This is a genomic window from Micromonospora eburnea, from assembly GCF_900090225.1.
In the GTDB taxonomy this organism is placed as follows: Bacteria; Actinomycetota; Actinomycetes; order Mycobacteriales; family Micromonosporaceae; genus Micromonospora; species Micromonospora eburnea.
The window spans coordinates 3646746-4569491 of sequence record NZ_FMHY01000002.1; the positions used below are offsets into that span (position 1 = coordinate 3646746).

The 922746-nt window shown below is 72.0% G+C and carries 691 protein-coding genes, 12 pseudogenes and 1 riboswitch (2 of these 704 running past the window's edge); of the genes and pseudogenes, 312 read left to right on the plus strand and 391 right to left on the minus strand.

The window, feature by feature from the left end; all coding sequences use genetic code 11:
* Together GA0070604_RS16525 and GA0070604_RS16530 are read right to left on the minus strand one after the other, a co-directional pair.
* Positions 1 to 513, minus strand: the 5' portion of a protein-coding gene (locus tag GA0070604_RS16525; protein ID WP_244161942.1) for a carbohydrate ABC transporter permease. It extends 399 nt beyond the left edge of the window; only the first 513 of its 912 coding nucleotides appear in the window; its start codon is at positions 511 to 513; the stop codon falls past the left edge of the window.
* Positions 514 to 630: 117 nt separating this feature from the next.
* Positions 631 to 1920, minus strand: a complete 1290-nt coding sequence (locus GA0070604_RS16530; RefSeq protein WP_244161943.1) for an ABC transporter substrate-binding protein — start codon at positions 1918 to 1920, stop codon at positions 631 to 633.
* A gap of 136 nt (positions 1921 to 2056) precedes the next feature.
* Here GA0070604_RS16530 and GA0070604_RS16535 point away from each other — a divergent pair, with 136 nt between their 5' ends.
* Positions 2057 to 2815, plus strand: coding sequence for a FadR/GntR family transcriptional regulator (locus GA0070604_RS16535; RefSeq protein ID WP_244161944.1), 759 nt, complete (start codon positions 2057 to 2059; stop codon positions 2813 to 2815).
* Positions 2816 to 2863: 48 nt separating this feature from the next.
* Here the strand turns inward: GA0070604_RS16535 and GA0070604_RS16540 are convergent, their stop codons facing one another.
* The 9 genes and pseudogenes from GA0070604_RS16540 to GA0070604_RS16580 all read right to left on the minus strand — a co-directional run bounded on the left by GA0070604_RS16540 (position 2864) and on the right by GA0070604_RS16580 (position 12362).
* Positions 2864 to 3658, minus strand: coding sequence for a maleylpyruvate isomerase family mycothiol-dependent enzyme (locus GA0070604_RS16540; protein ID WP_091118751.1), 795 nt, complete (start codon positions 3656 to 3658; stop codon positions 2864 to 2866).
* Between the two features lie 131 nt (positions 3659 to 3789).
* Entirely contained in the window at positions 3790 to 4392 is a 603-nt protein-coding gene (locus tag GA0070604_RS16545; protein ID WP_091118752.1) for a GNAT family N-acetyltransferase, read from the minus strand.
* Positions 4393 to 4700: 308 nt separating this feature from the next.
* Entirely contained in the window at positions 4701 to 6563 is a 1863-nt protein-coding gene (locus tag GA0070604_RS16550; RefSeq protein ID WP_091127189.1) for a transketolase, read from the minus strand.
* Positions 6564 to 6698: 135 nt separating this feature from the next.
* A pseudogene (locus GA0070604_RS16555) lies at positions 6699 to 7745 on the minus strand (MFS transporter); the annotation flags it as partial.
* A gap of 236 nt (positions 7746 to 7981) precedes the next feature.
* Positions 7982 to 9133 (minus strand): DUF3103 family protein, encoded by a 1152-nt coding sequence (locus GA0070604_RS16560; RefSeq protein WP_091118753.1) that lies wholly within the window; start codon positions 9131 to 9133, stop codon positions 7982 to 7984.
* 203 nt (positions 9134 to 9336) lie between these two features.
* A complete protein-coding gene (locus GA0070604_RS16565) occupies positions 9337 to 10383 on the minus strand; it encodes a hypothetical protein (RefSeq protein WP_091118754.1) in 1047 nt (348 codons plus the stop codon).
* Positions 10380 to 10727, minus strand: a complete 348-nt coding sequence (locus GA0070604_RS16570) for a PadR family transcriptional regulator (protein ID WP_091118755.1) — start codon at positions 10725 to 10727, stop codon at positions 10380 to 10382. Before GA0070604_RS16570 ends, GA0070604_RS16565 begins: the two co-directional genes overlap by 4 nt.
* A gap of 42 nt (positions 10728 to 10769) precedes the next feature.
* Positions 10770 to 11654 carry an SPFH domain-containing protein gene (locus GA0070604_RS16575; protein WP_091118756.1) on the minus strand — a complete coding sequence of 295 codons (885 nt, stop codon included), beginning with the start codon at positions 11652 to 11654 and terminating at the stop codon, positions 10770 to 10772.
* Positions 11655 to 11774: 120 nt separating this feature from the next.
* A complete protein-coding gene (locus GA0070604_RS16580) occupies positions 11775 to 12362 on the minus strand; it encodes a TetR/AcrR family transcriptional regulator (protein WP_091118757.1) in 588 nt (195 codons plus the stop codon).
* A 69-nt stretch (positions 12363 to 12431) separates the two neighbouring features.
* On the opposite strand from GA0070604_RS16580, the gene GA0070604_RS16585 reads away from it, so the two are divergent.
* From GA0070604_RS16585 to GA0070604_RS16635, 11 genes are all read left to right on the plus strand, one after another.
* Positions 12432 to 12830, plus strand: coding sequence for a nuclear transport factor 2 family protein (locus GA0070604_RS16585; RefSeq protein WP_208602084.1), 399 nt, complete (start codon positions 12432 to 12434; stop codon positions 12828 to 12830).
* Positions 12827 to 13366, plus strand: a complete 540-nt coding sequence (locus GA0070604_RS16590) for an anthrone oxygenase family protein (protein WP_091118758.1) — start codon at positions 12827 to 12829, stop codon at positions 13364 to 13366. Before GA0070604_RS16585 ends, GA0070604_RS16590 begins: the two co-directional genes overlap by 4 nt.
* Positions 13363 to 13983: an NAD(P)-dependent oxidoreductase gene (locus GA0070604_RS16595; protein ID WP_091118759.1), complete on the plus strand. Its 621-nt coding sequence runs from the start codon at positions 13363 to 13365 to the stop codon at positions 13981 to 13983. The genes GA0070604_RS16590 and GA0070604_RS16595 overlap by 4 nt, the downstream gene beginning before the upstream one ends.
* Before the next feature lie 150 nt (positions 13984 to 14133).
* Positions 14134 to 15264: a peptidoglycan recognition protein family protein gene (locus GA0070604_RS16600; protein WP_091118760.1), complete on the plus strand. Its 1131-nt coding sequence runs from the start codon at positions 14134 to 14136 to the stop codon at positions 15262 to 15264.
* A 141-nt stretch (positions 15265 to 15405) separates the two neighbouring features.
* Positions 15406 to 15816 carry a VOC family protein gene (locus tag GA0070604_RS16605; protein ID WP_091118761.1) on the plus strand — a complete coding sequence of 137 codons (411 nt, stop codon included), beginning with the start codon at positions 15406 to 15408 and terminating at the stop codon, positions 15814 to 15816.
* Between the two features lie 166 nt (positions 15817 to 15982).
* Positions 15983 to 16153 carry a hypothetical protein gene (locus GA0070604_RS32475; RefSeq protein WP_167363489.1) on the plus strand — a complete coding sequence of 57 codons (171 nt, stop codon included), beginning with the start codon at positions 15983 to 15985 and terminating at the stop codon, positions 16151 to 16153.
* A gap of 255 nt (positions 16154 to 16408) precedes the next feature.
* On the plus strand, positions 16409 to 17155 hold the full coding sequence (locus GA0070604_RS16615; protein ID WP_091118763.1) for an ABC transporter permease: 747 nt from the start codon (positions 16409 to 16411) through the stop codon (positions 17153 to 17155).
* 57 nt (positions 17156 to 17212) lie between these two features.
* Positions 17213 to 19357 carry an amylo-alpha-1,6-glucosidase gene (locus GA0070604_RS16620; RefSeq protein ID WP_091118764.1) on the plus strand — a complete coding sequence of 715 codons (2145 nt, stop codon included), beginning with the start codon at positions 17213 to 17215 and terminating at the stop codon, positions 19355 to 19357.
* A 72-nt stretch (positions 19358 to 19429) separates the two neighbouring features.
* Positions 19430 to 19933 carry a DUF2231 domain-containing protein gene (locus GA0070604_RS16625; protein WP_091118765.1) on the plus strand — a complete coding sequence of 168 codons (504 nt, stop codon included), beginning with the start codon at positions 19430 to 19432 and terminating at the stop codon, positions 19931 to 19933.
* Positions 19934 to 19981: 48 nt separating this feature from the next.
* A complete protein-coding gene (gene dinB, locus GA0070604_RS16630; RefSeq protein ID WP_091118766.1) occupies positions 19982 to 21169 on the plus strand; it encodes a DNA polymerase IV in 1188 nt (395 codons plus the stop codon).
* Positions 21170 to 21337: 168 nt separating this feature from the next.
* On the plus strand, positions 21338 to 22147 hold the full coding sequence (locus GA0070604_RS16635) for a TIGR02452 family protein (RefSeq protein WP_091118767.1): 810 nt from the start codon (positions 21338 to 21340) through the stop codon (positions 22145 to 22147).
* A 94-nt stretch (positions 22148 to 22241) separates the two neighbouring features.
* Here the strand turns inward: GA0070604_RS16635 and GA0070604_RS16640 are convergent, their stop codons facing one another.
* From GA0070604_RS16640 to GA0070604_RS16650, 3 genes are read right to left on the minus strand one after another with little or no spacing between them, the layout of a single operon-like run.
* Complete coding sequence (locus tag GA0070604_RS16640; RefSeq protein ID WP_091127191.1) at positions 22242 to 23228, minus strand: transporter; 987 nt, start codon at positions 23226 to 23228, stop codon at positions 22242 to 22244.
* Positions 23225 to 24115 carry an ABC transporter ATP-binding protein gene (locus GA0070604_RS16645; RefSeq protein ID WP_091118768.1) on the minus strand — a complete coding sequence of 297 codons (891 nt, stop codon included), beginning with the start codon at positions 24113 to 24115 and terminating at the stop codon, positions 23225 to 23227. Before GA0070604_RS16645 ends, GA0070604_RS16640 begins: the two co-directional genes overlap by 4 nt.
* Before the next feature lie 19 nt (positions 24116 to 24134).
* Complete coding sequence (locus GA0070604_RS16650) at positions 24135 to 24542, minus strand: GntR family transcriptional regulator (protein WP_091118769.1); 408 nt, start codon at positions 24540 to 24542, stop codon at positions 24135 to 24137.
* Between the two features lie 164 nt (positions 24543 to 24706).
* Here GA0070604_RS16650 and GA0070604_RS16655 point away from each other — a divergent pair, with 164 nt between their 5' ends.
* From GA0070604_RS16655 to GA0070604_RS16675, 5 genes are all read left to right on the plus strand, one after another.
* On the plus strand, positions 24707 to 25807 hold the full coding sequence (locus GA0070604_RS16655; protein ID WP_091118770.1) for a winged helix DNA-binding domain-containing protein: 1101 nt from the start codon (positions 24707 to 24709) through the stop codon (positions 25805 to 25807).
* A 370-nt stretch (positions 25808 to 26177) separates the two neighbouring features.
* Positions 26178 to 26588, plus strand: a complete 411-nt coding sequence (locus tag GA0070604_RS16660; RefSeq protein ID WP_244161945.1) for an RlpA-like double-psi beta-barrel domain-containing protein — start codon at positions 26178 to 26180, stop codon at positions 26586 to 26588.
* A gap of 16 nt (positions 26589 to 26604) precedes the next feature.
* Positions 26605 to 27201, plus strand: coding sequence for a cell wall protein (locus tag GA0070604_RS16665; RefSeq protein ID WP_091118772.1), 597 nt, complete (start codon positions 26605 to 26607; stop codon positions 27199 to 27201).
* A 67-nt stretch (positions 27202 to 27268) separates the two neighbouring features.
* A complete protein-coding gene (locus GA0070604_RS16670) occupies positions 27269 to 28132 on the plus strand; it encodes a MauE/DoxX family redox-associated membrane protein (RefSeq protein WP_208602085.1) in 864 nt (287 codons plus the stop codon).
* A 157-nt stretch (positions 28133 to 28289) separates the two neighbouring features.
* Complete coding sequence (locus tag GA0070604_RS16675; protein ID WP_141721310.1) at positions 28290 to 28979, plus strand: hypothetical protein; 690 nt, start codon at positions 28290 to 28292, stop codon at positions 28977 to 28979.
* Positions 28980 to 28996: 17 nt separating this feature from the next.
* Here the strand turns inward: GA0070604_RS16675 and GA0070604_RS16680 are convergent, their stop codons facing one another.
* Positions 28997 to 29710 (minus strand): RraA family protein, encoded by a 714-nt coding sequence (locus tag GA0070604_RS16680; protein ID WP_208602086.1) that lies wholly within the window; start codon positions 29708 to 29710, stop codon positions 28997 to 28999.
* 109 nt (positions 29711 to 29819) lie between these two features.
* On the minus strand, positions 29820 to 30572 hold the full coding sequence (locus GA0070604_RS16685; protein WP_091118775.1) for a dienelactone hydrolase family protein: 753 nt from the start codon (positions 30570 to 30572) through the stop codon (positions 29820 to 29822).
* Between the two features lie 191 nt (positions 30573 to 30763).
* Between GA0070604_RS16685 and GA0070604_RS16690 the strand changes: the two genes are divergently transcribed.
* The 3 genes from GA0070604_RS16690 to GA0070604_RS16700 all read left to right on the plus strand — a co-directional run bounded on the left by GA0070604_RS16690 (position 30764) and on the right by GA0070604_RS16700 (position 32344).
* Positions 30764 to 31516, plus strand: a complete 753-nt coding sequence (locus GA0070604_RS16690) for a L,D-transpeptidase family protein (RefSeq protein WP_091118776.1) — start codon at positions 30764 to 30766, stop codon at positions 31514 to 31516.
* A 128-nt stretch (positions 31517 to 31644) separates the two neighbouring features.
* Positions 31645 to 32043: a DUF2267 domain-containing protein gene (locus GA0070604_RS16695; RefSeq protein ID WP_091118777.1), complete on the plus strand. Its 399-nt coding sequence runs from the start codon at positions 31645 to 31647 to the stop codon at positions 32041 to 32043.
* A gap of 22 nt (positions 32044 to 32065) precedes the next feature.
* Complete coding sequence (locus GA0070604_RS16700) at positions 32066 to 32344, plus strand: hypothetical protein (RefSeq protein ID WP_244161946.1); 279 nt, start codon at positions 32066 to 32068, stop codon at positions 32342 to 32344.
* Between the two features lie 123 nt (positions 32345 to 32467).
* On the opposite strand, the gene GA0070604_RS16705 is transcribed toward GA0070604_RS16700, so the two are convergent.
* Complete coding sequence (locus GA0070604_RS16705; RefSeq protein ID WP_091127193.1) at positions 32468 to 33691, minus strand: multidrug effflux MFS transporter; 1224 nt, start codon at positions 33689 to 33691, stop codon at positions 32468 to 32470.
* A 240-nt stretch (positions 33692 to 33931) separates the two neighbouring features.
* Between GA0070604_RS16705 and GA0070604_RS16710 the strand changes: the two genes are divergently transcribed.
* The 4 genes from GA0070604_RS16710 (at position 33932) to GA0070604_RS16725 (ending at position 37171) form a co-directional block, all read left to right on the plus strand.
* Positions 33932 to 34696, plus strand: a complete 765-nt coding sequence (locus GA0070604_RS16710) for a DUF427 domain-containing protein (protein WP_091127194.1) — start codon at positions 33932 to 33934, stop codon at positions 34694 to 34696.
* A gap of 139 nt (positions 34697 to 34835) precedes the next feature.
* A complete protein-coding gene (locus GA0070604_RS16715; RefSeq protein WP_091118778.1) occupies positions 34836 to 35369 on the plus strand; it encodes a SigE family RNA polymerase sigma factor in 534 nt (177 codons plus the stop codon).
* Positions 35362 to 36231: a hypothetical protein gene (locus GA0070604_RS16720; protein WP_091118779.1), complete on the plus strand. Its 870-nt coding sequence runs from the start codon at positions 35362 to 35364 to the stop codon at positions 36229 to 36231. The genes GA0070604_RS16715 and GA0070604_RS16720 overlap by 8 nt, the downstream gene beginning before the upstream one ends.
* A gap of 433 nt (positions 36232 to 36664) precedes the next feature.
* Complete coding sequence (locus tag GA0070604_RS16725; RefSeq protein ID WP_091118780.1) at positions 36665 to 37171, plus strand: winged helix-turn-helix domain-containing protein; 507 nt, start codon at positions 36665 to 36667, stop codon at positions 37169 to 37171.
* Positions 37172 to 37264: 93 nt separating this feature from the next.
* Here GA0070604_RS16725 and GA0070604_RS16730 read toward each other — a convergent pair whose 3' ends face one another.
* A complete protein-coding gene (locus GA0070604_RS16730; RefSeq protein WP_244161948.1) occupies positions 37265 to 41629 on the minus strand; it encodes a S8 family serine peptidase in 4365 nt (1454 codons plus the stop codon).
* Between the two features lie 326 nt (positions 41630 to 41955).
* On the opposite strand from GA0070604_RS16730, the gene GA0070604_RS16735 reads away from it, so the two are divergent.
* Positions 41956 to 42522 (plus strand): winged helix-turn-helix domain-containing protein, encoded by a 567-nt coding sequence (locus tag GA0070604_RS16735; protein ID WP_091118782.1) that lies wholly within the window; start codon positions 41956 to 41958, stop codon positions 42520 to 42522.
* 24 nt (positions 42523 to 42546) lie between these two features.
* Here GA0070604_RS16735 and GA0070604_RS16740 read toward each other — a convergent pair whose 3' ends face one another.
* Positions 42547 to 43059, minus strand: coding sequence for a hypothetical protein (locus GA0070604_RS16740; RefSeq protein ID WP_167363491.1), 513 nt, complete (start codon positions 43057 to 43059; stop codon positions 42547 to 42549).
* On the minus strand, positions 43049 to 44860 hold the full coding sequence (locus GA0070604_RS16745) for a RyR domain-containing protein (protein ID WP_091118783.1): 1812 nt from the start codon (positions 44858 to 44860) through the stop codon (positions 43049 to 43051). Before GA0070604_RS16745 ends, GA0070604_RS16740 begins: the two co-directional genes overlap by 11 nt.
* Positions 44861 to 45174: 314 nt before the next feature.
* On the opposite strand from GA0070604_RS16745, the gene GA0070604_RS16750 reads away from it, so the two are divergent.
* A complete protein-coding gene (locus GA0070604_RS16750; protein ID WP_091118784.1) occupies positions 45175 to 47361 on the plus strand; it encodes an AAA family ATPase in 2187 nt (728 codons plus the stop codon).
* Positions 47362 to 47403: 42 nt separating this feature from the next.
* On the opposite strand, the gene GA0070604_RS16755 is transcribed toward GA0070604_RS16750, so the two are convergent.
* The 4 genes from GA0070604_RS16755 to fxsA are packed head-to-tail and all read right to left on the minus strand — an operon-like array spanning position 47404 to position 53669.
* Complete coding sequence (locus GA0070604_RS16755) at positions 47404 to 48564, minus strand: cation:proton antiporter (RefSeq protein ID WP_091118785.1); 1161 nt, start codon at positions 48562 to 48564, stop codon at positions 47404 to 47406.
* A 2-nt stretch (positions 48565 to 48566) separates the two neighbouring features.
* Entirely contained in the window at positions 48567 to 49577 is a 1011-nt protein-coding gene (locus GA0070604_RS16760) for a hypothetical protein (protein WP_091118786.1), read from the minus strand.
* Between the two features lie 11 nt (positions 49578 to 49588).
* Positions 49589 to 53500 (minus strand): FxSxx-COOH system tetratricopeptide repeat protein, encoded by a 3912-nt coding sequence (fxsT, locus tag GA0070604_RS16765; protein ID WP_091118787.1) that lies wholly within the window; start codon positions 53498 to 53500, stop codon positions 49589 to 49591.
* Positions 53487 to 53669: an FxSxx-COOH cyclophane-containing RiPP peptide gene (gene fxsA / locus GA0070604_RS16770; RefSeq protein ID WP_091118788.1), complete on the minus strand. Its 183-nt coding sequence runs from the start codon at positions 53667 to 53669 to the stop codon at positions 53487 to 53489. Before fxsA ends, fxsT begins: the two co-directional genes overlap by 14 nt.
* 273 nt (positions 53670 to 53942) lie before the next feature.
* On the opposite strand from fxsA, the gene GA0070604_RS16775 reads away from it, so the two are divergent.
* The 7 genes from GA0070604_RS16775 to GA0070604_RS16805 all read left to right on the plus strand — a co-directional run bounded on the left by GA0070604_RS16775 (position 53943) and on the right by GA0070604_RS16805 (position 61876).
* A complete protein-coding gene (locus GA0070604_RS16775; RefSeq protein ID WP_091127196.1) occupies positions 53943 to 55142 on the plus strand; it encodes an FxsB family cyclophane-forming radical SAM/SPASM peptide maturase in 1200 nt (399 codons plus the stop codon).
* Positions 55139 to 56455, plus strand: coding sequence for an HEXXH motif domain-containing protein (locus GA0070604_RS16780; RefSeq protein ID WP_167363492.1), 1317 nt, complete (start codon positions 55139 to 55141; stop codon positions 56453 to 56455). The genes GA0070604_RS16775 and GA0070604_RS16780 overlap by 4 nt, the downstream gene beginning before the upstream one ends.
* Positions 56456 to 56490: 35 nt before the next feature.
* Complete coding sequence (locus GA0070604_RS16785; protein WP_091118790.1) at positions 56491 to 57276, plus strand: hypothetical protein; 786 nt, start codon at positions 56491 to 56493, stop codon at positions 57274 to 57276.
* A 271-nt stretch (positions 57277 to 57547) separates the two neighbouring features.
* The gene (locus GA0070604_RS16790; RefSeq protein WP_091118791.1) at positions 57548 to 58264 is read left to right on the plus strand and encodes a tryptophan 2,3-dioxygenase family protein; all 717 of its coding nucleotides are present in this window, start codon (positions 57548 to 57550) and stop codon (positions 58262 to 58264) included.
* Positions 58265 to 58335: 71 nt separating this feature from the next.
* Entirely contained in the window at positions 58336 to 59673 is a 1338-nt protein-coding gene (locus GA0070604_RS16795) for a tryptophan 2,3-dioxygenase family protein (RefSeq protein WP_091118792.1), read from the plus strand.
* Positions 59670 to 60848 (plus strand): aminotransferase class V-fold PLP-dependent enzyme, encoded by a 1179-nt coding sequence (locus GA0070604_RS16800; RefSeq protein ID WP_091118793.1) that lies wholly within the window; start codon positions 59670 to 59672, stop codon positions 60846 to 60848. The genes GA0070604_RS16795 and GA0070604_RS16800 overlap by 4 nt, the downstream gene beginning before the upstream one ends.
* A complete protein-coding gene (locus tag GA0070604_RS16805; protein ID WP_091118794.1) occupies positions 60845 to 61876 on the plus strand; it encodes a methyltransferase in 1032 nt (343 codons plus the stop codon). Before GA0070604_RS16800 ends, GA0070604_RS16805 begins: the two co-directional genes overlap by 4 nt.
* A gap of 52 nt (positions 61877 to 61928) precedes the next feature.
* On the opposite strand, the gene GA0070604_RS16810 is transcribed toward GA0070604_RS16805, so the two are convergent.
* Positions 61929 to 62183, minus strand: coding sequence for a hypothetical protein (locus GA0070604_RS16810; RefSeq protein ID WP_091118795.1), 255 nt, complete (start codon positions 62181 to 62183; stop codon positions 61929 to 61931).
* Positions 62180 to 62479, minus strand: coding sequence for a DivIVA domain-containing protein (locus tag GA0070604_RS16815; RefSeq protein ID WP_091118796.1), 300 nt, complete (start codon positions 62477 to 62479; stop codon positions 62180 to 62182). Before GA0070604_RS16815 ends, GA0070604_RS16810 begins: the two co-directional genes overlap by 4 nt.
* Before the next feature lie 264 nt (positions 62480 to 62743).
* Here GA0070604_RS16815 and GA0070604_RS16820 point away from each other — a divergent pair, with 264 nt between their 5' ends.
* Positions 62744 to 63634, plus strand: a complete 891-nt coding sequence (locus tag GA0070604_RS16820; RefSeq protein ID WP_091118797.1) for a helix-turn-helix domain-containing protein — start codon at positions 62744 to 62746, stop codon at positions 63632 to 63634.
* Positions 63627 to 63827, plus strand: a complete 201-nt coding sequence (locus GA0070604_RS16825; RefSeq protein WP_091118798.1) for a DUF397 domain-containing protein — start codon at positions 63627 to 63629, stop codon at positions 63825 to 63827. Before GA0070604_RS16820 ends, GA0070604_RS16825 begins: the two co-directional genes overlap by 8 nt.
* 260 nt (positions 63828 to 64087) lie before the next feature.
* Here GA0070604_RS16825 and GA0070604_RS16830 read toward each other — a convergent pair whose 3' ends face one another.
* From GA0070604_RS16830 to GA0070604_RS16850, 5 genes are all read right to left on the minus strand, one after another.
* On the minus strand, positions 64088 to 64549 hold the full coding sequence (locus GA0070604_RS16830) for an NUDIX hydrolase (RefSeq protein WP_091118799.1): 462 nt from the start codon (positions 64547 to 64549) through the stop codon (positions 64088 to 64090).
* A gap of 30 nt (positions 64550 to 64579) precedes the next feature.
* Entirely contained in the window at positions 64580 to 65293 is a 714-nt protein-coding gene (locus tag GA0070604_RS16835; RefSeq protein WP_167363493.1) for a hypothetical protein, read from the minus strand.
* A gap of 98 nt (positions 65294 to 65391) precedes the next feature.
* Positions 65392 to 66339 (minus strand): tetratricopeptide repeat protein, encoded by a 948-nt coding sequence (locus GA0070604_RS16840; RefSeq protein WP_141721311.1) that lies wholly within the window; start codon positions 66337 to 66339, stop codon positions 65392 to 65394.
* A gap of 67 nt (positions 66340 to 66406) precedes the next feature.
* Positions 66407 to 67144, minus strand: a complete 738-nt coding sequence (locus tag GA0070604_RS16845; protein ID WP_141721312.1) for a TauD/TfdA family dioxygenase — start codon at positions 67142 to 67144, stop codon at positions 66407 to 66409.
* 74 nt (positions 67145 to 67218) lie between these two features.
* Positions 67219 to 69738, minus strand: a complete 2520-nt coding sequence (locus tag GA0070604_RS16850; protein ID WP_091118803.1) for a GmrSD restriction endonuclease domain-containing protein — start codon at positions 69736 to 69738, stop codon at positions 67219 to 67221.
* A 266-nt stretch (positions 69739 to 70004) separates the two neighbouring features.
* On the opposite strand from GA0070604_RS16850, the gene GA0070604_RS16855 reads away from it, so the two are divergent.
* Positions 70005 to 71270 carry an endo-1,4-beta-xylanase gene (locus tag GA0070604_RS16855; protein ID WP_091118804.1) on the plus strand — a complete coding sequence of 422 codons (1266 nt, stop codon included), beginning with the start codon at positions 70005 to 70007 and terminating at the stop codon, positions 71268 to 71270.
* Positions 71271 to 71291: 21 nt separating this feature from the next.
* Here GA0070604_RS16855 and GA0070604_RS16860 read toward each other — a convergent pair whose 3' ends face one another.
* Positions 71292 to 72095, minus strand: a complete 804-nt coding sequence (locus tag GA0070604_RS16860) for an NAD(P)H-binding protein (protein ID WP_091118805.1) — start codon at positions 72093 to 72095, stop codon at positions 71292 to 71294.
* Complete coding sequence (locus tag GA0070604_RS16865) at positions 72092 to 72571, minus strand: VOC family protein (protein ID WP_091127197.1); 480 nt, start codon at positions 72569 to 72571, stop codon at positions 72092 to 72094. Before GA0070604_RS16865 ends, GA0070604_RS16860 begins: the two co-directional genes overlap by 4 nt.
* A 78-nt stretch (positions 72572 to 72649) precedes the next feature.
* On the opposite strand from GA0070604_RS16865, the gene GA0070604_RS16870 reads away from it, so the two are divergent.
* The 3 genes from GA0070604_RS16870 to GA0070604_RS16880 all read left to right on the plus strand — a co-directional run bounded on the left by GA0070604_RS16870 (position 72650) and on the right by GA0070604_RS16880 (position 76288).
* The gene (locus tag GA0070604_RS16870; protein ID WP_091118806.1) at positions 72650 to 72985 is read left to right on the plus strand and encodes a nucleotide pyrophosphohydrolase; all 336 of its coding nucleotides are present in this window, start codon (positions 72650 to 72652) and stop codon (positions 72983 to 72985) included.
* 127 nt (positions 72986 to 73112) lie between these two features.
* Positions 73113 to 75008: a DUF2075 domain-containing protein gene (locus tag GA0070604_RS16875; RefSeq protein WP_091127198.1), complete on the plus strand. Its 1896-nt coding sequence runs from the start codon at positions 73113 to 73115 to the stop codon at positions 75006 to 75008.
* A 59-nt stretch (positions 75009 to 75067) separates the two neighbouring features.
* A complete protein-coding gene (locus GA0070604_RS16880; RefSeq protein WP_091118807.1) occupies positions 75068 to 76288 on the plus strand; it encodes an ROK family protein in 1221 nt (406 codons plus the stop codon).
* Between the two features lie 142 nt (positions 76289 to 76430).
* On the opposite strand, the gene GA0070604_RS16885 is transcribed toward GA0070604_RS16880, so the two are convergent.
* The 9 genes from GA0070604_RS16885 to GA0070604_RS16925 all read right to left on the minus strand — a co-directional run bounded on the left by GA0070604_RS16885 (position 76431) and on the right by GA0070604_RS16925 (position 86134).
* Complete coding sequence (locus GA0070604_RS16885) at positions 76431 to 78071, minus strand: right-handed parallel beta-helix repeat-containing protein (RefSeq protein WP_167363494.1); 1641 nt, start codon at positions 78069 to 78071, stop codon at positions 76431 to 76433.
* 10 nt (positions 78072 to 78081) lie between these two features.
* Complete coding sequence (locus tag GA0070604_RS16890; protein WP_091118809.1) at positions 78082 to 79677, minus strand: metallophosphoesterase family protein; 1596 nt, start codon at positions 79675 to 79677, stop codon at positions 78082 to 78084.
* A complete protein-coding gene (locus tag GA0070604_RS16895) occupies positions 79674 to 80489 on the minus strand; it encodes a carbohydrate ABC transporter permease (RefSeq protein WP_091118810.1) in 816 nt (271 codons plus the stop codon). The genes GA0070604_RS16890 and GA0070604_RS16895 overlap by 4 nt, the downstream gene beginning before the upstream one ends.
* Positions 80486 to 81445, minus strand: coding sequence for a carbohydrate ABC transporter permease (locus tag GA0070604_RS16900; RefSeq protein ID WP_208602088.1), 960 nt, complete (start codon positions 81443 to 81445; stop codon positions 80486 to 80488). Before GA0070604_RS16900 ends, GA0070604_RS16895 begins: the two co-directional genes overlap by 4 nt.
* Positions 81442 to 82236, minus strand: coding sequence for an inositol monophosphatase family protein (locus GA0070604_RS16905; protein ID WP_091118811.1), 795 nt, complete (start codon positions 82234 to 82236; stop codon positions 81442 to 81444). The genes GA0070604_RS16900 and GA0070604_RS16905 overlap by 4 nt, the downstream gene beginning before the upstream one ends.
* A complete protein-coding gene (locus GA0070604_RS16910) occupies positions 82236 to 82922 on the minus strand; it encodes a glycerophosphodiester phosphodiesterase (protein WP_091118812.1) in 687 nt (228 codons plus the stop codon). The genes GA0070604_RS16905 and GA0070604_RS16910 overlap by 1 nt, the downstream gene beginning before the upstream one ends.
* Positions 82923 to 82933: 11 nt before the next feature.
* Positions 82934 to 84274: an ABC transporter substrate-binding protein gene (locus tag GA0070604_RS16915; protein WP_167363495.1), complete on the minus strand. Its 1341-nt coding sequence runs from the start codon at positions 84272 to 84274 to the stop codon at positions 82934 to 82936.
* Between the two features lie 226 nt (positions 84275 to 84500).
* Positions 84501 to 85109 (minus strand): DUF47 domain-containing protein, encoded by a 609-nt coding sequence (locus tag GA0070604_RS16920; protein WP_244162209.1) that lies wholly within the window; start codon positions 85107 to 85109, stop codon positions 84501 to 84503.
* 17 nt (positions 85110 to 85126) lie between these two features.
* A complete protein-coding gene (locus GA0070604_RS16925; RefSeq protein WP_167363497.1) occupies positions 85127 to 86134 on the minus strand; it encodes an inorganic phosphate transporter in 1008 nt (335 codons plus the stop codon).
* 210 nt (positions 86135 to 86344) lie between these two features.
* Between GA0070604_RS16925 and GA0070604_RS16930 the strand changes: the two genes are divergently transcribed.
* From GA0070604_RS16930 to GA0070604_RS16960, 7 genes are all read left to right on the plus strand, one after another.
* Complete coding sequence (locus GA0070604_RS16930; RefSeq protein ID WP_091118816.1) at positions 86345 to 87844, plus strand: FGGY-family carbohydrate kinase; 1500 nt, start codon at positions 86345 to 86347, stop codon at positions 87842 to 87844.
* The gene (locus GA0070604_RS16935; protein WP_091118817.1) at positions 87841 to 88458 is read left to right on the plus strand and encodes a histidine phosphatase family protein; all 618 of its coding nucleotides are present in this window, start codon (positions 87841 to 87843) and stop codon (positions 88456 to 88458) included. The genes GA0070604_RS16930 and GA0070604_RS16935 overlap by 4 nt, the downstream gene beginning before the upstream one ends.
* Positions 88455 to 89234, plus strand: a complete 780-nt coding sequence (locus GA0070604_RS16940) for a DeoR/GlpR family DNA-binding transcription regulator (RefSeq protein WP_244161949.1) — start codon at positions 88455 to 88457, stop codon at positions 89232 to 89234. Before GA0070604_RS16935 ends, GA0070604_RS16940 begins: the two co-directional genes overlap by 4 nt.
* Positions 89221 to 90633, plus strand: coding sequence for an FGGY-family carbohydrate kinase (locus GA0070604_RS16945; protein ID WP_091118819.1), 1413 nt, complete (start codon positions 89221 to 89223; stop codon positions 90631 to 90633). The genes GA0070604_RS16940 and GA0070604_RS16945 overlap by 14 nt, the downstream gene beginning before the upstream one ends.
* Positions 90630 to 91679, plus strand: a complete 1050-nt coding sequence (locus tag GA0070604_RS16950; RefSeq protein ID WP_208602089.1) for a 2-hydroxyacid dehydrogenase — start codon at positions 90630 to 90632, stop codon at positions 91677 to 91679. The genes GA0070604_RS16945 and GA0070604_RS16950 overlap by 4 nt, the downstream gene beginning before the upstream one ends.
* A 180-nt stretch (positions 91680 to 91859) precedes the next feature.
* Positions 91860 to 92723 carry an alpha/beta hydrolase family protein gene (locus GA0070604_RS16955; RefSeq protein ID WP_091118821.1) on the plus strand — a complete coding sequence of 288 codons (864 nt, stop codon included), beginning with the start codon at positions 91860 to 91862 and terminating at the stop codon, positions 92721 to 92723.
* Positions 92724 to 92915: 192 nt separating this feature from the next.
* Entirely contained in the window at positions 92916 to 93758 is an 843-nt protein-coding gene (locus GA0070604_RS16960; RefSeq protein ID WP_091118822.1) for a DMT family protein, read from the plus strand.
* Positions 93759 to 93917: 159 nt separating this feature from the next.
* Here GA0070604_RS16960 and GA0070604_RS16965 read toward each other — a convergent pair whose 3' ends face one another.
* Positions 93918 to 96164, minus strand: coding sequence for a penicillin acylase family protein (locus GA0070604_RS16965; protein ID WP_091118823.1), 2247 nt, complete (start codon positions 96162 to 96164; stop codon positions 93918 to 93920).
* Between the two features lie 477 nt (positions 96165 to 96641).
* Between GA0070604_RS16965 and GA0070604_RS16970 the strand changes: the two genes are divergently transcribed.
* Both GA0070604_RS16970 and fmdA read left to right on the plus strand, forming a co-directional pair.
* Entirely contained in the window at positions 96642 to 96920 is a 279-nt protein-coding gene (locus GA0070604_RS16970; RefSeq protein WP_091118824.1) for an FmdB family zinc ribbon protein, read from the plus strand.
* Between the two features lie 63 nt (positions 96921 to 96983).
* Positions 96984 to 98240: a formamidase gene (gene fmdA / locus GA0070604_RS16975; RefSeq protein WP_091118825.1), complete on the plus strand. Its 1257-nt coding sequence runs from the start codon at positions 96984 to 96986 to the stop codon at positions 98238 to 98240.
* Here fmdA and GA0070604_RS16980 read toward each other — a convergent pair.
* Positions 98237 to 98701 (minus strand): hypothetical protein, encoded by a 465-nt coding sequence (locus GA0070604_RS16980; RefSeq protein WP_208602090.1) that lies wholly within the window; start codon positions 98699 to 98701, stop codon positions 98237 to 98239. The two genes, fmdA and GA0070604_RS16980, sit on opposite strands and share 4 nt — an antisense overlap.
* 75 nt (positions 98702 to 98776) lie before the next feature.
* Between GA0070604_RS16980 and GA0070604_RS16985 the strand changes: the two genes are divergently transcribed.
* The 4 genes from GA0070604_RS16985 to GA0070604_RS17000 all read left to right on the plus strand — a co-directional run bounded on the left by GA0070604_RS16985 (position 98777) and on the right by GA0070604_RS17000 (position 101911).
* On the plus strand, positions 98777 to 99241 hold the full coding sequence (locus GA0070604_RS16985; protein ID WP_091118826.1) for an SRPBCC domain-containing protein: 465 nt from the start codon (positions 98777 to 98779) through the stop codon (positions 99239 to 99241).
* Positions 99242 to 99490: 249 nt separating this feature from the next.
* Complete coding sequence (msrB, locus tag GA0070604_RS16990) at positions 99491 to 99931, plus strand: peptide-methionine (R)-S-oxide reductase MsrB (RefSeq protein ID WP_091118827.1); 441 nt, start codon at positions 99491 to 99493, stop codon at positions 99929 to 99931.
* Positions 99932 to 100133: 202 nt separating this feature from the next.
* Entirely contained in the window at positions 100134 to 101372 is a 1239-nt protein-coding gene (locus GA0070604_RS16995) for a cytochrome P450 (protein ID WP_091118828.1), read from the plus strand.
* Positions 101373 to 101542: 170 nt separating this feature from the next.
* The gene (locus GA0070604_RS17000; RefSeq protein ID WP_091118829.1) at positions 101543 to 101911 is read left to right on the plus strand and encodes a hypothetical protein; all 369 of its coding nucleotides are present in this window, start codon (positions 101543 to 101545) and stop codon (positions 101909 to 101911) included.
* A gap of 72 nt (positions 101912 to 101983) precedes the next feature.
* Here GA0070604_RS17000 and GA0070604_RS17005 read toward each other — a convergent pair whose 3' ends face one another.
* Positions 101984 to 102415, minus strand: coding sequence for a DUF998 domain-containing protein (locus tag GA0070604_RS17005; protein ID WP_091118830.1), 432 nt, complete (start codon positions 102413 to 102415; stop codon positions 101984 to 101986).
* A 157-nt stretch (positions 102416 to 102572) separates the two neighbouring features.
* Between GA0070604_RS17005 and GA0070604_RS17010 the strand changes: the two genes are divergently transcribed.
* The 4 genes from GA0070604_RS17010 to GA0070604_RS17025 all read left to right on the plus strand — a co-directional run bounded on the left by GA0070604_RS17010 (position 102573) and on the right by GA0070604_RS17025 (position 106704).
* Positions 102573 to 103865 (plus strand): sensor histidine kinase, encoded by a 1293-nt coding sequence (locus GA0070604_RS17010; RefSeq protein ID WP_091118831.1) that lies wholly within the window; start codon positions 102573 to 102575, stop codon positions 103863 to 103865.
* Positions 103853 to 104515: a response regulator transcription factor gene (locus GA0070604_RS17015; protein WP_091118832.1), complete on the plus strand. Its 663-nt coding sequence runs from the start codon at positions 103853 to 103855 to the stop codon at positions 104513 to 104515. Before GA0070604_RS17010 ends, GA0070604_RS17015 begins: the two co-directional genes overlap by 13 nt.
* Before the next feature lie 105 nt (positions 104516 to 104620).
* The gene (locus GA0070604_RS17020) at positions 104621 to 105364 is read left to right on the plus strand and encodes an N-acetyltransferase (RefSeq protein ID WP_167363498.1); all 744 of its coding nucleotides are present in this window, start codon (positions 104621 to 104623) and stop codon (positions 105362 to 105364) included.
* 26 nt (positions 105365 to 105390) lie between these two features.
* Positions 105391 to 106704, plus strand: coding sequence for a TIGR04013 family B12-binding domain/radical SAM domain-containing protein (locus GA0070604_RS17025; protein ID WP_091118833.1), 1314 nt, complete (start codon positions 105391 to 105393; stop codon positions 106702 to 106704).
* Between the two features lie 72 nt (positions 106705 to 106776).
* On the opposite strand, the gene GA0070604_RS17030 is transcribed toward GA0070604_RS17025, so the two are convergent.
* The 4 genes from GA0070604_RS17030 to GA0070604_RS17045 form a co-directional block, all read right to left on the minus strand.
* On the minus strand, positions 106777 to 109272 hold the full coding sequence (locus GA0070604_RS17030; protein WP_208602091.1) for a glycoside hydrolase family 65 protein: 2496 nt from the start codon (positions 109270 to 109272) through the stop codon (positions 106777 to 106779).
* Between the two features lie 68 nt (positions 109273 to 109340).
* The gene (locus GA0070604_RS17035) at positions 109341 to 109910 is read right to left on the minus strand and encodes a TetR/AcrR family transcriptional regulator (protein WP_244161950.1); all 570 of its coding nucleotides are present in this window, start codon (positions 109908 to 109910) and stop codon (positions 109341 to 109343) included.
* The gene (locus GA0070604_RS17040) at positions 109900 to 110385 is read right to left on the minus strand and encodes an SRPBCC family protein (protein ID WP_091118836.1); all 486 of its coding nucleotides are present in this window, start codon (positions 110383 to 110385) and stop codon (positions 109900 to 109902) included. Before GA0070604_RS17040 ends, GA0070604_RS17035 begins: the two co-directional genes overlap by 11 nt.
* Positions 110386 to 110407: 22 nt before the next feature.
* On the minus strand, positions 110408 to 111748 hold the full coding sequence (locus tag GA0070604_RS17045) for a nicotinate phosphoribosyltransferase (RefSeq protein ID WP_091118837.1): 1341 nt from the start codon (positions 111746 to 111748) through the stop codon (positions 110408 to 110410).
* A gap of 209 nt (positions 111749 to 111957) precedes the next feature.
* On the opposite strand from GA0070604_RS17045, the gene GA0070604_RS17050 reads away from it, so the two are divergent.
* A complete protein-coding gene (locus GA0070604_RS17050) occupies positions 111958 to 112689 on the plus strand; it encodes a class I SAM-dependent methyltransferase (RefSeq protein WP_091118838.1) in 732 nt (243 codons plus the stop codon).
* A gap of 83 nt (positions 112690 to 112772) precedes the next feature.
* On the opposite strand, the gene GA0070604_RS33055 is transcribed toward GA0070604_RS17050, so the two are convergent.
* Positions 112773 to 113147, minus strand: a complete 375-nt coding sequence (locus GA0070604_RS33055; RefSeq protein ID WP_091118839.1) for a hypothetical protein — start codon at positions 113145 to 113147, stop codon at positions 112773 to 112775.
* Between the two features lie 62 nt (positions 113148 to 113209).
* Here GA0070604_RS33055 and GA0070604_RS17060 point away from each other — a divergent pair, with 62 nt between their 5' ends.
* From GA0070604_RS17060 to GA0070604_RS17070, 3 genes are all read left to right on the plus strand, one after another.
* A complete protein-coding gene (locus GA0070604_RS17060; RefSeq protein ID WP_091118840.1) occupies positions 113210 to 114175 on the plus strand; it encodes a hypothetical protein in 966 nt (321 codons plus the stop codon).
* Between the two features lie 94 nt (positions 114176 to 114269).
* On the plus strand, positions 114270 to 114944 hold the full coding sequence (locus GA0070604_RS17065) for a hypothetical protein (protein WP_091118841.1): 675 nt from the start codon (positions 114270 to 114272) through the stop codon (positions 114942 to 114944).
* Positions 114945 to 114953: 9 nt separating this feature from the next.
* Positions 114954 to 115286 carry a putative quinol monooxygenase gene (locus tag GA0070604_RS17070; protein WP_091118844.1) on the plus strand — a complete coding sequence of 111 codons (333 nt, stop codon included), beginning with the start codon at positions 114954 to 114956 and terminating at the stop codon, positions 115284 to 115286.
* A gap of 6 nt (positions 115287 to 115292) precedes the next feature.
* Here GA0070604_RS17070 and GA0070604_RS17075 read toward each other — a convergent pair whose 3' ends face one another.
* The 3 genes from GA0070604_RS17075 to GA0070604_RS17085 form a co-directional block, all read right to left on the minus strand.
* Positions 115293 to 116867: a Na+/H+ antiporter gene (locus GA0070604_RS17075; RefSeq protein WP_244161951.1), complete on the minus strand. Its 1575-nt coding sequence runs from the start codon at positions 116865 to 116867 to the stop codon at positions 115293 to 115295.
* A 79-nt stretch (positions 116868 to 116946) separates the two neighbouring features.
* Positions 116947 to 117567: an L-threonylcarbamoyladenylate synthase gene (locus tag GA0070604_RS17080; protein WP_091118846.1), complete on the minus strand. Its 621-nt coding sequence runs from the start codon at positions 117565 to 117567 to the stop codon at positions 116947 to 116949.
* A gap of 83 nt (positions 117568 to 117650) precedes the next feature.
* Positions 117651 to 118277, minus strand: a complete 627-nt coding sequence (locus GA0070604_RS17085) for an SGNH/GDSL hydrolase family protein (RefSeq protein WP_091118849.1) — start codon at positions 118275 to 118277, stop codon at positions 117651 to 117653.
* A gap of 210 nt (positions 118278 to 118487) precedes the next feature.
* Here GA0070604_RS17085 and GA0070604_RS17090 point away from each other — a divergent pair, with 210 nt between their 5' ends.
* Positions 118488 to 119522, plus strand: a complete 1035-nt coding sequence (locus tag GA0070604_RS17090; protein ID WP_244161952.1) for a nitronate monooxygenase — start codon at positions 118488 to 118490, stop codon at positions 119520 to 119522.
* Between the two features lie 32 nt (positions 119523 to 119554).
* On the opposite strand, the gene GA0070604_RS17095 is transcribed toward GA0070604_RS17090, so the two are convergent.
* The 7 genes from GA0070604_RS17095 to GA0070604_RS17125 all read right to left on the minus strand — a co-directional run bounded on the left by GA0070604_RS17095 (position 119555) and on the right by GA0070604_RS17125 (position 126616).
* Positions 119555 to 120352 carry an ABC-2 transporter permease gene (locus GA0070604_RS17095; RefSeq protein WP_091118851.1) on the minus strand — a complete coding sequence of 266 codons (798 nt, stop codon included), beginning with the start codon at positions 120350 to 120352 and terminating at the stop codon, positions 119555 to 119557.
* A complete protein-coding gene (locus tag GA0070604_RS17100; protein WP_091118853.1) occupies positions 120352 to 121290 on the minus strand; it encodes an ABC transporter ATP-binding protein in 939 nt (312 codons plus the stop codon). Before GA0070604_RS17100 ends, GA0070604_RS17095 begins: the two co-directional genes overlap by 1 nt.
* A complete protein-coding gene (locus GA0070604_RS17105; RefSeq protein WP_091118856.1) occupies positions 121287 to 121658 on the minus strand; it encodes a hypothetical protein in 372 nt (123 codons plus the stop codon). Before GA0070604_RS17105 ends, GA0070604_RS17100 begins: the two co-directional genes overlap by 4 nt.
* Positions 121659 to 121701: 43 nt before the next feature.
* Entirely contained in the window at positions 121702 to 122328 is a 627-nt protein-coding gene (locus GA0070604_RS17110) for a helix-turn-helix domain-containing protein (protein ID WP_091118858.1), read from the minus strand.
* A gap of 152 nt (positions 122329 to 122480) precedes the next feature.
* On the minus strand, positions 122481 to 122930 hold the full coding sequence (locus tag GA0070604_RS17115) for a glutaredoxin domain-containing protein (RefSeq protein ID WP_091118861.1): 450 nt from the start codon (positions 122928 to 122930) through the stop codon (positions 122481 to 122483).
* A gap of 45 nt (positions 122931 to 122975) precedes the next feature.
* Positions 122976 to 123773, minus strand: coding sequence for a DUF4253 domain-containing protein (locus GA0070604_RS17120; RefSeq protein ID WP_091118863.1), 798 nt, complete (start codon positions 123771 to 123773; stop codon positions 122976 to 122978).
* A 47-nt stretch (positions 123774 to 123820) separates the two neighbouring features.
* Entirely contained in the window at positions 123821 to 126616 is a 2796-nt protein-coding gene (locus GA0070604_RS17125) for an FAD-binding and (Fe-S)-binding domain-containing protein (protein WP_091118866.1), read from the minus strand.
* 184 nt (positions 126617 to 126800) lie between these two features.
* Here GA0070604_RS17125 and GA0070604_RS17130 point away from each other — a divergent pair, with 184 nt between their 5' ends.
* The gene (locus tag GA0070604_RS17130) at positions 126801 to 127655 is read left to right on the plus strand and encodes a S1 family peptidase (RefSeq protein ID WP_091118869.1); all 855 of its coding nucleotides are present in this window, start codon (positions 126801 to 126803) and stop codon (positions 127653 to 127655) included.
* 71 nt (positions 127656 to 127726) lie between these two features.
* Here GA0070604_RS17130 and GA0070604_RS32485 read toward each other — a convergent pair whose 3' ends face one another.
* The 4 genes from GA0070604_RS32485 to GA0070604_RS17145 all read right to left on the minus strand — a co-directional run bounded on the left by GA0070604_RS32485 (position 127727) and on the right by GA0070604_RS17145 (position 130876).
* A complete protein-coding gene (locus GA0070604_RS32485) occupies positions 127727 to 127885 on the minus strand; it encodes a hypothetical protein (RefSeq protein WP_167363500.1) in 159 nt (52 codons plus the stop codon).
* Between the two features lie 74 nt (positions 127886 to 127959).
* Positions 127960 to 128769 carry an SAM-dependent methyltransferase gene (locus GA0070604_RS17135; protein ID WP_091118872.1) on the minus strand — a complete coding sequence of 270 codons (810 nt, stop codon included), beginning with the start codon at positions 128767 to 128769 and terminating at the stop codon, positions 127960 to 127962.
* A gap of 174 nt (positions 128770 to 128943) precedes the next feature.
* Complete coding sequence (locus GA0070604_RS17140; protein WP_244161953.1) at positions 128944 to 130047, minus strand: glycoside hydrolase family 18 protein; 1104 nt, start codon at positions 130045 to 130047, stop codon at positions 128944 to 128946.
* Between the two features lie 55 nt (positions 130048 to 130102).
* The gene (locus tag GA0070604_RS17145; RefSeq protein ID WP_091118875.1) at positions 130103 to 130876 is read right to left on the minus strand and encodes a nucleotidyltransferase; all 774 of its coding nucleotides are present in this window, start codon (positions 130874 to 130876) and stop codon (positions 130103 to 130105) included.
* 255 nt (positions 130877 to 131131) lie between these two features.
* On the opposite strand from GA0070604_RS17145, the gene GA0070604_RS17150 reads away from it, so the two are divergent.
* The 4 genes from GA0070604_RS17150 to GA0070604_RS17165 all read left to right on the plus strand — a co-directional run bounded on the left by GA0070604_RS17150 (position 131132) and on the right by GA0070604_RS17165 (position 136446).
* Positions 131132 to 132373, plus strand: a complete 1242-nt coding sequence (locus GA0070604_RS17150; protein WP_141721313.1) for a hypothetical protein — start codon at positions 131132 to 131134, stop codon at positions 132371 to 132373.
* Between the two features lie 153 nt (positions 132374 to 132526).
* Positions 132527 to 133207 carry a hypothetical protein gene (locus tag GA0070604_RS17155; protein ID WP_244161954.1) on the plus strand — a complete coding sequence of 227 codons (681 nt, stop codon included), beginning with the start codon at positions 132527 to 132529 and terminating at the stop codon, positions 133205 to 133207.
* Between the two features lie 278 nt (positions 133208 to 133485).
* Entirely contained in the window at positions 133486 to 135822 is a 2337-nt protein-coding gene (locus tag GA0070604_RS17160; protein WP_091118880.1) for a transglycosylase domain-containing protein, read from the plus strand.
* 18 nt (positions 135823 to 135840) lie between these two features.
* The gene (locus tag GA0070604_RS17165; RefSeq protein WP_091118883.1) at positions 135841 to 136446 is read left to right on the plus strand and encodes a YdeI/OmpD-associated family protein; all 606 of its coding nucleotides are present in this window, start codon (positions 135841 to 135843) and stop codon (positions 136444 to 136446) included.
* A 148-nt stretch (positions 136447 to 136594) separates the two neighbouring features.
* Here GA0070604_RS17165 and GA0070604_RS17170 read toward each other — a convergent pair whose 3' ends face one another.
* The 4 genes from GA0070604_RS17170 to GA0070604_RS17185 all read right to left on the minus strand — a co-directional run bounded on the left by GA0070604_RS17170 (position 136595) and on the right by GA0070604_RS17185 (position 140824).
* On the minus strand, positions 136595 to 137188 hold the full coding sequence (locus GA0070604_RS17170) for a TlpA family protein disulfide reductase (protein ID WP_091118886.1): 594 nt from the start codon (positions 137186 to 137188) through the stop codon (positions 136595 to 136597).
* Positions 137185 to 137616 carry a hypothetical protein gene (locus GA0070604_RS17175; RefSeq protein WP_091118890.1) on the minus strand — a complete coding sequence of 144 codons (432 nt, stop codon included), beginning with the start codon at positions 137614 to 137616 and terminating at the stop codon, positions 137185 to 137187. Before GA0070604_RS17175 ends, GA0070604_RS17170 begins: the two co-directional genes overlap by 4 nt.
* An 80-nt stretch (positions 137617 to 137696) precedes the next feature.
* Complete coding sequence (locus GA0070604_RS17180; protein WP_091118893.1) at positions 137697 to 139751, minus strand: M6 family metalloprotease domain-containing protein; 2055 nt, start codon at positions 139749 to 139751, stop codon at positions 137697 to 137699.
* Positions 139752 to 139939: 188 nt separating this feature from the next.
* Positions 139940 to 140824 (minus strand): dihydrodipicolinate synthase family protein, encoded by an 885-nt coding sequence (locus GA0070604_RS17185; RefSeq protein ID WP_091127204.1) that lies wholly within the window; start codon positions 140822 to 140824, stop codon positions 139940 to 139942.
* Positions 140825 to 141113: 289 nt separating this feature from the next.
* Between GA0070604_RS17185 and GA0070604_RS17190 the strand changes: the two genes are divergently transcribed.
* Complete coding sequence (locus tag GA0070604_RS17190) at positions 141114 to 142346, plus strand: PucR family transcriptional regulator (RefSeq protein WP_141721314.1); 1233 nt, start codon at positions 141114 to 141116, stop codon at positions 142344 to 142346.
* 73 nt (positions 142347 to 142419) lie between these two features.
* On the opposite strand, the gene GA0070604_RS17195 is transcribed toward GA0070604_RS17190, so the two are convergent.
* Positions 142420 to 144336, minus strand: coding sequence for a Xaa-Pro dipeptidyl-peptidase (locus tag GA0070604_RS17195; protein WP_091118899.1), 1917 nt, complete (start codon positions 144334 to 144336; stop codon positions 142420 to 142422).
* A gap of 468 nt (positions 144337 to 144804) precedes the next feature.
* On the opposite strand from GA0070604_RS17195, the gene GA0070604_RS17200 reads away from it, so the two are divergent.
* The 4 genes from GA0070604_RS17200 (at position 144805) to GA0070604_RS17215 (ending at position 151761) form a co-directional block, all read left to right on the plus strand.
* Entirely contained in the window at positions 144805 to 147225 is a 2421-nt protein-coding gene (locus GA0070604_RS17200; protein ID WP_244161955.1) for a M14 family metallopeptidase, read from the plus strand.
* 218 nt (positions 147226 to 147443) lie between these two features.
* Positions 147444 to 148010, plus strand: a complete 567-nt coding sequence (locus GA0070604_RS17205) for an RNA polymerase sigma factor (protein ID WP_091118905.1) — start codon at positions 147444 to 147446, stop codon at positions 148008 to 148010.
* Complete coding sequence (locus tag GA0070604_RS17210; RefSeq protein WP_091118907.1) at positions 148007 to 149074, plus strand: hypothetical protein; 1068 nt, start codon at positions 148007 to 148009, stop codon at positions 149072 to 149074. The genes GA0070604_RS17205 and GA0070604_RS17210 overlap by 4 nt, the downstream gene beginning before the upstream one ends.
* Positions 149075 to 149706: 632 nt before the next feature.
* Complete coding sequence (locus GA0070604_RS17215) at positions 149707 to 151761, plus strand: M4 family metallopeptidase (protein ID WP_091118910.1); 2055 nt, start codon at positions 149707 to 149709, stop codon at positions 151759 to 151761.
* A gap of 129 nt (positions 151762 to 151890) precedes the next feature.
* Here the strand turns inward: GA0070604_RS17215 and GA0070604_RS17220 are convergent, their stop codons facing one another.
* Positions 151891 to 152346: a YbaB/EbfC family nucleoid-associated protein gene (locus tag GA0070604_RS17220; RefSeq protein WP_091118912.1), complete on the minus strand. Its 456-nt coding sequence runs from the start codon at positions 152344 to 152346 to the stop codon at positions 151891 to 151893.
* Positions 152347 to 152518: 172 nt separating this feature from the next.
* The gene (locus GA0070604_RS17225; RefSeq protein ID WP_091118914.1) at positions 152519 to 153166 is read right to left on the minus strand and encodes a transglycosylase family protein; all 648 of its coding nucleotides are present in this window, start codon (positions 153164 to 153166) and stop codon (positions 152519 to 152521) included.
* Positions 153165 to 153338, minus strand: a riboswitch (cyclic di-AMP (ydaO/yuaA leader). It overlaps the preceding gene by 2 nt.
* A 344-nt stretch (positions 153339 to 153682) precedes the next feature.
* On the opposite strand from GA0070604_RS17225, the gene GA0070604_RS17230 reads away from it, so the two are divergent.
* Positions 153683 to 155251: an LLM class flavin-dependent oxidoreductase gene (locus GA0070604_RS17230; RefSeq protein WP_091118916.1), complete on the plus strand. Its 1569-nt coding sequence runs from the start codon at positions 153683 to 153685 to the stop codon at positions 155249 to 155251.
* 122 nt (positions 155252 to 155373) lie between these two features.
* Positions 155374 to 156381, plus strand: a complete 1008-nt coding sequence (locus GA0070604_RS17235; RefSeq protein WP_091118919.1) for a glycoside hydrolase family 25 domain-containing protein — start codon at positions 155374 to 155376, stop codon at positions 156379 to 156381.
* A gap of 73 nt (positions 156382 to 156454) precedes the next feature.
* Here GA0070604_RS17235 and htpG read toward each other — a convergent pair whose 3' ends face one another.
* The gene (gene htpG, locus GA0070604_RS17240) at positions 156455 to 158347 is read right to left on the minus strand and encodes a molecular chaperone HtpG (protein WP_091118922.1); all 1893 of its coding nucleotides are present in this window, start codon (positions 158345 to 158347) and stop codon (positions 156455 to 156457) included.
* 236 nt (positions 158348 to 158583) lie between these two features.
* On the opposite strand from htpG, the gene GA0070604_RS17245 reads away from it, so the two are divergent.
* From GA0070604_RS17245 to prfH, 6 genes are all read left to right on the plus strand, one after another.
* Positions 158584 to 159459: an alpha/beta fold hydrolase gene (locus tag GA0070604_RS17245; RefSeq protein WP_091118925.1), complete on the plus strand. Its 876-nt coding sequence runs from the start codon at positions 158584 to 158586 to the stop codon at positions 159457 to 159459.
* Between the two features lie 69 nt (positions 159460 to 159528).
* Positions 159529 to 160251 (plus strand): FadR/GntR family transcriptional regulator, encoded by a 723-nt coding sequence (locus GA0070604_RS17250; protein ID WP_091118928.1) that lies wholly within the window; start codon positions 159529 to 159531, stop codon positions 160249 to 160251.
* Positions 160252 to 160253: 2 nt separating this feature from the next.
* Positions 160254 to 161081 carry a sterol desaturase family protein gene (locus tag GA0070604_RS17255; RefSeq protein WP_091118932.1) on the plus strand — a complete coding sequence of 276 codons (828 nt, stop codon included), beginning with the start codon at positions 160254 to 160256 and terminating at the stop codon, positions 161079 to 161081.
* The gene (locus GA0070604_RS17260; protein WP_091118937.1) at positions 161078 to 161728 is read left to right on the plus strand and encodes a lysoplasmalogenase family protein; all 651 of its coding nucleotides are present in this window, start codon (positions 161078 to 161080) and stop codon (positions 161726 to 161728) included. The genes GA0070604_RS17255 and GA0070604_RS17260 overlap by 4 nt, the downstream gene beginning before the upstream one ends.
* Positions 161729 to 161920: 192 nt before the next feature.
* Complete coding sequence (locus GA0070604_RS17265) at positions 161921 to 163093, plus strand: RNA ligase RtcB family protein (RefSeq protein WP_091118941.1); 1173 nt, start codon at positions 161921 to 161923, stop codon at positions 163091 to 163093.
* Positions 163090 to 163725 carry a peptide chain release factor H gene (prfH, locus tag GA0070604_RS17270; protein WP_091118945.1) on the plus strand — a complete coding sequence of 212 codons (636 nt, stop codon included), beginning with the start codon at positions 163090 to 163092 and terminating at the stop codon, positions 163723 to 163725. The genes GA0070604_RS17265 and prfH overlap by 4 nt, the downstream gene beginning before the upstream one ends.
* Positions 163726 to 163858: 133 nt before the next feature.
* On the opposite strand, the gene GA0070604_RS17280 is transcribed toward prfH, so the two are convergent.
* Together GA0070604_RS17280 and GA0070604_RS33940 are read right to left on the minus strand one after the other, a co-directional pair.
* Positions 163859 to 164083: a helix-turn-helix transcriptional regulator gene (locus tag GA0070604_RS17280; protein WP_244161956.1), complete on the minus strand. Its 225-nt coding sequence runs from the start codon at positions 164081 to 164083 to the stop codon at positions 163859 to 163861.
* Positions 164077 to 164202 (minus strand): hypothetical protein, encoded by a 126-nt coding sequence (locus tag GA0070604_RS33940; protein WP_279615689.1) that lies wholly within the window; start codon positions 164200 to 164202, stop codon positions 164077 to 164079. Before GA0070604_RS33940 ends, GA0070604_RS17280 begins: the two co-directional genes overlap by 7 nt.
* 68 nt (positions 164203 to 164270) lie before the next feature.
* On the opposite strand from GA0070604_RS33940, the gene GA0070604_RS17285 reads away from it, so the two are divergent.
* The 5 genes from GA0070604_RS17285 to GA0070604_RS17305 all read left to right on the plus strand — a co-directional run bounded on the left by GA0070604_RS17285 (position 164271) and on the right by GA0070604_RS17305 (position 170809).
* The gene (locus GA0070604_RS17285; RefSeq protein WP_244161957.1) at positions 164271 to 165518 is read left to right on the plus strand and encodes a sugar efflux transporter; all 1248 of its coding nucleotides are present in this window, start codon (positions 164271 to 164273) and stop codon (positions 165516 to 165518) included.
* Positions 165519 to 166076: 558 nt separating this feature from the next.
* Complete coding sequence (locus GA0070604_RS17290) at positions 166077 to 166871, plus strand: SCO2525 family SAM-dependent methyltransferase (RefSeq protein WP_091127207.1); 795 nt, start codon at positions 166077 to 166079, stop codon at positions 166869 to 166871.
* 190 nt (positions 166872 to 167061) lie between these two features.
* Positions 167062 to 168912 (plus strand): SCO2524 family protein, encoded by a 1851-nt coding sequence (locus GA0070604_RS17295; protein WP_091118954.1) that lies wholly within the window; start codon positions 167062 to 167064, stop codon positions 168910 to 168912.
* 245 nt (positions 168913 to 169157) lie between these two features.
* A complete protein-coding gene (locus GA0070604_RS17300; RefSeq protein ID WP_341845345.1) occupies positions 169158 to 169841 on the plus strand; it encodes an SCO2523 family variant P-loop protein in 684 nt (227 codons plus the stop codon).
* Positions 169826 to 170809: an SCO2522 family protein gene (locus GA0070604_RS17305; protein ID WP_279615690.1), complete on the plus strand. Its 984-nt coding sequence runs from the start codon at positions 169826 to 169828 to the stop codon at positions 170807 to 170809. The genes GA0070604_RS17300 and GA0070604_RS17305 overlap by 16 nt, the downstream gene beginning before the upstream one ends.
* A 6-nt stretch (positions 170810 to 170815) precedes the next feature.
* Here GA0070604_RS17305 and GA0070604_RS17310 read toward each other — a convergent pair whose 3' ends face one another.
* Positions 170816 to 171769, minus strand: coding sequence for an SCO2521 family protein (locus GA0070604_RS17310; protein WP_091118963.1), 954 nt, complete (start codon positions 171767 to 171769; stop codon positions 170816 to 170818).
* A gap of 292 nt (positions 171770 to 172061) precedes the next feature.
* Between GA0070604_RS17310 and GA0070604_RS33945 the strand changes: the two are divergent.
* From GA0070604_RS33945 to trpA, 5 genes and pseudogenes are all read left to right on the plus strand, one after another.
* Positions 172062 to 172301: pseudogene (locus GA0070604_RS33945) on the plus strand (DUF4062 domain-containing protein); the annotation flags it as partial.
* An 812-nt stretch (positions 172302 to 173113) separates the two neighbouring features.
* Positions 173114 to 176272 (plus strand): HEAT repeat domain-containing protein, encoded by a 3159-nt coding sequence (locus tag GA0070604_RS17320; protein WP_141721315.1) that lies wholly within the window; start codon positions 173114 to 173116, stop codon positions 176270 to 176272.
* Positions 176273 to 176400: 128 nt separating this feature from the next.
* Complete coding sequence (locus GA0070604_RS17325; RefSeq protein WP_091118975.1) at positions 176401 to 177174, plus strand: GntR family transcriptional regulator; 774 nt, start codon at positions 176401 to 176403, stop codon at positions 177172 to 177174.
* Positions 177175 to 177280: 106 nt separating this feature from the next.
* A complete protein-coding gene (gene trpB / locus GA0070604_RS17330; protein WP_377592116.1) occupies positions 177281 to 178468 on the plus strand; it encodes a tryptophan synthase subunit beta in 1188 nt (395 codons plus the stop codon).
* Positions 178465 to 179247: a tryptophan synthase subunit alpha gene (trpA, locus tag GA0070604_RS17335; RefSeq protein ID WP_091118984.1), complete on the plus strand. Its 783-nt coding sequence runs from the start codon at positions 178465 to 178467 to the stop codon at positions 179245 to 179247. The genes trpB and trpA overlap by 4 nt, the downstream gene beginning before the upstream one ends.
* Positions 179248 to 179356: 109 nt before the next feature.
* Here the strand turns inward: trpA and GA0070604_RS17340 are convergent, their stop codons facing one another.
* Complete coding sequence (locus GA0070604_RS17340) at positions 179357 to 180652, minus strand: MFS transporter (protein ID WP_091118988.1); 1296 nt, start codon at positions 180650 to 180652, stop codon at positions 179357 to 179359.
* 253 nt (positions 180653 to 180905) lie between these two features.
* On the opposite strand from GA0070604_RS17340, the gene GA0070604_RS17345 reads away from it, so the two are divergent.
* Positions 180906 to 182126 (plus strand): Ig-like domain-containing protein, encoded by a 1221-nt coding sequence (locus GA0070604_RS17345; protein ID WP_091118992.1) that lies wholly within the window; start codon positions 180906 to 180908, stop codon positions 182124 to 182126.
* Between the two features lie 88 nt (positions 182127 to 182214).
* Here GA0070604_RS17345 and GA0070604_RS17350 read toward each other — a convergent pair whose 3' ends face one another.
* On the minus strand, positions 182215 to 185304 hold the full coding sequence (locus GA0070604_RS17350) for a galactose-binding domain-containing protein (RefSeq protein ID WP_091118995.1): 3090 nt from the start codon (positions 185302 to 185304) through the stop codon (positions 182215 to 182217).
* A gap of 210 nt (positions 185305 to 185514) precedes the next feature.
* Between GA0070604_RS17350 and GA0070604_RS17355 the strand changes: the two genes are divergently transcribed.
* The 6 genes from GA0070604_RS17355 to mce all read left to right on the plus strand — a co-directional run bounded on the left by GA0070604_RS17355 (position 185515) and on the right by mce (position 193083).
* The gene (locus GA0070604_RS17355; protein ID WP_091118999.1) at positions 185515 to 187314 is read left to right on the plus strand and encodes a galactose-binding domain-containing protein; all 1800 of its coding nucleotides are present in this window, start codon (positions 185515 to 185517) and stop codon (positions 187312 to 187314) included.
* Positions 187315 to 187434: 120 nt separating this feature from the next.
* On the plus strand, positions 187435 to 189606 hold the full coding sequence (locus GA0070604_RS17360) for a discoidin domain-containing protein (protein WP_244161960.1): 2172 nt from the start codon (positions 187435 to 187437) through the stop codon (positions 189604 to 189606).
* A 133-nt stretch (positions 189607 to 189739) separates the two neighbouring features.
* Positions 189740 to 190045, plus strand: coding sequence for a DUF6403 family protein (locus GA0070604_RS17365; RefSeq protein WP_091119002.1), 306 nt, complete (start codon positions 189740 to 189742; stop codon positions 190043 to 190045).
* Positions 190042 to 191415, plus strand: coding sequence for a hypothetical protein (locus GA0070604_RS17370; protein ID WP_208602094.1), 1374 nt, complete (start codon positions 190042 to 190044; stop codon positions 191413 to 191415). Before GA0070604_RS17365 ends, GA0070604_RS17370 begins: the two co-directional genes overlap by 4 nt.
* On the plus strand, positions 191412 to 192359 hold the full coding sequence (locus GA0070604_RS17375; protein WP_208602095.1) for a hypothetical protein: 948 nt from the start codon (positions 191412 to 191414) through the stop codon (positions 192357 to 192359). Before GA0070604_RS17370 ends, GA0070604_RS17375 begins: the two co-directional genes overlap by 4 nt.
* Positions 192360 to 192612: 253 nt before the next feature.
* Positions 192613 to 193083 carry a methylmalonyl-CoA epimerase gene (mce, locus tag GA0070604_RS17380; protein ID WP_091119005.1) on the plus strand — a complete coding sequence of 157 codons (471 nt, stop codon included), beginning with the start codon at positions 192613 to 192615 and terminating at the stop codon, positions 193081 to 193083.
* 102 nt (positions 193084 to 193185) lie between these two features.
* Here the strand turns inward: mce and GA0070604_RS17385 are convergent, their stop codons facing one another.
* The 11 genes from GA0070604_RS17385 to GA0070604_RS17435 form a co-directional block, all read right to left on the minus strand.
* Entirely contained in the window at positions 193186 to 195504 is a 2319-nt protein-coding gene (locus GA0070604_RS17385; RefSeq protein WP_091119010.1) for an MMPL family transporter, read from the minus strand.
* A 137-nt stretch (positions 195505 to 195641) separates the two neighbouring features.
* Positions 195642 to 196625 (minus strand): TauD/TfdA family dioxygenase, encoded by a 984-nt coding sequence (locus GA0070604_RS17390; protein ID WP_091119013.1) that lies wholly within the window; start codon positions 196623 to 196625, stop codon positions 195642 to 195644.
* Positions 196626 to 196769: 144 nt separating this feature from the next.
* On the minus strand, positions 196770 to 199664 hold the full coding sequence (locus GA0070604_RS17395) for a non-ribosomal peptide synthetase (protein ID WP_091119017.1): 2895 nt from the start codon (positions 199662 to 199664) through the stop codon (positions 196770 to 196772).
* Between the two features lie 32 nt (positions 199665 to 199696).
* Positions 199697 to 200467 carry a thioesterase II family protein gene (locus GA0070604_RS17400; protein ID WP_091119021.1) on the minus strand — a complete coding sequence of 257 codons (771 nt, stop codon included), beginning with the start codon at positions 200465 to 200467 and terminating at the stop codon, positions 199697 to 199699.
* Positions 200421 to 202163, minus strand: coding sequence for an ATP-binding cassette domain-containing protein (locus GA0070604_RS17405; RefSeq protein ID WP_167363501.1), 1743 nt, complete (start codon positions 202161 to 202163; stop codon positions 200421 to 200423). The genes GA0070604_RS17400 and GA0070604_RS17405 overlap by 47 nt, the downstream gene beginning before the upstream one ends.
* Positions 202160 to 206845: a condensation domain-containing protein gene (locus GA0070604_RS17410; protein WP_091119028.1), complete on the minus strand. Its 4686-nt coding sequence runs from the start codon at positions 206843 to 206845 to the stop codon at positions 202160 to 202162. The genes GA0070604_RS17405 and GA0070604_RS17410 overlap by 4 nt, the downstream gene beginning before the upstream one ends.
* Positions 206846 to 207001: 156 nt before the next feature.
* On the minus strand, positions 207002 to 211609 hold the full coding sequence (locus GA0070604_RS17415) for a non-ribosomal peptide synthetase (protein ID WP_091119031.1): 4608 nt from the start codon (positions 211607 to 211609) through the stop codon (positions 207002 to 207004).
* Between the two features lie 76 nt (positions 211610 to 211685).
* Positions 211686 to 217370 (minus strand): type I polyketide synthase, encoded by a 5685-nt coding sequence (locus GA0070604_RS17420; protein ID WP_091119033.1) that lies wholly within the window; start codon positions 217368 to 217370, stop codon positions 211686 to 211688.
* Positions 217371 to 217386: 16 nt separating this feature from the next.
* Positions 217387 to 220752, minus strand: a complete 3366-nt coding sequence (locus GA0070604_RS17425) for a non-ribosomal peptide synthetase (protein WP_091119037.1) — start codon at positions 220750 to 220752, stop codon at positions 217387 to 217389.
* Entirely contained in the window at positions 220752 to 225578 is a 4827-nt protein-coding gene (locus GA0070604_RS17430; protein WP_091119042.1) for a type I polyketide synthase, read from the minus strand. Before GA0070604_RS17430 ends, GA0070604_RS17425 begins: the two co-directional genes overlap by 1 nt.
* The gene (locus GA0070604_RS17435) at positions 225575 to 234703 is read right to left on the minus strand and encodes a type I polyketide synthase (protein WP_091119045.1); all 9129 of its coding nucleotides are present in this window, start codon (positions 234701 to 234703) and stop codon (positions 225575 to 225577) included. The genes GA0070604_RS17430 and GA0070604_RS17435 overlap by 4 nt, the downstream gene beginning before the upstream one ends.
* Before the next feature lie 758 nt (positions 234704 to 235461).
* On the opposite strand from GA0070604_RS17435, the gene GA0070604_RS17440 reads away from it, so the two are divergent.
* Complete coding sequence (locus GA0070604_RS17440; RefSeq protein WP_208602302.1) at positions 235462 to 236289, plus strand: DUF72 domain-containing protein; 828 nt, start codon at positions 235462 to 235464, stop codon at positions 236287 to 236289.
* Positions 236290 to 236698: 409 nt separating this feature from the next.
* Here the strand turns inward: GA0070604_RS17440 and GA0070604_RS17445 are convergent, their stop codons facing one another.
* The gene (locus tag GA0070604_RS17445) at positions 236699 to 237685 is read right to left on the minus strand and encodes an acetylxylan esterase (RefSeq protein ID WP_091119053.1); all 987 of its coding nucleotides are present in this window, start codon (positions 237683 to 237685) and stop codon (positions 236699 to 236701) included.
* Positions 237686 to 238139: 454 nt separating this feature from the next.
* Between GA0070604_RS17445 and GA0070604_RS17450 the strand changes: the two genes are divergently transcribed.
* The 7 genes from GA0070604_RS17450 to GA0070604_RS17480 all read left to right on the plus strand — a co-directional run bounded on the left by GA0070604_RS17450 (position 238140) and on the right by GA0070604_RS17480 (position 248255).
* Complete coding sequence (locus tag GA0070604_RS17450; protein ID WP_091119057.1) at positions 238140 to 239126, plus strand: ABC transporter permease; 987 nt, start codon at positions 238140 to 238142, stop codon at positions 239124 to 239126.
* A complete protein-coding gene (locus tag GA0070604_RS17455) occupies positions 239123 to 240052 on the plus strand; it encodes a carbohydrate ABC transporter permease (RefSeq protein WP_208602096.1) in 930 nt (309 codons plus the stop codon). The genes GA0070604_RS17450 and GA0070604_RS17455 overlap by 4 nt, the downstream gene beginning before the upstream one ends.
* Before the next feature lie 49 nt (positions 240053 to 240101).
* Positions 240102 to 241739 carry an ABC transporter substrate-binding protein gene (locus tag GA0070604_RS17460; protein ID WP_091119060.1) on the plus strand — a complete coding sequence of 546 codons (1638 nt, stop codon included), beginning with the start codon at positions 240102 to 240104 and terminating at the stop codon, positions 241737 to 241739.
* An 85-nt stretch (positions 241740 to 241824) separates the two neighbouring features.
* Positions 241825 to 243357 (plus strand): GH39 family glycosyl hydrolase, encoded by a 1533-nt coding sequence (locus tag GA0070604_RS17465; RefSeq protein ID WP_091119064.1) that lies wholly within the window; start codon positions 241825 to 241827, stop codon positions 243355 to 243357.
* Positions 243354 to 244043 (plus strand): DUF624 domain-containing protein, encoded by a 690-nt coding sequence (locus GA0070604_RS17470; protein WP_091119068.1) that lies wholly within the window; start codon positions 243354 to 243356, stop codon positions 244041 to 244043. Before GA0070604_RS17465 ends, GA0070604_RS17470 begins: the two co-directional genes overlap by 4 nt.
* Positions 244040 to 246079 (plus strand): beta-galactosidase, encoded by a 2040-nt coding sequence (locus GA0070604_RS17475; protein WP_244161961.1) that lies wholly within the window; start codon positions 244040 to 244042, stop codon positions 246077 to 246079. The genes GA0070604_RS17470 and GA0070604_RS17475 overlap by 4 nt, the downstream gene beginning before the upstream one ends.
* Before the next feature lie 37 nt (positions 246080 to 246116).
* The gene (locus GA0070604_RS17480; protein ID WP_244161962.1) at positions 246117 to 248255 is read left to right on the plus strand and encodes an alpha-glucuronidase; all 2139 of its coding nucleotides are present in this window, start codon (positions 246117 to 246119) and stop codon (positions 248253 to 248255) included.
* A gap of 77 nt (positions 248256 to 248332) precedes the next feature.
* On the opposite strand, the gene GA0070604_RS17485 is transcribed toward GA0070604_RS17480, so the two are convergent.
* The 4 genes from GA0070604_RS17485 to GA0070604_RS17500 are packed head-to-tail and all read right to left on the minus strand — an operon-like array spanning position 248333 to position 253848.
* The gene (locus GA0070604_RS17485) at positions 248333 to 250639 is read right to left on the minus strand and encodes a beta-xylosidase/alpha-l-arabinosidase (protein ID WP_091119076.1); all 2307 of its coding nucleotides are present in this window, start codon (positions 250637 to 250639) and stop codon (positions 248333 to 248335) included.
* A 40-nt stretch (positions 250640 to 250679) separates the two neighbouring features.
* Positions 250680 to 251546 (minus strand): carbohydrate ABC transporter permease, encoded by an 867-nt coding sequence (locus GA0070604_RS17490; protein ID WP_091127213.1) that lies wholly within the window; start codon positions 251544 to 251546, stop codon positions 250680 to 250682.
* Positions 251543 to 252541 carry a carbohydrate ABC transporter permease gene (locus GA0070604_RS17495; protein ID WP_091119080.1) on the minus strand — a complete coding sequence of 333 codons (999 nt, stop codon included), beginning with the start codon at positions 252539 to 252541 and terminating at the stop codon, positions 251543 to 251545. Before GA0070604_RS17495 ends, GA0070604_RS17490 begins: the two co-directional genes overlap by 4 nt.
* On the minus strand, positions 252538 to 253848 hold the full coding sequence (locus GA0070604_RS17500) for an ABC transporter substrate-binding protein (protein WP_091119084.1): 1311 nt from the start codon (positions 253846 to 253848) through the stop codon (positions 252538 to 252540). The genes GA0070604_RS17495 and GA0070604_RS17500 overlap by 4 nt, the downstream gene beginning before the upstream one ends.
* A gap of 139 nt (positions 253849 to 253987) precedes the next feature.
* Between GA0070604_RS17500 and GA0070604_RS17505 the strand changes: the two genes are divergently transcribed.
* Positions 253988 to 254992 carry a LacI family DNA-binding transcriptional regulator gene (locus tag GA0070604_RS17505; RefSeq protein ID WP_091119088.1) on the plus strand — a complete coding sequence of 335 codons (1005 nt, stop codon included), beginning with the start codon at positions 253988 to 253990 and terminating at the stop codon, positions 254990 to 254992.
* A gap of 27 nt (positions 254993 to 255019) precedes the next feature.
* Here the strand turns inward: GA0070604_RS17505 and GA0070604_RS17510 are convergent, their stop codons facing one another.
* On the minus strand, positions 255020 to 256057 hold the full coding sequence (locus GA0070604_RS17510) for a LacI family DNA-binding transcriptional regulator (RefSeq protein ID WP_377592053.1): 1038 nt from the start codon (positions 256055 to 256057) through the stop codon (positions 255020 to 255022).
* A gap of 245 nt (positions 256058 to 256302) precedes the next feature.
* Here GA0070604_RS17510 and GA0070604_RS17515 point away from each other — a divergent pair, with 245 nt between their 5' ends.
* From GA0070604_RS17515 to GA0070604_RS17540, 6 genes are all read left to right on the plus strand, one after another.
* Positions 256303 to 257928, plus strand: coding sequence for a glycoside hydrolase family 43 protein (locus GA0070604_RS17515; RefSeq protein WP_091119094.1), 1626 nt, complete (start codon positions 256303 to 256305; stop codon positions 257926 to 257928).
* Between the two features lie 585 nt (positions 257929 to 258513).
* Positions 258514 to 259926, plus strand: coding sequence for a glycoside hydrolase family 10 protein (locus GA0070604_RS17520; RefSeq protein WP_091119097.1), 1413 nt, complete (start codon positions 258514 to 258516; stop codon positions 259924 to 259926).
* 157 nt (positions 259927 to 260083) lie between these two features.
* Entirely contained in the window at positions 260084 to 261016 is a 933-nt protein-coding gene (locus GA0070604_RS17525) for a hypothetical protein (protein WP_167363503.1), read from the plus strand.
* Positions 261013 to 261468 carry an ABA4-like family protein gene (locus GA0070604_RS17530; RefSeq protein ID WP_091119101.1) on the plus strand — a complete coding sequence of 152 codons (456 nt, stop codon included), beginning with the start codon at positions 261013 to 261015 and terminating at the stop codon, positions 261466 to 261468. Before GA0070604_RS17525 ends, GA0070604_RS17530 begins: the two co-directional genes overlap by 4 nt.
* Before the next feature lie 4 nt (positions 261469 to 261472).
* Positions 261473 to 262750: a sensor histidine kinase gene (locus GA0070604_RS17535; RefSeq protein WP_091119105.1), complete on the plus strand. Its 1278-nt coding sequence runs from the start codon at positions 261473 to 261475 to the stop codon at positions 262748 to 262750.
* Complete coding sequence (locus tag GA0070604_RS17540; protein WP_091119109.1) at positions 262747 to 263373, plus strand: response regulator transcription factor; 627 nt, start codon at positions 262747 to 262749, stop codon at positions 263371 to 263373. The genes GA0070604_RS17535 and GA0070604_RS17540 overlap by 4 nt, the downstream gene beginning before the upstream one ends.
* A gap of 27 nt (positions 263374 to 263400) precedes the next feature.
* Here the strand turns inward: GA0070604_RS17540 and GA0070604_RS17545 are convergent, their stop codons facing one another.
* The 3 genes from GA0070604_RS17545 to GA0070604_RS17555 form a co-directional block, all read right to left on the minus strand.
* Positions 263401 to 264339 carry an ion transporter gene (locus tag GA0070604_RS17545; protein WP_244161963.1) on the minus strand — a complete coding sequence of 313 codons (939 nt, stop codon included), beginning with the start codon at positions 264337 to 264339 and terminating at the stop codon, positions 263401 to 263403.
* A gap of 224 nt (positions 264340 to 264563) precedes the next feature.
* On the minus strand, positions 264564 to 265223 hold the full coding sequence (locus tag GA0070604_RS17550; protein WP_091119116.1) for a response regulator: 660 nt from the start codon (positions 265221 to 265223) through the stop codon (positions 264564 to 264566).
* Positions 265216 to 266175, minus strand: a complete 960-nt coding sequence (locus tag GA0070604_RS17555) for a sensor histidine kinase (protein ID WP_091119120.1) — start codon at positions 266173 to 266175, stop codon at positions 265216 to 265218. The genes GA0070604_RS17550 and GA0070604_RS17555 overlap by 8 nt, the downstream gene beginning before the upstream one ends.
* A 237-nt stretch (positions 266176 to 266412) precedes the next feature.
* Between GA0070604_RS17555 and GA0070604_RS17560 the strand changes: the two genes are divergently transcribed.
* Positions 266413 to 266913: a cation:proton antiporter regulatory subunit gene (locus GA0070604_RS17560; protein WP_167363504.1), complete on the plus strand. Its 501-nt coding sequence runs from the start codon at positions 266413 to 266415 to the stop codon at positions 266911 to 266913.
* Between the two features lie 58 nt (positions 266914 to 266971).
* On the opposite strand, the gene GA0070604_RS17565 is transcribed toward GA0070604_RS17560, so the two are convergent.
* A complete protein-coding gene (locus GA0070604_RS17565; protein ID WP_208602097.1) occupies positions 266972 to 267376 on the minus strand; it encodes a Fur family transcriptional regulator in 405 nt (134 codons plus the stop codon).
* A 529-nt stretch (positions 267377 to 267905) separates the two neighbouring features.
* On the opposite strand from GA0070604_RS17565, the gene GA0070604_RS17570 reads away from it, so the two are divergent.
* The 3 genes from GA0070604_RS17570 (at position 267906) to corA (ending at position 271858) form a co-directional block, all read left to right on the plus strand.
* A complete protein-coding gene (locus GA0070604_RS17570) occupies positions 267906 to 268514 on the plus strand; it encodes a DedA family protein (RefSeq protein ID WP_244161964.1) in 609 nt (202 codons plus the stop codon).
* 454 nt (positions 268515 to 268968) lie between these two features.
* On the plus strand, positions 268969 to 270258 hold the full coding sequence (locus tag GA0070604_RS17575; protein WP_091119135.1) for a D-alanyl-D-alanine carboxypeptidase family protein: 1290 nt from the start codon (positions 268969 to 268971) through the stop codon (positions 270256 to 270258).
* A 454-nt stretch (positions 270259 to 270712) separates the two neighbouring features.
* A complete protein-coding gene (corA, locus tag GA0070604_RS17580; RefSeq protein ID WP_091119138.1) occupies positions 270713 to 271858 on the plus strand; it encodes a magnesium/cobalt transporter CorA in 1146 nt (381 codons plus the stop codon).
* Positions 271859 to 271936: 78 nt separating this feature from the next.
* Here the strand turns inward: corA and katG (GA0070604_RS17585) are convergent, their stop codons facing one another.
* On the minus strand, positions 271937 to 274168 hold the full coding sequence (katG, locus tag GA0070604_RS17585; RefSeq protein WP_091119142.1) for a catalase/peroxidase HPI: 2232 nt from the start codon (positions 274166 to 274168) through the stop codon (positions 271937 to 271939).
* Between the two features lie 34 nt (positions 274169 to 274202).
* The gene (locus tag GA0070604_RS17590; protein WP_208602303.1) at positions 274203 to 274607 is read right to left on the minus strand and encodes a Fur family transcriptional regulator; all 405 of its coding nucleotides are present in this window, start codon (positions 274605 to 274607) and stop codon (positions 274203 to 274205) included.
* Positions 274608 to 274909: 302 nt separating this feature from the next.
* Between GA0070604_RS17590 and GA0070604_RS17595 the strand changes: the two genes are divergently transcribed.
* The gene (locus GA0070604_RS17595) at positions 274910 to 275935 is read left to right on the plus strand and encodes a serine hydrolase (RefSeq protein ID WP_244161965.1); all 1026 of its coding nucleotides are present in this window, start codon (positions 274910 to 274912) and stop codon (positions 275933 to 275935) included.
* A gap of 148 nt (positions 275936 to 276083) precedes the next feature.
* Here GA0070604_RS17595 and GA0070604_RS17600 read toward each other — a convergent pair whose 3' ends face one another.
* From GA0070604_RS17600 to GA0070604_RS17635, 8 genes are all read right to left on the minus strand, one after another.
* Entirely contained in the window at positions 276084 to 277169 is a 1086-nt protein-coding gene (locus tag GA0070604_RS17600) for an SdiA-regulated/phytase-like domain-containing protein (protein WP_208602098.1), read from the minus strand.
* A gap of 225 nt (positions 277170 to 277394) precedes the next feature.
* Positions 277395 to 278573, minus strand: coding sequence for a cellulose binding domain-containing protein (locus tag GA0070604_RS17605; protein WP_141721319.1), 1179 nt, complete (start codon positions 278571 to 278573; stop codon positions 277395 to 277397).
* Between the two features lie 207 nt (positions 278574 to 278780).
* Positions 278781 to 280244, minus strand: a complete 1464-nt coding sequence (locus tag GA0070604_RS17610; protein ID WP_091127216.1) for a hypothetical protein — start codon at positions 280242 to 280244, stop codon at positions 278781 to 278783.
* A gap of 17 nt (positions 280245 to 280261) precedes the next feature.
* Entirely contained in the window at positions 280262 to 280609 is a 348-nt protein-coding gene (locus tag GA0070604_RS17615) for a hypothetical protein (RefSeq protein WP_244161966.1), read from the minus strand.
* A 206-nt stretch (positions 280610 to 280815) separates the two neighbouring features.
* A complete protein-coding gene (locus GA0070604_RS17620; RefSeq protein WP_141721320.1) occupies positions 280816 to 281391 on the minus strand; it encodes a hypothetical protein in 576 nt (191 codons plus the stop codon).
* Positions 281392 to 281516: 125 nt separating this feature from the next.
* Positions 281517 to 283676, minus strand: a complete 2160-nt coding sequence (locus GA0070604_RS17625) for an ATP-binding protein (protein WP_091119158.1) — start codon at positions 283674 to 283676, stop codon at positions 281517 to 281519.
* Positions 283677 to 284056: 380 nt separating this feature from the next.
* Complete coding sequence (locus tag GA0070604_RS17630; protein WP_141721321.1) at positions 284057 to 285085, minus strand: glycoside hydrolase family protein; 1029 nt, start codon at positions 285083 to 285085, stop codon at positions 284057 to 284059.
* Between the two features lie 405 nt (positions 285086 to 285490).
* Complete coding sequence (locus GA0070604_RS17635) at positions 285491 to 286126, minus strand: TetR/AcrR family transcriptional regulator (RefSeq protein ID WP_167363505.1); 636 nt, start codon at positions 286124 to 286126, stop codon at positions 285491 to 285493.
* Between the two features lie 87 nt (positions 286127 to 286213).
* Between GA0070604_RS17635 and GA0070604_RS17640 the strand changes: the two genes are divergently transcribed.
* Positions 286214 to 287485 carry an FAD-dependent oxidoreductase gene (locus GA0070604_RS17640; RefSeq protein ID WP_167363506.1) on the plus strand — a complete coding sequence of 424 codons (1272 nt, stop codon included), beginning with the start codon at positions 286214 to 286216 and terminating at the stop codon, positions 287483 to 287485.
* 10 nt (positions 287486 to 287495) lie between these two features.
* Here GA0070604_RS17640 and GA0070604_RS17645 read toward each other — a convergent pair whose 3' ends face one another.
* Both GA0070604_RS17645 and GA0070604_RS17650 read right to left on the minus strand, forming a co-directional pair.
* Positions 287496 to 288056, minus strand: a complete 561-nt coding sequence (locus tag GA0070604_RS17645; RefSeq protein ID WP_091127218.1) for a P-loop NTPase family protein — start codon at positions 288054 to 288056, stop codon at positions 287496 to 287498.
* Positions 288057 to 288090: 34 nt separating this feature from the next.
* The gene (locus tag GA0070604_RS17650; protein ID WP_091119172.1) at positions 288091 to 289038 is read right to left on the minus strand and encodes a DMT family transporter; all 948 of its coding nucleotides are present in this window, start codon (positions 289036 to 289038) and stop codon (positions 288091 to 288093) included.
* Between GA0070604_RS17650 and GA0070604_RS17655 the strand changes: the two genes are divergently transcribed.
* Positions 289037 to 290434 carry an aminotransferase-like domain-containing protein gene (locus GA0070604_RS17655; protein ID WP_091119176.1) on the plus strand — a complete coding sequence of 466 codons (1398 nt, stop codon included), beginning with the start codon at positions 289037 to 289039 and terminating at the stop codon, positions 290432 to 290434. The genes GA0070604_RS17650 and GA0070604_RS17655 overlap by 2 nt on opposite strands.
* Here the strand turns inward: GA0070604_RS17655 and GA0070604_RS17660 are convergent.
* The 5 genes from GA0070604_RS17660 to GA0070604_RS17680 form a co-directional block, all read right to left on the minus strand.
* The gene (locus GA0070604_RS17660) at positions 290426 to 291622 is read right to left on the minus strand and encodes a metal-dependent hydrolase family protein (RefSeq protein ID WP_091119180.1); all 1197 of its coding nucleotides are present in this window, start codon (positions 291620 to 291622) and stop codon (positions 290426 to 290428) included. The two genes, GA0070604_RS17655 and GA0070604_RS17660, sit on opposite strands and share 9 nt — an antisense overlap.
* Positions 291619 to 292293 (minus strand): GntR family transcriptional regulator, encoded by a 675-nt coding sequence (locus GA0070604_RS17665; protein WP_091127219.1) that lies wholly within the window; start codon positions 292291 to 292293, stop codon positions 291619 to 291621. Before GA0070604_RS17665 ends, GA0070604_RS17660 begins: the two co-directional genes overlap by 4 nt.
* 97 nt (positions 292294 to 292390) lie before the next feature.
* A complete protein-coding gene (locus GA0070604_RS17670; protein ID WP_208602099.1) occupies positions 292391 to 293773 on the minus strand; it encodes an aldehyde dehydrogenase family protein in 1383 nt (460 codons plus the stop codon).
* A 40-nt stretch (positions 293774 to 293813) separates the two neighbouring features.
* The gene (locus tag GA0070604_RS17675) at positions 293814 to 294824 is read right to left on the minus strand and encodes a proline racemase family protein (protein ID WP_091119188.1); all 1011 of its coding nucleotides are present in this window, start codon (positions 294822 to 294824) and stop codon (positions 293814 to 293816) included.
* A gap of 18 nt (positions 294825 to 294842) precedes the next feature.
* Positions 294843 to 295739 (minus strand): dihydrodipicolinate synthase family protein, encoded by an 897-nt coding sequence (locus GA0070604_RS17680; protein WP_091127220.1) that lies wholly within the window; start codon positions 295737 to 295739, stop codon positions 294843 to 294845.
* Between the two features lie 234 nt (positions 295740 to 295973).
* Here GA0070604_RS17680 and GA0070604_RS17685 point away from each other — a divergent pair, with 234 nt between their 5' ends.
* Genes GA0070604_RS17685 through GA0070604_RS17695 form a run of 3 tightly spaced genes read left to right on the plus strand, consistent with a single transcriptional unit; the run spans position 295974 to position 298905 of the window.
* Positions 295974 to 297170 carry an NAD(P)/FAD-dependent oxidoreductase gene (locus GA0070604_RS17685; protein WP_091119191.1) on the plus strand — a complete coding sequence of 399 codons (1197 nt, stop codon included), beginning with the start codon at positions 295974 to 295976 and terminating at the stop codon, positions 297168 to 297170.
* Complete coding sequence (locus tag GA0070604_RS17690) at positions 297167 to 297436, plus strand: (2Fe-2S)-binding protein (RefSeq protein WP_208602100.1); 270 nt, start codon at positions 297167 to 297169, stop codon at positions 297434 to 297436. The genes GA0070604_RS17685 and GA0070604_RS17690 overlap by 4 nt, the downstream gene beginning before the upstream one ends.
* Positions 297433 to 298905, plus strand: coding sequence for an FAD-dependent oxidoreductase (locus GA0070604_RS17695; RefSeq protein ID WP_091119194.1), 1473 nt, complete (start codon positions 297433 to 297435; stop codon positions 298903 to 298905). Before GA0070604_RS17690 ends, GA0070604_RS17695 begins: the two co-directional genes overlap by 4 nt.
* Before the next feature lie 96 nt (positions 298906 to 299001).
* On the opposite strand, the gene GA0070604_RS17700 is transcribed toward GA0070604_RS17695, so the two are convergent.
* The 4 genes from GA0070604_RS17700 to GA0070604_RS17715 all read right to left on the minus strand — a co-directional run bounded on the left by GA0070604_RS17700 (position 299002) and on the right by GA0070604_RS17715 (position 307623).
* On the minus strand, positions 299002 to 301596 hold the full coding sequence (locus GA0070604_RS17700) for a M64 family metallopeptidase (RefSeq protein ID WP_091119198.1): 2595 nt from the start codon (positions 301594 to 301596) through the stop codon (positions 299002 to 299004).
* Positions 301597 to 301691: 95 nt separating this feature from the next.
* Positions 301692 to 303809, minus strand: a complete 2118-nt coding sequence (locus GA0070604_RS17705; protein ID WP_091119201.1) for a Xaa-Pro dipeptidyl-peptidase — start codon at positions 303807 to 303809, stop codon at positions 301692 to 301694.
* A gap of 262 nt (positions 303810 to 304071) precedes the next feature.
* The gene (locus GA0070604_RS17710) at positions 304072 to 305148 is read right to left on the minus strand and encodes a GNAT family N-acetyltransferase (protein ID WP_091119204.1); all 1077 of its coding nucleotides are present in this window, start codon (positions 305146 to 305148) and stop codon (positions 304072 to 304074) included.
* Positions 305149 to 305316: 168 nt separating this feature from the next.
* A complete protein-coding gene (locus GA0070604_RS17715; protein WP_091119206.1) occupies positions 305317 to 307623 on the minus strand; it encodes an FUSC family protein in 2307 nt (768 codons plus the stop codon).
* A 352-nt stretch (positions 307624 to 307975) separates the two neighbouring features.
* On the opposite strand from GA0070604_RS17715, the gene GA0070604_RS17720 reads away from it, so the two are divergent.
* Positions 307976 to 309655: a Na+/H+ antiporter gene (locus GA0070604_RS17720; protein ID WP_244161967.1), complete on the plus strand. Its 1680-nt coding sequence runs from the start codon at positions 307976 to 307978 to the stop codon at positions 309653 to 309655.
* Between the two features lie 365 nt (positions 309656 to 310020).
* Here GA0070604_RS17720 and GA0070604_RS17725 read toward each other — a convergent pair whose 3' ends face one another.
* Positions 310021 to 310749 carry an NBR1-Ig-like domain-containing protein gene (locus tag GA0070604_RS17725; protein WP_091119211.1) on the minus strand — a complete coding sequence of 243 codons (729 nt, stop codon included), beginning with the start codon at positions 310747 to 310749 and terminating at the stop codon, positions 310021 to 310023.
* 105 nt (positions 310750 to 310854) lie between these two features.
* Between GA0070604_RS17725 and GA0070604_RS17730 the strand changes: the two genes are divergently transcribed.
* Positions 310855 to 311559: an SH3 domain-containing protein gene (locus tag GA0070604_RS17730; RefSeq protein ID WP_091119215.1), complete on the plus strand. Its 705-nt coding sequence runs from the start codon at positions 310855 to 310857 to the stop codon at positions 311557 to 311559.
* 132 nt (positions 311560 to 311691) lie between these two features.
* Here GA0070604_RS17730 and GA0070604_RS17735 read toward each other — a convergent pair whose 3' ends face one another.
* The 4 genes from GA0070604_RS17735 to GA0070604_RS17745 all read right to left on the minus strand — a co-directional run bounded on the left by GA0070604_RS17735 (position 311692) and on the right by GA0070604_RS17745 (position 314276).
* Entirely contained in the window at positions 311692 to 312357 is a 666-nt protein-coding gene (locus tag GA0070604_RS17735; protein ID WP_091127223.1) for a class I SAM-dependent methyltransferase, read from the minus strand.
* A 146-nt stretch (positions 312358 to 312503) separates the two neighbouring features.
* Complete coding sequence (locus GA0070604_RS32490; RefSeq protein ID WP_167363370.1) at positions 312504 to 312668, minus strand: hypothetical protein; 165 nt, start codon at positions 312666 to 312668, stop codon at positions 312504 to 312506.
* Positions 312669 to 312726: 58 nt separating this feature from the next.
* Entirely contained in the window at positions 312727 to 313956 is a 1230-nt protein-coding gene (locus GA0070604_RS17740) for an RNA polymerase sigma factor (protein WP_091119219.1), read from the minus strand.
* Positions 313953 to 314276 carry a YciI family protein gene (locus GA0070604_RS17745; RefSeq protein WP_091127224.1) on the minus strand — a complete coding sequence of 108 codons (324 nt, stop codon included), beginning with the start codon at positions 314274 to 314276 and terminating at the stop codon, positions 313953 to 313955. The genes GA0070604_RS17740 and GA0070604_RS17745 overlap by 4 nt, the downstream gene beginning before the upstream one ends.
* A gap of 257 nt (positions 314277 to 314533) precedes the next feature.
* Here GA0070604_RS17745 and GA0070604_RS17750 point away from each other — a divergent pair, with 257 nt between their 5' ends.
* Entirely contained in the window at positions 314534 to 317779 is a 3246-nt protein-coding gene (locus tag GA0070604_RS17750) for a S8 family serine peptidase (RefSeq protein ID WP_091119223.1), read from the plus strand.
* A gap of 67 nt (positions 317780 to 317846) precedes the next feature.
* Here the strand turns inward: GA0070604_RS17750 and GA0070604_RS17755 are convergent, their stop codons facing one another.
* Positions 317847 to 319223 (minus strand): FAD-dependent oxidoreductase, encoded by a 1377-nt coding sequence (locus tag GA0070604_RS17755; RefSeq protein ID WP_091119226.1) that lies wholly within the window; start codon positions 319221 to 319223, stop codon positions 317847 to 317849.
* Between the two features lie 278 nt (positions 319224 to 319501).
* Here GA0070604_RS17755 and GA0070604_RS17760 point away from each other — a divergent pair, with 278 nt between their 5' ends.
* Positions 319502 to 320347, plus strand: coding sequence for a S1 family peptidase (locus GA0070604_RS17760; RefSeq protein WP_091119230.1), 846 nt, complete (start codon positions 319502 to 319504; stop codon positions 320345 to 320347).
* A 43-nt stretch (positions 320348 to 320390) separates the two neighbouring features.
* Here GA0070604_RS17760 and GA0070604_RS17765 read toward each other — a convergent pair whose 3' ends face one another.
* Together GA0070604_RS17765 and GA0070604_RS17770 are read right to left on the minus strand one after the other, a co-directional pair.
* Positions 320391 to 321686: a glycosyltransferase gene (locus tag GA0070604_RS17765; protein ID WP_091119233.1), complete on the minus strand. Its 1296-nt coding sequence runs from the start codon at positions 321684 to 321686 to the stop codon at positions 320391 to 320393.
* Between the two features lie 245 nt (positions 321687 to 321931).
* Positions 321932 to 327430, minus strand: a complete 5499-nt coding sequence (locus GA0070604_RS17770; protein WP_091119236.1) for an ATP-binding protein — start codon at positions 327428 to 327430, stop codon at positions 321932 to 321934.
* A gap of 428 nt (positions 327431 to 327858) precedes the next feature.
* Here GA0070604_RS17770 and GA0070604_RS17775 point away from each other — a divergent pair.
* The 3 genes and pseudogenes from GA0070604_RS17775 (at position 327859) to GA0070604_RS17785 (ending at position 333824) form a co-directional block, all read left to right on the plus strand.
* A pseudogene (locus GA0070604_RS17775) lies at positions 327859 to 329747 on the plus strand (ATP-binding cassette domain-containing protein).
* A gap of 88 nt (positions 329748 to 329835) precedes the next feature.
* Complete coding sequence (locus GA0070604_RS17780; RefSeq protein WP_091119239.1) at positions 329836 to 331173, plus strand: SWIM zinc finger family protein; 1338 nt, start codon at positions 329836 to 329838, stop codon at positions 331171 to 331173.
* The gene (locus GA0070604_RS17785; protein ID WP_244161968.1) at positions 331170 to 333824 is read left to right on the plus strand and encodes a DUF6493 family protein; all 2655 of its coding nucleotides are present in this window, start codon (positions 331170 to 331172) and stop codon (positions 333822 to 333824) included. The genes GA0070604_RS17780 and GA0070604_RS17785 overlap by 4 nt, the downstream gene beginning before the upstream one ends.
* 95 nt (positions 333825 to 333919) lie before the next feature.
* Here GA0070604_RS17785 and GA0070604_RS17790 read toward each other — a convergent pair whose 3' ends face one another.
* The 14 genes from GA0070604_RS17790 to GA0070604_RS17855 all read right to left on the minus strand — a co-directional run bounded on the left by GA0070604_RS17790 (position 333920) and on the right by GA0070604_RS17855 (position 349094).
* Positions 333920 to 335014, minus strand: coding sequence for a TFIIB-type zinc ribbon-containing protein (locus tag GA0070604_RS17790; RefSeq protein WP_091119243.1), 1095 nt, complete (start codon positions 335012 to 335014; stop codon positions 333920 to 333922).
* A gap of 43 nt (positions 335015 to 335057) precedes the next feature.
* On the minus strand, positions 335058 to 336242 hold the full coding sequence (locus GA0070604_RS17795; protein WP_244161969.1) for an SPFH domain-containing protein: 1185 nt from the start codon (positions 336240 to 336242) through the stop codon (positions 335058 to 335060).
* Between the two features lie 165 nt (positions 336243 to 336407).
* Positions 336408 to 336863, minus strand: coding sequence for a hypothetical protein (locus tag GA0070604_RS17800; protein ID WP_141721322.1), 456 nt, complete (start codon positions 336861 to 336863; stop codon positions 336408 to 336410).
* A gap of 171 nt (positions 336864 to 337034) precedes the next feature.
* Entirely contained in the window at positions 337035 to 337817 is a 783-nt protein-coding gene (locus tag GA0070604_RS17805) for a rod shape-determining protein (protein WP_244162213.1), read from the minus strand.
* A gap of 162 nt (positions 337818 to 337979) precedes the next feature.
* Positions 337980 to 338183, minus strand: coding sequence for a hypothetical protein (locus GA0070604_RS17810; RefSeq protein ID WP_244161970.1), 204 nt, complete (start codon positions 338181 to 338183; stop codon positions 337980 to 337982).
* A 133-nt stretch (positions 338184 to 338316) separates the two neighbouring features.
* Positions 338317 to 340488: a carbohydrate-binding module family 20 domain-containing protein gene (locus GA0070604_RS17815; RefSeq protein ID WP_091119257.1), complete on the minus strand. Its 2172-nt coding sequence runs from the start codon at positions 340486 to 340488 to the stop codon at positions 338317 to 338319.
* A 398-nt stretch (positions 340489 to 340886) separates the two neighbouring features.
* Positions 340887 to 342275 carry an FAD-dependent oxidoreductase gene (locus GA0070604_RS17820; RefSeq protein ID WP_091127226.1) on the minus strand — a complete coding sequence of 463 codons (1389 nt, stop codon included), beginning with the start codon at positions 342273 to 342275 and terminating at the stop codon, positions 340887 to 340889.
* 201 nt (positions 342276 to 342476) lie between these two features.
* On the minus strand, positions 342477 to 343040 hold the full coding sequence (locus GA0070604_RS17825) for a copper resistance CopC family protein (RefSeq protein ID WP_091119261.1): 564 nt from the start codon (positions 343038 to 343040) through the stop codon (positions 342477 to 342479).
* A 12-nt stretch (positions 343041 to 343052) separates the two neighbouring features.
* Positions 343053 to 343649 (minus strand): hypothetical protein, encoded by a 597-nt coding sequence (locus GA0070604_RS17830; RefSeq protein ID WP_091119264.1) that lies wholly within the window; start codon positions 343647 to 343649, stop codon positions 343053 to 343055.
* 98 nt (positions 343650 to 343747) lie between these two features.
* Positions 343748 to 344539 (minus strand): YaaA family protein, encoded by a 792-nt coding sequence (locus tag GA0070604_RS17835; protein ID WP_091119267.1) that lies wholly within the window; start codon positions 344537 to 344539, stop codon positions 343748 to 343750.
* Positions 344539 to 344940 (minus strand): DUF1801 domain-containing protein, encoded by a 402-nt coding sequence (locus GA0070604_RS17840; protein ID WP_091119269.1) that lies wholly within the window; start codon positions 344938 to 344940, stop codon positions 344539 to 344541. Before GA0070604_RS17840 ends, GA0070604_RS17835 begins: the two co-directional genes overlap by 1 nt.
* Positions 344941 to 345068: 128 nt before the next feature.
* A complete protein-coding gene (locus GA0070604_RS17845) occupies positions 345069 to 346085 on the minus strand; it encodes a hypothetical protein (RefSeq protein ID WP_141721324.1) in 1017 nt (338 codons plus the stop codon).
* 79 nt (positions 346086 to 346164) lie between these two features.
* The gene (locus GA0070604_RS17850; RefSeq protein WP_091119276.1) at positions 346165 to 347727 is read right to left on the minus strand and encodes an MFS transporter; all 1563 of its coding nucleotides are present in this window, start codon (positions 347725 to 347727) and stop codon (positions 346165 to 346167) included.
* A gap of 182 nt (positions 347728 to 347909) precedes the next feature.
* Positions 347910 to 349094, minus strand: a complete 1185-nt coding sequence (locus tag GA0070604_RS17855; RefSeq protein ID WP_091119280.1) for an epoxide hydrolase family protein — start codon at positions 349092 to 349094, stop codon at positions 347910 to 347912.
* A 309-nt stretch (positions 349095 to 349403) separates the two neighbouring features.
* Between GA0070604_RS17855 and GA0070604_RS17860 the strand changes: the two genes are divergently transcribed.
* From GA0070604_RS17860 to GA0070604_RS17900, 9 genes are all read left to right on the plus strand, one after another.
* Positions 349404 to 350609, plus strand: a complete 1206-nt coding sequence (locus GA0070604_RS17860) for a pyridoxal phosphate-dependent aminotransferase (RefSeq protein ID WP_091119282.1) — start codon at positions 349404 to 349406, stop codon at positions 350607 to 350609.
* Between the two features lie 4 nt (positions 350610 to 350613).
* Positions 350614 to 352209, plus strand: coding sequence for a class I adenylate-forming enzyme family protein (locus GA0070604_RS17865; protein WP_091119286.1), 1596 nt, complete (start codon positions 350614 to 350616; stop codon positions 352207 to 352209).
* Entirely contained in the window at positions 352206 to 353009 is an 804-nt protein-coding gene (locus tag GA0070604_RS17870; RefSeq protein ID WP_091119289.1) for an SDR family NAD(P)-dependent oxidoreductase, read from the plus strand. The genes GA0070604_RS17865 and GA0070604_RS17870 overlap by 4 nt, the downstream gene beginning before the upstream one ends.
* Positions 353006 to 354424, plus strand: coding sequence for an aldehyde dehydrogenase family protein (locus tag GA0070604_RS17875; RefSeq protein ID WP_091119293.1), 1419 nt, complete (start codon positions 353006 to 353008; stop codon positions 354422 to 354424). Before GA0070604_RS17870 ends, GA0070604_RS17875 begins: the two co-directional genes overlap by 4 nt.
* The gene (locus tag GA0070604_RS17880; protein ID WP_091119296.1) at positions 354421 to 355824 is read left to right on the plus strand and encodes a UbiD family decarboxylase; all 1404 of its coding nucleotides are present in this window, start codon (positions 354421 to 354423) and stop codon (positions 355822 to 355824) included. Before GA0070604_RS17875 ends, GA0070604_RS17880 begins: the two co-directional genes overlap by 4 nt.
* A 151-nt stretch (positions 355825 to 355975) precedes the next feature.
* Complete coding sequence (locus GA0070604_RS17885) at positions 355976 to 356293, plus strand: ArsR/SmtB family transcription factor (RefSeq protein WP_091119300.1); 318 nt, start codon at positions 355976 to 355978, stop codon at positions 356291 to 356293.
* Between the two features lie 265 nt (positions 356294 to 356558).
* Positions 356559 to 357890, plus strand: a complete 1332-nt coding sequence (locus tag GA0070604_RS17890; RefSeq protein ID WP_091119304.1) for an FAD-dependent oxidoreductase — start codon at positions 356559 to 356561, stop codon at positions 357888 to 357890.
* 195 nt (positions 357891 to 358085) lie between these two features.
* Positions 358086 to 359315: an acyltransferase family protein gene (locus GA0070604_RS17895; protein WP_091119307.1), complete on the plus strand. Its 1230-nt coding sequence runs from the start codon at positions 358086 to 358088 to the stop codon at positions 359313 to 359315.
* Positions 359316 to 359559: 244 nt separating this feature from the next.
* The gene (locus GA0070604_RS17900) at positions 359560 to 360423 is read left to right on the plus strand and encodes an aminoglycoside phosphotransferase family protein (protein WP_208602101.1); all 864 of its coding nucleotides are present in this window, start codon (positions 359560 to 359562) and stop codon (positions 360421 to 360423) included.
* A gap of 131 nt (positions 360424 to 360554) precedes the next feature.
* Here the strand turns inward: GA0070604_RS17900 and GA0070604_RS17905 are convergent, their stop codons facing one another.
* The 12 genes from GA0070604_RS17905 to GA0070604_RS17960 all read right to left on the minus strand — a co-directional run bounded on the left by GA0070604_RS17905 (position 360555) and on the right by GA0070604_RS17960 (position 373615).
* Positions 360555 to 361154, minus strand: coding sequence for a hypothetical protein (locus GA0070604_RS17905; RefSeq protein WP_091119310.1), 600 nt, complete (start codon positions 361152 to 361154; stop codon positions 360555 to 360557).
* A complete protein-coding gene (locus GA0070604_RS17910) occupies positions 361151 to 362215 on the minus strand; it encodes a glucose-1-phosphate thymidylyltransferase (RefSeq protein ID WP_091119314.1) in 1065 nt (354 codons plus the stop codon). The genes GA0070604_RS17905 and GA0070604_RS17910 overlap by 4 nt, the downstream gene beginning before the upstream one ends.
* A 70-nt stretch (positions 362216 to 362285) precedes the next feature.
* Positions 362286 to 363281 (minus strand): quinone oxidoreductase family protein, encoded by a 996-nt coding sequence (locus tag GA0070604_RS17915; protein WP_091119318.1) that lies wholly within the window; start codon positions 363279 to 363281, stop codon positions 362286 to 362288.
* Positions 363281 to 363547, minus strand: a complete 267-nt coding sequence (locus GA0070604_RS17920) for a MoaD/ThiS family protein (RefSeq protein ID WP_091119322.1) — start codon at positions 363545 to 363547, stop codon at positions 363281 to 363283. Before GA0070604_RS17920 ends, GA0070604_RS17915 begins: the two co-directional genes overlap by 1 nt.
* A 14-nt stretch (positions 363548 to 363561) precedes the next feature.
* Positions 363562 to 364428: a formylglycine-generating enzyme family protein gene (locus GA0070604_RS17925; protein ID WP_091119325.1), complete on the minus strand. Its 867-nt coding sequence runs from the start codon at positions 364426 to 364428 to the stop codon at positions 363562 to 363564.
* Positions 364429 to 364547: 119 nt separating this feature from the next.
* A complete protein-coding gene (locus tag GA0070604_RS17930; RefSeq protein ID WP_091119329.1) occupies positions 364548 to 365852 on the minus strand; it encodes an aminotransferase class V-fold PLP-dependent enzyme in 1305 nt (434 codons plus the stop codon).
* 428 nt (positions 365853 to 366280) lie between these two features.
* Complete coding sequence (locus GA0070604_RS17935) at positions 366281 to 366703, minus strand: SgcJ/EcaC family oxidoreductase (RefSeq protein ID WP_091119334.1); 423 nt, start codon at positions 366701 to 366703, stop codon at positions 366281 to 366283.
* 35 nt (positions 366704 to 366738) lie between these two features.
* Positions 366739 to 367920 (minus strand): acyl-CoA dehydrogenase family protein, encoded by a 1182-nt coding sequence (locus GA0070604_RS17940; protein ID WP_377592011.1) that lies wholly within the window; start codon positions 367918 to 367920, stop codon positions 366739 to 366741.
* Between the two features lie 115 nt (positions 367921 to 368035).
* A complete protein-coding gene (locus tag GA0070604_RS17945; RefSeq protein ID WP_091119338.1) occupies positions 368036 to 368830 on the minus strand; it encodes a helix-turn-helix domain-containing protein in 795 nt (264 codons plus the stop codon).
* A gap of 811 nt (positions 368831 to 369641) precedes the next feature.
* On the minus strand, positions 369642 to 370652 hold the full coding sequence (locus tag GA0070604_RS17950; protein WP_377592008.1) for an enediyne biosynthesis protein: 1011 nt from the start codon (positions 370650 to 370652) through the stop codon (positions 369642 to 369644).
* Positions 370649 to 372568 carry a CRTAC1 family protein gene (locus GA0070604_RS17955; RefSeq protein ID WP_091119341.1) on the minus strand — a complete coding sequence of 640 codons (1920 nt, stop codon included), beginning with the start codon at positions 372566 to 372568 and terminating at the stop codon, positions 370649 to 370651. The genes GA0070604_RS17950 and GA0070604_RS17955 overlap by 4 nt, the downstream gene beginning before the upstream one ends.
* A 408-nt stretch (positions 372569 to 372976) precedes the next feature.
* Entirely contained in the window at positions 372977 to 373615 is a 639-nt protein-coding gene (locus GA0070604_RS17960; RefSeq protein WP_279615728.1) for a MerR family transcriptional regulator, read from the minus strand.
* A 538-nt stretch (positions 373616 to 374153) separates the two neighbouring features.
* Here GA0070604_RS17960 and GA0070604_RS33950 point away from each other — a divergent pair.
* A pseudogene (locus GA0070604_RS33950) lies at positions 374154 to 374420 on the plus strand (helix-turn-helix domain-containing protein); the annotation flags it as partial.
* A gap of 458 nt (positions 374421 to 374878) precedes the next feature.
* On the opposite strand, the gene GA0070604_RS17970 reads toward GA0070604_RS33950, so the two are convergent.
* The 6 genes from GA0070604_RS17970 to GA0070604_RS17995 all read right to left on the minus strand — a co-directional run bounded on the left by GA0070604_RS17970 (position 374879) and on the right by GA0070604_RS17995 (position 385167).
* A complete protein-coding gene (locus tag GA0070604_RS17970) occupies positions 374879 to 376249 on the minus strand; it encodes a cytochrome P450 (protein ID WP_091119348.1) in 1371 nt (456 codons plus the stop codon).
* Positions 376246 to 376797: a flavin reductase family protein gene (locus GA0070604_RS17975; protein ID WP_091119351.1), complete on the minus strand. Its 552-nt coding sequence runs from the start codon at positions 376795 to 376797 to the stop codon at positions 376246 to 376248. Before GA0070604_RS17975 ends, GA0070604_RS17970 begins: the two co-directional genes overlap by 4 nt.
* Complete coding sequence (locus tag GA0070604_RS17980; protein ID WP_091119355.1) at positions 376794 to 377234, minus strand: acyl-CoA thioesterase; 441 nt, start codon at positions 377232 to 377234, stop codon at positions 376794 to 376796. The genes GA0070604_RS17975 and GA0070604_RS17980 overlap by 4 nt, the downstream gene beginning before the upstream one ends.
* Positions 377234 to 383035, minus strand: coding sequence for a polyketide synthase family protein (locus GA0070604_RS17985; RefSeq protein WP_091119359.1), 5802 nt, complete (start codon positions 383033 to 383035; stop codon positions 377234 to 377236). Before GA0070604_RS17985 ends, GA0070604_RS17980 begins: the two co-directional genes overlap by 1 nt.
* A 42-nt stretch (positions 383036 to 383077) precedes the next feature.
* Positions 383078 to 384064, minus strand: a complete 987-nt coding sequence (locus tag GA0070604_RS17990; RefSeq protein ID WP_377592003.1) for a DUF1702 family protein — start codon at positions 384062 to 384064, stop codon at positions 383078 to 383080.
* Between the two features lie 101 nt (positions 384065 to 384165).
* Entirely contained in the window at positions 384166 to 385167 is a 1002-nt protein-coding gene (locus tag GA0070604_RS17995; RefSeq protein WP_091119362.1) for a DUF1702 family protein, read from the minus strand.
* Between the two features lie 298 nt (positions 385168 to 385465).
* Between GA0070604_RS17995 and GA0070604_RS18000 the strand changes: the two genes are divergently transcribed.
* From GA0070604_RS18000 to GA0070604_RS33955, 5 genes are all read left to right on the plus strand, one after another.
* Entirely contained in the window at positions 385466 to 386296 is an 831-nt protein-coding gene (locus GA0070604_RS18000; protein ID WP_244162216.1) for a TIGR03084 family metal-binding protein, read from the plus strand.
* Positions 386296 to 386862 (plus strand): DUF5987 family protein, encoded by a 567-nt coding sequence (locus GA0070604_RS18005; protein ID WP_091119369.1) that lies wholly within the window; start codon positions 386296 to 386298, stop codon positions 386860 to 386862. The genes GA0070604_RS18000 and GA0070604_RS18005 overlap by 1 nt, the downstream gene beginning before the upstream one ends.
* Entirely contained in the window at positions 386859 to 388496 is a 1638-nt protein-coding gene (locus GA0070604_RS18010; RefSeq protein ID WP_091119373.1) for a GMC family oxidoreductase N-terminal domain-containing protein, read from the plus strand. The genes GA0070604_RS18005 and GA0070604_RS18010 overlap by 4 nt, the downstream gene beginning before the upstream one ends.
* Positions 388497 to 388528: 32 nt before the next feature.
* Entirely contained in the window at positions 388529 to 389632 is a 1104-nt protein-coding gene (locus tag GA0070604_RS18015; protein ID WP_091119377.1) for a carboxymuconolactone decarboxylase family protein, read from the plus strand.
* Positions 389633 to 389721: 89 nt separating this feature from the next.
* Positions 389722 to 389853, plus strand: a complete 132-nt coding sequence (locus GA0070604_RS33955) for a hypothetical protein (RefSeq protein ID WP_279615692.1) — start codon at positions 389722 to 389724, stop codon at positions 389851 to 389853.
* A gap of 143 nt (positions 389854 to 389996) precedes the next feature.
* Here the strand turns inward: GA0070604_RS33955 and GA0070604_RS18020 are convergent, their stop codons facing one another.
* A complete protein-coding gene (locus GA0070604_RS18020) occupies positions 389997 to 391241 on the minus strand; it encodes a class I SAM-dependent methyltransferase (RefSeq protein WP_244161973.1) in 1245 nt (414 codons plus the stop codon).
* Between the two features lie 583 nt (positions 391242 to 391824).
* Between GA0070604_RS18020 and GA0070604_RS18030 the strand changes: the two genes are divergently transcribed.
* From GA0070604_RS18030 to GA0070604_RS18040, 3 genes are read left to right on the plus strand one after another with little or no spacing between them, the layout of a single operon-like run.
* Complete coding sequence (locus GA0070604_RS18030) at positions 391825 to 393156, plus strand: nucleotide sugar dehydrogenase (RefSeq protein WP_279615693.1); 1332 nt, start codon at positions 391825 to 391827, stop codon at positions 393154 to 393156.
* Positions 393153 to 394148 (plus strand): NAD-dependent epimerase/dehydratase family protein, encoded by a 996-nt coding sequence (locus GA0070604_RS18035; protein WP_091119382.1) that lies wholly within the window; start codon positions 393153 to 393155, stop codon positions 394146 to 394148. The genes GA0070604_RS18030 and GA0070604_RS18035 overlap by 4 nt, the downstream gene beginning before the upstream one ends.
* Complete coding sequence (locus tag GA0070604_RS18040; RefSeq protein ID WP_208602102.1) at positions 394145 to 395683, plus strand: 4-hydroxyphenylacetate 3-hydroxylase family protein; 1539 nt, start codon at positions 394145 to 394147, stop codon at positions 395681 to 395683. The genes GA0070604_RS18035 and GA0070604_RS18040 overlap by 4 nt, the downstream gene beginning before the upstream one ends.
* Positions 395684 to 395756: 73 nt before the next feature.
* Here GA0070604_RS18040 and ligA read toward each other — a convergent pair whose 3' ends face one another.
* The 7 genes and pseudogenes from ligA to GA0070604_RS18075 form a co-directional block, all read right to left on the minus strand.
* Positions 395757 to 397922 carry an NAD-dependent DNA ligase LigA gene (gene ligA, locus GA0070604_RS18045; RefSeq protein ID WP_091119385.1) on the minus strand — a complete coding sequence of 722 codons (2166 nt, stop codon included), beginning with the start codon at positions 397920 to 397922 and terminating at the stop codon, positions 395757 to 395759.
* Between the two features lie 77 nt (positions 397923 to 397999).
* The gene (locus GA0070604_RS18050; RefSeq protein ID WP_091119389.1) at positions 398000 to 399418 is read right to left on the minus strand and encodes a nucleotide disphospho-sugar-binding domain-containing protein; all 1419 of its coding nucleotides are present in this window, start codon (positions 399416 to 399418) and stop codon (positions 398000 to 398002) included.
* A gap of 54 nt (positions 399419 to 399472) precedes the next feature.
* Complete coding sequence (locus GA0070604_RS18055) at positions 399473 to 400192, minus strand: class I SAM-dependent methyltransferase (protein WP_091119393.1); 720 nt, start codon at positions 400190 to 400192, stop codon at positions 399473 to 399475.
* A gap of 135 nt (positions 400193 to 400327) precedes the next feature.
* Positions 400328 to 401740: a condensation domain-containing protein gene (locus GA0070604_RS18060; RefSeq protein WP_091119397.1), complete on the minus strand. Its 1413-nt coding sequence runs from the start codon at positions 401738 to 401740 to the stop codon at positions 400328 to 400330.
* A 40-nt stretch (positions 401741 to 401780) separates the two neighbouring features.
* A pseudogene (locus GA0070604_RS18065) lies at positions 401781 to 403271 on the minus strand (tryptophan 7-halogenase); the annotation flags it as partial.
* Positions 403272 to 403306: 35 nt separating this feature from the next.
* Positions 403307 to 404917 (minus strand): tyrosine 2,3-aminomutase, encoded by a 1611-nt coding sequence (gene cmdF / locus GA0070604_RS18070; RefSeq protein ID WP_091127233.1) that lies wholly within the window; start codon positions 404915 to 404917, stop codon positions 403307 to 403309.
* Positions 404910 to 408113: an AMP-binding protein gene (locus GA0070604_RS18075; RefSeq protein ID WP_167363508.1), complete on the minus strand. Its 3204-nt coding sequence runs from the start codon at positions 408111 to 408113 to the stop codon at positions 404910 to 404912. The genes cmdF and GA0070604_RS18075 overlap by 8 nt, the downstream gene beginning before the upstream one ends.
* Positions 408114 to 408295: 182 nt before the next feature.
* Between GA0070604_RS18075 and GA0070604_RS18080 the strand changes: the two genes are divergently transcribed.
* From GA0070604_RS18080 to GA0070604_RS18090, 3 genes are all read left to right on the plus strand, one after another.
* Positions 408296 to 408574, plus strand: coding sequence for a phosphopantetheine-binding protein (locus tag GA0070604_RS18080; RefSeq protein WP_091119404.1), 279 nt, complete (start codon positions 408296 to 408298; stop codon positions 408572 to 408574).
* Between the two features lie 126 nt (positions 408575 to 408700).
* Positions 408701 to 408904 carry a hypothetical protein gene (locus tag GA0070604_RS18085; protein ID WP_141721325.1) on the plus strand — a complete coding sequence of 68 codons (204 nt, stop codon included), beginning with the start codon at positions 408701 to 408703 and terminating at the stop codon, positions 408902 to 408904.
* A gap of 312 nt (positions 408905 to 409216) precedes the next feature.
* Positions 409217 to 410269 carry an alpha/beta fold hydrolase gene (locus GA0070604_RS18090; protein WP_244161974.1) on the plus strand — a complete coding sequence of 351 codons (1053 nt, stop codon included), beginning with the start codon at positions 409217 to 409219 and terminating at the stop codon, positions 410267 to 410269.
* A 117-nt stretch (positions 410270 to 410386) separates the two neighbouring features.
* On the opposite strand, the gene GA0070604_RS18095 is transcribed toward GA0070604_RS18090, so the two are convergent.
* A complete protein-coding gene (locus GA0070604_RS18095) occupies positions 410387 to 412147 on the minus strand; it encodes an FAD-dependent monooxygenase (protein WP_091119411.1) in 1761 nt (586 codons plus the stop codon).
* A 294-nt stretch (positions 412148 to 412441) separates the two neighbouring features.
* Between GA0070604_RS18095 and GA0070604_RS18100 the strand changes: the two genes are divergently transcribed.
* The 6 genes from GA0070604_RS18100 to GA0070604_RS18125 all read left to right on the plus strand — a co-directional run bounded on the left by GA0070604_RS18100 (position 412442) and on the right by GA0070604_RS18125 (position 423435).
* Positions 412442 to 413488, plus strand: coding sequence for a methyltransferase (locus tag GA0070604_RS18100; RefSeq protein WP_091119415.1), 1047 nt, complete (start codon positions 412442 to 412444; stop codon positions 413486 to 413488).
* Positions 413489 to 413556: 68 nt separating this feature from the next.
* On the plus strand, positions 413557 to 418758 hold the full coding sequence (locus GA0070604_RS18105) for a type I polyketide synthase (protein ID WP_091119418.1): 5202 nt from the start codon (positions 413557 to 413559) through the stop codon (positions 418756 to 418758).
* Positions 418755 to 420398: a (2,3-dihydroxybenzoyl)adenylate synthase gene (locus GA0070604_RS18110; RefSeq protein ID WP_091119422.1), complete on the plus strand. Its 1644-nt coding sequence runs from the start codon at positions 418755 to 418757 to the stop codon at positions 420396 to 420398. The genes GA0070604_RS18105 and GA0070604_RS18110 overlap by 4 nt, the downstream gene beginning before the upstream one ends.
* Positions 420399 to 420701: 303 nt before the next feature.
* A complete protein-coding gene (locus GA0070604_RS18115) occupies positions 420702 to 421160 on the plus strand; it encodes an enediyne antibiotic chromoprotein (protein ID WP_167363509.1) in 459 nt (152 codons plus the stop codon).
* 417 nt (positions 421161 to 421577) lie between these two features.
* Positions 421578 to 422429 carry an alpha/beta fold hydrolase gene (locus GA0070604_RS18120; RefSeq protein WP_091119430.1) on the plus strand — a complete coding sequence of 284 codons (852 nt, stop codon included), beginning with the start codon at positions 421578 to 421580 and terminating at the stop codon, positions 422427 to 422429.
* Between the two features lie 244 nt (positions 422430 to 422673).
* On the plus strand, positions 422674 to 423435 hold the full coding sequence (locus GA0070604_RS18125) for a hypothetical protein (RefSeq protein ID WP_141721326.1): 762 nt from the start codon (positions 422674 to 422676) through the stop codon (positions 423433 to 423435).
* A gap of 114 nt (positions 423436 to 423549) precedes the next feature.
* On the opposite strand, the gene GA0070604_RS18130 is transcribed toward GA0070604_RS18125, so the two are convergent.
* Complete coding sequence (locus tag GA0070604_RS18130; protein ID WP_279615694.1) at positions 423550 to 423981, minus strand: DUF6069 family protein; 432 nt, start codon at positions 423979 to 423981, stop codon at positions 423550 to 423552.
* A 497-nt stretch (positions 423982 to 424478) separates the two neighbouring features.
* Between GA0070604_RS18130 and GA0070604_RS18135 the strand changes: the two genes are divergently transcribed.
* A complete protein-coding gene (locus GA0070604_RS18135) occupies positions 424479 to 425690 on the plus strand; it encodes a cytochrome P450 (RefSeq protein ID WP_091119439.1) in 1212 nt (403 codons plus the stop codon).
* 213 nt (positions 425691 to 425903) lie between these two features.
* Here the strand turns inward: GA0070604_RS18135 and GA0070604_RS18140 are convergent, their stop codons facing one another.
* Positions 425904 to 427040 carry an abortive infection protein gene (locus GA0070604_RS18140; RefSeq protein WP_091119443.1) on the minus strand — a complete coding sequence of 379 codons (1137 nt, stop codon included), beginning with the start codon at positions 427038 to 427040 and terminating at the stop codon, positions 425904 to 425906.
* Positions 427041 to 427298: 258 nt separating this feature from the next.
* Here GA0070604_RS18140 and GA0070604_RS18145 point away from each other — a divergent pair, with 258 nt between their 5' ends.
* Complete coding sequence (locus GA0070604_RS18145; protein WP_091119446.1) at positions 427299 to 428051, plus strand: SDR family NAD(P)-dependent oxidoreductase; 753 nt, start codon at positions 427299 to 427301, stop codon at positions 428049 to 428051.
* Between the two features lie 158 nt (positions 428052 to 428209).
* Here the strand turns inward: GA0070604_RS18145 and GA0070604_RS18150 are convergent, their stop codons facing one another.
* A complete protein-coding gene (locus GA0070604_RS18150; protein ID WP_091119450.1) occupies positions 428210 to 428701 on the minus strand; it encodes a DUF1579 family protein in 492 nt (163 codons plus the stop codon).
* A gap of 331 nt (positions 428702 to 429032) precedes the next feature.
* Positions 429033 to 429860, minus strand: coding sequence for an SAM-dependent methyltransferase (locus GA0070604_RS18155; protein WP_091119453.1), 828 nt, complete (start codon positions 429858 to 429860; stop codon positions 429033 to 429035).
* A gap of 188 nt (positions 429861 to 430048) precedes the next feature.
* On the opposite strand from GA0070604_RS18155, the gene GA0070604_RS18160 reads away from it, so the two are divergent.
* A complete protein-coding gene (locus tag GA0070604_RS18160) occupies positions 430049 to 431101 on the plus strand; it encodes an RNA polymerase subunit sigma-70 (protein ID WP_091119457.1) in 1053 nt (350 codons plus the stop codon).
* 50 nt (positions 431102 to 431151) lie between these two features.
* On the opposite strand, the gene GA0070604_RS18165 is transcribed toward GA0070604_RS18160, so the two are convergent.
* Positions 431152 to 431844, minus strand: coding sequence for an O-methyltransferase (locus GA0070604_RS18165; RefSeq protein ID WP_091119459.1), 693 nt, complete (start codon positions 431842 to 431844; stop codon positions 431152 to 431154).
* A gap of 227 nt (positions 431845 to 432071) precedes the next feature.
* Here GA0070604_RS18165 and ku point away from each other — a divergent pair, with 227 nt between their 5' ends.
* Entirely contained in the window at positions 432072 to 432830 is a 759-nt protein-coding gene (gene ku, locus GA0070604_RS18170) for a non-homologous end joining protein Ku (RefSeq protein WP_091119462.1), read from the plus strand.
* A gap of 69 nt (positions 432831 to 432899) precedes the next feature.
* Here ku and GA0070604_RS18175 read toward each other — a convergent pair whose 3' ends face one another.
* Complete coding sequence (locus GA0070604_RS18175; RefSeq protein ID WP_091119466.1) at positions 432900 to 433442, minus strand: carboxymuconolactone decarboxylase family protein; 543 nt, start codon at positions 433440 to 433442, stop codon at positions 432900 to 432902.
* 213 nt (positions 433443 to 433655) lie between these two features.
* Between GA0070604_RS18175 and GA0070604_RS18180 the strand changes: the two genes are divergently transcribed.
* From GA0070604_RS18180 to GA0070604_RS18190, 3 genes are all read left to right on the plus strand, one after another.
* On the plus strand, positions 433656 to 434816 hold the full coding sequence (locus GA0070604_RS18180; RefSeq protein ID WP_091119469.1) for a M20/M25/M40 family metallo-hydrolase: 1161 nt from the start codon (positions 433656 to 433658) through the stop codon (positions 434814 to 434816).
* A 90-nt stretch (positions 434817 to 434906) separates the two neighbouring features.
* Positions 434907 to 436019: a carboxylate-amine ligase gene (locus tag GA0070604_RS18185; RefSeq protein ID WP_091119473.1), complete on the plus strand. Its 1113-nt coding sequence runs from the start codon at positions 434907 to 434909 to the stop codon at positions 436017 to 436019.
* 152 nt (positions 436020 to 436171) lie between these two features.
* Complete coding sequence (locus GA0070604_RS18190) at positions 436172 to 436771, plus strand: nitroreductase family protein (protein WP_091127235.1); 600 nt, start codon at positions 436172 to 436174, stop codon at positions 436769 to 436771.
* 3 nt (positions 436772 to 436774) lie between these two features.
* Here the strand turns inward: GA0070604_RS18190 and GA0070604_RS18195 are convergent, their stop codons facing one another.
* Positions 436775 to 438364: an NAD(P)-binding domain-containing protein gene (locus GA0070604_RS18195; protein WP_244161975.1), complete on the minus strand. Its 1590-nt coding sequence runs from the start codon at positions 438362 to 438364 to the stop codon at positions 436775 to 436777.
* Positions 438365 to 438565: 201 nt separating this feature from the next.
* Between GA0070604_RS18195 and katG (GA0070604_RS18200) the strand changes: the two genes are divergently transcribed.
* A complete protein-coding gene (gene katG, locus GA0070604_RS18200; RefSeq protein ID WP_208602307.1) occupies positions 438566 to 440785 on the plus strand; it encodes a catalase/peroxidase HPI in 2220 nt (739 codons plus the stop codon).
* A gap of 15 nt (positions 440786 to 440800) precedes the next feature.
* On the opposite strand, the gene GA0070604_RS18205 is transcribed toward katG (GA0070604_RS18200), so the two are convergent.
* Positions 440801 to 440980 (minus strand): hypothetical protein, encoded by a 180-nt coding sequence (locus tag GA0070604_RS18205; RefSeq protein ID WP_091119480.1) that lies wholly within the window; start codon positions 440978 to 440980, stop codon positions 440801 to 440803.
* Positions 440981 to 441005: 25 nt separating this feature from the next.
* On the opposite strand from GA0070604_RS18205, the gene GA0070604_RS18210 reads away from it, so the two are divergent.
* Together GA0070604_RS18210 and GA0070604_RS18215 are read left to right on the plus strand one after the other, a co-directional pair.
* Positions 441006 to 441548 carry a CGNR zinc finger domain-containing protein gene (locus GA0070604_RS18210; RefSeq protein ID WP_091119484.1) on the plus strand — a complete coding sequence of 181 codons (543 nt, stop codon included), beginning with the start codon at positions 441006 to 441008 and terminating at the stop codon, positions 441546 to 441548.
* A gap of 131 nt (positions 441549 to 441679) precedes the next feature.
* Positions 441680 to 442009: a VOC family protein gene (locus GA0070604_RS18215; protein ID WP_244161976.1), complete on the plus strand. Its 330-nt coding sequence runs from the start codon at positions 441680 to 441682 to the stop codon at positions 442007 to 442009.
* Here GA0070604_RS18215 and GA0070604_RS18220 read toward each other — a convergent pair.
* The 5 genes from GA0070604_RS18220 to GA0070604_RS18240 all read right to left on the minus strand — a co-directional run bounded on the left by GA0070604_RS18220 (position 442002) and on the right by GA0070604_RS18240 (position 450541).
* Positions 442002 to 442517, minus strand: coding sequence for a hypothetical protein (locus GA0070604_RS18220; protein ID WP_091119488.1), 516 nt, complete (start codon positions 442515 to 442517; stop codon positions 442002 to 442004). The genes GA0070604_RS18215 and GA0070604_RS18220 overlap by 8 nt on opposite strands.
* 184 nt (positions 442518 to 442701) lie before the next feature.
* Positions 442702 to 443913: a S8 family peptidase gene (locus GA0070604_RS18225; RefSeq protein WP_091119491.1), complete on the minus strand. Its 1212-nt coding sequence runs from the start codon at positions 443911 to 443913 to the stop codon at positions 442702 to 442704.
* A gap of 186 nt (positions 443914 to 444099) precedes the next feature.
* Complete coding sequence (locus tag GA0070604_RS18230; RefSeq protein ID WP_141721327.1) at positions 444100 to 449079, minus strand: carbohydrate-binding protein; 4980 nt, start codon at positions 449077 to 449079, stop codon at positions 444100 to 444102.
* A gap of 14 nt (positions 449080 to 449093) precedes the next feature.
* A complete protein-coding gene (locus tag GA0070604_RS18235) occupies positions 449094 to 449888 on the minus strand; it encodes a HoxN/HupN/NixA family nickel/cobalt transporter (protein ID WP_091119498.1) in 795 nt (264 codons plus the stop codon).
* A complete protein-coding gene (locus GA0070604_RS18240; protein ID WP_141721328.1) occupies positions 449885 to 450541 on the minus strand; it encodes a hypothetical protein in 657 nt (218 codons plus the stop codon). The genes GA0070604_RS18235 and GA0070604_RS18240 overlap by 4 nt, the downstream gene beginning before the upstream one ends.
* 380 nt (positions 450542 to 450921) lie before the next feature.
* On the opposite strand from GA0070604_RS18240, the gene GA0070604_RS32495 reads away from it, so the two are divergent.
* The gene (locus GA0070604_RS32495; RefSeq protein ID WP_208602103.1) at positions 450922 to 451077 is read left to right on the plus strand and encodes a hypothetical protein; all 156 of its coding nucleotides are present in this window, start codon (positions 450922 to 450924) and stop codon (positions 451075 to 451077) included.
* A gap of 60 nt (positions 451078 to 451137) precedes the next feature.
* Here the strand turns inward: GA0070604_RS32495 and GA0070604_RS18245 are convergent, their stop codons facing one another.
* The 9 genes and pseudogenes from GA0070604_RS18245 to GA0070604_RS18285 all read right to left on the minus strand — a co-directional run bounded on the left by GA0070604_RS18245 (position 451138) and on the right by GA0070604_RS18285 (position 459730).
* Positions 451138 to 451905: a GntR family transcriptional regulator gene (locus tag GA0070604_RS18245; protein WP_091119505.1), complete on the minus strand. Its 768-nt coding sequence runs from the start codon at positions 451903 to 451905 to the stop codon at positions 451138 to 451140.
* Positions 451906 to 451988: 83 nt separating this feature from the next.
* Positions 451989 to 452696, minus strand: a complete 708-nt coding sequence (gene deoC, locus GA0070604_RS18250) for a deoxyribose-phosphate aldolase (RefSeq protein WP_091119508.1) — start codon at positions 452694 to 452696, stop codon at positions 451989 to 451991.
* A gap of 45 nt (positions 452697 to 452741) precedes the next feature.
* Entirely contained in the window at positions 452742 to 453197 is a 456-nt protein-coding gene (rbsD, locus tag GA0070604_RS18255; RefSeq protein WP_091119511.1) for a D-ribose pyranase, read from the minus strand.
* Positions 453194 to 454738, minus strand: coding sequence for a sugar ABC transporter ATP-binding protein (locus GA0070604_RS18260; RefSeq protein ID WP_091119515.1), 1545 nt, complete (start codon positions 454736 to 454738; stop codon positions 453194 to 453196). The genes rbsD and GA0070604_RS18260 overlap by 4 nt, the downstream gene beginning before the upstream one ends.
* Positions 454739 to 454742: 4 nt before the next feature.
* Positions 454743 to 455759 (minus strand): substrate-binding domain-containing protein, encoded by a 1017-nt coding sequence (locus GA0070604_RS18265; RefSeq protein WP_091119519.1) that lies wholly within the window; start codon positions 455757 to 455759, stop codon positions 454743 to 454745.
* Positions 455760 to 455859: 100 nt separating this feature from the next.
* Positions 455860 to 456813: pseudogene (locus tag GA0070604_RS18270) on the minus strand (ABC transporter permease); the annotation flags it as partial.
* 27 nt (positions 456814 to 456840) lie between these two features.
* Entirely contained in the window at positions 456841 to 457752 is a 912-nt protein-coding gene (locus GA0070604_RS18275) for a ribokinase (protein WP_091119526.1), read from the minus strand.
* Between the two features lie 464 nt (positions 457753 to 458216).
* On the minus strand, positions 458217 to 459062 hold the full coding sequence (locus GA0070604_RS18280; protein ID WP_091119529.1) for an ABC transporter ATP-binding protein: 846 nt from the start codon (positions 459060 to 459062) through the stop codon (positions 458217 to 458219).
* Positions 459059 to 459730, minus strand: coding sequence for a FadR/GntR family transcriptional regulator (locus tag GA0070604_RS18285; RefSeq protein WP_091119533.1), 672 nt, complete (start codon positions 459728 to 459730; stop codon positions 459059 to 459061). The genes GA0070604_RS18280 and GA0070604_RS18285 overlap by 4 nt, the downstream gene beginning before the upstream one ends.
* Before the next feature lie 336 nt (positions 459731 to 460066).
* Here GA0070604_RS18285 and GA0070604_RS18290 point away from each other — a divergent pair, with 336 nt between their 5' ends.
* On the plus strand, positions 460067 to 460864 hold the full coding sequence (locus GA0070604_RS18290) for an SAM-dependent methyltransferase (RefSeq protein WP_091119537.1): 798 nt from the start codon (positions 460067 to 460069) through the stop codon (positions 460862 to 460864).
* A gap of 17 nt (positions 460865 to 460881) precedes the next feature.
* Here the strand turns inward: GA0070604_RS18290 and GA0070604_RS18295 are convergent, their stop codons facing one another.
* The gene (locus GA0070604_RS18295) at positions 460882 to 461133 is read right to left on the minus strand and encodes a hypothetical protein (protein WP_091119541.1); all 252 of its coding nucleotides are present in this window, start codon (positions 461131 to 461133) and stop codon (positions 460882 to 460884) included.
* Between the two features lie 73 nt (positions 461134 to 461206).
* Here GA0070604_RS18295 and GA0070604_RS18300 point away from each other — a divergent pair, with 73 nt between their 5' ends.
* Entirely contained in the window at positions 461207 to 462754 is a 1548-nt protein-coding gene (locus GA0070604_RS18300) for a dolichyl-phosphate-mannose--protein mannosyltransferase (protein WP_091119544.1), read from the plus strand.
* A gap of 45 nt (positions 462755 to 462799) precedes the next feature.
* Here GA0070604_RS18300 and GA0070604_RS18305 read toward each other — a convergent pair whose 3' ends face one another.
* The gene (locus GA0070604_RS18305; RefSeq protein ID WP_244161978.1) at positions 462800 to 464050 is read right to left on the minus strand and encodes an NRAMP family divalent metal transporter; all 1251 of its coding nucleotides are present in this window, start codon (positions 464048 to 464050) and stop codon (positions 462800 to 462802) included.
* A 163-nt stretch (positions 464051 to 464213) separates the two neighbouring features.
* Here GA0070604_RS18305 and GA0070604_RS18310 point away from each other — a divergent pair, with 163 nt between their 5' ends.
* Entirely contained in the window at positions 464214 to 467141 is a 2928-nt protein-coding gene (locus GA0070604_RS18310) for an AfsR/SARP family transcriptional regulator (protein ID WP_244161979.1), read from the plus strand.
* An 84-nt stretch (positions 467142 to 467225) separates the two neighbouring features.
* On the opposite strand, the gene GA0070604_RS18315 is transcribed toward GA0070604_RS18310, so the two are convergent.
* The gene (locus GA0070604_RS18315) at positions 467226 to 467831 is read right to left on the minus strand and encodes a hypothetical protein (RefSeq protein WP_141721329.1); all 606 of its coding nucleotides are present in this window, start codon (positions 467829 to 467831) and stop codon (positions 467226 to 467228) included.
* A 612-nt stretch (positions 467832 to 468443) separates the two neighbouring features.
* On the opposite strand from GA0070604_RS18315, the gene GA0070604_RS18320 reads away from it, so the two are divergent.
* Positions 468444 to 470924, plus strand: coding sequence for a M14 family zinc carboxypeptidase (locus tag GA0070604_RS18320; protein ID WP_167363513.1), 2481 nt, complete (start codon positions 468444 to 468446; stop codon positions 470922 to 470924).
* Positions 470925 to 471088: 164 nt separating this feature from the next.
* Here GA0070604_RS18320 and GA0070604_RS18325 read toward each other — a convergent pair whose 3' ends face one another.
* Together GA0070604_RS18325 and GA0070604_RS18330 are read right to left on the minus strand one after the other, a co-directional pair.
* Positions 471089 to 472066, minus strand: a complete 978-nt coding sequence (locus tag GA0070604_RS18325) for a DUF3592 domain-containing protein (protein ID WP_091119554.1) — start codon at positions 472064 to 472066, stop codon at positions 471089 to 471091.
* On the minus strand, positions 472063 to 473502 hold the full coding sequence (locus GA0070604_RS18330) for a M48 family metallopeptidase (RefSeq protein ID WP_141721330.1): 1440 nt from the start codon (positions 473500 to 473502) through the stop codon (positions 472063 to 472065). The genes GA0070604_RS18325 and GA0070604_RS18330 overlap by 4 nt, the downstream gene beginning before the upstream one ends.
* 128 nt (positions 473503 to 473630) lie before the next feature.
* Between GA0070604_RS18330 and GA0070604_RS18335 the strand changes: the two genes are divergently transcribed.
* Entirely contained in the window at positions 473631 to 474041 is a 411-nt protein-coding gene (locus GA0070604_RS18335; RefSeq protein WP_091119561.1) for a VOC family protein, read from the plus strand.
* A 24-nt stretch (positions 474042 to 474065) separates the two neighbouring features.
* Here the strand turns inward: GA0070604_RS18335 and GA0070604_RS18340 are convergent, their stop codons facing one another.
* Complete coding sequence (locus GA0070604_RS18340; RefSeq protein WP_208602106.1) at positions 474066 to 474503, minus strand: helix-turn-helix transcriptional regulator; 438 nt, start codon at positions 474501 to 474503, stop codon at positions 474066 to 474068.
* A gap of 102 nt (positions 474504 to 474605) precedes the next feature.
* Here GA0070604_RS18340 and GA0070604_RS18345 point away from each other — a divergent pair, with 102 nt between their 5' ends.
* Positions 474606 to 475376 carry a phosphotransferase gene (locus GA0070604_RS18345; RefSeq protein WP_091119568.1) on the plus strand — a complete coding sequence of 257 codons (771 nt, stop codon included), beginning with the start codon at positions 474606 to 474608 and terminating at the stop codon, positions 475374 to 475376.
* A gap of 23 nt (positions 475377 to 475399) precedes the next feature.
* Here the strand turns inward: GA0070604_RS18345 and GA0070604_RS18350 are convergent, their stop codons facing one another.
* Positions 475400 to 476188 (minus strand): DUF998 domain-containing protein, encoded by a 789-nt coding sequence (locus tag GA0070604_RS18350; RefSeq protein WP_091119572.1) that lies wholly within the window; start codon positions 476186 to 476188, stop codon positions 475400 to 475402.
* A 395-nt stretch (positions 476189 to 476583) separates the two neighbouring features.
* On the opposite strand from GA0070604_RS18350, the pseudogene GA0070604_RS18355 reads away from it, so the two are divergent.
* The 3 genes and pseudogenes from GA0070604_RS18355 (at position 476584) to GA0070604_RS18365 (ending at position 480264) form a co-directional block, all read left to right on the plus strand.
* Positions 476584 to 478895 (plus strand): annotated as a pseudogene (locus GA0070604_RS18355) (lantibiotic dehydratase).
* 191 nt (positions 478896 to 479086) lie between these two features.
* On the plus strand, positions 479087 to 479401 hold the full coding sequence (locus tag GA0070604_RS18360; RefSeq protein ID WP_091119575.1) for a PadR family transcriptional regulator: 315 nt from the start codon (positions 479087 to 479089) through the stop codon (positions 479399 to 479401).
* Entirely contained in the window at positions 479401 to 480264 is an 864-nt protein-coding gene (locus tag GA0070604_RS18365) for a hypothetical protein (protein WP_091119579.1), read from the plus strand. The genes GA0070604_RS18360 and GA0070604_RS18365 overlap by 1 nt, the downstream gene beginning before the upstream one ends.
* A 135-nt stretch (positions 480265 to 480399) precedes the next feature.
* Here the strand turns inward: GA0070604_RS18365 and GA0070604_RS18370 are convergent, their stop codons facing one another.
* Positions 480400 to 481335: an AraC family transcriptional regulator gene (locus tag GA0070604_RS18370; protein WP_091119582.1), complete on the minus strand. Its 936-nt coding sequence runs from the start codon at positions 481333 to 481335 to the stop codon at positions 480400 to 480402.
* 101 nt (positions 481336 to 481436) lie between these two features.
* Here GA0070604_RS18370 and GA0070604_RS18375 point away from each other — a divergent pair, with 101 nt between their 5' ends.
* Entirely contained in the window at positions 481437 to 482402 is a 966-nt protein-coding gene (locus tag GA0070604_RS18375) for an alpha/beta hydrolase family protein (protein WP_091119586.1), read from the plus strand.
* 59 nt (positions 482403 to 482461) lie between these two features.
* Here GA0070604_RS18375 and GA0070604_RS18380 read toward each other — a convergent pair whose 3' ends face one another.
* Positions 482462 to 483667 carry a DUF418 domain-containing protein gene (locus tag GA0070604_RS18380; protein ID WP_091119590.1) on the minus strand — a complete coding sequence of 402 codons (1206 nt, stop codon included), beginning with the start codon at positions 483665 to 483667 and terminating at the stop codon, positions 482462 to 482464.
* 331 nt (positions 483668 to 483998) lie between these two features.
* Between GA0070604_RS18380 and GA0070604_RS18385 the strand changes: the two genes are divergently transcribed.
* Positions 483999 to 484832 carry a TrmH family RNA methyltransferase gene (locus tag GA0070604_RS18385; protein ID WP_091119593.1) on the plus strand — a complete coding sequence of 278 codons (834 nt, stop codon included), beginning with the start codon at positions 483999 to 484001 and terminating at the stop codon, positions 484830 to 484832.
* Between the two features lie 43 nt (positions 484833 to 484875).
* Here GA0070604_RS18385 and GA0070604_RS18390 read toward each other — a convergent pair whose 3' ends face one another.
* The 7 genes from GA0070604_RS18390 to GA0070604_RS18420 form a co-directional block, all read right to left on the minus strand.
* Complete coding sequence (locus GA0070604_RS18390) at positions 484876 to 487218, minus strand: lantibiotic dehydratase (protein ID WP_091119597.1); 2343 nt, start codon at positions 487216 to 487218, stop codon at positions 484876 to 484878.
* Positions 487219 to 487222: 4 nt separating this feature from the next.
* Positions 487223 to 487489 carry an acyl carrier protein gene (locus GA0070604_RS18395; RefSeq protein ID WP_091119601.1) on the minus strand — a complete coding sequence of 89 codons (267 nt, stop codon included), beginning with the start codon at positions 487487 to 487489 and terminating at the stop codon, positions 487223 to 487225.
* A 70-nt stretch (positions 487490 to 487559) separates the two neighbouring features.
* The gene (locus tag GA0070604_RS18400) at positions 487560 to 489035 is read right to left on the minus strand and encodes an amino acid adenylation domain-containing protein (RefSeq protein WP_208602309.1); all 1476 of its coding nucleotides are present in this window, start codon (positions 489033 to 489035) and stop codon (positions 487560 to 487562) included.
* Positions 489035 to 491335 (minus strand): lantibiotic dehydratase, encoded by a 2301-nt coding sequence (locus GA0070604_RS18405; RefSeq protein WP_091119608.1) that lies wholly within the window; start codon positions 491333 to 491335, stop codon positions 489035 to 489037. Before GA0070604_RS18405 ends, GA0070604_RS18400 begins: the two co-directional genes overlap by 1 nt.
* Positions 491328 to 492557 carry an MFS transporter gene (locus GA0070604_RS18410; RefSeq protein ID WP_091127239.1) on the minus strand — a complete coding sequence of 410 codons (1230 nt, stop codon included), beginning with the start codon at positions 492555 to 492557 and terminating at the stop codon, positions 491328 to 491330. Before GA0070604_RS18410 ends, GA0070604_RS18405 begins: the two co-directional genes overlap by 8 nt.
* Positions 492557 to 493498, minus strand: a complete 942-nt coding sequence (locus GA0070604_RS18415; RefSeq protein ID WP_091119612.1) for an ornithine carbamoyltransferase — start codon at positions 493496 to 493498, stop codon at positions 492557 to 492559. Before GA0070604_RS18415 ends, GA0070604_RS18410 begins: the two co-directional genes overlap by 1 nt.
* Before the next feature lie 254 nt (positions 493499 to 493752).
* Entirely contained in the window at positions 493753 to 494358 is a 606-nt protein-coding gene (locus tag GA0070604_RS18420) for a response regulator transcription factor (RefSeq protein ID WP_091119616.1), read from the minus strand.
* A 291-nt stretch (positions 494359 to 494649) separates the two neighbouring features.
* On the opposite strand from GA0070604_RS18420, the gene GA0070604_RS18425 reads away from it, so the two are divergent.
* The 4 genes from GA0070604_RS18425 (at position 494650) to GA0070604_RS18440 (ending at position 502181) form a co-directional block, all read left to right on the plus strand.
* Entirely contained in the window at positions 494650 to 497676 is a 3027-nt protein-coding gene (locus tag GA0070604_RS18425; RefSeq protein WP_091119618.1) for a type 2 lanthipeptide synthetase LanM family protein, read from the plus strand.
* 55 nt (positions 497677 to 497731) lie between these two features.
* Positions 497732 to 497953, plus strand: coding sequence for a hypothetical protein (locus tag GA0070604_RS18430; RefSeq protein WP_091119621.1), 222 nt, complete (start codon positions 497732 to 497734; stop codon positions 497951 to 497953).
* 147 nt (positions 497954 to 498100) lie between these two features.
* Positions 498101 to 501016, plus strand: a complete 2916-nt coding sequence (locus tag GA0070604_RS18435) for a LuxR family transcriptional regulator (RefSeq protein ID WP_091119624.1) — start codon at positions 498101 to 498103, stop codon at positions 501014 to 501016.
* Between the two features lie 295 nt (positions 501017 to 501311).
* Entirely contained in the window at positions 501312 to 502181 is an 870-nt protein-coding gene (locus tag GA0070604_RS18440; RefSeq protein ID WP_244161980.1) for a helix-turn-helix transcriptional regulator, read from the plus strand.
* Between the two features lie 89 nt (positions 502182 to 502270).
* On the opposite strand, the gene GA0070604_RS18445 is transcribed toward GA0070604_RS18440, so the two are convergent.
* From GA0070604_RS18445 to sbnA, 18 genes and pseudogenes are all read right to left on the minus strand, one after another.
* Positions 502271 to 502483, minus strand: coding sequence for an MbtH family protein (locus GA0070604_RS18445; protein WP_091119628.1), 213 nt, complete (start codon positions 502481 to 502483; stop codon positions 502271 to 502273).
* 111 nt (positions 502484 to 502594) lie between these two features.
* A complete protein-coding gene (locus GA0070604_RS18450) occupies positions 502595 to 504307 on the minus strand; it encodes an IlvD/Edd family dehydratase (RefSeq protein WP_091119631.1) in 1713 nt (570 codons plus the stop codon).
* Positions 504308 to 504345: 38 nt separating this feature from the next.
* Complete coding sequence (locus GA0070604_RS18455; protein WP_091119635.1) at positions 504346 to 504912, minus strand: 1,2-dihydroxy-3-keto-5-methylthiopentene dioxygenase; 567 nt, start codon at positions 504910 to 504912, stop codon at positions 504346 to 504348.
* Positions 504912 to 506228: an acireductone synthase gene (gene mtnC, locus GA0070604_RS18460; protein ID WP_091119639.1), complete on the minus strand. Its 1317-nt coding sequence runs from the start codon at positions 506226 to 506228 to the stop codon at positions 504912 to 504914. Before mtnC ends, GA0070604_RS18455 begins: the two co-directional genes overlap by 1 nt.
* Positions 506225 to 507214 carry a translation initiation factor eIF-2B alpha/beta/delta subunit family protein gene (locus GA0070604_RS18465; protein WP_091119643.1) on the minus strand — a complete coding sequence of 330 codons (990 nt, stop codon included), beginning with the start codon at positions 507212 to 507214 and terminating at the stop codon, positions 506225 to 506227. Before GA0070604_RS18465 ends, mtnC begins: the two co-directional genes overlap by 4 nt.
* Entirely contained in the window at positions 507214 to 508302 is a 1089-nt protein-coding gene (locus GA0070604_RS18470; protein WP_091119646.1) for an HAD-IIIC family phosphatase, read from the minus strand. Before GA0070604_RS18470 ends, GA0070604_RS18465 begins: the two co-directional genes overlap by 1 nt.
* A 4-nt stretch (positions 508303 to 508306) precedes the next feature.
* Positions 508307 to 509494: an acyl-CoA dehydrogenase family protein gene (locus tag GA0070604_RS18475; protein ID WP_091119649.1), complete on the minus strand. Its 1188-nt coding sequence runs from the start codon at positions 509492 to 509494 to the stop codon at positions 508307 to 508309.
* The gene (locus tag GA0070604_RS18480; protein ID WP_244161981.1) at positions 509484 to 509732 is read right to left on the minus strand and encodes a phosphopantetheine-binding protein; all 249 of its coding nucleotides are present in this window, start codon (positions 509730 to 509732) and stop codon (positions 509484 to 509486) included. Before GA0070604_RS18480 ends, GA0070604_RS18475 begins: the two co-directional genes overlap by 11 nt.
* A gap of 1 nt (position 509733) precedes the next feature.
* The gene (locus GA0070604_RS18485) at positions 509734 to 510612 is read right to left on the minus strand and encodes a 3-hydroxyacyl-CoA dehydrogenase family protein (protein WP_091119653.1); all 879 of its coding nucleotides are present in this window, start codon (positions 510610 to 510612) and stop codon (positions 509734 to 509736) included.
* Positions 510609 to 511952, minus strand: coding sequence for an acyltransferase domain-containing protein (locus GA0070604_RS33960; protein ID WP_091119657.1), 1344 nt, complete (start codon positions 511950 to 511952; stop codon positions 510609 to 510611). Before GA0070604_RS33960 ends, GA0070604_RS18485 begins: the two co-directional genes overlap by 4 nt.
* Positions 511945 to 512706 (minus strand): thioesterase II family protein, encoded by a 762-nt coding sequence (locus GA0070604_RS18495; RefSeq protein ID WP_091119661.1) that lies wholly within the window; start codon positions 512704 to 512706, stop codon positions 511945 to 511947. The genes GA0070604_RS33960 and GA0070604_RS18495 overlap by 8 nt, the downstream gene beginning before the upstream one ends.
* Positions 512703 to 513902: an aminotransferase class V-fold PLP-dependent enzyme gene (locus GA0070604_RS18500; protein ID WP_091119665.1), complete on the minus strand. Its 1200-nt coding sequence runs from the start codon at positions 513900 to 513902 to the stop codon at positions 512703 to 512705. Before GA0070604_RS18500 ends, GA0070604_RS18495 begins: the two co-directional genes overlap by 4 nt.
* A 28-nt stretch (positions 513903 to 513930) precedes the next feature.
* Positions 513931 to 517389, minus strand: a complete 3459-nt coding sequence (locus tag GA0070604_RS18505) for a type I polyketide synthase (RefSeq protein WP_091119668.1) — start codon at positions 517387 to 517389, stop codon at positions 513931 to 513933.
* The gene (locus tag GA0070604_RS18510) at positions 517389 to 519155 is read right to left on the minus strand and encodes a non-ribosomal peptide synthetase (protein ID WP_091119672.1); all 1767 of its coding nucleotides are present in this window, start codon (positions 519153 to 519155) and stop codon (positions 517389 to 517391) included. Before GA0070604_RS18510 ends, GA0070604_RS18505 begins: the two co-directional genes overlap by 1 nt.
* A gap of 255 nt (positions 519156 to 519410) precedes the next feature.
* Positions 519411 to 526550 (minus strand): non-ribosomal peptide synthetase, encoded by a 7140-nt coding sequence (locus GA0070604_RS18515; RefSeq protein WP_091119676.1) that lies wholly within the window; start codon positions 526548 to 526550, stop codon positions 519411 to 519413.
* Positions 526550 to 532950 (minus strand): annotated as a pseudogene (locus GA0070604_RS18520) (amino acid adenylation domain-containing protein). Before GA0070604_RS18520 ends, GA0070604_RS18515 begins: the two are co-directional and overlap by 1 nt.
* Positions 532951 to 533041: 91 nt before the next feature.
* Positions 533042 to 534052: a 2,3-diaminopropionate biosynthesis protein SbnB gene (gene sbnB / locus GA0070604_RS18525; RefSeq protein ID WP_091119680.1), complete on the minus strand. Its 1011-nt coding sequence runs from the start codon at positions 534050 to 534052 to the stop codon at positions 533042 to 533044.
* A complete protein-coding gene (sbnA, locus tag GA0070604_RS18530) occupies positions 534046 to 535056 on the minus strand; it encodes a 2,3-diaminopropionate biosynthesis protein SbnA (protein ID WP_091119687.1) in 1011 nt (336 codons plus the stop codon). The genes sbnB and sbnA overlap by 7 nt, the downstream gene beginning before the upstream one ends.
* 162 nt (positions 535057 to 535218) lie before the next feature.
* Between sbnA and GA0070604_RS18535 the strand changes: the two genes are divergently transcribed.
* The 3 genes from GA0070604_RS18535 (at position 535219) to GA0070604_RS18545 (ending at position 538159) form a co-directional block, all read left to right on the plus strand.
* A complete protein-coding gene (locus GA0070604_RS18535) occupies positions 535219 to 536199 on the plus strand; it encodes a TauD/TfdA family dioxygenase (protein WP_091119691.1) in 981 nt (326 codons plus the stop codon).
* A 110-nt stretch (positions 536200 to 536309) separates the two neighbouring features.
* The gene (locus tag GA0070604_RS18540) at positions 536310 to 536882 is read left to right on the plus strand and encodes a winged helix-turn-helix domain-containing protein (protein ID WP_091119695.1); all 573 of its coding nucleotides are present in this window, start codon (positions 536310 to 536312) and stop codon (positions 536880 to 536882) included.
* Entirely contained in the window at positions 536879 to 538159 is a 1281-nt protein-coding gene (locus tag GA0070604_RS18545) for an MFS transporter (RefSeq protein ID WP_244161984.1), read from the plus strand. The genes GA0070604_RS18540 and GA0070604_RS18545 overlap by 4 nt, the downstream gene beginning before the upstream one ends.
* Before the next feature lie 224 nt (positions 538160 to 538383).
* On the opposite strand, the gene GA0070604_RS18550 is transcribed toward GA0070604_RS18545, so the two are convergent.
* From GA0070604_RS18550 to GA0070604_RS18585, 8 genes are all read right to left on the minus strand, one after another.
* Positions 538384 to 540309, minus strand: a complete 1926-nt coding sequence (locus GA0070604_RS18550; RefSeq protein WP_208602107.1) for a hypothetical protein — start codon at positions 540307 to 540309, stop codon at positions 538384 to 538386.
* Positions 540306 to 544025 carry a vWA domain-containing protein gene (locus GA0070604_RS33620; RefSeq protein ID WP_244161985.1) on the minus strand — a complete coding sequence of 1240 codons (3720 nt, stop codon included), beginning with the start codon at positions 544023 to 544025 and terminating at the stop codon, positions 540306 to 540308. The genes GA0070604_RS18550 and GA0070604_RS33620 overlap by 4 nt, the downstream gene beginning before the upstream one ends.
* A complete protein-coding gene (locus GA0070604_RS18560) occupies positions 544022 to 545212 on the minus strand; it encodes an ATP-binding protein (protein WP_208602108.1) in 1191 nt (396 codons plus the stop codon). Before GA0070604_RS18560 ends, GA0070604_RS33620 begins: the two co-directional genes overlap by 4 nt.
* A 49-nt stretch (positions 545213 to 545261) precedes the next feature.
* The gene (locus GA0070604_RS18565) at positions 545262 to 550331 is read right to left on the minus strand and encodes a hypothetical protein (RefSeq protein WP_091119704.1); all 5070 of its coding nucleotides are present in this window, start codon (positions 550329 to 550331) and stop codon (positions 545262 to 545264) included.
* Positions 550328 to 551185 (minus strand): DUF4132 domain-containing protein, encoded by an 858-nt coding sequence (locus GA0070604_RS18570; protein ID WP_091127245.1) that lies wholly within the window; start codon positions 551183 to 551185, stop codon positions 550328 to 550330. Before GA0070604_RS18570 ends, GA0070604_RS18565 begins: the two co-directional genes overlap by 4 nt.
* Positions 551186 to 551461: 276 nt before the next feature.
* Positions 551462 to 553591, minus strand: a complete 2130-nt coding sequence (locus GA0070604_RS18575; protein WP_091119708.1) for a multicopper oxidase family protein — start codon at positions 553589 to 553591, stop codon at positions 551462 to 551464.
* Positions 553588 to 554070: a DUF6220 domain-containing protein gene (locus tag GA0070604_RS18580; protein WP_091119712.1), complete on the minus strand. Its 483-nt coding sequence runs from the start codon at positions 554068 to 554070 to the stop codon at positions 553588 to 553590. The genes GA0070604_RS18575 and GA0070604_RS18580 overlap by 4 nt, the downstream gene beginning before the upstream one ends.
* Before the next feature lie 129 nt (positions 554071 to 554199).
* Entirely contained in the window at positions 554200 to 556332 is a 2133-nt protein-coding gene (locus GA0070604_RS18585) for an MMPL family transporter (RefSeq protein ID WP_141721331.1), read from the minus strand.
* Positions 556333 to 556623: 291 nt separating this feature from the next.
* Between GA0070604_RS18585 and GA0070604_RS18590 the strand changes: the two genes are divergently transcribed.
* The 4 genes from GA0070604_RS18590 (at position 556624) to GA0070604_RS18605 (ending at position 560245) form a co-directional block, all read left to right on the plus strand.
* On the plus strand, positions 556624 to 557868 hold the full coding sequence (locus GA0070604_RS18590) for a sensor histidine kinase (RefSeq protein WP_091119718.1): 1245 nt from the start codon (positions 556624 to 556626) through the stop codon (positions 557866 to 557868).
* Positions 557865 to 558563: a response regulator gene (locus GA0070604_RS18595; protein ID WP_091119721.1), complete on the plus strand. Its 699-nt coding sequence runs from the start codon at positions 557865 to 557867 to the stop codon at positions 558561 to 558563. The genes GA0070604_RS18590 and GA0070604_RS18595 overlap by 4 nt, the downstream gene beginning before the upstream one ends.
* 313 nt (positions 558564 to 558876) lie before the next feature.
* Positions 558877 to 559593, plus strand: a complete 717-nt coding sequence (locus GA0070604_RS18600; RefSeq protein ID WP_091119726.1) for an SDR family NAD(P)-dependent oxidoreductase — start codon at positions 558877 to 558879, stop codon at positions 559591 to 559593.
* A 79-nt stretch (positions 559594 to 559672) separates the two neighbouring features.
* A complete protein-coding gene (locus tag GA0070604_RS18605; protein ID WP_091119729.1) occupies positions 559673 to 560245 on the plus strand; it encodes a histidine phosphatase family protein in 573 nt (190 codons plus the stop codon).
* On the opposite strand, the gene GA0070604_RS18610 is transcribed toward GA0070604_RS18605, so the two are convergent.
* Positions 560223 to 561251 (minus strand): hypothetical protein, encoded by a 1029-nt coding sequence (locus tag GA0070604_RS18610; RefSeq protein ID WP_244161986.1) that lies wholly within the window; start codon positions 561249 to 561251, stop codon positions 560223 to 560225. The genes GA0070604_RS18605 and GA0070604_RS18610 overlap by 23 nt on opposite strands.
* Positions 561252 to 561388: 137 nt before the next feature.
* Between GA0070604_RS18610 and GA0070604_RS18615 the strand changes: the two genes are divergently transcribed.
* From GA0070604_RS18615 to GA0070604_RS18625, 3 genes are all read left to right on the plus strand, one after another.
* The gene (locus GA0070604_RS18615) at positions 561389 to 562621 is read left to right on the plus strand and encodes an MFS transporter (RefSeq protein ID WP_091119732.1); all 1233 of its coding nucleotides are present in this window, start codon (positions 561389 to 561391) and stop codon (positions 562619 to 562621) included.
* Between the two features lie 105 nt (positions 562622 to 562726).
* Entirely contained in the window at positions 562727 to 563212 is a 486-nt protein-coding gene (locus tag GA0070604_RS18620; protein ID WP_091119736.1) for a hypothetical protein, read from the plus strand.
* Between the two features lie 408 nt (positions 563213 to 563620).
* On the plus strand, positions 563621 to 563833 hold the full coding sequence (locus GA0070604_RS18625; RefSeq protein ID WP_091119740.1) for an MbtH family protein: 213 nt from the start codon (positions 563621 to 563623) through the stop codon (positions 563831 to 563833).
* 87 nt (positions 563834 to 563920) lie between these two features.
* Here GA0070604_RS18625 and GA0070604_RS18630 read toward each other — a convergent pair whose 3' ends face one another.
* Positions 563921 to 565735 carry an ABC transporter ATP-binding protein gene (locus GA0070604_RS18630; protein ID WP_091119745.1) on the minus strand — a complete coding sequence of 605 codons (1815 nt, stop codon included), beginning with the start codon at positions 565733 to 565735 and terminating at the stop codon, positions 563921 to 563923.
* Positions 565732 to 567423: an ABC transporter ATP-binding protein gene (locus GA0070604_RS18635; protein WP_091119748.1), complete on the minus strand. Its 1692-nt coding sequence runs from the start codon at positions 567421 to 567423 to the stop codon at positions 565732 to 565734. Before GA0070604_RS18635 ends, GA0070604_RS18630 begins: the two co-directional genes overlap by 4 nt.
* A 198-nt stretch (positions 567424 to 567621) precedes the next feature.
* On the opposite strand from GA0070604_RS18635, the gene GA0070604_RS18640 reads away from it, so the two are divergent.
* Positions 567622 to 568278, plus strand: a complete 657-nt coding sequence (locus tag GA0070604_RS18640) for a DUF6766 family protein (protein ID WP_091119750.1) — start codon at positions 567622 to 567624, stop codon at positions 568276 to 568278.
* A 298-nt stretch (positions 568279 to 568576) separates the two neighbouring features.
* Here the strand turns inward: GA0070604_RS18640 and GA0070604_RS18645 are convergent, their stop codons facing one another.
* A complete protein-coding gene (locus GA0070604_RS18645; protein WP_091119754.1) occupies positions 568577 to 569998 on the minus strand; it encodes an MFS transporter in 1422 nt (473 codons plus the stop codon).
* Between the two features lie 189 nt (positions 569999 to 570187).
* Between GA0070604_RS18645 and GA0070604_RS18650 the strand changes: the two genes are divergently transcribed.
* The gene (locus tag GA0070604_RS18650) at positions 570188 to 570487 is read left to right on the plus strand and encodes a glutaredoxin family protein (protein WP_091119757.1); all 300 of its coding nucleotides are present in this window, start codon (positions 570188 to 570190) and stop codon (positions 570485 to 570487) included.
* Positions 570488 to 570639: 152 nt separating this feature from the next.
* On the opposite strand, the gene GA0070604_RS18655 is transcribed toward GA0070604_RS18650, so the two are convergent.
* From GA0070604_RS18655 to GA0070604_RS18675, 5 genes are all read right to left on the minus strand, one after another.
* A complete protein-coding gene (locus GA0070604_RS18655) occupies positions 570640 to 571938 on the minus strand; it encodes an MFS transporter (protein WP_208602109.1) in 1299 nt (432 codons plus the stop codon).
* 117 nt (positions 571939 to 572055) lie between these two features.
* On the minus strand, positions 572056 to 572955 hold the full coding sequence (locus GA0070604_RS18660; protein WP_091119761.1) for a sulfite exporter TauE/SafE family protein: 900 nt from the start codon (positions 572953 to 572955) through the stop codon (positions 572056 to 572058).
* On the minus strand, positions 572952 to 573536 hold the full coding sequence (locus tag GA0070604_RS18665) for a rhodanese-like domain-containing protein (RefSeq protein WP_091119763.1): 585 nt from the start codon (positions 573534 to 573536) through the stop codon (positions 572952 to 572954). The genes GA0070604_RS18660 and GA0070604_RS18665 overlap by 4 nt, the downstream gene beginning before the upstream one ends.
* A gap of 131 nt (positions 573537 to 573667) precedes the next feature.
* Positions 573668 to 575068: an MBL fold metallo-hydrolase gene (locus GA0070604_RS18670; RefSeq protein ID WP_091119766.1), complete on the minus strand. Its 1401-nt coding sequence runs from the start codon at positions 575066 to 575068 to the stop codon at positions 573668 to 573670.
* A gap of 134 nt (positions 575069 to 575202) precedes the next feature.
* Entirely contained in the window at positions 575203 to 575472 is a 270-nt protein-coding gene (locus GA0070604_RS18675) for a metal-sensitive transcriptional regulator (protein ID WP_091119771.1), read from the minus strand.
* 250 nt (positions 575473 to 575722) lie between these two features.
* On the opposite strand from GA0070604_RS18675, the gene GA0070604_RS18680 reads away from it, so the two are divergent.
* The 6 genes from GA0070604_RS18680 (at position 575723) to GA0070604_RS18705 (ending at position 580068) form a co-directional block, all read left to right on the plus strand.
* Positions 575723 to 576037 (plus strand): rhodanese-like domain-containing protein, encoded by a 315-nt coding sequence (locus GA0070604_RS18680; RefSeq protein WP_091119775.1) that lies wholly within the window; start codon positions 575723 to 575725, stop codon positions 576035 to 576037.
* Positions 576038 to 576094: 57 nt separating this feature from the next.
* Positions 576095 to 577297: an NAD(P)/FAD-dependent oxidoreductase gene (locus tag GA0070604_RS18685; protein WP_208602110.1), complete on the plus strand. Its 1203-nt coding sequence runs from the start codon at positions 576095 to 576097 to the stop codon at positions 577295 to 577297.
* Between the two features lie 173 nt (positions 577298 to 577470).
* Positions 577471 to 577719, plus strand: coding sequence for a rhodanese-like domain-containing protein (locus GA0070604_RS18690; protein WP_244161987.1), 249 nt, complete (start codon positions 577471 to 577473; stop codon positions 577717 to 577719).
* A 110-nt stretch (positions 577720 to 577829) separates the two neighbouring features.
* On the plus strand, positions 577830 to 578336 hold the full coding sequence (locus GA0070604_RS18695; RefSeq protein ID WP_091119781.1) for a YcxB family protein: 507 nt from the start codon (positions 577830 to 577832) through the stop codon (positions 578334 to 578336).
* A gap of 134 nt (positions 578337 to 578470) precedes the next feature.
* Entirely contained in the window at positions 578471 to 579457 is a 987-nt protein-coding gene (locus GA0070604_RS18700; RefSeq protein ID WP_091119785.1) for a LysR family transcriptional regulator, read from the plus strand.
* 68 nt (positions 579458 to 579525) lie between these two features.
* Positions 579526 to 580068, plus strand: coding sequence for a DapH/DapD/GlmU-related protein (locus tag GA0070604_RS18705; RefSeq protein WP_091119788.1), 543 nt, complete (start codon positions 579526 to 579528; stop codon positions 580066 to 580068).
* 118 nt (positions 580069 to 580186) lie between these two features.
* On the opposite strand, the gene GA0070604_RS18710 is transcribed toward GA0070604_RS18705, so the two are convergent.
* Together GA0070604_RS18710 and GA0070604_RS18715 are read right to left on the minus strand one after the other, a co-directional pair.
* Entirely contained in the window at positions 580187 to 580783 is a 597-nt protein-coding gene (locus tag GA0070604_RS18710) for a GNAT family N-acetyltransferase (protein WP_091119792.1), read from the minus strand.
* Positions 580784 to 580812: 29 nt separating this feature from the next.
* Positions 580813 to 581265, minus strand: coding sequence for a DUF4345 domain-containing protein (locus GA0070604_RS18715; protein ID WP_091119798.1), 453 nt, complete (start codon positions 581263 to 581265; stop codon positions 580813 to 580815).
* Positions 581266 to 581522: 257 nt separating this feature from the next.
* Between GA0070604_RS18715 and GA0070604_RS18720 the strand changes: the two genes are divergently transcribed.
* Positions 581523 to 582008 (plus strand): carboxymuconolactone decarboxylase family protein, encoded by a 486-nt coding sequence (locus GA0070604_RS18720; RefSeq protein WP_091119802.1) that lies wholly within the window; start codon positions 581523 to 581525, stop codon positions 582006 to 582008.
* 298 nt (positions 582009 to 582306) lie between these two features.
* On the opposite strand, the gene GA0070604_RS18725 is transcribed toward GA0070604_RS18720, so the two are convergent.
* The 3 genes from GA0070604_RS18725 to GA0070604_RS33065 form a co-directional block, all read right to left on the minus strand.
* Entirely contained in the window at positions 582307 to 582594 is a 288-nt protein-coding gene (locus GA0070604_RS18725) for an HAD family hydrolase (RefSeq protein WP_141721333.1), read from the minus strand.
* Positions 582595 to 582613: 19 nt separating this feature from the next.
* Positions 582614 to 583060: a nitroreductase/quinone reductase family protein gene (locus GA0070604_RS18730; protein WP_244161988.1), complete on the minus strand. Its 447-nt coding sequence runs from the start codon at positions 583058 to 583060 to the stop codon at positions 582614 to 582616.
* 101 nt (positions 583061 to 583161) lie between these two features.
* The gene (locus GA0070604_RS33065) at positions 583162 to 583614 is read right to left on the minus strand and encodes a hypothetical protein (RefSeq protein ID WP_208602111.1); all 453 of its coding nucleotides are present in this window, start codon (positions 583612 to 583614) and stop codon (positions 583162 to 583164) included.
* Between the two features lie 217 nt (positions 583615 to 583831).
* On the opposite strand from GA0070604_RS33065, the gene GA0070604_RS18740 reads away from it, so the two are divergent.
* On the plus strand, positions 583832 to 584452 hold the full coding sequence (locus GA0070604_RS18740) for a TetR/AcrR family transcriptional regulator (protein ID WP_091119809.1): 621 nt from the start codon (positions 583832 to 583834) through the stop codon (positions 584450 to 584452).
* Positions 584453 to 584484: 32 nt separating this feature from the next.
* Here GA0070604_RS18740 and GA0070604_RS18745 read toward each other — a convergent pair whose 3' ends face one another.
* Positions 584485 to 585753: an MFS transporter gene (locus GA0070604_RS18745; RefSeq protein ID WP_091119813.1), complete on the minus strand. Its 1269-nt coding sequence runs from the start codon at positions 585751 to 585753 to the stop codon at positions 584485 to 584487.
* Positions 585750 to 586343, minus strand: a complete 594-nt coding sequence (locus tag GA0070604_RS18750) for a helix-turn-helix domain-containing protein (protein ID WP_091119816.1) — start codon at positions 586341 to 586343, stop codon at positions 585750 to 585752. The genes GA0070604_RS18745 and GA0070604_RS18750 overlap by 4 nt, the downstream gene beginning before the upstream one ends.
* 162 nt (positions 586344 to 586505) lie before the next feature.
* Here GA0070604_RS18750 and GA0070604_RS18755 point away from each other — a divergent pair, with 162 nt between their 5' ends.
* Positions 586506 to 586955 (plus strand): DUF3592 domain-containing protein, encoded by a 450-nt coding sequence (locus tag GA0070604_RS18755; protein ID WP_091119820.1) that lies wholly within the window; start codon positions 586506 to 586508, stop codon positions 586953 to 586955.
* 46 nt (positions 586956 to 587001) lie between these two features.
* Here GA0070604_RS18755 and GA0070604_RS18760 read toward each other — a convergent pair whose 3' ends face one another.
* On the minus strand, positions 587002 to 587997 hold the full coding sequence (locus GA0070604_RS18760) for an ArsR/SmtB family transcription factor (RefSeq protein WP_244161989.1): 996 nt from the start codon (positions 587995 to 587997) through the stop codon (positions 587002 to 587004).
* A 289-nt stretch (positions 587998 to 588286) separates the two neighbouring features.
* On the opposite strand from GA0070604_RS18760, the gene GA0070604_RS18765 reads away from it, so the two are divergent.
* On the plus strand, positions 588287 to 588850 hold the full coding sequence (locus GA0070604_RS18765; RefSeq protein ID WP_167363514.1) for an RICIN domain-containing protein: 564 nt from the start codon (positions 588287 to 588289) through the stop codon (positions 588848 to 588850).
* Positions 588851 to 588877: 27 nt separating this feature from the next.
* Here GA0070604_RS18765 and GA0070604_RS18770 read toward each other — a convergent pair whose 3' ends face one another.
* Positions 588878 to 589954 carry a CapA family protein gene (locus GA0070604_RS18770; protein WP_141721334.1) on the minus strand — a complete coding sequence of 359 codons (1077 nt, stop codon included), beginning with the start codon at positions 589952 to 589954 and terminating at the stop codon, positions 588878 to 588880.
* 105 nt (positions 589955 to 590059) lie between these two features.
* On the opposite strand from GA0070604_RS18770, the gene GA0070604_RS18775 reads away from it, so the two are divergent.
* The 8 genes from GA0070604_RS18775 to GA0070604_RS18810 all read left to right on the plus strand — a co-directional run bounded on the left by GA0070604_RS18775 (position 590060) and on the right by GA0070604_RS18810 (position 597432).
* Positions 590060 to 590992 (plus strand): STM4015 family protein, encoded by a 933-nt coding sequence (locus GA0070604_RS18775; RefSeq protein WP_091119834.1) that lies wholly within the window; start codon positions 590060 to 590062, stop codon positions 590990 to 590992.
* A gap of 6 nt (positions 590993 to 590998) precedes the next feature.
* The gene (locus tag GA0070604_RS18780) at positions 590999 to 591946 is read left to right on the plus strand and encodes an STM4015 family protein (RefSeq protein WP_091119837.1); all 948 of its coding nucleotides are present in this window, start codon (positions 590999 to 591001) and stop codon (positions 591944 to 591946) included.
* A 1-nt stretch (position 591947) separates the two neighbouring features.
* Positions 591948 to 593048: an STM4014 family protein gene (locus tag GA0070604_RS18785; RefSeq protein ID WP_091119841.1), complete on the plus strand. Its 1101-nt coding sequence runs from the start codon at positions 591948 to 591950 to the stop codon at positions 593046 to 593048.
* A complete protein-coding gene (locus tag GA0070604_RS18790; RefSeq protein WP_091119845.1) occupies positions 593036 to 593839 on the plus strand; it encodes an STM4013/SEN3800 family hydrolase in 804 nt (267 codons plus the stop codon). Before GA0070604_RS18785 ends, GA0070604_RS18790 begins: the two co-directional genes overlap by 13 nt.
* Complete coding sequence (locus GA0070604_RS18795) at positions 593836 to 595152, plus strand: STM4012 family radical SAM protein (protein WP_091127250.1); 1317 nt, start codon at positions 593836 to 593838, stop codon at positions 595150 to 595152. Before GA0070604_RS18790 ends, GA0070604_RS18795 begins: the two co-directional genes overlap by 4 nt.
* Positions 595149 to 596003: an STM4011 family radical SAM protein gene (locus GA0070604_RS18800; RefSeq protein ID WP_091119848.1), complete on the plus strand. Its 855-nt coding sequence runs from the start codon at positions 595149 to 595151 to the stop codon at positions 596001 to 596003. Before GA0070604_RS18795 ends, GA0070604_RS18800 begins: the two co-directional genes overlap by 4 nt.
* Before the next feature lie 169 nt (positions 596004 to 596172).
* Complete coding sequence (locus GA0070604_RS18805) at positions 596173 to 596712, plus strand: ferritin-like domain-containing protein (RefSeq protein ID WP_091119852.1); 540 nt, start codon at positions 596173 to 596175, stop codon at positions 596710 to 596712.
* 144 nt (positions 596713 to 596856) lie between these two features.
* On the plus strand, positions 596857 to 597432 hold the full coding sequence (locus GA0070604_RS18810) for a hypothetical protein (protein WP_091119855.1): 576 nt from the start codon (positions 596857 to 596859) through the stop codon (positions 597430 to 597432).
* A 148-nt stretch (positions 597433 to 597580) separates the two neighbouring features.
* Here the strand turns inward: GA0070604_RS18810 and GA0070604_RS32500 are convergent, their stop codons facing one another.
* Complete coding sequence (locus GA0070604_RS32500) at positions 597581 to 597730, minus strand: hypothetical protein (protein WP_167363515.1); 150 nt, start codon at positions 597728 to 597730, stop codon at positions 597581 to 597583.
* A gap of 514 nt (positions 597731 to 598244) precedes the next feature.
* Between GA0070604_RS32500 and GA0070604_RS18815 the strand changes: the two genes are divergently transcribed.
* From GA0070604_RS18815 to GA0070604_RS18830, 4 genes are all read left to right on the plus strand, one after another.
* Positions 598245 to 598748: a YcnI family protein gene (locus GA0070604_RS18815; RefSeq protein ID WP_167363516.1), complete on the plus strand. Its 504-nt coding sequence runs from the start codon at positions 598245 to 598247 to the stop codon at positions 598746 to 598748.
* A gap of 169 nt (positions 598749 to 598917) precedes the next feature.
* Positions 598918 to 599997, plus strand: coding sequence for a substrate-binding periplasmic protein (locus GA0070604_RS18820; protein WP_167363517.1), 1080 nt, complete (start codon positions 598918 to 598920; stop codon positions 599995 to 599997).
* Positions 599994 to 601421 carry a hypothetical protein gene (locus tag GA0070604_RS18825; protein ID WP_091119867.1) on the plus strand — a complete coding sequence of 476 codons (1428 nt, stop codon included), beginning with the start codon at positions 599994 to 599996 and terminating at the stop codon, positions 601419 to 601421. Before GA0070604_RS18820 ends, GA0070604_RS18825 begins: the two co-directional genes overlap by 4 nt.
* The gene (locus GA0070604_RS18830; RefSeq protein ID WP_091119871.1) at positions 601418 to 602671 is read left to right on the plus strand and encodes an MFS transporter; all 1254 of its coding nucleotides are present in this window, start codon (positions 601418 to 601420) and stop codon (positions 602669 to 602671) included. The genes GA0070604_RS18825 and GA0070604_RS18830 overlap by 4 nt, the downstream gene beginning before the upstream one ends.
* On the opposite strand, the gene GA0070604_RS18835 is transcribed toward GA0070604_RS18830, so the two are convergent.
* The 5 genes from GA0070604_RS18835 to GA0070604_RS18855 are packed head-to-tail and all read right to left on the minus strand — an operon-like array spanning position 602668 to position 607859.
* Entirely contained in the window at positions 602668 to 603411 is a 744-nt protein-coding gene (locus tag GA0070604_RS18835; RefSeq protein ID WP_091127251.1) for an SDR family NAD(P)-dependent oxidoreductase, read from the minus strand. The two genes, GA0070604_RS18830 and GA0070604_RS18835, sit on opposite strands and share 4 nt — an antisense overlap.
* A gap of 47 nt (positions 603412 to 603458) precedes the next feature.
* Positions 603459 to 604670 (minus strand): amidohydrolase family protein, encoded by a 1212-nt coding sequence (locus tag GA0070604_RS18840; RefSeq protein WP_091119874.1) that lies wholly within the window; start codon positions 604668 to 604670, stop codon positions 603459 to 603461.
* Positions 604667 to 605851 carry a M24 family metallopeptidase gene (locus GA0070604_RS18845; protein ID WP_091119878.1) on the minus strand — a complete coding sequence of 395 codons (1185 nt, stop codon included), beginning with the start codon at positions 605849 to 605851 and terminating at the stop codon, positions 604667 to 604669. The genes GA0070604_RS18840 and GA0070604_RS18845 overlap by 4 nt, the downstream gene beginning before the upstream one ends.
* A 1-nt stretch (position 605852) precedes the next feature.
* On the minus strand, positions 605853 to 607070 hold the full coding sequence (locus GA0070604_RS18850; protein WP_091119881.1) for an aminotransferase class I/II-fold pyridoxal phosphate-dependent enzyme: 1218 nt from the start codon (positions 607068 to 607070) through the stop codon (positions 605853 to 605855).
* Between the two features lie 9 nt (positions 607071 to 607079).
* Positions 607080 to 607859: a glutamate racemase gene (locus tag GA0070604_RS18855; RefSeq protein ID WP_167363518.1), complete on the minus strand. Its 780-nt coding sequence runs from the start codon at positions 607857 to 607859 to the stop codon at positions 607080 to 607082.
* Between the two features lie 95 nt (positions 607860 to 607954).
* Between GA0070604_RS18855 and GA0070604_RS18860 the strand changes: the two genes are divergently transcribed.
* Together GA0070604_RS18860 and GA0070604_RS18865 are read left to right on the plus strand one after the other, a co-directional pair.
* The gene (locus GA0070604_RS18860) at positions 607955 to 608848 is read left to right on the plus strand and encodes a MurR/RpiR family transcriptional regulator (protein ID WP_091119885.1); all 894 of its coding nucleotides are present in this window, start codon (positions 607955 to 607957) and stop codon (positions 608846 to 608848) included.
* Position 608849: 1 nt separating this feature from the next.
* A complete protein-coding gene (locus GA0070604_RS18865) occupies positions 608850 to 609245 on the plus strand; it encodes a RidA family protein (protein WP_091119889.1) in 396 nt (131 codons plus the stop codon).
* A 52-nt stretch (positions 609246 to 609297) separates the two neighbouring features.
* Here GA0070604_RS18865 and GA0070604_RS18870 read toward each other — a convergent pair whose 3' ends face one another.
* From GA0070604_RS18870 to GA0070604_RS18880, 3 genes are read right to left on the minus strand one after another with little or no spacing between them, the layout of a single operon-like run.
* On the minus strand, positions 609298 to 610164 hold the full coding sequence (locus GA0070604_RS18870) for a 5-oxoprolinase subunit C family protein (protein ID WP_091119893.1): 867 nt from the start codon (positions 610162 to 610164) through the stop codon (positions 609298 to 609300).
* Complete coding sequence (locus GA0070604_RS18875) at positions 610161 to 610808, minus strand: 5-oxoprolinase subunit B family protein (RefSeq protein WP_091119897.1); 648 nt, start codon at positions 610806 to 610808, stop codon at positions 610161 to 610163. The genes GA0070604_RS18870 and GA0070604_RS18875 overlap by 4 nt, the downstream gene beginning before the upstream one ends.
* Complete coding sequence (locus GA0070604_RS18880) at positions 610801 to 611553, minus strand: LamB/YcsF family protein (RefSeq protein ID WP_208602316.1); 753 nt, start codon at positions 611551 to 611553, stop codon at positions 610801 to 610803. Before GA0070604_RS18880 ends, GA0070604_RS18875 begins: the two co-directional genes overlap by 8 nt.
* A gap of 235 nt (positions 611554 to 611788) precedes the next feature.
* On the opposite strand from GA0070604_RS18880, the gene GA0070604_RS18885 reads away from it, so the two are divergent.
* From GA0070604_RS18885 to GA0070604_RS18930, 10 genes are all read left to right on the plus strand, one after another.
* The gene (locus GA0070604_RS18885; protein WP_167363519.1) at positions 611789 to 612637 is read left to right on the plus strand and encodes a substrate-binding periplasmic protein; all 849 of its coding nucleotides are present in this window, start codon (positions 611789 to 611791) and stop codon (positions 612635 to 612637) included.
* Between the two features lies 1 nt (position 612638).
* Positions 612639 to 613658, plus strand: coding sequence for an arginase family protein (locus tag GA0070604_RS18890; RefSeq protein WP_091119907.1), 1020 nt, complete (start codon positions 612639 to 612641; stop codon positions 613656 to 613658).
* A 1-nt stretch (position 613659) separates the two neighbouring features.
* On the plus strand, positions 613660 to 614376 hold the full coding sequence (locus GA0070604_RS18895; RefSeq protein ID WP_091119912.1) for an amino acid ABC transporter permease: 717 nt from the start codon (positions 613660 to 613662) through the stop codon (positions 614374 to 614376).
* Entirely contained in the window at positions 614373 to 615176 is an 804-nt protein-coding gene (locus GA0070604_RS18900; protein ID WP_091119915.1) for an amino acid ABC transporter ATP-binding protein, read from the plus strand. The genes GA0070604_RS18895 and GA0070604_RS18900 overlap by 4 nt, the downstream gene beginning before the upstream one ends.
* Before the next feature lie 210 nt (positions 615177 to 615386).
* On the plus strand, positions 615387 to 616988 hold the full coding sequence (locus GA0070604_RS18905) for an acyl-CoA carboxylase subunit beta (RefSeq protein WP_091119918.1): 1602 nt from the start codon (positions 615387 to 615389) through the stop codon (positions 616986 to 616988).
* A complete protein-coding gene (locus GA0070604_RS18910; RefSeq protein ID WP_091119921.1) occupies positions 616985 to 617227 on the plus strand; it encodes an acyl-CoA carboxylase subunit epsilon in 243 nt (80 codons plus the stop codon). The genes GA0070604_RS18905 and GA0070604_RS18910 overlap by 4 nt, the downstream gene beginning before the upstream one ends.
* A 47-nt stretch (positions 617228 to 617274) precedes the next feature.
* Positions 617275 to 619029 carry an acetyl/propionyl/methylcrotonyl-CoA carboxylase subunit alpha gene (locus tag GA0070604_RS18915; RefSeq protein ID WP_208602318.1) on the plus strand — a complete coding sequence of 585 codons (1755 nt, stop codon included), beginning with the start codon at positions 617275 to 617277 and terminating at the stop codon, positions 619027 to 619029.
* Positions 619030 to 619178: 149 nt separating this feature from the next.
* Positions 619179 to 619826: a hypothetical protein gene (locus tag GA0070604_RS18920; RefSeq protein WP_091119929.1), complete on the plus strand. Its 648-nt coding sequence runs from the start codon at positions 619179 to 619181 to the stop codon at positions 619824 to 619826.
* A complete protein-coding gene (locus GA0070604_RS18925) occupies positions 619823 to 620140 on the plus strand; it encodes a hypothetical protein (protein ID WP_091119932.1) in 318 nt (105 codons plus the stop codon). The genes GA0070604_RS18920 and GA0070604_RS18925 overlap by 4 nt, the downstream gene beginning before the upstream one ends.
* Before the next feature lie 18 nt (positions 620141 to 620158).
* Positions 620159 to 620908 (plus strand): hypothetical protein, encoded by a 750-nt coding sequence (locus tag GA0070604_RS18930; protein ID WP_091119935.1) that lies wholly within the window; start codon positions 620159 to 620161, stop codon positions 620906 to 620908.
* A gap of 123 nt (positions 620909 to 621031) precedes the next feature.
* Here GA0070604_RS18930 and GA0070604_RS18935 read toward each other — a convergent pair whose 3' ends face one another.
* Entirely contained in the window at positions 621032 to 621664 is a 633-nt protein-coding gene (locus GA0070604_RS18935) for a hypothetical protein (protein WP_244161990.1), read from the minus strand.
* 66 nt (positions 621665 to 621730) lie between these two features.
* On the opposite strand from GA0070604_RS18935, the gene GA0070604_RS18940 reads away from it, so the two are divergent.
* Positions 621731 to 621985, plus strand: coding sequence for a transcriptional regulator (locus tag GA0070604_RS18940; RefSeq protein WP_091119943.1), 255 nt, complete (start codon positions 621731 to 621733; stop codon positions 621983 to 621985).
* Positions 621986 to 622117: 132 nt separating this feature from the next.
* Here the strand turns inward: GA0070604_RS18940 and GA0070604_RS18945 are convergent, their stop codons facing one another.
* A complete protein-coding gene (locus tag GA0070604_RS18945; RefSeq protein WP_244161991.1) occupies positions 622118 to 622552 on the minus strand; it encodes an integrase in 435 nt (144 codons plus the stop codon).
* 333 nt (positions 622553 to 622885) lie between these two features.
* On the opposite strand from GA0070604_RS18945, the gene GA0070604_RS18950 reads away from it, so the two are divergent.
* From GA0070604_RS18950 to GA0070604_RS18965, 4 genes are all read left to right on the plus strand, one after another.
* Positions 622886 to 623482 carry a copper chaperone PCu(A)C gene (locus GA0070604_RS18950; protein WP_091119947.1) on the plus strand — a complete coding sequence of 199 codons (597 nt, stop codon included), beginning with the start codon at positions 622886 to 622888 and terminating at the stop codon, positions 623480 to 623482.
* Positions 623479 to 624705: a Dyp-type peroxidase gene (locus GA0070604_RS18955; RefSeq protein WP_091119950.1), complete on the plus strand. Its 1227-nt coding sequence runs from the start codon at positions 623479 to 623481 to the stop codon at positions 624703 to 624705. The genes GA0070604_RS18950 and GA0070604_RS18955 overlap by 4 nt, the downstream gene beginning before the upstream one ends.
* A gap of 26 nt (positions 624706 to 624731) precedes the next feature.
* The gene (locus GA0070604_RS18960; RefSeq protein ID WP_377594101.1) at positions 624732 to 625304 is read left to right on the plus strand and encodes a copper resistance CopC family protein; all 573 of its coding nucleotides are present in this window, start codon (positions 624732 to 624734) and stop codon (positions 625302 to 625304) included.
* Between the two features lie 357 nt (positions 625305 to 625661).
* Positions 625662 to 626102: a hypothetical protein gene (locus GA0070604_RS18965; RefSeq protein ID WP_091127255.1), complete on the plus strand. Its 441-nt coding sequence runs from the start codon at positions 625662 to 625664 to the stop codon at positions 626100 to 626102.
* Positions 626103 to 626286: 184 nt separating this feature from the next.
* Here the strand turns inward: GA0070604_RS18965 and GA0070604_RS18970 are convergent, their stop codons facing one another.
* From GA0070604_RS18970 to GA0070604_RS31960, 8 genes and pseudogenes are all read right to left on the minus strand, one after another.
* Complete coding sequence (locus tag GA0070604_RS18970) at positions 626287 to 627093, minus strand: nucleotidyltransferase domain-containing protein (protein ID WP_167363520.1); 807 nt, start codon at positions 627091 to 627093, stop codon at positions 626287 to 626289.
* A gap of 121 nt (positions 627094 to 627214) precedes the next feature.
* Positions 627215 to 627943, minus strand: a complete 729-nt coding sequence (locus GA0070604_RS18975) for a class I SAM-dependent methyltransferase (RefSeq protein ID WP_091119955.1) — start codon at positions 627941 to 627943, stop codon at positions 627215 to 627217.
* 97 nt (positions 627944 to 628040) lie between these two features.
* Positions 628041 to 628697 (minus strand): lysophospholipid acyltransferase family protein, encoded by a 657-nt coding sequence (locus GA0070604_RS18980; RefSeq protein ID WP_091119958.1) that lies wholly within the window; start codon positions 628695 to 628697, stop codon positions 628041 to 628043.
* Positions 628694 to 629275 (minus strand): TetR/AcrR family transcriptional regulator, encoded by a 582-nt coding sequence (locus tag GA0070604_RS18985; protein ID WP_091119961.1) that lies wholly within the window; start codon positions 629273 to 629275, stop codon positions 628694 to 628696. The genes GA0070604_RS18980 and GA0070604_RS18985 overlap by 4 nt, the downstream gene beginning before the upstream one ends.
* 93 nt (positions 629276 to 629368) lie before the next feature.
* Entirely contained in the window at positions 629369 to 630409 is a 1041-nt protein-coding gene (locus tag GA0070604_RS18990; protein ID WP_244161992.1) for a sulfotransferase family protein, read from the minus strand.
* Positions 630410 to 630548: 139 nt separating this feature from the next.
* Positions 630549 to 631313: a sulfite exporter TauE/SafE family protein gene (locus GA0070604_RS18995; RefSeq protein WP_208602114.1), complete on the minus strand. Its 765-nt coding sequence runs from the start codon at positions 631311 to 631313 to the stop codon at positions 630549 to 630551.
* A 372-nt stretch (positions 631314 to 631685) separates the two neighbouring features.
* Positions 631686 to 632742: pseudogene (locus tag GA0070604_RS19000) on the minus strand (trypsin-like serine peptidase).
* Between the two features lie 464 nt (positions 632743 to 633206).
* A complete protein-coding gene (locus GA0070604_RS31960; protein ID WP_091119968.1) occupies positions 633207 to 633968 on the minus strand; it encodes a response regulator in 762 nt (253 codons plus the stop codon).
* Here GA0070604_RS31960 and GA0070604_RS19010 point away from each other — a divergent pair.
* The 9 genes from GA0070604_RS19010 to GA0070604_RS19045 all read left to right on the plus strand — a co-directional run bounded on the left by GA0070604_RS19010 (position 633913) and on the right by GA0070604_RS19045 (position 647362).
* The gene (locus GA0070604_RS19010) at positions 633913 to 634326 is read left to right on the plus strand and encodes a hypothetical protein (RefSeq protein ID WP_167363521.1); all 414 of its coding nucleotides are present in this window, start codon (positions 633913 to 633915) and stop codon (positions 634324 to 634326) included. The two genes, GA0070604_RS31960 and GA0070604_RS19010, sit on opposite strands and share 56 nt — an antisense overlap.
* Complete coding sequence (locus GA0070604_RS19015) at positions 634326 to 636305, plus strand: sensor histidine kinase (RefSeq protein ID WP_091119975.1); 1980 nt, start codon at positions 634326 to 634328, stop codon at positions 636303 to 636305. Before GA0070604_RS19010 ends, GA0070604_RS19015 begins: the two co-directional genes overlap by 1 nt.
* A gap of 359 nt (positions 636306 to 636664) precedes the next feature.
* Positions 636665 to 639550, plus strand: coding sequence for a class IV lanthionine synthetase LanL (lanL, locus tag GA0070604_RS19020; RefSeq protein WP_141721336.1), 2886 nt, complete (start codon positions 636665 to 636667; stop codon positions 639548 to 639550).
* Positions 639547 to 641415: an alpha/beta hydrolase family protein gene (locus tag GA0070604_RS19025; protein ID WP_091119982.1), complete on the plus strand. Its 1869-nt coding sequence runs from the start codon at positions 639547 to 639549 to the stop codon at positions 641413 to 641415. Before lanL ends, GA0070604_RS19025 begins: the two co-directional genes overlap by 4 nt.
* 4 nt (positions 641416 to 641419) lie before the next feature.
* Positions 641420 to 641548 (plus strand): ALQxL family class IV lanthipeptide, encoded by a 129-nt coding sequence (locus tag GA0070604_RS33070; protein ID WP_208602116.1) that lies wholly within the window; start codon positions 641420 to 641422, stop codon positions 641546 to 641548.
* 105 nt (positions 641549 to 641653) lie between these two features.
* Positions 641654 to 642697 carry a radical SAM protein gene (locus GA0070604_RS19030; protein ID WP_091119986.1) on the plus strand — a complete coding sequence of 348 codons (1044 nt, stop codon included), beginning with the start codon at positions 641654 to 641656 and terminating at the stop codon, positions 642695 to 642697.
* A gap of 15 nt (positions 642698 to 642712) precedes the next feature.
* Entirely contained in the window at positions 642713 to 644476 is a 1764-nt protein-coding gene (locus tag GA0070604_RS19035; RefSeq protein ID WP_091119990.1) for an ABC transporter ATP-binding protein, read from the plus strand.
* Positions 644473 to 646311, plus strand: a complete 1839-nt coding sequence (locus GA0070604_RS19040) for an ABC transporter ATP-binding protein (RefSeq protein ID WP_091119994.1) — start codon at positions 644473 to 644475, stop codon at positions 646309 to 646311. The genes GA0070604_RS19035 and GA0070604_RS19040 overlap by 4 nt, the downstream gene beginning before the upstream one ends.
* A 10-nt stretch (positions 646312 to 646321) precedes the next feature.
* Positions 646322 to 647362, plus strand: a complete 1041-nt coding sequence (locus GA0070604_RS19045; RefSeq protein ID WP_244161994.1) for a glycoside hydrolase family 6 protein — start codon at positions 646322 to 646324, stop codon at positions 647360 to 647362.
* 6 nt (positions 647363 to 647368) lie between these two features.
* On the opposite strand, the gene GA0070604_RS19050 is transcribed toward GA0070604_RS19045, so the two are convergent.
* Both GA0070604_RS19050 and GA0070604_RS33075 read right to left on the minus strand, forming a co-directional pair.
* Positions 647369 to 649459, minus strand: a complete 2091-nt coding sequence (locus GA0070604_RS19050) for a bifunctional polysaccharide deacetylase/glycosyltransferase family 2 protein (RefSeq protein ID WP_208602320.1) — start codon at positions 649457 to 649459, stop codon at positions 647369 to 647371.
* A 94-nt stretch (positions 649460 to 649553) separates the two neighbouring features.
* On the minus strand, positions 649554 to 650018 hold the full coding sequence (locus GA0070604_RS33075) for a hypothetical protein (RefSeq protein ID WP_208602117.1): 465 nt from the start codon (positions 650016 to 650018) through the stop codon (positions 649554 to 649556).
* A 406-nt stretch (positions 650019 to 650424) separates the two neighbouring features.
* Between GA0070604_RS33075 and GA0070604_RS19060 the strand changes: the two genes are divergently transcribed.
* A complete protein-coding gene (locus tag GA0070604_RS19060) occupies positions 650425 to 650994 on the plus strand; it encodes a hemerythrin domain-containing protein (protein WP_244161995.1) in 570 nt (189 codons plus the stop codon).
* An 84-nt stretch (positions 650995 to 651078) separates the two neighbouring features.
* On the opposite strand, the gene GA0070604_RS19065 is transcribed toward GA0070604_RS19060, so the two are convergent.
* On the minus strand, positions 651079 to 652185 hold the full coding sequence (locus GA0070604_RS19065) for a major royal jelly family protein (RefSeq protein WP_244161996.1): 1107 nt from the start codon (positions 652183 to 652185) through the stop codon (positions 651079 to 651081).
* A gap of 135 nt (positions 652186 to 652320) precedes the next feature.
* Between GA0070604_RS19065 and GA0070604_RS19070 the strand changes: the two genes are divergently transcribed.
* Complete coding sequence (locus GA0070604_RS19070; RefSeq protein WP_091120011.1) at positions 652321 to 654576, plus strand: catalase; 2256 nt, start codon at positions 652321 to 652323, stop codon at positions 654574 to 654576.
* 240 nt (positions 654577 to 654816) lie between these two features.
* Here GA0070604_RS19070 and GA0070604_RS19075 read toward each other — a convergent pair whose 3' ends face one another.
* Entirely contained in the window at positions 654817 to 655686 is an 870-nt protein-coding gene (locus GA0070604_RS19075; RefSeq protein ID WP_091120016.1) for a DUF6745 domain-containing protein, read from the minus strand.
* Between the two features lie 190 nt (positions 655687 to 655876).
* Between GA0070604_RS19075 and GA0070604_RS19080 the strand changes: the two genes are divergently transcribed.
* Positions 655877 to 656419 (plus strand): DinB family protein, encoded by a 543-nt coding sequence (locus GA0070604_RS19080; RefSeq protein ID WP_244161997.1) that lies wholly within the window; start codon positions 655877 to 655879, stop codon positions 656417 to 656419.
* Between the two features lie 21 nt (positions 656420 to 656440).
* Here GA0070604_RS19080 and GA0070604_RS19085 read toward each other — a convergent pair whose 3' ends face one another.
* The 3 genes from GA0070604_RS19085 to GA0070604_RS19095 all read right to left on the minus strand — a co-directional run bounded on the left by GA0070604_RS19085 (position 656441) and on the right by GA0070604_RS19095 (position 659041).
* On the minus strand, positions 656441 to 656977 hold the full coding sequence (locus tag GA0070604_RS19085) for an isochorismatase family protein (RefSeq protein WP_091120024.1): 537 nt from the start codon (positions 656975 to 656977) through the stop codon (positions 656441 to 656443).
* A 75-nt stretch (positions 656978 to 657052) separates the two neighbouring features.
* The gene (locus GA0070604_RS19090; protein ID WP_091120027.1) at positions 657053 to 658468 is read right to left on the minus strand and encodes an FAD-dependent oxidoreductase; all 1416 of its coding nucleotides are present in this window, start codon (positions 658466 to 658468) and stop codon (positions 657053 to 657055) included.
* Between the two features lie 75 nt (positions 658469 to 658543).
* Positions 658544 to 659041 (minus strand): GNAT family N-acetyltransferase, encoded by a 498-nt coding sequence (locus GA0070604_RS19095; RefSeq protein ID WP_091120031.1) that lies wholly within the window; start codon positions 659039 to 659041, stop codon positions 658544 to 658546.
* 213 nt (positions 659042 to 659254) lie between these two features.
* Between GA0070604_RS19095 and GA0070604_RS19100 the strand changes: the two genes are divergently transcribed.
* Complete coding sequence (locus tag GA0070604_RS19100; RefSeq protein ID WP_091120034.1) at positions 659255 to 659638, plus strand: ArsR/SmtB family transcription factor; 384 nt, start codon at positions 659255 to 659257, stop codon at positions 659636 to 659638.
* A gap of 12 nt (positions 659639 to 659650) precedes the next feature.
* Here the strand turns inward: GA0070604_RS19100 and GA0070604_RS19105 are convergent, their stop codons facing one another.
* The gene (locus GA0070604_RS19105) at positions 659651 to 660796 is read right to left on the minus strand and encodes a flavin-containing monooxygenase (protein ID WP_091120038.1); all 1146 of its coding nucleotides are present in this window, start codon (positions 660794 to 660796) and stop codon (positions 659651 to 659653) included.
* A gap of 62 nt (positions 660797 to 660858) precedes the next feature.
* On the opposite strand from GA0070604_RS19105, the gene GA0070604_RS19110 reads away from it, so the two are divergent.
* From GA0070604_RS19110 to GA0070604_RS19130, 6 genes are all read left to right on the plus strand, one after another.
* The gene (locus GA0070604_RS19110; RefSeq protein ID WP_091127258.1) at positions 660859 to 661191 is read left to right on the plus strand and encodes an ArsR/SmtB family transcription factor; all 333 of its coding nucleotides are present in this window, start codon (positions 660859 to 660861) and stop codon (positions 661189 to 661191) included.
* 96 nt (positions 661192 to 661287) lie between these two features.
* Positions 661288 to 661824, plus strand: a complete 537-nt coding sequence (locus GA0070604_RS19115; RefSeq protein WP_244161998.1) for an ArsR/SmtB family transcription factor — start codon at positions 661288 to 661290, stop codon at positions 661822 to 661824.
* Complete coding sequence (locus tag GA0070604_RS33625) at positions 661710 to 661970, plus strand: arsenate-mycothiol transferase ArsC (protein WP_244161999.1); 261 nt, start codon at positions 661710 to 661712, stop codon at positions 661968 to 661970. Before GA0070604_RS19115 ends, GA0070604_RS33625 begins: the two co-directional genes overlap by 115 nt.
* Positions 661971 to 662115: 145 nt before the next feature.
* Positions 662116 to 663204 (plus strand): ACR3 family arsenite efflux transporter, encoded by a 1089-nt coding sequence (gene arsB / locus GA0070604_RS19120; protein ID WP_091120041.1) that lies wholly within the window; start codon positions 662116 to 662118, stop codon positions 663202 to 663204.
* 72 nt (positions 663205 to 663276) lie between these two features.
* The gene (locus tag GA0070604_RS19125) at positions 663277 to 663684 is read left to right on the plus strand and encodes an arsenate reductase ArsC (protein WP_091127259.1); all 408 of its coding nucleotides are present in this window, start codon (positions 663277 to 663279) and stop codon (positions 663682 to 663684) included.
* A 173-nt stretch (positions 663685 to 663857) separates the two neighbouring features.
* Entirely contained in the window at positions 663858 to 664229 is a 372-nt protein-coding gene (locus tag GA0070604_RS19130) for an ArsR/SmtB family transcription factor (RefSeq protein WP_091120044.1), read from the plus strand.
* A gap of 22 nt (positions 664230 to 664251) precedes the next feature.
* Here the strand turns inward: GA0070604_RS19130 and GA0070604_RS33965 are convergent, their stop codons facing one another.
* Genes GA0070604_RS33965 through GA0070604_RS19150 form a run of 4 tightly spaced genes read right to left on the minus strand, consistent with a single transcriptional unit; the run spans position 664252 to position 668820 of the window.
* Positions 664252 to 665673 (minus strand): multicopper oxidase domain-containing protein, encoded by a 1422-nt coding sequence (locus GA0070604_RS33965; RefSeq protein WP_091120048.1) that lies wholly within the window; start codon positions 665671 to 665673, stop codon positions 664252 to 664254.
* Complete coding sequence (locus tag GA0070604_RS19140) at positions 665670 to 666959, minus strand: hypothetical protein (RefSeq protein ID WP_279615696.1); 1290 nt, start codon at positions 666957 to 666959, stop codon at positions 665670 to 665672. Before GA0070604_RS19140 ends, GA0070604_RS33965 begins: the two co-directional genes overlap by 4 nt.
* On the minus strand, positions 666959 to 668119 hold the full coding sequence (locus GA0070604_RS19145) for a hypothetical protein (RefSeq protein ID WP_091120052.1): 1161 nt from the start codon (positions 668117 to 668119) through the stop codon (positions 666959 to 666961). Before GA0070604_RS19145 ends, GA0070604_RS19140 begins: the two co-directional genes overlap by 1 nt.
* Entirely contained in the window at positions 668116 to 668820 is a 705-nt protein-coding gene (locus GA0070604_RS19150) for a helix-turn-helix transcriptional regulator (RefSeq protein ID WP_244162000.1), read from the minus strand. The genes GA0070604_RS19145 and GA0070604_RS19150 overlap by 4 nt, the downstream gene beginning before the upstream one ends.
* A gap of 82 nt (positions 668821 to 668902) precedes the next feature.
* Here GA0070604_RS19150 and GA0070604_RS19155 point away from each other — a divergent pair, with 82 nt between their 5' ends.
* Both GA0070604_RS19155 and GA0070604_RS19160 read left to right on the plus strand, forming a co-directional pair.
* On the plus strand, positions 668903 to 669700 hold the full coding sequence (locus tag GA0070604_RS19155; protein WP_091120059.1) for a DUF2249 domain-containing protein: 798 nt from the start codon (positions 668903 to 668905) through the stop codon (positions 669698 to 669700).
* Positions 669701 to 669834: 134 nt separating this feature from the next.
* Entirely contained in the window at positions 669835 to 670275 is a 441-nt protein-coding gene (locus tag GA0070604_RS19160; protein WP_091120063.1) for a hemerythrin domain-containing protein, read from the plus strand.
* A 241-nt stretch (positions 670276 to 670516) separates the two neighbouring features.
* On the opposite strand, the gene GA0070604_RS19165 is transcribed toward GA0070604_RS19160, so the two are convergent.
* Both GA0070604_RS19165 and GA0070604_RS19170 read right to left on the minus strand, forming a co-directional pair.
* Positions 670517 to 670981, minus strand: coding sequence for a hypothetical protein (locus GA0070604_RS19165; RefSeq protein WP_091120067.1), 465 nt, complete (start codon positions 670979 to 670981; stop codon positions 670517 to 670519).
* 177 nt (positions 670982 to 671158) lie between these two features.
* The gene (locus tag GA0070604_RS19170) at positions 671159 to 672325 is read right to left on the minus strand and encodes a TIGR04053 family radical SAM/SPASM domain-containing protein (protein ID WP_091120071.1); all 1167 of its coding nucleotides are present in this window, start codon (positions 672323 to 672325) and stop codon (positions 671159 to 671161) included.
* A gap of 339 nt (positions 672326 to 672664) precedes the next feature.
* Here GA0070604_RS19170 and GA0070604_RS19175 point away from each other — a divergent pair, with 339 nt between their 5' ends.
* The 3 genes from GA0070604_RS19175 to GA0070604_RS19185 are packed head-to-tail and all read left to right on the plus strand — an operon-like array spanning position 672665 to position 674419.
* On the plus strand, positions 672665 to 672973 hold the full coding sequence (locus GA0070604_RS19175) for a MoaD/ThiS family protein (protein WP_091127261.1): 309 nt from the start codon (positions 672665 to 672667) through the stop codon (positions 672971 to 672973).
* A 16-nt stretch (positions 672974 to 672989) separates the two neighbouring features.
* A complete protein-coding gene (locus GA0070604_RS19180; protein ID WP_091120074.1) occupies positions 672990 to 673229 on the plus strand; it encodes a DUF6457 domain-containing protein in 240 nt (79 codons plus the stop codon).
* Positions 673226 to 674419 (plus strand): molybdopterin molybdotransferase MoeA, encoded by a 1194-nt coding sequence (locus GA0070604_RS19185; protein WP_091120078.1) that lies wholly within the window; start codon positions 673226 to 673228, stop codon positions 674417 to 674419. Before GA0070604_RS19180 ends, GA0070604_RS19185 begins: the two co-directional genes overlap by 4 nt.
* A 174-nt stretch (positions 674420 to 674593) precedes the next feature.
* Here the strand turns inward: GA0070604_RS19185 and GA0070604_RS19190 are convergent, their stop codons facing one another.
* Positions 674594 to 675091 carry an SRPBCC domain-containing protein gene (locus tag GA0070604_RS19190; protein ID WP_091120081.1) on the minus strand — a complete coding sequence of 166 codons (498 nt, stop codon included), beginning with the start codon at positions 675089 to 675091 and terminating at the stop codon, positions 674594 to 674596.
* A 140-nt stretch (positions 675092 to 675231) separates the two neighbouring features.
* On the opposite strand from GA0070604_RS19190, the gene GA0070604_RS19195 reads away from it, so the two are divergent.
* On the plus strand, positions 675232 to 675654 hold the full coding sequence (locus GA0070604_RS19195) for a winged helix-turn-helix transcriptional regulator (protein ID WP_091120084.1): 423 nt from the start codon (positions 675232 to 675234) through the stop codon (positions 675652 to 675654).
* Between the two features lie 49 nt (positions 675655 to 675703).
* Here the strand turns inward: GA0070604_RS19195 and GA0070604_RS19200 are convergent, their stop codons facing one another.
* The 10 genes from GA0070604_RS19200 to GA0070604_RS19240 form a co-directional block, all read right to left on the minus strand.
* Positions 675704 to 676519, minus strand: coding sequence for a response regulator transcription factor (locus tag GA0070604_RS19200; protein WP_091120088.1), 816 nt, complete (start codon positions 676517 to 676519; stop codon positions 675704 to 675706).
* A complete protein-coding gene (locus GA0070604_RS19205; RefSeq protein ID WP_091120091.1) occupies positions 676516 to 677004 on the minus strand; it encodes a hypothetical protein in 489 nt (162 codons plus the stop codon). Before GA0070604_RS19205 ends, GA0070604_RS19200 begins: the two co-directional genes overlap by 4 nt.
* Positions 677005 to 677142: 138 nt before the next feature.
* The gene (locus tag GA0070604_RS19210) at positions 677143 to 677766 is read right to left on the minus strand and encodes a hypothetical protein (RefSeq protein WP_091120095.1); all 624 of its coding nucleotides are present in this window, start codon (positions 677764 to 677766) and stop codon (positions 677143 to 677145) included.
* Positions 677763 to 678395, minus strand: a complete 633-nt coding sequence (locus tag GA0070604_RS19215; protein ID WP_244162001.1) for a GNAT family N-acetyltransferase — start codon at positions 678393 to 678395, stop codon at positions 677763 to 677765. The genes GA0070604_RS19210 and GA0070604_RS19215 overlap by 4 nt, the downstream gene beginning before the upstream one ends.
* Positions 678396 to 678409: 14 nt before the next feature.
* Positions 678410 to 679897 carry an APC family permease gene (locus GA0070604_RS19220; protein WP_091120103.1) on the minus strand — a complete coding sequence of 496 codons (1488 nt, stop codon included), beginning with the start codon at positions 679895 to 679897 and terminating at the stop codon, positions 678410 to 678412.
* A 79-nt stretch (positions 679898 to 679976) separates the two neighbouring features.
* Positions 679977 to 680711, minus strand: a complete 735-nt coding sequence (locus GA0070604_RS19225) for a GOLPH3/VPS74 family protein (RefSeq protein WP_167363522.1) — start codon at positions 680709 to 680711, stop codon at positions 679977 to 679979.
* Between the two features lie 20 nt (positions 680712 to 680731).
* Positions 680732 to 680935, minus strand: coding sequence for a hypothetical protein (locus GA0070604_RS32505; RefSeq protein ID WP_167363523.1), 204 nt, complete (start codon positions 680933 to 680935; stop codon positions 680732 to 680734).
* Complete coding sequence (locus tag GA0070604_RS19230; RefSeq protein WP_091120110.1) at positions 680932 to 681201, minus strand: hypothetical protein; 270 nt, start codon at positions 681199 to 681201, stop codon at positions 680932 to 680934. Before GA0070604_RS19230 ends, GA0070604_RS32505 begins: the two co-directional genes overlap by 4 nt.
* Positions 681198 to 681431: a hypothetical protein gene (locus tag GA0070604_RS19235; RefSeq protein ID WP_091120114.1), complete on the minus strand. Its 234-nt coding sequence runs from the start codon at positions 681429 to 681431 to the stop codon at positions 681198 to 681200. Before GA0070604_RS19235 ends, GA0070604_RS19230 begins: the two co-directional genes overlap by 4 nt.
* 107 nt (positions 681432 to 681538) lie before the next feature.
* Positions 681539 to 681748, minus strand: coding sequence for a hypothetical protein (locus GA0070604_RS19240; protein ID WP_091120118.1), 210 nt, complete (start codon positions 681746 to 681748; stop codon positions 681539 to 681541).
* A gap of 128 nt (positions 681749 to 681876) precedes the next feature.
* On the opposite strand from GA0070604_RS19240, the gene GA0070604_RS19245 reads away from it, so the two are divergent.
* Positions 681877 to 682668 carry a GntR family transcriptional regulator gene (locus GA0070604_RS19245; protein ID WP_244162002.1) on the plus strand — a complete coding sequence of 264 codons (792 nt, stop codon included), beginning with the start codon at positions 681877 to 681879 and terminating at the stop codon, positions 682666 to 682668.
* Positions 682665 to 683219 carry a GNAT family N-acetyltransferase gene (locus tag GA0070604_RS19250; RefSeq protein ID WP_091120125.1) on the plus strand — a complete coding sequence of 185 codons (555 nt, stop codon included), beginning with the start codon at positions 682665 to 682667 and terminating at the stop codon, positions 683217 to 683219. Before GA0070604_RS19245 ends, GA0070604_RS19250 begins: the two co-directional genes overlap by 4 nt.
* A gap of 277 nt (positions 683220 to 683496) precedes the next feature.
* Here the strand turns inward: GA0070604_RS19250 and GA0070604_RS19255 are convergent, their stop codons facing one another.
* Both GA0070604_RS19255 and GA0070604_RS19260 read right to left on the minus strand, forming a co-directional pair.
* A complete protein-coding gene (locus GA0070604_RS19255) occupies positions 683497 to 684870 on the minus strand; it encodes an MFS transporter (protein ID WP_141721338.1) in 1374 nt (457 codons plus the stop codon).
* A 127-nt stretch (positions 684871 to 684997) separates the two neighbouring features.
* Complete coding sequence (locus GA0070604_RS19260; RefSeq protein ID WP_091120128.1) at positions 684998 to 686350, minus strand: MFS transporter; 1353 nt, start codon at positions 686348 to 686350, stop codon at positions 684998 to 685000.
* Positions 686351 to 686728: 378 nt separating this feature from the next.
* Between GA0070604_RS19260 and GA0070604_RS19265 the strand changes: the two genes are divergently transcribed.
* From GA0070604_RS19265 to GA0070604_RS19275, 3 genes are read left to right on the plus strand one after another with little or no spacing between them, the layout of a single operon-like run.
* Positions 686729 to 687025 (plus strand): FeoA family protein, encoded by a 297-nt coding sequence (locus tag GA0070604_RS19265; RefSeq protein ID WP_091120131.1) that lies wholly within the window; start codon positions 686729 to 686731, stop codon positions 687023 to 687025.
* Entirely contained in the window at positions 687022 to 688959 is a 1938-nt protein-coding gene (gene feoB, locus GA0070604_RS19270; RefSeq protein ID WP_091120135.1) for a ferrous iron transporter B, read from the plus strand. Before GA0070604_RS19265 ends, feoB begins: the two co-directional genes overlap by 4 nt.
* Before the next feature lie 9 nt (positions 688960 to 688968).
* Positions 688969 to 689535, plus strand: a complete 567-nt coding sequence (locus GA0070604_RS19275; protein WP_244162004.1) for a NifU family protein — start codon at positions 688969 to 688971, stop codon at positions 689533 to 689535.
* Here GA0070604_RS19275 and narI read toward each other — a convergent pair whose 3' ends face one another.
* The 9 genes from narI to GA0070604_RS19320 all read right to left on the minus strand — a co-directional run bounded on the left by narI (position 689536) and on the right by GA0070604_RS19320 (position 700662).
* Positions 689536 to 690285, minus strand: coding sequence for a respiratory nitrate reductase subunit gamma (gene narI / locus GA0070604_RS19280; RefSeq protein ID WP_091120144.1), 750 nt, complete (start codon positions 690283 to 690285; stop codon positions 689536 to 689538).
* Entirely contained in the window at positions 690282 to 690953 is a 672-nt protein-coding gene (narJ, locus tag GA0070604_RS19285) for a nitrate reductase molybdenum cofactor assembly chaperone (protein WP_091120147.1), read from the minus strand. Before narJ ends, narI begins: the two co-directional genes overlap by 4 nt.
* Positions 690950 to 692569 (minus strand): nitrate reductase subunit beta, encoded by a 1620-nt coding sequence (gene narH, locus GA0070604_RS19290; protein WP_091120150.1) that lies wholly within the window; start codon positions 692567 to 692569, stop codon positions 690950 to 690952. Before narH ends, narJ begins: the two co-directional genes overlap by 4 nt.
* Positions 692569 to 696255: a nitrate reductase subunit alpha gene (locus GA0070604_RS19295; RefSeq protein WP_091127263.1), complete on the minus strand. Its 3687-nt coding sequence runs from the start codon at positions 696253 to 696255 to the stop codon at positions 692569 to 692571. Before GA0070604_RS19295 ends, narH begins: the two co-directional genes overlap by 1 nt.
* A gap of 200 nt (positions 696256 to 696455) precedes the next feature.
* Complete coding sequence (locus GA0070604_RS19300; protein ID WP_141721339.1) at positions 696456 to 698234, minus strand: ABC transporter permease; 1779 nt, start codon at positions 698232 to 698234, stop codon at positions 696456 to 696458.
* Between the two features lies 1 nt (position 698235).
* Positions 698236 to 698970: an ABC transporter ATP-binding protein gene (locus GA0070604_RS19305; protein WP_208602118.1), complete on the minus strand. Its 735-nt coding sequence runs from the start codon at positions 698968 to 698970 to the stop codon at positions 698236 to 698238.
* Complete coding sequence (locus GA0070604_RS19310) at positions 698967 to 699506, minus strand: PadR family transcriptional regulator (RefSeq protein WP_091120157.1); 540 nt, start codon at positions 699504 to 699506, stop codon at positions 698967 to 698969. Before GA0070604_RS19310 ends, GA0070604_RS19305 begins: the two co-directional genes overlap by 4 nt.
* A 62-nt stretch (positions 699507 to 699568) precedes the next feature.
* On the minus strand, positions 699569 to 700159 hold the full coding sequence (locus tag GA0070604_RS19315; RefSeq protein WP_341845360.1) for a transposase: 591 nt from the start codon (positions 700157 to 700159) through the stop codon (positions 699569 to 699571).
* Entirely contained in the window at positions 700156 to 700662 is a 507-nt protein-coding gene (locus GA0070604_RS19320) for a winged helix-turn-helix domain-containing protein (RefSeq protein ID WP_244161722.1), read from the minus strand. Before GA0070604_RS19320 ends, GA0070604_RS19315 begins: the two co-directional genes overlap by 4 nt.
* A 230-nt stretch (positions 700663 to 700892) precedes the next feature.
* Between GA0070604_RS19320 and GA0070604_RS19325 the strand changes: the two genes are divergently transcribed.
* Positions 700893 to 701618 carry a VOC family protein gene (locus GA0070604_RS19325; protein WP_091120161.1) on the plus strand — a complete coding sequence of 242 codons (726 nt, stop codon included), beginning with the start codon at positions 700893 to 700895 and terminating at the stop codon, positions 701616 to 701618.
* A gap of 92 nt (positions 701619 to 701710) precedes the next feature.
* Here the strand turns inward: GA0070604_RS19325 and GA0070604_RS19330 are convergent, their stop codons facing one another.
* Positions 701711 to 702073: a YybH family protein gene (locus tag GA0070604_RS19330; protein WP_091120164.1), complete on the minus strand. Its 363-nt coding sequence runs from the start codon at positions 702071 to 702073 to the stop codon at positions 701711 to 701713.
* A gap of 118 nt (positions 702074 to 702191) precedes the next feature.
* Positions 702192 to 703121 (minus strand): LysR family transcriptional regulator, encoded by a 930-nt coding sequence (locus GA0070604_RS19335; RefSeq protein WP_244162005.1) that lies wholly within the window; start codon positions 703119 to 703121, stop codon positions 702192 to 702194.
* A gap of 192 nt (positions 703122 to 703313) precedes the next feature.
* Between GA0070604_RS19335 and GA0070604_RS19340 the strand changes: the two genes are divergently transcribed.
* Both GA0070604_RS19340 and GA0070604_RS19345 read left to right on the plus strand, forming a co-directional pair.
* Positions 703314 to 704789 (plus strand): MFS transporter, encoded by a 1476-nt coding sequence (locus GA0070604_RS19340; RefSeq protein ID WP_091120168.1) that lies wholly within the window; start codon positions 703314 to 703316, stop codon positions 704787 to 704789.
* Between the two features lie 13 nt (positions 704790 to 704802).
* Positions 704803 to 705297 carry a cupin domain-containing protein gene (locus tag GA0070604_RS19345; protein WP_091120171.1) on the plus strand — a complete coding sequence of 165 codons (495 nt, stop codon included), beginning with the start codon at positions 704803 to 704805 and terminating at the stop codon, positions 705295 to 705297.
* A gap of 125 nt (positions 705298 to 705422) precedes the next feature.
* Here the strand turns inward: GA0070604_RS19345 and GA0070604_RS19350 are convergent, their stop codons facing one another.
* The gene (locus GA0070604_RS19350) at positions 705423 to 706736 is read right to left on the minus strand and encodes an MFS transporter (RefSeq protein ID WP_377593854.1); all 1314 of its coding nucleotides are present in this window, start codon (positions 706734 to 706736) and stop codon (positions 705423 to 705425) included.
* 78 nt (positions 706737 to 706814) lie between these two features.
* Between GA0070604_RS19350 and GA0070604_RS19355 the strand changes: the two genes are divergently transcribed.
* From GA0070604_RS19355 to GA0070604_RS19365, 3 genes are all read left to right on the plus strand, one after another.
* A complete protein-coding gene (locus GA0070604_RS19355) occupies positions 706815 to 707687 on the plus strand; it encodes a LysR family transcriptional regulator (protein ID WP_091120175.1) in 873 nt (290 codons plus the stop codon).
* A 62-nt stretch (positions 707688 to 707749) separates the two neighbouring features.
* Positions 707750 to 708865 (plus strand): MerR family transcriptional regulator, encoded by a 1116-nt coding sequence (locus GA0070604_RS19360; RefSeq protein WP_091120178.1) that lies wholly within the window; start codon positions 707750 to 707752, stop codon positions 708863 to 708865.
* Positions 708866 to 708960: 95 nt separating this feature from the next.
* On the plus strand, positions 708961 to 709728 hold the full coding sequence (locus tag GA0070604_RS19365) for a class I SAM-dependent methyltransferase (RefSeq protein WP_091120182.1): 768 nt from the start codon (positions 708961 to 708963) through the stop codon (positions 709726 to 709728).
* A 142-nt stretch (positions 709729 to 709870) separates the two neighbouring features.
* On the opposite strand, the gene GA0070604_RS19370 is transcribed toward GA0070604_RS19365, so the two are convergent.
* Entirely contained in the window at positions 709871 to 712081 is a 2211-nt protein-coding gene (locus GA0070604_RS19370; RefSeq protein WP_244162006.1) for a heavy metal translocating P-type ATPase, read from the minus strand.
* A gap of 236 nt (positions 712082 to 712317) precedes the next feature.
* A complete protein-coding gene (locus tag GA0070604_RS19375) occupies positions 712318 to 712527 on the minus strand; it encodes a heavy-metal-associated domain-containing protein (RefSeq protein ID WP_091120187.1) in 210 nt (69 codons plus the stop codon).
* Positions 712528 to 712729: 202 nt separating this feature from the next.
* On the opposite strand from GA0070604_RS19375, the gene GA0070604_RS19380 reads away from it, so the two are divergent.
* Complete coding sequence (locus GA0070604_RS19380; protein ID WP_208602120.1) at positions 712730 to 713890, plus strand: NAD(P)/FAD-dependent oxidoreductase; 1161 nt, start codon at positions 712730 to 712732, stop codon at positions 713888 to 713890.
* Between the two features lie 69 nt (positions 713891 to 713959).
* Here the strand turns inward: GA0070604_RS19380 and GA0070604_RS19385 are convergent, their stop codons facing one another.
* The gene (locus tag GA0070604_RS19385) at positions 713960 to 714721 is read right to left on the minus strand and encodes a GNAT family N-acetyltransferase (RefSeq protein WP_091120192.1); all 762 of its coding nucleotides are present in this window, start codon (positions 714719 to 714721) and stop codon (positions 713960 to 713962) included.
* Positions 714722 to 715287: 566 nt separating this feature from the next.
* Here GA0070604_RS19385 and GA0070604_RS19390 point away from each other — a divergent pair.
* Entirely contained in the window at positions 715288 to 716076 is a 789-nt protein-coding gene (locus GA0070604_RS19390; RefSeq protein ID WP_091120196.1) for a DUF2306 domain-containing protein, read from the plus strand.
* Here the strand turns inward: GA0070604_RS19390 and GA0070604_RS19395 are convergent.
* Together GA0070604_RS19395 and GA0070604_RS33970 are read right to left on the minus strand one after the other, a co-directional pair.
* Complete coding sequence (locus GA0070604_RS19395) at positions 716060 to 716659, minus strand: PLL family lectin (RefSeq protein WP_141721340.1); 600 nt, start codon at positions 716657 to 716659, stop codon at positions 716060 to 716062. The genes GA0070604_RS19390 and GA0070604_RS19395 overlap by 17 nt on opposite strands.
* Before the next feature lie 734 nt (positions 716660 to 717393).
* Positions 717394 to 717519: a hypothetical protein gene (locus GA0070604_RS33970; RefSeq protein ID WP_279615697.1), complete on the minus strand. Its 126-nt coding sequence runs from the start codon at positions 717517 to 717519 to the stop codon at positions 717394 to 717396.
* A gap of 3 nt (positions 717520 to 717522) precedes the next feature.
* Between GA0070604_RS33970 and GA0070604_RS19400 the strand changes: the two genes are divergently transcribed.
* From GA0070604_RS19400 to tuf, 6 genes are all read left to right on the plus strand, one after another.
* Complete coding sequence (locus GA0070604_RS19400) at positions 717523 to 718383, plus strand: CPBP family intramembrane glutamic endopeptidase (RefSeq protein WP_091120202.1); 861 nt, start codon at positions 717523 to 717525, stop codon at positions 718381 to 718383.
* A gap of 65 nt (positions 718384 to 718448) precedes the next feature.
* Positions 718449 to 719342, plus strand: a complete 894-nt coding sequence (locus tag GA0070604_RS19405) for an SGNH/GDSL hydrolase family protein (RefSeq protein ID WP_091120206.1) — start codon at positions 718449 to 718451, stop codon at positions 719340 to 719342.
* A 328-nt stretch (positions 719343 to 719670) separates the two neighbouring features.
* Positions 719671 to 721308, plus strand: a complete 1638-nt coding sequence (gene abc-f, locus GA0070604_RS19410; protein WP_091120210.1) for a ribosomal protection-like ABC-F family protein — start codon at positions 719671 to 719673, stop codon at positions 721306 to 721308.
* 74 nt (positions 721309 to 721382) lie between these two features.
* Entirely contained in the window at positions 721383 to 722996 is a 1614-nt protein-coding gene (locus GA0070604_RS19415; protein ID WP_091120213.1) for an ABC-F family ATP-binding cassette domain-containing protein, read from the plus strand.
* 276 nt (positions 722997 to 723272) lie between these two features.
* Positions 723273 to 724208 carry a hypothetical protein gene (locus tag GA0070604_RS19420; protein WP_244162221.1) on the plus strand — a complete coding sequence of 312 codons (936 nt, stop codon included), beginning with the start codon at positions 723273 to 723275 and terminating at the stop codon, positions 724206 to 724208.
* A 413-nt stretch (positions 724209 to 724621) separates the two neighbouring features.
* Complete coding sequence (tuf, locus tag GA0070604_RS19425; protein WP_091127269.1) at positions 724622 to 725809, plus strand: elongation factor Tu; 1188 nt, start codon at positions 724622 to 724624, stop codon at positions 725807 to 725809.
* Between the two features lie 53 nt (positions 725810 to 725862).
* On the opposite strand, the gene GA0070604_RS19430 is transcribed toward tuf, so the two are convergent.
* Both GA0070604_RS19430 and GA0070604_RS19435 read right to left on the minus strand, forming a co-directional pair.
* Positions 725863 to 726453, minus strand: a complete 591-nt coding sequence (locus GA0070604_RS19430; RefSeq protein WP_091120220.1) for a DinB family protein — start codon at positions 726451 to 726453, stop codon at positions 725863 to 725865.
* A 112-nt stretch (positions 726454 to 726565) separates the two neighbouring features.
* Positions 726566 to 727060, minus strand: a complete 495-nt coding sequence (locus GA0070604_RS19435; RefSeq protein ID WP_091120223.1) for an SMI1/KNR4 family protein — start codon at positions 727058 to 727060, stop codon at positions 726566 to 726568.
* A 276-nt stretch (positions 727061 to 727336) separates the two neighbouring features.
* Here GA0070604_RS19435 and GA0070604_RS33635 point away from each other — a divergent pair, with 276 nt between their 5' ends.
* Positions 727337 to 727870: a DUF4240 domain-containing protein gene (locus tag GA0070604_RS33635; RefSeq protein ID WP_091120228.1), complete on the plus strand. Its 534-nt coding sequence runs from the start codon at positions 727337 to 727339 to the stop codon at positions 727868 to 727870.
* Positions 727871 to 728177: 307 nt separating this feature from the next.
* Positions 728178 to 729593 carry an alpha/beta fold hydrolase gene (locus tag GA0070604_RS19445; RefSeq protein WP_141721343.1) on the plus strand — a complete coding sequence of 472 codons (1416 nt, stop codon included), beginning with the start codon at positions 728178 to 728180 and terminating at the stop codon, positions 729591 to 729593.
* A 15-nt stretch (positions 729594 to 729608) separates the two neighbouring features.
* Here the strand turns inward: GA0070604_RS19445 and GA0070604_RS19450 are convergent, their stop codons facing one another.
* Genes GA0070604_RS19450 through GA0070604_RS19490 form a run of 9 tightly spaced genes read right to left on the minus strand, consistent with a single transcriptional unit; the run spans position 729609 to position 754998 of the window.
* Complete coding sequence (locus tag GA0070604_RS19450) at positions 729609 to 730685, minus strand: pyridoxal-phosphate dependent enzyme (RefSeq protein WP_141721344.1); 1077 nt, start codon at positions 730683 to 730685, stop codon at positions 729609 to 729611.
* Between the two features lie 47 nt (positions 730686 to 730732).
* Positions 730733 to 736567 (minus strand): non-ribosomal peptide synthetase, encoded by a 5835-nt coding sequence (locus tag GA0070604_RS19455; RefSeq protein WP_167363524.1) that lies wholly within the window; start codon positions 736565 to 736567, stop codon positions 730733 to 730735.
* 20 nt (positions 736568 to 736587) lie between these two features.
* Positions 736588 to 742047, minus strand: a complete 5460-nt coding sequence (locus tag GA0070604_RS19460) for a type I polyketide synthase (RefSeq protein ID WP_091120239.1) — start codon at positions 742045 to 742047, stop codon at positions 736588 to 736590.
* Complete coding sequence (locus tag GA0070604_RS19465) at positions 742037 to 745708, minus strand: amino acid adenylation domain-containing protein (protein ID WP_244162007.1); 3672 nt, start codon at positions 745706 to 745708, stop codon at positions 742037 to 742039. Before GA0070604_RS19465 ends, GA0070604_RS19460 begins: the two co-directional genes overlap by 11 nt.
* Positions 745705 to 748848, minus strand: coding sequence for a lantibiotic dehydratase (locus tag GA0070604_RS19470; protein WP_244162008.1), 3144 nt, complete (start codon positions 748846 to 748848; stop codon positions 745705 to 745707). Before GA0070604_RS19470 ends, GA0070604_RS19465 begins: the two co-directional genes overlap by 4 nt.
* The gene (locus GA0070604_RS19475; RefSeq protein WP_091120244.1) at positions 748845 to 750602 is read right to left on the minus strand and encodes a beta-ketoacyl synthase N-terminal-like domain-containing protein; all 1758 of its coding nucleotides are present in this window, start codon (positions 750600 to 750602) and stop codon (positions 748845 to 748847) included. The genes GA0070604_RS19470 and GA0070604_RS19475 overlap by 4 nt, the downstream gene beginning before the upstream one ends.
* Entirely contained in the window at positions 750599 to 752518 is a 1920-nt protein-coding gene (locus GA0070604_RS19480) for a non-ribosomal peptide synthetase (RefSeq protein WP_091127271.1), read from the minus strand. Before GA0070604_RS19480 ends, GA0070604_RS19475 begins: the two co-directional genes overlap by 4 nt.
* Complete coding sequence (locus GA0070604_RS19485) at positions 752515 to 753867, minus strand: DUF6002 family protein (RefSeq protein WP_208602121.1); 1353 nt, start codon at positions 753865 to 753867, stop codon at positions 752515 to 752517. The genes GA0070604_RS19480 and GA0070604_RS19485 overlap by 4 nt, the downstream gene beginning before the upstream one ends.
* A gap of 33 nt (positions 753868 to 753900) precedes the next feature.
* On the minus strand, positions 753901 to 754998 hold the full coding sequence (locus GA0070604_RS19490) for a hypothetical protein (protein ID WP_091120253.1): 1098 nt from the start codon (positions 754996 to 754998) through the stop codon (positions 753901 to 753903).
* A gap of 632 nt (positions 754999 to 755630) precedes the next feature.
* On the opposite strand from GA0070604_RS19490, the gene GA0070604_RS19495 reads away from it, so the two are divergent.
* The 3 genes from GA0070604_RS19495 (at position 755631) to GA0070604_RS19510 (ending at position 758024) form a co-directional block, all read left to right on the plus strand.
* Positions 755631 to 756158 (plus strand): hypothetical protein, encoded by a 528-nt coding sequence (locus GA0070604_RS19495; protein WP_091120258.1) that lies wholly within the window; start codon positions 755631 to 755633, stop codon positions 756156 to 756158.
* The gene (locus tag GA0070604_RS19500) at positions 756155 to 756733 is read left to right on the plus strand and encodes a thiamine pyrophosphate-dependent enzyme (RefSeq protein ID WP_167363525.1); all 579 of its coding nucleotides are present in this window, start codon (positions 756155 to 756157) and stop codon (positions 756731 to 756733) included. Before GA0070604_RS19495 ends, GA0070604_RS19500 begins: the two co-directional genes overlap by 4 nt.
* 601 nt (positions 756734 to 757334) lie before the next feature.
* Positions 757335 to 758024, plus strand: coding sequence for a YqjF family protein (locus tag GA0070604_RS19510; protein ID WP_279615729.1), 690 nt, complete (start codon positions 757335 to 757337; stop codon positions 758022 to 758024).
* A gap of 97 nt (positions 758025 to 758121) precedes the next feature.
* Here the strand turns inward: GA0070604_RS19510 and GA0070604_RS19515 are convergent, their stop codons facing one another.
* Complete coding sequence (locus GA0070604_RS19515; RefSeq protein ID WP_091120267.1) at positions 758122 to 758616, minus strand: MarR family winged helix-turn-helix transcriptional regulator; 495 nt, start codon at positions 758614 to 758616, stop codon at positions 758122 to 758124.
* A 109-nt stretch (positions 758617 to 758725) separates the two neighbouring features.
* On the opposite strand from GA0070604_RS19515, the gene GA0070604_RS19520 reads away from it, so the two are divergent.
* Positions 758726 to 759091 (plus strand): DoxX family protein, encoded by a 366-nt coding sequence (locus GA0070604_RS19520; RefSeq protein WP_091127272.1) that lies wholly within the window; start codon positions 758726 to 758728, stop codon positions 759089 to 759091.
* A 122-nt stretch (positions 759092 to 759213) separates the two neighbouring features.
* On the opposite strand, the gene GA0070604_RS19525 is transcribed toward GA0070604_RS19520, so the two are convergent.
* The 4 genes from GA0070604_RS19525 to GA0070604_RS19540 form a co-directional block, all read right to left on the minus strand.
* Positions 759214 to 760080 (minus strand): Rieske (2Fe-2S) protein, encoded by an 867-nt coding sequence (locus GA0070604_RS19525; protein ID WP_091120271.1) that lies wholly within the window; start codon positions 760078 to 760080, stop codon positions 759214 to 759216.
* Positions 760081 to 760244: 164 nt separating this feature from the next.
* Positions 760245 to 761624 (minus strand): MBL fold metallo-hydrolase, encoded by a 1380-nt coding sequence (locus GA0070604_RS19530; protein ID WP_091120275.1) that lies wholly within the window; start codon positions 761622 to 761624, stop codon positions 760245 to 760247.
* 116 nt (positions 761625 to 761740) lie between these two features.
* Positions 761741 to 762112 carry a rhodanese-like domain-containing protein gene (locus GA0070604_RS19535; RefSeq protein ID WP_091120278.1) on the minus strand — a complete coding sequence of 124 codons (372 nt, stop codon included), beginning with the start codon at positions 762110 to 762112 and terminating at the stop codon, positions 761741 to 761743.
* Positions 762109 to 762423, minus strand: coding sequence for a rhodanese-like domain-containing protein (locus tag GA0070604_RS19540; protein WP_091120281.1), 315 nt, complete (start codon positions 762421 to 762423; stop codon positions 762109 to 762111). The genes GA0070604_RS19535 and GA0070604_RS19540 overlap by 4 nt, the downstream gene beginning before the upstream one ends.
* 179 nt (positions 762424 to 762602) lie before the next feature.
* On the opposite strand from GA0070604_RS19540, the gene trxA reads away from it, so the two are divergent.
* Complete coding sequence (gene trxA / locus GA0070604_RS19545) at positions 762603 to 762971, plus strand: thioredoxin (protein ID WP_091120284.1); 369 nt, start codon at positions 762603 to 762605, stop codon at positions 762969 to 762971.
* A gap of 48 nt (positions 762972 to 763019) precedes the next feature.
* Here the strand turns inward: trxA and GA0070604_RS19550 are convergent, their stop codons facing one another.
* Positions 763020 to 763412 (minus strand): DUF302 domain-containing protein, encoded by a 393-nt coding sequence (locus GA0070604_RS19550; RefSeq protein WP_091120288.1) that lies wholly within the window; start codon positions 763410 to 763412, stop codon positions 763020 to 763022.
* 238 nt (positions 763413 to 763650) lie between these two features.
* Between GA0070604_RS19550 and GA0070604_RS19555 the strand changes: the two genes are divergently transcribed.
* The 3 genes from GA0070604_RS19555 to GA0070604_RS19565 all read left to right on the plus strand — a co-directional run bounded on the left by GA0070604_RS19555 (position 763651) and on the right by GA0070604_RS19565 (position 766969).
* Positions 763651 to 765051, plus strand: a complete 1401-nt coding sequence (locus GA0070604_RS19555; protein WP_091120292.1) for an MBL fold metallo-hydrolase — start codon at positions 763651 to 763653, stop codon at positions 765049 to 765051.
* Between the two features lie 124 nt (positions 765052 to 765175).
* On the plus strand, positions 765176 to 765394 hold the full coding sequence (locus tag GA0070604_RS19560) for a hypothetical protein (RefSeq protein ID WP_091127273.1): 219 nt from the start codon (positions 765176 to 765178) through the stop codon (positions 765392 to 765394).
* A 180-nt stretch (positions 765395 to 765574) separates the two neighbouring features.
* Positions 765575 to 766969 (plus strand): DEAD/DEAH box helicase, encoded by a 1395-nt coding sequence (locus tag GA0070604_RS19565; RefSeq protein WP_091120296.1) that lies wholly within the window; start codon positions 765575 to 765577, stop codon positions 766967 to 766969.
* Between the two features lie 371 nt (positions 766970 to 767340).
* Here GA0070604_RS19565 and GA0070604_RS19570 read toward each other — a convergent pair whose 3' ends face one another.
* On the minus strand, positions 767341 to 767805 hold the full coding sequence (locus GA0070604_RS19570) for a MarR family winged helix-turn-helix transcriptional regulator (protein ID WP_091120300.1): 465 nt from the start codon (positions 767803 to 767805) through the stop codon (positions 767341 to 767343).
* Between the two features lie 97 nt (positions 767806 to 767902).
* Here GA0070604_RS19570 and GA0070604_RS19575 point away from each other — a divergent pair, with 97 nt between their 5' ends.
* The 3 genes from GA0070604_RS19575 to GA0070604_RS19585 all read left to right on the plus strand — a co-directional run bounded on the left by GA0070604_RS19575 (position 767903) and on the right by GA0070604_RS19585 (position 769931).
* Positions 767903 to 768373, plus strand: coding sequence for a MarR family winged helix-turn-helix transcriptional regulator (locus tag GA0070604_RS19575; RefSeq protein ID WP_091127274.1), 471 nt, complete (start codon positions 767903 to 767905; stop codon positions 768371 to 768373).
* A gap of 344 nt (positions 768374 to 768717) precedes the next feature.
* Positions 768718 to 769116, plus strand: coding sequence for a helix-turn-helix domain-containing protein (locus GA0070604_RS19580; protein WP_279615698.1), 399 nt, complete (start codon positions 768718 to 768720; stop codon positions 769114 to 769116).
* Positions 769113 to 769931: a metallophosphoesterase family protein gene (locus GA0070604_RS19585; RefSeq protein ID WP_091120307.1), complete on the plus strand. Its 819-nt coding sequence runs from the start codon at positions 769113 to 769115 to the stop codon at positions 769929 to 769931. The genes GA0070604_RS19580 and GA0070604_RS19585 overlap by 4 nt, the downstream gene beginning before the upstream one ends.
* Positions 769932 to 770026: 95 nt before the next feature.
* On the opposite strand, the gene GA0070604_RS19590 is transcribed toward GA0070604_RS19585, so the two are convergent.
* The 4 genes from GA0070604_RS19590 to GA0070604_RS19605 form a co-directional block, all read right to left on the minus strand.
* Positions 770027 to 771556, minus strand: a complete 1530-nt coding sequence (locus tag GA0070604_RS19590; protein WP_091120311.1) for a hypothetical protein — start codon at positions 771554 to 771556, stop codon at positions 770027 to 770029.
* The gene (locus GA0070604_RS19595; RefSeq protein ID WP_091120315.1) at positions 771553 to 772431 is read right to left on the minus strand and encodes an ABC transporter ATP-binding protein; all 879 of its coding nucleotides are present in this window, start codon (positions 772429 to 772431) and stop codon (positions 771553 to 771555) included. Before GA0070604_RS19595 ends, GA0070604_RS19590 begins: the two co-directional genes overlap by 4 nt.
* Positions 772431 to 773156, minus strand: coding sequence for a hypothetical protein (locus GA0070604_RS19600; RefSeq protein ID WP_141721345.1), 726 nt, complete (start codon positions 773154 to 773156; stop codon positions 772431 to 772433). The genes GA0070604_RS19595 and GA0070604_RS19600 overlap by 1 nt, the downstream gene beginning before the upstream one ends.
* A 344-nt stretch (positions 773157 to 773500) precedes the next feature.
* Positions 773501 to 777763, minus strand: a complete 4263-nt coding sequence (locus GA0070604_RS19605) for an FG-GAP repeat domain-containing protein (RefSeq protein WP_091120322.1) — start codon at positions 777761 to 777763, stop codon at positions 773501 to 773503.
* 368 nt (positions 777764 to 778131) lie between these two features.
* Between GA0070604_RS19605 and GA0070604_RS19610 the strand changes: the two genes are divergently transcribed.
* The 3 genes from GA0070604_RS19610 (at position 778132) to GA0070604_RS19620 (ending at position 782242) form a co-directional block, all read left to right on the plus strand.
* Complete coding sequence (locus GA0070604_RS19610; protein WP_208602122.1) at positions 778132 to 778812, plus strand: lytic polysaccharide monooxygenase auxiliary activity family 9 protein; 681 nt, start codon at positions 778132 to 778134, stop codon at positions 778810 to 778812.
* Between the two features lie 286 nt (positions 778813 to 779098).
* Positions 779099 to 781135 carry a hypothetical protein gene (locus tag GA0070604_RS19615; protein ID WP_091120325.1) on the plus strand — a complete coding sequence of 679 codons (2037 nt, stop codon included), beginning with the start codon at positions 779099 to 779101 and terminating at the stop codon, positions 781133 to 781135.
* Positions 781136 to 781234: 99 nt separating this feature from the next.
* Complete coding sequence (locus GA0070604_RS19620; RefSeq protein ID WP_091120329.1) at positions 781235 to 782242, plus strand: XRE family transcriptional regulator; 1008 nt, start codon at positions 781235 to 781237, stop codon at positions 782240 to 782242.
* 166 nt (positions 782243 to 782408) lie between these two features.
* Here the strand turns inward: GA0070604_RS19620 and GA0070604_RS19625 are convergent, their stop codons facing one another.
* From GA0070604_RS19625 to GA0070604_RS19675, 11 genes are all read right to left on the minus strand, one after another.
* On the minus strand, positions 782409 to 783425 hold the full coding sequence (locus GA0070604_RS19625) for a peptidoglycan-binding domain-containing protein (RefSeq protein ID WP_091120334.1): 1017 nt from the start codon (positions 783423 to 783425) through the stop codon (positions 782409 to 782411).
* On the minus strand, positions 783422 to 785344 hold the full coding sequence (locus tag GA0070604_RS19630; RefSeq protein ID WP_091120337.1) for a DUF4097 family beta strand repeat-containing protein: 1923 nt from the start codon (positions 785342 to 785344) through the stop codon (positions 783422 to 783424). The genes GA0070604_RS19625 and GA0070604_RS19630 overlap by 4 nt, the downstream gene beginning before the upstream one ends.
* A gap of 124 nt (positions 785345 to 785468) precedes the next feature.
* Positions 785469 to 787298, minus strand: coding sequence for a hypothetical protein (locus GA0070604_RS19635; protein ID WP_091120340.1), 1830 nt, complete (start codon positions 787296 to 787298; stop codon positions 785469 to 785471).
* Positions 787295 to 791938, minus strand: a complete 4644-nt coding sequence (locus GA0070604_RS19640; protein WP_091120343.1) for a hypothetical protein — start codon at positions 791936 to 791938, stop codon at positions 787295 to 787297. Before GA0070604_RS19640 ends, GA0070604_RS19635 begins: the two co-directional genes overlap by 4 nt.
* Positions 791935 to 796950 carry a PQQ-binding-like beta-propeller repeat protein gene (locus GA0070604_RS19645; RefSeq protein WP_141721346.1) on the minus strand — a complete coding sequence of 1672 codons (5016 nt, stop codon included), beginning with the start codon at positions 796948 to 796950 and terminating at the stop codon, positions 791935 to 791937. Before GA0070604_RS19645 ends, GA0070604_RS19640 begins: the two co-directional genes overlap by 4 nt.
* 1 nt (position 796951) lies before the next feature.
* Entirely contained in the window at positions 796952 to 800596 is a 3645-nt protein-coding gene (locus tag GA0070604_RS19650; RefSeq protein ID WP_091120350.1) for a DUF6603 domain-containing protein, read from the minus strand.
* A gap of 160 nt (positions 800597 to 800756) precedes the next feature.
* Positions 800757 to 805253 carry a hypothetical protein gene (locus GA0070604_RS19655; protein ID WP_091120353.1) on the minus strand — a complete coding sequence of 1499 codons (4497 nt, stop codon included), beginning with the start codon at positions 805251 to 805253 and terminating at the stop codon, positions 800757 to 800759.
* A gap of 156 nt (positions 805254 to 805409) precedes the next feature.
* Positions 805410 to 807143: a bifunctional 3-(3-hydroxy-phenyl)propionate/3-hydroxycinnamic acid hydroxylase gene (locus GA0070604_RS19660; RefSeq protein ID WP_244162010.1), complete on the minus strand. Its 1734-nt coding sequence runs from the start codon at positions 807141 to 807143 to the stop codon at positions 805410 to 805412.
* A 127-nt stretch (positions 807144 to 807270) separates the two neighbouring features.
* On the minus strand, positions 807271 to 810549 hold the full coding sequence (locus GA0070604_RS19665; protein ID WP_208602123.1) for an ATP-binding protein: 3279 nt from the start codon (positions 810547 to 810549) through the stop codon (positions 807271 to 807273).
* 169 nt (positions 810550 to 810718) lie between these two features.
* Positions 810719 to 811198: a cupin domain-containing protein gene (locus GA0070604_RS19670; RefSeq protein ID WP_091120362.1), complete on the minus strand. Its 480-nt coding sequence runs from the start codon at positions 811196 to 811198 to the stop codon at positions 810719 to 810721.
* 27 nt (positions 811199 to 811225) lie between these two features.
* On the minus strand, positions 811226 to 811807 hold the full coding sequence (locus tag GA0070604_RS19675; protein WP_091120366.1) for a dihydrofolate reductase family protein: 582 nt from the start codon (positions 811805 to 811807) through the stop codon (positions 811226 to 811228).
* Positions 811808 to 811971: 164 nt separating this feature from the next.
* Between GA0070604_RS19675 and GA0070604_RS19680 the strand changes: the two genes are divergently transcribed.
* The 4 genes from GA0070604_RS19680 (at position 811972) to GA0070604_RS19695 (ending at position 816950) form a co-directional block, all read left to right on the plus strand.
* A complete protein-coding gene (locus tag GA0070604_RS19680; RefSeq protein WP_091120370.1) occupies positions 811972 to 814758 on the plus strand; it encodes an ATP-binding protein in 2787 nt (928 codons plus the stop codon).
* A gap of 520 nt (positions 814759 to 815278) precedes the next feature.
* Positions 815279 to 815953: a hypothetical protein gene (locus tag GA0070604_RS19685; protein WP_091120374.1), complete on the plus strand. Its 675-nt coding sequence runs from the start codon at positions 815279 to 815281 to the stop codon at positions 815951 to 815953.
* Positions 815950 to 816342 carry a phage holin family protein gene (locus GA0070604_RS19690; protein WP_091120377.1) on the plus strand — a complete coding sequence of 131 codons (393 nt, stop codon included), beginning with the start codon at positions 815950 to 815952 and terminating at the stop codon, positions 816340 to 816342. Before GA0070604_RS19685 ends, GA0070604_RS19690 begins: the two co-directional genes overlap by 4 nt.
* 23 nt (positions 816343 to 816365) lie before the next feature.
* Complete coding sequence (locus GA0070604_RS19695) at positions 816366 to 816950, plus strand: DUF3618 domain-containing protein (protein WP_091127276.1); 585 nt, start codon at positions 816366 to 816368, stop codon at positions 816948 to 816950.
* Between the two features lie 215 nt (positions 816951 to 817165).
* Here GA0070604_RS19695 and GA0070604_RS19700 read toward each other — a convergent pair whose 3' ends face one another.
* Positions 817166 to 818149: an NAD(P)-dependent alcohol dehydrogenase gene (locus GA0070604_RS19700; RefSeq protein ID WP_091120381.1), complete on the minus strand. Its 984-nt coding sequence runs from the start codon at positions 818147 to 818149 to the stop codon at positions 817166 to 817168.
* Between the two features lie 111 nt (positions 818150 to 818260).
* On the opposite strand from GA0070604_RS19700, the gene GA0070604_RS19705 reads away from it, so the two are divergent.
* Positions 818261 to 818968 carry a TetR/AcrR family transcriptional regulator gene (locus GA0070604_RS19705; protein ID WP_091120384.1) on the plus strand — a complete coding sequence of 236 codons (708 nt, stop codon included), beginning with the start codon at positions 818261 to 818263 and terminating at the stop codon, positions 818966 to 818968.
* A 102-nt stretch (positions 818969 to 819070) separates the two neighbouring features.
* Here the strand turns inward: GA0070604_RS19705 and GA0070604_RS19710 are convergent, their stop codons facing one another.
* Positions 819071 to 819463, minus strand: coding sequence for a hypothetical protein (locus GA0070604_RS19710; RefSeq protein WP_244162011.1), 393 nt, complete (start codon positions 819461 to 819463; stop codon positions 819071 to 819073).
* A 117-nt stretch (positions 819464 to 819580) separates the two neighbouring features.
* On the opposite strand from GA0070604_RS19710, the gene GA0070604_RS19715 reads away from it, so the two are divergent.
* Complete coding sequence (locus GA0070604_RS19715) at positions 819581 to 820189, plus strand: class I SAM-dependent methyltransferase (protein WP_208602124.1); 609 nt, start codon at positions 819581 to 819583, stop codon at positions 820187 to 820189.
* 70 nt (positions 820190 to 820259) lie between these two features.
* Here the strand turns inward: GA0070604_RS19715 and GA0070604_RS19720 are convergent, their stop codons facing one another.
* Together GA0070604_RS19720 and GA0070604_RS19725 are read right to left on the minus strand one after the other, a co-directional pair.
* On the minus strand, positions 820260 to 821246 hold the full coding sequence (locus GA0070604_RS19720; protein ID WP_091120388.1) for a helix-turn-helix domain-containing protein: 987 nt from the start codon (positions 821244 to 821246) through the stop codon (positions 820260 to 820262).
* Positions 821247 to 821383: 137 nt separating this feature from the next.
* Entirely contained in the window at positions 821384 to 825091 is a 3708-nt protein-coding gene (locus tag GA0070604_RS19725) for a S8 family peptidase (RefSeq protein ID WP_091120392.1), read from the minus strand.
* 172 nt (positions 825092 to 825263) lie between these two features.
* On the opposite strand from GA0070604_RS19725, the gene GA0070604_RS19730 reads away from it, so the two are divergent.
* Both GA0070604_RS19730 and GA0070604_RS19735 read left to right on the plus strand, forming a co-directional pair.
* On the plus strand, positions 825264 to 825818 hold the full coding sequence (locus tag GA0070604_RS19730; protein WP_141721347.1) for a hypothetical protein: 555 nt from the start codon (positions 825264 to 825266) through the stop codon (positions 825816 to 825818).
* A gap of 73 nt (positions 825819 to 825891) precedes the next feature.
* Positions 825892 to 826197: a hypothetical protein gene (locus tag GA0070604_RS19735; protein ID WP_091120400.1), complete on the plus strand. Its 306-nt coding sequence runs from the start codon at positions 825892 to 825894 to the stop codon at positions 826195 to 826197.
* A 48-nt stretch (positions 826198 to 826245) separates the two neighbouring features.
* Here GA0070604_RS19735 and GA0070604_RS19740 read toward each other — a convergent pair whose 3' ends face one another.
* The gene (locus GA0070604_RS19740; RefSeq protein ID WP_091120405.1) at positions 826246 to 826512 is read right to left on the minus strand and encodes a helix-turn-helix domain-containing protein; all 267 of its coding nucleotides are present in this window, start codon (positions 826510 to 826512) and stop codon (positions 826246 to 826248) included.
* 76 nt (positions 826513 to 826588) lie between these two features.
* Here GA0070604_RS19740 and map point away from each other — a divergent pair, with 76 nt between their 5' ends.
* The 3 genes from map to GA0070604_RS19755 all read left to right on the plus strand — a co-directional run bounded on the left by map (position 826589) and on the right by GA0070604_RS19755 (position 829079).
* Positions 826589 to 827407 (plus strand): type I methionyl aminopeptidase, encoded by an 819-nt coding sequence (map, locus tag GA0070604_RS19745; protein ID WP_091120409.1) that lies wholly within the window; start codon positions 826589 to 826591, stop codon positions 827405 to 827407.
* 176 nt (positions 827408 to 827583) lie between these two features.
* Positions 827584 to 828366: a glycosyltransferase family 2 protein gene (locus GA0070604_RS19750; protein WP_091120413.1), complete on the plus strand. Its 783-nt coding sequence runs from the start codon at positions 827584 to 827586 to the stop codon at positions 828364 to 828366.
* Positions 828363 to 829079 (plus strand): polysaccharide deacetylase family protein, encoded by a 717-nt coding sequence (locus GA0070604_RS19755; protein WP_091120417.1) that lies wholly within the window; start codon positions 828363 to 828365, stop codon positions 829077 to 829079. The genes GA0070604_RS19750 and GA0070604_RS19755 overlap by 4 nt, the downstream gene beginning before the upstream one ends.
* 299 nt (positions 829080 to 829378) lie before the next feature.
* Here the strand turns inward: GA0070604_RS19755 and GA0070604_RS19760 are convergent, their stop codons facing one another.
* The 3 genes from GA0070604_RS19760 to rph all read right to left on the minus strand — a co-directional run bounded on the left by GA0070604_RS19760 (position 829379) and on the right by rph (position 833849).
* Entirely contained in the window at positions 829379 to 830323 is a 945-nt protein-coding gene (locus tag GA0070604_RS19760) for an acyltransferase domain-containing protein (RefSeq protein ID WP_091120419.1), read from the minus strand.
* Positions 830324 to 830617: 294 nt separating this feature from the next.
* A complete protein-coding gene (locus tag GA0070604_RS19765; protein WP_091127279.1) occupies positions 830618 to 831052 on the minus strand; it encodes a VOC family protein in 435 nt (144 codons plus the stop codon).
* Positions 831053 to 831248: 196 nt separating this feature from the next.
* Positions 831249 to 833849 carry a rifamycin-inactivating phosphotransferase gene (gene rph / locus GA0070604_RS19770; protein WP_091120423.1) on the minus strand — a complete coding sequence of 867 codons (2601 nt, stop codon included), beginning with the start codon at positions 833847 to 833849 and terminating at the stop codon, positions 831249 to 831251.
* Between the two features lie 562 nt (positions 833850 to 834411).
* Here rph and GA0070604_RS33975 point away from each other — a divergent pair.
* The 3 genes from GA0070604_RS33975 to GA0070604_RS19790 all read left to right on the plus strand — a co-directional run bounded on the left by GA0070604_RS33975 (position 834412) and on the right by GA0070604_RS19790 (position 835885).
* Positions 834412 to 834540: a hypothetical protein gene (locus GA0070604_RS33975; protein ID WP_279615699.1), complete on the plus strand. Its 129-nt coding sequence runs from the start codon at positions 834412 to 834414 to the stop codon at positions 834538 to 834540.
* Positions 834541 to 834580: 40 nt separating this feature from the next.
* The gene (locus tag GA0070604_RS19785) at positions 834581 to 834805 is read left to right on the plus strand and encodes a PLDc N-terminal domain-containing protein (protein WP_091120433.1); all 225 of its coding nucleotides are present in this window, start codon (positions 834581 to 834583) and stop codon (positions 834803 to 834805) included.
* A 306-nt stretch (positions 834806 to 835111) separates the two neighbouring features.
* On the plus strand, positions 835112 to 835885 hold the full coding sequence (locus GA0070604_RS19790; protein WP_091120437.1) for a maleylpyruvate isomerase N-terminal domain-containing protein: 774 nt from the start codon (positions 835112 to 835114) through the stop codon (positions 835883 to 835885).
* Positions 835886 to 836149: 264 nt separating this feature from the next.
* Here GA0070604_RS19790 and GA0070604_RS19795 read toward each other — a convergent pair whose 3' ends face one another.
* Positions 836150 to 836584: a nuclear transport factor 2 family protein gene (locus GA0070604_RS19795; RefSeq protein ID WP_091120439.1), complete on the minus strand. Its 435-nt coding sequence runs from the start codon at positions 836582 to 836584 to the stop codon at positions 836150 to 836152.
* A 38-nt stretch (positions 836585 to 836622) separates the two neighbouring features.
* Positions 836623 to 837702, minus strand: a complete 1080-nt coding sequence (locus tag GA0070604_RS19800) for an epoxide hydrolase family protein (RefSeq protein WP_091120443.1) — start codon at positions 837700 to 837702, stop codon at positions 836623 to 836625.
* Positions 837703 to 837815: 113 nt separating this feature from the next.
* On the opposite strand from GA0070604_RS19800, the gene GA0070604_RS19805 reads away from it, so the two are divergent.
* Positions 837816 to 838295, plus strand: a complete 480-nt coding sequence (locus GA0070604_RS19805) for a MarR family winged helix-turn-helix transcriptional regulator (protein WP_091120446.1) — start codon at positions 837816 to 837818, stop codon at positions 838293 to 838295.
* 129 nt (positions 838296 to 838424) lie between these two features.
* On the opposite strand, the gene GA0070604_RS19810 is transcribed toward GA0070604_RS19805, so the two are convergent.
* From GA0070604_RS19810 to GA0070604_RS31970, 8 genes and pseudogenes are all read right to left on the minus strand, one after another.
* Positions 838425 to 839108, minus strand: coding sequence for a GntR family transcriptional regulator (locus GA0070604_RS19810; RefSeq protein WP_091120449.1), 684 nt, complete (start codon positions 839106 to 839108; stop codon positions 838425 to 838427).
* A 206-nt stretch (positions 839109 to 839314) separates the two neighbouring features.
* Entirely contained in the window at positions 839315 to 840169 is an 855-nt protein-coding gene (locus GA0070604_RS19815; protein WP_091120452.1) for a cytochrome c biogenesis CcdA family protein, read from the minus strand.
* Between the two features lie 3 nt (positions 840170 to 840172).
* Positions 840173 to 840916, minus strand: a complete 744-nt coding sequence (locus GA0070604_RS19820) for a DsbA family protein (RefSeq protein WP_208602125.1) — start codon at positions 840914 to 840916, stop codon at positions 840173 to 840175.
* A 112-nt stretch (positions 840917 to 841028) separates the two neighbouring features.
* A complete protein-coding gene (locus GA0070604_RS19825; protein ID WP_091120459.1) occupies positions 841029 to 842015 on the minus strand; it encodes a YeiH family protein in 987 nt (328 codons plus the stop codon).
* Positions 842016 to 842216: 201 nt separating this feature from the next.
* A complete protein-coding gene (locus GA0070604_RS19830; protein ID WP_091120463.1) occupies positions 842217 to 842873 on the minus strand; it encodes a LuxR C-terminal-related transcriptional regulator in 657 nt (218 codons plus the stop codon).
* Positions 842861 to 844090: a sensor histidine kinase gene (locus tag GA0070604_RS19835; RefSeq protein ID WP_208602126.1), complete on the minus strand. Its 1230-nt coding sequence runs from the start codon at positions 844088 to 844090 to the stop codon at positions 842861 to 842863. The genes GA0070604_RS19830 and GA0070604_RS19835 overlap by 13 nt, the downstream gene beginning before the upstream one ends.
* A gap of 148 nt (positions 844091 to 844238) precedes the next feature.
* Positions 844239 to 846374: an MMPL family transporter gene (locus GA0070604_RS19840; RefSeq protein WP_091120466.1), complete on the minus strand. Its 2136-nt coding sequence runs from the start codon at positions 846372 to 846374 to the stop codon at positions 844239 to 844241.
* A gap of 146 nt (positions 846375 to 846520) precedes the next feature.
* A pseudogene (locus tag GA0070604_RS31970) lies at positions 846521 to 846607 on the minus strand (enoyl-CoA hydratase/isomerase family protein); the annotation flags it as partial.
* A gap of 205 nt (positions 846608 to 846812) precedes the next feature.
* Here GA0070604_RS31970 and GA0070604_RS19845 point away from each other — a divergent pair.
* Positions 846813 to 847769, plus strand: a complete 957-nt coding sequence (locus GA0070604_RS19845) for a sulfotransferase family protein (RefSeq protein WP_091120470.1) — start codon at positions 846813 to 846815, stop codon at positions 847767 to 847769.
* Positions 847770 to 848060: 291 nt separating this feature from the next.
* On the opposite strand, the gene GA0070604_RS19850 is transcribed toward GA0070604_RS19845, so the two are convergent.
* The 8 genes from GA0070604_RS19850 to GA0070604_RS19880 form a co-directional block, all read right to left on the minus strand.
* The gene (locus tag GA0070604_RS19850; protein ID WP_091120474.1) at positions 848061 to 848576 is read right to left on the minus strand and encodes a putative immunity protein; all 516 of its coding nucleotides are present in this window, start codon (positions 848574 to 848576) and stop codon (positions 848061 to 848063) included.
* Positions 848573 to 849193 carry a putative immunity protein gene (locus GA0070604_RS19855; protein ID WP_244162012.1) on the minus strand — a complete coding sequence of 207 codons (621 nt, stop codon included), beginning with the start codon at positions 849191 to 849193 and terminating at the stop codon, positions 848573 to 848575. The genes GA0070604_RS19850 and GA0070604_RS19855 overlap by 4 nt, the downstream gene beginning before the upstream one ends.
* A gap of 588 nt (positions 849194 to 849781) precedes the next feature.
* Positions 849782 to 850237 carry a pantetheine-phosphate adenylyltransferase gene (coaD, locus tag GA0070604_RS19860; protein WP_091120477.1) on the minus strand — a complete coding sequence of 152 codons (456 nt, stop codon included), beginning with the start codon at positions 850235 to 850237 and terminating at the stop codon, positions 849782 to 849784.
* Positions 850238 to 850444: 207 nt separating this feature from the next.
* Positions 850445 to 851119 (minus strand): cytidylate kinase family protein, encoded by a 675-nt coding sequence (locus tag GA0070604_RS19865; protein ID WP_091120480.1) that lies wholly within the window; start codon positions 851117 to 851119, stop codon positions 850445 to 850447.
* 143 nt (positions 851120 to 851262) lie between these two features.
* A complete protein-coding gene (locus tag GA0070604_RS19870) occupies positions 851263 to 852459 on the minus strand; it encodes a winged helix-turn-helix domain-containing protein (protein WP_141721349.1) in 1197 nt (398 codons plus the stop codon).
* A gap of 205 nt (positions 852460 to 852664) precedes the next feature.
* Positions 852665 to 852919, minus strand: a complete 255-nt coding sequence (locus tag GA0070604_RS31975) for a hypothetical protein (protein WP_141721350.1) — start codon at positions 852917 to 852919, stop codon at positions 852665 to 852667.
* A gap of 253 nt (positions 852920 to 853172) precedes the next feature.
* A complete protein-coding gene (locus tag GA0070604_RS19875; RefSeq protein ID WP_091120487.1) occupies positions 853173 to 855128 on the minus strand; it encodes an ABC transporter ATP-binding protein in 1956 nt (651 codons plus the stop codon).
* 122 nt (positions 855129 to 855250) lie between these two features.
* On the minus strand, positions 855251 to 856456 hold the full coding sequence (locus GA0070604_RS19880) for a lanthionine synthetase C family protein (protein ID WP_091120489.1): 1206 nt from the start codon (positions 856454 to 856456) through the stop codon (positions 855251 to 855253).
* A 709-nt stretch (positions 856457 to 857165) separates the two neighbouring features.
* On the opposite strand from GA0070604_RS19880, the gene GA0070604_RS19885 reads away from it, so the two are divergent.
* Positions 857166 to 860297, plus strand: coding sequence for a lantibiotic dehydratase (locus GA0070604_RS19885; RefSeq protein WP_091120493.1), 3132 nt, complete (start codon positions 857166 to 857168; stop codon positions 860295 to 860297).
* The gene (locus tag GA0070604_RS19890) at positions 860281 to 861594 is read left to right on the plus strand and encodes a lanthionine synthetase C family protein (RefSeq protein ID WP_091120496.1); all 1314 of its coding nucleotides are present in this window, start codon (positions 860281 to 860283) and stop codon (positions 861592 to 861594) included. The genes GA0070604_RS19885 and GA0070604_RS19890 overlap by 17 nt, the downstream gene beginning before the upstream one ends.
* A gap of 20 nt (positions 861595 to 861614) precedes the next feature.
* Here the strand turns inward: GA0070604_RS19890 and GA0070604_RS19895 are convergent, their stop codons facing one another.
* From GA0070604_RS19895 to GA0070604_RS33120, 10 genes and pseudogenes are all read right to left on the minus strand, one after another.
* Positions 861615 to 862487 carry an AfsR/SARP family transcriptional regulator gene (locus tag GA0070604_RS19895; RefSeq protein ID WP_208602127.1) on the minus strand — a complete coding sequence of 291 codons (873 nt, stop codon included), beginning with the start codon at positions 862485 to 862487 and terminating at the stop codon, positions 861615 to 861617.
* 643 nt (positions 862488 to 863130) lie between these two features.
* Positions 863131 to 863304 (minus strand): hypothetical protein, encoded by a 174-nt coding sequence (locus tag GA0070604_RS33080; protein WP_208602128.1) that lies wholly within the window; start codon positions 863302 to 863304, stop codon positions 863131 to 863133.
* A 199-nt stretch (positions 863305 to 863503) separates the two neighbouring features.
* A pseudogene (locus tag GA0070604_RS33085) lies at positions 863504 to 863740 on the minus strand (hypothetical protein); the annotation flags it as partial.
* Between the two features lie 157 nt (positions 863741 to 863897).
* Positions 863898 to 865076, minus strand: coding sequence for an enoyl-CoA hydratase/isomerase family protein (locus GA0070604_RS19905; protein WP_091120503.1), 1179 nt, complete (start codon positions 865074 to 865076; stop codon positions 863898 to 863900).
* Positions 865076 to 865303: a DUF5988 family protein gene (locus GA0070604_RS19910; RefSeq protein WP_091120508.1), complete on the minus strand. Its 228-nt coding sequence runs from the start codon at positions 865301 to 865303 to the stop codon at positions 865076 to 865078. Before GA0070604_RS19910 ends, GA0070604_RS19905 begins: the two co-directional genes overlap by 1 nt.
* A gap of 107 nt (positions 865304 to 865410) precedes the next feature.
* Complete coding sequence (locus tag GA0070604_RS19915) at positions 865411 to 866796, minus strand: glycosyltransferase (RefSeq protein WP_091120513.1); 1386 nt, start codon at positions 866794 to 866796, stop codon at positions 865411 to 865413.
* A 49-nt stretch (positions 866797 to 866845) separates the two neighbouring features.
* Positions 866846 to 877459, minus strand: a pseudogene (locus GA0070604_RS33640) (SDR family NAD(P)-dependent oxidoreductase); the annotation flags it as partial.
* Between the two features lie 24 nt (positions 877460 to 877483).
* A complete protein-coding gene (locus tag GA0070604_RS33980) occupies positions 877484 to 882088 on the minus strand; it encodes a type I polyketide synthase (RefSeq protein WP_091120520.1) in 4605 nt (1534 codons plus the stop codon).
* Between the two features lie 27 nt (positions 882089 to 882115).
* A complete protein-coding gene (locus GA0070604_RS33115) occupies positions 882116 to 891889 on the minus strand; it encodes a type I polyketide synthase (RefSeq protein ID WP_425256108.1) in 9774 nt (3257 codons plus the stop codon).
* A 27-nt stretch (positions 891890 to 891916) separates the two neighbouring features.
* Entirely contained in the window at positions 891917 to 908224 is a 16308-nt protein-coding gene (locus GA0070604_RS33120) for a type I polyketide synthase (RefSeq protein ID WP_141721351.1), read from the minus strand.
* A 138-nt stretch (positions 908225 to 908362) separates the two neighbouring features.
* On the opposite strand from GA0070604_RS33120, the gene GA0070604_RS19940 reads away from it, so the two are divergent.
* Positions 908363 to 909454, plus strand: coding sequence for a cytochrome P450 (locus GA0070604_RS19940; protein WP_244162013.1), 1092 nt, complete (start codon positions 908363 to 908365; stop codon positions 909452 to 909454).
* Positions 909455 to 909528: 74 nt separating this feature from the next.
* Here the strand turns inward: GA0070604_RS19940 and GA0070604_RS19945 are convergent, their stop codons facing one another.
* The 6 genes from GA0070604_RS19945 to GA0070604_RS32015 form a co-directional block, all read right to left on the minus strand.
* A complete protein-coding gene (locus GA0070604_RS19945; RefSeq protein WP_091120534.1) occupies positions 909529 to 910668 on the minus strand; it encodes an acyltransferase family protein in 1140 nt (379 codons plus the stop codon).
* On the minus strand, positions 910665 to 911948 hold the full coding sequence (locus tag GA0070604_RS19950; protein WP_208602129.1) for a cation:proton antiporter: 1284 nt from the start codon (positions 911946 to 911948) through the stop codon (positions 910665 to 910667). The genes GA0070604_RS19945 and GA0070604_RS19950 overlap by 4 nt, the downstream gene beginning before the upstream one ends.
* A gap of 84 nt (positions 911949 to 912032) precedes the next feature.
* On the minus strand, positions 912033 to 913505 hold the full coding sequence (locus GA0070604_RS19955; RefSeq protein WP_244162224.1) for an NAD(P)/FAD-dependent oxidoreductase: 1473 nt from the start codon (positions 913503 to 913505) through the stop codon (positions 912033 to 912035).
* A 133-nt stretch (positions 913506 to 913638) separates the two neighbouring features.
* Positions 913639 to 916386, minus strand: coding sequence for a helix-turn-helix transcriptional regulator (locus GA0070604_RS19960; RefSeq protein WP_091120540.1), 2748 nt, complete (start codon positions 916384 to 916386; stop codon positions 913639 to 913641).
* 54 nt (positions 916387 to 916440) lie between these two features.
* Positions 916441 to 917778, minus strand: a complete 1338-nt coding sequence (locus GA0070604_RS19965; protein ID WP_141721353.1) for a class I SAM-dependent methyltransferase — start codon at positions 917776 to 917778, stop codon at positions 916441 to 916443.
* Positions 917779 to 917942: 164 nt separating this feature from the next.
* Complete coding sequence (locus GA0070604_RS32015; RefSeq protein WP_141721354.1) at positions 917943 to 918200, minus strand: hypothetical protein; 258 nt, start codon at positions 918198 to 918200, stop codon at positions 917943 to 917945.
* Between the two features lie 187 nt (positions 918201 to 918387).
* Here GA0070604_RS32015 and GA0070604_RS19970 point away from each other — a divergent pair, with 187 nt between their 5' ends.
* Positions 918388 to 919566 (plus strand): cytochrome P450, encoded by a 1179-nt coding sequence (locus GA0070604_RS19970; RefSeq protein WP_091120548.1) that lies wholly within the window; start codon positions 918388 to 918390, stop codon positions 919564 to 919566.
* Positions 919567 to 919670: 104 nt separating this feature from the next.
* Here the strand turns inward: GA0070604_RS19970 and GA0070604_RS19975 are convergent, their stop codons facing one another.
* The 3 genes in view from GA0070604_RS19975 to GA0070604_RS19985 are tightly spaced (at most 7 nt apart) and all read right to left on the minus strand, a layout consistent with a single transcriptional unit that may run on beyond the window.
* Positions 919671 to 921101 carry an acyl-CoA carboxylase subunit beta gene (locus GA0070604_RS19975; RefSeq protein WP_244162014.1) on the minus strand — a complete coding sequence of 477 codons (1431 nt, stop codon included), beginning with the start codon at positions 921099 to 921101 and terminating at the stop codon, positions 919671 to 919673.
* Between the two features lie 7 nt (positions 921102 to 921108).
* On the minus strand, positions 921109 to 922461 hold the full coding sequence (ccrA, locus tag GA0070604_RS19980) for a crotonyl-CoA carboxylase/reductase (protein WP_091120551.1): 1353 nt from the start codon (positions 922459 to 922461) through the stop codon (positions 921109 to 921111).
* Positions 922458 to 922746, minus strand: partial view of a 3-hydroxyacyl-CoA dehydrogenase family protein gene (locus tag GA0070604_RS19985; protein ID WP_167363527.1) — the 3' portion only. It continues 29 nt past the right edge of the window; the window shows 289 of its 318 coding nt (coding positions 30-318); its start codon lies off the right edge, out of view; it ends in the stop codon at positions 922458 to 922460. Before GA0070604_RS19985 ends, ccrA begins: the two co-directional genes overlap by 4 nt.

A 922746-nucleotide genomic window follows, 5' to 3' on the forward strand; every position in this document is an offset into this window, starting at 1 on the left:
CATCGTCGTCGGCAGAGCCGAGTTCTGGCCGGCGAGCCAGGGCTGCGCGCCGATACCGACCCAGCTGAGCATCTGGTTGGCCATGCCGATGTTGGGGTCGAAGATCAGCCGCCACATCATGCCGACCGCGACCGGGGTGGCCACCAGCGGCAGCAGGATGGCGACCCGGACCCACCGCTCACCGCGGAACGGCCGCCACAGCAACAGGGCGATCGCCATGCCGAGCACGACCTCGACGAGGAGCACGATGCCGGTGAAGAAGACGGTGCGCCACACCGCCGGCCAGAACCGGTCGGTGTCGCTGAGCACGTCGAGGTAGTTCTGGAAGCCGATGAAGCTGCTCTCGGCGCGTACCGAACCCTCGGCGTCGGTCAGGCTGAGGTATCCGGTCCACGCCACCGGGAAGATGATCAGCACGGCGACGAACGCCATGGCGGGTGCCGCGAAGAGCCACTTGCGGTGCGCGTTGGCCCAGCGCGACCAGGCCGACTCCGCCGCGGATGTCGGGCGCACGTCGGGCGATCTGGTGACGGGTGCGGTAGGGGCTGACATGAGGTCTCCGGTGCTCAGGGCCAGGGGTCCGAACGGCGGGGTGGCGGAGCCGGTCGGCCCCGCCACCCCGCGCGCGGGTTACTTCGACTCGTCGTCGAGGAACTTCTGGAACGCCGTGTTCGCCGCGTCCGCCGAGGCGGCCGCGTCCTTGCCGGTGATCGCGTCAACGATCGGCTGGCCGACGATCTCGCGCGCCTGGGCGACCTTCACCACCAGCGGACGGTCGTGGCCGACGCCGTTGGCGGTGCTGGCCGTGGTGGCCTCGGCGAGGTCCTTCGGGTAGGTCGCGATGCCCTCCGGGTTGGCCCAGACCGAGGCGCGGGCGCCGGGGACGCCGGCCTTCTGCTGCTCCAGGGCCTGCTCCTTGCCGGCCGCCCACTGGATGAACTTCCAGGCGTTGTCCTTGTTCTTCGACCCGTCGTTGACGCCGAGCGCCCAGGACGGGATGTTGTACGACTTCGAGCCGGCCGGGCCGGCCGGGAAGGCCGCGAAGCCGACGGTGTCGGAGACCTTCGACTTGGTCGGGTCGGTGGCGTTCTTGTAGAGCGAGTTGGCCTCGGTGTAGAAGGCGGCCTTGCCCTGGGTGAAGATCGCCATCGCCTCGGACCAGCTCATGTCCGTGCTGATGTTCTTCGGGCCCTGCTCACGCAGCAGCCCGCCGTAGTAGGCGTACGCCTGCTTGGCCTGCTCGGTGTTGACCGAGGCCTTCCCGCTCTCGTCGACGAAGTCGCCGCCGAAGCTGTAGAGGAAGCTGGAGAACTGGGTGACGGCGGCCGCCTTGCCGGTACGGGCCACGAAGCCGGCGACGCCGGGGTTGTCGGCCGCGATCTTCGCCGCCTGCGTCTTGAGCTCGTCGAGGGTCTTCGGCGGAGCGGTGAACCCGGACTTCTCCAGCAGGTCCTTGCGGTAGTAGAGGACCTCCGACTCGGTGATGATCGGCACGCCGACGATCTTGTCGTTGTACGTGGTGGCCTGCACCGGGCCGGCCTGGAAGTCACTGAAGTCGAAGGCGCTGTCGGACTTGGCCCGCTCGGTCAGGTCGGTGAGGTACTTGTTCTTGGCGAACAGCTTCCCCTCCTGCAGCGGCCGGTACATCATCACGTCGAGGTCGCTGGACCCGGCGTTCAGCTTGACGTTGTACTGGTCGGAGAGCTGGTCCTCGCCGAGCTGGGTGACCTCGACCTTGAGGCCCGTCTGCTTCTCGAACTCCGGCAGGGCCTTCTTGATGTTCTCGGTCCAGACGTGGTTCACCAGCGTCACGCGCAGGGTCTTCGAACCGCTGCCGCTGTCGCTCCCGCCACCGCAGGCGGACAGGCCCATGGCGGCAACCACGGCCAGAGACGTACCGATTATCGATCGACGTCGCACGTCATCTCTCCTTTACACGTGGTCGCCGCCCAGGGGGAAGAGCGCCACAACGTTGTAACGTCTGCTTTACGACGGGATGCTAGGCCGAAAAAGCTGACTTATTCAAGGGGTTGATCGAACTGATATGATCCTTGGCGTGGAACCGTACTCCTCCGGGGACGTCGTCGCCCAGCACGCCCCCGTCGAAGCCGGGCTGCACGCCCGCGTGCTCGAACACCTCGGCACCGCCATCTGCGGCGGCGAGTTCGCCCCCGGGGCGGTCCTCAACATCGACGAACTGGTCGACCGGTACGAGGTCTCCCGCTCGGTGGTCCGCGAGGTGCTGCGGGTCCTGGCGTCGATCGGGTTCATCGAGACCCGCCGCCGGGTCGGGGTGACGATCCGGCCGGCGCACGACTGGAACGTCTTCGACCCGCAGGTGATCCGCTGGCGTCTCGCCTCGGCCAGCCGGATCGCCCAGCTCCGGTCGATCACCGAGCTGCGCACCGCCATCGAGCCGCACGCCGCGCTGCTGGCCGCCAGCCGGGCCGGTCACGACGAGGCGAGCGATCTCGTCGGGCTCGCGGCGAAGATGTGGGCCGCCGGCCAGGCCGGCGACGAGGAGCGGTTCCTGCGCCTCGACATCGAGTTCCACCGGCGGGTGCTGCTCGCCTCCGGCAACGAGATGTTCGTCCGGTTGCAGGACCTGGTCGCGGAGGTGCTCACCGGCCGGCACAAGCACCACCTCATGCCGCACCACCCGCACGAGCAGGCGCTGCACCTGCACGCCGAGGTGGCCCAGGCGATCCAGCGGCAGGACGGCGAGCGCGCCCGGGAGGCGATGGTGCAGCTCATGGAACAGGCGTTCGACGAGATGAAGTCGATCTGGGAGCAGGCCACCGAGCCCGTCCGCTGAGCGGCCGGCGGCGGCAAGGCCGCCGCCGTGACGGCGCCGGGGCGACCGTCAGCCGAACTGCACCCGGTCCAGCCAGAGATCGAGCAGCGCGGCGTCGCCGATGATCTCGACGGCCGCCGCACCGACCGGCCGCCGACGATAGGCCAGCAGCAGCAACTCGGTCACCGGCCCGCGTACGGCCACGGCGGCCTTCTCGTGCGCGCGCCGCCAGGCCAGCGTGTCGCCGGTGAGGTCGATCACCCACTCCGCGCCCGCCTCAGCCGGCAGATCGGTGGCGTGCAGGTGCACGGTACGGCCGGGGCCGAGCAGCGTACGCCGCTCCGGATAGATGTCGAACATCATCGGCAGCGAGCCCAGTTCCATCCACTCGTCCAGCGCGTCGACGGCCACCGCCGGATCGACGGCGAAGTCCACGCCCAGCGCGAGAGCGGCGTCGGCGCGGTGCATCAGCGTCTCGTGGGCGAACCGGCGGGCCCAGAACGCCGTCGCGGACGGGACCGGCAGCGGAGTCCACGTCGTGACCTCGGGGCCGGCCGCGGTGAGCGCGCCGGCCAGCTCGGCGGCGGACTCGACCAGCCAGGGGCCGACCACCGCCGGCTCCTCCCGCGCGAACGCGGACAGGTCACGGACGTGGGTGTCGTCGGGCGGGACGGTCGCCCGGGTCCGCACCACCTCCGCGGCCCAGCGCTGGCCGCCACCGAGGTGCCGCGCCAACTGGCCGAGGTTCCAGCCGGGACACGACGGTACGGCGACGGTGAGGTCGGCCGGGTCGAGATGGGATCGGAGCAGGTCGCTCTGGGCGACGATCTCGGCGCAGTGTCGGTCGAAGCTCAACCCGGTCATCAATCCACCCTAGACGCCCGTTCGTCCCTGGATGGGACGCTAGAACCGGTGTCACGTCCCACCCGGAGCGAGGGCCGTGGTGTGGCCACCCGCGGCCGACGCCTGAAACCGTCGCGACCCGACGGACCTGTTCACTCGCTTCGTGTCCTGGGGCCCCTTCCGCCGGTCACTGTCGTGACCGCACGGGACCTCCACTCGTCGGCCAGGATGGCGAAGACGAACTGGTCGGCCCACTCGCCCCGGTAGCGGTAGCTCTGGAGATGGTGCGCCTCCTGGCGCATGCCGAGCCGGGCCATCAGCCGGGCGGACGCCGTGTTCCGGCCGTGGCATCGCGCGTAGATCCGGTGCAGCCCGAACTCGTTGAACCCCCAGTCGACGAGCGCGGCGGCGGCCTCCGTGGCCAGCCCGCGTCCACCGTGGTCGGGGTGGAAAATGTACCCGAGCTCGGCCGTGCGATCAGCCACGCTGCGCCAGACCAACTCCACCGTCCCGATCACCCCGGCGTCGGTGACCACGGCCAACGTCAGGCAGTCGCCCTCCGCGCGCAGCGCGTCCTCGCCCGTCATGGCCACCACCGACGCCCGCGACTCCTCCCGGGTACGCGGCCCGGCCTCGCGCAGCCAGCGGACCACGTCGGCGCGGCCCTGGTACGCGTACACGTCGTCGAGGTCGTCCAGGGTGATCGGGCGCAGGGTCAGGCGGGCGGTGCGAATCGGGTACGCCGGCTGGGACACCCGACGATCCTAAGGTGTGTCTCCTGGCTCTCGTCGAGGCAGGACGAGGCCCAGGCGGCGAGCCACCGTCACCGCCGTCGGGAGCACGTTGTGTTTGTCGGGCCCTATGAACCTGATGGCGTAAACGAATCAGGCCGGCTCCGGCCGTGGGCGTGATTCGTTTACGCCATCAGGTTCGCAGGGAGCGAGAACCTTGCTGTCCGGGGCGCTCGGCGACCCAGGTGCCCGATCCTGTGTGCGCCGAGTCCGGCCGGTCGATCCACCTCGGCGTCGAGGTCGCTCTCACTGACGTTCATGCCGGGCGGCGGTCAGCACAGGGCGCGGGCCGCGGTGACGATGGCGTGTACGCCGATCCCCGCCTGATCCATCAGCTGGGTCGAGGTGCCGGAGGTGGGCAGCCCCCGTACCGCCAGGTGGTTGACCCGCACCGGCTCGGCGAGGTCGGCCAGGGATTCGAGTACGGCCGATCCCAGTCCGCCCTCCGGGTAGTGGTCCTCGACCACCACCAACCGGCCGCCCGTGTCCCGTACGGCGTCGAGCAACCGCTGCCGGTCCAGCGGTTTGACGGAGTAGAGGTCGATGACCCGGGCGGTGATCCCCTCGCGGGCCAGCTCGTCGGCGGCGGCGAGACAGTTGTGCACCGTCACCCCGGCGCCGATCAGCGCGACGTCGTCGTCCTTGCCGGCGCGGAGCAGCTTGCTGCCGCCGATCGGGAAGTCGTCGCCGTTGTCGTAGAGCACCGGGTACTTGCCGCGGGTGGTGCGCAGGTAGGCGATGCCCTTCCGGTCGACCATCTGGGCGACCAGGGCGGCGCAGGACACGGCGTCGCTGGGATAGAGAACCGTCGAGCCCTGCACGGCCCGCAGGGCGGCCAGGTCCTCCAGCCCCATCTGCGAGGGACCATCCGCCCCGATCTCCACCCCGGCGTGCGAGCCGGACAGGGCGATGTCGGCCCGGGAGATGGCGGCCATCCGGATGAAGTCGTAGGCGCGGGAGAGGAACGCCGCGAAGGTCGCGGCGAAGGGCCGGTAGCCGCGCACCTGGAGCCCGACCGCGGCGGCGACCAGTTGCTGTTCGGAGATGAACATCTCGAAGAACCGATCGGGGTACGCCTCACCGAACTTGTCGGCCCGGGTGGAGTCGCTGACCTCGCCGTCCAGGGCGACCACGTCCGGTCGCGAGCCCAGCGCCCGCAGCGCGTCCCCGTACGCGTTCCGCGTCGCGACCAGCGCGCCCTTCTCGTATTCCGGCAACTCGGGCGGCTGCGGGGCGGAGGGCTTCCCGGCGGCCGGAACCGGCTCGGGGCGGGGCCCGGTGACGCGGATCTGCCGGACGCCGCCGAGGGCCCGCACGGCCTGCTCGGCCACGTCGGGTTTCAGCGGCTTGCCGTGCCATCCCGGCTTGTTCTCGACCTCGGGCACCCCCTTTCCCTTGACCGTGCGGGCGAGCACCACGGTCGGCCCGGTCGCCTCCCGGGCCTGGCCGAACGCCTCGTCGATCGCCACCAGGTCGTGGCCGTCGACGACGATCGGGCGGCAGCCGAACGCCTCGACCCGCCGCCGGTAGGTGTCCAGGTCCCACTCCAGCTCGGTCGGTCCGCGCTGTCCCAACCGGTTCACGTCGACGATCGCGGTGAGGTTGCGTAGCCCGTAGTGGCCGGCCTTGTCCAGGGCCTCCCAGATGGAACCCTCGGCCATCTCGCTGTCGCCGCACAACGCCCACACATGGAACGGCAGGTGGTCGAGATACCGTCCGGCCAGCGCGATCCCGACACCGACGGGCAGTCCCTGACCGAGCGAGCCGGTGGCGACGTCGACCCAGGGCAGGGCGGGCGTGGGGTGCCCCTGCAGGCGCGACCCGAGCTGGCGGTAGGTCTCCATCAGCTCCTGCTCGCTGATCGCACCGACCGCCCGCAGGATCGCGTACAGCAGCGGCGAGGCGTGCCCCTTGGAGAAGATCAGATGGTCGTTGGCCCGGGTCGGCGGGTTCACCCAGTCGTACCGCAGGTGCCGGGCGATCAGCACCGCCATCAGGTCGGCGGCGGACAGGCTCGAGGTCGGATGCCCGGACCCGGCCATGGTGCTGCAACGGATCGCGTCCACCCGCAGCTGGGCGGCGAGCTCACCCAGCCGGGTGACCTCCTCGTCGCCGAGGGTGCGCTCTGCTTCCATCGTCACCGGTATCGCCTCCCGCGATCGGCCTGTCCCGGCCGGGCCACCGCGCCACGGCCGGTCCGGCCGCTTCGCCAGGCCCTCGCCCACACCGTAGCCAGGAGAGCCCCGAAGTGTCCGATAACCACCGAGTTGTCAGCACAGCAGGTGAGGCTCGGCGCCACCCCGGCATCGTCCGCGCCCGCCGGCCCGGGAGGTGACCAGCCAGGCCGCCACCGCCAGGTAGGGCAGCGCGGCCAGCGCGAAGGCGACGCGATTGCCGGTCACGCCGGCGACGACGCCGTAGCCGGCGTAGCACACGACGATGGTCAGGTCGGTGGCCATCCCGGCCACCGACGTCACGGTCGCCCGGGCCGGTCCGGCGATCCGGGCCTGCAACCGCACGTCGGCGAGCACGGTGGCGAGTTGGAACGCGGCGAACGCCACCGCGAGCAGCACGAAACCCGCCGGACGGCCGGCCAGCGCGCCCGCCGCCAGCGCCGACGCGGCGAGCACCAGCAGTCCCGCGTACCCGCGGTCGGTCAGCCGCTCCCCCGCCGGGGCGAGCAGCCCGCCCACGGTCATCCCGGCCCAGAGCAGCAGGAGCAGCAGCGGCACCGTCGCCTCGGCGACACCGGTGTCCCGGGCCAGCAGGCCGCTGTACTCGTCGAGGCCGCCCCAGACCGCGGTCACCGCCGGGACGAGCAGCAGGGCCGCCCGTACCGTGCGGTCGGCGCGGGCCTCGGCCAGGCCGGCGCGCAGGCTGGCCAGCCACCCGGCGTCGTCGCTCCGGCCCGCGTCGGTTGGCTCGCCCTCGGCCGGCGCGGTGGCCACCACGGGCGCGGCCGTCCGATGTTCGGGGAACCGGGTCGCGACGGCGGCGGCGAGCAGCGCCGCGAGGACGCTGGCCGCGCCGACCGCCCGATAGCCGCCGGCGGCGAAGACCGGCCCGGCCAGCGCACCGGACCCCGCCGCGGCGAACACCTCCGCCGTGCGCGCCCGACCCAGCAGACGGGCGTACCGGTCGGCGGCTCCGACCCGGTCGAGCTCGCTGAAGACCAGCGCCTCCAGGGTGCCGGAACGCAGCGCCCCGCCCGCGCCCCAGAGCACGAACCCGACGGCGAACACCGGGTACGACGGGACGAGCGTCCAGAGGGCGAAGGCCACGGCCGGCAGCAGCGGGGCCAGGGTGAGCAGCAGCCGTAGAGCGTGGCGGCCAGCCGGCCGGTCGCGGGCACGCGCCCAGGGGTGACGATCATGAAGCCTTCCCACGGGGACGCAACGGACACCGGACGTGCGGTATCCGCGGCGGCGGCCCCTAGGAAAGGATCAACATCGCCAGGTCATGGGTCGATGTTATCGGCCACCCGCCCCTCACGGCGCCCCCGGCGAAGGGCGCCGCCTCCCCCGTGGCCGAGCACGAGGGAGGCGGCAGATGCTCAGAACTGCTGCACCCAGTACGGGGCGACGTCCATCCAGCCGTTGGCGGCGGCACCGTTGAGGCGACCCGAGCTGTTGGTGCTCAGGGTGTACCAGGAGTCGACGTAGTCCGGGTCGTCGGTCCACCAGCTGGCCGGCATCGCGTCGATGATCGCGTTGACCAGCGGCGTGTAGGTGCCGTAGTCGACGACGGTCAGCAGGACGGTGAGCAGCGCCTTGGCCAGGTCGCGGTAGTTGGTGTCGCCGTCGTCCTCCCACATCACCACGTCGGCCAGGTTGTACTTGTAGTTGTTGAAGTGGACCAGCAGCTGGTTGGGGTAGTAGATCGTGCCGTCGTTGTCGAGGTACGGCATCTCCACGATGTTGACCGTGGGCTTGCCGTCGAGCCCGAAGCCGCCGACGACGTTGAAGATCTCGGCCGCGCCCTTGATCCACGGCTCCTTGTCGTCGTTCAACCGGACAGCGTTGACCTTGGTGGCCCAGTAGCCGGCCTGCGCCGTCACCGTGGACCTGCCGCCCGCCGAGGCCGCGGCGTCGTGCCTGACCGGCGTCAGGCCCCGGGCGGCCAACTCCTGCCGGACCTGCGCCAGGCCCCGCTCCATCGACTTCCGCACGTCAACCTCGACCACCAGCACCGGGCGGGTGGGCACCCGGACCGGGTCGAGGAGGACGCGTCCGCCGGCGGGGTCGTGGGCGACCACATCGGTCATCGTGTCGTCGCTCGACGCCGCCGCCACGAGCGGACGCTCGGACCGGGCCAGCGCGGCTGCCATGCCCTCGTGCCCGAGCCGCAGTCGCAGCACCGAGCCGGTGCTCTCCGGCAACCCCTTCGCCGCCAGCACCGCCTGGTTCACCGACCGCGCGGCGCGGTCGACCCGCGCGTTGAGTCCGGCCGTCAGGAGGTCCACCGGCCCGGCGGTGACGGCCGACACGACACGGTCGCGGGTGGCGGGGTCGGCGAGCGCGCCGGCCACCTCGCGGGCGATCCGGTCGGTGGCCGAGAAGACGGGGCCGACGCCGGACGGGGTGGCGTCGGCGCCGCTCGGCGCGTGGGCCGGACCGGCCTGGGCGGGTGTCGCCGCCGAGGCGATCAGGGTGGTTGCCGCCACGCCGAGGGCGAGCACGGCAAGACGGAGGGAACGTGGACGCATGCGGGCTCCTCTGGGGTCGCGGCGCTGGCTGGCGAGGCGCAGCCGGCTAGCCCGATGATCGCATCCACACATAGGGATTAGTCAATCAGCATCGGTCACAGTGGACCTGTGGACCCGCGGGCGCCGCGCCGGTGACAGGAGCGTGGCGTCCCCTCCGCGGACGCCGGTGGCCCCGGCCACGGCACGGGACCACCGGCGACGGCTCACGCGGCGGGCCGACCCCGGGCCGCCATGCGCCGCGCCTCCTCGCGACGGCGGAGCAGCACCACCCCGGCGAGGAAGGTCACCGCCGGCACCAACACCAGCGCCGCCAACCTGACGGCCACCAGTGGGCGGGCGTACAGGTGCAACGTGTCCACCGCCTCGCCGGCCAGCGAGATGTCGATGAGCAGGACCAACGCGGCGACCGGCGCCAGCAGGACCACGAGCCGCCAACGGATCACCGGGGCGAGGGCCGCCAGCCCGAACAGGACGGCCACCGCCGCCACGCCGAGGACGGCCAGGAAGCCCAGGATCATCACCGGGCTGGGGGCGTTCAGGCCGTGGAAGGAGTACCACGGGCCGTCCGGGTCGAGCTTCGGATAGCTCACCCGGTTGGCCGCCAGCACCCCGACCGCCAGCACCACGGCCAGCCCGAACGCCCCCAGCCTTCGCCCGCCGAGCATCCGTAGGGCCCGCCGGGGCGGCGCTGGCAGGGTGAGCGAGCCGGCTGCCACCACGGCGAGCGCGAACTGCGGCAGGGTGTCGATCACGTACGCCGGTTGGTCGGCGACGGTCGCCCCGGCCAGGACCACCCAGGCCGCCACACCGGCCCAGGCGAGCCCGGCGGCCACCCGCCGCAGCCCCGCCAGCGCAGCCCCGAACACAGCCGCCCAGCCGCCCAACCGCAGCCAGTCGATTTGGTCCGGAGTGGCGGGTGGCAGCGGCGGCTTCCCCAGCGGATCCGGCGCCACCTGGTCGACCAGGCTCCACCCGGCGGTGGCGAACAGGAGCAGCGCCACCAGCACGCCGGTCACCGCGGCGGCATCGATCCAGGCCGGCTCGGTGAACCCCCGGGCGCCCACCCGCAGCCGGGACCGCAGTCCGGCGCCGATCAGGTTGACCGCGTCCCCGGCGCTCGGCCGGGTCTGCCCCGGTCGCGCGCCGGCGAGGAGCACCGCGAGCATCTCCTCCTCGTACGCCCGGCGGTGTTCCGGCGGGTAGACGGCGAGCAGCCGGCGGTAGCGGCGCGCCAGCAGGTCGGCACTCATGCCACTCCCCCCTCGGCGAGCAGGCCGGCGCGGCGCAGCCGCCGGTTGGCAGCGTCGGCGTTGCGGCGCAGGCGGGTGACCTCGTCGGCGAGGCGGGCCGCGCCCAGCGCGGTGAGCCGGTAGTAGCGGCGCAGCCGGGACTGCACCACCTCCTCTCGGTCGACCTCGATGAGTCCGTCGGCACGCAGCCGGTCGAGGACGGCGTAGAGGGTGCCGGCGCGCAGCCGGACCCGGCCATCGGAGATGCGTAGCACGTCCTCGATGACGGCGTACCCGTGCTGGGGCGTCTCGGCCAACGCGGTGAGGACCAGGAAGGTGGGTTCCCGCAACGGAGTGTCGGTCATGCCGATGAGGATATACATCCTATCGGCATATACGCGGCCCCGTCACTGCCGCGGTCGGTGCCCGTCCCCCTCGGCGGCAGCGGCCACGTGCTCGGTGGTCGGGCCGAGCGCCGGGGCCGGCTCGGCCGCCCCCGGCCCACCGGGTGCCGCCTGTTCCCGGGTCCGCCGCCCGTACTCCTGGAAGAACTGCAGCAGCTCCACCGGAAACGGCATGACCAGGGTGCTGTTCTTCTCCGCCGCCACGTCCACCACCGTCTGCAGCAGCCGCAACTGGTACGCCCCCGGCGTGTTCGCCATCGCCCGGGAGGCGTCGGCGAGCCGCCGGGACGCCTGGAACTCACCGTCGGCGGCGATCACCCGCGCCCGCCGTTCCCGCTCCGCCTCGGCCTGGCGGGACATCGACCGCTTCATCTCCTCGGGCAGCGACACGTCCTTGACCTCGACCCGCTCGATGAGCAGCCCCCACGGCTTCTCGGTGGGCGCGTCGATGACCGCCTTCAACTCGGCGTTGATCCGGTCCCGGTCGCGGAGCAGGGTGTCCAGGTCGGCCTTGCCGATCACCGACCGCAGCGCGGTCTGCGCCACCTGGAGCACCGCGGCCGGATAGTCCCGCACGTTGACCAGGGCCTTCACCGGGTCAACCACCCGGTAGTAGACGACCGCGTCGACGGTGAGCGTGACGTTGTCGCGGGTGATGACGCCCTGCGCGGGTACCCCGATCACCGTGGTCTGCATGCTGACCCGCACCATCCGGTCGGCGACCGGGATGATCAGGTGGAGGCCGGGCTGCCGGATCTGCTCCAGCACCCGGCCGAAGCGGAACACCACGCCACGCTGGTACTGCTGCACCAACCGGACGCTCAACGACAGCCCGAGCAGCACGATCGCGACGACGATGACCAGCGCGACTACGGCGGCGACTGCCATGGGCCCCCTCGATCCCGGAGGCATCCGCCTCCCGGCGCCGCGCCTACCCGTTTCGCCGCCGTCCATTCCCGCACGGGCAGTGCCACCGGCCGGCACGGGCTTCGGCTTCGGCTTCGGTCGTCAGTCGGCGGGCTCCGCTCCGTACACCCGCAGGACGCTGGCCTGCACGGCGGCGACCGCCTGGTCGGCGGGCATCCGACCGGCGACGACCTCCGCCCAGGCGGCGTGGCCGAGCGCGATGGTCGCGGCGACCAGCCAGCCGGGGGCGGCGTCCCGATCGAACTCACCGGCCCGCTGTCCGCGCAGGATGAGGCGGGTGAGCCGGTCGTGGACCGGCTGGTGCAGTTCGACGTCCGCGGCTCCGGTGGGTGCCGGCAGCGGCGGGTACCGGTCGAAGGTCCGCCAGCTCACCTCCAGCAGGCGCCGCAGGGCCGCGGGCGCCGGCCCCTCGTCCAGCCGCGCCGCGTCCAGGCCGGCGAGGACCTCGTCGGTCATCCGCCGGAAGACGGCGGTGACGAGCGCGTCCCGGGATGGGAAGTGCGCGTAGACGGTCTGCCGGGAGAGGCCGGCGGCGGCCGCGATGTCGTCCATCGTGGCCTGGGGTCGCTGCCCGAGCACCTGGATCGCGGCGTCGAGGATCGCCGCGACGTTCCGCCGGGCCTCCGCCCGGACGCGTCGCCGGCGCTCCGGAGGGCTGCTCTCAGACACGGTTGTCAAGGCTACCCGAGACACTTAACCTTGACACCAAAGTCAGAGCTAAATGACGAAAGGAGCGCCGTGAGCGCCCAGACAGGACCCACCCCGGGCCGCGACCTGGCCGGCTATCTGCGGTCGTACGTGCAGGAGATGGCCTTCGGCGACGAGGCGCCGGACGTGATCCTCGACCGCTACCACACCCCCGACATCGCCTGGTACTCCGACGGGCTGCACCTCGACCGCGAGCGGCTGGTGGCGCACGCCCGGCCGGTCCGCCGCACGGTGACCAGCTGCTCGCTCGACATTCACGACACGCTGACCTGCGACAACCGGGTGGCGGCCCGCTTCACGTTGACCGCGGTGACCCGCGGTCGCACGGTCGCCACGGAGATCCACATGTTCGGCCAGCTGGCGCCGGACGGCCGGCTCCGCCGGATCGACCAGATCACCCGCACGCCCGGCCCGGAGCAGGACCGGTGACCCGCCCGGCCGACACCGCCGACACCACCGGAGCCGGGCCCGACCACGGCCGGCACGAGCCGGACGGCCGGCGACGGCGGATCGTCGAGGCGATCGCCCTGCTCAGCACCGGGCTGCTGGCCGGCGCGTTCGGTTACGGGGCGGTCAACCTCGTGCAGGGGTTCAAGGCGGTGCCGCTCGACGTCCGGCTCACCTTCCACACCGCCCTCATGAAGATGAACGGCCTGGTGATGCAGACCACGATGGGCCTGGCGCTGGTGAGCATCGCCGTCCTCGCGGTGCTCTGTCGCGGGGTGGCCCGCCGTCTGGCCGCGACCGCCGGCGTCCTGGTCGCCACCTCGTTCCTGGTGACCCGGTTCGGCAACGTACCGATCAACGCGAAGATCAAGGTGTGGGCGGTCACCACCGCGCCGCCGGACCACGCGGCGATCCTGCGCCGCTGGGAGATCTTCAACGACGTACGCACCGGCACCGCTCTGGTCGCGTTCGTCCTCCTGCTGGTCCTCGTCACCGCTCGCCTCGGGGACCGGTCGTGAGGCTCGCGGTGTTCGGCGCCAGCGGCGGCACCGGCCGGCTGCTCACCGCACAGGCCGCCGCGGCGGGTCACCAGGTGGTCGCCGTGGTCCGGGATCCCGCGCGGGTGACCGCCGCCGATGTCACCGTGGCCCGGGCGGACATCATGGACCCCGCCACGTTCACCGCCGCGATCCGCGGCTGCGACGCGGTGGTGTCGCTGCTCGGCCCCGGGCCGGTACGCGGTGAGACCACCCTCCGCAGCCGTGGCACCCGGAGCATCGTGACGGCGATGCGGGACGCGGGCGTACGCCGACTGGTCGTGGTGACCGCCGCCGGCCACACCACCGACGGGGACGGGCCGCTGACCCGCTTCGTGCTCAAGCCGGTGCTGGGCGCCCTGTTGCGGGAGTCGTTCGCCGACATGCGACGCGCCGAGGAGGTGGTCCGCCACAGCGGGCTCGACGCGACAGTGGTCCGCCCACCGCGACTGACCGACGGGCCGCGCACCGGCACGTACCGCACGGCGGTGGGCCACAACGTCCGCGGTGGACTCCGCCTGTCCCGGGCCGACCTGGCCGACTTCCTGCTGCGGTGCGCCGACGCGCCGGTGGGTGAGGTGGTCGCGGTGGCTTACTGATCCGATTCCACCTCTAGCGCTCCGGTCGATCCTGGCAATATCCTCCACAGCACGCGGGGCTCTTGGAGTTCCTTTTCATACCCCGGACGGGCCGCCGCCCGTTGCCGCGTGCTGTCCCGGGCCGCCCCGGCAGGCCACAGAGGAGATGACATGTTCGACCACCCTGAGCTGGACCGCCGTACCCTGCTACGGGCCGGCCTCGGCGCCGCCGCGGTCGCGGTCGTCGGGAGCGAACTCGCGTTCCCCGCCGCGGCGCGGGCCGCCTCCGGCGCGGACCTCGACTGGATCATCAGCTGCGACGAGTGGGGCGCCCGGCCGCCGGCGGACCCGCTGTCGATCAGCGCGATCGCCACCAACAAGATCATCGTGCACCACATGGCGTTTCCGAACAGCACCGACTACTCGGAGGAGCACGCCAAGCAGCTCGCCCGCGACTGCCAGGACCTGCACATGGACGGCAACGGCTGGTCGGACACCGGTCAGCACTTCACGGTCAGCCGGGGTGGCCACGTCCTGGAAGGCCGGCGCGGCAGCCTGGAGCGGCTCCAGGCCGGCGACCGGCAGATGATCTCGGCGCACTGCCCCGGCGAGAACGGCCGGGCCATCGGCATCGAGAACGAGGGCACCTACGTCACCGACACCCCGCCACAGGAGCTGCTCGACTCCCTGGTCAAGCTCTGCACCACCATCTGCCAGCGGTACGGGCTCCAGGCGCACGACATCTTCGGCCACTGGGACTTCCGGGCCACGCTCTGCCCCGGAGCGATGTTCTACCGGGAGTTCCCCGCCCTGCGCCGCCGGGTCTTCGCCGAGCTCGGCACCCACCTGTCCGACGTGCCGGCCCGCCGCTGGCCCGACATCTGGCGGTTCGTCGGCGGCCCCGTCGTCCGGGTCGCGCAGTACCTGCTCGCGTTCCGCGGCTACCCCGTCCCGGTCAACGGCGTCTTCGACGCCGCCACCGTCGCCGCCGTACAGGACTGGCAGGCCCGCAACGGCATCCCGGTCGACATCGACGCCACCCTCACCGCGCCGACCTGGGAGACGCTTGCGCCCGAACTGGAGAAGGACGCGGTCGGCATCCCGGTCAGCGCGGTGCAGTTCATGCTCAACTCCAAGGGTTACGCCGACGTCACGGTCACCGGCACGTACGACCACCCCACGAAGAAGGCCCTCAAGGACCTGCAGCACCTGCACGGTCTGGAGCCGACCGGCAAGGTCAGCACCACCACCTGGTGCGCCCTGGTGGGGGGCGTGGTGCGTCAGTCGTTCCAGAAGAACTGACCGACGCACCGGGGGAGGGCGGTGGAGGTGTCAACGGCGCCACCTCCACCGCACCCGTCCGTCGGTTATCCCCTCGCCGCGCCTCTTTGGTACCGGCCCGTCACTCTGCGACGATGCCCAAATCACCATCGAGGAGGCGAAATGATCAGACTCAACCCGTACCTCAGCTTCCAGGACACCGCCCGCGCGGCGATGGAGCACTACCAGCAGGTGTTCGGCGGCACCCTGACGTTGAGCACCTTCGGCGAGTTCGGCAACCCGGACCCGGCGCTCGCCGACCTGGTCATGCACTCGCAGCTCGAGACGGATCGCGGCTTCACCCTGATGGCCTCCGACACACCGCCGGAGATGGCGCCGCCCACAGCCGGCAACAACATCGCGGTGAGCCTGAGCGGCGACGACGCGGACGTGCTGCGGGGCTACTGGGACAAGCTCTCCGACGGCGGCACCGTGTCCGTCCCGCTGGAGAAGCAGATGTGGGGCGACGAGTTCGGCATGTGCGTGGACCGGTTCGGCATCGGCTGGCTGGTGAACATCAGCCAGCCGTCCTGACCGGGGCGAACGCCCACCCGCGCCGAAGCACGGCCGCCTGAGCGCGACGGGAGGGCACCAGGAGATTCAGACGAGGGATCGCCTGGTAGGCGCCGGCCCTCACGGCACGCGTCACAGATCGGTCTCGGGTCGGGCGTGGTCGACGACGCGGAGGCAGGTGGCCTTCGTGCCCTTCACCGTCCGGCTCCACTTCACGGCGGCGGACCTGGCACGAACCCGGGTGGCGACGGTCAGTCCATTCGCGGACACGATGCACGGGCTGCGGATGCTCCAGCAGCCAGCAGGTGATCCGTACGCCCGACGCCGCGTCAGCCCCCAGATCCGGTCGCTCGCCTAAAAGGTTGGGTCTGTCATGGAGGCTGCTCGGCACGTCGTACCGACGTGGCCGCGGCGATCAGGAGACCGTGGCCGGCGAGATAGGCGGGCGCGGTCACTCGGTCGAGGAACGCCACGGTCTCCGGCAGGGGACGCGACGGACCGTCCGTCGGGAGATCCGGCCGCCCGCATACGATCGTCCGATGGCCGGCGAGCAGCTCCGGATGTATGCCGTCGGCCCGGCCGACGGCACCGTCCGTGAGCGTCGGGCGGGCCGATGAGCGCCGGAACGGTGCCGATCGGGCCGACCCTGGTCGTCGCCCTGGTCGGGCTGACCGTGGCGGCCGCCGCCGTGCTGCGGCTGAGCGGGATCGGCCGGGGCCGGGCCGTGCTGACCGCGGCCGTCCGGGCCACCGTCCAGCTCGGCGTGGTGTCGCTGGTCATCGTCGCCGTGCTGCGTGCCTGGTGGAGCACGGGCGTCTTCATCCTGCTCATGTACGTGGTCGCCGGCGTCACCGCACGCCGCCGGATCGGGCCGTCCTGCCCGCGCCGGGTCGCTCCCCTCGCGATCGCGGCCGGGGTGCTGCCGAGCCTGGTGGTGCTGCTGGCCAGCCGGGCGCTGCCGGCCACGCCGCTGGTGGTGCTGCCGACGGCGGGCATCCTGATCGGCGGGGCGATGACCGCGACCAGCCTCGCCGGCCGGCGGACCCTGGACGAGCTGCGCACCCGACACGGCGAGTACGAGGCCGGGTTGGCCCTGGGGCTGCTCCCCCGCGACGCGGCGCTGGAGATCTGCCGGCCGGCCGCCGGGCAGGCCCTCATTCCCGCACTGGACCAGACCCGCACGGTCGGCCTGGTCACCCTGCCGGGCGCGTTCGTCGGTGTGCTGTTGGGCGGGGCCGGGCCGCTGGAGGCCGGGGCGACCCAGCTGCTCATCCTGCTCACCCTGCTGGCGGTCGAGGCGGTGGCCATCGCGCTGGCCCTGGAACTGCTCGTCCGCGACCGGGCCCGCACCGCGCCCTGAGCCCGCACCGCCGCCTGGGTGCGCGTACCGGGACGGTAAAGGGGTATCTGCTGCCCGATGACCAGGGTCCACAGCCTGCGCGTCCGACCCGACCTGCTCTACGTGGCGAGCGGGTGGAGCACCCTGGTCACCGACGTACGCGGCCGGATCACCGGCACCGATCCCCAGGGCTTCTTCGCCCGCAACACCCGGGTGCTCAGCCGGGAACGGATCGCCGTCGACGGCCGGGAGCCGGTCCCGTTCGCCACCGGGAACGTGCGGGGGCACGCCCAGCTCTCGTACGCGGAGCTGGGCAACGGGGAGGAGCTGCCGTCGCGAGCGGCGTACCTGACGACCGAGCGGTTCGTCGGAGCGGGACTGCGGACCCGGTTCACCGTGGTCAGCTACGCCGCCCGGCCACTGGAGTTCGCGCTGCAGATCCGGGTCGCGGCGGACTTCGCCGACACCAGCGAGGCGGAGACGGGCCGACGGTTGCAGTTCGGCGAGGTCGCCACCCGGTGGGATCCGGCGGCGGGGGAACTGCGCCTGACCTACCTGTGCGACGGCCTCGACCGGGCGGTCGCGGTCGGAGTCCGGGCCGACACCCCGGTGGTGTACGACGACGGCGCGTTCCGCGTCGACGTGGCGGTGCCGGCGCGCGGCAGCACCCGGGTCGAGCTGCTGGTCGAGCCGGTCTTCGACGGGGAGCGGCTGGCCGCTCCCCCGGCGACGTTCACCGAGCCGGACGACTCCGCCGCCCGGGCCCGGGCCCGGCTGATCGGCGAGCTGGCCGATCTGAGCAGCAGCAACTTCGACGTGACGGCGGCGTGGCGGTGTGCGACGCACGACCTGGCGGTGCTGCCGCTCGGCGAACCGGCCGGACCGGCGGCACCGATGGCGGGGTTGCCCATCTATCAGGAGATCTTCGGCCGGGACACGATGACGGCGTCGTGGCAGGCGCTGCTGGCGGGTCCGACCATGCTGGCCGACAGCCTGCGGCTCATCGCCGGTCACCTGGGCCGACGGCTGGACGACTGGCACGACGAGGAACCGGGCAAGCCGCTGCACGAGGCCCGCCAGGGCCCGGTCTCCGCGCTCGGACTGGACCCGTTCACCAGCTACTACGGCGACTGGTCGACCGCGCCGGACTTCCTGGTCTTCCTCGGGCAGTTCTTCGCCTGGACCGGTGACCTGGACACCGTACGGGAGCTGTTGCCGACGGCCCGGCGGGCGCTGGGCTGGATCGAGCGGTACGGCGACCCCGACGGTGACGGCTTCCTGGACTACCACCGCCGCTCCGCGGCGGGGTTGAAGAACCAGGGCTGGAAGGACTCGGACACCGCGATCGTCGACGAGTACGGGCAGGTGGTGGCCAACCCGATCGCGACCAGCGAGTTGCAGGCCTACTGGTACGCGGCCCTGCGGCACGCCGCGGCGGTCTTCACGGTGACCGGTCATCCGGCCCGGGGCGCCACGCTGCTGGCCCGGGCCCGGGCGCTGCGCCGCCGCTTCCATCAGGCGTACTGGCTGCCCGAGCGGGGCTGCTACGCGATGGCGCTCGGGCCGGACAAGCGGCCGGTGCGCTCCACCAACTCCAACGACGGGCACCTGCTGGCCACCGGCATCGTGCCGGCCCAGGTCGCCGCGCAGGTGGCCGACCGGCTGTTCGCCCCCGACATGTTCAGCGGCTGGGGGGTGCGGACGCTGTCGGCCGACCACCCCGCCTACAACCCGTTCAGCTACCACCGGGGCAGTGTCTGGCCGGTGGAGGCGGGCACGATCGGTCTCGGCCTGGCCCGGTACGGCTGCTGGCCGCACCTGCACCGGCTGGCCGAGGGGATGTTCGCCGCGGCGGCGCTGTTCGAGGAGCATCGACTGCCCGAGGTGCTCAGCGGACTCCCCCGCGACCCGGCCCACCCGCACCCCGGCGTCTACCCGAACTCCTGTTCCCCGCAGGCCTGGTCGGCCAGCGCGATCGTCGCCCTGGTCCAGGCGATGCTGGCGCTGCGGCCGGCCGCGTCGGTGCGAACGATCTTCGTGGATCCGCATCTACCGGAGTGGCTGCCGGACCTGCGGTTGGAGGGCGTACGGGTCGGGCGCGCCACGGTCGACCTGACCGTGCGGCGCAGGCGGGGCGGGCGGACGTCGATCACCGCGCGCGGCGACCGGCTGGCGGTGGTCCGCCGCGCCCCCCGTCAGGCGATCTCCACTCGCCGCCGGTGACGGGCGACGGGTGTAGCCGGACTCCGGTGGGGAATGCGGCCCGGAACTGGGGCCGAGACGAAAGGGACCGGCATGGAGAGTCGCGCCAAGGCGATGGGCCACGGGATCCATCCCATTCTGATCGTGTTCCCGCTGGGGCTGCTCGCCACCGCGGTGATCTTCGACATCCTCTACCTGGCCACGGACCGGACGAGTTTCCAGATCTCCGCCGCGCAGACGATGGGCATCGGAATCCTCGGCGGTCTCCTCGCCGGGCTGTTCGGTTTCATCGACTGGCGGGGCATCCCCGCCGGTACCCGCGCGAAACGGATCGGCGCCGCGCACGGCCTCGGCAACGTGGTGGTGCTGGCGTTGTTCGCGGCGAGCTGGTTCCAGCGGCTGGCCGCCACCAACTGGGACCCGAGCGCCGGGGCCCTGATCTGCAGCTTCGTCGGTATCGCGCTCGCCGGGGTGACCGGCTGGCTCGGCGGTGAGCTGGTCGAGCGGCTCGGCGTCGGCGTGAGCGACGGGGCGGGCGTGAACGCTCCGAGTTCGTTGCGCCGGTCCGCCGGTCGGGCCCGGGCCCGCGGCGCCTGAACCGGCCACCCATCACACCTCTTCGAACAGGCGTGCGAACATGGGTGCGTGTCGAGCGAGGCCACCATCCTGCACGCCGACCTGGACGCGTTCTACGCGTCGGTCGAGCAGCGCGACGATCCCCGGTTGCGGGGCCGCCCCGTGATCGTCGGCGGCGGGGTGGTCCTGGCGGCCAGTTACGAGGCGAAGGCGCGCGGGGTGCGCAGCGCGATGGGCGGGCGGCAGGCCCGGCGACTCTGCCCGGAGGCGATCGTGGTGCCGCCGCGGATGGCCGCGTACACGGCGGCGAGCCGGGCGGTGTTCGAGATCTTCCGGCGGACCACGCCGCTGGTCGAGGGGCTCTCCATCGACGAGGCGTTCCTGGACGTGGGTGGGCTGCGCCGGCTGGTCGGCCCGCCCGCCGAGATCGGGGCGCGGCTGCGCCGGGAGGTACGCGAGCAGGTCGGCCTGCCGATCACGGTGGGGGTGGCCCGGACGAAGTTCCTGGCCAAGGTGGCCAGCGGGGTGGCCAAGCCGGACGGGCTGTTGGTCGTCGCGCCCGATCGGGAGCTGGCGTTCCTGCACCCGCTGCCGGTGGAGCGGTTGTGGGGCGTCGGGCCGGTGACCGCGGAGCGGCTGCGCGACCGGGGCATCCGTACGGTGGGGCAGGTGGCCCGGCTCGACGAGCCGACGCTGGTGTCGCTGCTCGGCGCGGGCGCCGGCCGCCACCTGCACGCCCTCGCCCACAACCGCGACCCGCGCGTGGTGCAGGTCGGGCGGCGGCGGTCCTCGATGGGGGCCCAGCACGCGCTGAGCCGCGCGCCGCACTCCCCCGCCGAGCTGGACGCCGTCCTGGCCGGGCTGGTCGACCGGGTGACCGGGCGGATGCGTTCGGCGCGACGCGCCGGGCGCACGGTGACCCTGCGGCTGCGTTTCGCCGACTACACCCGGGCGACCCGCTCACGCACCCTCGACAAGGCGACCGCTCAGACCTTGCCGCTGTGCGAGGCGGCGCGGGCGCTGCTGCGCGCGGCGCTGCCGGAGATCGAGACCCGGGGCGTGACGCTGCTCGGGGTGTCCGTCGGCAACCTCGACGACGGGCACGTGCAGTTGACGCTGCCGTTCAGCCGCGACCCGGGCGTAGAGCTGGACGCGGCGGTGGACGCGGTCCGGGACCGGTTCGGATCAACCGCGCTGACCCGGGCGGTGCTGCTCGGGCGCGATCCGGGCCTGGAGATGCCCCGGCTGCCGGACTGACCGCCGAGGTCGGGTGCTCCGCAGCTGATCTGAACGCCTGGACGGCAATCCGATCCGGATCGTGGCCGGCCGGGGGTCGAGCCGTCGCGGCCCGGGTCGGCGTCCGGCACCGGCCGGCCCGATAACCGGTCGTCGCGGCACCGGACGCTGCCACACAATCGTCCAATCATGAGTACCCGCCTGCGGGCCATCGCCCGCGAGACCCTGGACATCCTCGACGCCGGCCGGTACGTCAACGGCCGGGGTGAGACGGTGGCGCTCGCCGGTCCGGTGCGCGCCGCCGTCGCCGGCACCCGCCTGCACCTGCCCGACGAGCCGCTGCCCACCCCGCCGGTCGGCGGCGACGGCCCGGCCATCGAGGTGACCGGGGAGAGCACCCTGTTGGCCGCCCGGCGTCTGGCCGCCGGCGGGGACGTCGCCGCGCTGGTCTTCGCCTCGGCGAAGAACCCGGGCGGCGGATTCCGCACCGGCGCGCAGGCGCAGGAGGAGAGCGTCGCCCGAGCCTCCGCGCTCTTCCCCTGCCTGAGTTCCGTCCCCGGGTTCTACGACTTCCACCGCGACCAGCGGGACCTGCTCTACAGCGACCGGGTGATCCACTCGCCCCGGGTGCCGGTGTTCCGCGACGACAAGGGGCGGCTGCTCGACGACCTCCACGAGGTGTCGCTGCTGACCACCGCCGCACCCAACCGTGGCGCGGTGCTGCGTAACCAGCCCGCCGACGCCGACCAGGTCGGGCCGGTGCTGCGTACCCGGGCACGGCGGGTGCTCGCCGTCGCCGCCGCGTACGGCCACCGGCGGCTGGTGCTCGGCGCGTGGGGGTGCGGGGTGTTCCGCAACGACCCGGCGACGGTGGCGGAGGCGTTCGCGCTCGCCCTCGCCGACTCCGCCGGTTGGTTCGACCAGGTCACCTTCGCGGTGCTGGACCGGGCGGACGGGCCGGTGCGCGGGGCGTTCGCCGCCCGCTTCGATCCGGCCTGACCGTGGGCGGTCAGCGGGGCAGCGCCGACAGCCCGACGCCCGGTACGCGTGATCGCCGGACCCGGAAGGGACCGGCGATCATCGCCTGGCGCGGCTACGCGATGCGGCGGATCCGGCGGATGGCGAAATAGACCAGGAGCAGAGCGAGCACGACGAAGATGCCGGTCTCGATGCCCTGGAAGAGCCAGAACCGGCTCCCCGGTTGGTAGAGCTGCCAGTTGTAGGCACCGGGCCCGAGGCCCAGCTCGGCACCGCAGGCATGGCCGTCCGGCCCCTGGCCACCCGGCGGGCAGGCGATCTGGGTGTCGGCCGCCACCATTGTCCCGTCGGCGTTGCGAACCCCACTGGAGAGGACCCAGTCGCCACGGGACATCGGTCGGTCCGCCCCCACTATCGGGAAGGTGAGGGTACGGGCGGGTTGGTAGTGCGGCCTGGCCAGGATCGCCACCGCTGCCCGTACGCCGACGAAGCCGACGAGGGTGACGGCCATGGCGGGCAGCATCCGACGCCAGACGGTGCCGGCGAAGATGCCGAGCGCCACAGCGAAGAGGGTGTAGCCGATCGGGGCGACGCCCTGCAGGTCGAAAATCATGAAGCCCATCCGGCCCTCGTGTGCGGCCTCGGTCAGCGGGCTGACGAACCAGGACATGCCCAGCCCGTAGCAGACCGCGAGGGCGACCACGGCCGCGCCGACGAGCCCGAACTTCACCAGCGCCCAGCGGGTACGGCCGACGCCCTGGGTCCAGACGAAGCGGTGCGTGCCATGTTCCACCTCCCGGGCCACCAGCGGGGCGCCCCAGAACAGGCCGACCAGAATCGGCAGGACGAGCAGCAGAACGGCCAGCAGGTTCAGGCTGCCGTACCGGTTCGTGAACTGGCGGAACGCCCCTTCACAGCTGGACACGGACTCCGGCGTGGGGTCGGTGCCGGCCAGCTGGCGCACGCAGTCGGGCAGGCCGAGGTCGGCGAACGTGTGCCGCATGGACAGGCCGATCGGGATCATCAGCGCGGCGAGCGCCGCGAACGCGACGACGGTGAACAGTGCCTGTTTGCGGTGTTGCCGCCAGGTCAGCCAGATCATGCCGGCACCCCCCACTCGGTGTGACTCGCCGCCGTGTCGCCGTCGGCCAGGTAGGCCAGGATGACGTCCTCCAGGCCGACCTCACGCTCGGTCCAGGCGGGATCGTTGATCGTGCCGTTGACGCGGACCAGCAGTGTGGACTGCCGGTCGGTGTGGCTGGCCCGGACCACGGCCGCGACCCCGCCGAGCGGGCCGCCGTCGTGCCGGGGGCCCACCAGCTGCCGGTGCTCGGCCACGATGTCGTCGACCGGGCCGGCGAGTCGCACCCGGGCGGACTGCAAAACGATCAGGTGGTCGCAGACCCGCTCCAGGTCCGCCAGCAGGTGCGACGAGAGCAGGACGGTGGTGCCGGCCTCGGCCACGCTGCCCATCAGTGACTGGAGGAACTCCCGCCGGGCCAGCGGGTCAAGACTGGCGACCGGCTCGTCGAGCAGCAGCAGCCGGGGCCGTTTGGCCAGCGCCAGCGCCAGCGCAACCTGGGCCCGCTGCCCGCCGGACAGTTTGCCGACCGGCCGGTTCGGCGGGATACCGAGCTGGGCCAGCCGGTTGCGGGCCAGGGCCGAGTCCCACCGCCGGTTCAGCTTCGCGCCGACGGCGACCAGTTCGGCGGCGCTGAAGTCCCGGTACAACGGGGTGTCCTGGGCGACGAAGCCGATGTCGGCCAGGGCGCCGGTGTTGTCGTAGGGCGACTGGCCGAACACCCGCACGGCCCCGGCGTCCGGCCGGAGCAGGCCCACGGCCAGGTGCAGCAGGGTGCTCTTGCCCGCGCCGTTCGGCCCGACCAGGGCGGCGACCCGCCCGGCCGGCAGGTGCAGCGAGCAGTCCCGCAGCGCCCAGGTGTTGCCGTAACGCTTGCCTAACTGGTCGGCCTCCAGGACCACGTCCATCCTCTGTCCTCTCCTCCGCTCACGCGGGCTCCTTCTGCGGTGACTGGTCGGCGAGCGCGGCCCGCATGGTGGTCTCCACCAGGGCGACGACGTCCTCGGGGGTGAGCCCCGCGGCGCGTGCCCGGTGCAGCCAGGCCAGCAGGTCTTCGCGCAGCTCGGCCTGGTTGGGCAGGGACGCGCCCGCCAGGGTCCGCTCGACGAACGTGCCGACCCCGGGCCGGCCGCCGACCAGACCCTCGATCTCCAATTCGCGGTACGCCTTGAGCACCGTGTTCGGGTTGATCGCCAACGACTGCGCGACGTCACGAACCTTCGGCAGCTGGTCGCCCGGCGCCAACAGTCCGACCCGGAGCGCCTGTTTCACCTGCTGCACGAGCTGCATGTAGGTGTTCACCTTCGACCGGCTGTCCAGCACAAACTCGATCACCCAGGACGTTCCTCTCTATTGTCCTACGGCAGTAGGACTATAGAGCAGCGTTGTCGTGATCGGTGACGCTGTCAAGGCCCACCCCGGCGCGTCGCCCGATGTGCTGACGTCCGATCCGGACGGGGGGTCCGGGCCTGTCGGTGGCTGGCCGTACCCTGGGGCCCGTGGCGGGTTCGGTCGATCGCGTGCAGGTGCTCGGCTTCCGGATGCGGGTCCAGCAGTTGGACCGCACGGACGGCACGTTGGGCGACACGGCCGTGCTCGACATCGGCGTGCAGGACACCGGGCCGGACGGCGGGCGGTGGGCGCTGCGCAACCGAGGGCTCGCCGGCCCGGTGCTCGCCGAGGCCGACCTGGCCACGATGTGGACCGTGCGCGGCGCTCCCCACCTCTATCGCCGTGAGGATCTGCCGCAGGTCGCCGCCGCCGTGACGCCGTTCTCCGACGCGGACGCCGGCAAGCGCATCTACGACGCGGCCAAGCCGTTGAAGGCGGCCGGCATCGGCAACCTGGCCGCGCTGGACGCGGTCGCCACCGCCATGCGGTCGGTGGTGACGGAGCCACTGGTCAAGGGCGAGGTGTCCGCCCGGGTGGCCGCCCTGATGCCCGAGCCCTACCTGCGATTCTGCCGGCCGTGCGACGGCATCCACCTCTACGAGATGCCGTTCCGGCTCGCGGCGGTGCGCGCCGGGCTGGAGCTGCGGGCCGGCACGTCGCCGCCGGTGCTGCAACCGATCGCCGGTTTCCGGCCGGCGGATCACGTGCCGGAGCGGTTCGACCTGATCCGCGCCTACCTGCGGCTGCTCGGCCCGGCCACGCCCAAGCACGTCGCCGACTACCTCGACGCGCCGGTCAAGGACGTCAAGGCCCGCTGGCCGGCCGACGTAGCCGAGGTGTCGGTCGCCGGCGAAACCCGGTGGGTGCTCTCCGCCGACGCCGACCGGTTCGACGCGCCGCGCCCGCAGGCGGTCCGGCTGCTCGGCCCGTTCGACCTGTTCCTGCAGGCCAAGGACCGCCCGCTGCTGGTCGACGACCCGGCCCGGGCCAAGGCCCTCTGGCCGGTGCTCGGCCGGCCCGGCGCGGTGGTCGCCGCCGGTGAGCTCGCCGGCACCTGGCGGCCACGTCAGTCCGGCGGGAAGCTGACGGTGCAGGTGGCGCTGTGGTCGGCGGCGTCCACCCGCCTCCGGGCCGCCATCACCGAGCAGGCCGAGCAGCTGGCCGCGCACCGGCAGGTCCGACTGGTCGAGGCGGACTTCACCGACTGACGCCCGGGGGCACGGCGGTGGCCGTGGACGGTCGCCACGGGCGGGCGTTCGACGACCCATGACCGGTTGGGCAGGTAGCCCGGCCGGCTGCTGCCGTCTCCGCCGCCGCCCGGTCGGCACGCCTGCCGCCCCGGGGCAGCGCCGAGACGAGTACGCCTGCCGCGGCTGCCGCCCGCGCTCCGGGCGCCGCCCGCTGTCGGCGCGGTGTCGCCCGCGCGGGGTGACCGGCGGGGAGACGAAGACGGCGCGCCAATTCCCGTCGGTAGGAAATCTTCCCCCACAGCGTTGACTTTGGTGATTTCCAACACAACAATCACCGTCTATATCGATGCTCATCGCTATAGATGAGTGACTATGGGAGGAGGTTCCCGTGGCAGCTCTGCAAGGCGAGATGTCCTGGTTCTGCTGCGGCAGCGCCTGGGGTCCCTGCGGCACCGCGGGCGGAGGCGCCTGCGGCACCTGCAAGTCGGGCAACTACCAGCACGCCTGGCCCAACGCCTCGGACGCATGCTTCGCCATCACCCGTCCGGACAGCTGCGGCATCAGCATGAGCCGCCGCACCTGCGGCTTCACGCACTACACCACCAACCCGTGCAGCGGCAAGCGGATCGGCACCACGATCGCCGACTGCGGCCCGCAGACCGATCTGTGGTGCGGCGAGCGCACGTGCTGCGGCGCGTCCTGCGGCACCAACCGCATCATCGACCTCACGCCCGCGGCGTACAGCGCCATCGCCAGTCTCTCCACCGGGCTGCGGCCCTGCTCGGTCGACGTCGTCTGAACGGGAGGACGCCAGGATGAAACAGACCCTGAACCGCCGACGGCTGCTCGCCACCGCCGCGCTCGGTGGCGTGGTCGGCGCCACCGGGCTCGGCTCGCTCGCCCCCGAGGCGGCCTTCGCCGCCGAGCCCGTCACCGTCGAACCCGGTGCCCCGGACCCGAACTTCGCCGAGGGCCGGATCAGCAAGATCTCCGGCCACATGCTGCTGGTCACCGGCTCGGACATGGTCCTGCACTCGATCCGGGTCACCGACGGCACCAGCATCTGGAAGCTGAATCCGACCACCTTCGACCAGGTGGCGATCGGGGACGGACTCTACGCCCGCGGCCTCCGCCTGCCCGACGGGACACTCGCCGCGGACTCCATCTGGGTCAACATCGTCAACCTGCACGCGCACATCGCGTCGGTCGGCCGCAACATGCTGCACCTCGACCACCAGGGCCGCCGGATCGTCGCGCACGTCGTGCCGGGACGATCCGCCGCGGTCTACAACGGCACCCCGGCGGTCAGCGACATGTCGCTGCTGCGGGTCGGCCGGCACGTCCAGGTGCTCGGCGCCTGGCATCCGGACACCAACGAGATCAGCATCGCCACCGTCTACGCCGCCGCCTGATCGGCGACGCCCGGGCGGCCGCCTACCGCCCGGGCACCGCCGGCCGGACCTTCCGATGGGAGAACCCATGATCGAGCTGATCGCGGCACTGCAACCGCTGGTCGTCGGCGCGGTGCTGATCTGGTCCTCGCGCGTCAAGCTGTTCAGCCGGCACGCCGCCGCGACCGCCAACCGGTCGGCACTCGTCCGGCTGCTCGGCCAGCGGCGGGCGCTGCCCGCGTACCGAGTGCTCGGCGGCGTCGAGCTGGCCCTCGGCGCGCTGCTCCTGTTGCCACCCGTACTGCGGCTGGAGGCGGTCGCCGCGACCGTGCTGGCCGTCGGCTTCCTGGGCTATCTGGCGTATGCCCGCCGGGCCGCGCCCACCTCCTCGTGCGGCTGCCTGAGCGCCCGTTCGGCCCCGGTCTCCGGCCGCAGCCTGGGCCGGGCCGCGCTGCTGGTGGCGGCGGGCGGACTCGCCGCCATGTCCCCCGCCGGATGGCCGGGCGCGCTGTCCGCGCGACCGCTGGCCGGGGCCGTGGTGCTGGTCGCCGAACTGGCCGCGGTGGTGGCGCTCTCGCCCGAGCTGGACGCCGCCTGGCTGTTGCCGCTGCGCCGGCTGCGCGCCCGGCTGACCCACCCGCTGCGCGGCGGGTCCGGCGTACCGCTGCTCGCCACCGTGCAGCAGCTCCAGCTCAGCGATGCCTACCGGCGGGTCGCGCCGCTGCTCCGCTCCGACGTACGGGAGCACTGGGACGATGGCGACTGGCGCTTCGTCGGGCATGCCGCGCGCTACCAGGGCCGCCCGGTGACCGCGGTGTTCGCCGTACCACTGGCCGACCGGGAGCCCGACGCGGTACGGGTCGCCGTGGTCGACGACGCCAGCGGAGAGACCCTGCTCAGCCTGGCCGGCGCGCCGCCCGCCGGGCCCCGACTCGCCATCGCCCCCGCCTGAGCCGGGCGGGGGCGGCCCGACGCCGCGGGATCGGCATCCGGGCCGGGCGGGACCCGGATGCCGACCCGTCCGATCGGCGCACCGGCTCCGCACCGCGGTGCCGCGCGCCGATGCCGAGATCCGTGCCCACGGCCACCGGTGGCGGTACGGTCCCGAGGTGACCACGGAAACCCCGATGCGGCGGGCGGAGAGCGCCGCCCTCGACTACTACCTGCTGCGCGTCGGGGCGGACGACGGCCGGGCGGCCGGGCTCGTGGTCGAGGAGTTCGTCCTGGCCGACGACCTCTCCGCGACCCTGCTCCGCAGCGCCGGCTGGACCCCGGCCGACGGCGGCTGGTGGAGCTCCGCCGCGTTCGCCCGGTCGGTCCGCGCGGACCGGGGACTCCGCGCCCGGCTGGCGGCTGTCGACCGCGCCACCGCCGCGGCGACCTACCGCCGGCTCGGCGGCGGCACGCTGCCCGGCGAAGAGGCGCTACGCGACCGCTTCCACGACGACCTGCCGCTGTCGTGCGGGGCGCCGCTGCGGCTGGGTGCCGGCCCGGACGTCCACCGGGTGCTGTTCGCCGGCGAGCTGGACGATCGCCGGATGGCCCGCCTGATCACGGCGCTGCGGCTCGACGACGCCACGAGCGCCACCGGGGCGCGACCCGGCGTGGTCGGCACCGGGCGGCTGCGGGTCGACGGCACGCACCTCCACTGGGACCTGCGACGCGTCGGCGGCGCATGGTGCCTCGACGTGATGTCGGAGCCGGTGCCCGGCGACGTGCTGCGCCGGCTGCTGCGCCGGCTCACCAGCCTGGCGCGCGGCCAGGGGCTGGTCCCCGCCACCATCGACCGCCTCTCCTGACCGGACGACTGCCGGCGTCACTCCTCGATCGCGCCACCCACCCGGCGCAGGTGCTCCCGGAACGTCAACGCTGGTTGGCTCCGCCGAGCGGTCAGGTACGCCCCGAACCCGACCTGCGCCCGCAAGGGCTCGCCAGCCCGGATCCGGTCGGCCTGCCGCCGCTCGACGTCCCGGATGGACTCGGCCAGGTCGAACAGCTCACCCGCCCCGGCGGCCGGTACGAAGAGCACGCCGTCCTCGTCAGCCAGCGTCAGGTCGTCGGGGCCGACCCGCCACTGCCCCACCTGGGCGGAGGCCAGCGCCTCGGCCGGCCGGGGGTCGAGCCGTCGCGGCCCGGTCGGCGTGGCGCCGAGGCTGAACACCGGCAGCCCGACCGAACGGATGTCCACCGTGTCGCGGTGCAGGCCCCAGACCACCACACCGGCCAGCCCCGCCGACTGCGCCTCCAGCACCACCAGGTCGCCGACGCACGCCTCGTCGGTACGCCCGCCGTTGTCCACCACCAGCACGTCGCCGGGTACGGCCCGGTCGATCGCCTCGAGGAAGATGTCGACGCTGCCGACGTGCCGGGCCGGCAGCACCCGCCCGGCCGCCCGGCCGCCGGCCAGCACCGGCCCCAGCCCGGGCGGGGCGCAGCGCACCGGGACGTCAGCCCGCAGGCAGGCGTCGGCGACGTGGGCGGTGGTCAGCGCGGCGAACCGCCGGCGCAGGTCGTCCGGGTCCATGTTCATGGCCCGACGGTAGCCAGCCGGGGCGGAGCGGGGCAGGGGCCAGTTTCCGGTCGGTGGCCTGCCGTCGGGCCTGCCCCCCGAGCCGAGCCGGGTGGCCGGCGAACCGGGGTCAGCGGCGGAACGTCCGGTCGAGCAGGTCGAACAGGGCGGCCCAGTGCCGCTCGGTGGCCCGCTCGTCGTACATCGGCGTGTCCGACTGGGTGTAGCCGTGCTGGGCGCCGGGGTACACCTCGGAGCGGTAGCTGACGTCGGCCGCGTCCAGCGTCTTCTCCAGCGTGGCGATCTGCGCGGCGGTCATCGACGGGTCCTGGTCGGCGTGGCCGAAGTACAGCTCGCCGGTAACCGAGCCGAGCGCCAGGTGCGGGCTGTCCGAGGCGTCGGTGACCACCCGACCCGCGTGGAAGGCGGCCGCCGCGGCGATCCGGTCCGGGTACGCCGCGGCGGCCCGCAGCGCGTTCGTCCCGCCCATGCAGTAACCGGTGATCGCCGCCGGGCCGGGCGCGACGCCCGGCTGCCCGGCGAGGAAGTCCAGGTACGCGGCGGCGTCCCGGGCCACCACCTCCGGGGTCAGCGCCTGCATCATCGGGCGGAGCTGTTCGAACAGCTCCCCGCGCCGGCTCGCGTCACCGAGCACGGACAGGTCGATCAGCGGCGCGCGGCCGGACCGGTAGAGGAGATTCGGCACCAGCACGACGTAGCCGCGGGCGGCGATCCGCTCGGCCATCCGCGCCACGGCCGGGCGCAACCCGAACGCGTCGGTGAAGAACAGGACGGTTGGAAAGGGCCCGTCCCCGTCTGGCCGGACAAGGTACGCGTCGGCCGCACCGTCGGCGGTCGGCACGTCCACGGTCGTCGTCTGCACTGCGGGGACCTCCTCGCGCTGGACCTTCCCCGTGCACGCTACCCGCGCCGCCGTACCCCGGCCCGTCGAGCCTCTCCGTCGTCCGCTACCCCTGTCGCCCGATCGGGCTATACATCCACAATTGACTCTGGACGGGACGCTGCTCTCGTCTCCACGCACTACCGTCAACCGCAGGAGTACGAAAGGGAGGAATGATGTTTCCCTTCACACCACCCAGCACGACCCGTCACCACGCCTCGCGGGCCGCCCTCGGGGCGACCCTCCTGGTGGCCGCCGGCCTGGCCGTCCCCGTCGGCCCGGCGTCGGCGGCCGGGCCGGTCACCGGCGCACCCGCTGCCACCGGCGCCGCCGTAGTGACGGTTGCCGCCACCAGCAGTCGGCCGCTCCTGCGGCAGGGCGCCAAGGGCGCGGCGGTGACCACGCTGCAACGCCGCCTCGCCGCGTTGCACTACGACGTCGGAGCCGTCGACGGCGCCTTCGGACCGTCGACGTTCCATGCGGTCGTCGCCTTCCAGAAGGTGAACGGCCTGGCCCGCGACGGCGTCGTGGGGCCGCGCACCTGGGCGGCGCTCGACCGCCCGGTCGTCCCCAAGCCGAAGTACACCCACTCCGGCTACTCGCTGGAGGCCAACCTGACCAAGCAGGTGGTATACCTGGCCCGCGGCGGTTCGGTGGTGCGCATCCTGGACGCCTCCAGCGGCAAGGCCAGCACGCCGACCCCGACCGGCAACTACACGATGCAGCGACGCATCGACGGCTGGCGGCAGAGCAACCTCGGCCTGCTGTGGCGGCCGTACTACTTCTACAACGGCTACGCGGTGCACGGCGCCACGTCGGTCCCGGCGTATCCGGCCAGCCACGGATGCGTGCGGGTGCCGGTCCCGGCGATGAACCGGCTCTGGTCGACCATCAAGATCGGCATTCCGGTGCACATCTACCGCTGACGATCGTCCGGCCGGCGGCCCCCGGGGTGGCCCGGGGGCCGCCGGCGTCCGTCGCGCGCACAGTCCTGCCGTTTGAGGGGGTGCTGGCGGGGAAAGCGGGGCATCCAGCCGAGAGAAGGGCCTTGCAGGTGGACGACAACCAGTTCATCGGCCTGGTGGCGAAGCGTACGGGGACGTCGTCGGAGCAGGCGACCGCCCTCGTCCGCGCCACGCTGACCACCCTGGCGGAACGTATCGACGGCGGCGAGGCACGCGACCTGGCCGGCCAACTTCCGCGGGGTCTGCGGCCGTACGCCTTCGCCTCCGGCGAGACCGCCGAGCGGTTCGGGATCGATGTCTTCGTCGAACGGGTCAGCGGGCGGGCCGACGTCGACGTCACGCAGGCGAAGGACGCGGTGACAGCGGTGTTCGACGTCCTCCGCGAGGCACTGCCGCCCGACGCGTACGAAGAAGTCGTCTCGCAGCTCCCGGCCGAGTACGGCGACGTCGCCGACCTGACCGCCCCCTTCGTCGAACGTACGCGCTGAGCGCGGTCATCGGGAGATCACGGTGAGCATCGACTGGGACGGGCAGGCCGATCCGCTGCGACAGCCGCCGCAGGCCGACGCGCAGGAGCAGCGGCAGGACGAGACGGTGGTCGGCCCGCCGGACCGGGTCTCGGAGGCCGTGCCGGAGGCGTCCGAGGCGGACCTGGCGGAGCAGGGCGTCCTGGTGCCGCCGAGCGACCAGGCCGACCTGGCCGGCTCGGTACGCGACGACCTGACCGCCGCCGACGCGCTGGAGCAGAACCAGGAGACGCCGGTGCCGGACGAGGATCGCCGGGGCTGAGCGGGCGCGGACGGCCGACGGACGCCATACGGCGAAGTGCCTTCGCGTTCAGGGCGATCCGGTCGGGAGCCTCGCCGCCGGCCCGCCGCCCGCGATGAGGGGCGGCGGGCCGGCGGGGCCGGGTCAGTGTGCGGCCACGGCGACCGCGGCCGGCTCGATCTCGGCCAGTCGCGCGGGCCGGACCACGGCCAGCAGGACGGCCATCGCCGTGACCATGCCACCGGCGACCACCGCGGCCATCGCCACGCTTCCGGTGCCGAGCGCCCCGACGAGCGGCGCGGCCAGGGCTCCGGTGCCGAACTGCACCGCGCCGAGCAGCGCCGCCGCGGTGCCCGCCGCCTCGCCGTGCCGGGACAGCGCCAGGGCGGGTGCGTTCGGCATGGCGAGCCCGGCCGCGGCGAGCACCACCCACAGCGAGGCCAGGATGGCGGCGAGGCCGCCGAAGCCGGTCGCGGCGACGGCAAGCAGCACCAGGCCGGCCACGGTGCCCGCGCCGAGCGCGGCGACGAGGATCCGCTGCGGCGGGTAGCGGCGCAGCAGCCGCACGTTGAGCTGGGTGGCGGTGATCAGGCCGACGGCGCCGGCCCCGAAGGCGAGCCCGAACTGCTGCTCGTCGAGCCCGTACTGCTGCTGGAAGACGAACGACGACCCGGCCACGTACGCGAAGAGCGCCGCCATGGCGAGCCCGGCGACCAGCACGAGGCCGACGAACGTCCGGTCACGCAGCAGGGTGGCGTAGTCCCGTACGGTGGCGGTCACGCCGCCGTGGCGACGCCGCTCGGGCGGCAGGGTTTCCTGGAGCCCGACGGCTGCGACGACGACCAGCAGTACGCCGAAGACGGCGAGGGCCACGAACACGCCCCGCCAGTCCGACCAGCGCAGCAGCCCACTGCCCAGGGTGGGGGCCAGGATCGGGGCCACGCCCATCACCAGCATCAGGCGGGAGAAGAGCTTCGCGAAGGCGGCGCCGCTGAACAGGTCACGGACGACCGCCGTCGCCACCACGGAACTGGCCGCGACACCGAGCCCCTGGAGCACGCGAAGGACCCCGACCACGCCGATGTCCGGCGCGATCGCGCACAGCGCGGACGCCACGATGTGCAGGCCGATACCGGCGAGCAGCGGCTTGCGTCGGCCCACCGCGTCGGACAGCGGGCCGATCAGCAACTGCCCGAGGGCGAGGCCGGCGAGGGTGCCGGTCAGGGTGAGTTGGACGGCCGCCGACGTGGTGTGCAGGTCGGTGGTGATGGCCGGGAGGGCGGGCAGGTACATGTCGATGGTCAGCGGCCCGATGGCGATCAGCGAGCCGAGGACGAGGACGAGGCGCAGCCGTTGCCGGGTGCTCATCAGGTCGCCGGCCAGCGCGGGCGGCGTGGGTGTCTCGATCGTTTCGACGGTCGCGGTCATGAGGTCGTGCCCGTCCGGAGCCGGACGGAGAACTGTGCGGCAGTCACATCAGCCACCAAATCACCGGGCGGCTGATCTCATTCCCGGCCGGGAGGATGGTGCCTCAGGTCACACGTCCGCGAACGCTCGTCGCGCCGATCGTTGCACCGGTAGCGACCCGAGCCAGCAGTGGAGGATCTGGTGCCGGACTATCCGAAGGCGATCACCCCCGTCGACCACATCGAGCCGGTGCCCCGCCGGGTCCGCGCGTTCCTCGCCGGCGAGCCGGTGCTGGACAGCACCCGGGCCCGGTACGTGTGGGAGTGGCCGTTCTACCCGCAGTACTACCTCCCGAGCGCGGACGTGCGCCATGACCTGCTGGTTGACGAAGAGCGTACGGAGCCGTCGCGGCGCGGCACCGCCCGGCTGCACGGGCTGCGGGTCGGCGACACCATCCGGGCCGGCTGCGCGCGGTGGTACGGCGACGACGCGCTGCCCGGGCTGGCGGACACGATCCGGTTCGACTGGGCCGCGCTCGACGGCTGGTTCGAGGAGGACGAGGAGGTTTTCGTCCATCCCCGGAATCCGTACGCCCGGGTGGACGCGCTGCGTTCCTCGCGCGGCGTCCGGGTGGAGCTGGACGGGACGGTGCTGGCCGAGTCGACGTCGCCGGTGCTGGTCTTCGAGACCGGCCTGCCGACCCGCTACTACCTCGACCGCACCGACGTGGACTTCCGGCACCTGGTGCCGTCGGACACCACGACCGCCTGCCCCTACAAGGGCCGGACCACCAACTACTGGTCGGTACGCGGCGACGGCACGCAGCACCCGGACCTGGCCTGGTCGTACAGCTTCCCCACCGCCGCGCTGCTGCCGATCGCCGGGCTGGTCGCCTTCTACAACGAGAAGGTCGACCTGGTCGTGGACGGGGAGCGGCTGGCGCGGCCGCGTACCCACTTCTCCTGACCCGGTACGACCGAGAGGCCACGCCGGCCTCGCGGCGGCACGGGAGGCCCGTCGGGGCGACCAACCGGACATCTTCTAGCATGTCAGGCCGGACGCGGCCGCCAGTTCGGCTCGACGAGATGCCACGGGGGTTGCCACGATGCCGTACGCCGACGTCGGCTCGTCGCCAGCCGACAGCGACGAGGCGACGTCCTTCGACGCCTTCTACCGGGCCACCCGGCAGCGGCTCTTCGACTTCCTGCACGCCCTGACCGGTGACGCCGCCGAGGCGCAGGACGTGCTGCACGAGGCCTACGCCCGGGCGTGGCAGCGGTGGTCGACGGTGACCACGTACGAGGCGCCCGAGGCGTGGGTACGCACCGTGGCCCGGCGGATCGCGGTGAGCCGGTGGCGGCGGGCCCGCAACCGGCTGATCGCCCACCGCCGGTCCGGTCCACCAGGAGAGATACCAGGTCCCGACCCGAACCGGGTCGCGCTCCTCGCCGCGCTCGCCCGCCTGCCGGTCGAGCAACGGACCGCCATCGTGCTGCATCACCTCTGCGACCTGCCGGTGGCCGAGGTCGCCCGGGAGACGGGCACGCCCGAGGGCACGGTCAAGGCCCGGCTGGCACGCGGTCGGCGTGCCCTCGCCGGCCTGCTCGGCGTCGACCTGGAGGAGACGAGCCATGTCTGACGAGCTTGACGCGCTGTTCACCACGCTGCGTGGGACGCCGCCGCCGGCCGTCTTCGCGCCCGCCGAACAGGTACGCCGGCGCGGCCGGCGCCGGAGCCACCGCCAGGTTCTCGCGGCGGGAGCCGGCGTGCTCACCGTCGCGGCGGTCGCCGGAGTGCTCGGCGCGGGCCTGCCCGGGTCACGTCCCGGTGTTCTCTCCGCCCCGGCCGCGTCGACCGCGTCGGCCGTGCCGCCCGCGTCGGCCGTCCCGACCCGGTCGGCGGCGTCCACCGACAGCTCCTCGGCGCCGGCCGGCCCGTCCGCACCCGTGCCCGCCACCCCGCTGCTCCAGGCACAGGACCTCGGCCCCGGTGACTGGCGGCGCTTCGAGGCGGAACAGCTGGAGAACCGGGATCGCTGGTACTGGGGATTCTGGGACGGCATGTGTCCGGGCTACCGGTCCGGTCCGCTCCCCTCGCTGCCACATCAGAAGGCCCTGGAGACGGTCGCCTACCGGATGGACGGGGCATCCGGTGGCGTCACCAGCGTGTCGCAGATCGTCGAGCGGTACACCGCCGGCTGGGGGCACGACAACCTGGCCGACGTCCGCGCCGTCATCGACCGGTGCGGGCAGCCGGAGCCCACGACGGCGACGCCGACCGTGGAGCGGTTCGCCATCGTGGAGACCGGCTTCGCCGGCGACGAGTCCCTGCTCGTCCGGCAGGACCTGGTGCGGCTACGGACGAGTTCGGCCGGCGCCGAGCATCTCGGCTACATCGCCGTCGTCCGGGTCGGGGATGTGGTGACCACGGTCCGGGCGTACCCGCCGGAGCCAGACCGGGTGCGCGGCCTGGCCGGACTGGCGGCGGCCCGGCTGGGATGAGCCGTGCCGGGGCCGGCGACGGTCGGGGCGGCGCGCGTGGCGGTGGGATCGGGTGGTGCGGGTACGCCGGGTGAGGTCAGGCCCATTCACGACTCACGGGCGCAACATGGCCGACCCGGGACTGTAACGACCGAATCTTGATATACCAGTTACATCGATGTACAATAGTATACCAATTCAAGAAGCGGTCCGGTGGCCGCCGGAAGAGATGCCTCACAACGACTTGAACCGGCGACTCCACCAAAGGCCGCACACCCGAACAATCCGAGTAGACGGGAAATTCGGTTTTCGCACTGGTTCGCATCGGACCAGTCACGTGCTGACCATTCGCAGGCGCCCGCACCAGCTTCGACCTGGCCAGGACCAGTTGGCCAAGTGCTCGACGCCGCGGAGAAATGCCCCTGGAACAGGCGTAACCGGAAGAGGGCGGAGAATGAGCGGAATTCCGACCGCATCCCTGGTCATCGGCATTGCGTCCTCGCCGGACGAACGCAGGCGGCTCGCACAACTGCTCGCCGGGGCGGCGGCCATCCTGATCGTGTCGAGCGTCGACCAGGCCCGACAGTTTCTCGGCGCGCCCGGGGCGTCCCGGGCCACCCCCGCACCACCCGTCGAGGCCGCGGCCCCCGAGGCCCCAGCGGGCGTCGGCACGCCGCCCGAACTGAGCGTCGACTCCGACCGACGGGTGCTGCGCTGGCTGGACCGGGAGATCGAACTGACCCCGCTGGAGCACGACTTCCTGCGCTGCCTGGTCGGCACACCCGGACAGGTGTGGACCTACGAGCGGCTGCACCTGACCGTCTGGGGCAACCGACACCTGGGCCGCGGCTCCGACATGCACTCGGTGGTGCGCCGGGTACGGCGCAAGCTCGCCCGGCTGGACGCCTCGGCGACGATCCACGCGGTCCGTGGGGTCGGCTTCCGCCTGGCCACCGCCTGACCGTCGCCGCCCGGTCGACCCACCGCGCCACGCGATCCGGCCCGCCTGGTCGATGACCAGGCGGGCCGGATCCTTCATCTGTCGGTCAGATCGTCAGCACTTGATCGGGGAGAGCGCGAAGTCCTCCACCGTGGGCGTGCCGCTGACCAGCTTCGCCTGACGGGTCTGGGGCTTCCAGCCGTCCTTGGCGACGATGATCGTCAGCGGGTTGTTGCGACGGTCCATCCAGTAGGCGTACTTGCCGTCGGCGTCGGTGGCGAACGTGTACGAACTCGTCCACGAGTCGACCTGGACGACCGCGCCAACCAGCGGCGCCTTGGCACCCTGGCAGCTCGTCCCGGTGACCGTGCCCATCAGCTTGCTCCAGGTGTTCGGCGGGTTCGCGGTCATCGTCACCGGCACCGGCTGCACCGTGTACGGCGTGTTCTGCTTGATCGCGATCGAGGCGCTGTACGCACCCGGCTGGTCGACGTTCGCCGTCATCGTGACGTTGACCGTGACCTTCTGACCCGGCGCCAGCGTGGCCGACGTCTTGTCGATCGTCATCCAGCTGACGTCCGCCGAGGCCTCGGCGCACTGCTCGAACCCGGGCAGCGCCTCGCTCTCCGCCTGGGCGTCGAAGCTGCCCGACGAGCCACCGACCTTGTAGAAGCCGCAGGCCGCGCCGCCACGGTAGCGGGCGGTGTTGGCGTTCGGCAGGTTCGACCACGAGTTGCTGGCCGGGTCGTACGCGAAGCCGGCGTTGGTGATGGCCCCGCCCTGCACGCCACCGACGACCAGGAGCTTGCCGCTCGCGACGGCGAACGAGCTGGCCCAGTTGTCGGCCGGCGCGTCGGCGATGGCCTTCCAGGTGTTGGCCCCCGGGTCGAAGGCGTAGCCCGCCTTCTGCGCCACGGAACCGTCGTTACCGCCGGTGCAGTAGACGACACCGTCGATCCCGCCGCAGGACAGGAACGCCACCGACTTCGGGTAGTTGGGCAGCGTCTCCCAGGCGTCGCTGCCCGGGTCGTACCGGACGACGGAGTTCGACATCGGCGTGCAGGACGACGTCGTGCACCCGCCGACGGCGTACAGCTTGCCGTCGACGACCGCCTGGCCGGCCGCGGAGCGCGGCGCGGGGTTGTTGGCCTTCTTCGTCCAGCTGTTGGCCGCCGGGTCGTACGACCAGGTGGTGCCGTCGGGCCCGGACGCGCCCCAGCCACCGGTCACGATGATCTTCCCGTCCGCGACGCCCACCGTCACGGCGTTACGCGCGCCCGGAAGATCGGCGATCGGCGCCCAGTTCTGCGCGATCGGGTCGTAGACGTAGTTCTTCGCGGTGGAGGCCGTCCCGTCGCCACCAGCGATCGAGTAGACCTTGCCGTCGAGGTTCACCACCCGGTTGTCCATCACCTTGGCCGGGTAGTTGGCGATGTCCGTCCAGGGCGCGGCGTGCGGGCCGGTCGCGGCGGAGGCCGCCGTGGCCGACTTGCCGGACGTCTGCGCGGCGAACGACGTCGGGACGTTGAGCCGCTGCTCCGGTGCGCCGCTGGCGGCGAGCAGCTGCTGCTTGCTCAGCTGGGAGCCGTCGGCCCGCTGGAGCACGAAGCCGCCGTCCCGCTCACTGAACTCCACGTCGACCGGAGCCCCGCCGGTGTTGGTCACCGTGAAGCTCTTGCTGACCTTGCCGTCGGGCATCTTCGCGGAGCCGACCACCTCGGCCGGCTTGATCGACAGCTGGCCGGCCGCGAGCTGGAAGCTCGTGCTGGTCACCCAGTCGGTCGCGACGTTGACCTGCTTGCTCTGGCCGACGTACTTGCCGGCGTTGGCGGTGAACTTGTGCGAACCGGTCAGCGACGAGAACATCCAGAAGAAGCCGTCGGGCAGCTTGGTGTCGTCCGGCGTCGCCACCGAGGTGGTCTTCTCCGCCGGCCGGTCGTCGCTGGTGACGGTCGCGCCGTTGACGTAGCTGTTGTCGTTCTTGTCCTGCACGTGGCCGATCACCAGACCACCGTCGACCGGCTGGCAGGTGACCTGGCTGCCGATCAGCACGTTGTCGACCTGCCACCACCACGCCCAGGCGGCGTCGTAGTAGCGGAACCGCACCCGGGTCTGCGCGTTGCCGGCCGCCTGCGGGATCTTGATCTCGGTGACCAGCGGCCCGCGGGCGTTGGCCGACTGCAGGAGGACGTTGGTCCAGGTGGTGCCGCCGTCGAGGCTGAGGTCGACCGCCCCGCGGTTGGCGCTCAGCTGCCGGAAGTCCTGGTTGAACCGGATCACCGGCGCCGCGACGTTGGTCAGGTCGACGACCGGGCTGACGAGCGAGGTGTCCTGCCGCTGGCCGCTGCCGTACTTGTCGCTGTCGACGATCGCGAAGTTACCGGTGCCGCCGGTCAGGTTGCCCCGGTTGCCCGGGTCGTTGAACTGCCAGACCTGGCCGTTGCCGAGCCCGTCCACCACGGACCAGCCGGCCGGCACCGTGGCGCCGTCGAAGGTCTCGTACACCCCGTCGGAGCCCCACCGGTAGCCGGGCGCCGCGGTGCACGAGTTGGCGACCACCGGAACGGCCACGTTGTGGGTGACGTTGCCCGAGCCGACCACGACGTCCTTGGTCACCGTCTGGTAGCCCGGGTACTGCGGCTCGACCTTCACGCTGTACGTCGCCCCGGCCGGGAGCTTGAAGCTGTAACGGCCGTCGGCGGGCGTGGTGTAGTCGGACACACCCGACGGGCCCTCGACGCTCACCTTCGCGTACAGCGGCCAGCCGTGTCCGGAGCCGTCGGTGACCGAACCACTGACGGTGACGCTGGGCACCGCCGACAGCGCGACGTTGGTCGTCGTCGTCGCGTCCTTGGTGATCTTCGCCGACACCGTCTTGCTCTGGTAGGCGAAGGCCGAGACGGCGACCTGGTAGTCACCAGCCGGCAGGAGGGACGAGTACTTGCCGTCGCTCCCGGTGGTCAGCTGGCGGTCGGCCCCACCGGTCAGGGCCACCGTGGCACCCGCGATCGGGGCACCGGTGGCCGCGTCCGTGACGGTGCCGGCCAGGGTGCCGGTGTCGCCGATCGGGGCCGCGTTGAGCAGCGCGAGGACGTCCAGCCGGCCCTCGCCGTAGACGTTGTTGTTCGCCGCGGTGCCGCCGCACTGGGTGTCGGCCTTGTCGACCGCACTGGTGTTGAGCAGCGCGCGGGTGGCGGTGATGTCACCGACCAGCGACGGCGCCGCCGACCACAGCAGCGCGACCGCGCCCGCGAGGTGCGGGGAGGCCATCGAGGTGCCGTTGTAGCTGGCGTAGCTGCTGCCCGGAACGCTCGACCGGACGTTCACGCCGGGTGCGGCGATGTTCGGCTTGATCGTTCCGCCCTGTCCAGCTCCACGGGAGGAGAAGCTGGCGATGTTGTTGTTGATGTCGTACGCGCCGGCGGAGTAGTTGCTGGTCAGGCTGCCCGGCGAGCCGCTGGTCTGGCAGCCCGGACCGTTGTTGCCGTTGGACCAGGCGCCGAAGATGCCCGAGGCGGTCCAGGCGTTGGTCACGTCCTCCATGAACGGTTCGTTGGAGGGCAGCGTGGTACCCCACGAGTTGTTGATGATGTTCGGCCGCTTGCTCGCGTCCGGGTTCTGACCGTTGAGGTCCCGGGGCTGCAGCATCCACTGGCCGGAGGAGATCAGCGCGGCGTCGCTGGGGCAGCAGCCGTTCGCCGCGATCCACTTGACCTCGGGCGCGACGCCGATCTGGTTGGCCCCGTCGGAGCCGGCCATCGTGCCCATGGTGTGGGTGCCGTGGCCGTTGCTGTCGCAGGGGGCGGCGGCGCAGGTCCCGGCGGCGTTGTACCAGTTGTAGTTGTGGTCGAACGTGCCGTCGCCGTTGTTGCCGCGGTAGGAGCTCACCAGGGCCGGGTGGTCGAACTGGACCCCGGTGTCGATGTTCGCCACCGTGATGCCGGCGCCCTTGACCCCGTACTGGGACCAGACCTGGTCGGCCTTGATGTTCGCGATGCCCCACTCGAGGGCGTTCACCGTCTTCTCGTTGGTGCCCTCGGTGACCTCGGGCACCTTGTACTCGATCGGGGCGTACAGGCCGTCGACCTCGGCGTGCGCGGCGAAGTTCTGCACCATCGTCGAGGAGCCGCCGCTGACCTTGATGGCGTTGGTCGCCCAGAAGGTCTGGTACTTCACGCCGGAGCTGTCGAGCTCGGCCTTGATCTTGGCCTGGCTCGCCGCGGCGGTCTTCTGCAACGCCTCGGCGACCGCGGTGCCTCGCTTGGTCCAGTCCTTGATCGCACTGGCCTTGCTCAGGTCCGCCTTGTCCTTGAAGTGGATCCAGAAGTCGCCCTCGTTCTTGGCCTGCAACTGCTTCGCCAGGTCCGGGCGAATCTTGTCCGAGGGGGATGCCGCGCCTGTTCCCGTGCCGGCCTGGGCGCCGGTGCTGGCGGCGACCAGGGCTGTCGCGGCGAGGGCCAGAGCCGCGCCTGCGCTCACCAGAGATCTGGCTACGCGCCTCGAATGTGGACGTCTCAGCATCGCTGCTGCCTCCTCCAGAACGACCCGCAGTTGATCGAGCCATGGCGAAGGGTGCAGGAGATCCTTCCCGTGTGGATCACGCCGGAACGAACGAACCCCCCGTGCCCCGGGGCCGCCGTGCGGGTCACGCCGGCTGCCCGGTTGGACACTATGATCTAGCGGAAAGGACGATCAAGGACAGGACGTGAGCAACTTGTCACTAACGGTTGCCTAGTTCGCGGCAAGATTGACAATTACTGTCACGGCCAGGACGAGGTTGGGCGGAAATTGCCCATCGTTTCGGGGTGGGGGCTGTGGTCGAGTACGACGAGAGCGCTGTGCCGGACGAGTCGGCTCCGGTCGAGAACCTCTTTCCACTGTTGATAGCGGTGACGCCGTCACCGGCCGAGCGGATCCGGCTCGCGGAACTCCTCGACGGCGTCGCGCCGCTGCTGCTGGTGGCCGACCTCGATGAGCTGCGCAAACTGATCGCGGCTCCGAAGCAACCCGCAGCGACGCCGTCCACACCGGCGCCCGCACCCGCCCCGCCGCCGGCACCTGACGAGGTCCTGCTGATCGACTCTGTCCGGTCCACCGCCCGCTGCGGGGACCGGGAGGTCGGTCTCACCCGACTTGAGCACGACCTGCTGACCTGCCTGACCACCGAGCCGGTCCGGGCCTGGAGCTACGCCGAGCTGCACCGGTCGGTCTGGCGTGACGAGGGACGGCAACGCAAGGCGGACGTGCAGTCCCTGGTGAAGCGACTACGGCGCAAGCTCACCAAGCTCGGCACCGGCGTCACCATCGACGCCGTACGCGGTGTCGGATTCCGGCTGACCGACCATCAGCGTCCGCGGATCGGCGGCGCGTGAGGCTCGGCCGCCTCGGCGGGGCACTCATTCCTGCGTGGGCGCTCGCCGCGCACCGGTGGGCCACAGGATCGTGGTCGGAATGCCGCGCCGCCGCGCCTCGTCGACGGTGCGGTCCGTCGCCGCGGCGTGGTGCCCGGGTTCGCCGTCCCAGACCGCCACGAGTCGCTGAACCCGGCGGAGCAGCTCCCGGTTGGCGGCCACGTAGGCGGCGGTGCCGGAGCGCCGGTGCCCGGTGTGGACGACCCGGGTGGCACGCTGGAGCAGTTCGTCGAAGGCAGCCCGACTGTCCGCTCCGACCGCCACGGACCGGTAGTCCGGGGCCGGCAGGATCACCTCGTACGTGCCACCGGTGGCCAGGACCGCGCGCGCGAAGAGCTGGTCGGCGCCGGCCGCCAGACAGGTCACGCCGTGCACCGGTCGGTCGCTGATCCGCCGCAGCTCGACGCGGAGGGCATCGGCGACGAGCCGCTCGGTCGCCGGGGTCAGGTGGATGTGCCCGGTGATGCCGACGCGCAGCGGCGCGGGGTCAGGCCCCATCGGCCGGTCCTCTCCGCTGCGCCGGCACGGCGGGTGCCAGCCGGATCAGCTCGAACCCACTGTCGGACAGCACGTCGGGCAGCGCCCGGATCTCCTCGCGGTTCTGTTCCTGGACGTCGGGGGCCAGCTCGGGCCAGGGTCGCAGCGCGGGATGCCGCCGCCGGACGTCGTCGCGCGGCTCGCCGTACGTCCAGCCCTCCCCCTGCCGTTCTCGGCACCACCGCTCGTGTTCCAGTCGGGCGAGTTCGTCGATCCGGTCGTCGATGGCCTGCCCGGCGGCCGAGGCGTCGCCGGTGCCGCCGTGCCGGGGTGCCACGACGCAGCCGAGATCCAACAGCTTGGCGGCGATGTCCTGGACGTGGGCGCGGTTGGCCTGCCGCAGTGACTCGGGCAGACCCGACCAGTCCACCATCGCGGGCGCCTCACCGAGGCGTACCCCGGCCCGCCGCTGGGCGTGCAGATACCGGTCGTGGATCTGCTGGGCCAGCCGTTCCGTGAGGTCCTCGGCGATCAGTCGGGCGTCGCAGGCATGGGTGAGCACCGGATAGAGGCGCAGCTTGCCGTGCACCTCGTCGAGCAGGTCGTGGCGGGAGTCGCCGTGGAAGGCCGCGGCGAGCGCCGCCTGCCGGTAGACCGGCACGAAGACGGCGGTCTCCGCTCCCCGCCAGAGCGCGGGTGTGTCCAGCACGAACTGCAGCCCCTTGCGCTCGTCCGGGGCGCAGAGATAGATCCGGTCGTAGCCGCCGGCGGCCAGTTGCGGCAGACCGGTGAGCCCGTCGAGGTCGACGTCGTACGCGGCGAGTCGGCAGACGGTGGCCAGGAAGGGGTAACGGGCGGCGGCCAGGGCGAGTTCGGTGCCGGCGTCGGGCGCCACGAGGTCCACGTGCAGGGGTGGGACCGGCTCGCCGGTATGCGGGTCGGCCCGGCTCTCGCGCCAGTGCCGAGCGGTCTCCACCAGCAGGGCGCGGCGGAAGGCGCCGGTGCCGGCGATAAGGACCCGCGCCGGCCGGCCGGCGGCGGGGCCGCGCAGCGGGTGGTGCCGGTGCAGCGCGCGGGCGGCGATGTCGTCGACGTGGAAGTAGTCGAGCCGCAGCCGGCTGGATCCGGCGGCGCCGAGCCGCCGCGCCTGCAGCGACAGGCACATCTCGGGGTCGTGGACCTGGACGTAGACCCGGGGCGTCTGCCGCCGGTCCTGGATCAGTCGGCTGGCGGCGTTGGCGATGGCGTGGTTGCGGTCGTCGTTTCCGGTGCAGGCGTAGATGGTGCGGGCCATGGGCAGGCCGGCGCCGCGCAGCACCTCGGCGCTGGTCGGGTCGCCGACGACGCCGAGGTAGCGGCGTTGGCGGTACTCCAGTGGGCCGAACGGTTCGGAGCGCACCACGACGACCCGTTCACCGTCGGCGAAGAGCCGGTCGGCGAGCATCTGGGCGAACTGGGAGTCACCACAGACCAGGGCGTGGCCGCGGGCCCGTCGGGCGCGCAGGCGGCGGATCTCGGCCGCCAGCAGCAGCCGGCTGGCCTCGGCGACGGCGAGCAGGGTGAACAGCGGGGCGGTGAAGCGGGCGACCTGCAACTGCCACGGGTAGGGGCCGGCCTCCTGGAACGGTTCGGCGCCGAGGACGAAGAGTTGGAGGTCGTAGTAGAGCACGTCGTACCGGTCGTGGAGGCTCTCCGGTCGGACCCGCATCAGGTGTTCGAACCCGAGGTAGCCGAGCACCAGAGAGAGCAGGCCGATGACTCCGAACACGATCCGCAGCCAGCGCGTGGTCGGGCGGACGAAGCCGGCGAGGGGTTGCGTCATCGAGCGGCTCTCGTGCCGGCGGGGCCGTCGGGACACGCGCCGACCACGCCGGGGCACCGGGATCGACGCCGCGGCCACCAGGTTGCGACCATGAGCCTTATGGTATTGGACGTAGTCGATCGCGATGGTGCTCGGCGCACCTGACCGATCGGCTCTTTTCGCAGGTGAGCCCGAGCCGATGGCCGGCGAGGGTCCGCCTCGTTCGCTACGTACGGCTACGATTTGAAGACGGCCCGAAGCCGGCGTACGAACGGAGCGGACCGCGGTACGGGAATGCCTGGTGCCCAGACCGGAGCTACCGGAGGATCAGGAAGATGGACGTACTCGGACCACCGGCGGTCGGTCCGGTCAATCCGTTCTCCGCCACGGCCGTCGCCCGCGTGAGCGAGGACGGCGCGGACGCCATCACGGTGGTCACGGTCGCCATCCGCGACGCGCTCGCTCACCTCGACAACTATCTGCGCACCGGGGACGGCGGGACGGTCGCTGTGGTCGGCGACTACGGCACCGGCAAGACCCATCTCGCGGTCGAGTTGCTGGCTCATGCCCGACGGGCCGACCATCCGGCCGGGAGGGCCGTCTACCTCGACGCGCCGGCCGACACGTTCCTGTCGTTGAGCCGCCGGTTCCTGGGCCGGCTGTCCCGCGACGCGGTTCGTGCCCTCGTCGCGGAGCGGCGGGCGGAGTCGCCCGCCCCGCCCACGGCGCGCGACGGCGACCGGGAGCCGGCCGACCGGCTGCTCGCCGGGCGGTTACGCGAGGAGCTGGCCGAGGTCACCGCCGACCCGTCCTTCGGCACGGTCCTGGCGATGCTGCTCGATCCCGCCACCGAGGCGATGGCCTGGGACTGGTTGATGGGCTATCCACCCGGGCCGGCGCTGGTGGCCGCCGGGGTCACCGCGCGGGCGGACGTGGAGTCCGGCGCGGTGGAGACGATGGGCGTGCTCGCCCTGCTGCACGGGCGCCGGCACGAACGCTTCGTCCTGGTGCTCGACGAGCTGGACAAGATCCTCTCGGCGGCCGGGCGGCCCGGTGACGAGATCATGGCCCGCTTCGCGCGGATGATCGGGGTCTTCGGGTCGGCCGGGGCGTTCCTGGTCATCGCCGGGCTGCCCGACATGCTCCATCTACTCAGTCCGGACGTGCGGCAGCGGATCGGGCCGATCGTGCGGATGTCGGCGTTGAGCGCGGCGGACGTCCAGGAGTTCATCCGGCGAAGCCAGCTGCGGGCGTTCGGCCAGGCCCGGCTCGCGCCGTTCACGGAGGAGACCACCGAATACCTCACCAATCTGGCCGACGGGGTGCCGCGCCGGACGATCCGGCTCTGCTACCACCTCTACCAGCGGGCGGCACTGGCGCGTACGCCGGTGACCCACCAGATGGTCCGCGAGGCGATCCGGGTGCAGTTCGACCTGGCCAGCCGGCAGGATGTCGGCGCGGACGTGCGGCGGGTGCTCACCCAGGACGGTTGGTCGTACCAGCGGGACCATCTGGTGGGGTCGATGCGGGACCTGCCGGTCGACTTCTGGGTGCCGCTGGACGAGCAGGACGCCGGCTGCTGCGTGCTGCTGTCCGAGTCGGTGCTCAAGGCCGAGGAGGTCGACGAGCTGAATCGCCGGGTGGTGGCGATCCGGGCGGCGGTGCCGGACAGTGAGGTCATCCTGGTCGTCGTCGGGCACCTGCCGGCGGACCACGCCGCGGAACTCGCGGCCACGTTCAGCCTGGAGCCGATCGTCTACGACCCGCAGACGTTCGCCGAGGACCTGTCGGGCAGCGTCAAGGCGTTGATGCGCCGGCTGGAGCAGGTGGTCGGCGCGGACGCGCTGACCTCGGTACGGCAGCGGGTCGAGCGCATCCAGCGTCAACAGAGCAACACCCAGCGGTCCATCGAACGGTTGTCATACCAGCTCGACGAGATGCGCGGTGAGCTGCACGAGGACCTCAGAGGTTCGCGGCTCGACGCCGGCTCCACGGTCCGGCGCGGGCCGGCGACCGGCGTCGTGTCGCCGTTGCCGGGCCGGGTGACCCGCGTCTTCGTCGAGGCGATCCAGGCGCTCGATCAGCTCACCGGCTTCGAGCGTCACCTGCAGGACGCGTTCACCCCGCCACGGTCCGGGACGGGGCGGTCGACCGAGGAGGGTGGGGCACCGCTGCGGTCGCGGCTACGCTCCCGGGACGTGCAGCGGGCCCTGGGTACGTCGATGGTGCTGCGGCGGCTGATCGAGGCGTTCCGGTACGGCGTCGAACAGTGGTACGAGCGGCACTCCCGCGACCCGCAACCGGCCGACCTGGAGCAGTTGGACCGGCTCTGCGAGACCTACGACGGGATCGCCGAATACCTGCCGTTGTTCCAGCTCGACGCGTTGGGTGACCTGGCCACCCCCGCCATGGACGGCGACGACGCGACAGAGCCGCCGGACCGGTCACGCGGCTGGTCCGGGGCGAGGTCGGTGTTCCACGGGCTGAGCGGCCACGTACGGCAGTTGATGGTGCCCGTCTGACCCACCGGGCGCTGCCCTGGCGGCGCGACGCGGCGTCCGTGGTCACCGATCCGGTTCGAGCGTCCTGGTCGGCGGGACCTCACGTGCCCGGGGCAGCCCGGCGTCGACGTCCGGCGGCGTTGCGGCGGAGCGCCGGTCGAGCAGCACGGTGGCCAGCGCGTGGATGGAGTTGATCACGATGATCGCGACGGCGACGACCCCGACGGTGCCGGGAAAGTTGCGCTCCAGCACGAGGGCGAGGATCACGGCGGTCAGCCCGTTCTGCTGCCCCCAGGCGAGGTAGCGCCGATCGGCCGCCGGCAGGCCGCGCGAGATGGGCAGGGACACCAGCAGGTGGGCGGCCACCGCGGCCAGGCCGAGCAGCAGTCCTTCGCGCACGTGGACCCCCCGCACGAGCAGCAGGCCGAGCAGGAAGGTGGCGACGAGGTAGGCGGCCTGGGTGGATCGGCCGACGACGGGACCGAGCCGTGGCCGGAAGAAAAGCCCGGCGATCGCCAGGCCGAGCATGAGGAACTGCCAGGCCGCGAAGAGCACGAGCACGACCAGCAGGGCGACGGCCGTCCAGCGCAGGGTCGCCCGGGTACGCGGCCCGGCGGGGCTGCCTTCCCGGAGCCCGGCGGCCCGCAGGGCCCACCACAGCAGCCCGGCGACCGCGGCGAGGGCGAGGTTGGCGCCGAGGCCGAGCAGCAGGTCGACGGGGCGGTCGCCGAGCAGGCCGGGCGCGCTGCCGCTGCCGCCGCCGCGCAGGTCCAGCGCGACCGCGGAGAAGTAGACGGTCACCAGCACGGTCACCGGGTCGTCGAACGACGCCCAGATCGACAGGATCGAACGGGCCCGGGGCGACGTCCGGTCCGGTCGGCTCATCGCGGCGACCGCCAGCGGGTCGATCTGCGCGACGGCCACACCGAGGACCAGCGCCGCCGGGTCGTGGAAGGCCAGGAACATGACCCCGGCGATGAGCGCGGCCTTGGCGATCACCCCGACCGTGACGGCGAGCAGCACCGTGGACAGGTGGGCGCGGACCTCGGCGAGGCTGACGTCCCGGGTGCTGCCGACCAGCCCCACCGCCAGCAGCGTCGAGGCGAGCAGGAGGTATGCCGGGGAGCTGTCCAGCCGGTCAAGGTCGCCGGCCCAGGCCACCAGCAGGCCGGCCAGCCCGGCGCCGACCACGGCCGCCGTCCGCGCCAGAGGGTGCCCCGCCATCCTCAGGCCGCAGGCTCCGTGAGCTGCCGCGCCACCGTCCACATGGCGTCGTCGGCCTGGCTGACCGCGTCCTGGTCGAGGGTGACCCCGACCAGGTAGTCGTCCGGGGCGAGACGGTAGTAGTAGACGGCCCCCATCTCCACGTCGAGCACCAGCCGCGCGACGTCGCCGACGACGGCCCGGCGCAGGTCCCGGCTGACCTGCAAGGCCAGCAGCGACAGGTCGGCGGCGAGGCGCTGGTAGCGGCTGCGGCGGTCGGTCACCGTGATGCCACGGTTGAAGAACGGCGCCAGCTCCGGGTGCTCCAGGATGTCGACCGCCGCCACCTGCTCCCCCGCCCGGTGGTGGCTGAGGTAGTGCAGCCCGGCGGGGCGCAGCGCCGCGGCGAGGATCCCGCCGGGCTCGATCGAGCCGCCGACGTGGGGCGGGACGGCGTCGCCGGACGGCGCTGACGGGTCCGACGACGGCTGCCCGTTGCCGGCGGTGAGCCAGCCGCCAGGGTTCTGCGACCGTTGCCGTACCAGCCGGCGCAGGTCGGTGGCGAGCCCGGCGGCGGCCCGGTCGATCTCGTTGGCCGTGGTCGGGTCGGCCACCGCGCCGGGGGCGGCGGGCGGGGTCGCGCCGAAGCCCACCACGTGCTCGTTGGCGACCACCGAGTTGCAGAAGACGAGACCGGCGCGGGTCTGGGCGACCGTACGGATCAACGCCCCGCTCTGCAGTTCTCCCAGCCGCCGGTTGAGTTCGTTCGCCCGGTAGACCAGCTGGGCGCCCACCCGGCGGTGGACGTTACGGCGCTGCGCCGGGTCGGCGTCGTCGACCGCGACCGGGGCGGACTCGTGCGCCAGCAGGTCCAGTGCGAAGTCGAGCACCCCGGCGGTGTAGTGCGCGATGTGGTAGACGCCGCAGCCGCGCACCAGCAGCGCCCGGCACAGGTTCCGCTTCTTGAGGAAGCCTGGGACGTCCTGCTCGGCCGACTCCTCCACCACGGCGTCGAGCAGCTGCGGATCCGTCACCTCGTCACTCCTCAGCTCTGCGGCACGTCGATGTCGGTGTCGGTCAAGGCGGAGGGGCCGTCGGCGGAGGGGCCGTCGCGCAGGGCGCGGATCGCGGCGAGATTGGCGGCGGCGTCGATGCTGCACGGATGGCGCCGGCCCAGGTAGTGCACGCAGGTCTGGTGCGTCTCCTCCTGGAGCCGGGCGGCGTCGTCGAATTCGCCGCGGGTGGCCAGGTGGCCGGCCTGCGCGGTGGCCGCCGTCAGGGCCCACGGGTGGGCGTCGCCGAGCCGGGTACGCAGTGCCCGCAGACCCCGTTCACCGTCGCGGACCGCCTGGTCGTACTCACCGGCGCCGCGTTGGAACACGCCGAGGTTGACCGAGCAGGCCGCACTGAACGGATGGCCGGGTTCGAGCTGCCGCTCGTAGCCGCGCAGGCAGCGGATGGCGTGCTGAACGGCGATGGCGGCGTCGCCGGTGCGGTAGTAGTCCACGGCCAGGCTGAGCAGGCTGGACCGGGTGAGCGGGTGGTCCTCGCCGAGGTGGTCGCGGTAACCGCGGAAGGTCTCGGTGCTGCGCTTCTTGGCGGCGATGGTGAGGCCGAGGCGGCGCTCGGTGACCGCGAGGCTGCGGTTGACGCGCAGCTCGTCGAGGTGGCCGGCGGCCTGCAGTTCGTGGACGCGTTCCAGCGCCTCGCGCAGGGTGGCGAGCGACTGGTCGTACTCGCCGACCTCCCGCTCGAAGCTGCCCACCTGGCACGACGCCCGCCAGGTCCGCGGATCCTCCGGGCCGAACAGCGCCATCCGCCGGTCGCGTTCCTGGCGGGCGAGCCGCAGCGCCTCCCGGGCGTCCCCGGTGAGCAGGAAGGAGATCGCGAGGTTGTTGACCGCCATCCGGGTGTTGGGATGGTCGTCGCCGACCACCTCCTGGAAGCCGGCGAAGGTGGCCTGGTCCTCGACCAGGGCATCCTCGAAGCGGCCGAGCCCGCGCAGGTCACCGCCCCGTCCGCGACCGGCGATCAGGGTACGGAAGTGCCGCAGTCCGTGGCGGCGGCGCTGCTCGCTGAGCACCTCCTCGTCGAGGCGCAGGGCGTCCTGGTAGTGGCCCAGCGCCCGGTGCAGGTTGGCGGTCTGGACGAACAGCCGCATCGTCAACTGGTCGGGGTCGCCGGCGGCCCGCCACCGCTCACACGCCGGCTCGGCCAGTTGCAACGCGGACTGCCACGCGTCGCTGTCGTTGAGGAGATAGAGGTAGCGCAGCTGCTTGACGACCCAGTGCCGGACCTGCCGGTCGTCCGTCTCCAGCGCGCCGGAGGGCACGAGGTGTCGCTGTAGCTCGTCGAAGATGTCGGCGTAACGGGGGTCGTCGGCCTCCGGATCGGTCGGCGCGTACCCGGCCAGGCCGTGCAGGACCTGGCGGTGCCGCTCGCGCCGCTGCGGCTCGCTGATCCCCTCGCGCAGCAGGACCTGGATGGCCCGGTGCATCCGCAGCGCCGCACCGTGCCCCCAGTCGACGTCGTACAACCCGAAGCGCGCCCCGACGGTCAGCACGAGATCGATCTCGCCGGCGGCGAGCAGCAGCTCCTGCGGGTCGACGCCGGCCGCGGCGGCGAGCTGGGTCAGCATCGACGCCGATCGCAGCAGCGGCAGCCCGATGCCCTCGGGTGAGAGGAACGCGCTGAGTTCGGCGAGGTGGATCGCCAGGGGGCCGAACTCGGTGTGCTGGAGGGTGGACAGCGTGATGTCCAGGACGCGGGCGACGGTGGAGGTGCGCGATCCGGGGATCCGCTCGGCCTGGTCCACGTCGGGGCGTAGGCGCAGCCGGGCCAGCAGCTCGGCGACGCACCGGCTCACCGCATCGAGGCTGGGTACGCCGTCACGCTCCAGCGCCCGGGCGCTCTGGCGGATCCACGCGGTGGCCAGCCGCAGGGCCAGCGGCAGGTGCTCCAGGGCGGCAGCGATGGACCGGGCGTCGTGGGTGCTGATCCCGAGCACCCGCCGCAGCATGGCGACGCTCTCGTCCCCGGTGAACGCCGCGACCTCCAGCGGCGCGGGCAGGTTGGACGAACCGTCGTCCCGGGAGGTGATCAGCACGTGCCCGGCACCGGAGCGGGGCATCAGGTCGGCGGACAGCACGGTCCCGTCGTCGGCGTTGTCATAGACCAGCAACCACCGGGTGACAGCGCCGCGGGGCGTCGACAGCGCGACCAACGCCGACTCGGCGGCCCCGGCGCCGTCCACCGCGTTGATCTCGTCGGCCAGCTCGCCGAGGCTCGCCTGCACGGTCTCCCGGTCCTGCGCCGGGATCCACCAGACCAGGTCGTAGTCGTAGGCGAACCGGTGGGCGAACTCGCGGGCGAGTTCGCTCTTGCCGACGCCGGCGCCGCCGGTGAGGGTCACCGGGCCGCTGCTGTCGGTCAGCCGATCGCGCAGCCGTTCCAGGTATTCGCCCCGGCCGACGAAGGATTCGTTGCGCGGCGGCAGGTTGGTCCGCAACCGGCGGTCCGTCTCGCCGGGATAGCGGGAGGCCACCCGCGGGTCCCCGCCGGGCTGGGCCGGGGCGATCAGACCGAGCCGGCTCAGCAGCAGCGACTGCGCCCGGGGCCCGTCGGCGGTCCGCAGGTCGACGACCCGGCTCGGGTCGACCCGCTGCGCCGGATCCCGGCCGGTGGTCAGCACACCGAGCACCTCGACGTCGTCGGCGTCGGCACCCGTCGGCGGGGCGGCGAGTCGGGTGCCGACCGCGCGGAGCACGCTCGGGGACAGCACCGCCAGGACGGTGGTGTCCGCCTCGACCACCACCGGAGCACCGGGCCGCACGGCGCGGCGCTGCACCCGGACGTCGGCCCGCCGTAGCTGCCCGCCGATCCAGTCGGCCCACGGCCGGTCGACGGGGTCGTACAGCACGACAATGTCGTCGATGCTCTCCGCCCGTTCCAGCAGCACGCCTCGCCGGTAGCGGCGGCGGATCCGCTCCGGCACCACCGCCGCGGCGACCACCGTGCCCCCGCTGATCCAGGATGCCATCCGCTCGTACGCCGCCAGCAGGCTGGTCTCGTCGCCCGGCGGGTCGGCCAACGCGGCCAGCACGTCGTCGTACGTGTCGTAGGACTGCTGGGGCACCTCGACGATCTCCACGGCGGACCCGTCGCGGACGGACCCGTCGAGCAGCCGGGCGAACGCCCGTCGGGCCGAGTCGCGGTCCTCGCCGTACCAGGGCTGGCTGACGTCCCGCAGCGTCGGCGCGGCGAGCACCCGGATGCCGCCGGTGGCCTGCCGCTGGAGCTGGCCGGTCAGCTCGGCCGCCTGCTGCATCGCCTGCCGGCGGGGCGGCATGCAGACCACCGCGACGTCGCTGAGCACCGCGGTGTGGGTGATGCCCGACAGGGTGAGATCCACCGGGGTGTCGATCAGGACGTAGTCGTACGCCGCGTGCTGCAGCAGCTGCCGGATCCGCGCCGGGTCGCCCTCGGGCCGCGCCTCGGCGTCGACGCCGACCCCGACCATGTCGAACCCGAAGCTCGACCCCGGCACCGCGTACCGGTAGAGGGTGCCCTGCTCGGGTGCGGGCGGGGCGATCACCGCGGCGGACCGGTGCGACGGACCGTCCGGATGCGGGCAGATCAGGGTGGCCAGCTCGCCGCCGAGCACCCCGGCCGCGGGAACGGCGTCCACCTGGAACGAGCGGAGGTAGTCGTAGACCCGCGGCGTACGGGCGCACCAGTCGACGGCGAGGACCCGCTTGCCGTTCCCGGCGAGGATCCAGGCGACGTTGGCGACGGCACTGCTGCGCCCGGTGCCGTTGGTCGGTGAGACGAAGGAGACGATGGTGCAGGTGCCCGATGTCTCGTCGCTGCCGGGCCGGGCGGCCCGGCCGGGCGCGGGACGGTGGTGCGGCACACCGGCCAGCGTGGACGGGCCGCCCGCCGGGTCAGTCGTCGCCATCGAGGGCGCTCTCGAAGCCCGCGTACTGGTCACCGGGGGCGGCACTGCGGCGTTCCAACCGGCGCAGCGCCGCCACCAGAACCGCGCTCGGCAACGCGTCGAGCGCGGCGGGATCCAGATCGGTGAGGTCGATCAGATCGGAGCGCAACACGTCCTCCCCGGTGTCCATCCCCCGATCACCGCCTGTCTGCGTCCCACACCACGGTCGCCCCTGCCACGAAGCCGGACATCGACCGGTGGCCAGATCCGCTGCGTGTGCCCATGATAACGGTGGGCCGCCTCCCCGGCGGCCTGCGACGATGGCGCGCCGGCCGGTCGGGACAGGACGGCGGGCGGCCGCGCATACCCGTGGCGGACGCCCAGCCGAGCGGCGCACGTCAATGTATGCTGGACGTTTCCAACGGCGGCCGGACCGGCCACCGACATGACGGCGGAGCGGCTGATGCCCGGATCCGATGACGGCCACCGGCCGGCCGGTGGCAGCGCGGCCCGCCTCGCGCCCGCCGTCGCGTTCCGACAGTTCGTGGTCAAGCTGCACGGCCGGTGCGACCTGGCCTGCGACCACTGTTACGTCTACACCATGGCCGACCAGCGCTGGCGGTCCCGGCCCCGGTCCATGCCGGTGCGGGTGCTCGACCAGACGGCGCACCGGATCGGCGAGCACGCCCGGACGCACCGGCTCGACCGGGTGGACGTCATCCTGCACGGCGGGGAACCGCTGCTGGCCGGGACCGCCCGGATCGAACAGGCCGTGACGGAAATCCGACAGGCCGCCGCACCGGTGCCGGTGCGGATGACGGTGCAGACCAACGGCACCCGGCTGGACGGGCCGTTCCTGCGCCTGTTCGACCGGCTCGGGATCGGGGTGAGCGTCAGCCTGGACGGTGACCGGGACGCCCACGACCGGCACCGGCTCGGGCCCGACGGACGGGGCAGCCACGACCGGGTCACGGCCGGGCTGGGCCGGCTGACCACCGGCTATCCGCACCTGTTCAACGGTCTGTTGTGCACCGTCGACCTGCGCAACGATCCGCTCACCACCTACCGCAGCCTGCTGGCGCACCGGCCGCCCACCGTCGACTTCCTGCTGCCGCACGGCACCTGGAGCACTCCCCCGCCCGGCCGGCCACCCGACCCGGGGCGCACGCCGTACGCAGCGTGGCTGGTCGCGGTCTTCGACGAGTGGTACCACGCCCCGGGTCCGCCCGTCCGGATTCGCCTCTTCGACGAGATCATCCAGGTGTTGCTCGGCGGCACGTCCCGGCTGGCCGGGGTGGGCACCAGCCCGGTCGCGGTGGCGGTGGTGCAGACCGACGGCGCCATCGAGTTGGACGACACGCTCGGCGCGGCACACGCCGACGCGGCGCGTACCGGGCTGCACGTGGCCCGGGACCCGTTCGACGCCGCGCTCGACCTGCCGGCGGTGCGGGCGCAGCAGGCCGGCCGGGACGGGCTCTGCGTGACCTGCCGCGCCTGTGACCTGGGCCGGGTGTGCGGCGGCGGGCTGCGCACCCACCGGTACCGCGCCGGCAACGGCTTCGACAATCCGTCGGTCTACTGCGCCGACCTGTACGCCCTCATCGACCACGTCCGGCACACCGTACGCAGGGACGTGGCGGGACTACGGGCGGCGTCGCGGTGAACCCACCCGTACACCGGCTGCCGAGGTCGGTCCTCGACGAACTCGCCGCCGGCCGCGGCGGGCCGGACGCCGTCGCCCGGCTGGCCTCGGCGCAACGCAGCAAGACCCTGCTGCTGGTACGGGCGCTGGTGCTGCTGGTGCAGGAGGCGGGGCATCCGGACCGGGCAGCGGTCGAGGCGGCGTACCACGTGCTGGCGAGCCTGCGCCCCGACGACCGGGCGGCGGCGCTCGGGCATCCGCCGGTCGCCGCGTGGGCGTTCGGCACCGCGTCGCTGCTGGCCCGGGGCGACCGGTCGGCGGCGTACCCCGGACTGCTGGCGGCCGTGGCGGTGGCCGCGGCCGTCCGGTCCGGCATCGACGCCGACCTCGACGTCCCGCTCGCCCCCGACCCGTGCGGCCGGCTGGACCTGCCCGGCCTGGGCACGGTGGCGGTTCCGGCGCACGCCACCCGAGCCCGGATCCGGTGCGCCGCCGGACGGGCGGAGGTGCACTGCGCCGGCGAGCGGATCGGGATCGTCGCCGGCCCCTCGGCCGACCGCCGGTGGTTGCCCGTGCCCCGGTTGTGGCTCACGCACGACGGACTGCCGCTGTCCCTGCTGTTGGACACCGGCACGTGGCGGCACGTCCCCGCCGGGGCGGGCCACCGGGCCGGCGGCGTCACCGACCCGCGGGGCTGGCGGCACCGCCTCGACGGGGCGTGGCGGATCCTGGTCGACGGGCACCGGCCGGTCGCCGAGGAGATCTCGCCGGCGCTGCGCGCGTTGCTGCCGGTCGCCCCTCCCCCGACCGGCACCCGCAGTGGCACCTTCCACCACGCCTTCGGGTCGGTGGCCATGTCGCTGCCGCCGGACCCCCGATCCGCGGCCGTCACGCTCGCCCACGAGATCCAGCACCTCAAGCTGGCCGCGTTGACGGACATGTTCGCGCTGGTGGAGCCCGGGCCACCCGAGTTCTTCTACGCGCCCTGGCGCCCGGATCCCCGCCCACTCGACGGCCTGCTGCACGGCGCGTACGCCCACCTGGGCGTGGCGGGATTCTGGCGCCGGCAACGCGGGGCGGCCGGTGACCGCGCGCAGCGGCACCGCGCCGAGGTCGAGTCCGCCCGGTGGACCAGGGCGGCCGATGACACCGTACGGGTGCTGCGTGCGCAGCGGCGGCTGACCCCGGTGGGCCGGCGGCTGGTCGACGGCATGGCCGACGTCCTCGACGACTGGGCCCGCGAGCCGGTCCCGCCGGAGGCGGCGGCCGAGGCCCGCCGGCTGCTGGACGCGCACCGGACCCGCTGGGCGCGGGCACCGGCACGCACCGGGTGACCACACGCTTGCCTGATCTCCCTTACCCTGGGTCCATGGGGGAGGGTAACGACCAGGCCACCCGTCGTGAGTGTTTCGTCATCGCACCGATCGGCCCCGAGGGCTCGGAGATCCGCAAACGCAGCGACCAGATCCTCAAGCACGTCATCCGGCCGGTGGTGGAGGAGCGGGGTTTCGTCGCCGTGCGTGGCGACGAGATCGAACGCGCGGGCCTGATCACCTCGCAGGTGCTGGACCGCATCATCCAGAACGACCTGGTCATCGCCGACCTGACCGACCAGAACGCCAACGTGTTCTACGAGTTGGCGGTCCGGCACGCGCTACGCAAGCCCTTCGTGCAGTTGATGGCGAAGGACCAGCAGCTCCCCTTCGACGTGCAGGGAATGCGGACGATCCTGGTCGACCACACCGACCTCGACAGCGTGCACGCCGCCAAGGAGCAGCTCGGCCGGGCGATCGACGCGATCGGCCGGGACGCCGACATCGTCACCCCGATGTCGGTCGCCCTCACCCTGCAGGAGCTACGTGGATCGTCCAGTCCGCACGAAGCCGGCCTGTCGCAGATCATCGAGACGCTGCCGCAGATGATGGACATCCTCCAGGACGTGCAGCGCCACCTGGGGACCACCGTGCCCGCCGCCGGCTCGGACGACGACGACCACCGGAAGCTGCGGACGCTGGTGGAGTCGCTGGCCGCCCGGGGCGGCGTGACGGAGGACGAGCTGACCGGCTTGCTCGGCGGGTCCAGCAGCAAGTTCCAACGCTGGGTGGAGCACCTCATCCAACGGGTGGGGCGGTCCGACAAGCACCGGGCCGCCTGACGGTTCGTCCGGATCCGCCCGGTCGCGCCCGGCGGAGTCCGTCGGCCCTCGATGGATCCGCCCCTGGGGCCACCCTGCCTGATTTGGCCCATATGTTGGCAGGGCGAGCAGTTCACCGTGGAAAGTCAGGAAAGCTCCCCGCACTCAGCATCGACTGAATCTCAAGCAGGGGGTGACACATTGCCGTTCTTCGTTGGATAATTCCGCAGTCATGCGCCGCGCGGCACCGCACTTTCGTGCTGCCCCGACGCTTATCGAAGGAGTCGATTCCGTGAAGCGGGACCACTCACCCGTGCTGCCGGGAAACGGCACCACCGACTACGCGCGCTACATGCGCACAGAAATGCTGCTCGACCTGCAACGACGCCCGGAAGAGATGACCCACCGCGACGAACTGCTCTTTCAGGTGGTGCACCAGTCCGCCGAACTGTGGCTGAAGCTGGCGCAGGCCGAGCTGGGCGAGGCGGTGGCCCGGGTCGACGCCGGGGACCCGGCGACGGCCGAGGCACTGCTGACCCGGGCGACCCTCGCGGTGCGGCTGATCACCGACCAACTCGAGATGTTCCGGCATCTGTCGCCGGTCGCCTTCCAGGAGATGCAGCCGGCGCTGGGCAACGGATCCGGTGCCGAATCGCCTGGCTGGCGGCAGGTCCAGGCCGCGAGCCGGCAGCTCGGGCGGGCCTTCGGCGACCACCTCGCCACCCGGGGGACGACCCTGGCGGGGTTGCGGCGGAGCACCCCGAGCGACCCGGTCCACCGGCTGGCCGAGGCGATGCTCGACTGGGACGAGCAGGTGTCGCTGTGGCGGGCCCGGCACTACCAGGTCGCCCTGCGGATCGGGGGCCACGCCCCCGCCGGCACCCCCGGCAGCCCGGCGAACATGCTCGCCAAGCTCACCACGCATCGGTTCTTCCCCGAACTGTGGCGGGCCCGGGTGAACCCCACCGAAGAGTCGGACAGTGACAATTGTCACCCCTCCCGACCCTGACCCTCGGTCACACCCGGAATTGGCCCAGACCTCCATCGCAATTCACCGGAAGGAAATGTCGAGGTGCGTTCGTGCGCGAGCTGACGAGTTGGCTGTCCGGCACGGCAGACCCCGATCGTTTCCCGTACACTGCCGTGCTGAAAAGGTTCCACCGGGTCGGTAAACACTTTGTCGAAAAGGAACTGCTCGCCCTGCTCGACGAGATCCGGGCGCGGCTGACCCCACCCGGGGCCGGCCCTCCGGCGACCGGCGCCCGGCTCCTGGCCGACTTCCTCGACGTCGCGCTCGACAAGTGGGACGGCCGCTACGACTACCGGACCTACCTGGCGCTCCACCTGCTCGGGCTGCCGGCCGGGCAGGACGACATCCCGCCCGGCCAGCACTCCCCGCCCGCTGCCCAGGACTCCCGCCTGCCCGGGGAGGGCGACCCGGCCGGGTGGGCCGTTGACCCGGCCGGCGCGCGATCGGGACGCGACCGCCTCCTCGTCGGCCTGGTCGCCGACGCGCTCGCGTTCGAGCTGGCCGCCGACGCCACCGACCTGCTGCCCGAGCAGCGCCCGACGCCGGACCTGGTGGTCAAACGGTGCCGGCTCGGGGTTCGGGCGGTCTCCCCCGCGCTGGCCCGCCTCGGGCTGGCCGAGCCGCCCGCCGACCGGGAGCCGTTGGCCGCAGCCGCCGCGCTGCACGCCCGCGCCACCGCCGACCGCGACCGCACGCCGGAACTCACCCTGCGCCTGAGCATGCTGCCGGTCTACGTGTCGCACGACGAATACCTGTTCATCCGGGTGCTCCAGGCGTACGAATGTCTCTTCGCGGGCCTGGTCGGCGAGTTGCGCGCCACGATCGCCGCCCTGTCGGCGGGCCAGGCGCTGTCGGCGGCCGACCGGCTGGCGTACGCCCGGGACCTGCTCACCGCTGCGAGCCCGCTCTTCTCGCTGCTGGCCACCATGCAGCCGGAGGCGTTCCGGGCCTTCCGGCAGTACACCGAGGGGGCCAGCGCCATCCAGTCCCGTTCCTACAAACTCATGGAGTCGCTGTGCCGTACGCCGGAGGTGGTCCGGCTGGACTCGGCCGCGTACCGGTCGGTGCCGGAGGTCCGCGACCGGGTACGGGCCGGGCAGCCCTCCGTGGACGACGCCTACCGGGCGGCGGTGCGCGACGGCCGGCTCGACGCTCCGGAGCGTGACCTGGTGCAGCGGCGGATGCGGGCGTTCGCCGACGCCGTGCTCCAGTGGCGGCGTACGCACCACCGGCTGGCGACCCGGATGCTCGGCCCCCGCCCCGGCACCGGCTACACCGAGGGCACCCCCTACCTGGCCGCGACCAGGTCCATCCCGGTCTTCACCGCCGTACCCGATGGTCCCCGCCCGTCCCCGACGACCGACCAGACTGGAGGCTCCCCCGAGTGAGCGGACCCGACCCGGCCCCCGACCGCCACCGGCCGCAGTGCCTGGACGCCGCCGCACACGCGGCGCTGCGCGCCGAGTTCCCGCTGCTGGCCGACTGCGTCTACCTGAACAACAACTCCACCGGCGCGGCGCCGAGGGCCGTGGAACACGTGCTCGGCGGCTACTGGGAGACGCTGCGCACCTGGCGCGACGACGTCTGGCAGGGCTGGCACGTCGGCCTCGACCGGTACGCCGACTCGGTGGCCGCCCTCCTCGGCGCGCCCCCGGGCAGCGTGGTCACCGACGCGAACCTCAGCACGCTGCTCGCCCGGATCGCGTCCTGCTTCGACTACCGCCCGCCGCGCGACCGGATCGTCACCACCGACCTCGAATACCCGACCATGCCGTTCATCTGGAACGCGTTCCGCCGCTACGGGGCCCGCCTCGACGTGGTCGGCAGCGGCGGCCCCCGGTTCGACGAGGACGCCCTGGCGGCCCGCATCGACGAGCGGACGCTGCTGGTCTGCGTGTCGCACGCCAGCTTCACCTCCGGCGCCACCATCGACCTGCCGCGGCTGGTCGCCCACGCCCACGAGGTCGGCGCCCTGGTGGTGGTGGACGCCTTCCAGACCGTCGGGGTGGTCCCGCTGGACGTGACCGCGCTCGGCGTCGACGTCGTCCTCGGCGGCGCGCACAAGTGGCTGTGCGGCGTCGGCACCGCCTTCCTCTACGTACGGCCGGACCTGGTGGCGGAGCTGGAGCCGGCGGCGACCGGCTGGCAGGCCGGCGACCGGGCGCTGACCTTCCAGCCGTCCACCGGCTGGGCCCCCGGCGCCCGGCGGTTCGCCGGCGGGACGCCGTACCCGCTCACCTCGCTGGTCTCCCAGGTCGGCCTGGACCTGCTGGCGGGGGTGGGCGTCGACGCCATCCGGCGGCACTCGCTGGCCCTGACGCAACGCGTCCTGGACCGGGCCGAGGCGGCCGGCATCGACGTGGTCAGCCCCACCGAACCGCACCGGCGCGGCGGCGTGGTCTGCCTGGACGTCGCCGACGGCGAGGCGGTCAAGCGGCGGCTGGCCGAACGGAACATGATCTGCAGCTGGCGGGGCTACCTGCGAATCGGCCCGCACGTCTACAACACCCTCGACGAGGTCGACGCGTTCATGGACGCGCTGGAGAAGGAGCTGAGCCGATGAGCGTCACCCTGTCGCCGCGGGCGCTGATGAGCCTGCTCGCCAACGGTCCGAAGGCCATGGACGTGCTGGAGACCGCGCTCGGCATGGGGCTGCTCGACGCGCTGGAGCCCGGGCCGGCCCGCCTGGACGCGCTGGCCGCCCGGTTCGGGGTACGGCCGCTGCGGCTGTACAAGTTCCTCGACTGCCTGGAGAGCCTCGGCTTCCTCACCCGCAGCGAGACCGGCGACGACATCGCCACCGCCAGCTACCGGGCCGTGCCCGGACTGCGTGACGCGGTCGTGGCGGTGGTCGGCCCGCACGCGCAGGAACGGGACCGGGACCGCTACCCGTGGCGGCGGCTGCACGGCCGGCTCGCCGAGAGCCTGCGCGGCGAGGTCAGCATGAGCGACGACGACTTCGCGTGGCCTCCGCAGACCGACGAGCAGACCGCCGACTTCGAACGCAGCATGGCCGTCGGGCTCGGCCCGGTGATCGAGACGACCCGGCGGCACGCCGACCGGCTGTGGTCGGACCGGCGGCGACTGCTGGACGTGGGCGGCGGCGACGGCACCCTCGCCGCACACCTGCTCGACAGCGCCCCGGGGCTGCGGGCCGACGTCTACAACCTGCCGGCGGTCGAACCGCTGGTGCGGGCCACCCGGGTCGACCGGGGCCACCCGGACCGGTTGGGCTTCGTCGGCGGCGACTTCCTCGCCGAGCCGCTGCCGGCCGGGTACGACGCGATGTCGTTCGTCCGGGTGCTGCACGACTGGCCCAACGAGGTGGCCCGCCGTCTGGTCGAGAAGGCGTACGCGGCACTGGAGCCGGGTGGGTTGCTGCTGATCTGCGAGGAGTTCCGCACCCCGGACCGGCTCGCCATGCAGTTCTTCTGGAGCTACTTCCTGATCGGGGTGGACAGCTGCGTGAGCCGGCTGCGGGAGGTCGAGTTCTACACCGGGCTGCTCAAGGAGGTCGGCTTCGATCGGGTGGCGGTGCTGTCCGGCACCTGGGAACTGGTCACCGCGTACAAGCCGGAGGCGTCGCGCTGACCTGCCCACCGGCGGCGGCCCCTGACCGGTGGTGGTCGGGGGCCGCGTTCGGTCAACGGCGCAGCCGGCGGGTGCAGGGACCGTCGTGGTCGGAGCGGAGCAGGCACCGCCGGCCACCGGGCATCAGCAGGTCACAGAAGACCCGATGGCGTACGTTCTGGTCGTCCTCGGCGGAGACGGTGGTCTCCCCCGGGTCGGCGGGCGGCAGCAGCACCAGCAGCCAGCGGCCGACCACCCGGGCCAGGCGCTGCGCGGCGGGCAGGTCGGCGGCGACGACCGGCAGGTGGATGACGTACCGCTGGCTCACCGCTCGCGCCCCCGGGCGTCGCGGGCGCGGGCCTGGTCAGTCTGCCAGCGGCGCAGCGCGTCCTTGATGACGGCGGTCTCCCGGCGGCTGGCGGCCAGGGCGGCGTGGACGGCGGCCAGGTCGCCGGCGACCCGGTCGAGGAACCGGTAGACCTCGCCGGGGTCGAGGCCACGGCGTCCCAGCCCGACCGGCTTGAACCGGCGCTCACTCACCTGCCACGGCAGCAGACCGGTGTACGCGGAGCGGTAGGTCCTGCCACCGCTCGCTGAGGTCGATCGCTGATCGTGGACACTCATTCGCCCGCCTCTCGTCGTGGGTTGGATGGGGTGGGTCCGCCCGCCCTCCCCGCACGGCCGGACCCACCCCCGCCCTGCCACCGCAGCTCCATTCAGCGGTACGGCGACACGGCTGTCAGTGGTCAGCTTGTGACACTGCGAAGCAGCAACGCAACGTTCCACACCGGATTTCTCGCCAGATGCATTGACTTTCTTTACTGAAACCTGTATGAGTTGCAGAGCACGGTCACGCAGTGTTGCGAATTGGAATCAGGGAGTGTCCGGATGGCCGAGGACATCGGATCGACCGTGCCACGCCGGCAGCTCGGCCGGCTGCTGCGGCAATACCGCACCGAAGCCGGCGTGACGCTCGACGCCGCCGCCGAGGCGCTCGAATACAGCCGACAGAAGATCTGGCGGATCGAGTGCGGCCTGGGCGCGGTCCGGGTGCTCGACGTCAAGGCGATGTGCGAGCTGTACGGCGTCTCGGCAGAGCTGACCGAGGCGATGAAGGGGCTCGCCGCCGAGACGAAGTCGAAGGGCTGGTGGCACGCGTACGGCGACGCCGTGCCGAGCTGGTTCGAACTCTACGTCGGCCTCGAATCCGCCGCCGCCCGTCTCCGGCGCTACGACGAGTCCCTGATCCCAGGGCTGCTTCAGACGCGACAGTATGCGCAGGCCATCTTCCGCCTCGACCGCCCACAGGCGAGCGAGCAGGACCGGGAACGGGCTGTCGAGGTCCGGCTACAACGACAATCACTGCTCATGCGGCGACTTCCGGCCGCACCAAGGGTGGTACAGGTGCTGTCCGAGGCGGTCATCCGCCGCGTTGTCGGGGGCCCGGGAGCGATGCAGATCCAGCTCGACCACCTCATCAGACTTTCCGACCTACCGAACGTCTCCATCCGCGTGCTCCCGATGGCAGCCGGCCCGCAGCCCGGCGCTGTCGCCGGATCCTTCGTGATTCTCGACTTTCCGCCGACCAAGGGCGGCCGAGCAGCGCCCGAGCCCTCCGTGGTCTACAGCGAGTCGCTTACCGGCGCGCTCTACCTCGACAAGCCCGATGAACTGGCCGCCTACGAACGCGTGTGGAAGGGACTGGATGCGCTCGCCCTCGGCGAGGCAGAATCGAAGGACATGATCAAGCGGATCATCGGGGAGATGCGGCATGACTGACCTGACCGGCGCTGCCTGGCGCAAGAGCACCCGCAGCGGCGGGAACGGTGGCGACTGCGTCGAGGTCGCCACCAACCTCCCCAACCTCATCGTCGTACGCGACTCCAAGGACCCATCCGGACCACACCTACGCTTCACCCGGCCCGAATGGACCGCCTTCCTCGCCACTATCAGCGCGCAGTCTCAGCACTGACACGAGCATCGAGGCAGCGGGTCAGGGGACTGCCGGGTCCAGGTGCTCGGCTCGGGCTCGCTCCGCCGTCTCCTGCGCGATGAGGTCGTTGTCCGCCAGCAAAGTCATCGCCCGGCCGCAGCCGGCGGCGGCCGGCCGCAACCGCTGAGCCGATCCGCGTGGCCGGCCATGTCCCAGTACCAGACCCCGGTGCCGGATTGATCAGCCACCGGTGGTCGTACGCGCTCTGGAATCGGCCGGCCGGAGCATGCCGCTGCTGCTCACTCCGCTGTCGCGTGGGCCGAGGCACGGTCGCGCGCCTGCCAGCGGGCGATGGTCCTCTTGTACGGCTCCGGCATGTGCAGCCCCGGCACCTCGTCGTACGCGAACACCCCGAGCTCCTTGTGCTCAGCGGAGTACGCAAGCTCCTCGTCCCCCAGGTACACGGCGCCGTAGCTGACGATGAAGACGTGCCGGACGGGGGTGATCTCATAGACCCAGCTGTCGATGATGTCGACCCCGGTGACGCTCAGTCCGAGTTCCTCCGCGACTTCCCGGCACACGCCCTCCTCGGGTGTCTCGCCGACCTCGAGCTTGCCGCCCGGCAGCTCCCACTCGTCGCGTTCGTTCCTGAGCAGCGGAACCCGGCCGTGATAGTCGACGACGAGCTTCACTGAGATCGGCAGTTGATACTCGAAATACCCTGGATTGCGCTCAACCAGGTACGGGGGCCGGTCGGTCATCAGATTCCTTCCATCACGGCAGGGAGTCGGTTACGAGGTGAGCAACACGGCGGCGACATCGTCGGCTCGTTTGAACCGCCGGCCGCCACCCACCGCGCCGCCCTCAGTTTTCCGGATCAGTGCCTCCAGGTACGGCAGCCCGCGCCCGATGGCATCGGTGATCACGTCTGCCCACTCTTGGTACAGCCCGTAGTCGGTGACCAACCGGGCGAAGCCGTCGGTGCAGAGCAGGATCGTGTCGGTCGTCGCCCACGCGCCGACGAAACTGTGTGGCCGCAACTGACGACGCGGATGGCCGGAAAAAACTGATTCGGTGTCGCCGGAAGTCATGGTGTGAAGCCGGCGCTCGTGCATCGCCGCGATCACCCGCTGGGGGTCAGGCTCGCCCGCCTCGACTGCCGCCGCCTCTCGACGATCGAAGTACGCGGTGGCCAGGACGGCGGGTTCACGACCTGCGACGACGGCTGTGGCGTCGCCGACCCGACTGATGTCGTACCGAACGCCCTGGTCAACGCAGAGAGCAATCGAACAGGCCGGCGGGACCCGATGGGTTGGGAACCCCAAGGCTCTCTGTCGCCTGGCGATATCGTCGGCGATGACCTCAAGCAGAGCCGCTGCAGCACCGTCGTATCCGTCCTCGCCGGCGGAAGTCAACTGCTGGTCGATCGTGTCCACAAGCCACTGCACATCGCTGTCCGCGGGAAGCGCACCATCCTGGTAGAGGTCGGTGGCACCGTCGATCACCCAGGCCAGGGTGCCCCGGTGGCCGGCACGGTCTTCGTTCGCCCTCGCGCCACCCGCTGTCGTAACCAGTCCTTGCACCCTCACCGCTGGCTCGTCTTTCAGGACATCCACCCGGCCGGCACCAGAATCCCCGCCCCGATCAGCGCGCAGCCGATTACGACCGCGGCAAACACCCGGCGGATGCCGCTGTTGTTGACCAGGGAGAAGGTGCCGAACACGACGCCGACCGCGCCGGACGCCACAAGCATCAACCGGACACCGTCAATCCCTTTGCTCTGACTCGCGATGTTACCCGCGGTGGCGATAAATGCAACGACTGCCGCCAGCAGGCCGAGCAGTTGGAGCTGCTGTGCCTTGAACTCAGCCAGCTCCGTCCGAAACCGATCATGGGCTTGGGCCCACCGGGCCCGCTCCTGCATCAGGTCGATCCGGATCCGGGTGGTCTGGTACTGGGTCAGTCGGCGCGGGTAGTCGCGGGAGGTGCGCGGCTCCAACTCGATCGCCTGCGCGACGGCTGATCTGGCCGCCTCGAACTCTCCGCGCAGCGCGAGCAGACGGCCCTTCGTCTCGAAATAGTGAGCAATCCTGCCCTGCGACAGGGTGATAGCCCGCTCGATGTGTCGCTCCACCTCATCGAGGTCGCGCGCGCTTCCCGGCTGCTCCAGGCGTTCCAGGAACTCCACCCAGAAGGCAGCCAGTTGGTGCACCACCGCTGCGACGTCCGGCATCGAGGCAACTGCCTGCCGGGAGTGCTCCACGGCGCTGCGGAGCGAGGCGAGGTCGCCCCGGCTACGGGCCACGATCGCGCGAAACGTGTCGAAGTACGGCTCCGCTCCAAATTCACCCTCGTACTGGCGGACAACCGCGCTGTATTCAGCATGGCGTTCCTCCCGCCGCAGGCGGAGCAGAAGCGCGTACAGCGCCGCGAACCGCAGCCGCGCCCGTTCGGTCCGGTCGTCGACAATTTGACGCAGCGCCGGCTCCGGGTCGGGGTGCGCCTCGAGGACTTCCCGGATCACCAGCGGGAAGGCGTCGTCGGCGGGCACCGGCACCCTGGCCAAGGCCGCCGCCAGCCGGACGCGTTCCGTGCTGAGGGCCGACGTGGGCCTGGGTCTAGGAATCCGCAAGTCGGAACCCCCGGTTCAGCCAGGCGTACGGGTGGCCACCGTCAACCTCGGCGAGCAGCCGTACCAGGCGACGGCTACCACTGAACGCTGTCCGTCCGTGCAGGACCCGGTGGTTATGGACGAGATAGCCATCTCCGGCGGCGAGACGAAAGCTGCGCCTCGTCGCGGCGATCAGGCGACGGAGCGCCGCCACGACGTCCTCCCGCCCGCTGACGCTGGATGGGTTGCCGATTTGGTCGTCGCGATAGCGAAAGCGGGCGAGGCCACCGCGCAGTTCGATGAGAGGTTGTCCGTCGCCACCGCCTCGTGGCCTCAGTCTCAGCCCGGCGATCACCCCATCATCGAACTCATTGCGGAGAAGGGCCAGCACGCGAGCCCCATCGACCAGTACGGACTCTCCGCCGGTGAGTGCTGGCACAACCATCACCGTGGCCAGCACGCTGGGTGGCCGTGCGACCAAGCTCCGGTCTGTGTGCGCAGACAAGGCAGCAGCGGAAAACCCGGCCTCGTTCTCCCCATCGACGGCCCGCTGTCGCGGCACGATAACCGTCAACCCGTCGGTCGACTGATGGGGGTGGCTGACCGGCTCGGTCCATTGATCGAGTAATTCCCTGACCCCATCGACACTGCCCTGCCGGATAAACACCAGCCCGTCGCGGGCAAGAGCGGAGGGCACACGGCCGGCATCGATCTCGGCTACGCACCCTGCCGCCAACAGTCGCATGCTCCGCCTGACAATAGTCGAAGTGACGCGTTCCACTATCCATCGAACCTAGCCGTTCGGGCGACCGTCACGCATCAGGCCCCGGAATGCACCGCCTGCCGGAAGAACCAGGCGAGGTGCTCGATCAATGCCTCGCGGGCCTTGACGTCAACAAGGACGTCCAAGGGGAATCCGGGGCGGAGGCCGAGCTTGGCTGCTGCGATGTTCACGCTCGGCAGCTCGTTCAACCGCTGGCGGAACTCCTCGCGGAGCGCGATGTCATCGAACGGGGTCCTGATACTCATGTGCTGGAATACGATCTCGAACTTCCCACTCGGGTAGATCGTCGCGGGCCAGATGTTGCCGAGCTCGTGGTCCTTGCCCCGCGCCATGAGGAAACACGACGTCTCGCCGCCCGAGCCGTAGAGCGGCCTGCCGCCCATCCTGGCCCAGGCTTCGATGACGGCGAGCGTGCCGGCCACGACCTGCGCATCCTGCAGGTCCGTCAGCTGCTCGACGAACCGGTCGTCGAGCAGATCATTACGACGGGATCGTGGACGGAGGAGCTGCCCGGACACATCCTGCTGCGGCATGCCGGCGAGCTGGGCCAGTTCGTCGACGCCGAAACGCTGCGCCTGGCTGGCCCGCCCGTACTTGTCGAACTCGACGCCTTCGGCGCGCAGCATGTCGCGCGGGTCCTCGTTCCGGGCCGGGTCGAGCCACCGGAAGTTCGGCGACAGGGTGCCCTCGGCCTGGAGCACCCGGTGCGCGTTCGGCGCCGGGTGGCTGGCCAGCCGAACCCCGACCGGCATGGGGTGACTGCCGATCAGCGCGGCCACATCGCCGTACGCGGTCCAGGAGCCGGCGGGCAGTGCGGCGAGCGCCTTGTTCATGACGTCCCAGGGCACCTCGGACCGGTTGCCCGCTTCCTCGGTGGGTCCGGGCCACTGGGCGATGATCCGCTCGGCGAGGGCATCGGCCCGCGCGTAGATCTCGGGACGTCCCCATCGCTTCTGCGCGGCGATCTCCTGATTGAGCGAGATCCCGCTCTTGGCCAGTTGGGCGCGCTTGACCAGGAAGGAGCTGTTGCTCAGCTCGGCGTTGTAGCCGGTGAGGGTCAGGTTGCCCAGGGTGTGGACCAGGGCCTCGTGCACCTCGGCAAAGCTCTCCTCGCCGTGCAGATCCTCGCCCAGCATCTGCCGCCACTCCGTGGTCGGGCTCTGCGGCATGACATGTTCGATGGTCAGCGAGTCGGATGCCACCGGCTCCTTGCTGCCGTATGACTCCTCCAGCCACTGGAGCACCAGCTTGCGCTGGGTCGCGCGCCCGTTCAGATAGAACGGGATGGACCGCACCGCCTCCCTGACGCTGGTGTCGGTCGCGTAGTACTTCCGGCCGACCGACAGGTATGCCCGCACCGCCTCGTCGACCGGCAGGTCCGCGCGCATGTCGGTCACGACGCGCAGCAGGATCCGGTTGATGTTCGCGGTGGCTCGGCCGGCCAGCAAGCGCCGTACGAAGAAGCTCTCCACGTACAGCATCGCCGCCGCGACCTGCTCGGAGGTGGCCGTCCCCTGCTGCCGGCGATCCAGCAGGTGCAGCAGCAGCGGGTAGACGGTGGTGGTGTCCCAGGCGTTGAGCCGGGTCAGCCGCCGCCGCACCTCCGGATCGCCTTCCTCCTCGGGGTGCAAGATGATTCGCAGGAGGGTCCCGAGCCGGCAGAACCGGCGCACCTCGGCCTCGATCTCCGCCTCGGTGTGCAGGCCGTTCAGCCGCGCCTGCTGGCCGGTGTAGGTGTCGGTCTGCTTGACCTCGGGATTGCTGTGCACCAGGTCGAGCCAGAACAACTGCTCAAGCTCCCTAGAGGTCAACTGCTCCTGTAGCGGGAACCACAGCGAGCCGTATACGGCCTCACCGCGGTTCGGCAGTCGCATGAAGAGATAGTTGCGCAGCAGGTCGGCCTGGGTGAGCTTGAGGCCGGTGTTGTTCAGCGACTCGAAGATCCGGTAGACGTTGTCGCCGGCCTGCGCGACGACCGACACCAGGGCCATCCCGGAGATGACCGCATTCTCAATGCGCTCGATGTCCAGCGGGTCGTCCGGGTCGTCAACGGCGGCGAGCTGTGACTTGAAAAACCGGTATGCCGCACCGACCCGGTCGGTCCCGCCCGCCTGCGGGGTCGCGTCCAGGCAGGCCTCGTACGCGGGCCGGTCGGCCTGGGTGGGCACGATCTTCAACCGGTGAGCGGGCTTGTACTTGTTGATCAGGTATTCCTGGTTGATGCGGTCCCGATGGTCCGGATCCTCGTGCTCGGCCCGGTGGTCGCGGATGGCGCAGAGCAGAATGGACAGGGTGGTGAGTCGCTGCTGGCCGTCCACCACCAGGAACTCGGATACCGACGGCCCGTGCGTGGGGCTGGGCGCGAGCACCAGTGAGCCGATGAAGTGCGTGAGGCTCGGATCGTCGATCCGCTCCTCGGCAAGCTTGCGGATGTCCTCCCACAGGCGGTCGAGCTGGGGCTCCGTCCACGAGTACGTCCGCTGATACAGCGGCACCCGATACTGCTTCGCGCCCTCCAGCAACTCCCGCAGCGTCGTCTCGTGTGCCGCGACCATGTAACCGGCTCCTCGTTCACTGTGGTCCGCCCTAAACCGGCAACACAACCAGAGCAGTGGTCGGCGGAGCAACCCACAGTCACGGCGACAGCTGTCTAAAACTCGACAGTGGTTCCGACCTCTTGGATCCGGTATCGCGGTATCGCCACCGAGGCGGGGCGGCCAGCCCGGGCACCGTAAAGTCGATCCTCTTGGCTGTTGCCCGGTCAACGCGCGATCATGCGGGATGCATGATCACGATGGCGACCGGGTGAAGGAGAGGCGTCATGTCTGACAGCAGCCTGCGGCACCGTATGGGCAGGGCCACCCTCGTCGTCCGCGGACCTGACCGCCGGCCGCTCGCCGACCAGGTGGTGACGGTTGCCCAGCAACGGCACTCCTTCGCCTTCGGCAACATCGGCTTCGACTTCGTCGGCCTGGTCGGCGGCCCCGAGCCGGAGGCGGCGGCGGACGTCGAGGGCTTCGGCGGCACGAACGACGGGGATCTGGAGCGGCTGGGCGACCTGTGGCTCAACCTCTTCAACACCGCGACCCTGCCGTTCTACTGGGGCCGCTACGAGCCGCGGCGCGGCGTCACCGACGCCGAGCGCCTCACGAAGACGGCACGGTGGTTCGCCGAACGCGGCGTCACGGTCAAGGGGCATCCGCTCGTCTGGCACACCGTGCAGCCGCCGTGGCTGCTTGACCTCGACCTCGACGAGGTCGAGCGACTGCTGCGGGCCCGGATCCGTGACCTTGTCGGCGGTTTCGCGGGGCTCATCGACGTCTGGGACGCGATCAACGAGGCGGTCATCATGCCCGTCTTCGAGAACGGGGACAATGCGATCACCCGGCTCGCCCGGGCCCGGGGCCGCATCTACCTGGTGCGGATGGCATTCGAGGAGGCCCGCGCGGCCAACCCGGCAGCCACGCTGGTGCTCAACGACTTCGACCTCAGCTCGGCGTACGAATGTCTCATCGAGGGATTGCTCGAAGCCGGCGTCGGCATCGACGCGATCGGGCTGCAGACCCACATGCACCAGGGGTACCGGGGCGAGGAGTACATGCAGCGCATGCTCGACCGGTTCGCCCGGTATGGTCTGCCGCTGCACCTGACCGAGACCACGCTGGTCTCCGGCCATCTCATGCCGCCCCACATCGAGGATCTCAACGACTACCAGATCCCGGACTGGCCGACGACCGCCGAGGGCGAGGCCCGCCAGGCCGCGGAGTTGGTCCGGCACTACCGGTCGCTGGTCGCGCATCCGGCGGTCCAGTCGATCAACTACTGGGGGCTCACCGACCACGGCGCCTGGCTCGGCGCCCCCGCCGGCCTGGTCCGCGCCGACGGCAGCCGCAAGCCGTCCTACGACGCGCTCGAAGCGCTCATCAACGGCGAGTGGTGGTTGCCGCCCACCGACATGCGCACCGACGCCGACGGCACGGTCGCCGTGGAGGGATTCCTCGGGGACTACACCGTGTCCGTCGGCGACCGCACCGAGCGGTTCACCCTCGGCCCCACCCAGACCACCGCAACCGTGGACCTCGACTGAGCCGCCGACCACAGACGGCGATCAGCTCGTGCCGGTGAGCACGTCCTGGAGGGAAGCCGGTGCGCGGCCGGTCAGTGCGACGACCGCGTCGGAGGTCGCCGCCCAGCGGCCCTGACGGATGGACTCGAACATGCTCGTGTACGCGTAGGTCCACCATGGCTCCTCGCCATGGCGCAGCAACGCGCTGGCGAAGTCGGCCGGCGCGGTGTCGGCGTACCGGTAGCCCAGGGCCGAGGCGATCGCCTCTACGGGGCGGCTCTCCGGCCCCGTCACGTCGTGGTGCCGGTTGGTGGGTTCCCGCAGAGCCAGGGCGGCCAGGCAGCGCGCCACGTCGTTTCGTGCGACGAGAGAGACACGACCGTCGGCGGCCGGAAGCGCGACCGTCCCATCGGTGCCGCCCGCGCTCGTGCCGACCTGCCGGATCAGGCCGAGGAAGAACTCGGCGAACAGGCCGGCACGGACGATGGAGTACGGGAGGCCGGAGGCACGGAGCAGCCGCTCGGTATGACCGTTGGTGTACGCGTAGCAGAACGGCGAGTCCAGGTCCACGTCCAAGCCGCTGAGCAGCACAACGTGCCGGACCCCGCGCCGGATCGCAGCGTCCAGGACGTTGTGGTGGTGAACGGTCACCCGCGCGGCCTCGCCATCGCTGGACACGAACACCAGCGTGTCGATCCCGTCCAGCGCGGCACGCAGCGCCGCGGGGTCGTCGTACGGCGCGGTGCGGCTCGACAGCGGGACGACGTCGTGCCGTCCCTCGTCGGCCAGCAGTCGCGCCACGTGGCCGCCGATCCGGCCGGTGCCCCCGGTGACCGCGATCCTCATGCCTCCCACGCGAACCCGTCCGGGTCGGTGAAGGGCCCGGCATCGCTGCCGATGACGATCCGGTGCGAGCCCGTGCCGTCCGGATAGGCGCCGGCGTCCTTCGCGGCGGCACGCCGCCCGTAGAGCGCCAACGTGACTGACGACTCCGGGGTGGCGGACTCGACGTACCTGCTGCCGAAGCTCTTCGCCACGGCCAGGCCACGGTCGACGTAGAACTGCTTGCTCGCCTTCACGTCCGCGACCCCGCGCAGCGGCACGATGTCGTCGATCTGCCGGGTCGCCGGGTCGGTGTCCTTCTTTGCCGACGTCGCCACCTTCGGTCGGGACGCCACGAGCGACAGCACGAAGCTACGAAACCCGGCGGCCGGTGCGTCCGAGGCGCGTACCCGAACATGAGGACCTACGCCGACGACGCCGTAGAAGGCCTCGGCGGTGAAGTCCGGCCCGTCGAGGATGACGGATCTGATCAAGGCCATGCCCATCACGCTACAGGCGGCCGCGTGACCCGAGCTTCTTGATTCCTGACCGGTCATCAGCCGTGCAAGACTGCCTTGGTGAACGATCTGACGGCTCGGGTGCGAGCCTTCGCCGAGGAGCGTGATTGGCAGCAGTTCCACACGCCGAAGAACCTCGCGATGGCGCTCGCCGGCGAGGCCGGTGAACTCCTCGCAGAGTTCCAGTGGCTCACCCCCGAGCAGGCCGACGCGGTGATGGACGACCCCGAGGCCGGCGCACGCGTCCGGGCGGAGATCGGCGACGTGATGATCTACCTGACCCGGCTGGCGGACGTCCTCGGCATCAACCTCGCGGAGGCCGCCCTCAGCAAGTTGGACGAGGTCGCCATCCGCTATCCCGTCGAACAGGCCAGGGGCTCCGCCGCCAAGCGGTAACGGGGCGTGCGCGGAGATGATCTCTTCGCTACAGTCCAGCAATACAAGCGCGTAACGACGGGCTTCCGGCCATGGCCGGACAAGTCCCCCATGCGCACGATCACTTCGTGCTGCCCGGGGGCAAGTGTTGTCAGCGTTCCGCACCTCCGCCGACGGTCTCCTCCGTTATGCCGTCAGCGGCACGCTCGCCGATCGGATCGCCGAGCAGGTCGGCCACAACGTGAGCACCGCCGAGCGCCGGTCCTGGGAACGCAGCCTCACCGTCCTCGGTCAGGACCTGGCCGACGCGGGCCTGGGCCAGGTGGAGGTGCTGGTCGAGTACCAGTTGCCGCTCACCAGCAAGCGGATCGACGTGATGCTGGCCGGCACGCATCCGAAGACCGCCGAGGACTCCTACGTGGTCGTCGAGCTGAAGCAGTGGTCGCAGGCCGAATCCTACGAGGAGTCCGACCGCCTCGTCCTGGTCGAGCACGCCCGCGGCCCGCGCCTGCACCCCGGCGTGCAGGTCGGCGACTACTGTGAGTACCTGACCGATTTTCTCGGCGTACTCGCCCACCGCCGCAGTCCCATTGTCGGTGCCGCGTACCTGCACAACGCCGTCGACCGGGACGTGAACGATCTCTTCCTGCGGCGGCCGACCGAGCAGAGCCGGATCTTCACCAAGCAGCGCCGGGGTCAGTTTCTCGACTACCTCCGTACCCACCTGGCTCCAGGCTCCGGCGCGGCCGCCGCCGACCGCCTGCTCACCAGCTCCGTCCGCCCGAGCAAACACCTCCTGTCGTACGCGGCGGCCGAGCTGAAGGAACGGTCGCACTTCACGCTGCTCGATGAGCAACGCCTGGCGTACGAGCTGGTGCTGCACGCCGTGGAGCGGGCACGCGCCGCGGACCGCAAGTCCGTCGTGGTGGTCTCCGGCGGACCGGGCAGCGGCAAGAGCGTCATCGCGCTCTCGGTGCTCGGCGAGCTGGCCCGGCAGCAGCGCTCGGTCATGCACGCCACCGGCTCGCGCTCGTTCACCCAGACCCTGCGCCGGTACGCCGGCAAGGGCTCGACCCGCCTGAAGAACCTGTTCGGGTACTTCAACAGTTTCATGTCCGCTGAGCGGAACGGCCTTGACGTGCTGATCTGCGACGAGGCGCACCGGATTCGGGAAACCTCGGTCAACCGGTTCACGCCGAAGGCGAAGCGGGACAAGTCCCGCCCGCAGATCGACGAACTGATCGCCGCTGCCCGGGTTCCGGTGTTCCTGCTCGACGAACACCAGGTGGTCAAGCCGGGCGAGCTGGGCAGCGTTGACGTCATCTCCGCGTACGCGAAGCAGCTCGACCTGGACGTCGAGGTCGTGTCGCTGCACGACCAGTTCCGCTGCGGCGGCAGCGAGGAATACGAGCAGTGGGTCCTCGGCCTGCTCGGGCTCGACGGCGGCAAGCCGTCGATCTGGACCGGCGACGGGCGGTTCGACCTGCGGTTGGCGGAGTCGCCGGAGGAGATGGAGGCGTTCCTGAGGGCGAAGCAGGCCGCCGGGGAAACGGCGCGCATGTCGGCGGGCTACTGCTGGCCGTGGAGCGACCCCCGCCCGGACGACTCGCTGGTGCCGGACGTGCAGATCGGCGGCTGGTCGCGGCCGTGGAACGTCAAGAGCGACCGCAGCGTCGGCGACGCGCCGGGCAGCGCGTACTGGGCCACCGACCCGAACGGCTTCGGGCAGGTGGGCTGCGTCTATACCGCGCAGGGCTTCGAGTACGAGTGGTCGGGCGTCATCGTCGGCCCGGACCTGGTCGCCCGCGAAGGCCGGCTGGTCACCCAGCGGACGGAATCGAAGGACCCGGCGTTCCGCAGTCGCAAGCAGCTCAGCGACTTCGAGGCGGACCGGCTCATTCGCAACACGTACAAGGTGCTGATGACCCGGGGAATGCGGGGCACCCTCCTTTACTCTACCGATCCGGAGACGCGCGAGTACCTGGCCTCGCTGGTCCAGGCGCACCGTGGCTTGGAGACGGTCTACGAAGCCACGGCCCCCTGAGGCGGTTGAGCCGTGCGGATAATTGACATCCGCGATGCCGCAGACCGCCGGAGGTCGGGTTGGTGCAGGAAGAGATCCGCCGACGCAATCTCAGCAGGCTGCTGCGACACGTCCATCTGGCCGGTCCGGTTTCCCGCGCGGTGCTGGGCGAACGGATGGGTTTGAACCGCAGCACCATCGGGGCGCTGACCGCCGAGTTGGCCGCCGCCGGTCTGGTTGGCGAGGAGGCGCCGACCGACACCGGACGCGCCGGCAGGCCATCGCTGCTGGTCCGTCCCGGGTCCACCCGGGTGTACGTGCTGGCGTTCGACGTCGCCGTGGACTGGCTGGTCGCCGCGCGGGTCGGGCTGGGCGGGACCATTCTGGAGCGCCGATGGGCGCCCCGGCCACGCGCCGGGGCCGACCTCGAACGGGTGGTCGACGTCCTCGCCGGGTTCGGTCGCCGGCTGCACGAGACGGCGCCGGCGGGCTCGGTGTGCGTTGGCGTCGGGGCGTCGTACTGCGGGATGATCCGGCCGGGCGACGGCATGGTCCGGTTCGGGCCCGACATGGGCTGGGTGGACCAGGCGTTCGGCGCCGAACTGAGCCGCCTGCTGGGGCTCGGCCTGCCGGTGCGGGTGGGCAACGAAGCCCACCTCGGGGCGCTGGCCGAGCAGCAACGCGGTGCCGGCGTCGGCTTCCAGAACCTGATCTACCTGCATGGGGACGTCGGCGTGGGTGGCGGGATCATCGTCGGCGACAAGCTGCTGGACGGCGACGGCGGGTACGGCTGCGAGCTCGGGCACATGGTGGTCAACCCGTACGACGGGCGGCCCTGCGGATGCGGCTCCCAGGGCTGCCTGGAGGCGGAGGTCGGCGAGCGGGCCCTGCTCGACGCGGCCCGGCGTCCCGCCGGATTGGCCGGCCGGGACGCCCTGCGCGCGGTGGTGGACGACGCCGACCGGGGCGACCCGGTGGCCCGCGCGGCGCTGCACCACATCGGCGACTGGCTCGGCATCGGCGTGGCGAACCTGATCAACCTGTTCAACCCCGGCATCGTGGTCTTCGGCGGCATGCTGCGCGACGTGTATCCCGGCACGGCACAGCAGGTGCGCGCCCGCATCGCACGCCATGTGCTGCCCGTCGCGAAGGAGCGGGTGCGGCTGCGCATCGCCGCGCTCGGGGACGATTCCACCCTGGTCGGTGCCGCCGAGCTCGGCTTCTCGGCGCTGCTGGCCGACCCGTTGGGTGCGCTCAAGCGGGCGGCGGCCCGAGCTACGGCCGGGTTCCCGCCGGGATGAGCAGCCACGTCCATCACTTCAACGCGCGCGAGAACGGCTCGTTACTCGTCTCGCTCACCATCGTGATGCGGCGCGGGCTGGTGCCGCCGATCCAGCCCACGCCGCGTCACGCAGAGCCGACACCCGGTCCGCCCGGGTCAGGTCAGGTCAGGCCGCCCGGCGTGGTCAGCGAGCCGATGCCCTGGTCGGACACGGCCGCGCTCGGTCCGGCGTTGCGCAGGTCGTTGCCGGTGTACCAGGTTCCGCTGCAGGTGCCGGTGATGGAGATGCCGTAGCTCGCCTCGCTGCCGCTGCCTCGACGGCGGACGGTGTTGCCCAGCAGCGCCGTACGGTTGGCGTAGTTGCTGACCCGGAGCGCGGCGGCGGTCCCGGCGGTGGTGCCGGCGCCGAACACCGTGTTGTCCCGGACCACCACGTCGTCGACGTTGTCGGTGATGCTGATGCCGTAGGTGGCCGACAGTTCGATGAGGTTGTCGCTGATGCGGCTGCCGTGGCTGCCGACGTGCGCGACGATCCCCTCGCGTCCCGGGGTGGTGATGTTGTTGCCGCTGATCACCGCCCGGGGCGAGCTGTTCACCCGGACCCCTACCCCGCCGCAGCGGGCGATGACGTTGTGGGCCACCACGGCGCGGTCGGTGCGGTAGACGGAGATGCCCTCGAACACCACATCCTGGATGATGTTGCCCTCGATGACCAGGTTCCGGGTGCGGGCGTCGTTGAGCCGTCCGACGCAGATCGCCGCGTCCGGCGGACGGCCGCTCGCCTCCTTGATCCCGCTCAGGTCGCGCAGCGTGTTGCCGCGGACGATGATGTTGCCGCCGGGTTGGACGCCAGCCGGGCCGATCTGGATGCCGCCGCCACCGCCGACGATCTGGTTGCTCTCCACGACCGCGTCGGTCCAGTCGTAGAGCCGGATGGCCCATTCGGTGCAGCCGACGGCGTAGTTGTTGAGCACCCGCAGGCCGGTGTGCTGGTGCCCGTCGGGGCCGCCGTGCGAGCCGGCCAGCCGGGGAAACGAGGGGAACCGGGCGGACGGGCCGGCGTAGCAGCCACTGATCTCGATGTCCTGGCAACCGTAGAAGTCGGCGGCGCCGAAGAGGCCGAAGTGGCTGGGTCCACCGGCGTAGTCCATCTGCACCGCCTCCGAGTAGCCGCGGTTGCCCTCAGGGTCGGAGAACCCTTCGAAGCGGCAGTTGACCACCCGGACGGTCTTCATGGCGTTCAGCTCGATGCCGTGGTGGCGTTGCACGTCCCGTACGGTCAGGTCGGTGAACCGGACGTTGTGCCCGTGGCTGAAGCCGAATGCGGAGCCACTTGCGGTGACGGCGCCGGCGTTGACGTCCCAGACGCCGCCCTGGATAGTGATGTCGGATTCGCCGTCCCATTTGGTGGCCGTGAAGTCGCCGAGCACGCCGTTTCCCATGATCGCGGGGCCGGCGGTCCGCCGGATCACGGTGGTGGCGGTGGCCACGACGGTGGTGCCGGAGAAGACGCTGAGCATGGTTGACACCGGGTAGGTGCCGGGCGGGAGATAGACGATCTGGCCCTTGCCGGCGTTCAGCGCGGCCTGCAGGGCGGCGGTGTCGTCGGTGGTGCCGTCGCCGCGTGCGCCATGGTCGCGTACGTCGATGACCAGCGCGCCGTTGGCGACGAAGGGGGCCCGGTCGGGAGCAGCGGCGGCCGCCGGGCGGGCGACGGCGACGCCGGCCGCCACGGCGGCCCCGGCGGTGGCCAGGCGCAGGAAGTTGCGACGAGTCGGATCGTTGGTGCCGATCGGTTCCACTGTTCGCTCCCTACATGGTGGTCGGGGATTGTGGAGTGGTGGGAATGGGGGGCAGGAGCATCCGGACGTTGCGGTCGACCACGCTGCCCGCCGCACCGCGCCGCCCGGCCCGTACGCCGTCGTTGAAGGCGAGTTCGCGGTGCAGGGCGGACAGCCATCGCGGGGATCCGGGTTCTTCGTCCGCTGGCAGCTCCGCGCTGTCGTGGTCGACCATGGTGCTGGTGAGGCTGATCTCTCCCGATGGTTCGATCGCGATTTCGATCAGTCGCGCCTGGCAGGGCCAGTCGGTGATGGCCGCGGTGGTCACCTCGTAGAGGCCGCCGCCGGACGGCGAGTAGTGCGCCACGACGCGGTTGGCGTGGTGGTGGCCGTTGAGCCAGAGAACCACGTTGGGGCAGCCGAGCGCGACCCGCAGCAGCGCGGCGGCGTACGCGCGTTCGCTGGCCCGGTCCGCGCAGACGCCGTAGCCGTTGGCCATCGACGCGGTCGCGTGGTGCGACGCGAGCACCACGAGCGGGGCGTCTGGTCCCCGGAGGCCGTCGAGTTGCTCGGCCAGCCACCGCAGTTGCCCGTGGTCGACGCTGCCGTCCCAGTGCCCGTACGGATGGTTGGTGTCCAGGACGATGACGCGCAGGCCGGGTGCCGGGTCGTAGGTGTAGTAGGCGGTTCCGTCGCGCCGGTTGGCCGGGGTGAAGCCGTGCCCGAAGGGTTCGCCGCCAGCCACGAAGTGGGCCGCGATCATCTCGTCGGCGGTGACGAAGGCGCGTTCGGGCACCGGGGGCACCGGCTGCCACGGGCCGGAGAAGAACACCTCCGGTGTGGTGAGCAGCGTGTGCAGCGCATCGTCGGACGGCAGTTCGGCGGGCAGCCGTACGGGCTTGCGGCCCCCGGTGACGAGGGACGCCAACCCGGCCCGGGCGGCGCTGGCGCCACCGACGAGCAGGTCGTGGTTGCCGAGGCAGGCGAGCCACGGACGGCCCAGGCCGCCGCCCTCGAAGGGTCGGCTGGCCGCCTCGATGAGCCCGCGATGGCGGGGAAAACCCCAACGGCGCTGGTAACGGTCGGTGGGGGCATCCGGCAGCCAGTACCACTCGTCGCCCCAGTCGGCGCGCTGGGGCCCGTGGTAGCTGCCGCCGACGACCGGCCGCACCACTCCCCCGTCGAGCAGCGAGAGGTAGTTGCCCAGCTCGTTGGCCTGCGCGTTGTCGATGTTGTCGCCGGTGACCACGCAGAAGTCGACCGGCAGCGCGGCCAGGGTGCGGGTCATGGCGGCGGCGGCGTGGGTGGTCAGCAGCTCCTGGGGACGGAATACCCAGTCCACGGCTCCGCCCCAACCGGGTTTGCCCGCGCCGTCGCGCATGGCGAAGTCGAGACGGGCGGGCGAGCCGGGATCCACCACGTGCAGGTCGGTGAGGTGGGCCAGGGTGGCGACAACCCGCCGGCCGGGGGCCGGGGCCGCAGGCGGCCGAAAGTCGGTACGGGCCCGGTGGGGTTCGCCGGGGGCGGCGGACAGCCGCCGGTACGGCCCGTCGCTGCCGGTGTCGGCGACCTCGCCGCCGACGATGCAGCGCTGTGCCGTGCCGACCGGTGTGGTGGGGTGGTTCACCGGACGGCTCCCGCGGTAAGCCCCCGGACGATGTGCCGCTGGAACATGTAGATCATCACCAGCATGGGGATGATGGCGAGCACCACTCCGGCGAAGATGACGTCCGGTGCCCGTTCCTCGACCGAGTTGAGCTGGGCCAGGCCGATCTGGAGGGTCTGCATCTTCGGTGTGCTGGTGACCAGCAACGGCCAGAAGTAGTGGTTGTAGCTGCTGATGAAGGAGTGAATGGCCAGGGTGCCGATCGCCGGTCGGGACAGCGGGACGAGGATCTGCCAGAGGAAACGCAGATGCCCGCAGCCCTCGACCTTTGCCGCCTCGTGCACCTCTTTCGGGAAGCTCAGGAAGAACTGCCGCATGAGGAACGTGCCGAAGCCGGCCGCGAGGAACGGCAGGAACAGCGCCGGGAACGTGTTGATCAGGCCCCAGTCGGCCATGGTGAGATAGTTCGGGATGATCATCGACTCGGCCGGCACCATCATGGTGGCGAGGAACATGCCGAACGCGAGGCGCTTGAACGGGAAGTGCAGGAACGCGAACACGTAGCCGGAGAGCACCGAGGTGACCAGCACGCCGAGGACGACGACGAGGGACACCAGGATGCTGTTGCCGTACTGGCGGGCCAGTGGTACCGCGTTCAGCACGTCGCCGAAGCTGCTCGTGTGGAGGCTGGTCGGGAACAGCGCGGGCGGGAAACGGGTCAGGTCGTCGCGGCTCATCAGCGATCCGGCGACCGCGTAGTACAGCGGGAAGACCACCATCGCGGCCAGCACCGCCAGTCCCGCGACCGTGCCCGTGCTGCGCAACCGGTTCACGAGTAGAACACCTTTCGTTGCAGGACCCGGAACTGGATCGCGGTGATGGCGCTGACGAGGACCAGCAGGACGACGCCCTGCACCGAGGCGAGGCCGTAGTCGGACGCGCCGAACGCGAACGCCGACTTGTACAGGCCGTAGACCAGGGTGGTGGTGGCGCCGTCGGGGCCGCCGCCGGTGAGGATGTTGATCTCGCCGAAGGTCTGCAGCGAACCGATCGTCGACACCACGAGCATGAAGAAGATCGTCGGGGTGAGCAGCGGCAGGACGATCCCGGTCAGCACCCGCCAGCGACCGGCGCCGTCGAGGCGGGCGGCCTCCAGATACTCCTCGGGGATCGCCTGTAGGCCGGCCGAGAAGACCAGCACCGCGTAGCCGAGGTCGCGCCACACGCTGACCACTGCCAGGCTGGGCAGCGCGGTGGCCGGATCGGTGAGCCACTCGACTCCGGACATGCCGAGTTTGCTGAGGATGCCATTGAAGACGCCGATGCTCGGGCTGTAGAACACGTCGAACACGACCGCCGCCGACGCGGCGGAAAAGGCGAACGGCGTGGCCATCAGCGTCCGGAAGAAGCCGATGGCCCGGACCTTCGCCTGTAGCGCGAGGGCCAGCCCGAGCCCCAGCAGGAGGGTGGGCAGCACCGTGCAGAGTGCGAACAGGAGCGTGACGAGCAGGACGGTGCGCAGCTGCGGGTCGCCGAAGAAGTCCGCGTAGCGGTCCAGCCCGACGAAGTCCGTAGCGTTGCCGAAGATGTCGCTGCCGTGCATGCTCAGCCAGACCGTGCGGACGAGCGGGTAGAACACGAACAGGACGAAGACGACGGTGGACGGGACGAGAAACGCCAGGGCCACCGCGATCTCGGCCGGCCGGTAGCGGGGCCGGCGCCGGCGCTGGGGCGCGGGTGCCGGCATCACCGCCGCAGGCAGGGCGTTGGTGCTCGTCGCGGTCGTCATTCCGCCGCCCGCCATAGTCGCCAGACCTCTTTGGCGACGCCGCGGGTGGCGGCGAGGATACCGTCCTCGGGCACCCCGCCGCTCGCGCCGTCCCGCGCGTACACGAGCGCGCCGCCTTCCCTGGCGATCAGCGCTCCGGCGGCGACGTCCCACAGGTTGTACCGTCCGGGCAGCAGCGCGGCGGCGGCCCGTCCGGCCCCGACGCTGGCCAGGGCCAGCGCGCAGGAGCCCATGATGCGGGTGGCGGCGAACCGGTCGGACACCTCGGTCAGTACGGCGAACATGCCGGGCCAGGGCCGGTTCTTCGACCACTCGGTCAGCAGCACCTCGCCGGCGAGCGAGCCGGCCGACCGGCAGCCGACGGGCCGGCCGTCGATGAAGGCGCCGCCACCACGGACCGCGCTGAACACCTCGCCGCGTGCCGGGTCGGCGACCACCCCGACAGCCACACCGTCGGAGTCGAAGCCAGCCAGACTGTACGACGACCAGGGCAGCCCGTGCACAAAGTTGGTGGTGCCGTCAATCGGGTCGACGTACCAGGTGAACCCGTCGCCGTCGGTGCCGCCGTACTCCTCCCCCACGACCCGGTGGCTGGGGAACCTGCGGGCGATCTCGTCGCGGGTGTGCCGCTCGACCTCGCGGTCGAACGGCGTCACCCAGTCGGCGGCGTCGGCCTTGGTGCCGGCGGTGGCCGGCTCGGGCCGGCTCGCGGTGATCGTGCGCATCGCGGCGCCGGCGAGTTCGACGGCGAACGTGTGCAGTGCGTGCAGTTCATCGGTCGGTGCGGCCATCAGGTGCCCACCGGGGTGAGGACCGGGGCCACGGCGGGCAGGTCGTTGGAGATCATCCCGTCGATGCCCCAGGCGAGCGCCCGGGCCGCCGCGTCCGCGTCGTCGATGCAGTAGGTCCACATCCGCAGCCCGAGGTCGGCCGCCCGTTCGACGGACTCCTCGGTCAGGCTGTCCCACCGCAGGTTGAGCGCCTGCGGCCGGACCGTGTCGAGCAGTGCCGCCGGCGGCAGTTCCGGCCCGACCCAGGAGAGCACGATCTCGGCCTCCGGTTGGTGTGCCCGCACGACGGTGAGCACCCCGGGCTCGCCGATGAAACAGGACCGCTCCAGCGCGCCCGCGGCGCGCAGTTCGGCGGCCACGGCTGGTACCAGCTTCGGGTCCTTGTTGTCCACGACGAGCCGCAGCGGAACCGCGGCGGCGACCTCGCCGACGGTCGGGATCTGCTCGCCGGCCACGTCGGTCCGCAGGGCGCGCAGCTCGGCGAGGCCGGTCTCTCCGGGCGTCCGCGGGTCGCCCCAGAAGCGCTGGAGCGTGCGGTCGTGCAGCAGGATCGGGTGGCCGTCGGCGCTGGCGCGGACGTCGAACTCGACCGCGTCGGCTCCCAGGTCCGCCGCGAGTAGGAGCGACGGGAGCGTGTTCTCCGTGCGGCGCAGCGGCGCGCCGCGGTGTCCGACGAGGATGGGCATTTCCTCGCTCCTCACTGTCCGACGGACTTGTTGTAGGTGGCGATGGCGCTCGCCATGGCCGCCTGCGCGGCGGTGATCGCCTGGTCGGCGCTGGATTTGCCGAGGATGACCGACTCGACGATGTCGTTCATCTTGTCGCGGGCCTGCGGCATGACGCCCATGAGGCAGCCGCTGCTGGCCGGGGTGGCTGCGGCCTCGCGCAGTTCGGCGCCGGGCTTGGCGAAGTCCGGGTAGGTGGCGACGGTGTCCTGGAACGCCTTGCTGTCCGCTGCGGCTGTGACGACCGGGATGTAGCCGGTCTGCGAGGCCCAGTAGCCCTGCGTGTCGGCGGAGGCGAGGTACTTGAGGAACTCCGCCGCGGCCGCCTGCTGCGCCTTCGGGTGCCCGGCCATGGTCCAGATCGCCGCGCCGCCGTTGAACACCCCGCTGGCGGTGGTGTTGTCCGGCCGGATGTAGTTGGCGACCCCGACCTCGAACTTCGAGCCCTTCATGATGTCGCGCAGGTTGGCCGAGGTGAACGGCAGGATCGCCGCACGTCCGGCCTGGAACGCGGCCGACGCGTCGGTGTTGTTGCGCCCGACGTTGAGCAGCGTGCCGTCCTTCACCAGCCCGGCCCAGGTGTTCACGATCCCGCGCAGCTCGGGGGTGTCCCAGTTGACCGCGGTGCTACGGCCGGACCGGCCGTTGTCCTGGTTGCAGTACTGCACGCCGCCTGCGGCGAGCATCTGCTCGACGAGCCAACCGTCGATCGAGGCCACCGCGCCGTAGCGGGTGGTCTTGCCGCCGTCGCTGACCTTCAGCTTGCGGGCTGCCTCGGCCAGCTCGCCCATCGTGGTCGGCGGCTTCTCCGGGTCGAGGCCGGCCTCCTTGAACGCGGTCTTGTTGTAGAACAGCATCGGTGCCGACGCGTTGAAGGGCAGCGCGTGCAGCTTGCCGTCGACCGTGTAGTACTTGGCGACGCCCGGCTCGATGGTGGCGGTGTCGATGCCGGCCAGTCCGGCCAGGTCGGCGAAGGCGACCGTCGCTTTGGTGTCGACCATGAGCTGGGTACCGATCTCGAAGACCTGGACCAGGTTCGGCGTCTGCCTCGACTGCACCGATGCCTTGAGCTTGGTCAGCGAGTCGTTGTACTTGCCCTGGAACGTCGCCTCGACCTTGATCTTGCCGGCGTGTGCCTTGTTGAACTCCTCGACGAGGTGGTTGACCGCCTCGCCGTTGGCGCCGGCCATCGAGTGCCAGAACGTCACCGTCTGCTCGCCATCGCCGTCGTCACCGGCGCCGTCACCGCAGCCGGCGGCCCCGACGAGCACGGTGGCGGCCGCGGCGGCCGCAAGGAAGCGTCTCCGTAACATGTCTCCTCCTGATATGGCAGCGCAGCGGGTGAACATCGCAGACAGGGATGTAGCGGCGTTGGCAGCGATTTAACATCAGGGGTGTGGTTTTCACAAGACCGTCATCACGTCCGCTGCCGGGTCGGCCCTCGAACACGCAGCCCCCAGCCCTTGTGATCAAGACTCGAACAGGACGCCAGGCCGCCCTGCCCTGGTCGTTATCCGCGCGGTAACTTCACGCGACCGGCTACTGGAACCGCTTCATCACCCCGTCGGCGAGGGCGTCCGCGGCGGCGGCCAGCCGCTCACCCGCGACGTCCAGCCGACCGAGCAGGAGCACCAGCACCAGGGAACGTGGGCCGGCCTCCGGCATCAGCGCCGCGACCGACCGCTGATAGGCCGGGCGGACACCGGGCTTCTTCGCCTCCGCCGCGGCCTCGGCCGCCCGCCGAGGGGCGTCGGGCAACAGTCGCACCGCGGCATCCAGGCGGGCCAGCCCGCCGGCGAGGCGGTCGAGCACCGGCCCGTACAGCGGGTCGGGCGCCGCGCCGAACAGGTCGAACTCCCGCACGAAGTCCCGCGTCGCGTCGAGCACGTCGTCGACGCCGCGGGACAGCCGGAACAGATCCTCCCGGTCGATCGGGGAGGTCACGCTGCGCCGCAGCCGGCCGATCAGGGCGGCCCGGTGCGCGTCGCCGTCGTGCTCCACCACGCCGATGAGCTGCCGGGCCCGGGCCGGGTCCACAGTGCCCGCTGTGACCTGGCGGGCCACCTCGATGCCGCCTTCGGCACAGCGCACCTGCGCGGCGATCACGGCGACCAGCGACCGATCGTTTGCGCCGGCCAGGTCCCGCACCAACCGGGGCAGCCCGATCAGGACACCAGTGACACCGCCACCGCCGAGCAGACGCCGCCGACGACGAACGCCGCCGGCAGGGTCAACAACCAGGCCTGACTCAGTCTCAGGACCTTCCGCCATCGCACTCTCCTCGCTCCTCGAGAGAGCCCGGCGCCGACCAGTGCGCCGGACATCGACTGGGTCATGCTCACCGGCGCGCCCACGGCGGCGGTGCCGAGCACCACGCCGGCGCTGGACAGCTCGGTCACCACCAGCCCGTCCTGCCGGGCCGCGACCAGCCCGCCGCCCGCGCCGCCGAGGCGGCGCACCCCGAGCAGGCCACCCACCATGAAACAGGCCGCGATCAGCGCCAGCGCGGACGGCGACCGGGCGTAGCGGTCGGGCCCGCCGCCGAGCAGTACCGCGTAGACCGCGAGCATCTTCTGGCCGTCGTTGGCGCCGTACGCGACGCAGGCCGCGGCGAAGCCGCCCCGGTGCAGCCGGCACAGGCGGCGCGCGGCTCCACCGGAGCGTTCGGCCGGCGACGGTGGCAGCGTGGCGACGACCCGCGCCGCGAGCAGGGCCACCAACGCACCGACCAGCGGCGCCGCGGCCGCCGCGGCGAGCACGCCGCCCACCACGGCCCAGTCGACGGCGTTGCCACCGCCACCGACCAGGCCGCCGCCGGTGCCGGCGCCCGCGATACCGCCGATGAGGGCCAGCGTCAGGCTGGTGGGCAGGCGACGGGCCGCCAGCAGCACGGTGACCGCGACGGCCGCACCGATGCCGGCCAGGATCTGCACCCGGGACACCGGTCCCGGCGCTCCGGCCGGCACCAGCCGCCCGTCGAGGGTCGTGGCCACAGCGGTGCCGACCAGCACGGGCGCGGCGAGCACAGCGGTGGTGAGCAGGGCGAGCGCACCGGCGGGACGCAGCCCCGGCGCCCCGACGCCGATCCCGACCAGGACCCCGGCGTCGTTGAAGCCCGTGAACATCGCGAACAACGCGGCGACGCCGAGGGCGGCAGCGGTAGCCGTCGACACCCGCACCATCCGTTCCGGCGCCTCGGAGCGCGCCCGTCTTGGCCCATCTGATGGGAGATCCCGGGCCACCGAGAGGAGGCACGGCCGGAGCCGGCTGCGCTACGAGCTCGACCAGTCCCGCCCGCCCCGGCTCTGGCCCGAGCGATAAGTGGGTGTTATTTTAACATCAATTGAACGCTCACCTAGCCTGACGGGAAGCTGCGACCGCGCATGGGAACAGAGCACACTTCCACCTCGGACCTCTGGGCCGGCGTCGACGTCGGCACCCAGAGCCTGCGAGTCCTGCTGGCAGACGACCACGGAGTCGTGGTGGGACGCGGCGCCGGCCGACTGGACAGCCACCGATCCGGCCCGGTCCACGAGCAGGATCCCGAGCAGTGGTGGCAGGTCCTCGGCCAAGCGAGCAGAGAAGCTCTCGCCAATGCCGAGTGGACCCACCCCCAACCCGCCCGGCTCGTCCGAGGACTGGCGATCTGCGGCACGTCCGGAACCTTCCTCCTCGCCAGCGATACGGCGGCGCCGGCGAAGCCACTCACACCGGCGCTCATGTACGACGACGGGCGCGCCGCCGACGACTGGACCGGCCCCGGGCAACCCTCCTGGCCACGGGCGAAGCTCGCGTGGCTGGCCGAGCACGGCAGCGCACCGGTGCGCGCCGGACTGACCGCCGGACGGGTTCGGCTGGAGCACTGCCCCGACTTCCTCGCCGCACGACTGGTCGGGCACCCTGTCGCGACGGACTGGAGCCACGCGCTGAAAACCGGCTACGACCCGGCCGGGCAGGCCTGGCCGGCGATGTCCCCGGTGCCCTCGGGTGTCCTTCCGGATGTGGTGCGGCCCGGGACGCTACTCGGCCGCATCGACGCGTACGGCGCCGCGCACACCGGGTTCGCCGCCGGCACGCCCGTGCGCGCCGGGATGACCGACGGCTGCGCGGCGCAGATCGCGGCCGGCGCGCTGACCCTCGGCTCGTGGAACGCGGTACTCGGCACCACCCTCGTACTCAAGGGAGTTACGGAGCATCGGCTCAATGATCCGGCCGGCGCCGTATACTCGCACCGCCACCCCGATCACGGCTGGCTGCCGGGCGGCGCGTCAAGCGTCGGCGCCGGCACCCTCGCCCTGCGCTTCCCCGGCGCCAATCGCGCCCGCCGGGACGCGGCAGCAGCACGGTTCGAGCCGGCCGGCGGCATCGTCTACCCGCTCACCGGCCGGGGAGAACGCTTCCCGTTCGTGCGACCCGACGCGGAAGCGTTCGAAGCCGGCGCCTTCGTCGACGACGACGAGCGGTACGCGGCCACCCTGCAGGCGGTCGCATACGTCGAGAAGCTCGCGTACGCACACATGCGCCGCATCGGCGCGCGAATCGACGGACCGCACTACATCACCGGCGGCGGCACCCGTAGCCGCTACTGGTGTCAGCTCCGCGCCGACGTCCTCGGCCACGAACTCGTCCTGCCGGCCAACGCCGAGCCGGCCTTCGGCATGGCCGTCCTCGCCGCGGCCGGCGACGACCCGCTCGTCACCGCGGCCGGCCGCATGATCCGTCCCGGAACCGTCGTCGCACCCCGGCCCGGCGCGACCGCACGCTTCACCCACGCCTACGCGAACTTCCTCGACGCGCTGGTCGAGCGCGACTGGATCGACGCCGCGCTCGCCGACTACGCCAAGAACATCCCGCTCGTCGTCACCAACGGGGGTGTGGCATGAGGACCGTGGCGCTGGCTCGGCACGGCCGCACGGCCTGGCACTCACCCAACCGATACACCGGACGCAGCGACATCCCGCTCGACGCCGTCGGCGTACGGCAGGCGGACGCGTTCGCCCGCTGGGCCGCCGACCGCGGCTTCGTCGCCCTCGCCAGCTCCGACCTACGACGGGCGGTCGACACGGCGGCCGCCGCAGCAGCGACGACCAACCTCGTCCCGACCGCCGACCCGCGGCTACGTGAGCTCGACTTCGGCATCGCGGAGGGGCACACCCTGGCCGACCTCGATCCCACGGTCGCCGAACGGTTCGTCCGCGACCCTGTCACGCATCACTTCCCCGGCGGCGAGCACCCGGCCCACGCCGTCGATCGCTTCCGCGCCGGGCTCGCCGCGCTGAGCGAGCGAGCGCCGGACGGGCCTGTCCTGGTGGTGGCCCACAGCACCGTCATCCGGCTGGTCGTGTGCGCGGCACTGGGTGTGCCACTCGCGGAGTACCGCCGCCGGCTGCCGGTGCTCGATCCGACCGCGGTGAGCACGCTCCGGCTGCCCGAGAACGACGCGCCAGCCGCCCTGCTGGCCTACAACGTGCCGGTGTCTGAAGGATGGCGACCATGACCGACGCAACGGAGCGCAGCCGGCCGGCCCAGCGGCAGGCGGAAATCGTCGAGCACGTCCTGCAGCACGGTTCAGTGTCGGCCAACGAGTTGGCCGAGATGTTCCACGTCAGCCTCATGACCATCCACCGGGACCTCGACGAGCTGGAACGGCAGGGCGTCGTTCGCAAGTTCCGCGGCGGCGTGAGCGCCCAACCGTCGAGCGTCTTCGAAAGCAACGTGTCCTACCGGCTGCGCGCCGCGAAGGCCGAGAAGCTGGCCATCGCGCAACGGGCCCGCGAGCTGATCGAACCCGGCATGGCGATCATGCTCGACGACTCGACCACAACGCTGGCGCTCGCCCGGCTCCTGGAGGACGCGGCGCCACTGACCGTGATGACCAACTTCCTGGAGACCATCAAGCTACTCAGCACCATGCGGGGCATCCGACTGCTCGCGCTCGGCGGGGAGTACTACCCGACGCACGACTCCTTCCTCGGCGTGCCGTGCATCGACGCGATCGAGGCGCTGCGCGTCGATCTGCTCTTCGCCTCCACCTCGGCGGTTTCCGACAACTACGCCTACCACCAGGAACAGGAGATCGTCCTGGTCAAGCGGGCCATGATCCGTGCTGCCCAGCGATCCGTGCTCATGGTCGACCACACCAAGCTCGGCCGGGCCGCCCTGCACCGGCTCGCCCCGCTGTCCGACATCGACCTGATCATCACCGACAAGCAGGCACCGCCCGAGGCGCTGCTGGAGATGCGGGAGAACGGAGTCGCGCATGAAGCGGTCTGAGTGCGCCCATGCGGTCGGTGTCGACGTCGGTACCACCGTCACCAAGGCCGTCGTCTTCGCCGCGGACGGCACCGCGCTGCGTCGCGCCGCCCGGCCCACCGTGCTGTGCCGGACGGGCCCCGGCCGGTACGAGCAGGACACCGAGGTCGTCACCGCCTCCGTCCTGGCCGTGCTGGACGAACTCGAACCCGGTCCGGTCGCCGCAGTCGGCGTCACCGGACAGGGCGACGGGCTCTGGGCCGTCGACGAGGCCGGCCACTCGGTCCGGCCGGCCATCTCCTGGCTCGACGCGCGTGCCGCCGACATCGTCGCCGAGTGGACGGCGAGCGGCCTGCTGCGGCACATGTTCGACCGCACCGGCAACCTGCCGTTCGCCGGCAACGCCGGCCCGCTGCTGGCCTGGCTCGACCGCCACGAGCCAGCCACGCTGGGTCGGGCAGCCACCGCGGCGTACTGCAAGGACGTCGTCGTACAGCGGCTGACCGGACTGCGGGCGACCGACGTGTCCTCGGTGCCGTTCCTCGACCCGGGCACCCGCGACTACGACCCCGCGCTGCTCGACACACTGAATCTGGCGCACCGCCGGAACCTGCTCGCACCGGTGCTGGCCGCACCGGTCGGGGAGCTGAACACCGCGGTCGGCGGGCTGCCGAGCGGCACACCGGTGGTCTCCGCGCCGTACGACCTGCCGGCCGCGGCCCTGGGCGCCGGCGTCGCGAAGGTCGGCGACGGCCTGCTGATCGCCGGCACGACCCTGGCCTGCCAGGTGCTTTCCGACCGAATCGGCACCGGCGAGCCCGCCGGGCTGACGCTCACCACCTGGGAGCCGGGGCGGTGGCTCCGGGCGCTGCCGGCGATGGTCGGGACGGCCGGACTGGACTGGGTGCTGAACCTCGCCGGGGCGACCACCGACGACCTGCCGGCGCTGCTGGCCGACGGCGACTCCACCGGCCTGTCCGTGCTGCCGTTCTTCGCCGAGGCCGGGGAACGGGCGCCGTTCGTGGCGCCTACGGCCCGGGCCCGCATCGACGGGCTGCACACCGGCGTCACGCTCGCCGACCTGGTGGTCGCCACCTGCGAGGCGATCGCGTACAGCGCACGGCACTGCCTCACCGCCGCCGGCCTCGACGGCGAGTTGTACGCCGGCGGTGGCGGCATGCGCAGCCCGGCCTGGGCACAGATCTTCGCCGACGTTCTCGGCCGGCCCGTCCGGGTGCTGGCCGACGAGGAGATCGGTGCCCGTGGCGCGGCCCAGGCAGCCCTGCGCGCCGTCGGTAGCGCGGAACTGCCTCCACCGTCGACCACCGATCTCAGCCCGCGTCGCTCCCACGACGACCGCTACGCCGACTACCTCACCGCCGTTGCCAACGCCCGCTCAACCTGGAGGACCGCTCCGTGACCCGCGTACTCGTCGCCGGCGACCACTTCGTCACCCCCGCGCTCGTGGTCGACGCCCTCGACAGGTTCACCAACCTCGACATCGTCACGCACTCCGGACCATGGCCGCACACGCCGTTCGGCCGGGTCGGCGAGGTCGACGAGGCGTCGGACATCGAGGACGAACTCATCGACCTGCTGCCCGGGGTCGAGGTGGTGATCACCCAGATGGCGCCGTTCACCGAACGGGTGCTGGCCGCCGCCCCGACGCTGAAACTGATCGTGGTCACCCGTGGCGGGCCGGTGAACGTCAACCTGGCCGCCGCCAAAGCCCGCGGGATCGAGGTCCGCAGCACACCGGGACGCAACGCCGCAGCCGCCGCCGAACACACCATCGCGCTGCTGCTCGCCGCGCTGCGGATGATCCCAGCCACCCACGCGTCGGTGCTCGCCGGCCAGTGGCGCTCCGACCTCTACGCGCTCGACGCCGTCGGCTCGGAGCTCGGCGGCGCCACCGTCGGCCTGGTCGGCTTCGGCGCGATCGGGCGGCGGGTGGCCCGCATCCTGCGCGCTTTCGACGCCACCGTGCTCGTGCACGACCCGTACGCCGACCCCGCCGCCCTCGACGGCGCCGAGTCGGTCGCCCTGGACGAGCTGCTGTCGCGCAGCCAGGTGCTGAGCCTGCACGCCCGGCTCACCGCCGAGACCCGCGGCATGATCGGCGCGAAGGAACTGGCCCAACTGCCGCACGGCGCGGTGCTGGTGAACTCCGCACGCGGCGGGCTGCTCGACTATGCGGCGGTGGCCGCCGCGCTCGAATCGGGACGGCTGCGGGCCGCCGCCTTCGACGTGTTCGACGTCGAACCGCTGCCGGCGGACTCGCCCCTGCGGACGGCACCGAACGCGGTCCTGACCCCGCACCTCGCCGGCGCGACCGTGCAGACCGCCCGCCGCGCCGCGGAGCAGGCTGCCGACGCGCTCGCGGCGTGGCTCACCGGCGCCACCGTGCCGCCGGCATACGTGGACGTCGCGCCCGGCATCACCACCCCGAATCCGGGCAGCCGCTGATCGGCTCGGTCAACTCGCGGGCTGGCCCGACACCGATCTGTGCGACTCGTAGTCCAAGGGCTGGTCGTCGCACCGCCCAGCCCCCCGGATCATGCCACTATGGTCGGACGGCCATGAGCCGGGCGCAGGGCCGGATGGGGCTCGGCGCCCGGGCGGGCCGCGGCCCTTGGAGGTTGCGCCGTGCGCCTGGTACGCCCGTTGCTCGCCTGCTCACTGCTGATTGCCGGCCTGCTTGCCGGATGCGGACGTGGCGATCCGGTCACCTCCACCTCCATCGCCGCCACCCCGCCCGCAGGTGTCACCGAACGGACGGTGCAGATTGCCAACGGCGCCGACCGACCGCTGCCCACGCTGCTCGTCCACCCCACGGCGGCGGGGCGCTTCCCGGTCGTGGTGTTCAGCCACGGTTACACGCGCCGCCCGGAGGACTATCTGCGGCTGTTCCGCATCTGGGCGAAGGCCGGCTTCATCGTCGCCGCACCGACGTTCCCGCACTCGGCCCGCGGCTCCGAATCGCTCGACGACCAGGACATCGTCAACCAGCCGGGCGACAACGCGGCCGTCCTGACCGCCGTACTGGCCCTCGACACCACCGAGGGTGATCCACTGTACGGACACATCAAGCGTGACGCCGTCGCCGCGGCCGGGCATTCGCTGGGCGGCATGACGACCGTCGGCATGTTCACGAGGCACCGCGACGACCGGCTCAAGGCGGGCATCGTTCTCGCCGGCGGCCAGTGGCCGTTCGGTGTGGGCTACTCGGGCGCCCCGGCGCCGATCCTGTTCGTCCACGGGCGCCAGGACACGGTCGTCGAATTTGAGGGCGGCACCGAGGCGTACGAGCCGCTCGTCTGGCCCAAGGCGCTGCTGGAACTGCCGGACGGCGACCATCTGGCGCCGTACCTCGGGCCGGACCCCGACTTCGACGTGGTGGCCGCGGTGACCGTTGACTTCCTGCGCTGGGCGCTGCTCGGCGATCAGCCGGCGCGCGGGCGGATGGCCGGTGACGCGGGCAGCCGCGGGAAGGTGGAGGACCGCTTGTAACGGGTCGGTGCCATCTGATCCGGGTCACAGGCGGCTGGATAGCCGACAAAGCAACCAGCAGGACACACAGCCACCGATGAGCCCTTCCGGGGACACTGAGAGGAGGCCCCCTGCTCGCGATTCCGGCGCCCAGGCGGGTACCTCCAGGTCACCCGCCGACCGTTTCCGGCATCGACGACCCGGGGGCCGATCATGAATTTTGGCTTCGTGCTGGCGCTGGGCGCCGCGTTCTGCGCTGCCACCGCCGCGACCCTGCAGTCGATCGGGGCGCGCCAGATCGCGGCCACCGAGCATCTTGATCCTCGGCTGCTGTGGCGGTTACTGCGAAACGGGCCGTACGCCGCGGGCCTGGCATTGGACGGAGCGTCGTCGGGGCTCAGCTTCGCCGCGCTGCGGACCGTGCCGCTCTTCGCGGTCCAGGCGGTGGGAGCGGCGAACCTCAGCATCGTCGCGGTCCTGGCCATGCTGGTCCTGCGGGTCCGACTGGTGATGCAGGACGCCGTGGCGATCGGCGGAGTGATCGCCGGGCTGGTGCTGTTGGTGATCTCGACCGTCGGCGGGCCGCCGTCCGAGGTGCCGAGGACGGCCGGTTGGTGGCTGCTGGGAGCGGTGATCGCGTTGGCCGTCGGCGCATATCTGGGCAGCCCTCGGATGCGTAGTCCCGCCCTGCCGGGACTGCTGGCCGGCCTGTCCTTCGGGTCCGCAGCCCTCGGTGCCCGGCTGCTCGGCCGGGTCGGCGCGGTAGGTGACCTGCTGACCAGTCCGATCACCTACGCGCTGGTGATCGCCGGCTTGAACGGGCTGCTCCTGTACGCGACGGCCCTGCAACGCGGGTCGGTGACGATCGCCTCCGCGTCGGCCATCGTGGGTCAGACCGTGGCGCCGGCGATGGTCGGTTGGCTGCTGCTCGGCGACCGGGTCCGGCCCGGGTTCGCGCCGGTGGCGGTGCTGGGCTTCGTACTTGCTGTCACCGCTGCGGTAGCTCTCGCCCGGCATGCCCAGCCACCCGCGCCGCGGTCCGAGTGGACGCGGTAGCCGGCACGGATACCAGGGCCGGCGCCGATGCCGACGCGCCCCGACCGGTTGGCCGGACTGACCCGTTCGGCATCGACGACCTGCCCTGGGGAGGGGGCCGGTGTCACCGCCCCCGATCTTGAGAAGCGCCCCGTCGGGCCGCTTCCCGTTGGCGGCCGGTCACCTGCCCGGCTTGTACGTCCGCTCGATGTGGCCCTTGAGGTCTTCCGGGTAGAAGTAGACGGGCCGGAGGTTGCCGCTGGCGTACCGTTCGGCCTGGTCGTTGAAGTGCGGCGAGTCGGGATGCCCGCTCGTGCCTCCCGCGGTTACCGCCCAGGCGCGCAGCCTCGGCCCGAATTCCACGACGGCCACGAAGCTGTTGCCGCTGGTGCCGTAGTAGCGCTTCGTACCCGGGTAGCGCCTCGCCCCGAAAGAGGCGAGGGATCCCCATTGTGCGGAGGTGAAGGGCACCGGAAGGCTCGGCTTGGTGTCGTCGAACGTCTGGACGATCGCGCCGTCGTTGCGCTGGAAGCGGTTGATCTCGCCCCAGGGCACCTGCCAGCTGCCGAAGTCCTGCGTGAGCCGCTCCGCCGCCGCCTCGAGAGCCGCGAGGCGTTGTGGGTCGGTGGCGCGCTCGGCCAGGTAGTCCCACATCGACATGCCCGCGTCCTTCGCCGCCTGGGACAGGGGTGCCCAGAGCGCCTCGCCCCAGAACACGGCCAACGACGTCGCGGTTGACTGCGCGCCCCAGTGATAGTCCCAGCCGCGCAGCAGTCCGATCGGGCCGGCGAGCTTCGCCTTCTGCTGGTCACTCTCGGACAGCTTGTCCCACGCCCGGACGAGCCCGGGCACGAGCCGGGCGAAGGCGGTGAGGTAGGGGTCGAAGGCGGCGTCGAGGAGTGTCTGCGGGGTGAAGTCGTCCCGGGCGGTCAGCACCCGGATCGCCTGCGGCCCGCGCGGGTTCTCGCCGGCCTGGTCGAAGTAGCGGGGATAGTCGGCGGCGTTCGGGCTGTCCGCGCCGGCCGCGGTCCAGGGCCAGTTGTTCGCGTTGAACGCCCAGCCGTTCTTCGGGTTCACCGCCTGTGGCAGGCTCTCCAGGCTGTGCAGGCCGTGCCAGTCGGTCGCCGGGTCGCTGCCGTCGACGGGCTTGCGGTAGTCGAAGCGATCGTCTCGGATCGGCATGAACTGCGGCATCAGGAAGGCGATCTCGCCCTTCGAGTCCGCGAAGAGCGTGTTGTTCGAGCTGTTGGCCTTGAAGTCCGCCACCTTCAGGAAGTCCGCGTAGTCGCGCGTCTTGGTGCGCAGGAAGCTCTGTTGCAGCGCCTCGACGGGCTTGTTCATCAGCGCGAAGGCGATCCACCTGCCGTCCTGCTCGCGCACGATGGGGCCGTGGTGGGTGGCGTAGGTGGTGAAGCTGCGCTGCGCCTGCCCGCCATCCGTGGTGCGGTAGGACAACGTGATCGTCTTGCTGGTGACCGGGCGCAGTTCGTCGCCGTAGCGGTAGGAGTGGCCGCCATCGACCCCGGTCACGATCGTTTCGGCGAATTCGTCGACGTTGTCGACACCACTGGAGGTGTGCATCCACCCGGTGTTGGCGTTGAAGCCCTGGTAGATGAAGAACTGTCCCCAGGTGGCGGCGCCGTAGACGTTGAGCCCTTCGCCGCTGGTCACGTGCTGCTCCGAGCGGAAGAAGAAGCTGGTGTGCGGGTTGATCAGCAGCAACGCGTGGCCGTCGCGGGTGTGGCTCGGTGCGATCGCGAACCCGTTGGAGCCCTTGGGCTCGGCGAACAGCAGCCCGCGCTCCTCGTCGGTCATCGGCACCGCACGCCTGGCGTAGAAGGCTTCGAGCTGGGTGAGCGGCACCCGCTCGATGTCGCCGCCGATGCTGCCTTCGGAGAAGCTCAGCGGCATCCACGGCTCGAACCGGGTGATCACGCGTGGCCGCGTCTCGGGGTGCGTCGCGAGGTAGTAGTTCAGCCCGTCCGCCCAGGCCTGCATCAGCTCGCGCAGCCACGCCGGGCTCTGCGCATAGTCCCGCTTCAGGTCCTCGGGGTCGATGAACAGCCGTTGGCGCAGGTCCTGCCAGATCGCGCTCTCGCCCTCGGCCTCGGCGAGGCGGCCGAGGCTGACCAGATAGTTGCGTTCGATCCGGTCGAAGTCGTCCTCGGCCTGGGCGTACATCATTCCGAACACCGCGTGGGCGTCGGTCTTGCCCACCACGTGGGGCACGCCCCAGTCATCGCGAGTGATCGTGACGTGCGCGGCCTGCTGGTTCCAGCGGGCGTGGTCGGGCGGGGTTTGCGTGGGAGCGGCGGAGGCGCTGCCGGCTGGCAGGCCCGACGCGGCGGCGACGGCGCCAACGGCCAGTCCTGCTGCTCCGCCCAGGATGCGGCGCCGGCTCAGCCCATCGTTCTGCGGGTGGTTCATGTGTTGGTCCACCTTCGGTCAGGTTCGGGGGATCGTGGGGGTACGCGATGGCGTGGAGACCGTCTCCGTCCGTAGGGCTACTGCCAGGTCACCTCGCCAGGGTGACCGGGCGCGGTCGGATGGCTGGTCGGTGGTGGCCGTTGTTCGGCCAGGGAACGGCAGAGATCATCGCCGCCTCTCCGGGGCTGCTTGGTGATCAACCTGGTCTACAGGGGTATCACCTGCTCAAGCAGCGCGGCAATAGAGATCAACAGATGTTTGACGTGCGAGACACGCTCGTAATAATCGATGACTATCGCTTGACGATGACCGCGCTGCCGGGACAAGAGGCCATCGGATCGGCCCCACCATGACCAGTTCGCGGCCGTTTCGTCGTTTGACGCCCATTTTGCGGACAATCGCCCACAATTGGGGGACAGGGCGAGCCGCCACGGACCGGCCACCGCCCGCACGGGAGGCTGGGGACAGGGGACGGCGATGGCCACCTACGAGTACCGCTGCCGGCAGGACGGCAGCTTCGACGTCACGTTGCCGATCGGGACAGCGAGCCCCACGGTGCGCTGCCCGCGTTGCGGGGCGCCGGCCGGGCGGCTGTTCTCCGCCGCACGACTCGCCCGCACACCGGCGGCGCTACGCGAGGCGATCGACCGGGCGGAGCGCAGCGCGGAGCGACCGGACGTGGTCGGACGCGTACCCGGGGGTCGCCCAGCTCGCCGATCGACGAATCCCGCCCACGCCCGCCTGCCCCGATGGTGACCCGGCTCGGACGGCCCGGCCCACCTGACCCGCTCCGGCGGGACGAACGAAAGACAGAACGCCATGCCTGAACTGCTGTTCGCCCTCGACTCCGCCCGAAGCTTCACCGACCAGGAGAAGGTCGGACACAACCGGTGGCACCCCGACATCCCGCCCGTTGCGACGGTACGACCGGGCCAGACGTTCCGTGTCGACTGCCGCGAGTGGTTCGACGGCGCGATCCACAACGACGACTCGGCCGAGGACGTCCGGGACGCTCCACTGAAGCGGGTCCACGCCCTCAGCGGGCCGTTCGCCGTGGCGGGCGCCGAGCCGGGTGACCTGCTCATGGTCGACATCCTCGACATGGGTCCCATCCCGCAGGAGGACTCCGGTCCCCTGGCCGGCCAGGGCTGGGGTTACACCGGCATCTTCGCCAAGGCCAACGGCGGCAGCTTCCTCACCGATCAGTTCCCCGACGCGTACAAGGCCATCTGGGATTTCAAAGGGCACCGGGCCACCTCCCGGCACATCCCCCGGGTCTCGTTCACCGGGATCGCCCACCCGGGGCTGATGGGCACCGCTCCGTCCGCGTCGCTCCTGGCCACCTGGAACCAGCGCGAGGGCGCGCTGATCGCCACCGCGCCGAACCGGGTGCCGCCCCTGGCCCTGCCACCCGAGCCGGAGAACGCGATCCTCGGCACGCTGACCGGCGCGGAGTTCGACCGGGTCGCCGCCGAGGCGGCGCGTACCGCTCCGCCCAGGGAGAACGGCGGCAACCAGGACATCAAGAACTTCACCGTCGGCAGCCGGGTCTTCTACCCGGTGTACGTGCCCGGCGCCAACCTGTCCGTCGGTGACCTGCACTTCTCCCAGGGCGACGGGGAGATCACCTTCTGTGGCGGCATCGAGATGGGCGGCTTCATCGACCTGCACGTCGACCTCATCAAGAACGGCATGCAGACGTACGGTGTCGCCGAGAACGCGATCTTCCTCCCGGGGAACACCCCGCCGCAGTTCAGCCAGTGGCTTGCCTTCTCCGGAATCTCCGTCACCCTCGACGGCGAACAGCGGTACCTCGACTCGCAGCTCGCCTACCAGCGCGCCTGCCTGCACGCCATCGACTATCTGACCCGCTTCGGATACCAGCCCGAACAGGCGTACCTGCTGCTCGGCGCGGCACCGATCGAAGGCCGGTTCTCCGGCGTGGTGGACATCCCGAACTCCTGCGCGACCGTCTACCTACCCACCGAGATCTTCGACTTCGACGTACGGCCAACCGCCGCCGGCCCGACCAGGATCGACCCGGGCCCCGGCGCCCCGAAGGCCAGCCTGCGTTAGCGCTCCTGAAGACGCGTACGCGGCGATCCGTTCGACCGGTCGGCCGGCCCTCGTCTCGACGTGGGCTCAAGCCATGGCGCGACCCGGGGCGCGGTCACGACCAGTGCGACGGCGAGGACCGCGATCACCGCCTGCCCGATCCGGCCGGCAGTGATTCCTTCGGCGCGATCCAGCACGTGGTTGGCGTACCCGTTCGCCAGGGCGTCGGTGGTGAGAACGACGCAGCCCAGCACCAGCCCCTCGACCCGGCGCAACGCCAGCAGCAGCGCCGCGAGCGGATCCAGCACCGTCAGCGACAGGAAGTAGAGGGACAGCCAGGCGGGGGTCGACGCGGGCGGACCGACCCTGCCGCCGAACAGGTCGAGGAGGTGCACGACCCCGCCGTACGCGAACACGGCGGCGGCGGCCGCGACGATCCACCGAACCGAGCGCGGCACGCCCGCCCATCGCCCACTGCCCACCCGGCCATCATCCCTCGCCGGCCGGGCCGATCCATGCACCCGGTGCCGGCCGGGCGCTCGCACTATGTTGGGCCGATGTATTCGACTCGCGTCTCGCAGCATGTCAAGGCCCCGCGCGCGGCCGTCTACCGGGCGCTGGTGGATGCCGACGCCATCGCCAGGTGGCGGGTCCCAGCCGGCATGAGCAGCCGTGTCCATCACTTCGAAGCTCGTGAAGGCGGTTCGTTCCGCGTCTCGCTCACCTACGACACGACCGAGGGCGCCGGCAAGTCGACGTCGCGCACCGACACCTACCACGGTCGTTTTCTCAAGCTCGTACCGGACGAGCAGGTGATCGAAGAGTTCGAGTTCGAGACCGTCGATCCGGCGTTTCGCGGCATGATGACGATGACCACCACGCTCACTGACGCGGACGGCGGCACCGACGTCCTTGTCGTACACGAAGGCCTTCCCGACAGCGTCCCCGCCGCCGACAACGAAACCGGTACGCGCATGGCGCTGGCCAAACTCGCCCGGTTCGTCGAGACCGGCGAGGTCTGAGGCGTGCTCGAAGCCGGCAGCCGCACCTGGTCGTCTGGTCATCGTGGTGGCCCGGGCGACCGGACGCTCAGCTCCGTTCCGGCCTGATGACCGACGGCGGACGCGGTACACGGTTGCGCTGGAGCCTCGCCGCGGGACGCAGAAAACCGCGGTTAGTTGCCCGCAGGCGGGGTACGCCCCGACGACGCAGGTGGCGGCCGGCTGAGCGAGCCTCCGCTGCCCACGACCCTTGTCGGGGAGGAACGACCGGTGTCACACGAGTATCACAAGACCCCCGAGGCGATCTCCCGGCTGTCGCCGGAGCAGTACCGGGTGACGCAGGAAGCGGGGACGGAACCAGCCTTCGACAACGCGTACTGGGACAACAAGGAGCCGGGCATCTACGTCGACGTCGTGTCCGGTGAGCCCCTGTTCGCCTCCGTCAACAAGTACGACAGCGGGACCGGCTGGCCGAGCTTCACCAGGCCGATCGAGCCGGGAAACGTGGTCGAACGCCAGGAGTCCAGCCTCGGCATGACCCGTACCGAGGTCCGGTCGGCGCACGGGGACAGCCACCTCGGCCATGTGTTCGACGACGGGCCGGTGGAGACCGGCGGGTTGCGGTACTGCATGAACTCCGCCGCGCTCCGGTTCGTTCCTCTAAGAGACCTCGAACGCGAAGGCTACGGCGAGTACCGGCGGCTGTTCTGAGGCCTCCGTGCCGACCGGAGCGACCGCGCCGACCGGCACGCGGCCAAGGTGGTCAGCCACCCTCGATCCAGCGGTACCCACCGCGCCACAGCGGGCCTCGGCCCTCGCGCGGACACCCTCGGGATGGCAATGACCAAACGGCGACATTACGCTTGGCCATCGGTCGATTGCCGAGAGTTTCGGCCGATGGAACGGTGTGGGGATGATCACCCCAGCCCAGGACATCACCACTGCCCTGCCGCATCCCTTCTATGTGGACGCCGACGGCGTGAACCGCCCTCCCGGCCCCGAGAAGCACCCGTACTACGCACAGTTCGCCGCCTCCGGGTCCGGCGTGGTGCCGATCGTGCGCCAGGTCGCCGGCGAGCTGGTCCCCGCGTTGCTGATCTGCCGGTACGCAGACGTGCGGGAGGTGCTGCGCCGGCAGGACGTGTTCTCCCGAGCCGCCGCCGCGCACGCCGACCAGGTCGACGTGACGGGAACGATGCTCGGCATGGACGGCCCGGAGCACGCCCGGGTGCGGGGCACGGTGAAGGACTCGTTCACGAAGCGGGCCGTGGCGGAACTGCGCCCCACCGTACGGGCGGCGGCCGAGGCCCGGCTGGCCGAGCTGATCACCGGTGGCAGCCCGGCCGACCTGGTCCGGGACTTCACCATCCCCTTCACCCTCGACGTCGTCTGCGACCTGCTCGGCCTGCCCCGGGAGGACCGCTCGCAGTTCCGCCGGTGGGGCGACATGTTCCTCGGCGCCGGCGATCTCAGCCGCGACGACGCCGCCCGTTCCGCCGTCGAGATGGGTGGCTACCTGTGGAGCCAGCTCGACCAGCGGCGCGGCTGTCCCGCCGGCGACCTGCTGACCCAGATCGCGACGGCCGCCGCCGACCAGCCGATGGACATCCAGGTCAAGTTGCCGATCTCACTGGTGGTGGGCGGCTGGGAGACCACGGCCAGCTCGATAGCCACCTTCGTCCACGTGCTGTGTTCCCGCCCGTACGAGGGCGACCGGACCGGGTGGGAGCACCTGCTCGATCATCCGGAGAAGGTGGACTCCGCCGTCACCGAGTTGGAACGGCTCTACTCCACCTCCAACGGCGACGATATGCCCCGCCGGGTGATGACGGACGTGGAGCTGCCCAGCGGGGCCCGGCTCTCCGAGGGCGACATCGTCATCCCCTCGCACGACGCCGCCAACCGCGATCCGGCGGTCTTTCCCGATCCGGAGCGGATGGACTTCGATCGTGATCCGAACCCGCACCTGTCCTTCGGGTACGGCCCGCACTACTGCATCGGCACCCACCTGGGGGCTCTTGAGGTCCGCACCGCCATCACGCTGCTGCTGAGCGAGCTTCCCGGCCTGCGACTCGCGGTGCCCGCCGACCGGGTGTCGTGGAAGGCAGGGCACGCGATCCTCGGCCCGACGGCGTTGCCGGTGGCCTGGTAGCCGGGCCGCCGCCGGCCGGCGGCAGGTGGCGCGTGGTTAGGCGCCGCCGCTCACGGGCGGGAACGCCGGGGCGAAGATTTCCAACAAGATTGCCGCTCGATATTGAAGCTTCTTTTCGGGAACGGATAGGCTCCGGTCAAGATCTACCGTCCATCACGGAGGTACTGACCATGCGTAAGCTGATGTCAGCGGTCGGAGCGGGCGCGTTGCTGACGGCGGGGCTGTTCGTCGGCGCCACGCCAGCCCAGGCGGCCCCGGCGGAGACCTGCACCCTGGTGCAGTCCGAGATCTACAACGGGGCCAACATCATCGCCTGGGCGCGGGGCCTGCAGGGCTGTGCCGGCGACGTCTACTGGGAGATCCAGTCGGGCGACAGCGGCAGCTGGCAGGTCACCGAGAGCGGCACCACCTACTACAACAACCAGGTCGGGAACTACTACGGAGACGTCGACCTGCCGTGCTACCTGCGCGTCTACGCGAAGTTCGGCACTCAGGAGAAGCTGACGCAACCGGTGCGCAACAACAACTGCGGCGGCTGACGCCCGACGCCGGGCGGGGCGACGTCCGCCCCGCCCGGCGTACACCGGTGGCAACCGACAGGGGCCGCTGGCCTACCTGGTCGCGACCGCCCCTCGCTCCCGGCGGCCCGCCCGCAGAACCCGGACCGCGACCACGACCGTCCAGGCGAACAGTGGGAAGACGGCCACCCGTTCCATGCCGCCGACGCCGATCCCGAGGTCGACCTGCGCCAGGAACAGGGCCGTGCCGACCAGGCCGGTCAGGCCCAGCGCGAGGCTGCCCGCCCGCACCGCGCCCAGGACCGGTGACCGCCGGGCCAACGCCGCCACGATCATCCCGACATTGCCGAGTACGAAGATCAGCAGTGCCGCGAGGAAGTGGTTGTTCTCGTTCACGTCCGCCGGATACGCGCCGGCCAGGACGAACCCGCCCGCACCGGCGAGCGCCAGCAGCCGCGCGGCCGTGGTGGCGGCGCCACGGCCGAGCGCCGACCAGGTGAGCAGCACCCCGAGCGCGAGCAGCACGCGGAGCCGAGGCGATGGATCCGCATTTACCCAGTGGAACGCCCCGGGAGTGGGTGGCGCACGGGGCGCAGCCGGTCAACATCGGTAGGGCCAGGCATACCCCGGTTGGAGGCCCAGTCGGCTGGGCGGGCCCGGGCAGCCTGACTAGCTTGGCCACATGACCGCGGACGAACCCCCGCACCTGGCCACCGCGCTGCGCGGGCGCGACTACCTGATCTCCGCCTGGCCGTGGCGGGCCCTGGCGTACGCCGTCACCAGCGTGCCACTCGCCGGGCTGCTGGCGGTCGCGCTGCTGATCGTCGGCACGCCCCTGGTGGCGGTCGTCGAAGCGGCGCGGCAGGACCGCCCCATCGGGCTGCCGATCATCCTGTGCCTCGCCGTCACCGGCATCGCCCTGGTGCTCCTCGCCCCGATCGTGATCAGCCCGGTGGCCGCGGTCGAGCGGTGGCGACTCGACCTCGTCGACCCTCGCCCGCTGCCCGAGCCGCCCCCGCGCGACGGCCTGGCGGCGCGGTACACCAGCGCGGCGTCCTGGCGGGAGGTCGCGTACGCCTGCTGGCTGGGCGGCGTCGTGCCGCTCGCGTACGGTGTGTTCGCGCTGCTCGTGCTGCTGGACCTCGTGCTGCTCGCCGCGCCCTGGCTGGCGGAGGAGGAGGGCCAGGTGGCTCTGGGGTGGACCACGGTCGACACGCCCGGCCAGGCGCTCCCCTACACGATCGTGGGGATCCTGCTCGTGCCGGTGCTGGGGTATGTGGCCGGCCTGCTCGTCGCCGGGCAGGCCGCCGTGGCCCGTTGGCTGCTGGGCGGGCCGGCCGACGGTCCGGCGCTACGCGAGGTCACCCGCTCCCGGGCCCGCCTGGTCAACGCGTACGAGGCGGAACGCCGTCGTATCGAGCGTGACGTCCACGACGGTGCGCAGCCCCGACTGACCAGCCTCACCCTCCAGTTGGGGCTGGCCCGGCTCGACGTACCCGACGACTCGCCCGCAGCCAGGCCGCTGGCCATCGCGCACGAGCAGGCCAAGGACCTGATGGTGACGCTCCGGCAGATCGTGCAGGGCATCCGACCGCAGAACCTCACCGAACTCGGCCTGGCCGGCGCCGTGCGGGAGCTGGCCGGCGAGGCCACCATCCCGGTCACCGTCCACGCCGACCTCACCCGGCCCCTGCCGGAACTCGTCGAGACCACCGCGTATTTCGTGGTGTCGGAGGCCCTGGGCAACGTCGCCCGGCACGCCCGGGCGACCCGGGCCGAGGTACGGCTGACCCAGCCGGGCCGCCACCTCGTCGTCGAGGTCTCCGACGACGGCCGCGGCGGCGCCGACCCGGCCCGGGGTACGGGCCTGACCGGCCTCGCTGACCGGGTCGCCGCCGTCGACGGACGGCTGCTGCTCGCCAGCCCGGCCGGCGGCCCTACCCTCGTGCGGGTGGAGTTGCCATGCCCCCGCTGATCCGGGTCGTACTCGCCGAGGACGAGGTCCTGCTGCGCGAGGGCCTCGTCGGCCTGTTGACCAGGTTCCACTTCGAGGTGGTCGCCGCCGTCGGCTCGGCCCCGGCGCTGCTGGAGGCGGTGCGCGCCCACGAGCCGGACCTGCTCGTCACCGACATCCGCATGCCGCCCGGCCAGCACGACGACGGCCTGCGCGCGGCCGTCGCGCTCCGGGCCGAACGGCCGTCGCGCGCGGTGGTGGTGCTGAGCCAGTACGTGCAGACCGAGTACGCCTCCGCGCTGCTCGACAGCGGCGACGGCCGGCGGGTCGGCTACCTGCTCAAGGACCGGGTCGCCGACGTCGCCGAGTTCGCCGACACCCTGCGCCGGGTGGCGGGCGGCGGGACGGCCATCGACCCCGACGTGGTCCGGCACCTGCTGCACCGACCGCGGGACCCGCTCGCCGCCCTGTCCGCCCGGGAACGCGAGGTGCTCGCGCTGCTCGCCGAGGGTCACTCCAACGCGGCGATCGCGGCGCGGCTGCACGTCACCGAGGCGGCGATCGGCAAGCACGTGGGCAACATCCTGACCAAGCTGGACCTGCCGCCCAGCGACGACACCAACCGCCGGGTGCTGGCGGTCCTCGCCTACCTGCGCCGCCATGGGTCCTGACGCGAGCACCCGCCCCACCGTCAGCCGGGGCCGGCGCCGTGTGCGGTCGGCCAGCGCGGCGCAATCGAGGTGCCCTCTCCTCGTCGGGTGGTCTAGGGTGCCGCCGTGGCCATCAACATCGCAAGCCTGGCAGACCGTCCCGACCTCGCCCCCCTGCTCGACGACGACTTCGACGGGGCCTGGCCGCAGTTCATGCTCTGGGACCCGATGGCTTCCGTTTACTACGGCGTCGCGCACGACCTGTTCCCCGAGTTCGTCTTCGCCGCCGTCGACTCCGACGAACCGGGACGCGCCGTCGCGCGGGCGTACGCCGTGCCGTTGCGCTGGACGGAGGCGCAGCTTCCCGACGGCGGCTGGGACCGGGTGATCCAGCGTGCCGCCATCAACCGGCTCGCCGGGCACACCCCGAACATCGTCTCGGCCATCGAGATCTGCGTCCGCCCCGACCGGCGGGGCAGCGGATTGTCCGCGCTGATGCTCGCCGCCATGCGCGAGGCCGTCGCGAAGCTCGGCTACGACACCCTCGTCGCCCCGGTCCGCCCGAGCGGCAAGCACACCCGGCCCGACCTGCCGATGAGCGAGTACGCCGCGCAGGTCCGCGAGGACGGCCTGCCGGTCGACCCGTGGCTGCGGGTGCACGTACGAGCCGGTGGGCGCATCGAACGGGTCGCCACCCGTTCCATGGTGATCAGCGGGACGCTCGCCGAGTGGCGTTCCTGGACGGGCCTGCCGTTCGACACCAGCGGCCCGGTGCACGTGCCGGGCGCCCTGGTGCCGGTGCACTGCGACGTGGCCCACGACCACGCCGTCTACGTCGAGCCCAACGTCTGGGTCCGCCACCGGCTGTAGACCCACCGGCTGGCACAATCGCCGCCATGAGCGCTCCCGATCTGGTGCTGGTGCTGCGGTATCGCAAGGCGGTGACGTACGGCCTGCACGTTCTACTCGGCGCGCTGGAGCAGCACGAGACGCCCACCCGGTACGAGGTGCGCTTCGGCGAGACTCCGGAGGCGACCGCGGCGCACATCCGGGAGGCGTCGGGCTCGGCGGCCCGGGTGCTGGTGCTGTGGTCGTTCTACTCCCCCGACGCCGAGGCGATGGCCCGGGAACTGGCCCAGATCCGCGCCCTGGCCGACGCACCGAACGTGACGCACCTCGCCGGCGGCGTACACGCGACCGCCGAACCCGTGCAGACGTTGGACGCCGGGTGGGACATGGCGGCGGTCGGCGAGGGCGAGACGACGTTGCTGCGCCTGGTGGACGCGGTCGGCGACCCGACCAGCATCCCCGGCCTCGCCTACCGCGACGCCACCGGCACGGTGGTACGGACCGGACGCCCCGAGCGGCGGCCGCTCGACGACTTCCGCGGTTTCTCGCTGAAGTGGGACCGGTTCAACGCCCTGGAGGTCACCCGAGGCTGCGTCTTCTCCTGCCGGTTCTGCCAGACCCCGTTCATGTTCTCGGCGAGGTTCCGGCACCGCAGCGTGGCGAACGTACGCTGGCACGTCGACGCGATGCGGCGGCGCGGGCTGCGCGACGTCCGTTTCATCACCCCCACCGCGCTGTCCTACGGCAGCCAGACCGACGCGCCGTACCTGGACGCGGTCGAGGAACTCCTCGCCTCCTGCAAGGAGGGGATCGGCCCGGACGGGCGGGTCTTCTTCGGCTCGTTCCCCAGCGAGATCCGGCCCGAGCACGTCTCCCGGGAGGCGCTGCGGCTGGTCCGGAAGTACTGCGCCAACAACAACATCATCGTGGGTGCCCAGTCCGGCTCGGACCGGGTCCTCGACGCCGCGAAGCGGGGGCACGGCGTCGACGAGGTCAAGCGCGCCGTCCGCCTCGGTGTCGAGGAGGGTTTCCGGATCAACGTCGACATGATCTTCGGGATGCCGGGCGAGAACCAGGCCGACGTCGACGCGTCGCTGCGCCTCGCCCGTGAACTCGCCGACCTGGGCGCCCGCATCCACGCCCACACCTTCATGCCGCTGCCCGGCACGCCGTGGCGGGACGCGCCGCCCGGTGACGTGGCCCCGGAGACGATCAGCGAGGTGGACCGGCTCTCCCGGCGGGGCGCCCTCTACGGCCACTGGCAGAAGCAACGTGACCACGCCGCCCGGCTGGCCGCGGCGGCCGAGGCGTATCCGCGGCCTGGCCGGAGCCGCACCATCCTGCCCATCGCCGACCGCTGAGCACCGTCCTACCGGCGAAGCCGGTCAGGCCCGTCGCGGAGCGTGACGCGCCGCCCCTTGCGGACGGTCGCCTCACCCGCTCTCGACGGCGGAGATCGGCCGCGCGGCGTGGTGATCCGGCACGGATGGCGACCGCAGCTCGACGGTGACGGTCGAACCGGGGGCGAGTTGGAAGGTCCGGCCCCGGACCGCGACCGGGACGGGTTGGTCGGCGCCGGGAGCGGCGGAGACGCGCAACCGTTCATGATCCACGTGCAGGGAGATCAACTGGTTGCGGTACCGGATGACGAAGTCGAGGCGGTCGAGCCCCTCGGGCAGCAGCGGGTTGAGCCGGAGCAGGTCGTCGCGGATCTCCAGGCCGGTGTAGCAGCGTTGCAGGATGTCCAGCGTTCCGGCGCTGGCGCCGAGGTGGATGCCGTTGCGCGTCGAGCTGCGCTGCGGATCCGCGAGGTCGGTGCCGAGCGCGGCCACCAGCATCTCGAAGGAGCGACGACGGTCCGTCCGGGCCAGCACCCACGCGTGCGCGACGCGACTCAGGGTCGAACCGTGGCTCGTCCGGGACAGGTAGTAGTCGACGGTCGCCGGGATGCGGGCGGGGTCGAACTCGTAGCCCAGGCCGCGCACCAGGGCGGTGAGTTCCTCGGCGCTGAACAGGTACAGCAGCATCAGCACGTCGGCCTGCTTGGAGATGCGGTAGCGGTTCGGGTGGTCCCCCTCGGCCTGCAACAACGGCCCTAGCTGCCGCAGGTCGCCGTACCGCTGCCGGTAGCGGTCCCAGTCCAGTTCCGCCAGGTCGCCGTACCCTTCGAACTGGGCGAGTATCCCGTCGTCGAGGAAGGCCAGCCGTAGCCGCCGCCCGATGTGCGCCCAGCGGTGCCGCTCGTCGTCGGTCGGGGCGACCGCACGCCACGGCCTGGCCCCCGGATGCCGGCCGACGATCGCGCAAGCCTCCGTGGCACGGCCGAGCACCCAGGCAACCATCACGTTGAGGTACGCGCAGTTGTCCAGCCCCTGGCCGGGCCGGCCCGGGTACCCGTCGTGGAACTCGTCCGGCCCCATCACCCCACGGATGTCGTACCGGTCGTCGGCCGGGTCGTAGGTGGCCAGACCGGCCCAGAACCGTGCCGTCTCGACCAGCAGTTCCAGTCCGCACGCGGCGAGGAACGACAGGTCACCGGTGGTCTCCCAGTACCGCCACACGCAGTAGGCCACCGCCAGGTTGACGTGCTGCTGGCGGCCGGTGTAGTCGTCCACCCACTCCCCCGTCACCGGCGACGGCGAACGGGCAGGGCTCTCGTCCCGGCCGCTGTCGCCGCTCTGCCAGGGAAATAGGCCGCCCGGCATGCCCGCCGCGGCGGCCTGCCGCCGCGCCGCGGTCAACCGCCGGTGCCGGTACTCCAGCAGGGCCCGGGTCAGCTCCGGCATCCGCAGATCCAGATACGGATAGACGAACAGCTCGTCCCAGAAGATGTGCCCGTGGTAGCCCTCGCCGTGCAGGCCGCGCGCGGGCACACCGGCGTCCAGGCCGATGACGTGCGGAGACAGCGTTTGCAGCAGATGGAAGGTGTGCACCCGGATCGGCAGTTGCCAGGCGTGCTTCTCGCCGACATCGAGCCGGAACCGCGCCCACAGCCGGGACCACGCGGCGACATGGTCCGTCAGCGCCAGGGCGAATCCGCCCGCCTCCCGCAGTTCGTCGAGTGCGGCGGACAACGGCACGGACACCACCCGGTCCCGGTTGGAGAAGACCGTCACCGTCTTCTCCACCACGACGCGTTCCCCGGGCGTCACGTCGATCCCGATCAGCTGGCTCACGGCGTCCGGCCCGTGGATCGACTGGGTGCTGTGCGCGACACCGTCGACAATCCTGATGCGGGCCGCCAGGGCCACCTGGTGTCGCGAGTTCGTCGTCACCGCCGTCAGCCAGACGATCTCCGCGTCGTCCCCGCCGGTCGCCACCTCGGTGAGATGCCGCCCGCAGCTGCCCGCCTCCGCCGGGGCGTTCGCGTTGACCACCCCACCGTCGATGCCCGACCTGATCTCCAGCCGGCCGGACCAGTTCTCCGCGATGATGCTGGTCTCCAGCGCCGCCTGATGGGGGTTCGCCATCGACACCAACCGGCGCTGCCGGACCCGGGTACGCCGCCGGGCACGGTCGACCACCACCAGTTCCCGCAGGTAGACGCCGCGCCGCAGATCCAGCATCCGGTGCTCGTGCACCCGCCGGCCCTGCCCGGGCGCGAACCAGTCGCCACCGGCGGGACGGAACGTCAACGGCAGCCAGTTCGGCAGGTTGACGATGCTCTCGTCGCCCGCCGCGCCGAAGAGCCGGTTGTGGAAGCCGGCGAGGTAGGTGCCCGGATAGTGGACGCCGTCCGCCGACGCCTCCGGCGCCGCCCCGCGGGTGGCCAGGTATCCGTTGCCCAGGGTCAGGATCGTCTCCCGCGTGCCTTCCTCGTCCGGTGCCTCGCCCTCCCGGTACGCCAACGTCCAACCGGGCGGCGGAGGCCTGCTGCACAGCTCACACCCCGGGTCCACGTCCGCCGGCACCCCGTACTCATCTTCCACGGCGCGGTGCCGTTTCCCCGTTCCAGGACCGGCAAACCTCAGCCGAAACCGGGATCACCCGCCGCGGCTCACCCTTTCGGCGGGTCGGGTGCCGTGACGAGGTGGGCGAACAGGTCGGCGGCGTCGTCCAGGACGTCCCGCTCACCGGTGATCAGCAGGTCCAGCAGCAGACCACGCGTCGCGGCGAGGCCCAGCCGGGCCCGCCGGCGGGCGTCCGCGGGGTCGAACCCGAGTCGCACGAACAGCTCCTCGACCGGCCCCGCCCAGGCGGCGATGACCGAGGCGCGGAACGGCGCCGTCCAGGACCGGCCGAACAGCGCGTGCGCGTAGATCTCGAAGAAGAGCCGTTCCGCCGGGGCCAACTCCGGGTCGGCCAGCCGGCGCCAGAACCGCCGGCTCACCTCGACCGGGTCGTCCGTCCCGGTGGCGAGCGCGGCGAGCGCGGCGCGCTGCTCGGACTCGACCCGCCGGACCACCTCCGCGAGCAGGCCCTCCCGGCTGCCGAAGTGGTAGATGAGCATGCGGTGGCTGGTGCCCGTACCGGCGGCGATCTCGCGCAGGCTGAGCTGGCTGAACCCGCCTTCCTTCAGGAAGGTGAGGCAGCGGTCGAGCAGCGCCTCGCGGGCGTCACCGGCCACCGGTGGGCGCCGTACCGTCGTCGGCCGCCGCGCTCCCGTCCGCCGCCGCAGCGGCGACGGCCTCGGCGGCCGCCTTGAGGCCGGCCGCCTCCATCCGCACATACCGTCGGGTCTTCGCCCCGATCAGCAGCGCGACCAGCCAGGCGAGGGCGCCGGTCTGCCGGATGCCGATCCGGATGCGGGTCGTCCCGTCCGGCTGGCGGTCCACCCGGTGGTGGCCGACCGTGCGCACCCCGGGCGCCCGCGCTTCCCACGCGAACGAGGTGCCCGGGCTCAGCTCGCAGACCCGCCAGACGGTGGCCGCCAGGCCGGGCTGCCGGATGCGGAACCGGTTGCCCATCCGCAGCGCCGGGCCGTCGAGCAGTTCGACCAGCGACATCGACGCCGTCCAGCGCGGATAGCTCGTCACGTCCTCCAGCGCCGCCCAGCAGTGCTCGATGCTCGCGGTGGTGGAGATCGTCTCCTGACAATCCATGTACCAGATGGTACATGGACGCTCAGTAGCTGCCGCCACGCCCCAGTCGCGCCCGCACCCGGTCGTGGAGCGCGGCCAACGCCGGACTCACCGTGGCGGTGAGCGGGACGGCGTCGGTCAGGCGCCGCGCCGCGTCGGGCAGCCAGGCGAGATCGGTGTGGAACCGGTCCCGCGCGGCGCGCACCTCGCCGGCCGGATCGGCCGCCGCGAGACGGCGTCCACCACGCATGACCGGTACGAGCAGCGGCTCCCGGCCAGCCGGAGGCGGCTCGTCACGCAGCCCGATCACGTCACCGGCAGCCCCGGCGGGGTCCCGGAAGACCTGCTTCGGGCCCGGCAGGGTGGCCTTGCCGGGCGACAACTTGAGCACCGGCCGCTCGCCCACCGCGACGAGTTTGTACGCGCTGTCCAGCGACGGGGCGTCGTAGGAGACCCCCATCCGGGTGCCGACGCCGTACCCGTCGATCGGCGCGCCCCGGGCGACGAGGCCGGCGATGACGTCCTCGTCGAGGCTGCCGCTGGCCACGATCTTCGCCCCGGTCAGGCCGGCGCCGTCCAGGATCGCGCGGGCCTCGCGGGCCAGCGCGGCGAGGTCACCCGAGTCGAGCCGGACCGCCACCGGCCCGGTCAGCCCCAGCTCGGCGACGACGTCGACGGCGGCCCGTACCCCCTCGGGCGTGTCGTAGGTGTCGACCAGGAAGATCGGGTTCACCGGAAAGTCGGCGGCGAAGGCCCGGAACGCGGCCCGTTCGTCGGGGAACGCCTCGACGTACGAGTGGGCCATCGTTCCGGAGGGGGTGAGCCCGTAGCGCCGGGCGGCCTCCACATCGCTGGTCGCGGCGAAGCCGGCGATGGCCGACGCCCGCGCCACGCCCGCCCCGGCCTCGATGCCATGGGTACGCCGGAACGCGAAGTCGATCAGCTGCGCGTCACCGGCGGCGAGCCGGCAGCGGGCGGCCTTCGTCGCCACCGTGGTGTGGAAGGTGAGCAGGTTCAACACCCCGGTCTCCACCAGCTGCGCCTCCGCGATCGGCGCGGTCACCTCCAGCAGTGGCTCGTCGGCGAACACCGCCCGCCCCTCCGGCACCGCCCAGACGTCACCGGTGAACCGCAGCCGGGCGAACGCCGCCAGGGTCGACTCGTCCAGCCCGACGACGTCGCGCAGGTAGCCCAGCTCGTCGTCGTCGAAGGCGAAGCTCTCCAGGAAGGCCAGCGCCTCGGCCAGGCCGGCCGCGACCAGGAACCCACGCCGGTGCGGCAGGCGGCGGACGAAGAGGCTGAAGGTGGCCGGCTCGTTCATGCCGCGACGCAGGTAGCTGGCCGCCATCCGCAGCTCGTACAGGTCGGTACGCAGTCCGGTCACGCCATCTCCTCGGCCACGTCCCCCACTGTCGTCGACACACCGACGGCGCATGGCGAGAAACGGGTAATCCGGGGCAGGCGACCAGGGCCGGCTTCATCGCGTCGAGCGCAACCGCGGACAGCTGATGCGGTAGCAGCCACGGGATTGGCGAATGTGAATCGCGCCATTGCCTCTTGGCCCGCGCCTTGCCGGGGAGTTGGCTCATCTACATGGCGCGCATCGCGTACGACCACGCCGACGCGTCGGCGTTCGAGGCAACCCGCCACCTCACCGATGACGGGCTCGCCTCGTGGCGGGCCGCCGTGATCCGGCACCTCACCCCGCAGCCGGGCATGCGGCTGCTCGACCTCGGCGCCGGCACTGGAAGCTGGGCGCGGGCCTTCACCACCTGGTTCCCCGGCACCGGCGTCATCGCCGTCGAACCGTCGGCAGCCATGCGCGCCCGCTCCGTGTTCGAGCCCATCCTCGCCGGCGACGCCGCGCACATCCCGCTCGAAGACGACAGCATCGACGCCGCCTGGATTTCCGCTGTCATCCACCACGTACCCGACATGATCGCCGCAGCCCACGAACTCCGCCGCGTCCTGCGCCCCGCCGCCCCCGCGCTCATCCGATCGGCGTTCGCCGGCCGGCACCAGACGATCACCCTGTTCCGCTTCTTCCCGGAAGCCATCCGGGTCCTCGACACCTACCCCACCATCGCCGACGTCGAATCCGCCTTCGCCGACGCGGGATTCGCCACCTCGGCCATCGAGCAGGTCCCCCAGATCACCGCCCCATCGCTACGGGCGGCGGCCACCACACTGCGACGGGAGGCGCACACCCCGCTTCAACTGATCACCGACGACGAGTACGCCGCCGGAGTCGAGCGACTCCACGACGCCGCCCAGGCCGATGCCGGACCGGTGATCGACGCACTGGACCTTCTCGTGTTGCGCTGAACATCAGCAGTGCGCTGAGGCCCGAACCGAGATGTGGCCGGTCGTCCCGGCACCTCGCCATCGCACCGCTTCTCCGGCCCGCGTCAGTCGTCCAGGACGAGGCTTCTCAGCTCCCGCGCCTCATCCGCGTCCAGCGAGCCCTCGTCCACCGTGATGGAGATCCACGGCGTCGCGCACGGCCCCGGATGATCGGGGTCCCCACAGACGGCCGCCGGAATCCGTTCGCCGATCTGATCGATCTCCTCTTCGGTGGCGAGTACGGCGATCGTGATCTTCCACAACGGGCGGTCTGTCATCACACTCCAGCTTTCACCGTCAGCTCCGACGAGCATCCTCCCCGGAGCGGGCGGGACGGTCCAGGCGACAACGGCGGTTACCCCGACGGTGCGCAGATCGCGTGACAAGTGACCGACCCCCGCCCTGGCCGTCACGGCCCTGACCTGCGGATACTCGAACAAGGAGCGGGACGGGATCGTCGCCCGTCGACAGACGATCGCCCGGCTAGTGGAGGGCAGCCGCCATGACTGTTGAGGTTCAGGCGAGTGGCACACCGGACACCCCGACGCGGGACGCGCCGGCCGGAGGCGGCACCGACGTGGTGCCCGGCGCGGTCTGGCAGATGCGGGTCCGCACCAAGATCGACGATCTCCACCAGCAACTGCTCGGCCTGGAGTCGCGTGACGCCACGAGCGCCGACCGGGTCGCCCGGTTGCGGCAGCAGCTGTCCGGGGTGGAGTCCGTCCTCGGCCGCAGCGGGGTAGTCGACTGGTTGCGCGGCGGAAAGATTGAGTACGCCTGGCAGACCATCCACGCGGTGGAGCGGGCCATGGTGGAGCTACGGACGCCGGAGGAGCTGATCGGGCTGCTGCCCGCGTACCAGGATTCGGCCACCCGGTATCTCAAGGCGGGCGACCGGGTGCTGGTGGACTTCGACGCGGCGAAGGACCTGGCCGCGCCGGAGGTCTTCCGGGCCAAGGTCCAGGCGCTGCTGCTGCGTACGCACGCGGCCTCCGACGAGTTCCACGAGTCCGCCCGCCTGCTGCGCAACCGGATGCTGGGCATCTCCGTGTTCGCGCTGGTGGCCGAGGCGCTGATGGTCCTGGTGCAGTGGGGCAGCAACGACGTGCGCCTACTCAAGCCACCGACCGACGCGGCCGACGTGGCGGCATGGCGGCTGCTGTTCTTCGTGCTGCTCGCCGGCGCGCTGGGGGCGTTCATCAGCGCGCTCCCCTCGATGATCACCTCACGTTCCGGCGGGCTGCCTTACCGGTTGCCGTTCCAGCAGGGCCTGCTGAAGCTGGCCGTCGGTCCGCTGGTCGCGGTGGCGGGCATCATGCTGGTCATCGGTGGTCTGGTGGAGACGACGGTCGGCAGCACGGCGGCGCTGCTGGGCGTGGCCATCGTCTTCGGCGCCGGTCAGCAGGCGGTCACCGCGTTCGCCGACCGGCGGGCGGCGGAGCTGTTGACCACGGTCCGGAAGAGCTGACGCCCGCCCGGGGGTGCCGGCCGGCGTCGCCACCACCGGGGTACGACAAGGGGAACGTCAGGTGCCCGGCCTGCGGCCGGCATACAGTGCGGGAATGTGGGAGTCGGTTGCCGCGCCGGTGGTGGGCCTGATGGCCGCCGTCGCCCCGGCCGTCCCGACCGCCCCGACGCCGACAGTGTCGCCGTCACCCACGGTCACCTTCGCGCCGGTGCTCACGTCGACACCGTTCGGCGCGCTACCCGGGCAACGGGTGACACACACCGTCACCATCGCCGGCTCGGGCGCCCTCACGACCGCCCGGGTCACCTTCACCACCACGGCCGATCTCGACGATGTCACCGCCCAGGCCGAGCCGGGTGACTGCACAGTGTCCCCGCGTACCGTCGTCTGCGACCTCGGTGACCTGACCCTGGGCGCCACCCCGGGGGCACCCAGGGTAACGATCAGTGGCCGGATCCGCCCGGGGGCACCCCCGGGCGCGGTGGTCCGCAACCGGGCGACCGTCACGTCGGTGGAGTCCGCCACGACCGGTGCCCAGGTGGCCAGCAACGCCTACCTGCTCCCCGGGCCGACGCACCCACCCACCGACCCGCCGCTGGGGTCGCCGGCCGCCGTGGCCGGTGTCCCAGCGACGGGGTCGACGCGGATGCCGGCGGCCGTGGCGGTGGTGGTGGCCGGAGCGGCCGCGGTGGGCACGCTGCTGCTGGCGCGGCGACGGCGACACCACGAACCGTCCACCCGCCAGGATCGACCTCCCGGCGCCCAGTAGCCTTGACCCATGATCTTCATTACCGCGAAGTTCCGGGTACGGCCCGAGCACGCCGACCGGTGGCCGCAGATCGCCGCCGAGTTCACCGAGGCGACCCGCGCGGAGCCCGGCTGTCTGTGGTTCGACTGGTCCCGCAGCCTCGACGACCCGACCGAGTACGTGCTGGTCGAGGCGTTCCGGGACGACGAGGCCGGCGCCGCGCACGTGCAGTCCGCGCACTTCCGCGAGGCGCAACGGACCCTGCCGCCGTATCTGGTCGAGACGCCCCGGATCGTGAACGTGACGGTGCCGCAGCAGGACTGGTCGCTGCTCGGCGAGATGGCGGTGCCCGAGGGCAGGTAGGGCTGCTCAGTCCTCGCTCTCCGGGCCCAGCAGCCGGATCTCCTCGATGTCGAGGGCGGCCTGCACCTGCCGCAGCACCGCGTCGTCGATCTGGTTGGTGTTCCGCAACCGGGTGATCTCCCGCCGTTTGCGTTCCAGCAGTTCGAGGCGGAACCGTCGGGCGGTCTCGCGCTCCTGCGCGTTCTCCTCGTTGCCCGGCGAGCGCGCGTCCTCCAGGTGCTCCTGGTAGTCGGCACGCAGCCGGTCGACCAGGTCCGGCGACGCGCCGACGGCGACGGCGACCTGCGGCAGGGCGGCCAGCCCGGCCTCCGTGGCCTGGATCCGGGCCCACCGCACCTCGTCGTCCCGCTCCTGGTCGCCGACCAGGCCGGCCCAGCCGACCACGGCGGGCAGGGTGATGCCCTGCACGAGCATGGTCAGCACGATGACCGTGACGGTGACGAAGATGATCAGATCACGGTCGTGCACGGGGGCGCCGGAGTGGGTGGTGACCGGGACGGCGAGCGCGGCGGCGAGCGAGACCGCGCCCCGGAATCCCGCCCAGCCGGCGGCGGTGCGGACCCGGAAGTCGAAACGGCGGGATCGCTGGGACTCGCGCCGGTCGATCGCCTGCAGGGCCGGCAGGGCGGACTGCATCCAGACCAGCCGGGTGACCACCACGACCAGCGTGACCAGCACCGCGATACCGAACGCCTGGGTCGGCGTGTGACTGGTGATGCCGCGCAGCGCGCGCGGGACCTGCATGCCGAGCAGCACGAAGAGACTGCCGTTGACCATGAAGGTGGCGAGGTCCCAGAACGCGAACGCGGTCAGCCGGGAGCGGGCCCGGATCAGCCGCGGCCCGGCGTACGAGAGCACCAGGCCGACCACCACGACGGCGAGGACGCCGCTGGCGTGCACCGTCTCGGCCAGCAGGAACGCGACGAACGGGGTGAGGATGCTCAGCCCGCCCTCGCGCATCGGGTCGTCGACGTACTTGCGGATCAGGATGACCACGCCGCCGACGAGCAGTCCCGCGGCGACCCCGGCCACGGCCGAGCCGACGAAGCTGCCGGCCAGACCGAGCGGGCCGGGCACCGCCCCGCCGGCGATCACTCCGACGGTGACGGAGAAGAGCACCAGGGCCGTACCGTCGTTGATCAGGCTCTCCGCGCGCAGGGTGGTGAGGATGCCGCGCGGCATCCGCTTGGCCAGGCCGGCGACGGCGGCGGCGTCGGTGGGCGCGAGGACCGCGCCGAGCACCCAGGCCGCCGCCGGCGAGACCCCGAGCACCTGCGCGCCGTACGCGACGACGACCGCTGTGATGATCACCAGCCCGACGGCGAGCAGCGTGATGACGAGGAGGTTGGCCCGGATCTCGCGGAGACTGATGACGAGGCTCTCCCGGTAGAGGATCGCGGGCAGGAAGAGCAGCAGCACGACGTTCGGTTCGAGCGTCACCTGGGAGAACGGGGACAGCAGGCCGAGCCCCGCCCCCATGACGATGAGCAGCACGGGCGGCGCGACACGGTAGCGGCCGCCGATGGTGGTGCCGATGAGCACGGTGGCGCCCAGCACCGCGATCAGCACGAGCCCGCCCACGTCGCCCCCTGTCACCCGCTCGCCGCCCCAACATGGTGGTACCGCGGGCGGAGCCGACGGGGTGGAACAGGATAAATCGCTATGCGAAGCGGGCCGGGTCGCCGGCGCCGTGCCGCAGGATCTCCGGTTCCGGGCCGGACAGGTCGACCACGGTGGTGGGCTCCAAGCCGCACTCGCCGGCGTCGATCACGGCGTCGACGAGGTGGTCGAGCCGTTCCTTGATCTCCCAGCCCTGGGTCATCGGCTCCTCGTCGCCGGGCAGCAGCAGGGTGCTGGAGAGCAGCGGCTCCCCCAGCTCGGCGAGCAGCGCCTGGGTGACCGTGTGCCTGGGCACGCGCACCCCGACCGTACGCTTGCGGGGCTCCTGGAGCCGGCGTGGCACCTCCTGGGTGGCCGGCAGGATAAAGGTGTAACTGCCCGGGATGGCGGCCTTCACCAGACGGAAGACCGAGTTGCTGACCTTGACGAACTGGCCGAGCTGGGCGAAGTCGCGGCAGACCAGGGTGAAGTGGTGCCGGTCGTCGAGCCGGCGGATCTCCCGGATCCGGTCCACCCCGTCCCGGTTGCCGATCCGGCAGCCGAAGGCATAGCAGGAGTCCGTCGGGTAGGCGATCAGCCCGTCGCCCCGGACCAGGTCGACCACCTGTCGCAGGGTGCGCGGTTGGGGGTTGTCCGGATGCAGGTCGTAGTACCTCGCCACGACGCCCAGCCTATGCCTCCGCCGCGCGGGCCCGCCCACCCCGGGGGCGGCAGGAGAACGGGCAGCGGGACGACGGGTCGTCCTCAGGCCGCCGGGGTGATCGCCCGCAGCCACTGCTGGGCGAGCAGCGCGTGGCCGAACGGCGTCAGGTGCACCCCGTCGTTGGTCCACACCCGGCTGTCGACGTCGGCGGCCTGGAACAGCTCGTCCACCGCGACCAGCGTCGCGTCGTACTCGACGGCGAGCCGGCGGACCACGTCGACCTTCTCGTCGAGGTCCTCCCGCCAGGCGCGCTTGACCTCGTCGAGCGGGATCACGAAGGGTTCGATCAGGACGATCCGTGCGCCCAGCCGCCGGGTCGACTCCAGGATGTGCCGGTAGTCGCGGGCGAAGTCGGTGGCGCTGGTCGGGTCGTTCTCGCTGTACCGCCGCCAGGTGTCGTTGATGCCGATCAGCACCGACACCACCTGCGGGGCGAGAGCCAGGCAGTCGGCCTCCCAGCGGGCGCGCAGGTCGCGTACCCGGTCACCGCTGACGCCACGATTGACGAAACCGGCCCGGTGTGCGGGGTGGCGGGCGGTGAACCACGCGCCGGCCATCATGGCGTACCCGGTGCCGAGATCGTCGCCGCAGGACCGGTCCCGTCCGGCGTCGGTGATGCTGTCACCGATGAAGAGCACCCGGCCGCCGTGCGGCACCTGCACCGTCATCCGCTCGTCCCCTCCCGCTCGACGTCAAGATCATGCCGTACCCCGTCCGGGTGGCGGGGGCCGGGGGCCGGCCGGAACGCGACGAGATATGCGGCCTGCGGGCCGTCGCGTCTCGACCGTTGAGCCCGACCAGGGAATCGCGAACGTACGGCCAGGGAGCACGAGCACCGTGGAGCGGCGCCGCCGCCCGCGGCCGGGCAGACTGGGCGCGTGGACAGTCACCGCAGAGACCTGCTCGGGGTGGACGGGCCGGTGGTCGCGGCGCCGATGGCCGGCGGGCCGACCACCACGGGGCTGGCCGCGGCGGTCGGCGCGGTCGGTGCGTTCGCGTTCCTGGCCGCCGGCTACCGGACGCCGGAGGCGACGGCGGACGACATCGCCGTCGCGCGCGCCGCCGGCCACCCCTTCGGGGTGAACGTCTTCGTGCCCACCCCGGTGCCTGTCACGGAGGCGGAGTTCCGCCGCTACGCGGCCCGCATCGCCGCCGAGGGCGCACCCTACGGACTCGACCTGGCGGCAGCCGGCCGCGTCGAGGACGACGACCACTGGGCAGCGAAGATCGACCTGTTGGTCCACGACCCGGTGCCGGTGGTCAGCTTCACCTTCGGTCTCCCGCCGGCCGGCGTGGTGCGGGACCTGCGGCGGGCCGGCAGCCGGGTGCTGGTCACGGTCACCGACCTGGCGGAGGCCACGGCCGCCGCCGACCTGGGGGTGGACGGGCTGGTCGCGCAGAGCGCGCACGCCGGCGGCCACTTCGGCACCTTCACCCCGGACCGCCCGCCACCCGACCGCCCGCTACCCGAGTTGGTCGGCCTCGTCGCCGGCCGGACCGGGCTGCCCGTCCTCGCCGCCGGCGGCGTGGCCGGCGGGCCGGACATCCGGTCCGCGCTCGCCGCCGGCGCGACCGGCGTCCTGGTCGGCACGCTGCTGCTGCGGGCGGACGAGAGCGGCGCGAACCGCACCCACCGCGACGCGCTGGCCGATCCCCGCCGGGACCGGACCGTGGTCACCCGGGCGTTCACCGGCCGGCCGGCCCGAGCGTTGCGTAACGGCTTCGTCGACCGGCACGGCGCACTGGCGCCGTCGGGCTACCCGGCGCTGCACCACCTGACCCGGCCGCTGCGCACCGCCGCCGCCCTGGCCGGCGACGCCGACCGGCTGCACCTGTGGGCCGGCACCGGCTTTCGCGCCGCCCGGGCCGCCCCGGCGGCCGGGATCATCGCGGAGCTGACCCGGACGCTCTGACCCCGGGTCGGTCGGCCAGCGGCTCGCGGCGGTCAGGTGACGTCCCGGCGCAGCGGCACGAGCACCGCGACCGCCGAGGCCACCAGCGTGTACGCCAGCATCAGCAGGGCGCCGGCCACCGGTGACAGCAGCTGCACCGGCCGGGTGGCGAGCTGCTCCGCCATCGCGTCGGCCAGGTAGGTGTAGTTGCTCAGGGCGGCGGTCGCCCCACCGGGCAGGAACGGATAGGCCAGGTTCACCCCGGGGATCATCATCAGCAGCGTCTCGCCCAGATACAGGTAGCCGACCACCACGGCGAGCGCCGCGATCTGGTTGCGCAGCAGGGCTCCGACGGCGACGCCGAGCAGCAGATAGGCGACCATCGCCAGGCCCATCCGGGCGAGCAGCCCCAGCACGGTGCCGACCGGCATGCCGAGCGTGACACCGCGTACCGCGGCCGCGCCGAACAGCCCGAGGGCCGCCGTGCCGGCCAGCACGATGCCGTACGCCGTTCCAGCCACCCCGTACGCGACGAGCTTGGCGGTCAGCACCTGCCAGCGGCGCGGCGCGAACAGAAAGGTCACCGCGATCGTGCGGTGCCGGTACTCGCTGGTGATGGCCACGGTGCCGAGAGCGGCCGGGACGAAGGCGGTGAAGCCCACGATGCCCAGCACCGACCGGACCCCGGTCTCGGTGTCCAGGCCGGGCATCGGTGGGGTGAAGTTCTCCGGGCCGCCGAGGGCCAGTGCGCCGAGCAGCCCGCCGCCGAGCAGCGCGGCGACCACCAGGGCCACGGCCCACATCCGGGTGGCCAGCAGCCGGCGGAACTCCGCCCTGATCACGAGTCGCATCACAGGTCCGCCTGTTCAGAGGTGGTGTTCGCAGCGCCGGTGAGGCGCAGGAAGAGCTGTTCGAGCCCGGCGGCCTCGGTGCCGAGTTCATGGATTCGCAGCCCGTGGGTGGCCGCTACGGCAGCGATCTCGGGCGTCGACATGCCGTACACCCGTAGCTGGTCGACGCCGACGGCGGCCACCTGGAACGCGTCGGCGGGGTCCGGGCCGGCCGCCGTGAGCGCGGCGGCCAGCGCCGCGGCGTCGGGAGTGCGGACCAGCGCCGCCGGCGGCCCGGCCAGGCGTGACCAGGGACCGGCGGCGACCAGCTCGCCGCCGCGGATCACCACCACGTCGTCGGCCAACTGCTCCACCTCGCTGAGCACGTGGCTGGAGACCAGCACCGTGCGCCCGTCCGCGGCCAGGCCGCGCAGCAGGGACCGCAGCCATGCCATGCCCTCCGGGTCGAGGCCGTTGCTCGGCTCGTCGAGCAGCAGGACACGCGGGTCGCCGAGCAGCGCGGTAGCCAGGTTCAGCCGTTGCCGCATGCCGGTGGAGAACCCGCCGACCCGACGGTCGGCCACCGCGGTCAGGCCGAGCCGGTCCAGCAGCTCGGTGACCCGCCGCGCGGGGTGGCCGCCCATCGCGGCGTACACCGCGAGGTGGTCGCGGGCGGTGTGGCCGGGGTGGACGGCGGCGGCGTCGAAGAGCGCGCCGACCGTGCTGGACGGGCGGTCGAGCCGCGCGTACGGCCGGCCGCCGATGGTGGCGTGGCCCGAGGTGGGGGCCACCAGGCCGGTGATCATGCGCATGGTGGTGGTCTTGCCGGCCCCGTTCGGGCCGAGGAAGCCGGTGACCCGGCCGGGCTCGACGGTGAAGCTGATGTCGCGGACGGCGGTGACGGCACCGAACCGTTTGGTCAGCCGGGACACCTCGATGGGCAGGCGTTCCCCGGTCACGGCCGGCCCGCCGTCGCGTGCTGGATCGCCTCGACGAGCCGTGGCGCCGCCGGGGCCGACAGCACGATCTCGTCGTACTCGACGTGTCCGGTCGACCGGTCGAGCAGCAGGTGCAGACCGGGCTCGCCACGGCGGGCCGAGACGAGCTGGCGGGGTCTGGCGAAGACGCCCCAGACACCGATCTTGATGAAGCCGGAGACCACGAGGCCGCTCCGGGCGCCCCGGGCCAGGCGTAGCGGCTGGTCGACGCAGGACGCCTGCCGCACGGCGGAGAGTGGGACGGTCAGCTGGTCACGGCGCAGCCAGATCCGCTCGCCGGAGCTGAACCGGATGTCGAGTTGCTCGCCGGTGACGGCCACTACGGCCATGGACACTCCTTACGTCGGGCCCGCAGGCGGGCCGGGGCGGTGCTCAGCTTTGGTCGGCGTCACCGGGTGGCCCGGGCACGGGGCCCGCGGTGGGCGGTGGCGCGGTGGTGGCTGCGGAGTCGCTGCCGGGTGCCGGGTCGACCGGCATCAGGACGGTGGCCAGCAGGCGAGCCACCCGGTCCGGGCCGGGTCGGTTGGCCAGCCGGGGCGCGATCACCCCGGCCAGCTCCGCGGCGAACTCGGCGAACTCCTCGTCGGAGAGGTGCAGCACCACCTGCTGGTAGCCGACGCCGTCGGCGACCAGGTCGATCCGGTCCCGGGACAGGTATCGGGAGAACTCCGCGAGCAGGCTGGACACGAAAGCCGTGAACCACCGCGCGTGGTCCTCGGCGCTGGCGTCGGCGAGCTCCGTCGGGCCGAGGGCCGCGCCATGGGCGGGCAGCGCGTACACCCGCTCGACGGTGCCGCGCACCTTCCGCTCCTCGACCACGTCCAGCAGCCCGCCCGCCACGAGCGCCGCCACGTGCCGGTAGAGCGTGGCCTGTGGCACGTCCGGCAAGGCGTTGACAAGGTCACGAGTGGTGCGGCGGGCACCGGCGACCGATCGCAGGATCCGGATCCGCACCGGATGCAGCGCCAGTTCCGCCCAACGGTCGGCCGAAGAGGTCATGACCCGACATTATCATTCCCGATAATGAGAACGTTAGCCGCGGGCGATCTGCTCCGTGCGGCGCAAATGGTGGTCACCGGCCGCGGTGAGACCACCACGTGCCGCACATGGAGTCGCTCAAGGCCGGGATCCCCGGGTGATGATGCTCAGCTCTACGGACGGTCACCGGTGGGTGAGGTCGGGCCGGTCAGCCGCTGGAGCAGCCAGGCCGGCTCCGGGTTCACCGCCGCCTCGCCGCGCGCCACCACGGTCGGGACGGTCTCGTCGCCCCCGGTGACGGCCCGCACCGCGGCTGCTCCGGCCGGATCACGCCAGATGTCGACCCAGTGCACCTGACCGGCCCGGCCGCCGAGCCGGCGCCGCAGCCGCAGGCAGTACCGGCAGCCGGGCCGCCAGTACACGATCGGGCGGCCGTCCCGGGCGCTGCGTTCCTGCGCCTGCGCGGCGGTCAGCGACCTCGGGAACACCAGCGGCGAGAACAGGACGGCCAGCGCCGCGAAGACGAGGAACTCCACGACGGCGACCCACGGATGGTGCTGGGTGGCCGCCACGAACAACCCGCAGGCCAGTACGACGGCCGCCAACCACCAACTTCGCAACACGTCGCCGAATGCTACGCCGCCGGGCGTCCCGTGCCCGCCGCGCCGTCAGTCCCACCAGAAGGACCAGGAGTTCATGCCGAGGATCTCCTCGGCATAGGCGGTGAGCGTGTCGGTGCCCTGCCAGACGTTGTCGGGGGCGAAGGCGAAGTGCTCGGCGGCGACCCGTAGGGCGTGGCGGGGCGTGGCGGGGGGCGCGGCGACGCTGAGGTGCAGGGTGTCGAACCCGACGGCGACCACGCGAGCGCCGAACCGCTCCTCCCAGCTTCGTACGACGGCGGCGACCTCGCCGGTGTCGTGGTAGTTGGCCGGGCCGGACCAGCCGGTCACGGCCAGGGCGTCGGAACCGCGGGTTGCCGCCACCAGACCGAGCCGCGCGGGCTCGTCTCGCAGGAACTCCGCGTACCGGTCGGCGAAGTGGGCGGCGGGCCCCACCGAGTCTCCGGGCTCGGCCAGCCCGGGCCAGGTCCGCCGGAACGGGGCCGTGATGGCGGCGCGGTCCACCGCCGGCAGCATGTCGCCATCGTCGTCGGCGCCGGTGCTGGCGTGCCACCACCGGGCCAGCAGTTCCGCCGCGTCGTGCTGATCCGGCGACGACGTGCCGGCCGGATAGACCTCGCCGTCGGCCCAGGGTCGGCTCTCCTCACCGGACAACCCGCTCAGCAACAGCGGCCACAGCCCGGTCTCGCGGTGCCGGGACCGCATCCGCACCCACACCTCGGGGTCGACCGGGGCGTCGCTCAGCCAGTACGGCGGTGGTCCGCCGCCCTCCGGCTCCACGGTGCGACCCGATGGCAGGGTCCCCGGCGGGAGGGAGTCGAGCAGGCGGGTCAGCATCGCGGTCATGGCGGGACCGTAGGAGATCCGTACGACAAACCGGCGCGTGGACGCGGTCAGGCCGTGGCGTCGGCGAGGAGTTCCAGCAGGTGACGGTACGGCTGGCCGGTCGCCCGGGCCATCCCGATCTCGCAGGTACGGTTCACCGAGGCGTACCCGTCGAAGGACCGGCGGGCGACGGCGTCGGCCTCGGCACGGGTGGCCGAGGCGGTCAACTCGGGACGCAGCAGACCACGGTCACCGGCGAAGCCGCAGCACTGCCAGCCATCGGGCACCACCACCTCGTCGGCGACCGCGCGGGCCACGGTGAGCAGCGCCTCGTCCAGCCCCAACCGGGTGGACGAGCAGGTCGGGTGCAGGGCGAGTGAGCCCAACCGGCGCCGGACGGTGAGCCGGGGCAGCAGCTCCGTGGCCGCGTACCCGACGGCGTCGACGACCCGCAGCCCACCGGCGTCGGCGAGCAGTTTGGCGAAGCCCTCCGTGCAGGAGGCGGCATCGCTGACCACGGGCAGCGTGCCGTCCCGGCTGGCCGCCCGCAACGCCGCCGGCACCCGGTCGCGCACCGCCTGGTAGCCGGCGGTGAGGCCCTTCGACGACCAGGGCGTGCCGCAGCACATGCTCGCCACCCCGTCAGGCACGAGCAGGCGCACCCCGGCCCGCTCGGCGAGGGTGAGCAGCGCGGCGGCGACACCCGACCCGCCCTCGGCCGGCGCGAACAGCGTGCCCAGACAGGACGGCACGAAGACCGCGTCCGGGTCGTCCACCGGGCGCGGGCGGCGCACCGCGCCGCCCCGGGGCAGGTCCCGCCGCCACTGCGGCACCCGCCCCGCGCCGAGCACCGTCCGAGCCGCCCGGGTGCCCGCCTCCGGCAGGGCGGGTGGCAGCGCGCCGGCCAGGTTCAGCCCGCCCGCCATGCCCCGGGTGACCGCGCCCCACCGGTTGGCCGCCCCGCGCCAGCCCGCCTGCGCGGCCCGGCCGGTGCCCTCGGTACGCAGCCGCTTCACCAGGTCACCCGTGTTGATCAGCACCGGGCAGGCGGTCGCGCACATGCCGTCGACCGCGCAGGTGTCCACCGCGTCGTACCCGTACGCGGCCGTCAACTCCCGGGCCAGCGCCTGGTCACCGGCGGCGCGGGCGGCGGCGATCTCCCGGCGCAGCACGATCCGCTGGCGGGGTGTGGTGGTCAGGTCTCGGCTGGGGCAGACCGGCTCGCAGTAGCCACACTCGACGCAGCGGTCCACCTCGGGTTCGACCGTGGGCACGGTCTTCAGGTGCCGCAGGTGGATCTCGGGATCGTCGCTGAGCAGCACCCCGGGATTGAGCACACCGTCAGGGTCGCAGAGCCTCTTCACCTCGCGCATCACCGCGTACAGCTCGTCGCCGAACTGCCGGCGCACGTACGGGGCCATCACCCGGCCGGTGCCGTGCTCGGCCTTGAGCGTGCCACCGTGGCCGAGCACCAGGTCGACCATCTCCTCGGTGAACTCGGCGTAGCGCGCCGGGGCCACGCCGCCGGAGAACCGCTCGTTGAGCAGGAAGTGCAGGTTGCCGTCCTTGGCGTGGCCGAAGATCACGCTCTGCTCGTACCGGTGCCGGGCGAACAGGTCGGTGAGCGCGGCGCAGGTGTCGGCGAGCGCGTCCACCGGGACGGCGATGTCCTCCAGCAGCGCGGTGGTCCCCGACGGGCGGGCGCCGGCGACTGCCGCGTACAGGCCCTTGCGGATGTGCCACAGCGCGGCGCGGGCAGCCGCCTCGCCGCTGAGCCGGGCCGGGGCGGTCAGCGGCAGCTCGGCCAGCACCGGCCGGCCCGTCGCCACCCGCTCGGCGAGCGTGTCCGGGTCGGACTCCTGCCACTCCACCAGCAGCGCCGCGTGCTCGCGTACCGCGAGGCCGCGCAGCGCGGCGTCCGCCTTCGGGTCGACCTGGGCGACCCGCAACGCGGCGGCGTCGAGCAGCTCGATCGCCGCCGGCCCGGCGGCCACGAGCGCCGGCATGGCCGCCATCGCCGCACCGAGGGTGTCGAAGACCAGCAGGCCGGTCGCGGCGTGCCGGTGCGCCGGTACGGTGCGGAAGGTCGCCGCCGCCACGAAGGCGAGCGTGCCCTCGCTGCCCACCACGAGCCGGGTCAGCAGCTCCGCGGGCGTGTCGTGGTCGAGGAACGCGTTCACCCCGTACCCCATGGTGTTCTTCATGGCGTACTGGGCGCGGATGCGGCGCACCGAGTCGGGGTTACCGCGCACCCGGTCGCGCAGCCGCAGCAGGCCGGCGTGCAGCTCCGGCTCGGTGGCCCGCAGCCGGTCGTCGGCGTCCGGGGCGCCGGTGTCCAGCACGGTGCCGCTGGGCAGCACCAGCAGCAGCGACTCCAGCGTCCGGTAGGTGTTGAACTCGGTGCCGCAGGTCATCCCGCTGGAGTTGTTGGCCACCACGCCGCCCACCGTGCAGGCGGATTCGCTGGCCGGGTCCGGGCCGAGCCGCCGGCCGTACGGGGCGAGCCGGTTGTTCACCTGCCGCAGCACCACCCCCGGCTGCACCCGGACGCGGCGGCCCTCGTCGAGAACGGCCAGGTCGCGGAAGTGCCGGCGGGTGTCGACCAGCAGCCGGTCGGTGACGGCCTGGCCGCTGAGGCTGGTGCCGCCGGAGCGGAAGGTCAGCGGGGTTCCGGTGCGGCGGCTGTGCCGCAGCAGCGAGGCGACCTGCTCCGCGTCGGCCGGGGCGACCACCGCGGCGGGATGCAGCAGGTAGTGGGAGGCGTCGTGGGCGAACCCCAGGCGGTCGACGGCCCGGGTGCGCACACCGCCCGGGACCGCCTCATCCAGTCCGGCCAGCGCGGCCCCGCTCAGCTCCGATCCCATCGGCGCACCTCCCCGCCACACCCTAACCAGCGCGGGCCGGCCGGGGATCGGCCCCTTGCAGGCGCATCGATCCGAATAGATACTCACGGCTACAGCGCTCGTCGAGGTCGGCCCCCGACCAGATCCCGGCGACCGGCAGGGACGCCGACGCAACCGGCGGCCCTCACCGTCCGAGGAGGAGACCGTGAGAATCCGCCGCAATCGACTGACACCGCTGCTCGCCGCGACCGCCGGCCTGGTGGCCGCCGGCGCGTTCACCGTCCCGGCCGCCGCCGCTCCGCCGAGCTACACCGCGGACCAGCTCGCCCGGGTCGACGCCGCCGTACGGGCCTCCGGTGTCGAGGGCATCGCCTGGCACGTGGACGCCGCCTCCGGCCGGGTCGTGGTAAGCGCCGACGAGACCGTCTCCGCCGCCGAGGTCGCCACGCTCAAGAAGAGCGCCAGCGCCGAGGCGGGCGCGATCCGGGTCGACCGGGTCCGCGGCACCTTCCGCCCGCTGCTGTCGGCCGGCGACGCGATCTACGGAAGCGGCTACCGCTGCTCGCTCGGCTTCAACGTGGTCAAGTCCGGCGTGTACTACTTCCTCACCGCCGGGCACTGCGGAAACGTCGTCAAGACCTGGTACACCGACTCCGGCCAGAAGACGCTGATCGGCCCGACCACCGGCTCCAGCTTCCCCGGCAGCGACTACGCCCTGGTCCGCTACGACAACACCGCGCTGAGTCACCCCGGCGGCTACACCGCCGCCAACGCGTACGTGGGCGAGGCGGTCAAGCGGACCGGCTCGACCACCGGCACCAAGAGCGGCACCGTGACGGCCCTGAACGCGACCGTCCGCTACCAGGGCGGCGGCACCGTCAGGGGCCTGATCCAGACCACGGTCTGCGCCGAGCCGGGCGACTCCGGCGGCCCGCTCTACGACGGTACGAAGGCGCTCGGCATCACCTCCGGCGGCAGTGGTGACTGCAAGTCCGGCGGCACCACGTTCTACCAGCCCGTTCCCGCGGCGGCCAGCGCCTACGGCGTGACCGTCTACTGATCCACCGGAGGCGTACCGGGGACCGCCGCCGGCGACGGCGCGGTCCCCGCCGTACGACCGGGCCTGTCGGCTCAGGCGCTGGCGCCCGAGTAGGAGCGCGGCGAACGCCGCCTTGCCGCGGTGGCCACGACCACCGCGACCGCCGCCAGCATCACGGTCGGCGCGTACCTCAGCAGGATCGCGCACGGGTGCACCCGGAAGTGCTTCGTCAGGTCGCGCACCTCGATCACCGCCCGACCGCAACGGGGAGCCACCGGAGATCGACATCGGTTCTCGGCCCCGCCGCCGGGCGGGGCCGACCGGATCAGCCGTTCTTGCGCCCCACCGCGCAGTACTCGGAGGTGGGGGTGGTGTCGTTGCCGTCCGGACGCCACTGGGAGCAGGTGACCAGGCCGGGTTCGAGAAGTTCGAGTCCGTCGAAGTACCGGCCGATCACGGCCGGGCTCCGGATCGCCATCTGCGCGGCGCCGCCATCGTTCCACATCGCCAGCGCCCGGTCGACCGCCTCCGGGTTGACCTCCCGGGTGGGGTGTGACAGGACCAGGTAGCTGCCCGCCGGCACCGCGTCAACCAGCCGTCGAACGACGCGGAGCGCCTCCTCGTCGTCGACGACGAAGTTGACGATGCCGAGCAGCATGACGGCGATCGGCTGGTCGAAGTCCAGCGTCCGGCGCGCCTCGGCCAGGATCAGCTCCGGGTCGCGCAGGTCCGCCTCGATGTAGTCGGTGGCGCCCTCCGGACTGCTGGTCAGCAGGGCCCGGGCGTGCACCAGCACCATCGGGTCGTTGTCGACGTAGACGATGCGCGACTCCGGCGCGGCCGCCTGGGCGACCTCGTGGGTGTTGTTCGCCGTCGGCAGCCCGGTGCCGATGTCGAGGAACTGCCGGATACCGGCCTGGCCGGCGAGGTGGCGGACCGCGCGGCCGAGGAACTCCCGGTTGAACCGGGCCGACTGGACCAGCTCCGGCAGGAAGGCGAGGACCTGCTCGGCGGCCTGGCGGTCGGCCGCGAAATTGTCCTTCCCGCCGAGGAGGTAGTTCCACAGGCGGGCCGAATGCGGGACGCTGGTGTCCAGCGCGTCGGCGCGCGTGGCGGTCGCGGGCTTCTCCGTCACAGACGCTCCTTTATGTACGGCGGTTCCGGACAGCCTAGATCAAGCGGCGGTCCGGCCGGGAGTACGGGATGGGATCAACTCCGCGTACGGCAAGGGGTGCTCTCGCGGCCGCCCGTGACCACGACATGCCACACACGGAGTTGATCAGAAGCCAGTCTCGCCGGGAGTCGGTGCTCAGCTCTGCCGCAGGGCCGGCATCGGCACCGGCACGGCCAGCGCGGTCGCCCCGGCGCCGGCGCCACGCTCGCAGGTGTTCGGCGGCGCGGTGCCGATACCCCTGACGGCGGGGCGTTCGGCCGCCCAGAACATGAAACCGAGCATGCCGGCGGTGGTGCCCGCGCCGTTGGGAGCGACGCTCTGCGCGTACGGGGCGGCGGCCCGCTGCACCGAGGTCGCGTAGTCGACGCACTCCGGCAGCGGCTTGCCGCCGTAGGCGAGATAGATGCCGCCGGTGAACTTGGCCGGGGCGAGCGGCGGCACCGGCGGGGCGTACTGCGGCTTCCCGTCGACGTGCTCCTGCCAGCTCGCCTGCGAGGTGCTGGCGGAGGCGGGCCGGGCCGCCACCATCGCGTTGGCGTAGTCGAGGACCGGGGTGTCGGTACGCAGCCAGTCGGCGGTGGCCTTGCGGTTGAGGGCGATCAGGTAGCGGTCGCCGGCGGCGACGTCGATGGTGAGCCGGGCCTGGGGCCGGGCGCCGGTGGCGTCGTACGGGTGAACCGCCCGGTAGGCGTCGAGGAAGGACTGCAGGCCGGCGAGGTTCGGGTTGGTGTTCTGCTCGTAGTCGATCTCGATACCGACGCCGAGCCGGGTGGCGACCGCGGCGGCCCGCTGGCCGAGCAGGGTGGGGTTCTCGGCGAGGGCGGCGTCCCAGGCGTCGGTGTAGGTGATGCCGCCGACGGAGAGCATGACCCGCACGCCGTGGGCGGTGAACCAGCCGACAATCTCGGGGGTCATGCCGCGCGGCACGCCGTCGAGGGTGGTCGCGTTGGTGGTCTGGCGCAGCAGGTCGAGGGGGTTGACGAAGCTGAGCACCACGAGGTTGACGGCGGGACGGCCGTCTCCCCGGTCGATCAGCCAGTGGTTCTGGCTGTCGAACTCGGCCACCGTGCGGGTCGTGCCCCAGGTGCAGTAGTCGTTTCCGCAGTGCCACGCGCCGTAGACCTGGATCGGGGTGGTCGCGAGGGGCGCGGGGGCCGGCCCGGGCGGCGGCGCGGCGGCCGCCGGGGTGGCGGTGGCGAGGGTGAGTAGGAGCGCGGCCAGGGCTACCGAGCGTCGCATGGGGACCTCCCCAACTCATCCGTACACCTTGTTTACAGTAGAGCGTCGAGCCACGTCAATGCCTTCCAGCGATCTCGTCGAGCACTCGACGCTGGAAGGCCCGCGCCTCGACGCCGCCCGGCGGCGGGCCACCCCGGCGGGCCGCGATCGCCCGCCCGATCAGGTCGGCGCCCTCGCCACGCTCGGCGATCCGCCGTCCGGCATCCGCCTTGGCCAGCCACACCCCGTCCCGGAAACGGACCAGGGAACGGCACGCGCCGAGCACGGCGTCCTCCGCGCCGGGAGCCGGGCCGTCGCCGTCGGGCGTCGGCAGCGCCAGCCACCAGGACAGCGCCGCGACCAGCAGCCGGCGGAGGTCGTCCGGGGCCGGGTCGGCGAAGACCTCGGCGGCGGGCGGGCCGAGCAGGGCCAGCCCGGACTGGCGCAGGATGCTGCGGTCGAGGGCGTACCAGAACCGGCCGTCGACCTCCGGCCGGTCGGCCGGGTCGTACGTGGCGCGAAACGGCATGGTCGCCCCGGTGTTCAGTTCCACCTCGAAGCCCGGGTCCGGGCTGCCGGAGGCGGCCACGTCCCGCCGGTAGACGACCAGTTCCAGGCCGCGCGCCGGGCACGGCAGCGCCTCGTGCCGCAGCCGGTGCACCAGCGCCCGTTTCGCCGCGCCGCCCACCGGCCGGGCCACCACCAGCGCCACGTCCACGTCACTGCGTCCCGCCTGGTAGGCGCCGAGCCCCACCGACCCGGCCGCGTACGCGCCGACCAGGTCCGCGCCGAGGATCGCCCGGGCCCGGTCGACCAGCTCGGCCAGATACCCGCGTACGTCGTCGTCCATGCCCGGCATCCTGCCCGGTCCGGCCGACGGCGGCCCCGGTCCACCCGGTCCGGCGGGCCGGGACAGCGGACGGCCAGCGCGCCAGGGACCAGCGCGCCGTCGACGGCGGGAACCGCCGGCGATGGGTGGCGGCAATTCCTTGCCGGACGCGACGCGCCCGATTTCGATCAGCCGCAGACTGTAATCGAGCGACCGCCTTCGGTAGAGTACGGGCGTTGATCGACGGCATTGTCCGTCGATCGGAGGGGTACCGGGATGACTCGACGGAGCGGGCGGCTGACGCGGGGCTTGCTGCGTCTCGGCCTCCTGCTCGGCGGGATGCTCGCGGCGTGGGCCGGCCATGAGGTCGCCACCGCCGATGCCGCGTACGCCGCCGACCGGCCACCCGTCGTCGGGGCCACCCTCGACCTGCTCAGCGGCGTTCTCCGCCCGGTCCTCGGCGCGGCCCCGCCCGCGTCGGCGCCCGGCCCGGCCGTCGACGCGGCCGCCCGGCACACCGCACCGACTCCACCGCCGATCAGGACCGTCGTTCCGCCGAAGCGGACGGCGCCACGGCCGCCCGGCTGCCCCGCCGGGCCGACCCACCGCAGGCTCCGGCCACCGCCGCAGGGGGCCGGGACGGGACCCGCCCGGGGTCGGGTGACGAGACCGTCCGCCCCTCTCCCCGACCGGGTCACCGCGCCGCCACGAACCGACCGGCCCCGCGACGCGCACCGCCCGACACCCGGCGGGACACCCACCCCGGCGGCGGGCGCGCCGAGCCCGGTCACCAGACCGGCCCGCACCGGGACGCTCACCCCCGTCGCCGACGCCCTGAGCCCCGTCATCGAAGCGATCCGCAGCCGAGTAATCACCCCGGCCACCGGTGCCCTGAAACCCGTCACCGAACCGGTGCGTGCCGGGATACTCACCCCGGTAGCCGACATCCTGGCCCCGGTCATCAGGCCGCTCGCACCGGTGCGGCGCGGGTTGGCACCGGTACTTGAGCCGCTCGAACCGGTGCTCGACCCGGTCCTGAAGCCGCTCGAACCGGTGGCCGACCTGCTGGATCCGGCCACCGACCCACCGGCCGGGTCAGCACCCCCGGTCACCGGTCCGGGGCTCGGCCTGACCGACCCGATCCCTCCCCCGCCCGACTCGCCGGCCACCACCGCGCTCCCGCCGCTCGCCACCGACCCGGCGGCCGCCGACCCGGGATGCGCCGAATTCGACCCGGGCACGCCGGCCGCCGCCCGGCACACCACGTCGGACCGGTCGGCGTCGAGCCAGGCCAGGCCGGACGGGCCGCACCCGCTACGGTCGGACGCCGACTCCGCGCCGGCCCGGCACATCCCCGGCAGCGGCAAGGTCGACCTGTCCGGCGGTGGGCACGGCGCCCCCGCCGACGCCTCCGCCGGCGCCTGGACGGCGCCCGTCCTGCCTGCGCACCGGTGCCGCCCGCCCGACGGCGACGCGCTCCGGTCCCGCTCACCCCGCCCGGACACCCGGCCCGCCTGACCGGCGCGCCGCTCGGTGCCGCCCGCGGGCGGTACGGGAGAACCCGCGTACCTCCGAAGGATCTGGCCGACCCCTGGTGTCCCCCACCGTGGCGTGACCCGTGTCGGCGACCTTTCCGACGTAACCGATCACGATGGCGACCAGGAGTTACTCATGAGCGTGAGCATGCCCGTCATCCGGGCCCGATGGCGCGACATCGGCTGGATCGCCGATCTCGTCACCGACGCCCTGAACCCCACCCCCATCGGCGCCTGGCTCGTCCCGGACGAGCGACATCGACCATCCGTGCTCGCCGCGGTGGCCCGGATCTGGACCGAACACGCACTGCTCTTCGGCGACGCGTTCCTGCTCCAGGACGGCTCGGCGGCGGCCGTCTGGTTTCACCGCTACCGGCCGATCCCGCCACCCGCGCGGTACGCCGACCGGCTCGCCGATGCCTGCGGAGAGCACCGGGAGCGGTTCGACCGCCTCGACCGGGTGCTCGCGGCGCGGCGTCCCACCGAGGCGCACAACCACCTCGCGCTGCTGGCCGCACCGGGGCGGTCCTCGGCGCGGCGGGCAGCGGCGCTCCTCGCCGGGGCGCAGCGCTGGATGGACACGCTGGGCCTGCCGACGTACGCGGAGGCGTTCACCGAGGCCGACCGGGACCTGTTCCGCCGGCACGGCTACGCCGACCGGGAGGCCTTCCCGGTGCCGGACGGCACGACCACGCACCCGATGTGGCGGCTGTCGCCGTTCTGGACCGGCCGCTCCGGCGGCAACGCCCGCTGGCCGGCCTGCCGCCCGCCGGCCCTGACGCGTAACGGCCGGGTGAACGCTTGGGCCCTGCGCTGAGGTGGTCCGACCGGGGCGGCCCCGCAGGAGGACCGCCCCGGTCGCGTCCCGTCACCACCGGCAGTCGGGGGAATTACCGCTGGTCAGGCACGAAACCGATCGACGGTGGGCGCTCCCGCAACCCGCCCCACCGAGGTCTCGTCGAAGGCGACCGTCAATGCCCCGATCGCGATATAGAACACATCCGGCGACGGCGGTGAGACACGACGTACCCGCAGCTCCACTAACGTGCAGGTCGAGCAGGGACACGATTCGGCCGAGCAGTCGGAGGGTATCGGGTGCGGGAACTTCCTACCGATCACAACGACCACGCCGGCGGTGCCACCGCCCCCACCCGGCGCCGGAAGCGTCGGCGTCACCGCCTCCTGATCTTCCTGGCGGTCTTCGCGCTGCTGGCCGGCTCCGGCCTGCTCGCCGGTGGCTACTACTTCGACAGCGTGCCCACGCCCTCGGACCTCAGACTTCCCGAGTCGACGACCGTCTACTACGCCGACGGCCGCACCCCCATGGCGAAGCTGGGCGACGAGAACCGCACGATCGTCCCGTACGACCAGATGAACGACTCCGCCAAGCAGGCCATCGTGGCGGCCGAGGACCGCACGTTCTGGACCAACAAGGGCATCGACTTCAGCGGCGTACTCCGCGCCGCCTGGTCCAACCTCACCGGCGGGCAGCGCCAGGGCGCCTCCACCATCACGCAGCAGTACGCGCGGGTCGCCGCCGACCTGAACGGGGTCACCTACTCGCGCAAGCTGCGCGAGGCGGTGATCGCCTGGAAGCTGGCCGACAAGTACAGCAAGGAGGAGATCCTCGGCTTCTACCTCAACACCGTCCCGTTCGGGCGGGGCGCGTACGGGATCGAGGCCGCCGCGCAGACGTTCTTCGGCAAGACGGTACGCCGGGACGCGCCGCCGGCACAGCAACTGACCCAGGCGGAGGCGATGGTGCTCTGCGCGATGGTCAAGCAGCCCGAGGCCGATCCGGCCGACCCGGAGGGCGCACCCGGCTACGACCCGCGACGCAACGCCCTGGCCAAACAGAACTCGATCGACCGCTGGAACTACATCCGCGACGGCATGGTGAAGCTGGGCTACCTGACGCCCGAGCAGGCGGCGAACCTGGCGTACCCGGACACGGTCAAGCCGATCGACCCCGACGCCGGCCGGTCCGGGCTGGACCAGCCCACCGGCCTGGTCGTCAACCACGTGCTCGGCGAGCTGCGCCAGACCGAGCAGTTCCGGGGCAAGCCGGACGAGGTCATCCGCGACGGCGGCTACAGGATCGTCACCACCATCGACAAGCGGGTCCAGGACGCGGCCGAGGCGAGCGCCGACATCCGCCGCGGCACCGCCCCCGAGGCGGTCCGCGGCCAGCCGGACAACTGGCAGGCCGCGCTGGTGGCGGTGGAACCGGGCACCGGCCGGGTGCTCGGTTACTACGGCGGCAACAACGGTCGCGGCGCCGACTACGCCGGCTGGTACTACGACGAGGACGGGCAGGCGCACGGGTTCGGCCAGCACCCGCCGGGGTCGTCGTTCAAGGTGTACGACCTGGCCGCCGCCGTGCAGGACAAGATCTCCGTGAAGCAGCACTTCGACTCGCCGGAGACCAAGGAGTTCCCGGATTCGGGGCGGACCAAGGGCAGCCCGGCCGGCCCGATCCGCAACGCCGAGCACGCCGCCTGCCAACCGGACTGCGCGCTCTGGGAGGCGACGGTCGCCTCGCTGAACGTCACCTATTTCGAGCTGACCGAGAAGCTCGGCACCGCTAAGGTGATCGACATGGCGAAGCGGGCCGGGGTCGACTCGATGTGGGCGACCGAGAAGGGCAACCCGCAGCCGCAGCGGGTGGACCTGCGCGACAAGCCGGCCGCCGAGGTGGCCAAGCGGTTCTCCACCGAGGTCGGCATCGGCCAGTACGGCATCACCGTCCAGGACCACGCGAACGGGATGGCGACCTTCGCGGCCGGCGGCAAGCGCGCCGAGGCGCACTTCGTCCGCTCAGTGACCAAGGGCGACGACGAGTTGTACGCCGAGCGGCTGACGCAGACCGACGTCGGGCTGGACGAGGAGGCGATCAACCAGCTCGACTGGACGTTGCGCCGGGTACGCGCCGCCAGGCTCGACAACGGCTGGGACTCCGCCGGCAAGACCGGCACCTGGCAGGCGGGCCAGAGCACCACGCAGAACGTGCACACGTGGATGGTCGGGTGGACCGGTGCCCTCGCGGCGGCGGTCTGGCTCGGCACCAGCGACGGCAAGCCGCTGAGGACGAAGAACGGCAGCTACGAGGTGTACGGGTCCAACGCCCCCGGACCGATCTGGCGACAGTTCATGGAGCAGGCGACCGCGGCCATGAAGCTCGACCCGGGCAAGTACCGGTTCAGCGACCCGAGGTTCCCGGACGACACCCCACCGCCGTCGGCCACGAACCGGCCGGCGCCGACCACCTCCTCGTCCCCTACGGCCTCCTCTCGTCCGACGCCGAGCGCGACGCCGTCGGACTCCAGGCCCAGCCCGAGCCCGAGTGACCCGCCGACGCCGACGCCGAGCGGCTCGCTCTCGCTGAGCCCGCTGCCGAGCGTGTCGCCGTCGCGGACCAGGGGGCCGAGGTGACCACCAGGAGGTGCCAGCATGCCCGTTGAACTGCCGGAACTGATCGTCCCGGACGCCGCCGCCTGGCGGCGGTGGCTCGGTGAACACCACGCCGACCCGGACGGCGTGTGGCTGGTGCTGGCGAAACGCGGCGGCACCGGCCCCACCACCGTCAACTACGACCAGGCGCTCGACGAGGCGCTCTGCCACGGCTGGATCGACGGCCAGGTGAAGAGCCGCGACGAGGGCACCTACCGGCAGCGGTTCACCCCACGCCGGGCGCGCAGCCCCTGGTCGGCGCGGAACGTCGGCATCGTCGAGCGGCTGCTCGCCGAGGGCCGCATGCACCCGGCCGGACTCGCCGAGGTGGAACGCGCCAAGCGCGACGGCCGCTGGGACACCGCGTACGCCGGACAGGCCACGGCGGAGGTCCCGGCGGACCTCGCGGCCGCGCTCGTCGCCGAGCCCCGGGCCCGGGCGATGTTCGACATCCTCACCGCTCAGAACCGGTACTCCATCCTCTACCGGCTCGCCACCGCCAAGCGCGCCGACACCCGCCAACGCCGGCTCGCGGAGTTCGTCGCCATGCTGGCCCGCGGCGAGACCGTCTACCCACAACGCCGGCGGCTCGGCGACCCCGACTGACCGCCCAACCGGTGTGCGACCCTGGTCCGGGTGGTCGTGGTCGACGTCGATGACACGCCGTGCCTCACCCGCCGGGGAGGGCGCGCGCGCCCGGGCTGCGCTTCGTCGCCTGTCTGCAGAGCGGCGTACGGCGGCGCGGCCGGCCGGGTCAGGAGGCCAGCACCAGCTCACGCAGCTTGCCGTCGAGGGTCGGCGCGTCGACTCCGCCCGGCCAGCCCCGCAACAGCGCACCGCCCTTGGCGACGACCACCACGGCCGGTGGCTCGCGGACCGCGTACGACTGCCCGATCGTGCCGTCATCGTCGACGACGACCGGGTACTCCACCCGATGTTCCCGCAGGTACCGGTGCAGGTCATCCGGCTTGTCCTCCCCGGCCACCCCGACGAGGACGACCCGGTCCCGGTAGGTGCGGGCCAACTCGCTCAGCGCGTCCTGCCGCTGCTCGCACTGGGCGCACCAGGAGCTGAAGAAGACGAGCACGACCGGCCGGTCGGCCCACAGGTCGGCGAGGGCGACCCGACTGCCGTCGGTCAACGAACCGGTGACGGCCGGCGCGGCCGGCACGCCGGAGGGGGCCGGTCGCAGCGCGAGCCCATCGGGCGCCGGGCCGGGCAGCGCCGCGGCACCACCGGGGACCGGCTCCGGCCGCGCCGGGGCGCCGTCGGAACAGGACGTCGAGGACAGCACCGCGACCAGGGCCAGCGCTGCGGCGGCCAGGCGGACGGCGTACCTGCGGGTCATGCCGGCACCACCGCGACGAGCGCGGGGCCCTCGCTGGTGTTCGGGGTGAGGTCGATCGGCGGGTGGCCGTCGACGACCAGCCGGTAGGCGTCCCGCGTGGCCACGTTGACCGGCACGGCGAACTCGCAGTACGTCGGGACGCGCGCCACCTCCAGGTCTTCCGCGAAGGTCGCCACCGCGGTGCCCGACGACAGCGAGCCCTCGGCGAGCGGGTGGCCGGCGGCGTCGATCACCTGGAACGGTGCGCGGTTGTGGAAGTGGGTGTAGGGGCCGGTACCGGCGCACGGCTCGCCCTCCGGCCGGATGTTGATGTCGCGGACGAGCACCCGTACGGTCATCGCCGACCGGGGCTCCTCGGCGCCGCCGCAGGCGGTCAGCGCGCCAGCAAGCAGCGACGGCAGCGACAGCACTGCCAGCAGGCGCCGCATCTGTCCTCCCAGGTCGTCGTGAGGGTGGAGCCCGGGGCGGTGCGGCGAACGGTCCGCACCGCCCCGGGCGATCGGGTGGATCAGCTGATCAGTGCCCGGGGTCGTTCGACCCGGCACTGGCTGGTCACGGTCTTGCTCGGGTCGCTCACCGAGGTGGCGGTGAGCTCCACCAGGGTGGTCGCGGTCGCGTCGGCGCTAGCGCCGACCGAGACGTCGACCCCGGTGGTGGCGCCGAACTTGGCCACGGCCAGCTCGTTCGGCAGCTCCACCTTCCAGCCCTTGCCGGGCACGGTCGCCGAGAGCTTGTACACGTCGGACGTCAGGTACTCGCTGGCGTCCTCCGGGTGCTGCTGCTCGCCGGCCACGTACCGGCCGGTGTTGGTCAGGTCGAAGGTGCAGAACGCGCCCTTGCCGGTCGGCTTGCCCCGGGTGACCAGGGAGCCCTTGGACAGGGCGACGCCGTGCTCGCTCGGGCCGGCGCCGTCCAGCGACCGCACCGCCACCGTGTACGACAGCACCCCGTCGGCGTCCCGGCGGAGGTTGAGCACGTAGAAGTGCAGCCGGTTGGCCTCGTCCACGTACTCGTACTCGCTGCCGGAGTTGGCGCCGGCGTGGAACAGCGCGTCGGACAACTGCCGGTAGTCGCCCATGGTGATCTTCTGCGGGGTGCCGTCCGGCTGGTAGAAGTCCACCATGTCGATGTCCTGCGGGTTCGCGTCGACCACCCACACGAACGGGGCGCTGTCCGCGTTCTTGGTCTTGCTGAGCAGCACGCCGCTGTCCGGCGTGAACGAGTCGGCGCCCATCCGGTCGACGACCTCGACGGTGTAGTTGTTGTAGTTGCCGCCGTCGCACAGCGGGTTGGTGTTGACGCTGCACGCCGGCGAGAGGTCCCGGTTCATGGCGATGTTGATGCCGGTCAGGCCGTCCCCGGCGTCCACCGCGCGGGCGGTGATGTCGGCGACCACGAGGCCGGAGGTGGCGAGCCCCTCCCGGGACAGCCGCAGGACGTGCTCCTCACCGATCAGCTTGATCTTCATCTTGTCCCGCAGCATGTGCAGCGAGCCCATCGAGCCGCCGTTGACCGGTGGGATCTGCCAGCGGGTGTGCGGGCCGCCCGGACCGTTGAAGGAGCCGCGCGACATCATGCTCCAGATGCCGGTGTACGCGCGACGCAACGGAACGCCGTACGGGTTGTTGTAGTTGTCCCCGATGCTGAGCAGGTGGCTCAGCTCATGGGCGTAGACACCCATGCCCGAGCTCTCCGCCTGGGTCGACGAACCGCCGCCCGCGTTCGGCCAGATCGTGGCGGCCGCCTTCCAGGACGTCCAGTCGACGTACCGGGTCTTGGCGTAGTTGGGCAGGTTGGGGTCCGGCGGGCCCCAGGCGTCCGGCACGTCCTCCTTGTTCTGGAACATCATCTGGCCGAACTCCTGCCAGGTCGAGGACTCGTCCTGACCGGCGGAGAGGATGAAGACCAGCTCGAAGCTGTTGGCGACCTCGTCGCCGACCGCCGCGCGCCAGGCGCCGAGCCCGTCGGTACGGATGTTCCGGTTGCAGGTCACCCCGGACGGGCAGGCGCCGGGGTTGAAGCTGTTGTCGATGCCGTACTGGAACGACTTCGACGGCATCTCGTACGGGCCGAAGCCGGTGAGGTCGACACCGTAGCGACCGTTGGAGTCCTGCATCCAGTACTCGTGCAGGGTGTGTCCCCGGTTCAGCTCGTTGGGCTTGTTCAGGAACTCGCTGTAGAACTGCGCGACCTGGTCCCGCGCCACGTTCGTCGCGCTCGCCTGCGGGTTGCCGAAGACCGAGGACTGCGCGGGCTGGGTGACGACGAACGGCTGGTCCGGGTAGTCGAGCGTGACCAACGCGATCTTGAAGTTTCGGACCGACCCACGCACGGTGAGGTCGGCCCAGTTCCGGTTCGGCACCGGGACGTATTCGTCCCAGGTCATCGTGTCGGGGTTCTGCCAGTGCTGCGGGTCGAGCACCTGGAACGGGGCGATCCCGTCCGGTGCGTCGCCCGGTGCGGCGGCGGCCGTGCCGGCGGAGCCGGACGCGACCACGACGGTCGCGACTGCGGCGGCCAGCACCGAACGCCACACCGTGCGCCGGGTGGGCAGAAGGTGCATCGGGTCACCTTTCAGATCGGGGGCTCGGGAGGGTGAGGCGATCGAAGCCGGGCGGACTCGCCGGCCGGCATGATCACACCCGAACCGAATCTAGGAGCCGGCCGACCCGTGGTCACCGTGCAGATGTCGGCAGGTGCGCCGGCCGCTTCCGACACGTGCAGGACGTTCGCCGGCGCGGACCGTCGTGCCTAGACGTCGGCCCGCAACGCCCGCCGCAGGTCCCGGCACACCCGCGCCTCGGTCTCCGCCGGCAGCGGGCCACGGGGCGGCCGGCACGGCCCGCCGTACCGGCCGACGAGCGCCATCGCCAGCTTGACGGCCTGCACCACCTCTGGCCGGGAGTCCCAGCGGAGCAGGGGGTGCAGCTGGGCGTACAGCGGCAGCGCCGCCGCCAGGTCCTGCGCGGCACACAGCCGTTGCAGGCGCCGGCAGAGCCGGGGCAGGGCGTTGGGGCTCTTCCCGATCCACCCGGTCGCGCCGCACACGGTCAACTCCAGCAGCACGTCGTCGGCCCCGACCAGCACGTCGAGATGGGGGCACAGGTCACGGACGTGGTGCAGCCGGCGTACGTCGCGCTCCCGTACCGCCAGGACGCCGTCGGTCTCGGCGACCCGGGCGAGCAACTCCGGCGTCAGGTCCACCGTGCTCTCGGCCGGGTCGGCGTACACCACCACCGGGAGCCCGACGGCGGCCACCTCGCGGTAGTGGGCGACGACCTCGGCGGCGGTGCCCGGGTGCCCGACCGGCGGCGGCGCGAGCACCGCCTGGGCACCGGCGGCCTGGGCCTGCTCGGCCCACCGCCGGGCCTGCCGGCTGCCGTACCCGCCGACGCCCGGCACCACCGCACAGCCGCTCGGCACGGCCTCGACGGCGGCGCGGACCACGTCGGCGCGCTCGCCGTCGGACAGGGACCGGTACTCCCCCAACGTGCCGCACGGCGCGACTCCCTGGCAGCCCTCGTCGGCAAGCCAGCGTACGTGTTCCTGGAGCCGGTCGTAGTCGACGGAGAGATCCGCCCGGAACGGCGTGGGGATGGCGGCGATGACGCCCTGCCAGGGCCTGGTAGCGGCCACGACGTCCCTTCCCGGTCACTCCGTTCGTGCGGGCGTACCCAGCGACTGGACGACCCACCCTGGCCCGATGGGCCGGCAACCGCACACGTTAGGGGGGGTGACCTCTCGCGGTCTTCCGACAGATGCCGAAACCGCCGAGGCTCATCCGGGTACGGATGTTGCGGTGAGGTTACGGGGATTGCGCCATCAGGCCAACATCATCGAAGGTAGGCCAACCGTCCTACCAGCACATATCCAGCCCCATCCCAGCGAGGCGTCGCGGGAGCGGGTTGGTGTCCGGGAGAAGCGCATGCGCATGGAGCTGCAACGCATCGTCGACCGGGTCGCGGCACGGGTCAAACGGCCGGCCCTGATCGAGGACCGGCGCCAGCGGGTCGTCGTCTACAGCGAGCACACCGGGGTGATCGACGGAGTACGCCGCAGCTCGATCCTGCGCCGGCACACCACCCCGGAGGTGATCGCCTGGGCGCGGGAGATCGGGATCATGGAGGCCCGGGAGCCGGTGCGTACCCCGGCCTCCCCCGAGCTGGACCTCCTCCCCCGGGTGTGCGTGCCGATCCGGCACCAGGACCTGCTGCTGGGCTTCGTGTGGTTCATCGACGAGGCCGAGGGGATGACCGACGAGGACATCTCGGTGGTCACCGAGGCGATGTCGGACCTGTCGCTCGCCCTCTACCGGGAGAACCTGCTCGGCGAGCTGACCTCGCAGCGGGAGGCGGAGGCGACCCGGACGCTCCTCGTCGAGTCCCCGGAGGCCCGCCGCGAGGCCGTCCGATCGTTGCTGACCGACGGCTTGGTCGGCACCGACGGTCAGGTCACCGCCCTGGTCGCCCAGCTCGTCGTGGCCGCCGACGACGCGCTCGACGACGCGGCCCGGCTCGCCCTGGAGCACGCCCTCGTGGCGACCCGGCAGTGGATCGGATCGCGCGAGACGCTGCACCTGGTCCGGCACGACCACGGAGTGCTGCTGATCTGCGGGGGGCGCAGCGCGGTCCGGGTGGCCGCGGAGGACGCCGCCGCGCAGCTCGACCAGGCCCTGCGCGGGGCGATTCGGGGGCTGACGTCGGTGGCGCGCACCGTCCTCGGCGTCGGCGACGCCCGGCCCCGCCTTTACGACAGCGTGCTGTCGTACCAGGAGGCGTTCCAGGCGGCCCGAGTGGGCGTGCAACTGCCCGCGCTGGGTCCGATCGTCCCCTGGTCCGAGCTGGGCATCTACCGGCTGCTGTCCGGGGTGGACGCCCGGCACCTGGACGTCGCGCGGGTGCATCCGGGGCTGGGCCGCCTGCTCGGCGACGAGACCCAGCAGGTGCTGCTCGAAACCCTGGAGACCTACCTCGACCTGGCCGGCAACGCCCACGCCACGGCGGAACGGCTGCGGCTGCACCGGACGACGCTGTACTACCGGTTGCAGCGGGTGGAGCTGCTCGCCGACACCGACCTCAAGGACGGCAACGAACGGCTCTGCCTGCACCTGGCGCTGAAGCTCGGCCGCCTGACCGGCCAGTACCAGCCGAGCCAGTGATCGGCGCCCCGGGCGGGGCGGACGAACCAGGGGTGGGACGCCGGGTGCCCGGCGCCCCACCCCCACGGAACTGCTACAGGCCGGCCGCCGCGGCCGCCTGCCGACCGCCGACCACCGGCAGGGTGATCCGGCTACGGTCGAAGTGCACGGTGATGTCGGCCCGGTTCTGCTTGGCCCGGCTGCTGTAGCCGGAGTACGAGCCGAGCAGGACCACGCCGATCTGGTTGCCGGTTTCGAACACGTAGTCCTCGGGCAGCAGGTTCAGGTCGACCTCGGTCTTCTGCCCGGGCACCAGCGGCGTCGACACGGACAGCGAGTCGAGGTTGAGGCCGTCGAGGATGCCCTTGGTCACCAGCTCCTGCGGGCTGGTGACGACGGTCTTCTCGACCTTGCGGTAGCAGGCGTCCTCGGCGAACCCGCCCCAGTTGGCCGTCTCCCCCCAGCAGTCCTCCTGGGTCAGCGTACGGACGCCGTCACCGGCGGTGCTGAAGCGTTCACGGCTGCCGTAGTCGACGAGCAGCCCGGCGAAGCTGGTGTCCTCGCCGTCGACGGTGGCGTTGATCCGAACGATCGGGGTGCCCGAGATGTGCAGGGGCGCCTTCAGCGGCGCGGAGAGGAACACCAAGCGGTTCTGCGTGTTCGCCGCCGGGTCCGACGGGTGCCGGATGGCGTTGGCCTGGGTCATCGTGGGCGTGTCCCGGAAGGCGGCCGACGCGTTGCCGGGACCGGAGCGCAGGGCCAGGCCACCCGCGTTCCCGCTGGTCGGCGCGGTGAGGAACACCTGGGTCGGCTGCGTGTTCGGCAGCGGCCAGGTGCGGGCCGTCTCCCAGACGTCCGGCGCCCGCTCGATGTCCACGGCCGGCTCCCGCATGATCCCGTTGTCGATGCCCTGGAGCCAGTAGTCGAACCAGCGGTGCAGGGTGTCGACCCACTTGGTGCGGCGGAAGTCGAACGGGTCGACGTGGCCGGTGCCGGTCATCCAGAGCTTGCGCGGCACGCCCTGCTCGCCCAGCGCCTCCCACCACTTGCTGAAGTGGTCCGGGCGGACGTTGTCGTCGTTGATGCCGTGCACCACGAAGACGCTGGCCTTGACCCGGTCGGCGTGCGGCACGTAGTCGCGTTCCGCCCAGAAGTCGTTGTAGTCCCCGGTGGTGTCGTCGCCGCCCTGCCCGAGAGCCGTCCGCACCGGCGCGCAGTACGCCCGGCGGTCGGGGTTGGTGACCGTGTTGGCCAGGCTGCCCGAGTAGTTGTTCGCCCGGGTGACCAGGCCGTTGCTGCGCGAGTAGTCGTACCAGCTCGAGATGGCCGAGATCGGCACGATGGTGGTCAACCCGTCCACCCCGCTGGCGGCCGCGGCGTTGGCCAGGGTGCCGTCGTACGACTTGCCGATCATGCCGGTCCGGCCGTTGTGCCAGTCGGCGACGACCTCCCGGCCGGCGGCGTCGAACCCGGGCCGGCGCCCGTTGAGCCAGTCGATCGCCGTCGGCGCGCTGATGTTGTCGGCCTGACCGCCGGTGACCGGGCAGCCGGTCGAGTTGTTGGTGCCGATCATGTCGAGCAGGATCACCGCGTAGCCACGCGGAACGAAGTAGTTGTCATAGAAGAGGGGCCATTTGTCATTCAGCCCGTCTCCGTCGACATCGCCCTTGCATTCGCTCTCGTTGCCCCGACAAACCGTCGAGTAGTACGGGCTGGCGTCCATCACCACGGGGACCTTCAGCCCGTTCTCGCTGGCGCTCGGCCGAATGATGTCCATGGCCACCACGTCGCGCGCACCGTCGCCGTCCGTGTCGACGTCGGAGGTGACGAAAATCCGTTCCCGAACGGCGTCGGAATATCCGAAAACCGGTTGGGTGACGCCGTCCTCGATCGCCAGCCCGGGGCGTTCGTCGGCACCTGGCCGGGCCAGCGCGCCGGTTGCCGGCAGGCCGGTGGCGGCCACCGCCAAGGCCACCACCGAGGCGCGCAAGGCAAGTCTTCCTCTTCGCATCCGCGTGCTCCCTCTCCCCACAGCGCCCGTCGACCTGCAGGTCTACTCTTCCGCCCGGCATGGACGTGGGTCGCCGCCGTGACGGTCGCACCGAACCTACGGACCCACGCGCGGGCAGGTCATCGGACACCTGTGGAAGATGGCAGGCATCGACTCCTACGCCTGTCGCACCGTCGCCGGAACCATCGCCTCGGCGGCCACGTGGCTCGACCGCCGGACCGTCGATTCAGGAGCCGTCCATCATTGACAGCCACCCGAAGATGCGTTCAGGATTGGCCCGACCGCCGCCCCGACCGCCCACCGGGCGCTCACCGATGTGAATTCACGTCCGCGGACCCCGTTCGCCGCACCGGTTGCGGTAACCGATTCCTTCAGCCCTCGCCCGCTTGTCGCGGGTCTCGATTCCGCCGATCGTCGCGGGCCATGAATTCCCGCACCTGCCCACCGACAGAAAGGGAGAACATGCGAGTGTCAATCTCGGGTGACCGCCGCTGGCGGGCACCCGTCGTCGCGATCGCGGCCTTCTCGGCCGTGCTTCTGGTCAGTCCCGCCTCCGCCGTCACACCGGCCGGCGGCGCAGCCGGCCAGAGCGTCGAGCTGAACCGGCTTCCCGACGAGGAGGCGAGTGTGGTGGAGATCCTGCTCGCCGACAGCGGTGAGCTGGACGAACTCGTCGCCACCGGCGTCGACCTCGACCACCACGTGTCGCGCACCGAGGAGGGCATCGTCGTCCACGCGGTCGTCACCCCGAACGAGGTGGCGGCCCTACGCGCCCGGGGCTACCAGGTCGGCGACGTGCTCTTCCGACCCACGGACTCGGCGGAGCGCGTCGCGGAACGGGACGCGACCATCGCCGCGCACAAGGCGGAGAACCGGGCCTTCACCGCGTCCCTGACGGCCGCGGACACCTCGGATGTGAAGATCATCCGCGCCGACTACTACACCTCCGGCACCGACCAGATCCTGTCGGTCGAGGCGAAGTGGGCCGAGGGTCAGAACTCGACCAGCACCCTCACCGTGGTCCGGGACAGCGGCCCCGGCACGGCGCTCGGCTCGGGCGGCACCCAGACCATCTCGCGCTTCGTCGACGCCGGCGTCTACCTCTACCACCGGGGCGCCTCGACCGTGACGACCCGCCCGGACCGGATCCAGATCACCAGCCCGACCGGCGGGGTCGCCGTCGCCCAGGTCAAGGAATGGCTGCCGATCCCGGCCGACGATCCAGAGGGCCCCGGCTACCAGAAGGACTTCGTCACCAGCTATCTCACCCCGACCGAGCTGTACGAACGGATCCACCAGCTCGCCGCCGAGTTCCCCGACCTGGCCGAGGTCGTCGAGCTGCCGTATCAGACGAACGGCTACCGCCGCAAGGCCCAGACGGTGCTCGGCACCACGAACGCCAACCGGGTGGCGGTCGACTCGCTGGCCTGGGGGCACGAGGGCGGCAACGAGATCTCCGTCGAGCTGGTCAACCCGGGTGCCGCCGGCCGTCCCCTGTCGGTGAGCGTGACCGGCAAGGACATCCGGGTCAGCCTGGCCACCAACGCCAGCGGCGCGCTGACCACCACCGCGGCACAGGTCGTCGCCGCGCTGAACGCCAACGCCGGGTCGCTCGTCCGGGCGTACACCTACCGCGGTGACGCCGGCGCCGGAGTGGTCGCGGCCACCGCCCGGACGGCGCTCACCGACGGCCTGAAGGCGCCGGCCAGCGTATCCCGAGACCCCCACCCGATGTACGCCATCCGGATCGGCAAGCACCGCGACGGGTCCCGGATGGGTGTCCTCGCGTACGCCCAGGAGCACGCCCGCGAGTGGGTCCCGCCGCTGGTCGCCATCGAGACCGCCGAGCGGCTGCTGCGCAACTACGGACACGACGGCCGCACCAAGCAGCTGGTCAACAACCTGGACATCTGGATCGCCCCGTCGATCAACCCGGACGGCGGCCACTACTCGTTCTACGACTACGCCTCGCAGCGGAAGAACATGACCAACCACTGCCCGCTGACCGATGCCGCCGACGCCCTCGGCCGCAACTCGTGGGGCGTGGACAACAACCGCAACTACACCGAGTACAGCCTGTTCGACGGCTACTCGGGCGCGTCGAGCAGCTGCACCAGCGGCACCTACGCCGGGCCGAGCGAGCTGTCCGAGCCGGAGGACAAGAACCTCGACTGGCTGGCCCAGCACAAGAACATCAAGTTCTCGATGAACCTGCACTCCTCCGGCAACTACTTCATGTGGTCGCCGGGGGCGTACGCCACCCCGGGCCGGATCTCGGCGCCGCGGCCGACCCTGGCCGAGGAGTCGTTCTTCTGGGGCGCCTCGTCGCGGATCCTCACCGCGATCAAGCGGCACCGCAACATGGCGGTCACGCCGGCCCGGACCGGCCCGATCTCCGACGTGCTGTACTCGGCGGCCGGCAACTCCGGCGACATGCTCTGGTACAAGTACGGCATCTACGCCTGGAACTTCGAGGTCGGCACCTCGTTCCAGCCGGCGTGGGCGGAGGCGCACCAGGAGACAATGGAGTTCGCCAACGGCCTGGTCGAGCTGATGCGGGTGGCCCGGGACTTCGACACCGACCACCAACGGCCGAAGAGCGGCCTGTCGGTGACGGCGAGCAGCACGCCCGGCATGGTGGACGTGACGTTCACGGTGAGCGAACCGGCGGCGGTCTTCTACACCGTCGACGGCAGCGCACCGACCTACTCGTCCACGCTGTACGCCTCGGCCGGCATCCGGGAGGGCGGTGAGACGCTGACCCTGCCCGTGGGGACGAAGATCCACTGGTTCTCGGTGGACGCGGCCGGCAACGTGGAGAACAACTACCGCGCCGACGGCACGGGTAAGAACTATCAGAAGGGCAGCGCGGTGCTGCCCACCAGCTGAGACAGAGGACAACCTGGTGCCGGGTACGGTGGCTCACACCCCGTACCCGGCACCCGGCCGTCACGCCCGACATCGGCCGATCTGATCGACCACCTCGACATCGGCGGGATTCGTCGCCGGCGACGGCCGGTGTGGACGACACCTGCCGACTCATCCCGATGCCTCACGTTCCTGGTCTGCCCTGTCACGATCGGCGCCCGATCGGACATGGGGTGAGTGTGAGCTCCGGAACTGACCACGAGGACCGCTTCCGACGCGTGTACGCCAGCAACTTCCAGCCGCTGCTGGCGTACGCCCTGCGCCGCGCCGAGCAGCCCGAGGACGCGGCCGACGTCGTCGCCGAGACCTTCCTTGTCGCGTGGCGCCGTGGCCACGAGATGCCGGACGACGCCGAAGTCAGACTGTGGCTGTACGGCGTCGCCCGACGCGTGCTTGCCAACCACCGTCGCACCGGCCTACGCCGCGAGCGACTGGGTGAGCGGCTCAGACAGCGGATGAGAGACGTCGCCGCCACCGACCCGGGCAGCGAGGTACCCGAACGACTCGCCGTCCAGGCCGCGTTGGCCCGTCTCGGCGAACTGGACCGGGAGGTGCTGACGCTCACCGTCTGGGAGGGCCTGGAGCCGCGCGAGGTGGCGGCGGTCCTTCGGGTGAGCCCCGCCGTGGTCCGAACCCGCCTGTCACGCGCGCGAGCCAGACTGCGCGATCTCGTCAGTGACGACCTCGCCCCACCCGGACATGTACTCGACGTCCTGACCGCACCCGCCCCGATGGAGGGCCGATGACCGACGAGCACTTCGACCAGCTGGTCCGGAACGCCGACCCCTACCGGCCCGACATCATCGGACACCTCGGCGGGGCACAGCAGGCCCTCCTGGAGGAGATCACGGCCGTGCCACCCCTCCATCAACTCCTCGAACCACCGCGCCCGCGCACCCCGGCGCCCCGCGGCATGGTCCGCCGCACGGCCGGTGCGCTGGCCGCGGCCGCGGTGCTCGCCGGCGTCCTGGCCGCGCCCGCCGTGCTCCCCGAGCATCCGGACGACAGCCCGGCCGCCCCCGCCGGCACCCCCATCGTGTACTCGGCCGCAGCGATCAAGGCCGCCGAGGACAACCCGCGGCTGCTGATCAACCGGCCCGGCTGGAAGGTGACAACCGTCTACGGGTTCGCCGAGCAGGAGGGCACCATCAGGTTCCGCGACAACAGGCGGGAGCTGGAGATGAACTGGTATCCAGCCGGCTCGTACGAGGGCTTCTACGCCGACCGGCTCAGGGTCAGCAAACCGGAACCGGTGACGGTCGACAGTTGGCCGGGTGACCTCTTCATCTACAACACCGGCGACTTCGAGGTTCTGCTTCGCCCTCGCGACGGTGTCATCGTCGCGCTCCGGACCAGCGGCAACTGGACGCGGGACAGCCTCGGTCGGGTGCTCTCCGACGTCGTACGCGTCGACGCCCGCACCTGGCTGGCCGCGCTTCCGGCGCAGGTCGTCACGCCGGACCGGGTGGCCGCTGAGGCGGCCAGGGTGCTCGCCGACGTGCCGCTTCCGCCAGAGTTCGACACCGCCACGCTCGGTGACATCGGCGCGAACGTCCCCTACCATTTCGGCGCCGAGGTGATCGGCCGCGTTGGCTGCGCGTGGATCGCGGAATGGCTACGCGCCAAGCGGACCGGCGACGACGCCGCACTCCAGCGGGCCACCGACGCCTTGCGCGGCAGCCACCGGTGGCGGGTGCTGCACCAGATGAACGAGAAGGGTGACTGGCCGGAGGTGTTCTGGGAGATCGCCGACGACGTCGTCGCCGGGAACCCGCCGGCCACGTACGCCCAGGGGTTGGGCTGTTCCTAGTCGCTCGTGCGCTGAGCCGGCCCCTCCCCACCGCTCACGTATCGGCCAGCCCGGGGACGGGGCACCTACGTCGCCGAGCGCCCCGGACAGTAAGGTTCTCGCTTCCTGCGAACCTGATGGCGTAAACGAATCACGCACTCGGCCGGAGCCCGCCTGATTCGTTTACGCCATCAGGTTCAAAGGGCCCGACAAGCACGACTGCTCCCGCCGTGAGCAGTGGTGCCGGCCGGTCGACAGCCACGAACCGTTCAGTCATGCCTGATCGACATCTCAACCGAGGGGCGAGTACGCGCCATCAGCATGGAGCGGCATTGGCCGCGTATCGGACAGCCTTCGGTTCGCCGAGTAGAACATCCGGCCTGATCAGTGGCTATTGAAGATCATCGGTTTGACGGATCGGGGTCTCCGGACAGCGATCGACAAGGGTCGGTTGCTCGGCTCACCCATTGCTCCCCGACCGAGGCCGTGTGATTGTGCTCCAGCGAGCCCGCCAACCCCCGGCGGCTCGGACGGTCGATCTGTCGAACCGGGGCCACGCCGGCAGCTCCGGAGACCGGCCGCCACCTTGCCTCGCAACCCACGTCACGCGCCCCGACCGGGCTCCGCGTGCCCAGGAACAGGAGCACACCCCCTTGAAGCTCTCACCCCGCCTCGCCGCGCTCTCGGGCGCGGCCGCGGCCGGCCTGATCGCCGCCGGCACCGCCGCGGCCGTGCAGGCCGCGCCCCCCAGCTCCAGCCCCGACCCCGCCCAGGCCCGCGTGCTCGCCGCCAACTCGGCCAGCGCGTTGGTCGCCGGCCGGCCCGCCTACCTGCACGCCAGCGCCGACGAGGCGTTCGTGCAGCAGCAGGTCATCTCCTCCGAAGGCACCCAGTACGTGCCCTACGAGCGCACCTACAAGGGACTGCCGGTCGTCGGCGGCGACTTCGTGCTGGCCACCGACGCGGCCGGCAACCTGAAGTACGCCTCCGTCGCCCAACAGCGGAGCATCGGCAGCCTCGCCGTCACGCCGAAGGTGACCTCGGCCAGCGCCGCGAAGACCGCGCGCGCCCAGCTCGCAACGGTGAGCACCGTCGAGGGCACCACGCTGGTCGTCTACACGCTCGGCGCCCAGCCGGCCCTGGCCTGGGAGACCACCGTCCGCGGGACCGACGCCGAGGGCCCCAGCCGGCTCACCGTCGACGTCGACGCGTTGACCGGCGCCGTCCTGCGTACGCAGGAGCACATCGTGTACGGCACCGGCACCGGCGCGTGGAACGGCCCGAGCCCGCTCACGCTCAACACCACGCTGTCGGGCAGCACATACTCCATGAAGGACCCGAGCGTCACCAACCTGAGCTGTCAGGACGCCGCCAACAACACGACGTTCAGCAAGTCGACCGACGTCTGGGGCAACGGCACCGCCACCAACAAGGAGACCGGCTGCGTCGACGCGCTGTTCGCCGCGCAGACTGAGCACAAGATGCTCTCGCAGTGGCTCGGCCGCAACGGCGCCAACGGCAGCGGCGGCGCATGGCCGATCCGGGTGGGCCTGAACGACCAGAACGCCTACTACGACGGCACCCAGGTCCAGATCGGCAAGAACACCGCGGGCCAGTGGATCGGCTCGCTCGACGTGGTGGCCCACGAGATCGGCCACGGCATCGACGACAAGACCCCCGGCGGCATCTCCGGCGGGGGCACGCAGGAGTTCGTCGCCGACACCTTCGGCGCCGCGACCGAGTGGTTCGCCAACGAACCGGCCGCGTACGACGGGCCGGACTTCCTGGTCGGCGAAAAGATCAACCTGGTCGGCAGCGGCCCGATCCGCAACATGTACAACCCGTCGGCGCTCGGCGACCCGAACTGCTACTCCAGCAGCATCCCGAGCACCGAGGTGCACAAGGCAGCCGGCCCGGGCAACCACTGGTTCTACCTGCTGGCCATGGGCAGCAACCCGACCAACGGCCAGCCGACCAGCACCACCTGCAACGGCAGCACCGTGACCGGCCTGGGCATCCAGCCGGCCATCAAGATCATGTACAACGCGATGCTGCTGAAGACCTCGTCCTCGTCGTACCTGAAGTACCGCACCTGGACGCTGCAGGCGGCGAAGAACCTCTACCCGAACAGCTGCACCGAGTTCAACACCGTCAAGGCCGCCTGGGACGCGGTCAGCGTGCCGGCGCAGTCCGGTGACCCGACCTGCACCAGCGGCTCGCCGACGCCGACCCCGACCGCCTCGACGACCCCGCCGCCGGGCTGCTCGGGCCAGAAGCTGGCCAACCCCGGCTTCGAGTCCGGCAACGTGAGCTGGACCGCCACCTCCGGCGTCATCACCAACTCGACCGGCCAGGCGGCGCACAGCGGCTCGTACAAGGCGTGGCTCGACGGCTACGGCAGCGCCCACACCGACACCCTGTCGCAGTCGGTCACGATCCCGTCCGGCTGCCGGGCGACGCTCACCTTCTGGTTGCACATCGACACCGCGGAGTCGGGCTCCACGGCCTACGACAAGCTGACCGTCAAGGCGGGTAGCACCACCCTGGCCACCTACTCCAACGCCAACGCGGCCGTCGGCTACGTCCAGCGGTCCTTCGACATCTCGTCGCTGGCCGGCACGACCGCCACCATCTCGTTCAGCGGCGTGGAGGACAGTCTTCTGCAGACCTCCTTCGTCATCGACGACGCCGCGGTCAACCTCTCCTGATCACGGAAGAAGCGGCCGGCCGTCGTCCTCCCGGCGGCCGGCCGCTTCGTCGCGTCAGCCCGCGCCTCGTCCGTCCCAGGGCCGCCGGGAGCAGCCGGTAACCGCCCCGGACCGGGGGCGCCGCTCGCCTCAGCGGTCCGCCCGGGCGCCCACGTCACCGCCGCGGTTGAGCCGGGCCACAACGTCCTCCATCGCCCGGCTGAACAGCTCCATCTGCCGTACCGACTGCTCCTGGAGCCCGCCGAGCCGCGCGGCGAGGGCGTCGACGTCGGCCCGCGCCGAGGCGCTGACCTGGGCGTCGAGGTCGGCGAGGGCCGCGTTGACGGCCACCACGACGTGCCCGCAGACCACCTCCATGCCCGCCTCGGCCAACTGCGGGTCGACGGTGACGGACTCGAGCCGGCCACCCTGGACGACCACGGCGCGGACCTGGCCGGCGGCTGCGGAGCCCTCGGCGCGGAGCAACCGCCCCGGGTCGCCGTCGGGTTGCTCGGCCGCCCGGGACCGCATCGAGGACAGCGCCTGCTGCGTCTGGGTGAGCAGTTCGTCGAGGCTCGCGGCCGCGGAGAACGGGTCGTTGGTCATAGCCGCGCTTTCTTCACGTCTTTCCGGAGCACCGTGACCTTAGCAACCACGCCCGCCGCCGCCGACCCGGCCGGGCACGACGGCGTGCCCGGGCCGCCGTCACCCGAAGAGTGGCCACCCCGGGTGGGGGTGGCCACTCCACGTGGGCGACAGGCTGCCGCCCCACGACGGGTCAGGGCAGACGCAGTCGCTGGCCCGGGAAGATCCGGTCCGGGTCGTCACCGACCACCCGCCGGTTGCGCTCGTACAGCGCCTGCCAGCCGCCGGCGAGGTCGCGCGCGTCGGCGATCTCGGACAGGGTGTCACCGCGCTTGACCAGGTAGCTGTCGGTGCCGCCCGAGCTCGACGGGGTACGCCGGTGGCCGCGGGTCGCCGGCTGGCCGTCCCGCGACGCCCGCTCGCTGGTCGCCTTCTTCGGCGATCTGCGGCCGGCGGACTCCGACGTGGACGAGTGGTGCTTCGTCGAGCCGCCCTTGCGGCCGCAGACCGGCCAGGCACCGATGCCCTGCCCGTCCAGGACCTTCTCGGCGATGGCGATCTGCTCACCGCGGCTGGCCAGGTCGGCGCGGCTGGCGTACCGCTGGCCGCCGTAGCCGTTCCAGGTGCTCTTCGAGAACTGGAGTCCGCCGTAGTAGCCGTTGCCGGTGTTGATGTGCCAGTTGCCGCCGGACTCGCACTGCGCGATGGCGTCCCAGTTCACGCTGGACGCGCTCGCCGGTGCGGCCGGCGCGAGGATGGCGGCGGCGCCGGCGACGAGCGCTCCGATGGCGACCCGACGCCCGGTGACGCGTCGGCGACGTGCGACGTGTTCAGTTGCCATGTGGGTTCCTCCACGCCGACGAGGTGAGCTGTCGGGTTCGGGCCGAGGAGCCCGGCCGCCGGATCGGCGGCTTCACCCCGAGGTGTCGAGCACCGAGGAACATGTGGGTCCCCCGCTCCCGCCTGAGGTCCAGGTACCACAGGCCGGTGGCGGGATTAGGCGTTACCGGCCCGGGGTGTCCGCGATCGCGAACACAAACGACGTTAGGGACGATTTCGGATGATCGCCCACTTCTTGTGAAGTTCTTCACCCGGCCGGGCGAAGGCGTCGCGGACGAGTTGCGCACCGTCCGAAGGTGCCTTACAAGCCGCCTCAGCCGGAGACGGCAAAGCCGAAAAACCACCCTCTCCCTTCAGGACGGTGGCGGTCGGCCCACCAGGCATTTACCAGCCCCATCGCAACGGCCGATTGTGAACGACCTGTCGGTTCCGGGAGCGGCGGACGCGACGCCGGCGGCGCCGACTACCGTGGCGGGGTCCGGCGCGATCGCCGGGCCGGCTGAGCAGGCGGAGAATGATGACCGACTACGGACACGAACTGGTTTTCGGGGGCTTCCTCACCCCCACCGCGGCCCGACCGGAGCAGGTGGTGGCGCTGGCCAAGCTCTGCGAGCAGGCCGGCCTCGACCTGGTCACCTTCCAGGACCATCCGTACCAGCCGGGTTTCCTGGACACCTGGACGCTGATGTCGTTCGTGGCCGCGGCGACCAGTCGGGTCCGGCTGGCCGGCAACGTGCTCAACCTGCCCCTGCGCCAGCCGGTGGTGCTGGCGCGCAGCGTGGCCAGTCTGGACCTGCTCACCGGCGGCCGGGTCGAGCTGGGGCTCGGGGCCGGCGCGTTCTGGGAGGCGATCGAGGCGGTCGGCGGGCGACGGCTGAGCCCCGGGCAGGCGGTGGACGCCCTCGACGAGGCGATCCGGGTGATCCGCGAGGTCTGGGACGCCGATCGGCGCGGCATGGTCCGGGTCGAGGGCGAGCACTACCGGGTGGTCGGGGCGAAGCGGGGGCCGTCACCGGCCCACCCGGTGGGGATCTGGGTGGGCGCGTACAAGCCGCGGATGTTGCGGCTGGTCGGCCGCGCGGCGGACGGCTGGCTGCCGTCGCTGTCGTACCTGCCGAACGGGCCGGCGGAGTTGCCGGAGCTGAACACGCTGATCGACGAGGGCGCCGAGGCGGCCGGCCGCGACCCTCGCGCGGTGCGGCGGCTGCTCAACGTCTCCGGCCGGTTCGCCCGGTCCTCCACCGGTTTCCTGGCCGGGCCTCCCGCGCAGTGGGTGGAGGAACTGGCCGGGCTCACCCTGGACCTCGGCATCTCCACGTTCATCCTCGGCGCCGACGACCCCACCACGATCCAACTCTTCGCGCAGGAGGTGGCGCCCGCGGTCCGCGAACTGGTCGCCGCCGAACGCACCGAACCCGGCACCCGCGCCGCGGCCACCGAGGAACAACGCGAGGCGGTCGAGGCCGGCGGCGCCGCCGCGCTCGCCGTCGCCCCCACCCCCGACCCCGGGGTACGACTGACCGACCATCAGCTCTGGGACGAGTCGACCCGCCCGGCCGCCCCGCCCGCTCCGGCCGGCCACGTCTACACCCCGCACGCCCAGGCCGTCGGGGCGCACCTGGTGGACGTGCACGACCACCTGCGGCAGGAGCTGTCGCAGGTGCGCGACCTGCTCGAACAGGTCAAGCGCGGAGTCGTCTCCGCCGGCGCGGCCCGGGCCGTGCTCAACCAGATGACCATGCGGCAGAACAACTGGACGCTGGGGGCGTACTGCGCCGCGTACTGCACGGTGGTCACCCAGCACCACGGGCTGGAGGACAACTCGATCTTCCCGCATCTGCGACGCGCGGAGCCCGGGCTGGGCCCGGTGCTCGACCGCCTGGAGGCGGAGCACGTGGTGATCCACGACGTGGTGGAGGGAGTGGACCGCGCCCTGGTCGACCTGATCCGCAACCCGGGGGACTTCACCCGGCTTCAACAGGCGGTGGATGTCCTCACCGACACCCTGCTGTCGCACCTGTCCTACGAGGAGCGCGAGATCGTGGAGCCGCTGGCCCGCCACGGCTTCTACGCCGGCCAGGTCTGACGCCTCGAAGGCCGCGCGACCCCGGCGTCCGGCAGTCGCAGACCGCCCCATCACACCGACCGATCCTCACATTAGCGCAGGTCAGATAGGTCGAGCTACGGTTGGCCGCAGAGGTGATGGCAATGGCTGTGATCTATGCCGACCTGTCGTACCACGACTGGAACCGCGTCAAGGGCGAGTTCAACTGGACCGCGGTTCTCCGGGCCACCTCCCCCGTCCTGTGCCTGCGGGCAACCTACGGCGACCCGCAGGGATTCAACCCGCCCAGCCCACATGTCAGCGAGATGGCACAGGGTGCGAACCGCGCGGGCTTCGACGTGATCGGCGGCTACCACAACCTGATCAGAGGCGACCAGGCCAGCACCAACCGGCAGGTCGACTACCTGCGTCGCACCCTCGACGGGATCGGCGCGGTGTGGGCGATGCTCGACGTCGAGCGTTACCCGGAGCTGGTCGCCAACGGACTGTGGCCGCGCTTCGACGACGTACGCCGGTTCGTGAACCGCTGGCACGCCGTCGACCAGCGGGTGCTGGCGATCTACCTACCGAAGTGGAACTGGGACGGAAACCTCGGCCGGCCCGATCTCCGGCCGCTCAACGCACCCCTGGTCGCCAGCGACTACGGCAGCAACCCCACCGGCACACCCGCCGCCGTCTACGCGCGGGGCGGTGGGGACGGCGGCCGGGGCTGGGCCGCGTACGGCGGGGTGACCCCGTCGATCTGGCAGTACGGGTCGAACGTGACCTGCCCCGGCGCGTCCGGCCAGACCGACTGCAACGCATACCGCGGCACGCTCGCCCAACTGCGAGCCCTGTTGACGAAGGACGACACCATGACCCCCGCCGAGTTCTCCGCGATCCTGTCCGACCCGACCGTCGCCGCGCAGATGCGCAGGCTGCCCTGGCAGTACACCGGTGGCGGCCTCCCCGCCGGCATGTCGGCGCTGAGCGTGCTCAACGACCTCTACCAGACCACCCATGCCGCACCGACCGCCGCCGCGATCGCCGCGGCGACCGTACAGGCGCTCGGCGGGCAGTCCCCGGCCGACGCCGCCACCGCGATCGTCGCCGCGATCGGCAAGGAAAAGGCCGCGGCCCTCGCCGCGGCCCTCGCCACGGCCAGCCAGTGAATGGTGGGGGTCGTCGCCGGGAGGTGACCCCGCCCGGCCGCGGCGTGGCTGCCGCGGCCGGCGGAGGCGACGACTACAGCGCCCGGGCGAGCCGGTCGGCGAGGATCCGGGTGAACCGGGACGGGTCGGCCAGTTCCCCGCCCTCGGCGAGCAGGGCCATGCCGTAGAGCAGCTCGGCGGTCTCGCCGAGGGCGCTCTGGTCGCCGCCCTGCTCGTGCGCCTTACGCAGCCCGGTGACCAGCGGGTGGGTCGGGTTGAGTTCGAGGATCCGCTTGACCTGCGGCACCTCCTGCCCCATCGCCCGGTACATCTTCTCCAGCGTCGGCGTCATGTCGTGCGCGTCGCCGACGACGCAGGCGGGCGAGGTGGTCAGCCGCGAGGAGAGCCGGACCTCCTTGACGCTGTCCGCGAGCGCGCCGCTCATCCAGGTGAGCAGATCGGCGTACTCCTTGCGCTCGGTCTCGGCCTTCTCCTTCTCCTCGTCGGTCTCCAGGTCGACCTGGCCCTTGGCCACCGAGCGCAGCGTCTTCCCGTCGTACTGGCCGACCCGCTCGACCCAGACCTCGTCGACCGGGTCGGTCAGGATCAGCACCTCGTAGCCCTTGGCCCGGAACGCCTCCAGGTGCGGCGAGTTCTCGATGGTGGCCCGGTTCTCGCCGGTGGCGTAGTAGATCTCGGTCTGGCCGTCCTTCATCCGCTCGACGTAGTCGCGCAGCGTGGTCAGCTCGGCCGGATCGTGGGTGGAGGCGGCCCGGACCAGGTCGAGCAGGGCTTCGGTGTTGTCCGGGTCTTCGAGCAGCCCCTCCTTGACCGCCGCGCCGAACTCGGCCCAGAAGGTGCGGTAGGACTCGGCCGACATCTCCTTGAGGGTGGCGAGGACCTTCTTGACCAGCCGGCGGCGGACGGCGCGGATCTGCCGGTCCTGCTGGAGGATCTCCCGGGAAATGTTCAGCGACAGGTCGTGCGCGTCCACCACACCCTTGACGAAGCGCAGGTAGTTGGGCATCAGCGCGTCGCAGTCGTCCATGATGAACACGCGCTTGACATAGAGCTGCACGCCGCGCCGGCCCTGTGGGGAGAAGAGATCGAGCGGGGCGTGCGACGGCAGGAAGAGCAGGGCCTCGTACTCGAAGGTGCCCTCGCCCCGCATGTGGATGGTCTCCAGGGGGTCGGCCCAGTCGTGCGCGACGTGCCGGTAGAACTCCTTGTACTCGGCCTCGTCGACCTCGTCGCGCGAGCGGGCCCAGAGCGCCTTCATCGAGTTGAGCGTCTGCTCCTCGCGGGTGGTGGCGCCGTCCTCGCCCGACCGTTCCACGGTCATCCGGATCGGCCAGGCGATGAAGTTGGAGTAGCGCTTGACGATCTCCCGGATCGTCCACTCGGCGGTGTAGTCGTGCAGGTTGTCCTCGTCGTCGGCGGGCTTGAGGTGCAGGGTGACCGAGGTGCCCTGCGGGGCCTCGTCGACCGCCTCCACGGAGTAGGTCCCCTCGCCGGTGGACTCCCAGCGGGTGCCGCCGCTCTGCCCGGCGCGGCGGGTCAGCAGGGTGACCTTGTCGGCCACCATGAACGTGGCGTAGAAGCCAACACCGAACTGGCCGATCAGCTCCTGATTGGCGGCGGCGTCCTTCGACTCGCGCAGCTTGCGCAGCAGCTCGGCGGTGCCGGACTTGGCGATCGTGCCGATCAGCCCGACCACCTCGTCGCGGGACATGCCGATACCGTTGTCCCGCACGGTCAGCGTGCGGGCCTCCTTGTCGACCTCGATCTCGATGTGCAGGTCTTCCGTGTCGACCGTGAGGTCCTTGTCGACCAGCGACTCCAGCCGCACCTTGTCCAGCGCGTCGGACGCGTTCGAGATGAGTTCGCGCAGGAAGACGTCCTTGTTCGAGTAGATTGAGTGGACCATCAGCAGAAGCAGCTGACGAGCCTCGGCCTGGAACTCCAACGTCTCGACCCGGTCGCTCACACCGACTCCTTTCCACCTGGCGAGGATTCCGCCGGAAAGGATACGAGGCGTGACGGCGGTGGCACAGCCGGGTCGTACGGGTGGGCACCGAGCCGACGATGCCCTCACCCAGCGCGACACTTACGAACGACATCCGCGTTTGCGGTGAATACTCCTTTCGCCGGAGTATCCCGTCTTCGTCCGTTAGCTTCGAGGGCACGCACGGGCTCCCTGAGCACGGACAGAGGTGACTTGCGGTGTTCGACGGGTTCGAGGAGTTCGACCTGACGACGTCGGGTACGACGATTCACGGCCGCCGCGGCGGTAGCGGGCCTCCCGTCCTCCTGCTGCACGGCATTCCCGAGACGCACCTCATGTGGCACCGGGTGGCGCCCCGGCTCGCCGAGCACCACACCGTCGTCGCCACCGACCTACGGGGCTACGGCGACAGCGGCAAACCGCCGAGCACCGCGGACCACGAGCCCTACAGCATGCGCGCGATCGCTCGCGACCAGCTCGAAGTCATGCGGGGGCTCGGCTATCACCAGTTCCGACTTGTCGGCCATGATCGCGGCGCGCGGTGCGCGTACCGGCTCGCGTTGGACGCTCCGGACGCGGTCACCCGGCTGGCCGTCCTGGATGTCGTGCCCACCGGCGACGCCTATCGCCGGGCGGACATGCGGTTCAGCCTCGGGTACTGGGTGTGGTCCTTCCTGGCGGCACCGGAGCCGGTGCCCGAGCAGCTCATCGGCGCGGCGCCCGACGTCCTGGTCAACTACATGCTCGACAGTTGGCCGGAGGTGAAAGACGTGTTCCCGGCCGAGATACGGGCGGAGTACGTACGGAAGTTCACCGATCCCGCGACCGTGCACGCCATCTGTGAGGAGTACCGGGCGTCGACGACCCTGGACTACCAGCACGACGAGGCCGACCGGGGCAACCGGAAGATCACCTGCCCGGTGCTCTGTCTCTGGGGCCGGCAGGGACTGGTCGCCGCGTTGTACGACGATCCGCTGGCCATCTGGCGAGAGTGGGCCGACGACGTTCGTGGCGAGCCCGTTCCCGTCGGGCACTTCATCCCGGAGGAAGCCCCCGAACAGACCGCCCGGCAGCTCCTGGACTTCCTCGGTTAGCCGCCAAGAGCCGAACCCACCTGGTCCAACCAGTTGACGGGTTGATGTGTCGGAGGCCACACTGCCGACGTGACGTTCGCCCCCGTTCCCCGCGCCTCGGTCTCCGACCACGTCTTCGGCCAGCTCCGCGACGCCATCCTCAGCGGCCGCTACCGGCCCGAGGAGACGCTGCCCGGCGAACGCGAGCTGGCTGCCGCGTTCGCGGTCAACCGGCACGCCGTCCGGGAGGCGCTGCGCCGGCTCCAACAGCTCGGCCTGGTCCGGGTCAGCCAGGGCGACGCGACCCGGGTGCTGGACTGGCGGGTGCACGCCGGGCTGGACCTGGCGCTCTCGCTGGCCCGGTCCGCAGACGTACTCCCGGTCGAGACGCTGGTCCGCGACATGCTGGAGATGCGGGCCTGCGTCGGCATCGACGCCGCCCGGCTCTGCGCCGAACGCGGCGACCCGGCGGTCACCGCCGCCCTGGTCCAGGCCGCCGAGGAGTACGCCTTGCTCACGCCCGACCTGCCCCGGATGGACGAGGCCAACATCGCGGTCTGGCGGCTGATCGTGCGAGGCAGCGGTAACACCGCCTACCTACTGGCCTTCAACAGCCTGGTGGCCGGCGCCTTCGCCCTCGGCGAGGTCCCGCCCGACGCGCGCGCCGCCGAACTGCTCGACGTCGCCGGGCATCGCCGGCTCGCCGCCGCCATCGCGGCCGGCCAGGGCGCGGAAGCCGCTCGGCACGCCCAGGCCCTGTTGACCGCCCCGGTCACCACCCCCACCACCCCCGTCCCCCGAAGGGAAGCCTGAGCATGATCCCCGCCGTGCTCTACGCCGTCCCGGCGTTCCTGTTGCTCGTCATCATCGAGGCGGTCTCCTACCGGTTCCTCCCCGACGACGACGAACGCGGCTACGAACTGCGCGACACCACCACCAGCCTGTCGATGGGCCTGGGCAGCCAGCTCATCGGCGTGCCGTGGAAACTGCTGACCGCCGGCCTCTACGCGGCGCTGTGGCTGGTGGCGCCGATCCACCTCTCCCCCGGCGACTGGTGGACCTGGGTGATCGTCTTCTTCGCCGACGACATCGCCTACTACTGGTTCCACCGGCTGCACCACGAGGTACGCGTGCTCTGGGCCAGCCACGTGGTGCACCACTCCAGCGTCTACTACAACCTCTCCACGGCGCTGCGGCAGAGCTGGACCCCGATGACCTCGCTGCCGTTCTGGCTGCCCCTGGCGCTGCTCGGCATCCCGCCATGGATGATCTTCCTACAGCAGTCGATCAGCCTGCTGTACCAGTTCTTCCTGCACACCGAGCGGATCAACGTGCTGCCCCGACCGATCGAGCTGCTGTTCAACACGCCGTCGCACCACCGGGTCCACCACGGCTCCAACGCCGAGTACCTGGACCTCAACTACGGTGGCATCCTCATCGTCTGGGACCGGCTCTTCGGCACCTTCGAGCCGGAACGGGCCGCCGTCCGGTACGGGCTGACCAAGAACATCAACACGTACAACCCACTGCGGGTGGCCACGCACGAGTTCGCCGCGATCTGGGCCGACGCCCGTGCCGCCCGTACCTGGCGGCACCGCCTCGGCTACGTCTTCGGCCGTCCCGGTTGGCAGCCGGCCCGATGAGGCGTCCCTGGCTGCCCCTGTTCGGGCTCGCCACGGTGGTCGAACTGGTCGGCGTCGCGCTGGACTCGACCGCCACGGAGTGGCTGGCCAAACCGCTGCTGGCGCCGCTGCTGCTGGCGTACCTCTGGTCGGCACGGCGGCGGGTCGACGGCGTCGCGGTCGGCCTGGTGTTCGCCACCGCCGGGGACGTGGCCCTGCTGGTGCCGGGTCAGACCGCGTTCCTGGCCGGCATGGGCTGTTTCCTGGTCACCCAGCTCGCCCTACTCACCGCGTTCCTCCGGCACCGCCGGCCGCCGGTCGTGGCGGCGCTGGCGTACCTGGTGGTCTGGGCGGGGGCGAACGCCCTGCTCCAGGGCACACTGGGGGCACTCTGGCTGCCGGTGCTCGGCTACAGCCTGGCGCTGTCCCTGATGGCCGCCGCCGCGACCGGGGTGTCCCGGCGGGTGGCGATCGGCGGGGCGCTCTTCCTCGGGTCGGACCTGCTGATCGGGCTCGGTGCCGCGGGCATCCACCTGCCCGGCCAGGGCCTGCTGGTGATGTCGACGTACGCGGCGGCCCTGCTGCTGATCACCACCGGCTGGGTCACCGCGACGAACGCCGCCGACCGCCCGTCGCCGGTCCGGCGTGATCCACTCCAGATCGCCTGACTGACGCAAGAAGATGACCCACGCGAACGCTCCGTCCGCCCGGTCGAAAGTCGCTTGCGGCGCTCGGTGGGCTCCGCGAGGGTGGTGCCATGACGTTCTGACGGCAGCACCCTCCAGCACTCTGATGCCCCACGGCACCGATCGGTGCCGTGCTGCCGTCTGCCCACACCCTTCTGCCAGAAGCGAGCGTCTTTGTCTCAGCAGCACCTGCCGGGGTCCGCCCCGGCCACCCTCACCGTGTTCGCGTCACCCACCAGTTGGATCGAGTCCGACGCCATCGCGCAGTGCCACCAGGTGGCCGCCCTCGACGGCATGATCCACGTCGCCGCCATGCCGGACCTGCACCCCGGCAAGGGCGCGCCCATCGGGGCGGCCATGACCTCGACCGTGTTGTACCCGTTCCTGGTGGGCTCCGACATCGGATGTGGGATCGCCGTGTTCCCCATCAGGCTCAAGCGTGCCGTACCGGAAAGGCTCGCCGCCCGGTTTCCCGACCTCGACCGCCCGCTGGACCCGGAGCGGGACCCCGACGACCCGGCCTGGGCCGTCGCGGACGGAGACGTTCCCGCCGGTCACGTCGAGGGGCTGGGAACGGTCGGGCGGGGCAACCACTTCGTCGAGCTGGCCCGGATCGAGACCGTCTTCGAGCCGGAGCACGCGAACCGTCTCGGGCTCGACCCGGGCGACCTCGTGCTCGTCGTCCACAGTGGTTCCCGTGGGCTCGGCGAGCGGATCCTGCGGGCGCACACCGAGGTCCACGGCGCGGGCCCCGCCCCCGATGCCGCCGCCTACCTGGCGATGCATGACGACGCCGTCCGCTGGGGCTCGCTCAACCGCCGGCTGCTGGCCGCCCGGGTCGCCCACGCACTGGGGGCCGAGCCCACCGCGCCAATCGTCGACCAGTGCCACAACCTGGTCGAGTTCCGCGACGGGAGCTACCTGCACCGCAAGGGCGCGGCGCCGGGTGACGGCCGTGACGTGCTGATCGCCGGCACGCGAGGCACCCGTTCCTACCTCGTGGCCGCCCATGCCGGCCCGGACGCCAACCACTCGGTGGCGCACGGCGCGGGCCGCAAGATGTCCCGCGCCGACGCGCTGCGCCGCGGCCGGGCCAAGCACACCGTCGAGGAACTGCGCCGTACCCCGGTGGGGTCACTGGTGGTGTGCGGCGACCGCCAACTGCTCTTCGAGGAGGCACCGACCGCCTACAAGCGCATCGAGCAGGTGATCAGTGACCTCGTCGAACACGACCTGGCCACCCCCGTGGCCACGACGGTGCCCCTGGTCACCTACAAGACGCCCGACATCGGGTCCGGGCCCCGGCCCGACCGCCGGGACAGCCGCCGCCGGCGAGGCCGGCCGTGAGCGTACACCTGCTCATGTCGGCCGGGCGTGGCCCGCAGGAGTGCGCCTGGGCGCTGGCCCGGCTGGTGTGCCGGCTGGAGCTCGACGCCACCCGGCACGGCCTGACGACCGAACGGGTCCAGATCGTGCCGGGCGACCGGCCCGACACCTACCGGTCGGTCCTGGTGCGGATCTCCGGCGCCGCCGCGGAGGCCTTCGCCGCCGCCTGGTCCGGGACACTCTGCTGGCAGGCCCCCAGCCCCTACCGGGCGAGCGCCGGCCGGAAGAACTGGTACGTCATCGCCCAGCCGTGCCAGGTCGACACCCCGGCCACGGCGTTCTCCGAGGCCGACGTCGAGGTCGTCGCCTGCCGGACCGGCGGCCCCGGGGGTCAGCACCGGAACAAGGCGAGCACGGCGGTGCGCGCCACCCACCGGCCCTCGGGCCTCGTCGTCGTGGTCGACACCGAACGGCAGCTCAGTCTCAACCGCCGGATCGCCCTGCGGTTGCTACGTGAGCGCATCGAGCGCGGGGATGAGGCGGCACGGCGGGCCGTCACCGCCGGCCGCTGGCGCGTCCACGACGAGCTGGTACGCGGCGACCCCACCCGCGTCGAACGTCCCGGCCCGTCGGAACAGGCAGGCCGGTCATGAGGTGCCAGACGCCGGGGTCGACGCCAGCCGCGCGGACCTGGACCAGCACCTGGCCGTCGCCGGGCGGCGGTACGACGATGTCGGCGAGGCGGAGCACGTCAGCCGAGCCGTACCGGTCCTGCACGATCGCCTCTCACGATTCCTCCTGCGGGTACTCGAACACGTCGGTGAGGGGCACTCCGAACACTTCGGCGATCTGGAAGGCCATCTCCAGCGAGGGCGAGTAGCGGCCCTGCTCGATGGCGATGACGGTCTGCCGGGTGACCCCGACCCGGCGGGCCAACTCGGCCTGGGTCATCTCGTCGTTGGCGAACCGCAGCGCCCGGATGGAATTGGTGATCCGGGTCGGCTTCACCACGACTGGAACCCCCGCCGGTAGGCGACGATCTTCGCGGCCGAGCCGACCACCGCGGAGAGCACGAAGCCCAGGTAGATGACGTTGGCGATCCAGAACTGGTCCCGGTCGGCCAGGGCCATGGCCAGACCTACGCAGGGCAACCTCCAGCGTCAGAGCGGCCGGCCCGGAGGCCCTAGAGTGGCAACCCGTGGTGGTGGATGGCGCGCGGTCCGGACGGCCGAGCGTTGTCCGCACCCTGTTCTTCCTGGGCGTCGTGTGTTTCGCCGTGGGCATCGCGAACGCCGTGGTCATGCCCTTCCTGTCGCTCTTCCTGAGCACGGCGGTGCATGCCGACCCGGTCCAGATCACGATATTTCTCCTGGTCGCACCGCTGTCGGGCGTGGTCGGGGCCACGCTGATCGGATGGCTGTCGGACCGCTGGGCGATCCGCCGGGCGCTGCTCGTCGGGGCCTCGCTGGCCGGGCTGATCAACGCCGCGCTGACCGCGTACATCCGTGACTACCGGGTCCTGGTGGCGCTGGCGGTGACCTTGGCGCCACTCTCCGCGGCGCTGTTTCCGCAGGCCTTCGCCTACGCCCGTCAGGTCCTGTCCGGCGCGGACCCCGGTCGCGCCGCGATGGGCATCAGCACCCTGCGGACGGTCTTCTCGCTCTCGTGGGTGGTTGGCCCACCCCTGGCGGCGCTCCTGCTGAGCGGCGGAGGTTTCCGGTTCCTCTACGTGAGCGCGGCGGCCATGTTCGGGCTCGCCGGGCTCGCGTCGATCGTCGGCCTGAAGCAGGTCGCCACCCCGACAGTCGCCACCGGCGGGCCGGCGAACGACGTCCCCACCACGTCGCGGTCGACGCTGCTGCTGACCTTGGTGGCGTTCGTCATGCTGAGCTGCCCGCTGACCCTGGCCGTGCAGGCCCTCCCGTTGTTCATCAGCACCGACCTCGGCGGCGACGCGGCCCAGGCCGGCCCCGTCCTCGGTCTCTGCGCCGCCCTGGAGATCCCCCTGATGCTGGCCCTGGGCGCCCTGGGCACCCGGATCCGCGTACGCGTACTGCTGCTCGCCGGGGCCGCCTGCGGTGTCACGTACTACGCGTTGGCCAGCGTCGCCTCGTCCCTGGCGATGCTGGCCGTCGGGCAGCTCGCCAACGCCGCCTTCATCGCGGCGGTGTCCGGCATCGGCATCTCGTACCTGCAGGACCTGCTGCCGCAGCGCCCCGGGCAGGCCACGACCCTGTTCACCAACTGCCACCCGATCGGCGCGATGCTGGCCGGTCCGCTGTTGGGCCTGGCCCAGCACTACGGCTTCCGCCTCGCGTACGGCGTGTCGGCCGTACTGTGCGCTGCCGGGCTGCTGCTCCTGCTCGTCGTACGGCCGCCGGCCACCGGACGGGTCGCCCCGGCGTACGCCGGCGGGACGGCCCGCCCGCCTGCCCGAACGGGTTGACCGCCCGAGCGGGGTCCTGGTCGATCAGCGCCGCGATCTCACCGGCACGCGCGCAGCGAGGCCGGGGGACGGCCCGCTCGTCGGCGAACCGGGGTCGGTGTGGAGCGCGACGCCGACCAGGCCGGCCCCGCGTCGCTCGACCCCAGGCCCACCAAGTGGTCGCTGTCAATGTTGCCGCTTGTTTTCCCGGTCCTTCTGTCGGTTCTGATCTGCTGGGGACATAGGCGCGGGCATGGCGGCGGAAGGGTGCCGGGGCGGTCGACCGGGGATCGGGCCGGATGCCAGCGCCGCGATTTGCGCCAGGTTGGAGACCCGCAATTCTCAACCGTGCTGGCGACGTACCCGAGACAGTCGCCACGAGGATACGGGCCGGACGGCCCGCCCGGCGAACATCTCACCGGGCGACCCGCTCGACAACGGCCCGCGACCGGCCCACCGGCAGCCGTTTGACGAGGTGCCACTTGCGGGCCCGCTACCCGTCCGATACAAATTGGACAGCGTGCTCAGCGCGTCGGAACAACGGCCAGAGTGGTCCGCCTACCTCATGGAGGCATGTCCATGGCATTGACGCCGGCGGCTGGCTCTGGTTGCAACGCCTCATCCACCCCGCCGCCACCAACTCAATCCCCGAGGCCGGTCAATTCCGAGGTCGAGTGGGACAGGTTCGACCCCCATGCCTACGTCCGCCACAACTACTCGGCACTGCGTGCCGACGATCGTGAAATCCTCTGCCGCGTCAGAGATTTCTTCGCCGAGGCGAAACTGACGGACGCACGCTGCGTCGACGTGGGGTCGGGAGCAAATCTCTATCCGGTGCTGCCCCTCCTGCCGTTCGCCCGGACCGTCGACCTGTGCGAGTGGTCTGCCGCCAACGTGAGCTGGTTGCGCACCCAGGTCGACCGCTACGACGAGCTCTGGGACCCGTACTGGCAGGTGTGCGCGGAGCACCCGGCGTATTCGGCGCTGACCGATCCGCGGGCCCGCCTGGCGCGGGTGGGCCGGGTGCGGAGAGCCAGCGTCTTCGACCTGCCCAGGCACGCCTGGGACGCCGGCACCATGTTCTTCGTCGCCTGCTCGATCTCGGCCGACCGGGCGGAATCCGAGCACGCGGTCGCCCGGTTCCTCGGGGCGCTACGGCCCGGCTCGCCCTTCGCCGCGGCGTTCATGCTCGGCTCCCGCGGCTACAGCGTCGGCCAACGCTGGTTCCCGGCGGTGAAGCTGCAACGCGCCGAGGTGGAGGCGAGCATCGCCGCCGGCGCGTACGACCTGGGCTTCCACGAGGTACGGCCGAAGCCACCGCTGCGCGACGGATACCTGAGCATGCTGCTGGCCACCGGCCGCACCCGAGGCTGACGCCGATGCCGCCCGGACGGACGAGGCGTCGGCGGCGCGAATCGGACGAGCGGCCGACACACGGGTGCCGAATCCGTTCACGCCGGGCGCGGATTCGATGGATACGATGAAGGACGCACCTCACCGTGGATCATCGTGCGCACAGCAACACCAGTTCCGAGTCGACGACTACAACAGACGGCGGTGAATCATGCGGATACAGCCGCGCCAGGCGATCCTCGACATCTGGCGGGCCACGGTGCGCAGTTGCTGGCGGAACGGTGAATGGCACTGGGGTGGCCGGAGCGGGAGCAACTCCATCAGCGACGCGGAGCAGTTGCTGACCCTGCTGCTGCCGGCGACCAAGGTTCCGGTGCTGTCGCTGGACGACCCGGACCGCACCGACGACGAGATCCTCGACGCGCTCGGCACGCTCGGCGGCGCCATCGAGATCCCCCGCCGGCTGGTCGACGTGCTGATCGACTACTTCACCCGGTACACCGACGACGCCGGCACCCCGGTCTTCAGCGGCGGTAGCTATCTCACCGCGCCGGACGGCAGCCCGGACCTCGACGAGGAGCGACGCTCCCTGGACATTGTCGACTCGTTCGCGGTTTCCGTCACGCTCACCCTGGCGACCATTGGTTTCGTCAAGGTCTACCGTCGCTCCCGCTCCGCCCAACGACGCCACCTGCTCGACCAGTTGGACCGGCTGGATGCGATGGCCAGCGCGCGGCTCACCGCGGCGATGGTGGGCCTGCTGCGCAGCTTCAGCACGTTCGTCTTCACCTCCAACGACGAGTACGGCGTCCGGCTCTGCGACATGGTCAACCAGGACGAGACGCCGCGCCGCCAACTCGTGGCGGCGCTGCGCGAGCAGTTGCGGGACACCATGGCCAGCCTGCGCAGCGTGGTGATCGGGTCCGGCCGGGTGACCGAGGACCTGGAGTACAACAGCGACATGCTGTTCGAGTGCGGCTGGTCCTGGGGGATCATCGCCGGGGCCGAGGAGGTCCCGACCACCGAGTCGATCGGCCGGCAGCGTGAGGGTTCGGCCGAGAACGCTCCCTACCTCTACTTCACGGTCATCGCGATGGACGCCATCGAGGACCTGAACTCCGAACGCACCCGGCTGCTCGGGCTGCTCAACGAGGAGCAGCAGCGGCTGTCCCGGGCACTGCAACTGCGCTGGGAGCTCACCCGCACCTACTGGGCGACGGTGGCGACCTTCGACAACCGCCGGCGGTGGCCCATCGAGGACGTCCCCTGGCGGACCACCGACGGCGACCGGACCGACTACTACACGCTCCAGGCCACCTCGCTCGCGGTGAAGGGTCTGCTCGCCGGCGGACGCGGCGCCGACGAGGAACTCGGGCGAATCGCCGCCGTGCTGGTCGAGCTGGCCCAGCGGGCGCGGATCACCCGCCGCGCCGCGCGCGACGAGCCGGCGCTGCTGCTGCACGCCCCGGGCAAGCGGGTGACGCTGAACGACGACACGTCAAAGCCGATCATGACGTGGAACGTCAACGAGTTCTCCACGGTGCTGCTCCAGCGTGCCGCCACCGTCGCCGGTCTGCTGAGCAACGCCAGGCAGCGCAGCGAGCTGCTCGAACTCGCCGACGAGGTGTGGGACCACCTGCTGCTGCGGCGCATTCCGGACGGCCAGCACGGGGGGTTGTGGGACCACGCCGGCGGCGCCTTCCCCGACCTGGCGCCGCTGCCGGATGCGCCCTCCTGGTACCTGACCGAGCGGGTGGTGCAGGCACTGGTCAGCGCCGGCCAGGTGCTCTGGGAGCGACCGTTCCCGCGGGCCGGCCGGCTCGCCGCGTACGCGCAGGACCTCATCGACGAGGCCGAGTACCTGTTCGACCGGGAGCTGATGCGCGGCACGTTCGCCGGCACGGCGATGCAGCGCAGCATGCGCAGCATCCGGTCCAGCCTGCTCCAGGCGCAGTTGCTGGTGGACGAGCGGCCCGGCACGGCGGCCGCCCTGGCGAACTCTCTGCTCCTGCAGCTCAACGACGTCACCACCGGGCAGCAGAAGGCCAGCGAGGGGATCTGAATGCTGGTCTTCGTCACCTCCCACAAGGGCGGCACCGGGCGTTCGGTGACCGCGGCGAACATCGCCTACCGCAGCGCGCTCTCCGGCCGCCCCACCTGCTACCTGGACTACGACTTCGGCTCCCCGACGGCCGGCATCACGTTCCAGATCCCGCAGGCGACCAACGGGGTCGAGGGGGCCGGGCCGAACGGCGGCGGCCTGCACCGATACCTGCGCGGGGAGATCCCGTCCCCGAGCAGCTGGACGTGTGGGGCACCTCGGAGCGGCCCAGCCTGCGCCAGCGGCCCCCCGGGTCCGGCTCGCTGGTGCTGCTGCCCGGGCAGCGCAACGGCAGCGAGTTCGGGTTCACCAACGACATCGCCAAGCGCTGCGCCGAGCTCTTCCTGCGGCTGGAGGAGGAGTTCGACCTGACCCTGGTGGATCTCAGCGCCGGTCGGTCCTACGCCAGCCAGATCGCCCTGGCCGCCACCGCCACCCCGACCATGCGCAAGGTGGCCGCACGCTGGCTGGTCTTCCACCGGTGGACCCCTCAGCACGTCACCGCGGCCGCGGATCTGGCCTTCGAGGCCGGCGGGATCGTGGCCATGGGCAAGGAGTACGGCCACGAGCCGGACCGGCTGCGGGAGTCGCTGCGGTTCATCCGCACCGCGGTTATCAATCCGCGCGGCGCCGAGGTCAGCCACCTCGACCTCGCCCAGCAGGCCTTCCTGCAGAAGTGCGACTCCGAGCTGTCGGAGCTGGCCCGACGGCGGGGCACCGGGCGCACCACGCTGCTCGGCACGGTGCCGCTGGACCCGTTGTTGCAGTGGCGCGAGCAGCTCATCTCGGACCACGATGTGCAGTCCAAGATTGCCAACGCCAGGACCGTGGACGCCATCGTGGAGCTGACCGAGAAGCTCTTCGACGACACCGCATGGGAGACCGTGTGATAACCGTGGATGTCAGGTTCCAGGAGGCAGCCGCAGTGCGTCGCACGGAGAGCGTGCCGTACTCACACCTGTCGGTGGAGTTGGGGCACGTCTACGCGGAAGACTTCGGTGACGGGGGCCGGGAGCTGCGGCGCAAGTTCGAGCGGATCGCGGACTGGGCCCAGGCGATTCCGGCGCTGGCCCGCCGGGGGCTGCGGCCGCAGCGGCAGCCCCGGGTGAGCACCTGCTTCCTGGTGGACGACTACTTCCACCGGTTCGGAAGCCCACGCGAGGTCATCCCGCAGGTGCAGGAGGCCGCGGCGGAGCACGGGCTGGTGCTGGACTACGTGGCCCGGGAGTCCACCTTCGCCCGACACGACGACGTCGAGCTGGCCCAGCTGGTCGTCGACACGCTGGTGGTGGAGCCGCCCCGGCACACCAACGGGAGCCGCCCACCGCTCAACGAGTCGGGTTGGCTGTCCAACGGCAAGCGTACGCCGGGGCACGTGGACGCGCCCGCGATGACCATGCCGCTGCCGTGGTCCGCACCGGTGCAGTCCGGCGACCCCCGGCACTCCATCTTCGTCGATGTCGAGCTGTGGTCCGACGAGCCCAACGGCCGGGTGTGGGCCTGCGCGCTGCTGGCCTCGGTGTGGCAGATGACCCGGCTGGGCGTACTGCGGCATCGGGGCGAGACGGTGGCCCAGCCGTACCGGCTGCCGCCCGGCGAGCCGCTGCCCGCCGAATGGGACGAGCTGCCGGCGATCGTCCAGTTGAACCCGCTCGCCACACCGTTCTGCGCGTACCGCACGGTGACCCTGATGGACACCCGGTACCTGCCGGTGGAACTGGCCGTGCGGACCATCCTCGGTCAGGTGGCGGTGCCACCGGCGGTCGCCGGGCAGGTGGCGAAGCGGGCCAGCGCCGAGGGGCTGGAGCTGCCCAGCGAACTGGTCGACCGGTTGAGCTACGTGTTCATCGGGGAGTGAGCGTGGTCAGCGCGGGCCTGGCTGGCCGACCGCCACCCGGTCGGCCAGGTCGCGCAGCAGGGCCATGTTTCCCACGGTGATCTGGTCCCGGATCCAGTTGACCAGCGAGTTCCACTGCCGGCTGAATCCGGGCACCTGCTCCAGCCGATCCCAGACCGGCCGCAGTCGCGGGTCCACCCGCGCGCCGGGCAGCCACAGGTGCCGCAGGTGCTCCAGCACCGGTCGCAGCCGCTCGATGTGCTCCTGCGTCGAGGCCGCTCGGGTCACCGCGAGTTCCATCAGAGCGGACAGCGTGGTGAGCAGCCAGTCGTGCAGGGCGAGATCCTCGCAGAGTCCGGCCACCGCGGCCGGCACGTCCTGCGTGCCGACCACCAGTTCGACCGTACGCAGCGTCGGGGTGTCCACCCTGACCACGGCGCTGGCCGCGTCCGGCCGCTGGTGGACCATGGCGGTCCAGCGCATCCGGGTACGCGGCGCGCGCAGCGGCGGTCGCCGATCCAGCAGCTCGGACATCTGCACGCCGTCGAGCACCCGGCCGGTGATCGCCTCCAGGTTCAGCACGTCGGCGGCGTTGCCGAGCCGGAAGCCCGCGGCGAGGTCCTCGACGTCCAGCTTGCCGACCGTCTCCAGCACCCCCGGATTGGCCAGGTAGTGCGACCACGGCCGGCGGCGTTCCCCGCCGACGACCTGGATGATCGAGGAGGCCTGCGCGATCCGGCCGCCGGTGATGACCGCCCGGGTGACCACCGCGCCCACCCCGCGCAGCTGGCGTTTCCTGGCGCTGGGCAGCCAACAGTCCACCCCGGTGCGGACGTCGGGCGACACCGCGTACAGCGACGGGCGCCGGGAGGTCAGCACAGCCTCGCCCTCCACCAGGCTGAGCACCTCGGAGCTCTGCTCCTGCGTCAGGGCCGTGCTGTGCTGCAACAGGCTGGTGTGCACCTCACCCACGGTGAGCATGGCTTCCTCCGCATCGCCACCACCGGTCCGCGGTCGCCCGCGGAATGCGGTCCCATGGTGATCGACGTACGCCGCCGTGACCCGCAGCGACACGGGTCCGCGTGCGAATCACCGGTGAGGCATGGGCTCGGTCCGCACCCGGATCCGAATCCGATCGTGCCGCCATCATAGGGCCACCGGTGCGGGGTGCACATATCCGACCGGCCGCCGGACGGTCGCGGGCCCGATGGATGTGAGGGAGGCTGATATTTTGAATGGTGCGGTCGCCGGCCACCCCTGGAGTTTGCCGTCCATGAAGGTTTACATTTCGGCCACCCAAAAGGACTTGCTGGAATATCGAGCCGCCGTGCACGCGGCAGCTCGTCGCCTCGAGATCGAAGACGTGGCGATGGAGGCGTACGGCGCCGACGTCCGGCCGCCCCTGGAGCGCTGCCTGGCCGACGTACGCCGGTGCGACCTCTATGTGGGGCTGTTCGCCTGGCGGTACGGATACCGGCCGCCCGGCCAGCGGTCCTCCATCACCGAACTGGAATACCGCGAGGCGCTCGCGGCCGGGAAACCCTGCCTCATCTTCCTGCTCGCCGAGGACACCCTGTGGCCGGTGGACATGGTCGATCGGGACGCCGACTGGCAGCAGATCGTCGCGCTGCGCCGGGAGCTCAAGGAACGCCATCTGTGCGCCTTCTTCACCAGCGTGGACGACCTGTCGGCAAAGGTGACCGTGGCACTGGCCGACGTACGCAGTGGCCGGTCCCCGGCGCGCGAGCCCGGTGACCCCGACATCCACCTGCCGGAAGCCACCCGCAACCAATACCAGAAGCTCCTGGGGCAGATGTACCAGGCGGTGCCGCTGGACGCGGTCTCGCCGCGACCCACCATCGGCTATCTCACGGTGGGCCTGTCGAACGTGTTCGTGGAACCACGGGTGCACGAGGAGGCCCGGCCGGAGATGCCACTGGCCTGGTGGCGCTGGGCCGGCTCCACCGCCGACGGTGACGCCGGCGGCCTGCCCGGGGTGGTGAACCCGGAGGAGGTGGAGCGGCTCTGGGAGGAGTACGCGGCCAAGGACGCGCTGGCCCTGTTCGACGTGGTGTCCGATCCGAGCCGGCGAGCGATCGTACTGCTCGGCGACCCCGGCTCCGGCAAGTCGGCGGCCGCACGGTACCTGGCCCTGGTGCTGGCCGGGGTGCGCGCCGAGCCCCGGCTGGCGGCGCTGGACCGGCACCTGCCCGTGCTGATCGAGCTGCGCTCGTACTCCGCCCATCGGGGGACGGGCGGTGCGACGGCCTGCTGGACTACGTCGGCCACCGCCGCCAGCAGGGGCTCGCCGGGATCGACCGGGACGTGCTGGAGGCGTATCTGCGGCAGGGCGGCCAGGCGCTGTTCCTGTTCGACGGGCTCGACGAGGTGTTCGACCCGGCGCACCGGGAGGAGGTGGCGGCCCAGATCGCCACCTTCGCCAACGAATACCCGGGGGTACGCACGCTGGTCACCTCGCGGGCCGCCGGGTACCTGCGGCACACCTTCGCCAACGCCGGCTTCGACCACTTCACGCTGGAGGACCTCGACGACGAGCGGATCACCCGGTTCCTGGGCAGCTGGTACCGCTACGTCATGCCCACCCCGGCCGCCGAGGCCGACCGGCAACGGCGACAGATCCTCGACGTGGTACGCGGCTCCCAGGCGATGCACGAGATCGCCGGCAACCCGCTGCTGCTGACGCTCATGGCGATCGTCGGCCGCGACCACCCGTTGCCGCGCAACCGGCGCCGGCTCTACGCGCACGTCACGGACGTGTTGATCTCCGAATGGGACGTGACCAAGCAACTGCGGGAGAGCCACGGCGACGTGCCGCCGCTGGACCCGCCGGCGAAGCTGCGACTGCTGCGCCACCTGGCGTACCGGATGCAATGCCGGGAGTCGGGCCCGGCCGGGAACTATATTGAATCCGACGAATTAGCCCGGATCTTCCGGGACCATCTGGTGGAGTTCTACGGCTTCGAGAACGAGCGGGCGCACGCCATGGCCTACTCGATGATCGACAAATTGCGCCAGCGAAGCTTCATCCTGGAACGGTACGGGCTGCGGCTGTTCGGGTTCGTGCACCGCACGTTCCTGGAGTACTTCTGCGCCGAGGAGATCGTGGACAGGTTCGAGCACGACCCGGCCGCCTGGTCCCTCGACCAGATGCGCGCGCTGTTCCGCGAGCACTGGTCCGACCCGTCCTGGCGGGAAGTGCTCCGGCTGGTCGCGAGCGCGCTACCCGCTCGCACCGCCAACAACCTGATCACCCTGCTCGCGACCGAGGTCAACCGGCCCTGGCCACCGCTGAACCTGACCAGCCCGCCGTGGAACCTGGTGCTGGCCGCGCAGTGCGTGGCCGAGGCTCCGCAGCCGGCCGAGTTGGCCGACGCCGGCGACGCGGTGCTGCGTCAGGTCGTGCTGCTGGTCGAGCACGGCATCTCCGCCGACGACCCGAACCTGGTGGAGCTCACCGAACAGGAGCTGCTCTCCTCGATCCGGGCGCTCGGGCCGCAGTGGCCCGGCCGCGCCACCTTCCTGCACTGGTACCGCCGGCGGGGGGTGCGCACCAGTTGGCGCTCCGGCTCCACGTTCGCCACCCGGGTCGCCGCGGCGCTGTCCGCCCCGCAGGAGCAGCTGGAGGAGCTGCTGGACCGGGAACTCGGACAGCGCCGCGAACGGCAGGCCCGGATCACCCTGGTCGCCGGGCTGGCCGAGGCGGCCGGCCGGCAGGACACCGGCCACAGCCGCCGATACTGCCGGGACCAACTCCTCGCCCAGGCGCGGGCGGAGGGCTCGACAGCGGTACGGCAGGCCGCGGTGCGCGCTCTGGTCGCCCACTTCGGCGCCGATCCCGACCTCGTCGACGTGCTGGGCGACCTCGCCGGTTCGCCCGACCCCGCGGTGCGTGCGCTCACCGTGCAGTCCCTCAGCGGCCGGCCCGACCTGTCCGAGGACGTCCGGCGGCTGCTGGCGCGCGCCACCGAGGACCGGGACACCACGGTACGCAGGGCCGCGGCGGGAGTGCTCGCCGCGCGCTGCGCCGACCTGCCGGGCGCGCCCGAGACACTGCACCGGCTGCTGGCCACCGACACCGACCCCGGGGTGGTGCAGTGCGCGCTGCACTGCCTGGTGACGCTGCCCGGATACGCCGAGGAGGCCCGTACCCGGGCGCTGGAGCGGGTGGCCGGCGACGCCCCGGACGAGGTACGCCGCTGCCTGGTGACCGAGCTGCTGCCCGGGCCCGGCCCCGAGGGCATCGAGCTGCTGTTGAAGCTGGCCGGCTCGGACTCGGCCGCACGGGTCCGCGCGGTCGCCGTACAACGGCTGGCGCTGACGCCCGACCCGGAGGAGCGCTGCCGGGAGCGGCTGGTGGACCGGATCGAGCAGGACGAGGACGCGGCCGTACGGGCCGCGGCGGTGACCGCACTGGTCGACCGGTACCGCCCGGGCGACACCGGATGGACGGTGGCGGCGCACACGGCACGGGCCGACGAGGACGCGACGGTGCGCCTCGCCGCGGTGCGCGCGCTGGCCGAGGTGTACCCGCCGGACCACCGCACCGGGGAGCTGCTGCTGGAGCGGGCCCGCCACGACCCCACCGCGAGCCTCCGCCTCGCCGCGGTGGAACTGCTCACCGGCCGGCCGATACTCGAACACGCCACGCGTGACCTGCTCGTCAGCCGCGCCTCCCAGGAGCGGGACCCGATCGTCCGGTTGCAGGTCACCCGCAGCCTGACCCGCGGTGGCGGCCCGCTGGACGCCCGGGTGCGTGAGTGCCTGACCGAGCAGGTCCGCCGGGACCCCGATCCCAACGTGCTGCGCGCGGCCGCGCAGGCCCTGGCCCGCGCCGGCGAGGCCGGCGGTCTGGTGGAGACGCTGTCCCGGCGGGCCCGGCGGGACAGCTACCCCGGCATCCGGCTGGCCGCCGTGCAGACCCTCGCCGCGTACGGGAGCCCTGACGTGGTGACCGACGGGCTGCTGGAGTGCGTCGAGTACGACACCGACCCGGCAGTCTTCGACGCGGCGGTGCACTGCCTGACCGAGCGGGGCTCGGCGTCGATGGCCGTCACGCATCGGCTGATGCGCCGGCTGGCCGACCAGGACCCGGCGATCCGTGCCCGCGTCGCCGCGGCGCTCGGCGAGTACTTCGGGGCCGATCCGGCCGTTCGGGTGCTGCTGGTGGGGCTGGTCCACGACGATCCGGACCTGGAGGTCCGACGCCGGGCGGTGGAGCAGTTGGCGGCCACGCTGGCCGACCGCGTGGAGGTGCGGGAGCTGCTGATGCGGCTGGTGGACGACGACGACTGGGAGATCCGCCGGACCGCGCTGCTGGCGTTGGCGCGCCACTACGGCGAGGACAGCCGGACCCGGGGCGCGCTCGTCCGGCTCGCCCACCAGGAGGACGACGGCACGGTACGCCGACTGGCCGGGCAACTGCTGGCCACGTTGCCTTTCACCAGCCCTGACGACTTCCCGTGACCGGCCCCCGCACGTCGGCCGGCACCGACAGCGGCCATACGCTGGCACCACAGAAAGAAGGGCGTGGGGCTCCGCACTCGTCGGGCGGCGCGACCCGTTCCGTTACGACTCTCAGGGCTGGGTAACGCATGGGCGACGTTCCGGGCAGGACTCCGAAGTACCTGGTGATCCGCGACGACCTGATCAGGCGGATCAGGAGCGGTGAGTTCGCCTCCGGCGACGCCCTGCCGGGCCAGCGGCACCTGAGCGAGGAGTACGGCGTCAGCCTCATGACGCTGCGCCAGGCGCTGGACGAGCTCTGCGACCAGGGTGTGGTGGAGCAGCTTCCCGGCCGGGGCACGTACGTCAGGGCGCTGCCCGTCCCGTACTCGATGGGAAACCTGCGCAGCCTGGCGGACGACCTACGGGCGCACGGCATCGAGGTGCGTACCCGGGTGGTGAGCCGTGAGATCGTCCCCGCGCCCGAGGACCTCACCCGGCGGTTCCGGATTCCCGCGGACAGTCGACTGCTGCGGCTGGAACGAATCCGTGTCGTCCGGGGAACGCCGCTGATCCACCAGCTCTCCTACCTCCCGCAGCCGTTCGCTGACCTGCTCGGCGACGTGGACTTCGAGAAGCAGGAGCTGTACGCGGTCCTGGCGGAACGCGCCGGCGCGGTGGCGGCGCAGGCCGAGGAGACGATCGCGCCGGTGCTCATGCCCGAGCACGTCGGCGAGTTGCTCGGCCTCCCCGCCGGCGAGCCGGCGATGCGCAGTGAGCGGATCACCCGCGACGCCGACCGGCGGACCCTGGTCGTCGACCTCGCCATCCTCGCGGGCAACGGCGTCGTGGTCACGAACACGCGGGAGGCCAACGGTCACCAGATGAGCTACGCCATGGGAGACAACGCGCTGTCGGCGTGAGTCAGCGCCGGAAACCGACCCGCCAGAGTTCTAGAACTCATCCTCGCGAGCTGATATAACAGGCTCACAGTTCTAGAACTCTGGAGGAGATGCCATGGATCAGCTCCTGCGTGTCGGCCATCCCACCGCGGCCGACTCCCGCCGACCCGCCGGGCTCGGCAGGTTCGGGGAGTACGGTGGCCGGTTCGTCCCGGAGTCGCTCGTACCGGACTGCGAGGAGGTCGAGCGGGCGTTCATCGAGGCCTGGGCCGACCCGCTGTTCCGGGCCGAGCTGCACCACGTGCTCTCGATCTACGTGGGCCGGCCGACGCCGCTGACCCCGGCCGCGCGACTCTCCGCCGAGCTGGGCATCAACCTGCTGCTCAAGCGGGAGGACCTGACCCACACCGGCTCGCACAAAATCAACAACGTGCTCGGTCAGGCGCTGCTGGCGCGGCGGATGGGCAAACGCCGCCTCATCGCCGAGACCGGCGCCGGCCAGCACGGCGTGGCCACCGCCACCGCCGCCGCCCTGCTCGGCATGGAGGCCACGGTCTTCATGGGCGAGCGGGACACCGAACGGCAGCAGCTCAACGTCTTCCGGATGAGGATGCTCGGGGCCGAGGTGGTCCCGGTGACCTCCGGAAGTCGTACCCTCAAGGACGCGTGCAGCGAGGCGCTGCGCCACTGGGTCACCGCGGTCGAGGACTCCTACTACTGCCTCGGCTCGGCGATGGGCCCCCACCCGTACCCCTGGATGGTCCGCCAGTTCCAGCGCGTCATCGGCGACGAGGCCCGGACGCAGTGCGCGAGCGCCCTCTCCGCCGGCACCCCCGACTTCGTCGTCGCCTGTGTCGGCGGCGGTTCCAACGCCGCCGGCACCTTCGCCGGCTTCGTCGACACCCCGGCCCGGCTGGTCGGGGTCGAGGCCGCGGGCGGCGCCGCGATCAACGCCGGCTCCACCGGGGTGCTGCACGGTTTCCGCTCCAAGGTGCTGCAGGACGAGCACGGGCAGATCAGCGAGGCGCACTCGATCGCGCCCGGGCTGGACTACCCGGGCGTCGGCCCGGAACACGCGTACCTGGCGGACCTGGGGCGGGCCAGCTACGTGACCGTGGACGACGCCGAGGTGGTGGCCGCGACGCACCGGCTGGCCCGCACCGAGGGCATCCTCTGCGCGCTGGAATCCGCGCACGCGGTGGCGTGGGTGATCCGCGCCGCCGGCGACGGCACGATCCCCCCGGGCTCGACGGTGATGCTCACCCTCTCCGGCCGGGGCGACAAGGACATGTCGACCCTGATGGAGCTGTCGTGAACGCACTGGAGACCCGGACCCGCGCCGCCAGGGCCGCCGGACGCAAGCTGCTCGTGCCGTACGTGACCGGCGGTGTCACCGAGGACTGGACCGACCTGCTGCGGGCCGCCGTTGACGCCGGCGTCGACGCCATCGAGGTCGGCCTCCCCTTCTCCGACCCGACCCTGGACGGACCGGTCGTCCAGCGGTCCTCGTACCAGGCCCTGGCCCGGGGCGCGACCACCCGGCGGATCCTCGACGACATCTCCCGGCTCGACCTGCCCGTGCCGCTGATCGGGTTCACCTACGCCAACCTGGTCGTGCACAACGGCGCCGACGCGTTCTGCGCCGCGCTCCGCGACGCCGGAGCGCACGGCCTGATCGTGCCGGACATGCCGATCGACGAGGTGGAGCCGATCGCCACCGCGGCCGAGGGCAACGCGCTCGATCTCGTGCTGCTCGCCTCCCCGTCGACCACGGCCCGGCGCCGGGTCGAGATCGCCGAGCGCAGCCGCGGCTTCGTGTACGCGGTCAGCGTCATGGGGACCACCGGCGAGCAGACGCGGCTGCACGAGTCCGGCCGCGAGCTGGTGACCTCGCTCCAGCAGGCCACGGATCTTCCGGTGCTGCTCGGGTTCGGGATCTCCGGCCCCGAGCAGGCGGCCGAGGCCGGCGGATACGCCGACGGGGTCGTCGTCGGCTCGGCGCTGATGCGTCGGGTGCTCGACGGGGCCGGAGCCGCGGAGCTGGGCGGCTTCCTGGCCCGGCTGCGTACGGCGCTGGACGCAGCCGGCGAGTGAACCGCCTCATCGGGCGTGGCTCGAAGGCCGGGGCGGGGCAGGTGTTCCGGCGCCGCCCCGGCCCGCCCCCTGACGGCCACCGCTTCCGCGACGTCGTGACGGGTACGGATCAGGTGCGGACCGGTGGTTCGGCGGGTGCGGCGGCATCACCGTGACCCGGTTCGCGGTCTGCCGGCTTGGCCATCGCCGTGCCGTTGGCGGCGGTGGCGTCCCCGGCCTGGAGCCGCCGAACGTCCCGGCTGCTCAGCATGCCGATGACGGAGAGCACCACCAGCGCCGCGAGGACGAGCAGCGTCTCGCGGGTGCCGATCGCCGCGGCGATCGGCCCGACCGCCACCTGGCCGAGCGGGATGGCGACCCAGGACCCCAGCATGTCGTAGGAGTAGACGCGGGCCAGCCGGTCGGCCGGGATGTGCTGCGCGATCGACGTCTCCCAGGCCACCGCGAACTGTTCGACGGCGACCCCGGCCGCGACCCCCGCCGCCACCAGCACCACGACGGTCGGCGCCAGGGCCAGCCCCAACAGCAGGAACGAATCGGCGAGCATGCAGGCAACCCCGAGCAGCAGCAGCCGGCGTACCCGGATCCGCAGCGCGATCAGCCCGCCGACGACCATCCCGGCGGTCTCCGCCGCCAGCACCACGCCCCAGGCGCCGCGGCCGATCGTCTCGTTCGCGACGGCCGGGCCGAGCACGTTCACGCCGCCGGCGAGCACCGCATTGAGGACCATGAAGCCGAGCACCACCACCCAGACCCAGGTCCGCGCGCTGAACTCGCTCCAGCCCTCCCGCAGGTCGGCCAGGATGCTCGTGCCGGCCCTGGTCGCCTTCGGGACGGGGACCCGTACGCCGATGAACGCGACGGCCGCGACGGCGAAGGCGAGGGCATCGATACCGAGGCCCCACCCGGGTCCGACGGCCGCCACCAACAGGCCACCGAGGGCGGCACCGCCGATCATGCCCGCGTTCATGCCGAGCCGGATGATCGCGTTGGCGGGCTGGATCAGCTCCGGCGGCACGGTCTGCGGCGTCGCGGCGGCCGAGGCCGGCTGGGCCAACGCGCTCACCACGCCGTTGGCCGCGCTCAGCGCCAGCAGCAGCGGGATCGTCGCCGTACCCGTCAGCACCAGGGCGGCCACCGCCGCCTGGGTCAGCGCACCGAGCAGATTGGAGCCGACCAGCACCACCCGACGCGGAATCCGGTCGGCCACCACCCCGCCGAAGAGCACGAACAGCACGTTCATCAGCGACCGCGCGCCCACCACCAGGCCCAGGTCCCGCACCGAACCGGTCAGGTCGAGCACGGCGAAGGCGAGCGCGATGGGCGCCACCCCGTTGCCGAGCATGTTCACCAGCCGGCCGGCGGCCAGGCGACGGAACGCGGCATACCGCAGTGGCGCGAACATCCCGGTCCTCCCTCCAGAACCGGGTCACGGTACCGAAGCCGCCCGGCGGTCCGGGGGCAGGTGCGCCAGGGGGCGGGGTGTTTATCCCGGATGCCGCGCGCCGGCCAATCCGGCCGACACCACGACCGATGGGCGGATTCCGGTGCGGATCCGCCCAGCGGAAATCACATTTTTTGATCGACTTTCCGCGATACGGCAACGGCACTCCCGTGACGCGCCGCCGGCAAGTACTCTCCCGGCGGAGAGGAACGCGATGATCAGTCGTCGAAAGTTGATCGCCACCGGCCTGGGCGTCACCGCAGGCCTGGTGACGGCAGGTTGCAACCAGAAAACCCCGTCCGGCGCCGCCTGGTCGCAGGCGGACCCGGCGGAGACGAGCGCCCCCGCGGACGAGGTGCGGGTGACCGTCACGCCGGCCGCCGACGCCAAGCAGGTGTCGCCACTCGATCAGGTCGTGGTAGCGGCCGAGGGCGGCACGCTCAAGGACGTATCGGTGGCGGCGGGCGGCAAGAACGTCGCCGGCAAGCTGGACGACGAGGATCAGACCTGGCGGTCGACCGGCAAGCTTGCCTACGGCAAGACCTACACGGTCACCGTGTCGGTGGCCGACGCCGCCGGCGTGCTGACCGAGCACAAGAGCAGCTTCAGCACCCTGAAACCGTCCGGGGTCGCCTCGGTCACGTTCCAGGCCAACGCGCTGGCCGCGCTCAAGACGGGCGGGACGTACGGGGTCGGTCAGCCGGTCATGGTGAACTTCAGCAAGCCGGTCAAGAACCGCGCCGAGGCCGAGAAGGCGATGGTGGTGGAGACCACGCCCGCCGTCGAGGGGCGGTGGCGTTGGATCGACGGGCGGAACGCGCACTGGCGGCCGGAGAAATACTGGGCCTCCGGCACGAAGATCTCGGTGAAGGTCAACCTCTTCGGCCAGGATCTCGGCAAGGGGGTCTACGGCGGCGCCAACGCCAGCACGAACTTCACCATCGGCCCGTCCCGCATCGCCATCGCGGACGCCCGCACCCACCGGATGAAGGTCTACATCGACGGCGAGATGGTGCGGGACATCCCGATCAGCATGGGCAAGGGCGGCACCACCAAGGGCGCCAACGGGGAGACCATCAGCTACTGGACGCGCTCCGGCCCGCACGTGGTGATGACGCGCGAGCCGTCGCACCGGATGACCTCGGCCAGCTACGGGATCGTCGACCCCAAGCACCCCGAGTACTACGACGACGTCATCCAGCTCTGCCTGCGGATCTCCTACTCCGGCGAGTACGTCCACATGGCGGACTGGAACATCGGCGCGCAGGGCAACCGGAACACCTCGCACGGCTGCATCAACGTCGGACCGGCCCACGCCCGGTGGTTCTACGACACGTTCCGGCTCGGTGACGTGGTCGACGTACGCAACACCCCGCGACCGATGGGGCTCAGCGACGGGGTGGGTGACTGGACCATCCCGTGGGACAAGTGGTGACCACCTTCGTCCCGGTTGTGCTGCGGGGCCACCGGTCCGGGTCACGGGCCGGCGGCCCCGCCGCCATGATGGCGCCGATCGCCGTGGCTCAGAAGCCGGTCAGCCCGGCGCCGTACGGATAGAGCGGGTTCCCGTACGTCGTCGCCGGCGGCTGACCGGCGTCGATGCTGGCCCGAATCTGGGTGCGTTCGGCCGCGGTCGCCCCCAGGTCGTACGGCAGGTCCCAGGCCTCCACGGCGTCGGCCGGCACATCGGTGCCGCCGGGCCGGAGCACCTGGTCCAGGCTGCGTGGCAGCTGCCACGGCAGCCTGCCGCTCGGCGCGTAGTCGCCGAAGAGCAGGCTCGCCAGCGCCGGGCCCAGTTCCTCGCCGCCCCGATAGGTGACGACGATGGCGTTGGCCAGGTCGCGCCACTCGGTGATGACGTACGGCCGGGGCATGACCAGCGCCACGACCACCGGGATCCCCCGGGACCGGAAGTTCTGGATCAGCGCGAGCTGGTCCGGCGGGAGGAAGGGCTGCTCCTTCGGCCAGTTGGTGGCGTGCGTGTAGGAGGCCTCCCCCACCGCCACGACCGCCAGCTTCGGGTTGGGCCCGTCGTCGGCGTAGACGTTCACGCCGTTCGTGGTGGCCCGGCTCCGGATCGCGTCCAGGATGGTCTGCGAGCCGTACTCGGAGTGGAAGAAGCTGGTCCAGACACAGCAGCCGGCGGGGTCGGCCGCCCGCGGTCCGGCCACCACGATGTTGTCTCCCGGGTTCAGCCGGATCGGCAGCACCGCCCCGTCGTTCTTCAGCAGAGTCATCGCCTCGCGGGCCGCCTGGTTGGCCAGCGCCGCGTAGGACGGCTGGTGGAAGCGGTACGGGCCGTTGACCGGGTCGCCGTAGGGGTTCTCGAAGATGCCGAGCTGGAACTTCAGCCGCAGTACGCGCCGCACGGCGTCGTCGATCCGGGCGGCCGGCACGTTGGCGGTGAAGGTGGCCATCGAGAAGCCGGCCGCGCCCGGGTCCGCGCCGCCCATCACGTCGGACCCGGCCTTCGCCGCGCCGACCCACGAGCCGGACGGCAGCCAGTCGGTCGTGATCAGGCCCTGGTACCCGAGGTTCTGGCGCAGGTACGCCAGGATCGGCGCGCTGTCACCGGCGCCCGGGCCACCCGGGTCGAGGAACGAGCTGCCGGCGTACCCGGGCATGATGTTGACCGCGCCCGCCTCGATCGCCGCGCGGAACGGGATCATGTGGTATTTGATCGTGACCCCGTCGTAGACGATCAGCGCCTCGCCGCCGGCGCCCTCACCGGGCCAGTGCTTCACGGTGGCGAGCACCGACTGGGGGTTCAGCTCCGGGCCGCCCTGCAACCCGGCCACCAGCGCCCGTACCTGGGCGGCGGCGACCTGCGCGTTCTCGCCGTTGCCCTCCTGGATACGCGGATAGATCACCTTGGTGCCGACCTCGGCGAGCGGCCCGAGGACCCCCCGCGTGCCGACCTCAAGCTGCTCCCGCCGCTGCATGTCGCCGAGCTTGTAGTTCAGCGGGTAGTTCCTCGCGGCGGCCAGGGCGCTCTGCATCGGATAGGTGGTCTGGTAGCCGTGGATGGTGTCGCCCGCCGAGACGAACGGGATGCCCAGCCGGGTGCCGGCCGACGCGAGGAGTTGGTTGTGCAGGTCCTGCGCCTGCGCGGGGCCGAAGTGCCAGCCCGAGCGGGGGTACGCCTGGGCGTTGTAGAACATCTGGTACGCCTTCTCCTCGGCCGTCATCCGGCCCAGCAGGTCGGCCACCCGGGTCTCGACCGGCAGCCGCCAGTCCTCGTACGGCTCGATGGCGCCGTTCTTGTTGAGGTCCCGGCTGCCGGCGACGATGTTGACGCCGTCGGCGACGGTCTCGAGGGTGGGCAGGTAGACGCTGAACCGGCGGATGTTCGAGGTGGTCGTCGTCGAGCCGATCGAGGTGACGTACCACTTGTAGGTCCAGCGGTCCGGCAGGTCCCAGGTCGGCGTGTAGGAGGTCCCGGTCGGCTCGGCGACCTTCGTGTAGAGGTCGATGAGGTTGCCGGCGGCGGTGAAGTCGTAGTCGGTCCGGCTGATGTTGATCCACACCTGGTAGCGGCTGGCGCCGGTGACGGCCGCCCAGGAGAGGGTGGGCCGGCGGGTGGTGGTGACCATGGCACCGTCCGCCGGGGCGGTCAGCGCGAACTGGTTGAGCACGCCCGGCGGCCTGGTGGGGCCGGAGAGCATGGGCGCCGTGGTCGCCGTGTCGTCGAGGGTGCCGTAGACCTGGAACTCCCACAGCGAGTATCCGTAGCCGGTGGCCCGGGCGGTGCCGTAGAAGCGGAGGTAGCGTCCGGTGCCGGACACGTTTAGCTGCTCGACGCCGCCCCGCCCCGTGGTGGTGGAGTAGATGCTCGTCCAGGTGTTGGCGTCGTTGGACATCTCCAGCCGGTAGCCGCTGCCGTACGCGGCCTCCCAGTTGAGCACGACCCTGCTCACCGTGGCGACACCGCCGAAGTCGACCCTGAGCCACTGTGGATCGCTGAACTCGCTGGACCAGCGGGTGTTCGTCCGGCCGTCCAGCGCGGCGGCGGGCGCGTTGCCGCCCTCCCAGGAGGACGCGGCGACCTTCTTGAACTCCGAGATCGGCCGGCCGCCGGGCGGACCCGAGCCGCCGTCGGTGGTGCCGTAGACCTTGAACTCCCACAGGGAGTAGCCGTAGCCGGTGGCCCGGACGGTGCCGTACATGCGCACGTAGCGGCCGGTGCCGGACACGCTGAGCGTCTGGGTGCCGCCGGTGCCGGTGGTGGTGCTGTAGATCGTCTGCCAGGGTCCGGACGCGCTGTCGGAGACCTGGATCTGGAAGGACCGGGCGTAGGCGGTCTCCCAGACGAGTTCGACCTGGTCGATCGCGGCGGACGAGCCCAGGTCGACCTGGAGCCATTGGGGGTCGGCGAAGGCGCTCGACCAGCGGGTGCCGGGATCACCGTCGGTGGCGGCGGCGGCCGGGGTGGCGGCCTGTTCCATGGAGGAGGCCGTGGTCGGCCTGCCCTGTGAGATCAGGGGCCCGGCGGCCGCGGCGGGCTGGACGGGGACGGCCGCGTAGGTGGCGAGCAGGGTGAGCAGCGCCGCGATCGTGGCGGCGAGGCGGCGGCGCGGGCGGGATGGTGGCGGTTGCGGTGGCGCTGTCGGCATGGCTGGCTCCCGGACGGGTGGTGGTGGCGACGGGAACGGAGAGCGCTCTCCACCAGAGTCATTGAGCTGCTTCTATCAGTCAAGGGGGCGCGACGGGCGGTCGCCCGCCGCCGGTTCCGGAACCGCCACGGCCTTGACACGGGCACGACCGAGGGGTGACCCTCGGCGCGAGAGCGCTCTCTGCCGGACACCACACCGCAGGAGACATCCATGAACGTCGCTCACCCGATCCACCGCCGGCTCCGGCCGGCCCTGACCGGTCGGCGTCGCCCGGTCCGCCTCCTCACCACCGCCGTCGCCCTCCTGGCGCTCCTCGCCGGCTACGCGGTGGCGACCGCGTCGGCACCCGCCGACGCCGCGTCCGCCCTCCTCTCCCAGGGCAGACCCGCGACCGCCTCGTCCACCGAGAACGCCGGCACGCTCGCCTCGGCGGCGGTCGACGGCAACACCGGCACCCGCTGGTCGAGCGCCTTCGCCGACCCCCAATGGCTCCAGGTCGACCTGGGCTCGTCCGCCGCGATCGACCAGGTCGAACTCGTCTGGGAGACCGCCTACGCCCGGTCCTTCCAGATCCAGGTCTCCGACAGCGCGTCCGGACCCTGGCAGACGATCTACAGCACCACCACCGGCACCGGCGGCACCCAGACGCTCAGCGTGTCCGGCACCGGCCGCTACGTGCGCATGTACGGCACCGTCCGGGCCACCGGCTACGGCTACTCCCTGTGGGAGTTCAAGGTCTACGGCACCACCGCCACCAGTTGCACGGGCAACGCCGCGCTCAACCGTCCGGCGGTGGCCTCGTCGACGGAGAGCGCCGCCACCTCCGCCTCGGCGGCGGTCGACGGCAACACCGGCACCCGCTGGTCGAGCGCCTTCGCCGACCCCCAGTGGCTCCGACTCGACCTGGGCAGCACGCAGACGCTCTGCCAGGTGGTGCTGCAGTGGGAGGCGGCCTACGCGCAGGCGTTCCAGATCCAGGTCTCCGCCGGCGCCGACGGACCCTGGAGCACGGTGTACGCCACCACGACCGGCACCGGCGGCACCCAGACGCTGAACGTGTCCGGATCCGGGCGCTACGTACGGATGTACGGAACGACCCGCGCCACCGCCTACGGCTACTCCCTGTGGGAGTTCGTCGTACGGACCACGTCGTCGGGCGCCACCCTGCCGCCGACCACCCCGCCGCCCACCGGCGGATTCTGGGGCGACACCGGCTCGATCCCCCCGGCCCAGAACGTGCTCATGGTGAAGGTGCTCAACCGGACGAACGGCCGCTACCCCGACAGCCAGGTCTACTGGAGTTACAACGGCCAGACGCACTCCATCGCGGAGCAGCCGTACTTCGACATGCCGGTGAACACCGCCGGCCGGATGTACTTCCACCTCGGCTCCCCGACCGGCCAGTACAGCGACTTCATCGAGTTCACCGTCGGGCCGAACCAGTTCAACGGCAACACCACCCGGGTCGACGCGTTCGGGTTGAAACTGGCGATGCGGCTGCACGCCCGCACCGGATACGACGTGTCCGTCGGCGAGACCGAGGCGACCTTCGCCGAGGATCGGGCGGCGACGTTCCAGCGGTTCTCCGACGCGATGCCGGCCGAGTTCAAGCACCTGGCCACCATCGAGGCGCCGTACCGCATTCCGTCGCCGGGCAACACGCCACAGTTCCGTGCCGGCGGCCAGTACGCGACCTACCTGAGCGGGTACGCGTCCTCGGTCGGGCTGCCGGCCGCCACCTCGGACATCTTCGGTTGCGCCGGGCCGCTGGCCGGCGATCCGGCCGGCTGCGCCGCGCTCAACCGGCACGTCGCGCACCTGCCGCGGGCGCAGTGGTCGGATCCGAGCCTGTTCTACCAGCAGGCACCGGCAAACTACTACGCGAAGTTCTGGCACGACAACGCCATCGGCGGCCGGGCGTACGGCTTCCCGTACGACGACTACGCCGACCAGTCCTCGTTCGTCTCGACCGGCGATCCCCAGTGGCTGCTCGTCGCCGTGGGCTGGTGACCACCACCCACCACCACCGGGCGGCCGGGACGGAACCGACCCGCGCCGCCCCCACCGGGTACGCCGGCGAACTGCTCCGCCGCGTACGCCCGGCCCGACCGCTCCCCTCCAGGAGGCACCATGTCTGTCCTCCCCGTCCCGGCCCTCGACCCGCCACCACCCGCGTTCGCCCGATGCCGGCTCGCCGTCGTCCTCGTCCTGCTGGCCGCCATGGTCGCCAGCTTCGTCGCGGCCGTGACCACGGCCGCCAGCGCGGCCGATCCGCTGCTGTCCCAGGGCAGGCCGGTCACCGCCTCGTCCGTCCAGAACGCCTCCTTCCCCGCCTCGGCCGCCGTCGACGGTGACCTCGGCACCCGGTGGTCCAGCGCCGCCACCGACCCGCAGTGGATCCGGGTCGACCTCGGCGCCACCGCCACCATCAGCCAGGTCACGCTGAACTGGGAGGCCGCGTACGCGACCGCGTACCAGATCCAGGTCTCCGCCGACGACGCGACCTGGACCACCGTCTACGCCACCACCACCTCCACCGGCGGCACCCAGCAGCTCACCGTCACCGGCTCCGGCCGGTACGTGCGCGTCCACACCACCGCCCGGGCCACCCAGTACGGCGTCTCACTGTGGGAGTTCCGGGTGTACGGCACGACCACCACCACCGGCTGCGACACCGTCGGCAACGCCGCGCTGAGACGTCCGGCGACCGCGTCGTCGACCGAGAACGCGGCCTTCCCCGCCTCGGCCGCCGTCGACGGTGACGCCGGCACCCGCTGGTCCAGCGCCGCCGCCGACCCGCAGTGGATCCAGGTCGACCTCGGGTCGTCCCGCACCATCTGCCGCGTCGACCTGAGCTGGGAGGCCGCGTACGCGACCGCCTACCAGATCCAGTTCTCCGACAACGGCTCCACCTGGACGACCGGCTACGCCACCACCACCGCGACCGGCGGCAGCCAGCAGCTCACCGTCACCGGCTCCGGCCGGTACGTACGGGTCTACGGCACCGCGCGGGCGACCGTCTGGGGGTACTCGCTGTGGGAGTTCGCGGTACGCACCTCCGCCGGGTCGCCGCCGTCGAGCCCACCACCGTCCACTCCCCCGCCGTCCAGCCCGCCGCCGGGCGGTGACGTGCTGCTGTCCTACGGCAAGCCGGCGACCGCCTCGTCGTACCAGGACGACGGCGCCTGCGGGCAGTGCTATCCCGCGCGCGCGTTCGACCTCGATCCGGCCTCGCGCTGGGCGACCAGCGCCACCACCGGCTGGGGCGACCCGGGCTGGATCTACGTGGACCTCGGCGCCACCGCGACCATTCACCGGGTGGTCCTGCAGTGGGACCCGGCCTACGCGACCGCCTACCAGATCCAGACGTCGAACGACGCGGGCACCTGGACCACCATCTACAGCACCACCAGCGGCAAGGGGTTCAAGCAGACCCTGAACGTCACCGGCACCGGCCGCTACGTCCGGATGTACGGCACCGCCCGCAACAGCACCTACGGCTACTCGCTCTGGGAGTTCCAGGTGTACGGCACGGGTGGCGCACCGACCGCCCCGCCGCCCGTGCCACCGGACCCGACCTTCCCCGCCACCCGGCTCGTCTTCGCCGACGAGTTCAACGGTCCGGCCGGCGGCAAGCCCGACCCGGCGAAGTGGACCATCGACCCCGGCACCGGCCAAAACGGCGAGTTGCAGTACTACACCGACAACGCCAACGCCGCCATGAACGGCAGCGGGCAACTCGTCATGGAGGCCCGGCGGGAGACGGCCGGCGGGCGCGCGTACACCTCGCACCGGATGAACACCAGCAACAGGTTCCACGTCCAGTACGGCCGGGTGGAGGCCCGGATCAAGGTGCCCAGGGGCAACGGGTTCTGGCCGGCGTTCTGGATGATGGGCGCCGACTTCCTCCAGGGACGCCCCTGGCCGTACAACGGCGAGATCGACATCATGGAGATCCTCGGCCGCGACCCGTACCGCAGCTACACCACCCTGCACGCGCCGGCGTACAACGGTGGCGGCGGCTACGGCCAGGAACACGTCTGGACCTCCGACCTGTCCACCGCGTTCCACGTCTACGCCGTGGAGTGGGACAGCAAGGGGATGCGCTTCCTCGTCGACAGCACGGAGGTCTTCTACGCCAGCAAGGAGACGGTGGAGGCGACACGTGGGCCGTGGGTCTACGACCATCCGTTCTATCTGATCCTCAACCTGGCGATCGGTGGCGACTGGCCGGGGCCGCCGGACGCGTCGACGCCGTTCCCGGCCCAGATGCTCGTCGACTACGTCCACGTCTACCAGTGACCGGCGTGGTACGCGAAAAGGCGCGGGCCCGACCCGCCTGACCGTCGTCACTCGCGGTGCCACCGGCTCAACCCCGGTGGCACCGTTGCGTTAGACAGATAGCCGTACCGGACCCCTCGGACGGCAGGAGCGCATGTCACCATCCGTACTGATCTGGCTGACCGGTAGCGTGCTGCTGCTGGCTGCCGGTCTCCTCACCACCCTGCTGCCCCGCCGGCGGTCCCTCGCCCGGGAACGCCGGATCGCCTGGTCGGCCGCCGGCGCGGCGATCGACAGCGCCGCCGTCAGCCGGGACGCGAGCGCCGAGCACGTCCCCGAGGCGGAGCGCCTGCTGGCCCGCGCCGAGCTGCTCGCGGCCTCCGGTGGCGGCGCGACGGCCGCCAGGACGGCGGCCGGTCACGCACGCCGCGCGGACGAGCTGTGGCGGGCGCACCAGTGACCGGCCGTCGACTGCTGCGCTACATCAAACTGGCGCGCTGGGCGCTCCTCGGCGCGGCGATGGCCATCCTGCTGGTGTTCCTGGCCGCCCAACCCCAGAGCATCGATGTCAGCTACGGCCAGTCGCCTGCACCCTCGAAGCGGACCCTGGAGGGTGACGCCGACGAGCTGAGCGACGCCACCGTGCCCTCGACGGCCGAGATGTCCGCGATGGTGGACGCCGCCCCGGTGGTACGCCTCCCCGGCTCCGTCGCCTCCTGGGACGAGCAGCGGGTACGCGCGGCGATCGGCGACCAGGACATCCGGATCCTGGTCGCGCCGCCCGGCCTCGACGCGGCGGAACGCGAGCGGGTGAGAGAGGTCGCCAACGCGGCCGTACAGGTGCTCGGCACCGAGGTCAGCAGCGGCCTACGCCAGGCGGTCGGGAGCACCATCCCCGGCTGGCGGGCCCAGTTCGCCACCGGCGACGTGACCAACCAGCTGGTGACCCTGATCGCCAAGCTGCGTGACGCGCCGCCTCCAGCCGACCGCGACGAGCTGCGCTGGCGTGAACCGAGCGGACCGGAGCTGGCCGCGGTCCTCGCCGACCTGCGGGCGAACGGGCTGCACGTCGGCGCGGGAGCCACGCTGACCCGGTTGCCCGAGGACCCCGCGCGCGCCGCCTTCCCCGGCGGGGCGTGGTACGTCGTCCTGCCCGCGCAGCCGTACGGCCGGCCGCTCCCCCGGTACGGGCCGGCGCTGGCCCGGCTCTTTCCGGACCGTCCGATCGTGGTGATGTACGGCAATTGGATCGAGTACCACGGCCCGGCGGCGGCGGACTTCGCGGACCTGGCGGGGACGATCTTCTACGCCCAGTTCGGCAACCGGCTCAGCCAGTACGACTATCCGCAGCAGAACGTGCTCGGCGCCTATCTGAACCAGGTCACCGCCATCCGGTACGCCGGCCTGTTCGACCGGCCGCTGCCGTACCGGGCGTTCGACCCGCTGCGGGTGGCGCTCCCGGCGCTGCCGTGGGTCTTCGCGGGCTGCGTGGCGGGGTTCATGATGCTGTCGATCCGGTCGCTGCGCCGTTCCGGCATCCTGGGCGGCCGGCTGGATGATCTGCCACTGAGCACGACCACCGCCCGGCTGGCCGGCCTCACCGCGCTCGCTGTGGAGGTGTCCCTGCTGACCGATGCCCGCAGCAACCCCGCGCTTACCCGAGGTATCGGCAAGCTCCAGGCGGCCCGCACCGCACTGGACGAGGGCCTGCCCGACCGGCACGCACGGAAGCTGCTGGACGACGCGGCGGCCGAACTGGACGACACCGCCCGCATGGTGGGCATCCCCGGCTACCGCCCCGCCCGCTACCTCCAGGAGAGAGTGTTTTGAAATCCGCGCTGCGCCGACGGCTCGGCCAACTGGTCGGCACCCCTTTCGGCCGCGCACTGCTCGCCTGCCTGGCGCTGGCCGGCTGGGCACTGTGGGCCGGCGGGATCCTGGACGGGCCGGTCGCCCGCCAGGTCCGCACCTCGTCGGTGTACGCCGCGCCCGGGGTCGAGCTGGACGTTGCCGCCGCCAGACGCATCATCGGCAACCGCCGGCTGGTCGTCCTCTTCATGGCGCCCGGCGACGACCTGCGCTCCGCCTGCGCGCAGGCGGAGCGGGCCGCGAAGGGCACCGTCAGGCTGTCTCTGAGCCGCGCCGGGGAGGGCTGGGACAGGTGGGCATGCTCGGATTTCGACCCGGACGACGCCAAGTCCATCGGCCGAGCGATGGCGAGGGAAACGACCATCCCCCAGGGCATCGACGCCTTCGCCGACCGGCCGCTGGAGGCGTTGAAGGTCGTCACACTCAACTACGACCTGATGGTGAAGGCAGGCGTCATCCCCGACGGGGCCCGCACGATCAGCCCTTCGCTGCCCCGGTACGTGTTGGCCGCCGCCGCGGTCGGTGGGGTGGGCGCCGGCGCTGCGGCGCTCTGGCTCGCCGGACGCCGGGCCGGCCGGCTGGCGGCCGCCCGGCAGGCCCGCCACGACGAGCGCGCCGACGGCCGCAGCGAGCTCAGCGCCGCGGTGGCGGTCCTCGCCCGGCAGATCGTCGACCTCGACCAGCGGTACGGCCGGATCGGGGGCGGGCGCGACCGCCGGACCTACCTGCGGCTGGCGAGTGACTACACCGGGCTGCTCGACAAGGTCGCGGGTGTCGGCGACGCCGACGAGGCCGGCGTGCGCGGGCTGCGTGACCGGGTTGACGAGCTCAGCCGGCAGGCGTCCACGCTCGCGGACAAGCCCCGCCCCAGCGACCGGCGGCGCCGGGCGCGGGCCGGGCGCTGAGTCGAGGAGTCGCGGCCGAGAACCCGCCGAGGGTTTCCTACGGAGATTCGGCAGCCGCTGGAGGACATGGCGGCGGAGGCGACCCGGATGTTGCTGGCCCGCGTGGACGACCCGGGGCTGACCAGTTCCTCGACTCTTTTCGATCCCCTCCTGGTCGTCCGTGCCTCGACCTGAGCGGCCTCCCCTCTTCAGCGGGCCGCTGTGTCCTGATCGGACACTGCGCCCGATCGATGGCGGCAACTAGGCTGAGCGCATGTCTGACGATCTTTCCCAGCCTGCCGACGGGTCGGCGCTGTCCGGCGTCGGCCTGCGCGGCATCGACCACATCGGCATGGCCGTCAACGACCTCGACGAGGCGATTCAGCGATACGAGACGCTCTTCGGCATGCGCTGCGTGCACGTGGAGGAAAATGACGAACAGGGCGTCCGGGAGGCGATGCTGTCGATCGGGCCGGACCCGGCCCGGGGGCGGCTCCAGTTGCTCGCACCGCTGACTCCCAGCTCACCGATCGCCCGGTTCCTAAGCAAGTCCGGCCCGGGCGTGCAGCAGATCGCCTGGACCGTGGACGATGTCGACAAGACCTCTGCCGAGCTGCGCGAGCGCGGGGTGCGACTCCTCTACGAGCAGCCGAAGCGTGGCACGGCCGGCTCCCGGATCAACTTCGTGCACCCCCGGGACGCGGGTGGGATCCTGGTCGAGCTGGTGGAGCCGGCCACCGAGTGACGATGCCCGGGTCGGCGCGGGCCGGCCCGCACCACGGACGTACGACGGGCAGGGCCCCGCCGGGTCGTGACGATCCGGCGGGGCCCTGCCCGTACGGCGGGGTCAGTGCTGGCCGGCGCGGGGCAGGACCCGGCCCAGCCAGCCGGGCAGCCACCAGTTCCCCCGACCGAGCAACCGCATCAGCGACGGGACCAGCAACAGCCGGACGATCGTCGCGTCGATCAGGACGGCCAGGGCGAGCATGAAGCCCATCTGCTTGATCTCGAGGATCCGGGTGAACATGAAGGATGCGAAGACGACCACCATGATGGCCGCGGCGGCGCTGATCACCTTGGCGGTACGGGTCAGGCCGAGCTGGACGGCGGCCCGGTTGTCACCGGTCCGTTCCCACTCCTCGCGCATCCGGGAGAGCATGAACACCTGGTAGTCCATGGAGAGGCCGAAGACCAGGGCGAACGCGAACAGCGGCAGGATCACCTGGATGAAGCCGGTCCGCTCGACGCCGAGCAGGCCGGCGGCGTGTCCCTCCTGGAAGACGAGCACCGCCATGCCGAAGGCGGCCCCCGAGGTGAGCAGGTTCATGAAGATCGCCTCGAACGGCAGGACCAGGGACCGGAAGGCGATCAACAGGAGGACCCAGCTCGCGGCCAGCACCGCGCCGATGACCAGCGGCATGGCCCGGGAACTCTCGTCGGTGATGTCGACGATCTCGGCCGGGCCGCCACCGACGTGGGCGCTCAGCCCGGTGCCGGCGAACGCGCCCTCGGCCTGGGTACGCAGTTCGCGTACCAGGTCGGCCGTCTCGTCGGTGTCGGCGCCGTGCCGGGGACGGATGGTGATGACGGTGGTGTCGGCGTCCTCGCTCACCACCCCGGCCAGCGCGGCGCCGGCGGTCCGCACCGCGGCGTCGAGGTGGGCCGTGGTGTGCCCCTGCGCCTGGGCGTCGAGCACCCTGGTGATGCTGACGACGTCGGCGACCTCGCGGTTGCCGGCGGCCTGGTCGCTGAACCGGGCGACAGCGTCGAGCTGCGGGTCGTTGAGTTTCCGGCCCTCGGCGGAGACCACCACGGTGATCGGGGTGAGCACGCCGGGCGCGAACGCCTCGGAGACGACCGTGTACCCCTTGCCGGCCGGGGATTCGGCGACGGCGCCGGCACCGAGGTCGACGCCGTACCGGAGATGGAAGACCGGGATCGACAGGGCGCCGAGCAGGACGGTGCCGAGCGCGGCGATGAGCACCGGGCGGCGCATGACCACGGCGATGGCCTTGCCCCAGACGGAGTGCTCGGGGTCGGGGTGCGCCAGCGACCGGCGGGCCCAGGGCAGGGCGAGCCGGTTGATCCGGCCGCCGAGGAGGCCGAGCAGGGCGGGCAGCAGGGTGACCGCGATGAGCATCATGACCAGCACCGCCGTGCTCATGCCGACGGCCATCGAGTAGACCTTGGCCGACCGGACCAGCCAGAGCCCGGCCAGCGAGACGACCACGGTGACGCCGGAGAAGAGCACCGCCTGCCCGGCGGTGGCCACCGTACGGCCGACGGCCCTGGCCCGTTCCTGCCGGCCGTTGTCGACGGCCTTGGCCAGTTCCTCGCGGAACCGGGTCACGATGAAGAGCGTGTAGTCGATGCCGAGCGCGATGCCGACCATGCTGACCGCGGTCTGCACGAAGACGTCGAAGCTGGTGAAGTGGGCGGCGATGCCGAGCGCGCCGAAGGCGCCCAGCACGGCGACGATGCCGAGGACGAGCGGGATGGCGGCGGCGACCAGCGAGCCGAAGGCGAGCAGGAGGACGATGGCGGCGGCCGGGAAGCCGATGGTCTCGGCCATGGAGAGGTCCTCGTTGCCCTGCTCGACGGCGGCGGCGGCGAGCGGGGAGGCGCCGGTGAAGTAGACCTCGACCTGATCGGTGCCGAGTTGCTCGGCGAGCTCGCCCAGTGGCGCGGCCCGTTCCTGGAGTTTCTTGTCGTCGCCGTCGAGGGTGATCGGGATGAGCGCGGTCCGGCCCGCCGGGGCGATGAGCCGGTCCGGGGCGTCGTACGGGCTGGTCGCCGTGACGACGTCGGAGTCCTGGCGGTAGCGGTCGACGGCGGCGTCGACCACCGCGCGGAACGCCGGGTCCTGGGCGGTCAGCGCGGCCGAGTGCAGGACGACGAAGTCCGTCTCGCTCGGCGTGTCCGGGAACTTGTCGGCGATGAGCTGGTTGGCCTTCTCCGAATCGGAGCCGATCACCGAGTTCGTGTTGCCGGTCAGGTGGGAGGTGAAGTAGCCGGCCGAGAAGACGGCCGCGGCGAGCAGCAGCAGCCAGACCAGCATGACCTTGACTGGGTTGAGCGCGGCCCAGACGGCCCAACGATAGAGGCGGCCCTCCTCCAACGGGCGGCCGGCGCCGCCCCTTCGGGTGCGCCTCAGGGTCTCGGTCATCGTCTCCCTCTCCTGGCTGGCGGCCGGTCATCCCGGCCGGCCACTGGTGCTGCGGTCGGCCGCCGGCGCTGACGCTCCGGCGCCGGACAGCCTACCGTCAGTAAAAGTGGATCTATGGAAATTTCTGCGTGTCGGGGTCAGCTGAGCACGGCGCCGGCACCGGCCCGGTGCGCCCGGCTGCGCCGGTTGTCCAGGTGTACGTAAACCCGGTGCAGCCAACGATCCCGCCCGTCGAAGCGGGGGGTGAACTCGGTCCGGCCGTGAAGCACCAGCCGGTTGTCGATGATGGCCATCGAGCCGGACTGGAGCACCAGCGAGGTGGAGACGTCGGTGAGGGCCTGCTTGAGCCGGGCCATCACCTCGCGGGCCTCGTCGTCCAGCCCGGTGGTGGCGTTCAGGTCCAGGCAGATGTTCGGGTCCTCGGGGCTGCCGGTCAGCACCGCGTGCGGCATGGTCCGGTCTCCATGATGGAACGAGGGCGGCGGGGCAGTGATGAAGCGGGGCTCGCCCAGCACCTTCCGGTCGGTGTCCTCGATCAGCGGCAGGGCCTGCCGGATGCAGGTGACCAGGGTGCCGGCCTGCTTGGCGTGGTCGTTGCGCAGGCAGAGCAGGCCGACGTAGTCGGGGCGCTGCGGGTGAAAGGCGTTCTCCACATGGAACTCCAGCGGCACCGACCCGGCGTTGCTCTGCGTCCCCTCCAGACCGGGCACCGGAACGACGTTCTGCACCAGGGCACCGGTCTTCTCGTTCCGGTAGGCGATCACCTCTCCGAGCTGGAGGCCGATCAGCATGGCCACCACGGCCGGTACGGTGGTCGCCCGCTCCACCGACTCCGGTTTGGTCGGCGTGTCCGGCAGGCCGTCCTCGTCGACGGGGAGCCCGGTGAGGATCAGCGCGCCGGTCGCGCCGGCGTCGTTGCGGAAGCAGCGCAGCGTCGCCATCAGCCGCAGTGGCAGCCGGCAGCTGGCCTCCCGGGCCTGCGCCACCCAGGCCAGATCGTCCAGCAGCGCCGGCGGGGTGGCCACGAGCTGCTTGGCCAGTTCCTCCAGGGCGGCCCGTTCATCGTCGGTAAGGTCCAGCGTCAGCCCCTGCGGGGTCGTCGACTGGTCGAGCGTGGTCATCGGTTCGGTCCTCTCGTAGCGCTTCCGGGGTTGCCCCCTCCGGCAGGTCCGCGCCGACTCCGTCCCGAGCCGGCCGGCGGCTGGTCCGGGTGGAGCGGCACGATGTGGTGGGTGAACGGGTGCTCGGCGGTACGGCGTGGCGGGTCACCCGGCGGGCAAAGCGCGGCTGTCCACCTTCCCGTTGGTGGTGAGCGGGATGTGGTCGATGGCGACGAAGGCCGCGGGGATCATGTAGTCGGGCAGGTCGGCGGCGAGGTGCCCGCGCAGCGCGGCCGGGTCCGGCCGGTGCCCGGCGGTGAGCACCAGATACGCCACCAGCCGCTTCTCGCCCTGGCCGGACTCGCGGGCGACCACCACGGCGTCGCGTACCTGGGGGTGGGCGGCGAGCCGCGCCTGGATCTCGCCGAGTTCCACCCGGTACCCCCGGATCTTGACCTGGTTGTCGATCCGGCCGAGGAACTCCAACGTGCCGTCGGGCAGCCAACGGGCCAGGTCCCCGCTGCGGTAGAGGCGGCTGCCGGGGGCGCCGTACGGGTCGGGCACGAACCGCTCGGCGGTCAGGTCCGGCCGGCCGAGGTAGCCGCGGGCCACCCCGACGCCGCCGATGTAGACCTCTCCGGGCACGCCGACCGGCACCGGCTCCAACCGATCGGTGAGCACGTACATGGTGGTGTTGACGATGGGCACGCCGAGCGGCACGAGCTCGGTGGTCGGTGGCTCGCTGATCGGCTGCCCCGAGTTGCCGATGGTGATCTCGGTGGGGCCGTACTCGGTGGCCACCTTCGTCCCGTCCGGGCCGGCCAGCTCCAGCCAGCGGGCCGCCAGCGCCTCGGTGAACGAGTCCCCCGCCGCGATGACCATGCCGGCCAGGTTCCGAGCCTGCTCGGCGGTGAGCTGCCAGGTGAGCAGGTCCAGATGGCCGGGGGTCATCTTGATGAAGCTGTACGGCGCCCCGTCGAGCAGGCACGCGCCGAGGTCGGCCGTGTCCAGCGGCTCGGGCAGCAGGTGGACCGGTTCCCCGGTGATCAGCGGAGTGAAGATGTCCGGAATGCCCAGGTCGAAGGAAATGGATGAGAAGACCGGAGCGCCGCCCGGACCGTGCGCGGCGTACGCGTCGACCGTCCAGAGCAGATAGTTGGCCAGGCCGGCGTGCGGCACCATCACCCCCTTCGGACGGCCGGTGGAGCCGGAGGTGAAGATGACGTACGCGAGCTGCGCCGGGTCGATCGGCACGTCGACCGGGGTGTCCGGGCGGGCCGCGAGAGCCGCCGCGTCGGTGTCGACCAGGACCAGGGTGCCGTCGTACAGCTCGGTGAGCGTGGGCCGCTGCACGGTGGAGGTGACCACCACCCGGACATCGGCGGCGTCGAGCATGTGCCGCAGCCGCTCCGGCGGCAGTTTCGGGTCCAACGGCAGGTAGCCGGCCCCGGTCTGCCAGACGCCGAGCAGCGCGGGGATCAGGTCCGGCGTCCGGCCCAGGCAGACCCCGACCAGGGTGTCCCGGCCGGCCCCCAGATCGAGCAGGTGGTGGGTGAGCTGGTTGGCCCGCCGCATCAGCTCCCGGTAGGTGAGCCGGACCTCGCCGACCCGCACCGCGACCCGGTCCGGGGTGGCCGTCGCCTGGGCCCGGATCAGGTCCACCACGGTCACCCCGCCCCGGTCCGCGGTCCCGGCGACCGCCCAGTCGACCAGCACCGCGCGCCGCTCGTCGGCCGGCAGCCGGGCGCCCCGGGCGTCACCGTCCGGATCGGCGGCCATCGCCACCAGCACCTCCCGGTACAGGGCGGCGAGCCGGCCGGCGTACCCCGGGTCGACGGTCTCCTTGACGGCGCGCAGCCGCAGCCGGCCGGGGGCGGCGGTGACCCGCAGGCCGTACGCCGCCCGCTCGGCGGGCAGGCCCGGGACCGGCTCGCCGGGGGTGTCGGCGGCGGCGTCCCACTCGAAGAGGGCGTGCTGCCGCTGCCCGTCCCCGGCGGCGGACGGCCGGTACGCGTGCCGGTGGGTCCAGGCGGCCCGCTCCGCCTCGGCGACCCGGGTGACGAGCCGACGCCAGGTCGCCGCGCCGGTGACCATCGGCACGGGCAGGGTGAACCGGTGCAGCAGCCGTTCGCAGTCGGTGCCGGCCGACTCCAACCGCCCGTACGGGGCGAGGGTCGCCTCGGTGTGCCCGGCCGGTTCGGCGCTGAGCATGCCGAGCACCGTCTGGTGGGCGGCGAGCAGCACCGTGGACAGCGGTACGCCGGCCGCCCCGGCGAGCGTGGCCAGACCGGCGGCCAGGTCGGCGAACTCGACGGTCAGCTCGGTGCTGCCCGGCTCGCCGCCCCAGCCGCCCGGCAGGGCGAACGCGGTGCCCGCCAGCAGCCGGGTCCAGTAATCCGCGCCGTCGAAGTCGGCGGCGGCGTCTAGCCCGGCGGCCACGCAGGGCGCGTGCCGGGTGCCGGCGACGGCCCGGTCCACGTCGGCGGCGTGATAGGCGCGGAGCAGTTCGGCGAGGATGCCGGACAGGTCCACCACCGAGGTCAGCGCCCGGGGTGCGGCGACGACCGGCGTCCAGCTCCGCTCGGTTTCCAGGACCACGGTCAGCCGCAGCGGCCCGGGGCTGGCCGGGTCGAACGGGGTGGCCCGCTCGGTCGCCAGCAGCGTGCCGAACATCGCCTCCCGCTTGGCCTCGTCCACGCTGCGGTGGTCGTGCTCGGCAACCGGAATCGGGGCGTCCGGGTGCACCAGGTACACCGGCTCGGTGCCGCTGGACACGTCGACCGAGGTACGGAGGACTTCGTGGGCGCGCACCACGGCCCGTACCGCCGAGGCGAAGCGCTCCGGCGAGAACGGGGCCGGGTCGGTGACCCGCCGGCCGTCCAGGTCGACCTCGGCGAAGGCGGGCTCCTCCTCGACCAGCTCGGCCTGCGCCTCGGGCAGCGGGTAGGCGTCCCGGGCACCGGCCGGAACGATCTTCCGGTCCCGGGGGCTGAGCAACGTGAACGGCTCGATGTCGCTCTCGTCCGGCTGCTCGCTGGTCACCGAATCGAGCGTGGTCATGTCTCCTCCTGGAGATCCGGGTGCGGTGAGCGTCACTGGGGCAGCCGGGCCGGCCCGGCGAGGGCCGTCGCGCCGGAGTCCCGCAGCACTGTCGACATCAGGTCGGCGGTGGCGCCGTGCAGAAAGAAGTGGTCGCCGGGGAAGAGGCACAGCCGGGAACCGGCCGAGGTGTGCCGCTGCCAACCGCCGAGCGCCTTCGGCGGCACTATCCGGTCCGCCCGGCCACCGAGCACGGTCAGTGGCACCGACAGTGGCGCCTCGCTGCGGTACTCGTACGTCTCCAGGACCGCGAAGTCGGCCCGGAGCACGGGCAGCATCAGCTCCATCAGCTCGACGTTGTCCAGCAGGCCCGGGGGTGTGCCGCCCAGCTCCGCCAGGCGCCGGCGGATCTCGTCGTCGGTGGCGCAGTGCAGCAGCGGCCGGGTCGGTGCGGTACCCGGCGACGCGGCGGCGGAGACGAAGACGTGCGCGGGCTGGCGGACCGGGCGGCGGCGCAGCGCCCGGGCCAGCTCGAACGCCAGCAACCCGCCCATGCTGTGCCCGAAGAGGGCGTACGGGCGGTCGAGCGCGTCGGTCAGCGCGTCCGCCAGGGACCGGATCAGCGGAGCGACCCGCCGGAACGGCGCCTCCCGCAGCCGGGTGCCCCGGCCGGGCGGTTCCAGCGCCAACACCTGCACCCCGGCCGGAGCCGCCTCCTGCCAGGCCCGGTAGACCGCCGCGCCACCCCCGGCGTACGGCAGGCAGAAGAGCCGGAAGTCAGCTTCCGGACTCAACTCCCGGCCGGCCAGCCACCGCCTGTCCACCCGACATCTCCTCCTCTCTGATCTGGCCGTAGTCGAGCCGGACGAGCCGGTCGGCGGCGTGGAAGTACCGGTCGTCGTGGCTGATCACCACGACTGCCTTGTCCCGGTCCCGCAGCTCCGGCAGCAGCTCGCGGTAGAAGAAGTCCTTGAACGTCGGGTCCTGGTCGGCCGCCCACTCGTCGAAGAGATAGAAGGAGCGGTCCTCCAGGTACGCGACGAGCAGGGCCAGTCGCTTGCGCTGCCCGAGGGAGAGCGCGGTGGTGGAGAACCGGTCCCCGGTGATCCGTACCTTGTGGTCGAGTTGCAGGCGGCGCAGGTAGTGCTGGGCCCGCTCGGCCCGGTCGGCCGGGAGCCCGAGCAGGCTGTCGAAGAGGTGGAAGTCGGAGAAGACCGCGGAGAAGAGGTTGCGGTAGTCCTCTCGGTTGGCCGTGGTGACCTCGGTGCCGTCCACCTGGACCACCCCCGCCTCCGGCGGGTAGAGGCTGGTCAGCACCTTGGCCAGGGTGGTCTTGCCGCTGCCGTTGGCGCCGACGACGAACAGGATCTCGCCCCGGCGGAACTCGAAGTCCAGCGGGCCGAGCACGAACTCCTCCCCGGTGGGGCCGGGGTAGACGTGGCTGACCCCGCGGAAGGAGATGGTGCGCCAGCCGGCGAACCGGTTGGTGGCCGCCGACGACGTCCCGGTCGCGGGAGCCTGCGCGGGCACCCCGGCCGGCCGGACGGCGTCACCCGGACCGGCGGCCGGCGGCGGGCCGGCGGGCTCCCCGGCGACGGGCTTCAGCGCGGCGAGCCGCTCCTCGATCGTGGCCAGGGCCACCGAGGCCCGGCCCAGAGCCGGGAACCAGACGAGAACGCCCTGGAGGCTGGAGACGGCGAAGAGCAGGATGAGTACGCAGGCCGCCAGCGTCTGGCCGGTGAGGGCGAACCAGGCGGGGAAGGCGAACAGCAGCAGGCCGATGAAGGTGAAGAACACGCCCTGCCCGCCACCGGTGGCTCCCTCGTAGACGGAGAGACCGACGACGCTGTGCCGGCGGTAGGCGAGTGCGGTGCGCTCCAGCTCCTGCTCGACCAGGGCGGTACGCCGGTCCCGGTTGAGCTTCAGCTCCTTGATGCCCTCGGTGACCGAGCGGAAGTGGCCGAACAGCACGTCCTGTTCCCGGCGGGCCGCCTTGAGCGCGCCGAGGCCCGTGGCGGACATGAGCAGGTAGAGCAGCACGCCGACGACGACCGTGCCGCCGGTGGCCAGGGCCACCACCGGGGAGACGATCACCAGGTAGGCGATCGCCACCACCACGAACGCGGCACCGGAGCAGATGCCCGGCAGGCCGGGCAGCGCGTCGGCGATCACCACCACGTCGTCGGAGAGCGCCGAGTAGAGCCGGGCGGTGCCGGTCTTCTCGACGGTCCGCAGCGGAGCGCCCAGGATGCCGTCGATCAGGCGCCGGCGCAGGTGGTAGATCGCCCCCTGGGAAAGCCGGTACAGCATGGCCTGGGAGACGAACCTGGTCAGCAGGGTGGCCAGGCAGAGCGCCACGTATCCCCAGATCAGCCGGGCCGTGGGAGCACCGTCGGCATCCAGGGCCAGGTTGACCATGGCGATGAAGGCGGCGCCGGTGCCACCGCTGACGATGCCCGCCACGATGGCCAGCAGGAACGGGCCCCGGCGGTAGCGCAGCAGGTAGGCGAAGAGGCTCACGCCGGCACCTCCCGCAGCCGGGCGCGGAGGCCGGCCAGCGCGGCGGCCGGGTCGTCGGCCAGCCAGCCGAGCAGTTGGTCCCAGCGGCGCATCATCAGGTCCAGGACCCGCGCGTCGAACACGTCGGTGGAGTAGAGCCAGGTGCCCAGCAGCTCCGTCCCCCGCTCCCGCATGATCAGGGCGAGATCGACCTCCGCCGGCTTGAGATTGCTGCCGAGTACCTCGGAGAAGACGTAGTCGTCGCCGACCTCCAGCGAGCGCACCTGCAACCCGGGCAGCGTCAGCTCCGGCACCTCGGCGTTGAGCAGGTTGAACAGGACGCGGGTCGGGTCGCCGGCCGATCCGGCGCCGGTGACCATCCACAGCGGTGCGCCCCGGTGCGCGTACGCGTCCAGGGTCCGGTCGCGGACCTGGCCGACCAGTTCCCGGAAGGTCGACGCGGCGGCCAGGTCGGCCCGGACCACCAGCGGGTTGACGAACCAGCCGACCAGCTCCGCCGTCTCCGGCCGTTCCCGGCCCGCCTCGGGGAAGCCGACCGGGATGTCGTCCCGCCCGGAGAATGCCGCGAGCAGGAGGTCGTACGCGGCCAGCAACACCATGAAGAGGCTGGCCCCCTCCCCCTCCGCGAGCCGACGCAGCCTCCCGGTGACCGCCGGGTCGACCCGGAACGCCCGGGTGAAGCCGCTGGCGACCGGGTCAGTGCCGGTTCCCGTGGACATCCGTTGCAGGGTCAACGCGGGAGGCAGGTCGGCCAGCGTGTGCCGCCAGTGGTCCAGGTGGACGTCCAGCGCCCCGGCGGCGAGCTGCTGCCGTTGCCAGGCCGCCACGTCCGGATACTGCACGGCCAGCGCCGGCAGCCGCGGCTCCCGGCCGGTGGTGTGGGCCGTGTAGTGCTCGGCCAGGTCCCGCACCAGCACCCCGTACGACCAGTTGTCGGTGGCCAGGTGGTGGATGGTGAGCACCAGCGCGTGCTCGTCCGCGCCGAGCCGGGCCAGCAGGCCGCGCACCAGCGGCTCCGCGTCGATCCGGAACGGTCGCCGCCCCTGTTCCTCGATGAGGGCGCGGAGCCGGCCGGGCTGCTCGGCCGGGTCGACGTCGCGCAGGTCCACCGTGTCCAGCGGCCAGCTTCCGGCCGGGTCGACCCGCTGCGCCGGCCCGTGCGGACCGTCGACGATCCGGGTACGCAGCGCCTCGTGCCGGGCCACGATGTCGTCCAGGCTGCGGCGCAGCGCGGACTCGTCGAGCGGCCCGGTCAGCCGCACCGCGGTGACCACGTTGTGGATCGGGTCCACCGGGCCGAGCGGGTGGTGCCGGATCAGGTGCTCCTGGGAGAAGGAGAGCGGCAGGTCGCCGTCCCGGTCGACCCGGGGGATCGGCGCCGGCCCGGCGTCCGCACCGGCCCGGCGGTGCCGGACCTGCTCGGCCAGCCAGCCGACCGTCGGGTTGCCGAAGAGCTCGCGCAGCGGCAGCCGCACGCCGTACCGGGCGTCGATCTGCCCGGCGAGCTTGGTGGCGAGCAGCGAGTGCCCACCGAGGGAGAAGAAGTTGTCGCTCGGCCCGACCTCGTCGATGCCGAGCAGCTCCCGCCAGATGTCGGCGATCCCCTGCTCGACCTCGTCCCCGAGGGCCGGGCGCCCGGCCGGCGGCTCGACGGCGGCCGGGGCCGGCTCGGGCAGGGCGCTCCGGTCCACCGTGCCGGTCAGCGTCCGCGGCAGCTCGGGCAGCTCGACGTAAGCCGCGGGGACCAGGTGCTCCGGCAGCCGCTCCTGAAGGTACGCCGTCAGCTCCCCGGTGGTCGGGACCGCGTGCCCGGCGAGGTAGCCGACCAGTCGGGCGTCCCGCCCCTCGCCCCGGGCCACCACGGCCGCCCCGGTGACGCCGGGATGCCCGGCCAGGGTGGCCTCGACCAGGTCCAGGTCGACCGGGAAGCCGCGCAGCCGCAGCCGCCGGTCCCGGTGCCCGAGGTGCTCGACCGTCCCGTCGGCGCGTACCCGGCCCAGTTCACCGGTGCGTAGCAGCCGCGCGCCGGGTTCCGTGGCGAACGGGTCCGGCACCAGATACGCGGTGACCGGGCCGGCCGGGACCACCGCTCCCCCGACGTGCAACTCGCCGACCACGCCGACCGGGACCGGCTGGCCGGCCCGGTCCAGAACGTGCACCCTGGTGCCGGGCACCGGCCGGCCGACCGGCACCGGCGGCCGGACCCCGCCGGCGTCCACGGTGTCCGGTTCGGTCGGCTCGCCGTCGACGGCGCAGCGGTGGGCGGTGACCGGCGCGGCCACGTCCACCGGCACGAGCAGGTTGTGCAGGGCCGCCGGGCAACGCTCGGCGAAGCGGGCCACCACCTCCCGGGTCAACGGCGCGCCCGCGCAGAGCACGTGCCGCAGCGCCGTGCAGCGCTCGACCCCGCGCTGGTCGAGCAACTCGGCCAGCAGGTCGGGCACGAAGCAGGCCACGGTGACCCGTTCCGCGCGGATCAGGCTCACCAGGTGCCGGGCGTCCCGGTGCCCGCCGGGTCGGGCCAGCACCACGGTCGCGCCCGCCAGCAGCGGGGCGTACAGCTCCCACACGGCCGAGGCGGCCGAGGCGGGGGCCTGCTGGAGCACCCGGTCGTCCGCGGTCAGCCCGACCGCGTCCCGCAGCCAGCGCAGCCGGTCGCGCAGCGCGTCATGGCGGTGCACGCTGATCCGCGGTGGGGCCGAGGGTTCGGCCGGGTAGCTGACGTAGGCGAGGTCGCCGCCGGCCACCGGGGCCGCCGGGGCGTCGGGGCCGGCGCCCGCCACGGTCGGGTCGGCGGACGGGTCGTCCACCAGGCAGGTCGGCCCGGCCCAGGGCAGCGCGTCGCCCTCGGACCGCCGGGCGAGCAGCAGCGCGACCCCGGCCGCCGCCAGCAACCCGGTGGCCCGGTCCGCCGGCAGTGCCGGATCCACGGGTACGACCACCCCACCGGCCCGCCACACCGCCAGCGGCGCGGCCACCAGCTCCACCGAGCGGCCCAGCCGGACACCGACCGGGGTGCCCCGGCGTACGCCCGCCCCCGCCAGCCGGCCGGCGAGCCCGTCGACCAGGGCGTCCAGCTCGCCGTAGCTGACCGTACGGGAGCCGAACCGGACCGCCGGTGCGGTCGGGTCGCGGCGGACCGCCTCGGCGAAGGCGTCGACGACCAGCGGCAGCTCGGACCCGCCGGCCACGCCGGCATGGGCCGCTCCGGTGGCCAGGGCCAGCAGTTCGTCCCGCTCGACGCTGCCGACCAGCGGCAACGCCCCGATCGGGGTGTCCGGGTCGTCGAGCAGGCCGCGCAGCAGCCGGTGGAACATCCGCACGTAGCGCTCGGCCGTCTCGGCGTCGAAGAGATCGGTGCTGTACTCCAGCCGGCCCCAGATCGTCTCGCCGTCCTCGAACAGATCCAGCAGCAGGTCGAACTCGGCCTTGCGGGCGTCGAGCGAGACCGGCTCGACCCGGACCGGCCCGTCGTGCCAGGCCGGGAAGGGCACGTTCTGGTACGAGAAGAGCACCTGGAAGACCGGCGTGCTGGCCGCCGAGCGCTCCGGCTGCAACTGCTCGACCAGCCGCTCGAACGGGATGCCCTGGTGGTCGTACGCGGCCAGGCAGACCGCGCTGACCCGGCGCAGCAGCTCCCGGAAGGACGGGTCGCCGCGCAGGTCGGTACGGAGCGCGAGGGTGTTCATGAAGAGGCCGATCAGCGGTTCCAGCTCGACCAGTCGCCGGTTGGCCACCGGGGAGCCGACCACGATCTCCTCGTCACCGGTGAGCCGGTGCAGCAACACCTTGAAGGCGGCGCCCAGCACCATGAAGAGAGTGGCGTTCTCCTCCCGGGACAGCGCGCGCAGCCGGGTCACCACGGCAGGCGGGATCTCCACCGGCACCGAGTCGCCCCGGTAGCTCTTCTCCCTCGGTCGGGGCCGGTCGCCGACCAGGCCGATCTCCGGTGGGGCGCCGCCGAGCTGGCCGGTCCAGTACGCCAGGTCCGCCGCCCACGCCTCCTGGGCGGCCGGCTCCTGCTGCCAGTGGGCGAAGTCGGCGTACTGCACCGGCAACTCGGGCAGGTCGTCCGGCAGCCCGGTGACCAGGGCCCGGTAGCCGGCGATCAGCTCCCGCAGCAGCACCCCCATCGACCAGCGGTCGGAGACGAGGTGATGCAGCTGGAGCAGCACCCCGGTCCGCTGTGGACCGAAGCGGAGCAGCCGGACCCGCAGCAGCGACCCGGTGGACAGGTCGAAGGGCTGGTTGATCAGCTCTTCCTCACGGCGGCGCAACTCGGCGTCGACCGCTTCCGGCGCCACCCCGGGCACGTCCTCGATCCGTACATCCGGGGGCAGCTCGGCGCGGACCTGCTGGTGCGGGCGGCCGTCCAGCTCGACGAAGACGGTCCGCAGCGACTCGTGCCGGCGGACCACCTCCGCGCAGGCCCGCGCGAAGAGGTCGGCGCGGAAGTCGCCGTGCACCCGCATCGCGGTGGAGATCACGTACGCGGAGGTGCGCGCGGCGAACTGCTCCAGGAACCAGATCCGGCTCTGCGAGAAGGTGAGCGGGACCGGGGCGTCCCGGTCCGTACGGGGCTGCACGGTGCGCGCCGGGGCGCGGTCGATGCCCTCCTCCTTGAGCAGGTTGCCCAGCAGCGCCAGCCGCTGCGCGGAGAGCGCGAACCGACCTCTCGTCATGCCGCCACCTCGCTACGGTCGGCGGCGACATGAGGCACCACCGCGCTGCACTGATGATTCGCTCGCTGACGCTCACTCATGCCGCCACCTCGCTACGCTCGCCGGCGACATGAGGCACCACCGCGCTGCACTGATGATTCGCTCGCTGACGCTCGCTCATGCCGTCCTCCCGTCGGTGTCGAGCGCCTGCTGCACCTCGTCGTCGGAGAGCTCGCTCAGCCTGATCAACAGTTCGGCGGTCTTCTCGACGACCGCCCGTTGGGCGGGGTCGGCGCTCAGCGCGCGGGTGAGGCCGGCCACCGTCGGGTCGCTGAAGACCCGGTGCAGCGGGACATCCACCCCGAACGCCTCCCGGACCCGGGCCACCATGCGGGTGCTGAGCAGCGAGTGCCCGCCGAGGGCGAAGAAGTCGTCCAGCACACCCACCCGGTCGACGCCGAGTGTCTCGGCCCAGATGCCGGCGACCACCTCCTCGACCGGGTTGCGCGGCGCCACGTACGCCGACCGCACCTGCCGCCGGCCGGCCTCCGGCGCGGGCAGTGCCTTCCGGTCGACCTTGTTGTTCGGGGTGAGCGGCAGCGCGTCCAGGAAGACGTAGATCGCCGGGACCATGTAGTCGGGGAGCTGCTCGCCGAGGGCGGCCTGGAGCCGGGGCAGCAGCCGTCGGGTCCGGCGGCCGAGGGCGTCGTTGACGTACCGCTCCCAGCGCGGCTCCCCGCTCCCGATGGGCTCCGGGCGGGCCGGGCCGGAATCGGCGGACTCGGCCAGCCGGGGCAGCGGTCGTTCGGGGCGGCCGTCCGGGCCCAGCCGGCGCAGCACCGCGGCCATGCGCCCGGCCGGTCCGTGTCCGGACCAGTCCAGGTCGAGCTGGTAGCCGGCCTCGTCGGCGAGCCGGCGCAACTGCTCCGGTTCGGCGGCGGCCGGGTCGTCCCCGGCGGCGACCAGTTCGGCCCGGAGTTCGGCGATCGTGCCGCCCGCCTCGGCCAGCGCCGTGGTGGCCCGGGTCCAGCGGTCGACCCGGGCGTTGGGTACGCCCCGCAGGGCGAGCAGCGCCGGCCGCCCGCCGGTCAGCCGGTCCCGGAGCCCGTCCGGGGTCATCCGCTCGGCGCTCCAGTCGAGCCACTCGACGTCCCCGGCCGGGGCCGCGTCGGTGGCGACGCTGTCGCCGCCCGCCACGGTGAGCCGTACGTCGTACCGGAACCGGGTCAGCTCGTTGCTCACCTCGCCGAGCTTCGGCAGCACCCGCACCTGCGCGAGCTGGGGGAAGCGGGCCGGCAACGCGGTGAAGAAGCCCGGGTCGAAGACCAGCTCCTTCTCGTCGGCGACGGCCCGCCGCACCCGCTCGCGCAGTTGCTCGGCGGTGTCCTCGGGCGCGGCCCGCTCCAGCTGCACCGAGGTGTGGAAGGACTCGAGCAGCGGCAGGCTGCGGATGTCACCGAGGAAGAGCGAACCGCCCGGGGCGAGCCGGGGCAGCGCGCCTTCGATCACCCGCAGCAGGTAGCGCTCGTCGGCGAAGTACTGCACCACCGAGTTGAGCACGATCACGTCGAAGCGCCGGTCGGGCAGGGTGTCCAGCTCGTCGGCCGCGCACTCGAACAGCTCCACGCCGGACAGTCCCCGGGCCGGCGAGCCGACGTCGACGCGGAGCCGGTTCAGCGCGACCGCCGAGATGTCGGTCCCCCAGTAGCGCTCCACTCGCGGGGCGACCCGGTAGAGAATCAGGCCCGTCCCGCAGCCGATCTCCAGCACCGAGCGCGGGTCGTTCTCCAGGATCCGCTCGGCGGTGGCCTCGGCCCAGCCGCGCATCTCCGCCACCGGGATCGGCGCCCCGGTGTAGCTGCTGTTCCAGCCGCGGGTGTCGAAGGTCGGGTCGACCTCGTCGGTCTCCTCGACGTCGTAGGCGGTGTCCCAGATGTTCCGCCACTGGTCCGTCTCGCGCGGCCACTCGGCGTCCGCGTCGGCGTCCGCGTCGGGGTCGGCCACCACGTACGCCACCAGCCGCTGGTCGCCGGGCGTGTCCTCGCGTACGGTCACCACCGCCTGGTTGACCTGCGGCTGCCGCTCCAGCACCGACTCGATCTCGCCCAGCTCGATCCGGAAGCCGCGCAGCTTCACCTGGTGGTCCAGCCGGCCGAGGAACTCGATGCTGCCGTCGGCCAGGCGGCGGACCAGGTCGCCGGTGCGGTAGAGCCGGTCGCCCAGCCCGATCGGGAGCGGGTGCCGGACGAACCGCTCGGCGGTCAGCTCGGGCCGGTCCAGGTAGTCCCGGGCCAGGCCGGCGCCGCCGATGTGCAGCTCGCCGGGGACGCCGAGCGGGGCCAGCGCCCCGCTGGCGTCCAGCACGTGCAGCTCGGTGTTGGCGATCGGCTCGCCGATGGAGATCGGCCCGTGGTCGACCCGCGCCACCGCCGACCAGATGGTCGTCTCGGTCGGGCCGTACATGTTCCACAGCTCGGCGCAGCTGCCCAGCAGCCGCTGGGCCAGCTCGGCGGGGAGCGCCTCGCCGCCGGCCAGCACCCGCAGCCCGGGCCGCCCGGCCCAGCCGGCGTCGAGCAGCATCCGCCAGGTGGAGGGGGTGGCCTGCATCATGGTGGCGCCGGAGCGGTCCAGTGCGGCGGCCAGCCGCTCGCCGTCGGCGGCGACCTCCCGGCTGACCACGACCACGCTGGCGCCCTCCACCAGCGGCAGCAGCAGCTCCAGCCCGGCGATGTCGAAGGAGAGCGTGGTGACCGCCAGCAGCGCGTCACTCGGCGCGATGCCGGGCCGCTCGGCCATGGTGAGCAGGAAGTTGCCCAGCGCGCCGTGCGGGATCCGCACCCCCTTGGGCCGGCCGGTGGAGCCGGAGGTGTAGATGACGTACGCGAGGTCGTCCGGGCGGACGTCGAGCGCCAGCGGCTCGGCCGACTCGGCGGCCAACTCGTCACGGAGCAGGTCGAGGCAGAGTGGCCGCGCCTTCACCCCGCCCAGGCTCTCCAGCACGTCACTGCTGGTCAGCAGGACGGACAGGTCGGAGTCGGCCAGCATGAAGGCGATCCGGTCCGGCGGGAAGCCCGGGTCCAGCGGGACGTACGCGCCGCCGCTCTTGAGCACGGCGAGCAGCGAGACGACCATGTCGGCCGAACGCTCCAGGCAGATGCCGACCAGCGTCTCCCGGGCCACCCCGAGCTGCCGCAGCCGGCGGGCCAGCTGGGTCGAGCGCCGGTCCAGCTCGGCGTAGGTCAGGGTCTCCCGGTCGGTACGCAGCGCCGGGGCGTCCGGGGTGGCGGCGGCCCGGGCGGCGAAACGCTGCGGCACGGTCACCGGCTCCGGCCAGTCCCGTCGGGTGTCGTTCCAGCGCAGCCGCAGTTCCCGCGCCTCGTCGGCGCCGAGCATCGGGACCTGGTCGATCGGGCGGTCCGGCTCGGCGAGCAGGTTCTCCACCAGCTGCGCCAGATGGCGGGACATCCGCTCGATGGTGGCCGGCTCGAAAAGGTCGGTGTTGTACTCGAACCAGCCGGTCAGCCCGTCCGGCCGGTCGAAGACCTGAAGTTCCAGGTCGAACCGGGCGGTGACGCTCTCCACGTCGACCGGCTCCAGCCGCAGCCCGGGCACGTCGAACTCGGGCATCGGGATGTTCTGGAAGATGAAGTGCACCTGGAAGATCGGCGAGCGGGACAGGTCCCGGCGCGGGGCCAGGTCCTCGACCAGCCGCTCGAAGGGCAGCTCCTGGTGGGCGAAGGCGCCCAGGCAGGTCTGCCGGACCCGGCCGACCAGCTCCCGGAAACTCGGATCGCCCGAGAGGTCGGTGCGCAGCGCCAGGGTGTTGACGAAGTAGCCGATCAGCCGTTCGATCTCCGGCCGGTTCCGGTTGGCCACCGGCACGCCGACCACGATGTCGTCCTCGCGGCTGTAGCGGTGCAGCAACACCTGGAAGGCCGCGAGCAGCGTCATGAACGGGGTTGCGCCCTCCCGCTGGCTCAGCGCGCGCAGCCGGGTCATCACCGGCTCGGGCAGGGCGAACGGGCGGGAGCCGCCCCGGGTGCTCTGGACCGCGGGGCGGGGCTTGTCGAGCGGCAGCTCCACCGCGGCCGGCGCCCCGGCCAGCGTCTCCCTCCAGTACGCCAGGTCGGCTTCGAGGGCGTCGCCCTCCAGCCGCTGCCGCTGCCAGACGGTGTAGTCGACGTACTGGATCGGCAGCTCCGGCAGGGTCGACGCGCGGCCGGCGGAGAAGACCCCGTAGAGCTCGACCAGCTCGGCGATGGCCACCGACATGGACCACAGGTCGGCCGCGATGTGGTGCATGGTCAGCAGCAGGACGTGCTCCTCCGGGCCGAGCCGGAGGAACTTCACCCGCAGCAGCGGGCCGTTGGCCAGGTCGAACGGGCGGCTGAACTCCTCGCGGGCCAACTCCTGGATGCCCGGCTCGCCTTCCGGGCCACGCAGGTGGGCGCAGTCGACCACGGTGAACTCCGGCTCGCCGGTGGCGTTGACCACCTGCCGGGGCTCGCCGTCGACCTCGGTGAACGTGGTCCGCAGCGCCTCGTGCCGGCGGGCGATCTCGTTGCAGCTACGCCGCCACACCGCCAGGTCCAGCGGCCCGTGGATGCGGACCGCCCCGGGGATGTTGTACGCGGCGCTGCCCGGCGACAGCTGCTCCAGGAACCAGAGCCGTTGCTGGGAGAAGGAGGCGGGGAACTCCCGCCGCTGCTTCTTCTGCCGCAGCCGCTCGGCCAGCAGCGCGCGCTTCTCCGCGGCGGACAGGCTGCCCAGGTCGGTGGTGGTCACGGGCGATCATCCTCGGTTCGCTGGTGGGCCGTTGCGGTGGTACGGGCCGGCTCACGCCGGGTGGTACGGATCCGGGTCACGCTTCCCCTCCCTCGTCCTCGGCGAGCAGGGCACGCAGCTGCGCCTCGACCTCCTCGTCGGAGAGGTCGTCGAGGCCGGCCAGCTCTTCGTCCGGCCCGGTCCGGCTGACCGCCTCGATCCGGTCGGCCGCCGGATCGCTGGGGGCACCGGGGTCGGCCAGCACGGTCACGGTGTGCGCCACGGTCGGGCTGTCGAAGAAGCCGCGCAGGTTCAGCTCCACCCCGAACCGGCTACGGATCTTCGCGCCGATCTGCACGGCGGCCAGCGAGTGTCCACCGAGGGCGAAGAAGTCGTCGTGGACGCCGACCCGGTCCAGCCCGAGGACCTCCTGCCAGATCTCGGCCACCGCCCGTTCCGCGTCGGTGCTCGGCGCCACGTACGGGGTGGCGAGGTCGGGCCGCGGGTGGGTGCCCCGGGGCGGGGCGATCTGCTCGACCTCACCGGCGAGCAGCGCCGGGGTGATCGAGCCGGCGAGCCGCCGCAGCCCGGCCAGGTCCCGACCGGTCACCACCACCTGCTCGGGCAGCACCGAGGCGCGGAGCAGCCGGTCGAAGGCGGCCATCCCGTCGGCGGCGGTCATGCCGGCGCTGAGGACGTGCAGTGTGCCCGCGGCGGGCTCCCCCGGGCCCGGATCGGCGGCGGTGACCGCTCCGTTGCGCACCTGCTCCAGCAGGCCGTCGATGTCGTTGATCCGCTTGATGGTGAAGTCGACGATGCTGGCCAGCAGCCGTCCCTGCGGGGAGAGCAACTCGATGCTGACAGTCAGGGTCTCGCCGGAGTCGCCCGACTCGGCGACCTCCACATGACAGTGGATCACCCGGGTCAGCGGGGCGAACACCCGCAGGCTGCGGTAGGTGAACGGCAGGTAGAAGACGTCCCGGGCCCGGATCCGGGCCGAGGCGCCGGCCACGTCGAGCAGCGCCGGATGCAGCGGGTAGCGCTCCAGGTCGGCGGCGAACTCCTCGGCCAGTTCCAGGGTGACCATCAACCGCTGCGCACCGGCCTCGATGCGGCGCAGGCAGCGCCAGCGCGGGCCGAAGGAGAACTGCAACCGGCCGCCCTGTTCGACGCGGTCGAGCTTCAGCCGGCGCTTCAGCTCGTCCTCGGTGTCGATCACCTCGGTGACCGCACAGTCGTCGCGCAGCCGCGCCAGGTCCCGGCTGGTCTCCGTCGGCCGCTCGGCGAAGGAGACCAGGCCGGTGGCGTGCTCCTGCCAGCGGGCCGAGTCCCCGTCGACCCGGCTCTGCACGCTGAACCGGAGCTGCCCGTCCCGCTCCTCCACGGTGGTGAACAGCTCGCGGGTCTGCCCGTCGGGCACGATCACCGGCATCAGGAAGAGCACGTCGTGCAGCTCGACCACCCGGCCGGCGGCCTGCTCGGCCACCGCCGCGTTGACCAGCTCCAGGTACGTCGTCCCGGGAACCAGGCCGTGCCCCATGATCCGGTGCTCGTCGACGATCCAGCTGTCGGCGGTGCTGAGCGTGGTGGCGTACGTCCGGGATCTCCCGCTCGACGCGACCAGCCGGTGCAGCAGCGGATGCCCGGTCAGCGCGGTGCCGCCGTGCAGCCGTTCGACGAGGCCGGCGGCCATGCCGGTGTTGCGCCAGGTGTCCCAGCCGACGGCGGCCACCGGCGCCCCGGTGGTGGCCCGTCGCCACTGGGCGAAGACGTCCAGGAAGGCGTTGGCCGCGCAGTAGTCGCTCTGCCCGGGGCCGCCGAGCAGCCCGGTGAGCGAGGAGCAGAGCAGCAGGAAGTCCAGCTCGTCGGTGCCGCAGACCGCGTCCAGGTTGAGCGTGCCGACGGTCTTGGCGGCCAGCACGTCCGCCACGTCCTGGGTGGACTTGACCGCGATCAGGCCCCGGGACGGGAGCCCCGCCGCGTGGATCACGCCGTGCAGCCCGCCGCCGGCCGTACGCAGCCGGTCGACCGCGCCGGCCAGGGCGTCCCGGTCGGTGACGTCGGCGTCCAGCACGATCACCCGGGCACCCAGTTCGCGGAGCTGCTCCAGGCGGCGGATCCGGCGGCTGGTGTCGTCCTGCTCGCCGTGCCCGGCCAGCCAGGCGGACCACTCCGCCTCGCCGGGAAAGGCCGAGCGGGTGAGCAGCCCGAGCACCGGGGCGTCAACCGCGCGGGCGATCTGCTCGGCCAGGGCCAGACCGACGCCCCCGAGGCCGCCGGTGATCAGGTAGACGCCGCCGGGACGCAGTCGCCCGCCCGCCGTACCCGGGGCGGCCAGCCGGACCGCCTCGAAGTCGCGTACCCACCAGTGCCGGCCGCGCAGGGCCAGTTCCCGTTCGGCGGCGGGTGCGGCCAGCCGGGCCAGTACGGCGGCGGCGGTGCCGGGCCGCCGGCCGCCGGTGGGCCCGCCCGCGGCGGTGCCGGTCAGGTCGGCGCCGGTCAGGTCGAGCACCCGGCAGGTGACGTCCGGCACCTCCTGCGGGATGACCGTGGTGGCGCCGAGCAGCGGAGCGTTCTCGGGCTGGAGTTCCTCGTCGCCGGTCACGCCGAACAGGCCCCGGCTGAGCACGTCGAGCTCCACCGGGCCGGTCGGCTGCACGTCCCCGATCGCCTGGGCCAGGGCCAGCAGGCTGTCGAAGCCGACCCGGCGGGCTCGGTCGATCCGGCCGCCGTCCAGCCCGTCGGCCGGCTCGGCGGTCAGGCTCCACAGGTGCACGACCCGGATCGTTCCCGGGGCGTACGTCTCCAACGACTTGAGCAGGCCTGCGTACTGGTCCCGGCTGGTCGGGTCCAGCTCCCAGGCCCGGTCGCCGGTCTCCCGCAACTCGTCCCCGGCACTGACGCGCAGCACGACGGCGTCGCCGCCGGCCAGTCGCGCCGCCAGCTCGGCGCCGAGGGGCAGCTCAGCGCCGAGCAGCACCCACACCGCCACCCCGCCGGAGTCACCGCCGGCGGCCTCGGCGACCGCCGTGGTCAACCGCCGCCAGCCCGGTACGTGGAACCACTCCGCGTCCGCCCCGGTGGTCACCGCGCGGCGCGGCGCCGGCGTGGTCTCCGGGTCGATCCAGTAGCGCTGCCGCTGGAAGGCGTACGTGGGCAGGCGCATCAACCGGCGCGTCGCGTCCCCGTCCCGGGCCGTCCAGTCGACGGGCACCCCGGCGGACCAGAGTTCCCCCAACCCGGCCAGCAGATGCTCGTGGTCGTCGATTTGCTGGCCCGGATGGCGTACCGAGCCGACCACGGTCCGCCGCTCGTGCCAGGCCCGGTGCTGGCGTACGAAGTTGCGCAACGTCTGCCCCGGACCCACCTCCAGCAGCACCAGCTCCTCGTCGGCGAGGAGCACGTCCAGGGCGTCGGCGAAGCGCACCGGTGCCCGCAGGTGCCGGCCCCAGTAGGCGGGATCCGTGGCCTGCTCGTCGGTGATCCAGGCACCCGTCACGTTCGACACGAACGGGATCGCCGGCGGGTGCAGCGTGACCTGACGTACCGCCTCGACGAAGGGCTCCACCGCGGCGTCCATGCTCGGCGAGTGGAACGCGTGCGAGGTGCGCAGCCGGCGACGGGCCACCCCGGCCGCCGCCAGCCGCTGCTCCAGCTCGTCGACCGCCGCCGTCGGGCCGGCCATCACACACAGCCCGGTGGAGTTCACCGCGGCCAGACACAGCTCGTCGGTCAGCCAGCCCGCCGCCTCCGCCTCGGGCAGGAACACCGCCAGCATCGACCCGGTCGGCATCGACTGCACCAGCCGGCCCCGGGCCGCCACCAGCGCCACCGCGTCCTCCAGGGAGAACACCCCGGCCAGGCAGGCCGCCACGTACTCGCCGACGCTGTGCCCGACCATTGCCGCCGGACGCACGCCCCACGACATCCACAGCCGGGCCAGCGCGTACTCGACCAGGAACAGCACCGGCTGGGTGACCGAGGTGCGGGCCAGCGTGCGCGCCGCGTCGCCCCCCTCGTCGTCCTCGGCGAACAGCGCGAGCCGGGGGTCGTCGTCCAGGTGGGCGGCGAACAGCCTGGCGCAGCGATCCACTTCGGCGGCGAACGTCGGCTCCGACCGGTACAGGTCCCGGGCCATCCCCACGTATTGCGCGCCCTGGCCGGGGAACAGGAACGCCACCGGCGTGTCCCGCCCGGCGAGCGTGCCGGCGCCCGCGTCGGCGGCCCGCCGCAGCGCGCCGACCAGGTCGGCGGCGTCCCGGCCGACCACCGCCGTCCGGTGCTCGAACGCCCGGCGCCGGCTGGCCAGGGTGTACGCCACGTCATCCAGGTCCAGCTCGGGGTGGGCCGCCAGGTGCTCGGCGAGCCGACCGGCCGCCTCGGCCAGCGCCGGCGCCGACCGGGCCGACAGCGGCAACACCCGGATGGCGGTACGGTCGGCGCCGCCCCCGGACGTGGCCGGTTCCCCGGCCGGCGCCTCCTGCAGGATCACGTGCACGTTGCTGCCGCCGATGCCGAACGAGCTCACCGCGGCCCGGCGCGGCACCGCCTGCCGGGGCCACGGCCGCAGCTCGGTGTTGACGAAGAACGGGCTGCTCGGCAGGGCCAGCTCCGGATTGGTCCGGGTGTGGTGCAGGGTCGCCGGGATTGCCTCGTGCCGCAGCGCCAGCACCGCCTTGATCAGGCTGGTCACTCCCGCGGCCGCGTCCAGGTGCCCCACGTTGCTCTTCACCGAGCCGATCGCGCAGTACCCGGTCCGGTCGGTGTGCTCGCGGTACGCCCGGGTCAGCGCGGTGATCTCGATCGGGTCACCGAGGGCGGTGGCGGTGCCGTGGGTCTCCACGTAGCCGATGCTGTCCGCGTCCACCTCGGCCACGGCCAGCGCCTCGGCGACGACCCGTGCCTGACCGTCCACGCTGGGCGCGGTGTAGCCGACCTTCAGCGAGCCGTCGTTGTTGACCGCGGTGCCCAGGATGACCGCGTCCACGGTGTCCCCGGCCGCCCGGGCGTCGGCCATCCGGCGCAGCACCACCACGCCCGCACCGTTGCCGGAGACGGTCCCCTGCGCCTGCGCGTCGAAGGGCCGGCAGTGCCCGTCCGGGGACAGGATGCCGCCCTGCTCGTAGAGGTAGCCGCCGTGCAGCGGCACGCTGACCGAGACCCCGCCGGCCAGCGCGATGTCGCACTCGCCGTTGAGCAGGCTCTGCACCGCCAGGTGCACCGCCGTCAACGAGGTGGAGCAGGCGGTCTGCACGGTCATGCTCGGCCCGGTCAGGTCCAGCTTGTACGACACCCGGGTGGCCAGGAAGTCCTTGTCGCTGGAGATCAGCGTCTGGTAGCTGCCGGCCGAGTCCACCGCACGCTGATTGGCGAGCAGGTTGAACAGCAGGTACGAGTTGAGGCTCGCTCCGGCGAAGACGCCGATCCGCCCGGCGAAGGTCTTCGGGTCGTACCCGGCCGACTCCAGCGCCGTCCAGACGCATTCCAGGAAGACCCGGTGCTGCGGATCGAGCACCTCGGCCTCGCGGGGGTGGAAGCCGAAGAAGCCCGCGTCGAAGCGGTCCGCGTCGGTCAGCACCCCCTTGGCCTTCACGTAGTTCTCCCGCGCGGCCAGCTCCGGGTCGGCCCCGGAGCTGGTCAGCTCCTCGTCGGAGAGGCTGACGACGCCCTCCCGGCCGGCCGCGAGGTTGGCCCAGAAGGTTTCCACGTCGGGGGCGCCGGGAAAGCGCCCGGCCATGCCGATGACGGCGACCTGGTTCAGGTCTCCGGTTTCGTCTGACACCTGCCTCACCTTCCGTTCATGCCCGCGCCCGACGAGCGGCCGCCTGTTGACGTCGACTCAGGGACTGCCGGCGGCTCTCGGCCCGATCCCGGGCATCGGCCAGCAGGTCGTCGCCGCCGCCGGACCGGTTGAGGTGACCGGCCAGCGCGCCGACGGTGGGGAACTGGAACAGCTCGACCAGCGCCACGTCCCGACCAACCGCCGCGACGAGCCGGAGACGCACCTCGGCCATCAGCAGCGAGTGGCCGCCCAGTTCGAAGAAGTTGTCGTCCACCCCGACCCGGTCCACGCCGAGCAGCTCCCGCCAGATCCCGGCGACAATCCGCTCCAGCTCGCCACGCGGGGCCACGTACGGGCTGCGCAGCTCCGGGCGGGCCAGGTCCGGCTCGGGCAGCGCCCGCCGGTCGACCTTGCCGTTCGGGGTGAGCGGCAGGGCCGGCAGGGTGGTGAAGACCGACGGCACCATGTACTCGGGCAGCCGTTCCTTGAGCCGCGCGATCAGCTCACCGGCGCCCGGCACGGCCGGCCCGACCAGGTACGCCACCAGCCGGGTGTCCCCGGCGTGCGTCCGGGGCACCACGACCGCCTCGGCGACCCCGGTGCAGCTGGTCAGCGCCGCCTCGATCTCGCCCAGTTCGATCCGGAAACCGCGCAGCTTCACCTGGTGGTCGAGGCGGCCGAGATACTCGATCGCCCCGTCGGCGCGGATCCGGCCCAGGTCGCCCGTCTTGTAGAGCCGGGCCGGCGGCCGGTCGGCGTCGTGGTCCCCGCCGGGGCCGGTGCCGGCGGGACCGGTGGCGTACGGGTCGGTCACGAACCGCTCGGCGGTCAGCTCGGGGCGGTTCAGGTAGCCGAGCGCCACGTTGACCCCGCCGATGTGCAGCTCGCCGGGAACACCCACCGGGACCGGCTCCAGGAACCGGTCCAGGACGTACACCTGGGTGTTGGCGATCGGACGCCCGATGGGCACCGGCCTCGGGTCGTCGCGCCGGCAGGCCCAGGAGGTGACGTCGACGGCCGCCTCGGTCGGGCCGTACAGGTTGTGCAGTTCGGCGTCTGACACGGCGAAGAACCGGTCCTGCAACTCGCGGGGCAGTGCCTCGCCGCTGCAGATCACCCGACGCAGGCTGGTGCAGTCCGCCACGTCCGGCTCCCGCAGGAACGCCTGGAGCATGGAGGGGACGAAGTGCAGGGTGGTGATCTGCTCGGCCTGGATCGTCTCGACCAGGTAGCGGCCGTCGCGGTGCCCGTCAGGGCGGGCCACCACCAGGGTCGCGCCGGTCATCAGCGGCCAGAAGAACTCCCAGACCGAGACGTCGAACGAGTACGGCGTCTTCTGCAGCACCCGCTCGCCGGGGCCGAGGCCGTACGCGTCCTGCATCCAGAGCAGCCGGTTGCGGATGCCGGCGAAGGTGTTCGGCACGCCCTTGGGCTGGCCGGTGGAGCCCGAGGTGTAGATGACGTACGCGACGTCCGCGCCGCGGACCGGGGTACCCGGGTCGTCGTAGGCGTCGCCCGGGTCCTCGGTGAGCAGTTCGTCGGCGTACCACAGCGGCCCGTCCCAGGAGAGTTTCTCGGCCAGCGGCCGCTGGGTGAGCACCACTGCCGGGTCGGCGTCGTCGAGCATCAGCGCCACCCGGCCGGCCGGCAGTCCCGGGTCGACCGGGACGTACGCGCCACCGGCCTGCCAGATCGCCAGCAGGCTGACCACCAACTCGACCGACCGCTCCTGCACCAGGCCGACCAGCGCGCCGGGGCCGACCCCGGCGGTACGCAGCCGCCGGGCCAGCCCGTTGGCCAGGCGCAGCAGCTCGCCGTAGCTGACCGTCCGGTCCGCGTGGCGCAGCGCCGGCAGCTCCGGCGTCCGGCGGGCCCGCGCCACGATCTGCTCGTGCACCCAGCCCGCGTCGGGCCACTGCCGGCCCTCGCCCCGGCACAGGTCCAGCACCGCGCGCCGCTCGTCGGCGTCCAGCAGCGGCAGCTCGTCGACCGGGGTCTCCGGCCGCTCGACGACCAGTTCGATCACCCGCCGGAAGTGGCCGGCCAGCCGGGCCATCGTCGCGGCCTCGAAGAGGTCCCGGTCGTACTCGAACCAGCCGCTCAGCCCGCCCGCGTTGTTGAAGAACTGCAGCTCCAGGTCGAAGCGGGCACCCTGGGCGCGCAGCGGCAGCCGCTCGAACTCCACGCCGGCCAGGGCGAGGGTGGGCAGCGGGTCGCTCTGGTACGACAGCCCCACCTGGAAGATCGGCGGCCGGCTCAGGTCCCGGGCCGGCTTCAGCTCCTCGACCACCTTCTCGAACGGCACCCGTTGGTGGGCGTAGCAGCCGAGGCAGGCGTCCCGAACCCGGCCCAGCAGCTCGGTGAAGCTGGGGTTGCCGGCGAGGTCGGCCCGGACCGGCAGGGTGTTGACGAAGAACCCGATCAACGGCTCGACCTCGGCCCGGTCCCGGTTGGCCAGCGGCACACCGACCACCACGTCGTCCTGCCCGCTGTAGCGGTGCAGCAGCACACCGAAGGCGGCCAGCAGCGCCATGTACGTGGTGGCGCCGTGCCGCTTGCCGAGCGCGCCCAGCGCGGTGAGCACCGGTTCCGGCAGCTCGAACGGGTGGGAGGCGCCCCGGAAGCCCTGCACCGCCGGCCGGGGCCGGTCCGTCGGCAGGTCGAGCACGGCCGGCGCGCCGGCCAGGTGCTCCCGCCAGTAGGCGAGGTCCGCCGACAGGTCCTCCCGGCGCAGCCAATCCTGCTGCCAGGCGGCGTAGTCGCCGTACTGGACGGCCAGCTCGGGCAGCGCCGGCTGCGCGCCGGCGACCAGGGCGGCGTACCGGGTGGAGAGTTCGCCGAGCAGCACCCCGACCGACCAGCCGTCGGAGACGAGGTGGTGCATCGCCACCCCGAGCACGCAGTCGTCCGGGCCGAGCCGCAGCAGGGCCAACCGGAGCAGCGGACCGGTGCTGATGTCGAACGGTTCGCGCAGCTCGGCGAGGATCCGTTCCGCCAGCTCGTCTCCGTCCAGTGCCGTGCCGCGCAGATCCGTCTCGGGCAGCGGGACGTCGAGGCCGGCGCGGACCACCTGCACCGGGCGGCCGTCCCGCAGCTCGAACGTGGTCCGCAGCGACTCGTGCCGGTGCACCACCCCGTTGACGGCCTGGCGTAGCAGTGCGGTGTCCAGCGGGCCGCGGATACGCACCGCCGCCGGGATCAGGTACGCCGGGTTCCCGGGCTTGAGCTGTTCCAGGAACCAGATGCCCTGCTGCATGACGGAGATCGGGAAGACGTTCTCCGCCCGGGCGGGCTGCGCCTGCCCCCGTTCCCGCAGCATCTTCTCGAACAGCGCCCGCTTCTCCGGCGAGAGCGAGGCGAGCCGTGCGTCGAGGTCGGTCATCACCCCTCCTTCCCCAGCGCGGCCTGTGCCTGCTGGTCGGAGAGACCCTCCAGCTCGGCGAGCAGCTCCAGGGCGACGTCCTCGAAGCGCTCGACCCGGTGGATGCCCGCCGTGTCGGCGGTCCCGTCGTCCTCGCCGGCCGGCAGGCCGCTGATGATCTGGTCGGTGAGGGTGCGCAGGGTGGCGCCCTCCAGGAAGACCGCGATGGAGAGGGCGACGCCGAGCTGGCGCTCGATCTCGTTCTTCAGCTCCACCGCCATGAGCGAGTCCAGGCCCAGATCGAACAGTGGTTGGTCCCGGCCGACCGCCTCCGGCCCGGAGCCGAGGGTGGCCGCGACGCTGAGCACCAGCTGCCCGATGAGGGTCTCGGCACGCCGGTCGGCCGGCAGGGCCAGCAGTTGCGCCCGGCTGGGCAGCAGGCTGGTCCGGGCCCGGCGCCGGGCCGGTCGGGCCGGGCCGTCGCCGCGCAGCAGCGGAGCGAGCAGCGCCGAGCCGGACACCTCCTGGTAGCGGCGGCCCCACTCGGCCCAGTCCACCGGGACCACGGCGATCTGCGCGTCGTCGTGGTGCAGCAGCCGGTGGAAGACCCGCAGCGCCTGGCCGGGCTGGAGGGTGCCCATGCCCTTGCTGAGCCCGGGGTTGGCCTCGGCGCCCCGGTTCGCCAGACCGACCCCGCCCCAGATGCCCCAGTTGACGCTGAGGCCGGGCAGTCCGGCGGCGCGGCGCCGCGCCGCCAGGGCGTCGAGGAAGGCGTTGGCGGCGGCGTACCCGGCCACGAACGGCGAGCTGAGCAGCGAACTGGTCGAGGAGAAGAGGACGAAGAAGTCCAGTTCCCGATCGGCGAAGAGCCGGTGCAGCACCCAGGCGCCGACCGCCTTGGGCAGCAGCGGCCGTTCCAGGTCGGCCCGGGTCAGCTCCAGCAGCGGCGCGACCTCACCGGTGCCGGCCGCGTGGATGACGCCCCGGATCGCCGGCCAGCCCTCCCGGTCGTAGCGGGCCAGCAGGGCCCGCATGGCCGCCTCGTCGGCGACGTCGGCAGACTCCAGGTGGACGCTGGCGCCGAGCGCCTCCAGCTCCCGTACCGCGGCGACCCGCCGCGCCGTCGGGCCGTCGGCGGGCAGGTCGGCCCACTCGGCGCGGGGCGGGATCGCGGTCCGGCCGAGCAGCACCAGCCGGCGGGCGCCGGCGCGCACCATCGACCGGGCCACCTCCAGGCCCAGGCCGCCGAGACCGCCGGTGATCAGGTAGCTGGCGTCCGGCCGCCACGGCCCCTCGCCGGCGCCGACCTCGGGTACCGCCTGGCGGACGAGCCGGGCCACGTAGCGCTGGTCGCCGTGCAGCGCGATCTGGTCCTCGGCGTCCCGCCGGGTCAGCTCGTCGACCAGCCGTTCGGCCAGCGTGGCCGGCGTCTGGAGCGGGTCGAGGTCGATCAGGCCGCCCCAGAGGGCGGAGTGTTCCTGTTGCAGCGACCGGCCCAGACCCCACAGGGTCGACTGGGCGACGTCGAGCGACACGGGGCCGCCGGCGGTGCCGTTGACGCCGGTGGGCCCCACCGCGCCCCGGGTGACCAGCCAGAGCCGGACCGACTCCGGGCCCTGCGCCCGGGCCAGGGCCTGTGCGGCGTACACCGCGCTCAGGCCGCCCCGCTCGTGGGCCCGCAGCAGCGCGGCGGCGTCGGCGGTCCCGTCGGCGTCGGCTCCGTCGAGGCTCCACAGGTGCAGCACCTGCAGGTCGGCGCCGTCGAGCCGCAGCTCGTCGAGGAGCCGGCCGAGGTCCGCCGGGCCGTCGATGCGGACCTCGGCCTCGGCGCCGCCGCCGAAGCGGTACGCCGCACCCGGCACCACCCGGACCGCCCGCTCACCCCGGGCAGCCACCGCGTCGGCGAACCCGGCGCCGATCCCGGCCGCGTCGGCCAGCACCAGCCAGGTCCGGGCCGGTGCCGACGCCGCGTCACCGGTCGGTGCGGAAGCCTCGGCCGGCTGCCAGTCGAGCCGGTAGAGCAGGTCGTCGTCGGCGTACTCGTCGGCGGGATCGTCGGTGCCGCCGGCGGCGGTGGCCGGCGCGGCGTAGCGGTCCCGGTCCGGGCGACGCCGCTCCTGCCAGCAGTGCGTCTTCTCGAACGGGTACGTCGGCAGCGGCACCCGCGCGCGGCGATAGTCCCGGTCGAAGCCCGACCAGTCCAGGTCCACCCCGGCGGCGTAGAGCCGGGCCACCGTGTTGAGCAGCACCGCCCAGTCGTCGTGCTTGGGCCGCAGGCTCGGCACCAGCAGGGCGTCCCCCGCCGGCAGGTTGTCGCTGATCATGCCGAGCAGGGTCGGCGCGGGCCCCATCTCGACGAAGGTCCGGTAGCCCAGCTCGCGGAGGGTGTCGATACTGGCCGCGAAGCGCACCGGCTGCCGGGCGTGCCGGCACCAGTAGTCGGCGTCCGGGGCGGTGTCCCACGGCCACAGCTCGCCGGTCAGGTTGGCGACCAGCGGAATCCGCGGCGGGGTGAACGACACCGAGTCGGCGGCCTTACGCAGGCCGGGCAGGATCGGCTCGATCAGCGGCGAGTGCGACGACGTGGTGATATGCAGCTGCTTGGTCTTCACCTCGCGCCGGTCGAACTCGGCGCGGATCTCGGCCAGCGCCTCCCGCTCCCCCGAGATGGAGGTGGTCCCGGGCCCGTTCACCGCCGCGATGGAGACCCGGTCGGCGTACGGGGCGAGCACCTCGGCGACCTCGGCCTCGGGGGCGAAGACGGCGACCATCGCCCCGTTCTCGGCCAGCTCCCACATCAGCCGGCCGCGCTCGACGACCAGCCGCAGCCCGTCCTCCAGGCTCATCATGCCGGCCACGCAGGCGGCCACGTACTCGCCGAAGCTGTGCCCGAGCACCGCCACCGGCTCCACGCCCCAGGAGCGCCAAAGCTGGGCCATCGCGTACTGCACGGCGAAGAGCGCCGGCTGCGAGTAGGTGGTCCGGTAGACCAGGTCGGACTCCGGGTCGGCCGGATAGATCACGTCCAGCAGCGGCACCTCCAGCAGCGGCCGCAGAATCCCGTCGCAGCGGTCGATGACCTGCCGGAAGGTGGGCTGGGTCTCGTACAGGGTGCGGGCCATGCCGACCCGCTGCGGCCCCTGGCCGGTGAAGAGGAACACCACCTCGTTGCCGCCGGCCGCGCCGACCACCGGAAGGTCGCCGGGGAGCCCGTCGACGAAGTCGGCGAGCTGGTCGGCGACCTCCTGGCGGGAGCCGACGGCGGCCAGCCGGTGTGTGAAGTGGGCCCGGCCGGTGCCCGCCGAGTAGCAGATGTCGGCCAGCGGGGTGGCCGGGTCGGCCGCCAGGCGCTCCTGGTAGCGCCGGGCCAGCTCCAGCAGGCCGTTCGGGGTCTTCGCGGACAGCGGCAGCACCGACCGGGGGCGCTCCGGCTCGGACCTTTCGGGCGCGGCCGGCGGCTCCGGCGCGGCCTGGACGATCAGGTGCGCGTTGGTGCCGCTGAAGCCGAAGCTGCTCACCCCGGCGATCGGCCGCTCGGCCACCGCCGGCCACTCGCTGAGCGCCGTCGGTACGGCGAACGTGGTGCCGGCGAAGGAGATGTGCGGGTTCAGCCCGGTGAAGTGCACGTTCGGCGGGATCGCGCCCCGGTGCAGGGCGAGCACCACCTTGATCAGCCCGGCGATGCCGGAGGCCGCCTCGGCGTGCCCGATGTTGGTCTTCGAGGAGCCCAGGTAGACCGGGGCACCCTCCTCCCGGCCGTAGACCTCGGCCAGCGCCTCGACCTCGATCGGGTCACCGAGGGTGGTGCCGGTGCCGTGCGCCTCGATGTAGGACACCTGCTCGGGGGCCACCTCGCTGGCCTCCAGCGCGCGGCGCAGCACGTCCCGCTGGGCCACCCCGTTCGGGGCGGTCACGCCGGAACTGCGTCCGTCCTGGTTGACCGCGCCGCCCCGGATCACCGCGAGTACCCGGTCGCCGTCGCGTACCGCGTCGGAGAGCCGCTTGAGCACGATGATGCCGCAGCCCTCGCTGCGGACGTAGCCGTTGGCCCGGACGTCGAAGGTCTTGCACCGGCCGTCCGGCGCGACCATCCCCGGGAACTGGGAGAAGGCCACGCTGGGCAGCGGGGAGAGCACCACGTTGACCCCGCCGCCGAGGGCCAGGTCGCACTCGCCGGCGCGCAGGCTCTGCACCGCCATGTGCACCGACACCAGCGACGAGGAGCAGGCGGTGTCCACCGCCACGCTCGGGCCGCGGAAGTCGAAGACGTACGAGATCCGCCCGGTCACCACGCTGTGCGCGGTGCCGGTGCTGGCGTACGCGGTGATGTCCTCCAGGCCGGGGAAGTTCTCGGTGGCGAAGTCGTTGCTGCACACCCCGAGGAACACCCCGGTACGGCTGCCGGCGAGCCCGGTCGGCGCGTGCCCGGCGTTCTCCAGCGCCTCCCAGGAAACCTCCAGGGCGAGCCGCTGCTGCGGGTCCATGGCCAGCGCCTCGCGGCGGGAGATGCCGAAGAACTCGTAGTCGAACTGGTCGACCCGGTCCAGGAAGCCGCCCCAACGGGTGCGCATCTTGCCGGGCTGCTGCGGCTCGGCGTCGTAGTAGTCGTCGACCGGCCAGCGGTCGGCCGGGATCTCGTCGACCGCGTCCACCCCGTCCCGCAGGATCCGCCAGTAGCTCTCCGCGTCGACCGCGCCGCCGGGGAAGCGCAGCCCCAGGCCGACGACGGCCACCGGCTCGGTACGGGTGCGCTCGTACTCGGCGAGTTGCCGCTGCATCCGCTCCATCTGTAGATAGGCGCGCTTGAGGGTGGAGGTCGGCGGCTGCGCCTGCTGGCCAGTGGTCATCCCTGACGCCTTTCATCGATCTGGGTGAGCTTGGCCAGCAGGAGCGCCTCGACGTCGTCGTCGGAGAGCCGCTCCAGCTCCGTGGCCAGGTCGTCGTCCGGGGTGGCACCCACCTCGGCGGGTGAACGGCTCCCGGCGGCCGATTCGGTGGTGGTGCTCGCCGGGCCGGCCGCCGCTGCCGGGAGGGCGTCGGCGGCGGGTTCGGCCGCCAGCGGGATGTCCATCCGCTCGGCGAGGAACGGAACCAGCGCGTCGATCGTGGGGAAGCGCCACGCGATGGTGGCGGAGAGTTCGACGTCCAGGGACGCCTCCAGCCGCTTCCGCAGCTCAAGCGACATCAGCGAGTCGAACCCCATGCTGGCCAGCGGCGCGGTGACGTCGACCCGGGCGACGTCGAGCTTGAGCACCCGGGCCACCTCCCCGGCGACGTGCTGGGTCAGCAGGTTGCGCCGGCGGCGACCCGGTTCGACGCCGAGCAGCCGCTGGCGTACCTCACCGGAGCGCTGCCGGTCCGCGGCGGCCGGCGTGCCGTCCGCCGCGACCAGGTCCGCCAGGAGCGGCGGCACCAGCCCGCTGGCGGCCGCCGCGCGGAGCCGGTCCCGGTCGAGGGGCAGTACGGCGGCCTGAGCGGCCGGGGTACGCAGCAACCGATCCAGTGCCTCGATGCCGTCGCTCGGGTCGATGCTGACGATGCCTTGCCCGGCGAGCTGGCCGCCGCGGTCCGGGCGGGCCGCCAGACCCGCCTCCGACCAGGGACCCCAGTTGACGCTCAGGGCGGCCCGCCCCTGGGCCCGGCGCAGCCGCGCGAGGGTGTCCAGGAAGGCGTTCGCGCTGGCGTAGTTCGCCTGGCCCGGGGAGCCGAGCAGCGCGGCGGCCGACGAGAAGAGGACGAAGAAGTCCAGGTCCTTGTCGAGGGTGGCCCGGTGCAGGTGCCAGGCGCCGTCCACCTTGGGCGTCGCGACCGCGCGGAACCGGGCCCGGTCGAGCTGGACCATCAGCCCGTCGTCGAGCACACCGGCGGAGTGCACGATGCCGGCCAGCGGCGGCAGGTCCCGGTCGATCCCGGCCAGCACGGCGGCGACCTCGTCGTGGCGGCCGATGTCGGCGTGCCGGACCTGGACGTCGACGCCGCGTCCACGCAGCTCGTCGAGGACCCGCGTGGCCGCCGCCGAGGGCTCGCTGCGGCCGAGCAGCACCAGGTGCCGGGCGCCCCGGTCGGCCAGCCAGCGCGCGGTTTGCAGGCCGAGGGCGCCGAGGCCACCGGTGATCAGGTACGTGGCCACCGGCCGGACCGGGACCTCCCCCGGCGGTAGGACCATCTCCCGCACGTCCGGCCGCAGCACGATCTTGCCGGTATGCCGGGCCTGCGCCATGTGGCCGAACGCCTGAGCGGCGTCGGAGTAGCCGAAGGTGGTGACCGGCAGGGCCGAGAACTCGCCGCTGGCGAAGCCGCGCAGCACCTCGGCGAAGAGGCGCGCGATCAGCTTCGGCTGCTCGGCGAAGGCGCGTTCCAGGTCGACGGCGAGGAACGACCGGTTGTGCCGGAGCAGCTCCAGGCCGAGGTGGCTGTTGGCGTAGATGTCCTGCTTGCCGATCTCGACGAACCGGCCGTTCGGGGCGAGCAGGCGGAGGCTGCGGGTCAGCGCCTCGCCGGTGAGCGAGTTGAGCACGACGTCCACGCCCCGGCCGTCGGTCAGCGCCAGCACCTCGTCGGCGAAGCGCAGCGACCGGGAGTCCATGACGTGCTTGACCCCGAGGCGGCGCAGCAGTTCCCGCTTCTCCTCACTGCCGGCGGTGGCCAGCACCTCGGCCCCGTTACGGCGGGCCACCTGGAGGGCGGCCAGCCCGACGCCACCGGTAGCCGAGTGGATCAGAACGGTGTCCCCCTCGCCGAGGTGGCCCAGGTACTCCAGGCCGTAGACCACGGTGAGGAAGGCGATGGGGGTCGCGGCGGCCTGCTCGTCGGTGAGTCCGTCCGGGATGCGGGCGACCAGCTCGGCCGGGGTGGTGGCGTACGCGGCCATGCTGGACGGGGCGACCGCCATCACCCGGTCGCCGACCCGGTGGCTGGTGACGCCCGCGCCGACCGCGGTGACCCGGCCGGCGCACTCGCCGCCGAGCGGCACGATGCCCGGGGGTACGCCGGGGCAGATCTCCATCGCCTTGAGGACGTCGTTGAAGTTGAGCCCGGCGGCGGTGACCTCGATCTGCACCTGGCCGGGACCGGGCGGGGTCCGTTCCCAGAGCACCGGGGTCAGGCTGCCCAGGTGCCCGCGCAGGGACAGGAGACGGTAGTTGCCGTCGGCGGCGGTCGGGTCGAACGGGTGCGGCCGCAGGTCGGCGTCGGTCGGGGCGGGGGCCCGCCAGGGGGCCAGCCGGGGCGTGTACCGGCGGCCGGCCCGGAGCGCGACCTGTTGCCCGCCGGCCCGGTGCAGCAGCTCGTCGGCGAGGCCGGCGCTGGTGGGCGCCTCGGCCGCCGGGTCGAGGTCGACGACGGTGGGGCGCAACTCGCCGTGTTCCAGGGTGACCACCCGGGCCAGCCCCCAGAGACCGGCCTGGGCCAGCGCCGGGGTGCCGGGTTCGGCGGCCACCACCTGCGCGCCCCGGGTGACCAGCACCAGCCGGGGCGACCGGCCGGCGACCCCGGTGAGGGCCTGGACCAGGTGTAGGACGGCGACCGGGCCGAGCAGTTCGATCCGGTCGAGTTCGGCGTCCCGCCCGCCGGCCGGGGCGTCCCCGTCCGTCGGGCCGACGCCGGTGGCCGGGCCGGCGACGGCCGGCTGTTCGGTGAGGGTCGCGTCGAGGCTCCACGCGTGCACCACTCCGGCGCACGGTTCGGGGCGGGCCGCGCGCAGCTCGGCGAGGAGGGTGACGAAGTCCTCCGGGCGTGCGGGGTCGATCTCGTACCGGTCCGGGGCCGCCTGCCGGTAGGTGTCGCCGGGGGCGACGGTCACCGTGGCCACCCCCCGGCCGGCCAACTCGGCGCGGAGTTCGGCGCCGACCGGGTCGGCGTCGGCGAGCAGCAGCCACCAGCCGGTGGCTGCGGTCTCCTCCGGTGGGTCGGCCGTCTCCTGCCAGTCGAGTTCCAGGAGGGACTCGGCGACCCGGTCGACGGTGCCGGCGCCGGCCAGCCGTTGGAGCCGGATCCCGGTGATCTCCCCCGCGGGTGCGCCGGCCGCGTCGTAGAGCACGACCCGGGCTCCGCTGATCTCGGGCGCCCCGGCGCTCGCCCCGTCGACCGTCGCGTGCGCCCACCTGGGGACCACCCGCTCGGCGGCGAGCCGGAAGCGGTCCACCCCGACCGGCAGGTATGTCCCGGCGTCGGTGCCGTCGCCGCCGGAGGTGAGGGCCGCCGCCAGCACCTGCAGGCAACTGTCCAGCAGGGCCGGGTGGATCAGGTACGGGTCGCGGTCGCCGGTCAGCTCGACCGGGTCACGCAGTTCGGCGAGCGCCTCGTGCCCGTCCCACCAGATCGAGCCGACGCCCTGGAAGGCGGGGCCGTAGCGGAGCCCGGAGCGGTCCAGCCGGGCGTAGTGCTCGGCGCGGTCCAGCGGCTGCGCGCAGCGGGCGCGTACCGTGCTCAACGGCTCGACGGCCGGGTCCGGCCGGTCGGCCGCGCCGCTGCCGTACCGGCCGTGGGCCACCTCGTGCCAAATCCCGTCCGGTTGGGCCGGGCCGCGGCTGTAGATCCGAAGCGCGCCGCCGGTGCCGGTCTCCGGCAGCAGGACGAGCTGGAGGGTGTCCTCCTCGGCCAGTTCGTCGACGACGGTGACCCGGGTCAGTTCGATCCGCTCGACGACGGCCGCCGGGTCGTCCAGCAGCCGCCGGGTGGCCGACAGCGCGGCGTCCAGCAGCAGGCTGGCCGGCAGGACCGGGGTGTCCTCGACCACGTGGTCGCGCAGGTAGCCGAAGCCGGCCAGGTCGAGCCGGGCACTGAAGTGGTGTCCGCCCGGCTCGGCGGCGGAGCGGACGTACGTCTCCAGCACCGGGTGTCCCCGGTGGCCGGTACGACGCGGTCGCGGGTACTCGTCGGTGATCCAGTGCCGCTCCCGCTGCCACGGGTACGCCGGCAGGGCGACCATCGGCACGTCCGTTCCGTGGACGCGACGCCAGTCGACCGGGTAGCCGGCTGTGTAGAGGCGGCCCAGCTCGCCGAGGATGGTGGCGTGACCGGGCTCGTCACGCCGCAGCGAGCCGACGACGACGCCCTCGCGCTGCTGGCGGGCGATCCGCTCGGTGACCGGGTCGCCGAGCATGGCGTGCGGGGAAATCTCCACGAAGATGTCGTGCCCGGCGTCCACCAGGCCGGTGACGGCGGTGTCGAAGAGGACCGGTTGCCGCAGGTTGGTGGCCCAGTACCCGGCGTCCAGCGCGGTGCCCTCGATCGGCGTGGCGCTGACCGTGGAGATGATCGCCACGGCGGCCGGGCGGGGGGTGAGCCCCTCCAGCAGCGCACCGAGTTCGGCGCGTAGCGGCTCCATCTGCGGGCTGTGCGAGGCGTAGTCGACCGATTCGAGCAGCCGGCAGAAGATCCCCTCGGACTGGAGGGCCTCGGCGAGGGCGGCAAGCGCCGTACCGTCCCCGGAGAGCACGGTGGACTCCGGGCCGTTGCTGGCGGCGACCGAGACGGCGCCCGGTTGGCGCTCGGCCAGCAGTCGCTCGGTCCGGTCCAGCGGGAGCCCGACCACCGCCATCCGGCCGTTGCCGATGGCGGCCCGGATGACCCGGCCGCGCTGCCAGGCGACCCGCATCGCGTCGGCGACCGTCAGCGCGCCGGCGACCTGGGCCGCGGCCACCTCGCCGACGGAGTGCCCGACCACGGCGGCCGGCTCCACGCCCCACGAGCGCCACAGCGCGGCGAGGGCGATCTGCACGGCGGTCAGCGTCGGCTGGGCCACCGCCGGGTCGTTGAGCAGCTGTTCGTCGGCCTGGGCGGTGACCACGTCGAGCAGGGACCAGTCGACGTACTGCCGCAGCGCCCGGGCGCACTGCTCCAGGGTGTCCCGGAAGGCCGGTACGGCGAGCAGGTCGCCGGTGAGCGGCCACCAGCGCGGGCCCTGGCCGGAGAACATGAAGACCGGCTTCGGGTGCCGGCCGATCCGCCGGCCGCCCCAGGAGAGGCCGGCCCGTTCCTCGTCCACGGCGTACGCGGCGAGCGCCTCCCGCAGTTGGTCGGGCGAGTCGCCGACGCAGGCCAGCCGCTGTTCGTGGTGGCTGCGGCGGGTGGCCGCGGCGGCGCAGACGGCGGCGAGATCGGCGTGGGCGTCGGGCGCGGCCAGCCGGTCGGCGTAGCGGGCGGCCAGCTCGCGCAGCGCCTCCGGGGTACGCGCCGAGATGGCCAGCAGCCGGGCCGCACCCTGGTCGGCCGGCGCCCCGGCGGGCACCCGACCGTTGGCGCTGGACCGGCCGTCGGCGTCGGTCCGGCCGTTGCTGCCGGACCGGTCGTTGGTGAGCGGGCCACCGGTCGCCGCCGTCGGGTCGGGCGTGCGGGCGGCGTCGGCGGTCCGGGGCGGCTCGCCGAGGACCAGGTGGGCGTTGGTGCCGCCGAAGCCGAAGCTGCTGACCCCGGCCACGGCCGGGGCGTCCGGGGCTGGCCACGGTTGGCGCCGGTCGGCGACCCGCAGGGCGAGCTGCGCGAACGGGATGTGCGGGTTGGGCGTCTCGTAGTGCAGGCTCGGCGGGATCTCCCGGTGCCGCAGGACCAGCGCGGTCTTGATCAGACCGGCGATGCCGGCGGCGGCCTCCAGGTGCCCGAGGTTGGACTTGACCGAGCCGACGAGCAGCGGCCGTCGCGGGTCGCGGTCGGCGCAGGCCACCGCGGCCAGCGCCTTGGCCTCGATCGGGTCACCGAGCAGGGTGCCGGTGCCGTGCGCCTCGACGTACCCGACCTGCTCCGGCGGCACGCCGGCCCGCTCGTACGCGCTGCGCAGCACCGCCTCCTGAGCGTGCGGGTTCGGCGCCATCAGCCCGTTGGTCCGGCCGTCCTGATTGACCGCTCCGCCGAGGATCACCCCGTAGATCGGATCGTGGTCGCGGACCGCCTGGGACAGCGGCTTGAGGACGACCACGCCAGCGCCCTCGGCCCGCACGTAGCCGTCGGCGCGGGCGTCGAAGGTCTTGCAGCGCCCGTCGCCGGCCATCGCGCCGGCCTTGCTGAAGTTGATCGCCAGCGCGGGTGAGAGGACGACGTTGACCCCGCCGGCGACGGCGAGCGTGCAGTCGCCCCGGGCCAGGCTGGCCACCGCCTGATGGACCGCGACCAGTGAGGAGGAGCAGGCGGTGTCGACCGCGAGGCTCGGGCCGCGCAGGTCGAACAGGTACGACAGGCGGTTCGCCGCGATGCTGAACGCGTTGCCGGTGCCGGTGTAGGCGTCCACCCGGTCCAGGTCCTGGAAGGTCAACTGCCCGTAGTCGTTGGTCGCGACCCCGATGAACACGCCGGTGGCGGAGCCGGCAAGCTCCTCGGCGACCACGCCGGCGTCCTCCAGCGCCTCCCAGGTGACCTCGGCGAGGAGCCGTTGCTGCGGGTCCATCCGGGCGGCCTCGTGGGCGGAGATGCCGAAGAAGTGCGGGTCGAACTGGTCGATCCGGTCCAGGAAGCCGCCCCACCGGGTGGTGGTGCGTCCCGGTACCGCAGGGTCGTCGGTGTGCAGTTCCTCGACGTCCCACCGGTCGGCGGGCACCTCGCGGATCGCGTCGCGGCCCTCGGTCAGCAGTCGCCAGAAGCTCTCCGGGCCGTCCACCCCACCCGGGAACCGGCAGCCGATGCCGATGATGGCGACGGGTTCGGGCTGGCCGTCCGTACCCCCGTCACCGGCCGGGTCGACCGCGCCGTGCCCCCCGGTGGTGGCCGATGCCGCGGCGGATCCGTTGCCGGTGGCCGGTGCCGCGCCGGATCCGCCGGCGGTGGCCGGCTCGGCGGCGGCGCCGGCCGGAGCGCCCGTGCCGGGGTCGGCGGTCGCGCTCACGCCGGCACCGCCGGTGGTGGTCGCGGCCGGGATGGCGACGGACGCCGGGGCGCTGAGGAACCCGGCGAGCGCGTCGATCGTGGGGTACTCCCAGATCAGCGTCGAGGACAGTTCCCGGCCGAGCCAACCCTCCAGCTCGCCGACCAGCCCGACCAGTTCGACCGACTGGAGGCCGTAGGTGGCGATCGGCCGGGTCGGGTCGACCGCCTTCGGGCTGACCTTCAGCCGGGTGGCGAGCGTCTCGATGAGACGCTGTTCGACCTCGACCCGACCGGGCGGGACGGGGGGCGGCGGGGCGGCGGTCTCCGCGGTCGCCGGGCCGGCGCCGGTGGTGACGCGCTCCGGGGCGGCGGCGCTCCAGCTCGCCAGGACCTCCAGGCGACCCGTGAGGTACGACTGCCGGGCGGCGTGCCGCTGGAGCTTGCCGCTGGACGTCTTCGGGATGCTCCCCTGCTTGATCAGGACCACGTCGTACGCCTGGAGGCCGTGTTCCTGGGAGACGGCGCCCCGGATCGCGGCGATCACCCGCTCGGCTTCGAGCTGGCTCCGGTTCCCGCCGACCTCCTGGATGACGACGAGCTGCTCCTCGCCGTCGACCTCCACGGAGCAGGCCACCCCGCAGCCGGGCCGCAGCTTCGGGTCGCTCTGCTCGACGGTGAACTCGATGTCGCTGGGGTAGTGGTTCTTGCCGGCCACGATGATCAGGTCCTTGTGCCGGCCGGTCACGAAGAGTTCCCCGCGCTCGTCGACGAAGCCGAGGTCGCCGGTACGGAGGAACGGCCCGGCACCGGTGCCGGCGATCCGGGCCCGGAAGATCTGCTCGCTCTCCTCGGGGCGCCGCCAGTAGCCCTGGGCGACGCTCGGGCCGCCGAACCAGATCTCGCCGACCTGCCCGGCCGGGAGCTGCTCGCCGGTTCCGGGGTCGACGACGGCCAGTTCGTGGCCGGCGGCGACCGGTCCGCAGCTGACCAGGGTCCGGCTCTCGTCGTCGGGGCCGGCGTCGACCGCCCGGTTGCCGGCGAGGTCGGCGGCGCGTACGCGGCGGATGTCGGGCTCGGCGCCCTCAAGTCCGCCGGAGACGAAGAGGGTCGCCTCGGCCAGCCCGTAGCAGGGGTAGAAGGCGCTGCGCCGGAACCCGGCGGGGGCGAACGCCTCCGCGAACCGGTCGATGGTCTCGGCCCGGACCGGCTCGGCCCCGCTGAACGCCAGCCGCCAGCTGCTCAGGTCCAGCGCGGCCCGCTGCTCCGGGGTCGTCTTCGCCACGCAGAGCTCGTAGCCGAAGTTGGGGCTGCCGCTGAGCGTGCCGCCGTACTTCGAGATCGCCTGCAACCACCGCAGGGGCCGCTTGAGGAACGACGTCGGGGACATGAACGTCGCGGGGAATCCGGCGTAGAGGGGTTGCAGCATGGCGCCGATCAGCCCCATGTCGTGGTACGGCGGCAGCCAGCTGACCATCCGGGTGTTCTCGACGTCGGTGACGAAGCGCTGATTGGTCACCTCGAGGTTGGCCAGCAGGTTGCGGTGGCTGAGCACCACGCCCTTCGGCCGGCCGGTGGAGCCGGAGGTGTACTGGAGGAAGGCGATGTCGTCGCCGTCGAGGTCGGGCTCTCGCCAGTGGTCGGCGACCGCCGAATCGATCCGGTCGACCGGCGCCCAGATCAGCGCGCCCAGAGCCGGTGCCAGCGCGGTGATCTCGCTGGCCATCGCGGTGATCTCCGCGGGGGCCAGCACGATGGCGGGTCGCGCGTCCTCGATCACGCCGACCAGCCGGGGCAGGGTCCGCTTGAGCAGCACCGGGTTCGGGGGATACACCGGTACGGCGATCACCCGGGCGTAGAGGCAGCCCAGGAAGGAGGCGAGATAGTCCAGGCCCGGGGGGCACACGATGAGCGCGCGGTCGCCCTCGTTCACCCGCTCCCGCAGGGTGGCCGCGATGGCCCGCGCCCGCCGGTCCATGTCGGCGTTCGAGATGACCAGTTCGTCATCCTCACCGTCGACCAGGAACCGATACGTCGATGCCTCCGGGCGGCCTAGGAGAACAGCCCGAAACTGGTCTACAAGTGTGCGTGGCTTTCGGGAGCGGCCGGCGAACCCGGCCAGTCGCCCCACCGGGCCAACCTGGCTCTCATGTGCATTGTCTCGCCCTGGGACCGACATGCTCACAATCCGGTTCCTTCTGACGTCTGCTCCACGGATCAGCGGGGGCCCGGGCGGGCGAAGACGTGCTCAACAAACCCACCCGACAAGGCCACAAAAAACCGCGGCACACGGCCGCGACGCGATTTGCATTCACCCCCGCTGATGACCTTTTCGATCGCGACGCCAGCATGGCAGCGCCACCAGTCCAATGTCAACTATTGCTGTCCTACGCCAGTGAAACCCCTTGTGAACAGCAGCTTCACGCCACCCCTAGGCACTGCTACGGGCACCCCTACTCGCCATTCGACGGACCCCTATCCAACATCGGATAGGCTCCACTAAGTAGTACGCCAGGCGGTCCACCGCCGGGTGCGGAACCGCCGCAGAATGACCACCCCCGCCACATTCCCGGCCGCACCACGACGCGGTCGGCAATTATGGGAATTCGGAATGAAATATGGCTCGACGGCACGCCGTACCGGAGGACGGTCCGCAACCGCATCGTCCGAGGAGAATGGTGGAAGCGTTCCCATCGGCAGAAACAGCAGGCCAGCCCTCGTGCCAACTACTGCCAGGCGGACGGGCGCGGGAACCCGGGTCGACGTGACGACAGCGGCGCATCACCGACACGAACCCACGAGGATGCCGAGAAAAGCGAAGGCTTCACTAGGTCGGGGTGCCGTCGGCCGGGTCGGATACCGTACCCGCGGCGCGGGCCACCCGCCCGGGTCGTCGAACGATGGGAGATTCGAATGCGCCTGCACGTCGGGTGCGCGATGTGGACGCACAGGTCCTGGCAGGGCCGCTTTCTGGCGCATCCGCTGCCGGCCCACGAGCGGCTGCGCGCCTACGCCGAATGGTGCACCGCGGTCGAGGGGAACACCACCTTCTACGCGACCCCGGCCCGGGAGACGGTGACGTCGTGGGCGCAGCAGACCGGCCCAGGTTTCCGGTTCGTGCTCAAGCTGCCGAAGGTCGTCACGCACGATCGCCGCCTCACCGGCGCCGACGAGGAGCTTCGGGCCTTCCTGAGCGCGGTCGAGCCCCTCGGGCCACGGGCGCACGCACTCTGGATCCAGTTGCCAGGCTCTTTCGGCCCCACCGACGTACCCGCGCTCGCCCGCTTCCTGCGCGGGCTGCCCGCCGCCCACCGGTACGCGGTGGAGGTCCGCCACCCCGCGTTCTTCGACGATCCCGGTGCCACGCGGACGCTGGAGGAGGCGCTCGTCAGGGTCGACGCGGAGTGGATCCCGTTCGACACCACCGCGTTCTTCCGCACCCCACCCACCAGCGACGCGGAACGGGAGGCGTGGACCAGGAAGCCGCGTACGCCGCTGCGCACCCGTGCGCTGACGGAGCGGCCGATCGTCCGGTACCTGGGCCGGGACGACCCCGAGCGGACGGTCGAGGGGTGGCAACCGTGGCTCGACGTGGTGACCGGCTGGCTGCGCGAGGGCCGTTCGCCGACCGTCTTCGTACACACCCCGGACAACGCCGACGCGCCCGACCTCGCCCGCCGGTTCCACGACGAGGTCCGGGCCCGCCTGCCCGAGGTCGAGCCACTGCCCGAGCCGACGCCGGTCGGGCCGCCGATGCTGTTCTGAGGCCCGGTGCGGCGGCTCACCGCCCGCGCACCGGGCCTCAGCCGGCTATCGGGCCGTGCAGGTGGGGGTCCGAGCAAGGCACCGGCGCCCGTCAACACCCTTCCGGAAACTTCCGACCGTCTCACCGATGGTCGCTTGGCAGTCGCAAGTGGTCGCCGCGATCGGCCGCGCGGCCCGACTGCCGGTCGCGGCGCTGGGCGAGGGCGTTCCGCCTGCCGCCACCGGAAAACGCGAACCGTGCGGGGACGCCGGACGGCGCGAGGCAGCCACATCGGCGACCGGCAGTGTTGCCGAGAATTTCGAGACCAGGGCCCGGCCGACAGGCAACGCGCGAGGCGGCAGAGCCGTGGTCTACCGAAGGCCGGACACCCCGTTAGCCGCACCGGGAGCGGATCACCTGGGCGGGCGGTCACAGCACCGACGCGAGCCACCGCAACTGGCGCCGCACGTGCACGGCCTCCCCGCCCTCGTGCTGGTTGAACGGATAGACGTGCAGTTCGCGCTCCGGCTGATCCGGGCGGCCGTTGGCGGCGCCGTACTGGTTGTACGCGGCGAAGCCGGTGCTGGGTGGGCACACGTTGTCGCGCAGGCCGATCCCGAAGTGCGCCGGGGCGGTGGCGCAACGAGCGAACGTGACACCGTCGACATAGGAAAGGGTCCGGCGGACCGCCTCCTCCGCTTCCCGGTTGACCGCCAGGTAGCGCGCGATCTCGCCGTACGGGGCGGCGTCGGTCATCTCGATGGCCCGCTGGATGTGACAGAGGAACGGGGCCGTGGCGAGGACCGCGGCGAGGTCGGGCACCAGCCCCGCCACGGCGAGAGCGAGCCCGCCACCCTGGCTGTTGCCGACGACGACGACCCGGGCGGGATCGACGCCGGGCAGGGCGCGCACCGCCTCGACCGCCCGCACGGCGTCGGTGATGAGCCGACGGTAGTGGTAGTCGTGGGGCGTCAGGATGCCCCAGGTCACCGGCCACGGACCGCCGGCCACCCCCTGCCCGGGGTCTGGGGTGTCCCCGCCGCCGTGCAGACCGGCCTGCCCACGGGTGTCCATCAGCAGGTGCGCGTAGCCGGCCACTGGCCAGGTCAGGCGCTCGTGCGGCAGGCCGCGTCCCCGTCCGTAACCGGTGAACTCGACCACCGTGGCCAACGGTTCGTCCACTCCGGCCGGACGGGTGTACCAGGCCCGGACCGAATCGCCGCCGAAGCCGGAGAAGGTCACGTCCCAGGAGTCGACCAGGCGCAGGTCGGTCGGCTCCGGCCGCGCGTCGAGCAGGACCGGCCGGGTGGCGGCCTCCGCGAGGGTCGTACGCCAGAACTCGTCGAAGTCCGCCGGCTCGGCCACCACGGGCGCGTACCGGCGCAACTGGTCGAGGGGCAGGTCGAACAGGGGCATGGCTCCTCGCGGGGTTCGGCGCGGTGGGCGGTGGGTGGGTGTCACGGCAGGGCACCCCCGCCCGACGCCGCTCAGGTCGCGACGGGGCCGGGAACGCACCCGCCGGCGGCTTCGCGATGCCCGCAAGAGCGCCCGAAAGTTTCGCCGCACCGTACCACGTCGACCACGGGACCTGCGCCTACACGAGATCGACTCCGGCCGACAGCATAATTCATCTTCGTCAGTGGCGACCGCCGCCGCACCGTGTCGCACCTTCACTTGTCGACCCTTGACACATTCACGCCGGCACCCCTAGGTTGCCGAAAAAGTACCGTCGTGCCGCCGAAAGTTTCGGCGGCGGACACCGTGCGGATCGGGCGGCGCACGCTTTGCCCCGGTCGGTCGAGGGGGTTCACGTGAACAGCAGATTGCCCGACGACGGCCGCTGGACCAGCCGGGCCGAAACGCGCCGACCATGACCACGTCGGGCACGGTGAGCCCGGTGACGGGGCCGGAGAGCCGGCCCACGGCCGGCGGTACGCGTCGCCCGCGCGCCGCTCGACGTACCTGGCGTAGGGCGCTACGGCGGGACTGGCAGCTCTACTCCCTGGCGGTGCTGCCGCTGCTGTTCTTCCTGATCTTCCGCTACCTGCCGATGCTGGGCAACGTGATCGCCTTCCGGCGGTTCCGGCCCGGGGGAAGCATCTTCGGCGAATACTGGGTGGGCCTGCGGTACGTCCGCATGTTCCTGAACGACCCGGCGTTCTGGGACGTGTTCACCAACACGCTGATCTTCGGCGCGCTGACCCTGGTGTTCTGCTTCCCGCTGCCGATCGTGCTGGCGCTGCTCCTCAACGAGCTGCGCAGCCGCAAGATCAAGCGGTTCGTCCAGTCGGTGTCCTACCTGCCGCACTTTCTGTCCATCGTGATCGTGGCGGCGATGGTCATGCAGTTACTCTCCGTCGACGGGGCGGTGAACCAGCTCGTCCGCGCCCTCGGCGGCGAGGCGGTGCCGTTCCTGCAGCAGGCCGGATGGTTCCGGACCATCTACGTCTCGTCCGAGGTCTGGCAAACGGTCGGCTGGGGCACCATCCTCTACCTCGCCGCACTGACCGCCGTCGACGAGAACCTGTACGAGGCGGCCAGGATCGACGGCGCCAACCGGTGGCGGCAGACGTGGCACGTGACGCTGCCCGGGATCCGGCCGACGATGGTGACGCTGCTGATCCTCAACATCGGCACGTTCATGGCGGTCGGCTTCGAGAAGATCCTGCTGCTGTACAACCCGCTGACCTACCCGACGGCCGACGTGATCTCCACCTACCTGTTCCGGGTCGGCATCGTCTCCAACAACTTCAGCTACGCGGCGGCGATCGGCCTGTTCGAGTCCGTGATCGGGCTGACGCTGGTGCTGTCGGCGAACGCGATCTCCAAGCGCGTAGTAGGGACGAGCCTGTGGTGACCGTCGACACGACCACACCCGCCCCGCCCACCAGCCGCCGGCCCGGCATCCGCACCAGCCGGGGCTACCAGATCTTCCGGGTGGTCAACGCCATCGTCCTGACCGGTGTCGTGCTGGTGACGCTGTATCCGTTCGTCAACATCGTGGCGCGCTCGCTCAGCGACAACGCGTACATCGTGTCGGGGCAGGTGAACCTGATCCCGCGCGGGTTCAACGTCGCCGCGTACAAGGCCGTGATGTCCGACCCGATGTTCTGGACGAACTATCGCAACACGGTGGTTTACACGGCGGTCGCCACCGCGGTCGCACTCGTGCTGACCACCTGCTACGCCTACGTGCTGTCCAAGAAACAGCTCAAGGGCCGGAGCGCGCTGGTCGGGATCGCCGTGTTCACCATGTTCTTCAGCGGCGGGCTGATCCCCAACTACGTCCTGGTCACCAGCCTCGGGTTGAAGAACACCGTGTGGGCGATCGCGCTGCCCAACGCCATCAGCGTGTTCAACCTGCTGGTGATGAAGGCGTTCTTCGAGAGCCTGCCGGTCGAGCTGGAGGAGGCCGCGGCCGTCGACGGGCTGAACACGTACGGCATCCTGCTGCGGATCGTGCTGCCGCTGTCCAAGGCGGTGGTCGCCACCATGTTCCTCTTCTACGCCGTCTCCTTCTGGAACTCCTGGTTCGCCGCGTTCCTGTACATGGACCGCATGGACCTGTGGCCGGTGACGGTCTACCTGCGCAACCTCATCGCTGGCGCGACCGACGCGACCTCGGTCGGGGGCGGGCTCGGCAGTGCCAGCGACGTCGTGCAGTCCGCCGCCACCATCCAGTCCGTGACCATCGTGCTCACGGTCCTTCCCATCCTGGCGGTCTACCCCTTCATCCAGCGCTACTTCGTCTCCGGAGTGATGCTCGGCGCGGTCAAGGGCTAGCCACCGGCGCGACCACCCGCACCGCTCCCCCACCGAAAGGACGTCCCCCATGGTTCAGCTATCCCGGCGTCACCTGCTGTTCGCGGCGGGCGCGGCCGCCGTCATCTCGATGGCCGGCTGCGGCGACGGCGACGACGACAAGAAGGACCTCGCCGACAACCGCGAAGGCGCCATGGACAAGTACGGCATCGGCGACCAGTTCAAGGCCACCACGGCGGTGTCCTTCTCGATGCTCTACAACAACCACCCGAACTACCCGCTGAAGGACGACTGGCTGTTCTGGTCGGAACTGTCCAAGCGGACCGGGGTCAAGATCGAGCCGGTCGCCGTGCCGCTGAGCGACTACGAGCAGAAGCGCAGCGTCCTGATCGGTGCCGGTGACGCGCCGTTCATCATCCCGAAGACGTACCACCCGCAGGAGGACGCGTACGTCTCCTCCGGCGCGATCCTGCCGGTCAGCGACTACCTCGACCTGATGCCCAACTTCACGGACAAGATCGAGAAGTGGAGCCTCCAGCCGGAGATCGACTCGCTGCGGCAGGAGGACGGCAAGTTCTATCTGCTTCCCGGCCTGCACGAGAAGCCCTGGCAGGACTACACCCTCGCGGTCCGGATGGACATCCTCGAGCAGCTCAAGATCCCGGTACCGCAGACCTGGGACGACGTCTACAACATGCTCAAGGCGATGAAGGCCGCGTACCCGGACGTCTACCCGTTCTCGGACCGGTTCGGCAAGCCCAACCCCGCCGGCAACCTGCTGAACATGCTCGCCGTCTCGTACGGCCTCGCCGGAGCCGGCTGGGCCTACCAGCACCCCAGCTGGGACGCGGAGGCCAAGAAGTTCGTCTACACCGGCGCGTCCGACAAGTACAAGGCGATGCTGGAATTCCTGCACAAGCTGGTCGACGAGAAGCTGCTGGACCCGGAGACCTTCACCCAGACCGACGACCAGGCCCGCCAGAAGCTCGCCAGCGGCAAGTCGTTCGTCATCAGCACCAACGCGCAGAGCATCGTCAACGACTACCGCCCCGACATGGCGAAGAGCCTGCCGAACGCCCGGATCGCCAAGATTCCGTTCCCGATCGGTCCGGCCGGGCCGATCAACGCGGCGAGCCGGCTCGAGAACGGCATCATGATCTCCTCGAAGGCCCGGGACAGCAAGAACTTCGTCGCCATGATGCAGTTCATCGACTGGCTCTGGTATTCCGACGCCGGCCAGGAGTTCGCCAAGTGGGGTGTCGAGGGCACCACCTACACCAAGGACGCCTCCGGCAAGCGCACCCTCACCGCCGACGTTGACGTCCTCGGGCTCAACCCCAAGGGCACCAAGCACCTGCAGAAGGACTTCGGCTTCTACAACGGCATCTTCGCCTACGGTGGCCGCCTGGAGCTGGTCCAGTCCTTCTTCTCCGAGGAGGAGAAGGAGTTCCAGAAGATCGTCAGCGAGCGCCCGCCCGTCGCCGTGGCGCCGCCGCACCCGCTCACCGACGAGGAACGCGAGCAGGTGACCCTCTGGGAGACGGGGCTGAAGGACTACGTCTACCAGAACACGCTGAAGTTCGTCCTGGGCCAGCGTCCGCTCACCGAGTGGGACGCCTACGTCAACGAGCTGAACGGCAAGAACATGGGCTCCTACATGGACCTGGTCAACAAGTCGTACGAGCGGTACCAGAAGAAGCACAGCTGACCCCGTCCGCGGTCGGGCCCGACGCCGGGCCCGACCGCGGTGGTGAGACCGGCCGACGCCGGCCCGTGCGGAGGAGAGGAACGAGATGCGGATCGTCGTACCGGAGCGGGCCACGGGCCGGCTCACCGACGCGTGGCGGGCCTGCGTCGGCACCGGTCGGTTCGAGCTGGGGCTCCGGCGTGACTACCAGGAGTCGCTGGCCCTCGTCCAGCGGGACATCGGCTTCCGGCACATCCGCGGGCACGGGCTGTTCAGCGACGGCACCGGCGTCTACCGGCCCTACGAATACCAGGGGTCATGCCGGGTGCGCCACGCGTTCACGTACGTCGACCAGGTGATCGACGCCTACCTCGCGCTCGGCGTCCGGCCCTTCCTGGAGCTGGGCTTCATGCCCGCCGCTCTCGCCTCCGGTGACCAGACCGTCTTCTGGTGGCGCGGCAACGTCACCCCGCCGAAGTCCTGGACGGAGTGGGCGGACCTGGTCCGGGCCACCCTGCGCCACTTCGTCGACCGCTACGGGCTCGACGAGGTACGCACCTGGCCGATCGAGGTGTGGAACGAGCCCAACCTCACGCATTTCTGGCAGAACGCCGACCAGGACGCCTACCACCGGCTCTACGAGGTGACCGCGCACGCGGTCAAGGAGGTGGACGCCGCGCTCCAGGTCGGCGGGCCGGCCATCTCCCCCGGCTCGGACGAGTGGCTGATGCCGTTCGCCGAGTTCGTCACCGCCCGCTCGGTGCCGGTCGACTTCGTCAGCCGGCACGCGTACACCTCCGGGCCCGCCCAGCACGTGCCGTTCGGCACCCACCAGACCCTCGTGCCCGCGTCCAGCCTGCTGGACCAGTTCGCCAGCCCGCGACGGCACCTGCGGGGCAGCGCACTGGCGGAGCTGCCGGTGCACATCACCGAATTCAACTCCTCCTACCGGCCCGACAACCGGGTCCACGACACCGCTTTCAACGCCGCGTACCTCGCCCCGGTGGTGGCCGCCGGCGGCGACCTGGTCGACTCCTTCTCCTACTGGACCTTCAGCGACATGTTCGAGGAGGAGGGGGTGCCGACCTCGCTGTTCCACGGCGGGTTCGGCCTGCTCACCCACCGCCAGATCAAGAAGCCCACCTACCACCTGTACGCGTTCATGGCCCGCCTCGGGGACGAGGTCCTCGCCCGCGGCGCCGACCACCTGGTCACCCGGGACGCCACCGGCCGGGTCGCCGTGCTGGCCTGGGCGCCGGTGGACGCCACCGGGGACACCCCGGGCCAGGAGCGACACACGGTGCGCCTGTCGCTGCCCGTGGGCACGGCCGCGGCGGGGGCCGCGTTCCTGCTGCGCTCGTCGGTGAACGAGGAGGAGGGCAACGCCTGGACGGCGTGGTGCGAGATGGGCCGTCCCGCCTCCCCCACCGCCGGCCAACTGGACAACCTGCGGGAGACCGCCGAGCCGGCCCGGCGGCACGCCCGACTGCCGATCGAGGGCGGCCGGATCGAGCTGGACCTGCACCTGTCCCGGCACGAGGTGACCCTGGTCGAGCTGACCGCGGTGGCCGACGAGACCCCGCCGTGGTGGGACGACGACCGGCTGCTCGGGCGTACCCCCGGGGAGCGGGCGGCGTGAGCGACGTCCTCGGCGCGCGGCGCCAGTTCGGCGACGGGCCGCTGTCCCGCGCCGCTTCGCGGATCTACACCGTGCTGGTGGTCGAGGTGCTGTTCCTGGTCACCACCGCGCCGGGCCTGGTCGCGCTCATGCTGCTGGAGCGGGACGTCAGCAACCTCCCGCTGGTCGCGGCCTGCGCGCTGCCGCTCGGCCCGGCCGTGGGCGCCGCCCTGTACGCGCTGCACCACCAGCGCCCCGACCTGACGGAGCTGCACCCCGCGCGCGCCTTCTGGCGCGGCTACCGGTCCAACCTCACCGACGTCCTGCGGATCTGGGTCCCGCTGTTGCTGTGGCTGGCCGTCATCGCGGTGAACCTCACCCACCTGCCGGCCGCGGGCGTCCCCGGCTGGTGGGCGGTGCCCCTCGTGCTGGTCGGGGCCGGCGTGACCCTGATCGGTGTCAACGCGCTGGTGATCGCCTCGCTGTTCGCCTTCCGGTTCCGGGACGTGCTGCGGCTGGCCCGGTACTTCCTCGTCCGCACCCCCTCGGTCACCCTCGGCAACGCCGGCCTGCTGGTCGCGGTCGCCGCCCTGACCGTGCTCACCTCGGAGGCGGTGGTCGCGTTGTTGGGCGCGGTGCTGGTGCTGGCCCTGCTGACCGCCAGCCGCCCGATGATCATCGGCATCCGCAAGGACTTCACCGCGTGAGCGAGCGTCTGCCGGTCACGGACAAGGTGCCCTTCGGGGGCGACTACAACCCCGAGCAGTGGCCCGTACCGGTGTGGAACCAGGACTACCAGCTCTTCGATCTCGCCCGGATCGACACCGTCACCCTCGGCGTCTTCGACTGGGCGCTGACCCAGCCGGCCCCGGACGTCTACGACTTCTCACTGCTGGACCGGATCGTCGAGCGGGCCACCACCGAGGGCCGCCGGATCTGCCTGGCGACCGGTACGGCGGCCCACCCGCCGTGGCTGGCCCGCCGCCACCCGGAGGTGACCCGGGTCGACTTCGAGGGCCGCCGGCACCGGTACGGGCAGCGGCACAACTCCTGCCCCAGTTCCCCGGTCTTCCGCCGGCTCTCCACCGAGCTGGCCCGCCGCGTCGCCGCCCGGTACGCGGCCAACCCGTCGATCGTGGCATGGCACGTCGGCAACGAGTACGGCGGCACCTGCTACTGCGAGCTGTGCGCCGCCGGCTTCCGGGACTGGCTGCGCCGTCGCTACGGCAGCCTGGACGCGCTGAACGCGGCCTGGTACACCACCTTCTGGTCGCACACCTTCACCGACTGGGACCAGATCGAGCCGCCGTCGGCCCTGACCGAACACTGGCGCGGCCCCGAGCACACCGCCTTCCAGGGCATCACCCTCGACTACCTTCGCTTCTCGTCCGACGCGATGCTGGCCAACTTCCTGGACGAGAAGGCGGCGATCCGCGAGTCCAGCCCGGACGTGCCGGTGACGACCAACTTCATGGGCATGTACCGTCCGATCGACTACCATCGCTGGGCTCCCCACCTCGACTTCGCCTCGTGGGACAACTACCCCCCGGACGACAGCTCCCCGTCATGGATGGCGCTGAGCCACGACCTGATGCGGGGCCTCAAGGACGGCCAGCCGTTCTGGTTGATGGAGCAGACCCCGAGCCACACCGCGTGCCGGGACGTCAACCCGCTGAAACGGCCCGGGGTGATGCGGTTGTGGAGCTGGCAGGCGGTGGCGCACGGCGCCGACGCGGTGCTGTTCTTCCAGCTGCGGGCGTCCCGTGGGGCCAGCGAGAAATACCACGGCGCGGTCATCGGCCACGCCGGCCGGGCCGACACCCGGGTCTTCCGGGAGGTCGCGCAGCTCGGCGCGGAGTTCGACCGGCTCGGCGCGGCGACGCTGGGCGCGCGGACCCCGGCGCGGGTGGCGTTGCTGTTCGACTGGGACAGCTGGTGGGCGCTGGAGATCTCCGACGGCCCGTCCCGCCTGGTCCGCTACCAGCAGGTCGTCCTGGCCTACCACCGGGCGCTCTGGGACGCGGGGGTCGACGTCGACGTCGTCGCGGTGACCGCGGACCTGTCCCGCTACGACGTGGTCGTCGCGCCGGCGCTGCACATGCTCAAGGGTGACCTGCCGGGCCGGCTGGCGGAGGTGACCGCCCGGGGCGGGTCGGTGGTGGCCACCTTCCTCTCCGGGCGGGTGGACGAGAACGACAACGCCTTCCTGATGGACGTACCCGGCCCGCTCGGAGAGCTGATGGGCGTACGCGTCGACGAGTGGGACGCCCGCGGACCGGAGTTCGTCAACCCGGTGCTGCTGCGGGCGGGCACCGACCAGGTCGAGGTGGCCTCCCGGCTGGTGTTCGAGTTGGTGATCCCCCAGGGCGCGGAGGTGGTCGGCACGTACCAGGCCGACTTCTACGCCGGCACCCCCGCCGTCACCCGCAACCGGGCCGGTGACGGCGACGCCTGGTACGTGGCGGCCGGGCTGGATCAGCCGGGAGTCTCCTGGGTGATGCGGCAGGTCCTCGACCGGCATCACCTGACCGGCCCCTACGCGGACGTGCCGGACCTGGAGACGGCCGTCCGGGTCGCGCCCGACGGGGTACGACTGCGCTTCCTGCTCAACCACCGCGCGGAGCCCGTCGAGGTTACCGCGTGCGCCGGCGGGGTCGACCTGCTGACCGGCGACCGGGTCGAGGGCGGCCAACCGGTCCGGCTCGACCCGCGGGGGGTCATGGTCGTACGCGAGGACGGCTGAGGTCCGAATGATCGACGCACTCGACCCGGGAGGCCCCGTGAACAGCGTACCGCCGAACGACGTCCATGCCGCCTGGCTGCCGCCGGAGGCGTTCCGGGCCCTCGGTTCGCGCCGTAGTCTGGTCTGCGGCGAGGGCACGCTCGTCGACACGGTGCGCGACGAGATCGCCCGTGCCTGCGTCCGGTACGGCGGCAGCACGGACCGGCCGCACCCCCGGCCGGACAGGCGGCCGGCCGACGACCGGTCAGCCGCCGGCACGGCGTACGACCTGGTGCTCGCGCTGGTCCCGGCCGGTCTCCTGCCGATCGCCGCGGCGGCGGTGGACGTCGTGTACCGACGGCGGTACGGGGCGGGCACGCTCGGCGAGGAGGGTTTCCTGCTGGCCCGGCACACCGAGGTCACGGTGGTGCTGGCCGAGGCGCCCGCCGGGCTGCTGTACGGCCTGTTCCACCTGGTCCGGCTCGGCGAGTCGGCGTTCGGGCTCACCCGCCCGATGGAGCTGCACCGCCCGGCGATGCGGCTGCGCATGCTCAACCACTGGGACAACATCGACGTGCACCCGGTGATGGGGCAGGTCGAGCGCGGCTACGCGGGCGGATCGATCTTCTGGCAGGACGGGGCGCGGCGGGAGGACCTGACCCGGGTCGGGGCCTATGGACGGCTGCTGGCGGCCTGTGGCGTCAACGCGGTCTCGGTGAACAACGTGAACGTCCACGCCACCGAGGCACGGCTGCTGACCGACCGGCTCGGCGACGTCGCCGCGATCGCGGACGTCCTGCGGCCGTACGGGATCCGGGTGCACCTGTCGGTCAGCTTCGCCGCGCCGGTCATGCTCGGCGGCCTGTCGAGCGCGGACCCGCTGGACGAGGCGGTACGGGAGTGGTGGGCCGACGCCACCAAGCGGGTGTACGAGAGCGTCCCCGACTTCGGCGGCTACGTGGTGAAGGCGGATTCCGAAGGGCAGCCGGGCCCGTTCGGGTACGGGCGCAGCCATGCCGACGGCGCGAACGTCCTCGCCGACGCGCTGTCCCCGTACGGGGGTGTGGTGCACTGGCGCGCCTTCGTCTACAACCACCGGCAGGACTGGCGCGACCGGTCGACCGACCGGGCCCGCGCCGCCCACGACCACTTCGTACCCTTGGACGGCCAGTTCCGGGACAACGTGATCCTGCAGGTCAAGCACGGCCCGATGGACTTCCAGACGCGGGAGCCGGTCTCCCCGGTAATCGCGGGCATGCCCGGCACCCGGCTGGCGGTGGAGTTGCAGGTGACCCAGGAGTACACCGGGCAGCAGCGCCACATCTGCTACCTGGCCCCCTGGTGGAGCGAGGTGCTCGGGTTCGGGCCGTGGGGCGACGACGGCCCGACGGTCGCCGCCGTCGCGGCCGGCGCCTCGGTGGGCGACGCGGCGGAGCGCGGCGCAGCCGGGGATGGTGGCGGACTGGTCGCGGTCTCGAACGTGGGCGACGATCCGTTCTGGACCGGGCACCCGCTGGCGCAGGCGAACCTGTACGCGTTCGGCCGGCTGGCCTGGGACCCGCGGCTGGCCCCGACGGCGGTGCTCGACGAGTGGATCGAGCTCACCTTCGCGGCGTCGGCGCCCAACGGCCTCGGGCTGGTGCGCCGGGTGCTGCGGGCGATCATGGACGACTCCTGGCGGACCTACGAGCGGTACACCGCGCCGCTGGGCGTCGGATTCATGGTCCACCCCGGCGATCACTACGGGCCCGACGTGGACGGGTACGAGTACAGCCGGTGGGGCACGTACCACTTCGCCGACCGGGACGGGGTGGGTGTCGACCGGACCCGGGCGTCGGGCACCGCGTTCACCGGCCAGTTCCCGCCGCCCTGGCGGGACGTGTACGAGTCGGTCGAGTCGTGCCCGGACGAGTTGCTGCTGTTCTTTCACCACGTGCCGTACGGGCACGTGCTGCACAGCGGGTCGACCGTGATCCAGCACATCTACGACACCCACTTCGCCGGGGTGGAGCAGGTGGTGGCGATGCGACAGCAGTGGGAGCGGCTCGCCGGTGTGATCGACCCGGGGGTTCACGCCCGGGTGCGGGAGCGCCTCGACGAGCAGGTACGGTGCGCCACGGAGTGGCGGGACCAGATCAACACGTACTTCTTCCGCAAGTCGGGAGTGCCGGACGCGCACGGCCGCCGGATTCACTGAGCCGGCTTCGCGACCTGACGGAAAGGTCCGCCGCCCGTCCTCTGGGGACGGCCGGCGGACCTTTCTCGGTCTTACGCTCAGCTGATCGCGGAGGTCGTCCAGCGCGCGGAGGCGTTGGTGACCGGCACGGTGTCACCGACCAGCGTGGTCGACGCCTGGGTGTCCCGCTCCGTGCTCGTACCGACCCAGAGCTCGACGTCACCGGGCTCCACGACCCGGGTGAGCGTGCGGTCGGAGAAGGCCAGGCGGGTGGTGGGCACCGTCAGCTCGACGGTGACGGACTGGCCCGGCTCCAGGTGGACCCGCCGGTATCCGAGCAACTGCGCCACCGGTCGGGTCACCGAGGCCACCAGGTCCCGGCCGTAGAGCTGGACCACGTCGTCGCCGGCGACCGCGCCGGTGTTCGTCACGCGTACGGTCACCGGCAGCGCCCCGTCGGTCGGCACCGTGGCGGGCACGGTCAGGTCGGCGTGCTCGAACGTGGTGTAGGACAGGCCGTGACCGAACGGCGCCGCGGGCGTCGCCGGCAGGTTGGTCACCTCGCTTCCCTCACCGAGCGTGGGATGCAGGTACGAGTACGGCTGCGCCCCCGCGGAAGCGGGCATGCTGATCGGCAGCTTGCCCGACGGGTTGACCCGCCCGGAGAGCACGCCCGCGATCGCCCCGGCGCCCTCCTCCCCGGGGAAGAACGCCTGCACCACGGCCGCGCACCGCGCCAGCGCCCAGTCGACCGCGTACGGCCGGCCGGTGAGCAGCACGAGGACGACCGGCGTACCCGTCGCCAGTACCGCCTCGACGAGTTCGCGCTGGACCCCGGGCAGTTCCAGGTCGTCGCGGTCGCAGCCCTCGCCGACCGTGCCGCGCCCGAAGAGGCCGGCGTGGTCGCCGACGACCAGTACGGCGACCTCGGCGGCGGATGCGGTGGCGACGGCCTCGTCGAAGCCGGACCGGTCGGCGCTGTCCACGTCGCAGCCACGCGCCCAGGTGACGTGATCGGCACCGAACTCGGCGCGCGTAGCGTCGAGAACCGTCGGCACCTCGATCCCGGTCTCCACATCGGGGTGTTGGACGAGCACGTGGTTGAGGAAGGAGTAGCACCCGAAGAGTGCGCCCTGCCGGTCGGCGTTCGGGCCGATGACCGCCACCCGCCGGCCGGCGGGCAGCGGAAGCACGTCCCGGTTGGAGACCAGGACGATCGACTTCTCCGCGAGGCGGCGGGCGATCGCCCGGTGCTCGGGCGAGTCGAGGTCGACCGCCTGGGGCGGCTCGTCGGTGAAGGTGGCGTCGAGCAGCCCGAGCTCCAGCTTCTGGCGCAGGACCCGCAGCACGGCCCGGTCGATGAGCGCCTCGTCGAGCTTGCCGGACCGCACCGACTCCCGCAGGGTCAGGTAGGCGTCGCCGGTCGGCAGCTCGATGTCGACACCGGCGGTCAACGCCTGTACGGCCGCCTCCGCGTGGTCGCCCGCCACATGGTGCAGCAGGTTCAGGAACGCCACCCCGAAGTAGTCGGCGACCACGGTGCCGTCGAAACCCCACCGATCCCGCAGCACGCCGGTCAGCATCGTGGGATCGGCGGCGACGGGCACGCCGTCGATCTCGGCGTAGGAGTGCATGATGGAGCGCACGTTGCCGTCGAGGATCGCCATCTCGAACGGGAGGAACAGCACGTCGGCGAGTTCCCGCGGGCCGGCGTGCACCGGGGCGAAGTTACGCCCGGCGCGTGAGGCGGAGTAGCCGGCGAAGTGCTTCAGCGTGGCGTGCACCCCCTGGGACTGCAGGCCACGCACGTACGACGTGCCAACCGTCCCGACCAGGTAGGGGTCCTCGGAGATGCACTCGTCGACCCGACCCCAGCGCGGGTCACGGATCACGTCGAGCACCGGGGCGAGCCCCTGGTGGATGCCCAGCTCCCGCATCGACGCCCCGATCGCCGCGCCCATCTCGGCGACGAGTTCGGGATCGAACGCGGCGCCCCAGGCCAGCGGGGTGGGGAAGGTGGCCGCCTTCCACGCCGAGAGCCCGGTCAGGCACTCCTCGTGGACGATCGCGGGTATGCCGAGCCTGGTGCCCGTCACCAGGTCCGACTGGAACTTCCACAGCCACGACGCGCGCGCCGTGGCCTCGACGGGACGCGTGCCGTAGGCCCGGGTGAGGTGCCCGAGCCCGTGCCGGGAGAATTCCTCGAGCTTGGCGCTGTCGCCGAACTCGCCCTGCAGGGGCGCGACGGCCTCACCGTCCTCCTTCTCCCAGAATCCGACGAGCTGCGCGACCTTTTCCTCGATCGTCATCCGGGCGAGCAGCTCACGTACGCGAGCCTCGCCGTCCTGCCCGCCCGGCCGGTCGTGGTCCGGACCCGCCTGGGCCGGACCGTGGACCTCAGTCATGCTGTGCCTTTCCTTTGGGTTGTACTGGTGCTGCTGTCGCTCAGCCCTTGACCGCGCCCTGCAGGCCACCGACGATCTGCTTCTCCGCGAGCGTGAAGAAGAGCAGTGCCGGCAGCATCGCCAGCGACGTGAAGGCCAGGACGCCCGCGGTGTCGGTGGAGAACTGGCTCGAGAAGTTCTGCACCCCGAGTGGCAGGGTGTGCAGGCTGACATCGCCGAGGACGAGCAGGGGCAGGAGGAACGCGTTCCAGCTTGCCACGAACGCGAGCACGCCGACGGTGACGAGCGCGGGTCGCGAGAGCGGCAGCGCGATGCGCCAGAGGAAGCCGAGCCGGCTCGCGCCGTCGATCGCGGCGGCGTCCTCCAACTCCCGGGGGATGGCGGACAGGAAGGGCCGCAGGATCACGATCGTCAGCGGCAGCTGGAAGGCGACCTGCGGGAGGATCACCGCGTAGTAGGAGTTGATCAGGCTCAGGTCCCGCAGCATCAGGTAGAGCGGCAGGATCGCCGCCCCGGCCGGGAAGAGAAGGCCGAGCGTGAAGAAGGTGTAGAGCCCCTCCCGCCCCCGGAACGTGTACCGGGCCAGCACGAATGCGGCGGCCATGCCGAGCACCACGACGCCGAGCGTGGTGCCGAGGGCGATCACCCCGCTGTTGAGCGCCTGCTGCCAGAATTTGCTCTGCGTCAGCACCCGGGTGTAGTTGTCGAAGACCCACGGGTCGGGCAGGCCGGCCGGGTCGGCGACGATCTGCGGGGTGGTGCGGAAACCGCCGACGATCACGTAGAGGATCGGGGTGATCGACACCGCCGCGACCGCGAGCGCCAGCGCGTACGTGAGCGGCGTGCCCCACGACACCGGCCGGCGCTCGGCGGACGAGGAATGAACGGGGTTCGTGGCCACAGTCAGTTCGCCCTTCTGGTGATGGCGCCCTCGATGTCCCGACGGAGGATGAAGCGCTGGAACAGCAGCGCCGCGACGAACGAGATGACGAAGAGGATCACGGCCACCGCGTTGCCGTAGCCCCAGAGCCGGGCGAAGAACCCGTTGTCCACCATGTACGTCGCCATCGTTCCGGAGGCCCCGAGCGACCGTACCGCGGGCACCGAGGTCACCCAGATCACGTCGAAGACCTGCAACGAACCGATCATCGACAGGAACATCCAGATCCGGATCGTCGGCCCCAGCAGCGGGAGCGTGACGTGGCGCTGGGTCTGCCACCAGCTCGCACCGTCGATCGCGGCGGCCTCGGTCAACTCGTGCGGCACGTTCGACAGGCCGGCGAGCAGGAGGATGATCGCGAAGCCGACGTACTTCCAGGTGAGGACGAACAGCAACGTCCAGATGACGACGTCGAGGTCGGCGAGCCACGCCTGCACCAGGCTGCCCAGTCCCAGGGACCGCAGCAGCGTGTCGACCGTGCCGTCCTCGGCCAGGATCAGCTTCCACATGATGCCGACGGTGACCTCGGCGAGCACGTAGGGCACGAACACCAGCAGGCGGAACACCGCGCGCCCGCGGAAGCGACGGTTGAGCAGCAGGGCGATGCCCAGTGCGACGGGGCCCTGGATCAGCAGCGACCCGAACACGATGATGGCGTTGTTGCGCAACGCGTCGAGGAAGATCGGGTCCTGGAAGGCGAGCATGTAGTTCTTGAAGCCGACGTACTCGGTGGGGGGCCCGACCCCACGCCACCGGTACAGGCTGTAGTAGACGGCGAAGCCCATCGGCACAAGCACGAACATCACGTAGACCACGAGCGCCGGCGTCGTGAGCCCGATGATCTCGTACCACTTACGGCGGGTCTCGGCCCGGCGGGAGGACAGGCGCCCGGCGGGCCGGTGACCCGCCAGCGGCGCGGAAACGCCGCCGGCGGGGAACCGGGTTTGGTCGGTGGAGGTCACTTGCTTGCGGCTGCCTTCATCCCCGAGACAACCTGCTCCGGCGTCCCCTTACCGGAGAAGATGCCGACGATTCCGTCGTTCATCGCGGTGCCGACGGTGCTGCCGTAGGCCGTGTCCAGCCAGAGCTGGACGTAGCTCGCCCCGGACGTGGCCTGCAGGATGGACTTCAGGGCGGGGTCCTGGACGGCGTCCTCCGCACCCTTGGTCACGGGCAGGCCCTGACCGGTCGCGGCGTATTCCTTCTGCACCTCGGGGCTCACGATGTACTTGAGGAACTCGACGCACTCGGCCGGGGCGTTCTTGGAGCAGGCGAACCCGTCGCCACCGCCGAGGGCGGCCTTGGGGTCACCGGCGGAACCGGAGATCGCCGGCACGGGGAACCAGCCGAGGAACTTGGCGAGCTTGGCCTTGTCCGTGGCGACGTTGTCCAGCGTGCCCCGGTTCCAGTCACCCATCAGCTCCATCGCGGCCTTGCCGTTGGCGAGCAGACCGTTGGCGCTGGTCGGGTCGTTCTGGCCCGGCGTGGCGATGAAGTTGTTCTGGAACGGCTTGGTGTCGATGAAGGCCTTCAGGTCCTCACCGGCCTTCACGAAACACGGATCGTCGAAGACCTTGTCGGTGGACGCCTTCTTCAGCGTGTCGACCGAGCAGTCGCGCAGGGCGAAGTTGTACCACCAGTGCGCGGCGGGCCACTTGTCACCGGCGCCCACGGCGATCGGGGTGACGTTGATGGCCTTGAGCTTGGTGACCGCGGCGTTGAGCTCTTCGAACGTGGCCGGCGGAGCAGTGATGCCCGCCTGGGCGAACATGTCCTTGTTGTACCAGATGCCCTCGATGCCCATCCGGAACGGCAGGCCGTACTGCTTGCCGTCCACCTGCCAGATCTCGGTCGCGCTGCCGATGTTGGAAGCCTCGGTCTTGACCTGGTCGGTGATGTCCTTGAGGTAGCCGGCCTCGACCTGCTCACGCAGCTCGCCACCACCCCAGGACATGAAGATGTCCGGCGGGTCGTTGCTCAGCAGCGCGGCGGGGATGCGGGTGCGCTGCAGCTGGTTGGTCTCGATCGCCTCAATCTCGATCTTGACGGTCGGGTGGAGCGCGGAGAAGTCCTTGGCAACCTTCTCCCAGAGGGTCTTGCCGGGCCCGTCCTGGGGGGCGTTGTGCCACCAGGTCAGGGTCACCGGGTTCTTGTAGAGCTCGCTCGCGTCGGGCGCCTCTTCCTTGTCGCCGCCGTTACAGCCGGCGGCAAGGAGCGCGCTGGTCGCGATCAGCGCTAGAACGGCGCCGGTGCGGCGCTTCATCGCCATTGATATCTCCTCGACTAGCAGTCGCGGTACTCGGCCTGACGGGGAGTTTTACAGCCGTGTAGTTCTATGTCAATCGGTATCGATAACGTTTTCGACTCGGCCCGTGGCGGGCGGATCGGGGGCCTCTATCATCGTCGGCGTGGTGTTCTCCCAGCGCGTGAAGATGTCGGACGTGGCGCGAACCGCCGGCGTCTCCGTGGCAACCGTGTCCAAGGTTGTCAACGGGCGATACGGCGTCGCGCAGGCGACCGCGGCGCGCGTCCAGCAGGTCATCCGCGAGCTCGGTTACGAGGCCAGCCTGGGCGCGCAGAGCCTGCGCAGTCACCGCACGAACGTGCTGGGCATCCTCGTCGCCGAGTTCGAGCCGTTCTCGACCGAGCTGCTCAAGGGGGCGTCCCGGGAGATCGCCGGCAGCGGATACCAGCTGCTGGCCTACTCCAACGGCGACGGCGAGGGGGCGGCCATCGGCTGGGAACGGCGGTCACTGGCCCGCCTGTCGGGCACGCTCATCGACGGGGCCGTGATCGTCACGCCGACCGTGGTCGAGACCAAGCACGGCTTCCACGTGGTGGCCGTCGACCCCCACACCGGCCCGTCCGGCCTGCCCACCGTCGACTCCGACAACTTCGCCGGCGCCGTGCTCGCGACCAACTACCTGCTCGGTCTCGGCCACCGCCGCATCGGGCACATCAGCGGCCGCCCCGACCTCGAGTCGGCACGCCTGCGCGAGGCCGGCTTCCGCAAGGCCATGGCCGACGCCGGCGTGCCCGTGGACGAGCGGCTCGTACGCGTCGGCGGGTTCCGGATCGAGAGCGCCGCCGGCACCGCCGCGGAGCTGCTCGCGCTCCCCGACCGGCCGACCGCGATCTTCGCGGGCAACGACCTGTCGGCAATCTCCACGATGGACACCGCCCGGAGCATGGGCCTGACGGTGCCCGACGACCTGTCCGTGATCGGCTTCGACAACGTTCCGGAGTCGGCGCTGGTCAACCCGCCGCTCACGACGATCAGGCAACCGCTGCAGCGGATGGGCGCCGAGGCGCTGCGTCTGCTCGTCGACCTGATCGGCGGCGTCGAACGCGACACCCACATCCGGCTGCCCACCGAGCTGGTCATCCGCGCGTCCTGCCGCCCTCATCGCTGACCGGACCAATCCTCGCCGCCGCATGGCTCAGGCGGCCAGCGGGGCGGCGCTGTCCCGGACGACGAGCTCGGTGGCCAGCTCCACCCGCGGGCTCTCGATCCGCTCGCCCTGCGCCAGCCGCAGCACCGTACGGGCGGCGAGCAGGCCCATCTCGGCCAGGGGCTGCCGGACGGTGGTCAACGGCGGGGAGCACCAGCGGACCTCCGGCAGGTCGTCGAAGCCGACGACGCTGATGTCGTCGGGCACCCGCAGGCCACGTTGCCGTACGGCCTCGTAGACGCCGAGGGCCATCTGGTCGCTGGAGGCGAAGATGGCGGTGGGCGGGTCGGGCAGCCGCAGCAGATGGTTGGCACCGGCGAAACCACCCTCGTGATAGAAGTTGCCCTGGTGGATCAGCTTGTCGTCGACGTTGAGGCCGGCGGTCTCCAACGCCGCCCGGTAGCCGTCGAGGCGCGCACGACTGCACATCAGCTGCGGGGGCCCGGTGATGAAGCCGATCCGCCGGTGGCCGAGACCGAGCAGGTACTCGGTGGCGCGCAGACTGCCCACCCAGTTGGTCGCGCCGATCGTGGGCGCCTCCTGCGGGGGCACCCCGGCGGGGTCGACGATGACGACGGGGATGTTGAGGCGGCGCAGCTCGGCCTGCAGCGGCGGCTCCAGGGTGGAGGTCACGAAGATGACCCCCTCCGTCGAGCGGGTGCGCATGTTGTCCAGCCACTGCTTGGCCGACGAGCTGCGCCGGTGGATCGCGGACACCACGGTGCCGATGCCGGCCGCGTGCGCGACGTCCTCGACCCCTCGGATGATCTCGACCGCCCAGGGGCTGTCCAGGTCGTTGAAGACCAGGTCGATCAGGCCGGAGCTGGCCCGCATGCTCGGCGGGCGGCGGCGGTAGCCGTGCCGGGTGAGCAGTTCCTCGACCCGTTCCCGGGTCTGCGGCGAGACGTCGGAGCGGCCGTTGATGACCCGCGAGACCGTGGGCACCGAGACGCCGGCCAGGCGCGCGATCGTCGCGATGGTGACTTTCCGGGAATCCTCCGAGGCCACGGGTCGCCCTTTCGTCATCGCTCGATCCCACGACGGGAGCGCCCCCGGCCCGGCGGGCGCAGCGGTGGGGCGGAAGCAACGCCCCGGAACTTTCGGTCGGGTGCCGGTATTTCTGAGTGATTGCGGGCACGTTATGACGCGACACGTCCCGGGTCAAGGCTCTGTCGCATCTCGACTCGAACCGATACGGTGAGCGGGATTTCTGAAACTTCCGGCCATCCTTTCCGGAAGCTACTCGGAGGACTCGACCAAAGGAGCCGTACATGTCGACCGAGACCGCAGACGTGGCCACCACCGCCCGGTCGATCCGAAACCCCGTCCTCACCGGCTTCCACCCGGACCCCTCGATCCTGCGCGTCGGTGACGACTACTACCTGGCCACTTCCACCTTCGAGTGGTATCCGGGCGTCCGCGTCCACCACTCCCGGGACCTGGTCCACTGGCGGGCGCTGGGCGGCATCATCACCGACCGTCGCCTGCTGGACCTGCGCGGCAGCGGGGACTCCAACGGCGTGTGGGCACCCGATCTGACGTACCACGACGGCCTGTTCCACCTGGTCTACAGCGACGTCGCCAGCTTCGCCAACGGCTACTGGGATCCGCAGAACTACCTGGTCACCGCCCCGGACATCAGCGGGCCGTGGTCGGACCCGGTGAAACTGCACGCGCACGGCTTCGATGCCGCGATGTTCCACGACTCCGACGGCAGCAGCTGGCTGTTGAGCATGAGCGCGGACTGGCGGCCGGGGCGCGACCGCTTCGGCGGCATCGAGATCCAACGCTACGACCGCGAACGACGCCGGCTGGTGGGCGAACCCCGGATCATCTTCCGCGGCACCGCGGCCGGCCTGACCGAGGGACCGCACATCCACCAGCGGGACGGCTGGTACTGGCTGGTCACCGCCGAGGGCGGCACCAGCTGGGAGCACCAGGTCACGGTCGCCCGGTCCCGGCATCTGCACGGCCCCTACCTGGCCGATCCGAACGGTCCGCTGCTCACCTCCGCGGGCCGCCCCGATCTGCGGCTGCAGAAGGCCGGCCACGGCAGCCTGGTGGAGACCCAGCACGGTGAGTGGTACCTGGCCCACCTGGTCGGGCGCCCCTACACGCCGCTGGGCAACTGTGTGCTCGGCCGGGAAACCGCGATCCAGAAGGTCGACTGGCCCACCGGCGAGTGGCCCCGGATCCCCGGCGGGGTGCCGGCCGACGCCATCCCCGCGCCGGATCTGCCCGCACACCCGTGGCCGGACGAGCCGGCGACCGACCACTTCGACGGCCCCCAGCTGGCCGCGTGCTGGTCGACCCTGCGCCGGCCGGCGGAACCCGACTGGGTCGACCTGCGAGCGCGCCCGTCACACCTGCGGATCTACGGCGGACAGTCGCCGGTCGGCAAGCAGACGCCCAGCCTGGTCGGCCGCCGGGTCGGGGCGGCGCGCTGCATGCTGGAGACCGTGGTCGAGTTCGACCCCCTCAACCACCGGCACCTGGCCGGCCTCACCGCCTACTACAACACCATGAACTGGCACTACCTCTACCTCACCCGGGCCGACGACGGGCGGGCGGTGCTGGAGTTGCTCAGCTGCGACCGGGGGCGGCGGACCGTCCACCCGGATCTCACCGTCGACGTCGGCGATGCCACCCGGGTCGGCCTACGGGCGGAGTTCGACGGGCCGGTGGTGCGCTTCGGCTACCAACTCGGCGCCGGCTGGCGGGAACTGCCGGTGCAGCTGGACGCGACGATCCTGTCCGACGAGCACGCCGCGATGATCATCGACGGCGAGCCGGCGGCGTGGGGTTTCACCGGCGCCTTCCTCGGCCTGTGGGTGCAGGATCTCGGCAACGACGGCGTCTACGCCGACTTCGACCACGCCACCTACCTCGAACACTGACCCTGTCGGCGGATCGACGCGGACCGTGGTTGACACCGATCAGGACAACTGGTCTTCACCGGTCCGCCCTACCTGCTGCCCCTGTGCAGGGGCCGCGCCGGTAGCCGCCGACCGACGGCGGGGCGGTCAGCGGACCGACCCCGCCGTCGCCCGTCGCCGGCCGGGTGGCAGACCGGCCCCGCTCGCGTTTCCGGAAGTTCCGGAAAACCGCCCGTTGCGCCGGCGCCGCCGCCGACGATGCTCCGGGCACGCTGGCCGGGCTCCCGCCGGCGGCATCTCGACCGGCTTCGCACCAGGCCACGTCGGATCCTGGAGCACTGGGCGGTTCGGCGCGCCGGTCGCCTCCCCCACCCCACCGCACCTGTCGGTGGGCATTGCCGGGCGGGTGACCGCGACGCGGTGACAGTTGAGAATTCGATATAGTCCCGGTACTTTTTCGGGAGAGATGGCCTTCGATCAGCTCACGGTGGACGGGAGACAATCCCGATACGCGCGGCCCCGGGCAGCCGCGCACGAGCCGACCACCGTGGCGGGCAGCGGTCGAAGCCCCTTCCTGATCCACCCTCACTACGGAAAGGCTTCCTGATGGACAAGGTGCTAGCCCGCGGCAGCGGGAGCCCGACGGCCCGGCCACGCGTGCGTACCGCCCTGGCGATGGCGGTGGCCGGTGCGGCGGTGGTCGCCGGGACGGTTGCGGTCGCGTCCAGCGCCAGCGCCGGCACGACCCTGGGCGCCTCGGCGGCGGAGTCGGGCCGCTACTTCGGCACGGCGGTAGCGGCGAACAAGCTGTCCGACAGCACGTACGTCGGCATCTTGAACCGCGAGTTCAACATGGTCACCCCCGAGAACGAGATGAAGTGGGACGCCACCGAGCCGTCCCAGAACCAGTTCAACTACACCAACGCCGACCGGATCGTCAGCCACGCGCAGGCCAACGGGATGCGGATCCGCGGGCACGCGCTGGCCTGGCACTCGCAGCAGCCCGGCTGGGTGCAGAACCTCAGCGGCACCGCGCTGCGTCAGGCGATGCTCAACCACGTCACCCAGGTGGCCACGCACTACAAGGGCAAGATCCACTCCTGGGACGTGGTGAACGAGGCGTTCGCCGACGGCGGCACCGGCGCCCGTCGCGACTCGAACCTCCAGCGCACCGGCGACGACTGGATCGAGGCCGCCTTCCGCGCCGCCCGGGCCGCCGACCCCGGCGCCAAGCTCTGCTACAACGACTACAACACCGACGGGCAGAACGCGAAGTCCAACGCCGTGTACGCGATGGTGCAGGACTTCAAGTCCCGGGGCGTGCCGATCGACTGCGTCGGCTTCCAGTCCCACTTCAACCCCAACTCGCCGGTGCCCAGCGACTACCAGGCCAACCTCCAGCGGTTCGCCAACCTCGGCATCGACGTGCAGATCACCGAGCTGGACATCGAGGGTTCCGGCACCGCCCAGGCCGACAACTACAGCCGGGTCATCAAGGCCTGCATGGCCGTGTCCCGCTGCACCGGCATCACCGTCTGGGGCATCCGTGACTCCGACTCGTGGCGTTCCAGCGGCACCCCGCTGCTCTTCGACGCCAGCGGCAACAAGAAGCCCGCGTACACGTCGACCCTCAACGCCCTGAACGGCGGCAGCACGCCGCCGACCACCACGCCCCCGACCACCGCTCCCCCGACGACGGCCCCGCCGACCACCCCGCCGCCGGGGGGCAACGGCTGCACCGCGACCCTGTCCACCAACCAGTGGCAGGGCGGCTTCGTCACCAACGTCACCGTCCGGGCCGGCGCGAACCCGGTCAATGGCTGGGCCGTCACGCTCACCCTGCCCAGCGGTGCGAGCATCACCAACATCTGGAGCGCCACCAACAGCGCCGCCAGCGGCAACGTGACCTTCCGCAACGTCGACTACAACCGCACCATCGCCGCCGGCCAGTCGACCGAGTTCGGCTTCCAGGGCACCGGCAACGCCCCCACCGGCACCCCCACCTGCAGCGCGAGCTGAGCACCCACCCGGGGCCCGGCGCGGAAACCACCGCGCCGGGCCCCGGCCCGTTTCGTCGGCCTCCTACCCAGGGAGGAGGAAGCCCTCCGACCGCCGGCCGCAACCGGGGCTCCAGGTCGGGGGCTATCCCGTGCCGGGCTCAGCAGCATCTACAGGCATGACTACCACCACGTTGCGCCGGGCGGCACAGTGGCACCGCCCGATGATGCTCTTCGTCTCGGCGATGGCGGTGCTCGCCGTCGTCTCCGCGGTCGGCGTCTTCGCCGACTCACGCGTACTCACCGGCGTGCCGATCTGGCTCAAGCCGCTCAAGTTCTCCGTGTCCTTCGTGCTGTACGGCACCACCCTGGCCTGGATGCTGTCCCTGTTGCCGCGACCCAGCCGGATCGCGGGGTGGTCGGCCACGGTCATCGTCGCGATGTCCGTGGTGGAGATGGTGGTGATCGTCGGTCAGGTGCTGCGCGGCACGACCAGCCATTTCAACGCGACCAGCCCGTTGAACGGCGCCCTGTTCGAGCTGATGGGCGCGGCGATCATGGTGCTGTTCGCGGCGCATCTCGTCCTCGGGATCGCGGTGCTGCGTCAGCCGATCGCCGACCGGGTCGGCAGGCACGCGGTCGGGCTGGGGCTCGGCCTTACCCTGCTGGGCATGTTGGTCGCGATACCGATGGTCCTGCCCGGCCAGGCGCCGGGCATCGAAGGCATCTCCGGGGCGCACAGCGTCGGCGTACCGGACGGGGGGCCCGGGCTGCCGTTGATCGGCTGGAGCACCACCGGCGGCGACCTGCGGATCGGGCACTTCGTGGGGCTGCACGCGTTGCAGGCGCTGCCGATCCTGGCGATCCTGCTGAACCGGTTCCTCGGGGCGCGGCTGGACGAGCGCACCCGGGTACGGCTGCTGGTCGTCGCGGGCAGCGCCTACGGCGTACTCACGATGCTGCTCACCTGGCAGGCGTTGCGCGGGCAGCCGCTGCTGCGTCCGGACGCGCTCACCCTGGCCGCGCTGGCCGCCCTGGTGGTCGCGACCGCCACCGCCGTCGGCGTGGTCCTGGCCCGGCTGGGCCGGCCGGAAATGGCGCGGATCGCGTGACCGGGGCGCTGTTCACGCTGACGTTCGCGGTGGCCGCGCCGTTCTGGGCGCTGATGATCCTGCTGCCGCGCTGGGTCTGGACCGCCCGGATCATCGCGTCACCGCTGATCGTGGCCCCGGTCCTGGCGATCTACGCGATCCTGGTGATCCCGGCGTTCGACGAGGTACTGCCGGCCGTGACGGCACCGACCCTGGACGGCGTACGCGATCTGCTCGGCACGGCCGACGGTGCCGCGGCGGGCTGGGCACACATGATCGCGTTCGATCTGTTCGTCGGCAGGTGGGCGTGGCTCGACAGCCGCGAACGGCGGGTGCCGGCGCTGGTCATGGCACCGGTGCTGCTGCTGACGATCCTGCTCGGACCGCTCGGGCTGGCCGCCTACCTCGGGCTCCGGACCCGGTGGGCACGGCCGGCGGTGGTACGTGACTCCGAGCCGCAGCGCCTAGGCTGACCTGATGGGGTGGCTGCGACGGCTGTTCGACGAGCGCGACAAGCTCGTACGGACGGTGCTGCTCGACCTCAGCGGCGTCGGCTATCTGGTCTTCAGCACCCACGACGGGCGCGCACAGTCGGTGACCCAGTGGGTCCTCGCGGTGGTCGCCTTCACCGTCGCGCTGTTGCTGCACCGCCGGCCGGTGGTGAACCTGGTCGGGCAGGCCGCGCTGTTGCTGGTCGCGATCTGCTCGATCAGCGACATCACGATCAATCAGGTGGGCGCCAGCTGGGCGCTGCTCGAGGCCACCATGTCGGCGCGCCGAGCGCGGAGCATCTGGCTGGCCGCCGGGCTACTGGTCGCGGTCGACCTGACCGACTCGATCGGCGATCCCCTCGACCGGGTCCTCTCCGGCGTCTTCGGGCTGAGTGTCGAGGTCGGCGTCCCGCTGCTGCTCGGCCTGGTCATCCGGACCAGCCGGGAACTCGGCCGGCAGGCCGAGGAGCGGCTGGAGGAGGAGCGGCGCCGGCGCGCCTCGGAGAGCCGTGCCGCGCGGGCCGACGAACGCAGCGCGATCGCCCGCGAGCTGCACGACGTGGTCGCCCATCACGTGGCATCGATGGTGCTGCGGGTCGGCGTGGCGCGGCACGTGCTCACCGACCTGGACCCACGGGTGAGCGAGGTGTTCGACGACGTGCACGGCACGGGCACCGCGGCCCTGGCCGATCTACGCCGACTGGTCGCGGTGCTGCGGGACCCGGACGGCATCCGGGGCGACGCGGCACTCACCGCGATCGACCCGTCGGCGCTGCCGGCCGCGCTCGGCGCGGCGGTCGACCGGGCCCGGCAGGCCGGTGTCACGGTGGAGACCGACATCGACCCCGCGGTCGGCTCACTCGACGCGGTGCGGGGCATGGCGGTGTTACGACTGACCCAGGAGGCACTGACCAACGTGGCCAAGCACGCCGGCACGTCCGCACTGGCCCGCCTGTCGGTCACCGTGGTCGACGGGGCTGTCCACTGGGAGGTCTCGGACGACGGGGGTGGCTGGGTGTCCGCGGCGGTGCCGTCCGGTGGCGGCCACGGCATCACCGGAATGCGCGAGCGCGTCGAGGTCCTCGGCGGTCAGCTCGACGCGGGTCCGACCGGCGCGGGTTGGCGGGTGAGCAGCGTCCTCCCGTCGGCTCTCCCACCGCCCGCCGCCGCGCCGGCTCCTGCGCCCGTCGCGCCCGCCGGCCCGCCACCCGCACCGCGCGAGCACGACGCCCCAGCGGGGCCGCACGCGCCGGAGTTGGCATGATCCGCGTCCTGCTGGTGGACGACCAGCACCTCATCCGCGCCGGCCTGCGCATGCTCTGCGACGCCCAGCCCGACATCGAGGTCGTCGGCGAGGCCGACAACGGCCGGGAGGCCGTCTCCCTCGCCGCGCGGCTCCTGCCCGACGTGGTCGTCATGGACCTGCGCATGCCCGGTGTCGACGGGATCACCGCGACCAGCCGTATCCTCGCCGAACGCCCCGGCACGCGGGTCCTCGTGCTGACCACGTTCGGCGACGACGACCACCTCTATCCGGCGCTGACCGCGGGCGCCTGCGGCTTCCTGCTCAAGGACGCCCCGCCGGCCGACCTGCTGGACGGCGTCCGCCGGGCCGCCGTGGGCGACAGCCCGTTCAGCCAGGAGGTGCTGCGGCGCCTGGTCCAGCGCGCGGTGCACGCCCGCGCCGGTTCGCCCCCACCTCCCCAGGGCCTGACCGCACGCGAGCAGGACGTGCTGAACCTGGTCGCGGAGGGCCTGTCCAACACGGAGATCGCCGACCGGCTGCACATCGGCGTCACCACGGTCAAGACCCACATCACCAGCCTGATGACCAAGACCGGCAGCCCCAACCGGGTACGCCTTGCCCTGTTCGCCCGCGGCGTCTGAGCCTGGCCCGCCCCGACGGGCGGCCGTTCACCCGGGCGGCCGGTCCCGGGGGCTCGGCCTCGGTTGTCCGTCCTTGCGGTCGATCTGTAGTTCCCGCTCCAGTTGGGCCACCACCGTACGCAGGTCGTCCAGCCGCTGACTGATCATGATCCGGTCGATGTGGTCCGGTACGCCGTCGCGGTCCTCGTCGACCGCCATCCGTTCGGTCATCTCCAGCCGGCGGGCCTCCTCCATCGAGTTCACGATCACCGCGATCAGGATGTTCAGCAGCAGGTTGACGGTGAGCACCACGTAGCTGACGTAGTAGACGAGGGTCCACGGCGACAGCTCCACGCCCTGCTGGATCAGGTCGGGCAGGTTCTCCAGGGACAGCAGCACGAACAGGGTCAGCACGGCCTGCCCGATGGTGCCGTACTGCTCGGGATAGGCGTCCTTGAAGATGAGCCAGCCGGCCATGCCGTACACGTACAGGGAGACCAGGGCGAGGGCGAGGAAGCCGCCGACGCCGGGAAGGCTGCGCAGCAGGGCAACCACGATGGTGCGCAACCCGGGTGAGAAGCGCACCAGTCGCAGCACCCGGGCGATGCGGATCACCCGCAGGGCGGCGGACTCGCCGTGCAGGCCGGGGATGAACGCCGCGGCGATCACCACGAAGTCGAAGACGTTCCACCCGTGCCGGAAGAAGTCCTGCGGCCGGCGCCCGTGCGCCAGCACCCGGATGGCGATCTCGATGACGAACACCGTACGGAAGAACCACTCCAGCGCCCGCAGCAGCGTCCCGAGCGAGCCCGCGTGCGGGTAGGTCTCGACGCCGAGCAGCAGCGCGTTGACGCCGATGACGACGACGATGACCAGGTCGAACCACCGTGATTCCACGATGCCCGTACACCGTCGGGCCAGGTACGCCAGCCGGGACGGGGAGGCGGCCGAAGCGGCTCGTTGGCGTGGTAGCGGCTGCTCGCTCACCACTGCGTCCTCGTCGCGGCCGCCGACGTGACGGCCATGCCCCATACGGCAGCGGCCCGGTCGGCGACGGGCGATCGACGCCCTGCCGCACTCCGGTCCGATCCGGGCGGCCGATCCTGTTCTGCCGACGAGGAACACGCCACGGCCTCGACGTGGGGCGGCGGCAACGGCGGGAAGATCACCCGGTCAGCCTACGGGTGCCCGTCCCCTACGGCGCGAGGTCGTTACGGCTCGATCAGGCCGGCCCGGATGGCGTAGCGGGTCAACTCCAGCCGATCCCGCAGCCCGAGCTTGTGCAGCAGGTTGGCGCGGTGCCGTTCCACCGTCTTGACACTGATGAACAGCACGTCCGCGATCTGCTTGGACGAGTAGCCCTCCGCCACCAACTTCAGGACCTCTTCCTCCCGGTCGGTGATGGCCCGGCCGGGCGGGTCGTCGCCCTTGGCAACCCGTTCGAGGTAGTTGCGGATCAGCGCGTTGACCGCACCGGGATACAGGAACGGTTCACCGCGCACGGCGGCGCGGCACGCCTCCACCAGGTCACGATCCGCGACGGACTTCAGCACGTACCCGGAGGCCCCGGCCTTCAGCGCCTCGAAGAAGTACTGCTCGTTGTCGTACATGGTCAGGATCAGGATGCGCATCTCGGGCAGCAGCCGGGACAGCTCCCGGGCCGCCTGCAGGCCGGTGAGGCGCGGCATGGCGATGTCCAGGATCGCCAGGTCGGGCCGCTCGACACGGGCCCGGGCGATCGCCTCGGCGCCGTCGGCCGTCTCGGCGACCACGGACAGGTCCGGCTCGTTGTCGAGGATCAGTCGCACCCCGCGCCGGACCAGGGCGTGATCGTCGGCGAGCAGGATGCGCACGGGTCGGGTCTCACCCATCGGCAACCGGCTCCTGACTGCTGGGGACCTGTAACCGTACCTGGCTGCCGGCACCGCTCGCCGGCCCCACGGTCAGCTCCGCGCCGATGAGCAGCGCCCGCTCCCGCATCCCCCGGATGCCGGCACCCTCCGCCGTGTCGCCCAGCCCGCGGCCGTCGTCGCGGATGCACAACTCCACGCCGCCCGGTCGACGGCGCAGGGTGAGGAAGACGTGGCGGGCCTCGGCGTGGCGGGCGGTGTTGGTCAGTGCCTCCTGAGCGACCCGGTAGAGCACCAGTTCAGCCTCCTCGCCCAGTTCGGGGAGGTCGTTGTCGACGCTGGGTCGCACGGTCAGCCCCGCCGTGGCGAACTCGCCGGCCAGGGCCTTCAGCGCGCTGGCCAGGCCGAGTTCCTCCAGCACACCGGGGCGCAGCCGGCGAGCGATCCGGCGGATCTCGTCCAGGCTGTTACGGGTCGTCTCCTGCACCTGGTGCAACTGCTCCCGCACCGCGGGCGGCGCCTGGTCGGCCACGCGTTTGAGTTCGAGCAGGACGGCCGTGAGGGTCTGCCCGATCTCGTCGTGCAGTTCCTGAGCGATGCGGCGCCGCTCGGCCTCCTGGGCGGACAGGGCGCGGGCGGAGCTGGTGGCGCGCTCGGCCTCCAGCCGATCGAGCATGGTGTTGAAGGCACGGATCAGCGCGGCGATGCCGTCGTGGCCGGTGACCGCCAGGCGATGCCCCGGGCGCAGCAGGTCGATGGTGCCCATGGTGCGGCTGAGTCGTTCCAGCGGGGCCAGACCGATGCGCAGCAGCACCGCGTTGGCCACCAACATGGCGGAGAGCCCACCGAACAGGATGAACGCCTCGGTCAGCAGCACCGGGGTGGACACGGTGACCGGGCCGAGCATGAGCAGCGCCAGGGCCACCGCGAGCACCACCGCGTTGAGCAGGAAGATCCGCCAGAACAGCGACACTCGGGGTGGCCTCCTCGTGGGTGTGGTCCGGTTGGCCCGCCCGCCGGCCGGGCCACTTCCGACCGTAGCCGCACCAGCCTGACTCGCCCTCGGACGGCTGTCGATCGGGGCGGACACCCATTTGGCCATGGGGGCGCGGCCCCGAATGGGTGGGCCACCCTCGTGATTTGGGTGACGGCACGGATGGTGGCCGCCCGGTCGCCGGAGGAGGCTGGAACCCGGCACCGAGGGAGGGTGATGGAGATCATGAAAATCGAACGCACCGCGTTGCCCGGCGTCGGCATCAACCACACCACCACCACCGCCGACGGCCAGCGTCTCGGCGTCATCTGCCACCTCACCGGCCGCCGCGACCTCGTCTTCTACGACCCGGAGGATCCGCAGGCGGTCGCCGCCACGGTCGTCCTCCAGGCCGACGAGTCGCACCAGATCGCCGATCTACTCGACGCCACGATCACCATCGACCACGTCGCCCACCTCGAACAGCAGATCACCGGCATCACCGCGGCCCGCATCCGGATACCGGCGGGATCCGCCTACGCGGACCGCCCCATCCGCGACACCCGCGCCCACGCGGGCGCATTGATCGTGGCCGTCATCCACGACCAGGGGATCACCACCGCACCCGACTCCGACCTCGTGCTCCGCCACGGCGACACCGTCGTCGCCGTCGGCGACCAGGACGCCATCACCGCGCTGGCCGACCGCCTCACCGCGGAGCACCCACCCGTGAGGTGATCACGAAGTCGGCTGATCCACTCGGCAGCGGTGACCGCGGGAACCCGTTGACGCGACGTCACCCGGCGCACTGCGCGCAGGTGCCGAAGATCTCCAGGGTGTGGCCGACATCGGTGAACCCGTGCTGGCTCGCGACCTGATCGGCCCAGCGCTCCACCGCCGGGCCGGCCACCTCGACCGTGCGCCCACACTGCCGGCAGACCAGGTGGTGGTGGTGCCGGCTCTGGCTGCACCGGCGGAAGAGCTGCTCGCCGCCGGGCAGCCGGGTCGAGTCGATCTCACCGGTGTCGACCAGCAGTTGCAGGGTCCGGTAGACGGTGGTCAACCCCACCCGCGCCTTGCGGGCGACGAGCATCTGGTGCAGCTGCTGCGCGGTGTGGAAGCCCTCCACCTCGCGCAGCAGCGCCAGCACCTCAGCGCGCTGCCGAGTGTTCCGGGTCACCTTCGGGATCGCCTGGGTCACCGTACCGCCGTCTCCACTCGTCCCACGCGCCGCTCGCGGCGCCGCTCCTGGTTCCCGGCGCACCTGCCGGCCGCGCGGGTACCAGGCCCATTATGCGTTGCGGATACGTACCCGCCGGGGGCCGGCGAGCGGCACCCTGGGCCCGGTCCGCTGCTGACCGTACGTCACAACCTCCTCACTCCGGTGCCCCCTCCCTCCGGGCCGGGTGTGCCGGATGTCGACCGCGTGTCCGGCTTCGCGCCACCGCTGCCGCGCCGGGTACGCCGGTTGGCATGCTGCTCGCTCCGGCGGGGAACCAACCGATCGTGTCCGCCGTACCCAGGCCGCGCCCTCACCCGGCGCTGGCCGGCATCCCGGTGCCGGCCGGTTCGAGCACGGCCCCGTCCCTGCCGTCGGACCACGCCACGGCGGGATACCGGATCGTCCACCGGCCCATCGCCGCGGGCCGCGACCGGCCGGATCGCACCCGGCTGCGGACGCTGCCCCGGCGACCGGGGACAGCCGCCGATGGGGCAGCCGCGGCGGGCCGGTGACGGCTGGCGGCGTCCTCACCGACCTGGTGGCCCGATACGGCTACCCGGGCCTCGCCCTGCTCGTCGGGGTGGAGAGCTTCGGCATTCCGGCGCCGGGTCAGACCGCGATCATCCTCGGCGCCGGGTACGCGGCACACGGCGAACTGGCCCTCCTCGTGGTCGCGGTGACGGCGTTCCTGGCCGCGGTGGTCGGCGACAGCATCGGCTATCTGATCGGTCGCAACGGTGGGCGGCGGGTCATCCTCCGATACGGCCGCTACCTGCGTCTGACTCCCGAGCGGTTCGCGCGGCTGGAGGCGGTGATGCGCCGGCACGGACCGAAACTCGTGGTGGTCGCCCGGTTCGTGGAGGGCCTACGGCAGTTCAACGGGATCATCGCCGGCGCCACCGGCATGCCGTGGCGACGCTTCGTCCTCTACAACGCCCTCGGCGCCGCGCTCTGGGTGGCCGTGTGGGTGACCGCCGGCTACTTCGCCGGGGACCACATCCGCGCCATCGTGGCGGATCTGCACCGGGTCCAGTGGTACGTCGTCGCCGCCGCGCTCCTGCTCGCGCTCGCCTACATCGGGTGGCGGTTGGCCCGTCGGCTGGCCCGCCACGGTTGATCGCCACCGCCGGTCATCGGGGCGGCGACCCGACCCACGCCGGGTCCACTCTCGCCCGTGAGCGAATCGGCGTTCCGCCGCGATCAGCCGGCAGCACCGCAGACCGGAAGCGGTGATGCAACCGCGGGGCGACGATCGCGCGTGTAACCAACGATGGGAAACTCGACCTACCGTCCAGCCCACTGCCCTGGACGGGTGCGGCCGCTCGCCCGCACGGGCGGCGATGGTGCCGGCACGCGCTGCCCGCACCGCCGCGACGCCTCAGCCCGGCAGCCCACCGTCGCACGACCGGCGGACCTCGGGCCGGAGGAAACGCCCGAGCAAGGGGGAACGGTTCGCCCGTAGCGACCGTCTGACGAAATGATCTTCGCCGTGCGTGCGCACGGCAGTGACACCGACATCAGCTCGCCGGCGGGCGTGGGCAGGCCGGCGTGCGACCAGGGGAGATATCACGATGCTCGACTCCGCGACGACCCAGGTGATCGGGCCGATCCCGACACGATCACCGGGCCGGCGTCGCGCCCGCGGGTCCGGGGTGCTGATCAGTGGCCTGTTGGCGCTGATCCTGATCGGTACGGCGCTGTTCGCGGTCGCGCCGCTGCGCCGCCCGCTGCCCGCGCCGGCCGTCACGCGGGCCGTGCCGGCGTCGATGACCATCCCCGGTAAAGCCCCGGTGGTGCCGTGGCCGGAGACCGGGCAGGCCGCCCTCATGGTGGAGGGGGTCGGCTCGCTAGGCAGGTCGGGCGGAAGCAAGCCGGTGCCGATCGCGAGCGTGACCAAGGTGATGACAGCCTATGTGATCCTGACCGAGCATCCACTCAAGCGCGGCGAGCACGGACCGAAGCTCACCGTCAGCAAGGAGCGGGCCGCCGCGTACCCGGCGGAGCAGTCACGAAGCGAGTCCCTCGTGCCGGTGGTCGCGGGCGCGGTCTTCACCGAGCGCCAGGCGCTCCAGGCGGTGATGCTGCCGTCGGCGAACAACATGGCGCGGATCCTCGCCGAATGGGATGCCGGCAGCATCGAGGCCTTCGTCGAGAAGATGAACGACACCGCGGCCGCGCTCGGGATGACCAACACCCATTACACCGATCCGGCCGGATACGACCCGGGCACCGTGAGCACCGCCGACGACCAGGTACTCCTGGCCCGTAGAGCGATGAAACTGCCGGCTTTCGCGGAGATCGTGGCGCAGAAGCAGGCCACCCTGCCGATCGCCGGCGTCGTGCGGAACTACAACTCACTGGTCGGCCAGGACGGCGTCGTGGGAATCAAGACCGGGTCCACCGACGAGGCCGGCGGCTGCCTCGTCTTCGCCGCGGTCGTCAAGGTGGGCGGCCGGAAGGTCACCGTTGTCGGTGCCGTCCTGGGGCAGCCCGGCGCCAACACCCCCGTGCAACTGGCCCGGGTGTTCCGGGTGACCCGTCCGCTGGTCCGTACCGCCGCCGCCGCGGTCAGGGTGCACCCCGTCGTACGGGCGGGCGATCAGGTCGCCCTCGTCCAGGGGCCGCTCGGCGCGGTCACGACACTCAACGCCACCGAGGACCTGAACGTGGTGGGCTGGCCCGGCCTGCGGGTACGGCTGGACGTCGACGTCCCGGAGGTGCCGGCGCGGTTGCCGGCCGAGACCGAGCATGGCCGGATCAAGGCGGTCGCCGGCGGGGTCGTCTCGGCGGCCGTGCCGCTCCGCAGCGGCGTCGAGCTGGCGGCGCCCAGCACCTGGGAGCGCATTCGCCGGCACCGGTGAGCCGCGTCTGATCGTGCACCTGGCCGAGGTGGCGGTATCCCTCCTCCCGGGGCCGCCACCTCGATCAGGGCCCATCGACGACGGGCAACCGCCTGACGGGGGCTGATGCGCGTTTCGTCACCGCCGGGCGACAATGCGGCCTGGCGGGCGGCTGGCGCCATTCGGGTGCGCGGGCGGAGATGTTCCCCCGCCACCCGGACAGTCGCGTGGCCTACCGGCCCGGCTTGCGGGTACTCCTCGGGCGGCGATCACAGTGCGGGCCCGGGCCACACGGGTAGACTGCGGCGCACGAAGGCGTGCGGCGGAGGGAGGTGGTACGCGATGGGCAATGAGCCCCCCAGTACCACCAGCATCCCGAGCACCACCACCCCCGCGACCGCCGCGTAGCCAACAGGGCGCCGGCGGCGGAGTGCGGGGTGTGCCCCCCGCTCCATCCGCCCTGAGGGAGACCCTCATGCCCGCGAAGCGCCGCACGTTCCTGCTGCCCGCCGGCCTGACCCGCCGTCGGACGCACATCGCCGCGCCCGACACCGGCGAGCCGGCCACGGACCCGGCCACCGCGACCGCCGGCCCACCGGACAGTCGGCTCATCGACAGCGCCGTCTACACCCGCGGCCACCGGTACGCCTCCCCGAACAGCCTCGCCGAGACCTACCAGTGCCTGCACGAGCAGGACGAGGCGATGGCCTGGATCGGGCTCTACCGGCCCAACGCCGACCAGATCGCCTCCCTGGCCGAGGAGTTCAAGCTGCACCACCTGGCCGTCGAGGACGCCATCACCGCCCACCAACGGCCCAAACTCGAACGCTACGGCGACACCCTCTTCGTGGTGCTGCGCGCCGCCCGCTACGACGACGAACGCGAAGAGGTCGAGTTCAGCGAGCTGCACCTGTTCATCGGGCCCGGTTTCGTCATCACCGTCCGGCACGGCGAGGCGCCCGACCTCGCCACCGTCCGGCGGCGGATGGAGGCCGAGCCCGAGATGCTCGCCCGCGGCCCGGAGGCCGTGCTGTACGCGATCCTCGATCAGGTGGTCGACGGTTACGCGCCCGTCGTCTCCGGGCTGGAGAACGACATCGACGAGATCGAGACCGAGGTCTTCGGCGGTGACCCGAAGGTCAGCCGCCGCATCTACGAACTCAGCCGCGAGGTCATCGAGTTCCAGCGGGCCGCCCGCCCACTCCTCGGCGTGCTGAACGCCCTCAGCACCGGCTTCGCCAAGTACGGCACCGAGGAGGAGCTGCAACGGTACCTGCGCGATGTCGCCGACCACCTCACCCAGGTCGTCGAACGCGTCGACGGGTTCCGACACCTGTTGCAGAACATCCTCACCGTCAACGCCACCCTGGTGAACCAGCAGCAGAACGAGGAGATGCGCAGCCTCACCGCCGCCAGCTACGAGCAGAACGAGGAGATCAAGAAGATCTCCTCGTGGGCCGCGATCCTGTTCGCCCCCACCCTCATCGGGACCGTCTACGGGATGAACTTCGAACACATGCCCGAGCTGAAGTGGCACTTCGGGTATCTGTTCGCGATCGTCCTCATGGGCCTGGTCTGCACCGGCCTCTATCTCATCTTCAAACGCCGCAACTGGCTCTGAGATCCGCCACTGTGCGGCGCCGGTGCCGGCCCCGAACGTCCGGGCCGGCCCGTGGGTGGGCCGGCCCGGACGGCGGGATCACGCGAGGTCGAACCGGTCGAGGTTCATCACCTTGACCCACGCGTCGACGAAGTCCCGCACGAACTTCTCCCGCGCGTCGTCGCTCGCGTAGACCTCCGCGAGCGCGCGCAGTTCGGAGTTCGAACCGAAGACGAGGTCAACGCGGCTGCCGGTCCACTTGACCTCGCCGGTGGCGGAGTCACGCCCGTCGAAGGTGTTCGCGTCCTCGGCCGTCGCCGTCCACGTCGTGCCCAGGTCGAGCAGGTTGACGAAGAAGTCGTTGGTCAGCGTTTCGGGAGCCGCGGTGAAGACACCCAGCGACGACCGCTGGTGGTTCGCACCCAGGACGCGCAGACCGCCGACGAGGACCGTCATCTCCGGCGCGCTCAGGGTCAGCAGGTTCGCCCGGTCCACCAGGAGGAACTCGGCCGGCAGCCGGTGGCCCTTGCCGAGGTAGTTGCGGAAGCCGTCCGCGGTCGGCTCGAGCGCGGCGAAGGACTCCACGTCGGTCTGCTCCGGCGACGCGTCCACCCGTCCGGGGGTGAACGGGACCTCGACGGTGTGGCCGGCGTTCTTGGCGGCCTGCTCCACGGCCGCGGAGCCGCCGAGCACGATCAGGTCCGCGAGCGAGACCTGCTTGCCGCCGGTCTGCTCGGCGTTGAAGGCCTTCTGGATCTCCTCCAGGGTGTGCAGCACCCGGGCCAACTCGTCGGGCTGGTTGACCTCCCACCCGTTCTGCGGGGCGAGGCGGATGCGTGCCCCGTTGGCACCGCCGCGCTTGTCGCTGCCGCGGAACGTCGAGGCCGACGCCCACGCGGTGGAGACCAGGTCGGAAACGGTCAGGCCCGAGGCGAGGATCTGGCCCTTGAGGGTGGCCACGTCCTCGGCGTCGATGAGCCGGTGCGTCACCGGCGGCAGCGGGTCCTGCCAGAGCAGGGTCTCGGCCGGGACCTCCGGGCCGAGGTAGCGGGCGACCGGGCCCATGTCGCGGTGGGTCAGCTTGAACCACGCGCGGGCGAAGGCGTCGGCGAACTGGTCCGGGTTGTCCCGGAAGCGCCGCGAGATCTGCTCGTAGATTGGGTCGACCCGCAGTGCGATGTCACTCGTCAGCATCCGCGGTTCGCGGCGCTTCGACGGGTCGTGCGCCTCGGGCACCATGTCGGCGCCCGCGCCGTGCTTGGGCCGCCACTGGTGCGCGCCGGCCGGCGACTGCATCAACTCCCACTCGTACGCAAAGAGGATGTGGAAGAACTCGTTGTCCCAGCGGGTCGGGTGGTACGTCCAGGTGACCTCCAGGCCGCTGGTGATGGTGTCGGCACCCTTGCCGCTGCCGAAGGTGCTCTTCCAGCCCAGGCCCTGCTCCTCCAACGGGGCGCCCTCGGGCTCGGGGCCGACGTGGTCGGCCGGGCCGGCGCCGTGGGTCTTGCCGAAGGTGTGGCCGCCGGCGATGAGCGCCACGGTCTCCTCGTCGTTCATCGCCATCCGGCGGAACGTCTCGCGGATGTCCCGAGCGGAGGCCAGCGGGTCCGGGGTGCCGTTGGGGCCCTCCGGGTTCACATAGATGAGACCCATCTGCACCGCGGCGAGCGGGTTCTCCAGATCCCGGTCGCCGGTGTAGCGCTGGTCACCGAGCCAGGTGGTCTCCGGGCCCCAGTAGACGTCCTCGTCGGGCTCCCAGACGTCCTCGCGGCCACCGGCGAAGCCGAAGGTCTTGAAGCCCATCGACTCCAGGGCCACGTTGCCGGCGAGAATCATGAGGTCGGCCCAGGAGATCTTCTGGCCGTACTTCTTCTTCACCGGCCACAGCAGACGGCGCGCCTTGTCGAGGTTCCCGTTGTCCGGCCAGCTGTTGAGCGGCGCGAAGCGCTGCTGACCGGCCCCGGCGCCGCCGCGACCGTCGCTGATCCGGTAGGTGCCCGCGCTGTGCCAAGCCATCCGGATCATGAGCGGACCGTAGTTGCCGAAGTCGGCCGGCCACCAGTCCTGCGAGGTCGTCAGGACCTCCGCGATGTCCTGCTTCACCGCAGCCAGGTCGAGGCTCTTGAACGCCTCGGCGTAGTTGAACCGCTCACCGAGCGGGTTGGCCACGACGGGGTTCTTGGCGAGGATCTTCAGGTTGAGCTGGTTCGGCCACCAGCCGCGGTTGCCGCCGCCCTGGGTCGGGTGCGGGGCGCGCCCGTGCGCGACCGGGCAGCGGGACTCGCTACCGGCGGTCGCGTCGTGGACAACGGCGTCGTGGTTCTCGGACATCAGATTCCTTCCGTGACGTGAGGCACCGAATGGGTCAGGAATTGGCTGTGGCGCAACAAGCGGGGCACATGCCCCAGTAGACGACCTCGGCCTCGTCGATGGAGAAGCCGTGGTCGTCGGACGCGGTCAGGCAGGGCGCCTCACCGATGGCGCAGTTGACGTCGGCGATGAGGCCGCACGACCGGCACACGACGTGGTGGTGGTTGTCCCCGACCCGCGATTCGTAGCGCGCCACGAAACCAGGTGGCTCGATGCGCCGCAGCAGACCCGCGCCGGTCAGCACCCGCAGGACGTCGTACACCGCCTGGCGGGAGACCGCGGGAAGGTCTCTGCGCACGGCGCCGATGATCGAGTCGGTGTCGGCGTGCGGATGCGCGTGCACCGCGTTCAGCACCGCTACCCGGGGTCGGGTCACGCGCAACGCGGCCCCGCGCAGCATCCGCTGGGAGTCCAGGGGCGTGGCCACGTCCCAGAGTCTGGCCGCTTTTCTGGAATCAGTCAAGAAAATGCGCCCACCATCACCCTGGGCCAACACAGCGCCACGCACCGCCACAGAACTCGACCTCCGCTGCGCGGAACCGGGCGTATCCCGGCGGCCGCACCGGGTCGTCCTATGGGGACAGCGGATCCGGACGTGTTCCCCTATCGTGGCCGGCGGGACGGACGCAGCGATCCGTTGCGAGCTACCCGCTCGCCGACGCCCGATGACCTTTACCACGTTCCGGACGGGGGAGTTACGAAGTGGCGAGCAAGGTGAATCGTCGGACCGCACTGGGTCTCGGCACGGTGGCCACCGCCGGTGCCGTACTTGGGATGCCGGGTCCGGCCATGGGGGCACCGGGCAACGCGACCGGCGACGGTTCGCGCACCACGACAGGCGGCTCCCCGGCAAGCCGCGTCGCCGAGGCGTACCAGCGGGAGAAGACCCGGGCCGGCGGAAACTGGTACGCGTACCTGAGCGTCGCGGGCGCCGGCGGGACGCCACAGGTGGCCGCGCAGGAGCGGGCCGACACGGTGGTCGAGGCCTACAGCGTCAACAAGATCGCGGTGGCCGTCGCGGTGCTGGACAAGGTCGATCGGGGCCTGCTGACGCTCGACCAGCGGGTGGAGGTGACCGCGGCGATCGTGGTGCCCGGCGGTGACGGCATCTTCGGCCTCGACAACGCCTACCCGAGTTCGGTGACGCTGGGGCATGCGCTCGCCGCGTTGCTTACCGTCTCGGACGACACGGCCGTCCGGCTCTGTGGGCTGGTCTGCCCCGCCGCCGAGCTCAACGAGATCCTGGTTGCCAAGGGCTTCCCCAACACCCAGGTGGAACCGGTCGCCAACCCGAACCGGTTCTTCCTCGGCACCAGCACCGCCCGGGAGACCCACAACCTGTTGCAGGCGCTGGTCGTCGGCACCCTGCTCTCGCCCGCCTCGACGGCCTTCCTGATCAACCTGCTGCGTTCCCCGATCGCCTTCACCGACGGGATCCGCCGCACCATGTCGTCCGACGAGCGGGCCCGGGTCGCCACCAAGGCGGGCTGGTTCGCCGACGCCCGCCACGAGGCCGGGATCATCTTCGACCCGGCCGGCGCGCCGGTGCTGACGTACGTTCTGTTCGCCGACGGGCAGGCCGGGGCCGACAACTTCGGCGCCACGCACCCGGCGGTGCAGGCCCGGGCCGCGATGGGTCCGAAGTTCCTGACGGCGGTGAGCGGGCTGACCAATTCCGCCGCGCCGGCCCGCCGGCCGCGCACCTACCGGCCGACCAACGGCGGCTGAACCGGCCGCCCGGACCTGTTCGGCCCACGATCAGCCGCTGCCCGGGCCCACTGCCAGTCGGTGGGCCCGGGCACGCCCTGCTCTGGTCAGGCCCGGATGTCGGCAGCTTGAGGCACCAGGCCCGGCGAGTCGACAGGTTCGGCGGCCGCTAGCGTCTGGTCCGGCGGGACCTGGCCGTCCCGAACAGGCCCGCGCCGACCAGGCCCGCCCCCACCAGGGCCACCACTCCGAGTACGCCCGCAAGGTCCCGACGGCCGCGAGGGCCAGCGGCGGCCGGTGACCCCGGGGCGGCCGTGGCCGGGTGGGACGCCTTCGCCGGTTGCGACGCCGTGGCCGGTTGCGACGCCGTGGCCGCGACGCGGGGCGCCGGGTACCGCAGGATGGTGGGTCGGGTGCCCGCCGGCTGGTCCGCGGTTTCCGAGACGGTGAGCAGAAAACGACCGTCCGGGGTGTACGTGATGGACTCGCCCTGCGGCTCGTCGGGCAGGGGAATGATCCGTGGTGTCCCGGAGGTCAGTGCGCCGACGACGTCACCGTCGGGGACGTCGAACTCGAACGCGTCGGCGTACGTGCGCAGTACCACCCGCCGCCCGTCCGGCGCGGTGGCAGCCCCGGTGACGACCGCGCGACCGAGGAAGCCGAACGGGTTGCGCGTGTTCGTGCCGGGAAGCCGCACCTGTCCACGGCGCGCCATCGGCACCGTCCCGCCCGGCACCAGCTCACGGGTCGGGGCGTAGATGCCCGCCGCGCCGCCCTGTTTCGTGACGATCAGAGGCCGGCCGTCGCCGGTCAACAGGAGCGCCTCCGCGTCGTGCGGCCCGTCGGGGTAGGTCAGCCGATGCAGCAACGGCCGATCGCTGCCGGGTGCGAGCCGCCACACGGCGACGGTCTCGCGGGAACGGCTGTTGTCGCCGATGTCGGCGATCCAGATCGTGCCGTCCGGCCCCAGAGCCAGATCCTCCGTATCGCGCGGCCGCGACGGATACCGCAGCGTCCGCACCACTCGGCAGTCGGCGGCGAGAAAGAAGATTCGCCGCCGGGGCTCCTCGTCGGCGCTGTCGTTGACCACGACGAAGCCGTTCCGTGTGGCGGCCATGCCGGAGATCTCGGTGAGCCGACTGTCGCGCACCTGGCACAGCGGCACGCCGCCGCCCGGGGAGGGGCTGGGTGACGCTCCGGCCACCGCCGCGCTGGCCGGTCCCATGACGTACGCGGCAACGGCCGACCACGCCACCACCCGCCACCGCGCTGACCTCCGGCGCTCTCCCACAGCCCCTCGCTTCGCTCGCCCGGGCCGCGCCCGCCGGTCCTCGGCGATCCCCGCCTGCCTGTCGTGGATATCCGGGTCCGGGGGCTCATGCTGCCAGTCCCGCCGCGTTTCGGCCACCTCGGTGTGGTCGTGGGCAACGTGCTGTACGGCACGCGGCCCCGCCGCTGGGCGGGGCCGCGCGTGGTTCCGTCAGCCGTTGCAGGGGGACCCGTTGGTGAGCGTGAACGCGGTCGGGTCGGTGTTCGTGCCGGTGTAGCTGGCCTGGAAGCCGAAGTTCACCGTCGAGCCCGGCGAGATGGTCGCGGTGGAGGCGTCGTTGTTGACGGCCACGTGCTGTCCGGTCTGGGTCGTCACCCCGTTCCAGGTGTTGGTGATCGTCTGGTCGCCCGCGAAGTCCCAGTTGAGGGCCCACTTGTTGATGGGCGTCGTACCCGTGTTCTTGATCGTGACGTTCGCGGTGAAGCCGTTGGGCCAACTGCTGGCGGAGTAGGTGACCTGACAGGAGAGCGTCGGGTTGGTCACCGTGTACTGGTTGGCCGAGTCACGGACGGTGGTGAGCGGCGGGCACCCGTACTCGTCGATGGAGGCCGGGTCCATCGGGTTGGAGTTCGACGAGCCGAGGTTCACCCACGAGCCGTTGATCTGCACCTGGATCTCGCTCGTCCGCCAGACGTACCCGCGGGTCTTGGTGCAGTAGTCGCCGACCGTCGTGGTCGGGTTGTAGTTCGTGTACAGCTCGAAGATCGCCCAGCCGTCCTGATCGCCCTCGCGGAGGCCGTGGGTGGTGTAGACGGTGTCCCAGGCCGAGGTGCCGACGTTGTAGAGCGACGCCGCCCACTCGTTGGTCGCCGCGTTGGTCTTGACGAGCCGGAAGCGGTACTCCGAGTTGGTCATGTACTTCGACTGGAAGGTGCTGTCGATCGTGGCCAACTTGTGCAGGCCCGGGTTGACGTCACACGAATCCCAGACCCACAGTTCCAGCCCGTCGTGGTAGTTGTTGTACAACTCGATGCAGGAGTGGCTCCCCGGGTAGAGCGTCGGCGCGTAGACGAAGTCGGGTGTGACGATGCCGGGCGGGTTGACGTAGTACTTGCCCATCGCCCCGGTCACGCCCGGTTTGATGGAGAAGCCGAACGATGGGTGGCTCCAACCGTCCCAGCCCGGCATCGGCTGCGGAGTCTGGTCCGTGCCGCCGGATGTCCGGTGCGCCCGGTCCGGCGCCTGCGGATACGGCGCCGCCACGGCCGCCGGTCGCGGGTCGACACCGGCCCCCGGCGCGGCCTGGGCCGGGACGGTGAGAGCGGCGAGCGCGGTCACCGCGCCGCACAGGACGGCCAGACCCGCCGTCGCCCCAAAGTGGAACCTCAAGGTTGCCTCCGTCGCCTCTTCGTCAGGACGGGCGGACGTCCAGTGTGGACAGAGACGTCATTGTCGTTCGCCCTCCCCCGCCCTGGCGCGGCGGGTCAATCGTCGGCCACCTCGAAGGTCCGACACCAGGATGTCGAATGATCCCGAACAAGCTCGAACACCCCTGGATGGCCGGCCCACCGCTGTGGTGCCGGCCATCCGGCCGGTTCATTCCCGGCAGAGGGGCACGTCGGGCTCCACGACCGTCCGGCTGACGATGTCCTTCTTGATGAAGTCGGCCTCCTTGGGAATGCTGACCTTCAGCGCGTACTCGATCGCCTTGGTCAGTGGCTCCGACAGGCTGATGCCCTCGCCGGCCCGCACGGTGAGGACGAGCGTGGATCCCCGGCATTTCACCCCCGGACCCACGGGCAGTGGCATGCCGATCCGGCCGGCCGCCGATCCGTTGGTCACCCCGACCGACGCCACGATGCCGACGAACGGCCCCGCGCCGGCGACCGGCAGGCCGAGCATGAGCCCGAAGCGGAACTCCGCCGCCACGACGATACCCTCGACGCCGATCGACACGCCACGGATCGACTTCACGATGCTGTCCCGCACGGAGAAGGTGGGCGTGAGGACGGTGGACTGGACGTACCCGATCGGCCCGTCGAGCCCCCACCTGCCGGTGGCCTTGATGTTGCCGTTTTTCGCCGAGAAGCCCGTGGTGACGAGGAACTTGAACGTCTCCTTGAGGGTCGCCGGGAATCCCCCGATGATGATCGGCTGCTTCACCTCGATGGGAAGCTCGATCTTTGCCTTCTTGTTGTCCGCCAACCCGCCCTCCACGCCGGCGGCGATGGTGATGGCGAGACCCTCGACCCCGTCGATGCGGAACTGCGGGTTGGGGATCACGCCGTTGGTCACCCGGATGTCCCCCCACGCCCGGAGGTTCCGCAGCAGCAGTTGGATGTCGAAGTCGACCTTGAGACGCTGCGCGGCCGTCGAGTGCGAGGCGGTCAGCCCCAGCTTCGACCGGTCCTTGTACGCCTCCACGTCCCACTCGCCGACCTGCTGCTTGATGCTCTTCGCGCCCCGCGCTCCCGGCTCGCGCGCCGGGGCGAGAACGATCGGCGGCACGGCGAGCCGGACGTCGCCCGCGCCGATGGCGTTCACCCCGAGTCCGGTCGCCTGAACGGCGTCCGGCACGACCGGTGCCGCACCGGAGGAAGCCCCGTCGACGACCTCCCCGAGCAGATCGGGAAACGGGCTGAAGGTCTGCGCCTCAAGGTCGAGCGGTTGGTCGATCTTGAAGTGACCGTCCCGCACCACATCGGTCAGCCGCACCGGGGCCAGGGTGACCGCCTTGTCACCGCCCGACCGCTCGACCTTCACCACCCGGCCGACCGCCTCGCTCGTGGCAAACATGATCTTGCCGGGCGCGACGTCCTTGAGCCCTCGGGCGTTGCCGTCGATCACGTAGGTGAAGCCGTCCCTGCTCACCGACCGGATGGCCCGGCTGCCGCCCGCCACGAGCACGACATCCGGCTGGTAGACCACGGACCGGTCCGGCTTCGGGGCGTATCCGTACCGGTCGTCGGTCGCGGAACCGTCGCCGGCACCGATCCTTCCGCACCCGGCGAGCAGCAGGAGCGCGACCAGCCCGGCCGCCGTCCACCTGCGACTACGCATGTTCGCCGCCACCCCGTTCACAGCCGGCCAGCCACCACCCGGATCAGGTCCTTCAGGGGCTTGTGGTTCTCCTTCGGGTCGTTGAGCAGCACCAGGCGGATCGCCACCCACGTGCCCGTCTTCTGGACGAAGATCTCATTTGCCTGCGTGTCCAGGTACGCCTCGTCGCCGACTCCGGACACCGTCTCCAGTTCGTGTCCCAACTGGCGCTCGATGTCGAGCATCTTCTTCGCCCCGTCACCGACGTAGACCTCCACCTGGCCGGTCGGGCCGGTGACCGGCGCCGTCCACGTGCAGCTCTGTTCGCCGGCCCGCTTGGGATCGAGCTTGAGCCTGGCCAGCGCCGCCGCCTCCTGGTCGGTCACCAGGTCACACGCATTCGGTTCCGACCTTTCCGGTGCGGCCGACGAGGGGGATTCCCCCGTGGGCTGCGCGGAAGCGGTCACCGACGAGCCAGGCTCGGCGTTCGCCGCCGGGGACGGCTTCGCCGAGCCTCCGCACGCAGATGCCGCGAGCAGCAGCACCGTGGCCGGTGGTACGAGCAGCCGTCGACCGACACCCCGCCGCCCGGTCACTGGTTCCCCACCGGGAGCTGCTTGTCGAGCCCGGGGCAGTGCTTCACGGTGTAGTCCGACACCGGTGGGATCACCGTTTCGAGCTTCTTGGCGGTCGACCCGACGCGTGCGTAGGCCGCAGGATCCTCGACCATGCTCTTGCCCGTGGTGTCGATGACCGCGGCGTAGAACTCGCTGAGCGTCATCACCTGGGCTTTGATCTCGGCCGGCGCCGCCGCCTTCAGCTCATTCAGCCGGGCACGCGCCTGCTTCACATCGGCCTTGTGGTCGGCCGGGTCCGTCGCGAACAACGGGTCCACCGCGTCGGCGAACGCCTTCACCGCGTCGCACCAGCGATCGCCGCCGCCCGGCTTGTCCTGGCTCTTCGCGCCCCCGTCATCGGCCTGGCTGGTCGCGCCCCCGCCATCGGCCTGGGCAGACGTGGCCGCGGCGCCGGCCTTGCTCGCACCGCCCGCCGCCGGCGTCGAGCTGTCGGGCCCGCAGCCCGCCAACAGCAGCCCGACCGCCAGTACGGCGGCACTTCCCCGAATCCGCGTCATCGATCCCCCTTCGACGAGCGCGAGGCTGACCACCTCGCATACGTCCGACCTCGCTGACGGCCCGCGGCAGGCGCCAGCGATCCACTGCCGACAGCGACGCCCCGACCGTTCATCAGAGAAGTCTGCTCGGCGGCCTTCGGGGGCCGTTCAGGAATTGTTCAGGCGAACCGCGCGGGCCGGGGGAAGGGGGCGGGCTCGACGTCTATCTCCCGCATCCGCGCGACGTACTCCTGGTAGCGGCGGTTGGCCTCGCCGTGCCGCCCGGCGGCTGACAACGCGCTGATCAGCCCCAGGTGGGCCGGCTCGTCGTAGCCGTCCTCGCCGGTCAACCGCAGGTACCAGCCGATCGCCGCCTCGGTGCGAGCCGACCCCAGACACCGCCGAGCGAGCCGGTGGATCACCTCGCGGTGCAGGTCGGCCAGGACGGCCCGGGGTTGGCACACCCATTCCCCGGCGGTCTCCCCGTCGTCGCAGAGATCGCCGGTGTACATCGCCACCACCGCCTCCAGGCGCCGCAGGAGCCGTACCTCGTCGTCGGCCGGGGTGCCGCCGCCGGTCGCGGCGTCTGGCGGGCCCGGGTCGTCGCCGCGCCGGGCCGTCGCCAGGTGCGCGCCGTCCGCCGCGATGGCCGCGCGGGCCGCGTCGTGGAAGCGCAGCGCGTCCACCGCGACGTGCGCCGAGTTGACCCGCACGGTCGCCGGATCGGTGGCGAGGTAACGGTCCGCCGGATGCCGCCGATCGGGATCGAGTACGCCGCGGACAGTCGAGATCAGCACCGACAGGCGGCGCAGCGCCACCTCGACACGGGCCTGCGGCCACAGCGCGGTGGCCAGGGCCTCGCGGGGAACCGGCTTGCCGAGCCTTCCGGCCACCATCTTGAGCAGGTCCCGCGCCTTGCGGGACTGCCAACTGCCGGCCGGTACGGGCACCCCGGCCAACCGTACGGTGAAGCCGCCCAGGGTCTGCACCTCGACCTCGGGGATCGGCGCCGCGCCGATCGCCGCCAACGGGCCGGCGACCTGCCAGGCGCCTTCCTGCACGCCGATCTGGCTCAGCCGTTCGTGCGCGATCTCCTCCGCCATCCGGTCGCCGGAGAGCCGCGCCTGCAGCAGGGCGTTGGTGGCGAGCGCGAACTCGTTGCCGAGTTCGGCCCAGATCGCCGCAGCTTCGACCAGACCGGCGAGGAGGCGGCGCGTCGCCCGGGTGGAGGTCGCCTCCGGGCTGGCCCGGTGGGCGGCGAGCGCGGCGAGCTCCATGGCCTCGGCCAGGCCGGCCGCGTCCCGGCGACGGCCGGCCTCGGCGCGGACCTGTTCGCCGTACCGGAGCGCCGTCTGCGGATCATCGGAGCAGAGCGCGACCCAGCCCGCGGCGAGTTCGGCGACGGTGGGCCCGGCGGCGCTGGGCATGGACAGGGCGCGCTCGGCGTACTGCGCGGCCGCCACCCGGTTGTCGGCGTAGCTGATCCGCGCGAGCCCCGCGCAGGCCTCGACCAGCACCTGTGCGTTGCCGTCCGGCTCGCCCATCGCCAGCGCCGCCTGGTAGGCGGCCACCGCCTGCCGGACCGCGCCGCGAACGCGATGCACCCGGGCGGTCAGCGTCAGCCCGAAGGCCGCCAGCGGCGAACCGGCCCGCTGCCACAGGGCCAGGGCCTCGTCCGCGTCGCTGCGCGCGCGGCGCAGCTCGCCCAGCCCCAGCCATGCCTCCGCCCGGTTGTGCAACGCCAACGCGAGCAGCGTGTGGTGCCCGAGCAGCTCGCCGAGCCGGACCGCCTCGCGGAGTTCGTCGACGGCCGGCCGGTAGCGGCCCTCCTCCACCAGCCGTGAGCCGATGTTGCACCGGATCCGGAGTTGCTGGCCGAAGTCACCGGCTCGTTCGGCCGCCGCGAGCGCCCGGGCGTACGCGTGCTCGTTGTCGGCCCGGTCGCCGTCGCCGAACGCGGCCAGCGCCTGCGCCACGTACGCCGCCGCCACCGCGGAGTCGTCGCCGCTCCGCTCCGCGACGCGGACGGCCTCCTCGGCGAGTTGCCGGGTCCGCGCCTGGTCGCCCTTCGCCCAGCGGGTCGCCGCCCAGCCGGCGAGCACCTGGGCCTGGTCCGCCAGCGCCGATGGCTGATGCTGCTCCGTGGCGTCGACGGCCGCGCGCCGGTAACAGGCGTCGGCCGCGTCGAACCGCCCCCGTTGGTGCAGCAGTACGCCGAGACGCCAGGCCAGCGCCGCCGGCAACGGCACGTCCGCCGGCACGTCGGCGAGCTGGCGCAGGGCCTCGTCGTACCGCCCGTCGTGTACGGCCGCCTCGATCGGGACGAGCACTCCGAGCATGTCAGGACCACCCGCACTGGCGGCCACGGCGGACGGTTGTCGCCCGGGCGCGACAACCTGCGATCGCCAGTCCCACTACCGCTGGCCGGGTCGTTGCTGGTGGTTCTTCATGACGACCACGCGGTTGCGGCAGCGGCCGAGCAGCCCGACCACTGTCAGCCCGACGACGGGAACCCGAGAGCGCATCGCTTCTCCTTGAACCCGGGAAAATATCACCGATTTCCGCAGCATAGGCGGACCACGCCAATGGTGGATCAGTGCTACCTCGAATTTGGGATGTCGTCCCGCCGTCCCTCATGGTGCCGCTGCGCGGGCCGCCCTCGGAACAATCGACGCGCAGCGGCTGCGGGACGCGGAGGTCGGAAATGGTCCAGGAGGGCCTACGGCTTGCCGACGATGTTCCAGCGGACCAGGCTGCCGCCCTCCGGCGGGTCGTTGGGGGTGACGATGCCTCGCACGTCGCCGAGCAGCTGCCAGGAGGGCATGTCGTAACCGCAGCTGAGCCCGTCCCGGCCGTGGATCAACGGGTTCGGTGCGACCGACCAGGTGACGGCGTCGGTGCTCCGCGCGATGCCGACCACCGTCCTGGTGTCCGTGCGACCGCACTCCCCGCTGGCTCCCGAGAACGCCTCGAAGATGATGTACCAGTAGCCGTCCGGCCCCCGGGTCATGTCCGCCTTGCCGACACCGTAGTTGGCCCAGTCCGGGGTCGGCGACAGGTTGATCTTCTGGCGGGCGCCGGTGTATTCACGGTCCAGTGTGTCGAGGCGGACCACCCCGCGCATCTGGTTCATCCGCCCGGTGGCGTCGTGCCCGTGGAACGTCAGAAGGTAGCCGGTCCCGTCCTTCTCGATATCGGGTGTCCCGATCTCGTCGTCCCACGCACCGACCGCGCCGGGGCTGAGCAGGAGCGCGCTGTCGGACCAGTTACGCCCGTCGGTGCTGGTGACGTATCGGATGGAGTGCAGGCTCCGCCCCTGCCCCGGGCCGCCGTAGTTCGGGTCGTGGTCCCGCTGCTCGAACACCATGACGAGGCGGTCTCCGTCGGCGATGACGTCCGGCGCGTACACCCAGGTGCTGTCGACGCTGTCGTCAAAGCGGCAACTCTGCCCCTGCTGGACGGTCTGTAGGGCGGGCAGCGGGCGTCCCCCGTCCACCGGCGTCCAGGTGGCTCCGCCGTCGTTCGACGTCGCCATCGCCACGCCCTGCGGGATGGCGCAGGACTCCCCCGCCGGGCTGACGAAGGTCCGGTAGTACATCAGATACTGCCCGTTCCAGATGACCGAGGTGGTCTCGGCGTGACCGCCGATGGCGTCGGGAAACGGGGATTCGCTCGGCCGGGACAGCGTCGCCGTCCCGTTGAACAGCTCGGCCGCCGGCCCGCTGCCGGCCAGATCCGGGTCAGACACAGGTCCGAGTCTGGACCACGCCGCCGCCGGGTTGAGTGCGAACGGCCACACACCGGTAATTCGACCGGTGATCGCCGCGATCGAAAGGACGACGAGCAGGCCGGCGGCCAAACCTCGCATCTTCTTCGTCATGTCTCTCCACGCCGCTTCGGCGGCATCGGGGGCAATGTCGGGAAAGCTGCCGGGGCCAACAGGGCAGGCCGGCGTCTCGTGCCGGCGACCGGCCTTCCGGAGTACGGCGTGAAGAGTAGTGGGCGTGAACCTGAAACTGCGACCGCACGGTTACGGAACGCAATTCACGTTGTGCGAAATCGGCGGGCGGGAACAGAGTTCAGGGCGGGTCGACAACGGGGTCAAACCGCCCGATCCTTCCCAGCGCCGGCCGGCGGCCGGGTCCTCGGCTTCCTAATCAACCCGGTGGCCGGGCTCGGCGAGGTGGCCGAGCATGCGGCGCAACTGCACGGTGTACGCGTCGAGGAACTCGGGAGAGTCGGCTCGCAGTCCGGTCAGCCGGCGGACGATCTGTGGCATCACGGTCGGTGCCATCGCTGCCGCGAAGAACGTCAGCACCACGTACGCGGGATCGAGGTCGGCCGACAGCTCACCGGTTCGCTGTCGGCGGCGCACATCGTCGACCATCGCCGTGAAGTACGCGCGGGCCTGCGCCTCCCCTTCGGTGTCGGCGGCCGTTCCGGCGTCGGCGAGCCCCTCCCAGATGAGCAGCCGCGCCCATGACCGCTGAGTCGCGCCGAGCCGGAGGTAACCGCCGACCACGTCGGCCATCGCCTGATCCGGCTGAGCCGCGCCGCTGGTGGTCTGCCACCGCTGCTGCAGGGCCTGGTAGAGGCCTTCCTTGCCGTTGAAGTAGTAGGAGATCAGCTGCGGGTTGACTCCGGCGCGGGCGGCGATCGCGCTGGTGCGGGCGCCGGCGTAGCCGTGTTCGCCGAACTCGATCAGCGCCGCGTCGAGGATGCGCTCGCGGGTGCGCTCCGCGTCACGCTTGCGCCGATCGCCACTCGGGGACCGCCGGGGCTGTGTCATGCGGATCATCCTAACAATGTCACTCGGACACATGATTTTGTCATCCAAACAGTTGACTGAATCATGTCCGTGAATCAGACTCGGGCCATGAGCGAGCTCAGCGTCATGATCATCGGCGGCGGGATCGGCGGCCTCTGCCTGGCACAGGGCCTTCGCCAAGCCGGCGTCGCGGTGACCGTCCACGAACGCGGCAAAGCCCGGACCGACTGGCTGCAGGGCTACCGCATCCACATCAACCCCGCCGGCAGCCACGCGCTGCGGACCTGCCTCCCGGCCGCGAACTGGCAGACGTTCCTCCGCACCGTCTCGGTCGATGACGGCGGTTTCGCGTTCACCACCGAACAGCTGACCGACCTCGTCCGCTTCACCGCCGAGGAGATCACGCCCACCGGCGGCCCCGACGAGCGCCACTACGGCGTCAGCCGGATCGGTCTGCGCGAGGTGCTGTTGGCCGGAATGGACGACGCGGTCCGGCTGGGCGAGGAGTTCACGCACTACGAGACGACGACCGACGGCCGGGTCACCGCCACCTTCGCCGACGGCAGCACCGCCACCGCCGACGTGCTGATCGGTGCCGACGGCGCGAACTCACGCGTACGCCGTCAACTGCTGCCGCACGCGCGGCGGATCAACACGGGCATCGTGGCGATCGCCGGCAAGCACCGCCTCGACGGCGCGGCCCTGCCCCGCGCCCTGACACACGACACGAATCTGGTGATCCCCAAGCGCAGCGGATCCCTGTTCACCGCGGTCTGGCATCCCGACCGGCGATTCACCGCACCACCGCAGGACGCACCCGAGGACTTCCTGCTGAGCTACAGCATGCCGTTCGTCCTGTGGGGATACTCCGACGCGGCGGCCGCGCTTCCCGACGGGGTCGAGTCACTCTCCGGAGCGGATCTCCAGCGACTGGCGCTGGACCGGACCATTGGCTGGGCGCCCGCCCTGCGGGACCTGATCGCCGGCTCCGATCCACATACCGTCAACGCCCTCCGGATCCGCAGCGCCACGCCGGTCGACGCCTGGCAGACCGGGCCGGTGACGCTGATCGGCGACGCCATCCACAACATGACGCCGATGGCCGGGATCGGCGCGAACACCGCACTGCGCGACGCCGAGCTGCTGTGCCACCGGCTCGCCGAGGTGGCCGCCGGCAGGTCCGCCCTGCTACCGGCACTGCGCGACTACGAGCGGCAGATGCTCGGCTACGGCTTCGCCGCGGTGAAACAGTCACTTCGGAATGCCCGGCAAGCCGGCTCGGGCAACCGCGTCGGCCGGGCCGCCTTCCGCGCGATGATGCGCACCGTCGGCGCGGTCCCGCCCATCCGCCGCCGGATGGCCGCGCAGCTCGGCCGCTGACGGGCCGTCGTCAAGCTCGATCTTCACGCTCGGCCTGGTCTGGGTCGCGGGGCAGCCCGGCCAACCAGCGGTCCAGGGCGGCCGGGGAGCGGAACAGCAGCACCGGCGGCCCATGCGGGTCTGCCTGCCACGCCCGCATCCGCCGCCGGGCCCGGCCGAACGCGAGGAGGTGCCACACCAGGATCGAGTCCCGGGACAGCACGCTGCCCAGCGACTCACGGTTGCCGTTGCAGATCTCCTCCCCCGTCACCAGCCGACGCATGGTGCGGCGCAGCAGCCGCCAGAACGAGCACCACCGCGGGTAGTCGAGGCCGACCACCAGTTCGGCGCGCGCCAGCGGCACGTCCCGCCACCCGTGGTACGCCCCGTCGAGGATCCAGCGGTCCCGCCGGCAGATTCCCTCGATCCGGCTGCGCTGGCGAGCGACCGGCACCTCCACCCAGCCGGGCTCCCAGAGCAGGTCGTCGACGGGATACCACGGCAGCCCGAGGCGTTCGGCCAGCCGGGCCGCGAGGGTGGACTTGCCGGCACCGTACACGCCGTAGACCAGGATCCGGGACGGTGCGCTCATCGCGGCCAGGGTAGCCGAGAAGCGCACATCTTGATCAGGTTCGCGTGGTGAGCGAAGCCGGCGGATGAGCCGGGTCAGCCGCCGGCCCGTTACCACGGGTCCGTTGGGTGAGGACGACGCAGGCCAGCACGAGTAGCGAAGCCCCGATGGCCAGGATGGTTACGCGTTCGTCGAGTAACAGGGCCGACCAGGCGAGGGTGAGCACCGGCTGGGCGAGCTGGATCTGCCCGATGCGGGCGATACCGCCGCGGGCCAGGCCGGCGTACCAGGCGAAGAAGCCGAGGAACATGGACACGACGGTCAGATAGGCGAACCCGAGCCATCCGGCGGTGTCGGATCGTGGTGGATGGGCGAGGGCGGCGACCGCGGTGACCGGCACGGTGACCGGCAGGGACAGGACCAGCGCCCAGCAGATGGTGCGGGCGCCGCCGAGTTCGCGCGCCAGCCCGCCACCCTCGGCGTACCCGAGGCCGCAGAGCACGACGGCGGCGAGCAGGAACAGGTCCGTGGGCGCCGCGGCGCCCGTCACGCCGCTGCTGGCGACCATGAAGACGAGCGCGGCGGCCAGCCCGGCTCCACTGGCGATCCAGAACATCAGCGGCGGGCGTTCCCCGGCCCGCAGCACGGCGAACACCGCGGTCGCGGCCGGCAGCACGGTGACGACGACCGCGCCGTGGGCCGCCGTCTGGGTGGTGAGGGCGAGGGAGGTGAACAGGGGGAACCCGACCACCACGCCCGTGGCGACCACCGCCAGGCGGCGCCACTGCGCGGGGGTCGGCCTCGTCGCCCCGGTGAGGCGTAGGTAGAACCAGGCCATGAGGCCGGCTCCGACGGCGCGGCCGAAGGCGACGACCCAGGGGTCGATCTCGCCGACCGCGATGCGGGTGGCGGGCAGCGACATGCTGAAACCCAGCACGCCCAGCCCGCCGAGGACCAGGCCCGTTATCCGATCGCGCTCAGTAGTGTTACTCTTTGCCCTCATGAATGACGATAACGCACTGGTACGCGTTATCCAAGATCTACGGACGCGCGCCGCCGGCGCCGCACCCGGCACACGGCTGCCCTCGATCAGGGAGCTGACCGGACGGCACCGTGCCTCGCCGGTGACCGTCACGCGGGCGATCCGGCAACTCGTCGCCGACGGCCTCGTCGAGGCGCGGCCGGGCCGGGGAACCTTCGTGGCCGCCCACCCCGACCGGCACCCGCTACCGGACCTGTCGTGGCAGGCGGTCGCCCTCGGCCCCCGCCCCGACGGCGAGGAGGCGATGCAGGCTCTGCTCGCCGTCGCCCGACCCGGCACGATCCCGCTCTCCAGCGGCTACCTCGACGCCGAGCTGCATCCGGTCGCCGCGATCGGCGCGGCCCTGGCCCGGGCCGCCCGGCAGCCGGCAGCCTGGCAGCGCGGCCCGGTCGAAGGCCGGGAGGACCTGCGGGCATGGTTCGCCCGGGAGGCGGGAGGCGGGCTACGCGCCGACGACATGGTCATCTGCCCCGGCGGGCAGGCCGCCCTGTCGACGGCGTTCCGCGCCCTGACGGCCCCCGGCGACACCGTGCTGGTGGAGTCCCCGACCTACCTCGGCGCGCTCGCCGCCGCTCGGGCGGCCGGACTGCGCGTGGTGCCCGTACCGGCCGACGTCGACGGCGTCCGGCCGGAGCTGCTCGCCGCGGCGTTCACCCGAACCGGCGCCCGGCTGTTCTACTGCCAGCCGCTGTACGCCAACCCGCACGGCGCGGTGCTCGCCACGGCAAGGCGTACGCAGGTGGCCGACGCGGTCCGGGCCGCCGGAGCGTTCCTGTTGGAGGACGACTACGCCCGGGATCTCACCATCGAGGGCGAACCGCCGCCGCCCCTGGCCGCCGACGACCCCGACGGGCACGTGATCTACCTACGGTCGCTGACCAAATCGGTCGCACCCGGCCTGCGGGTGGCCGCGATCGGTGCCCGCGGCCCCGCCGGGGCGCGGTTGCGTTCGGCCCGGGTCCTCGACGACTTCTTCGTCGCCGGCCCGATGCAGCAGGCCGCGCTGGACCTCGTCACCTCGCCCGCCTGGGACCGCCACCTGCGTACCCTGCGAAAGGCGCTGCGGGCCCGTCGTGACGCCCTGCTCGCGGCCCTGCGCCGCCACCTGCCGGCGGTCACGCCGGTCTGCGTGCCCCGGGGCGGCCTGCACGTGTGGGTCGGCCTCCCCGAGGGCCTGGACGACACCGAACTGGCCGTCGCGGCCGCCGCCGAACGGGTTGTCGTCTTTCCCGGGCGTCCCTGGCACGCCGCCGAACCACTGGCGCCATACCTGCGCCTGACCTTCGCCGCAGCGCCCCCTGACGTGCTCGACGAGGGCGTACGCCGCCTCGCCCGAGCCGTCAGCGCACTAGACTAGGCGTCCGTCCTTTATGACCGTGCGGTGTCGCGGGTGCGCCCACAGGATCGACGGGTCCTCGAACGGATCGCCGGGCAGGATCACGAGGTCGGCGGGCGCGCCCACGGCGATGCGTCCCAGGTCGGGCCGGCCGATCAGCTCGGCGTTGACGGACGTCGCGGAACGCAGGGCTTCGAGCACCCCGTCGACCTCGACCTGCAACCGCAGCCCGGTGAGCTGCTCGTCCTCCAGCACGCCCATCAGGTCGGTGCCGAAGCCGATCGGCACGCCGGCGGCCCGGGCCAGCTCGATCGCCCGTCGACCGGCCGCCAGCACCTCGCGGTTCTTCGCCTGCCCGACCGGCGAGAGCCCGACCTGATCGCCACGCCGGTCCATGGCGTCGTACGCGGCCAGCGTGGGGACGAGGAACGCACCGTGCGCCGCCATGAGGTCGGCGGTGGGCGCGTCCAGCAGGTTGCCGTGTTCGATGGTGCGTACGCCGTTGGTCACGGCGTGCGCGATCGCCTCCGGCGAGTAGGCGTGGGCGGCGACGTAACTGCCGCGCCGGGTGGCCTCGTCGGTCACCGCCTGGATCTCCGCCGCCGAATACTGCGGGACGCGGATCGGGTCGGTCGGCGAGACCACCCCGCCGGAGGCCATGATCTTGATGGCGTGCGCGCCCCGGCGGAAGCGGTCCCGGGCGGCACGACGCAGCGCGTCGACCCCGTCGACGATCTCGGCCAGGTGCGCGCCGCCGGCACACAGGTCCCGCTCACCCGGGCGGGGATCGCCGTGGCCGCCGGTCTGTGACAGCGCCGGTCCGGTGTACAGGTATCGCGGTGCCGCGATGAGCCCCTCAGCGATGGCCCGCGCCAGGCCGGGGTCCCCGCCGGCCACGTCACGGACGGTGGTGAACCCTCGGCCGAGGGCGGCGGCGAGTCGACGGGCCCCGGCCAGCGAGAGGTAGCTGAGCGGGCTGGACTCCAGCGCGAGCAGGTCCAGTTCCGTGCCGTACGCGTGGAAGTGGGCGTCGATGAGGCCGGGGATGACCGTGCCACCGCGCGCGTCGACCACCTCACCGGCCGGGCGGGTGGCGTCGTCGAGCGCCACGATGACGCCGCCGCGGATGTGGATCGTGCCCTCGGTCAGCTCGGCCGACACGCCGTCGAAGACGGCCGCGTTGACGATACTCAGCGGGTGCGCGCTCACCGGGTGCGCGACCGCTGTCGGCGTGGGCGTTCCTCGCGGCCGGCCCAGCTGCCGCGCACGTGGCCGATGTGCGCGTTCATCAGGCGTTCGAGGCCGCGTCGGTCGTTCGCGGCGATGAGGTCGAGCATCTCGAGGTGCTCGGCCGCCGAGGAGGCCAGCTCGCCGTTGGCGGCGAGCCGGGTGAGGCCGTACAGCCTCGTCCGGGACCGCAACTCGCCGACGAGCGAGACGAGGTCCGCGTTGCCGGCCAACGCGAGCAGCTCCAGGTGGAACACCCGATCGTGCTCGATGTACGCGATCAGGTCCTTCTCCCGCGCCGCCTCGACGATCCGTTGCGCCATCGGCCGCAGGCGGGCCAGGTCGTCGGCGGTCGCGACGCCGGCCGCCCGAGTGGTCGTCGGAACCTCGAGGAGTTGCCGGATCTCGGTGATGTTGTCCAGTTCCTCGTCGGTGAGCTCGGTGGGCCGGAAACCCTTGTTGGGCACCGTCTCGACCAGGCCCTCCTTGACCAGGTCCAGCATCGCCTCCCGTACGGGCGTGGGCGACACGCCGAACTGCGCGGCCAACGCGGGCGCCGAGTAGATCTGGCCGGGGCGCATCTCACCGGCGACGAGGGCCGCGCGCAGGGCGTGGGCGACCTGGCCACGCACGCTGCGCCGCGCTTCGAGCATCGGCAAGTGCAACGAGTGCGCCACTACTGCATCCCCTCCGCCCGCCGGATGGTTGGACCGGGTCCAACCGCCCCGCGACGCCCAGCTCGTCTCGTGCTCATGTCGGTGCCACCGCCGTGGTGACCGTGTGCAGCGAAGTGTAGAACTCCTGTGCGGCCTTGCCCTGTTCGCGCTGGCCGAAGCTGGAGTCCCGCTCCCCGCCGAAGGGAAGGTAGAAGTCCACGCCCGTGGTCGGAGCGTTGATCTTGATCTGCCCCGCCGCCAGCCCGTCGGCGCACCGCAGCGCGGTGTCGAGGTCGTTGGTGAACACCGCGGCGCTCAGGCCGTAGCGTACGTCGTTCGCCGCGTCGAGAGCCTCGGCGACGCTTCCGGCCCGGCTCACCGCGCAGATCGGCCCGAACACCTCCTCCCGCAGCAGCAGATGGTCGGCCGGCAGGTTGTCGACGAGGGTCGGCGCGACGAACCAGCCCGCGCCGGGTCCCGGGTGTCCGCCGGTGAGGATCCGGCCACCGCCGGCCCTGACGCTCGCCGCCGCGGCGAGCACCCGGTCCCGCGCGGCCCGATCGATGACCGGGCCGACACCGGTCGCGGGATCGGCCGGGTCGCCGAGGCGAAGCTCCTCCGTCGCGGCGACCAGCGCCTCGGTGAAGCCGCCCGGGTCGCCCACGACGATCACCCGCTTCGTGGCGGTGCACTTCTGCCCCGCGTAGCCGAAGGCGGCGTAGGCGACCTGCCGGGCCACCGCGGCGACGTCCACATCGGGCAGCACGATGGTCGGATTCTGACCCCCCATCTCGCACTGGGTGGCGACCCCGCGTCGCGCCGCGGCCGACGCCACGACGCCGCCGACCGCGGCGGATCCGGTGAAGGAGACGACGTCACCGGCCGCGACGACCGCCTGACCGACCTCGGCGTCACCGGGCAGCACGGCGAGCAGCCCGTCGGGGAGGTGCGGACCGATCAGCTCGGCCAGCCGCAACGCGCACGCCGTCGCCTGCGGCGCCGGTTTGATCACGGCCGCGTTGCCGAAGGCCAGCGCCGGTGCGGCCTTCCACAACGGGATCGCCAGGGGGAAGTTCCAGGGAGTGATCAGCGCCGCGATCCCGCGGGCCCGACGCCGGGTGTAGGTCAGCCCACGGCCGCCACCGCTCGGCTCGTGGAGCGCACCGATCGGATCGAACACCTGCTGGGCGTAGTAGCGCAGGATGGCCACGGACCGGGCGACCTCCCCGGTCGCCTCGGCCGACGGCTTACCGACCTCGCGCACCACCAGGGCGGCCAACTCGTCTGTCGCCGCCGCCACCGCCTCACCCGCGCCGTGCAGAGCGGCGGCCCGCTCGGCCGGCGACGCCGCGGCCCAGGCGCGCTGTGCCTGGCGGGCCCGGTGTACGGCCTGGTCGACGTCGGACCCGGTCGCCTCGGCCACCGTGACGACCAGATCGCTGGGGTTCTGCGGAGAAGTGGACTGTACGACAGACACCATGGGCTCCAGGCGTTCGCTACCGGTGGGGAGGAGGAGGTCAGAGCAGGAATCCGGCGGGAAACGGGTCGGTGGGGTCGAGGAGGTACTGCGCGGTGCCGGTGATCCAGGCGCGACCGGTGAACGTCGGGACCACCGCCGGGCGGCCGGCGACGGTGGTGGAATCGAGCAACCGGCCGACGAACCGGCTGCCGATGATCGACTCGTTGACGAAGTCGGTGTGCAACGGCAGTTCGCCCCGGGCGTGCAGCTGGGCCATCCGGGCCGACGTGCCGGTGCCGCACGGTGACCGGTCGAACCAGCCCGGGTGGATGGCCATCGCGTGCCGGGAATGCCGGGCGTCCGAACCGGGCGCCGCGAGATAGACGTGGCGGCAGCCGGCGATGTCCGGGTTCTCCGGATGCACCGGGTCGAGCTGCTCGGTCACCGCGTCCATGATGGCCAGTCCGGCGTCGAGCATCCGCTGCCGCTGCCGGGCGTCCGCCGGGTCGAACGCGATGCCGAGCTGGTCGAGCCCGAGGATGGCGTAGAAGTTGCCGCCGAAGGCGAGATCGAGGGTGAGCGCGCCGAGCCCCGGCACCTCGACCGTCGCGTCCAGCTCGTGCGCGTACGCGGCGACGTTTCGCAAGGTGACCGACTCGGCACGCCCGTCGCGTACGGCGACCTCGGCGACCACCAGGCCGGCGGGGGTGTCGAGCCGGATCTCGGTCACCGGCTCGGTGACCGGCACCATGCCGGTCTCCACCAGCACGGTGGCCACCCCGATGGTGCCGTGCCCGCACATCGGCAGGCACCCGCTCACCTCGATGTACAGCACACCCCAGTCGGCGTCCGGCCGGGTGGGCGGTTGCAGGATGGCCCCACTCATGGCCGCGTGCCCGCGGGGCTCGTACATCAGCAGCGTACGGATGTGGTCGAGCTGGTCGAGGAAGTGCTGGCGGCGTTCGGCCATCGAGCTGCCGGGGATGACGCCGACGCCACCGGTGATCACCCGGGTCGGCATGCCCTCGGTGTGCGAGTCGATCGCGTGGAAGACCCGGCTGGTACGCATGTGTCCCCGCCCCTTCCGCTACCGGCACCCGGCCGCGATCGCCTTTTCGGTGGCCTCCCGGACGGCGCGCTGCTGCTCGTCGGTGAGCGGGAACCGGGGCGGACGGCACGGCCCGCCGTACCGCCCGACGAGGTCCATCGACAGCTTGATCGCCTGGACGAACTCCGTCTTCGAGTCCCAGCGCAGCAGCGAGTGCAGCGCCCGGTAGAGCGGCAGCGCGGTGGCCAGGTCGCCGCCGGTGGCGGCCTCGAAGAGCCGCACGCTGGCGCGCGGCAGCGCGTTGGCGTAGCCCGCGATCCAGCCCCGCGCCCCGGCGAGGCACAACTCCAGCGCGACGTCGTCGGCGCCGACGAGCACGTCGAGATCGGGGGCCAGTTCGGCGATCTGGTAGCTGCGGCGGACATCGCCGGAGAACTCCTTGACGCCCACGATCAGGCCCTCGCCGCGCAGCCTGGCCAGCAGGGCCGGGGTGAGATCGACCTTGGTGTCGATCGGGTTGTTGTACGCCACCACGGGAATCCCGACCGTCGCGACCTCGCGGTAGTGCTCGACGACGGCCCGCTCGTCGGCCCGGTAGGCGTTCGGGGGCAGCAGCATGACGGCCGCGCAGCCGGCCTCGGCGGCGTCCTCGGCCCACCTCCGCGCCTCCAGCGCACCGTACGCGGCGATGCCGGGCAGCACGGTGAAGCCCTCCGGTGCGGCGTCGACCGCGGTACGCACCACGGCACGCCGCTCCCGCTCGGTCAGCGTCTGGTACTCCCCCAGCGACCCGTTCGGGGTCACCCCGTCGCAGCCCTCCGTGGCCAACCACCGGACGTGTTCCGCGAAGCGATCGAGGTCGACCTCCAGCCGGTCGTCGAAGGGCAACGCCGTGGCGACCAGCACTCCGTGCCATGGCTTCAAACGCGCGCGCATCCGGTACTCCTTGTCGCTGGGTCGCATGTGTCCGATCCGAAGCTGAACGACGTGGCTCCCGCCGTCGTGGGGCAACCCGCCCCGGCAGCGAGGCGGTACAATGTCACACTACAACAGGACAGGCGGCCGGCTCCAGGCCGCGACGCCCTTCGAGGTGCCCATGCCCGACACCCCTCCCACGCCCGTCGGCGTCGCCGCGCGCCACCGCCCCGGCCCACCACCGGCGGCCGCGTCGTGACCGGGCACGACCGCCGCGCCGCCGGCTCGACCCGTCCCGACCTGGTCGTCATCGGGGCTGGAATCGTGGGCGCCGCCTGCGCCTACCACGCCACCCGGGCCGGCCTGTCGGTCACCGTCGTCGACAGAGGACCGATCAGCGGGGGCACCACCGGCGCCGGCGAGGGGAACATCCTGGTCTCCGACAAGGAACTCGGCCCCGAACTCGACCTCGCGCTGCTGTCGAACCAGCAGTGGCGAGCCCTGGCCGACCTGCCCATCGGCGGCACGACGTTCGGCCGCGCGGTGGAGCTCGAAACCAAGGGCGGCCTTGTCGTGGCAACCGGCCAGGCACCTTTGGACGCTATGCAGCGGCTAGCCGGAAAGCAACAGGCGCTCGGGGTCGAGGCGCTCGCCGTACCCGCGCACGACCTGCGCGAACACGAACCACACCTGGCCGGCGACCTGGCCGGAGGCTACCTGTACCCGCAGGACATGCAGGTACAACCGATGCTCGCCGCGGCGCACCTGCTCCGGCTCGCCCGGCAGCGGGGCGCCACCGTGCTGCCGCACCAGCCGGTGACCGGCTACCTACGCGACGGCGACCGGGTGGTGGGCGTACGGACACCGCAGCGGGACATTCCCAGCGGCGCCGTCCTCAACGCCGCCGGCACCTGGGCCGGTGAACTCGCCGCCCTCGCCGCCGCACCCGTGCCGGTGGCCCCCCGCCGCGGCTTCATCCTGGTCACCGAGCCCCTCCCACCGATCATCCGGCACAAGGTCTACCTCGCCGACTACGTCGCCGACGTAGCCAGCGACTCCGCCGCCCTGCAGACCTCGACCGTCGTCGAAGGGACCCGCGCCGGCACCGTGCTCGTCGGCGCCAGTCGCGAGCGAGTCGGTTTCGACCACGTGTTCTCGCTGCCCGCGCTCCGGGCGCTCGCCCGTGGAGCCGTGCGGCTGTTCCCCGGACTCGCCGAGGTCGCGGCGATCCGCGCCTACCACGGGTTCCGCCCGTACTGCCCGGACCACCTGCCGGTGATCGGACCGGACCCACGCGCCCCCGGCCTGCACCACGCCTGCGGCCACGAGGGGGCCGGCATCGGCCTCGCCATGGGCACCGGCCGACTCGTCGCCCAGGTCCTAACCGGCGACCGGCCCGACATCGACCTGCACCCGTTCCGGCCCGACCGCTTCCCGGAGGTCCCGGCATGACCAGCCCCGAGCCCTTCGACATCACGTTCGACGGCGAACCGCTCCCCTGCCGCGACGGCTGGACGGTCGCCGCCGCCCTCACCGCCGCCGGCATCCGGTCCTGGCGGACCACCCGGCACGGGCAGCGCCCGCGCGGCCTCTTCTGCGGCATCGGCGTCTGCTTCGACTGCCTCGTCACCGTCAACGGGCGGCCCTCGGTGCGGGCCTGCCTGGCGCCCGCCCGGCCCGGTGACGACGTACGCAGCCAGTCCGGGACCGGGCGATGAGCGCCCGGAGCGTCGACGTCGCCGTCGTCGGAGCCGGGCCGGCCGGCCTCGCGGCGGCGCTGGCCGCGGCCGATGCCGGGGCGGCCGTGGCGCTCGTCGACGCCGGAATCCGCGCGGGCGGACAGTACTGGCGGTCACCGGCCCCCGGCGCCGGCCGATTCGCACCGAACACGCTGCACCACTCCTGGCGCCGCTTCGCCGACACCGCCGCCCGACTGGACCGGCACGCCGCCCGGCACCGGCTCCAGCGCTTCGCCGAGCACCACGTCTGGTCCGTCGAACGCGCCGACGACCGGTGGGCGATCCACTGCCTGGTGGGCGCCGAGCCCCGGCAGCACGCCGGAACGCCACCGGTCACCATCCGGGCCCGCCGGCTGATCCTCGCCACCGGCGCGTACGACCGGCAGTTGCCCTTCCCCGGCTGGGACCTGCCCGGGGTCATGACCGCCGGCGGGGCGCAGGCGCTGCTGAAGGGCAACCTCGTACTGGCCGGGGCGACCGCCGTGGTCGCGGGGACCGGCCCCTTCCTGCTGCCGGTGGCCGCGGGCCTCGCCCGCCACGGCGCCCGGGTCCGCGCCGTCGTCGAGGCCAACACCCCGCTCGGCTTCGCCCGCTCGCCCCGCGTGCTGCTCGGGGCGGTGAGCAAGCTGGGCGAGGCATCGGCGTACGCGGCCCGGCTCGCCCGGCACCGGGTCGCGGTACGGCACCGGCACATCGTCACCCGGGCCGTCGGAACCGACCGGTTGACCGGGGTGGTCGTCGCCCGGCTCGGCCGGGACGGACGGCCCGAGGCGCACACCGAACGGAACATCGAGTGCGACACGCTCGCGGTCGGGTGGGGCTTCACCCCGCAGCTCGACCTGCACCTGCAGGTCGGCTGCGCCGCCCGGATGGACGTGGACACCAGCCTGGTGGTGGCCGTCGACGACCACCAACGAACCACCGTCGACGGGGTCTGGGCCGCCGGCGAGTCCACCGGCGTCGGCGGCGCCGACCTCGCGTCGGTCGAGGGCGACATCGCGGGCCGGTCGGCGGCCGGTTCGCTCGGCGTCCCGCCCGACCCGACGGCGCTCGCCCGGCTGTTTCGGCGACGGGCCGCCCTACGCCGGTTCGCCGAGCTGATGCACCGCGTCCATCCCGTACCGCCCGGCGCGCTCGACGGCCTGACCGACGACACGCTGGTGTGCCGGTGTGAGGAGGTCACCGCCGGGGCGGTCCGCCAGGCCGTCGACGATCTCGGCGCCAGCGACCCGCGTACCGTCAAACTGCTGGCCCGCCCCGGCATGGGCTGGTGCCAGGGCCGGGTGTGTGGCTTCGCCACGGTCTGCCTCACCGCCCGCCACCTGCGGCGGCCACCGACACCGGAGGATCTGCGCGCCTTCGCCCAACGGCCGATCGCCGCGCCCACACCCCTCGGTCAGCTCGCGCTGCCGCCGGACGAGGGCAACCCGGGCGGCACCGGCGGATAGCGACACGCTCTCGGCGGACTCGACGTCCTCGGCGCCGACGAGTGGTGGGCCGGCGACTGCCGGCCCACCACGTGTTCCTGTTGCCGTGCCGGCGCGTCACAGGGCCGCGCAGTCACCGCCCTTGGCGCCGTTCACCGTGTTCGGCGCGCCGAAGTCCTTGACCGCCGCGCTGTTGCCGGTGCAGCTCAGCGCTCCGTTGACCCGGCTACCGACCAGGATCGGCCCGTACGCGCCGGCCAGCCGGCTGAACCGCTCGTTGGCGGTCACCTGGACGTTGTCCGAGACGGTGAGCGAGCCGTTGAAGGTGCTGCCGGCGATCGTCACGTCCCGGGTGGTTCCGGTGATCCGGGAGTTGCCGTTCACCGTGCTGCCGAACAGCTGCACCGCCCGGGCGCCGGTCGCCGCCAACCCGCCGTTGATCGAGCTGTCGCTGACCACCAGCGAGGCGCCCGGACGCACCGACACCCCACCGTCCACCTGGGCGCCCTTGAGGCAGGTCACGCCCTCGCCGGCCACGACCCGCGACTGCGGGCCGGTCAGCGTCCTCGTGCAGTCGGGCGACGAGCCCGGCAGCACGGTGGCCCGGTAGGCGCTCGGCTCGCCGATGTTGCCGGCCGCGTCGATCGCCCGGTGCTCCACCAGGTGCGTGCCGAAGCCCGGCACGAACCCGCCGCTCGGGTGGTCGTCGGGCAGGGTCTGCTCGAACGCCGCCTTCGACAGGCCGCCGGTGCCGAGGTTGCCGTACGTCAGGGCCTTGATGTCCGTGCCCGAGTGACGGAACCGGAACGGCGACTCGGGCATCGGCTGCTCGGGGAAACCGAAGTAGTTGAACCAGCCGTCCCTGTCCAGTCGGAGCTGGCCGACGACGTAACGGTCCTCGTCGTAGCCGGTGTGGTCGTCCCGCGGGTCCAGCCACATGTCCCAGCCGTCGAAGTACACCGGGTGCTCCATGCTGTCCGCGAGCCGGGTCAGCGGTTCCGACAGCGTACGCGGCGCGGTCGGCAGCGCGTTGTCGACGGTCCATTCGATCCGGTCGGAGACGCCACCCGGATCGGCCGGGTCGGTCACCACCGCTGCCAGCTTGTGGGTGCCCGGCGCCGGCCTGAGCGCGCCGAGGTCGAGGGCGCGGCTGTTGTACGGGTTCGGCAGCGCCCTGCCGTCGAGCGACCAGGCGACATCGAGGATCCGGTCCGTCGGGTGGTTGGTCCGGACGTAGACCACCTCGTCGCCGGCGACCGGCTGGCTGTTCGGCGTGGCCCCGGTGATGGTCGCGGCGGGCGCCGACGGCGACGCCTTCGTGTCACCCACCGTCCACTGCCGGGTCTGCACGAACCGGGGCCCGTTGTAGCCCGAGTTCGTGGCCGCGTTTCCGGTCGACGGGTTGCGGACCCAGTCGATGCCGTCCGGCCCCACCGGGTCACGCACCTCGACGTGCACCACGGTCCCGGCGGGCAGATTCAGCTCGCCGAGGTCGAGGTCGCGGCTGTTGTGCGTGTCGAGCACCCTGCCGTCGGGACCACCGACGCGCCAGGTGACCCGCACCTCGTGGTAACGCGGCTGGCCGGTCTCGACCCACAGCACGCTGTCGGACGCCACCGTGCCCAGCGGGGTGTGCCGGACGTTCATCTGCCCGGAGTTACGCATGCCGGTCACCCGGGCGACCATGTGTTCGAGGCCGATCTGGTCGAAGTCGAACCCGATCCACCGCATCATCGAGTGCTCGCTGGGTCGGCGCTGGCCGCACGGGTACGTGCCGCCGCCCTCGTGCACCCCGATCGTGCCGCCGGACAGGCTCTCCTCACCGATCCAGCGCCACCATTTCTGCTGGTCCTCGACCATCTTCTGGGGATCGCCGTAGGTGGTGTGGTGGAAGCTGCTGGGCTCGCCGCCGGTGTAGCAGGGCCGCACCACGTCACGGGAGGAGTACGGGTACTCGTCGACCAGGGTGCCGAGCGAGTGGCCGATCTCGTGCAACGAGATCAGCGGGCCCTGCGGCGAGCCGCCGGAGGTCGTCGCGTTGGTGCCGCCGATCCCGCCGTACGTGAAGGTGTTGAAGATCGCCAGGGTCTGCACGTTCTGCGCGGTGCGGGGGATGCCCAGCACCGGCGCCACGTACGTGTCGATGATCCGGTTGTGCGCCTGGCTGCCGGTCTCGCAGGGGTTGACCCCGGCCGGGTAGTAGGCGGCGTAGCTCGCGCAGTCCTCCGGGGCACCGCCGTAGACGGTGCCGCGCGACAGCGGATCGGCACAGCCGTTCTGGAAGATCATGCGCAGGGCGGTGTTCTTCGCGTTGATCGGGCCCTCACGCCGGCCGGTGTCCCGGATCGTGCCGTCCGGGTGGCGTACCCGGCCGTCGGGATCGCAACGGACGCCGTAGTCGATCGAGGCGATCTCCACCGCGTACACGTTGATGTAGTCGCGGTAGGTCCGGAACGGTTCCGTGGCCCACATGACGGCCAGATTGCGGTCCACGTCGGCCAGGAACAGCTTCTGCTGGTCCCACTGGTAGCCGTCACCGAGAATGATCAGATTCAGCCGCTCCGCCGCCGGCCCGGTGACCTGGATCGGATGCACCTTCGGGTCGGGCAGGGGCACCGGCGGCCCGTCCGCCGCCGCGCTCGCCGGGCCGGCGCCGGTCAGCAGTCCGGCCACCAGGGCGAGCGCCGCGAGGGCCGCGAGTTTGAGTCTCACTGGCTGTCCACCTCACCTTCGTCCTTCGGCTTCCGTGGGCGCCGCCGTTCGACGTCGCGGCGCGCGGCACCCACGGAAGCTCCCGTGCTGGTTCGTCACTTGCCGACGCGCGACCTGGCGGCGGCCGACACCACCGGTCCACGCTGGTCAGAGGTGAGCACCCCGGCCGCGACCAGTTGGTCCACCACCGTGTTGACGTGCGTCACGAACTGCCCGTGGTCGGACCACCGCTCCCCGTCGAGGATGTGGTCGTTGATCGTGCAGGTGCCGGCCAGCGGGCGGTTGGGCATCCCGCTGTCGACGCCACCGATCACCACCGTCGCCCGGGCGTCGGTGGTCGCGCAGATCGGCATCGCCAGCGGCCCGCCGACCACGGGCAGCCGCAGGGCCGTCGCGGCCAGGTCGATGTCGAGCACCGTGCCCGGGGCGGGCTGCAGGGTGAACTCACGGTCGGTGGAGAAGACCATCAGGCCGATCCGGTAGCCCGCCGGGATGACCTGGTCGTCCGGCTGTAGCGGCACGGTCACCTCGACGAACTCCCCGGGCACCAGCGGTTCGCTCCGGGTGAGCGAGTGGCGGTTCTGCGGGTCGGCCCAGCCCCGGGTGATGATGCTCGTCGTGCTGCTCTGGGTGGTCGACGTGCAGCCCGACGCACCGGTCCACGGCAGCCGCACCAGGGCCACCGACAGGTTCGCCGCCGGCTTGCTCGCGCTCATCCGCAGCGTCACCGTCGCCGTGCCGGAGATGTGCACCGGCGCGGAGAGTTCCGGCGTCACGTAGAGCAGCCGCTGATCGGACACGGTGGTGGCCAGGGCGCCGGCGTTGCAGGCGGTGTCGCCGGCGTCGACCAGCGACTCGACGCCCGCGCCGGGCCGCGCCAACGAGGTCAGCCCGCCGGTGGTGCCGCCGCCGGGCTTCAGCACCAGGGTGACCGGCGACGCCGCCGGGTTGGGGTAGTCCGCGTACGGGGTGAGCTGGCTGGCGCCGGTCTCGTTGCGTACCACCCAGGCCCGTGGGTCGTTCTCGACACCGTTCTGGACGCCGTACAGGTAGCGGGTGAACCACCGGTTGCGCATGTCCAGCGGCGGGGCGCCCCCGTGTCCGCCCTGGTGGTAGTACGCCTGCACCGGCGTGCCCTGCGCCTTCAGCACCTCAAGGATCCGTACGCTGTGCTCCGGCACCACGTTCCAGTCGTTGAACCCGTGCGCCATCAGAGTGGCGGCCTTCACGTTCCCCACGGCGTGCAGATAATCCCGGCCGGCCCAGAAGTCGTTGTAGTCGCCGTTCGCCCGGTCCTGGAACCGGTTCATCTCGCCGACCCGGACCGTCTCGACGCAGTACGCCCGGCGCTCCGGGTAGCCGCTGTTGATGTAGTCGAACAGGTAGTCGATGTCCTCGCCGACCCAACCGCCGGGATTCCGGACCAGGCCGTTGGAACGGTAGTAGTGGTAGTAGGAGGTGTTCGGCGCGATCGGGATGATCGCCTCAAGGCCGTCGACGCCGGTGGTCGCGGCGGCGAGCGGCAGCGTGCCGTTGTACGACGTACCGGTCATGCCGACCTTGCCGGTCGCCCAACTCGTCGCCGAGACCTCCTGGTCCCCGTTGACGCTGGTGTAGCCCTTCGTCCGGCCGTTCAGCCAGTCGATCACCGCCTTCGGCGCCAGCGACTCGTTGCGGCCACCCACGGTCGGGCAGCCCTGCGACAGCCCGGTGCCCGGGGAGTCGGAGTGCACCACGGCGAAGCCGCGCGGCACCCAGGTGCTGACCTCGCTCGTGGACACCGAGGTCCGGTTCGGCTGGTGGGCGATCGGGGGCGGCGAGATCCGGGCCGGCGGCTGTTCACCGAGCTCGTGCCGTACGTTCCAGAAGTACTGTGACTGGCTGGAGGCCGTACCGGCGTAGTAGGGGCTGGTCTCGTAGACCACCGGCACCTTCAGGCCCTGGGCGGTCTGCCCCGGCCTGGTGACGTCCACGTGCATGCGGTCGAGCCGGCCGTCGCCGTCGGAGTCGAACTCGGTCTCCACCCACAGCTGCTGCCGGATCCAGCCGCTGGAGTTCGAGAACTCGGGTACGACCTGCGCCTGCCCGTCCACGAAAACCGGTCCGACCTCGTCCGGGCTGGCAACCGCCGGGCCGGCGAAACCCAGGGAAAGAGCCAGCGCCACCGCGCCGAACACGGCGATGGCCCCCGGGCGCACCCTTCGTCGCACCATGGCGAGTCCCTCTCTGTCGTCTGCTGGCGCCGAACGGCGGCGGACCGCTCGCACGGTCGGTGCTGCGACCCGGCGGCCTTCATTTACCGATCTCTCTGTATCGGTCCGTCGACCGTAGCTGCCCGCTCAACGCGGGAGCACCAGACAGCTGACGAAACTTGAGCGGGGTTCAGGCCGTCCAACGTCGCAACGATGCGAGGCATCGCCGTTACGGAACCGAACGGATACGGCCGGCCGTCCCGGCAGGGGCCGCCGTCGACGGTCAGCGGGTGGGCGCGGTGAGCAGGTAGGCGTTGCGCGGATCCCAGCCGACCCGCCAACCGGCCGCCAGCGCCTCCCGCAGCACACCGCCGACGGCGTGCTGCCAGGCGCTGGCCAGGGCCGGGGCGTCCCGGCGCAGCGCGCAGATGTCGGCCGGCACCGCGACCAGCGCGGCGGGCGCGACGACCCAGGCCGAATCGAGCACCGGCAGCCCGTCGGCTGCGGCGGCGACCGCCCACACCGGCTCGGCGACGCAGCCGGTGGGTGCGGCCGGCGCGCCGGTGAGGTGCCAGGCCACCAGCAACCGGTCGTAGGGCAGCGGGGTGGGGCTGTCGGCGTCGCGGAGACCTTCGTAGCCGGGCAGGAAAGCCTCCACGGTCGCGCCGAGCCGGCGCAGGTTGAGGTTGGCGTTGACCGCCGCCATCACATCGAACGTCCAGCGGATCTCGGTGACACCCCGCTCGTGCGCCCAGGCCCGCTGGGCCAGCTTCAGCGCGATCGACACGCCTCGGCCGCGGGCGGCGGGCAGCACCGCCATCGGACCGGACTGCACCAGTGGCTGGCCGTGGGCGGTCCACCCGGGCAACGCGAGCAGCACGCCGACGGGCGTCTCGCCGTCCCAGGCCAGCAGGACCGGGGAGCCGGCGGCGAGCAGGTTGCGCAGCAGGCTCGGCGGATAGAAGTGGTGTGCCGCGCCCGGGGCGAAGACCCCGTCGAGGACGCTGACGGCGGCGGCGACGTCGAGGTGCGTGTCGACCGGGCGGATGTCGACGCCGGCGCGGGCGGCGGCCGCCGCGGCCGGATCGGCCGGCTCCGGTGCGGGCGCCGGGCAGGTGAGGGCCGCGACCGGATCGGCCAGCGGGTCGGGTGCGAACACCTGCCGGGTCGCGGCCTCGACCAGCTCGGTGATCGCGGCGGCGGCCTCCACCGGATCGTCGCCGAGCACCTGCGGTCCCTCAGCGGGCAGGAGTTCGGCGATGACCTCGCCGATGACCGCCTCGGGCACGTCGGCGGGCAGGACATCGGCGACGAGCTCGGCGAGCGGGGCGGCGACGGGGTCGGTGACGGGCTGGGACACGGCGTGCTGCCTTCGGCGTGCGACGGGACGATGTGGCGACGCCGGTGTCCGGGGGCCGGGCGTGCGACGGCCACTGTCCCGGAATCGGAGGCCGGGACAGTGACCGGCCGGTGACGTACCGATGAAAACGTCACGACCGGCTGGCCTGCCGGCGGGTGGCGCGCCGGATCAGCGCCACCACGGCCGCCTCGCCACCGCGACCGCGCGCTCGACCGGCTCGGCCAGGTCGTCGCCCAGCTGGTCGATACTGCGGATCCACTCGGCCGCGATCACCAAGGCCGTCGCGGACCCGGCGACCGCCTCGTCGCCACGCCACCGTCCCAGGCAGGTACGCACCGGCACACCCAGATCCGGCAGGACCGGCCGGGACGACGCGCCTTCCGCCCCGGCCAGCCGGTCGGCCAACCGCTCCAGCCCGTCGAGCAGCGCCTGCTGCGCCGACCGGACGGGCTCGACCGCGTCCCGGCACCTGGCCGCCCGGTAGCCGTACCCGGTGACCGCGCTCTCCATCAGGTTGGCCGCCATGGCCAGATAGTTGGCCCCCGTCATCAGGACCACGGCGTTCGCGGAGTCGAGCGGTCCGGTCGGCCGCTCGGCCAGATAGGCGCCGAGCGCCAGCTCGGCCCGGGTACGTGCGCCCGCGGGCGGGGCCGGGACGGGCAGCCGGTCGGCGGCGTCGACGGCCAGCATCCGGTCGAAGGCGTGCCGGAGCCGCCCGATCGCGGCCCGGTGGTACGCGGCGGCGCTCCGGATGAACTGCCGGCGCGTTCCGTGCGGCCACAACAGCAGGCTGAGCGCGACGCTGACGGCCACGCCGACCCCGACGTCCGCCAGCCGGACCAGACCCAGCCGCCAGCCCACCGGGGCGAGCAGATTGAAGATGATCATCAGATCGACCGTGAACGAGGCCTGGCTGAGCAGGAACCGCTGGGAGCCGGAGGTGTACGCGGACAGGAACACCGCGGCCGGGAGCACCACCCACAGCCACTCCGGGCGGCCGGCGGTCGCGATGACCACGGCCGAGCCGACGACGACGCCCACCACGTTGCCGGCGACAGCCCGCACCACCGAGCGGGCGGTTCCCAGGGCGTTGGTACGCAGCACCTGCAACGTGCCCAGCACCACCCAGAACGCGTGCGGCAGACCCAGCCGCCCGGCGAGCCACACCGACAGCGCCAGTCCGACCCCGGTGCGCAGACTGTCCCGCAGCGCGGTGGAGCCTGGCGCCGCGGAGGACGCCAGCCACCGCAGGCGCCGATGGCGAGCCGGGTAGTCGCCCAGGACCTCCTGAGCCGCTCCCCTGCTCCGGGCACCGGTGTCCCGGCCGGCCGCCACCGCGGCGTTGGCAGCCACCGCCGTCGACAGGTGCGCCAGCACCCGCAGCGTATGGTCGACGTCCAGGGCGTCGATGAGCTGTTCCTCGGGGGCCGAACCGCCCAGCAACCGCCCTACCCACCGCTCCAACGCGCGGCGGTGCCCCCGCTGCCGTTCCTCGACCACCCGGACGTCCGGCGCGCCCACCGCGCCCTCGAGGGTGGCGGCGCTGGCGCGCAGCACCCCCGACACCGCCGCCACCAGTTCCCCCTCGGTTCCGGTGCCCCGCCGGGCGAGGTGTTCCGGCCGGTACAGCGGATGACCGGCGACCCCCACGATCAACTGCAGATCGCCGATGAGCTCGGCGTACGCGCGCAGCCGGCGCCGCGAGCCGACCGACCGGCTCGCCGTGCCGGCGTACCGGCCGCGAGCCGCGTCGACTGCCTGCGCGGCCGCGCGGAACCGACCGGCGCCAGGATCGTCCGGACGACACGCCAGCGCATCGATCAGGTCCGCCACCGCGCGGCAGGCCGCACCGGCGGCACGGGTCAGCGCCACCGGCCCGGCGCGGGGTAGCAGCAGGGCGGCGCCGGTCGCGGCGAGGCCGGCGAACAGCCAACCCGCCACCCTCATCGGGATCTGCCCGGCAGCGTAGGGCAGCGTGACGGCCAGGACGAACGAGAGCAGCAGGCCCAGCCGTGCCGCGCTGACGTGGCCGCCCACCACCGCCGCGAGGAAGGTGGCCACGAACGCCACCACGAACATCACGGCCGGGACGGCGACCGACGACCGGGACACCACCGTGCCGAGCGCCACCAGGACCGCCCCCGCCGCCGTGCCGACCAGGTAGGAGCGAATGCGTTCCCGACGGGTGCCACCGAAGTCGCTCATGATCAGCAGGGCGAAGCCGCCGAAGATGGCGAACGTGGCGAACGACTCGTTTCCCACGACGTACCGTCCGACCGCGAACAGACCCGGCAGCACGACCGCGGCGCGAACCGCGGCCCGGGGCGCGCTCCGCCCGGGATCCGCCAGCGACGCCACCAGCCGGCGCACGGCCCGGCCGAGGCGACCGCGGGCAGCCCGGCCACCGGACCGCCCGGCCCGGCGGTCCGGCCGGCCCTCGACGCCGTCTCGTCGCTCCCCGGCGGGCTTCCCCATTCAGCCCCTGTAGCCAGCAGCGCCCCCGCTACACCCGGGATCCACCGCGGCCCTGGCCGAGCAATGCGCCCGAACCGACCCGAAGGCGGACCGCCGGTGCCGGCATCGGCGGCGAAACGGGCAGGACGGCCCTGGCCGGTGGAGAACCTCCGGCCCTCACGGCCGCTGAACGGAACGCTCACCCTCAACCTGCGCGGAACGGGGCGTCGTGGACCCAACGGGTACGCTCCGGACTGCGTGCCGCGCGGCCAGCGCAGATGCCGTCACGTACCGGCTCCGGCTGGACGATCCTGAACCGGGCGGAGCAGCGCTGTCGACTCGGACCATTCGCCGGACAGGGAGAAGCAACCGGGTGAACCACCAGACGATGTTGTTGTTCGTGCTCGCCGCAGTCGCGGTCATCGTCGTCGTACGGTGGGTGGCCTCGCACACCGGCCTGCCGGCCGCCGCGCTGCTGCCGCTCATCGGCATCGCGTACGCGCTGCTCCCGGGGCCCAACATCAGTCTCGATCCCGGCCTCGTGCTGACCGTCGTTCTGCCCCCGCTGCTCTACAGCGCGGCGTTGGACTCGTCGCTGCTGGGCATCCGCCGGAACCTCCGCATCGTGGTCAGCCTCTCCGTGGTGCTGGTGCTGCTCACCGCCCTGCTGGTGGGAGTCGGTTTCCACCTGTTCGTCGCCGGGGCGACGCTGGCCGCGGGGATCGCGATCGGCGCCGCGATCGCGCCGCCCGACCCGGTGGCCGCGCTCGCGGTGGGCCGGCGGGTCAACCTGCCACCGAAGCTGGTCACGATCATCCAGGGCGAGGGGCTGCTGAACGACGCCACCGCCCTGACGATCCTCAAGGTCGCCGTCGTCGCCGCGGTGGGCAGCGGATTTTCGTTCCCGTCCGCGGTCGGCCAGTTCGTGCTGGCGGCGGCCGGCGGCGTCGCGGTGGGCGCTGTCGTTGCCTGGGCGGTGCGCCTGGCCCGACCGCTCACCGTCGACCCGCTGCTGTCCAACGCCATCTCGCTCGCGACGCCGTTCGTGGCCTACCTGCTGGGCGAGGAGCTGCACGTCTCCGGGGTGCTCGCCGTGGTGATCGCCGGGCTCATCGTCGGCCACCACACGCCCCGGCTCACCTCCGGCGCCAGCCGGTTGCAGACCAGCGCGGTGTGGCGGCTGGTCGACTTCCTCCTCGAGGGCTTCGTCTTCCTGCTGATCGGCCAGCAGCTGCCCACGGTGGTGCGGGGCCTGCACCAGTACGAGACCTCCACCGTCGTCGCCGCGGTCGCCGTATCGGTCGGTGTGGTGCTGCTCCTGCGCCCCGCCTGGCTGGTGCTGATCCAGGTGCTCCCCCGGTCGCTGCACACCCGGCTGGGCGGCACCTCCGACGAGGACGAGCCGGACGAGCCGAGCGGCACGCGGGAGGCCAGGCGGGCGGAACGCAACGCCCGTCGGCTGACCCGCCGCGAGGTCGTGGCGCTGAGCTGGGCCGGCACCCGCGGCGTCATCAGTCTGGCGGCGATCTTCACCCTGCCGCTGACCACCGACAGCGGCGCGCCCTTCCCCGATCGCAACCTCCTGCTGTTCTGCACGTTCGTGGTCGTCCTCGTGACCCTCGTCGGGCAGGGCCTGACCTTCGCGCCGCTCGTCCGGGCGCTGGATCTGCGCGCCAACGACAACGATCAGGCCCGGGTACGCAACGAGGCGCGCTCGGCGGCCGTCGAGGCGGCCCTGGCCCGCCTGGACGAGGTCGCCGCCGAGGAGCCGGACCTCGCCGAGGCCGTCAACACCACACGCGACCAGTTGCAGACCCGCCTGGCCCGCTACCGTGGCCGGCTCGACCTGCTCCAGAGCGTCGAGTCGTCGGAGGCGCCCACCTCGCCGGAGTACGAGGCGGCGCTGCGCATCCGCCGGGCCGCGATCGACGCCCAGCGGGAGGAGCTCCTGCGCTGGCGCGACGCCGGCCAACTGTCCGACGAGGGGCTCCGCATCCTGGAACGCGAACTCGACCATGAGGAGTTGCTGCTGCCGAAACGCGCGCCACGCTGACCGCGGCGCCGTCCGCACGCGACGCGGCGGTCGATCGCCCCCGGGGGGCCGACCGTCAGGCGGTGGCTTCGGTGGTCGGCGACAGGGGCGGGAGCTGCCACGAGGGCTGGGGAGTGCCCCGCCCCTGTCGCCTTGGGATGCCGTCGCCTGGCACCCGTCCGGATCGCGCGGCCAGGGCCGCGCATCGTCACAATTCGTGTCTTCGCGTCAACGCACGAGACGGCGCCACCGCCGCCCGCCTCTGTTGGTCGGATCCGGGACCGGTGGAGTTCCCGGCGAACAACCTGAGGATCCGAACGTCGACGTTTCCGGCGCGCTGAGCCGACCGGCCGTGATCCGCGGGGTCTGACCGCCGGCCTTGACGGTCAAGCGCATCCCGGGCCACCGCGACGCGCGTCCCACTCGACGGCGTTGATGGTGCAGTGCAGCGGCGACGACTGGGATCCGGGAAAGTAGAGTCGCCCCGTCGCGTCGGTGATCTTGAAGTACGCCGTGCAGGCGGCCTCGACCCGGGGCGCCCGTAGCCGGATCCGGATCACCGCGTCGGCCCCTGGTGCCACCTCGTCGAGCTGCACCCGGATCGGCGACTGGAGCCGTCCCGCCACCCCCGGCGCGCCCTGCCGGGTCAGCCAACGGCCACGCCAGGGCACCGGGCCGGCGTTGCGTACCGTCCAGGTCTTGTCGAACACCTGGCCGCACGGCACCACCGTGCCGTCCGGTGGATCCTCGTCCATCAGCAGGCAACAGTCGGCAGGATCGTGGTCGACCGGCACCGTACCGCCGGCCACCACCGGAAACCGGGCGGCTCCGGTCGTACGGCGCAGCCGGGCGTCCCGCAACGACATCTCCCGGCCGACCCGGACCGCCGCCTCCAGGTCCAGGAACTGCCCGAGCAGGGCCTGCCCCGCCCCGAACGTCGTGTCGTACCACTCCACCAGGCCGCGGCTGGGCTTGGTCAGCCCTCGCTCCACCCGGGACAGGTGCCCCTTCCCCCACCCGGACAGGGTCGCGGCCCGGGTCAGCGAGGTCTCCGCCGACTCACGTAGCTCGCGCATCCGCGCCCCGATCACCTCACGCGCCTGCGCCGCCCGCATGTGGCGCCCTCCCCGTGCGTTGCCTACCTCGCCAACCGGCCACCCGTCCCCGATCCTCTGCGGAACCGGCACGTCATATCGGAATCTATAGATCGGAGATTGGACATGACACTGCTGGAGAGGCCGCGGACGGGCACCAGACGTTGGCTCGCCCGCACCGCCCTGGCGCTGCTCGTCACCACCGCCACCACGTTGGGCCTGGCGGCACCGGCTCTCGCCGCCACCGGCACCGTCCAGGCGGCCGGCGGGCTAAACGTCCGCTCCGGTCCGGGCACCGGGTACTCGGTGGTGGGCAGCGTGGCCGACGGAGCCTCGGTCAGCATCGCCTGCCAGACGACCGGCGACTGGGTCAACGGCAACTGGGGCGCCACGAACATCTGGGACCGGCTGTCCAGCGGAGGGTACGTCTCCGACGGCTTCGTCTACACCGGCAGCAACGGCCAGGTGGCGCCGAGCTGCTCCAACAGCCGCGCCGACAACGCGGTCGCCTGGTACGAGGCCCGGCTCGGCTCCACCGCGTACGAGGGCTACTGCGAGATGGCGGCCGAGAACGCGTACGGCCGGACCGGGATCTACGCCTCGGCGATGGCGGACTGGAACGACGCGGTCGCCAGGGGCACCGCCCACCGCGGCGACCTGAACGCGCCCCGCGGCGCCCTGGTCTTCTGGAACATCAGCGCCCCGTACGGGCACGTCGGCATCTCCCGTGGGGACGGCACCTTCGTGGCGACCAGCGTGAACGGGCGGATCGGGTCGGCCTGGCTGCCGTACTACGCCAACTACCTCGGCTGGAGCTGGCCGAACTTCTGACCCCGCACCGGATCGGGACCCGGACGCGTCGACGCCCTGACCACGTGGGTCAGGGCGTCGACGTCGGTGCGCCCAGCCCTGCCCGGCACTCCCCCGCTGGCCGAGCCGGCGCCTGTCGCGCCGTCCCCGGGCTCAGCGCCGCTCGTGGCGACGGACCAGGACGACGTGGTCGACGAGGCTGCCCGTCTGCCCGTCCGGCCCGGTGCCCGTCCGGTGCGCGGCACCGAGCCGGTCGGTGTGCCAGCCGTCGGGGTCGAGGTCGAGCGCGGCCAGGATCTCCTCCGGGCTGGCGAAACGGGCGTGCGGGTGGCTCTCGCGGGCCCACGGCGGCGGCGCGCCGTGCTCGACAACCAGGAGCCGACCGCCGGGCGCGACCGCCCGCGCCGCCGCGCGCAGCACGGCCTCCCGGGGCAGTTCCAGCGGGGACTGGAGGAACTGCGCCGAGACCAGGTCGTACCGGCCGGCCGGGAAGGTCCGGGTCAGGTCGTGGCGGGCCACGGTGATCCGGGAGGCCACGCCGGCCCGGGCCGCCGCGGCGCCGAGCCGGCCCAGGGCGGTGGCCGAGACGTCGACGGCGGTGACCCGCCAGCCGCGCCCGGCCAGCCAGATCGCGTCGCCTCCCTCACCGCAGCCCAGGTCGAGCGCAGCGCCGGGCGGCAGCGGGTCCACCACCTCGGCCAGGACGGCGTTGACCCGGCCGCTCCACACCTGGTCGCGCCGCTGATACAGCTCGTCCCAGAATTGGGCGGTGGTTGCGTCCACCGCCGGTTCCACCGGGTCCGCCCCGCGCTCGGTCATGTTCCCCTCCTCGCCGGCGGACGACTGCCGCCCCGCCCCGGCGATGGTGCTCCGCCGCGCCACGGGCGGCAAGGATCTTTGCCGGTTCGGCAAACGCACGGGTGGTTGGGCCTGGCCACCGGTTGCTGCGGCGCGCCGCTGTGGGATCAGCGGACGATGACCAGGTTGGCCATGTCGACCACCGGCCGGTAACCGGCCACGACCGTGCTCACCACCGGGGCGGCGGCCAGGTGCTCACCCGCCGCGGCAAGGAACTCTCCCGGATCCGTGCAGAACCACAGGCTCGGTCCGGCCGTCGAGGTCGCGCTCATCCACACAAGCTATCCACTCCGATTCACTGAACCTGTCAACCTGGTGTTTCGACGGGCGCTAGCGCAGCTGGTCGCGGCGGCGGGTCAGGTAGGCGATCTCGGCGGTGTTGCCCGCCAGCTCGATGGCTCTGTCGTATGCCGCGCGCGACATATGGCTGCGGCCCAGGCGGCGCAGCAGGTCGGCGCGGGTTGCGTGGTAGGCGTGATAGCCGGCCAACCTGTCGTCGAGACGATCGACGGCCGCCAGTGCCACCTCCGGGCCGTCGAGCTCGGCGACTGCGACGGCTCGGTTGAGGGCGATGATCGGCGAGGGGTCGAGGCGGACGAACCGGTCGTAGAGGGCGACGACCTGCGACCAGTCGGTGTCGCGTACGTCGCGGGCGGAGGTGTGTACGGCATTGATCGCGGCGAGGATCTGGTAGCGACCCGGAGCCACCCCGGCGGCCACCCGTTCACGGACCAGCCGATGACCCTCGGCGATCAGCGTCGTGTCCCAGGCCCCTCGGTCCTGCTCGCCGAGGGGGATGAGTTCGCCGCTCGCCGAGACCCGGGCGGTGCGGCGGGCCTCGGTGAGGAGCATCAGCGCCAGCAGCCCGGCCACCTCGCCGTCGTCGGGCATGAGGGCGTGGATCAGGCGGGTGAGCCGGATCGCCTCGGCGGTCAGGTCGTGACGTACGGGATCGGTGTCGGGGCCGGTCGCCAGGTAGCCCTCGTTGAAGACGAGGAGGAGGACGGCGAGTACGCCGGAGACGCGTGCCGGGAGATCCTCCGCGGTCGGCACCCGATAAGGGATCCGAGCCGCCTTGATCTTGGCCTTGGCGCGGGTGATCCGCTGCCCCACGGTGTTCTCCCGCACCAGGAAGGCGCGGGCGATCTCGGCCACGGTCAGGCCACCGACCAGGCGCAACGCCAGCGCCACCCGGGTCTCCATCGCGAGCGCCGGGTGACAGCAGGTGAAGATCAGCCGGAGCCGATCGTCGTCGATCGCGCCGAGAGGCTCGGGCGGGGCGTCGTACAACAGCTGAGCCTCCTTCTGTTTGTCGGCGCGCTTGGTCTCGCGCCGGATCTGGTCGATGGCCTTGCGGTTGGCGGTGGTGGTCAGCCAGGCGCCGGGGTTGGGCGGCACGCCGTCCTCCGGCCACCGCACGACGGCGGCCGCGAACGCCTCGGCCGCCGCCTCCTCGGCGATGTCGAGGTCACCGAAACGCCTGGTCAGGGCCGCGACCACCCGGGCCCACTCCTCGTGGTGGGCCCGGGTGATCGCCGCCCTGACGTCGGCCGCGCTCACTGGAACGGCCGCACCTCGACCTTCCGATTGCAGGCCTTCGACCCCTCGGCGGCGAGCTTGAGCGCCACGTCGAGGTCGGGGGCCTCCATGATCCAGAAGCCGGCGAGGTACTCCTTCGACTCGATGAAGGGTCCGTCGGTGAACAGGGCCTCGCCGCCCCGGTTGTCGATGACGGTGGCCGTGCTGGGCGAGCCGAGGCCGCCGGCGAAGACCCGGTGGCCCCCGGCGTCGAGCCGTTCGTTGAACGCGCTGATGGCAGCCATCTCGTCCGGCGTGGCGGAGGTGCCGCTGTCGTGGATCACGGAAACCAGGTACCGCATCGTGTGGATCATCTCCTGTGGCTCAGGCGCCCCTCGTGGGCAGCCTCTCACCTTGCTACGAACACCTCCGCCCCGATCCGACACCGCCTCCCGGATTTCTCTCGAAAATCTCCGGTGGGCCGGGTTGTCCGCGAGCCGACGAGATTCCCCTCCCGCCGGCTCGGAAATTCTGGCCTGCGTTGCGCAACGAATCGGCTACCCAGCGCGTCTCTACAAGAGACGGTCAAAGCGGACCGTCCAGGTGAACGGGGAGGCGTATGCGATCCAGCAGAAGCAGAAGAGCGTTGCTGGCCGGGGGAATCGCCGTCGCACTGCTGACGGCCGCGCCCGGCACCGCGGGCGCCCGGCAGGCGGCCGCACCACAGGCGGTCAGGGCGGCGACCGCCACCGCCAAGGCCCAGACGGTCACGCTGATAACCGGTGACCGGGTGACCGTGTTCGGCGATGGCCGCCTCAGCGTCACGCCGCGCAAGGGCGTCACGTACCACAGCTACCGCACCGAGGATCACCGGTACGTCATCCCGTCCGACGCGGTGCCGCTGCTGCGGGCCGACCGGCTCGACCGGCGACTGTTCGACCTCACCGAACTGCTCGCGGCACAGGCCACGCGTCCGTCGTCACTCGGGCTGGTCGTCTCCGGGACCGCCACCGCGCCCGGCCTGTCCGCGCAGCGGCGACTGCCGGCGGTACGGGGCTTCGCCGCCGAGGCGGCCACCGAGACGCTCGCCTCCCGCTGGGAGGCGACCCGCACCGGCCTGAAGGCCGGCAAGATCTGGCTCGACGCCGTACGCCGGCCGGCGCTGGACCAGAGCGTCCCGCTGATCGGCGCGCCCGAGGCCTGGTCGGCCGGCTTCGACGGCGCCGGGGTCCGCGTCGCGGTGCTCGACACGGGCATCGACGTCGCGCACCCCGACCTGGCCGGGAAGGTCTCGGCCCGGCAAAACTTCACCGACGGCGAGGAGGACGACCGCGACCACGTCGGCCACGGCACCCATGTCGCGTCCACCATCGCGGGCAGCGGCGCCGCCTCCGACGGGAGGTACCGGGGTGTCGCGCCCGGCGCGTCGCTGCTCGACGGCAAGGTCTGCGCCGAGTTCGGGTGCCTGGAGTCCTGGATCGTGGCGGGCATGCAGTGGGCCGCCGAGTCCGGGGCGGACGTCGTCAACATGAGCCTCGGCGGACCGAACACCCCCGAGGTCGACCCGCTGGAGGAGGCCGTCAACGCCCTGACCGCGCAGCACGGCACGCTCTTCGTCATCGCGGCGGGCAACGACGGCGGGGACGAGACCGTCGGTTCCCCGGCGACCGCCGAGGCCGCGCTGGCCGTCGCGGCGTTCACCAAGTCCGACGAGCTCGCCGACTTCTCCAGCCGGGGCCCCAGCGCCGACGGCTGGGCGGTCAAGCCCGAGATCGCCGCGCCCGGCGTCGACATCGTCGCGGCGCGTAGCAAGGACGGGTTCCTCGGCGAACCGGGGCAGCTCTACATGCCGCTGGACGGCACGTCGATGGCGACGCCGCACGTCGCGGGCGCGGCGGCGTTGCTGAGCCAGGCCCATCCGCAGTGGAATGCGGCGCAGCTCAAGGCGGCGCTCATGGCCTCGGCCAAGCCGTCGAGCGGCGTCGGCGTGTTCGCGCAGGGCGCGGGTCGGGTGGACGTGGCCCGAGCGGTCACCCAGCAGGTCACGACGACTCCGACGTCGGTGACCTTCGGGATGCAGGACTGGCCGCACGACGAGGACGAGGTGCGCAGCGACGTCGTCACCTACCACAACGGCGGCAGCGCGGCGGTGACCCTGCGGCTCGCGCTGACCACCGACGCGCCGGCCGGGATCTTCTCGCTCAGCGCCGACACGGTCACCGTGCCGGCCGGCGGGCAGGCGTCGGTGACGCTCACCGCCGACACCCGCGCGGGCGGCGACGTGACCGGTGGTCTCGGCGGTCAGGTCACCGCGACCGCGGCCGGCGTCTCCGTGCAGACACCCTTCGGCGTGGTCCGCGACGAGCTCAAGCACGCGGTGAAGGTCATCGCGACCGAGCACGACGGCGACCCGGCCGAGAACGCGCTCACGGTGATCATGCGCAAGGACCGGAGCCGGGAGTACGTGGCCTTCGGCCCGACCAACGACCTGCGCCTGCCCCCGGGCGAGTACTTCGCCTTCACCTGGGTCGACGAACAGGTCGGGGACACCTTCCGCACCTCGCAACTGCTGTATCCGAAGCTGACCGTGAGTGGGCCGCAGACGGTGTCGATGGACGCCCGTGGCGCGAAGGGCTTCGACGTCACGATCCCCGAGCCGGACGCGGTGCCGCTGCTGGTGTCCTACGACGCGACCTACACCGACAGCGAGAACTCCAGCCAGGGCGTCGGGGTCCTGGCCATGGACTTCGCCTCGATCTTCACCAAGCTGGTCGGGCCCAAGCCGACGAAGGGCCTGAGCTCCCAGCTGACCGCCACCCTGGCCAAGGTCAACGAAAACGACAATCCGGCCAGCAGCCCGTACGTCTACAACGTCGGCTGGCACAGCAAGAACGACCTGCTCGGCGGGCTGGTCAAGCACCTGCGGCCGAAGGACTTCGCCACCGTGACGGCCGCACACGCGGCGGTGGTGCCGGGCAGCAACGGCGTGAAACTGGCCTTCCTCACACCATCAGACACCCCCGGCGGCGGCTGGGCGGTCGGCTGGCCCACCCCACTCCCGTTCACCCGCACCGAGTTCTACGCGGGTGACGCGCCGTGGCAGAACGAGTTCATGGCGGAGCTGCCGGCCGAGGGCGACGAGTGGGCGGAGACGCTGAGCGACCACGGCGCGCCGGCCACGTACCGGGCCGGGAAGACGTACCAGGAACAGTGGAACCAGGGTGTGTTCGGGCCGAGCGTGGCGCCGATGTTCCCCGGCGACATGCCGGCGCTGCGCGAGGGCGACACCATGTCCCTCGTGCCCGGGCTGCTCGGCGACGGCCAGGGCCGGGCCGGCTTCGGGCAGTACACCTCGGGGCACGGCGCGGTCTACCGCGACGGCAAGCTGATCGCCGAGTCCACCCGGGGTCCGCAGGTGTACGCCGAGGACGTGGACCCGGCCGCGGCGACGTTCCGTTTCGACGGCAGCCTGGAACGCGACGCGCGCCTGAGCACCAGGGTGTCGGTGAGCTGGACCTTCCGCTCGGCGCACACCGCCGAGCCGAGGGCGCTGCCGCTGACCGCGGTCAGTTTCGCGCCGCCGCTCGACGAGCACAACGTCGGCCGGGCCGGCGGCGTGGGCGTCTACCCGGCCACGATCACCCAGACCGCGGGCTCGGGACCGCTCGTCAAGCTGACCGTGCAGGTGTCGTACGACGACGGGAAGAGCTGGCGGAAGGTGCCGGTGCTGAAGCACGCCGGATCGTGGCAGGTGCAGGTGCCGCACCCGGCGGCGGGCGGTTTCGTGTCGCTCAGGGCGTCGGGTACGGACGCGAAGGGCAACACCTTCGACCAGACCGTCATCCGGGCGTACGAGCTGCGCTGATCACCGTAGGAAGGGGGCCCTGGCGGGCGGCCGTCGGGGCCCCTTCCCGTGTGTGGCGGGTGACCGGTCAGCGTGCCCGCCGGTTGGCCCGCAGGGCACCGAGCAGCACACCGGGGGTGGCCAGCGACCGTGGGTGCGTACGCATGGACACGACCGCGTTGAACCGCCGCGCGATCGACACGTCCGTGGTGGTCGCCGTGACGATCTGCCGGCTGGCCCAGCTGGAGAACCGGTAGCCGCGCGGGTAGGGCCCGTCGACGTGCGGCAACGCCAGGTCGGCGGAGGTGGACATCGACCAGGCGGCGTCGACCACCACCTTCTGCAGGGCGAAGAACCGGCGCGCCGGCACGCCCGGATCCGGGCCGGATCGCAGGTACGCCGACAGGCAGGCCGCGTGCAGGGTCGCCGCGGTCATCCCCTGCCCGTACACCGGGTTGAACGACGCGACGGCGTCACCGACACTGACCAGCCCGGCCGGCAGCCGCCGCACCGCGTGGAACTGCCGTCGCCGGCTGTCGGCGTGGCGGTAGGTCTGGACGTCACCGAGCATCTCGTTGCCGGCGACCTCGCCGAACTCCGGTGGGAACTGCTCCCGCAGCCGGCGTACGAAATCCTCCGGGGTGCGCCCCGGCCGGTTCTCCCCGTACCCGGCCATCATGGCCATCCACCGGCCGTCCTCGACGGCGAAGAACGCGGCACCGGCCACGTCCGACGACAGCCTCGGACTGTGCAGCGCCAGGACGAGCGCCGGGTCCGGGTTCGTCTGGGGGCGCCGGAACAGCGCCGTCGCGTAGTTCAGGTTCACGGTCATCCGCCGGGTGACGGGACGGTCCCAGCCGGCCTGCTCCAGCCACTCGGACAGCCGGCTCGACCGCCCCATGGCGTCCACCACGAGATCACCGGACGCCACGCCCGGCACCCCACCGACGTCGTAACGGACCCCGCTGGTCACGGCGCCGTCGAACACGAGACCCGTGGCGCGGGCGGTGACCGCCCTGACGTTGGGCAGTCGGAGCACGTGCTGGCGGATCAGACCTTCCAGGAGGGGCCGGCTACCCGTCAGGCTGTCCGCGTCGTCGGGTACCACCACCTTCAGCCGGCCGTCGAGATAGTTTCGCCGGGCCGCGGGCGGGGCCTCCACCGCCCCCTGGGCCAACGCCTGTTCGCGGAACCCGGGGAGCAGGCGTTCGAGCTGGAGGAAGCCGCCGGGCAGCAGCGCGTGCAGTTGCGTCCCCTGCGGCACACCGGGCCGACCGCCGTGTGCCCGCAGGTCGTCCCGGTCGATGACGACGACGCTCTCCGCGTGGTCGGACAGCACCCGGGCGGCCAGCATCCCGGCGACGCTGCCGCCGAGCACGATCGCCTTGCCGAGGACCGGGTACGCCTGATCGGGTGGTCGCACCGCGTTCAGCGCGGCGAACACCCGGGCCGGGGAGCGGAACATTCGGGCTCTCCAAGGGGTGCGACGTGTGCTGCCTGTTCCCGTACGTGCAATCGGCCGAGGCGCACCACGGCCGGCGGCGCCGGCCGGGCGGCATGGCGCCCGGCGATCGTCGCACGGGCGCCGGGCAGCGACCCAGCACAATGTGGAGTTTCCGTCAGCGATCGTTGGCAACGAGTGGGCTGTTCGTACGGCCGTACCCGCACGATCCGGCCGTCACCGCGCCCGTCCGGTGGCCCAGACCTTCCGCAGAGCGTGCCGACGGGGCAGGATGATCCGGCATGAGAGCACTACGTCGTACCCTGGCCGCGATCGTCGCGACAACGTTCGCGCTGCTGGCGACATCCGCCCCCGCGGCCGCCATCACCGGCGGCGAACCCGACGGCAACCGGCACCCCAACGTGGGCCTGATCATGTTCTACGACGAGACCGGCCGCTACCGTTGCTCGGCCACGCTCGTCTCGCCGACCATGGTCCTCACCGCCGCGCACTGCACCCAGGGGACCATCGGCAAGACCCTGGTCACCTTCGACTCGGTCATCGCCGAGGCGCCGCCGAGCCCGTTCCCGGCGGCGGCGAACCCCGGCGCCGGCTACACGGCGGCGGAACTGGCCGCGGCGGGTTACCTGTCCGGCACGGCCCACACCCACCCGCAGTACTCGGACTTCACCGACCAGGCGAACTGGAACGACGTCGGCGTGGTCGTGCTGGACAAGCCGGTGACCGGCATCGCTCCCGCGACCGTGGCACCCAGCGGCTACCTCGACCAGTTCGCGCAGCCGAAGCTCAACAAGACCATCTTCGAGGTGGTCGGGTACGGCACCGAGGTCCGCAAGCCGGAGTCGGGTCCGCAGAAGCCGGAGCCCATGAGCTACCCGCTGCTGCGCCGCTACACCACCTCGCCCGGGCAGAAGCTCACGCCGCAGATCCTGCAGATGAACGGCAACCCGAACGACGTCCGCGGCGGTGGCGGCACCTGCTTCGGTGACTCGGGCGGCCCGTCCTTCCTGAACGGCTACCTGGTCACGGTGACCAGCTACGGCTACACGGACAACTGCCGCTACCTCGGCGGCTACCAGCGGGTCGACATCCCCGTGGTCCAGAACTGGCTCGCCACGATCCGGTAACCGTCCCGGCGGGTGCCTCCCGCTGGAGGCACCCGCCCTCGGGTCAGTGGGCTGCGGCGGCACCGCCGGCCAACTCGACGATGAGGTCGGCGGCCCGCCGCGCCCCACCGGCCTGCCGCAGCTGTTCACCCCAGTACCGGCTGCGCCGGGCGAAGGTGTCGTCGGAGAGCAGGCGGCGCAGCTTGGCGGTGATCTCATCCGCGCCGAAATGCGGCGGCCGGTCGACGGCGAGCCCGACGCCGGCGTCCACGCCCCGTGCGGCGAGGTCGTAGCAGTCCAACCAGAACGGCATCACGAGCAGCGGCTTGCCGAAGTGGATGCCCTCGTGGAAGCCGTTCGCGCCGCCGTGGGTGACGAAGACCCGCACGTGCGGGTGGGCCAGCACCTCGGACTGGGACGGCAGCCACTCCTCCAGCCGTACGTGCGCGGGCGGCGGGCCGGGCAGCAGGGCCCGCTGCGCCGCCGGTAGCTTCCACAGCACCCGGTGTCGCGGGCCGAGATCGGCCAACGCGGTGGCGAGCGCGGTCACCTGGTCACGGGACAGCACCGCGAGGGTGCCCAGGCCGACGTAGACCACCGAGGGGTGCTCGTCGAGCCAGCTCGCCAGATCGCTGCCGGTGCTCGCGCCCGGCGCCTCGCGCTCGACCGCCGTCCCCAGCATGTGCAGATGGTCCGGCGCGGAGAACGGGTACTCGATGCCGAAGACCGAGTACCCGAAGACGGCCGCCGCCGCGGCACTGTACCGCTCCAGGTCGCCGAACGGGTTGGCGATGCCCAGCGACCGGCGGTACCACGCCGAGCCGAGCAGGTTGGTGCGGGTGAGCAGGGCGAGCTGGAGCCGGAGCCGGAACGCCACGTTCGCCGCCAGCTGCGCCGGACGCATCCGCCGAGGCAGGCCGGAGGTGGGCGTGGGGTAGCTCCACGGCAGGCGGCGCAGGTAAAGCATGCTGACCGGGAACGGGACGCTGAGCACGAACGGCACCCGCCGGGTCATCGCCGCGTCGAGGGCCGGCATGTGCAGCGCGTCGATCACCATCAGCCCCGGATCGAGCTTGTCGATCAGGTCGAGCAGCCACGGGTAGTGCTCGCCGGCGACGGATGGGTGTTGGAGCAGCCGCATCGCCGCGACGAAGCCGTCCGTGGTCCGCGGCCCCCTGGTCATCGCGGTGTAGACGGACTCGTCCGGAGCGTAGTAGGTGGGACCGGACGAGGCGAAGCGCACCGGGCTCGCGCCGGAGACGCGTTCCACCCGCCCCCTGGCCGCCTCCTCGGACGCGAACCACAGATCCGGTACGCCCCGGTGGGACAGCTCGCCGGCGATGGCCAACAGCGGGCTCATCTGGCCCGGCTGGGCGGGACTAGCAAAAAGGATGGATTTTCCAGATCCCAACGCGTTCTCCCCGTGACGTCTGGCTTTTCACAATCGCAGACATCCACTGAAGAGATTCTGGACAGCATCGATGTGACGGCCGCCACGTCTTCCGGGCCGACGTGGTTGCCGTCACCGCTGACCTGGCGCGACGTTCGGGACGACGGACGGGCCGCCCGCCCACCACGCACGATGGGACAGGCGGCCCGGCCGTGTCACGCGTCCCCGAGGCCCCGCTCGATGGCCGCGATGATCTGCGGGCGCAGCTCCTCGGGCCGGATGATGGCGTCCACCGAGCCGACCTGGACCGCGCGCTGGATGCTGTGCACCCCGTCGAACTCGGCGGCCACCTCGCCCAGCTTCTCCGCCCGTACGGTGGCCCGGACGTCCATGAGCTGCGTGACCAGGGCCGCCCGCTCGCCACCGGTCGCCGCGGCGACCCGCGCCTCCAGTTCGGCCACCCGCGGATCCTTCGCCGTACGCGCGTTGACGTCGCTGGCGAACACCACGGCCGCCGCGGGCGCCCCGCCGATGACGGACGCGAACGAGCCCTCCACGGCGAGCACGGTCATGTTCGGGTTGAGCGCCTTGGAGAACACCACGAAGGCACCACCGTGGTACCGCGAGATCACGCAGAACACGATCGGCCCCTCGAAGTTCACGATCGCCCGGCCGATCTCGGCACCGTACTCCAGCTGCAACTGCCGCATCGACTCCGGCGAGCCGTCGAACCCGGACAGGTTCGCCAGCACGACCAGGGGCCGGTTGCCGCTGGCCGCGTTGATCGCCCGCGCGGCCTTCTTCGACGAGCGCGGGAACAGGGTGCCCGCGGTGTAGGTGTCCGGGCCGTCGGTGGGCGGGAACCCGCGTCGCGGCACCGACCGGGACTCGATGCCCAACAGACACACCGGGATGCCGCCGAGGTGGACGTCCTGCACGACCGCGGTCTCGGCGTCGGCCATGCCCGCCCAGCGCTCCAGGATCGCGTGGTCCTGGTCGGCCAGGGCCCGCATCAGCGTACGAATGTCGAACGCCTTCTTGCGATCGGGGTTGCGCTCCCGGGAGAAGATCTCGCCGACGGTCGTGAAGTCGCTGTCCGGCACCGAGTGCGGGTAGCCGGAGATGTCACGGTCGACCGGGTCGGTGGTGACCGCCCGGCGCGGCCGGGTCTCGCCGGGTGCGATGTAGGTGTGGTCGTAGTGCGCCATCAGCACGTTGCGGGCGGCCCGCAGGTCCGGCGCCCAGTACTGGGCCTGGCCGTTGGGGCCCATCACCCGGTCGTAGCCGCCGATGCCGAAGTTGTCCTCGGCCGACACCCCACCGGAGAAGTCCAGCGACTGCTTGCCGGTCAGCACCATCGCCGAATCCGGGGTCATCACCAGGATGCCCTTGGTGTGCATGAGCATCGTCGCCTCGGCGTTCCAGTACGGCTGGGCGCCCACGGTGATCCCGGCGACCACGATGTTGATCTCGCCGCCCTGCTGGGTGAACTCCACGATCCGCTTGAGCGCGGCGGCCACCCAGTCCATGTTCTCGGTGCCCGAGCTCATCGAGATCCGCGCGCCCGCCGACAGCGCGAACCAGTCCAGCGGCACGCGCATCCGCTCGGCCAGGTCGAGCGCGGCGATCACCCGCGCGCACTCCGGCTCGGCCAGCGCGCCCAGCGCCCTGGTCGGGTCACCGAGCAGCACCACCCGCGTGACGCCTTCGGGGTACCGCTCGGTCGGCGTGCTCACCACACCGACGACGATGCCCGCCTTGTTCTGCCCCTTCGGCCGTTCGACCGGAGCCAGCGCACCGGTGTCGTCCAGGTCGTACTCGGTGAAGGTGCCGTGCTGGCCGGCCAACATCCCGGTCAGCTCGTACGGGTACGTCGTGCCGCGCCGGCGCGCCGAGAGCACCTTCTGCCGGTAGTCGTCGAGCGGCTGGATCGGCTCGTCCGTCGGCTCGGTCACCGACACCTGCATGCCCGCGTCGTAGGAGATCTTGACCGCAATGTCGGTCAGTTCGCCGGTGGCCTCGTCGCGCTGGCGGCCGAGGAACAGAACCTCCTCCAGGCCCGCGCCGGCCGTGATCGGCAGTACGCGCTGGGCAACGGTGTTCAGCTCGTCGATGGTCAGGTCGTTCGGCGGCCAGACATAGATGGTGATCCGGTTGGTGTCGAACCGCTTCTTCACGGGCCGCCGCGCCTGCACCTTGCGGATCGCGTCGAGGCAGGCGTCCAGCGCGCCCTCGACCGCGGGCAGCGCGAGGATCCGGCCGTCGGCGTCGCGCAGCGGCGTCAGGTCGCGGACCTGGGCCATCGCGGTCAGCCGTTCGTCGGACGGGTTGTTCGGGGCGACGCAGTGGAAGAGGTAGACCTCCTCGTCCACCGACGGCAGCCGGGTCAGGTCGAAGTTGCGCAGCCTCGGCAGTTGCAGTCGCTGGGCGATCAGCGGGTGCAGCCCGCGGATGACCCGGTCCTCGCCGATGCCGGGCCGGAACGTGAACTGGTGGTGCATCGCCGTGCCGGTGCGTCCGGCCACCGACATCGTCACCCGCTGGAACACGTCCAGCAGCCCGGCGTGGTCGATGATCTCCCGCAGGGTGGTGGCCATCGTGTCCGTGTCGGGCTGGTCGGCCCAGGTCAGGTACACGTCGGCGACCGACGGCTCCGGGCCGCGGCGCGGCGTCGGACGCGCCGAGCCAGGGCCGTCGCCGGAGTCCGCCAGTCCGACGACCTGCTCCAGCGTCGCGGACAGCTCGGCGAAGTCCGTGGCCGCCGCGACCAGCCGGAACCGCTCGCCGTCGCGGTCGTACTCGGCGGTGAAGAACGAACGCCCCGCCACCTCGACGGTTCGCGCGTCGCTCGCACCGCGGTTGCCGTAGTAGCGGCGGCTGAGCACCTCGAGCATCGGGCCGTGGTCGGCGTCCGGCTTGCCGATGCGCTGACCGAGCAGCCGGACCAGCGGCTCGGACGAGGCGACCATCTTCGCGATCCGCTCGGCACGGTCGGCCGCGTCGGGGTTCTTGTCGAGGTGGCGAAGGTGACCGCGGACGCCCGCGTACACCTCGGCCCGCTTGCGGCGCAGCATCGGCTGGGCGGCCCACCGGAAGACGATGCTGCGGGCCAGGTCGCCGACCACCGGGAACCGGAGCTGGGTGGCGAAGATCAGATGCTCCAACGCCTGCCCGACCAGCTCGCGCAGCCCGTCGCCGGGCAGCGGCTCGGTCAGCCACTGCTTCAGGAAGGCGACGATCACCGAGACGTCAGCCGACGCCCGCCGCTGCGCGAGGAAGATCCGGAACACCGCCTCCTCCAGCGCCGGCGTACGCTCGAAGTCGTTGACGCCGTAGTGGGAGAGCACCCGGGCGAGCCGGTTACGGAAGGTGTCCGGCAGCGCGGCGCGCTCGACGTCGAGGCACTGCAGGTACGCGTGGAAGTACTCGCGCGGGCTGTGCACCCGGGTGTCGGCCCGGGTCTCCTCACCGACCGGCCGGTTGCGGCTGAGCTCGGAGAGGTCGGCGAACACCTGCAGCAGCTCGACCTCTTCTTCGAGCGGGCGGTGGCTGAGCTCGGCCCGCGCGGCCAGGTAGTTGGACAGCGCCCGGCGCTCGTCGCGGGGATCGAGGTCGTAGCCGAGCAGCAGGCTGCGCAGGTCGGCGATGCCGCGCGCGACCCGGGCCTCGGCGGACAGGCCGGCCGGCTCGGGCGGCAGCTCCAGGTCGACTCCCTCGGTCTCCGCGGCCTCACCGGCGGCTTCGTCGCCGACCGGTTCCAGGCGCATCAGCGGCGCGCCGGTCTCCACCTGGCTGCCGACGGTGACCAGGCATTCCCGCAGCTTCGCCCTGAACGGCGCGCGCAGCACGGTCTCCATCTTCATGCTCTCCAGGACGAGCACGGGCGCGCCCGCCTCGACCTCGGCACCGACCTCCAGCGGGGTCGCGACGACCAGCGCGGGCGCCGGGGAGCGCAGCACGCCGCCCTCGTCCCGGCTGACCCGGTGCGTGATGCCGTCCACCTCGACCAGGTGGATGGGCCCGTGCGTGTCGGTGACGAGCCGGAAACGCCGGCCGTTGACCAGGATCCGACCGGTGTGCTGGTCGAACCGCTCAAGCTCGGCGTCCACGGTGGACACCTCGCCGATGCCGACGCGGAACCGGCGGGGCCCGGTCTGCGCGACGGTCACCCGGTAGCTCGCGCCGCGGAGCTTGAGGTCGATCGGCCGGCCGCTCTCGTGCTGGACCTGCGGGCGGCCACCGTGCGCGGTGGACAGCAGCCGCTGTCGCTCGACGAGCGCCTCGTCCTCGTACGCCTCGATCGCGGCTGCGGCCAGCGCGATGCCGGAGTGCTTGGTGGAGACCAGCCGGCCCTGGGTGCGGACCCGGTCGATCCAGCCGGTGTCCGCACTGCCGTCGATCACCTCTGGTTGGTCGAGCAGGTCGAGCAGGAAGCTCTTGTTGGTGGCGCCGCCCTCGATGATCACCGTCGTCTCGGCGACCGCGCGCCGCAGCCGGCCGAGTGCCTCGTCCCGGGTGCGACCGTACGCGATGATCTTGGCGATCATCGAGTCGAAGTCGGCCGGAATCAGGTCGCCCTCGCTGACCCCGGTGTCCACCCGGATGCCCGGGCCGCTGGGCAGCGCCAGCCGGACGATCCGGCCGGGCGACGGCGCGAAGTCACGGTCCGGGTCCTCGGCATTGAGCCGGGCCTCGACGGCATGCCCGGCCTCGGTCGGGATCCGTTCACCGAGCCGGCCGCCGGCCGCCACGTGGATCTGGGCCTTGACCAGGTCGAATTCGGTGGTCGCCTCGGTGATCGGGTGCTCGACCTGCAGCCGGGTGTTGACCTCCAGGAAGGCGAACAGCCGCTCACCGGGGTGGTAGAGGAACTCGACGGTGCCCGCGCCGCGATAGTTCACGGCCAGCGCGAGGCGTTCGGCCGCCGCCTTCAGCTCGCGGGCCTGCTCGGGGGCGAGCACGGGCGAGGCCGACTCCTCGATGACCTTCTGGTTGCGCCGCTGCACCGAGCAGTCCCGGACACCCAGCGCCCACGCGGTGCCCTGGCCGTCGGCGATCACCTGCACCTCGACGTGCCGCGCACCGGTCACCAGGCGTTCCAGGAACACGACGCCGCTTCCGAACGCGCGCTCGGCCTCCAGGCTCGTCCGCTCGTACGCCTCGGTGAGCTCCTCGTCGCTGCGGACCACCCGGATGCCCCGGCCACCGCCACCCGCGGTCGCCTTGAGCATCAGCGGATAGCCGATCTCGGCCGCCGCGCGCTTGGCCGCGTCCAGGCTCTCCACCGCGCCACGGCTCCACGGCGCCACCGGAACGCCGACCTCCTCGGCGATCAGCTTCGCGCCGATCTTGTCACCGAGCTCGCGCATCGCCTCGGCGCTCGGACCGATGAAGGTGACACCGGTCTTCTCACAGAGCTCGGCGAAGGCCGGATCCTCGGCGACGAACCCCCAGCCCACCCAGGCCGCGTCCGCACGCGTCTCCACCAGCGCACGCTCGAGGACGACATGGTCGAGGTAGGGGCGCGCCGACGCGGGCCCGAGGCAGTAGCTGTCGTCCGCCTCGCGAACGAAGGTGGCACCGCGCTCGGCTTCGGTGTAGAGCGCGATGGTCTCGATCGGCGGGGCCCCGGACTCGGCATTGAGCTCGCGAACGGCGTGGATCAGCCGCATGGCGGCCTCTCCCCGGTTGACGATGGCGATGCGGCTGAACACCGAGTAACCCTCCCAAAGGTTCGTTCCCAACACAACGAGGACTCCCTCGGGTGGCGGTCCCCGTCACAACCTTCGCCGCTACCGGCCGGTATGTAACGGTCGAACCCGCCAGCCGGGGAGGGCGAAAGTTTGTGGACACCCGCCAACTCCACGGGTGTGCCGGTATACCTCCCGGTGACGGTCCGTGAGGAGGCGGGTCGACTCCCCACCACAGTGCCGACGACCGGCGCTGTCGGTGATGGGACGGATACTACGAGCCATGCGGGCATGCCGGTCGGCAGTCGCCGGCCGCCCCTGGCCAGACAGCGAGTCCACCATCCCTGGAAGGTACGCCGATGACCGAGACCGCGACCACGACCGGACGGCGAACACCGGCCGAGCCGCCAGGCCGGCAACGAGCGGATTCGGTGCTGCCTGAGCTGAGGGCGATGTGGTGGGAGACCGGGGTCCGCGCCCGGGCGGAGGCCGGCCTGTTCTCGGTGTTCGCCGAGTTGCCCCGGCTGGTCTGGGCCGCCCTCGCGGTCAGCTGGCGCGCCGATCGCGTCCGGACCCTGGTGGTGGCGGCGACCACGGTCGGGGCGGGGGTGATGGCGGCGTTCGGGCTCCTCGCCACGCAACGGGTGCTCGTGGAGCTGTTCGCGGGGGACCGACCCCGGACAAGGTGGTCGCGGCACTGCCGGCGCTGGCCGCGCTGGCCGCGGTGACGGCCGTACGGGCCGGCATGGCCACCGCGATGGGATACGCGCAGAACGGGCTCAGTCCGAAGGTGGACCGGGAGGTCGAGCGCGGCCTGTTCGAGGTGACCACCGCGGTGCGGCTGGAGGCCTTCGACGCCGACGCGTTCGCCGACGACATGGAACGTGCCTCCCGCGGCGCGGACTCCACCACGTCGCTGGTGCAGTCGTCGATGAACCTGCTCGCCGGCCTGGCCGGGCTGCTCGCCGTGGCCGCCGCCGTCGTGGTGATCCACCCGTTGCTGCTCGCGGCGCTGCTGGTGGCCACGGTGCCGAACGCCTGGGCCTCGCTGCGGGCCGGGCACCTGCGCTACCAGACCTACGCGGCCGGCTCGGTCCGGCGACGCCGGTTGTGGCTGCTGCACCGGCTGATGGCCGAACGGGAATCCGCTCCCGAGCTGCGCTCCTACGGGCTGCGCCGGTTCCTGCTCGACCAGTACGACCGGGTGATGGGCGTGGAGACCGGCATCCAACTCGCCCTGGCCCGGCGGGTCACCACGACCACCACCGTGGGATCGATGATCACGGGGATCGCCACCGCCGTGGTCTACGTGCTGCTCGGGCTGCTGCTCGTCGACGGGCAGATCCCGCTCGCCGCCGCCGCGACCTGCGTCGTCGCGGTGCAGTCCGCCCAGCGTTCCCTGTCCGTCGTCACCTTCCAGGTCGACCGCGTCTACACCGAGGGTCAGCACTTCCGCGACTACACCGGCTTCATGGCCCGTGCCGTCGCCTACCTGCCCGACGAGGCCACCCCCACGACGGGCGACACGCCGGACCAACTGCGTGAGGTGAACGTCGACGCCGTCAGCCTGCGCTACCCCGACCGGGACACCCCGGCCGTCGACCAGGTGACACTGACGATCCAGGCTGGCCAGACCGTGGCGTTCGTCGGCGAGAACGGCTCCGGCAAGTCGACCCTGGCCGCGATGATCGCCACTCTGCGGACGCCCACCGGGGGCACCATCCGCTGGAACGGCCGGCCGCTGGCCGAGTGGGACGTCGACGCGCTGCGCGCCCGCATCGCGGTCGTCACCCAGGAGTACCACAAGTGGCCCTTCACCGCCGCGACGAACATCGCCGTCGGCGACATCGACGCCGAGCCCGGTCAGCCCCGCATCGAGGCCGCCGCCGCCCGCGCCGTCGCCCACGACATGATCCGCGAGCTGCCCCACGGGTACGAGACACTGCTCGACCGCACCTTCGCCAACGGCCAGGATCTCTCCGGCGGACAGTGGCAACGCATCACCGCCGCCCGCGGCTTCCTCCGCGACGCCGAACTACTGATCATGGACGAGCCGTCCTCCGCCCTCGACCCCCGCGCCGAGGACGCGCTCTTCCAGGCCATCCGCGACCGGCAGGGCCGCGCCACGACCATCCTCATCACCCACCGGCTCGCCAACGTCCGCCATGCCGACCGGATCTACGTCCTGCACCACGGCAGCCTGGTCGAGGCCGGCACCCACGACGAGCTCACCGCCGCCCGCGGCCGATACGCCGAGCTGTTCGCGCTCCAGGCCGCCGGCTACGACACCACCCAGGAGGCCGCCAACCCGCCGCTGCCACACCAGGCCACCGCCGCCTGACGGACAACCGCCGCGACCCACCCCGGCGGAGCGGCGGCGGTTGCGGGTACGCCGTCATTGTCGGTGGGTTGGCCTACCGTCTGGCGGCGTGACCGCGACGCAGACCTACCGGTATCTCGCCTCCTCCGCCCTGGGGCACGGCTCCCTGGCCCTGCAGACCAGCGGCGGCCCCGCCCCGAACCCCCGCTTCTTCCGTGGCTTCCTCACCACCCCGCAGGCGGCGGCCGTCGGTCTGCTGGCCGTTGCCGAGGTCGCCCGCACCCGGTACCACCGGCCGGTCAGCCCGGCCAGCCTCGACCCGGTGGTCACCGGCAGCCGGGACCGGCTCCGCTTCGAGTCCTTCTCCGGTTGCTGCGGGGTCTACGCGCGCCTCGACGCCCTGCCCGCCGGGCTCGACGGCGACGTGGTGGAGCACGGCACCACCAACGTCGACGTCAACAACCCGCTGCGTGAGGCGCTGTCGCGGGTCGCCGGGCTGGACCCGCTGCACCTGTCGGTCGGCCCGGACGACCTGACCGTGTCCACCCTGGACGGCGCGGTGGTGGAGAAGAAGGTCCCGCTGCCGACGCGCTGGCTGCGCGGTTTCGCCGAGGTGCAGGTGCTGGCCGCCCGGTTCGAGCCCCGGGCGGAGATCCCGGCGGCTGAGGCGGCGACGTTCCTGCGCCGGCTGCCCACCGGCGCGGACCGGTCGGTGCTCTGGGTGGTGCCGGCGGGACGCACCCTGCGACTGACCTCCCGGCCCGTGCCCGGGGCGGTCTGCCTCGCCGGGGCGAGCCGCCTGGCCGCCCTGCGCCCGATGCTGCGCTTCGCCCGGACCCTGCGGGTGTACGGGCCGAGCGTCACGGCCGCCTCGGCGCCGCTGCCGAGCGTCTGGGAGCTGGACACCGGCGCGCTGCGGCTGTCGCTCACCCTCTCCCCCGAGCCGTACCGGGGGTTCTCCGGCGAGGGCGCGGCGCTGACCGCGCTGGCCGGCGACGACGTGGTCGACGACGCCGACCTGGTCTCCGCACTGCTCTCCTGGGACCCGACGGTCGACGTGGACCGGCTGGCGGAGCAGGCCGGCATCGACGCCGACCGGGTCCGGGGCGCCCTGGCGCAGCTCGGCACCGCCGGCCGGGTCGGCTACGACGTCGCCGAGGCTGCCTACTTCCACCGGGTGATGCCGTACGACGCGGGCCGGGCCGAGCGGGACAATCCGCGACTGGTCGGCGCGCGGGCGCTGCTCGACGCCGGGGCGGTGGAGGCGGACGGGACCTCCGCCACCGTCCGCAGCGGCGACCACGTATACCGGGTCCGGCAGCTCCCGGACGGCGGCCTCACCTGCACCTGCCCGTGGTGGGCGAAGCACCGGGGGCAACGGGGGCCGTGCCGGCACGCCCTCGCCACCCGGATGCTGCTGACCGACCGGGTCGAGGTGTCGGCGTGAGGCGCGCGGATCAGCAACTGTTCGTCAAGAGCACGGTCCGCCGGCGGCGGGAGCTGGCGGCGGGCGGCACCAGCGACCTGTTCGAGCTGGTGAAGGCGGGCTCGGCCGGGCTGGTCGCGGCGGCGCTGGAGGGGCTGCCCGAGCCGCGCCGCCGGGAGATCGGCGTCGCGCTGACCGACTGGTTCCGGCAGCAGGACCGGTCCAGTTGGTGGACGACGGGCGAGAGCACGGCCTTGGCGGTCGCCGTGGTCGGCTGCCTACCCACCGCCGCCCAGGCCGCGGCGATCCTCGGCCGCACCTCGGTCAACCCGGACGGCAAGCGGGCGGCGACGCTGGTGTCGGACGTCGCCGCGGAGCGCGGCGTCACCTGGCTCGGCGACCTGGGTCACCGGCTGGGCGCGAAGCTCGGCCGGCAGGCATGGATCGAGCGCTGGCAGTTCGTCGCCGCGCTGCTGCGCGCCGCCGGCGCGCAACCGCCGACCGACGACGCGTTCGTGCAGCTCTGGCTCTCCTCGATGGCGTTCCCGGAGCGCCACACCGGGCGACCCGCGCCGCTGGTCGACCGGCTGCGGGCGGACCCGTTCCGGGCGGTCATGCTGCCCCGGCTGTTCGAGGTGGACGGCCTCGGCACGACCATGATGTTCGACGAGGTCGTCACCACCTGGGAGGAACGGCGGCGGCACGCCCTGCCGGCCGCGCTGGCGCAGCTGGCCGCCGAGGGCGTGCTCGACCGGGCGATGCTGATCGACCGTTCGATCGGCCGGCTGCTACGCGGTGACCGGCCCGCCGCGCTCCGCGCCTTCACCGTCCTGCTCGACCTGCTGCGGCCCGACAGCGCCGAGGTCGCCGCGCGCACCACCGACTACCTGCGCCTGCTCACCGACGCACCGGCCCCGGTCGCCACCATGGCCCAGAAGGCCCTGCGGGAGCTGCCCGACCTGGCCCTGGAGTCGATCCTCGACGCCGCCCGCGAGGTGCTGCACCGGCCGGAGAAGACCCTGGTGAAGGCGCAACTCACCTGGCTGGACCGGCTGGCCCGGCAGCACCGGGACCGGGCAGCGGAGATCGCCGAGGTGATCGCGGTCGCCGGCACGCACCCCGCCGTCGAGCTGCGGGACCGGGCGATTGCCCTGGCCGCCCGGCACGGCCTCGACCCGACAGTGGCCGATCCCGGCCCGGCGGTGGCCGCGCCACGCGGCGACGACCTCCCGGCACCCGCACCGCCCGCGCCGGCGCCGGCGCCGATCACGGACGTGGACGAGCTGGCGGAGGAGGTCGCGGCCCTGCTCGGTACGCCGTCGCAGGGCGCACCGCTGGACCGCGTCCTCGACGGGCTGGTCCGGCTCGCCGCGGCCGACGCCACCGGGGTGCACGCCGCCCTGGCGCCGGTCATCGAGCGCCGGCACTGGTCGTGGGGCGACGAGCACCGCTGGGAGCCGCTGTGCCTCTGCGGGGTGGTGGTGGGCGTGCTCAAGACGGCCGGCACCGACCACCATCCTCGGCGGCGCCGCCGGTGGGAGTCGCTGCTCGCCGCCGTCCGCCGCAGCGACCGGGCCCCGTCGACCCTGGTCGCCACCGATCCCCGGGTGCCCCCGGTGCACCGGCTGCTGCGGGCCCGGCTCGCCGAGATCGGCGTGCACGTCGGCGAACCCGGCGGCCCGGGGCTGCTCGCCGCGCCGACGTCGGCCAACGGTCTGCTCGACCCGGTGGCGTTGCTGGAGCGGCTGACCGCGCTGGGCGACCGGCAGCCCTGGCCCTGGGACCTCACCCAGGCCCTGCTGCGGCTGCCCGCCGACCCCGACGACGCGGTCGCCGACAAAGCCGCCGCGCTGGGCACGCCGGCCGGCGACCGGCTCGCCGCATGGCTGCGCGGCGGCGGGCTGCCGCAGCCGGTGGCGCGGGCCACCACGATCACCCGCCGGGCCCGCAAGTCGGGATACGACTGGGAGTTCGAGCAGCTCGCGGAGCGGCGGGTGCTGGTCGAGCTGTGCCCGCCCGACGGGTACGACGACCCACTCGGGCTGCTCACGACCAGTCCCGCGCCGATCGGCGTCGAGTACGGCGACTGGCTCAACCTGTGGCCGTCGGCCCTGCCCGGGCACCGCGCTGTCGTGGCCGCGTCCGTCCTGCCGGCGGTCGCCGGGTGCGCGGACATGGACGAGAAGGGCGGCAACGCCGTGCTGCCGCTGCTGGCCGAGTGCGCCGGACCGGGCGGGGTGGCGCTGGACCTGGCCGTGGCGTACGGGCTCGGCGCCCGGCACGGCGCGGACCGGGTCGCCGCCGTGGACGCCCTGCTCACGCTGGCCGGTGCCGGGCAGTTCGACCCGACCGGCACGGGGCACCGGCTCGGAGAGCTGGTCACCGCCGGGACGGTGAAGCTGACCCGGGTCGGCGAGCCGTTGCGCGACGCCGCCCTGGCCGGGGCGCCGCTGACCGTGTGGCGGCTGCTGGCCGCCGCGCTGCCGGCGCTGCTCGCCGCGCCGGGGCCCGTACGCGGCCTGCCCGACCTGCTGACCCTGGCCAGCGAGACGGCAACCGCCACCGGGGTCCGGATCGAGGTGCCCGGTCTGGCCGACGTCGCGGCTCGCGGCGGCTCTGGCCGGCTGGTCACCGAGGCCCGCCGGCTGCACCGCGAGCTCGCCGTCGCGTGACCGAGGACGCGACCCGGAGGCAGCCGGGGCGCCGGCGGCCGAGCTGGCACGACTGCGACGGCCAGCCGGACGCGCGGGTGCTGATCCGCTGTGCGCTACGAGCGGCTCAACATGTACACGATCACGACCGCCGCGACCAGCGCCAGCGCGGCCAGTACCGCGGCCGTGATCTTGGCGGCGCTGTACGGGCGTTCGCCGATCACCTCGCCGGTCCGGGCGTTGACCAGGACCTGGTACGACCGGCCGGCGTGCAGGTACGCGGCGATCCACACCGGCAGCAGGAGCAGCTTGTAGGTCACCTCCGAGTACGTGGTGCGCACGGAGTTGACCCGCTGCTCGTCGCCGCCGATGTCCGACCGGCAGTCCCGCTCGATGACCGGTGCCATCCGGGACTTCGCCTCGGCCAGCCCCGCCTCGGGCTCGGTGTCGTACCGCAGCGCGTGATACCCGGCCAGGTAGTCCCCGTGGTACGCGACCGCCTCGGCCAGCGGCCACGGGGCCAGCTGGTCCAGCTTCTGCTCCGGCAGGTGGGTCGTGGCGGGCACCAGCACGTCGTCGAAGTCCCGGCGGACGGTGCCACTCGCCGGATACCACCGGGTGTGCCGCACCTGCCGGGTGCGCGTCTCCTGCTTGCCGTTCACCGTCACCGTGTACGTCTCGGTGACGTAGTAGTACTCACCGCGCTGGCCCCGGTAGTCGGAGACGGTCCGCGCGTCGAACGTCCAGTGCGGCAGGTAGGTGCCCTTGAGCGTCTCCGCCTCGCTGACCTTTTTCAGGCTGTTCGGCGCGAACCAGCGGCTGCGGCACCACCGGCCCAGCGCGGTGCGCACGCCCGCCTGGTCCACGGCGAACGGCAGCACCGCCTCCGGCGCGATCAGCTCGACCGCCGCGGTGTCCGCCACCAGCGGCGTGGCGCAGAACTGGCAGCGCTGGGCGAGCGCGTCGCTCTCGGTCCGGGCGCCGCAGCCCGGGCACCCGAACGTGTACGGGCCGACGCTGGCCGCCGGCTTGCGCGGCAACGTGGCCAGCTCGGCGTACGGGTGCTCGCGCACCTCCCGACCGGCACCGGCGATCTGCTGCCGGTGCCCGCAGTACGGGCAGCTCAGCACCGCCGTGCCCGGTGAGTACTCCACCCGGGCGCCGCAGCCCCCGCACTGGTACGACGGCGGGGAGACGGCCGTGTCGCTCATCGAGGCACCCTCCCGCCGCACGTCCCGCTCTCGTGGTGGCCGCTCATTGCGGTGGCAGCGGCGGTGGGACGCTGGCCAGCACCGACGCCAGCTCCGGCACCTGCGTAGCCGGCTGCCACTGCGCCATGCCGGCCCGCCAGACCAGCGTGTCCGGGCCCAGGGTGCCCGCGGCCGCCTGCTCGGCCAGCCCACCGAGGTCGAACGGGCCCTGCCGCTGCCCGGCGACGCCCACGTACCACTGCGTCTGGTTCGGCAGCGGCGGTGGCTCGGCGGCGCCCGGCGGCACCGGGGCCGGCGGGGTCCCCGCGCCCGCCATGGCCCTGGCCACCTGCTGGCCCGCGGCCATGCCCATGCCCAGCCCGATGCCGGTGCCCGCACCCCCGCCCGGGTTCTTCGCCGCCTCCTCCAGGGCGGTGGCGGCCTGGTAGCGGGTGAACCGGTCCAGGTCGCCGACCGCGCCCATGCTGGTCCGCTTGTCCAGCGCCTGCTCCACCTCGGGCGGCACGGAGACGTTCTCGATCACGAACTTGGGGATCGCGATGCCGACCTCGGCCAGTTCCTCGGTCAGCACGGCGGCCAGCCGCCGGCCGATGGCGTCCTGGTGCGCGGCCAGGTCCAGCAGCGGCACCCCGGCGGTGGCCAGCGCGCCGCCGAGCCGCCCCACGATGAGTTGGCGCAGGTATTCCTGCACCTCCTCGGTCCGGAACTGCGGATCCGTGCCGACCAGCTCCCGCAGGAGCCGCTGCGCGTCCACCACCCGTGCCGCGTACGCGCCGAACGCCCGCACCCGGACCACGCCGAACTCGGCGTCCCGCAGGATCACCGGGTTCTGGGTGCCCCACTTCATGTCGGTGAACTGCCGGGTGTTGACGAAGTACACCTCGGCCTTGAACGGCGAGTTGAAGCCGTACTTCCAGCCCTTGAGGGTGGAGAGGACGGGCAGGTTCCGGGTCTCCAGCGTGTAGGTGCCGGGCGCGAACGCGTCGGCGATCTGCCCCTCGTTGACGAACACCGCCGTCTGGGACTCGCGGACGACCAACTGGGCGCCCATCTTGATCTCGTTCTGGTACCGGGGGAAGCGCCAGACGATCGTGTCCCGGCTGTCGTCCAGCCACTCCACGATGTCGACGAACTCGCCCCGGAGCTTGTCCATCAGCCCCACCGTGTCCCCCTCCCCCTGGCTGCCGAGGTCACCCGGCGTCGCGGCGACGATAACAAGTGCCCACAAGCCGGGGCCCCGACGGTCGGGCGCCGTGGCCGACCGCGCGGCAGCCGGGGACGGGGTGGCATGCCACGCCCGTACGCACGGGGTCGACGGCCTGACGTTCTCCGACGAGGCGAGTCGGCCGGCACTCGGTGGGGTGCCGGCCGACCAACGGGCGGCTCGTGACGGTCAGCCGCAGTTGCCCCAGGTGTACCTGCCGTTGGAGTGCCACATCGTGAAGTTCATGACCTGGCCCTCGTACATGACGCAGGCGCCCTGCGCGCGTCGTTGGATCGCGGCGTAGTACTTGTAGTTGCCCGAGTCGGTGACCCAGGAACTACCCTCGACCCGCAGCCTGGCGGCGACTCCGGTCGTCGATCCGACGGCCACCGCCTTGAGGGTGGCGACGCAGTTGTAGCCGGTCGCGCTGTTGTACATCAGGTAGACGTCGCCCACCTTGCTGCCGCTGTCGGTGATCGTCCGGTGCCCGTCCGAGACCTGTGCCCACGAGCCACCGAAGTCGTTGCTGCAGGCTTGCGCCGCGGTGTACGGGTTCGCTGCGGCGCGGGCCGGCGAGCCGAAGGTCACCACGGCGACAGCCAGCGAGAGAGTTGAGATCGACAGTCGTCGCGCTAGTACGCGCACACGCTCCTCCAAGTTCCGGCGCGAGAATCACGTACGTGTCCGGCGCCATGATCCACATCGGATGATCAACGGTACACAGCGGGCGGGCCGGTGGCGGCACCGCCCGCTCCGGCGACGCGGCGCCCTCCGGGCGACACCGCTGCGAGGGGGCGGCGGCAGGGCGCTGCGGCCTCAGTCTGCGCGGGTGGCGTCGGTGGCCGTGAGCAGCAGACGCAGCCCGGTGAGCGTGGCCAGCAGCGGCTCCGCGGGCACCGTGACGGACCGGCCGGTCAGCGCGGCCAGGCGCGCGGCGGTCCCCGGAGACGCCGCGCCGCCGCCGGTGATCAGGAGACGCCGCCGCGTGCCGGCGTCGTGGGCGCTCATGCGCCGCACGCAGCGGGCGATCGCCGGGATCTGGTCGACGGGATCCGCCCCCTCGACACGTTCGGCGGCGGCGACGCTCCGGTCGACGATGCGGGCGACCTCGGTACGACCGAACCCGATGTCGACCGTGACCAGATCATCGTGTCCCGGGTCGGGCCGGCAGGCCAACGCGGCGGCCAGCGGTTCCTCCACCGCGCTGACGCGTCCGCCGGTGGCTCGGCGGACCGCGGCGACCAGCACGTTCTTCTGCCGCATCGTCGCCGTGGCGGGCACACCGACGAGCACCGGACAGCCGGTGTCGCACGGGTGCCCGATGTCGGCCAGCAGGATCCGCAGCAGCTGTACGCAGGCGACGAGGTCGCGCACCACCCCGTCGCGTACCGGCCAGATCAGCGTCGCGCCCTCGGTGGCCTGCGCGTCCACCGCGGCCCGTCCCACGGCGCGCCGGCCGCCGGGGCGGCGGGCGATGACGGCGGGCTCACTGATCACCGTGCCGGTCACCGACGTCCACAGCCGGACCGTCGAGGTGCCCAGGTCCAGGGCCAGGCAGTGCCCCACGCCGGGGCGGGCGTACGCGCCGGCAGCCAGCATGCTCACCACCCCCGCCCCGGCCCGGAACGGGTGCGGCGTGCCGTCGGCAACGGAGCGGGGATGACGCCACGGGGCGCGGCGGGACGGGATTGGCGACGGAACATCGGCGTTCGGCTTCCGGGTCAGGGCAGCGCCGGGGACGGCGCCGCGGAGCGGGCGGATTCAGGCGACCGCCTGACGCGGCGGAGCCCGGTCCGCCGACCACTCCGGCACGCAGCCCGGTATCGCGCGCCTGGTCAGCCGGAACACGATGCACAGCCCGATCGCCCGAGCGGCGGCCCACACCACGAGCAGCACCGCCAGCAGGGCCAGCATCGGCAGCGGGCCTCGCTCGCCGACACCGCGGATGCCGTGCCCGTCACGCATGCCGGACACCATAGCCCGCGCCCGGAGAAACACGCTCGTCAGTCGCGGTCGGCCCGACCGCGTCCCGCCGGCCGGGACGGCGACGGCGAGGGTGGTTGGCCCCGGCGCACGCCGAGCCAACCACCCCGACCCGTCACTTCCAGGCGTCGTTGTTGGTGTACGTGCCGGTCGACGGAGTGGTGAAGCTCCGGTTGCCGCCGGACTCCCAGGTGACCGAACCGTCGGGGTTCTTCTTGATGTACTTGTACTCGATCGCGGTACCCGGGGGCAGGTTCACCGTCACTCGCCACACCGGGTAGTCGGCCGAGGAGAGCGCGACGGCGTCGGCCGGGTTCCAGGCGCCCAGCGCGGCGACGTTGCCGACGACGAAGACGTTCTGGCCGTAGTAGGTGGTGACGGTGGCGTTGAACGCGGTGGCGATCTGCGCGGGGGTGACGGTGTCACCGCGGAACGTCTCGGTCACCGCGTACGTGCCGCCGGCCGGGGTGGTGAAACTCCGGTTGCCGCCGGACTCCCAGGTGACCGCGCCCGTGGCGGTCTTCTTGACGAACTTGTACTCGACCGCCGTGGACCGGGGCAGGTCGACCACGGCACGGTAGGTGCCGCCGCCCTGCGCGGTGAGCAGGACGGCGCTGGCCGGCGCCCAGGAGCCCAGCTCAGGGATGCTGCCGACGACGTACACCGCCTGGTCGGCGGCCGGGGTCGCGGAGACGGTGAAGGTGGTGGCGACCCTGTCGGTGGGGTTGCCGGTGGGGCTGCTCGTCGGCGACGGGCCGGCGCCGGGCCGGGCGTTGACGTGGATGGCGACGGCGTTGTTGGCGGGGATGGTCACGGTGGCCCGGCCGCCGGAGACGGTCACCGTGCCGCCGGTGCAGCCCGTCCCGGTGGCGGCGCCGGCGATGACGTCGCAGTACTGGCCGTCGGCGAGGCCGGTGGCGAAGGTGGCGGTGGTGGCGGTGCCGCTGTCGTTGATGCCGACCCAGGCGCGATCGCCCCGGTGGAAGCCGATGACGTTGCTGTTGACGGCGGTGAAGTCCGAGACGGACCGGACCGACCGTGCGGCGTTGGCCCAACCGACCATGCCCTTGATGCCGGTGGTCTGGGTCAGGCAGGTCCAGGTGCTGCCGCAGACCGTGTCGGTGACGCGGCCGTTGCCGTCGGCCGGCGGGGACTGGTTCCGGTTGTCCCAGGAGAAGCTGTCGTAGACCGACGGCTTGCCGTGCGGGTAGGCCAGCACGAAGTAGTTGGCCAGGAGGTAGTCGGTGCCGTTCTTGTAGGACAGCACCACCCCGTCCCGCTCCAGGTCGTGGTTGGTGACCATGGCGAAGACGTTGGCGCTGGGCGCGTCGAGGTTCCAGCTCGCGACGTTGCCGAGGCTGGAGATCGAGCCCTGGAACGCCGACCTGACGCCCTTGGCGTAGGCGAAGTCGAGAACGTCACCGTTGCCGATGAACGCGCGGGCCTTGAGCGCGTCGTTGCTGGCCCCGTCGAATATCTCCTGGGCGACGTACGGCCGCCGGTTCTCCGCGACCGTGTTGTTGAGCTTGCCGAGGATGGCCGCGAAGTCCTCCTTCCTGACGTGCTTGACCGCGTCGACCCGGAACCCGTCGACGCCCAGCCCGATGAGGTCGTTGAGATAGCCGGCGATCGTGGTGCGGACGTACTCCTTCTCGGTGTAGAGGTCCGCCAGCGACAGCAGCTCGCAGCTGGTGACCTGACTCTCGTTGTTCCAGTCGTTGATCGCGCCGGAGGTCGGGCAGTTGTCACCCGGGTGGTGGAAGTCCGCATACCCGTAGGGCACCGCCGGGTAGCTGTAGCCGGAGAACTGGGTGCCGGCGTACCCGATGGTCCCGGCCGGGTTGTTCGTTCCGGCCATGTGGTTGACCACCGCGTCGACGTAGACCCGGACGCCGGCGTTGTGGCAGGCGGTGACCATGGCGGCGAACCGCTGCCGGCTGCCGAACCGGCTCTCCAGCTTGTAGGAGACGGGCTGGTACACCTCGTACCAGGGGTGCACGCCGTCCGGGCTGCTGGGCAGGCTGACCGATTCCTGCGGCGGCGCGACCTGCACCGCGCCGTAGCCGGCGGGGCCGAGGTGGTTGGTGCAGGCGGCGGCGACGGAGTTCCAGTTCCACTCCCACAGGTTGGCCGTCACCTCGCTGTCGTTCAGGTTGGCGGCGGCGCGGGCGGGGGCGGGGGTGGCGGCGGCCGCGACGACGACCGGCATCGCGCCGGTCGCCACGAGCGCGACGGCGAGCAGCAGGCCACCGGGGCGGCGCTGCGGTGATGGTCTGAGGGTGTGCATGGACGGACCTACTTCCGGGGTCGGCAGGACGCTGGGCGGATGGCCATCCGAGTGACGATGAGGATGCTCGATGCCTGCAAGTCGTGCAAGAGCTTGCGGCAACATTTCCGAAACCTGCCGGCAAACGCGCCGTCGAGGCGCGCCCTGCGTCCACAGTGCGAGATGATGACCCTCGTCAGCCCCCAGAGGGGATCACCATCGTGCCCGCATTTCACCTCGCAAGACCTTCCGAATCTTTCAGGCGGATTGCGGCACCAACGTCCAACATGGTCGGCCGTGCTGACCGACCGCTTCCCTTTCGATTCGAACAGTGAACACCGACGCGGGTCGGAGCGGCGCCGGTCGAGCGTGCGGCACGCCGACCGGCGCCCTCGTCGATGACGACCGGGCCGGCGTCGTCAGCCCGACCACGAGGCCGCGGCGCCCGGCGTCGCGGCGTCGTGCCAGGACGGCCCCGGCGCGGGTCGCCGGACCGCGTGGCGGAACACGCGGCGCATCATCGCCGGCCGCATGAGCGCCTCGGGCGGGTCCATCAGGCCGGCCACCCGCATGAACCCGTTCGTCACCTCGGGATCCTTGGTCGCGGCGTACTGCAGGCGTGCCAGGTAGGCGTTGCCGACGCGTACCTTGAGGGTGCGTCGTCCCTCGACGCCCGGGAAGTCGAGATCACCGCCGGCCGAGATGTCCCATGGGGTGTCGATGGCCCGGGACAGGTCGGCGAAGAACGGCGACGAGGCCGGCGGCCGGCCGGTACGCAGGTGCGAGCGCAGCGTCATCGCCTGGATCGCGGCCACGCTCATGCCCTGCCCGTAGACCGGGTTGAAGCTGCAGAAGGCGTCGCCGATGACCAGGTAGCGGTCGGGAAAGCGCAGCAGCCGCTCGTAACGCCGACGCACGCTGGCGGGAAAGCGAAAGGAGACCGGGTCGTCGAGCGCCTCAGCGTCCCGCACCGCCTCGTACACGTCCGGCACCGGCAGGGAACGGACGAATTCGAGGAACGCCTCCGGTTCCGTCGGCGGGTAGTCGCCGAGCAGACCGGTCAGCGAGAGGATGCAGAGGTCGGTTCCGACCTGGCCGAAGAACGCGCCGCGCGGATGCGCCGGCGAGGCGACCGGGTTGATCGACTGCACGCCGTCGAACATCTCCGGGCGGGTCCGGTAGTGCCGCGTGGTGTACGCGAGCCCCACCTTGACCCGTTCCTCCTCCGGCCGTTGGTACCCGAGCGCGTCGAGCCAGGCCGGGGTACGCGATCCACGACCGGTCGCGTCGACGACGAGGTCCGCGTCCAGCACCTCGGCGTCCGCGTCCGCGGTCCGCGACTGCACCCGTACCCCCACGATCTGTTCGCGGTCGTCGGTGGCGACCAGGCCGAGCACGTCACACTCCTCCATGAAGGTGACGTTCGGTATGGCGGCCACCCGGTTGCGGACGTGGTTCTCCAGCACGGGACGGGGAGCGGTCACCGAGAGGAGACCGGTGTGCGCCGGGCGCAGCTTGCGACCGTTGAAGAACCACCGCATCTCGCCCAGGTCGCCGGTGGGCACTCCGGCGGCGCGCAGCTCGTCGGTGATGCCGGGGAACAGCTCCTCGAGGATGAGGTGTCCGCGGGCGTGCAGCCCGTGGGCGTGGACCGTGTGCGGCGCGCCCCGGCGCGGAGTGCTGACGCCCAGCACCTTGTCCCGCTCGACGACGACGACCTCCGCGTACGATTCGGCCAGCACCCGGGCGGCGAGGACGCCGCCCATGCTGCCGCCGAGCACGACCGCGCGGGCTCCGAGTTGACTCATCGACATGTGCCTTCCTGATGGGTGGACCTCGACGGGTGTGCCCGGACGACGACGGCCCGGCAGCCCGCCGGGGGTGGGCTGCGGGGCCGGGGCCCGTTCTCCTGGGTCTTCACCGGGCGGACGCCGTTCGCGGGACTACCGCCAGCGTTGTCAGCGGTGCCGGCCGAGGCACCTCCGAGCGTGCGGCACCCGCGGCGCCGGTCAGGAAGGGTCGGCGGCGGCGCGGCGGCGGACGAGCAGCGCGACGACGACGAGGAGCGCGAGGCCGTCGACGGCCAGCAGGGCGGCGCCGAACGGGTCGACGCCGTGCGCGTGCGCGCCGGCCGGCGGCGCCGCGGGCCGGGAGGGGCGTGGGGCGGCCCCGCCCGCGGTGCCGACGGCGAACCGGGCGATGCCGGAGACGTCGCGTCCGTCCACGGTGACGATGTGATAGGCGACGGTGAGGTCGGCGGGGCGGTTGAGGCCGATCGCCTGGCGCAGGCCGTCGTCGCCCGCGGCGCTCACCTCGCCCGTGTCGATCCGGGCCGAGTCACCGTCGTAGACCGAGATGTGCGACCGGCGGGCGTCCGGCCGGCCCGAGACGTGTATCTCCACCACGTCCGGCGGGTCGGCCAGGACCGCCCCGTCGGCCGGCACGATCGAGACGACCTCGACCGGGGAGCCGGCCGACGGCGTGGAGTCGACACGGGCGACGAGGGCGAAGAGGGCGACGAGCGCCGCCACGGCGAAGGCGGATCCGGCGTAGATCCGGGTCGTGGTCGACATTGCCCGCGGCGGTCAGTCGCCCGTGACCAGTGTGGGCCGGCCGAGGCCCACCCGCCCGGTGCGGTGCGCGCAGCCGCAGGCCATGGCGGCCCGCTCGGCCTTGTTGGGCCGCATGTGCAGGTAGACGGCGATGAGCATGGGGATGAACACGATCGAGTTGTAGAACAAGTGCAGCTCCACCCGGGGGACGACGAGCTGGAGCAGGCTGGTCGGAGCCGTGGTGCCGGGGAACCGGAACGAGCTGTGCGCCTGGACGAGCAGCAGCGCGTGTTCGATGTGGTGCCAGAACTGAAGGGCGAGCGCCACCGTCCACCACGCGTTGCCCCGGCCGGTGAAGCCACGCCGGAGGAGGAACAGGCCGATCAGCATCACGACGGCGTAGCCGTAGTGCAGCCATTCGGAGCTCACGAGCCAGGGAAACGGCATGCCCAGCACGCCGCGGGCCTCCGGCCGCGGCCAGCCGAGCACCCAGATCTGGTACGCCTGGACGAGGTGCTCCGCCCAGTGGCCGAGCACCACGACCATGTAGACGGTGAGAGCGGCGCGGTGGAACCGACCGTTGAGTGACGACAGCAGGCCGGGTGGGGCCGGCTTCGCAGCGATTGCCATGAGTCCTCCCGTGGGACACCGAGGGGGCCGTTCGGGTCCACGGTAGGCAGCGACAATCGCGGAACGTCACTTCTGGAATGCCCTATGTGACGGGCGGATCACCCGGGCTCGCGCAGCCGGACGCTGAGCCCCTTGCCCTCGAACTCCTTGCACACGAACGCCGGTTGGCGGGGTTCGCTCAGCGCGGGATCGTACCGGTATCCGATCTCGGCGAACTCGGTGATGGCCGCGGGATCCTCGACGCGGGCCGTCAGCAGCCAACGCGCGAACGCGCCCCGCGCGATCTTGGCGTGCACCACCACGAACCGCGGTTCGCCCGTCTCCGGATGCATGGTCAGGAACCGTGGGCTGACGAACCGGTCCCGGTCCAGGAACGCCGTGACGGTCTTGTGGTATTCCGCCGCGGCGAGGTTGACGATGACACCCGTGGGCGGAAGGCACTCCGCGATGCTGGCGCCCCAGAAGCCGTACAGGTTGGTGTAGGGCGGGTCGGGCAGCCGGTAGCCCATCTCCAGCCGGTACGGCTGGACCGCGTCGTGGGGACGCAGGATCCCGTACAGCCCGGAGAGGATCCGCAGGCGCTCGTCGGCGTACGCCCGGTCGGTGTCGGAGAAGTCGCACGCGCGCAGGCCGCTGTAGATGTCACCGGCGAAGGTGTCCATCGCCGGTGACTGCCGGCCCGGCTCGACGCCCCAGTCGGCCAACAGCGTGTGGGTCCTGGCGGCCAACGCCGGCGAGATCTCCATGACGGTTGCCAACTGCTCGACCGAGAGGGTCTTGAGGTACGCCGCCAGCTCCTCGGCCCGGCCGCGTAGCGCCGGCTCGGTCAACGCGCGACCACCGGCCGGCGCCGGACGCATCACCTTGGAGGTGTGGATGAGGACGATCATCACTTGTCGATCGACTTGACGAGCTGCTTGATGATCCGCTTGAGTTCGGCCTTCTTGGCCTTCGCGTCCTTCATGTCGGCGAAGTACGCCATCCGGCGGCCGTCGGTGTAGTTGCCCTCAAGCAGCTCGCTGTCGATGTCCACCACGAGCGGGTTGTGGAACACGAGATGGACGCGCTCCTTCGACCAGAGGTTGAAAGTCGCCAGGTACTCGCCCTGGTAGGAGAAGGAGGGCGCCTTCCACTTGACCTGCTCGGTGATCTTGGGGCTGACCGCCTTGATGCTCTCGCGGAGCAGCTCGACCTCCGCCTTGAACGGGTGGTCGAGCTTGTCCATGAAGGCGTCGACCTCGTCGGTCTTGTTGACGGTGTTGTCGACCTTGCCCACGTTCGCCTCCCGCATCGAGATCGATACTCGCGGTGAGCATACCGAAGGTGGGCGCACCGGTCGCCATGACGAGCGGACGCCCCCTCACCCGGCCGGTGGTGACGCGACCCCGCCGTCGCACCACCACCGGCCGATCGAACGACTCAGCCCGCCTTGCGGTACACGAAGCCCTCCAGGGTCGTGACGATCTCCGACCGGTTGTCCCGGTGGCGCGTGCAGTACTGGGTCGGATACCAGCCGGCGGTCTGCCAGGCCTGCGGCTGCTTGATCGGGAAGCAGCCGTCGGCGACGGAACCGGAGGCCAGGCCCCGGTACCAGTCCTGGGTGATCATGGGCTCGTAGAAGGTCAGCTGCCCACCGTACGAGCCGTAGATGAACGTGTGCGTGAAGGTCTCCCCGTTCAGCTCCGGCCCGGTCAGGTCGATCAGGTGGTTGCCCATGCCGGGCTCCACCGAGCCGAAGTCGCTGTAGTCGGCCGGCATGTACCGCTCGGGGATGGGCCGGGCGCCGACCTCGAAGTCCTCGCAGTTGACGAGCATTCCGCACGGGCCGGGGCGGATGGCCAGCCGCTCCTCGTTCGAGTTCAGGTAGAAGTGGACGTCGAAGTGGGGACGGTCGTAGATGTGCTCGGGCAGGTGCCCGGCCGGGTTCCAGTTCACCAGCACGTACTGGAAGGGGGTGTCCACCTTGGCACGGAACTGCTTGCTCAGTTGCAGCGGGTACTCGTACCCGCCGGTGCACTCGGTGTGCTCGTCGGTCTTGCCGTCACCGTTGAGGTCGTAGCACCACAGGCCCGCCGTCGGCGGGTGGTTCGGCAGACCCTTGAGCGCGTCCTCGGTCATCACCATGCCGATGGTGTGCGGGACGCCGTTCTCGGACTGGGAGAACGCTCGGACGGTTCCCTTCCCCATCTTCGCCGACTCGCCGTAGGAGGCGCAGACCCCGGGGTACGCGGCGGTGTGGCGGATGAGGGCATCCGCGGCCTGCTTCGGCACCTTGACGTTGACCTCGGCGCCGCTGCGCGCGCTCGGCGAGACGCAGACGGCGACCTTGGGCCCACCGGCGGAGGCGGAACTCGGAGCGATGGTGGCGACGAGGGCGACCGCGGCCAGCACGGCCGCCAACCCCAGCGCGGCGTTGCGGATTCTTCGACGGGACATGACCTCATTCCTCTGTTCGTCGGGCGACGGGCATCCGTTTCGGCGGGGTGCGGGCCGAAGGTGGCTCGCGGAAACGGAGTCAGGGGGCGGGCGGCGCGGCCTCCGGCGGCATGCCGGGGTGGCCCGTACCGGTGGGCGGCACGCTCTTGAGCCGGGTGGCCAGGAGGACCGCGACGGCGAGGAACAGCACCAGGTTGATCAGGCTGGCGCCGTGCAGGGCCTGGGTGAACGCCTCCCGGGCCGAGTCGAGCAGCTCCGCGGCCACGGGCTCGGGCAGGGTGTCCGCCACCGCCGCGGCACCGACGATGCTCTCCCCCGCCGGGATCGCCGCCTCCGGAGGGACCGCGGCCGGCACGTCGACCGCGGAACCGTAGACGGCCCCGGCGACGCTGCCGAGGACGGCGACGCCGAGCGCGACGCCGAGTTCCCCGCCGGTGGACGACAGTGAGCCGGCGGCGCCCGCCTTCTCCGGCGGTGTCGACGACATCAGCACGGCGTTGGCCAGGGTGGCGCTGGGGCTGCCGCCGACGTACATGACGACCAGGCCGACGATCAGGGTGGCGAGCCCGCCGGAGACGTTGACCTGGGTGACGACCAGCGCGCCGACCGCCGCCAGGACCATGCCGGCGGCCAGGACGTACGCGGGGCGCACGGTACGGGCGACGGCCGGCCCGATGTTGCCGCCGATGATCATCGCACCGGCGGGGATGAGCATCCACAGGGCGACCTTCAGCGGGGTCAGGTCCGCCACGAGCTGCATGTAGAGGGTGGAGACGAGACCGGCCCCCGCGGTGATGAAGCCGAACGCCAGGCCCAGCAGGACGATGGTGCTCACCACCGGGTTGCGGAACAGCGCGAGGTCCAGCATCGGGTGGGTGAGATGCCGCTGGCGGTGGACGAACATCAGGCCGAAGGCCAGCCCGACGACGATGGCGCCGAGGGGCATGGCCGCCCAGCCCGCGCGCGCGATCTCCTTGAGCCCGTAGACCACCGGCAGGAGCGCGGCGAGCGTGAGCAGCGCGCTGAGCGGGTCGAGCCGGCCCGGGTGAGGATGGCGCGCCGCGGGCAGCAGCCCCGGGCCGACCAGCAGCAACAGCGCCATGACCGGGACGCCCATCAGGAAGATCGAGCCCCACCAGAAGGAGCCGAGCAGCAGGCCACCGACCACCGGGCCGAGGATCACGCCGAGCATGATGGAGGTGCCCCAGACGCCCATCGCGGCGCCCATCTGCGCCGGGTTGGGAAAGAGCTGGGCGATCAGGGCGAGCACGCACGGCATGACCGTCGCCGCCGAGATGCCGAGCAGGGCCCGGGAGACCAGGAGCATCTCGATCGAGGTCGAGTACGCCGCCAGCAGGGACGCGACCATGAAGCCGACGGCGCCGCCGAGCAGCACGTTCCGGTGACCGATCCGGTCCCCGAGGGTGCCCATGAGAACGAGGAAGCCGGCGATCATGAAGCCGTAGATGTCGGTCACCCACAGCTGCTGGGTGCCGCTGGCCCCGAGGTCGGTCGCGAGCCTGGGAAGCGCGAGGATCAGGACGCTGATGTCCACCGTGGTGAGCAGGGTCGGCAGGCACAGGACGGCGAGCGCCATCCACTCCCGGCGACCCGCCCGGGCGCCCATGTCAACTGTCGTCACGTTGGTCCTTCCGTCGATGGATGTCACCTGTACGAGGCGGCCCCCCGTCACGCGGTCGACACGCAGCCGTGTCCGGGGCGCGGCGGGACCGCCAGCGGGGACCGCGACGGTGCGGAACGGGGTGGCCTGGTGGGGGCGGCGGTCCCGGCCCCGGCCCGCGCGACCGGGTCCCGCCGCCGACCTCAGGCGGCGCCGCGCAGCGACCGGAAGAAGGCCCGTACGTCGCCGACGAACAGCTCCGGCACCTCCATGGCGGGGAAGTGCCCGCCCCGGTCGAACTCGGTCCAGTGGGTGATGGTCGGGAAGTCCCGGTCGGCGAGCCGGCGGATCGGGACGATGCAGTCCTGCGGAAACACCGCCACGCCGAGGGGGACGGTCAGGGGCTGCTCCCGGTAGCCGCTCAGCATCTCGCCGTTCGGGTCCTCGGTCGCCCGGCGCTGCTCCTCGGTGACCTCGCGGTACATCTGGGCCGACGAGCCCGCGGTGTTGGTCAGCCAGTAGATCATCACGTTGGTCAGGAGCAGATCCCGGTCGATGACCTCGTCGGGCAGTTCGGCGTCCGTCCACTCCTTGAACCGTTCGACGATCCAGGCCAGCTGGCCGGCCGGCGAGTCGTTGAGCGCGTAGGAGACCGTCTGGGGACGGGTCGACAGCAGCTTCCGGTAGCCGGAGCCGTCGGCGTCGAAGCTGGCGAGCCGGCCCAACCGGGCCATGTCCTGCTCGTCGAGGCCGGCCAGTTCGGCGGGATCGCCCGACGGGAAGACGGTGAGCATGTTGCTGTGCACGCCGACGACGCGCTCGGGGTCGAGCCGGCCCACCGCGAGAGAGATCGGCGAGCCGAAGTCCCCGCCCTGGGCGCCGTAACGCTCGTAGCCGAGGCGGCGCATCAGCTCCACCCAGGCGGCCCCGACCCGGTCGACGGACCAGCCGGCGGCGGGCAGCGGGCCGGAGAAGCCGAAGCCCGGAATCGACGGGATGACCAGGTGGAAGGCGTCCGAGGCGGAGCCGCCGTACGCGACCGGGTTGGTCAGCGGGCCCACCACGTTGAGGAACTCCGCCACCGACCCGGGCCAGCCGTGCGACATGATCAGCGGCAGCGCGTCCGGCTCGGGCGAGCGGACGTGCGCGAAGTGCACGTTGGCGCCGTCGATGGTCGTGGTGAACTGCGGCAGCCGGTTGAGCTGCGACTCCGCCTGTCGCCAGTCGTAGCTGGTCAGCCAGTGGGCGACCAGTTCCTTCAGGTACGACAGGGGCACGCCGCGCGCCCAGCCGGTCTCGGGCAGGTCCGGCGACCAGCGGGTCTGCGCCAGCCGGCGGCGCAGGTCGTCGAGTTCGGTCTGCCGGATGTTGATCGTGAATGGCTGCACGTTCTCTCCTCGCGGTTGCCGTCCATCAGCGGATTTCGAACGCCCGGTCGCCCCTCGACTCACCGCGGGTGACGTTCCGCTCACGCCGAAGGCATTGACGTCGCCCATGACCGTGGCACCGGCCACGGGGCCGCCGCATCTTCCGGAATGCGGCGCGAGCCGGCCATACCAGCACCGTCCGCGACCACGTGCGCACGTACAGAGATGCCGACTCGCGGCGGCAGTTGGAATCGTGAGCCGGACGTCGCCACCGGTGGACCGACAGAGCGGCGTCCCATCCCTGCCCCGACACGAGGAGTGTGATCTCGGGTGACCACCCCGAACACCCCACCGCCGACCGCGCGAGGCCCCCTGTCCAGCAGGACCAGCCACTTCGTCCTGCCGAAGCAGTGGGCGTCCATGCGCCGCGCCGAGCAACTCGAACGGGAGACCGGCAACCGGGTCATCCACCTGGAGAAGGGCGACTTCCAGGGCGAGGAGTTCCGCCCCGCGCCGCACATTCTCGAGGCCTGCGCCCGGGCGGTGCACGACGGGCACGTGCGCTACGTACCCGGGCCCGGCCTGCCCGAGCTGCGCGACGCCATCGCCGAGGAGGCGACGCGGCGGGGCCGGCCGACCGTGCGTGAGGAGGTGCTGGTGACCATGGGCGCCAAGCACGCGCTGACGCAGAGCCTGCTCACGCTCATCGACAACGGCGACGAGGCGATCTTCCCGAACCCGGGCTACCCGCCGGACGAGTTCTGGATCACCTACGCCGGCGGCCGGGTCGTCTACGCGCCGCTGGTCGAGCCGGACTTCCACTTCGACATCGACCACCTCGCGCAGCTGATGAACGACCGCACCAAGGTTCTGATCATCAACACCCCGCAGCGGCCCAACGGCATGACCGTCGACCGGCTAACGGAGATCAGCGAGCTGTGCCGGCGGCACGACGTGATGGTGATCTCGGACGAGATCTTCAGCCACATGGTGTATCCGCCCGCCGAGCACCAGACCATCGCCGCCATCGAGGGGATGGCCGACCGGACGCTGCTGGTGGACACGTTCAGCAAGAGCTACATCATGACCGGCTTCCGGATCGGCTGGTGCGTCGCGAACCGCGACCTGATCACCGCCATGGACATCTTCCAGCAGAACTCGGTGACCAACGTGCCGGCGTTCGTGCAGCTGGCCGCCCTGGCGGCGCTCACCGGCCCGCAGGACCACGTCATCGCCACCCGCGAACGCCTGCGGGCCAAGCGCGACCGGGCGGTCGCGGCGCTCAACGCCATCCCCGGCATCAGCTGCCCGTCCCCGGACGGCTCGTTCTACGTCTTCCCGGACATCCGCGGCACGGGGTTGACCGCCCAGCAGTTCACCGACCACCTGATCGACCGGTACTCGGTGGGGGTCGTCGCCGGGACGGCGTTCGGCGACCGGGGCGAGGGTCACGTGCGGATCACGTACGCCGTGCCGGACGACGTCCTCGACGAGGGCCTGAGCCGCATCCGCCAGGCCGTCGAGAACCTCGGGTGACCTGATGGACATCGGACGGATGTTGGCGTGGAGCGCCGAGCGCCACCCGCATCGGCGGGCCGTCGGCGGGCCACGGCCGATGACCTTCCGCCAGTGGGACGCGTACACCAACCAGCTGGCCCGGGCGCTGGCGGACCTCGGGGTCCGCCGCGCCCACCGGGTCGTGCTCCACATGGGCAACGGGACGGAACTGGCCAGCTGCTACCTGGCGGTGCAGAAACTCGGCGCGGTGGCGGTGCCGCTGTCCACCCGGTTCGGCCTGGCCGAGGTCGAACACTGCCTGCGGGACTGCTCGCCCGCGCTGGTCGTCACCGACGCCACCACGTCCGATCTGTCCGCCCAGGCACGGGCCGCGCTGCCCGGCCTCCCGGCGTCGGCGCACGCCGGCGACCCGGACGACGCGGCGCCGGGCAGCGTGGCCCTGGCGCCGCTCGTCCAGGGCCAGCCCGACGGGCCACTCTCGGTCGGCATCGTCGACCGCCAGCTGAGCGTGCTGCTCTACACCTCGGGCACGACGGGACGCCCGAAGGGCGTCCCCCGGACCCACGCCGCCGAGCACGCCGCCACCGTGGCGCACGTCCTGCAGTCCGGGCAGCGCGGCGACGACGTCACGCTCGGCGTGATGCCGCTGTTCCACACCATGGGCGTACGCACCCTGCTGGCCAGCGTCCTCACCGGCGGCACCTGGGTGCCCCAGCGCCGCTTCGACGCCGACGAGTCGTCGGAGCTCATCACGCGTGCGGGCATCACCGCGCTGTACCTGGTACCCACCATCTACTGGTCGCTGTTGCAGACGGGCCGGCTGCCCGAGCTCACCTCGCTGCGCCGGCTCGGGTACGCCGGGGCGCCGATGACCCCGGACCTCGCCGGCCGCCTCGTCGACGCCGTCCGTCCCCGGTCGTTCGTCAACCACTACGGCAGCACGGAGATCTTCACCTTCACCGTGGAACCGGACGTGGCGGCGCGACCCGGCAGCGCCGGACGCGCCGGACTCTTCTCCCGGGTCCGCGTCATCGCCACCGACTCCGATGCCGGGCCCACGGACGTCGTGGCGCCGGGCGAGCCGGGGCAGGTGATCGCCTCGATGGGCTCCCCCGAGGCGTTCGCGGGCTACTGGCGGCGCCCGGACGCCGACCGGACGGCGATCCGCGGCGGCTGGTACCACACCGGTGACCTCGCGATCCGCGACGAGGACGGGAACCTGTGGTACCAGGGCCGCGTCGACGACATGATCATCTCCGGAGGCGAGAACATCTACCCGGCCGACATCGAGGCGGCGCTCGCGGCCTGCCCCGCCGTCGCCGACAACGTCGTGGTCGGACTCCCGGACGAACGGTGGGGACAGAGCGTCACGGCGTTCGTCGTCCCCCGCGCCGGAGTCGATCCCGCCCGGGCCGTCCGGGAGGTTCAGCACTTCATCCGCGCCTCCGCCGGGCTGCCGTCGCTGAAACGCCCCAAGCGGGTGATCGCCGTGGACCGGATACCCCGCTCCCCCGTCGGCAAGATCCTGCGCCGGCAACTCGCCGGCGGCGGCTACGACCCCCTCGCGGACACCGCCGCCGGGCGCGGCGCCCCTGAGCGAACGGAGACGGTTCGATGAGCAACATCCCGGCGAGCGCGGTGCCGACCCCGGCCGGGCTGGCCGGCCGTACGGTCGTGGTGACCGGGGCCGGCGCCGAGATCGGTGGCGCGTACGTGCGCGCCTTCGCGGCCACCGGCGCGAACGTGGTCGCCGTCGACCTGCTCCGCACCGCCCGGCAGGCGATGGAGACGACCCGTACGGCGAGCCGGACCGGGCCCGGACGAGCCGTCTTCGCACCCGCCGACGTCACCTCGCAGTCCGACTGGCGGCTCGTGGTGGAGCGGACGATCGCGGAGTTCGGCCGCCTGGACGTGCTGGTCAACAACGCCGCCGTCTACCGGGCGATCAGTCGGAAACGCCCGCTGACCGAACTGGTGGTCGAGGAGTGGGACCACGTGTTCGCGGTCAACGTCCGCGGCACCTGGCTGGGCATCAAGGCGGTGGCACCGGCGATGATGGACTCCGGCGGCGGAAGCATCGTCAACGTGTCCTCCGTGGTGGGGCGTACCGGTGCCGTCGGCTTCGCCCACTACGTGGCCTCCAAGGCGGCGGTCGAGGGGCTGACCCGCGCCGCGGCCCGGGAACTCGGCGAGCACAACGTACGGGTCAACGCCGTCGCCCCCGGCCTGGTGGACAACGACGCCAGCCGGACGTTGAACCCGGAGACGTACCTCGCGGCGGCGGCCCGCGCCCGGTCCCTGCCCCGGCCGATGACGGCCGACGACCTGATCGGTTCGCTGCTCTGGCTGGCCTCCCCGGCGTCGTCGTTCGTCACCGGTCAGACGGTCGTCGTCGACGGCGGGCAGGTGTTCACATGAGGCCCGCGGCCGGGGCGCCGGGGGAAACCCACGCCCGACCGGTCGACCCGGCGACCCTCGTCCCGCTGCCCCCGGTCGCGGTCACCACCGCCGCGGAACTCGACGAGGCCGCGGCGCGGGCCGACGCGGCGCTCCGCGGTTCCTGGGCGGTCGACGGCCGGCGCCGCGCCGCCGTCCTGCACGGGTGGGGCGAGGCGCTGACGGCCCATGCCGGCGAGCTGGCCGAGTCGCTGGTGACCGAGACCGGCAAGACGGTCTCGGAGGCCCACCAGGAGATCCGGGCCTGCGTGGACGCGCTGACCTACAACGCGGGTCTCGCCCGGCACCTCGGCGGCGTCGCCGGCACCCTGCCCGACGGCACCGTGGCGCACGTCACGCGGCAGCCGGTCGGCGTCACCGCGTTCGTCGTCCCGTGGAACTGGCCGATGCTGCTGCTCCTGCGGGATCTCGCGCCGGCCCTGGCAGCCGGGGTGACCGCGCTGGTCAAACCGGCGCCGCAGACCAGCCTGGTCACCGGCCGGGTGCTGGCCCTCGGCCGCGCGGCGGGGCTGCCCGACGACGTCGCCCACCTCGTCGTCGGTGGGCCCGAGGTCGGGCGCGCCACCGTCGCGCACCCGCTGGTACGGGCCGTCGCGTTCACCGGTTCGACCGGGGTGGGCGCGGAGATCCTGCGCGCGGCGGGGACCGGCCTGAAACGTACGCTGCTCGAACTCGGCGGCAAGGGAGCGCTGGTCATCTGCGCCGACGCCGACGTGCCGGCCGCGGTGGCCGCGGCGGTCCGGGCGACGGTGGTGACCGCCGGCCAGATGTGCATGGCCTGCACCCGCGTCCTGGTCGCCCGTCCGGCGTACCGGGACGTGCTCCAACGCCTCACCGACGGGCTGGACCGGGTCCGGGTCGGCCATCCCGGCGACCCCGCCACGGACATGGGCCCGCTGGTGTCACCGGCGGCCGGGGAACGGCTGGCGCGGACGCTGGCCGACGCGCGCGTACGACACGAGGTGCACGGCGGCCAACGGGTCCGCCTCGACGGGCTGCCGGGACACTTCGTGCGGCCGGCCGTCGTCACGGCGGTGACACCGGAGTCGCCGATCGTCCGGCGGGAGCTGTTCGCGCCGGTCGTGACGGTGGAGCCGTTCGACGACGAGGCCGAGGCGGTACGGCTGGCCAACGCGACCGACTACGGCCTGGCGGCGAGCGTCTGGACCCGCGACGTGCACCGCGCCTGGCGGATCGCCCGGGGGATCGAGGCGGGCACCGTGTGGGTCAACGGCTACAACCACTCGTACCCGGAGACGCCCAGCGGAGGCTTCAAGTCCTCCGGCATCGGCCGCACCCGCGGGGTGGTCGGGGTCGAGCAGTTCACCGAACTCAAGCACATCCACTTCGCCGTACCGGCGGGCGAGGGGTCATGAACCAGCCCGCCGCGTCCCCCGCCCCACCGTCGCGGTGGCCGGCCGAGCAGGACCTACGGTCCTGGCTGTCGCACCTGGACGCCCGTGGCCGGCTCGGCCGGGTGCGGTCCCGGGTGGACCCCGACCAGGAGGTCTCGGCGGTCCTGGAGCGCCTCGACGGGCGGCGGTCGGTGCTGTTCCGCGACGTGGCGGGCGCCGAGTTTCCCCTCGCCGGGAACCTGGTGCTCGGCCGCGCCGACCTCGCCGAGGCGATGGACTGCCGGCCGGACGAGACCGCGACCCGCTACCTGGCCGCGCTCGCCCGACCCCGACCCTGGGCGTCGGTGCCCGGCACCGAGGCGCCGGTGCTCGCCCACCGGCTCGACGGTGACACCCTGCTGTCCCGCCTGCCGCTCACCGTGCAGCACGAGCACGACGCCGGCCGGTACCTGGCCTCGGGCCTGCTCGTGGTCCGGGACCCGGCCAGCTCCACGACGAACCTGTCGATCAACCGGATGCTCGCCGTCGGTGAGCGGACCCTGCGTACCCTCGTGCTGCCCGGGCGGCTACGGCGGATCCTGGCCGCGAACGAGCGGCGCGGAGCCGACCTCGACGTGGCGATCGTGGTGGGCGTCGACCCGCTGCTCGGCCTGGCCAGCCAGGCGCCGGGCACGGACCGGACCCTGGACCACCTTGAGGTGGCCAGCGCGCTGCGTACCACGCCGCTGCCGGTCACCACCTGCCCGGCCAACGGCCTGCCGGTGCCCGCCGACGCGGAGTTCGTCCTCGCGGGGCGGTTCCGGGCCGCCGTCCGGGAGCCGGAAGGACCGTTCGGGGAGTTTCCCCGCACGTACGGGCCCAGCGCCCCGGCGCCCGTGATCGAGCTGACCGCGGGCTGGCACCGCGGCGCGGCGGTGTTCCAGACGATCCTGTCGGGCGGCCGCGAGCACTTCCTGCTCGGCGGGATACCGCGCGAGTCCGCCCTGCTACGGACGCTGCGTCAGGCGCATCCCGACGTGGTGGCCGTACGGCTGACGGAGGCCGGGTCGTGCCGGCTGCACGCCGTCGTGGCCGTACGCGAGGGTGCCGACGGGTCGGCCAGGAACGTCCTGCTGACCACGCTCGGCAGCGCCGGCACGGTCAAGTTCGCGGTGGTCGTCGACGACGACGTGGACATCCACGACGACGAGCAGGTCGGCTGGGCGCTGGCCACCCGGGTCCAGGCGGACCGGGACGTCCTCGTCGTACCCCGGGCCGCCGGCAGCGGCCTCGACCCGTCCGCGTCCGCCGGCGTGACCGCGAAGCTCGGCATCGACGCCACCGTTCCGGTCGGCGGCCGGCAGCGGCACGCCCGGATGCGGGTCCACCCCACCCGACCCGAGTGGATCGAACGGTTCCTGGCCGAGGCCGCGACCTCGTGATCGCCCGGCCGCCGGCCCGCCGGGCCGGCGGCGCCGCGCCGTACGCCGGCGTGGCCCTCCGTCGGCGGCCGGGCGTTCGACCGCCGTCCGGCCGCTCGACCCCCAAGACGGAAGGTCAGCATCTGTGGCAAGCGACGATCTCAGTCGAATCATGGCGGCCCTGGCCGACCCGACCCGGCGGGCCATCCTCTCCCGGCTCGCCCACGGCGAGGCCACCGTCACCGAACTGGCCGCCCCGTTCGCGATAACCATGCCTGCGGTGAGCCGACACCTGCGGGTGCTGGAGCAGGCGGGTCTCGTGCGGCGACGGCAGGACGCCCAACGGCGCCCCTGCCGGCTCGACACCGCGCCGCTGCGGACCGCCACGGCATGGCTACGCGAACTCGTCACCGAAGCGGGCGGCGGGGCCGGCGGCCGGTCCGCGGAGAATTCCCGCCCGCTCGATCCGGCACCCGACGACGCGCCCTGACGACGGTTACCCGGCAGCGCTTTCGGTCGCAATTTCCGGCGCCCGCTAGGCCGCATTTCCGGACTCGCCGCCGAACCGCCGTTCTCGCCCGCGAGCAGCAGGTCATGAGGCAGCAAGGGCAGGCAGGGAGATGCCCGGAGACCATCCCGGCTGGAACGATCCCACACAGAGCCAGCCTGGATGTCGGTTAGACGCCGCCCAGGTGCCGGAATGGTTTTCCGCGACGTCGCCGAAATCGTCCATCACGTAAGGGAGACGACCGTTCATGAGCAGATTCGTCGGAGAACGAGCCGTGGTGCTGGGTGGCAGCATCACGGCGCTGTTCGCCACCAGCGCGCTGTCCGAAAGCTACCGCGAGGTCGTCATCGTCGACCGCGACGAGCTCCTCGGGGTACGCGAGGCGCGCCGCGGCGCACCCCAGGCGCGTCACATCAACGGGCTGCTGGCCCGGGGCGCCCGCGCCATGGAGGAACTCTTCCCCGAGATCACCGCGCAGATGATCAGTGCCGGCTGCCCGCAGACCGACCTGTCCGGCACCGTGCGGTGGTACTTCAACGGCAAGCCGCTCAAGCAGATCCGGGCCGGGCTGACCAACGTGGGGGCCCGCCGCCCGATCATGGAGGCGCACGTACGGGAGCGGGTGCAGGCGCTCGGCAACGTCACGTTCATGGAGCGGTACGACATCACCGGCCTGGCCACCACACCGGACCGGTCCGTGGTGACCGGGGCGCGGGTGCAGCGGCGCGACGGCGGCGCGGAGGAGACGCTGGAGGCGGATCTGGTCGTCGACGCGACCGGCCGGGGCTCCCGTACCCCGTTGTGGTTGGAGTCCATGGGCTACCCGCGCGTCGAGGAGGAGGGCACGAAGATCGGGCTCGGCTACGTGACCCGGCACTACCGGCTGCGTACCGACCCGTTCGGCACCGACCACTCGATCATCGCGGTGGCGAACCCCGAGCTGCCCCGCGGGGCCATCTTCACCAAGACCGACAGCGGCCTGGTCGAGCTGACCGCGTACGGCCTGCTCGGTGACCACCCGCCCACCGACCCGGACGGCTTCACCGCCTTCGTCAAGACGCTGGCGGCCAAGGAGATCCACGAGGCGATCATCGAGGCCGAGGCGCTCGACGACCCGGTGCTGTTCCGGTTCCCGACCACGCTGCGGCGCCGCTACGACCGGATGTCCCGCTTCCCGGACCGGCTCGTCGTGCTCGGCGACGCCGTGTGCACCCCCAACCCGGTGTTCGCGCAGGCGCAGAGCCTCGCCGCGTTGCAGGCCCTGGCGCTGCGGGACAACCTGCGGCGCGGGGTCCCGCCGAACTCGCTGGAGTTCATGCGGCAGGTGGGTCGCATCATCGACCCGGCCTGGGACATGACCGAGGGGATCAACCTGAGCTTCCCCGGCGTCGAGGGCGAGCGGAGCCCGATGCTCAAGCTGGTGCAGGCCTACATGTACCGGGTCCAGGTCGCGGCCACCCGCGACGCCGCCGTCACCGAGCAGTTCATGCGCTCGGCCGGCCTGGTCGACCCGCTGGAGGCGCTGATGCGTCCCAGCATGGTGCTGCGCGTGCTGCGCAACTCACGGGCCGCCGCCTGAGCACCGTCCGCGTCGTCCCGCCGCCCACATCGCCGCCACCGGGATGACCCGCACGGCAGCGGGACGCCGGGGCCGACGGGTGGGCGCCGACCCAGGCCGGTCGGCGCCCACCCTCGCCTGTCCCATCGCACATCGCCCCAGTTCCCCGACCGTCGGTCGGACCGACGGACGTTGCCCACCCGGAGGTGCATCCACATGACGATCACACAACCCGGAGCGCGGCCGGAAAGCCCACCGGGCCTCGGCCAACGCTCCCGCCTGCCGTCGCTGACCGGGCTGCGGGCGCTCGCCGGCCTGTCGGTGTTCATCACGCACGGCATCGCGCTGGGTCTGTTCACCGACCCGGAGGTGATGCTCAACTACATCCACTACGGCGCCAACGCCGGCATGTTCGGGCTCGGCTTCTTCTTCGTGCTGACCGGATTCGTGGTGACCTGGACGGCGTCGTCGCAGGACAGCGCCGGGCAGTTCTGGCGTCGCCGCTTCTTCAAGCTGTTCCCGAACCACGTGGTGGTGTACGCCATCATCCTCGCCCTGTGGATCCCGACCGGCGTGCCGGTCAAGGCGCTGGAGGCGCTGGCCGGGCTGCTGCTGGTCAGCTCCTGGTTCCCGTCCGAGTCGTTCCTGTTCAACAACCTCAACGGTCCGATGTGGTCGGCCAACATCGATGTGCTCGCGTACGCGGCGTTCCCGCTGCTCTACTTCCTGGTCAAGAAGATCTCGCCGAGCCGGCTGTGGGCCTGGGCGATCGGGGTGACGGCGCTGTCGGCGCTCGTCCCGGTGATCGCCAACACGTTCCTGCCGGACAGCCCGCCGTCGGCGGTCGCCCCGGAGGTCTCCTGGCCCCAGCACTGGTTCGGCTTCTACTTCCCGCTGACCCGGGCGCTGGAGTTCGTGGTCGGAATTCTCATGGCGCGGATCGTCCTGACCGGTCGGTGGATCGGCCTGCGCGCCCTCCCGGCCGCCCTGCTGGCCGTCGGCACCTACCTGGTCACCCTCGACGTGCCGATCTTCTACGGGTACACGTTCGTCCCGCTCATCCCGATGGCGCTGCTCATCCCCGCCTTCGCCATGGCGGACGTCCGCGGCCAGCGGACGCTGGTCAACAGCAGGCTGATGGTGTGGCTGGGCGAACGGATGTACGCGTTCTTCGTCATCCACGTCACGGTGCTGTTCATGGTGCACGCGGCGTTCAACGGCCAGAACGGCGTGGTCGGCATGTACGACCGGGTGACGTTCGACCTGGGCACCGGCATCGTCGTGTTGATCGCGACGTACCTGCTCACCCTGGTCCTGGCGTCGATCCTCTACGCCGTGGTCGAGCAGCCGGTGATGCGCCGGTGGTCCCGCCCCCGACGGCGGGGCGAGCTGAACGGCGGCGTCATGGGTCCGCTGCCCGGCGCCGCCGGCGGCCGTACGACCTGAGGGGTGCCGGAACCACGGCGCCCCCGACCGCGGCGGCACCGCCAGGACAGGGGTCGGGCCCGGTGACGGGCACGGCCCCTGTCCTCGTGCCGGCACCGGTCCTCGGGCAGCCGACCGTCCTCGGGCCAGCTCCTGTTGGTCCGGCGGATCATGTGACGGCCTCGCGCGGCTCAGCCATCTCCCTGACTGGCTTCCGAGCGCACCGGGATGCGGTCGTAGGGTTCTCGCTGTGACAGTCCGCCGAATGCCCGCTGCGGAGTTTCCAGTCTCGGTCGAACTGGTGCGCCGTCTGCTCGATCAGCAGCACCCCGATCTGGCGGACCTGCCGGTCGAGGTCCTAGCCAACGGCTGGGACAACCTCGTGTGTCGGCTCGGTGAGGAGTTCCTGGTCCGGTTGCCACGGCGCGCCATGGCCGCCGAACTCGTCGCACACGAGCAGCGGTGGCTGCCGGAGTTGGCGGGCCGCCTGCCGTTGCCGGTGCCAGCGCCGGTGCGTGTCGGGCAGCCGACGGCTCAGTACCCGTGGTCATGGAGTGTCGTGCCGTTTCTCCCGGGCCGGATCGCGGCGCGGTCGGAGCCCGACGACCTCTGGTCGGCCGCGGCGACGCTCGGCGGTTTCTTGGCCGCGCTGCATGCTCCGGCTCCGTCGGAGGCGCCCGTCAACCCGTTTCGCGGGATTCCACTGGCCGGGCGCGCGGAGGGAGTCCTGACCGGGCTGGCGCACGTCGATCCGGCTGACCGTGCCGTCGCGCTGCGGATCTGGGCGGCGGCCGTCGCCGCACCTGCTTGGGATGGTCCGCCGCTGTGGCTGCACGGGGACCTGCACCCGGCCAACATCCTGGTCGACCGCGGCCGAATCAGCGCCGTGATCGACTTCGGTGACATCACCTCGGGCGATCCCGCCACCGACCTGTCCGTGGCCTGGATGCTGTTCACGGCGGAGCAGCGTGCTGCTCTTCGACAGGCGTATGGTCGCGCAGACGACGCGACCTGGGAGCGGTCGCGTGGGTGGGCGCTCGTCCTGTCCCTGGTCTTCCTGACGCACTCGGCAGACAACCCGCTGATGCGCGGCATCGGCGAGCGCGCCTTCCGTGCGGTGCTGGATTAGCAGCCGACCTCCAGGTACTACAGGCTGGACGGCGGGCTGATCAGGTCTTTCCTGAGACGGATCGAGGCCGCGGCAACGGTGACCGCCCGGGCGGGGGGCCGGGCGACCGGGCCGCGTGGACAGGAGGCGGGTCAGCCGTCGGTCAGGATCGCCAGGGTCACCGGCGGTAACGCCGGCCGCCGGCACGCGAGGGTGGCCACCCGCAGCGTTCCGGAGACGTACACCAACCAACCCGGCCGGCGCGGCGGCGCGATCACCAGCGGGACGCTCGCCGGCAGCCGCAGCGCCCGCAGACAGCGCAGCACACCAGCGGTACGACAGGCGGCGGTGTCATGCCGCTCCCCGGCGAGGCCCATCGCCTCCCGCGCCAGCGCGGCGTGCTCGGCCAGCGACCGTTCCCAGTCGGCGAGCGGACGCGGTCGCACCGCGGCGACGTCGCACGCCAGCCGGCCCGCGCCCGTCACCGCCAGCGTCATCCCGTCGCCCGCCGCCCGCACGGTGCTCGCCCCGCCGAGCTGCCGGCGCCGGCCGGCGTACCCGGCGGCCACCCGAGCGGCCGGCCGGTCCGGCGGGACGAGATCGCCGGCGGGGAGCACCGTGACGGTGAGGTCGACGCCGAGCAGCTCGTACAGCGCCGCCGCGAGCGCGGACGACACGGCGTTCGGCCCCGCCACCGTGGCCGGGTGTCCCGGGAACGGTTGCAGGGCCGGCCCGGTCGACGGCGCACTCACCTGGGCACCTGGATGCGGCTGTGGTCGCCGGAGACGATGCGGAAGCCGGCCTGGCGGTCACCGCGCCCGACCTCGGCCGCGCGGCCGATGATGGAGTCGGTCAGCCGCATCACGCCCGAGACCCGCGCCCCGTCCATGACCACCGACCCGGACAGTTCGCTGCCCCGGATCACGCAGTCACGGCCGATGGAGGTGTAGGCCCCCAGGTGGCTGTCCTCGATCACCGAGCCGGCGCCGACGATCGCCGGCCCTTCGAGGTGACTGCGGACGATGCGCGCGCCGGGCTCGACGCGCACCCGGGGGCCGACGACACTGAACGGGTCCACGTCGCCGCCGCGTCCCGCCTCGACCGCCGCCAGCAGGCGTCGGTTGCCGGCCAGGACGTCCTCGCTGTCGGCGATGTCCCGCCAGTAGCCGGCGTATTCGCTGGCCCGGACGATCACCCCCTGGTCGACGAGCCACTGGACCGCGTCGGTCAGTTCCAGCTCGCCGCGAGGGCTGGGCCGGATGGCGTCGACAGCGCGGTGGATTGCCGGGGTGAGGAAGCACGCCCCGATGAGGGCGAGGTCACTGCGCGGCTGCCGGGGCTTCTCCACCAGGCGGACGACCCGGCCGTCCCGGTCGAGCTCGACCACGCCGTACGGGCGCGGGTCGGCGACCTTCTGGACGAGCAGGTGGGCGCCGGCTCCCCGGCGGCGGAACTCCGCGGCCCCGTCGCCGAGCCCGTCCGGCAACAGGTTGTCGCCGAGGTGGAGCAGGAAGTCGTCGTCGCCGAGGTACGGCCGGGCGACCTGCACGGCGTGGGCGAGCCCGCGCGGCGCGTCCTGCGGCAGGTAGGTGATGGCGACGCCGTGCTCGGAGCCGTCCCCGAGCGCCTGCCTGATCTGCGCCGCGTGGTCGCCGACCACCATGCCCACCTCGGTGATGCCCAGGTCGCGGACACCACGCAGAACGTGGGCGAGCAACGGCCGGTTGGCCAGCGGAACCAGTTGTTTGGGCAGCGAGTGGCTGACCGGCCGCAGGCGGGTGCCTGATCCTCCGGACAACACCAGGGCCTTCACGGGTTTCTCCCCTCGGTTCGCCGCGCCGGATCACCGCCGGGCCGGCCACGTCTGCCGGCCCGGCGGTGGGTCAGGGCACGAGCAGGATCTTGCCGAGCGTGCGGCGGGACGCCAGCTCCTCGTGGGCCGCCGCGGCGGCCGTGAGCGGGAGGACGGCATGGACGCGGACCCGCAGCCGACCGGCGAGCACGTCGTCGAAGACAGCCGCGGCCCGCCGGCGCGTAAGCTCCGGGGTGCGGTCGTAGTGGCTCAGCGACGCCTTGGTCAGGAACAGGGACCCGTACGAGTTCAGCAACTGCGGGTCGACCGGCTCGACCGCCCCGCTGGCCTGGCCGTAGAGCACCATCGTGCCGCCCGGTCGCAGGCAGGTGAGACCGTCGGCGAAGGTGTCCCGGCCGACCGCGTCGTACACCACGTCCGCGCCCCGGCCGCCGGTGAGTTCCCGTACCCGGCCGGGGAAGGACGTGGTGCGGTAGTTGACGACGTGGTGCGCCCCGGCGGCCAGCGCCGCCGGGATCTTGTCGTCCTGGGACACCGTGCCGATGACGGTCGCGCCACGTCGGGCGGCGAGCTGGCAGAGCAGTCCGCCGACGCCACCGGCGGCCGAGTGCACCACGCAGACGGCGCCGTCGGCCAGCGGGTACACGTCCGTGGTGAGCAGGTGGGCGGTCATGCCGTGGATGAGGACCGCCGCCGCGTCGGTCAGGCTCATGCCGTCGGGCACCGGCACCAGTCGCGTCGCCGGCACCAGGCAGTGCGTGGCGTACGCCCCGGGCTGGCCCATCCAGGCGACCCGGTCCCCGACGGCCACCCCGTCGACGTCGGCGCCGACCCGGAGCACCGTGCCGCTGCCCTCGATGCCGGGCGTGAAGGGCAGGGACACCGGATAGACGCCGCTCCGCTGGTACAGGTCGACGACGTTGACGCCGGCGGCGGCGACGCGGACGAGGACCTCGCCGGCCGACACCTGTGGCACGTCGGTGTCACGCGGCGCCAGGACCTCGGGCGGCCCGTACGCGTCCAGGACCACCCGCCGCGCCCCGGCGGCCGGGTCCCCCGTCGCCATCAGCCGCCCGCCATCGGGGCGATGATGGTCACGACGGTGTCGGGACCGACCGTCGCGCCGGTGCGCTGGTGGCGGGGGATCATGTCGTCGTCGAGGCAGATGTTGAGGTAACGCAACGGGTTGCCGTCGGCGTCGAGCAGCCGTCGGGCGAACTGCGGATGACGCGCGGCGAAGTCGCGAACGACGTCGTCCAGCGGGCCGGGCGTGCCCTCGTAGTCGGTCCGGCCCTGAGGGGTCCAGACGGCGGGCACCACGATTCTGACCATGTCTCTCCTCGGTGCTAGACGTCCGCCGCGCAGCGGAATCCGTGGGCGAAGCTGGACCATCCCTGGGGATCGCCGTGCATTCGCTCGCTACAGCGGACCTGGTAGCGGAAGTTCATCCACGAGCCGCCCCGGATGACGCGGTAGCGACCCATCGCCATCCGCACGGTCGGGTCACATCGGACGGCGTCGTCGTAGAGGCGGGACAGGGTGGCGGTCCACTCGTAGACGTTGCCGGCCATGTCGGCGCAGCCGAAGGGGCTGTCCCCCCGCCCCGAGAAAGAGCCGACCGGCGACGTACGGGGCACCGGGCCGTGCCGTGCGCACTCCTCCCGCCACCACTGCTGCCAGGCCGGCAGCGAGGTCAGCGGGCCGGCGTGCAGCTCCGCGGTGTTGGCCGCCCCGGCGTCCCACTCGTCGCCCCACGGCCAGATGCGGAAGTCGGGGCCCCGGGCGGCGAACTCCCACTCCGCCTCGGTGGGCAGCCGCTTGCCGCACCACGCGGCGAACTCGTTGGCGTCGTGCCACGAGACGTGCACGACGGGATGGTCGTCGAGGTCCCGGCTCTCGGTTCCCGGGCCGCCGGGCGCGCGCCAGGTGACGCCAGCCCGCTCCTCCCAGCCCTGTTCGGTGTAGACGAGGCCGAAGCCGCGCCGCTCCGCGTCGGTGCGGTAGCCGGTGTCCCGCACGAACCGGGCGTACTCGCCGACGGTGACCGGGAACCGGTCGATCCGGAACGGTGCCACGACGGTGGTCACCTGGGGTGTCTCGTCGGCGAACCACAGGCGGGGCAGCGGTTGGTCGGCGGCATCGAGCCAGTCGAGCACCCAGGGCGCGGTGCCCTGTCGGAACACTCCACCCGGTATCCGGCGCATCTCGTCCATCGCATCCAGCCTTCTGCCGCCGGGTGCCGTGGCCCCGGTCCGCGTCGTGATCAATCATTCAGTCGGGCCCCCGGCCGGTGCACCTCTCGCTGTGCCCGGCGGGGTGGTGGCGACGGCCGTCAGCGTGCCCGCCGGCCGAGGCTCCGCACGGCGTCGGCCAGCGCGTCGATGTCGTCACGGTCGGTGTAGAGATGCAGGGATGCCCGGACGGTGCCGGGTATCCCGTACCGACGGCAGACGAGCGCGGCGCAGTGGCGGCCGACCCGGACCTGGACGCCGTGGGCGTCGAGATGCCGACCCACCTCGTCGGGCGAGAAGCCGTCGAGCACGAAGGAGATGACGCCACCACGGTCGGCCGTACCGGTCGGGCCGAGAATCCGTACCCCCGGCACGTCGTCGAGGACGTCCAGCGCGTACGCGGTCAGCTCCGCCTCGTGGCGTCGTACCTCGGCCATGCCGACGGCGCCGAGGTAGTCGACCGCCGCGCCGAGGCCCACCGCCTGCACGATCGGCGGCGTGCCGGCCTCGAACCTGGCCGGCGGTGGCAGGAAGGTCGCCTCCGTCAGCTCCACGGCCGCCACCATGCCGCCGCCGGCGAGCATCGGCGGCAGGGCGTCGAGGAGTTCCGCACGGCCCCACAGCGCCCCGATCCCCGTCGGCCCGCACATCTTGTGGCCGGTGAAGGCGAGGAAGTCCACGCCGAGCGCCCGTACGTCGACGGGCCGGTGCGGAACGGACTGGGAGCCGTCGAGCAGCGTCAACGCGCCCACCTCGCGAGCCCGGTCGACGATCACCTCGACCGGGTTGGCGGTGCCGAGGATGTTCGACACGTGCACCCAGGCGACCAGCCTCGTCCGCTCGTTGATGACGGCGTCGAGGCCGGTCAGGTCCAGTTGCCCGTCCTCGGTCAACGGGACGGACCGCAGCGTGGCCCCGGTACGCCGGCACAGCAACTGCCAGGGCACGAGGTTCGAGTGGTGCTCCATCTCGGTGACGACGATCTCGTCCCCCGGGCCCAGCCGCAGCCGGGGATCGACGTGGCGGGAGTCGCGCCCGCCGAACGCGTGCGCCACGAGGTTGACGGCCTCGGTGGCGTTCCCGGTGAAGACGATCTCCCTGGGCTGGGCGCCGACGAACGCGGCCACCGCCGCCCGGGCGGCCTCGTAGGCGACGCCGGCCTCGACGGCGAGGGTGTGCGAGCCACGCCCGACGTTGGCGTGGTGTTCGCCGTGGTAGCGCCGCATCGCGTCGAGGACCTGTTCGGGGACCTGGGAGCTGCTGGCCGAGTCGAGGTAGGCGAGGCGGCGTCCGGCGAGGCGGCGGCGCAGCATGGGGAAGTCCGCCCGGACGCGCTCGACGTCGTACCGCCGCCCGGTCACCGTCGGGGCTTCCCGGCCTCCGCCGCCGCGGGACGTGGTGGGCATCGCTTCCTCCGAGGTTCCGCAGGGCACGGGCGGGGCAGGGGCGCGCCGGTCGGCGCTGCGCCGGTGCCCCCAGGGGCGGGTCCCAGACCGGCGAAGATCCGGCGGACACGCCCTGAGGCGACCCTGCCACCGCGTGGCGGCGTGGGCACCTCTCCGCGTGCGCGGCCTGGGCGGGGCCGCGCGCGATCCCCGGCCGGCCGTGGAGAGCATCGCGGAAGATGAGCCGACGGGATCGATCGGCTGCAATGGGATCACGCCCTGTCGGCAGTAGATGACTGGTGTCGGCAGGTGCACGAGGGGGCGGGCGGCAGCCGCCCCCTTTTTCTTGGTGGGCAGGCGGTCGCGGCGGCGGCCCGCTGGACAGCCGAAGGCCACCGCGTACCTCCGGACTGGCCGGACGGCGCGCGGTGGCCGTGGTGGGACGACGGTCAGGCGTTCTCGGCGGGGCTGTTCTGGTACGCGGCGAGGTGCCAGGCGCCGTCGCGCTTGACCATCAGCCAGGAGGCGCGGATCGCCCGCTCCGGTGCGACGGCGGTCTCGCCGGGCAGGAGTACGCCGCCCACGGTGAGCACGAGGGCGACCTCAGCGCTCAGGAAGCGGACGTCGATGGGCTGCCCGGTGACGGTGGTGCCCTGGTAGGGGCCGGCGAAGGCGTCCCGCATGAAGGCCGCGATGGCGTCACGGCCCTTGAGGTACAGGTCCGGCAGGATCATGGTGCCGTCGTCAACGAAGACCGCACCGAAGGCGTCGGCGTCGTGCTGGGCCCAGGCCGCCACGATCCGGCCGGGAAGGGCGGCGACGCCGGCCTGGTCGACCGGGCTGGGACGGAAACTCGCGCTGGTTGCGGACATGGTGGTGCTCCTCCTGGGATCGGGGCCGGGAACGGTCAGACGTACAGGGTGTTCGGCTCGAGTCCGCTGAGCAGACGGCCGTACAGCTCGGTGTTCGTGTTCGGGTGCATGAGGGCGTGCAGGCTCAGCGCCTGGATGTCCCGCTGGATGCGCTGGATGGGGACGTCGAGGTAGATGGACGACCCGCCGCTGGCGTTGGCCAGGGTCTCGACGGCCTCCCGGGACCGCTGGACCGCCGCGCCCATGTCGGCGCGGGCGAGCACCCGCTCGTGGATCGTCCACGGGGCCTGCTCGGCCGCCTTACGGTCGACGAGCGCGGCCAGCCGGTGGGCGTGGAACTGTGCCTCGTCGATCCGCATGGCCGCGTCGGCCAGCTGGAGGTGCGTGATCGGCGCCTCGCGCTGGCTGGTGTAGTTCGTGTACGTGATCTTGCGGTCGCCGAGCCGCCGGGTGAACGCGTCCAGGGCCGCCCTCGCGAGACCGAGCGCGACACCGACGGACGAGGCGGAGGCCACCGGAAGCAGCGGCGCCTGGTAGATCCCGCTGGACCGGTTGGCGTGCGAGGCACCCTGCCCCTGAAGGATCGCGCCCAACGGCAGGAACCGGTCCTGGGGCACGAAGAGGTCCTGGGCGACGGTGCTGACGCTGCCGGTGCCCTTCAGCCCGGCGGTGTGCCAGTCGTCGACGATCTGCAGGTCGCCGGTGGGCACCAGCGCCAGGACCGGCATCGGCTCGGCCTCCGGCGCGACCAGGACGGCGATGATGGCCTGCCACCGGCTGTGCAGCGCGCCGGTGATGAAACCCCACTTGCCGTTCACCACGATGCCGCCCTCGGCGGGCGCGGCCATGGCGCTGGGGCTCAGCGTCCCGCAGATGAGCGAGTCGGGGCCGGCGAACACCGTGTCCTGGACGTGGTCCGGGAAGTGGGACGCCATCCAGGTGGGGATCCAGTAGACCGAGGCCGTCCACGCGGTCGACCCGTCACCACGGGCCAGTTCGGCGGCGACGTCGACGAGGGTGCGGGTGTCGCACTCGTAACCGCCGTACCGCTGCGGCGTCCGCAGCCGGAAGATGCCCGCCCCGGCCAGCGCGGCGACGGCGTCGTCGTGGACCCGCCGGTTCTCCTCGTTCCACGTCGAGAACTTCTGCAACGTCGGGACGAGTTCGGACGCTCGGCGCACCAGTTCGGCGCGTCCGGGTAGGTCGTTGCTCAACACATGCCTCCTTGGGGGATCCGGCTCGGATGAGCCGTGACAGCGACGCCCTCCGCCGCGGTGTCGTCGACGGTGAGCCACATTCGTGATCGCGGTTCTCGGGGCGCCCCTGGGGGGTTCACGCCGCGCGGCCGACCCCGGCACCACCCCAGCGGGACCGGCGCACGGGGGCGACGGTGCGTACGTCCGGCAGCGCCAGGAGCATCGGCGGGTCGCAGAGCCGGGCCGGCCCGAGCCGCACGACGACGTCCAGGGTCTGTTCGGCACCGATCCGGAACGGGCCGTGGCAGCCGAACAGCGCGGTCGCCTCCCGCCTCGTCCCGCCGTCGGCGCCGAAGCCGGGGCCGAGGCCGTGGCAGAGCAGGTACCAGGTGCCCTCCGGCACCTTGTCGAGTGTGAAGCGGCCAGGGCCCGCGAGGGTGGTGCAGCTGACCGGACGTCCCTCGGGTATCCGGCTCTTGAACAGGCCCAGGAAGACCACCTCGAGCGCCGCCGACGAGCAGGCGGAGACGACACCCGAGACGACCCCGCCGGCGCCGGCGGTGACGTCGTCCGGCTCCGCCGCGGTGATGGACCGCAGGACACCACCGCGGCGGCGGTACTCGGTGGGCGGCAGGCCCACACTGCGGGTGAAGCGGGAACTGAATGTGCCGACGCTGTTGTACCCGACGTGCACGCTGATGTCGGCGACGTTCATCGACGTCGACAACAGGAGCGACTTCGCGCGTTGCAGGCGCAGGGCCGACAGGAATCGACCCGGCGAAACACCGGTGACCCGTTGGAAGACCCGGGTGTAGTGAAACTTGCTGAACATGGCGGCACGCGCCATGTCGTCCACGGTCAACTGCTCACCGAGGTTGTCCCGCATCAGCATTATGGATCGTTCGACAGCATCAACGAAATGGCTGCTCATTATGCCCTCCCCAGCCGACGACGCGCCGCATTACCGACATCTGCCACGGCCAGGAATGCACCGGATCCCAGCACATGGAATTGTCGGGAACTCACCGGCCACGCACTCGAACAGACTCCACGCCGGTAACAATTCCTGAATGGTCCGCGGTGAACGCGGGACCTGGACCGGTTCGGTCCGGGTCGCCATCTACCACGTACGAAGCCAGCTCAGGAGCTGCCGCCGCCGTACCAGCCGCCGACCCCCGAGCGGCGGTTCGGCACCGGCTGACTAACGTCAGACGACGGACACGAGTACTGGCGGCCCATCTTCCGCTCCCCCTTGGACTCCGCATGTCTTCGCAGTTGCGAGTGCGGTAATCCTCGCGTTACGGAGAAGAGTGGAGCATCTTGAAAAGTGCGGTCAATCCCGCACGCTCGAAGAAGCGCGCGGTGTTGCAAATCACGCCCGCCGGGCCACGGTGTGAGGAAAGGCACGTCCATCGCCGTGACAAGGAGTCATGCACGCGAGCGGGAACCCCGAATTTGTCACCGGGGGTGTCGGCGCCGAATGTGAACGCTGCGTCATGTCATTCGCGCGGCCGAGCGGGTGGACACCCCCGGTGAAGTAACAGAACGTGCTGTCGCGGCATACGGGGATTGCGGTGCCCAACGCAGGCGCGTCATCGACGGTCGGTCACGATATGACGGCGGCGAGCCACAGGGGGCGAACGTCTCATTAGACAACACGTCGACGCCGATCGCCATAAGCGGGTGCGACGTGCTCCGGCCACGCCGGCCGGGTCGGGAGCCCCGTCCCGGCCGGCGCCGGGTCATGCCCTCGCCGGGTCGGCCGTCGGCCCCGGGCCGACGAGCCGCCCGCCCGCCCGCGCGGGTCGGCGGAGCCAGATGATCCACCACATGAGGCCACGGGCGAGACACACGATGGTGACCGCGAAGAAGGTCGTGTAGACGACGTTGAGCGCGAGCAGGACGCCGTAGACCGCCGCGACCGAGGCGCCGAAGGCGAACTGGTTCCAGCCCTTGGTCGGTGTGGTCCCCGGATCGGTGATCATGTAGTTGGTGAACAGGACGAAGGCCACCCCGGTCATCGGCACCAGGGCACCCCACAGCGCCACATCGAGCGTCCAGTGTCGAATCAACGCCTGGATCACGAAGCCACCGACCCAGCCGAGGATGAGCGGCACCTTCTTGGTCAGCATCGCATTGAGGACGGTGCCGGAGGTGATGATGACCAGCGGAACGACGATGCTGATCGCATCCGGCACGTGCTCAGTGAAGTGGTACGGCGGCGCGACGTTCACCCACGGGAAAATCAGCAGGGCCGCGGAGATACCGAGGTTGGACGGGTTCATGAAGTGCCGCATCCGCCCGTTGATCGGTGCCCGGAGCACGGCCTTCTGGCCGATGGCGACCACGACCGCGAACGCGATCGGCCAGAACCGGTCGTTGGCGTAGAGCAACATGTTCGCCGCGAGGGCGGTGATGTGCGTCGGCAGCAGGAACTCGTACATGCCCCGCCACCCCCGACCGGCGAAGTCCGGCGCGCGCCGGTACGCCGCGGCGGTGACCACCTCGATCAGAATCTCGGCCGCGTAGCCGATCAGCAGCGCGAAGAACGGCCAGGCCCACGGCTGCTCGAATCCGAGCACGGTGTAGCCGAGGATGTTGAAAACCGTCATGGAGAGCGCGAAGTTGCGCAGCGCGATGTACCGCGGGTCCTTCGGCGCCGCGGGCGCCGCGGGCTTCCGCACGGGCGGATCCCCGCCGGCCCGCTCGGGACCCGCTCTGTGGACGGACCTGTCGATGGACTGGGTGCTCATCGCACCTTCACCTCCCGTGCCTGATCGGTGAGCATCAGGCTGTGCCAGCCGCGGGTCATCTCCCGGGTCTCGGTGTGGACCGCGCCGTCCAGGTCGCGCCAGGTCACCTCGACGGAGACCGGCTGGTCGCCGATCTCGCCGAGACCGAAGAACACGTCGAAGCTGCGCTTGCCGGAGTGGCCCCCGCCGCCGTCGAGCTGGGCCAGCCGGGTACGACCGTCCGGGGTCCGGACGCGGACCTGGGCGCCGTAGGCCGGCGTCCCGATCGCCTCCGGCGACGAGGCCGGCCGGTAGAGGCGGAGGCCGACGAAGTCACCCGGGTGGGCGATGGTGTTGCGGTAGAAGCTGGGCTGACCCCACTGCCGTGCGACGGCGAAGTCCTGGGTGCCGTTGCCGTCGACGTCCGCGACCGCCACGCCCCGGCTCGGCGTGTCATCGCCCATGCCCAGCTCGGCGGCGAGGTTGGCGTAGCGGCCGTTGCCCTCCGCCGCCCAGAACGAGATCGGTTGGGAGCCGGCGATGTCGTCGCCCGGCTTCGCGTTCGGCCACATTCCGGGGTTGCGCAGCATGAGGTCGTTGGCCATGGCCAGCTCCTGAAGCCAGGCCCACCTGTTGAGGCTGCCCTTGACGAAGCCGTTGGCCTGGACCACCTCGACCTCGCCGTTGTTGTCGAAGTCCGCCATCTTCGCGTCCCAGCCCCAGCCCGACCAGGCGAGGTTGCGCTCTGCCGCCTCGTTCTCGTACGGCGCGCGGCCCTCGCGCAGCATCCGCCTCGCCGCCTCCGGGCTCGACGCGGTGTTACGCCAGACGAACGTGCTCTCCTCCAGCCCCCACGAGGTGGTGATGTTGCTGACGAACGCGTCGAAGCGCCCACTGCCGTGCAGGTCACCGAACTCGACCGACATGCCCTTGAACGAGTCGTGGCCGAGGACCAGCGACTTCGGCGTGAAGGGGTCTCGCTCACCCTCGACCAGCTCGAACCGGATTCGGCCGGGCACCGACCGGTTGTGGAAGAGACGGTCGTTGCCGAAGTCGTTGGCGAGGTACAGCTCCGGCAGGAGGTCGCCGTCGAGGTCGGCCGACCCCGCGCCCAGGGTCCAACCGGTCGCGAAGGCCGGGTCCAGCGCCTTCTGTTCGGTGTAGGTGGCCGACGGCTCCGGGCCGCGCTCGGCGGCGGTCCAGCGCAGGATGTGCGCCCCGCCGGCGTTGCGGGCGTGCGACATCGAGTTGTTCATCTGCACCCCGGCGAGCCCGTCCGGGTCGAGCACGGCCGAGTCGGGGAAGTAGTTGAAGATGCCGATGTCCACGTGCCCGTCGCCGTCGAAGTCCGCCACCGCGACGGCATTGGTGTTCCACAACGGTCCGTGGTAAACGCCGTCGCCACCGTCGAGGTTCCGGACGAGTTCGGTGGGCAGGAAACTCTCCGGGCTCAGCGGTTTGCCCGTGCCTCGGTTCATGAACAGCACCGGCGTACGGCCCCAGTAGTAGACGAGCAGATCCATCCAGCCGTCCTCGTTGAAGTCCCCGGGGACGCACCCCATCGGGGCCATCGCCCGGTGCACCGGCAGCGGTGACGGTTCGAGGACGAACGGCTGGTACACGTTTCCGCTGCCCGGCGCCGGCGTGATGACCACGCTGTCGCTGCGCGTGTCGACCAGGCAGATGTCGTTGGCGACGCCCCCGGCGTCGAGGTCGTTGACGGCGACCGCCGCACCGACGGAGGACACCCAGGAGCGGATGTGTTCGTACTCGGGGTTGACCACGCGGACGGTGCGCTCGGGTAGGCCCGGCGGCAGGACGATCGGCAACTCCGTGAACGAGAACCGTGCGGCCAGTCTGGCCCGGTCGGTCGGGGACGCTGAGGGCAGCCGTGCGAGCAGATAGGTGGCAGCCAATAGGACGACTACCACGACCATGGGTGTCAGGCGGCGTAGAATGCCGACCGGTTGCGAGACCAACGGCTCCCCCTCGGAATAGGCAGCGACTTCGCGCTGCGGCAGAGATGCGACTGCTCGGGACGGCCGGCCAATTCCGCCGCATTTACGGGACGCTCGGATCCAGCGCCTTCGGGGCTTGGTCGGAGTCGTCGCTGTTTCTGCGGCGGCCAAGGATTACCGGTAGGACGTCGCCGGTTTTTAACCGGGTTCCGGAGGGACACGTGGCACCCCGGGAACGACGACCGCACCATTGGAGTGGTCCCGAACCATCATCATCATGGCTGACGACCCGAATCAGTTCTTCTCGCACGTTGCGGGCCAGCAAGATCGGCGCTGCCGGACGCGGCGTATTTCGTACTGCTGCGTCGCGTCCGACAGCGCCGGAAATCAGGCCCGCTCGGCGCAGACCGGGTCGGCCGACTGGATGAGGTGCTCGCGGGCCATCCGCCGCAACGCGGCCATCGCCGCCTCCAGCAGTACGACCCGCGCGATCAGGGTCGCCCGATCACCGTTCGTCTCCACACTGGACGACAGCGAGGCGACCTCCAGGTTGGTCAGACACATGGCCGCCTCGGCGTACGGCGTGAAAGCGCTCACGTCGGCGTCGCCGGTCAGCCGCTCCAGGGCGGTGAGCACCCGCGCCAGCGTGTGCCGACCGGGTGAGTCGTCGGCGACCCGCCAGCCCAACACATCGATGAAGGAGTCGATCCGGGCGGCGGCCCCCTGCCGCTCCGGCATGGCCAGCAGGCCCGAATCCTCGGCGAAGAGGGCGTCGTTGATCACCGCGCAGAGGCCGGCGATCGGCAGGCCCCGGCTGTCGACCGCGTGGAGAACCTCCCGGACCGAGGCGAGACTCAGCCGGCCCACCGCGGTCAGCGTGCGGATCAGTATCAGCCGGGACAGATGCCGCTCGTCGTAGCTCAGATGCCGCCCTCCGGGCGCCGATCGACCGGGCGGCAAAAGCCCTTCCCTCAGGTAGAATTTGATGGTCGGCACCGGAAGCTCGGCGCGACGACTCAACTCCACGATCTTCAATCAGATCCCACCGTACGTCTGGTTCACGAGTTTGGCCGGCATTCGGCGCTAGGACACGGTTGCCCGGTTGTGTCGCACGGTGGGGCTCACCCCCCTCGACCAAGAAGTCTCCCCCCACCGCGGCCTCGCGCCCCTCACGGACGGTGCCGGGCCACCTCGGCTCATCCGGCGCACGGAACGCGTCGTCGCAGCACAGACCATTAGGGCCGGCCACTTGCGGCGGTTTTGCGGGCACCTCCCCGAATCGGGCTGATAGCGCAACTATCCATTACGGGCGGTCACGCATTCGCCGACACTCCGACGACCCGCCGGGCGGCGGGGAGTTGCCCAGGGCATTTGCGGGCGCTAGCATCTAGCCCACTGCAAGATCGTGATCAATGAGGAAAGCCTTGAGCCAGCGCATTTTCTTTCTATATATAGGCACGTTGGACGAACGCTGCTGCCACGCTCGGTGGGCCCACTTCCGGCATTGCGGACGGCCGCGATGTTACTGATGGGTGAAATCGCCGTGCGGCGAGCATTGTGGGCGATGCGGGAAAGGCTCGGAGAGCCCCTGACGATCGACGAACTTGCGAGCGTCGCAATGTTCAGCAGGTACCATTTCTCGCGTCTCTTCAGAACGATTACCGGAATATCGCCCGGCCGGTTCCTGGCCGCCGTCCGGATACAGGAGGCGAAACGCCTTCTCACCACCACGTCCATGACCGTGGCCGCGGTCAGCACCTCCGTCGGCTACACCAGCCTCGGCACCTTCAGCTCCCGCTTCCACCGCAGCGTCGGCGTCTCTCCCGCGGCGTATCGGCACCGGCGCCTGGAGCCGCCACCGATGCGACAGATCCGACCCCCGCTGGGAAGCGCCGTCATCAGCGGCGAGGTACGCCCGTTCTGCCCGCACTTCGCGGCGCCCATCTTCATCGGGTTGTTCCCCGACGCCATCGCCGAGGGGGCGCCGGTGAGCTGGGCCGTGATAGATCGCCCCGGTCCGTACCGGCTCTCCGGGGTCAGCCCCGGATCGTGGTACCTCATCGCGCACTCCCTCGGCGGCTGGCGATACCCGACCGACGATCCGGACCAGATCGACCAGGTCACCGCGGTGGCCCGGTACGGACCGGTCCAGATCGTCGAGGGCGGAAACCTCCACGGGACGGAGGTGGTCGTCCGCCCGCGCCGGGACTTCGACCCGCCCGCCCTGCTGTCGCTGCTCGACCTCCCCGAGGCCGCGCTGAGAGCCCGGCGCTCGCCGGAGCGGGAGCGTCATCCGGCCGCCGCGTCCACCGTCCTCACCAGCATCGGCAGTCCGCCCCGGATCCTCAACGACAGCATCGGTTCCGGCATGACCCGGTGCCCGCGCGGGATCGAGAGCCGGAACTCCCGCGCGATCATGGCCAGCACGAACACGGCCTCCATCAGACCGAGGTTGCTGCCGACACAGACGCGCGGGCCGGCGCCGAAGGGAATGTAGGCGTACCTCGGCCGGTCCCGGGCCCGAGCCGGATCGAACCGGTCCGGGTCGAACCGCTCCGGCCGCACCCAGAACTCCCGGTGACGGTGCAGGGTGTACGGCAGGATGACGACATCGGCGCCGGCCGGCACGTGGTAGCCGCCGACCAGGTCCGCCCCACGGGCGATCCGGGGCAGCAACCACACCGGCGGGTAGAGCCGCATCGCCTCCTCCACCACCATCGTCGTGTAGCGCAGGTGGTGCAGATCCTCGTAGGTGGGCAACCGCCCGCCGAGGACCTGGTCCGCCTCCTGCCGTAGCCGCTGCCGGACCTCGGGCTCCCGGTCGATGAGGTACAGGGTCCAGCCGAGGGTGCTGGCCGTGGTCTCGTGACCGGCCAGCAGCAGCGTGACCAGTTCGTCGCGGAGCCTGTCCCGCGCGACCCGCGGATCCGACTCACCGCGGGTGGACACGATGAGCCGGGAGAGCACGTCGTCCTGGCCGGCGGCCCGGCCCGCACGTTCGGCCACCAACTGGTCGACCACCCGCTGCAGTTCCCGCCGGGCACGGCGGAACCGCAGCTGACGACGCAGCGGCAGCCAGGTGGGCACCGCCCCGAGCGTGGCGAGCTCGAACATCGCCTGGTCCTGGACGGCCGCGAACTCCTCACCGATGGACCCGAAGGCGCTCAGGTCGGCATCGAGCAGGGTCCGGCCCAGCACACCCAGCGTGAGGCCGGTGAACTCGGCGACCACATCGATCGGGCCGTCGTCGCGCCGCTGCCGGAGCCGCTGCGTCAACCGCTCGGCCTCGGCGGCGATGAGGCCCGCGTGATGGGCCAGCCGCCTCGGCTGGAACGCCGGCTGGATCACCTTGCGCTGTTTGCGCCACAGCTCACCCTCGCTGGTGAGCAGGCCGTCGCCCAGGGCTCGCCGGGCGTGCACCAGGCCGATGCCCTTGCGGTAGTTGGCGGCGTTGTCGGCCAGCACGTGCTTCGCGTGCTCCGGATGGTTGAACACGTGCAGGCTCTTGTGCCCCACCGGCAGGCGGACGGCGTCGCCGTACCGGTCGACCGCGTCCGTGATCATGCCCAGCCGGTCCCGCGCCATCACCGCCAACATGCGCAGCGCGGCGTGCCGGGGCGGCCCGGGCGGCGTGCCGGGCCGTCGGTCGGACGTACTCATGTCTGCACCTCCCGGTCGGGACCGGTCGCGCCCAGCCGCCCGTGGTGGAACAGCAGGGCCTGGCCCGTGGCCGGCTGCGCGAACGAGAGCAGCCGGCCGACGACGATCGTGTGGTCGCCGCCGTCGTACCGCCGCCACCGCTCGCACTCGAACCACGCGAGCGCGTCCGCGATCATCGGCGCACCGGTACGCTCCCCGGGTACCGCGGCGATCCCCGCGAACTCCGCGGGCCCCACCGGCCGGCGCGGGTCGGCGAAGTACCGCGCCACCTCGGCGTGACCGGCCGCGAGCACCGAGATGCCGAAGACCGGGACGTTGTCGAGGCAGGCGTGCATGACGGCGCTCTTGTCGACACAGACCAGCACCAGCGGCGGATCGAGCGAGACGGAGGTGAAGGAGTTCGCCGTCATCCCGTGCGGCTGCTCGCCGCCGACGGTCACCACCGTCACGCCGGTGGCGAAGGTGCCGAACGCCCGCCGCAGCAGGCGACGCTCGGCCGGGTGCCGGCCCGTCGGCGGATCGGGCCACCCACCGTGCGGCGCGGTCATGACCCGTCCGCCCGCGCGAACGGCGCCAACGCCTGGGCCAGCGCGTCCGGCACCCGGGTGGGCAGGGTACGGGTGTTCGGCCCCCGCATGCAGGCCACCCGCTGCGTGCCCCGGGCGACCAGCGTCTCGGCGCCCGGCCCGTCGAGGCGTACGTAGTCGAAGCCGAACTCCACCTGCGTCTGTGCCAGGTCGACCAGCCGCATTCGGACGGACAACTCGTCGAAGGCGGTCAACTCGGCGAAGAACTCACAGTCGACCCGTAGCGTGAACAGTTTGAGGTCTACGCGCAGTTCGTCGAGCACCTGCGGAGCCCGCTCCTTCAGGAACAGCTCACGGCACCGGCCCTGCCAGCGCAGGTAGTTGACGTAGTAGACGTTCCCGACGAGGTTGGTCTCCTCGAACCCGACCACGTGCCGGTACTCGAAATATCGGGACATCACCGGTCCTCCCTGGTCAGCAGGCCGAACACCACCGGCTCCGGCCGGTCGCGCAGCGCCGTGACGAAGGTCGCGACGGTGTTCGCTCCGGCGGTGAGGACGACCCAGCCGGGACGCTCGACCGGCAGCACGGTGAGGCCGGCGCCGACCAGCGGCTCCCCCGCCTTCTGCAAACACTCCATGGCCACCCAGACGCGGGTGCCCGCCGTGTCGGGATCCTCGCCCCCGAACAGGGGCAGCAGTTCCTCGTACGCGCCGAGCAGACCGCGCCACTCGGCCGGTGACCGGGGCACGACCGCCTCGACGTCGCAGGCGGTCACCGTGGACGCCACCGCGCACACCGTCACGCCCGCACCGTGCGCGAACGAGACCTCCTGACCACCGTCGATCTCCGGCCGGCCGTCGACGCGGTACCGCACCGGTCGCGTCCGGCCGGTGGCGCGCGCCAGCGCCCGGGCCGACCGGGACCGGCGTACCGCCCGGACGTCGTCGTCGCCGGCGTCGTCGTCGGGCTCGACCCCGACCGCGATCTCGGCGCCGGTCAGTTCCTCGACGGACCGTTGCAGGAAGGGCCCCAGCAACGGCGCGACCCACGGTCCACGCCCGTCGTCGCGGCGCACCGCCCGCAGGTTCAGCCCCTCCCAGCGCTCGACCACGTCCCCGTCCTCGGAGCGCAACACCACGTCGTAGACGTAGGTGTCGCCGTCCCGCGCCCGCTCGGTGGCCCGGTAGCGGAACCGTCCCGGCTCGACCCCGCCGCCCGCCGTGCGGATCCGCTCGACGCTCACCGGCAGCAGGGTGGCGTTCGGGACGCAGACCTGGTTGCCGTGCATGAGCGCGTCCCGAATTCCCGGGTCGCCGAGCACCAGCGTGCCCGGGTGGAAGGGGGCGAACCAGTCGTGGTCCGTCAGCGCCAGGTCGGCGTCGACCTCGCGGGCCGCCGCATGGTGGTAGCGCAGCAGACGCTGGAACCGTCGGCCCTGGAACAGCAGACCGCCGTAGAGATCCGCCGCCGGCCGCAGCGGCACCTCCGGCAGGTCCGCCGGCACGGGCAGCGGCGGGCCGTCGGGTACGGGCGGCCCGTCGTAACGCAGCCGGGCGCGGAAGTGTTCGGCCGCGAACCGGGTCTCGCTGCTGTGGATGGCCACCTGCACCGTGTGGCTGTCCGTGGCCACCGCGGCGATCCGGATGCGGGTCGTGCCGTCGGGCGGTACGACGATCGGCCGCAGGAACCGCGCGTCCTCGATGGCCGGTGCGGACGATCGGCCGGTCAGGGCCGAGGCCACCTGGGCCATCGCCTCCATCCCGAGCACGGCGGGGAACAGCAGGTTGCCGTCGAGATGATGGTCGGGGAGATAGTGGTCGCTACCCGCGCTCAGGTCGACCTCCGTGACGAGCTCGACCCGGGGGTAGTGCACGAGCGGCCGCTCCAGGAACCGCAGGAGCGGCAGCTCCACCGGCTCGTAGCGCACCGTGTCGATGCCGGAGGTACGCCCGCTGATCACCACCACCGGCGGCACGGCCGGATCCCCGAGCAGTCGCCGCAGCAGTTCGACGCCCTGCGTGGGGGTGATCGGCGTGACGCCCTCCCGGGCCAGGCTCTCGACGACCGACAGCCGCTCGCCCATGCCCACGCCGGACCACACCGACCACTCGAGGCAGACCGCGCGGCAGCTCGGGTGCTCGTCGCCGACCGCCCGGGTCAGGTCGGCCAGCCACTCGTTGGCGGTCGCGTAGTGCGCCTCGCCCCGGAGCCCCGCCCGGCCGATGATGCTGCCGAGGGTGACCAGCAGCTTCAGGCTGCCCGGCCCGACCGCGTCCAGCACGGCCCGCAGGCCGCCGACCTTGGTGGCGAAGGCGCGCCGCATCGCCTCGACGTCGAGGTTGCCCAGCGCGGCCGGCTCGTTGGTGCCCGCCCCGTGCAGGACGGCGGTCACCGGGCCGAGCACCCGCGCGACCTCCTCGACGGCCGTACGGATCTGTGCCGGGTCGGTGACGTCGGCGCGTACGTAGTGAGCGACGACGCCGTGGTGGGCCATCCGCTCCAGGTTCGCCGCCAGCTCGGCGTCCGACGCCGGGTCCGACCTGCCGAGCAGGGCGAGCCGGGCGCCGGTCTCCGTGGCCAGGGTGAACGCGCACTCCGCCGTGATTCCCTTGCCGCCGCCGGTGACCAGCAGCACGTCCGACCCGTCAAGGGGCGGCCGGGAGTGCTCAGGGTGCACGGGCATGGCGCGCAGCATCGGCAGCCGCCGTACACCGTCGCCGTCGTAGTGCGCCTCGACGTAGTGGTCGGTGCCGCGTACCTCGCCGACGACCTGCTCGATCGCGGCGGCGGTCGGCGGCACGTGGACGATCGTGACCCGCAGGTGCGGCGCCTCCAGCCGCAGCGTCTTCGCCAGGCCGGCTGCCCCACGGTCGTGCTGCACGAGCACGAACCGGTCGACCGGGTCGCCGGCCAGCGCCGCCTGGGCGCCGCGCAGCGCGGGTTCCAGATCGGACTCCGCGCACCCGGGTGGCAGGCAGACCAGCACCCCGGAACCGACGCCGGCGTCCGCCAGCCGGCGGGCGAGGGTCGCCGCGAACGGGTGGTCCGCCGGGGCGTACGTCTGCCAGCCGCCCGGACCGAGCGGCTCGACCGGGGCCGGCGGCGGGACCGGGTCCAGGTCGACCGTCCAGGCGCGGGCCCAGCTCTCCGCCCCGGCGACGGGCGGGTCCGGCTCGGTTGTGCCCGCTCCGGCGGTCGCCCGCAGTTCCTCCAGCGTGCCGGCGAGTTCCCGTACCGAGGCGGTCGCGAAGTTCATCGGCGTACGCACCGCCGACACGCCCAGCCGCTCGGCTGCCTCGTTGACGATCTGGCCGACGGTGATGGAGCTGAGGTGCAGCTCGTCCAGGAGGCGGCTGTCCGGGCGTACCATCTCCAGCGGCAGCTCCGCCCGGCCGGCGGCCATCCGGCGCAGCAGGTCGATGGTCTCCTCCACCGGTTCGCCGCCGTCGCCCGGCGCGTGGTCCGCCGGCTCGGGGTCCGCCGGCCACGCCGGGCCGCCCGCCACGGCGACGGCGGCGCCCTGCCCACCGGCGACGTCGGCGACGGGCGCGGCCTCGCAGGGGTTGGTCAGCACCGCCGGTGGCGCGGCGGGGTCGATCGGTCGGACCAGGCGGTCCTCGAACAGCGCCCCGGGGATCTCGGTGGCCCCCCGGGTGTACGCCATCGCGACCACGCGGAGCAGGCTCGCGATCGATTCGTCGTCGGTGTCGAGCGAGACGGCCGGTACGCCGGTCGCGTCGGCGGCGAGACGGGACAGCACCCGGCCGGGGCCGACCTCCACGAACAGGTCGACGTCCTCGGCCGCGACGGCGACGGCCTGGGTGAACAGCACCGGCGCGGTGATCTGGCGGTGCAGCAGCGAGATCACGTCGCTGTCGGCGGGCAGCGGCTCGCCGGTCACGGTGGAGACGACGCGCCGGCCGACGTCGGCGAGTTCGACCCCCACCAGCGCGGCGGCGAACGCGTCGGCGGCCGGTGCGACCAGCGGTGAGTGGAACGCGTGCGAGACGGCCAGCGGAATGGCGGTGACGCCCTCGGCGGCGGCGCGCCGGCACACCTCCCGCACCGCGGCGACCTCGCCGGAGACCACTGTCTGTCCGGGGCCGTTGTATCCGCTGACCACGACCGGGAGCCCGTCGACGAACCGACCGACGATCTCCGGCGAGGCACCGATCCCCGCCATGGTTCCCGAGGCGCTGTGCCGCGCCATGGCCTCGCCCCGCGACGCGGCCAGGCGCAGCAGCGTCGCCTCGTCCGTCACGCCGGCCCAGTGCAGGGCGGTCAACTCGCCGAGGCTGTGCCCGACGGCCACGGTGGCGTCGACGCCGAGCAGCGTCAGCGCGGACAGGCCGGCGACGGACCCGGCGACGATCCGGGGCTGCGCCACCTCGGTGGCGACCGGGTCGCCGGCCGGCAGCGCCGCGAGCCGGTACGCGGAGTCCACGACCGGGAACCTGCGTCGCAACGCCCCACCACCGGCGCCCCGGCCGGACCCCTGCCCGGGGAAGAGGTAGCCGATGCGGCCCCGGCCGGCGACCCGGCCCAGGAACACCTGGTCCTCGCCCGACGCCAGGCTCTCCTGGCCCGCGTCGATGGCGTCGACGATCCTACGGAGCTGGCGTTCGGCGTCGTCCGGGTTCAGCACCACGGCGGCGGCCCGGTACGGCAGGTCGCGCAGCTCGCCGCGCAGCGTCACGGCGAGGTCGGTGAGCTGGGCGTACGAGGCGGCACCGGCGAAGGTGGCGAGCTGTTCCGCCCGCTCCCGCAGCGCCGCCCAGGACATGCCGTCCAGCACGAGAAGTTCGGCGTCCTGCATCCCGGCGGCCAGCGTGGCGGTCCGCGCGTCGAGCCGGCGTGGCCGTCGGCTCCGCTGGTTCTCCACCACCACGTGGGTGTTGATCCCACCGAAGCCCATGGCGGTGACCCCGGCCCGCAGCGGGGCGGAGTCCGGCCACGGCTCGGCGCCGGAGAGTACCCGCAGGGTGCGGTCGGCGCCGGTGAGCAGTTCGTGCGGCTCGGGGCAGCCGAGCGCCGGGGGCAGCACCTCGTGGTGCACCGCCAGCACCGCCTTGATCAGTCCAGCGACGCCCGCAGCCGCCTTGGTGTGCCCGATCATGGCCTTGATCGAGCTGATCACGGCCGGTGCCGCGGCGGGGTCGGCCGCCCGGCGGGCCTGGGACAGCGCCGACAGCTCGGTCGTGTCGCCCACCTTCGTCCCGGTGCCGTGGCCCTCGAACAGGGCGACCGTTTCCAGCCCGAACCCGGCCCGCGCGTACGCCCGTTGCAGGGCCAGCCGGTAGCCGCCGACCTCCGGCCGGGTGATGCCGCCCCGACCGTCCGAGGAGACACCCCAGCCGGCCACGGTGGCGTAGATCCGGTGGCCGGCCCGCCGCGCGTCCGGCTCGCGCATCAGCACGACCATGCCGCAGCCCTCGCCCGGCCAGAACCCGTTCGAACCGCGGTCGTACACCCGCATCTCGCCGGTGGCCAGCGCCCCCGTCTTCGCGAAGCCGATGATCTCGAAGGGGTCGATCGAGAGGTCGACCCCGCCGGCGACGACCACGTCGACGTCGCCGTCGACGAGCGACCGGCAGGCGGTGGTCACCGACAGCAGCGAAGACGAGCAGGCCCCGTCGACGGTGTACCCGCCGCCCCGGAGGTCGAAGTGGTTGCAGATGCGGCCGGCGATGGTGTTCGACAGGGCACCGGCGAGGGTGTCCTCGTCGATCGGCGGGAATGGGCGCTTGTAGTCGGCCTCGACACGGTCGAGGAGGTCCCGCACCCGCCGCTCGTCCCAGTCCAGGTCGGACAGGGCGGAGGCCAGCACGCGACGGACGTACGGCCAGCGCAGCCGCAACTGGTTGGCCCGGGAGAACTCGCCGGTGAGACTGTTGCCGACGATCACGCCGGTCCGCTCGGCGGGCAGGCCCGCGCCCATCGGGAACCCGGCGTCGGCCAGGGCCGCGGCGGCGACGTCCAGGGCCAGCCAGTGCGTCAGGTCGGTGGAGCGGTACGTGCTGCCGGCCACCTTGAAGGCGACCCGGTCGAACTCCCAGTCCTGCAACACGGCGGCGTTACGCGCGTAGAAGCGGTCCGGCGCGGCGGGGTCGGCCGACCAGTAGTCGGCGAGCCGCATCCGGGTGTCTGGCAGTCGGCGGAAGGCACGTCGGCCGGCGACGGCGTTCTCCCACAGTTCCCTGGGCGACGCCGCGTCCGGATATCGGCATGCCATGCCGACGATGGCGATCCTCGTCATCTTGGGCGAATCTCCGATCTGGTCGCGGTTGCGACCGCAGTGCTAGCGGCTGTCCGAGGCGCGGTCGTGCCCGCCGACGGCGACGGAGTCCCGGATCCAGTTCCGCCAGATCTCGTACGTCGGCGGCTCGCCGGGAAGGGACAGGCCGGGCCGGACCCGGTCGGTGACCGCCGCCGCGTCAACCGGTGATCGGCCGCAGAACAGGCGGGTGGCCACCTCGACGTGCGGCACCACGAGCCCGGCGCGTACCCGGGCCGCGGCGGCGAACGCGGACCCCTGCGCCAGATGGGCGCGGTAGGCGCCGGCGCGGCGCCACAGCTCGCGCAGTTCCGTCTCGTCGACGCCGCCGGCGTAGGTGGCGGCGAGCCCGACACCGCTGTACAGGTCGGCCCGGCGGGACTCGGCGAACGCCTCGACGAGGCGGCTGACCTGGAGCACGTCGGCACCGCCGACGAACCACAGGGCGCGGCCGATCCCCTGGTCGATGACCCGGGTGGCATAGCCGGTGTCGTCGTCGACCGGCCAGGGGAACCGCTCGTGCCGGAACTGCTCGACCACGTACTTGTGGGTGTGGAAGTACGCCTGGTGGAAGCCGTACCCGTCGAGCACGAGCCAGCGCAGCAGCGGGTCCGGGGCGTGCAGCCGGGACCACCGGAACCGGGGTAGGCGGGCCATCGCCCAGCCGATCCCGACGTACGCCATGTAGACGTGCGGGGCGCCGGGTCCGGCGAGGAACTTCTCCACCCGGCCTCCGCCGAACGGCATGGCGTCGCGGATGGCCAGCCCCATCGCCGCGCCCTCGTACGCGAAGCCGCGGAAGCGCGTCGGCACCCGCTCCAGCGCCGGTTCGAGGTCGGCGACCCGGCTCGACTCGGCGGCCTCGCCGTACCCCTCCAGGAAGGTCCGGCCGATCGTCTCGAGGAGGTGCCGCGCCTCCGGGGACCTGGTGTGGAAGCCCCGCACGCTCACCTGCGTCTCGCGTACGTCCGGCGTCAGGACGGTACGCCGCAACGAACCGATGAATCCCACTGTTACCCCTCAGGTGGTCAGCGTCGACCGGGCGGACCGGGTCCATCCGGTCCGCCTGCGGCGACGTGGGTGGCGGCGGGGCGGTCGCCCGCCGGGGATGCTCAGGACCCGGGCGCACCCGCCGGCTCGGCGTCGAAGTGCGCGCGGACCCGCCGGCGCCACACCTCGTACGCCGGTTCGCCCCGCGAGGCCGGGAGGCCGCCGACGGCGACCTCGTCGGCCAGCGCCGACGCGGCGGCGACCGGAAGGCCGGTCAGCGCCACGACGGTCTCGTCGGTGTGCGGCGGCACGGCGCCCGAGAACGTCCGCGCCCGGGCGGCGAAGACCGCGCCCTGCGCCAGGTGCGGCCGGTACCCGTCGGCGCGCCGACGCAGCGACGCCAACCCCGCCGGATCGCAGCCGCCGGCGAAGGTGGCCGCCAGGCCGACCCCGGCCCACAGGTCGGCCTGCCGTTCCGTGGCGAAGCGGTCGACCGCCGCCGCCACGTCGTCGGGGCGGCCGGCGTGGACGAACCACAGGGCCCGGCCGATCCCCTGGTCCACGGCCCGCAGGAAGTAGTCCGGCGAGCCCTCCCACGGGTACGGCCGGGGCCGCTCCCGCGCGCGCACCCACCGATCGGTGTCGAAGTAGGCGAGGTCGAAGCCGTACCCGTCGACGGCGAGCCAGCTCATCGTCGGGTGGTACGGCACTCCGGACAGGTCCGGTACGATCCGGCGCCACAGCGGCCGGGGCAGCCGCGCCATGGCGAATCCGATGCCGATGTAGTTCAGGAAGATGTGCGGGCGCCCCGGCCCGGCGAGCAGGTCCCGGGCCCGACTCGTGCGGTACATCGACATCGCGTCACGGATGGTGAACGCCATCGTGACGCCCTCGTAGGCGAAACCGCGCAGGTACGGGTCGACCAGCGCCAGTCGGCGCTCCGCCTCCCACAGGTCGCACGGCCCGATGCCCCACTCGAAGCCGCACACCACCGCCTGCGGGATCGCCTCCAGGTGACGTGTCGCGGCCGACGAACGGACGGGGAAGCGCCGTTCGGTGAAACCGACCTGCCGCAACGGCGGGGCCAGTACGTGACGACGTAGCGAACCGACGATGGTGGGCATCGCTCCCGCTCTCCTACCGAGGTCGACCGGTCACCGTCAGCTATCGACGGCCGTTCCATCGTCGGTCAACCGGGAGGGCGAGTCTTCTTCCGCTGTGCCCATTGGCCGTGGCCGGACCGGCGACGCCCGGCCCCGGCGGGTGCCGCGCGCCGGCCAGGACCGCACAGCGGGAGAGGACGGCGTCCGGCCTGGTCGGCAGGCTGAATTCGCGACCTTCCCCGCGCGTGCCCGTCCTCGTCCGCCGTCCCGTCGGCGGCGCGCCGGTGCGAATCGGGGCCACGTCAAGCCCGTAAGGAGACTGATGGAACAGTCGAACGTGTTCGCCGATCTGGCGGACGACTGCGCGGAACTCGACCGGCTGCTCGCCACGCTGGGCCCCGACGACTGGGCCCGGCCGACCCCGGCCCCGGGCTGGGAGATCCGCCATCAGGTCGCGCACCTGAGCGCGGTCTTCCGGATGGCCTCCGTCGCGGCCTCCGACGCCCCGGCGTTCCGGGCGCTCATGGAGCAGCTCGGCGACGACTTCGACGCCAACGTGACCGCGGCGCTGTCCCGCTACCTGGACGCCGGGGCGGCGGCACTGCGCGGACGCTGGACCGAGGAGTGGACCACGGCCGTGGAGGGCCTCGCCGCCGTACCGACCGGGCAGGTCGTGCCCTGGCTGGTCCGCCCGCTGCCGGCTCCGGTCCTCGCCGCCGCCGGGATGATGGAACTGTTCGCCCACGGCCAGGACATCGCCGACGCCCTGGGCGTACGGCGAGAGCACACCGACCGGATCCGGCACATCGTCGACTTCGCCGTCCGGACGTGGGACTTCGGCTACCTCAGCCGCAACCAGACGCCGCCGGAGCAGGGGTTCCGGTACGAACTGACCGCGCCGTCCGGCGCGCTGTGGACGCACGGCCCGGAGGGCGCCGAGCTGATCCACGGTCCCGCCCTCGACCTCTGCCTCCTCGTCACCCGCCGACGGCACCGGGACGACCTCGCGCTGAGCGCGGTCGGCGCCGACGCCGACCACTGGCTGGACATCGCCCAGGCGTACCGCGGGCCGGCCGGCCCGGGCCGCCGACCGGGCCAGTTCGACCCGCCCACGGCCGGCGCGTCCGACGGCACCGGGGAGACCCGCTGATGGCCGGGACCGCGGCGGCCGATCCGGTACGGACCGCGACGCTGGAGGCCTTCGCCGACACGATCATCCCCGGCGTCAAACGCTTCCCCGAGGACCGCGCCATCGCCGGGGTGGTGGACGACCCCGGCGCGGTGGAGGCGGGCGCGCTCGAACTGCTCGCGCACTCCGCGCTGGGGCTGGCCGAGGCGCTGGACGGCATGGCGGGGCTGCTCAACATGCACGCGCAGAACCACGCCCGGGCCAGTCGGCTCGTCCTGGACCCGACGGTGCCGCCGTTCGTCGCGCTCGACTTCGACGCCCGGACCGCCCTGGTGCAGGAGCTGACCGACCCGACGCACCCGGAGCGGGAGGTGTGGTTCGGGGTCGCCCTCTTCTGCACCATGGCCTTCGACAGCGCGCCGCACCTGTCCACCGGGGACGCGCTCGAACAGGGGCATCCCGGCCTGTCCGTCCTCGGTTACCGCAGCCCGGACGAGGACGGGCTGTGGCGTTTCCCGCGCTTCTCCTACCAGCGGCAGCTGGCCACCGTCCACCCGCAGACCACGGCGACAGGAAACCCGGCATGACCAGCATCGAGCAGACCGACGTCGTCGTCGTGGGCAGTGGCTTCGGCGGCGCGATCCCGGCGTACCACCTCGCCGCCGGTGGGGCCCGGGTCGTGGTGCTGGAACGGGGCCCGTGGCTCGCCAGCGACGAGTTCGACCACGACTTCCTCCTCGGCTCGTCGTACACCCGGATCTTCGACTTCACCGTCGGTGACGGGATGAGCGTGCTCGCCGGCAACTGCGTCGGCGGCGGCAGCGTCGTCTACTTCGCCACGATGCCCCGCGCGCCCCGGTTCGTCTTCGAGCGCACCGGCAGCCTCGGTCGGCGGATGTGGCCGGCCGCGATCAGCCGGGACACCCTGGACCCGTGGTACGACGTGGTCAGCGGCGCGCTGCCGGTGACCGAGCAGTCCTGGAACGACGTGCCCTTCGCCGGCGGGCTGTTCGCCGCCGCCTGCGCCCACGCCGGACGGACCGCGAACCCGGTCCCGTCCGCGATCGACAAGCCCCGCTGCACCAACTGCAACTGGATGATGGCCGGCTGCCGGTTCGACGCCAAGCGGTCCCTGCTGCTGAACTACCTGCCCGCCGCGCTGGCCCACGGCGCGCGGATCCGGCCGCTGCACGAGGTGCAGCGGCTTTCCCGCACCCCGGAGGGCGGCTACCGGGTCCACTACGACGTGGTCGACGGCGAGGACTACCGGGTCACCCGGGGCAGCGGCGTGATCGAGGCGAAGATGGTGGTGCTCGCGGCCGGCGCCGGGGCCACCCCGGTCATCCTCCAGCGCTCGGAGGCCGATCTCGGCGCCATGCCGGCGGCCGTCGGCCGCTACTTCTCCGGCAACGGCGAGCGGCTGAACACCGCCGTGGTGGACGACGACCGGGCCCGCGAACTCCTCGGGCTCGACCGGGGCGACGGCACGGCGTACGAGGCGTACCAGATCGGCAAGGGCCCGTGCGTGGCCACCTGGGACAAGCTCGACGCCACGCTGCCCGAGTACAGCCGCTACTCCCTGGAGCAGCTGTACTTCCCGCCCGGCCTCGGCACCGTACTCGCCCAGGTGCCCGGCGCCACCGGTCCGACCTGGTTCGGTCGGGAGAAGAAGGAGATGCTGCGCCGGTGGCGCTCCTGGCTGACCGTCTTCGCGATGACCGAGGACGACAACGAGGGTGTCTTCGGCCCCCCGCCGGCACGCGGGAACGCCGAGCGGATCGCCCAGCAGATGCTCGGACGCGGTTCACTGCGCTACGACCCGACCGAGAACACGCTGCGGGGCTGGGCCGAGTCCGACGCCGACGTCCGGGACATCCTGGAGCGGGACGGGCTGGCCCGGGTACGGCCGTGGACGAACGACCAGGTGGGGGCGTACACCGTCCACCCGCTGTCCTCCTGCCGGATCGGGGACGACCCGGCGACCTCCGCCCTGGACGACCGGCACGAGCTGCGCAACCACCCCGGCATCTTCGTCACCGACGGCTCGGCGGTCCCGGGAGCGCTGACCGTCAACCCGGCCCTGACCATCGCCGCGCTGGCCGAACGCGCGATCCCAGGCCTGGTCCGGGCCGCGCGGCAGCGGGGCGTCGCCGTCACGTACGGCGCGCCCTCCCCGGACGGCAGCCGGACGACGGCTGTGCCCCCGCCACGGGACGCGTGACGGACGGGCCGGACCAGCACAGGAGACCTGCCATGGGCACACTGCTCGCCCGGCTGACCCGCCGGGTGACCCAGAGCCACATCGAACACCTGAGCGCCGTCCCGGCGCGGGCCGCACCCGGTCTGGTCCGGCACGTCTACCGGCGGCTCGAGCGGGAGTTCGGCCTGCTCGCGCCGCCGGTCACGCTGCACGCCGCCGCGCCGGCCCTCCTCGCCGCCTGCTGGCTGATGCTGCGCGAGGCGCTGCTGGCCGACGGCCCGGTCGGACGGGACACCCGGGAGGCCGTGGCGGCAGCGGTCTCCCTGGCCAACCGCTGCCCGTACTGCGTCGAGGTCCACGGCAGCGCGCTGCGCGGGCTGCTGCGGGGGCCGGACGCCGGCGCGGTCGCCGACGACCGGCTCGCCGAGATCACCGAGCCGCGACTGCGCGAGATCGTCGAGTGGTTCCGGCACGACGGCGACGCCCCGGGCGTCCGCCCGCCCCGGCTGGACGCCGCCGAACTCGCCCAGCTCGTCGGCGTCGCGGTGCTGTTCCACTACCTCAACCGGATGGTGAACGTCTTTCTGGCGCCCTCGCCCCTGCCGGTCGCGCTGCCGCCGGCCGCGGAACGGGCGGCTCGCTGGCTCGCCGCCGTGACGATGGGCCGACTGGCCCGCCGGGGCGGCGACGCGGGCGCCGACCTGGACCTGCTCCCGCCGGCCCCGGTGCCGCCGGATCTCGCCTGGGCGCGGGCCGACAGCACCCTGGCCACCGCGTTCGCCCGGGCCTGCGCCGCCGTCGACGAGGCCGCGGAACGGGCGGTGCCCCCGTCCGTGCGGGGGCTCCTGCTCGATCTGCTGGCCGGCCCGGCAGGGCTGCGGGCGGTGTCGGACCGGGCCACGCTGGAGGCGGCGCTCGACGATCTGCCGGCGGAGGACCGGGCGGCGGGGCGGCTCGCGCTGACCGTCGCGTTCTTCTCGTACCGGGTCACCGACGCGATGGTCGCGGGCTACCGCCTCGACGAGCCCGCCGACCGCCGGCTGCTGGAGCTGGTCTCCTGGGCCAGCCTCACCGCGGCCCGGGCGGCCGGGTCGCGGCTGTACGCGGCGTGGCACGCCGGCCACGGCCAGCCGCCGGGGCAGGGGCGGGCCGGGTGACGCCGGACGTACGCCGCCTGCTGGTTCCTGCTGTCGTTGCTGGCCGCTTCGGCCACGACCGGGCTCACCGCCGGCTCGGTGGCCCTCTCGTGACCTCGGTGATGGCACCGCCGATGCTGCGGTGGACGCTCGGCCGGGTCCGGGTCGACGCCGAGGAGCGGCGACGGCAACTGCGCATCGAGGGACAGGACCCGCTGCCGGCGTCCCGGCCGGCAGCGTAGCCACCGCGCCCACGGTCGCGGACCGTCACCGCGGCCCGCGACCGTCGCCGGGCCTGGCCCGGCCGGCACCGCGCTCCGTCCCGGTCCCCAGGTAGGAAGGTGGCGGCCCGCCGGCGCGGGCCGCCACGTCGGCAGCGGGTCGGTCACACGATGTGTACGTGCGGGACGTAGAGGATCCAGCGACCGCCCTGCTCGACGAACCGGCGCTCCTTGGCCATGATCTCCTCCGCGTGGTTCCAGGCGAACAGCAGCGCGTAGTCGGGATACGGGTCCGCGAACGCCTCGTGCGGTCGTACCGGGATGTGCGCGCCCGGGGAGAGCCGGCCCTGCTTCTCCGGGGTGGTGTCGCAGATGTACGGCACCAGGTCGGGCCCGATGCCGCAGTAGTTGGTGACGGTCGCGCTCTTGGAGGTGGCGCCGTAGCCGACCACCCGCCGCCCCGCGTCGCGCAGGTCGGTCAGCAGCGCGACCAGGTCCGCCCCGATCCGGTCGATCTGCCGGCCGAAGCGGGCGTACGTGTCGTGCTCGCCGAGGCCGTACCGGGCCTCGTCGTCGATCATCCGGGCCACGCTGTCCCGGCGCGGACGCGCCCCGGGGCGGGCGACGGTGTAGCGCAGCGACCCGCCGTGGATCGGGATGTGCTCCACATCGACCAGTTGGAAGCCGAACCGGGCCGTCATCGCGTCCACCGCGCGCACCGAGAACAGGTAGAAGTGCTCGTCGTAGATCTGGTCGAAGTACGCGTACTCGACGATGTCGGCGACGTACCGGTCCTCGAACACGAAGATCCCGTCCGGCGCGAGCAGGCGGTCGACCCCACGGAACACCTCGTCGATGTCCGCGATGTGGCTGATGGTGTTGGCCGAGAAGATGACCTTCGCCGGGCCCCGCTCGGCGCGGATCGTGGCGGCGGAGCGCTCGTCGAAGAAATCGACCCGGACCTCGGCGCCCCGGGCGGCGGCCGCCTGCGCGGCACCGGCCGACGGGTCCACGCCGAGGTGCCGTACGCCGGCCGCGCCGAGCGTACGCAGCAGCAGTCCGTCGTTGCAGCCGATCTCGACGACCAGGTCACCGGGGTCGGTCAGTTCGGTGTCCCGCAGCCAGCCGGCGACCGCCTCGAAGTGGCTGCGCAGTCCGTCCGAGGTGGACGACCGGTACGGGTAGTCGGCCCGGAACATGTGGTCGGTCGGCATGGCCTCCAGCTGTTGGACCATCGCGCAGTCGGCGCAGATGCCGACGGCCAGCCGGAAGAACCGCTCCGAGCCGAGGTCCTGCGGCCTGAGGAAGGCGTTGGAGACCGGCTGCCGACCGAGATCCACCCATTCGCGTACCGGCCCCGCGCAGAGTCGGCACGCCGGGGCGGCTGACCCCAGCTCACGGCTATTCACGTCGTCGTACTCCTTCGCGGTGTCGCACCCTCGGCCCGCCCGCGTCCCGCGCGTCGCGTACCGGTGGACGTTCGGCCGGGGCGACGGCGCCGGTGCCGGCCCGTCGCGGGCCCGCCGCGCCGGAGGTCGTCGGCGGCCGGCCCGCCGTGCCGATGGTGCTGGAGGCGGCCCTTCCGCCACCCGTCATCGTCGCGACCGGTACGGGGCCGGGGCACATTCCAGCGTGCTCGACCGCGGGGGCCCCGACGCGGGTCCACCTCGGCGGCGTGAGCCGGCCGCCGGCCGCACGGGTGGGCAAGGAGAGAGATGCCGGTACCGGTGATCGGCGACAGGATCGGTGGCATCGGGCGGGACGCAGCGCATCCCAGATCACCGACCAGAGGCTGTGGCCGATGGCTGACGATCCCGCCGAGTTCTCTCCCGGTCCGGTGCTGCGGCAACAGCGCCGGACCGGGAGTTGATCTTTGTAGCGAGGGTGAGGAGACGAGCATGCCCAGTGCCACCACACCGGTCGACTCGACGGATCCGCCGGGCCACCCGGCGACCGGAGCCGCCGGGCGCCGGACCGGGGAGGAGGACCGGCGTGGCTGAGCCGCACACCGTCGCCGTCGTCGGTATGGGCTACGTCGGCTCCTGCGTCGCGGCCACGCTTGCCGACCGCGGCCTGTCCGTCGTCGGTGTCGACACCGACGCCGACCTGGTGAGCCGCCTGAACCGCGGCACCACCCCGCTCGCGGAGCCGGGGCTGACCGAACTCGTCGCGGCCGGGGTCCGCAGCGGCCGGCTACGGGCGACGACCGACCAGGAAGCCGTCGCCGACGCCGACGTCGTCCTGCTCACCGTCGCCACCCCGGTACGAGCGGACGGGTCGCTGGACGACGACCACCTGCGGGCGGCCTGCGCGGCACTGGGCAGGAGCCTGCGCGCCGGTCAACTGGTGATCCTCAAGAGCACCGTCCCGCCCGGAACGACGAGGGACCTCGTCCGGCCGTTGCTGGAGTCGAGCGGTCTGCGGGCCGGCACCGACTTCGCCCTGGCCTTCGCGCCCGAACGGCTCGCCGAGGGCACGGCGTTGGCGGACCTGCGCGCCCTCCCGGTCGTCGTCGGCGGCATCGACCCGCACAGCACGCGGGTCGCCGCGGACTTCCTGCGCGGCGCGCTCGGCGCCGACACGCTCCCCCAGGAGTCCCTGGAGGCCGCCGAGATCGTCAAGCTCGCCGACAACTGGTGGATCGACCTCAACATCGCCCTGGCCAACGAGCTGGCCATGTTCTGCGACCTGTACGGGGTCGACGTGCTGGACGTGATCAGCGCGGCGAACTCCATCCCGAAGGGGAACGGGCACGTCAACATCCTGCGGCCGAGCGTCGGCGTCGGCGGCTCCTGCCTGACCAAGGACCCGTGGATGGTGTGGCAGTCCGCGCGACGGCACGGGCTGGAGATCACCACCGCCCCGGTGGGCCGCGAGGTCAACCAGCGGATGCCCGGCTACACCGCCCGGCTGATCCTCGACGACCTCGACGCCCGCCGGGTGCCCCCGTCCGAGGCGACGGTGGCGGTGCTCGGCCTGGCCTTCAAGAACGACACCGGCGACCTGCGGGCCACCCCGGCCAGGGCGGTCGTGGAGGCGCTGCTGGCGTCCGGCGTCCGGTTGCGGATCCACGATCCGCTGGTCGACCCGGTGCGGGCCCAGGAGATCTTCGGCCTGCCGGTCACCACCACGGTCGAGGAGACCGTACGGGACGCCCACTGTGTCGCCCTGCTGGCCATGCACCGGAACTTCGCGGCCCTCGACTTCGCCCGGCTCCCCGTCGCCGAGTCCTGCCTCGTCCTGGACGGCCGCGCCTACCTGCCCAAGGAGAGAATCGCCATGCTGGAGCGCCTGGGCTACACCTACCGCGGGGTGGGTCGATGAGCGCCCCCCGGGTCGTCGTCACGGGCGGCCACGGGTTCGTCGGCAGCCACCTGGCGGAGCGGCTGGTCACCGCCGGGGCCGACGTCACCGTGTTCGACAGCGGCGACCCACCGCCGCACCTCGACCTGCTGCGCCGCAACGCCCGGCACGTCCGGGGCGACGTCCGGGACCCCGACCAACTGGCGGCGGCGATCACCCCCGGTGTGGACACGGTCTATCACCTCGCCGCGGCCGTCGGCGTGGACACCTACCTGGACAGCCCGCTGGACGTCATCGACGTCAACTTCGTCGGGACGCAGCGGGTGCTGGAGCGCGCCACGCGGGTCGACGCGCGCGTCGTGGTCGCCAGCACCAGCGAGATCTTCGGCAAGAACCCGGCGGTGCCGTGGCGTGAGGACGCCGACCGGGTGCTCGGGCCGACCACCGCCCAGCGGTGGTGCTACTCCACCAGCAAGGCCCTCGCCGAACACCTCACCTTCGGGTTCGTGCGGCAGCACGGCCTCGCCGCCGGTGTGGTCCGCTACTTCAACGTCTACGGCCCCCGGCAGCGGCCGGCGTACGTGATCAGCCGCAGCGTGCACCGCGCGTTGAACGGCCGCCCGCCGATCGTCTACGACGACGGCCACCAGACGCGCAGCTTCACCTACGTGACCGACGCGGTCGAGGGCACCATCCTCGCCGGGGCCAGCGAACAGACCATCGGCGAGGCGATCAACATCGGCAGCATGCGGGAGACCAGTGTCGCCGACGCGGTCGCCCTCGTCGCCGCGGTGACCGGAGCCGACGGCGGCGCGGTGGCGGTCGACACCGCCGAGCAGCTCGGCGCGGGATACCAGGACCTGCCGCGCCGCATCCCCGACGCCAGCCGGGCCCGGCTGCTGCTGGGCTGGAGCGCGGAGACCGAGCTCCGGGAGGGCCTGACCCGGACCGTGGCGTGGGCGCGCGCCAACCCGTGGTGGTTGTCCCGGCCCGACACCGGGGCCGGCCGGTGAGCTCCGGAACCCGTCCGCTGACCGGGGACGAGTACCTTGAGACGCTCCGCGACGGCCGCGCGGTCTACCTGCACGGCGAGCGGGTCCGGGACGTCACGAGCCATCCCGCGTTCCGCAACCCGGTGCGGATGACCGCCCGGCTGTACGACGCGCTGCACGCCGAGGAACACCGATCCGTGCTCACCACCGCCTGCGACGCCCCGGGCAGCGACGGCTACACGCACCGGTTCTTCACGACCCCGCGCAGCGCCGAGGACCTCGTCGCCGACGAGCGGGCCATCGCCGCCTGGGCCCGGATGAGCTACGGCTGGCTGGGCCGCAGCCCGGACTACAAGGCGTCGTTCCTCGGCACCCTGGGCGCCAACGCCGACTTTTACGAGCCCTTCGGCGACAACGCGCGCCGCTGGTACCGGGAGTCGCAGGAGAAGGTGCTCTACTGGAGTCACGCCATCGTCCACCCGCCGGTGGACCGCTCGCGCCGTCCCGACGAGGTGGCCGACGTGTTCGTGCACGTGGAGCGGGAGACCGACGCCGGGGTGGTGGTCAGCGGCGCGAAGGTGGTGGCGACCGGGGCCGCCCTGACCCACCACACGTTCGTCGCCCACTACGGCCTCCCGGTGGCCCGGCGGGAGTTCGCGCTGGTCGCCGCCGTGCCGACGGACGCGCCGGGCGTACGGCTGATCTGCCGTCCGTCCTACACGGCCACCGCGAACGTCATGGGCAGCCCGTTCGACTACCCGTTGTCGTCCCGGTTGGACGAGAACGACACCATCCTCGTGCTCGACCAGGTCCTCATCCCGTGGGAGAACGTCTTCATCTACGGCGACCTGGCCAAGGTGCAGACGTTCGCCGGCCGGTCCGGGTTCACCGAGCGGTTCACCTTCCACGGCTGCGTACGGCTCGCGGTGAAGCTGGAGTTCCTGGCCGGTCTGCTGGCCAAGGCGCTGGAGACGACCGGCACCGCCGACTTCCGGGGCGTACAGAGCCGCCTCGGTGAGGTGCTGGCCTGGCGGAACCTGTTCCAGGGGCTGGCCGGCGCGGCGGCCCGCGACCCGGTGCCGTGGCACGACGGCTCCGTCCTGCCCAATCCCCGCTACGGTCTGGCGTACCGGTGGTTCATGCAGGTCGGGTACCCCCGGGTGCGGGAGATCGTGCTGCAGGACGTGGCCAGCGGCCTCATCTACGTCAACTCGGGCACCGAGGACTTCGCCAGCCCCGAGGTACGCCCGTATCTGGACCGGTACCTCCGGGGCTCGCAGGGGGTCGAGGCGGTCGACCGGGTGAAGGTGATGAAACTGCTGTGGGACGCCGTCGGCTCCGAGTTCGGCGGCCGGCACGAGTTGTACGAGCGCAACTACTCCGGCAACCACGAGAACACCCGGGTCGAGCTGCTGTCGGCGGCGATCGCCGGCGGCGACCTGGACCGGTGCAAGGCCCTCGTCGACGCCTGCCTGGACGAGTACGACCTGGACGGCTGGCGGGTGCCCGACCTCACGTCGTACGACGGTCCGCGGCCGCTGCGCGGCCAGGGTTGACCGTCGCCGCCTCGAACGGATGCCGCCGCCGGTGACCGGCGGCGGCATCCGCGCGTACGGGGGGGGTGCCGGTTCAGCCGTCGGCCAGGATCGCGGCCACCGCCCCGGCGTCCCCGGAGTCGTGGGCCGCGACCAGGGCCGCGAAGCGTTCGGCCGGCATGACGCGTACCCCGAGGGTGGCCGCCTTGTCGGCCTTCGAACCGGCGCCCTCGCCGACGACCACCAGATCCGTACGGGCGGAGACCGACGAGGACGCGGTCCCGCCGAGCCGCTCCACCGCCTCGTTGCCCTCGTTGCGGGTCAGCCCCGGCACGGCACCGGTCACCACGACCCGCATCGGCGTACCGTCGGGTCGACGCAGCGGCGTGCCGCCCGGCTCGGCCCCGGCAGGCTCGTCACCGGCCACGGAAGCGGTGCCGCCGGCAGGACCGGCCGCGCCCGGCTCGACCATGTTGACGCCGCGCGCGACCAGCTTGTCGATCAGCGGGGTCAGCTCCACGAGGTCGGCGGCGATGGTCTCGGCCCGCTCCGGGCCGATCCCCTCCACCTGCTGCAGTTCCGCCACGCCCGCGTCGAGCAGCGCCCGCATGGTGCCGAAGTGCCGGGCGAGCCGGCGGGACAGGGCCCGCCCGGTCATCCGGACGCCGAGCCCGATCAGCACCCGTGAAAGGGGGCGTCGCGTGGTCGCCTGGATGCTCGCGACGAGCTTGGCCGCCGAGATCTCGCCCATCCGGTCCAGGGTGACCAACCGGTCCGCGTCGAGGTCGTACAGGTCGGCCGGATCGGTGACCATCCCCGCGGCGACCAGCCCGTGGATGATCTTGTCACCGAGCCCCTCGATGTCCATCGCGTCCCGGGTGGCGAAGTACGCCAGCGCCTCGTGCGCGCCGCAGGCCCGTCCGCGCGCGCATCGCCAGCGCTTCTGCGTCCGGTCCAGTGGGCCGTCGCAGCGCGGGCAGGTCACCGGCGCCTCGTACGGGGTCGACGCCGGGTCACGTTCGTCGAGCTTGGCACCGGTGATCTCGGGGATGACGTCGCCGGCGCGGCGGACGAAGACGACGTCACCGACCCGGACGTTGCGCCGGGTCAGGTCGTCGAAGTTGTGCAGCGTCGCCGACGTGACGGTGACGCCGCTGATCTGCACGGGTTCGAGCACCGCCACCGGGGTGACCACCCCGGTGCGGCCGATCTGCACCTCGATCCCGAGCAGCCGGGTGGTGCGGGTGTCGGCGGGGAACTTGCAGGCGATGCCCCAGCGCGGCGCTCGGCTCGACGACCCGGCCGCCTCCCGGTCCTGCGGCAGGTCCGCCTTGACGACCGCGCCGTCGACGCCGTACCCGAGGGTGCCGCGCGCGGTGCGCAGCGCCTCCACCGCCGCGACCGCGTCGTCGATGGTGGCGCAGACCGTCATGCCGCCCGTGGCGGCGGTGGTCGTGACGCCGAGGTCGGCCAGGGCGGTCATCTCCACGGAGTGGGGCACGGGGCCGGCCGCGTCGGCCACCGCCCCGCGCACGCCGTAGGCGATGAAGGACAGCGGCGCGTCGTAGGCGCGGCCCTCCGCGCGGAGGGTGCCGGCGGCGGCGCTGCGCGGATGCGCGAACGGCGGCTCCCCGTGCCCGGTACGCATCTCGTTGGCCACCACGAAGTCCGCGTCGGTCATGAAGACCTCGCCGCGGACCTCGATCGTCACCGGCCGGGCGAGCTGTCCCGGGAGGCCGACCGCCCGCCGCGCCTGGCCCGTCACGTCCTCCCCAGCCCGGCCGTCGCCCCGGGTGGCGACCCGCGCCAGTCGGCCGTCGACGTACCAGGCGGCGATGGCGAGCCCGTCGATCTTCGGCTCGACCACGAGCCCGGCGGCCGGGCGGCCGAGCAGCTTCTCCAGGCGGCCGGCCCACCGGCGCAGCTGCTCCTCGCCGAAGACGTTGTCCAGCCCGAGCATCGGCTCGCTGTGCGGCACGTCGCCGCCGGCCGCCACCCCCGCGCCGACCAGTTCGGTGGGGGAATCCGCGGGCTTCCAGTCCGGCCGCAGCGTCTCGGTGGCCGCGACCCGCGCCAGCAGGGCGTCGTAGGTCGCGTCGTCCATCCGCAGGTCGCTGCCGTTGTGGTACGCGGCGGCGGCGGCGCGGACCGCGGCCAGAGCCTCGGCGTAGGCGGCCCGCTCGGCGAAGGGGGTGGCCGCCTCGGCGTCCACGATCGGCGGGTCGGCCGGCGACGACGGTGTGGTCCAGGTGTCGGTCATCTGGGGCGGTGGCCTCCTCGATCGGCCGTCAGCCCGCCCCCGGGAGCGGAGGCGGGCTGACGGGAAGCGCGGGATGTCTATCGCCGGGTCCGGGCGTCCTGGGCGAGGCTCTCGAGGACCGGCACGACCTCGTTCGGGCTCGGCATGGCCCGCCAGACATCATAGATCGCGTCGGCGCCCCGCTGGTAGGACGGATCGGTGAGCACCGACTCGATCGACTCCCGCAGCTCCGCCACCGACTGGATCTGGTGGTTCAGCCGCACCCCGGCGCCCCGGGAGACGACGTAGTTCGACACCGGGGTCGCCTCAAGCTTCTTGGCCGGCATCACCCAACGGACGGCGGGCTCCTGTTCCCGCTCGTCCGCCTCGCGCACGCCGTACTCGACGCCGGAGCGGTAGATCCCGGTGTCGTCGGTCGACTCCTCCGGGCTCTCCTCCTCCATCCGCAGCATGATCGATTCCAGGGTGTCGCAGACGAGCTGCGGCACCCGGGCGGCGACGGCCGCCTGGAAGGTGCCCAGGCCGCCGTGGTGGATGACCGCCGAGCAGGTCGGCAGGATCTGGTTGAGCGGCAGGTACTCGATCGTCCGCACGTTCGGCGGCGGGGTGTACCCGTCGAGCTGCACGTCGTTGACGGTGGCGACGACCTCGACGTCGAGGTCGGCGAGGGCGTCGAGCAGCATGGGCGCGCGGTTCCAGTCGCCCCGGAGGAAGCGCCGGTAGGACTCGCCGAGGGTCAGGCAGACCCGGGGCCGCCGCGGCGGCTCGCGCAGCCAGTCCGGCACCGGCTCGGCGCCGTTGTAGGGCACGTAGCGCAGCGGGACCTTGCGGGTCCGCGTCGGCAGGCCGAGCCCGGGTGGCGCGGTGTCGAGGGTCCACTGCCCGACCAGCAGCTCGTCGTCCAGCTCCACCCCGTACCGCTCGGCGAGGGGACGCACCAGCGTGGCGAGCGGGTTCTCGTCGAGGCCGGCCGCGACGAGGGCGTCCCGGCCGGCGGCGAGGCGGTCGAGGCTCCAGCCGGACGGGTCGTACGCGAAGACGAGCCGAGCGTGCGCGGCGCCGCAGACCCGGGCCGCGACCGCGCCGGCCGCCTGGGTGAGGTCCCAGATCACCAGATCCGGGCGCCAGGTGCGGGCGTAGTCGATGAGGGCGTCGGCCTCGGGGCGGTCCGGGCGCAGGTAGTCGGCGGTCGGGGTGAGCAGGTACTGGAAGAAGAGGTACCAGTACTCGCGCTCCTCCGGGTTGAGGCCGAGGGCGTCGGCGTACCGTTGGGCCTCCTCGGCGCCCTTCGGCTCCAGCGGGTTGTCGCTGATGCGGGCGGCCCAGGACGCGTCACCGAGCGGGACCGGGGTCAGGCCGGTGGCGGCGATCCGGTCGGCGAAGCCGCCGAAGGACGCGAGGCGCACCTCGTGGCCGGCGTTCTGCAGCGCCCAGGCGGTGGGCACCATGGGATACAGGTGAGCGATCGACGGGTCGATGGCGAACAGGACACGCATGTCTCTCCCTCGCAAGCGGTCGGGTCAGGACGTGGGGACGGTGGCGGGCACGGGTCAGGCCGCCGCGCGGCGTACGCCGACCAGCAGCGGCCGCCCGGCGAGGCCGGTGGGGAGGAAGTCGGCGGCGCACCCCGCCGCCGCCAGCGCGCTCAGGTGCTCGCGCCGGCCGAACGCACGCAGCACCCGGGTGTCGGCGACGTGGTGTACGCCGTCGCCGTCGGCCACCAGGGCGTGCTGCTCGACGCGGTGCGCACCGTCGCGGGGCGCACCGCGTGCGATCCGGGTGACCGTGCGGCCGTCGTCGCCGCGCGTCAACGCCTCGCTGGCCGTCCGGCGGATCGCCGCGTCCGGCATCCAGAACGGCGCGATCATGAGCAGCCCGCCGGGCGCCAGATGCCCGGCCAGGACCCGCAGCACCGCGCGGTAGCTGGCGAGCGAATACCGGGCCAGCGCGTCGTGCAGGCAGGTGACGACGTCGTAGCGGCGGCCCAGGGCCAGTTCCGGCAGACCCGTCTCGTGGATCGTGGTGCCCGGCAGCGCGTGCCGGGCGGCGGCCGCCATCGCGGCGTCGACGGCGACCCCCTCGGCGACCGCGAGGTGCGGGCCCAGGTGCCGCAGATGGTCGCCCGCGCCGCACGCCACGTCGAGCAGGGACGTGGCGTGCGGGCGGCGGGCCCGGATGATGCGCAGCAGCGCGCCGGCCTCGGTGGCGGGGTCGCGGCTGTCGTCGGCGTGGAGCAGGTCGTAGAACGTGGACTGTGCCTCGGCGGGCATCGTCACCTCCGGTCGGGGTCGGCCCGGTACGACGTCGGCTTGCCGCCCGCACCGGATCGTCGTCGTGTCGCCCGGCGGCGCGGGCGTTGTCGGCGTTGCCGCGCCGCTCGGGCGGGCGTCTTCGGCGTTGCCGGGTCAGGCGGGCAGCGCGCGGTCCAGGGTGTCGCGGTATTCGGCCACCAGCGCGGCCACCGTGTCGGCGCGGAACTGGTCGCGGCGGTAGCCGACGCTGCCGACGATCCCGCCCGCCGCGTCGAACTCGACCGCCCACAGCGCGCCGTCGGGGATCTGCGAGCCGTGCTCCTGCGAGCGCAGCCGCCGCCGCATCGCCCGGTACGTGAGGTCACCGACGCGCTGGCCGACCGCCATGTACGGGGACTGGACCAGTTGGAACACGCACGAGGCGTGCTCCTCCCCTGCCGCCGCGGCCATCAGTTCGGGCGCCACACCGAGCAGGTCCACGAACGGGATCTCGTGCCGGTACGCCGCCAGGCACGCGTCCCGGACCCGGTCGACCAGGTCGGCGAAGCCGCCCGCTCCCCCGGTCCGGACCCGCAACGGCAGCAGGTTGAAGAACGAGCCGACCATGTCGAGCGTCCACGCCGGACGGCGTCCGGGCGTGAAGGTCGGCATGACCACCTCGTCGAGCCCGGCGGCGTCGGCGAGCTGCCGCACGTACGCCGCGGCCATGACCATGAAGGGCGTGCAGCGCCGGCTGGTGGCGTACGCCTGCACGCGCCGGCGCAGGTCGTCGTCGTGGTGGAACCGGTGCCAGGCGGTGCCGTCGGGCCGCTGCGCGCCGCGCGGCCGGTCCATCCGGATCGGCGTGACCGCCGCTCCGCGCAGCCGCTCCGCCCAGTACGCGCGGGCGGCGGCGACGGCGGGGGTGTCCGCCGTCGCGCGTTGCCAGCGCACGTACTCCCGGTACTGGCGTACCGGGGGCAGCTCCGGTGACCGCCCGGCGCGGCGGGCGGCGTAGCAGAGCGCCAGGTCCCGCAGCACCACCTGGATCGACCAGCCGTCGACGCCGGTGTGGTGGGCGGCGAGCACGAGCACCGCGTCGTCGGCGTCGAACCGGCCGAGCAGCGCCCGCAGGGTCGGGTTGTCGTCCATCGGCACCGGCCGGGACTCCATCTCGTTGAGCAGGATCTCCGCGTGCCGCTCCCGCTCGGCCGGGACGAGGGGCAGGTCCTCCACGTCGAGGCGGGGCGGCCGGGGCGGCCGGACCCGCTGGTGGACGTTCCCGGGTTCCCGGACGATCGAGGTCCGCAGTGCCTCGTGCCGCTCGACCACGTCGGCGAGCGCGGCCCGCAGCACCTCGACGTCGAGCGGGCCGCTGACCCGCCAGCCGCCGACGATGGTGTAGCGCGGGCCGAACGGTCCCGCGTCGTTCCCGCCGTCGACCATGCGGAGGAAGTCCTGTTGCCGGGAGAGCGCGAAGGGCTCGTCCGGCCCGGACGGCGGCTCGGGCGGGTGGTCGCCGGCGGTCGTCACGTCGTCCGGCAGCGTCCACAGCGACGTCGCCGGACCACGCCCGTCCCGCGTCATGCCGCCGGCCCCCGCGCTGCCGCCCCGGGGCCGGGGCCACCGGCTCCGGCCGGCGCCACCGCATCCCGTCGGCGGACGGGACGAGGCCGCCGGGCCGGATGGGGCGGTGCTCGTCGACGTTGCCGCCCAGCGCCGCCTGGGTCTGGACGCGGACCCCCTCCTTGAGGACCTCCTTGAGCATCGACGCGCCGAGCAGGTTGCGGTCCTCCCCCGCCTCGGCCACCGGGCCCTGGACGACGTCGGCGATCTCCTGGAACGCCGTCTTCCGCTGCCGCAGGTAGGAGTCGGCGTCGACGAACGCGCGTTCGTCGGAGCCCGCCCCGCCGACCAGTTGTACGAAGGCCTGCGCGTCGCTGGCGGCCCGGTCGTCGCTGACCCGCTTGGCGGTCCAGAAGTACGATTCCTCGTCCTGCTGCATGTCGTAGAAGCCGACGAGGAAGTCGTGGAAGAGGGCGTACTCGCGCCGGTAGCGGGACTCGAACTCCGCAAAGACGCCCGCCTCGTCCAGTTCCCCGGCGAGACAGCTGTTCACCGAGCGGGCGGCGAGCAGCGCGCTGAACGTCGCCAGGTGCACCCCGGAGGAGAAGACCGGGTCGATGAAGCACGCCGCGTCGCCCACCAGCAACATGCCGGGCCGGGAGAAGGTGTCGCGGATGTAGGAGTAGTCCTTGCGGACCCGTACCTCGCCGTACGGCCCGCTGGTCACCCGGGTGGCGTCGGCCAGGTACTCGGCGATCATCGGGCACTCGCTGATGAGCTGGCGCAGCACGGTCTCCCGGTCGCCCTCCCGGACGCGGTCCAGCGCCTCGGGACGCAGCACCGCCCCGACACTGGTGAGCCTGTCGCTGAGCGGGATGTACCAGAACCAGCCGCCGGGGAAGGCGACCGCGAGGATGTTCCCGCTGTTGGGCTCGGGGAGCCGCTTGCCGCCCTCGAAGTAGCCGAAGAGGGCGAGGTTGCGGAAGAACTCGGGGTAGTACCGCTCGCCACCGACGCGGTTGTGGATCCGGCTGCGGTGGCCGGAGGCGTCCACGACGTACCGGCTGCGCAGCTCCCGGCGTACGCCGTCCTCGTCGTCGAAGCGGACGCCGCACACCCGCCCGTCCTCCTCCAGCACGTCCACGACCGCGCACCGCTCGCGTACCGTCACGCCCTTGCGGCGGGCGTTGTCGAGCAGGATCTGGTCGAACTTCATCCGCTCGACCTGGTACGCCGTCGCCCCGTCGCTGGCGAACTTCGGCGAGATCGCGAAGGCGAACGTCCACGGCTCCGGGTTGCGTCCCCAGCGGAACGTGCCGCCGCGCTTGACGGGGAAGCCGGCGCGGGCGAGTTCGTCGGCGACGCCGAGCAGCCGGCAGATGCCGTGGATGGTCGAGGGCAGCAGCGACTCCCCGATCTGGTACCGGGGGAACGTCTCCTTCTCCAGCAGCAGGACCCGGTGTCCCTGCATCGCCACCAGGGTGGCGACCGTCGACCCGGCCGGTCCGCCACCGACGACCACCAGGTCGTAGTCGAATCCGTCGTCGTTCACGTCAGGTCCTTTCGCAGTTGCTGTGGGCCGGCCGGTCACCGCAGGACCACGTCGGCACGCCGGACGGCATCGAGCAGGTCGGCGCGGCCCAGCGCGGCCGCCACGGCGGCGAGGTCGTCGGCCATGTAGCGGTCCTGGCGCAGGGTGGGCGCGAGGGAGCGGGTGAGGTCGTACGCGGCACGGCCGGCCTTGCTCAGGCCCGCGTACCGGCCGGCGACGTCGACCGCCTGGGCCGCGGCCAGCAGCTCCACGGCCAGGATGGTGTCGTTGTTCGTCAGGACCCGCCGGGCGTTGCGGGCGGCGATCAGGCCCATGCTGACGATGTCCTGGTTGTCCCCGTTGGAGGGGATGCTGTGGATGCTGGCCGGGCCGATCGTGCGGTTCTCGGCGACGAGCGCGGTGGCCGGGTACTGCGCGCCGGCGAAGCCGCTGTTGAGCCCCGGCTCGCCCATCACCAGGAACTCCGGCAGGCCGTAGCTGAGGTGCCGGTTGAGCAGCCGGTTCGTCCGCCGCTCGGAGAGCACGCCGAGCTGGGTCAGCGCGATGGTGACGTAGTCCATGGCGAACGCGACCGGCTGGCCGTGGAAGTTGGCGCCGTGGAACACCTCGCCGCTGCCGAAGAAGAGCGGGTTGTCGTTGGCCGAGTTCAGCTCGACCTCGACCGTCGCGCGGGCGTGGGTGAGGGTGTCCCGCACCGCGCCCAGCACCTGCGGCACCGCCCGCAGCGAGTACGCCTTCTGCATGTAGATGCTGGTCCGCTGCACCGCCTGGTCGTGCTGCCACTCGTCGGCGAGTTGCTGGCGCAGGGCGGCGTGGGAAACGGTGAGCCCGCTGCCGTCCAGCAAGGCCCGCATGTTGGCGGCGGAGTCGATCTGGCCCGGGTGCGGCCGCGCCAGGTCGTGGCCCTCGGCGAGGAACGGACCGGTCGACCCCTGCAGGGTCTCGATCACCAGCGCGGCCACGATCTCCGCCTGGCGGACCTGCTCGATCGCCCGGCCGAGCACCAGCGCGCCGAGCCCGGTCATCGCGGAGGTGCCGTTGATCAGGGCCAGCCCCTCCTTGAACCGCAGGTCCATCGGCTCGATGCCGTGGTCCCACAGCACCTCCCGGGTCGGCACCGGCCGGCCGTCGCGCAGCACGTAGCCCTCACCGAGCACGGTGCTCGCGATGTGTGACAGGGGCGCCAGGTCACCGCTGGCCCCGAGCGAGCCGATCTCGGGGATGGCCGGGGTGATGCCGAGGTTCAGGTACAGCTCCAGCCGGGTGATCAGCTCGGGGCGGACGGCGGAGTAGCCCTTGGCGAGGGCGTTGAGTCGGGTGGCGAGGACCGCGCGGGCCTCCACCTCGGAGAAGCACGGCCCGACCCCGGCGCTGTGGCTGCGAACCAGGTTGGTCTGGAGTTCCGTCTCCTTGGAGTGGTCCACCAGCATGTAGATCATTTCGCCGTACCCGGTGGTGACGCCGTACACCGGGACGCCCTGCCGGACGATGTCCTCAAACCGCTGGCGGCTGCTGGCCGCCCGGGCCAGGGATCCCGCCGGCACCACGCAGGGCGTGCCGCGTTCGGCCACCTGCCGGACCCCGTCGATCGTGAGGCCGGCGCCGTCGAGGACCACCGGTTTCACGCCGCTGTCGATGTCAGCCATGCTCGTCTTCCCATCGTCGTGGTTGGCCGGCGGCACCGGGGGCGCCACCGGCGGTCGGATCGCCGTTGCCGGCGGTCACCGCCCGCACCACCGCCGCCATGCCGGCCACCGTCGGCGCGGCCATGAGGTCCCGCAGCGGTACGTCGACGCCGAAGCGTTCCGCGAGGCGGTGGGCGAGTCGGACAAGTAGCAGCGAGTGGCCGCCCGCCGCGAAGAAGTCGCCCCACCCGTCCCCCGGTGCGGCCGGAAGCACCTCGGCCCAGATGCGGCCCACCGCGTTCTCGATCGGGCCGCGTCCGGTTCCCCTGCCGTGCTCGGTGACGGCGCGGGGATCGGGCAGCCGGGCCCGGTCCACCTTGCCGCCGACGTTGCGCGGGATCCTCTCGATCGGGGCGAACGCGGTGCGGTGGCCCACCGGCCCGTAACGGCGGCGCAGGTGTGCCCGCAGCGACGCCACGAGCGCACGCCAGTCGGCGCCGTCGCGGGACGCCACGAAGACGGCCAGCCGGCTCACCAGGCCGTCGGGGTCGGTCACCGGCGACACGGCACAGTCGGCGACGAGGGCGTGCGCGGCGACCGCCGCCTCCACCGCCGCGAGTTCGAGCCGGTGTCCGGCGAGCTTGACCTGCTGGTCCCGGCGGCCCACGTGCTCCAGTTCGCCGTCGAACCGCCGCCGCCCGAGGTCGCCGGTGCGGTAGCAGCCGGCGGTGGCCACGGCGGCCGGCGGCAGGCCCCGCAGCGGGCGGAACGGCGCGTCGCCCGGCTGGCGTCCGGCCGCGTCGGGCAGGTAGCCGGGCACGGCGTACGGGCTGCGGACGACGATCTCGCCGGTCACGCCGGCCGGGCAGGGGCGGTCCCGCCCGTCGACGACCAGCACCTGCCGGCCGGGTATCGACCGGCCGATCGGCACGCGTTCGCCGGGCACCGGCGCGACGATCTCGTACACGCTGGCCGCGACCGTCTCGGTCGGACCGTACAGGTTCCACAGTCGGGTGCCGGTGAGCGTGCGGCGCAGCCGATTCGCGAGATCGGCCGTGAGGGACTCGCCCATCAGGAACAGGTGGGCCAGCCGCGCCGGGCCGGCGGCGTCCCCTTCGAGCGCGGTCGCCAGCTCGCGGGCGAAGCTGGGTACCGTCTGCAGCATCGTGACGCGCTCCCGGTCGAGCCACCGGAGGAAGCGCTCCGGGTGGACGCGGACGCGATCCGGCACCGGGACGAGCGTCGCGCCGGAGACGAGGGCCGCGAAGACCTCGCACAGGGCCGGGTCGTGCTCGACGGCGGCCCACTGCGCGACGCGGGCGCCGGGGTGCAGGTCCCCGGTGCGGGCCAGCCACGTGGCGAACTGCGCGAGCGCCGCGTGGGTCTGGACGATGCCCTTCGGCCGTCCGGTGGAGCCCGAGGTGAAGGCGACGTAGGCGGCCGCCCGCACGTCCGGCTCCGCCGGGAACCGGACGGGGTCCACCGGACGCGGGGCGGATTCCACCGGACGCGGGGCCGGGTCCACGGTGAGGACCGGAGCGGCCTGGTCGGACCGGTACCACTCGGCCACCGGGTCCTCGGCCGGGTCGCCGGCGACCAGCAGGGCGGCGGGCCGCAGCTCGGTCAGCACCGTCCGGGCCCGGTCCCCCCGGTCGCCGGGGCTCAGCCAGGTGAGGTGACCGCCGGCGCGCAGGACGGCCAGCGACGCGATCACCAGCGCCGGTCCCATCGGCAGGCGCAGGGCGACGGCCCGGCCGGCGACCGGGACCCGGGCTACCAGCCACCCCGCCAGGTCCGACGCCCGGGTGACCAGCTCCGCGTACGTGAGGCTCTCGTCCTCGCCCCGGACGGCGATCGCCTCCGGGAAGCGCTCCGCGCGGTCGCCGATCAGCGCGGTCACCGGCCGGCCGGGCGGCGGCGCGTCGGCCGTGGCGTCCGCGGCGCGTACCACGGTGGCTAGGTGCCGGGGGTCCTCCAGCGGCAGGTCGGCGAGCGCGAGGTCCGGGTCACGGGCGGCCGCGTCCAGCAGGGTACGCAGGTGGGCGAGGAAACCCTCGGCGCTCCGGGGCGCCATCCGGTCGGCGCGGAACGCGAGCGTGCCGGCGAGGGTCGCGGTGCTCGGCGCGAGAGTGAGCAGCAGGTCGACCGGGAGCGCCCAGGCCCGGGACGGCAGTTCCCGGACGGTGGCGCCGGCCAGCCGCAGCGGCGCCGGCTGACCGTCGGCGGCGAGCACCGCGTCGCACAGGGGCAGCCCGTCGGGGGAACGGGGTGGGTTGACCGCCCGGACGAGGCGGGGGAACGGTCGGCGCCGGCGTTCGGCGTCCCGCCGGCTGCGGGCCACCCGCCGCAGATGCGTCCGGAACGTCACGTCGCCGGTCAGCCGGCAGTCGACCGGCAGGAGGGTGGAGAACGGGCCGACGGCGGCCTCCCGGCCCGGCCCGCGCAGGTCGTACGGCAGGGCGACGGTCACGCTGTCCTCGCCACGGTGGCGGCCCAGCACGACCTGGAACGCCGCCAGCACGACCGTCGGAACGGCGACGCCTTCCGCCCGGGCGAGGGCCTGGACGGCCGCCCGGGTCCGCGGCCCCCAGTCGAAGGCCACCTCGTCTGCCGTCGTCGACGTCCCAACGGGTGGCGGGTCCGCCGGACGTACGCCGTCGGCGGGCAGCGGGGCGACCCGGGCGGGGGCGGGATCGGACGACGGGTCGCGGCGGGCCGGGGCCGCCGCCGCGGCGGCGGTCCCGATGGCCTCGGCGTACGCCGACGAGAGCGCGGCGGCCACGACGGAGAGCGACGCGGGGTCCGCGACGGCCTGGTGCGCGGTGAGTACGACGCGATGGTGCCGGGGGGTGACCCGCAGCACCGCCAGCCGGGCGAGCGGACCGGCGTCGAGGTCGCCGGGCGGTGCCAGCGCCGCCGCGTCGCGGACGTCCCGCATCGTGAAGGCGTCGGCGCGGGCGGGGCCGATCCGTCGAGCGGGCAGACCGTCCACCGTGGGCAGCGTCACCCGCAGTGCCTGGTGGCGGTCGAGTACGGCGTGCCAGGCGGCGCGCAGGGCGTCGACGTCGAGGTCGCCGTCGACCCAGTACGACCGGTGCAGGGTGAGCGCGTGGGTGTCCGGGTGCAGCTTGTCGAGGAACCAGACGCCGTCCTGCACGGCGACGACGTCCGGGGTCAGCTCGGGCGTCGGCGGTGGCGGAGGGGCGTCGGTCGTCACGCATCGAGTCTCGGCGGGTGCCGGTGAGCGGGCATCTCTCGACGTGCGCGGTGGCGACCGGATCGGCGCGGGCATCCGGCGGCGGCCGGTCGTCGAGGGATGCGCATCCGCAGAGATGCGCGCCACTGCCCGCGCCGCACAGGATGACCGCAGAGCCGAGCGCAAGCTGAAAGAGAGCAACCATGAACGAGGCCCTGGGGACCGCCCCTACCCCGCAGGACCCGCCCGCGCTGGAGTCACGGATCGGCGCCATCTGGCGGGACGTGCTCGGCGTCCGGGACGACTCGCCCCCGGACGCCACCTTCCTCGAGTTGCAGGGGCAGTCGATCTCCGCCGTCCGTATCGCCGGACGGATCGAGGAGGAACTCGGCATCGAGGTCGACGCCGCCGTCCTGTTCGAGGACCCGGATCTGCCGACCTTCATCGATCTGGTGATGAGACGCGCCAGGTCCGGGCAGTAGCCGACCGCTGGGGTCCGGGCGTCTTCCGGGCCCCGGTGGCCGCACGGCCGGGGCGGGGCGGCGGGCCCGCCGCCACGCGGATCGGCTGTCCGGGTTCGGCGCCGCGACGGGAGGAGGATGAACGAGATGCTGGCCATCAGGGTCTACGACATCGAAACCGGCCACGTCCAGACGCTCACCGAGGTGGCGGACGTGGCGAGCGCCGAGCGGTGGTTGGCGCAGTTCGCCGCCGGCGGGATCGGCACCAACGACGTGGTGTACGTCGTGGACGACGCGCCGCGGGTCGCCGTGCCGCACCTGCGGGAGCCGGAGGCCGGCATGGCGGCGTGAGCGGGCGACCCGGTCCACTCCACTGTGGACCCGATGGCCCATGCCCGTAGACGTGGCGGCCCACCGAGAATCATCGGTCGGGCCGCTTTTTCGTTCCCGTGACCGCGACTTCGACCCGGTGGGGCATCACCCGGGGGTCCGGATGGATCATTGACGGCCATCTCCACCTTACCTAGGATCGGAGATATCGGCAGAACCTGTCACATAAGCCAGCAACCGACGCATTCGGGATTCTGCCTTTTCGGCGCGCGGAGACAGCTGCGCCACCGGGATCGGCGCGCCCACCCCTCGACGATCAGTGAAAGGGACCCTATGACACTGTCCGTACTGCGGCATGGGCGACAGCGGCCGGAGGGCGGCTCGCCCGGCCGGACGCGCTCGTTCATGCGCAAGGCGATCGCCTCCGTCGCGGCGGCCGCGGCGGTGCTCTTCGTCGGAGCGTCCTCGTCAGCGGCCTCGGACCCGTACGCCGAGCCGCTCACCGGCCGGGCCAACTTCAGCTCGTCGTTCCAGCACGGCATGGTGCGGGTCGACGGCGGCCAGCTCCACTACGTCAAGGGCGGCTCCGGGCCGGTCCTGGTGCTGCTGCACGGCTGGCCGCAGACCTGGTGGGCGTGGCACGACGTCATGCCGGCGCTCGCCCGCAACCACACCGTCATCGCGTTCGACCTGCCCGGCCTCGGCGACTCCAGCTCCTTCGCGAGCGGATACGACAAGGTGACCACCGCGCAGCGGATCCGCCAGGCGGTGCACGCCCTCGGGCACCGGCAGGTGTCGATCCTGGCGCACGACGTCGGGGTGCTCGTCGCCTACCCGTACGCACGCGAGTTCCCGAACGAGGTCAACCGGATCGCGGTGCTCGACTCGACGTTGCCGGGCTTCGGGCTTGAGGACGCCTACACCCTGAGCTTTCACTTCCTGTTCAACGCCGCGCCCGCACCGATCCCCGAGCGGATCCTCGACGACGAGGACGTGCCGACCTACCTCGGCATGATCTTCGACTTCAGCGTCAACCGCGCCGCCATCGACCGGGACGTCTACTACCGCTTCTATCGGGACCCGGCCGACCGGACCGCGGGCTACAACTACTACCGCGCGTACGCCGGGGACGCGGAGAACAACCGGGCGAACGCCGCCAGGCGGCTGACGACGCCGGTCCTCGCGATGGGCTCGGCGGCGACGTTCGGGCCGGCGGTGGCGGGATCGTTCCGGCAGGTCGCCGACGACGTACGCGAGGTCGTGGCACCCAACTCGGGCCACTTCATCCCGGAGGAGAACCCGCAGTTCCTGGTCTCCTGCGTGAACCTCTTCACCGGCGTGACGGCCACCCCGCCGTCGCCGGAGCTCGCCAACTGCGTCGCCTGATCACCGCGCGCCGGGAGTGATCCCGGCGGGACGGGCGAACCGGCCGCCACGCGCCAGCCGCGCGTGGCGGCCGCTCGCGTACTCGCCGCCCCTCGGCCCCGCCACGGCACGCGTCGGTCAGCCGAGTTCGTCCGGCGCCTCGGGCGGCGCGAGTTCCGTCGCCCGGCGCGGCCACTGCGCCACCAGGTCCAGGCGGGCCGAGACGAGCGCCAGGTGGATCCGGGTCGGCCAGGCGTCGACGGCCGGATCCCGGCACAGGTCGGTCGACCAGTCCATCGGAACGCAACCGGCGACCACCACGCCGACCTCCGTCCGGACCCGGCCACCGAACTCGACGATACGGTCCCACCACCCGGCCCGGCCGGGCAGCAGCAGCACGCCGTCGACGCCACGGCGGCGCAGCGCGGCCACCTCGCGCAGCGCGTCGTCGTCGGCCGCCGGATCCGGCGCGGCCAGGGCCACGAACCGCAGCGGGTACGGTCCCGGGGCCAGCAGCCGCCCCTGCGTGCCCGCCGCCCACTCGCCGCCGCCCTGTCGTGGCCCACCGGGCAGCGGTTCGAGCCGCGCAGCCGGCACGAGACACGGTACGTCCGCGCCGGCGCCGGATGAGCCGGGCGCGGAAGCGCCGACGCCGACCAGCCGGTGCGGCAGGCGTGACCCGCGCGCGGTGAAGGGCTCGGCAACGGCGTGCCGGGCGGGAGCGTCCGGGTCGGCCCCGTCGGTCCGCCGGTACGCCGCCTCGGCCTCGGCGATCCGCGTCGGGCAGCGCCGCCGCAGGCCGTGGTAGCTGATCGCCGTCGTACGGGTGATGAAGTGCATGCCGAACTGGGCCGGTGGCAGGTGCATCCGCCGCCCGTACGTCTCCCACCACCGCATGCTCGGCCCGGCCAGGCGCTGCACCCGCGCCACCGCCGGCCGCCGCTCCCGCTCGTACGCGTCGAACGCGGCGGTGACGGTGTCGTGCTCACGCAGCGCGCCGGCCAACGCCATCGCGTCGGCGAGGGCCATCGTGGTGCCGGACGCCACGGCGAAGTGGGCGGTGTGCGCGGCGTCGCCGATCAGCACCCGGTTGCCGTCCGACCAGCGCCGGTTCGTCACGACGTCGAACCGGGACCAGCGGCTCCGGTTGCTGACCAGTCCGGCGCCGAGCTGGCCGGCGAAGACGTCGTCGAGCAGCGCCAGCCCGGCCGCGCCGATCTCGCCCGGCGCCCCGTCGGCGCGGCACGCCACGTCGAGCCCGGCCCGGCGCCACGTGCCGTCGTCGAGTTCCACCACCACGGTGCTCAGGCCACCGCCGCAGGAGTACGCGTGGGCGGCCATCGGCCCGTGCTCGGTGGGGACGAAGAACATGGTGGCGGCGTCACCGACGTCCGCGGTGGTGCCGAGCCAGATGTAGCGGGCGGCGCCGGTACGCACGGTCGTGCCGAACGCCGCCGCCCGCGCCGTACGGTGGGTCGAGCGCGCTCCATCGGCGAGGACGACCAGGTCGGCGTCCAGTTCGTCGGCGCGGGCGTCGTGTCCGTGGTGGACGCGTACGCCGACGGCCCGCGCCTCCTCCGTCAGGACGGCCAGCACGGCGCCACGGGACACGGCCACGACCGGGAAACCGTCGTAGCGCAGCCGCCCGCCGGGCATCCGCAACTCGACACCGGACAGCGGCCGGGCGAGGCGGCCGATCCGGTCGGCGACGAGCGAATCGCGGGCGGCCAGCTGCCGCATCGTCCGGTCCGACAGCGCGATGCCGAAGCCGGCGGTGCCGCCCGGTTCGCTGCGCTCGTAGACGTCGATCCTCGCGCCGGGCCAGGTTTGGCCGAGCAGCCGGGACAGGAAGAGCCCGGCGGGTCCGGCGCCGATGATCGCCACCCGTGTCGCGCCCATGTCCCCCACACCGTCCGTCCCCTGTGGTGGGCCGGCGCCGCGCCGCCTCCCGCAACGGACGCGGCCCGGCCCGAACGGAATCCTGGCAGCCGCCGGGCGCCGGCCTCATCTCCCGTCGTGCGCACCGGTCATCCGGGCAGGACGGTCGACGTCGGCGTCGGGGCTCAGCCGACGCGGCGCACACACGAAGGTGCCCGGCACCGGCCGCCCCCACCACGATCGGTTCGTCCCCGCAGCCCGCCGCGTCGCCGGCGCGTACGGCCGGACTCCCTGAGTCGGGCCGAAAGGAGAACCATGGGCACCGATCGGCACGTGGCGGTGACGGAGGCCGACTACCTCCGGCTGCTGGTGCACGGCACGACCGCGTTCGAACTGCTCCGTACCGCCCTGGAACTCGACGTTTTCGAGCACCTGGAGCGAGCGGGCGGGATGACCGTGCGGCAGCTGTCGGCGGAGCTGGGCGTCGAGGAGCAGCCCGCCCGCGTCCTGCTGCTCGGGCTCTGCACGCTGCGGCTGGTCGACAAGCGCGGCGAGGCGTACGTCAACGCCGACCTGACCCGCCGCAAGCTGCTGCGGTCGAGCGCCCGGTTCCTCGGTCCGCTGGTCGACGTGCAGGCGAAGGTGATCAACCAGGCGCTGCCCGACCTGGCCGAGGCCGTACGCCGCAACACCAACGTCGGCCTGCGGCACCTGCCCGGACCCGGGACCACCCTGTACGAGCGGCTCACCGCCCACCCGGAGTTGCAGCGCGTGTTCTACGCGAACATGGGCGACGCCTCGCAGAAGGCGCTCGGCCCGCTGCTGGACAGCTACGACTTCAGTGGCATCCGGCACGCGATCGACGTGGGTGGCGGTGACGGCACCAACGCCGTCCACCTGGCCCGGCGCTACCCGCACCTCACGGTCACCGTCTTCGACCAGGAGAGCGTCACCCGGCTGGCCGCCGACCGCATCGACGACCCGGACCTGCGTCGGCGTGTCCGCTTCCACGCCGGGGACATCATGACCGAGCCGCTGCCCGAGGGCGCCGACGCCGTGCTCGTGTTCCACATCTTCGAGATCTGGTCCCTCGAACGGAACACGGAGCTGCTGCGCCGGTGCCGGGCGGCGCTGCCGGACGGCGGGGTCTGCCTGATCTACAACTTCGTCTCGAACGACGAGGGCACCGGTTCGATGAGTGCCGGGCTGGTGTCCCCCTACTTCCTCACCCTCGCCTCCGGCGAGGGCATGGCGTACTCGGCCGGGGACATGGAGCGGGCCGCCCTCGACGCCGGCTTCTCCCACGTCGAGCGGTACGAGGGCCTGGGATTCAGTCACGCACTCGTCGTCGGCCGCCGATAGGGCGCCGCCCCGGCCGCGCACCGGCCACCGTGTCCGGTGCGCTCGCGACGCGTCAAGGAGAGCGCCTCATGACCTCATCCGAACCCATCGCCATCGTGGGCATGGCCTGCCGGTTCGCCGGTGACGTCGACTCACCCGACCGGTTCTGGGCGTTGCTGCGCGACGGCCGGGACACCGTCGGAGAGATTCCCGACGACCGCTGGAGCTGGTACGCCGGCCAGAGCCCGGAGCACGCGGAGGCGGTGGCGGGGGCGACCCGGCGGGGCTCCTTCCTGACCGACATCGCCGGCTTCGACGCCGACTTCTTCGAGATCACGCCGCGCGAGGCGGCGCTGATGGACCCGCAGCAGCGCATCGTGCTGGAACTGTCCTGGGAGGCGCTGGAGCACGCCGGGATCCCGCCGAGAGGGCTGGCGGGCAGCGATGCGGGCGTGTTCATGGGCGTCGGCACGGACGACTACGGGCGGCGGCTGCTGGAGGATCTGCCCCGCGTCGAGGCGTGGACCGGCATCGGGGGCGCCTACTGCGCCGTCGCGAACCGGGTGTCGTACGTGCTCGACCTGCACGGGCCGAGCATGACGGTGGACACCGCCTGCTCCTCGTCGCTGGTCGCCATCCACCTGGCCGCCCAGGCGCTGCGCGCCGAGGAGTGCGACCTCGCCCTCGCCGGGGGCGTGCTGGTGATGGCAGCCCCCGGCCTGACCCTCGTCCTCGACGCGGCGGGGGCCACCGCGCCGGACGGCCGCTGCAAGTCCTTCGACGCCGCCGCCGACGGTTACGGCCGTGGCGAGGGCGGCGGAGTCGTGGTGCTCAAGCGCCTCGCCGACGCCCGCCGCGACAACGACCGGATCCTGGCCGTCGTGCGCGGCAGCGCGGTACGCCAGGACGGACGCACCAACGGCATCATGGCACCGAACGGGCCGGCGCAGGCGGAGCTGATGCGCCGGGCCTGCCGGGACGCCGGCATCGACCCGCGGACCGTCGACTACGTCGAGGCGCACGGCACCGGCACCCCGGTCGGCGACCCGCTGGAGGCGGGGGCGCTCGCCGCGGTGTTCGGCGCCGGGCGGCCCGCCGACCGTCCGCTGCTGATCGGCTCGGTCAAGCCGAACATCGGTCACCTGGAGGCCGGCGCGGGCGTGGCCGGTGTCATCAAGACGGTGCTCGCCCTGGGCCACGGCGAACTGCCGCCGAGCCTGCGCGTCGCCCGGCCCAACCCCGCCGTCGACTGGGCGGGCGCCGGGCTACGGGTGGTGACCGAGGTGACCCCGTGGCCAGCGAGCGACACGCCCCGGCGGGCGGCGGTGTCCGGCTACGGGTACGGCGGCACCATCGCGCACCTCGTCATCGACGGCCCGGAGACCATCGACGGGATCGAGCCGCCGGCGGACCGGGACCGGCGTCCCGAGCGCACCGGGCCGTCCCTGTACCCGCTGTCGGGGGCGTCCCCCGCCGCGCTCCGGCAGTACGCCGACCGCCTCGCCGACCGCCTCACCGCCGACCCGGGGCCGGACACCGCCGACGTGGGCCACACCCTCGCCCGCCGCCGCAGCCACCTGCCCCACCGCTGCGCCGTCGTCGCCGACGGGCGGGCCGACCTGGTCCAGCGGCTACGGGCGTACGCGGACACCGGGCGCGGCGGCGTCTCCGGCGTGGCGCCGTCCGGTGGCGACCGCGGGGTCGTCTGGGTCTTCTCCGGACACGGCTCGCACTGGACGGGCATGGGCCGCGACCTGCTCGCCGACACCCCGGCGTTCGCGGAGGTGTTCGACCAGCTCGAACCCGTCTTCCGCGCGGAACTCGGGCGGTCGCCGCGGGCGGTGCTGTTCGACGACCGGCCGCAGCCGGTGGACGTGGTCCAACCGATGATCTTCGCGGTCCAGATGGCGCTCGTCGCGACCTGGCGGTCCCTCGGGTTACGTCCCGCCGCCGTCATCGGCCACTCCGTGGGCGAGATCGCCGCGGCGGTGACCGCCGGGATCCTCACCCTGGAACAGGGTGCGCGGCTGGTCTGCCGGCGCTCCCTGCTGCTGCGGCAGGTCGCCGGCGCCGGCGCGATGGCCATGGTCGACGTCGACGCCGACGAGGCGACGCGGCGGCTGGCCGGGCGCGACGACGTGGTGGTGGCCATCACCGCGTCGCCCGGCTGGTCCGTGCTCTCCGGCGACGCCCCGGCGGTCGCCGAACTCGCCGACCGGTGGCGCGACGACGGCGTGGACGTACGGGCGGTCAACTCCGACGTCGCGTTCCACAGCCCGCACATGGACCCGCTGCTGGACGCGTTGCGGTCGGCCGCGGCCGACCTCCCCCCGGCCGAGGCGCGGATCCCGGTCTACACGACCGCGCTGGCCGATCCCCGCTCGACGGCTCCCCGGGACGGGGCCTACTGGGCGACGAACCTGCGCGGCACGGTCCGCTTCGCCCAGGCGGTCACCGCCGCCGCCGAGGACGGGCACCGGCTCTTCCTGGAGGTCTCCGCGCACCCGGTGGTCGCCCACTCGATCAGCACGACCCTGGACGGCCTGCCGGTCGACGACGCCCGGGTGGCGTACTCGCTGCGGCGCGGCCAACCCGGACGGGAGGTCCTGCTGACCAACCTCGGTGAGCTGCACTGCCACGGCGCGGCGGTGGACTGGTCGGCCCTGTGGCCCGACGGCGACGTCGTGGACCTGCCCACCGTGGCCTGGCAGCGCCGGCGGCACTGGGCGGCGGAGCCGCCCGCCCCGGCCACCGTGGCCAAACGGCACGACCGGGCCGGGCACACCCTGCTCGGCGGCCGCACCGTCGTACGCGGGGCCGTGCCGACCGACGTCTGGTCGACCCGCCTCGACCGCGCCTCGCGCCCCTACCCGGGCGAGCACCCGGTCCGGGGCGTGGAGATCATCCCCGCCGCGGTGCTGCTGAACACCTTCCTCGCCGCCGCGTCCGCCGGCCGGGGGTGGGTCGACCTGGCGGACGTCGCCCTGCGGGTGCCGGTCAGCGTGACCCACCCCCGGGAGGTCCAGGTGGTCCGCCAGGGCGAGACGCTGCGCCTGAGTTCCCGGATCCTCGACCCGGCCGGTGACGACGAGGGCTGGGTGACGCACACCGCCGCCACCGCCGACACCCACGCGGGCCTGCCCGCCCGTGCCGAGGTGCCGACCGAGGTGACGGAACCGCTGGACGAGGGCTTCGTGGTCGACCGCCTGGGCAAGCTCGGCGTCGCCGCGATGGGCTTCCCCTGGGCCGTCCACCGCCTCGGCCGCACCGCCGACGGCCTCGTCGCGGACGTCGCCGCCGGCGACGGCACGGCGCCGGTACGCGGCTGGGCGCCCGCGCTCGACGCCGCGCTGTCGATCGCGTCCGTGGTCTTCCCCGGCCGGGCGGTGCTGCGTATGCCGGCGCACATCGAGCGGGTCACGCTGTCACCGGCGGCGGTCGGCCGGGCCCGGATCGCCGTACGCCGCCGGGGCGGCGACGTCGTCGACGTGGAGATCGCCAACTCGTACGGCGAGGTGGTCGGCCGACTCGTGGGCCTGCGGTACGGGCGGCTCGACCTCGACGTCGAGCACCTCGGCGAGGCGGCCGGCCTCGTGTACGACATCGCCTGGCGGCCCGCGCCGCAACTGGTCGGCCGCCCGCCGGACGCGGTGGCCCTGGTCGGCCCGGTCACCGCGCTGGGCGACAGGCTGGCCGTGCGACTGGACCGCCTCGGGGTGCCCTGCCGGCACGTACCCGACCCGGACGACCTCACCGACGGTGAGCTGAGCGACGGCCAGACCATCCTGGTGGTGCCCGCCGACGCGGGTGCCGGCGATCCGGGCGCGGTGACCACCACGAACGCGTGGCTGCTGGCCCGGACCGCGCAACGGCTCGCGGCGGCCCGGTCGCCACGGCCGGCACGGCTGTGGTGCGTGACCCGGGGCGTCCTCGCCTGCGCGGACCGGGAGGCCCTCGGGCACGCGGCCCTGTGGGGGCTGGGCCGGATCGTCGGCGGCGAGCGCCCCGACATCTGGGGTGGGGTCGTCGACGTCGGGGCCGCTCCGGAGGACCTGTCCGCGCTCGTCGCGCTCGTCGGGGCGGGCCACGGCGAGGACGTGGTGGCGGTGCGCGACGGGGAGGTCCTGGTGCCGCGCCTGCGGGCCGCCGCCGACGGACCGGACGCGCCGTCGCTGCACTGCCGGCCCGACGGCACGTACCTGATCACCGGTGGGCTGGGCGCGCTCGGCCTGGAGGTGGCCTCCTGGCTCGCGTCGCGCGGCGCCCGCCGGATCGTCCTGGCCGGCCGCCGCGGCCTGCCCGACCGCGAGGCGTGGGACCGGGTCACCGACCCGGGGCAGCGGGCCGCCGTCGAGGCGGTCCGGGCGCTGGAACGGGCGGGGGTGACCGTCGCCGTGGTGGCGCTGGACGTCGCCGACCCGGAGCAGGCCGCGCGGTTGCTACGGCCCGCCGCCCTCGGGCTGCCCCCGGTACGCGGGATCGTGCACGCCGCCGGGGTGCTGGACGACCGGACGGTCGACGCGCTCGACGAGGAGTCGCTGCGTCGGGTGCTCCGGCCGAAGGTGGCCGGCGCGCTGACCCTGCACACGCTGTTCCCGCCGGGCAGCGTCGACTTCTTCGTCCTCTTCTCCTCGGCGGGCCAGTTGCTCGGTCTGCCCGGGCAGGCCAGCTACGCGGCGGGCAACGCCTTCCTCGACGGCCTGGCCCGGCATCGGCGCGCGACCGGCGACGGCGGAGCGCGGAGCATCCTGTGGACCTCCTGGCGCGGGCTCGGGATGTCCACCTCCGCCGAGGTCATCGACGCCGAACTGGCCGCCCGGGGCACCGCCGACGTCAGCGCCGCCGAGGCGTTCGCCTCGTGGGAACGGGTGCAGCGGCACGACCTGGGCGAGGCGGTGGTGCTGCGGGTGCTGCCGGAGTCGTCGGGCGGTCGTCGCCCGCCGCTGCTCGCCGAGTTGGCCACCGGCGCCCCCACGGACCGCGCCCCCGAGGCCGCCGCGCCGTCCTGGGCGGGCCTGGACGGGGCCGCGCTGCACGCCCACCTGCGGCAGCGGATCAGCGAGCAGGTCGCCGACGAGACGCGGCTGCCCGCCGCCGAGGTCGACCCGCACCGCCCGCTGTCGGAGATGGGGCTGGACTCGGTGATGACGACGCGCATCCGGTCGGCCCTGGAGCGGGAGTTCCAGCTCGGACTGCCGGCGACGTTGCTGTGGGACCAACCGACGGTCGGCGCGATCGCCGAGTACGTCGCCATCCGATTGAAGACCGGCACGGAAGGGGCCGAACGATGACCAAGGACGGACTCGTGCCCTGGCCGGAGGACCTGGCGTACGCCTACCGCACGGCGGAGTGCTGGCGTAACCGCCCGCTGGGGGCGTACCTGTGGGAGTGGGCGGACCGGTGGGGTCCGCAGGTCGCGGTGGTCGACGGCGATCGGCGGCTGACCTACCGGGAGTTGGCCGAGCTGGCCGACGGCCTGGCCGAACGCCTGCGTGAGCACGGGCTGCGCCGGGGCGACAGCGTGCTGGTGCAGCTGCCGAACTGCTGGGAGTTCGTGGTCGTCATGTTCGCCTGCTTCCGGCTGGGGGTGGCCCCGGTGCTGATGCTGCCGCAGCATCGGGAGCACGAGCTGTCCGCGATCGCCGCGCACGTGGGCGTGCGGGCGTTGGTCGTGCCGGACACCTGGCGCGACTACGACCACCAGGCGCTGGCGCACCGGGTGGCGGCCGGCCTGCCGGGGCGGACGGCGGTCCTCGTGGTCGGCGCCGGGTCCCGGGCACCGAGCGTGGACGTACGGCGCCTCATCCAGGCCGAGGGCGACGTCGAGGCGCGGCGCCAGCGGTTGGACGACCTCGCCCCGTCCGGCGCCGACGTGGCGCTGTTCCTGCTCTCCGGCGGCACCACCGCCGTGCCGAAGGTCATCGCCCGCACCCATGACGACTACGAGTACAACATCCGGCGGTGCGCGGACGTCTGCCGGTTCGGCCGGGACACGGTGTACCTGACGGTGCTGCCGGTCGGGCACAACTTCCCGCTGGCGAACCCCGGGGTGCTGGGGACGTTGTACAGCGGCGGCCGGGTGGTCCTGCTGCCCTCGCCCCGCCCGGACCTGGCGTTCGCCGCCATCGAGGCGGAGCGGGTCACGGTCGCCTCCGTGGTGCCGGCGGTCGCGGTCAGGTGGATGGCGGCGGCCGCCGACTGCGACCGGGACCTGTCCAGCCTGCGGCACGTCCACATCGGCGGCTCGATGCTCTCCCCGCAGCTCGCCGCGGCCATCGGTCCCGCTCTCGGGTGCGAGCTGCAACAGGTCTACGGAATGGCCGAGGGCCTGGTCTGCTACACGCCGATCGGTGCGCCCCCCGAGGTCGCGCACGGCACCCAGGGGCGTCCGATCAGTCCCTTCGACGAGTTGCTCGTGGTGGAGCCCGGAACCAGCCGACCGGTGCCGGCCAGCGCCGTCGGCGAGCTGCTCACCCGCGGGCCGTACACGCCGCGCGGCTACTACCGCGCGCCTGACCAGAACGCCGTCTCCTACACCGCCGCGGGCTGGTACCGCACCGGTGATCTCGTCCGGATCACCCCGGCGGGGGACGTGGTCGTCTGCGGACGGATCAAGGACGTGATCAACCGGGCGGGTGAGAAGATCTCCGCCGGCGAGGTCGAGACGCTCGCGCAGGAGCTGCCGGAGATCGCCGAGGCGGCGGCGATCCCCGTGCCCGACCCGGTGGTCGGCGAGCGGGTGTGCCTCGTCGTCCGGCTGCAACCCCGCCGAAGGCTGACCCTCGACCGGCTGGCCGCGGCGCTGACGGCACGGGGCCTCGCGGCGTTCAAGGTGCCGGAGCGCCTCGTCGTGCTGGACGCCCTGCCGCACACCCCGGTCGGCAAGCCGGACAAGAAGGCGCTGCGGCTGATGCTGAGGCGGGACGCGTAGCGGCAGGCGCTACCTGCGGCGCACCGGCCCGTTGTCGCGTCGCAGCGCCCACCGGGACGGGCGACGCGGCGGCCTCCGCCGCCGGTCGGCAGATCGCTGGAGATTTTTTCGCCGAGACCGCTCATTCTCCGCCCGCACGGTCGTCATAACTGTCAGAGCGCTCTTGATTCGACTCGATGGACGTCAATACGTCACGACACGGGTGCATCTTGCCGTTCCGTCGCGTCGCGTCACGCCGCTCCTACGGGAGCGAAACGACCGGTCCTGCCAGAACTGTGTCTCGTCAGGGAAATGGAGTCCTACGTGTCCGTCAGGAACTGGAAGCGAGCCATGCCCGCTCTCGGCATCGCCGCCGTGGCGACCCTCGGCCTCACCGCCGCCGCCTCGGCACCGGCCGCCGCCGGCCCGAAGAAGCCGGTCGCGGCCGAACCCACCGTCAGCGTCACCCCGTCGACCGGACTGGCCGACGGACAGGTGGTGACCGTACGGGCCAGCGGCCTGCGCCCGAGCAGCGTCTTCCACATCGGCGAGTGCGCCATCGTCGGCGAGGAGCTGCCCTGCAACGGCGCCGAGACCATCCACGTCGAATCGACCGCCAACGGCACGCTCTCCGCCAGCCTGGTGGTGCGGCGCGTCTACCAGGGCACCCTCGGCCCGGAGGCGACGCCGTGGGGCACGGTCGACTGCGGCAAGGTGCCGTGCGGCATCGGCATGTTCAACGACCTCGGTGAGGGTGCCGGCGCCGGGATCTCGTTCCGGTAATTCCCGGTCCGACGCTGTTCCGGGTCGCGTGGTCGCGGCCCGGAACAGCCTTTTCCAAATATTCCCGAGGGCCGGCGAAAAAAGAGGGCCGGTGCACCGCCACAATTCACGGCAACGGTGCGCGGCGCAAGAGCGACGGGAATCCGGGCCACAGATCTGACACCCGTTGCCCGCGCATCCACAGAGGTGCCCGCCCGCATTCCTGGTTCTACGGTCGACTGGCGGCTCGTCGCCCGCGCACCCAACAGCCCGGCTGGTCCGCGGCCGGCCGCACGGCCCACCCGGCGGCCCACCTCACCACCTCCTGCGCCCGCGTCCGGCCGATCTCATGCCTCCGCCATCCGGCGGGACCACTGGGACGGCCCGCCACGGGACGGGCTGGACCGGTGCGTCCATCGCCCGATCCAGGAGGTTCACATGCCCTCACCACGACACGGCACCCTCGACGTGCCCGGCGCCCGGCTGTACTTCGAGGTCCGCGGCTACGGGCCGCCGATGCTGTGCATCCCCACCGGTAACGGCGACGCCACCCCGTTCGGGCCTCTGGCGGACACCCTGGCCGCGCACTACACGGTGATCACCTACGACCGTCGCGGATTCTCCCGGAGTCCGGTCTTCGAGCCGGTGGAGGACCACCGGCGGGTCGACGTCGACGCGCAGGACGTACGCCTGCTCCTCGACCACCTCTGCGACGAGCCGGCGGAGGTGTTCGGCACCTGCTCGGGCGGCATCGTGGCGCTGGCCCTGTTGCAGGCCCACCCGCACCGCCTGCGCACCGTGGTCGTCCACGAACCGCCCCTGGCCTCGGTCCTGCCCGACGCCGAGCACTGGCTGGCCTTCTACGACAACCTGTACCTGACCTATCGGGAGCGCGGCATCGAGGCCGCGCGGGAGGTGTTCCGCGACCACGTGGGCATGGCGGGCGAGACCCGGCCGCCGAAGGACGCTCAGCTCCCGCCGGACCAACTGGAGCAGTTGGTGACCCGCCTCCGCCGCAACCAGGTGTTCTGGTTCGAGCACGAGACCCGCAGCTTTCCCGCCTACCGCCCGGACCTCGCCGCACTACGGCGGCACTCGGAGCGGCTGGTGTTGGCCGGCGGCGCCACCTCCAGGGAGCAGTACGCGTACCGCCCGAACCAGGCACTGGCCCGGCTGCTCGACCTGGAGGTGGTCGATTTCCCCGGCGGTCACGTCGGGCATGTCACCCACCCGTACGAGTTCGCCGACCGGCTCGTCGACGTCCTCAGCGGAAAGCGACGCGCTGAATGATCCGTGCCGCCCGTACCGGCGGACATAAATGGCGCGTTCATTGTCCCGGGCGGAAAATAACCGCCTCGGCATGACCCGGATCCGAAACCGGCGACGCTGAGCAAGACGAGAGGCGGAACCGCCTCCCCCGTCCGACATACTGATTCCACGAGGCGATCAGAAAGGGGAGGGCGACCAGACCGCCTCAGTGATTGCGGAGGATTTCCGCATTCACCGAACCACCATTTCGACAATGGAGAACAACATGCGCAACAAGCGAACCGTCGTCACCCTCGCCGCGGTGGCGCTGGCCGCCCTGACCACGCTGTTCCTCGCGGGGAACGGGGCTGCCTCCGCCGGGGACCACGACACCACGGCAGCCGGCCCGATGCACTTCACCACCGACGAGCTCCGGCAGCTGCTGAACCCGGCTGACGCGCAGCGGGGCACCGCCTCGTCGGTCGAGCCGGTCATCAGCATCGCCGAGGCGATCAAGACCGGCCAGTTCGAGTCCGGCCCCGGTATCACCTCCGAGCCCAAGGCCTGCCTCAACATGACCGACGCCCTGGGCGACCTGCGCTCGATCGAGGGCTTCATGCTGTCCGGTGAGCGGTCGGAGGAGGCCGCCCCGGACAGCTACCAGCGGTACTTCATGACCGCGGTGTTCCAGATCCCGGGTGGTGCCGACGCGGCGGTCGACAAGGTGACCAAGGTGCTGCGCACCTGCAGCGCCGGCACCGTGACCCTCGACAGCGGCAACGGCGACCCGCTGAAGGGCACCATCTCCTACGCCGAGCACCCGGCCCCGTCGCTGGACGGTGCCCGTACCTTCGCCTCGACCCTCACGACCGTCCTGCCCGTGCCCGACGCGTCCCGGACGAACGCCGAGCCGATCGTCGCGGAGTGCGACGCCCAGCTCACCCTGACCGCCAACGGTGACCTGCTCATCTGGTCCGTCGAGCCGACGGAGCAGCTGGCGACCGACTCGGTCAGCACCGTCTACGACCGGGCCGTGGCCCTGAGCTGATCCACCGTCGCCCTCCCAGGTCGTGCCTGCGCCGCCCGGCGCAGGCACGACCGTCTCGCGTCCGTCGACACGACCCCCGGAGCGGTTCGCCCGGGGGTCGACTGGCGCCACGGTTCAGCGGGCGCTGCGAACCATCGCGGCGATCAGCACGCCACCGACGGCGAGGTGCATCAACGCGAGGACGACCATCGCGCCACCCGTCTCGGCCGTGGTCGGCCCGGCGAGGGAGAGCAGCATGAAGACCACCGCCACGATGACCCAGATCCGCAGGCCCTGACGGGTGACCCGCTCCAGGAGCGCGAGCAGCGCCCACCCGAGCAGGGGGACGATCAGCGCCGCGCCGACCACCAGCCCCAGGTTGATCTTCAACGGCGCCTCCCCCTCCGCCACCGTGGCCTCCAGGTCCACGCCGGCGACGGGCACCGCCACCACCCAGATGAGGACCGCGGCCAACGCGGACAGCAACACACCGACGGCACGCTGACGCCACCGCGGGCCATCATTTTCGACCGAATTTGCGACGGTTGGTGAGACCGCAGAATCCATGACACATCCTTAGCTCGCCTGAGCGGTTACGCGACACGGGCGCGGGGCACGCAGAGAGATGCCCAATGTCTGAATGCTACAGCGCGGCAAGTATTACGGGGAGCCCCGAGCGCCCCCTTTTCCGCAGCCATTGCCGCCGATCGGCCGTACCGAAATCACGCCCGCCCGAATTCGCCACGGCAGGCCGCCCGCCGATGCCTCCACGGCCGTTCCGCGCCGCGTTCGCGGTGCCGCACGTGACGAGAAGACACCCAGCGGTCGTACGGGCAGGCTGGTGGCGTCAGCGCACCTGACACCAGGTGGTGTGGCGGCGGCGAACGGACGAACGGTGACCCGGGAGGGCCGGGCCGGCCCCGGCCGGGGGCACGGCCGCCGTGCGGCTCGGCGACCGGCTCCGGGAACCACTGTGGTGCCGGCGACCGTACCCGGCAGACCCGGCCGGGGATCCGACGCGCGATGGCAGCCGCTCACCCGAGTTGCGACCATGAGGAGAACGCATGTCGACCCCACTGGCGACACCCGACGAAACCCGGGACTTCCCCATCGGACGGCAGTGTCCGTACCGGCCGTCCACCGGCTACGACGCCTTCCGGGCCGACGGCCCGCTCTCCCGGGTACGGCTCTACGACGGACGCGAGGTGTGGCTGGTCACCGGATACGCCGAGGCGCGGGCACTGCTCGCCGACCGGCGCGTGTCGATCAACCCCCGCCTCGACGGTTTCCCCGCGCTCAGCGCGGAGATGGCGGAGCTGGAGGGCACCGGCTACACCGACGTGCTGATCGGCGTCGACCCACCGTTGCACACCCGGCAGCGCGCCATGCTGATCCCCAGCTTCTCGGTACGCCGGATGAACGCGCTGCGGCCGGCCATCCAGGACATCGTCGACCAGCGCATCGACGCGATGCTGGCGGCCGGACCGCCGGCGGACCTGGTCGCCGGGTTCGCGCTGCCGGTGCCGTCGATGGCGGTCTGTGTGCTGCTCGGTGTCCCGTACGAGGACCGCGCGGCGTTCGAGGGGCCGGCCCGGGGTCTGTTCGACCCGGACCCGGACCGGGCCGGCGAGGCGATGACCGCGCTGACCGAGTACTTCGGGCAGCTCGTCCGGGCCAAGGAGACCAACCCGGGCACCGGGCTGCTCGACGACCTCATCGCCGAGCAGGTGCACAAGGGGACGCTGTCCCGCGACGAGCTGGTCCGGTACGCGATGCTCATGCTGATCGCCGGGCAGGACACCACCGCCAACGTCATCTCGTTGGGGACCCTGGCGCTGCTGGAGCACCCGGATCAGTTCGCCAAGCTGCGCGCCGATCCGGACCTCGCCACCGGCGCGGTGGAGGAGATCATGCGCTACGTCTCCCTCATCGAGGCGATCTCCCGGGTGGCGCTGGAGGACATCGAGATCTCCGGCCACCACATCAAGGCCGGTGAGGGTGTGCTGATCGGCGCTGCCGCCGCCAACTTCTCACCGGCGCTGGTGCCGACGCCGGACGCGTTCGACGTGACCCGGTCGCCCCGGCACCACCTCGGCTTCGGCTTCGGCGTCCACCAGTGCATCGGGCAGAACCTCGCCCGGATCGAGCTGGAGCTGGCCTTCCGCGCGCTGCCTCAGCGGATGCCCAACCTGCGGCTCGCCGTGCCGGCCGACGAGATCCGGACCAGCGTCACCGGTCCGATGGAGCGGCTGACGACGCTTCCGGTGACCTGGTAGCGACGCCGACCGGCCCCGGCTGGCACAGCGCCGGTTCCGTGACAGTGGCCTGTCACGGAACCGGCGTCTCGTGTCACCCGTCCTGACCGGCGGGCGCCGGCGGGTGGACCGGCCGGCCGTCCCCGCGTCCCGCCCGGCGCGGGCCCCGCGAGGGCCCGCGGCTGGCCGCGCCGCCGCCCGACCCCGTCGCGCGGGCGGCGGCGCCGGCCGAGATCACGGACGAGCGTGGCTGCCCGGCTCGTCCGCGCCCAGCAGCGCGTACCGCGCGGCGAGGGCGTGGAAGGACTGCTTGGGCTCCCAGCGGTATTCGGACGCCGGGTCGTGGTGGTCGGCCCGGATGGTCTTGACCAGCGCCATGCTCGCCGCGTCGAGGTCCAGGCGGGGATCCGTGGAGTGCGGGTGCGTCGGGTGGATGAACTCGCTCACCGCCACGCCGTGCACGCCCGCCCGGGCGAACACGTCCAGCATCCGCTGGTGGAAGGCCGCCTGGGCGGGCTCGTCGCGGAGAACCCCCTCGTGGACGGTCGGCTCGGGTCCGCTCCGGTCGACGACGTCGAAGGAGAGGAACGCCATCTCAGCGGCGCGCGGATGGGTCGCCGTCCCGAACTCCGCGATCATCACCGGCTTGCCCCATCGGTGGTAACGCGCGATCTCGGCGACCTGGTCCTCGTCCCGGGCCGGGTAGCCGAGGGTGTAGTAGTGCATGAGTCGGACCGTGTCGAACAGTCGCCAGTCGACGTCCTCGAACGGGGCCGCGGCGTAACCGACCTCCCCGCCGAAGATCGATCGCACGGTCCGCACCGACCGGTCGAGGAACTGGTTGAGGCGTTCGTTGGCGCCGACCAGGTCGACCGTGCCGGTCGGCCGCAGGACGTGATGGTCGGCCTCGGCGAAGATGTTCGCCATCCGCTGGTGGTACTGCTCGCCGGCGACCAGGCCCGGCGTGAAGACCAGGTGGACGCAGCCGGTGGAGAGGCTGACGGCGGCCCCGTCGCGTCGCATCCGCTCGGCGACGCGCGCCGTTTCGGCCAGATGGTCGACGATCTCCGGTTGCGGTCGGTCGACGAGGCGGGGTTGCAGCCACACGTGCAGCCCGACCTCGGCCGCCGCCCGCGCGGTGTCCGCCAGCCGCCCCAGGTCGCTGCCGTAGAGGGTGACCGAGTTGCAGTGCAGTTGCCGGCGGATCGCCCCGATCTCCTCGGCCATCCGGTCGTTGTTCCAGACCACCCGGGACAGATCCCCCTGACCGGTGGCGAAGTTGGTGCCGGTGTCGTAGGCGACGCCGACCGAGCGCAGGACTCCGGGTCGGGCGGCGTCGTGCGGGGTGCCGGGCTGCGGACTGCCTGTCATTTACGTTCTCCCTGGTGACCTGGATACGGGTGTGCCTCGGGCAGGTCACGTCGGGTTCGCACGACCGGGCGACGGTGCCCGTCCCATGGCGCGAGTCCGGCAGGTAGCCCCGGCGCCGCCGACCGACGTGCCCGGGCTCGACCCTCGCAACCGGCGTACCACCGGCGCATCTCCGGGCGTGCCGCCCGCGAGCCCGCTGGGCCGGGGTCAGCACGGGGGAAGGTGCTCCGGCGCTGCCGCCACTGACACGCTGGGTGCATGGCGGAGTTCGACGGTAGGACGGTCCTGATCACCGGGGGTGGCAGCGGCATCGGCCTGGCCACCGCGCGCAGGCTGCTGGAGGTCGGTGCGCGGGTGGTCATCGCGGGCCGCAGCGTCGCCCGGTTGCACCGGGCGCTCGAGGCGCTCGACGCGCCCGAGCGGGTCGTCGCGGTACCCGCCGACGTGTCGGTGGCAGCGGACCTCGACCGGTTGATGACCGTGGTGGAACACCGCGTCGGCCGTCTGCACGGGGTGTTCGCCAACGCCGGGATCGCCCGGTTCAACCCGTGCGCGGCGGTGGCCGACGAGGAGTACGCCGACCTGCTCGACACCAACCTCCGGGGGGTCTTCCACACGATCCAGAAGGCGCTGCCGCTGCTGGTCGACGGCGCGGCGGTGGTGGTGAACGGGAGCTGGCTGGTGCACCGTGGTCTGGCGACGACTCCTCTGTACGCGGCCGGCAAGGCGGCGGTCGTGAACCTCGCCCGTTCCCTCGCCGCGGACCTGGGGGCCCGTGGCACCCGGATCAACGCGGTGAGCCCCGGCTACATCGTGACGGACATGTTCCTCGGCATCGCCGACACGGAGGAGTCCCGGGAGGCCGCTCGCGGCCAGGTCCCGCTGGGGCGGTTGGGCCGGCCGGAGGACGTGGCGGACGCCGTGGTCTTTCTGCTGTCCGACCGGTCGTCCTACATCACCGGACAGGAGCTGCTGGTCGACGGTGGACTGATCACGTCAGTGCCGAAGTGATGCTCGTGGTGGCCGGTCCAACGGGATCGAGGCCACCCGCGCCGGCCGGGCCGGCGCGTTCCAGGCGTGGTGGGCCCGGTACCCCACGCCGGGCGGGCACCGCGCGATCACCTCGGGGGTGTGGTCGATCGCGCGGTGCCCGCCACGTCGGTTTCCGGTCAGGAGACCTTGGTCAGCGTGGCGTGCATGAACGGCACCCAGTTGCCGTCCGGCAGCGGGAAGTCGCAGTCGTAGGTGATGGTCCCGTCGTCGTTGAGCTTGCGGACGTACTTCGCCGGGCCCACCAGGACGAGCTTGTCGTCCTCGAAGTCGCCGGTGTAGCGGCTCTGCTCCTCGTTGAACGGCCCGAAGCTGCTGAAGTAGTGCGAGCGGAACTTCTGGGTCTCCGGGTCGAAGTCGAAGAACTCGTAGCCGACGTCCGGCATCTTGCCGGCCGGGCCCATGTCGATCGCGCAGTTCCAGTGGTGGACCAGGAAGAAGCCTCCCTCGAGCCACTCGAAGGTCTCGGTGCCGGAGAGCTCGGCCGCCGGGCCCATCGGGCCGGCCTCCGTCTTGCCGCTGAGCTTCCAGGTGCCGACGAGGAAGTCGAGGCGGCGCAGGTCCGGGGACGGCTGCGGCGGCGGGGGCATCTGCTGGGTGTTGTCGGACATCGTCGCTCCTTCTAACTGTTCCGCTTGCCGGAGGTCGTTACGTGTGACGTACGGCGAACCCGAGGGTCGGTGACTGTCCGACGCGCCGGACGACGACGGCCGACAGCCACGTCTCTTATGACGCGGGCGTGGCGGGCAACTCATCGGCTTCCCGGCGAGGCAGCTCGCCAGATACGCCAACCATGCCCTAACGGTGGATATCTACTCCACCGAAGGGACCATGCCGGGTCGGCCGTCGGACACGCCGCTGACGCGGGCCGGCGGAAAGCGGACGGGCGTGCGGCGCACCGGCAGGACCGGCGCACCGCACGCCCGGAGAAGACCGTGAAGATCAGAGGTACGGCTTACGCGCGGCGATGACCACGTAGCCGATGTCGCCGTCCCAGGCGAAGTAGTCCCGGTAGGACTGCTTGAGCTCACGCACCATGTCCTCGCCGAACCGCGTGGACAGCTCGTCGTGCAGCTCGTCGGCGCGGTCCAGATAGCGCAGCCCCATGCCGTACACCCGTGGCCCGCACTGGGTGTACTCCTCCACGTCGAAGCCCGCCGCCCGCAGCCGCGAGATCCACTCCGGTACGGAGAGCAGTTGGCCGATCTGGAAGGCCGCCATGAACTCGGCGGCCCGATCCGCGCCCACGTGCGCCTCCCGGGTGCAGTCCGCGATGGCCAACCGGCCGCCGGGCCGCAGCACGCGGTGGAACTCGGCGAGCGGCGCCGTCAGGTCACCGGCGTGCATGAGCGACTCGATCGCCACGACCGCGTCGAACGACCCGTCGGCGAAGGCGAGGTCGTGGTAGTCGCCGTGGGCGAACGCGATCCGGGAGGCCGCCTCGCTGCGCTCGGCGCGGCGCTGCGCCTCCACCGCCTGTACGGGGCTGATGGTGACGCCGGTGACCCGGGCCGCGTACTCCTCGGCCAGCTGCACGGCGGGCGCACCGACACCACAGCCGGCGTCGAGGACGTCCTCCCCCGGCCGCAGGTCGATCGCCTCGGCGAGCTTGCGGGTGATCCGCTTGGCCGCCTCGACCACGGGAGTGTCGTCACGGTCGTCGTACCAGTAGGGCAGGTGTTCCTGGCCGTCGATGAAGATCTGCGACAGCGCCGCGGTCTCGTCGTACATCCGGCCGATGTCGTCCGTGGTGGGTATTGTCGAGTCCATCGCCCCTCGCTCCGGTGTCGTCGCCAGCTTGATCGCGGAATCACCCTCGCATCCGTCATCGGCGCGCTCACCTCTGGACGTGCCCGGCTCGCCCGCTGTCACGTCGCGCGTGTCAGCCGGCTCCACAGGGGCCGGTCGGTATAGTGAGACGTGCATATTTGTTCCACGAGCGGCTGAAAGAGGGATAGATGGCGAACCTTGGTGCAAATGCGCCGCAACGCGACGCCGAGCAGACGACCGCCATCACCACCATCGACGAGGAGGGCTTCGCGGCTCTCGCCGACCGGCACCGCCGGGAGTTGCAGGTCCACTGCTACCGGATGCTGGGCTCCTTCGAGGACGCGGAGGATCTCGTCCAGGAGACCTATCTGCGGGCGTGGCGCAAACGGGAGACGTTCGAGGGGCGGTCCACCGCCCGGTCCTGGCTGTACCGCATCGCGACGAACGCCTGCCTGGACTTCCTGCGGCGCAACGCGCGCACCCCCCTCCCGCACCGCCAGCCGGCCCTGGGAGCGGGGCCGACCACCCCGCCGCCGGCGACCGACGAGGTCCCCTGGCTGCAGCCCTACCCCGACTACCTGCTCGACCCCGTGGCGCCACCCGACAGCCAGCCGGACTCGCAGATCATGGCGCGGGAGACGATCGAGCTGGCGTTCCTCGTGGCGATCCAGCACCTGCCGCCCCAGCAGCGGGCGGTGCTGATCCTGCGGGACGTGCTCGGCTGGTCGGCGAACGAGACCGCCGCGATGCTGGACATCAGCCTCGCCTCCGCCAACAGTGCCCTGCAACGGGCGCGGGCCACGCTGAAGGACCGGCTCCCGCCCCGCCCGATCGACTGGGGCCCGACCGATGATCCGGCCGAGGCCGAGCGCGCCCTCGTGCAACGGTGCATCGAGGCGCTGGAGAAGGCCGACGCGGCGAACTTCGCGAAGCTCCTCCGCGAGGACGTACGGGTGACCATGCCGCCGGACCCGTTCTGGATCATCGGCCGGGAGATGTTCGTCGCCGGTCTCGTCGCGCAGTTCGACCCGACGTCACCGGCCTACTTCGGGGAGTGGAAGGCGCTCGGGACGCACGCGAACCGGCAGCCGGCGGTCGCGGGATACGTCCGCCGGCCGGGCGAGTCGCTGTACCGCCCGCAGGTGCTCAACGTCTTCCGGATCGAGGACGGCATGATCGCGGAGATCACCGCGTTCTCGCCGGACGTCTTCCCGATGTTCGACCTGCCTGCCTCCCTGTGAACGTACCGAGGGGCGCCCGCCGGCCGGCGGGCGCCCCTCGGTACGTACCGTCACCGCTTCCTGGCGATGGTGAGCCCGTCGGCGATCGGGAGCATGACCGCCTCCAACCGGTCGTCGGCCGCCACGGCCGCGTTGACCTCGCGCAGCACCGCGGCGCACCTGCGCTGCAACGACTCACCGGCCAGTTCCGGCGCGGTCACGAAGCCGTCGAGCAGCACGTTGTCCAGCACCAGCAGACCGCCGGGGCGGAGCAGCGGCACCGCGAGGTCGTAGTAGGTCGGGTAGTTCAACTTGTCGGCGTCGACGAAGACGAGGTCCACGGCCGGCTCGCCGGCCATCGCCCGAAGGGTCCGCGCGGCCGGACCGAGCCGGAAGTCGATGCGGTCGGCCACCCCCGCCCCCTGCCAGTGCGCGCGGGCCAGGTCCAGCCAGCGGTCGCTGTTGTCACAGGTGATCACCCGGCCGCCCGGGGGCAGGCCGCGCGCGAAGGCCAGGGCGGAGAGCCCGGTGAGGGTGCCGATGTCGATCACGGTACGGGCGCCGGCGATCCGGGTCAGCAGGGTCAACAGCGCGAGCTGCTCCGCCGGCACCATCATCCCCGCCACCTCACCGAGGCCGTCGGTGGCGGCGATGAGGGCACGCACGGCCGGATCGGGTGGCGTCGTCGACGCGAGCAGGTACTCCCGTAACACCTGATTGACAGGTACGTGCTTGGCGATCCCGCCACCCGCCGCCGCGCTCATGCGTCCGCCCCTCCGGCCTCGGTCCGCTCCGCCGTGGGCCCGGCCGGTCGGCTCGGGCCGCGGGCGGGCCAGCCTGATCGTCGCCGGGGCGTCCCGCCGGCCGCATCCTCGACGGTGCGTTGTCCGTGCGGTCGGTGCGGCAGCCGCGCACGCAGGAGGAAGAGACGGGCCCACCGCCCGTGTCAGGCTGGCCGCAGGGTACGGATCACGATCAGCCGGGAGCACGGATGCGGGCAATGTGGAAGGGTGCGATCTCCTTCGGCCTTGTGTCGATCGCCGTCAAGGTGCATGCCGCCACCGAGGAGAAGGCCGTCCGGTTCCGGCAGGTGCACCGCGACGACAACGGCCGGATCAGCGTACGGCGCTTCTGCGACGACTGCGGTGACGAGGTGGCCTACGAGGACGTCGCCAAGGCGTACGAACTCGACGACGGACGGTTGGTCGCCATCAGTGACGAGGAGTTGGCCGGTCTGCCGCTGCCGACGCTGCGCACCATCGAGGTGCTCAGGTTCGTCCGCACCGAGGAGGTCGACCCCGTCCTCTACCACCGGACGTACTTCCTGGAGCCGGACGACATCGCCGTCCTGCCGTACACCTTGCTGCGTGACGCGCTGCGCGACAGCCGCCGGGTGGCGATCGCCAAGGTCGCGCTGCGCCAGGTGGAACGGCTGGCGGCGATCCGGGTACGCGACGACATGCTCCTGCTGCACACGATGATGTGGCCGGACGAGCTGCGGGCGCCGGAGTTCTCCTTCCTCGACGCTCCGGTGGCGGTGCCGGCCCCGGAGTTGGCCCGGACCACCTCCCTGATCGACGCGATGACCGAGCGGTTCGACGCCGACGGCCTGCGGGACGATTTCCGGGCGGCCCTGCTGGCGCTGATCGCGACCAAGGCCGGCGACACGCCGGTGGACTCGGCGGCCACGACGGACGTGCCGGCTTCCCGCGCCGTACGGCGGCGCGGACGCGCCGAGAAAGCGGCGTAGGCGGCACGGCGCACGGGACTCGACGGCCAGCGCCGGAGAGGGCGTGTGGCTGCCGGTCCCGTGCTCCGATCACACGCCGTACCCGTGCTCGACGATCCGCCGTACCGAGTCGCCGTATCCGTCCGGGCTCTCCGGCGCCCACGTGCCCAGCCCGTCCACGTACCGGTTGAACATGCAGAACGCCGCCGCGATGAGCACGGTGTCGTGGATCTCGATGTCGGTCGCGCCCTGCTCGCGTGCGGACTCCACCATCTCGGCGGTCACCGCGCGGCCCGACTGCTGCACCGCCCCGGCGATACGCAACAGGGCCTTCAGCTTCGACGAGATGGGGGCCGAGTCGGGGTCGGCGCGCACCTGTTGCACCAGCGTCATGCCCTGGTCGAGTTGGGCGGCGGCGAACAGGGAGTGCGACGTGCAGCAGAATTCGCACTCGTTGCGGCCCGAGACGTATGCCGCGATCAGCTCCCGCTCCCCCGGGCTCATCGAGTGCGGGGCGCGCAGCAGCACCTCCGCCAGCGCGTTGAGGGGTTCGGCGGTCTCCGGCCGGAACCGCATGAGGCCGGTGATGCCGGGATTCTGCTGCTCGTCAAGCCCCAAGTCGATGTGAGCGATGACGTCACCTCCGGTGTAGACGGTGTGGCCTGACCCGCAACCGACGGACGGCCGGTACGGGTAGTCGCATGGTTACACGAGGTTGCGACCCGAGATTTCTTCACCCGTGCTCGATTTTCGCGGAGGTTTCGACACCCAGGGGCGGCCGGGCCGGGGAGGAACTGAGCACGATCACCCACGGTGGCGGTCCGGTCGCGCTGTCACCATCGGGTCATGGCGGACGATACGCAGATCCTGGACGGTGCCCGGGCCAGAGCCAGCTCGATGCTGACCCGACTGGAGGAGCTGGTGGCCTGCGAATCCCCGCCCGGGGAGGCGCGGCAGCTGTCGGTGTGCGCCGACCTGCTGACCGCCTGGGGCGACGCGGTGCTGGGCCGGCCCGCGCGGCGGGTGGTCGTGGACGGCCTGCCGCATCTGCTGTGGCCGGCCACCGACCAGCGGGTGCTGCTGCTGGGTCACTTCGACACGGTGTGGCCGGCCGGCACGGTACGGGACTGGCCCTTCTCGATCCGCGGCCACCTGGCGACGGGCCCCGGGGTGTGCGACATGAAGGCCGGCATCGTGCAGGTGCTGACCGCGCTGGAGCTGCTGCCCGACACCGACCGGGTGGGCCTGCTGTTGACCTGCGACGAGGAGAGCGGATCGCCGGGTTCCCGGGCGTTGATCGAGAGGGAGGCCGCCCGCTCCGGCGTGGTGCTCGTGGGTGAGCCGTCCACCGAGTCGGGCGAGCTGAAGGTGGCGCGCAAGGGTGGCTCGGCGTACCGGTTGGTGGTGCGAGGGCGGGCCGCGCATGCCGGGGTGGAGCCGCACCGGGGAGTGAACGCGGGCGTCGAGGTGGCGCACCAGGCGTTGGCGGTGCAGCGGTTCGCCGACGGCGAGACCACCGTGACCCCGACGGTGCTGTCGGCCGGAACGACCTCCAACGTGGTGCCGGAGTCCGGCGCGCTGTCGGTGGACGTACGGGCGTGGACCCGGGAGGAGCTGCACCGGGTGGACGCCCTGGTGCGGTCCCTGCGCCCCCGCCTGCCGGGCGCCCGGTTGACCGTCACCGGTGGCGTCAACCGGTATCCGATGCCGCCGGAGGTGGCGGCGCCGCTGCTGCGGGTGGCCCAGGAGGCGGCGACCCGGATGGGGCTGCCGGCGGTACGGGGCGTGCACGCGCCCGGCGCGTCGGACGCCAACTTCACCGGCGCCCTGGGAGTGCCCACCTTGGACGGTCTGGGTGGGGTGGGCGGGCTGCCCCACGCCCGCGGCGAGTGGGTCGACGTGTCGCGGATGGCGGAGCGTACGGCGTTGCTCGCGGCGGTGATCCGCCGGGTGCTGGCCGACGGCGTGCCGGCAGTCGCGGCGACACGCACGACCGTCGCTGACTGACGGTGTTGCCGGGACTACGGTCGCCGTTACCCTGTCGGCCGGGCCGCCTCCGGCGGCCGCTGTGGCCGACGGTGGGAGGCGGTGGTCCGCATGACGCGGGAACGCACGACGGGTCCCCGGATCGGGGTCGAGGAGGAGTTCCTCGTCGTCGACGCGGTGACCCGCGCGGTGACCCCGGCAGCGGAGAAGGTGGTGTCCCGTGCCGCCGAGCGGCTCGGCCCGCGCGTCTCCGGCGAGATCACCACATTGCAGGTGGAGACCCGCACGAACCCGGTTTCGTCGGTCAAGGAGCTGCTCGACCAGCTCGTCGAGGCACGGCGGATCGTCGCGGACGCCGCCGCCACGGACGGGCTGCGGGTCGTCGCCTCCGGCACCTCCGTGCTGCCCGGTGCGCTGTGCCCGCCGGTGACCCGGGGGCCGCGGCAGGACCGGGGCACCGCCACGTTCCGGGGCCTGCACGACGAGCTGGCGATCTGCGCGCTGCACGTGCACGTGGAGACGCCGGACCGGGAGCGGGCCGTGCTGGTGGGCAACCACCTGCGCGCGTACCTGCCGCTGCTGGTGGCCGTGACCGCGAACTCGCCGTACTGGGAGGGGCGGGACTCCGGGTACGCGAGCTGGCGGACGATGGTCTGGCCGCGCTGGCCGGTGGCCGGCCCTCCCCCACGGTTCGAGTCGTTGGCGCACTACGAGCGGGTGGTGGCGATGCTGACCGACGCGGGGGCCACCGTGGACGGCGGGACGCTGTTCTGGGACGTACGTCCCTCGCTGCGCTTCCCCACCGTGGAGGTACGGGTCGCCGACGTGCCCGTGACCGCGCAGGAGTCCGCCCTGGTGGCGGCGCTGGTGCGGGCCCTGGCCGTACGGGCGGACGAGGCGGTGGCCCGGGGCGACGTCGGCCCGGAGCTGCCCGGTGAGCTGCTGCGCGCGGCATACTGGCGGGCCGCCCGCGACGGCCTGGAGGGCGAGCTGCTGGACGTGACGACCGGCCGGCTGCGCCCGGCCCGGGAGCTGCTGGCCGAGACGGTGGCGGCGGTGTCCCCGGTGCTGCGTGGATACGGTGACGACGGCCTGGTGGACGGCTGGCTGCGGTCGCTGCTCGCGACGGGCAGCGGGGCGGCCCGTCAGCGGGCGGCGGCGGCCCGCCGGGGCGAACTGAGCGACACGGTCGACTATCTCGCCTCGGCGACCCCCGGCGCGTGACCGGGCCGGCCGCAGGACAGCTCTTTGGCGTAAGCGCCCGGACCGGGCCGTGGGTGATGCTGGAAGCCGGATCCGAGAGGAGGCGCGGCATGGACACGGTCGCGAACAGGATCGCGGTTGCCCGGACGCGTGGGCCCGCGTCGGCGGCGGAGATGGTCGACGCGGCGCGGGAGTTCGCCGACCTGATGGCGACGCGTCGCTCGATTCGGCATTTCGCGCCCGATCCGGTGCCGATGGAGGCGATCGAGGAGGCGGTACGGGCGGCGTCGACCGCGCCCAGCGGCGCGAACCTGCAACCGTGGCGGTTCGTGGTGATCACCGACCCGGACCGCAAGCGCCGGCTACGCGACGCGGCCGAGGCCGAGGAGCGGGCGTTCTACCAGCGGCGGGCCTCTCCGGAGTGGCTGGACGCGATCGCCCCGATCGGCACGGACTGGCACAAGCCGTTCCTGGAGGTCGCACCCGCGGTGATCGTGGTGTTCGAGGTGCACCAGGGCCCGCGTACGCCGAAGCCGTACTACGTGAAGGAGTCGGTGGGCATCGCGGTCGGCCTGTTGATCGCCGCGTTGCACCGGGCGGGGCTCGCCACCCTGACGCACACCCCGAGCCCGATGCGCTTCCTGAACACGGTGTGCGAGCGCCCGCCGGAGGAGCGCCCGTACGTGGTCATGCCGGTGGGTTTCCCGGCGGCGGACGCGTGGGTGCCGGACCTGGAGCGCAAGCCGCTGCGGGAGGTCCTCGTCCGGCGGTGAGCCTCAGCGCCGGCGGGGCAGCTCCCGGGCGAACCAGTCCCGCAGGGGCGCCACGTGCCGATCGGGCCGGCGCCACTCGGCGAGCAGGTCCTCCAGCAGGTGCAGTTCCTCCACCAGGGTGTCCCCGTGGTAGCGGCGGACGACCGGGTGGATGAAGGCGCTCTCGGCGGCCCGATCCGGCTGCGGGTGCCGCTCGATGGCGAACACGTCGCCGTAGTCGTCGCGTCCCCAGCGCAGGCCGACGGTGTAGTAGTGGGGGTGGTCGCGGAACCGGGCCCGGATGTGGTCCTCGGGCAGGTCGACGTGGTGGCGTACCCGGCCGTCGGCGTCCACGACGAGCGCGTCGCAGAGAAACTCGAACTGGGTCCACAGGGCCGAGCTCCAGTTGACCCGGTCGAGCACGGCCGCGGTGAGCACGTCGGGGTCGGCGACGCGGCTCTCGTACGGTAGCGGCACGCCCTCGTAGCGTTCCCGCAGCAGCGCGGTGAGCGTACGCAGGTTGTAGCGGAATCCGTCGATGAATGCAGAGGAGGCGCGTTTGAAGTCGCGGTCCTGGGCGATGGTGCCGGCGAAGTAGAGCCCGTCGACGTTGGTGGACTGCCAGTCGGGGGTGGTGGTGGGCAGCCGACCGCTGGGCACCATGGCCGGGACGCAGTCCGGGTCGAACACGGACGTGTCCATCGCGAAGCCGGTGCAGCGGAGGACGGACTCGTACTCCAGCACGGCCGTCTCGCCGTCGGCGTGGGTGTAGGTCAACTGAACCTCGTAGCGGTCGCCGACGGGGCGGATCTCGTCGATGACGCAGTCGAGCACGGAGTGCAGGGTCTTGAACTGGTAGCTGTCGAGCACGGCGCCGTGGTGGCCGCGTACGTCGCCGGGGTGCTTGGTGTTCCAGGCCAGGCGCAGCGGGCGGGGGCTGGCGAGGTGGACCATGGCGGCGTGCCCGAGGATCGCCGAGGCGGTCTCGAACGCCGAGTTGCCCTTGCCGAGGATGAGCACCCGCTGGCCGGCGTAGTGGGCGGGGTCGGTCTGCATGTCCTCGTAGCCGGTGGCGTGCTCGATGCCGCGGATGTCGGGGACGTTGGGGCGGCCCCAGCCGGTGGCGACGACGAGGCAGCGGGCCCGTAGCGCCCCGCGCGGCGTGTGCAGGAGGAACCCGCCGTCGACGCGCTCGACGCGCTCCACGGCCGTGTCGAAACGTACGGCGAGCTGGTGGTAGCGCTGGAAGTCGGTGAGGTAGCGCACCATGTCGTCGGCGTGCGGGAAGTACTCGCTGCTGTACTTCGGGAACGGCAGGTCGGCGGGCTCGTGCAGGAGCGAGTTCCAGTCCCACCGCAGCCGGATCTCCGGGTCGGTGCTGGTCGCGTGCACCTTGTTCAGCGAGATCAGCCGGCGGTGGCGGGGAAAGTGCCGGAAGAACTCGGCCGGCGCGGACGCGCGTTCCAGCGTGACGTAGTCACAGCCGGCCTGTTGCAGGTAGTAGCTCAGCTGCAGCCCGGCGGGGCCGCCGCCGATGATCACATACTGATGCTCCTCGACACCGTCGTGGCGCTGGTCGGTGAGTGGCGCTGTCTGCTCTCCGGGGCCGATCACGCCAGTGACCCTCGCCGATGGGTGACGAGATGTCAACGCTCGGCACGACGGGCGACCTCGGCGCCGTCACCCGGCTCGACCGTCACGCCGGAGACCGTCGGTTCGCCTCGTCGCGCGCCACCGGATATTTGCCGTACTCCAGATGTAATCTGGGCCTACTACACAACGCGGCCACAAGGCCTGACCGCGTCCGAATGAGAAATCCACGACAGGAGAGGGACTGACGTGCCTCAGGGCGGCAGCGAGAGCGAGAACCCAGCGATCCCCTCCCCGACTCAGAAGCCGAGTCGGCCGAGGACCAACCAGGACTGGTGGCCGAACCAGCTGAACCTTCAGGTTCTGCACCAGCACTCGCCCCGAGCCAACCCGATGGGCGAGACCTTCAACTACGCGGAGGAGTTCAAGACCCTCGACGTCGACGCGCTGAAGCGGGACATCTTCGAGGTGATGACGACGTCGCAGGACTGGTGGCCGGCCGACCACGGCCACTACGGGCCACTCTTCATCCGGATGAGCTGGCACTCCGCCGGCACGTACCGGATCGACGACGGTCGCGGCGGCGGGGGCGACGGGGCTCAGCGTTTCGCCCCGCTCAACAGCTGGCCCGACAACGTGAACCTCGACAAGGCCCGCAGACTCCTCTGGCCGGTCAAGCAGAAGTACGGGCGGAAGATCTCCTGGGCCGACCTTTTGGTCTTCGCCGGCAACTGCGCCCTGGAGTCGATGGGCTTCAAGACCTTCGGCTTCGGTTTCGGGCGGGAGGACATCTGGGAACCCCAGGAGATCTTCTGGGGGCCCGAGGACACCTGGCTCGGCGACGAGCGGTACAGCGGCGACCGGGAACTCAGCGGTCCGCTCGGCGCCGTGCAGATGGGCCTCATCTATGTGAACCCGGAGGGCCCCAACGGCACCCCGGACCCGCTGGCCTCCGCTCGGGACATCCGCGAGACGTTCCGCCGGATGGCGATGAACGACGAGGAGACCGTGGCGCTCATCGCCGGCGGCCACACCTTCGGCAAGACCCACGGCGCCGCCCCCGCCGAGTACGTCGGCCCCGAGCCCGAGGCGGCACCCCTCGAAAGCCAGGGCCTCGGCTGGAAGAACACCTTCGGCAGCGGCAAGGGCGCCGACACCATCACCAGCGGCATCGAGGTCACCTGGACGTACCACCCGACCCGCTGGGACAACGAGTTTTTCCACATCCTCTTCGCCTACGAATGGGAGTTGATGCAGTCGCCGGCCGGCGCGCACCAGTGGCGGCCCAAGCACGGCGCGGGCGCCGACATGGTGCCCGAGGCGCACGACCCGTCGAAGCGCCGCGAACCACGGATGCTCACCTCCGACCTCGCGCTCCGGTTCGACCCGGTCTACGAGCAGATCTCGCGCCGCTTCCTGGACAACCCGGAGCAGTTCGCGGAGGCGTTCGCCAAGGCGTGGTACAAGCTGCTGCACCGCGACATGGGCCCGGTCTCGCGCTACCTCGGCCCGTGGGTCCCGGAGCCGCAACTGTGGCAGGACCCCGTTCCGGCGGTCGATCACGAACTGGTCGCGGACGAGGACATCGCCGCCCTCAAGGCCAAGCTCCTCGCCTCGGGGCTGTCCGTCTCCCAGCTGGCCTCGACGGCCTGGGCGGCGGCGGCGAGCTTCCGCGGCACCGACATGCGGGGTGGGGCCAACGGGGCGCGGATCCGCCTGGAACCGCAGAAGAACTGGGAGGTCAACGACCCGGCCGAACTCGCCACCGTGCTGCCGGTGCTGGAGCGGATCCAGCAGGACTTCAACAACTCGACGTCCGGTGGAAAGAAGGTCTCGCTCGCCGACCTGATCGTCCTCGGCGGGTGCGCGGCGGTCGAGCAGGCGGCCAGGAGCGCCGGGTACGACGTCACGGTCCCGTTCGCTCCGGGACGTACGGACGCCTCCCAGGAGCAGACCGACGTGGAGTCCTTCGCCGTGCTCGAACCGAGGGCGGACGGATTCCGCAACTACCTGCGAGCCGGGCAGAAGCTGTCGCCGGAGACCCTGCTGCTGGACCGGGCCAACCTGTTGACGCTGACCGCTCCCGAGATGACGGTCCTGATCGGCGGAATGCGGGCCCTGAACACCAACACCGGCCGGGCGGAGCACGGCATCCTCACCGACCGGCCCGAGACGTTGACGAACGACTTCTTCGTGAACCTGCTCGACCCCGGCACGGAGTGGAAGGCGTCCACCTCGGCCGAGAACGTGTACGAGGGGCGGGACCGCGCCACGGGCCAGGTCAGGTGGACGGCCACCGCCGTCGACCTCGTCCTCGGAGCGAACTCCCAGCTCCGAGCCATCGCCGAGGTGTACGCCAGCCACGACGCGCCGGAGAAGTTCGTCCGGGACTTCGTCGCGGCGTGGGTCAAGGTCATGAACCTGGACCGGTACGACCTCGCCTGACGCGAAGGGCCCCGGTCAGCGCCACACCGACCGGGGCCCCGAGGTGCCGTCAGGTCGGATCTCGACCGGGATTCCGGCCTGACGGCCGGCACGGATCCGCCACCGGCCGCAGTGGCAGAACTGGTAGTACACCGTTCCCTCGCTCGTCCGGTGCCGGGACCGGGTCCGCCAGACGTGCCCGTGGCTGTCGCTCATGTGCACAGCCTGGTGTAATGGCATTGTGCATCTCAACCCTTACGGAGCCGAGCCGGTGCGGCTGGCCGTCGACCTGGCCAACGACCCGCCCCGGTCGGTGGCGGACCTGGCCCGCCGATGCCAGGCAGCCGGGGTGGTGATGGACATGCCGGTACGCGACGACGATCTCTCGGTCGCCCTCCGGCTGGTCGAGGAGTGGTCCGAGATCGTCGACGCCACCTCGGCGAGCGAGCGGGCGGCGCTGCTCAACCGGATGCTGGCCGGCGCGTCGACGTACCCCCGGCTCACCGACCACGGCGACGGACGCTGGCACCTGCACTACCGGGACGACGGGGTGCCGCTGTCGGCGGTGCTCCGCGCCCTGATCAGTGTCGGCACCGCACTGCACCTGACCAGTCGGGGGATGAACCGGCTGGGCCGGTGCGCCCGGGACGGGTGCCGGACGATCTACGCCGACCTGTCCCGGACCGGCCGGCAACGCTACTGCTCGCCCCGGTGCGCCAACCGCGACGCGGTACGCCGGCACCGGGCCCGAGGCGGCCCGGAGCGTGGCGCGGACCCTTCATGAGCGCCACACCGACAGCGATAAGCGCTCGCGCCGAATCCCGATCGTCGGCATTCTGGCCGGATGGTTCCTTCATCTCCCACACCAGCGTCGACTGCGCCGACGCCTACGCCTTGTCGTCCTGATGGCGGACCGTGCTGGACTACACCGAGGATCCGGAGGACCCCAACGAACCCGGCCACGAGGAGTGCATGATCCAGTCGCCGGACGGGCGGCATCGGCTGCTGTTCATCGAGGTCCCGGAGCAGAAGCAGATCAAGAACCGGCTGCACTTCGACCTGCGCCCGCGAGAAGGTCTGCGCGACGAGGAACTGACCCGACTGATCGCCCTCGGCGCGACCCAGGTCGCCGACCGGCGGAACCCCGACGGGACCGGATGGGTGGTCCTGACCGATCCGGAGGGCAACGAGTTCTGCATCCTGCGCAGCGAGGCCGAGGTGGCCGCCACGCGCCCTGCTACCTGAGAGCCGACTCGGGGGCCAGCCGCCGCAGACGGCGGTTCCACCACCGGGGGCGGGTGTGCGCCAGCCGCACCAGCCGCCGGTGCTCCCAGTGCTGGTACGCGATGAGCAGCGGCACGAGCCCGAGCATGGCCGCCGACAGGCGTACGCGGGCGCCGCGGTTCTCACGGAAGACGGCCAGCAGACCGGCCACGCCGGAGCAGTAGAGGATCGGGTTGTAGAAGGGCATCAACTCGGGCCCCAGCCCCTCGCAGTCCTCCAGCCACGGCAGGCCTGTCCTGGTGCGGCGGGTCGGCCAACCGAGCAGGTGGGCCGAGACTGCGGCGAGGCCGAAGCCGTTGGCCGCGGCCAGCAGCCGGTCGGCGGAGGCGTCGCGGGTGCTCGCCGCGAGGACACTCCCGGTGACGGCGGTCCAGAACCCCGCGGCGGCGTACGGGCCGACGACCGAGGCGAGCGGCATGCCCACGCCGGCGCCCAGTTCGAAGGCCACGTGCGCCGCCAGGCTGGCCACGTTCAGTTGCGTCAGGGGTCGACGAACTCCGACCATCGTCAGCCGAACGCGAGGTGCGCGTCTCGCCAGCCCGTCATTGCGCCTCACCCCTTCGTGACAGCCCACCGCGTCGGATGCCTGACCTCGTGGGCTGTACCCCGTCTGCGGCCAGATATTCGGCCGGCGCGAGCGGCCGGCGGGTGGGTCAGGCCGCCGGATCCAGGTAGAGCAGGAGAATGACGCCGACCGGGGTCGCGGTGCCGATCAGATACGACTTCACCTGCGCCGGAGTCCAGGCCGGGTTGGTTTGGAGGACGCGGGCCGCCCCGCCGGCCACGTGTGGCGCCGCCATCGACGTGCCGCTGAGCACGTTGGCGACGGTGTCGCCGGAGTGCCAGGCCGACGGGATGTTCACACCCGGGGCGTAGAGGTCCACGCAGGCGCCCCAGTTGGAGAAGCTGGCCCGCGCGTCGTTGCTCTGGGTCGCGCCGACCCTGATCGCGGTGGACACCGCCGGCGGCGAGTAGCGGCAGGCGTCGTCGTTGGAGCTGCCGGCGGCCACCGCGTAGGTCACGCCGCTGGCGATGGAGTTGGCCACTGCGGAGTCGAGGGCGGTGCTTCTGCCGCCGCCGAGGCTCATGTTCGCCACGGCCGGCTGGCCCGGCCGATGGTCACGGGTCACCCAGTCGACCCCGGCGATCACCCCGGCGGTGGTGCCGCTGCCGGCGCAGTCGAGCACCCGTACGGCCACCAGTCGTACCCCCTTGGCCACGCCGTACGTCTTGCCGCCGACGATGCCGGCGACGTGCGTGCCGTGCCCGTTGCAGTCGTCGGCCACCGACGAGCCGTCGATCGCGTTGTACCCGTACCCGGCCCGGCCGGCGAACTCGACGTGGGTGATCCGGATGCCGGTGTCGATGATGTACGCGGTCACCCCGCCGCCCGTGGTGGTGTAGCGGTAGGTCCCGTCCAGCGGCAGCCCGCGCTGGTCGATACGGTCCAGCCCCCATGGTGGATTGATCTGGGTGGCGGTGGCCGAGACCGTACGGTCCTGTTCGACGTAGGCGACGGCGGGGTCGGCGGCGAGGCGCCTGGCGGCCGGCTCCGACAGGGTGACGGAGAAACCGTTGAGCGCGCTGTCGTAGACCCGGCCCAGGTTGGCACCGTACCGGCTGGCCAGATTTCGCGCGGTGCCGCGTACCGCGGCCTGGCGGGTGGCGGCCCGGCCACCGACGGCGGCGTCCGTCAGCACCACGATGTAGCTGTCGGGTACGGCGGTGGCGTTGCCGGCGTAACGGATCTGGCCGGTGACGGGCGCCGCGGCCACCGGCGTGCCGACCAGGGCGGCGACCACCGAGACGGCGGCGAGTACGCCGACGGCGGCGACCCGCCCGAGGCGGGGACGGGAAGGTGTCATCTGGGCCTCCTCGCTCGGACCTTAGGGCCAGGCGAAACCGGACGATGGCTCTGCGTGCACCGAGGGCAACTCTACCGAACGATTCGACATCCTTGAATGCGTTGCGGCCGATGAGGTGGGGAACCGGTCAGGAGACGACCACGCCGGCCGGGACCGTGCGGTCCCGACCGGCGCTGGTCGCACCCGTCAGCCGATCAGCTTCCAGGGGCCGTTCGGGTCACCCGGCTGCTGGTTGCGGGTGTACCACTTCGCCTCGTACACCCGCTTCTGGTACGTCACCCGGTCGCCGGCGTGGTAAACCGTCGTCGGGGTCCAGGCCGCCGGGCCGTTGCCCGGCGCTGGCGGCGCGATCTCCTCCCAGGGGCCGTTCGGGTCGCCGGGCTGCTGGTTGCGGGCGTACCAGCGGGCGCGGAACGTCTTGTCGTGGTAGGTCACGACGTCACCGGCGTTGAAGATCCGGGACGCCGTCCAGACCGTGGCGCCGTCCTCGGTCATGGCCAGCTCCTGCCACGCACCGTTCGGGTCGCCCGGGCGCTGGTTCTTGCTCGTCCAGGCGGCCAGGTACGGCCTGCCCTGGTAGCTGACCTTGGCATCGGCCTTGTACTGCGTCGACGCGCTCCACTCCGGAGGCAGGTTCACGGTCACGGTGACGGTGGCCTGGGCCGGGTCGAGCTGGTCGCTGCCCGAGTACGACGCGGTCAGCGTGTGGTCGCCGGCGGCCAGACCCACCGGAAGCGGGAAGGTCGCCGTGCTGCCCGACAGCGTGACCGAGCCGCGCACCGTGCTGCCCTCGCGCAGTTCGACGGTGCCGGTCACCGGCGCACTGCCCGCGGTGACCTTGACCGTCACGGTCGCCGCGGTGCCCCACTCGGTCGGCGCGGCCGTCGCCGTCACGGTCGGCTCGCCCCTGCGGGTACGGAAGACGGCCGGCTGGGCCGCCGCCACGCCGCCGTCGGCGCTCCTCGCCTCGACGATCCAGCCGTACGACGTGGCCGGCGCGAGCCGCGACCAGGTCACCGTGGCCGTCCCGTTCGCCGTCACCTCGTCGGTGCCGATGACGCCGGACGGTACGTACGCCCCCAGCGAGTCGGTGGCGAAGGACGTCTTGCGCGTGGTCAGGTCGACCGGCAGGGTCAGGTTGTCCTCCGCGCCGTTGTAGCGCGGCTTGGTCTGGCTGCCGTCCTGGCGGATATCATACTCGGTCGCCCCGAAGTTGTCGAGGAACGGCGAGTACGTGTCGATGTGCATCACGGCGCGGTCGACATCGAACTGCAGCAGGCGCAGGAAGCTCGCGCCGAACTGGAGCCGGTCGCCCGCCTTGTGGTCCGGGGTGCCGTCGCCGTTGAGGTCGATGTTGCCGCTGCCGTCCACCAGGTCGGGCCAGAGTTCACCGGCCGACACCGTGTAAAACTGGTAGTCCGCCAGCAGCTCGACCACGTCGTGGGCGACGGTCACGCCGACCTTCGACCGCACGTTGGTGCCGACACCGTGCTCGTGGCCGGCGAGGACCAGGAAGACATTCGGGTTACTCTCGACCACCTGCTTGTAGAGCGGCGACCCGTCGGGCGCGGAGAACTCCGCTCCCCGGCCGTCCGGGTTGGTCGACGGCTTGAGGTAGTCGTGCGACAGCAGGATCCCGTTGCGGTCCTTGTACCGCTTGAAGATCGAGTCGGCCCACTTGGCCTCCTGCGCGGTGACGCCGTACGACAGGCCGACCGCGACGAAGTCCAGGCCGCCGGCCGAGAACAGGACGTAGTTGTTCTGGTTGTCCTTGCCGGGCGTCACGGTGCCGTCGGCGTTGGTCTTCTCGTCCCACGCGTGGTATTCGGTTCCCGCGGGCCACGACTTGGCCACCCGGTAGTACCGGTCGGCGCTGAAGCTCCTGCTGAACCGGGAGTCGGGTCCGTTCTCGGCGCCGAGCTGGTTGTCGTGGTTACCCGCGATGACCTGGTTCACCACGCCGTTGTCGTCGAGGATCTTCTGGTAGCTGGAGGCGGCCGCCAGCTCCTTGTCGACCTGCTCGTTCAGGCCCGGCCGTTGCAGCGAGCCGTCCGGGTTCTTCGCCAGCGGGTCGTAGTAGTCGTTTTCGATGATGTCGCCGGTGTGCGCGGTGTACGCGATCTTGCGGCCGGCCTGGTTGTCGGCGATCCACTGCGTCGTGTCGCGGTACGCCGCCGCCCAGATCGCCTGCTCCTCGGCCGTCTCGATGTCCGACGGCTCCTGCTTGCCGTTCCAGTTGTCGTACGTGCCGCCGGCCGCACCCTCGGTGAGGTACTGCGTGTCGGTGAAGTGCGCGAGCGCGAAGTCGTAGGAGCCGGGGTCCTCGAAGCGGTCCTTGTCGTTCTGGGCGGAGGAGTCGCGCGGCGACAGGTCGTCGGCGAAGGGATCCTCGCCGGTGACCATGACGTGCACGGTGCCGCCGTCGCGGTACTCGTCGCCCAGCGGAGCGGCCAGGACGGTGTTCTGCTCGGCCTGACCACGGGAGCTGGTGAGCACGACCCACTTCTGGTGGGCCGGGTCCCACACGCGCAGCGCCACGACCCGCTCGGGATCGATGGTGCCCTCCCAGCGCAGGGTCGGCGTGGCGGCCTTGCCCACGTTCAGGTCGTACCGCTGGAACACCACGTCCCGGCCGGACGGCGTGTCGACGGTCCGGCCGTCGAGCGGGCGCAGCGAGTCGACCCTGACCGCCGCGTCGTGCGCGACGTCGAGGGTGGTCGGCACCGCGGTCGCCTCGCCCTGGTAGCCGGCGGTGGGCAGGACGATGTCCGCCTTGGTGAACGTGGCGGTGAGCGGTACACCGTCCACGGCGGGAATGGTCGCCGAGAGCACGGCGGACGGCTCGTTGGCGCCGGTCACGTTCGCGTTGAGCGCGGTCGGGACGTCCGGGATGTTGGCGCTGGTGAAGTGGATCTCCCGGGTGGCCGAGTTGCCGAGGGTGTCGGTCGCGGTGACGGCGATCGTGTGCGCCCCGGCGGGCAGGCCGTGGCCGATCTGGTCGCCCTGGGCGACCGGGTTGCCGTCCAGCGTGATCACCGGCGTGCCGGCGACACCGGACGCGTCCTTGATCTCGACGACCAACGCCACGGTCGAGGTCAGCTTCTGGCCCTCGGCGGGGACGCTGCTCGCGACCACGGGCGCGGTGTTGTCGGTGGTGAACCGCCGGGTCGAGGTCTTGTCACCGACGACGGCCTTGATGCTGTGTTCACCGTCCGTGAGCTGGGCGGTGTCGACGTCCGCGCGCCGGCCGAGGGCGGGCAGCGGGTCACCGTTCGTGGCGGCGATGTCGAACAGGATGGTCTTGGTCAGCGTGGCGTTGAAGCTGCTGCCGCAGGTGCCGTCACCGATGAACACGGTCACGGGCTGGCCGACCGGGTAGCTCGCCGAACCGATCGTGACGGTGGTCCCGGCGATCTGCCGGGTCAGCTGGGTCGCCTCGCCGTCCAGCGGTACGAGTTCGAAGTCCCGCAGCGTGTAGTCGTCGTAGTTGTCGCAGCCGCCCGGCTTGCTGCTGCCGTGGTCGCTGCCGGCGACGAACTCGACGACGTTGACGCCCGGGGAGAGCCACTCGTTGGGGAAGGAGAGATCGGCGACCTCCTTCTCCCAGATACCGAGGTTAAGCGGGATGCCGTTGATCAGCACCCGGTTGTCGTAGCCGTTGTCGCTGCCGTTGCCGCCGACGAACACCCGCAGGTGCGCGTCGCCACCGGCCCGAAGGGTCTCGACGGTACGCGTCGTCGGCGCCCCGGCGATGTCGAAGTGGAACTCGGCCTCCTTGTTGGGGCCGCAGGTGCCGTCACCCAACGCGAGCGAGGCGGCCGTGGTCGCCGCCTTCGTCACCGAACCGCCGTCAGTGGTGAGGAGGTACGTCGTACCCGTGGTCACCGTTCCGTCCGTGCCGAGCGCGAGGTTGACCGAGGCGCGGGTGACCTTGAAGTCGTCGTGGTTCGCGCAGGTCTTGCCGTTCAGGGTGCCGTTGTAGTCGCCGGTTTTGACCTGGATGACGTTGTCCCCGGGGTGCAGGTACCGGTGGGGAAACTCCAGCGTCACGTCTTCCGCGCCGCTGACGCCGTAGTCGCCGCCGAGGTCCACGCGGTTGCCGTTGACCAGCAGGTAGTTGTGGTACTTCGCTTCGAGCGAGTTGCCCGCCTCGATCGTGAGGCCGAACGTCGCGGTGCCCGCTGCGAGCGTCTCGGCGTTCTCCGCCGGGTCGTCGTCGACGGCCAGCGACTCGACGGCGCCGGCGCTGCCGTCGCGTCCGGCGGCGATCACCGGCTGCGTGCCGCGGACGAGTGCGCCGTCGGCCGGGGTCACCTTCGGTGCGCCGGCGGGCGCGTTGTTGACCCGGACGGTGACCTGGGTCGTGGCACCGGACCTCGTGGTCGCGGCGACGGTGTGCGTGCCGTTGGACAGCGTGGTGGTGTCCAGGTCGGCGGCGAGCCCGGCGGTGCTGCCGGGCTCGCCGGAGACGACGAAGGTCAGGTCCTGCGACAACAGGCGGGCCGAGCTGCCGCAGGTGCCGTCGCCGAAGGTGTAGCTGAAGTTGTTCTGCTCACCGTCGGCCACGACGCCGAGCAGGCTCAGGCTGAGGCTGCTCAGCGCGAAGTCGTCGTAGTTGGGGCAGCGCAGTCCTTCCCCGTTGGGCAACTGGTTCACGCCGGTGGCGTTGGCGTTGGTGGTGTCCACCCAGTTCCATCCGGCGCGTACGGTGATCTTGTTGATCCCGGTGTGCAGCCAGGCGCCGGGAAAGTCGAGGGTGCCGCTGCGCCCACCGGGAATGTCCGGGAAGAAGATGTGCTCTGCCTCGGTGGTGTGGCCGTTGACCGTGATGTAGTTGTGGTACCGGGCCTCGGTGCCGTTGCCGCCCATGTCGAACCCGAAGTGCGCGGTGCCCGCGGTCCGCTCGGCGTCCACGGTGCGGCCGTCGACGGACAACGAGACGACCGAGTCGTCCTCGATGGCCGGTTCGGCGTTGACCTCGACCGTGCCCTCCAGGGTCTGTCCGTCACTCAGGTTGAGCACCGGCGCGCTGCCGGCGGCCGGCACCGCGCCGGCCACGGTGGGGGCGATCGTGACGGTCGATCCGCCGACGAGCGCGACGGCCAGCACGGCCGTCAGCAGCCGCGCCCAGGTGCCGTCCCTGCCAGATGGTGGTAAAGGGGTCATGGTGCGATATCTCCTTAACTGACGGCGGCGAGGCGGATCGCGGCGACCGCGACCAGGCCGACGCCGAACAACGTGATGCCGGCGGCGGCGAGTACCGGGGCCACGCGGGTGGCCAGTCGCAGGACGGTGCGCGACCGGGCACCGCGGACGACCGCCGAGCTGCCGGCGACCGCGAGCAGCCCGACCCCGAACAACACGACGGCCATGCCAACACCGAACGCCAGGACCAGCAGCAACGCGAAGCCGGCGCGCCCGATGAACAGCCCACTCGCCAGCACGAGAAAGGCGGCCGGCGACGGGGTGAGGCCACCGGAGACGCCGAGCAGGAGCAGGCCGGGCCGGTTTCCCCCGTCGTGGTCGTGACCGTGCGGGTGGTCGTGACCGTGCCGGTGGTGGTGGTCGTGGCTGTGGGCGTGCCCGCCGGCGCCGACGCGAAGGTGCCGGCGTACCAGCCAGAGGCCGGTCGCCAGCACGAGCAGGCCGGCGCCCAGTTGCAGCCAGCTCGTGAGCTGCTCCATCCGGATGACGTCCGAGAGGGACAGGAACGCCCACGCCACGCCGATCACCAGCACGGAGAGCGTGTGCATGACCGCCACCGAACCGCCCAACCAGGCGGCGTCGCGGATCCGGCCGCGCGACCCGACGAGGTAGGCAGCGGCCAGGCTCTTGCCGTGACCCGGCGCCACCGCGTGGCCGGCGCCGGCGACGAACGCGAGCAAAAACGCCAGCGGCGGCACGCCCGGTGAGTGGATCAGGCTCTGCAACCGGTCCGAAACGGACGCGACGTCGACGACGAGGACGGCGGTCATGACACGGCTCGCCGTGGCCTCAGCCGCCGGGACAGCAGCAGCACGGCGATCGCGACGAGCAGCCCGCCGCCGACCACGGCACCGATCTGGACAGTCGCGCTGCGGCCGAGGTTCGTGCCGCCCGTCGCCGGTGCGTCGCCGAGGATCCAGTCGTGCGAGAACTCCCCCGACCCGTACACCGCGCGTTCACCGCCGGGGCCGGTGGCCAACGTCTGGTACGCCGGGTTGAGGTCGGTCAACATCCGTACCCCGACCGTGGCCGTGCCGACCGGCGCGGGGCAGGTGTAGTCGATGCTCGCCCCCGTCCTGGCGAGGTCGACCGGCGGCTCGACGGAGCCCGTGCACGGTCGTCCGCCGCTGGCGACCGTGATCTGCTTCAACAGGTAGGCCGCGAACCGGTCGGAGGGCCCGACCGTCGCCGCGTCCGTGTCCTCGAAGAAGACGGCGCCGTCGAGCATGACCCGGTCCTGCGGCAGCAGGCCGAGCGCGACCCCGAGCAGGGTCAGGTCGTCGAGGCCGCCGACCTGCCACCGCACGTGTACGACCTCGGGCCGGTCCCGGTCGGCCGCGATGGCCACGGTCTGTGGCGCACCGAACGGGTGCGCTCCCGCCGGGGTGGGCGCGGCGAGCACCGCCGCGACGAACGCCACCACCACCGCGAGGCCGCTCGCCGGTCCACGCCGAGGACGACGTCTGTGTGGGGCCAAGACCAACGCTCCGGTCTGTCGGTACCTGCGCCGCGCGGAAGACGCGACCGGAGCTGAGCCTGTCGAGCGTTCGAGAACACCACGGCGTTCACCAGCCAGCAGCAGTGAACATCAACGTGAACAGTTAGTTGATCAATCGGGCCTCGGCCCCGGACCGACCGGTGCTACCGTCTTCGGTGTGATGTCCGGGTGGATCCCGGCGCCGCGTCAGTCGCACGAGACCGGGAGGATCGCGACGCGCGCCGCCGCCACCTCGAATCACCCCGATGGTCGAAAGGGGGTGAGGCTCAATGACTACCCCGATGCGAGGCGGCGATGTTGTCACCGTGACCGTGACCAAGGTCCTGCCGTTCGGCGTGCTCGTCGAGACTCCGGCAGGCGTGCCCGGGCTCGTACGCGGCGCCAGGGCCGAGGTCGGCGCGGTCACGACCGTACGCGTGCACGAGTTCGACGGCGAACGGTTCGCGGCAAGCCCGAGGTGAGTGAGGTGGCCGGGCGAGCGTCGCGTGACGCGCGCCCGGCCACACCGCCCGGGCAGCGGTTCAGCGGCGGGTGAGCAGGGAGGTGACCCGCATCCGCTCGCTGTGGATCCACACGTCGGAGTACTCGATCGCGCGGCCGTCGTCGAGGTAGGTGATCTGCTCCAGATACAGCAGCGGGAAACCCACCGGCACACCGAGCGCTTCGGCGACCCGGCCGGTGGCGGCGGTGGCGGTGAAGGTCCGCCGACCGGTGGTGATCTTCAGCCCGTAGTCGTTCTCCAGCACGCCGAACAGGGAACGGTCGGTCAGGTCCGCCTGCTCCAGGCCGGGGGCCAGGTCGGTACGGACATAGTTGACCAGCCAGGCCACCGGCCCGGTGGAGGTGGACCGCAGCCGCTCCAGGCACAGCACCGGCTGGCCGGGCCGCAGGTCGAGCAGCGTGGCCAACGGCGGCGGGGCGGCCGTCACGCGGTGCGTGACCACCTGGGTGGTGTACGAGACGCCCTGCCGGGCGAAGTCCTCCGACAGGGTGGTCAACTTCTGCGCGATGGACGGCTCGATCGCGGTCGATGTGACGAAGGTGCCGCGCCCGCGTACCTGCACGAGCAGGCCGTCACGGATCAGTGTGGACAGCGCCCGACGCAGCGTACCCCGGGAGATCTTCAGTTCGGCGGCGAGTTCGGGCTCGCTGCGCAGCCGGTAGTGCGGCGGCCATTCGCCCGTCACGATCCTGGCGCGGATCTGCTCGGACACCTGGGCGTGCAGCGGCGCCGGGGCGTCGCGGTCCAGCCGCTCGGTCGTTTCGTGGGGGCTTGACTGGTCGGACATGGCGCCTTCCGGAGGGCCCGTCGCCCCTCGACGTCGGTGGTGGTGCGGCCACCGGGCGCTGGTGTCGAGGGGCGACGGACGAATCAGTAGCTGGTGGTGTGCTCGTCGGCCTTGTTGGTGACGATAGCCACTCCGGCGCTGGTGCCGAGCAGCACCGCCCCGGCGCGCAGCAGGGACACGGCCTGCTCGAAGGACTTGATTCCGCCGGAGGCCTTGACCTGTACGCCTTCTGGGGCACGGGCCACCAGGTAGGCGACGCTGTCGGGGTTGGCGATCTCGACCGCGCCGCTGCTGGAGTTCTTGAGGAACGCGGCACCGGCCTCGATGGACAGCTCGACGGCGGCCTCCCGCTCCTCCGGCGTGAGCAGCGGCAGCTCCAGCATGACCTTGATCGGGACGCCGGCCGCCTTGACCACGCCCGCGATGTCGTCGCGGAACGCGTCGTACCGGCCGCTCTTGAGCCAGCCGATCTGCACGCCGATGTCGATCTGGGTGGCGCCGGCCCGGACCAGGCTCTCCGCCTCGGCGGCCTTGCCGGCGCTGGTGGTCACGCCGACCGTCGGGAAGTCCAGCGCCGAGGCGACCGCGATGCCGGTGCCGCGCAGCACCTCGGCGACCTCGGAAACCCAGGAGCCGGGCACCATCGCGGCGTTGAAGCCGTACCGGATGGTCTCCTCGGCGTGCGCGACGATCTGGTCCCGGGTGATCCCGACGTCGATGAGGGTGTGCTGGATGTAGGGGGCCAACGTCTCGGGGGTGAGGTCGACGTCGGACTGGATGGCAGTGCTCACGTTTTTCTCCAAGGTTGCTACGTCGGGTGCGGTGGTTGCCGCGACCTACATCCGGTCCCGGTAGTAGTCGGGGACGATCACTCCGGGCTCGTCGAACCAGCGCGGCACGTCCACGCCGCAGATCAGTCCGACGTTGCCCCACGGGTTGAAGGCGCCGGTCCGCACGATCGCCTTCGCCTGGTGGGCGAGTTCGCCGAGCATCTCGGTGTGCTGCCGGGTGGTCAGCGGCACGCCCGGGAACCGCTGCCCCAGCCAGTCCGCGAGCGGCCGGTTGTGGGTGGTGACGTCCTCGGCGACCACGACGCCCTCGACGATGATCTCGTCGGCGACGAGGTCCAGCACGGTGGTCAGCGCGGGCAGGTCCTCGGCGATGGCCAGGTCGATGCGGTGCGCGGTACGCGGGATCGGGAAGCCGGCGTCGACCACGAGCAGGAGGTCGGTGTGGCCGAGTGTGGCGAGCGCCCCGGACAGCTCGGCGTTGAGCAGACCCTTGCGTTTCATGCGTTCTCCTTCATGGTGTGTGCGCCGGTGGCCAGCGCCATGACCCTCTCCTCGGTGGCCTCGGCCGCCGAGAGCACGCCGACCAGGCGTCCGGCGGCCATGACGGCGATCCGGTCGCTGACGGTCAGCAGCTCGGGCAGGTCCGAGGAGGAGACGACGATCGACACGCCGGTCTCGGTCAGGGTGCGGAACAGCCGGTAGATCTCAGCCTTGGCGCCGACGTCGACGCCGCGGGTGGGTTCGTCGAGCAGCATCAGCCGGGGCTCGATGGACAGCCAGCGGGCGAGGAGGGCCTTCTGCTGGTTGCCGCCGGAGAGCTGGGTGATGCCCTGCGCGGTGGTGGAGGTCTTCACCCGCAGGTCGCGGGCGCGGGACTCGGCGTCGCGGCGCAGCGCCCCGCGGCGCAGCAGGCCGAGTCGCTGCCGCCGGCCGAGCGTCAGGATGTTGACGTTGTCGGCGACGCTCATCGTCGGCAGGATGCCCTGCTGGCGGCGCTCCCCCGGCAGGTACGCGACGCGGGCGCGGATGGCGTCGCGCGGCGCGCGGGCGGTGAACCGTTCGCCGTCGAGTGACAGCTCGCCGCCGGTGACCGGGTCGGCGCCGAAGATGCCGCGCAGCAGTTCGATCCGGCCGCTGTCGGGCAGGCCGGCCACGCCGACCACCTCGCCGGGCGCGACGTCGAGATCGACGCCGGTGAACCCGGCCCCGGAGACGGCGCGCATCCGCAGCCGGGGGGTGGCCGTCGCGGCGGGCGGGGGCGTGTCGTGCCGGGCGAATTCGGCGGCCAGTTCCCGGCCGACCATGGCCGAGACCACCTCGTCGGGGGTGACCTGCGCGGTGGGCCAGTCACCCACGTGCCGTCCGTCGCGCAGCACGTGGATGTGCTGGGACAGCGCGAAGACCTCGGGCATCCGGTGCGAGACGTACAGCATGGTGACGCCGTCGGCCTGCAACGACCGGATGACCCCGAACAGCCGGTCCGACTCGGCCGGCGACAGGATCGACGTCGGCTCGTCGAAGATCACCACCCGCGCCTGGCGGGCCAGGGAGCGGGCGACGACGACGAGTTGCTGCGAGGCGGCGTCGAGGTGGCGTACGGCGTCGCGCGGGTCGACCCGCAGGCCGAGCCGGTCCAGCAGTTCGGCGGCCCGCTCGTCGATGCGGCGGCGGTCGGGGAACGGGCGGGAGCCGGGCTCGGCGCCGAGCATGATGTTCTCGGCGACGGTGCGGTCCTGGGCCAGGGCCAGCTCCTGCGGCACCAGGGCGACCTGGTGGCGGCTGAGCAGGGTGGCCGGGTGGAACCGGCGGACCTCCTCGCCGGCCACCCGCACCGTGCCGCTGGTGGGCGAGTCCAGCCCGGCCAGGATCTTCATGAGTGTCGACTTGCCGGCGCCGTTCTCCCCCATCACGGCGGTGAGGCTGCCGGCGGGGACGCTCAGGGTGACGTCCTGCAGGGCACGGACGGCGCCGAAGTGTCTCGACAGACCTGTCACCTCGACGGCGGCCGTCGTCGGGGCGGCGATCGTGGCCGGGCTGGTCATCGGCTCAGCCCTCCACCGGCACGTCGTCGACGGTGGCGGGGGTGACGACGAGTACGCCGGTGTCGACGCTCTTGATCTCGGTGCCGTTCTTCAGGTACTCGGCCAGCAGCTTGACGGCCTGGTAGCCCTGCTCGGCCGGGGCCTGGCTGATGGTCAGGTCGAGCACGCCGGACTTGAGGTACTCGACGGTCTGCGGCTGCACGTCGAAGCCCACAGAGTGGATCTTCCCGGCGTTGCCGGACTGCTGGAGCCACTTGGCCCCGGCGGTAAAGCTGCAGCAGTCGAGGGAGACCAGGGCGATGGCGTCCTTCTGGGCGGCCATCGTCGACTCGATGGTGTTGTAGGCGGCGCTGGGCTCGTTGCCGGTGTTCACCGGCCCGACGATCTGCAGGCCGGAGTCCTTCACACCCTCCTGGAAGCCGGTGAACCGGTCGTTGGACCAGCCGGCGCCGGAGTCGACGGAGGTGACCACCACCTTGCCGGTCTTGCCGTTGAGCACACCGAGCAGTTCCTTGGCCAGGGACCGCCCGGAGGCCACCAGGTCCTGACCGACGAAGCCCATCTGCTTGGACTCCGGGTTGTTGGTGTTGAACGAGATGATGGGAATGCCCGCGTCGTACGCCTGGGCGATGACCGGCTTCAGGGCGTCGTTGCTGGACGAGGAGACGGCCAGGCCGTGGATCTGCTTCTGGTTGATCAGGGTTTGCAGCTCGGCGACCTGGTCGGCGGGGTTGCCGCCGGACGGGCCGATCATCTGGGCGTCGATGCCGAACTCCTTGGCTCCGCGCTCCATGCCCTGGCGGATCGGCACGGCGAAGGCCAGCGACGGGTCGTGGTAGCTCAGCTTGATCTTGAGCGGTTCGCCCTTCTCGACGGCCTTCTTGATGTAGTCGGCGAGCTTGAAGCCGCCGTCCGCGGTGGCGGTGCTGGCCGGGGTCACCGCGCCGCAGGCGGCGTTGCCCGCCAGGGCGAGGCCGAGGGTGGCGACGACGGCGATCCGTCGCCGGAGGGAGAGCTTCATTCGGGGGGCTCCTTGCGGTGTGTGTGGGGGGGTGTAGCGGGGGGGGTCAGCGTCGTCCTGATCGCCTGCGTAGCCAGGTGTCGGCGGCCACGGCGAGGATGATCACCGCGCCGGTCGCCACGGTCTGCCAGAACGAGGAGATGCCGCGCAGGTTGAGGATGTTCTGCAGGACGCCGATGAAGGCGACGCCGATGACGGTGCCGAGCATGGTGCCGGAGCCGCCGAACAGGGCCGCGCCACCGATGATCACGGCGGAGATGGCGGTCAGCTCCATCCCGGTGCCGGTGACGCCCTGCACGTAGGACAGGAAGGACAGGCCGAGCACGCCGGCCAGGCCGGCGAGCGTGCCGGAGAGGGTGAACGCGGCGACCTTGACCCGGCCGGTGCTGATGCCGCACAGCCGGGCGGCCTCGGCGCTGCCGCCGACCGCGTAGGTGTTGAAGCCGTAGCGGGAGCGGGACAGCACGATCGCGCCGACGACGGCGACCAGGGCGAAGATGACCAGCTGCATCGGTACGAGGCCGAACAGCTTGCCCTGGCCGAGCAGGTTGAACTCGGCCACGCCGGGGTCCTTGGCCGACAGCGAGATCGGCGAGCCGCCGCTGAGCAGCAGAGTCACGCCCCGGTAGACGCTCAGCGTGCCCAGGGTGACGATGAACGACGGAATGCCGAAGCCGACGGTCATCAGCCCGTTGAGCAGGCCGGCGACCGCACCGGCGGCGATGCCGCACAAGGCGGCGAGCGGCCAGGCGACGTCCGAGGTCATGAGCAGTCCGCAGACGACGGCGCCGAGGCCGTAGATCGAGCCGACCGACAGGTCGATCTCGGCGTTGATGATGACGAAGGTGACGCCGACGGCCATGATGCCGATCTGGGCGATCTGCTGGCCGACGGTCAGGAAGTTGTTCGCGCCCACGAAGCCCGGGGCGACCAGTGCGCCCAGGGCGAACAGCACGACGAGGGCGAGGAACGTGCTGGCTTCCCGGGCGTGCAGGAAGCGGTGCAGCGGAGAGCGGACGCCGGGGTCGGCGAGCCTCTCAACGGAAGGCGCCACGGGGGCGGTCGTCTGGGCCATCGGGTCTCACTTCCTCAGCAGGGCCGCAACGTCGTCCGGGTACGGCAGGGCGGGGATCACCTCGGCGATGCCGACGGCGTGCGCGCCGGCCGCGGCCGCGAAGCGGACCGCGTCGGTGAGGGCGTCGCCGCGGGCCAGGGCCACGGCGAGGGCGCCGGTGAAGGCGTCGCCGGCGCCGGTGGTGTCGACGACGTGGGGGACGGTGACCGGATCGACGCGTACCCGCTCTCCGTCGTGGTCGATGAGAGCTCCGTCGGCACCGAGGGTGAGCACGATCGTCCCGGCGTAGCGGGTGCGGATCAGCTCCACCAGTTCGTCGCCGGTGGCCGGGTCCTCGGGGGCACGGCCGGTGAGCACCCGCGCCTCGCTGGCGTTGGGTGTCACCACGTCGATCCAGGCCCACGCCTCGTCGGGCAGCGCGACGGCCGGAGCGGGGTTGAGCAGCGTACGCACGCCGCGCCGGTGGGCGGTACGCAGGGCGGCGAGGGCGACCGGCAGCGGGATCTCCAGCGAGACCACCACCAGGTCGGCCTCGGCGATGCGGTCGGCGAAGCCCTCGACGTCGGCCGGGGACAGCTCGTCCAGTGCGCCGGGGGCGATGGCGATCCGGTTCTCCCCGTCGGTGTCGACGAGGATGAACCCGACCATGGTGGCCGCCTCCGTGGTGCGCACTCCGGTGGCGTCGACGCCCTCCCGCGCCCACAGCTCGTACGCGGCGGCACCGAACTGGTCCCGCCCCACGGCCGTCAGCAGGCTGACCCGCGCGCCCAGCCGGGCTGCCGCCACGGCCTGGTTCGAGCCCTTGCCCCCGTGTCCGGAGGCGAACACGCCCCCGGACAGCGTTTCCCCGGCGACCGGCACCCGGGGCACCCGCATGGTGAGCCCGGCGCCGTAGCTGCCGACCACTGCAATCTTCATCCTGGCCTCATGTTCATGGACAACCATGTACAACTGGAGGGACCGTAGGAACCGCTGGCCGCCCGTGTCAATAGCCTGCCGGGCATCGAGTCGAAATATTTTCGCAACCCCGTGGCCACCGGCAGGCCGGTTTCGGGATGTTATGACCAGTTCGCCGGTCGGCCCCTCGGCCCGTACCCGGGACCCACGCCGGCCGGTCCCCCACCCGCACACTCCGCCCCGGGCCCGGCCGGACGCCGCCGGGGCGTCGACCCGGCGCGAAGGGCCGACGGCGGCACACCACTTTGGACGGGCATTGTGGAGAGGGCGACCAAAGCCGTTGCCGCGGCTACGAATCCGGGGGTTGAGCCCCTCGGTCGACACTCGGGCATCCAGGCCCGTCAAGGAGGTCAGCGTCTCCGGCCGGCCGGGTCAGGCGTCAGCGCGGCCCCGCACCCCCAGGCGGCGCCCAGACCGGAGGAACCTCACCCACCTGCCGCGCTGAATGTCACGAAGTCTCGACGCCGTGCCCGCGCCGTGCGGGCGAGCCACCGTCCGCCATCCTCGTGCACCTCGATGGGGTGGTCGAAGGAGGCGGAAACGTTCTCCGTCGTCACCGTGGCGCGCGCCGGCCCCGCCGCCACGACGAGGCCCGCCGCCACCAGCAGCGCGTGTGTGGTCGTGGCCGGCAGCTCTTCGAGGTGGTGGGTGACCAGGATCGACGCGATCCGAGGATGGGTCTCGTCCAGCATGTCGATGGTGTCGAGAAGCTGCTCACGGGCGGCGACGTCCAGGCCCGTGGCCGGCTCGTCCAGCAGAAGGAGCCGCGGCTCGTTGACGAGCGCGCGAGCGATGAGGGTCCGGCCTCGTTCCCCCTGGGAAAGCGTAGGCCAGCGCTCATCGGCCTTTCCGCTCAGCCCCACCGCGCCGATGAGCGCGTCGGCCTTGTCGACCTGATCCGGTCGGGCCCGCCAGCGCGGCGGCGTCTCGGTCGTGCCCGTGATCCCGGTGAGGACCACCTCGCGGACCGTCAGGGGTGAGCGCAGCGGATGGCGCGGGTTGACGTGCCCGATCATCCGGCGTAACGCTTGCAGCTCGACGCGGCCGAGTCGCTCACCCAGAACCCGCACGGTGCCCGAGGTCGGATGGTTGACCGCCCCGCAGAGACCGAGGATGGTGCTCTTGCCCGCCCCGTTGGGGCCGAGAAGCGCCCAGTGTTCGCCGGCCCTGACCGTGAAGGTGATCCCCCGGAGAATCTCCTTGTCCGCCCTCCGGAAGGTCACGTCGCTCAGTTCCAGCACCGGCTCCGAGCCCGCCCCGTCGAGAATCACGCGAGTGCCCGCTTCAGGGCGCTCAGGTGAGACCGGCTGCAGTGCGCGGCGGACTGCGGGTCACGATGGGCGATCGCCTCGACGAGCGCCCGGTGCGCCATCTGGTCCGCCTCGGGCGAGGCCAGCGGGTGCGCCCGCAACATGTCGACCATGGCCACGTGGATGCGTGGGACGAAGCTGTCGAACAACTCGGTCAGCACGTCGTTGTGCGCCGCGACGATGACCGCACGATGGAATGCCATGTCGGCGTCGACGTGTTCCTCGACGCGTCGCTCGCCCGCCGACCGCTGGGCCAACGCCCGTCGGATCGCACGGAGGTCCACCGGGGTACGCCGTTCGGCCGCCAGCGCGGCAGCCTCGGCCTCGACCGCGATCCGCGCCTCGATGACCGCGACAACGGACGCACGACGTAGCACCGCCGCCCGGTCCTCGGCGACGTCGAGCGCGGTGACGAACACGCCCGACCCCTGCCGGGAGTCGAGCACACCCTTACCGGCAAGCTCACGGATGGCCTCTCGCAGGGTCGACCGCCCGACGCCCAGCCGCGCCGCCAGTGTCGTCTCACCGGGGAGTTTGTGCCCCAGCGGCCACGTGCCGGCACGGACGTGTGCCAGCAGGACATCCGCAGTCTGTGCGGCAAGCGGGTGCCGCTGAACCAACGGAGGCATCGTCAGCCTCTTCTCCCGCCTCGGTACCTCGCGCTGAACTCCTCAACTTGTCTGAGGAGTCTACCCTCCCAGTGAACGTCCACAACAGGTGCAGCCACCTGATGGTCGGGCTCGTACGCTCCGCGCTGCCAACGAGCATCACCGGCGGCCGACCCGGGCCCGTCGAGGTGGAGCCCGCCGGCCCGGAGTATCGGACAAGTCGACCTGCGACCCACGGCGTAGCCGCGCCGGGACGTACCCGTACGGGCCGGCCGACGGGGGTCGACAGTGGACCCGACGCGGGTACGATGCCGGTCGTAGCACAGTGGCCCACGATCCTCCCGATAGGAGCCTGGCATGGCCGGCCCGGATGCCGAACTCGCCGCAAAGATCCAGTCCGACGTGCCGCACGCGGCGCGGATCTGGAACTACTGGATGGGCGGCAAGGACAACTTCCAGGCCGACCGGGCGGCCGGTGACGCCGTCGCCGAGGTCTACCCGGAGATCGTCGTCATGGCGCAGCAGTCCCGCCGGTTCCTGGTGCGGGCCGTGCGCTTCCTGGCCGCCGAGGCGGGCATCCGGCAGTTCCTGGACATCGGCACCGGTCTGCCCACCATGCAGAACACCCACGCGGTCGCCCAGCAGGTCGCGCCCGAGTCACGGATCGTCTACGTGGACAACGACCCGATGGTCCTCGTGCACGCCCGGGCCCTGCTGACCAGCACGACCTCCGAGGGCGTCACCACCTACGTGCCCGCCGACTACCACGACCCGGAGGCGATCCTCGCCGAGGCGGCGCGGACGCTGGACTTCGACCAGCCGATCGCCGTGATGTTCATGGGCGTGATGGGCTACGAGCCGGACCTGGACGTGGTGCGCTCGATCGTCCGGCGGACGATGGACGCCACCACGTCCGGCAGCTACCTGGTGTTGTGGGACGGCACCGACACCAGCCCCGCGGTGGTCACCGGTGCCGAACGGCTGGCGGAGAGCGGCGGCGTCCCGTACATTCTACGCAGTCCGGACGAGCTCGCCACCTGCTTCACGGGGCTCACGATGGTGGAGCCCGGCCTGGTGCCCATTCCGCTGTGGCACTCCGACGACCCCGCGGACAAGGGCATCGACGCGTACGGCGCCGTCGCCCGCAAGCCCTAATCGTCGTGCCGCTCCGCTCACTCGCCGTACCGGGCGGGTCTGGTCGCCGGCCGGCCTCGCCACCACGAACGCACCCCCCGCCCGATCAGCGCCGCGGAGACCACGCCCGGCCCGCAGTGCACCGCCAGCACCCCGGCCAGACTCGGGCCGCCCCAGTCCAGCCGGTAGCTGGCGGGGTCGGTCATGTCGATCACGAACGGCTCGGCGATGGCACGAGCGATCAGATAGAGCCCGAGCAGCACCCCGACGCCCGCAAATGTCTTCTTCACGCGGTGGACGGTAGGAGGAGAGCCGCAGTGTTCACGTCACTCCCCAGTATGATCATCGCCTTCGTACCTGGGTATGTCCCTGTCGCCGGCTGAAGCGTTGCCGAACGTCGCGCGGCAACGCCTGACCCCGTTCGATCCTCGCGGAGACCGCTACTCGTGGGTGGCCACCGCGGCGGTGGTGGTGATCGCGGCCGTCCTGCGCCTGGTCGACCTCGCCGGGCCGAAGGGCAAGATCTTCGACGAACGCTACTACGCCACCGACGCGTACAACCTGCTCACCCGCGGGATCGAGTGGGACGAGAAGAACAACACCGCGGGGTACGTCGTGCACCCGCCGCTCGGCAAGTGGATGATCGCGCTCGGCGAGTGGCTCTTCGGCTACAACGAGTTCGGCTGGCGTATCGCGGCCGCGGTCACCGGCACCGCGTCGGTCCTCATCCTCGTCCGGGTGGCCCGACGGATGTTCGGGTCCACCGCGCTCGGCTGCGCCGCGGGCCTGCTGATGGCGCTGGACGGCATGCATCTGGTGCTCTCCCGGTCGGCGCTGCTCGACATCTTCCTGATGTTCTTCGTCCTTGCCGCCTTCGGCACCCTGGTCCTCGACCGCGACGCCCGGCGACGCCGGTGGTCGCGGACGCTGGAGGACGGCCCCGGCCAGGGCGCACGCGCGGGTCGCCCCCGGTTCGCCGTGCCCTGGTGGCGGCTGGCCACCTTCGTCCTGCTCGGCTGCGCGTGCGCGGTCAAATGGAGCGGCGTGTGGTATGTCGTCGCGTTCGCCGCGCTGATGCTCTACTGGGAGGCCCAGACCCGACGCTCCGCCGGCGTACGGCGCCCGTGGCGCGGCGGGCTGCTCGACGAGATCGGTTGGCTGGTGCTCGGCGGGGTCCTTGTCTGCGCGGTCTACCTGGCCAGCTGGGCCGGGTGGTTCGGCAGCGACGACGGCTACTTCCGCCACTGGCTGCGCGACACCGGCCAGCGGGAGACGCCCGTCATCGGCGCGTTGCGGAACCTGTGGCACTACCACCAGGAGGCGCTGGGGTTCCATACCGGGTTGCAGGATCCACATCCATACCAGTCGTGGCCGTGGCAGTGGCTGCTGCTCGGTCGACCGGTCGCGTTCGACTTCTGGTGCGGCGGCGAGTGTGCCGGGCCGGCCCCCGCCAGGGAGATCCTGCTGCTCGGCACGCCGGTGCTGTGGTGGTCGTTCATCCCTGCCCTGGGGGCGCTGGTCTGGTTCGGCATCGCTCGGCGCGACTGGCGGGCGGGCTCGATCGGGGTGGGCGTCGTCGCCGGGTTGTTGCCCTGGTTCTACTTCGCGGCCGTCGACAACCGCACGATGTTCTACTTCTACGCCCTCCCCGCGGAGCCCTTCCTGATCCTCGCCGTGGTCTACGTGCTCGGCGCGATCATGACGCCGGCCCGTTCTCCGGTCACGACCGGCGTCGCGGTCGGCGGCGGGGACAGCGGAGGCGACCGCCGGATGATCGGCGCGATCACCGCCGGCCTGTACGTGCTGCTGGTCGCGGCCTGCTTCGCGTACTTCTATCCGATCTATGTCGGGAAGACCATCACGTACGCCGAGTGGGCGGCCCGGATGTGGCTGGGCAGCCGCTGGACGTAACGATGCGGCCGCCCCGGGGCGCACACCGTCGAGCCGTCCGGTCGGTCACGCGCCGGTCGCGAGGAACACCACGCCGATGGCGGTGATGGCGGCGGTGAGGCCCCACCCGGCTGCGGCGAGCCAGCCGGGGATGCGGTGCCCGCCCATCACCCTGGGGTCGCGGGCGAGCTTGATCAGAAAGGCCAGCGAGATGGGGGTGCCTATCCCGCCGGCGAGGCTGGCGAGAAACAACAGCCGGATCGGGTCGACCCCGGACAGCACGGCGGCGACACTGAGCGCGAGGGTGAGCGCGAGCACCAGGTAGAAGCGGAGTGCCTGACGGGCGGGCTGGGACAGGCCGCGACGCCAGCCGAACTCGGCGCCGACGATGTATCCGGTGGAGGCGGCCAGGATGGGCAGGGCCAGCAGGGTGGAGGCGAGCATGCCGATGGCGAACAGGTACGCGGCCCCGGGCCCGGCGACGGGTTCGAGGGCGCGGGCGGCCTGCTCCGAGGTCTCGACCCGGGTGCCCTCGCGACCGAGGGTGGCGGCGGTGGCGACCTGGATGAACCAGAAGATCGCCACGGCCACCACGACGGCCGCGGTCGACTGGACGGCCTGGAAACGCAGCCGGGAGATCGGTGGGCGCTCCTCCGCGTGGGAGATCGACTGCCAGACGTAGACGTAGCTGGTGAGGGTGGTGCCCAGCAGGGCGAGGGCGGAGGTGATGTGGAGCCTGTCGAGTGGCAGGGTGGGGACGAGCGTGCCGCGGGCTACGGCGTGCCAGTCGGGGCGGGCGAGGACGGCGGCGACGCCGAAGGCGATCAACACGAGCATGACGTACTGCAACAGCCGCTGCACCTTGTGAAAGGCCCCGGCGAGCAGCAGTACGAGGACCGCGGCGGCCAACGGCAGGGTCCAGATCCGCCAGCCGATGCCGGTGAGCAGTTCCAGCGCGGCACCGCCGGCGGCGACGTCGGCGGCCAGGGTGAACAGGTTCACCGCGACGATCGACACGAGCAGCAGCAGCCGCGCCGGGCGGCCGTACCGCAGGACGACCAGACGTTGCAGGTCGTGGCCCGTGACGACGCTGATCCGCGAGGCGATGGTCAGCACTCCCGCCACCAGGGGAATCAGCAGGACGGTCAACCACGCCAGGGAGTAACCGGTGGTGGAGCCGATCACGGACATGGTGCCCACGGTGGTGGGATCGACGTCGGACACGGCGGCCACCAGGCCGTTGCCCAACCCTGCGGTCAGCACGAGCAGCCGCCCGCGCCCGCCACCGTGCTGCGGCGAACTGGGCGGGGCGGTCACGTCGCTCGGTTCCCACCAGGCGGGTGGACAAACATTCCCGTCGCCCAAACCACACGTCACCGGCCGTAACCGCGCTTCGTGCCCCAAACGCCGCGCCCGGCGGGCTGTCGGGGGTCCGACTCGTCGGGCCCCGCCCGACACTTCGAGGGCTACCGTCATCGGCGTGCCGCCGGATCGGAGACCACCCGCGGCTGAGGGCGCCGTGCAGGTGCGGCTACTCGGCCCGGTGGACGTCACGGTGAACGGCAGGCCGCGCCCGGTGCCCGGGCTACGGCGGAAGGCCGTGCTCGCCGCCCTGGCCCTCCAGCCGGGGCAACCGGTCAGCGTCGTCCGCGTCATTCAGGTGACCTGGGACGGCAAGCCACCGGCGACGGCGGTCAACACCCTCCAGAGCCACGTCTCCTACCTGCGCCGGACGATCGGCCTGGGCACCACGATCGTGGCCCGGCCGCCCGGCTACCTGCTGGACGTCGGAGCCGAGGGCACCGACCTCCAGGTCGCCAGCGGGCTGATCCGGCAGGCCCGGTGCTCGGCCGACCCCGCCACGGCCGCCTCCCGGCTGCGGGCGGCGCTCGCGCTGTGGCGCGGCCGGCCCCTGACCGACGTCGCCGGCCTGACCTGGCTCGACGAACAGGCGCAATGGTTGACGACACTCCGGCTGGACGCCGTGCACGCGCTCGTCGAGGCCCGCCTCGCCCTGGGCGAACACGCACAGCTCGTACCCGAACTGGAGCGGCTGACCAGGCAACACCCCTACCACGAGGACCTCCGGGGTCAACTGATGCTCGCGCTGTACCGCGCCGGTCGCCCCACCGACGCGCTCGCCGCGTACCAGCGGTTCCGGCGGGTCCTCGGCGACGAACTGGGCACCGACCCCGGTCCCACGCTGCGCCGGCTCGAAGCCGCGATCCTGCGGCACGACGACAGCCTCGACCCGTCGCCGGTCCCGGCCCAGGTCACCGGCGCGGGCCCCGGGCCCGCCGCGCCGTCGCGGGCGGCACCCGCACAGTTGCCCCTGGCCCTGCCCACCTTCAGTGGTCGGGTCGGCGAGCTCGCCCTGCTGGACGCCGTACTCGCCGAGGAGGCCGGAAGGTCGCCGACGGTGGTGATCACCGTGGTGTCGGGGACCGCGGGAGTCGGCAAGACGGCCCTCGCCGTACAGTGGGCGCACCGGGTCGCGGGCCGGTTCCCCGACGGGCAGTTGTACGTGAACCTGCGCGGCTTCGACCCCGCCGGGGCGCTGGTGTCGCCGGCGGCGGCGCTCCGTTCGTTCCTCGACGCGCTCGGCGTCCCGGCCGAGCGGATCCCGGACGGCCTGGCCGATCAGGCCGCGCTCTACCGCTCCACGCTGGCCGGCCGGCGGATGTTGGTCCTCCTGGACAACGCCCGCGACGTCGAACAGGTCCGACCACTGCTGCCCGGCACACCCGGATGTCTCGTCGTGGTGACCAGCCGCAGCGAGCTGATCCCGCTGGTGGCGGTCGAGGGCGCCCACCCGGTGCCCCTGGACCTGCTGTCCGCGCCGCAGTCCCGGGAGTTGCTGGTCCGCCGGCTCGGGGCCGATCGGGTCGCGGCCGAGCCGGGGGCGGTGGCGGACATCATCGCCCGCTGCGCGCGGCTGCCCCTCGCGCTGGCCGTCGCCGCCGCCCGGGCCGCCACCCGACCGTGTCTCTCGCTCGCGGCGCTCGCCGCCGAGCTGCGTGCCGCCACGCCGGTGCTGGACGCCCTGACCGGCGGGGACCCGTCCACCGACGTCCGGGCCGTCTTCTCGTGGTCGTACCGGGCGTTGAGCGACGACGCCGCGCGGCTGTTCCGGCTGATCGGCCTGCACGCCGGCCCGGACCTCGCGCCCCCGGCCGCGGCCAGCCTGGCCGGCGTGCCACTGCGCCGGGCGTACGCGCTGCTGGCCGAGCTGACCGGCATGCACCTGCTCGCCGAGACCACCCCCGGCCGGTACGCGTTCCACGACCTGCTCCGGGCCTACGCCCTGGAGCGGGCCCACGGCGTGGACGACCGGCACGACCGGGACGCCGCGATCTGCCGACTTTTCGACCACTACCTGCACACCGGGCACGCCGCCGCCCGGCTCCTGGACGTCATCCGAGCCCCGATCCCACTGGACGCGGCACCGGCCGGTGTCACGGTCGGGAGCATCACCGACCCGGAAGCCGCGCTGGGCTGGTACTTGGCCGAGTACGGGGTGCTTCTCGCCACCGCGCGGCAGGCCGCCCAGGCCGGGCACGACGACCACGCCTGGAAACTGGCCTGGACCCTCAGCACCTTCCTCGTCCGCCAGGGCCACTGGCACGACCAGATCGCCGTCCACCACGACGCGCTGGTCGCCGCCCGTCGCCTGGCCGACCCGCTCGGTCAGGCCAACGCCGAACACGGTCTCGGTCTCGGCTACACCCGGTCCGGCAGGTTCGACGAGGCCCACCCGCATCTGCTCGCCGCCCTGGAGCTGTTCGGCGGCGTCGATGATCGGATCAGCCAGGCGCTCGTGCTCGACAGCCTGACCTGGCTGGCGGAACGGGAGGGCCGGCCGGCCGACGCGCTCGCGCACGCGGAGCACGCCTATCGCCTCGCCCGGGACACGGGCGACGCCGCCACCCAGGCGCGGCACCTCAACGCCATCGGCTGGTGCCACGGCCTGCTGGGCGACCACCGGCGGGCGGTCACCTACTGCACGTCGGCCCTCGACCTGTTCCGCGGGCTCGACGACCGGAACGGCCAGGCGGCGACCTGGGACAGCCTGGGCTACGCCTACCGCCATCTCGGTGCCCCGGAGCGGGCCGTCGGCTGCTACCACCGGGCCATCGACCTGTATCGCCAGCTTGCCGACCCGTACAACGTGGCGCTCAGCCTCGCCGACCTCGGCGAGATCCACGACGACGTCGGCGACCGGCGGGCCGCCCGGCGGGTCTGGCAGGAGGCCCTGTCCATTCTCGACGGGCTCGCGCATCCCGACGCCGAGGGCATCCGGACGAGGCTGGCCGGCGTCGGGTGCTCCGATGCCACTCTGTCGGGCGCCGGAGCGGCGGGCCCGGCATCGGGCCGGCCGACCGCGCCCGGCGGGTCCGCCGCCGGGTGACCGGAAGGCCGGCGGCCGACCCGGCGTTCACACCGGATCGACCGTCGGTCGGGTTGCCGTCGGCGGTCCGCCGTCAGCCGGACCTCACCACCGGATGATGATCGAGCACCACGGCGGGAACAACTTGCACTTGAAGGTGATGGTGAACTTCGGCCTCTTGCGGTTCGAGAACTCCACCGTGGGAACCTCGGTGCCGGCCTTGTCGGCGAGGTCGGCAATGGTCGTCTTCTCGGTCAGCTCCGTGGTGGTGTAGAGCTCCTTGCCGTCTTCGGAACGCACGACGGCCTGGTCCGGTTCGTACGGGTCGGGCACGCCGACCGCGTCGAGGATGTACTTGACCTCGCCGGCCCGGATGTCCCCCGCCCGTCCGTCGATCACCGCCTCGTCGACCCTGACCCCGCCACGGCCGTCCACGGTGATCACGTCGGTGGTCGCCATGATCGGGGAGTCGAAGGGGTACCACCCGAAGTGCCACTCCCCACCCTGGCAGTGGAACAGCAGGTACGTGGTGCCTTCGGGCACATAGGTGATGGTGACGTTGCCCTTGTCGTCGACGCTCTCGACCGGGCAGTCGGTGCCCTTCGGCGGCACCGGTTTGTCGTCCTGGGCGTTGGCCGTACCCGGCGCCGACAGCACCACGGCGGCGAGTACGGCGAGCGCGGTCCAGCGCACGCCCGTCCTGCGAATCATGTTCCCTCCCGTTGTTCGTGACCGGGTGACCCGGTCGCCACCACCCACCATCGCGGCACGGGCTGGAACGGCACTGATACGGCGCTGACGCCGCCGGTGGGGAGCCCACGCCCGACACGCCCCGCGCACGGCGTCGGACCACGTGAAGCGGATGCGGCCACGGAACAGGCTGGTGAAGCTGCATGCCCATGCATGGATCGCCTCTGTCGCTTCGGCGGGTTCACCTTCAGGCCCCGGCCGGCCCCCAACACCGGCCGGCAGGCCGCATGGATCGTCAACCAGGTCGGGGAGCATGCTCACGGAACGTCAATGAGCGCCGCTCGGAATATGTCGCTTTCACATAGATAGTCCCCGCCGTGGTTGTGCCACCAGCCCGGCCACACCCTTCCGGGCGCGACGCCTCAAGTAATGCTCAAATCCGGTTCGATCGATCAATGGTCGCCGAAGGACACCCATACGCTCCCCTCGGTTCCAGCCGGTCCCCATCGCTTCGGAGCCGACACGGAGGTTGCCTCACGGGACAGGTCCAACGGCATTCACCGCGTGCAACGGCGCAACGGTCAGCGTTGGCCAGCACATCAACCACCACGCCACAAGCAGAAGGAGGGAAGAATGCGACGCAAACAACTGCGCATCGCGCTTTTCGCGCTACCCGCCCTGGTGGGTAGCGTCCTCATGGCAACCACCCCCGCGGGCGCGGATCCCGCGGGATCGACCGCCAGGGCAGGCTCGGAGCGATCCCACCTCGAGGACCAGGACCCGGTACGCCTCGTGCGCATCCAGCTGGCCGGCGCCGACATGCTGGACAAGGTCGTCGCCGCCGGCTTCGACCTTGAGCACGGACTCCGGCGGGTGCCGACCGGCATCGAAGGCGAGGCGGTGGTGACCGCCGAGCAGATCGCCGAACTCGAGGCGTTGGGCGTCGAGATCCTCGACGACGGCCAGGGCTTCGCGTGGAGCGACGACGCCGACGGCGGCCTCCCGGCCTTCCGCGCGCAGGCCGTCCAGCCGCTCAGTCACGAGCAGACGGTACGGATCGTCCGCGCCGACTGGTTCACCACCAAGGGCCAGGGTTTCCTCTACGTCGAGGCGCGGACCACCGCCGGACAGCAGACGAACCCGATCGTCGCGATGCAGCTCGAGAACGACTCGGGCCCGGGCACGTCGTTCGGTTCCGCCCGGACCATGAGCCGGTTCGTCGACTCCGGTCAGTACATGTTCCACCGGAACCTGTTCAAGCTCGACGCGCGCCCGAGCCAGATCCGGGTCACGAGTTCGACCGGCGGCGTCGCCACCGGTTTCGTCTCCAACTGGCTCGAGGACGGTGCGCCGCCGCTGACGGCGAACCCGGGCTACAAGTGGGACTTCATCGACGGCTACAAGACCCCGCAGCAGCTCTACCGCCGGGCCGAAGAGATCGCCCGCCAGTACCCGAAGATCGCGGAGATCATCTACCTGCCCTACCAGACGAACGGCTACCAGCGTAAGGCGCAGGCCACGGTCGGCGGCACCGGGCAGGCTGCGGTCGTGGCCAGCTCGGCGGCGTGGGGCCACGAGGGTGGCAACGACATCACCGTCGAGTTCGTGAACCGGCCGGGGGCGAACCTCCCGCTCGCGGTCGAGGTCAACGGCAAAGCGATCCGCGTGCTGCTCGCCAAGGACGCCTCCGGCGGGCTCGCGAGCACCGCGGCACAGGTGGCGAACGCACTGAAGACGCAGTCCGGCGGCCTGATCGACCGGGCGCACCCGTACCGGACCAACGCGGGCACCGGCATCGTCCAGCCGACGCCCGTCCCGGTGGCGCTGACCGACTTCCTCGACGAGAAGCGCGTCGGCGCGCCGGAGGGCGAGGTGCCGCGCGGACCGGCCACGATCCCCGTCCTGCGGATCGGCAAGCACCGTGACGGCAAGAAGCCGGGTGTCCTGATCCAGGCGCAGGACCACGCCCGTGAGTGGGTGCCGGCGACGACCTCGCTGGAGGCGGCCGAGCGCCTGGTGCACAACTACGATTCCGACAAGGAAACGAAGAAGATCGTCGACAACACCGACGTCTTCCTCATCCTGTCCAACAACCCCGACGGGGCGAACTACAGCTTCTACAACTTCGCCTCTCAGCGTCGGAACATGACGAACCACTGCCCGGACGCCGACGCCGATCCGGCCCGGCGTAACTCCTGGGGTGTCGACCTGAACCGGAACTACCGGGTGGGGTCGGGCCACGACGGCTACTCGGGCGGGTCGACCAACTGCGTCAGCGACACCTACCAGGGGCCGGAGAAGCTGTCCGAGCCGGAGTCGAAGAACATCATCTGGCTGGTCGAGAAGTACTCGAACATCAAGTTCATGATGTCGGTGCACTCCAACGGCGGCCAGCTGTTCTGGCAGCCCGGCGCCTACATCGCGGACGGGCGGATCACCACGCCGCGCCCGCCGCTGGGTGACGAGGCGTTCTACTGGCAGTCGGCCGCCCGGATCCTCTCGCAGGTCAAGGCGCACCGGCAGACCGTCGTCACGCCGGAGAACGTCGGCGGCTCGTCGGACGTCCTCTACTCCTCGGCGGGCAACGTGCGCGAGGACCTGTACCACAACTACGGCATCTACGCGTTCGGCTGGGAGGTCGGCGGCTCGGTCTACAACCCGGCCACCGGCAACTGGCAGGGCGGTTCGTTCCAGCCGGCATGGGTGGGCAACCCGGACCTCGTCAGCGGCCACGCCGAGACGATGGAGTACGCCAACGGGATCATGGAGATGTTCCGGATCGCGGCGGACTGGGGCAAGGACAACAAGAAGCCGACCTCCTCACTGGCGCCCGGAGCGGGGACGTACGCCGGATCGGTCGACGTACGCTTCGAGACCAGCGAGCCGGCCACCATCTACTACACGACGGACGGCAGCCGCCCCACCCTCGAGTCGCCGCGCTACCAGGCGACCGAGTTCCGTGAGCCGGGGCAGGTGTTCCACGTGACCGAGACGACCACGTTCCGCTGGTTCTCGGTCGACGCCGCCGGCAACATCGAGCAGAACTACGACCCGACGAAGAACGACACGCGCAACAACTACCGCGAGGCGACGATCACGGTCGTCCAGCAGTAGTCCAAGCCCGGTGACCATCGCCTCGTCAGTGGGGCTCCGCCCCGTTGACGAGGCGATGTCGGACCGGGGCGGCGCCTTCCCGCTCGCGGCCGGACGGTCGCCGGCATCGGTAGGAGGTGGGGCCCTGGCCACCGAGCGCCCTGACCCGGATCATCAGCAACGGTTCAGGGCTCGGCTCCGGTCAGCGCCCAGACGTTGACCAGCAGCACCGCGCCCGCGGCGGCAGCCAGCGGCACGGCCAGGCCGCCGGCGAACAGGATGGCCCAGAGCCCGCCGAGTGCCGTGCCGACCAGGGCGAAGATCACGGCGCGCCCCCACCACCGCCGGTTCTCGGGCAGTGACGCCCCGGCCGGGAGGATGACGAAGTCGTGGAGGTTACCGCCCACATCGGAGCGTTCCTCCAGTACCACCCGTTTCGGTGGCCGGTGTCGTAGCCGGCCGATGGGAACCAGCCGGACCTGGCCCGGCAGCTCGATGACCACCCGGCGTTTCGAGGAGACGTCGCCGTGGACCGTGACGGGGACAGCGCCGCTCACCGAGTCCACCGCCGGGTGCCACATGACCCGCTGCCAACGGTCCGGGCCGCGGCGGCTGTCTTCCGCCAGGGCGACCCAGGTGCTGTTGCCGACCGAGATCGGCGGACCGTCCGGTCGGTCGCCCGCCAGCACCGACGCCATCATGAGGCGACGGGGCTGCCCAGCGGCGCGTCGAAACAGGAGGCCCCGCAGCATCCAGGCGAGAACGACGAGTACGGTCACGAAGCCCGCGATCAGGATCGGCACCACGAGGTCGTCCGCCTCGCTGGTCTCGTCCGGGTCGGCCGGGAAGCCGCGGGACCCGGGCTCGGCCGGGTCGTACGCGACCGGGAACGTCCGGCCCTTCGTGTAGCGATCGGTGTCGTAGATGCCGAACCGCTGCACGTGCTCGCGCCCGGCGTGGTCCATCCACCGGACCCGGATGTCGCCGACGTCGCCGATGCCGTCCTCGACGATGGTGCCCTCGACGACCGTGGTGGCCCGTTCGTACGCGCTGACGTACCGGTGCGCCCGCCAGCCGAGGACGGCCGCGATGACGGCGAACCCGAGCAGCGCGGCGGTCAGCGCGAGCAGCGCGACCCGAAGAACCGGCCGTCGGGGATTCATCGCAGCGCCCGCTCGTCGAAGCTCGGGAGCAGTTCCCGTATCCCGGTCGGATCGCCGCTGTCGACGGCGTGCCTCACCAAGTCCTCCACGTCGAGCGGCGCACCGCCGGGGCCGACCAGCACGCGCGCCGTCCACCGGCTGGCACGTGACCAGCCGGCCGCCAGGAGCGCCCCGGCGATCACGCGGCCGAGGCAGCCGACCAGGACGTCGCGCCCGGCGGTGGCCCGCATCGGTGGCGGCAGCTTTGCCAACTCCGGGTCGAGCGTCCGGGCCAGCTTCATCCAGTCGCCACCCGCCACCGCGTCGGCCGCGGCGGCCACCGCCCCGCGTACGGAGTCCTGTCCGGTCACCTCGACGAGATGCGACTCGGCCTCCCGTAGGCCTGCCTCCAAGCGTTCGGCTGGGAAGTCGAGGAGGCGGGCCGGTCGCAGCTCGTCCGGGCCGTCCTCCGAGCCGACCAGTTCCCGCACGCACCATCGCCGCAGCGCGTCCGCGTCCCGCAGCGGGACAGGTGCGCCAGTGTCCCAGCCCGGAGCCGGATGCTCGGGCAGTGCGGCGAGGCGGACGGCCAGCGGAGGCGCGATCGCGATGGCCATCGGGACGTCCTCGGCGGCGGCAGCCGCCATGCGCGGCGCGACATACCGGTCGGCGAGTGCCGCGTCGAGGGCTTCGTACAGGTCCTCCGGGTAGTCGCCGTCCTCGCCGAGCACCTCCGTCCACATTTCGCCGAGCAGGTCGAAGGTCTCGGACATGGTGCCGAGCTGGGTGAGGGCGCCGCGCACCGCCGGGGTGCCCGCGACAGCGGCGGCCTCGGCGTCCGCGGCCAGGGCCAGCGGCCAGGTGCGGGGCTGGCTCGCGCGCAGCAGCCGCTCGATCACTGCGGCCGGTGCCCGGAACCGGCCCTCGATGCTCTCCAGCAGCGAGTCCCGCGCCCCGAGCAACAGCTTGGTGCGCCGGCCGCCGGTGTGCTGTTGGTACGCGAACTCACGCGCCACGACGGCGGCCAGCTCGGCGCGGGTGAGCCGGCGTACCAGCGGCAGGCCGAGGAACAGGGTGCAGGTGCGGACCCCGGAAGCCCTGGTACGCAGCACGCCTGCGTCCAGCTCGGCCACGATCCGGACGAGCAACGGGACGCGGAGACCGAGTCGCTCGGCGACCTGCCGTACCAGGGCGGCCAGCTCCGGTTCCGTGGCCGGGCGTACGGCGTGACCGTGGAGCCGTGGCCGCCGCGTCGCCCTGCCGATCCCCGCGAGCCCGATCACGGGGAGCGCGATCCACACGAACGGCAGCCAGTCACGGAAGATCAACAGTGCGGCGAGCACCGCCAAGCCGATCAGGAAGGCGACCGGATGCGCGGCGACGATCATCGCTGCGATGAGCGCCCAGTCGCGGGCGGGCGACGGGCGGGAGGCGGGAGGATCTGCCGTCGTTCCCATCTCTCCCTCTGTGACCAGGGACACCGAGGATACGTCACCCGCCACCGTCACCGGTAGGCGCCGCGGTGACCGGGCCGATCAGGTGATCACGACGGCCGGGTCAGCGAGCCGCAGCTAGCGTTGCCGCCATGGACATCACCATTCACGCGGCCTTCCTCCCGCAGAACGATCCGGACGCCGCCCTGGCCTTCTATCGCGACGCCCTCGGCTTCGAGGTCCGCAACGACGTCGGGTACCACGGGATGCGGTGGATCACGGTCGGCCCCCCGAACCAGCCCGGTACGTCCATCGTCCTGCATCCACCGGCCGCCGATCCGGGCATCACCGACGACGAGCGCCGCACCATCGCCGAGCTGATGGCCAAGGGCACCTACGGCATCATCACCCTGGCCACCACCGATCTCGACGCCACCTTCGAGCGGCTGCGGGCCAACGACGCCGAGGTCGTCCAGGAGCCGGCCGAACAGCCGTACGGGGTCCGCGACTGCGCCTTCCGCGATCCCGCCGGCAACCTGATCCGCATCACCGAGCTGCGCTGAGTCGTCCCGTCGCTCGCCGGCCGACTAGCTGAGCCGGGGCGGAACCATCTCCCGCTTCCTGATCGGCCGCATGATCTGCTTGGCGACACAGCCGGGGAGGCCCGCCGCGTCCTCGCCGGCCAGCCGGCGGTAGGCGCTCGGTGGCATGCCGACCAGCTCGGAGAAGCGTGTGCTGAAGGTACCCAGCGACGAACAACCGACGGCGAAGCAGACCTCGGTGACCGAGAGGTCTCCGCGTCGCAGCAGGGTCATGGCCCGCTCGATGCGCCGCGTCATGAGGTAGCTGTAGGGCGACTCACCGTAGACGGCACGGAACGCCCGGCTCAGGTGTCCGGCCGAGAGATGTACGCCGCGCGCCAGCGCCTCCACGTCCAGCGGCTGCGCGTAGTCCCGGTCGATCCGGTCGCGTACCCGGCGGAGCAGGGCGAGTTCACGCAGGCGCGGGTCGGGTCTGGCGGTCACAGGTGACAGCCTGCCTGGTGAACCGCCGCGGCGCCCACCTGACCTTCATCTCGGGCGCGGCGACGGGACGCGGCAGAACGGTCAATGTGGAAGGTTTGGCGCATGACAACGGAGGAGATCCCGCTCACCGGGGGAAACGTGACGGCGGGCGTGGTCCGGGTCGGAGACACCGTACGCCGACGGGCCGGTCCCTGGACCCCGGCGGTCCACGCGCTGCTCGAACACCTCTGGTCGGTTGGTTTCCGGGGCGCACCCCGACCGCTGGGGATCGACGGGGAGGGGCGGGAGGTGCTCACCTACGCGGCGGGTGAGGTGCCGTGGCCGGGCCACTTCGACCTGCTGGAGCCGCACGATCGGCTCGCGAGGGCGGGCCGGCTGGTGCGGGAGCTGCACGACGCGCTCTCGACCTTCACCCCGCCGGACGACGCGCGGTGGAACGTCCTGATACCGGCCGACCGGGACGAGCTGATCATCCACCACGACCTCGCGCCGTGGAATCTCGTGATCGGCGAGCGCTGGGTGTTCATCGACTGGGACAACGCCGGGCCGGGATCACGGCTGTGGGACCTCGCCTACGCCATCCACGGCTTCGTCCCGATGTCGGCGCACCCGGACTGGCAGCACGCGGACGCGGGGCCGCGACTGCGGGCCTTCGTTGACGCGTACGGGCTGGACGAGCAGCAGCGCCGCGATCTGGCGCCGATGCTGACCGTGCGGACCCGGGCGATGCACGACTTCCTGCGGAAGCAGTCCGCGCTCGGCGTGGAACCATGGGCGACCCACTGGCGGACCGGGCACGGCGACGCGTGGCGTGCGGACGCCGAGTACACCGAGCGTCACACGGGCCGGTGGGTGCAGGCCCTGCTGGACTGAGGCCGCCCGGGTGCCAGGTGGCCTCAGGCCGGCTCGCGATCCGCGCCGACGCCGTCACCCGCATGGGCCGGGTGGTCGACGGGCCGCAGGTACGTTGAGCCCTCGGTCCCGGGTGCCCTGCCCGTGTGGTCCGGCGCCGGGCCGACCAGCCGCCGGATCGGTTCACCCACGGGTTGGCTCGCGCCGGGCGTCGATCCCGCCGTCGTCGGGTCCGTGGCTGCCCGCAGACCGAGGCGGATCGTGCCGAGCAACAGCAGCAGGACGACCTCGCCCAGCGCGACGGCCCGTTCGATCAGCCCGAGGTACGCCTTCAGCGGCGAACTCGTCAGGTAGGCGGAGACGAACGGAACGAGGGCGACCAGGCAGAACGTCGCGGTCCCCGCCACCACCCGCACCCCCGGTCCGCATCGCCGCCGGGCCGTCAGCAGCGCGCCGAGCGGCAGGCCGAGCAGGGCGATCACGGACGCCCACTTGTGGATCTCGCCGGTCATGGTGTTCGGCGCCCCCACCGGGTCGCGCGGGAAGACGGTCAGGATCACCAGGCCGAGGCACCAGCCGGCGTAGCAGGCGGTGGCCGGGGGCACGGCGGTCTGCCGTCGCCACAGCAGCGGACCGAGCAGGCACACCGAACCGGCGGCCAGCACCAGAACCGCCGTGTCGAAGATCCAGCCGTCCGGGGCGAGCGCGTAGTCGCTGATCGTGTCCGCGACCGGGCTGAGCCGGCGCACCAGCACGTGCAGCAGGGCGAACAGCACCATTGCCAGCGCGGCGGCGGCCAGGCCGAGGACGCGGCCGAGCCGAGGCGTCGACAAGGGCCCCTCCCTATCCGATGACCTTGACAAGTGCCCACCTTCCTGCCGTGTCCGGGTCGGCAACCAGAGGCGCTGGGCCGCAATACCCGCTGCCCGGCGAACTACGCCACGCGCCCGGCCCTGGTTGGTCGGCCCGACGGTGCGGCGACCCCGGTCCGGGCGGGCCGCCCGGCGTGGCCGTACCCCTGCGGGCGGCCCGCCCGACGCGGGCCGTTCCGGGCCGGGCGACGCCCGGCGGAGGGACGAACGCGCAGCCCGGCTGGACACCCGTCCTTCCCTGGTACGGGGCGGGCACGGCGACGAGGGTGCAGGGTGGGCACGCCCGCTCGGCCGTGCCGTCCAGCCACCACCCGTCCGGCGTGCCGGGTGCGGAGCGTGTGGAGGTGAGCCCGGCCATGTCCGCGGAGATCCTGCTGGGTGACGGTCAGTGGCGGTTGTGGTCCCAGTTCGCGCTGCGGGGACCAGGTTTTCCGGTCGCCGGCGTACTGCGCCTCGCGCCGCCCGGCCTGGCGGACGCGGCCGACCGGTTCACCCCTGGGCGGAGCCTGTCCGGGGCCGACTGGGACGGGTTCCGGACCGACTTCGCCGACGCGGCGGTCCGTACCGCCCGGGAACTACAGGACGTCGCCGGATCGGAACGGTTCCAGGCCGCCCTCGCGTGGCAGAACCCGGCGTTGCTGCGTACCGGGATCAGGCCGTTCCTGGACTGGTCACCGACCGCGGCGGGGCGGACCAGCATGCCCCGGCAGCGCGAGGAACTGGTCGCGCACTACTGGCAGCGGTTCTGCGTCAAGAACGACACCATCGGCTTCTTCGGCCCGGTCGGCTGGGGCGAACTGGATCCCGACGTACCCGGCCTCACCGTGGCCACCGGCACCGGGCTGATCGCCGAGTCCAACGTCTACTTCTCCAGCTGGGCGGTGGACACGTTGGCCAAGGCCATCTCAGAGGAGGCCGACCTGCGCGAGTGGATCCCGCCCCGACGCCTGCCGTTCGTCCGCGCCACCGAGGACTCGATCCTGGTGCCGGGCCGGCCGGCACAGCCGGTTGAGCCGCTGCACCGGGCGGTCCTCGCCCACTGCGACGGGGTACGGCAGGTCGCCGAACTCGCCGCCGTGGTCTCCGCCGGGCTCGGCCGGGCGGTCACCGTGGCCGAGGTCGTCGAGGCGCTGGAGCACCTCGCCGCCAAGCGCTGGGTCGCGTGGCGGCTGGAGGTCCCGGCGGACGCGTATCCCGAGCGGCACCTGCGCGCCGCCCTCGACCGGATCGGCGACCCGGGGCTCCGCGAACGTGCGCTGGCCAGGCTCGACGCGCTGGAACACGCCCGCGACCGGGTACGCGCGGCGGGCCAGGACGCCGCCCGGCTCAGGACTGCGGTCACCGCCCTGGAGGAGGACTTCGCCGAGCTGACCCGCTCGCCGGCGCAACGGCAGAAGGGCAGCCGGACGGCGTCCTGCCGGGCGTTGGTCTACCTGGACTGCCGGCGCTCGGCCACGGCGGTCGTCGGCGCCCCGGTCCTCGACGAACTCGCCCCGCTCGGCCTGTGCCTGGCCGCCGCGCGCTGGATGACCGGCCGGGTCGCCGAGTTCATCGGCGCACGCCTGCGGACGGTGTACGACGACCTGCTGGCCCGCAGCGGCCGGGTCGACCTCAACACGCTCTGGCTGGCCTGCCTGCCCGTCCCGCACCCGGAGGCGGCCGAGGGCGTCGCGGCGATCCAGGCGGAGCTGCGCGAGCGGTGGGCGAAGATCGTCGCCGCTCCCCCGGCGTACGCCGGGTCCAGCTCACCTGCTCCGAGATCGCTCCCGAGGTGGAGGCGGCGTTCGGGGACGCCGGCCCCGGCTGGGAACTCGCCCGCTACGTCAGCCCGGACGTGATCATCTCCGCGCCCGGCGCCGACGCGGTGCGCGAGGGGAACTTCGAGTTGGTGCTCGGCGAGCTGCACCTGGCGCTGAACACCGTCGGCGCCTCGCTGTTCGTGCGGCAGCACCCGGACCCGGCCGCGCTGCTGGCGGAGACCACCCGGGACTTCCCCGCCCCCCGGATCCTGCCGATGCTGCCGAAGGAACAGCTGCCCCGGTGGTCCGCGCGCAGCCAACCCACCCTGGTCCGCCCCGAGGACTACTACCTCGGGCTGGTGGACTGGACCGCCGACCCGCGCCGTCCGCGTACGGTGATGAGCGCCGACGTGCCGGTGCTCGACCACGACGGCCGGCTGGTGGTCGTGCTGCCCGACGGCGCGGAGTTCGACCTGCTCGAGGTGTTCGGCTTCGCGATGACCAACCGGGTGCTGGACCGCTTCAACCTGCGGCCGGACGCGGACCACTCGCCGCGGGTGACCATCGACCGGATGGTGGTGAGCCGGGAGGCGTGGCGGTTCGGGGCGGGCGCGCTGGAGTTCGCGGACGAACGCGACGAGGCCCGGCGGTTCGTCCGGGCCCGGTGGTGGCGGGCCGAGCACGGGATGCCGCGGTTCGTCTTCGTGGTCCTGCCCGGGGAACCGAGGCCCTTCTTCGTGGACTTCGACGCCCCGGTGTACGTGAACATCCTGGCGAAGGCGGTACGCCGGCTCGCCCGCAAGGACCCGGACGCGCGACTGAGCGTGACGGAGATGCTGCCCACCCCGGAACAGACCTGGCTGACCGACGACCAGGGCGACCGGTACACCTCCGAGCTGCGGCTCGTGGCCGTACACCGGTCCCGGTAGATCGAGTAGTTCCGGATCGGGTCGGTGGCCTGATTCCTTGGTAGCCACTCCCGCACCGGTGTTCGTCGCAGGGTGAGCGCGGTTCCGGATTCGGCGTGGGTCAGCTCGGCTCGGCAGGCCGACCCGTCAGCAGGACCTTGACGGGATCGCTACGTACTGCGATGCTACGCCGGACGTAGCAAGGAGGCTCCATGGCCGGGCTCGCCGACCTCGGCCGGTTCTCCGAACCGGCACTGCACATCCTGATCAGCCTCGCCGCGGGGCCCAAGCACGGCTACGCCATGCAGGACGACATCGGTGGGCTCACCGGCGTCCGCCCCGGACCCGGCACGCTCTACGGCGCGATTCGGCGCCTGGAGGAGCACGCCTACATCGAGGCCCTGCCCGAGCAGGACCGGCGCAAGCCGTACCAGCTGACCGACGCCGGCCGCGCAGCCCTGGGTGCCGAGCTGCAGCGCATGCGGTCCCTCGCCGCGACCGGGCTGCGCCGACTGGCGGTGGCCTGATGCACGCCCGAATCATCCGCGCCGTGCTGGCGCTTTACCCGGCCGCGATCCGCGAGCGCTACGGCGACGAGATCGCCGAACTGCTCGCCACGAGCGACACCCCGGCCCGGGACCTGGTCGACACCGCCCGGTGCGCGCTGCGCGACCGGCTCACGCAACGGACGGAGGCGATGACCGTGGCGCAGGCGCGTATCGCTGGCGTCACCCTGATCAAGCTGGTCGCCGCGCCGTTCATGTTCGGCGTGCTGCTGCTGGCCCTCATGGTGACGGCGGGCCTGGCGGCCGACGTGACCGGCGCACACGAGGCCGCGCCCTACTGGGGCACGCTGGCGGTGGCGCTCGCCGTGGCCTCGATGTGGTGGTTCGGCCGGTGGATGGCACACTCCGGGCCGATCGTCGCGGCCACCGTCGTGGTTCCGGCGGCACTCGCGCTGGGCGTCGCGGGCATCAACGCCGTACCGCGGGTCGGTGATGTGCTCGGCGCGGTCCGTGCCGGATCGCTGGCGGCCGTGGCCTGCTGGGCGGTCGGCGCCACCGGTCTCGGCTGGGCGGTGAGCGTTCTGCTGCGCCGCGGCCGCCGCGCCGCGGCCTGGCTCAGCGGCGGGACGGGGGCGCTGCTGCTGCTCGACGCGGTTACCGCCGTGTATGTGTTCACCGCACTGCCGCCGGAACGCGCCCCACGGCACAATGCGCCGCTGTGGTACCTGTCGACCATGAGCTGGTGGGATCCGGGCCTGGTCGACGGCGCGTACCGGCAGCTCCAGGACTCGATCAAGATGCTGCCGCCGGTGCTGACCATGTGCACGGTGTTCCTGCTTGCCGTGGTCGGCGTCACCGCGAGCAGGTCCCGACTCGCCACGTGATCGGTCCGACTCTCACCTGACGACAGCACGAAGGGGTCAAGCTCCACAGTCGGCTCTCGCCGTCACGGCTGATCCAGCCACGTTCCAGCAGTACCTGCGCCTCGGCGTTCAGGTCGTCCTCGGGCTTGACCCAGGTCATGCACCTGCGGCTGCACGTGGACGGGGGGCCGCTGCTACCCGGTTCTTGAAGCGCAGCGGCGCTTCGCCGACCTCGCGTTTGAACGCCGTGCTGAACGCCGCTTCCGACGCGTAGCCCAACTCTGCCGCGAGCGACGCGATCCGGACGTCGCCGTCGCGCAGGGCCCGCTGGGCGAGGAGCATGCGCCACCGGGTGAGGTACGTCAGCGGTGGCGCACCTGCCACCTCCCGGAAGCGTACGGCGAACGTCGTGCGTGACATGGCGGCGGCGTGGGCGAGTTCTTGCAGACCCCACGCGCGTTCCGGGTGGTCGTGCATGAGGTCGAGGGCCGGTCTCAGGCGTTCGTCGCGTAGCACCGCGAGCCAGCCCGGCGGCAGATCGCTGTTGCTCATGAAGGCGCGCAGGACTTCGAGCAGCAGGAGCTGACCGTGCTGGCGGATCGCGAAGGCGGCGCCCGGCCTACCGCCGGTCATCTCGTCGACGATGCGGTGTACGCAGGCGCGCAGCGAGGACGTGGCTGGGATCGACGACCCGATGTGCGCCACCGGCGGGAGGGCGTTGAGCAGGAGCGCCCGGCCTGCCGGAGTGAGGTCGATGCGGCCGCCCACGACCACGTCGTCTCGCCCACGGTCGACCGCGAAGGAGAAGTGCTCGTCCGGCAGGACTTCGCGCGGCGGCTCGTCGCCTGTGCCGCCGTCGAGCCGCAGCCACGACCGGTCGTTGAGAATCGCGACGTCGCCGGGCCCGAGGATCAGCGGCGCGTCGAGGCCGTCGGTGGTCAGGCGGACCTGCCCGTACGGGACGGCGAGGAACTTGAGTGGGAGGTGCACCTCGCCGCGCGCGAACCACCGCCCGCGGGCCGCGAACCCGCCGGACAGCACTCCACGAACCTCGACCAGGTCGAACACCTCGGACAGGCGGTCAACAGCCACGCCCGTACTTTCGCAAAAGAATTATGAACTGGCAACTATTCAACGTACGGCATTCGGCGCGCAGGCTAGAGGCCTGAAACACGGAATAGGAGTCGAGCACCATGAGTTCTGCCTTCACCGAAGCCGCCGGCTTCCCCGTCAACCAGGCCAGTCCCGTCGTCTCCTACGGCCCGATGGCCGTCCCGGCCCCCGGCCGTGCCGTCGACCTGGAGATCAAGGTCTCCGTACCCGAGGCGGGCGCGGAACTGCCGGTCATCGTGCTGTCCCACGGGCACGGCCCCTCCAACTTCGTTTCCTCGCTGTACGGATACGGTCCGGTCGCGCACTTCTGGGCCGCGCACGGCTTTGTCGTAATCCAGCCCACGCACCTGGACTCGATGATGCTCGGGCTGCGCGAGGCCGACAGTTTCGAGGCGCCGCTCTACTGGCGTACCCGGGTCGAGGACGTGCGCACGATCCTCGACCACCTCGACCGGATCGAGTCGACCGTGCCCGGTCTGAGCGGGCGTATCGACCGTAGCCGCATCGCCGCGGTCGGCCACTCGATGGGCGGGCACACCGTGGGGATGCTCTGTGGCTCGACGGTCACCGACCCGGCCAGCGGCTCCCAGGTCTACCTGCGTGATCAGCGGATCAAGGCGGGCGTGCTCCTCGGCGCGCCCGGACTGGGCGACGACCTCGCGCCGTACGCGACCGAGCACTGGCCGATCCTCAGCACCACCCGCTTCGACCGGATGACCACGCCGGCGCTGGTCGTCTCCGGCGACGAAGACTCGAACGTGCATTTCAGCGAGCGCAAGGACTGGCGTGCCGACGCCTACCGCCTGGGCCCGGGCCGCAAGAGCCTGCTGTGGCTGTACGGGGCCGGGCACGGCTTCGGTGGCATCAGCACCTACGACGCGGCGGAAACCACCGACGAGAACCCCGAGCGGGTGGCCGCGCTCCGCGCCCTGGTGTGGGCGTACCTGCGCAGCGAGCTGTATCCGGACGACAAGTCCTGGACGGAGGCGGTGACCATGCTGCACAGCATGAGCACCCCGGTGGGGCGGGCCGAAACCAGACCCTGACCTCGGCGGAAGGGTGGGGCGGCCGGCCGCCCCACCCGGACCCGCCCCACCGGGTCCCGTCATGCCGGGTCTGCGGCCCGCAGCCGTGGCCACTGCCGCTCGGTCCAGGCTCGCAACAGCCACTCCAACGGTCCGTACCGGAACCGGGCCATCCACGCCGCGCTGGCGGCGAGCTGTACGCAGTAGATCGCGACCGCGATGAGTACGACGACCGGGGGTGCGACCGCACCGGCGAGGCCCAGCCCGACGCCGGTGAAGACCAGCACGCAGAGCAGCGACTGACCCAGGTAGTTCGACAGGGACATCCGCCCGGCCGGCGCGAGTACGGCGGCGACCCGCCGCCCCCGGTCGGTCTGGAAGAACTGGAGCAGGGTGGCGGCGTACGCGGCCGCGAGTAGCGGCGCGGTGAGCACGCCGGCCGCCAGCCCGGTCAGGTTGGCGGTGCCGCCGCCCGAGGCGAAGATCGCCGCACCGGCCAGGCCGATCGGATAGCCCAACTGCTGCACGCGGCGCAGGAGCTGCCGGTTCCCGGCGACGTCGGCGAGTAGCCGGCGCCGCCCGGCCGCGTAACCGAAGAGGAAGGCCGATAGGGCGAGCGGCCCCTGCACGAGGAGCGTGCCGAACATCGCCGGCAGCTGGCGTACGTGCTCGGTGATCACCGAGCCGATCCCGCCCTGTAGCGCCTCGGTGGACCGCTGCCCCGCCTCAAGTGCCGCCGCCGGATCGGTGACCAGCTGGGTCCCGCCCGTGGCGGCGAGCGCGAGGAAGAAGCCGACCGCACCGGTCAGCAGCACGGCGACGCGCAGCGCGGTCCCGACGCCGACTTTCCGCATGGCGAGCAGGACCAGACCGAGCAATGCGTACGTGGTCAGGATGTCGCCCTGGAACAGCAGCACCGCGTGCAGGATGCCGATCACGAAGAGCCCGGCCAGCCGTCGCCGGAACCGTGGGGCGAGGTCGACGCCGCGCCGCGCGGCGGAATCGATCTGGAGCGTGAAGCTGTAGCCGAACAGAAAGGAGAAGAGCAGGTACGCCTTCATCGCGAGGAGCAGCTCGACCAACCACAGGACCGCCTGGTCGCCCCACGAGTCGTGAGCGGGATCCGATACCAGATGGAAGGGATAGCCGGAGGCGATGAAGGCGATGTTGACGACCAGAATGAGGAGCAGCGCCACGGCGCGCAACGCATCGACGTCGACGATCCGGGTGAGCGTCCCGGGCGACGCTCGATTCCCGACGGGCGGGTCTTGGATGGAGAAACTCACCTGGCCACCTCCACAAGGGACAGGAACGAATTCGGCGACTTTTCTGCGACCCTATGAGGCGGTCTGTCCAGATGACATCCAGTTAGCGTGAGGGTTACCGGTGGTGCAGGCCCTACCCCAGGACCGTCCTGGCCGACGCGAGCCTCCTGCCCTCCGGAGCGGCCTCATCTGAACGCCCCGACGGCCGGAGGGCCGGCCCCGCCGCCGCCCCCGAATCCGGCCGGCGGTCGTCGGCCCGCACAGGCTCTGTAATGTCGGGCCGGAGCGCAATGCCGCTTGGCATCCCTGGGCCGGCCAGGTGGTGAGCGCGTCGAGGAGGCTACCGGGCACCGTGGCGAGAACACTGAAGATCACCACGCGGAACGCGACCTTCCAGCAGTGGCAGGCGTTGCTGACCAACCGCACCAAGCGCCAACGCGCGGGCGAGTTCGTGGTCCAGGGCGTTCGGCCCATCACCCTCGCGGTCGAGCACGGTTGGGAGATCCGCGCGCTGCTCTACCCCGACGGGCAGAGCCTCTCCCGCTGGAGTCGTGGCATCCTCGATCGCGTCGGCGGCGCCGGCCGGGTGGTGGTGGCGCCGGAGCTGTTACGCGAGCTGGGTGGCAAGGACGAGGAATCACCCGAGCTGCTCGCGGTGGTCGGACTGCCCGAGGACCGGTTGCAGCGGATACCTCGTACGGCTGACCTGCTGGTGATGGTCTTCGACCGGCCGACCACTCCGGGCAACATCGGCACGCTCGTCCGATCGGCGGACGCCTTCGGCGCGTCTGGCGTGATCATTACCGGGCATGCGGCCGACCCCTACGACCCGAAGGCGGTACGGGCCAGCACCGGATCGTTGTTCGCCGTCCCCGTGGTGCGGGTGCCGAGCCATCGCGAGGTGACGGACTGGGCCGGCTCGCTGCGCGCCGGGGGGACAGCCGTCGAGATCGTCGGCACCGATGAACACGGGGACGTGGACGTCGCCGAGCACGACCTCTCCGGGCCGAAGATCATCGCGGTGGGGAACGAGACGCACGGCCTCAGCGCCGCGTGGCGGGAGTCCTGCGACCGCATGGTACGGATCCCGATCACCGGCGCTGCCAGCTCCCTGAACGCGGCTTCGGCCGCGACGGTGGTGTTGTACGAGGCCGCGCGCCAACGAGCGCGGAAGGCGGGGCGGTAACGCCGGCGGGGCGGCCCGTCGACGGACCGCCCCGGGCGCAGGCTCAGGATTCCGGTTCGTCACGTCCGGTGTCGAACGCGACGAAGCGAAGCTCCGAGGTGTAGCGGTCGCCCCGGTCGTCGGTGAGCCAGGTCTGTTCCGGGGTGGGCAGCATCTCCGTGACGGTCAGCCGCGCGCCCGGATCCTTGCGGACCAGCCGGCGCGCCGCCTTGGCCAGCAGGTTCACGTACACCGGGCTGTCGAAGTCGACGAACAGCGGCCGCGGCTCGGCAGGTGAGGTCACGAAGACGTACCTCGGCAGTTGGTGGGTCGTGGCCCACCGCCGGGCCCGGACGAACCTGCGGGCCTCGGTCTTCTCCTCGGCGAAGGCCAGCTGGTCGGCGGCGAAGCGCCAGGTCTCCCGGGCCAGCACCAGCTTGTCCACCGTCACCCGCGGCGTGTGGTCGCGCTCGGGCAGGATCCGCCAGCGATCCAGCACGAGCGAGGTCAGGACGTGCGAGAAGACGTCGACCACGTCGAACTCCGCCCCGTCGGGCAGCACGGCCACCAGCCGCTCCCCGTGCGCCCGCACGCTGACGTCGGCGCTGTTGACCGTACGCGGCCGGTGCGGGTCCGCGGTGAAGTCCACCAGCGCGACGTAGTAGTCCTCCGGCCGGGCGAGGCTGTAGCGGATCCGGGTGGAGAGCCGGGACCTGTTCTCCTTGGAGATCAACGGCATGAGCCGCGGTTCCGGATAATCCCGGTCCGTCAGTTCGACCAGCTCGGCCGGGTTCGGGTGCTGGTTGAGATAGAGCGAGGCGCCCAGGGTGTTGATGGCGACGTGCAGCTCCCCGAGGACCAGCTCGAACTCGCCACGCCCGACCGCCTCGGCGTCGGTCGCCGCGATCATGACGTCCGGGCTGAGGTAACGCGCCGTCGGCCAGCCGCCGCCGGGCGCGTCGAAGACCTCGCGTACCCGGTCGGCGAGGTCGGCCAGGGACAGGACGACCCGCCGGGCCCCGTCGTCGATCCGGAGCAGCCGGACCCAGCGCGCCCAGAACTCGGCCTGCAACTCGGTGACGTCCGAGACGGCCTCGCCGTGCAGGATCGGCATGCAGGCGAACCAGAAGGTGGCCAGGTCGACCGGCCCGGCCAGCCGGTCGAAGACCCGCCGGGCCCGGGCCATCACCCGCTCGGCCAGGGCGGAGGTGAGCCAGGTGGCGCTGGTCAGCAGCGGGTCGAGCGGGGCCAGCGCGGACAGGACCTCCGGGCCGACCCGGACCGACGCGGCCCGCCGGCAGTCCGAGTAGACCAACGCCCGGCCGGGCGCGGTCGTCGCGCCCTTCTCGCGGGTGGCGGCCGTCTCGGTCAGCGCCACGAAGTCGTCCTCCAACGCGGCCATCGCCGCCGACAGCTCGCCCGGTCGGGTGGCCTCGCGGACCCGCTCCCGGTGGTGTTCCAGCACGGCCAGCTTGTCCAGGCCCCGCTGCCGGGCGGCCGGATCCTCGACGGTGGCCAGCCACGCCCGGAGGTGGCGCTCCGGGTAGGCGTCGGCGGGGATGTCCAGCCGCCACACCACGAGGCGGCGCCGTACCAGCTCGGTGAGCGCCTCGGTGACGTCGTGACCGAGTTCCTGGCCGATCCGCAGCGCAGGTCGGGTGCCGTCGCAACGGTCGAGGACCTCGGACAGCTCGGGCGTGAGCTGCTGCGCCGGCCGGCCGGGCAGCGACACCGTCCGCCCGTCGACCCGGACGAACGGCACGCGCCGCGGCGCGACCCAGCCGGCGAGCACCGGGTCGGCGCCGATGCTGCGGGCCAGGCCGTCGATCGCCCAGCTGGCGAAGTAGACGGTGGTCTCGGCGACGAGGCCCCGGCCGGGGTCGACCGCCAGCCCCGGCACCGTCGGGTCGTACCGGCCCCAGCCGACCGGGCCGAAGAACCCGATGGTGTCGTTCTTGACGCACAGCCGCTGCCAGTAGTGCGCGACGAGTTCCTCCCGCTGGCGTACCTGGCTGGTGCGGGCGGCGGTGGGCCGCCACGACAGGTACGGCTGGACGGCGCGACCGAGCACGACCCGGTTCTGCCACGCCACCGCCGTACGGAACTCGGGCGTCGCCGCGGCCGACTGGAGGGTCAGGGCGCTCTTGACCGCGGAGGCGGCGAACGACTCCTCGAACGCCTTCCACTCCGCCGCGGAGGCGGCCGGAGCAGCACCCGCCGACCTCGGGGAGCCGGGCGGAAGGCCGATCCGGTCGGCGGCCAGGGCCAGCTCGTCGTCCACCAGGCGCAGTACGCCGTCGGCGGGGAATCCCGCCCCGCGCAGGCTGAACTGGTCCCACAGCCGCCACCGTCCACCCAGTCGCAGGGCGGGGTCCCCGGCGCGGTCGGCGCCGTTCGTGCCGGGCATGGCGTCAGACCCCCGATGCCGCGTCCGCGCTGACGACCTCGGCGAGTTCCGCCGGTGTCGGGTAGGAGAACACCAACGCCACCGGGACCTCCACCCCGAGCGCCGCCTCGATGCCCGCGGTGATCTGGAACGCGGCCAGCGAGTCCCCGCCGGCCTCGAAGAAGTCGCTGTCCGCGTCGAGTCCGCCGTCAGCGAGCGTCTCGCGGTAGATCGAGGTGATCAGCTCCCGGAGGTCGGTGCCGGCGAGCGTCGTGCCGTCGATGATGGTCATTCTCGGTCCTTAGGTCGAAGGGGCTGGGGCTCGTGCCCTGATCCGGCGACGGGCTGGGCCGGCCGACGGGTCAGCGGAGGGCGCCGGCGGTGAGGGCGCGGCGGTCGATCTTGCCGGTACGGGTGGTCGGGAACCGGCTCAGTCGGGCGAACCGGCGGGGCAGCATGTGCGGCGGCAGCGTCCGCGCCAGGTACGCGCGCAGCACGGCGTCCCCGACCTCGGCCAGGTCGCCGGTGAGGTGGGCGACGAGGTACGTCCGGGCCCGCTCGTCGGTCGCCGCGGTGACCGCCGCGCCGGTCACCGCGGGATGGGCCAGCAGCACGCCCTCGACCTCGGCGGGGTCCACCCGGTAACCCCTGATCTTGATCTGCCGGTCGGCCCGGCCGAGGTACTCCAGGTTGCCGTCCGGGTGTCGCCGGGCCAGGTCGCCGGTGCGGTAGAGGCGCGCCCCCGGGGTGCCGAACGGATCCGGCACGAACCGCTCGGCGGTCAGCGCCGGGCGGCCCCCGTAGCCACGGGCCAACCCCGGGCTGGCGATGCAGATCTCGCCGCTCTGCCCGTCCGGGACCGGCCGCAGGTCGCCGTCGAGCAGTCGTACCGCCACGCCGTCGATGGTGGTGCCGATGAGGTCGACGCCGGTGTCCGGCTGCGCCGGCACCGGGAACCGGGCCGCGGTCATCGTGCACTCGGTCGGGCCGTACTGGTTGACCAGCCGGCCGGCGAACAGCCGCCGGCCGCCCGAGGCGAGGAACGGCCGCAGCGACTCGCCGGTGGTGCCGACCAGCCGCAGTCCGCGTAGCCGCCGCGCGGCGTCGTCGTGGCGCGCCAGGAAGGTGAGGAACGACGGCGTGACGCTGAGCATCGTGTTGACCTCGAACCGCTCCAGAGCGGCGAAGAACTCGTCCGGCCGCAGCAGCGTCGCGCGGGGCAGCATCACCAGGCGGCCGCCGGCCACCAGCGGCGCGAAGATGTCCCGGATCGAGGCGTCGAAACCGAGCGGCGCGAGCTGCACCGCCACCGTGTCCGGCCCGAGCCGGTGGTCGCGGGCGACGAACCGCAGGTAGTCGTGCAGCCAGCGGTGCTCGATCAGCACCGCGTTCGGTGTGCCGGTCGAGCCGGAGGTGTGGCCGACGTAGGCCAGCGACCGTGGCGCGACGCCGGGCGGCAGCGGGGCCGTGGGGCCGGGCTCGTCGAGCAGGACGGGTGACCCCGGTACGCCGAGCGTGGCGAACCGCTGCGCCAGCGCCGCCGTGGTGAGCAGGGTGTCGGCGCCGGCGACGAGCGAGGCGATCCGCTGGTCGGGCAGGTCGACGTCCACGGCCAGGAACGCGCCGCCGGCCCGCAGCACCGCGGCGATCGCGATGACCGCCTCGGGTCCGCGTTCCAGCGCCACCACGCAGACCCGCTCCGGCCCCACCCCGCTGCCGGCGAGCCGCCCGGCGAGCCGCTCGACGCGCGCCACCAGCTCGGGGTAGCTGAGCGTCCGGTCGCCGGTCACGATCGCGGGGCCGTCGTGCGAGCGCAGGTCGGCGACGAACGTGCTGATCATGCGGACTCCCCCGTGGTCTGGTCGACGGCGACGAGGCGCAGCTCGCAGCCATATCCGGCCCCCCGGTGATCGGTCAGCCAGGTCTGCTCGGGGGTGGGTAGCATCTCGGTGACGGTCAGTCGGGCCGCCGGGTCGGAGCGGTGCAGCCGGCGGGCGGCCTTGGCGAGGATGTTCACGTAGACCGGGCTGTCGAAGTCCACGTAGAACGGTCGCGGCTCGGCCGGGGAGACCACGAAGACGAAGCGGGGCAGGTCGTGCGCGTCACGCCACCGGCGGGCCCGCACGTACCGCCGGGCCTCGACCTTCTCCGTCGCGAAGTCCAGGGCCTCGGCGGCGAACCGCCACGACTCCCGGGCCACCACCATCCGGTCCACGGTCACCCGGGGCGAGTGGTCGCCGGCCGAGCGCAGCGCGAAGCGGTTGATGACCTGGTTGGTCAGGGCGTAGCCGAACACGTCCAGCAGCCCGAACACGGCCCCGTCCGGCAGCACCAGCACCAGGCGGCCGTCCCGCTCCTCGACCAGTACGTCGGCGCCGAGCACCGTACGCGGGCGGCGCGGATCGGCGCTGTGCCCCACCACGGCGACGAGGTGGTCCCGCGGCCGGTCGAGGGCGGGTCGGTTGCGGGCCGACCACCGCAGTTGCGGGGTCTCCTTCGGCAGCATGGGCAGCACCCGCGGGCCGGGAAAGTCCCGGTCCGTCTCGTCGAGCAGTTCCCGGGCGGCGGGGTGCTGCGACACGAACAGCGACTGGTCGAGGGTGTTCGTCGCCACGTGCAGCTCGCCGAGCACGATGGTGCAGTCGCCGCGCCGGACCGCCTCGGGGTCGTCGGCGACGACGAAGACGTCGGGGCTGACGTACCGGGCGAGGTTCCAGCCGCGCGCCGGCTCGTCGAACGCGTCGCGTACCGCGTCGGCGATCCCGGCGGCGGAGAGCCGCACCCGGCGGGCGCCCGGCGGGGCGTCAACGATCCGTTCCCACCGCCGCCGCAGCTCCGTCTGGATCCGGTCGGCGTCAGCGGCGGCACCGGGATACGGCGTCGGCTGGCAGCGCATCCAGAGGGTCGCCAGGTCCACAGTCGACCGTTGGTCGCGCAGCTCCCGGTACGCGGCGCCGATCCGCGCCTCGGCGGCCTCGGCGATCCGGTTCGTCAGCCAGCGGGCGGCGGTGAGGCACATTCCCAGCGGCGCCAGCGCGTCGAGCACGGCGGTGCCGGCCCGGACGGTCGCGGCGCGGCGCGAGTCGGAGTAGGCCACCGCCCGGCACGGTGCGGTCCGGGCGCCCTTCTCGCGCTGTGCCGCGACCCGGGTCAGCTCGACGAACGACGCCTCCAGCCCGGCCAGGGCGGCGACGAGCGCGTCGGGCTCGGCGACGGACGACCGCAGTCGCTCGCGTCCGCGTTCGAGAACGGCCAGCTTCGCCAGGCCAGGCTGCCGCACCGCCGGGTCCGGTATCCGCTCCAACAGGGCACGCAGCTCACGGTCCGGATGGGTACCGGAGGGCACGTCGAGCCGCCAGACGATCCAGCGCTGCTCCACCATGGTCTGGAGGGCACGCAGCACCTCCGGCAGGGGCCGGTCGACCGCCTCGGCGATCTCCCCCGGTTGCCGCGTACCGTCGCACAGTTCGAGGATCCGGCGTAGGTGCGGTGCGACGGCCTGCACCGGGCGGCCCGGCAACGACACCCGACCGTCCGCGACCCGGGCGAACGGCACCCGGAGCGGCGGCAGCCACCGCCGCAGCCCCGGGTCGGCGCCGATCTGCCGGGCCAGCGCGTCCACCGCCCAACTGGACAGGTACACCTCCGACTCGGCGACCAGGCGGTCGCCGGGGTCGACCGCCACGCCGCGCCGGGCCGGGTCGAAGCGCCCCCAGCCGACCGGGCCGAAGAAGCCGATGGTGTCGTTCTTGACGCAGAATCGCTGCCAGTAGTGCGCGACGAGTTCCTCGCGCTGCCGCGGCATGCTGGTCCGGCCGGTGGCCGTGGGCACCCAGGACAGGAAGGGCGCGATCCCGGAGCCGAGGACGGCCCGGTTCTGCCATCCCACCGCGGCCCGGAAGTCCGGCCTGCCGGCGATCTCCTGGAGGGTCCCGGCGGTACGCACCGCCGCCGCCTCGAAGCACCGCGCGAACTCGTCCCACTCCGGGCCGGAGAGCGCGTCCGGGACCTTGTCCGCGGCCGGCGCGAGCCCCTCCGGGGCCAACCGCAGTACGCCGTCGGCCGGAAACCCCGGCCCGCGCAGGGCGAACTGCGGCCACAACCGCCAGCCGCCGGTCAATAGCACGTCATCAGGCATTGCTGAACACCTTCTGCGGGGCGGGCGGGACGCCGACCCGGTCCATCCGGGCCAGCGCGATCAGGAAGTTGAGCGTGGCGAGGGTGGCGCAGGCCGCGACGACGACCAGGCTCGCCCGGATCCCGACCCCCTGCATCAGGAGGCCGGCGCACAGGAAGCCCAGCGGTCCGGCGATGTTGCTGATCGTCATGACCGCCTGGAGCACCTTGGGCAGCAACTCGGCCGGGACCCGAGTGCCCAGGATCGTCATGTACGGGGCGTTGGACACCGACACGGCCGCGGCCGAGACGGCAACCGCCGCCACCAGCCCGGCGGGCGGGAGGGGCAGCGGCAGCAGCCACAGCGGCAGCGCGACGGCGATCATGGCGACGCCGGCCAGCCGAGGCGCCGGCACCCGGCCGGCCACCACGAAGACCCCGAGCGAACCGAGCAGCGCGCCGGCGCCTTCGGCGGCGACCAGCAGGCCGCCCAGCCGGGCGTTCCCGTCGAAGCTGACGAAGGCGAGCAGCGGCAGGGCGACCGCCAGAACCCGGAGCAGGAACCCGTACATCAGCGTGGAGAGCACCGTCTGGGCCAGGAACCGGTCGGCACGCAGGTGACGCAGCCCGGCCAGCACCCCGCGCGGGCCACCCCGGGCCGGCGCGGACCGGCCGACCCGCGGCACGAACGCCAGCAGCACCAGCGCGGACAGCGCGAACGAGAACGCGTCCAGCCAGAGCACCTGGGCCGGTCCGAAGAGCGCGATCAGGGCTCCCGCGATGGCGGGACCGCCGAACGCGGAGACCCCGTAGATGCCGTCCAGGACGCTGTTGGCCCGGGTGAGCGCGTGCGGGTCGTCGCCGGTCAGGGCGACCGCGAGCACCCGCTGCGACGCGGCGTACGGCACCCCGAACACCCCGATGAGGGCGACCAACGCCAGCAGGGCGCCCAGGCTGAGCGCGTCGGCGGCGTGCAGCACCGGGACGAGGGCCACGATCGGGGCCCGGGCGATGTCGGCGACGAGCATCGTCCGACGCGCGCCGAGCCGCTGGATGACGGTGCCGCCCAGGAACCCGAGCAGCGCGATCGGCAGGATCTGCACGGCGAAGACCAGGCCCGTCCGGGCCGCCGACCCGGTGCTCTCCAGCACCAGCCACGGCAACGCCAGCATCGTCATCTGGGTGCCGACGGAGGACACCCCGCCGGCCAGGTACAGGGCGTTGCGCCCGCTTCGGTGCGCCATCACGCGCCGCCGATCGGGCTCTGGCCGGCGCACCACTCCAGCACGGCACGGGCGCTGTGGTACTTGTTCTCCGCCTGCTGGAAGGCGACGCTGGCCGGGCCGTCCAGCACGTCCGCCGTGACCTCCTCACCGCGGTGCGCCGGCAGGTCGTGCAGGAACACGGTCGCCCCGCAGCGGTCCATTACGGCGCCGTCGACCCGGAACGGCGCGAACGCCGTACGCCAGTCGGCCGTCGGCTTCGTCGTGCCGGTGGTCTGCCACCGGGTCGTGTAGACGACGTCCACCTCGGGCAGCGCCGACATGTCGTGGCGCTGCTCGATCCTCGCCCCGGTACGCTTCGCGGCCACCTCGGCCCGGTCGAGGAAGCGCGGCTCGACGCCGTAGCCGGGTGGCGTACGCAGGTGCAGCTCGGTGCCCGGGTACCGGGCCAGCGCGAGGGACAGCGCCGAGGCGGTGTTGTTGCCCTCCCCCACGTACAGCACCCGCAGGCCGTCGATCGTCGGGAAGTGCTGGGCCAGCGTGGTCAGGTCGGTCAGTGCCTGGGTGGGGTGCTCGGCCGCGCTCATCGCGTTGACCACCGCCATCCGCTGCTGGGCGGCGTACGCCCGCAGCTCCGACTCGGGGCCGGCGGTCCGGGCGACCAGGACGTCGAGCATGCGCGACAGCACCGCGCCGGTGTCCTCGACCGTCTCGCCGGTGTTCTCCTGCAGGTCGGCGGGACCGTACGTGATCAGGTGGGCGCCGAGGCGCAGCGCGCCCGCGGAGAAGGCCGTCCTGGTCCGGGTGGACGTCTTGCGGAACAGGACGCCGACCACGGCGCCGCGCAGGGGTCGGGCGTCCGGGTGCCGTCCGGACGCGTACTCGACGCCCCGCCGCACGATCCAGCGCAGGTCGTCGTCCGTGAGATCGTCGATCGAGATCAGGTGTTGGCGCGTGGACATCGGAACCTCCCCGGTCTCCGGGCCGCGCGGCGGCCGGTGGCCCGCCGGTCTCGCGTGGACGTCCGCGGTCGACGTCTCCCCGACGGACTCAGCCTGTCTGGTCGCCGCCCCGACCGGACAGGGAAGCGGTGGCACGGCTGGCTCGCGGCCACCGCTGCCGGTTCTTCCCGTCCGCGTGTGCCTCCGGTCGGCGGCACCCGCGGACGTGGCGGCCTCGTCCTGAGCGGGGGCCGGACCGGCGGTGGCGCGCGAGGTCACAGCAGGCCGGCCCGCAGCGCGTACGCCACGGCGTGGGCGCGGTTACGCAGCCGGTACCGGTGCGTGATGTCGTGCAGGACGCTCGTCACGGTGCGGGGCGAATAGCACAGCGCCCGGGCGATGTCGCCGGTCTCGTGGCCCTCGGCGACCATGCGCAGCACCGCGCGTTCCCGCTCGGTCAGGACGGCCGCCAGCGCCGGGTCCCGGGCGACGGCGCCGTGCTCCAGCAGGCCGTCGAGCATGTCGGGCGGCACGATACAGTCGCCGCTCGCGGCGGCGAGCACCGCGTGGACCAGCCGGTCCGGGCTGGCGTCGCGGCGGCGGAGCAGGCCCCGCGCCCCGGCCGCGATGGCGTGCAGCGCCGCGGCCGCCGCCAGCTCGGCGGCGACGAGGACCACCTCGGGCCGGTGGGGTTTCGCACGGGTGGCCCGCACCAGGTCGAGGATCTCGTCGCTGACATCGTCGACGATCACGACGGTTACCCAGGCCGGCTCGCCCGGCACCACCACGGTGATGTCCGGGCAACTGAACAGGGCGCTGGTCGTGCCGGCCTCCAGCACGGGATCCAGCGCGACAACGTTGACGCTTACGGGTTCACCCATCTCGGACCTCCTCGTCGCACTGTCGACATCGAAGTACGGAGCCAGGGGCGCGCACATGGGTAGGACGCACGCCAATTCCGGGCCGGGCACCCGACGGACCGGCGCGGACGGGCCGCCTCGGGCCGGGCGAGTCGCCTTCGGCGGGGGGTCCGGCGACGCGGCGTACCAGGGACCCGCGCGGTACCGGCGGTGTCGGGCACCCATCACGGATCCGGGTCTGGGTGCGGGCCGAGAAAATGTGGGTGTCCTCTACCCATGACCCGGCGATGACGGTGTGGCAACTTACGGAGGGTGAGTCTTCTATCGACACCCGCGGGAGAGAGTTCCGCCACCGACGTACTCGGCCCACGGTGGTGGGCGAGGGCGCAGGCGCAGGCGGACGGCCCGCTCGTGGACGGCGCGGACTCGTCGCGGCCGGGCTGGGTCGACGTCGTCGAGCAGGCCGTCGCCGCCGCGGCGGCACATCCGGCCGGCCCGCCGCCGGCCGCCGACGAGTGGCCGGACGCGTTCTCCGTACCGCTGCGACCGTTCCTGGCCGGCGCCGAGGAGCTGCTGGCCGCGGCGGCCCGCCGCCACCTGGCCCCGAACCAGGTCGAGCTGCGCGCCCTGACGGAGAGTTTCACCGCCGTGCTGGCCCGGCGACTGGCCCGGATCGCGGCGCGCGCCATCGTGCGCGAACTGGAGATGGCCCGGACCGACGGGGACCTGGTCGGCGCCGACGGCCGGCAGCGCTTCGCCGACTTCATCGCCCGGTTGTCGGCCCGACCCGGGCTGGTCGCGCTGGTCGGGAGGTACCCCGTGCTCGCCCGGCTGCTCGGCACGGCCAGCCAGCACGCCACCGAGGCCGCCGTGGAGCTGCTGGCCCGGTTCGGGGCCGACCGCACGGCGATCGTCGGCGCGTTGCTCGGCGGGGTGGACCCGGGACCGGTCGTCGCGGTGCGGCCCGGTCTGGGCGACCCGCACCGGCGGGGCCGGACGGTGTCGGTCGTCGAGTTCGCCGACGGTCGCCAGGTGATCTACCGGCCGCGCAGCCCGCAGGCGCTGGCCCGGTTCGGCGCGGTGGTCGACTGGCTCAACGAGCGGGTGCCCGACGTCCGGCTCCGCACCCCGGCCGTGCTGGCCCGACCCGGGTACGGCTGGGTCGAGTTCGTCGCGCACCGGCCGCTGGACCACGCCGGGCAGGCGGCGGACTTCTACCGCCGCGAGGGGGTGCTGCTCGCCGCGCTGTACGCGACCCGCGCGATCGACATCCACTGCGAGAACCTCATCGCCAGCGCCGACCAGCCGGTCCTGATCGACGTCGAGACGCTGTTCCACCCGCTGCTGCCGGCGGGGCACACCGTCACCGCCGACCCGGCCGCCGCGGCGCTGGCCGCCTCGGTACGGCGTACCGGGCTGCTGCCGTACCTGACCGTCGGCGAGTACGGCACGCTCGACTACTCCGGGATGGGTGGCGACCCGGGCGAGACGCGCCCCGACGGGGTGCTGGACTGGGATCCCCCGGCGACCGACACGACCCGGCTGGTACGGCGGGCGGCGCCCTTCCCCGGCGCCCGGAACCGCCCGTACGTGGGCGCGGAGCTGCTGGACTCGGCCGACCACGAGGCGGCCGTGCTGGCCGGCTTCCGGCTCGGGTACGACGCGATCGTCCGGGACCGGGCCGCGTTCACCGAGCTCCTCCAGGAGTGCCGCGACGTCGAGATCCGGGTGGTGGCCCGGCGCAGTGGCGGGTACGCCCGGCTGCTGGACGAGTCCACCGGGCCGGATCTGCTGGGTGACGTCGACGACTGGGACAAGGCCCTGAGTACGCTCCGGGAGGCGTCCGCCCACCATCCGCTCTGGCACGCGCTGGCCCCGTACGAGATCGCCGACCTGCGTTCCGGCGACATCCCGCTACTGACCAGCCACCCGGGGACCCGGGACGTCTGGGCCGCCACCGGCGAGCGGATGCCGGATCTGCTCGACCGCAGCGGCCTGGCCGGCGCGGTCTCGACCGTCGAGGCGATGGACGAGGTCGACCGGGGTGACCAGGAGTGGATCATCTCCGCCAGCCTGGCCGCCCGACGCCCGGTCGGCGGGCACCGGGGCGGGCCGGCGCTGCCGGGCCCGTCGACCGTCGTGGACGCCGAGCCCGGCCGGCTCCTCGCCGCCGCCTGCGGGCTGGCCGACCAGATCGTCGCCCGGGGCATGACCCAGCGGGAGGCGGACGGGCGCGGCGGCCGGGTGAACTGGATCGGCCTGCAGGTGGTGGAGGACACCCGGTGGATGGTGCTGCCGATGGGCGCCAGCCTGGGCGACGGTTACCTCGGTGTGGCGTTGTTCCTGGCCCAGCTCGCCGAGCTGACCGGCATCGCCCGGTACGCCGAGGTGGCCCGGCGCGCGGTCGGGCCGGTACCGACGCTGTGGGCCGTGCTCGGCGGCCGCCCGGACCTGCTCTCCGCCATCGGCTGCGGCGGGACCACCGGGCTGGGCGGGATCGCCTACGGCCTGGCCCGGCTGTCCACCCTGCTCGGCGACGCGACGCTGGGCGAGTGGGCCGAGACGGCAGTCGAGCTCTCCGCCACCGCGGCCCCCGCCCCAGCGTCGCCCGGCTGGACGACGGGTCGTGCCGGCTGCCTCGCCGCGATGGCCGCGGTCCGCGACGAACTCGGCTCGACCGCGGCGGCCCGGCTGGCCGAGGCGTGTGCCGACCGCCTGGTGGAGCTGGTCGAGCGGACCGACGGCCGGTGCGCGGAGGACGGCGAACCGGTGCTGCCGGGCTTCGCCACCGGGCCGGCCGGCGTCGGCTGGGCGTTGGCCCGGTTCGCCGAGTCCGGGGCCGACCCGCGGTACGCGCGGGCGGCGCGGCACGCGGTCGCCCGGGCCGGCGCCCCGGCCGACGCGATCGCCGACAGGTCGTACGGCTGGTGCTCGGGGGCCGCCGGTCTGCTGCTGGCGCGCACCGGACTGGCCGGCGACCCCACGGTCCGGTCGGTCCTGCCGCGGCTCGCCGACCGTCCGGTGCTGCGCGACCTCAGTCTCTGCCACGGTGAGCTCGGCATCGCCGAGGCGCTGATCGTGGCGGAGGCGGCCGTCCGGGGCCGGACCGCGCGGCAGGTACGGCGGCGCCGGGCCGGGCAGATCCTGGCCGCCGTCAACCAGCACGCCCCCTACTGCGGGACGCCCGGTGGCATCGCGACCCCCGGGCTGCTCAACGGACTCGCGGGTATCGGATACGGGCTGCTCCGGCTCGGCTTCGCCGAACGGGTGCCCTCGATCCTGCTGCTGCAACCCACGCCACGAAAGCCCGCTGAGGCGCTGGCTCAGTTCACCCGATGAGCCACAGCCGACACACCCGTCCACACCACCAGAGAAAGTTGAAAGAGGAGGAACAATGTCCAAGGCAGACAACAAGACTTTCACGGCCGGCGACGACGCTTCTACCCGTACCCGTGGCACCAACCGGCTGGCGCCGGCCGCGGCCTCGTTCGCGCTGGGTGCGGCCCTGCTGGCCGGGGTGGTCGTCGCGCCGGAGGCGCCGGCGACCGGCCTGGGCACCGCGGCCCAGGAGCTGATCGGCATCACCGACACCGGATGCTGCGGGGGGAACGACTAGTCGCGCTCAGGAGTCCTTCGGCGCTCCAGCTGACGCGCCGACTGCTCGGGGAGGCCATGCCCGCATGGCCTCCCCGAGCGCGTGACCGGCTAGGCATCGGTCGACGCGGATAGACCCACGTGGTCACGCCCGGTATCGTCTGCGGACATGCGGACCCGCGCATCGCTCCTGGTGGGCCGAGATGACGAGCTCCGTACGGTCGAGCAGGCCCTGCACGCGGCGAGATCCGGCACGGCCGGGGCCGTGTTCCTGGTCGGTGAGGGCGGCATCGGGAAGTCCCGGCTGGCCGCCGCCGCGGCCGACCTCGGATTCGCCGCCGACATGAGCATCCTGCGCGGCCGGGGCAGCTCGGTCGGCCCGATGGTGCCGTTCCGGTCGCTGGCCGAGGCGCTGATGTCCCTGCTGCGTGCCGGCGACACGGTCGACATCGAGGCCCTGGGCCCGTACCGGCCGGTTCTCGCGCGGTTGATCCCGGACTGGGGCCCGCCCCCGCCGGGCGAGGCCAGCGCCTCCCTGGTCGTCCTCGCCGAGGCGGTGCTGAGGCTGGCCGCCCTGGTCGGCCGGGGACGCGGCTGCCTGATGATCTTCGACGATCTGCAGGACGCCGACGCGGAGACCCTGGCCGTGGTCGAGTACCTCGTGGACAACCTCGACCGGCAGCCCACGATGCTCCTCGGCACGGTCCGTACCGAGCCCTGCCCCGCCCTGGACCTGGTCCGCTCGGCGGCCCAACGGCGCTCGGCCACCCTGATCGAGCTGAACCGGCTCGCCGACGACGAGGTACGCCGGCTGGCCGGCGCGTGCCTCGGCGGTGCCGCCGCGGCCGTGCCGGAGCAGGTCGCCGAGCACCTCTGCGCCCACACCGGGGGCATTCCGCTACTGGTCGAGGAGCTGTTGAGCGGCATGCTCAGCAGCGGGCTGCTGGTCGCCGAGGCCGACGGCTGGCGGGTCACCGGCAAGGTACAGACGACCGTGTCGACCACGCTGGCGCGCAGCGTGGCGGGGCGGCTGGCCAAGCTCGGCGCGCCGGGGCGGGAGCTGCTGTCGGTCGCCGCCGTGCTGGGCCGCCGCTTCCCGCTCGCCGTGGTCCAGACCGCCACCGGGTTGGGCGACCGCGAGCTGCTGAGCTACCTGCACGCCGAGCTGACCACCCAGCTCGTCGCGCCGGACGAGGAGATCTCCGGCTGGTACGCCTTCCAGCACCCGCTCATCGCGGAGGCGTTGCAGACGCTGCTCCACCCGGCGGAACGCAGCCGGCTGACCCGGCAGGTGGCGGACGCGGTCGAGCAGTGCTATCCCGGCCTGCCCGGCGAGTGGTGCCAGATCGCGGCCAGCCTGCGCCTGACCTCGGGTGACCGGTCCAGCGCCGGGCGGCTGTTCGCCGAGGCCGGCCGGCGGGCCCTCGCCCAGGGCGCGGCGAACTCCGCGGTGACCCTGCTGGACAAGGCGACCGGCCTGCTCACCCAGGACGACGACGCGCAGGACTGCGCCGACGCCTTCGCCACGCTGCTCTACGCGCTGGCCGAGGCGGGCCAGGTCGAGCGGGCGGTCGCGGCGGCCGGCGAACTGGACCGGATCAGCGGCGTGCTGGACCGCCGTGCCCGGGCCAAGCTGCACACCCGCCTCGCCTGGGCCGCCGCCGTCGCCGGCCACTCCGCCGACGGGCTGGCCCAGGTGGAGACCGCCCGGCGGCTGCTCGGGCCGGACGCCGCCGACGAGGACGTCGCGCCCGTCGACGCCGTCGCCGCCCACCTGATGCTGGACGTGGCCGGTCCGGGCCAGGTCCGTACCGCCGAGTCGTTGGCCCGGCGCGCGGCGGCGGTGGCCGAGGCGGCACCGCTGCCGGTGGTCGCCTGCCAGGCGTGGCAACTGCTCGGCGCGCTCAGCCGGGGGCGCGACCCGGACGAGGCCACCGCCTGCCTGGAGCGGGCCCGCGAGCTGGCCGTACGGCACGGCCTGCGGCTGGAGGAGATCCACGCCCTGATCCGGCTCGGCAACGACGACGCCCTACGGGACGGCAACGTCGACCGGCTGGAGCAGGTACGGCTGGAGGCGTCGCAGGTCGGTGCGGTGACCACGCGCTACCAGGCCGAAGCGAGCCTGGCCCTCTACGCCATCCTGCGCGGCGACTTCGCCGAGGCCGAGGCGCTGCTGGACCAGGTGCTCGCCGTCACCACCCGGCTGAAGCTGCTGGAGACCACCCGGTACGCGCTCCTGCTGCGCGCCATCATCGGCGCCCACCGGGGCCGGCGCCGCGAGATGGACGCGGCCCTGGCCGAGCTACGCCGCTGGGCCGGCGACCTCGCGCAGCTCACCCCTCGGGTGCACGGTCTGGCCCGGGCGTGGTGCGCCCTGCTGGAGGAGAACCGGCCCCGGGCGATCGAGGAGCTGTCGCTGGCGCTCGCGGCGGAGGAGCGCAGCCCGAGCATCTATCAGCTCACCGGCCGCTACGGGCTGCACCTGCTGCTGCGGGTGCTGAACGGGGAGGCCGACCACGCGGAGTACGTCGCGGTCACCTCGGCACCGGTCAGCCGGCTGCGCTGGGACCGGCAGTTCGCGCTCTTCGCCAAGGCCGTACTGGCGGGCCGGGCGGGGCGGCCGGCGGAGGCGGTGGAGGCGGTGGCCGAGGCCGAACGGGTGGGCGCGCCCTACGCCACCGGCCGGCACATGGGGCTGCGGCTGATCAGCGAGGCGGCCGTCGCCGACAACTGGGGCACCCCGGTCGAGTGGCTGCGCACCGCCGAGGAACACTTCCACACTGTTGAGGTGACGGCGGTGGCGAGCGCCTGCCGGGCGTTGATGCGCCGCGCCGGGGCGCCGGTCGCCCAACGTCGGCGCGGGGTCCAGGAGATCCCGTCGGCGCTGCGCACGATCGGCGTCACGGTTCGCGAGTTCGAGATCCTCCGGCTGCTGATCGAACGCCTGGGCAACCGCGAGATCGCCGAACGGCTGCACCTGTCCCCGCGCACGGTGGAGAAGCACGTGGCCAGCCTCATCGCCAAGACCGGTCAGCGGGACCGGATCGCGTTGAGCGAGTTCGGGTCGATGGCGCTGTCGGCCTGACCGCGACCGGCGGGATTCCGGACGAGACAGCACCGGAGCCGGCGGGACATCGGTAGGGCTCCCCCGGATTTGCCGACGCCGGCCGGCGTACGCTCCCGTCGGCCGGCGTCGACCACCGTGTTCTGGCTGCTCGGCACGGCGGGCACAACGCACCGGGGTGGCCGCGAATGTGGGGAGCCGGACCCCATGCGCGAATCCCGTGCGGTTGGCGACGCTGGGGTGGTGAAGAGCGCGACGTGACCCGGGTCACCCCGGTGCGTCGGCGGCGAGAACGTACCCCGAAGGAGTCATCACGATGAGCAGCAACGCGACGTTGGCGCCCGACTGGGCACCACCCCACCGCACGGCACCGGTCGCCGTACCCGACCGGTGGGCCGGCCCGGAACGCGGCGACCGGAAGCGCGCGACGACGTTCCGTACCGAGCGCGGCCGGGCCTTCGGCGAACCGGCCCGGGAGGCCGTCCCGGGCGAAATGGCCCGGGACGGGGGGCGGACCCGGCACCACGGGACGCCGGCCACCCGTCCCGGCACCGAACCGCTGCGGGTGCATGTCAGCGCGCGTGACACCCGGGCCCGGGCCGGGGTCCTCGCCCTGCTGCGCCGGGCCGACCTGGCGCTCGCAGCGCAGCCGGACCGGTCGCCGGAGACGGTGGTCGTGGCGGCCGGCGGTACGGTCGACGAGGCGATCGAGGCCTGCCCCACGGCGTACCGGTCGGGTGACTACCGGCTGATCGTGGTGGCGGACCGGTTCTCCCCCTCGGGGGTACGCCGGGCCGTGCGGGCGGGCGCCCAGGTGCTGGTGGGGTCCACCGAGGTCACTCCGGCGCGGCTCGCCGCCGCCGTACGCTCTGCCGTGCACGGCTACGGCCGGATCGCGTACGAGACGCTGGTTCGGCTGATCAACGAGGCGAACTCCGGCGAGCCGGCACCGGCGGCACCGGTCCAGGCCCGGCCGGCGGCGGCGTGGCCGGTCGAGCCGCTCACCGCGCGACAGACCACGGTGCTCCGGCTGATGGCCGAGGGGCACGGCAACGCGGCGATCGCCGACACGTTGACCTGCTCCGAGCACACCGTCAAGAACGTCATCTACGACCTGATGGCCCGGTTGCAGGTGCGCAACCGGGCCCACGCGGTGGCCCGGGGCGTCCGCGCCGGCCTGATCTGACCGGACCGGCGGCCGCCGGTCCGCCGCCACACCCGCGACAACGAACTGCGCGATCACCGTCGACGGTGATCGCGCAGTTCGGCGACTCCCTAGCTCTGCTCGGCCATCTGCCGGCGCAGGCTCAGCGGGCGCAGGTCCGTCCAGACCGTACCGATGTGCGCCAGGCACTCCTCCCGGCTGCCCCGGGTGCCCTCGGCACGCCAGCCCAACGGAAGCTCCCGGTCGGCCAGCCAGATTGAGTACTGCTCCTCGTCGTTCAGCACGACCTGGTAGGTGCGGTCGTCCGTCTGCTCGTCGTACACGGGATGTCCCTTCGGCTCGGGCTTGACCTTCGGTTGCAACCAGTCTGCCGGCGGGCCGACGGCGGTTGCAGAGAAGAACGGGTACGGCGGGTGGCGGGGTCCACCGGCCGGTCAGTACGACTCGCGGACGCCGTCGTGGCCGCTGGCGCCGACCAGGAAGTCCAGGTCGGCACCGGTGTCGGCACCGGTGACCGTGGAGACGTAGAGCTGCTCCCAGCCACGGTACGGGCGGGCGAGCGCGGCCGTCAGCCCCGGCGACGGCGCCCGCGCGGCCAACTCGGCGTCGGGCACGTCGACGTCCAGGCGGCGCCGGGTCACGTCGAGCGTGATCCAGTCGCCGGTGCGGACCTTTGCCAACGGTCCACCGACCGCCGCCTCCGGGGCGACGTGCAGGACGACGGTCCCGTAGGCGGTGCCGCTCATCCGGCCGTCGCAGACCCGGACCATGTCGCGTACGCCGGCCCGCAGCAGCTTCTCCGGCAGCGGCAGGTTGGCCACCTCCGGCATTCCCGGATACCCCCGGGGTCCGCAGCCGCGCAGTACCAGCACCGAGTCGGCGTCGACGTCGAGCGCCGGGTCGTCGATGCGGGCGTGCAGCTCCTCGACCGAGTCGAACACCACCGCCCGGCCACGGTGGACCAGCAGGTGCTCCGACGCCGCGGCCGGCTTGATGATGGCGCCGTCGGGGGCGAGGTTGCCCCGCAACACGGCGATCCCGGCCTGCTTCTGCAGCGGCGCGTCCCGGGTGTAGATCACGTCGGGGTCCCAGATGGCCGCGCCGGCCAGGTGCTCGACCAGCGGCCGGCCGGTGACCGTGACCGCGTCCGGGTCGAGCAGGTCGGCGACCTGGTCGAGGACGGCGGCCAACCCGCCGGCCCGGTGCAGGTCCTCCATCAGGAACTGGCCGGCCGGTTGCAGGTTGACCAGCAGCGGCACGTCCGCGCCGATCCGGTCGAAGTCGTCGAGCGTCAGCGGCACGCCGAGCCGACCGGCGATCGCGAGCAGGTGTACGACCGCGTTGGTCGAGCCGCCGATCGCGGCCAGCGCCACGATGGCGTTGCGGAACGAGCCCGCGGTGAGCACCTCGCTGGGTCGCCGCCCGGCGCCGACCAGCTCGACGGCCAACCGGCCGGTCTCGTGGGCCCGGGCCAGGAGCCGGCTGTCCGCGGCCGGGAGGCCGGCGGTGCCGGGCAGGGTCATGCCGAGCGCCTCGGCGAGCAGCCCCATGGTCGACGCCGTCCCCATCGTGTTGCAGTGCCCACGGCTGCGGATCATCGACGACTCGGACTCCAGGAACGCGGCGGCGGGCAGGGTGCCGGCCCGGACCTCCTCGCTCAGCCGCCACACGTCGGTGCCGCAGCCGAGCGGGACGCCCCGGAAGGTGCCGTTGAGCATCGGTCCGCCGGGCACCACGACCGCCGGGAGGTCCACCGACGCGGCGGCCATCAGCAGCGAGGGGATCGTCTTGTCGCAGCCGCCGAGCAGGACGACGCCGTCGATCGGGTTGGCCCGCAGCATCTCCTCGGTGGCCATCGCGGCCATGTTCCGCCACAGCATCGCGGTGGGCCGCATGTTCGTCTCGCCGAGCGAGACCACGGGCAGGTTGAGCGGTACGCCCCCGGCGGCCCACACCCCCTGGCGGACGCTCTCGGCCACCTCGTTGAGGTGGCTGTTGCAGGGGGTGAGGTCGGAGGCGGTGTTGGCTATCGCGATCTGCGGCCGACCGGTGAACGCGTCGTCCGGCGTACCCCGTCGCATCCAGGCACGATGGATGTACGCGTTGCGGTCCTGGCCGGCGTACCACGCCGAACTGCGCAGCGACACGATTCGTCCTTTCGTCCGTGCGAGCGCGCCCGCATGGGTCAGCGGGTCGCGACGAGGGTGTCGAAGTCGGGGAACGTGGCGGCGATCTGGCTGCCGGTGAAGTTGCCGACCCAGCCGTCCTCCTCGTGGAAGAAGCGGATCGCCACCCAGTCGGGGCGGGTGCCCATGTCGAACCAGTGCCGGGTGTCGGCGGGCACACTGAGCAGGTCGCCCGCCTCGCACAGCACCGCGTACACGTGGCCCTCGATGTGCAGGTAGAAGGCGCCGGCGCCGCGGGCGAAGTAGCGGTCCTCGGCGTCGTCGTGGGTGTGCTCGGCGAGGAACTTCCGCCGGGCCTGCGCCGCCCGCTCCGGGTCGACGGTCGGGTTCATCGAGAGGGCGTCGACCAGCACGTACCCCTCGGTGTCGACCACCCGCGCCACCTGTTCCGCGTACGCGGCCAGGACCTGCTCGGAGGTCGGCTCGGCGGGCAGCCCCTCGACCACCGGCCAGCGCTCGAACCGGACGCCGAGCTGCCCCAGCTCGGCGGCGATCTTCTCGCCGTCCTCGGTGCGCCGCAGCGGCGTGCCGGGCTCGTCGTCGGCCCACACGGTCAGCAGTGTCATCACAGCTCCTTCGTCGGATCGTCGTTGGTCGTGGCGAGGGCGAACCGGAGCAGCCACTCCAGGCATTCGAGCCGGTGCCGGGCCTGGCGCAGGTCCGCGCCCCACACGTAGACGCCGTGCCGGGCCACGATCAGCGCCGGAACGTCGGAGCGGAACCCGCGTTCGAAGGCGTCGCCGAGCGCCCCCATGTCCTGCCCGTTGGCGATCACCGGGATGGTGACCGGGTCGTCGTGCGCGCCACGGCCGACGCCCTTGAGCATCTCCAGACCGGACAGGCGTACCCCGTCCGGCCAGCGCTCGGCGGCGAGCACCGGTGCCAGCGCGTGCACGTGCACCACCGCCCCGGCGCCGGCGACCGCCGCGATCCGGGCGTGCAGGCCCGCCTCCGCCGACGGCACCCCGGCCGAGACCGGCTCGCCGTACGCGTCGACCATGACCACGTCCGTCGCGGTCAGCTCGCCCTTGTCCACCCCGCTCGCGGTGACGGCCAGCCGCAGCGGGTCCCGGTCCAGGACCACCGACAGGTTGCCGGAGGTGCCGGGCATCCAGCCCAGCCCCGCGTACCGGGCGGCCTCGGCGGCGAGTTCCCGGCCGGCGGCGAGCAGCGCGGCCGGCACGAACGCCAGGTCGTCGAACGAGGCGACGGTCCGGGCCGCTCCGAAGTCCGCCGCGTGGTAGGGCTCCCCCGGCCGGGCCACGCCGACGGTGCGCCAGCCGGCCGCCGCCGCGGCGGCCGACTCCTCCGGTACGTCGGTGAGGAACACCGCCCGCGCCGGGTCGACGTCCAGCGCCGCCGTGATGGCCCGGTACGACGACTCGTCCCGCTTCGGCCCGGCGGTGACGGTGTCGAAGTGTCCGCTGAACAGCCCGGTCACGTCGCCGTCAGTGGTCCGGGAGAACGCGGCGAGCTGAGCGGTGACCGAACCGGAGGAGAAGACGGCGAGCCGTAGCCCGGCCGCGTGCCAGGCCCGCAGCGCGGGCGCCACGTCGGCGAAGAACTCGGTGACCAGCTCACCGGTCGCGTAGCCGCGCTGCCAGATCAGGCCCTGGAGGGTCTTCAGCGGGGCGATCTTCTCGTCCGCGTCCATCCAACCGTGCAGCACCCGCAGCACGTCCCCGGTGCCCGCGTCCGGCGCCAGCCCGGCCAACGACCGGACCCGCGCGACCACCTCGGCGACGGCCGGCGAGTCGGCGTGTTCGTCGAGCCACGGACCGAGGCGGGGCCGGGCGTAGTCGTACAGCACGGAGTGCACCTGTTTGGTGGGGGTGAGCGTGCCCTCGATGTCGAGCAGCACCAGGTCCACGCCGACGGTCACGGCCCCTCCTCGTGGTAGGCGGCGAGCGCGGCCGGGTCGAACGGGCCACGGTCGGTGACCACCGTGGTGACGTACCGCGGTGGGGTGACGTCGAACGCGGGATAGTGGCCACGGATCCTGGGATCCACCACGCCGACCGCGGAGAGCACCTCGGTGCCCGCGCGGTACTCGATCGGCACGTCGGCGGCGGTCGGGGCGAGCGGGTCGGGCGCGTGGACCATCGCGAGGTACGGCACCCGGTGGGCGTGTGCGGCGATCGCGAGCCCCAGGGTGCCGACCTTGTTCACCACGTGGCCGTCCATGGTGACCCGGTCGGCGGCGGTGACCAGCGCGTCGATCCGGCCCGAGGCGAGCACGGCGGCACCCATGTTGTCGGTGATCACCGTCGTCTCGACGCCCATCTCGGCGAGGGTGTGCGCGGTCAGCCGGGCGCCCTGCTGGTACGGGCGGGTCTCGGTGCAGTGGAAGGTCAGGGTCTTGCCCATCTCCTGCGCCGCGGTGACGAGCCCGACCAGGTAGAGGTCGGCCCAGCAGTGGGTGAGCACGGCGGCGGCGTCCGGCAGCAGCTTCGCGGTGTGCTCGCCGAGTTCCCGGCTGCGCGCCCGGTAGCGCCGGTCACCCGCCCGCGCCGCGGCCAGCACGGACCCGACCAGGTCGGTGCCGTCGGCCCCGGCCAGCACCGACCGCACCGCCTCGCGCTGGTGGTTGTTGGTGGGCCGGGTCGCGATGATCCGCTCCCCCGCCCAGCGCAGGTGGGCCAGCGGGTCGGGGCGGTCGACGGCCTCCCGGGCGGCGAGCACCATCGCCCACAGTGCGGCGAAGTACGGGCCGGACGACTGGGTCACCATCGCCTCGATCGCCCGGGCCACGTCCTCGACCGTCGCGCACCGCACCCACTCCTGCCGGGCCGGGAAGACCCGCCGGTCCAGGATGTGCACGCCGTCGTCGGCCAGCCGTACGCTGTCGGCCAGGATCGGGGTGGCCATCAGCCCGCTCCCGACCGGGCCGGCTGCCGGACGGCGTTCTCCCCGCCGGCCACGCCCCGGACCGTCAGGTACGGCGGGCTCGCCGGTGCCTCGCCGGGCGGGCCCTCCAGGACGACCTCGTCGCCGTCGCGGTGCACCTCCCGGAACCCGCCCATCCGGTAGGTCACGTACATCATCCGGTTGCGGTCGTTGGACACGAAGTCCGCCTGCAACCGGACGCCGGCCTCGGCCGCGAGCCGCTGGATCTCGTTCAGCAGCACCGTGCCGACCCCGCGCGACATCACCCGGCACGACATCAGCAGCAGCTTGAGCCGCCACACCGTCGGGCCGAGCTCGACCAGGGCCAGGCCGATCTTGCCGTACGAGCCGAACCGGTCGGTCAGCTCGGCCAGCAGCAGCAGGTGGTCGTCCGCGCGCTGCAACGCTTCGAGCTCGGTGTAGGAGTACGTCCGGCCGGTGGTGTTGAGCTGGTGGGTCCGGACGGTCAGCTCCTCCGCCCGCCGCAGGTCCTCGGTGGTGGCCGGGGCGATGGTGAACACCATCCCCAGGGTGGCCAGGAACTCCTCGGAGGTGCCGGTGAACTCGGCGGCGGCGTCGTCCCGGTCAATGTCGGCCCGGTACATCTGCCGCCGCTGCCGGGACTCCCCGGTCACGAAGCGCGGGTGGAAGGCCGGCAGCGCCGGCAGTCCGGCGGCCTCGGTGGCGTCGAAGCAGCGTACGGTCGGGTGCCGGGAGTTGACCTCCTCGCGTTCGAAGACCTGGTCGTCGACGAAGACGAGCGCGTCCGGGTTGAGGTTGAGTCGCCGCGCGATCGCCGCCACGGACTCCGCCTTGGAGCCCCAGTTGATCTGCGGATGCAGGAACAGGTCGCCGATGCCCAGCTCGTCCAGCTTGGCGCGGGCGGTCGCCGGGTCGTTGCGGCTGGCGATCGAGTGCAGGATGCCCCGCTCGTCGAGGGCGCGGATCGCGTCGAGCACCTCCGTACGCGGGCGGACCTGCGGATCTTCGAGCAGCACCCCGTCCCAGAGGGTGTTGTCGAGGTCCCAGATCACGCACTTCACCGGCCGGCTGTCGGCAGCTGTGTCCACCGGCTCACCTCCCCACCGACATCAGGGCTTCGGGCAGCTCGGCCAGCCGGTGCCGGTCCTGGCGGACCAGGTCGGCGATGACGACCTCCTGGATCTGGGTGCTGCCCTCGATGATTTCCATGACCTTCGCGTCCCGGTAGTAGCGCGCGGCCGGGTGCCCGTCGACGCAGCCGGCGGCGCCGTGGATCTGCACCGTCTCCCGGGCGGCCCGGTTGGCGGCGGCGGCCGCGAAGTACTTGGCCGTCCAGGTGGCCAGCGGGGCGGCCAGGTCGTTGCGCTCGCGCAGCGCGCCGGCCTGGCGGCAGAGCAGCCGGGCGGCGGACACGTCGGCGGCCATCCCGCTGAGCAGGCGGCGGATCAGTTGGTGGTCCCGGATCAGGGCACCGCCCTGCCACCGACGGTCGGTGTGGTCCAGCGACGCGTCCAGGCAGGCCTGCGCGATACCGACGCAGCCGGACGCCACGCTGTAGCGGCCGAACTCCAGCGCGGTCGTCACCACCGTCATGAAGCCACGGCCGACCGGGCCGAGCACCGCGCTGGACGGCACCCGGCAGTCGTCGAGGCGTACCTCGCCCATCAGCCCGCCCCGGGTGCCGAGCACCCCGTCGATGGGCACGACCCGCAGGCCCGGGGTGTCCCGCGGCACCAGGAAGGCGGTGATGCCGTCCCCGGTGCGGGCGAACACCAGCAGCACGTCCGCGGCCAGCGCCATGCTGATCCAGCGCTTGACGCCGGTCAGCCGGTAGCCGCCCGGCACCGGCTCGGCCGAGGTCAGCAGCGTGCTCGGGTCGCTGCCGGCGGACTCCTCGCTCAGCGCGAACGCGCCGAGCGCCTCGCCCCGGGCCAGCCGGGGCAGCAGGTCGGCCCGCTGGGCGGCGCTGCCCCAGCGTTCGACCGCCCCGGCGACCATCCCGTGCACGGTCAGCAGGGTGCGTACCGACGAGCAGCCACGGCCGACCTCCTCGTGCAGCACGCCGAGCGGTACGGCACCGAGGCCGGCCCCGCCGTGCGCCACGGCCACCCCGGCACCGAGGTGGCCCTCGGCGGCCAGGGCCCGTACCACGTCGGCGGGCACCGCCCCGGACTGGTCGATCTCGGCCGCTCGCGGTGCCACGACCTGGTCGACGAACTCGCGGAACCGGGCGGTGTCCGGGCGCCCGGGTGCGACCGGTGCCAGGGTCTCAGCCGACATGACGCTCGACCAGCTCGGCGATCGCGTTGACGGTACGGAAGTTGTCGCGCTCCAGGTCCTCGTTGTCGAGCTCGATGGCGAACTCCTGCTCGACGAAGAGCACCAGCTGCATGGCGAACAGCGAGTTCACCAGGCCGGTCTCGAAGATGTCGTCGTCGTCGCGCAGGTCGGCGGGGCAGCGGGTGCCGAGGAAGGTCCGGATGCGGGTCTTGTTGTCCGGGCGGATCTTGGTGTCCAACTCAGGCTCCTTGGGTCGCGGGCCGCCGGTCGCCGGTGATCCCGTAGTGGTGGAAGCCCGCCCCGCTCTTGCGGCCGAGCAGGCCGGCGGCGACCATGGTCCGCAGCAGCGGGCAGGGCCGGTACTTCGAGTCGCCGAAGCGTTCGTGGAGCACCTCCAGGCTGTGCAGGATGGTGTCCACGCCGATCAGGTCCGCCGTCTCCAGCGGGCCCATCTCGTGGCCGAAGCACCGTTTGAACAGCTCGTCGATCGCCTCCGCCGAGGCGATTCCCTCGGCCCGGCAGAACGCGGCCTCGTTGATGGTCAGCATCAGGACCCGGTTGGACACGAAGCCCGGCGAGTCGTTCACGGTGATGGCGGTCTTGCCCATCGACGCGAGCAGGGACCGCGCCGCCTCGATCGTGGCGGTGGTGGTGTGCCAGCCGGGGATGAGTTCCACCACCGGCTTCAGCGGCACCGGGTTCATGAAGTGCAGACCGATCACCTGTCCGGGCCGCCCGGTGAGGGCGGCGACGTCGGTGATCGGGAAGCAGGAGGTGTTGACGACGAAGACGCAGCCCGGCTCGCAGATCCGGTCCAGCGCCCGGTACACCGGTTCCTTGGCCGACCACGTCTCGGAGACGTTCTCGATCACCACGCTCGCCGTGGCGAGCTCGTCGAGCTCCTGGGTGAAGGTGATCCGGTCCAGCACCTCGGCCGGCGTGTACGTGCGCAGCTTCGGCGCGACGAGGCGCTGGAACCGGACCGCGCGGCCGATCTCCACCCGCGCCCGGTCCAACGCGTCGGCCGACGTGTCGACCAGGACGACCTTGTGCTCGGCCTGGGCCAGGCTCTGCGCCACGCCCGTCCCGATGGTGCCGGCACCGACCACGCCGATCATGAGTCACTCCTTGGGGTGTCGTTGGTGAAGCGCGCCCAGTCGAGGTCGAGGCCCGCCGTCCACAGCCGACCGAGCGAGGTCAGCAGCCCGGCCGTCTCCGAACGGCCGGCGAACGCCGGGGCCAGGCCCGGCTGGACCCGGGCGAGCCGGGCCCGGTCGCAGGCCGGGTGGTGGCGGGCGGAGGAGGACAGGCCCTCGCCGGGGCCGAGTTCGATCGCCACCGGGTCCACCTCCCGCCACAGGGTGCCAAGGCCGGACATCAGCTCGACCGGGCGGGCCAGGTGCTGGGCCCAGTACGCCGGGTCGGTCGCCTGGGCGTCGGTGAGCCAGCCGCCGGTGATGTTGGAGACGTACGGGATCCGCGGCCCGGCGAGCCGCACGTTGGCGCGTATCCAGGCGGTGAGCCGCGCGCCGAGCGGCTCCATGGTGCGGGTGTGGAAACCGTGGTGGGCGCCGACCCGCTGATAGACGACACCGGCGTCGGTCAGTCGGCGTTCGAGGTCGGCGACCGCGGCCCGGGGGCCACCGAGCACGGTCTGGAAGGGACTGGTCACGGCGGCCACGTCGAGATCGGCGCCGAGCCACGGGCCGATCTCGTCCCGGGTCAGCGCCACGGCCAGCATGCCGCCGGGCGCCAACTCCTCGATCCGCTCGGCCCGCCACCGCACCAGCCGCAGCGCGTCCGGCAGGGACATCACGCCGGCCAGACAGGCGGCGACGTACTCGCCGAGGCTGTAGCCGATCATGGCAGCCGGTTCGACGCCCCAGCTCCGGACCAGCTCGGCCAGCGCGTACTCGAGCACGAAGACGCCCGGCTGGCCGTACCGGGTGGTGGCCAGCGGGCCCTGCGGCACCTGCCGGGGCCGCAGCATCGCCCGCAGGTCGCCCGGCAGCCGCGGGGTCTGTTCCACCGGCCGGACCAGCAGGTCGAGCAGGTCGCAGCCGTCGGCTTCGAGCACGGCGCAGCAGCGGTCGACGGCATCCCGGAACACCGGTTCGGACCGGTACAGCTCGGCGCCCATCCCCGGGTACTGGTCGCCGACCCCGCTGAGCAGGAACGCCACCGGCCGCCGTACCGCCGGCCGAGCGCCCTCCAGGCCTCGGCCCCGGCGCAGCGCGGCCACCACGGACGCGGCGTCGGTGCCGACGACCGCCCCCCGGTACGCGTCGTGCGCCCCGTGCCGCGATTCGCGGGCCAGCTCCGGCAGCGATTCCGGCGCCGCCTCGATCCGCGCGAGCAGCGCCTGCCGGGCCGCGGGCAGCCCCTCGGCGGTGGCGGCCGACCACACCAGCAGTTCCGCCGGGCGGGTGGCCACAGTGGTCAACAGCGACTCAGTCATGGCGGGTCCCTTCCAACACGGCGACGGGCCCGAGGTGCTCCCGGACGAGCCGGAGCACCGCGGCCCGGTCGGAGACGAGGTTGAAGTGGCCGTGTCCGACCACGTCGACGGTGCATCGGCCGGTCGTGAGGTCGCCCCAGCCGGCCAGGCCGTGCTTCGGCACGTAGTGGTCCCCGGTGCCGCTGCACGCGTGGATGTCGCAGCCCAGCGGCGTACGCACCGGCCACCGGTACCGCTCGCAGGCGGCGAAGTCGGCGCGCAGCATCGGCAGCAGCAGCCGCAGCAGCTCCTGATTGGTCCAGACCGAGTCCGGAATGCCGTCGTAGCCGTGGCGTACCTGGGCCAGGAACTCGGCGTCCGGCAGGTGGGCGATGGCCGGCTCGGCGCTGGGCCGGTGCGGGGCGGTCGCCCCGGCCACGAACAGCCGCTCCGGCTCGTGCGGCAACCGGTGGGCGACCTCGTACGCGACGAGCGCGCCCATGCTGTGCCCGAACAGCGCGTACGGCCGGTCGAGCAGTGGCTGCGCCGCCTCGGCCACCCGCGCGGCGATCACGTCGAGGTCGTCGACCGGCGGTTCGCCGTAGCGCGACTCACGGCCGGGCAGGTGCACCAGGCACACCTCGACCGACGGGGCCAGCTCGGCCAGCCAGCGGGCGTAGAAGGACGGCCCCGCCCCGGCCGGCGGTACGCAGAACAGCCTGATCCGGGCCTCCGGCACCACCCGGGGTCGCCTGATCCACGGCGAGGCGGTCATGACGCCACCTTCAGGGCCGGGCCGACGGTCAGCGATTCGAGCACGGTGCAGAGCCGGGCCAGTTCCTCGGCGGAGTTGTAGTAGTGCACGGAGACCCGGAGCAGGCTGCTGATGCCGCGGCGCCGCATGTCGACGCAGGCGGCGTTCGACAGGCACACCCAGGTGTTGATGCCGGCCCGCTGCAACTCCGCCCGGACCAGCTCGGCGGCCTGGCCGTGCACGGTCAGCGCGATGGTGCCGCAGCGTTCCCGGCCACGGTCCTCCACGGTGATTCCCGGGATGCTCGCGAGGTCCACGCGCAGGCCGGCGGCGAGTTCCCGGATCCGGTGCCAGGTGTTCTCGATCCCCCAGGAGAGCGCGTAGTCGACGGCGACGCCGAGGCCGATCCGGGTCGCGCAGTTGGTCTCCCAGGTGTCGAACCGGCGGGCGGCCGGCGCGAACCGGTAGCCGACCCCGTCCCACTCGACGCCGTCGAGCCCGACCGTGCCGGGCGAGAGCTGCTCGGCGAACTCCCGTCTGGCGTACAGGAATCCGGTGCCCCGGGGTCCGCGCAGGAACTTCCGGCCGCAGCCGACCAGCATGTCGCAGCCGATCTGGCGTACGTCGACGGGGAGCTGCCCGATCGACTGGCTGGCGTCCACCAGGTAGGTGATGCCGTGCTCGCGGGCGACCCGGCCGATGGCGGCCACCGGGTAGATCAGGCCGTCGTGCATCGGCACGTGGGTCATGGCGATCAGCTTCACCCGCTCGTCGATGTGGTCCCGCAGCTCCGCGACGTCCACCAGGCCGTCGGCGTCCACCGGCAGGACCTCCAACTGGACGCCGGTACGCCGGGCCAGGTGCAGGAAGGACAGGTAGCTGCTGCCGTACTCCATCGGGCTGATGAGCACCCGGTCGCCGGGCCCCAACGCGATGCTGGACAGCGCCGCGCCCCAGGCCCGGGTGGCGCTCTCGAACATCGCGATCTCGTCGCTGTGGCAGTTGAGCAGGTCGGCGAGGGCGCTGTGCCCGCGTTCGACGGCCACCCGGGCCCGCTCGGCGGCCTCGTAGGGGCCCAGCTCGGACTCCAGCCGCAGGTGACCCATGACCGCGTCGATCACCGGCTTCGGGGCGAGGCTGGCGCCAGCGTTGTTGAGATGGGCGACGTACTTCACTCCGGGCGTGTCCGCCCGCGCCCGTACCAGGTTGATGTTCATCTCAGCTCATCTCGACAGATCGGTACGGTTATCCGGCCAGGTAGCGCAGCGCCAGCGAACCGGCGTCCGCGCGTTCCTCGTTGAGCACCTGCCAGCCGACCTCGGCCAGCTCGGCGAAGGTGCGGCAGCCCCACAGCCGCGTGATCGGCACCTTCATCCGGTTGCGCTTCTCCCACCGCGCCAGCGCCTCCAGGAAGGTCAGCGAATCGCAGCCGACCGCCAGCAGTTCGTCGTCGTCGACCAGGTCGTCGACCCCGACCAGGTCGCCGACGATGCGCATGAGGTGCTCGCACAGCTCGTCCTGGGTCGCCGCGGTCGGCTCGGCGTCGCCCGCCTCGTCGGTCGGCCGGCGTCGCAGCAGCCGGCGTACCCGGTCGACGCGCTCGCCGAGCGGCACCGTCGACACCACGAGCCGGGCGTCCCCGGCGGCGACGATCGAGCCGAGCAGGCCGGTCGCCTGCTCCACGTCCATCGCGGTGGCGGTGGCGGCGGCGGCGCCGAGGCCCGTGGCGGCCTTGTCGAACCGCCACACGTCCCAGTCGACGCTGACCCACGGCGCGCCGTTCGCGCTCCGCCATTCGGCGTACGCGTCGAGGTAGCGGTTGGCCGCCGTGTAGACGCCGAAGGTGATGCCACCGAGGACGGCGCTCAGGCTCGAACAGACCAGGAAGAAGTCCAGCGGCTGGGCGCGGGTGACGCGGTCGAGGACACCGATTCCGGTCGTCTTGGGCCGCAGCAGGTCCTGGGCCTGGTCGACGGAGGTCTCGGCGACGAACGTGAAGCCGCTGCCGCCGCCCTCGATCCCGGCCGCGTGCACCACGCCGTTGACCGGGCCCCAGTGCCGGTTGACCTCCTCGACCACCTGGGCCATCCGCCGCTCGTCGGCGACGTCGGCGCGCAGCGTGAGCACCTCGGCGCCGAGTTCGCGCAGCCGCCGGGCGGCGTCCGCGCCGGGCGGCCGGCCCTGGCGGGACACCAGCGCGATCCGGGTGCCACCGGACGCCGCGAGGTGGGTGGCGATCGCCAGGCCCATCCGGCCCGAGCCGCCGGCGATCAGGTACACCCCGCCCGGCCGGACCGGCGTGGCCACCCCACCCGCGGTGTCCAGCCGCTCGAAGGCCGGGACGTGCCGGTCGACGCCACGGTAGGCGACCTCCGGGGTCTCCGCCGGGCTCGCCAGTTCGGCCAGCAGCCGGGCCGCCACCTCGGCGGCGGGCGTGCCGGCCGCGAAGTCCAGGGCCTGGCAGCGCAGGTCGGGGTGCTCCTGCGGGACGACCTGGCAGAGCCCGAGCAGCGCCGCCGCCGCCGGGTCCACCGCCGTGACGTCCCCGACCGGCTGGGCGTTCTCGGTCACGACCCACAGTTCGGGCGACTGTCCGGCCGCGACCAGCGCCCGGACCAGCGACAGCGTGCCGAGCACGCCGGTGGCGACGGCCACCTCGGCGGGTTCGCCGCCGGAACGCAGCCGTACCACCCGGGTGACCGGGCCGGTCTCCGTGACCACGTGCTCGACCAGGCGGGCCAGGTCGGCCGGGTCCTCCGGCCGGACCCGCACCACGCCGTCGGCGGACACGTCGAACTCGGTGGCCGGCTCCACCGCCACCACGGCCAGTCCGGCCGCGGCGAGTTCCGCCCGGACCGTCGCGGTCGGTTCGGGGTGGTCGCCGAGGACGAGGCAGGTGCCGTCGGTACGCGCCAGGTCGCCGGGATGGTGCGGGCGGGGCAGCCCGGTCCGGGTCCACACCTGCCGGTACAGCCACCGGTCGACCGGTTCCGGCTCCTGCAACGTACGCCCGGCGGCGCCGCCCGGGGTGACCTGCTGGTCGGCGACCGGCACCCACAGCTCCTCGCCCTGCCAGGGGTAGCTGGGCAGGGACAGCCGGCGGTACCGCCGGCCCTGGTAGCGGGCCGCCCAGTCGACGTCCCCGCCGTCGACCCACTCCCCGGCCAGATCGGCCAGTTCCCCGGCGGTGGCGCCGGCCGGGTCGTCGCCGGCCAGCACTCGGACCAGCTCCGCGGTCGACGAGACGACCGCCGCCCAGCGGCGCGGCTGCGGTCGCCGGCCGACCGCCAGCGTGAACGCGAGGTCGGCCAGCGCCACGTCCGGCCGCCCGGTCAGCCAGGCCAGCAGCCGTTCCCGCATCGCGTCCAGCGCGGCCTCGGTGCGGGCCGAGAGCAGCACCGCGTGCTCGGCCGGTGGGTGGGGTTCGACCGGTGCCGGCCGCGGCGGCTGCTCCACGACGAGGTGGACGTTCGTGCCGCCCATGCCGAAGGAGCTGACGCCGGCCCGGCGCGGGCCGTCCGGCCACGGCCGCAGCGAGCGGTTGACGTAGAACGGGGAGTCCGCGAAGTCGATGCCCGGGTTGGGCTCCTCGAAGTCCGGCGCGGGCGGGATCTCGCCGTGCTTGACCGACAGGATCGCCTTGAGCAGCCCCGCCATGCCCGACGCGTAGCCGAGGTGCCCGATGTTCGCCTTCACCGAGTTCAGCGCGCAGAACCCGCGCTCCTGGGTGTGCTGGCGGTAGGCGCGGGTGAGGGCCCGTACCTCGATCGGGTCGCCGACCGCGGTGCCGGTGCCGTGCCCCTCCACCAGGTGGATCGACTCGGCCGGCACGCCGGCGGCGGCGAGCGCGGCGCTGATCGCCGCCGACTGCCCCTCGACCCCGGGCGCGGAGAAGCCGGCCTTGGCCCGGCCGTCGTTGTTGATCCCGCCGCCGAGGATCACGGCGTGGATGTGGTCGCCGCTCGCGATGGCGTCGGAGAGCCGGCGCAGTACGACGACGCCGACGCCGTCGCCCTCGACGTAGCCGGTGCCGCGTTGTTCGTAGGCGCGGGTGTGGCCGTCGGCGGAGAGGATGAACCCGTCCTGCTGTTCGTAGGCGAGGCTGTCGTGGCAGCGGATGTTGACCGCCCCGGCCAGCGCGAGATCGGCCCGGCCGGCGCGTACCGCCTCGGCGGCCAGGTGGACCGCGACCAGCGACGACGAGCAGGCGGTACGCACGCTGAGGCTCTCGCCGGTGAGGCCGAGCTTGTAGGAGATGCGGGTGGAGAGCGTGTCCGGGGCGTTGGACAGCTCGACGAGCAGGCGTTCGGCGGCCGAGTGCGCGTCGAACTCCCGGCCCTCGCGATAGGTGTTCGGCCCGACCGTGGTGTAGACGGCGACCCGCTCGGTGATCCGGTGCACGTCGTAGCCGGCCTCCTCCATCGCCGCCCACGCGTGTTCGAGCAGCACGCGGTGCTGCGGGTCGAGGACCTCGGCCTCCCGTCGGGGGATGCCGAAGAACTCGTAGTCGAAGCGCCGTACGTCGTCGAGCACCCCACGGGCGTGGACCCACCGCCGGCCGCTCTGTTCGTCGTCCACGGTCAGCGGCGTGCCGAAGGTGATCGACTCCCGTCCGGCCCGCAGGTTGGCCCAGAACTCGTCGAGGTCACGCGCCCCGGGCATGGTGGCCGCCATCCCGATGACGGCGATCGGTTCCTGGTTCATCAGCCCCGCACTCCCGCACTCGCGATCGACTCGGCCAGGCTCCGGACGGTGGGGTACTCGTAGAGCGCCGTCACCGACAGCCGGGCACCCAGCTCCTGGTGGATCCGCCGGTTCAACGCCGGCACCGACGCCGACGTACCGCCGAGGTCGAAGTAGTTGTCGTCGATGCCCACCGTGGGCACCTCAAGCAGTTCCGCCCAGAGCGCGGCGATCACCGTCTCCAGTTCGGAGCCCGCCGCCGCGTACCGGCTGCCCAGGTCGAGCCGGGCGGCGTCGGTGTCGGCGCGCAACGCGGCCCGGTCGAGCTTGCCGTGCTGGGTGAGCGGCAGCGCCTCAACCCGGTGGTACTCGGACGGGATCATGTAGTCGGGCAGCCGGGCGGCCAGCCGGCGGCGCAGCTCGGCGACGGTCGGCGCGCCGGCGGCCGGGACGACGTACGCGGCGAGGACCCGGTCGCCGCCCTGCGTCCGGTCGACCACGGCGGCCTGCCGGATCTCCGGGAGTTCCGCCAGCGCCGACTCGACCTCGCCGAGCTCGACCCGGTTGCCCCGGATCTTCACCTGGTCGTCGGTGCGGCCCAGCACCTGGACCAGCCCGCCGGGCAGCATCCGGGCGAGGTCGCCGGAGCGGTACAGCCGGGCGCCGGGCCGGGCGCCGACCGGGTCGGGCACGAACGCGGCGGCGGTGAGGTCCGGCCGGTTGTGGTAGCCGCGGGCCAGCGCGTCACCGCCGATGTACAGCTCGCCCTGCTCGCCGTCGGGGACCGGACGCAGCCGCTCGTCCAGGATGTGCACCTCGGTGCCGGGCAACGGCCGGCCGACCGGGGGCGGGGACTGCGCCAGGTCGGCCGCCGCGAACTGGTGGCAGCAGGTGAAGACCCCGGCCTCGGTCGGGCCGTACCCGTTGGCGATCCGGGCGCCGAGCGACCCCAGCCCGTGCGCGACGTGGGCGCTCGACAGGACCTCGCCGCCGACCACCACCTGGTGCAGGCCCGCCCCGTCGAGCAGCCCGTCGTCGACGATCCGGTTGAACAGGGTGGGGGTGAGCCACAGCGTGGTGACCCCGGCGTGGCGGACCGTCTCCACGATCAGCTCCGCGGAGACCCGCTGGTCGGGCAGGATCGCCAGCCGGCCGCCGTTGGCCAGGCAGCCGAAGATCTCGAATACCGACGCGTCGAACGACAGTGGGCAGGACTGCAGGAACGTCTGGCCGGCGTCGAACGTGCCATAGATCCCGGACCGGACGATGCGGGCGGCGGCGCGGTGCGGCACGGCGACGCCCTTCGGGGTGCCGGTCGTGCCGGAGGTGTAGATGACGTAGGCGAGGTGGTCCGGGGTGGCGCGCGGCCCGGCCTCGGCCGGCACGGCGTCGGGCCGGGCGTCGACCGGGATCCGGATCCCGTCGAACTCCGGCAGGCCGCCACGGGTCGCGTCGGACTCGACGAGGACCCGCGCTCCGGAGTGGTCGAGCATGAACCGGAGCCGCTCGGCCGGGTGGCCCACCCACAGTGGCAGGTACGCCGCCCCGGCTTCGAGGATGCCCAGGATTCCGACCAGCATGTCGATGGAGCGCGGCACGTGCAGGCCGACCACGACGTCGGGCCCGACGTGCTGGGCGCGCAGGACCGCGGCCAGTCGCCGGGACCGCTCCCGGAGCTGCCCGTAGGTGATCGACCGATCACCGGCAACGGCGGCGATCGCGTCCGGCGCGGCGTCCGCGTGTAGCGCGAACATGTCGTGCAGGCACTGGGTCGAGGCGTCGTTCATCGCGGGTCACTTCCGCCCAAACGTTTGTCCACTTAGATCTCCCACCACTCGGCGTCGCAGCTGTGCCGGCGATCGTCTTCAGCCTGCTCGCCCGGCTGGTCCGACGGCAGAGAAACAGCGACAGGGGTGGACTGCCGGTGCCGCTGCGCGTTCGTTCCTGTCCGGCGCCGACCGCCGCCGGCGCAGGCCCGTCGATCGGTGGGCACGGCGGTGCGCCCGGTCCCGCGATCGGGACCGGGCGCACCGTTCGGCGGATCAGCCCAGCTGGTCGGTGATGATCCGGGCGAGCTGCGAGACGTCCTCCCGCATCACCGAGAAGTGGTCACCGGTCATCCGGTGGACCCGTACCTCGGCGGCCAGCTCCCGCCAGCGCGCCAGGTATTCGGCGAAGCTCTGCCCGGCGTCGACGACCTCGTGCTCGCCCTGGGCGAGTTCGTCGCTCACGATCAGGTGCAGCCGCCCGGCGTAGCGCCGGTGCCGGTACGACATCATCATCTCCATCACCTCCGCCCACATCCGCGCCGCGGGGAGCCACATGTCTCCGGCGCCGCGCTCGGGCAGGGTGATGCCGTCGTCGCCGACGAAGTCGTCGACCAGGTGTTCGAGCAGCCCGATGGTCTCCCGCCGCAGCGTCGAGGTGTCCTCCTCCGGCGCCGCGCCGGCGAGCGCCTCCAGGTTGGCGACGCACTTCTTGATCAGCCCGAACTCGTCCCAGAGGTGCTGCTTCTCGCTGGCGTCCAGCGCCGGGTCCAGCAGGATGAAGGTGACGTCCTCGCCGTCGGCGGCCAGCCGGTGCACGACCTCGCTGGCCACCCCGCTGCCGCCGCACCAGCTGAAGATCCGGTACGGGCCGTGTGGCACGGCCTCGCGCAGCTCGGCGACGTACCGGGCCGCCATCTCCGCCGTGGCCGGCACCTGCCCGCCCTGCACCCCGGGCCACTCGAACGCGATCACCGGAAGGTCCGGGTCGAGGTGCACGACCAGACGCTGGTACCAGTGGGCGCTGCCGCCGCCGGGGTGGATGCAGACCAGTGGTGCGCGCTCGCCGGCGCGGTTGAGCCAGAGCAACGCCTTGGTCGGCAGCTCCCCGCTGTCGATCGACTCGGCGAGCGCCTCGACGGTGCGGTGGGTCAGGAAGGACCGGACGGGCACCTCGATGCCGTGCCGCTGCCGCAGCATCGCGATGATCCGCAGGATCAGCAGCGAGTGCCCGCCGAGGTCGAAGAAGTCGTCGTGCCGGCTCACCCTGGGCAGCCCGAACACCTCGGCCCAGATGTCCGCCACGGCCCGTTCCGCCGGGGTGCGCGGCGCGCTGAACTCCCGGGTCCGGTCCGCCGCCGCCGGCAGCGGCAGCGCGGCCCGGTCGACCTTGCCGCTGGCGTTCAGGGGTAGCTGGTCCAGGCGTACCCAGGCGGTCGGCACCAGGAAGTCGGGGACCCGCCGGCGCATCAGGTCACCGAGCCGGGCCGGGTCCGCCGGCCCGTCGGCGTCCAGGACGACGTACCCGACGAGTTGCTTGACCCCGTCCGAGCCCCGGTACGCCGCGGCCGCGGCGGTGCGGACCGACGGCAGCTCGGCGAGCGCCGCCTCCACCTCGCCCAGTTCGACGCGGTGTCCACGGATCTTCACCTGGTGGTCCTGCCGGCCGATGTAGTGCAGCGTGCCGTCGGGGTTCTGCCGGACGATGTCGCCGGTGCGGTACAGCCGTGCCCCGGGTTCCGTGCCGGACGGGTCCGGCACGAACCGTTCCGCGGTCAGGTCGGGGCGTCCCTGGTAGCCGCGGACCACGCCGGGCCCGCCGAGCAGCAGTTCCCCGGGTACGCCGTACGGGACCGGGTTGAGGTCGCGGTCCACGACCTGCACCCGGGTGTGCGAGACCGGGGTGCCGATCGGGATGGAGCTCTCGGTCTCGGCGCGGGAGACCCGGGGGTGCGCGGTGGCGAAGACGGTGCCCTCGGTGGGGCCGTACCCGTTACCGACCGGTACGCCGTGTTCGAGCGCCGTGCGTACGTGCGGCGGGGATAGCGCCTCGCCGCCGACCAGCAGGTGCCGGACCGTGGCCAGCGCCTCGGGCCGGACGTCCACGATGGTGTTGAACAGTCCGGAGGTCAGCCACAGCACGGTGACCCCGTGCCGGCGCAGCAGCTCCTCCAGCTCGGCGGCGGTGGGGGTGCCCGGCGGGCAGACGACCAGCCGGGCGCCGGTGCAGAGCGAACCCCAGATCTCGAACGTGGAGACGTCGAAGGCGAGCGCGCTGAGCAAAAACAGCGTCTGCTCCTCGCCGAGGGTCGTGTAGTTGGGGTCGTGCACCAGCCGCACCACCCCGCGGTGCGGCACCAGCACGCCCTTGGGGCGGCCGGTGGAGCCGGAGGTGTAGGTGACGTACGCCAGGTTGTCCGGCGACAGCCGTACCTCGGGGGTGTCGGTCGGCCGGTCGGCCAGCGCCCGCCAGGCCGGGTCCAGCACGATGGTGGTGAGTCCGGTGTCCGCCCCGAAGCGGTGCGCCTGGTCCGGCTGGGTCAGCATCACCCGGGCCCCGGCGTCGTCCAGGATGTAGCCGATCCGCGAGTCCGGGTACGCCGGGTCCAGCGGCAGGTAGCAGCCGCCGGCCTTCAGGACGCCGAGCAGCGCGGTGATCACGTCGAGCCCCCGGTCCAGGCACACCGCGACCGGGGTGTCGGGGCCCACCCCGTGCTCGCGCAGCGCCCAGGCCAGCTGGTTGGCCCGGGCGTCCAGCTCGCGGTACGTCAGGCGCTGTTCCCCGAACTCCACCGCCACCGCGTCGGGGCGGGCCGCTACGCGGGCGGCGAACAGGTCGGTGACGCACACCTCGGGCGGCGTGCGCCAGGTCGGCGCTGGTACGCTCAGCCGCTCCGCCGAGGTGGCGCCCAGCTCGACCGGGTTCGCGCCGCCGTCGGCGACCATCGCCGTCAGCAGTTCGAGGTAGGTCGCGCCGAGCGCTTCGAGGCGTTCCCGGGTGGCCCAGCCGGCCCGGCACTCCAGCCGTACCTCGCCGGGGAAGGTCAGCACGTTGAGGGTGAACTCGTTGGGGCTGTCGTCGACGATCGTGCCGAACGCCTCCTGCTGGTCGTCGAGGACGTGGAAGTCGAGGTAGGAGAAGATCACGTCGATCAGCGGCCTGCCGTCGCCCCACTCGCGCTGGATCGCGGGCAGCGGGTACCGCCGGTGCGGCCACAGCGCCAGCTCCTCGTCGAACACGGCGCGCAGCAGGTCCCGCCAGGACGGCGCCCGCAGGTCCACCGCGAACGGCAGCGTGTTGAGGTGCATGCCGAGCACCTCGTCGCCGCGCAGCAGTTCGGGGCGGCCGTTGCAGACCAGCCCGCTGAAGAACCGGCGCTGGCCGGTGATGACCCCGAGCATGGCGAGGTGGGCGGTGTGCAGCACGGTCTTGAGCGAGGTGCGGGTCCGCGCGACGAGGTCGCGCAGGGCCGGCTCCAGGTGCCGCCAGGACACCCGCAGCTCCTCGACCTTGCCGTAGCCGGCCGGGGCGGTGTCGGCGGGCAGCGCGAGCCGGTCGAAGCCGCGTACCCGGTCCCGCCAGAACTCCTGGTCGGCGGCCGCCGCGAGGGAGCGGCGCTCCAGCGCGACGAAGTCGGCGTACCGGGCCTCGGGCGCGCTGCCGGGTCCGTCGGTCCCACCGTCGCGGATCGCCCGGTACGTCGCGCGCAACTGGCCGATCAGCGAATGGTGGCTCCAGCCGTCGAGGATGGCGTGGCACTCGGTGTGGGTCAGCACCCACTCCCGCTCGCCGGTGCGGTGCACGTGCCAGCGCAGCTGCGGCGCGTGAGCCACGTCCAGCGGGCTGGTCCGCATGGTGTGCCGGTAGGCGGCGAGCACCGCCTGCTGCTCGGCCTCGGGCAGTCCGCGCAGGTCGTCGTAGCCGATCTCGGCGTGGGCGCTGGCGTGCACGAGCTGCATCGGCTCGGAGTAGCCGGACATGTCGAACGTGGTCCGCAGGATCTCGTGCCGGTCGACCAGCAGCTGCCCGGCGGCGCGGAGCGCGGCCAGCGAGAACGGGCCGTCGTCGGTGATCGGGAAGCTGGTGACGTTCTGGTACGCCGGGTGCTCGGTGTCGGCCAGCATCTCGTAGACCATGCCGGCCTGCACCTGGCCCATCGGGTAGGCGTCGACCAGCCCGTCCGGCAGGCGGTCCCGGTCGGCGGGGGTGAGCTGCGTGAACCGGCCGACGTGGGTCTCCTCCGCCGTGGCGTCCGCCCGGCCGGCCGCCGCCGCCAGCTCGGCCGGGGTCTGGTGGAGGAAGATGTCCTGGACCGACAGGTTCACCCCGGTGGCGCGTAGCCGGCCGATCGCCCGGATCGCCCGGATCGAGTCGCCGCCCAGGTCGAAGAAGCGGTCGTGCGCGCCGATCCGGTCGACGCCCAGGGCGGCGGTGAGCGCGTCGGCCACCTGCCGTTCCAGCTCGCCGCGGGGGGCGACGTACGCGCCGGCCAGCGCGCTGCGGGTCCGGTCGGGTTTCGGCAGCGCGGCGCGGTCGAGTTTGCCGCTGGGGGTGAGCGGCAGCGCGGCCAGCGGCACCCAGTGGCTGGGGACCATCGCCTCGGGCAGCCGGTCGCGCAGGAACGCCGCCGCGGCGGTCGCGTCGACCTCGGCGCCGGCCCCCGCGGCGAGGTACCCGACCAGTTGCCCGTCGTGTACGGCGACCGCGGCGGCGGCCAGGCCGGGCAGTTCGCCCAGCACCGCCTCGACCTCGCCGAGTTCGATCCGGTGCCCACGGATCTTCACCTGCCGGTCGAGCCGGCCGAGGTACTCGATGCTGCCGTCCGGCCGGTACCGGGCGAGGTCGCCGGTGCGGTACAGCCGTTCGCCCGAGCGACGGCCGAACGGGTCGGGGACGAACCGGTCGGCGGTCAGCTCGGGCCGGTGGAGATAGCCCCGGGCCAGTTGCACCCCGCCGAGCAGCAGTTCGCCGGGGACGCCGATCGGGACCGGCCGCAGGGTGTCGTCGACGATGTAGGCGCGGGTGTTGGCGATCGGCCGGCCGATCGTCACCGGCGTGCCCGGTACGCAGCGCGCCGCGGTGACGTCGACGGCCGCCTCGGTGGGGCCGTACAGGTTGTGCAGCTCGCACCCGATCCGCTCGTGCACGGCGTCGACCAGGTCGGCGGTGAGCGCCTCGCCGCTGCAGATCATCCGACGCAGCGACGGCAGCGGAGGGTGCGGCTCGGCGAGGAACGCCCGCAGCATGGTCGGTACGAAGTGGACGGTGGTGACCCGTTCGGTGGTGATCAGTTCGGCCAGGTATCCCGGGTCGCGGTGGCCACCGGGGCGGGCCAGCACCAGGGCGGCCCCGGTGATCAGGGGCCAGAAGAACTCCCACACCGACACGTCGAAGCCGTACGGGGTCTTCTGCAGCACCCGGTCGGTCGGGTCCAGCCGGTACGTGTCCTGCATCCAGTGCAGCCGGTTGACGATCGCCCGGTGCCCGACCACGACCCCCTTGGGCCGGCCGGTCGACCCCGACGTGTAGATCACGTAGGCGGGGTGGTCCGGGTGCGGCGCGGTGCCGGGGTTGTCGGCGGGCCCGCCGTCGGCGGTGAACCGCCCGGTGTCGTCGAGCACGATCGTGACCCCGGCGTCCGCGCACATGTACGCCAGCCGGTCGGCCGGGTTGTCCGGATCGAGCGGCAGGTACGCGCCGCCCGCCTTGAGGACGGCCAGCAGCGCCACCACCAGCTCGGGGCCGCGCTCGCGGCGTACCCCGACGACCGTCTCGGGTCCCACCCCGGCCGCGATGAGCCGGTGCGCGAGCCGGTTGGCCCGGGTGTTCAGCTCCGCGTAGGAGACGGTGTCGTCGCCGGAGACGACCGCGACCGCGTCCGGGGTCCGCGCCGCCTGCCGCTCGAACAGCGCCGGCAGGGTGTCGTCCGTCGGATAGTCGACGGCGGTGTCGTTCCACTCCTCCAGCACCCGCCGCCGTTCGGCCGGCGGGAGCACCGACAACCGGCTGACCGGGGTGCGCGGCGCGTCGGCGAGGCCGCTGACCAGCTCGACGAACTGGGCGGCGAACCGCTCGGCGGTCTCCCGGTCGAACAGCGCGGTGGCGTAGTTCACCGCACCGGCCAGCGACCCGTCGGGCCGGTCGGCGACGGCGACGGTCAGGTCGAACTTGGCGTCGCTCTCCCCGACCGGCAGCGGCTCGGCGCGCAGCCCGCCGAAGCGCCGTGGCCGCGCGGTGCCGGCGCCGTCCCAGAGGAACATGGTGGCGAACAGCGGGGTCCGGGCCGGGTCGCGTTCCGGGGACAGCTCCTCCACCAGCCGCTCGAACGGCAGCTCCTGGTGGGCGTACGCGTCCAGCGCGGTTTCCTTGACCCGCCGCAGCACCTCCGCGAACGACGGGTCGCCGGAGAGGTCGGTACGCAGCACCAGGGTGTTGAGGAACAGCCCGATCAGGTCCTGCACCTCGGCCCGGTCCCGGCCGGCAACCGGGGTGCCGACCGTCACGTCGGTCCGTCCGGCGTACCGGCCGAGCAGGATCGTGTACGCGGCGAGCAGCGCCATGAACGGCGTCGCCCCGGCCTGGCGGGCGAACCGGGTCAGCCGGCCGGCGACGGACGCGGGCACCACGAACGGGACCTTCCCGCCCGTGCTGTCCCGCACCGGCGGGCGCGGCCGGTCGGCCGGTAGTTCCAGCGGGGTCGCCCCGGCCAGTTTCCCGCGCCAGTAGCCGAGCTGCCGGTCCAGGGTGGCGCCGGACATCGCCGTACGCTGCCAGGCGGCGAAGTCCGCGTACTGCACCGGCAGCGGGGGCAGGGCCGCGGCCTCGCCGGCCAGCGCGGCCGCGTACCGGCGGTCCAGCTCGCGCCAGAGCACCTCCTCCGACCACTCGTCGAACGCGATGTGGTGCAGCGTCAGCAGGAGCGCGTGCTCCTCGTCGCCGAGCCGGGCCAGCGTGGCGGCCAGGACCGGCCCGCCCGCCAGGTCGACCGGACGGCGGTCGTGGCTGGTCCAGCCGGCGAGCCGGGCGTCCTGCGCCGCCCGGTCCAGGTCGCGCAGGTCCACCTCGGTCAACGCGACCGGCCCCGGGTCGTCGACCACCTGGGCCGGTTCGTCGTCGATCACGACGTACCGGGTGCGCAGCACCTCGTGCCGGGCCACCAGCCCGTCCAGCGCGGTACGCAGCGCTCCGGTGTCGAGCGGGCCGGCCAACCGCAGGCCGGTGGTCATCAGGTACTCGGTGCCGCCGCCGCGCAACTGGTCGAGAATCCACAGTCGGCGCTGCGCGAACGACACCGTGAGCGGGCCGGAGCGCGGGACGCGCCGGATGCGGTTGTCGGGTGCGACCGTCACGTCGCCGCGCAGCCGCCGCCGGAGCAGCTCCGCGCGAAGGTCGGTCCGGGCGAGGGCTTCAGTCATCACACACCTTCTCGTGAGAGCAGCTCGCGCAGCTGCGCGTCGGTCATCCCGTCGATCTCCGCCGCGATGTGCTCGGTCGTCACCGCGGCCAGCTCCGCCACGGTCGTCGCCTCGAACAGGCAACGCAGCGGCAGTTCGGTCACGAAGGCCTCGCGCAACCGGGCCAGGACCCGGGTGGCCAGCAGCGAGTGGCCGCCGAGGCCGAAGAAGTCGTCGTGCACCCCGATCCGGTCGACGCCGAGCACGTCGGCCCAGATGCCGGCGATGATCTCCTCGGTCCGGTCGCGGGGGCCACGTACTCCCGGGCGCCGTCGAGCTGGGACGGGGTGAGGTCGGGCAGCGCGGCGCGGTCGACCTTCTTGTTGGAGTTCAGCGGCAGGGCCGGCACCGTCGCCCAGGCCGACGGGATCATGTACTCCGGCAGCAGCTCCCGCAGGTGCGCGCGCAGCTCGGCGATGTCGGGCTGGGCGTCGTCGGCGCACTCCAGGTAGGCGACGAGCCGCTTGTCTCCCGGTGCCACCTCGCGGGCGACCACGGCCGCCGCGGCGACGGCGGGGTGCCGGGCCAGCGCGGCCTCGATCTCGGGCAGCTCGATCCGGAAGCCACGGATCTTCACCTGGTGGTCGAGCCGGCCGAGGAACTCGACGGTGCCGTCGGGCCGGTAGCGGACGAGGTCGCCGGTGCGGTAGAGCCGTGCGCCCGGTTCCGGCCCGAACGGGTCGGGGACGAACCGTTCGGCGGTCAGTTCGGGCCGCTCGTGGTAGCCGCGGGCCAGCCGTACGCCGCCGATGCACAGTTCGCCCGGCACCCCGACCGGGAGCGGGCGGAGCTGGGCGTCCAGCACGTGCACCCGGGTGCCGGCGACCGGCCGACCGATGTGCAGCGTCGCCGTGCCGCGCTCGCCGGCGAGGTCGCCCTCCACCGGGTTGAGCATGCAGGTGATGGTCGCCTCGGTCGGCCCGTAGTTGCACAGGAACCGGCCGGGCAGCCCGGTCGCCGCCCAGCGCTGGGCGTCCGCGACGGTGACCACGTCGGCGCCGACGTTCATCAGCTTCATGCCGGCGAGCCGGTCCACGTCGGACTCGAGCATCTCCCGGTAGTAGGCCGGGGTGATCTCCATGATCGTGACGCCGTACCGGGACAGCTTGGCCGGCAGCTCGGCCGGCAGCCAGAAGACCGGGTCACTGACCACCAGCGTGGCACCGGCGACCAGGGTCACCGCGATCTGGTCCATGGCCAGGTCGAAGGTGAGCGCGGAGAGCAGCACCACCCGCTCCCCCGGCCCGATGCCGTACGCGTCGGCGATCACCCGGCAGTGGTGCGCGTACGACCGGTGCTGGATCATGACGCCCTTGGGCCGGCCGGTCGACCCGGAGGTGTAGATGATGTAGGCCAGGTTGCCCGGCCGCGCCACGGTCCCGAGGTTGGTCGACGGCATCCCGGCGACGCAGTCCTCGTCGTCGGCCAGCAGCACCCGGCGGCCCGGCTGCCGGACCCGGTCGACGAGGTCCCGGGTGGTCACCACCGTGTGCGCCCCGGCGTCGGCCAGCATGTAGTCGAGCCGCTCCGCCGGGTGCTGCGGGTCGAACGGCACGTACACGCCGCCGGCCTTGAGCACGGCCAGCAGCACGACGACCGGTTCGACGCCCCGTTCCAGGCACGACCCGACGACGGTCTCCGGGCCGACGCCGACCGACCGGAGCCGGTGCGCCAGCCGGTTGGCCCGCGCGTTGAGCTCGGCGAAGCTGATCTCCTGATCCTGGAAGACCACGGCGGTCGCCCCGGGTGTACGGGCCACCGCCCGCTCGAACAGCTCCGGCACGCACAGGTGCCGCTCGGCGGGCGGGTCGAGCACGTCCAACCGGTCCGCCGCCGGGTTCGGCCACTCGTGCAGGATCGTGTGCCGCTCGGCGGCGGAGAGCACGTCGAACTCGTCCAGCCGGCGGTCCGGGTCGGCGCCGACGCGCTCCAGCAGCCGCAGGTAGTGGCCGGCGAGCCGTTCGATCGTCGACCGGTCGAACAGCGCGGTCGCGTACTCGAACCGGCAGCGCAGCCCGCCTTCTGCCGGCTTGCGGATCGACAGCGTGAGGTCGAACCTCGCCACCTGCGGGCCGCTGCGGATCGGCTCCGCGGCGCAGCCGGCGATGGTCGGGGGGAGCAGCCCGGCGGTGTGCTGCACCTGGAACATGATCTGGAACAGCGGGTTGCGGGACATGTCCCGGCTGGGTTGCAGGGCGTCGACCAGGTGCTCGAACGGCACGTCCTGGTTGGCGTACGCCTCGACCGCGCCGCGCCGTACCCGCTCGACCAGGTCCGTGAAGGTCGGGTTCCCGCCCAGGTCGGCGCGCATGACCAGGTTGTTGACGAAGAACCCGACCAGGTTCTCGGTCTCCGGCCGGCTCCGCCCGGCGACCGGGGTGCCGACCGCGACGTCGCTGCGCCCGGTGTACCGGCCGAGCAGCACGTCGAACGCGGCCAGCAGCACCATGAACGGGGTCGCGCCGGTACGACCGCCGAGCCGGTCCAACGCCGCCGCGACCGCCTCCGGCACCTCGACGTCCAGGGTGTCGCCGCGCGGGTCGCGCTCGGCCGGGCGGGGCCGGTCGGCGGTCAGCTCGACCGGGGAGAGGCCGGCGAGCCGGCCGCGCCAGTAGTCGAGCTGCTCGGCGAAGACGCCCTCGGATTCCCGGTCTCGTTGCCAGGCGGCGAAGTCGGCGTACTGGACCGGCAGCGGGCCGGCCGAGCGGCTGTCGTCGTACGCCTCGTTCAGCTCGCGCAGGAAGATCCCCATCGACCACGCGTCGAAGGCGATGTGGTGCAGGGTGATCGTGACCAGGTGCGCCTGTGCCGCCGTACGCACCACGGTCACCCGCAGCGGGTGCTCGCGGGCGAGGTCGAACGGGCGGGAGTTGGCCGCGTCGATGATCGCCGTGGCCTGCGGCTCGGCGTCCGGGGCGCCCGCCAGGTCGACCACGTCGAACACGATGTCGCCGGGCGGGTCCACCACCTGCACCGGCGTTCCGCCGTCACCGACGTAGCGGGTGCGCAGCACCTCGTGCCGGGCGACGACCCGGGCCACCGCGCGGCGCAACGCCCCGGTGTCCAGTGGTCCGGCGAACCGGAACGCCAGCGGGACCAGGTACTCGGCGCTCCCGGGTTCGAGCTGGTCGAGGAACCACAGCCGCCGCTGGCCGAACGAGGTGGGCAGCGCGCCGTCCCGGGAGACGGGGACGATCTCCGGCCCGTCGCCGGGCGACGTGCCGGCGTCGATCCGGGTGGCGATCCTCGCCACCGTCCGGTCCTCGAAGAGCGCGCCGACGGTCAGCTCCACGCCGAAGCCGCGCCGCAGCCGGTGGGCGAGCCGGATGGCGAGCAGCGAGTGCCCGCCGAGGGCGAAGAAGTCGTCGTCGGCGCCCACCCGCTCCACCCCGACCAGCTCGCTCACGATCGTGGCGACCGCCTGCTCCGTCGGCGTACGCGGCGCGACGTGGCCCGGGTCGTCGGCGCGTACGCCGCTGCCCGGGGCCGGCAGCTTCGCCCGGTCGAGCTTGCCGTTGGGCAGCGTCGGGAAGGCGTCGAGGGCGACCACGGCCGAGGGGATCATCGCGGCCGGCACCCGGGCGTCGAGGTGCTCCCGCAGCGTCTCGGCGGACACCTCGGCCCCGTCGGCCGGCACCACGTAGGCCACCAGCTCCAGCTCCCCGGCGGCGCTCCGCCCGGTGGTGACCACGGCGGCGGCGACCGACGGGTGGGCAGCCAGGACGGCCTCGACCTCGCCCGGCTCGACCCGGACCCCGCGCAGCTTCACCTGCGCGTCGAGCCGGCCGACGAACTCCAGCGTCCCGTCCGCGCGCCACCGGGCCAGGTCGCCGGTGCGGTACCAGCGCGCGCCGGGGACGGCGGCGAACGGGTGCGGGGTGAACCGTTCGGCGGTGAGGTCGCCCCGGCCGAGGTAGCCCCGGGCGAGACCCGCGCCGGCGACGCACAGCTCACCCCGCACCCCGACGGGTACGAGCTGGTCGTCGGCGTCGACGACGAACACCTCGACGTTGGGCAGCGGGACGCCGATCGGGACGATGCCCTCCGGCCCGCCGCGCCGGTACCGCCAGGCGGTCGAGTCGATCGAGCACTCCGTCGGGCCGTAGGTGTTGTACAGCTCCACGTCGAGCACGTCGAGCAGGCGCTCGGCCAGGGCCACCGGCAGCGGCTCCCCGGCCGAGCAGACCAGCCGCAGCGCGGCGCAGTCGGCCAGCTCCGGCTCGTTGACCACCAGCTGGAGCACGGAGGGTACGAGCTGGAGCACGGTGACCCGGTGCTCGGCGACGGCCCGGACCAGCACGGTCGGGTCGCGGTGCGCGTCCCGGGGTGCCATGACCACGGCACCGCCGCAGACCAGCGGCGCCAGGAACTCCCAGACCGAGGCGTCGAAGCCGGTCGTCGTCTTCTGCAACACCCGGTCCGCGTGGGTCAGGCCCTGCGCCTCGACCGCCCACCGCACCCGGTTGCGGATACCGCCGTGGGGCACCACGACCCCCTTGGGGCGGCCGGTGGATCCGGAGGTGTACATGACGTACGCCGCCTGCGTCGCGTCGATCGCCACCGGTGCCAGCGGCGCGCAGCGGCCGATCTCGTCCCACCGCTCGTCGACCGCCACCACGTCGGGGCCGCCCGCGGGCAGCCGGTCGTGGGACGCCGCGTCGGTGAGCACCAGCTCGACCCCGGAGTCGGTGAGCATGAACTCCAGCCGCTCGGCCGGCAGGTCGGGCGGCAGCGGGACGTACACCCCGCCGGCGGCGAGCGTCCCGAGCAGGGCCACCACCAGGTCGGTGCCGCGCTCCATGGCCACCCCGACCGGAGTCTCGGCGGTGACGCCCCGGGCGCGCAGGAAGCCGGCGAGCCGGTCCACCCTGGACAGCAGCTCGGCGTAGCTCAGCCGGGAGGCGCCCGAGACGACGGCGACGGCGTCCGGGGCGGCCGCCGCCCGCGCCCGGATCAGGTCCGGCAGGGAGGCGTCCGGCACGTCGGTGGCCTGGGGGTTCCAGCCCAGCAGCCGGGTCCGCTCCGCCTCGGTCACCGTCACCAGCCGGCTGAGCGGGACGTCCGGCCGGGCCGCCACGTTCGTCAGCAGCTCCAGGTAGTTCGCGACCATCCGCTCGATCCGCTCCCGGTCGAACAGCGCCGTCGGGTACAGCATCCGGGCGTTCCACCAGCCGCCCGGCTTCTCCGCCAGGTTCAACGACAGGTCGAACGTGGCGTCCATCGCGTACAGCGGCAGCGGCTCGACGTCGAGGCCGGGCAGGTCGAGGGTCTCCCCCTGGGCGTTGTGCACCATGAACGCGGCCTGGAACAGCGGATTCCGGGACATGTCGCGGTCCGGCACCAGTTCGGCGACCAGGCGCTGCAACGGGACGTCCTGGCGGCCGAACGCGTCCAGCGTCACGTCGCGGGTACGGGCCAGCAGTACGGCGAAGGTGGGGTCGCCGGAGAGGTCGGTACGCAGCACCACCGTGTTGAACAGCGGCCCCACCACCTGCGCCAGGTCGGCCCGTTGCCGCCCGGTCACCGACGCGCCGACGTTGATGTCGTGCCGGCCCGAGTAGCGGCTGAGCAGGAGGTTGAACGCGGCCAGGAACACCATGAACGGCGTCGCCCGGGACGCCCGCCCGACGGCGACGAGCCGGGCCGCCAACTCGGCGGGGACAGCGATGTCCACGGTGTCGCCGGTCGGGTCCCAGTTGGCCGGGCGCGGGCGATCCGTCGGCAGGTCGAGCGGCTCCAGCCCGGCCAGCCGGTCACGCCAGTGGTCGAGCTTGCGGGTCAGTCCCGGGTCGGGGGTGGCCCAGCGCTCCCGCTGCCGCCGGGCGTAGTCGGCGTACTGGCCGGGCGGCGGTTCGGCCGGCGCCGCCTCGCCCCCGGCGTACGCGCCGTAGAGCAGGCGCAGGTCCCGGGACACGATGCCCAGCGACGTGTTGTCGAAGGCGATGTGGTGCACGACGATCAGCAGGATCGCGTCGTCCGGGGCGAGCAGCAGCAGCGAGAGCCGCCAGGGCGCCGCGCCGAGGTCGACGGGGGTCCTCGCCTCGGCCACGCCGAACTCGCGTACCCTCCGGTCCCGCTCCGCCTCCGGGTGGCCGGTCAGGTCGACGACCCTGAGGTCGACCGGGGTCGGCTCCCCGATGACCTGGGTCGGCCGGCCGTCGACCGTCTCGTACCGGGTACGCAGCACCGAGTGCCGGGCGGAGACCTCCGTCAGCGCGGCGGCCAGCGCGGCCCGGTCCAGGGGGCCGCGCAGCCGGAACGCCGCGTGCATGAGGTACTCCCGGGCCCCGGAGCGAAGCTGGTCGAGAAACCACAACTGTTCCTGCTCGAAGGAGAGCGGGTAGTGGCCGCTGACTTCCATCGATTGCCTCCCGAGGCATGACGGGGATCGGGGTCGAGGCGGTGCCGCCCGCCGGACGCGCGTTCGCTCGGGCGGGGTGTTCGGGTCCGACCTAGGCGAAGACCTGGGTGCCCGCCGGCAGGAAGTCGTCCAGCCGGGTGCCCAGGCCGCGGGCGACCGCCTCGCGCCGGACCAGGTCGGCCACGGCCAGGTCCAGGCAGCCCAGGCCGAACGGGGAGAAGACGGTCAGGCGGCGCTCGTCCGCCACGTACGGCGCGCCGGAGACGAGGATCTCGCCCAGGGACGACGCGATGAAGTCGCGGTTGCCGGTCTCCTGCTCCGCCAGGTGCAGCGAGGTCGCCGCCCGGCACACGTGATCCGCGTCGTCCACGATGTTCACGCCGGAGAGCACCGACGGCACGGTGAGGTCGCGCAGCGACAGGTGCAGCAGCAGCGTGCCCGGGCGGCAGGGTGCCGCGTCGAGGTGCGGGACGGCCGCCGTCGTGGCCAGCGAGACGAGTCGCTGCGCGGCCAGGGCGTCCGCCGGCCGTCGCGCCACGTCGACGGTGAGCGTGGGCCAGGCCGACCGCGCCTTCGCCGCGAAGGACTCCGCCCGGTCGCGGTCCAGGTCGTACACCGTCGCGCTGTCCAGTGACGGGAACACCGTCCGCAGGTACCGCAGCACCTCGAAGTTGATCAGCCCGCAGCCGACCAGCGACACACCGGTCGACGAGTTGACCGACAGCAGCGTCGACGCGGCCAGGGCCGCGCTCGCCGCCGTACGCCGGGCGGAGATCGCCGACGCCTCGAGGAACGCCTCGGGCACACCGGTCCGCATCGAGTTCAGGACGATCGCCGCCGACGCGCGGTCCAGCCCCTGGGCCACGTTGCCGGGAAAGGACGACACCCACTTCACGCCCGCCACCGGGGCCTCGCCACCGAGGTACGCGGGCAGCGCGATGATCCGGTTCCGGGTGTCGGCCGGAAACCGCAGGAACACCGAGTGGGGCACCGACGTGCGGCCCAGCGCGTGCAGTTCGTACGCGTGCCGGACCGCGGCCAGCACGCGCGGCTCGGCGCCGTCGAGGACGGAGCGGACGTCACCGGCTCCCAGGATCAACATGATGCGGCCTCCAACTGGGGTTTCCTCCACAGGTGGGACACGTCGCCGAAGTGCTGGCCGACCCAGTCGTCGTCGTAGATCGTGTCCAGGTAGCGGTCGCCCCGGTCGGGGAAGACCAGGACGCAGGTCGAGCCGGGGGGTATACGGTCGCGCATGCTCTGCATCGCCGACACCACCGCGCCGGAGGAACCGCCCGCGATGATCGCCTCGCGGGCCGCCAGGCGCCGGCAGCCCGCCACCGCCCCGAGGTCGTCGATGTGCACCACGATGTCGGCGAGGTCGTCGCCGTAGAGGGCCGGGCGGATCGAGGCGCCGTGGCCGGGGATCAACCGGCCGCCGACCGGTGGGCTGAAGATCGCGCTGCCCAGCGCGTCGACGGCGACGAGGGTCACCGGCAGCCGGTTTGCCCGGACGTACTCGGCGCAGCCGCGCAGGGTGCCGCAGGAACTCGTGGCGCAGAACAGGAAGCTCAGGTCCGGCAGCGCGTCGAGGATCTCCCGCATGGTGTTGCGGTGGGCTCGCGGGTTCAGCGGGTTCGCGTACTGGTTGGGGCAGTACGCGTCGTCGAGCGTCGCGACGAGTTCCCGGACGCGGCGGATCCGCACCGGCAGGTACTCGCCGGTGACCGGATCGGCGTCGGTGACCACCTCGACCTCGGCGCCCAGGGCGCGCATGATGGCGATGTTCTGCCGGTTGGTCCTCGGATCGACCACGCAGATGAAGCGGATCCCGTGGTATCCGCACACCTGCGCGAGGCCGATGCCGAGGTTGCCCGAACTGGACTCGACGACCACGGAGCGACCTGGCACGAGCCGGCCGTCGCGGATCCGGTCGCGCAGCATCTCCAGCGCGGCCCGGTCCTTGATGCTGCCGCCCGGGTTGTGCGACTCCAGCTTGGCGTAGGTCCGGAAGGTACTGGTCGGGTCGAGCCTGGTCAGCTCGACGATCGGTGTCGTCCCGATGGTCGCGAGGACGCCGGGAACGGGGAGACCTGCATCGGCCATCGGGCTGCTCCTCGCATCGCGTCGACTCGGCTGCCGTGTGTCCCAGCAGCCTGCCGCGCGGTGGTGGGCCGGACGCAGAGGAGAACATGCAGAACCGCACGCGCCCGCACGTCTACCGGTTGTTCTCTCGTCGCCGTCCACGCCCGCGGCCACTGTCGACGGATGAGCATTGTCATGTCCGTTCAGCCGGCGGCATCGCTGCCGGACACCGAGCCGGCGCTTCCCCACGTCATCTCCGCGACCGCCCCGGGCACGTCGGCGACCGAGTTCCTCGCCGACGCCCGCGACACGGTCCGGCGGCGGCTACGCGAGCACGCCGCGGTCCTGCTCCGGGGCTTCCAGGTCGGTGGCGTCGACGGGTTCGACCGGGTGGTACGCGCGGTCTCCGGCGAGCCGTTGACCTACGCCGAGCGGTCATCGCCGCGCAGCACCATCAAGGGTCAGGTCTACACGTCCACGGACTACCCGCCGGCCGAGGAGATCTTCCTGCACAACGAGAACTCCTACCAGGCGACCTGGCCGCTGACGTTGTTCTTCTACTGCATCACCCCGCCCGACACGCTGGGCGCCACGCCGCTCGCCGACACCCGCCGGGTCCTGAACCTGATCGACCCGGCGGTACGCGAGGAGTTCGCCCGGCGCGGCTGGACCGTGATCCGCAACTTCACGCCGGGCTTCGGGGTGCCGTGGCAGCAGGCGTTCAACACCGAGGACCGGGCCGCGGTCGAGGCGTACTGCGCCCGCAGCGGGATCGAGGCCGAGTGGGTGGGGCGCGACGGGCTGCGTACCACCGCCCGGCGGCGGGCGGTGCACCAGCACCCGGTGACCGGCGAGCAGGTGTGGTTCAACCACCTCACGTTTTTCCACGTGACCACGCTGGCCGAGGAGGTCTGCGAGGGGCTGCGGGAGATGCTCGACGAGGCGGACCTGCCGACCAACACGTACTACGGCGACGGCGGGCGGATCCCCGACGAGATCATGGCGCACCTGCGGGACTGTTACCGGAGCGCCCAGCGCCGCTTCGACTGGCAGCGCGACGACGTCCTGATCGTCGACAACATGCTCGCCGTGCACGGCCGGGAGCCGTTCACCGGGCCCCGCAAGATCGCCGTGGCGATGGCCGAGCCGTCGTCTCCCGCGTGACGCCGGCCGCGCCCCGGGCCGCTGCCGCCGGCCCGGCCGGCGGCAGCCGTATCGTCGCCATAAATACAAGACATCTTGTACGTCATGTCTTGTAAGACTAGTCTCGCGGCATGACGGACGAGCCGATCCTGCACCTCACCGATCCCCGCGCCATGCGGGCGCTGGCCCACCCCACCCGGCTACGCCTCCTCGGCGAGCTGCGCGTACGCGGCCCGCGGACCGTGGGCACGCTCAGCGACATCATCGACGAGGCGGTCGGCTCGGTCAGCTACCACCTGGGCAAACTGGCCGAACACGGGTTCGTGCAGGAGGCCCCCGAGCTGGCCCGCAACCGGCGCGAACGCTGGTGGCGGGCGGCGCACGCGCGTACCTCCTGGGAACCGGTCGAGGCGCTCGCCGACCCGGAACGCAAGGCCGCCTCCGACCTGCTCCGCCGCGCCATCCTCGACCAGTACGTCGACCGGCTGCGGGCCTACCTCGACGCCGAGGGCACCCTCGACCCGACGTGGGTACGCGGCACCACCAGCAGCGACTCCACCCTGCACCTGACCAGCGACGAACTGGTGGAGCTGCGGGCCGACCTGGCCGCCCTGGCCCAGCGCTGGCAGGCCCGCAGCGACGCCAACCGCGCCGACGCCCGCACCGTCGCGCTGATCTACCACGCCTTCCGGGACCCGCGTTGACCCCGGCCGCGCCGCACCGGACCCCGCTGATCGGGCTGCTGAGCGGCCACGTGGTCTCGCTGACCGGCAACATGCTCACCCTGATCGCGCTGCCGCTGTACGTACTGGCCGAGACGGGATCTCCGGCCGCCACCGGGCTCGCCGGCGCGTTCGCCACCGCGCCGATGGTGCTCGGCGGCGCCTTCGGCGGGGTGCTCGTCGACCGGATCGGCTACCGCCGGGCCAGCGTGCTCGCCGACGTGGTCTCCGGCGTGACGGTCGCCGCCGTCCCCGTGTTGCACGCCACGGTCGGGCTGCCCTTCCCGGCGCTGCTCGGGCTGGTCTTCGTCAGCGGCCTGCTCGACACCCCCGGCCAGACCGCCCGTACCGCGCTGCTGCCCGAGGCGGCGACCGCCGCCGGCGTACCCATCGAGCGGGCGATCGGCTGGTTCGAGGCCGCCGAGCGCGGCGCCCGCCTGATCGGGGCGCCGGTCGCCGGCCTGCTGGTCAGCACGCTCGGCGCGCTGACCGTGCTGGCGGTGGACGCGGCCACGTTCGCCGTCTCGGCGCTGGTGGTCGCGATGCTGGTGCCGGCGGCGATGCGGCCGTCCGGCGACCCGGCGGCGACCTCCGGCGGCTACTGGCAGGATTTCCTGGCCGGGCTGCGCTTCCTGGTCCGCGAACCGCTGCTACGCGCCATGGTGCTGCTGGTGCTGGTGACCAACCTCTTCGACGCGACCAAGAGCAACGTGCTGCTGCCGGTCGTCGCCGCCCGCGACCTCGGCGGGGCCACCGCGTTCGGCCTGCTGGTCGGCGCGATGGGTGGCGGCGCGCTCGTCGGCTCGCTGCTGTTCAGCGCGGTGGGGCACCGGCTGCCCCGGCGGGCCACCCTCGTCACCGCCTTCGCCCTCGCCGGCGCGCCGCCGTTCTGGGCGCTGGCCGCCGCGCCACCGCTGCCGGTCGTGGCCACGGTCTTCGCGCTGGCCGGGCTCGCCGCCGGCGCGATCAACCCATTGATGGGAGCGGTGGAGCTCGAACGGGTGCCCGCGCACATGCGGGCCCGGGTGTACGGGGTGATCGGCGCGGGCTGCTGGGCCGCCATGCCACTCGGCGCGCTCGGCGCCGGCGTCGCCGTCGACCGGTTCGGCACCACCGCGACCCTGCTCACCGTCGGCACCTGCTACCTGCTGGTCGTCCTCACTCCCCTGCTCGGCGGCCCGTGGCGGGCGATGCGACGGCCACCGCTTCCCGAGCAGCGGCAGCCGTCGATGACGGCCGCCGAGGCCCACTCCGCCTGACGGGCCCGGTCGGCTCCTCCTGACGAGGAACAGTGATCGACTCCAGGTCGCGCAAACGGTGGTCTCCGGGCCAGTTGTGACCACAGTGTGCCGCACACGGAGTCGATCAAGGCGTGCGCGGCGAATCGCAAGGGCCACATCTCGTAGGCATCCTAGGAGGCTGACCTTCGGCGGTGGCTGCGATCACCGGGCCGGCGGCCCGGTGATCGCAGCGCCCCGGCAGGTCAGCCGACCGGTGGAGCGGTCCAGGACGAGCGGATCAGCTCCCGCTCGGTGGCGGCGAGGTGGGCGGTCGCGGCGAGCCAGGCCCAGGCGTACCGGTCCGGGTCCGGATCGGCGAGCCGACCGAACACGTCCCGGCCGCGCCGGTCGGACTCGTCGGCGAGGGCGGCGGCCACCACGGCCGCGGTGGTGAAGCCGGCCCGACGCAGCGGACCGGCCAGCCCGGCGCCCTCCCCGCGGGCCGCCTCGGCGACCGCCCGGCGGCCACCGGAGACGGCCAGCTCCACCAGCCGGCGGACCCGCCACAGTGGGGACTCCGCGACCGCGTCAGCGCCGACGGCGAGCACCGGTTCGATCATCGCGGCCGGGTCGCGCGGCGGCAGGTGCCCGCCCTGGAGCTCGTCGTAGCCGAGATCCGCCCGGTCGCGCCACTCCGCCGGCAGCCGCAGCGTCGCGGCGGCGCCGGGCACCGGGCCGACCGCGAGCGGGCGCAGCGTGCTGGCCCGGTCCGGGTCCAGCCGGCCGACCACCCGGATCCGCAGGCCCGGCCAGGAGGCGAGCCGTCGCAGGTTGGCGACGTGGGCCAGCACCGGGTGGGAGTCGACCGGCACCAGCCGGATCAAGGGCCCGTCCGGCACCGGCGCACGCTCCGCCCCGGCGTCGGCGGCAGGGGCCAGCTCACGGGCCAGCACCTGGTCACCGACGGCACCCACGACCATCAGGTCACAGCCGACCAGCGCGGTCCCGGCCCGAGCCGGGTCCTCCGGGTCGTCGGCGGCGAGCTGGGCGGTCACCACCTCGGCGAGCGGGTGGGCGAACAGTTCCGCCAGCGGCCCGGTGGACCAGTCGGTCCCGGTGAGCGGGGTGGCCCGGACCCCCGCGCCGGCACCGAGCCGGCCGTCCGGGGAGACGGTGGTGCCACTGATCCGCAGACCGCCACGGGCCAGCACCGCGTGGTTGACCGCGACCGCGCCCATCCCGGTGACCGCCCCCGCGCACTCTCGCGCCCGGTCGGGGCCGCCCGGCTTCACGTCGCCGAAGGAGAGCCGGCGCCCGTCGGCGGCGACCAGGTGGGTGACCACGCCGGCGTACCCGGTCGCGCTGAGCACCGGTTCCCGGCAGACGCCGTACACCTCCAGTGTGCCGTCCGGCTGGTAGGGCCGTCGCAGGACGCCGACCAGCGCCGGGTCGGGATCACCGGCGGCCAGCCGGCCGGCCACGTACAGCAGGTCGTGCAGCACCTCGACCAGCTCGGCCAGCCGGTGGCCGGTCTGCCGCTCCCGATGGGCGCGCAGCCCGCGTACGGTGCGCAGCGCGGCGCTCTCGGCCCGGGGCAGCCCGGCCAGCCGGGCGCTGTGCGCGGCCCGCAGCAGTTCGGCCTGGAGGACCGCGCCGGCGGCCGGCACGCCGGCCGCGAGCGCCGCGGCGGCGGCCCGCCACAGCGCGGCGGCGGCGGCCCGTTGCGCCTTCGTCGGCGTCGCGCTCCGGCCGGTACGCCCGGCGGGCGCGCCGGCCGCCTTGCCGGTACGCCCGGTCCGGCCGCTGGCCGCACCGCTGCTGTCCGAACTGGACGACGCGGTGGTGGTCGCCGGATCGGGGTGGATGGCCGGGTCGGCGACCGGGCAGGCGACCAGGACCGCGGTCCGGTGCAGGCAGCGGGGTGCGAGCAGGCAGCTGCACCCCGCCTGGTGCGCCTCGGTGACCGCGCCGGTCGGTCCGGGCGTCAGGGTGACCAGTGCCTCGGGGCCGCAGTCGATCGACACGCCGCCGTCGACCCGGCCGACCGGTACGGCGGCCACCCGCTCGACGGTGGCGTCCAGCCGCCTGTGCAGCCGGGGCGGCAGGGCCGCCACCGCCGCGGCGGCGACCCCCGGCAGCACCGGCGGCAACCGGTCGGTGTCCACGGTGCTGGATGTGCGGTTCGTCAACGTGATCCTCCGCGTACGCGGTCGCCCACCCAGCGGGCGAGTTCGAGCGGGCTGAGAGCGGCGACCGGCATCCCGGCCGCGACGAGCTGCTCGGCGACCGGCACCGAGTAGCAGGGCACGCCCTGGTCGTTCAGCGCGGCGCAGCCGAGCAGGTGTACGCCGGAACCGGCCAGCGCGCGGACCTCGCCGAGCAGTCCGGCCAGCGGGTAGCCCTCCTCGAAGTCGCTGACCACCGCGACGATGGTGCGGCTCGGCACGGTCACCAGCGAGCGGGCGTGGGCCAGCCCCGCGGCGATGTGCGTACCACCGCCGACGCGCACCTCCAGCAGCAGCGACAGCGGATCGTCGACCCGGTCGGTCAGGTCGACCACCTCGGTGGAGAAGGCGAGGAAGTGGGTGGACAGGGTGGGCACCCCGGCCAGCACGGCGGCGGTCAACGCGGACCACACCACCGACGCCTCCATCGAGCCGGAGACGTCGACCACCAGCACCAGCCGCCAGTCGGCCTCCCGGCGGGTCCGGGTGTTGAAGACCGGACGTTCCGGCACCACCACCGTCCGGCCGTCGCCGAGCCGCTGGGTGTGCGCCAGGTTCGCCCGCAGCGTACGGGCAAGGTTGATCCGGCCGCCGGGACGGCGGGACGGACGCGGGTTGGTCAGCCCGGTCAACGCCGGGCGTACCTGCGTGGCCAACTGCCTGGTCAGCTCCTCGACCAGCCGCCGGACCAGCGGCCGCAGCCTGGCCAGGTGCGCCTCGGGCAGGCCACCGGCCAGCGACAGCACCGATGTCAGCAGTTCCATCGACGGGCGCACCTGGGCCGGGTCCAGCTCGGTGAGCACATCGGTACGGCCGTTCTCGGCCGCCCGGGCGATGACCTCCTCGCGTACCGCGGTGCCGAACAGCGCCTCGAGTTCGTCGGCCCACTCCCGGGCGGTCGGGAAGGATCCCTCCTGGCCGCCGCCCGCCGACGGGGCGAGGTCGGTGGCGCCCTCGCCCTGACCCGCCCCGTACAGCTCGTCCAGGGCCCGGGCGTAGCGGCGGGCGTCGGCCGGCAACCGGTCGGGTTGGCGGCCGAGCAGCAGCCGCCACCGGTCGGTGGGGGTGAGCCGCGCGGTCGGGGTGTCCGGCCCGGGTTCGGCGTCGACGGTCGACGCGCTCGGCCCGGGTTCGGCGGTGGAGCCGGTCGGCGTGCCCGGGATCGGGATGTCGCGGGCGACCAGGGCGGCCCGGCCGGCCGCGTCGGCGGCGGCCCAACGGGCCAGCAGCTCCGCCGGGGCGGACAGGGCCACGTCGAGCCGGTCGCCGAGCCGGTCGGCGACGGTGTCCAGCAGCCGCTCCCGGGCCGCCGGGGTGAGCACGTCGAACCCGCCACGCAGCGCCGGCAGCCGGTCCAGGAACTCACTGTCGGTGAGCCGCTCGATCCGCTCCAGCAGCGGGTCCAGCGCGGCCGGCGCGGATTGTAGCAGCGGGTGCGCCGCGGTGAGCAGACCACCGAGCAGCCGGTGCAGGTGCCGCCGGGTGTCCGGCCCGGTCGCCGCGTCGACCCAGCCGGCCACCTGGGTGCCCAGGGTCTCCAGATCGGTCAGGTCCAGCAGCACCCGGGCGGCCAGGGCGGCGCCCCGGATCAGCGACGAACCGGACCGGGCCAGGTGGCCGAGGGCCTCGTCCAGGCGCAGGCCGATCCGGTCCTCGCCGGCCCGGAGCGCGAGGTCGACCAGCGCGGCGGCGTCGGCCACGGCGTCGCTGCCGGCCAGGCCGGGCAGTCCGCGGACCGCCGTGTCGAGCAGCACGACGGTCAGCTCGGCCGCCCGGGCCCGGCCGTCGGCGGTGGTGCCGGGCAGGTGTTCCCGGCGCAGCGCCTCCAGCAGGTCCAGCGCGGCCAGCAGCTCGGGCAGCGTGCCGGTGCCGGGCAGCACCGCGGCGGCCAGCCCGAGCCGGTCGGTGACCAACTCGGGCAGGTCACACCGCGCGGCGTCGCGGAGCCCGGTGAGCAGCTGCGCGGCGGTCGGACCGCCGTCGGCGGCCTCCCGGCGGAACCGCTCCCGCAGGGTGCCGGCCGCGGCCAGCGCCGAGGTCACCCCGCGTACGCCGACCAGGTCCAGCCGGGCCGCCACGGACGGCGTCCAGGCCAGTTGCCAGCGGGTGGTCAGGGCCGCGCCGTCGCCGGTGCCGGAGACCGCGATCGGCTCGCCGTAGCCGACGCCGCAGACCTGGAGGCGTTGCAGCAGGATCTCCCGCCGCCCGTCCAGCTCGGTACGCAGCGGATCCAGCCGCACCTCGCGGGACTTCGGGCTCTCCGGGCCGGGCAGCCGCAGCGCGGTGAGTTCCGCCTCGACCGCCGGGCCGAGCCCGGAGCGGGGCGTGCCGGGGGCGACCCGGCCCCGCTCGGCGCCGACGAGCACCGTCTCCAGCGCCTTGGCCAGCGCCCGGCCACGGCCGAGCAGCTCACCCTGGCCGAGCACGGTGGTCACCGCCTCCAGCACCTCGCCCCGGCCGGGGGCCGGCAGGTCCCGCAGCCGGGCCAGGTCGCCGGCCAGCCGTACCGTCTCGGCGGCCTCGCCGGTACCGGCGGTGTGCCCGGCCGAGCGGAGTTCCCGGCACAGGTCGGTGACCGCCCGGGCGGCGGCGGCCCGGATCCGTTCCGGATCACCGGCGGCGGTGAAGACGGACTGCTGCCAGCGCGGGTCGCGGATCCCGGCCGGGTAGCCGGACCGCGAGTCGAGCAGGTCGAACGCGTACGGCACCAGCGAGGTGACCGCCGCGCCGCCGCCGGTGGTGGCCGGCCGGGTCGTGACGGACCGGACCGGACCGGCCGGGGCGGCGCCGGGCCGGGTGGGCGCGGCATCGGCGGTCCCGTCGCTGCCGTCGTCGGCTGCGGCCCGGCCGCCGTCGGTGAGCAGGGCCGGGGCGTGGAAGGCGCCGATGACGGCTGCCACCCGCCGGCCGTCCGCGCCCGCGTCGGCCAGCACCCGGCGCATGTGCCGCTCGCGGGCCAGGTCCCGGGCCGGTACGCCGTCGCCGCTGGCGCTGTCGGTACGCATCGCCCAGCCGACACCGAGGGCGGCCCGGCGGACCGCCTCGGGCGGGCAGCCCGGGGCACGTACCTCGACCACCCGGTCCCACAGGTCGTCGCCGTCCCGACCGGTGCCGCTGGCGCTCAACGCGGCGGCGTAGCCCGACCGGCGCGGGCCGGACGCCGGCGCACCGGCGTCCGGTGTGGGACCGCCACCGCCGGCCGGCTCGGCATCGGCGGTCGGATCGGAGCCCGAAGCCGGGTCGGTGCCGTCGGCGGTCCAGCCCGGGTCGGCCAGCGGCAGGTCGCAGCAGACCACCTCGACGCCGTGCTGCCGAGCCCAACGGATCGCGGCCAGTTCCGGGGAGAAGTCGGCGAACGGGTAGAAGCCCATCGGCCCGTCCGCGCCGTGGCTGCCCACCAACGCCAGCGGGGCCCGGGCCGCCGGGTCGGACAGGTGCGGCAGCCAGCGCTGGAAGTCGGCCGGCAGCTCGACGCAGACCACCTCGGCCCCGGCGGCGTCCAGCAGTGCCGGGACCACCGCCGCCAGGGCCGGGCTGTGGTGCCGCACCCCGATCAGGTACGGCCGGACCGAACCGGCGAGCGCGTCGACCACGGCCCGCGGGTCGGCCTTCGTCAGGTCGACCGCCGACGGTCCGGTCGCCACCGGATCGCCGGTCGGCGGGCTGGCGAGAGTCGTCACCGCAGGTTCTCCCGCAGGTCCCAGAGCCGGCGCCACATCGCCGAGCCGTCCTCGGCGCGGCGGCGGACCGGGCCGTCCCAGTAGCCGAGCAGCCGGGCGTGGTCGTTCTCGTCGTCCTTGCGGACCACGCCGAGCAGGTGCCCGGGGACCAGGTCGAGCGTGTCCCCGGTGGGCAGGTACGCGGCGGCCAGGCCGAGCGAGACGGCCACCTGCACCGCCTCTGCGGTGGACATCACCGTGCCGGGCCGCTCCACGTCCCAGCCCTCGCCCGACCGGCCGGAACGCAGGTCGCGGAAGACGGTGACCAGGGCGTCCAGCACCGCGTCGTCCACCGTGTACGCCGCGCCGGCGCGCTGCACGGCGGCGGTGGCCTGCCGGCGGACCAGGTCGGTCTCGGTGTCCGCGTCGGAGATCGGGTGGACGGTCTCGAAGTTGAACCGGCGCTTGAGTGCCGAGGACATCTCCGACACGCCCCGGTCCCGCAGGTTGGCGGTGGCGATCACGGTGAACCCGGGCACCGCGCGGATCAGGCCGTCCTCGGTGCCGGCCAGCTCCGGCACGTTCATCCGCCGGTCGGACAGGATGGACACCAGCGCGTCCTGCACCTCGGGCAGGCAGCGGGTGACCTCCTCGATCCGGACCACCCGGCCGGTGCGCATCGCGGTCAGCACCGGCGAGTCGACCAACGCCTGCGGGGTCGGGCCCTGGGCGAGCAGCAGGGCGTAGTTCCAGCCGTACCGGAAGGCGTCCTCGGTGGTGCCGGCGGTGCCCTGCACGGTCAGCGCGCTGGTGCCGCAGACCGCGGCGGCCAGCAGCTCCGACAGCATGGACTTGGCGGTGCCGGGCTCACCGACCAGCAGCAGGCCCCGCTCGCCGGCCAGGGTGACCACGCACCGCTCGACCAGGCTCCGCTCGCCGACGAACTTCGGCGCGATGGTCATGCTGGCCGGCAGCTCGGTGCCGTCCGGGCCGGTACGCCGGTCGGCGGGCAGCTTCAACGCCTCGCCGTCGCTGCCCTGGATGAAGGTGACCACGGCACGCGGGGTCAGCGCCCAGCCCGGCGGCCGGGCCCCGTCGTCGTACGCGGCCAGGAAGGCCAGCTCGTCGGCGTACCGCTGTTCGGCGGAGAGGACCTGGGCGGCGGTCTCCGACGCCGCGGTGGGGCGGACGTGTTCCGTCACGGTCACGGTGTTCCTCGATCTCTCTGGGGTTCGGATGGGGTGTTCGGCACAGTGGTCAGCGGTGGGCGCCGCGGGCGGGCGGGGCGTCGAAGCCCGGTCGGTCGCCGTCGCGCAGGCGTTGCCAGGCGCGCCGGTAGAGGTCGGCGGGCGGTTCGAGCGGCACGGTCACGCCGAGCCCGGCGGTGCCGTCGGGGGCGAGGTCGAACAGGGCGACCTTCCAGCCCTCGATCGGCGCCTGCCCGCTGCCGCGCTCCAGCCACCGGCCGGGCAGGAACAGCGACCGGCCGGCCCGGGACCGGCTGGCCTCGACGACCATGTCGGTGCCGGCCAGTTCGGCACGGGCCGCCTTCAGCCGGGCCGGCTTCCAGCCGGTCCACTTCGCCGTGTTGCGGTCGGTCGGGTCCGGCATGGCCAGCAGCATCAGGTACACCGCCGCCGCGTCGGCGCCCAGGCCCTGCCCGCCGGCCACCTCGGCGACCAGGTCGGGCACCGACCGGGTCGGGTCCTGCGGCCACCAGGTGCCGTCCGCCGCCGACTCGCCGCCGTCCGGCTCCCCCGGGTCGCCGAGCAGCGCCGCGAACCGCGCGTCGCGGACCAGGCGCAGCGCCACCTCCGTCGGGTACGGCTTGGCCGCGTCCCCCCGAAGTGCCGGCAGGTACGGGTCGGTCCCGTCGGCGTCGAGCAGGCCCGGCCGCAGCGCGGGCGACGGTTGACTGTCGTACGTGGACAGCACGATGGCGCCGTACCGTTCCCAGCCGGGGCCGGTCTCCGACGGGTTGCCCGCCACCTGCCGGAAATCGGGCAGGGAGACGTACCGATCGAGGTCGAGCAGCAGGTCGGGGTTGGTCAGCCGGTCCCGGATCGCGGCCAGCGCGGCCGGCAGTGCGGCCCGGCACGGGTCGCCGGCCGGCGTGTGGTGGGCGACCCAGGCCGCCACGGCGACCGTGGAACGCAGCACCTCACCGGTGAAGCCCACGGCCCGGCCGTCGACCTGCCGAGCCCGGTCGCCCCTGATCTCGAACGCCAGGTCGGTGCTCAGCTCGGCCGAACGGGCCGGGTCGAGCAGTGCCGGCAACGCCTTCGCCGGTCCCCAGCCGGTGCGGACCGCGCGCACCGCCTCGGCGAGCAACTGTTCGGGCGCCGCCACCCGGCGGCCCACGGCGGCGTTCCAGACCGCCGCGGCGGCGGCCACGTCCGGGCCGTCGGTCCACAGCCGGGCCGGGTCGTCGGGCAGCAGCGCCGATACGACGGCCCGCCGGACCTCCGGCCTGGCCTCGTTCAGCATCCCGAAGGCCAGCTTGACCTCGCCGACCTGCTTGACCCCGAGCGCCTTGCGCAGCTCGGCCGGCACGGTGCTCGCCGAGTCCGCGTACGGCAGGCCGGCCAGCACCAGCTTCGCGGCGGTGGGGGTGACCCCGGTCAGCTCGGCGAACCGCTCGGCCGCCTCCGGCCGCCACGGCAACGGGCCACGCGCGGCCCATTCGGTGAGGAAGGCGGCCAACCAGCCGGCCGGCCGTTCGTCACCGACCGGCGTCGAGGACTCCACGGTGTACGGCTCGGGCACGGCGAACTCACCGGCCGGGTCGTGGTACAGCGCGCTGAAGTGGTAGCCGGTGGACGTGCCGCTGGAGTCGAGGACGGCGATGAACGCCCCGTCGGGCAGCGGCAGGATGCCCGGCTTGGGGTACCGACGCGTGCCGTCGGGGTTGTTGAGGTCTTCGTCCAGCAGGTGCAGCCGGAACCGGCGCCATCGGGGCGGTTCGGCCGCCGCGCCCAGGTCGAGCCCGTCCAGCTCGGTGAGCAGGGCGCGCAGCGTCTCCCGGTGGTCGTCCGGGGTGACCGCCGCGACGGCCCGGTAGGCGACGGCCGCGACACCGCCGAGCAGACGCCACCAGCCCATGGTGTTCGGCAGCGACGGCCCGTCGAGGTGCAGCCGTACGGCGGACTCGCCGCCGGTGACGGCGGAGCGCTGGGCCGCGAACGCCTGGAACTGGGCGAAGGCCTGGGGCGAGGTGGCCCGGCCGTAGGCCGAGCCACGCAGGCCGTCCAACGCCATGCTGAGCTGCTCGTCGGTGGGCCCGGTCGCGGTGACCGCCGGCTTCACCGCCGTCGGGGCGGACAACGACTTCGTGAGCCGCTCGGTCACCGCGTCCAGGTCGGTACGCACCCGCGCCGCCGTCCGCAGCACCTCGGCCACCCCGGCCGCCACCGCGTCGTGGCCGATCTCCGGCAGCGTCGAGCGGACCAGCTCGACCAGCGCGTCCGGCTCGTCCTCGCCGGTGGTGGACGGTCCGGGCACGGAGGTGCCCGCGGGTGCGCCGACCAGGGACGCCGGTACGGCGACGGGCAGGCCGGTGACGGCCTGCGTGGCCGCGGTCAACCCGGATCGGGCCGCCGCGCGTGCCGCCGCCCGCGCGGCCCGTTCGGCCAGGGCGGCGCGACGCTCGTCGAGGGCGACCTTGAGCAGCACGGCCGCTGTGTCCCGGTCCATCCGGCGCAGGGCGGTGGAGCCGGCCGGGTCCCGGGGCAGCATGTTGCCGAGGAACTCCGTGCCCGGCAGCGGGACCGCGGCGCGCGCGTGCTCCCCACTGGACGTCCGTCCGGCGGCAGCCGTCACCACCCCGTCCGGGTCGACCAGGGCGAATCCCTTGAGTACGGCCCGGGGCCGGTCGTCGCCGGGCAGCACCAGCGCCGCGACCGGCGTCTGTCCCTGGGTCACGGTGACGGTACGACCCGCCAGGTCCTCGCCGCGTACCGAGCCGTCGGGCAGGGTGACCACCCGCCAGCCGAGCAGACCGTCCACCGGGACGGCGGCCGGCGTGGCCCGGTCGGACAGGGCGGGTCGTAGCCAGCTGACCGACTCCTGGAGCCGGCTTCCGGCGATCGGGAGGTCGGCCAGGAACCGGGGCAGGCTGCGCCGGCCGTGGATGTCACTGGCCGGGTCGTACTCGCGCCAGGCGTGTTCGCGATCGTCCTCGCTGTAGCGGTAGACCCAGTGGGAGGTGCCGTCGGTGATGACCGGCAGCTCCGAGGGGACGGCGGTGTCACCGACGTGCAGCACGCCGTCGCCGGTGGTCCGCCCGCCGCCGGCCAGCGGCAGGGTGATCTCGTTGGCGCGCGGCCGGCTGCCGTGGCGATGGCCGCGGATGGGCTGCGGCTCGCCGGGCGACGAGTGCCAGTAGCCGCGCAGGTCGTAGCCGAGCGCCTGGGACCGCCAGTAGACCAGCAGCTGACCGTCGACGAAGTGGTAGCCGGGCTGGCCCCACATGTCGCCGGCCGGGATACGCAGGTCGTGGCGGAGCACGATGCCCTCGGCGCCGAGCACGCGGACCGTGGTCGGCCCGCCCAGGATCAGGTACGGCCAGGCCTCCTGCCGGATCAGCTCGACCCGGTGGTCGCCGCCGGTCACCTCCTGCCAGGCCTGCTCCCAGTCCGGCCAGCCCAGCTCGTCGATGATCCCGCCGCGCAGGCTACGGGCGACGCGCTCGGCGAGGTCGACGCCGAGAGCCTGCCCGAGGTCGCCGCCCCGGCCGGGGTCGCCGAAGCGGTCGAGGTCGTCGAGGACCAGGCGCAGCGCCTCGACCGGAAGCTTGCCCAGCCAGTCCACCGACTCGGGCAGGTACGGCAGTCCGGCGGCGAACCGGTCGCGGATGCGGGCCGCCAGCCACTCGGTCAGCAACGGCCGGGTGCCCGGCGTCTCGACCATCCGGCGCAGGGCGCGCGGCTCGTCGTCGAGCTGGTCGAAGCCCCGGCGCAGGGCCTCGGTGAACCGGTCGTCGCCGGCCACGGCGAGCAGTTGCCGCTCTCCCCCGACCCTGACCCAGTGCGCCAGGTCCAGGGTGGCGCGCTCCGTCGGCGGTGCCACCGGCAGGTCGAGGGCGAGCAGCAGGTCGAGCAGTTCCAGGTCGCCGCCGGCGTCGAGGACCTCGCCACTGCCGGCCAGTTCGGCGCGCAGCCGGTCGGCCATCCGCTCGACGAGTGGGTACAGCTCGGCCGTCCGGCGGCGGTAGTGGCCGGAGTTGGCCCGGTTCAGGAAGCGGCGCAGCCAGCCGGCGGAGCCGTCCCGCGGGCGGGCCGGTTCCGGTGCGGCCGGGTCGGACAGCCCGGCGAGGGCACCGGTGTCGGTCAACAGGGCCAGCCACGGGACCAGGTTGTCCTGGTCGGTGGGCAGCAGGTCGAGCAGGCTGCCGCGGACCGCCGGGTCACGGCCGGCCAGCGCCACCACCGCCGGCAGGTGCGCCTTCCACCAGCCGGCTGGCGCCTCGGCGGCCACCGGCAGCCGGATCAGCTCGGTCAGGTAGGCCGCCGCACGGTCGGCGACGGCGGCGGCACCGGCCTTTCCGGCGGCCCTGGTCGCGGTCCGGACCAGCCGGTTCACCGCGTTGGCCGACTGCGTGGACGGCACCACGCCGGCGGCCGCGGCCCGCAGCGCCAGCCGGCAGAACCGGTCCAGCGCCTCGTCGGCCGGCAACTGGGCGGACAGCTCTTTCGCGTAGCCGGCCAGCGCGGTCGCGGAGACCACCCTGGCCGCCGCGAACTCCACGTAGACCTCGTCCAGTCGGTGCAGGTCGACCGGCAGGCCGTGCTGCGCCTCCGCCTTGCGCGCCTTGTTGAACAGCTGCGTCGCGTAGGTGTCCTGCCCGGCGGCCAGGAACACCCGCGCCGCCTGTTCGAAGAACGTCGGCAGGAAGTGCGGCAGCGTACGGGCGAACCGGTCGGCGATGGCCAGGTGCCCGTCCAGGGCGGCCTTCGGCCGCGACCGCACCTGCTTGGCCAGCTTCTGCAACTCGGGCACCACCGCCAGCGCGTGCCGGCCGTCCGTCGGGTGGTGCACCAGCACCCACTCGGGGAAGGCCAACGGGCGGCGCGGGCCCAGCCCGACGACGGCCGGCTCGGCACCCGGTGCCAGGCCGAGGAACCCGACGGCGATGTCCTCGCCCTCGCCGAGGGCGGCGTCGACCAGGCGGACCACCGGCCGATCGTCGAGGACCGGGTGCCGGTAGGTGCGGGCGGTGAGCGGCACCGCCAGGTCGCCGGCCCCGGCGGCGTCGGTCGGCAGCACCGCGCCGGCGGCCAGCAGGCTCTCCGCCGAGTCCTCGCCCGGCATGGTGGTCATCGCGGTCATGCGCTCTTCCCCGTTCCGGTCACGGCGCCGGAGAGGGCCGTCGCCATCCGCATTCCTTCCGACCAGGCCGCCGGCCCGACCTCGGTCAACCGCAGCGTCGGCCCGTCCACCACGGACCAGGAGAGGGTGCCCAGGGTCGCCTCGGAGTCCCAGTAGTCCTCGTCGAACCACATGGCGGCCTCGACCGTGCGGCCGGCCTCCCAGATCCGGCACCTGACCTGCGAGCCGGAGACCCGGTAACCGAGCGTGGCGGCGCGGGCGGCCAGCCGGTTGGGCACCGTGGCGCCGCGAAAGTCGGTGATCGTGGTGTCCCGGTCCCTCAGGTCGGCGGGCCTGCCCCAGGTGCCCCGGTGTAGTTGCTCGACCCGCTGGGTGACGTCCAGTTCGTCGGCGAACTCGCGCAGGTCGGCCAGGTCGGGCAGGCGCACCGGGTGAGGCAGCGTGGCGCTGGCCGGCGAGAGCCGGACGGTCTCTCCGTCGAGGTTGACCACGCGCAGGTCACCGGTGTCGGTGACGTCCCGCAGGAAGCCCGGCTCGGCCGGGTCGTCGCCGAGCACCACGAGGTCGCGCAGCGCGTCCTGCCAGGCCGGGTCCGGCCAGACCCGGGCCAGCAGCCCGGTCGGCACGGGCAGCGAGGACACCACCCACGCCTCGACCCGGGCCAGGCACTCGGCGCTGTGCCGGTCCAGCCACTGGGCGAGCTGGCGCAACCGGTCCACCTCGGGGTCGTCCCGCAGCACCTTCGGCAGCATCTTCAGTGGACGGCCGGTGGCCCGCGGGCCGGTGGATCGGGCCGCCACCTTTCCGTCCACGAGGGAGACCTCGTACGAGTCTCCCGCCGGTAGCCAGCCCATCAGGAACACCCTCCGCAGTGGCGAATCAGTCAGATTTCGTGAGAAATCAGCCACGATCAACGACGCAGGGCACGCTAACAGTAGTGACCGACACGACCGGGAGCCGTCGGCGGGGGCGGCGGTGGGCGTACCCGGATCGGGGCTGGCAGGACGAGAAGGCCGGACCTGCGGGAGCCGCAGGTCCGGCCGGTGAGCGCGCATCGGGGACGGCCGGCAAGGGTTCGGCGCGAGCCGACGCGGTGACCTAGATCACATTTGGGCGTTAAGCTCGGCCGGTCAGTGGCCGTGGCTTCGGCGTTCGGTCGTTCCGGCCGCGCGGGTGGTGTGCGAGCCGTGGAACGGCGTGGTGACACCGTCGTAGCGGAGCCGCAGCATCATTCCCTGCTCCGCGTGGGGCAGGTTGTGGCAATGGTTCATCCAGATCCCGGGATTGAGGGCCTTGAACGCCACCTCCCACACCTCCCCCGGGCGGACGTCGAACGTGTCCAGCCACAACGGGCTGCCCGACGGCGGTGTGCCGTTCCTGGCCAGGACCAGTACGGCATGGCCGTGCAGGTGCCAGGGGTGGGTCTCCAGGCTCCGGTTGGCCACGGTGAACCGGACGAGGTCACCCTTGGCGACGAGCTGATCCGGGACCGACGGGTGACCACGGCCGTTGACCGTCTGCGCGTACGCCGGCCGGCCGTCGACCAGGGCCACGCCACGGTCCAACACCATCGTGAAGTGCCGGTCGGCCCGGCTGCCGGCATCGAACGGCACGGCGGCCGGCGTTCCGTAGCGCAGCAGGTCGAGCTCGGGCCAGCCGGAGGTGTCCTCGACCGCCACGTCCTCGCCGGCGGTGCCGACGTCGGGACGCAGCCGGACGGCGCTGGCACGATCGTTGTCGAGGACGAGCGCCACCGCGGTGTCCGGCATGACGAAGACCAGGTCGTACCGTCCGCCCGCGGGCAGCCGCAGCCCGACGTCGCCGACCTCGCCGGGTTCGTGGAGATCCCGGCCGTCGACGGCCGCCACCCGGAAGGGTGCCCCGGCGAGGGCGAATCGGTGCGGATCCGAATCGGTGTTGATCAGCCGTAACCGCACCCGGGAGCCGGCCGGAGCGGTGTGGTCGGTGCGCCCGTCCGGATCGGCGAACACGACAGTGCCGTCGAAGGTGTGCACGGGCAGCGTCAGATCCAGTTGCTCCGGGGCGGCACCGGCCTTGTCCTGCTGTCCGTGTGGCGTCACGACGAGGGTCCCGTACAGCCCCCGGCGTACGCCCCGGTGGGACGCCTGGTGGGTGTGGTACCAGTAGGTTCCCGGCTGGTCGGCACGGAACCGGTAGACGAACTCCCCGCCGGGCGTCACCACCTCCTGGGTCACCCCCGGCGCACCGTCCTCACCGCACGGTACGTCGTAGCCGTGCCAGTGCAGGGTCACGCCGTCCTCGATGTCGGTGTTACGCAGCGTCACCTCGATCAGATCACCCACCGTGGCGGTGAGCGGCGGACCGGGTGCCCGGCCGTTGAAGGTCAGCGCGTGGATCTCACGCCCGGACGGCAGCCGGACGGTGGCGGTCTGCGCGGTGAGTACGTACTGCCGCCGGATGCCGCCCGGCGCCGGTGCGCCGGCCCCCCGCAGGTCGGCCAGGGACACGGCCGGCTCGGGACGCGACGAGCGCCCGCGACCGCCTCCGGTGGCGGATTCTGCCGGCATGAACGACAGGGCGACGCCGGTGGCGCCGGTGCCCACCACGATTGCCCCGCCGCCCGCGAAGCTGACGAACCGGCGGCGCGACAACCCCGGCGTTCCATGCGGGGCCCGGACGGGCGCGATGTCGGTGCCGGTGGTGGTGCCGTCGGTGTCGGTGCCGCCGGTGGTGTCGGCCGGTGTCGCCAGGACGCGCGCGGTCAGCAGCGTGCCCGCGCAGACGACGGAGCAGGCGATCAGCGCGGTGCTCCAGGTCAACGGGTAGCCGGCCAGGAAGGTCACCACGAGCCCGGCCAGGGCCGCGTATCCGGCGGTGAGCAGCAGGACCACGCTGCCTGCGGGTATCCCGTCGCCCGTCACCCGGCCGGCGGGGGCGCCGGCTTGCGGCGCCGCGGTCTCCGGGTCGCCGGCGTGGTCCGGCCCGAGCGCGCGGCTCGCCGCGAGCAGCCGCGGGCCGGCGACCAGGACGGCGGCCGACCCGGCGACCGCCAGCATCGGCAGGCCCAACAGCACCTTCTCCTGCACGAACCACCAGCCGCGACCGGCCAGCACGGCCACGGTGGCCACCCGGGCGAGAGCCGCCAGCACAGCCACGGCGAGCAGACCGAGCGCGAGCCGGGCCCGCCGGGCAGCCGCGGTGGCGCCGGCCGCGAACCACGTGGCGACGCCCAGCAGCGCCACCACGTGGTCCACGATGATCAACTGAGCTGTCGTCATGACGCCGGCTGAGCCGTTCCGGCCGCCGCTCCGGGCACCTCCGCGTCGTCGCCCGCCCCGGCCCGCCGACCGGTCACCGCGGATCCCGCCAGCACTCGCGCCCGCCGCAAAACGTTTCCGCTCACGGCCACAATGGCCAGACCGTTGACCGCGTGCAGGCCGAAGACGAGCTGGCCCGCCGTCGTGGTGGTGTCGCCCGTGTCGTTGAACGCCTTGGCGAGCACCGCGACCAGCACCTGGACAATGGCCAGCCCAGCGACCAGACCGGCCATCCCGATGAGCCGGCCGGGCATCCGGGCCAGGGCGCCGACGATCGCCATCAGGACCGGCAGGAAAAAGATCACGTACCCCAGCGCGCGATGCGGCCGAAAGGACTCCTCGTTGGGCGCGGTGCTGAACGCGCCGCTCGCGGCGAAGTAGAACTGCGCCACGACGACCAGCATGAGCAGGGCCGCAAGGCCGACAAACAGTTTTCGCATCGTAGGCTCCTCCAGGTTGGTTCGGTCACCACAGGTGATTGTCGCGTCACCCGATGGCCGACGGCTCGTCGCGCTCGCCGCCGTACGGGCGGCGGCTACCCACGGGTGCCCGGCAGCCGCCGCCCTGCCTCATCGGGACGGGACCGGTTCCGCCTCTGTGACGGGACGCAGGTACGTGTCGGGCACTCCTTCGACGTGCAACTGGGGCAGACGCCGCTCAATGACGCGGGGAAGCCACCAGTTGCTGCGGCCGAGCAGGTGCATGACCGCCGGCACGAGCAGCATCCGGATGATGGTCGCGTCCACCAGGATGGCCGCGACCATGCCCACCCCGAAGACCTTGATGAAGACCTGGTCGCTCGGGACGAGCGCCGCGAAGACGACGATCATGATGGCCGCGGCGGCGGTGATCACCCGTCCGGTGCCGGCCAGTCCGGTGACGATGGCCCGGCTGTTGTCCCGGGTACGCACCCACGACTCCCGCACCCGGCTGATCAGGAAGACCTCGTAGTCCATGGAGAGGCCGAACAGCAGCGCGAACATGATGACCGGAACGAACGCGGCCAGTGGGGTCGCGTTGTCGATGCCGACCAGCCGGCCGGCCCAGCCGCCGTCGAGGAAGAAGGCCACCACCCCGTACGACGCCGCCACCGACAGCAGATTCATCACGGCGGCCGTGAGCGCGATGACGACGCTGCGGAACGCCACCAGCAGCAGGATCATCGACACGACGACGACACCACCGATGAGCAACGCGAGCCGGTCGGCGATCAACGTGTTGATGTCGATCACCGCCGCGGTCGAGCCGCCGACGTGCACCTCCGTGCTCGTGCCCCTGGTCGCGGCCGGGACCACGTCGTCGCGCAGGGTCTGGACGAGGTCCTCGGTGGCGGCCTCCTGCGGCCCGGTGGTGGGCACGACGGTGATCACCGCCGTGTCGCCGGCGGGATTGAGCCGTGGCGGCGACACCGCCGCGACTCCCGCCGTGCGGCCGAGCTCGGCCTGCAGCCGCTGGAGGGCCGCGTCGCCGTCGGCCGGCGACACCTCCGCCACGGCCAGCAACGGCCCGTTCTCGCCGGGGCCGAATCCCTCGGCCAACAGGTCGTACGCCCGCCGGTTCGACGTGCCCTCGGGGTCGTTGCCGGCGTCGGGAAGACCGAACTGTACGCCGAGGAACGGCGCGGCCAACACCAGCAACAGGGCGACACTCGCCCCGATGGCGAGCACGTTGTGCCGCCGCACCAGCCCGCTCCAGCGCGCCCAGCCGGCCGATGGCACCAGGTGGCCGTCGGCGGAGACCCCGGCGGCACGACGCCGTCCCAGCGGCAGTCGGAGCCGGTCGATCCGCGGTCCCAGGTAGCCCAGCAGCGCGGGGAACAGGGTGATCGCGGCGATCATCACGACCAGGGTCGCCACCATGGTGACGACGGCGGTGCCGTTCATGATGGACAGGCCCACCACGAAGAGTCCGGACATGCTCACCATGACGGTGCCACCGGCCACGAGGACCGACCGGCCGGCGGTGTCGAGCGTCGCCACGGTCGCCGTTTCGGGGTCGAGCCCCACCGCCCGCCACTCCCGGAAGCGGGTCACCAGCAGCAGCGCGTAGTCGATGCCCAGGGCGACGCCCAGCGCCATGCCGATGATGGGGGCGAAGTCGGGCACGTCCACCACGGCCGCCGCGACGCCGACCAGGCTGGCGCTCACCGCCAGCGCGCCGACCGCCATGGCCAGTGGCAGTCCGGCCGCCACCACCGACCCGAACATGATCAGCAAGATCACCGCGGCCGCGAGCAGGCCGATCATCTCGGACCCGGAGCGGTTCGCCTCGGCGACCTGCACGGCCCGTCCGCCGAGCGCGATCTCCAGCCCGTCGCGCTCGGCCGCCTCGGCGGCGGCCAGCATCCGTCCGGTGTCCTCGGCCGGCATGTCGTTGGGGTTGGTGACGTCGAGGTAGACGCGGGCGGCGAGCGTCCGGCCGTCCGGCGCGATGGTGCCCTTCGCGGAGTACGGATCCTCGACCGACGCCACGTGCGGCACGCGTCCCAGCTCAGCGAGCAGCCCGCTGACGCCACTGCGCACCTCGACGCTGGTGACGTCGTCCGCACGCACCACCACCCGCACCATCTCGCCGGACTGGGCCGGGAACCGCTCCGCCAGCAGGCGCTGTGCCTGCTCCGAATCGGAGCCCGGCGCGGCGGAGGCGTTCACGAACTCGCCCCCGAAAGCCGCCGACAGGCCGAAGGCGATGACGAGGCCCACGGCCCAGGCGATCAGTACCCGCCCCCGCCGGCGGAAGGCCAGGCCCCCGAGTCTGCCCAGCGGTCCCGGCCGTGGTGCGTCGGGTGAGCGTCGGTGAGCGTCGCGCGCGGCCCCGGCATCAGTCGTCGGGACCGTTGTTGGTTGAGTCACGGAAGTGATGGTCGCGTCGCCGGCTCGCGCACGCCTCGGTCAGCGGTCGTCAGCTCCTACGCAGATTTGCGTAGGTGGCCGGCACCCGGTCACGCCCGTCGTCGTAGCCGGCCACCCGGGCGCGGCAACTATCATCGCGCCATGAGACGCCGAGCGGTGCCGTTCCGCCTGCCTGCCCTGGCCCAGGACGTCCTGCTCGGGCTCTTCGTCGCCGTGATGCAGGTCCAGGGCACCCTCGCGAAACCCCCGGAGCCGGGATCCCGGGCGGTGAGCGACCTCGGGCACCTGGGAGTCGTCCTGCTGATCGTCAGTGGCCTGGCGCTGACCGTACGCCGCCGGTGGCCGATGCCGGTTTTCGTCACGGCCGCTCTGTCCAGCCTGGCGTACTTCGCCATCGGCTTCACGGACGGGCCCGGCTGGATCGGACTCTTCGTCGCCCTGTACACGCTGACCGCCTACGGCGACGGGCGCAGGTCGTTGCTGATCGCGTACGGCGGCATCGCCGTGCTGGCCACCGGCTGGCTCGTCGCCGCGGCCGACATCGAGCCGGCCGCCGCCGTCGGCTGGGTCTTCTTCCGGATCGCGGCGTCGGTCATGGCCGCCGCCCTGGGTGAGTCGGTCCGGTCCCGGCGGGTCATCGCGGCCGAGGCCCAGGAGCGCGCTCGACAGGCCGAACGGACCCGGGAGGAGGAGGCGCGCTCGCGGGTCGACGCCGAGCGGCTCCGGATCGCGCGCGAGGTCCACGACACCGTCGCGCACGCCATCGCGATCATCAACGTGCAGGCCGGCGTCACCGCGTACCTGCTCGACAAGCGGCCGGAACGGGCACGCGACGCGCTGGTGATCATTGAGCAGACGAGCGCGCAGGCGCTGCACGAGATGCGGGCGATCCTCGGGGTGCTGCGCTCCCCGGACAACGGGCGCGTGCCCCACCCCGGCCTGGACCAGATCAACGACCTCGCGGCGATGGCGCGCGAGGCGGGGCTCGACATCAAGGTCGAGGTGGGGTCGTCGGCGACGCCGCTGCCGAGCGCGGTGGACACCACCGCCTACCGGATCCTGCAAGAGGCGATCACCAACGTGATCCGCCACGTCGGCCCGACCCGGGTGACGGTCGCGCTCGACTACGGAACCGATGCCCTGGAGGTCCGGGTGGCCAACGAGGGCGGCCGGGACGCCTCGGGCGACGGTGCCTCGGTTCCGGACGCACTGGTCAAACAGCGGGCGGTGACGGGCGGCTCGGCCGAGCCGGGGCGGGGGATCCTCGGCATGCGTGAGCGCTGCGGGCTCCTGGGCGGCGAGCTGACCGCCGGGCCGCGCCCGCGCGGCGGGTTCGAGGTCCGGGCACGGCTGCCGCTGGTTCCGGCCGCGGCGGTGCGCCCGTGAACACGACGGCCACGTCCTCGTCGGGTGCCGCCCCGATCAAGGTGCTGCTCGCCGACGACCAGGTCCTGGTGCGGTCCGGGTTCAAGGGGCTGCTCGACGTCGAGGACGACATCATGGTGGTCGCGGAGGCCGCCAACGGCGTCGAGGCCGTGGAACGGGCCCGAGCCACCCGGCCCGACGTGGTGCTCATGGACATCCGGATGCCGGAGATGGACGGGATCAAGGCCACCGGCCAGATCGCCCGGACCCGTGGCCTCGAACAGGTCCGGGTCCTGATCCTGACCACGTACGACACCGACGCGTACGTCTTCGAGGCGCTTCAGGTCGGCGCGAGCGGCTTCCTGCTCAAGGACGCCGGGCCGGCCGAGCTGTTGCACGCCATCCGGGTGGTCGCCGCCGGGGAGGCGTTGCTCGCGCCGAGGATCACCCGACGCCTGATCGCCCAGTTCACCGCCGACCGGATCGCCACCCAGGCCGGGAAGGAACGGCTGAGCGTGCTGACGCAGCGCGAGCGTGAGGTGCTGGCCCTGGTGGGGCAGGGGCTGAGCAACGACGAGATCGGTGCCGAGCTGTTCCTCAGTCCGGCCACCGCCCGTACCCACGTCAGTCACGCGATGGCGAAGCTGGGTGCGCGCGACCGCGCACAACTGGTCGTCATCGCCTACCAGACCGGGTTGGTCAGCCCTCGGCCGTGACCGGCGTGAGGCGCGGGAGACACAGTGGGCCGTTCGGCCCACCGACTGCCAGCGCGGCGGCGAAAGGCGAACGGCGATCGCCGCCCAGGCCCGCTGCCATGCTCCGACGTCTGTCCGCTCCGGTGGCCTTCCTCGTCGTGTTGTCGTCAGCCGCTGCCTGCGGCCCGGCGCCGGCCACAGGTGACTCGAGCCGGATGTCGCGGAGGCGCGGCCGGAACGATCCGCGGGGCCGGGAGGTTCACCTTCCGGCCCCGTTCGGCGTACGGCCCGCGCCGCTTGACCTCAACCGGGGTTGAACTGTTCTCATCTCGCCGTGAGCTTCGAGGGGCTGCGGGTTGCCGTCACCGGTGCCGGACGCGACACTGGTCGCCTTCTGGCGCTGGCGTTCGCCGAGCGCGGCGCACACGTGTACGTCTCCGCCCGGAACCCGGGGGCGGCCGAGCGCACCGCAGAGTGGATCAGGCGACACGGACCGGGAACCGCCGAACCGCTCGTCTGCGATCTCGCTCGCCCCGACTCGGTGCGCGCGTTCGCCGCGACGCTGGCAGACCGTACAGACCACTTGGACGTGCTGGTGAACAACGGCGCCGGCTACGTTCACGGTGACGACCTCGGCGACGTCGAAGACGAGGCCATCATCGCCACCATCGGCGGCGCCGCGACCGGCACGGTGCTGCTGACCAAGCACCTGTTGCCGCTGCTGCGGGCCTCGGTACGACCGGACATCGTCAACCTGATCTCCACCTGCGGCGAGGTAGGCCACCGCCGCTCGAACGCCCACCCGGCCTTCTACGCCGCCAAGCACGCCCAGGCCGGATTCGCCGAGATCATCTCCCACCGTCTGCGGGCCGAGGGAATCCGGGTGATCTCCCTGTTCCCGCCGGACTTCGTGCAGGACGGTCCACGCGAGGCGACCGGCGAACTCACCGCACGATCGGTCGTGGAGTGCGTGCTGTTCGCGGTCGGCCAGCCACCGGACTGTTTCATCCGCGAGTTCCGCTTCGAGCAGGTGCGATCCCCTCGCTCCTGAGCCGGAGCGACGAGCTGGCTCGTGCCTCGATGATCTATCGTGCTCCCCGTCGTACCCCGGACCCGGAGGGTGGCTCACGATGGCTCGTACACAGCTGTACCTCGTCCGCCACGGCGAACAGGATCCGGCATCCGGTCACGCCTCGGACGGGGGCCTCTCGCAGCTCGGCCGCGAGCAGGCGGACCGGCTGGGCCGGCGGCTGCGTTCGGTGCCCTTCTCGGCGATCCACCACAGCCCGTTGGCCCGGGCGGCCCAGACCGCCGACATCGTTGCCGGTCATCTTCCGCAGGTGCCGCGACACGGCTGCGATTTCGTCGCGGACCGAACGCCGGTGCCCTCCGTCGGGCAACGCGGCCGGTACCCGGACCGGTGGCTCGACTGGCTCGACGGTGTGCCTGACGACGAACGCGACGAGGACGCGGCAGCCTTACAGGCCGCGGTCGCACACTTCGGTGTCACCGGCGACACCGACCGGCACGAACTGCTGATCACGCACAACTTCGTCATCGGCTGGTTCGTCCGCCACATGCTCGACGCCCCGCTGTGGCGGTGGATCGGCCTCAACCAGGCCAACTGCGCGATCACCATCGTGCAGTGGGATTCCGACCGGCCGCCGACCCTGGTCAGCTTCAACGACTCCGGGCACCTGTAGCAGTACGGCGGCTCCCGGTCGGAGGCTCGGCGAGTTTTCGCCGGTTGGCGTACCGGGCCGCGATGATCAGCAGACCGGGGACGGCGCCGAGCAACCAGATCGCGGCCGACGGCCAGTGGATCAGCGCGCCGACCGCACCTTTGATGTGTGGCACCTCCCCCACCAGGTAGGACGCCGCCTCGTCGTAGGAACGGCAGGTCAGCGAGTAGGTGCCGGAATCGGGAACGTCGAACCAGGCGACCCAGGCGTAGGAGGCGGCGTCGGAACCGTAGTCGCCAGGCGGGATCGTGACCAACTCCGCCGACCGGTCGGCCAGACCGACTCCGGCGACCCGGCAGTCCGGATTCCGCGGCGCGGGCCCCACCGCCAGGATCGCGTAGCGGCCCGCCGCCGGTAGGCGCAGAGTGCCCGGCTCACCGGGCACCCCGGCATTCGGCCCCACCCCGCCGTAGCCGATCACGTCGTACTGGCTGGTGCTGCCCTCGGCGCCCAGCTGTACCGCGAGCTGGGCGAAGAGGACACCCAGCACGGCGACGGCCCCGCCGATGAGATAACCATGCCGGCCCGCCGGCCGACCGGGGCGTACGCCGGCCAGCCCGATCAGGTGCCCGACCGCCGCCCCGCCGGCCGCCAGCAGCACGCCGGTGGACAGCACGCCCCACCAGTCCGCCGCGCCGTCCAACGGGATGACCCACCGGTAGACGGCCACGGAGAGCCCCAGGAACACTCCACTGATCAGCGTGGCCGCGACGGTCGCCGCCAGGAGGGCGGAGCAGGTACGACGCCGGCCGGTGTACCGGGTCCACCTCGCCGCCACCACGGCGGCGAGCACCGGCAGTGCTCCCATCGTCCACCAGAGCGCCGTCGACACGTTCTGGTGTTCCTCCCACCGGTGGCTGCCCTCGAAGAACACCAACGGGGCCGGCACGGTCATCGCGATCCAGGCCGCCAGCCACATCGGACCGGGAAACGCCCGCCGCGCCGTCCGCCAGGTAGCCTCGTCCACGCACCGATCATGCACGGGTCGGCCGGCACAGGCGAGCGCGCCGGCACCGGATCCATCCTCGCGGGACTCCTTCCACGGGAGGTACCCTCAGTCCGCTCCCACTGGAAGCTGGACCCGCCTGTGCGCGGAGTTGATGGATGACTGACGGCGGATATCGAAGCGCTCTCCGCGTACCCGAGTTTCGAGCCGTCTTCGCGGCGCACACCGTCGCGATGGCGGGCGCCGTGATGGCGAACTTCGCCCTCACGGTGCTGGTCTATACCAGAACCCGGTCACCGCTCCTGTCCGGAATCGTCTTCACCATCGTCCTTGCCCCGCACCTCATCGGCGGGACGTTCCTCTCGGCGCTGGTGGACCGCATTCCGGCTCGCCGGCTGCTCGTCGCCTGCAACCTGGTCTCCGCCGCGCTGGCCGCGACCATGGCGGCGCGCGGAATGCCCATCGCGGCCCTGCTGGTGCTGGCGCTCGCGCTCGGCATGGTGGAGACCGTCTTCATCGGCGCCCGGGCGGCGACGCTGCCGGACGTGCTGCCCGGCGCGGCGTACGTGCCGGGTCGCAGCCTGATGCGGATGGTCGCGCAGGGCGCGCAGACCGTCGGGTACGCGATCAGCGGTCTGCTCATGACCACGCTGGCCCCGGCCCAGGTGCTGCTGCTCAACGCCGGCTGCTTCGTCGCGTCGGCCCTCATCCTCCGGTTCGGCACCCGCAAGCGGGGGGTGCCGGGCCGCGGCTCCCAGCACTCGCTGCTGCGCGATTCCCTGTCCGGGCTCGGCCAGGTCATACGGGTGCCGGCGCTGCGGGACATCCTGGTCCTGGGCTGGGCGGTGCCGGCGCTGGCCGTGGTGCCCGAGGCGCTCGCCGTGCCGTACGCGGCGAGCTGGCAGGCCAGCCCCCTCGCTGCCGGCCTGCTGATGTCCTCGATCCCGGTCGGCACGTTGCTGGGTGAGATCGTCGCCAGCAACGCCTTGCCCGCCACCTGGCAGGTTCGGCTGATCTATCCGGCGGTCGTCGGCCTCTTCGTGCCGCTGCTGATCTTCGTCGCGCGTCCGGTGATCTGGTTGGCCGTCCTCGCGCTCTTCATCTCCGGCACGTTCTCCTGGTTCCACCTCGGACAGGATCGTCGGCTCCTGGACGCCGCCCCCGAGGACCTGCGGGGCCGGGCACTCAGCATCCAGTCAGCGGGACTGATGTTCTGGCAGGGCGTGGGTTTCGCGCTCGCCGGCGCCGCCGCCGAACTGCTGGCGCCGAGCCTGGTCATCTTCCTCGCGGCGGTGATCGGCATCGCGTTCGGCCTGTTCATCGCGGTGGGGTCCCGGCGCCGGGACGCGGGACCGAAACCCGTGCCGGACGTGGCGCACAGCGAGCGGTGACGCTCGGCGCGGCGATACGTCGCCACCGCGGACCGAGCCACCCTCATATAGACAACTATCGCTTAACATGGTGGCAACCCGGCCCGCACGCGAAAGGACGCGACGATGCGAACAGCTCGCCTCGCGGCTCCACTGGCCGCCCTGCTGGCAGTGGCAGCCAGTCCCGGCGTCGCCCACGCGGCAACGATCACCCAGCCGTTCCACGCCGACTCCGGCGACGCCTGCGCGTACGGCGTCACGGACGGCACCCTCGACTGGCGCTACGGCACCTCGCCGTTGCCGCTGTCCGGCGTCACCGTCAGCGGCACGCTCACCGACCAGCCGGTGCCCAGCGGCCCCGCCACCTGCCCCGACGACAGATACTTCAGCACCGCCACGTACATCGCCTACTCGGGCGCGGTGGAGGTCGACCGGCAGACCCAGGGAGCCGACAACAGCGTAACGAAGGTCTCGTTCACCCTGGGCGACAACAACTCCACGTCGAGGGGCATCGACCGGATCGTGATCCAGGTCTGCCGCAGCCCGATCATCACTCTCCCACCCAGCTACTGCGGCAAGCCGACGACCTACCTGGCCCCGCCTGTCGCCTGACCGCACACCGGCCGCATGTCCCCTCACCTCCGCACGAGGCGCCCCCACCCCGGGTGGGGGCGCTTCGGTTTTCGGTTCGCCCCGCGCTCCAGCCACCGCCGCCCACGGGCCAGATCGGCGCGCCACCCGACTCCCGGCGAGCCGACGTTCCGGAACCGCCCGCCCGAGGTGACCGTGCGCGCCGGCAGCAGGGCAACCATGACCGTCAATGGCGCCAACGTCACCGCGCGGAACGCCTCCTTCAACGGTGCGCTGCCCGCGAACGGCACGAACGCGGTTCCGGCCCCCATCACCTGCGGCGGCACATAGCGCGTCCTATCAGGATCGCCAAGGAAAATCAACGCTCGTTGTCGGGTGCACCATGGCGTAATTTTCTGCCTTGGCACAACCGGCGACAAGGAGATGGCGATGTCCGCAGACGACGGTGACCTTACCTACCGGGTCGTGGTGAACCACGAGGAGCAGTACTCGATCTGGGCCGCCGACCGCGAGTTGCCGGCGGGCTGGACCGCCACCGGCTTCGAGGGCGCCCGCGACGACTGCCTGGCCCACATCGGCGAGGTGTGGACGGACATGCGCCCCAAGAGCCTGCGCGAACGAATGGCCGCCGCGCAAGACTGATCCACCCGGTGCGGGGCGCGTCCGGCCCGGACCACTCGCAAGATCGCGCTCAACCCGTGAAGTGGCCTCTCAGGCGGTGGAAGGCCACTACTTCCGCGTTCGGGCCCGACCCTGGTGGCCGTCGCTGTCGCCCGCGTGCCAGGAGCGCCAGAGGGCGGCGTAGGCGCCGTCGGCGCGAACGAGGTCGTCGTGGCTACCGAGTTCGGTGATCCGGCCGTCCTCGATCACCGCCACCCGGTCGGCGTCGTGCGCGGTGTTGAGCCGGTGCGCGATGGCGATGACGGTACGCCCGGCGACCACGGCGGCGAGCGCCCGCTCGGTGCGCCGGGCCGTTGTCGGATCGAGCGCGGCGGTCGCCTCGTCGAGGATCAGCGTGTCCGGGTCGGCGAGCACGAGCCTTGCCAGCGCGAGCTGTTGGGCGTCGGCGGCAGCGAGTTCGCGGGCGCCGTCGCCGAGCTGCGTGTCGAGGCCGTCGGGCAGGTCGGCGTACCAGTCGGCGCCCACGGCGACCAGCGCGGAGCGCATCTGTTCGTCGCTCGCGCCGGGCGCGGCGAAGGCGAGATTGTCACGCAGCGAGCCGATGAAGACGTGGTGCTCCTGGGTGACGAGGGCGATCCGGCGGCGCCGCTCGGCCGGGTCCAGGTCGGTGATCGGGCGGCCACCCAGGCTCACCACACCCTCGCGCGGCGCGTCGATGCCGGCGAGCAGCCGGGCGAGGGTGGACTTCCCGGCCCCCGAAGGCCCGACGATGGCGAGACGTTCGCCGGAGCGCACCTCAAGGTCGATCCCGTGCAGCACGTCGTGACCGTCGGCGTACGAGAATCTCGCGCCGCGCACGACGAGTGGCTGACCGGACGGGGTGGCCGCCGTGCCGCGCGCCTGCGGTATCCCGATCGTGGCCGGGGTGACCGGCACAACGTCCGGCTCGGACTGCCGGCCGACACCGAGTACGCGGGCGAACGAGGCAAAGCCGCGTTGCGCCTGTTCCACCCACTGCAACAGCCGGTCCAGCGGATCGACCGCCTGCTGGAGATAGAGCGCGGCGGCGACGACCTCACCGAGCGTCACCACTCCCCTGGTCAGGAAGAATCCGCCGATGAGCAGCACCGCGGCGATCGGAAGCGCGTAGCTCGCCTCCACCACCGGGAAGAAGACCGACCGCAGGGCCAGGGTCGCCCGGCGGGCGGTCCACACCCGACCGATCCGCTGCGTGCCGTACGCGATGCGGTCGGCGTCGAGGCGGAGCGTCTCGACGGTGCGGGCGCCCTCGGCGGTCGTGGTCAGCGCCTCGGTCAGCTCGGCGGTCGCGGCCCCCTCGGCGAGGTACGCCGGCGTGGCACGACGCAGGTACCAGCGGGTGACCGCGAAGATCGACGGTAGCCCGGTCAGGGCGACCAGGCCGAGCAGCGGGTGCAGCAGGAAGATCGCGCCGAACAGGAGCGTCAACTGCGCCGAGGCGATGACGATGACGGGTACCACGTCCCGGACCGTGGTCCCGACGGTCGTCACGTCGACCGAGCTGCGGGTGGCGAGTTCCCCGGTGCCGGCGCGCTCGACGACGGAGACGGACAGGTCGAGGGCCCGCGAGACGAACTCCTCGCGCAGCCGGGCGACGGCACGCTCGCCGAATCGGTGACCGGCGTACTGGGCGTACCTGGCGAGCAGCCCCTGGGCCAGCACGCATCCGCCGATCGCGAGCGCGAGGAGGTCCACGGCGGCGACGCCGGCACCGGCGGCCACCTCGTCCACGATCCTGCCCAGCAGCCACGGTGCGGCGAGCCCGGCGACCGCGGCGGCGCTGTGCAGCACCAGCACGGTGGCGACCGCGCGCCGGTCCCGGGCGAGGAGGTCGCGCGCGGCCCGGCGGACCGCGGCCCGGTCCGCGACCGGCAGCCCGGTCACCGCAGCGCCCCGTCGATGTCGGCGGGCTCGCTGTCCCGGGCCACCAGCGCCCGGTAGCTCGGGTCCTGTTCGAGCAGCCCGAGGTGGGTGCCGGTGGCCACGATCCGGCCGTCACGCAGGTGCGCGACCGTGTCGGCGCACCCGAGCAGCAGCGGCGACGTCGTCAGCACCACCGTGGTCCGCCCGGCCCGCGCCGCCCCGAGTCGCCGCGCGATGCGCGCCTCGGTGTGCGCGTCCACCGCCGACGTCGGGTCGATGAGGAGCAGGACGTCCGGCTCGGCGAGCAGCGCCCGGGCGAGGCGGATGCGCTGACGCTGGCCGCCGGAGAGGGTACGGGCCCGGGTGCCGATCGGCGTGGCGAGCCCGTCCGGCAGGGCGTCGACGACGTCCTCGGCCGACGACGTACGCAGGGCCGCGCTGATGTCCGCGTCGGTGGTGCCCGCCCGGGTGCGCAGGATCTCCCGCAGCGTCCCGGCGAAGAGGTAGGAGTCGTGGTCGGCGACGAGGATCCGGGCCCGTACCTCGTCGAGCGCGATCCCGGCCAACGGCACGCCACCCCAGGTCACGTCGCTGACAACGAACCGCCCGAGGCGGTCGGCCAGGGCGCTGGCCTCGGCCGGGTCGTCGGCGGCGACGGCGATCAGCCGCCCGGCGGGCACCGCCAGCCCGGTGGTGGGATCGTGCAGTTCGGCGGGGTGGTCCGGCGCCGGCAGAGAGCCCGTCCCGTCGCCCGGCGACGCGACGTCGTCCGGGGTCAGGCTGAGCAGGGCGACGATCCGGCGGGCGGCGACCCGGCCCCGGATCATCTGGTAGCCGCCCTCGATCAGGAACCAGACCGGCACGACGAGGACCGCCGCATACCCGTAGACGGCGACCATCTGGCCGATCGTGATGTCGCCGGCCGCGGCCATCCGCGCCGCCAGCCAGACCACGGCGGCCAGGAAGAGGCCCGGGATCACGATCGTCAGCGCCTGGACCCAGCTGTTCACGGCGCCGACCCGGTATCCCTCGGCCAGCAGGTGCTGGGAACGCGCGGCGTACCGGCGGGCGAACAGCCCACGCCCACCGACCCCGGCGAGTACGCGCAGCCCGGCCACGATGTCCCCGGCGCGGGTGGTGAGGACGCCCTGCTGGTGCCGGTAGACCGACTCGACCCGTTCGAGGCGGCGCAGCAGCGGCCCGACGACCAACGCCACCGCGGGCACGCCGAGCAGCACGAACAGCGCGAGGAACGGGGAGACCGACCACAGTACGACGGCGACGAACGCGTACGCGAGGACCGCTCCGACGCCCGGCCCGGTCATGGTCAGCACCGCCGACGTGTGCGTGATGTCGGTGCCGCCGACGGTGGCCACCTCCCCGGCGGCGAGCCGGCGGGGCAGCACGGCGCCGATGCGGGAGAGCTGACGCAGCAGGACGGCCGCGGAGCGGGCCGAGGCGTCCTCCCGCACGAACGTCATCGTGCGGTGCCGCATGATGCCCAGGTACGCCAGACCCACCCCGGCGACGACGACGGCGATCGCCCACCACAGCAGCGCCCGGTGGTCGCGTGCGCGTAGCCCGTCGTCGATGGCGCGGGCGACGAGGTACGGCCGTACCGACAACCCGAGCATCCAGGCCGTGCCGATCAGGCTGCCGCGCAGCACCCGCCACGGCTGGCAGCGGACCAGCCACCAGATGTACCACATCGGACCCCTCGCATCCGGCACGCCAGGGTCGGGATGAGGGAGGCGCGGGGGCACGCGTCCAGGTTACCGACCGGCTCGCGACCCCCGGGGGACGCCGCGTCGGTCGCACGTCACCGCCGATCACCACGAGGCGGTTTCGCCCCGGTGTGCCCAGGGAACCTTTCCGCAGGTAGGCAGGCTGGAGGTAGGGAGGCACACATGCGCCGATGGCTTCGTGGGCATGCGTTGTCGATCGCGATGCTCGGCGCGTTCGTGATCTTCTGGGTCCTGCAGAGCGTGTTCGGTTGGCGAGTGCACAACGAGGAGCTGACCCTGTACGGCCGGCACGCGCTGTCGTATCTGGAGTACCTGCGTACCGGCCATCTGGCGGAGGCGACGTTCGAGAACTGGGAGTCGGAGTTTCTCCAGATGGGCGGGTACGTTCTGCTCACCGCGTACCTGGTGCAGCGGGGATCCTCGGAGTCCAAGCCGGAGCAGGGTGACCGGCCTGACGACCAGGTCGAGAACGCCACCTCCGGGTCACCCTGGCCCGTGCACGTCGGCGGTTGGGTGCTCACGGTCTACCGGAACAGCCTCTCCATCGCCCTCTTGATGATCTTCGCCGGGTCGTTCCTCGGGCACCTGTTCGGTGGCGTGGCGAACTACAACGAGGAGCAGCTGCTCCAGAGCGGGGCGGAGCCGATCAGTGCCTGGCAGTTCCTGGGCACCAGCGACTTCTGGTTCCAGTCCATGCAGAACTGGCAGAGCGAGTTTCTGGCCGTAGCCGCGCTGATCCTGCTCAGCATCGTCCTGCGCCAGCACGGCTCGCCCGAGTCGAAGCCGGTGACCTCCTCGCACGCCACCACGGGTGCCTGATCGGGTCGTGGCGAGCGCGGCGGCGGACCCCGGGCGGTGTTCTACCAGGCGTGGGTGCCGGCCGCCTGTTCGTCAGGCATGTTCGCGGCGGCGGTCCGGAGCGCGGCGACGCTCGCGGCCACCGCGGGGTGACCGCCTGCGCCTTTCCGGTACGCGATCCGGGTACGTCGTGTCGTTCCGGCCTCGCCGTCCCGCCACGAGCGGCGGGACGGCGAGGCCGGAACCGTGGCCCAGCGGTGTGGGGTCAACTTCGCGAAGCCAGGGGCGAGGCGGCCGACGCCCGATGGGCCCTGACTGGTCAGCCCGCACGCACCGGCTCGGGCTCGCTGGCCGGCTGCGGCTTCCCCGTACGCAGGGTGAGGCCGGCGATGAGGGCGCCGACGGCGGCGATGATTCCGGCGCCGACGAAGGCGGCGGAGTAGCCCTCGGTGAGCGCGGGCAGGTCGCCGAGCCGGTCGGCGCCGGCGGAGGCGGCGACCGCGGTCATGGCGGCCAGGCCGAGCGCCGAGCCGACCTGGTAGCTGGTGTTGACGATGCCGGAGGCGAGGCCGCCCTCCTCCGGGCGGGCGCTGGAGATGGCGGTGCCCAGTGACGGGATGAACGCCAGGGACATACCCAGCGCCGCGACCAGCGAGGCGGGCAGGACGTCCACGACGAAGCTGCCGTGGGGGCGGACCAGGGCGAGCCAGCCGAGTCCGATGGCGAGGACCGCGAGGCCGGTGACCACCATCGGCTTGGGCCCGAACCGGGCGATGGCCCGCGGCGCGAGGAAGATCATCCCGATCATGATGAGGATCGTCATCGGTAGCAGCGCGGCGCCGCTGGGGAAGGCGCTGTAGCCGAGGACCTGTTGCAGGTAGAGGTTGAGGAAGAACCACATCGGGATCCACGCCGCGCCGAGCAGCAGTTGGGCGATGTTCGCGGCGGCGAGGTTCGGGGCCCGGAAGATCGACAGCCGCATCAGCGGCTCCCGGCGGGCCGCCTGGACCGCGACGAATCCGGCCAGGGCGACGACGGCACCGGCCAGGACCAGCCAGGTCTGCCCGGAGGCCCAGCCGACCTCGGGGGCGCGGACGATGCCGTAGACGGCGGCGCCGAGCCCGACTGTGACGGTGAGCGCGCCGAGGACGTCCAACGAGCCACGGCGCGCGCCGCCGGCGGGCATCAGCGCCGGGGTGGCCGCGAGCGCGAGCACCGCGATCGGGATGTTGATGTAGAAGACCCAGGGCCAGCTGAGGTACTCGGTGATGACGCCGCCGAGGAATACCCCGGCGGTGCCACCGGCCGGCGCGGCCGCGCCGTAGAGGGCCAGCGCCTTGGTGAGTTCCCGAGGCTGGGCGCCGAAGAGCATCATCAACAGCGTCAACGCCGATGGGGCGATCAAGGCAGCCCCGGCGCCCTGCACGGCGCGGGCAGCCAGCTCGACGGCGACGCTGTCGGCGAGGCCGGCCGCCGCCGAGCCGACGAGAAGGACGGCCCAGCCGGTGGCGAACATCCGCCGGGCGCCGAACAGGTCGGACAGCCGGCCGCCGAGCAGCAGCAGGCCGCCGAACGCGACGACGTAGGCGTTGAAGACCCAGGACAGGTTCTGCGGCGAGAAGCCGAGGTCGGTCCGGATGCGAGGTAACGCGACACCGATGATCGAGGTGTCCATGATGACCATGAACTGGGCGAGGGCGATCAGCCCGAGAGCCCACCACCGCTTGGAACCGGAAGACATCGTAACCACTCCTTCAGCTACCCATAGGGGGTATGGGTTGTGTCGAATGTGTACCCCCCATGGGTATCCACTGTCAAGTGATCGCTCCCACCTGCCGCGTTCGGCGCGGCCACGTCGGGGGGCCTTGAGCCGAATACCCTTGCGGGGTATATTCACCCAACCGTCCTCGACTCACCTCAGGAAGCCGACATGACTGGCGACGCCGCCCCGCACCCAAACCCGGCCGAATCCGAGTTGGTGGTGTACGGCACCGGATGGTGCCCCGACGTCCACCGCAGCCGCGCACTGCTGGACGGCGCCGGGATCCCGTACCACTACGTGAACCTCGAGGAGGATTCCGCCGCGACGACGTTGGTCCGGCGGCTACAGAAAGGTGAGCGTCGGATTCCCACCCTGCTGTGGCCCGACGGCAGCTTCCTGGTGGAGCCCACGGATGATGAGCTGCGGACGCACCTGGCCAGGGGCGACATGGAGCCGCACGGCGACTGATCCGGGCTCGCCCGCTCAGTCAGCTCCCGGGCGTGGGGTTTCGTGTCCAGGGGGCCAGGCCTGGCCGGCCATGCGGAGGAACGCGTCCGCGCCGATCGTGATGGTGACGTCCGGGTTCTGGGCGGACACCGACGGTGATCGGCTGGGCAGGGCTAACGGCCCTCAAGGCGCTGGTGGGTCTCGTACATTCTGACGGCGACGATCAGCCCGGACGCGGCGGTGAGGGCGGCGACGGTCCAGACCGCCGCGCGTACCCCGAGGGCGTCGGCGACGACGCCGGCGAGCAGGGCGCCTACGGCGAACCCACCGTCACGCCAGAGCCGGTAGATGCCGACGGAGCGGGCCCGCCAGGCCGGATGGGCGACGTCTCCGATGGCGGCCAGCAGCGTCGGGTAGACCATGGCGGTGCCGGCGCCGAGCAGGGCCGCCGCGACCGCCCACATCCCGAAGGCATCGCCGAGGGCGATCAGCGCCAGGCCGACGGCCTGGACCCACATGCCGGCGGCGATCAACCACTTACGTCCCCACCGGTCGGACAGTGCACCGGTGAACAGTTGCGCGACGCCCCAGACTGCCGGGTAGAGCGCCGCCAGGACGCCGATGCGCCCGACGGAGAGCCCGGCGGCGGCGAAGAGCACGGGGAACAGTCCCCACGCGAGGCCGTCGTTGAGGTTGTTCACCAGTCCGGCCTGGCTCGCCGACGACAACGCGGGCTCGCGGAAGCTGGTCTGGGCGAACACCTGCCGGTTGCTCAGCTCGTGATGCAGGTGGTCGTGGCGGCCGTCGGCACGGGCGACGTGGTTGGCGGCTTCGAGGTGGGCGTGACCACGGGTCTCCCGCACCACGAACCGTGACAGGCCGAGCCCGAGCGCCGCGAACGCGACGCCGAGCAGGAACGGCGCCGGGCGCAGCCCGTACGCCTCGGCAAGGTATCCGGTGGCCAGGGCGGTCGCGGCGACCGCTCCGTAGCCGGCGGCCTCGTTGAGCCCCATCGCGAACCCACGCCGGGCCGGACCGACCAGGTCGATCTTCATGATCACCGTGGTGGACCAGGTCAGCCCCTGGCTGATGCCAAGCAGCACGTTGGCGGCGATGATCCATCCCCAGTTCGGCGCCCAGATCAGCAGCAGTGGTACCGGGACGGCGATCAACCAACCGGCGACCAGCACGGGTTTGCGGCCGTAGCGGTCGGACCAGGTGCCGGCGAAGTAGTTGGTGGCGGCCTTGGCCACACCGAAGACCAGGATGTACGTCAGTGCGGCGGTGTAGGCGCTGAGGTGGAACGTCCGCGTGGCGAGCAACGGCAGGACGGTACGTTCCTGCCCGAGCATCCCACCGACGAGCGCGTTGACCGCGACGAGCAGGATGAACTGCGCCGCGTTCTGGCGCAGGCCCAGAACGATGGGGCGGGCCGGGGCGGCCGGGGTGTTTCCCACGTTCGGGTTCGTCAACACATCTCCTCGTCAGATCGCCGTTCGGACCGGGACAGCCACCGGTGGGCGCCGCCGACCACGGCGGCGGGACGTGACGGCTGAGGCGCTGGTGCCCACCGTCACGTCCCGCTGGTGTCAGCGCTGGCCGGTGACCACGAGGTCGCGCTCGGCGTGGCGGCCGGATCGTCGGCCACGACGCCGTCGGAGCATGGCGACCACCACGGCGGCGGTGACCACCGAGAGAGCCGCCCAGAGCAGCGGGTTGGACCGCAGTTCCCCGGGGAGCTGCTGGGCGAGGACGAAGACGCCCATCACCACGACGAACCAGCCGAACGCCTTGCGGAGCAGGTCGGCCGGCAGCCGTCCGGCGAGCCGTCCGCCGAGCAGGCTGCCGACGATGGCGGCTGCGGTGACCGCGGCAGCCAGCCCCCAGTTGACCTGCACGCTGGAGAGGTAGCCGGCCAGGCCGGCGAAGGACTTCATGGCGATGACGACCAGGGAGGTGCCGACCGCGACCGGCATCGGCAGGCCGCCGAGCAGGGCGAGGGCGGGCACCACGAGGAAGCCGCCGCCGGCGCCGACCAGGCCGGTGACGAGCCCGACGACGACGCCGTCCAGGATGACCCGGAAGACCGGCAGCTCGTGCGGCACCGGTTTGCCCTCGGCGCTGCGCCGCCCGCGGATCATCGCGACCGCGGTGGCCAGCATCATGATCGCGAAGCCGGTGAGCAGGACCCCCGCCGGGATGAACGCGGAGAGCCGACCACCGGCGTAGGCGCCGGTCATGCCGGCGAGGCCGAAGACCAGCCCGGTACGCCACCGCACCCGGTGGGCGCGGGCGTGTGGCAGGACACCGACGGCGCTGGTGGCGCCGACGACGAGCAGGGAGGTGGCGATGGCCTCCTTGGCCGGCAGGTCGGCGACGTAGACCAGCAGCGGTACGGCGAGGATGGAGCCGCCGCCGCCGAGCAGGCCGAGGCTGACGCCGATCAGTACCGCTCCGGCGATGGTGAGGGCGAGAGCGAGGGCGGTCACGACTGTTTTCCGGCGCGCAGTTGGCCGACGATGCTGTCCAGGTCACAGCTGGCGCCCCGGTTGTAGGGCAGCTTGCTGAGCAGCATGCCCATGGCGCAGGTGTTGGAGATCGCGGCGAAGGTCAGCCCGGCGCCGATGAATCCGGCGACCCACTTGAGGCCCGGCACGAACACCGAACCCACCACGCTGGCCAGGACGATGGAGCCGGCGACGAGGCGGACCTGTCGTTCCAGGTCCCAGCGCTGCTTGCCCTGCCTGATGGGTGCGTTGGCCGCCTGCCAGGCGAGCATGCCGCCGTCGAGGACCTTGAGGTTGGGCAGGCCGACGGCGGCGAGGGCCTGTTCGGCCTGGGTGGCACGGGCGCCGGAGCGGCAGATCAGCACGACGTCCTCGTCGAGGTGGTTGCGCAGCTCGTCGCGGTGCTCCTTGAGCAGGTCCAGCGGGACGTTGTAGGCGCCGGGAATGTGGAAGGTCTCGAACTCGCCCGGGGTGCGCACGTCGAGCAGCCGAGGCGGCCGGCCGGCGGCGATCAGCTCGCGCAGGGTCGCCGCGTCGAGGGTCGAGGGGGTGGGCGTGGTCATGGGTCTCCTCTGGTAAAGGTGCGTCGGTGGGAGGGCGGGCCGTGCTGTCCGGCCCGCCCGGTCGGCCGCGCCGCCCGGGTCCGGGTGGCGCCTACCGGGTCCCCGGCGTCGTTTGCCGGGCAGCGCGGCGGTCAGGCGGTGGGGGCCATCCGCACTCCGGCCTGCTCGGCCTGGCCGAACATGTCGTCGATCAGGACGACCTCGCGGCCGGCGTTGGCGAGCAGGGACGCGGCGGCGGTGGCGCGGTAGCCGGAGCCGCAGTGCACCCACACCGTCCCGGCGGGGATGTCGGCCAGCCGCTTCGGCAGTTCGGGAAGCGGGACGTGCAGGGCCCCGTCGATGTGGCCGGCTCTCCACTCGTTGGTCAGCCGCACGTCGAGAACGACCTGCGGAGCTGGCAGCCCGGCCGGGGTGTCGCCGGCCTGCGCGGCGGCGAGGGCCGGGAAGTCGGCCACGGTCAGCCGGCGCAGATCGGCTGGGTCGCTCGCCCACTGCTCGGGCTGCCCGGTGGCCTGGGCGGCGGGTCGGTCGATACCGATCCGTACCAGTTCCCGCTGGGCGTCGGCGACCTGCTCGGGTGTCTGCGCCAGGAGGGTGATCGGGACGCCCCACTCGATCAGCCAGCCGAGCCACGTCGACATCGGCCCGTCCAGCCCCAGGCTGACCGTGCCGGCCAGGTGGGAGGTGGCGTACGCCTTGCGGTGACGCAGGTCGACCACCCACTCCCCCGCGGCGATCCGGGCGCGCAGTTCGTCCGCGTCGGCTCGGGCGACCGGGGTGAGGTCCACCGGGGCCGGACCGGCGGCGTTGGCCACGCCCATGTGCGCGTAGTACGCCGGGTAGGCGTCGAGGCCGGCGAGGGTCTCGGTGACGAACCGGTCGGCGGCCAGCCGGAACACCGGGTTGGCCTGCTTCTCCCGGCCGATGGTCGACTCCGGCGCGTCGGCCTGACTCGCCGAGCAGAAGCTACCGAAGCCGTGGGTGGGCCACACCTGCGCGCCGTCGGGCAGCAGGTCGGCCAGCCTCCGTGCGGAGGCGTGCTGGTGGTGGGCCAGGTCGTGGGCGTGCTGCTGGCCGAGCAGGTCGGTGCGGCCGGTGGTGCCGAACAGCAGCGAGCCGCCGGTGAACACCCCGGCCGGGGACCAGCTGTTGTCGCCGGCCTCGTCGAGGACGTACGACAGGTGGTGGAAGGTGTGCCCCGGCGTGGCCACCACCCGGATGCGAATTCTGTCCGATACGTCGACCACGTCACCGTCGGCGACCGGCATCCGGTCGAACCCGACCTCGTCGGCTGCGGCGACCAGGTACCGGGCACCGGTCATCCGGGCCAGTTCGAGGCCACCGGAGACGTAGTCGTTGTGGATGTGCGTCTCGACGACATGGGTGATCCGCACACCCCGCTCGCCGGCGAGGTAGACGATCCGATCGATGTCCCGCTGCGGGTCCACCACCACCGCCACCCGGCCATCCGTGGCCAGGTAGCTGCGGTCGCCCAGGGACGAGGTCGAGATGACCGACACCTGCACTGCCATTCGCCTTCTCCTTTCCTGCACCACATACCCCCGGGGGTATGCAAAGGTCAGTCGCTTCTCTTGGCCGAACTCAGCGCGCGCCGGGCGGCCCAGGCCGTGATTCACGGCCTGGGCGCAACGTCAGACGCCGCGGGTCACGACAGGGCCAGGAACAGCTTCTCCAGCTCCTCTTCGGTCATCTCCGGCTGCTCGCCGCGGTCACGCGCGGCCGAGCAGTACCGCAGCCCCGATGCGATGATCTTGTAGCCGGCCCGGTCGATCGCCTTGGACACGGCGGCGAGCTGGGTCAGCGCCTCCTGGCAGTCCCGACCCTCCTCCATCATCTCGATCACGGCGTTGAGCTGCCCACGCGCCCGCTTGAGCCGAGTCAACGCGTCGCTCGTCATCTCCGGTCGCAGCTTCATGTCGCCACCTCCCGCCACCAAACATACCCAAGGGGGTATCACCCCCAGACGCTGGACCGCCGGCGGTCTCGACGCCGCGCCAGAGCCACGAACGGCCTCTTACGCGGATCGCCGCCAGCGATCATAGCAACATACCCCCCGGGGTATGAATTCCCGCCACGCCGACCGCCACACCTCTGGCGGCGGGGTGAACCGACGCGCTATGGTCGAGGCTATACCCCGGGGGGTATCCAGTCAAAGGAGTGAGAGCATGCGACAGGTCGACCTCGCGGCCTTCGCCGCCGCCCACGCCGACGGCGCGACGGTGATCGACGTACGGGAACCCGCCGAGTACGTCGGCGGCCACGTCCCCGGCGCCCGGTGCGTCCCGCTGGGCCACCTGCCCGCCAGCATCCGGGACCTGCCCCGACCCGGCACGGTGTACGTCATCTGCGCCAGCGGCAACCGCAGCCAGGTGGGCGCGGAACTGCTCGAACGCGCCGGGATCGATGCCCGATCGGTCGCTGGCGGCACGGCGGCGTGGGCCCGTGCGGGCCACCCTCTGAGCGAGGGCAGCCGGGCCTGAACCATTCCTCGTCGCTCGGCAGCACGCCGGCGGCGTCCCTTCTCCATGGGAGGTCTCATGACCGCGGTACGGCATCACGAAGTGGTCATCGTCGGCGGTGGCACCGCCGGCATCAGCGTCGCCGCCCGGCTGCGCCGGGCGGACGTGCGCGACGTCGTCCTGATCGAGCCCGCCGGGCAGCACTACTACCAGCCACTCTGGACGCTCGTGGGTGGCGGCCAGGCCAGTGCGGAGGAAACCGCGCGGCCGACCCACAAGCTCGTCCCGAAGGGCGTGACCTGGATCCGGGACCGCGCCACCGCAGTCGACCCGGACAATCGGAGCGTCTCGCTCGCCGGCGGGGAGAAGATCCGCTATGACCAGCTCGTCATGGCGCCCGGGCTCCAGCTCGACTTCGACGCGGTGCCCGGGCTGGCGGAGTCGGTCGGTCGGCGCGGGGTGTCCAGCAACTACCGCGTCGACCTCGCCCCCCGCACCTGGGACTTCATCCGGGCAGTACGCGGTGGCACCGCCATCTTCACCATGCCGCCCGGACCCATCAAGTGCGGCGGCGCGCCGCAGAAGATCGCCTACCTCGCCGCCGACTGGTGGCGCCGGCAGGGCGTACTGGACGACATCCGGATCATTCTGGTGCTGCCCACGGCGACCATCTTCAGCCAGCCGGACTGGGCCAAGGTCCTCAAGGGCGTGGCCGCGGGCTACGGCATCGAGGTGCGGTACGAGTCGCAGCTCGTCGAGGTCGACGGCGACAGCCGGCGGGCGGTCCTCCTGGACAACGCCTCCGGCACCAGCGAAACCGTCGACTACGAGTTGCTGCACGCCGTACCACCGCAGAGCGCGCCGGACTGGCTGAAGGGCAGCCCGCTGGCCGACCCGGCCAGTCCGTTCGGCTACCTGGCGGTCGACCGGCACACGCTGCGGAGCACCCGTTGGCCGGAGGTCTTCGCGCTCGGCGACGTGGCAAACCTGCCCACCTCCAAGACGGGGGCGGCCATCCGCAAGCAGGCACCGGTGGCGGTGGCCAACCTGCTCGCGACGCGCCGGGGCGAGACGCCGACCGCCCGCTACGACGGCTACACCTCCTGCCCGCTGGTGACCGCCCACAACCGGATGCTGCTCGCCGAGTTCGACTACGAGCTCCGCCCGCAGCCGAGCTTCCCACTGATCGACACGATGCGGCCGCGCTACGACATGTGGCTGCTCAAGCGCCACGGCCTGCCGGCGATGTACTGGCACGGGATGCTGCGCGGCCTGGCGTGACCCTGGGTCGGGGGTCCCGGAGGGACGGGACCTTCGGCCCGCCCCGGAGGGGCGGGACCTTCGGCCCGGAATATACCTCCCGCCTTCCTGGAAATGGCCGCCGACCTGACCCGCGCCAGCCGACTCACCCCCACGACCTGCGTACCGCCCTCGACACCGCCGAACCACCGGTAGTGCTCGACGTCCGCAACAACAGCGAACGTGAACACGGCGCCATCAACGGATCACTACACATCCCCCTCGCCGAACTGACCCGCCGGATCGACGAGGTACCAACCGACCGACCCATCGTCGTGCACTGCGCCGGCGGCTACCGCTCCTCCGTCGCCGCCAGCCTCCTGCGCAACACCGGCCACCCAGACGTCTCCGACCTCCTCGGTGGATACAACGCCTGGCAAGCGATGCACGCGGCCGCAGCCTGAGCACCGGTCGAGGCCGGGGGTGTCCGTTGATGGGAGACGACGGCCACCCCCGACCGTCAGGCGGTGCCCGGCACCGGCCGGGCCCCTGATCCTGGACCTAGGATGCGGCGATGCAGATCTCCATGTGGGTCCCCTACGACGAGAGGCAGCTCCGCCGTACCCTCCGGTTCATCCTCCGTCCACAGCTGAGATCCATCCGCATCCTGGGCGGAGTGCTGATCGTTCTCGGTCTCGCCCCGGTGGCTCTGGACCCGTCAAGGCCACTGGCCTACGTCGCCCTGGTCCTCGGAGTGCTGTTGGTGTCCGCCATCGCACCGATAACGGTGGCCTGGTCGATGCGTATACAGTCCAACGCCATCCGGGACGGGCATCACCTGATCCTGGACGACGAGTGGGTCACCCTCGCCTATCCGCTGGCCGAGTCGCGGCTTCGGTGGGCCGGCCTCGGCCGCGTCATCGAGACCCCCGAGGTCTGGTACGTCATGTTCGGCAGGGTCCAGGCGGTCACGATCCCGAAGGGCCCGATGACGCAGGAGCAGCGGGCCGAGTTCGCCGCGTTCGTCGACGGGTTGCAGCCGGCCGGCAGCGTTGGTCAGCTGCCTCCGTCACGGCGGTGACGAGCCAGAACATGACTCGTCACGACAACCGCTGGTTTCGGATACCCGGATCACTCCACCACGTCGGAGCGCGACCAAACAACCGCACCATCGGCGAGCCACAACGATTGGTTGGGCACGCCTAGGATGAGTCAGTGGACACCGAGGCACTGCGATCGTTCGTCCGGGCGGCCGAGTTCGGGCAGTTCCAACATGCGGCCGATGAGCTGGGCGTGACACAGCAGGCAGTCTCCAAGCGGATCGCCGCCCTGGAACGCGAGCTGGAAGTGCGCCTGTTCACCCGTACCGCCCGAGGGGTCGAGCTGACCCTCGATGGTCAGGCGTTTCTCCCCCACGCGCGGAGCATCGTCGCGGGGGTCGAACGCGCCATCACCGCGGTCAGGCCGGGCTCCCGGGCCCTTCGGATCGACGTTCTCGGCCTGCGAAGCGCACAGGCCGTCGTCCTGCACGACTACTGGCGGTCACATCCCGAGACCAACCTCGACGTGGTGACCCTCAGAGTCAACGACCCACGCGTGGCGGTCGCCGCCGTCGAAGCGGGGGACATCGACGCCTCGTTCCGTACCGTCACCGACCCGGCAACACTGCCGCCCGACGTGCAGATGATCCGCGCGTTCGACTCCCCGCTGGAACTCCTCGTCGGCCCGCGGCATCCGCTCGCCGCCGCGCGCAGACTGACGCCGCCGCAGCTGCGCAAGCACCGGATCTGGGTGCCAGGTATCGCGCCCCGAAGCGAATGGGCAGACTTCTACGACCAACTCGCCACCCACTTCGACCTACGCATCGACGCGGCAGGCCCGCACTTCGGCGACGAGGTACTCCTGGACACCCTCGCGGAATCCGCGGACGTGGCCACCCTCGTCGGGGCACGCGACCGGTACCTCTGGCCGGCGAACTACGACCTACGCCGCATTCCTATCGTGAATCCGACCCTGGCCTACCCACTCTCGCTCATCCTCCCCAGAACGAATCCACATCCGGGACTCCGCGGCATCATCACCCACCTCGGAAGCCTGCCAAGGCTCCCTGAGCCGGCCTGGCTCCCGTCCTGGGCAACGACGCCACGGCCCGGCGACAGCGACATCGCGAATGCCCGCAGGTGCCAACCCCGACAGCGGTGACTCGACCGGCTGCACCGGCGCCCGATGAGTCCGGTCCAGTTACCCGTACACCAGAAAGGGGTCGTGGCATGTCCAGCGACCGTCTCATGCGCATCCACAGCGCCGAGTTCCAGGCCATGGCCGAGAGGGTCCTGCGGGTCACCGAGCTCACCTCCCGCCTGAACGTCCTGCCCTTCGAGGACGAAGCGGGCAAGGCAGACCTGCTCGAACAGATCCTCGGCAAGCCGCTGCCGTCGAGAGTCACGATCTATCCGCCCTTCTACACGGATCACGGCCTCAACCTGGACCTGGCGGAACGGGTGTTCATCAATCAGAACTGCACGTTCCTGGACTACGCCGGCATCCGGGTCGGCGAGCGCGTGATGGTCGGCCCGAAGGCCACGTTCATCACCGTCGGTCACCCGGTCGATCCCGAGGAGCGACGGGGGTGGCTCACCGGCGCCCCCATCGACGTGGCGGAGAACGTGTGGATCGGCGCCGGTGCCACGATCCTGCCCGGCGTCAGCATCGGCCGTGACGCCGTGGTCGCCGCCGGTGCGGTCGTGGCCGATGACGTTCCGCCGGCAAGCCTGGTGACCGGCACCAAAGCCACCGTGCACCGACGGTGGTGACGACCTCGCGGAACAGCACCGAGCCGTGGCGAGCCGCAGCGACGCCCTCCGCTCAGTCGGTCAGGGTGAGGTCTGGAGTGGCTGGCGACGTCCTCTCCGACTGCTGACGAGACCGGCATCAGGCGAGCCGCTCATCCCCCCGGATGCGGGCGTGCAGGTGCATGTCGTGCCGGCCGTCGGAGTGGACGGCATCGCTACGTTTGGTGCCCTCCAGGAGAAACCCGGCCTTGACGGCGACCCGGCAGGAGGCGAGGTTGCGGGTCGAGTGATCCAGATACAGACGGTGGAAACCAGCCTCGCCCAGTGCCCAACCGCTCAGGGCCGTCAGCGCGCGGGAGGCGACACCCGCGCCACGGGCGGCGGGGAGCACCCAGTACGCGCACCCCGCGACACCGTCGTCGAGATTCATCCCGCCCAGGGCAATGCGCCCCAGCACCTCACCGCCACCCCGGGTCACCGCCCAACTCGCGCCCGTCTCCTGCGCCCACGCCTGGCAATACTGCTCGAACCACTCACGGACCTGGTCTTCGGACGCGGGTTGGCGGGTGTGCCAGTGCTGGATCTCGGGGTCCTGGTAGGCAGAGAGGAAGACTGGCGCGTCGGGCGGCTCCCAGGGACGCAACAGCAGGCCACCCGGGGCGGGAATCGTCGGTTGCGGGCCGGCGGCGAGGGTTCCGGCGGGGATGGCAGGCGGCGTCGAGAGACTTGCCCTCACGCCAGCTCCTGTGCCGGCGGTGGCCCGGGTCAACCGCGCTCGCCATCGGCGACGCGGACCAGCGGCTGTGCTTCCGCAGCCGGCTCACGGTGCTTCCTGTCGGCGCGGACGACCCGGGCGTGCCACCAGACGACGAGCGGCAGCGCGACGAGTTCCAACACCAGCGCGATCCCGAACATCGGAGTGGGCCAGCCCACGGCGATGACCGACATCAGCCGGCCGAGCCCGCCGACGACCGCGATCACGAGGATCACCCGGGTGACGATCGCCCGCTCCGCAAGCCGGAACAGTGACCACCAGAGCGCGACGCCGCCCGCCAGCCAGTAGGCGTCGATGAAGCGGTAGTTGTTGTCGACGCTGACCGGGGTCGACCCACCGCCGGGTATGAAGGCCGGCCCGATGAAGAGCCCGGCCAGCCCGGACACGATGGGCACCGCGCCGAGCGCCACCAGCACGACCATGAGTGCTTTCCGCCCCGTCATCGCCCCCACCGTCGTGCTCCTCGCGACGTATACCGATCGTCATCACTCTATGACGGTGCACCGCGTGGCGCCAGGCCGCAGACAGCCGGTGATCCGCTCCCGGGGGTGACGCGCCGCCAGCCAATCCCACCGGCGATCCGTGGCGCACGTCACGCCGCCGCCCTGTCACAGGAATCGGTCCGCCGGCATCTCCATGTTCGTCAGACGCCGCCCGTTGGACCGGCGCGGCACGCATCTCCACGAGTGAGGACGACGCCATGGAACCCCGTATCGACCTGTTCAGCAACGAGATCGGCACCAGGTTCGCCAAGCGGTTCGCCAACGCCGGCATGGTGATCCAGCAGTCGACGCTGCCGCACTCCACGCAGGAGTTGGTGTCGCTGCGCGCGAGCCAGATCAACGGGTGCGGCTGGTGCATCGACATGCATACCAAGGAGGCCGCAGCCGCAGGCGAGACCTCGGTCCGGCTCAACCTGGTCGCCGCCTGGCGCGAGTCCACCGTGTTCACCGAGGCCGAGCGGGCCGCGCTGGCGCTCGCCGAGGAGGGCACCCGGCTCGCCGACGCCCACCAGGGCGTGTCCGACGAAACCTGGGCCCAGGTACGCAAGCACTACGACGACGACCAGATCGCGGCGCTGGTCGGCCTGGTCGCCCTGATCAACGCGGCCAACCGGCTCGCCGTGATCGTGCACCAGCAGGGCGGTTCCTACGAGGCCGGCATGTTCGCCCGCATGTCGGGCTGATCGAAAGGCGAGTTGTGGCCCGGCCCGGGACCTCCGGGCCGGGCCACAACCCGTGACCACGGTCCTGCACCGCAGCGGCCTCGCCCACGCGATGCCACAGACTCCTCCCCCGAAGCGCTGGCGGCACTGCGTCGACTCGGCTCGCGGCGCAGTACGCGTCGGCGGGTAGCCTCCTCACCGCCCCGGTCAGCCCCGGTTCACACCCGCCGGGTCACCGCCGAGCAACACGCGTTCGACATCCTCGACGGCACCGCACACCTGATCCGGCGGGCTCAGGTCCGCCGGCCACGCCTGCCCTCTACTGATCCAGACGGTGGCGAGCGGGCCGGCAGTCGACCAGCTCCGGCATCCGCCGACGGTAGTCGGCCCACAGGCGATCGACGGATGTCGCAAGACCGAACCGGTCCCGCACCTCACCGAAGAACCAGTCACGCGGTACGCAGCCGTCCCGATCAGTGGCGACCAACCAGGCGACGGCGGCAGCCGGCAGACCGCGTTCCCGGCAGAACTCGGCCGCCCAGCGGCGGAACGCCTCACCCCGGTTCACCAACGTGTCGTCGAGATCGAAGAGCGCCAACCTCTGCACGACCACCGACCCTACAAGCTCACCTGCCACCTCCTACGTGGTCGGTGCCGGCCGGCCGCGTAACGATCCGGAAGGCGGGGTGGCGAGGTGCGATCTGGCGGAATCTCGCCAGCGGCGCCGTCGGCTCAAGCCCGAGGTGCGGTCTCGCGCCCGGCGCGATGGCGAGGTAGCGACGCAGGATCTCAGCACGATGCTCGGGTGGGACTTCCTCCAGCACGACCGGGATATCGCGACCTCGACGACAGAGGACCGCGATGCCGCCTGCGGCTCGGACGTTGCGTACCCAGTTCGCGTCCGGCCCGAGCATCGACACGAGGAATTCGGCACCTCGGTGCTCCGTGATCGCGACCGGGACCGAGGTGCTGGCCCTACTGCGGCGCCCCACCACCTTGAGAACGGCGGTGCGGCGCGGCAACAGCCACCGGGACCCGTACAGCAGGACGTCGAGACGATTCACGAGCCGCATGAACGTGTTGGGCCGTCCGCCTCGATACATCGAGCGTTTGAGCGCCCCGACCCCCCGTACGACGGCGCGGCCGATGCGCCGAGGCGCCGGCCGCCTCGCGATCATTCCGCTTTCCGCCACAACAGCACGACCGCCGCGAGACCGGCGAGGCAGGGCAGGATCTGCAGCAGGCCCAGCTGCGGCGCGAGACCGACGTCACCCGAGGTGTCCTTGGTGGTCGCAGCCACGATCGCGACGCCGGCCCCGATCGCGAACATGCCGGTTGCCAGCAGGCGGGCCCAACCTCTGCCGACGCGGACCGCCCAGACGGTGCCGAGCCAGCCGAGGAGTCCCAGCACCCCCATCGTGGACAGCACCACCGTGTACAGGTTGACGGCCGTGTCGATCTCCCCCGGCCCGTACGTCGGGTAGCCCGCCCGGATGTGATCGGCCAGGACGGTCGTCGTGGCCCGGTCGATGAACGGGGAGGCGGCGGCGAGCACCGTGAGCCCCGCGCCGACGTACATCGTTACGAGGGCTGCTCGGTTGCCCGGTTTGCTCGCCAGCTTGGTCATGGCATGGGTCCTTCCAGGTGCGACGGGTCGGCGACGAACGCGGTGTCCGGGTGCCGTCGAGGCTTGCGAGCGCCCCGCACGCCGGTCCGGGACGACCGCCACGTCCCTTAGAGACAGTCACTTCCAGCGCAAGTGACTGTAGGTCGCCTCTTACAGAGAGTCAATGCCAATTGGAAGTCACTGTCTGGAGCGCGTGACCCCCTGATACCCTCGCCGCATGACCGGGCTTCGTGAGCGCTGGCGACTCAAGGCCATGCGCACCATCCAGGAACGCGCTCTCGATCTGTTCGACGAGCGAGGGTTCGGCGCCGTCACGATCGAGGAGATCGCCGCCGCGGCCGAGGTCTCGCCGTCATCGGTGTACCGCTACTTCGGCACGAAGGAAGGGCTCCTCGTCGCCGACGAGTTCGACAACATGAGCCGAGAGATGCTCGAAGACATCCTGGATCCCGCGGACCCCGTCGGCAGCCTGCTCCGAATCGTCCGCGCGTACGAATCCGCCCCGGAGGCGGCCGCGGACGTGGAACGAGCGTCGCGGGCCATGAGGAGCCCGTGGCGCAGGGTTCGTTACTTCTTCACCGAGCCGTCGGTGCGGATGGCGGTGTGCGCCGCGCTCGACCGGGCGAGCCAACGGATCACTCCGCTGATCGCGGCGACCGGAGAGCTGAGCGAAACGCAGGCGCGGGTGGCCGCGAACGCCCTCGTCTTCGGCTACCTCGCCGCACTCGAACAGTGGTACCTGGACGGGGGCGACCGTCCGATCGCCGACTACGTCGAGGAAGGCATGCGACCGCTACGCGAGATCTGGTCACCCTCCGACGCCGCCCCCGTCGCATGACGCTGCACGTCAACCGGTCAGACCGAACGTCATCATGAAGGGGTGCCAGCCGCCGGTTCGCCGATGGCGGCGATGCGACGCACCGGAGAGGCGACCAGCCACAGTACGGCGAGGGCACCGCCGAGGCCGGCGACAACCAGTGTCGGTCGCAGGCCGATGGTGGTACCGAGCCAGCCGCCGACCAGGGCCCCGAGCGGCCTGATCCCGTAGTTGACGGCGCTGTACGCGCCTGCCCGGCGTCCCCGCGCGTCGTCGGGCGTGACCGAGGTGAGCAGGGCGTTGAGGTTGACGTCCATCAGCATCACACCGACGCTGGAGAACAACTCGATGGCGGCGAGCGTCGTGATTCTGGCCCAGGTCGGGCCGGACACGAACGCGGTCAGCGCCAGGGGCGCGGGAAAGAGGACCACGCCGATCATCGCGGTGCGGCCCAGCCCGATGGCGCGGGAGAGGCGAGGCGCCAGTGCCGCACCAGCCAGCCCACCGACCGCGCCGACGCCGAACGCGATGCCGATGGCGCCGGCCGACAGCTCAAGGCCACGGCTCGCGTACAGCACGAGCAGCGCGGTCGCGATGAAGGTGAAGAAGTTGACCGTGCTCGTGCAGCCGAGAGCGGCGCGCATCACCGGGTGCCGCAGTACCAGGACGAATCCCTCCCGGACCAGACCAAGCGTCGATGACCGGGGGGTTGCCGGCCGGGCCTCGGTCACGGGTATCCGGCCGATCAGCAGCGCGGAGCCGAGGAAGGACAGCACGTCGACGAAGAGCGCGACCGGGGCGGTGAGAGCCTGGACCAGACCGCCGCCGATGGCCGGCCCGGCCACGAACGAGGCCGCCCTGCTCAGGCCCAGCTTGCTGTTCGCCTCCACATAGGCCGACGGCGGGACGAGCGCGACGAAGAATGCCTGGCGCGCCATGCCGAACAGCACCGCGCCGGCCCCGGTGAGCAGGGCCACCAGATAGAGCTGAGTCAGCGTAACCGCGTCCAGCAGGTAGGCCACCGGAAGGCTGAACAGCACCGCCGCCCGGACCAGGTCGGCCACGATCAGCAGGCGACGCTTGCGGGTCCGCTGATCCACCCACGCGCCGACGAACATACCCAGCAGGTTGGGCAGCCAGATCAGTGCGGTAAGGATGCTGACCTGTGCGGGCGTCGCGGCGAGGACGGTGACAGCGATCAGCGGCAGGGCCAGCTCGCTGATCCGGTCGCCGAACTGGGAAATGGTCTCGCCGATCCAGAACGTCCGAAACCGCCGATTGTCGCGCAGGGCCGCCGGGGGCGCCGTGCTGGTGACGGTCATGACGCCGCCGAGTCGTCGCCGGGCTCCGGCAGCAGATACCGCAGCATCCGCACGACCTGCGCACCGTCCGGCAGTGGGCCGTCCTTACGTCGCACGTACGGCGCGAGCAGCGCCTCGATCGCTTCTTCGAGCTGCCGCAACTCGTCGACGGTGACGGCGAACCGGGTGTCCGCCATCCCCGCCAGGGCCCGCCACTCGGGATCCAGCCGCGGCTCGTCCCGCATCGACCACTGTAGGGGCGCCTCCGCGGACCGGGCGAACATCTCGGCGAGCAGGTGCCGGGCCGCGTCCCGGCCCTCCGCGTCCTCCGGCGTGGTGAAGCGGAAGCCCTTCGCTGCCGCCTGCCACCACCGCTCTCGCTTACTCGTCGCGCCGTCCCAGTCGGTGACGAGCCCGAAGGTGGCGAGGTGCCGTAGGTGCCAGCTGACGACCGACGGTGTGGCACCGACGTGCGGTGCGAGCTGGGTGGCCGTCGCGGGACCGTGTCGCTGCAACCGATCGAGCAGGGCCAGCCGTACCGGATGAGCCAACGCCCGCAGCGCCTGCGGACCGGTCAACTCCACATCGCCGTACGGATTTTTGAGAGACATGTTTCGAAAGTAGTCTCTCACGTTGCTTCGGGCAACCCCGCCCTCGATGACTGTCTCGCCGGACCCCCAGCGGACCGGCAAGATCAACTAGACTGCGCCCGTCAGGTCAGCAGCCAGGACGCCGATCGGTGCTGACACCGAGTACGACAAGGAGGTGGCCGTGTGACGACCATGGAGAGCGCCTTCCTGGTCGCCGGCCTGGCGTGCGGGGCGACGTGCCTCGTGCTCCTGCGCCGCGTACTGATCATCGTCAGGTTGGTGCTGCGTGGTAGGCGGACCCGGGGGTGGTGCGCGAAGCGCCAGATGATCCACAGTGCCAGCGCAGGCTCGGCGATGGGCAACTCTCACCCCGAGTTCACCTTCGCCTTTCGCACGGCCGACGGCGAGACCGTCGAGTTCAAGGATCGGCCGGGCGCCTTCGGGTACGAGGAGGGGGCACCGGTGCGGGTCTGCTACGACGCCGCGCGCCCGCACAAGCGGGCCACCATCGCGGGGCCGGACACCTGGGGCCCGGTGTATGTCCGGCTTCTCGTTGCCCTGCCGATGGGACTCGTGTCGTACGTCGCGCTGGTCACGCTGGCGCGCGAATGGGGCTTCTTCGGCCCGCGTTGAGCGCCTGACGCTCGGTCACGAGTCATCGACATGGCGCCGGTGGCCGCTACGCCGTGGTCGCGAGTCCCGGCCTGAGCAGCGCTTCCCCGAGGGGCGTCAGGGTGTGCAGGACCGCCTTGCCGACGCGGCCGGTACGGATCAGCCCGGCGCTGCGCAGCACCGCGGTGTGCTGACTGATCGACGCGGCGCTGACCCCGATCCGGCGGGCCAGCTCGGTGGTGCTGCTGCCCTCGCCGATACCCTCCAGGACCGCGGTGCGGGTGTCGCCGATGAGCGCTGCGAGCGATCTGCGCGGCGTGGACGCCGCGGCGGACACGGGCCGGGTGTGTTCGACCGGGTACACCAGCACCTGCGGCAGGGTGTGGTCGTGCAGGAAGTCCGGGGTGCTCATCGAAATGAACGACGGGACCAGCAGCAGCCCCCGGCCGTCGAGGTATACGTCCTGGTCGTGTCGCACGTCGACCGACAGGACCGGCGACGACCACCGCATCATCGGCAGGTAGCTGCTCAGCAGTCCTTCGGTGCCGCCGTCCAGGATGGCCCGGGCGCGCCGGGCGCGGTCGGCGTCGATGTGGGCCCGCGCCTGCTGCCAGTACGGTTCGACGGCAGAGCGGAAGTGGCCACGTATCGCGTCGGCGAGGCGCTGCACGGTCTCCCGGTCACCGTCGGCGAGTCGCCTGGTCCACGACGGCAGCCGGTGCCGGCTGGCCAGAATGTCGAGCTCGGCGCGGAATCGGGAGCGGGGTGTGCTGAGCAGGGCCTCGATTCCGGCGTCCAACCCGAGCTGGCCTTCGCTGGGCGTCAGGAAGTCCGGGAAGTATCCACCCGGCACCAACGCACGCAGTATCGCCAGGTCGTCCCGGGAACAGGCCGGCGCGACGGCCCGGCGCCACTCGTGGAAGACGAACGGCAGGCCACGGTCCTGCAGGCGGAAGATGCTGAGCACCGTCTCCCACATGGGATCGGGCTGCGACAGCACCCGCACCCGGCCGAGATCCTCGGCAGTGAAGTGGATCCGCAGCACGCGGCCGCCCTTCCTCACCACATTGACAATTGTCACGCTAATCGGTGACGGACCTGCTTGGCAATCCGGTGGCCACGGCTCGCCGTCGACCTGCTGCGAGGCGGGACGCCCGGTCGGGGGCATGGCATGGCGGCCGCCACACCTCCCCGGCAACTCGTTTAACTCTCGCCTTCAAGGTGTGGTCCGCCCGTGTCGGGCCGCCTGACGATAGCCTCCGCGGGCTTCGCTGCCGCACGTGTCCCGGTATCGCATGCCACGTGTCCGTGCCCTGGGAAGGTCCCGGGACGGACGAGTAGAGGGAGATCTGATGCGTGTCAGGAAGGCCTTCACGGCATTGACCACGACCTGCGCGTTGGCGTTCGCCGTGGCGATCGCCCCGGCGCCGGCCCAGGCCGACTCGTGGCCGGTTTGGTACGTCTGGTACATCAGCGTGTTCAAACCCACCAGCGGTGTTCCCACCATGGTGATGGACGTGGTGAACGGGTCGTCGGCCAACATGACCCCGGTGCAACTGTGGGAACTACGCACCTCGGGGAACACCCTGAACCAACAGTGGTTGGTGCGGTCGAAGCAAATCGATACGCGCGGCAACTACGGTTACGAGATCGTCAACAAGGGGTCCAGCAAGTGCCTCGACCGCCGGGCCGATCTGGGGCTGGGCAACGGCAACGCCGTACAGCAGTACGAATGCACCGGAGCGTCGAACCAGATCTGGTGGCCGGTCAGGGTCGGCACCAGCGACTGGGGCCTGTTGAAGAACGGCGCCGATGGCCGTTGCCTCGATGTCCGCGACGTCAGGTACGCCAACGGGGCGCCACTGCAGGTCTGGGACTGCAGCGGCGACTGGAACCAGCGCTGGAACATCTACTAGGTAGCGGGCTCACCGGCCGATACGCCCTCACGTGAGGCCGGTGCACCGCTTCGCGGTGGCGATCTTGTCCTCGATCCGCTTCCGGGCCGCGCCGGACACCAGCACGGGCTGCCCGGTGCCCGACACCGTCGCCGGAAGGAACTCGCTGCGGGTCACCGTCCGCCCCCGCACGGTCAGCCGCAGGACGCCGGAGTCGGTGCTGTGCGACTGGCTGTACCAGAGGAAGTTGCCGAGCCCGTAGTGCACGTAGGTCTTACCCAGCCAACCGTCGGCGAGCAGGGTGTGCGCGTGGGTGCCGATCACGATGTCCGCCCCGGCGGTGGCCATCTGGCGGGCGAACGTCTTCATCTCCCCGGTCGGACAGGAGTTGCCCTCGACGCCCCAGTGCATGAAGACGATCACAAGGTCGGCCTGATCGCGGGCTGCTCGCACGGCGGCGACGGCCCGGTCCCCGTCGAACGCCATCGCGATTCCCGGCCGGGTCTCCGTCGCTTTCCACTGCGCGGCCAGCTCGTGCACCTGCGACATCCCCAGCACCGCGATCCGGACACCCCGCACGGTGCTCAGCCACGGCGCGTACGCCGCGTCGACGTCGCGTCCCGCGCCGAACACCGGGAAGTTCGCGTCCGCCGCCGCGTCGAGGGTGTCCAGCAGCCCCACCTGGCCGTAGTCGAGGGTGTGGTTGTTGGCGATCGACACCGCGTCGACCCCCGCCGCGCGCAGCGCCGAGTACGCGGTCGCCGGCGACCGGAACTGAAAGCGCTTGGGCTGCGGGGTGCCCCGGTCCGTCACCGCCGTCTCAAGGTTGACCAGGGTGAGGTCGGCGTCGCGTAGCACCGGCGCGATCCGGCCGAATGCCGTCTTCGGGTCGTCGAGCAGCCGTAGCGTACGGCCCGTGAAGTGCACGTCGCCCGCGAAGGCCAGCCGCAGCTCGGGCGACGCAGCCGGTTCGGTGGCGCTCGGTGATCCCGTGGCGTGCGACGTCGTCCCGGCCGGGGGCCTCCATTCGGCCGCCGGGCGGTCCATCCCTTCGGTGGCGCATCCGGCCAGTGCGGTCCCGACCGCGAAGGTCGCCACCGCCACACGTGCCCTGGTGCTGATCACCCGCACAGGATAGTCCGGGGAAGGCCACCCGCCGCTGCCGAGATTCCTGTCGGGCCGGCCTGCTACGGTCTCGCCGCTCGCCCAGCAGTCAGACCGGAGGTTGGCGTGGTCCACTCGCACGTGTCGTCATTCGCCGGGTTGCCGGTGCTGCGGTTCAGTCCGGGCATGGCCCTGCCCGAGGACCCAGCGGGGGTGGCCTGGCGGCTGGAGGTCGAGGACTTCGACGCGGACCCCGAGGAGTTCGCCGGACTGGTCCAGGCGATGCTCGACGAGGTTCCCGGTGAGGCTGTTCGCGCGCTGGTGGTGGGCGAGTGGGGTGAGGCGTACGAGCGGCCGCTGCCGGTCGACCTGCTGGTTGCCGCGGCACACCGGTGGACCGGTCTGCGGGCGGTGTTCCTCGCCGACCTGGTCGGCGAGCAGTGCGAGATCTCGTGGTTGACCCACGACGACGTCACCCCGTTGCTGGCGGCCTACCCTGCGCTGGAGGTGCTGTGGATCCGGGGCGCCCAGGGCCTGCGGCTGGCGCCGGTCCGGCATGACGGGCTGCGGGAGCTGCGGTTCCAGTCCGGTGGTCTGCCGGGCGCGGTGGCGCGCGCCGTCGGGGACAGCGATCTGCCGGAGTTGCGGCGGCTGGACCTGTGGCTCGGCCGCTCGGAGTACGGCGGGGACGCCACCGTGGACGACCTGGCCGGCGTGCTGGGGGGTGCCCGTCTGCCGGCGCTGCGGCGCCTGGCGCTGTGCAACGCGGAGATCGCCGACGCGATCGCCGAGGCGGTGGCCGCCGCGCCGGTCGTCGGCCGGCTGGAGGTCCTCGACCTGTCGATGGGTGTGCTCACCGACTCGGGCGGCGCCGCGCTGCTGGCCGGTCAGTCGCTGACTCATCTGCGCCGCCTGGACCTGCGACACCACTACCTCTCCGAGGAGATGGCCGCTTCGGTGGCCGCCGCGCTGCCTGACGTCCAGGTCGACGTCTCCGATCCACAGACCGTTGAGGAATACAACGGCCGGCAGTACCGCTACACCGCGGTCGGGGAGTGATCGGCGATGGCGTTCACCTCCCACGCCCGGTCCTTCGCCGGCCGCCCGGTCGTCGAGGTTCCCGTCGATGGTCCGCTTCCGGCAGTGGACGGGCCGGTCTCGTGGCGGTTCGCCCGATCGGACTGGGACGGCACGGTCAAGGATGAGCTGTCCAAGGAATTTCAGACCGCGTTCGATCGGTTCGTCGCGCAGGCCGGGCCGTCGGTGGAGTCTCTGGTCATCGGCGCCTGGGGGTACGCCGCGTTCAACCTGGCTCCGATCGCGCAGCTCTGCGCGGCGGCACCGCGCCTGCCGGCGCTACGTGCCCTGTTCCTCGGCGACATGACCAGCGAGGAGTGCGAGGTCTCCTGGATGAAGGTCGGTGATGTCAGCCAACTGCTGGCGGCCTACCCGGCCCTGGAGGTGCTGCGGGTCCGTGGCGGCGAGGACTTCGACTTCTCCCCCGTCCGGCATCCGCGACTTCGGGAACTCGCGGTGGAGAGCGGCGGCCTGTCTCGGGAGTTCGTCGGCGCGGTGCTGGGCTCCGATCTTCCCGCGCTGACCGACCTGGAGCTGTGGCTCGGCACCCCCGACTACGGCGGTGACGCGACGATCGGGGATCTGGCGCCGCTGCTGGCCGGGGAGGGGTTCCCACGGCTGCGCCGGTTGGGACTGCGTAACGCGGAGATCGCCGACGAGGTCGCGGAGGCTCTGGCCGCCGCGCCGGTGGTCCGTCGGTTGGAACGGCTGGACCTGTCGCTGGGCACGCTCGGTGACGACGGGGCGGCCGCGCTGCTGGCCGGTCAGCCGCTGACCCATCTGGCGGAACTCGACCTGCACCGGCACTACCTGTCCGAGCCGGTGGCGGCGTCGGTGGTCGCCGCGCTGCCGGGCGTCCGGGTCGACGTGTCCGCACGGCAGGAGCCCGATGTGTACGACGGTGAGAGCTACCGGTACACGGCGGTGTCGGAGTGACATGCGACTGACCGTCGTCGGCAACCCCGGTAACCGCCGGGTGGACATGTTCACCCGGGCGGTGCTGGCCGCGGGTCTGCCCCAGCCCGAGGTGCTGCCCTGGGCCGAGGTGCTGGCCGGGGCCGCGCCGCCGTCCGGCGGGCTGGTGCGGGTGGACTCGCCCGGAGAGGACCCGCGGGTCGATCGGCTGCTGCGCCGTTCGGCCACCGCCGCCCGCCACGGCGAGCTGGTCGGACTCGCCGACGCGTACGCCGGTCTGGTCGACGGCATGGCGCGGGTGGCCGCCGGTGGCGCGGAGCTGCTCAACCGGCCCGAGGACGTGGCGGTGCTCTGCGACAAGCGGCGCTGTCACGCGCGGCTGTCGGCGGCCGGGGTGCCGGTGCCGGCCGCGTTGCCGCCGGTCGGCGGATACGCCCAGCTGCGGGCGGCGATGGCGGCGAACGGCTGGAGCCGGGTGTTCGTCAAGCCCGCGCACGGATCGTCCGCCGCCGGGGTGATCGCGTTCGCGGTCGGCCCCCGGCAGGTGCAGGCGATCACCACGATCGAGCACACCCCGGAGGCGCTGTTCAACTCGCTGCGGGTGCGCCGCTACACCGACGAGTCCGAGGTCGCCGTGATCGTCGACCGGCTCGCACCCGACGGCCTGCACGTCGAACGATGGCTGCCCAAGGCCGGCCTCGGCGACCGGGTGGTCGACGCCCGGGTGCTGGTGGTCGCCGGGCGGCCCACGCACACGGTGGTCCGCGCCGCCCGCGGGCCGCTGACCAACCTGCACCTCGGCAACGCGCGCGGTGACCTCGCCGAGCTTCGGGACGCGGTCGGATCCCAGGGCTGGTCGGCGGCGATGGAGACGTGCGAGCGGGTCGCGGCGTGCTTCCCCGGCTCGCTGCACGTCGGGGTCGACCTGATGTTCCTGGTCGGCTGGCGCCGGCACGCCGTGGCCGAGGTCAACGCGTTCGGTGACCTGCTGCCCGGCGTCCTGGTCGACGGACGCGACAGCTACGCCGAGCAGGTGCACGCCCTGACCAGCGGGCGGTGGCAGCGCTGGCGGGCGACTGTCGGTGCGGGGCCCGCTCGGGAGGTGATCGGGTGCGGAGCCTGATCGGCAGCCACGACCTGCTCCTGGTCACCCTCGACACGCTGCGCTACGACGTGGCCGCCGACCTGGTCGCGGCCGGGCGTACCCCGCGGCTCGCGCGGGTGTTGCCCGGCGGACGCTGGGAACGACGCCACTCCCCCGCCAGCTTCACCTACGCGGCGCACCACGCCTTCTTCGCCGGCTTCCTGCCGACGCCGGCGGAACCGGGCGGGCACGAACGCCGGTACGCGGCGGCGTTCCCGGGCAGCGAGACCTGCGGCCCCGACACCTGGGTGTTCGACGCGCCAGACCTGCCGACCGCCCTCGCCGGAGTCGGTTACCACACGCTCTGCCTGGGTGGGGTCGGGTTCTTCAACCGGCGCAGCCCGCTCGGCGCGGTGCTGCCGGGCCTGTTCGCCGAGGCGCACTGGGAGCCGGAGTTCGGGGTCACCTCCCCCACCTGCCTGGACGCCCAGCTCGACCGGCTGGCCGAGGTGCTGACCCGGGTGCCGGCGACGCAGCCGTTGTTCACCTTCCTCAACGTCGCCGCGCTGCACCAGCCCAACCGGCATCATTTGCCCGGCGCCGAGGCCGACAGCCTGGCCAGCCACGCCGCCGCCCTGGAGTACGTCGACGGGCGGGTCGGCCGGCTGTTCGCCCTGGTAACCGGCCGGGGCCGGCCGGTGTTCACCATCATCTGCGCTGACCACGGCACGGCCTACGGCGAGGACGGGCGCACCGGCCACCGGTTCGGCCACGACGTGGTGTGGACCGTCCCGTACGCCGAATTCACCCTGCATCCAGGAGAATGGTGACCAGCGCCAGCCTCGACGGCTCCCCGTACCAGCAGTACCTGTACGCGTACCCGCACAAGACCTCGTACCGGCCGCTGCGGCCTCGCCCGCTGCTGACCGACGTGTGGCGGACGGAGGCGCGGGACTCGCTCTTCCTCTACCTCCACGTGCCGTTCTGCGAGATGCGCTGCGGCTTCTGTAACCTCTTCACCCGCGCGAACGCGCCGCAGGAGCAGGTCGCGGCGTACCTGCGGCAGCTACGCCGGCAGGCCGAACAGGTCGCCGACGCGCTCGACGACGCCGGCTACGCCCGGGCGGCTTTCGGTGGCGGCACCCCGACCTATCTCACCGCCGCCGAGCTGTCCGAGCTGTTCGACATCGCCACCGGCACGGTCGGCGCCCGCCTGCCGGGCGTACCCCTGTCGGTGGAAACCTCGCCGGCCACCGCGACGCCGGACCGGCTCGCGGTGCTCGCCGCGTACGGTACGACCCGGGTGAGTATCGGTGTGCAGAGCTTCCTCGACGTCGAGGCCCGCGCCGCCGGTCGCCCGCAGCGCCGCACCGAGGTGGAGGCCGCGCTCGGCGCGATCCGCGACGCCCGGATCCCGGTGCTCAACATCGACCTGATCTACGGCATCGACGGGCAGACCGCCGACACGTGGCGGCAGAGCCTGGACGCGGCGCTGGCCTGGCGGCCCGAGGAGCTGTACCTGTACCCGCTCTACGTCCGGCCGCTCACCGGCCTCGGCCGGCGCGCCCACGCCCGCGCCGACTGGGACGCCCAGCGGCTCGCCCTCTACCAGCAGGCCGTGGAAACGCTCGGCGCGGCCGGATATCGACAGGAGTCCATGCGGCAGTTCCGCCGCGCGGACGTCCCGAGCCCGGACGGCCCGGACTACTGCTGCCAGGACGACGGCATGGTCGGCCTCGGCTGCGGCGCCCGCTCCTACACCACCACGCTGCACTACTCCTTCGACTACGCGGTCGGCGTGTCCCAGGTACGGGCGGTACTCGACGACTACCTCGCCCGCCCCGCCGACGACTTCCGGTACGCGGAGTTCGGGTTCCACCTCGACGGCGCCGAGCAGCGCCGCCGCTGGCTGCTCAAGTCGCTGCTGCGCGTCGAAGGCGTGGACACCGACGCCTATCGGGCCCGCTTCGGGCGTCCGCCGACCGACGACTTCCCCCAGCTCGGCCGACTCGTCGAGCGGGGTTGGGCCACCGACGGCGGGGTGCGGCTCACGCCCGAGGGGCTGGCCCACTCCGACGCCATCGGCCCGTGGCTCACCTCCGCCGAGGTCCATGACGCGATGACCGGGTACGTGCTGCGGTGAATCTGGCGATTCTCTACCGCGGGCCGCTGGCGAGCTGCAACTACGACTGCCCGTACTGCCCGTTCGCCAAGCGGCACGATCCGCCCGAGCTGCTCCGCGCGGACCGGGCCGCGCTGGCCAGATTCACCGACTGGGTGGCGGCGACCACCGATGTCCGGCTGTCGGTGCTGTTCACTCCCTGGGGTGAGGGACTGACCCGCAGCTGGTATCGGGAGGCCATGACGTCGCTGTCCCACCTGCCGCACGTGGAGCGGGTCGTCATCCAGACCAACCTCGCCGCCCGCGTCGACTGGTTGGCCGAGGCCGATCCCCGCTCCGCCGCCCTCTGGACGACCTACCACCCGGGGCAGGTCACCCGAGAGCGGTTCCTGCGGCGCTGCGCCCGTCTCTCCGAGCTGGGTGTCCGCTACTCCGTCGGAGTGGTCGGCCTACCGGAACACCTCGACGAGGCGCGGGCGCTCCGCGCCGACCTGCCCGACACCGTCTACCTGTGGGTGAACGCCGCGGAGGGGCGCCGCTACGACGCCGCCGAGGAGGCGACCTGGACCGAGCTGGACCCGCACTTCGGCTACAGCGTCCGCCCACACGTTTCTCTCGGCCGGCCCTGCCACGCCGGGGAGACAGCCATCTCGGTGCTCGGCGACGGCACGGTACGCCGCTGCCACTTCATCCCCACCCCCATCGGCAACCTCTACGACGGCTCGTGGCGCGCCGCCCTGAAGCCCCGACCGTGCGGCAACGCCATCTGCGACTGTCACATCGGCTACGTACACCTCAAGCCGCTCGGGCTGCGAGACGTCTTCGCCGGCGGGGTACTGGAACGCATCCCCGCTGCCTGGCCACACCGCTGAGCCCTGGGCCGAGCAGACCGCCACGACATCGCCGGCTCACTGGTTTCCGCCAGAAGACCGGTTCCGGTGACAAATCGCCTGGCTGCCCCGTCGGCGGGTGTAAGCCAGGCGGGCCGGGGTAAACCGGCCACCGCGCGTCAGCCCGACACCAGCGGAAGACGGGGACAGCATGCCGAACCAGTTTGCGCTCGATGTAACCAAGATCCGGGACGACGCCCGCCGCCGGATGGAGGAAGGCCCGGTCACCGGGACGTACGGCGGAGACACCAACCCGGTTCTGGACATTCTCAACCAGGTCGTGGCGACCGAGATCGTGTGCTACCTGCGCTACATCCAGAACTCGATCGCCGCTTCCGGCATTGACCGTGCGCAGGTGGCCGCCGAGTTCAAGGAACACGCGGCGGAGGAACTGCAGCATGGCCTGCGGGCGGCTGAGCGGATCAATCAACTCGGTGGGGTGCCCGACTTCGACCCCGGCACGCTCGCCCAGCGCGCTCATACCGAATACTCCGCGCCGGCCGCTACCGACCTGAACACGATGCTCCGGGAGAACCTGGTGGCCGAACGTATCGTCATCTCCTCGTACCAGGAGATCATCCGGTGGCTCGGTGACGCCGACCCGACCACCCGCCGGCTGATGGAGAGCATCCTGGAGGAGGAGGAAGAGCACGCCAACGACCTGACGGATCTGCTCGGCGTGCAGGGCTGACCGCCTCCGGCCGGTCGAGCCGGGTCACGCACGTTTCCGGCGTCAGGATCCCTGTCGCAGCGCGAGGGCGACGGGGGGCTCGCCGCGTGCCGCTGCCGTGGGTGGGCCGGGCGACCAGACCTGCGATTCGTGCATACTCGATGAATGTCCACGGTGGAACACCTGGTGGTCGCGCCACCGGGAAATCGCCTCGTCCTCGTCAACGGCGAGGAGGGCGCCGGCAAGTCGACCATCATCCGTGCACTGCTACGCCATACGCCCCGCGGTGCCAGGATCGACGCGGAGGACATCGGGCAGACCAACCCCTGCCCCATGGACGACGAGTTCTTCGACCTGCTTCGGCGCAACGTCGCCGGCCTGGTGGAGAGTTTCTGGACCGCCGGCTACGTCAACGTCATCGCTGGCAGCTTTCTCCGCAACTACCCCGACTACCTGGCCTTCCGCCGGTTGCTGAACCAGTCCCCCACGGTGTTCCTGGTGGAGCTCCTGGTCGACAAGGAGGTACGTGACCACCGGCGAGTCACCCGGGCGAAGCGGACGACGCAAGAGTGGCGCGACATGGTCGACCTGATCCCGGAGGATCGGACCATCCGGCAGGCGGCCGGTGCCGACTACCGGTACGTCGGCGTTGACACCACCGGGCTGGACGTCGCCGAGACCGTGCGACGGATCAAGGCCGCCATCCCGGAGGTCTACGCCCGGGTAACACGGCCCCGCTGATCCCGGCCCAGGCGATCCTGGCCGCACCGGGGCCGGTCCACCCCCACATGGTCCACGTCAGGTGCGGCATGTGGGGGTATCCGGCCCCGGAGAACCCACCACATGCCGCATCCCGCGTCGCCCCCAACGGGCCTGGCCGCGTCGCTGGTCAGGGTGACGGAACCACCTGCGCGACGGAGGCCGGCTGCCCGGTACGCGGGCCGCCCTTGATCCAGACCGTGGAACCCGGCTTACGGGCCTCGCGTCGGATCTTCGACACCGACAGCTTGAGGGTCATCTCCTTGTACGCCGCGCCCAAGCGAGGCTCCGCAGCCTGACGATCCTGGAGCGTACGGTCAACGGCCAACCCGGCCTGATCGCCCAGGAGGACGGCGTCACCGGATCACGCGCATCCGGGCCGTCCGCAGTCCCGACAAGCTCCGGCCGTGGACGGTGGGGCCGCAGCACCGGTGAGTCGGGTTCGACGCGTACGAACGGGCCGCAACCCTCGACCCCTACCCGCGACCGGGGCGGCGTGGTGGTGTGGTCGGTTTGCGTCTGGGGTCGCGGGGGCTACCGGACGCGGTGCGCGGCCTCGACCGCGGCGAGTCGGGGCAGGCGCTGTTCACGCTGGTCAAGGCCCACTTGGAAGTGATGTGCCGGCAGTTGGCGAGGGCGGACCGGGACGGTCGTGACCGATCACCCCGGCCCGAGCGAACGCAGCAATCTGCGCGAAGACAAGGCGGCGGCCCCTCCCCATGCTGAGTCCCGGTGCCGGGCCGGGAGCAGAGGGGCTGACGGCTACGAGCATCCAGAGCTTCTGGAGGAGACGAGTGATCAAACTGATGCGACGTGCCGGTGCCGTCCTGGTCGCCGCGGCCGTGGCGATCGGCGTCGCCGCCGTGCCGGCCAGCGCCCACATGATCGCCGAGCCCTACACGGCCGAAACGAAGTTCTTCCACACCGCTTTCCGGGTGACGCACGGCTGCGCCGGCTCCGCGACCACCGAGGTGCGGATGCAGATCCCCGAAGGCCTGCACCTCGTCACCCCTGATCCCGTACCGGGCTGGGAGCTCAAGGTGACCCGGGCGGTCGGCGCGGGCCAGGGCTTCGGCCGGGTCGTCGAGGTGACCTGGACCGGTGGGCTGCTGCCCGACCACGAGCAGGCGCTGTTCGGCATGGGCTTCCGTATCGACCGGAATGCACCCGAGATGCTGTGGTTCCCGACCATCCAGAAGTGCGAGGTCGGCGAGAACCGCTGGGTGGAGATTCCTCCCACCATGGAGGAGTGGCACGTGTACAGCTCGGCGCCTTTCGTGATCAACAAGGCCTGGTAGTACGACGGGGCGGGCACACACCAACTCGCCTCCGGGGGACGCGCCCCGCGAACGGATGGAAAACACCATCCGCTTCGGACGGTGCATCCCCCGGAGGTGCCTCGGCCACCTAATCCGCCCCTCGTCGAGGTCTCGGGGCCCCTGGATCCGTCCGGTTAGGATGCGGATCATGACCCCGAACTGGCGCCGCCCGGCGCTGCTGCAGCCACTCCGGGCCTGGGGGCCGATGCTGGTGCTGCTCGTCCTGGTGGTCGTGGCGGTGGCGGTCGTGGCCGTCGGCCTGCGGCCGTCCCCCACCTCACCGGCCCGACCGGTGCTGGTCTCGACCGGCGACTGGGCGCCGTTCGTCGGCCCGGAGCTGCCCGACGGCGGGCCGGTCACGAAGTTGGTCGTCGAGGTGCTGAACCGGGCCGGCTACTCCCCCGAGGTCAGGTACACGTCGTGGTCGCTGGCCGAGGACCAGGTCCGGTCCGGTGCCACCGTCGGAGCGTTCCCGCTGGTGGGCAGCGAGTCGCGGCGGAAGGATCTGCTCGTCTCCGACTCGCTCATCGACTTCGAGTACGTGCTCTTCTACGACCGCCGCAAGGGCGAGCCGCGGGCCACCACGGCCGCGGACCTGCGCGCTCTGCGCGTCGGCGGCATCAGCGGGTACGACTACTGGAACGACCTGGAGTCCGCGGTCCCCCGGATGGTGGAGTTCGGCTCGACCCTGGACGGCTTCCAGGCGCTGGCGGAGGGCCGGATCGACGTACTCGCCGAAGGGTTGCTCCCCGGGCAGGCGGCGCTGGCCGACCCGTCCTTCGCCGGGGACGCCCGCGACTTCGGCTATCTGCAGGGCGACAATCCGCTGACCCACTCGGTGCAGGGCGTGTACTTCATGATGGCCAGGACCCCCGAGGCCGCGCCCGTGCTGGAGAAGTTCAACCAGGTGCTGGCCGAGCTCCGCCGGAGCACCGAATACGAGCAGTTCGTCGAGGGCCTCCAGCCGTCCGCGTTCCGCGACGTCACCCTGACCCCGGTGGGTGAGACCGGGCTGGTGGAGCTGCTCGACGAGCATGGCAACCTGGTGCTGGTCGCGCCGCAGGGCACGCGAGCGCAGGTGCTCACCTGGCCCGACCAGTTCGTCCGCTCCGCCGGCCCGCCCCGCGGGCGGATTCTCGTTCGGGTGAAGATCACCAACGGCCCGGCGCGAGGGCGGGTTCTGCACGTCGACGCCCGCGCCCTGCTGCTCGAAGCCAAGGTGTCATGACCCAGTTACGGATCCTCGCCCCGGTGGTGGTGGACTACTACGCCGTGCCCGGCGCCTCGCTGCGCGATCCCCACGGGTACGCGCGGTTCTGGGCCGCGCAGCAGCCGGCGGTCGACGAGCTGTTGAGAGTTCTCTCCCCCGCTGCCACGGACGAGCCCGGGCCACCGCCGCCGACCGTCGTGTTGGAGCACACCCGGCCCACGAGCTCGCTGAACCTCTATCGCACGATCGACGACTACGCGGTCGAGCGCACCCTGCACATCCTCACCGGCACGTTGCGCCCGGAGCACCTGCCGGACGAGTTCACCGGCGCCACCGAGGCCCTGCACCGCGGGGTCACCGAGATCAGCTTCCGGCTGTTCGACCACGGCCTGATGCTGCTGGAGATCCTGACGGACCTGGGGCCGCTCGCCGAGCACTCCGACGGACTCGAAGCCCACCTCGACGACGTCCAGGCTCGGGCGGTGGCGATGGGTGAGCAGGTGGCACGCGAGGCCGTCCGCCGGTATGTGAACCCGGTGCTGGACCTGCTGCGCCGGGCCGACCGGGAGGAGCGGTTGGTCGTCCCGGCGACCCCGGCCGGCGACCCGGTGACGGCGGAGTTCGGCGAGGCGCTCTGGGTCACCCGCAGTCTCGTGATCGACCCGTCCGAGCCGGCCGCCGAGCGGGCGGTGCGGCACTGGGTCAAGGACGTGGTGACGCCCGGGGACGACGGCCATCCGGCGGACCGGCTGCTGAACGGGGACGTTCATCACCTGGTCCGATGGCTGAACTACATTTTCCTCGACCGGACCGGCGCGGGCGGCCGGATGCTGCCCGGTGACCCGTTCCGCGACCAGTGGGACGCGCTGCGGTACGCGCAGGTCTTCTACGGGGTGCTGGACCGGATCGACAGCCGGCTGTCGAAGATCCTCGCGGACTCGGCGGCGGCGGGCTCGCGCTGGGAACTCGAACGGCTCAGGGGACATCTGATGAGCCTGAGCCAACGCGCCGAGCTGATCATCATGGAGCGCTGGGAGCTGTCGAAGTACCTCAAGCGCGCCGTACGCGCGGAGATGGACGCGATCCTGGCGTTCTGGGACTACGAGAGCCTGCTCGAACAGCCGGTGCGGTTCAAGATCGGGATCTGCGAGCGCCAACTGGCGGAGCTCTCCGCCCGGCGTACGGCCCGCTCCGCGATGTTCACCGACCTCATCCTGTTGGGTATCGCGGTGACCTCGATCCTCGGCACGGCGTTGACCGTGACCGAGTTCGGCCGCTCGATCGCCAACGATCCCGAGATGGCGGCCTACGACCTGGGCAGGTCCTCCATCGTGGAGTGGATCGCCGCGCAACCCGCCGACGCGATCGTGGTCTCCTCCGGGGTGGTGTCGGTGCTGTTGGTGATCATCTACCTGTTCTTCCGGAGCGACAAGAGCACATGAGAACGGCTCTCCGTAGTCGCCCGGTCCGTATCTTCGCGATCACCCAGTTCCTGCTCGAAGTGCAGTTCTGGTTCCCGGTCTGGCTGATCTACCTGCTGGATCTGGGCTTTCCGCTGACAACAGCGGTGCTCGCCGACGGCGTGTTCCGGATCGTCGTGGTGGTGTGCGAACTTCCCGTCGGGCTGGCCGCCGACCTGATCGGGCGACGCCGTACCTACCTCACCCTGGCCGCCGGCACGGTGCTGACCTTCGCCGCGATCACCCAGATCCGGTCCGTGGCGATGCTGTTCGGCACGTGGGTGCTCTGGGGCGTGCTCTGGGCGCTGACCTCCGGCGCGGCCAGTACCTACCTGTACGAACTGTGCGACCAGGACGAGTTGGAGATCAGCCCGGCGAAGGCGTTCGGGCTGGTGCGGGCGGTGGGCAACGCGTCCGTACTGCTCTCGCTCCTCGCGGCCGGCTACCTCTACGAGGTGGACCGCCGGTTGCCGTTCGCGGTCACCGCCGCGCTGGCCGCGGTGGGGTTCCTGCTCGCGCTCACCCTGCCGGAGATCCGCAAGCCCCGGGTGGTCTCCACGTGGTCGTCGGTGGTGGCGGACATCCGTCGCGCGGCGGCCGATCCCCGGATCCGCCGGGTCGGTTGGCTGGGCGTCCTCCTGCTGCTGTTCGGGTGGAGTGCCCGCATCCTGTTCCAGCCACTGGCGCTCGAACTGGGCCTGTCCGCGGCACTGACCGGATCGATGTACGCGGCGTTCGCGGCGGCCTCCGTGCTCGGTGGGTTGGCGGCCGGGTACGTGGGGCGGTCACACCGCCGGCCCGCCCTGGCGGCGGCGTTCCTGCTCGTCCTCGCCGCTCTGGTGGCCACCGGTCAGCTGCCGTGGCTGGGCCCGTTTCTGTTCCTGCCGTTGATGGGGTTCGGCTACGCCCTGGGCACGACCGTCCTGGAGGTGCTGACCAACGAGGTCACCCCGCAGCCGGTACGGGCGCTGGCGTTCGGCGTGATCAGTTGCCTGAGCGGAGTGGGCATCGCCGTGGCCCGCCCCGGGCTCGGGATTCTCGCGACGGACCACTCCACGTCGTTCGCGTTCCTGGCCTGGGCCGGCGTCGGGGTGCTGGTGGTGGGCCTGGCGGTGCCGGGAATCCGTCGGCTGCACCCGGCGGCGGACCTGCCCCTCGGCGGCCCGCCCGGCCCGACGGGGCCGGGCGGGCCCAGCAGCGACTCCTCGGCCGTCCCGACCCGCCACGCCTAGCGGAGATGCGAGGCGCCGTTCAGATCGAGGATCGCACCGGACGCCCACTCGGCCTCGGGTGACGCGAGATACAGCACCGCGGCGGCGACCTCGTCAGGGGTGGCGATGCGCCCGAACGGACTGTCGGCGGTGATCCTCGCAGGGATCTCGGTGCCGAACCGCTCGGCCACGCGCTCGGTGGCGGTGAACCCGGGGGCGATGCTGGTCACCGCGATCCCGTGCGGCGCCAACGCGATCGCGAGGGACTGCCCGAGAGCATGCAACGCCGCCTTCGTCACCGCGTACGCGGGATGTTCCAGCTCGCCTCGGAAGGCACCCCGCGAACCGATGTTGATGATCCGACCGCGGACGGCCGCGGCGACCATGGCCTGGGCCGCGGCCCAGGACACGTGGGCAGCCCCGAGGAGATTGATGTCCGTGAACTGCCGCCACATGCCGGCCCAGGTCGCGAAGTCCGTCCCGACGACAGGATGCCGGAGGGCGGGGGACGTCGCGACCGCCGCGTTGTTGACGACGATGTCGAGGCCGCCGAGTGCCCGCTCGGCTCCCTCGACGACCCTTCGGCACTCCTGCGGGGAGGACAGGTCTCCCTGGATCAGCGCGTGTCCGTCGCCGGGCAGGAGCCGCATCGTACGCTGCGCGTCCGCCGCCCGCCCCAGATAGTGGACGGCGACCCGGTCGCCCGCCTCCGCGAACCTCACCGCCACCGCGCGGCCGATGCCCCGGGAGGCACCTGTCACCAGGACATGCCGTGTGCCGTTGGGCTGGGCCCGGTGCGTCGCGCCGGTCACCACTGGGTCTCCGACGAGACGAGTCGCCGGCCGGCGACGACCACCTCGACGACCTTGGGCGCCCGCGCCGCGAAGTCAACCCCGTCGATGACCACGAGGTCGGCGGGGTGACCGGGACGGATCATCCCGGTAAGTCCGGGCACGCCGAGCGCGTCCGCGTTACCGGCTGTCGCCAGGTGCAGGAGCCGTTCGGCGGGCACCCCGGCTCCGGCGAGCGGCTGGAGCTCGCGTACATACGCCCCGAAGGGCGTGTGCTTCCATCCGGCGTCGGTCCCGACCGCCATCCGCCCACCGGCACCGAGCACCCGGTCGGCGTTGCGGCGGTAGTACTCGGTCCGTACGGACTGCTCGTCATGTTCGACGGTGCCGTTCGAGCCCGACAGGTGCAGGTACGCCTCGTTGCAGCCGAGCGTGCTGCCGAAGACGACCCCCGCCGCGACGGCAGCCTCAAGCGCTTCCTGTTGGACGTGGCTGAGCCCGTCCGCCGCGAGGAATCCCAGGTGTTCGATGCCGTCCGCCCCCGCCGCGGTCGCGGCGAGGATCGCGCCGTTGGTCAGGGCGTGGACCGTCACCCGCTTGCCCTGGGCATGAGCGAGCCGGACCGCCTCGGCGATCTGGTCGCTCGTGAGGGTCGTCTCGTGTGGCACCGTACCGAGGGTTCCGCCGCCGCTGGCGACGAGCTTGAGCCCGTCCGCCCCGGCCGCCAGGTTGGCCCGTGCGACATCGGTGACGGTGCGTGCCGCCCCGAGGGCCCCACCGAAGAGGTGCATGTGCCCGCGCTCGGCGGTGATCGGCATTCCGTAACGAAGTACCCGCGGCATGAGGCCCGGTCCCGGGGACCATGCCAGGTAGTCCAGATGAGAGCCCAGGTCACGGACGGTGGTCACGCCACCGGCCAGGTGCGCCCGCAGGTTGGCCGTCGCGACGGCGATCCTCGTCTCGAAGGGGGCCGGGGCCACCTCCTCGATGGGACGCCCGTTCCCCGGCATCGTCGAGTGGACATGGGCGTCGATCCACCCTGGCGTCAGCACGGCACCGGAGTGGTCGACGAGCGGGAGCGCGGAGTACCTGCCGAGCAGCCGGGCCCTGGGACCGAGGTCGACGACGGTGCCCTCGGCGACGACGACGACGTAGTCGTCATCCGGCAGGAATCCCAGGCCGTCGTGGACCCGGGAAACCGCCAGCACGAACGGGTCGGTGCCGCTCATGCGTCCCACCTCAACGGGGTTGTCGTGAGCAGCTCGACCCCGTGCGCGTTCACGATGACGTTGTCCTCGATAAGGCAACTGCCGACGCCGTCCCTGGCGAGGAACGCCTCGACCCCGAGGACCATCCCCTCCTCGAAGATGTCGTCCGGCGCGGACAGGGCGCTCCCGATCCGAGGAGTCTCGAAGAACATTCCGACCCCATGCCCGTAGAAGGGGAAGAACTTCGAGGTCGGCGAGTCGTCTCCCCCGTAGCGCGCCGTCAGTTCGTCGCCGCGCCGAGCGGCGTCGAGGAGACGGACGCCCGGCCGGATCATGGCGCAGAGCTCCTCGACGATCTCGACCGTGGCCTCGATCAGACCGCGCTGCGCCCCCGACGGCCGGCCCCCGCACACCCACTCGCGGGCCGGGTCCAGGTAGTAGCCCTGGTACATGGGGCCGTGGACCATCCCGGCCACCAGGTCACCCGGCTGCGGAGCCAACTGGCTGTATCCGGTCAGCGGTTCGGCGCACTGGTAGCCGATGTGCTCCCCGTGGGTGGTGCCCATCAGCTGGATCCGGCCGCCCCGCTCGACGACGATCTGGGAGGCCGCGCCGGCCGCGACGGCCTCCTTCTCGCCACCGATGAGCCCGGACATCAGCCGGGTCAGGGCAAGCGACGCGGTCTCGCCGGCGTGCCGGTAACAGTCGAGTTCCGCGGCACTCTTGATCTTCCGGACCGTCTTGACGAGGTCGTCCTCGGGACGCCAGTCGATCTGCGGGCACAGCTCGGAAAGCTGCTGGTAGTACTTGATCGGGAAGAAGTTCGTCCCGACGAAGCCCACCTGACCGGAGATGCCGAGCTCGCGGAGTCGCTCGCCCACGGCCCGGACGGGGTCCGAGCTCCACCGGACGTCCCGCACGGCGAGGCGGTCCATTCGAGGATCAGGCTCGTCGATGTGCAGCTCGGGTTCGTGGCCGGGCCGCACGATCAGCGCCGCGAAGGACCGCGCGTTCCAGATCGCGGAGTCCGCGCCCGCGCTGATCGCGAAGTGGTTGGACAGGTAGAGGATGTCGCCGCAGTGCTCGAACTGGCCACCGGCTCGGCCCCAGATCACGACGGTGTCGAGCCGGCGTCGCTCGACCTCGGCCATGACGGCGGCCCAACGCCGGTCGTACTCGGCATCGGTGAAGTAGCGGGACACCTCAGACCGCCGTGGGGAAGGATTCGAGCACCGCCCGCATCCGCACCAGGGCCGCCGCCCAGACCTGCTCGTCCTGGGCGAAGCAGATCCGGAAGTGCTTGGTCCCGCCGGCGCCGAACTGGTATCCGGGGTTCACCACGAGTCCCGCCTCGCGCTTGAGCGCCAGGGCCACGTCCTGGTCGCTCGCCTGCAGGCCGGAGAACGAGGGGAACAGGTACGCCGACCCGCCGGAACGCCGCACGTCGACGCCGGGAATGTCGAGGAGAGCCGTCATGCTCTGGTCACGCAGCGCCTGGTACTCGCCGATCCGCTGCTGTACGTAGTCCTCGTCGTCCTTGATCCACCGGGCCAGGACGTGCTGGGCGTACGCGGGCGCCCGGAGTGAGGCGATGCCCATGACATCTTCCATCCGGGTGATGAGGTCCGCCGGGCCGACCGCGACCCCGATCCGGTATCCGCTGAGCGACTCCGTCTTGCTCGGGCCGAGAGTCGTCAGGGTCCGCTCCCGCATCCCGGGCACGGCCGCCAGGTGGGCGAACGGCGCCTTGTCGTAGACGAGGCGGCAGTAGAGCTGGTCGACGATGACGAACGCGTCGGACTCCAGGATCGCCTGCGCGATCTCGTTGACGTGCTCCGGGGTGAACACCGCGCCCGTGGGGTTGTTGGGGTGCGAGAACATGACGAGCTTCGGCTGCTTGGCCAACTGGGCCCGAAGCACGTCGAGGTCGAGCCTCGGCGCCTGCCCCGCCTCCCAGACGAGCGGAACGGGAAGCACCTCCGCGCCGAAGTATCGGACGGACCGGTCGCTCGTGATGTAGTCCGGATCGGGGACGACGACCTTGTCGCCGGGGTTGATCATCGCGGCGAGCGCGGAGTACAGCCCGGCCTGGGTTCCCGGGGTCAGGATGACCTCGCGATCCGGATCGAATTCGAGCCCCAGCAGGCCGCTGACGTTGCCGGCCACCGCGGATCGCACACCGGCGTCGCCCCGGTAGGGCGTGTACGTCATCCCGGCGCCGCTCGCCGCCTTCGAGAACTCCTCGATCGCCCAGTCGACGGGCGGGAATCGGTGCGTGTCCGCGTAGGTGATGTCGAGGAAGTCGGGTCCGGCGGGCTGGCGCTCAAGCTCGCGCTCAAGCTCCCTGAGGCCCTTGCCATGGGTGGCCTGGAGGTGGGGACCCGCGAGACGGAGGATCCGATCGGCCGGATTGAAGATCATGGTACGGCCTCAGCTCTCTGTGAGATCGATGTTGACGGTGGCGGTGGTGGTGAATTCGAGCCCGTATGTCTCCCGGGCGAGCGCGGGAATGTCGACGGGGTGGTGACCGGTGACCGACAGCTCGTGCCCGGGTGACTCCGGGGCCGCTGTCGGCGTCGCATCGGTCGTGACCGATCGGACGATGTCGCACACGGCCTGCACCGCCCCGTCGAGGGGGTCCAGGAGCGCGATTCCGGGCAACGCGTCGATCATGGCCGGCAGGATGCATGTGTAGTCGGTGCACGCCAGGACGGCGTGGGTCGCCCCGCTCCGGCCGAGCTCGTGTCGCAGTTGCCGGAGAAGGTCGGCCACCGCGGGTGAGCTGGCGTCGCCCTCCTCGGCGTGGCGAAGCAGCGCCTCCGTGGGCATGGGCACCCAGTCGTGGTCGGGGTACGCACGCGGGATCGCTCCGCTGACGATCGTGCCCAACGTGCCGAGCAGAGCCACCCGGCCAGCCGTCGCGGGTGGCAGGACGCGACCGACCGCCTCGACCATGTCGACACACGGCACCAGGCGCTCGTCGGTCGCGGGAGCCACGACACTGGCGGTGTTGCACGCGATGACCCACACGTCGACACCCTGGTCGGCGAAGAACCGCTCCGCCTGGCGGACGTACCTGGCCACTGTCGCGCCCGGCTGGGGCCCGTACGGGCGGCGGCCGGAATCGGCCAGGTAGCTGATCGCCACACCGGGCAGGCTGCGCGTGACGGCACGCGCGATGGGAAGTCCGCCGATCCCTGCGTCGAACACGCCGACCGTTCTTCCCATGAACGAGCCATCATCCGGTGTATGCTCTGCGGTCATGCCACAAGATCCTGCACTATTGCCTGAGATGATGCAAGAGCATGGTCCAGGCGCAGGCCGCCCTGCCCTGGACATGGCATCGGGACGGTGCCATGCCGCGAGATGACGAGACCCTGCCCGAGCGGGTGCGCCGCAAGGAAGACCTGCTCAGCGCGAGTCAGCGCAAGATCGCCCGGTACTGCATCACGCAGCCACGCGAGGCCGCGCAACTCACCGCGCTGCGGATCGCGGAAAAGCTCGGAGTCAGCGAGTCGACCGTTGTCCGTTTCGCCATCAGGATGGGCTACGAGGGCTTCCCGGACATGCAAGCGGCCATCCGCCGCGCCGCCGAGCAACGCGCCGCCACCCAGGTCGCCGGCACCACCTCGCCGCGTGACGGGCGCGTCCACAGCTCGCTGCGCGGCGATCTGGACGCCCTGAGCCAGACCGTCGAATCCTTCGACTACCAGGCGCTGCACGACTGTGCCGAGGCGCTGCACGGCGCCAGGCTGCTCCACGTCGTCGGCTTTCGATCAGCGTTCGGTCTCGCGTACACCGTGGAGTTCCACCTCCGGCACTTCATGAACACCAGGCTCATCGGGGCGGTCGGAGGGACCGTCCTCGACGACGTCGACCTCATCGGGCCCGACGACGCGGTGCTCGCCTTCACCTTTCCCGTCTACGACGAACGCTCGCTCCAGGCCGTCGAGCAGGCCACCGCGGTCGGCGCCAACTCGGTCGTCGTCACCGACAGCGCCCTTGCCCCGATCCCGATCGATCCGCTCGTCCGGACCCTGATGACCCGATACGAGACCCAGACCTTCTTCAACTCCGCGGTGGCTCCCTCCGCCATCGCGAACGCCCTGGTCCTACGCCTGCTCGAGCTCTCCGCCAAGCAGGATCGGGGGCTGGAGCGCAGACTCTACGACCGATTCCAACGACAGAGGACCACCTGACATGGGCCTGCACACCGACCGCCGCATCATCACCACCGCCGACGCCCCACCCCCGGCCGGCACCTATTCGCAGGCCGTCTGCGCCGGCGGACTGGTTCACGTCGCCGGGCAGACCCCCCGTCTGCCCGACGGCACCCGACTCAACGACGCGCCGTTCGAGACCCAGGCCCGCCAGACCCTCACGAACCTCGAAGCCATCGCCCAGGCGGCCGGCTCCTCGCTCGCCGAGGCGGCCTTCTGCACGGTGTACCTCACCGACGTCGAGCAGCGCGGGACGTTCGACTCGATCTGGGCCGAGTTCGTCGGCGCGGTTCCCCCGTCACGAGCCATCGTCCAGTCGAACCTGCCCGGATTCTCCGTGGAGATCACCGCCGTTCTGCCGTGTCGGTGCGCCTGACCGGTCCGTAGCCGCGGCCGGCCCGGAGATCAGCTCCGGGCCGCGCCGCGCGTCAGGCCCGCCCCGGCGCCCGCCTGACGAAGCGCACCACGGTCCCCGGCAGGCTCTGCGCGAGCACCGGCAGATCCGACTCGTCGACGACGGCGATTACGGGATAGCCCCCCGTGGGTGGGTGATTGGCCAGGTGGACGATCGGTTGCCCCGAGGGGGGCACCTGGATCGAGCCGATCTGCAACCCCTCCGTCGGTAGCTGGCGGGGTTCGACGAGGACCAGTTCCGGCCCCGTCAGACGGGCCGCGATCCGATTCGTGTCGGCGCTCAACGTCCAGGCCGTGCTCACCAGCAGCTCCTGCGCCTGGCGGGTGAACCACTCGTGTCTCGGCCCGGGCGAGACACGCAGCTCGACGTCCCGGCGATCGCACAGCCCGATCAGCGCGTCGGCCGCAGCCGGCGGTCCGGCCACGAGGCCGCCGATCGGCACCACCTGGCCCGGCGTCAGCGGTGGCGGCCCGATTCCCGACAGGGTGTCCACCGATCGGCTCCCGAGTTGGGGCTCGACATCGAGGCCCCCCCGAACGGCAAGGTAGCTCCACAGCCCGAAGGGTGGCACCGCCAGCGACAGGACCGCCCCGGCCCGCGCCCAGACGCTGGCACCGAACGCCACCGGGACTCCGTCGAGGCGGACTCCGACGGGAGCGCCCGCGATGGCGAAGAGCGCGGGCTCGAGGAACTCCACCGTGAGGCCCCCGCGCAGCACCTCCATCGTCGCCGCGTCGACGGCGTTGCCGACGAGCCGATTGGCCAGGTGGTGGCTGGGTGCGTCCGCCGGGCCGCTGCGCGGCACCCCCAGGTGTCCCCAGCCCCAACGGCCGAGATCCTGGGTTGTGGCGAGCGGCCCAGTGGTAAGAACACGGATCATGTCACGTCCCGGAACCGGATTCGATCCCCGATACGCAATCGGCTGGGCGGATCGGCGTGCGGATCCCACAGCGGCGGTCCGGCCCGATGCCCGATGAGATGCCAGCCGCCTGGTGACTGCTCGGGGTAGATGATGGTGAACTCGTTCGCGATGGCCAGGGCTCCCGACGGGACCCTCGTACGCGGAACGCTCCTTCTCGGCAGCCGTAGGTCGTCCGGCAGTTCGCCGAAGAAGGCCTGACCGGGGGCGAAGCCGAAGAACTCCACCTCGTACTCCGTCGTCGAGTGGCGGTGCACGAAGGTGTCGACGTCCATGCGGAGCTGCTCGGCGACGTAGTCGAGGTCCTGCCCGTCGTAGCGGACCGGGATCTCGACGAGCCGCCGCTCCTGCTGCACGACCGCCGCCACCGGAGCGTCTCTCAGCCGGACCAGGATCTCGTCGAGGTGCTCCGGGGCGGCCTGGAGATACACCGTCCGCGCCGCCGGAATGACCTCCCACAGCCACCCGTCGACGTCGACCTGGCGGGCCTGTGCGGCAACCATCTTCGCGTGCTCGAGCCGCCCCAGGTCGATCAGGGCGCCGGTCCGCGCGAGCCGGTGCACCCGCAGGATGACGTCCGCGCAGCGCTTGGCCGGATCAGGCAAGGAGACCTCGCAGCGCCACTCCCTCGTCCTCGAGCGCCGCCCGTACCGCCTGCGCGATCTTTTCGGCGCCAGGGGAGTCCGAGTGGATACAGACCGAGTCCACCTCAAGGGGAAGAGTCGATCCGTCGATCGCCGTCACCGTCCTGGTCGTGGCGATCTGGACGGCCCGCCGGGCCGCGACCTCCGGGTCCGTGATCATCGCGCCGTCCTGCCCGCGCGGAACCAGCAGGCCGTCCGGCTGGTACGCCCGGTCGATGTAGCCCTCGCGCAGGAGCCGGCAGCCGGCGTCGCCGACAGCGGCGGCGAAGCTCGTGCCCGGCTGGCACAGAACGGGGATGTCGCGCCCGAACATGGTGAGCCCTTCCGCGATGGCCCGCGCCATGTCCGGGCGCTGGACGCAGGCATGATAGAGCGCCCCGTGGACCTTGAGGTAGGCGATCGACAGACCACACGCTCGAGCTATCGCCTCCAGGGCGCCCAGCTGGTAGAGCACGTCGGCCGCGAGGCTCGCGGGCGGGACGTCGATGAAGCGGCGGCCGAAGCCGCGCAGGTCGAAGTACCCGACCTGCGCGCCCACCGTCACACCGAGCTCGGCCGCGTCGCGGCAGGTCCGCAGGAGGATGTCGGGGTCACCGGCGTGGAAGCCGCACGCGACGTTGGCGTCCGTGACCAGTTCGAGCAGGGCCCGGTCGTCGGCCACGGACCACACGCCGAACCCCTCTCCGATGTCGCTGTTGAGGGAGATCGTCGGGATGTCTGGCGTCGTGTTCATGGCAGCTCCTTGGGTGGCGGGCGGCAGCCTGGGCGGGCTTCCGACTCACTCAGTCTTGCACCAGTTACCCACGATGACGCAAGTCCGAGACGCAACAACCCGACTACCAGCAGGAGTATGCCGAGATCTCTTGCGCCACCAAGGGTTAGGGTGCAGGATCTCCTGTACCCCGGTGATCGGGAACACACTCGAGAGCAGGAGCTACGCGATGCGCAGTCGCAAGATATCCCTGGGCCTCGCCGTCATCGCCGCGATGTCACTGCCGGCGTGCGCGTCAGGGCCGGGCTCGACCTCGGCGTCCAAGGATCTTCTCACCGAGATCAAGCAGAGCAAGGTCGTCACCATCGGGACCTCCAACGACGAGCCCTGGTCTGCGGTGAAGGACGGCAAGGCGGAGGGCATCATCCCGGAACTCATCAGGGAGTACCTCAAGCGCAAGGGCATCGAGGCCAAGGTCCAGCCGGTTCCGATGCCCTTCGACAGCCTGATCCCGGCCCTCACCAGCGGCCGAATCCAGGTCATGGGCGACGCCATGTACCGCACTCCCGAGCGCGAGAAGCACGTCGCCTTCACCGACGTTCTCTTCTACAACACCGAGGGCCTGGCGGTGGCCAAGGGGAATCCGTTGGGCATCCAGAACCTCACGGGCCTGTGTGGCCACACGGGCGCCACCTACAAGGGCACCGTCTGGGCCGAGAGCCTGAAGAAGGCGAGCGCGACCTGCCCCAACGGCAAGCAGATCACCGTGAAGGTGTACGGCACGATCTACGAGGCGTTCCAGGACATCCAGACCGGCCGGGTCCAGGGCGTTCTCGCGGACGCCTCGATCGCGGCTCTGGCGATCAAGCAGAACCCCAACCTCAAGATGGAACTCTCGACGGGCTACGCCCCGGTCGACAAGCAGGACAGCGACAACGCTCTCGCGGTGGCTCCGCAGAACCGGGCATTCGTCGACGACTTCAGCGCGGTCTTCAAGGAGATGAAGGCCGACGGAACGGTCAAGAGGATCTTCGAGGACGCGGGCCTGAGCCCGGCCGACACCTGGTTGGAGCTGTGACATGGTGACGCCCGTCGAGAACCCGAGTTCGACCACCCGGTTGGACCTGGCGTTCACGGGGATCGCCACCTTCCTGCGTGGCCCCGTGTGCGCGGACCCTGCCTCCCTCGACGCGGACTTCGCCTTCATCGGCTTCCCGTGCGACGAGGGTTCCGGCTGGCTCCCGGGCGCCCGTCTCGGCCCCCGCCGGGTGCGGGAACTGTCGTTGCGCTTCCGGTCGTGCAACACCGGTGGCCGCGAAGGCTTCTGGGACATCAACTCCGGCGAGCGGTTCCTCGAGGAGGAGATGACCGAGAACCGCATCGTCGACTGCGGCGACGTGGACGTCATCTACACCAACGTCGACGCGACATGGCAGAACGCCACCGACCTTGTGTCGACCGTCCTCGATCGGGGCGCTACCCCGATCGTGGTGGGCGGCGATCACGCCGCCACCTATCCGGTCCTGCGCGCCTACGGGCAGGACGTGCAGTTCCTCCATTTCGACGCGCACCTGGACTACCAGCCGTTCGTCCACGGAGTCACCCAGAGCCACGGGAACCCGGTCCGCCTGGCCCACGGGCTGCCCACCGTGCGGCACATCGTGCAGGTCGGGATGCGCAGCTTCCGCACCCCCGAGCACCACTATCGCGACACCATCGCGGACGGCAACCGGGTCCTCACGACGAAGGACTACCTCCGTGACGGGCCGGAGCGCGTCCTCGCCGAGCTGGACCCGAATCTACCCGTCTACATCAGCGTCGACCTGGACGTGCTCGACGCGGCCATCGTGCCGGGGGTCGCCACCCCTGAGCCAGGTGGCCTCGACTACGAGCACCTGCGGGACGTCCTCGCGGCCGTCTCCCGGAACCTCGACGTCTGCGGCCTCGACATCGTCGAACTGAACCCCATGGTCGACACACCGAACCAGATCACCTCCTTCCTGTGCGCCCAGCTCCTCGTCGAAACCATGGGATGCATCTCGTCCCGCGGACGTAAGAGCTTCGCGCCCCTCAACCCACCGAATCCGCTCAAGGGATGACATGACCCTGGACCTGACCAAGGAGTGGCTGCCGCGCCTGCTCGAGGGGATGAAATACACCGTCGCCATCACGATCGGCGCGTTCATCCTCGCCTTGTTGCTCGGACTCGTCATCGCGATGATGAGGCTCAACCGGCGGAGGTGGTACCTCTACGTGCCGGCGACGATCTACGTCGAGGTCCTCCGCGGCACCCCCCTGATCCTTCAACTGTTCTTCGCCTACTTCGCACTGCCCGCCATGGGGATCCAGTTCTCCCCGCTCACCGCGGCGATCCTCGGCCTCGGTGCCAACACGAGCGCGTATCTGAGCGAGATCTTCCGGGGCGCGATCCGCACCGTCGATCGGGGGCAGTGGGAGGCGAGCGCTGCCCTGGCCATGGACTGGCCGACGATGATGCGTTCGGTGATCCTGCCCCAGGCGATGCGAATCGCCCTGCCCCCGACGGGCAACTATGCGGTCTCCCTGTTCAAGGACAGCGCCCTCGCGTCGACCGTGTCCGTGGCAGAGCTTCTGTTCACCGGGCAGGTGATCGGTTCGGAGACCTTCCGCTACATGGAGGTCTACGCCGTGATCGGGTTCCTCTACCTCGCGGTCAGCTACCCGACGAGCCTGCTGCTCCGTCGCCTCGAGGCCCATCTCGAGCTCAGCCGGCCGCGTCCCCGCAAGAAGTCCTCGGTGCCCGCACCCGTCGAAGCGGAGAAGGAGCCTGTCGCGTGACCGCCACCGAACAGCTCGCCAGAGCCACCCGCCAACCCCTCATCCGGGTCGAGAACATTCACCGGACGTTCGGCGAGATTCCGGTGCTCCGCGGCGTCGACCTGGACGTCGCCGAAGGTGAGGTCGCCGTCGTCATCGGGCCCAGCGGGTCGGGCAAGACCACGCTGATCCGGATGATCAACGCCTTGGAAACCATCGACTCCGGGCGCATCACGGTCGACGGGACCGTCATCCAGGACGCGACGAACGGCCGGCACCGGATGAACGCCAAGGCCGTCCGGTTGGCCCGACTCGAACTCGGGATGGTGTTCCAGCGATTCAACCTGTTCCCCCACCTCACCGCCCTCGAGAACGTGATGATGCCGCCGGTTCGCGTCCGGAAGGTACCCAAGGACGAGGCACGGGAGCGCGCCCTACGGCTCCTCACCCGGATGGGCCTCGCGGATCGGGTGGACAACCGCCCCCACGAGCTTTCCGGCGGCCAGCAACAGCGCGTCGCCATCGCCCGTGCGCTGGCGATGGAGCCGAAGGCGATGCTCTTCGACGAGGCGACCTCCGCACTGGATCCCGAGCTCGTGGGCGAGGTCCTCAAGGTGATGCGAGACCTCGCCGAGTCAGGCATGACGATGATCATCGTGACTCACGAGATGCGCTTCGCCGCCCAGGTCGCCGACCGTGTCATCGTGATGGACCAGGGGAGGATCCTCGAGCAGGGCACCCCGGAGGTGATCTTCAACCGGCCCTCTCACGCTCGCACCGAGGAGTTCCTCCGCGCCGTCATCAGTCCCGCCGAGGGCTGATCCCCCGGGTGCCGCGGCGGCGATCGGGCAGCGCTTCCGCCGCGTACCCCTACGGGCCGGCCCTCGGATCGAGTTCGACCAGTGTGAGCGCCTCGCGATCCTGCGCGGGGCGCTGCCCGCTGGCGAGCGACGGCCGCGAGGCAGCCGCGCCCGCGCGACCTGATCGATCGAGGCGACTCTTCTTCACCTTCCCGAACAGAGGACAGAGCGATGAGCGCACAAACCGGCCCCTCCACCGGCGGTGGGATCAACATCCACACGACAGTCGGGAAGTTGGCGGACCTGGAACGCCGGGTCGACGAGGCGGTGCACGCCGGGTCGGCGCGTGCGGTCGAGAAGCAGCACGCCCGGGGGAAGAAGACCGCGCGGGAGCGGATCGAGATGCTGCTCGACGAGGGTTCGTTCGTCGAGTTGGACGAGTTCGCCCGGCACCGGTCCACGAACTTCGGCCTGGAGCGGACCCGCCCGTACGGTGATGGTGTGGTCACCGGCTACGGCACGGTCGACGGCCGGCAGGTGTGTGTCTTCGCGCAGGACTTCACGGTCTTCGGCGGATCTCTCGGTGAGGTGTTCGGCGAGAAGATCGTCAAGGTGATGGACCTGGCCATGAAGATCGGCTGTCCGGTCGTCGGCATCAACGACTCCGGCGGCGCCCGGATCCAGGAAGGCGTGGCCTCCCTCGGCCTCTACGGCGAGATCTTCTTCCGCAACGTACGGGCCAGCGGCGTCATCCCCCAGATCTCGCTGATCATGGGCCCGTGCGCCGGCGGGGCCGTCTACTCCCCGGCGGTCACCGACTTCACCGTGATGGTCGACCAGACCTCCCACATGTTCATCACCGGCCCCGACGTGATCAAAACCGTCACCGGTGAAGACGTCGGTATGGAGGAACTCGGTGGTGCCCGTACCCACAACACCCGTAGCGGCAACGCCCACTACCTCGCCAGCGACGAGCAGGACGCCATCGACTACGTCAAGACCCTGCTGTCCTACCTACCGTCGAACAACCTCGACGAACCCCCCGTGCACGACACCCCGGCCAGCCTGGACATCAGCGACACCGACCGGGAACTGGACACCCTGATCCCCGACTCGGCCAACCAGCCCTACGACATGCACCAGGTCATCGAACACGTCCTCGACGACGGTGACTTCCTCGAGGTTCAACCCCTCTACGCACAGAACATCATCGTCGGTCTCGGCCGTGTCGAAGGACGCCCCGTCGGCGTGGTCGCCAACCAGCCGATGCAGTTCGCCGGCACCCTCGACATCGCCGCCTCCGAGAAAGCCGCCCGCTTCGTCCGCACCTGCGACGCCTTCAACATCCCGGTGCTCACCTTCGTCGACGTGCCCGGCTTCCTACCCGGCACCGGTCAGGAATGGGACGGCATCATCCGCCGCGGCGCCAAACTCCTCTACGCCTACGCCGAAGCCACCGTCGCCAAGGTCACCGTCATCACCCGCAAGGCCTACGGTGGCGCCTACGACGTCATGGGCTCCAAACACCTCGGCGCCGACCTCAACTTCGCCTGGCCCACCGCACAGATCGCCGTCATGGGCGCGCAAGGCGCGGTCAACATCCTCTACCGCCAGGAACTCGCCAACGCCGAAGACCCCACCGCCACCCGCGCCGAAAAGATCGCCGAGTACGAAGACACCCTCGCCAACCCCTACATCGCCGCCGAACGCGGCTACATCGACGCCGTCATCCCACCCCACCAAACCCGCACCCACATCACCCGCGCCCTACGCGTACTCCGCACCAAACGCGAAACCCTGCCCCCCAAGAAGCACGGCAACATCCCGCTGTGACCGCCAAGGATCTCCGGCGCGGCCTCGCGCCCGTCTCCCCGATCGTCCAGCTGCGGGGCACCCCCACCCCCGAGCAGGTCGCCGCTCTGGTGGTCGTTCTCGCAAGCGTCGCAGGCTCGGCAGAGGCGGGCGAAGCGGCCCCTCGCCGTACCTCCCTGTGGGCCGAACGTGCCCGCCCGGCGTTCGGGCCGTTGACGCACGGGGCCGGGGGCTGGCGTCGCTCGGCCCTGCCCCGCTGACCGCGAGAGCGAAGAGGCGCCCCGACTATGACATGGAGCCACCCATGCTGAGGAAAGTGTTGATCGCCAACCGAGGCGAGATCGCCGTTCGTATCGCGCGGGCGTGCAAGGACAGCGGCATCGGGTCGGTCGCCGTCTACGCGGACCCGGACCGCGACGCCCTGCACGTGAAGGTCGCGGACGAGGCGTACGCCATCGGCGGAGCGACTCCGGCTGACTCGTATCTCGTTCAGCAGAAGTTGCTCGATGTCGCCCGCAGGTCGGGCGCGGACGCGGTCCACCCGGGCTACGGGTTCCTCGCGGAGAACGCCTCGTTCGCCGAGGCGGTCATCAACGCCGGTCTCATCTGGATCGGCCCCTCCCCCGAGGCCATCGACGCGCTCGGCGACAAGGTCAGGGCGCGGCACATCGCGGCCCGGGCCAAGGCTCCCCTCGTGCCCGGCACGCCCGACCCGGTCGCCGACGCCGAGGAGGTCGTCGCCTTCGCCAAGGAGCACGGCCTGCCCGTCGCGATCAAGGCCGCGTACGGTGGAGGTGGCCGCGGCCTGAAGGTCGCGCGCACCCTGGAGGAGATTCCGGGGCTGTACGAGTCCGCCACCCGCGAGGCCGTCGCGGCCTTCGGGCGCGGTGAGTGCTTCGTCGAGCACTACCTGGACAAGCCCCGCCACGTCGAGACCCAGTGCCTCGCTGACGCGCACGGCAACGTCGTGGTCGTCTCCACCCGTGACTGCTCTCTTCAGCGCCGCCATCAGAAGCTCGTCGAGGAGGCACCCGCCCCGTTCCTGAGCGATGAGCAGAACGCCGAGCTGGTCCGCGCGTCCAAGGCCATCCTGCGGGAGGCCGACTACCGCGGGGCGGCGACGTGTGAGTTCCTCGTCGGGCAGAACGGCATGATCTCGTTCCTCGAAGTCAACACCCGTCTTCAGGTCGAGCACCCGGTCACCGAGGAGGTCACCGGCATCGACCTCGTACGCGAACAGCTGCGCATCGCCAGCGGTGAGCCTCTCGGCTACGGGGATCCCACCCCGATGCGCCACTCCATCGAGTTCCGGATCAACGGCGAGGACGCCGGCCGGGGTTTCCTGCCCGCTCCCGGAGTCATCACGCGGTTCCGTCCTCCGACCGGCCCCGGCGTACGACTCGACTCCGGTGTCGAGGCCGGCGACGTCATCGGCGGCGCCTTCGACTCCATGCTGGCCAAACTCATCGTTACCGGCCGGAACCGTGTCGAGGCTCTGGAGCGCTCGCGTCGCGCGCTGGCCGAGTTCGTCGTCGACGGGATGCCCACGGTGATCCCGTTCCACCGCGCGGTGGTCGACGACGAGGCGTTCGCCCCGGCCGAGGCGACTCAGGCGTTCTCCATTCATACGCGCTGGATCGAGACCGAGTGGAACAACACCGTCGAGCCGTACGCCGGCACGGTCGCCGAGGCCCAGGCGATCAGTGGCGAGCGACAGACCGTCGTCGTCGAGGTCGACGGCAGGCGGGTCGAGGTCGTCCTGCCAGGCGGTCTGACGGTCGGTGGCGGTGCCGCGAAGAAGGAGGAGCCCAGGCGCTCCGGCCGTGGCAGGCGAGGCGCGGCGGTGTCCGGCGACGCACTCACCGCGCCCATGCAGGGCACCGTCGTCAAGATCGCAGTCGAGGAAGGCCAGTCGGTCGAGGTCGGTGAACTCGTCGCGGTCCTGGAGGCCATGAAGATGGAGCAGCCGATTACTGCCCACAAGACCGGCACGGTCACCGGCATCACCGCCCGGGTTGGCGACAGCCTCCCCAGCGGTGCCGTCATCGTCGAGATCAAGTAGACGACGGCGACGGTTACCGGGGCCGAACCCGACCTGCCGGGGATGCCGGGCCGGGCTCGCCCCCACGGACCGGCGTCGTTCGCGTACGGTGATCACATTTCGTCGTGACCGGCGAACGAGCGTGCCGGCAAGCCGGATGCGGAGGACGGATGCAGCGAGACAGACGGAACGTACGCCTGTCCTTGGCGAGCCTTGACGTCCTCGGGAGCGATTCGGAACTGCGGGCCCAGGTCGAGCACGCGATGCGGGAGGCGGAGAGCCGCCCGATGCCCGACGCCTTCGCCGGTCACGACAGGACCGGGACCATCACGGTGCGAGTGAATGCCGCCGGCCAGGTCGAGGACGTGTCGATCGGCCGTGACTGGCGTACTCACCTCGGCCTCGATGGTGCCGCCCAAGCCCTCTTCGCGGCATACATGGCTGCCGTGCAGGCAACCCTCGAGGCGGTAGCACTGCAGGCATTGCAGCGGGATCGGTCAGCTTCCCCGCCGGCGGCCCAGGCGGACGCCGACGAGGTCGACGAGCACCTCTGGCTGCGCCACACCTGGCGCACCCTGCACGAGATCGACGCGGACCTCGAACGGTTGACCCACGCGCAGCCTCCGCAGGCCGAGGAGACGATCTCCAGCCCGCAGGGCAGCCTCACCCTGCACGTCCGCGGCGGCAGCGTCACGGCCATCACCGGTGATGTCGCGCGCCTCGCCCGGCTGGACGCGAGCCAGCTCCGGTACGAGGCCATCGACGTGTTGCGCGCCTTCGACCTGGCTCACCCGCGGAACGGAGAGGCGCCGGCATGAAAGAGCTCACCGTCATCACCGACTCGCTGCGCGACGAGGCCCACAAGTGGCTGACCCTGTCCGACCGGGTCGCGGCGATCAAGACAGCCACCGAGCAGCTGACATTGGACGCCTCGGCGTTTTTTGTCGGTGACTGCACCACCGCGGTCCACGCCAAGGCGTACCGGGATTTCCACAGCTTCATGGTCACGATCTTCACCGGGGCGGTCACCGAGTTCGAGCAGGTCGGCGGGGCGCTGCGGCACATCGCCGACGAGTACGACCGGGCCGACGAAGTGATTTCCCTCGACCTGAACAAGATTTACTCGGCCTGATCAGAAGGACACGAACACGTGCAGCCAGGAGCCACGGACGTCGAGTACGGCGAGCCGTTCAACAAGGCGTTCGACCAGATCCGATCCGGCATCGACACCGCCGCCGACAAGTTCAACGAGATCGTCGACCAGGTCAACGGGCACAAGTGGCTCCTCGGGCCCCTCGCGATGTGGTGGATCAAGGATCACCTCGACGACGTCCGCAAGGGCCTTGACTCGGTCCTCGACCGGGTCGACTACGCCCTGGAACACCAGGTGCCCGTCCTCTCGCTGATCAACATCAGTTTCCGGTGGGTCAACGACGTGAAGACCCCGATCTCGGACCTGTCCTTTGCCACCACCGAGCCGGCGAACGAGAATCTCGCCAAGTGGAGCGGCGACGCCGCCAGCGCCTACAACTCCAAGGCCGGCAAGCAGAAGGCCGCGGTCGACGAGTCCGTGACCAAGGCGGAGTTCATCAGCCAGTGGCTGTTCAAGATCGCCAAGGCCAATGTCGACTACGTCGTCGAACTCGCCAAGATCGTCACCGGGTTGGCCGGCAAGTTGGCCCAGGCCGCTGTCGACGCCGCCAGCCTCGTCGATCTGCTGTGGGCCGTCGACGCCCTCGCCAAGGCCGTTGGTGACCTGGTCACCGCAGGGCTGAACACACTGCTCAAGATCGGGCAGCGGTTCATCGAGGCGCTGGGCAACGTGCGGGACATCGCCACCCAGGTCGGCGACTACTCGAAACTGCCCGGGGGACAGTGGCCCGAGGCCGTGCGCGGCTGAACCAACCCCGTCCAGGCCACCGGCGCAGGCACGTGTTCCCCGCAGAAGGCCGGCCACGCGACCGCGAGGCCACCACACCCGGCCGGCCGACCGCGACCTTGCCGGGCCCCCGGCTGCGAGGATTCACGCGGTTGGTACGGCCGACTGGGTCGCCCTCACGACGGCCAGCGCCTTCGCCGCCAGCGTCGACGTGGGAACGTACGACTCGCCGCCGACGGCAAGCCACACCTTCACCACCAGATTTCCGGTACGGGCATGCACCATGTACTCCGCGTACTTGAACCCCGGCGTCGACTGCTTCGTGAACGCCTCGGCTTCCTCGCCAACACCGGTCACCGCTCCGGCCGGGTTCATACCCGTGGCGCCACGGGTGCCGCGATAGAGCTGGCGGGCTTCCTCCACCGTCTCCGGAGTCGACGCCTCCACCCGCAGATTCGCCTCGTATCCCGTTTTGGTACGCATCTCGAACAGGCACGCCGCCGCCGGACGACCCGCCGGTGGACTCGGGTCGGTCCGGCGTACCGTCAACTCCAGGTCCGCGAGCGCCTCCACATCCGTACGCCCACACAGGTCCAGGCCGTCGGCCCGGTAGGTGGGACCGACAGCGGCACTGGTCGTACCCGGGGCACCGGAGGACCCCGAGGCGGCTGGGACCGGCGCGACGACAGGATCGCTGCTGTCGCCGGCGCAACCGGTCGTGGCGAGAACGAGCGTGGCGGCAGCTGCCGCGGCGGCGGCACGCGTCGAAGCAGGCACGACCACGACCATACCGTCGGTGATCGACCCGCACCGTCCGTGCGAACAGCGGATATGGTTCGGCACATGCCCGGCCGAGAAAGCCCCGAACAGATCATCCGTACCCGTACCGTCACCGCCCAGGCGATCCTCGGTAACCAGGTGGACCTGCGCACCTACCCCTATCGGCTGCTGTCCGTCCTGGCCCACGGCACCGGCGCCGACCGGGTGACGCAGGCCGTCGCCGCGGCGGAGATGCTCGAAGCCTTCGGCTGGGAACTCGTCACCATCTCCGAGTTCACCTCCAGCCACCTGACATACGCGATCATGCGTCGACGCTGAGGGCCCCCGCCAGGTGAGTTCGATCCACTATCGACGATCCGGGTAGCCGTCACGGCCGGATGGTGTTGCTCATCGAGTTGGCTCAGGTGGGCCAACCCGTCCTTGACGGCCTGGTGCTGGCGCGAGCGGCCGTCACCGTCCATGACGATGTTCGTAGGCGCGGACAACTCGAAGGGTGGGATCCGCGCACTCCGGCGTACGCAGCCGATCGGTCAGCAGGAAATCGGGCAAGGCGAATCCGGCCGCGTGCTCGGGCTCGGTCAGCACGAACGTTCCACCCCGCCGCTCAGGCTGCCACCCGTGCCCCAGGGCATAGCTGGTGACGGCTCGCACGTCGGCCGACGTCGGATAGGAGCCGTCGGTCGCACAGGCCCCCCACGGTGCCGGCCAGGCCACCGACAGTAGATCCGCCTGGAGGGCCTGGCTCGTCTTCCCCGCACCCCAGACCCGCAGGCGAATACACCGGTGGCAATCACCGCTGCCCTGCGCGTGCCGAATCTCCGCGTGCCACACGAAGGTCCGCGCGTCGATTCTCAGCTGCCGCAGTCGAGTCCGCACCTGGATCACCTCGCGGTCGATCCTTCCCGATCTGCGGATGCCGGCCAAGGTTATTACCGGTGACACGGGCCGCCGAGCGGGTTGCGGTGGGCACGGCGGCCTGGCCCGGATGCCCAACAGGCCGGAACCAATCCGGCCGTGGTCGCGACTACCCGCACATGGGGAGCACCCTGCGGAGCCTGTCGGGGCTCATTGACGGTCTGCGACCGCTGTTGGGCGGTCGGGCGGCCTGAGCTGGTCACGCCGATCGGTGCGGGTGAGATCAATCACTTTTGCTGTGGAACTTTCCATTTGTCGCAGTCGACCAACCAGCCGACAGACCGACTCAGCGAAGGGACCACCATGCCCCGCACCACCGTCGCCGGCGCACGTCGTCGCCCGGCCATCCTGCTCGCCGCCGCCGCGGCATCCCTCGCGGTCGGCGTCACCGGCTGCGGCTCGTCGGACCCGTCGGCGGAGTCGAGCCCGTCGGCATCGGTGTCGGTGTCACCGAGCGCGGCGGCAGGGGTGCTCGACATCCGGGACCCGTGGGTGAAGGCCGCCGACAAGGGCATGACCGCCGCGTTCGGCACTCTCGTCAACGACGGTGACGCCGACGTGACGGTCACCGCCGCCACCACCGACGTCTCCCCCACCGAGCTGCACGAGATGACCATGAAGGACGGGACGATGGTCATGCAGCCCAAGCAGGGCGGCATCGTGGTCAAGGCGCACAGCACCGCCGTGCTGGAGCCCGGTGGTGAGCACCTGATGCTGATGGACCTGAAGCAGCCGGTGAAGGCCGGCGACGAGCTGACCTTCACGCTCACCTTCGCCGACGGCCGCACGCAGGCATTCACCGCCGTGGCCAAGCCGTTCACCGGCGCGCAGGAGACCTACGCCCCCGGCCACGACCAGCCCATGCCGGGCACGGGCATGAGCGCCACCCCGGCGTCATGAGCCGCGCGACCACCCCCCGCCCGGTGAGCCGCCGTCGCCTGCTCACCGGCGGTGCCCTCGCCGCCGGGGGCGCGCTCGCCGTCGGCGCCGCCGTCGCCGCCACCCGTCCCGAGCCGGGGGCACACCCCGCCGGGATGATGCCGGCGGGCGAGGTGGGCGAGGCCGTCGAGCCGTTTCACGGCGCGCGGCAGGCCGGCGTCGCCACCGAACCGCAGGCCCACGGGGCGTTCGTCGCGTTCACCCTCAAGCCCGGCACCGACCGGGCCGCGCTGGGCCGGATGTTGCGCCTGCTGTCCGACGACGCCGCCCGTCTCACCCAGGGCCGCCCGGCGCTGGCGGACACCGAACCGGAACTCGGACTCCTGCCGGCCCGGCTCACTGTCACCTTCGGCTTCGGCCCCGGCCTGTACGCCGCCGCCGGGCTCGCGGACCGGCGGCCCCCGTCGGTGGCCGACCTGCCGTCGTTCCGCATCGACCGACTCCAGCCCCGCTGGTCCGGCGGGGACCTGCTGCTACAGATCTGCGCCGACGACCCGCTCACCGTCGCCCACGCCCAACGGGTGCTGGTCAAGGACAGTCGCCCGTTCGCCACGGTTCGGTGGGTGCAGCAGGGCTTCCGCCGCGCCGCCGGCGCCGAACCCGGCCGTACCCAGCGGAACCTGTTCGGCCAACTGGACGGCACCGCCAACCCCAAGCCGGGCGGGTCGCTGGAGACCGCGGTGTGGGTGACCGACGGGCCGGCCTGGCTGCGGGACAGCACCACTCTGGTCGTTCGCCGGATCAGTATGAACCTGGAGACCTGGGACCTGCTCGGCCGCACCGACCGGGAACTCGCCGTCGGCCGCCGCCTGGACACCGGCGCCCCACTCACCGGCACCACCGAGCACGACCAGCCCGACTTCGCCGCCACCGGCCCCGACGGGCTCACCGTCATCCCCGACTTCTCCCACCTCACCCGGGCGCACGTCACCGACGACCGGTACAAGATCCATCGCCGCCCCTACAACTACGACGGCGCCCCCACCCCTGAGGGGCACGCCGACGCCGGGCTGATCTTCGCCTCGTACCAGGCGGACGTCACCCGCCAGTTCCTGCCCATCCAGCAACGGTTGGCCGAACGGGACCTGCTCAACGAGTGGACCGCCCCGATCGGCTCCGCCGTCTTCGCCATCCCGCCCGGCTGCCCCGACGGCGGCTGGATCGGCCAGCAACTGCTCGGCTGACCACCATCGACCAGGGAAGAACACCGATGATGCCCGCTCGAAGCCGCCGGCCAAGTCTCGCCGGCCTCGTTGCCGCCGCGTTGGCCGCGGTGGTGGTGTTGGTGCCGGCGTCGCCCGCCGCCGCGCACAACTCGCTGCAAGCCGCCGACCCCGCCCGGGACGCACGTCTCTCCGCGCCGCCGACCCAGATCAGCCTGAGGTTCCTGCAGAAGCTGGACCCGGCCTTCACCACCATCGTGCTCACCGACGCCGGCCAGGGGAAGATTCCCACCAGTGAGCCCGCCGTCACCGGGGCGACCGGTTCCGTGACGATCAGCGAGCCGTTGGCCAACGGCAGCTACACCGTCGCCTACCGGGTCGTCTCCACCGACGGGCACCCCGTGCAAGGCTCGTACGCCTTCACCGTCGCCGACCCGACCGCCAGCGCCGCCCCCACCGCCGATACCGGTGCCGGCTCCCCCACGTCGGCCGACCCGGCGGCCTCGGCCCGCCGCTCCGACGGCTCTGGCCCGCTGCCGCTGGTGGCCGGCGCGATCGCCGTCGTGGCCGCCATCGCCGGGGTCATGCTGGTGTTACGTCGGCGGCGCGCCACCTCCTGACCGAGACCGTACGTGCTCCGCTCACTCGTCGGAGCGGGCCGCAGCAGTTGGGCGCGGCTCAGTTGTCCGCTCATCGGCGCGACGGCTCCGGCGTTCGTGGCCGCAGTCAGCTGCCGGTGGGCGGCCAGCCGACGAAGCGGGTCGACCGACGTGTTCCTCACCACGCCGGCACGCCAGCACTTTGTCCTAAGTGGACAAAGCGCCTATGGTTTCGACGCGACGCCGAAACCCGACGCGTCGCGGTCGCGCACCAACGACGGGTGGCCAGCGACAGACGACGGACCGCCGCGATCCGCGCGACATCGGCGTGGACATACGACGGTCCGATGATCCACTAGGGATTGGATGTGGTCGAACGTGAAAAGAGTATTCGCGGCACTGCTGGCGCTGGTGACCGGCGCATCGGTCATGACGGTCGGCGCGCCGGCGGCACAGGCCGCCACCTCCTGCTCGGGGACGATCACCTACAGCGCGGTGCAGTCATCGGGCCTCGGTGAGCTGGTCATCTACTACAACAGCAGCAACGGTGGCACCAACAGCGCGTGCTTCTACCACCGTGGCGCGGCGTACGGGAAGTCCGCGCCCACGTTCGTGCAGATCTACCGCTGCGCGTTGCCGAGGAACAAGGGGGCGCACTGCACCCCCTCGGGCACGCGGGACACGAACTCCGGCGACTTCAGCTACTACGCCGGCCCGGTCGGCGTCACTGGCGTCGCGAACTACTGCGTCGAGGCGGCCGGCTACATCGGATGGGCCGGCGAGCGCCACTGGATCTACAGCCGGCAGCAGGGTTGTTGAGCCGAACGCACCGACCGTAGAGCTGCGGGGCCCGGCGACCGAACGGGTCGGGCCCCGCGCCGCGACGCCGCAGCGACCCTGGCGCTATCGGTCGCGGCCGCCCAAGGAACCGGTCACGACCTGGGCGTCGCCCCCTGATCCGACGGCTCGTCGCGATGCCGGAACGCATCCAAGCAGACGTGTGTCAGCCCCATCTCCGCACCGCATCCGCCACTACGGCGTCGATGGAGTCCGCAGCGGCCCGCGCGTCGGCGACGGTGAAGGCCACAGGTTTACCTTGACGCCACCGGACGGCGCGCTCCGCCAGCGGCCCGTACGAGGGAGCTATCCCGGCCAGGTACACACCGGCACCGGCCTTGGGGATCACGTCGTCGTTCGCCAGCGTGAAGTGCAGGCGCGCCGGTCCGAGCACGCACCACACCACGCCCTCGCCCCTACATTCCGTGGCCTCGACCGGTTCGTCATCGGGCAGGCCGTGCAGCGCAGCTCGGAGCCTGTCCGCCAACGGCGCCCAGTAGGTCCGAAGGTTGTCCAGGTTGAAACGCCGCAGTGCGTCGGGATCCACCTGCAGGCCGAGATCGGCGACGGCGGGGCCGCGGACGGGCAACCCGTACCGTTGCAGGATCAGCCAGACGACCGGGTGCAGTTCACCGCACGGCCTGTCGGTGTGGAACTGCCCATTGACCACGAACGGAACGGTAAGCCGATCGATCGGCCGCGCAGCGAAGGTGTCCCGATCGAGGTAGACCCCGTCGAGGTACGGCCCAGCGGGCATGCCGGCATGGATCTCGGCCAGAGCGGCCAGGTCCTCGGCACCGGCCGGGCGTGCGGTGACTATCAGGGTGTCGATGTCACTCACCCCGATCTGCCACGCTCCGAGGGCTGCCGACCCGACGACGTACAACCCCTCCACGAACCCGGGCAGGACCGCATCCACCTCATCGAGATATCGGGTGACCAGTGCCTGGGCCGCCGCGGGCAGGACGGCCATCGACCGCTTTGCTGCGCCGGTCATACGCCGAAGCGCCGAGGACGCGACGCGCGCGGGAGGAGGAAATCGATCCGGTACGCCGCCGAGGGCACGAACTCCACCATGGCCCGATCCAACCAGCTCACCACGGTCGCCGCGCGACGAAAACGAACTCCCGGCCCGGGCGGTCGGGTGCGTCCCGGACGTCCTCCACCACGTACCCTTGCGCGACCAGTTCCGCCTCGACCTCCTGCCGCTCGCGGAACCGCAGTGTCGAATCCGACGTCAGCACCTGCCCGTCCGCGGCGAAGACGTAGGTCCAACGGAACGTCACCAGCGGCAGACTCACCTCGATGACCTGGACCCAGCTCTCGACCACGCCAACGCCCGGTATCCCCGTCACCCGGTACGACTCCTCCCGGTTCCACTCCTCCCAGGCACGCCTGGCCGGATCCCGGGTCTCGAACACCAGACGCCCGCCTGGCCGCAGGGCTTCGTAAGCCCTCCGCAGGGTCGACTGCCACATTCTCGGATCGGCGATGGCCTGGGCGACGTTCCCCGTCATGGTCGCCAGGTCGACCCGTAGCGGTGGGAGTGCCGCCGAGTCACCGCAGATCCAGCGCACCCGTTCACTGCCCGGCTTGCTCCGAGCCACATCGATGGATGCCCCGGCCGGGTCGACCCCAACGACCTCGATCCCGCGAGGAGCCAGGAGAAGAGCGAACACTCCCGTCCCGCAGCCGATGTCCAGCACTCGGCGTGCCTCGAACTCCTCGGCCATCCGGACGTACGCGTCGAGATCACTGCGGTCGCAATCGAGCGCGTCGTAGATCGCGGCGAGCCTTGGCTGCCCGAAGCACTCGTCGGCCATGCTGTCGAAGCTATCCGGAGCCGGCTCCGACGCTCCACCCGATTCCACTGCCGCCGGCGACGGCGAGTCCGACCTCGTGGGGTGGGGCGAGCTGCGGTCAGGTCCGGGCGTAGCTCGGCACGTACTCCTGTTCGGTCAGGGTCTGGATGGTGGCCATCAGGGTGTCGGTGAGCCGGCGGATGTCGGCCGGCGTCTCGATGTGCACCGGGATGGCCGGCCCGAAGGTGATGCTGACGGGATGGCGCCGGGGCAGGGATCCCCCGGGCGGACGGAGACGGTCGGTGCCCCGGATGCCGACCGGGATGATGGGGACGCCGGCCTGGTGAGCGAGGCGGACGACCCCGGTACGGCCACGATAGAGGCGGCCGTCGGGGGAACGGGTGCCCTCGGGGAAGATGGCCACCAGACCGCCGGAGCGGAGTACGGGCACGGCCGCGTCGAGCGCGGCGAGGGCCGCCCGACCGCCGCCGCGATCGACCGGGATGGCGCCCATGGCGGTGACGACCCGCCGGGTGAGGCGGCCACGGAGCCCGGGAGAGCGGAAGTATTCGGCCTTGGCCCAGAAGGCGATGTGCCGGGGCGTCAGGACTCCGAGGAACAGCTGGTCGGCGACCGACAGGTGGTTGGCGGCCAGGATAGCGCCCCCCGTGTCGGGGAGGTGACCGAGGCCGGTGACGGTGGGGTGCCAGGAATGGTTCAGGTATCGGCCGATGGTGCGCTGAGCTATCGCGTACAGGGGCGGGGTGCGGGTCATGCGGCGGGTCCCAGGTGGGCGGTGAGGGCAGCGTCGAGCAGGCCACCCGGATCGGTGGCGCCGGTCGCGAGGGTGAGGCTGCCCCAGTTCCACAGTTGGGCGATGCCGTGCAGATTGGCCCACAGCGCTCCGGCGACGACCTGGGCCGGCGGCTCGGGCTTCGGCCGGACCTGCGCGACGAGGTCGGTGAGGAGCCGGAAGAGCGGCAGGCTGGTTTCGCGCAGTCCCAGGTGGCCGCTCTCCAGCAGGTCGTGGCGGAACATCAGCTCGTATCGGCTCCGGCGGGTGGCGGCGAAGTCGAGGTAGACCCGGGCGAGCGCGGTGAGCCGGGCACGCGGGTCGCCGGCTGCCTCGGCCGCCAGGACGGAGTACGCCCGGGCGGCGAGGTCGGTGAAGCCGTCGCGGGCGATCGCGGACAGCAACTCCAGGTGGGTGGGAAAGTAGCGGCGTGGCGCGCCGTGCGAGACGCCGGCGCGTCGGGCGATCTCTCGCAGCGACACCGCGGACGGGCCCTCGCGGTCGAGTAGTTCGCCGCCGACACGGATGAGGCGCTCGCGTAGGCCCTCGTCAGCTTGCATGACCGTTGTCTACCAGAGATCCGTAGACACTGTCTACTTGCCGATCAGTCGGCGACCGTACCGCATGGCAGCGACCGCCGGGCCCGGCCAGCGCTATCCCGCGGTGCCGACCGGACGCGACCGGGAGTGCGCACCTGCTGCGACGACGCGGTCCGCCATCCGGCGCGCCCACTCCGCCGAGTCCTCGAAATCCAGGAACCGGCCCAACCGGCCCAGCTCCCCGACGGGATCGGCCACGAGGTCCTCGTAGCGCAGGTGGAGCAGATGCCGAGCGGGTTGTTCCGCGAACGCCTGCTCGGCCTGGCTGCTCATGAACGCGCACAGCCACAGGTAGCGGCGGACGTCGCGGCCCCGTTCCCGCAGGGTCTCCGCGGCCAACCGGTCGGGCAGGAGGTCGACCAGATCCTCCGGCACCGCCTGGCCGGGCGACAGGCCAAACGGATCCAGGCCACGACCGAGGCATTCGGCCCGCAACTGGAAAAGCTGGAACGCGGGGTGCCGCCGCATCGACTCGGCGGTGTCCGTCCAGTTCCGGGTCAGGTGCACAATCCTGGCCGACGGAAAGGCCCGCAGCAGATCTGGGGCGAGGTAGCTGGAGCCACCGGAGCTTTCGACCCACCGCCGCCGGTTGGTGCGGGCGGTGAGCAGGTCCAGGAACATGTGGTGATGCCTCTGCACCGGTTGGCGGGGAAAGTCGGGCACCCGCGCCGCGAGGGTGTCGAACAGGGCATCGGGATCTGTGGATATGCTCGACAGGGTGACGGCCAGCACCCAGGGAAGCTCGTCCAGGCTACCGGCCCAGCGCCCGTGAGCGGGATAGCGCACTTCCCTGGGCGGCAGCCCGAGCCGATACAGCGTGGACAGTTCCGGTTTGGGGCGGCTCAACATCGCCCAGTACTCGGCGCCGCTGAGGTCGCCGTCCAGCTCGGCCCAGGGCGTCGCCGAGATGAGGAAATCCCGCACGGACAGCGTGTCGGCCTGTTCGGCGATCAGGTCGGACAGCAGCGTCGAACCGCAGCGGCCGGTGCTGATGATGAGCGCGTTGCCGGGATCCTGCGAAGCCATGGGCTGCCTCCTGCCGTACCGTCCGCTTGGCGATGGGCCCGATCGGGCCCATCGCGCGTTGTCGGTCAAGCCAGGCGCCCCACGGTTCGTCCATGGACACCTCGTCTCGCCGCTGTCGAACCCACACTCCGAGCGCCGATCGTCGTGAAGCCGCGTGGAAGACGCGTGGAAGACGACGAGTGCCCACCTGACGCCGCCCGGATCGGGTTCAGGCCAGCAGCTTTACCAGGGCAGCCAGCCCGACGACCACGATCACGGCGCGCAGCGCTTTCGACGGCAACCGGCGTCCCCAGCGGCCGCCGATCAGGCCACCCACCACGGATCCCGCCGCGATCAGCAACGCCGGCTGCCAGGCGACCGTCCCCAAAGCGAGGAACAACACTGCCGCCACCCCGTTCACCAGGCCCGCGAGCAGATTCTTCACCCCGTTGACCCAGCGCAGGTCCGTGGAGAGCAACACGCCCAGCAGCCCCAACAGCAGCACCCCTTGCGCGGCACCGAAGTAGCCGCCGTAGATCCCGGTGCCGAACACGCCAACGAGCAGCAGCGGGCCGGCCCGTCGGCCGTCCTCGCCGCGCCAGCCGGCCAGCGCCTGAGCCAGCCGCGGCTGCACCACCACCAGCACCAGCGCCAGCCCGATCAGCACCGGGACGATGGTGCGAAACGCGCCAGGAGGCAGGCACAGCAGCAGCACGCCCCCGGTGACCGCACCGAGCACGGCGGCGATGCCCAGCCGTAACAGCAGCGGACCGTGCCCGGCCAGATCCCTGCGATAGGCGTACGCCCCGGAGAGCGATCCCGGCACCAGCCCCACCGTGTTCGACACGTTCGCCACCACCGGCGGATATCCCAGGGCCAGCAACACCGGGAACGTCACCAACGTGCCCGAGCCCACCACCGCGTTGATCGCGCCCGCAGCGGCCCCAGCGGCCAACACCGCCAGCCCCTCGGCAGCATTCAGCGTCGCGTCCATATCGTGCCCGCGCTCTCCCCGGGCCGGTCGACGCCCGCAGGTCGCCGCCACCCGGTTACCTCGGTACCAGATGCGGGCGCCAGCATAGGTGCCAGCTCCACGGATCCCATCGCCGTGCGTTGAAGATCACGCCACGGGCCGCCGGAAGCCGCTACGCCACACGACCGCCAGGCCGCGCCGAATCGCGAAATCGTCGCCGCCGCGCTACCCCCGCCCCCTTTCGAATACAAATCCCCACCGTAAAATCCCTGAGATCAGGTCATGGCTATTGACCCGCCCCGGCGAACATTCCTCTCGGTGAACCGCGTATGTGAGGTGTCCTGACGCGGAGAGCCCCGGCCGGCCGGCCGGGGCTCTCGTGCACATGTGGCATTACGCCGGGGAGAGGCCTTCCGCGTAGTCGTAGAGGCTCTTGATGTCGTCGTCGAAGTACGGGCCGTCGAATTGGCCGTTGCCCGGGTTGTCACCGTGGCTCACGACGCTGTTGATGTATCCGTACCCGGTCTGGTCGTTGTATTCCTGAAGCCAGGGTCCGCCGCTGGAGCCGTAGGTCATGTTGCACCACATACGGATCTGCTGGCCGCCGGCATCCCAAGGTGGTGCCCTGGCAGAAGTACTGGCTCTCGCCGCCACCGAGGTTGGACGGGTAGCCGAGCGCGGTTACCGAGACGCTGTAGCCCCAGTTCCAGCGCAGGCCGTGGCCGCCGACGGTTTCGACGACCTTGAGTCCGTAGGCGCCGCCGTTGTACATGATGGCGATGCCCATGTCCTCGGCGCTGCTGCTGTTGTTGATCCACGCGGTACGGGCGGTGAGGTTGGACGCCACGAAAGTGCCGTACGGCCGCGAGCCGTTGCGGTACTGCGGGACGAACTGCCAGTTGCTGTACCACTGCCCGCCGGCGCCCTGGTGCACGCAGTGGCCCGCGGTCATCACGAGCCGCCGCTTGCCGCTGGCGACCGTGCTGGCCGAGCAGGAGGCGGTACCACCGTTGGGAGTGGTGAAGAAGACCTTACCGACGGCCTGCGACTCGTTGAGCATCGTGCTGAAGCCGCTGCCGCGTGCGACGCTCGGCGCCATGGGCGCGACCGTGCCCGCCGGGCCGGTGGGCTTCGACGCGCGACTCGGCAACTCGGCGACGTCCGCTGACGTTGCGAAGGTCAGGTCGACGGCCGATGCCATCCGCTCCGGCGTCCAGAAGTCGGCGACCTCCTTGGCCATCTTCTCACTGGCGATCGCGCGACCGTCACTGGTGCGGGCGACAGCGGTGGTGTTGCCGTCTCGGTCGCTCGTCCCTGGACTTGCGTTGGCGGTCGGCGCGCCGCCCAGGACCAGTGCGATCGACAGTCCAGCCGCCGCGGTCCAGCGCAGGGTGGATTTCAAGAGGGACCTCCCTTTTTCTTGGTTCACCCATCCGGGCCACCGCAGCATATTGATTGACACACGTTGATCACAATATGAAAAACAGGTCGGTTCTCGGAAATCGCAGCGAAACACCTCTCACCCGGGAATACCGTCGTACGGCAATCGCGATCAACTTCACGCCGAACACATTGACGCAATGGTGCAATAATCTCGACACAATCGCGTACGCACCCCGCCCAATCCGTCACGACCGACGGCAGAGACGCAGGGCGCAAATACTGAATCCAGTTGTTTTCGCAACGGCAGTTTCTGCCGAGTCCGGCCGACTGCGGGCCGTCCGGCGACGACGTCGTACGCGGTCAGTGGCCCTGCTCGGGCGGACAGCCTCGATCCCCACTCCGGCTCGGCGCCGGCGGCTCTTTCGCGTCGTCGGCTCCGCGCACGCTCGTGGCCGCGAGCCGCGCGTCACCCACCGGCACCAGATCATGGCCGACCGGACCGAGCCGCCCGCGAGGAGGTACGTCTGGTCCTCAGGCCAGGCCGGACTGCCGGGCCAGCAGCGCGGCCTGCACCCGGCCGGTGACGCCGAGCTTTCCGATGATGATGGAGACCTGGTTGCGGACGGTCTTCTCGCTGAGCGACAACTGGGCCGCGATGTCCCGGTTGGTGTGACCCCGCGCCAGCAGGCCGAGCAGGTGCCGCTCGCGTTCGGTCAGCAGGTCGACGGGACGGCCACGAGACGTCGGACGACCACCACGCGACTCCGGGTCCACCCCGGGACCCAGTGCCCGGCCGCCGCTGGCGACAGTCCGGACCGCCGCCACCAACAGCTCCGGCGAGGCGTCCTTGAGCAGGTAGCCCTTTGCTCCGGCGGCGAGTGCCGCCTGGATGGTGTCCGGGTCGTTGGTCATGGTCATGACGATGGTGGCGCAGCCGGGAACCGCGGCTGTCAACTGCGCCGTCAACTCGATCCCGTCCCCGTCGGGCAGCCCGAGGTCGACGATCGCGACGTGTGGGCCCTCCAGGGTGGCGATCCGGCGCGCGTCGGCCACCGTGCCCGCCTCCCACACCTGACCGACCCAGTCCTCACCCTGCAGGAGTGAGGTCATGCCCCGGCAGACCACGGGGTGATCATCGATCACCAGCACAGTGATTCCGGACGATGGCCCATCGCTCACAGTCCGGAACTGTACCGTTCTGTTGTGCGGGCGGAAATGCGCTGCCGATACTCCGGGAATGCAAAGTGCAGTCAGCGAATCGTCAACCCTCACGCCTGACCTGACCGGCGGCATCGTGCCTGATGAGGCAGGCAGCAGCGTACTCGTCACCGACGGCACCCCGGACGTGCAGCAGTGGCTCGACAAGGTCGTCGACGCGGCCCGGCTGGGCACCCCCGGCGACTGGCCCCATCCGCATACCGAGATCCCGCGCGCCGTGATCACTCTCGACCGCCTCGCGAAGGAGATCGCGGTTTGCTTCGCTTTCGCCGGCGTGCCGTGGTCGCTGGCCGAGGACGGTCTGCCGCCGCTGCCCGGGGCCCAGCCCGGATCGACGAGCGAACTCGCGGCGCGAGACCCGGGCCACACTGACCCCACCAAGGGCTCCGCCTACCACAACCTGATGCACAGCCTGCTGGGGGACTTCCACTGATGTCGGTCCAGGCTGCTCCACAGTGGGCGGTACGGTGGCCAAAGGTCTCCAAACCGTCCCGGACAGCCTGGACCATCGCTGCGGCAACCCTCGCCCTGGCCGGGGCCGCGGCCCTCGTCGAGCTGGCTCGGGCCAACGGCGTGTCGGCCACCGCGCTGCCCCCACCGGGCGAGGTGCCCGCCGAGGCCCGCGACTGGCTCCTCGCTCTCGTCTGCGCACCACTCGGTGCCCGCATCGCCGCTCACGCCCCACGAAACGTGTCCGGTTGGCTGGTCCTCGCCGTGGCCCTGATGGGAGCCGGCACCGTCGCGAGCGCGGCGGTCAGCACCCCACCGACCGACTGGCTCCGCCTCTGGCTGTGGTGGCCGAGCTACGGCCTCCTCGTCCTCGTGGCGCTGCTCTTCCCCACCGGGCGACCGGCGTCGCCGCGTTGGCGACCGGTCGTCCGCACGCTCGCCGGGGCACTGCTGGTCGGCGTCGTCGGACTGATCTCGCTGGCCAGCCGGGCACCCGGCCTGCTGGCCGGCGACCGGGTCGTCGCCCCGGGGTGGGACACGGTCGCGGTGCTCGGTGCCACCGCCGCCCTGCTGATCGGCACCGCGCTGGCCGTGGCCAGCCTGGTGATCCGGATCGTACGAGCCTCGGCCCCAACCCGGGGGCCGCTGCTCTGGGCCGGCGTCAACTCGGCCCTCCTGCTCGGCGCGACCGTCCTCGACACCATCGAGGGCGCACCCCTGATCTGGCTGCTCGGCGCGCTGGCCATGCCGATGGCGGCGGTCATCGGCGTCCTGCGGTACGGCCTCTACGAGATCGACATGCTGATCCACCGCTCGTTGCAGTACGGGCTACTCAGCGCCGCGGTCCTCGCCGTCTATCCCGTCGCCGTGCTGCTCGCCGCCCGGGTCATGCCACCTGCCGCCGCCGCGGCGGTCGCCGTCGTGGTGGTGGCGCTGCTGCCACTGCGCGACTACGTCCGCTCGCTGCTGCGGCTCGGCATGTACGGTCTCGGCGCCCGTCCCCACGAACTGGTCGACCTGCTCAACCGCCGGGTCGGCGCGGCACAACTGCCCGAGGAGGTGCTGGCCACCGCCGTGGCGGCGATCGGCGAGGGTATGAAGGTGCCGTTCGTGCAGGTGCGCCTGGCCGGTCGGCCGGAGCCGGAGGCGACCGCCGGGCACCAGCGGCCCTGGTCGACCACCGCTCTACCGTTGACCTACCAGGGGCAGGTGATCGGGGAACTCGTCGTGCAGCAGCGCAGCCCGGACGAGGCCTGGTCCCGACGCGAACAGCGGCTCCTCCTGGGCCTGGTCGCGCAGCTCGGGCCGTCGGCGGCGTCGGTCCGGCTGACCCGCGAACTGCGGGCGGCCCGGGAGCGGCTGGTGCGTACCCGCGAGGAGGAGCTCCGCCGGCTCCAGCGGGACCTGCACGACGGGGTCGGGCCGGCGCTCAGCGGCGCCCGGATGCTGACCGCCGCCGCGCGGCGGCACGCCGGCGAGCCCGCCGTCCAGCAGTTGCTGGAACGCGTCACCCAGGACCTGGCCGACGCGTCCGGGGAGCTGCGCCACATCGTGGACGGCCTGCGGCCCCCCGCCCTGGACCGGGGTCTCCAGCCGGCGCTGGAGGCCGCCGTACGTCGGCACCAGGTACCCGGTCTCCGCGTGGACCTGCACGTCGACAGTGACCTCACGGATCTCCCCGCCGCCGTGGAGGTGGCCGCCTACCGCCTGGTCGACGAGGCACTGACCAACGTGGTCAAGCATGCGCAGGCCCGCCACGCCGACGTTACGGTGAACCGGCTGCCGGACCGGCTGGGCATCGAGGTGACCGACGACGGTACCGGGCCGGGCTCCGCGAGAGCCGGCGGAGTCGGGCTGGACTCCATGCGGCAGCGCTGCGAGGAACTCGGCGGCGACTGCCGGGTGGTGGCCGCCGAACCCGGCACCCGGGTCCGGGCCGAGCTTCCGATCATCGAGGTCTGAGGGCAGCCAGCCCTCCCGTCGCCCGTCCGCGGAAGATCCGGGCGGGCGCTGTTCGCGCTGCCGGCCGAACCGGCCCGCCTCGGGGCGATCGGGTTCCGGCGCGGGCGTGCCCGCACCGGGTCGTCGCAGCACACCCAGCCCGACCCGTCGGCGAACTGCTGCGCGTCTGCTGCCTGCCTGCCTGCCGAAACCTATGGCCACTCTGGTTGTCGGCCGCCGCCGAGCGGTTGTCCCGATCGGCCGGGCGTTCCTCCCGATCGATTCGGGTCGCTGTCCCTGGGACCGGGACCGCCCGCCCACCATCCTCAGTGCTGTCGGCCGGCGCGTACGTCGGACGGCACGAGAAGGAGGTATACGGCATGTCTTCCGGCCAGCCCCAGCACGCCGCCGACGACCAGGACGCGGCACAACTTCTGCTGCTCGACATCGCCCGGGTGGCGCTCATCCGGGCCGGTGCCGAGGACTGGACGACGCGCCGCTCGACCCTCTGGTGCCTGTTGGAGCCGCCGGAGCACGCGATGCGCCCGCACGGTTGGAAGCTGCACGTCTCCGCCACCCAGCTCTCCGCGCCGATCGTACTGGCCCGATCCGCACCCGTCCTGATCGAGGCCGGCTGTCCCTTCAAGTTCGCCCGCAGCCTCGACTTCGCCGGACGGATGGGCTCCCGCAACGCCGAGCGCGGCGGCGGCGGCAAGTTCCTGACCGCGTACCCGGACGACGACGAGCAGTTCCGCCGGCTGGCCGACCGGCTGCACCAGGTCACCTACGGGCTGCCCGGGCCGGGCGTCCTCTCCGACCGGCCGTACCGTACCGGTGGAGTGGTCTACTACCGCTACGGCGGCTTCCGGGGCAGCACGCTCGGCAACGACGGTTGCTACGAGACCAGTCTGGTCGGCCCCGACGGCACGGCGGTCCGCGACGTACGCCGGGCCTGGTTCAGCCCTCCGCCGTGGGCCGGCTCGCCGCTGGCACCGCTCGGGCCGGACGGGACCGAACCGGCGACGCGGTCCCCGTCCCCGGCCACGGCGAACCGGGTGTCACCGACACAGGGGCCCGCCACGAACGGTACGGCCGCCGCCCGGCCGGTCCTGCTGGGCGGTCGGTTCCTGGTCCGCGACGCGATCCGGCACTCGTACCGGGGTGGCGTCTACCGGGCCGTCGACCAGCGCACCGGCGAGCAGGTGGTGGTCAAGCAGGCCCGGCGGCACGCCGACGCCGACCTGACCGGCGCGGACGCCCAGGACGCGCTGCGCAACGAGGCGGACGTGTTGCGACGGCTGGCGGGACAACAGCTCGCGCCACGACTGGTCGAGCTCTTCGCCCAACAGGACGACCTGTTCCTGGCGGAGGAGTTCATCCCCGGGGCGCACCTGCACTGGTGGCGTTCCGACCAGTTGGCCCGCACCGGACGGCAGGAGACCGGGCTGACCCTCGCGGAGATCACGCGCATGGCCGGGCTGCTGACCGAGGCGCTGGCCGCCGTGCACGCCACGGGCCTGGTGCATCGGGACTTCAACCCGTTCAACGTGATGGTCACCGAGGACGAGAGCCTGCGCCTGGTCGACCTGGAGATGTCGGCCCGGCCGGGTCGACCGGTGGGCCGGATCGTCACGTTCGGCTACACCTCGCCGGAACAGCGGAACGGGGCGCTCGTCGGCCCGGCGCCCGCCCAGACCTCCGACCTCTACAGCCTCGGCGCCACCATCTGCTACCTGACCACCGGGATCGACCCGGTGCTGCTGCGCGACGAGCCGACCGAACGGCCGATGCTGCCCCGGATCGCGGCCCTGCTGGACCTGGCCGAGCAGTCACTCCCGGTGACCCGACGGCTTCGACCGCTCATCCTCGGCCTGACCGACGACGACCCCGCCCGGCGGTGGCCGCTGTCGCGGGTACGGGAGTTCCTGGCCGAACTGGACCGGCAGCCGGAACCGGCCGCCACGATCACCGCTGGGCCGCCGACCCGGCCACCGACCGCCAGCCCGGACCGGCTGATCAGCGACGGCCTGGACTTCCTGCTCGACACCATGACGCCGAACCGAAACGACCGACTGTGGCGGTCCGGGCCGTTCGGCATGACCACCGACGCGTGTGCCGTGCAGCACGGGGCGGCTGGCGTCCTGTCCGTGCTCACCCTCGCCGCCACGGCGCGACCCGACGAGCGGCTACGCCGGGCGGTCGCCGACGCCGCCCGATGGATCGGTCGTCAACTGCCCGCCGAGCCACGGGTCCTGCCCGGCCTCTACTTCGGCCGGTCCGGCACCGCCTGGGCCCTGCACGACGCGGCCCGGCTGCTCACCGACGACGTTCTCGCCGACCAGGCGCTCGAATTGGCCCTGCGGATACCCACCGGGTGGCCCAACCCCGACGTCTGCCACGGCACGGCCGGGGCCGGCCTGGCCCAGCTGCACCTGTGGCAGGTCACCGGGGACGAACGATGCCGGCAGCGGATGCTGGCCTGCGCCGATCACCTGGTCGAGGTGGCCGAACGAACCGGCGACGAGGTGATGTGGCCGGTGCCCGACGACTTCCCGTCCGAACTGGCCGGCGTCCGGCAGTACGGCTTCGGTCACGGGGTCGCCGGGGTCGGCACGTTCCTGCTGGCCGCCGCCGAGCTGACCGGCCGGGCCGACTACCACGACCTGGCGCTGCTGGCGGGTCACACGCTGGCCCGCAACGTCGAGGTCGACCCGGCGGCGGCCTCGTGGCCCGGGGTGAACCAGGCGCAGCCGAACCGCCGGATGGTCGCGCACTGGTGCAGCGGTTCGTCCGGCATCGGGACCTTCCTGATCCGGCTCTGGCAGAACACCGGCGAGGACCGCTTCGGTGAGTTGGCCCGGCAGGCCGCCGTGACCGTCCGACGATCCCGGTTCACCGCCTCCCCCGCCGCCTGCCACGGCCTCGCCGGCGACGGCCACTTCCTGCTCGACCTGGCCGACGCCCTCGATGAGCCCCGGTACCGCGACTGGGCCGAGGAGTTCGCCGACTGGATGGGGGCCCGTGCCGCACTCCGCGACGGTCGGCTGCTGCTGCCCGACGAGACGCTGCTGGACGTCGTGGCCGATTTCCACACCGGCCTCTCCGGTGCGGTCGGCTACCTGCTGCGGCTGCGGCACGGCGGCCCCCGGCCGTTCCTGCCGGCAGCGCCGGCGGTGGGACTACCGACGGCGACCGGGACCGGGGCGGCCTCGACGACGGGTACGCCGGCCCTGACCACCAGCGGGCAGACCGGGGCGGCGAGATGAGCACCGCGACCCCCACCGTGCCCGGCGTCGCCCGACCGGCGGCCGCCCTGGTCCGTGGCGGATTCTCGTTCGCCGCCGACGGGTCGCACGCGGTCAGCCTCGGCTATCGCGAGGACGGGCGGCTCGACGTCGAGAGCTGGTCGCTGACCGGCGCGGAACCGGCCTGGCGTGCGGTGCCGACCGCTCGTCCCGTACCGGCCGGAAGCCAGGTGGCGAGCTGCGCCGACGGACGCGTGCTGCTCGTCCACCGCGACGGCGACCGCATCCGCCTGGCCCTGCTGACCCCGGCCGCCACCGGGCCGGCCGGTGCCGCGGAGCGACTCGGCGCCGCCGACGAGCGATCGCTCGGCACCCTGGACTCCCCCGCCGTCCGGCTGATCCCGTCGCCCCGACCCGACACCGTCGCCTACGCCACCACCGTGACCGACCGCGACACCACCCTGTGGCGGATCACCGCCGACGGCGTCCACGAGATCGCGGTGCTACCCGGTCGGATCGGCGGCGCAGCCTGGCTGGGCCCGCATCCGCTCCGGCTCGGCATCACCCACCACACCACCGACGGCATCCGGCCCGCCGCCCTCGACCTGAGCGAGCCGGCACAGGTCGAACCGCTGCCCGTCGCCGGCCACCAGCCGGCCCACCTGCTGCTGGCCAACCCCGCCACCGGCATCGTCCTGTACGCCAGCGGCCCACCCGGGCGCCTCCGGCTGGCCTGGGCCGCCCGGCACGGACTCGGCCCGACCCACCCGGCCGACCGGCTCAACCAGGTCCCGGGCCGGGTCGTACCGCTGGCGCTCGCGCCGGACGGCCCCCGGGTCGCCGTCGCGGTGACCGGCCGCGCCCGCTCGGCGCTGCTGGTGCACGACCTGGCGGCCGACCGGAGCGACCCGGTCGAGCTGCCCTCCGCCGGCCGCCTCGGCGCGGTGGGCGGCTGGACGGCCACCGCGCTGAACGTGCCGTTCTCCGCGCCGGCGTCACCGCCCGGCCTGCTCACCGTGCCGACCGCCGGCACCGGCCACCGGGCTCGGTTCCGTACCCCGGCGGCCGGCCCACGCCCGTGGTCCGACGCACGGCTGGAACGGTTCGCCGGCCCGGCCGGCGAGATCGAGGCCGTCGTCTACGGCGACCCGGCCGGCCCGGCACCCGCGCTGCTCGCGCTGCACGGTGGTCCGGAGTCGGCATGGGACCTCGGGTTCGACCCACTGGCCCAGTATCTGCACGCCGCCGGGTTCACGATCGTCGCGCCCAACCAGCGGGGCAGCGTCGGGTACGGGACCCGCCACCGGCGGGCGATCCAGGACGCGTGGGGTGGCCCCGACCTGGCGGATGTCATCGCGGTGGCCGAGCAGGTACGCGCGGCCCAACCGCCTGGCACGCCACCTCCGGCGCTGTACGGGGTGAGCTACGGAGCCTTCCTGGCGGTGCTCGCCGCCGCCTGCCGACCCGGTCTCTGGCACCGCTGCGTGGCGGTCGCGCCGTTCCTCAGCGGACGGCGGCTGCACGCCGAGGCGTCGGCGCCGGTGCGCCGGATGATCGACCGGCTCGGTGGTGCCACGGAGTGGGCCGACGAGCACGGCCCCCGCGATCTGACCCGGCTCCATCCACGCCGGGTGCCGCTGCTGCTGGTGCACGGCAGCGCCGACGAGGTCATTCCGGTCGAGCAGTCCCGGACCCTGCACCGGCTGATGCGCCGCGCCGGCGCCCCGGTGACGTACCTGGAGCTGCCCGGGGTGGGTCACGACCCGTTCTTCGGCCGACACGCCGACGCGCTCCGCGGCACCGTTGCCGCCTTCCTGCGGGAAGGCACCGAGTCGCCCACGCCGATCCCGGCCGTGGTGCCCGCGACTACGCCGGAGAGGAGGTGATCGTATGGAGATCGAGATGGAGATGGAGATCGACGTCGAGGCGCTGCAGCTGCTGCCCGCCGACGACGAGGTCGCTCTCTTCCCGTGTGGCCCGACCTCGTGCACCGAGTCCAACTGCACCCGGACCTGCTGACGGTCCCGGGTCCATTCCGCCAACAGTTGACCGGTGGAGTGGCGGTGCGGGGCGCGACACGCGCCCCGCACCGCGCCCGGCCGGGTCCGAACCGAGGAAGATCCGATGAGCGTTCCTGCCAGACCGACCGACGTGGTGTGGGACATCACCTACGCCTGCCCGCTGCGCTGCACCCACTGCTACTCCGAGTCCGGCCGGCGCCCGAGCCGTCAGCTGGGCCTGGACGACCTGTACCGGGTCACCGACGCGCTGATCTCCCTTCGCCCCGGCTGGATCACCCTGGCCGGTGGGGAACCGCTGGTCGTACCGGGGATCCTCGATCTGGCCCGGCGCATCCGGGCGGCCGGGATCTCGGTGGCGTTGTACACGGCCGGCTGGTCCATGGACTCGGCTCTCGCGGCCGACCTGTTGACCTCGGTCGACCGGGTCAACGTGAGCGTTGACGGGGCGACCGCGACGGTACACGACCGCATCCGGGGTCGCAGCGGCTCCTTCACCCGGGCGACGGCCACCCTGACCCGGCTGGACCACGAGGCGGCCCGGCTCCGCGCCGCCGGCAGCCGGGTCGCCGAGTTCGGGGTGGACTGCACCGTGGTACGCAGCAACTTCGACCAGCTCGACGCGCTCTGCACCTGGGCCACCCGGCAGTTTCCCGGCCTGGGGTTCCTGTGGTTCGGCGCCGCGATGCCGATCGGCCTGGCCAGCCGGCCGAGTTTCGTCGACGCCGAGTTGCTCACCGACGAGTTGGCGGACGAGTTGACGGAGCCGGCCACCACGGACCGGCTCCGCGCACTGGCGCCGTCGACGGTGACGGTCGGTGTCACCGACAACCGGCTGTTGCAGGTGCATCCGGAGCACATCGCCCGTGGGCTCTACCCGTTCATGCAGGTCGAGCCCGACGGCGCGGTCCGTGCCATGCCGATCTACGAGGGCACGGTCGGCAGCCTGTTGACCGAGGACCCGACGGTGCTGTGGCGACGCAGCGCCGACCGCTGGACCGACCCGGTGGTGACCGGGGCACTCGGACCCGCGCGCACCATGCGGGAGTGGGCCGAGGCCACCCGCGTGATCGACCAGCACTTCGGTGACCCCCTGGTCCGGTCACGCATCGAACGCCGGCCGGCGTACCTCGCCCAGACCGCGCGCTGAGCATCGGGGGACGACGTGGCCATCCGGATCGGGGCGCCCCGCGACCTGCTGCGCCAGCTCACCGGCAGTAGCCTGGCGCGGCTGGTGGCGCTCGCGCCGGCCTCGATCGCCGGCACCGCGATCTGGGCGGTGTCCGGCGTCGCGGTGACCCTGGCGCTGCCCTCGGCCGCCGCCACCGCCATCGACAGGGTGACCGGCGGAGGTGCACCGGGCAGCGCCCTCGTGCTGCTGGCCGGCCTGATCGCGATCCGGGTACTGATCGAGGCGATGGACCGGGTGACGGAGACCCGCGCCGTCACCCGCATCGCCGCCCGGCTTCGGCACCGGTTCACCCGGCACCTGTTCCGCCTGGGCGTTCCCGGCCGCACCGGGCACCACACCGGCGACCTGCTCACCCGGCTGACCGGCAACACCGCGGCCGGGGCCCGGGGCGTGCCGTCGCTGATCACCGTGGCTGTCGAGACCGCCGCCTCGCTCGGCGGCCTGATCGCGCTCACCGTCATCGACTGGTGGCTCGGGGCCGCGTTCCTGCTGGGGGTGGCCCCCGCCGTCGGGCTGCTCCGGGTGCTGATGCGACAGGTACGCGGCCGGTACGGCGACTACCTGCGCCACCAGGGCGACATCGCGGCCCGACTCACAGACACCCTGGCCGGCATCCGTACCATCCGCGCCTCGGGCACCGCGGATCGCGAGATCGCCCGGGTGCTGGCGCCGCTGCCGGCGCTGGCCCGAACCGGCCACCAGACGTGGCGGGTGCAACGCGACATCTCCTGGCAACTCGACGTGGTCCTCACCGGGCTGCGGACCCTGGTGCTCGGCATCGCCGGTTTCGGGCTGGTGCAGGGTCGGATCACCCCGGGCGAGTTCCTGGCCGCGTCGCTGTACCTCGGGTTCGCGCTCGGCTTCCTCTACCAGTCCGACACGTTGGCCTACCTCGCCCACGCGCAGGCCAACGCGGGACGCGTCACCGAAATACTCGACGAACGGCCGCGCGGCCGAGCGGCGCCGCCCGGCACGACGCTGCTGGATCGACTGCCCGCCACCGGGCCCGGCCGGCTCAGCCTGCGTCAGGTCAGCGTCACCCACGACGGGCACCGCATCCTCGACCGGGTCGACCTCGACGTACCGGCCGGCGCGACGGTCGCCCTGGTCGGCCCGTCGGGCGCCGGCAAGACCACCCTGGCCATGGTGGCCGGGCGCCTGGTCGACCCCGACGAGGGGGAGGTACGGATCGACGGCGTCCGGGTCGACCGGGTCACCCCGGCCGGCCTGCGGGGAGACATCGGCTACGCGTTCGACCAGCCGGTGCTGCTCGGCGACACCGTTCGGGACGCGATCACCTACGGCCGACCCGACGCGGCCGATGAGGACGGCGAACGGGCCGCCCGGATCGCCCAGGCCACGGACTTCGTCGAGCGGCTGCCGGCCGGATTCGACACACCGCTGAGCCAGGTCCCGCTCTCCGGAGGGGAACTACAGCGGCTCGGCCTGGCCCGGGCGGTGGCGCACGGCGGCCGGATCATGATCCTCGACGACGCCACGTCCAGCCTGGACACCGCCACCGAGGCCCGGGTGACCGCCGCCCTCACCAGCGGGCTGGCCGGTCGTACCCGACTGGTGGTCGCCCATCGGGCGGCGACGGCGGCCCGGGCCGACACGGTGGCCTGGCTGGAGGGCGGCCGTATCCGGGCGGTCGGGCCGCACGGCCGGCTGTGGGCGGACCATCCCGAGTACCGGTCCGTTTTCGCGGCCGGCGCAGCCGAACGGAGATCGGAATGAGCGCGTTCGCCGCGAGCGCCACACCAACCGCCCGGCCCGGGCCGGCCCTGCTCGTCCGGGAGATACTGCGTCACCGCCGGGCCCTGGTCCGCATCGCGCTGTGGTCGCTGGTCGAGGCGGTGCCGGCGCTGGCGTCCGGCCTGGTGGTGGCCGCTGCCATCGACCGGTACCTGGCCGGCGACGTGGCGACCGGCTCCGCCCTGCTCGCGCTGCTCCTCGTCGGCACCGCGATCGGTGTGGTCGGCACCCGCCAGCTGTACCCCTGGCTGGCGTCGGTGGTCGAGCCCGTACGCGACGCCTTCGTCACCGCGGTGGTGACCGGTACGGTGCGGGCCGCCGCCGGCGTCGGCCGCCCGGCCGGCACCGCGGGCGTGGTCCGACTCACCGAACAGGTCGAGGCGGTCCGCACCGCCCTGTTCGGGCTGCTGCGCCAGGTACGCCGGATCGCGTTCACGTTCGTCGCGGTACTGGTCGGGCTCGCTGTCCTCGCTCCGGTCACCGCGGCGCTGACCGCCTCGCTCGTCGTCCTCGCCGTCGGCTGTTTCGCGTTCCTGCTGCCCAATCTGGCCGGCCGGTACCGGGCCGTGCTGGCCGCCGAGGAGGAGGTCGCCCACCGGGCCGGACAGGTCTTCGACGGGCTGCGGGACGTGATCGCCTGCGGGGGCGAACGGCGGGCGATCGCCCATCTCCAGGAGGCGGTCGACCGCCAGGTCGCCCTGGAACGGGCCCTGGCACGCGCGAACGCCTGGCGCGGGCTGGTCGTCTTCCTCGGTGGGCAGCTGCCCCTGCTGGTCCTCCTGCTCACCGCGCCGTGGCTGCTCCGTACGGGGCGGTTGACGTTGGCCGAGACCGTCGGCGCGGCCACTTACCTGTCGGTGAGTCTCGAACCGGCGCTGCGCGGGCTGGTGGGCGTGGTCAGCAGCGCCGGCCTGACCCTGGTGGTCAACCTCCGCCGACTGGCCGAGAGTGTGCCCCCGCCGCCCGAGCCGGGCGGGGGCGCGCGCCGGCTCACCGCCCGCTACGACCTGGTGGTACGCGACCTGACCTTCGCGTACGGGCCGCACTCCGCCCCGGTGGTCCGCGACCTCTCCCTCGACCTGCCCGAGGGCAGCCATCTCGCCGTGGTCGGCCCAAGCGGAATCGGCAAGTCGACCCTCGCCGGGCTGCTGGCGGGGCTGTTCCCCGCCGATCTGGGCACGGTCACCGTCGGCGGCGTCGACGTCCGGGAGGCCTGCCCGAGCGACCTGCGCCGCAGGATCGCGCTGGTCCCGCAGGAGGCGTACGTGTTCGCCGGTACGGTCCGGGAGAACCTGCGCTACCTCGCCCCGGAGGCGACGGACGACGAGTTGGCCGCCGCTGCCGAGGCCGTCGGTCTGGCGCCGGTGCTGCGCCGGCTCGGCGGGCTCGACGCCCAGATCGGCGCGGGCGGTCCGGACCTGTCCACGGGGGAACGCCAGCTCATCGCGCTGGCCCGGGTGTACCTCTCCCCCGCCCGGATCGTCATCCTCGACGAGGCCACCGCCAACCTCGACCCGGCGACCGAGGCGCGGACCGAGGCGGCGTTCGCGGCGCGACCCGGCACGCTCATCGTGGTCGCCCACCGGATCAGCTCCGCGCGGCGGGCCGACCGGGTGCTGGTGCTCGACGGCGACCGGCATCACCTCGGCACCGACCCGGAACTGACCAGGACGTCGCCCCTGTACGCCGATCTCGTCGGTCACTGGACGACCACCGACCAGCCGGCTGACGGCACCCGGTGGGAAACCGCCGCTGCCACGTCGACGTCCCGGAGATCCGGGGAGCCGCCTCCTGACCGTCGCCGCGGACGCCGGTAGCCTGACCGCCGTGGTTCGCACCGTCTACCGCCCCGGGCGGCGCCGCTGGGCTCTGGTGCCGGCCGGGGTCGTACTGACCGCGTTGCTGGCGAGCTGCGGCGGCGCCGCTCCGGAACGCGCCGCCGACAGCTCCGCGCCGTTCTCGCCGCCACCGCCGCCACCGGTCTTCTACGTGGACCCGGACAGCGAGGCCGCTCAGGAGGTCGACCGGTGGGAGCGCGCCGGCCGGGCCGCCGACGCGGAGACGCTCCGCCTGATCAGCACCCGCCCGAGCGCGAAGTGGCTGGTCAGCAGCGACGCCCCGGTCCGCGAGGAGGTCGATTCGTACCTGGCCCGGGCGGCGCTCGCGGGCCAGACGCCGGTCCTGGTCATCCACAACGTGCCGGACCGGGACTGCGGCCGGCAGGACTCGGGGGGAGCCGAGACCGGCCAGGAGTACCAGCAATGGATCCGGGAGCTGGCCGGCGGGATCAAGGGCAGGCCGGTCACCGTGGTCCTCGAACCCGGCGCGGTCCCGGACGCCGTGGCGCGGTGCGTCCGCGACCTCAAGAAACGGCTCCTGCTGCTGCGCGACGCGGTCGCCGTCCTCAAGAGCACCGGCACGGCCCGGGTCTATCTGGACGCCGGGCACCCCGGATGGATCAGCAACACGGCGTCGCTGGCCACGGCCCTGCGCCAGGCCGGCGTCGGCGACGCCGACGGCTTCGCGCTCAACGTCGCCAACTTCATCCGTACGCAGGACAACGTCCGCTACGGCCACCGGTTGTCCGACGCCCTCGGCGGCGATGTCCGGTTCGTCATCGACACGAGCCGCAACGGCAACGGCCCGGCCGCCGGCGCCACCGTGGACGGCGCACCGAGCTGGTGCAACCCGCCGGGCCGGGCACTCGGCGAGGAACCCACCGACGCCCCCGGCCTCGACCGGGTCGACGCGCTGCTCTGGATCAAGTACCCGGGCGAGTCCGACGGCGCCTGCCGCCCCGGCGAACCGGAGCGCGGGGACTGGTGGCCCGAGTACGCCCTCGCGCTGGCCCGCAACGCGGCCGGCTGACGCCGATCAGGCTCGGCCGTGTGCCGGCGGGGCCAGCCCGGTCCGGCGCAGCTTCTGCCAGCCCAGCCGTCCGCCGGTGAACGCGGTGATCACCGACTGGAGCAGCACCAGGTACATCAGTTGCCGGTAGGCGAACTGCTGCAGCGGAAGCGCCCAGAGCACGCCGAGCTTCTCCCGGTCCAGGCGGAACGCCGTGATCGCGGTGACGAACTGCAGGCCGAGCATCGCCAGCCAGGCCAGCACGGTCTCCGTCCGGTCGAGGAAGAGCAGGCCGTACACGGCGAGCAGGTCGATCACCGGTGCGCTGAGCGGCAGCAGGACCCCGTACACCGCCAGGAAGGCCAGGCAGCGCCGGCTGAACCGGCCCGAGGCGCCGTGGTCGAGGACCGAACGCCGGTGCTTCCACATCGCCTGGATGGTTCCGTAGCTCCAGCGGTACCGCTGCTTCCACAGTTGTCCGACGGTGGCCGGCGCCTCGGTCCACGCCCGGGCCGTCTCCTCGTACACCACGTGCCAGCCGGCCCGGCCCAGCGCCATGGTGATGTCGGTGTCCTCGGCCAGCGTCTCGTCGGTCATCCCGCCCACCTGGGTGAGCGCCTGGCGGCGGAACGCGCCGATCGCGCCCGGGACGGTGGGCATGCACCGCAGCGTCTCGTACAGGCGGCGGTCCAGATTGAACCCGATGACGTACTCGATGTGCTGCCACTTGGCGATCAGGCTGCCCCGGTTGCCCACCTTGACGTTGCCGGCCACGGCACCCACCCGGGGATCGCCGAACGGCTGGACCAGTCGCCGGACCGAGTCGCGCTCGAAGATGGTGTCCCCGTCCACCATGACGATCAGGTTGAACCGGGCCAACGCGACGCCGGTGTTCAACGCGCTCGGTTTGCCCCCGTTCGGCTTGCGTACCACCCGGACGTTCGGCAGCCGGAGGGCCTCGGCGATGTCGGCGGTGCCGTCGGTGGATCCGTCGTCCACCACGATGACCTCGATTCCGCCCGGGTGGTCACCGCCGGCCAGGGAGCGCACCGCCGCGGCGATGCCCTCCTTCTCGTTGTACGCCGGGACGACCACCGAGACCGGTTCGGTCACCGGTGGACCCCATGACCAGTCGTGACGCCGGCGCCGTCTGGCGTGCCGCAGGGCGAGCAGGAACAGCAGGACGGTACGTCCGAGGGTGAGCACCCCGACGATCACGAAGAGCGCGCCGAAGACGCTGAACATGGCATCGGCACCGCGCACCGCGAGCGCCAGCACGTCGCCCCGCCAGCGCTCGGCGGGCATGGCCGGGGTGTGCCCCGCCACCACGACGCCCGCGTCGGCGAGCGCGAGGTTCAGCCCCTCCGTCACCGTGGTGAAGCGGTAACCGCGCTCCTTCATCAGCGGGATGTACCGGTCGAGGGCGGCGACCGTACCCGACCGGTCGCCGCCGGCGTCGTGCCACAGCGAGATGGCTCCCGCGTAGCCCGGCGGCGTGGCGTTCGCGATCATCGTCTCGATGCCGGGTTTCGCCCAGTCGCGGCTGTCGACGTCGTTGACCACCGTGAGGTAGCCCAGCTCACCGGCCTGCCGCAGCAGCGGCCAGTCCCCGTCTGTGTAGGCGTCGGCGTGTGACGAGTACGGGAAGCGCAGCAGGGAGGTCCGGACCCCGGTGGCGCTGGCGATCGCCAACTGGGTCTGCTCGTACTCCAGCTGGCGTCGCCAGGTGGGGAGGTCGGCGAGGTTGGCGTGGGTGAACGTGTGCACGCCGAGCTCGTGTCCGGCCGCCACCATCTTCCTGGCCAGCTCGGGATGCCGGGCGACCTGGGTGCCCAGGACGAAGAAGGTCCCCTTCACCTGGTGCCGGTCCAGCACCCGAAGCACCTCCGGTGTCCAGCGTGGATCGGGCCCGTCGTCGAAGGTCAGCGCCAGGGTGCGCGGCGGCAGGCGGTGCGACTGGGTACGCCCGTCGGCGCCGACGTTGAGGATGGGGCCGCCGTCGCGTACCTCGGCGGGCACCCGGCTCTGGCCTCCGGAGGTGGCCTTGTGATCGGGCACGAAGGCGGCGTTGGCGTACGCCTCGACGAAGAGCAACCCCCCGAGCAGTACGAGCACCATCGCGAGAACCGTCCAACTGGGACGGGGCACGATGCGCCGGTACGTCCGGCGGGCCTGATGACGGGGCGGCGCGGCCAGCCGCGCACCGCGGTGGTTACTCACCGGCACGCCCGTACCCGGTCGGGCCCGGCGACGCGGGCTCCGGCGAATGCGGCCTGGGCTTCGGGGACGAGGTCCGCGACTTGGGGGTGGTGGCCGGGGCGGAGGCGCGGGACCCACTCGGCTTGGGCGACGCGGAGCTACGGGGTGTCGTGCCGGTGCGGAGCGAGGCGGGCCGGGACGAAGGCGTGGCGGAGGCACGGACGGTGGGCGACCCGTCGGGCGCGAGGGTGGGGGGCGGCTGCCAGGCCGGGCTCGCCGAGGGTTCGATGAAGGGCAGGATGGTCTCGGGACGCGCCGGACCGCCGGCGAAGCTCACCCCCACCATCACCGTGTAGCCGACACCGAGCGCGCCGAAGCCGTACGCCAGGCGGCGCAGCCACCGCCGCCGCCGCCCGCTCGGGTCGACGAAGACCGGGGGTGGTTCGGGTACGGCGGGAATGATGGTGGTTTCGTCCACCCGCGGGAGTCTAGTTGTGGGAATGTTTCGCTTTCGCACCCCCGTGCGGTCCGCCTACGACCTGGCAGGACAGGCAACCTCCGAGCAGGCCCTTGAGGTACTCACCCTGAAAGCTCCGTGATCAACTCCATGTGCCGCAAACGGTGGTCACCAGGCCCGCTGAGACCACCACATACCGCACACGGAGTCGACCAAGGCCCCGCCGAGGCCGGACGGGCAGGTGTTGTTCGGGGTGGCCAGCCTCGCCGCCGGCCTGCCGCTGCTTGCCTGATCCGCCCGACCGGGTGGCGTCGGGATCATGCCGGTGGTTTCACCGTTCGCGAGCCGACGGCACCCGGCAGGCGTACAGGTGGCACGGGCCGGGTACCTCGCCACTGTCCCAACCTCGACAGCCGGGAGGTCCACCGTGACGGCAGCGGCGCAGAAGCAGGACGTCATCGACCTGCTGCTCAGCCAGCACAACGAGATCAAGTCGTTGTTCACCCGGGTCAAGGCGGCCCGGGACAGCGAGCAGAAGCGAGAGGCCTTCCAGCAGCTCGTCCGGCTTCTCGCCGTGCACGAGAGCGCCGAGGAGCAGGTCGTGCACCCCTCCGCGCGGGACGACGCCGGCGACGCCGTGGTCGACGCCCGCCTGCACGAGGAGGCCGAGGCCAAGCACGTCCTGGCCGACCTGTACGACCTCGGCGTGGACGGGCCGGGGTTCGACGCCAAGTTCGCCGAGTTCGAACGGGCGGTCCTGGATCACGCCACGCACGAGGAGAAGGAGGAGTTTCCCGCCCTGCGCCGCAACACCGACGCGAACACCCTGCGCCGCATGGCCGGTGCCGTCCGCGCCGCGGAAGCCACCGCGCCGACCCGCCCCCACTCGCAGGCAGGGGAGTCCGCGGCAGGCAACATGCTGGTCGGGCCGCCGGTGGCGATCTTCGACCGGATGCGGGACGCCGTACGGGACTGGCGGGAAGCCCACCAGCGCTGATCCACGCGGGACTGCGACCGGCGACAACCCACCGCCGGGCAGGCCGACCACTTCCCGGACGGGTGCGGCCGGTGGGCGCGGGCATCAGGGCCGCAGCAGCACCGGACCAGCGTCGATCCGGGTGCGGAACAGGGCGTACGGCTTGCGTCGCAGATCCTGTCCGCGCTGGTACTTGGCCTGCCGGTGCAGTTGGTTGGCGGTGACGTAGAGGCGACCGTCGTTGGCGATCGACATGGTGTCCGGCCAGAGCAACCGGGGATCGTGCACCACCGTCTCGAACTGTCCGTCCGGATTGCGCCGCAGCACCGCGTCGTGCTCGTAGGAGGTGAGATAGAGCCGGCCGGCGTCGTCGGTCTCCAGCCCGTCGGAGCCGCCGCCCTTGTCCCCCTCGTCCACCACGGTCGCCGCTACCTCGTCGTCGCTGACGGCGCGGTCGGCGAGGGCGTCGGCGGCGACGCTGTACCAGCGGCGGGAGGCCAGGGGGCAGTAGTAGAGACGGGCACCGTCGGCGGCGAGCGCGATGCCGTCGCACCCCATGGTCACCGGTTTCGGGTCGCCGTCGGCGGGGCGTTCGAGGAAGGGCCGGCCCTCCACCACTGGCCGGAAGGCGCTCAGCGGCTCCGCCTTGGTGGACGGGTGCTCGTGCAGCCGCCGCCAGGAGACGCCACTGGACAGGTCGACCACGATCAGCCCGTTGGGGCCGGAGTCCGAGGAGTCGGTGATATAGGCGATCCCGGCTTCTCCGCGTCGGAGGTCGAATCGTACGTCGTTGAGGTAGGTGCTGGGCAGCGCGACGTCGGCCGGGAAGGTGATGACCTGCGCCACGGCGTCGGTGTCCAGGTCGACCCGGACCAGTTTCGGCCCGCCGGGTCTGGTGGGTCGGAACATCGGGCTGCCGGTGTCGAGGATCCAGAGCCGGTCGGCGGGGTCGACGACAACGCTCTGCACCGACACCAACGCCCCGGTGTCGTCGTCGCCGGACGGCTCGTTCCAGGCCTGGTCCGGGAAGGGCACCTCGGCACCGTCGCGCAACTCGACGACGGTGGCGGGCACCTCGTCGCCCCACTTCGGGAAGTTGACGAAGATCCGGCCGGTGTGCGAGACACTCACCCCGGTCGGCATCGGCCCGGTGAAGGCGTGCACGAGTTCCAGGTCGCCGAACGCCGCGCCGGCCACTTCCGTACGGGTCACCCGTTCCACCTCGGTGACGGTACGGGAGGCGACACCGGCTTTCATCGGGTTCGGCGACGTTTACCCGTTTTCGGTGCTCCTCGACGGGTAGAACCGGAAGGTCGGCTTGCGTTGCTTCGTGGAGGTACCCGTCCTATGGATTCCAGCAAACCCGCCAAGGCCGTGAGGGACGCGGTCGAGCCGGCCAAGGAGAAGGTGGCGGATGCCCTCACCCCGGACGTTCCCGGTGTGCCGGGCAGTGCCCCGCCGCCAGTCGACGAGCCGACCCGGCCCCGGGATCCGCTGCCGCCGAAGGCCGAGCAGGGCTCCCCGGAGACCCGTACGGCGACCGGCGCGAAGACCGGCGCGCCGGCTGCCGCGGACGCTCAGCAGGGAGCCTTCCTCACCACCTCCCAGGGAGCCCGGCTCCGCGACACCGACCACTCCCTCAAGGCCGGGCCGCGCGGCCCGGTGCTGCTCCAGGACCACCACCTGCGCGAGAAGATCACCCACTTCGACCACGAGCGTATCCCCGAGCGCGTCGTTCACGCGCGGGGCGCCGGGGCGCACGGCCTGTTCACGGCGTACGGCACCGCCGAAGGGGTCACGCGGGCCGGCTTCCTGAAGAAGGGCAGGGAGACGCCGGTCTTCGTCCGGTTCTCCACCGTCGTCGGGTCCCGTGGGTCGGCCGACACGGTCCGCGACACCCGCGGCTTCGCGACCAAGTTCTACACCGACGAGGGCACCTTCGACCTGGTCGCCAACAACATTCCCGTCTTCTTCATCCAGGACGCCATCAAGTTCCCCGATGTCATCCACGCCGCCAAGCCGCACCCCGACCGGGAGATCCCCCAGGCCCAGACCGCCCACGACACCTTCTGGGACTTCGTCTCCCTGCACACCGAGGCCCAGCACCACACCATGTGGACCATGTCAGACCGGGGCATTCCCCGGTCGTTCCGGATGATGGAGGGCTTCGGGGTGCACTCCTTCCGGCTGGTCAACGAGGCCGGGGAGACGGCGCTGGTCAAGTTCCACTGGAAGCCGAAGCTCGGCGTGCACTCCCTCACCTGGGAGGAGGCGCAGCTGCTCGGCGGCATCGACCCGGACTTCCACCGCCGTGACCTGTACGACGCGATCGAGGCCGGCGCCTACCCGGAGTGGGAACTCGGCATCCAGGTCCTCCCCGACACCCCGGAGGAGACCTTCGCCGGGATCGACCTGCTCGACCCGACCAAGATCGTGCCCGAGGAACTGGCACCGGTGCAGCGGGTCGGCAGGCTGGTGCTCAACCGGACGCCCACCAACTTCTTCGCCGAGACCGAACAGGTCGCCTTCCACGTGGGTCACCTGCCACCGGGCATCGACGCCACCAACGACCCGCTGATGCAGGGCCGGCTGTTCTCGTACATCGACACGCAGCTCACCCGGCTGGCCGGCCCGAACTTCTCCCAGATCCCGATCAACCGCCCGCACGCCGACGTCAACGACATGCTCCGCGACGGCTTCCACCAGAACGCCGTCCACGCTGGAGTCGCCCCCTACCGACCCAACTCCCTCGACGGCGGCAACCCCTTCCGCGCCGGTGACGCCAAGCACGCATTCGTCGACGTGCCGGTCACGGTCTCCGAGGCACCCAAGATCCGGGCCAACCCGGCGTCCTTCGACGACCACTACAGCCAGGTGCGCCTGTTCTGGCTGAGCATGTCGCCGGTGGAGAAGGAACACATCGTCGGCGCCTACACCTTCGAACTCGGCAAGTGCCACCACCAGGCGATCAAGGAACGCCAGCTGCGCTGCCTGGCCAACATCGACCCCGTGCTCTGCGCCCAGGTCGCCGCCGGCCTGGGCCTGCCCGTACCCGAGCCGACCGAGCCGCTCGCCGACGTCACGCCGAGCCCGGCGCTCTCCCAGCTCGGCCGGGAGTGGCCGGCCGACGGCCGCACGATCGGCATCGTGATCGACCCGGAAGGCGACCTCGACAGCGTCGACCAGGTGCGCCGAGCCGTGTTCGCCGCCGACATGGTGCCGCTCCTGATCGCCCCGCACGGCGGCATGGTGGGCGACCTGGCGGTGCAGCGAACCTTCGCCACCGCTCGTTCCGTCGAGTTCGACGCGCTCCTGCTGGCCGGCGCACCGGCCCCGGCTCCGGACGCACTGCCCGTACGGGATGCCAAGACCGGCGCGGCGAGCCCGGTGGACCCCCGGATACCGCTGCTGGTCGAGGAGTGCTGGCGGCACGCCAAGGCGATCGGAGCCTGGGGCGCCGGCACCGACGTGCTGGAGCAGACCGGCGTGGCCGGCGGCGAGGGGGTTGTCGCAGGCGGCTCGGCCATGGACGTGCTCACGGCCGTACGGCAGCTGATGGCCACGCACCGGGTCTGGCAGCGGTTCCCCACACCTCTCTCGTAACGGTCGAAGCAGCCGTCGGAGGCCGCCTCCGCCTTGGGGAGGAGCGGCCCCCACTCGAAACGAGGGTCGGGCGGATTCGGTGAGGATCTACATCATCGGCGACCGAGACGTCCGCCGGACCACTACCTGATCGCGTCGATCAGCGCCGGCCCCCTGCGCGGTGACGAACCGGCGGGATCGCGGGACGTGGAGCGCGCCGGCCGGGACTGACGGGCCGTCCCGGCCGGCTGTCGACTCACGTCACATTCTCAGGAGTGGTTGCCAGCCGTCCCGGTAGCGCACACCGCGAGGTTGCAGCCGGATCTGCTCGTGCACTGTTCCGGAGACCGGCTCGGTCCGGATCGCCTGGGGCCGGTCCACCACGACACAGACGTCCTCGCCGGGCCACCACCAGCCACAGGAACGGGCCAGGCCGGCCCAGACGTCGAGATGTTCGGCCTCGTCCGGCCCGTACCGGGCAAGGCCGAGTCGACGCAGCGTGTCGTAGTAGGCGATCCACGACGCATCCTGCTGCCCGTACCAGCACACGGGCACCGGACCGTTGTCGGCCAGTGCCGCGCGTACGGGTAGGTAATACCCGGACGCGAGGCTGCGGTGCAGCGCCGTGCGTACGCCCTGGTGCAGCACGACAGCGAGCGGAACGCCGCTGTCGAGCGCGGGTAGCGGCGCCAGTTCGGGCCATGGCTCCTTGGTCTTGTTCGTACGCACGGGTGACAGCTCGGGGTCGGCGTGCGTGACGCCCGCGCTCAGTGCGCCGCGCAGCTGGGAGGCGACCATGGCGAGATCGCTTGCCAGTGGTGGTGCCCCTCGTGGACGGGGCGCCCGGATCCACTCGTAGAGTTGATCGAGGGTGGGCCAGCCGGTGAACAGGGAGCGCGCCTTGTCCGGCGAGTCGACCCATTCGAACCGGGGTCGCGGCCGCGACGCCCTGGCGTAGATGGCGGTCAGGCAGCGTTCGGCCGTCGGCTTGTCAGCCGGCTGTGTGGACAGTCCGTGATCGAGCCATTCCTGGCGGATCTGAATGGCCTGCTGCCACAGGTCGCGAGGGTTGCCGCTGCGGACGGCCTGTGGCGATTTCGCGGCGTCGTCGCGCCGCGCGGAGGCGCTCATCGCGCCAGGGCGTCGCCGCCCTTCCGTGAAGAGATCATGGAGCGACTATGGCCCACAGCGGGTCACCGGCGCAAACGATTCTCCACCGGGCCGGGCCCCACTCGCCGCCCACTGGGTGACGACGGAAAGCCGTTCGACCCGGAACATGCGGGTGTGGCAAGGTCTCGTGGTGCCGGTATCCCGTCGTGGCTTGCTGCGTTGGCAGTTCGACCTGACCTGGTCGCTGTTCGAATACCACCTGGAACGGCTGGAGCCGGCGGACTTCCTCTGGGAGCCCGCCGCGCATTGCTGGACGGTCCGCCCGGACGCCGACGGCGAGTGGACGCCGGACTGGGCGGACGCCGAACCCGACCCGATCCCCGTTCCGACCATCGGGTGGATCACCTGGCACATCGGCTGGTGGTGGACCGTCGCCATCGACCACGCCCAGGCGCGCACGCCACGGGAGCGTACCGAGATCCGCTGGCCCGGTGACGGCGACAAGGCGGTGGCGTGGCTGCGTGATCTCCGTACCGAATGGTTGGCGGTGCTCGACCGGCTCAGCGAGGCCGACCTCGACGGTGTCGCGCCGTTCCCGTGGCAGAACGACCCCGAGCACACCGTCGCCCACATGATCGCCTGGTTGAACGCCGAGCTGATGAAGAATGCCGCCGAGATCGGCCAACTCCGGTTGCTACGACACGCGTGCGGGCAGGCGGACGCTTCGCCCGCGAGGTCGTCCACCCGTCGCTGACCGCAGCCGGTCGCAGGCGGTTCAACCGAGCCGGTCGAGCACCTCACCGGTGGTGATGACCTCACCGAAGCGGGGCAGGACCACCGTCAGCGCATGCTCGTGCTCGGCGGCCGTCATGCCGCTCATCGCGTCCGCGGCGAAGATGACCTCAAATCCGTGATCGGATGCGGCGCGAGCGGTGGACTCCACGCCCATCGTCGTCGCGAGCCCGGTCATGACCACTGTGCTCACGCCGCGCTCCCGCAGCCGATCGGCCAGGCCCGTGCCGTAGAACGCGCCGACGGTGTGCTTCACCACGGCGATGTCGCCGGGCTGCGGCTCCATCTCCGGGACGAACCCGCTGCCGGGCGGCTGCTCGGCGACGTTGGGCCGATCCACGCGGACCAGCACCACAGTGCCGCCTGCCTGGCGGAACGCTGTCACCAGGCGACTCGCTCGGGCCACCACGTCGGCGCCCTTGTGCGGGCCCATGTCCTGCTCGACAATTCGCGGCATCAGGTCGACGACGATCAGCGCGGTGCGTTCGGCGACAATATTCTTGGTAAGGGGTGAGGCCACGCCGAGAACCTAACATCCCGCGCGTGGTGCCCGCCGAACGTGTGGTCGGCGGGCACCTGAGGCGGTGATCGGGCATCAACCGGCGCAGCAGCCGCCGGTCTGGCCGTCGCCAGCGGCGTCGAGGGTGACCAGGGCCAGCGGCGCGGACAGCAGTCCACCGGAGATGCCGGTCGCCAGGCCCCGGCCGGCAGCCGCGGTGGTCGGGGCGGGCTCGCAGCAGCCGCCGCTGCCGGTGGAGTCGACGGGGTTGCTGTTGCACACGCCGGTTTCGGGCAGGTCGAGCTGGACGTCGCGGGCGGCGGCCCAGTCGCCGGCGAGAGCGGCGACGACGGAGCGGACCTGCTCGTAGCCGGTGGCCATGAGGAAGGTGGGCGCGCGGCCGTAGCTCTTCATACCGACGGCGTAGTAGCCGGGCTCAGGGTGGGCGAGTTCGTCCACGCCGTGCGGGGGCACCGTGCCGCAGGAGTGCTCGTTGGGGTCGATCAGTGGAGCGAGCGCGCGGGTAGCGCCCATGATCGGGTCGAGGTCCAGGCGCAGTTCGGCGGCGATGGCATGGTCGGGGCGGAAGCCGGTGGCCGCAACAATCCGGTCGACGGTGATGGACTCGTTGGTGCCGTCAACGTGGCGGACGACGACGGCGACTCGGCCGTCGGTCGGGGTGAGCGCGTGGACGGAGAAGCCCGTGAGCAGCCGGACCCGACCGGAATCCACATGGTCACGCAGCCGGGAGCCCAGCGCCCCACGCGCCGGGAGGGCGTCGGCCTCGCCGCCGCCATAGGTGCGAGCCGGGGACGCGGAGCGAATGGCCCAGGTCACCTCGGTTCCGGGCGTCTCGGTGGCAAGTTCGGCCAGGGAGAGCAGGGTGTTGGCGGCCGAGTGGCCGGCGCCGACAACCAGGGTGTGCCGGCCGGCGAAGCTGTCCCGGTCGGCGCCGAGCACGTCCGGCAGGGCGTGCTCCAGGAAGGCGCCGGCCTCCTTTTCGCCCCGTGCCGGGAGGCCGGAGGCGCCGAGGACGTTGGGGGTGCCCCAGGTGCCGGAGGCGTCGATGACCGCGCGGGCCAGGAGTTCTTCGCCGCCGGCGAGGCGGATCAGAAACGGGGCCTGCTCGCGGCCGGCGGTACGCAGCCGGTCGAAGCCGAGGCGGCTGATCGCCTCGACCCGGGCACGGTAGCGCAGGTGCGGTTTGAGCTGGGGCAGCTCGGCGAGCGGCCGCAGGTAGTCGGCGACGAGGTCGGCGCCGGTGGGCAGGGCCTCGAGGTCGGGGGCGACCCAGCCGGCGTCGTCGAGCAGGCGTCGGGCAGCGGGGTCGATGTTGTACCGCCACGGGGAGAACACCCGCACGTGCCCCCACTGCCCTACCGCCGCGCCCGCGGCGTCCCCGGCCTCCAGGACAAGGAAGGGCAGGCCACGCTCGTGTAGGTGGGCGGCGGCAGCCAGACCCACCGGGCCCGCGCCGACCACCACGACGGGCAACTCGTCCAGGACACTCATCGATAACTCCTCTGGGTTGAAAACTGTCGAATCAAGAAGGTGCGGATGTGCTGCGGCAGGCGGAACCGCAGTGGCTCAGTCGATGACGGGGCTGCGGCGCTCCAGCAGGACGACATCACGCCATCGGCCGTGGTGCCGCCCGACCCGCTCGCGGGTGCCGACGACCCGGAAGCCGGCGCGCTGGTGCAGAGCCAGGCTGGCGGTGTTCTCCGGGAAGACACCGGACTGGATGGTCCAGATCCCGGCCCGCTCGGTCGAGGCGATGAGCGTGTCCAGCAGGAGCCGGGCCACGCCACGGCCCCGGGCCGCCGGGTCGACGTAGACGGAGTGCTCGACCACCCCGGCGTAGACGGCGCGGGTCGAGGTGGGCGAGACGGCGACCCAGCCGAGCACGACATCGTCGCCGTCGACGGCGACGAAGCGATGGTCGTGCAGCTTGCCGGCGTCGAACACCGCCCAGGTGGGGGCGGTGGTTTCGAAGCTGGCGTCACCGCCGTCGAGGCCGGCCTGGTAGATGGCGAGCACCCGGGCGGCGTCGTCCCCGGTCATGGGGCGGACGGTGAGGTCGGCCATCAGCCGGCTCCGTTCGGGTGGGGGGCCGGGCGGCCCATGACGACATCGGCTGCCGACGTAGGTCTGGGCGGTGCCCCGCCCATCCCGGCCGGCGCCGACCGCGTGCGGCGGATGGAGCCGAGCATGCTCGTCCTCATTTCCTCAGTACGCCTGTCTTGACGTCTGTCGAATCAAACAGTTGCACGCTGATTAGAGGGATGTCAACCTAGAGGCATGTCGAACCAACCCGCGCCGCTTCCCGTCGTCGACCTCAACGCCGACGTGCCGTGCTGCCCTCCGCTGGCCCAGCGTCGGGTGCCGGCCGAGGCGGCCGCGGTGCTGGCGCCCGCGTTCAAGGCCCTGGGTGATCCGGTACGGCTACAGCTGATGTCGATGATCGCCTCTGCCGAGGGCGGGGAAGCCTGCGTGTGCGACCTGACGCCGGCGTTCGACCTGACCGGGCCGACGATCTCCCACCACCTCAGAACGCTGCGCGAGGCGGGCCTGGTGGACGCCGAGCGGCGGGGCACCTGGGTCTACTACCGGGCCCGACCGCAGATCCTGCGCCAGCTCGCCGCCCTGCTGTCGATCGAGCCGGCAGCCGCGTCCCGGGCCTGACCCGCTCCCCCGTCACCGCTGCCCACCGCCGGCGGCTCGTTGCGCCGGCGACGTCGACGGCAGGTGACCGGAGGGGGCGTGAGGCTTCTGGCGGAGTCCACGAGGACGGCAGTGTGCGGCGAGGGCGGCCATGACGTGCGCAGCGTCGCGCCCCACGCCGCGCAGGGTGTTCGAGGCGAAGGATCGCTGGAACTCCAGACCCAGGTAGACCAGGCCGGGATGCGTCGAGGAGATCCCGCCGACCTGCTGCGGCATGCCGCGGTCGAGGGTGGCAAGGGGTGCGAGGTAGTCGACGTCGGGGCGGTAGCCGGTGGCGAAGATGACCGCGTCGACCGCCTCGGTGGTGCCGTCGCTCCAGACGACACCGTCGGCGGTGAAGCGGGTGAACATGTCTCGCCGGTCAAGCTCGCCCGAGGTGATGGCGTCGCGGTAGCGGCCGGCGTCGATCACGGCGGCGTGCCGGACGAGACGGGTGACGACCGCGCGCGGGAGGCGATCGGCGCCGGTGACGCGCAGCCAGTGGTGCAGGTCCCGGCCTCGGATACGCTGTGGCAGGAACCGGACCGGTTCGCGGGTCGCCAGGGTCACCCGGGCGTGCGTGTTGAGTTCGTAGGCGACCTGGACGGCGGAGTTGCCGGCGCCCACGACGACGACGCGCTTGCCGGCGTACGCGTCGGGGCGGCGGTAGCGGGCGACGTGCCGCAGGTCGCCGCCGTACTCGCCCTGTCCCGGCAACGTCGGCAGGTACGGGTTGCCGAAGGAGCCGGTGGCGGCAACAACCCCGATCCCGCCCAGCTCATCGCCACTGTCGGTATGCACGAGGTATCCCCCGGTCGGCCGGGCGTGCACGGCGACCACCCGGGTGCGGGTGCGGACCTCGACGTCAAGGGCGTCGACGTAGCGGCGCAGGTAGGCGGTGACCTCGTCACGGTGCGGGTAGCGGTCCGGGTCGCCGTCGAAGGGCATGCCGGGCAGTGCGCTGTAGCGGGCGGGTGAGAAGAGGGTGAGGCTGTCGTAGTAGCGCGGCCACGAGCCGACCGGTTCGACGCCGGCGTCCAGGACGACGGGGCGCAGACCGGCGTTCAGGGCGGCGCGGGCGGCGGCGAGGCCGGACTGGCCGCCGCCAATGATGATCACGGAGTTGGCTTGAGCAGGCACCCTCTGATCATATCGTCATTTTGTTGAATGACAATATGATGATGGCGAGGAAGGGTGTGACCATGAGCCAGACCCCCGACGATCAGCCGCCCGGACCACAGGGCGCCACTCCAGCCCTCGCGCCGCAGACGCAGGAGTTCCTCAAGGCCCTCGGCAGTCCCACCCGCCAGCGCATCATGATGCTGTTCGCCCGCGGCGCCGAGATGTCCGTGGGCGAGGTGGCGGAGCGGGTCGGCATCAGCCAGGCCACCGCGTCACAGCAGTTGGCCCTGCTGCGACGCGGCGGCGTGGTCACCTCGCGCCGGGACGGCAAGACGGTGTTCTACCGGGCAGACCGTGACGGCACCCTGGCCGCCCTGTCGGATCTGCAGTCCTACCTGACCACCTGCTGCTAGTCAGCCGGCACGACGGCACCGGCACCGGCACGACGACACCGGCACGATCAAGGACTCGACTTGACTCCGCAGGATTACTCAGCGATGGTTGAGTCAATGAGCATTGAGTCTTCTTTCCTCGCGCGGGCCCGGATCCACGCCGCCCTCGGCGACCCGGCCCGCCTGGCGATCGTGGACGCGCTCACCCTGGGCGACGCCTCCCCCGGGGAGATCGCCCAGACCCTCGACCTGCCGACGAACCTGGTCGCCCACCACGTCAAGGTCCTCACCGACGCCGAACTCGTCACCAAGGGCCGCTCCGAGGGCGACCGGCGCCGCACCTACCTGCGCCTACGCCCCGAGACACTCGCCACCCTCGCCACCCCTCGCCTGACCGGCGTCGGCCGGGTCGTCTTCGTGTGCACCCACAACTCCGCCCGGTCCCAGTTGGCCGCCGCCCTGTGGAAGCGGCGCACCCACCGCGCCGCCGCCTCCGCCGGCACACAGCCCGCCCCCGGGTGCACCCCCGCGCGGTGGCCGTGGCCCACCGCCACCACCTGGACCTCGACCCGACCGGCACCGCCCACGTCACCGACGTCGTCCGCGCCGACGATTTGGTCATCGCCGTGTGCGACAACGCCCACGAGGAACTGACCGGCCCGGTCCGCCCCCGCCTGCACTGGTCCGTGCCCGACCCCGCGCGCGCGGACACCGACGAGGCGTTCGAAGCCGCCTACGCCGACCTCGCCGACCGCGTCGACCGGCTCGCCCCCGCCGTCCTGCCCAGAGGTCCCCGATGACCGACACGGGCGCCCACCCTCCCGAGCCACACGGCCGCCACACCCACTACCGGCTCACCGCCCAAGCCCTTGAGGAAGCCGCCCAGCACCTGGGCCGCCTCGCCCAACGCGCACGCGCCACCACGGAAAATCGACGGGAGTGCCCATGAGCACCGCCACCCGAGCCCACGCCGCCGAGACACCGGTGGTGGCCCGGCTGTCCCGCCTCGATCGGTTCCTACCGGTCTGGATCGGCCTGGCCATGGTCGCCGGCCTGCTACTCGGCCGGATCGTCCCCGGGCTGAACACCGCGCTCGACGCGGTCAAGGTCGGCGGAATCTCCCTCCCCATCGCCCTCGGCCTGCTGATCATGATGTATCCGGTGCTGGCCAAGGTCCGCTATGACCGCCTCGACACCGTCACCGGCGACCGCCGCCTGCTGGCCTCGTCGCTGGTCCTCAACTGGATCGTCGGCCCCGCCGTCATGTTCGCCCTGGCCTGGGCGTTCCTGGCCGACCAGCCGGAGTACCGCACCGGCCTGATCATCGTCGGTCTCGCCCGCTGCATCGCCATGGTCATCATCTGGAACGACCTCGCGTGCGGCGACCGGGAGGCCGCCGCTGTCCTCGTCGCCCTGAACTCGGTGTTCCAGGTGCTCGCCTTCGGCCTGCTCGGCTGGTTCTACCTGTCGGTGCTGCCCGGCTGGCTGGGTCTGGACGGTGCCGCGCTGGAGGTGTCCGGCTGGGACATCGCCCGCAACGTGCTCGTCTTCCTCGGCATCCCGCTGCTCGCCGGCTACCTCTCCCGCCGTATCGGCGAGCGCGCCAAGGACCGCGACTGGTACGAGCGACGGTTCCTGCCCAAGGTCGGACCCGTCGCCCTGTACGGACTGCTTTTCACGATCGTCGTCCTCTTCGCCTTACAGGGCGAGGCCATCACCGACCGGCCGGTGGACGTGGCTCGCATCGCCGTGCCGCTGCTGGCCTACTTCGCCCTCATGTGGGCCGGCTCCTACCTGCTCGGCCGGGCCGTCGGCCTGAACTACGAACGCACCACCACATTGGCGTTCACCGCGGCGGGAAACAACTTCGAACTGGCCATCGCGGTCGCGATCGGCACGTTCGGGGTCGCTTCCGGCCAGGCCCTCGCCGGCGTCGTCGGTCCGCTGATCGAAGTTCCCGTTCTCGTCGGACTGGTCTACGTGTCCCTCTGGGCCCGTCGCCGGCTGTTCCCGAATCCGGTGTCCCAGCCGTAGGTGCCTGCACTGCGTCCACGTCCGCCGTCGGCGTCCGCGCGCTGCGGCCGACACCGAAGCATGGAGAACGTCATGAGCGCCAAGCCCAGCGTCCTGTTCGTCTGCGTCCACAACGCCGGCCGCTCCCAGATGGCCGCCGGCTGGCTGCGCCACCTCGCCGGCGACACCGTCGAGGTCCGCTCCGCCGGCTCCGCCCCCGCCGACCAGGTCAACCCCGCCGCCGTCGAGGCGATGCGCGAGGTCGGCATCGACATCACCGACCAGACCCCCAAGCTCCTCGAGTACGCCACCGCCGAGTCGTCCGACGTCATCGTCACCATGGGCTGCGGCGACGCCTGCCCCGTCTTCCCCGGCAGGCGCTACGAGGACTGGAAACTCGACGATCCCGCCGGCAAGGGCGTCGACGCCGTCCGCCCGATCCGCGACGAGATCCGCACCCGCGTCGAGAAGCTCCTCACCGAGCTTCGTCCTTCCGCCTGACCCACCCGCCCGGGCCGATCGAGTCGCCGCGGGATCCGCGTCACGATGGGCCGATGCCGGCACTCGCCCCTCGGCCGGGGACACCGCCGGGACGGGGCGACGGTGCTCCTATCCGCAAATTGACGGCGGCCGGGTCCGGGTTCGACCGGCGTATCGATGGTGTTGGTGCAACGATGGAAGGCGTGGGAACTGCGAAAACTACTGCACCTGCCATCTCGCCCCTGGCCGGCGAGCCGATCAGGCGTGCCGATGCCGAGCGGCTCGCCGGAGTGCTGAAGGCGATCGCCGACCCGGCCCGGCTGCGACTGCTCAGTCTGATCCAGTCCGCTCCGGAGGGCGAGGCGTCCGTGAGTGACCTCACCGCGCCGCTTGGTCTCTCCCAACCGACCGTGAGTCATCACCTTCGGATCCTCACCGAGGCCGGCCTGATCGAGCGCGAGAAGCGGGGTGTCTGGGCGTACTACCGGCTCGTGCCGTCCGCGATCGCGGCGATCGCCGACCTGTTGACTCCGCCGCGCAAGCGGGCGACGAAGAAGGCCCGCTGAACGGCGCTCAGGGCCGCGGTGGTCACGACCGCACCTCGAACATGCCGCGCGCGCCCCGCTCGGCGTCCACCATCGAGTGGCTGACGAACGGGTAGTGACCGGGCGCCGGGAAGGCCAGCTCGACGAAGCCGCCCGCGGCGGGGCTCAGCGGCAGCACCTGGGCTCCACCGGGGTCGGTCGGCCTGCTCTCCCAACGGCCTTCCCGGTAGACGGTGTCGAACTGCGCGCCCACCACGTGGAAGGACGTGTCCCGGTTCGGGCCGGCGTCGAGCAGCCAGACCCGGACGCGCTCGCCGACCCGGGCGGGCAGCGGACGGTGGGCGTACTGGGCGACGTAGCCGTTGAACACCACGGCGTCGGGCCGCTCCGCCTGCATCTTCGCCAGGTCCCCCGGTTCCCCGTCCGGGCCCAGGTAGAGCTCGGACTGCACCAGAACGTACTCCCGCTGCACCGGGGGCAGGTCGGGCGGGTCGATGATCACCGCGCCGTACATGCCGTTGCCGATGTGATGCAGCATCGGCATGGTCGAGCAGTGATACATCCAGATGCCGGCCCGGGTGGCGGTGAAGCGGTAGGTGAGCCGCTGTCCGGGGTCGATCGGGCGCATCACCTCGTCGGGGGCGACGGCCCCGGCGTGGAAGTCGATCCCGTGGTCCACGGTGCCCTCGTTGACCAGGGTGATCTCGAACGTGTCGCCGATCCGGCCCCGCAGCACCGGTCCGGGCACGGTGCCGTCGAACGTCCAGAGCCGCTGGCGTACCCCCGGCGCGACCTCCCGGACCACCTCCCGGACGTGCAGTTCCCGCCGGTGCAGCCGACCCGGCGGGACGGGTGGGGCGGTGGCGTCCCGGGCGGTGAAGGTCGGTCCGGGGTCGGCCATGACGTCGATCGACTGATCCGGCGAGGCGGAGCCGGCAGTGGCCGGCGAGGCGGAGCCGGCGACGGTCGGCGAGGCGGAGCCGGCGGCGGTCGGCGAGGCGGAGCCGGCGGCGGTCGGCGAGGCAGCCGCGCCGGTCGGCACGACGTCAAGCGTCATGCCCGCCTGCCGGTGGCCCGGCAGTGAGCACCAACCCTCGGTCACCCCGCCGATGACACCCGCGTCGAGGCGGGCCGACTCGCCGTTGCCGATGAGCTTGGTGCGCGCGCCGCTGGCCAGCACGAGGTCGTGGCGGCGGTGGTCCCGGTTGGTCAGGTTCACGACGAGACGGTCACCGGCGGGTACCTCGATGCGGGCGGGGTGGAACCGCATTCCCTCGGCGACCACGTCCACCGTCGTGGTGTGTCCGGTCGGTTGCACGGCACCGGCGGCCGTCGGTCGTTGCTCGGTCGGGCTGGTGACACGCTGCGCGGCCACGCCGACCAGCACGGCGACCAGGACGAGCGCGATGCCGGTGGTGGCGCCGGCAAGGGACCGGCCGGGCTCGGGCGACATGGACACGGTCATCTCCGGGTGGTGAGCAGGACCCGGGCGGCCGGCACGAGGAACTGCACCAGCGCGGCGAGGATCAGCAGGGACGTGGTGATGCGGACGTACGGCGGGCTGGGCAGCGCGAAGACCACGAGTGCGGCGTTGGTCATCGCGACCCGCTGCGCGCCGTGCCGGTCCAGCAGGGCCGCGCGGGCCCGAGCGGGGGCCGGCCCGCCACCCAGAACCACCGGAAGCAGGTGGCTCAACGACCCGATGAGGACCTGCCCGACGAAGCCCACCAGCAGCGGGACGAGCACCACGCCGAAGCGGTCCACCGCCGTGGTGGGGTCGGCGGCCGGCAGCAGCGTGGCCGCGTCGACCGCCAGGGCGACCAGGAGCCATCCGGCCGCCGCCGCCAGCGACCAGCTCGCGAAGGCGTACGGAGGGCGGGCGCGGGCGACCGCCACCGCCGGCCGGACGGCCACCAGCACGCCGAGCACGAACAACGCCAGTCCCACGGCGGTGACCACACGCCACCAGGTGAGCAGGCCGACGCCGAGGAGCACCAGTCCGATGGTGGCCAGCGGCAGGGCCCGCACGGCGTCCCGGACCGCGGTGTCGGCCATGCGGATACGCAGCATGGTCGGCCAGAAGGTCAGCAGGGTGCCGAGGACGGTGAGGGTGATCCAGCCCAGCAGGTTGACGTGGGCGTGGAACAGCAGCAGTCGCGCCTGGTGGGTGCCGTCGCTCACCAGCATGCCGGCACCCACCGGCACACCGGTGAGCAGCGCGAGGCCGGCGACGAGGTAGTAGTGGACGGTGACGCGGAAGCGGGAGGGCAGCGCCCGACGGAGCTGCCCGGCGAGCCAGGCCAGGTGCCAGACGAGCGCGGCGAAGACCAGGGCGGCGCCCGACACTCCGAGCCACGGCCGGTCGCCCGCCCCGCCGGTCAGTACGGCCAGCACGCCGACGTTCAACGCGGCCAGCCGCAGGGCCTCGCCCCGGCGGCGGCCGGGCGGCGGCGTACGCAGCAGCGCCGTGCTGAAGTGCGCCGACCAGATGACGATCGCGTTGGTCACGGCGCCGAGCAGGAGCAGGTGGATCGCCAGCCAGCGCCAGGTGGGCAGGAAGGGGTGGGCGAGACCCAGGCCCACGAGCCCCGCCAGGTACCCCAGCGGCAGGAGCCCGGCCCGGCGGTGCCAGGCCGATCGGCCGGCGGCCCTGGCGGGGGCCGCTCCGGCGGCGGGGCTGGACGGTGCGCGTCCGGCGTCCGGCGGCGGATCCGCGTCCGGGGTCCGGGGGGTCGGCGAGAGGAGGTCCATCAGTGCGCCGCCGGGGCCGCCGCGGCGGGGGCCACGGGTCGGGCCGGGGCACGGCCCGCGCTGTTGCCGGGGCGACCTCGGCCGCCCGGAGCACCCCGCATCGCGATCACGGCGCAGGCGAGGAAGGCGAGGACGGCCAACACGTTGAGCGTGCCGGCCACTCGCCACACCGGTTGGACGCCCAGCCCGTCACCGACGACGACCCGCGCCAGCAGGCTGGCGTGCAGGAGGGCCAGCGGCGCGTACAGCCAGGGCCGGTAGGGCAACGGCCGCCGCAGCACGGCCGGCAGGATGACCGGCGCGTGCACGAAGATCATCGACATGGTGAAGCCGAGGAAGAGGGCGTGCAGGGTGGCGTCGTAGCGGGGGCCGCCGGTGGCCGGGCCGGCGCCGGCCCACAGCAGGCCGGCCAGGGCCAGCCAGGCGTACCCGGCCAGCAGCCCGGCCGCGACGTAGCGGGGCAGGCCGACGCCGCGTACGGTGCGGCGAGCGACGTCGTACACCGCCAGCCACCCGACGGTGGCGAGCAGGCCGACTCCGAACAGCCGCGTCCCGGCCGCCGGCCACAGGGTGCTCGCGGTGGCCCCGGCGGTGAGCACACCGAGCGCGGCGCTGAACCAGGGAACCCCGTGCCGAGGTAGGGCGAGGTGGGCCAGTTCCAGGCGTTCCCCGGCGATGGTCGCCACCACGAAGGTGGCCAGCCAGGGGACGATCTCCGGCACGGTGCTGCCGGCGAGCCACAGCAGGGTGGCGGCGTACCAGGCGAACGCGCCGAGGCCCTGGGCCAGGAGCGAGGCACCGGGCTGCCGCTGCCAGAGCCGGCGGTAGATCAGCAGGAGCAGCACCCCGGCGAGCATGAGCAGCAGTCGCCCGGCCAGGGTCGGGCCGGTCAGGACGAGTGTGACGGCACCCGCCCCGGAGCAGGCCGGCGCGAGCAGCGCCCGGCGGGAGCCGAGCGCCACCGCCCGTTCCAGCGCCACCAGGGTGCCGACGAAGCCGAGCACCATCAGCGGGCCGTGCACCTGTTCCAGGGGTGCCGCCGGGGCGGGCAGCGGCAGGTCGAGCAGCAGCAGTGCGGCGTACAGGCCGGTCAGCAGGGCGAACCCGCCGGCGGCGAGGACGGGGATCCGCCAGCGCAGCGGGCCCGGCCGGGCGGTCATCGGGGGTCTGCGTCGACGGGCGGCCGCCGCCGGTCCCGGGGGTCGACCTCGGGCATGGTCAGGCGGACCACGCAGGCGTCCGACGCGCCGAACGGCTCGACCACGGCACCGGCGGGCGGGGCTCCGGCGTGTTCGAGTGCCCCCCGCACGACTCCGACGTGCAGGTTGCAGATCGCGTCGGGGTTGCGGTTGACCAGTTCGAGGAAGGGGCAGGTGTGCAGGTGGATCTCGGTCCGGCCGGCGTCGGTGTGGTGCAGGCGAGGGCTGAAGCCGAGGCCGCGCAGCACACCGAGCAGGACGTCCGTCGGGTCCTCACCGGGTGGGGTGACCGCGGCCAGGTGCCGGCCCCAGTCCTGCCCGGCCCGGGTGGCCTCGGCCCGTACGTCACCTGCGGTGCGGCGGGACAGGTGGTCGAGCAGGGCGGCGGCCAGGGCCCGGTACGGCGCGGGCGCCGGTGCGTCCGCGATGGCGATCCGGTAGCGCCAGGCCGGCCGGCCCGGTTGGCCGCCGCTGGCCCGTGCCTTTACGAGCAGTCCGGCACCGACCAGCCGATCGAGGTGGGCGCGGGCGGTCGACGGGTGCAGACCGGTCCGCTCCCCCACCTCGGCGATGGTCACGCCGCCGTCGGCGGCCTTGACGATGTCCAGGATGGAGACCCGGCTCGCGGTGCCCAGCGCGCGGTGCCGCTGCGTGTCGATCATTTCCCCGATCGGCCCTGTTCTCGTGGTTTCCACGGTAGTTAACGTTACAACGTCATTCGTAGTAAAAACTCGGGGAGTCCCCATGTCGCACTCACACAGCGGCGCCGACCTGGCCGCCGCCCGGGCCGTGATCCGCCACCACGCCCAGCTCGCGGCCGTACTCGACCGGCACGTCCGCAACCTCCTGGAAGCGGCGGAGCACGGCGACGACGTACGGGCGCAGGACGTCCGCGCGGACCTGCTCGGCTGGCTGCGCGAAGAACTGCTGCCCCACGCGGACGCCGAGGAGACCGCGTTGTACCCGGTGGCCGCCGACCGGGCCGAAGCCGCGCTGCTGATCCGGGGCATGCGAGCGGAGCACCGGGCCATCACCGACCTGGTGGCCGAGCTCGACGCCACCACCGAGCCGGTACGGCTGGCCGCCGCGGCACGGGCCCTCGCCGGCGTCCTCGCCGTCCACCTCGCCAAGGAGAACGAACTGATCGTCCCGCTGCTGGTGGACGCCGCGGACGTGTCGTTGGCGGCGCTGCTCGACGGCATGCACGACCTGCTGGGCTCCTCGAAGTCGGCCGGTGGCTGCGGCGGTACCTGCGGGTGCGGTGGCGGCCCCGCCACGACGGACGCGGCGGCTCCGGTCCTGACCATCGACCCCCGGCTGGACGTCCGGCTGCTGCCGCACGACCGCCGGCACACCACGGTGCTGGCGGCGCTGGACGCCATGCCGGCCGGCGGGGCACTGGTGCTGATCGCCCCCCACGCACCCCGACCGCTGCTCGCCGAGATCGAGGCCCGCTACCGGGGCAACATGGTCGCCGAGTGGCTTCAGGACGGCCCGGACACGTGGCAGGTCCGGCTGTCCCGGCAGCCGGACCCGGCCTGAGCGAGTCTGCCGGGGCCGGGACGGTGCCCGCCAGGGCCGGCCGTCCCGGCCCCACCGGGTCCTTCGACCCTGTTTCGCGCGATTCCAACCGCCCAGCGTCGGACCCGCCCAACCGCTACCGGGAGGTGGCATTCATGTGCAACTACTGCGGCTGCCGGGACTTTCCGCTGATCGGCCGGCTCTCCGCCGAGCACGAGGCGATCGCCAACGCCGCCGGCCGACTGCGCGCCGCCATCGGCACCGGCGCTCCGGCCGCCCTGACCGCGCTCGACGAGCTGCTGGCCCTGCTCATGCCGCACACCACCACCGAGGAAGACGGTCTCTTCGCCGAGCTGCGCGCCGAGGGCAGCCTCGCCGAGGCGGTCACCCGACTCTGCGCCGAGCACCAGGACATCCACGGGGTGCTCGGCGGCGTCGACCGCCTCGCCCCGGACTGGCCGGCGGTGCTCGCCGCACTGGACCGGCTGCACCGGCACATCGACAACGAGGAGCACGGGCTGTTCCCCGCCGCGGTGATCGCCCTGCCCATCCCCGCCTGGGACCGGATCACCCCGACCGGGACGGATGCCGGGTGAGCGGGTGCCCGCTGTCGGGAACGTTGTTCCTGTCGGGCCCTTTGAACCTGATAGCGCAAACGATTCAGGCGGGCTCCGGCCGAGCGCGTGATTCGTTTACGACATCAGGTCCAAAGGCAGCCGGAACCTTACCGCCCGGGCGCTCGGCGACGTAGGTGCCCGACCCCGAGCTGGCCGATGATCCGTTCACGACCGCGCGGCAGCAGCGGAGCCCGCATGGCGGTGTGCCGGAACCCACGGGTCACCCCAGGTGCGCGGCGAGGACCACGAAGACCGCACCGATCAGCATGACCAGCGCACCCAGCCCCGTGACCAGGGCGGACACCTGCCACGCCTGGTACGCCCCGAGCAACGCCCCGCGCAGGGTCTCCCCCATGAAGGCGGTCTGCCGCAGCCGGTCCAGCCGCTGGTCGCCGCGCCCCGCGCCCATGCACTCCTCGGCGATCTCCGCGTACGTCCGGCCACCGGTGGCTCTGGTCACGTGGTCGGCGATGAGTTCCGAGTAGGCGCGGGCCTGAATCCCGGTGCGTACCGGGGTCCGGGCGTACCTGGTGAGCGAGGCCGGCAGGTCGGTGGCTGGAAAGGCGATCCGCTGGCTGGCCAGCTCGTGGGCGATGCTGCGCCGGCCGAGGACACCCTGGGTGATCATGACGGGTCCGGCGACCAGCAGCAGCACGCCGGCGAGGGCGAGGAGGAGTGTGATCATGCAGACAGCCTGCTCCCGTGATCAGCCGTTCGGGAGGGCAGCAGGTCCCGACAGCGACCGGGACCCAGGTCCCGCCCCGGCCGGGATTCGACGACCCACCGCCGCGCGAGGCGTCGGTGACCAGGGTGGGCGCGGCGTGGAGACGTCGCCGGCACCGCGACGGGCAGCCGTGCCGGCTCAGGCGTCGAGGGCCAGCTCGTCCGCGCCGGGGAACGTCCCCGGGCGGTAGCCGCACGCCGGGTCCTCGCCCCACAGGTCACCGGTCATCGCGTACGCCCGGGCGCGGGACCCTCCGCAGACGGCCCGGAACTCGCAGGCCCCGCAGCGGCCGCGCAGCCGTCCCGGGTCCCGCAGTCCGGTGAACAGCTCCGAGTCGCGGTAGATGTCCACCAGCGACCGCTGCCGCACGTTGCCGGCCGGGACCGGGAGGAACCCGCTGGGGTGCACGTCCCCACGGTGCGAGACGAAGACAAAGCCGTTGCCGGCGCTGACCCGCAGCGGCGCCCGGCGCACCCGGTCGGCCCGCCCGACCAGGCCACACTCCTCCAGCCGGGCGCGCAGGTCTCGATACATCGGCCCCAACCCGAGCGCCGCCACGTGGTCCTCCCCGCGCCGCGCGAGCGCGTCGCGTTGCAGGCAGACCCGCCGGAAGTGATGCGCCTCGGTGGTCTTCACCGGCACGGTCTCGCCGAGGTCGTAGAGCGCGTTCAGCACGTCCTCGGCCTCCGCCGCGTCCAGGCCGGCCAGCGCCCGTCCCCGCCCGGTGGGTACGAGGAAGAAGACGCTCCACAGCAGCGCTCCCCGCTCGCGTACGTGGGCGGCGATCGCGGGCAGGTCGGGCAGCGTGTCCCGGGTGACCGTGGTGTTGATCTGGACCTTGAGCCCGAGGTCGCGCGCGTCGCGCCAGGCCCGGTCGGTGAGCTGCCAGACTCCCGGCACGCCCCGGAACCCGTCGTGTCCGGCGGGGGTGGCCGCGTCCACGCTGAGCGAGATGGCCCGGGCACCGGCGTCCCGCAGACCGGCCAGGGCGGTCCGGGTGAGGGTCGGCGTACCGGAGGGCGACACGGAGACCGGCAGGCCCAGCTCGCTGCCCCGGCGCACCAACTCCGCCAGGTCCGGTCGCTGGAACGGGTCACCACCGGTGATCACGAACAGCGGCGCCGGGCGGCCGAAGGCCGCCACCTGGGCCATGAGCGTGGTGGCCTCCTCGGTGTCGAGTTCGGCCGGGTCACGTAGCGGGCGGGCCGATGCCCGGCAGTGCAGGCAGGCCAGCGGGCACGCCTGTGTGGCCTCCCAGATGACGATGAAGGGTCGTTCCCGCACGTCCTGTCGGGGCAGCCGCACGGCCCTGCCCGCCCGTTGCGCGCGCTCCGGCACGTCCGCCCTGGTCGCGTGTGTCACGAGCGGGAGGCTGCCTGGCGGGAACGGCGTGGGACAGGGACCGGTGGCCCGGATCGGAGGGCCGTCCGGCCTCGGCTGTCCAGGTCGGGAGCGCCCCCGGACCAATCAGGGGGCACAACCGCCCCGGTTCTCGGGACCTTCGGCCCGCAACAGCGGCGTTACCCGGCGGCAGGCTGGTCGGGACGCCATCCGGCGCCGGGTCCGGGGACCGACCGGCGGACCTCGATTCCGTCTGTGGGAGTGCGAATGTCGGCGAGCGACGAGCCGGGTTACCACGGCAACATGCCGGTGGACCAGGCCGGCGGCCGGGGCGCGGACGGGCCACTGCCGCCCGACGCGGGTCCGGTGACCACCGTCCGGGTGCGGTACTTCGGCGGCACCCGTGCCGCCGCCGGGGCCGCCGAGGAGGACCACCAGGCGAGCACCCTGGCAGAGCTGCTCGACCGGATGGGCGAGAGCCACGGGTGGCGGCTGCGGGCGGCGCTGCGGGCCTGCAGTTTTCTCGTGAACGGCACCCAGTGGCGTGACCGGCATGCCGTCCTGCCGTCGTCGGCCACGGTCGACGTGCTTCCGCCGTTCGCCGGCGGCTGACCCGCAAGGAGCAACCATGACCGACCCGAGGCTCAACGACTGGCTCGCCACCGCCGCGGCGGCACTCGACCTGCCCACCCCCGCGCCCGACGAGTACCGGGCGATCCTCGACCTGGTCCGGGACGTGGCGCACGGCGTCTGCCGGCCGGCGGCACCGCTGGGCGCGTACCTGGTCGGAGTGGCCGTCGGGCGCGGCGCGGACCCGGACGCGGCGCGGGCCGCCGTCGCCGCGCTGGTCGCGCAGGAGACGCGGTGACCACCGCCGCCGCGCCGCGCCCGACAACGCATCGAGCCCCGACCACCGGGTGGGCGCGGGCCCGCCGCCTCGCCCACGACCTGCCGTCTCCCCTGCCCGCGCAGGAGGTGCCGCTCGCGTCGGCGGCCGGCCGCGCCCTGGCGGTGCCGCTTCGCGCCCGGACGCCGTCACCGGGGTTCGACAACGCGGCCATGGACGGGTACGCCGTGCGAGGTGATGGTCCGTGGCGGGTCCTCGATCGGGTGCTCGCCGGCCGCGTCCACGGCGCACCGCCGCTGGCCGAGCAGACCGCCGTCGAGATCGCCACCGGCGCTCCCGTGCCCGAGGGGACGGAGCGGGTGGTGCCCTACGAGATCGCGGAGCGCCTCGGTGACACCGTGTGGGCGTCGCCGGGCGACCGCCGGCACGTCCGGCGTCGTGGCGAGTACGCCCGCCCGGGGCAGGAGCTGCTACCCGCGGGCAGCATCGTCACCCCGCCGGCGGTGGGCCTGGCCGCGAGCGTCGGTCTGGACACGCTCACCGTGCACGCCCGCCCGAGGGTGCGGATGATCGTCAGCGGGAACGAGCTGGTGGCCACCGGAGTGCCGCGCTGGGGACAGGTTCGGGACGCAATCGGCCCGATGCTGCGACCGCTGCTGACATCGTGGCGGGCGGAACTGCTCGACTCCCGCATGGTCGGCGACGAACTCGACTGGTTCGCCGCCGCGGTCGCGGGCAGCATCATCGACGCGGACGTGACGATCGTGTGCGGCGCGTCGTCGGTCGGGCCCGCGGACGGACTGCACCACGCGTTGCGCAGCCTGCGCGCCACGGCGCACGTCGACGGCGTCGCCTGCCGGCCGGGCCACCCGCAGGTGCTCGCCCAGGTGGGGCAGAAGTGGATCGTGGGGCTGCCCGGCAACCCGTACGCCGCGCTCGTCGCGGCGCTGACGCTGGTGGAGCCGCTGCTGGCCGGGCTCACCGGGTTGCCGCTGACCGAACTGGAGACCGGGACGCTCGTCGGCGCACCGCCGGCCGACGAACGCAACACCCGGATCGTGCCGGTCCGACGGTCGGGGCAGGTCCTGCGTCTCGTCGAGGGCGGGCAGCCCGGCCAACTGGGCGGTGCCGCCGGGGCGGACGCCTTCGCCGTCGTGCCGCCCGGTTGGCGGGGCGAGGCTCCGGTGGAACTGCTACGCCTGGAGCGTTGACGGTCTCTCCCGCCCGGACGCCGTTTGTCGCTCGCCCCGATCAGGCACCCGGCTCCGCTTGCGGACGCTGTCGCGACGGTCAGGCCATCGCCTGGGCGGTGGCCTGACCGTCATCGCGATCGGTCTGTTGTGGTCACGGTCGGCGCAGCGGTGCGAGCGCGTCGGCCCGGGCGGTCACCTCGGTGAAGAGTTGACGGAGCGTGGTGTTGTCGGTTGCAGCACCGCGTCGAGGCCGTTCAGCCGCAGCACGCTCGCGCCGCGCAGGTGGGCCAGGTCCACACTGCCGTCGCCCTCGTATCTGAGAAATGTCACCTGTTCGTTCCATTCCAGGCGGGTCCCGTCGGTCTCGGTTTCGAGCCGGACGGTGACCAGCGAGGTCCATCGCAGTTCGCCGTCGACGATCGCCTCGTAGCCGTAGACGATCCGGTGGGTGCCCGCGATGTCGATGTACCGCGACCGGTACTCCAGCCGCTCGGGTGCCGTGTCCAGCCCGGTGTAGGTGCTGCGCGCCGTCTCACCACCACCCACCCGGAAGTCGTGCTCATACACCGCTCCGCTGCCCGGAAGCCGGAACCACCGGCGCCTCATCGCGGTGTCGGCGAACGCGGTGAAGACCTTTTCCGGCGGCACGTCGAGGTGCCGCGAGATCGTGAAGGTGTCGTGCCGGACCATGCCGTCCTCCCGGTGTCACGGCCACAAGCAGGTGGCCGCACGTCAGTTACGATCAGTAAGAAACGTGCGCCCAGCGGTTTTAGTCCGGCTCTTCCATACGCACTTTGAAGTCAGCTACTGACGTACGAGGAACAGACAGCATGACAAGCTTTCCCGGTACCGAACTCGCCAAGCGCGGGGGCGCGCCGGACTGCGTCCAGACGATCGAGCTCGTCCGCGACGTGCTGGCTCGGGTGGGCGACAAGTGGACGCTGCTGACCATCACCGCCCTGGCCTCCGGCCCGCTGCGTTTCACCGCGCTGCACGAGCAGGTCGCCGGCGTCTCCCAACGGATGCTCAGCCAGACCCTGCGTGCCCTCACCCGCGACGGGCTGGTGACCAGGACCGCATACCCGGAAGTACCCCCGAGGGTTGAGTATGCCCTGACGCCGCTCGGCCGCTCACTGAGCGAGGCCGTGGATGGACTCGTGCACTGGGTCCGTAGCCACCAGGGCGACATCGCCCGCAACCGCGACGAGTTCGACCGGACACCCGTCGCGAAGACACCCCGCCAGAGGCTGTGACGCCCAGTCGGGTCGGGTAGCGGCGGCGCAGTGCTGCGCCGCCGCCCGTTCAGATCAGTCCGTTACGCAGCGCGAATGCCACGGCATGGCAGCGGTTACGCAGGTGAAAGCGGCTGGTCACGTCGTAGATGTGGCTTTTGATCATCCGCTCCGAGTAGGACAGCTTGGCGGCGATCTCGCTGGTGTTGTAGCCGTCCGCGAGCAGGCGAAGAACCTCGATTTCGCGGTCCTTGAGGCCGGTGAAGGTCAGACCACGAGGGCTCAGCACGTCGCGTTTCAACGTCCCGACCTGTTTGAGAAGCCGGCCGAGCAGGTCGGGTGGAATGTTGCCGTCGCCGGCTGCGGCGGACCGGATCACCGTGACGAGCCGGTCAGGGCTGGCATCCGATCGGCGCACGATCCCGGCGACTCCGTGCTCGGCGGCGGCGACCAGGGCGCTGTCGTCAAGGTGGCTCGCTACCAGCACGGTCGTGATGCCACACTGGCCGCGTGTTGCCTGCAGGGTACGCAGGGTGCGCAGGGCCGATTCGTCGATGTCATCGACGATGACGACCGCCACCTCGGCCCGGTCAGCTTCCGCCTCGTCGAGCAGCAGCACCTCCGGACGGGGGCGCAACTGCCCGATCACACCAGCGCGAATGATGGGGTCGGTGGCGTGAAGGCTGACGGTTGTGCGAGCCGTAGGTGGTCTGCGTTTCCGTTGCCCATGCGGGTGCGCGGGCTCCTGGTCACGGTTGCCGACCTCGCTCTCCACCCGTTGACGAAGCTGGCGGTCGACGGACCTGGTTGCCGGTCGTGGGGGCCACTGGAACGCGACGGCGGAGACATCCGTGACCGCGTTGACGTCGTTGGGCTGCTGGGTCATGCCGATCCCTCCGCATGCCTGCGGTCAGCGGCTGGTGCGCCGGTAATGCCCGGAATCGGTCCGGGAGGGCGCCAGGTGGTGCCTGGTGCGGGAGTCGCCGCAGCGGTCGCGGCGTCGTCCAGAGCGGTACGTCTGGAGCGGGCGTCGGCGAGCTTCTCCTCCAGGGCAGCGACCTCCGCGTCGAGTTCCTCCAGACGGGTCGTGTACTCGGTGTAGCAACGCCGGGCCAGATCGACGGCGAGGGTGTGGACCTTTGTCGCCAACGCCCGAGTCCGGCTGTTCTCCGATTGCATGGCGAACCGCAGCAGGTGGTCGACATGGCCGATGAGATTGGGGGGCGTAGCCGCTGGCGGTGTGGGCCGGTCGGTGCGTCCGGTGGTGGCGCGGATGCCCATCGGCTTGGGTGAGGTGTCACGCTCGCCACGGGCCATCCGCAACAGTTCCTCGCGTTTTTCTGGCGTGAGGAAGTCCTGCACGGTGCTCATCGCGCGGCGGGACCCAGACGGCGGGCAGGGGCGGTCGGTCGGACCATGATCGCGTAATCCTCCTGAGGAGATGGTCGGGTGCCCCGGCACCATGGCCGCCACGTCGTTGGGGCGGCCATGGTGCCGGTAGTCGGGTGGTCAGCCGGCGGATGCCGGCGTGGGCGGTGCAGCGGCGCGAGGGCCGCGCTGGAGTGGCCAGATCATCGGGCCACTGGGTAGGTGCAGCGGAAGGTCCGGCCGGTAGCCGTGCTGACACAGCAGGTCCCGGGCGCCCTCGTTCGTGACGACCGCGTACGCCGGGTGTCCGGTCCGATCGACCGTCCGGTGGTGCTGGCGCAGCAACTCGTCAGCCGCGGACCACCCGTAGCCGGGCTGCACCGCCAGCCACGACAGCCAGTGGTGCGGCGCATCGGGCCGGTAGCCGCGCACCGTGGCGTTCAGTTCGTCGAACCGGGGTGCCGCGCGGCCGGCGAAGGTCGTCAAATGGTGATCTCCGAACGCCCGGCGTTCCGTGTCGAGGTCGTGGCGGCGCCAGACGGCGACGGCTGACCAGTCCAGCGTCACGTAGACGTCGCCAGCTTCGACGGCGTGGTCAACGTCGACCGCCAGCAGTCGCTGGAAAACGTTGTGCCGTTCACGCTGGTCCGGCACCAGCCACTCGGCGACCGGGTCGCCTTCCAGGGCGGCGACGAGCAGCGCTGTCACAGCGGCGACGTCGCCGGGTTTCGCGTGCCGTACGGACGAGGCCATGGCGGCGTTCACCGCAGCCGCCCGTCCGGCCCTTGGGCTCCCCCGTCGGCGGCCTCGCGCCACATCGGCCAGATCGGCGGGGCCCCGGTCGACGCCTGCACGGGCGGACCGGACTGGTAGCCGTGGCGTAGGTACAGCCGGCGGTTGTGCTCGTTGCTGGCCTCCAGGTACGCCGGTTCGTTCCTGGCGTCGAGCGTGCGGTGGGCGTGGTTCAGCAGCGCCGAGCCGACCCCCCGGCCCTGCGCGGCCGGGTCGACCGCGAGGTAGGCCAGGTAGTCGTGGGGCACCCGAGGGTGGTGTGCTGCAAAGAGCGCGTCCAGGAGCAGGAACTTGGGCGCGTACTCGCCGCACGCCTTTTCCAGCTCGTCGTGAAGGTCCGGGCCGGCCGGGATCACGTCTTCACGCCGGTACCAGATCGCCACCCCGGTCAGGTCGGTGGTGGTGTCGACCCGTCCCTGCCTCAGCCCGTGGTCCAGCATCAACCGGAAGTAGCGGTGGTAGACCACCCGTCGCTCGGCCAGACCGGGGATCAGCCAGTCCGCGACCGGTCCGTCGAAGAAGGCATCGACCAGGACCCGCACCAGGGCGGCGGCGTCGGGTGGTGTGGCCCGTCGGATGGCCACGGTTTGTGTCGTCGGCACGGTGAGGCTCCTCATCAGGCGGACTGGCGGACGGGGTCGGGGACGCGCAGCGGTGCCGTGGCCGATTCCGCGCCCAGCCCGATCGACCGGTACACGTCGGGTCGGGTCGCCCGCAGGATCAGCGCCCACAGCAGCCCGGCCGCGGCGGCGATGCCGTAGCTGGCGGGGAACCACCAGCGCAGCGGCGAGGTTGGCTCCACGCCGAGCAGGGTGTCGAACTGCGAGACGGTCACGTAGAGGATCGCCCCGAGAGCGAGGGCGGCCAGAGCCGGCGCGATCCGCGTACGCCACATGCCGTCGTCGGCGCGGTGGCGGATGAAGAACGCGACCACGCTGGCTGAGGTGACCGTCATCAGGATCAGCACGCCGAGGCCGCCGGTGACGGTGACCCAGAAGAACAGGTGCACGATCGGGTCGGCGTCGGTGATCGTGTACCCGGCGAGCACCACCCCGGCGAGCACGGTCTGGATGATCGAGCCGAACTTCGGTGCCCCCGTGCGTCGGCTGGTCCGGCCGAGGATGGCGGGCAGCACCCGCTCCCGCCCGAGGGCGAACAGGTATCGGGCCACCGTGTGGTGGAAGGACAGGAGCGCGGCGAACAGCGAGGTGATGAACAGCAGCCGGCCGATGGTCACCAGCTCGCTGCCCACGTACGGCGAGACGAGGTTGAAGATCAGGTCGGTGCTGTCCGTCGAGGCCGCATCCACGATCCTGTCCGGGCCGGTGGCCACGGACATCGCCCACGCCGACGCCCCGTAGAGCAGGCCGGTGATGGCCACCGCGATGTACGTCGCCCTGGCGACGGTCCGCTTCGGGTCCTTGGTCTCTTCGCTCAGCACGACGGTGCTCTCGAATCCCACGAAACCCGTGATCGCGGTGACCAGCGCGGCACCGATGCCGGCGGCGAAGATGCGCGAAGGCGAGAGAGTGTCGAACGTGACCCGCCCGCCGGCCGGGTGGGCGACCATGACCGCGTCGTACACCAGCGCGACAACGACCTCGGCGACCAGCATGGTGGCGAGGACCTTGCCGTTGATGTCGATGCGCACGACTCCGAGCAGTGCGACGGCCGCCCAGGCGGCGTAGGCGCACAGCCACCACGGCACGTCGCCGCCACGGTCGGCGAGAAACCCGGAGAGGACCGCCCCGAATCCGCCGTAGAGGCCGATCTGCATGGCGTTGTAGCCGAGGATGGCGACGAACGCCGCCCCGACTCCTGATGGTCGTCCGAACCCTCGGGTCACATAGGTGTAGAACGCGCCGGCGTTCACGATCCGGCGGGACATGTTGACGTAGCCAACGGCGAACAACGCGAGCACCGATGCGACCGCGAGGTAGGACACGGGGATGCCGAGCACGCCGGTGACGGCGTACCCGGTCGTCGCGCCGCCGGCCACCACGGTCAGCGGCGCGGCTGCGGCGATCACGAAGAACACCACGGTCCACGTGCCGAGCCGGCCCCGGGCCAGCACAGTCGACACCGTGTCAGGAGGTGAGGACATGGGGAAGCTCCCAGAAGGGTGAAGGGGGAAAGGGTGAGATGCCGCACCGGCCGGTGCGGGTGACACGGGGCCGCACCGATCAGGTGCGGTGGCTCAGGACGGCGGACCCGACAGCGGTGTCCAGGTCGGCGAGCAGTTCGCGCATCGGCTGGGGGCCCTCCGCCAACTGCCGGCGCAGATTCGCGTAGACGGATGGGCGGGCACCATCGAGGACGAATCCGCCCAGCCCGCACGAGTTGACGATGCCCATCAGCACGAGGTCGAAGGGGTTCAGCCGCTTGTGGTCGCGCAGCAGGGTCGACAACCGCGCCCACGACCAGGCGGCGACGTTGGTGTTCGTCGGCACGTACACGGTGGTGGGGGTTCGCAGCAGCCGGCGGTGCTGCTGGGGCTCCACCTTGCCGGCCTGCCACAGCCGCTCCGCGACCTGCTCGGGCACCGTCTCGGCGAGGAACGCCAACCAGGTACGGGTGGCGGTGTGCTGCGGCTCGGCGACCAGCCGGGCCAGCACCAGATGTTGCAGCCAGTCGTCCGGCGGCCGAGTGTCCCGCACCCACAGCCGGCCCCGGTCGAAGGTAATCCTTCCGGCGGCGGCCAGTTCGCCGAGCAGCGCGGCGGCAATGCCGTAGTTGGTCGCGGCGCCGTGCAGGCGGGGCTTCCCGGTCCGGTCGTCGTGGGCGAGGAGATGGAACTCGTCGGCCAGAAGCTTCGGCCCCTGGTGTGGGCCGCCGCGCGCGATGTCGGGGCGGACGGCGGCGGGGACCGGGCCGATATGCGCGGTCGGGCGGTCATCTGCGCCAGGAGGTGTGATCACCACGGCTGGTCTCTCTCGGGTTACGTCGTCTGGTCTGATCGAAAGTCGGTACGGAGCCGGTGGAGGCCCGGATGGCGTTCGAGCACCTTCAGCGCCCACCACCACACGCCGCAGACGCCTGCGGAGCAGTTGACACAACGGCGCTCGCCCTCGTGCGCCGCGATGGTCAGCAGCGCGACCTCAATCTGGTCGGCCAGGCTGATCGGCTCGTCTATTCGGGTCACGATGGACTTCCGTACCGGTGCAGGGCTTGGGTGCGGACCCGTAGTTCCACACACGGTGGATGCTCGTCGGCGGGGTACGCGCACTGCGGTCGGTGCCCGACCACGCACGTCCACCCGCCGTCGGTCGGGTCACCGCCGAGGGCGGACACCACGACGGCGATGTCGGTCCCGGGGGTGAGGTCACCGCATTCCGGTGTCCAGTCGGCAGCGGCGAGCCGCAGCAGCGTGCCGGAAGGGACGTACGGGCGGGCCGCTGGGCCGGTCACTTCGTGGCCCTGTGAAGCAGTCGCGCCAGTAGGCCGGGTTTTGCCGGTGCCGGAGTCGCTTCCCAGATTGCCCGGTTGGCAGCGGCGCGCGCCTGCGAGTCGGTCGGACCCGTCGAGATCGGCAGCGTGAAGCCGTCCTGGCTGCTGTAGAGAGTGGCCGCGTGACCACCCATGCCGAACGGGTCGTAGGGATCGTCGGCACTGGCGGGTACGAACCATTTGCGCCGCATGGGCCTCCTTCCTGTGGGTGCGCGGCCGGGCCTTCCCCGGCACCGACCGCGCACCCGACCGGTGGGTGCAGGGCCATCGGGGGAGGTAGACGGACCCTGCACCCGGCTCATGTGCGGGGCTGATCCCGCAGGTACTTGGTGACCAGGCCGGCGGATTGCTCGGCGTGTTCAACGAGGGTTCGCAACGGCGAGTGGGCCAGTGGGCGCAAATCGCGGGCGCTGTTGACCTGGTCCATGCCGGCGAGGAGGACACGTGTTTCCGAAAGCGCCCGGTTGACGGTTTCCATCTCCCGGGCCATCTCAGCCGGAGTGATCATCCCTACTCCACGGTGATCATGTACAAGCGCTGGGTAACGTTGGATTCATACCAACCATTGCAGTGCATCAGGCCACAGTCAAGGCCAAGGGCTAGATTGGTTGGTACGACATGGGAGAGGGTGGGAAAGTGCCGCCGCTGTATCAGAAGATCGCTGACGATCTCCGCGAGAAGATTCGCCGCGGGGAGCTGCGTGCCGGCGACCGGCTGCCGACCGAACCACAGCTGCAAGAGCAGTACGGCGTCTCCCGCAACACCGTCCGCCTCGCCACGGCCCAACTGGTGAACGAGGGCTTGGTGGAGTCAATCCCCGGCCGGTCCGGTGGCATATTCGTCCGTGAGCGGATCACCCTGACCTTTCACGCCTCCCGGGCGGAGTTCCCCACCGGCGCGTATGCCGAGACGGACGCATGGCGCAGCGAGGTCGCCGACCAGGGCCACGAGGCATCGCAGGAGTTCGACCTTCGGATCGAGGCGTTGCCGGCCGAGCTGGCGCAGCGGCTCGGGGTGGAAGTCGACTCTCACGCCGCCGTCCGCCGATGCGTCCGTTTCGTCAACGGGCAGGCGTCCTCTGTGCAGGACACCTACTACCCGATGGACTTGTGTCAGCGGGTCACCGAGTTGCTGTCGCCCCGGGACGTCCCGCAGGGCACCACCCGCCTGTTGGCCTCACGTGGCTACGAACAGGTGGCGTACGAGGACGAGATTCTGGCCCGGATGCCTACCCCGGCGGAGGCGCAGTTGCTCGACCTGCCGCCGGGCACTCCGGTGCTGCTGTACATCCGGACTGGGTTCACCAATGAGCGGGCGGTGCGGGTGTCCGTGACCTCGTTCGCCGGCGACCGTAACCGGCTGGCCTATACCCTCGGCGACTCGGCCGTGATCGGAAGGTTCCGCGACCGGGAGGAGGAGCCGCATTGATCATCACCCCGGCGACCCTGTCAGACGTCGAGGTCATCATGAGCTGGCGGCGCGAGCGCGTCGCATGGCTCGCCGCGCGTGGCGAAGAACAGTGGTCGATCCCGCTGCCCCGGTCAGCGGTGGCCGCCACCGTGCAGGCCGGCCAGACCTGGATGGTGTGGGACGGGTCGGACCCGGTCGCCACGATCACCTTGACCGCATACGTAGACGTCGACTCGTTGTGGAAGCCGGACCGAGACCCCGAGGCCCTGTGGTACCCGGAGGACGATCCGGCCAACGCACTGTACGCCGCCAAGATGATGATCCCGCTGCGCTACGCCGGCGCCGGTCTCGGCGGGGAGATGCTTGACTGGGCCGGCGGCCGGGCGTACGAGGCCGGCCTGACCTGGTTGCGGCTGGACGCGTGGACCACGAACCCACGCTTGCACGCCTACTACCGAGGCCAGGGTTTCCAGCACGTCCGGACGGTAGAGAGCCGAGTGTCCGGTGCCTGTTTCCAGCGGGCCGCGCAGCCGTATGAGGACGGGCGGTTGAAGACCGAGATGGCCTGATCGGTCATGCGTCGTCCTCGACCGCGAACACAGGCGAGAGCGTCCGCCCCTGGCCGGAACGAACCGCCGTATGGATGGTGACAGCGAACCCGTTCACCAACTGCACAACAGCCCAGCCTCTTCGGCGACGACGGCACGGACGTCTTCGACAAACGGGGATAGGTCTGGGCCCTCGCCCGAAATGGCTGTCTTACCTCGGGCCGACAATAGGGATAGCGCCGTGGCGGCGGCCGGAGGGGGTATCCGGCCGCCGCCACTGTCGGGGAGAGAACGGGGTTCAGGAGGGGCGTTCGGCCCCCTTGCGGGCGTAGAAGTGCCAGGCCAGCCCCACGCAGGCGGCGAAGAAGACGGCCCAGCCGAGGTAGAAGGCGGTGGCCGAGATGCTGGCCAGCCCGATGCCGAACAGGAACGGTCCGAAGGCGGCGATGGCAGCGGTCCAGCCGATCACCCCGCCCGCCTGCCGGCGCTCGAAGATCATCGGCATCTGCTTGAAGGTGGAGGCGTTGCCGATGCCCGCGAAGAAGAAGACGCCCAGCATGCCGGCGACGAAGAACTTGAACTCGCCGAGCGAGGACGGGGTGAGCCAGAAGACGGTGAAGACGGTCGAGGCGGTCATGCCGACGCCCGACACGACGGTCCAGATCGCACCACCGAAGCGGTCGCAGAGTGGGCCCCAGGCCACCCGGGCCGCCGAGCCCACCAGCGGGCCGAGGAACGCCCACTTCAGCGGGTCCGGCGCGTCGGGGAACGTGCCGTACAGGTTCTTGATCAGCAGACCGAACTGCGCCGCGAAGCCGGAGAACGCGCCGAAGGTCATCATGTAGAGCGCGGTCATGATCCAGGTGTGCTTCTCCCGGAAGATGTCCAACTGCTGGCGGAGGTTGGCCTGCACCGGCACGCTCTTGAGGTAGAACCAGGCCAGCACGGCACCGGCCACCACCCAGGGGATGAAGACGAGGCCGGCGTTGTGCAGCCAGATCGACTCGCCGAGTCCCCTCGCCGGCTTGACGACCTTCTCCGGGCCGATGCTCGCCGTGCCGAGCAGGGCGAAGCCGATCACCCACGGCACCAGGAACTGCACCACGCTGACGCCGAAGTTGCCCACTCCCGCCTGGATGCCCAGCGCCACGCCCTGCTTGCGCTTCGGGAAGAAGTACGACGTGCTCGGCATGAAGCCGGAGAAGACCCCGCCACCGATGCCGCAGAGGAAGGCGAGCGCGAGCAGCACGACATAGGGAGTCGTCGCGTCCTGCACGGCCCAGCCCCACCCGGCCAGCGGCAGGACCAGCAGCAGCGTGGAGATCGAGACGAGCTTGCGGGTCCCGAGCACCGGCGGCAGGAACATCCAGATCAGGCGCAGCAGACCACCGGCCAGGCCGGGCATCGCCGTCAGCCAGTACAGCTCGGACGTGCTGAGCCCGAACCCGATGTTGTTCAGCCGGGGCGCGATCGCCGAGACGAGGAACCAGGTGATGAAGGCCAGGGTCAGGTTGTACGTGGTGATGGTGAGGGTCCGCCACGCCAGCCGCTGGTCCCAGGTGTCGTCCTCCGGGTTCCAGTCCGCCAACCACTCCCGCCCCTTCCGGGTGGGAGGCTCCTTCACCGGGAGGCCGCCGGTGCCGGCCTCCGGGGGTCGTAGTGCCGTGGTCATGGTGTTGCTCCTAGCTGCCGCCGAACGGTTCGGGACATTGGAAAGGCTGGTCAAGGACAAACCGCGCGGACACGGTCGAGGGTCGCCCGTGGGCGGGACCAAGGTCCCGCCCGTGGGCGAGAAACGTTTACGCGCGCTGCCCGGCCGGTGTCGGCTCGACGCTTCGCGCCAGGTCGGGGCTGCGGTCGTGCAACATCCGGTGCACCGTGACGTGCATCCAGAGTCCGGCCACCGCGGTCAGCAGGAAGATGATCGCGAAGGTCGTCTGCGGCAGCCCGGTCCAGGCCTGCGCGTACGCGAACAGCGGCGGCAGGACGAAACCACCCAGCGCGCCGAGCATGCCGACCAGACCACCCACCGCGCCGACGTCGTTCGGGAAGTACTCGGGGATGTGCTTGAACACCGCCGCCTTCCCGATGCCCATCGCGATCCCGACCACGAACACGCCCACGGTGAACGGCAGCACGCCGAGCTGGTAGGGCAGCACCTCGCGTACGCCGCTGGCCTCGTACCGCTCCGGCACGTACAGGACGATGTGCCCGTAGGGCATGGCGAGGAAGAGGCTGGCCACGCCCATGGTGGCGAAGGTGCCGTACATGACCCGGCGGGCGCCGAACCGGTCCGACAACCAGCCACCCACCGGCCGCAGCAGGCTGGCCGGGAAGATGAACAACGCGGTCAGCAGCGCCGCCTGGTAGAGGGGCAGCCCGAACACGTCGACGTAGTACTTCGGCAGCCAGGCGGAGAGCGCCACATAGGCGCCGAACACCACGACGTAGTAGAGGCTGAACCGCCAGACCCGCAACTGCCGCAGCGGCCGGAACATCTCGCCGAGCGGTCGCCCCTGGCTGGGGCGACGGTCCTGCCGGGGCGTGCCGAGCCACACCGCCACGGCCATTGCCACGAGCAGCACCGCGTACAGGAACGGGACGAACCGCCACCCGCCGGGGATCATGCCGCCGGCGTACCCGGCGACCGGCACGGCGGCGATGAGCGTGGGCCCGATGAACTTGGTCACCGAGGCACCGACGTTGCCCGCGCCGAACACGCCGAGCGCGAAGCCCTGCCGGCTCTGCGGGGTCCAGGCGGACACCCACGAGACTCCGACGCTGAAGGCGTTGCCGCCGAAGCCGGCGAGGAAGGCGTAGAGCAGCAGCGCCTCGTAGCTGCCGGCCTGGGAGACCAGGTAGGTGGGGATCGCGGTGAAGAGCAGCAGCGCGGTGAAGACCACCCGACCGCCGAGCCGGTCGGCGACCACCCCGCCCAACAGCCGCCACACCGCGCCGTTGAGGATCGCGACCGACGACAGCCAGGACAGTTGCACGTCGGTCAGGCCCAGCTCGTCGCGGATCGGGATGCCCAGCACCCCGAACATGAGCCACACCGCGAACATCAGCGTGAAGCCGGCGCTGGACAGCACCAGAACCCGGCTGCCACCCCCGCCCCGCCCCATGTCCGTTGGTGCCCCGGTCGCTGACATCTGGTCCTCCTCGTGGTACAGCCGCGCTGATGCCCGGCGGTTCCACTCTCAGCCGCACAAACCGGGTCGGATACGGTCCGGCGGTCCCCCAGCCCGGGCCCAAGGTCACGGGGCATTCGGGCCAGGCGGACCGGGCGGTGCCGGAGGCCGGACGCCCAGCGGGGTTCGTGCGCGGCGGACGGCCCTCGGGTGTGCGACCAATGGGCCACGTACCGTGGCGGCTCCGCAACGGGCCGGCAGCGACTGCGGCAGAAGGTGACCGGTCCGGGACGTATGGCCCGGGCGAACGGGAAAAGGGTCCCGGTTTGCCGCCGGATCATGAGGTTAGCCTCGCCTCAGGAAGCCGGTGTCCTGGCCGGCCCGACGAAAGGCACCCCCATGGACGAGGTCACGACGCTGGGGAACGCCCGAGGGTCGACCCGCCGGGACGGCCCCGAGCAGCCGCTGGCCGACCTGCGCCCCGGGGACCGGGCGACCGTCGTACGGGTCGTCTCGGCCGCGTCCCCCGCGATCGCCCGCCGCCTGGCCGATCTCGGCTTCACCCCCGGCACGCTCGTCCAGGTCCGGCGCCGCGCGCCGCTGCGCGATCCGGTGCTCTACCGGCTACGCGACTACGACGTGTGCCTGCGCCGAGCCGAGGCGGCGTGCGTACGGGTCGTCGGGGCACCCCGGTGACCGGCTGCCACCAGGAGCAGGCCGATCCCCGGCTCGACGACGCCGTCCGCGTCGCGCTGGTCGGCAGCCCGAACGCCGGCAAGACCACCCTGTTCAACTCGTTGACCGGGCTGCGCGCCAAGACCGGCAACTATCCCGGGGTGACCGTCGCCCGGTACGTCGGCACCTGCGTGACCGCCGCCGGCCGCTACCGCGTCGAGGACCTGCCCGGCGCGTACAGCCTGGACCCGATCAGCCCCGACGAGCAGGTCATGGTCGACGCCCTCGACGGCCGTCCGGACGGGTCGACCCGCCCGGACGCGCTCCTGCTGGTGGTCGACGCCACCACGCTGCGCCGTTCGATGAACCTGGTCGCCCAGGTACTCGCCCGGGGCCTGCCCGCCTGCGTGGTGCTCACCTTCACCGACGACCTGGCCCGCCGGCAGGGCCACCTCGACGTCGACGGGTTCGCCCGGGCGCTCGGCGTGCCCGTGGTCGCGGTGCGGCGCGGGCGCGACCGGACGGTGCTGCGGGACCGGTTGGACGGCTGGCGCGAATGGACCGTCGCACCGGTGCCCCCGCCGGTCGACCCCGTCGAGCGGGACGCCTGGGCGGAATCGGTCCTGGCCTTCGCCGGCTACCAGGGCCCGCGGCGGCACCGGACCACCGATCGGGTCGACGCGGTGCTGCTGCACCCGGTCGGCGGGGTGCTGGTCTTTTTCCTGGTGATGGCGCTGTTCTTCCAGACCATCTTCACCCTGGCCGCGCCGCTACAGGACGGCGTCGCGGCGGTGTTCGCCGCGCTCGGCGAGCTGGTGCACCGGCACGTCGACAACCCGTGGCTGTCCGGGCTGCTCGGTGACGCGCTCATCGGCGGGGTGGGCGGGGTACTGGTCTTCGTCCCGCAGATCGCGCTGATGTTCCTGCTGCTCGCCCTGCTGGAGGGAGTCGGCTACCTTCCGCGCGCGGCGTTTTTGATGGACCGGGTGATGGCGCGCGCCGGGCTGGAGGGTCGGGCGTTCGTCGCCCTGCTGTCCGCGTTCGCCTGCGCCATCCCCGGGATCATGGCGACCCGTACGCTGCCGTCGGCGCGGGACCGGCTGGCCACCATGATGGCGGCACCGCTGATCACCTGCTCCGCCCGGCTACCGGTCTACGTGCTGCTCGTCGGCCTGCTGGTCGATCCCGCCGCCCGGATCGGGCCGTTCGGGGTGCAGGGCCTGGTGATGTTCGGGCTGTACCTGCTCGGCGCCGTGTCGGCGATGGTGGCCGCCTGGGCGTTCACGAGGATCGTGGACCGCCGGGCCCTGCCGGTGCCGTTCTACCTGGAGCTTCCCCCTTACCGGTGGCCCGCGCCGCGCGCCGTCCTGACGGCGGTGGCCGACGCGGCGGGCTCCTTCCTCCGTAAGTGCACGAGGATCATCCTGATCACCAGCATCGCCCTGTGGCTGCTGCTCAACCTCCCCATGCACGACGCGGCCGAACTCCGCGCGGCCGGGGTCGACACCACCGACCGCGTCGCCGTCGCGACGTACGGGGTGAACCACAGTTACGCGGCCGACCTCGGTCATCTGGTCGCGCCGGTGTTCGCGCCCCTCGGATTCGACTGGCGGATCAACGTCGGGGTGCTGTCGGCGCAGTCGGCGCGGGAGAGCTTCGTGGCCACCCTCGGGCAGGTCGCCGCCGCCGAGCAACCCGAGAACCCGGAGCAGGCGCTGCGGGAGTTGACCTACACCGACGGTCCCCGGGCAGGTCAGCCGCTCTTCACCGCCCCCGTGCTGGCGGCGCTGCTGGTCTACTTCGCGTACGCGTTGCAGTGCACCGCGACGGTCGGGGTGATCCGCCGGGAGACGGGCACCTGGCGGTGGCCGCTGGTGGCGTTCGCGTATCTGACCGGCCTGGCCTGGGTGATGGCGTTCCTGGCCCGGTCGGTCACCGCCCTCCTCGTCGGGTAGGCAGTCGTGGTGCCCTTCCACCCCCAGGCCGACCCACGGCGGCCGGAACGCGTCCGCTGGATCCTGCCGGGCGGCGTCCTGCCGGTCACCGACGGGCCGGTCCCGGTGCCGCCGCCGCTGGCCGCGCTGCTGGCCGACGGCACCCTCACCGACGTCACCGTGGCCGCCGACGCGGTGGTCACCGACCTCACGCCCGGTCGACGGTGGGTCGACGACGGACCACGGGTGCGTACGGCCCTGCACGCGGCGCTCGGCGATCCGGCGGGATGGTGCGGCGGCCCCGGGCCGGCTCTCCCGGACTCCGACGAGTCGGTGCGGCGCAGCGTACGCCGCCTGCTCGACGGGTCCGTGGGCGACTTCGTCCGCTCCCACGGCGGGAGCATCGAGCTGGTCGGCGTACGCGACGGTGTGGTCCGCGTCCGCCTCGCGGGTGCCTGCGACGGCTGCCCCGCCGCCCGGTACACCCTGCGCAACCGGGTCGAGGCCGAACTGCGCCGCCACCATGCAGGGCTGAACGGGGTGGTCGAGGAGCCGTCACGGGCAGACCGGGGAACGGTCCGACGCCGGGCTCGGTGATCAGCGCCGGCCGCTGGAGACCGGCGAACCGGCGCCGTCGCGGACCGCCGCCGGGGCGGGCTGCGCCGCGGGCACCGCGCCCCGCCGGGCCCGGTAGACGACGTACGGACGCCACAGGTAGGCCAGCGGCGCGGACCAGACGTGCACCAGCCGGGTGAACGGCCACAGCGCCAGGAGCAGGAAACCGCCGATCGCGTGCAGCTGGTAGACCAGGGGCGCCCCGCTCATCAGCGCGGGATCGGGCTGGAACCAGAAGATCCCCCGGAACCACACGGCGATCGTCTCCCGGTAGTCGTAGCCGTCGCCGAGGAGGTTCAACCCCACCGTGGCGGTCATGCCGAGCGCCGCCATGGAGGCCAGCGCGGCGTAGAGCACCCGGTCCATGGTGGTGGTGGCCCGGCGGACCCGGCCGTTGACGAAGCGGCGCGCGATCAGCAGGACCAGGCCGACCACCAGCATCGCGCCGGTCACCGTGCCGCCCCAGACGGCGGTGAGGTGATAGGCGTGCTCACTGATCCCGATCTTCTCGGTCACCGACGCGGGCACGAGCAGCCCCATGGCGTGCCCACCGACGACGCCGAGGGCGCCCAGGTGGAACAGCGGCGAGCCGAGGCGCAGCAGCCGGTTCTCCAGGAGCTGGCTGGTACGGGTGGTCCAGCCGAACTGGTCGTGGCGCCAGCGCCAGACGTGGCCGGCGACGAAGACCACGAGGCACAGGTACGGCAGGACGATCCAGACGAGCGTGGTCATCGCGGGGCCTCCGACGGGGAGCAGGCGGGGTAGGGGGCGAGTGCGGCGCCGTGCAGGTCCGGGCCGTGCCCTAGGGACTCCAGGCCGACCGTCTCCACGGGCGGCCCGTCGACGGCGAGCGCGGCGACGGCGGCCCGGTCGGCGTCGGTGAGCTCGGGCAGCACGGCGCAGACGGCGTCCAGCAGCAGCCGGTACGGCGTGCCGGACTCGGCCAGCGCGGCGCGGAGCAGCTCGATGCCGGTGCGGTGCTGGCGCAGCGGTGCCTCACCGTCGCCGGGGCCGACCGTCGCGGCGAATTCGAGCACCACCGGCAGCAGGTCGGGTAGTTCCCCGTCGGCGAGCCGCAGGCCGTGCGCCCGGTACCGCTGCTTGAGGATCAGCAGCGCCATCCCCCGCTTGCGGGTGTCGCCGTGCAGGTAGTAGGTGAGGTAGAGGCCGGAGCGCCGGCGCAGGTCGAAGGTCTGCACGTAGTGCCGCTGCGCCTCGATCGGGGCGGTGCCCAGCAGCCAGTCAAGGAACTCCCCGACCTGGCCCCGCACCGCGTCGTCCGCGATCCGGTCGGCCGCCGCGCGCAGCTCGACGCCCGCGCCCAGCAGCTCGTCATCCGGGTACGTGAGCAGCAGCGAGACGAGTTCGAAGATGCGGGCCCGGTCGGTCGGGGCGGTCATGGGGTGCCTCGCAGCGGGTTGATGGTGAGGCCACGCCGGCCGTCGGCGCGCCGGGAGAGGATTCCGGGCCGGCCGGGGCGTACCTCGTCGCCCTCGACCAGGTGGAAGCTCTGCACGGTGGCCTCGGTGGTCATCCCCGGGCCGCCCGCGCAGTCGAGCGAGCAGTCGGGGTGGGCGGCGGCCTGGGCCTCAAGGGCGGCGGCGTCCTTGGTGTGGGCGACGGGGATGACGTAGCGCTCGTCGTACTTGGCGATGGCCAGCAGCCGGTACATGGCCTCCACCTGCTCCCCCGTCATGCCGACGCTGTCGAGCAGGTCGGCCGCGACCGTGCCGTCGAGGGTGCGGGCCCGCATGTAGGAGCGCATGGCGGCCAGCTTCATCAGGACGCCGGCGACCGCCTCGACATCGCCGGCCGTGAACAGCTCGGCCAGGTACTCCACCGGGATACGCAGGTCCCGGATGGTGTGGAAGATGTCGTCGGCGTCGGTGTCGTCCCGGCCGGCCTGCCCCACCGCGTCCAGCACCGGCGACAGCGGCGGGATGTACCAGACCATGGGCAGCGTGCGGTACTCCGGGTGCAGCGGCAGCGCCACCCGGTACTCGCTGATCAACCGCCACACCGGGGACCGTTCGGCGGCGTCCAGCCAGTCCTGCGGCATCCCGGCCTCCCGGGCGGCCTGCCGGACGGCGGGGTCGGCCGGGTCCAGGAACACGGCGCGCTGCGCGTCGAGCAGGTCACGCTCGTCGGTCACCGAGGCGGCGGCGAGCACGGCGTCCTCGTCGTACAGGACGATGCCCAGGTAACGCAGCCGGCCCACGCAGGTCTCCGAGCAGATGGTCGGCTGTCCCGCCTCGATACGCGGGAAGCAGAAGGTGCACTTCTCCGCCTTGCCGGTGCTGTGGTTGACGTACACCTTCTTGTACGGGCAGGCGGATACGCACATCCGCCAGCCCCGGCAGCGGTCCTGGTCGACCAGGACGATGCCGTCCTCCTCGCGCTTGTACATCGCCCCCGAGGGGCAGGCCGACACGCACGCCGGGTTGAGGCAGTGCTCGCAGATACGCGGCAGGTGGAACATGAAGGTCTTCTCGAACTCGAACCTGACCTTCGCGGCCGCCTCGCTCGGCATACGGGCGATGTTCGGGTCGCCGCCGGCGTGTTCGTGCGCTCCGCCGAGGCTGTCCTCCCAGTTGGCACCCCAGGTGACCGCCATCGGCTCGCCGGTGAGGGCGGAGTGGGGCCGCTTGACCGGGGTGTCCTTCAGACCGGCGGGCGCGTTGACCAGGATGTCCTTGTCGAAGGTGGCCGGCTCGTAGTAGTCGTCGATGGAGGGCAGGTCCGGGTTGGCGAACAGCCGGGTGAGCCGCTTGAGCCGCCCCCCGGAGCGCAGCGTCAGCCGGCCCTTCTCGTCGAGCCGCCAGCCGCCGTGCCAGCGGTCCTGGTCCTCGTAGTGCTTCGGGTAGCCGATGCCCGGCTTGGTCTCGACGTTGTTGAACCAGACGTACTCGGTGCCGTCCCGGTTGGTCCAGGTCTGCTTGCAGGTGACGGAGCAGGTGTGGCAGCCGATGCACTTGTCCAGGTTCATCACCATGGCTACCTGGGCGCGAATTCGCATCAGTACTCCACCTCCTGGGCGCGACGGCGGATCACGGTGATCTCGTCGCGCTGGCTGCCGATCGGGCCGTAGTAGTTGAAGGCGTAGGTGAGCTGGGCGTGCCCGCCGGCCAGGTGGGTGGGCTTGACCAGCAGCCGGGTCAGCGAGTTGTGGTAGCCACCCCGCCGGCCGCTCTTCTCCGCCTTGGGCACGTTGACCGTGCGCTCCGGCGAGTGGTACTGGAACACCGTGCCCTCGGGCATCCGGTGGCTGACCACGGCCCGGGCCACCACGACGCCGTTGCGGTTGTGCGCCTCGATCCAGTCGTTGTCCCGTACGCCGATCTTGGCGGCGTCCGCCGTGCTCATCCAGATCACCGGCCCACCCCGGGACAGCGCCAACATCAGCTCGTTGTCGTGGTACATCGAGTGGACCGACCACTTCGCGTGCGGGGTCAGGAAGCGTACGGTCAACCCGCCGTCGACCAGCTCGCCCGGCTTGCCGAAGTGCCGCGCCATGTTCAACGGCGGCCGGAACGCCGGCAACTGCTCGCCCAGCTCCGCCACCCAGTCGTGCTCGACGAAGAAGTGCTGCCGGCCGGTGATCGTGTGCCAGGGCTTGAGCCGCTCGACGTTGAGGGTGAACGGCGAGTAGCGGCGGCCGCCCTTCTCCGAGCCCGACCATTCGGGGCTGGTGAAGACCGACTGCGGCGCCCGCTGCGTGTCCGGGTACGTGATCCGGTCGTGCTCGTGCCCGGCGATCAGGTCGGCGAACGGCTGGCCGGTCCGCTTCTCCAGGGCGTCGAAGCCCGCCGCCGCCACCCGGCCGTTGGTGGTGCCGGAGAGCGCCAGGATCGCCTCGCACATGCGGTCGGCGGTGGCCAGCGACGGCCGGCCGGCGAACGGCCCGTCGGTGACCACACCGTTCTGGTGGCGCAGGTACGCCACCTCGGCGGTGACGTCGACGGTGAGCGCCTTGGTGGTGGTGCCCAGCGTGTCGAGCAGCGGGCCGACGGCGCGCATCTTCGCGCCGATCTGCGTGTAGTCCCGCTCGACCTCGACAAGCTTCGGCATGGTGACGCCGGGCACCGGCTCGCACTCGCCCGCCTTCCAGTCCCGCACCCGGCCGCTGGGCATGGCCAGCTCGTCGGGGGTGTCGTGCTGCAACGGCGCGGCCAGCACGTCGCGACGCACCCCCAGGTGGGTCACGGCCAGCTCGCTGACCTTGTCGGCCAGGGCGAGGAAGGTGTCGTAGTCGGTGTGCGCGTCGGCGGGCGGGTCGACCGCCGGACTGAACGCGTGCACGAACGGGTGCATGTCGGTGGTGGAGATGTCGTGCTTCTCGTACCAGGTGGCGGCGGGCAGGACCACGTCGGAGTGCAGGCCGGTGTTGGTCATCCGGAAGTCGATCGCGGTGAGCAGGTCGAGCTTGCCCGTCGGCGCCTCCTCCCGCCAGACCACGTCACGCGGCCGCTGGTCCGGGTCGCACTCGCTGGCGCTGGCCGACGAGTCCACGCCGAGCAGGTGCCGCAGGAAGTACTCGTTGCCCTTGCCGGAGGAGCCGAGCAGGTTGGCCCGCCACAGGGTCAGGCAGCGCGGGAAGTTCGCCGGGTCGTCCGGGTCCTCGGCCACTCCCCGCAGCCGGCCGGCCGTCAGCTCGGCGACGATGTGCTGCTGCACCGTCACCCCGGCCGCCGCCGCCTCGTCGGTCAGGTCGAGGGGGTTGCGGTTGAACGCGGGGTGGCCGGGGCTCCAGCCCATCCGCTGGGCGGCGGCGACGGTGTCGGCGAAGGACATGCCGGCGAACCGGCCGGTGCCCAGCGGCGAGGACAGCTCGTCGGCCGGGACCCGCTCGTAGCGCCACTGGTCGGTGTGCAGATACCAGAACGGGGTGCTGGCCTGGTGCCGCATCGGTCGATGCCAGTCGAACGCGAACGACATGTGTTGCTGGCCGGTGATCGGCCGCGCCTTCTCCTGCCCGACGTAGTGCGCCCAGCCGCCACCGTTGACGCCCTGGCAGCCGGTCAGGGTGACCAGGGAGATGAACGCCCGGTAGGTCATGTCGGAGTGGAACCACTGGTTCGCGCCGGCCCCCAGGACGATCAGCGAGCGGCCCCGGCTGCGCTCGGCGTTACGGGCGAACTCGCGGCCGATGCGGGCGGCCACCGCCGCCGGGACGCCGGTGATGCGCTCCTGCCAGGCCGGGGTGTTCGGGGCGTCCGCGTCGTCGTACCCGGTGGGCCAGACGCCCGGCAGGTCACCGCGGCGCACCCCGTACTGGGCCATGACCAGGTCGTAGACCGAGGTGACCAGGTGCCCGCCGACGCGCCGGACCGGCACCCCGCGCCGCATCGTGGTCCCGCCCTCGGTGTCGCCGACGTCGAACCGGGCCAGGTCGATCTCCACCGCCTCGTCGCCGAGGTCGAGCAGCCCCAGCGCCGGGACCACGTCGCCGAGATCCAGGTTCCACCGGCCCGCGCCGGCCTCGCCGTACCGGAAGCCCAGTGACCCGTTCGGGACGACCAGTTCCCCGGTGCGCTCGTCGACCAGCACGGTCTTGTGCGCGCCGTCCGCCTCGCCCAGGTCGGCGGCGGTCAGGAAACGGTCCGCGGCCCACGCGCCACCCGAGGTCTCCCGCAGGGTGACCAGGAAGGGCAGGTCGGTGTACCGGCGCACGTAGTCGACGAAGTACGGCACCGTGCGGTCCCGGAAGAACTCGGTGAGCACGACGTGGCCCATGGCCATGGCGAGCGCGGCGTCGGTGCCCGGATGCGGCGCCAGCCAGTCGTCGGCGAACTTGACGTTGTCGGCGTAGTCGGGGCTGACCGCGACCACCTTGGTGCCCCGGTAGCGCGCCTCGGCCAGGAAGTGGGCGTCCGGGGTGCGGGTCACCGGGATGTTCGAGCCCCACATCATCAGGTACGTGGCGTTCCACCAGTCGCCGGCCTCGGGCACGTCGGTCTGGTCGCCCCAGATCTGCGGCGAGGCGATCGGCAGGTCGGCGTACCAGTCGTAGAAGCTGAGCAGGGTGCCGCCGAGCAGGGCGTGGTAGCGGGTGCCGGCGGCGAAGGACGCCATCGACATCGCCGGGATCGGCGAGAAGCCCACGACCCGGTCCGGCCCGTACGTCTTCGTGGTGTAGACGTGCGCGGCGGCGACCATGGTGATCACCTCGTCCCAGGTGGCGCGTACGAGGCCGCCGCGCCCCCGCTGGATCTTGTAGGCGCGCGCCTTGAGCGGGGTCTCCACGATCTCGGCCCAGGCCAGCACCGGGTCGCCCAGGCGCCGCAGCCCGTCGCGGAACATCTCGGCCAGCACCCCCCGCACGTACGGGTGGCGCACCCGCGACGGCGAGTACTCGTACCAGGAGAAGGAGGCACCGCGGGGGCAGCCTCGGGGCTCGTAGTCCGGCGAGTCGGGCCCGGTGGTGGGGTAGTCGGTGGCCTGGTGCTCCCAGGTGATCAGGCCATCCTTGACGAAGACGTTCCAGGAGCAGGATCCTGTGCAGTTGACACCGTGGGTGGAGCGCACCACCCGGTCGTAGCGCCACCGGTCACGGTAGAAGCGGTCCCAGTCGTTGCCGTCGACCTGGTGCAGCGTCCGGCCGTGATCGCCGACCGTCTCCCTGGCGAGGAACCGACGGGCGGCCAGGAGCGGTGCCGCACCGGGTACCTGGTCCGTCGCGGGAGTGTGGCCGGCGGCTGACAGGCGATGCGGTGACACGTTGGTCACTCCTTCGGCGTGGCACGAGACGACAGCCCGGAAGCCGTCGCGGCACGCGGCAGCGTGCCCTACCGACGAGGGTTCGCGATATCAACCTCCGGATCCGGGGGCCCTGGTCCCGAGCTGCCAGGACCAAAGTCCGTAATCCGTCACCTTCCGCCGCGAGCGGCCCTACGCCGTCGCCGTCAGGCCGGTACGGACCGCAGGGAGTCCGCGACCGGGCGCCGTGCGGCGGCCAGAGCGGGGAGGGCGGTGAGCGCGGCGATGGCGAGGAGGGTTCCGAGCGCCGTGGCGAGCAGCCAGGAACCGGGTGGATACCGGATCTCGCCGAGGCTGACGGTGAGGAACAGGCCAATGCCGGCCGGGATCCCGAGGGCGACGCCGGGTATCGCGGGAAGAAGCTGCGCCACGGCCATACCCGCAGTCACCTGTGCGGGCGTGGCGCCGAGCGCGCGGGCGACGGCCAGCGGGTGGCGGGCGTCGAGGACCGCCGCCCAGGTGCTCACGACGGCGTTGATCAGCGCGAGGACGCACAGCACGACGACGACGAGGAGCATGGCCTGGAGCGTTCGGGTGTCCCGGGGGTTGGCCAGCGCCGACTCGCCGAGCTTGACCTGACGGTTCTGCGCCAGCCCCATGAGCAGGGCCGCGAGCGCGGCCGTGGTGATCAGGGTGTTCACCATGACGAGGCGGGCGCGGCGGGGGCGGCGGGCGTTGATGCGTATCCCGATCAGCAGGGCGGTGGGCATCCGGCGGGACAGCCAGACGCGCCACCCGCGGCGACGCGGTGGGGTGGCGGCGTCGGCCAGCGCCTGAACGGTGTCGGTGGTGGCGGCGCGTAGCACGGGTGCCAGCGCCGCCGCGGCGGCGATCGCGAGGGCGAGGGCGGTGGCGGCGAGCACGGTGCGCAGCGCGGGCGGCTGGGCGCCGGTGGCACCGAGGAGCCCGGCGCCGGGGTTGGTGAGCGCGGGTGCGGCGAGCCAGCCGGCGACCAGGCCGGTGCCGGCCGCGGCGAGCCCGATCACGAGGTATTCGGCGAGGTGAACAGCGGCGATCATGGCCGGTCCGGCGCCGACGGCCTTGAGTAGTCCCACCCGGCGGCGTTGGTCGGCGACACGGCCGGCGACGATGTTGGCGACGCTGGCCACCGCGAGTGCGGTGAGCAGCCAGCTGCCGACCAGCAGGGCCACCCGCGCCTGTCTGACGAGCCTGCTGTCCGCCTCGGCGATCCCCACCCAGCTGGTGTATTCGATCCCGTCCATGCTCATGTGGTCGAACGAGGTGCTGGCCCGCGGGTCCGCGTATCTCAGGTTCAGGGCGTACGACAGCGGCCGCGCGCCGGCCAACGCGCCGATCTGGCTACTGTCGACCCAGACCAGGCCGGCGTTTTCGGTCAGGGGACTGCCCGCGTCGGCACGCCAGTCGGCGCCCGGGTAGACGGCTCTGGCGGCGGTGACGGCGGTCCCGACCACCCGCAACGGGTGGCCGTTGATGTCGACGGTGTCGCCGATGCGCACACCGAGGGCGTTGGCGAAGGTGGGTTCGATGACCGCGCCGCCCGGGCGTACCCAGGTGCCGGCGGTCACCGCGGGCCGGTCGAGGGCGGCCGGGGAGTCGTCCCGGCCCTGGACGACCGCCTGCACGGTCTTGCCCTGAGCGGTCAGCATCAGATAGCCGATCGGGTACGGCCCGCTGTACGCGGTGACGCCGGGCGCGGTGGCCAGCGGTGCGAGGGCGGCCAGCGCCTCCGGGCCCGTCGCTCCCGGCATCGCCACCACGTCCGGGCCCGCGGTGGCGGCCCGGGTCCGCTCGTACGGCTTGGCGAGCGCATTGTCCAGGGCGAGGCCGAGGGTCAATGTCGCGGTCGCGGCGGTGACGGCGATCAGCAGCAGGGCGGTTTCGGTCCGTCGCCGGCGCAGGTCCCGCACCATCAGCCGGCACACGAGCAGCAGTCGGCCGGCCATGTCAGCGCCACCCGCCATAGACCGTGCCGGTGGCGGTGGCGTTGTTGACGAGCCGGCTGTCGTCGGCGAATGCACCGTCGCGCATGGTGATCACCCGGTCGGCGACCGCCGCGATGCGGGCGTCGTGGGTGACCACCACGAGGGTCTGTCCCGCCGTACGCAGCTCCTCGAACAGCCGCAGCACCTCCAGGGTGGCGGCGCTGTCCAGGTTGCCGGTGGGTTCGTCGGCCAGCACGACCAGCGGGTCGTTGCTCAGCGCACGGGCGACGGCGACCCGCTGTCGTTGCCCGCCGGACAGCGCCGACGGCAGGTGCCTGGCCCGGTCGGCGAGCCCGACCCGGTCCAGCAGGTGCATGGCCCGCTTACGGGCCCGGCCGGGAGACTGCCCGGCCAGCAGCGCGGCCAGCTCGACGTTCTCCACCGCGGTGAGCTCGTCCATGAGGTGGAAGGACTGGAAGACGAAGCCGATGTGCTGCCGCCGCAGCCGGGCCAAGGCGCGCTCGCTCATCGTGTCGATCCGGTGGTCGGCCAGCCAGATCTCGCCGTCGGTGGGGCGCTGCAGCCCGCCCAGCAGGTGCAACAGGGTGGACTTCCCGCAACCACTGGGACCCATGATCGCCAGCACCTGCCCGGTGGGCACGTCCAGGTCCACCTCGTCGACCGCGCGCACCAGCCCGGTGTCCCGGCCGTACTGCCTGGTCAGCCCACGCGCCCGCAGCACCGTCGATCCCGTCACGCCCCCGCCTTCCCCCCGCACCGAGCGCGCTCGGTCCACATGCGCTCGCACGCTTCCAACCACTCCAGATCGGCCCGCAGCCGCAGCACGACGCCCTCCAGCAGCAACCCGGCAACCGGATCCACCGCCCGGTCCAGCGCGGCCCGCTGGGCGTCCCGCAGCCGGCGCAACACCTCCCGCCGCTGGGCGTCGACCAGCGCCACGGGATCGGCCAACCGCGCCGTCGCGGCGGCCACCAGCTTGAGATGGAACTCCGCGAGGTCCGGCTTCGGCCAGCTCACCTCGCTCAGCCAGGCGGCGACCCGCTGCTGCCCCACCGCGGTGAGCGCGTAGACCCGACGGTCGGGCCGATCCGGCAGGCCCTCGGCCCGCTCCGAGGTCACCAGCCCGGCCTTCGTCAGCCGGGCCAGCGTCACGTAGATCTGCCCGGCGTTCATCGCGTCGCCGAGCGGGCCGAGCGCGTCACGCATCCGGCTACGCAGCTCGTACCCGTGCGCGGGCTCCTTCGCCAGCATGGCCAGCACCACGTCCTGCACCCAGGCACACCCCTCGCGTAGATCACCTATAGATAACCGCTACAGAGGTTGAATGGTCAGGGTTACGGCGGTTCTGGGTCGAGGGTTAGACCGGTGTGGGTGAGAAAGCTGGTCAGGAGGTCGGGGCGGTACTGGATGCGCTTGAGCCGGTTCTTCACCACCGCGGCGAGGTGGTCGACGCCGGTCACGGCGAGGTTGCCCAGGCTGCGTTTGACGTGTGACCAGACGCCTTCGGTCGGGTTGAGGTCGGGGGCGTAGGCGGGTAGCTGGATCACGTGGAGCCAGTCGCGGTTCGCGACAAGTTCGCGCATGGCGACGCTGACGTGGGTGTTGAGGTTGTCCCAGATCAGCACGATCGGCGCCTTGAGGTACTGGTGAGCGGCATCCAGCAGGGCGGCGTAGTCCGTCTCGGCGAAGCTGCGCCGCTCGCCCTTGCGGGGACGGTGGACCTTCACCCGGTACAGCAGGCGCGTTCGTTGTCCGGGCTTGACGCAGACCAGCCCGGCCACCGAGATGCGGCCGGAACCCTTACCGGACACCGGGATCACCGGTGTCCGCCCACGTGGCGCCCAGGTCCGGGCCTTGGACGGCCGAAGCGTGTGACCTGCCTCGTCCTCGAAGCAGATCCACGCGCCACGCTCGGCCGCCATCATTTTGCCTGCGGCCACACCTCCCGCCGCCAGGTCGCGATCGCCGCCTCGTCGCGTTCGACCGGCCGATGCTTGGGCACCTGCGGGCTGAACCCGATCCGGTGCAACAACAACGACACCCCGCGCAGGGTGTACCGCTGCCGGAACAGCCGGACGATCAACTCCGCCACCCTGGCCAGGGTCCAACGCTGGTCCTCGGCCCAGCCGTGCGCGGCCGGCCCCTCCTCCAACGCGGCGGCAAGCTGGTCCAGTTGCTGGCCAGTGAGCCGACACGCCGAACCTGAAGGACCCTTCGACGCCAACCCAGCCGCACCGTCGGCCAACCACCGCCGCCGCCACACGTAGACGGCGTTGTGCGACACCCGCAACCGCCCGGCGATCTCCGACACCGACACGCCCTGACTCAACAGCGCCGCCGCCTGCAACCGCACCGCCTCACGCCGGACCCGACCCTCGGCCGTCAGCCCACCACCATCCGGATAGCGCACCCGAACCAGATACGCCATCCACCGGCCACGGTCACGTCGACACGCCGCATCGACCACACCCTAACCCTGACCATTCAACCTCTGTAGCTATGGTGCTGTCAAACTGACGGGCAGGGCGCGAAGGAGGCCGGCCGCCCACCTCCTATTTGCGTTGTGTCGCGGCGCTCAAGGGCCTTAGCGTTGCTCACCCAGTGGGCCGGCAGGACGGGCCTTCCGGCCGCCACAGGTCAACAGATCGGAAAATTCGGATGGCTTCTCACCTCATCGCGCTCTGTTTCGACGCGAACGACCCACTCCGGCTCGCGCAATTCTGGGCCGGCGTCCTCGGCTGGGAGATGGCCGACGACGACCCCCAGGACGGCATCACGCTGCTGCCCAGTGATGACACCGGGTTCCGGCTCCGATTTGTGCCGAGCCAGGAGCAGAAGGTCGGCCAGAACCGGATGCATTTCGATCTGACGAGCAAGTCCCTCGATGAGCAGCAGCAGACGGTTGCCCGGGCGCTAGCGCTCGGCGGACGGCACATCGACATCGGCCAGCTCCCGGAGGACGCTCACGTGGTCCTCGCCGACCCCGAGGGCAACGAGTTCTGCGTCATCGAGCCGGGCAACAACTTCCTCGCCGACTGCGGCTTCATCGGCGCGCTGTCCTGCGACGGTTCCCAGGAGGTCGGCTACTTCTGGAGCAAAGCGCTGGAATGGCCGTTGGTCTGGGACCAGAACCAGGAGACCGGGATCCGCTCGCCACACGGCGGTCCGAAGGTCACCTGGGGCGGCCCGCCCATCGCCCCGAAGACCGGGAAGGGCCGACTCCATTTCGACATCGCTCCCCCTGCCCACGGCGATCAGCAGGCGGAGGTCGACCGTCTCGTCTCCCTCGGGGCGACTCGAATCGACATCGGTCAGGGCGAGACCAGTTGGGTTGTGCTGGCCGACCCCGATGGCAACGAGTTCTGCGTGCTCAGCCCCCGCTAGCACGACCAGATCCGGATGGGCGATGCTCCCGCCCACGCCGCAGCACCCGGCCGGCCGCCCTGCGGCCGTCGCCGCTGGCGGGGGGGGTTGTCCTAGCCCAGAAGGTTGGGCTGGTCGATCACCCACAGCCACGTGCCGTCGTCCTGGCGGCGCGCCACCTCGACGGTGACGCCGCCGTCGGGCAGGCGCACCGAGGTGAGCGCCAGGTCACCGTTGCGCAGCGTCGGCTGCTGCTGGCCGGGAGCGAAGGTGGGCCGGGCGCTGACCAGCCGCTCGTACGCCTGGCGGATCTCGCCGGCCCCCCTCGCTGTCCGGCCGTCCGGCAGCGCCAGCAGCGAGTCCGGTTCGTAGAGCGCCACCAGCCCGTCGACGTCACCCGCGTTGAGTCGTTCCACGACGAACCGGCTGAGGTCCTCCGGCTGGACGGCACGCTCTCTGACATTCTCGCTGCTCATTGCCGTCGCTCCCATCAGCTCCCGCCACCTGCCCGGACAGCGAGCGATCATGCCAGGCGGGTACGACAACCGCCGTCCAGTCAGGGCTGAGGTCGGCTCCTGCGCGGGGTGGCGCGGTCTATCGGTCTGCGGAAACGAGGCCGTGGGAGGCCTCGGCGAAGGCGCGGACGCGGGCGGTGGCCCCATCGGCGCGCCAGAGCAGGCCCCACCTCAGGGGTGGCGCGTCGCGCAGATGCACGTAAGCGACGTCCGGGCGGGGGTAGTAGCGCCTGGCGTTGGCGCCGACGGGGAAGACGCCGTGTCCGGCGCCGACGAGCGTGAGGACCTCATGGAACGTCGTAACGCGCTGGCCGGCCTTGATGGGTAGCCCGGCCGGGGTGGTCTGCGGGGTTCGGTCGGCGCGCAGGGACTGCGGCAGAGTGCTGGGCAGTTGCAGCATGGTGACCTTGGCCAGGTCCTCGACCGAGACGGCAGTCCGCCGGGCGAAGGGGTGCTCGACCGGCACAGCCAGGAACCGGGCCTCGGAAACCAGGACCGGGCCGGCGACGATTCCGGGCTCATCCACCGGGAGGGTGGCCAGGGCGAGATCGACCTCGCCGCCGCGCAGCCAGGGCATCAGCTCACCCATCTGCGCCTCCCGGATCTGCACCTCGCACTCGGGATGGTGCCGCCCGAACACCTGGGCGGCCTGGACCAGCAACTGGCCGCCGGCCGCGCCGGTGAAGCAGACCCGCAGGGCACCGGTGAATCCCCGGCCGGCCTCGATCGCTCGGTCGAGCGCGGCGGCGATCTGGTCGCGGGCCGGTCGGAGGTCTTCGTAGAGCGTGCGCCCGACGGGGGACAGCTCGACCCGGCGGCTGGTCCGGTTGAACAGCGCGACGCCGACACGCCGTTCCAGCTTGCGGATCGTCTGGCTGACCCGCGCGGTGGAGACCCGCAGCCGTTCGGCGGCACGACCGAAGTGCAGTTCCTCGCTGACGGCGAGGAACGCCTCCAACTCGTGCCGCTCCAGCATGCCCTTCTCCCCCATCGTTAATCGTGGCTTCACGATGCTTTCACACCTCGGCGTTGTTCGCCGATCCGGCCTGCCGCAGGGTTGAGGCAGCACAAAGCGATCCATCCGTCCACATAGGAGCAACGATGAATGGCACCAACGGCCGAGCGCTGGCCACGCCCGCCGACCGCGGCGATCCGGATGCGATCCGCACCGCCTGACCCATCGATCACGAGGCAAACAGAGATGACTGACATACAGGCCGAGCCGGCGCGGCTGCGTCGACCGGGAGCAGTGCTGGCGCTGCTGGCGTTCGCACAACTGATCATTTCCATCGACTACAACATCGTCTACGTGGCGCTGCCCGAGATCGGCCGCGAACTCGGGTTCTCCGGGCACACCCTGCAATGGGTCATCAGTGCCTACGCGGTCGCGTTCGGTGGGTTCCTGCTGCTGGGCGGCCGGGCCTGCGACCTGTACGGTCCGCGTCGCGTCTTCGTCATCGGCCTGACCCTCTACGCGGTCTCCTCGCTGGCAGGTGGACTTGCCGAGAGTCCGGCGCTGCTCGTGGCCGCTCGCGCGGCACAGGGTGTCGGTGGCGCTCTTCTCTTCCCGGCCACGCTGACGCTGGTCGGCGTGAGCTTCGCCGCCGGCAGGCAGCGTAACCGCGCGTTCGCGGTCTGGGGCACCGCCGGCGGCAGCGGCATGATCCTCGGCTCGCTGCTCGGCGGCGTACTGACCGAGGCTTTCGGTTGGTCGTCGGTCTTCTACGTCAACGTTCCGCTCGCGACCGTGGCGGCCCTGTCGGCGTTCCCGCTGCTCCCCCGCGACGCCACGCGGAATTCAGCCCGAAGGTTCGACCTGGCCGGTGCGGTCACCGGGACGGCGGGCACGACCCTGGTCGTCTTCACCATCGTGCAGGGGCCCGAGTCCGGCTGGACCGCCCCAGCCGTCATCGCCGGCGCCATCGCCGGAATCGCTCTGCTGGCGGCGTTTCTCGTCGTACAGCGGCGCAGCCGCGACCCGCTGCTGCCGCTGCACCTGCTGGGCGACCGCGACCTGCGTACCGGGGTGATCGTCACTTTCCTGTACATGGCGACGTTCGGCTCCCTGCTGTACTTCCTCACGGTCTACTTCCAATATGTGCACGGGTACAGCGCGATGCGGACCGGGCTCGCGTTCCTCGTTCCGATGATCGCCATTGCCGCCGGCGCGCAGATCGGCGGCCGACTCGCCACCGTCCACGGCAACCGGACCTCGATGATCACCAGTCTGATCGTCGGCGGTGTCGGCGCGGTGGTGGTGGCCCTGACCCTGGACACCGACGCGTCCTACCTGGTCCTGGTGCCGGGACTGGTCGTCCTCGGCCTGGGCCAGGGCGCCGGCTACACCCTCATGTTCGGTGCCGCCAGCGCCAACATCCCGGCGCACGAGCAGGGAATCGCCTCCGGGACGGCCTCCACCACCCAGCAGATCGGGGGCGCGGTCGGCCTGGCCGTCCTCGTCGCCCTCGCCAACGCCGGCACGGATGGACTCGGCGGAGCGGCACTACGCGGTGCGACCACCGCCGGCCTGCGCGCCGCCTTCCTGGTCGCTGCCGCCGGCATCGCGGTCACCGCCGTCACCGCACTCGGCTTCACTCGTACGCCCGGACGCCCGCCGGCACCGACCGACCCCACGTCCGCGAAGACCGACCACACGCCCGTCACCATCCACTCCTGAAAGGCAGAACTCGATGTCCCAGCCCCAGCCCCAGTCGCCCGTCCTCGTCCCGGCCGCCGAGGCCGAGACCCTCGCCGACGGACCCACCAGCCTCATCACGCTGCTCGCCGACGCGGACGCCACGCACGGAGCACTGACCGTCAACCGCTCACTGCTGCACAAGACGTCGCCGGGCGCCCCGCCGCACTTCCACACCCGCACCACGGAGACCTTCTTCGTCATCGACGGGACCCTGGAGGTGCTGGCCGGCGACGAGATCCTCACCCTGAACCAGGGCGACCTCCTCGTCGTCCCTCCGAACCTGCCGCACGCCTTCGCCCCGGCCCCTGGCCGGCACGCCGACATCCTCTGCACGTTCACGCCCGGTATCGCGCGCTTCGACTACTACCGCCTGCTGGAGCGTGTCTACAAGGGCGAGGCCGAGCCGCAGGAGATCGGCGCCAGCTCCGAGCAGTTCGACAACCACTACTTCGACAGCCCGACCTGGCGTTCCCGCCAGACCGGCTGACCCGTCCGGCCGAGTGGGTGGGTGACGTGTTCGGTGGCGCTGGCCGGCACGTCCCCACCCACCGGTGGGTGAGCCCCGAGGTCACCGCGCCCGGGCCGCCGACGCGGGCCGGCCGGAACGGCGACTCATCGTGGGGACGGCGCGGCCCGGCGCCGCCGGACGCCACTCGGGCCGGCGAGCGGTTGCGCCTCGTCACCCGGGCTGGTCGACCGGCTGCCGTCTCGAAGGCCAGGAGCGGATGCCGCCGGGGTCCGGACCGGCCAGAGCCACGGGCCGGCGAGGAGACCGACGGCGATCTGGGCGGCACCGGCGACGACCAGGGTCGGACCCGCGCCGACCAGGCCGATGACCGCACCGCCGGCCAGCAACCCGACCGAGACGGCCCCGTCGTGCACCAGGCTCTCGACGGCGAAGGCCGCCCGCCGTTCCGCGCCCTCGGTCCGGTCGACGATCAGCCGGTTGACCGCACCGATGCCGAGCGGCATGGCGAAGCCACCGAGCGCGGCCAGGGTCGCGATCAGCGTGAGCGACGAGGTGACCGCGGGCAGCGCGGCGAAGGTCGCGCCGAGCAGGATCCAGCCGGTCGCCGCGGTGGCCAGCGGCGACAGCCGGGGTACGAGAATCGGCGCGAGCAGGGCTCCGACGAGCGAGCCGGCGCCGTAACCGGACATGCCGGCCGACACCAGCAGTCCGGGTCGTCCCAGCTCGGCGCCGAGGATGGCCAGCCCCAGGGTGAAGGCGAACCAGGTGAGACCGCCGATGCCGCCCATGAGCACCGCACGGCGTACCTCGGGGTGCCGGGCCAGCACATGGCGCAGCGCGGGCGCTTCGGCGGTGCCCTCGTCGCCGCGCCGCTCGTCGGCGGCGACATGGCCGGTGCCCCGTACGGTCAGCAGCAGGGCGGCGCCCAGCGCGACGCCGACCGCCTCCGCCCACAGCAGCCGGAACGGCCCACCGACGGTGACCGCCCAGCCGGCCAGCGGCGGTGCCAGGATCATGCTGCTGCGGTGCGCGAAGTCCTGCCAGGCCAGCATCCGGGCCGCCAGCCCGGCGCCCGCCCGGTCGCAGATGTCGGCGAGCAGGGTGCGCTGTCCCGGTCCGCTGAGCGTCGTGGCGGCACCGGTGACCAGCCCGGTGGCGGCCAGGTGAAGCGGACCGACGGCCCCCGCCACAGCCCCGACCGGGACGATGAGCAGGCCGAGCACCTGGACCGCGAGCACCCCGGCGAGGGCTCGCCCGGTGGTCAGCCGCTGCCGCAGGCCACGGGCCCACCAGGCCGAGGTGAGCATGGGCAGGCCGACCGCGCCGCCCACCAGCCCGGTGGTCCAGGCGGAGCCCGTCTCGGCGAGGGCGACCAGGGGCAGCGCGACGGCGGTGGCACGCTGCCCCATCCAGGTCACGAAGGTGGCGGTCAGCATGGCGGTGAGGTCTCTACGGATGGTCACGGACCGATCCTGTGTCCGGGCCGGGACGCGGGGTAGCTGGCAGTTCGGTAGGCCGTCTCATAATCTGCGCATATGAGCTCCCTGCCCACGGTCGATGACCTGCGTCTTGTCGAGGCGCTGCTTCGGCACGGCTCGCTCGGGGCGGCCGGGCGGGAACTGCGGATCAGTCAGCCCGCCGCGAGCAACCGGCTGGCGGCGCTCGAACGGCGGATCGGCGAGCGGCTCTTCGACCGGGACACCACCGGGGCGCGGCCGACCCCGGCCGGCCGGGCGCTGGCCGCGGAGGCCAGCCACGTCCTCGGCCACCTGGAGGCGATCTTCGATCGGACCCGCGCGGCCGCGCGCGGCACGGCGCTCAGCGTGGGCACCTTCCCGAGCCTGGCCGCGTGGCTGTTCCCCGCGCTGGTGCAACTGCTCCAGGACACCACAATGCACCAGGTCACCGACCACGGCGACCGTCTGGTCGAGTGGGTCGGCGAGGGCTCCCTGGACGCCGCCTTCGTCACCATCGCCAACCAGCTGCGGCTACCGGCCACGGCGACCGCGTCACCCGTCGCCAGTGACCGGCTGGCCGTGCTCACCCCGCCGGGGGTACGACTCGGCACCGGCCGCCGACCGTTCGCCGGCCTGGACGTGGTGGCCCACACCTACGACGCGTCCACCGAGGCGTTGCACCGGCGGCTCGCCAAGCTGGGTGCCCGACCGAGGCCGGCGGTCACCGGCGAAACCGCCGTACGGATGGGTCGCCTACTCGCCTGCCCGGTCGTCCTGCCACGCGGACTCGCACTCGCCCACGCGGCCCCCGACGAACAGATCTCGGCGGCACCGGTGCCCGATCGCTTCACCCTGTTCCTGGTTACCCGACGCCCCGCCCCGGCGGCGCTGGCGGCGGTGACCGGCGCGCTCGCCGACCGACTGGGCCTGGACCCGGCGGAAAGACTCTAGACGGCGGATGCTCGTACCAAACGCTTGCTCCTCACGTGGCGTCAGGCCACATAGTTGGTGGCGTGGAGGAACACCTGACCGTGGGGCGTGTGGCGGAATTGGCCGGCGTCAGCGTCCGCACACTGCATCACTATGACGAGATCGGCCTCCTGGAGCCGTCCACGCGGACCGCGGCTGGGCATCGGGCCTACTCCGCCGGCGATGTGGAGCGACTCCGGGAGGTGCTCGCCTACCGGCGGCTCGGCTTCGGATTGCGGGAGATCGCGCATCTGGTTGACGATCCGGCCACCGACGCGGTCGCGCACCTGTGCCGGCTGCGCGGCCTGCTGATGGACCAGCGCGACCGCGCTGCCGCCATGGTGACGGCCATAGACCGGGAACTGGAGGCACGAGCGATGGGCATCAGGACGACACCGGAGGAGCAACTGAAAGTGTTCGGCGCGCAGTTGTACGACGCCATCGGATCCGCCTACCCGGCGACGCGGCGCACCGAGCCACGGATCGCCGCGCGGATCTGGGAGGCGCTGGGGGACGCGCGAACGGTGCTGAACGTCGGCGCTGGCACCGGCTCCTACGAACCACCGGACCGCGACGTCACGGCGGTGGAACCATCGGCGGTCATGCGGGCGCAGCGTCCCGTGGGCGCCGCGCCGTGTGTGGCCGCCGCTGCGGAGAGTCTGCCGTTCGAGGACCAGTCCTTTGACGCCGCGATGGCGGTCAGCACCGTCCATCACTGGCCGGACCCGGTCGCCGGGCTACGTGAGATGCGGCGGGTGGCCCGCCGCGTGGTGGTGTTCACGTACGACGCCGATGACACCGGCTGGCGTCAGCGGTTCTGGCTCACCCGCGACTACCTACCCGAGTTCGCAGAACTCCTCGTCGGCTGGCCGTCCCTGGCCGACCTGACCCGCGCGATCGGAGGGCGCGCGGAGCCGGTGCTCATCCCGTGGGACTGCGCTGACGGCTTCTTCGAGGCATACTGGCGCCGGCCTGAGGCGTACCTGGACGAGCATGTACGCCGGGCGGTTTCGGTGTGGACCAGAGTCGGACCGCAGGCCGAGCAACGGGCAGTCAACCTGCTCCGCGAAGATCTTTCCTCGGGCCGGTGGGCCGAGCGCAACCGGGACCTCGTCGCCCTCGACGCGGCAGAGCTCGGTCTCCGGCTGCTCGTAGCCTGAACAACCGTGCGCGAGAAGCCGCCAGCCGCCTGATCCGGCGACTGGTCGGGGAAAAGACCGAGCTCGACGGCGCGGGTGGTGTCAGGATACTCGGCGTGTCTGGGCGCGCCCTGAGCTTCGGAGCTGTCGCGGAGGCCTACGAACGGTTCCGGCCGGGGTATCCCGTGGAGCTTGCCGACCTGGTGATGACGTACGCGGGTCAGCCGGTGCGGACTGGCCTCGAGATTGGCGCGGGGACGGGCAAGGCAACCCGTCTGTTCGCGCGACGGGGGGTCACCGTCACCGCGACGGACCCGGATGGGGCCATGCTCGCCGAGCTGCGTAAGCACGTGCCAGCGGACGTCAGGACCGTGCGCGCCGCGTTCGAGGACCTGCGACCGGGCGAACGCTACGGGCTGGTCTACGCGGCGGCGGCGCTGCACTGGACGGCCCCGGAGGGGCGGTGGTCGCGCATGGCCGCGCTGCTGGAGCCGGGTGGCGTGTTCGGCTCGTTCGGCGGACCGCTCCGGTTGGCTGACCCGGCCGTGGATGAGGCTGTGCGCGCGGCCCGGGCGCCGTTCTTGGCGAGCGACGAGGTGCCGTCCCCGGATGGGACGCCTCCCGGGCACGACATGCAGTGGCCGGGTACGGAGCTCCAACGCTCCGAGTGGTTCACCGATGTCCAGCACTCCGTGATCGAGCGGCGCCTGACGATGAGTGCTCGCGACTACGTCGGCCTTCTCTCGACCATCTCGGCCTACCTGGAACTGCCGGCCTCCGAGCAGGCGCAGGTATACCGCCGGATTCTGCGGGTCCTGCCCGAGACGGTCGAGGTTGCCGCCGACATCACCGTTCATCTCGCGCGGCGGCGCGACGCACGATAGCGCCTCGGTATGGGGCGGCGGGAGGCACCGATTCCGCCCACACCGCGTTCGTCACTCGCCGAACCACGCCTCATAGGCACACCGGAGGGAACACGTTCTGGCCCGGCCGGCTCGGTGCCGGCCGGGCCGAAGGCGGACGTGTTCAGTGGTGTTGGGGCGTCAGGCGGACTCGTCTGAGCAGTTGTGCGTTGAGCGCCACCACGATGGTGGAGGCGGACATCAGCACCGCGCCGACCGCCGGGCTGAGCGCGACGCCGGCCCAGGCCAGTGCGCCGGCGGCGAGCGGGATCGCCACCACGTTGTAGCCGGCCGCCCAGGCCAGGTTCTGCACCATCTTCCGGTAGGACGCCCGGGACAGCCGGATCACGCCGGTCACGCCGCGCGGGTCGGAGGAGGCCAGGACGACCCCGGCCGACTCGATCGCCACGTCGGTGCCGGCACCGATCGCGATGCCCACGTCGGCGCGGGCCAGGGCCGGAGCGTCGTTCACCCCGTCGCCGACCATCGCCACGGTCAGGCCGCGGGCCTGCAGGTCGGCGACCGCCTTGTCCTTGTCGGCGGGGAGCACCTCGGCGAACACCTCGTCCACGCCGGTCCGGAAGCCCAGGTCGGCGGCGACCGCCTCAGCGACCGGCCGGGCGTCCCCGGTGATCATGACGATCTTGTTCACTCCCGCTTCCCGCAGCTCGGCGATCGCCTGCCGGGCCTCCGGCCGTACCTCGTCCTCGAGGGCGAACGCTCCGATCGCCTCCGGCCGGCCGCCGGCCGGCAGGCGCAACAGGTGCAGCACGGCAGCTCCCCGCTCCGACCACCGGCTGCTGGCGGTGGCGAGCTCGGCAGGCACCGTGGCGTCGAGTTCCCGCAGCAGGGCGGGCCCGCCGACCGCGTACGAGGTGCCGTCGACAACCGCCTGCACCCCACGCCCGGTCAGCGAACGGAAGTCGCGGGCGATGGCTGCCGCGCCTCGGTTCCGGGCTGCCTTGACCAGTGCCCTCGCGAGGGGGTGCTCGCTGTCGGCCTCGACGGCCCCGGCGACACGCAGCACCTCGTCCTCGGTGAGCCCGTGGGCGGCGGCGGTCGCCGTGACGGTGTGGGCGCCCTTGGTCAGGGTGCCGGTCTTGTCGAACAGAACGGCGTCGACGCCGCGCATGCGTTCCAGGGCCATGCGGTCCTTGACCAGAATGCCGGCCTTGGCCGACACCGCGGTCGACAGCGCGATCACCAGCGGGATGGCCAGTCCAAGCGCGTGCGGGCAGGCGATCACCAGCACCGTCACGGTGCGGACAACGGCGTCGTTGACGTCGCCGAGCGCCCACCAGGCGGTGAAGGTAATCAGCGCGGCGGCGGTGGCCAGGTAGAACAGCGCCGCGGCGAACCGGTCGGCGAGCACCTGCGCGCGGCCGGCGGACGCCTGCGCCTGGGCGACGAGGCGACCGATTCCGGCGAGGGCGGTGTCCTCACCGACTGCTTCGACGCGTACCCGAAGGGTGTTGTCCGTGGCGACCGTGCCCGCCACCACACGGTCGCCGACGGTACGCGGCACCGGCCGCGACTCCCCCGTGATCATCGATTCGTCCAGCTCGGCGGCGCCGTCGACGATACGGCCGTCGGCGGGGATGCGAGCGCCGGAGCGGATCAGGACCACGTCGCCGAGCCGCAGCCCGGTCACCGGCACCCGTCGGACGAGCCCTTCGCCCTCGATCCGCTCGGCGTCGTCGGGCAGCAGGGCGGCGAGGGCGGCCAGCGCGCCCTGCGCCTGCCCGATGGCCTTCATCTCCTGCCAGTGGCCGAGCAGCATGATGCTCACCAGCGCGGCCAACTCCCACCAGAAGTCGAGGTGGAACAGGCCGAGGCTGGTCGCCAGGGAGGCGACATAGGCGACGGCGATCGCCATCGAGATCAGCAGCATCATGCCCGGCGCGCGGTCCCGGACCTCACGCACCGCGCCGACCAGGAACGGCCAGCCGCCGTAGAAGAAGACGATTGAGCCGAGGACCGGGCCGACCCATGCCATGCCGGGGAAGTCGAGTGAGTAGCCGAACCAGTCCATCACCATGTGGCTGGTGGCCACGATCGGCAGGGTCAGAGCCAGGCTGAGCCAGAACTTGCGGCGGAACTGCTCCGGATCATGCCCGGCATGCTTGTCGTGCCCGTGCCCGTGCCCGTGGCCGCCGTGGTGGCCGCGGTGCTCTTCATGGCCATGGTGCTCTGGATGACTGTGGTGCTCTGGATGGCCGGGGTGGGCCGGGGTTCCCGGGGCCGGCACGTGCACGTCGTGCTCGGATGCGCCCGTTCCGTGGCCAGGGTGAGTATGCGCGTCGGGCAGGTCCTGCTCGATGTGGTGACGGGTCATGGTGTCCACCTCCGCCTTCAAACTATACCCCTAGGGGGTATGTGGCAAGTCGTGGTTGCCGGGCTGGCCCAGTTGCTCGATTACGGCTGCCCGGCAGGGGTAACTCATCGAGGCCGGACTGCGGGCACGTCTACCGGAGGGACGGACGACGCATCGGCCAGGTGACCGCCACCCACGTCGAGGCCCGCTGCCCACGCTGGGCAGCGGGCCTCGACGCGTACGGGGCGACCGGCGTGTCAGACCGGCGCCGCCTCGTATCCAGCCGCCTCAAGCGCCTCCACGACCCGGGCGTCGTCGACCTGCCGCGCCGCCCGCACCGCGACCTGGCCGGCGGCCAGGTCCACGTCGACCTGGTCGACCCCGCCCAGCTCACCGAGCAGGTTCCGCACCTTGTTGGCGCAGCCGGTGCAGGTCATACCGCCGACCTTGTACACACTCGCGCTCATGTCCAGCTCCCTTCAAGATATACCCCTGCCGGGTATCTGCCTTGACCGTACGTCGGTACGGCCGCTTCACGCAAACCCCTGAATCGCAATGTCCGGGGCGCGGATCTGCCCGGCCCGTGGAGCCGAGCCTATACCCCCTCCCCCTAGGTGTATATGCTGAGCGTCGTACCCGCCGGGGGTATAAGCCATGGAGGTGGCCAACGTGGAGAGAATCGTGGTGGTCGGTGCGTCGCTGGCCGGAGTGCGCGCCGTTCAGGCGCTACGCACCGCTGGCTTCACCGGCGAACTGACGCTTATCGGCGCCGAGCGGCACAGCCCCTACAACCGCCCACCCCTGTCCAAGAGCGTGCTGCGGGGCGACGACGACGTCACCCTGCCCGGCGCGGCGGAACTCGACGAGAAATGGCTGCTCGGCAGGGCGGCGATGCGGCTCGACACGATCGCCAGGGTGGTGACCGTGGACGACGGCTCGGAGGTCCGCTATGACGGACTCGTCATCGCCACCGGCGCCCGGCCCCGGCGGCTGGCCGACCATCCGGCAGGCGTACACACCCTGCGGACGCTCGACGACGCGCTCGCCCTGCGCGCCGCCCTGAGCGAGGGGCAGCGGCGGATCGTGGTGATCGGCGGCGGCTTCGTCGGCGGGGAGGTCACGTCGACAGCGCGGTCTCTCGGCCACGAGGTCACGCTCGTCGACGGTGCGGCGCACCCCATGGTCACCGCCCTGGGCACCCAGACCGCCCAGTGGCTCGGCGATCTTCACCGGCACAACGGCGTGAACCTCATCTCCGGAGTACGGGTCACCGGCTTTGACGGCACCGCGCGGGTCACCGGCGTACGGCTCGGCGACGGTCGCGTCATCCCGGCCGACCTCGTCGTCGCGGGCATGGGCGTGGTGCCCAACACCGACTGGCTCGACGGCAGCGGCCTCACCGTCGCGGACGGCGTGGTGTGCGAGTCGACCCTGCATGCCCGGGGCGCGGCCGACATCGTGGCCGCCGGCGACGTGGCGCGCTGGCCGCACCAGTTGTACGGCAACACCCTGGTCCGGGTCGAGCACTGGGCCAACGCCAACGACCAGGGCCGGGTGGCCGCGCTGAACCTGCTGGCCGGGCCCGACGACGCCACGCCGTTCGCCGACGTGCCCTCGTTCGCCACGAACGCGCACGGCGCGCGGATCCAGATCGCCGGCCTGCCACACCTGGCCGAGGAGTCCAGGCTGGTCACCGGCGCGGTCGAGGACCACCAGTTCACCGTCGGCTTCACCCGCAACGGTGTGCTGGTCGGGGTGGTGGCGGTGAACTCACCGAGGGACTTCGTCCGCCTGAAGCGGGGCGTCGCCGCGCGGTCGGCTGGTCTTTGAACGTGCGCGTACTGCGCGACCCCCGCTGAACCGGCGTTCCTCCTCGGCGGATGCCCGGATGCTCCGGCGTTATCGAGAGGACCACCAGGTCGAAGCCGAGGCGGCGGTGAAGCCGAGGGACTCGTACAGCGGCCTACCCAGCCGTGAGGCCGTGAGCGTGACCGGCCGGTCCACCAGATGGGCGAGGGACCCCAGCATGACCGCCCGCCCCACGCCACGGGAACGGAAAGCCGCACGGGTTCCGACCCAGTAGTGGCTGCCGAACCCGTTCGCCGCGACGGTGACGCACGCCCCGGCGACCTCACCGTCAAGACGCGCGACGAACACGTCCACACCCGGCTGCTCGATCAGGGCCAGGGGGAACATCTCGCCGCCCCGATACGGTTCGAACCTGGTCAGTTCGAAGCTCGCGATCACGACACGTTCGGCCGCGCGCAGGTCCGCCTCGGTCCGCACCCGGCACACCTCCATCGCCGGTTCGGCCACAAGGCCGGGCTGGCGCAGCATCACCGGCATCTGCCAGCTACGCATGTCCAGATGGCTCAGATCGGTCGCGCTGAACGGGTCCTCGGCGTCGACCGGACCGGTGGCCCGGCTCGCCAGCTCGGTGATCTCGGCCATCTCGTCGACGCCGAGGTCGGGCTCCTGAATCAGGACGCGCAGGCCCGCGCGCTCGTCACCGGCGACAGCGAGGAAACCCCGGCGGCGGATCACCTCGTGGCCACGGGCCCGGCCTTTCGCGGCCCAGAAGGCGGCGGAGTTGCGGGCCTGGCGCAGCGGCGCCTCGGCGAGGTGCGCGAGCTGGTCGTTGATGTTCGTTCCGATCGTCATGGTGCTAACGATTCCTTCTCAATGCCCCGAGCACTGTACTCGTTCTGCCGTCGATCCACTGTGCTCGCCGGCCCGCTCACCATCTGCCCATGCTGACGCCTCGGGCTCGACGGCGGCGAGTCCGGGACGCTGAGTCGCCTCATCTGGGGCCGATACGGCTCATCGCGCCCGGCGTGACCGCACGGTGATCGTCACACAGCCGAGGCCGATCACCAGTGCGGCCCGGACAGCCCGAGGGCCCACCAGACCCCCGCGTCCGACCCGGTCGTAGGCGCGCCGCCCCCGGGTCCGTCGCAGTCCAGGTGATCTTGTCGATGACCTCGCTGATCCACGCGCCGTGCACCTCGATCGGCGTGGCCAGGAACCGAGGTGGGGCCAGCACCACCACGAAGGCGGGCTTCAGCACCGCTGACCCGACGACCGGCACGGAGCAGAGTTCCTTCCATCGATTCGGTCACCCAAGCGCGGCACGCCCGGCGTGGTCGGTCGCGGGACCCGGCCGACCGGGCCGGGCGAACGCCCGATCTCCCGGTCGCCGGGAGCCGCTGAGAGACAGGGGAAGCGAAATGCCCACAACGCTCGACAACTCGTCAACCCCGTCCACCACCGGCACGCCGCCGGTGCGGCCGGACGATCGCAGCCGCCCGCGACGGCAACTGCGCTGGGCGGTACCGCTGCTGCTGGTCGCGACCGGGTTCGTCGCGTACGCGTTGCCGCCGTACCTGACGCTGGATCCGAGCCGGTCCCGACTGCCCGCCCCGGAGGGTGTCCCGCAGTACTACCCGCTGCTGGTGGCACACATCGTCTTCGGCTCGGTGGCGCTGCTCGCCGGCTGTTTCCAGGTCTGGCCGTGGTTCCGCCGACGTCACCCGGTCGCACACCGCTGGATGGGTCGGGCGTACTTCTTCGGCGGGGTCTTCCCGGCGGGGGTCGCCGTGCTGGGCGTCGCACCGTTCAGCAGCACCGGTTTCGTCTCCCAGGTCGGCAACACCATGCTGGCGGTCCTGTGGTTGGCCACCTCGATCGCCGGGTACCGGATGGCGCGGCAACGCCGGTTCGTCGAGCACCGCCGGTGGATGGTCCGCAGTTTCGCGCTGACCACGTCGATCGTGCTGAACCGGGTGTGGTTGATCCTCTTCGTCGTTCTGCTGCTGCCGCACGTCGACACGACGTACGGCGGCGACCAGGACGCGATGATCCAGGCAGCGGCCGGCGGCAGCGTCTGGATGAGCTGGGTGGTCAACCTGCTCGTCGCCGAGTGGTGGTTGGAGCGCGGCGACGCCCACCGCCGGGCCCGGCGCGCCGTCCAGGTCGCCAGCCATCGCCATGACGGGTCAGCTACGGAGAGAGGGTGAGCGAGACGTTGAAGCCGTCCCGGATCAACCCGGGCGCTCGAATCGGCGCCAACTCGCCCTGCCACGGCTGCGGGAACGGCCCGCCGGGCCACCGCCAGCGCCACCACCACCAGATTTCGTTGCCGCACCATCCGGAGTAGAGGTAGTCCCCGGCGGCGAGGAGCGAGACCGGGCCTCCCGGACGTGCGACACCGGTAGGGCCGACCGCGAACGGCTCCAGCCAACTGCCGGTCAGGTCGGTTGCCGCGGCCCGGATCGCGCCGTCGGCACCGGCGAAGAACACGGCCAGCGCGCCGTTGGGAAGCCGCACCGCGGCCAGGGAAGCCCCGGACGGCACCGCCCCGGCTGCTGTGATCGCTACCGGCGCCCACGGGTCCGGCAGCGGTCCCGCCGAGATGTGCGCCGTCCAGAGACGTCCGTCCCGCCCGGTGAAGAACGTCTGCACGCCGGCGCTGGTGGTCAGCGCCGCCACACCCCCACCGGGTTGCGCCACATCGGGGGGACTGTTCAGGACCGCTGCCGGCGTACCGGAGCCGGTCTGCCAGATCGAATACAGCCCGCCGTTGCCCCCCACGAACACCACCCCGGGAGCGGACGCGGGTGACACGGCCGCCGCGATGATCGCGCCGGGTGGCGCGATACCCGCCCCGGACCAGGGTTGTGGTCCAGGTCCTCCCGGCCGTGCCGGTTGGCGATAGGAAGCACGGTAGACCGCACCGTTACGTCCCACGAAAAAGACGTGCTCCCAACCTTGGGCGCTCACCGCGCTCAACGGAGCACCCGGCGGCGCCAGACCGCTCGGTCCGTCCAGGGCGACGGTGTAACCCGGATGAGTGTAGGCGGGTGCCGTCATCATCATTCCGCCCTGCGTACCGATGGCGAAGGCGGACACACTGCCATCGTTTTCCATGAACGTGGCCAGACCGGCGCCCGGCGGGGCCATCACGGCACTGCTGACCGGCACCGGAGCCCCGAACGACGACGAATAGAGACGGCCGTCAGCCCCAATCGCGAACCCGACCGGCTGGCCCAGCGCGGCCTGCGCCGCACCGGCCGCCGGCGGCCCGAGTGGCGCGATCACGAGAGCCGCAGCGGCGCCCACCCCCATGACAAGGCGCCGGAACCGGCCACTGGCACTGGTCATCGAAACTCCTCCCGATCACAGCACCGCTGACAATAGATTCCCCATCCCCCACGTCCATTGCCCATCATCAATGGCTGATGCGATGTGCGAATTCGCGCCGCGCCCCTTGACACGAAGGCCGGCACCCGGCGCCGCAGACGCTCCCACCACACCCGCCGCCCCAACCCTCGACCTCAGCCTTGATCCCGCTCGACGGCTGCCGTACTAGGGTCGAGGGCGACCCGCGCGATGACGGTACGCAGCGACACCGCGACCGCCCGTCGCCGGATCGGCGGCGACGCCGCGAAGGTGAGGAGCACGTCATGGTCATGGCCGACGGCCGCCCGGCCGGTCGATCGCCCCTGCGCTTCTTCGCGCTCGTCTTCGCCCTGGCGATTCCGTTCTGGCTCCTCGAACCGCTGACCGAGGACCTCTCGGCCGTGCTCCCCATGCGGCTGCCGACCAGCGCGGCGATGTTCGTCTGCCCGTTCGTCGCCGCGCTGATCCTCACCCGCACCGACGCCCATCCCCGCAGCGCCCGGCGCCTGCTGCGACACAGCGTCAGCCGGCAGGGCATCGACCGCCGGCGGTGGTACCTGCCGGCGCTGCTGATCATGCCGGCGCTCATGTTCCTGTCGTACGTGGTGGCCCGCGCCGTCGGGGACCCGATGCCCGCTCCCCGCTTCGACCTCACGTCCGCCCTGGTCGCCCTCGTGCTGTTCGGCGTCGCCGGCGTGATGGAGGAGGTCGGCTGGATGGGCTACCTCGGCGGGGTGCTCCAGGAGCGGTACACCGCGCTGGGGGCCGCGACGCTCCTCGGCGTGGTCTGGGCCGTCTGGCACATCGTGCCGTACGCGCAGGCCGGCCACTCCGTACAGTGGATCACCTGGCAGTGCGTGCTGACGGTGGCGCTACGGGTCACCATCTTCTGGCTCTACAACAACAACGCCGGCAACGTGCTGCTGGCGAGCCTCTTCCACGCGAGCATCAACGTCAGCGACGCGCTCTATCCGGTCGACGGGTCCGCCTACAACCCGGTCATCTCCGGCGCGGTGATCGTGCTGGCCGCCACCGTCATCGCCTTCCTCTGGGGCGCGGACACCCTGACCCGGTTCCGCTGGTCCCCGTCCCGGCCCACCCCGGCCCCCGCCTCCGAATCAACCAGCGCTGAAACATTTCCCTAAATATTGACGGCCGTCATTTATGCGGGACAGAATCACGGCACCCCATGATCCCACTGGGAGGCGCCATGACCCGTCCCCGCCTGCCGTTCCTCCGAGCGGCGACCCGGGTGGCCGCGATCGCCGCCACCACCGCCGGTGTGCTGCTCGCCCTCACCCAGCCCGCCAGCGCCGCCGTGCCCACCGGACGCTACGTCGCGCTGGGCGACTCGTACACCGCCGGCCCACTCATCCCCACGCAGGTCGACCTGAACTGCCTGCGTTCCAACCGCAACTACCCGTCCCTCGTCGCCGCGTCCGCCGGCTCCTCGTCGTTCGCCGACGTGAGCTGCTCCGGAGCCACCACCAACGACATCCTCAACAGCGGCAGCGGCCAGCTGGGGATCTCCGTACCGCCGCAGCTCAGCGCGGTGACCGCCAGCACGACACTGGTCACCGTGCAGATCGGTGGCAACGACATCGGCTTCTCCAGCATCATCAGCGACTGCGCGCAGGCCAGCCTGAGCAACCCACTCGGATCGCCCTGCAAGAACAGGTACACCGCCGGGGGCACCGACCAACTGCAAGCCAGGATCAATGGCGCCGCCCCGAAGGTGACCGCCGTGCTCCAGGCGGTACACGCGGCCGCCCCGGGCGCGAAGGTCGTGGTGATCGGCTACCCGGCGATCCTGCCCGACAGCGGCTACGGCTGCTGGCCCACGGTTCCGATCGCCTACCAGGACGTGCCCTACCTGCGCGCCGTCGAGAAGTCGCTGAACGCGATGCTCGCCAGCACCGCGGCCGCCAACAACGCCACCTACGCCGACGCGTACACCCCATCGATCGGCCGCGACGCATGCACCAGCAGCGGCACCCGGTGGGTCGAAGGTCTGATCCCCCAGAACTCGGCCGCGCCGTTCCACCCGAACGCCACCGGCGAACGGGGCATGGCCGACGCCGTGCTGACCAAGCTGAACAGCTGACCGACCAGCACCCCACGAACCGGGTCCCGTCGCGTCGCGGCGGGACCCGTTCGGCCCCGGGCTGAGATCGGCGGTGCATCGCGATCCCGATCTGATCGAACTGCCCTCCTGACGGGTTGTACCGCTTGTTAAGCTAGTCCTGCGGCGTGGACCGCGATGAGAGTGCGAGGGAGCAGAGTCATGGTGACGGGGGACGACGACATCTCGGGGTGAGCGGCCCCAGCCGCCCGCCGGCCTGCGCCGGGGCGGCCCTGTCTTGTCGTAGACCTGTCTGCCCGGCCGGGGCGTCTTTCGCGTCCCCGGCTCTCTCTCCGAGGTTGACTCCCCGATGTCTGATGTCTGCATTGTTTGCACCAACCTGTCCTTTTCCTGGCCGGACGACACTCCGGTCTTCCGGAATCTGTCCTTCACCGTGCCGCCCGGCCGTACGGGCCTGGTCGCGCCGAACGGCGCCGGCAAGACAACCCTGCTCCGTCTGATCGCGGGCGACCTCACCCCCACCGGTGGCGGCGTGACGGTCGAGGGTGTCCTCGGCTACCTGCCACAGAACCTGCCCCTGGCCGGTGACCTGACCGTCGCGGAGGTGCTCGGGATCGACGCGGCCCTCGCGGCACTGCGCGCCATCGAGGCGGGCGACGCGGCGGAGGAACACTTCACGGCCGTCGGGGACGACTGGGACGTGGAGGAGCGCAGCCGCGCCGAACTCGACCGGCTGGGCCTCGGTGACGTGGCGTTGGACCGGCGCCTGCACACTCTCAGCGGCGGGCAGGTGGTGTCTCTCGGCCTGGCGGCGCAACTGCTCCGGCGCCCGGACGTGCTGCTGCTGGACGAGCCGACCAACAACCTCGACATCGACGCGCGCCACCGGCTGTACGCGGTGCTGGAGGGCTGGTCCGGGTGCCTGCTGGTGGTCAGCCATGACCGGGTCCTGTTGGATCGGATGGACCGCATCGCCGAGCTCGACCGCGGTGAGGTGCGCCTGTTCGGCGGGAACTTCACCGCGTACGAGGAGGCGGCGCGTACGGCACGCGAGGCGGCGGAGCGGACCGTACGCAGCGCCGAGCAGGACGTGAAGCGGGAGAAGCGGGAGATGCAACAGGCCCGGGAGCGGGCCGACCGCCGAGCCAGCAACGCCGCCCGCAACCTCGGCAACGCCGGCCTGGCCCGCATCGTCGCCGGTGGGCTCAAGCGCAGCGCCCAGGAGTCGGCCGGCCGGGCACAGCAGGCGCACGCCAACCGGGTCAGCGAGGCCCAGAACCGGCTCGACGAGGCCAGCCGGTCACTGCGCGACGACCAGGCCCTGACCCTGGACCTGCCCGACACCACCGTGCCCGCCGGCCGTACCGTGGTCGCCGGCGAGCGCATGCAGGTCTACCACGGCGACCGGGCCGTCTTCGCCGGCGACGGCGTCGACCTGACCATCCGGGGACCGGAACGGATCGCGCTGACCGGCCCCAACGGCGCCGGCAAGTCGACCCTGCTGCGCCTGTTGCAGGGTGACCTCGACCCGGACACCGGGCAGGTGCACCGCGCCGACGGCCGCGTCGCGTACCTGTCGCAGCGCCTCGACCTGCTGAATCTCGACCGGACGGTCGCGGAGAACTTCGCCGCGTACGCCCCCGACCGGCCGCCGGCCGAACGGATGAACCTGCTCGCCCGGTTCCTGTTCCGCGGCGCCCGCGCCCATCTCCCGGTCGGCGTGCTCTCCGGCGGCGAGCGGCTGCGCGCCACCCTCGCCTGCGTCCTGTACGCCCAGCCGGCGCCGCACCTGCTGCTGCTTGACGAACCCACCAACAACCTCGACCTGGTCAGCGTGGGCCAACTGGGCAGCGCCCTCACCGCCTACCGGGGTGCGTTCGTGGTGGTCAGCCACGACGAACGGTTCCTCACCGACATCGGTGTGCAGCGGTGGCTCCGCCTCGACGGCGGCCAGCTACGCGAAGTCCCCGCGCCCGAGCACGCCTGACCACCGACTCCGCCCCGCTCCGGGCCACCGGCCGTACCGGCCCGTGGCCCGGAGCGTCCCAAAGGTGACCCTCCATGCCCGACGCACTGCTCGCTCATGACCTCGTCCGTACCCTCGGCACCCGTCGCGTGCTGGACGGGGTCTCTCTCACCGCGGCCCCGGGCCGCCGGATCGGCCTGATCGGCGAGAACGGCACCGGCAAATCCACCCTGCTCCGCCTGCTCGCCGGTGCGGACGAACCGGACGCCGGCACCGTCGTTCGCCCACCAGACCTCGGATACCTGCCGCAGGAAGTCCCCTACGACCCGGCCGCGACCGTGGCGGACGTGCGCGACGACGCCCTGCGCGAGGCCCGTGCCGTCCTCACCGACCTCGATCGGCTCGCCGACCAGCTCGCCCGTACCGTCGACGACACACCCGACCAGGAACGGCTGCTCGCCGACTACAGCGAGCTGCTCGACCGCGCCCAGGCCGTCAACGCCTGGGACGCCGAGCGACGCGCCGACGTGGTCCTCGCGGCAGTCGGCCTCGGCGATGTGGCACCGGAACGGGCGCTCGCCGGGCTCTCCGGCGGCCAGCGCGGCCGGCTCGCGCTCGCCGCCCTGCTCATCCGCCTGCCCTCGGCGCTGCTGCTCGACGAACCCACCAACCACCTCGACGACGCCGCGGCGGCCTTTCTCGAACAGCAGTTGCGCGACCTGCCCGGAGCCGTCGTCGTAGCCAGTCACGACCGGGCCTTCCTCGACGCCGTCTGCACCGACCTGATCGACCTCGACCCCGCTGTCTCCGGCCCGGTCCGCTTCGGCGGCAGCTACCGCGACTACCTGGCTCACCAGCGCAGCGAGCGGGAGCGCTGGCAGCGACGCCACGCCGAACAGCAGGAGGAACTGGCCGAGCTACGCCGGCAGGTCGCGGTGACAGCGCACGAGGTCGCGCCGGACCGGGAGCGGCGCGACAACGAGAAGATGGGATACGGCCACACCGCCGGCCGGGTGCAGAACCAGATCGCCCGACGGGTGCGTGCCGCCAGCCGCCGGCTCGACGACCTCGAACGCGCCGCCGTCCCGCCGCCGCCCGAACCGCTGCGGTTCCGCGCCACCGCGCTCGCCACCGCCACCGCCGACGGGACCCTCGTCAGCCTGCGTCACGTGCGGATACCCGGCCGGCTCACCCTCGACCGGCTGGACCTCGCCGCCACCGACCGGCTGCTGGTCACCGGCGCCAACGGTGCGGGCAAGTCCACGCTCCTCGCTGTCCTCGCCGGCCGGCTGGACCCGGCCGGTCACGTCCGACGCCGCCCCGATCTGCGCGTCGGCGTCCTGGCACAGGACACGGTGTTCGACCGGCCCGAGCGCACCGCCACGGAAATCTACGCCAACGTCCTGGGCTCGGTACGCGCCGACGCCGTACCGCTGGACGGCCTCGGCCTGCTCACTGCCCACGACGCGCGTCGGCCGGTCGGCGAGCTGTCGGTCGGCCAGCGACGCCGGCTCGCCCTGGCCCTGTTGGTGGCCGACCCACCCGACCTGCTGCTACTTGACGAGCCCACCAACCACCTCTCGCCCCGACTCTGCGACGAACTGGAGGATGCCCTCGGCGGCAGCCCCGGTGCCGTCGTGGTCGCCAGCCATGACCGGTGGCTGCGCTCCAGGTGGCAGGGACGCGAGATCCATCTACGCGGCACCTGACCGGTCGGGCTCGGACATGCCACCGGAACCCCTGGCCCGGGGGTTGGCCCTCCGGCCCGACGGGGGGTTAACCCCCCGTCGGATCCGGGGGCGCATCGGATGGTTCGGCGGTGCGTGTTCGCCGAGGCTGGTGGACGCATCAGCACCGTCCAAGGCGGGCCCGTCCAATCAGCTACGAGCCCGTGTCCTCTTCTGGAGCGCCCGTTGACCATCCCTGCAAAATGTCTCAGCGCTGTGCGTGGCTGGCACCGCCCGCTGGTGGCGAACGCGACGCTCATGTTCGCCCTGGCATTGTTCTCCGCCGTCGCTCTGTTCGTCGACGATCGCCTGCTCATGGGCGAGGCGATCTGGGTGAAGCCGATGAAGTTCGGCTTCGCCATGGGGGTGTACGGCCTGACGTTGGCGTGGCTGCTCAGCAAGCTGGGCAGGGGCAGACGTCTCGGCTGGTGGCTCGGCACTGTCTTCGCGGTCGCCGGTCTGCTCGACGTCGGTGCCGTCGTCCTTGCTGCCGCGCACGGCACCATCAGCCACTTCAACAACAACGCCGAGCCGGTCGCCCACACCGTGCGAACGGCGTTCTCCATCGGCGTCGCGCCGCTGCTGCTGATCACTCTGATCATCGCGGTCCTGGTCCTGATCCAACGCACCGGCGACCTCGCCATGGCCCGCGCCCTGCGCGCCGGGCTCGGGCTCGCCGCCGCCAGCATGGTGGTGGCCCTCTGGCTCAGCAACTCCGCGGGTGCCCGCACGGTGACCGACGCCAATGGCGACCCGGTGTCCATGAACGGCGGCCACGGCATCGGCGACCCCGACGGCAGCGGCATGTTCCTCACCAACTGGAGTACGACCGGCGGCGACCTTCGCGTACCGCACTTCGTCGGCCTGCACGCCATCCAGGTGCTGCTGCTCATCACCGCGATCCTGGGAGTCCTCGCGACCAGCCATGGCTGGCTCCGCGACGAACGGGTCCGGGCCCGACTGGTCGGCATCGCCGGCCTCGCCTACACCGGTGTGTTCGCAGCGCTCGCCTGGCAGGCGAAGCGTGGCATTCCGGTGACCCGTCTCGATCGGCAGACCCTGGTCGCCTTTACCGGGGTGGCGGTGTTCACGCTCGTGGCGGCCGCAGCGGTGGTCCTCGCCGCGCGCCGGCGGTCCGCGTCGCCCACCGGCAATCTGGCCGTACGGCTGGCCGACGTCGGCGAGGGCGGTTGACCGACCGGCAGCCGGCCGTCCGTGGCCACGGACGGCGGGCCGCGGCCACGGCGACGGTCAGGCGGCGGGCGCAACCGCGCCCCTGCCTCCGCCGTGAGTAGCAGGTCCACGGCGGGAATATCGGTCGCGCCACCCGACGTTCACGGCTAGCGTGACCACCATGTTCGGCACCGTCGGCTCTGTGCGGCCCGCAGGTTCCCACCTGCCGGCCGCCGCCGACGTGTGCGCATGGCTGGCTGATACCCGAGGCTGACCCTCCTCTCGCTCTGGCAGAACCACGGAGGAGGGTGGCCCGGAGGTCCGGCGCTGCCCCGGTAGGCACGCCGTGACGCGCGGTTCTGGCGCGGTCTCTGCGGAGTGGCACCCGCCCGCGTACGTCGTCCGCCATTTCGTCTCCAATGTGGAGTCTCATCATGGCCAAGAGCCAGTTCGTGCGTACGAAGCCGCACCTCAACATCGGCACGATGGGTCACGTCGACCACGGCAAGACGACCCTGACTGCCGCTATCACCAAGGTCCTCGCCGACCGCGACCCCGCCGTCAACCGGTTCGTGTCCTTCGAGGGCATCGACCGGGCGCCGGAGGAGGCGGCGCGGGGCATCACGATCAACATCGCGCACGTCGAGTACGAGACCGCGACCCGGCACTATGCCCACGTGGACATGCCCGGCCACGCCGACTTCGTGAAGAACATGATCACGGGGGCGGCGCAGGTCGACGGGGCGATCCTGGTCGTCTCCGCGCTGGACGGGGCGATGCCACAGACCCGCGAGCACGTGCTCCTCGCTCGGCGGGTCGGCGTGCCCTACCTGGTGGTGGCGATGAACAAGGCCGACGCGGTAGAGGACCCGGAGCTGCTCGACCTGGTCGAGCTCGAGGTTCGGGAGCTGGTGTCCGAATACGGGTTCCCCGGCGACGAGGTGCCCGTCGTACGGGTGTCGGCGCTGCGTGCCCTGGAGGGCGACCCACGCTGGGTGTCGTCCGTCGTGGAGCTGCTCGACGCTGTCGACCGGTACGTCCCGGTGCCAGCCCGCGAGTTCGGCGAGCCGTTCCTGATGCCGATCGAGAACGTCATGACAATCTCCGGTCGGGGGACCGTGGTCACCGGCGCGATCGAGCGGGGCACGCTGCACGTCGGCGACCCGGTGGAGGTGGTCGGCCTCGGCCCGACGCTGGCGACCGTGGCGACGGGGCTGGAAACCTTCGGCAAGTCGCTGACGACCGCCGAGGCCGGGGACAACGCCGCCATCCTGCTGCGCGGGGTCAAGCGCGACCAGGTACAGCGGGGTCAGGTGGTGGCGCAGCCGGGCAGCGTGACGCCGCACCAGCGCTTCCGGGCCAGGCTCTACGCGCTGACCACCGCCGAAGGCGGGCGCCATACGCCGTTCCTCGCCAACTACCGGCCGCAGTTCTACCTCCGCACCACGGACGTGGTCGGGTCGGTGGACCTCGGTGACGTGGCGATGGTCCTGCCGGGCGACACCGTCGACCTGTCGGTGGAGCTGGGCAAGCCGGTCGCGATGGATGTCGGGCTCAGCTTCGCGGTCCGGGAGGGTGGCCGTACGGTCGCCGCCGGCACGGTCACCGAACTGCTCGACTGAGGTACGCGGAAGGGCTCCCTGTCCCGGCAGGGAGCCCTTCCCATACCGTTCGGCTACGCGAACCGGTCAGCGAGCTTCGTCAGCTTCGTGACGTACGCCGGCCAGTCATAGTCGTCGGGGATGTTGGTGTTCTCCCGCCGCAGGCCGATCGTCGTGTCGTGCTGCTCGCGCATGATGTCGGCGTGACCGGCGTGACGGGCCAGGTCGCAGGTCACGTGGATGATGATCCTTTGCAGCGTCACAATCTGTCCGCCCGGCCGCCACCACGGCACCCGGCCCGGCGCGTCGAGCGGTAGCTGTTCGATCGTCTGATCCGCGAACACCCCGACACGGCGATACAGGTCGATCAGCCCACCCTTCGTCTCATCCTCCCGCGCGTACCAGTCCGCCTGCGGATCCTCGTCGTACGCCTGCTCGGGAACCAGTTCCTCGGGCGTCGGGAATTCGCGCCCGAAGGTAGGCCCGAAGTAGCCGGCCTCGACATTGAGGCAGTGCTTGAGAACTCCCAGCAGGTTGTTGCCGGTCGCGGTGCGGGGCAGCCTGGCCTCGCGTTCGCTCAGCCCGTCGAGCTTCCAGATCAGGTCTTCGCGAGTCGCCTGCAGGTAGTGGTGCAGCGCCGCCTTCGGGTCACCCAGATCAGCCATGCCCGCCAGTCTTCCTCATACGCCGGGCCATCGGGCGAGCTGTCGCCTGCAAGATCAGCGCCTGGCTGGCTGGGCCGGCCTCCGGTGTTCGTCAGTGAGTCCGGGCCGCACGCTAACAGTTTCGACAGCCGGTCGGCGCAGGTGCTTCGGGAAATTCCTCGCGCTCGTCCAGCCAGCCGCAGAGCCGTTCAGCCAGAGTGAAGTCTTCGGGAAAGAGCGCATGGTCAAGGCAGCGGACGTTTGGATCCCACCCCCACATTCGGCCGTCCGGCGTACTGAAGTCGACCAGGGACCAGATCGCGCAGCCCCAGGCCAACAGGGGGACAACCGAGGTGGGATGGTTAGGGCGCTCGCGCCATCTCACGTACTCCTCCAACAGTCGGTCGCTGTCGCTGAAGCCGTAGGTCGTATCGGTCAGAGACAACGCCTCGCCTTCGCGGCCAAAGCCTCCATCAGCGACTTCGAGATAGATCCGCTTGAGCAGTGCAGGCATTGGATGCCCAACCGCGGCTTCGAGCTCGGTCACGGCCTCAGGTGGTGCGGGTGGCGGCAGCTTGCCGGCCGGGGTCTGCTCGCGGATCCGCTGGATGATCTCGACTTCGGTCATGGCGGCATTGATAGCAGCAAGTCAGCGTTGCCTGCTCTGTTCGCGGATGGGCGGCCACGAGGATTTGACCCGGACAGCGTCCTGACAGTCCGATGCGGTAGGCCCCTACCGGGCCGGCTTCTTCTGCCTCCCAAGATCAGGCACCCCGAGCGGCCTCACCCCGGTTACCGGGAGGCGAGTCGGGCCTGTCGGAGCAGATACTCCCGCTCCGGGCTGCTCGCCGTCTGCCGTGCCGAGCAGGATCCCGATGTCGGTGGGTCCCGGTACTTTCCTGTCGTGACGACGAATGGCGTGGGCCGGGTGCCGACCGCAGATGATGAGGCCCGGTTCTGGGGTTTGGTCGAATCGGCGTGGGCGACGTGCGGGCCCGAGCCGGCGCACGTTCGACAGGCGCTGGTCGGGCCTGATCCCGCAGCGGACGACAGCAACGCCAGCCTCTACGCCCTCAACGCCTGGACTGATCGGTTTCTGGTCCAGCTGCGGCGGCTGTGTGCCGACCTGTCGAGCGCAGAGCTGACGGATTTGGACCGGGTGGTCGAGCGAAAGCTGCACGACATCGATCGGCAAGAGATCCATGAGCACACCGACGGCTCGGACGACGGCTTCCTGTACTGCCGGGGGTTCATCGTCGCGGCCGGCAAAGAGTTCTACGAGGCGGTCCACGCCGACCCCGCGATGGCGGTGATGGACGCAGAGTGCGAGGCGATGTGCTACTTCTTCGCCCACCTGCACAACGAGCGGTTCGGCGGCTATCCGGACACCGGTTCGGGCATTTCCCGCGAGTCGGGCTGCAATCCGAGCGGGTGGTGACGGTCCCCGTTCGACAAGGCGGTCGGGATCGAGCACGTGGTGCCGCCGACTGGGTTTGGCATCTGCCCGAGACCGGTTGGCCGGGCGCGCTCTCATGTCGCGCTGAGGTGTGGCTGCTGCCTGTCTCATACCGGGCGTAGGCGGTGAGGTCGGCGCGGTTGAGCCTGTCTGGGCTGGATACTCGGATGCGCCGTGCGGTGCCACATTGTCCAGGAAATCGAATAGTGTGTGATCTCGACCTGTGGTGGGGCGGCCTGCGGGGGTGAGGACGGGCAACCGCCGCTGGTCGTCCGGAAGGGAACGCCAGGTGCGGGCAACTCGGGCCGGGCGTTGGACCGGAATCGCCGTGGCCAGCGCCATGTGCGCCATGCTGGGGCCCGCGACGAGGTCCGCGTCGAGGGACGAGACGCCCACCGCGACAGCCACACCGGAGAGCACGGCGCCCCCGCTCACCGAGTCGCGGCCCTGTTCCGACATCGTCGGCTTCACCTGCGCGTACCTGACGGTGCCGCTGGACCGCCGCGAAGGAGCACCGGGGACGCTTCGGTTGCGGGTCGCGACCGCCGACAATGCCGCCGCGCCTCGTGGCACGCTCCTGCTGCTGACCGGCGGGCCAGGACAGGCGGGCGCCGGCCTGCTTCCGCGGCTTCGTCAGCGCTTCTCCTACCTTCTCAACGACTACCGACTCGTCATGATCGACCAACGGGGCACCGGAGCGGGCGCGCTCACCTGCGAGCCGCTCCAGGCCGAGGTGGGCTCGTCCGATGTCACCGTGCCGACACCCGAGGCGGTACGCGAGTGCGCGCGCCTGCTCGGGCCGAACCGTGACCTCTACACGACGGCGGACACCGTCGCGGATCTGGAGGACCTGCGCCGGGCGCTCGGCGTGCCGCAGTGGACGCTGGACGGGGTGTCCTACGGATCGTTCGTCGCCCAGCACTACGGACTGACGTTTCCGCACCGGGTACGCCGGATGGTGCTCGACTCGGTGGTTCCGCAGGACGGCCCCGACGCGCTGTACGTCACCGGCCTGCGCCGCGCCGGGTGGATGCTACGCCAGGCGTGCCAGGAACAGCGCTGCGGCCACGACCCGGCGGCGGCGCTGGCCGACGTCGTGCGCCGCTACGACAACGGCGTCGGCGTCTTCGACCTGATCGTGGCCGCGAGCATCGTCGATCCGAAACTGACCGGCACGGGGTTCTTCCCGGTGCTGGCGCTGCTGCGGTCGGCCGCCCAGGGTGATCCGGCCCCACTCAACCAGGCCATCGCCGAACTGGAGGGCGGCGGTGGCACGTCCCCCGAGCGGTACAGCGCCGGCCTGCACCTGGCGACACTCTGCGCGGACCTGATCCACGCACCGTGGGGAGACTCCACGACCCCGTTGCGGCGGCGGGACGCGGCCATCGACCAAGCGGTGCGAAAGCTTCGCCCCGATCAGGTGTGGCCGTTCGAGCCGAAGACCGCGGTCGGACACGGTGTCGTCCAGGGCTGCCGGCACTGGCCGCCGTCGCGCCCGAACCCACAGCCACCACACCCGCGCCTGACCATGCCGGTGCTCCTGATCAACGGTGACCGGGACGTCTCCACCCCGCTTGAATGGGCGGTCGAGCAGGCCGAGCGCACGCCGCGCGGCAAGCTGGTGACCATCCCGGGCATGGGGCACTCGATCCAGGGCCGCAACCCGGTCGGTGATCAGGCCGTACGCGAGTTCCTGCTCTCCTGAGGCGCCCCCGGTCTGCTACAACGTCTTCAGGCCGGAGCCGGTCAGCGGCAGCACGACCTGCGCTCCGGCGATCTGGTCGCGCAACAGTGGCAGGGCGGCGACGGCCACCGCGCTCGTCGGCTCGACGGACAGGCCGGCCCCACGCAGATGCCGCTGTGCCACGCGGACCTCATCGTCGGTGACGATGACGGCCGCCCCGCCGGTGCGGCGCAGCACCCGGAGAATCTCGGCGCCGCGCACCGGCCGGCTGGTCAGAATGCCCTCGGCGATCGTCACCCCCTCGTCGACCGCCACGGGCTGCGGCCAGCCCCCTCGCCAGGCCTGCGCCACGGGTGCGCAGGCCGCCGACTGCACGGCGTACATCCGCGGCACGGCGGCCACGAGCCCGGCCCGGCGCAGCGCGGCGAACCCGCGGGCCAACCCGAGGAAGAGGTTGCCCTGCCCAACGGGGCAGACCACGGCGTCGGGCACCGAGCCGCCGAGCTGCTCCCAGATCTCCCACGCGCACGTCGACTGCCCGCTGAGGAAGAGCGGGTTCCAGCAGTGGCTGGCGTACGCGGCGGTGCCGGTTTCCCGCCGGCAGGCGGCAGCCGCCGCACCCCGGCCGCCCACCACCTCGACGACCTCGGCCCCCATCTCGGCGATCTGGCGTTTCTTGCCCGCACCGGCGTGCGCGGGTACGAACACCCGGGCCCGGACACCGGCCGCTGCCGCGTACGCCGCCAGCGACGCGCCGGCGTTGCCCGACGAGTCCTCGACGGCCTCCTCGATGCCCAGCGCGCGCAGGTGGCTGACCACCACGGCGGTCCCGCGGTCCTTGTACGAGCCGGTCGGTGACAGGAACTCCAGTTTCGCCAGGAACTCCCCCTCCGGCAGGGCGACCGGCACGAGCGGCGTGCCGCCCTCGCCAAGGGTGATCGGCGGTACGGCCGGCAACATGGCGGCGTAACGCCACAGCGACCATGTGGTGGTGTCGATCGACTGCGGGTCGAACTCCGGTGAGGTCGCCAACTCCCAGGGGGCCTCGCAGTCCGGGCACCGCCACAGTGCCGGGTCGGACGCGACATGGCCGCCGGCGCACCGGAGGCTCACCGATGGCGCGTGCCGGTGCGCACCGCGCAGGTGGGCGGCTGGCGACGTCACCGGGCGGCCGATCCGACCGGTTGCCCGCTCGCCAGCGCACGCCGGTCGATCTTGCCGTTCGGTGTGCGCGGCAGGTCGTCGAGGACCGAGAACTGCTCGGGCACCAGATAGTCGGGCAGCCGGGCACGCAGGTACGCCCGGACGTCGTCGAGGTCCACGTCGGTACCGCTGACGACGGCGATCAACCGGACCGGCTCACCGCTGGGCAGCACCGCGGCGTCGCGGACCGCGGGGTGGCCGCGCAGCAACCCTTCGATCTCGCCGGGCTCCACGCGCTGGCCGCGGATCTTCACCTGATCGTCGATGCGGCCGTGGAACTCCAGCGCGCCATCGGCGCGCAGCCGGCCCTGGTCACCGGTCCGGTACATCCGGGCGCCCGGCTCGTCAGCGAACGGGTCGGGCAGGAACCGGGCGGCGGTCTCCGCCGGCCGATGCAGGTATCCCCGCGCCACCCCGACGCCCCCGAGGTATATCTCGCCGATCTCCCCGACCGGGACCGGCGCAAGCGCGTCGTCCAGCACCCGGACCCACGCGCCGCCGATCGGGCGACCGAGCGGCACCGGGTCAGGCACCGGAGCACCCGCCGGCACGACCTGGTACGTGGTGGTCATCGTGCACTCGGTGGGCCCGTACTGGTTCACCAGACGCACCCGTGGGCCGAAGATGCGGCGCGCCGCGACGCAGTCAGCCGCGTGCAGGCGTTCTCCGGCGAAGAGGACCAGCCGCACCGAAGGCGCGGCACCGGTGGCCAGATCGGCCATACCCCGCAGCAGCGTCGGCACGACGGCGAGCAGGCAGGTCACCCGGTGCCGGCGGACCAGCGCCAACATCGCCGCCGGGTCCTTGGCCTGGTCGGGGCCGAGCAGCACCACCCGGGCGCCGACGCTCAGCGGGCCGAAGAGGTCGCGTACTGAGGCGTCGAAGGCGAGTGAGGCGATCTGCAACACGGTGTCCGCCGCGGTGACCTCGTGCTCGCGCATGATGTACCGCAGGTGATTGACGATGCCCCGGTGGTGGGCGAGCACCCCCTTCGGAGTGCCGGTGGAGCCGGAGGTGTAGACGACGTACGCCACGTTCTCCGTCCCGCCGTCGGCCGGCACGAGCGGTGCGTGCCCGCCGGATGAGGCGGCCTCGGCGAGCAGGGTCGCCTCGTCCACGACCGGACACGGCGGCGCGACGCCGGCCAGGCTCCCGTCGCCGAGCAGCAGCACGGGCCGGGCACTGTCGAGGATCGACGCCAGCCGCCGCGGCGGCTGGGCGGGATCGAGCGCGACGTACGCGCCGCCGGCCTTGAGGACCGCGAGCGCCGCCACCACCATCGCCACCGATCGGTCGATCGCGATGGCCACGAACGTCTCCGCGCCGACCCCCCGAGCCCGCAGGGCCGCGGCGAGCCGCCCGGCCCGGGCGTCGAGCTCGCCGTACGTCACCCGCTCGGTGCCGCTGATCAGGGCGGTCGCGGATGGCGTACGGGCCGCCTGGGCGGCGATCAGCTCATCGAGCCGGGCGGCCGGCGGGTCGGCGACCGGCTCAGCCGGTCCCGGCCGGCGTAGCTGCTCCACGCCGACGAGATCGTCGGGTGGCGCGTCGGGCACCTGCTGGTCGAACCGGGCGAGCGACGGGACGAGCGCGGCTGCGGCGGTCAACCCCATCATCGCCACCGCCAGTGCCAGGTACAGCAGGCCGATCCCGCGCCCGGGACCCACTCCGATGACCGCGCCGACCGTGGACGCGAGCGGCCCGTCGGCCGCCATGAGGGGTTCGAGCAGGCGCCCTCCCAACGGGCCCACCACGGCGTACCCGATCGGCAGCGTCCCCCAGGCGATCATCTGGTTGAGCGCGAAGACCCGGCCGTGGAACCGCTGCGGGACCTTCACCTGGACGATCGTGGCGTAGATCCCCTGGGTCACGGAGAGGGCCAGGCCGGCACCGAAGAGCCCGGCGGCGACCAGGAGCAACGCCGGACGCAGACCGACGAGGAGGTAGCAGGCCGACATCGCCGCCGACGCGATGAGCACGCCGGTCGCCCGCCGCCGGGTCGGCCCGCCCCAAACGATCACCAGCAGCCCGCCGAGCGCCGCGCCCACGCCTTCGGCGAACGCGACCTGACCGACCTGGGCGAGCGAACCGAAACCCAGGACCAGCGGCGACACCATGATCAACGCTGCGCCGAGGAAGACGTTGAGCGCGGCGAAGAACAGCAGCATGCTGCGCAGTCCGCGAATGCCCCAGGTGAAGCGCAGCCCGCCGAGCAGCGCGGCCAGCAGCGGCTCGTCGCGGACCCGGCCCATCGCCTGCGGGAAGCGCACCACGAGGAGTACGACCACGGCGAACGCGTAGCTCACCACATCGACGAGCACGATGCCGCCCAACCCGAGCAGCCCCAGCAGGCCGGCGCCGAGCAGCGGCGCCACCAGGTTGGCGAAGCCGATGGCGAGCTGGTTGACGCCGTTGGCGTGGCCGAGATACGCCTTCGGCACCAGCTGAGGGGTCGCGGCGAGGAAGGCGACACGCTGGAACGACGCTGCCGTGGACAGGCAGACGACCAGCACGTAGAGGTGCCACACCTGTAGGTTTCCGCCCCACAGCAGCAGGCCCATGGCCAGCTCGGCCAGCCCGGCCGCCAGCCCCGCCGAGAGCATCACCCGGCGCCGGTCGAGCCGGTCGACCAGCGCGCCGGCCAGTGGGGAGACCACCAGGGTGGGCACGATGCCAAGCGCCGCGAAAAGGGCGAACGAGACGTACGAGCCGGTCTCCAGGTAGATCCACACCGGGATCGCCCACTGGGTCAGCGCCGAGCCGGTCAGCGAGGCGAGCTGCCCGGCGGCGATGGCCAGGTAGGTGCGCATGTTCCGCGGCGCGGCCGGTGTGCCGGCGGGCGTTCTGGCGGCGCCGGCTGGGGCGGCCCCCAGCCGACCGGCGCTGACCTCGGCCGGCGCTGGATCAGCCGTCGGTGCGCCGGTGCCGGCCGGATCGTGGTGCACCGCGTGCGCCCGCCAGCCCACCTCCGGGCCGCCCACGGTGGTGAACCCGCCCGCCGCGATCGCCCGGTGGGTGCTGGTCAGGATGTCGGCCAGCTCGTCGGCACGGTGGTTCAGGAAGTAGTGCCCCGCCTCGTCGACCACCACCACGGCGGTCGTGTCGGAGACGACCTGCCACTCGCGGAACCGTTCCTGGTAGAACTCGGTAACCCGGTCACGCTCCCCGACCACGGAGATGACCGGTGCGCGGAGGCGCGGACCGGGCTCGGTGAGCAGGCCGGTGAAATACTCCTCCGCGGCCTGGCCGTCGCGGCGCATGTTCGCCACGATCCGGTCGGCCTGCGCCGGCTCCAGCTCCGACAGGTCGACGCCCATGCCGGTCAGCCAGTTGGCGTAAACCCGGTTGCTCGCCAGCCCGTCGAGCCGGCGCAACACCGTGCTCAGCACGCCCTTGGCCCGCGCGGCCGGGAACACGGCCCCGAGGTAGAGCGCGTCGACCGGCCGGCCGGCGGCCTCCAGCCGGCGGGCCAGCGCCACGGCGAGCGCGCCGCCGACCCCGCAGTGTCCGTACAGGACGACCGGGCCTGGCACCCGGTCCAGGATCTCCGCCAGACAGGCGTCGATCAGCTCGTCGAACGGCAGCGCCGCCTCGTCGAGCCCCACGTCGTGGCCGGGAATGGCGACGGCGTAGAGCGCGTGGCCGGGTGGTAGGGCGTCGGCCAACGTCTGGTAGACGGCGGCACTACCGCCGCCGTACGGCACGCAGACGTAGGAGACGATCCGTTCCCCGGGCGGGGTCAACTCGTGCAGCAGCTGGCGGCCACCGTCCTGGGCGCCGTCGACGAGCGCCGCCAGCCGGCGGATCGTCCGGCAGGTGACCACATCCATGACCCCGACCTGGCGGCTGCGGCCGGCGGTGAGCCGACGCAGCCGGGCCACCAGTCGTACCGCGAGCATGGAGTGCCCACCGACGGCGTAGAAGTCGTCGTCGAGGTGCGCCGAGGGGACCCCGAGCACCTCCGTCCAGATCTCGGCGATCGCCTGCTCGGTGGCGGTGCTCGGCACCGTCTGATCGGCCGGGGCCGGTTCGTCGGGCGGGGGTGCGCCGTCAGCGGGCGACGGGTCCGTGGCGACCGGCGTCGCCGCGAGGGCGACCTCGTCGATCCCGCCGTCCGCGGTGCGCGGCAGGGCCGGCACCTGGACGAGGTCGGGCGTGAGGTGAGCCGGCAGCGCCTCGGCGAGCGCCGCCCGTACCCTGGCCAGGTCACCCGAGGGCCGGGCGACGTAGCCGACCAGTCGGGGACCGGTCGGCGTGTCGCGGACCACCGTCGCGGCGTCCGCGACGCCGGGCGCGGCCCGCAGCGCCGCCTCGATCCGGTGCCGCCAGCGCAGCGCGTTCAGCAGCGGGCGGTGGGCCGGCGGTCCCAACACCTCCACCGTGCCGTCCGGCCGCCGCAGCCCCAGCTCCCCGGTGGGCAGCTCCCCCACCACGCCCACCGGCACCGGCTGCCCGGCCCGGTCGACGACCGGCAGGCCGTCGGCCCGCTCCCACGCGTCCAGCTGCGTCCGCTCGGCCGGGTCGAGCAGCGGCAGCGACCAGAGCGGCGTGTCCGGTGCCCCGACCGCTGCGGACAGCAGCCGCAGATAGCGGGCGACGAGCGTACGGGCGGTTGCCTCGGTGAAGAGCACCGCGTGGTACTCCAGCCGGACGTACCGGTCGGTCACGCCGAGCATCAGGTCGTCGCGGGCCACGCCGTTGCCCGTGCCGGTGCCGACGTCCGGCAGATAGTTGAAGCCGAGCTGGTACAGCGGCGGCACGCTCGGGTCACGGCGCGGCGCGACCGCCTCGACGACCTTCTGGTAGGGGGTGTCCTGGAACTCCCACGCCTCCCCCAGCTGCCCGCGTACCCGGTCGACCAACACCGCGAAACTGGGGTCGCCGGACAGGTCGAGGCGGAGCACGAGCGTGTTCACGAACATGCCGATCAGGGGCTGCACCTCGGGCAGTTCCCGTCCGCCGACCGGAACGCCGACCACGACCTCCCCGTCGCCGGACAGCCGGTGCACGAGGGTCGCGTACGCGGCGAGGAAGAGCATGAAGGGGGTGGCGCGCAGGCGCCTGGCCAACTCGGCCACCGCGGCGGCAAGCCCGTCGGGGAGGTCGACGGCGACATCCGCGCCGGGGGCGGGCCCGCGCGCCGGCCGGGGCCGGTCGGTAGGCAGCGTGTGGACGAACGGTACGCCGTCCAACACCGCCCGCCAGTGGCGCAGGTGCGCCGCCAACGTGTCGCCGCTGAGCTGTTCGCGCTGCCAGGCGGCGAAGTCGGGGTACTGGATCGCCAGCTCGGGAAGGCGTGCCGGGCTGCCGTCCACGACCGACCGGCACAGCTCGGTCAGTTCGGTGCGCAGGTTCGGAATCGAGGCACCGTCGAAGATCGCGTGGTGGGCCACGAAGACGAACCTCCATTCGGCGTCGGCCAGCCGCACCAGCGTCGCCCGCCACAGCGGTGGCGCGTCCAACGGAATCGGCCGCACGGCCTCCGCGTCGTAGCGGGCGGTCAACACCTCCGGCGGCTGACCCCGCAGGTCGACCTCGGCCACCTCGACCGCGACGCTGCCGTGGACGACCTGCCGCGGCTCACCGTCCACCGCCCGCACCGACGTCCGCAGCGCCTCGTGCCGGGACACCACCTCCTGGAACGCACCCACGATCTCGCTGGCGGACAGCGGATACGGCAGGTGCACGGAAGTGATGATGTTGAAGGCGGGTGAGTTCGGCTCGACCTGGTCGACGAACCACAACCGCTCCTGCCCGTACGACGCGGGCACCACCCATTCGTCGTCCGACATCGGGTCCTTCTGCCCCTCGTTCATCGGCCGGGCCTGGCCAGGCGCGGAATCGTCGTGGATGCGTTCGTGGGCGTGGCGGACCCGTCCGGCTTGTCGTCGGTCTTGGACACCAGCTCCGCCATGGCGGCCACGGTGGGCGCCGCGAAGAGGCTGCGCATCGGGAGCTTCACGCCGAGCGCGGTCCTGACCTGCCCGATGAGCTGCACCGCGACCAGTGAGTTGCCACCCAGTTCGAAGAAGTCGTCCTCCGCGCCGACCTGGTCCACACCGAGCACCCGGCCCCACACCTGGGCCAGGGCCGCCTCCAGCTCACCGCGCGGAGCCACATAGTCGGTGCCGGTCGGACGCTCCTGCGGCCGGGCCGTGTCCGGCTGTGCCTCGACGGCGTCCACGGTCAGCTCACGAGCCGCGTGCAGCGCGTCGTCCAGTGACCGGGCCGAGACCACGACCTGCGGCCCGAGGTCGGCGGCGAGCAGCCGGTGCAGCGCCTCGGCACCGTCGGCCGGCCGGATACCCGGCCCGTCCCCCGCCCCCGCGGCGCCCCGCGCCGCCGAGCCCGCCGGCTCCGCCCGGGCGGAGTCGGTCAGCGCGGTGGCATCGACCCGGCGCAGCGTGAACTCGACGATCTCCGCGACCACCCGGCCGGTCTCGTCGAGCAACGTCACGTCGGCGACCAGCTCGTCGTGGTCGTGCGAACGAGGCACGACATGGCTGAACAGCCGCTCCGGCAGGGGCCCCCACACCCGCACCCGCCCGTACCCGAACGGCAGGTAGCCACGCGCGTCGCCGAGCCAGCCGAAGGAGACCGCCTCGTCGAGGAGCGCCGGGTGCAGCGGCCAGCGGGACAGCTCCGCACGGACCGGCTCCGGCACCGCCAGCTCCAGCAGCGCTTCCACCGGCCCCGACCCGGTGCCCGCCGCCAGGCGGACGCGGTGCAGGCTACGCCAGCGAGATCCGTACCGCAGCGCCGAACCACCGCGCTCAGTGTCCGGGTCGTACACCCGCTCCTGCCCGCACCGGGCGCGCACCGCGGCGAGATCCCGCACCGGCGGCGCGCCGGCCACCCACGCGGCCTGGCCGCGGGCGTGGATCAGCGTCCCGGCCGTGCCCTCGCTCGCCACCTCGACCTCGGTTCCGGCGCGCCCACCGGTGACGGTGACCCGCACCGCGACCTGGTCCCCGTCGGCCACCGACAGCGGCTGCAACAGGGTTACGTCGCGCAGCTCGACGGCGCTTCCCGGGTCGGGTGCGGCAACCGTGGTCGCGAACGCCGCCCGGACCAGTTCCAGGTGACCGGTGCCGGGCACCAGCGGTACGCCGCCGAGCCGGTGTTCGTCCAGCAGCCAGTGGGTGCGGGGCGAGAGCGGACCGGACAGGGTCGCGTCGCCGTCCTCGCCGGCCTGCCGCCGGACCAGAACGGGGTGGTCCACGACGGCGGCACCGGCGCCGAGCATCCGCGCGAACGTGGCCGGCACGGCGGTCTCCGCCGCCATGCCGACCTCCCGCCAGGCACCCCAGTTGACCGCGATAACCCGGCCTCGCCAGCCGTGGTCGCTCTGCGCGTACGCGTCGAGGAAACCGTTGGCGGCGCAGTAGTCCACCTGCCCGAAACCACCGGTCAGCGCGGTGACCGAGGAGCACAGCACGACGAAGTCGAGGTCGAGGTCGCCGAAGACCCGCTGGAGCGCGAGCGTGCCGCGCAGCTTCGGGGCCAGCACCTCCTCCGCCACCGCGCGTTCCTTCACCTCGGCCATCCCGCCACCGGGCAGGCCCGCCGCGTGGATGAGGCCGTCGATACGGCCGAAGCGGCTCAGCGCCTCGGCGCGGACCCGCCGCAGGTCGTCGACGCTCGCCACGTCCGCGGCGCAGACGAGAACCTCCGCCCCGGCCTCCTCCATGCGTCGGATGGCCGCCACGGCACGACCCACCCGGCCGGGCACGCCGTCGTACGCGGCCCACTCGTCCCGGGACGGCAGCCCGCCACGGGACATCAGCACCAGTCGGGCCTTCGTCCGCTGGGCGAAATCCTCGGCGAGCGTGATGCCGATTCCGCCCAGCCCGCCGGTGATGAGGTAGACGCCCCGCTCCACGAGGACCGGTGACGAGCCGGCCGGCACCTTCACCTGCTGGTGGTCGGGCACCCAGCGGCGCCGGCCACGCAGCGCCACCAACTCCTCGTCGGCGTCGTGCAGCAGCTCGGTGATCGCGGACGCGGGCCGGTCCGCGTCGATGTGCCGCACCGTGAGGGTGGGCAGTTCCCGGGGGACGACCTTGGCGATGCCGGCGACCGTGGCGTGTTCGGGACGGCTGAGGCCGGCGCCCGTCACGTCGACCGCCCCCGAGGTCACGATGTCGAGCCGGATCGGTCCCGCCGTGGCGGCGAGCGCCTGGACCAGGTGCAGCAGGCTGAAGAACCCGAGGTCCTGGGCCTGCCAGGCAGCCTCCGGGTCACGCCCGGCCGGGACGGCACCGACGGTCCAGGCGTGCACGACACGCTGGGGCGTCCCGCCGTCGGCGGCCAGCTCACCGAGCAGCCGACCGTAGTCGGCCGGGTGTGCGGGCCGGATCCGGAAACCGGAACCGTCCCGGGCGTACTCGGCGTCGGGGCGTACCTCCACCACCGGGACGCCGCGCTCGCGCAGCGTGTCGGCGACGCCCTCGCCGTCGGTGAACACCAGCCACGGCCCGGTGACGGGTGCGGCGGCCGGTACGGCGTCGAGCGGGCGGACCCGCCAGGCCGGCACGGTGAACCACTCGTCGACCGGTACCACCGCCCGGCGCGGACGGGGCACGACCGCGGCCGGCGTACCCCGCTCGACCCAGTGGCGGCGGCGCTCGTACGGGTAGCCGGGCAGGGCCACCCGCCGGCGCGCGGGAGCGGCGTGCTGCGTGGTGCGCTCTGCCGCGGCGAACCGCCTCCGGTCGAGCGGGGCTCCCTGCGTCCACAGTCGGGCGGCGGCCGTGTACAGGGTCGCGCAGTCGCCGAGCCGCTCACCGGGCGCCGGGAGGCTCGTCAGCGGCGGTGGGGCGGTGCGCGGCAGCTGCATCCGGACCAGCGACGCGAGCTGGCGGCCCGGCCCGCACTCGACGAACGTCCATCCGTCCTCGGCGACCAGGCGGGCGACCGCGTCGCCGAAGCGCACCGGCTCACGCAGGTGGCGCACCCAGTAGTCCGGGTCGGTCGCCTGCTCCGCGGTGATCCAGTCGCCGGTCCGGTTGGACAGGAACGGCACCGTCGGGGCCTGGCGCGGGGTGGCGGCGACCCGCTCGCGGAACGCGTCGAGGATCGGATCCATCATCGCCGAGTGGAACGCGTGCGAGGTGCGCAGCGCCTTGGCGTTCACGCCGTCGGCGCGCAGCCGCGCGCCGAACTCCTCGACGAGCGCGGACGGGCCCGCCACCACACAGATCCCCGGGCCGTTGACCGTGGCGATGTCGAGCCCGGCCGGCAGCGTCGCGGCGATCTCCTCCGCGCCGCGCGAGACGGCGAGCATCGCACCCGCCGGCACTGACGCCATCAGCCGGCCCCTGGCGGCCACCAGGTTCAGCGCGTCCGGCAGCGTGAACACCCCGGCGAGGGTCGCGGCCACGTACTCGCCGATGGAGTGACCGAGCATCGCGGCGGGGCGTACGCCCCAGGACGCCCAGAGCGCGGCCAGCGCGTACTCCACGGTGAACAGGGCGGGTTGGGTGTATTCGGTCCGGCCGAGCAGGTCGGCGGCGTCCGGCGTCCGGCCGAGGATGACGTCGAGCGGGTCGTGGTCGAGGTGATCCCGAAGCACCCGTACGCACTCGTCCACGGCGGCCCGGAAGACGGGCTCGGCGGCGTAGAGCTCCGCACCCATGCCGGGATGTTGCGCGCCCTGGCCGGAGAAGAGGAACACCAGCCGCTGCCCGTCGGCGGCCAGGCCGGTGTGGCGCCGCTTCGGGTCGGTGAGCGCGGCGGCGGCGTCGGCCGGATCGGTCGCCACCACCGCGGCGCGGTGCGGGTGTTCGGTGCGGCCGACCCGCAGCGTGTACGCCACGTCGGCGAGGTCGAGATCGGGACGCGTACGCAGGTCGTCGGCGAGCCGGGCGACCGCGGTGGCCAGTCCCGTCTCCGTCTTCGCCGAGACGGTCAGCAGCTGCGCCGGGCGGCTCGGCTCCGGAGCCGGGGCGCGGACGACCGCCGGTGCCTCCTCGACCACGAGGTGGGCGTTGGTGCCGCCGAACCCGAACGAGCTCACCCCGGCCCGGCGTGGCCCGACCTCGGGCACCCACTTGGTCAGCGCGGTGGTCAGGTAGAACGGGCTGTTGGGCAGGTCGAGCGCCGGGTTCGGGGCCTGTACGTTGATCGTCGGCGGGATCACCCCGTGCTCCAGCGCGAGCAGTGTCTTGATCAGCCCGACGACACCGGCGCCCTGACTGAGGTGGCCGATGTTCGACTTGACCGAGCCGATGCCACACCACTGCCGGTCGCCGCTTGCCCGCGCGTACACCTCGCGCAGCGCCGCCAGCTCGATCGGGTCGCCGACCTCGGTGCCGGTGCCGTGCGCCTCCACGTAGGTGATCGTGCGGGGGTCGATGTCGGCCAGCTCGATGGCCTGCGCGACGACCTCCGCCTGCCCGTCGATGCTCGGCGCGCTGAAGCTCACCTTGGCGGAGCCGTCGTTGTTGATGGCGTTGCCGCGGATCAGGCCGTAGATGTGGTCGCCGTCGGCGAGCGCGTCGGCCAGCCGCTTGAGCACCACGATCCCCCCGCCCGAGCCCCACATGGTGCCCGACGCCGCGGCGTCGAACGGCCGGCAGTGCCCGTCCCGGGAGATCACCCCGCCGTCGAGGACCAGGTGGCCGCGCCCGTGCGGCAGCTCCACGCACACGCCTCCGGCGAGGGCCATGTCGCACTCACCGCCGCGCAGCGCCTCACAGGCCAGATGGGCGGCGACCAGCGACGTCGAGCAGGCGGTGTGCACGGTCAGGCTCGGTCCGTGCAGGTTCAACTTGTACGAGGTCAGCGTCGCCACGTAGTCGGGGAAGTTCCACATCGACAGGTCCATGTGGAACTCACCCGCCCCGCTCGGGCGGAGATGTTCGTACGCGTACGTCTCGCCGCCGGTGCCCGCGTAGACACCGACGGAGCGTCCGCCGGCGAACGGGTCGTAGCCGGCGTGTTCGAGCGCGCTGTGCGCCAGCTCCAGGAAGAGCCGATGCTGCGGGTCGGCCACCTGGGCGTCGCGGGCGCTGAGCCCGAACAGCGGCGCGTCGAACGCGTCGAACTCATCGAGCACCGGTGCGGCGGGGACGAAGTGGGGGTCGTCGACCTCGTGCTCCGGCACGCCGAGGGCGAGCTGGTGCGCCCGGTCGAACCAGGTGACCGACTCGACCCCGGCCACCAGGTTGTGCCAGAACTCGTTGACGTCCTTTGCCCCTGGTACCCGGCACGCCATGCCGACCACGGCGATCGGCTCGACGCCGTGGGACTGCGGCTCATCAATCGACATTATTGGTTGTCTCCCTCACTCGACTCGCCGCCCTGGCCTCGCGGCGGCCCCGGGTCCGTTCCCGGCGGGCGGCCGCCCGCTGTACGGCCAGGTCGATCCCGTCCACGCCGGCCGCACCGTCGAGGTACGCGGCGAGAGCCCGCACGTTGGGGTAGCGGAACAGGTCCACCAGCGGGATCTCCCGCCCTAGCGCCTCGGCCAGCCGGTGCTGGACCACGGCCATCGCGAGGCTGTGCCCACCGATGTCGAAGAAGTTGTCGGTGGCCTGGACCTGCGGCACGTCCAGGGCTTCCCGCCACACCCGGGCGACCAGTTCCTCGGTGGCCCCCGCCAGAGCGGCCGGTGCCGCGCCGGACGGCGCTGGGCCGGCGGGCACGGCGGCGGCGTCGGAGCCCGGCGGCGGGTGCGGCACCGCCGTCTGGACCGCGTTTCGCGCCGCCCGCGACAGGGCGCCACCGGCATCGCCGCGGCCGGCTGCGGAAGCCACGCTGGTCGCGTCGTCCGCCCCCTGGTGGCTCGCGCCGATCGGCGACTCCGGCAGGGCGGTGAGCTGATCGAGTAGTTCCAGGTAGCCGTCGAGGAGCGCGGCGATCCGCTCCGCCGCGAACAGGTCCGGGTTGTAGACGGCGTCGAGCGCCAGCACGTCGCCCCGCTCGACCAGATAGACGGTGAGGTCGAAGGGGGACCCCGGCAGGCCGGCGGGCACCCGCTGCGTGGTGAGCCCCGGCAGGTCGAGCGCCGGCTCGGCGAAGTTGAACACGTTGAACAGCACCTGCACCAGAGGCGAGCGGGTCGTGTCGCGCGGCACCGCCAGCGCCTGGACGATCCGCTCCAACGGCGCGTTGGGGTGGGCCAGCACGTCGAGCAGCTCCTGCCGGCACGCGCGCACGTGATCGGCGAAGGTGGCCGCCGAGTCCGTACGCAGGCGCACCGGGACGATGTCGACGAAGAAGCCGACGAGGTCGGCGACGGCGGCCAGTCGACGGTCGGCGACGACCGCGCCGACGACGTGGTCGGTGCCACCGGTCAGGCGCCGAAGCACCTCGCCGAAGGCGGCGAGCAGCACCGTGGCCGGCGTCGTGCCGAGCGACGCGGCGAGCCCGCGTACCCGGCTGTCGACCTCGGGCGGAAACGAGGTGGTGGCGAACGCACCGCGATACGTCTGGGTGGCCGGGCGGACCCGGTCCGCGGGCAGCTCCAGCACCGTCGGGGCGCCCGCCAGGTGCTCCTTCCACCAGGCGAGATCCTGCTCGCCGCGGGCGCTGTCGCGGGCGGTACGCCACACCGCGTAGTCGGCATAACTGGCCGGCAGCGGCCCGAGGTCGACGTCGTCCGCCGGGTTGCCGGCCAGGGCCGCCGCGTAGGCGGCGCCGAGCTGGTCGTAGAAGACCGCCTGCGACCAGCCGTCGAAGACCGCGTGGTGGAACGCCATCGCGAACACGTGCTCGTCGTCGGCGAGCCGGTACAGCTGCGCCCGCCACACCGGGCCGGTCGCCAGGTCGAACCGGGTCGCCGCACACGCCTGAAGGCCCCCGCTCAGCTCGGCCTCGCGCCGCTGCCCGTCCAGGGCGGACAGGTCGACGACCGGCAGGGGGGCTTCGCCGGGCGGGTCGCAGGTCACGTGCGGGGCGCCGGCCACCCGGGTGATGCGCCAGCGAAGCACGTCGTGCCGGCGGACGACCGCGGTCAACGCGGCGCGGAGCGCGTCCACGTCGAGCGGACCGCGCAACCGCTCCGCCATCGCGGTGTTGTACGCGGCGGAGTCGGGCGCGAGCTGGTCGAGGAACCACAGCCGGCGTTGCGCCGGCGAGAGCGTCGGCGGATGGCCCACCGTCAGCTCGGGCTCGGTGAGCGGCGTCGTGGCGGCCACCCGGGCGGCGAGGGCGCCCAGCGTACGGGCGTCGAAGACGTCCTCCACCGCGACCTCCCGGCCGAGTTCGGCGCGGAGCGTGGCGACCAGTCGCATCGCGGTCAGCGAGTCGCCGCCGGATGCGAAGAAGTCGGCCTCCGGGTCGGCGGGGGCGTCGAGTACGCGTCGCCACACGTCGGCGACGACGGCCTCGAGGTCGCTGCCCGTTCCGGCGTCGTCCGGTGCCGCCGGCCGGTCCCCCGTAGCGGCGGTCGCGAGCTCGCGCAGCCGGGCCGCGTCACGCTTGCCGGCGGTGTTCAGCGGCAGTACGGGCACCCGGACGACGCGGCGCGGCACCATCACCTCGGGAAGACGCTGTCGCAGGTACGCCAGCAGGTCGTCGTCGGATGCGTCGCCGGCCGGCACGAGCACCGCGACAAGTTCCGGGCGGGTGTCGAGCCCCACCGCGACGACCGCCACGTTCCGTACGTCCGGGTGTCCGCACAGGACGCGCTCGATCTCGCCGAGCTCCACCCGCTGGCCTCGGATCTTGACCTGCCGGTCGGTCCGGCCGAGGAACAGCAACTCGCCGTCGGGCAGCTGGACGGCGCGGTCGCCGGTGCGGTACAGCCGGGCCCCGGGCTCGGCGGAGTACGGGTCGGGCACGAACCGTTCCGCGGTCAGGCCCGGCCGGCCGAGGTAGCTGCGGGCCACCCCGACCCCACCGATCAGCACCTCGCCGGGAGTGCCGGGGGGCACCAGCGTGCCGTGCTGGTCGACCAGGTAGATCCGGTGGTTGGGCAGCGGACGGCCCATCGGCAACGGTTGGTCCCAGTGGCCGGTCGCGGTGAAGCTGGTGACGCAGACGGTGGCCTCGGTCGGGCCGTAGCCGTTGGAGAACCGGCGTACCGGGCGGTCGGCCGGTCCGGCCCAGCGCTCCACCTGCGCCGGATCGGGTGCTTCCACCCCGGTGAAGACCGTACGCCAGTGCGGCAGCCTCGCCGGTTCCAGCAGCGGCAGCACCGCCGCCGGCACGCATCCCCAGGTGATCTCGTGCGCCTCGGCGAAGCGTTGCAGCCGCGCCGGGTCCACCCGGTCCGCGTCGGGAACCAGCGCGATCTCACCGCCCGCCACCAACGGAATGAACAGGTCCTGGACGGACGCGTCGAAGCCCAGCGACGCGAAGCCGAAGGCGCGGGTCCGTTCGTCGGCCCCGGTGTGGGCGCCGAAGGCGGTCACATGGGCGACCACGCTGCGGTGGCTGACCACGACGCCCTTGGGCCGGCCGGTGGAGCCGGACGTGTAGAGCACGTACGCGGCGTTGTCGGGCGTGGCCGGACAGGACAGGGTGTCCATCGGCATCGCGGCGGCCGTCCCGGTGCTGTCCACGGCTGCCGTCGGGAGGTCGACCAGGGTCACCTCCATGTCGGACAGCGCATCCCGGCCGGCCTGGTCCACCACCGCGACGGTGATGCCCGCGTCGGCCACGATCTCGGCGCGCCGCCGCCACGGATGCCCGCGGTCCAACGGTACGTAGCAGCCGCCGGCGAGGAGCACGCCGAGCACCGCGACCAGCAGGTACGGCCGGCGCTCCGCGCAGATGCCCACCGGCGTCTCCGGGCCGACGCCGAGCCGGCGCAGCCTCTCGGCGAGCACCGCCGCCCGTTCGGTGAGCTCGGGGTAGCTGAGCTTGTCGTCCCACTGCCGCACGGCGACCGCGTCACCGCGTCGGGCGGCGGTCGACAGGATCAGTTCCGCCAGGGTCCGCTCCGGATACGGGAGCCGGCCGCCGGCGATGTCGTGGTTCGTCACTTGTTCTCTCCCCAGGTGCGGGGCTGCGCCGGGTCGACCACCTGTACCCGCAGCTCGGACTGGTATCGGCGGCCTTGGGCGTCGGGAACCCAGGCCTGCTGCGGCCCGGGCAGCGCCTCGCTCACGACGAGCGCGACCCCGCCACCGGCGCGCTGCCGCGCGGCACGCGCCATAGCGCAGAGCGACGAGGCGAACAGTGGGCTGGACAGGTCCACGTAGAAGGGCTTGATCTCGGTCGAGAGCTTCACGTAGACCTGTTCGGGCAGCCCGAGCCGCTGCCGCCAACGCCGGACCGCGAGATAGCGCCCGAGGCTGCCGGTAGCACCGGCCAGCCCGCACTCGTCGACCGTCGTCCGCCAGGTCTCCCGGACCACCACCAGCCGGTCAATCATGATTCGGGGGGTGTGCGCTGCCGTGCTGACCAGCTTGAACGCCTCCGACGCGTGCATCGACAGCAGCTCGCTGAACATCTCCACCAGCGGTATCGGGGTGCGGCCGGGGCCGTGCACGACCAGCTCGCCGGCAACATCGCGGACCCGCAGGGCGGTGATCGGCACGAGCCGGGCGTCGGCCCCCGGCGCGGGCAGGAACCCGAGCCGGGTGTCGGTGTGGTGGTGCAGCCGGAAGCCGACCCGGGCGGTGAGCCTCGGCGACGACGGGGGGAACAGCAGCCGCACCCGGCCGGGGCCGAGATCGGTGGCGAGCCATTCGCGCAGCCGGTCGGGCGCCTGGTGGCCGGAGACGAACACCCCGCTGTCCAACGTGGACCAGGCCGCGTGCAGCTCGCCGAGCACGGCGAGGCAGTCGCCTCGGGTCAGCGCCGCCACACTGTCCGCGCAGAACTGCAGGTCGGGGCTGTGAATTCGCCCCGCCGACCAGCCCGGACGGCTCGCCGGGAACACCTCTACGACCCGCCCGGCCAGGTCCGCCGCGCGCAGCCGCACCACGCTGGTGCCCGCCGGAACATCCGCGAGGCCGGCGAGGGCGGCGAAGCGCTCGGCCAGCTCCGCCGACACCGCGTCGACCGGCCGGTCGCCCTCGCCGAACAGCAGGCCCTGGGCCAGATACCACAGCTCGGCGAAGGGCACCTCGGCCGTACCGAGCTCCGCCGCGAGTTCCTCGTAAAGGCCCCGGAAGGCGGCACCGTAGGCGTCGGCCAGTTCGACGGTCAGCCAGCGCGCCACCTGGAGAAGTACGCCGAGCGGGGCGGCGAAGCCGTCGAGCACCGACGCGCCCAGCTCGACGTCGAGGTCACGGACCGTGTCCTCGTAACAGACCGCCCGGCCGGCGTACGTCTCGCCCGCACCGTGCAGCGCCGGCGCGCCGGTCACCGCGACGAACTCGGCGTGCAGCAGGTCCAGCGCGGCACGCAACCGATCGGGATCGCCCGCGGCGTCGGCGACCGCGTCCCGAGCGGCGGTCAGTCGGGCGAAGTCGGCGGCGACCACGGTCCGGACGGCCTGGTCGCCGATGCCCTCGATCAGCTCCGCCAGGCGTGCTTCCGCACCCGCGTCCATCGGCAGGTCGCAACCCCACCACACCAGGCCCCGCTCGACGAGTTGGTCGAGCATCAGGTAGACGTCGTCCACCTTGCGCAGCCCCAACCCGCGCTTCGGCTCCTGCGCCACGAGTTCCGCCGCCACCTCGATGACGGGACACCGGCCGTCGAGCAGGTCGAGGACGGCGGCCTCGGCCGGGGAGAGCTCCACCGGCGGCGCCGCCGGCCGCAGGACCCGCCGGTCGCCGTCGCGCCAGAGGTGCACGTGCAGACCCGCGGGCAGCCAGCGCCGGGCCACCGGATCGGCGGCGATTCGGTCACCGAAGGCGGACAGTGCCCGCCGCTCGAAGGTCACCATCCGCTGGCGGGTCAATGCCGGGCCCGGGGTGACCGTGGTGGCGTCCGTGGCGGAGATGCCGATCCAGCAGATCGGCCCGAAGAAGCCGATGGTGTCGTTCTTCGCGGCGTACCGCTGCCAGTAGCGCCCGATGACCTGCTCCCGGGCACGGCGTTTGTCGTGGCTGCGTTCGTCCGGCCCGCCCCGGCGCACCCCGTCGAGCGCGACCAGGGCGTTGAGGTTCTGCCACGTCACCGCCTCGCGAAAGCGCGGCTCACCGGCCAGGTCGTAGATCGCCTCGCTGGTGGCGCCGACCGTGGTGGAGAGGGCCGCGACCACCTGCTCCTCGGTCGCCGCGCCGTCGAGGTGGGCGTCGGCGACGGCGGCCAGTTCTGGTGCGGACAGGCGCAGCACGTCCTCGGCGGGGAACCCGGCGGCGCGCAGGACCGCTTCGCGCCACACCGCCCAGCCTCCGTCGCCGAGCGGCACGAGATGCTCCGCCGGCACGGACCGGCCGGCCGACCCGCTCGGCGGGACGGGGCGACCGGTCCCGGCGGGCCGCGGCAGGTCGGCGGCGACGAGCGCGGCGGCCTCGGACGCCCGATCCTGAAGGAACATGTGTCCACCGTCGATGGAATGCAGGGCGAACTCCTCCGTGGTGTGCCGTGCCCATTCCCGCATCTGACTCGGCCCCGCGTCGACGTCGCCGCGCCCGGCGAGGCACACCACCGGCACCGGCAGCGGCTCCCCGTCGCGGTAGGCGTACCGGCTCAACCACCGCAGGTCGGCCCGGAGCACGGGTAGGAAGATGTCGAGCAGCTCCCGGTTCGCCCGTACGACGTCGGGTAGGCCACCCATGGCGGCGATGCGGGCAAGCAGCTCCGCCTCCGGCGCGTCGGCAAGCTCGGCCATGGTCTTGGGCAGGTGCGGCGGCCGGGCCGCCCCGAGGTAGAGCCGGCGAGGCATCGGTCCCCCACGCCGGCGCAACTCGCGGACCACCTCGAAGGCGAGTAGGCCGCCGAGGCTGTGCCCGTACATCGCGAACGGCCGGTCGGCGCGCTGCCACACCGCGTCGACCACCTGGTCGAGGGTGAACTCCGGTGGCTCGCCGATCCGCGCCTCGCGGCCGGGAAGGGCCAACACCTGCATCTCGAGCGCGGCGGGCAGGTACGCCGGCCAGTCGCGGAAGCTGCTCGGGCCGGCACCGGCAGGCGGCAGGCAGAGCAGCAGTTCGGTGCCGGCCGAGTGGTTCCCGAGCCCGGCGAACCACCGTGCCGTCCCGGTCGACGGCGTCGCGGCCCTCACTGCCGCCCCCCGGCGAGCTGCGGAGTGCCGATCCGGTCGATCCAGTGCCGCCGTCGCTGGAACGGGTAGCCCGGCAGCGGCACCCGCCGACCGGCCCCCACGGGGAGGTCGCCGCCGGCACGCCACCCGGCGACCTGGTCACGGAGCTCCCCCGGCGCCTCGGCCGGCACGGACGGGGCCCGTCCGTCGGCGACGGCGCGCAGCGCCTCCACCGCCTGCGTGAGGTCCCGGGCGACGACCGCCGTACGGTGTGCCAGCCGCCGCCGGCCAACGGCGAGGGTGTACGCCACGTCGGTGAGGGAAGGTGCCGCGCCGGCGTGTGCACCGCCCGATCCACCGGCGAGGTGGTCGGCGAGCCGGGCGGCGATCATCCGCAGCGCCTCCTCGGTGGCGGCGCTGAGCGGTAGCAGTGCCCAGTCGGCGTTGTCGACGGACGGGAGCGGTGCCGGGGCCTGTTCGACGAGGACGTGCGCGTTGGTGCCGCCGAGCCCGAACGAGCTGACGCCGGCGCGGCGGGTACCCGTCCAGGGCCGCGTGTCGGTGGTGACGACGAACGGGCTGCCCGCGAGGTCGACGTCGCGGTGGGCCCGGGTGAAGTGCAGGGTTCCCGGGATCGCGCCGTGGTGCACCGCGAGAACGGCCTTGATCAGACCCGCTACGCCGGCAGCCGCGTCGAGGTTGCCCACGTTCGACTTCAGTGAACCGAGCACGCAGAAGCCGCGTCGGGCCGTACCGGTCCGGAACGCCCGGGTCAGCGCATCGATCTCGATCGCATCACCGACGGCGGTGCCGCTGCCGTGACCCTCGATGTAGCCGAGATCGTCCGGGTGCCAGTCGGCGGCGGCGAGCGCCTCGGCGACCACCGCGCTCTGGCCGACGGCCCCGGGTGCGGTGAAGCCGGCGCGGTCGGCGCCGTCGTTGTTGACCGCCCAACCGGCGAGTACGCCGTAGATGTGGTCGCCGTCGTCCACGGCGTCGCCGAGCCGCTTGAGGACGACCGCCCCCGCCCCGTTGCCGAAGACCTGCCCGGTGGCGTCGGCGTCGTACGGCCGGCACACGCCGTCGGCCGCGAGCGTCCCTCCGGTGCGGTGCCGGTAGCCGGCCTGGTGGGTGGAGACGACCGACGCGCCGCCCGCCACCGCCACATCGCACCGAAAGTCGAGCAGGCTCTGCGCCGCCTGGCAGACCGCGACCAGGGAGGACGAACAGGCGGTCTGGATGGCGACCGCCGGTCCGGTCAACCCGAGCGCGTACGCCGCACGGGTCGGCAGGTAGTCGCTGGAGGTCCCGGCCAGAACGTCGTCCCAGTCGTCGCAGAACCCACCCGCCGGTCCTACGGCGGGGTTGCCGAGCAGGTGATGACGGAGGTAGCGGTTGGCGCCGCAGCCGCCGAACACCCCGACCTGGGTGGTCGGCTCGACCCGGCCGAGGCCGGCGTCCTCCATGGCCCACCAGGCGACCTCAAGGAAGAGCCGGTGCTGTGGATCGAGCAGTGCCGCCTCGTCGTCACGGTAGCCGAACAGCGCGGCGTCGAAGTCGGTGAGCCCGTCGAGGTGGCCGAACGCGGGCACGAAGCTCGCGTCGTCGACGACCTCGGCCGGCACACCGGCGGCGAGCGCCTCGGCCCGGGAGAACCGGCGTACCGAGTCGACGCCGGTGCGGACGTTGTGCCACAGGGCGGTGGTGTCGGCGGCGCCCGGAACCCGGCAGGCCAGGCCGATCACCGCGATCCGGTCGTCGTCGGCGTCGATCATCGCCGGTCCCCCGTGCGAGCCTCGCGGCGGCGGCGCATTCGGCCGGCGACCCGGGCCAGACCCGCGTCGTCGCCGGGCGCGGCCGCGGGTGCGTCGACCGCTCCGACATCGTGGGCGGCGTTCGCCGGCGTGCCGACCGTCCGCAGGTACGCGGCGAGCGTGGCCACCGTCGAGAGCTCGAACAGCCGCGCGAGCGGCACCCGGTGGCCGAATCCGGTTTCGAGCCGTTCCTGGACGAGCGCCAACAGCAGGGAGTGCCCGCCCAGCTCGGTGAAGCTGGTGTCGCGGTCGACGTGGGCCACGCCCAGCACCTCGGCCCAGATCGCGGCCACCGCGTGCTCGACCGGGTCGGCGGCCACCCCCTCCGTCCCGGACTGCGGGGGTGCGGGCAACGCGGCGACGTCGAGTTTGCCGGTCGTCCCCATCGGAAGCGCGTCGACCACCACCACGGCGCGGGGGACCATGAAGTCGGGCAGGCTCGCGGCCAGTGCGGTCCGGAGGGCAGCGGGGTCGAGGCCGCACTGGGTGGCGCTGTCCCGGTCGGCCGGCGTGGGCACGACGTACCCGATGATCTCCTTCTCCGTGCTGGCGGGGGCCCCGGCGCGGGGCCGGGCCACGACGGCGGCCTGGCCGACCCCGGGCAGCGCCGCGAGCTGCACCTCGATCTCCCCCAGCTCGACCCGGTAGCCACGGATCTTCACCAGGCGGTCGGCACGGCCCAGGAACTCCAGGCGGCCGTCCGGCAGCCGCCGGGCGATGTCACCGGTCCGGTACGTGCGGACGCCGTCCCGCTCGCCGAAACGCTGCGCGGTCAGTTCGGGCAGCCGCCAGTAGCCGAGCGCCACGTGTGGGCAGCGCACCACGACCTCGCCGGTGTCGCCGGCCACGCCGGCCTCGTCGAGCAACAGCACCTCGATGCCGTCCAGCGGGTAGCCGACCGGCACGACCGTACGGTCGAGCGCGGCGTCGGCGGGCAGGTGGTACTGCGCGGCGAAGCTGATCTCCGTGGTGCCGTAGCCGTTGACGAACACCGTGTCCGGCGTGAAATGACGCCGGGCCAGTTCCACGTCGTGGCGGGTGACCTCCTCGCCGCCGAGGAGCACCGCACGAATGTCGGGCAGGGTGCCGGTCGGGCCGAGGCTGGCGCACAGGTAGCGGTAGACGGTCGGCGTGGAGTGGTAGATGGTGACCCGGTGCCGGGCCAGGGCACGCGCCAGGTGACCGAGGCCGTGCGTACGGATGTCGACGGGGACCGCGGCGGCGCCCGACAGGATGGCGCCGAACGTGTCGGTGACCGCCATGTCGTAGCCGAACGACGTCAGCACGCTGGTCCGGTCACCCGGCGTGATCGCGAAGTTGCGCACCTGGTTGGCGATGCCGAAGAGCACGTTCCGGTGGCTCTGCACGACGCCCTTCGGTGCCCCGGTGGAGCCCGAGGTGTAGAGCACGTAGGCCGGATCGTCCGGTGCGGCGGGGCTGGCGAGCGCGGCGAGCACCGCGTCGAGTTCCGGGGCGTCGCCGAGGCCGGCGACCTCGACCACCCGCAGTCCGGGCCGGTCCACCAGCTTCACCAACTGCTCGGCCTGCTCGGCGTGGGCGGCGTCGACGAGCAGCACGTCGGCGGCGCTGTCGGCGAGGATGTGCGCCAGCCGGCGGGCCGGGAAGGTCGGCTCCAGCGGCACGTACGCCCGGCCGGCCACCAGCGCCGCCAGCAGTGCGGTGACGGTGTTGACGCCGTGCCGGCACAGCAGCGCGGCCTGTCCCCCACGGGCGGGTCCCACGGTGGCCGCCGTCGCCGCGACGGCTGCGGCGAGCTGGCGGTACGTCACCACAGCGTCCTCGGTCAGCACCGCGGGACGGTCCGGGTGCTGGCGTACCTGCGCGGCGAAGGCCGCCGGAATCGTCTCACCCGTCATCGGTCGGCCCACACCACCGCGGCGACGTCGTCGATCGTGGAGACCTCGGCGTCCGGCTCGGCCGGGACGAAGTCGCTCCCGCCGTAGCAGCCGCTGCCGTGCAGGACGACCTCGTGCCCTTCGGGGACCAGCCCGCGGTCGATGGCGTTGAGCACGCCGGTCAGTCCCATGACGATCGACCATTCCCGCAGCTCGTCCGGGTCCGCCGGGAGCATCGGGCGGTCGCCGTTGAGCCATTCCCGCAGCATCGGGTAGCGCTGTAGGCACTCGCGCCGCGACACGACGATCCCGTCGCCGCCGAACCGCCGGATGAGCTCGTTCATCGACGGTGAGGTGGCCGGCTCGTGGGTGTAGAAGGTCGGGTCGAGCACCTCGGCCGGGTCGTCGGTCACGGCCGGGAACCGGGGGTCGGCGTCCTGCACCGACAGACCGCTCGCCGGGTCGAGCCGGTACGCCGGCATCTTCGCCCGCGAGAACCCGCCGTGCCGCAGGCTGAGCACCATGTCGGGGGTGCCCAGATGCTGTACGAGGAGGAAGCCCGGACGATCGGTGGGCTGCGCCCGGCCGGCCGCCTCGAGCACGTCCCGGCCCAGGTTGTAGCCGAGCAGGCCGTACGCGCTGGACACCGAGTGGGCATGCCACCGGGGTGGCGCCGCCGACGTGGGCGAGACGTCCGCTTCGAAGGCGGCGCGGACGGCGTCGGCCACGAGGTAGTTGCGCAGGTCCAGCGAGTACCAGAGATTCATTCCGTACCGGTCGTACGCCTCCGCTGCGTACTTGTCCACGAAGGCCCGCCCGAGTGCCTTGACGCCTTCCGCGGCGCCGCCGACGTAGCGCAGCAACGGGTTCGCCGCCCGCAACGCCGGGTCGCCGGCGAGCCGGTCGTGACGGAACTTGTGGCGCGTGGCGGCCGGGGCGAGCACGACGACGGAGAGCTGATCGGGCTTGACCAGCCCGGCCTCGATGGCCCGGCCGACCGCGTCGCGCAGCGCGATGCCCTTGTTCGCCGACGTGGGAGTGAAGATCCGGATCGCCTCACCGGTACGCCGGATGTGCTCGACCGCCCGCGCCACCATCACCAGGGAGGCGAACGTCTTCGTCGTCCGGGTCCCCGGGTTGCCGGTGAGGTCGAGGAACTGGATCGGGTGGCCGCCGTATTCGCCCAGCCGGCGCCAGCCGCCGGTCGCCGGCGCGAAGAAGCGCCGGACGTCATCGGTCAGCGCCGGCAGGTCGAACGCCGGCGCGAAGCTCGGCGTTCCGGACGCGCCCGCGGGTGGCGGCGCGCACCGGGCGATGGCGGCGGGAATCAGGTCGTAGTAGTCAACGATGAGGTTACGACTGGTCGTCATTGACACTGTCGAGTCCATCTACGCTCATGCTCCTTAGGTTGCGCCTGTCCCGGGGGCTACGACCGAGGCCGCAGGTGCGAGTCGCAGCCGTTGTCGCAGCTCGGTCAGCCGCTCGGTCACCTCGTCGAGGGCGGCGACAGGCCATCCCGCCGCCAGTTCAGGCAGGTACGGCGCGAGCGCGTCGATCGCCCGCGGCGAGTGGCTGACCCGCCCGTCGACCACCTCCACGCCGTCGTCGCGGCCGACCCGCAGGTTCCACGCGACCGCGTCGGCCCGGGTGACCCCGGGCGGGAGGCGCAGCGTGACGGATCCGTCGGCCACGGTGACCGGGTATCCGCCGGGGAGCCCGAGCGGTCCGGGGAGGCTGGTGCGGACCTCGGCACCGGTGACGAGGGCGAGCAGCAGTCGGGCGGCGGCGTGTCCGGCGATGCCGTTGAGTTCGCGCCGATCCATCGCCCGCGCGGCGCGCAGGAGGCCGGTCACGTCGGGCAGTGGCTGCCCCTCGTACCAGGCCAGCGCCTCGTCGTCGGGGTGCCCGGGCGCGGACAGGTGGACGTGGTGGCCGAGCACGGCCAGGTGGTCCTGGTCCGGCAGGCCGATGGCGGCCTGAAGGCAGGCGGCGAGGGTCGACACGTTGCCGATGCCGCAGGTGACCGGGGCCTTGAGGGCGGTCAGGAGCGGGTTGACCACATCGGGAAAGCAGCCGTTGACGACGAGCGTCCGCGGGCTGGCCTGCGCGACGGCACGAGCGAGCCGGACGATCAGGGTGGCTTGCAGGGGCAGGGTGGCTCCGAAGCCCGCGCGCGCGATCAGGCTGGTCCACGCCGACGGCGCGGTGGTCCTCTCGTACGGGGATTGAGCCGACGCGCAGCAGACCAGCACGTCAGGTTGAAGCCGTGCCATCGCGTCGACCTCGTCGTGCAGTGACTCGGCCGCGAAGGTGACGCCGCCACCGGTCACCGCGGCGCGGATCTGGCATACGCCTGCGATGTCGCTCGCGGCGCTACCCCGCGCGAGCACGGTGACCCGGATCGGTGTCGCCGGTGCCGGTGAAGCGAGTGCCGCCAGCGAGTAGCACACGGAACGTGCCAGTGAACCACTGCCGACGACCGCGATGTGCGGATCGGTCATCGAGGCGATGACGGTGAGGCCGCTACGTGCGGCCGGTCGTTACTGACAAACACACGAAAGAATGGCATAGCGAATGCGGCCTCCCCCAAAGCCCAATCGGCGCACCTACCAGGCGCAGGTCGCCGAAACGGCCACCAATAGGGACAACACTCCCTAGTGGAGGCCGCTGGATGGTGATGATGCCACGAAGTTCCTGTCCCGGGTAGCCCACGGACCACATCGCCTTAACGGATGGTTGAGATCCGCCCAGACGTCATTTTTGCGACACATATTGGCATATTCAACTAGGCCATCGCCTTCCACCTGACATCGCCAGACACTCCACGATAATCATCAAATGTAAATATTTCCTGTTCACAATGTTCACGGGTTCGCGCCGCTGGCGGGGCCGCCGACACCACGGGTCGCCGGGCACGCCGGACCGCCACCTCGTCACCCCCAGAGCTGGACCGCGCCAGGCTCATCCGGCACCACATCGACGTCGTCCCCTGGCCGCCCGGTCGGTGAAGATCGGGGTAGGGTGCCGAGACGGCGGGCCGGAACATCTCGTCCGATCGCCCCGCCCGGATGAAGAATCCACAGCTCCCATACCCAGCTAGGGGCCACGAGCCGGGCCTGGATTGGATCGCCACATGACCTTGGAAGTGACCGCCGGCAATGGCCTCCAGGTGGCGAATGCGGTGGCGACAAGCCTGACGCAGCGCACTTCGGGACCCTTTTACTTCACACCGGACGGCCTACAGGCGCCATTGCTCGAACGACTCGCCGAGCTCGCCCCCACCCAGAATGTCGTTCGCGAGGACACCGCCGTGGCGATGGCGGCCGGAGCGTGCCTCGCCGGACGTACGCCGGTGGTGCTGATGCAGAACTCCGGCCTCGGGCAGAGCGTCAACGCCCTCGCCTCTCTGGTGCTCCCGTACCGGCTCGCCATGTTGCTCGTGATCGGAATGCGGGGAACGGACCTCGACACCACCGAGGAAAACCTGGTTATGGGAGCCATTACTGAGAAACTGCTAACCACAATGGGGATTCCGGCACACCAATGCGGTGAGTCGGATCCGGAAGGCGATGTGACGGCCGCGCTCGCCGACGTCGGCGCGGGACGAACCGCCGCGCTGTTGATCAGGCCTGGCCTGTTCGGATGGGGGGCCGCCAGGTGACGTCCAAGAGGCAGGCGATCGCGGCGATCCTCGATGCCGCCGGGTCCACCCCGGTTATCTGCACAACCGGATACACCTCCCGCATCGCGCAGAGTCTGGGCCATCGTCCCCACAACCTCTACATGACCGGGTCGATGGGGCTGGCGGCGGCGATCGGCGCCGGAATCGCGTCGGCCACCGGCCGACCGGCCATTGTGGTCGACGGGGACGGAAGTGTTCTCATGAACACCTCCGTGTTGTGCACGGTAGGCTCCATGCCGGACCTGCCCCTCACGCACATCGTCCTGGACGATGGCCAGTACGCATCCACGGGCGGACAGCCCACCTACTCCGAGCGCCACGACCTCGCCGGCATCGCGTCGGCGGCGGGCTATCGGTATGTCATGTCGACCAGTGAGCCGGCCGAGCTCACGGCGACGGTCGCGCGACGAACAGCGGGTGAGGCGGGTCCGTTGTTCGTGCATTGCCGGTTGTCGACATCTGTCGAGGACCCGGGACCGCGAATCGCGGAGGCGCTGCACGAGCATGCGGCTCGGTTCCGGCGAGCAGTGCTCGGTCAACCCGCTGCGGGGTGAACGGCAGACGGCCAGCACCCGGGCGGGCCGCCACACGCCGGGTGTGGCCGGACACCGTTAGCTCACCAGCGCCTGGGGGGGAGAGCTCCTTCAGCTTGGCGTTGGCCCATCGGGCCTGACGCAGCGTCTCGGGGTGACAGCGTTGGGCCAGAGCGAGCAGTCGCCGGTCCTTGGCCGCCTGAGCCGCCTGTCCGAGCAGTTCCCAGTCGAGGGAGACCCCGGAGGCGTCCCGGTAGAGCTTCCGCAGCTCGATCAGAAGGAGCAGCGCGGGCTCCGGCCGCCGCCGCAGCAACCTGGCCGTCTTCTGCCGCACCGTGACGAGCAGGCCGGGCTTTCCGTACATCCCATCTAGATGATCTTTACGCCTTATCCTCGGTTTCATCCCGTAAGCACGCGGTTCGCGCACGGGTGGCCTGGCCGGGCCCTAGGATCGGGTGCTGGTCGGGGTGATGCCGCCCGCGGAGCCGGGCCGGCTGCGGGGACGGCGCGTTGGTGCTCGACCAGGTGGGGAGTTCCACGGGTGCGGGTGACCCGCAGGTGATCCGCGCGGAGGGACGGACCGATGAAGGCTCCACCGTCGCCGAGGGTGACCCGGCCGGTGATGTATCACCGGTGGAATTGGATTACGTTCATCCACTGGCGCTATCCGCCCTCGGTACTGCAATCGATGTTGCCGTCCGGGCTCGTGGTGGAGACCTTTGACGGATCGGCCTGGGTCGGCCTGACGCCGTTCCTCATGCAGGGGCTCCGGGCACCGGCGCTACCTGCCGTACCGTGGTTGTCGGAGTTTCCCGAAACGAACGTTCGCACGTACGTGCGGGACCAGCAGGGCCGCGGTGGGATCTGGTTCCTGTCGTTGGACGCGGCGCGGCTGCCCGCGGTCCTGGCCGCCCGGTCGGGCTACTGGTTGCCCTACTTCTGGTCGGACATGTCGGTGCAGCTCATCGACAAGCAGGTCGCTTATCGCTGTCAGCGCCGCTGGCCCGGCCCTCGACGGCTGCGATGCGACGCCGATGTCAGGCTGGGCCCGCCCCTCGACGAGACGGCGCGCGACGAGTTGGCCCACTTCCTCACCGCCCGGTACCGACTGTTCACGGTCATCGCCGGCCGGCTCGCCACCGCCGAGGTGGAACACCCGGAGTGGCCGCTGCGCCGGGCCGAGTTGCTCCGGTTGGAGCAGGACCTGCTGACCGGGGCGGGTCTGGTGGCGCCCGACGGCGACCCCCTGCTGCACGCGTCCTCCGGCGTGCCGGTACGGGTAGGGATGTGGCATCGGCTGGACGGGCCGTGAGCCGGGACGGCAACTGAGGCTCCGGTCCCGAACCAGCGCGCCGATCAGGACCAGGGTTGGTCGTTGTTCCCACCCGGAACGCCCACCACGGCGATGCTCATCCAGGTTCGTGGTGAACGAGCAACTGCCTGAGCGCGGAGGCGATCGAGTCCCGCTGCTGTCCGCTGAGCGGTTCGAGAAATGCCTCGTTGGCGCCGATCAACTCCCGCAGCGCCTGCCCGGCGACCTCGCTGCCGCGCGAGGTGAGACGAACGAGCACCCCGCGCCGGTCGGCCGGATCGGGCGTACGGCGGATGAGCTCGGCTCGTTCGAGCCGGTCCAGCCGTGAGGTCATGGCCCCGGTGGTGATCAGCGAGGACCGGGCCAGGTCGCTCGGCTTGCTGCCCTGCTGGTCACCGACCCGGCGCAAGGTGTTCAGGACGTCGAAGTCGGCGATGCTCAGCCCGAACCGCTTCAGGACGGTGCCGACCATGCGTTCGTAGTAGCCGGCGCAGAGCAGCAGGCGCCCGGTGACCTCCAGTGAGCTGGAATCCAGCTGCGGGTCACGTTCTCGCCACGCCTGCACGATGCGGTCGACGGAGTCAGTCTCCACCTGGAGAAGGTTAGCTTGACATCAAGCGAAAGCGCAGTAGCCTGATATTAAGTTACTTAACATCAGGCTAATCGAAGGACGAACCCGCTACCCGATGGAGGAGGCCACGATGCTCGCCGCCTACGTCGCGGTCACCGTCTTGGCTGCGATCGCCTACACCTGCGCCGCCGTCCTGAACCTCACCCACAACAAGTCGGTGGCCGCGACCGCCGAGAGGCTGCGGGTGCCGGCATCGTGGCACGTCCCGCTGGGTCTCCTGCTCGCCGCCGGCTCGCTCGGACTGGTCGCCGGCTTCGCCGTTCCGGCGCTCGGAACGGCCGCAGCCTGCGGCCTGGTCCTGTACTTCCTGGGCGCAGCCGGCGCCCACATCCGGGCACGCGACACCCGGCTCCTCGCCTGGCTCAACTGGGCCGCGTTCTTCTCACTGTCGGTGGCCGCGCTGGTCGTGGGCCTGGCCCACCACGCTCCCTGGTGAAGGCGTTGGGCCGCCTGGGCCAGCGATGACCCGTCCGGCGAGCCCCGAGAGACCGCCGCGCGTACCCGTTCGCCGGCCTTCCAGCTCAATCCCCTGCGCTGGAGGCGTGCCACGCGACTCCGTCAGGGCAGTCTGGCCTCCAGCACACCGCCGACGACCCGCACCGGCAGGACCTGCTGGTCCGTGCTGGCCGGGCCGTGCACGACCTCGCCGTCCTTCAGTTGGAAGGTGCTGCCGTGCCAGGGGCAGACGACGCAGGGCTGGCCGTCGACCTGGATCACCTCGCCCTGGTCGAGCGGCCCGCTCTGGTGGGCGCAGCGGGCAAGCATCACGGTGATGTCGGTGCCGTCGCGGAAGACCACCACGGGCACGTCGTCGACCTGCCGGCTCAGCAGCCGGCCCTCGGGCAGCGAGTCGACCTCGGCCACCCGGCGCCACCCGTACTCGACCCGGTGCATGTCCGGGGCGCCCTGATTGACCTGCGCGGTCTGCTTGTAGACCAGGTGGCCGCCGAGGTAGCCGCCCGCGCTCACCGCCGCCAATCCGAACAACCCGAGCGTACGGCCGAGCCCGTGCCGTCCGCGCAACCGCGCGGCGAGCGAGCCCGCGTAGAGAGCCACCGCCAGGGTGTTCGTGGCGGCATGCACCAGGCCGACCCGCCGTTCCTCCTGCCAGAGCCACGACCAGTCGTTGATGCCGGTCAGCGCGGCGGGCAGCGCGCCCGCCGTGCCGGCCGCCACCAGCGTCGTCGCGGCCCGCTCCTGCCCGGGCGTCCGGCCCGGCATCAGGTCGAGGACGGCGCTGCTGATCCACGCGCCCATCGGAATCTGCACCAGCGCCGGATGCAACGGATGGCCCAGCCACACCCCGTGCAGAGCATCCTTGACCCGCTGCGGCCGCAACACCGACCACACCCTCGGCTGCAGCCGGTCCCCCACCCGATCCAGCGCGGACGCCCGCTCCAGCCTGTTCATCAACGCGGTACGCATGGCCGCCCCTACCCCATCGGCCGGCCCCCAAACGCCCGCCCGCTGAGTACGCGGCCGGGTCGGCCGGCTGCTGGGCGCGCTGGTCCGGCCGCAGGCGCGAATCCGGCACTCCCGGCAGGCGGGTGACCGGGGGCGGATTCCTCCGGTCACCCGCGACCCAGCGGTCAGACGGCCGCGTGCATCGCTTGCCAGGCGTTGTATCCACCGAGGAGGTCGGAGACGTCTGGGTGGCCGGTGTTGCGCAGGAGGCTGGCGGCGACGGAGGAGCGGTAGCCGCCGGCGCAGTGCACGACGATGGGTCGGTCGGTTGGTACCTCGTCGATCCGGCGGGTCAGTTCGGCGAGGGGGATGTGTAGTGACCCGTTGATGGCGCCGTGTTCGCGTTCGCTGTTGTTGCGGACGTCGAGCACTACCGGTGGTTCGGCGGTGTCGAGGGCGGTACGCAGGTCGTGGGGGGTGAGTCGGCTGGCGCGGGTCAGATCGGCGGCCATTTCCAGGAAGGCGGTCTCGGGTTCGGGTAGGTAGCCGGCCACCTGGTCGAAGCCGATGCGGGCGAGGCGTACGACGATTTCTTCCTCCCGGTCCTGGGGGGCGATCACGAGCACGGTGCGGTCCGGTGTGATCACGCTGCCGGCGGTTTCGGCGAACCGGCCGTCGGCGGGGATGTTGATCGCACCCCGCAGGTGGCCGGTGGCGAACTCCTGTGGGTCGCGGGCGTCGACGACCACGGCGCCCGCGGTTCGGGTGGCGGTGAAGTCGGTGGTGGTGAGTGGGTGTGCGGCGCGGTGGTGGTCGAACAGTTCGCGGGCCTTGCGGTTGAGCACGGCGTCGAAGGCGAAGTAGCCGGGCGCGGCGGGTTGCCCGCCGGTGACCAGGGAGATGAACTGTTCCTCGTTCATCGGGGCGCAGGCGTAGTTGGTGCGGCGCTGCTCGCCGATGGTGGACTGCCGCTCGGTGGACAGGTTCTTCCCGCAGGCCGAGCCCGCGCCGTGGGCGGGGAAGACCCGGACCTCGTCGGGCAGGCCCATCAGTTTGTGTTGCACGCTGTGGTAGAGCATCCGGCCCAACTCGTCGGCGGTGACGCCGAGCGAGGCAAGCAGGTCGGGGCGGCCGACGTCGCCGATGAACAGGGCGTCTCCGGTCATCACCCCGTACGGCACCGGGTCGTCGGCGTGCTCGTGTACGAGGATGCTGATCGATTCCGGGGTGTGGCCGGGGGTTTCCATGATCTGCAGGGTCACGTCGCCGAGGCTGATCCGTTCCCCGTCGTGCAGTTTGCGGATCGGGTACTCGGTCTCGGCGCGTTGTCCGTAGCCGATCCAGGCGCCGGTGGCCGCGGCGACCTCGAGGTGGCCGGCGAGGAAGTCGGCGTGGAAGTGGGTGTTGATCACGCCCTCGATGGTCAGGCCACGGGTGTGGGCGTCGGTGAGGTACTCGTCGATGTCGCGGCGTGGGTCGACCAGCACCGCCCGTCCGGTGCTCTCGTCGGCGATCAGGTACGAGGCCTGGGACAGGCAGTCCAGGTAGTACTGGGTGAACAACATGGTGGTGTGCTCCTTGGTAGTGATAGCTGGCGATGCCGCCACGATAGCGGATACCCCTGGGGGTATATTCCGGGCCGAAGGTCCCGTCCCTCCGGGACCCCCGACCCGGGGCGGACTCAAACCAACCGGCCGGGCCGGCCACCCTTGGCCTGCAGCGCGTAGCCGGCGTCCACCCAGGCCCGCATGCCGCCGGTCAGGTTGTGGACCTGACGGTGATCGCGGGCGAGCCTCGCGGCGGCCCGCCGCGAGCGCGCCCCGGACCGGCACACGGTCACGATCGGCCGGTCCGCCGGCAGCTCACCGATCCGATCCGCCAACTGGGCGAGCGGGATGTGCCGCGCCTGCGGCGCATGGCCGGCCCGCCATTCGGCCGGTTCCCGCACGTCCAGCAGCATTCCCCCGGCACCCACCAGGGCGGCCGCCCGCTCGGGCCCCACCGACGTGTAGCGGCCGCCGAGGAGCCGCTTCACCGCCTCGCCGAGCCTCATGCGCCCACCCCGGTCACGACCGGGCGGCCGCTACGGATCCACCCGCCGGTACCACCGCTGACCGAACGGGCGTCCACGCCGGCTCGGGCCAGGAACTGCGCGGCGGCCAGGCTCCGGTTGCCGCCGGCACAGATGACGTAGACGGGCCGGTTGCGGGGCAGGCCCCCGACCGCCGCGGGCAGCTCGGCCAGCGGCACCGACCGGGCACCGGGCACGTGCCCCTCGGCGTACTCGAACAGTTCCCGCACGTCCAGCACCACCGCGCCCTGGGCGTGCGCGGCGGCGAAGTCCATCAGGTTGACCTCTTGCATCCTTCCTCCTCAGCTCGCTGATACCCCCGGGGGTATCCGTATCGACTCTAACCCGTCCGAGGCACTTCGACATTCCGGCCAACGGGCCGGGCGGGCGTGACGGGGAGCACCAGGAATGGATACCCCCTGGGGTATGTTGTCGCGGACGTTGGAACGCCGTCGAGACACGGAGGTGGGACATGGCGAGCGTGACGCTGACCGCGGCGAACTTCGAGGAGACCGTGAGCCGGGACGGAATCGTGCTGGTCGACTTCTGGGCCAGTTGGTGCGGCCCCTGCCGCAGCTTCGCGCCGGTCTTCGAGAAGGCCAGCGGGCAACACCCGGACATCGTGTTCGGCAAGGTGGACACCGAGGCGGAGCAGAGCCTCGCCGCCGCCGCCCAGATCCGATCCATCCCGACGCTGATGGCGTTCCGGGACGGGGTACTGGTCTTCGCCCAGCCCGGCGCGCTGCCGGCCGCCGCGCTGGAGCAGGTGATCCAGGCCGTCCGCGACCTCGACATGGACGCGGTGCGCGCGAAGCTGACCGAGAGCGCGGCCGGCCGCTGACCTGGTGCCGACGGGGGGCGCGGACGGATGCCGCACCCCCCGTCGGCGTCAGCTCGACACGACGTCCAGCGCCGCCCGCAGCCGCGCGGCGGCCTCATCGGCGACCGCCCGCAACTCGGGCGCGTCGCTGAGCTGCACCATCACCTGCGGGTCCATGGCCTGCACCACCGTGCTGCCCGACCCTTCGGCCCGGACGACGACGTTGCACGGCAGGAGCAGTCCGATGGCCGGGTCCGCCTGCACCGCACGGTGCGCCAGGGGCGGGTTGCAGGCCCCGAGGATGACGTAGTCGGTCAGGTCGACGCCGAGCTTCTCGCGCAGCGTCGACCGCAGGTCGATCTCCGTCAGGACCCCGAAGCCCTGCTCCTTCAGCGCCGCCCGGACGCGCTCCACCGTCTGGGCGAACTCACCGCGCACCCGGACGGTCATCGCGTAGCTCATGTTCTCCTCCCTCAGTTGAGATGATGCCGACGGGAGGAGCCGGCCGGCGATGATTCGCGGATGCCGGACAAATCAGGCCAGGCCACGCTCGGAACAGCCCTTCCTCGCCCTGCCTGACCGAAGAATCCGCCGCCCGCGCCGCCTGATCCCCGCACCGGCAGGTAAATCCGCCTTACCAGGTCAAAGCCGGCCTCTCGCGTACCCTCGGGCGGATGGGACACGGAAGGGAGAACGCCACATGACACTGGACGTGTCGGTCATCGCGACGTCCTCGCTCGGCGATCGCAGCTACCTGGCCTCCGACGGGCAGGTGGCGGTCGTGGTCGATCCCCAGCGGGACATCGACCGGGTCCTGTACCTGGCCGGGACGCGGGGAGTCCGGATCACCCACGTGGTCGAGACGCATATCCACAACGACTACGTCTCCGGCGGGCTCGAACTGGCCCGGGTGACCGGCGCCCACTATCTGGTGGCCGGTGCCGACCAGGTCGACTTCGACCGGACGCCGGTCTCCGACGGCGATACGGTGCCCGTCTCGGACGGCCTGCGTCTGCGCGTGGTCGCCACCCCGGGCCACACCTTCCACCACCTGTCGTACGTCCTCGACGAAGCCACCGACGGTGACTGGCGACCGGCGGGTGTCTTCACCGGCGGGTCGCTGCTGTTCGGCACCACCGGGCGCACCGACCTGCTCGGCCAGGAGCACGCCCACGAGCTGGCCCGCCACCAGCACGCCTCCGCGCTCCGGCTGGCCGACCTGCTGCCCGACGGGACGCAGGTGTGGCCGACGCACGGCTTCGGCAGCTTCTGCTCGGCCAGCCAGGCCGACGCCTCCGACTCGACGTTGGGCCGGGAGAAGCAGGTCAACCCGGTGCTGCGGCTGGCCGCGGAGCAGTTCGTCACCGAGACCCTGGCCGGGCTGGACGCGTACCCGGCGTACTACGCCCACATGGGGGTGGCAAACTCCGCCGGTCCCGCCCCGGTCGACCTCACCCCGGTCGCCCGGGCGGACGCGGCGGAGCTGCGCGAGCGGATCGCCGCCGGCCAGTGGGTGGTGGACCTGCGCCACCGCAGGGCGTACGCGGCCTCGCACCTGGCCGGCACGGTCAGCCTCGGGCTCGACGGCCCGATGTCGACCTGGCTCGGCTGGCTGATCGACTGGGGCACACCGGTCACCCTGCTCGCGGAGACGCCGGCGCAGGTGGCCGACGCCCAGCGTGAGCTGGTCCGGATCGGCATCGACCGGCCGGCCGCGCGGGCCACCGGCGGGGCCGAGCAGTGGGCGGCCGAGCCCGGGCAGCTCCGGCAGCTGCGGATGGCCGACTTCGGCGCCCTCGCCGCCGCCCGCGCCGGGCAATCCCCGGCCGTCCTGCCCGACCCCGAGGTGGTCCTCGACGTACGGATGACCTACGAATGGCGCGGCGGCCACATCACGGACGCCGTGCACATCCCGCTGCCCGACCTGCCCGGGCGGCTCGCCGACGTGCCCGCCGGCACCGTCTGGGTGCACTGCGGCTCCGGCTACCGGGCCACCGCCGCCGCGTCGCTGCTGGCCAATGCCGGTCGCGAGGTCGTCGTCATCGACGACATGTTCGACCGGGCCGAGGCGGCGGGCGTCGCCATGACCGACGACACCTGACCCGTTTCCGAGGCCGGCCGGCGCCATCGAGCGTGTGCCGCGGGCGCTCGGCCACCTCCTCGACGTCGGAGATACCAAGATCGTCACCGTTCCGCACTGGGACCTGGTGCTATACGGTCTGGGGGTGAGAACCGAGCGTCACTGGTGGAATGGCGACCGCACCGTGCGAGGGCGTCGCGACGTGTACATCCGCACCGACGGCGAGTCGTGGGAGGTCGAGGCCCGAGCCGGCGGCGGCGCCGGCCGGTCGAAGATCCACCAGTGCCCGGGCCGGAAGTCGGCGGAGATCCTGGCCCAGGCATGGATGGACGGACAGAACCGGTGGCAGGTGGTGGCACCTTGATCGTCCGACGCCGATGCCCGTTGGCCGCCTGTCGGCTGGCGACGGGCTCCGGCAGCGGGTTCGAGTAAACTGACAGCACGGCCCGCCCAGCATGGCGGCCGGGTTCGATGTCCCACGCCACGCGCCGCGGTCGAAACGGTCAGCGCCGGGCGGGACGTCCCTTCGACGTTCGGAGCCTCTATGGCGGCACGCCGCCCGCGCCAGACCAACTCGTCCAACTCCCTGACCTTCGCCGACCTCGGCGTGCCCGACGCGCTCAACCGCGTGCTGGCCGCGGCCGGGGTGGACCGCCCGTTCCCGATCCAGGCCGCGACCCTGCCCGACGCGCTCGCCGGGCGGGACGTGCTCGGCCGGGGCCGCACCGGTTCGGGCAAGACCTATGCCTTTCTGCTGGCGGTGCTGACCCGCCTGGCCGCCACCGCCACGCCACGGCGGGCCGGGCGCCCCCGGGCGCTGATCCTGGTACCCACTCGTGAACTGGCCACCCAGATCGACAGCGTGATGGCGCCGCTGGCGCAGGCGCTGTCGCTACGCACGATGACCATCTTCGGTGGCGTCGCCGCCCGGCCCCAGATCGCCGGGCTGCGCGCCGGGGTCGACGTCCTGGTGGCCTGTCCGGGGCGGCTCGCCGACCACGTCGAGGCCGGTGACGCGCACCTGGACGCCGTCGAGATCACCGTGCTCGACGAGGCCGATCACATGGCCGACCTGGGCTTCCTGCCCACCGTACGGCGGCTGCTGGAGCAGACCCCGCGCGGCGGACAGCGGCTGCTGTTCTCCGCCACCCTGGACGCCGGCGTCGACGTCCTGGTGCGGCGGTTCCTCACCGATCCGGTCGTGCACAGCGTCGACTCGACGCTGTCGCCGGTCGCCGCGATGACGCACCACGTCCTGCACGTCCACGCCGACGACCGATTCGCCGTGCTGGTCGAGCTGACCGCCGCACCGGGCCGGGCCGTGGTCTTCACGCGCACGAAGCAGGGCGCGAAGCGGCTCACCCGCCGGCTGGTCGCGGCCGGCGTGACCGCTGTCGAACTGCATGGCAACCTGGCCCAGGCCGCGCGTACCAGGAACCTGCGGGCGTTCTCCGACGGGCAGGCGCACACGCTGGTCGCCACCGACATCGCCGCTCGGGGCATCCACATCGACGACGTGGCTCTGGTTGTGCACGCCGACCCGCCGGTGGAGCACAAGGCCTACCTGCACCGCTCGGGCCGTACCGCCCGGGCCGGCGCGGCCGGGACCGTCGTCACGCTGATGACCGACGGGCAGGTGCCCGAGGTACGGGAACTGACCCGCAAGGCGGGCGTCGCGGCCACCACCACCCGGCTGCGCCCGGGTGACGCGCTGCTGCGCCAGCTCGCCCCAGGGGAGCGGACGCTGGTCCCCCCGCCGGTACCGCAGTCCGCCGGCCCTCGAAACGAGGCGCAGTCCGCCCAGGGCGGCCGGGGCCGGCGCGGCGCCAAGCCGACGTCGACCGCGTCGAACGCGTCGGTACGATCCGTACCGGCCCGATCCGGTGCGGCGGCCTTTTCCGCCCGGGCCCGGCCGGGCACCCGCAGCGGTGGGCGCTGAACACGCGCTACCCGGCGGGGCCGAGGGGCGGCGCGGTTGAGGCTCGCAGCGCTCCGCTCCTGGCCTGGGTAAGGTCGCGATCGTTGGGGAACCGGCGTTCCGGCGGGCGCTTACGACGAACACGACGGTGAGGCCGGTGTCCCCGTTCCTTCGCCTCGGCGCCGCACGCCCAACGCCTCGCGGTTCCGGCTACGTGAGGTCGGAGCACGAGGGCGTGCCCTGTGCATCAGGTGGCGGGGTCGGGAGGCCGGATCCGGATGGACGCGACGTCGACGGCGCCCTGGCAGATGTGGCCGCGCACGTCGTACCGCGTGGCTACGGCTTCGGTGCTGGCGCGGCTCCCCGGCGTTTGAGCAGCCGGAGCGGGACGACTACTCATCCGTGATCGCCGCGATGTCATCGACGAAGCGGGTGAGCAGTCGGGCCAGGTCGGCGCAGTCCTCGGCCGACCAGTCGCGGAGCGCTTCGGCGATCACCTGCCGTCGGAAGTCGCGGATCTGCTTCACGGCTGCGTGTCCGTCGGGGGTGAGCGCGAGCAGCGAGCGACGACCGTCGGTCTGATCCGCCTCGCGGCGCAGCAGCCCGGCGTCAGCGGCCTGGGCGGCCAGCCGGCTGGCCCGGGGCTGGTCGACCGCCAGCGCCGTGGCCGCCTCGGTGACGGTCAGGGCGCGACCCAGCGCGGCGGCGTGCTCGGCCGCGTCGAGCAGTTGGAACACCGCGTCCGGCAGCGCCCCGACCCGGCCCGACCGGAGGCCGCGGCGCGCCGAGAGGCGCGCGAGGGAGTGCCTGCTCTGCTGGCGGCGCAGCGCAACCATGGCCCGCTCAACCGCCGCCATCTGTGCGCTCTCACGTGGGGAGTTGCCCATCACTCCGCCCTAGTCCATAGTAGATGACATGTATATGTAATTGTACATGCAGTTCGGGGAGGGCGACATGGACGCGACCGACAAGCCGATCGGCTACTGGCTCAAGCACCTGCACAACCTGATCGAGGCCCAGTTCGATCGGACGCTGGCCGACTTCGAGGTCAACCGCAGGCAGTGGCAGGTGCTGAACTCATTGAGCCGCGGGCCGCTCAGCCGCCCGGCGGCCGAGGCGGCACTCGCCCCGTTCTGGCGCAGCGGGCCCGGTGCGGACCGCGGCCCGGCGGAGCTCACGGCGATCCTCGCGGGGCCGACCGGCCTGATGACCCGCGGCTGGGTACGCGAGGCGAGCGAGACGGGCGTGCTCACTCTGACCGAGCACGGCACCGCGAGCCACGCCGCCGCCGCAGAGCGCGTCAGGAACCTGCGCGGTGCGCTCCTGAACGGTCTGAGTCCGGAGCAGTACGCGCAGACGGTGCGTACTCTCGCGGTCATGGCCGCGAACCTGGAGGCGGCGCTCGGCGAACACCCGCCGGCTTGACAGCAGGTCCGAATTCCGCGAGCACAGCCCTGAGGAGACAGTAGGAACAGGACGGCCCTGCCACCGCGACCTGCCGCCCCTTGAGGCCGTGGAGGTTGGCGTTCCGAGCAGTGTCACCGATGTTTCCTCTCGCGCAACTGTCGGCATCGGCACTCACCGCGGTCGCGACGCCGCGGGTCCGAGCAGGACGATGATTCGGTCTCCGCTGCACATCCGGCAGCACCGTTCGGCCCTGGCCGAAGGGTCCGGGTCAGGGACTGCGCCCGTCCGCGGCCTTTTCGTAGGGTCAGACGGAACCATGGCCGTTCCGGGCAGGGAGCGTGTTCAGTCAGGGAGGTCCATCAGTGCTCACGGTCGTCAGAACCGCGGACGCACCGGCAGCCGAACGACGCGAAGAGCTGCACCGGCTGTTCGCCGCGGAGCAGACCTCGGTGAGCGCCGGGATCCGCCGGCGACGTCTCGACCGTTGCCGTAGGGACCTCGCCGATCCGGCGCTGAGCGGACTGGCGGTCGGCACTGTCGGGGGCCGGTGGGGTCTGCCCGACTCCGCGCACTTCAGCCGGCTGTTCCGGGCCGCCTTCGGCGTACCACCCAGCGACTACCGGCGCATGTCGCTCAATCCTGTCGCCGCCAGTCAAGCTCTCGGCGCCCGCGTCCGTGCCCCGATGGTCGCGCGTGGTCACACTGAGGGTCACGAGAGCGGCCCGAGTGGTCGTCGCCGCCATGAGGATCGACCGCAATGACTGATCTCACCGTTGACGCCGCCTGGCACGCAGCCGCCGAGGGGGAAGGACCGGCGCCGCGATTCGGGCCAGTGGAGCGCCTCGCCGTGCTGTCCGACGTACACGCCAACGTGCCGGCGTTGTCGGCGGTACTCGACGAGCCCGAGGTGCGATCGGCGGACCTGGTCGTCTTCTGCGGCGACCTGACCTGGGGGTCGGAGCCGCAACGGACCGCCGAGATCGTCCAGGGGCTCGGAAGCCGGGCGGTGCTGGTGCGCGGCAACGCCGACCGCGCGGTGGTGGAGCTGGCGCGCGGCGGTCGAGCCGCCGCGTCGCCGCGCGACGACTGGATGCCCGCACAACACTCCCCCGCGACCGTCGACTGGCTGGCGGGGTTCCCGTTCACGGCGGTCATCGAGGTCACCGGACTCGGCGCGGTCCGGTTCTGCCACGGCTCGCCGCGCAGCGACACGGAACTCCTCACGCCCGGCACGCCACCCGAGCGGCTGGCGGAGATCCGTTCCGTGTTCGCCGAGCCGGTGCTCGTGAGCGGCCACTCACACATCCAGTTCGACCGGGTCGTGGCGGGCCTGCGTAACGTCAATCCGGGCAGCCTGGGCCTGCCCTACCACGATGGCGTGCCGGGCACCGCGTACTGGGCGCTGTTCGGTCCGGGCGTGCGGCTACGGAGGACCGGGTACGACCTGGCCGCCGCGATCGCGGGGTGCCACCGTGCCGGCGATCCGGCCGCGGACCGGATCGCCGGCCTGCTGACCGCGCCACCCACGGTCAGCGAGGTGACCGCCCATGCCGAGGGTCTGGTGTTCTCCGACTGACCCGGACGGTCGCGCCACCTGCGAGCTGCGTGACGCCAGTCGGATGCCCCATTCCGGGCGGAAACGCTGTGCCCCGCGCCCTCGGACCGCATGATCTATCGGCGGGCGTGGCGGATCGCGACGATGGAGATGCCCACCGCCAGCAGCAGTGCCGTGCCGGCGCTCACCAGGATCGGCGACGGTCCGCCGTCCAGTACGCCCAGGTAGTCGAGGCTGGCGATGTCGTTGACCACGGCGTACCACAGCAGCGGGTAGACAGCCTGGAAGAGCCGGTGCGTCTGGCTCAGTACGCCAAGTGCCAGCGCGAGCGCCGGGATGAAGGTCGCACCGGCCGCCCAGTCCGCCAGGTCGCCGCTGGCCGCCATCCGTACGCCGGGGCCCAGCCCGACCAGCGCGGTGAGCGCGACGCCGGCCAGCCATTGCGTGAGCGTGCGGCGGACGGGGGTGCGATAGGCGTCGAGCAACGCGTCGACGCCGTGCTCGCGGGCCTGGGTGCCGAGCCGCGACCAGATCAGCACCGGCCAGATCCACGCGGCGATCAGCAGCGGCCCCGAGGCGCTCGCGGGTAGGGCCGCGCCGATGACGACCAGCGCCGCGGCACCGAGCCACCACCACCAGGAGACGCTTCGGGTGAGGATGCGTAGCTCTCCGACGAGCAGGCGGCCGAAGGTGCGACCGTGCCGGGGCATGGTCCGAGGAGACGACAGCACGTACGCCGCAGGGGGTTCCGGTGCGGCGGGGGCGGCTGGTGCGGGCGCAGCGGACGCGACCGCGCGGGCTGGGTCGAACCGGCCGAACCAGATGGCCGGTAGCGCCGCGGCCGCGATGGCCAGCAGTACGAGGAGGGACCGTTGCCCCACGAAGCCGGCGGTGAAGTCCACGCCGGTCCAGACGATGGTGCGGGGTGGTTCGTCGAGGTACATCAGGCCCAGCGCGAATTCGGTGACCGCGATGCCGTGGGCAGCCAGTTCGTCGCGCATGGACTCGGCGAACACGTGCACGCCGAAGCCGCCCAGCGGGGCGTTGGCCGACTGCCCGGCGATCATCGCGGCCATCGACACGAAGAGCCAGACCACGTTTCCGAACCCGGTACGCAGCACCGGAAGCGTCTCGAACAGCACCGCGGCGGTCGCGGTGAGCGCCAGCGCCGGCACGGTGAACAGGGCGAACGGCAGCAGGAGAGCGACCGGGTCGACGGCGTGCGACTCGCCACGTGCCAACTGCATCACCACCGCCGTGCCGGCGAGCGCCGCCGCCATCGAGCCCAGCACCAGCAGGTTGCTGAGGAACTTGCCGACCAGGTAGCCGGAGACCCGAAGCGGTGTCGCGGCGAGCAGTTGCCCGACGCCGGTCTGCTCGTCGCGGGCGATCGCCGTCCGGATGACGTAGAAGCCGCCGGCGGACAGCCACAGCGCTCCGGCGAGCGCGGTGACCGTGCCGATGTAGGCGCTGTTGTAGGCGCCGCGGTACGCCCCCGAGTTGACGATCGTCCAATGGGTCTCCGGGGACGGCGCGGCCAGGTAGCCCAGACCGACGGCGGCCAGCAGGACCACCAGGTACCCCGGACGGCGCACCCGCTCGCGGAAGTCCGCGACGGCGAGCGCACCCAGTACGCGCGGCCTCATCGCGTCAGCTCCCGGACACCGCCGACCACCCCGAGGTAGGCGTCCTCAAGGTCGGGTGGCACCCGCGTCGCGTCCGGTCCGGGTTGGGTGGCCGACAGCAGTCGCAGGCGTACGCCGTCCGCGGTGCGGACCATCCGGCTGACCAGGTGTCGGGCCTGCGCCGCGGCGACCTCGTCCGGCCCGACGACCATCTCCCACACGTGTCCCGCCACGATGCGCAGCAGCTCCTCCGGGGTGCCGCGGCGCAGCAGCCGGCCCTGGGCCACGATGGCGATGTCCCCGGCCACCGACTCGATATCCGACACGATGTGGGTGGACAGCAGCACCAGCCGGTCGGCGGCCAGGTCGCTGAGCAGGTTGCGAAACCGCACCCGTTCCTGCGGGTCCAGCCCCGCGGTGGGCTCGTCGACGATGAGCACCCGCGGGTCGGCCAGCAGCGTCTGCGCGATGCCGACGCGGCGCAGCATGCCGCCTGAGTACTTGCCCAGCGGGCGCTTGGCCGCCTCGGTCAGGTTGACCAGCTCCAGTAGCTCGTCAACGCGGGCTCGGGCGGACCGGGCCGAGAGGCCCTTGACGGCCGCCAGGTATGACAGGAACTCGCGCGCGGTCAGGTTGGGGTAGACACCGAAATCCTGCGGCAGGTAGCCGAGCTGCCGGCGGAGCTCGTCCGGCTTGGCGACGACGTCGGTGCCGTCGAGAAGCATCTGCCCGCTCGTGGGCCTGGTGACCGTGGCGGCGATCCGCATCAGCGATGATTTGCCCGCACCGTTGGGGCCCAGCAGGCCGACCACACCGACGTCGAGTCGCATGGTCACCCGATCGACCGCCCGCTTCTGCCCCTTGTAGATCTTGGTGACGTCAATCAGCTCGAACATCAGCTCGCCTTCCGTACCTGGGCGGTGTGGCCCTCGCCGGCGGTGGCGGTGATGGTTCGCCTGCTGGTCGCATCGCTGGTCAGAGCGGGGCGGCCGGGGGCGGCGGTGACGCGGTAGGTCTCCGATCCAGCGGGCAGGGTGACCGCTACCGATCCGTCGGCCCGGGCGGCGACGCGTGTGGGCGGGCTGGCGAAGGCGAGTTCGACGCTCCGGCCGGTCGACGTGGCGGTGACGTCCGTCGAGCGTGCGCCGGTGACGTCGACGTTGTACTCGGCGCGCAGCCGCAGGACCCCGGTCGGGTCCTCGACCCGCAGCCAGGCATCGGTCACCGTCGCGGTGAGGTCGGCGTCGAGCCCGACGGCCCGTACCGGACCGTTGCTGTTCACCTCGACCGCGACGCCGGCCGGCACGCGCACGATGTGCCGGCCGCCGCAGTCCGGCACGAGACCACTGCACCTGACGCGCAACCGCAGTGTGCCGCCATCCATGGACCAGGAGGCGTTGTCGTCGATGGTGGCCTTGCCGGTCAGCGACCGCTGGACCTCGATCGTGGTGCCGGCACCGGCGACCAGGCGTAGGTCGGCGCCGTCGTTGTCGATGACCAGACGATCACCGGAGAGGTTGAACTCGCGCCGGTCGTCGCGGGCTTCGTTGATCGCTTTTATGTCGGCGCAGCCGGCAAGGGCCACAACGGCGGCAAAGGAGAGCAACGGCGCAATGCGCATGAACAGCTCCTGTCGGGTGCTATGGGATGCCCAGCACATCACCCGGCGCAGGCTCGGAGCACTACCACCAGACGCCCGAACAGAGGTAGTGCTGGGCATACCGCAGCCGGTCCGGACAGCGGGCAGCACCCACCGGTGCCTGTGGAGCGCCGGGCGCACGGACCCTCTCTCGGCACGGTTCGTACCGCGGTTCCCGCAGTTCCAGGGGCTGCTGTGGCGGATGCGCCGGCGCCTGGGCGAGTGGGCTGGAGGTGGCCGAGCTCTCCCACACCCTCATGCCCCGGGTACGTGAAATCGGGTGGGCCGCGACGCCGACCTCGGCGCCGCGGCCCACCCGGGCCGTGTTACCTGTGGATGACGACGCTGCCCTGGCTGATGGCCTGGGGGTTCGCGCTGTCGATATCGTCTGGCGCCCCGGGCACATTGTCGTAGACGACGTTGCCGGTGGCCGTCTCCCAGACCTTGATACGGAAGCGGTCGATGCCCCCGCCGCCCGGTGCCCGGCCGTCACCGACAGTCACGAGGAAGGCGTATCCGGCCTTGCCGTTGACGGTGCCCTCGCCTCGGTATTGCGCCCTGGCCCCCGTGACGACCAGCCACCGGTAGGCCGTACCGCTGAAGTGGAGGCCGCCGACGGCGAGTCGGAAGTCGGTCTCGCCCGACGGTATCGAGTCCCCCTTCTTGTATCGGGACACGAACCCGAACGTCGCCTTGCCGGTCGCCGTTGGCCCGGCGGGGTAGGCGCCCGCCGGTGAGGTGATCCATCCGCCTCCGGTGACGAACCCCGCCGTCGGGTCGTACACGACGATCTGCCGCGTGGCCTGACTGGCGGCGCCCTCGTCGTCGGTCACGGTGACCCGCACCGAGTAGACGCCGACCTCGAGGATCCGGCTCGCCGTACACGTGCCGGTGCCCGCCTGTTCCGCGACCGTGCCCGACACGGCGGGTATCGGCTGGTCGATGTCCCATTCGACGGTGCAGGTATGTGTGTCGAGCACGCCGGGGTCGGTGAACGAGGTCCGCACGGTGGCTGGTCCGACGGGCAGCAGGGCGTTCTCCGCCGGGGCGGTGATCGTCACCGAGGGCGCCTTGTTGCCCACGGTGACCGTGACGTCATCGCTGGTTGTGCCGTGGCGGGCGTCGGTCGCGGTGAGGCGGAAGCGGTAGGTGCCGCTCTCCAGCGCCTGGAACGACGGCCGTTCGGCCGGCCCGTCCAGCCGCACCGCCGCTCCGAACAGATGACTCGCCGGTTGCCTGACGACCGACCAGGAGAGGGTCACCAGGTCGCCGTCCGGGTCGGCGGTGCCCGAGGCGTCGAGGGTGACCGTGTCTCCCTCGGCGGCCGTCTGGTCCGGGCCCGCGTCGGCGACCGGTGGGGAGCCTGCGGGGATCGTTCGGCCCACCGTGACGAGGGTCTGCGCCGTGGCATGCGCTCCGTCGCGGTCGGTGGCGGTGACGGTGATCGTGTGGGTGCCGGCGGACAGCTGCCCGGGTGAGATGACGCTGCCGGTCCCGAGGTCGCCGTCGATGTTCGATGACCAACTGACCTCGTTGTCGCTCAGGGTGCCCTGCTCGAGGTCGCCTGTGGTTGCGGCCAGCGTCACCGTCTGCCCCTGGGCGAAGGCGGCGCCGCGTAGCGGGGCGGTGATTCGGACGGTGGGCGTCTTGCCGCCCACCGTCAGCGCCCCGCTTGTGGCGTCGGCGGTGTTCACCCCGTCGGTGACCCGGACCCGCAGCCGGCCGGTCGCGGCGCCGCCCGTTCCGGGCAGCACCGAGGCGTCCACGGTGTACGAACCGCCGGACAGGCCCGACGCGACGACGGTCCAGTTCTGGCCGTCATCGCCGCTGTAGAGCAGGCTGGCGGTCACCGGGTCGCCGTCGGGATCGGATGCCGTCCACGACACGGGCACCGGGCCGCTGGCGGGCAGGGTCTCGGGCAGCGGGTCTCCGGCGAGGGAGGCCGTCGGTCGGCCGGCGCTCACCGCGAGGGAGGCGAGCTGGTCCCCCGTCGCGGTGTCGATCAACGCCACCCGCCGGGTGCCGGGCGCGAAGTCGACGATCTCCCCGAAGCCGAGTCCCAGCGTCGCCTCCCCGGCGGGCCGGGGCGTGAACGCGTACTCCGCGAGGGTGGCGCCGTCGGCGTCGAGCAGCCGGAACGCGTACGGACCAGGTTGGCGGGTGGGCAGGTACGCGCACTGCGGGATCCGCTGCCCGGTCAGGGTGGCCGTCTCCGCCGCCGGATCGATGGTGCCGGAAAGTGCGAGGAAGTCACCGGTGGGGTCGGCGGCGGGGAACGCGCTCTGGATGCGCGCCCGCCACGCCTCGTAGGTGGCGTCGGACGGCCACCGGTCGTGGCAGTAGCTCATGGTGTCACCCACGACCGGGTCACCGTCGGGGGCCCAGACCACCCGCTGCGGCAGGCCGAGCGATGCGTCGCCCTGGTCGAACCCGGCGAAGGACGGAGCGGTCGGGTCGGGGCCGCCGATGGAGCCTCCGGGGTACGGGAACCAGGGGGGACTCGGGGTCGCCTCGTCGTTGGGGTCGGGTGTGCACTGGACGTGATAGCGGCCGAGGAGGTGCCCCACCTCGTGCGACGCCGTGTCCACGTCCTGCCCGGACACCGCCACCCAGCCCGGAATGTCCTCCGCGAGACCGCCCATCATCCGACGGTCCACCAGCACGACGTAGATGACCCCGGGCCGGCGTGTCCCGGCGGTGTTCTGGCTGTACCGCTCCAGGACCGAGCTGGCGTCGTTGCCCCGCGGGTACCAGGTGCCGTCCTCGCCGATCCAGAAGTACGGGTAGTCGTCGCGGTGCTCGGACCGGTTGACGACGATCCGCGATGCCGGCAGCGTCCGGCGCAGCAGCGACTCCACCTGGTCCAGCCGCGAGTCGGGTGGAAGCACCCACTGGCCGTTCCTCTTGTAGCCGAACTTCACCAGCTCGACCTTCACCGGGTTCGATCCGTTGAAATGGACGGTCTCCGTACGGACGTTGTCGGCGTATCCGGGCTCGGGGACCCGGTGGTCCGGGTTGACCTCCAGCCGCAGGGTGAGGTCCCCCGCGCTCGTCCACTCCAGGGGCAGTTCGAAGAAGAAGCCACCGTCAAGCTGGTTTCGGCGCAGGTTGGGCTCGGGGACGAGCGCACCGCCGGGGTTCGACGGGCGCACCGGCACTCCGACCGGGGTGCCGTCGGGCCGGAAGGCCTGGAGGGTGGCGGTGACCGCGGGACTGGCGACCGACGTGCCGACGTAGGCGCGCACGATCGTGCGCCGGTCGGCGATCAGGTCGACGGAGTTCGCCAGGTCCTGGATGACCTGCGTGACCTCCATGCCCTTGACGGTGAGGTTCGGTTCGGGCGCGGTGCAGCCGTTGAGGTAGGTACGCACCGTGCCGTCGACCTCGTCGGCGACCACGATGTCCAGCGACTGGTTGTTGTCGAAGCGACCGACCGCCGCCTGCACCGGCCGGCTCCCGGCGGTGAGGGTCAGCGGCGCACTGAAGGTGCCGTCGCCGTTGCCCGGGTAGACGTACACCGCGTGCGAGCCGGCGCCGACGACGACCAGGTCCGGCTTGCCGTCCACGTTGAGGTCCGCGACGTCGACGTCGTGGGGCACCTCGCGATCGGGCGTCAGCGGGGCGAGGTCCAGCGGAGAGAGCTCGGTGAGGAGGTTCCCGAAGCCTGCCGATGCGGTCCGGTCCTGCGGGTCGTGCGAGCCGCGCCACAGCCGCACCTTGTCATCGTTGGGGAAAGCCACCGCGACGTCGAGGTTCCCGTCGAGGTCGAAGTCGGCCAGCGCCGGCCTCCACGCCTCGCCCAGGCCGTTCAGCCGGGTCGCCGAGCCGAGGTTGTTGCGAAACACGGTGACGGACTTCTCGTTGAAGCTGCTGACCACGTAGTCGGGCACGCCGTTGCCGGTCAGGTCGCCCGCCGCCAGATACTTGGGCGCGGCGAACAGGCGCGGGTGGCTGATCAGGAGACGGTCGTCGAACGAGCCCGCGCTGTTGAGGTTACGGAAGATCTTCAGCTCGTCGGCCGCCGGATCGAGAGCAGCGATGTCCGACCGCAGGTCGCGGTTGGCGTCGATCACGGCGACGTCCGGCACGTTCCGGCCGTCGAGGAGCAGCCCGCCGGGCCCGTAGCTCACCTCGCCGCCGGCGGCGCCGAACCAGAGACTGACACCGTCGGTAGTCGCAGCGGCGAAGTCCGGCTCCGTGTCGTCGTTGAAGAACCCGACCGCGATGGCGTTCGGTGATCCGGACGTCGGATACACCTCGGGCGGCGAGTCCGGACCGAGGCCGGGCCAGAAGCCGCCAGTGCCGCTCGCGATGAGCTGCCGTACGTTTCCATCCCCGGACGCGTCGGCGATGAGCAGGTCGTCAAAGCCGTTGTGGTTGCTGTCGGCCACCTCGATATCCCGTGGCTGCCCTGCCGCCGCCGTCACCGGGCCCGCGGTGAACCCGAGTGTGTCGCACCCCGCCGCCCGCGCCGGTGACGCCGGTATCGCCACCATGGTCACGGCCGGCGCTACCAGCACCGCCGCCACCACCCCGGCACAGCCGGTCCGCCGCGCGTGTCGCTGCCCCCGGAACCAACGATTCCTCATCCCCCCACCTCTCGGCGGCGCGTCGGCACCCGACCTGACCGCCCATCAACCGAATGGATCCGCGGCGACGGTAGTGAACACGGGGGGTGACCAACAGTCGCACAGCTGACCACTGTCAGTTAGCCGACGAGGTCGCCGCTCGCTCCCGGCCGGCGGCGTCCCGGAGCACCCATCCCCGCCGAGCCCATAGATCATCCATACGCGGTCGGCGCGCTGATCGATAGGCGGCAAACCGCACCTGACGGCGGCTCCGGTCGACTCGACCCAGATCAAGTAATAGACGATTATTGATATGTACGTCTGTAAATGCAATACTGATGGAAGCGCTCCCACGGCGATCACCAGTAACGAGGAATGGAGGATGCACCGTGCGTTCACCGAAGCTCGATCAATCTGCCCGGCGATCCCGATCAGCCGTCCGCCAGCCCGCTCGAGCGCTCGTCCTGCTGCTCACCATGCTGGTCGGCATCCTGCCCTGGAGCGGCGTGGCCCAGGCCCACGGCACCATCGTCAGCCCGCCGACCCGCGCCTACAAGTGCTGGCAGACCTGGGGAAACAACCACATGGACCCGGCCATGCAGCAACAGGACCCCATGTGCTGGCAGGCGTTCCAGGCCAACGCCGACACCATGTGGAACTGGATGAGCGCGCTGCGGGACGGCCTCGGCGGGCAATTCCAGGCCCGTACCCCCGACGGGCAGTTGTGCAGCAACGCCCTCTCGAGGAACGACAGCCTGAACCGGCCCGGCGCATGGAAGACGAGCAACGTCAGCCGCAACTTCTCGATCCAACTGTACGATCAGGCCAGCCATGGTGCTGACTTCTTCCGGGTCTACGTCAGCAAGAACGGGTTCAACCCGACCACCCAGAGCCTCGGTTGGGGGAACCTCGACTTCATCACGCAGACCGGGCGCTACGCGCCGGCACAGAACATCACGTTCAACATTTCGACCTCCGGATACACCGGACACCACATTCTCTTTGTCATCTGGCAGGCATCGCACCAGGACCAGACCTACATGTGGTGCAGCGACGTGAACTTCGTCTGATCGGCACGACCGCAGCCGCGGCACTGCTCCGGCCCAGGGCGTTCGCGTCCTGGGCCGGGTTGACGAACAGCGCCGGTTGGAGGACACGGCGGTCGCTGACCACGTCGGGTGGCAGATGTCCCTCGACGTCACCGGGGTTCGGGAGGACGGCGACCGGACCGGGGCCAGCCGATCAAGCTGGTCGGACTATTGCCGGGACCCATTCACGGGCGTAGGAAGGACACGCGCCGCCCCCGGGCCCGTCCCGCTACCGCCGGCGCCCGTCCACCGTCGAAGGAGATGCGTGGTGACCACCCCCAGGCGATTTCGTTCCGCCGTATCCGTGCTGGTGGCCGCGGCTGTCCTCCCACTCGGCACAGCCGCCGCAGCAGGGCCGCCCGCGGTGCCGCCGCAGTTGGCCACACACGGTGCCTGCGACCCGATCGACCCGACGGCGTGCCTGCTGCCCTTCCCGAACGACTACTTCACCGTGCCCGACCCGACCAGCCACACCGGCCGGCGGGTGCAGCTCCCGGCCACCTCGATGCCGGCCAACGTCCGCGGCGTCCCGATCGACCCGACGGAATGGAACCGGCAGGACGGATACAGCCCCGGCACGCCGATCCTGGTACACGTGGCCGGGCTCGACGCCGCCGCCACCGGCATCGCGCCGGTCACCGACATCGGCCGCTCGCTGGCCCCGGACGCGCCGATCGTGCTGCTCAACACCGCCACCGGCGAGCGCACGCCGTACTGGGCGGAGCTGGACGCGCACGCCGCGGCTCAGCCCGACCGGCGGCTGCTGATCATCCGGCCGGCGGTCGCGCTGACCGAAGGCACCCGATACGTCGTGGGGCTGCGCGGCCTGCGGGACCGGAACGGCGCGCTGATCCCGGCACCGGCCGCGTTCCGGGCGTACGTCACCGGCGCCGGCGCCAACCCCGGGGACCGCCGCGCCCCGCAGATCAAGCGGATCCTCGCCAACCTGACCACCGCCGGCGTCAAGCGGCACGACCTCTACCTGGCCTGGGACTTCACGGTGGCGAGCCGGCAGGGCTTGACCGGACGGATGCTGGCGATCCGCGACGGCGCGTTCGCCGCCCTCGGCGCGGCCGCGCCATCGTTCACCGTCACCCAGGTCGTGAACTACCCGCCGGAGCAGGATCCGCGGATCGCCCGCCAGGTGAGCGGCACCATCGACGTACCGTCCTATCTGACCGGCAGCGGCGGGCCCGGGTCGCGACTGCACTACGGGCCGGCCGACGGCGACGGTAAGGCGCACACGCCGGATGCCCTGCCCACGCCGTCGGGCGCCACGGTACGGGCCGACTTCGTCTGCAACATCCCGCGCAGCGCCTCGGCCGCCGCCCCGGCGCACCTCTCGCTCTACGGCCACGGCCTGCTCGGCCAGCCGACCGAGATCAACGCCGGCAACGTCAAGACCATGTCGGCCGTCCACGACTTCACCTTCTGCGCTACCAGCTGGATCGGCATGGCCAACGCCGACGTCCCGTACGTGGCCGGCGCCTTCACCGACCTCAGCGCCTTCCCCGCGGTGGCGGACCGACTGCAGCAGAGCTTCCTGAACTTCCTCTTCCTGGGCCGGGCGATGATCCACCCGGACGGTTTCGCGGCCCACCCGGCGTTCGAGGACGCCAACGGGCAGCCGCTGATCGACGGGCCGGGTGGGCTGCACTACGACGGCAACAGCCAGGGCGGCATCAACGGTGGCGCCCTGACCGCTATCGCTCAGGACTGGACCCGGTCGGTGCTCGGCGTGCCGGCGATGAACTACTCGACGCTGCTGCAACGCAGCGTCGACTTCACGCCGTTTCAGAACATCATGGACCAGTCCTACCCGGACAAGGTCGACCAGCAGCTGATCTTCGCGCTGCTGCAGATGCTGTGGGACCGGTCCGAGGCCAACGGGTACGCCCAGCACATGACCGACGACCCCCTGCCGGGCACCCCGGCGCATCAGGTGCTGATGCACGTGGCCTTCGGCGACCACCAGGTCTCGCCGGCCGCGGCCGAGGTCGAGGCACGCACCATCGGTGCCCGCCTGCACACCCCGGCGCTCGCCGACGGTTGGTCGCTCGACGTCAAGCCGTACTGGGGCATCACGCCGATCCCGGCGTACCCGTACACCGGCTCGGCGATCGTGATCTGGAACAGCGGTGCCGCCGCCGCGCCACCGCCGGCGAACCTCCCGCCGGTCGGGGCGCAGTACGGCGACGATCCGCACGAGTTCCCGCGCGCGCAGCCCGGGGCACAGGAGCAGAAGGCAAGGTTCCTGCTCACCGGCAGCATCGTCGACGTCTGCGCGGGGGCGCCCTGCCCGTGACGAGCGAGCGCGGCCAGATGTTACGGGCCTCCATGGCCGTCCTGGATGAGGCATGCTGGCTCCGTGGTCGCAGGCGCACCCGTGGAACGAGTTGATCCCATGGCAGGACCTCCCCGGCCGGAGGAGGCACAGGACGCCGCGGAGCTGGTGGCGGCGCTACGCCGGTTGCGGTTGTGGTCCGGGCTGGCCTACCGCGAGCTGGAGCGCAAGGCGGCGGCGGACGGCGCGGTGCTTCCGAGCAGTACGATCGCCACCGCCCTGGGTCGTCCCACATTGCCCCGCGAACAACTTGTCGAGATGCTGGTCAGGGCCTGCGGGCTCGGCGACGCCGAGGTGGACCGGTGGCTCGCCGCACGCAAGCGCATCGCGATGCTGGACGAGAGCAGCCCACAGGCGGGCGCCCAGAGCGTGGCGGTGGAGCCGACAGAGCCTGAACCTGCCCTCTCGTCGGCGCCTCCCGAGCCTGGCCCGTCGCGTGCCCGCCGGTCCCGTAGACCGGCGCTGCTGGCGCTTGTCACGGGCCTTGTCCTGGTCGGACTGGGTGTCGGCGGGTACGCGCTGTCCATCGATGAGGACCGGACGGCGACCACGCGGACGCCGGCTGCGGACGCCGCGACGTCTGGGCTGGGTCCGCCCATCGGCGATGCCGGTAGTTTCGTCCAGATCCGTGCGGCGCACTCCCCTGAGCTGTGCCTCAGCGAAGGGCGCGACGAGCGGGGCCGCTACCCGAACGCGGTCGCCGCCCTGCGGCCCTGCCAGGCCGTGCCCCCTCGGACATTCCTGGAACCGGTCGGCGCCGAACTGGTGTTCATCAAGTGGCTCAGCCCCACGGAGGGCACCGGCTGTCTCACGCTGCTGACCGACGGCGTCGCCGAGAACCTGCTCGAGCCGCAGAACGAATGCAGTGAGGTCCGGTACCAGCAGCTGTTCCGGTTCGAGCGGCTCGGCCGGGCACCGACCGACCGTTACCGCCTGCGGTCCGCGCACACCGGGCGGTGCATCGGTCTGCTCGACGACACCGCCACAGCGGGCGCGACCGCGGTGCAGGAGGACTGCACGAAAGCGCCAGAGCAGGAGTTCCTGATCGACCTGTTGCCATCCGCCTGAGCCGGTCACCCGACAGTCGGCGGCCGGTGGCGGCCGTATGGCGCAGCCAGCCGTCGCTGGCAGCCGACCACCACGTCGGCGCGTCGGGCCGGGCGGCCCGCCCGGCCCGGTCACGATCAACCGCAGCTGCTGGGGTAGCCGGCGACCTGCCGTCGCTCAACCGGCGTCAGTAGGTCACCCGCACCCCCATCTCCCGCCAGGTCTGCCGGCCGACGATCCCGTCCACCGCGATCCCCCGCATCCGCTGGTACCAGCGCACCCCGGCCTCGGTCTTGGCCTCGAACCGCCCGGTCACCCGGCCACACCGCCGCTCGCCGATGAACCGCTGCACGAACGCCACGTCCTCGCCGCTCGTCGCGGCCCGCAGGGTACGCGATCCGGGCTCCCGCCGCGCCGGTTCCGGTGCGGGCGCCGGTCGGGTGGTCGCCTCGCGCAGCGCGGCGAGCGTCTTCGGGCCGACGACGCCGTCGACGGTGAGCCCCCGCGCCTGCTGGAAGTCGCGTACCCAGGCCTCCGTCCTGGGGCCGAAGTCGCCGTCCACGGTCAGCTTCGCGCCGAGCCGGTTGGCGAGGGTCTGCAACTCGCGTACGTCGCCGCCCTTACCGCCCCGGCGCAGGGTCCGGTCGCCGAGTCTGGGCACCGGGGCCTCGGCGATGCCCCAGCCCACGGTGCTGGACTCCAGTGCCCGGTCGTGACTGACGCTGACGTGCAGGTGCTTGTCGTGCGGGTTGCTGCCGGTGTACCGGGCCGCCGCGAACGTGCGGGTCCGGCTCCAGACCGTCCGGTCGAAGATGACGTACTGGGTGGACGGGTGGGCGATGCACTTGCGGACGACCAGCATCGGGTCGACACCGTCGATGTCGATGTCGAGGGCGTTGACCGACCGGTTGTCGGCGTCCGGGTTGTGGTCCGACCGGGTCGCCTGGTGCGCGGCGTCCCCGATCCAGCCGTCGGATGCCCGGTCCCGGTGCGGCCAGCGCCGGTCGACCTCGTCCCGGAGCGCCTTCAACACCGGTGCCAGGTGGTAGGCCGCCAGCGCGGCGGACTTCGACCCCGGCCCGTCGGCGGCCTGCTCCTCCTCGTGCCCGAAGAGGTCGTACTCGACCGGCTCGCCGATCCGGCTCTCCGGGTCGTCGTCCTCGGGAACCCGGTCGAGGTCGGGTTCCACGGCGGGGCTGTTCATCTCTCCTCCTTCGGCTGGCTGGCGGATTCCGGCGCGGCGGTGGGAGACGGGACCTCGACGGCGGGCGGGACGGTGGGCATCGCCGCCCGCTCGGCGGCGGCAGCGGCCAGCAAGCCGGAGAACAGCGAGGCGGCGAGCACCTCCGGCTGCAACGGATCGATGTCCGCCCGGATCGCGGTGACCTGCCAGTAGAACCCGTGCGACGTCCTGGTCCCGTCCACGGTGCGGACCCGGAACTCACCGGCGGTGACCCGGGAGGCGGCCAACGGCGACACCGGTTCGTCGCCCTCCAGGATCGGGGTGAGCTGGACCGTCCGGTCCTCCAGCCGGGTCAGCGCCTCGAAGTAGTCGGGTAGCTCGACCGTGGCGACGCCGTCGACCAGCCGCCCCTCGCCCCGGTAGTAGACCCCCTGCTCGGGCCCCTCCAGCGCGGCGTGCACGAGCATCCGCCGGTCGGCGGCGGCCGGATCATCGAGGGGGTGGTCGATCAGGAAGGACTTCCCGCCGGAGGCGTAGATCGTGCCGCTCGTGCCGTTCAGGATGATCTTGTGTGGACCTCGGACCGGCCCGACGTAGACGGCACCGGCCGCGAAGAGGTCCCAGGTGGCGATGCCGCCGCCGCTACCGGGCGGGATCCAGCCGGGTGCCATCGTTACGCCGAGGTTGCCGACGATCTCCGCGTTGCCGCCGACCCAGGCGCGCTTCTCCACCCGCAACGCGCCCGCGTCCCCGCCGGTGTTGCCCTCGGAGACGACGCTCACGCCCTCCGGTCCGGCCAGGGTTATTCGCTGCCCCCGCAGGGTCATCCGGCCCGGGGAGTCGACCGTCCGGTCCCCGCCGCCCAGACGCACGTCGCCGTTGAGTGTGGTGGCGCCGCCCACGACCAGGTCGCCGCTGGCGCCGCTCTCCCGGACCAGGATCAGCCCGCTGGCGGCCCGGAGCGCCGCCTGGCCGTCGGTGTGCAGGTTGAGCCCGCCCCGCCCGCTGACGCTGGTCGCCCGCAGCTCCCGCACCTGCAGGTCGGCGTACGGCTTGCTGTGCAGGGCATAGTCCAGGCTCGGCCAGTCGGCGCTGCGGTCGACCAGTTCGAAGCCCCGGCCGGGGCGGAACGAGAACTGCGCGTGCTGCACCCCGGGCCCGAAGAAGCCGAGCGCGGCGAGCACCTTGTCGGCCTGCACCGGCGCCCCGTGCAGGCTGCCCATGTGCAGCATGCCGTGGCTGATCCGGAGCCGGTCCGCCCCGGCCTGGGCGAACGCGATCGCGTCATCCGGGTCGTTGTGGTTGGCGATCCGCAGCACGGTGTTCTCGCCGTCGACGATGGAGTAGCGGATGAACGCCTCGTCGCCGCTGGCCCCGACCGGGAACTGGATGCCGGACTGCGGGGTGTCGCCCATGGTGGGCACGATCGCCCCCGCCGGCACCCGCAGCCCGGCGGCCCGCCGGCCGGTCTCCTCCACCGTCACCACGCCCTGCCGGCGGGCGACCGTGCCCAGCACGATCTGCCGGCCGGGGTCGGCGGGGGCGGTGGTCGAGACCGTCACCACGCCCCGCTCGGTCCACCGGGTGTCGCCGGCCACGCCGCCCTCGTCACGTCGGTCGGTGAGCTGCTGGAAGTAGCTCAGCACGACCTGGAACGCGCCATCGCCGGGCAGGCTCACCCGCAGGTCGGACGGAAGCACGATGACCGTGCCGTCGGCGTCGATCGCCACCCCCTCCCGGACGGTGACGTCGCTGCCGGTGGCGGCCAGTTCCAGCCCGCTGACCACGCCCACCGGTTGCAGCAGGCGGGCGGCGAGATTCTGCCGGGACAGCAGGTAGTCGACCGCCTGGGCCAGGTCGGCCGCGCGCAGGTACTGGTGGTCGTAGTACCGGGGGCGCGCCATGGGCAGCGGCAGGTTCAGCTTCCAGTTGATCGTCATTGCATCTCCGAACGGATCGGGGTGTCGGGGACGAGCGGGCCGGCGGGCCCGAAGTCGGTCGAGGCCGGGACCGGTGTCGGCCTCCGGCGGTACGCCGCCGCCCGGGTCGACCGGGCGACGGCTCTCATCGGGGCTGTACGGCGTCGTAACGCAGGCCGCTGGAGACATCGCCGCCGGTGGCGTGCCGGGACCGGCCCAGCCACAGGTGCACCGAACCGTCCGACCAGCGGGCGAGCTGCCAGCGGCGTACCACGCGCAGGCCGGCCCGGCCGACCTCCTCCTCGGGGATGGCGAGTTCCACCAGGCCGGTGCCGTCCGGTCCGGGGCGCCAGTCGAGCACCTGGCTGTGCCCGGTCGCCGGCACCGGCGGGCCCTGCTCGGAGGCGACCTGGATCGGGACCCGGCGCAGCCGTACCCGGGTGGGGTCACCGTCCCCGGCGGTGGGCACCAGCGGCACCCAGTTCTCCGGCACGGTGCTGGCCAGCGTGTACGCCAGCTCCGGCACGTCCGCCCCGGTGGGCGCCGGACGTGGCGGTACGGCCACCCGGGCGACCTGGGCGGTCCGGTCGATCGGCCGGCCGGTGGCCCCGGTGACGGTACGTTCGATCGCCCAGACCAGGTTCGCCATCTCGTCCCGGCCGAACCGGACCTCCTCCACCGGGTCGGAGTCGACGGTGGTCGCCGCGGTCGGGGGCAACACCAGCACCTCAGACGGTTCGCCCGCCACCGGGTTCCAGGGCCGGAACAGCGCCCAGCCCCGGGTGTCGGGCGCGGCCGGCACCAGTGTCTGGGTGCCGAAGGTGTCGGTGACGATCAGCGACCGGATCCGGGTGGCCGAGCCGACCGGCAGTTCCAGCGGCACGACGAAGTGGTCGTTGGCGTAGACCAGGCCGAATTCCAGGAGGAACATCCGGCCCAGGTCGGCGGCGCCCGCCCCGACCTGGGCCAGGTTGATCCGCGAGTCCTCCAGCTCCCAGAACCGGGTCGACGGCATGCCGGCATAGGTGACCGGCATCGGCAGCGTCACCCGGACCAGGTCGGGGCGGTCCGAGGGCGGGGTCTGGAGGGTCTCGTCGGGCCGGTGGTCGAAGTGGTACCAGTCCAGTCGGTCGCCGTCGTACTCCCGGGCGGCGAGCACCAGTTCCCCGTCCGGTCCGGCGGCGCCGACGGCGAACTCGTACTCCAGCCGTTCCCGCTGCCAGGCGGAGCCCTCGGTCCCCGCCACGCTGACCAGCGGATAGAAGTCGCTCGGCGGCCAGGGCGGGGTCGCCGGCCGGGGGTCGACCCCCGGGGAGATCACCGCCGGCAGTTGCAGCAGGTAGCCGCCGGGCGGGCCGGCGGGCCGCTCGGACACGCCGAGCCAGCCCAGCCAACCGGCGATCGCGGTCCGGACCGCGCCGGCCAGGGCCTCCGGCACAACCTCGGCGAACGTCCCGTCGGCGATCGCCCGCAGGAGTCGGTCGCCGTGCGGCACCCGGCCCGCCATCAGCCGCAGGTAGCCCGCGGTCTCGGGGTCGAGCCGGGACGGCGCGTCGGCGGGCACGGCCGGAACCGGGTAGCTCGCGGCCACCACCGGAGCCAGCGATCCGGCGCCGACCTCGGCCAGCAGGCGCAGGAACTGCTGCCCGGTCTCCACCGAGAACCGCAGGTCGTCGGCGGTGCGGGCGCTCTCCCGCTCGACGTACGCCTCCAGCGGCACCTGGCCGGGCAGCGGAATGGCGTCTCCGGTCCGCCCGCCGGCCCGGTACCGGGTGAGTGGAAGCACCTCGGCCTGTACCCGGGCCGCCACCGGCGAGCCCGCGTCCTCACCGAGGAACTCGCCGAGCTGCCACTGCCGGCCCAGCAGCCACAGTGGATCCGCGGTACGCGCCTGCAGCGCCGGGCTCAGGTCCGCGCGCCGGGTCCGCGGCTCCAGCCTGGTCCAGCTGGTCACCGACGGCGTGCCGTCCGTCATCTCTGCTCCTCGGGAGTCGGCGTGGTGCGGCCGGCGGTGGGTAGGGTCGCCGCGTCGGGGGCGAAGTCGGTCGTGGCGCCCGGCTGGGCGACGTTGACCGGGAGATAGAGCGCCGGAAGGAACTGCCCGCCGGCACCGAGCGAGTCGACGTCGGTGACCCGGGCGATCGCCAGGTCCAGGGCCTCTTCGAGGGTCTGGACCAGCGCCGCCGGCTGCCAGGTCGGGGCACCGTCGGAGCTGACCCCGAGCAGCACCGCCTGCGGGGCGGCGGCGGCCGGCGCGTCGTACTCGAAGGTGAGGCCGGTCAGCGCGGTGGCGGCTGGCACCACCTCGGTCCACTCGTCGACCAGCAGGCCGTACACGGGCCGGTGCGGGTCGAGGTCGCCGAGGGTGGCCAGGACCAGCGAGATCGGCCGGGTGTCCGGCCGGGGCGCGGTCTCGCCGACCCACCGGTCGCCGTCCTGGTACGGCAGTTGCGCCACCTGGACCCGGGCCGGGACGCGCACCGCGCCACCGGCGTCGAGCACCTCGGCGAAGGCCAGCACCTCCTGGAGCCGGCCGACCGCCGGGCGGACCCGTCCGTACCGGGTGAGCCACCGGCGTACCGCGTGCGGCGTACCGCCCTGGAGGTCGGCGCTGGCGGCGAGTGCGGCGGCCAGGGTGACCGGATCAGGCGCCCGGCTGAGCGAGAGCACCGGCGCATCGGCGCCGAGCAGCGCCCGGATCCGGGCGACCTGGAGGTCGCGCCGCGCCTGCGGGGGTGCGGTCGGGTCGTCGAAGTCGGTCGCCGGCACGCAGCCGCAAACGCCGGGCGGGCAGGGGGTACGGCCACGGGGCCCGGCCACCACCGCGCAGTGCGCGGCGATCCGGCGGGTCAGCTCGTCCCCGGCGTACCGGACCGCCTCGGCGACGACCGCCGCCGACGCCGGCCCCGGCGGTGGGGGCTCGACCCCGACCACGCCGAACCCGGCGGCGGTGCGAAGCAGGCGCCGCACCGCCGCGTCGTCGTCCGCCGGAGCCGACGGCGGGTCGAGTTCCCGCAGTGCGGTGGCGGTGGCCCGGGCGAGCTGCCACAGCTCGTCGGCCGCGTGCCGGGTCTCGGTGTCGAACTGCGGCGGGACGTCCGGTTCCGCGCCGAGGTCGGCGGCGAGCAGTTGGCGGCTGCGGCCGAACAGGTCCCGCAGGGCCGCGACGGCGGTCAGGAACTCGCTCAGGCTCACCGATCGGCTCGGTGAGCCACCGGTCGGCTCGTAGTTCAGCTCCAGCCGCCACTGCGGGGTCACCTGTCGCGGGGCGAACCGGGTCCAGGCGACCAGTTCGATCCGCCGGTCCAGATCGGTGCCGGCCGGCGCGCCGGGATGCGGCGGGGCGGCGACGTGGTCCACCGCCGCCATGCCCAGGTAGTCCAGGGTCGCCGCGACGTACGGCGTCACCTCGGCGCCGTCCGGCGCGTGCCAACGCATCCGCCAGTAGACCCGGTTGGCGGACGGCAGCAGCGCCGCGACCAGCGCGTCGACCGCCGCCCCGATGATCCGGGGCTGCTCGGACCGGCCGGCCGGCCAGTCCACCCGTCGTGCGCCGAACCGGTCGTCGAGGTGGAACAGCAGGGCGACCCGGTGGGTCACCGTCACCCCGCCACCGTCCGGCGTACGGCTGAAGTGCAGCTCGGGCGGGTGGCCGGCGGCACCGGCAGCGGCGTCCAGCGCCGCGGCGGCCCGGTTGAGATCGCCGGCCGCGAGCTGGTGCACGCCCTCGGCCAGCAGCGCGTCGCCGACCGCGTCGACGTCGTCGGCCAGCCCGGCCAGCAGGTCGCCGAGGGCTTCTGAGGCGGCACCGGGCAGGGTGGCCAGCTTCGCGTCGAGCGCGCCGGCCCGGTGCAGCCGGTGCAGTTCGAGCCCGTCGGTGACGGCGGTGGACTCGGTGGTCGAGGCGATCGTGATCGACCGCCCGTCCGGCGACGGGTCGACCCGGTGCGCCCGGACCGGCGCCAGGTCCCGGAACAACGGGACGTACTGGTCGAGGGCGCCCCGGGGGTGGTCGTGCAGGCCACGCTCGAAGCGGTAGCCGAGCAGCGCGCCGAGGGGCTGGCCGTCGCGGAGGCCGGCGAGGATCTGCTCGGCCGTCCGGACCCGGCGGGAGGAGAGGTCCACCGCGACCGGGTTGTCGGCTCCCCCGCCGTGTGACCGCCAGGCGCTACGCAGTACCGCGGCGGTGACCGCCTGTGGCTGCGACGGGGCGTGTACGTGTCCGGCGTCGGCGGGGGCCGCCAGCAGTTTCGGCCCGGCCTCGCTGGCCGGCACGTGCGCCGGGCGGTCGACCAGCACCGGCGGCGGCGCCGGAACCAGGTCGGTGACCCAGCCGTACGCGCCGACGTGCAGCCCGGCCGGCAGGTCGGCGGGGCGGCTGGCGGCCAGCCGGTCCAGCCGGATCGTGGCCAGCGAGGTGATCCAGGCGTCCAGCCGGTGGGCGGTCAGGCCGAGTGTGCCCGCGACGTACCGTTCCAGGTCGGCCGGGTCGAGGGGCTTCGGTGGCGCCTGCGGCTCGGTGGGGTCGGGCGGCGGCGGGACGAGCGCGTCGGCCAGCCGGGTCAGCGCGGACCGGAATGCGGTCAGTTCGGCGGTGGCCTGCCGGTGCCGGTCGTCGTCGGGCGCGCTGCCTGCGAGGTAGTCACCCACGTCCAGCCCGCCGCTGCCGGGCACGGTGATCGCCAACCGCCGGGCCAGGGTGGCGGTACGCTCGCGGGCCCGGACGTCGACCAGCTCGGGTTCGGGGATCTCCGCGGCGCCGGGCAGCCCGGCCAGCGTGGCGAGCCGGCCGGCGGCGGCCGAATGCTCGGCGATCAGGGCGGCCCGCAGGAGCCGGTAGAGCAGCGGCACCGGCCGGTCCGGTGCCGACCGGTCCGGGATCCGGTCGCCGCGCAGCGGCACCGCGGCGAGCGCGTCGAGGTAGGCCCGCACCCGGGCCGGGTCCACGGCCTCCGGCCCGTCCAGCAGCGGGGTGCCGAGCGCGAAGGACTTCCTGGCGAACACCGCGAGCGCGAGCCGTGGGTCGGTCTCGCCGGCCAGTCCGAGCGCGGACAGCAGGGCCCGGCCGGGCTCCACCACCTGCTCCTGCCAGCTCGCGTCGAGGTCGAGCCGGAGGAACCGCCACAGCCAGCTCACGTACTCGTTGCCGAGGACGCTGCGGGCCCGGACTTCGACGGCCCGGGCGTCGGCGGCCAGGATCTCCAGCAGGGTCTGCTCCGGATCGGCGAGGCCCGGACGGATCCGGGGCGCCGGTCCGGCGAGCCAGGCCCGCCGCCAGAGGTTCTCCAGCACGGTGACCGCCCGCCGCTCCCCCGGGTCGGCCGTCTGCCAGCCGCGCAGGGCCGCGACCGGCAGCAGCCCGTACGGCTGCGAGCCGATCCGCAGGGTGGGCAGCGGCCCCTCGGGGTGGACGTGCGCGACGAAGTGCTCGCGGATCTGCTCCTGCTCGGCCGGGGTGGCGACCGGGAGCAGGTGGCGCAGGGTGTTGCCGAGGCCGGGGTGCCACAGCACCTGGCGGACCAACCGCTCCACCGGGCGTTCGTCGAGGCCGGCGTGGGCGGCGCGGGCGAGCGCGGTCGGGGCGCCCGACCGGGGCGTCCGGCGGCGGGCGCTGCTCAGGTCGTCGTCGAGGTCGTCGGACAGGAGCGGCACCGCGAGCGCCCGGCTGACGAGTGCCGCCGCGCTCTCGTTCGCCGGGTCGACCCCGCCGGGCACCTCGTCGGCGGCGGTGACCGGGGCGACCGTGGCGTGGCCGGGCACGGTCACCGTCTCGGTGTGGTTGGTCGGGGTGCCGGGCGGCAGGAAACCCAACCCGTCGGTGGCGGCGTGCGCCTCCAGCAGCCGGTGCAGGGCCCACGCGGCGTCGTCCGGGCCGGTCGCGTCGTCCACCCCGAAGACCAGCAGGCGCTCCACCGGCCGGGGTCGCCCGCCGGCATCGGTGGGCACCTCGACCGGGAACGCCATCCCGGCGGACACCGCCGCCTCGTAGTCGACCAGCCAGCGCATCCCGGCGTCGACCGGGGGCAGCCCCGGCGGGACGTCGGCCGGTACGACGCTCTCCGGCTCCCCGGGCAGCACCGGGGTCAGGCTGACCGCGGGGTCCCGGGTGACCGGCTGCGACACGCCGGTGAAGAGGACACCGTCGACGGTCCGGCCGACCGCGTACCAGCGGCTGGGCAGCAGCCGGGCCCGGGCCGGCTCGGTCCACGGCGCCGGCCGGGACAGCGGGTCCAGGGGGTCACCGTCGGCGTCCGGCTCCATCACCCGGGCGATCCAGCCGGCCCGGGCCGCGCCGAACAGGCGGACCAGCTCCGTCCAGGCCGGATCGGTCGCGGTCGGGCCGCCGCCGGCCAGGTCCGCCCAGTACGCCCGGCCGGCCGCCTCCTCCGCCTCGGTCAGTCCCGGCTCGTGGCTGTCCACGTGGATCTGGTCCGGGAAGACCCGGATCCGCAGTGTGGCACCGCTGAACCTGCTCTCCAGCCGGACCGGTAGCAACGCCACCGGGTACCAGGTGGAGAGGCTCCACGGCGTCTCGGTGAACGCGCTCGACAGGCGTACGGGTTCGGTGGCCCGCTCTGGGCCGACGGTACGGCGCGCGGTGCGGGTGCTGGTCATGACGGGTTCTCCGGGGTCGGTAGCAGGTCGCTGGCGTGCCGGGCGAGCAGGACGGGTTTCTGGAGCACCACCCGGGCCATGTCGGCGGCGGTACGGCCGAACACCGCGCCGTCGATCGCGTCGGTGGGCAGTCCGGGTGCCGCCGGAGAAAGGAACACCGCGCCGTCCGGCAGGTGACCCCAGTGCAGGTCGTCCCAGCGTTCGAGCGGGTCCGGCGGAACGGGTGGCGGCCACTCCTCCGGTGCCAGGTCCAGGCCGAACCGGGCCGCGGTGGGCTGTTCCCGGAGCAGGAAGAAGTAGCCGGGGTCGCCGCCGGGGTCGGGTTCGCCGCGCGCCTCGTCGGCGGTGAACGGGAAACCGAACAGCAGCAGGTCCGGGGAGAGCCAGGCGTTGAAGATCGGTGGCAGGTCCACCCCGACCGGTTCCCGCCGCGTCCCGACCCAGGCGGCCCGGCGCATGGTGACGACCGTCGAGGGGAAGCGGCGCAGCACCTCGCCCCGGATGACCAGCACCAGCGACTGTTCCCCGGGGGCGCCGACGGCGGTCAGGTGGGTGCCGAGCGGACCGTTGCGCCAGGCGTCGTCGGTCAGTGGCGGAATGTCGGTGAGCGGGTCACCGGCCGACCGCGCGCCCCGGACGTCCCAGAACTGCCGGAACCAGGTCTGCCGGGGGTCGGCCGGGAAGCCGCGCCAGAGCATCTCCCGGCTCATCTCGTGGTTGAGTCCGACCAGGAACGCCTCGATGAAGCGGGGGTTGGCGGCGAGCGCGGTCATCGTCTCCGGCGCCACCGCCGGCAGGTTCGGCGCGATGTGCTCCTGCGACAGCCCACGCAGCAGTTCGTACGCGGGCACGTCGAAGGTGATTCCGGCGAGCAGGGGACGCAGCGGGTCACCGCTGTCCGGCAGAACGTCCACCAGGGACCGGCCGTCGACGCTCACCTCGGCCAGCACCTCGTCGGGGACGGCGGTCTCCGGGCGGATCAGGGACCGGGCCGCGTACGCGGCGGCGTCGAGCGGGATCCGCTCCGGCTCCTCGTCGCGGGCGAGGGCCTGGACCGGGACCAGCCAGCCCTGGTGGGCGTCGGCGGCGAGGATGAACTGGTCGCCCATGGTGGCCCGGTCGGCGACCAGGTCGGGGCGGAGGTCGCCGAGGAACAGGGTGCATCCGCGCCCGGTGCCCGGGTCGGCCAGCCCGGGGGTGAGCTGCGGTGGGCTCCACCGTACCGGCACGCCGGTGGCGTCCAGGTCGAAGCCGACCTGGGTGGCCAGGGTGCCGGCCGCGGCGCGGTACGACACCACGACGTCGGGCTGGCGGGTGCCGGTCAGGTCCGCGACGGCGGCACCGGCGGCGGGGGCGGCGGCCACCGTCGCCTCGTTGTCGACCGCCCGCAGGACGGTCCAGGCGCCGTCGGCGACCCGACCCCGGCGGTTGATGCCGCGCCCGGTGCCGTACCGGGCCAGCGGCTGGCCGGCGATGTCCCGCCCGGTGGCGAACAGAAACAGGTCCGGCGTGAGGTCGCCGGTCATGTCCACCACCTGGACCCCGACCGACCGGACGGTCTGGAAGGCGTACGGGGCGGGCAGCGAGTCGCTCCAGCCCCGGGTGACCCGGCCGGACGGGTCCAGCCCCCAGCCGACCCGGTAGTAGACCCGGCTGGTGCCGGCCGGGTCGTTGACGGCGTACGCGACGACGAGTTCGGCGACCTTGTCGCCGTCCAGGTCGACGACCGTGGCGGCGACCGGGCCGGCGTACCGGCTGATCGGGTCGGGCAGTGCGTACGGTCCGGTCCAGGCGGTCGCGGCGCCGTCCGGGGTGAGCCCGGTGCCGACCCAGTAGGCCAGGCGCCGGCTGTTGGCGTCCGGTCCGGGCAGCACCGCGACCGCGAACAGCCTGGGCGGGACGGTGGCAGCCGGCGTGCCGAGCGTCACCGCGACACCCTGCGCCGGCGTGCCGGTACGCGGTCCGGCCGCGGCCGGGGTGAGCACGTTCTCCCGCAGCGCGCCGTGCTCGTCGAGATGGTGCACCGACTGGGTACGGACCACACTGTCCGTCCCGTCGTCCACCTGGTACGCCACCAGCAGCGACGACAGCAGCCCGACCCGGGGCGGATATGGGTTCTCCGCCGGCGGCGGGGCCGGGGCCGGGGCGTCGACCGGGCCGGCGCCGCGCGGGTCGGCGGGCGGGCCGAAGTCGAGCCAGCCGTGGCCCCGGTCCCCCCACTGGTAGGCGGCCATCCCACCGGCCGCGGTGCGGACGAACAACTCGCCGTCCCGCTCGTTCCCGAGCACCGGGCCGGGCCGGTGCGGGGCGATGCCGCTGTCCGGCCGGCCGATACCTTCGGTCCAGAGCCAGTTAATGAGCCCCGACTGGCGGTCGTCGGGGACGCTGGTGCGCCCGTACACCTGCAACTCCGACGGCTGGCCGTCGGGATGGGCGAGCACCAGGATCTCCGGCTCCTCGCCGATGCCACTGGTGGTCGTGCGTTGGGCCAGCGAGACGATCCGCATTTCCCGCAGCGGCGGACCCGTGAACCGGACCCGGCCGTGGGCACGAAGGTTGCCGTCGCTGAGCCGCACGGTGCCCAGCTGCCCGTCCGGCGTCAGGTACGCCAGCCGCTCGTCCCCGTAGGGGTCCTGGTGGAGGCTGGCCGGTGAGCCCCAGACCACCGGGCTGGAGACCCGGATGCTCCAGGTTCCGTGGTAGCCGAAGAGCCGGCCGGTGGAGGTGGCGACGTAGACGCCGCCCGGCACCGGACGCGGGGAACCCCACAGCCGCTCGCCGGGAGCGAGGTCGGGGCGGCCGAGCGGGGTCCAGGTCCGGGCGACCGGGTCGAAGTGGTGCAGCTGCCCGTCCGCGCCGAGCTGGAAGACGTTCCTGCCGCTGGCGGTGGGCCGGCTCGCCGTACCGCCGGGTGGGCCGCCGCAGTCGGTCCAGATCCAGCGGTCGCCGTCCCACCGGCGTTCGAAGAGCCGACGGGCCCGGGTGCCGACGTAGATCCGGTCGGGGGGAGCCACGGCGCCGGAGGTGGTCACCGTGGTGCCGGGTGGGGTGCCGTGGTCCCGCCACACCCAGGTGCCGTCGAGCCGACGGTGTTCGAAGAGCCGGCCGTCGTGGGTGGCGACGAAGTAGCGGTCCTCGCCGAGCGGGTCGCCGCCGTTGCTGGCGATGGTGGTGTCCGTGCCGCCGGCCAGGGCTGCCCGGGCAGCGGCCATCCCGGTCCGGCCGCCGCCGCGCCACCAGGGATCCGCCGCGGCCTGGCGGACCAGTTCCGGGGTGACCGTCTCGATCCCCTCGCCGAGCACGTCGTCGATGAGGGTGCCGCCGGTGGGGATCCTGGCCGGCGGTACCGCGGTCGCTCCGCGGGCGAGCCGGGACAGGGCACTCTCCCGGCCGGCGGCGGCGAGCGTAGACCGACCGGCCTCGGGGCGGGCCCGCCGGGCCAACGGGCCCCGGGGCCGAACCAGCCGGCGGTACGGGGCGCTGGTGGCCGCCCGCGCGCCCTCGTTGCCGACGAGCAGGTCGTCCAGCGACTCGGCGGTGGCGGCGACCGGGCCGGCCGCCAGCGAGGGTGGCGGCGCGGCGACCAGATCGTGCACCGGCCGGGTCAACGTCACCAGTTGGTCGTTGCCCAGCGCGCCTCCCGGCGTCCCGGGGTCGACCCGCTTGGCGTACAGGGCCGTCGCGGTGTCCCGGGCGGCCCGCCCGCGCCGCAGCTGCTCGTTCACCTCCCGCAGCTGGGCCGCGCGCTCCCAGGCGGCGGTGGCCAGTTCCTCCTGGTACTTCTGCACCACCTGGGTACCGAGCCCGGCCGCGGCCCGGTACCGGGGGTCCAGGTTCAGCCCGGCCAGCCAGACCGGCTCGCCCCCGGGGGGCGGCACCCGCCCCTCCTGGAGGTGGATCTCGCCGTACAACGGCGGGGTGAACCAGTCCTCGACGTGTTCCAGCAGCTCGGCCATGCGGGCCTGCCAGGGCTCGGCGACCTCGGGCGCCCAGGCGTCGGGGGTCATCGAGGGCGAGGCGAGCGCTCCCTCGAAGGCGAGCACCGACCGGCCCGGCACCCCGGCCGGGGTGATCTCCGGCAGCCCGCCGCCGGCGGCGGAGACGTCCACCTGCCGGCGGCCGACGTCGGCCGGGAGCGCCCGGGCCCGCAGCCGCCGGACCAGCGACTCGAAGTCGCCGTCCGGCCCGGTCCGGAACGTCCAGTGGTGGTAGACCGGCAGCAGCACCGGGTCCTGCGGGGCCGTCTCCGGGCCGCCCCAGGCCGGACCGACCTCGGCGGCGTCGGCTGGCAGCCCCAGACCGGCCCGCACCCCGGCGTCGAAGGCCGGTACGACCGCGGCCAGGTACTCGGTCCCCGGCGCGAGCCGGCGCGGGCAGATCAGCCGGGACAGGGTCCGCTCGGGATGATCGACGAGGGTGCTCGCCACGTCCTCCTCCGCCGTGGCGAGCAGCACCTGGGCGTGCGCCCAGGCCCACGACTCGGTCAGGTCGGGCAGTTCCTCGACGGTGGTCGCCAGTCGGGGCAGCGCCCCGCCGATCGGCTTCTCCAGCCGCCCGGTCGGGCCGACCGGGACCACGACCAGCACCAGCCAGGGTTCCAGCCGGCCGAGCGGGTCGGGTCGGGCCGGGGTGTGGAGCCAGGGCAGGTCGGGACGGTCGAACTCGACCGCGGCGAAGGCGGTCACGTCGACGTTCTCCGCCCCGGCCGCCGGGTAGCTGCGGATGACCTGCCGGGCGTCCAGGGCGGTGACGTCTCCGGGGCCGTACAGGTAGGCGGTGGTGTCGCCGTCGATGCGGACCGGCTCCGCCGATCCGTCGGAGTAGCTGCCCTCGACGCTGACCGAGAGCGTCACCCCGGCCCGGGCGGGTCGCCGCCCACCGGTCCCGGCCGGTCCGCCGGCTGGCGGTGCCGTCCCGACGAGCGCGGGCGCCGCCCCGGCCTGCGGTACCGGGTCCGAGATCAACCGGGCGACGCCGTCGCGCACCCAGGGAAGGAATCGAAGACCACCCATGTCAAGACACCTTCCCGGTGGGGGCGAGCGCGATGGTGGGGTACGGGACGGTGACGGTGCGCCGGCGGACCAGCCGGGCCCGGTCGCCACCGGGAGCGACGGCGGCGGCCTGGGTCGCGGTGGGCAGCGCCTCGACCACCGGCCGGTCGAGGGCGCGGGCGGCGATGCGGCGTGCCCGCCGCGGTACGCCCCGGCCGGGCACCCAGGACGGTCCCGCGTCGTCCACGCCGAGCCCGGGGCCGGCGAACCGGGTCGCCCCGGTGGTCCGGGTCCGGGCGTTCGCCGCCGGCCCGGTGGCGGCGAAGAGGGTGAGCAGCCGGTCGGGCTCCGCGGCGGCCAGTGCGTTCCCCGGCCGGGCCGGCATCGGCCGGCCACCGTCCTCGGGGTCGTCGATGATCACCCGGTCGTACGCCTCGTCTCCGGAGAGCCCGACGAAGACGGTGTTCGCCGGGTCGGGCAGCGCGGTGCCCTCCGGCAGGCGCACCGTCGTTCCGGCGGGCAGCCGTTCGAAGCCCGGGGTGGTCAGCTGCTCCTCGGGGGTCAGGTCGCGGAACTGGCCGGGCGCGAAGTCGTCCATGATCGCCTCGCCCAGCCCGCCCGGCACCCCGTCCTCGGCTCCGGCCCGAACCCCCGTGATGGTGAACCGGTTCGGCCCCACGATCCGGGAGGTGCCGATCCGCTCCAGGTCGACGTCGAGCGGAAGCACGTTCTGCCGTACGCCGAGGGTGGCGCCCGGGGTGAGCAGCAGGACGTCGCCCGCGGCCTGGACCGGTCGCAGCGTGACCGGTTCGCCGCCGGTACCGGTCGCGGTGACCTCCCAGGCCCGGGGGTGTCGCACCGCGATCGCGATCAGCCCGGAGGCGTCGAGGTAGCTCGGTTCCCGGTCCTCGGCCTGGCGGCCGTGGCTCCAGTCGAAGCTCTTCGACACCTCCAGGAACAGGAGTTTGAACCGCAGCCTGCCCCAGGCCCGCCACAGCCCGGGTCCGCTGATGCCGATCACGGCGGTGAGTCCCAGCAGTTCTCTGCTGCCGATCTTGACGGTCAGAACGATGCCGAGTTCCGCGGTGAACCAGAGCGGATCGAACTGGATCAGCACGTCCAGCCAGGTCCGGCCGCCGATGACCAGCCCGACCGCCTGGAGGTTCACCTCCACCAGGCCACCGAACTGGACGGTGTTGGCGGTCACCGCCAGGTACGTCTCGGCCCGGATGCCGTTCCCGATCTGGCCGAGCGCGATCGCGCACCGCCTGAGCTTGGGGAACCACGCCGGGTACGGGCTGCGGGGATGGAACCCGCCGATCGAGATCGCGAAGTGCTTGTGCCTCCCCCAGCCGGCGCGCAGGGCCATCTGCCCGGTGACCGGCAGGCCGAAGAGGTTCGAGTCGTACAGACCCGCGTCGACGGCGACCTCCTGGCGGTCGACGTCGTAGACGCCGGCGGCGTTCAGTTGGAGCTTGCCGACCGTTCCGAGCGTGACGACCAGCTTGCCGAGCAGCAGAATCCGGATCGGCTCGGGAAACTCGACCAGCACGGCCAGGTCCGCCACCACGCAGCCGGCGAGGAAGTCGAGCCGGACCATGGCGCCGACGACCGTGCCGGTGGGGTCGACCGGAAAGAGCCGGCTGAGCGCGGCGACGATCTCCGGCGCCCGGCCGACCGGGTCCTCGGGGAACAACAGGTGGTCGAGGCTTCCCGCGCGGGCGGCCTTGCCCACCTCCTCCGGGTTGCTGCGCCGGTTGTGTCCCACCAGCAGACCGAGACCGGTGAGCCTGATGCCCCAGAACAGCATCAGGCCGGGGTTCCAGCGGAGACTGCCGACGGCGAGCATGGAGAAGGTCTCGCCACCGTCGGCCTCGGTGATCCGGGTGCCGTCCGGGTTACGGGTGTCGAGCATCGCGACGAGCTGCGCCCGGAACCCGCGCGAACCCCCGCTGCCGGCCAGGAAGTCGACGCCGAGTTCCAGCGCGCCGGCGTAGCTCCCGCGCTGCTTGTCGCGGAAGAGGTAGCCGCCGCCGGTCAGGATGCCGTTGTCGAGGCGCAGGCTCACCCCGTCGGGCGGCTGGAACCGCGGCGTCAGGTCGGCCGGGCCGAGGTTGCCGACCCGGGTCCCGTCCGCGGTGGTCGGGAGCGCGGACCCGAGGGCCAGGTCGAGGCGTACGCCGAGGTTCGACAGATAGCCGCTCAGCGGGCCGATCCGGGCCCGGAGGAAGGTGGTCAGCACCAGGCTGACCCGGCCGGCCTCGCTGTCGCCGGAGAGCGCGACCCGCAGCCCGTCGAGCTGGATCACCCCCAGGGTCAGGTGCAGCGGGTACTCGGCGGTCAACGCGGCGGCGCCGGCCAGGTGCGGACCGGTCCGCAGCGACCAGCCGACGCCGAGGTCGAAGCCGATCCGCAGCCCGTCCGAGGGCAGCAGCTTGCGGATCAGTCCGTCCCCGTCGCCGGGCTTGACGACCAGCTCGGCCCGGCCGGCGCGGAGCAGCAACTCCACGTCGTCCCGCCCGGTCCCGAGCGCCGCCCGGGCGTTCAGCACCAACTGCCCGATCGCCAGATGGGTGCCCTGGGGCGCGCCGAAGACCCAGCCGGCCTCGTCCGGTGCGGCGATCCGGGCGACCTCGGCGCTGAACCGTACCTCCGGCTCCGGACCGGCGACGGTCACCCCCGCCGAGTTGATCGCGAACAGCGGGCCCGTCGCGTGCACCTCGGTGGCGACGTTCCAGGAACCCACCGCACCGGTCCGGTTCACCTGGCCGGTCGGTGCCAGGATCACGGTGAGCCGGCCGTCCCAGGAGGCCAGGGCGAGGTTGAATCCGGCGGTGAACCGGGGGTCCGAGCCGCCGTCGAGGGCACCGGTGGGCTTACCCGGCCCGGAGAACCGGACCCGGAGCAGTCCGTCGGCGAGGCGTCGGCCCGCGTCGCCGAGGTCCGGGCCGACGCCGGGACGTACGCCGTGCGTCGCCTCCACCCCGAGCGCGCGGAGCAGCCCGGCGAGCCGGGGCAGGACCCGGGCGGCCATCACCTCGACCCCGGCCGGGGTGTCCCATCCCAGCGGGGCGTACAGCTCGGCGAAGTGCGCACCGGGGGCGGTGACCAGGTCGGCGAGCCGGTCCAGGTGCACCTCGTCGCGCCGGCGGGGCAGCCGTACCGGGTTGTCCCCGGCCGGCAGGGCCGGGCTCGGGTCCTGCTCGGCCGCGGGTGTGACCAGGCCGAGCAGGGTCAGCAGGGGCAGCAGCCAGGGGGCCCGGCGCCGCAGGTAGACCAGGATGAGGTGGTCGATCAGGTCGTCGGAGAGCTCCCCGGCCAGCCCGTCGGCCGTCCCCGGCCCGCTACCTATGCCGGGTGGCAGCGCGGCCACCGCCTCGAACGCCTTGCCCGCCGCGCCGCCCGCCTCGACCAGGCCGCCGAGCGAGCCGGACCGGGTGAGCGCGGCGCGCAACGCGTCCATGGCCGGCTCGATCTCGCCCAGCCAGCCCTGGATCGCGGCGGCGTCGTCCCCGGTGAGTGCCACCAGGTCCCAGCCGAGCGCCCGCATCAGCCGGGCGCGCCGCCACGGGTCGACCGCGCCGAGCAGCGGCTCGACGATGGTCAGCACCTCGCCCCAGAGCACGGCGAGGGCGTTGCGGTTCTTTGCGGCGTCCCCGTCGGTCATGCCCACGTCTCCTCTTCCGTCCACGTCGCGGTCCGTCCGGGACCGCCTCCCCGTCGCGTCCACCGGTCACCGGCGCCCCGCCGGGCGCCCCCACCGAACGGAGCGGCACCATCGCCCCGGCCGGCGGTGCCTTGCCGGTTGCGGTCCGGAACCCGCCCGGTCACCGGGTGCCCCAGGGCAGGTCGCCGATGTCCAGCCGCAGCGAGCCGCGCCGTGCCGACAGGCCCGGCCCCACACCCGGCTCACCCGCCTCGCCGTCCAGCGCCTCGATCGGCAGCGCGTAGCCGCGGCCGTCCGGCCAGTCCGGCCAGGTCCCCACCGCGGTCAGGGCCGCGGCCACCTCCGGGTCGGCCCCGGCGACCTGAGCAAGGGCGGTGATCAGGGCCGCCTCGTGCGCGTCGGTCCAGCCCGTCGGCGGCCCGGAGAAGTCCGGGCCGAGGGTCCGCGCCCGGGCGAGCACGTTCCGCAGTTCCCTGGCGGCCCGGGGTCGCTTCCGCTCGTCCTGCGGCTCGCCGTCGTTCGGCGTGCCGAGCACGACGAGTTGGTGCGCCCGGTACGTCTGCCAGCAGGCGAGCAGGGCGACCGCGCGTTCGGAGGTGAACAGGTCGCCGATCCGTACCCGGCGCGGGGTGCCGTCCGCGCCGGGTACGTCCGGCACGCTCCGCCGGGCCGGGTTGGGCGGGTCCCAGGCGATGCCGAGCAGGTCCCGCAGCCCTTGCCGGGCGAAGTGCCAGATCGAGCGGCGCACCCCGTCATGGGTCCGCAGTGCGAGGGTGAACCGGTGCACCCAGTGCCAGGCCCGCAGGTCGAGCACGTCGACGAGGTTCTCGATGGTGAACGGCACCCCCGCGTCCGGGCCGGAGAGCCCCATCCGGGCCCGCCGCAACCCCAGCTCCGGGCACCACAGGCTGTTCCCGTCCCGGCCCCAACCCGGGGTGGCGGAGAGCCCGGCGAGCCCGCCCAGCGCCTCGTACGCGTCCCGGTCGGTCGCGCGCAGTGCGGCCAACCACGCCCAGAGCTGGCCCGGCTCGCAGCGCAGGGTGAAGACCGGCGGGTTCACCGGCGCCGGACGCGGACCGTCGGCGGGCCAACCGAACGGGCCGAGCCGCAGCAGGGCCCGGTCGCTGCCGTCAACCACGTCGAAGTAGCCGCCGGCCGAGCCGGTGCGGGTGTTCTCGGCGACGGCGCGCAGCACCTTGAAGGTGGAGAGCCGGCGTAGGGCCGGCTCGGCGACCACCGGTTCGGCGTGCCGCGCGGTCGCCACGAGCATCGGCAGCGACGGCCCGGTGGCCTGCCCCGCCGGCCGTGGCAGCAGCGCCTCCGGGAGCAGTTCGGAGACCGGCTCCACCACCGGGCCGGACCATTCCGGCTGGTCGGGGCGGGTGACCCGGAAGCCGAGCGGGATCAGCTCGGGATGGGTCACCGGGGCCGGGCCGGCGTCGGCGGGACGCCCGGTCACCATCCGGGAGTAGAGCCGCTGGTCGGCCGGGCGTTCGGTGTCGGAACGCCACACGTTCGCCGCCGCCAGGTGCTGTGGTGTGCCGCCGGTGACCTGCCACGCCTCCACCACCACCGGGGCCCGCCAGCGCTTCTCCAGCCAGTGCTGGATGGCGACCTGGGTGGGCAGGTCCGCCACCCCGTGGATCGGGCCGTGGTAGCGCTCGGCCTCGGGCACCTCGACCGGCTCCAGCCGGTCGGAGTAGCGGGGGGCGGTGGCACCGGCCGGCTCACGGGCGGCCCACCCCGACCGGGCGTAGGTCTGGAACTCCCGCACCGCCCGGTAGGTGTGCGCGTCGTACCTGCCGAGCGCCGGTTGCTGGTCGAAGCCGAGTGTGGCCAGGTCGGCGTGCAGCCGGCCGACCCAGTTCTCGGTGACGAGGTCGGCCGGCCGGTCGGCCCCGCCGTACCGGGCCTGCTCTCCCGCCGTCGCGTCGTGGTCGTCGCGTTCCAGCAGGTAACCGCCGTACGGTGCCGGAGCCAGCAGCGAGCAGCCGTAGGACAGGTCGACCCGGTGCGCGGTGAGCGGGGCGATCCGTCCGTCCGGCCCGTACCACCAGAGCCGCTGGGTGGCCGACTTGCCCTCCCCGGCCGGCCAGCTGAAGGTGACCTCGCCGAGATTGTTGTGTCCGACGATCTCCCGGCCGGCGCCGGGCAGGGCGATCCACCGTTCGAGGTTGGCGACGGCGGCGGCGTACTGCTCCAGCTTCTCCCGGTCGGGCAGGCCGGCCGGGTCCCACACCGGCTCCGGTGTGGTGTCGTCCGGCGCCTGCGGGTCGCTCTCGTCGTGGCGGAGGAACTGCACCTGGACGATCCACTCCGGTGGCCGGGAGAGCAGCTTCAGCCCGTCGTAGTCGCCGACGGCGGGCCGCCCGGAGACCCACCAGCCCACCCCGGCGTCGGCGGCGACCGCCACCTCCGTGCCGGCCGGGAACCGTTCGCCGGCCCGGCCCGCCTCCTCGTTCGCCCAGCCGACCAGGTCGAGCCGGCGGCCGACGGGCAGCACCGGGGCGTAGCCGGTCGTGTGCAGGATCTTGGTCTTGTCGTCCTCGTTGCGCAGGGCGCTGGAGACGAAACCGGCGATCACCCCCTCGGTCCGGTTGACCCCCTCGAACGGCCGGGCCGGGTCGGGCCCGCAGCCGTACGGCAGCGTCGCCGAGTACCGGATCCGCTCGGCGGAGCCGAAGTGGATGTCGCCGCCGAGCAGCACCACCCGGCGCCGTCGTACGCCGTCCGGGCCGGGCGGAGCGGCGGCCAGCAGCCGGCCAAGGAACTTGTGCGCCGCTGCCTCGCTGGCCAGCCAGGCGTCCTCCAGGTCGGCGGCGTACCGGCCGGCGGCGACCAGCGCCAACGGCTGGACCACCCGTTCCAGCAGCGGCATCCCGAAGACCGCGATCGGCTGGGCCACCACGGTGACCGCCTCGTCGTCCAGGACCCCGCCACCGCTGACCATCTCGATCAGCGGGTGGTCGGCCAGGAGCAGTCCGCCGGGCCTCGTGGCGGTCGGGAACTCCCGCCAGGTCCGGGTGTCCAGGGCCAGGAGCTGGTACCGCGGCCAGGTCACCGCGAAGTGGTAGACCAGCGCACCGCCGGGTCGGGCGATCCGGCCCTCCGGGGTGATCCCGGTCGGCAGCCCGAGCCGGGTGCGCAGCCGCTGGTCGTCCGGGTCGTTGGGGGCGGCGAGCCAGCCACCCAGCGCCGACAGCAGCTCCCGGCCGGGCTCGCCGGCCGCGCCCTCCTCGGCGAACCGGGTCGGGTCGTTGCCCCAGGCCTGGAACACGACGTACGCGGACATCGCGTTCCGGACGATGCGCCGACCCAGCGGAGAGCCGATCACCGCGTTCTCGACCCAGTCGCGGGTGATGTTCCAGTCGTCGCTGACCTCGTGGTCGTCGGCGACCATGTACGTCGGCACGTTGGCGAGTTGGCGACGGACCTCGGGCAGCCCCTGCTGGAAGAAGCGGAGCCGGATCGCCTGCTCGTGCCACCGCAGGTACCGCTCCGCGATCGGCCGCTGCACCCCGCTCGGCGAGTAGGCCCGGCCGCTTACCAGCAGGTCGTAAACGGTCTCCCCGGGGCGGCGGCCCTGCGGATCCTGCAGGATCCGGGTGTCGGCCGGGAAGACGTCCTCGAACCTCGGGTACGTCGCCGGCCAGAGCTGGTCGGACCAGACCATCAGGTACATGCAGACGTACTCGCGCAGCGACATCAGGTGGCTGTCGGCCGCACCCGAGGTGAACTTCGCGGCCGTGGCGAGGGTCTCGGCCCGGCGGCCCGGCACCAGCGACCGGTCGGTCGGCTCGCCGGGCATCGGCAGCGATTCCGGTGGCATGCCGAGGCTGACGGCGACCCCGGGCGAGGCGGGCACGGCTGGCTGCCCGTCCCGGGCCGGCACGGCGTCGTGTCCCTGGATCATCGCCAGCAGCACGTCCGCGACGTCGTCGGCGTAGATCTGGTCACCGGTGAGGACGAGCTGGTGCGGGCGTCGGCCCGGGTCGCCGACGGTCTCGGCGATGGCCTGGTCCAGTGCCGGCAACGCGTCCCTGCCCTCGCCGTGCGGCTTGCGGCACGAGCCGTGGAAGATCCGCAGTTGGCCGGGGTCGGCCGGCGGGGTGGCGAAACTCGGGTACTCCGGCGCCGCGCCGGGCTTGTCGGGGTCGACGTAGGTCAGCAGTTTGAGTGCCTCGTCGCCGGACGCGGCCACCACCGTCGGGGCCAGCAGCGAATCCCAGGAGCCGGCGGCACCGGAGAAGGAGAGGTCGTAGCCGTACAGCCGGCCCGGCTCAAGGGTCCCGCTGGCCCGCACCGCGACCACGTACAGCCGCTCACCCAGCCGGATCGCCGACCGGCTGCCGGTTGCCACGACCGGCCCGCGGATGTGGCCCGGACCGCTCTCGAACACGGTCAGCGTGACCGTGCACGCCGAGCGGACGGCGACGAAGACGGTCGCACTGCCCGGGTCGACCCGGCGCAGGACCGGCCCACAGACGACGAACGGCGCCGGCCCGGCGGCGAGTTCCGACCGCGCGGTACCCGGTCGATCCGCTGTCGACGGTGCGGCGGCGTCCAGTGCCGACGAATACGCGGCGGGCGGCGGGTCTGCGTGGGGCCCGACGGGTACGGCCGGGTACCCGTCAATCGGGGCGGGGGCGTCGGTCATCGGGGACGCCCGGACCTCTGTGACATGGTGAACTCCCGTTCGCTGCTGCTCGGAACCGCGCTCGGCGAGGAGCCCGCGCGGGGGTGGCGACCCAGGCGCCGGTGACCGCTGATCCGGGTCACCGGGGCACCGCCCGGTCACCCGGAGGGGCGGTGGCTACCGTCGTTCGGCCGCGCGGGGTCGGCCCACCCGGTCGCGACTTCGGGGCCGACCCGGTGCCGCTGGCGCGCCCCCGAACCATCCGACCGGGACCGATCCGGTGCGCCCGAGGGCGGCCGAGAGGTCCCACCCGACCCGGTCGATCCCGTCGGCCGCCGTCAGGGCGAACACGAACCGGTCCGGCCGCAGCACCACCAGGTCGGCCTGGTGGCGCCGGAGCCAGCCGCCGAGCACACCGTCGACGTCAACCACGTCGACCCGGTCCGGCTGGCCGTCGCCGGGTGGGGCCGGCAGGTCGGGCACCGGGGTGCCGGACGGGTGGACGGCGACGAACCGCACCGGCAGCCCCCGCCACTGCGATCCGAGCGGACTGCCCGGCGTGGCGGGGCCGAGCACGGCGAAGCCGTCGCCGAGCGCCTCGTCGAGCAGGCACGAATCGGGTGATCCCGGGATGAGGATCCGCGGCTGGGGAAACATCGTCCCGACCGCGCCGTCCCGCCGACCGCCGGCCATCAGGCCCCGCCGGTACGCCGGCACCGGCTTGAACTCGAACCGTTCCACGAACCGCCGTACCCGGGGAATCGCCTGGACCGCCCGCAGCACGGTGTCCCGCATCCAGGCGGTGTACCGGTTGCGGGCCAGGAAGACACGTCCCAGCCGTACGCTGGTCCGCGCCATCTCCACGGTGTGCGGGCGCCGCTCGGTCTCGTACGTGTCCAGTACCGTGGCGTCGGCGGCGCCGGACAGCACCAGGGCCAGCTTCCACGACAGGTTCGCCGCGTCCCGCAGGCCGCTGCACAGTCCCTGGCCGAGAAACGGGGGCATCTGGTGGGCCGCGTCGCCCAGCAGGAAGACCCGCCGCTCCCGCCACCGCTGCGCGATGAGGTGGTGGAAGGTGTAGACCACCGCCCGGGTGACGGTGAACCGCGCCGGGTCGACGTACGGCGAGACGAGCGCGGCGACGTTCTCCGGTCGCTGCACCTCGGCATCGGTCTCGCCGGGGCGCAGCATGAACTCCAGGCGGTAGCTGCCGACCGCGCCGGGTGACACGAACGCCGGCCGCTGCCAGTCGCAGACGAATGTGGTGTCCCTGACCCGCACGGCGTCGGGCGGCACGTCGCCGGAGATCGCCAGCCACGGCTCGGCGTAGCTCTCCCCGGCCAACCCGATCCGGACGGCGGACCGGGTGGTGCTGCGGGCACCGTCGCAACCGAGCACGTACCTGGCGCGGACCGCCCGCCGCTGCCGGGTGACCGTGTCGGACAGGAGCACCATCACCCCGTCGTCGTCCTGCTCCAGGCCGACCAGCTCGGTGCCGAGCGAGAGCTGGACGTGCGCGAAGCGGTCCAGCCCGGCCCGCAGCGTCCGTTCCAGCCGTGGCTGGTCGAAGAAGCGCAGCGGCGCGTGCCCGTACCCGAAGTCCGTCTCGGACAGCGCCATCCGGGCGAAGACCCGGCCCGCGTGGTTGACGTACTCGACGAGCGGCGGGGCGATCATCTCGCCGCGTACCTCGTCGAGCAGGCCGGCCTGCTGGTAGATGCGTAGCGCCTCGTCGTCGCAGGAAAAGGCCCGCGGCTGGCCGTGCGGGGCCACGCCGCGCTCCACGACCAGCGTGGTGACGCCGCGGGCGCCGAGCAGGTTGGCGGCGAGCGCGCCCACCGGCCCGCAGCCGATGACGGCCACCTCGACCTCCTCGACCGGGTGGTGAGCCAACGGCTGAACTGGGCGCATCCTGGTGCCCTTCCGGAACATGCTCCTGTGGGACGGCTCCGGCCGTCCGCTCTCGACGCAGACCAGGGCACCAGGTCGACGTAGAGAAGTTGTGGAGAGGATGTGGAGACCGGACTCCACAGCGCGGTCAGAAACCGCCCTCGCTGGCGAACCGGGGCAGCAGCAGGCCGGCCCCCTGCTCGGCGGCGATCCGGGCCCCGATGTCCCACTCGGCACGGTCGCGGCGGGCGACACCGCGGATCCGGTGCAGTTCCGCGACGAACACCCGCTCGCCCACCCGGTCGGCCACGGCCAGTCCCTCCTCGGCCAGCGTCGCCGCGGTCTCCGGGTCACCGGCCGTCAGGTACGCCTCGGCCATTGCGGAGAGCACGATGGTCCGGGTGGACCGCAGTCCGGGACGGTAGATCCCGTCGCTGGCGACTCGCATCGCTTCGAGCCGGCCGTGGTCGCCGCCCCGCGCGGCAGCCCACTCGGCGTAGAACGCCCCGGTCGTCAACATGTGCGGCAGGCCGGTGACCCGCCCGATGTGCCGGCACCGCCACGCCGCGACCCGGGCCGCGGCGGCGTCGTGTTCCTGCATCGCCAGCCAGCCGGCGAAGAGTGCCGCGTTCGCCCGGCCGTACGGGTCGTCGAGCTCCTCGGCGAGGGCCTCGGCGTCGGCGATGTCCGCCCAGGCACCGGACGGGTTGCCGCGCGCCGAGCGGACCAGCGCCCGGAAGTTGTAGCAGCCCAGGACCGGGTGCCGACCGACTTCCCGGCGGAGCAGCCCCCGGTCGACCGTGCGTAGCCGGTCGATCGCGGCGGTGAGCCGGCGCTCGCCGTCCGCCAGCCGGCCGGTGAAGTAGCCGACCGCGCCCAGCAGGTACTCGCCGGCCACGGCGATCAGCTTGGTGCCGTCGTCCTCGGCCCGGACCAGCCGTTCGGCGAGGTCGGTGCAGATCGCGTACTCGGCCCGGTTGGCGGCCAACTCGCCCAGTGCCCAGAGCGCGTGACGGATGTCGGCATCCGGCCCCACCAGCGTCAGCAGCTCACGGGCGCGGGCGCAGACCTGGTCGACCGCGTCGCTGCCGACGCCGACCGTCATCTGCAACAGCGCCGCGCGGCGCAACTGGACGGTCAGTTCGGTCCGCGCCACGTCGGGCGAGACCTCGGCGGTCGGGGCCAACCGGTGCGCGGCGCGTTCGAGGTGACCGAGCGCGTCCTCGTAGGCGACCCGCCGGGTCGCGTCGTCGGCGGCGAGCAGCGACCACCGCAGGTGGTCCTCGCCGTGGCCGAGCCCGATCGCCTGACCGTAGTGGTGGGCCAGTTCGGCCGGCGCGACATCGGCGGCCCGCTCGTATGCCTTGGCCAGCCGGGCGTGCAGTGCGGCCCGGCGCGGCGGGACCAGCTCGGCGTAGGTGACCTCGGCGATGAGCGGATGACGGAAGGTGACCGCGCCCGGTCCGGCCTCGGTCACCAGTGCGGCCGTGTAGGCCGGGGCGAGCCCGTCGGCGACGGCCGGTGCCGTGGTGCCCAGCGCCGCCGCCATCACCTGGAGGTCGAGGTCGTGTCCGGCCACGCTGAGCAGGTCGAGGCAGCGCCGGGCGGGATCGGGCAGCCCGCCGAGCCGCAGCCGTACGGTGTCCCGGATGCTCGGCGGCAGCTCCGCGGCGGCTGCCGGGTCGGCCCGCGACCGGAGCAGCTCCGTGATGAAGAACGGATTCCCGCCGGTACGGGTGACGAGTCGGGCCACGACCGGCTCCGTCGGCGCCACCCCGGTCCGGTTCCGGACGAGGTCGGCGACCGAGGGCGCGTCCAGCCCGGCGAGCCGGAGCTGGCTGAAACCCTGCCCGCGAGCCAGCTCGGCGACGGTCGCCACCAGGGCCGGATCGTGGTCGTACGGTCGGAGGGTGGCGACCACCAGGGCCCGGGCCGCCGACAGCTCGGCGGAGAGGAACCGCAGCAACAGCAGCGAGTCCGGGTCCGCGGCGTGCAGGTCGTCCAACACGACCAGCAGACCGCACGGCCGGGCCACCGCGTGCACCAGTTCCGACACCGCCTCGTACGCCTGGAACCGCGCCGTCGGGTCGAGTCCGCCACTGCCGGCCGGGCCGGACAGCGATCCGGCGGCGAACCCGTCCAGCCGGCTCGTCGAGCCCGTGGCGCTGGCCTCCGGCATCGCCGCGAGGGCGCGTACCACCTGGCTCCACAGCCAGAACGGTGGCGCCTGCCCGACGTCGGGACAGCGGCCCCAGACCACCGGAACGCCGTCCGCGGCCGCCTGCGCCCCGAGTGCCGCGGCGAGGCTGGTCTTGCCGATGCCGGCCTCCCCCACCAGAGCCAGCACCCGCCCGCCGTGCCGGGTGGCCACGTACAGCGTCTCCCGCAGCCGCTCCAGCTCTGCGCCACGGCCCACCAGCGGGCCCGTCCAGTCCGGCCGCACACCGGCCAGGGCCGGGCCCCGCCCGGGCGGCGTCCCGGCCGGCTCGGCCCCGCTCTCCTCGGAACGCGCCCCGACGGGGTCCACATTGGCCGCGTCCTCGCCCGGCAGGGGTCCGGTCTCGTCCGGCAGCACCGCGCCGGGTGTCGGTCCAGCGTCGACCCGGGGCGACGGGATCTCGGCGACCCGCGCGACGTCCGCAGCGACCGCCACCGGCCGGCCGGGCTCCGCTGGTACGGACTGCTCCAGGATCATCCGGTGCGCCGCCCGCAGTTGTTCGCCGGGGTCGAGCCCGTACTCGCTGGCCAGGGTCCGGCGCCCCTCGTCGAAGGCCGCCAGCGCCTCGGTCTGCCGGCCGGACCGGTACAGCGCCAACATCAACTGCGCGCGGGCCCCCTCGCGCAGCGGGTTCGCCGACACGAACCGGCGCAGTTCCGCCAGCAGCGCCGCGTGCCGGCCGGCCGCGACGGCGGCGGTGAACCGCCCCTCCTCGGCGCTCAGCCGCAGCTCAGCCAGCCGCGCCGCCTCCGGGCGCACGGCGGCCAACTCCGCGACGCCCGCCAGCGGATCGCCACGCCACAACGCCAACGCCTCGACGTAGCTCCGCTCGGCGACCGCCGGTTCCCCGGCCGCGAGCGCGTCCGCCGCCCGGTCCACGAGGCGGCCGAACCGGACCGCGTCGATGGCCTCGGCTTCCACCCGCAGCTCGTACCCCCTCGGGTGGCTGCGCAGGATTCGCGACGGCTCGCGGTGGGACCGCTCGGGCTCCACGGCCCGGCGCAGCCCGGCGACGTACGTGCGCAGCGTCATCTGGGCGCTGGCCGGCGGTCGCCCGTCCCACAGCGCCTCGACCAGCCAGTCGGCGGCGACGACCCGGTTGGGTCGCAGCAGGAACAGGGCCAGCAGTGCCTGCTGCTTGGGCCCCCCGAGGGGCACCACCCGCCCGTCCCGAACGATCTCCGGTGGACCTAGCACCCGGAACTGCACACCATCACCACATCGACGGTCCCGACATGTCCGGTGCCGAGTATGGCAGCGATCGGGCCGCACCGCGCACCCGCCGTCCATCCGGTCACGCGCGCGGGCGCAGGCGTGGTCCGGTCACCTTGGCAGCGCGGCGGTCGCGGGAACACCCGCGACCGCCGCGCGTGCACGCTCAGAGCCAGTACGTGTCGTGGCGAAGGAAGAACTCGGTCCGTTCCTCCTCGCTCAGCTCCGCCAGCCCGGCCAGCCCCTCGAAGTAGCCCTCCCGAGGGGCGCCCGGCGCGAAGTGCAGCAACATCGAGGCGGGTTCGCCGGACTCGTTGCGGAACGCGTGCACCCCGCCCTCGGGCACGTGGACGAAGTCGCCCGGCTCGGTGTCGATCCAGCGTCTGCCGTCGTAAATGCGTACCGAGCCGGCCAGGATGAAGAACGACTCGGAGATGCTGCGGTGGAAGTGCGGTGCCGGGCCGCTGACGGTCGGGCCCATGTCCCAGCGGTAGAGGCCGAACTGACCGTTCGTCGTGGCGCCGGTGGCCAGGTAGTGCGCCCCGCCGCCGTTGGCGTGGCGCAGCTCGGGCGCGGCGTCCGCCGTGCGGTACGTCGCGCTGGTCTCCCCGGTGGCCCCGTGGTACCGCGGTCGCGGGTACGTCATGCGCGTCCCTCCTTCGACGACCGTGGCCTACCGCTTCTCCGCGGGCTGGTAGCGCAGGATGACGACGCCGGAGCTGAGCACGGTCTGTCCGGCCAGTCGCAGGTTCGCCGCGCCGCCGTCGCGGAACAGCAGGTCGCCGCTCTCCACCCGTCCCTCGCCCACCAGGACCGGGTGCACCCAGAACCGCAGCTCGTCGATCAGATCGTGCTCGAGCAGGGTGCGGGCGAGCCGACCGAAGCCGTACATCAGGATGTCCTTGCCAAGCTGTCGCTTGAGCTCCGCGACCTCCTTCGCGACGTCCCCGCCGATAATGGTGGAGTTCTCCCAGTCGGCCCGCTCCAGCGTCGTCGAGACGACGTACTTCGGCAGGCTGTTCATCCGGTCGGCGAAGCCGGCCTCGTCGCGGGGCATGCTCGGCCACGCCTGGGCGAACCCCTCGTACGTGTCCCGTCCGAGCAGCAGTGCGTCGCTGGCGAACAGCTGCTCCAGGGCGTACTGCTGCCCCTCCTCGGTCATGTACGAGAGCATCCACAGGTGCGGGTTCGCGATGACCCCGTCGAGGGAGACATACGTCGACGCGATCACCTTGCGGGTCGGGGTGTCGGTCATGGTGGCGGTCCTCTCGCTCGTGCCGGCCGGACCTCGGCGCCGGCCTGCTCTTCACACGGGGACCAGCCTGCGGCCGAGGCGGGTCGGCGGGCATCCGTGACGGCCACGGATCCGGGTACGGAAAGCCGGCACGGACGCCCCACCCGGGTACGGGACAATGGGGCGTGCGCCTGACACCCACCGAACGACCGTCAAAGCGCGAGGCGGAGGTCCTCGCCCTGCTCGGGCTGCGCCTGTCGAACGCCGAGATCGCCGAGCGGCTCTTCATCTCGGTGCGCACGGTGGAGAGCCATGTCTCGTCGTTGCTGCGCAAGTACGGCGTCGCCGACCGGTTCGATCTCGCGGCATCCGCCCAGCCACCGCAGGGCGCCACCCCGGCGGGCGAGCTGGCCGGGCTGCCCGACCCGCGTACGGCCTTCGTCGGGCGCGAGCGCGAGCGGGACGCTCTTCTCACCGCGCTGCGGCACAACCGGCTGGTGACCCTGGTCGGACCGGGCGGGGTCGGCAAGACCCGGCTGGCCTGTGTGGTGGGCGCGGCGGCGGCGCCGGCGTTCCCGCTCGGCGGGGCTTTCGTCGATCTCGTACCGGTCCGGGACGGCTTCGTGGCCCAGGCCGTGGCGGCCGCCCTCGGGGTCACCGAGCAGGCGCAGCAACCGCTGGCGGCCGCCATCACCGACCGCCTCGGCCAGGGCCGTACCCTGCTCGTGCTGGACAACTGCGAGCACCTGCTCGACCCGGTGGCCGGCTTCGTCGAGCGGATCCTGTCCACCTGCCCGGACACCACCGTCCTGGCCACCAGCCGGGAGCGGCTCGCCGTACCCGGCGAACAGATCATCCCGGTGGCCCCGCTGCCGCCGGAGACCGACGCGGTCGCCCTGTTCCAGGACCGGGCCCGGGCCGCCGACCCGCACTTCAGCGCGGACCCGGCGATCGTGGCCGAACTCTGCGCCCGACTCGACGGGATGCCGCTGGCGATCGAGTTGGCCGCCGCCCGCAGCGCGTCCCTGGGTGCGGCGGGCCTGCTGGCCGCGCTGGACGACGCCCCGCGCCTGCTGTCGGGTGGGCGCGGCGCGGACCGGCGGCACCGTTCGCTGCGCGCCGTGATCGGCTGGAGCCACGACCTGCTGGACGACGAGGAGCGCGCCCTGTTCCGGCGCCTGGCGGTGTTCGTGGGGAGCTTCGACCTCGCCGCGGCGGTGGCGGTCAGCCAGGCCGGCGGGCACGGCACGGTCGCCGACCTGCTCGGCCGGCTGGCGGACAAGAGCCTCGTCGTCCACCAGCGAGGGGCGATGAGCAGGTGGCGGCTGCTGGAGACGGTCCGGGCCTTCGCCGCCGAACAGCTCGCCACGGCCGGCGAGGAGCCGACGCTACGCGAACGGCACCTGCGCTGGGCCGCCGCGACGGCGGCGGGCCTGCGGCGGCGCCTGGCCGACCGACCGCGCGAGCACTCGCGGACGGGAGCGCAGGCCGCACCGGTCGACCACTACGGCGACGAGTTCCTCGCCGTCGCCGACGATCTCCGGGCCGCCCTGGCGAACTGCCCGCCGGGGCCGAGCCCGCTCGCCCACCAACTGGCCGACGCGCTCGGACACATTGCGTACGCGCACCGGTTCCTGCTGGAAGCCGCAGATCATTTCGAGCGCGCGGCCGCGCACGCTCCCGACCCCGATGCGGCCGTGCGGGACCTGCGTCACGCGGCGGACTGCCTCGTGGTCGCCACCAACTCGAGCCCCCGGGCGTTCCGCCAGTTGCTGGCCGCGGCGGAACGGGCCGGCGCGGCCGGCGACGGCGACGCGCGTGCCGTCGCGCTGGCCCGGGCCGTGGAGCTGGCCAACCGGTTCAACTCGGTGCCGGGCGCCGAGATATCCCAGCAGCGGCTACGCGACCTGCTCGACCACACGGTCGCCGCGGGGGCAGCGCACCGGCCCGCAGTGGCGGCCGGCCTGGCGTTGGCGCGGGCGTGGACGGCCGGTGGGCAGTGGCGCGACCCGGATCCTGATCTCGCCGCCACCGCGGTCGCGGCGGCTCGGAGGGCGGGCGACACCGTGCTGGTCAGCGCGGCACTGGAGGCGGTCAGCGCGGCGGCCACCAGGAGGGGCCGGCTGCGCGAGGCGCACCAGGTGGCCGGCGAACGCCTCGCCCTGCTGCCCGCGCTGCCGCGCGACGACCCGTACGCCGGTCCGGAGATCGTCGACGCGTTGCACATGGCGGTGACCTACGCGATCGCGGCGGGTGACCTGCCGGCCGCGCTTGCCGCCGCCCAGCGGGCGCAGCGGGACGACCTGTTGAGCAACCACCCGTACGCCTCGGCGAGCAAGCTGATCCCGGCCCTCGCCCTCACCGGGCAGTTCCGGGCGGCGATACGACAGGCCGACGCCACCTGGGCCGGTTGGCAGCGGGCGGGCAGCCGGCCCGCGCCCTGGCTGTCTCCGGCAGTCCTGGCGGCCGCGCTCGCGCACGGTCTGCTCGGCGACGACGCGAGCTTCGGCCGGTGGCGGAGCCGCGCGCTTCAGGTCACCGGCCTCGCCGGGGCCGAGGACCTGCCCAGTGTCGTCCCGTTCCTCGCCTTCGTCGACGCGCGCGTCGCCGTCCACACCGGCCGGTTGGGCGAGGCGGCGGCGCTGACCGAACGCGCGTTCGGCCACTACCCGCAGAGCAGGTACGAGCCGTACGCCCGAGCGGCCGCGGCCGAACTCGCCGTCGTGGCCGGGCTGCCCGACGCGGCCGAACGCCTCGCCACGGCGGCGCCGGCGGGCGCGGAGAACGACTGGGCGGCGGCCTGCCTCGCCCGGGCGACCGGGCGGCTGCATCGCGACGAGAAGGCGCTGGCCGCCTCGGTCGAGGCCTGGAGGCGCATCGGCGCCCGGTTCGAACGCGCCTGCACGCTGCTGTTGCTGCCCGCGCGGGCGGCCGAGGGCCGCGCGGAACTGGCCGAGCTGACCGGCCGGTGAGCACGGCGGCGCGCTGACCGCGATCTTCGAGAAGCGCATGGCCAGCACGCTGGCGGCAGCTGTGCCGTAGGCGGCGCGGGTCGAACCGCGGCGTGGTTGGCGGCATCCGTCCAGGGCAACGCGCCACAGCCGCCGCCTGGATCATCGCCACGGACTTTCCTCGGCCACGCCGCTCCCGTTTCGCGCCCGCCCAGCCGGGTGGGCCGCTCCGTGCCGTCGGGTACGTCGGCGGAGGGGCGGATCGCCGGCCACGGCCAGCCGGAGAGGCCATGTCGGGATTTCCCCCTGCTGTCGGAGATATTCCTGCCGTGCGCACGGGGTTCGGCATGCGAGCTGGGAGCGGGCCGGGTGAGCAGGGCCGGCGGCCACACGAATGCGCTGCGTGTCGTCTTTCGGCTGGCCAGGGGCCACCGGCCGGCTCTCTTCCAACGGCCCGGCTGCGAATGGTGGTGAGTAGGTGGGGGTACGCGGCTGGTGTTCCGGGCTGCACCTGGCGCGGAGCTGAGGAGAGGAGCACGCGATGACGGCGATCAACCAGAGCAGACCGCCGGGCGGCGCTACCGAGCAGGCCCGCCAGGCGACGTCCCAGGTGGGTAAGCAGACCGCGCAGGCGGGCGGCCAGGTCGGTCACGCCGCCGCCGAGCAGGGCCGGCAGGTGGCCGCGCAGGCGCGGCAGGAGGCGCGGCACCTGACGGGGGAGGCCACCTCGCAGCTGCGCGACCAGGCCCGGAATCAGCAGCATCGGGCCGCGGAGGGGTTGCGCGGTCTCGGCCGCGAGTTCGGCTCGATGGTCGACGGCGGCAGGGACAGCGGGCTGGCCGGTGAAACCGTCCGGCGGGCGGCGACGGTCGCGGATCGGGCCGCCGGGTGGCTCGACGAGCGTGAACCCGGCGAGATGCTGGACGACATCCGCGGGTACGCCCGCCAGCACCCGGGCGTGTTCCTCGCCGGCGCGGCGATCGCCGGCGTGATAGCCGGCCGGCTCACCCGAAACCTGACCTCCGGGAACGGGAAGCGCTCAAGCGAACCGATGGGTCAGACGGCGCAGCCGGGCCAGCCGATGCCGCAGCCGCACGAGCGGGCGGTCGAGGCGCCGTACGCCGGCGAAGACGTCTACACCGGGGCGGCGCGAGCGCAGAACGTGTCGCCGACGGGCCGGCGCGAGACGGACATCCCCGGCGGGGTGGCACCGTGAGCGCCCCGGAGAAGGAGCGCATCCAGTCGGTCGGTGAGCTGCTGGGTGACGTGACCCGTGACATGTCGACGCTGTTCCGCCAGGAGATCGAACTGGCCAAGGCGGAGCTGCGCGAGGAGGCGAGCCAGGCCGGCAAGGCCGGCGGCATGTTCGCCGGTTCCGCGCTGGCCGGATTCCTGACCGTGCTGTTCGTCTCGTACGCGGCCTGGTGGGGCCTGTCCAACGTGATGGACCAGAGCTGGGCCGCGCTCATCGTGGCGGGGGTGTGGGCGATCGTCACCGCCATCCTCCTCACGATCGGGCGGGCGAAGCTGCGGCAGCTCCGCGCGGTGTTGCCGCGCACGCAACAGACCGCACGGCAGATGCCGAACGCCATGCGCGGCCAGTGAACGAGCCGGAAGGGAGCATGACCATGTCGAACGATCCAGATCGGATCCGACAGCAGATCGAGCAGACCCGCAGCGAGCTGGTCAGCGACGTCGACGCGCTGACCGACAAGGTCGACCCACGGCGTATCGCCGGTGACCGTGTCGGCCAGGCGCGCGGCGCGATCACCCGGGTCAAGGAGAAGATGATGGGCACACCCACGGACGGGCACCACCCCGGCCAGCAGATGTCGTCGGCTGGCGGGTCCATGCGGAGCCACGCCCGCGAGGTCGGGCAGCAGGCTCAGGGCAACCCGGTGGCGGCCGGCCTGATCGCCTTCGGCGCCGGGCTGCTGGTTTCCGCGCTGATCCCGCCGAGCCGGTCCGAGCGGCACTGGGCCGGACAGGCCAAGGGCATGGCCAGCCAGCACTCCGACGAGCTGCGCGAGCAGGCCAGCCAGGTCGGCCATCAGATGCGGGACAACCTGCGCGAGCCCGCTATGCAGGCAGCCCAGTCGGTGGGGTCCACCGCCATGCACGGGGCATCCGCCGTGCGCGGCCAGGCCCGGTCGGCCGCCCAACAGGTACAGGGGCGGGCGCAGGAAACCGCGGGTGAGCTTCGGCAGAGCTAGCCGGGGGTGGTGACGGGGCGGGCCCGCCTTACGCGGGTCCGCCCCGCAGTGCCGTTCCACCAACCTTGGTCACTGGTCCGTTCGGGGCAGGCGGCGGCGACTCGCCGCCTCTCCCCCGCCCTGGATCTTGCACGCCGTGCCTGCCGGCCGCCCTGACGCAACCCGGAACGCTCAGATCCTGCCGGCGAGCAGACCGGAATACGTCGGCCCGCGCGTCAGACGGTGATGACGACCTTCGCCCGCGCGTGCTCACCTTCGAGGTACCGGATGGCTTGGGGTACCTCGTGGAGTGGATAGGTCCGGTCGATGACCGGTGTAAGACGGCCGGCCTCGGCGTGGGCACGGAGCGTGTCGAGGTGCTGCCGGCTGGGTGCCGTCGTGAGTGTGACGATGCGGTGGCGGACGAAGTGCGCCAGCAGCCGCCCGCGCGCGATCAGCCAGACCGGTCCGATGAGGCTGCCGCCGTGGTACACGCCGCCGCCGGAGAGCACCAGCGTCCCGTCCGGGGTCAGCGCCCGCCGGAGCGCGGTCAGTGAGCGGTTGCCGACCAGATCGAGCACGACCTCGTGGCGGCGCGTCTCGCGGGCGAAGTCTTCGTGGGTGTAGTCGACGACGTGGTCGGCGCCGAGGGAGCGGACCAGGCCGACATTGCGGGTGCTGCACACCCCGGTCACGGTCGCGCCGAGCGCCTTGGCCAGCTGAACCGCCAGGGTGCCGACGCCGCCGGAGGCGCCGTTGATGAGGACGCGGTGGCCGGGCTCGACCCGCCCGACGTCGCACAGTCCCATGAGCGCGGTGGTGCCGGCCAACGGCAGCGCGGCCGCCTGCTGCGGCGTCAGGTTCGCCGGCTTTGGCGCGACCGACGTCTCGGGCACGCATACGTACTCGGCGAACGCGCCGTTGGCGTCGCCGAGATCGCCGAAGACGGAGTCGCCGGGGCGCACCCGTCGAACGTCGGCGCCGACGGTCTCGACCCGGCCGGCGAAGTCGCGGCCACGGATGCGTGCCCGGGGCCTTGCCGGGCCCATTGTCAACCGCGCCATCCAGGGATCGCCACGCATGGCGTGCCAGTCGTACGCGTTCAGCGCCGCGGCCTCGACTCGCACGAGCACCTCGCCGGCGGCGGGTACGGGCGCGGCGACGTCCGCGAGCGTAAGGGTTTCCGGCGGACCGTATCGGTCTTGGACGACTGCCTTCATGTTCCCCTCCTCCGAGTGTACGGCGTACACCTCCAAGGGAAAAGGGTAGGTGTACGCCGTACACCCGTCAAGGCGGATAGGGTTCAACCGCCACCGAAAGACGAGGACGAGATGGCTGAGATGCTGCGTCGGGCACCGCTGAGCAGGGATCGGGTCCTGCATGCCGCCGTCGCGCTCGCCGACGAGGCCGGGATCGAATCCCTCAGCATGCGTAACCTCGCCCAGGATCTGGGCGTCGTGCCGATGGCCCTCTACAAGCATGTGGCCAACAAAGACGAGCTGCTCGACGGCATGATCGACGTGGTCGTCAGCGAGATCGACCCGCCGGTGCCCGACGCCGGCTGGAAAGACGTCGTCCGCCGGCGCATCCTCTCGGCGCGGCAGGTGCTACGGCGCCACCCCTGGGCGCCGCTCGCGATCGAGTCGAGGAACATGGCCACGCCGGCCCTACTCGCCTACCTCGACTCGATGGTCGAGGCGTTCCGGGCCGGCGGGTTCTCCGCCGACCTCGCCCACCACGTGATGCACGCGATGGGCAGCCGGATCCTTGGATTCAGCCAAGAACTGTTCGACGCATCCCGCAACGCCGGCAGATCCGGCACGACCAACCCCGATCCGCCGGCAGCTCTACCACCGGAGGTCGCCGCCCGGTTCCCGCATCTCGCGGAGATCGCCATGGCGGCATCCCACGACAACGAGTCGGTCGTGGGGCAGGGCTGCGACGACCAGTTCGAGTTCGAGTTTGCGCTGGACCTGCTGCTGGACGGCATCGAACGGCTGCACCGGCAAGGCTGGACGTCCTCACGCCGGCTCCGGTGAGGCGTTGGGAAACCCAGCCGCTACGAGTGGCCGGGCCAGATGCCCCATGAGGCTGCCGGGTGGCTCATGCGCTGCTCATCGCCCGAGCTGCCACCTCATCCTTCAGCCGGTCGTCGAGGCCCGCTGGAGCGCCTGACGGACCTGCTGGATCGGCGGCGTTCCCGTCAATCCCGTGTCACCCGGGTAGAGCCGGCAGGCCAGACCGGACGCCATGGCCGGATCGGCAAAAGGGTCACGACCGTCGATCATCACGGTGGGTGAACCGACGAAGCCGAGTTGCTCAGCCTGGGCCTGGGTGGCGACCACGGTCGTTGTCACCCGTGTGCGGCAGAGCCCCAGGTCATCGAGTGCGCGCCGCACAACAGCGGTGGTGGTCTCAGCGTGGGGACAATCGGGGACCACGAGAACTTCCACGTCCATGGCGCAATCCTCTCTCGTCGCACCGCGGTCTACCCGGCACCACAGCCCCCAGTCCCGGTCGAGCAGGTCGGCCATCCGGTGGACCAACCCGACCGGTCGGTGATCGCCGCCGTCGGGCACCGCAGGGACCGACGTGCTTCCCGCGCCGGCCCCGGCTTGCTCTGGCGATCCGGGAGCTCATACAGTCACGCGGTGAACATGGCGCAGGTCCGGCAGGCGTATGCGTCCGTCGCGGAGCTCTACATCGAGCTGTTCGGTACCAGCCAGCAGGTGCACGCCGACGACCTCGCCTTCATCGGGCGGCATCTGGCGGGCCGACCTGGCACGGTGCTCGATCTGGGCTGCGGGCCTGGCCATATCACCGATCACCTTCGCTCGTTGGGCGTCGACGCGCAGGGAATTGACATGGTTCCCGAGTTCATCGCCCACGCGCGGGCGACCCACCCGAGCGGGAGTTACCAACTCGGGTCGCTGGAGAAGCTCGACGTCGCCGACCACTCCATCGCCGGCATCCTGGCCTGGTACTCGTTGATCCACCTGCCGCCGCAAGATATCGACGGCGTGCTCGCCGAGTTCCGGCGGGCGATGGCCCCGGGCGGAAAGTTGGTGCTCGGTGTCTTCTACGGTGACGAGGTCGCGGCCTTCGACCACAAGGTCGTGACCGCCTATCGCTGGCCCCTCGACGAGTTCTCCGAGCGGCTGAGGCGAGCTGGCTTCGCGGAAGTTGAGCGCCTGCGGCGGCCCGGCGACGGCACTCATCGGCCACACGCCGCCCTCGCGGCGGTCGCGACTGAGGGCTGAGCTGGGTCGGCGAGCCTCGCGCACTCATGTCGACCGAAGCGGGTGTGCAGTCCGATCAACGCCGGCGCTGTCACGCCCAGTTGTGGCGGGCGGCGTACCAGCCGAGTTGCATCCGGCTCTGGACGCCGGCGAAATCCATCAGGTTGCGAAGACGGCGTTGCAGGGTGCGCAGGGAGATGCCGAGCTGGCCGGCGACGACCTGGTCCGTGAGACCGGCCAGGAGCAGGGCAAGGATCTTCCGGTCCAGCTCGGTCGGGGTGTCCGCGTCCACTTCGGCAGCATGGGCGTCGGCCATTCCGGCCAGTGCCGACAGCGTGAGCTGATGCGCGTGACGCCACACGATCTCGAACAGCGCGTCCATGGCGGACAGCAGGCCGCTGCGGTGCAGCAGCACGGCACCGGGTTCGCTGCCCGCCTCGACGGTCAGCGGCACCAGGCCCAGTTCGTCGTCGGCCAGAACGAGTTTGATGGGCAGCGATTCGACCACCCGCACGTGGACGCCTTTGCGCAGTGATGTGACGGTCTCGGCGATCATGCCGGGTTCGGCGAGCGCCGCTCGTTCGAGTATGACCCGGTACTCCACCCCTCGGCGCATCATCACCGTTTCCATGGTGTTGGTGCCCGGGGGTACGGCGACGAAAGGCGCGGTGACGAAGTTTCGTACCTGGGTTCGGGCGGCGTGCTGCACCTGCGCGAACCGGTGTCGGATGCTGTCGATTCCGGTGACCACCTCGATCAGTTCGCTGATGCTTCGGCCGGCCATCGCCACGCGGTGTTCCTCGGCGAGGGTGACGAGGGCGAGCTCGGCGGTGTGCAGGCCGTCCCGCCGTTCGCTGATCAGTGCGCCGAGCGCGACTGCGGGCGGCGCGGCCGAGAAATCGCCGTCGGGCGTACGCTTTACCAGCCCGTTCGCGAGAAGTTGGGACAGTGCCGTTCGGACCGTCGCTTCGGGCAGTTGCGTGGTCTGCGCGAGGTCGGCCGAGCTGGCCGCGGTACGTCCGACCAGGTTGCGGTAGACGGACTCCTCATCGGTGCTCAGACCCAACGCACCCAGCATCGGCGGACGCCTCCCCTCGACCCGTCGCTGGGGCATGAGTATGCGCCACCGTGATGGATCTTGAACAGATCCCGGTACCGGGCGATCAGCCGGGGCGGGCCCCGAGACGATGCCGTCTCGGGGCCCTTCGAACGCTCTCACCGCAGGCCGTACGCCCGGATGATCTCCTGCTTGATGCCGAAGCCGGCGTCGGTTGTGGCGCTGGCTCGCACCGAGACGAAGTCGCCAGGCTGCCCTGCCAGCTTGAGCCCGCCGGTCCACCAGTTGTCGGCGTCCCTGGCGAGGGTCACCTGCTGCCAGGTGGTGCCGTCGTCGTACGACACCTCCAGTGTCACCGAGGTGACGTTGCCCGTGCTGGGGCCGCCGCCCGCCTGGGGAATCGGCTTGAGGCGGATCTTCTCGGTGGTGCCGGCCTTGACGTCACCGTGCAGGTCGGTGCCGAGGCGGTACTCCATCTGCAGCAGAGCGAACGGTTCGAAGTTGTCCGCCTCGTTGGAGCTGGAGACGAAGTCCCACTCGGTGTGCGTACGCGTCGACAGCCGCCACTGCTCGGCCGGGCGGGACGCGTCCAGCACCAACCGGTACGGCAGCGTGCCAGCCGGCACCGACTTCCACTGCAGGTCGGAGGAGAACCTGTTCTCGTACAGCATCCGGTCGCCCTGGTAGAGCTTCATGTTCGTCGGCACCGAGCCCCACTCCAGGTTCCCACCGTGCTCCAGCCCATCACCGGACGGGCTCCAGGCCTGCACGTTGATGGTCATGTAGTCGCGGTAGCGGCTGTTCTGCAGCGCGAACGCCCGGTTGAACGCCGGACGGACCGCCGGGGCGAACCAGTCCTGCCGGGTGGTGCTGCCCTTGGCGTACGTGTTGCGGTTGGCCGTGTCCGTCCAGGTGCCCTGGCTGTGCGACTCGTGCCAGGCCTGGTCCGGGGTGACCCACTCGGTGCGGGTGGCGGGGTGCCATTCCCGCTCGGCGAAGCCGAGGGACGGGGTGAAGGTCATGTCGTATCGGAAGCCGCCGCCCTCCATCCCCTCGGTGCTGTTGTAGTAGCGCGCGTCGATCCGGGCGAGGTCCTGCCGGTTCGGGTGGTAGGTGAGTGCCTGGTCCGGGACCTGCCCCGGGTAGGTGCGGGTCAGGTCGTAGAGGTAGGTCGCGTAGGGCACCTGGTTGGCGATCAGCCGCAGCGTGCCGGTCTTGGCCCGAGCGACCAGCTGCGCGCCGGCGTCGCGGTGCACGGTGGCGACCGGGATCGGCGACTGGCCGACCACCTCGTTGAGCACGCCGACGCCGTCGTTGACGACCAGCAGCAGCTTCGCCCCGGCGGCCACGGCGGCGGCGGCACGGTCCTTGGCGCTGACCGCGTCGCTGCGGGTCACCACCACGGCCTTGCCCTTCGCGTCGAGCCTGCCGTAGTCGGCGGCCGTCCCGGTGCCCGCGTAGACCGTGGGCAGGGTTTCCCTGCCGGCGGTGAGCGTGCTGCCCGGCTGGACCGTGACGTCCACGGCCGGCAGGCCGGGAACGTCGACACTCAGCTGCGGCTCGCCCTTGCGCCACCGGGTGACCATCGTGAACGACCCCTGGGTGACCTTGTCCGTCGGCGTGACGTAGAGGTCGTCGTACTGCACCGGCACCAGGAACCCGTCGCGGAAGCTGTCACCGTTGGCGTACTTCACGGTGTAGTCGAGCTTGCGCTGCCGGTCCTGGCTGCGCTGGGGCGTGGCGGTGTCCAGCAGTCGCGCCTTGCTCGCATCCAGCACCACCTCGGCGCCGGAGCCGTCGAGCACGGTCTCCGGGGCCACCAGCAGGGCCAGGCCGAGCGAGTCGGGCTGCTCACCGGGAACGTCGAGCGTCGACTCGACCGTGTAGGTGCCCGGCGGCATCCGCAGCGTCGTCTCACCGTCGATGGTGTACATCCACGGGTAGAACTCGCCGGCCTTTTTGATCACGACCGTCGACGTCGCGGGCTTGCCGTCCCGGCCGATCAGCTTGATCTTCAGGTCGTAGCGCTCGTCCTCCTTCAGCAGACCGAGGGAGGTACGCGTGACCGCGGCGCCCGTGGCGGCGTCGGTGCCGACCAGGTAGCCGGTGAACTGGCCGGCGCCGGGCCTGGTCGGGTCGCCGGTGACCGGGACGGACGCGCTGCCGCCCGCGGGCACCGTCACCGAGGAGGCACCCAACGAGAACGGACCCGAACCGGTGATGGCGAGGTTCAGGGTCACGGCGGTGCTGCCCGAGTTGGTGAACGTCACCGGCTTGGTCACCGGGGCGTCGGTGGGCTCGTGCGGCCAGTCGAAGTTGCCGAGGAAGACCGATCCGGTGGCCCGGACGTCCGCGCGGAGGGCGGCGGCGACGTCGACCCGGCCGGTGCCCACCTCGTACGGCGTGTACTCCGCGGCCAGACCCTTCGCGCTGCTCATCAGCGCTTCCTTGAGCTGCGCGCCGGACCAGTCGGGGTGGCGCTGGGCCAGGATCGCCGCGGCGCCCGACACGTGCGGGGTGGCCATCGAGGTGCCGCTGATCGTCCAGTACAAGCCGGTGCCGGTGGTCATCTGCTGTGAGCGGGCGGCGGTGATGTCCACCCCGGGGGCGGTGATGTCCGGCTTGAGCGCGCCGCTGCGTACCAGCGGACCGGTGCTGGAGAAGTACGCGAGCCGGTCCTGCTTGTCCACCGCGCCAACGGTCAGCGCGCTGGCCGCCGAGCTGGGCGTGCCGATGCTCTGCGGCCCGGAGTTGCCGGACGCGATGACGAACAGCGTGCCGTACCGTGCCGACAGCGTGTCGACCGCGACCGCCATGGGGTCGGTGCCGTCGGACAGCGTCGGGTCGCTCAGACTCATGCTGACGATGTCCGCCCCGGACTCGGCCGCCCACTGCATGCCCGCGAGCACCCAGGAGTCCATGCCGAAACCGTCGTTGCCGAGCACCTTGCCGACGACGAGATCCGCGCCGGGCGCGACACCCTTGTACGTGCCGCCGGAGGCCGCGCCGGTGCCCACGATCGTCGAAGCGACGTGCGTGCCGTGCCCGTTGACGTCGGAGGTGTCCTCGTCCGGCACGAAGCTGACCTTGTCGTCGATCTGGTCGACCAGGTCGGGGTGGCTGGCGTCGACTCCGGTGTCCAGGACCGCGACCTTGACCCCTCGGCCGTCGTATCCGGCCGCCCATGCCTCGGGCGCGCCGATCTGCGGCACGCTTTCCTTGAGGGAGGCGCTGACTCGCCCGTCCAGCCAGAGCTTCGCCACCCCGTCGGCGAGAGTGGGGTTGGACCCGGGGGCGGCCGGTGCGACGCTGGTCCAGACGGTGCGGGCCTGCTTCTTGTCCGCCACCAGCGCTGCGGCACCGACCTGCCGCAGGTCGCGGACCAACCTGGTGCCCCGCGGGGCGACCGGCTTGGCCGCGCGCGTCTTGGCCGGCGGGTAGCTGGCGATGAGTGGGAGGCTCGCGGTCCTCGCGTCGTCGTAGCCCATCTCGATGAGACCGGTGACGTTGAACAGCCGCCGGTCCAGTTTGTCGCTGGTCAGCAGAGGCAGGGCCTCGTCGGGCAGGACGAACAGATCGCCGCCGCTCTCCTGGATCTGAACGCCGCCGGTGGCGCTGTCGGGCCGGTCGACATCGACCGTTTCCATGCCGCTGGCGGAGGTGGTCACCGTGACCACATCGCCGGTGATCAGGGTGATGGTGTGTGTGGACCTGGTCTCGGTCTTGGGGGCGGCACCAGGGCTCGCCGCGGTCGCGGGCGTCTGGATCGCGGCTATGCCGCCGGCGATCAGTCCGGCCGCTGTCGCCGCTGCGATCAATCGACGCCGCAGCCGGCCAGGCTCAGAGGGCTGCATGGGAAGTGACATGCGGAACGTTCTACCGATGCCGTTGCTGCCCCGTGAAGGGCTGGCGCTGGCGGAGTCATGCCAAGGCACCACCCCGCCACCAGCTCGATCCGCCGTCCTCGTCTCCTGGCCAGTGCCGGAGCACGACCGCCCGACCAACAATGGATGGTGGAGCATTCGTACTCTCATGACCATGGCAATGCGTAGGCCGCTGCTGGTGGTTGCAGGCGGCGTGTCTGCTGGGATGCTGCTGGCGGCCGCCGGGTGGGCCGCGGCCGGATTCCTGCTCATCCGGGACGACCGGGCGGAGTCGCGCGCCTGCCAGGAGTCCGTGAAGGCCGCGGAGGCGAAGGTTCGCACCGACCGTTGGGATCCCCCGGAGGACCTGCCGGGCCTCGGCGCCTACCCGGAGATCCACTGGCAGCTGCGCGCCTTGGGCAACCCGTGTTCCAGGGTGCCCGGCCCCACCGACTGGGCGTACCAGGGCGTGGTCAAGCTGCGCCCGGAGGACGCGCGGACGTTGGCGAAGCGATACGAATTCGTACCGTACGAATCCGTCAACCTGGACGAACTTCCCGACGACAGCAGCCCCGCAGACGTCTGGCCGGCCCTGGCGCCGTTCCTGCCTACCGAGTCGCGGTGGCTGCACAGCAGGTCGTACAACGAGACAGACCCGTCGCCACTATGGCGGGTCGCCTTCCTCGACGTCGAGCACCAGACCCTCGTTTTCATGCTCAACGACCACTGATGCGGCCATAGACGGCAGTCGATCGCGATGGCCCACCGACAAACTGACCGCGCTGCGTCTCGGGCGACGCTTGGTGGCCGAGGTACCCGCCTGCGGGCCAGGCCGGCGAGCGTTCGTCGAAATCCGACCTGTCGCGACCGCCGCCGACTCCGACGCGCGACGGCAGGGTTGGAACCAATCCGACGGCGACCGCACCTTCAGGCTGGAGCACTGGGACTACGACGCCGACCAGATCTCCGGCTTCGACTACGACATCGATACGTTTCTGGTCGCCGCCACGACCGCCATTGGCGAGGCTCAACTCGTCGCGACTCTCGACGCATGGAAACTGCGGCCCGAGCAGTTCCGCTACCCCTGGCAGACCGACGACCCGAAATAGCAGGTGGCCGAAGGGGCGCACCTCGGCGATCACCGTGAGTCACCCAGGCTAGGACGCCTGGCGGATGGGCATGTCGGCCAGCCAGACGTCGGCCAGGTCGCCGAGGGGGACGTCGAGGGCCTGGCTGAGGCAGACCACGGTGCCGAACGCCGGAGCGGGAAGGCGGCCAGCCTCGATCTTGCGCAGCGTCTCGGGGGAAATGCCGGCCGCCAGCGCCACCTCGACGAGGCTGCGGCCCGCCCGCGCGGCGCGGAGGGCGGCTCCGAGGCGCTGGCCCGCTGCGATCTGTTCGGCGGTGAGTGGTTGGCGAACCATGTCAGCAGGATATCCCCTCCGGGGCATCCCCCACCTGGCATGGTATAAAAATACCGCTCATGGAGAGGGGGCTGTCATGATCGAGCTCAAGTCCGCCGAGGAGATCGGCCGGATGGCGGTGGCCGGCCAGTTCGTCGGCGAACTGCTCGCCGAGCTGAGCAACATTGCCGCGGTCGGCGTCAACCTGATGGACCTCGAACACCACGCGCGCCGCCGGATCAAGGAACGCGGCGCCGAATCATGCTACTGGGACTACGCCCCTTCGTTCGGCCGCGGCCCGTTCCGCAACGTGCTGTGCCTGTCGGTCAACGACGCGGTGCTGCACGGCCTGCCGCACGACTATGTTCTGCGCGACGGTGACCTGCTCAGCATCGACATGGCGGCCGGCATCGACGGTTGGGTCGCCGACTCCGCGCTCTCCGTCATCGTCGGCACCCCCGACCCGGCCGACCTGAGGCTGATCGAGGCCACCGAGGTCGCACTGGCGGCCGGCATCGCCGCCGCCCAGCCCGGCGGCCGCCTCGGCGACATCTCGGCCGCGATCGGCGAGGTCGCCCGCTCCTACGGCTACGGCGTCAACGCCGAGTTCGGCGGCCACGGCATCGGCCGCACCATGCACGAGGACCCGCACGTCGCCAACAACGGCCGCGCCCGCCGCGGCGTGAAACTCGACCCCGGCCTCACCATCGCCATCGAGCCCTGGTTCTGCCGCTCCACCGACAAAATCAGGTTCGACAACGACGGCTGGACGATCCGCTCCGCCGACGGCTCCCGCACCGCCCACTCCGAACACACCGTAGCCATCACGGCCTCCGGCCCCCAGGTCCTGACCCGCCGCCCCACTCACGGCGCCGCCTCGGCCGATCCCACCAGAAAGCCCGCCACAGCCTCCTGATCCGGCACCGGCATCGATACCGCACCCGAACCAGCTACCACCCGGTGCCGACTCCGAACCTGGTTACGGCTGGAGTATTAGGGGGAAGACCAAGACGAGTTGGGGGGATAGCCCCCGGTTGGAATCGGGGGCCTTCCGGATCGTTTCGGCGGATCCGCTGCCCAAGACTGAAGCGCATGGCAGAAAGCCCCAGGTTCAGCATCGTCATCCCGTGCTTCAATGAGGCTGGATATATCACCGACGCTCTCCTCGCCCTGCAGAAGCAGGACTTCGACGGGGTGTGCGAGGTCATCGTGGTCGACAACAATTGCACGGACGACACCGCGGGCATCGCTCGCGACCTCGGCGCGCGGGTCGTGGTCGAGCCGGTGCCCGGGGTGTGCAACGCCCGCCACCGCGGCACGGAGGCGGCGCGTGGTGAGATCGTCATCTCGGCCGACGCCGACACGGTCTACGACCGTGACTGGCTCAGCCGTATCGACGCGCGGTTTCGCGGCGATGAGCGCATCGTCGCGGTCGTCGGCCCTTGCCGGTACGCCGACGGTCCGAGGTGGGGCCGGATCTACGGCCGGACGCTGTTCGGAGCGGTCAACGCCGTCTACCGCCTGACCGGCCGCGCCGTCTACGCGAGCGCGACGAACATCGCCTTCCGCCGCGAGGCCTGGACAGGTTACGACACCAGCCTGACGCAGGGCGGCGACGAGCTCGACCAACTGCGCCGGCTGCGGAAGAAGGGCCGGGTCGTCTACGACCATGGCAACCCGACATACACGTCGGGTCGGAGGCTCTCCCGCGGGCTCGCGTACAACCTGTTCGTGACCCTGCCTGTGCACTACCTGCTGACCTACACCGTGAACCGGATCGCGGGGCGGCGCTTGCTCGGATCGGCGCCGGCGTTCCGCGACTACGCGGGGTCGTTCGAGGCGACCCCGGCGGTCGGCCGTGAGGCGGCCCGATGATCGTCCTGGCCGGGCTGTTGCCGCTGGCCGTGCTCGGCGGGGCCTACTGGCTGCTGATGTCGCCGTTCGCCCCGTCATCGCGCGACTACCCCTACCACGGCCCCGCCGCCGAACGGGTGGTGGCGCTGACCTTCGACGACGGCCCGAACGAGCCGTACACCTCACAGATCCTCGACATCCTGGCGGCACACGACATCCGGGCGACCTTCTTCCACGTCGGACAGTGCGTCGAGCGTCACCCCGAGGTCGCCATACGCGCGATCGACGCCGGCCACGTCGTGGGCAACCACTCGCTGAGCCACCGGTTCGGCACCTACCTGCGACCGAGGGCGTACGAGCGGGAGGTCGAGCGGACCCAACGCATCCTGGCGCGGGTCACCGGCCGAACCCCGGCGCTGGCCCGCACACCCTGGCTGTGGCGCCAACCGGCGCTACTGCGGATGTTGCGCCGAAGCGGCCTGCACCCGGTCGCCGGCGAGTTCGGCCACGCGCTGGAGGTGTTTCAGGTGTCCGGCGTACGGATGGCCCGCCGCGCCATCGCCAAGACGCGCCCCGGCTCGATCCTCATCTTCCACGACGGGTTCGACGCCCGGGGCGGCAACCGTGCCGAAACGGTCGTCGCGGTGCGGGAGACGATCGAGGGACTGCTGGCCCGAGGCTACCGTTTCGTGACGGTGGATGAGCTGCTCGGCGTGCCCGCGTACCAGGCGTAGCCACCGAAACGGCCGCGCACCGGCTCGGCGCAGCGGGATGCGTGATTTCCCGTGCCTGGTGGCCCGGTCGCGCCTACCGGGACCTGTCACGATTCCTCACGTCCGGCGGAGGTCAGGTGGACGCTGAGACCGAGCGTGACCAGCGGCGCCGCCCAGCGCACCGTCCGGCTCCCGGGGACCAACGAGGTCATCGCCTGGGCCGATGACGAGCATCTCGTCCTTCGCCAGTGGCGTGACGATCGTGAGGGGTCGGAGGTGCAGGCGGTCGACCTTGCCAGATCGCCACTGCTGGATCGCTGCTAGATCGGGAAGCGGCCGCGGCGCCAGCGCCAGTTGCGGCCGGCCTTCAGGTGGTCGACGACCGCGCGCTGGAGCACGGTGCGGCGCGGCAGCTGGTCGAGCGGCGTGCTCAGGGTGCGGAACACGAACCGCAGCACCTCGACGTCGGCGTCCAGCCCTTCCGGCTCCTCGTAGGGCTCCAGCTCGAACCTCCGCTGGAACCGGACGATGTTGGAGTCCTCGGGCAGGTACTCCCGCAGCTGTGGGTCGAGCAGCCACGAGCCGCAGGAGAACGCGGTGTAGCGCTCGTCGGGGAAGTGGCGCGGAAAGAACACGCGGGCCTCGTCGAGCGACGCCGCGACCGCCTCCGGGGTCAACGGCCCCGAGTCGGGGATGTGCAGGTCGATGGCGGTGCCGCCGCGCTGGTGCTGCAGCCGACCCAGCTCGTAGATGCCGCCGCGCGCGTGCAGCGTCAGCCAGCTCTGCATGACCGGCCAGCCCTCGCGGTGCATCCGCCGGTCGATCGTGAGGTTGCGGCCCAGGTCCGCGAGGGTCACCCACGACACGGCGTCGGCGATGCCGTGGTCGCGGTGGTACGTCGTGACGACGTCGACCAGGGCCAGGTACGCGTACACGTAGAGATGCCGCCAGGCGGGGCCCCGTTCGCGCGGCAGCTCCGGACCGGGCGGCAGCCAGCCGTGGCCCCCGAGATCGGCGCGGACCAGGGCGATCGAGCGGTCGAGCAGCCAGCGCAGCTCCGGGGTCCACAGCGGAGAGTCGGGGTCGGGCCAGCCTGCCATGATCTCGGCGGCGTCGTCCGGCCGCACCGCGAGTCGGTCGAGGATCGTGGGCGCGTCGGCCTTGGCGGGCAGCGGAGCCGACGGCCGGTCGCCGGCGAGCCGGTGTACGCGCTCGATCTCCTCGACGGGTACCCCGAGCCGGGCGGCGGTGTCGTCCAGATCCACGCGTACGACCCTACCGGTCGGTGAGGTCGCCGGTTCTCCGCCCGAGTTGCCTCACCTGGGCGCCGTCGGCGGTGGTCTACGGCCGATGGACCCTGCACGGTGTGACAAGCCGTGCGGGGCGCGGCGCGCGTTGTCCGCGCGGTGAGCGGATGTTCGCGCCGGTCGCCGCAGCGTCCTGCTCTCGGAGACCGAGGCATGGATCTGGATCAGGACCGTTGGCGTGCCGCAGGGCGGCGACCCTCGTGGTGGCGAACTGCACCAGCCGACCCACGAAGGCGCCGCCTTCGCGACCTCTCAGGCGAGACAGAACTCGTTGCCCTCGATGTCCTGCATCACGAGGCACGACTCGTTTTCGTCATCGGCAGGCAGTAGTCGCACGCGTACCGCGCCGAGCGCGACCAGTCGTGCGCATTCGGCCTCAAGTGTGGCCAGGCGCTCTTCACCCACGAGCCCGGTGCCGACCCGTACGTCAAGATGCAGTCGATTCTTGACGACCTTGCCTTCGGGAACGCGCTGGAAGTACAGTCGCGGGCCCACCCCTGAGGGATCACTGCAGGCGAACGCTGAGCCCTGCTTCTCAGTCGGCAGCGTGCGATCGAAATCGGCCCAGGTGGCAAACCCCTCCGGGGGCGGCGGTACGACGTACCCCAACACCTCGCACCAGAAACGAGCGACGCGCTCAGGTTCTGCGCAGTCGAAGGTGACCTGGATCTGCTTGACCGTCGCCATCGGCCCACCATAGAGGGCGGGCCCTTTCGTCGTCTCCACCGGCCCGCCTAACTGGGTTGTGGCGGACAGCCTGATCAGAGCCACCGGACACCCTGCGTGCCGGGACGGTGATCCGTCAGCGCGCCCACAGCTCTCCCATCTGACGACTGCTCAGGGTTGTTCGGCCGGAAGCTACGGATGGGCGTTCTCGGTGTGATCAGTCAGGCAGGATCTCGACGTACCCGTCGGTTCCGTGTACGCGGATCCGCTGCCCGTCGCGAATCAGTCGGGTGGCGTCCACCACGCCGACAACGGCGGGCAATCCGTACTCCCGTGCGATCACCGCGCCGTGAGTCATCAATCCGCCGACCTCCGTCACCAGGCCTGCGATGGCGACAAAGAGGGGCGTCCAGCTGGGGTCCGTGTGGGCGGTGACGAGGATGTCGCCCGGTTCGAGATCGGCCCGTGCCAGTTCCAGGATGACGCGGGCCCGGCCCTCGATGGTCCCGGCGGAGACCGGTAGGCCGATCAGCGCGCCGGCCGGCAGATCGTCGCGTCGGTACTTACCGGTGATGGCCTCGCCATCCGACGTGAGCACCCGGGGTGGCGTGAGCGCCTGATACGACCTGAACGCGTCCTTGCGCCGGCCGATGAGCTGGTCATCCACGCGGTTCGTGCGTACGACGTCGTGGAGTTCCTCGAACGTGAGGTAGAGGATGTCCTCCTTCTCACGCAGTACGTGGGCCTGCACGAGGCGCTCGGCTTCTTCCATCAAGGCCCTCTTGTACACGAAGTAGCGGCTGATCATGCCGTACTTCGGATACTCCCGGTACCCGATGAAGGTCCGGACCCGGTCGATCATCCGCTTCGTCTCTTCGGCCTTGCGCTCCCCGTCCGGCAGGGCCCGTAAGCGCTCCAGCAGCTCCTGCTCCTTCTTCCAGGCCTCCTGCCGGCCCTGCTCGAAGCGCCGCTCGCCGGCGCCCGGCTCGAAGTTCTTGATGTTGCCGAGGATGATGGGCAAGAGGGTGGAGGGGCACTCGCTCCACCGCGGCCGCGTGATGTCGATCTCGCCGGCGCAGCGCATGCCGTACTTGTCGAGCCATGCCTCGATGGCGTCTCGCGCCTCCCGCCCGCCCGCGAGCTTGGGCAGCTCGTCCAGGAAACCCTCGTCCTCGACGTGCTGCAGAAACGCCACCACGTCCGGATACGGGCGGATCACGTCAGCGACGTCCAGGAGCGCGAGCCCCATCTCCGAGGTGACGTTGTGGGGCACGGACTGCGTGAGCGTGTCCGCCGCGTTCTTCTCGCCCAGCCACGCCTCCAACTGCTCGTTGAGCCACCACGTGGCCTCCATCGCCGACATGAACACCTGATGGCTCTGCGGATCGAACAAGATCCGCCTCAGCTCCTGGATGTCCATCCGGATGAAGTCGAGCAGCGCCTCTCCGGACTTCATCCGGATGTCGCGTTTCGAGGCGGCGACGGATGCCTCGCTGCGCCCGATCAGCTCGGTGACGATGGACGGATCGGTCTCGATCGGGGCCGGCGCGGCACCGACCTGTGGCCCGGGCTGACCCTCGTCAGGGAGTGGCCGGATGAAGCCGTCGCGCTCGAGGATGGTCTGCAGCGCGTCCCCGGTCAGTGGATCGGATCTTCCCACGAGCTCCAGGAGGCCGGCGCGGCTCGCCGGCGAGGCCAGCCTCTGGGTGACGTCGACGAACAGTCGGCCGCCGGCCTCGGCCATGGGCGCGGGGGTCGTCATCTGCCAGAAGGAGAGCCCCAGGGGCTTCATGGGGTCGGTCATCATCTGCTGGTGGCCGACGGAGAGATAGACGCGGTTCTCCCGGTCGCCGGACTCGGGAATGGGGAACAGCGTGGTGATCGGCCGGCTCTGGACGATCTGGAAGTCGCCGTCGACCAGGCACCATTCGATGTCCTGGGGGCGGCCGAAGTGCGCTTCGATCCGCCGGCCCAACTGCGCGAGCCGTACGACCTGCGCATCCGTCAGCGCCGGTTGGTCCTGCCGCTCCGGGTCGATCGCCTGTTCCTGCGTCCCGCCCGCCGGCGAGGCGTGGACGGCGAGTTGCTTGGCGCCGACCGCCCTGGCGACGATTTCCCCGTCGCGCACCTTGTAGACGTCCGGGTTCACCAGGCCGGAGACCAGTGCCTCGCCGAGGCCGAAGCTGGCCTCTACGGAGGCGACCCTTCGATTGGACGTGACGGGGTCGGCTGTGAACAGGATGCCGGCCGCATGCGAGAAGACCATCTGCTGCACGATCACGGCCATGTGGACCGTAGGGTGGTCGATGCCGTTCCGCTGGCGGTAGGTGACGGCCCGCTCGGTGAACAGCGACGCCCAGCACCGACTGACGTGCTGGAGGATCGCCGCCGGGCCCACGACGTTCAGGTACGTGTCCTGCTGGCCTGCGAAGGAGGCCGTCGGCAGGTCCTCTGCCGTCGCGCTGGATCGGACGGCGTAGGCGGCCTGCTCGCCGAGCTGGGCGAGAGCGCGGGTGATCGCCGCCGCCATGTCGTCGGGAAGGACGACCGCTTCGATGGTCCGGCGGATCTCCGCGCTGAGCGTGCGGATCGCCTCCCGGTCGTCCGGGTTCAGGCGCGACAGCTGATCGAGCCGATCGTCGATCGAGGGCGCTTCCGCCATGATCCGCCGAAAGGCGTCCGTCGTCACGCAGAAGCCAGCCGGCACGCGGATGCCTTCGATCCGCGACAGCCCGCCCAGGTGCGCGGCCTTGCCGCCGACGACCGCGACCTGCGTCTCGTTGACCTCGTGAAGGCCCAACACATACTGCTCGCTCATCGCGACACCTCCGAGGCAGCCGTGCTCCGGCGCACCGCCCCGGCCGATCGGATCACCGGCGCCCCGAGCTGTGTCGAACCTTCTGCCGGACGCATCCTCAGGTCTGGTTGGCTTCCCTCTGGCGTGTCGGCCGGCCGCTGCGCCCGGTCGCGCGGCGTACACCCCCGCACCTCCGCGTCGAGCGCCCGCAACTGCACCGCCGATCTCATCAGCGGTTCGAGGTCGCCGCGTCCCCCGTACATCGACAACACACCCACGTCGTACCCCCATTTTCTCGTGGTGCTGTGTCCGGCCGCCGATTCTGCGGCAAGCCCCGGGTCTTGCCGCAAGCCCCCATCTGCGCTATACGTTAGAAGTGGCAAGGAGCGCGGTCTTCTTGCCTTTACTTTTGTCGTCCGCCGCAGGGTGAGACCGTTCGACCGCCTGGAGCCGTGCCGGGCGCCTTCGGCGGGTGCCGGCCCCCCACGGCCGCCGCAGCGCCCAGGCGCTCTCAGACGCCGGTGGCCACGGCTGCATCGCCCGGGTGGGCTTGGCCAGCGCGGCCGTCGGTCAGCTCATCGCCGTGACCGAGGTGGTTCGGCCGAGCAACCGGGACCTCGGCAACGTGCTGCTCAGCCTCCCGATCCTGACCGCGGGCGGCCTGGCCAACGCCGGGTTCGCCGCCGGAAGCCTGCCTGGCCGCCTAACGTGACAATCGACAGGGCTACTGCCGGCGAAGGGGAGAACTAGCCATGGCCAAGCAGAAGTGGAAGGACCTCTCTCGGGAGCGACGGGCCGTGATCATCGCCCTAGGTTCGGTTGAGCTGGCGCTCACCGCCACCGCAGCGGCTGATCTTGCCCGGCGGCCAGCCGATCTGGTTCGCGGTCCAAAGCCCCTCTGGTGGCTGGCCATCTTCGTCCAGCCCGTCGGTCCGATGGCGTACCTCACCTGGGGTCGAGGGTCCAGCGCACGGTGACCCGGGCCGAAGATGGGCCATAACCAACGGTTGGTCGGTCGGCCGCACCCCCCTTCCCGCCGGATCGCTCCCATACCCGGATCGATGTCCCGCAGCGCCGACAGCAGGCTCGGATCGGGGCGGCACCTGCACCACCTGGCCCAACCTCCGCGGTTCGGCCTCAAACGGTGCGCCGGGGTCTCACCGACGGCGAGCGGTGCGCGGAGTTTCAGGACGACTTCGGCGCCGGCGCTCCGCCCGGCTGTCGACGCGTTCGTCGGACAAATTCGCTACCCAGCGGCCGGAGCGCAGTGATACACAACCGAGGTGCAAAACATTTTGGACTTTCCCGAGGTCCTGCGGCTGATCGAAGACCGCTCGGCCGCGTTCCGCGCCGCGATCGCGTCCGCCCCCGACCTTGACGTCCAGGTCCCGACCTGCCCCGACTGGACGCTGCGCGAACTGGCGCAGCACCTCGGCGACGGCCGCCGCCGCCAGGCCGCCATCATCGCGGCGGGCCCGGGCGCTGAGCCCCCGGCGAGGACGGACCCGAAGGGCGCCCCGACCGCGCCCCGCGACCGCGAAGCCCTGGACGCCTGGCTCGCCGAGTCGACCGAGCTCATGCTCGACGCGATGCGCGAGGCCGGCCCGGACCGCGGCTGCTGGACCTGGTGGGGCCGGTCGCAGGCACCGGAGACCAGCGGAGCCGTGGCCCGGCACCAGATCCAGGAGATCGCCGTCCACACCTACGACGTCCAGCTCACCCAGGGGGCCGCACAGCCGCTGCCGACGGACGTCGCGGTCGAGGGCGTGGACGAGTTCCTGACGACCGTCTCGGCGACGACCGTCCCCTGGCCGTTCAAGCCGGCGACCATCGACCTGCATACGACCGAGGGCCGCTCCTGGCGGCTGACCCTCAACGCCGACGGCGTCCGCTGCGACGACCTCGCCGCCGACGTGGAGCCGGGCGACATGGCGATGCGAGGCGCAGCGAGCGAACTGGTCCTCTACTTCTACCAGCGCGTCCCGCTCGACGGCCTGGAGACCACCGGCGACACCGAGCCGATGGAGCAGCTCGCAGACTGGGACCCGAACGCTTAAAACACGCACTTGTGACGCATCTGTCGGTTGTGCGCGCGCTCCTGCGGGCGCCACTGGGCTCGGTTAGCGCCGGGGCTCGCGGCCGATGCGGGTCACTCGGCCGTGCACCTTGCGCAGGTCGGCGAGCAGGGCACGTCCCGCACCGTGTCCCCGCCGGCCTGCATTAACTGGGCGATCACTGGAACTCGGTTGCCGCCGGAGGTCTGTCTCAGCCAACCGGTTCCGGCCCGGCGCCGCCAACCCGGTAACGTTCCCGGTCAGAGACTAGAGAACCCGCCCGATGGCCTCGGTCAGTGCGACCGGGGTGACCACGAGGCGGTCGAAGCGCCAGCCGTCCTCGGTTCGGCGCGCCCCGTAGCGGTGGATCCCGGCCGCGATGGCCTCGGTCCTGTCGTCCAGGACGAACACGGCGATGTCGTGGGCCCGCACTGTGGCGGTCTCGCCGTCGACCTCGATGACAAGGTTGGACTTGCTGTGCAGGGTGCGGGCATACGTGTCGTGGCCCGAGCGTACGAGTTCGATGAGCGCCTGGATGCCGTGGGCCTGCCCGCGCGGGGAGTTGACGACGACGTCCTCGGTGAAGAGCCGGTCGGTCTCGTCGTAGCGCCCTTCGTCGATCCACAAGCTGTGGCGGACGACCAGGTCGGCAAGTTCGGCGCGGTCGGCGAGTGCGCGGATCATGGTTTCGGTGCTGGTCATGATGGCGTCTCAAGTAGTTTGGCTAGCTGACGTTCGGGTCACTTGATGTGGGTGAGGAAGAAGTCCCGGATGTCCTCGGCGAGCAGGTCCGGCACCTCCATCGCGGCGAAGTGGCCGCCACGGTCGAACTCAGACCAGTGCCTGATGTCGTACAGCCGCTCGGCGAGCGGTCGTACCGACAGCGTGATGTCGTGCGCGAATACCGCCACGCCGAGTGGCACGCGGCACGGCTGCTGGCTCCCTCGTGGGGCGTCGTGGTGGAACCGGCCCGAGGAGGCCGCGGTCGCGGTCAGCCAGTACAGCGAGATGTCGGTGAGCATCCGATCGTCGCTGACCGGTGTGGCGGGGTCGGTCCACTGTGCGAACCGCTCGGCGATCCAGACCAGCTGGCCGACCGGCGAGTCGGTCAGCGCGTAGCCGATGGTCTGCGGGGTGAGCGCCTGCAGGGCCTGGTACGGCGGGCGGTTTGCCATCAGCTGCCTGACCTTGTCGAGTCGGGCCTCATCCGCTTCGGACACCTCGACGTCGGGGTCCGGACGGGTCGGCAGGTAGTTGACGTGCACGCCGACGACCTGCTCGGGTGCCACCGCGCCGAGCGCCGTGGAGATGCCCGCGCCGAAGTCGCCGCCCTGCGCGCCATAGCGCTCGTACCCCAGGCGGCGCATCAGCTCAGCCCAGGCCCTGGCGACCCGGACGGCGTCCCAGCCGCGCTCGCTGGTCGGCCCGGAGAACCCGAAGCCAGGGATGGACGGAATCACCAGGTGGAAGTCGCGCGACAGCGGCTCGATCACGTCGAGGAACTCCAGGAACGAACCGGGCCAGCCGTGGGTGAGGATCAGCGCGAGCGCGTCCGGTTTCGAAGACCGGATGTGGACGAAATGGATGTTCTGGCCGTCGATCTCGGTGGTGAAGTGCGGAAGCTCGTTGAGCTTGGCCTCGTGCTCGCGCCAGTCGTAGCCGGTGCGCCAGTATTCGGCCAGTTCCTTCAGCCGCGCCAGCGGGAAGCCGTAGTCCCACCCGGCGTCGGCGACCTCGTTGGGCCAACGGGTGCGGGCGAGCCGGTCGGTCAGGTCGTCGAGGTCGGCCTGAGGAATGTCGATGCGGAACGACTTGATCATGGTCTCGACTCCAGAAAGATTCGTTCAACACCCAAACGTTCGAGCTATGAACGTTTGGCTCCCGAACGATAACACGATCGTTGGTGCTCCGAACGGTTCGTTAGACTTGTCACATGGAGAAACCACCCGAGAAGACGGCCGCCAGCTGGGAGAGCTTGCCCAGCTGGCTGCTCACCCAGACCGCCAGCCATGCGCACCGCCTGGTGGCCGACGGGTTTTCGTCCGTCGGCGCCCGCGGCTACCACTACCGGCTGCTGGCGACGCTGGAGGAGTTCGGGCCAGCCAGCCAGGCCACGCTGGGCCGCCGTAGCGGCATCCACCTCAGCGACATGGTGGCGGCAATCAACGAACTCGCCGATCACAAACTGGTCGAGCGCACCTCGGACCCCGCCGATCGGCGGCGCAACATCATCACGCTGACCGCCGTGGGCAAGCGGCAGCTGCGGCGACTGGAGAAGCGGCTGGCCGAAACCCAGGGCGAACTGCTGGCTCCGCTGTCACCCGAGGAGCGGCAACGGCTGACCGAGCTGCTGTCCAGGCTGTTGGACCACCACAACCGGCGAACCGGCAACCCCGAAGAGCCGTGGCGCTGACCGTGAACGTGCTTGAGAATTCCTCGACGGCCCGCGGTCCGCGAAGCCGTTGTCAGAGTTGGGGGCACCCCGGTCCGCCCCACCGGGCCTACGCCGGCCGCTGGCCGCCGCGCCCGCGGCGATAGCGGCTTACCTGCCGCCGGCCGTCGGCGCCGTCGACCGGAAACTACGGGGGAGCTCGCCGATCTGGGTGCCGTAGGTGTCGACCAGATGCTTTCGCAGAGCATCAGCGAACCCAGCGCCATCACCGGTGCGCAGGCGCTCGGCGAGGGTCTCATGCTCGACGATGATGTCGGCGCACCGGGCGAGGAGCCGGTCGCCGTAGCTGAACAGCAGGAATCGCTGCCGGTCGGCTAGCCGGTCGTTGAGCTCAAGCAGGACGTCGTTGCCCGCCGCTTCCACGAAAATACGATGGAACTCGATCGTCAACTCGATGAAACGCCGGACGTCATCGGCCTTGAACGCCGCACGCTGTGCCGCGATCAACCGGCACAGGCGCTCGGCGAGCATCTCCCTGGCCTCGGCACTGGCCCGGCTGGCCGCGGTGGACTCCAGGATCAGGCGGGCGTCCGCCAGGTCTGCCACCGCCCGCTCGCTGAGTCCCTGAACGAGCGCGCCACGCTTGGGGTAGATGACGATCCAACCCTCGTCCTGCAATCGAGCGAGCGCGGTCCGTACCGGGGTGCGGCTAACACCGATCTCGGTGGCCAGGACCTCCTCGCCGAGCATCGTCCCCGTCGGGTAGACGCCGTTGAGAATGCCATCGCGAATCGCTTGGTAGGCGCGTTCGGCTGCACTCGCGGTGTTCGCCAATGACCCTCCCCTCAACCGTTACGCCACCGCCGGACGCGGCCACCCATACAACAAGTATGCATCCAGCGCGTGTGTGCCGACGGCTGCCCCCAACAGCAGTGGGAGACGCGATCTCGGTGGACGGCCGCAGTTGCCGGAGAAATCTGGCGGCGCATTCGCCGCTGGCGATGCGCTTGATCCCACTCCTCAATGATGGCGTGCGCATGTCACGGGCGGGGCGGTTCGCCGGCTCCGGCCTGGTGTTGCGGCGCAGCGGCGGCGTGGCCCTTCCGCCAGATGCCGATGAGGATGCGTGCGGCGACGGCACCGCCGATCACGATCGCGGCTACGAGCAGGTCGGGTACGGATTCAGTTTTCTGCCGTACCCAGTTTTCGAGTCTGGCCTGATCGGAGGCGGCGAGGACGCCGCCCAGCGACGTGGTGCCGTCGGTGGCCAGGAGCAGGATTCCGATCGTGACGGTGAGCGTACCGCTGATGATCCCGGCCCAGGTCTGGCGCCACCGCCCCACGCTGATTCCGCGCGGGCGGACGAGCTGGCGTACGAACGGCAGCCGTCCCCACAACAGGGCCAGGACGAGCAGCGGAAGAGCCATGCCGGCGGCGAAGACGAGCAGGACGATGCCGCCGTAGAAGGCGTTGCCGCCGACGGCGGCGATGGTCAGCACCGCGCCCAGCAGAGGGCCAGCGCAGACGCCGGCGAGGCCGTAGACCGTGCCGAGGGCGTAGACGGATGCTGACGATGTTCCCTCCATCCCGTTACGGGAAAGGACCGGAATCGGGATGTTGGCCAGCATGATCAGCCCGAGCACGATCACCACGGTTGCCGCGACGGTAACGAACATGCCACGGTGCTGGTTGACGAACGCGCCCACTGTGCCGGCAAGCACTCCCAGGGGCACGAGGGTGGTGATCAACCCCAGGTAGAACACGCCGGTGCGGCTGACCAGCGTGGCAGGACTGGCGAACGCATAGGAGAAGAATGCCGGCAGCAGCATCACGGAGCAGGGGCTGAGCAGGGTCAACACACCCCCGAGAAACGCGCCGAGCACTCCCAGTTCCACGGGCTACCGCGCCTTCGCGATCGCGTCGTCCAGGAACTTGCGGAACACCTCGATCGGCTGCGCTCCGGCCAGCGCGCTGTCGCCAACCACGAAGAAGGGGACGCTGGTGACACCCAACTGTTCGGCCGTGGCGTGGCTGTCCCGCACCGCTGCGTGCAGTTCGGCGTCGGTCAGGTCCGCGGTGAACCGTTCGATGTCGGGCACACCGGCCTTGCGCGCGTAGGCGATCAATCGCTCACGGGGCAGATCAGGGTGTACGCCCGCGGGGACATCCGCGTACACCGCGCTGAGGTAGGCGAAGAACTTGCCCTGGTTGCCGGCGGCCCGTGCGGCGACGGCACCATCCGTGGACTGCTCTCCGAAATAGGCCACGTCACGAACCTCGATACGAGCCTTGCCCGTCTGCACGTACTCCCGCAGCAGCGGGGGCAGCGTCTCCCGGTTGAACACCGCGCAGTACGGGCACCGCATGTCGGTCCACTGGACCAGGACCACCGGCGCGTCCACGTCGCCGACAGCCATCGAGTCGTTCGGATCGCGACGCACCAGCGCGAAATCGCCGGCGTTCCTCGTGCCGTTCGCGCCCTCACCTGTCGACGGCGCGGTGGCAGGGCTTCGGCCGGGTGTGAGCTGAGCGGCCACCACCACACCGAGAAAGACGACGAACGCGGCGAGGACGACCCTGAGGCGCCGGGACCGGCGATGCTCCGCGTACGCCACCCGCACCGCCTGGCTGAATCTTTTCACCGCGGTAGGATACATGATGCATACAACAGTCGGGTCGGCCGCAATCGGCAGCCGACGGCTGGAATCGGTGAGGCCGAGCCGTTCGTGAACGCTTCCGGATGAGGGGGCGCGATCACATGACTCCGACGATCAGCGCCAGCGAGGTTCCGGCCGCGACCAGGGTAGAAGCGCAAGCCAGAAGGAAGGCGTTCAGCGGCAGAGGCCAGATCTCCTTGACCCGGATCCCCATACCGAGACCGAACATCCCGGCAGCCAGCAGAAACGTCGTCGCCCCGTTCGACCACGACAGAGCTCCTGTGGACAGCAGATCCAGCGAACGCACCGCCACCGCGACGGCGAACCCGATCACGAACCACGGAACGAGCGGCGCCCTCTGGCCGGCGGCGCGGTCACCGCGACGTGACGCGACGGCGTACATCGGAGCAAGCAGTACCACTCGCCCGAGTTTCGCGGTCGTCCCAACCGCCAGGGCGCTCGGCCCGATGATCGACGCCGCTGCGACCACCTGGGCGACCTCGTGGATGCTCGCCCCAGCCCAGAACGCCGCCTGCTCGGCGGTCAGACCGAGGACGCCCGCCAGCCACGGCACCAGCAGGATCATCGCGCTGCCGAACACCGTCACCATGGCCACCGCGAGCGCCACGAACCGCTGCTTGGCCCGGACAGTGTCATCCACGGCAGCGATCGCGGCAGCACCACAGATCGAGAAGCCGGCTGCCAGGAGAGTCACGAATCCCTTGTCCAGTCCCAGGCGGTCACCAACGATGATCGTCGAGAAGTAGGTGACCGTGACCGTCAGCACCACAACGGCGAGACCACCCGGCCCAATATCCAAGATCTCCTGCACGGGCAGCTTCAGTCCCAACAAGACGACGCCGAGGCGGAGAAGCAGCTTCGTTGTCTTGGCGTGCCCCTTCATCACCGGCAGCCCCGAGATCGCCGTGTTTGCCGCTATCGCTCCAAGTGCCAGCGCGATGAGCAAGGGACCGACCAGGGGAAACAGAGAACTGATGAGCAACGCGATACCTGCTGCGACAGCTGCGGGCACCGCTGCCGTGATTTGGCTCGCAGGGCGCGTGTGTGTCTCCACCGAGGTCATGCACCTAGCGTCAAGGCGCTCCCGCAGCGGCAGTAGACGGCAAGATCGACCTGATCCATAACCGCTGCCTATGACTGGTCCCGGGTAGGTCCTCCGGCTATCGCCACGCCCGACTCGGGTAGACCGGCGGCCGGGGAGGCCGTGCGGCTACCCGAGCCTGGCTGCGGAGGGCCCCGGCAACGCTAAACAATCCGCCAGGAACTACGCCTGGCCATCATTGCCTCCGAGGTACGTCAAAACCGCCAGCACCCGCCGGTGGTCGTCCTCCGACGGCGGGAGATCGAGCTTGGCGAAGATGCTGTTGATGTGCTTGCTCACCGCCTTCTCGGTGATCACCATCTGGCCGGCGATGGCGGCGTTGGACCGCCCTTCGGCCATGACGGCGAGCACCTCCCGCTCGCGCGGGGTCAGGCCGGCGAGTTGGGCCCGCCGCCCGCCGCTCAGCAGCTGCGCCACCACCTCGGGATCCATCACCGTGCCCCCGGCGGCGACTCGGCGCACCGCGTCGACGAATTCGCGGACCTCCCCCACCCGGTCCTTGAGCAGGTAGCCGATCCCGCCCGCCCGGTCGGAGAGCAGTTCCCGGGCGTAGACCTGCTCGACGTACTGGGACAGGATCAACACCGGCAGCCCCGGCACGGCCCGGCGGGCGGCGATCACGGCGCGCACCCCCTCGTCGGTGAAGGTGGGCGGCAGGCGCACGTCAACCACGGCCACGTCCGGCCGCACCGACACCAGCGTCTCGGCCAGGCCGGCGCCGTCGTCGACGGCGGCGACCACCTCGAAGCCGTACGCGGTCAGCATCCGGACCAGCCCGTCGCGCAGCAGCACCAGGTCTTCGGCTATCACGACCCGCACGGCAACTCCGCGATCAGCTCGGTGGGCCCGCCGGGCGGGCTGCTGACCCGGATCGTGCCGTCGAAGGCCGCCAGCCGCCGCTCGATCCCGCGCAGGCCGGTGCCGCCGGCCGGGTCGGCGCCGCCCCGCCCGTCGTCGCGCACGCACAGTCGCAGCCGGCGCCCGTCGTCGACCACCTGGATCGTGATCCGCTCCGCCCCGCTGTGCTTGATGGCGTTGGTCAGCGCCTCGGCCACTACGAAGTAGGCGGCCGACTCGACCGGCGCGGCCAACCGGCGCGCCAGCCGTGTATCGAGGTCGACCGGGATCGGACTGCCCAGCGCGAGCGCTTGGAGCGCACCGGGCAGGCCGCGGTCGGCGAGCAGCGGTGGGTGGATGCCCCGCACCAGGTCGCGCAGTTCACTCATCGCGGTGTGTGCCCCGGCCCGAGCGTCGGTGAGCATCGACCGCGCGGTGGCCGGGTCGCTGTCGAACAGGTCCTCGGCCATGCCCAGGTTCATGCTCAGCGCGACCAGCCGGGCCTGGGCACCGTCATGCAGGTCGCGCTCGATGCGGCGCAACTCGACGGCGGAGGCGTCAATCGCCTCGGCCCGCGTCTCGGTGAGCTGCTCGACCCGTGCCGACAGCCTGGCCTCGGCGGTCGGCGCGAGCAGCCACCGGGCGAACCGTGCCTCGGCCCGGATCAGGAACCGGGGTAGCAGATAGCCCGCCGCCAGGCACAGGACACCGATCGGCACAGCCGCCCAGGCGGCTGCCGGCCCGTCGACGGTGAGACCGTTGTACTGGAACACGATCTCTGGTGGCAGCGCTGCGCGCACCGCCGGCATGAGCAGGCCGAACGCCCCGGCCAGCCACAGCGCCGGACCGAGGACGCCGAACACCAGGCCGATCGTCGTCTGGCCGAACATCCAGCCGAGATCCCGCCAGGTCGCCCGATCGGTCAGCACCGTCCGGGTCCGCTCCGCCAGGCCTTTGGGCAGCGCCCGGTATGGCGATGGGACCGGATCGCCGAGCACAGCACCGGCACGGCCGCGCTGCCAGTCCGCGACCCGCCGGCCACGGCGCAGCACCTGAAGGTAGGGCGGCAGCCCGAGCCCACCGGTGACGGCCAGGGTGACCGCGGTCGACGCGAACAGCACCAGACACACCGCGGCCAGCCTGAGACTGGCCAGCAGGTGCGCCTGCTCGCGCCGGACACGCTTGATCATCTGCTTCATCACCAGCGATTCTCCCTCCGATACCGGATCTCCGACGAGGCGGCTGCGCTGGTCAGGGCCGATATCACATCGTTGCGGCCACCCGGAACGCCGCCTGCGGGCACCCCTTCACGGGGCGCCCGCAGGCAGTCCGGCCGGAGCCGGGCAGTCAGACCAGTTCGGGCGAACGCTCCGGGCGGGTGGGCGGGGCCGGGCGGGCTTGTGGGCGCACCCGTGCCGGCCAGAACGCGAACCGGCCGAACAGCGCGGTCAGCGCTGGCACCAGCAGCCAGGACAGGACGAACGTGGACAGCAGGATCCCGACCGCCACGGCAAAGCCGACCTGGGCCAGCGTCGCGGAGACGACCAGCGCCGCGAAGGACGCGGCGAGGATCACGCCGGCAGCCGCGACCGGAGGGCCGGCGTGGCGCAGCGCGAGCGCTACCGCCTCCCGCCGGGAGCGGCCCTCCCGCAATTCCTCCCGGATCCGGGCGATGATCAGGATGTTGTAGTCGGTGCCGATCGAGGCGACGAACATGTAGACGATCAGCGGCAGGGTGAAGGCCAGCCCCGGCTCCCCGGCGAGCCCCTGGAAGGCCAGCACCGAGGCGCCCAGCGTGGCGACGAAACCGGCGACCACCGCACCGAGCAGGTACACCGGGGCGAGCAGGCCCCGCAGCATCAGCAGCAGCACCAGGCCGATCAGCGCGCCGGCCACCGGGAAGATCACCTTCATGTCCGCGCTGACCACGTCCCGCACGTCGGCGAAGGTGGCGGTCTCCCCGCCCACGTAAGCGGTGGTGCCCGCCGGCGCGGCGGCGTGCGCGGCCGGCCGCAGGTCGCGCTCGACCTCGTCCATCGCCTTCTCGCTGAGCGGATCGGCCGACAGCAGCAGGTCGACCTGGGCGACGTCGCCGTTGACCCGGACCCCGCCGACGCCACCGACGATCGGCACCTCGGTGAGCTTCTGCGCATACGCCGTCGCGGTCGCCTCGGTCAGACCCGGCCCGCTCAGGTAGATCGAGGTCGGGCTCAGGGTGCCCGCCGGGAACCCGGACCGCAACTGGTCCAGTGCGCGGGCCGATTCCGTACCGCTGGGCAGCGATCCCAGGTCGTAGCTGGCCTGGTAGCCGAGCGCCCCGGCCCCGAGCGCCGTCAGGGCCGCGATCGAGGCCAGCGCGACGAGGGCCGGCCGGCGGGCCACCAGTGCGCCGGTCCGGGCTGCCAGCCCGGCGTGCGGCTCGTGCCGCCACTTCTTCGACGGCCAGAACGCCCGGTGTCCGAGCAGCGCGAACACCGCCGGGATCAGGGTCAGTCCGGCGAACACCATCACGAGTACGGCCACCGCGAGCGCCGGGCCGAGGATCCGGAACGAGCCGAACCCGGACAGCAGCAGCGCGCCGAAGGAGACCGCGACGGCGAGGGCGGAGACGGCGATGGCCTCGCCGACCCGGCCGAGCGCGGAGACCATGGCGGTACGCCGGTCCTCGCCGAGGCGCAGCCGCTCCCGGTACCGGAACAGCAGGAAGACCACGTAGTCGGTGCCGACGCCGAAGAGCACGACCGGCAGCAGGCCGGTGACCGAGGCGTCGAGCTGCATCCCGGCCGCCTTGGCGACCAGCGCGAGCAGTGCCACCACGCCCTGCCCGACCAGCGCGATGATCAGCACGTTGAGTAGCGCGATCCACGGGCTACGGAAGATGACGACCAGCAGGATCACGATCATGACGACCATGCCGACACTGACCAGGATGTCGAGGATCTCGCTGTCCTTGGCCGCGGCGGCCTCTCCGGTGTAGCCGGCCCGCAGCCCGGTGCCCCGGACCAGGTCCTGGGTCTTCGATCGCAGATCGCCGACCGCGGCCAGGGTGGTTTCATGGCTGGCCGATTTGGTGAACGCCACCCGCGCCAACTGCACCTTGCCGTTCGGTGAGAGCGCCTGGGCCGAGGTGCTGACCGTACGGACACCAGCGATCCGGGCCGCGTCCAACGCGGCCACCAGCTCCCCCACCTTCGCCTGGTCGGTGACGCTCAGGGCCGCATCGTCAGCCCGGGACAGAACCAGTACGGCGGTGGCGCCCGCGTCGTCCGGCGTCGGGAACGCCCGCTCGGCGACCTTCGCCGCCTTGGCCGACTCGTAGCTGTCGGGCAGGAAATCGGCCTCGTTGCTGCCCATGACCGCGGCCGGTCCGTCCACGCCCAGGACGGCGAAACTCGCGCCGCCCAAGGCGATGACCGCCACCAGCCAGGCGAGAATCACCCGGACCGGGTGGCGGACCACCGCCGTCCCCCATCGCTCGAACACTTCCGCTCCCTTCGCGTCAACTCGACGCTACGGACGGGCAGACGCATGATCGATGGGGCCAGAACGCGTCTTCGGGGTGGTGCCTGCACCACCACCGGCTGCGCCGGCCGAACCGGCTGCGCTCGGTCCGGCCCACCGGCCGGTGAATCCGGCTCGCGCCCCTCCACGAAGGCGGCCGTCCCCTCGCGCTTGTCGTCGGTGACGAACAGCGCCGCGAAGAGCTGGCTCTCCCCCAGGGTGAACCGGGTCCTACCAAGATCAGTGCATCAGTGGGCGAGGGTGCGGCGCGTTGGAATGCTTCGATAACGCGTGCCCGCTTGTTGGAAGTGGCCGTCCGGCACGCACTCCGGGGCGCCGGGTACGGGTCCGGCCCGGATCGGCGAGTGAAGGGGATAAATGGCTTGCACAGGCGCCGGGTTGGAAGCTTGACTGCTCTCCATGCCTTTCCCCCAACCGATCTTCGTTGCGGGTACGGGTCGTTCGGGAACGTCACGGATCGCCGACATCATCGGCGAACATCCGCTGATCCATCGGATTCCCATGGAGACCCGGTTTCTCATCGACCCGGGTGGCCTGCGGGACCTGGCCGACGCGCTCACCGAGCGATACGACCCCGCCGTCGGTGAGGACGCCCTGCACCGGCTGAGCGATTTCCTCACCGTACGAGTGCCCGGCCGGCGCGACGATCGCGGCAAAACCGTTCCCGAGCTGGTCGGCGAGCGGCGCTACCGGGACGCGGTGCAACAGCTCTGGCCGCAGTTGATCGCGTACACGTACGACGAACCTGCGCCCGCGGAAGGCTTTGGGAACGCAGACCGGCCTGCCGGGCCCTTCGAGCCGGTGAGCCGCCGGCGGGTACTTCCCAGGCACTTCAGCGACCGGGGCGAACTGCTCGGAATCTTGCGGGGCCTGATCGACACCATGTTCGGCGGAGCAGCCGCCGACGCGGGCAAGCCGACCTGGTGCGAGAAGACACCGTTCAACCTGCTGTACATGGAGTTCCTCTGGGAACTGGTCCCCGAAGCGACCATCGTGCACATCAAGCGTCACCCGGTCTCGGTGCTCGCATCCCACCTGGCCCAGCCATGGGCGCCGCCCACCGTCGACGGCGCGCTCGCCTACCTCAAGCCGGTCTACCACCGGTGGCTCACCTGGAAGAACGCGGTCGACCTGACGGGCAGGCGATACATCGAGGTGAAGGCAGAAGATCTCGCAGCCGACTGGCCCGGGCAGCGCCGCGCCCTGTTCGAACGGCTCGGCGTCAACGACTTCGCCACCCCTTCAACGTTTCAGTCGCACCGACTGACGAACCGTAACGATCAATTCGACGACGAAACCCGCGAACTCATCGAAGAAGCACTCGGCAAGGTGATCCCGGCCATGGGATACGAGTAACGGCTCCGGCATTCCACCTTGACGACGCCACGTCGCCCCCCCTCGAACGCCCGGTATACGCGGCTTCAGCCGAACCGCTCGCAGACCATTCGTTCCTGACTTTCCGGCCGCTTTTTGAGTCCGCGCTTATGGGCGGGTACACGCTTCTGCCACGAACGCTCGTCACGGAGGGTGACCGGATCGCGGGGTGGGCATCCCATCTGTATTCCGCCGAGTGCACGAAGATCGCCCGGCGTCAGGGCGACGAACACTGCCACTGGACGGACAGTGAGGGCTCTGCACGGCTTGGCGTCAACAGTGAAACACCGACCAGCAGATGTCGTTGCGCCGCCTCTGGTCGTCAAGTACGAGCTCACGGATCGCCTCCGGGAGCTGATCGCGCTGCCACTGGCACTCGAGTCGCCCTGCGGCCTCGCTCAGACCTGCCGGTGCTGCCGCACGTGCGGCCTTGATCGCATAGGCGGCGGCGCCGAGTTCGTGTGCGGCGACGTGGGCGACGGCCCCGGCCTGGCCGGCGGCGTACGCGGCATGCCGTGCTGCACCACGCAGGTCTCTGGCCGCCCCCATCGCATGGCCACCCGCCGCGCGGGCCTGCATCATCGTGACCTCGCCACGGACCCAGGCCCGGGCATGCTCGATCGCGTGACGTGGTCGTAGGTCCCCAGGCTGCGCCGACTCGAAGAGGCCGAGTACGTGCTCCGCACACGAGGCGGCCCATAGAGCGAGGAGACGGTGATCGGCATCAGTGAGAGTTCCCCCACGGCGGATCGTCACGAAGCGGGGGTCCCGGACCTTCGGGAGGATCATGACTGGCACTCCCTCCTACGCGGGTCGGCGCGGCCCAGCGCGGTGTGCCCTGGCGGCCGGTCAGCCGCCTGCCGCAGGAAACGGTCCAGCGTGCTCATCAGCTGGGCGACACGAGTGCTGCCGCCCGGCGCGAGCGGGTAGCGGCTGAGCACGTCGATGAGCACCGGTGTCGCACGCTGCCGCGACCGTTCCAGCAGGGCATCCGCGATCGCGGGGTCACCGCCCGCCTCGATCTCGCCAATGCGCGCAGCGCTTGCGGCGGCTCGCAGGATGTGGCCGACCTGGCTCGCCTTGGCAATGGGGTGCAGGTATGCGGCCGATGCGGCGTCACCGGCGCATCGCGCGGCCAGTCTCGCAGCCTCGGAGGGTGCAGCGCGGGCGGCTCGATGAGCATCGAGGGAAGTAACGCGCTGCAGTTTCGTCCTGTTGGCGCCGTTGATGAACGCCCAGGCCGCGTCGATCGCCGCACGGGGGCGCGGATCATCGGGAACGGCCCGCTCGAAGACCGACGAGACGTCCTCGGCATGCCGGACCACGTAACGCGCCACGACGCGCAGCTCGTCCATCGTCAGGTCGAAGTCTCCGGATACGGTGCGCGCGCTCGGTGCCATGTTCATGAATCGTATCCTTGAACTCTCGGTTGAGACTCTCCGACTCATCGCCCGCTTACCTACGTCGGAACCCTCAATCACAGGTCACATGCGGTGGCCGCCCGATGAGCTGGGTGGCGCGGGTAACCGTCGCGGCGAAATCGATGACGTCGCGCCGCTGGTCGCCTTCCTGTCTGCAAACAGCGGCGGAACGGCCGACGAAAAGCGTCGGAGTCGGCCGGCAGCGCGGCAGGGTTCATCACCCGCTCAATGATCAGCCACGCCCACGGTGTCCGAGCCCTCGTGGCCCACCGCTACCGGCAACAGCGATCCGGGTGGTACGCACTGCCACGACCCGCGTGGTAGCAGTTCAATGGTTGCGGTCGGCTGGGACATTTTGGGAGCCCGCCCACCATGAGCGAGCTCCCCGGAGCCTGGCCCGACTCGAACGGTACGGCCATCCCTGGGTTCAGTGACGCGCGGTACCGGCGCCGCGCGTTGGGCAGGCCGGCCCCAAGCGTAGTGCGCCGGCGTTCGACGCAGGGTGTGCGGACAGGCCGTCGGCGGGGTGCATCCCACCTCGGGGCGTTGCCACCGTTCCGGTACCCCTGGGGGTCACTGTTCGGCGTTCTGGGACGGGGCCGACTGTGCCGAGCGGTATGCGCGCGCGACCGTGGACGAAGTGGCGGCCAGCTGCGGACGGGACGGCAACCAGACGGTCTGAATGCCGAGTTGTTCGTTCATCGCGGCGAGCTGGTACTCCTGGCGAAGGTCCGCGGCCGTGCGTAGGCCGCGGACGATGACCGTGGCACCGCGACGCAGGCAGTAGGCGGTGGTCAGGCCGGTCCAGGTGTCCACCTCGACGTTGCCCCAGGCTGCCGGCATGGCGTCGCGCACGCGTACGGCCCTGGTCGCGGCCTCGGCGGTTGGGCGCTTGTCGGCGTTCACCGCCAGCAACACGATGACCTGGTCGAATATCACCCGGGCACGGGCCACCACGTCGCGGTGCCCCGGGGTGAACGGATCGAACGTACCGGGATAGACCGCCAACGAACCGTGTACCGGCACCACTTCACGACCCGACGTAGCCGTCACCGCGCCTCCAACCGCATGCCCACGATCATCCCAGCCCTACCTGTGCCGAACGACGTTGGGCCTTGTCGTCACCGCCGACCACCGCCGACATCCTGGTCTGCCGCCACCCGTGCGCGGCACCCGTCCGGAGCCACCATCCCTGCGGGTACTCCCCCGCCGACACGAGCGCCGAATTGAGTGCGGTCAGTGTTTTCGGGTCTCCCAGACCGGCTGCTGGGGCTCGTCGTTGTGCACGATGATGTCGACGCGATCGGTCGGGCGGACCGTGGCGAAGTAGAACTGTTGGGAGGGGATGTAACGCTCGCGCCAGCGCCGTTCGACTTCGGCCCGGGACGGCACCCGGCGCTCTCGGATCACGGCGCGATCCACGGTCTTCTCGAGCGCAGTCGACACGAAGATGCGCAGATCCCACCGGTCAACCAGTTCCGGGCGCATGAGGAAGACGCCGTCGAAGAGCAGCACGGCGTCGGTGGGGGCAGTCGTGACCGGCGGGGACAGGGCGGTATCCGCTGTGCGGTCGTAGACCGCGTGTTGGAAGCGCCGATCTCCGCCCGGGCCGAGCGGATCGAGCAGAACCCGGTTCAGCGCCTCGTAGTCGTGGGTGTCGAAGTAGCAGCCTTCGGCCGAGTACTCGCCGCGCGGGTAGCGCTGTGCCCGGGGGAAGAGGAAATCGTCGATCGTCGCGCGGATGACGGTGCGGCCCTGTGTGCGCAAGACGACGGCCAGCTCGTCGGCGAGCGTGGTCTTGCCCGTGGCGGGCGGCCCGTCGATGGCAACCCGCGTCGGGTGTGCGACTGTGACGGACCCGACTGCCTCAGCCAGCCGGCCGAGCACCTCGTCGCGGGAGCCTTGGCCCATGTCCTGCCCCGTCCTGATCTCGCGAGGGTACTCGTGCCGAGCCGACCTTATGCCCGCCAGCCTTCTCGCGCCCGCCACTCCCCCAGTAAGCGAGATCGCCACATGCGGAAGCGGCTGCGGTCGCGGCACAAACAACGCCGCCATCACCTCGGCCCTGCACGCACCTCGCGATTCTGCTCGTCGGCACCGCGCAGCAGGCGCTCCCCCAGCAGAGTCAGACGGTGCTGTACCGCACGGCCCTGGCGTGTGGTGGCGATCAAACCCGCGTCGCGCAACACGGTCGCATGCTCGCTGGCGCTGGCGGAAGAGACGGCGAGCCGATGGGCGAGTTCCCGGGTGGTGCAGGGACCGTCACCGATGGTGTCCAACACGTGCGCCCTGGTGCGTCCGAGCAGGTTGACGAGGGCCCCGAGTCTGGGCGCTGCCGACGGCTCGCTGAGGACGGCCGCGAGATCGGCCGTGCTTCGTGCCAGAGGCAGGAAGAGCACGACGGGTGCCTGCTCGTCCACGCCGTTCAGCCATACGGCCGGGCCCGCTTGAAGCACCGAGGGAACGAGCAGCAGCCCGCGGCCGTCGAGCCGAATGTCCGTGAGAACCCCGCAGTGCTCCACCTCCAGCACCGGCGAACGCCAGCGGGCGAACGGGGCGAGCCAGGTGAGCAGGCCATCCACGCCGTCTTTGCTGAGCACCCGGGTGAGGGCGGAGTGCTCGGCCTTCACCCGGGCGTGGATCCGGGACCAGTGCGGCGCCACCGCGTGCCGGTGATGAGCGTGCAGGAACCTCACCAACTGCCGCCGGTCGTCGCGATTGCCGGCCGGATCGACCTCACCCATCAGCCGACGCAGCCGCGCCTGGGGCCATCCGGCGGTGGTCGCTGCGGCGGTGATCTCCGCCCGGAGGTGCTGCGGTCGCACCTCGAGTAAGGCGGCCAGCCCTTCCTCGATGGAGTCGGTGGGGCCGGTGAGGGTCAGTAGGTCGAGTGCGCCGCTCCCGAGCAGTGGAGCGTAGGGGTGCGCCAGGGCGACCGTCGACCGATGGCCCTGCGGCGACCGTGGCGTGAGCACCTGCCGCCGGTTGCGTCCGAACGATCGCGCAAGGCTGAAGCACGTCTCGCCGAGCGGGCCCCATCCCGTCAGCAGACGGACTCGAGCCAGGTCATCGGCGGTGAAGTGGATGCGTATCACCGGCCCTCCTCGTAGCCTCAGATTCAGCCGCGTCCAATGTAAGGAGACGCGGCTGATGCGAAAGGCTCCCAGCGGTATCGACGACCGGGTGATCACTGTCGGCGGCGACTGCTCGGTCGGCGTCGCGCCGCCCGGCGACGGAGCTGCCGGGCTCACACCGGATCAACCGCTCGCACCACAACAGGTGATCATCGCCGGAGAGCGTGCGATTGTCGCGGCCGGGCATGCGTACCTCGCGAAGACCGGATCGCGCAGGCATGGCGTTGCCGACCTTGAGCGGGCGCTCGACGGCCGGGCATACGGATCGATCCACCTACGGATATCCGCGGCAGCCTGGCCGTCCTTGCCGAAAGTGACGAGGTCAGCAGGCGCAGGGTTGTCCGGTGCGGCCCCCGCAGGTGTATCCGCAGGTGGAGCCCACGCACGACCATGACTGACAATCACGCATGGATACCCAGCCGGGCGGGTCGGCCTGACCGATGACGCGGAATTCTCGATCTTCGAGGTGGCTGGTGGGGGCAAGGTCGACAGCCTGCGTCGCACCCACCCGCAGCGTACGGAGGTCGAGATCGAACGGGTCCGACGAATCGGGAGGCGCGGGAACGAGAGTCTTCATGCGATCTCCTCTGTTCGGTGGCTCCGGACACGCTATGCGCGTCGGCGGCCGTGCCGGCGATTGGCCTAGACGTTCTCACATGCCATCACTGGATCAACATTTTTCCGCTAAGAATCTGGTAACCGATACGACCTGCCGTTTCCCGGCGGGCGCGGTTACGGTGTGGACCATGTCGAATGGCGAGGAATCCCCACGCCGGCCCGGTTGATGGCGGCCGACGGTACGGGGTGCACGCCGGCGGGTGTCGGAATACTCAGGTCAGGCTGGCGGGAGCCGGCGAGGAGGTTGCCAGGTAACCGGCGGCCTGCAGGTCGAACAGCTCACGATAGAGCCCGTCCTCGGCCATCAACTCGTCGTGGTTGCCCCGCTGGACGAGACGGCCCTCGCGCATGACGAAGATCTGGTCAGCATGTCGGATGTTGGCGAGCCGGTGGGTGATGAGGACGATCAACTTGTCGGGCCGGCGGCGCAGGTGTTGGAACACGGCGTGCTCAGCCCGGGCATCGAGGGCCGCGGAGGGCTCGTCGCAGACCAGCAGCGCAGCATCGCGATACATACTGCGCGCGGCGACAAGGCGCTGCCACTGGCCGCCGGAGAGATCGTGGCCGTCCTTGTACTCCCGGTCCAGGAGGGTGTCATAGCCGTGTGGCAGTCCGAGGACGATCTCGTGCACGGCGGCGGCCCGGGCTGCGTCCTCGATGCTCGGCCCTTCCCCGGGTGTCGGTCGGTCATGGCGGCCGATGAGGATGTTCTGCCCGGCGGTGAAGGGGAACTTCCACCAGTCCTGCGCCATGACCGCGACGTGCGAGCCGAGACTGTGCGGGTTGAGGTCGCTGGTGTCGACGCCGTCCCAGCGGATGACGCCCGAGGTGGGCCGGTACAGGCCGGCGATGAGCTTGGCGAGAGTGGTCTTGCCGCTGCCGTTCTCGCCGACCAGGGCGATCACTTGACCGCGCCGGAGGGTGAGGCTGACCTCGTCCACCGCCGGGATGTCGGAATCCGGGTAGCGCAGGCTCACCCGGTCGAGCTCGATGGTGTCGAAGCCGGCGGTGGGCTGCCCTTCGACGGGCCGAGTGTGGCGGCTGGCGCGGTCAAGAAAGTCGCGGTAGTCCTGGTAGTAGAGGGCGTCCTCGTACAGCGAACTGGTCGCGACCACCGTGGTTTTCAGGCTGGCGTGGGCGGCCTGCAACGCCAGCAGCGCGGCCGCGGCCGCGGCAAGAACGACCCAACCGGTCAGCAGCAGACCTGCGAGCACTGTGTAGACGGCCACGCTGGCCAGCCCGGAGGCCGAGGCGCCGAGCACGCGCGTGGTGGTTTGTGAGCGGACCAGATCGAGATCGGCTCTGGTCTCGAAGGCCACGATGCGGCGGTACTCGCCCAGAAGGAATTCGCGCATCTGGTGGGCGCGGATCTCGGCGGCGGTGTGCCGGTTGGCCATCAGCGTGGCGAGCATCCACATCCGGCGACGGCGGGTCGTGCGGGACAGCAGGTTCAGGTACTGGCGGCGGGCCACCCGCACGACGGTGATCGCCTCGGGAACGGTCGCGAGCAGGAGGCAGGCAAGCAGGATCGGCTGGATCAGGGCGAGCGCGGCGGCGGTGGCGAGCACACCGACGACACCGGTGACGAGGTTGACGGTGTTGTCGACGATCGAGGCCGCTTCGCGCATGCCGCGGTCGCGCACCCGGTCCATTTCTTCGGCGAATCCGGCGTCGTCGAATGCCGCCAGGTCGACCGTGGTGGTCGCGTCGAACATCCGTAGTTCCGACCGGTAGTTGACCTGGGGAACCAGTCGGGCCTGGGCCCAACCAGCGGCGATGGTCAGGGTGCCTCTCGCTGTCATCGCCGAGGCGGTGAGCAGGAGTGCGGGCAGGGCGGCGCGGATCCGTTCGGGGGTGGGGCCAGCGGCGAACAGTTCGGTCAGAACCGTGGTGGTGGCGAGTAGGCCGAAGGTGGTCATAACTCCGGCGGTGATGTTCAGGCCGATCGACGCGATCGTATTGCGGCGGCTGGTCGCCCACGCCACACCGATCGCTTCCCGCACGAGGCGTGGCAGTCGGCGGGCCATCGCCCAGAAACTGGTCTGTACGACCTCGCGGGCATGGCGCATCCAGTCGGGATCCTCCAACTCCGGAAACGTCGACCCGTCGGCGTCGGCAGCCGTCTCGTCCGGATCTGCGAGCTGACCGGCACGCGTCACGGTTTCCATCCAGCCTCCTCGTGCAGTGGATCGAACCCGCACCGCGGGCATGGGTCGACATCGGCGAGCGCATCGCGCCCGGCACCACCGGGGACAGGCGCCGACCGCAGCGACGCCCGGCGCGACAGTGATCAGGCAAGCAGGAAGAGCGTCGTCCAGGCCGGTGCGGCGGGCTCGGCGCACGCGAGCAGGCACATCGCCACTCCCGCAGCGCCGTTGAGCAGGCCGGGGTTGTCGACGACCTGACCACCCACCTCGACATCTACGAAACCCAGCAGGGAGTCGGGGTCGTACCGCGCGACGAGCTGGTCGAACAGATCGGTCACGAGCTGATGCAGCTCGGGATCCCGGGTGTCCCACGCGAAGTGAGCGGCCACGAGCAACAGGCCGGCCAGGCCGTGACAGATCGTGGCCGACGCCAGCTGTGACACGGCGTGAGGATGCGCGGCAGCCTTGACAGCGGTGACGGCGAGCCGCTGCAGCCGCTGGTCTTCCAGGGCGCGGCCGGCCAGGAAGATCGCCCGAGCGACTCCCGGGGTGCCGTAGCACCAACCGGGACGGGCCGCCGCGACGGCAGCATCCGGAGCCGGACGGTCGGCTGACGTCCAGCCCGACTCGTTCACCGAGACCAGGCGGGGCCAGCCAGGGCCGTGCGCCCCCTCGCGCAGGTGGTCGGCGATCCACTCCGCGCCGCGCCGCACGGACCGGCGTACCGCGGGGAGATCGGTCGGGCCACCGCGCAGCACCAGGGAGAGTAGGGCGACGACGCCGGGCAGGCCGTGCGCGAGCCCCAGGTCGACGTATCCGTCAACGTCCGCCGCTGAACCGCCTGCCGGAAGTACCAGCCGGTGGGACTCCAGGTCGTCGAGCAGGTCCGCGAGGGTTTTCGTCACGGCGGCAAGGGTCGGGTCCGATGCCCGGCCGTCCTGCCGTAGCAGCAGGTACGCGGCGAGCCCGCAGAGGCCGTTGACCAGGTCGTAGCCGGCGCCCGGCCAGGCGGGTGCCCGCGGCGGCGCAGAGGTGGCGAACCGTTCGACCGCGGGCAGCAGCAGCGCATCGAGCTGCTGGCGCAAGGTCGGATAGCGGTCGGCGGAGCCGCTGAGCAGACAGACAGCGGCGCCGTAGCCCGCCACGCCGTCGTAGAGTCCGAGGCGGGGCGGACCGTCAGCCAGTGCCGAGGCACCGGCCCGCAGGGCGGCGTGCGCGGCATGGTCCCAGCGCTGGTCCGTCGATACGGACCGCACCGCTGCGCAGAGCACCGCGACGGAGGCGTCGCCGAGCGCCAGCGATAGTGGATCCCAACGATTGATTTCCGGAAACGCCGTCTGCTGTCGCATCCGGGCGATCGCCTTGCGCCGGCGACTTGCCGTGACAATTCGACGTGCCACCTCGATGCCGATCGTACGCGCGGCACCCACCCGGCTGCGATCGAGAAGGGCGCGCGGGCCAGGTGTTGCTTTCGGCAATTCCGGTCTGTCGTTTCCGCCGCATTTCGAGTCAGGCACAGTGATGGCTCATCTCCGGTGTGGAGGCGGCTGGAGCGAACGCTGTCACTCCAGCCGCCTTCAACGGATTCATCCGCCTACGGGTATTCACAGCGGTCTATTAAGCTCGCCGGAGGCGACGATGTCAGCAGGCGCAGGGCTTTCCGGTGCGGCCCCCACAGGTGAATCCGCAGGTGGAGCCCAGGCAGCTCCAACACGTTCCGCCCCAGGTATCACAGTCGCCGGTGCCGGCGAGCTCGATGGGCTGCGCCGTTCCCGCCGATAGCGTGCGGAGGTCGAGATCGAACGGATCGCCCGACGTGTCGGAAGGCGCGGGAACGAGAGTCTTCATGGCGATCTCCTCTGCTCGAATGGCTCCGGACACACCAGGCGCGCCGGCGGCCGTACTGGGATTTGAGCCAGACGCTTTCACATGCCGCCACTGATTCAACATCCTTTCGCTAAGGATCTGGTAACCGTGACGACTCGCTCGGCCTGTGGCATCCCGGCTCAGGCACGGTTACTGTTTGGGCCGTTAGCGAAGTGAGGTTCGGGGGATCTGATGAACAATCCGAAGCAGCGCTATCAGGCGGCCGAAATGGCCCTGGTGCGCGCCTCGCTGCTGCGCCGCACCGGAGGCGCGGTTACCCGGGCCGCGATCGATCCCGACGATCCGCGGCAGGATGCCGACGCGGTTCGGTATCTGCGCGAACTGACCGCGGATCCCGTGGTCCGAGAGGCCCTCGCGGTCTCCAGTCCCTCGCTCGACCGCACCCTTCACAAAATCGAGAATGGAATTGCCGTCGATCATGCCCGGCTGCGCCGCAGCGTCTACGCGACCACTCGGTACCTGCTGCGGATGTCGGCGCGCGCCACCCCGTTCGGCCTCCTGGCGGGAGTGGCGGTAGCGGAGGTGGGGCAACAGGCGAAGGTGCGGATTGGCGCCGCGCCCGGCAAGGGCGTACGGCCCGACTCGTCCTGGCTGCACGCGATCGTCACCGATCTCGAACGTCGCCCCGAGGTGCTGAACGCCGTAACCGTGGCAGCCAGCGACCTGACTCTCCTTCGCGGAGACCGGATCTCGCTGATGCGCCCGCGCGCCGAGCCGGGCCGAGACGGCGGACACGAGGTGTCGGTCCGCCTGACGCCAGCCGTACGCGAGGCACTGGCCCACAGCCGGCTGCCCATCCCTTACCCGCGCCTCGTCGCGCAGCTGCTGGACAGGTTCCCCGGCACCCGACCCGCCACTGTCGAGAACGTGCTGGGCGAGCTCCTCACCCACGGGTTCCTGGTGAGCGATCTACGCCCTCCGCCACACGAGGTCGACCCGCTCGGGTACCTGGTGGATCGGCTCGCCGCCAGCGGCGCTCCCGAGTTGCGGCAGCTCCGGGTGTTGCGGGAGTACCTGGAGCGCTACTCGCAGACCCCGCTCGGACACGGCCTGGGGCAGTGGCGGGCCTTGCGCGACTCTGCACGCGAGCTACGAACAGCGGAGACGGTCGTCGCCGTAGACCTGGCTCTCGACGTCGACGTCCGGCTGCCCCGTGTCGTCACGGCAGAACTGGAGGGGGCGGCTGACGCGCTCTGGAGGCTGGGCGACGAACGGACCCGCAACAGGCACCTCACCCAGTACCACGCCGAGGTAGTTGCGAGGTACGGCCAGGGCCGTCTGGTGCCACTGCTTGAGCTACTGGACCCGCAGGCCGGGCTCGGCCCCCCTGCCACCTACCGATTTCCGCCCAGCACAAGGGAGGCACCCGCCGAGAATCCCGGGCACAACCGCCGCGACGAGCTCCGCTACGCCCTGGCGCAGGAGGCACTCCACGACGCCGGTGAACTCGTGCTCGACGACGAGATGATCGAGGCGCTGGCCGGACCGGTCAGCGAGGACCCACCGAGCGCGGTGGAGATGTACGGGCAGTTGTGCGCGCCGTCCGTGGCGGCAATCGACGCCGGCGACTTCCGGTTCATCCTGTCGGCCATGAGCGGGGCCCTGGCAACAGGAGCGACCTTCGGACGGTTCGTGTACCTGTTCGGCCAGCAGGGCGCCGAGGTGGGATCGATGGTGCGACGGGCGGCGGCGAGCGCTGCCGGCAGCGAGGCGCTGCTGGCACAGTTGACGGCCGCGCCGCTCAACGACCAGCACCGGAATGTCATGCAGGTGCCGATGATGTTGCCGTACCGTGTTCCGGCCAGCGGCTATGTGGATCGCGGCGATCCGGCCGTCATCGCCGTCGAGGACCTGCTGGTCGGCGCGGACAACCACCGGCTCTACCTGGTCTCGCGCTCACACGGGCGCGAGGTGTCCGTGACGACGCCGCACATGCTCAATCCCACCTCGACGATGACGAACGCGGCGAGGTTCATCGGGGAGATAGCCCATTCCGGCGATCGCCTCTGGCACGGCTGGCAGTGGGGACAGATCGACCGGCTGCCGCACCTGCCGCGCGTGCGGTACGGCCGGACGGTGCTCAGCCCGGCCCGCTGGCGGACAGACCCGCGGCTCAACGACGAACGGCACACCTGGCCTCAGTGGGAGCGGCTGTTCCAGCGCTGGCGTACGCGAGTCCGGATACCGGACCGGGTCTTGCTGACCGAGGGGGACAATCACCTCGCACTGGACCTGAACGTGCCGTTGCACCTCCGGCTGCTCCGGCAGGAGCTCCGACGTAAGCTCACGGTCGTCCTTGTCGAGGACCTGACCAGCTCGGACGAGATGACCGGCTGGCTCGACGGGTACGCCAACGAGATCGTGGTGCCGCTCGTCGGCGCGGGATCCCGAGTTCGGCCGCCCACGGCCGCACCGGTGAGCCACGCGGCGACCGCTCCCCGTCGCTACCCGCCGGGGAGCCAGTGGGTCTTCGCCAAGGTCTACCTGGCCGCGGCGCAGCAGGACGAGCTGCTGGCGCGGCAGCTCCCCACGCTCCTGGAATCGGTGCCCGAGCTGGTCGACCGCTGGTTCTACATCCGGTACGCGGACCCTGAGCCGCACCTGCGACTGCGCTTCCACATCGAGGCCGGCGTGGAGACCTCCGACGCCGCGGCAAACGTCCTCGATCTGGTGTGCGGGTGGGCTGAGCGGTTGCGCGCGTCCAATCAGGTGCGCGGTGTCGTCTTGGACACCTACGAGCCGGAGTGGCACCGGTATGGCGGCCCGGAGGCCATGGCACCCGCCGAACGGCTGTTCCGCGCGGACAGCGAAGCGGCGATCGTCGAGCTGCAACTCCGCGCCGCCGGCGCCATCGACCTGTCGCCGGAGTTGCTCGCCGCGGCGTCGTATCTCGATCTGCTGCGCCATTTGCACGGCCCCGGCTGGCAGGAGTGGCTGCTCGACGCGTATCCGCGTCGCCTGAGTGACGAGGTGCCGAAGGCAGCGCGCTCGTCCGCCAGGCGGGTGCTGGACCCGAGCGGTGACTGGAATGTCCTCACGTCCTCGCCGGGTGGCCGGCAACTCCTCGAAGCGTGGCGGCACCGCGCGCGTGCCGCCACCGACTACGGCGACCGCCTGCGGTCGTTGTGGGCGCAGGAGGACAGCGGCGTGGTGTGGGACGAGGCGCTGCGCGGCGTCCTGCACATGCATCACAACCGCACCATCGGGGCGCGTCCGGAGACTGAGCAGCGTTCGTACGGTCTCGCCCGGGCAGCGGTGCACTGGGATCAGAGTCGCAGGAGACACGATGCGCGCAACGCGTGAACGGGCCGCCCAGATGGCCGGGGAGATCGCGGATCGGCTGGCCGACCCCGGCGGGGTCGTCACCACTGTGCTGGCGCCGGACAATCTCGACCACGTACCCGGATTTCCTCCTCGTCACCCCTGGCGGCCGGCGGCGCTGGCCAGCGGTCACCCAGGGATCGCGCTCCTGTTCAGCGAGCTTGACCGGGCGGACGACCGGGCCACGATGCATGCCCACCTGAGTGCCGCGGTGGACGGTCTCCAGGCCGGTGACACTGGCCTGTTCGGGGGACTCGCCGGAATCGGCATCGCGGCGAGTTTCGGCGCGCGTCGCCCCGGCGAGTACGCGGGCCTGCTACGCGAGATCGACGACCGCGTCGCGGCCGAGGTCGAGGCGTTGCTGGGGCCTGAACATGCTCGCCTCGCGGCGGGTGCCCGCGGTACCAGTATGGGCAGCTTCGACCTGATTTCCGGCGTCACCGGGCTGGGGCGGTATCTGCTGCACCGCCACGAGACCGACGAGACGCTCGCAACGATCCTCACCTACCTGGTGAGGCTCACTGAGCCGATCACCGTCGACGGAGCGACGGTCGCCGGATGGTGGACACCGGGCAGCCCGTCGCTGCTCACCCGGGAGCACCCGCGTTACGCGAGGGGTCACATCAACGTCGGCCAGGCACACGGGATCGCGGGACCGCTGGCGCTACTGGCACTGGCGTACGAGGCTGGTGTGACAGTGCCCGGTCACGAGACGGCGATGGACCGCATCTGCACCTGGTTGGCGTCGCAGCTGCGCACCGACAACGGCGACACGTACTGGCCGTCAGCGGTCTCGCTCGCCGAGGAGATGACGGGCGTTCCAGACGGACCTTCCGGCGACCGGTCGGCATGGTGCTACGGCACACCCGGTGTGGCACACAGCCTGCACCTCGCGGGGCGCACACTCCACCGGCCCGCACTGCAACAGGAGGCACTCGCTCTGCTCTGGCATTCGGTCGACCGAGCGGAGCGCGCCGGGGCGCTCGACGACGCGAACCTGTGCCACGGCTGGGGCGGGCTGCTGACCCTCGTCTGTCAGGTGGCCGGGCAGGACCGCAGTCGCCCCTGGCAGCGACTGGCCGACCGGCTCGCCGAGCGGACCATGTCGTGGTACCTGCCCCAGGTGCCGTTCGGCGTCCGTCACGAACCGCTCGGCGGCAAACTCGCTCGCCATCGACCGGGCTTCCTGGAGGGGGCTGCGGGCGTGGCACTAGCGCTGCACGTGTATGCCACCGCCAGGGTCGGTGGTCCGGGAGCAGCGGCCCTGTTGCTCGGGTAGGCCGGACGGCTTCGAGCCGCTCACCGCCGATGGGATTGCCAGGCTGACCTGCACACCTCGCCGCGCAGGATCGCACCGGCCAGATCCTGCAGCTCCCGACAGGGGTCGATACCCAACTCGTCGCCGAGTGTCCGTCGTGCACGGGTGTAGGCGTTCAACGCCTCCGCCTGCCGCCCCGAGCGATACAACGCCACCATGAGCTGGCCCCACGCCCGTTCTCGAAGCGGGTGCAGAATCGTCAACTGGCTCAGCTCGGCGATCAACTCGCGGTGGCGTCCGAGTGCCAATTCGAGGTCCAGGCGTTCCTCCGCCGCGTCGAGTCTGACCTCTTCGAGGCGCTTCGCCTCCGCGCGAACCGCTCTGCCGGATATTCCCTGGAAGGCCGGCCCTCGCCACAGCGCGTCCGCCGTACGGAAGACTCGCACGGCATCCTCGTAGGCGCGTTGTCCGGCATGGCGGCGGGCGTCGGCGACCTGCGCCTCGAAACGCCGGCTGTCGACGCTGTCATCACCGAAGCAGAGCAGGTAGCCAGGAAAACGACTCACGAGTGGGCTGCCCGGTACGTCAGCAAGCCGAAAAGCGCGACGGATTTCGGCGACGACGTTCTGTACCTGCTGGCGCGCGGAGGCGGGAGTCCTTTCCGGCCACAGGTCGTCAATCAGCTGTTCGGTGGCGACCACACTACCGGCGCGCGCCGCCAGCGCGGCCAACAGGGACTGGTGACGAGGGCCGCCGATGGCCGCTCTTCGTCGCGTCCCCCAGACCTCGAGCGTGCCCAGCAGCCCCAGCCGGTACGAGACCCGCCGGTCCTCCAACGTTCCCGCACGCCCGCCTTCCGTATGCCGCTGGCGGCTCTGGGACGTCACGTCGCGTCGTAGCTGGCTGATCGACAAGTCGTGCCCTCTCATTCTGCTCGCACCAGTGTCTCGGCAGTTGACGGGGCCCCAGGTTCGCCCGGTCCGGCGAACTCGTTTCCGGACTGGGCCCCATTGCCTGTGAACTGACCACCCCGTCACCAGTGGCTCAAGCTTTCGGTTCGCCTGAGGGGGCGAGCAACACCATTCGGCCACCTCCGAAGTGGTGGCTTCGTAGCGGACGACGAGTTCGTCGGGTCGGGTGGCCAGGGCCGCGGCGGGGTTTGAACCGGTTGATGCCGCACCCGACGGCGTGGCGCTGTCGGTAGGCGTCGGGGCCGGGGCGGGTGGCTGGCCGCCGGCGGCGGCGTCCGGCGGTCAGAGGGTCGGCAGTGCTTTTCGGACGCGTCGGCACGAGACGGCAACCCGGTAACGACCTGCTGCCATACGTGGCCGCGAGGTCTCCGATATTCGGGTTCCTCCTGGCCGATGAACCCTCTACCGGAGACCCCGCTGACCATCGATCACTGACCTGCCGCACCCGACGTCGAGGCAGTTTCCAAGCCTCAACCGAGTACGCGGTCGGCTGGTTGGCGTTCCTGCGTTTGCTGGCCGCCCCTACCGACGTCGCGCAGCCCGCTCTCGTGCAGGAATCCTCGCCAGCCCGGCCCGGACTGGTCGATCAGTATTTTTCCCACGGCTTGTACGCAGGTACGGATTCGCTGACATTGGCCTGCACGGTGTCCGTGGGCGCAGCAGTGGTACTTTCAGCCGCCGATGCCGGGGCCAGTGGGATCAGCGCGATAGCCAGGCCGGCCATGGTGGCCGACAGCCTCCGCTTGGTGTGGGTGCTCATAATTGTCCTTCCGTCGGAACCGTTTGAACCGGAATGCGCTGAACCGGCCAAGCGGCTACTGGCTGCTTCAGCACCACAAGGGTTCAGCCTCGCCCCGGCGGCCAGCAATGCATTTCGCCCATACCCGAATAGTCGCGTCGCATCCTGTTTCGGCGGCGGCCACCGCATAAAGCTCCAACTCCGGTTATCGGTCAGTGCGGGCGACGCCGATCTCGAACCCGGCGGCGAGCCGGGTGCGGGTGTCGCCGTTGCTCAGGTGGGCCAGGGCGAGCAGCGCCGGCCGGCCGGGGTCGAGGCGCCCGCCACCGACGGTGCGCTCGGATGAGGTCAGCGAGGTGGTTCAGGTGCGGCTGGACAGCGGGATCGTGGAGGGGTGATACCGCCAGGCGAGGCTCCCGGTCGGGGCACCGTGTGGTCTTACCCGGGCCCTCGCCATCATCGGTCTCCGCGGGAAAACTCGGCACCGTCAAAATGCCGTTACCCAACTGCGTGGCCGCCGATGTGCAGCGGTCACCAGTGAGCTGCACACCATCATCGGAGTCACCGTCAGGCGAATGACCCCGCGACACGCGTGGACGGCGGGCCCGGTGCGGTCATCGCACCACCATCGTCGGCTCGGCCCGGTGCGCCCGCTGGTGGCATTCCAGCCGGCGCGCCCGTGCCCGCACGAGGCCCGCCAGCCGGCCGAGATCCGGCCCGTCCCCGCCGCGAGTGGTCCTGCCCGCCACCGCCACCGTCGCCCGGCCGACGGCCAGGTCCATGTCGTCCGGCGCGACCACCTCGTCGGCCAGTCCCCGGCCCACCATCGCCTCCGCGTCGAGCCGTACCAGCGCGGCATCCTCGTCGGACACCGGCAGCGCGGCGTGGGCGTCCGCGGCGACCAGCACCCGGTCGAAGGCGGCCAGCGCCTCGGCGCCGCAGCCGATCGCCACGGTGTCGACCGCGGCCACCCAGGGCTTGCGAAGCGGCGCGGACCGCTGCGGGGTAGCCAGCCCGTAGGCCACCTTGGCGAGGACACCGAACTCGCGGCGGAGCACGAAGCCGCCGAGCGTCACCGCTCCCCGGCGCAGCCCGGCCGGATCAACGCCGGCACTGAAGACGCGACAGGTGCCGTCCCCGGGCCGCCGGACGGTTCCGCCCCGCAGCACCGCCACCCGGACTTCGTCGTCCAGCAGCGCGAGGTCCACAGCGACCTCGAGGTCCGCCACGGAGACGTCGTCCTCCGCGTTGCCCGCGCCGGGATTGGTCAGGAACACGTGCGCGGCCGAGCCTCTCCGGCGGATCCGGGCCCGGCCCAGGTCGACGCTTGCGGTGCGTTGGAACTCGTCGAGCAGCCGCCGCGCTCGCTGCGTCGGTGCCCGCATGGCGTCGACGATCAGCGGCCCGGCGTCGGCGTCGGCCAGCAGCGCCGCGATGAACGACGCCTGATCGGTGTACGCGGGTGCTTCGGCCGGCACCAGTTCCGGGAAGAGCGTGCCGCCCAGGCGAAGCAGGTCCGACATGCGGGGCGCCGGGTGAAGCCGGGCGATCCGACGATGGACCTCGCCCGCGTGGCGGGCCAGAAACAGGGACCGGGCAGCCAGGCATTCCTCGTCGATGCACCGGGCGGTCAACTGATGTTGAGCATTACGGGCGTGAGTCGGAGGTAGCGCCGCCAGCAGTCCCGCCCCCTCCTGGAGATGCGCTTCCAGCCGGGGCCGGTCGACGTCGAGTCCACCGTCGAAGGTCGGCGAGCCGGCGAGCCAGTAGGCGAATGCGGGTGCGCTCGTCATCACTCCGCGATCCGGGTGCGCCCGATCCAGCGGAACAGCGAGGAGCCGTCCGCCGTCGTCTCGCCGTCCACCTTCCGGAAATGCTCGTGGCCGCCGTAGTGGCAGACCTTGACGGTGTCGGTGAGCGGGTCGACCCGGCGCCGGCGCTGCTCCTGCGGCAGAGTGTCCGGGCCACCCTCGAGAACGACATCCAACGCGCCTGCGGCGCTGTCGACCGAATTGTCCATAGCTTGCCTCCCGTGCCTGAGCTTGGTCCGCGACGGTGCGATATCTCTCTTTTCGACCGTAGGAGAGGTCGTTTGCCGGCCCAACCCTTAACTCCGCGACGCGGCCCCTATCCAACCGACTGCGCGTTCCGGCCCCGATCCCGTTCGGCCAGCACGACATCCGCAGCGGCCCGCACGCCGCCGGCCGCCCGCAACTCACCGGCCCAGAACTCCGCTCGCCGGGCGTAACGGTCCTCGCGCAGCACGGTCGTGACAGCGTCGGTCAGCCGGTCCCCGAGGTCCTGCGCGGCGTAGGGGACAGTGCGGCCGGCGCCGGCCTCGGTCACCCGGGCGGCCAGGTCATGACAGTCCATCCAGAACGGCATCACGACCTGCGGCTTGCCGAACGCGAGCGCCTCGTGGACCGCGTTGCCGCCACCGTGGTTGACGAAGACCCGCACGCTCGGATGGGCCAGCACCCCCAACTGCGACGGCACCCAGCTCTCCACCCGCAGGTTCGGTGGCAGCTCGGCGGGCAGCAGCCGCTGCTGATCCCTCGGCAGTTTCCAGAGCACGTGATGCTCCGGCCCCAGCCGCGCCGCGAGCTCCAGCACGCCCGCAACCTGCCGCTGCGACACGCGCGCAATGGTGCCCAGGCCGACGTAGACGACCGAGGGGTGTGCCGCCAGCCAGGCACCGAGCTCCGAGCCGGCCGGGATGCCATCCTCCTCCGATCGCACGATCGGCCCGACCATCCGCACCCGGTCGTCGACCGGGAACGGCACCTCCAGGCCAAAGATCGAGGTCACCAGCACAGCAGCTGCGGCGTCGGCATACCGGGACGGCAGCGCGGCGGGATTGCGTACGCCCGCGGCCTTGCGGCGGCGCGCCGCCGCGACCATCGGCAGCAGCGTGCCCGGCCGCAGGAGAACGCCCCGGGTGCCGATCCGGAAGAGCACGTTGGCGATCCGCTGGGTGGTGGTCATGGCGGCCGGCAGCCCGGAGAAGGGCGTCGGGTACGACCACGGCAGCCGCTCCGAATAGACGCCGCTGACCGGCACCGGCACCGTCAGCACGTACGGGATCCGGCGTGTCATCGCCGCGTCGATCGCCCACGGCGTACACAGATCGATGACCGCCAGCGCCGGGCGGACCTGGTCGAGGACCGCCAGGGCGCGGCGGTACTGCTGGTCGGCGTACCCGTGGTCGATGTTGCGGGTGATGAACGCGGCGAAGCTGCGTAGCCGCGACGGGCCGGCCATCGACCGCAGTACGGCGTCGTCCCACTTGGTCGGGTCCAGCTCCGGCTTGTACCGCCCGAACGACACGAACCGCACCGGCCCGGTCCCCGGCAGGGCGGCGACGTCGTCCCGGCGGTCATCGGTGGACGCGAACCAGAGGTCGTCGACGCCGCGCTCGGCGAGCTCGGCGGCGACCGCCAGCAACGGGTTGATCAGCCCGGCGCTGGGCAGGGCCGCGAAAAGAATGCGGCCGGGGTGAGGGTGGGTGGGCACGGGGGCATCTCCTGTCTGCTCATGGCACGGAAGCCAGCCACTCGTCGATCACGCGAGCCGTCCGGGTCGCCCCCTGTTCCAGCATCGAGAAGTGATCACCGGGCACCTCGGCCGTGGCGGCGGCCGATTCCCACGTCGCCCGCCAGGACTCCGGTTCGGGGGCGCCCGGGCCGGCGCGGAACAGTTCGGCCGGCCGGACGAAGAGGGTGGGCGTCGTGACCGTCGGGATCTTGCACTCGGCGATCAGCCGCACGTAGCGACCCATCGCGGAGAGACGGGCGCTGGTGAAGGGGCCTAGCGACTCCTCCCGCTCGAAGAGCCCCTCCAGCATCGGCGTGGCGAAATGCTCCATCGCCGTGCTGTTCGGCAGGTAGGTGTCCAGCAGCGCCAGGCCGGCCGGGGGGCGGCCCTGCTCCTCCAGCAGCCGAGTGAGGCCCTGGGCGAACAGTCCGCCGGAGGAGTAGCCGACCACCGCGTACGGGTCGTCCCCGACCACCTGGAGCAGGCTGGCCGCAAGCCACTGGACGACCGCGTCGGGCGACTCGGGCAGGGCCTCGGACTGCAGGAAGCCGGGAATCGCCAGGCCGTACACCTCACGGACGTCCCGCAACGCCGCCGCAAGCCGCGCGTACTGGTGGGCGCCGCCCAAGCCCATCGGCGACGGCACGCAGATCAGACGGGGCGGTGTGGGACCCTTGGCCAGCCGTACGGGCGGAGCGATGCTCGGCAGGTCGGCCGGCGAGCCGAACCCTGGGCGGAGCTTCGCGACCGCCGACAGCAGCTCGAAGCCGTCGTCGCGGCGGCCGGCCGCGACGGCATCGCGGAACAGCGAGCTGAGTGTGTCCCCCTCGGCGGCCTGGGCCGGGGCTCCCCCGGAGGCCGCGTGCAGGTGGCGGCCCAGTTCGCGGGCCGTCGGGTGGTCGAACACCGCGGTCGCGGCCAGCCGCACGCCGGTTGCCGCGCCCAGCTGGTTACGCAGTTTGATGGCCGCCAGCGAGTCGAAGCCCAACTCGGTGAACTGCCCGTCCGGATCGACGTCGTGTCCGGAGCGGTGGCCGAGCACGGCGGCGGCCTCGGCGCGGACCCGATCGATGAAATCCTCCTCCGTGCGCGGCGCCGCCGGGCGGGAGATGCTGTCGGCCGCGCTCCGGCGTACGGGTGCCAGCTTGTCGAGCAGCGGATGCGTCGCCGACGTGCCGTCGAGGCGCAGCCGGATCGGCACGAGGACGGGGTGGTCGGTGTGCAGTGCGGTGTCGAAGAGGGTGAGTGCGTGCTGGTCGGTCATTGCCAGGACACCGTTGTATGCCCGGGTGGTGTCGACGGTGGCGGTCATGGCGCTGGTGGTTTCCCACAGTCCCCAGGCCAGTGACTGTGCGGGAAGGTTGTCTTCACGTCGTTGTCGGGCCAGGGCGTCGAGGTAGGCGTTCGCGGCGGCGTAGTTGGCCTGCCCGGCCGAGCCGAACAGCCCGGCGGCGGAGGAGAACAGGACGAACGCGTGCAGGTCCAGGTCGCGGGTCAGCTCGTGCAGGTACTCGGCGGTCCGGGCCTTGCTGTTCAGGACCGTGTCGAGCTGGGCAGGGGTGAGGTTGGTGATGGTGGCGTCGTCGAGCACACCCGCCGCGTGGATGACCGCGGTCGGGGTGTGTTCGGCGAGCAGTGCCGCCAGTGCTTGCCGGTTGGTCAGGTCGCAGGCGATGATCCGTGCCTGGGCGCCGGCCTCGCGCAGGTCCTTGGCCAGCTCGCCCGTGCCGGGGGCGTGGGGGCCGCGCCGGGAGACCAGCAGCAGATCGGTGACACCATGCTCGCGGGCCAGATGCCGGGCCAGCAGACCACCAAGCGTGCCGGTACCACCAGTGATCAACACCGGGCCGGCACCGAAGCCCACCGGCTCGTCACCACCCGGCGCGCGAACGCGAACCAGCCGGGGTACCCGGATAGACCCGTTCCCGTCGACACGTAGCTGCGGTTCGTCACACACAGCGACCGCTGCCCGGGCCAGGTTGGCATCGGCCGCGTCAACCAACACGAACCGGCCCGGATGCTCACTCTGCGCGGACGCCAACAGCCCCCACACCGCAGCCGCCCCGGGGACGTCCTGACCTCCCGGGACGAGGACCAGCCAACGCTGCTGATCGTCGGCCAGCCGCTGCCGCGCCCCGGCCAACACCTCGTGCAGACCAACCCCGGTGCAGTCCCACACCGGCAGACCCGCCTCGCTGGCCGGGACTACCTCGCGGTCCGTCTGGGCTCGGCCGGCGTCAACCCAGTCCACCACATACAAGTCCCGGGTGGTGCGGGTCACCGGCTGATCCGGCAACACGCGAAGAGCAAGCGATCCGACCGTGGCGACCACACCCCCGGACATGTCGGTCAACGTCAGAGAGACCCGCTGGTCGTCGGCGCGCATCCGCACCCGCACCCGCGTCGCACCGGTGGCATACACACACACGTCCTGCCACGCGAACGGCAACAGCGGCTCGGCAGGACCATCCGGCATACCGAGCGCCGCCACATGCAACGCGGCATCCAGCAACGCCGGATGCACCCCAAAGTGGTCAACCTGCTCCCGACCGGTCTCGTCCAGGACAACCTCAGCAACAAGGTCTTCGCCGTCACGCCAAGCCGCCTGCACACCCTGGAACACCGGCCCGTACTCGTAGCCACGGGCGGCCAACGCGTCGTAGAAACCCTGCACGGCAACGGGCGTCGCCCCGGCCGGCGGCCACGACGCATCGTCCGCGATGGGCTCGGCCACCGCCGGGCCGAGCACACCGGTGGCGTGGCAGGTCCACGGCTCATCGTCACCGCCCCGCGAGTAGATCGCGACCTGCTGCTGACCGTTGACGGTGGTCTGCACCTCGACTGTGCTGGTTGTGTCGAGGACCAGTGGGGTCTGCACGGTCAACTCCCGCAGCACCGGCGCACCGGCCAGGTCACCGGCGTGCACAGCCCAGTCCACGAATCCGGTGCCGGGCACGAGTACCACACCGTTGACCGCGTGATCGGCCAGCCACGGCTGCCGCGCCAACGACACCGTCGCTGACACCACCACACCACCATCAGCCAACCGCACCGCAGAACCCCGCCAGCCGCCGTCACCGGCCGGGTCCAGCCAGTAGCGCTGGTGTTGGAAGGCATATGTCGGTAGGTCCACCTGCCGGTCGGTCGCTGGCAGGATCGGTTCCCAGTTGATCGGGATGCCGGCGGTGTGCAATACGGCGGCTGCGCGTAACACCTCGATCAGACCACCTCGGTCGCGCTGCAACGTTCCGCTCACCACTGCGGGTATGTCACCGAGTGTCGTGGTGATGCCTGGCAGTAGCACCGGGTGTCCGGACACCTCCAGGAACCGGTCACGGCCGTCGCGTACCGCCGCGCGTACCGCTGCTTCGAACCGCACTTCGGCGCGTAGGTTCGTAAACCAGTACCCGGCGTCGAGTCCTGCTGGATCGATCAGCTCACCGGTCACCGTCGAGTACCAGGGCACCTGCCCTGCCTGGAATTCCACAACACCCAACCGTTGTGACAACAACTCCTCGGCCGTCTCCACCTGAACCGAGTGCGAGGCGTAGTCCACATCAACCCACCGCGTTCGTGCCTGGCCCCAGTCAATCGATTCCACGGCGGCGCGGTCACCGGAGACCACGCACAATCCCGGGCCGTTCACCGCCGCTACGTCGACTCCGGGCACACCGTCGACCAACTCACGTACCCGCGTCTCGGGCAACGCGACTGACAGCATTCCGCCCCGACCGGACAGTGTTTCGGCGATCACCGCGGCGCGCACCGCCACGATCCGTGCGCCTTCAGCCAGCGACAGCGCTCCCGCCGCTACCGCGGCAGCCAACTCACCCTGGGAATGACCGATCACCGCTGACGGGTACACGCCCAACGAACGCCACACCCGGGACAGTGACACCATCACCGCCCACATCAGCGGCTGCACCACACGCACGTCACCGTCGTGGTCATCCAGCACCGACCGTCCGGTCCACGGCCGTAACGCCGCGTCACACTCCGCCATCGCCTCGGCGAACACCACCGACTCGGTCATCAACTGCCGGCCCATGCCCTGCCACTGCCAGCCCTGACCCGCGAACACCCACACCACACCACCACCAGCCGCCGCTGCTGCCGGGTCGGGTGCGGTACGCAAACCAGCGATCAACTCGCCCGCGGTGGCACCCACGCCCACAGCCCGGTACGGCAGCAACGCCCGCCGTCGCACCAAACCCGCCGCGACCATCCCCGGCGGCAACTCCGGCCGGGCCTGCACAAACGACGCCAACCGGTCGACCTGGGCGTGCAGGCCCGCCGCTGAACGGGCCGACACCACCCACACCGTCGGACCCAACCCACCAGACACCCACTCCGGCTCAGGCCCATCGGACACCGGGCCGGGTTCGGGTTCGGGGCTTTGTTCCAGCACCACGTGGGCGTTGGTGCCACTCACTCCGAACGACGACACACCCGCCCGACGCGGCCGGTCGACCTCCGGCCACACCGTGGTCTCGCTCGCCAACCGCACCGCGCCAGCCGACCAGTCCACATGCGGACTCGGCTCATCGATGTGCAGCGACCGTGGCACCACACCATGACGCATCGCCAACACCATCTTGATCACACCCGCGACACCCGCCGCGGCCTGCGTATGACCCAGATTCGACTTCACCGACCCCAACAACACCGGGATTGTCCGGTCCTGGCCATACGTCGCCAACACCGCCTGCGCCTCGATCGGATCACCCAACCGAGTACCAGTGCCATGAGCCTCCACCACATCCACATCCGCCGACGTCAACCCGGCCACACTCAACGCCTGGCGAATCACCCGCTGCTGCGACGGACCATTCGGGGCCGTCAAACCATTCGACGCGCCATCCTGATTCACCGCCGAACCCCGCACCACCGCCAACACCCGATGGCCATGACGACGCGCATCCGACAACCGCTCCACCAACAGCACACCCGCGCCTTCGGACCATCCCGTGCCGTCCGCCGCCGCGGCGAAGGACTTGCACCGGCCGTCCGCGGCCAGCCCGCGTTGCCGGGAGAACTCCACGAACACCCCCGGCGTCGCCATTACGGCGACACCGCCGGCCAGGGCCAGATCGCACTCTCCGGACCGGAGTGCCTGGATGGCCAGGTGCAGGGCGACCAGGGACGACGAGCAGGCGGTGTCCACCGTCACCGCCGGGCCCTCGAACCCGAACGTGTACGAGATCCGGCCCGACGCGATGCTGCCGGCGTTGCCGTTGCCCATGTGGCCTTCGAGCTCGGGCGGGATCTGGTGCATGCGACCGAGATAGTCGTGGTACATCAGGCCGGTGAAGACGCCGGTCCGGCTCCCCCGCAAACTCAGCGGGTCGATTCCGGCTCGTTCGAGGACCTCCCACGAGGTCTCCAGCAGCAACCGCTGCTGCGGATCCATCGCCAACGCCTCCCGCGGCGAGATCCCGAACAGGCCGGCGTCGAACTCCGCAGCGTCGTAAAGGAAACCACCCTCACGCGCATAGCTCCTACCCGTCCGATCAGGATCCGGATCAAACAGCCGGTCCACATCCCAACCACGATCGAGCGGAAAACCACCGATCGCGTCCCGCTCCCCGACCACCAGATCCCACAACTCATCCGGCGACGACACCCCACCCGGAAACCGGCACGCCATACCAACGATCACAATCGGATCGCCATCGGTCGCAGCCGCCACCACCGACGCGGACACCGACTGCCCGCCGCCGAACAGCACCTCATCGAGATACCCGGCCAGCGCGGCGGGAGACGGGTAATCGAAGATCAGCGTCGCCGGCAACTGCAGGCCAAACCGGGAAACCAGGTGGTTTCGCAGATCGACCGCTGTCAGCGAGTCGAAGCCCAGCTCCCGGAACCGCGACCCGGCGTCGATCTGATCGCCCCCGGCGAATCCCAGCACCGCGGCCGCCAGCGCGCAGACCTGGCGTACAAGTTCAGCGCGCCGCCCCGCCGGATCCCGTTCGGCCAGCTGGTGTACCCAGGACTTCTGGTCACCGCTCGCCGCCGTCCGCCGCGTCGCCGGCACCAGGCGGGACAGCAGCGACGGAACCTCGCCCATCGAGCCGGTCAGCTGCAACCGCACCGGCACCACCACCGGCGAGCCGATCCTGACCGCCGCATCGAACAGCCGCAGGCCCAGCTCGTCGTCGATTGGCAACACGCCCGACCGCGCCAACCGGCCCCGGTCCGCCGATCCCGCCAACGTGCTCTCGGTCTCCCACAGTCCCCAGGCCAATGACTGTGCGGGAAGGTTGTCTTCACGTCGTTGTCGGGCCAGGGCGTCGAGGTAGGCGTTCGCGGCGGCGTAGTTGGCCTGCCCGGCCGAGCCGAACACCCCGGAAGCGGAGGAGAACAGGACGAACGCGTGCAGGTCCCGGTCCCGGGTCAGCTCGTGCAGGTATCCCGCGGTGACCGCCTTGGCCGTGAACACCGTGTCGAGCTGGGCAGGGGTGAGGTTGGTGATGGTGGCGTCGTCGAGCACACCCGCCGCATGGATCACCGCGCTGGGACAGTGCTCATCCAGCAGTGCCGCGAGTGCTTGCCGGTCGGTCAGGTCACAGGCGACGATCCGCGCCTGGGCGCCGGCCTCGCGCAGGTCCTTGGCCAGCTCGCCCGTGCCGGGGGCGTGGGGGCCGCGCCGGGAGACCAGCAGCAGATCGGTGACACCATGCTCGCGGGCCAGATGCCGGGCCAGCAGACCACCAAGCGTGCCGGTACCACCAGTGATCAACACCGGGCCGGCACCGAAGCCCACCGGCTCGTCACCACCCGGCGCGCGAACGCGAACCAGCCGGGGTACCCGGATAGACCCGTTCCCGTCGACACGTAGCTGCGGTTCGTCACACACAGCGACCGCTGCCCGGGCCAGGTTGGCATCGGCCGCGTCAACCAACACGAACCGGCCCGGATGCTCACTCTGCGCGGACGCCAACAGCCCCCACACCGCAGCCGCCCCGGGGACGTCCTGACCTCCCGGGACGAGGACCAGCCAACGCTGCTGATCGTCGGCCAGCCGCTGCCGCGCCCCGGCCAACACCTCGTGCAGACCAACCCCGGTGCAGTCCCACACCGGCAGACCCGCCTCACCGCGGTCTGCTTGGGCTCGGCCGGCGTCAACCCAGTCCACCACATACAAGTCCCGGGTGCGGGTCACCGGCTGATCCGGCAACACGCGAAGGACAAGCGATCCGACCGTGGCGACCACACCCCCGGACATGTCGGTCAACGTCAGAGAGACCCGCTGGTCGTCGGCGCGCATCCGCACCCGCACCCGCGTCGCACCGGTGGCATACACACACACGTCCTGCCACGCGAACGGCAACAGCGGCTCGGCAGGACCATCCGGCATACCGAGCGCCGCCACATGCAACGCGGCATCCAGCAACGCCGGATGCACCCCAAAGTGGTCAACCTGCCCCCGACCGGTCTCGTCCAGGACAACCTCAGCAACAAGGTCTTCGCCGTCACGCCAAGCCGCCTGCACACCCTGGAACACCGGCCCATACTGCAAACCCACCCCGGCCAGCCGGTCGTAAAAGCCCTCCAACCGAATCGGGGCCGCCCCAGCCGGCGGCCACGACGAGCCAGCCTCGGGAACACCACTCTCGGCGGCCTCCGCAAGCACCCCGGTGGCGTGGCAAATCCACGGCTGCTCCTCACCAGCACGCGAGTAGATCGCGACCTGATGGTCAGCGCTCACCGTGGTCTGCACCTCGACCGTGCTGGTTGTGTCGAGGACCAGTGGGGTCTGCACGGTTAGTTCCCGCAGCACCGGCGCACCGGCCAGGTCACCGGCGTGCACGGCCCAGTCCACGAATCCGGTGCCGGGCACGAGTACCACACCGTTGACCGCGTGATCGGCCAGCCACGGCTGCCGCGCCAACGACACCGTCGCTGACACCACCACACCACCATCAGCCACCCGCACCGCAGAACCCCGCCAACCCCCGCCGTCACCGGCCGGGTCCAGCCAGTAGCGCTGGTGTTGGAACGCATACGTCGGTAGGTCCACCTGCCGGTCGGTCGCTGGCAGGATCGGTTCCCAGTTGATCGGGATGCCGGCGGTGTGCAGGTCGCCTAGTGCCTTCAGGTAGGTGGTGGCTTCGTCGGCGTCACGGCGCAGTAGCGGGCTGATCCGGTGGTCGGTCAGCATCGCGGTCAATGTCGCGTCCGGACCCACCTCGATATTGGTCGGGGTGTCCAGGGCTGCGATCGCGTCGGCGAAACGTACTGTGTCGCGCACATGCCGCACCCAATATTCGGGGGTGCTCACATCAGCACCGGCCCGCACGCTTGACAGCATCGGAACCTGCGCCGGTTGGTAGGTGACGGTGCCCGCGATGTCCGCGAACTCGGCGAGCATCGGCTCCATCAACACTGAGTGAAACGCGTGTGACACTCGCAGTCGGCGTGCTCTGACCCCGTACCCCGCCAGCAGCCCGGCAGCCGCGTCCACGGCCGGTTCCGTTCCGGAGAGAACCACCTGCCCGGCGGTGTTGACCGCCGCCACGTCCAATCCGGTCACCCATTGCCGGACCTGCTGCTCGCCGGCGTGTACCGCGAGCATCGCCCCGCCCGCTGGCAGGGCATCCATCAGCCGGCCCCGCGCCGCCACCAGCCGGCACGCGTCCGTCATGTCGAGGACCCCGGCGGTCACCGCCGCGGCGAACTCGCCCACCGAGTGGCCCAACACCACCTGCGGGCGCACACCGAACGAGCGCAGCAACGCCACCTGCGCGACCTGGACCGCGAACACGGCCGCCTGTGCGTACATCGTGCGGTCCAGCAGCGGGCCGCCCTCAGCGATCACCTGAGCCAACGGTCGCGGCAGGAACTCGTCCAACAGGCCACACACCCGTGTGAACTCCGCCGCGAACACCGGAAACCGCGTGGCCAAGCCCGTACCCATGCCCTGGCGCTGCGAGCCCTGACCTGTGAACAACCACCCCACACCACCACCACCAGCCGCCGCGGCCGCTGCCGGGTCGGGTGCGGTACGTAAACCGGCGATCAACTCGCCCGCGGTGGCACCCACACCCACAGCCCGGTACGGCAGCAACGCCCGCCGCCGCACCAAACCCGCCGCGACCATCCCCGGCGGCAACTCCGGCCGGGCCTGCACAAACGACGCCAACCGGTCAACCTGGGCGCGCAGACCCGCCACCGAACGGGCCGACACCACCCACACCGTCGGACCCAACTCCGAACCCAACCCCGGACCCGACTCAGGCCCATCGGACACCGGTTCGGGTTCGGGGCTTTGTTCCAGCACCACGTGGGCGTTGGTGCCACTCACTCCGAACGACGACACACCCGCCCGACGCGGCCGGTCGACCTCCGGCCACACCGTGGTCTCCCGCACCAACCGCACCGCGCCAGCCGACCAGTCCACATGCGGACTCGGCTCATCGATGTGCAGCGACCGTGGCACCACACCATGACGCATCGCCAACACCATCTTGATCACACCCGCGACACCCGCCGCGGCCTGCGTATGACCCAGATTCGACTTCACCGACCCCAACAACACCGGCGTTGCCCGGTCCTGGCCATACGTCGCCAACACCGCCTGCGCCTCGATCGGATCACCCAACCGAGTACCAGTGCCATGAGCCTCCACCACATCCACATCCGCCGACGTCAAACCAGCCACACTCAACGCCTGGCGAATCACCCGCTGCTGCGACGGACCATTCGGCGCCGTCAAACCATTCGACGCGCCATCCTGATTCACCGCCGAACCCCGCACCACCGCCAACACCCGATGCCCATGACGACGCGCATCCGACAACCGCTCCACCAACACCAGGCCGACACCCTCGGACCAACCCGTACCGTCCGCCGCCGCCGCGAACGACTTACACCGCCCGTCCGCGGCCAGCCCACGCTGCCGGGAAAACTCCACGAACACCCCCGGCGTGGACATGACCGTCACCCCGCCGGCCAGCGCCAGATCACACTCCCCCGACCGCAACGCCTGCACAGCCAAATGCAACGCCACCAACGACGACGAACACGCCGTATCCACCGTCACCGCCGGACCCTCGAAACCGAACGAATACGCCACCCGGCCCGACGCCACACTGCCCGCGTTGCCGTTACCGAGAAATCCCTGGAGCTCGTCGGGCACGGCGCCGAGGTCCGTCGCATAGTCGTGGTAGGTCAGTCCGGTGAAGACCCCGGTCCGGCTGCCTCGCAGGTTCTGCGGATCGATACCCGCCCGTTCGATTGCCTCCCACGAGGTCTCCAGCAACAACCGCTGCTGCGGATCCATGGCGAGCGCCTCACGCGGCGAGATGCCGAAAAACGCCGCGTCGAATCCGGCCACGTCGGCGAGGAATCCGCCCGCATGGGTATAGGTGTGCCCGGCGAGTCCGGGCTCCGGGTCATAAATGGCGTCGACATCCCAGCCCCGGTCGGCCGGGAAGTCACCGACGGCCGAGCCTTCGGCCTGCAGGAGCGACCACAGATCCTCGGGCGAGGTGACGTCGCCGGGGAACCGGCAGGCCATTCCCACGATCGCGATCGGTTCCCGGCTCGCCGCCTCGACCTCGCTGAGGCGCTCGCGGGTCTCCTGCAGCTCGTTGGTCACGCGCTTCAGGAAGTAGCGGAGTTTGTCCTCGCCGTTCATGATCTGCGATTACTCCTCGTGACGTCAGGAAATGCCGAGCTGGTTCTCGATGAAGTCGAAGATCTGGTCATCGTCGGACGTGTCCTCGGGCAGCCGCGTGCCGATCTCCTGGTCGCCGGTGGTCAGCCGGGTCAGGAGGTCGCGGAGCCGGGCACCGAGGGCGGCCCGGGTCCCGTTGTCGAGGGCGGCGGTCGTGAGCGCCCGCTCCAGCCGGTCGAGCTCGCCTACCACCGACACGGTCTCCGGTTCGCCGAACGTCGACCGGCGAAGTTCACCGGCGAGTATGAGCGGGCTGGGGTGGTCGAATACCAACGTCGCTGGCAGCTGCCGGCCCACCGCGACGCCGAGGCGGTTGCGCAGCTCGACCGCGCTCAGCGAGGTGAAGCCGAATTCCTGGAACGGTCGGGCCGGGTCGATCTGCTCCGGCCCGGAGTGGCCGAGGACCGCGGCCGTGTGCCCCAGGATCAGATCGAGCAGCGCCCGTTCCTGTCCGGCCACGTCCAGCGACGCCCACTGCTGTACGACCGGGACGCCGGACGGGTTGCCGGGTGCGGGGCTGTCGCTGCCGATGAGGCCGTGCAGGAGCGGGCTCGGCCGGGCCGCGGTGAATCGTGCGCCGAAGTGCGTCCAGTCGAGGTCGGCGATGACGGTGGTGCGGTCGCCGCGGTCGAGGACCCTACCGAGAGCCTCGAGCGCCGCTTCCGGCGCCATCGGGCGTACGCCCGAGTGGTCCATGCTATCGGCGCCGTCGGCCATGCCCGGGCCGGCCCAAGCGCCCCAGGACACGGTAAGCGCACGCCGGTTGGCCGCATGCCGCGCGGCGGCCAGCGCTTCCAGGTAGGCGTTGGCTGCGGCGTAGTTGGCCTGTCCGGCCGCACCGACGGCCCCGGCGAGCGACCCGAACAGGACGAACGCGGTCAGGTCCAGGTCACGGGTCAGCTCGTCGAGGTGGCGGGCGGCGGCGGCCTTCGCTGCCAGCACCGTCTCCAGCCGCGACGTGGTGAGCGATTCGAGCACCCCGTCGTCGAGCACCCCGGCCGTGTGGAAGACCGCCGAAGGCGGGCCCATCTGCTCGATGAGGCCGGCGATCTGGGACCGGTCGGCCACGTCGCAGGCCACAACCGTCGCCGTCGTGCCCCGGGCCGCCAGCTCGGTGACGAGTTCGGCAGCGCCGGGGGCGTCCGGCCCGCGCCGGCTCAGCAGCACCAGGCTACGAGCCCCCCGTACGGTCAGCCAGCGCGCCAGCTGCGCGCCGACGCCGCCGGTTCCGCCGGTGATCCAGACGTCACCCTCGGGGCTCCACGGCTCGGACTTCCACGCCGGGCCGGCCGCAGCCCGGGTGAGCCGCCGCGCGAGCACGCCGCCCGGCCGTACCGCCACCTGGTCCTCGATGCCGGCGGCGACAACGGCGATGAGGCTTTCCACGGTTTCTGTGCCGGGCTGTCCGGGCACGTCGATCAGGCCGCCCCAGCGCTGCGGGTGTTCCAGCGCGGCGGTCCGGCCGAGGCCCCAGATCGGCGACTGGAGCGGTGCCCGCACCGGACCGGCCGCGACGGCTTCCCGGGTTAGGCACCACAGCGGCGCGACGAGGCCGACGTCGCCGAGCGCCTGGAGAAGGTGCAGCGTGGCGGTGAGACCGGCCGGTACTGCGGGGGCGCCAATGCTCGGCGCCTCGTCGAGGCCGAGCAGGGAGACCACCCGGTCGGCGTCGCACCCGCGCAGCGCATCCGCTAGGGCGGTACGGTCCTGGCCGGTCACCTCCAGGATGGTGCAGCGGCCCCCAGCGGCCTCGATGCCTTTGCGGACGGCCGCGCCCCACTCGGCCTCGACGTCCGCGGACGGCGTGAGCACCAACCAGCTCTCGCTCGCCAGGTCGGCACCGGGCAGGTGCACAGGCTGCCAGCTCTCGGCGTAGAGCAGGTCGTCGGTGTCGCTCCGGTGCGCCGTTATGTCGTCGGCGTCCAGCCAGTAGCGCTGGTGTTGGAACGCATACGTCGGTAGGTCCACCTGCCGGTCGGTCGCTGGCAGGATCGGTTCCCAGTTGATCGGGATGCCGGCGGTGTGCAGGTCGCCTAGTGCCTTCAGGTAGGTGGTGGCTTCGTCGGCGTCACGGCGCAGTAGCGGGCTGATCCGGTGGTCGGTCAGCATCGCGGTCAATGTCGCGTCCGGACCCACCTCGATATTGGTCGGGGTGTCCAGGGCTGCGATCGCGTCGGCGAAACGTACTGTGTCGCGCACATGCCGCACCCAATATTCGGGGGTGCTCACATCAGCACCGGCCCGCACGCTTGACAGCATCGGAACCTGCGCCGGTTGGTAGGTGACGGTGCCCGCGATGTCCGCGAACTCGGCGAGCATCGGCTCCATCAACACTGAGTGAAACGCGTGTGACACTCGCAGTCGGCGTGCTCTGACCCCGTACCCCGCCAGCAGCCCGGCAGCCGCGTCCACGGCCGGTTCCGTTCCGGAGAGAACCACCTGCCCGGCGGTGTTGACCGCCGCCACGTCCAATCCGGTCACCCATTGCCGGACCTGCTGCTCGCCGGCGTGTACCGCGAGCATCGCCCCGCCCGCTGGCAGGGCATCCATCAGCCGGCCCCGCGCCGCCACCAGCCGGCACGCGTCCGTCATGTCGAGGACCCCGGCGGTCACCGCCGCGGCGAACTCGCCCACCGAGTGGCCCAACACCACCTGCGGGCGCACACCGAACGAGCGCAGCAACGCCACCTGCGCGACCTGGACCGCGAACACGGCCGCCTGTGCGTACATCGTGCGGTCCAGCAGCGGGCCGCCCTCAGCGATCACCTGAGCCAACGGTCGCGGCAGGAACTCGTCCAACAGGCCACACACCCGTGTGAACTCCGCCGCGAACACCGGAAACCGCGTGGCCAAGCCCGTACCCATGCCCTGGCGCTGCGAGCCCTGACCTGTGAACAACCACCCCACACCACCACCACCAGCCGCCGCGGCCGCTGCCGGGTCGGGTGCGGTACGTAAACCGGCGATCAACTCGCCCGCGGTGGCACCCACACCCACAGCCCGGTACGGCAGCAACGCCCGCCGCCGCACCAAACCCGCCGCGACCATCCCCGGCGGCAACTCCGGCCGGGCCTGCACAAACGACGCCAACCGGTCAACCTGGGCGCGCAGACCCGCCACCGAACGGGCCGACACCACCCACACCGTCGGACCCAACTCCGAACCCAACCCCGGACCCGACTCAGGCCCATCGGACACCGGTTCGGGTTCGGGGCTTTGTTCCAGCACCACGTGGGCGTTGGTGCCACTCACTCCGAACGACGACACACCCGCCCGACGCGGCCGGTCGACCTGCGGCCACACCGTGGTCTCCCGCACCAACCGCACCGCGCCAGCCGACCAGTCCACATGCGGACTCGGCTCATCGATGTGCAGCGACCGTGGCACCACACCATGACGCATCGCCAACACCATCTTGATCACACCCGCGACACCCGCCGCGGCCTGCGTATGACCCAGATTCGACTTCACCGACCCCAACAACACCGGGATTGTCCGGTCCTGGCCATACGTCGCCAACACCGCCTGCGCCTCGATCGGATCACCCAACCGAGTACCAGTGCCATGAGCCTCCACCACATCCACATCCGCCGACGTCAAACCAGCCACACTCAACGCCTGGCGAATCACCCGCTGCTGCGACGGACCATTCGGCGCTGTCAAACCATTCGACGCGCCATCCTGATTCACCGCCGAACCCCGCACCACCGCCAACACCCGATGCCCATGACGACGCGCATCCGACAACCGCTCCACCAACACCAGAGCGACACCCTCGGAGAAGCCCGCGCCGTCCGCTGCCGCCGCGAACGACTTACACCGCCCGTCCGGCGCCATTCCCTGCTGCCGCGAGAACTCCTGGAAAACGATCGGCGTGGACATGACCGTCACCCCGCCGGCCAGCGCCAGATCACACTCCCCCGACCGCAACGCCTGCACAGCCAAATGCAACGCCACCAACGACGACGAACACGCCGTATCCACCGTCACCGCCGGACCCTCGAAACCGAACGAATACGCCACCCGGCCCGACGCCACACTGCCCGCATTACCGTTGGTGAAATACCCCTCCAACTCCGGTGGCACCACCCGCACCCGCGACCCGTAATCGTGATACATCAACCCCGCGAACACCCCGGTCCGGCTCCCCCGCAAACTCAGCGGATCGATCCCGGCCCGTTCGAGGACCTCCCACGAAGCCTCCAGCAGCAACCGCTGCTGCGGATCCATCGCCAGCGCCTCCCGCGGCGAGATCCCAAACAGGCCGGCGTCGAACTCCGCGGCGTCGTACAGGAAACCGCCCTCGCGTGCCGAGACCGATCCGGGCAGCTTTCCGGTCGGGTCGAAGCGTGCCAGCCGTTCCCAGCCCCGGTCGGTGGGGAAGTCGGCGATGGCATCGCCCTCTTGGTCGAGGAGGGTCCACAGTTCCTCGGGCGATCGCACTCCGCCCGGAAACCGGCAGGCCATCCCGACGATCGCGATCGGCTCGGTCGCCGCGTCGATCAACTGGCGGTTCTGCCGGCGCAGCCGCTCATTCTCCTTGAGCGACGAGCGCAGCGCCTCGACGAACTTCTCCTGCGACGTGTTCATCAGCTCTCCAGCCCCCGCGCCGTACGGTCAGGACGCGATCTGCTGCTCGGCCAGCCGCAGCAGACTCTCCGCGTCCAGGTCATCAATGGAGGCCTCGGCCAGTTCGGCGCCTTCGCCGGGGCCGGCCAGCCGCCACACCAGGTCGAGCAACCCGGAGTTCCGGAACCGGGTCATCGGGATGCCGGCCAGCACCCGCCGGAACTCGCGCTCCTCGGCCTCCTCGGGTGATTCCGTGGCCGGTACCAGCCCGAGGGCCGTGCACAAGTGATCCGCGACGGCCGCCGGAGTGGGATGGTCGAAGACCAGCGTGGCGGGCAGACGCAGCCGGGTCTCGACGCTGAGCCGGTTGCGCAGTTCGATGGCGAGCAGCGAGTCGAAGCCGAGTTCCTTGAACGCCTGGTCGGGGCCGACGGTCGACGCGGACCCGTGACCGAGCACCTGGCCGGCCAGCGACCGCACGGTCTCCAGGACATGTTCGCGCTGCGCGGCCGGTTCGAGGCCGGCGAGACGCTCGGCGAAACCGCCGCGCACCTGCTCCGCGGTGATCACCCGCCGGGCGCCGGCTAGCAGGCCGGACAGCACCGGTGGTACCGAGTGGCCGGCGTCGGCGGTCAGGTCCAGCTTGACCGGTACGACCACCGGGCGGTCCAACCTGAGCGCCGCGTCGCACAGCGCGAGGCCGTACTCGCTGCTCATCGGCACGACGCCGTTGCGGATCAGCCGGTGGCGGTCGGCGCTGTTCAGCCGCCCGGTCAGCTCGCTGTCCTGCGCCCAGTGCCCCCAGGCCAGCGATAGTGCCGGCGCTCCCTGCTCGCGTCGTTGTCGGGCCAGGGCGTCGAGGTAGGCGTTCGCGGCGGCGTAGTTGGCCTGCCCGGCCGAGCCGAACACCCCGGAAGCGGAGGAGAACAACACGAACGCGTGCAGGTCCAGGTCCCGGGTCAACTCGTGCAGGTATCCCGCGGTTACCGCCTTGGCCGTAAACACCGTGTCGAGCTGGGCAGGGGTGAGGTTGGTGATGGTGGCGTCGTCGAGCACACCCGCCGCATGAATCACCGCGCTGGGACAGTGCTCATCCAGCAGTGCCGCCAGCTCGTCCCGGTCGGTCAGGTCACACGCGACGATCCGTGCCTGGGCGCCGGCCTCGCGCAGGTCCTTGGCCAGCTCTCGCGCGCCGGGTGCGTGGGGGCCGCGCCGGGAGACCAGCAGCAGATCGGTGACACCATGCTCGCGGGCCAGATGCCGGGCCAGCAGACCACCAAGCGTGCCGGTACCACCAGTGATCAACACCGGGCCGGCACCGAAGCCCACCGGCTCGTCACCACCCGGCGCGCGAACGCGAACCAGCCGGGGTACCCGGATGGACCCGTTCCCGTCGACACGTAGCTGCGGTTCGTCACACACAGCGACCGCTGCCCGGGCCAGGTTGGCATCGGCCGCGTCGACCAACACGAACCGGCCCGGATGTTCACTCTGCGCGGACGCCAACAGCCCCCACACCGCAGCCGCCCCGGGGACGTCCTGACCGCCCGGGACGAGGACCAGCCAACGCTGCTGATCGTCGGCCAGCCGCTGCTGCACCCCGGCCAACGCCTCGTGCAGACCAACCCCGGTGCAGTCCCACACCGGCAGACCCGCCTCGCCCCGCTGGCTGGCCCGGACTACCTCGCGGTCCGTCTGGGCTCGGCCGGCGTCAACCCAGTCCACCACATACAAGTCCCGGGTGGTGCGGGTCACCGGCTCATCCGGCAACACGCGAAGAGCAAGCGATCCGACCGTGGCGACCACACCCCCGGACATGTCGGTCAACGTCAGAGAGACCCGCTGGTCGTTGGCGCGCATCCGCACCCGCACCCGCGTCGCACCGGTGGCATACACACACACGTCCTGCCACGCGAACGGCAGCAACACCGGCGAGCCGTCGTCGGACAGGGCAGCGGTGTGCAGGGCAGCGGTGTGTAGGGCGGCGTCCAGCAGTGCCGGGTGGATGGTGAAACCGGCGACGTTCTGGTGCTCGGAGTCCGGCAGCTGGACTTCGGCGTAGAGGTCCTCACCGTTTTCCCAGGCCGCCTGCACACCCTGGAACACTGGCCCGTACTCGTAGCCACGGGCGGCCAACGCGTCGTAGAAACCCGCGGTCGGCACGGGCGTCGCCCCGGCCGGCGGCCACGACGCATCGGCCTCGGGAACAACGCTCTCGGCGGTTTCCGCGAGCAGGCCGGTGGCGTGGCAGGTCCACGGCTCATCGTCACCGCCCCGCGAGTAGATCGCGACCTGATGGTCAGCGCCCACCGTGGTCTGCATCTCGACTGTGCTGGTTGTGTCGAGGACCAGTGGGGTCTGCACGGTTAGTTCCCGCAGCACCGGCGTCCCGGCCAGGTCACCGGCGTGCACGGCCCAGTCCACGAATCCGGTGCCGGGCACGAGTACCACACCGTTGACCGCGTGATCGGCCAGCCACGGCTGCCGCGCCAACGACACCGTCGCTGACACCACCACACCACCATCAGCCAACCGCACCGCAGAACCCCGCCAGCCGCCGTCACCGGCCGGGTCCAGCCAGTAGCGCTGGTGTTGGAAGGCATATGTCGGTAGGTCCACCTGCCGGTCGGTCGCTGGCAGGATCGGTTCCCAGTTGATCGGGATGCCGGCGGTGTGCAATACGGCGGCTGCGCGTAACACCTCGATCAGACCACCTCGGTCGCGCTGCAACGTTCCGCTCACCACTGCGGGTATGTCACCGAGTGTCGTGGTGATGCCTGGCAGTAGCACCGGGTGTCCGGACACTTCCAGGAACCGGTCACGGCCGTCGCGTACCGCCGCGCGTACCGCTGCTTCGAACCGCACTTCGGCGCGTAGGTTCGTAAACCAGTACCCGGCGTCGAGTCCTGCTGGATCGATCAGCTCACCGGTCACCGTCGAGTACCAGGGCACCTGCCCTGCCTGGAATTCCACAACACCCAACCGTTGTGACAACAACTCCTCGGCCGTCTCCACCTGAACCGAGTGCGAGGCGTAGTCCACATCAACCCACCGCGTTCGTGCCTGGCCCCAGTCAATCGATTCCACGGCGGCGCGGTCACCGGAGACCACGCACAATCCCGGGCCGTTCACCGCCGCTACGTCGACTCCGGGCACACCGTCGACCAACTCACGTACCCGCGTCTCGGGCAACGCGACTGACAGCATTCCGCCCCGACCGGACAGTGTTTCGGCGATCACCGCGGCGCGCACCGCCACGATCCGTGCGCCTTCAGCCAGCGACAGCGCTCCCGCCGCTACCGCGGCAGCCAACTCACCCTGGGAATGACCGATCACCGCTGACGGGTACACGCCCAACGAACGCCACACCCGGGACAGTGACACCATCACCGCCCACATCAGCGGCTGCACCACACGCACGTCACCGTCGTGGTCATCCAGCACCGACCGTCCGGTCCACGGCCGTAACGCCGCGTCACACTCCGCCATCGCCTCGGCGAACACCACCGACTCGGTCATCAACTGCCGGCCCATGCCCTGCCACTGCCAGCCCTGACCCGCGAACACCCACACCACACCACCACCAGCCGCCGCTGCTGCCGGGTCGGGTGCGGTACGCAAACCGGCGATCAACTCGCCCGCGGTGGCACCCACAGCCACGGCCCGGTACGGCAGCAACGCCCGCCGCCGCACCAGACCCGCCGCGACCATTCCCGGCGGCAACTCCGGTCGGGCCTGCACAAACGACGCCAACCGGTCGACCTGGGCGCGCAGACCCGCCGCTGAACGGGCCGACACCACCCACACCGTCGGACCCAACTCCGGACCCAACCCCGGACCCGACTCAGGCCCATCGGACACCGGTTCGGGTTCGGGGCTTTGTTCCAGCACCACGTGGGCGTTGGTGCCACTCACTCCGAACGACGACACACCCGCCCGACGCGGCCGGTCGACCTCCGGCCACACCGTGGTCTCGCTCGCCAACCGCACCGCGCCAGCCGACCAGTCCACATGCGGACTCGGCTCATCGATGTGCAGCGACCGTGGCACCACACCATGACGCATCGCCAACACCATCTTGATCACACCCGCGACACCACCCGCGGCCTGCGTATGACCCAGATTCGACTTCACCGACCCCAACAACACCGGCGTTGTCCGGTCCTGGCCATACGTCGCCAACACCGCCTGCGCCTCGATCGGATCACCCAACCGAGTACCAGTGCCATGAGCCTCCACCACATCCACATCCGCGGTCGACAGGCCAGCTGACCGCAGTGCTTCCCGGATGACCTTCTGCTGGGCCGGCCCGCTCGGCGCGGCCAGGCCGTTGGAGGCGCCGTCCTGGTTCAGGGCGCTGCCCCGCACCACCGCGAGCACCCGATGCCCGGAGCGGCGGGCGTCGGACAGCCGTTCCAGCAGCACTAGGCCGACGCCTTCGGACCACCCCGTGCCGTCCGCCGCCGCGGCGAACGACTTGCACCGGCCGTCCGCGGCCAGCCCGCGTTGCCGAGAGAACTCCACGAACGCGCGTGGGCTGAACATCGCGGTGACACCGCCGGTGACGGCCATCCGGCAGTCGCCCGACCGCAGCGCCTGCACGGCCAGGTGCAGGGCCACCAACGACGACGAGCAGGCGGTATCCACCGTCACCGCCGGACCCTCGAAACCGAACGTGTACGCCACCCGCCCCGAGACGACGCTGGCCGCGTTGCCGATCAGCAGGTGGCCCTCGACCTCCTCGGGGATGGTCCGCAGGCCGATCGTGTAGTCCTGCCCGTTGTTGCCGACGAAGACGCCGGTGGGCGTGCCGCGCATCGTCTCCGGGTCGATGCCGGCCTCTTCGAACACCTCCCAGCAAGTCTCCAGGAGCAGCCGCTGCTGCGGATCCATCGCCAGCGCCTCCCGGGGAGAGATGCCGAAGAACCCGGCGTCGAAGTCGGTGGCGTCGTCGAGGAAACCGCCCTCCCGCAGGTACGTGGTGCCGAGATGTTCCGGGTCCGGGTGGTAGAGGGCGTCGAGGTCCCAGCCGCGGTCGGTGGGGAACGGCGAAATCACGTCGCCCTCCGCGATCAGCATCCGCCACAGGTCGTCCGCGGACCGGATGCCGCCCGGGAAGCGGCACGCCATGCCGACGATGACGATCGGGTCCTCGTCGGGTGCGACGGTTTCCGCCGCCGTGGTCCCGGCCGGTACGGAGTCGCCGAAGAGCTCGGCCCGGAGGTGGTCGGCCATCGCTGTCGGGGTGGGATGGTCGAACACCACGGTGGTCGGCAGGGTGAGGCCGGTGGCCCGGCGCAGCCGGTTGCGCAGTTCCACCGCGGTGAGCGAGTCGAAGCCCTGCTCCTTGAACGCCCGGCGGGTGTCGAGCCGTTCGGCCGATTCATGGCCGAGGACCGCCGCGGTGTGACCGAGCACGAGGTCGAGCAGGACCTGACGCTGCTCGGCGGCGCCGAGGCCGCGCAGCCGCGAGACCACCTCCGGAGACCCCGTGCCGTGCGGCTCGCCGTCGGCCGGGCGCCGCTCGCCGATGACGTCGAACAGCGACGTCCGTCGCGCCACGGCGAACGTCGCGGCGAAGCGCTCCCAGTCGATGTCGGCGACCGTCGCGGTGGTCCGGTCCGCAGCGAGCACGGCGTCGAGGGCCGCCATCGCCCGGTCGACCGGCATGGAGCGCAGCCCCCAGTCGTTCAGCTGGTCCCGGGCCGTACCGTCGGCCATGCCCGCGCCGGACCAGGCACCCCAGGCGATCGCGGTGGCGGTGCGTCCGGCACCGCGTCGCCAGGACGCGAAGGCGTCGAGGAAGGCGTTTGCGGCGGCGTACGCGCCCTGGTTGCTGCTGCCCCAGATGCCGGCACCGGACGAGAACAGCACGAAGGCGGTCAGCGGATGGTCGCGGGTGAGTTCGTCGAGGTGCCGGGCCCCGCTGACTTTGGCCGCGAGCAGTTCCTCCAGGTCAGCCGGGCCGGTGCTGGCGAGCGCACCGGTGTCGCCGACGCCTGCGGCGTGGAAGACGGCCCGCAGCGGGACCTCCGGATCGAGGCCGGCGATCAGCCGCGCGACCTGGTCGCGGTCGGCCACGTCGCAGGCTGCCACGGTGACGGTCGTCCCGAGCCCGGCGAGTTCGGCCTCGAGGTCGGCGGCGCCGGGCGTGGCGGCGCCCCGGCGACCGGTCAGCACGAGACGGGGGGCGCCCTGTCGCGCCAGCCACCGAGCGACGTTGGCGCCGACACCGCCGAGGCCTCCGGTGACCAGTACGGTGCCGTCCGGCCGCCACCGGGTGTGCTCGGCGGCGGAGCTGCGGATGAGCCGGCGGGCGAGGACACCGCTCGGCCGGATGGCGAACTGGTCATCGTCCGGGACGCCACCGGCGAGGATGTCCACCAGCCGGTCGGTCGCTCCCGTGTCCGGCGAATCGGGCAGGTCGATCAGGCCCGCCCAGTTCTGCGGCATCTCCAGCGCGGCGGTCCGGCCCAGACCCCAGAGCAGCGCCTGCGCGGGCCGGGTGACGTACTCGTTGCTGCCGGCCGCCACAGCGCCCCGCGTCAGCGTCCACAGGGGTGTGGGGGTCGGCGCGTCCTCGAGCGCTCGCAGCAGGTCGAGCGTCTCGGCGAGGCCGCGCGGCACCGCCGGCGCCAGGGGATGAGGCGACTCGTCGAGGCCGAGCAGGGACAGCGCGCCGGCGAGGCTCTGCCCGCTGATCAGGTCGGCAGCGGCCTCACCGGCCGACCTGAGCGTGACCACCTCGGCACCGGCCCGGGCCAGGGCGGCGGCGACAGCCGTCGTCCAACCTTGCTGGTCCTCGCTCGGCACGACCAGCAGCCAGTGGCCGGTGAGCCGCCCGGCCGGTGCGGACCGGAGGATCCAGGTGACGTCGTACATCCATCGCTCGATGCCGGCGCGTTCGCGCTGTCGGCGGCGCCAGGAGGTCAGCGCGGGCAGCAGCGCGGCGAGCGAGCCGTGCTGCTCCGGGCCGACGCCCAGGTCGGCAGCGATCCGGTCGAGGTCGCCGTCTTCGACGGCGTTCCAGAACCCGGCGTCCGGCTGCCTGGTGGTGCCCGGTGCGGCGTCGGTCTCCAGCCAGAACCGTTCACGCTGGAAGGCGTACGTCGGTAGCGCGATCCGCCGCGCGCCGGCGCCCTCGAACAGGGTGGGAAGAGCGACGGGCACTCCGCACACGTACGCCTCGGCGAGCGAGAGCAGGAAGCGGTCGGGTCCGCCGGCGTCCCGCCGCAGCGAGTGCAGGGTGCGGACGTCCGCGCCGATCTCCTCGGCGGTTTCCTGGACCGCGGCGGAGAGGACCGGATGCGCGCTGATCTCGATGAAGGCGTCATGCCCGTCGTCGATCAGGGAGCGGACCGCGCCCATCAGGTCGACTGGTCGGCGAGCGTTCTCGAACCAGTAATCCGGGCCCAGCTCGGCGGTGTCCAGCGGCGTGCCGGTCACGGTCGAGTAGAAGGCGACGTCGCCGGTGCGCGCCGACACGCCGGTGAGTGAGCCCACCAGTCGGTCGTGCAGCGGGTCCACCTGGGCGCAGTGCGACGCGACGGTCGCCGGGACCACCCGCGCCTGCCAGCCCGCCGCCTCACGGTCGGCGACGAACGCGGTGAGCGAGGCGACGTCACCGGCGACGGTCGTGGACCGCGGCCCGTTGACGCCGGCGATCACGAGCCGGTCCTGCCATTCGGCCAACGCCTCGGCCACCTGCGCGCGGGACGCGGCGACGGACGCGACGGCACCGTTGCCGACGAGTGCCGCGCCGAACAGTTTGCTGCGCTCGGCGATGATGCGTGTGGCGTCCTGGAGGCTGAGCGCGCCGGCGATGTACGCCGCCGCCACCTCGCCTTGGCTGGAACCGACCACTGCGGCCGGGCGGACGCCGTACGAGCGCCACAGCTCGGCGAGGCCCACCATGACCGCGAACAGCGCCGGCTGCACGACGTCGATGCGCTCGTACCCTGGGGCGCCGGGCTCGCCGTTGAGGACGTCCGACAGCGACCAGTCGGTGTACGGTGCCAGCGCGGCCTCGCACTCGGCGATCGTACGGGCGAACACGGGCGAGGTCCGGATGAGCTCGGCGCCCATGCCCTGCCACTGGGCTCCCTGGCCGGGGAAGAGGAAGACCACTCGGCGGTCCGCCTCGGTGCTTCCCGTGGCGACATGGGGTGCCGGCTCGTCCCGTACCAGTGACTCCAGTCCCCGGACCAGGTCCTCCCGGGACCGGCCGCACACGACGGCGCGGTGTTCCAGCGCCGCGCGGGTGGTCAGCAGCGAGTGGGCGAGGTCGGTGAGGTCGAGGTCGGGCCGGTCGCGCAGCAGGTCGAGCAGACGGCCGGCCTGGGCCCGCTGCGCCGGGCCGCTGCGCGCGGACAACACCCACGGCAGCGGGCCGTCGACGCCTGGCCCGGGCTCGGTGCCGGTCGGCGGTGGCGCCTGCTCGAGCACCACGTGCGCGTTGGTGCCGCTGATGCCGAACGACGACACCGCGGCGCGGCGCGGACGTCCGGTCTCCGGCCAGCGGACCGCCTCGCGGAGCAGGGCCACCGATCCGGCGGTCCAGTCGACGTGCGGGGTCGGCTGGTCGATGTGCAGCGACTGCGGCAGCATCCCGTGCCGCATGGCCAGCAGCATCTTGATGACGCCGGCGATGCCGGCGGCCGCCTGGGTGTGCGCGAGGTTCGACTTGACGGATCCGAGCCACAGCGGCCGGTCGGCCGGCCGGTTCTGGCCATACGTGGCGATCAGCGCCTGCGCCTCGATCGGGTCACCGAGGTTCGTCCCGGTGCCGTGCGCCTCCACCGCGTCGACGTCGCTGGTGTCCAGCCGGGCGGCGGCGAGCGCCTCCCGGATGACGCGCTGCTGCGCCGGCCCGTTCGGGGCGGTGAGCCCGTTCGAGGCGCCGTCCTGGTTGACCGCGGAGCCGCGGATCAGGCCGAGTACCTCGTGGCCGTTGCGGATCGCGTCGGAGAGCCGTTCGACCAGCACCAGGCCGACGCCCTCAGAGAAGCCGGCGCCGTCGGACGCCGCGGCGAACGGCTTACACCGGCCGTCTTTCGCCAGGCCACGCTGCCGGGAAAACTCGACGAAGACGTCGGGGGTGGACATCACGGTGACGCCGCCGGCAATCGCGAGCGAGCACTCCCCGGACCTCAGCGCCTGCGTTGCCAGGTGCAGGGCGACCAGGGAGGATGAGCAGGCCGTGTCGACGGTCACCGCGGGACCTTCGAGGCCCAGCGCGTACGCGATCCGGCCGGAGGCGACGCTCCCGGCGTTGCCGTTGCCCAGGTATCCCTCGACGTTGGCCGGCATCTCGGGCAGCCGCGCGGCGTAGTCGTGGTACATGAGGCCGGCGAAGACCCCGGTGCGGCTGCCCCGTACCGAATGGGGATCGATCCCGGCCCGTTCGAACACCTCCCACGCGGTCTCCAGCAGCAGCCGCTGCTGCGGGTCCATGGCCAGTGCCTCGCGCGGCGAGATGCCGAAGAACTCGGCGTCGAAGTCGGCGGCGTCGTAAAGGAAGCCGCCGGTCCGCGCGTGGATGGTTCCCGGCCGTTCCCCGGACGGGTCATAGAGGGAGTGCACGTCCCAGCCCCGGTCGGTGGGAAACTCTGACACGACGTCGCCGCCCTCGGCCAGCAGGCGCCACAGCTCCTCGGGCGAGGTGACGCCGCCCGGGAATCGGCAGGAGATGCCGATGACAGCGATCGGCTCGGCCGCCCTGGCCTGCATCTGCTGCAGACGCTCGTCGGTGTCCCGCAGTTCGGCGGTGACGCGCCGGAGGTACTCGCGGAGCTTGGCTTCGTTCGACATATGGTCACCCAAGTTTCTGGCCGGGACGGGCCGGTGCCGTCAGGAGGTACCGAACTTGCTGTCGATGAACTGGAAGATCTCGTCGTCGCTGGCGTCCTCCAACCGCTCGCCGATGTCCGGCTTGTCGCCGTGGCGCCGCAGATCGCTCCACATCGCGGTCAGCGCTTTCAAGCGGACGGTGATGTCGTGGCGCAGGGCGGCGTCCAGCTCGTCGGCACCGCCCTCGACCACCGCGGCGAGGGCGGTCTCCAGCTGGGACAGTTCGGCCACGACGGCCGGCTGCTCCGCCGCACCGAACAGCTCAGCCCGCAGGTGCTCGGCCAGGGCGGCGGGTGTCGGGTGGTCGAACACCAGGGTCGCGGGCAGCCGCAGCTCGGTCTCCACGCTGAGCCGGTTACGCAGTTCGATGGCGGTCAGCGAGTCGAAGCCGAGATCCTTGAAAGGCCGTCCGGGTCCGATCGCGGCGACCGAGGCGTGGCCCAGCACCTGGGCGGTCTGCGCCCGGACCAGGTCCAGCAGGCCAGACCGTCGACCGTCGGCGTCCCGGCGAGCTAGCCGGGCCCGCGTCCCGCCGGTCCGGTCCGGGGCGTCCCCGGCGACGACTCGTCGCTGGGCGGGCAGCAGGGCCGCCAGCAGGGGGACGGGGTTGATGCCGGTACGCGGGCGCAGATCGAGCCTGGCCGTCACGAGGACGGGGTGGTCGGTGTGCAGTGCGGTGTCGAAGAGGGTGAGTGCGTGCTGGTCGGTCATTGCCAGGACACCGTTGTATGCCCGGGTGGTGTCGACGGTGGCGGTCATGGCGCTGGTGGTTTCCCACAGTCCCCAGGCCAGCGACAGTGCCGGCGCTCCCTGCTCGCGTCGTTGTCGGGCCAGGGCGTCGAGGTAGGCGTTCGCGGCGGCGTAGTTGGCCTGCCCGGCCGAGCCGAACACCCCGGAAGCGGAGGAGAACAGGACGAACGCGTGCAGGTTCCGGTCGCGGGTCAGCTCGTGCAGGTATCCCGCGGTGACCGCCTTGGCCGTGAACACCGTGTCGAGCTGGGCAGGGGTGAGGTTGGTGATGGTGGCGTCGTCGAGCACACCCGCCGCATGGATCACCGCGCTGGGACAGTGCTCATCCAGCAGTGCCGCCAGCTCGTCCCGGTCGGTCAGGTCACACGCGACGATCCGTGCCTGGGCGCCGGCCTCGCGCAGGTCCTTGGCCAGCTCGCCCGTGCCGGGGGCGTGGGGGCCGCGCCGGGAGACCAGCAGCAGATCGGTGACACCATGCTCGCGGGCCAGATGCCGGGCCAGCAGACCACCAAGCGTGCCGGTACCACCAGTGATCAACACCGGGCCGGCACCGAAGCCCACCGGCTCGTCACCACCCGGCGCGCGAACGCGAACCAGCCGGGGTACCCGGATAGACCCGTTCCCGTCGACACGTAGCTGCGGTTCGTCACACACAGCGACCGCTGCCCGGGCCAGGTTGGCATCGGCCGCGTCGACCAACACGAACCGGCCCGGATGTTCACTCTGCGCGGACGCCAACAGCCCCCACACCGCAGCCGCCCCGGGGACGTCCTGACCGCCCGGGACGAGGACCAGCCAACGCTGCTGATCGTCGGCCAGCCGCTGCTGCACCCCGGCCAACGCCTCGTGCAGACCAACCCCGGTGCAGTCCCACACCGGCAGACCCGCCTCGCCCCGCTGGCTGGCCCGGACTACCTCGCGGTCCGTCTGGGCTCGGCCGGCGTCAACCCAGTCCACCACATACAAGTCCCGGGTGGTGCGGGTCACCGGCTCATCCGGCAACACGCGAAGAGCAAGCGATCCGACCGTGGCGACCACACCCCCGGACATGTCGGTCAACGTCAGAGAGACCCGCTGGTCGTCGGCGCGCATCCGCACCCGCACCCGCGTCGCACCGGTGGCATACACACACACGTCCTGCCACGCGAACGGCAACAGCGGCTCGGCAGGACCATCCGGCATACCGAGCGCCGCCACATGCAACGCGGCATCCAGCAACGCCGGATGCACCCCAAAGTGGTCAACCTGCTCCCGACCGGTCTCGTCCAGGACAACCTCAGCAACAAGGTCTTCGCCGTCACGCCAAGCCGCCTGCACACCCTGGAACACCGGCCCATACTGCAAACCCACCCCGGCCAGCCGGTCGTAAAAGCCCTCCAACCGAATCGGGGCCGCCCCAGCCGGCGGCCACGACGCATCGGCCTCGGGAACACCACTCTCGGCGGCCTCCGCAAGCACCCCGGTGGCGTGGCAAATCCACGGCTGCTCCTCACCAGCACGCGAGTAAATCGCGACCTGATGGTCAGCGCCCACCGTGGTCTGCACCTCGACCGTGCCGGTCGTATCGAGTACCAGTGGGGTCTGCACGGTCAACTCCCGCAGCACCGGCGCACCGATCAGGTCGCCGGCGTGCACGGCCCAGTCCACGAATCCGGTGCCGGGCACGAGTACCACACCGTTGACCGCGTGATCGGCCAGCCACGGCTGCCGCGCCAACGACACCGTCGCTGACACCACCACACCACCATCAGCCAACCGCACCGCAGAACCCCGCCAACTGTCCTGCTCACCGGCCGGGTCCAGCCAGTAGCGCTGGTGTTGGAAGGCATACGTCGGTAGGTCCACCTGCCGGTCGGTCGCTGGCAGGACCGGATTCCAGTCGACTGGGATGCCGGCGGTGTGCAATACGGCGGCTGCGCGTAACACCTCGATCAGACCACCTCGGTCGCGCTGCAACGTTCCGCTCACCACTGCGGGTATGTCACCGAGTGTCGTGGTGATGCCTGGCAGTAGCACCGGGTGTCCGGACACCTCCAGGAACCGGTCACGGCCGTCGCGTACCGCCGCGCGTACCGCTGCTTCGAACCGCACTTCGGCGCGTAGGTTCGTAAACCAGTACCCGGCGTCGAGTCCTGCTGGATCGATCAGCTCACCGGTCACCGTCGAGTACCAGGGCACCTGCCCTGCCTGGAATTCCACAACACCCAACCGTTGTGACAACAACTCCTCGGCCGTCTCCACCTGAACCGAGTGCGAGGCGTAGTCCACATCAACCCACCGCGTTCGTGCCTGGCCCCAGTCAATCGATTCCACGGCGGCGCGGTCACCGGAGACCACGCACAATCCCGGGCCGTTCACCGCCGCTACGTCGACTCCGGGCACACCGTCGACCAACTCACGTACCCGCGTCTCGGGCAACGCGACTGACAGCATTCCGCCCCGACCGGACAGTGTTTCGGCGATCACCGCGGCGCGCACCGCCACGATCCGTGCGCCTTCAGCCAGCGACAGCGCTCCCGCCGCTACCGCGGCAGCCAACTCACCCTGGGAATGACCGATCACCGCTGACGGGTACACGCCCAACGAACGCCACACCCGGGACAGTGACACCATCACCGCCCACATCAGCGGCTGCACCACACGCACGTCACCGTCGTGGTCATCCAGCACCGACCGTCCGGTCCACGGCCGTAACGCCGCGTCACACTCCGCCATCGCCTCGGCGAACACCACCGACTCGGTCATCAACTGCCGGCCCATGCCCTGCCACTGCCAGCCCTGACCCGCGAACACCCACACCACACCACCACCAGCCGCCGCCGCTGCCGCTGCTGCCGGTTCGGGTGCGGTACGCAAACCGGCGATCAACTCGCCCGCGGTGGCACCCACAGCCACGGCCCGGTACGGCAGCAACGCCCGCCGCCGCACCAGACCCGCCGCGACCATTCCCGGCGGCAACTCCGGTCGGGCCTGCACAAACGACGCCAACCGGTCGACCTGGGCGCGCAGACCCGCCGCTGAACGGGCCGACACCACCCACACCGTCGGACCCAACTCCGGACCCAACCCCGGACCCGACTCAGGCCCATCGGACACCGGTTCGGGTTCGGGGCTTTGTTCCAGCACCACGTGGGCGTTGGTGCCACTCACTCCGAACGACGACACACCCGCCCGACGCGGCCGGTCGACCTCCGGCCACACCGTGGTCTCCCGCACCAACCGCACCGCGCCAGCCGACCAGTCCACATGCGGACTCGGCTCATCGATGTGCAGCGACCGTGGCACCACACCATGACGCATCGCCAACACCATCTTGATCACACCCGCGACACCCGCCGCGGCCTGCGTATGACCCAGATTCGACTTCACCGACCCCAACAACACCGGCGTTGTCCGGTCCTGGCCATACGTCGCCAACACCGCCTGCGCCTCGATCGGATCACCCAACCGAGTACCAGTGCCATGAGCCTCCACCACATCCACATCCGCCGACGTCAACCCGGCCACACTCAACGCCTGGCGAATCACCCGCTGCTGCGACGGACCATTCGGGGCTGTCAAACCATTCGACGCGCCATCCTGATTCACCGCTGAACCCCGCACCACCGCCAACACCCGATGCCCATGACGACGCGCATCCGACAACCGCTCCACCAACACCAGAGCGACACCCTCGGAGAAGCCCGCGCCGTCCGCTGCCGCCGCGAACGACTTACACCGCCCGTCCGCGGCCAGCCCACGCTGCCGGGAAAACTCCACCAGCACCTCGGGCGTGGACATGACCGACACCCCGCCGGCCAGTGCCAGATCACACTCCCCCGACCGTAACGCCTGCACGGCCAGGTGCAGGGCCACCAACGACGACGAGCAGGCGGTATCCACGGTCACCGCCGGACCCTCGAAACCGAACGAATACGCCACCCGGCCCGACGCCACACTGCCCGCATTACCGTTGGTGAAATACCCCTCCAACTCCGGCGGCACCACCCGCACCCGCGACCCGTAATCGTGATACATCAACCCCGCGAACACCCCGGTCCGGCTCCCCCGCAAACTCAGCGGATCGATCCCGGCCCGTTCGAGGACCTCCCACGAAGCCTCCAGCAGCAACCGCTGCTGCGGATCCATCGCCAGCGCCTCCCGCGGCGAGATCCCGAACAGATCGGCGTCGAACTCCGCGGCGTCCGGAAGGAAGCCACCGTGCCGGGTGTAAGCGGTTCCTGACTTCTCTCCCGCCGGGTCGTAAAGCGACGACAGGTCCCAGCCCCGATCGGTGGGCAGCTCGCCGATGGCGTCCTCGCCTCGGGAGAGCAGTCGCCACAGGTCCTCCGGAGACGACACCTCGCCCGGGAACCGACACGCCATACCGACGATCACGATCGGGTCGTCGTCCGCGGCGGCGGCCACCACCGGCGCCGAGGCCGGCCGCTCCGCGCCGAACACCAGTTCGTCCAGGTGCCCGGCCAGCGCGGCCGGAGACGGATAGTCGAAGACGAGCGTGGCGGGCAGTCGAACTCCCAGTTGCGGCGCCAGGCGGTTGCGCAGGTCCACCGCTGTCAGTGAGTCGAACCCCATTTCCCGGAACGGCGACCCGGCGTCGATCCGGTCGCCGTCCGGGAAGCCCAGCACCGAAGCGGTCTGCGCGCACACCAGCCGCAGCAGCTCGGCCCGGCGGTGCTCCGCCGCGAGCCCGGTCAGCCGGCGTACGCCCGGCGACTCTTCCCGCACGGCGGACGCCGCAGGCCGTGCCACTCGCACCAGCTGCGACAGCAGCGGCGGTATCGGAGCCGTTGATCCGGTCAGCCGCAACCGCACCGGCACCACCACTGGTGTGTCCACCCGCAGCGCGGCATCGAACAACCGGAGGCCCTGATCGTTGCCGATCGGCAGCACCCGCGACCGTTCCAGCCGTTCCCGGTCCGCCGAACCGGTCATCGAGCTCTCGCTGTCCCAGAAACCCCACGCCAGCGACTGCGCCGGGAGCCCCGACGTGCGGCGCAGCCGAGCCAGGGCGTCGAGGTACGCGTTCGCGGCGGCGTAGTTGGCCTGCCCGGCCGAGCCGAACACCCCGGCGGCGGAGGAGAACAGGACGAACGCGTGCAGGTCCCGGTCGCGGGTCAGCTCGTGCAGGTACTCGGCGGTCCGGGCCTTGCTGTTCAGGACCGTGTCGAGCTGGGCAGGGGTGAGGTTGGTGATGGTGGCGTCGTCGAGCACACCCGCCGCGTGGATGACCGCGGTCGGGGTGTGTTCGGCGAGCAGTGCCGCCAGTGCTTGCCGGTTGGTCAGGTCGCAGGCGATGATCCGTGCCTGGGCGCCGGTGTCGCGCAGGTCCTTGGTCAGGTCCTCGGCGCCTGGTGCGTGGGGGCCGCGCCGGGAGACCAGCAGCAGATCGGTGACACCATGCTCGCGGGCCAGATGCCGGGCCAGCAGACCACCAAGCGTGCCGGTACCACCAGTGATCAACACCGGGCCGGCACCGAAGTCCACCGGCTCGTCACCACCCGGCGCGCGAACGCGAACCAGCCGGGGTACCCGGATGGACCCGTTCCCGTCGACACGTAGCTGCGGTTCGTCACACACAGCGACCGCTGCCCGGGCCAGGTTGGCATCGGCCGCGTCAACCAACACGAACCGGCCCGGATGTTCACTCTGCGCGGACGCCAACAGCCCCCACACCGCAGCCGCCCCGGGGACGTCCTGACCGCCCGGGACGAGGACCAGCCAACGCTGCTGATCGTCGGCCAGCCGCTGCTGCACCCCGGCCAACACCTCGTGCAGACCAACCCCGGTGCAGTCCCACACCGGCAGACCCGCCTCACCGCCCCGCTGGCTGGCCGGGACTACCTCGCGGTCCGTCTGGGCTCGGCCGGCGTCAACCCAGTCCACCACATACAAGTCCCGGGTGGTGCGGGTGACCGGCTGATCCGGCAACGCGCGTAGAGCAAGCGATCCGATCGTGGCGACCACACCCCCGGACATGTCGGTCAACGTCAGAGAGACCCGCTGGTCGTTGGCGCGCATCCGCACCCGCACCCGCGTCGCACCGGTGGCATACACACACACGTCCTGCCACGCGAACGGCAGCAACACCGGCGAGCCGTCGTCGGACAGGGCGGCGGTGTGCAGGGCGGCGTCCAGCAGTGCCGGGTGGATGGTGAAACCGGCGACGTTCTGGTGCTCGGAGTCCGGCAGCCGGACCTCGGCGTAAAACTCGTCGCCCGCCTGCCACAAACGGTCCAGCCCCTGGAAAACCGGCCCGTACTCGTAACCACGGACGGCCAACGCGTCGTAGAAACCCGCGGTCGCCACGGGCGTCGCCCCGGCCGGCGGCCACGACGCATCGTCGGGGATGGGTTCGGCCACCGTCGGGCCGAGCAGGCCGGTGGCGTGGCAGGTCCATGGTTGGTCCTGATCAGCACGCGAGTAGATGGCGACCTGATGGTCAGCGCTCACCGTGGTCTGCATCTCGACTGTGCTGGTTGTGTCGAGGACCAGTGGGGTCTGCACGGTTAGTTCCCGCAGCACCGGCGTCCCGGCCAGGTCACCGGCGTGCACGGCCCAGTCCACGAATCCGGTGCCGGGCACGAGTACCACACCGTTGACCGCGTGATCGGCCAGCCACGGCTGCCGCGCCAACGACACCGTCGCTGACACCACCACACCACCATCAGCCAACCGCACCGCAGAACCCCGCCAGCCGCCGTCACCGGCCGGGTCCAGCCAGTAGCGCTGGTGTTGGAAGGCATATGTCGGTAGGTCCACCTGCCGGTCGGTCGCTGGCAGGATCGGTTCCCAGTTGATCGGGATGCCGGCGGTGTGCAATACGGCGGCTGCGCGTAACACCTCGATCAGACCACCTCGGTCGCGCTGCAACGTTCCGCTCACCACTGCGGGTATGTCACCGAGTGTCGTGGTGATGCCTGGCAGTAGCACCGGGTGTCCGGACACTTCCAGGAACCGGTCACGGCCGTCGCGTACCGCCGCGCGTACCGCTGCTTCGAACCGCACTTCGGCGCGTAGGTTCGTAAACCAGTACCCGGCGTCGAGTCCTGCTGGATCGATCAGCTCACCGGTCACCGTCGAGTACCAGGGCACCTGCCCTGCCTGGAATTCCACAACACCCAACCGTTGTGACAACAACTCCTCGGCCGTCTCCACCTGAACCGAGTGCGAGGCGTAGTCCACATCAACCCACCGCGTTCGTGCCTGGCCCCAGTCAATCGATTCCACGGCGGCGCGGTCACCGGAGACCACGCACAATCCCGGGCCGTTCACCGCCGCTACGTCGACTCCGGGCACACCGTCGACCAACTCACGTACCCGCGTCTCGGGCAACGCGACTGACAGCATTCCGCCCCGACCGGACAGTGTTTCGGCGATCACCGCGGCGCGCACCGCCACGATCCGTGCGCCTTCAGCCAGCGACAGCGCTCCCGCCGCTACCGCGGCAGCCAACTCACCCTGGGAATGACCGATCACCGCTGACGGGTACACGCCCAACGAACGCCACACCCGGGACAGTGACACCATCACCGCCCACATCAGCGGCTGCACCACACGCACGTCACCGTCGTGGTCATCCAGCACCGACCGTCCGGTCCACGGCCGTAACGCCGCGTCACACTCCGCCATCGCCTCGGCGAACACCACCGACTCGGTCATCAACTGCCGGCCCATGCCCTGCCACTGCCAGCCCTGACCCGCGAACACCCACACCACACCACCACCAGCCGCCGCTGCTGCCGGGTCGGGTGCGGTACGCAAACCAGCGATCAACTCGCCCGCGGTGGCACCCACGCCCACAGCCCGGTACGGCAGCAACGCCCGCCGTCGCACCAAACCCGCCGCGACCATCCCCGGCGGCAACTCCGGCCGGGCCTGCACAAACGACGCCAACCGGTCGACCTGGGCGTGCAGGCCCGCCGCTGAACGGGCCGACACCACCCACACCGTCGGACCCAACCCACCAGACACCCACTCCGGCTCAGGCCCATCGGACACCGGGCCGGGTTCGGGTTCGGGGCTTTGTTCCAGCACCACGTGGGCGTTGGTGCCACTCACTCCGAACGACGACACACCCGCCCGACGCGGCCGGTCGACCTCCGGCCACACCGTGGTCTCGCTCGCCAACCGCACCGCGCCAGCCGACCAGTCCACATGCGGACTCGGCTCATCGATGTGCAGCGACCGTGGCACCACACCATGACGCATCGCCAACACCATCTTGATCACACCCGCGACACCCGCCGCGGCCTGCGTATGACCCAGATTCGACTTCACCGACCCCAACAACACCGGGATTGTCCGGTCCTGGCCATACGTCGCCAACACCGCCTGCGCCTCGATCGGATCACCCAACCGAGTACCAGTGCCATGAGCCTCCACCACATCCACATCCGCCGACGTCAAACCGGCCACACTCAACGCCTGGCGAATCACCCGCTGCTGCGACGGACCATTCGGCGCTGTCAAACCATTCGACGCGCCATCCTGATTCACCGCCGAACCCCGCACCACCGCCAGGACACGACGACCGGAACGCCGCGCCTCCGACAGACGCTGCAACAACACCAGGCCGACACCCTCGGACCAACCCGTACCGTCCGCCGCCGCCGCGAACGACTTACACCGCCCGTCCGCGGCCAGCCCACGCTGCCGGGAAAACTCCACGAACACCCCCGGCGTGGACATGACCGTCACCCCGCCGGCCAGCGCCAGATCACACTCCCCCGACCGCAACGCCTGCACAGCCAAATGCAACGCCACCAACGACGACGAACACGCCGTATCCACCGTCACCGCCGGACCCTCAAAACCGAACGAATACGCCACCCGCCCCGAAACGACGCTGGCCGCGTTGCCGGTCAGCAGGTGGCCCTCCACTTCGGGGGATACGTTCGCGTCGGCCGGGCGATAGTCCTGGCCGTTGCTTCCGACGAACACGCCCGTCGCGCTACCCCGCATGCTGTGCGGGTCGATTCCGGCTCGTTCGAGGACCTCCCACGAGGTCTCCAGCAGCAACCGCTGCTGCGGATCCATCGCCAACGCCTCCCGCGGCGAGATCCCAAACAGGCCGGCGTCGAACTCCGCAGCGTCGTAAAGGAAACCACCCTCACGCGCATAGCTCCTACCCGCCCGATCAGGATCCGGATCAAACAGCCGGTCCACATCCCAACCACGATCGAGCGGAAAACCACCGATCGCGTCCCGCTCCCCGACCACCAGATCCCACAACTCATCCGGCGACGACACCCCACCCGGAAACCGACACGCCATACCAACGATCACAATCGGATCGCCATCGGGCGCAGCCGCCACCACCGACGCGGACACCGACTGCCCGCCGCCGAACAGCACCTCATCGAGATACCCAGCCAGCGCGGCGGGAGACGGGTAGTCGAAGACCAGCGTCGCAGGGAGGGAGCTGCCCACGACGGCCATCAGCTGGTTGCGCAGCTCCACGGAGCTCAGCGATGTGAAGCCGAGATCCTTGAACGGGCGTTCCATGTCGATCCGGCCGGGGTCCGGCTGCCGGAGCACGGTCGCGGTCTGCTCCCGTACGAGATCCCGCAGCCGTTCCTTGCGGGTCATCGCGTCGAGACCGCCGAGCTGGTCCGCGAGGGCGCCGCCCGCGCCGGTGGCCGTCGAGCCGCGCACCGGCGCGTGGGTCGGGGTGCTGGCGAGCCGGGCCAGCAACGGGCTGGGCCGGGTGGCGGTGAATGAGCCGGTGAACGTGTCCCAGTCGATGTCGGCGACCGTGACGGCTGCCTCACCTCGATCGAGGACGTACTGGAGGGCGGCCAGGGCGCGCTGCGGCGCGAGCGCGGTGAACCCTGCATGGCCGAGTTCCCGTACGCCGTCGGCCATGCCGGCGCCCGCCCACGGACCCCAGGACAGCACGAACGCGGGCCGTCCGGCGTCTCGCATCCGCCGGCCCAGGGCCTCGAGGTACGCGTTGGCGGCCGCGTAGTTGGCCTGTCCCGCTGTTCCGATGCTGCCCGCGACCGAGGAGAACAGCACGAACGCGGAGAGTGGATGGTCACGGGTCAGCTCGTCGAGCACGCTCGCCGCCCGGGCCTTGGCGGTGAGGACGCTGTCGAGGCGCGGGAGCGTCAGTGCTTCGATGATGCCGTCGTCGAGGATCCCTGCGGCGTGGAAGACCGCGGAGAGCGGGCCCACCGTCTCCAGCGCGGCCGCGACCTGTTCCCGGTCGGTGGCGTCGCAGGCCAGCACGGTAACGGTCGTGCCTCGTTCCCGCAGTTCCCGCGCCAGGTCCTCGGCGCCGGGCGCGGCCGGACCGCGTCGGCTGACCAGCACGACATGGTCGGCTCCGCCGGCCGCGACCCATCGGGCGACGGCACTGCCGAGCGCGCCGGTGCCTCCGGTGATCAGTACGGTGCCGTGCGGCGCCCACGGTGCACCGCCAGCGGGCCGGTTCAGCGGCAGACGGTCGAGCCGGCGGGCGAAGAGGCCCGCCGGGCGGATCGCCACCTGGTCCTCGTCGTTGCCGGACAGCAGCACGTCGACGAGGCGTTCCGCGCCGGTCCGGTCGGCGGTGGCGGGCAGGTCGACCAGGCCGCCCCAGAGGCCGGGGTGCTCCAGGGCGGCGACCCGCCCGAAGCCCCATATCGCCGCCTGGGCTGGATTTTCGGCGCATCCGCTCGTGGCCGCCCAGATGCGGGAGTCCGGGGAGCTGCCGGGGGCGGCGTGCAGCAGGGTCAGGACGCCGGCGAGGCCGGCGGGCACCGCGGTGGCCGCCGGCAGGTCCGTCTCGGCGAGGCCAAGCAGGGACAGGACACCGTCGTACGGGTCGCCGCAGGCGTCCGCGATCCGTCGCAGCGGCAGGGCCTCGCCGGGTACCGGCTCGACGACGAGGGGTACGACCTCGGCGCCGGCTGCGGTGAGTGCGGACGTGGTCAGGTCGCTCCACCCGCCGGGGTCACCGTCGCCGGAGACGACGAGCCACCGGCCGGGGCGGCGGGTGCGGGCCGCTCTCGGCACGCTGGTCCAAGTCTCGTGGTAGCACCACTGTCGCAGGCGCGACTCCTCGCGCTGCCGTTGCCGCCACGAGGTGAATGCCGGCAGCAGTGCGGCGAGGCTTTCGTCCAGCGGAATCTCGCCGTTCTCCACCGCGGACCACAACTGCGGGTCGTCGGTTTCCTTCGTCGCGGAGCGCGGTTCCAGCCAGTAGCGCTGGTGTTGGAAGGCATACGTCGGTAGGTCCACCTGCCGGTCGGTCGCTGGCAGGATCGGTTCCCAGTTGATCGGGATGCCGGCGGTGTGCAGGTCGCCTAGTGCCTTCAGGTAGGTGGTGGCTTCGTCGGCGTCACGGCGCAGTAGCGGGCTGATCCGGTGGTCGGTCAGCATCGCGGTCAATGTCGCGTCCGGACCCACCTCGATATTGGTCGGGGTGTCCAGGGCTGCGATCGCGTCGGCGAAACGTACTGTGTCGCGCACATGCCGCACCCAATATTCGGGGGTGCTCACATCAGCACCGGCCCGCACGCTTGACAGCATCGGAACCTGCGCCGGTTGGTAGGTGACGGTGCCCGCGATGTCCGCGAACTCGGCGAGCATCGGCTCCATCAACACTGAGTGAAACGCGTGTGACACTCGCAGTCGGCGTGCTCTGACCCCGTACCCCGCCAGCAGCCCGGCAGCCGCGTCCACGGCCGGTTCCGTTCCGGAGAGAACCACCTGCCCGGCGGTGTTGACCGCCGCCACGTCCAATCCGGTCACCCATTGCCGGACCTGCTGCTCGCCGGCGTGTACCGCGAGCATCGCCCCGCCCGCTGGCAGGGCATCCATCAGCCGGCCCCGCGCCGCCACCAGCCGGCACGCGTCCGTCATGTCGAGGACCCCGGCGGTCACCGCCGCGGCGAACTCGCCCACCGAGTGGCCCAACACCACCTGCGGGCGCACACCGAACGAGCGCAGCAACGCCACCTGCGCGACCTGGACCGCGAACACGGCCGCCTGTGCGTACATCGTGCGGTCCAGCAGCGGGCCGCCTTCAGCGATCACCTGAGCCAACGGTCGCGGCAGGAACTCGTCCAACAGGCCACACACCCGTGTGAACTCCGCCGCGAACACCGGAAACCGCGTGGCCAAGCCCGTACCCATGCCCTGGCGCTGCGAGCCCTGACCTGTGAACAACCACCCCACACCACCACCACCAGCCGCCGCGGCCGCTGCCGGGTCGGGTGCGGTACGTAAACCGGCGATCAACTCGCCCGCGGTGGCACCCACACCCACGGCCCGGTACGGCAGCAACGCCCGCCGCCGCACCAAACCCGCCGCGACCATCCCCGGCGGCAACTCCGGCCGGGCCTGCACAAACGACGCCAACCGGTCAACCTGGGCGCGCAGACCCGCCACCGAACGGGCCGACACCACCCACACCGTCGGACCCGACTCCGGGCGAGGCTCCGGGCCAGACACCGGTTCGGGTTCGGGGCTTTGTTCCAGCACCACGTGGGCGTTGGTGCCACTCACTCCGAACGACGACACACCCGCCCGACGCGGCCGGTCGACCTCCGGCCACACCGTGGTCTCCCGCACCAACCGCACCGCGCCAGCCGACCAGTCCACATGCGGACTCGGCTCATCGATGTGCAGCGACCGTGGCACCACACCATGACGCATCGCCAACACCATCTTGATCACACCCGCGACACCACCCGCGGCCTGCGTATGACCCAGATTCGACTTCACCGACCCCAACAACACCGGCGTTGCCCGGTCCTGGCCATACGTCGCCAACACCGCCTGCGCCTCGATCGGATCACCCAACCGAGTACCAGTGCCATGAGCCTCCACCACATCCACATCCGCCGACGTCAAACCAGCCACACTCAACGCCTGGCGAATCACCCGCTGCTGCGACGGACCATTCGGCGCTGTCAAACCATTCGACGCGCCATCCTGATTCACCGCCGAACCCCGCACCACCGCCAACACCCGATGCCCATGACGACGCGCATCCGACAACCGCTCCACCAACACCAGGCCGACACCCTCGGACAGGCCGAAACCGTCCGCCGCCGCCGCGAACGACTTGCACCGCCCGTCCGGTGCCAAGTTGCCGTGCGCGCTGAACTCGACGAACATGCCGAGGCTCGGCATCACCGTCACGCCGCCGGCCAGCGCCATCGGGCACTCACCGCGCAGCACCGCCTGTACCGCCAGGTGCAGCGCCACCAGGGACGACGAGCACGCGGTGTCCACCGTCACCGCTGGCCCCTCGAACCCGAACGTGTAGGAGATCCGGCCGGAGAGCACGCTGATGGTGTTGCCGGTGAAGGCGAAGCCCTCGTGGCCTGAGCCCTCGTCCAGCCGTGGCCCGTAGTCCATGTTCATGGCACCGATGAAGACGCCGGTACGTCCGCCGCGCAGCGTGCCGGGGTCGATCCCTGCGTGCTCGAAGACCTCCCAGGTGGTTTCGAGCAGCAGCCGCTGCTGCGGGTCCATGGCGAGGGCTTCGCGCGGTGAGATGCCGAAGAAGTCCGCGTCGAACCGGTCCGCGTCGTAGAGGAAGCCGGCTTCGCCCTGGTAGTACTCGCCGGGCCGGGTGGGCGGTTCGGTGTGGGCCGAGAGGTCCCAGCCGCGGTCGGTGGGGAAAGCGGACACCAGGTCGGCGCCGTCGAGCAGCAGGGGCCACAGGTCCTCGGGGTCGCTGATGCCCCCGGGGAGCCGGCAGCCCCATCCGACGATGACGACGGGGTCGTTGTCGTCGGCGGGTTGTGGCCGGTCGGCGGGGGTTCCGGTGCTGTCGGCTCCGGGTACGAGCGTGGCGCGGAGGTACTCGGCGAAGCGTCGCGGGGTTGGGTAGTCGAAGATCGCGGTCGCCGGGATCCGTAGGCCGGTCGCGGCGGCCACACGGTTGCGGATCGCCATACCGGTGACCGAATCCAGGCCGAGTTCGCCGAACGTCCGCTCCTCGGCGAAGTCCGGCACGCCTAGGGCGACGACCTCACGCCGGACCAGGTCGAGCAGGCGGCGGTACTGGTCGGCGACGGAGCGGACGATCAGCTCGGCGGCCAGGGTGGAGGGTCCCGGTGGGACTTCGTCGGCGTGCTGCTCGTACAGGCGCTGGCACAGGTCGTCGGGGAGCTCGGCGGCCGACCCGCCGTAGACGGTCGCCGGGTCCAGCGGGGCTCCGGCAACGTAGAGCTCGGCCAGCGACGCGGCGATGCGGTCCATTCCGCCCTGACCGCGCCGCAGGGAGCCGACGGCGGCCACCGGGCGGCCCGAGCGCTCGGCGGTCTGCATGACGGCGGCGGTGAGGACCGGGTGCGGACTCACCTCGAGCGCGATCCGGTAGCCGGCGTCGAGCGCGGCCTCGGTGGCCTGGTCGAACCGGGCGATGGTACGCAGGCACCGGCACCAGTAGTCGGCGTCGGTGCGGGTGGCGCCGAGCGCTCCGCCCTGGGACGCGGTGAACATCGGCAGCTGGGCCGGCCGGGGCTCGATGGGTGCGAGGTCGGCGCGCATCCGGGGGATGATGCGTTCGATGTGGTCGGAGTGGGCCGCGTGGGCGACGGCCGCACGCCGGGCGTGGATGCCGCGGTCGTGGCAGACCTGGAGGAGTTCCTCGGCCGCGTCGGCGTCGCCGGTGACGACGACCGAGCCTGGGCCGTTAACGACTCCGACGACCAGCCGGCCACCCCAGTGCTCGACGAGTTCCCGGGTGTCGTCGGGTGCGGCGAGGACGGAGACCATCGCGCCGGCCCCGACCAGGGTCTGCTGCGCCCGGCTCCACAGCGCCATGATGCGGGCGCCGTCGTCGAGGCTGAGTGCGCCGGCGACCACCGCCGCCGGGACCTCGCCGATGCTGTGGCCGACGACCGCGGCCGGTTCGATGCCCCGCTCGCGCCAGACCTCGACCAGTCCGAGGGCGGTGGCGTACAGGGCGGGCTGGATCACATCGGTGCGGCGTAGGGTCTCCGTCGGGGCATCGCCGCGCAGCACGTCCAGCAGTGGCCAGTCCAGGAACGGTTCGAGTGCCTGCGCGCATTCGTCGACGCGGCGGGCGAAGACGGGGGACGCGTCGAGCAGCTGCGCGGCCATCCCATCCCACTGGGCACCCTGGCCGGGGAAGACGAACGCGACCCGTTCGTCGCCGACCGGCCGGCCCTGCACCAGGCCGGGGGTGTCGTGCTCGGCGGCGACCGCGTCGAGCAGGCCCATCAGGTCTTCGCGGTCGCCGGCGACGAGCGCGGCGCGCAGCGCCGAGGGGTGCCGGCTCGCGGCGAGCCGGGCCAGCGCGTGGGCTATCCCTTGCGGCTGCCAGTCCGTGCGGGCGGCCAGATCGTCCCGCAGCGCCGCGGCCCGCCGGGCGCTCGAGCCGGTTCCGGGCAGGATCAACGGCAGGAAATCGCCCTCGGGATTGAAGACCATCCGGTACCACGACTCCTTCACGGAAATGACACGCGTCGCAGTGCGAGCGTTACACAGCGCCCCTGACGCGAATACCCCTAGGCGGACCCCTAGGTGCCGCAGGCATTCCCGATGGACCGCCGGCGATCTGTACGGCGAGCCTAGGCTTGCGGCGTTCATGATCGGGCCACCAGCGCTTGGGAGAAGTCAATGACAGAGGTTGTCTCGAATGCCCCTCCGCTGCCGACCGAAAGGGTTTACCCCTTCGACCCGCCGGCACCCCTGAAAGAACTCCAACAGCAATGTCCGGTGTCCCGTATGACGTTTCCGGACGGTCATGTCGGCTGGCTGGTGACCAGCCATTCGGCGGCCCGGGCGGTTTTGGCGGACTCCCGTTTCAGCTCCCGCCAGGAGCTGTTGCGCTCCCCTATTCCGCTGCCGGTTCCAGAGCCCCGGGTGCCGGCCGACCCGGGCAACTTCATCCGGCTCGACCCGCCGGAGCAGACCCGGTACCGCCGGCTGCTGATGAGCCAGTTCACCGCGCGCCGGCTCCGGCAGCTGGAACCGCGGATCCGGGAGATCGTCGACGCCGAGCTCGACGCCATGGACCGCTCGGGCACGTGCGCCGACCTCCTCGAGGTCTTCGCCCTGCCCATCCCGTCGCAGGTCATCTGCGAGCTGCTCGGCGTGCCGTACGCCGAACGCGCACAGTTCCAGCGGAACGTGGCCACGCTGCTCAACATGACCTCGTCGGTGGCGGACATCGTCGCGGCGCACCAGAGCGTGGACAGCTTCGTCACCCAGCTCGTGCTCGACAAGCGCGCGCATCCCGGCGACGATCTGCTGAGCAACCTGGCGGCCATCGCGGAACTAACCGTCCAGGAATTGAAGAGCATGTCTTTCCTGCTTTTTGCGGCGGGTTATGAGACGACCGCGAACATGCTCGCCCTGGGCGCTTTCGCGCTTCTTACCGCCGACGACCAACTGGCCGCCCTGAAGGCAGACCCACGGCTCTTCGACGGTGCCGTCGAGGAGTTGTTGCGCTATCTTACGATCATCCACATCGGGCCGGTCCGCACCGCGCTGGAAGACGTGGAGATCGACGGCAAGGTCATCCGCCGAGGCGAGAGCGTGACCCTTTCGCTGAACGCGGCCAATCGCGATCCGGAACGGTTCGCCGACCCCGACAGATTTGATATAACGCGCAACGCGGCGGGCCATCTGGCGTTCGGGCACGGCGCCCACCAGTGCCTCGGCGCCCAACTGGCCAGAATAGAGATGCGCGTCGCCTTTTCCGCGCTCTTCGCGCGTTTTCCGCGGCTGCGTCTGGCGGTCGGGGCGGACGAGGTCGCGGTGGCCGCGGACATGACGATCTACGGGGTACACCGGCTGCCGGTGCGCTGGGACTGAGCCGCGGGGGCAGCCCGCACACCTGATGCGTATCCCGCCCGGGCGGGATACGCATCAGGTCGTGGTGGACCGGTTCAGGTGGCCGACGAGGTAACCACCGGTGCGGGCTGCGGGCGGACGGCGGTGGAGGTGCTCCACCGCCGGACGATCGGCCGCTCGACGGTGACGTAGAGCACCCAGGCGAGCAGGATGCTCAGCGCGACCGCCAGGGCGACCAGACCCAGCGCGACCGGGGTGCTGAACTTCTGGTCTCCGAGGAAGAACGGCCGGCCCCAGTACAGGACGATGGCGTGCGACATGAACAACGCGTACGAGATGTTGCCGAGCCACAGCGAGAGCCGGCTGCCGAAGAATCTGTTCGTGCCCTGGGCCTCGGCCATCGCGGCCGCCGCCACCAGCAGCGCGCACGGGATGACCTCGGCCGCGACGACACCGTAGGGCAGGGGCACGGCCAGCATCCCGAAATAGCTGACGCCCAGGATGGTCAGCGCGCCCCACAGCGGCAGCCGGATCCACAGCCCCTCCCGGACGACCCGGGCCAGCAGCATGCCCAGCAAGAACTCTCCCAGGCGGGCTATCGGGAAGTTGTACGAGAACCAGTACTGGTACGTCGAGACGTTGATGACCGGGATCTTCGGCTCGCCGGGCATCAGGACCACCGCCAGGAACGGCACCACGAGGACGGCGACCAGGGCGCCCAGCGTCCAGAACCACAGCCTGGCGCGCGCGATGCGCTTGATGGGGCGCAACAGGAACGGGAAGATCGCGTAGAAGAACAGCTCGCAGGACAGCGACCAGGTGACGATGTTGACGCTCGACGCCACCCGCAGGTTGGGCACCCAGGACTGCACGAGCAGCAGGTTGAGCAGGGCGACCCAGACCGGCGCGCCGCCGAGCAGGAGCAGGCAGGCCGCCCACATGACGGCGTGGTTCGGGAAGATCCGGAAGAATCTGCGGCGCCAGAACTTGCGCGGTGTGTCGTCGTCGCGCGCCGACCAGGTCAGCACGAAGCCGCTGAGGATGAAGAAGAACGTGACGGACACGAAGCCGATCTTGCTGACCAGGAACGCCAGGATTCCGTTGACCTTCTCGTCCTGGAAGACCGTGATCGGTGGCAGGCACAGCGCGTGGAAGAGGATGACGGCTATCGCTCCAAAGAAGCGGAGCCCGGTCAGCGAGGGCAGCCGTTCCGGCAGCCTGACGGGGAGAGTCATGAGGTACTCCTTGAACCTGAGGCGGCGGCGGCCGGCCGCGCCGAGTGGAGAGCTTCGGTACGCAACAGCGCCGGCTCGCCGTCCTGCTCCGGAGCCAGCAGGCGCAGGAGGGGACCGGCCATGGCGGTGGTGACGACGGCCATGACGACCATGAGTGAGTAGAGGTCCGGTTGCAGGACGCCGAGCTGTAGACCGGCGTTGAGCATGACCAGCTCGGTCAGCCCACGGGTGTTCATCAGGATGCCCAGCACGGCGGCCGGTCGCCGGTCCACGCCGGTCGCGTGGGCGCCCAGGTAGGCGCCGACGAACTTGCCGCCGACGGCCGTCACGACGATCAGGGCGAGCAGGCCCGCGTCCGCGCCGTTGAGCCGGGAAAGGTCGACGTTGAGACCCGCGACCAGGAAGAAGACCGGCAGCAGCAGGGCCCTGCCGGCGAAGCCGAGGGGTTCCAGCACCTGGCGGCGTACGTTGTCGGCGCCCTCGCGGGGAATGACGAGTCCGAAGACGAAGGCGCCGAAGATGAAGTGCAGGCCCACCCACTCGGTGAAGGCGCTGGAGGCGAGCAGCCCGGCCAGCACCAGCGCGAGACGTCCCGCCCCCGCCGTGGTGCCGCCTCTGTCGGACAGCAGACGCCGGAACGCCGGCCGGAGCGCACCGAACATCAGCACGAGGTACGGCAGCACGAGCAGCGTCAGCCAGTGGGTGCCGGAGGCCCCGACGATGACCATGATGGCCGCCAGCAGGAGCCAGGCCAGCACATCGTTGATCGCCGCCGCGGCGAGGGTGACGTTGCCGAGCCGGCTCTGGCTCAAGCCGCGGTCGGTGAGGATGCGGGCGAGTACGGGAAAGGCCGTGACCGACATGGCCGCGCCCAGGAAAAGCACGAAGCCCAGCCGGTCGGATCCACTTCGTGAGCCGCTGATCAGCACGGCCAGGCCGATGCCGAGCACCAGCGGCAGGGCGACGGAGCCGAACGAGACCGCGCCGACGACGTCGCGGGTTTCGCGCAGCCTCCTGGCGTCGAGGTCGAGCCCGACGGTGAACATGAAGATGGTCACGCCGAGGGTGGCGAGAGTGGTCAGGTACGGGCGGACGTCCAGGGGAAACAGGGTGTCGGTCACGACCCCGTGGAACAGGGTCGGTCCGAGCAGGATGCCGCCGATCACCTCGCCGATGACCGCCGGCTGCCCGATCCGGCGGGCGAGTCCACCCAGGGTGTGACTGATGAGCAGGATCAGCGCCAGGTCCAGCAGGAGGACGACGCCTTGGTGGTTCGCCACGCGGCAGCGCTCCAATCCGGGGACGGGTGCACCCGGGGTGTCCGGCATCATGCCGAGCGGGCACCCCGGGGCGGTCCCGACGTCTCAGCCGGCCGTGACCGTCTCGTCCGAGCTCGCCCGGCTGATGCCCAGCCGTGGCTCGGTGACGAGGTAGAGCCCGCTCGCCGCGTCGTACAGGTCGTTGGCGTCGATGTACATCGGCGCCATGGTCACGCGCTGGTTCGGGGCGGCGTCCTCGGCCCGTAGCCGCGCCTGCTCGGCGGCACTGAGCAGCTCCTGCACGGGCTTGACTCCGCCGGTCGCCGCCGCGTCGATGACCTCCTTGATCGGCTGGGCGCCCTGGCCCGCCCGGTCCGCGGCCTCGCGCAGGTCGGTGAGGCCCGCGATGATCTCGCCGAACGCGAGGTCGGGGCTTTTGGTGCCGTCCTCGCGGGCCCGGCTCAGCGTGTCGGCCAGCGCGAAGTACCGGTCCTTGCCGGCGTGCTGCTGGTAGAAGCTGATCACCAGCGTGAACAGCCGGTGGTAGGCGTTGCGGTAGAGCGACTCGAAGAAGGCCTGCGCCTCCTGCTCGTTCACCTCGCCCCGGTTCAGCGCCAGGATGGACGCGGCCGACAGCATGCCGCTGTACATCGCCAGGTGCACGCCGGTGGACAGCAGGGGGTCGAGGAAGCACGCGGCGTCGCCGACGAGGAAATATCCGTTGCCGCAGAAGTCGTCCGCCGCGTAGGAGAAATCCTGTTCCACGTGGACGCCAGGCTGATAGGTGGCGTTGGCGAGCACCTGCTTCATCGTCGGCGACTCGGCCATCATCGCCTTGAGCATGGCCTCCGGCGAGTCGAATTCGCGACGCCGTTCCACGAAATTCGTCTTGTGAGTGACGAAACCGACGCTGAAACGGTTGCCGCGCAGCGGGATGAGCCAGTACCAGCCGTCCGGTGAGGAGATGACATTGATTCCGCCGGACGGGCTGCCGGGCAGCAGCTCGGCGTTCTCCCAGTATCCCCAGATGGCGACGTTACGGAAGATCTCGTGCGGCCGGCGGTGGTTGAAATGCTGAGCGGCGATGAGGCCGGCACGACCGGAGGCGTCGATGACGTAGTCGGCCGTCTCGACCCTCAGCTCGCCGCCGGCCGGCTGCCACTCCACGCCCACGGCGCGGTCACCGTCGAAGATAACGCGCTTGACCTGGGCGTTCTGCACGACCTCCGCGCCGCTCTCGCCGGCGTGGTCGAGCAGCACCGTGTCGAAGTCCTCGCGGTCGACCTGCCAGGAGCGGACGTCCGTGCCGAACTGCGCGGTCCAGTCGATGACCCAGTCCTTCTCCTGGCCCCACCGCATCAGCACCCCGGTCTTGGAGGTGAATCCGCAGGAATTGATTTTGTCGAGCGCCCCGACGTAATCGAGAATTGCGCGGCAGGAGGTGGTGATCGATTCGCCGATGTGGTAGCGGGGAAATTCGGCACGCTCGAGCACCTTGACCGGCACGCCAGACTGCGCGAGCAGTGCGGCGGCGGTCGATCCGCCGGGTCCACCTCCGATGACAATTACTTTCGGCATCACGTCCGCCATTCTTCCGGAGATCAGTACGGAAATCCGGGCCGCGGCCCAGGACTATTCAAAACCCTAATGAGATCCGGATGGCCGCCCCAACCCCTAATCGCCCCAGTCCCTTATGAACGGCGGCGCGATTTCAGGCGGAGTCGGCAAACGACGACATGCAGGCCGCCGCCAGATCGGCCCGGTTGCTCACGTTGAGCTTGCGGTACGCCTTGGTGAGATGCTGCTCCACTGTGCTCACGGTGATGTACAACTTCTGCGCGATCTCCCGGTTGGTGTGCCCGGTGGCGGCCAGGGCCGTGACCCGCCGTTCCGCCCGGCTCAGCCGGACCAGCCCGCCGTTGGGTTCCTTCATCACCAGCGACTCGGCGTGCTCGTCGGAGGACTCGCGCAGCAGGCTGCGGCGCAGCGGCTCGGCGCGGCACTCCGTGGCCAGCCGCAGCGCCTGCTGGAACACGGCGTTCGCGCGCTGCCGCTCACCCATCGCCCGATGCGCCCGGTGCAGCTCGGCCAGCGCGGTCGCCAGTTCGTACCGGTCACCGGCGGAATGCAGCAGGTCGACGGACTCGCGGAGCAGGTGCAACCGGCCGCGCAGCTCACCGGTGGTCGCCATGGCGCGCAGGGAGATGCCGCGGGTACGCAGCTGCCCCTTGTTGACACGAATCAACTGAGCTTCGGCCATTTTCCGGCCTCGTTCCCGGTCCCCCAGCTTGAGGTACACCTCAGCGGCGGCGGTGCGCCACGGGATGAAGGAGGGTACGTCCATGCCCCACTCCGCGGCCAGGCTCCCACAGGTCAACAGGTCGCTCAGCGCGGCGTGCAGGCGGCCGGACGCCGCGAGATGCAGCCCCCGCGCACAGAGGTAGCGCAGGCCGAACCGGGTCTTGAACATCTCCTGGGGCACCGGCGTCTTGACGTACGCGCCGGCGGTCTCGTGGTCACCTGTCATCGTGGCCGCCTGGATCAGGGTGGCCAGCGGCGCGCCCACGGCGACACCCCACCCGCGGGAGGCGATCCGGTCGAGTGCGGCGCGCGCGTAGCCCGCGGCCTTGGACAGATCGCCCTGGTGCAGCGCGATCTCGGCGCGGACGGCCTCCAGGCGCGCGGTCCAGGTCGGGGCGTACCGCTCGGACGCGGCCGCGAGCAGGGGCTCGCACCAGGTGAGCGCGCGTTCGGTGTGGTCGGAGTAGAGCAGGGCGAGCAGCGCCGACTCCGCAGGCTCCAGGGTCGTCTCGTCCAGATCGATGCCGCGCAGGATCTCCTCGGCCCGGCGCGGGACGTCGGACTTGCCGCCGCAGGTGAGCACCTCGGACAGCAGTGCGGTCGACACGAAGCGCTCGTCGGCGACGACCCCGACGTCCATCGCCTCGGGTGACTGCTGTGCCCCGTACACCTTCTCCGCCAGCGGTGGGTGCCACGAGCGGAGCCAGCGCCTGATCAAGCCTGTCTCCGCACGGATCTGGCTGTCGCTCGCGCGCCCGGTCCGGCCCGCGGCCTCGAGCACCTCCACGGCCTCACCGGTCAGGCCGTGCCAGACCAGCGACCGGGCGACCCCGCACGCCTGCCGGCCCGACAGCAGGCCGCGGCGCGACGACTCGATCAGCGCGGGCAGGTGCCGTACCACGGCGACCGGGTTGCGCCGCCAGACGACTCCGGCCAGCCGGACCAGCGCGGTCGCCCGCTCCTGGTCGTCGGGGCTGCTCCGCAGCGCCAGGTCGAGACAGTCGCTGGCGAAGTCCAGGTCGTCGGTGACAGTGGCGAGCTCGGCGGCCTCCCGCAGCAGGCGCTGGGTCCACCGCCGCGGTGCCTCGCCGATCTCGATCAGGTGACGGGCCACCGTCGAGGCGGACGCGCCCTGCAGGTAGAGCAGTTCGGCCGCCCGCTCGTGCAGTTTGCGCCGCTCGGGGGCAGCGGTGTCCGACAGGATGACGGTCCGGCTCGCGGGATTGCGGAACTCCCCGGCGGACAACAGGCCGGCAGACTCCAGCCGGCGCAGCGCCGCCTGAACCCGCTGCCCCTCGATTCCGACCAGCTCGGCGAGCAGGAAGTCGCCGGCGGGCCGGTCGAGGACCGCGATGCCGCGGGCCACGGCCAGCGTCTCCGGCGAACTTCGGTGCAGACAGGCCAGGAGAGCCTGACCGAACGCGGTACCGGGCTCCTGCGGGTCCGCGCCACCCAGATCGTTCAGCAGCGCCCGGACCAGCAGGGGGTTGCCCCCGCTGAGCCGATGGATTTCGGCGGCCGGCGCGTCCGGCCAGCGGGCCGGCTGTGCGGAGATCAGCGCTTCGACGCCCTCGACCGACAGCAGGGAGAGCTCGATACGCCGCCACCGCCGGTGCCTGAGCAGCTCGGCATGCACCATCGCGGTGCCGGCGTTCTCCTCGTCGGATAGGGAGAGGACCACCAGCGCCTGCGCGCGGCGCAGCCGCGAGACGAGGTCCAGCAGTTCCCGCAGCGACTCGTGGTCGGCGCACTCCACGTCGTCCACCATGATCACGACGGGCTGGGCATCGGCCAGCGCCACCAGTTCGGTGAAGATCACCCGCAGCACGTGCGTACGGGCGGCCGCTCCCTCGGCGCCGGCCGTCGAGGTCGCATCGACAAGGTGGTCCATCTGCCGCCGCAGCCGCTCGGGAGCCGCGCTGCCGCAGAACAACTGCACCAGCACGTCGAACGGGACGTCGGCGCCGGACCGCTTCGCCGTGGCGCCGAACACGATGGCCCCGGACCGCATCGCCTCTTCCGCGAACGCGTCCAGCACCTCCGTCTTGCCGCAACCGACCGGTCCGCTGATCACAGCAAACTGACCCACGCGCGCTCGGCACGCCGCCAGCAGTTCCTCGAGGATCGTTATCTCGGTCATCCGCTCCGCCAGCAACATCACACCCTTGCTCCCCCGTCTCGGCTACCGGCCACTCACGCAGTCCGGCATCGATCAGCCGTGGCTGTCGTTCACCAGTTCGGTTTTCTCACCACGCTGGTCCTCCAGGACCGGCGCGGCACGTTTGCCGGTCTTCGAACCGCTGGCCACCGGCTTCGTCGACGGTGTGCTCCGAGCGCTCGTGGCGTCGCCCGTGGGCTCGAACTCGGGCGGCACCGGGTAGTCGGGCATGAGGAGGCGGGGACCCTGACGCTTCACCTCGTCGGGAATCATCGCGCCGAGACCGCCGTCCTCGTTGACCCCCTTCTCCACGATGGCCATGGAGTGGAAGAAGTGAATGCCCACGACACTGCGGTCGGTAGGTTTGCGCCGGTAGGCGGTGTCGGAGGTCATCGCCTCATAGTTGAGGCCGTCCACCATGTCCTTCAGGTAGCCGACACCGGTGGTCGGGCTCGTGAAATCGCTGCTGGAACCGCCGAAGCCCGGCCAGTACGACGTTTCCATGTCCTCGATGACATAGAGACCGCCGGTGGCGAGGCGCGGAAATAGGAGCTCGAAGGACTTGATCTGGTCCGAGCAGAAGTGGCTGCCGTCATCGATCACGATGTCGAGTTCACCGGTCTGCTGCAGCACCGTCGCCAGGAATTCCGGATCGGCCTGGTTGCCACGGAACGTACGCAACCGCTGCGTCTCCAGGAAACGCTTGTCCTCGATATCGATACCGTAGACGAGGGCCCGCGGAAAGTATCGTTTCCACATCTCCAGCGATGCGCCGCCGCGGTGCGCCTCGTCGAAACCACCAATGCCGATCTCCAGAATACGGATCGGCTGGTCACGGAAGCGGCGGAAGAAGGTCTCGTACTGCCGCGCGTACCAGCGCGCTCCCCATTTGTCGGAACCGAATCGCAGGGCCAGCGCGGCCAGGTCCGCGTTTTGCTCGGCCCGGCGCGCGAAGATCTCCGCCCAGGGCAGCGCCGTACCCCGGCCGCCGGCGGTCAGGAGCCGCGCCACGTCCGCCAGGCCGGTTCCGGCGGCCGGGCCGAAGACGGACCGCAGCATGGCCGCGAAGGCCGGCAGGTCCTGGGATATGTGCACGTCAGCAGCGGTTTCCGCGACACGCGACAGGTCCTGGCTCCAGGCCAGCGGCTCCACCGTCACCTCGTCGCGCTCGGCCCGGACGACATAGCCCACCACGTGGCGGGCGATCTCGAGATCGTGCTGCACGACGACCTTGTCGCGACCGTCGTGCGGCAGGACGTCCAGGAACAGTTCTGCGTACAGCAGCTCCAGAACGCGCTGATGCTGTAACCGGTTCGCAATTCTGAGAATTGCTTCGTCATCGCCATTCGCGGCCCGGGTCAGCTCTCCGACAGCGGCCATTTTATCGTCCATCGAAGCCACCACATCCTCGATCGATCATCATCACTGACTATGTCTAGGTCATGCCTATCACCGAAGATCCACGCGGTGAACCCCTAGAACCCCTGCCACTACATAGGGGCGGGTGGTGACTGGTCGCGTGTGGGAGTATCGAGCGCACGACTTTCCCCGTGGTATCACAGGCGCCACCCGCCATGTCGTTTCATGGGTACGGGCGCGCGCCGAGTACGCCACCATTCGCCATTGACCTTCCCGGCATCCGTGAATACCGCTGCCGCCGAGGACCATATTTCCTCGGCGTCTCGATGTGCGGCCACGCACACCCGGACGCCCGCGGCCGTCGCCGCCGAGCTGATCCCGGCAATCAGCACCGGCCGACATGGGCCATCGGCGACCACCACTGTCAGTGTGCCATCGATCACCAGAAGCAACAAGTCTGGATCCAAAGGGGACGAATGACCAGCACTCTTTTCACATCGGGGCAAGGCACCCGCGGCGCCGGCCGGGCGCGCAGGGCACGCTGCCGCGGAGATAGGGGTTAACGGTCATGGCGACCGACGTTAGCTTCGATCTGGCCTCGCACGCCGTGAGCGGGCGACGAAGAAACACCAGGGAGGGACCATGCCAGACGCCAGATTCCCGTTTCCGGAGTCCGGGGGCGCCGGCCCCGCACCGGAGTTCGCCGAGTTGCCCGACCGCAGTCCCTGCCCCGTCACCCTGCACGGCGGCACCCCCGCGCTCCTGCTCACCGGGTACGACGACGTGCGTCGGGTGGTGACCGATCCGCGGTTCGACCGCGTCGGCGCGGCCCGGGTGGGGCTGACCAACCGCTCGCCCGAGTCGCTGCAGCACGACGGCGCCGACGCGCCCGACCCGGCCCGCCGGCGCCGGACCATCACCACGGCGTTCACCGCGCGGCGGGCACAGACGCTGGTACCGGAGATCGAGGACATCGTCGCCGGCCTGATCGACGAGCTGCGCGGCCACGGCGAGTCGGTCGACTTCCACGACGCCTTCGCGCAGCCCCTGGCGGTCCGGGTGATCTGCCGGCTGCTCGGCATACCGTACGCGGACTACGAAACCTTCGGCCCGCTGGTGCAGGTCCTCATGTCAGCCACGGCGTACCCGCCGGAGCAGGTGCACGCGGCGCACGGGCAGCTGTTCACCTACTTCGCCTCCCTCTACGACCGGCGCGCGGCGCAGTCCGAGCCGCAGGAGCAGGACGTGCTCACCGACCTGATCGAGGCGACCCGCACGGGCGAGCCGATGAGCCGGGAGGAGGCTATCCACGCGGGCTACGGCCTGCTCATGGCCGGCTACGAGACGACCAGTCACCAGCTGACCATCTGCCTGTACCTGCTGCTGTCGGAGCGCGGCCGCTGGGAGCGGCTGCTCGCCTCACCCGAGCTCGTCCCGACCGCGGTGGAGGAACTGCTGCGCTCGACCTCGCTGCTGTCCACCGGTGGAGCGCCGCACATCGCGAGCGCCCCGGCGACACTCGGTGACGTGCCGGTCGAGCCCGGTCAGGTGGTCGTGCCGGTCTTCGCCGCCGCGAACCGCGACCCGCAGGCGTTCGACCGCCCGGACGAGATCGACCTGGAGCGCAGCCCCAACCCGCACCTGGCGTTCGGGCACGGCCGGCACGTCTGTCTGGGCGCCTCGCTGGCCCGAATCGAGCTGACCACGGCGATCTCGGCCCTGCTGCGGGAGCTTCCCACGCTGCGGCTGACCGGGGCGGACCTCAAGTGGCGGGAGGGGACCTTCATCCGCGGCCTCACCGCCCTGCCGGTGCGGTGGTGACCGGGCGGCGACGCCCGTCACGGTGGATCTGGGACTGACAACGGCACCCGGCCTGCTGGCCGGGTGCCGTTGGGCGTGGGTGGCGCGCAGTCGGCGGCCGTGGATCAGAGCGGGATGTTGCCGTGGCTGCCGCTGGCGGAAGGCGCTGTGGCCAGGGCCGTCGCGATGCGGCGGCGGCTGACCGCCGGGTCGATCACCTCGTCGATCATCCCCAGCGCGACCCCGCGTTGCACGCCCCCGGAGATGCGGCGGTGTTCGGCGGCCAGCTCCCGCTGCAGCCGTTCCCGGTCCTCCCCCGTCGACGCGGCCAGGGCCCGGCGGTGCAGCACACCGACCGCCGCCTCCGGGCCCATGACGTCCACCTCGGCGTCCGGCCAGGCCAGGACCGTGGTGGCGCCCAGCGACCGGGAGTTCATCGCGATGTAGGCCCCGCCGTAGGACTTGCGGGTCACCAGGGTGACCCGAGGGACGACCGCCTCACCGAACGCGTACAGCAGCTTGGCGCCCCGGCGGATGACACCGCCCCACTCCTGGCCGACACCCGGCAGGTAGCCGGGCACGTCGACCACCACGAGCAGCGGGATGCCGAACGAGTCACAGGTACGCACGAAACGGGCCGCCTTCTCCGCGCTCAGCGAGTCCAGGCAGCCTCCCCGGCGCAGCGGATTGTTCGCCACCACGCCGATCGCCCGTCCGGCGAGGCGGCCGAAACCCACGACGACGTTGCGGGCCCAGCCGGCCTGCAACTCCAGGAAACGGGGACCTCCGTCCGGCTCGTCGAGCAGGCGGTGGATGACCGGGTGTACGTCGTAGGCCCGCCGCGCCGAGGCCGGCAGGACAGCCGCCAGGCCGTCGTCGTCCTTGATGGATGACAGGTCGAACCAGCCGGGCCGGGTGAACACACCGACGAGATGGCGGGTGGTCGCATAGGCCTCGGACTCCGAGTCGGCACTCAGATGCACCACCCCGGACCTGCGCCCGTGCGCATCGAGCCCGCCGAGTCCCTCCATGTCGATGTTCTCGCCGGTCACCGAGCGGACCACGTCGGGGCCGGTGACGAACATCCGGCCGCCGTTCGCCATGACCACCACGTCGGTGAGGGCCGGGCCGTATGCGGCCGCGCCGGCCGCCGGCCCCAGCACCACCGAGATCTGCGGGATGCGTCCGGAGGCCCGGATGATCGCGGCGAAGATCCGACCGACGCCGTCCATCGAGAGCACACCCTCGGTCAGCCGCGCACCGCCGGAGTGCCAGAGACCGATCACCGGCACCCGGTCGCGGACGGCGATGTCGATGGCCGCCACGACCTGCAGGCTCTCTTCGGCGCCCAGCGACCCGCCGATGCGGGTGGGGTCAGTGCAGAAGACGACCACGGGGCTGCCGTCGATCCGGGCACGTCCCGCCTTGACGGCGTCATCGGGATGGAACAGCCGCAGCGAATCCGGGTCCACCAGCTGGGCCAGTCGAGTCAGCGGGGCGCGGGGGTCGCTCCCGGCCTGCTCCGCCACCGTCTCTGTCGCCGTGACCATGGCCATGTGTGCCTCACTTCTCGTCCGGCCCGGTGGCCCGGAATCGGTTGATGGCGGTTTCGTGCCGCGCGCGCGTCTCGGGATCGGTGACACCGCCGCCCTCGGCGGCGAGGCACAGCACCCCGACCTTGCCCAGGTGCCGGTTGGCGTGGACGTCGTCGACCGCCTGCTGTACCCGGGCGAGCGGGTAGGCCAGCGACAGAGTCGGATGGATCCGGCCGCGCGTCACCAGCCGGTTCGCCAGCCAGGCTTCTCGGTAGTTGGCGAAGTGCGAGCCGATGATGCGCTTCAGGTGCATCCACAGGTACCGGTTGTCGAACTCGTGGCGGAAGCCGGACGTGGAGGCGCAGGTGACGATGACACCGCCGCGCCGCGCGACGTAGACGGACGCGCCGAAGGTCTCCCGGCCCGGATGCTCGAACACGATGTCCGGGTCCTCACCGCCGGTCAGCTCCCGGATCCGCGCGCCGAGCCGCCGCCACTCGCGGGGATCCTGGGTGTGTTCGTCGGTCCAGAACCGGTACTGCTCGGCGCTGCGGTCGATCACCGCGGTGGCGCCCATCGCGCGGCAGATCTCCGCCTTCTGCGGGTTCGAGACGACGCAGATCGGTGTCGCGCCACCGTTGAGGACGTACTGGGTGGCGTGGGAACCCAGGCCGCCTGCGGCGCCCCAGACCAGCACGTTGTCGCCCTGGCGCAGGGCGGCCCCGTGGTGGGACACGAGCTGCCGGTAGGCGGTCGAGTTCACCAGGCCCAGCGAGGCGGCCTCCTCCCAGGTCAGGTGGGCGGCCTTGGGCATCAGCTGGTTGGTCTTGACCAGGGCCAGCTCGGCCAGGCCGCCGAAGTTGGTCTCGAAGCCCCAGATGCGCTGCTGAGGGTCGAGCATCGCGTCGTCGTGGCCGTCCGGTTCCTCCAGGTCGACGGAGAGGCAGTGCGCCACTACCCGGTCGCCGGGGTGCCAGTTGCGCACTCCGGGGCCGGTCCGCAGCACGACGCCGGCCAGATCGGAACCCACCACGTGGTACGGCAGGTCGTGGCGGGCCGCCAGACCACCGGTGCGGGCGTACCGCTTGAGGAAGTGGAAGGTCGGCACGGGCGCGAACAGCGCACTCCACACGGTGTTGTAGTTGATCGAGCTCGCCATGACGGCGATGAGCGCTTCGCCCGGCCCCGGCTCGGGCGTCGCCACCTCCTTGAGGTGCAGGGCCTTGCCGGGCTGGCGGTCCTCGACGGCCACACCGTCGAACATCCGCTGTTCCTCCTCGAGGAGCACGGCCGCCCGGTAGCTGGACGGGACCGTCAGCGCCTCGACGGCCTCGCGTCCGGCGTCGGCCGACTCGAGCGTCTCCACGAAAGCACGGTTCATCGACTCGCACCTTTGTTCTGGCGGGCGACACGGATACCGCCGCCGGTCTTGCGACCGGGCCGGCCGGTCGCGACGAGGGTGGTCATCACCGGCGCTGGGTTGACTCCCCCGTCCGCCATGAGCTTGAGCGCCCGGCCGGGGCCCAGGTCGTCGAGCATGGCCAGCCGGCCGGCACTCGGACCGCCGTCGAGACGCATGGCGGTGTCGACATCGGAACCGGTGGGGTAGCCCTGCTGGCAGAGGTCCACCGCCCGGTTGAGATACCGCAGCATCAGCACGCGCTCG

What these genes read in the sequence shown, in the direction of transcription:
- GA0070604_RS18390 (WP_091119597.1), bottom strand. Translation starts at nt 487,218, where the DNA reads ATGCCCGGCACGAACGGCGCCGACCGCGCCGGGGACCCCGCCCTGCGA.
- GA0070604_RS18940 (WP_091119943.1), top strand. Translation starts at nt 621,731, where the DNA reads ATGCCCGGCCGAGAAAGCCCCGAACAGATCATCCGTACCCGTACCGTC.
- GA0070604_RS19725 (WP_091120392.1), bottom strand. Translation starts at nt 825,091, where the DNA reads ATGTCACTTCCCATGCAGCCCTCTGAGCCTGGCCGGCTGCGGCGTCGA.
- GA0070604_RS18500 (WP_091119665.1), bottom strand. Translation starts at nt 513,902, where the DNA reads ATGAACATCAACCTGGTACGGGCGCGGGCGGACACGCCCGGAGTGAAG.
- GA0070604_RS17925 (WP_091119325.1), bottom strand. Translation starts at nt 364,428, where the DNA reads ATGGACGAGATGCGCCGGATACCGGGTGGAGTGTTCCGACAGGGCACC.
- GA0070604_RS16745 (WP_091118783.1), bottom strand. Translation starts at nt 44,860, where the DNA reads ATGACGCAACCCCTCGCCGGCTTCGTCCGCCCGACCACGCGCTGGCTG.
- GA0070604_RS18680 (WP_091119775.1), top strand. Translation starts at nt 575,723, where the DNA reads ATGCGACAGGTCGACCTCGCGGCCTTCGCCGCCGCCCACGCCGACGGC.
- GA0070604_RS17970 (WP_091119348.1), bottom strand. Translation starts at nt 376,249, where the DNA reads ATGAGTACGTCCGACCGACGGCCCGGCACGCCGCCCGGGCCGCCCCGG.
- GA0070604_RS18110 (WP_091119422.1), top strand. Translation starts at nt 418,755, where the DNA reads ATGACCAAGGACGGACTCGTGCCCTGGCCGGAGGACCTGGCGTACGCC.
- GA0070604_RS19130 (WP_091120044.1), top strand. Translation starts at nt 663,858, where the DNA reads ATGGAAGGCGTGGGAACTGCGAAAACTACTGCACCTGCCATCTCGCCC.
- GA0070604_RS19590 (WP_091120311.1), bottom strand. Translation starts at nt 771,556, where the DNA reads ATGAGGCCGCGCGTACTGGGTGCGCTCGCCGTCGCGGACTTCCGCGAG.
- GA0070604_RS19155 (WP_091120059.1), top strand. Translation starts at nt 668,903, where the DNA reads ATGTCGCACTCACACAGCGGCGCCGACCTGGCCGCCGCCCGGGCCGTG.
- GA0070604_RS18185 (WP_091119473.1), top strand. Translation starts at nt 434,907, where the DNA reads ATGACGCGGGAACGCACGACGGGTCCCCGGATCGGGGTCGAGGAGGAG.
- GA0070604_RS18060 (WP_091119397.1), bottom strand. Translation starts at nt 401,740, where the DNA reads ATGACGCGGGACGGGCGTGGTCCGGCGACGTCGCTGTGGACGCTGCCG.
- GA0070604_RS17235 (WP_091118919.1), top strand. Translation starts at nt 155,374, where the DNA reads ATGGCTGTGATCTATGCCGACCTGTCGTACCACGACTGGAACCGCGTC.
- GA0070604_RS19015 (WP_091119975.1), top strand. Translation starts at nt 634,326, where the DNA reads ATGTCGGTCCAGGCTGCTCCACAGTGGGCGGTACGGTGGCCAAAGGTC.
- GA0070604_RS17980 (WP_091119355.1), bottom strand. Translation starts at nt 377,234, where the DNA reads ATGTCCCGATATTTCGAGTACCGGCACGTGGTCGGGTTCGAGGAGACC.
- map (WP_091120409.1), top strand. Translation starts at nt 826,589, where the DNA reads ATGATCGAGCTCAAGTCCGCCGAGGAGATCGGCCGGATGGCGGTGGCC.
- GA0070604_RS17625 (WP_091119158.1), bottom strand. Translation starts at nt 283,676, where the DNA reads ATGCTCGGAGTGCTCGTCCCGATCGAGGCGGCCGTACACGACGGGCGG.
- GA0070604_RS16935 (WP_091118817.1), top strand. Translation starts at nt 87,841, where the DNA reads ATGAGGACCGTGGCGCTGGCTCGGCACGGCCGCACGGCCTGGCACTCA.
- GA0070604_RS19835 (WP_208602126.1), bottom strand. Translation starts at nt 844,090, where the DNA reads ATGAAGCAGATGATCAAGCGTGTCCGGCGCGAGCAGGCGCACCTGCTG.
- GA0070604_RS18205 (WP_091119480.1), bottom strand. Translation starts at nt 440,980, where the DNA reads ATGAGCGACAGCCACGGGCACGTCTGGCGGACCCGGTCCCGGCACCGG.
- GA0070604_RS18180 (WP_091119469.1), top strand. Translation starts at nt 433,656, where the DNA reads ATGGCGGACGATACGCAGATCCTGGACGGTGCCCGGGCCAGAGCCAGC.
- GA0070604_RS19765 (WP_091127279.1), bottom strand. Translation starts at nt 831,052, where the DNA reads ATGGCGACGGTCAAGCAGATCCAGGTCACCTTCGACTGCGCAGAACCT.
- GA0070604_RS19030 (WP_091119986.1), top strand. Translation starts at nt 641,654, where the DNA reads ATGAGCGTTCCTGCCAGACCGACCGACGTGGTGTGGGACATCACCTAC.
- GA0070604_RS18430 (WP_091119621.1), top strand. Translation starts at nt 497,732, where the DNA reads ATGTCCAAGGCAGACAACAAGACTTTCACGGCCGGCGACGACGCTTCT.
- rph (WP_091120423.1), bottom strand. Translation starts at nt 833,849, where the DNA reads ATGAGCGAGCAGTATGTGTTGGGCCTTCACGAGGTCAACGAGACGCAG.
- GA0070604_RS19190 (WP_091120081.1), bottom strand. Translation starts at nt 675,091, where the DNA reads ATGGTCCGGCACGACACCTTCACGATCTCGCGGCACCTCGACGTGCCG.
- GA0070604_RS18605 (WP_091119729.1), top strand. Translation starts at nt 559,673, where the DNA reads ATGGCTCGTACACAGCTGTACCTCGTCCGCCACGGCGAACAGGATCCG.
- GA0070604_RS18535 (WP_091119691.1), top strand. Translation starts at nt 535,219, where the DNA reads ATGAGCATTGTCATGTCCGTTCAGCCGGCGGCATCGCTGCCGGACACC.
- GA0070604_RS19975 (WP_244162014.1), bottom strand. Translation starts at nt 921,101, where the DNA reads ATGGCCATGGTCACGGCGACAGAGACGGTGGCGGAGCAGGCCGGGAGC.
- GA0070604_RS18865 (WP_091119889.1), top strand. Translation starts at nt 608,850, where the DNA reads ATGGGCCTGCACACCGACCGCCGCATCATCACCACCGCCGACGCCCCA.
- GA0070604_RS17220 (WP_091118912.1), bottom strand. Translation starts at nt 152,346, where the DNA reads ATGACCAACGACCCGTTCTCCGCGGCCGCGAGCCTCGACGAACTGCTC.
- GA0070604_RS16715 (WP_091118778.1), top strand. Translation starts at nt 34,836, where the DNA reads ATGCCGTACGCCGACGTCGGCTCGTCGCCAGCCGACAGCGACGAGGCG.
- GA0070604_RS17760 (WP_091119230.1), top strand. Translation starts at nt 319,502, where the DNA reads ATGAGAGCACTACGTCGTACCCTGGCCGCGATCGTCGCGACAACGTTC.
- GA0070604_RS17450 (WP_091119057.1), top strand. Translation starts at nt 238,140, where the DNA reads ATGACCACGTCGGGCACGGTGAGCCCGGTGACGGGGCCGGAGAGCCGG.
- GA0070604_RS19670 (WP_091120362.1), bottom strand. Translation starts at nt 811,198, where the DNA reads ATGACGTACCCGCGACCGCGGTACCACGGGGCCACCGGGGAGACCAGC.
- GA0070604_RS17435 (WP_091119045.1), bottom strand. Translation starts at nt 234,703, where the DNA reads ATGTCGGTCCCAGGGCGAGACAATGCACATGAGAGCCAGGTTGGCCCG.
- GA0070604_RS31960 (WP_091119968.1), bottom strand. Translation starts at nt 633,968, where the DNA reads ATGCCGCCGGTCAGGTCAGGCGTGAGGGTTGACGATTCGCTGACTGCA.
- GA0070604_RS17680 (WP_091127220.1), bottom strand. Translation starts at nt 295,739, where the DNA reads ATGCGCGCGCGTTTGAAGCCATGGCACGGAGTGCTGGTCGCCACGGCG.
- narH (WP_091120150.1), bottom strand. Translation starts at nt 692,569, where the DNA reads ATGCGAATTCGCGCCCAGGTAGCCATGGTGATGAACCTGGACAAGTGC.
- GA0070604_RS17810 (WP_244161970.1), bottom strand. Translation starts at nt 338,183, where the DNA reads ATGCGTGACGGGCACGGCATCCGCGGTGTCGGCGAGCGAGGCCCGCTG.
- GA0070604_RS19865 (WP_091120480.1), bottom strand. Translation starts at nt 851,119, where the DNA reads ATGGGCCAAGGCTCCCGCGACGAGGTGCTCGGCCGGCTGGCTGAGGCA.
- GA0070604_RS16560 (WP_091118753.1), bottom strand. Translation starts at nt 9,133, where the DNA reads ATGCGTCCACGTTCCCTCCGTCTTGCCGTGCTCGCCCTCGGCGTGGCG.
- GA0070604_RS19965 (WP_141721353.1), bottom strand. Translation starts at nt 917,778, where the DNA reads ATGGACGATAAAATGGCCGCTGTCGGAGAGCTGACCCGGGCCGCGAAT.
- GA0070604_RS18140 (WP_091119443.1), bottom strand. Translation starts at nt 427,040, where the DNA reads ATGACAGGCAGTCCGCAGCCCGGCACCCCGCACGACGCCGCCCGACCC.
- GA0070604_RS18715 (WP_091119798.1), bottom strand. Translation starts at nt 581,265, where the DNA reads ATGACGGGGCGGAAAGCACTCATGGTCGTGCTGGTGGCGCTCGGCGCG.
- GA0070604_RS19050 (WP_208602320.1), bottom strand. Translation starts at nt 649,459, where the DNA reads ATGGTGCTCGTACTGCTCGGGGGGTTGCTCTTCGTCGAGGCGTACGCC.
- GA0070604_RS19800 (WP_091120443.1), bottom strand. Translation starts at nt 837,702, where the DNA reads ATGATCAAGTCGTTCCGCATCGACATTCCTCAGGCCGACCTCGACGAC.
- GA0070604_RS17550 (WP_091119116.1), bottom strand. Translation starts at nt 265,223, where the DNA reads ATGGGTGAGACCCGACCCGTGCGCATCCTGCTCGCCGACGATCACGCC.
- GA0070604_RS33940 (WP_279615689.1), bottom strand. Translation starts at nt 164,202, where the DNA reads ATGGCCCTGGCCGACCGGGACCAGTTCTGGATCGCCAACGTCATCTAC.
- GA0070604_RS18980 (WP_091119958.1), bottom strand. Translation starts at nt 628,697, where the DNA reads ATGACCCGCACCCCGCCCCTGTACGCGATAGCTCAGCGCACCATCGGC.
- GA0070604_RS16775 (WP_091127196.1), top strand. Translation starts at nt 53,943, where the DNA reads ATGCCCGGATCCGATGACGGCCACCGGCCGGCCGGTGGCAGCGCGGCC.
- GA0070604_RS16540 (WP_091118751.1), bottom strand. Translation starts at nt 3,658, where the DNA reads ATGACCGGGTTGAGCTTCGACCGACACTGCGCCGAGATCGTCGCCCAG.
- GA0070604_RS19855 (WP_244162012.1), bottom strand. Translation starts at nt 849,193, where the DNA reads ATGAACATGGCACCGAGCGCGCGCACCGTATCCGGAGACTTCGACCTG.
- GA0070604_RS18650 (WP_091119757.1), top strand. Translation starts at nt 570,188, where the DNA reads ATGACTGGCGACGCCGCCCCGCACCCAAACCCGGCCGAATCCGAGTTG.
- GA0070604_RS17390 (WP_091119013.1), bottom strand. Translation starts at nt 196,625, where the DNA reads ATGACCACGCTCGACCAGTCGACGACCCCGCAGGGGCTGACGCTGGAC.
- GA0070604_RS18565 (WP_091119704.1), bottom strand. Translation starts at nt 550,331, where the DNA reads ATGACCGCGATGACCACCATGCCGGGCGAGGACTCGGCGGAGAGCCTG.
- GA0070604_RS17935 (WP_091119334.1), bottom strand. Translation starts at nt 366,703, where the DNA reads ATGTCCGCAACCAGCGCGAGTTTCCGTCCCAGCCCGGTCGACCAGGCC.
- GA0070604_RS19330 (WP_091120164.1), bottom strand. Translation starts at nt 702,073, where the DNA reads ATGAGCAGCGAGAATGTCAGAGAGCGTGCCGTCCAGCCGGAGGACCTC.
- GA0070604_RS18750 (WP_091119816.1), bottom strand. Translation starts at nt 586,343, where the DNA reads ATGTCTCTCAAAAATCCGTACGGCGATGTGGAGTTGACCGGTCCGCAG.
- GA0070604_RS17395 (WP_091119017.1), bottom strand. Translation starts at nt 199,664, where the DNA reads ATGACCACGCTCGATTCGGTGACCAGCGAGCAGCCGGACGAGAGCGAC.
- GA0070604_RS19125 (WP_091127259.1), top strand. Translation starts at nt 663,277, where the DNA reads ATGAGCGCCAAGCCCAGCGTCCTGTTCGTCTGCGTCCACAACGCCGGC.
- GA0070604_RS16720 (WP_091118779.1), top strand. Translation starts at nt 35,362, where the DNA reads ATGTCTGACGAGCTTGACGCGCTGTTCACCACGCTGCGTGGGACGCCG.
- GA0070604_RS17995 (WP_091119362.1), bottom strand. Translation starts at nt 385,167, where the DNA reads ATGCCCACCATCGTCGGTTCGCTACGTCGTCACGTACTGGCCCCGCCG.
- GA0070604_RS17715 (WP_091119206.1), bottom strand. Translation starts at nt 307,623, where the DNA reads ATGGGGAAGCCCGCCGGGGAGCGACGAGACGGCGTCGAGGGCCGGCCG.
- GA0070604_RS19540 (WP_091120281.1), bottom strand. Translation starts at nt 762,423, where the DNA reads ATGCAAGAGGTCAACCTGATGGACTTCGCCGCCGCGCACGCCCAGGGC.
- GA0070604_RS18675 (WP_091119771.1), bottom strand. Translation starts at nt 575,472, where the DNA reads ATGAAGCTGCGACCGGAGATGACGAGCGACGCGTTGACTCGGCTCAAG.
- GA0070604_RS18405 (WP_091119608.1), bottom strand. Translation starts at nt 491,335, where the DNA reads ATGCCTGATGACGTGCTATTGACCGGCGGCTGGCGGTTGTGGCCGCAG.
- GA0070604_RS17140 (WP_244161953.1), bottom strand. Translation starts at nt 130,047, where the DNA reads ATGCGACGCTCGGTAGCCCTGGCCGCGCTCCTACTCACCCTCGCCACC.
- GA0070604_RS16910 (WP_091118812.1), bottom strand. Translation starts at nt 82,922, where the DNA reads ATGCCCATCCTCGTCGGACACCGCGGCGCGCCGCTGCGCCGCACGGAG.
- GA0070604_RS17610 (WP_091127216.1), bottom strand. Translation starts at nt 280,244, where the DNA reads ATGCGTAGTCGCAGGTGGACGGCGGCCGGGCTGGTCGCGCTCCTGCTG.
- GA0070604_RS19070 (WP_091120011.1), top strand. Translation starts at nt 652,321, where the DNA reads ATGGATTCCAGCAAACCCGCCAAGGCCGTGAGGGACGCGGTCGAGCCG.
- GA0070604_RS19620 (WP_091120329.1), top strand. Translation starts at nt 781,235, where the DNA reads ATGGCAGGACCTCCCCGGCCGGAGGAGGCACAGGACGCCGCGGAGCTG.
- GA0070604_RS19460 (WP_091120239.1), bottom strand. Translation starts at nt 742,047, where the DNA reads ATGTCGATTGATGAGCCGCAGTCCCACGGCGTCGAGCCGATCGCCGTG.
- GA0070604_RS16565 (WP_091118754.1), bottom strand. Translation starts at nt 10,383, where the DNA reads ATGAGTGCCGACCTGCTGGCGCGCCGCTACCGCCGGCTGCTCGCCGTC.
- GA0070604_RS18100 (WP_091119415.1), top strand. Translation starts at nt 412,442, where the DNA reads ATGGGCACCGATCGGCACGTGGCGGTGACGGAGGCCGACTACCTCCGG.
- GA0070604_RS16755 (WP_091118785.1), bottom strand. Translation starts at nt 48,564, where the DNA reads ATGGCGGGGCACCCTCTGGCGCGGACGGCGGCCGTGGTCGGCGCCGGG.
- GA0070604_RS19435 (WP_091120223.1), bottom strand. Translation starts at nt 727,060, where the DNA reads ATGACCGAAGTCGAGATCATCCAGCGGATCCGCGAGCAGACCCCGGCC.
- GA0070604_RS16645 (WP_091118768.1), bottom strand. Translation starts at nt 24,115, where the DNA reads ATGGACGTGGTCCTGGAGGCCGACCAGTTAGGCAAGCGTTACGGCAAC.
- GA0070604_RS18050 (WP_091119389.1), bottom strand. Translation starts at nt 399,418, where the DNA reads ATGCGTGTCCTGTTCGCCATCGACCCGTCGATCGCTCACCTGTATCCC.
- GA0070604_RS16635 (WP_091118767.1), top strand. Translation starts at nt 21,338, where the DNA reads ATGAGTACCCGCCTGCGGGCCATCGCCCGCGAGACCCTGGACATCCTC.
- GA0070604_RS19785 (WP_091120433.1), top strand. Translation starts at nt 834,581, where the DNA reads ATGGCCAAGCAGAAGTGGAAGGACCTCTCTCGGGAGCGACGGGCCGTG.
- GA0070604_RS19510 (WP_279615729.1), top strand. Translation starts at nt 757,335, where the DNA reads ATGTATCACCGGTGGAATTGGATTACGTTCATCCACTGGCGCTATCCG.
- GA0070604_RS17975 (WP_091119351.1), bottom strand. Translation starts at nt 376,797, where the DNA reads ATGACCGCGCCGCACGGTGGGTGGCCCGATCCGCCGACGGGCCGGCAC.
- GA0070604_RS16820 (WP_091118797.1), top strand. Translation starts at nt 62,744, where the DNA reads ATGGCCGAGGACATCGGATCGACCGTGCCACGCCGGCAGCTCGGCCGG.
- GA0070604_RS17430 (WP_091119042.1), bottom strand. Translation starts at nt 225,578, where the DNA reads ATGACCACTGGCCAGCAGGCGCAGCCGCCGACCTCCACCCTCAAGCGC.
- GA0070604_RS19595 (WP_091120315.1), bottom strand. Translation starts at nt 772,431, where the DNA reads ATGTTCGAGCTGATTGACGTCACCAAGATCTACAAGGGGCAGAAGCGG.
- GA0070604_RS19650 (WP_091120350.1), bottom strand. Translation starts at nt 800,596, where the DNA reads ATGACCGACGGGGACGCCGCAAAGAACCGCAACGCCCTCGCCGTGCTC.
- ccrA (WP_091120551.1), bottom strand. Translation starts at nt 922,461, where the DNA reads ATGAACCGTGCTTTCGTGGAGACGCTCGAGTCGGCCGACGCCGGACGC.
- GA0070604_RS17575 (WP_091119135.1), top strand. Translation starts at nt 268,969, where the DNA reads ATGCTCGACTCCGCGACGACCCAGGTGATCGGGCCGATCCCGACACGA.
- GA0070604_RS17540 (WP_091119109.1), top strand. Translation starts at nt 262,747, where the DNA reads ATGATCCGCGTCCTGCTGGTGGACGACCAGCACCTCATCCGCGCCGGC.
- GA0070604_RS17345 (WP_091118992.1), top strand. Translation starts at nt 180,906, where the DNA reads ATGATCAGTCGTCGAAAGTTGATCGCCACCGGCCTGGGCGTCACCGCA.
- GA0070604_RS16640 (WP_091127191.1), bottom strand. Translation starts at nt 23,228, where the DNA reads ATGATCTGGCTGACCTGGCGGCAACACCGCAAACAGGCACTGTTCACC.
- GA0070604_RS18360 (WP_091119575.1), top strand. Translation starts at nt 479,087, where the DNA reads ATGGCCGGGCTCGCCGACCTCGGCCGGTTCTCCGAACCGGCACTGCAC.
- GA0070604_RS18765 (WP_167363514.1), top strand. Translation starts at nt 588,287, where the DNA reads ATGCGTGTCAGGAAGGCCTTCACGGCATTGACCACGACCTGCGCGTTG.
- GA0070604_RS16750 (WP_091118784.1), top strand. Translation starts at nt 45,175, where the DNA reads ATGGACGTACTCGGACCACCGGCGGTCGGTCCGGTCAATCCGTTCTCC.
- GA0070604_RS18685 (WP_208602110.1), top strand. Translation starts at nt 576,095, where the DNA reads ATGACCGCGGTACGGCATCACGAAGTGGTCATCGTCGGCGGTGGCACC.
- GA0070604_RS18825 (WP_091119867.1), top strand. Translation starts at nt 599,994, where the DNA reads ATGACCCAGTTACGGATCCTCGCCCCGGTGGTGGTGGACTACTACGCC.
- GA0070604_RS16665 (WP_091118772.1), top strand. Translation starts at nt 26,605, where the DNA reads ATGAAACAGACCCTGAACCGCCGACGGCTGCTCGCCACCGCCGCGCTC.
- GA0070604_RS18890 (WP_091119907.1), top strand. Translation starts at nt 612,639, where the DNA reads ATGGTGACGCCCGTCGAGAACCCGAGTTCGACCACCCGGTTGGACCTG.
- GA0070604_RS17155 (WP_244161954.1), top strand. Translation starts at nt 132,527, where the DNA reads ATGAGCGTGAGCATGCCCGTCATCCGGGCCCGATGGCGCGACATCGGC.
- GA0070604_RS17690 (WP_208602100.1), top strand. Translation starts at nt 297,167, where the DNA reads ATGACCAGCCCCGAGCCCTTCGACATCACGTTCGACGGCGAACCGCTC.
- GA0070604_RS19195 (WP_091120084.1), top strand. Translation starts at nt 675,232, where the DNA reads ATGACAAGCTTTCCCGGTACCGAACTCGCCAAGCGCGGGGGCGCGCCG.
- GA0070604_RS17665 (WP_091127219.1), bottom strand. Translation starts at nt 292,293, where the DNA reads ATGCTCGAAGCGCGGCGCAGCGTGCGTGGCCAGGTCGCCCACGCCCTG.
- GA0070604_RS17880 (WP_091119296.1), top strand. Translation starts at nt 354,421, where the DNA reads ATGAACCAGCCCGCCGCGTCCCCCGCCCCACCGTCGCGGTGGCCGGCC.
- GA0070604_RS17920 (WP_091119322.1), bottom strand. Translation starts at nt 363,547, where the DNA reads ATGGTCAGAATCGTGGTGCCCGCCGTCTGGACCCCTCAGGGCCGGACC.
- GA0070604_RS19090 (WP_091120027.1), bottom strand. Translation starts at nt 658,468, where the DNA reads ATGAGTGTCCTGGACGAGTTGCCCGTCGTGGTGGTCGGCGCGGGCCCG.
- GA0070604_RS18120 (WP_091119430.1), top strand. Translation starts at nt 421,578, where the DNA reads ATGCCCTCACCACGACACGGCACCCTCGACGTGCCCGGCGCCCGGCTG.
- GA0070604_RS19660 (WP_244162010.1), bottom strand. Translation starts at nt 807,143, where the DNA reads ATGCGCCCAGTTCAGCCGTTGGCTCACCACCCGGTCGAGGAGGTCGAG.
- GA0070604_RS17835 (WP_091119267.1), bottom strand. Translation starts at nt 344,539, where the DNA reads ATGATCGTCCTCATCCACACCTCCAAGGTGATGCGTCCGGCGCCGGCC.
- GA0070604_RS18375 (WP_091119586.1), top strand. Translation starts at nt 481,437, where the DNA reads ATGAGTTCTGCCTTCACCGAAGCCGCCGGCTTCCCCGTCAACCAGGCC.
- GA0070604_RS19885 (WP_091120493.1), top strand. Translation starts at nt 857,166, where the DNA reads ATGAACAATCCGAAGCAGCGCTATCAGGCGGCCGAAATGGCCCTGGTG.
- GA0070604_RS18330 (WP_141721330.1), bottom strand. Translation starts at nt 473,502, where the DNA reads ATGGGAACGACGGCAGATCCTCCCGCCTCCCGCCCGTCGCCCGCCCGC.
- GA0070604_RS17290 (WP_091127207.1), top strand. Translation starts at nt 166,077, where the DNA reads ATGGCATTGACGCCGGCGGCTGGCTCTGGTTGCAACGCCTCATCCACC.
- GA0070604_RS18440 (WP_244161980.1), top strand. Translation starts at nt 501,312, where the DNA reads ATGAGCAGCAACGCGACGTTGGCGCCCGACTGGGCACCACCCCACCGC.
- GA0070604_RS18625 (WP_091119740.1), top strand. Translation starts at nt 563,621, where the DNA reads ATGTCCGCAGACGACGGTGACCTTACCTACCGGGTCGTGGTGAACCAC.
- GA0070604_RS18975 (WP_091119955.1), bottom strand. Translation starts at nt 627,943, where the DNA reads ATGGCCGACGAGTGCTTCGGGCAGCCAAGGCTCGCCGCGATCTACGAC.
- GA0070604_RS17065 (WP_091118841.1), top strand. Translation starts at nt 114,270, where the DNA reads ATGTGGGAGTCGGTTGCCGCGCCGGTGGTGGGCCTGATGGCCGCCGTC.
- GA0070604_RS19340 (WP_091120168.1), top strand. Translation starts at nt 703,314, where the DNA reads ATGACTGACATACAGGCCGAGCCGGCGCGGCTGCGTCGACCGGGAGCA.
- GA0070604_RS18665 (WP_091119763.1), bottom strand. Translation starts at nt 573,536, where the DNA reads ATGACCACGCCCACCCCCTCGACCCTCGACGCGGCGACCCTGCGCGAG.
- GA0070604_RS19145 (WP_091120052.1), bottom strand. Translation starts at nt 668,119, where the DNA reads ATGACCGCCCGGCCGGGCCCGCTGCGCTGGCGGATCCCCGTCCTCGCC.
- GA0070604_RS16575 (WP_091118756.1), bottom strand. Translation starts at nt 11,654, where the DNA reads ATGGCAGTCGCCGCCGTAGTCGCGCTGGTCATCGTCGTCGCGATCGTG.
- GA0070604_RS19385 (WP_091120192.1), bottom strand. Translation starts at nt 714,721, where the DNA reads ATGACGATCGGAACGAACATCAACGACCAGCTCGCGCACCTCGCCGAG.
- mce (WP_091119005.1), top strand. Translation starts at nt 192,613, where the DNA reads ATGTCTGACGATCTTTCCCAGCCTGCCGACGGGTCGGCGCTGTCCGGC.
- GA0070604_RS19520 (WP_091127272.1), top strand. Translation starts at nt 758,726, where the DNA reads ATGCTCGCCGCCTACGTCGCGGTCACCGTCTTGGCTGCGATCGCCTAC.
- GA0070604_RS18245 (WP_091119505.1), bottom strand. Translation starts at nt 451,905, where the DNA reads ATGTCCGACCAGTCAAGCCCCCACGAAACGACCGAGCGGCTGGACCGC.
- GA0070604_RS17640 (WP_167363506.1), top strand. Translation starts at nt 286,214, where the DNA reads ATGAGCGAGCTCAGCGTCATGATCATCGGCGGCGGGATCGGCGGCCTC.
- GA0070604_RS19235 (WP_091120114.1), bottom strand. Translation starts at nt 681,431, where the DNA reads ATGCGGCGCAAATGGTTCGTACCCGCCAGTGCCGACGATCCCTACGAC.
- GA0070604_RS18010 (WP_091119373.1), top strand. Translation starts at nt 386,859, where the DNA reads ATGACCAGCATCGAGCAGACCGACGTCGTCGTCGTGGGCAGTGGCTTC.
- GA0070604_RS18365 (WP_091119579.1), top strand. Translation starts at nt 479,401, where the DNA reads ATGCACGCCCGAATCATCCGCGCCGTGCTGGCGCTTTACCCGGCCGCG.
- GA0070604_RS33065 (WP_208602111.1), bottom strand. Translation starts at nt 583,614, where the DNA reads ATGACCAAGCTGGCGAGCAAACCGGGCAACCGAGCAGCCCTCGTAACG.
- GA0070604_RS19700 (WP_091120381.1), bottom strand. Translation starts at nt 818,149, where the DNA reads ATGAAGGCAGTCGTCCAAGACCGATACGGTCCGCCGGAAACCCTTACG.
- GA0070604_RS18190 (WP_091127235.1), top strand. Translation starts at nt 436,172, where the DNA reads ATGGTCGACGCGGCGCGGGAGTTCGCCGACCTGATGGCGACGCGTCGC.
- GA0070604_RS19645 (WP_141721346.1), bottom strand. Translation starts at nt 796,950, where the DNA reads ATGGGTGGTCTTCGATTCCTTCCCTGGGTGCGCGACGGCGTCGCCCGG.
- GA0070604_RS19370 (WP_244162006.1), bottom strand. Translation starts at nt 712,081, where the DNA reads ATGACCCGTCACCACATCGAGCAGGACCTGCCCGACGCGCATACTCAC.
- GA0070604_RS17510 (WP_377592053.1), bottom strand. Translation starts at nt 256,057, where the DNA reads ATGACGAAAGGGCGACCCGTGGCCTCGGAGGATTCCCGGAAAGTCACC.
- GA0070604_RS19485 (WP_208602121.1), bottom strand. Translation starts at nt 753,867, where the DNA reads ATGACGACCAGTCGTAACCTCATCGTTGACTACTACGACCTGATTCCC.
- GA0070604_RS17070 (WP_091118844.1), top strand. Translation starts at nt 114,954, where the DNA reads ATGATCTTCATTACCGCGAAGTTCCGGGTACGGCCCGAGCACGCCGAC.
- GA0070604_RS17830 (WP_091119264.1), bottom strand. Translation starts at nt 343,649, where the DNA reads ATGGCAATCGCTGCGAAGCCGGCCCCACCCGGCCTGCTGTCGTCACTC.
- GA0070604_RS19625 (WP_091120334.1), bottom strand. Translation starts at nt 783,425, where the DNA reads ATGAACAGCCCCGCCGTGGAACCCGACCTCGACCGGGTTCCCGAGGAC.
- GA0070604_RS33080 (WP_208602128.1), bottom strand. Translation starts at nt 863,304, where the DNA reads ATGAGCACCCACACCAAGCGGAGGCTGTCGGCCACCATGGCCGGCCTG.
- GA0070604_RS18265 (WP_091119519.1), bottom strand. Translation starts at nt 455,759, where the DNA reads ATGAAGCTCTCCCTCCGGCGACGGATCGCCGTCGTCGCCACCCTCGGC.
- GA0070604_RS18345 (WP_091119568.1), top strand. Translation starts at nt 474,606, where the DNA reads ATGACAACGGAGGAGATCCCGCTCACCGGGGGAAACGTGACGGCGGGC.
- GA0070604_RS18290 (WP_091119537.1), top strand. Translation starts at nt 460,067, where the DNA reads ATGGCCGGCCCGGATGCCGAACTCGCCGCAAAGATCCAGTCCGACGTG.
- fxsT (WP_091118787.1), bottom strand. Translation starts at nt 53,500, where the DNA reads ATGGCGACGACTGACCCGGCGGGCGGCCCGTCCACGCTGGCCGGTGTG.
- GA0070604_RS19325 (WP_091120161.1), top strand. Translation starts at nt 700,893, where the DNA reads ATGGCTTCTCACCTCATCGCGCTCTGTTTCGACGCGAACGACCCACTC.
- GA0070604_RS18085 (WP_141721325.1), top strand. Translation starts at nt 408,701, where the DNA reads ATGCTGGCCATCAGGGTCTACGACATCGAAACCGGCCACGTCCAGACG.
- GA0070604_RS19200 (WP_091120088.1), bottom strand. Translation starts at nt 676,519, where the DNA reads ATGACCCAGCAGCCCAACGACGTCAACGCGGTCACGGATGTCTCCGCC.
- narJ (WP_091120147.1), bottom strand. Translation starts at nt 690,953, where the DNA reads ATGACCGCCCCGACCGACCGGGCCCGCATCTTCGAACTCGTCTCGCTG.
- GA0070604_RS19575 (WP_091127274.1), top strand. Translation starts at nt 767,903, where the DNA reads ATGGACGCGACCGACAAGCCGATCGGCTACTGGCTCAAGCACCTGCAC.
- GA0070604_RS17955 (WP_091119341.1), bottom strand. Translation starts at nt 372,568, where the DNA reads ATGGTCGTGGTAGTCGTCCTATTGGCTGCCACCTATCTGCTCGCACGG.
- GA0070604_RS19420 (WP_244162221.1), top strand. Translation starts at nt 723,273, where the DNA reads ATGTTCGCCCTGGCATTGTTCTCCGCCGTCGCTCTGTTCGTCGACGAT.
- GA0070604_RS17865 (WP_091119286.1), top strand. Translation starts at nt 350,614, where the DNA reads ATGGACATCGGACGGATGTTGGCGTGGAGCGCCGAGCGCCACCCGCAT.
- GA0070604_RS18985 (WP_091119961.1), bottom strand. Translation starts at nt 629,275, where the DNA reads ATGCAAGCTGACGAGGGCCTACGCGAGCGCCTCATCCGTGTCGGCGGC.
- GA0070604_RS18225 (WP_091119491.1), bottom strand. Translation starts at nt 443,913, where the DNA reads ATGACACCTTCCCGTCCCCGCCTCGGGCGGGTCGCCGCCGTCGGCGTA.
- GA0070604_RS18415 (WP_091119612.1), bottom strand. Translation starts at nt 493,498, where the DNA reads ATGTCCACGCGCCAACACCTGATCTCGATCGACGATCTCACGGACGAC.
- GA0070604_RS19495 (WP_091120258.1), top strand. Translation starts at nt 755,631, where the DNA reads ATGACCTTGGAAGTGACCGCCGGCAATGGCCTCCAGGTGGCGAATGCG.
- GA0070604_RS17340 (WP_091118988.1), bottom strand. Translation starts at nt 180,652, where the DNA reads ATGTTCGCGCCACTGCGGTATGCCGCGTTCCGTCGCCTGGCCGCCGGC.
- GA0070604_RS19955 (WP_244162224.1), bottom strand. Translation starts at nt 913,505, where the DNA reads ATGCCGAAAGTAATTGTCATCGGAGGTGGACCCGGCGGATCGACCGCC.
- GA0070604_RS18645 (WP_091119754.1), bottom strand. Translation starts at nt 569,998, where the DNA reads ATGTCTTCCGGTTCCAAGCGGTGGTGGGCTCTCGGGCTGATCGCCCTC.
- GA0070604_RS19490 (WP_091120253.1), bottom strand. Translation starts at nt 754,998, where the DNA reads ATGACCGATCCGCACATCGCGGTCGTCGGCAGTGGTTCACTGGCACGT.
- GA0070604_RS16930 (WP_091118816.1), top strand. Translation starts at nt 86,345, where the DNA reads ATGGGAACAGAGCACACTTCCACCTCGGACCTCTGGGCCGGCGTCGAC.
- GA0070604_RS16830 (WP_091118799.1), bottom strand. Translation starts at nt 64,549, where the DNA reads ATGACCGACCGGCCCCCGTACCTGGTTGAGCGCAATCCAGGGTATTTC.
- GA0070604_RS19345 (WP_091120171.1), top strand. Translation starts at nt 704,803, where the DNA reads ATGTCCCAGCCCCAGCCCCAGTCGCCCGTCCTCGTCCCGGCCGCCGAG.
- GA0070604_RS18570 (WP_091127245.1), bottom strand. Translation starts at nt 551,185, where the DNA reads ATGGGCTGGCTACCGGCGGGAGACTCGTACGAGGTCTCCCTCGTGGAC.
- GA0070604_RS17110 (WP_091118858.1), bottom strand. Translation starts at nt 122,328, where the DNA reads ATGACCTCTTCGGCCGACCGTTGGGCGGAACTGGCGCTGCATCCGGTG.
- GA0070604_RS18395 (WP_091119601.1), bottom strand. Translation starts at nt 487,489, where the DNA reads ATGACCATCATCGACGGCACGACGCTCGCCGGCACCGACCTCCGGGAG.
- GA0070604_RS16970 (WP_091118824.1), top strand. Translation starts at nt 96,642, where the DNA reads ATGGCCACCTACGAGTACCGCTGCCGGCAGGACGGCAGCTTCGACGTC.
- GA0070604_RS19530 (WP_091120275.1), bottom strand. Translation starts at nt 761,624, where the DNA reads ATGTTGTTCACCCAGTACTACCTGGACTGCCTGTCCCAGGCCTCGTAC.
- GA0070604_RS19150 (WP_244162000.1), bottom strand. Translation starts at nt 668,820, where the DNA reads ATGATCGACACGCAGCGGCACCGCGCGCTGGGCACCGCGAGCCGGGTC.
- GA0070604_RS18705 (WP_091119788.1), top strand. Translation starts at nt 579,526, where the DNA reads ATGTCCAGCGACCGTCTCATGCGCATCCACAGCGCCGAGTTCCAGGCC.
- GA0070604_RS17060 (WP_091118840.1), top strand. Translation starts at nt 113,210, where the DNA reads ATGACTGTTGAGGTTCAGGCGAGTGGCACACCGGACACCCCGACGCGG.
- GA0070604_RS17305 (WP_279615690.1), top strand. Translation starts at nt 169,826, where the DNA reads ATGGGAGACCGTGTGATAACCGTGGATGTCAGGTTCCAGGAGGCAGCC.
- GA0070604_RS17425 (WP_091119037.1), bottom strand. Translation starts at nt 220,752, where the DNA reads ATGACCGACCTCGACGCACGGCTCGCCTCGCTCTCGCCGGAGAAGCGG.
- GA0070604_RS16855 (WP_091118804.1), top strand. Translation starts at nt 70,005, where the DNA reads ATGTCTGACAGCAGCCTGCGGCACCGTATGGGCAGGGCCACCCTCGTC.
- GA0070604_RS17730 (WP_091119215.1), top strand. Translation starts at nt 310,855, where the DNA reads ATGACACTGCTGGAGAGGCCGCGGACGGGCACCAGACGTTGGCTCGCC.
- GA0070604_RS16845 (WP_141721312.1), bottom strand. Translation starts at nt 67,144, where the DNA reads ATGCGACTGTTGGCGGCAGGGTGCGTAGCCGAGATCGATGCCGGCCGT.
- GA0070604_RS16615 (WP_091118763.1), top strand. Translation starts at nt 16,409, where the DNA reads ATGAGCGCCGGAACGGTGCCGATCGGGCCGACCCTGGTCGTCGCCCTG.
- GA0070604_RS19525 (WP_091120271.1), bottom strand. Translation starts at nt 760,080, where the DNA reads ATGCGTACCGCGTTGATGAACAGGCTGGAGCGGGCGTCCGCGCTGGAT.
- GA0070604_RS18260 (WP_091119515.1), bottom strand. Translation starts at nt 454,738, where the DNA reads ATGACCAGCCCGGCCACGATCGCCGCCCCGACGACGGCCGCCGTCGAG.
- GA0070604_RS18145 (WP_091119446.1), top strand. Translation starts at nt 427,299, where the DNA reads ATGGCGGAGTTCGACGGTAGGACGGTCCTGATCACCGGGGGTGGCAGC.
- ku (WP_091119462.1), top strand. Translation starts at nt 432,072, where the DNA reads ATGCGGGCAATGTGGAAGGGTGCGATCTCCTTCGGCCTTGTGTCGATC.
- GA0070604_RS17295 (WP_091118954.1), top strand. Translation starts at nt 167,062, where the DNA reads ATGCGGATACAGCCGCGCCAGGCGATCCTCGACATCTGGCGGGCCACG.
- GA0070604_RS17170 (WP_091118886.1), bottom strand. Translation starts at nt 137,188, where the DNA reads ATGACCCGCAGGTACGCCGTCCGCCTGGCCGCCGCAGCGCTGGCCCTG.
- GA0070604_RS19010 (WP_167363521.1), top strand. Translation starts at nt 633,913, where the DNA reads ATGCAAAGTGCAGTCAGCGAATCGTCAACCCTCACGCCTGACCTGACC.
- GA0070604_RS16905 (WP_091118811.1), bottom strand. Translation starts at nt 82,236, where the DNA reads ATGGCCGCACCGACCGATGAACTGCACGCACTGCACACGTTCGCCGTC.
- GA0070604_RS17445 (WP_091119053.1), bottom strand. Translation starts at nt 237,685, where the DNA reads ATGCCCCTGTTCGACCTGCCCCTCGACCAGTTGCGCCGGTACGCGCCC.
- GA0070604_RS17040 (WP_091118836.1), bottom strand. Translation starts at nt 110,385, where the DNA reads ATGGATTGTCAGGAGACGATCTCCACCACCGCGAGCATCGAGCACTGC.
- GA0070604_RS17535 (WP_091119105.1), top strand. Translation starts at nt 261,473, where the DNA reads ATGGGGTGGCTGCGACGGCTGTTCGACGAGCGCGACAAGCTCGTACGG.
- GA0070604_RS18950 (WP_091119947.1), top strand. Translation starts at nt 622,886, where the DNA reads ATGCCCCGCACCACCGTCGCCGGCGCACGTCGTCGCCCGGCCATCCTG.
- GA0070604_RS19095 (WP_091120031.1), bottom strand. Translation starts at nt 659,041, where the DNA reads ATGGCCGACCTCACCGTCCGCCCCATGACCGGGGACGACGCCGCCCGG.
- GA0070604_RS17825 (WP_091119261.1), bottom strand. Translation starts at nt 343,040, where the DNA reads ATGTCGACCACGACCCGGATCTACGCCGGATCCGCCTTCGCCGTGGCG.
- GA0070604_RS19165 (WP_091120067.1), bottom strand. Translation starts at nt 670,981, where the DNA reads ATGATCACACTCCTCCTCGCCCTCGCCGGCGTGCTGCTGCTGGTCGCC.
- GA0070604_RS19375 (WP_091120187.1), bottom strand. Translation starts at nt 712,527, where the DNA reads ATGAGCGCGAGTGTGTACAAGGTCGGCGGTATGACCTGCACCGGCTGC.
- GA0070604_RS17655 (WP_091119176.1), top strand. Translation starts at nt 289,037, where the DNA reads ATGAATGACGATAACGCACTGGTACGCGTTATCCAAGATCTACGGACG.
- GA0070604_RS18590 (WP_091119718.1), top strand. Translation starts at nt 556,624, where the DNA reads ATGAGACGCCGAGCGGTGCCGTTCCGCCTGCCTGCCCTGGCCCAGGAC.
- GA0070604_RS19910 (WP_091120508.1), bottom strand. Translation starts at nt 865,303, where the DNA reads ATGGACAATTCGGTCGACAGCGCCGCAGGCGCGTTGGATGTCGTTCTC.
- GA0070604_RS18515 (WP_091119676.1), bottom strand. Translation starts at nt 526,550, where the DNA reads ATGACTGAAGCCCTCGCCCGGACCGACCTTCGCGCGGAGCTGCTCCGG.
- GA0070604_RS16605 (WP_091118761.1), top strand. Translation starts at nt 15,406, where the DNA reads ATGATCAGACTCAACCCGTACCTCAGCTTCCAGGACACCGCCCGCGCG.
- fxsA (WP_091118788.1), bottom strand. Translation starts at nt 53,669, where the DNA reads ATGGACACCGGGGAGGACGTGTTGCGCTCCGATCTGATCGACCTCACC.
- GA0070604_RS19160 (WP_091120063.1), top strand. Translation starts at nt 669,835, where the DNA reads ATGTGCAACTACTGCGGCTGCCGGGACTTTCCGCTGATCGGCCGGCTC.
- GA0070604_RS18300 (WP_091119544.1), top strand. Translation starts at nt 461,207, where the DNA reads ATGTCCCTGTCGCCGGCTGAAGCGTTGCCGAACGTCGCGCGGCAACGC.
- GA0070604_RS18720 (WP_091119802.1), top strand. Translation starts at nt 581,523, where the DNA reads ATGGAACCCCGTATCGACCTGTTCAGCAACGAGATCGGCACCAGGTTC.
- GA0070604_RS33980 (WP_091120520.1), bottom strand. Translation starts at nt 882,088, where the DNA reads ATGAACACGTCGCAGGAGAAGTTCGTCGAGGCGCTGCGCTCGTCGCTC.
- GA0070604_RS18850 (WP_091119881.1), bottom strand. Translation starts at nt 607,070, where the DNA reads ATGATCTTCAATCCGGCCGATCGGATCCTCCGTCTCGCGGGTCCCCAC.
- GA0070604_RS18810 (WP_091119855.1), top strand. Translation starts at nt 596,857, where the DNA reads ATGTCCACGGTGGAACACCTGGTGGTCGCGCCACCGGGAAATCGCCTC.
- GA0070604_RS17840 (WP_091119269.1), bottom strand. Translation starts at nt 344,940, where the DNA reads ATGCGGGAGGCGAACGTGGGCAAGGTCGACAACACCGTCAACAAGACC.
- GA0070604_RS17355 (WP_091118999.1), top strand. Translation starts at nt 185,515, where the DNA reads ATGAACGTCGCTCACCCGATCCACCGCCGGCTCCGGCCGGCCCTGACC.
- GA0070604_RS17805 (WP_244162213.1), bottom strand. Translation starts at nt 337,817, where the DNA reads ATGCTGGCTGCCGGCGCGTACGCCCGCCCCGGCGTGGGGCACTGCCTG.
- GA0070604_RS18615 (WP_091119732.1), top strand. Translation starts at nt 561,389, where the DNA reads ATGACTGACGGCGGATATCGAAGCGCTCTCCGCGTACCCGAGTTTCGA.
- GA0070604_RS16825 (WP_091118798.1), top strand. Translation starts at nt 63,627, where the DNA reads ATGACTGACCTGACCGGCGCTGCCTGGCGCAAGAGCACCCGCAGCGGC.
- GA0070604_RS16960 (WP_091118822.1), top strand. Translation starts at nt 92,916, where the DNA reads ATGAATTTTGGCTTCGTGCTGGCGCTGGGCGCCGCGTTCTGCGCTGCC.
- GA0070604_RS17350 (WP_091118995.1), bottom strand. Translation starts at nt 185,304, where the DNA reads ATGCCGACAGCGCCACCGCAACCGCCACCATCCCGCCCGCGCCGCCGC.
- GA0070604_RS19175 (WP_091127261.1), top strand. Translation starts at nt 672,665, where the DNA reads ATGCCGGTGGACCAGGCCGGCGGCCGGGGCGCGGACGGGCCACTGCCG.
- fmdA (WP_091118825.1), top strand. Translation starts at nt 96,984, where the DNA reads ATGCCTGAACTGCTGTTCGCCCTCGACTCCGCCCGAAGCTTCACCGAC.
- GA0070604_RS19805 (WP_091120446.1), top strand. Translation starts at nt 837,816, where the DNA reads ATGGAGAAACCACCCGAGAAGACGGCCGCCAGCTGGGAGAGCTTGCCC.
- GA0070604_RS17735 (WP_091127223.1), bottom strand. Translation starts at nt 312,357, where the DNA reads ATGACCGAGCGCGGGGCGGACCCGGTGGAACCGGCGGTGGACGCAACC.
- GA0070604_RS19205 (WP_091120091.1), bottom strand. Translation starts at nt 677,004, where the DNA reads ATGAGCACCGTGCAGGACTTCCTCACGCCAGAAAAACGCGAGGAACTG.
- GA0070604_RS18410 (WP_091127239.1), bottom strand. Translation starts at nt 492,557, where the DNA reads ATGGCGCACCGAAGCGGGCGCAACGCCCTGTACCTGGCCGGCGGGGTG.
- GA0070604_RS18870 (WP_091119893.1), bottom strand. Translation starts at nt 610,164, where the DNA reads ATGATCCGTGTTCTTACCACTGGGCCGCTCGCCACAACCCAGGATCTC.
- GA0070604_RS19430 (WP_091120220.1), bottom strand. Translation starts at nt 726,453, where the DNA reads ATGGCTGATCTGGGTGACCCGAAGGCGGCGCTGCACCACTACCTGCAG.
- GA0070604_RS18420 (WP_091119616.1), bottom strand. Translation starts at nt 494,358, where the DNA reads ATGGGTGAACCCGTAAGCGTCAACGTTGTCGCGCTGGATCCCGTGCTG.
- GA0070604_RS17410 (WP_091119028.1), bottom strand. Translation starts at nt 206,845, where the DNA reads ATGACGAGAGGTCGGTTCGCGCTCTCCGCGCAGCGGCTGGCGCTGCTG.
- GA0070604_RS16670 (WP_208602085.1), top strand. Translation starts at nt 27,269, where the DNA reads ATGATCGAGCTGATCGCGGCACTGCAACCGCTGGTCGTCGGCGCGGTG.
- GA0070604_RS17195 (WP_091118899.1), bottom strand. Translation starts at nt 144,336, where the DNA reads ATGCGAAGAGGAAGACTTGCCTTGCGCGCCTCGGTGGTGGCCTTGGCG.
- GA0070604_RS17310 (WP_091118963.1), bottom strand. Translation starts at nt 171,769, where the DNA reads ATGCTCACCGTGGGTGAGGTGCACACCAGCCTGTTGCAGCACAGCACG.
- GA0070604_RS17225 (WP_091118914.1), bottom strand. Translation starts at nt 153,166, where the DNA reads ATGGCAACTGAACACGTCGCACGTCGCCGACGCGTCACCGGGCGTCGG.
- GA0070604_RS17945 (WP_091119338.1), bottom strand. Translation starts at nt 368,830, where the DNA reads ATGAGCAGCCATTTCGTTGATGCTGTCGAACGATCCATAATGCTGATG.
- GA0070604_RS19555 (WP_091120292.1), top strand. Translation starts at nt 763,651, where the DNA reads ATGACACTGGACGTGTCGGTCATCGCGACGTCCTCGCTCGGCGATCGC.
- GA0070604_RS17095 (WP_091118851.1), bottom strand. Translation starts at nt 120,352, where the DNA reads ATGCGACTCGTGATCAGGGCGGAGTTCCGCCGGCTGCTGGCCACCCGG.
- GA0070604_RS19640 (WP_091120343.1), bottom strand. Translation starts at nt 791,938, where the DNA reads ATGACCAGCACCCGCACCGCGCGCCGTACCGTCGGCCCAGAGCGGGCC.
- GA0070604_RS18495 (WP_091119661.1), bottom strand. Translation starts at nt 512,706, where the DNA reads ATGACCGCCTCGCCGTGGATCAGGCGACCCCGGGTGGTGCCGGAGGCC.
- GA0070604_RS17500 (WP_091119084.1), bottom strand. Translation starts at nt 253,848, where the DNA reads ATGGCGATGAAGCGCCGCACCGGCGCCGTTCTAGCGCTGATCGCGACC.
- GA0070604_RS18805 (WP_091119852.1), top strand. Translation starts at nt 596,173, where the DNA reads ATGCCGAACCAGTTTGCGCTCGATGTAACCAAGATCCGGGACGACGCC.
- GA0070604_RS19140 (WP_279615696.1), bottom strand. Translation starts at nt 666,959, where the DNA reads ATGGACCTCCTCTCGCCGACCCCCCGGACCCCGGACGCGGATCCGCCG.
- GA0070604_RS18695 (WP_091119781.1), top strand. Translation starts at nt 577,830, where the DNA reads ATGCAGATCTCCATGTGGGTCCCCTACGACGAGAGGCAGCTCCGCCGT.
- GA0070604_RS19755 (WP_091120417.1), top strand. Translation starts at nt 828,363, where the DNA reads ATGATCGTCCTGGCCGGGCTGTTGCCGCTGGCCGTGCTCGGCGGGGCC.
- GA0070604_RS18740 (WP_091119809.1), top strand. Translation starts at nt 583,832, where the DNA reads ATGACCGGGCTTCGTGAGCGCTGGCGACTCAAGGCCATGCGCACCATC.
- GA0070604_RS18150 (WP_091119450.1), bottom strand. Translation starts at nt 428,701, where the DNA reads ATGTCCGACAACACCCAGCAGATGCCCCCGCCGCCGCAGCCGTCCCCG.
- GA0070604_RS18995 (WP_208602114.1), bottom strand. Translation starts at nt 631,313, where the DNA reads ATGGACGCGACGCTGAATGCTGCCGAGGGGCTGGCGGTGTTGGCCGCT.
- GA0070604_RS16705 (WP_091127193.1), bottom strand. Translation starts at nt 33,691, where the DNA reads ATGAGCACCCGGCAACGGCTGCGCCTCGTCCTCGTCCTCGGCTCGCTG.
- GA0070604_RS19730 (WP_141721347.1), top strand. Translation starts at nt 825,264, where the DNA reads ATGGCAATGCGTAGGCCGCTGCTGGTGGTTGCAGGCGGCGTGTCTGCT.
- corA (WP_091119138.1), top strand. Translation starts at nt 270,713, where the DNA reads ATGCCCGCGAAGCGCCGCACGTTCCTGCTGCCCGCCGGCCTGACCCGC.
- GA0070604_RS17440 (WP_208602302.1), top strand. Translation starts at nt 235,462, where the DNA reads ATGTGGACGCACAGGTCCTGGCAGGGCCGCTTTCTGGCGCATCCGCTG.
- GA0070604_RS17000 (WP_091118829.1), top strand. Translation starts at nt 101,543, where the DNA reads ATGCGTAAGCTGATGTCAGCGGTCGGAGCGGGCGCGTTGCTGACGGCG.
- GA0070604_RS19720 (WP_091120388.1), bottom strand. Translation starts at nt 821,246, where the DNA reads ATGCTGGGTGCGTTGGGTCTGAGCACCGATGAGGAGTCCGTCTACCGC.
- GA0070604_RS18485 (WP_091119653.1), bottom strand. Translation starts at nt 510,612, where the DNA reads ATGATCGGCGTGGTCGGTGCCGGCACCATCGGGACGGGCGTGGCGCAG.
- GA0070604_RS17145 (WP_091118875.1), bottom strand. Translation starts at nt 130,876, where the DNA reads ATGGACGACGACGTACGCGGGTATCTGGCCGAGCTGGTCGACCGGGCC.
- GA0070604_RS19875 (WP_091120487.1), bottom strand. Translation starts at nt 855,128, where the DNA reads ATGGAAACCGTGACGCGTGCCGGTCAGCTCGCAGATCCGGACGAGACG.
- GA0070604_RS17010 (WP_091118831.1), top strand. Translation starts at nt 102,573, where the DNA reads ATGACCGCGGACGAACCCCCGCACCTGGCCACCGCGCTGCGCGGGCGC.
- GA0070604_RS18320 (WP_167363513.1), top strand. Translation starts at nt 468,444, where the DNA reads ATGCGACGCAAACAACTGCGCATCGCGCTTTTCGCGCTACCCGCCCTG.
- GA0070604_RS16690 (WP_091118776.1), top strand. Translation starts at nt 30,764, where the DNA reads ATGATGTTTCCCTTCACACCACCCAGCACGACCCGTCACCACGCCTCG.
- GA0070604_RS16620 (WP_091118764.1), top strand. Translation starts at nt 17,213, where the DNA reads ATGACCAGGGTCCACAGCCTGCGCGTCCGACCCGACCTGCTCTACGTG.
- GA0070604_RS18285 (WP_091119533.1), bottom strand. Translation starts at nt 459,730, where the DNA reads ATGCCTCCGTTGGTTCAGCGGCACCCGCTTGCCGCACAGACTGCGGAT.
- GA0070604_RS16725 (WP_091118780.1), top strand. Translation starts at nt 36,665, where the DNA reads ATGAGCGGAATTCCGACCGCATCCCTGGTCATCGGCATTGCGTCCTCG.
- GA0070604_RS17120 (WP_091118863.1), bottom strand. Translation starts at nt 123,773, where the DNA reads ATGACCGCGATGCTGACCCGCCTGCTCGACTCCCTCCCGCCGGGGACC.
- GA0070604_RS17230 (WP_091118916.1), top strand. Translation starts at nt 153,683, where the DNA reads ATGACCGACTACGGACACGAACTGGTTTTCGGGGGCTTCCTCACCCCC.
- GA0070604_RS19040 (WP_091119994.1), top strand. Translation starts at nt 644,473, where the DNA reads ATGAGCGCGTTCGCCGCGAGCGCCACACCAACCGCCCGGCCCGGGCCG.
- GA0070604_RS17930 (WP_091119329.1), bottom strand. Translation starts at nt 365,852, where the DNA reads ATGCCCACCACGTCCCGCGGCGGCGGAGGCCGGGAAGCCCCGACGGTG.
- GA0070604_RS19550 (WP_091120288.1), bottom strand. Translation starts at nt 763,412, where the DNA reads ATGAGCTACGCGATGACCGTCCGGGTGCGCGGTGAGTTCGCCCAGACG.
- GA0070604_RS17875 (WP_091119293.1), top strand. Translation starts at nt 353,006, where the DNA reads ATGAGGCCCGCGGCCGGGGCGCCGGGGGAAACCCACGCCCGACCGGTC.
- GA0070604_RS17725 (WP_091119211.1), bottom strand. Translation starts at nt 310,749, where the DNA reads ATGCGGGCGGCGCAGGCGCGTGAGGTGATCGGGGCGCGGATGCGCGAG.
- GA0070604_RS32490 (WP_167363370.1), bottom strand. Translation starts at nt 312,668, where the DNA reads ATGAGCGCGACCTCGACGGCCGGACCGAGCCTGTGGTTCTGCACGGAT.
- GA0070604_RS17255 (WP_091118932.1), top strand. Translation starts at nt 160,254, where the DNA reads ATGATCCCCGCCGTGCTCTACGCCGTCCCGGCGTTCCTGTTGCTCGTC.
- GA0070604_RS19905 (WP_091120503.1), bottom strand. Translation starts at nt 865,076, where the DNA reads ATGACGAGCGCACCCGCATTCGCCTACTGGCTCGCCGGCTCGCCGACC.
- GA0070604_RS19475 (WP_091120244.1), bottom strand. Translation starts at nt 750,602, where the DNA reads ATGATCGACGCCGACGACGACCGGATCGCGGTGATCGGCCTGGCCTGC.
- GA0070604_RS31975 (WP_141721350.1), bottom strand. Translation starts at nt 852,919, where the DNA reads ATGAAGACTCTCGTTCCCGCGCCTCCCGATTCGTCGGACCCGTTCGAT.
- GA0070604_RS18635 (WP_091119748.1), bottom strand. Translation starts at nt 567,423, where the DNA reads ATGTGGTACATCTGGTGGCTGGTCCGCTGCCAGCCGTGGCGGGTGCTG.
- GA0070604_RS18455 (WP_091119635.1), bottom strand. Translation starts at nt 504,912, where the DNA reads ATGACACTGCTGACCGTGTGGGCCGACGACGAGCCCGGCACGCCGCTG.
- GA0070604_RS17460 (WP_091119060.1), top strand. Translation starts at nt 240,102, where the DNA reads ATGGTTCAGCTATCCCGGCGTCACCTGCTGTTCGCGGCGGGCGCGGCC.
- GA0070604_RS19655 (WP_091120353.1), bottom strand. Translation starts at nt 805,253, where the DNA reads ATGACCGACGCCCCCGCCCCGATTGACGGGTACCCGGCCGTACCCGTC.
- GA0070604_RS17650 (WP_091119172.1), bottom strand. Translation starts at nt 289,038, where the DNA reads ATGAGGGCAAAGAGTAACACTACTGAGCGCGATCGGATAACGGGCCTG.
- GA0070604_RS19880 (WP_091120489.1), bottom strand. Translation starts at nt 856,456, where the DNA reads ATGCGACAGCAGACGGCGTTTCCGGAAATCAATCGTTGGGATCCACTA.
- GA0070604_RS19025 (WP_091119982.1), top strand. Translation starts at nt 639,547, where the DNA reads ATGAGCACCGCGACCCCCACCGTGCCCGGCGTCGCCCGACCGGCGGCC.
- GA0070604_RS17520 (WP_091119097.1), top strand. Translation starts at nt 258,514, where the DNA reads ATGGACAAGGTGCTAGCCCGCGGCAGCGGGAGCCCGACGGCCCGGCCA.
- GA0070604_RS18275 (WP_091119526.1), bottom strand. Translation starts at nt 457,752, where the DNA reads ATGAAGATTGCAGTGGTCGGCAGCTACGGCGCCGGGCTCACCATGCGG.
- GA0070604_RS18105 (WP_091119418.1), top strand. Translation starts at nt 413,557, where the DNA reads ATGACCTCATCCGAACCCATCGCCATCGTGGGCATGGCCTGCCGGTTC.
- GA0070604_RS17515 (WP_091119094.1), top strand. Translation starts at nt 256,303, where the DNA reads ATGTCGACCGAGACCGCAGACGTGGCCACCACCGCCCGGTCGATCCGA.
- GA0070604_RS18920 (WP_091119929.1), top strand. Translation starts at nt 619,179, where the DNA reads ATGCAGCGAGACAGACGGAACGTACGCCTGTCCTTGGCGAGCCTTGAC.
- GA0070604_RS16550 (WP_091127189.1), bottom strand. Translation starts at nt 6,563, where the DNA reads ATGGAAGCAGAGCGCACCCTCGGCGACGAGGAGGTCACCCGGCTGGGT.
- GA0070604_RS17885 (WP_091119300.1), top strand. Translation starts at nt 355,976, where the DNA reads ATGGCGGCCCTGGCCGACCCGACCCGGCGGGCCATCCTCTCCCGGCTC.
- GA0070604_RS17180 (WP_091118893.1), bottom strand. Translation starts at nt 139,751, where the DNA reads ATGCACCTTCTGCCCACCCGGCGCACGGTGTGGCGTTCGGTGCTGGCC.
- GA0070604_RS19240 (WP_091120118.1), bottom strand. Translation starts at nt 681,748, where the DNA reads ATGATCACTCCGGCTGAGATGGCCCGGGAGATGGAAACCGTCAACCGG.
- GA0070604_RS33120 (WP_141721351.1), bottom strand. Translation starts at nt 908,224, where the DNA reads ATGAACGCCGCAAGCCTAGGCTCGCCGTACAGATCGCCGGCGGTCCAT.
- GA0070604_RS19825 (WP_091120459.1), bottom strand. Translation starts at nt 842,015, where the DNA reads ATGACCTCGGTGGAGACACACACGCGCCCTGCGAGCCAAATCACGGCA.
- GA0070604_RS19685 (WP_091120374.1), top strand. Translation starts at nt 815,279, where the DNA reads ATGACGGCGATCAACCAGAGCAGACCGCCGGGCGGCGCTACCGAGCAG.
- GA0070604_RS17705 (WP_091119201.1), bottom strand. Translation starts at nt 303,809, where the DNA reads ATGGTGCGACGAAGGGTGCGCCCGGGGGCCATCGCCGTGTTCGGCGCG.
- GA0070604_RS19255 (WP_141721338.1), bottom strand. Translation starts at nt 684,870, where the DNA reads ATGACCACGGCACTACGACCCCCGGAGGCCGGCACCGGCGGCCTCCCG.
- GA0070604_RS18475 (WP_091119649.1), bottom strand. Translation starts at nt 509,494, where the DNA reads ATGTCGGCTGAGACCCTGGCACCGGTCGCACCCGGGCGCCCGGACACC.
- GA0070604_RS18670 (WP_091119766.1), bottom strand. Translation starts at nt 575,068, where the DNA reads ATGGCAGTGCAGGTGTCGGTCATCTCGACCTCGTCCCTGGGCGACCGC.
- sbnA (WP_091119687.1), bottom strand. Translation starts at nt 535,056, where the DNA reads ATGGCCGATGCAGGTCTCCCCGTTCCCGGCGTCCTCGCGACCATCGGG.
- GA0070604_RS18905 (WP_091119918.1), top strand. Translation starts at nt 615,387, where the DNA reads ATGAGCGCACAAACCGGCCCCTCCACCGGCGGTGGGATCAACATCCAC.
- GA0070604_RS18055 (WP_091119393.1), bottom strand. Translation starts at nt 400,192, where the DNA reads ATGCCCGCCGAGGCACAGTCCACGTTCTACGACCTGCTCCACGCCGAC.
- GA0070604_RS19570 (WP_091120300.1), bottom strand. Translation starts at nt 767,805, where the DNA reads ATGGCGGCGGTTGAGCGGGCCATGGTTGCGCTGCGCCGCCAGCAGAGC.
- GA0070604_RS18640 (WP_091119750.1), top strand. Translation starts at nt 567,622, where the DNA reads ATGCGCCGATGGCTTCGTGGGCATGCGTTGTCGATCGCGATGCTCGGC.
- GA0070604_RS19265 (WP_091120131.1), top strand. Translation starts at nt 686,729, where the DNA reads ATGGACGAGGTCACGACGCTGGGGAACGCCCGAGGGTCGACCCGCCGG.
- GA0070604_RS18620 (WP_091119736.1), top strand. Translation starts at nt 562,727, where the DNA reads ATGCGAACAGCTCGCCTCGCGGCTCCACTGGCCGCCCTGCTGGCAGTG.
- GA0070604_RS18465 (WP_091119643.1), bottom strand. Translation starts at nt 507,214, where the DNA reads ATGGCCACCCCGATCCTGGCCGACAGCGTACGGCTGGCCGACGACGGC.
- GA0070604_RS18540 (WP_091119695.1), top strand. Translation starts at nt 536,310, where the DNA reads ATGACGGACGAGCCGATCCTGCACCTCACCGATCCCCGCGCCATGCGG.
- GA0070604_RS16965 (WP_091118823.1), bottom strand. Translation starts at nt 96,164, where the DNA reads ATGAACCACCCGCAGAACGATGGGCTGAGCCGGCGCCGCATCCTGGGC.
- GA0070604_RS16625 (WP_091118765.1), top strand. Translation starts at nt 19,430, where the DNA reads ATGGAGAGTCGCGCCAAGGCGATGGGCCACGGGATCCATCCCATTCTG.
- GA0070604_RS33965 (WP_091120048.1), bottom strand. Translation starts at nt 665,673, where the DNA reads ATGACCGTGTCCATGTCGCCCGAGCCCGGCCGGTCCCTTGCCGGCGCC.
- GA0070604_RS18235 (WP_091119498.1), bottom strand. Translation starts at nt 449,888, where the DNA reads ATGACCGCCGTCCTCGTCGTCGACGTCGCGTCCGTTTCGGACCGGTTG.
- GA0070604_RS17890 (WP_091119304.1), top strand. Translation starts at nt 356,559, where the DNA reads ATGAGCAGATTCGTCGGAGAACGAGCCGTGGTGCTGGGTGGCAGCATC.
- GA0070604_RS19635 (WP_091120340.1), bottom strand. Translation starts at nt 787,298, where the DNA reads ATGACGGACGGCACGCCGTCGGTGACCAGCTGGACCAGGCTGGAGCCG.
- GA0070604_RS18955 (WP_091119950.1), top strand. Translation starts at nt 623,479, where the DNA reads ATGAGCCGCGCGACCACCCCCCGCCCGGTGAGCCGCCGTCGCCTGCTC.
- GA0070604_RS18165 (WP_091119459.1), bottom strand. Translation starts at nt 431,844, where the DNA reads ATGAGCGCGGCGGCGGGTGGCGGGATCGCCAAGCACGTACCTGTCAAT.
- GA0070604_RS17950 (WP_377592008.1), bottom strand. Translation starts at nt 370,652, where the DNA reads ATGAGCACCCAGTCCATCGACAGGTCCGTCCACAGAGCGGGTCCCGAG.
- GA0070604_RS16570 (WP_091118755.1), bottom strand. Translation starts at nt 10,727, where the DNA reads ATGACCGACACTCCGTTGCGGGAACCCACCTTCCTGGTCCTCACCGCG.
- GA0070604_RS17260 (WP_091118937.1), top strand. Translation starts at nt 161,078, where the DNA reads ATGAGGCGTCCCTGGCTGCCCCTGTTCGGGCTCGCCACGGTGGTCGAA.
- GA0070604_RS18015 (WP_091119377.1), top strand. Translation starts at nt 388,529, where the DNA reads ATGGGCACACTGCTCGCCCGGCTGACCCGCCGGGTGACCCAGAGCCAC.
- GA0070604_RS18510 (WP_091119672.1), bottom strand. Translation starts at nt 519,155, where the DNA reads ATGAACGACGCCTCGACCCAGTGCCTGCACGACATGTTCGCGCTACAC.
- GA0070604_RS16945 (WP_091118819.1), top strand. Translation starts at nt 89,221, where the DNA reads ATGAAGCGGTCTGAGTGCGCCCATGCGGTCGGTGTCGACGTCGGTACC.
- GA0070604_RS19705 (WP_091120384.1), top strand. Translation starts at nt 818,261, where the DNA reads ATGGCTGAGATGCTGCGTCGGGCACCGCTGAGCAGGGATCGGGTCCTG.
- GA0070604_RS17915 (WP_091119318.1), bottom strand. Translation starts at nt 363,281, where the DNA reads ATGGCGACGGGGGACCCGGCCGCCGGGGCGCGGCGGGTGGTCCTGGAC.
- GA0070604_RS19630 (WP_091120337.1), bottom strand. Translation starts at nt 785,344, where the DNA reads ATGACGATCAACTGGAAGCTGAACCTGCCGCTGCCCATGGCGCGCCCC.
- GA0070604_RS18745 (WP_091119813.1), bottom strand. Translation starts at nt 585,753, where the DNA reads ATGACCGTCACCAGCACGGCGCCCCCGGCGGCCCTGCGCGACAATCGG.
- GA0070604_RS18580 (WP_091119712.1), bottom strand. Translation starts at nt 554,070, where the DNA reads ATGCGAAAACTGTTTGTCGGCCTTGCGGCCCTGCTCATGCTGGTCGTC.
- GA0070604_RS18780 (WP_091119837.1), top strand. Translation starts at nt 590,999, where the DNA reads ATGGCGTTCACCTCCCACGCCCGGTCCTTCGCCGGCCGCCCGGTCGTC.
- GA0070604_RS17025 (WP_091118833.1), top strand. Translation starts at nt 105,391, where the DNA reads ATGAGCGCTCCCGATCTGGTGCTGGTGCTGCGGTATCGCAAGGCGGTG.
- GA0070604_RS18840 (WP_091119874.1), bottom strand. Translation starts at nt 604,670, where the DNA reads ATGAGCGGCACCGACCCGTTCGTGCTGGCGGTTTCCCGGGTCCACGAC.
- GA0070604_RS33960 (WP_091119657.1), bottom strand. Translation starts at nt 511,952, where the DNA reads ATGACTGAGTCGCTGTTGACCACTGTGGCCACCCGCCCGGCGGAACTG.
- GA0070604_RS18895 (WP_091119912.1), top strand. Translation starts at nt 613,660, where the DNA reads ATGACCCTGGACCTGACCAAGGAGTGGCTGCCGCGCCTGCTCGAGGGG.
- GA0070604_RS19940 (WP_244162013.1), top strand. Translation starts at nt 908,363, where the DNA reads ATGACGTTTCCGGACGGTCATGTCGGCTGGCTGGTGACCAGCCATTCG.
- GA0070604_RS19400 (WP_091120202.1), top strand. Translation starts at nt 717,523, where the DNA reads ATGGTCATGGCCGACGGCCGCCCGGCCGGTCGATCGCCCCTGCGCTTC.
- GA0070604_RS19740 (WP_091120405.1), bottom strand. Translation starts at nt 826,512, where the DNA reads ATGGTTCGCCAACCACTCACCGCCGAACAGATCGCAGCGGGCCAGCGC.
- GA0070604_RS19605 (WP_091120322.1), bottom strand. Translation starts at nt 777,763, where the DNA reads ATGAGGAATCGTTGGTTCCGGGGGCAGCGACACGCGCGGCGGACCGGC.
- GA0070604_RS17360 (WP_244161960.1), top strand. Translation starts at nt 187,435, where the DNA reads ATGTCTGTCCTCCCCGTCCCGGCCCTCGACCCGCCACCACCCGCGTTC.
- GA0070604_RS19075 (WP_091120016.1), bottom strand. Translation starts at nt 655,686, where the DNA reads ATGAGCGCCTCCGCGCGGCGCGACGACGCCGCGAAATCGCCACAGGCC.
- GA0070604_RS19415 (WP_091120213.1), top strand. Translation starts at nt 721,383, where the DNA reads ATGCCCGACGCACTGCTCGCTCATGACCTCGTCCGTACCCTCGGCACC.
- GA0070604_RS19945 (WP_091120534.1), bottom strand. Translation starts at nt 910,668, where the DNA reads ATGACTCTCCCCGTCAGGCTGCCGGAACGGCTGCCCTCGCTGACCGGG.
- GA0070604_RS17560 (WP_167363504.1), top strand. Translation starts at nt 266,413, where the DNA reads ATGGAGATCATGAAAATCGAACGCACCGCGTTGCCCGGCGTCGGCATC.
- GA0070604_RS33070 (WP_208602116.1), top strand. Translation starts at nt 641,420, where the DNA reads ATGGAGATCGAGATGGAGATGGAGATCGACGTCGAGGCGCTGCAGCTG.
- GA0070604_RS19600 (WP_141721345.1), bottom strand. Translation starts at nt 773,156, where the DNA reads ATGCGCATTGCGCCGTTGCTCTCCTTTGCCGCCGTTGTGGCCCTTGCC.
- GA0070604_RS17750 (WP_091119223.1), top strand. Translation starts at nt 314,534, where the DNA reads ATGCGATCCAGCAGAAGCAGAAGAGCGTTGCTGGCCGGGGGAATCGCC.
- GA0070604_RS18035 (WP_091119382.1), top strand. Translation starts at nt 393,153, where the DNA reads ATGAGCGCCCCCCGGGTCGTCGTCACGGGCGGCCACGGGTTCGTCGGC.
- GA0070604_RS19795 (WP_091120439.1), bottom strand. Translation starts at nt 836,584, where the DNA reads ATGACCAGCACCGAAACCATGATCCGCGCACTCGCCGACCGCGCCGAA.
- GA0070604_RS19320 (WP_244161722.1), bottom strand. Translation starts at nt 700,662, where the DNA reads ATGGCGTATCTGGTTCGGGTGCGCTATCCGGATGGTGGTGGGCTGACG.
- GA0070604_RS16865 (WP_091127197.1), bottom strand. Translation starts at nt 72,571, where the DNA reads ATGGCCTTGATCAGATCCGTCATCCTCGACGGGCCGGACTTCACCGCC.
- GA0070604_RS19115 (WP_244161998.1), top strand. Translation starts at nt 661,288, where the DNA reads ATGAGCATTGAGTCTTCTTTCCTCGCGCGGGCCCGGATCCACGCCGCC.
- GA0070604_RS19180 (WP_091120074.1), top strand. Translation starts at nt 672,990, where the DNA reads ATGACCGACCCGAGGCTCAACGACTGGCTCGCCACCGCCGCGGCGGCA.
- GA0070604_RS16995 (WP_091118828.1), top strand. Translation starts at nt 100,134, where the DNA reads ATGATCACCCCAGCCCAGGACATCACCACTGCCCTGCCGCATCCCTTC.
- GA0070604_RS19390 (WP_091120196.1), top strand. Translation starts at nt 715,288, where the DNA reads ATGCCCACAACGCTCGACAACTCGTCAACCCCGTCCACCACCGGCACG.
- GA0070604_RS17985 (WP_091119359.1), bottom strand. Translation starts at nt 383,035, where the DNA reads ATGACGAGGATCGCCATCGTCGGCATGGCATGCCGATATCCGGACGCG.
- GA0070604_RS19455 (WP_167363524.1), bottom strand. Translation starts at nt 736,567, where the DNA reads ATGTCGGACGACGAATGGGTGGTGCCCGCGTCGTACGGGCAGGAGCGG.
- GA0070604_RS18080 (WP_091119404.1), top strand. Translation starts at nt 408,296, where the DNA reads ATGAACGAGGCCCTGGGGACCGCCCCTACCCCGCAGGACCCGCCCGCG.
- GA0070604_RS17325 (WP_091118975.1), top strand. Translation starts at nt 176,401, where the DNA reads ATGGGCGACGTTCCGGGCAGGACTCCGAAGTACCTGGTGATCCGCGAC.
- GA0070604_RS18005 (WP_091119369.1), top strand. Translation starts at nt 386,296, where the DNA reads ATGGCCGGGACCGCGGCGGCCGATCCGGTACGGACCGCGACGCTGGAG.
- GA0070604_RS16740 (WP_167363491.1), bottom strand. Translation starts at nt 43,059, where the DNA reads ATGGGGCCTGACCCCGCGCCGCTGCGCGTCGGCATCACCGGGCACATC.
- GA0070604_RS18315 (WP_141721329.1), bottom strand. Translation starts at nt 467,831, where the DNA reads ATGATTCGCAGGACGGGCGTGCGCTGGACCGCGCTCGCCGTACTCGCC.
- GA0070604_RS17900 (WP_208602101.1), top strand. Translation starts at nt 359,560, where the DNA reads ATGCCCGCTGCGGAGTTTCCAGTCTCGGTCGAACTGGTGCGCCGTCTG.
- GA0070604_RS18155 (WP_091119453.1), bottom strand. Translation starts at nt 429,860, where the DNA reads ATGGACTCGACAATACCCACCACGGACGACATCGGCCGGATGTACGAC.
- GA0070604_RS17210 (WP_091118907.1), top strand. Translation starts at nt 148,007, where the DNA reads ATGACCGACGAGCACTTCGACCAGCTGGTCCGGAACGCCGACCCCTAC.
- GA0070604_RS17125 (WP_091118866.1), bottom strand. Translation starts at nt 126,616, where the DNA reads ATGGGATCGGAGCTGAGCGGGGCCGCGCTGGCCGGACTGGATGAGGCG.
- GA0070604_RS17015 (WP_091118832.1), top strand. Translation starts at nt 103,853, where the DNA reads ATGCCCCCGCTGATCCGGGTCGTACTCGCCGAGGACGAGGTCCTGCTG.
- GA0070604_RS18505 (WP_091119668.1), bottom strand. Translation starts at nt 517,389, where the DNA reads ATGAACCAGGAACCGATCGCCGTCATCGGGATGGCGGCCACCATGCCC.
- GA0070604_RS18970 (WP_167363520.1), bottom strand. Translation starts at nt 627,093, where the DNA reads ATGGCCGTCCTGCCCGCGGCGGCCCAGGCACTGGTCACCCGATATCTC.
- GA0070604_RS19355 (WP_091120175.1), top strand. Translation starts at nt 706,815, where the DNA reads ATGAGCTCCCTGCCCACGGTCGATGACCTGCGTCTTGTCGAGGCGCTG.
- GA0070604_RS19850 (WP_091120474.1), bottom strand. Translation starts at nt 848,576, where the DNA reads ATGATCCTCCCGAAGGTCCGGGACCCCCGCTTCGTGACGATCCGCCGT.
- narI (WP_091120144.1), bottom strand. Translation starts at nt 690,285, where the DNA reads ATGACCACGCTCGTCTGGATCGTCCTGCCGTACCTGTGCCTCGTGGTC.
- GA0070604_RS19675 (WP_091120366.1), bottom strand. Translation starts at nt 811,807, where the DNA reads ATGACCGACACCCCGACCCGCAAGGTGATCGCGTCGACGTATGTCTCC.
- arsB (WP_091120041.1), top strand. Translation starts at nt 662,116, where the DNA reads ATGAGCACCGCCACCCGAGCCCACGCCGCCGAGACACCGGTGGTGGCC.
- GA0070604_RS17870 (WP_091119289.1), top strand. Translation starts at nt 352,206, where the DNA reads ATGAGCAACATCCCGGCGAGCGCGGTGCCGACCCCGGCCGGGCTGGCC.
- GA0070604_RS17365 (WP_091119002.1), top strand. Translation starts at nt 189,740, where the DNA reads ATGTCACCATCCGTACTGATCTGGCTGACCGGTAGCGTGCTGCTGCTG.
- GA0070604_RS16680 (WP_208602086.1), bottom strand. Translation starts at nt 29,710, where the DNA reads ATGAACATGGACCCGGACGACCTGCGCCGGCGGTTCGCCGCGCTGACC.
- GA0070604_RS19405 (WP_091120206.1), top strand. Translation starts at nt 718,449, where the DNA reads ATGACCCGTCCCCGCCTGCCGTTCCTCCGAGCGGCGACCCGGGTGGCC.
- GA0070604_RS17485 (WP_091119076.1), bottom strand. Translation starts at nt 250,639, where the DNA reads ATGACTGAGGTCCACGGTCCGGCCCAGGCGGGTCCGGACCACGACCGG.
- GA0070604_RS18135 (WP_091119439.1), top strand. Translation starts at nt 424,479, where the DNA reads ATGTCGACCCCACTGGCGACACCCGACGAAACCCGGGACTTCCCCATC.
- GA0070604_RS18325 (WP_091119554.1), bottom strand. Translation starts at nt 472,066, where the DNA reads ATGAATCCCCGACGGCCGGTTCTTCGGGTCGCGCTGCTCGCGCTGACC.
- GA0070604_RS19585 (WP_091120307.1), top strand. Translation starts at nt 769,113, where the DNA reads ATGACTGATCTCACCGTTGACGCCGCCTGGCACGCAGCCGCCGAGGGG.
- GA0070604_RS19480 (WP_091127271.1), bottom strand. Translation starts at nt 752,518, where the DNA reads ATGACGGGTGAGACGATTCCGGCGGCCTTCGCCGCGCAGGTACGCCAG.
- GA0070604_RS18820 (WP_167363517.1), top strand. Translation starts at nt 598,918, where the DNA reads ATGACCCCGAACTGGCGCCGCCCGGCGCTGCTGCAGCCACTCCGGGCC.
- GA0070604_RS17790 (WP_091119243.1), bottom strand. Translation starts at nt 335,014, where the DNA reads ATGAGCGACACGGCCGTCTCCCCGCCGTCGTACCAGTGCGGGGGCTGC.
- GA0070604_RS16860 (WP_091118805.1), bottom strand. Translation starts at nt 72,095, where the DNA reads ATGAGGATCGCGGTCACCGGGGGCACCGGCCGGATCGGCGGCCACGTG.
- GA0070604_RS18335 (WP_091119561.1), top strand. Translation starts at nt 473,631, where the DNA reads ATGGACATCACCATTCACGCGGCCTTCCTCCCGCAGAACGATCCGGAC.
- GA0070604_RS18130 (WP_279615694.1), bottom strand. Translation starts at nt 423,981, where the DNA reads ATGGATTCTGCGGTCTCACCAACCGTCGCAAATTCGGTCGAAAATGAT.
- GA0070604_RS16915 (WP_167363495.1), bottom strand. Translation starts at nt 84,274, where the DNA reads ATGTTACGGAGACGCTTCCTTGCGGCCGCCGCGGCCGCCACCGTGCTC.
- cmdF (WP_091127233.1), bottom strand. Translation starts at nt 404,917, where the DNA reads ATGGCTGACATCGACAGCGGCGTGAAACCGGTGGTCCTCGACGGCGCC.
- GA0070604_RS17635 (WP_167363505.1), bottom strand. Translation starts at nt 286,126, where the DNA reads ATGACACAGCCCCGGCGGTCCCCGAGTGGCGATCGGCGCAAGCGTGAC.
- GA0070604_RS16985 (WP_091118826.1), top strand. Translation starts at nt 98,777, where the DNA reads ATGTATTCGACTCGCGTCTCGCAGCATGTCAAGGCCCCGCGCGCGGCC.
- GA0070604_RS19750 (WP_091120413.1), top strand. Translation starts at nt 827,584, where the DNA reads ATGGCAGAAAGCCCCAGGTTCAGCATCGTCATCCCGTGCTTCAATGAG.
- GA0070604_RS17175 (WP_091118890.1), bottom strand. Translation starts at nt 137,616, where the DNA reads ATGCGGCGCCTGCTGGCAGTGCTGTCGCTGCCGTCGCTGCTTGCTGGC.
- rbsD (WP_091119511.1), bottom strand. Translation starts at nt 453,197, where the DNA reads ATGAAACGCAAGGGTCTGCTCAACGCCGAGCTGTCCGGGGCGCTCGCC.
- GA0070604_RS19890 (WP_091120496.1), top strand. Translation starts at nt 860,281, where the DNA reads ATGCGCGCAACGCGTGAACGGGCCGCCCAGATGGCCGGGGAGATCGCG.
- GA0070604_RS18925 (WP_091119932.1), top strand. Translation starts at nt 619,823, where the DNA reads ATGAAAGAGCTCACCGTCATCACCGACTCGCTGCGCGACGAGGCCCAC.
- GA0070604_RS17465 (WP_091119064.1), top strand. Translation starts at nt 241,825, where the DNA reads ATGCGGATCGTCGTACCGGAGCGGGCCACGGGCCGGCTCACCGACGCG.
- GA0070604_RS18960 (WP_377594101.1), top strand. Translation starts at nt 624,732, where the DNA reads ATGATGCCCGCTCGAAGCCGCCGGCCAAGTCTCGCCGGCCTCGTTGCC.
- GA0070604_RS19845 (WP_091120470.1), top strand. Translation starts at nt 846,813, where the DNA reads ATGCCTTTCCCCCAACCGATCTTCGTTGCGGGTACGGGTCGTTCGGGA.
- GA0070604_RS16900 (WP_208602088.1), bottom strand. Translation starts at nt 81,445, where the DNA reads ATGACGACCGCGACGAGCACCAACGCCCTGCCTGCGGCGGTGATGCCG.
- GA0070604_RS18125 (WP_141721326.1), top strand. Translation starts at nt 422,674, where the DNA reads ATGCGCAACAAGCGAACCGTCGTCACCCTCGCCGCGGTGGCGCTGGCC.
- tuf (WP_091127269.1), top strand. Translation starts at nt 724,622, where the DNA reads ATGGCCAAGAGCCAGTTCGTGCGTACGAAGCCGCACCTCAACATCGGC.
- GA0070604_RS17765 (WP_091119233.1), bottom strand. Translation starts at nt 321,686, where the DNA reads ATGAGCCCGCTGTTGGCCATCGCCGGCGAGCTGTCCCACCGGGGCGTA.
- GA0070604_RS16815 (WP_091118796.1), bottom strand. Translation starts at nt 62,479, where the DNA reads ATGAGTGTCCACGATCAGCGATCGACCTCAGCGAGCGGTGGCAGGACC.
- GA0070604_RS19970 (WP_091120548.1), top strand. Translation starts at nt 918,388, where the DNA reads ATGCCAGACGCCAGATTCCCGTTTCCGGAGTCCGGGGGCGCCGGCCCC.
- GA0070604_RS19960 (WP_091120540.1), bottom strand. Translation starts at nt 916,386, where the DNA reads ATGTTGCTGGCGGAGCGGATGACCGAGATAACGATCCTCGAGGAACTG.
- GA0070604_RS19220 (WP_091120103.1), bottom strand. Translation starts at nt 679,897, where the DNA reads ATGTCCTCACCTCCTGACACGGTGTCGACTGTGCTGGCCCGGGGCCGG.
- GA0070604_RS18785 (WP_091119841.1), top strand. Translation starts at nt 591,948, where the DNA reads ATGCGACTGACCGTCGTCGGCAACCCCGGTAACCGCCGGGTGGACATG.
- GA0070604_RS19695 (WP_091127276.1), top strand. Translation starts at nt 816,366, where the DNA reads ATGTCGAACGATCCAGATCGGATCCGACAGCAGATCGAGCAGACCCGC.
- GA0070604_RS17385 (WP_091119010.1), bottom strand. Translation starts at nt 195,504, where the DNA reads ATGACCGAGACCCTGAGGCGCACCCGAAGGGGCGGCGCCGGCCGCCCG.
- GA0070604_RS17675 (WP_091119188.1), bottom strand. Translation starts at nt 294,824, where the DNA reads ATGCGTACCAGCCGGGTCTTCCACGCGATCGACTCGCACACCGAGGGC.
- GA0070604_RS18435 (WP_091119624.1), top strand. Translation starts at nt 498,101, where the DNA reads ATGCGGACCCGCGCATCGCTCCTGGTGGGCCGAGATGACGAGCTCCGT.
- GA0070604_RS17050 (WP_091118838.1), top strand. Translation starts at nt 111,958, where the DNA reads ATGGCGCGCATCGCGTACGACCACGCCGACGCGTCGGCGTTCGAGGCA.
- GA0070604_RS19100 (WP_091120034.1), top strand. Translation starts at nt 659,255, where the DNA reads ATGTCGAACCAACCCGCGCCGCTTCCCGTCGTCGACCTCAACGCCGAC.
- GA0070604_RS19260 (WP_091120128.1), bottom strand. Translation starts at nt 686,350, where the DNA reads ATGTCAGCGACCGGGGCACCAACGGACATGGGGCGGGGCGGGGGTGGC.
- GA0070604_RS17695 (WP_091119194.1), top strand. Translation starts at nt 297,433, where the DNA reads ATGAGCGCCCGGAGCGTCGACGTCGCCGTCGTCGGAGCCGGGCCGGCC.
- lanL (WP_141721336.1), top strand. Translation starts at nt 636,665, where the DNA reads ATGTCTTCCGGCCAGCCCCAGCACGCCGCCGACGACCAGGACGCGGCA.
- GA0070604_RS18885 (WP_167363519.1), top strand. Translation starts at nt 611,789, where the DNA reads ATGCGCAGTCGCAAGATATCCCTGGGCCTCGCCGTCATCGCCGCGATG.
- GA0070604_RS17150 (WP_141721313.1), top strand. Translation starts at nt 131,132, where the DNA reads ATGACTCGACGGAGCGGGCGGCTGACGCGGGGCTTGCTGCGTCTCGGC.
- GA0070604_RS16600 (WP_091118760.1), top strand. Translation starts at nt 14,134, where the DNA reads ATGTTCGACCACCCTGAGCTGGACCGCCGTACCCTGCTACGGGCCGGC.
- GA0070604_RS17895 (WP_091119307.1), top strand. Translation starts at nt 358,086, where the DNA reads ATGACGATCACACAACCCGGAGCGCGGCCGGAAAGCCCACCGGGCCTC.
- GA0070604_RS18730 (WP_244161988.1), bottom strand. Translation starts at nt 583,060, where the DNA reads ATGCGGCTCGTGAATCGTCTCGACGTCCTGCTGTACGGGTCCCGGTGG.
- GA0070604_RS17645 (WP_091127218.1), bottom strand. Translation starts at nt 288,056, where the DNA reads ATGAGCGCACCGTCCCGGATCCTGGTCTACGGCGTGTACGGTGCCGGC.
- GA0070604_RS17815 (WP_091119257.1), bottom strand. Translation starts at nt 340,488, where the DNA reads ATGCACACCCTCAGACCATCACCGCAGCGCCGCCCCGGTGGCCTGCTG.
- GA0070604_RS18830 (WP_091119871.1), top strand. Translation starts at nt 601,418, where the DNA reads ATGAGAACGGCTCTCCGTAGTCGCCCGGTCCGTATCTTCGCGATCACC.
- GA0070604_RS18575 (WP_091119708.1), bottom strand. Translation starts at nt 553,591, where the DNA reads ATGACGACAGCTCAGTTGATCATCGTGGACCACGTGGTGGCGCTGCTG.
- GA0070604_RS18160 (WP_091119457.1), top strand. Translation starts at nt 430,049, where the DNA reads ATGGCGAACCTTGGTGCAAATGCGCCGCAACGCGACGCCGAGCAGACG.
- GA0070604_RS17165 (WP_091118883.1), top strand. Translation starts at nt 135,841, where the DNA reads ATGCCCGTTGAACTGCCGGAACTGATCGTCCCGGACGCCGCCGCCTGG.
- GA0070604_RS17845 (WP_141721324.1), bottom strand. Translation starts at nt 346,085, where the DNA reads ATGTCCCGTCGAAGAATCCGCAACGCCGCGCTGGGGTTGGCGGCCGTG.
- trxA (WP_091120284.1), top strand. Translation starts at nt 762,603, where the DNA reads ATGGCGAGCGTGACGCTGACCGCGGCGAACTTCGAGGAGACCGTGAGC.
- GA0070604_RS19565 (WP_091120296.1), top strand. Translation starts at nt 765,575, where the DNA reads ATGGCGGCACGCCGCCCGCGCCAGACCAACTCGTCCAACTCCCTGACC.
- GA0070604_RS17190 (WP_141721314.1), top strand. Translation starts at nt 141,114, where the DNA reads ATGCGCATGGAGCTGCAACGCATCGTCGACCGGGTCGCGGCACGGGTC.
- sbnB (WP_091119680.1), bottom strand. Translation starts at nt 534,052, where the DNA reads ATGTTGATCCTGGGAGCCGGTGACGTCCGCTCCGTCCTCGACGGCGCC.
- GA0070604_RS19535 (WP_091120278.1), bottom strand. Translation starts at nt 762,112, where the DNA reads ATGAGGCTCGGCGAGGCGGTGAAGCGGCTCCTCGGCGGCCGCTACACG.
- GA0070604_RS17745 (WP_091127224.1), bottom strand. Translation starts at nt 314,276, where the DNA reads ATGCGGTACCTGGTTTCCGTGATCCACGACAGCGGCACCTCCGCCACG.
- GA0070604_RS16805 (WP_091118794.1), top strand. Translation starts at nt 60,845, where the DNA reads ATGAGCGTCACCCTGTCGCCGCGGGCGCTGATGAGCCTGCTCGCCAAC.
- GA0070604_RS17105 (WP_091118856.1), bottom strand. Translation starts at nt 121,658, where the DNA reads ATGGCCGTAGTGGCCGTCACCGGCGAGCAACTCGACATCCGGTTCAGC.
- GA0070604_RS19710 (WP_244162011.1), bottom strand. Translation starts at nt 819,463, where the DNA reads ATGGCCGACCTGCTCGACCGGGACTGGGGGCTGTGGTGCCGGGTAGAC.
- GA0070604_RS19315 (WP_341845360.1), bottom strand. Translation starts at nt 700,159, where the DNA reads ATGATGGCGGCCGAGCGTGGCGCGTGGATCTGCTTCGAGGACGAGGCA.
- GA0070604_RS16850 (WP_091118803.1), bottom strand. Translation starts at nt 69,738, where the DNA reads ATGGTCGCGGCACACGAGACGACGCTGCGGGAGTTGCTGGAGGGCGCG.
- GA0070604_RS17590 (WP_208602303.1), bottom strand. Translation starts at nt 274,607, where the DNA reads ATGCTGCGCGGGGCCGCGTTGCGCGTGACCCGACCCCGGGTAGCGGTG.
- GA0070604_RS18090 (WP_244161974.1), top strand. Translation starts at nt 409,217, where the DNA reads ATGACACTGTCCGTACTGCGGCATGGGCGACAGCGGCCGGAGGGCGGC.
- abc-f (WP_091120210.1), top strand. Translation starts at nt 719,671, where the DNA reads ATGTCTGATGTCTGCATTGTTTGCACCAACCTGTCCTTTTCCTGGCCG.
- GA0070604_RS19110 (WP_091127258.1), top strand. Translation starts at nt 660,859, where the DNA reads ATGAGCCAGACCCCCGACGATCAGCCGCCCGGACCACAGGGCGCCACT.
- katG (WP_091119142.1), bottom strand. Translation starts at nt 274,168, where the DNA reads ATGTCCGAGAACCACGACGCCGTTGTCCACGACGCGACCGCCGGTAGC.
- GA0070604_RS16940 (WP_244161949.1), top strand. Translation starts at nt 88,455, where the DNA reads ATGACCGACGCAACGGAGCGCAGCCGGCCGGCCCAGCGGCAGGCGGAA.
- GA0070604_RS17085 (WP_091118849.1), bottom strand. Translation starts at nt 118,277, where the DNA reads ATGACGGTGCAGGTGCCGCACGGCGGCCGGGTGCTCTTCATCGGTGAC.
- GA0070604_RS18095 (WP_091119411.1), bottom strand. Translation starts at nt 412,147, where the DNA reads ATGGGCGCGACACGGGTGGCGATCATCGGCGCCGGACCCGCCGGGCTC.
- GA0070604_RS17755 (WP_091119226.1), bottom strand. Translation starts at nt 319,223, where the DNA reads ATGTTCCGCTCCCCGGCCCGGGTGTTCGCCGCGCTGAACGCGGTGCGA.
- GA0070604_RS17820 (WP_091127226.1), bottom strand. Translation starts at nt 342,275, where the DNA reads ATGAGTCAACTCGGAGCCCGCGCGGTCGTGCTCGGCGGCAGCATGGGC.
- ligA (WP_091119385.1), bottom strand. Translation starts at nt 397,922, where the DNA reads ATGACCGACACCTGGACCACACCGTCGTCGCCGGCCGACCCGCCGATC.
- GA0070604_RS18860 (WP_091119885.1), top strand. Translation starts at nt 607,955, where the DNA reads ATGGTCCAGGCGCAGGCCGCCCTGCCCTGGACATGGCATCGGGACGGT.
- GA0070604_RS16785 (WP_091118790.1), top strand. Translation starts at nt 56,491, where the DNA reads ATGGGGGAGGGTAACGACCAGGCCACCCGTCGTGAGTGTTTCGTCATC.
- GA0070604_RS19300 (WP_141721339.1), bottom strand. Translation starts at nt 698,234, where the DNA reads ATGGCCGGCCGACTGCTGCTCGTGTGCCGGCTGATGGTGCGGGACCTG.
- GA0070604_RS17525 (WP_167363503.1), top strand. Translation starts at nt 260,084, where the DNA reads ATGACTACCACCACGTTGCGCCGGGCGGCACAGTGGCACCGCCCGATG.
- GA0070604_RS18230 (WP_141721327.1), bottom strand. Translation starts at nt 449,079, where the DNA reads ATGACCCCTTTACCACCATCTGGCAGGGACGGCACCTGGGCGCGGCTG.